The organism is Endobacterium panacihumi (assembly GCF_050847465.1).
GTDB classification, from domain to species: domain Bacteria; phylum Pseudomonadota; class Alphaproteobacteria; order Rhizobiales; family Rhizobiaceae; genus Neorhizobium; species Neorhizobium panacihumi.
The window spans coordinates 1-736,890 of sequence record NZ_JBOZRA010000002.1 but is presented as its reverse complement, the minus strand read 5'-3'; the positions used below and the strand labels follow the sequence as shown (position 1 = coordinate 736,890).

Below are 736,890 nucleotides of genomic sequence, written 5' to 3'. Positions count from 1 at the left end.
GCCGGCGCTCCACAGACGTGATGACTTCAATCGAATGCTTGGTCATAGGACTACTCCTAGTGTTTGCACTAGGACTTCCGATGTTCGCATCAACCTCGCAAGACGGCCCTCACCGGAGGCTTACCCCCTGGGTCTACCGTCAGCGCAATCTCGTGGAACGGTTCTTCAAGCCGCATCAAGCAGATGCGTGGCCTCGCGACGCGATACGACCGACGTGCCGACAACTATCTCGCAGCCATCAAGCTTGCAGCGACGAGGAGATGGATCGCATCAGTTAATGAGTCCGCGTCCTAGTGACCGAACGGATCATAGGCAGCAAAGCGGCTGCCTTTGCCAGACCATCCGGTACGCTTTGTCAGGCGGCTATTCGTCGAAGTCTCATCGATAAAGATCAGCCGCGACAAGGCCTTGTTGAAGAACGGCTTCCGGCGATTGATCTATAGATCACGCGCCTTGGCGATCTCCGGCCTGCGTTGCTCGCTTGCCTTGAGGCTTTTTTTATTGCTCAGCCCAAGCCGGTGCAGAAACCGGCCAACTGTCGCGCGGAGGACTTCGATCCCGTTTCGGCAAGTTCGATACACAGTTCGTCCATGGTCACTTCGCCGTGCGGGGAGCCACGCGCTCGCGGATTCATTCACCATGGGTCGAGTGCTGCCAGGCGGATGGCCTTGTCGGGCAGGCGAAGAGAACCGTATGACCGGTGCAGGATCATCATGTTATTGACGCACCGAGGCGAAACGCGGAAATGCCGTGCGGCTTCTCGGTTACTGTTGCCTTCATCCACAAACGCAACGACACGCTCACGCAACTCGATTGGATGCGGCTTGCCCATGGCACGTCCCCCTCCGTGGGCAAAGTGAATCACAGATTATGCAAAACGGGGATCCCGAATCTTGTTAACTGCGACACGCTTTAGCCACGCGAATGCACCAACTATCTCACAAATGCAGGTTGTGCCTCCCTTAAAGGTGGAAAGGCTTTAAGCAATCCATTTCCCATAAGGAATATGTCTCAATCCTGTAGCAATGGCCCAAGCTGCCAGAAGAGGTACAGCAGATACAAGCAGGAACGAGAGTCTGTCTCTTCCCAACTGCTCTAGGCAAAAATGTAAGATGAGCGGGTGTAGTCCAAAAATTCCGAGCGAGGCCGCGCTGATGTTTCGAACTACAGGAGCACCAAATTGCACCTTTTCGCCCAGATAACGAAGCAAATAGAAGCTTGCGAACGACATGACCACAACGATGCTAGCGTTATAGCCGTAATAACGTTGATCAAGCCCTCCGGCGGGCAAGCTTACCCGGTTGGTGAGGTACGCTGTCAGAACAACCCCGGCAGAAAATACAATCCCCGCCAACAACGCGGATGAACGTGACAATTTTACCTGACCGACGAAGAACCCCGCTAAAGCGTAAATCAGGTAGAGCGCGCTACCGGAAACTGTTTCAAATGCATGTCCTAATCCGAAAACCGACATGCCGCCAGCAAATATCAACAGAATCAGACAGTTGATCACAATGCCCATGCCCGGAGTGGCATTCGACGGGCGCACAACTAGAAGCAAACCGGCGACCACCAAATAGGCATAGAAAAACCACAGGTGATAAAACACCGGCACCGTTAACGGATTTGGGATAGACATATTCAGCACAAAATGCAGGAAAATTGCATAAACTAACGTGTAAAATAGTCCGGGAATAGCAGAGCGCATTAGTCTGCCGGTGGAAGATTCTAAAGTGACATCACTATCTCTGGACAGCCACAGGTAGCCACTTAGCATAAAAAACAGCGGGACAGCCGGGCGGGTTGCAGCCTCGAGAAGCGCCGGCATTGTCAGCCATCCGCCAGAAGAATTAACTGGAACAAACGGGCCGGCTGCGTGCAGAATAACCACCATCACGCAAGCCGCCGCTCTAACCACATCGCACCAGTGCAATCGTCCCATGACACCCTTCGCAGCCCTAAAAATTATGAGCAGGCGACACAGTGATAAATCTGAGCACAAATCAAATAAAAACAAACTACAGTTAATTTTGGCTCAGCCAATCCACCTTAGGTGGAGCGCATATTTGGCCGACAAGCCTATCGTCAAGCGACTGTCATCACAGCATTCCAAGTGAGGCGCAAAAGATTGTTGCTTTGCTTGGGGGAGACGTTTAGCGCCCCTTTTCTGTGCGGCCATACAGGTGCTTCACCTTCGCCAGCGATTAGAAAACTTGCTCGCCCATAACAAAGATCGAGCAGAGCCCGCCTGTGCAAAACGAATGGTCATCGTTCCGGTGAGGCTTTAGAAGAAGCCATGCGAAAAACAGAAACTGCCCTAATGGGAAAAACTATTATTTTGTTAAATTATAATACGCTGATGAAGCTTCAATTTTACATCGAGCAATGAAACGTTGTTGGCCGTTCCAGATTTCTTCCACAAAACACAAGGCGATCCGACATCTTATCGGACCGCCTCGTTCGGCCTGCTCACGAATGCCTTAAGCCACTATTGCGTGATGACGGACGCAATAAGCTATGCGGTCAGCCTTAAAGCTTGAACCCGGCGTCGACGGCATCCTTGTAGAACATCTTTACCGTATCCAACGAATAGCTATCGAGGTCGTAACCGACCAGCGACAGCTTCTTGAGGATGTCGTTTGTGACGGTGATGACCTGGCAGCCGATATCGTCGGCCTGGAAGATGTTGAGCAGTTCGCGCGGACTGGCCCAGATCAGTTCGGCAGCCGGTGCCACCTTCAGCATCTCGACGGCAGCCGCCATCAACGGAACAGGGTCGCGTCCGGTATCGGCGATGCGGCCGGCGAATACCGAGACATAGCTCGGCACGTCGGGATCAAGTGCTGCCACCACATCACGAACCTGCGAGAGCGTCATGATCGCGGTGACATTCATCTTCACCTTGCGGGCTGCCAGTTTTTCCACCAGCGCATAGCAGGTTTCCTGCTTGGTGTTGGTGACAGGGATCTTGACGTAAACATTGTCGCCCCAGCTGGCGATTTCCAGCGCCTGCTTTTCCATCTCGGCAAAGTCATCGGAAAACACCTCGAAGGACAGAGGCTTGTCGCCGATCGACTTCAGGATATCTTTGCAGAATGCGGCATAGTCCGTAATGCCGGCCTTCTTCATCAGCGTCGGGTTGGTGGTCAGGCCTTTGATGAAAGGCTTTTCATACATTTCCAGCATGCCGGCCTTGTCTGCGCCGTCAGCGAATATCTTGACCGTCAGGTCTTCAACTTTTTTCATGCTCTTGCTCCCAAAATGATATCCGCGGCCTCGCTCAGGGACGACACGCGGTAATCGACTGTTTCCGGTTGTTTTTCGTCATAGGCATAATCGATAAAGATCGTCCGGCAGCCTGCCCGTTCTCCGGCCTCGGTGTCCCGCCAGCGGTCGCCCACCATGAAGCTTTTTTCCAGATCGATGTCATGTTCGGCCGCTGCCGAAAGGATCGAACCCGGCTTCGGTTTGCGGCAGTCGCAGCCGTCGCCGCTGTCGTGATAACAGGTGCGCACCTCGTCGATCGACAGGGTCGTGTGGAGGAAATCGTTGATTTCCTCCACGGTCTCGCGTTTTGTGGTACCGCGGGCCACATCCGGCTGGTTGGTGACCACGATCAGAAGATAACCGGCCGCCTTCAGTCTTGTCAGCGCATCCGCGACGCCGGGCAGAATTTCCATGCCGGCGAGGTCTTTTGGCGGATACGGTTTTCCTTCGCGCACCACGGCACGGTTTATGACGCCGTCGCGATCGAGGAAGACAGCCTTGGTCATTCAGCGAACCGCCGATTCCCACTTGGTCTGGTTGGCCTTCAGCTTCGGATGCGAGACCAGCAGATGCCAGACGACTGCCTGGAAAGCTTCCGAATGCGGCGTGATCGTTTCGGAATTGACCGTCGGCACAACGACACAAACGTCGGCAACCTGTGCCGTGTAGCCGCCGTCGCGACCGACGACGCCGGTGATCTTGGCGCCGACGGTTTTTGCCAGCTTGAGCGCCTCGACCAGGTTGGGGCTGATGTTCTTTTCGAGATTGCCACCGCCGACCGACAGGATGAACAGGACATCCTTGGCGTTGAGCTTGCTGATCTTCAGCCATTCGGCAAAGATCGTTGACCAGCCCTCGTCATTGGTGCGGGCCGTCAATTCGGAAACATTGTCGGTCGGCGCATAACTTTCGATACCGACAATCTTGCGGAAATCGTTGACCGCGTGCGAGGCATTGCCGGCGCTGCCGCCGACGCCAAGGAAGAAGATACGGCCACCCTCGGCCTTCACCGTGGCCAGAAGATCAGCCATGCCCTCGATGGCGGCCACATCGAGCTTGTCGATGATTTCCGATGCTTCTTTCAAATGCTGTGCAGCATATGTCATGATTTACGTCCCTCTGTGAGATAGGTTTCCGTTTCTTTCAGGCCACCATGCGATCCGATCTCATAGAACCGTTCATTGGCCTCAAATCCCGCGAGTTGCGCCGCAACCGACAGGTCGTGATAGAGATCGGCCAAGTCGAACACCTCGTCCGGCCAGTCGGCGATCGACCGGGCCTGCAGAATGCCTAGTCCGTAATCGATGAAATGCATGTCCGGCGTTGGCTGGCGCTTGTTATATTCAACCAGCACACCGTCGATATACCGGACATTGCTCTTGTCCCAGCGGTCGCCATTGTCCAGAACCGTCATCAGGCCGGCCTTGCCGCTCTGGTGATAGGCATTCTCGACCGCCGCGAAATCGATCGGCAGAAAGGAATCGCCGTAGAGAACAAAAAAGGCGTCCCCCAGAAGCGGCAGCGCCTGGCGCAATGCGCCTCCGGTCCCCAGGAGTTTGGGCCCGTCGGCGACATAAAGCACTTCGAGACCGAATGCCGATCCGTCACCGACCGCTTCCTCGATCATCTCGCCAAGATAACCGATGCACAGCACGACCCGGCGGATGCCCTGTGCGTGCAGATATTCCAGCTGATGGAAAATGAAAGGCCGCCCGGCCACCTCGACAAGCGCCTTGGGGATCGTCTCTGTAATCGGGCGCAGCCTGGTTGCCAGGCCGCCTGCGAGGATGGCAACCGTCAGCATCAGGAGCTCAACACCACTTTTGTGCCTTCGAAATCGAATCGGAAGCGAACTTCCTCCAGTCCGGCGGCCGCCATGGTCTGACGCAGTTTCGTGCGATCGTGGGCGAGGAACATCAGGAAACCGCCGCCACCTGCACCGACAAGCTTGCCGCCGACAGCACCATTCTTCATGCCGAGCTCGTACCACTCGTCGATCTTGGGATTGCTCATCCCACCCGAGCGGCGTTTCTTGTGTTCCCAATGTTCGTGCATGAGTTCGCCGAACAGCCGCGTATTGCCGCCTTCCAGTGCGTCGCGGCTGCGATAGCCCAGATCCTTCACGTAATGAAGGTTGTTGAGCATGTCGACATCCTGCTTCTGCGACTTGACCTGCTGATCTTTGAGAATGCCGCTGGCACTGCGGGAAAAGCCGGTGAAGAACAGGAGAAGGTTGTCTTCCAGATCGAACATCGTGTCCATGGAAAGACCAAGCGGCTTGGCGGTGACCTTGTCATCCTTGTGGAAGGTGAAGCAGGTAACGCCACCAACGGCCGCGATATACTGGTCCTGCTTGCCGATCGGCTCGCCCAGGCGATCGATTTCGATATGGCAGGCAAGCTCGGCGAGCTCTTCCTGATGAAGATGGCGCTTGCGGTGCGTGTAAAGCGCCTTCAGCAGCGCGGTCGTGAAACTGCCGGATGAGCCCAGCCCTGTGCCGGCCGGAATATCGGCAAGCGTGGTGATTTCAACCTGCGGCGTATTGAAGCCGATCATCTGCAATGACTCGCGGATGATCGGGTGTTTTACCTCGGAAATCTTTTCGACATGTTCCAGATGCGAATATTTCAGGTAGATGCCTTCGGTAAACGGCCGCATCACCGTCACATAAACGTATTTGTCGATCGCCGCAGAAACCAGAAAACCCTCGTGGTCGCGGTAATAGGACGGCAAATCCGTGCCACCGCCGCCGAGGGTGATGCGCAGGGGACTACGCGCTATGATCATAACCGGACTCCTGATAGATTTTTTCGATGATCTTGAGCGCCTCGAAGGCGTCTTTCAGCCCGGCTGCCGGGCGACGGTCGAGGGCGATATCGTCGAAGAACTCCGCGAGTTCGACTTCCCATGAATTGTCGGCCATCGGATATTCCCAGGAATAGGTTTCCGGCGGCCCCATCTGCGGCAGCATCTTGTAATAGGTCAGTTTCTCGACACCATAACTTCCGCCGAGGCCGGAAATTTCAAGCTTGCCGTCGCGACCGTAGATTTCCATGGAAAACAGGTTCTTCCATTCGGTGCAAGACACGTGCAGGAAGGCAGCCTTCTGATCCTCGGTCTTCAGAAGCATGAAACCGTTGTCATCGACGGGCATATCCCAATAATAGGTATGGGCAAAACCGCTTGTGCTGGTGAATTCGCCGAGAAACCAGCGAGACAGGTCGATGAGATGCGGCCCCTGGTCGATCAACTCGCCGCCGCCCGAAAGCTGTGGGCTGGCGCGCCATTCACGGTCGTAACCCGGGCGGCCGCCGTGCCCGTAGCGGGCGCGGATGAACATCATCTCGCCCAGCACACCGCTATCGGCGATCTCCTTGGCTTTCTGCAGGGCGCGGTGATAGCGATGGCTGAAACCGACATGGACCTTGACGCCAGTTTCCTCGGCAGCGGCAATCACCGGCAACAGTTCGGCTGACGTTCGGGCTGCCGGCTTTTCGACCAGAACATGTTTGCCGGCGCGCACGGCCGCAAGGCTGATCTCGGCAAGAGAATCGTGCAGTGTGGCAATGACCACGACATCGACCGTGTCCAACTTCAGAACGTCCTGCCAATCGGCAAAGAATGGCGCATCGGCCAATGCCGCCAGATTTTTGGCGCGCGCTATATCCTTGTCAGCACAGGCGACAAGATGTCCCCCGGCACCCAAAGCCTTAGCGCGCTTTTGACCAATAAGGCCACAGCCGATAATGGCCACTCCAAAGCGCTTATCTGCCTTCACCTAAAACCCCTCATCCAATACATCAATTCATAGCTGTGCCGAAGCAAAGCGTGCAAGCCGTTGTTTGGTCGACACCCTTGTTTTGCAGCAGTTTTAAGCCGTCTGAAAAAATCGGCGCGCCAAAACAGCTTGTGGCGGCATCAGGTTGTCCGCTTTATTTGTCGCCCCAGGCCATATCTCGGTCGCGGCCGGCAATCCGGCGCAATGTGTAGGCATCCGATCTCGAAAGTTCGTCGCGATGTGCGGGCCATTGTTCCCAATTGTCCCAGATCGCGCTTATCAGCTTGCCGGAAATACCATCACTCTTTGCAGAAGCAAGGAAGACCGCCAAGCCGGCGCCGGCATCCAGTGGCGCACCACCACCCTCTTTCTGCCTCAAGGATTTATCGTAGAAGGATTGACCGACCTTTTCCGGCCCGGCTTCAAGGATCTCATCCAGCATGCGGGTGTTGAGCGCGCCGGGGGCAATGCAGTTGACGTCGATGCCAAGCCCGCGAACCTCTTCGGCGAGTGTCTCGGCAAATCGAACGATCGCAGCCTTGGACGTGGCGTAGGCGCTGATACGCGGCAGTGGATTGGTGGCGCCGCCGCCCGACAACTGGATGATCTTGCCGTAGCCACGGGCTTTGAAATGACCAAGCACGGCGCGGCTCATCATCACCGATCCAAAGACGTTGATCTCCATGGCCCGGATCCAGTCCGACCAGTCAATATCCTCGATATCGCCCTTTGGGCCGTAGACGCCGGCATTGTTCACGAGAATATCGCAGCCGCCGAGTTCGGCCAAGGTGGCCGCTACGACAGCCTCAACGTCCTCTTGCTTCGACACATCGGCCGATTGCGAGATGATTTTCTGCCCCTGCGCGGTATTGGCACGAAGATCCGCTGCAGCTTGCGAAAGAAGCTCCTCATTGCGGGCACACACCATCAGGCTGGCGCCTTCTGCGGCATAAGCCTTGGCAATTTCGAAACCGAGGCCCTGATTAGCTCCGGTGATGATGGCAATCCTGCCAGCCAGTTGTCCGCTCAAAATGGAACCTCTTTTATTTCTGCCGGCTGCCGACAGCGATATATTTCAGACCTCTGGCAGCCGCCTGGGCAGCAAGAAACCGGTTGGCGTCGATTACCGTCAGCGCCGCTTCCGGCAGCTTTTCGATTTCGCTCCGATATTCGGGCCACTCCGTTCCGACCACCAGAATGCTGGCCCGGGCAGCGGCATCACTGGCCGTGTCATGACGCTGAACCTTGCCCTGCCAGTGATCCGGCAGTGCCACTACCGCAGGATCGTGAACGTGCAGTGACACACCCTGTGATATAAGCCAGTCGCACAGCTCGACCGACTGCGAGCGACGAAGCGTGCTGGTGCCGGGTTTGTAGGTAAGTCCCCAGACCGCAACACTGACACCTTTCGGATCGCCGGCCAGGTCGATGATCTTCCGGCGTACCCAGGTCTTGTGCTGATCGTTGCTGACCTTGACGGAAGAGAGCAAGGGTGTCGCGATACCGGTATTACGGCTGGCCGCTTCAAGAAATAGGATGTCCCTTGCCAGCGTGCCGCCGGCGAACGGCCCACCCGGCCCCAGATAGGCTTTTGGCCCGATCCGCATTTCCGTCTTCAGCCCGCGCTCTACTTCCTTGGCGTCGGCACCAACCATTTCGCAAATGGCGGCGATCTCGTTGGCGAAGGTGACTGACGTCGCGAGGAAGGAATTGATGGCATGCTTGGTCATTTCAGCCGATTCAACGCCCATCCATTCCAGCCTGTCGGTAATGGGCAGAAGCGCGGCGCGCAGCCGTTCCTTGGTGAACTCATCGCGAACGCCGATAACGATCCGATCCGGCTGTAGAAACACCTTGAGTGCCCCACCGAGGCGCAGATTTTCCGGACTGCAGGCAAAATGGATATCAGGGCGACCAAGATCTGCAGCAACCTTTTCCAGTGCCGCGATTGAGCCGACCGGCATCTGCGATGAGATCAACACAACAGCATCGGATGCAAGCTGCGACAGGCTGGCCGTCACCCGCGCCATGACAAATCCGACATCCGCCCGGTCGTCCTCGTCGACCGGGGTGTCGTATGCGATCCACAACAACTCGGCGCCGGGCAGAGCCACAGCCGGATCTGTGGTGAAAGACAGGGTGCCGCCAGCAAGGCCAGCGGACAGGAGATCGTCCAGCCCCGGCTCTAGAAGCGGCGCCTTGCCCTTGGCAAGGCCGACGACCGTGGCCTCATCCTCGTCGAAACCCGTCACCTGATGGCCTACCGATGCAAGGCAGGCGGCGGTGACGGAACCCAGATGCCAGAGGCCTTGAACGGTGATGCGCATGTCAGTCCCTCGCCTCAAAAACCCATTCATTCGACTTGAGATATTCGACCGTCTTGAGAACACCTTCGCGGATCGAATATTTCGGCTTCCAGCCCAGCGCCTGGATGCGCTTCGTTTCCAGGAAGATGAAGGGGTTGTCGCCGATCCAGCCGCGATCTCCACCGCTATATTCGAGCGTCGGCGTCACGCCAAGGCTTTCGCAGATCCAGCCGATCGAATCGTTGACTTCGCAATAGCCGTCGACACCGAGATTGAAGATGTTGACCTTGCCGTCCGCCTTTTCCATGGCCAGAAGCATGGCGTCGATGCAGTCCTGCACGTACAGATAAGACTTGCGCTGCTTGCCGTTCCCGAGAACTGGCAGACGGCTGGGGTCGGCCATCAGCTTGTGATAAAAATCGAAGACGTGGCCATGCGTATAGCGTTCACCAAGGATCGACACGAAGCGGAAGATGCAGGCCTGAAAACCAAACCCTTCGCAATAGGCAGAAATCAACCCTTCACCGGCAGCCTTTGAAGCGCCATAAAGCGATGTCTGGATCGGGAACGGACCATCTTCAGGGGTCGGCACGACCGGCGCCTCACCATAAACCGAGCCGGTAGAGGAAAAGGCGATCTTGGTGATGCCATTGGCACGCATCGCCTCCAGCACATTATAGGTCGCGATAGTGTTCTGCTCGAGATCCTTCCGCGGATGCTCGGTGCCGAAGCGCACATCGGCGTTGGCGGCAAGATGGAATACCGCTTCGCCACCCTTGAATGCCGCGTTCAGGGCATCCGTATCGAGCAAGTCGATTTCCGCAAGTGTAAAATTGGGGTTGGCAAGGGCGCCTTCGAGAAAGCGGCGCTGGCCTGTCGAGAAATTATCGACACCGATCACGGCATGGCCATCCGCCAAAAGGCGATCCACCAGATTGCTACCGATAAAACCGGCACAACCCGTTACAACAACTGTCTTAACCACGTCGGATTCCACCTCGTTGAAATACCCAGAATTTCGTCATGCCGTACCCAATGACAAGTGTCGCCGCAATCGCCAATCCCGCGCCGACATAAGTGGGATACCTGAGATAATCGACGAGACAATAGACGGTGACGGCGGTCACCAGATAATTGAGAGCCACAACCGTGAGATATCGGGCCACCTGGCCCGATACATTTCCCTTCACAGTCCGGAACGTGAAAAGTTTGCTCGAGAAGAAATGAAAAACAACTGACGTGATGTAGGCCATACTCACGGGAACAACACCATGAAGGCCGAAAATTTCCACAAAAACCAGAACAAGGCCAAAATAAATAAATGCGGTAGCGCCCCCTACAACCACATACCGCATGAATTCAGTAGAAAAAATTTTCAATTGCCAATTCTCTATTCACGATATCGCTTTGGCACGAACACCGCGCCGATACACAGGTTGACAGCCTTCACCTTTAACGGAAGCGGAAAATAAGTCGAGGTTTTGAGGTCGAAATAGCGTGTAATCTCCTCAAATATCTCGTCGGGAAGATTGACGTGTTCACGCTCAATGAACCAGCGATAGCTCTGCTTGTAACGGTTTTCGAATATCCGCTGTGCGGAGATGCGGCGTGCCAGTGAGTAGGCAAGGCTGCCCTCGCACGGAATAACGATGGCAAGTTCACCTTTTTGCTTGTCGCACAGGCGATACATTTCACGGACCGCGTCCGGCAAATTCGGCAGATGTTCCAGTACATGGATCGCAAGAATACGGTCGAAATGACCATCTTCGAATCCCATGCGCTTCTGGCAGTCCCCGACAACAGCCTGAATGTCCGGGAATTTGCGATGCAGCTCATCGATCATATTGACGCGAATATCGACGGCCACGTAATTTTGCTTCTGCTCTTCGTCGAGTTCCTCGTATTTCATATGCTCGCCGCTGCCAGCGCCGATTTCGAGTGTACGACGGAAGTTTTGCGGCGCGTGATTCACCACATACGTATGATTGAATTCGTCGACGACGCCGAAGTTCTGCGGCAGCACATCATGCCAATGCTTAACGAAGTCATCACTTATGATTTCCTGCTCAGGCGTGAGCGTCGGAAATTCTTTCGGCCATTTGGAAACAGAGTGCTGCCCATACACCATCATGCCCTCCCACGTCGAGAAAAGGTTGAATTAGCGCCGCTCCATAAATCCTATGGCGCGCATTTCTCGCAACATAGTTGACAACTATTTTCTAATGCAACCATGAATCCATAAAAATGTGTTAACAACGGTTGCATTCGATTTTTTTAATACAATTTCAACGGTGTATTTTAGATGTACCTTGATCGGAGTACGAAAAAGCCGCCCCTGTTCAAAACTGAGGCGGCTGACTTAACCGTTTTTGAATATCAAAAGGCTTTACAAACTCACCGCGGCGACACGCCTTCAGGCTTTACTGCGGTCATGGTCACACGAATGCCAAAAGGCAAAGACATCCGTGACAGATATTGCGTCTCAAGACGCATCAAGGCCGACATCAGCCAGCTTTTCTTCGTTGATGCTGCCTGCTGCGCCACAACTTCCGACTTTGCCTTCTTGGTAAACCACTTGTCCTTCAGCTTTACCAAGGCAAATGCCGGGAAAATAATAAAACCAAGGTGAGACTTTCCGGCGATATGGAAACCAACACCTTTTAATTTCCCTTCCAGTTCAGCGCTCGTATAACGCCGGAAATGGTTGAGTTGGACATCGTAGGGGCCAAACAGGGAGGGGCCGGCGGGCACTTCGACAACGAGAACGCCGCCGGGAGACAGAAGCTCAAACGCCTTCTGCATGGCGAGGACATCGTCGCCAATATGCTCGAAAACATTCAACATAACGATGGCATCGACAGACTGCGGCGGCAAGGGGCACTGGAGAAGATCAAACCGGATGAGCGGAATATCCGTCAGTTCTCCGGCAAGCTTCAGCAGCGGCGCCTTGACCACATCGGCGCCGATGAGGAAATCCTGGCCCAGCCGCTTACGCAGATCCTTCAGCAGAAAGCCGGAGGAACAACCGATATCCATGATGACGGCAGTGGATTTCGGTTTGTGAGCTTCGACCTGCTCGATGGCGTGGTTTCGCGATGCGACGTCAATGGGATGCTGGTCCCCGGCAGCCTCTTCGTGAAGCTGCGTGAGATCATCGGACCAGCCCTCGAAATTCTCGCTGTATTCCAGAACCGGTACCGTTTCCGATCCGATCGTAAAACCGGCACCGTTCCAGACCGGCTCGGCGGTGTGGCCACGCGGAATGGGAAGCTTGAATGGGAACACGACGTGACCTCTAAAAGTTGGTTTTCCGATCGACGATATACATCGGACGACGCTTCACTTCATCATAGATTCGGCCCACATATTCGCCGATCAGGCCCAGACCCAGCAGCTGCATGCCGGAAAAGAAGCTGATGAACAGCACCGTCGTGGAAAGACCCGGCGTCAGCTCTATTCCAACGATTTTCTGGATGACATAAGAGGCGCCAAGCAGAAAGCTCAGGCCGGCCAGCACAAAGCCGGCAATCGACATCATGAACAGCGGTCGCGAACTGAAGCTGATCAGACCGTTGAGGCCAATCTTCAACGAGCCGGTCAAACGGTTGTAATTGCCTTGTCCGGCGAAACGCTCATCGCGGTCGTATTCGATAAAGCCCTGTTTGAAACCCACATAAGCCACCAGACCACGGAGAAAGCCGTGGGTCTCGTTCAACTGCCTCAGCTCCTCAATCACCCGGCGTGTCATGATGCGGAAATCGCCGGTGTTTCGCGGAATTTTGACATCACTCAGCTTGTTGATGACCGAGTAGCCGAAATGCGAAATCAGGCGCTTGAACCAGGTCTCGCCACGCCGGCTGCGTCGTGTCGCGTAAACAACTTCAAAACCTTCGAAGAGTTTTGCATGCATCTGCTCGATCAGTTCCGGCTGATCCTGCAGGTCGACGTCGATCACCGCACAGGTTTCACCACTGCAGCTCAAGATGCCCGCCATCGTGGCCGCTGGCTGGCCAAACCGTCGAGAAAACACCAGAAGCTTGATGCGAGGGTTGCGATTGATCTCCTCGAGGACCACCTCCTCCGTCCGATCCGGCGATGGATCGAGCGCAAAAATGATCTCGTAGGTTTTACCCATTTTTTCAAACACCGCTTCAGCACGCGCCAGAAACGGCCGAATGTTTGCTTCTTCTTTGTAAATAGGAACAACTAATGAAATTTGCGGCGCCATAGATACCCCCGAGAAACGTGTTGCCTGTTTGGCGCAATGCTGGGCCGAAATCAAGTGATCGGCCGAAATCCATAGTCAACTTGAAGGCGAGCAGGACAGTCCTTTGGGATCATTGTCAGATAATAATATCTGTTCTGACGCTACACATGATCAGTCGCATAGTGCATCTCGCAACCACCTGTAGCGCAAAGCGCATCGATTCGAGTGAACATTGGTTCGGAGCGACCGACTATCCTAATCCGCCCATTCCGGATCGCTGGTAAAGACGATGGTCAGCCACCTGTCTGGCCCCTCGTCGCCGATCGCATCGCCGATCTCGTCGCGGATTGCATCCCATTCCGACAGGTGGCGGGCCGGCCATTCGGACGGCGCGATGAAGAACAACTCGATCTGTTTGCCACGACCGACACGCGCGACATATGCGCGATAGGACAAAAAACCATGACGCTCGACGATGGCTTCAGCCACCGCATCGACATGGTTTTTCAATTCGATCGGCGTCACCAACAGGATATCGGCAATGGCCTGCCTGACATGAGTGAGCGGCACCGGGGCGATGACCAGGCAGATGATCGCCAGCGCACCCGGATCGATATATGGCGTCGCCCACGCATATTGCGTGCCCTCGATGGCATGGCCCACACCGAAGGCGACCAGCAAAGCCGAGGTCAGCGCCGCCGTCATCAGCCAGGCCTGGGTATCGAGCGCGATAAAATTGGAGTTGAGCTTGCGATTGGCACGGCGGCAGAACAGCCACATGACGAGCGACACCGTGACGGTGACCACGGTGAAGATCACCGCTGGGCCGAAATCGATCGGCCGGCCGCCGGACATCAGGCTTTCGACGGCGCTGATGAAGGCATAGATCGCGGCCCCCATCAGCAGCGTGCCGTTGAGGCCGAGCACCATCGGCTCCAAATGCCAGAAACCGACGCTGAAACGATCGATCAGCTTGCCCTTCGCTGTCGGCTGGGCGGAGGTGACGATCAGCTTCGACACCAGCAAAGCCAGCAGGGTCATGAACGCATCGGTCAGGGAATAGAAGCCGTCGAAAACGATCGCAAACGAGCCGGATACGAGACCGACGGTTATGCCGAATGCCGCAAGCGCGGCCGTGACGGCGATGGACAGCCGAAGCAGTGACTGCTCGCTCACGGGTATTCTCCACTGGAATGGGGACCTTTGCCCCCTACCCCTTCTCTGAATTTCTTTCGGCCAACACTTTCACAGCTGCCGACACAGGCAGCCGATACCGGCCGACTGTGTAGAAATGATTACATGAGCGGCTTCTATAGAAGCGTCAGATGACTTTTGCCAGAGCCTGCCGGAGATCGGCGATAATGTCGGCCGCATCCTCGATGCCGATCGACAGGCGCACCACATCCGGTCCAGCACCGGCGGCCGCCTGCTGTTCATCGGAAATCAGCGCTCTCTGCCGAGGATGGAGAACATCTTCGTTGCCGGACCGGCTTGAGTGAAGGTAAACCGGTAGGCCTCATTGTGTCTCATGTCCCACAAAGTCCCAAGTAACGCACCAGTGACCTCTTGCTCTCGCCAAAGGATATCCTCCCGCGTGCCCTCGCTGATCTGGCCGATGAGCAGCCGAAGCATGTCGTGGATATCGTCATAGCGATACAGGAACGGATATTTTAGGGTCAGGCTGATCCTGACCTCTCCTGGCTTGTCGCTAAAATCCCCTTCAGCCCCGATAGCGAGAGCGCCAGCCCTTAATTGGTGGAAGTAGAGATCGAAGTGCCGGCCGGTCAGTCCTTCGCCCATATGTCCAACCCACCACTCTAATAAGGCTTTGTCGGTTTCGATCGCTCGCCATGGAATATTGCCGAACAAACGGTCGAACCAGCTACCGAGAAGTTCCGTTCTCTCAAAAAACTCGCGGTCAGCATTATCAATTCTGGCAAAGCCCATCATATCGAGAGAAGCAGGACGTCTGTGATCCGGCAACACTAAATCGAAGGGAGGATTTTCGATGCCTTCCCTATGCGCTGCCACATCTAGATCAAGTTCGTTTTGCGTTGGCGGCCTCCTGCCAAACATCGTCTTGGTCCCCCTGCCCCTGACCGAACAGCACCAAGGATATCTGAAGCGACGCCGCTGACGAGATATTTGTTGTTCTTCAGTTTACTTTCATGAGAGCCTGCCGGAGGTCGGCGATGATGTCGGCCGCATCCTCGATGCCGATCGACAGGCGCACCACATCCGGCCCGGCACCGGCCGCCGCCTGCTGCTCCTCTGACAACTGGCGATGCGTGGTGGAGGCCGGGTGGATGACCAGCGATCGGGTGTCGCCGATATTCGCCAGATGCGAAAACAGCTTTAGATTTTCCACCAGCGTCTTGCCCGCTTCGTATCCGCCCTTGAGGCCGAAGGTGAAGACGGAGCCTGCTCCCTTGGGCGAATAGCGTTTCTGCAATGCGTTGTTTGGATCGTCGGCGAGACCGGCATAACTGACCCAGCCGACCTTTTCCTCCCCCTTCAGCCACTGAGCGACGGCCGCTGCATTGTCGCTGTGTTTCTGCATGCGGAGCGGCAGTGTTTCGATGCCGGTGAGGATCAAAAAGGCGTTGAAGGGCGAGATGGCGGGGCCGAGATCGCGCAGACCGAGAACACGGCAGGCGATCGCGAAAGCGAAATTGCCAAACGCCTGATGCAGCACGATGCCCGCATATTCCGGGCGCGGCTCCGACAGCATCGGATATTTGCCGGATTGGGACCAGTCGAACGTGCCGCCATCGACGATGATGCCGCCCATGGAATTTCCGTGACCGCCTAAAAACTTGGTCAGCGAATGGATGACGATATCGGCGCCGTGTTCGAGTGGGCGGACCAGATAGGGGCTGGCCATGGTGTTGTCGACGATCAGCGGCAGGTCGTGGCGGCGGGCCACTTCGGCGATTGCGGCAATATCGACGAAGGTGCCATTGGGGTTGGCGAGGCTCTCGATGAAAATGCCCTTGGTGCGCTCGTCGATCTGGCTTTCGAACGTCTGCGAGTCAAAGACGTCGGCCCAGCGCACGTGCCAGTCGAAATTCTTGAAGGCGTGGCCGAACTGGTTGATCGAGCCGCCGTAAAGACGCTTGGCAGCAATAAAATTGTCGCCCGGTTGCATGATCGTATGGAAAACCAGCATCTGCGCCGCATGGCCGGAAGCGACGGCGAGTGCCGCCGTGCCGCCTTCGAGTGCGGCCACCCGCTCCTCCAGCACCGCCTGGGTGGGGTTCATGATACGGGTATAGATATTACCGAACTGTTGCAGGCCGAACAGGGCGGCCGCATGATCGCTGTCCTGAAACACGAAGGAGGTCGTCTGGTAGATCGGCGTGGCGCGCGCGCCGGTGGTCGGGTCGGGCGCCGCGCCGGCATGGACCGCAAGCGTCGAAAATCCGGGATCGCGTGTCGGCATGTCATCGTCCTCGCTCATTGGGGCCTTCAGCCCGCTTCGTCCCATTTCTCATATCGTTTTACCAACCCGCGCGGGCAGCGATACACAGAAAATCTCCGCAGTTGATTGTGATCAAGGCATATATTTTCAACATCTCTAATCTCCTTGGAAAGAGAGGAGACATGGCCGTGACCGAGATCGCCAGACCGGATGCCGCCAACCCATACGAACCGGGTCTCGCAGGCCGGTTCCTGCGCTGGTGCGCCAAAGCCTATAACGCCGCTTCCGAAGCGGAAGTGATCGCAACAATGGACGAGCGGATGATTTCCAGCATCGCCCGCGATTGCAGCATCTCGCCGCAGGATCTGGTGCGGCTGGCGCGGGCGGGACCGGACGCGGCCGACGAAATGCTGGCGATGATGCGCCATCTCGGCATCGATCCGGTGGAGGTTCTGTTGCAGCACCCGGTTCTGTTTCGCGATATGCAGCTGCGCTGCGCAAAGTGTTCCGCCAAGTCGCGCTGTCGGCGCGACCTGAGCAACGGCAATGCCGGGAAACAGTTCGGTCATTATTGCGGCAATTCGGACGAGTTGAATGCCATGCGGGCACAGCCGAACCTGCTTCTGGATTGATCACGGCATTCGAGGAGGAAGACGCTGGCCGGGCATATGGCGCCGCGCAGGGATAGGGTGCGCGATCCACGCCATAGGACTTATTACAGTCTACGCATCGCCGTGACGGAAGCCGTTGTCGGTTTCCCCTTGATGCGCAAGCCCGGCCTCGCAGCGATTACCCGTCCACGATCTCCATGAAACGAATGCGGTTGTTGAAGGGATCGGTCACCGTCACTTCCAGCCGCCCATCCACCTCTTCCAACCCCGGCTTCATGTAGCGATATTCCTTATCGATCAGCTCTTTCTGGAAGGCGCGCGCGCCCTTCATGTAAACAACCGTCGTGCCGCCGGGTGTGGCGTCACCTGCATGTTCCGAGAGGTGCAGCTGCAGGCCGCCGCGCGAGACCTGCGTATAGAGCGGAAAATTCTCGCCGTAACGATGTTCCCAATCGACGGAAAAACCAAGAAAGCCGAGATAGAATTCGTGCGCCTTGGCGACATCGAAAATGCGCACGATCGGTACGGTTCGCTCGAAGGTGATGGGGCTTTCCCCTTCCCTCGGTTCAAGCCTCGAACTCAGAATATTCCAGTTCGCCAGCCCAAATTGCCGGGCGACGATTTCGAGTGCTTCGGAGTGGGTAATAGATACGTCGCGGGCGCTGAGTTCCTGCGCCAGTGTTTTGGCCATGGCCTTTGCATCGCGATGATCGCGCATGATCCGTTCCTTCGTCAGACGGCGAAAGTTTTCGTCGGTGCCCGCATTGCCAACGCCTTCGCCTGACGGGAAACGTTCAGGATCGGTGTCTGGAGGCGTTCGCCATGGTTTTCTCAAACCGCGGGCTGCAGGCCGCCTCCGGCCTTGGCGCCGAGATTAACGCCAAGACTGTACGGGCGCCAGAGCGAAAAACTCAAAGGCCAAGGCGCGGATATTCGATGGCCGGGCAACGATCCATAACGACGCTGATGCCTGCGGCTTCGGCCTTCTGCGCCGCCTTGTCGTCACGCACCGAAAGCTGCCCCCAGATGGTCTTGGGTTTGGTGTCGAGCGCAACCGCCTCGTCCACCACGCTATCCAGATATTCGGCCGCGCGAAACACGTCGATCAGATCGACTGGCTGCGGTACGTCGGCCAGTTTTGCATAAACCGTCTGGCCGAGGATCTGCTTGCCCGCCTGCCCCGGATTGACGGGAAACACCTGGTAGCCCTTGGACAGAAGGAAGGCCATGACGCGGTTGCTTGGCCTATCCGGATTGGGCGATGCCCCGAGCAGCGCGATGGTTTTGGTATCCTTCAGGATGGCGGAAATATAGGCGGGTTCATAAGCGTCGTGGTTCATCATAGGGTCTCCACTGAATGTCTTTCACGGTTATATGCGGTCGCATCAGCGCCGAAACCACCGGGATTCGCCGATCTTTTGTGTGGTTTTAAAATACCACATAATCAACCCATTGTTTTTGCTGGCGTAATTTTCCATCGCGCAAATTCACTCGCCTTGACGCTCTGTCGCCTCGCGCTTATAAGCCGCAGCAGAAATGCGGACCCTCGTGGCCCGCTTTCTTTTTGGTGCCGCAAGGGACCAAGCCAAGCAACAAGAAACGCCCGCCGATAGATCCTGTATCTGCCGGCACGGGTCCAAAAGAAAGAGTAACACCATGTCGACCTTCGTTCAGAAGCCTGCAGAGGTGGAGAAGAAGTGGATCATCATCGACGCCGAAGGGCTCGTTGTCGGTCGCCTCGCCACCCTCGTTGCCATGCGCCTTCGCGGCAAGCATAAGGCCACCTACACCCCGCACGTCGACGACGGTGACAATGTCATCATCATCAACGCGGAAAAGTGCGTCTTCACCGGCAAGAAGTATTCCGACAAGAAGTACTACTGGCACACCGGTCACCCGGGCGGTATCAAGGAGCGCACTGCACGCGCCATCATCGAAGGCCGCTTCCCCGAGCGCGTTCTCGAGAAGGCTATCGAGCGCATGATCCCGCGCGGCCCGCTCGGCCGTCGTCAGCTCAAGAACCTGCGCGTCTACGCCGGCTCGAACCATCCTCATGAAGCACAGCAGCCGGTCGCTCTCGACGTGGCTTCGCTGAACAGCAAGAACGTAAGGAGCGCCTGATAATGGCCGATCTCTCCTCCCTGAAGGACCTCGCTTCGGCCGAAGGTCAGGCAGCTGCACCGGTTCACGTCCGCAAGGTCGATGCACAGGGCCGCTCCTACGCCACCGGCAAGCGCAAGAACGCCATCGCCCGCGTATGGGTCAAGGCTGGCTCCGGCAAGATCATCATCAACGGCCGTGACTTCACGACCTACTTCGCCCGTCCGGTTCTGCAGATGATCCTGCAGCAGCCGCTGGTCGCAGCAGCGCGTACGGGTCAGTTCGACATCATCGCCACCGTCGCCGGTGGTGGTCTGTCCGGTCAGGCCGGTGCTGTTCGTCACGGCGTTTCCAAGGCTCTCACCTACTTCGAACCGGGCCTGCGCTCGGTCCTGAAGAAGGGTGGCTTCCTGACCCGCGACAGCCGCGTCGTCGAGCGTAAGAAGTACGGTAAGGCCAAGGCCCGCCGTTCGTTCCAGTTCTCGAAGCGTTAATCGTTTCAGGATCTACGGACTTTTGGAAAGGCGGGGCTTTGGCTCCGCCTTTTTTCGTTTGCACGGCATCGATCAAGATTTCACATTTGCCCATCAACGGATGCTGGCCAAACTGGGTGCGAACCATTTTCCAAAAGGGAATCATCGATGTCGCTACCGTCTCCCTCCCCCTTCGCGCGTCTTCCGCAACCGCCCTATTACATAGTCGCCTTCTCCTCCTGTCGCACCGAGGGCGACAACGGATACGGAAATATGGCCGACACCATGGTCTCCCTCGCCAGCCGGCAGCCGGGTTTTCTCGGCGTCGAAAGCGCCCGCGGCATTGACGGGTTCGGCATTACCAATTCCTATTGGGCGGATGAGGACAGCATTCGTGCCTGGAAGGCGGTCGTGTCACATGAGGCGGCCCAAAAACTTGGACGCGAGCGCTGGTACGAGGATTATCAGGTGCGCATCGCCAGGGTGGAGCGCGCCTACGGCTTCGACAGATAGGACAGAGCATGGCCAGCAGATCGATCGACAACGCCTTTACCGCCCGTTCGATGCGCGGCGCGGCCACGGATCCGACCTATGCCGGAGCCCTGTCCTTCATGCGCCGCCGCTACAGCAAGGATGTCGATGGCGCCGATGCGGTCGTACTCGGTATTCCCTTCGATGCCGCCGTTTCCAACCGGCCCGGCGCCCGTTTCGGACCACAGGCGATCCGCCGTGCCTCCGCGATTTTCGACAACGATCCGCAATACCCGTTTTCGCGTGACCTTTTCGAAGCCATGGCCGTGGTGGATTACGGCGACGTCCTGCTCGATTACGGCAACCACCAGAAGGCACCCGGCCTGATCGAGGCGGAGGCGACGAAGATCATCATGTCGGGCGCGTTCCTGTTGTCGCTGGGCGGCGATCATTTTGTCACCTGGCCGCTTTTGAAAGCGCATGCGAAAAAACATGGCCCTCTCGCCCTCGTTCATTTCGATGCCCATCAGGATACGTGGGATGACGACGGAGAACGGATCGACCACGGCTCCTTCGTGGCGCGCGCCGTGCGCGAAGGCGTGATCGATGCGGACCATTCCATCCAGATCGGCATCCGCACCCATGCGCCGGACGATTTCGGCATCAAAATCATGCACGGCCATGAGGTCGAGGATTTGACCGCTCAGCAGATCGCGGACCGGATTCTTGCCCATGTCGGCTACCGGCCCGTCTATCTGACCTTCGATATCGACTGCCTCGATCCGGCCTTCGCGCCCGGCACCGGCACGCCGGTGGCCGGCGGCCCGTCAAGCGCCAAGATCCTGTCTGTCCTTCGCAAGCTCGGGCCGCTCGATATCCGCGGCGCGGACGTGGTCGAGGTCGCGCCAGCCTATGACCATGCCGATATCACCGCCATTGCCGGGGCAACCGTTGCAATGTATATGCTCGGGCTGAAAGCCGAGCGTCTTGCTCAGCCATGAAACCCGAACTGAACCGGCCGGGGGCTCTCCCTGGCCGAATATCCAAGCTACTGATTTTATGGGATAACGACCATGACAGCAAAGATCTTCATCGATGGCGAACACGGCACGACGGGACTGCAGATCCGCACCCGCATGGCTGGCCGCCGCGACGTCGAGCTTCTGTCCATTCCCGAAGCAGAGCGCCGCAATGCCGCCATGCGCGAAGACCTGCTCAACAGCGCAGATATAGCCATCCTTTGCCTGCCGGACGACGCTTCGAAGGAAGCCGTCTCGATGCTTGCCGGCAACAACACGGTTCGTATCATCGACACGTCTACTGCCTATCGCGTCGCGCCCGACTGGGCTTATGGTTTTGCCGAGCTGGACAAGGGCCAGGCTGAAAAAATCCGCTCCGCGCGCCATGTTTCCAATCCGGGTTGTTATCCGACCGGCGCGGTTTCCCTTCTGCGACCGCTGCGCAATGCCGGCCTGCTGCCGGATGGTTATCCTGTCTCGGTCAATGCGGTCTCCGGTTATACCGGCGGCGGCAAACAGTTGATCGGCCAGATGGAAGATGCTTCCCGCGAGGATGCTATCTCCGCCAACAATTTCCTCTATGGCCTGACGCTCAAGCACAAACACATGCCGGAGATGAAGATCCACGGCCTGCTGGACCGTTCGCCTCTGTTTTCGCCATCGGTCGGTCGCTTTGCGCAGGGCATGATCGTGCAAATACCGTTGTTCATCGAAAATCTTGCTGACGGTGCGACGCTCGAGAAGATCCACGCGGCCCTCGCCGCCCATTATGCAGGCCAGAACATCGTTTCGGTGGTACCGCTTGAAGAGAGTGCCAAGCTCGCGCGCGTTGATGCGGAAGAGATGGTCAACACCGACAACATGAAGCTTTTCGTGTTCGGCACGCCGGGCGGTGACCACGTCAATCTCGTGGCAGTGCTCGACAATCTCGGCAAGGGCGCTTCGGGCGCGGCCGTGCAGAATATGGACCTGATGCTGTCCGCGTGATGGCGGAAGTGACCCCGACCGTTTCGGAGGCGCTGATAGAAAAGTGGCGCATCCGCGCCTCCGAACTCCTCGCCGATACCCGCAGTAGCTTTGTCTATCGCGTCCAATGCGAAAACCGGACGGATGCGATCGTCAAACAATTGAAGCCGAGTGGCTTGCATGAACTGCCCGGTCTGGATTTTCTCGATTGGCGGGATGGCAGCGGTGCCGTCCGATTGCTGGAGCGAACGGAAACGGCAGCGCTGCTGGAGGATGCCGGCAGCCTCTTGTTGCGCGACTATCGCCTCAAGCATGGCGAGGACGCGTCAAACGCCGTCATCGTCCAGATCCTGAAAGCGTTACATTCCCCCTCATCCAAACCGCCACCGTCAGAATTCATGCCGTTGAAGCGGCATTTTCAATCCCTCTACGTTCGAGCAGCCAAAGCGAATGACCCGCTTTCCGAGATCTTTTCCGTCTGCACGGCGATCGCCGACGATCTGATCGCCACGCAGGAAAACATCCGACCGCTGCATGGTGACCTGCACCATGAAAACATCATCGCGGATGAAAACGGCGTCTGGCGTGCGATCGACCCACAAGGCCTGATCGGTGATCCCGCCTATGATGTAGCAAACATATTCGGAAACCCGGACGGTGCTTTCGCGGATATCATAAACCCAGCGCGGATCCTCACGCTCACCCGGCTGTTTGCGGCCACGATCGGCTGCAGCGGCGAAAAGATCCTGCGTTACGCCATCGCCCATGCAGGTCTATCGATCTGCTGGTCGCTCGACGGTGGCGACAGGATTTCCGCTGGCGACAATGCCAGCGAACGCCTGGCCTTTTTCAACGTGGCGAGACGACTGCTCGATACCGGCGCCGTCAGCGCGTAACCCGTCCCTCAATCTCGGCCGGGTATTCGCCCACATATCCCCGCCAATGCGCCACGGCATAACCAAGCACGATCAGCGCGCCACCCTGATGCGCCAGCGCCAGATCGAGCGGCACCTGCCAGAGCAGCGTCAGGATGCCGATCACGGCCTGTACGCAGACCAGCGCGAACAGAATGATCGAGCGGGTTGCATAGACACTGGAGGGCGCCTTCGAGAGCGTGATCAGCATATGCACCAGTGTCGCCGCCAGAATGACATAGGCGCCACAGCGATGCACGAATTGAACAGTTTTGTGGTTCTCGAACAGATTGATCCACCACGGATCTCGAATGAAGAGATCCGCCGGGATATAGGCGCCATCCATCAGCGGCCAGGTATTGTAGCTGAGCCCGGCATCGAGACCGGCGACCAGCGCACCGAGATAGATCTGGAACAGCGCCAAAAAGGCGATGCCGCCGGCAGCCCAGACCGAATAACGTGTCGGTGGCGCATCACGGCGCTGCGGCGTTAACCCGCGCATGATCCATACGCAGGAGGCAATTATCAGACAGGCAATGACCAGATGCGTGGCCAGACGGTATTGTGAAACACTAACCAGCTTCGTCAGGCCGGACGACACCATCCACCAGCCGATAAAGCCTTGGAACCCACCAAGCGCCAGCGTGCCGACCAGTGGCCAGCGGATACGCTTCTCGATACGGCCGGTCAGCCAGAAGAATGCGAGCGGCAATGCAAAGATGAGGCCGATGGCGCGCGCCAGAAAACGATGTGCCCATTCCCACCAGAAGATCGACTTGAAATCCTCGACCGTCATGTGGCTGTTGAGCTGCTCGTATTGCGGAATGCGCTGGTAGAGCTGAAATTCCTCTTCCCACTCGGCCGCATTAAGCGGCGGAATGACACCGTGGATCGGTTTCCATTCGGTGATCGACAGGCCGGAATCCGTCAGACGCGTCGCCCCGCCGACCAGTACAAGACAGAAGAGCGTGAAGATGACGAAAGCCAGCCACAAGCGAACCGCCGTGCGGTTGCGTGCCACCTTTGTCGCATCAACTGTCAAATCTTCTGCTGCCGTATTCATCGCCGACATCCGTTTCATCCCTGCTGACCGCGTTTATGAGCGTCTTGCTGCGCGCTTTTGTCCGTTGCTTTGCCCGATGCCCCCGTGCAAAACAAGTCCTTCAGCTTTGCGGCATGCGGTCGCGGCTTGACGGGAGAGCTTGACGAAAAAATGCATCCGCGCCTCAGAAGCTTCATCGGCACGATCCTCATCATCATTCTGGTGATCGTTTATGCGCTGGCCGCCACCACGATCGCCTCGCTGCTTCTCGCCACCTCGCCATGGTGGGTACACTTCCTGTATTTCCTGCTTTCCGGCCTGCTGTGGATCCTGCCGGCCATGGTGATCATTAAATGGATGGCCGGACCGAAAACACCGCGTACCTGAACTTTTGCGGCATTGACCGGGCCTTAACCACCCGGATTGGAATCCTCAGCCCCTTGGCGGGCATAAACCGATTGTTGCAACTCCCCCTGTATTTTCGCACGTGAATGTGATGGCGGAGATAGGCGTGCAGCGGCCCCAAACCGATTTCGAGACGGTTCTCGACGCGACGGCGCCTCCCGAAGAGGCGTTTGTCAGCCCGCGGCCGTTCCCGTTTGCCAACCTGCATCTTTCCCTTATACCCCATATGGCGGATATCGAGGCCGACTGGCGGCGACTGGAGGCACTGCCACAGAATTCGCTGCACCAGGCCTATGACTGGTGCCGCGCGTGGCAGACCGCCCATCAAAACCCGCTGCTTCTCGTATGCGGCCGGATGGACGACCGCACGGTTATGATCCTGCCGCTTGAAGCGGTGCGGGAAGGTGGCGGACTTATTGCCCGTTTTCTCGGCGGACGTTTCAACAATATCAACAGCGGCCTGCTGGATGACGACTTTCGGTATCTCGATGGTGAGGCTGTGCAGGCGATTGCAGCCATGCTCCGGTCCCTGTTGAAAGGGCATGCCGATCTGCTCGCGTTGGAAACCGTGCCGCTGATCTGGCGCGATATTGCCCACCCCTTGACCGGGCTGCCGGCCATCGAAGGCGCCAACCATACCTTCCAACTCCCGCTTTTTGCCAGTTTCGAACAGACGCTCTCGCAGGTGCATGCCAAACGTCGGCGAAAGAAATTTCGCGTACAGCAGCGCCGCCTTCAGGAAAAAGGCGGCTTTGAACACGTGGTTGCGGAGACCGCGGACGAGAAACAGGCCTTGCTGGACGTTTTTTTCGAGCAGAAGGCGGCGCGTTTTCGCCTGCATCGCCTGCCCGATGTCTTTCAGGCGCCCAAGACACGGGCTTTTTTTCGCAATCTGATGACGGTTTCCCACCAGGGCAATGATACGCCGCTCGAACTGCACGCAATCCGCCTGAAGGGGGATCACAACGGGATGATCGCCGCCATATCCGGCCTTTCACGCAAGGGCGACCATGTGATCTGCCAGTTTGGATCGATCGACGATGATTTGGTTCCAGAGGCCAGTCCGGGAGAACTGTTGTTCTGGCTGATGATCGAACGTGCCTGCCAGACCGGCGCGGCGCTGTTCGATTTCGGCGTGGGTGACCAGCCGTACAAACGCAGTTGGTGTACGGTGGAGACCGTCACCCACGATCTGCTTGTACCGATCACCTTACGCGGCCGGTTGATGATGTTGCTTCTTGCTGCGAAAAACCGGGCCAAGGGCGCCATCAAGCGCAACCGCACCATTTACGCCTGGCTGCAGAGACTGCGTGCAGGCCGGCAGGCGCCGGCCCTTGCGACCCCGGAAAAAGACTGATCAGGCGGCCCGTCGGCCGTTGCGCGCCGCCGCACGGCCGGCGCTATCGCTTTTGGTCGGCGGCGTCAGCGTCGTGCCGGCCATGATCATCAGGTTGCTATAACCTGCCGATTCGAAGGTTTCCGCCGTTTCCGCCAGTCGCTTTTCATCAAAGCCCGGGGCGGAGATGACGATATCGGCATCCTTTCCACGCGTCAGACGCGACAGATTGGCGATCTCAGCCGGACCGCATTCCACCAGAACCACATCGTAAACCCCTGCCAGACCATCAATGATCATGCCGAGCCGATCGGCGCTGCGCATTGCGGTCGCGCCATCGGCCGTGCCGCGCGGCACGACATGAGCGTCAGACAGACGGTCGGGGTGGATAGTGTCGGCGAAAGCCGCAGAGCCGGTCAGGAGATTGGTTACTCCCGGAAGCGCCTTGCCGCTCGCCATCAGGCGGGTTGGGCAGGATGAGCCGGTCATATCGACCAAGACCACGCTACGTCCGGCCTCGGCCAATTCGCGGGCCAGCATGACGGTTGCGGTCGAGCCTTCATCTCCACCCGGCGAAACGGCAATGGCCACCTGCACTTTCCTGCCAATGATGTAATCACGAACAGCTTCGATGCTGAAGGCATCGTCCTGCGCCCGCACCACCTCACTGGCAATGACGGCCTCTACGGGCGTGGTTGCCGGTTCTAAGGTCGTCGCGGGTTTCGTCACTGGAACTTCCGGCTTCGCCGAAGGTCTGACGACCGGCTCAGGCGGCGCCATGACGGGAGCTTTGGGTTCAACCTCTACAGTTTCAACACTGCTGGGCCGCAGGCCGCGACCGCTGAAAAGAGCGGCCAACAGCACGACGATCGTGCTAACAACCAGGGTTGCGAGGGCAACCACGATGGTAATCGGAAGGATTTTCGGGAAATAGGGTTCGGCCGGTTCACCTGCCGTCGAGATCACACGCGCATCGGCCGGCGTCGAACTACGATCGATACGCGACGTCGCTTCGCGGTAACGGGCGAGATAGGTTTCGAGCAATTGACGCTGGGCGGTCGCTTCACGCTCCAGCGCACGCAGGCCGACTTCCTCTTCGCCGGCACGTGCGGAATCGGCTTTCAGACCATTGAGCTGCTGAACCAGCTGCGTCTCACGTAGCTGCGCGACGTTGGATTCGCCTTCAATGCTGGCCAGAATCTTGCGCGTTTCGCTCTGGATCTGTTGGCGGATGCCGGACAACTGGGCACGCAGCCCTTTGAGGCGTGGATGGCCCTCCATCAGCGACGTGGAAAGATCCGAGATCTGGCCCTGCAGACTGGCCTCGGTTTCCTTCAGACGCTGGATCATCGCCGAGCCGACGACATCGCTCAACGTATCGGACGGGCGTCCGGCCTCGAGCGCGTTACGAACATTCTGCGCCCGCGCCTCGGCATTGGCGCGCTCCCCTCTTACCCGCGCAAGTTCGGCGGAGATGTCGTTGAGCTGCTGGTTGGAAAGATTGTTGGTGTCACTGGTGCGGAACAGGCCGGACGACGAGCGGTAATCGGCCACTTTCTTTTCCGCCTCATTGACGCGCTTCGTCAGCGCGGCGATTTCCGGCTCCAGCCATTTGGCTGCTTCCGCATGGCTGTCGAGCTTCGCGCCACTCTGCATGCTCAGGTAAACGTCAGCGATGCGGTTGGGAACCGCGGCCGCCAGCTTGGCGTCTTCCGAACTGAACTCGATCGCGATGACGCGGGATCCTTCGACGGGATAGACCTGCAGTTTTTCGCGAAATACTTTCATCACCCGGTCTTCCGGCGGCAGATCAAGCGGATTCTGCTGAAGGCCGAGCATGACCAGCGGGTTCGGAAGGGATGAATGGGCGGCCGGATCGAATTCCTTGCGCTCGCTTAGCTTCATCTCGCGCGCGACCTGCTTGATCAGGTCGGTCGATTGCAAAAGCTGCGCCTGGCTCTGGATGTTGAGCGCGTCAAGAACAGGGTCGTTGGCGCCGGCTGGATCAGGCAAGCCATTCAGCGAGGGCGCACGATTTTCGATCAGGATCCGGCTCTCCGCCTTGTAGGCCGGCGTCATCATGCTGGAGCCGACAAAGGCGAAGACGGCCGCCAGCGCGGTTGCAGTGAGGATCGTTTTCTTGCGCTCCCAGACAGCCGAAAACAGCTGCCGGAGGTCGATATCCACGTCCTGATTGCTGTTCGTTGACATGCCACACTCCGTACTCAGAGACTGCCCATTGGGAAACAAGGCTCGTAGCCTAGAGGATTATGGTAACTTGACCGTTAATGCTTTGCCCCATGAAGTTGTGCGCTGCAAAAATCTTCCGCATTACACGAATTTCCATTTCTCTTTACCCGCCATTAACCCTAATGGATCGATAACGACTGTCATCGTCTGATTGCCGGAGCCTTGTCGCGAAATGTCGTTCGCCCGTTCAAGATCAAAAATCGCATTGGTTGCCGCGCTCGCGGCGACAACGATGCTTGGCGCCTGCAACACCTATCAGCCGGCTCCTAAAAGCTTTCAGCAGGCAACGATCCAGCCCTACCGGCTGGACAGCGGTGACCGTTTGCGCGTCAGCGTGTTCGAGCAGACGGGCCTGACCAACACCTATACCGTCGATCAGGCCGGTTATATTTCCTTCCCGCTGATCGGCCAGGTGGCGGCGCGTGGCCAGACCATGGTGGCGCTTGAAGGCGCGATCGCCGCAAAGCTCAAACAGGGATATCTGCGCGATCCCGACGTCACCATCGAAATGGACCGTTATCGCCCTGTCTTCGTGATGGGCGAAGTGGGTCGCCCCGGCCAGTATTCCTACGTGCCGGGCATGACTGCGCAGAATGCAATCGCCATTGCCGGCGGCTTTACGCCACGCGGCAACCAGCGCGATATCGACGTGACCCGCAAGATCAACGGGCGCAGCATCACCGGCCGGACCTCGATCTCCAGCGCCGTGCTTGCCGGCGATACGATCTACGTCCGCGAGCGCCTCTTCTGATCGCTCGCAGATGTCCCCAGCGGAGCGCCCCCTCAGGATTATCCACTGCTTCAGGTCACCGGTCGGCGGTATCTTCCGCCATGTCCGCGATCTGGTAGAGGAGCATCGGGCGGCCGGCCACGAGGTCGGCATTCTCTGCGACAGTTCCACGGGCGGCGCGCACGAAGAGCGGCTGTTCGACGCCATCAGGCCGCAGCTATCGCTCGGCCTCATACGCATTCCGATCCGGCGATCCGTTGCGCCGTCGGACCTGAATGCGCTCTACAAGAGCTACAAGCACATCAAGAGCTTGCAGCCGGATGTTTTGCACGGTCATGGCGCCAAGGGTGGCGTTCTGGCACGGCTCATCGGCTCAGCCCTGCGGGTAAACAGGTATCGCGTAGCCCGCCTCTATTCGCCCCACGGGGGCAGCCTGCATTACGACCGGTCAAAACCGTCCGGCCGGCTCATCCTGAAGCTCGAACGGCTTCAGGAGCGTTACACCGACAGCCTTGTTTTCGTCTGCGAATTCGAGCGCAAGGCTTATGAAAGCAAGATCGGCCCGATCACCACACGTTCGCGGGTGATCTACAATGGCGTCCGCGACAGCGAATTCGGGCCTGTGACACCAGCCGAAGACTGCGCCGATTTCCTTTACATCGGCATGTTGCGCGACCTTAAAGGACCGGACAAATTCATCGATGCGTTCGGACGGGCCGAGCGGGCGGTCGGACATACGCTTTCAGCCGTGATGGTCGGCGACGGGCCGGATCGCGATCGGTATTTCAGAATGATGGCAGAACGTGGCCTTGGCCGCCGCATCCGCATGCTGGAAGCCATGCCTGCCCGGCAGGCCTTTGCGCTTGCCCGCAATGTCGTCGTTCCCTCGCGAGCGGAAGCCATGCCTTATATCGTCATAGAGGCATTGGCCGCAGAAAAACCGGTAATCGCAACACGTGTCGGCGGCGTTCCCGAAATCCTTGGCGTCGACAGCCCCGCCCTTGCCATACCCGGCGATCCGGCAGACCTCGCCCATGTTATGGTCGATGCATTGACCAACCCGACGTGGCGCGAGGACGTCATGCCAGCACGATCGGCCTTCCGAGCGGTGTTTTCCGCCTCGGCGATGGCCAACCAGATGCTGGAGCTATATCGAGACCTGACAGGCGGCAATAGAGCCAAGCCCTAAACGATTTCTTACCAAATATCGTGTTATCCCATCTGTTCGGTTAAGACGAGATCGCACATGATGAGCAAGCTCGAAGGTCAGGAACAGTTCGATATCGAGGCTTTGCGTCGCCGCGTTTCGGATGGCGTTGCCTCTACCCCGGAACCGCATGAACCGGTGGAACTCAATCCGCTCGCTCGCCAGGTTGCCGAGCAGTTCCGCGACGAAAACTATTCGCCTTCCATGCTGATCGGCCAATATCGGCTGCTGGAATTTCTGCTGATGCTGGCCATCGGCTTGCTTGCGGAGCTGTTTTTTGGTCCTGAAGAGCGTTCGCTTGCCATCCGCTTTTCGGTGATTGGTGCAGGCGCGGCCTTGACGGTTCTGCTGCTGCAGCTTGCCGACGCCTACCAGATCCCCAGCATTCGCGCTTCCGGCCGCACGCGTATGCGCGTTCTGGGCAGCTGGGCAATCGGCATTGCCATCAGTACGGGCCTTCTTCTTGTTGCCGATGGTGCGCCAACCTTCGTGGGATTGCTGGTCTGGGTTCTCGGCGGGGCAGGTATTCTTCTCGTCGAACGCTTTCTTATCGCCTTCGCAATCCGAAACTGGTCGCGCAATGGCATCATGGAACGCCGCGCCGTGATCGTTGGGGGCGGTCAGCCCGCCAAGGAATTGGCGCGCGCACTCGAGCGCCAGCCCGACAACGACATCCGCATCTGCGGCATCTTCGATGACCGAGGCAGCGATCGCTCTCCAGAAGTGGTTGCCGGTTACCCGAAGCTCGGCACTTTCGCGGAACTCGTGGAATTTTCGAGGCTCGCCCGCATCGACATGCTCATCATCGCACTGCCGCCCACGGCCGAAGATCGCATCCTCCAGCTCATTCGCAAACTCTGGGTGCTGCCGGTCGATATTCGTCTTGCCGCACATGCCAACCGCCTGCGTTTTCGCCCGCGTGCATACAGCCATGTCGGCGCGGTGCCGATGTTCGACATTTTCGACAAACCGATCCGCGACTGGGATTCGGTTGCCAAACGCGTGTTCGATATCTTCTTTTCGGCTCTGGCGATCGTCTTCCTTTGGCCGGTCATGCTGGGCGTCGCGTTGGCGGTGAAGTTCACCTCGTCGGGACCGATCCTGTTCGTGCAGAAGCGCCATGGCTTCAACAATGAGATCATCAACGTCCTGAAATTCCGTTCGATGTACACGCATCTGGGCGACCCGACCGCCAAGCTGGCCGTGACAAAGGGCGATCCACGCGTGACACCCGTCGGACGGTTCATCCGAAAATCCTCGCTGGATGAACTGCCGCAGTTCTTCAACGTGCTTCGTGGCGATCTCTCGCTGGTCGGCCCGCGCCCACACGCCGTGCAAGCGCAGACCGGCGACCGCAAATATGTGGACGTGGTCGAAAGTTACTTTGCCCGCCACCGCGTCAAGCCGGGCGTAACCGGCTGGGCGCAGATCAATGGCCTGCGCGGCGAGATCGATACCGACGAGAAGATCCGCGCCCGCATCACCCATGATCTGGACTATATCGAGAACTGGTCGATCCTGCTCGACTTGAAAATCCTGTTCCTCACGCCGGTCCGCCTCCTCAACACGGACAATGCCTATTGAGCGCGATTGTCGACAGCACCACCCGCCCGTTCCGCCCGCAGCTTGCGGCCTTGCGGATCTGCGGCTCGATCATGGTTGCTTTCGGCGTGTTCCTGTCGGGCTTCGTCATTTCGGAACCCGCCCCCTATGAACTGGTCATGGCGGCACAGATCGCCGTCTGGTTTCTGCTGGGCCTGAAAATTTCGCGCGCCAATGCACCGCTGCTCATCCTGCTTCTGCTCTTCAATATCGGCGGCATGTTTTCGCTCACTGTGATGAAGGACATGTCCGGCGGGCCGATGTATATGGCGGTGTCGCTCTTCCTCGCACTGAGTTCGGTGTTTTACGCAGCGATCATCGAGGATGAACATCGCCGACTGGCGTTGATCTTCAAGGCATGGGTGGCGGCTGCCGTCATCACGTCCATGCTTGGCATTCTGGGTTATTTCCATGCTCTGCCGGGATTCGAGATTTTCACGCTCTATGACCGTGCCAAGGGCGCGTTTCAGGATCCGAACGTGTTCGGCCCCTATCTGGTCCCGCCTGCCCTCTACCTGATCTATCGCCTGCTGAACGGCAAACTTGCCGAGGCGCCGCTGGCAGTCGCCGGCCTTATGGTCCTGTCTTTGGGCGTGCTTCTTTCATTCTCGCGTGCCGCCTGGGCGCTGTTTGCCTTTTCAGCGATCGCACTCGTCGCAATCATGCTGCTGAAGGAGCGCACGGGCGCCTTTCGACTAAAAATTCTTTCTCTCTCGATCGCTGCAGTTCTTCTGATGACGATCGGCATGGCCGCCGCCATGCAATCGAAAAAGGTCTACGATCTGTTCGAGAGCCGCGCAAAGCTGGTGCAGGAATATGACGGCGCGCGCCTTGGTCGCTTCGAGCGGCACAAGATGGGCTTTCTGATGTCGATGGAACATCCGCTTGGCCTTGGCCCGATGGTGCTCGGAAAGATGTTCGGCGAGGACGAACACAATATCTGGCTAAAATCTCTCACCACATACGGCTGGCTCGGTTTCGTCTGCTACATCATCCTGATGTGGTGGACGCTGATCATCGGCTTCCGCAATCTTCTGCGCGACCGCCCGTGGCAACCTTATCTGATGATCGCCTGGGTGATGATGGCCGGCCATGCGCTGATCGGCAATGTCATCGACATCGACCACTGGCGACATGTCTATCTCCTGTTCGGTATCGTCTGGGGCTGTGCCGCACTGGAGAGCCGGCACCAGCGAACGGAGAAGGAAAAACACCGGCTTGCGGCATTACCCGCAACAGCGCCGACCGGACGTCCCCTGCTCGATTACTGAGTCCGGACGGGCCTTGACTTCGCATCAATGGCCTCCAGATTTTCAATGATGTTGACAGTTTCACAACTCCGCGCTGCGCGCGCCATGATCGGTTTGTCGGTGGAAGAACTTGCCACTCTCACCGGCCTTTCCTCCAGCGAGATCGGCGAAGCCGAAAAGGGCGAGACGGTCGCCGATGCCCTGCTTTCCAGTCGGCTACAATCGGCACTCGAAAGCCGCGGCATCGTGTTCCTGGCCGCCGGACAGGATGATGTGTCCGTCGGCCCGGGCATCCGTCTGCGCAGCGGCCCGCCGGACGAGGGCCTGCGCCCGGAACGGCTGAACGCGACCAACGATGATTGACACGTTCCGAAGGCAATTTTTCATTTCGTGCTGGAACATTTCGAGACGATCGTCGTTGTCGCGGGCAATCAAATCACATGCCCCGACATCTTGCGCCGCGGTCAAAGGAGCAATTGAATGAACCGCAATAACGGCCTCTACCTCATCATCGGAGCACTCGTCGTGGTCGTAGTCGGTCTTGGTGCATATGTCATCAACGAACAGAGCAAACCAAAGGGCGTCGAGCTCAGCATCGGCCAGGATGGCGTGAAGGTCGAAGAGAATTGATCTGACAGCCAGCAAGTTCCTCACCGTCACATCACAATGGCGGACCATTGCCCCAAAGAGATGGCGCGGCCCAGATTATCTTTCACAACGCGCATCAGGATGAAGATTGGAAAACCATGAGCACGCATCTTTCCAAGAAATCCATCGAAAGCAGTGCGGTCCGCAAGGTCTGGAATGTCAGCGAGTTCGCCAAGCGCTATCGACTCGACGACGAGGAAGAAAACCGCCTCGTGAGCCTGCTCGGGCCGTTTGCTTCCGAGCAGGAATTGCTCATGAATGCAAGCCGCGCGCCACTTTACCGTTGAACTCTTTTGCAATTCCGACATTTGCTCTTGCGCGTGCCGTGCCGAGCATCTATGGAGGTTCTGCTTCGAAGAGGCAGGCCGGAATGTAGCGCAGCCCGGTAGCGCACTTGACTGGGGGTCAAGGGGTCGTGGGTTCGAATCCCGCCATTCCGACCATTTCTTCTCTATCCAAGACCATCCCCCAGATGGTCTTCCACCGAAGACAAGCGGATCGCTCAAGACCTATTTGGGGCCGATACTGCGTCTTTGATCTCAGACATATGCCCTTCATGAAAAAAAGCGGGAAGTTTCCTCCCCGCCTTTTCATCGCTATGACAGATCCCTATCAGCAAGACGTGCCTGCTGTTCCTGCACCTGGATTCGTGCTGCCGTTGTTGTTCTGCTCGGACTGGGCTGCGCCCTGAGTGCCGCCCGGCGCGCCGCAGTTCGACTGGGAACTACCACTTGTTTTACCATCGCTTGAGCTGGCCGCACCGCCGCCGGCAGCGCCGCCATTGTTACCGCTGCCGCTATCGGAGTTTGCGCTGCTTCCGTTGCTGCCATCGCCACCGCTACCACCGCTGGCACCCTGTGCCATTGCAGATGTCGCGAGGCCCAGTGAAAGTGCGGCTACGGTTAGGATCTTGATCATTGGGTGTTCCTTTTCGTCGTTTTTTTACCCGCCTGAAAAGTGAACAAACAAAGTGGCAGCCGGTTCCCTATTGTACGGTAGCGTACATATGTGACTGCTGTGGGTTTATGGACCGATCGCGACGAGTGCGTTCAACAAATGGGCCGCCGTGAGCCGGCTAGTCCTGCCGCAAACAAAACGGCCCGCTATCGCGGGCCGCTTCAATTGAAAGCCGATGTGTCTCAATAAGGCGAATAGCACTGCTGGCGCGGGCCATTATATGGCTGGAACGTATTGTCGTAAGCGCGGTAAGAACGATAACGATTGGCGCACCACTGCGTATGCGAGCTTGCTCCCCGATAATAACGAGGCGCCGGCGCATAACGCGGCTGCGAATTGGCAATGGCACCACCGACGATAGCACCCAGTGCCAGACCGCCGATCACTGCGCCGGCATTGTTGCGATGATGCCGACGATAATAGCGGCGGTCACCATAGTAGCGACCCCGGTCCCAATGACGGCCACGGTCCCAACCGCGATTGCCGCGCCAGTGGTGACGGCGTCCTTCCCAATATTGAACGGTCTGAACGTCGGTCGTTTGTTGAATTTTCGGAGCGGATGCGACAGACGGAAACGCCTGCGCAGGCGCAACGCCCATAAATGCCGTTGCAACAGACAGGGCGATGATCGCGAGCTTCTTCATTTTCATCTTCCTCACCTTAGCTATATGATGAGGATATGGTCGCGTTTTTTCGATGAACCAGCGGTGAACGAACAAAAAAACGTGTTCACGTTAAAGGGAACCATATGTGATCCCGAAAAACCAGTATTTTTACTGGGATTTGAGCGCAGAGAGGGTTAGCGAACCTGATCGAGCAGGCGTTTGCACTCGAGCAGGTCGAACAGCGCCTCCTGCAAAAGTGCGCGGTCTTCCTTGCCAACGGAACTCTTTCCGACAGAGATTTCCGGCGTGTCGTCCCCTCCCCCGCCGAAACCAAAGAAACGACCGCTTGGCTTGGCTTTCGGGCGACCGACGATCTGGTCCTCGTCCGGATTGGCGACACGTGGCTCGGCAGACGGCTTTTCGCTATTGGCCGCCATGATGGCTTCCATCGTGGCCAGATCGCCGGATGCGATGGCGGCCACAAACTTGTTGCCGTTGGTCTTCAGAAGTTTCTGGACACCCTTGATCGTATAGCCGTGATCATAGAGCAGGTGACGGATACCCTTGAGCAGATCGATATCGTCCGGACGATAATAACGGCGTCCACCGCCGCGCTTCATCGGCTTGATCTGCGGAAAGCGTGTTTCCCAGAAACGCAGCACGTGCTGCGGCAGGTCGAGATCGTCCGCGACTTCGCTGATTGTGCGAAATGCATCGGGGCTCTTGTCCAAAATCTCGTCTCCGGCAGCGTCGCAGGCAAGTCGAGCACTACGACAGATTCACATTGCGCTATATCAACGGTTCAGGCGTCTGGTTTCAAGCGCCTGTTCACGTTTGCCACAGGAGATGCGGAAGACGGGTCGCTGTCAGGCTGCCGGATTGGCAGGCTTCTGCTTGTTCTTGCGCTGGGTGTGAGCCTTGAGGATACGCTGCTTGAGCACATTCGAAGCCTTAAAGGTCATCACCCGGCGTGGCGAGATCGGCACTTCCTCACCCGTCTTCGGGTTACGGCCGATACGCTCGTTCTTGGCGCGGACCTGGAACGTGGCGAAAGACGAGAGCTTTACCATCTCCCCGCGCACGATCGCATTGCAGATTTCGTCGATGACGGTTTCAACAAGTTCAGCGGATTCCGTCCGAGAGAGCCCAACCTTGCGAAAAACCGACTCCGCCAAATCTGCTCGCGTCACTGTCTTACCGGCCATGACCCCCGCCCATCAGAAATTATTGTTATCAAAGCAGAAGGGAGCTTATGTTTCTTGGCGGCGGCGGTCAAGCGTCTGCTTCCATTCGCTTATCCGCCGCTTGGCTTTAAAACTTCCCGTTTCCGTTACCGGATATGGTGCAGTGTTTTCAGATTACCAGCGGACGAGAAGCGCGCCCCAGGTAAAGCCGCCGCCCATGGCTTCCAGCATGACGAGATCGCCCTGCTTGATACGGCCATCGCCAGCCGCAACGGACAGTGCCAGCGGAATCGAGGCCGCAGACGTGTTGCCGTGCATGTCGACCGTGACCACGACCTTTTCACCCGGAATGCCGAGTTTTTTGGCCGAACCATCAATGATGCGACGGTTAGCCTGATGCGGAACCAGCCAGTCCAGCGTTTCCGCCGTCGTGCCGGTGGCTTCGAATGCGGCCTCGATGACGTCAGTGATCATGCCGACCGCATATTTGAAGACTTCGCGGCCTTCCATGCGCAGGTGGCCGACAGTGCCGGTCGAGGACACGCCGCCATCGACGTAAAGCTTGTCCTTGTGCGAACCGTCCGAGCGGAGATGCGCGGTTAGAACACCGCGATCGGAAATGGCACCTTCACCTTCCTGCGCTTCCAGAACCAGCGCACCGGCGCCGTCACCGAACAGAACGCAGGTGGTACGGTCGCTCCAGTCGAGAATGCGCGAAAAGGTTTCGGCGCCGATAACCAGCGCCCGCTTGGCAAGACCGGCGCGTAAGTGCGCATCGGCCGTCGCCATGGCGTAAACGAAGCCCGTACAGACCGCCTGCACGTCGAATGCATAACCCTTGGTCATGCCGAGACGATGCTGGATGTTGACGGCCGTGGCCGGAAACGTGTTGTCCGGCGTCGAGGTGGCGACGATGACGAGATCGATGTCGTCCGCCGTCAGGCCGGCGCGCTCGAGAGCGGCGCGGGCTGCGGCTTCACCGAGCGAAGCCGTGGTTTCGCCTTCGCCGGCGATATAGCGCTGCTTGATGCCGGTGCGCTGGACGATCCACTCGTCCGACGTCTCGACCATGCCTTCCATTTCGGCATTCGTGACAACCCGTTTCGGAAGCGCTGCCCCGAAACCGCGTACTACTGAACGGATCATGCTGTTTGTCCTGTCCTCACGCCGCTTCTTCAGGGCCCTGATCGGGCTGATGATTGGCGTGATATGTTTTCAAGTCATGCGCGATCTTTTCGTTCAACGCATTGCGAACCATGTCGTAACCGACGTCGATTGCGGCGGCATAACCTTCCGCATCCGTGCCACCATGGCTTTTGATGACGATGCCGTTCAGGCCGAGAAAGACGCCGCCATTGACCTTGCGCGGGTCCATTTTTTCCCGCAGGCGATCGAAGGCGCCCTTGGCGAACAGATAACCGATCTTGGCAAGCAGCGTGCGCGACATGGCGGCGCGCAGAAGTTCGGCGATCTGGCGGGCGGTGCCCTCGGCGGTCTTCAGCGCGATATTGCCGGTAAAGCCTTCGGTGACGACAACGTCGACCGTACCCTTGCCGATATCGTTGCCTTCAACGAAACCGCGATAATCGATGGTGGAAAAATTCGCTTCGCGAATCAGGCGCCCGGCTTCCTTGACCTCTTCCTGACCTTTTACTTCCTCGACACCGACATTGAGCAGGCCAACGGTCGGGCGTTCGATCTCGAAGAGCGCGCGCGCCATGGCGCCGCCCATGACGGAGAAATCGAGAAGCTGCTGGGCATCGGCACCAATGGTGGCGCCGATATCGAGGACGATGCTTTCGCCGCGCAATGTGGGCCAGATGCCGGCGATGGCCGGCCGGTCGACACCATCGAGCATGCGCAGGCAGAGTTTTGCCATGGCCATCAGTGCGCCGGTATTGCCTGCGGAAACGGCAACATCGGCCTCGCCCTGCTTCACGGCATCGATGGCGCGCCACATGCTGGAGACGTTGCGTCCGCGGCGCAGCGCAGCGGACGGCTTTTCGTCCATGCCGACGGCGACATCACAGTGATGGAAGGTCGACTTCTCACGCAGTTTCGGATGCTGGGCGAGCAGAGGCTCGCAGACATCCTTCTGGCCGAAGATCAGAAACGTCGCATCGGGATGACGCTCAAGCGCCTTGGCGGCGCCCGGTATGACGACCGCAGGGCCGGCATCACCACCCATGGCATCGATAGAGATTCTGATCACGCTGGTTCTTTTCCTTCTGTTTCGCCTTCAGGCGAAATCGCGGCCAAAATAATGTTTTTCGGACCGCATACAACTCAATTATGACGAAAGCGAAACGCTACTGCCCGCTTTTCCAGTCTTTCAGCGCTGCAAAGGGCGACGGACGCTTTGCTGCCTGTTCGTCGTCCAGCTCGATATGATCGGCAAATTCCGCACCCGGCTTACGCGGATATGGGTCGATGGCGAGCGCCACGAACTCGCTGATAATGGGGCCGACATCAAGCGTATCGCCGGCAAATGTTTCCGGCAGATCCGGACCATCGGGATCAAGAACCATCTCCGCCGTCGTGCCGGTGGCAACGCGGGCGAGCTTCGAGCCTTCCGGCACAAAGATCTGCTCGAACTCTTCGTTGATTTTTGTTTCGATCGGCTCGAGTGTCACGACGCAGGCCTGCGTCAGCGTGGCCGAAACCGTCCCCTTGACGCGAATGCCATCACGCTTCCAGCGGTTGATCTGCAAGTCGGCGGAAAGGCTTTCGACCGCTTCGACCTTCCAGGCCGTTGCAAGTTCAGCCAGTTCGCGCGCATCCGCCTCGACATGCACCGATACGGCATTGGTCGAGACGTGGCCAACTTTAACGCCGTAAGAAAACGGCGGCTTTTCGTCGTCAATATGGTTCTGCATCATGCCTCGCTTCCCGGTCTGCGCAGTTGCGCAGCCCCTCGGGAAATATTGTCTTCGTCCATAGCCGCAAGATCGGCGTCCGTTTGCACCATCCAGCTCGCCAGCCCGCCAAGGGCCGGTGCGCTCTCTTGCGTTTCCGGGTATATATTCCGTCTCAGCGCTTCCGCCAATGCCACCTCGTCTTTTGCATCCAGGGCGGCGGCATAGGTTTCCAGCCGGCCATAAAACATGCCGGCCAGTTTTTTCATGCGCTTGGGCACGCCCTGGTCGCCGATACCGAGCTCGCGGATGGAATGATCGATGTCCTGAAAGAAGGCATCGACAATTTCCTGTGCAATTTCCTGACCGCTGCGTGGCGACGTTCGGGTGCGCCGAAAGAACAGGATCATCACGATGGACAGCATTTCAAAACGGCCCATGACCGTGTCCGGCACGCCGAGATCCGTATAAAAATACGGCTCGCGGGCCATAGCCGTCAGCGTCGCATATTGCCGGTCGACAATTGCGCGGTTCTGGTTCTTTTTGCCGAACAGACCGAAAAACATGAGAAATCCCGTCAAACATCGCCAGCAAAAGCGCCCGTCATCATGGCGGCCGTGTTGCATGCAAACGAAAGCTGGTTTACCGAAGCAGGCACGAATTGCAACGCCGTTCAGCGGAACGCGGCAAAGCGACGCCCGAGTGGCCGCGGATCAGAAGGTTTGCACCGATGTTCGCGGAATAGCCACAATGCTGTGTGCAGAGGGTTGCCGGTTTGCGGCGAGGTGGAAGACATGAGGACTGGTGTGACGAAGCGCGTTTATGGGCCTGACATGAAACTGATGAACAAGACCGCAATCGCGCTGGTTATCGCAACGCTTGGCCTTTCCGGTTGCACCACAGGTATCGGCGACACGATCTACAGCGGTTATGTCGTTGACAAGCAGGCGCTGGATTTGATCCCGGTCGGCTCCAGCCGCGAGCAGGTCATGCTCAGCATGGGAACGCCTTCGACCACCGCGACCTTCGACAACGAAGTGTTCTATTACATCTCGCAGGTTCGTCGACGTAGCGCCGCTTTCATGAAGCCGCGCGTCGTTGATCAGACCGTTGTTGCCGTCTATTTCAACAAGGACGGCGTTGTCGATCGTCGCGCCAGCTATACCCTGCAGGACGGCAAGGTATTCGATACGATTTCGCGCACCACGCCGACCGGCGGCAAGGACCTCACCTTCCTGCAGCAGCTGCTGTCTGGCGGTTCCGGCCCGGGTGCAGCGGCTGCCGCAGCGCGCAACATGTTCCAGCAGGCGCAGCCGTAAGGCACCTGATTATCCAAACGGAAGCCCGCGAAACCGATTGGTCTCGCGGGCTTTTTGTTGGCATCGATTTGCTGCTCAGTGGGCGAGGATCGCCAGCAGCAGCAGGGCGACGATATTGGTGATCTTGATCGCCGGGTTCACCGCAGGACCTGCCGTATCCTTGTAGGGATCACCGACCGTATCACCCGTCACCGAAGCCTTGTGGGCATCGGAACCCTTCAGGTGGCGCTGACCATCCTTGTCGACAAAGCCATCTTCGAAGCTCTTTTTGGCATTGTCCCATGCACCGCCACCCGAGGTCATGGAGATCGCCACGAACAGGCCGTTGACGATGACGCCAAGCAGTGATGCGCCAAGGGCCGCAAAGGCCGATGCCTTGGAGCCGGAGATGAGCAGCACACCGAAATAAACGATGATGGGCGCCAGAACCGGAAGCAGCGACGGCAGGATCATTTCCTTGATTGCGGCACGCGTCAGCATGTCGACGGCACGGCCGTAGTCCGGACGCTCGGTGCCCTGCATGATGCCCGGCTTTTCGCGGAACTGACGACGCACTTCCTCGACGATCGAGCTTGCCGCCTTGCCCACCGCCGTCATGGCGATGCCGCCGAACAAATAGGGGATGAGACCGCCGAAAATCAGACCGGCGACGACATAAGGGTTGGACAGGCTGAAGGAAATGGCGCCGACGCCTTCGAAATACGGATATTGCGCGGCATTGGCGGCAAAATACTCAAGGTCGTTGGAATAGGCCGCAAACAGCACGAGCGCGCCAAGGCCTGCAGAGCCGATGGCATACCCCTTGGTGACGGCCTTGGTGGTGTTGCCGACCGCATCGAGCGCATCGGTGGCCTTGCGCACTTCCGGCGGCAGGCCGGACATTTCGGCGATACCGCCGGCATTGTCGGTGACCGGGCCAAAAGCATCGAGCGCGACGATCATGCCGGCCAGGCCGAGCATGGTGGTGACGGCAATGCCGGTGCCGAACAGGCCGCCGAACTGGTAGGTGGCGATGATGCCGCCGCAGATGACGATGGCCGGAAGTGCCGTCGATTCGAGCGAGACGGCCAGACCCTGAATGACGTTGGTGCCGTGACCGGTGACGGAAGCCTGCGAAATTGAATTGACCGGGCGTTTGTTGGTGCCGGTGTAATATTCGGTAATCACCACGATCAGCGCCGTAACGATGAGGCCGACGATGCCGCAGATGAACAGGTTGCCGCCGGTGATCTCCTTGCCCGCGACAGTACCGATCGAGCCCCAGCCGACCGTGAACGCGGTGGCGGCGGCAAGCCCAGCAATGGACAGCACGCCGGTTGCGATCAGGCCCTTGTAGAGCGCCCCCATGATCGAGCCGTTGGCGCCGAGACGCACGAAGAACGTGCCGACGATGGAGGTCAGGATGCAGACCGCGCAGATGGCGAGCGGATAAAGCATGGCGGCGGCAAGCGTCGGCGTGCCGGTGAAGAAGATCGCTGCCAGAACCATGGTGGCAACGACGGTGACGGCATAGGTCTCGAACAGGTCGGCCGCCATGCCGGCGCAATCGCCGACATTGTCACCGACGTTATCAGCGATGGTTGCCGGGTTGCGCGGATCGTCTTCCGGAATGCCGGCCTCGACCTTGCCGACGAGATCGCCGCCGACATCCGCACCCTTGGTAAAGATACCACCACCGAGGCGGGCGAAGATGGAAATCAGCGACGCGCCGAAACCGAGCGACACGAGGGCATCGATGACGGTGCGGGAACCGGGTTCATGCCCAAGACCGCCCGTCAGGATCGCGTAATAGATGGCCACACCCAGAAGGGCGAGACCAGCCACCAGCATCCCGGTAATGGCGCCGGACTTGAAGGCGATATCCAGCCCTGCGGCAAGGCTCTGCGAAGATGCCTGCGCGGTGCGGACGTTGGCGCGCACCGAAACATGCATGCCGATAAAGCCGGCGGCACCGGAAAGAACCGCGCCGATGACAAATCCCAGCGCGGCAAGGCCGGACAGAAGCAGCCAGACGACGACCGTGACGACGGCGCCGACGATGCCGATGGTGATATACTGGCGGGTGAGATAGGCCTGAGCGCCTTCGCGAATGTAGCCTGCGATTTCCTGCATGCGGGCATTGCCCTGATCCGCGGCGAGAACCGATCGTGTCGCCCAGACGGCGTAGACGATCGACAGAAGTCCGCAGATAATTACCCCTGTAAGCACTGTCATTCGTTTTTCCTCTCCAAAAAACGCAACGCCAAAAATGCATTAGGTACGGGCCGGAACGCCCGGTCGCTGCACCCCTCCCCTCCCAAGGACGGCTGTGCAGCGCGACCGCGAGATTGCTGTGCGCGCGTTGGTGCGTCAAGCCCCGCCTCACAACCGTCCGGAAAAGGACGCTCGATGCTAGGTTTGGGACGAGAGAGTGTCGTTGACGATCGTCAGGGTTTTGGAGGCTGCGACAGCAAGGCTCACGCCGCCGGTTGGCGGCGCTGCAGGCGCAGGAGATTGAGCACGAGCAGCAGGCAAAGGATCGCCACCGGCCAGATGACGAGGTTCATGACCGACCAGCCATAAGCGGTGAAAACCTTGCCCGACGAGAAGGACGAGACCGCCACGCAGGCGAACAGGATGATATCGTGAAAACCCTGCACCTTGTCGGCTTCGGCCGGGCGGTAGCTGGACGCAACAATCGCCGTGGCGCCGATAAAACCAAAGTTCCAGCCGATGCCAAGAAGCACCAGAGCGCCCCAGAAATTCCAGAGTTCGATACCCGCATGCGCAACAAGGGCGCAGGCCATGAGGATGAACAGGCCTGATATGACCAGCTTTTCAGCACCGAAACGGGTGATCAGCATGCCGGTGAAAAAGCTGGGCGCGAACATGGCGAGTACGTGCCACTGGATGCCGAGCGTTGCCATTTCGGTCGGAAAACCGCAGCCGATCACCATGGCCAAAGGTGCACCGATCATCACGAAACTCATCAGCGAATAGGTGCCGATGCCGCAGATCATGCCGGTCAGGAAGCGCGGCGTGGCGACGATCTGCCGCAGGGGGCGTGCCGGTTCGGCATGGGCCGCGACGGCGGAGGGCTTTGGAAGTTTAAGAAAAAACAGGATGCCTATCGAGAGGAAAGCGAGCGGCACGATGGCGAGAAACGTTCCGGCGAAGGTGAAGGGCTCAAAAAGATCCTTGGCCCAGATGGCAAGCTGCGGGCCAATAACGGCGGAGATAACCCCTGCCCCAAGTATCCAGGAGATCGCCTTGGCCTTGAAAAACGAGGGCGAGGCATCAGCGGCGGCAAAACGAATTTTCTGGGTGAAGCCGCTGCAGGTGCCGATCAGTGTCAGGGCCGCCGCGAACAACCAGAAATCGCCGCGGAACAGGGCGATAGTGGCAAGCGCGCCGCCGACCGCGCCGATGACGGCACCAAGCATGAAAGCCTGCGGACGGCCGAACATCCGCGCAAGAAACGCAATCAGCACCGCGCCCAAAAGCGTGCCGGCATTAAAACCGGTGATCGGCAGCGTAGCGAGCGATTTGTCGAGGCTGAGGAGCTGATAACCGGCGAGCGAGCCGATCGAGATGGTGAGCGGCGCGACGGAGCCCAGAATGGCCTGCGCGCCGGAAAGGATGAGGACATTGCGTCTGGCGGTTTTCAGCTGACCTTCGAGGCCGTGTGAATGACCGGTTGCCCCAGACGCATGCATTGTCTTCTTCCCTGCTTATTTCTTTGCGTCGCCCCGGATCTGTTTTGCGAGACGATCGAGAACCGCGTTGACAATCTTGGGCTCTTCACCCTCGAAGAAGGCGCGGGCGATCTCGACATATTCCGTTACGATGACGGCGACGGGGACGTCCTTGCGTTCGATCAATTCGAACGTGCCGGCGCGCAGCGTGGCGCGTAGCGTGGAATCCAGACGCGACAGAGGCCAGTCTTCCTGCAGCGCGGAACGCAGCATCGGGTCGATCTTTTCCTGATCGCGCACGACACCGGCAACGATGGAACGGAACCACGACGGATCGGCCTTCAGGTAAGTATCGCCGTCGAGTTCCTGACCGAGGCGATGCGCCTCGTATTCGGCGACGACTTCGAGCACGCCGGTGCCACCGATATCCATCTGGTAGAGCGCCTGAACGGCGGCAAGACGTGCGGCACCACGCTGGTTTGCCGGCTTGACCGGATGTTCGTTCTCACGTGTCATGATGTCAGCCCGCCAGCTTTTCACGAAGGGCGATCATGGTGAGAGCGGCGCGGGCAGCAAAACCGCCCTTGTCTTTGTCGGACCGACGCACGCGTGCCCAAGCCTGTTCGTCATTCTCGACGGTCATGATGCCGTTGCCGATGGCAAGCGATTCCGACACGGCCATATCCATCAGCGCACGCGAGGATTCGTTGGCCACGATATCGAAATGATAGGTCTCGCCACGGATGACCATGCCGAGTGCTACAAAACCATCGTAATGGGTGCCGCCATTGTCGGCAGCATCGAGCGCCATGGCAATCGCCGGCGGGATTTCGAGCGCACCGGGAACGGTGATGACATCAAAGGTGGCGCCGGCGGTGGTGATGGCGGTCGTTGCGCCATCGAGCAGCGCATCGGCCATATCGTCGTAAAAACGCGCCTCGACGATCAGAAGATGAGGGTTTTCCGTAGGCATTTGCGATGTCCTGATAATGAAGGCGACGCACGCGCGCCGCGAATTGGCCGGGTCAAACCATGTCGGGCGGGGAATGGCAAGCCTTTTTAGCCATGGCTGCCCCGTGCACCATGCATGCTTGCGCTTTGCCAGGTGGTTGGCAAGGGCATTTTCGGGTGGGCTTTCAGCGAGACAGAGAACGCCTCAGCAAGAAACAATCGACAGACCCTTACCAACCACCTGCGTGATCGCATCAAGCACAAACGAGGTGATACGCGCCTGGAACAGCGCGATATCCAGCAGGAACAGATAGATGATCGAGAGCCACGCCGAGTAACCGAAACCGACATAGTCGTTGTAGAGAAACGTGAAAAACCAGTTCTGTCCGAAGATGTAAATTGCACTGGCAGTGATGGTCGCACCGACAAGCAACACGGCCGGTAAGATGAGCGGCCTCATCTGAGTGGGCTTCAGGAAGGAAAGGCCGAGCAAAAGCACGAAAGCCAGAAGATTGGTGCCTGTAAAAATGCGCAGGTCGCGCAGAAGATCGGCAACGATTTCGCCATATCGTCCCTCGATCATCCGCCGCAGTTGCGGCTCTGCGTGTTCCAGCGAGGAAATCTGCAGCCTCGTGACGATGCTCAGGGTTCTCGTCATCACCTTGCGGCACAGGCAGGTGGGATCCTGCATGCGCCCGACAACGGCGGAAACCCTGTCCTTCAAACCTGTTCGCAACTGTTCGCGCAGTGCGGCGATCTCCGTGTCGTGGCGCTCAGCCATCGATCTTGCGAAACCGGCAATGCGGCCTTCACGCGGCCTTTCCGGCACGACGTCAAGTCGCGTGCGGACCTGTTCCTCGATCTTCCATTCGAGGAAACCTCGCGCGGCTTTTTCATAATGGATCGGTGACAAGAAGGTGAGCGCGAAGGACAGGCCGAAGATGATGAGGCCGACCAGAGAGATGATGCGGAGCGTGGAAATCATGGTGACACGGAATGGCAAGGCAGGACGACAGTCATGACAAACTCCGAACTCAGTTCATATCGGAGCCAAAGCTTTCCAGATCTTTTACCCGCTGCTCGATCACCGCGGCACGGCAGGCAGGGAAATGGATAACCTGCCCTTCCCTGCCGAAGTCGGTAGTGTAAAACAGGCAGGAGCTCTCCTTGTAGGTATTCCACAGGCGCTGCTCCGTCAGCAGATATTGCTTTGCTTCCTCGCGATCACCGAAGCTTGCATTCAGCTCCTTCCACGCCTTGTTCAGGCGCGCATCCGCACGCGCCACCCATTCGCCACCACATTTGCCAAAGTCCGGATTGGTGACCGCCTCGGCGCTGCATTTGTCGTAAAGATCATCGGCAACAGCAAAAGGCGCGGGCACGAAAAACAGAAGAACAAGGATAAGTTTTTTCACAATGGCATTCCGGACTTGGCTGATTTCGATCCGGCAAACATGGATCTCATGCGCGGCAATGTCAGGGCCGCCTGCAACAATTCACGACGGATTTTTACCCTATCGCACCATGGCAGCCGAATTATCGTTGCAGTGCCATCGATCAGGCGACTATGACCGCAACAATTTCAAGATTGCGGACATTCATTTCGAAAGGAAAACAACATGATCGTGTGGAGTGGCCTGGGCTTTCTGGTGCCGGCTATCGCTTTTGCCATATGGGTGATCATGAACCTCATGGTCGACGGCATGTACGGCGATGGCGCCGATGCGGAGCGTCTCGTGGCATCGGCCATCGCCCTGCTTTTGTCTGCGCCGGCCATCTGGTTCAGCGGCAAGGCGCTTGAAGGCCCCGGTCGCGTAGTCATCGACAAGGAGACTGGCGAGGAAATGATCCTCCGCCCGCGCCACACGCTGTTTTTCATTCCCATGAAATACTGGGCCTTTCCCGCCATCGCCGCCGGCCTCTTCATTATCGGCGTAGCGCTGTTTGGTGCCTGATCTCAACCGCATCGGCAGTTGCCATAACAGCAAGCACACCTACATCCGGCATTCAATGTTCCAGGCATTACAGCCCCATGATCATCCTCGAATTCCTGATCATCACGGCGACAACCACAGCCGTCATTCTCCTCCTGCGCAACCAGATCATTGCGCAGGTGAAGGAATACCGCTTCTATAAGGCGAATGGCTGGGACTTTTCAGTCGATAGCGGTTTTGACAAACTGAAACTCGACCGGCAGATTTCGACATTTGGCCTGAATCTGACGCCCTGGCAGCGGTTTTACCTGTTCCGGCCCGCCTATATCATCAACATCACAGTGCTGCTGGGCTTTATGATCTGGGGCCTTTTCTGACCCGGACGCCTCTATCGAGAACACCCGATGACACCGACCATCACCGCATTCGAAAATTCGCCGGATCGAGGACGAGGTTTTGCGCGCGACATGCGTGTGCGGTGGGCTTTGGAGGAAGTCGGGCAGCCATACGAGGTTCGGCTCGTTTCGTTCAAGGCGATGAAAGAGCCGGCGCATATGGCGCTCCAGCCATTCGGGCAGATCCCCACTTTTGAACAGGACGGACTTTGCCTGTTCGAAACCGGTGCCATCGTTCTGCATATCGCTCAGACACACGCGGGCCTTTTGCCGGCGTGTGCCGATGGCGTGGCACGTGCGATCGGATGGATATTTGCTGCGGTGAGCACGATCGAACCACCGATCGTCGAGCGTGAAACGGCGGGTTATCTGGAGCACGACAAAAGCTGGCATGAACAGCGACTGCCGATGATGGACGAGCGCGTTCGCACGCGGCTCCGCCAGCTTTCAGCCTGGCTCGGTGATGCCGACTGGCTGGACGGCGACTTCAGCGCCGGTGACCTGATGATGGTCACCGTACTACGGCGGTTGGAAGGCTCAGAGCTTCTCGATGATTTTTCAAACCTTGCCGCCTATGTTGTCCGCGGCACAGCGCGGCCAGCCTATGGGCGCGCATTTGCGGCGCAACGGGCTGTGTTCACCACGGCATCCGGCGGCTGAAGCAAATCTCAGTCGCAGCGTATCTTGTCTTCCCAATGGCGCCGGCAGAGCGAGACGTATTTGTCATTGCCGCCGACTTCGACCTGTGCACCCTCACGCACCACATCACCGCTGCCATCGATCCGCACCACCATGGTGGCCTTGCGACCACAATGGCAGATGGTGCGCACTTCGCGCAACTCGTCGGCAATCGCCAGCAGTTCATGCGAGCCGGGGAAAAGCTTGCCCTGAAAATCGGTGCGCAGGCCGTAAGCCATGACAGGGATGCCGATACGGTCCGACACGCGGGCAAGCTGCCAGACCTGCTCGGCGGAGAGGAACTGCGCTTCATCGATGAAGACGCAGGTGATCGGGTCCTGCGCATGCATGTCCTCGATCTGGGCGTAAAGATCATCGGCACCGGTGAAGGGGATGGCATCTGAGGAAAGGCCGATGCGCGAAGCCACCTTACCCTTGCCGGCGCGATCGTCCAGCGCTGCGATAAAAATCACCGTGCGCATGCCGCGTTCGCGATAGTTATACGACGCCTGCAGTAGCATGGTCGATTTGCCGGCGTTCATCGTCGCATAATGAAAATACAGTTTTGCCATGCCGGTGTTTTGGTCTTCCGTCGCGAAAGGCGAAAGACGGCAGGGGCGAAAACCACAGAAAATTGCAGCTTTTGCCGCCAAGTCAGGCCAGCGTGTCGACGTCGCGATGTGGCATTCCAACTAACACTATCTTTTTTACGACTCGGACAAGTCGCAAAAAGAAAAGCTTGTCGCGCATAAGACGGTATGTGTCGCTGCGAGCCTGCGCCTGTTTAGATATCCGTCTCACGTAAATGCCTGACAATGTCGTCATTGGCGGGTACGCGACTGGCGCTTCTGGGCAGTCGACAGGCCGGAATGCATTTTTTCGAGGTCGTCATGTCTCCGCAATTGCTGGCAATGGTGCTGGCACCCCTTCTTGGCCTTTTCATCATCAGTATCGGCAACGGTTTTCTATCATCGCTCACCACGCTGCGGCTGGATGCGGCCGGCACGTCGCCGTTGATGGTCGGTCTGATTTCCTCCGCGTATTTCTTTGGGCTCACGCTCGGCGCACTGTTTGGCGACCGGGTGATCGTACGTACCGGCCATATCCGCGCCTATAGCAGTTTTGCGTCACTGACGGCCGTGACGGCGCTGGCGCAGGCGCTGACCACCGATCCGTGGATCTGGCTGTTCCTGCGGTTGATCAATGGCTGGGCGATCGTCGGCGTGTTTCTGGTGGTGGAAAGCTGGCTGCTTCTGGCCGGCGATCAGAAAATGCGCGGACGATTGCTGGCGCTCTACATGATCGCGCTTTATGGCGCCGGCATGCTGGGCCAGATGGGGCTGGGCATGGTGGATAGCTGGGGCCCGGTGGCACCCTTCATCGTCGCCGGCATGCTGGCCTCGATCTCGGTTCTGCCGATGGCGATCATTCCGCGTACGGCGCCGCTTGTCGAAAAAGTCGAGGCGCTCAGCCCGCGGCGACTGTTTGCCGATGCTCCGGCGGGTGTCGCCGGTTGTTTCGGTTCCGGCATTGCCATCGGCGCCGTCTATACGCTTCTGCCCCTTTATCTGCAGCGCATCGGGCTGGATGTGCAGAATGTCGGCCTGATGATGGCGAGCGTCATTCTCGGCGCCATGGTGCTGCAATATCCGGTCGGCCGCTGGTCGGACATGCAGGACCGCCGCGTGGTGATGATCGCGCTCGGGCTTTTGAGCGTCGTCCTGTCTGCCGCCATCATCATGCTGCCGCCGGCATCATCGCTGCTGATCGGACTGCTGTTCCTGCTGGGTGGCTGCATTTTCGCGATGTATCCGGTGGCTGTCAGCCACGCCGCCGACAATGCCTCGCATGATGCGCTCGTGCCGATGATCCAGGGATTGCTGCTGATCAACTCGTTCGGATCGGCGATGAGCCCGCTGGCGATCTCGTCGGTCATGACCGAATTCGGAGAGGCCGGGCTGTTCTGGTCGTTCGGGGTTCTCAACGCAGTTCTGGTCATCTTCCTGATCTGGCGCCGCCGCCAGAAGGTGGTATCGCCGCCGGCCGTGCCGATTGCGCCTGCACCCATCCTATCGCCGATCCGCGCCGAATTCCGCGTGACGGAGGAGATGGTGCAAGGCGCGATCGAAAACGACGAGGCCGAGCAGAATGCGGAAAGAGCGACCTGACGGTCGCTCTTTCTTTTGTTTTTCATCCGTGGCTGGAATTGTTGGGCACAACCGGCTCCTGATCCTTCACCTTGGCGCGGTGGAAGATGAACAGGCCCGACAGCACGATGATGGCGGCCCCGATCAGCGTCTGCATATCGGGGAAATCCGCAAAGAACATCCAGCCGAACAGGATGGCCCAAAGTAGCAATGTATATTGCAGCGGCGCCAGTACCGAGGCGGGCGCCAGCTTGAGCGAGCGGGTGATCATCAGATGCGCCGAGCAGGAGACGAGACCGAGAAGCAGCATGGCAAGCAGCTGCTCGACGCTGAAGGCATTCCATGTGCCGATGCTGAGAACGGCGCCGGTGACGAGGCAACCGATCGTCTGCCAGGTGACGAGCGTGGTATCGGACGTGGTGCGCAACACGCGGCCAAGCACCATGGAAAGCGCGAAAGACAGGCTGCCGACAAGACCGAAGATGGACGGCCATGACAGCATGGCTTCCGACGGTCGAAGCGCCACCAGAACACCGATGAAACCGATGGCAACGGCCATCCAGCGACGCCAGCCGATACGTTCGCCCAGAAGGAAATGCGAGATCGCCGCCACATAGATCGGGCCGGCCATGTAGAAGGTCATGACATCAGCGAGCGGCAGATAGATGACGGCAGCATAAAACAGGCCGGTATCAGCCGTCGCCATGACGACGCGGGCAAGCTGCAGATGCGGCTTTTCGACCGCAAACAGCGCGGAGGCCGGACGGCGCGCCAGCATCGGACCCAGCACGATGAAGGCGCCAAAGGAACGCATCAGCAAAACCTGACCAACGGAGAAGCTGGCGACCAGCCATTTGCCCATGGCGTCGTTCAGTGCAAACATGAGGATGCCGACAAGCATCAATCCGATGCCGGCCAAAACGGCGTTACCGCCGACGGCAGAAGCCGCTGATTTGTTCATGATGTGGAGGCGCTCCAGCACGCCGGTTGCGACACGGTTTTTCGGACAAGGACGTTTTGTGGTCAGCCGACCGTTTCGACGCTGATAGATGCGCGGCTGATACTCCGGTCCGGCGTTGCTCGCAAGGGATTTTGATGGGGCGAAAGGACGCGAACAGGCGCTAGACAGCGGGTGCGACACCAGGGCGACAACAAGCCCCTGATCCCCGCCACCCGACATCCGGTCCCCCCGGATCGCAAACATGGACGGGATCCCACGTATTGACATATCGGTAAATCCCGATATATAGGCGCCATGGAATTGCTCGAAATCTTCAAAGCCCTCTCAAACCGCACGCGTCTTGAAATCCTGAAAGGGTTGAAAGATCCCGCAAAGAACTTCCCTCCACAGGATGAAGGAGACGTTCTGACGGTAGGCGTCTGTGTCAGCAGTATTCAGGAAGGTGTTGGCCTGTCGCAGTCGACGGTGTCCGATTATCTTGCAACACTGCAAAGAGCGGGCCTGGTTGAAGTCAGGCGGATTGGCCAGTGGACCTACTACAAACGCAACGAGGCGACGATCCGCGCATTTGCCGAGATCATCGGCAAAGAGCTCTAATTTTTCGCCTGCCAATATCGAGAATTCCCGATATTCCGTTTTAACGAAATGAGGATGTGTAATGAAAGCGATGACACTCAGATCTTTTGGCGGCCCGGAATCATTCGAGCTGCGCGATGTGGCCAAACCTGTACCGGAGGCCGGACAAGTTCTTGTTCAGGTCCACGCAACCTCCATTAACCCGTTGGATTACCAGGTCCGGCGCGGTGATTATTCCGATCTGGTGCAGCTTCCGGCCATTACCGGGCACGATGTATCCGGCGTTGTCGAAGCGGTTGGGCCGGGCGTCACAACCTTCTCTCCCGGCGACGAAGTCTGGTACACCCCACAGATATTCGATGGCCCGGGCAGTTATGCCGAGTACCACGTTGCCGCCGAAGCAATTATCGCCAGGAAGCCCGCCTCGCTGAGCCACCTTGAGGCCGCGAGCCTGAGCTTGGTTGGCGGCACGGTATGGGAAGCGCTTGTCGTGCGTGCGGCGCTGAGGGTGGGGGAAAGCATTCTGGTCCACGGCGGCGCCGGAGGCGTAGGCCATGTGGCCATCCAGGTCGCGAAAGCCATGGGAGCAAAAGTATTCACGACCGTCCGCGAAGCAAACTTCGAGTTCGCAAGAAGTCTCGGGGCCGATGTCGTCATCGACTACGGACAGGAAGATTACGTAGACGCCATCATGCGGGAAACAGGTGGCAAGGGTGTCGATGTCGTGTTCGACACGATTGGCGGCAACACATTGTCGCGCAGCGCCGACGCGCTCGCCCAACTTGGTCGCGTGGTCTCGATCGTCGATATTGCCCAGCCGCAAAACCTCGTTCAGGCCTGGGGCAAGAACGCCAGTTATCACTTCGTGTTCACGAGACAGAACCGCGGCAAGCTCGACGAATTGACCGCCATGGTCGAACGAGGTCAGCTGCGGCCACATGTCGGCGCCGTCTACTCTCTTACCGACATTCCGCTCGCACACGCCAGATTGGAGACCCCCAACAACGGCATCCGAGGAAAAATCGCAATAGCGATCGCCCCATCTGCCCATACGACAAATGCGGAGCTTCACCGCGAAACGCCCGTCGGAGAAAAGCCATGATCTACGAAATCGCAGAACTCCCGGTGCACCGGGAGAAAGCGGAAACATTCAGACAAGCCTTTGCCGAGGTCGAGCCATTGCTTAGCCGTGCGGAGGGGTATTGCGGCCACCTTCTCGCGCAAGGGATAGAAACACCCGAACTGTTCCAGCTGATCGTGCGATGGCGGTCACTCGACGACCACACGCGGGGCTTCGAACCGAGTGAAGACCATCGGATGTTCATGGCGGGCTTACAGGTGTATTTTTCGCAAGAACCGCGTGTCCATCACATAGAGGGGGCGAGTGTCGCGACAGGCGGCTATCTTGTTTGAAAGGCTGACGGTGTATAGCACGTGAATTCCTGAGCTATCCCTGCGGGCTATCTGCACGCAGGGATAGCCGGGCCGGGATGGATTCTGAAATCGGCACCAGCGTCGAATGCGTCCTTGCGTAGCCACCGTCGGATACCCAGATAGCTGAAAACGCTCAGGAGATCCGATTGTCAGACTTTATCAGTTACCTCTTTGCAATTTTCGTGGTCACGCCGCTGCAGGCGGAACTGAGCGACCGGCTGCCCTCGCCCGAACTGATGGATACGGCAAGAAACTGCGTCACCAGCGAAGGGCCGCGCCTTCTGGCCATGGCTGAACAGAACTGGGGCTGGGCGGCGGCCAATGCCATCGGCGTCGGTTTCGGAATGGTGGATCCGGTAACCCTGCTTTCACCCGAAAACAGCGATTGCGCCAAGATCATCCGCATTCTGCGGGCGGAAGAGACCGAAGAAGCCTGAAGACAGGCTTTGTCGGCATCAGGGTATTCTTCCCCTATTTATCAAAGTGCAAACAAATCGGTTGCGAAACCGACAGGTTCTCCTAGTTTCCCCGACCGTTGTGAAGTGTTTTGATCAAGGGGTTGGGAAATGAAACTATTTTGCCTTTCGCTTGCCGTAGCAGGATTGACGGCTGGCATGGCCAATGCGGCACCGTGCGATACGAATTTCAAGGTAAGCGGCGTGCCGATGCTGTCGGCGATGAGCTACCGCACTTTTGATACGTTCCCGAAGGCGAAAGCGCCGGCCATGCTTCAGAAGCTGGCGCAGGCCGTATCCGCCGAAGGTTTTGACGGCGTGAAGATCGACAAGGCTCTGTCTTCGATCAATGCGTTTCAGGAGACAACCGGCTCCGGGCGTATCCAGACGCTGCGCGTCGTTGCCCGCCAACAGGACGCCAATGTGCGCGTCGATGCCATTTTCGACATTCAAGCCGGTCAGATGACCGACAAGAAGATTGTCCGCGAAGGTCTCTGCAACATCATCAACGGCGCGCGATGAGCTACAGCACGTTCCAGCTAATCTGCGCCATTCTGTAATTTACGGTTGAAAAACAAGAGGCCGGACGATCGCTCGTCCGGCCCTTTTTACGTTCTTCAAAAGTATTCCTGAAAAGTCTCTATCAAAACTCTTCCCATGCGTCGCCCGAGGGCGCGGGGGCGGCACTACCACCGGAAACGCGACGGACAAGGTTGTTGACCATCTGGCGGGCAGGAGAAGCCACCGGACGCGAAGCGTGCGAGGCTGCCTGTGGCGTGGCCGCCGGACGCGCGCCAGACGTGGCAGCGCCATTACCCAGATTGAACTGAGCAAGCAGATGCGTGAGTGCGGCCGCTTCGCTGGCCAAACCATGGCTGGCAGCATTGGACTCTTCCACCATGGCAGCGTTCTGCTGGGTGCTCTGGTCCATGGCATTGATGGAGGTGTTGATCTCCTGGATGCCGTTTGCCTGTTCGCGTGATGCTTCGATGATGGCACGGACCAGGGTGGAGATCTCCTTGACCTCGCTCTGGATGGCTTCCAGTGCCTCGCCGGTTTCACCCACGAGGTCGACACCGGTGCGCACATGATTGCCGGACTTGCCGATCAGAACCTTGATCTCGCGGGCGGCGGTTGCCGAACGTTGCGCGAGTTCGCGAACTTCCTGAGCGACGACGGCAAACCCCTTTCCGGCCTCACCGGCGCGCGCGGCTTCGACACCGGCATTGAGCGCCAGAAGGTTGGTCTGGAATGCGATATCGTCGATGACGCCGATAATGTTGGAAATCTCGCCGGAAGAATTTTCGATTTCTTCCATGGCGGAAACAGCCTTGCGAACGACTTCGCCGGAGCGTTCAGCTTCAGTGCGGGCCTTTTCAACCAGCGAGCCGGCTTCCTCGGCACGCTTGGCGCTATCGCGAACCGTGGTGGTCATCTCGTCGAGAGCGGCGGCGGTTTCTTCGAGCGACGCGGCCTGCTTTTCCGTACGCTTGGCAAGATCGTCGGCAGCCGAGCGGATTTCGTCAGCGCCAGAGGAGATGGCGGTGGCATTGCCTCCGACCGTCTTCAGGGTTGCCTGCAGCTTTTCCAGCGAAGCGTTGAAATTGCCGCGCAGCATGTCGAGGTGATCGACGAAGGGCTGGTTGATGCGATAGGCGACATCGCCATCCGACAGGCGCTGCAGGCCAAGCGCCAGTGCATCGACCGCAGTCTTCGTATCGGCGGCATCCTTGGCCTTGGCGGCTTCACGAGCACGCGATTCCTGTTCCGACTGGCTGCGTCCGGCATCGGCTTCACGCGACAGCCGCGCGCTTTCAAGAGCGTGGTCACGGAAGATAGCAACGGCCTTTGCCATCTGCCCGACCGCATCCTTGCGCACGAGGCCCGGGATTTCGGCAGCAGTATCACCTTCCGATAGCGAGACCATGCGGGCGTTCAGACGGTTGATCGGGCCGACGATGCTGACGGTGGCGATATAAAGCGCAAACAGAACCATGGCGACGATGACGATGCCGAGCACGATCGGTGCGGCCATAATGGTGAAGCCGTTTTCAGCGGTCAGCTTTGCGGCGCCCTCGTCGGCGGCTTTCATCAATTCGTCGTTGCCGGTGGCAAACAGCGGCAGCGTGGCCATGACCTTTGCGCCGGCTTCGCGCATCGCGGTGCGCGCCTGCATGGTCTGGCCGCTCTGCGCAAGCTCAATGACACGCTTGCCGATCTGGTCGAACTCGTCAACGGCCTTGAGCATGCCGGCAACAGCGGGCGCACGGGACGGCACCAGTTCGGCAGTTTTTGCGACACGCTCCTTCATGAGAACCAGATCGCCCTGATATTTCTTCACGGCCGCCGCAAATTCCGGCGAGGCGGGGTCATTGACCTGCATCAGGCCAAGCTGAAGACCCATCTGCAAAAGGCCGCCGGTTGCGCGCGCATTGAGCGTCGATGCCAGGCTTTCATGGCCGATGAAGTCGGTGTAACGCGTGTCGGCATCCTTGAACTGGGCGCTGACATAAACAAGACCGGCAAAGGAAATGATACCCATCAGGGCGACGAGGACGACGATCTTGGTGCGGATTTTTGCATTATCGAGATATTGCAACATGGCGGGTTCCGAATGGCGCACAGACGACCGCGCCCGAGCGCCGGCAGGCGACCGAATTCAGGAAGATCTGTCGATGAAAATTTCTTGCATGGCAGCCGACATCGCAAACATCGCGACAAAGACACCCCTTACTGCCGAGAATATACCTAGACTTGCCGTGGTTTAATTTTGATTAAATGCAATTTTTCCAGCAGTATTTTTATCAATACATAGAGTCACTTGATAGTCGTTTCCGAGATGTTGTCGCAACAATGCAATCAATTGTGGAAACAACAGCGCACGGCTCGCCGCTTGACGGTTGCAACGGGCACCACAACCGGAAAGATACTCAGTTTTTTACAGAAAAAGTGAAGTTCGACTGAGCGTATTCACGTGATTTGGCCGCGCCATGCATGGATGGCAGGACATAGGTGACGGCGATCGCCAGCAGCACCACGCCTATGGATGTGGAAATCAACACCAGCTTCATGCTTTGCTCCTCCGACACGAAGTCACCCGTAACGACGGGTGACCCGATTGGTTCCCGGAGGGCTGGCCGTACCGTTACGATTACACCTGCGGCTGCGGGAATTCAGCCAGCCGGGCAGCGTAACGGGCCATGGTATCCACCTCGAAATTGACGCGGTCGCCGGCCTTGCGCTCGCCCCAGCTGGTGACGCCGAGCGTGTGACGGATCAGCAGGATATCGAAATCAGCGCCATCAACGGCATTGACGGTGAGCGACGTGCCATCGAGCGCGACGGAGCCCTTGGGAGCAACGAAGCGGGCGAGATGTTCAGGGGCGCGCAGTCGGATGCGGACGGCTTCGCCCTCCGGCTCAACGGACAGGATTTCCGCCGTGCCATCGACATGGCCGGAGACGATGTGCCCGCCAAGCTCATCGCCGATCTTCAGGGCGCGCTCGAGATTGACGCGGCTGCCTTCGACCCAGCTCGAAACGGTGGTGAGGCGCAGAGCCTCCTCCCATGCCTCGACCTCGAACCAGCGTTCGTTGGAACCTTCACCCGGCAGACCGGTGACGGTGAGGCAGACACCCGCGTGGGAAATGGAAGCGCCCATATCGATCGTCTTCGGATCATAGGCCGTGTCGATGCGCAGTTTCACACCTTCGTCCATGGGGGTGATGGCAGAAACCGTGCCGACATCGGTAACGATACCAGTAAACATCAGGCGGACCTTTCGTATTCGTAAGCGCGATCAGGCCCGACCGGGGCACTGCCGAGAAGAGTAAAGCTGGCCGGGATATCGGATGGCGTCAGCGGCGATTCAAGACCGCCCTCGCCGACGACCTTGTCGCTCACGTAAAGAATGATGCGATCGACGAGATCTTGCGCGAGGAAGGCCCTTGCGACCGTGGCGCCGCCTTCGACCAGCAGGGTGGAAATGCCGCGCGTGGCAAGCGTCTCGAGGAGGGCCTTGAGAGTGGAGGCCTCAAGATGGGTCAAGGGTGAGCGCTGCGCTTCGGCTTCCGCAGCATGACCATGATTGCCGCATCGGCATGAGGCATCAGGGGCGGAATGGCCTGCCGTCTCGCTTGCCGTGCCCCCGATCTTCGCCACGATGACCGGCACGACATCCGCCGTCTGCGCCAGCCGCGACGTCGTGGGAAAACGACCATCCCGATCCAGCACTATCCGCAGTGGCGAACGATCTTTCAGGCCGACCAAACGGACCGTCAGTTCCGGATCATCCGACAGGACCGTGCCGATACCGACCAGAATGGCGTCGCTTTGCGCCCGCAGATGATGAACCTCGGTGCGAACGGCTTCGCCTGTGATGACGATTTCCTCACCGCGTTTTCCGAGCATGCCATCAGCGGAAACGGCCAGCTTCAGCGTCACATAAGGACGCCCGCTGGTCTGTCGCATGAGATAGCCGGACAGCGGGCGGCGGGCTTCGTCACTCATCAGGCCGAGTTCGGTGGCAATGCCGGCATCGTGCAGGATCTTCATGCCCTGCCCCGCAACCCGCGGATCGGGATCGGCAACAGCGATCACCACGCGTGCAACACCGGCATCGACCAGCGCGTTGGCGCAAGGCGGCGTGCGGCCCCAATGGGCGCAAGGTTCGAGCGTGACATAAGCAGTGGCGCCGCGCGTCTTTGCACCGGCCATCGCAATGGCCTGGGTTTCGGCATGCGGCCGGCCGCCGATGGCGGTGACGGCGGCGCCGACAATCTCGCCATTTTTTACTATGACACAGCCAACGGACGGGTTGGTATCGGTGAGACCGGTATGTTTTTTCGACCACCGGATGGCTTCCGCCATGAAGCGGCGATCATCGGCCGATCTTGCTGCGGCCTCGCTGTTCGCGTCGGCCGTCACAATCAGGGTTCCACGACGCTGTCGCGTCCGATCTTGGCATTGATCTCGGCGATGACCTTTTCAAAATCCTCCGCATGGGAGAAATCGCGATAGACCGAAGCGTAACGCACGAAGGCAACGTCATCGAGGCTTTTCAAAGCCTCGAGAACCTGCAGACCGATTTCCTCCGACGAGATTTCCGCCTCGCCCGAACTTTCCAGACGCCGGACAATGCCGGAGACGGCGCGTTCGATGCGATCGGGATCGACCGGCCGCTTGCGCAGCGCAATCTGGAACGACCGCACCAGCTTGTTGCGGTCGAAGGGAGCCTTGCGGCCGGTTTTCTTAACGACCATCAGCTCACGCAGCTGCACGCGTTCGAACGTGGTAAAACGTCCGCCGCAATCCGGGCAGATGCGACGCCGGCGGATGGATGTTGCATCCTCCGCCGGGCGGCTATCCTTCACCTGCGTGTCTTCGGATCCGCAATAGGGGCAGCGCATTCGCGATCAGTCCTCAAAAATTACATGTACGGGTACATGGGGAAGCGATCGGTCAGTGCAACGACCTTTTCGCGTACCGATGCTTCGACTGCGGCATTGCCCTCGTCGGAATTGGCGGCCTTGAGGCCATCCAGAAGCTCGACGATGAGATTGCCGATTTCCTTGAATTCGGCTTCCTTGAAACCGCGCGTCGTGCCGGCCGGCGTGCCGAGACGGACACCCGAGGTGACGAATGGCTTTTCAGGATCGAACGGGATGCCGTTCTTGTTGCAGGTGATGTAACCGCGGCCGAGAGCAGCCTCGGCGCGCTTGCCGGTGGCGTTCTTCTTGCGCAGATCGACCAGCATCAGGTGGTTGTCGGTGCCGCCAGAGACGATATCGAGGCCGCCGGCAACCAGCGTTTCCGACAGCGCCTTGGCGTTCTTGACGATCTGGGCTGCGTAATCCTTGAAATCAGGCTGCAGCGCTTCGCCGAAGGCGACGGCCTTGGCGGCGATGATGTGCATGAGCGGGCCGCCCTGCAGACCAGGGAAGACGGCCGAATTGAATTTTTTCGCCAGATCCTCGTCGTTCGTCAGGATCACGCCACCGCGCGGGCCGCGCAGCGACTTGTGGGTCGTGGTGGTGGCGACGTGGCAATGCGGGAACGGCGACGGATGCTGGCCACCGGCAACGAGACCGGCGATGTGCGCCATGTCGACCATGAGGTAAGCACCGACTTCATCGGCGATTTCGCGAAATCGCTTCCAGTCCCAGATGCGGGAATAGGCGGTGCCGCCGGCGATGATGAGTTTTGGCTTGTGTTCACGTGCCTTGGCGGCAACGTCGTCCATATCGAGCAGGTTGTCGTCTTCACGCACGCCGTAGGAGATGACGTTGAACCATTTGCCGGACATGTTGACCGGCGAACCGTGGGTCAGGTGACCACCCGAATTGAGGTCGAGGCCCATGAACGTATCGCCCGGCTGCAGCAGCGCCAGGAACACGGCCTGGTTCATCTGCGAGCCGGAGTTCGGCTGGACGTTGACGAAATTGACGCCGAACAGTTTTTTGGCGCGCTCGATGGCGAGTTCTTCAGCGATATCGACAAACTGGCAACCGCCATAATAGCGCTTCCCCGGATAACCCTCGGCATATTTGTTGGTCATGATCGAGCCCTGGGCTTCGAGCACGGCGCGCGAGACGATGTTTTCCGATGCGATCAGTTCGATCTCGTGACGCTGACGACCGAGCTCTTTGCCGATGGCGCCAAAGATTTCCGGGTCGGTTTCGGCCAGCGGGCGGGAGAAGAAAACGTCAGTCGTCGACATATGCGAAGCTCCTCGAAGGGGTGGGCAAGCGATGTCAGGCGTATTAGCGGGCTCACGGGGTCAGGGCAATACGGTGAACGACATTTGCAGGCCTGAAGACGCGGCAGATGGTATATCTTTGTCGATGGCCATGCCCAAAAGCAGAACGCCCTCCCGCAAAAACGGAAGGGCGCCTGACGATTGCCAAATTGATGCGGCCGATTATTGTGGCAGCATGTCGCTTTCGGTAAGTGCGCCCTGGCGCTGCTCGACGCCGGTCGTGGTCTGCAGAGCCAGTTCCTGATTGCCGTCCTGCTGATAGATGTCGTCGCGGAACTGCACGACGCGGTCCTTGGCGGACCACGCTGTGATGTAGACTATATAGACCGGCACTTCCTGCGCCAACTTGATCGGCGTGTTCTGGCGGCTGGCGATGACGCGCTCCATTTCCTGACGCGACCAGCCGGGCGTATCGCGCAACAGCCATGCATTGAGATCGCGCACGTTCTGGATACGCATGCAGCCCGAGGATTCGAAACGGATCAGCTTGTTAAACAGGCCCTGCTGGGGCGTGTCGTGCATGTATTCGTTGTTCGGGTTGTGGAAGTTGATCTTGGTGGACGCCATGGCGTTGATCTTGCCCGGATCCTGACGGAACATCAGGTTCGGCGCCTTTTCGGCATGCCAGTCAACCGTTTCCGGCGAGACTTCCTGACCGCGACCATCGAAGAGACGGATCTGGTTGCGCGTCAGGTAGGTCGGGTCCTTACGCATCAGCGGCACGATATCCTTGACGATGATCGAGCGCGGCGCGGTCCAGTACGGATTGAGGATGACCTCATAGACCTTGGAATTGATGACATGCGTCGGGCGGTCGATACGGCCGACAACGGCGGTATTGCGCAGTGCAACACGGTCGTTCTCGACGGCTTCGACGTAAGCGCCCGGAATGTTGACCATCATGTAACGCGGGCCGAGATCGCCCGACATTGCCTGCAGGCGAACGAGGTTGGTTTCGAGCTGCATCAGGCGGGTCTGGGCCGGCACGTTAATGGCCTTGACCGAGAATTCGCCGAGAACGCCGTCAGCCGGCAGGCCGTGGCGGGACTGGAAGCGCTTGACCGCGCTGTCGACATAGCTGTCGAAAGCCGGCGAGATACCGGCCTGACGCGAAAGGTCACCGGAAATCATCAGGCGCTGACGCAGCTGCTGCACGGCCGGATCGGTAACGCCGAGGCGCAGCGTCTGCGCGGAATTGACGTCCGGCCAGCCACCGTTCTGGACGATGTTCTGATATTCCATGATGGCGGTCTGGATATTGCCGGGGCCGGACGGTCCGAGAACCGGGTTGTTAGTGCTGACGCTGGCGCTGGAAGAGGAGCGCGCATCGAACTGGTCGTCCCAGCCGCCGCGGCGCGGCGCATTGATCAGATCATCGATTGCCGACTGCGCAAGGGCTGGCGCTGCGAGTGCCGCAGCACCGGCGGAAACCGCCGTGCGAAGCATCGTTCGGCGGGAAATCAGTTCAGATCCAATCTTCTTCGACATTTTCCTGTCCATCTCATCCTTAGGCATAAGGCCACATGCCTAAACGGATATGGTTAAAAATCGTTGCGTGTGCCGCGGCGGGTAAGCGCGGAAAACCAGACGCAAGACGGCTTTGTGTAGCTTGGCGGTCACATAGCAATATGGCCGATTCGTGTCAGCAAAACTTGCGCTCACGCGGGCGTGTTGAGACGTGACCGGAAGGACACAGATTTGCTGCGATGCAGCGAGTGCGGAGGGATCAGTTCAGTTCGATTTCAGGCGGATAGTTCCGAAAGCAATCCTTGGCGAGCGCCCTTGCCTCGACCGGCTTATCCAAAAGCATGTCCGTCAGGCTATCAATCGTTCGCTGCACGCGTGCCTCTATGGATTGCGGCTCACCGGACAAGGCCTGTTCCTGAGGTTTGATGTCGGCCATTGCAAGAGCCTTCTTCTCCTCAAGTTGCTGCTCTTTCACGTCATCATCGGCATAAGCATAGGCCATGAGTACAAACATCGCGGCACATGTTTCGGCAACAATCGGGTGCTCTTGCTTGTCGACAAACGGCGTTTCGTTGAGCGAAGACTCTTCACTCATCGCTGGTGTCACAGACAGGACAGAAGCACACAGAATCGCAAGTGACCAACAAGCACGCCTGAACAACCAAGATGAAACCGACGACATGTTTTCCAAACCAGCAAGGAAGCGATTTTTCCAGGCGATCCGTCAACGCAGATCGTTGCCGGAGTGATAGTGCTGGCAGCTGCCAATCGCAATCAGCATACGTGCGGCATCCACATCTGTGAGTGGTCACATCGAGATAATATGACTCGCGCTTGCATTGTCAGACATTCTCGCGGAAAGTGTATTTGCGTCCGCACTCTCGGGGAGGAGTTCGAGGGGCCGACGCTTCGCACATGACCATCAAACGGGAGGGATGTTTCATGAAATTTTCGCGTATCTTCATGCTTGCGACGGTGGCTACCGTGTTTTCCACCTTCGCCAGCGCGCAGGACTATCCGTCAAAGACGGTGACGATCCTTGTGCCGTTCGCGGCCGGCGGCAATACCGATGCTTTCGCACGGCTTGTCGGCGAGAGGCTGGACCAGCGGCTGGGTCAACGGTTCATCGTGGAGAACAAACCGGGCGCCGGCGGCAATATCGGGCTCGGCGAACTCGCCCGCGCCGAACCGGACGGCTATACGATCAGCATGGGCACGGTCAGTTCCAATGCGATCAATCAGACGCTCTACAAGGAACTGCCCTATGACAAGGAAAAGGGCTTCGCGCCGATTTCGCTGATCGCCACCCTGCCCAATGTGCTGGTGGTGAACCCTGATCGGATTTCGGCAAAAACGGTGCCGGAGCTGATCGAATTTCTGAAAACCAAACCGGGCGAGATCAGCTATGCCTCGTCCGGTACCGGCACGTCGATCCACCTTGCGGGCGAGCTTCTGTCCAGCAAGGCCGGCGTCAAGATGAACCATGTGCCATACAAGGGGTCGAGCCAGGCGATCATGGACGTGGTGGCCGGCCATGTAGACATGATGTTCGACAACATTCCGACCGCAGCCCAGCAGGTGAAGGCCGGGAAGGTGCGAGCGCTCGCCGTCACCAGTCTCGACAAGGCAGAACTCCTGCCCGACGTGCCGACCATGGCCGAAACGTTCCCGGGCTTCGAGGCGACATCCTGGCATGGCCTGTTTGCGCCCGCCGACACGCCGCCGGAGATCGTGGAAAAACTGAGCCGCGAAGTGCAGGCGATCATGGCCGATCCGGACATGGTGGCGAAGATCAAGGGCATGGGCGCGACGCCGGTCGGCAATACATCGGCCGAGTTCAAGACCTTTATCGCCAATGAAACGGGCAAATGGGCCGAGGTGATCAAGACGGCTGACATACCGCTGCAATAAACAGGCTTGCCTGTGTTGTCCGGTCGGAACCAAAAATCCGGCCGGTTCATCTCTTGACCCCGGCCATCTCATCGTCCGACAGTGACACCATGCAAATCAGAACCGCGATACCGGACGACGCACCGGCCATGAGCGCCATGCTGCACCTCATCGTGCAGGCGGGTAAACGCACCTCTCCCGCCGATGAAGCCTTCGTGCTTTCCCATTACATCACCAACCCGGACGGCGTACGCTGCTCGCTGGCAGTGGATGACGACGGTTCTGTTCTCGGTTTCCAGTCGCTGATCTTTGCCCGTGCGGGCAATCGGTACGACACGCCGGTCGGCTGGGGCATTATCGGAACGCATGTCTCCCCGTTGGCTGCACGGCGCGGCGTGGGGCGACAATTGTTTGAGGTAACGAAGCGCGCTGCCGTCGAGGCGGGCCTTGAAAAAATCGAGGCCTTTATCGGCGAAAAGAATACTGAAGGTCAGGCCTATTATGAAAAGATGGGTTTTGTGACCTACCGTCTGGCCGAGGGTGCTGTGTGCAAAAGTTTTGAGGTGCCACGTTGATGTGGTGGCATTCTGCTACGGCTCTTGTTTTGTCTTTCCTGTTGTTCCCAGTGGCTGGACAAGCGCAGCAAATGCAACAGGAGGACGTCATTCTATCCGTATTGGGCGGGACGGTACGCTGGGCAGCCGTTTATAAGGCCATGCCGGAACGCGCCGACGATCCCTATTTCCATGTCCGGGTTTTCGAGCACAAACGCGGCTCGGAGCCTTGGCGTTTCACGGAGCTTGCCTTCCACATGGCCGTGACGCCGCAGGCGTTGGAAAAAAGCCGCAGCGGCAAGAAGGCAAAGATCTATCATTACAAGGATGTCGAAATCCGCGGCGCCTATCACCGCTGGCTGGAGAATGCCTCGATGCGCCGAGGCGTGCCGATATGCGAGACGGATATTCTCGATTGCGTCCTCCGGTTTGGCAGATAATGCCGGTTAACGATCGGCAATCTTTGCTCCTGCCACAAGTGACGGCATCGCATCTGCCAAGATTTGCGGGCGATTATCCGGCACGTTCTGGGCTATAAAAACCAGCGCGACCAGAAATGCCAGCCTCCATGCAATGCCGCGCAAAAGCCCTTCCGAGGCGCTCATGATCATATCCTTTCCGTAAAAAAGCTGATGCCATTGTCCGCGAGGCGCGACTTTGCACAATACGGAAGATACAAGGAAAGGCTTCGGATAATCCGAAGGGTCTGCAAGCAGGCTCGTGGCGGGAGGAAATCATGCGGTTCGACCTGACGGATCTACGGCTGTTTCTGCATGTGGTGGAGGCGGAGAGCATCACGCAAGGCGCCGAGCGGGCCGGCATGGCGCTGGCCTCGGCAAGTGCCCGCATACGCGGCATGGAGGACACCAGCGGCATTTCGCTGCTGGACCGTGGCCCACGGGGCGTGCGCGCCACCCCGCCCGGCGAGGCGCTCGCCCACCATGCCCGCATCATGCTGGGCCAGATGGAACAGATGCGCGGCGACCTGCAGCTTTATGCACGCGGCCTGCGCGGTCACATCCGGCTCTGGTCCGGCCGCGCCGCCATGGCGCACCTGCCGGACGCCTTGCGCCGTTTTCTCATCGATCATCCCGCCATCGATATCGATCTCGAGGAAAGACAGAGCGTCGATGTGGTGGCGGCGGTGGCCGGAGGACTGGCCGATCTCGGCATCGCCGCCGACACGACGGATACCGGATCACTGGAGACAAGGCCATTCGAGACGGACCGGCTGGTGTTGATCGCGCCTCTCGGGCACCCGCTTTCTGCCCAGCATTCGGTCGCCCTGCGAGACGTTCTGGACGAGCCCTTTGTGGGGTTGCCGGCCGACAGTGCCCTGCAGGGGCATCTGGCCACGCATGCGGCGCGCGAGGGAAAACCGTTCAAGCTGCGCATCCGCCTCGACAGCTTCGAGGACATCTGTTCGATGACCGGCAGCGGCGTCGGGCTGGCGATCGTGCCGGAAATCTATGCGCAGAAATTTCGCGATGACATGACACTTGTCATCATCCCGCTGTCCGATCCCTGGGCGCTGCGCCATCTGCTGATCTGTGCCCGCAATTTTGCGGCCCTGCCGATCCATGCGCGAAAACTGGTCGATTACCTGACCGGCCATGGCACAGACTGAAGGACCAAACGCGTTAACACATGCCGTATATGTTTGTGACAAGCGAGGTATAATTACCCTTTTACTTTGCCGGTGATCCGGGCTGCGGCGATCCTCGTGCGCATCGAACACCCAAGCACCTCCAGCACGATTGCGACAGCGGCCAAGGGGAGAAACCCGCAAGTATCTGTCTTTAAATGTTTTATCGGAAGGCTTCATCGCTATTTCCGAGGCAGGCGAATTCGCTGCCAAGCTGGATTCGCGTAAATATCGGACAGTCCGGCGCCCCGAAATGAACCAAATCCCGACTTGATAAAAGCTCAATTTTTATATTCGTTCATAATCCTAAATTATGGCGCCGCAGGTATTTCAATGGTGCGATTGTAGATGAATATGGACCAAGCATTTCGATGAGCTTTGCAAGTAGCGAAGAATCCAAGAATTTCTTTGAATTTCTGGACATCTATTACGAACATTCTAAAATATGCGACGACGATCAGGTGATCGACTGGCTGGAGAAGCGCGGCAGCGACCCTGATTTCTGGCATCAAACGGCGCTTGCCTGGCATTGGGAAAGCGGCATCGAGGTACTGCATTGGATCGCCTTGCAGCCGACCTGTGAAATGGCGACGGCAGCTTGGATCCTGATCGAAGGGCTTTCCGGCGGCGAACTCCATGCCACGGCAACGGATTGCGTATCGTCCGACCGGCCGTTTTTCGAGATGTGCAAGGATATCGCTGTGCGCCTGCATGCCGGTTTCTATACCTCGAACCGTCTTGGCTTCACCCCGCAACAGGCCGCGAATTTCGACCAGAGCGTTGCTGTCTTCAACCGCCAGCGTCTGTGCATCGGCAACCCGCCACTCTGGCAATTGCCGCGCGCGGCTTTCGGCCCGTTCAGGGGCAAGCAGGCGGCGTCGGCAAAGGATGCGGTGTTCGAGCGCGGCACGCTACGCATGACCATGCAGCATTTTTCCGAAACGCACGAAGGTTCGCTGAAACTGCCGAAGTAAACCGGGTCATCACGGTCTTCGACTATCACGAAAACGCCGCAAGTCATGTCTGACCTGCGGCGTTTTCGTATTTTCTCAAGCTATGAAATGATGCATGGCCAAGGTCCATCGCCTTACACGCAGGGCGATGGACCGACTTCTGCTTTCAGGTAGGGCTTCAGTTCCTCCGGCACTTCACCGATCGGCCACCCGGCGAAATCGGCCTGCGACAGCAATGCGATTTCCGAGAGGCCGCGCAACTGTTCTGCGAGGACCGGCGGGACCATCTGCCCCTGCAGGCGGCCGGACTTGATCGCGCCCTTGCCATTGCGTGCACCCATTTCCGCGAAATTCAGCATCATCTGACCCTGGGGCGTTTGCGCGACCCTCTTTACTTCGGAGGCAATGGCTTTTTGTACACGAATGAATTCCCGAAGGCGGGCGACGAGGCGATCCTTGTGCGGCTTTTCACAGAATCGGCTCTTCAGGTTCTGCATTGAGCAGGCAATGTACCGCGCTGCTGTTTGCGTCGGAACCTGCACGCGACCATGGACCTCCGCATATCGGGCGGAGCGCTCGTCAATGCGTTTCAGGCAACGCTCGTGCAGTTCACTGTCGATCGCGTCGAAACCTTCATCCGTTACGTTCATGCTGAGAACCATGTTGAACGGACTGGGGAAAACCGGATCGACGTGCACGTCTCTTCTATAGGCGCGCGCCCTCGGTTCCGGTTCATAGGCAAAAACGGCGTGCGATTGCCTTGCAGCCTGCGCCGGTTTGACAGCGGCAATCAGGTCATCCGCAAGGAAATAGGTACCGGAAAACACAACGGCTACCGCCGCCAACCCGATGCCGACATCGGCAAGCGATGGGCTCCACTTGTCGGAGCCATCGCCTTGCAGCAGGGGATTGACCTCATTTTTTCTATTCGGATCCGATGATCCCAGTTTGCCGAATGTCATCGTTTCAGCCCATTCCTGAATAGCGTCAATTCTATCGCGCGCATGTTCTTGCAATTCCCCTGAAGTCCGGATTGGACCGACCATCCACAAGGATCGACCGATCTTTGACGACGACTTGCTGCGCATTCCGGACTGACCATACGAAAATTCTGGTTTTTCCGACCCCAAAATAGCGCTGCCAGCGACGGACTGCGGCGCAGACAGTTTGCATCTGCGCGCGCCCCTGCCTGAATTCGATATAATCCTGCGGGCTGACTGTTTCTCCGGCGCCGAACACTCCGACACGGAAACCTGCGAGCAATCCGTCATGCGCATTGTCGAGATCGAAGGCGAAAGGTCCTTCGAAACCGATCTTGGCGCGTTTACCCGCCGCACCCTCGAGATCCCACGAAACTGGGCGATCGCTGATGAAGACAGCAGCCGCATCGCCGATGCCGGAGAGATCGAGAGTGACGCGGCGATGTGGCGCGCGGTCCTCAAAAAACTGGAATACGATATGCACGGCATCGGAGCGCTGGGCGGCATCACGCGAAGCCGTCTTCGACTGAAGTTTGCGATAAAGCGCCTTCAGTGCTTCAGGATCATCGCCCGAGACCACTCCATTGGCATTATGCGCCCGCTCGATGCGCCAGGTCAGCGGATCGAAGCCGCCAAAACCCTTCCAGAGCTGAAAATTGACCGCCAGAAAAATGCTGGCCGAAGTGATGATCGGGAGAACGAACAGAAGAACAAGCATGCTGTTGGCGATCAGCCCGAGCGAACGCCACGGGCTGGCTGCCGGCTCTGCCGGTTCATGATCGTGGGACGATTTTCGTCCGAATGCCATTCTGACCCCTGCCTGCAGTACCCGTATCCGAGAAACCCAAGGCACGACGCTTCACATCGCAAGCGATAACAAATCCGCTCCAAATTGCGATCAAACTTACGCAATCCTGCAGAGGAACAGCCGGATTCGAATCCATCGTTAAAACCCTGCTTCCATGGAGTGGGAAAAATACCTGGCCGCCGTGAACCGCAACCAGCCGATCAAACGGCAAAGCACATTGCTTCAGATGCGCTCTTTTCTCCCTCTGGCGGAGACTGATTGACAAGCACACTCTCCTCGGCCCTTATCACCCCATGTACGACAACCGCACCGCGCTCGAAGCCGCATTTTCGTCAAATGCCTCCCTCGATTTCCTGTTCTTCTGGGGGCACCGGCCATCCAGGGATGGCAGGATTACCGCTTCGTGCCTGAGCCAATGGTGGCCCTCTCCATTCACGGTGGATGGCGTCATCTATCAGACGGCCGAACACTGGATGATGGCCGGCAAGGCGCGCCTTTTCAGAGATCACGAAAGGGCAGAGCAGATCCTTGCCGCGACCGATCCGAAACAAGTCAAGGCGCTCGGCCGCAAGGCGCGCGGTTTTGATGCGGACGCCTGGGACCGCGAAAAGTTTGCGATCGTCTGCGAAGGCAGTTTTCAGAAGTTCTTGCAGAACGAAGACCTGCGCGCGTTTCTTCTGTCGACCGACGACGCGGTTCTGGTCGAGGCAAGCCCGGTTGACCCGGTCTGGGGCATCGGCCTTGCGGCCGACGATGCGGCGGCAGCCGATCCGACGCAGTGGCGCGGGGACAATTTGCTGGGCTTTGCGTTGATGGATGCGAGACAGAGGCTACGGGAAGAGGGCTGAGCCTTCACGACGAGTGCGGAACGTGTAACGGAATGCCAGCCTTTTCCGCTGCGGCCATAAGGCGCCGGTCACGGGTCCATAACCAAACTTTTCCATCCAACAGGATAGATGCCATCAACTGGGTGTCCGTATACCCGATGCCCATATTGAAGAGCGCAAAACGCTCGATCATTGCCATAACGTCGTCATGAGCGACGAATTTGGCCTGCCTTTGGGCAGCCAACAGTGCCAAAACATTTTTGCGATCCCGCAAGCTTCCGAGCGCCAATTCACCGATCACTGCCGGATGCATCAACAACCGATCCTGGTCCAATATACGCTGTAGTTCCCGGTCGGTGTGGCGGAAGTGATCGATCCAGATGGACGTATCGACGAGGATCACTTCGCGTCAGCAAGCCGACGGCGCGGCGCAGCCTCTGCGTCGGGCATCGTGCCTCCGAGTTCTGTCAACCGTCTCGCCGCCTCCACACGCACAAGCGTTTCCAGAGCTTGACGAACGAGGGCCGAATTTTCTTTTGTGCCGGTCAGCGACCGCGCTTTGTCAATGAGCGTATCGTCAATGTCGATAATCGAGCGCATCTCCGTTCTCCGCCGTTTCGCAGCGAAAATATCATCATCCCGTGATCAAATCCACGTGTGGCGTGGCATTCGATGACACGCGAAAAACCGGAGGCGCTGGCGCCGTCCGGTATTGATCGCTTCTGGAGGTGTTTTGTTGTTCTTGCCGGTGGCCGGCCCGTGGATGGGCCTGGCCGCGCGGAGGCATGGCATGATGTCCCTTCAGGGATCCGATTACATGCGGTAGGCGATCGAGTCGTTCCAGAAACGGTCGAGGCGCTGCAGCAGCTTGTTCATCTGGCTGAATTCGCCTTCGCCGATGCCGCCGACCTTTTCGATCGAGCCGATGTGGCGATCGTAAAGCTTGGCAACCGTTTCAGCGATTTCCTGGCCTTCCTTGGTCAGGCTGATGCGGACCGAGCGACGGTCGATGCGCGAACGCTGGTGGTTGATGAAACCGAGGTCGACCAGCTTCTTGACGTTGTAGGAAACGTTGGAGCCGAGGTAATAACCACGCGAGCGCAGCTCGCCGGCGGTCAGTTCGGAATTGCCGATGTTGAACAGCAGCAGTGCCTGGACGGCGTTGACATCGTCACGACCCTGACGGTCGAACTCGTCCTTGATGACATCGAGAAGGCGACGGTGAAGACGCTCGACGAGATGCAGGGATTCCATGTAGAGACCACGGATCTGGTCTTCGTGGGGATTGGCGACTGCCGCAGCCTGCGGCTTGATTTTTGCGTTCAACATTTTTTGCCTCACTGTTTTGTTTGGCGGTGTGTTTGTTTGTTCCCGCCTTGTGAGAGACACTATCGAATGCGCATAAAATTCGACTTAAAACACACGGCTAACAGCCGGTAAACGCACGCTTCCCCATTGTGGCGGCCGTGCGGCAGGCGCCGCGTTAATCAAACCAGCCCCATATTTTTCAATAGCTTGGCGGTTAAATTCGATCGAATTTTAACGAAAATTGCTTGGGAAAGCTGGTTAATCAGTGGTTACCCGCTCGGCGTTTTTGCGGTTTTCGAGGTAAATCGCGACGCGAAAGAGCACATAAATGGCAGCCACGAGGCCGTGCATGAGAGTTATCAACAGGCTGTGCCCGAAGATTTCCGGCCAGACTTGATACATCAGAAGCTGCGTGCCGGCGGCGAGCGCCCACAGAACCGGACCCCAGGAGACGGCAAGCCACAGGCCGAGCGACGCGACGGGGAAAAGCACGGCCAGGGTGGAGGCCGCAGCCCGCCACGGAAAGCTCAACAGATCGAACCGGCCGCGCCCGCCAAAACTGTAACCGGTGATCATGCCCCAATATTGCAGGCCGAACCAGAAACAGGAGACGGCAACGAGACGCAAAAAGATGACGTAGAGCAACTGCGTCATGGAGCGTTTCGGGTGGTTGAGAGAATCATGGGCCATGACGCGGACGATAGCGGTGGTTTTTGCGGATCGCCAGAGGCGCGCGCATCGACGATGCCTATGACCTCAGTGCATACAAGATGCGGTATCAGATCAATTCGCAAAACGCAGGTCGCATGCTAAGGGAGCGGCACTATTATAAAGAAGAGGCATACCATGTCCGACAAGACGCATCTGGTGGACGAGATTACCGGCCACCGCCGCATGCGGCGCAACCGCAAGGCCGACTGGACCCGCCGCATGGTTCAAGAGAACCGCGTGACCGTGGACGACCTGATCTGGCCGATCTTCATCGTGCCCGGCGAAAATATCGTCGACCCCATCAAGGCAATGCCGGGCGTTTATCGCCTCAGCGTCGACAAGGCGGTGGAAGCGGTGAAGGAAGCAGCCGATCTCGGCATTCCCGCTGTTGCCCCCTTCCCCGATATCGAAATGGACCTGCGCGACGCCACCGGCTCCGGCATTCTCGACCCCAACAACCTGATCAACCGTTTTACCAGCGCGGTGAAGAAGTCGGTCTCCAATATCGGCGTGATCAGTGATGTGGCGCTCGACCCGTTCACCAGCCATGGCCATGACGGCATTTTGCGCGATGGCGTGATCCTCAACGACGAGACGGTGGATCAGGTGGTGAAGGCCGCGATCCTGCAGGCCGATGCTGGCTCCGACATCATCTCACCGTCGGAAATGATGGACGGGCGTATCGGTGCCATCCGCCGTGGGCTCGACGCCGCCGGGCATCAGGATGTCGGCATCATGTCCTATGCGGCAAAATTTTCGTCTGGCTTCTACGGTCCCTATCGCGAGGCGATCAATACCGGCGGCCTGCTGAAGGGTGACAAGAACACCTATTACGTTTCGCCCGCCAACGGCACCGAGGCGCTGCGCGATGCCGCACTCGATGTGGAAGAAGGCGCGGACATGCTGATGGTCAAGCCCGGCCTGCCCTATCTCGACATCTGTTGGCGCGTGAAGGAAGCGTTCGGGCTTCCGACCTATGCCTATCAGGTGTCGGGCGAATATTCGCAGATCAAGGCTGCTGCCATGCAGGGCTGGGTGGATGAAGAGCGGGTGATGATGGAGACGCTTCTCTGTTTCAAGCGCGCCGGCTGCGATGGCATCCTCACCTACTTTGCCGTCGATGTGGCAAAGAAGCTGGCCAAGGCCTAAGCGCGCTTTTCCTCTCTATAATATGCCGCATTTTCCGGCGGTCTTGTGCCGCCGGATTTCTCCACCATATTGAAAGTGGTAAAATCCCATTTCGGGAGAAGGAGAACACAAGACCATGAGCCTCGACCCCAACACAGCCGTCGTCGCACCTGAAGACTGGCGCGCCTATAGCGGCGTGCTGATGCGGCGCTCATTCGCCTTCATCCTCGATTACCTGATCGTGCTGCTGCTGTGCATTCCGGCGGCGATCATCGTGTTCTTTCTCGGCGTGTTGACGCTGGGCCTCGGCTTCATGCTTTACCCGGCCCTGTTCGTCATCGTGGCGCTCCTCTATTTCGGCATGACGCTCGGTGGTCCGAGCCAGGCCTCGCCGGGCATGCGCGCCGCCGGCATCACCATGCTGCGCCTCGACGGCCGCCGCATGGATTTCCTGACCGCCATGGTCCATACGGTGCTGTTCTGGGTGATCAACTCGGTGCTGACGCCGCTGATCCTGCTGGCCGGTCTGTTTACCGACCGATCGCGACTGGTGCACGATTTTCTGCTCGGCACGGTGGTTGCGCGCACCAGCTAAGTCCGCAACCGCGCCTGAATAAAAACATTTGATGATCACACATGCGGGCAGGCTTTGCCCGCATGTTGACGTTTTGCGAACTTAGGTCATGCTAATAGTATTCGCTGCAACGCACATTCTTTAGAACCAGGGCTTCTACAAGGGATGAACTCGCAAATTTCGCCATCACCGCAGTTCTATCTGACGGCTCCGGCAGCGTGTCCCTATCTTCCGGGCGAATATGAGCGAAAGGTCTTTACCCATCTGGTCGGCCCCCGTGCCGCAGAGATGAACGATCTCCTGACACAAGGCGGTTTCCGCCGTTCTCAGAACATTGCCTATCGTCCGGCCTGTGAAGCCTGCCGCGCCTGTGTTTCGGTGCGCATTCTCGTTGATCAATTTTCGCCCGGCCGCACCATGCGGCGCGTGCTCGCCGCCAATAGCGACATCACCACCGACATTTACCCTGCCCAGCCTTCGACCGAACAGTTTTCGCTGTTCCGCACCTATCTCGACAGCCGTCATCAGCGCGGCGGCATGTCGGACATGTCTGCGCTCGATTACGCGATCATGGTGGAAGACACGCATGTGAACACCCGCGTCATCGAATATCGTCGCCGCGTGGAAGGTTCCGGTATCGGCGAGGCCAAGGGTGAGCTTGTGGGCGTGGCGCTGACCGACATGATGAGCGATGGACTTTCGATGGTCTATTCGTTCTTCAACCCGGAAATGGAAAAGCGCTCCTTCGGGACGTTCATGATCCTCGACCACATCAACCGCACCCGCACGCTCGGCCTGCCGCATGTCTATCTCGGCTATTGGGTGAAGGGATCGGCGAAGATGGGATACAAGACGCGCTACCAGCCGCAGGAGCATCTCACGGCACGCGGTTGGGAATTGTATACGGGCGAGGATGAAGGGTAAGACAGCCTGCGGCTTGCCTCCAATCTCCGGTTATTGTCTGGATCGACCAACGATGTTATAACATGGTTGCAACAGAGGTTTGAACCATGAACGCCACCATTCGCAAAGTCGGTAATTCCGAAGGCATCATCATCCCGAAAGATGTTCTGGATCGTATGGGCCTCAAGGCAGGCGATAATCTGGATATTGCCTTGGAAGCGGGGCAGTTGATCCTTAAGCCTGCCGACGAAGATTTCGCTCGCCAGCTTGAGCATGCCGAAAAATTCATGGAGAAATACAAGGTCGCGCTCAAAAAACTGGCCGAATAAATGGTCAAGTTTCTGTCGCGACCTCTTATCGAACGCCTCCATGAGCGTCAGATCGAAAGATTTGGCGGTTCATATGGTCTGAGAAACGAAAATGCGCTGGAATCGGCGCTTGCCCGTCCGGTCAACAAGGCAGCCTATGGTTCCGATGACACCATCGAACTGGCGGCCGCCTATCTTTTTGGACGGGCCATGAACCATGCATTTATCGACGGCAACAAACGGATCGCAATCGTTGCCGCCGGTGTTTTCCTGATGGACAATGGCCACATGATCACAACGAGTGACCAAATCCTGTTCACATTTGTTCTTGGCATCGCAGCCGGGGAAATAGACGAGGAAGGTGCGATCCGCTTCCTGCGCGATCACACCGTCCCCTATCCCTGATTACCCGGCAAACTTACCACTCCGCGGAAAGCCCTTCGGCACTGTACGGCCAGCCGAAGCGCGGTCGCCGCTCCATTCCAGCAGCTCATCCTTGGTCTTGGTGAACTGGCGTCCGGCGCTGTCTTCCCAGGTCAGGCCCGCCTCGATGGCAAAACACTTGATGTCTGAAATGCCGCCATCTTTGTAGCGCTGCAGGCGAACGCCCTTGCCGCGGGTCATTTCCGGCAATTGCGCCAAGGGGAAGACCAGCATCTTGCGGTTTTCGCCGACGACCGCGACGTGATCACCCGAGACAGGAATGACCAGCTTGGCCTCATCCGGCATTCCGACATTCATGATCTGCTTGCCCTTGCGGGTATTGGCGGTCATTTCGCTTTCAGCAACCACGAAACCGTTACCGGCCGTCGATGCGAGAATATGCTTGCGGCTGGCGTCGTGGACGAAGGCGGTGAGAATATCCTGATCGTTTTCCATATCGACCATGATGCGGATCGGTTCGCCATGGCCGCGACCGCCCGGCAGCTTGTCGGCGCCGAGCGTATAAACCTTGCCGCCGGTGGTGATGAGCAGCAGCTTGTCGGTCGTCTGAGCCGGGAATGCCAGTTTTGGCCCGTCACCTTCCTTGAAGGTCAGCGTCGAGGTATCCGCGATATGGCCCTTGAGCGCGCGGATCCAGCCCTTTTGCGAGATGACGACGGTGATCGGTTCCTTTTCGATCATCGCCTGATGGATGGCTTCGAGATCGGCTTCCGGCGCATCGGCAAACTGCGTCATGCGCGCGAATGGCTTGCCCTTGCCCTTTGCAAAAGCCTTGCGCACGTCCTGGATCTCGATCTCGACGACTTTCCACTGCTTGTCGTCGGAGGCGAGAAGCGCCTCGATATCGGCCTTTTCCTTGGTGAGTTCGTCGAATTCCTTGCGGATCTCGAACTCTTCCAGCTTGCGCAGAGAGCGCAGACGCATGTTGAGGATGGCTTCTGCCTGAATATCGGTCAGCCCAAAGCGGGCAATCATCGCCTGTTTCGGCTCATCCTCCTCGCGGATGATGCGGATCACCTCATCGATATTGAGGTAGGCGATCAGGAAGCCGCCCAAGAGTTCCAAGCGGCGTTCGATGGCGGCCAGACGGAAACTCGAGCGGCGGACCAGCACTTCCTTGCGGTGCGCCAGCCATTCGGTCAGCACTTCGTTGAGCGCCATGACCCTGGGCACCTTGCCCATGGACAGAACGTTCATGTTGAGCGGAAACCGGTTTTCCAGATCCGTCAGCTTGAACAGCGATTCCATCAGCAGCGTCGCATCGACGGTGCGGTTCTTGGGCACCAGTACGACACGGACGTCTTCGGCCGACTCGTCACGCACGTCTTCGAGAAGCGGCAGTTTGCGTGCGATCAGCAGTTCGGCGATCTTTTCGATCAGGCGCGATTTTTGGACCTGATAGGGAATTTCGGTGACGACGATCTGGTAACCGCCGCGACCGAGATCTTCCGTTTCCCATTTCGCACGCACGCGAAAACCGCCGCGGCCTGTGCGATAGGATTCGATGATCGATTCACGGCTGTCGATGATGATGCCGCCGGTAGGAAGATCCGGGCCGGGAATGAATTCGACCAGCTTTTCGACCGTCGCATCCGGATGTTTGATCAGATGCAGTGCCGCATCGCAGAGTTCGTGCGCGTTGTGCGGCGGGATCGATGTCGCCATGCCGACGGCGATGCCGGACGAACCGTTGGCAAGCAGATTCGGGAAGGCGCCCGGCATGACGACCGGTTCGCTGTCTTCCTCGTTATAGGTCGGGCGGAAATCGACACTGTCCTGATCGATGCCTTCCAGAAGCAGCGCCGCGACCTCGGTCATGCGCGCTTCGGTGTAACGATAGGCGGCGGCGCCGTCGCCATCGATATTGCCGAAATTGCCCTGGCCATCAACGATCGGGTAACGCTGCGAGAAATCCTGGGCCAGACGCACCAGCGCATCATAAACCGACTGGTCGCCATGCGGGTGGAACTTACCGATAACGTCACCGACGATACGGGCGCATTTCTTGAAGGCCGAATTCGGCCGAATGCCCATTTCGCTCATCGCGTGGATGATGCGGCGATGCACGGGTTTCAGGCCGTCACGGACGTCCGGCAGCGCGCGGTGCATGATGGTCGACAGCGCATAAGCGAGGTAGCGCTCTTCCAGCGCCGCCTTCAGGTCGACCGGCAGAATGTGGTCGTCGCCATCTTCTGGCGGCGGAGTCAGACTTTTTCCCATGAGGCTTGACTAGCGGAAAGCCTGATTCCCGGCAACAAACCGGGGGAATGAGACTGTGGAGAACCTCACGCATCAGTCATCTCTCATTAAGCCTTGCCACAAAAAGGTCCAGATAGACTTCACAGAGAGAATTCAACGCTTTATTGGCGTGGCCTATAAATTCCATTTATTTTCAGGCGGGTTACCTGCCTATTGAGGAGACTATTCATGCGTTACACTGCCTCGGCCAAGTTGTTTGCGGCCGGCACCGCCCTGTTTGCTTTCACCTCCCCGGCTCTGGCCCTGGATGGCAACGACCTCGTCAACAAGCTCAACACCGCGCTGAACATGCAGAACGGCATGGGCATCGTTGCCGGTTCGATTACCGTCGATGGATCGGACGTGACGCTGACCGACAGCCGCTTCGAGGCAGGCAATGGCCAGGGCAGCGTGCCGCTCGGCACGATCGAGCTGGAAGGCGTCGAGGAAGATGCCGGCGCCTACACGATTGAGACCGTGTCTTTCGAAGACATCAACATCACCCAGGAAAAGACCGTTTTCACCGCAGCGGACCTTTCCATCTCCGACATGCGCATTCCTGCCAGCTCGGCAGGCGACACCACCGATGCCGTCCTCTTTTACGGCGAGGCAACCGTTGGCGCCATCGAGGTCAAGCTCGACGGCAAGAGCGTGGCGTCGATCGGCTCCTCCAAGATGACGACCGAAACTGCCGACGACAAGAAATCGATGACATTCGATGTCAAAATTGCCGATATCACGGGCGATCTCACCGCCGTTGAAGATCCGCAGGCACGCCAGACCATTGACGACCTCGGCATCAACGAGATCGACGGCAATATCAGCATGACCGGCAGCTGGGATCTGACATCGGGCACGCTGGCGACTGAAGAATACGCCTTCGACTTCGCGAATATCGGCCGCCTGAACATGGCGTTCAGCCTGTCCGGTTACACGCTCGATTTCCTGCGCTCCGTTCAGGAGGCTGCAAAGAAGGCCGAAGCCAGCGCCAATGACGAACAGGCACATCAGGCAGCCGGCCTTGCCATGCTCGGCCTCGTCCAGCAGCTCAGCTTCAACAGTGCGGAAATCCGTTTCGACGACGACGGCATCACCACCAAGGCGCTTGATGTGGCCGCCAAGAAGCAGGGCACGACCGGCGACCAGCTGGCCCAGATGATCAAGGCCATGGCACCGATGATGCTGGCACAATACAACATGCCGGAATTGCAGAAGGCTCTGACCGAGGCGCTCAATACCTATCTCGACAAGCCGGGCAGCTTCACGATCAGCGCCAAACCGGAAAAGTCGGTTCCGGTGCCGACGATCATGGGCGCCGCCATGGCAGCGCCGAACACCATCCCGCAGGTTCTCGGCGTCACGGTGACCGCCAACGACTAAGGTAATCACTTCAAGCGATTTGACGAAGCCCGGCAGGTGACTGCCGGGCTTTTGCGTTTCAATGGGCAGCCGATGCGCTGAAGGATGCGTGTTCCTTGTCGTGCAGGGCAAATCGATCGATCATGCCGGCACTTGCCTCGTTGACGCCCATGACATCCACATCCACGCCGCGATGGCGGAATTTCAGCACGACCTGATCGAGTGCGCCGACCGCGGAAATATCCCACAGATGCGCGCGGGTGACATCAATGACGATACGCTCCGGCGTTTCCGTGAAATCGAACCCGCCGACAAAGGCCTGTGCGGACGCGAAAAAGATTTCGCCCTCGACGCGGTAGGTGCGCAGCTTGCCATCTTCGGTGAGTTCGGAGGAAACGCGGAACATACGGGCCACCTTGCCGGCGAAAAACACGCCGGAGAGAAGCACGCCGACGATGACCCCCTTCGACAGGTCATGGGTGGCAAGCACCACGGCAACAGTCGCCAACATGACGATAGAGGATGTGCCGGGATGACGTTTCAGATCGACGATCGACTTCCATGAAAACGTGTTGATCGACACCATGATCATCACCGCCACGAGTGCTGCTACCGGCACGACGCGCAGAATATCGTCCAGCACCAACAGCAGGATGAGCAAGAAGGCACCGGCCACGAAGGTCGACAAGCGTCCACGACCGCCGGATGAAACATTGATGACCGACTGGCCGATCATGGCGCAGCCCCCCATGCCGCCGAACAGGGCAGAGACGATGTTGCCGGCGCCCTGACCAAAACATTCGCGGCTCTTGCTGCTGGTCGTATCCGTCATCTCATCGACGATCTGGGCGGTCAGCAGCGATTCCAGCAGGCCGACGGCGGCGAGCGCCAGCGAATACGGAAAGATGATCTGCAACGTCTCGAAGGTGAGGGGCACCATCGGGAAGGCAAAGCCCGGCAGCGATGTCGGCATGGCACCGAGATCAGCGACCGTCTTCACTTCGACGCCAAAGACAAGGACGCCGATGGTGACGACGGCGATGGCAACCAGCGGCGACGGCACCGCTTTGGTGACATAGGGAAAGAGATAGATGATGGCGAGACCGACCGCGATCAGCGCGTAGGTGATGTGCGGCACATTGGTCAGTTCCGGCAACTGCGCCATGAAGATCAGGATGGCGAGCGCGTTGACGAAACCGGTCATCACCGATTTCGACACAAAGCGCATCAGCCGGCCGAGCTTCAGCAGGCCGGCGATGATCTGCAGGATGCCCATCAGGATGGTAGCGGCAAAGAGGTACTGGATGCCGTGATCGCGCACCAGCGGCGCCATCAGCACGGCGGTGGCGGCTGTGGCGGCCGAGATCATCGCAGGGCGACCGCCGCAAATGGCGGTGACACAGGCGATCAGCACGGACGCAAACAGACCGACGGCGGGATCGACACCGGCGATGACGGAAAAACCGACAGCTTCCGGAATGAGCGCGAGTGCGACGACGATGCCGGAAAGAATATCGCCGCGAATATTGGAGAACCATTCCCGACGGTAGGTGGTCAAAGAGATCATGGGTTTGGATTTTTCGCAAAAGGGAGCGCATCCGCCGGGAGGGTATCCTGGTGTGACTACTGTCTTGGATTAGGCTGGATGCTTTGCGTTGTCCGGCGGATCGGCGGCCGGAAGAGCCACCCGGGAGTCTCACCCGAGTCCTTGTGATGAGCGAGCTATAACGGCGAACCAGACAAATGCCAAGTGCGGGATGTGGCTCTTGAGGCGGAAGGGTTTGCGGATAACGTGTGGCGGGGGATTTTGGGGGATGGGGTGATGATCAGGCGAGAACAACAGAAGCTGGTGAATAACGAGCGGCTGAAATTGCTTGCGACATTCGTGAATGGGATGTGGATCGCAATGTTTGCAGTCGGCGCATTGGCACCGCTATTTTCTGATCTTGGCGGGCCGACGGGAATCACGCGGGTGACCGCGATATCCAGCGGAATTTGCTTTATCGGCGCATGCGTCCTACATTATCTGCCAAGCACTATTCTCAAAGGATTGCGGCCATGACCTTCGCTGAGATTGCCCCGTTCCTTGTAACGCCGGTCGGCGGCCTGCTGATTGAGTTGTGGGCTCTTTATTTCGCTCGATCCATCAACAAAGAAGGCCGGAACCGCTGACGCGTTCCCGACCTTCTCTTCAATCTAATCTGCCGTCAGCCGATCATTCCAGAACCTGGATGACCGTATGGGTCTGCGGATCGACGATCACGCGGCGCTCGTTGACGATCGTATAGCCGTAATCGCTATAGCCTTCGACCGGGCGAACCTCGACATTTTCCGGCAGGACACGTCCAACGAGGACATCGCCTTCATAAGGAACGGATTCAACCGGTTCCTGCTCCATCACATAGGTGCGGACTTCGCCGGGCAGGACGCGGGTGGTTGATTGCGTCACGACTGGATCGGCAGGCTGCTGCTCGATGATGACGGTGCTCTGTGCATAGGCCGAAGCCGAAAGAGCAAGGAATGCTGCAGTAGCAGCCATTGTAAACTTACGCATATTGCTTCTCCCTTGAGCGAATTGCTGGGATAGAAACACGCTTAGCTGAAGATGGTTCCGCTTTTTAGGCCGCCCCATTTGGACAGATATCAAGGCAGGACCGCCACAATACGCAAGAGCCGCCCGGTTTACTTGCGGGCGGCTCGGTTGTTTTTACAGGGCGACACTCAGGCGGCGCGGCTGCCGCGAAACTCCTGCGCCTCAACTTCCGCAAGCCTGAACATGCCGACCAGATCGCGCAGGCGCTGGGCCTCGCTCATCAGCAGGGCGCTGGCTGCATTGTTCTCTTCCACCATGGCAGCGTTGTGCTGGGTGTTCTGGTCGAGCAGATTGACGGCGGTGTTGATCTCACCCAAGCCGACCGACTGTTCGCGGGCGGAAAGCGCGATCGCTTCCACCTCGATGTTGATGGCCTCGACGCGGCTGCCAATGCCGGTCAGTGCTTCGCCGGTCTCGCGCACGGAGCGCACGCCATCCTTCACTTCCACGCCGGAGACGCGGATCAGTTCCTTGATCTCGCGTGCGGCATCGGCGGACCGGCCGGCAAGCGAGCGCACTTCCTGCGCGACGACAGCGAAACCACGACCGGCCTCGCCTGCCCGTGCCGCCTCGACACCGGCATTGAGCGCCAGAAGATTGGTCTGAAAAGCGATTTCATCCATGACACCGAGAATGCCGGCGATGCGCGAAGACGAGGCTTCGATACGGCCCATGGCTTCCAGTGCTCCGTTGACGAGGATACGGGTCTGGCCGGCAGAGACATTGGCCTCACCGGCCATGCGGTTGGCATCCTGCGAACGTTTCGACGAATTGCGGACGTTGGCGGTGATCTGTTCCAGTGCCGACGCCGTTTCTTCCAGCGAGGCCGCCTGCTGTTCGGTGCGGCTGGAGAGATCATTTGCGCTGCCGGCGATTTCGCGGCTGCCGCCCTCGATGGCATGGCTGGCATGGGCGATCGACGCCATGACTTCGCCGAGACGGGCCACGGTCTGGTTGAGATCGCCGCGCAGGTTTTCGAAATCCGGCGCAAAAGGTTCGGTCAGTTCGAAGGCGAGATCGCCCGCAGCGAGACGGCGCAGACCTTCCGCCAGACCTTCGGTTGCCTGCATCAGGCGGGCACGCGCCTCTGCTTCGGCCTGACGCTGCAGGCGAACACGTTCGCCTTCGGCATTGGCACGCGCCTCTGCCGCCTCTTCTTCCAGACGACGGTTGGCGATGGCGGCTTCGCGAAAGGTATCGAGCGCACCGGCCATGGCGCCGAATTCGTTGCGACGACCGAGCGACGGGATGGCGAGATCCGTTTCACCACCGGCAAGCTTGCGCATGGCGGCCGTCATGGCGACGACCGGACGGGTGATGGAGCGGCCGATCAGCCAGACGCCGAGACCCAGCACAATCATGGCGGCCAGCACGAGACCAGCGGCAACCATCAGGTTACGTTCGGCAACGCGAGTGTTTTCGGCCAGCGTCGCATCACGCTTGGCTTCATAGGCCGTGCTGACGGCCTGAACCTGTGGCTCCAGCGCCTGATAGGCGGCGGATACACTCTTCTGGCTCTGTGCTTCCTTCAAGCTGGCTTCAGCATAGAAGCGGAAAGCGGAGCGGTAAACTTCCAGCGCGTCCATGACGCGGCTGCGCTGAGCACCTGGACGAAAGGCTTCCTTGACGAGGGCGGTAAAAGTTTCCGCTTCGGCGGCGTGCTTTTCCAGATAGGAGGCATCGCCGCGCAGCAAGAAATCCTTTTCGTGACGACGTAGCATCAGCATGCTGGCGCGAATACCAGCTTCTTCGACGGTTTCGAGCCGGTTTTCGATAGAGTGCACGGCCGAGCGCATGGCGCCCTGCAGGCCGCTGTTCTGATCAAGACCGAGTTCCTGATCGTGCTTCACAAGCGTGGCGAAACTCGTCTCATAGGCGGTCAGACCGTTACCAAGCTGATCGAGCTGGCCGACGAGTTCCGGACTGGCCGTTGCGCGCAAACCATCGAGAGTGTTGCGAACCTCTGCAGTTGCTGCCGAGAACTTGTCGACCGCGCCCATGTCCTTGTGCAGCAGAAAATACTGTTCCCAAAGAAGGCTGTCGCGAACACTGGCCGACATGCGGGACACGGCTGCCTGCCGTTCGCCCAGAGCTTCAGCCGTGGAACGATAACCCGCTTCGATCTGGCGCTGGCCAAGAAAGATTCCGGCAATGGCGACGATACCGATGAGGGCCATAACGGCCAGAAGCATCACGCGGTGGGAAATCCGAAGATTTGAAAAGAACGACAAGAGCAAAATCCCCGAGACAACTGAACTTTGCCGGTGTTCTGCCCGCACAGGCTTTAACGAACCTTCAAACCTGAGGCGAAATTACAATGACAATTTCATGACAGTGGATAACGGGGATTGTCGATACACAAACGGCGACCCGAAGGCCGCCGTCGCAATACTTGATACATTGTCGCATTTACTGACGAATGTCAGTCTTTCTTGACCGGCGGGATCGGGCGGATCGCCAGTTCGCGCAGCTGTGCGGGCTGGGCTTCCGACGGGGCACCCATCAGCAGATCCTGTGCCTGCTGGTTCATCGGGAACAGCGTGATTTCGCGCAGGTTCTTCGCACCGGTCAACAGCATGACGACGCGGTCGACACCGGCGGCCATGCCGCCATGCGGAGGCGCACCGTACTGGAAGGCGCGGTAGAGGCCGCCAAAGCGGTCTTCCACGTCCTGCTGGCTGAGGCCGACCATCTCGAACGCCTTGACCATGACTTCCGGCAGCTGGTTACGGATCGAACCCGAGGCGATTTCAAAGCCGTTGCAGACCATGTCGTACTGGTAGGCCTTGATCGTCAGCGGATCCTGGTTTTCCAGCGCGTCGAGACCACCCTGCGGCATCGAGAACGGGTTGTGGGCGAAATCGATCTTCTTGTCTTCTTCGTTGTATTCGAAGAACGGGAAGTCGACGATCCAGCACAGTGCGAACTGGTCCTTGTTGGCGAGGCCCAGTTCATCGGCAGCGCGGTTACGGGCTTCACCTGCGAACTTGTAGAACTTTTCCGGTTCGCCGGCGACGAAGAAGCAGGCATCGCCTGCTTCAAGGCCGAGCTGTGCAGCGATGGCTGCGGTGCGCTCTTCGCCGATGTTCTTGGCGAGCGGACCGGAGCCGGCAACCTTGCCCTCTTCTTCCTTCCAGAAGATGTAGCCGAGACCCGGCTGGCCCTGCTGCTGTGCCCAGGCGTTCATGCGGTCGCAGAATGCGCGGCTACCGCCGGTCTTGGCCGGGATCGCCCAGACTTCGACCTTCGGGTTCGACGCGATCATGCCGGCAAACACCTTGAAGCCGGAGCCGGCAAAATGTTCGGTAACGGCCTGCATCTCGATCGGGTTGCGCAGATCCGGCTTGTCGGAACCGTATTTGCGGATCGCGACGTCATACGGGATGCGCGGGAATTCCTTGGTGACCGGCTTGCCTTCCGCGAACTCTTCGAAGATGCCGCGCATAACCGGCTCCATCGTCTCCCAGACTTCTTCCTGGGTAACGAAGCTCATTTCGAGGTCGAGCTGGTAGAATTCGCCCGGCAGACGGTCGGCGCGCGGGTCTTCATCGCGGAAGCACGGTGCGATCTGGAAATAACGGTCGAAACCGGCCACCATCATCAGCTGCTTGTACTGCTGCGGCGCCTGCGGCAGGGCAAAAAACTTGCCGGGGTGGATACGCGACGGAACGAGGAAGTCGCGTGCGCCTTCCGGCGAGGATGCGGTCAGGATCGGCGTCGAATATTCGGTAAAGCCACCGGCGGTCATTTCGCGGCGCATGGCGGCGATGATCTGGGTGCGCTTGACGATGTTCTTGTGCAGGGTTTCGCGGCGCAGGTCGAGGAAGCGATACTTCAGGCGTACGTCTTCCGGATATTCCGGCTCGCCGAACACCGGCAGCGGCAATTCCTTGGCGGCGGAAAGCACTTCGATTTCCTTGGCGTAAAGCTCGATCTCGCCGGTCGCCATGGTCTTGTTGACGGTGTCTTCCGAACGCGCCTTGACCACGCCATCGATGCGGATGACCCATTCGCCACGGACGATTTCAGCCGACTTGAAGGCCGGGCTGTCCGGGTCGCAGACGACCTGGGTCATGCCGTAATGGTCGCGCAGGTCGACGAACAGAACGCCGCCGTGATCTCGCACGCGATGAACCCAGCCGGAAATGCGGACATTGGAGCCGACATCCGACTTGCGGAGGGCTGCGCAGGTATGGCTACGGTAACGATGCATGTCTTTTATCCTGGACTGATGCTTTGAACGGCCTTTTCAGGGCACGCGAAGCAGCCCGGCCGAAATCATGGAAAATCGGCGCGAAAAGCGCATGCGCAGTCCGATTTGTCAAGGGTTGCGGGGCAGCCGTCGACACCAGCCTCCACGCGAAGCACACTATCCGCTGCCCGGCGTCAAAAATTTCTCGGCATCCGAAGCCTGCAGATAAACGAGAGGCTGGCTGGTGTCGTCCGTGGTCCCGGTCACGCGAAAACGCCATATGCGCGGCATTCTGCCGAATGGCGTGATTATCCCGTCAACTGTCCCAAGGGTGACGGTGTCGCCCGGTTTTACGCCAAGTTTTGCCGCAACGGTTTTGCTGACGACCACGTTTCCGCCTAGTGGCAGATGCTCTGCATCAAAGGGCGCTGCCGGTTGCGGCGACGCGTCCGGGATGGCCAAATGCTCGCGACGCACAGCACGAAGCAAGGCGCCCATCGATTGAGACCGGGCCGAAACAAGAACCCGTGCTTCAGCGACAGCGGGTATGCTTGCGTCCTCTTTCACCTCGTTGGGCAGCACGGAGGTCATCAGCCAGATGGCAAGTGAGGCTAACATAATGCCCCCCAAGCGGCCGGGTTGTTATATGCGACAACCTTCAGGCCATTGGCGCTTCTGCTGAATGGAAAAAGCCCGATGGGTTGAAGAGCAGCCAGAACCCTCTCTGCGTCTTCCTCTGCGATCTCAATCCATTCGATGTTTCGATAAGGCCCATAAGGAGACGGCAAAACATCACCCAAGCCGGTTTCAAGATAGCTGTCTGCAACCGGAGACAGGCCCGCATCATAGATGTATCCGTCACGGACGAATTTCCAGCGCAATTGCCTGATTTCCAGCGCGACAAGCGCATCAAACAGCTTCCTCCATTTCGCATTACTCATATTCGAGGCCATCATGCGCGATATGGCCGCGTCATCGCGTTGCTGTGCTTTTGTCACCATGTCTCTTGTCATCTTCATATCGGTCGCCAAGCTCATTGCACATTTATCTGTTTGCATGTCTACCACAGAACATGCTCGACCGGCTGCAAGGGTTTTGGCGCCCCCTCCCTGCCCAGCAACTGTTCAAGATCGATCTGGATGGTGCGGGTGATCGAGGTCAGCGGCACGTCGTGGGCACGGTTTGCAAACGGGTTCTGCAGATCGGCACCGATCCGGTCCATGGCGAGCAGCATGAAGCCGACGACGGTGGAGGCAAGCGGCGTGAAGATGGTGAGACTGTCGACCAAACCGATCGGCAGAAGAATGCAGAAGAAATGCACAAAGAGCGTCGGGTAATAGCCGTATTCCCGCGGCAGCGGCGTGTTCTTGATGCGCTCCATGCCACCCTGTGCATTGCTCATGTCCACGAGCACGCGTTCGATCTGGACACGACGGAAGCTGTCGATCCAGCCATTCCTCTCCGCCTCTGCCAGCATGGCACCAGTGCCATTCAGGATCGCATTGGGGATGTTGGAAAAATTCGCTAACGTCCTGCATTCGTCATCGGGCAAAAAATCACCGATCTCCTCCCCCACAGGCTGGCCGCGCAGATGGCACCGCAGCGCCTGAACATAGGCGATCTGGCGCAGGACCAGATCATGGCGCAGGCGCTGGCTTTCCGGCCGGTCATCGATCAGGTGCATGACCTCACGACCATAGGAGCGCGATGCATTGACCATGGCGCCCCATAAAGTGCGCCCTTCCCACCAGCGGTTATAGGCATTGTTGTTACGAAAACCGAGGAACAGGGCGAGCGCAGAGCCGAGAAGGCTCATCGGCAAGACCGGCAGGTTCAGCCACGGATGCGGGAGATAGACATAGGCGAGCGTGACAGCGATATCCCAGATGAATAACAGCGCCAGTGGCCAGCCGATATAACCGAGCATGCGATGCAGACGGGCGGATTGGGGCAAGACCATGAAAAGCTTCCTCATTCACCGACATTACATTCGAATGTTCGAACTTAAGGTGCAATGCAGCAAAATCGAGATGCAATGCAGCATTCCGATTAAATTCGGTGTTATGAAGAAGTGAGGGGCCGGCGCGGAACCAATCGGCGCGACAACCATCAGGAGATGTCTAAAAAATCTCTCTCATACCGGTGCGCAGACCACTCATAAACAAACCGGCCACCCAAATGCAGGATGGCCGGCGAGATTACGGTCGATAAGGATCGTGGATTACCAGGTCCGGCGCAGGGTCAGCTTCACTTCACGTCCGTTGCCGTAAAAGGCCGTGCTGTCGAACACGCTGAGCTGCGAAATATATTCGCGATCGAACAGGTTGGTAACATTGAGCTGCAGATCGGTATTTTCGTTGATCTGGTATTTTGCCATGGCATCGAACACCACATTGGAAGACAGCGGTACGGCATTGGCATTGTCGGCAAAACGCTTGCCGGTGAAACGCGCACCGAGACCAAAGGTCAGGTCGCCGGCGTCGGCGACATCCGGGATCGTGTAATCCACCCACAGCGAAGCCGAATGACGCGGCGTCAACTGCGGCACCCTGCCGACATTGGCGGGCGTCGCATCCTTGGTGATTTCCGCATCCCAGAATGTGTAGGCGGCCGTCAGGTTCATTTGGTCCGTCAGCGCCACCTTGCCTTCGAGTTCAAGCCCGCGGACATTCACTTCGCCCGCCTGACTGAAAAGCCCGTTGCCGATGCTGTAGGCGACATTGGTCTGGGTGAGATCGAACAGCGCCGCCGTGAACAGCGCATCCATGCCCTCCGGCTGATACTTTGCGCCGATCTCGTATTGCGTGCCTTTCATCGGATTGACCTCGCCGACATAGGTCGTGCGGTTGGCGCCGATCGGCTGGAAGGATTCCGAATAGTTGGCATAGACCGACAGGTTCGGGTTGAACTTGTAGGTGACGCCGACACGGCCGGTCAGAGCCTCGTCTGTCGCATCGAAATAACGCGTGCCGTTATATTGCAGCGTGTCGACGTGGTCGTAACGACCGCCGAAGGTCAAGATCCAGCGGTCGTCGAATGTCAGTTCTTCCTGCGCGTAGACACCGGTGGATTCCTGGTCGATCGAGCTCGGCGTAATCGTGCGAATGAAGATGCCATCCGTGCCGACGTAAACCGGATTATTGTAATCGGCGAGCGGCAGCGCATAACCACGCTTGGTGCTTTCATGTGCATTGTCGCGCACGAAATCGGTGCCGAGCAGGGTCTTGCTGTCGAAGCGACCGAAACTTGTCTGATATTCCAGCTGGTTGTCGACGCCGAAACGTTCGATGGAGCCATCGACGCCGTAAGCGATGCGGCTGCCGGCCGGCCCACCAACTCCCGTGAATGTCCCGTAAACCTGCTGGTAGACCATGTCGAGCGTGCCGTAACGCAGGTTCTGGCGGAAGCTCAGCCCGTTGCCGAAATCGTGCGAAAACTCGTAGCCAATATTGCGCTCGATCGAATCCATGGCGTTCCAGTCGGGCTCGCCGAGATAGGTACGCGGATCGATGCCACGGCCGACCGGGATGCTCATGCCGGTATTGCCTTCACGCTTGTTGAAATTGGTCAGCAGCGTGAAGCTGGTGGCATCCGTCGGATTGAAGCCGATGGCAAGGCCGACATACCGGCGGTCGTCCGGCAGATATTCGCTGTCGACATCGGCGTTCTGGCCCTTGGTGGTCACGCGATAGGTCCAGTTTCCGGCATCGTCGATCGGGCCGCCGAAATCGGCACCGACTTCGGCGTGATCTTCGCCGAGCGTCGTATAGACCTCGCCGAAAGCGACATCCTGCGGCCGCTTGGTGACGAGATTGACAAGACCGCCCGGCGCATTGAGACCGTAAAGCGTCGAGGTGGACCCCTTCAGCACTTCGGCACGCTGATAGGCATAGGGTTCGATACGGGCGCTGGTAAAGCTCATGTTTCGGGTCGGCAGACCATCGCGATAGACGCCATTGCCCTGCGCGCCGAAACCGCGGATGCGGAAGAAATCGTAACGGTTGTCGGAGCCGTATTCATCGACCGTGACGCCGGACGTGTAGGCGATGACCTGCTGCAGATCGCCGGCCGAACGGTTTCTGATCTCATCCTGCGTCACCACCGAAACAGCGGCAGGCGCGTCGATGATCGGCGTATCGGTCTTGCTGGCGGCCTTGGTGCGGCTGGCAACGACGCCCTTGTCCGGACCGATGGCATTGGCATCCTGCACGACGATGGTTTCAAGAACAGTGGCACCGTTTGACGGCTCATCCTGCACAGGCGCCGACTGAGCCATTGTCATGGACGGAATGATCAGGGCGGTGGCGCAGGACAGGGCGCCGATGAGAAGAAAATGTGGCCGCTTCGACAAGATTGGTCTCCGGTACAGACATGCAAACTGACCGGTTCAGTAGGTATGGCGGGAATTGCGTTATAGAAAAATTCCGCTTTTTTGAAAAAAGCCACTGTCGCCTTGCGTCGCTTTTCCGCCACTGTTGCAGGAATACCCACAGCTTTACTGCGGGCTATGCGGATTATGCGTTCTGCAAACGCCGCCATGCAGCCGGCGTGCCACCCACGGCCTGACGGAAAACGCGGGTCAGATGCGCCTGATCGGAAAAACCGAGACGCGCGGCAATGTCGGCGACACTGAGATCGCCCGCCGACAGCATGATTTTTGCCGTCTCGATGCGCCGGGCAAGCTGCCATTGCAGCGGCGTGCTGCCCGTTGTCTGCTTGAAGACATTGGCAAACCAGCTTTCGGACAGGCCGACCATCTCCGCCATTTCGGCAACGCTCAGGCGGCCATCCTCGCGGGCATCCACCGCAGCGATCAGCATTTTCATCTGCATCTCGCTCAGCCTGCCGCCGATTTCCTCGCAAGGGCGACCGGACACATCCAGCAGGCCGCCGACAATACCGTTGATGAGGCTTTCCGCGTAAAGCGACGGTTTTGCCGGATTGACGATCTCTTCCGCCAGAAGGTTGGCGAGCGGTTCGATGGCGCTGATATCCTCGATCTCCGAAGGCCGGCGCATCGTTGCCATCGCCGCCGAGGTGCCGATCGACGCCGACAGAAGCCGCAGCATCCGATCGCGATGCACATGCAGGTCGAGATGGGTGAAACGATGCTGGGAACTGGTTTCCGTCCACATCGGCGTTCCGGGCGGCACGTAGACGGCGCGCGCCATGGAGCGGCGATCGCTCATCTGCCCCTTGCCGCGGTTCGACATGCGGATACGCGTGGAGACGTCGTTGAAATAGACGAGAATGCGCGGATCGGGAGAGAGGAAGTGACAATTGGCGCCCGCCCGGCTTTCCATCTGCCAGAAACAGCCGACGGCACCATCCAGCCCCAGCCATTTGACCGGGGCCGTGGCCCGAAGACCTTCCGTGCGCGACTTCATCGAATGGAGATAGTTCAAAACAGAAAGCCGTCCGCGCTTGCTCGAATGTTTCCAGCGGGACCGGCAAAACCATCCCGCCGATCCGATATCATGACCGGGACTATCATGTTTGCTGTTTTTCGCAAGTCGCAAGCGAAAAACAGCAGGAGCGGCCAAGGAAAGGCTGCATTCGAATGTGCTGAAAAATCCGCCCGGACACCGCTTTGCGTCGTTTATGGCCTGTCGCTCCGGTGCGGGTCGGGCTAGAGATTCGTCAATCTGTCGCGCAGCGATTCTTTCGGTTCCCGATGTCCCATATCCGCCCTCTCGTTCCGCTTCTCGTCACGGCCGGCATTCTGATCGGCGGCAATGGATTGCAGGGGACCTATATTGCCCTGCGCGGCTCGGCTGAAGGCTTTGCCACTTCGACAATCGGCCTGATCGGCGCCGGTTACAGCATCGGCTTTGCCATCGGCTGTCTCTACGTCACCCGTATATTGCGGCAGATCGGCCATATCCGCACGTTTTCGGCGATGGCTGCGATCACCGCCTGCTGCTCGATCCTGCTGCCGCTGGTAACCGAGGCGTGGTTCTGGTTCGTGATGCGCTTTATCATCGGCATGACCGTGGCCAGCCTGTTCGCCACCGTGGAAAGCTGGATCAATGCCAAGGTGACCAACGAGAACCGGGCGCGAACGCTGTCTGTCTATCGTGTCGTCGACCTCTCCTCCGTAACGCTTGCGCAATATGTGATCCCGGTCGCCGGCATAGACGGACCGCTGGTGTTCAGCATCGTGGCGATCGCCATGAGCCTGTCGTTGGTGCCGATTTCGCTCGCCGACAAATCCAGCCCGTCTCCGCCGGAAGCGCTGTCCTTCGACATTCGCGCCGTATGGCGGATTTCGCCGCTCTCGGTGATCGGCGTCATTGCCGTCGGCCTGTCCATGGCGGCCTTCCGCAATATCGGGCCGATCTATGCCGAAGAACTCGGTATGAGCATCACCTCGATCGCCACCTTCATGAGCGCCGGCATCATTGGCGGCGTGGTTCTGCAATATCCTCTGGGCCATTATTCCGACCGGCTGGATCGTCGTCGCGTCATCCTGTGGGCAACGCTCGGCTCGGTAATAACAGGTGCATACCTCTCCTTTGGGGCAGGCACGAACGAAATTGCCAACATCATCGGCGTATTCCTGTTCGGTGCCTTTTCCATGCCGCTTTATTCGCTGTGTTCGGCGCATGGCAACGACCACGCGAAACCGGGAGAACACGCGCTGGTGGCCGCCGGCCTTTTGTTTTTCTGGTCGCTCGGCGCAACGGTCGGCCCGCTGCTTGCCTCCGTGCTTCTCGAAAATTTCGGCCCCCGCGCTTTCTTCGCCTACACGTCCTTCATTTTCATCGGCTTCATGATCTATACGATGGCGCGCATTGGCTCTCGTCCGCCGGTGCCGCCATCCGAGCGCCACGGACGTTTTCGCGCACTCTTGCGGACATCCGCCTATTTCAACCGGCTGGCGGCGCCGCCGGAAGACAAAAACAAGGATTAGCGCGGTCAAAGCCGGATTCTTGCAGCTTTGCGGTGCTTTAGCGTCGCATCTGGCCCCCTTCCGGTTGACATATGCGGTTTAAAGGGAAAGGAAGGTTGATCCTATTCCCGCCTGAAAAAGACCATGATCGAAACCACTGCTGCCCTTCAAGAAGCCTGCATCCAGCTGGCAAAGTCGGAATTCATCACCATCGACACGGAATTCCTCCGTGAAACGACGTTCTGGCCGGAACTGTGCCTGATCCAGATGGCAAGCCCGGACCTCGAAGTGATCGTCGATCCGCTGGCCAAGGGTATCGATCTTGCTCCCTTCTTCGCGTTGATGGCCGATACGTCGGTGGTGAAGGTTTTTCACGCCGCGCGTCAGGATATCGAGATCATCCATCATCTCGGCAATCTCATTCCGCAGCCGATCTTCGATACGCAGGTCGCCGCCATGGTCTGTGGTTTCGGGGACTCGATTTCCTATGACCAGCTCGTCAACCGCATCAAGGGCGTGCAGATCGACAAGTCATCGCGCTTCACCGACTGGAGCCGCCGACCGCTGACCGACAAGCAGCTGGATTACGCAGCCGCCGACGTCACACATTTGCGCGACGTCTATCTCTCGCTGAAAGAACAACTGGAGCGCGAAGGCCGCGCCCTGTGGGTGAGCGAGGAAATGGCGGTGCTAGAAAGCGCCTCCACCTATGACATGCACCCGGACGACGCCTGGCTGCGCCTGAAATCGCGCCTTCGCAAGCCGACCGAACTCGCCATCCTGAAATTCGTGGCCGCATGGCGCGAGCGCGAAGCGCGCAGCCGCAACGTGCCACGCTCGCGCGTGCTGAAGGATGACGGTCTTTTCGAAATAGCCCAGCAGCAGCCGAAGGACACCGAGGCGCTTGGCCGCCTGCGCACCATTCCAAAAGGCTGGGAACGCTCGGCTTCCGGTGCCGCCATCATCGAGGCGGTGAATGCAGCGCTGGCACTGCCCAAGACCGACATGCCACATGCGCCCAAACATGTGCATGTGCCGGAAGGCACAGCGGCTGCGGTGGAACTTTTGAAGGTTCTGTTGAAGCTTGTCGCCGACCGTCAGGGCGTGGCCGCAAAGATCATCGCCAATACCGACGATCTGGAAAAGATTGCGGCCGAGGGCGAGAATGCGCAAGTGGGCGCACTGTCCGGCTGGCGCCGCGACCTTTTTGGCGACATGGCACTGCGGCTGATCAATGGTGGTGTGGCCCTGCGCTTCGTCGACAAAAAGGTGGAAGCGGTCGAGCTTTAAGGTACATCCCAAGGGTTGATGACGGGTATGCCCGCCGCCTCGAACGGGGCGGTATCGCGCGTGGCGACGGTGAGGTCGTTGGCTTGCGCGATCGAAGCGATCTGACCATCGGCCATGAGAATGGATCGCCCCTTTGCGCGGGCGGCGGCTAAGATACGGCCGTAAGCCCGCGCAGCGGTTTCATCGAAGGGCAGAATGCGGCCGGCGAAATATCGGTCGAAAACTTCATTGATGATCGAACGCAGAATGGTTTTGCGACGACCTTCCGGCAATTTTTCCACACCGAAGGCAATTTCGGCCAGACTTGTGGATGCGGTATAAAAGCCGGAGCCCGGTTGCCGGTCCAGCCAATCTTCGACGGCACGATGCCGATCGCTTTTCATCAGTTCCGAAATGACGTTGGTGTCAACGACGATCATTCGAATGAGACGCTGCCCGCTGGCGCCTGGTCACGCGAGAAATCAATATCAGCCAATTCCGGAAATTTTTCGCACAGGCGCCGAAGGGCGGTGCCCAGTCCGACCTCAGGCTCGTCGTCCTCGGCATCAGCCTTTTTACCGAGTATCTCCTGTAGTATCAGTTCGGCTTCAGCTTCCACCGTCGTGCCATTCTGCTCGGCACGCGCTTCCAGAGCTCGGCTCGCTTCATCGGACAGGTTTCTAAGCGTAATGGCATTCATGGCTGCTCTCCGATCTCTCATCGATCGCTGTCCCAACAATAAGCGCCTGCCAAAACCTTTGCAATCCGGCGCTTTTGAGGGGCTTACGGGTGCATCCTTGCGCCCTTGGTGATCTTGTCGACCACCTTCCTGTCAGCCCTGAGGGCGATGCCCACCAGTTTTGCATCATCGGGCCCGAACCGCGCAAACACGTCGCGGTTGGCTGCGTCGTGGCCGGTCGAAAACATCTCCTCGATATAGGCCGAGGTCGTCACCTCGCGCTCCAGCGAACGCCGGTGGATGGTGCGCAAAGTCTCCTGATCGGTGGCAAGCACCACGACAGGCTGGACGCTGAGCGGATTGTAGACATGACCGGCCGCATCCCGGTATGGTTCGCCGATGATCGCCGGTGACTGGGCGACGATGCCGCTTGTCAGAAAAGCGGTGACGTTGAGCTTTTGCCAGGTGGCAAGGTCATCGCGAATAACGATGGCGATCTTGGTGTCGTACATGCAGAAAAACTCCGTTCGCGGTTTCCAGGAAACAGAGCCATTAGCGCGGCAAGCTGCCGAGGGTCTTGAACGTTTGTGCAAACCGGGTTTTGCCGACGGCATGCGCTTTGCTGAACCTTCGCGGGGTGTCGAGCGCATCGAGGCACGCTTTCACGGCAACGGCTTTTCACCGCACCGGCACGACACCTATGCACTGGGACTGACTTTGCATGGCGTGCAGACCTTTCGTTATCGTGGCGCCGAGCGGTTCAGCAATCCCGGCAATGTCATCGTTCTGCATCCCGACGAAGTGCATGATGGTGCGGCGGGCACCGAGGACGGTTTGATCTACCGGATGATCTATTTGCCGCCGGAGCTGATCGGCGCGGTCGACGGGCATCGCACCGCCCTGCCCTTTGTCGCCGATCCGGTGGTGCGCGACATGGGCCTGTGGTCCGCGCTCGCCGACATTCTCTGCGATCTCGAGCACGAACCGGGCGACCTCATTCTGGACGATGCGGTGATGCGGGTGGAAAGCGGGCTGAGACGGCAGTCGGGTACGCGCGTTCGCGCGGTGCAGCCCACGGCACGTGCGGCTGTCTTGCGCGCTCGCGACATTCTCGAGGATTGCAGTGGCGAGGAGATACGCTCCGAAGTTCTGGAGGCGGCGACGGATCTTGATCGCTACGAACTGGCGCGGCAGTTTCGTCGCGTGCTGGGCACCAGCCCGCATCGTTATCTCATCATGCGCCGGCTCGACCGGGCCAAATATCTGATGGCCACCGGTGGCAGGCTGGCGGATGTGGCTGCCGATGCGGGTTTTGCCGACCAAGCACATTTCACGCGACATTTTCGCAAGGCTTTTGGCATGACGCCGGGTCGTTGGCTGGCATTGCGCAAAAATGCACGATAATCGAGAGCAGAGCCCGGCATGGCTGCGCAAACCCTTTATAAATTTCCGAAAACCCTTCCTCAAAAGCTTCATCGATCTGTCAAATGACGATCACCTGAGCGTCATGTACGGTGCGTAATCCGATCCTGTGTCCGAGACCAAAACCACAGGTGGATCCATGACCCGACTTCTTCTCAGCACCGTTGCCTTTGCCGCACTGTTTGCCAGCGCCGCTTTTGCCGACGACAAGGAATTCCCGGCAAAGCTCGCCGGACAGGCCATCCTGCCCGCCAATACAGTCACCCCGGCCCCCGCCGATGCACCGGAGTTTTTGAAGACCTCCGGCAAGTTCACGGCTCCGGGCAAACGTACCGAAAAGCTCGGCACGGTCGATGGCAAGGATTCTGCCCGCGTGACCGACGTGAAGCTGCCGTTCGATGGCCAGCCGATCCAGGGCTTTTCCGGCATCAAGGCGATGGCCGATGGCACGTTCTGGACACTGTCCGACAACGGCTTCGGCTCCAAGGCCAATTCGTCGGATGCCATGCTTTTCCTGCATCAGGTGAAATTCGACTGGGCCACCAACAAGGCCGAGGTCGTGAAGAACATCTTTCTCTCCGACCCGAACCGCATCGCCCCCTTCCCGATCGTCATGGAAGGTTCTGAAAAACGTTACCTGACCGGCGCCGATTTCGATATCGAGTCGATCCAGCCGGTGGCTGACGGTTTCTGGCTCGGCGAGGAATTTGGCCCTTACCTGATCAAGGTCGATGCACTTGGCCAGCTGACCGATGTCATCCCAACCACGGTGGATGGCAAGCCGGTAAAGTCCCCCGATAATCCGACACTTGTCATGCCGGCCAACCCGACAGCCAAACTGCCGATGTTCAACCTGAAGCGCTCGGGCGGTTACGAAGGCATGGCGATGTCGAAGGACGGCTCCAAGCTTTATGGCCTGCTTGAGGGCCCGCTCTTCCTCGAAGACGGCACCGTGGAGAAGGCGGATGGCGCAACCGCGCTGCGCGTCATCGAGTTCGACATCGCTTCGAAAAACTGGACGGGCCGATCCTGGCTTTATCCGCTGGCCGAAAAGGGTGTTGCGATCGGCGATTTCAACATGATCGACGACACGACGGCCCTCGTGATCGAGCGCGACAATGGCGCCGGCACCAAAGACAAGGCCTGTGCTGATCCGAAACAGCCGAAGCCGGATTGTTTTGATGCCCCCGCCGAGTTGAAACGCGTGTACAAGATCGAGATGAGCGACGCCAATGTCGGCAAGGCCGTTCGCAAGATCGGTTACATCGACCTGATGAACATCCAGGACCCGGACAACAAAAAGAAGGCCGGCTCCAAGGATGGCGTTTATGACATGCCGTTCGTGACCATCGAGAATGTAGACGTGGTCGATGCCACCCATATCGTCATCGGCAATGACAACAATCTGCCCTTCTCCGCCGGGCGCGCCGTCGACAAGGCTGACGACAACGAGTTCAGCCTGCTGGAAGTCGGCGAGTTCCTGTCGGCGAAGTGAGCCGGTCAGACCGATAAAGCGATGCGCCCGGTGAAAGCCGGGCGTTTTCATTTGAAAATAATTTCTGCCACATGTCGGCTCGGCGGCCTATCCTTCGTCCTAGTGTGAGAGCCATGCTTCAACAGGAGGAAAAGACATGCCAAGCACGATCAAGCTGCACCGCGTTCTCGCCGCCAAGCCGGAAAAGGTCTATCGCGCTTTTATCGAGGCCGATGCCCTGACCAAATGGTTTCCGCCGAACGGCTTTACCTGCACGGTGCATCATCTCGATGCAAAAGTCGGTGGCACGTTCAAAATGTCGTTCCGAAATTTCACGACCGGCGACAGCCATGCCTTCGGCGGCGAGTTTCTGGAACTCGTTCCGGGTGAACGGCTGCGTTACACCGACAGTTTCGAAGATCCCAACCTGCCGGGCGTCATGGAGGTGACGGTGAGCCTCAAGGCCGTATCCTGCGGCACCGAGATGCACATCACGCAGGCCGGCGTGCCGGATATCATTCCCGCCGAATCCTGCTATCTCGGCTGGCAGGAATGCCTGGCCAACCTGCACCGGCTGGTGGAACCGGAGATCCGGGATTAGGGTTGTCGAACCGATGTGCCGGTTACATCCGAAACCGGCACATCGGGAACGGCTTCAGCCCGGCATCCGGCGCAGCGTAGAGGTGGCTGGCGCCGCCGCAAACCTGATGTTTTCCAGGATGGGCAACAGTGCCGCGATATTGGTCAGACGGCTGATCATCGGATCGTGGCCGGCCATGCGTGCCTGATGCTCCGCTATGCTGATGCGATGGCCTTTCCATTTTTCCACGCAGCCGTGAAAGTTGCCGGCATCTGCCTGGGCGTTCAGTCCTTTCCAGCTCCAGAAGGCAGCAAAAATGGCGGGTTGAAACCGTGGCTCCGCAGCCAACTCGGGTCGATTGACCAGATCGAGACCGCACCGCTCGCCCACCTGCCAATATTCTTCGCGTCCGATCAGTTGCGGACCGCCGCGCCCGATGAACCGAGAGCCATCGCTGCTGCCATGGCCATTCCCCATGTAGTCGCCATAAATCGCATCGATCGCTTTTTTCTGCCAGCCATAACCGGTGCCATAAGCCTTACGGACGGCTGCGGCATCGCTAAAGCGTCCCGGCCAGGTTTTGGCCACACCTTCCGCGGAGTAATAGATGTCTTCCGTCAGGTTCTTAAGGCTGAAGCCATCGGATTCATGCTTGAGATTGGCCAGAGCATAAGCCATCCGGGTGCGGCTGGACGTTATACCTGCAGCGGCAAGCAACGGTGCTCCATCGACAAAGGCTTGAATGATCGCAATCGGGGCCCGCGGAAATATCGCGCGCCAGTCTGCCCCCCGCGGCACCAGCACCATGTCATCTGCATCCTAGCGAAAACAAATGTGACAATATCACACATTATAAGTGATATCGAGATGAATTTTTAACAACAACAGTTGGCACCAGAGACCAAAAACCCAATATCCACGGCCCGCCTGTAAACCGCTTCCACGCGAAGGGGCCCGTTGCGTCCGATCAGGCGATTGCCTCCAGCTTCGGCAAGATGGAGGCAACATTCTTTAATCTCATCATGATCGGATCGTTACCGGCGAGAAGGGCCTTGCGGTCAGCCATGCCGTTTTGCCCTCCATTCCACGCTTTCACGCAGCCGACGAAATTACCCGCGTCAGCAAATCTATTGAGATTTTTCCAACTCCAGAACGCGGCGAGCAAGGCGGGCTGAATGGCGCTTCCGGTCGCAAGTTCCGGCTGCGCCACAAGGTTGACACCACATCGCCTTCCAACTTCCCGATATCCGTCACGACCGGTGATCTGCGGCCCTCCGCGTCCGATATAGCGCGAGCCGTCGTCGGTATCTGGACGGTTCCCCATGCGGCCGCCATAAATTTCGTCGAACGCTTTCCGTTGCCATCCGGGTTTGGTCCCGAATTTTTGCCGAACCGCCTCGGCACTGGAAAAACGGCCAGGCCACACCTCGGCCATGCGTTCAGCCGTGTAATTCATGCTCTCGGTCAAGTTCCTGATCGCAAAGCCACGGCATTCATGCTCGACATTGGCCAAAGCATAGGCGAGACGGGCGCGTGTTTGCGTGATGCCTGCAGCATCCAGCAACGTCGCATCTGCGATAAACGCCTGAATTATAGGCTCGGGTGCTTTCGGAAAAATCGCACGCCAGTCTTTGTCCGTCAGTACAAACACCATGAAGCTCACCCTCCGCAGAAAAGCGATACTATCACACATTTATACTTTTGCGAGTATTGGCGAAATACTCGCGCACTTTATGTGGCGACAATAAATTCTGCCGAGGGGAAGCCTATTCGTAACGAAACGCCAGCCGCTTTCCTGTCAGTTTCGCCAGCTGCTGCAACCGGCCATCCAGCCGCTCGCCGGCAAAATCCCGATAGCTTGGCGGCACCACGAATTCGAGATCGATGTCCGACTGGCTGGAAGGGCGGAAACTCAGATGATTGATCACGCCCGGCATCGATGCGGAAAACAGATAGACCACACGTAACAAGCCCCCCAGGAGCTTGGCCAGTTCGAGCAGACGCGGCGTGCCGATCGCTGCCAGCGGACCGGTGGCACCGTTGTCACTCAGGCCTTCGAACCGGTAATAATTGGCAAGCGCGATATAGGCGCGACCGGCATGGGTTATGCCGGTGAACGACGAGTGGGCGATGATGTTGAGCGCCTGCAGGCCACGGTAATCGGGATGCGCACGCCAGCTGATATCGGCGAGCAGGCAGGCAGCACGGCGATAGCGACTTTCTTCGTCGCTTTCATCGATACCGAAGACAGGCACCATGCGCCCCGTCCATTCCGCCAGTTCGCGCGCGTGTTCGGGAGATCGGGCGCGCAGGATTGCAAGCTGATCGGCTGCGACGAGCAGCGGATCGGATGCCTTTTCCTCAGCCGACAGTTTTGAATATAGATACCCTTCACGCACGCCCTGCGCCGATACGATGATGCGCGACGGCTTCATCACCGCCAGCACTTCCTGCATAGCCACGGCACCGAACGGCAAAAGCGCACGACGATTTTTAGAAACCGCCTGCCAGGCAGGGCTCTTGGCGGCCGTACCATCGACGATTTCCTTGAGAAAGGCCTGCATTTCCGCCAGCGGCAGTTCATAGCCCTGCATCATGTGCAGCGGGTAACCACGCATTTCCATATGCAGTTTGGCAACGTTGCGCCATGTGCCGCCCACGGCATAAAAAGTGCGCCCCTCGCCCTTGGCGAGCAGCTTTGCCGATTTGACCTGCTGGCGCGCAAAAGCACGGGCCTTGGCAATGGACCCGCCGGAATATTCCGACAGGCGCAGGCCGCCGAGCGGAAGCGTGATGCCCTTGCCCAGTTCTTGGTCGTGGATATCGATCAGCTCCAGCGATCCGCCGCCGAGATCGCCGGCAATGCCATCGGCATGGTGGAAACCGCTGGTGACGCCGAGAGCCGAATAATACGCCTCTTCCTCGCCGGAGAGCACATGTGCTTCCTGCCCCAGGATTTCCTCGACATCGCGAATGAAATCCGGGCCATTGGAGGCTTCACGGGCAGCGGCGGTGGCAAGAACGTAGATTTCCTTGGCACCCGCCTGCACCGACAGCGCCTTGAAACGGCGCAGTGCAGCGAGAGCGCGTTCGACCGCCTCGGGGTCCATGCGACCGCTCGAGCCAAGCCCTTTTCCAAGACCACACAACACCTTCTCGTTGAAAAGGGTCGTCGGGGCGCGGGAAAGACCTTCGTAGATGACGACGCGAACGGAATTCGAGCCGATGTCGATAACGGAAACAGGAGCGCTGCCTTGGATGCGCCCCTGAGCTTCAGTTCGTACCATGCGAGCCTACAAGTTGGGCCTTATTTCTTTCGTCCGGACATGACGCCCGCGATCAGTTTCGGCGCACTCGATTTCAGGGCTTCCCCGCGTCCCGAAAGAGACGGGTTGGTCATGAAATACTGCTGGGCGTTGAAAGGTTCCTCTCCATGACGAACCTCCATCCGCCGCGATGTGCCGTCGGGCAATATCTCGTAGCTCTGCTGGTTGTCAATGAGATTGCCCAGCATGATCTGTGAAAGAACCTGTTCATGCACGGTAGGATTGAGCAAAGGCACCAATGTTTCGACACGACGGTCGAGGTTGCGCGGCATCATGTCGGCCGACCCGATATAGACAAGCGCCTTTTCCGACGGCAGGCCGAAACCGTTGCCGAAGCAGAAGATTCGGCTGTGCTCCAGGAAGCGGCCGACGATCGATTTTACGCGAATGTTGTCGGACAGCCCCGGAACCTGCGGCCGCAGGCAGCATATGCCGCGAATGACCAGTTCCACATCGACGCCGGCATGGCTGGCGCGATAGAGAGCATCGATGATCTCAGGATCGACCAGCGAGTTCATCTTCATCCAGATGGCGGCCGGGCGGCCTTCCCTGGCGTGAACAATCTCTTCCTCGATATGGCGCAGGATACGCGGTCGCAGCGTGTAGGGCGAAACCGCCAGCTTCATGCTTTCGGTCGGCTCGCCGTAACCGGTGATGAAGTTGAAGATATTGGCCATGTCGTGGCCAATCTTCGGGTTGCAGGTGAAGAAGGACAGGTCGGTGTAGATCTTCGCCGTGACCGGGTGATAGTTGCCGGTGCCGAGGTGGCAATAGGTGCGCAGCTTGCCGTCTTCACGGCGCACGACCATCGACATTTTCGCATGGGTTTTCAGCTCGATGAAGCCGAACACGACCTGCACGCCGGCACGTTCAAGGTCGCGCGCCCAGCGGATATTGGCTTCTTCGTCGAAACGCGCCTTCAATTCGACGAGTGCCGTCACCGACTTGCCGGCTTCGGCGGCATCGATCAGGGCTCGGACGATGGGGCTGTCGTTGGAGGTTCTGTAGAGGGTCTGCTTGATGGCGAGGACGTCGGGGTCACGCGCCGCCTGCAGAAGGAACTGCACCACCACGTCGAAACTTTCATACGGATGGTGGACCACCATGTCCTTTTCGCGGATGGCGGCGAGGCAGTCTCCGGCGTGTTCACGGACGCGTTCGGGAAATCGCGCATTGTAGGGGGGAAATCGCAGGTCGTCGCGCGGTGCCTTGGCGATTTCGGAAATTGTGTTGAGGGCCAGAAGGCCCGGCAGAACGGCGACGCGATTTTCCGGAACGCCGAGTTCCTGCACCACGAACTGGCGCAGCGAGGCCGGCATTTCCGAATCGGTCTCGATGCGGATGACCTTGCCGCGACGGCGGCGCTTCAGAGCCGTCTCGAAGAACCGCACGAGGTCTTCGGCTTCTTCCTCGACTTCCAGATCGCTGTCACGGATGAGGCGGAAAGTACCGGCGCCCTTGACCTCGTAACCGGGGAAAAGACGGTCGGTGAACATACTCACCACGTCTTCCAGCGTGATGTAGCGAACCGTGGTGCCGGCATCCGGCAGGCGGATGAAGCGATCAAGCGTGGTGGGCAGGCGCAGCAGGCCGGTCATCGGCTCCTTGCCATGCTTGCTATCCAGCTGCAGGCCCATGGTGAAGCCAAGGTTCGGAATGAACGGAAACGGATGCGCCGGATCGATGGCCAGCGGCGTCAGAACCGGGAACAGATCCTCCTCGAAATCGGTCGCCAGCCAGTTGCGGTCTTCTTCCGTCAGAGCCGCCGGGCGGACGATCAGGATGTCTTCCTTGGCGAGATACTGCTGCAGGACGGCAAGCGAAGCCTGCTGTTCCATCTGCAGATTGTCGATCTCCTTGAGGATTTCTTCCAGCTGCTCGGCCGGTGTCTTGCCATCGGGGCTGCGCACCAGAATGTTCTGACGCACCTGGCCTTCAAGGCCGGCGACGCGAACCATGAAGAATTCATCGAGGTTGGCCGCCGAAATCGACAGGAAGCGAATGCGCTCCAGAAGCGGATGATCGGTGTTCAGCGTTTCTTCGAGCACCCGGCGATTGAACTGCAGCCAGGAAAATTCGCGGTTGATGAAACGCTCCGGGCTGGAGATCAACTCCTCGAAGCTCGGGATCGCCTCAACTTCATTGGCTTCATGCGTATCGGCGATCTGGTCCATGCCCCGTCCCTCTGAGTTTAGCCTTGCGGCCGTATAACGTTTTGACGACGGAACTGTGACAGTCAACCGTCCCCGTCGTCGCTAGCGCCTTCTTCGCCGAAGCTTTCCAGTACTTCCGCCGCGATACTGCGGCTGATGCGGGTACCTCGCGCCAGAGCCAGACGGTCGATCTGGTCGACGACACGCTGGGCTGCGGCCAGCGACCGTTCCATTCTGGCGACTATATAAGCGACAATCTTGTCATCGATATTAAGCTGACGATCCGCAAATAATTTTACGATGACCTGCGCCAGCAGTTCCTCGTCCGGTTCGCCGATCTCGACGATGGTGACGGCCTTCAGGCGCGAGCGCAGATCCGGCAGGGTGACACCCCAGGCCGACGGCCATGTTCGCGATGTCATCAGCAGGCTGGAGCCGTTTTCACGCACGCTGTTGATGACGTGAAAAAGCTCCGTGTCATCGAAACCGCGACGATCGACATCCTCGAACAGGACCGGGCCTTCGGCTGCCACCAGATTGGCGATTTCGCCGGGGATCGGATGGATATCCTTCGCGCCGCTCTTTTGCCGCCAGATGCTGGCGAGATGCGTCTTGCCGGACCCGGCAGGACCCGCCAGCACGATGACTGGCGACGGCCATGCAGGCCAACTATCGACAATGGCGGCGGCCGCGCTGACCGGTCCGGACACGAGCAGGTCGTCGCGGCCCGTTGCCGGGTCGTGGGAAAAGGACAGCGCCAGCTGTTCGCTGCGCTTTTGTATCTGCCGGTCGTTCTCGGTCATTCTGATTTCTGGACGGTGATCTGGGTCGTGCCCGTATGATCCACCGCTTGAGGTTTTCCCTCTTCCCACGGCAGTGTTTCGGAACGCCCGTAATAGATATCGCTGTCAAGATATCGCGACAGCACGAAGCGGACAAGCACGCCGACCATGGCGGCGGCCGGAACAGCGACCAGAAGGCCGACAAAACCGAACATGGCGCCAAAGGCGAACAGCGCGAACATAAGCCAGACCGGATGCAGGCCGACGCTGGAACCGACCAACTTCGGCTGCAGGATATTGCCCTCAATGAACTGCCCGAGGAAGAACACGCCGGCGGTAGCGATGATCCAGGTATATTCCGGCCAGAACTGCACCAGCGCCACACCGACGGACAGGACGAGGCCGATCAGTGAGCCGATATAGGGGATGAACGAGATCATGCCCGCGACGAAGCCGATGAGTAGGCCAAAGTTCAGGCCGACAGCCGAGAGACCGGCCGCGTAAAAGATGCCGAGGATGAGGCAGAGCGAGCCCTGACCACGGATGAAGCCGGCAACCGAGCGATCCATTTCACGCGCCAGCTGGCGGACCACCTGCACCTGATCGCGCGGGATCCAGCTATCGACCTTGTTGACCATGCGATCCCAGTCGAGCAGCAGATAAAAGGCAACGACCGGAGTGACGATCAGAAGCGAGACGACATCAACGATCGCCTTGCCGGAATTCCAGACCTGAGCAAACAGCGTGCCGATGAAACCGGCGCCTTGGCTGAGAACCTCGGAGAAGTTCTGCTTCACCGTTTCGATCTGGCTGGTCACCCAGCCGGGCAGGAACGATGTTTCAGGGCTGGAGAGGATCTGCTGCAGCTGGGTGATATAGCCGGGCATGGCGGCGGCGAACTGCGCGAACTGGTTGACGATGACCGGGATGAGCAGCATCAGCGACAGCGCGAAAATCAGGACGAAGCCGACAAGGATGAGGACAGAGGCCATCATGCGGCTCAAGCCCCGCCGCTCCAGCCAGTCGGCAACCGGATCGAGGAAATAGGCAAGCGCCATGCCGGCCACGAAGGGGAGCAGGATCGAGCGGAAGAACCACAGGAATGCGACGAACAGGATGAACACGCCGAGCCAGAAATAGATATGGCGCCGCAGAGTGGTACCGCTGATATGATAGGCCATAAAGTGTCCTCTCGGCTTCGTTCTTGTGCCTTGGGATATGACGGTGCGGCTTCTCAAGGTCAAGCTTGGGCAGCCTTGGCAGGGCACAGCTGTGGATCACTCCCGTGAAATCCCTGTGAACTGCCTGTAAAAACCCATGGAAACCATGGTGGCGCTTGCATCCGGAGGCCCATCGTGCAATTGCGGGCCAAACTATTATATGCATGCCCCTGACCGGGGTTCGCTTTGCTTCCCTTGGGCGTTTCCGGCAGACATGCAATGGCTTCAGTGGAGAACATGCGATGAGCGAGGCGGGCAAGAACGGTCTCACCTATAGCGATGCGGGCGTCGATATCGATGCGGGCAATCTGATGGTGGAAAAGATCAAGCCGGCCGTGCGCTCGACACGCCGCCCCGGCGCCGATGGCGAGATCGGCGGTTTCGGCGGTCTGTTCGACCTCAAAGCCGCAGGTTTCAATGATCCGATCCTCGTTGCCGCCAATGACGGCGTCGGCACCAAGCTGAAGATCGCCATCGACGCCAACCGCCACGACACCGTCGGTATCGACCTCGTTGCCATGTGCGTCAACGACCTCGTGGTGCAGGGCGCCGAGCCGCTGCTCTTCCTCGATTATTACGCCACCGGCAAGCTCGACCCGGAACAGGGTGCTGCCATCGTTCTCGGTATTGCCGAAGGCTGCCGCCAGGCCGGCTGCGCGCTGATCGGCGGTGAGACCGCCGAAATGCCGGGCATGTATTCCGAAGGCGACTACGATCTCGCAGGCTTTGCCGTCGGTGCCGCCGAGCGCGGAAAACTGCTGCCGGCCGGCGACCTGGCCGAAGGCGATGTCATTCTCGGCCTCACCTCTTCCGGCGTTCACTCCAACGGCTTTTCGCTGGTGCGCAAGATCGTGGCGCTTTCCGGTCTCGGCTGGGACGCCCCTGCTCCGTTCGCCGATGGCAAGACACTCGGCGAAGCGCTGCTGACGCCGACCCGCATCTATGTAAAACCGCTTCTGGCAGCCATCCGCAGCACCAGCGCCCTGAAGGCGCTCGCCCACATCACCGGCGGCGGTTTCCCGGACAATATTCCGCGCGTTTTGCCGGACCATCTGGCCGCCGAAATCGAGCTGTCCAACATCCCGGTTCCGCCGGTCTTTTCGTGGCTGGCCAAGACGGGCGGTGTTGCACCGAACGAAATGCTGCGCACCTTCAACTGCGGCGTCGGCATGATCGTCGTCGTTTCGGCTGAAAATGCAAAGACCGTGACCGAGGCTCTGGCCACTGAGGGCGAAACCGTCGTCCAGTTGGGCCGCATCATCGCCCGCGAAGAAGGCGGTGCCGGCACCGTCTACAAGGGCACGCTCGGCCTATGAGATCGGCTGCAACGGTTTCGGGTCGCAAGCGCGTCGTCGTCTTCATTTCCGGCGGCGGCTCCAACATGGTGTCGCTGGCCGATGCCTGCGCGGCCGAAAATTTTCCGGCCGAAATCGTTGCCGTCATCTCCGACAAGCCGGATGCCGGCGGGCTTGCCAAGGCCGCCGCGCGCGGCATCATGACACGCGTGTTCGAACGCCGCGCCTATGGCAGCAAGGTCGAGCACGAGATGGCGATCCTCGAGGCGCTCGCGGTCATCAGGCCGGACATCATCTGCCTGGCCGGTTACATGCGTCTGATTTCCGGCGATTTCATCTCCCGTTACGAAGGCCGGATCATCAATATCCACCCTTCGCTTCTGCCGCTGTTCGCCGGCCTGCACACACACCAGCGCGCCATTGATGCCGGCATGAAGATTGCCGGCTGCACGGTTCATTTCGTCACCGAAGGCATGGACGAAGGCCCGATCGTGGCGCAGGCGGCGGTGCCGGTGCTTTCCGACGACACCTCCGACACACTGGCAGCGCGCGTGCTGACCGTGGAGCACAAGCTTTATCCGCTGGCGCTGAAGGCGCTGGCTGAGGACAAGGTGAAGATGGAAGGGGGCAAGGCCGTGTCTGTCGCGGATTCAGATGCTTCCGGCGCTGACCAGCGGATCGTTTCCGCCGGGCTTTGAGACGCGATTGACGGTTTTTCAGAGCGGCTCTATCCTGCGGCAGCTTCGTTCTTTCAGACCACCGGCACCGGTTGCCTGAAAGAACGAAGTAGGTGGAGCAGAGCGATGACGATCACGGTCAATGTCGGCGATGCCGATCTCAATGAATTGCTGGCGAAAGTGGAAGCGGGCGAGGATGTGGTCCTCGTGCGCGATGGCGTGCCTGTGGCGCAGGTGAAAAGCCTTGCTCCTCAGCCCGCCAGCAAAACGGAACTCATTCAAACCATTCTTCGCGAACGCGAAGGCCGTCCGTCGATCACGCAGGAAGAGATCGCCGAATGGAAACAGGTCGGACGCCGCTAACCGACTTCGTGATCGACGCTTCGGTCGCCATCGTCTGGTTTCTACCCGACGAAACCAATCCGATTGCGGATAAGGCGCTCATTCAACTGGATGCCGTCAAGGCATACGTGCCGGATCTTTTCTGGCACGAGATGCGAAATGTGCTGATGATCTGCTTTCGGCGGAAAAGGTTGACCTCAGCCGAGGTCTGGCATTCGATGCACAGGCTGGAACAGCTCGACATCGTCACTGCAATGAGCGCCAGCGGCGATCAAATCCTCACCCTAGCCAACCGCCACAACCTTACGGCCTACGACGCCGCTTATCTCGCTCTTGCTATCGAGATGCGCCTGCCACTTGCCACGCTCGACAAACAGCTCAGCGCAGCAGCGGCACGGGAAGGTGCGCCGCTGCTGGCTTGATGACATCGGCCTTTTCCGCTCTATCAGCGCCATCCCAACGCGACAGCTTCAGTCGAAGTTCCCGGAAGAAAGCTTGTTGCGATTGATCATGGCCCATTGAAGGGCGATGATCGTTTTGGCGTCGGTGATCTCGCCGGTCGCGATCATGCGATAGGCTTCGTCGAGAGAAAGTGTAACAACCTCGATATCCTCGCCTTCGCCGACGAGACCGCCGCCTTGCCCCGTTTTTCTGCCGGCGTCGACACTGGCGGCAAACAGGGACAGCTTTTCCGTCAGCGTGCCGGGCGTCGGGTGCATGTCGCATATGTGATGCGCGGTGGTGATGTCATAGCCTGTCTCTTCCATGGCCTCGCGAATGACGGCTTCGGCCGGAGCTTCTCCCTCATCGATCAGGCCGGCGGGCAATTCCAGCAGGAAAGCGGCATCACCATTGGCAAAGGCGCCGGCGCGGAACTGGCGGACCAACACAACCGTATCATCATTCGGATTATGCAGAAGGATGGCAGCGGCACTGCCATGGTCATGGATCTCGCGATGGATCGTCACCAGACTTCCATCGGGCATGCGCTGCTCGAAAGTGAGCTTTTCCAGCGTCAAAAAGCCCTTGTAGATTGTTTCCCGGCCAATCAGGCGCACGCGTTCCGCTTCGGAAGTGTCGATGTCGATCATGTCCGTTCCTGTGATTCCATTTTGGCGATGATGCCGGATCAGTCCTTGCGGAGCCAGACCCGGTTGTCATGAAAAGCGGCACCGCCATAAGGGGCCACTGCATCGGCGCCGGTCAAGACATTGATGCCCTCGCCATCGAGATGCGCCGAATTCGGCCAAAGCCCTTCCGCCACCAGCACGCCCGATTTGGCACCCGCAACGATGCGGGCATGCAGGCGGATATCACCACGAGTGTTTCCGATCCGTACGATATCGCCATCGACGATCCCGAGGCGTTCGGCATCGGATGGCTCGATCATCACATCCGGCCTGCCCTCCTTCTGCACCGAGCCTTTTGTTTCGGTGAAGGAGGAGTTGAGAAAACTGCGGGCCGGCGATGTCGCCAGCCGGAAAGGATGGTCTTCATCCGGCGTCTCGATCAGGTCGACATGATCCGGGAAGACCGGCAGATGGGCGAAGGGACCAAGCGTACCGACATTTTCCGGCGGCTTGTCCGGCGACGGGCCGTTCTGCCAATCGGGGCTGAAGCGGAATTTGCCGTCCTCGTAGCCGAAACCGTTCAGGTAATGCGCCGTCTCGAAATCGGGCTGGGCATCGATCCATTTGTCACGCGCCAGATCATCGTAACCCGGCCAGCCGCTATCGGAGAGAATGCGGTCGATGTGACTGCGCTCATCCTCGCCGAAGCCGGGACAGTGGTCGATGCCGAGGCGTTTGGCCAGTTCCTCGATGACAAACAGGTTGGTACGCACCGTTGCCGGCGGCTCGACGATTTTGGGGCCGAGCAGAATGTGCATATGGCCGCCACCGCGATAAAGATCGTCATGCTCCACGAACATCGTTGCCGGCAGCACGATATCGGCAACCCTGGCCGTATCGGTCATGAAGTGTTCGTGCACGGCGACGAACAGGTCATCGCGCATAAAACCTTCGCGGACAAGGCGCTGTTCGGGCGCGACATTCATCGGGTTGGTGTTTTGGATCAGCAGCGCATCGACCGGGCCGCGATATCGCAGCGCCTCAGCGTCGCCGGTCAGCACGCGACCGATCTGCGACTGGTCGAGCATGCGGATATCCGGGTCGGCATAGGCCGTGCCCATTAGGTGCGATTTGTCGAGATGATAGATGGCGCCGTTGTTGTGAAAAGCGCCGCCGCCTTCATATTGCCAGGAGCCGAGCACGGTGGCGATGGAAAGCGCCGCATGCATGGCGGCGGTGCCGTTGCGCTGGCGGGCAAAACCATAGCCGAGACGGAAGAAGGTCTTCTTTGTCGTGCCGACCAGTTGGGCGAAGGCTTCGATCTCTTCTACCGACAGGCCGGTGATGGCAGAGGCCCATTCCGGCGTGCGGGTTTTCAGATGCGCTTCGAGACCGGCCGGATCATCGGAAAACTTTGCCATATAGGCGCGATCGGCATACCCGTCGCGAAAGGCGATGTTCATGACGGCACAGGCGAGCGCCGCATCGGTGCCGGGGCGCACGGTCAGCGCCATGTCGGCCTGTTTCATGGTCGGGTTGTCGTAGATATCCACCACCACGATCTTCGCCCCGCGTTCCTTTCGGGCCTTGATCGCGTGGGTCATGACATTGACCTGCGTAGAGACGACGTTCGATCCCCAGATCACCACGCAATCGGCCTTGGCAATCTCGCGCGGATCGGGACCGCGCAGGTCACCCGTGCCCATGACGTAACCGGTCCAGGCCATGTTGGTGCAGATCGTGCCGAAAAAGCCCGAATATTTCTTGGCGTGGCGCAGGCGCTCGATACTGTCGCGCTGCACCTGCCCCATCGTACCGGCGTAAAAATACGGCCAGACGGCTTCCGAACCATGACGGGCCTCGGCTTTGACGAAGGCATTAGCGATCTCATCGAGCGCTGCCTCCCAGGAAATCTCCTGCCAGTTGCCGTCGCCCTTCGCCCCTGCCCGGCGCTGCGGCACCATCAGACGGCCGGGATGGTAGAGCCGCTCGGAATAACGCGCGACCTTGGCGCAGATGACACCGGCCGTGTAGCTATTGTCGGCCGAGCCGCGGACCCTTCCAATCTTACCATCTGCGGCGATATCGATATCGAGCGCGCAGGCGGAGGGACAGTCGTGCGGACAGACCGTGTGGGCCACGGAATTGTGGCCTGGAAGATTTGTGGCGGAGATCGGCGTCGCAATGTTCATCGGATTTCTATATGGCATGGACAGGCCCGCAAAAAGCGAGATTTGCGGCTCATCAATTTTATTCATCCGGAGCTGCCATGAACTACCGCCACATCTACCATGCCGGCAATTTTGCCGACGTCCTGAAGCATGCGGTGCTGGCGCAGCTGGTTCTCTACATGCAGAAAAAGGACAAGGCCTTTCGCGTGCTCGATACACATGCGGGCATCGGCCTTTACGATCTTTCTTCGGAAGAGGCGCAAAAAACCGGCGAATGGCGCGATGGTATCGGCAAGGTGATGGCGGCGGATTTTTCGCCCGCAGTGGCGGCCGTGCTGAAACCTTATCTCGATGCCGTGCGTGAACTCAATCCAGCTTTCGAGGCTGATGGTGCACTAAAGCTTTATCCGGGTTCGCCAAAACTGTCGCGCATGCTGTTTCGCCCACAGGATCGGCTGGCGGCGATGGAACTGCACCCGGAAGATAATGCTCGCCTGTCGCGCCTGTTCGAGGGTGATTTCCAGACCCGCGTGACCGAACTCGACGGCTGGCTGGCGCTTGGCGCGCATCTGCCGCCGAAGGAAAAGCGCGGCGTCGTGCTGGTCGATCCGCCCTTCGAGCTGGAAGGTGAATATGATCGCCTCGTGAAGGGACTGGCAACCGCCTACCGGCGTTTTCCGGGCGGCACCTACTGCCTGTGGTATCCGCTGAAGAAGGGCGCGCCGATCAAGGCCTTTCACGAGCAGCTTCAGGCACTGAACATTCCCAAAATGCTGTGCGCCGAACTGACCGTGATCAGCGACCGCGAAACGACAGGCCTCAACGGCTCGGGCCTGATCATCGTCAACCCGCCCTTCACGCTGAAGGACGAGCTGCATCTGGTTCTGCCGGCGCTGAAGGATGTCATGGCGAAAGACCGCTACGCTTCGCAGCGCGCCTTCTGGCTGCGCGGCGAAGAGGTGGCCGAGCGCGAAGAGGAATGACAAAAGGCGCCTCTTGGGGCGCCTTTTTCCTCAGCTTTCGTGCTGCTCGCCACGTCGCAGATCCGGCGGATTGTTCGCCTTGAACTGCGAACGCTCGAACACGAGAATCACGACCAGCGCCATCACGAACGGGATGATCAGGTAGAACAGCCGGAAGACCAAGAGGGCGGCAATCACATCCGCCTGGTTCATATCCGGCAGCCCCATCAGAAAAACCAGTTCCAGCACACCGAGACCGCCCGGCGCATGTGACAGAAGTGCAGCTGAGAACGAGATCAGAAAGATGCCGAGCACGATCATGAAGCCGGGATTTCCGGCTTCCGGCAGCGCGAAATAGATGATTCCGGCAGCGCCGATCAGTTCGATCGGGGCGATCAGCAATTGCGGCAGCACCACTTTCGGGGCCGGATAAAAGATGTTGATCGAGCCGAGCTTCAGCGGCTTCAGCTTCATGAAGCTTGCCACGACATAAAGGCCGATCAGCGCAAGAACGAGCACGCCGGTCGCCGCCGACGCCTCGACCGGCACGAGATCGCCAAACCGTTCGATCAATTCCGGCTCATAGACCAGAACCATGCCGGCAAGCAGCAGCGTGCCGAGGATGAAGGTGAAGGAACAGGTGGCGATCAGCACGCCGATTTCAGCCGGCGTCAGGCCACGCGTCGAATAGGCCCTGTAACGCACCACGGCACCGGAAACGACCGAGGCGCCGACATTGTGCGACAGCGCATAGGTGGTGAAGGAGCAGATGGTGATGAACCACCAGTCGATCTTCTTGCCGAGATGCATCAGCGCGATGCGATCATAACCGGCCAGCGCCGCATAGGCGACCATCGTCGATCCTGCCGCCAGCAGCCAGTGCATCATCGGGATTGCGGAAAGGCTGTCCCACAGATCGTCGAGAGACAGGCCGCGCAATTCCTTGTAGAGAAGCCATGCCGAAAGCGCTATCGTCAGTGCGCCAACCGTTGGCCAAAGGTATTTCTTGAATGTCATTAAGCCGCTTCGCTCTTCACTCCTCACCACGGCGCATCAGTGCAGCCGCCCGCGAAGCAGCAGCTTAGCCGCCAACTTCCTAACCATTCAACCTTTCCAACGCATTCGTGTTCCAAGGACCGGGATTTTTCGACCATGACGAGGAAAGTTTTCTCCGCCATCCGGCTCGCATCCATAGCAATGCTGGCATTTCTGTCCGTCCTGACGTTTTCGACAGACGTATCGTCACAGGAGCGCAATCGTCCGCGGGGGCAAGCCGGCGTGTTCGATTTCTATGTCCTGTCGCTATCTTGGTCGCCCACCTTCTGCGACAGCCAGAGAGGCGACCGCAACGCGCAACAATGCGGTGCGGACAAAGATTTCGGCTTCATCGTACATGGCCTGTGGCCGCAATATGAGCGTGGTTACCCGGAATTCTGCACCACAGGCGAACCGGGTCGTGTCCCGAACCCGTTGGGCGAACCGCTGTTCGACATCATGCCGTCCATGGGCCTGATCGGCCACCAGTGGCGCAAGCACGGGGCCTGCAGCGGTCTTTCGCAAGCCGATTACCTGAAGGCGATCCGCACCGCCTATGACCGCGTCAAAATGCCGGCCGGGCTTGCCGATCCGGCCACCGCGCAGTCAAGCTCCGCCAAGGCGATAGAAGAGGCCTTCATCAAGGACAATCCCGGCATGCAGCCGCAGGGCATCGCCGTCACCTGCGAGCGCGACAAGCTCGACGAGGTGCGCATCTGCCTCACCAAGGATTTCGGTTTTCGCACCTGCCCGGACGTCGACCGGCGCAGCTGCTCGCTTTCTCGCGTCACCGTGCCCCCGGCCCGGTAAAGTTTTCAAGTCAAACAGGTAAGTCACTGATGAAGCTGCTGTATTCGCCTGCCTCCCCCTATTCGGCCAAGTGCCGCATGGCTGCCCGTTACCTAAGCCTCGATGTCGAGGAAGTGAAAACCGACACCAATCAGGAACCGGCCGAACTGGTGGACAACAATCCGCTGGGAAAAATTCCGACGCTGATCACCGCCGACGGTCGCGCCGTGTATGACAGCGTCGCCATCATGTCCTATCTCGACCGCCTGTCCGGCAACCGGCTTTATCCGAAAAAGCACGAAAAGCGCACCGATGCGGAAGTGCTGGAAGCGCTGTGCGACGGCATTACCGACTGCCTTCTCGCCATCGTTTACGAGCGTCGTTTCCGCCCGGAAGACAAGGTTCACCAGCCGTGGATCGACAAGCAATGGGCAAAAGTCACGCGCGGACTCGACCATCTGGAAAAGAACCTGCCGAAAACCGGCAAGAAGCTGAATGGCGGCCATTTTTCGCTGGCAGCCCTGCTCGGTTATCTGGACCTGCGGTTTGCCGGCCAATGGGAAGAGGATCGCCCCTTCCTGGCCGCATGGCGCGAAACCTTCGCCAAGCGTTTTGGCGATTACAACGAGATGAAGTCGAACGGCTGAAAGCCTTTTGCCCTCCGGCGCGGTGTCTATACGACCTTAGGATGAGAGCAGGCCGCTAATGCTTGCTCTCACCTTCTCGTCCGCTACTATCGCGTCAGCGGCGGGAGGCCGCGATGGAGGAGATTTCATGACACACTCTGCGTTCACGCGGCGGGCAGCACTGTGGCTTGCCGGTTCAGCACTGGCTTTGATGTCGCTCGGTTCGACCGCCCTCGCCCAGAATTTTCCCAACAACACCATCACGCTGGTCGTGCCGTTCGCGGCGGGTGGCTCCACCGATGTGGTCGGCCGTGTCGTCGCCCAGAAGATGGGCGAGATTCTGGGCCAGCAGGTTGTGGTGGAGAACGTGGCCGGTGCCGGCGGCAATCTCGGCGCCGACCGCGTCGCACGGGCGGAGCCGGATGGCTATACGATCCTGATGGGCACGGTTGCGACGCACGCACTCAACCCGCTGATCCTCAAAACAAAACCTTACGACCCTGAAAAGGACTTTTCGCCGGTCTCACTGCTGGTCGTGGTGCCGAACGTGCTGGTGGTCAATCCGCAATTGCCGGTCAACTCGGTGCAGGAACTTGTCGATCTCCTGAAAAAGGAACCGGACAAATATTCCTACGCGTCCTCCGGCAATGGCACACCGCTGCATCTTTCCGGCGAACTGTTCAAGAGCATGACCGGCACGACCATGCAGCATGTGCCCTACAAGGGGGCAGGCCCGGCCCTCAACGACCTGATCGGCAACCAGATCTCGATCATGTTCGATAACCTTCCCTCCTCCTCCGGCCATATCAAGGGCAAGACCCTCAAGGCACTCGGTGTCACCACCAAGGAGCGCGCGCCATCCTTCCCCGATGTGCCGACCGTGGCCGAAACCGTGCCCGGTTACGAGACCTACACCTGGAACGCGCTCTTTGCCCCGGCCGGCACGCCGCCCGAGGTCGTGGCCAAGCTGAACGAAGCAGCCAATACAGCGCTGAAGGACCCGAAAGTGGTGGAGCGGATGAAGGAGTTCAGCGCCACGATCGTCGGCTCGACGCCGGAGGATCTTGGCAAACACGTCACGGCGGAACTGGCCAAATGGGGACCAGTGGTGAAGAACGCCAATATCCAGATGGATTGAGGCCTGCGCCCTGCCCGCGCACGAAAAAGGCCGGGAGCTTTCGCTCCCGGCCTCCCGAAACCAATCCGATAGTTCGGATTAGAACTTCATGCCGATACCGACCTTGACGCTCTGGTCGTCGAAACCACGCGAGTAGGTGGTGCCGCCGATGTTGAAGTCCTTGTCCTGGTAGTCGGTGTAACGGTACTCGACGCGGGCGGTAATGTTGTCCGTCACCATCGTTTCAGCACCGGCGCCAACCGTGTAACCAACGGCGGTCTTGTCGTCAGAGCCGACAGCGTTGGAAACCTTGTTGTTGGCGGCAGCAACACCGGCCGTGCCGTAGAGGAGAACCGGGCTGAGGTCATAACCGAGACGGCCACGAACAGAACCGTTCCAGCCTTCCTTCATGTCGACGCCGTTGCCGGCGTAACCCTTCTGGTCAGCATAACCGACGTCTGCTTCAACACCGTAGACGATCTGGCCGCTCTGCCAGTTGTAACCGGTGTAGAGCGAGCCGCCCCAACCGTCTGCCTTGCTGTCGGCGTCGCCACCGCTGGCCTTGCCAGAGAAGTCGTAGTTGCCGGTGGCGCCGAGGTAGTAACCCGACCAGTTGGCAGCCGGAGCCGGCTGTTCAACGGCAACCGGAGCTTCCGGGATCTGCTCGACGGCGTCAGCAGCCTGGGCAGCCGAAACTGCGATGAGGCTTACGCCGGAAACGATGATGGAAGCGATAATGGTACGCATACTTATCTCCTTGTATTCGGGTCGGTGAACGCTGCGGAGCCCGTGTGGTTCCGAAACATTTTTTCGTTCGTCGCCCGTTGGAGATGAAATTGGAGGTCAATTGCGGAGATGAAAGAGCCGAAATGTGAATTGTTTGTGGCGGCGAGATGGCTGAAGTTTGATGTTGCTTCATCGCAACACGCACTTTGTTAACCTTACTTAAAAGTTTAAACAAGTATATTATTCTTAATCTTTGAAACTACATTGATGACACCGAATAAAACAATGAACCCGCGACTGCAAGCATCATTTTGATACGCCTTTCGCTTGACCTCTCTCATGTTTATATGGAGCATAAAGACCGTCTCAGCAGAAAAAAGCGTAGATTTACCTGTGAAATCTCCTCAAGCCGTACTTGTGACCGGAGCTGCCCGAAGGATCGGGGCGGCGATTTGCAGCGATCTGGCGGCCAACGGACTTGCCGTCGCCATTCATGCCAATGAGGCACTCGCCGATGCAGAATCTCTGGCTGCCCGATTACGGCAGGAGGGCGCAAAAGCAATCGCAATCCAGGCGAACCTTCTGGACGAGGCCGAAACGGGAAATCTGGTTGCCCGAGTCGCGGCAGAACTCGGCCCCCTTGGCCTTTTGGTCAACAATGCCTCGATCTTTCGTGAGGACAGCGCAGAAAGTTTCGACGCGGAAGCCTTCGAGCAGCATTTTGCCATCCACGTAAAGGCCCCCTCCATCCTCTCCGCCGCCTTTCTGGCGCAGCTGCCGCAAGATGCCTCGGGCCTCATCGTCAACATGATCGACCAGCGGGTCTGGGCGCTGACGCCGCGCTTCTATTCCTACACGCTGTCGAAATCCGCCCTGTGGACGGCAACGCAGACGCTCGCCCAGGCCTATGGACCGCGTGTGCGCGTCAACGCCATTGGCCCCGGCCCGAGCTTCAAGAGCCCGCGGCAGACAGACGAGGACTTTCAGACACAGCTCTCCGCCCTTATATTGAAGCAGGGTCCGGCGCCGGAGGAATTCGGCGCAACGATTCGCTTTCTGTTCAATACGCCCTCGATCACCGGCCAGATGGTCGCGCTCGACGGCGGCCAGCATCTGGCGTGGCAAACGCCGGATGTGGCGGAGATCAATGAATGAATTCTGCAAAACTGCCCGACGGCGGTGTGCTCTATGACGAGACCGACGACGACGACGACGATTCCGTGCTGGACACAGCATTGCCGGAAGGCGATGCCGCGCGCCTGACGACGGCAATTGACTGGAACGAGGCGGTCAAAAACGACAACGGCCTCAAGGGCGCCGACCTGATTGCCGAATTCGTAAAACACCTGCCGAATGCGCCGGGCGTCTACCGCATGTTCAACGAAGCCGGCGACGTCATGTATGTCGGCAAGGCGCGCAGCCTGAAAAAGCGTGTCGGTAATTATGCGCAGGGGCGGCTGCATTCCAACCGCCTGACCCGCATGGTGCGCGAAACCACGCATATGGAATTCGTCACGACGCGGACGGAAACCGAAGCGTTGCTGCTCGAAGCCAATCTGATCAAGCGCCTGCGCCCGCGTTTCAACGTGCTTTTGCGCGACGACAAGTCGTTTCCCTACATTCTCATCAGCGGCGATCACCGCGCCCCTGCTCTTCTGAAACACCGCGGCGCGCGGGCGCGAAAAGGCCAATATTTCGGGCCCTTCGCATCCGCATCCGCGGTCGGGCGCACGATCAACTCGCTGCAGCGCGCCTTTCTGCTGCGCACCTGCACCGACAGCGTTTTCGAAACCCGCACGCGGCCCTGTCTTCTCTACCAAATCAAGCGCTGTTCCGGCCCCTGCACGCATGAGGTCAGCGATGCGGGGTATGCCGAACTCGTCAAGGAAGCCTCGGACTTCCTGTCGGGCCAGAGCCAGAACGTCAAAACCGTCATTGCCAAGCAGATGCAAGAAGCGTCGGAGGATCTCGATTTCGAGCGCGCCGCCGTCTACCGCGACCGTCTGGCGGCGCTCTCCCACGTCCAGAGCCATCAGGGCATCAACCCGGCCGGCGTCGAGGAAGCGGATATCTTTGCCATCCACCACGAAGGCGGGCTGACCTGTATTCAGGTCTTCTTCTTCCGCACCGGCCAGAACTGGGGCAACCGCGCCTATTTTCCAAAAGCCGACCCGCAAATGCCGGGCGCGGAAGTGCTCAATGCATTCCTTGCGCAGTTTTACGACGACAAGCCGGTGCCGAAACAGATCCTGCTTTCGGAAACCGTCGAGGAACAGGAATTGCTTGCGCTCGCCTTTTCCGAAAAGGCCGGCCACAAGGTTTTGATCAATGTGCCGCAACGTGGCGAAAAGCGTGATCTCGTCGATCATGTCGCTGCCAATGCCCGCGAGGCGCATGGCCGCAAGCTGGCAGAAACCTCATCACAGACACGTCTGTTGGCTGGCCTCGCGGAAACCTTCAAACTGCCTTACGTGCCACAACGTATCGAGATCTACGACAACTCCCATATCATGGGCACCAATGCCGTCGGCGGCATGGTGGTGGCCGGGCCTGAAGGGTTCGTCAAAGGCCAGTACCGAAAGTTCAACATCAAATCGACCGACATCACGCCCGGCGACGACTTTGGCATGATGAAGGAAGTGATGACCCGCCGCTTCTCCCGCCTGATCAAGGAGGAAGGCATTCCGAACCGCAGCATTTCAGCAAGCGCGACTGCGGAAACGCCGGCTGAGACAGCAAGCGAAGACATCAACGACGCCGCCTTCCCGGCATGGCCGGACGTGATCCTGATCGATGGTGGTCAGGGCCAGATGACGGCGGTACGCGCCATTCTCGACGAACTCGGCATTCGCGATGTTGTCACCGCCATCGGCGTCGCCAAGGGCGTCGACCGCGATGCCGGCCGCGAACGGTTCTTTGCCGATGGTAAAAGCGATTTCTCGCTGCCGCCACGCGATCCGGTTCTCTATTTCGTGCAGCGCATGCGCGATGAGGCGCACCGCTTTGCCATCGGCTCACACCGGGCACGGCGCAAGAAGGAAATGGTCAAGAACCCGCTGGACGAGATCGCCGGCATCGGGCCCGGTCGCAAGCGTAAGCTCTTGCAGCATTTTGGAACAGCGAAAGCAGTATCACGCGCCGGCTTGAACGACCTGATGGCGGTGGAGGGCATTTCCGAGGCCGTGGCCAAGCAGGTCTACAACCATTTTCACGAAAACCGGCCGGGTTGAAGCCACACCATGCATCGGGGATGGCGCGGCCATGCCGGTCACGCGCCAGAGCCCCACATCCTTGGCAGCGTGACCATCAGACGTGATCTTATCAAAGTCACAAGCGCTCGACGGGTGGCTTTTTCCTGCGGGTTGCTCCGCCGGTTGCAACAACAGTTGCGCCGATGATGATGGCGGCACCGATCCACATCTGAACGACCGGAACCTCGGCAAACACCAGAAACGCCATCAGCGCCACCACGGGAAGCCTGAGGAAATCGAGCGGCGCCAGAACACTGGCATCGGCCATGGCGAAAGCGCGCGTGATGATGGCCATATTGAACGCCCCGAGCACGCCTTGCAGGGCAAGGAGACCCAGTTGCGTCCAGGTCGGCATCGACCAGACAGGCAGCATGATGATCAGGCCCAGCGGCACCATGGTGATAAGGTTCCAGGCAACAAGGCGATCGGTCGTGTCGCGCATCGCCATACGTCGTAACAGCAACTGGCTGGCGGCGGTGAGCACGGCGCCAGCCAAAGCGAACAGCAACCACGGATCGAAACCCTGATTCCCGCTCGGACGAATGATGATCATCACTCCGACAAAACCGGCAAAAACCCCGACAATACTGCCGCGACCAACCTTTTCACCCAGAATGAGCCATGCGCCGAGTACCAGAAAGATCGGCATGGTAAAGTTGATTGCCGTGGCATCGGCCAGCGGTGCATGCGCAAAGGCAACGAACAGACAGATCAGCGCCAGCAGTTTCAACCCGGCCCGGACCGCGTGCAGAGCGCGGAAGGGAGACGCCGTCAGGTTGACGCCACGGACAATCCACGGCGTGACGGCGATCAGACCGAAAAACGAGCGAAAAAAGCCGATCATCAACGGATGAACTTCGCCGGCCAGCAGACGGACGATCACCGCATCGAGACTGTTAAGACAGGCCGCCAGAACCATGATGGCAACGGCAAGGCCAGTGCGGTTGCTGCTCATCCTCAAAGGACCGGAAGGGTAGCGTTCTTCCTGGCGAGGCAAGCATGGGTGGGAAGTGCGGGCTTGGATGGCATGTTCGTCTCCGAATCGCTTTGCCTGTGCAAGCGAGGAAGAAACGAAAAGCGGAACGCACACAAGCGCCGGCTCGAACTACCTCCCGTAGCGCGGCTGAAGTCAGATTATGGCAAAAGCCAATTTGCGCGTCCAGACTGAAATACAAGAATATCAGATGGAGGGCTACGAAAAATGCCCGAACGCCAAGGGTGCGCGTCCGGGCCAGGTCATCGATCAGAGAAGATCGAAACGGTCGGCGTTCATCACCTTGTTCCAGGCCAAAACGAAGTCGCGCACGAATTTTTCCTTCGCATCCGACTGGCCGTAAACTTCGGCAATGGCGCGCAGCTGCGAATGCGAACCAAAGATCAGATCGATGCGCGTGCCGGTCCATTTCAGTTCGTGGCTGTTGCGGTCGCGGCCTTCATAAATGCCCTGCTTGCCGGCAAGCGGTGTCCAGACGGTACCCATGTCGAGCAGGTTGACGAAAAAATCGTTCGTCAGCGTCTCAGGCCGATTGGTGAACACGCCGTGTTTCGGCTGACCAACGGTCAGGACACGCAGGCCACCGACCAGAACCGACATTTCAGGCGCGGTCAGTGTCAGCAGTTGGGCGCGATCGACCAGCGCTTCCTCAGGCTTCATGAACTGGATGCGCTTGTCGTTCACATAGTTGCGGAAACCATCGACACGCGGCTCGAGCGCGGCAAAGGAGTCCACATCCGTCTGCGCATCGCTCGCATCCGTGCGGCCCGGCGTGAAGGGAACAACGACATCGTTTCCACCCGCCTTCGCAGCCTTTTCAACACCGGCAGCGCCGGCAAGGACGATCAGATCGGCCAGCGAAATCTTCTTGCCGCCATTTTGGGTCGTATTGAAAGCCTGCTGGATGCCCTCGAGCACGCCAAGCACCCTTGCCAACTGTTCAGGCTGATTGGCCTCCCAGTCCTTCTGAGGCGCAAGGCGAACACGCGCACCATTGGCGCCGCCGCGCTTGTCGGAGCCGCGGAAGCTGGAAGCGGACGACCAGGCGGTCGACACCAGTTCCTGCACCGAAAGGCCGGAAGCGAGAACCTTTTCCTTGAGCGCGGCGATATCGACCTCATCGACCAGCGGGTGATCCACAGAAGGAACGACATCCTGCCAGATCAGGTCTTCGGCCGGAACTTCCGGACCGAGATAACGTGCTTTGGGGCCCATGTCGCGATGGGTCAGCTTGAACCAGGCACGCGCAAAGGCATCGGCAAATTCCGCCGGGTTTTCCAGGAAACGGCGCGAAATCTTTTCGTAGATTGGATCGAAACGCAGCGCCAGATCGGAGGTCAGCATCGTCGGAAGCTGCTTTTTCGACGGATCGAACGCATCTGGAATGGAAGCCTCGGCGTTCTTCGCGACCCACTGATGCGCGCCGCCCGGGCTCTTGGTCAGCTCCCACTCGAAACCGAACAGGTTTTCAAAGAAGTAGTTGCTCCACTGTGTCGGTGTCTGCGTCCAGGTGACTTCGAGACCGCTACCGATGGCATCACGGCCGACCCCGCTGTTGAACTTGCTTGACCAGCCCAGCCCTTGTGATTCCAATTCGCCGCCTTCGGGATCGACACCCACGAAGGACGGATCGCCGGCGCCATGGGTCTTGCCGAATGTGTGGCCACCGGCCACCAGCGCCACGGTTTCCTCGTCGTTCATCGCCATGCGGGCAAAGGTGGCACGGATATCGCGGGCGGAAGCCAGCGGATCGGGATTGCCGTTCGGGCCTTCCGGGTTGACGTAGATGAGGCCCATCTGCACGGCGCCGAGCGGCTCGGAGAGTTCACGCTCGCCACTATAACGCTCGTCACCCAGCCACGTGCCTTCCGGCCCCCAATACAGTTCTTCCGGCTCCCAAACATCGGCGCGGCCACCTGCAAAACCGAAGGTCTTGAAGCCCATGGATTCCAGCGCGACATTGCCGGTGAGGATCAGAAGGTCGGCCCAGGAAATCTTGTTGCCGTATTTCTGCTTGATCGGCCAGAGAAGGCGGCGGGCTTTGTCGAGATTGACGTTATCCGGCCAACTGTTGAGCGGTGCAAAACGCTGCTGGCCCATGCCGGCGCCGCCACGGCCATCGGTGATGCGATAGGTGCCGGCCGAGTGCCAGGCCATACGGATGAACAGACCACCGTAATGTCCGAAATCCGCCGGCCACCAGTCCTGGCTGTCGGTCATCAACGCATGCAGATCCTGCTTTACGGCATCCAGATCCAGCTTCTTGAATTCTTCCGCGTAATTGAACGCTTCGCCCAGAGGGTCGGACAGAGATGAATGCGTGTGGAGTATCTGCACGTTCAGCTGGTTCGGCCACCAGTCACGATTGGATCGGCCACGCGGGGTGGCACCTTTGGCGCCATGTGCGACGGGACACTGGCCCGTGGTGTCTGTTTTCGTGTCCATGACGTTCTCCTTGGATTGCTCGGACATGCACTGCTGGGAAACGACGGCCCGCCTTCATGGTTTCATCCCTCGCCCATTGTGCGGGCGGGATAAAAAGACGGTGCTATACCGGCTATGTATGGCCGGTTTGGCGGCTGGCAATCTCTTCCCACACCGTTCTTAGCCCACAAGGACGATCGACTTAATTCGTATTTATGGATCGCATCGATAAGATCTTCCGATCGACGTCCGTTGTCTTGGACGACGCGCTTGCTAGAGCCGTTCCGCCGCCTCCATGACAAGGAGCGCAGCGTTGCCGGCTGTTGTTATCCGCCTCTAACAGATCCGCGCCATGTCAACTCAGCCGCCAGCCTGCAAGACCGGCCCTCCGCCTCGGTCTCCTGACCGAGCCAGGAGACAGCCTCTTGTGCAATCAGGTCAACCGGCTGCGCAAAAGTGGTGAGTTGGTATGATGACCAGGAGGCTTGCTCGATATCATCGAAACCAAGCACACAAAGATCATCGGGAACAGAAAGCTTGAACTGATGGCGCGCCGTGTCCATCAGCCCGCAGGCCAGGAGATCATTGCTACAGAAGATTGCATCCGGTCGTATCTCCCGGGTGAGCAGCCGCTGCGCAAGCGTTACACCACTCTGATAGCGCGTCGGCCCAAAACGCTCGACGATGACCTCTATTCCGAATTCCCGCCCGGCCGCACAAAACCCTTCCTCGCGCGCCATGAGACTGGGGGTTTGCACATCCGAATTGGCGAAAGCGAAATGGTGGCAGCCGGCACGCTGAAAAGCGATAAAGGCACGTCTGGCGGCGTCGCGATCGTTCAGGTTGATCATCAACGCGCCATCCCGTTGCTCGTCTCGATTGATGAGAACCAGCCGCTGGCCGCTTTTGACGCAAAGATCGGTAATCGATTTGTCTGGCATTCCCGACAACACGATAGAGGCGTCGGCACGATAGCTGATGGCAAGCTTCAATGCGTCATCGACACTTTTATCCGACTGCTCCGTGTTGATGAGCATGGCAACCTTCGACACGTTCTGCAGCTGTCGGGAAATTGCCCGTATGAGGCTTGCCCGGTAGGGCGTATCAAGTTCGGACACGATCAGGCAGACAAGGCCGCTTTCGTTGCGCATCAACCCGCGTGCCAGATGGTTGACGTGGTAGCCCAGCGCCTCTGCCGCCTCCATGACACGGCGACGTGTTTCTCCAGAGACGCTGGCGCCGGGTGTGAATGCGCGCGACACGGCAGAGCGCGACACGCCGGCCCGATCCGCCACTTCCTTGGCGCTCACGAATAGTTTCTGGTTCATGACCGCCTGCTCCCATACTTCCCGGCACTTCTTGTAAGGGAGTGCGACAGGGATATGACATCTGCCGAGCAGCCGCAGATATTCATGTTTTAAGTTCGGATATCAACATCTTTCGTATGCAAACGGAAACACCGGAGACCACCCGCCCGACACGGGTGGCCGCATTTCCATCGCTGATGTGGCGGATTACGGGACCTTGACGATCAGCTTTCCGAAATTGCCGCCTGTCAGCATCGAGGTGAACGCATCCGGCGCGTTTTCAAAGCCGTCGACAATATCTTCACGATAGCTGATTTCACCCGACGCCACCCGCGGGCCGATATCGGCGAGGAATTCGTCGAAATGATCCTGTGCGAATTCCGTCTGGATGAAACCGCGAACGACAAGGCTCTGTCGCAGAATGGCCGACATCGTCCCCGGAAGCCTGTCCTTTTCTGAAATCGACGACCCATTATAGTGGGCGACCAGGCCACACACCGGAATGCGCCCGTATTTGTTGATCTGCGGCAGAACCGCATCCCAGACGTGGCCACCAACATTTTCGAAATAGACATCGATGCCATCTGGACATGCGTTCTCCAGCTGCGAGGCAAGGTCTTCAGCGCGATGGTCCACGACGGCGTCGAAGCCAAGCTCGTCTTTGACGTAGGCGCATTTTTGCGCACCGCCGGCAATGCCGACGGCTCTTGCACCCCATAATTTCGCAAGCTGTCCGACCATGGAACCAACGGGTCCTGAGGCTGCGGCAACAGCGACCGTTTCGCCCGGTTTCGGATTGCCGATGAACTTCAAGCCACTCCAGGCGGTGAAGCCAGGCATGCCAAGCGCGCCGACTGCGGTGGTCAGAGGCGCGCCGTGGGTATCCACTCGTCGCAGGCCGTCGCCATTGATGACGGCATGTGTGCGCCAGCCCGTGTACCCACGCACAATATCACCTGGATTAAAGTCGTTATGTCGCGACTTCAGCACCTCGCAGATGGTTTCGCCCTCCATCACGCCGTCGATCGGCACCGGCGCGGCATAGGACTTGGCGTCGCTCATGCGTCCGCGCATATAAGGGTCGAGTGAAAGATACAGCACGCGCAAGGTGACATCACCTTCGCCGGCGTCTGCCAACTCGACATCCTCAAGGCGAAAATTCTCCGGCTTCGGCGCACCCTTGGGCCGGCTGGCAAGAACGATCTGCTTTGCGGTGATCATATTGGAACCTCGATATTTGGCCAGGAAATGCTTTTGCAAAAAATGAGCAAGTGTTCTGCATGAACGAACCAGCTTGGTGGGAGTTCCGTGCCTTCGGGCAATGGCCTTCGGCTTTTAGAAAGGCCATGACTTTGTCCAAGGATACGGAAGAATGGCTGGCCATATCGCCAAATTCAACCTGCAATCTTCAGCGTTCTTCCTGCAGCGAGTGCATCGGCTTCTTCGTTGCCGATGACACCGGCATGCGCTTTGCACCACGCGATTTTCACATGCACGTTGTGCTCAATCAGGCTATCGAGACTCTGCCAGAGTGCAGCATCGGGAATTTTGCGTCGGCGGGCACGGGGATTGGGATCGATCCGTTTCCATCCATTGCCCCGCCAGATCATCCGCCAGCGATCGACGCCCTCGATGACGTGAGCGGAATCCGTCCACACCGTTGCAACGCGTTGCAGGCCCGCCATGTCAAGCCAGGACAAGGCTCTCAAAACCGCCATCACCTCGAATGAATTGTTGGACTAGCCCGTGCTTGTTCCACGCTCGGCATGGATACGATGGTCGCCATCGAAGATCACGAATGCCCATGCCCCCGTGCGGTCGCGGGCATTGAACGATCCGTCGGTAAAAATCTGCAACGCGTCATTATGAGTAGAGGGCATGGCATTCGGTTCCGCAGAAACTGCGGCTTCCCATACATGCTTTGCGAACGACAGGCCAATCGGGGCCGCAGCAATACCGCGCCTCTCGGCGCCCCCTTGATCAGAATCGTCTACCGATCGGCCTCGCCCAGCGGACGGGCCGATCGGCAGCGGACTTACCAGGTGTATTTCAACGTAGCGCGGATCGTACGCCGGTCGCCGTAGAAGGCCGTATCCGGTGTGCTGAAGGTTTCGACATGGTTGATATATTCCTTGTCGAACAGGTTCAGCACATTGACAGAAAGCGAAGCGTTGTCTGTGACCTTGTAGTTCAGGGCAGCGTCGAAGACCGTAAAGGACGCCAGTTTGACGGTGTTGTTGTTATCGCCATAACGCGCGCCGACGAAGCGTGCGCCGAGCCCCATGGTCAGATCGCCCAAAGTGCCATTGCCGGGAACGGTATAATCAACCCAGGCGGATGCCGAATGAGCCGGAATGAACTGCATGCGGTTGCCTTCCTGACCCTGCCCCTCACCCTCGATGATTTCCGAATCTGTATAGGCGTAAGCGATAGTCATGTTCAGACGGTCCGTGAGTTCCGCCTTCGCCTCCAGTTCAATGCCACGCGCATCAACCTTGCCAATCTGGTGACGCTGGGTGAAAAATCTGTAGACGGGCACATTTGTTTGCGAAATATCGAAAACAGCGGCAGAGAATAAGGCATTCATACCCTCGGGCCGGTACTTGATCCCTGCTTCATACATGACACCCTCTACAGGCTTTGCAGCGCTTACGAGACCGCTGCCCAATAGGCTCGGGAGAGGCGAAACCGGCGCGAACGATTCCGAATAAGTACCGTAGAGGGATATCTGATCGGTCGCTTTCCAGGTCAGGCCAACACGCGAGGTGAAGGCATGTTCATCGACGGACTGGCTGTCGGACAAGCCTAGCCAATCGGGAAAAACGCTTTCCGCGCTGCTTTGAACCTTGTCGTAACGGCCACCTAACGACAATATCCACCGATCATCAAGGGTCAGTTCTTCCTGCACATAGAGGCCGAGCGTCCTCTCCGATCCGGATGAGATTGCGGAGGTGCCGGGAAGCATCGGCCTTATCACGCAGGTCGGGTTGCAACCATCGGCATTACGAATGTAGCCACGGATGTCGCTCTGGTCCTCTTTGGTCCGTGAATAATCGATGCCGACCAGGGTCCGGCTGTCGAAACGGTCAAAGCTCGTATCGTATTGAAGATTGCTGTCGATTGCGAAACGCTGCAGATCGCCATCGACCAGCATCACATTCCGTCTTGCTGTCGATATTTCCGACGGAAAAACATTTCGGTTGACGAGATTGATATCCGTATAACGCGCCGTCTGGTTGAATTTCAGGCCATTCCCGAAATCATGATCGAAGACGTAACCGATATTTTTTTCGATCGTATCATTGCGGTCGAGCGACTTTTCTCCAAGAAAAGTATCCGGATCGAGACCTGAACCAAGCGGAATGCCATAGCGGTTGGCGCCCTTGCGCTTGTTGTAATCGGCCAGAAAGGTCAGGCTGGTGGCGTCCGTCGGCTTCCAGGTCAGTGCCGGTGCGATGTAGACGCGATCATCCTTTGCCCAGTCAAAACCGTCTTCGGCATTCTGCCATTTGCCGGTCAGGCGGTAGGTCCAGTCGCCTTCCGCGTCGATCGGGCCGCCGAAATCCGTGCCCGTCTCGGCATGGTCTTCGCCGAACGTGGTGTAGACTTCACCAAACTTCGTCTCCTGCGGCCGCTTGGTGATCATGTTGACGAGACCGCCTGGCGCGTTCAGGCCATAAAGCGTGGAGGTCGAGCCTTTCATCACTTCCAGTCGCTGCATGCCGTAGGGCTCGATGCGGCTGCCGGTGAAATTGTTCACCCGGTTCTGCAATCCATCGCGATAGATGCCCTTGCCGGTTTCGACGAAGCCGCGGATGGCGATGAAGTCATAACGCTTGTCGGCGCCATAGAGATTGGTGTTGACGCCGGACGTATAGGCAAGCGCCTGATCGAGATTGGTCACGCTTCTCCGCTTCATCTCGGGTTCACCGACCACGGATACCGAGGCCGCCGTATCGAGAAGCGGCGTATCCGTCTTCGTTCCGGTGGCGCTGCGCGTGGCGACAAGCCCCGTCAACGGGCCTGTTGCGTTCTCTCCTTCGACTGTGATCGTTCCCAGAACTGTCGAACCGTCTGCGGAACCGACCACGCCTGCACCATCCCCGACTGTGCTCAGGTAGACGATATTTCCCTGCACCCGGTAGGAAATGCCGCTGCCGGCCAAAAGCCTCGACAGGGCAACCTGGGCACCCACGTTACCACTGACCGACGGAGCGGATTTTCCCCGCGCGATCGAGGGCTGATAGCTGATCTGCAATCCGGCCTGGCGCCCGAAGATCACCAGACTTTGCGACAACGGACCGGCCGGAATGCTGAAACTGCGGCTCGCAGTTCTTTCCTGCGCGGCGGCCGGAACGGCTGCGATGCAAGTGGATGAAAACAGAAATGCGGCAACCAGTCCGGCGGAACCGCCGCGGTTTTGGAAAAACGTCATGATACCCCTCAAGCCAGTTTGAAGACGCGCCACACGGTTTGCGACAGGCTTCGAATTGGTTGACGAAAAGGTCCGCGATCTTTCCCAAAAAAAATTGCGCTTCAAAGAGTGGTCAACACCACGGTCCACGGTGCGACCTTGCGAACATGTCCGCCATGCGGCCCTATGACGGCCTGCATTGCCAGAAGCGGATCAGACAGATCGTAAAGCCCGCTGACCCTTGCAGCCGAAAGCCGTGCCTGCGGAATAAAAATCTTGCTGTCCTGCCACCGCGCAATCCGCCCGATCACGGCCGCCACGCTTTCATTATCGACAACCAGGGTACCGGTTCGCCACTGGCCCGCCTGACCTGGATCGCTGTGACCACGTTCGATGCCGATACCGTCATCAATCCGGATCCAATCCCCCCGATGGATCTCGTCATCTGGAGCCACCGCATCATTGAAGCGAACCTGCGCGACACCCTCTGCAAGCGTCACACAACAGCTTTGATCATCCGCCGTCAGTTCCACCATGGCGTCAGAGCAGACGACATCCATGCGCGCCGTCTTCAGAACAAAAGGGCGGTGATCGCGCGCGATCGAGCAGTATAACAAGCCGTCCTGCAACTCGAGCACGCGGCGGTTCTCATCGAACGTCACTGAAAACGTCGTATAAGGCCCGGCCGAGATACGCGTCCCGTCATCGAGCGTGATGTCGCGCACCTCTGCCACCTCTGTTCTGGTCGTGCCTGCGGGGTCTGACAATCTGCCGCGATAGGCCAGCGATCCGCCCACAAGCGCAAGCGCGCCCAAGGACAGCAGGACCTGACGGCGCGACACACGTTTTGTCTCATGCGCCGCCGCGCCGCCGTCGAGAGCGATGCCGCCGATGCGATAAACCTTCTTGGCCTCCAGCCATGCGGCGAGCTGTTCGTCGCCTTTCGCGCAGAATTCCATGATTTCGCGCTTGATGGCGTCATTATCCGGCTCAGCCTGCCAGCGCAGCAAAAGCGCCAGCGCCTCACGCCAACAGTCGTCTTTCAAGACATCGTCCGTCATCGCGCTCCACCATGCCGCCGCCTCTTATTGTGATGACGGATCATGACCGCGACTTTCCCACAGCTTGTTGTTAAAGGCCATGCCGACGCAGAGCGTCCCGGAGCAATTGGTAGCCATCGATAACATGCCGGCCTGCATTGCTGGTGGAAATCCCCAGTTCCCTGGCAATCTGCGCTATGGTCATCTCACCCATGCGGTGCAACTCGAAGGCCCGGCGGGTCTTGTAGGGCAGTTTTTCGAGAACCGAAAGCGTGATCTGGAGCGCCTGTCGATCGGCCACAACCTGTTCCGGCGACGGCGACAAATCGACCATCTCGAACAGATCAATGTCCGCCAGCGGCTGTCGTGATGCTTTGCGCTGCGCATCGATCGCAAGATTGCGGGCTATGCGGGTTATATAGGCTTTTTCCTGATCGATCCCGTCCAACGGCGCTGTGATGAAACGCACGAACGTGTCATGCACGATATCTTCTACATCGTTACGATTGGAAAACAGTCTTGCGATGATGCGGGAAAGCCGATTTCTTTCGGATGTATAAAGCGCGCTCAACTGACTGGATTGCATCGTCCATCACCCGTCATTTTATCTTGACTTAATTACTCAGCTTTTGGCGAAATGCAATCGAAATCCTATGGGAATTTTTTAAATGGGCGTGTTGCCCTCTTGGGATGTTGCCCCCGAGCCTCATACGGGCACGCATTCGGCACCGCTTCCTTCTCTCCCCAATGCGGCGGCCGAACGTTTTGTCCGACGACCGACATCACCGCGATACAAGACAACAGTTTTGCGGCGCTCCGCTTCAGAGGGCGAAGACATGGAGCGCACAAAAAATGTGCTGATCAATCTCGGCGTTCGGTTTGAAGTAACCCCAACAGGGGCATTTGCAGTCGCACCGCTTGAGAGAGGTGGGGCGATCATCGGATATGTTGCGCGATAGCGCAGAGAGTGATCACGGATGACCAGATGGGGCAGAGCACCTTTGTGGTGCGATTTCGGGATCGATCCAGCGTGAACAGCGACCAGCCTGGTGCCCATCGATCTGAAAATAGAGGAGGAATCGAAAAAGCCTGCCGCGGGAGGAGGTGCGACAGGCTTTTCGAAAAGTATCGAACAGCGACTGGGAGGAGGAGTGCCGCTGTTCACGCAAACACCTCTGGGAGGAGGATGAGGATGTCTGCAACACGAAGCTTTGCGGGAGGAGGTGCATCGCTTCGTTGGATGTGGTTATACGGGTATTCGGTGACATCAGTAAGGCGGCGTAGCACAGTTCAGCCATGCATAAAGCGCATAGCAATTTCGAAACACGCCGGAATCAGGGCAGACCTGTGAAATGGCACCCGCTCGATTTTTTTAGCCCAGAGGCTGTCTCCGCCGGTTTTGCTTGTTGAGCCGCAGGGCAAAGGTTCTCAGCGAAATTGCCTCTTGGGTGCGAATGGCTTCGGGCGACGAGACTTTCGTTTCGATGCGCAGCGGTTGACGCTCTCCTGAGCCGCCCGCTTCATCGCCGTCCGAATCTGCGTTTTTTCGCAGCTCAAGAATCATGCTCACCAGACCCATACGCATAACCACTCTGACTTTTGCAATTGGCCACGCCGTATCATGACGATCTTTACAAGCCGATAACAGTGCCTGATACGCCATCCGGGCAAACATGCATGCCTTCATGAACAGCGCGCGATGATCGTTGGTTCAAGTGGCAGGTGGGCGGATGAGGTGCGCAATGGCTGTTCTTGTCCATTCGGCAAAGGCCTCGCTCTGCTCCGATTGCGAATCAAGTCGGGCAATACGCGCCTCGACTGTTTCCGTCAGACGGTCTCGCAAACCGGGATCGGTTGCACTCGCCTGATCGACCAGAGCCCGCAACACTGTCTTGAGCGCAAGATCCTGAGCAGCCTGGATCAGATCCGCCCTATCCTTCTCGTCTTCCTCGGTCATGTCAGGCCTGACCTGCCCCGTCTCCAACGACTGGCCACCATCTTCCGGGCTCCAGTACTGGGTGATCTTTTTGCCGATGTGCAGAATGCGCGCCCCACGTTTCGGATTGCCGCCCTTCGCTGTCTCCGCATCGGCTCCGCAATGTCGAAGAAACAGGATATGCAGCGCGGCATAGGAAAAATAATCATAGTTCGGCTGGCGGTGCTTGTAGCCGATCGCATTCAACGCCTCGGCAGCATCACGCCTTGCCACATCGAGTGCCGCATCGATGGCGGCCATCATGGTTTTTTCCGATTGGCGGAGTATCTCGCCTGGATTTCTCTCAGAACGATTGTCAGTCATTTTTATCTCTTTCCCGAATTTTCCTGATGCCCATCCTCATTTTCCCTTCCCGCGATCATGCGCCAACACCGTTCAGCGCGCCGTATCCGAGGATGCTTCATGTTCAAAAGCCGTTCATCATCTCGAAGTTCCAATTGCCGCAACATGCATTCCGTACACGTACGAAAATCATGGCCAGTTCCGAAACTGCCACGGGCACCTCGATCGGTCACATCGCGGTTTTCATGCCGCGGGGAAAGGCTGACGGCCAGCCTCGTCGTCGCCAAGGATTTCCGGTGGAATTTCGATGACGGCAGGAGCAAGCGGCGATGATGTTTCGATCAGATCGAACAGCCGGTCGATCATCGCCGGCACATTTTGCCGAACCATCAGGAAATGCGGATTGAAGACGGCCGCAAGCGGATCCCAGTCGAAGCAGCCGAAGACGATCTCGCCCATATCGTGACCACTGCTGTTGAACCAGTGCGCAATTCCTTCAAGCGTGATCGTTGAATTGACGAACATGGCCGCAGGCAAACGCTGGTGCCGGGCCAGATAGGCATCAAGCGCCAGCGCCGCCTTGGGGCCGGCATATCCGCAGGGCAAAATACTTTCGGATGGAGCAGCCAGGCCGTTTTCCGCCAGCGCCTCCTTGAAGCCGGCTATTCGCTCCTGCGTATTGTGATCTTCACGGCGCCCGCCAATGAAAAGCACCGGCTCATGCATTTCACCGCGCGCCTGCAATCGGGTCAATATGGCCTTGGTCAGCGCCCGCGCGCCCATGCGGTTCGCGGATATGACGGATGGCGCCAAACGACCGGGAAGATCGAAATTCAGCGTCGCGACGCCTTGCGCGTTGCACATTCGGGTGATGCTGTCCGGATCAGTCGCGCCCGTACAGATAAGCTTTTCGACCCTGTAGGAGAGCATCATCTGGGCAGCCTGCTGCTCCTGTTCCGGATCACGGTTGGTGCAGGACACGATCGCGAAATATCCCCGCTTGCGCGCTTCCGCCTCAAAAATCTGCGCGATCGAACTGAAGTAGCGGTTGTCGTACATCGGCACGATCATGCCGATGATGCCTGAGCGCTCACGCCGCAGGGCACGCGCCTGCATGTTGATGGAGTATCCCTCTTTTTCCGCCACGGCGAGAATGCGCTTGGCCAGCTTCTCGCTGACACGCCTGTTCTGCCAGCTGCCGTTCAAAACGGCACTGACCGTGCTGGGCGACGAGCCTGCAAGATTTGCAAGATCGTAGATGGTCAGTCGTTTCGGCACATCGTCTGGCAATTCTTGTTCTCCTGATGGGGAATCGGAAATTAGCATTGACAAGCGGAACCGCAACAACATAATGCACAACCGATTGCGCAACTCCGCACAACGGATTGTGCATCGTCGATTTGCACGCCGGGAGGATTGTGCCGGCGATATTTGGGAGGCTACTGATGAAGCGCAGGAATTTTATTCTGGCAGCGATGCTTGCCGGCTCGGTACTCGGTGCAGGCACGGCATTTGCCGCTGATAAGCCGACGATTGCGGTCGTCGCAAAAGTGGGCGGCATCCCATGGTTCAACGCCATGGAAAAGGGCATTCAGGAACAGGGCAAGGCACTCGGCGTCGACGCCTACATGATCGGCCCGACCAGCGCCGATCCTGCCCTTCAGGTGCGTGCCGTCGAAGACCTGATCGCCCGCGGCGTCGATGTCATCGGTGTTGTTCCGAATGACGCCAAGGTGCTTGAGCCGGTTCTCAAGAAGGCACGTGACAAGGGCATCGTCGTCCTGACCCATGAAAGCCCGGCATCGGAAAACATCGATTACGATTTCGAGATGATTTCCGCCCAGCAACTGGGCGAAGAGCATGCAAAGCTGCTCGCCAAGACGACCGAATGCAAGGGCTCCTACGCCGTGTTCGTCGGTGGCCTCAGCGTTCCGGCACACAATGCCTGGGCGGATGCAGCTGTTGCCTGGCTGAAGACCAATTGCCCCGACATGAAACAGGCCGCCGACCGCTTCGGCGTAGCCGAAAGCGTTGATGACAGCCGTGACACGGCACTTGACCTCATCCGCGCCAATCCGGATCTCGCCGGCATCATGTCTTTCGGCAGCCAGGGCACGGTTGGCGCGGCACGTGCCGTCAAGGAACGCGGCTTGTCCGGCAAGGTCGCCGTCATGGGTCTGTTTTCTCCGGGCCAAGGCCGTCGTCTCGTCCATGAAGGCGTGATCACCGGCGGCTTCCAGTGGAGCCCGCTCGAAGCCGGCAAGGCCTTCGTGGCGCTCGGCGACATGCTCGTGAAGGGCCAGAAGGTCACCGATGGGGCCGACCTGCCGGTCCTCGGCCCGGTCAAGATGGACGGCAAGGTTCTGTTTGCCTCCAAGCCGCTCGAACTGAGCAAGGACACCGTGGACGGTCTGGCCGAACTCGGCCTCTGATTTCCTCCCAAGGACTGTGGCGGCCGCGCGTCTGACATAACACGCGCGGCCGCCATGCACCGACGTCCAAGGCAAGGTCGAATACATGATGGAAATTGCAATACACGCCAGGCATATCAGCAAGGTGTTCGGGCAGGTGCGCGTTCTCGACGAGGTCGAGTTCGAGCTGCGCCGTGGCGAAGTCCTGTGCCTTGCCGGCGAAAACGGCTGTGGCAAAAGCACGCTGATCAAGATCATCAACGGCGTCTATACGCCCGAGGCGGGTGCTGAATTCCAGTTCGGAGACGACAGCGTCACCCGCATCACGCCGCATGACGCACGCGCCCGCGGCATCCACGTCATCTGGCAGGATCTGGCGCTGTTTCCACATCTGACCGTCGCGGAAAACATCATTTTCGACGATTATGTCGCGAGCCCGCTACGCCCCCTTTCCCGCAAGAAAGCGCGCGAAGAGGCACGCAGAACCATCGACAAGCTTGGCCTTGATCTGCATGTGGACGCCATTGTCGGTGATCTGTCGATCGCAAAACGCCAGCTTGTCGCCATCTGCCGCGTCATGCGCGCCGACGCCAAGATCATCTTCATGGACGAACCGACCGCATCGCTGACCTCGCGTGAAGTCGAATCCCTGCTCGATATTGCGCGAACGCTTTCAGCTCAGGGCATATCCATCGTTTTTGTCAGCCACCGCCTGTCGGAAGTGCTCGATGTCTGCCAGCGCGTGACCGTGCTTCGCAACGGCAAGCTTGTCGGCACATATTCCACCGAAGGCATGACACAGGCGCGACTGTCGGAACTGATGACCGGCCGGGAACTGACGCAGACACCCCGCACACAGGACAGGATCGGCGAGACCATTTTCGAAACGCAGGGCCTCAGCCGCGAGGGTGAATTCGAAAATGTTTCCTTCACGCTCCGCCGCGGTGAAATTCTGGGCCTTGCCGGACTACTCGGCGCCGGCCGCACCGAGCTGGCACATGTTCTTTTCGGCATGACCAGACCGACCGCGGGCCAAATACTCAAGGATGGCAAACCCTTGGCCCTGCGCTCCAATCGCGATGCGGTTGCAGCCGGCATTGCCTATGTCTCCGAAGACCGGCTCAATCTGGGGCTGGTGCAGAACCAGTCCATCAACATGAACACGGCTGCAACAGTGCTGCCGCAACTCGGAACGCGGTTTTTCCTGTCGCCGAGCCGCATCCGGACGCTGACTGCGGACTGGATCGCCCGGTTGAAGACCAAGGTCGCCAATGCGGAACTGCCGGTTTCATCGCTGTCCGGTGGCAATCAGCAGCGCATTGTGCTCGCCAAATGGCTGGCCACGCGGCCGGACGTGCTCATTCTCGATTGCCCGACCGTGGGCGTCGATGTCGGCGCCAAGGAAGGCATTTTTTCCATCATCCGCGAACTTGCGGATAGCGGAATGGCCATCATCCTGATTTCCGACGAAGCCGGAGAGCTCTGGCACAACAGTGACCGGATCCTGCTTCTGCGGGAGGGTCGTCTGGTCAACGAAACGCGCCCCGCCGATATCGATGAAGAAGCGTTGGAGGAGATGATCAATGCGTAACATGCGTTTCGGCACCGAAGCCGTGCTCGCACTTCTGATCGTGATCCTGTGCGTGTTCCTGAGCTTGACCACCAGCAGCTTTCTATCGTTGCAGAACCTCTTCGACCTGATGAACAACCAGTCGGTCAACATCATCTTCGCTGTCGGCCTTGTCGTCGTGCTGATCGCCGGCGGCATCGATATTTCCTTCGCCGTCGCAGCGTCAGTCGTACAATATGTCGTGCTGACCCTTTTGCTTTCGGTCGGGGGCGGCAATTGGGTTTCGGGTCTGGCGCTGGCTGCCGTATGCGGCGGTTTGCTCGGGCTGTTCAATGCCTTTCTCATCCAGAAATTCCGAATCGTGTCGATCATCGCCACGATCGGCACGTTCAATCTCTATTTTGGCCTGCTGATGTATTTCACCAGCGGTGTCTCCATCTACGACATTCCGGACTGGCTGTATGATCCGGTTCCGCTGGTGGCACTTCCGGCAGAACGTGGTACCGCCACGCTCTATCTGCCCGTCGCGGTGATGATCGTCATGGCATCGCTGACCTGGTTCATCCTGACGAGAACCGGTTTCGGCCGCTCCGTTTATGGCTATGGCTCCAGCCCCGAAGCCGCACTTCGCTCCGGCGTACGGGCGTGGCAGGTACAGGCCTTCGCCTATGGCTGGCTTGGGCTCTGCGCCGGCATTGCCGGCATGATGCAGGCCCATATCGTTCAGGAGGCCGTTCCCAATGCGCTGAACGGCCAGGAATTGCCGATCCTCGCCTCCGTCGTTCTCGGCGGCGCCACGCTGGGCGGCGGACGCGGCACGGTAATCGGTGCGATCCTCGGTGTGCTTCTGCTCGCCGTCGTGCAGAACGGTCTCAACCTGATGGGCGTCACGCCCTACGCATTCCAGATGATCGTCGGCTTCATCATCCTGGTCGCTATCACGGCGAGCAATCTCGACAGGATACTGCCCGGCAGAACCCGGTCGAAGGAGGTATGATCATGGCGTCCGAAAACCTAACCAAAACCGCTCCTTCACCTGTTGCACGTTTGAGCGGCGACTCGATCGAGCTCGGCGTCATGGCGCTGTTGTTCGTGGCCAGCATCGTGTTGTTCTCGCTGGTCGCGCCCGGCTTCCTCAGCCGCGGCAACTTTTCCTCCATGGCGGTGCAATTGTCGGAACTCGGCATTCTGTCGCTTGCCATGTTCGTGCCGATCATTTCCGGCGGTCTCAACCTTTCCGTCACCTTCACCGCCAACATCGCCGGCCTGACCACCGCCTGGCTGGTCAAGGGCGCGCTTGCCGGCGCCGGCATTGCCAGCCTGCCGGTCGCGGTCGCCGCCGGTCTTGGTGCCGGCGGCCTTACCGGCTTCGTGATCGGCGCCATCGTTGCTTATGTCGGCGCGCATCCGATCCTCGTCACCCTTGGCGCCATGATTTTTCTGCGTGGCCTTGGAGAATTCCTCACTCGCGGCGGCGATATTTCCGGCATGCCGGAAGCCTTTCTGACGATCGGCAATGGATCGCTGCTCGGCATCCCTATGCCGATGCTGATCTTCCTCGTTGCAGCCGGTGTGCTCGCCTATGTCATGCAGTTCACCCGCACCGGTTTTTCGATCCACATGATCGGCTCCAATCTCAGGGCAACGGAATATTCGGCGATCAACGTCAAGAAGGTGCTGATCGTCCTTTACACGATCTCCGGCGTGCTTGCCGGCTTGGCCGGCATGGTCATGCTGGCACGGTTCAACTCGGTGCGCATCGGACATGGCGAAAGCTATCTGCTGATCACCGTCCTTGCCTGCTTCATGGCTGGAGCAAACCCGTTCGGTGGCTTTGGCCGTGTGCTGCCGCTCGTGTTGGGCCTGATGAGCTTGCAAGTCATCGCATCGGGCATGAACCTGATGGGCGCAAGCCAGCATCTGGCGACGGCCGTATGGGGAGGCTTCCTGATCATCGTCATGATGGTTCGCGCTCCCTTCCTCAAGAAGACTTGAAAGACAGGCAGATGAACATGAGCGTCCAGGATTACGTCGTCGGCATCGATATCGGCACAGGAAGTGCACGCGCGGGCGTGTTCGACCGCAAGGGCAATCTTCTCGCCGAGGCCAAGAAGGCGATTGCGATCAACCGCCCGCAAACACATTTCGTTGAACAGAGCACGACGGATATCTGGGATGCGATCTGCCATTCGGTGCGCAAAGCCGTGAAGGATGCCGGCATTCCGACCGCCAGCGTCAAGAGCATCTCGGTCAGCGCCACCTGCTCGCTGGTGCTACTCGACAAGACACACGCGCCGCTGCGCCTTTCCGAGGGCGATCCCGCCTGGAACATCATCGTGTGGATGGACCACCGCGCCACGGCCGAGGCGGCCGAATGCACCGCCACCGGCGCTGCACCGCTCGCGAACCTCGGTGGCGTCATGTCACCGGAAATGGAAATGCCGAAGCTGATGTGGCTGAAGCGCCACCGCCCCGATCTTTATGCAAACGTCGGTTATGCCGGCGACCTAGGCGACTGGGTCGGTTTCAAATGCACGGGTTCGCTCGACCGCTCCGTCTGCATGCTGGCCTGCAAATGGACCTATGATCCACGCCCGGGTTTCGGATGGGACAAGGATTTTCTGGCTCAGGTCGACATGCTGGACGTGCTGAAGACGGCAGCGCTGCCGCAAGAAGCCCTGCCGGTCGGCGCAACGCTCGGCAACCTCACTGTCGAGGCGGCAAATGATCTTGGCCTCAATACCGACTGCATCTTCGCCGTCGGTATGATCGATGCCTATGCCGGTGCGCTCGGCACACTCGGCCGCAGCCTCACCGACAGGCCGGAGCAGCGTCTCGCCCTTATCGCCGGCACCTCCACTTGCCATATCGCTGCGCAGCCGATGCGCCGCGAAGTTCCGGGCATCTGGGGACCATATCCCGGTGCGCTTTGCGATGGTTATGTCGCCAACGAAGGCGGTCAGAGCGTCACCGGTGCGCTTCTCGACCATATCGTCGCGCTTTTTTCGGCAGGCCGTGATTTTGGCGATGATCCGCATGGCGCGCTGTCGGCGATCCTGCTGGAGCGCCTCGAAAACGGTGACCCGGCCCCGGATATCCATGTCCTACCGGATTTCATCGGCAATCGCTCGCCCATTGCCGACCCTGATCTGCGCGGCAAGATCACCGGCCTGACCCTCGAAGACCCGCGCGAAAATTTCATCAAGATCTACTGGGCAACCGCCACCGCGCTGATCTACGGAACCCGCATGATCATCGAGCGTATGAATGCCAATGGCTATGCGATCGATACGCTCCACTTGAGCGGCGGCCACAACAAGTCGCCGCTTTTGCGAAAACTTTACGCGGATGGCACCGGCTGCAAGGTGGTGTTGTCGGAGGCGCCGGAACCCGTGCTTCTGGGCGCAGCGGTCTCGGCGCTGGCACCGTTTGCCGATGGTGATGTTCTGGCGGTCGCCAATGCGCTTGAGCCGGGAGAGACCGTCCTGTCGCCCGACCCCACCTCAAAAGCCATGCACGACAAACGATACGAAGCCTTCCTTGCCCTTTACTGACGTCATCGCGGTGCCGCATCCGGCACTGTTTTATGACTGATAAAAATGAGCAAGCGTACTGCGCTGCTCCGGTATCGAAGCCGGGTCAGTCCACCTGCAGGCAAAGGTATTTGACCTCGACATAATCCTCGATGCCGTATTTCGAACCCTCGCGACCCTGCCCGGACTGCTTGATGCCGCCGAATGGCGCCACCTCGGTGGAAATCAGCCCGGTATTGATGCCGACCATGCCGTATTCCAGCGCCTCGGCGACCCGGAACACCCGGGAAAGATCCTTGGCGTAAAAATAGGATGCGAGGCCGAACTCGGTATCGTTGGCCATTTCGACCACCTCTTCCTCGGTCTCGAAACGGAAGAGCGGCGCGACTGGCCCAAAGGTTTCCTCCTTCGCCACCTTCATCGCCGAGGTCACGCCGGTCAGAATGGTCGGCTGGAAAAACAGCCCGCCCCGCGCATCGCGTTTGCCACCAACGGCGATCGCACCGCCTTTTTCGAGCGCGTCGGCAATATGTTCCTCGACCTTTTCCACCGCCTTTTCGGTGATCAGCGGGCCGGCCATGACACCCTCTTCAAAACCATCGCCGACTTTCATGGCCGACACTTTTGCCGCCAGCTTTTCGGCAAAGGCATCGTAGACGCCGGCCTGTACATATAGCCGGTTGGCGCAGACGCAGGTCTGGCCGTTGTTGCGATACTTTGAAATCATCGCGCCTTCGACGGCAGCATCGAGATCGGCGTCGTCGAACACGATGAAAGGCGCATTGCCGCCAAGTTCGAGGCCAAGCTTCATGATCTGCTCGGCACCCTGCCGCATCAGGATCTTTCCGACGCCGGTGGAGCCGGTGAAGGTGAGTTTGCGGACCTTGTCGTTTTCGGTGAATTCCAGCCCGATATCGGCCGATCTTTTCGAGGTGACGACATTGAACACTCCGGTCGGCAGACCAGCGCGCTCAGCCAGAACGGCCAGCGCCAGAGCGGAGAGCGGCGTTTCGGCCGCCGGTTTCGACACCATCGTGCAGCCTGCCGCGACGGCCGGCGCAAACTTGCGCGCCAGCATGGCATTGGGAAAATTCCACGGCGTAATCGACGCAACAACGCCGATCGGCTGTTTAAGGACAATGATGCGCTTGTCTTGCTGATGGCCGGGAATGGTATCACCATAGATGCGCTTGGCTTCTTCACCGAACCATTCGACATAGGATGCGCCGTAGAGAATTTCGCCTTTTGCCTCGGCCAGCGGCTTGCCCATTTCCATGGTGAGGATTGCCGCCAGATCATCGGCATTGGCGACCATCAGGTCATAGAGCTTGCGCAGAACGGCCGCGCGTTCCTTGCCGGTCTTTTTTGCCCAGAGTTTTTGCGCCTTGTGGGCCGCATCGATAGCGCGGGCAGCGTCAGCGCGCGTCATGTCCGGCAGGGTGGCGATCACGTCGCCGGTCGAGGGATTGGTGACGTCGAATGTCGCACCACCCTCACCTTCTGAGCGCCACTCACCGGCAATCAAAGCCTTGTCGGTGGCGAGCGACCGATCTTTCAGTTTCGCGAGAAGTTTTTCGGACAGGGCCATGGCGCCGGCCTCCTTGGATGGGCTGATTGCGGCAATGGTTGCCGAGGTCCGACATGATCGGACCTCGGCACCGGGATCAGGCGAAAGCGTGAGTCGATTTCGGCTCGAAACTCAGCCATGCCTGATCGCCGCGGCTGATACTGGAAATCGCCTCATGACCGAACGGCAGGCGAACGGACAGGCTTTCGCCATTCCCGGTCTGGGTGCTCACCTCGATATTGTTACCGAGGAAAGTAATATCGTTGATCGTCACGGCAAGACCGTTATCGACATGGGCGCTCGACAAAGACAGACGCTCCGGTCGCAAAAGCAGCGAAGCGGATTTGGCTCCTGCTTTGCCGGCATGCATCGGCACACCATCGATCACCGTGCCGCCGGGCAGTGCCAGTTTTGCCTTACCATCCAGGCTCGACAGGATTTCCGTATCGATGAAATTGCTGTCGCCGATAAAACCCGCCACGAAATGGGTGGCCGGATTGGCATAGAGTTCCTGACCGGTGCCGATCTGGTCGATCTCACCCTGGCTGAACACCGCGATCCGGTCGGACAGGCGCAGCGCCTCTTCCTGATCGTGTGTGACGTAGAGAATTGTTACGCCTGTTTCCTGATGGATACGGCGAATCTCGAACTGGATCTCTTCACGCAGCTTCTTGTCGAGGGCGGACAGCGGCTCGTCCATCAGCAGGACCGGCGGATTGTAGACCAGCGCGCGGGCAAGTGCGACGCGCTGCTGCTGACCGCCGGACATCAAGGCCGGCTTGCGGTCTTCAAAACCTTCGAGACGCACGAGCTTCAGTGCCTTTTTCACCCGCTCGGCAATTTCGGCCTGACCGACACGACGGATGCGGAGCGGAAAGGCAACGTTTTCACCGACGGTCAGATGCGGAAACAGTGTGTAACGCTGGAACACCATGCCGATATTGCGCTTGTGCGATGGCGTCGACAGCAGGCTCTGGCCGTTGAGCAGGATATCGCCGTCGGTCGGGTCCTGAAAGCCTGCCAGAATATAGAGCGTCGTCGACTTGCCCGAGCCGGATGGCCCGAGAAAGGTCATGAACTCGCCCTTGGCTACGTCCAACGTCACGTTCTTGACGGCAGTGACCTGGCCATAAGTCTTGCGGATGCCTTTGATGGAGAGAAATGGCTGGGTCATGCTTTGCGTCCCTTGCGGAAGAGTGCGGCCAGAACCATCAACAGGATGGTGAAGGCGATAAGAATGGTGGAGGCGGCGGCGATGACGGGCGTCAGATCCTGCCTGAGCGTCGCCCAGATCTTGACCGGCAGCGTCTGCAGCGTCGGGCTGGCCATGAATATGGCGAGAACGACTTCATCCCACGAGGCGAGGAAGGAGAAGATGGCGGCGGCAAAAATACCGTGGCTGACGGCAGGCACCGTCACCCTTATGCGGGCTTCCCAGGGGCTGGCCCCGCACAGGATCGCCGCGTCCTCGATCGACTTGTCGAAACCTTCGAGTGCATTGCCGATCGAGATGATCGAGAACGGCAGCGCGATCAGAAGATGCGCGATGATGAATCCTACCGTGGTGCCCGCCAGTCCGAGCTGCAGAAACAGCGCGTAAAGGGCTACGGCGAGCACCACGACGGGGAGGATCATGGGGGTCAGGAACAGGGCGCGAAGGGCTTCGCGCCCGAAGAAGGAGCCTCGATTGAGGCCAAGGGCGGCGAGAAAGCCGATGACGACGGAAAGAACCGTGACGATGGCGGCGATCTTCAGGCTGGTCAGCGCCGACCAGAGCCAGCGCGGATCGGCAAACAGCATCTGATACCATTTGAACGTCCAGGACGGCGGCGGAAAGATCAGCCATTGCGACGAGCCGAAGGAAAGCGCCGCGATGAAAACGATCGGCAGGATCAGGAACAGACAGACCAGAACCGTAAGGCCGATCAGGAACGGTTTCAAACCGCCGAGCTTATCGAAATCGAGCAGCATGATTGTTACCTCGCCCGATTGGGGTTCAGGAATTTGAGCTGGATGGCGTAAAGAACGAGCGTCACGATCAGCAGCACGAGAGCGGCCGCGCCGCCCATGCCCCAGTTGACCAGCGACTGCACGAATTGCGCCACGAGTTCGGCCAGCATCATGTTGGAGGTGCCGCCGAGAAGGGCCGGCGTGACGTAATAACCAAGCGACATGACGAAAACCATCAGCGCGCCCGAAGCGATGCCCGGCAGCGACAGTGGCAGCAGCACGCGGGTGAAACACTGGCGTTTGTTGGCGCCACAAAGAGCAGCTGCCCGCAGGATGGCCGGATCGATCGACTTCAGGATGCCGATCAGCGGCAGGATCACGAAGGGCAGCATGATATAGGTCATGCCGATGGTGACACCGACGAGATTGTTCACAAGTGCCAGCGGCTTGTCGATGATGCCGAGGTTCATCAGCATCTTGTTGACGACGCCGGTACGCTGCAGCAGCACCATCCAGGCATAGGTGCGGGCGAGAAGGTTGGTCCACATGGACAGAACAATGATCGCCATCACCAGCCGCGACCACTTGTCGGGCATGATGGCGAGCAGCCACGCCACCGGAAAACCGATCACCACGGCCACCACGGTGACCAGACCGGCAACCGTGAACGTGTTGAGGAACACCCGCAGATAGGTCGTGGAGCCAAGCAGCTCACGGTAGTTCTGTAAACCGGGCGTGGGCTCGAGCACGCTGCGCATCAGCAGCATGAGAACGGGGATGATGAAGAAAAAGGCGATGAGCAGCAGAGCCGGCACGACATAGCCGAAACTGCCGTTGCGCCTGATCTTTTTCTCTCCACCGTCAGTCGTTGCCGACAGAACCATTACAAACCTCCCGGTTCCCTCACGGAATTCACGGGCCGGCACAACCGGCCCGTGTCACACATGTCTTCAGGTGAAAATTACTTGGCCTGCCAGGCGTACCAGCGGGTGCCGATCTCGTCGCGATGGGCGGCCCAGTAGCTCATGTCCGCGTTGACCTGGGTTTCGGCCTGCTGGTCGGGCAGCGTCTTGCGCAGGTCCGCATCCATCAGTTTCGGCGAGTCCGTGTTGATCGGCGCGTAACCGGTCATCGTCGCGAACTCGGCCTGAGCCTTGTCACTGGTGGCGTTGGCGATGAACTTCATCGCTGCGTCCTTGTTCTTCGTGCCTTTCGGAACGACGAGCGCATCGGCGGCGGTGATGTTATTCGTCCACGACGTCTCGACGGTGACGCCGGTCTGGGCCAGCGCGGTCAGGCGGCCGTTCCAGAAGGAGCCGAACGGAGCTTCGGCCGATGCCAGCAACTGCTGCGACTGCGCACCGCTATCCCACCAGACGATTTCCGACTTGATCGTGTCGAGCTTCTTGAAGGCACGGTCGAGATCAAGCGGATAAAGCTTGTCGGCCGGCACGCCATCGGCGAGGAGTGCTGCTTCGATCACGCCCGGCGCGGACCACTTGTAGAAAGTGCGCTTGCCCGGGAACTTTGCGAGATCAAAAAGATCGGCCCAGCTTTTCGGGCAGCCATCGACGGCATCCTTGTTGCAGCCGATAACGAAGGAATAATAGAAGCTGCCGACCGAATAATCGGTGACGAAACGCGGATCGAGTTTTGTCTTGTCGATGACGGAAAAGTCGAGCTTTTCGAGAAGGCCTGCATTACCGGCCTGAACCGCATAGTCACCCTCGACGTCAACGACATCCCAGGCAACATTCTTGGATTCCACCATGGCCTTCAGCTTGCCGTAGTCGGTCGGGCCGTCCTGGGTAACGTTGACGCCAGCCTCAGTGCTGAACGTATCGGCCCAATGCTGTTTCTGCGCATCCTGCGTGGTGCCGCCCCAGCTGGTGAAAACCATGTCGGCGGCGCTTGCCTGTCCTGCGAAGGCGACGGTAGCGGCGAGAATGGCGATGATCGTCTGCTTTTTCATGTTTTCTCCTCCCTGAGAAAAACCGTGATCTGCGAATGTGTTGTGTGGCTCTAGACCGGCGTCGTGCCGCCCAGAGGCGAGAATGCTGCGGGCGACATGATCTTGTTGTCGGCGGTGACGATCAGGTCGCGTATCTTGGGCAGGAAAGCCTGCCATTCGGGATCGGCTCCCAGCCGAGCACGCCGCGCCTGACGGTCATCGAGGCTTTCGAACCCCCAGATATGGACGATCTCGTTGATCGGCCCGATCTCCGATGAGAAGTAGCCGACGAGATTGCCAAGGTGCTTTTTCTGAATAGTGATGCCGATCTCGCCGACCACCTTCAGGTATTCGGGAATGGCGCCGTTCTTCAGCCGATAGGTTCTGATCTCGTAGAACATGGTCATCACCGCATCACGAAAGGATCTGGGAACGGCTCGTCGGACGTTCTCAGCCACACCGTCTTGGTGCGGGTGAAATCGAGTGCGGCGGCAAGGCCACCTTCTCGGCCATGGCCCGACTGGCCGTAACCACCGAATGGCGCAATCGGCGACACGGCGCGATAAGTGTTGATCCAGACGATGCCGGCACGGATGCGTTTCACCATGCGATGCGCCCGCGTCAGGTTCTGGGTGAACACGCCGGAGGCAAGGCCGTATTGGGTATCGTTGGCCAAGGCGACCGCTTCATCCTCATTGGTGAAGGATACGACCGAGAGCACCGGACCAAACAGTTCGGTTTCGACCGACGGCGAATTGATGCCGTCGCAATCGAGAATGGTCGGCAGGTAATAAAATCCGTCGCCCTCGCCTGCGCGACCACCGGTCACGACCTTTGCGCCTGCACTGATAGATGCAGAAACGATCTCTTCGACGTGGTCACGCTGGCGCTTGGTGCAGAGCGGTCCCACTTCGGTCGCCATTTCCAGCGGTGTGCCGATGCGGATCGCTTCCGCCTTGGCCTTCAGAAGGCCGACAAACTGATCCTTGACCGAGCGCTCGACGATGAGACGGGAACCGGCAACGCAGCTCTGGCCGGTGGCAGCAAAAATGCCGGCGACCTGCGCATTGGCAGCGCTTTCCAGATCGGCATCGGCGAACACGATGAAGGGCGACTTGCCGCCGAGTTCCAGCGAGGTGCTGGCAAGGTTTTCGGCCGAATTGCGCACCACATGCGCCGCCGTGACCGGACCACCCGTAAAGGCGATATGATCGACGCCCGGATGACGGGTGAGCGCGCTGCCGCAGGATGGGCCGAAACCGGTGATGACGTTCAGGACACCCTTGGGGAAACCGGCCTCATGCACGAGGCGGGCAAATTCCAGCATCGGTGCCGGACCATCTTCCGAGGCCTTGACCACCAGCGTGCAGCCGGCAGCAAGCGCCGGACCGATTTTCACGGCGGAGAGAAAAAGCTGGCTGTTCCACGGCACGATGGCGGCGACGACACCGACCGGTTCGCGCCGTGTCCAGACATCCATCTCGGCCTTGTCGATCGAAAGCGTCGAGCCTTCGATCTTGTCGGCGAGACCGGCGTAATACCGATAATAATCGGCGACATAGGCGATCTGCGCCGAGGTCTCGCGGATGATCTTGCCGGTATCACGCGTTTCCAATCCGGCAAGGCGCTGAGCATTGGCCTGGACCAGATCGGCGAGCCGGTATAGCAGTTTTCCGCGCGCAGAGGCGGTCAGTGTCGGCCATTCGCCATGCCACAAAGCCTTTTCGGCCGCCTTCACGGCCCGATCGACATCCGTCTCGCGCGCTTCCGGCATGGAGGCCCAGACCTTGCCGGTCGAGGGATCGATGCTGTCGAACCGGGCAGAGCCATCTTCGAAAACACCATCGATGTATTGTTGAAAGTCGTGCATCTCAGCCTCACCGGAACGCTGGCATGACGTCGGCGATAAAGCGTTCGAGCGACGCCTTCTTGCGCTCGAAGCTCATGCCGGTATCGATCCAGAACGAATATTCGTCCCAACCCTGTTGTTCGTAAACCTTCAGGCGATCGATCACCGTTGCCGCATTACCGATCGGCATGTTGGTGATCATCTTTTCCGGCGAAAGGTTCGGGTTGGCCGCCAGTTCCTCTTCGCTCAGGGTCTGGATCAGGCCCTGATGGATCGGGCGCTCGTTCTTGAACCAGGCAAAGAAGTAATTGTAGTAGGTGCTGATTTCCTTCGCTGCCTTGGCAATATCAACCTCGTCAGAGCCCACATAAGTGTGCTGCAGCAGCATGATTTTCGGACGCGTCACATCCGGCGCCTTTTCGCAGGCCGCATCGAACCGTTCCATCAGACTGGCAATCTCGGCCTCGCCATTGGCAAGGGGCGTGCACTGTACGTTGCAGCCATTGGCAACGGCAAATTCGTGGCTGTTCGGATCACGCGCGGCCACCCAGATCGGCGGATGTGGCTGCTGCACCGGTTTGGGCGCGGAGGTTGTTTTCGGGAATTTGTAGAACTCGCCGTCATGGGCGTAATCACCTTCCCAGATGCCCTTGATGGCCGGGATCAGTTCGCGCATGCGCTGGCCGGCGCCCCACGGATCGAGACCCGGAAGCAGGCGTTCATATTCAAAACTGTACGCGCCACGAGCAATGCCGAGATCGAGACGGCCGCCACTGATGAGATCGGTCATCGCCGCTTCGCCGGCAAGCTTGATCGGATGCCAGAAGGGCGCAATCACCGTGCCGGTGCCGAGGCGCACATTCTTGAAGCGCGCGGCCAGGTCGGCCAGATTGACGAAAGGGTTCGGCGCGATGGTGAATTCCATGCCGTGATGTTCACCGGTCCAGATGGCATGCATGCCACCCTTGTCGGCAATCTCGCAGAGCTTGATGAACTCTTCGTAGAGTTCCTCATGGTTCTGGCTGGCATTCAGCCGCTCCATATGAACGAAAAGCGAGAACTTCATGGGATCACCCTTTTTTGGCCACGGCGTGAACGCGGCCCTTTTCCTGATTGCCGAAATAGATGCCGAAATTGCCGAGCGTGCTTTCTTGCGCGTAACGCTTCACGGTCTCACGGATGGCGGCATCCTGGATCTTTTCAAGTGGCAGTTGCTGGAGCGGGAACAGTTGGCCGACTTTTGGCGCGCCCTCGCCTAACGCGGCGCGATAAACGATGTGCTGGCGGCCGGCCTTGGTGTCCTCGTAGATGGAATAAAGCAGGCCGGTCTGGATCGAGAGACCGATCTCGGCGGTGAACTGCGGCTCGAGCGCCTCCATGCCTTCGCTTTCGGCCTTGTCGACGAAAGGCAGCGTCCAGCCGCCATTCGCATCCGGCACCAGCAGGATTTCGCCAGCCCGCTCGGCAACAGCACCGACGGACAGGCTGCCTTCGACATTGGCGAGCAGGTTCTTCTCGGTGAGTGCCGGCGTGAAATAGCCGCCACGGGCATAACCGAGGCCGGTCTTGCCGGAGTTTTCGAACCCTTCGATCTTGCCGATCAGTATGACATGGTCACCGGCATCGACGCGTTCATTTGCCGAACAGTCGAACCAGGCGGCGACATCGGAAAACACGGGGGAGCCGAATGGCCCCTTCTGCCAGTCTACCGCAGCAAAACGATCTTCCACCGGGCGGGCAAAAGTGTTGGAAACATCCTTCTGGTCTTCGGAGAGGATGTTGACGGCAAATCCCTTCGTGGCCATCAGCGTCTGGTAATTGCGCGATGTCTTCGCCAGGCAGACCAGAAGCAGCGGCGGATCCAGCGATACGCTGGTAAAACTGTTGGCGGTAAAGCCGATGGGCGCACCATCATCATTGAACGTGGTCACCACGGTGACACCGGTCAGGAATGCACCGAACGCATCGCGCAGCGCTCTTGGATCTGTCATTGTCACTCCTCCCATTCCTCCTTATCGGACCGGCTGCCAGCTGAGCCAGTCGGCCAGTGCCTCACTCACCTCCTCCGGCGCCGTGAGATTGACCATGTGTCGGTGGCCTTTGATGACGACAGCCCTTCCTTGAGGGGCGGCCCTGGCCATGTCTTCGGCCATCTCGGCCGTCGAATTCTTGTCGCCATCACCCGTCAGGAACAAGGCCGGCGCCTTCACCTGTGGCCAGCTGTCCGAATAGACCGCATCGCCGGTGGCAAAAGCCCGATAGGCGGCGGCATATCCGCCGGGATCGACCTTCTGCAGCAGCTCATGCACGAGACGATAGGCGGCACCATCCTTTTCATCCGACGAAAACCATCTTTCCAGCGGTGCTTCACGATCGAAGGCTCCGGAAAAGATCTCGTCGGCGCGGGCTTCGACCGCCTCGCGCGCTGCCGACGTCCGTTTGTAGACGCCGTTCAGCAGAGCCACTCGACGGAGTTTAGACGGCTCCGTCGCAGCAAATCCGGCAGCAATCAATGCGCCCATAGAGTGACCGGCGACGCTGACTGCATCCAGCCCCAACTCATCGACCAGCCTTGCAAACCAGGCGACGAAATTGGGCAGTTCCGGCCGCGCATCGAGCGGCACCGAAAACCCGTGCCCCGGAAGATCGACCGCGATGACGCGGTGATCTTTCGAGAGCCGCTCGATCTGTGGTCCCCAGGCTTCGATGCGCATGCCCACACCATGGATGAGGACGAGCGTCTCGCCGCCTTGCCCCTGGTCGAAAAAGGCAGCGCCGGAAGGCGTCTTAGACCGCGGCAGGGTTTGCAGCATCGTGACCCAGCTCCTTCAGGTCCTGATAGCGATCACCGATGCGGTGATGCGGACGGCCACCGATCGAGGCACCGAGCGCGACGACGATTTCGTCGGCAGCCGGCGCATCCGGAATGGCGCACTGGATCGTCAGGTAATGCGAGCGACGGCCTTCGTCGTTCTTGTCCATCAGCGGGATCATGATCGGCGCATTGGCCGGACCGCGGGTGTTGCAGAAGGCGAGGTAGGACTTTGCGCCAACGGCGGTGCGGTAATGATTGCCGAAACGCAGCGTGTGGATCAGCGCCGAACCATGCTCAATTTCGCCATCCAGACCAACGACCGCCGATTTCCCGTACCCCTCGACAGCTTCACCCGAACCGACCGTATCGATGATCATCTTGGTGAGCAGTTCACCGAGCACCGGAGCAACCTCATGGATCTCAGGCTTGAGATCCTCGACAAAACCACGACCAGCCCACGGGTTCTTCATCACGGCCAAAGCCGCGATCAGCTTCAGCGGCGTCACCGCTTGCTTGCCGCCTTCAACGAGCGTCGTTTCGATCTGCAGAAACGTCTTGCGGATCACCGGTGCCATGGAATGCCTCCCTGCAATTTCATCTGACCGTATGTTGGTATACCATCGGACAGCATGTCAAGTGCTTGCCGGAATCATTTTTTGAAGCTAAAGAAGACACATGATCAAAAACGCTGACCCTCTCGCCGCCCTGCGCATCGAAACACCACCTGCGACCTTGCGGGAAATGGCCTTGGAACGCATGCGCCGCGCCATCATCAGCGGTCTTTTCGAGCCGGGCACACGTTTGGTCGAGCGCACGCTCTGCGAGCAGATGGGGGTGTCGCGTTCAGTCATCCGCGAAGTCATTCGTCACCTGGAGGCGGAAGGGCTGGTGGAGATGCTGGCCAAGCAGGGGCCGATTGTTGCCCGTCTCGAATGGGACGACGCTCGCCAGATCTACGAAATCCGTGCCGCCCTGGAGGCGACCGCCGTTGCAGATTGCGCGAGGGTGGCGGACGAAAAGGTGAAGGCTGAGCTGCGCCAGTCTCTCAACGAACTCGACAGGACATCCCGGCAGAATTCGCCGCTCGGCATTCTCGATGCAACGACGAGTTTTTACCGGACAATTTTTCATGCCGGCGGGCACACGATCGCCTGGGACATCGTCAGCCGCTTGAACAGCCGCATCTCGCGCCTGCGGGTCATGACGCTGTCCACGCCCAATCGCACCACATCCGGCCCCAGCCAGATTCGCGAAATCTTTGCCCGGATCGAAAGGAACGAACCGGAGGCCGCTGCAACGGCCTGCAGGGCGCATGTTGCAGCAGCGGCTGCGATTGCTGAAAGCATCATCGGCGGAAAATAGAAATCCGCAACGAGGTTCAAAGCCACTCCACCGAACTCTTGCATTCACGATGAAGCAGGCGCGGCAGCGCCCAGGGCGGCCATAGCTTTGCTCGACAATTGCCGGGCAACACAGGTTGAAAACCTGCCTGCGCCGAGGAAGCGGTCATAAAACTGATGCCATTTCCTTCGGCCTCTGGCTTGTCCGCGTCTTGACTCCTGAGCATGGCAGCTTACGGAAGTAGACGCGAGCGAGAGACAACTTTAGGACATTTCATGAAATTCGGCACCAGCGGATTACGGGGTCTTGTGACGGATCTTCAGGGCCATACTTCGGCTTTGTACGCGACCGCCTTTGCCAGGCATTTGCTGGAGTCGGGCTTCGCAAAGGTGGGCGATCGCATTTTCGTCGCCGGCGACTTTCGCCCCTCCAGCCCCGATATCGCCGCAACCTGCATTGGCGCGCTGGCTCGCGCAGGTTTTGCACCCGTCGATTGCGGTGCGATACCCACGCCTGCGCTGGCGCTTTATGCCATGTCGAAAGGCTGCGCATGCCTGATGATCACGGGGTCGCATATTCCAGCGGATCGAAACGGCATCAAGTTCTATCGGCCGGACGGCGAAATCGACAAGACGGACGAGATTGCGATCACGCGAATCGCTGCCGAAATCAGTGACTCGATCATCGATTTGACGCCCGGCGTCGCGCCAAACGAGGAAGATGAGGCGCTCGCTCTTTTCCTGGTGCGCAATGACACACTTTTGCCTGCGAACGCTCTGTCGGGCTTGAAGATTGGCGTTTACCAGCACAGCACCGTCGCACGTGAAGGGCTTGCCAAGGTCATCGCCGCTTATGGCGCCGAGGTCGTGACACTGGGTCGCTCCGATCATTTCATTCCAGTCGATACCGAGGCCGTGTCACCGCAAACCGTCGAACTTCTGCGCAACTGGGCGCAGCAGCACAAGCTTGACGCGATCATTTCCGCCGATGGTGACGGCGATCGCCCACTGGTGTCCGATGAGACGGGAACGCCGCTGCGCGGTGACCTGCTTGGACTGATCGTTGCCCGCTTTCTGGAAGCGAACGTCGCCGTTACCCCCGTTACCTCCAATTCCGGCATCGAAGCTGCCGGCAGCTATCGTGTCATCCGCACCCGCGTCGGTTCGCCATTCGTGATCGAGGGCATGGTCAGCGCCAGCGCGGATGGCGATACCGCGGTGATGGGTTTTGAAGCCAATGGCGGTGTCCTGACTCAATCCGATTTCGACGTGTCAGGCACGACGCTGACCGCGCTTCCCACACGCGACAGTTTTCTGCCGATCCTGGCCACGCTGTTTCTGGCGAAGCAGCAAGGCAAGCCGCTATCCGCCATTGCTGCCGATTTTCATCTGCCTTTTGCCGCAGCGGACCGGCTGGAGAATTTTCCCGTCGAGACCAGCGCGGCATTGATGACACATCTGCGTGCATCGCCTGAAAACCTGAAGGCGTTTCTCGCCCCGCTGGGCGGCGTTGCATCCGTCAGCGATATCGATGGCCTGCGCGTCACGCTTTCCGATCGCTCGATCATTCACCTGCGTCCGTCAGGCAATGCCCCGGAAATGCGCTGTTATGTCGAGGCTGAGGACGAGAAGGCGGCCGCAGCACTGCTTGACAGCGGCCTGTCGCTTGTCCGCGAATGGGCGAAATTCCATTGATCCGATTGCCTGTTTAGGGCTGTGCATCTACAAGACATCCGTCCGTTCACCGGAGAGACCCATGACCCAGAAGATCATTCCCGTCATCATGGCCGGCGGCAAAGGCACGCGCCTGTGGCCTCTGTCGCGGTCGAGTGCACCAAAACAGTTCATTCAGGTTGTCAACGAAACGACGCTTTTCCAGGAAACGCTGGAGCGCGTGGCAAACGGCGCTGTTTATGAAGCCCCCGTCGTCATCACCAATCAGGATTTTCGTTTTACCGTCGCCGAACAGGCCCGCGAAGTCGGCATCGATCTTTCGGCGATCATTCTCGAGCCGGTGGCGCGCAACACTGCCGCCGCCATCGCTGCCGCCGCTTTTCACCTCAAGCAGGTGTTTGGCGAAGACGCCGTCCTGCAAATTCTGGCCTCCGACCACGAGATCGATGCCGGCCGCGACTGGAGCGAGGCGATCGCCACCGCTCTTAAAACTGCCAACTCCGGCAGGATCGTCACGTTTGGCATCAAGCCGACCGAACCGGCAACGGGGTATGGCTATATCGAACAAGGCGAGTCTCTTTCTTCCGGCGCGCACAAGGTCAAGCGGTTTGTCGAAAAACCACAGCTGGATGTGGCCGAACAGATGTTGGCCGCCGGTGGCTTCTTCTGGAATTCCGGCATCTTCATGTGCCGCGCCGATCTGCTCTTGAACGAGCTCGAAAGCTTTGCACCTTCGGTTCACGCCGCAGCAAGCTCTGCGGTCGAGAATGCCTCGGTTGATCTCGATTTCGTCCGCCTCGATGAGAAAAGCTTCGCGGCGAGCCCGGATATTTCCATCGACTACGCCGTGATGGAAAAGACCGCGAACGCCGCCGTCGTGGCGGCCTCGTTCGCATGGTCCGATCTCGGCAGCTGGGATTCGGTGTGGAAGCTCGGCGACAAGGATGACAATGGCAATGTTGTCATTGGCCATGCAACCGTCATGAACACGGAAAACTCGCTTGTTCTGTCGCGCGCGTCGCATATTGCGGTACAGGGACTGAAGGACGTTGCCGTCATCGCCAGCGAGGATGCCGTCTATGTCGGCCGCATGGAAGACGCACAGGATGTCGGCAAGCTGGTCAAACATCTCGCAAAGGCGGAGGCAACCGCCAAGCTGACGGAAACCCACCCGACCTGCTATCGCCCGTGGGGCGGTTACACGTCGATCCTCAACGGTGATCGCTTTCAGGTAAAGCGGCTGTTTGTTCTGCCGGGTAAAAAACTCTCGCTTCAGAAGCATTTTCACCGCTCCGAGCACTGGATTTGCGTGAAGGGCACAGCCGAAGTCACCATCGGCGATACCGTGACCTTCGTGCGCGAAAACGAATCCGTCTACATCCCGCAGGGCGATCTGCACCGCCTCTACAACCCGGGGCGGATCATGCTCGAGATGATCGAGGTTCAGACCGGATCCTATCTCGGTGAAGATGACATCGTGCGCGTATCCGACGAGTTCGGACGCGGCTAAGCTCGACGCTGACATTGCGGCGCCGTCGCGGATGGACGGCGCCGTATTCACGATGCTTTCGAGACCTTAAAATGCGCGTTCTTCATGTCTTCAAGACCTATTATCCGGATTCGTTCGGCGGTGTAGAGCGAACGATCCACAGCATTGCCAAGGGTGCGCTGGCGCATGGCATCGCCTCGGAAGTCCTGTCGCTCAGCCGTGATCCGGCAGGCCATACCGTGGAGTTCGCTGGGCACATGGCACATAAGGCCAGGCTCGATTTCGAATTCGCCTCAACCGGCTTTTCGTTCGATGTCATTTCCAGGTTCAAGGCTCTGAGCGCCGAGGCGGACATCGTCCACTACCATTTCCCCTGGCCGTTCATGGACATGCTGCATGTCCTGCATCCGCCGAAAAAACCGACGATCGTTACCTACCACTCCGATATCGTCAAACAGAAGTTTCTCCTGCAACTTTACAAGCCGCTGATGCACCGCTTCCTCGGCAGCGTCGATCGGATCGTCGCAACCTCTCCGAATTATCTGGAGAGCAGCGAGGTGCTCAATCGCTATCGGCAAAAGACGGAGATCATCCCGATCGGTCTCGATGACACCGATTACCCGCGTGCCTCTGAAAACCTCAAGAACACGTGGCAGGCACGTTTTCCAAAACCGTTCTTCCTGTTCGTCGGCGTGCTGCGTTACTACAAGGGCCTGCACACGCTTATCGATGCCGCCCGAAATGTCGATGCCGATATTCTGATTGCCGGCGAAGGCCCGATGGAAGAGGAACTCAAGGCGCAAGCTACCCGTGCCGGTCTCGCCAATGTCCATTTCATCGGTGCCGTCAGCGATCTGGACAAGGCAGCGCTTCTGGAGCTTTGCAAGGCTTTCGTTTTTCCCTCCCACCTTCGATCGGAAGCCTATGGCCTGTCACTGGTGGAGGCCGCCATGTTCGCAAAGCCGATGATCTGCTGCGAAATCGGCACCGGCACCAGCTTTGTCAACAAAGATGGAGAGACCGGCATTGTCGTGCCGCCGCAGGATGCCGTCGCATTGGCACAGGCGATGACGGCACTTCAGGAAGACCCGCACATGGTCGCTTCTTTTTCCGCAAACGCTCTGGCCAGATACCGGCAAGAGCTGCAGGCCGCCACGATGGTGGAGAAGTATTGCCGCCTCTATCGTAGTCTCGGCCGGTAGATCACGGCGGGCTGCAGCGAAACGATGCGGCTGGCGGCAGCCCATTTACGCTCTCAGCATCCGTATGATCGCCGAAAAATCCTCGCTGCCGTGCCCTGCCTGTTCGAACTGCGCATAGAGTTCCGCAGCATGCGCGCCCAGCGGCGTCTCGGCCCCCGATTGAGCCGCCGCCGCCTGCGACAGCATCAGATCCTTCAACATCAACGCTGCTGCAAAGCCGGGACGGTAATCCACGTTGGCGGGCGAAGCCGGCACCGGTCCAGGCACCGGGCAATAGGTGGTGAGCGACCAGCACTGACCGGACGAGGTGGACGCCACGTCGAACAGAGCCTGATGGGACAGCCCAAGCTTTTCACCGAGCGCAAACGCCTCGCAGACGCCGATCATCGAAATACCGAGGATCATGTTGTTGCAGATCTTTGCCGCCTGCCCGGCCCCATCCGCACCGCAATGAACAATCTTCCGGCCCATCGCTTCAAGAATGGCCTGGCCTGCCGTAAACGCCTTGTCTGATCCACCTACCATGAACGTGAGCGTTGCCGCCGCGGCACCGCCGGTGCCGCCCGATACCGGCGCATCGAGCGACGGGCAGTTCATCGCCTCTGCAAGCGCATGTGCCTTGCGCGCGTTTTCGACATCGATGGTCGAGCAGTCGATCAGCAACGTCCCTTCCGGCAGAAGCGTCGTCAGATCGGTCCAGACGGAAACCACATGATCGCCTTTTGGCAGCATGGTGATCACACATTCCGCTTGCGTGACCGCTGCGGCCAATGTGGCAGCGACACTGACGCCCGTCTCCGCCGCAGCGAGAAGCGATGTTTCGGAAAGATCGAAACCTGAAACCTGATAGCCGGCCTTCACCAGATTGGCGGCCATCGGCCCACCCATGTTTCCAAGCCCGATGAATGCGATGCGCTTCATAACCGTCTCCCTTGTCGTCTGCCGCATGCGTTTCCGTTCAGCGATTGTCCGCGAGGATCATCTCGGCAGCCTTTTCGGCAATCATGATCGTCGGGGAATTGGTATTGCCGGAGGTGATCGCGGGCATGATCGAGGCATCAGCGATGCGCAGCCGCCCGAGTACGCGCATCTTCAGCCGCGGATCGACAACGCTCTCCGGGTCGCTCCCCATGCGCGCCGTGCCGACAGGGTGAAAGATGGTCGTGCCGATATCGCCGGCGGCTTTTTCGAGATCCGCATCGCTCTCACAGTCCGGGCCGGGCCTATATTCCTGCGGCTGGTAACGGGCAAAAGCCGGCTGGCCGACGATCCTGCGTGTCAGCCGGATCGACCGCACGGCAACATCAAGATCCGCTGCCGTCGACAGGTAATTCGGCCGGATCGCGGGCGCTGCGGCGAAATCCGGGCTTTTCAGATGCACCGAGCCCCGACTTTCCGGCCGCAGGTTGCAGACACTGGCGGTCATGGCTGGAAAGGCGTGAACCGGTTCGCCGAACCGGTCGAGCGAGACAGGCTGGACGTGATACTCGAGATCGGCGGTCTCCTTGTCCGGGCCGGAACGCGTGAAAATGCCGAGCTGGCTTGGCGCCATCGACATCGGCCCGGAGCGTTTTAACGCATATTCGAGGCCGATCGCCGCTTTTCCGAGCCAGCGGGACGCCTTTTCATTGAGAGTCGGCACCCCTGTCACTTTGTAGACGAGGCGCAGTTGCAGATGATCCTGCAGGTTTTCACCGACCGCCTTCACCTCCTTCACGACATCGACACCAGCGTCGGACAGCACATCGCCACGACCGATGCCCGACAATTCCAGAACATGCGGCGTGCCGATCGCGCCAGCGGAGAGAACCGTTTCGCGCTGTGCAAGTGCCGTTTTCGTCACGCCGTCATGATGAAACTCGACCCCCTTGACCTCGCCGCTTTCGACAACCAATCGGCGGACATGTGCCTTGGTAAGAACGCGCAGGTTCGCGCGCTTCATCGCCGGGCGTAGAAAAGCTTTCGATGTGTTCCAGCGGATACCCGATCGCTGATTGACGTCGAAATAGCTCGATCCTTCGTTGTCCCCGCGATTGAAGTCCTCGATGATGGGAATACCGGCCTGTTCGGCCGCCTTCTGGAAGCTGTCGAGAACCGCCCATCGGACGCGTGCCTTTTCAACACGCCATTCTCCTCCGGTGCCGTGCATGTCATCGGCGCCCTTGTAAAAATCCTGGCTCTTGCGAAAGAGTGGCAGAACATCCTCCCAACCCCAGCCCTCACATCCGGCCTGACGCCAGAGATCGTAATCGCGCGCCTGCCCTCGCATATAGATCATGCCGTTGATGGAAGAGCAGCCGCCGAGCAGTTTTCCGCGCGGATAGGATAACGAGCGGCCGTTTAGCCCCTCATCCTTTTCGGTGGCGAAACACCAGTCGGTGCGCGGATTGTTGATGCAGTAGAGATACCCGACCGGGATATGCACCCAATGATAATTGTCGGTACCGCCGGCTTCCAGAAGCAGTACGCGGTTGCGTGGATCGGCAGACAGGCGATTGGCCAGCACGCAGCCGGCACTACCGGCACCGATGACGATATAGTCGTAGTTTCCCTCCAGGCTCTGCATGGTCTTCGCCTGTCAGCGCCGGTGCTCGAAGCCGAGTTTTCGGCCAAGCCGCGAGGCGTAGAACTCACCGATGATGCCACGCCGGAACAACAACACGCAGACCATGAAGACCACGCCGGTGATGATGGTCACCGGAAATTGCGACGTCGCCAGATAGTTCTGCAGGGTGACGACGAGGCCGGCGCCGAAGATCGGGCCGATCAGCGTGCCGATTCCGCCGAGCAGCGTCATCAGGATGACTTCACCGGACATCTGCCAACCGACATCGGTGAGAGTGGCGAACTGGAAGACCAGTGCCTTGGTACCGCCCGCAAGCCCCGCAAGGGCCGCCGACATGACGAATGCGCCGAGCTTGTAACGAGCAACCGAATAGCCGAGTGAAATGGCGCGTTGCTCGTTTTCGCGGATCGATTTCAGGATCATGCCGAACGGCGAGTTGATGAACCGCCAGATGACCACCATACCGGTCAGGAATACGGCGAGCACGAAATAATACATGTTGGTGGTATCGGCGAGATCGATGAAGCCGAACAGATGTCCGCGCGGCACCGACTGGATACCGTCCTCACCATGCGTGAATTTGGCCTGCAGGCAGAAGAAAAAGAACATCTGAGACAGCGCCAGCGTGATCATTGCGAAATAGATGCCCTGCCGGCGGATGGCGAAGAAGCCCATGATCAGACCAAGCCCGGCTGCCCCCGCCGCCCCCACCAGAATACCGATCTCGGGCGGAAATCCCCATTCCTTCACGACATGCGCTGTGAAATAGGCTGCCCCTCCGAAAAAGGCAGCGTGTCCGAAGGACAGGAGGCCGGTGTAACCGAGCAGCAGGTTGAAGGCGCAGGCGAAGAGCGCGAAGCACAAGAGCTTCATCAGAAAGATCGGGTAGAAGAACATCGGTGCGATGGCCAGCAGCAGGATGCCGATGGCGAGAAATGCCATATAGGTTTTCGATGCGGCGGACGAACGTTCGCTGCGACCGGTTGCCGTGGTTGAAATGGCGTCACTCATGTCAGGCTCCTTCCTCAGGCATCCCGGCCAAACAGGCCGGCCGGGCGGATGAGAAGCACGATCGCCATGATCACGAAGATGACGATATTGGACGCTTCCGGATAAAAAACCTTGGTCAGTCCCTCGGCGATGCCGAGCATGTAGCCGGTCAGGATGGCGCCCATGATCGACCCCATGCCACCGACCACGACGACCGCAAAAACGACGATGATGATGTTTGACCCCATCAGCGGCGACACCTGATAGACGGGTGCAGCCAGCACGCCGGCAAAGGCAGCGAGGCCCGCGCCGATGCCATATGTCAGCGTCAACAAGAGCGGCACGTTGACCCCGAACGCCTGCACCAGCGTGGCATTTTCGGTCGCAGCACGCAGATAGGCGCCAAGCTTGGTCTTTTCGATCAAAAGCCATGTGCCGATGCACACGACCAGAGACACGACCACCACCCAGCCGCGATAATTGGGCAGGAACATGAAGCCGAGATTGGTGGCACCCGTCAGTTGCGGCGGCGGTGCATAGGGCTGCCCGGAAGACCCGTAGAGATAACGAAACGTGCCCTCGATGGTGAGCGCCAGACCAAAGGTGAACAGCAGACCATAAAGATGATCGAGCTTGTAGAGCCGCGACAACAGCAATCGCTCGATCACTGCGCCGAACAGGCCGACCACCAAAGGGGCGAGCAGCAGTGCGAACCAGTAGTTGATGCCGAAATATTGCAGCATCAGCATCGCCACGAAAGCACCGAGCATATATTGCGCGCCATGGGCGAAATTGATGACCCGCAACAGACCGAAAATCACGGCAAGGCCGAGGCTCAGCAGCGCATAAAAAGAGCCGTTGATCAGGCCGATCAGCAACTGCCCCATGAAGGCTTGCAGCGGAATGCCGAAAATCATCGTCATGGTCACACCCCCAGCACTTTGTGCAGCATGTCCATTCGCTGCGGCAGTTCACCGACAGGAAAGTCGGCGACCATTTTGCCGTGATCCATCAGATAGAAGCGATCGGCCACCTTGCTGGCGAAACGAAAGTTCTGCTCGACCATCAGCACCGTCATGCCGCGCGCTTTCAGAGTTTTCAGAACCTCGCCGATGCGCTGCACGATAACCGGTGCCAGCCCTTCGGTCGGCTCATCGAGGATGAGAAGCCTGACACCGGTGCGCAGGATGCGGGCGATCGCCAGCATCTGCTGCTCGCCACCGGACAGCTTTGTGCCGGGACTGGTGCGGCGTTCCTGCAAGTTCGGGAAAAGCGCGTAGATTTCATCAAGCGACATGCCGCCCCCCGCCACCACCGGCGGCAGCATGAGGTTTTCCTCGACGGTGAGCGTGGAAAATATCCCGCGTTCTTCCGGAACGAAACCAAGGCCAGCATGTGCCGTCTTGTGCAGCGGCACGGAGAGCATGTCCTTGCCCGCAAAGCGGATCTCACCCTTTCGCTCGCGTAAAATGCCCATGATGGTGCGCAGCGTCGTGGTCTTGCCGACACCGTTGCGACCAAGGATGGTGATGGTTTCACCCTCGCCCACCGTCATGTCGACGCCATGCAGGATGTGGCTTTCGCCATACCAGGCATTGAGGTTGGAAACTGTCAGGAGCGGCTGCACCATCACGCCTCCTCCGTGCCCATATAGGCGAGCCGCACGCGCTCATCCTGTGCAACGGTGGCGTAATCGCCCTCGGCCAGAATCTCACCGCGCTGCAATACCGTCACCTGATGGCAGATATCGGCCACGACGGAGAGATTGTGCTCCACCATCAACACCGCCCGGGTTTTCGCCACCTCGCGGATGATGTTGGAAACAGCACCGATATCCTCCTGCCCCATGCCGGCCATCGGTTCGTCGAGCAAAAGCACTTTTGGATCGAGCGCCAGCGTCGTGGCGATCTCCAGCACGCGCTTGCGTCCATAGGACAGGTCAGCCGCCAGCATGTTGCGCTCGCGTTTCAGGCCGACGGTCTCGATCAGTTGGTCGGCGCGGTCGTTCAGTCGATCGAGAGACGAGATCGGCAGCCAGAACTGCGTCGACAACCCGTTCGGTCGTTGCAGCGCCACCCGCACATTGTCGAGCACGGACAGATGCGGAAATACCGCCGAAATCTGGAATGAGCGGACCAGCCCCATGCGCGCCACCCTGTCTGGCGCCACCTTGGTAATATCGGTACCGAGCAGGGTGATCGATCCAGCCGTCGGCTGCAAAAACTTGGTGAGCAGGTTGAACACCGTCGTCTTGCCGGCACCATTCGGCCCGATCAATGCGTGAACGCGGGCGTGCTCAATGTCGAGGTCGACGTTCTTCACCGCCATGAAGGCGCCGAACCCCTTGGACAGGCCGCGGGCGGACAACACCACCCGCGGCTGTTCCTCGTGCATGACTGTCGTGGCCACTGCCATTATTTGACCAGCTCGCAGCCGGCCTTGGCCGGATCGAGATAGGCTTCCTTGCCGGGGATGGTGGCGAGCACGGTGAAATAATCCCACGGCTCCTTGCTTTCATCCGGCTTTTTCACCTGTAGAAGATACATGTCGTGGATCATGCGGCCATTGGCGGCCACCGTGCCGCCGCGGCCAAAGAAGTCATCCACCGGCATCTCACGCATCGCCTTCGCCACCGCATCGGCATCGTCCGTTCCGGCCTTTTCCACTGCCTTCAGGTAATGAGTGACGGCCGAATAGGTGCCGGCATGCACCATGTTCGGCATCTTCTGGGTCTTGGCGAAGAATTTCTTACCGAACGCGTGGCTCTGGTCGTCAAGGTTCCAGTAATATCCTTCGGTCAGCGTCAGCCCCTGCGCCGCGTCAAGGCCCAAGCCATGCACTTCGGCGAGCGTGAACAGCAGCGCCGCCAGTTTCTGACCACCCTGAACGATGCCGAATTCCGCTGCCTGCTTGATCGAGTTGGCGGTATCGAGACCCGCATTGGCAAGGCCGATTACCTTTGCCCCGGAAGACTGCGCCTGCAGCAGGAAGGACGAAAAATCCTGGCTGGAAAGCGGATGCCGCACGGAGCCGAGGATGGTACCGCCGTTGGCCTTCACATAATCGCTGGTCTGTTGTTCCAGCGAATAACCGAAGGCATAATCGGCCGTCAGAAAATACCAGCTATCTCCGCCCTGCTTGACCATGGCGCCGCCGGTGCCGACCGCCAGAGCATGGGTATCATAAGCCCAGTGGAAACCGTAGGGCGTACAGGCCTTGCCCGTCAGGTCCGTGGTAGCAGCACCGGTATTGATGGTGATGCGCTTCTTGTCCTTGGACAGCGCCTGTACGGCGAGGCCGACCGAGGACGTCGTCAGGTCCATGATCGCATCGACCTGCTGGGTATCGTACCACTGGCGGGCGATGTTGGAGGCGACGTCCGGCTTGTTCTGGTGGTCTGCATCGACAATCTCGACCGGCACACCCAGTACCTTGCCGCCATAATCTTCAACCGCCATGCGCGCCGCTTCAACAGACGACTTTCCGCCGAAATCGGCATAAACGCCCGACTGGTCGTTCAATATGCCGATCTTCACTTTTCCGTCTGATGGGCTGCCGGATGCGGTTTGGGCAAAGGCGGTGCTGCTGGCCAAAAACAAGGCCAGCGATGCCAGGAACGTCTTTCGCATGATGTCTCCTCCCAGAGATTGCAAAACGTCGTTGGGGCGCAGGTCTGTGCAGTTTTGGAAATTCGCCCTCCTCAAAGCGCATCTCCTGAAAGCATGGTTGAGGAAAACATGCGTTGACGCAAGAAGCCGGCCATTATTAATTGCAAACAGCATCTGTGCATTTTTGAACAGATACGGGAGGAGCATGCCCGGCAATACCAACTTCAACCCCAATTTCACCTGGGACGATCTGCAGTATTTCCTCGCCGTTGCCCGGACGGGGCAGCTATCGACCGCCGCCCGGCATTTACGCACCAGCCACGCGACGGTGTCGCGCCGCATCGACCGCCTTGAATTCGCGCTCAAGGTAAAGCTGTTCGAGCGCAATCCACGCGGTTACGTGCTCACCACCATGGGGCAGCGTTTCATCGAAACGGCGGAAAAGATCGAGCTGGAAACCGACCGGCTGCAGGCCGATATCAACGACGGCGTCGCCGCTCACCGCGGCGTGATCCGGCTGAGCATGCCGGAAGGGTTTGCAAACTTTTTCTTCGCCCACCGGATCGACGATTTCACCCGCCAGAACCCGAACCTGTCTCTGGAACTGGTGACGATCCAACAGATCATGTCGCTGTCACGCAAGGAGGCCGACATCGCGGTCACGCTCGACCCGCCGAAGGCCGGTCCGTATATGATCGAGAAGATCACCAACTATACGCTCAGCGTCTATGGCTCCAAACACTATCTCGCCGACAAGCCCGAACTGAAACGACGCGACGATCTGCTGGACCACCCGTTCATCGGCTACATTCAGGACATGATCTTTGCACCAGGCCTCGATTATCTTGACGACGTACATCCGGGTATCAAGCCGCGTTTCCAGAGTTCCAGCATCTATGCGCAACTGACGGCGACGCTCAATGGTCAGGGGCTTTGTATCCTGCCGCATTTTATCGCCTGCCAGCAGCCGGATCTGCAGATCGTGCTTGCCAACGAGGTTCAGCTCACCCGCCACTACTGGCTGATCCGCCACCGCGATACGGCGCATATCCCACGATTTCGAGCGGTCGCGGATTATATTTTTGCGGTCGTCGAGACGAACCGTGACGCATTTCTTGGCCCGAAAGCTGGTGGCACAGTGACGCCCTGACGGGGAAAGGGAATTCCCCTCCCCCGTCGAACTCTTAGGGACGCTTGCCGGGCCCGGCCAGGAGATCCGCCTGATCGGCAACGATGGCAGCCGCCTCGTTTTTCAGCACGTCTTTGGCGTTCTTGCGGGCGGTTTCAATTGCAAGGTCCGCGGTCAGGCTGCGCTCGTTCGATTGCAGGCCATCGTCATCCTGCGGCGCAGACCCACCGGCTTCCTGACGTGCCTTGAGACGCGCGGTCATGGCGTCCATTTCCTTGCGGCGCTCGACCTCATTAAGGGAAATGGTGCGCTTTTCGCGTTGCGCCTTCAGTTCATTGGCATCCTCGACGAAGCGCTGGAAATCGGCGTCGTCCTTGACACGCGCTTCGTGGCGTTCCCGCAATTGCGGCACCACAGCGGTCATGTCGCCGGCATCCTTGTGTTTTGCGGGCTTGATCTGTGTCCATGGCAGGGCGTTTTCGTAACTCGCCTCACCGAAGGTCTTCGGGTCGGCAAGGCCCGGCAGAGCGACATCCGGCGTCACGCCGCGCAACTGCGTGGTTCCGCCATCGATCCGGAAGAACTGCGCGATGGTCAGCTTCAATTCGCCGAGATTGGCGTCGCTGTTCTTGACCATGCGGTCGAGATTGACGACCGTCTGAACGCTGCCCTTGCCAAAGCTCGGGTCACCAATGACGACGCCACGGCCGTAATCCTGTATCGCGGCGGCAAAAATCTCCGAAGCCGAGGCTGAACCGCGATTGATGAGAACGCCGACCGGCCCAGTCCATGCGGGCTTGGGAAGATCATCGCTTTCGATCCTGATCTCGCCCTGGGCATTGCGCTGCTGCACGACCGGCCCTTTACCAACGAACAGGCCGGTCATTTCGATCGCTTCGGTCAACGAGCCACCGCCATTGTCACGGAGGTCGATGAGAACGCCGTCAACATTCTCCTGCTTCAGTTCACCGAGAAGCTTGGCGACATCGCGGCTGGCCCCGCGATAGTCCTTCTCGCCCTTCTGACGTGCGTCGAAATCCTCGTAGAATGCCGGAAGCGTGATCACGCCGATCTTGCGCGTTGTGCCGTTTTCCTCGACCGGGATGACGGTCTTGGCAGCGGCCTGCTTTTCCAGGCTGATCTTTTCGCGCACAAGGCTGATGACGCGATGGCTGCCGCTTTCGCCTGCATCCGCCGGCAGGATATCCAGCCGCACGACGGAATCCTCCTTGCCCCGGATCAGCTGCACGACCTCGTCGAGACGGGTGCCGACAACTTCCTCGATGGCGCCATCTTCACCCTGACCGACACCGATGATGCGGTCGCCGACAGCGATCTTGCCGGACGACTGAGCCGGACCGCCCGCGACGAGTTCGCGGATGGTCGTGTAGCCATCACGGTCCTGCAGGACGGCACCGATGCCGACCAGCGAAAGCCTCATGGAGATATCGAACTCTTCCGAGGCCTTTGCGCCAAAGTAATCCGTATGCGGATCGACCGAGGTCGTATAGGCGGCCATGAACGACTGGAAAACATCATCGCTCTTGTAGGTGTAAACGCGGTCGAGAATGTTCTGGTAGCGTTTACCGAGCGTCTTGCGAATGGTCTCGTCGGTCTGGCCGGCAAGTTTCAGACGCAGCCAGTCGTTCTTGACGCGTTTGCGCCAAAGCTCGTTGCTTTCATCCTCGGATTTCGCCCAGGGCACATCCTCGCGCAGGATCGTGAATTCTTCCTGTGCGGTAAAATCAAAATCCTGTTTCAGCAGTTCTTGCGCATAGGTCATACGATCGACGACACGCTTGGAATAGGTGTCGAACATCGAAAACGGAATCGTCAGGTCTTCACCGAGAATAGCGTCGTCAAGCTTCGCATTGCTCGCCATGAACGTGTCGATATCGGCCTGCACGAACAGCGTTCTGTCCGGATCCATCGACTTGATGAACTGGTTCATGATCTTGCCCGAAAGGGCGTCATCAAGCTTTACAGGCTTGTAGGCATAGCGTGACAGGAATTGCGCGCTGATATTGGCTGCCTGCGCCTGCCGCTCGATCGGCGCGAGTTCCGGAAGCTCCCGGGCCTGAAGAGAATATGCAGGCGCTGCAAGTGAAAGGATTAAGCCGATTAGACCGTATCTTATGTGCATTCAGCCGTGACCCTTTAAGATTTCGGATTGTCTCATGCCGGTTAGGTGGAGCAATTATGGCGTTTTGGCAACCGAGGACGGCAAACAACCATTGGTGATCCACCACCTGATACTGCCGATTTGAGCATCAGCACCATGTTTCAACCGCTTGCTTCACCGTCTGCCGCCCCTTATCTGTGGCACTCCTTCATGCAATCCGGAGCGTTTCCTTGGCCACCTCCCCGAAATCGCCTTTCGCCAATCTTCCCGTCGCCCCCGCCGCGCTTAAGAAGCCGGTAACCGACACCCACCACGGCATCACCCGCACCGACGATTACGCCTGGCTGCGCGCCGATAACTGGCAGGCGATGTTCAAGGATCCGAGCCTGCTTGATCCGGAAATCCGCTCACATCTGGAGGCCGAAAACGCCTATATGGAAGCAGCCCTTGGCGATACGGCCGAGCTGCAGAAGAGGTTGTTCGCGGAGATGCGTGGCCGTATCAAGGAAGATGATTCCTCCGTGCCGATGAAGGACGGACCGTTTGCCTACGGCTCGTTGTTCGTCACCGGCGGTGAACAGCCGCATTATTTTCGTACACCCCGCGAAGGCGGTGACAAGCAGACGCTTCTCGACGGCGACAAGGAAGCCGCGGGCAAGGACTATTTCCGCCTTGCCGGCATCGACCACACGACGGACCATACCCACGGCATCTGGGGCTACGACGACAAGGGGTCGGAATATTACACGCTGCGCATCCGTGATCTGGCAACCGGTGAAGATCTGGAGGACGTGCTGGAAAACACAGCCGGCGGCGGTGTGTGGGCGCCCGACGGCAAGAGCTTCTTCTATACGCTGCAGGACGAGAACCACCGTCCGTCAAAGGTCTTTCACCACATCGTCGGCCAAAAACAATCCGAAGACCGTCTGGTGTTCGAAGAAAAGGACCCGGGCTTTTTCATGGGCGTCGGCGGTTCGCTGCTCGATGATGTGATCTATATCGACATCCATGATCACGAGACCTCCGAATACCGCCTGCTGTCGACAAAGGATCTGACCGCCGAACCGAAGCTGGTGGCGAAGCGCGAGGAAGGCATCGAATATTCGATGACCGAAGGCGGCGATGTCTTCTACATCCTTACCAATGACGGCGATGCCAAGGATTTCAAGATCGTCGAAGCACCGGCCTCCGATCCGGGCAAGGCGAACTGGAAGGAAGTCGTGCCGCATGAGCCCGGCCGCCTGATCATCTCACACATGGCCTATGCGCGTCATCTCATCTGGCTGCAGCGTAAGGAAGGCCTGCCGCAGATCGTTATCCGCGACCGCGCCACCGGCGAAGAACATGCGATCGCCTTCGACGAGGAAGCCTATTCCCTCGGTCTGTCGGGCGCCGCCGAATACGACACCGACACGATCCGTTTCTCCTATTCGTCGATGACCACACCGACGCAGTTGTTCGACTACAACATGGTCACCCGCGAGCGCGTGCTTCTGAAAACCCAGGAAGTGCCGTCAGGCCACAATCCGGATGACTATGTCACCCGCCGCGTCATGGCGCCCGCGCATGACGGCGAACTGGTGCCTGTCTCGCTTCTCTACCGCAAGGACACGCCTCTCGACGGTTCATCGCCTTGCCTGCTTTACGCCTATGGCGCTTATGGCATGACCATTCCGGCCTCTTTCTCGACCAACGCCCTGTCGCTGGCAGATCGCGGCATCGTCTATGCCATCGCCCATATCCGTGGCGGCAAGGACAAGGGTTTTGCCTGGTATGAAGACGGCAAGATGGAGAACAAGCAAAACACGTTCAAGGATTTCATCTCCGCCGCCGACCATCTCGTTTCGACCGGTTTTACGTCTTATGACCGCATCATCGCCGAGGGCGGTTCGGCTGGTGGCATGCTGATGGGCGCGATCGCCAACATGGCGCCGGAAAAATTCGCGGGCATCATCGCCGCTGTGCCGTTCGTTGACGTGCTGACCACCATGCTCGATGACACCTTGCCGCTCACCCCGCCGGAATGGCCGGAATGGGGGAACCCGATCGAATCGGAGGAGGAATATCGCTGGATCGCCGCCTATTCTCCGTATGACAACGTCACTGGCCGGGCCTATCCGCCTATTCTGGCAATCTCTGGCCTCACCGACCCGCGTGTGACCTATTGGGAGCCGACCAAGTGGGTGGCGAAGCTGCGCGACAACACGACCGGTGATGCGCCGATCCTGCTGAAGACCAACATGGCCGCCGGCCATGGCGGAAAATCCGGGCGTTTCCAGCGGCTGGAAGAGATCGCCTTCGAATATGCCTTCGCCATCAAGGTTGCGGCCAAAATGTAATGCGACGATCTGCGCGCCGCCTTCATGTTCGGGTGGCGCGCATCCGGTCTTTTGCCTCGATACCGGCAGATCAAGGCATCGCCGGCACGACAATATTCAAAATTTCTGATTTGTGCGACGCGAAACAAGCCGTTGAAATCAGCCGGAAATCTGTCGAAAACCCCTGAACGACAACGGATGCTCCATCTCGCACGCGCCAAAACGCAAGCTCCGCGCAAGGTTCCCGCATTAACCATTGGTTAACGGAACCACTGACGGAACAGACCGCATGAAAATCGATAGCGGACTGAGCGGATATGGCTATTCCCACCGGTCCTACGACATAGACCGCACGACCGAGGAAGCGCCGCAGCGAGAGACGGAAACGCGTCAGCGATCCGCCTTTGCACTCACAGGCAGCAGCACACTTCTTTCCACCTCGCTTGCCAGCGCGCTCTGGGCGGTGGAAGGCAGCAATGACTACGACAACCATGGAAGTAGCCCACTCTTCCAGACGGCAGCACCGTCGATCGAATGGGTGGAAGGCGCATACCAGGAATTTTCCGAATACAATTGACCTGTAGTCGGAAAACGGAACTCACGAGGGCAAAGCCGTGTTGCGATTGGCGGATCGCAGCACGGCTTTACTTTTTGGAGAACCGGCGGTCACAGAAGCTAGCTTTTCGGCGAAACTTCCACGGTCACATGCGAAAGCCCTGTTACCGTCTTCAGCCTGTCCTTGTAAAAGGCCGGCACCTGCGGATTTTGCGCGACGATTGCGATGATGGCGGCATGGTGGCCGGGGCCGACCTGCCAGACATGCAGATCGGTGATACGATCGCCGTCGGTCTCCACTTGCGCACGGATTTCCTTTGACATCGCCTTGGCCTGCGGCAGAGCATCGAGAAGCACGCCCGATGTCACCCTTATCAACCCCCAGGACCATCGCGCGATGACAAGGCCACCAACCACACCCATGACAGGGTCCAGCCAGTTCCAGCCGTAGAGCTTGCCGAGCAGCAGTGCCACGATGGCCAGAACCGAGGTCAGCGCATCGGCCAGAACATGCAGATAGGCGGCACGCAGGTTGTTGTCCTTGCCGGCGGCATGGCTCGCATGAGCGTGGTCACCATGGGCATGGCCCGCGTGATGACGGTCATGCCCATGACTATGGTCGTGGTGGTGATCATGATTATGCGCCTCGCCATGATGGTGACCGTGATGCGCATGATCGTCCTTCAGCAGCCATGCGCTGGCGAGATTGACGACCAGCCCAATGACAGCCACCATGATCGCCTGGCCGAAATCGATGGCAACCGGACTGGCCAGACGCTGCACGCTTTCCCACGCAATCAGAAGCGCTATCAATCCCAGCACGATGGCGCTGGCAAAACCGGCAAGATCTCCGAGCTTTCCGGTGCCGAACGTGAAACTGCGGTTTCTCGCCTGCTTTCTGGCGACGGTATAGGCGATGGCGGCAATCAGCATGGCGCCGGCATGGGTGGACATGTGCCAGCCATCCGCCAGCAGCGCCATTGAACCATAGACCGTACCAGCGACGATCTCGGCGATCATCATCGCCGTGGTGAGCGCAATCACCAGCCAGACGCGCTTCTCGTTGCGATCGTGATCCTGCCCCAGAAAGACGTGATCATGTTCCATTGCGTCCGTCGAAAGGGACATGGGTGTTTCCTTTTGCCTGATTGGTCGCAGACCTGCGCAGCCGCCATCTTCCGCGCGTCAGCGGATATAGGTCCTGAGCGCTTCCGCCAGTTCATCGACGGCCGCCGCCCGCTCTTTTTCGCTTTCGGCGTGCAACACGTGTTCACGAAGGTGGTCTTCCATCACCTCGCCGGTTAGGCCCGAGAGCGCGCCACGGATCGAAGCCAACTGCTGCAGGATCTGCCCGCACGGCGCCTCCGCCTCGAGCGCGCGCTCGACCGCTTCCATCTGCCCTTTCATCCGGCGCACCCGCGCCAGAAGCTTTGCCTGTTCCCGAATGGTGTGCGACATGCCGACCTCTTTACTATAGGGGGGTACCCTATATTGAGGACAACGCAAACGCAACGTAGATCGACAAGAGAAGGACGCCAGACGGCGCCCTTTAGAAATCCCTGTCAAAGGCTGGACATAACAGCCAGCAGAGCGGCGACCGCGGTTACACCGCCAACAAGAACAAGCCCGCGCATGCCGGGGCTCAAACCAGACGAAGGCCGGCGCGATCAGCCGATGCAAGACGTCGCATGGGATCGGCTGCATTCAAACCGGGCAGGATCGCCCCATCCGGCACGCAGCAGACAGCGCCGGGCTGGTGATCGCTTTCAAATATCGCAAAATGCACGGCCGAAGCGCGATCGCGAAAAATGCCTCCAACCAATCCATCGCGGTCCTGTACGATCCAGCAGCCTTTTTCGTCGCGACCAACGGTAAAACGAACGCCGGAAAATCCAGCCGGCACCTGCATGAGGGCTTTGCCCATGACATATATCCTTCAGGGATGTTTATGACTGATGCGCCAGATGCAGCATCGCGATTGCGCAACCGGTCAGAGCCAGCACGATCGCGAGACGCAGGAAAGCCGCCCAATCACATTGACCGGCCGCGGAAGAGGGTGCGTGACAATCTGCGCCACGACGAACAACCGGCGCCGGACGACGTTGATGGCGCTGGTGGTAGCGGGCAAACTGATAAGCAAGAATTCTGCTGTTCATCGTTTCATACTCCATGTCCTGCAGAGTTGTTTGGCTCGCCGGGAGGTTCGTTGCGCCTGTCCGGCGTGCCGCTGCACAGTCCGGAAGATATTCGCCGGCCCGTATGTTTTCGATTGGAAAGGCGAGCCGAAGAGATTGGCATTTCATAGGAATGGGAATGCGATACGCTCACCTCCGAACTCCGCGCATCAAGCGACCGCTGGAAATCCGGCCGGTTCGATCGGCGCATCAGCGCTGGTAAGCACCCGCCGCAGGTCTTCCCGCATATCTGCATCAACCGACACCAGCGGCAGCCGCACGGTGTCAGCACCACCGTGGAGGATGCCGAAAGCCGCCTTGATGACGGCCGCATCCCACTGGCCGGCCGAGGCACCAAGCAAGGCAGCCATTTCACGCCTGAACGCGCCGGCCGCGCCCGCAAATCCGCGCCCCAATGCAGCCAGGCGGAATGGAAACAGATTGCCGTAGGCGGACATCATCCCGTGGCCCCCGCAGGCAAGGAAGGCAGGCAGGTCGATCTCATCGCCAGAATAGTGATGATAACGTCGGCGCAGAACGGGATCGAGCCGGGCAAAGGCGGAAAGCCGGCCCGCACCATGGCGAACACCGACGATCGTCTGGACATCGGACAGATCGGACAAAAGCCCTGCCCCGCCTTCGATCACAGTCCGCTGCGGATCATCATCGACGATGACCGGCAGATGAGTCGCTCCGGCAATGTTTCGGAAATGCGCCACCACACCAGCGCGTGTCGGCTTCGAATAATAGGGCACGGTCACCAACAGCCCATCCGCTCCGAGCTGCTGCGCGCGCTCCGTCAGCGCCACACTGCGTGCCGTATTGTAGGTCCCGGTTGCGACGATCACGGCAAGGCGGCCCTGCGCGCCCGCCACGCAGATCGACAGAACGATATCGCGCTCGTCATCGCTCAGCGCATACCCTTCGCCGATGACATCGCAGACCATGATGGCGTCGATCCCCGCGGCGCACTGTCGATCGACAAGGGCTGCAAGCGCGACATGATCGATCCTGCCATCAGCAAAGGGCGTCATCAGCGTCGTTACTGTCCTGATGTTGGAAACTCGCGCGGTCAATGTCGTCTCCTTGTCTCAGCGAAACGGAATGACCTAGCCTTGATGCGCATAGGAAATCGAGGCGATGCGGCAGAGCGCCGCATAAGGACCGCATAGGAATGGCGACCAGCTTCGAGCAGGCCTCGAAATCTAACTTGTTCTCGGTTTCACGAGGATGTCGATTATGACGACCATTGGTAGCACCACCTATTCCTATTTTACCTATTCAGGCCTGACACGTGGAAATACCCAGCCGGATGCATCGGCCACCGGCGACGCGCCCGTGAAAGGGCGCAGCTCGGTCGGCTCCGCGCTGACCGGCACGGACACCGGCCATGACGATGGCACATCCGCAAAACTGTCGAGCGCATTATGGGATCTTGCATCCACCAATACCGCAAGCGCGCGGGATGAAGACGTCTGGCAGGATGCCGCCGACGGCAGAACGGAGGCCGAGAAGCAATTCGGCGAACTGGCCGAGATGACCTTAGCCGAACGCATCCGCGCCAAATATCTGGAAGCGCGCGGCATGACCGAAGAAAGTCTTGCGCAGATGGATCCCGAAGCGCGGGCGGCCATCGAGGAAGAAATTCGCAAGGCGGTGCAGCAGGCACTCGGGGTGGAGACGGAGCTGGATGGCGATACGGCGGACGCCGCGCAGACGGCGCAAGCTTAGCTCAACGGTTGATCCCAACGCGGTCGATGCGGATTTCGGCATCCGACTGACCCCATCGACATCCGGGATATAGTCACGGAGCGCTAGCCTGCTCCTTGAAATATCCCGGCTCCTTCCAGTCCAGATTGAGCGAGGTCTTGCCGATGCCCGGGTTGAAGGCATTGGTCGGATCGAGTTCGCGATAAAATGCCTTGAGGCTTTCTGACGCCTCATAAAGATGGCCGACATTGTGCTCGGCAGGATATTCCGCACCGCGCGCCTTCAGCAGCGCCAGAATATCATGCTTGAGCGCCTCGCAATCCTCACCCTTCTTCACCTGATATTCCTGATGCAGGACATGGCAGAAGAAGTGACCGCAATACATGGTGAACTCGATCTTAGCGGCGATTTCCGGCGGCAGACGCTCGAACCAGTCGAGCGTATTGCGCGGCAGCGCGATATCGAGTGCAACGATATCCTCGACGGTTTTGGGATGCACGGCGCGATACCGCACCATGGCCCCGCCGACGGAAAACCGGTTGAGCAGCGCCGCCTTGCCTTCTTTCTCGTCACACTCGAAATAATCACCGCTCGTGGACGGAAAATGCCGCGCCAGATAAGTGCGCGCTTCATCCATGCCGGCATCCCCCATCTTCAGAAGCAAATGATGTTCGTAGCGGTCGCGGTAGTCGTTCATGCGGCGCGGTAGATGGCTCGGCATGCGATCGAAGATGAACTGCAGGATGCGGTCGCTGACCGCACCGCCGAGCCCGAGCTTTTCGGTGATGCCGTCAAACCGGCTCTTGCACGAAAAGGCGAACGGCACCTTATCCGTGCCGAAGGCCTGGATGTAGAGGAAGAGGTCCTTGCCGTAGCGGCCGCTCGCATCATAGGCGGAACGGTGCATGTATTCCCCGGCAATCGGCAGATTTGTAAAGCCACCCAGGATGTCGCGCCTTATGGTCTCGAGCTCAGTCGGATCGTTGCTGCCGATGTAGAAAATCTGTGTTTCCTCGTCCGCGGCAAATGTATCGAGCCGCAATGCGAAGACGGCAAGCTTGCCGGCTGAACCGGACGCCTCGTAAAGTCGCCGCGGATCCGCATTGAAACGGGCCGGCGTACCGGCTGAGATATCGCGGACATGGTCGCAATATTCATGGTCGGATGCATGCAGGTTCGTGGCCTCGACGATATCCGCCTCGCTGAACATGCCGTTATCCAGCCGTTGCAGGATCTCTTCAGGCGCCTCACCCAGCGCCACGCCGAGATTGTTCACCAATTGCAATCGGCCTGCCGCATCAATACGGGCGTAAAGCGCGAACTGCGTGAAGGCCGGACCGCGCTGAATGAGCGCTCCGCCGGAATTGTTGCACACGCCACCGGTAACGGACGCACCGATGCAACTGGAACCGATCACCGAATGCGGCTCGCGACCGATCGGCCGCAACGCTTTTTCCAGTTGGTCCAGCGTAACGCCCGGATGCGACACGACCTGTTGACCGCCATTGACAAGATCAAGGCGGCGCAGCCGCAAGGTGTTGATGACCACGACCGGCCGGTCATACCCTTCGGGCACCGGCGTCGAACCACCCGTCAGCCCCGTATTGGCAGCCTGCATGATGATGACGACCCCGGCCCGATGGCAGGCCTGCAGCGCCCGCCACATCTCCACCAGCGTGCCCGGCCGAACGACCGCAACCGCCGCCCCGCCACCGTACCGATATCCCTGGCGGAAACGCCGGGTCTGCGTGTCGCCGGTCAGCACATGACGGCGACCGACGGCATCACGCAGTTTGTCGAGAAGATCGTTCATTATCCTGCACCTTCACCGACCGTGACGTCGGCCGTCATTGTCCCGCAATCAATAGCTGTCGACCGTCGTCGGCCCGTCAGAGCCATCCCTGTATCGGCTGGAAAGCGAAGCCAGCGTCGTCAGCAGCACTGTGACATCGGCACCGACCGCAACAAAACTTGCACCCTTCCCGATAAACCGCCGGTTCAACTCCTCGTCGAACGTCAGGATACCGGCCGGTTTTCCGGCGGCAACGATGGTTTCGATCGCCTGATCGATCGCCGACAGAACCGCGTCGCTTTTCAGCGGCTGGCCGATATCGGCGGACAGATCGGCAGGGCCGATGAACACGCCGTCAATGCCGTCGGTCCGCGCGATCGCATCGAGGTTTTCCAGCGCCTCTCTGGTCTCGACCTGAACGAGAAGGCAGATTTCGTCACTGGCTTTTGCGGCGTAATCGGCAACCGTACCGTAGCGCGAGGCGCGGGCCACGATCGCCCCCATGCCGCGATCGCCATGCGGAGGGTATCGCACGGAGCGCACGCATTCGGCCGCCTCTTCCGGCGTATTGACCATCGGGATCAGCAGCGTGCGGGCGCCGATATCGAGCAACTGCTTGATCATCCATTTCGAACCGACCGGGGGACGCACCACGGGCTCGACGGACAGACCATCCAGAACCTGCAACTGCCGCATGATACTGCGCAGGTCGTTCGGCCCATGTTCTCCGTCGATCACCAGCCAGTCGAAACCGGTGCGGCCGACGATATCGGCGACAACCGCTTCGCCGGTATTGAGCCACAGGCCGATCTGTCGCTGCCCGTTCGCTATGGCTGCCTTGAATCTATTCTCGCTCATGTCTCTCCCATTGCTCCTTGAATACCTGCTGTCAGCATGCCCACCACTCCTCTAGATCGGCTTCAATCCGATGATCGGCGGTTTGAAGACAATCGTTTTCACCGCGGCGTCGCCTACGCCCTTTTCCCCGTTTCGTGTCGCATCGATGATCAGCCGCGCAGCCGCCTCCCCCATGGCGCGCCGCGGCGATTTACTCGTGGCGATCGGCGCCGGCAGGCTGTCTGTGAGGTCCAGACCATTGAAGCCGGACAGCACGATCTGCGATGGCACATCAATGCCGAGCTCCATACAGGCAAACAGCCCACCGGCAGCCATGTCGTCGTTGGAATAATAGATGCAGTCGATGTCGGGCTTTGCAGCCAGCATGTGTGTCGTCAATCGTTTGCCGAGCGCGATCGAGGAAAAGCCATCGTCCAGTTGTTCGGCCACGAAGGACAGGCCTTGGTCCGCCAGCACATGTTCGAACGCCGCCTTGCGCTTTCCTGCCCGCAGATCCCTTGCGAGCGCGCTGCCGACATAGGCAATTTTCCGCCGCCCTGCCGCCAGCAGCGCGGCCGCCATGTCGCGGCCCGCATCGCCATGCGACAGCCCGACATTGAAATCGATCGGCGTACCATCGAGATCCATGACCTGAATGACCGGAATACCGGCGCTTTTGAGCATGCGCAGCGTATCGTCCCGCTGATCGAGACCGGTGACGATGATCGCCGAGGGTTGCCATGACAGCATGTCGCGGATGATCTCGCGCTCTTTGGCTTCGTCATAATCGGAAATGCCGAACACTGCCTGCATGCCGGTGCCTTCAAGGCCAGTAGTGATGCCGGAAAGCACTTCGGGAAACACGGTATTGGACATGCTGGGCACGACCACGGCCACCAGATTGGTGCGTTGTGACGACAGCGAAAGTGCCAGCCGGTTACCGACATAGCTCAGACGCTCAGCCGCCTGCTGTACCCGCACGCGTGTGTCGTCCGCCACGTCGGAAGCACCACGCAACGCCCGCGAGGCCGTCATCTTGCTGACGCCCGCCAAAGCCGCGACTTCCTCCAGGGTGGATCTGCGCATCAACGATAAATCCCCTCCCGCGCACAGCAGTACGGCTGCTCGCGCCGTCACAGTCATAGGATGTTTGTGGTAGAAGGAAAACTGCCTCCTATTGACAATATCCAAAAAAATCGCCCATGTTACCGATACCGGTACCGTTATCGCGGCATCGGAACTTGTGTGGCACCTGGGGAGGAGACGCCGTGCAGGACATCAAAAATGCTGCGGTCATCGGTCTTGGATCGATGGGCTGGGGTGCTGCCTTATCGCTTTTGAAAGCCGGTTTTATCGTCCACGGATGTGATGTCCGTGGCGAGGTGCGCGATCGTTTTACGGAAGAAGGCGGACATGCCTGCGCCGCACCGGCCGAAGCCTGCATTGCGGCTCAGACCGTCTTCATCTACGTCGTCAATGCCCGTCAGGTCGAAGACGTGTTGTTCGGCCCGCATGGCGCGCTCGAAACTGCCAGGCCGGGAACCGTTTTCCTGCTCTGCACGACCATGGCTCCGAGTGATGCCGTTTCCATTGCTCAAAAGCTCGAAGCAGCAAGCATGCAGGTGATCGACGCCCCCGTCTCGGGCGGGCACCTGAAAGCGCTGTCGGGAGACATCACCGTTATGGCCTCCGGCAAGGCTGCGGCATTCGATGCGGCCGCATCCGCGCTCGACGCCGTTTCGGCAAAAATCTTCCGGCTGGGCGATGCGGTCGGAACCGGCTCGCAGGTCAAAATGATCAACCAGTTGCTGGCCGGCGTTCACATTGCCGCCGCCGCGGAAGCCATGACGCTGGCGGCCAGTGCCGGTATGGATCTGCAAACGGTCTACGATGTCCTGCGCGTTTCGGCCGGATCCTCATGGATGTTCGAAAATCGCGGCGAACATATCGTGTCGGGGGATTACACGCCGCGCTCCACTGTCAACATCTTTGTCAAGGATCTCGGCATCGTCACCTCGGAGGCGGAAAAAAGTGGCGCCGTGACGCCGCTTGCCAGCCTTGCGCTCAGCCTGTTTTCCGATGCCTCCAACCAGGGGCTCGGGTTGGAAGACGATGCTGCCGTTGCAAAAATCCTGGCGTTTCGAAGCGGCACCACGCTGCCCGGCATGAAAGGCTGACGGGATGGGAACCGTGCTCGGCTGCATCGCTGACGATTTTACCGGCGCAACCGATCTCGCCGCCCTTCTCGCGCGCAGTGGTTTTCCGGTGTCGCTGCGCATCGGCGTCCCGGCTGCGGATGACGCTGAGACGGATGCTGCCGCATTCGAAGTGATCGCTCTCAAAATTCGCACACAGCCGGCCGCCATCGCCATCGCGCAGGCCCGCGATGCGTTGATCTGGCTGCAAGGCGCGGGTGCGAAACGGTTTTTCTGGAAATATTGCTCGACCTTCGACAGCACCGACCAAGGCAATATCGGCCCGGTTGCAGAAATGCTGATGGAAAAGCTCGGTGCGCGGCAGACGATCTATTGCCCGGCTTTTCCACAGAACAGCCGCAGCGTCTATATGGGGCACCTGTTCGTCGGCCGACAACTGCTGTCCGAAAGCCCGATGAAGGATCACCCGCTGACGCCGATGCGCCAGTCCGACCTTGTGCGCCTGCTTCAGCCGCAGGTGCGCGGCGGTGCGGGCCTGATCGATCGTAACACGGTTCTGCAGGGTGCAGGTGCCATCGCAAGAGAACTGGACAAACTCGCCGCCGGTGGTGTTGCGCATGTCGTCGTTGATGCCCTCAGCGACAACGATCTCGCGACCATCGCCGCAGCAGTGATGGATATGCCGCTTGCCACAGGCGGCAGCGCAATCGCGGGTGAGTTGCCGCGCCTCTATGTGAAATACGGCCTTGTCGCAGCGCCCGAGGAAAACCGGCAGGGAATGTCACGGGATGGCATCGGCCCTGGCCGGATCGTGCTGTCGGGCAGTTGTTCCGCCATGACCCGGAAACAGGTCGCGCATTACAGCAAAAAAGTCGCAGGCCTGCGGCTCGATCCGCTGGCGCTCGCCAATGACGGCATGGAGACGGCGCGCAACTGGCTGCGACAGCAGCCACTCGATGAACCAAAGCTGATCTACGCGACCGCCGAACCGGATGACGTTCGTCATGCCCAGGAGGTTCTGGGGCCGGAAAAAGCCGGACAGATTGTCGAACAGGCACTGGCCGACCTTGCCGTTGAGGCATTCTCCTTGGGCACCCGCCGTTTTGTGATTGCCGGGGGAGAAACCTCCGGCGCTGTGACCGAAACACTCGGCATTTCGCGACTGGAGATCGGCCGAGAAATCGCACCGGGCGTGCCGTGGACCTATACGACGGTTCAGGGCGAGCGGATCGCACTGGCGCTGAAATCCGGCAATTTCGGCAGCGAGAGCTTTTTCGCCGATGCCTTCCAGACATTGGAGGCGGCATGAGCGAAGAAGCGACATTGCGCGAAGACATCTGCATGATGGCCAAGTCGCTTTATGACCGCGGCCTCACCGCCGGCGCATCCGGCAATATTTCCGCCCGGTTGAGCGATGGGCGCCTTCTGGTAACCCCCACCGGCAGTTCCTTCGGTAGACTCGATCCATCACGTCTGTCTTTGTTTTCAGCTGACGGCAAGCTCATGGATGGTGACAAACCGACCAAGGAGATGCCGCTTCACGCAGCCTTCTACGAGACGCGACCGGAAAAGACCGGCGCCGTCGTGCACCTGCATTCCTGCCATTCGGTGGCGCTGTCGCTGTTGCCCGAGGTCGACCCCGACAACATGTTGCCGCCGCTCACCGCCTATTCGGTGATGAAACTCGGCAAGGTGAAACTGCTGCCCTATTTCATGCCCGGCGATCCGGCCATGGGCGACGCCATTCGCGGCCTTGCCGGCAAACGCTCTGCCGTCATGCTGGCAGCCCACGGCCCGGTGGTGGCGGCCAAGGAACTGGAAGCTGCCGTTTATGCCATCGAGGAACTGGAGGAGACGGCAAAACTCGCCATGCTGACCCGTGGCGCCAATCCGAGGTTACTGAGCGAGGCACAGATCGCCGATCTGGTGAAAACCTATGATGTGGAGTGGGATTGAAATGGCCCGCTTTTCTGCAAATCTCGGTTTTTTGTGGCAGGAGCTATCGCTGCCTGACGCGATAAGAGCGGCCAAGGCCGCTGGTTTCGACGCGGTGGAATGCCATTGGCCTTACGAGACCGCACCCGAGCAAACGCGGCGCGCTCTCGAAGAGACGGGTCTTCCCATGCTCGGCCTCAATACCAGCCGCGGAAATTCGCAGGCCGGCGACAACGGGCTGTGCGCCGTGCCGGAACGACGGCAGGAGGCAGCGCAGGCAATCGATCAGGCCATCGACTACGCGGCCAGAACCGGCACAAGCAACGTCCACGTCATGGCCGGGAGAGCCATCGGCGAGGAGGCACGCGCGACCTTCATCGCCAACCTGCGTTATGGCTCGACAAGAGCCGCAGATCTCGGCATCGGCATCCTGATCGAGCCGCTGAACGACCGCGATGCGCCCGGATATTTCCTGCAAACGACCGATCAGGCGCTCGACATCATCTCCGCGGTCGGTGCGACAAATGTCAGACTTATGTTCGATTGCTACCATGTGCAGATCATGCAAGGTAACCTGACCCGCCGGTTGCAGGAGGCCATGGCGGCGATCGGGCATATCCAGATCGCGGCCGTGCCGGATCGGCGCGAGCCAGATCATGGCGAGGTCGATTACAGCCATATCATCGGCCATCTCGATGCGCTGGGTTATGACCGCCCGATCGGCGCCGAATACCGGCCGGCGACATCTACCGAAGCCGGCCTGGGCTGGCTCAAATCTTATCGTGAGACGCAACGGATGCGGAATACGGAGAACAATGACATGACTGAATGACGTTCAGTGGTTCGAAGTGAGGAGCGAACCATCGGACAAAAGAAATCAACGGCGACACTGGGAGGAGAAGCCGGAATGCATGTGATGATTTTGGGTGCGGCAGGCATGGTCGGTCGCAAGCTGGTGGACCGGATTGCATCAAGCCCGCAGATTCTGGGTGGCGAGATCAGCCGCCTGACGCTGGTGGATGCATTTAAGCCAACGGTTCCGACGACACTTCAGTCGATCACCACGGCGCAGACGGCGGACCTTGCCGATGCGACCGTCGCCCCGAAACTGATCGCCACGCGCCCGGACCTGATTTTTCACCTTGCCGCCATCGTTTCGGGCGAGGCGGAAGCCGATTTCGACAAGGGTTACTCCGTCAATCTCGACGGCACGCGGGCGCTATTCGAGGCCATCCGCCACGAGGGTTTAAAGGAACGCTACGTTCCGCGTTTCGTGTTCGCATCGTCGATCGCCGTATTCGGCACGCCGTTCCCGGACATCATTCCCGACGAGTTCTTCACCACGCCGCTCACCAGCTATGGCACGCAGAAGGCTATCGCCGAGCTGCTGCTTGCTGATTATTCACGACGCGGCATTTTCGACGGCATCGGCATCCGCCTGCCGACGATCTGCGTGCGGCCGGGTGCGCCCAACAAGGCGGCATCGGGCTTCTTTTCCAACATCCTGCGCGAGCCGCTGGTCGGCCAACCCGCCGTGCTTCCGGTCAGTGATCAGGTGCGTCACTGGTTTGCCAGCCCCCGCGCGGCGGTCGGCTTTTTCGTGCATGCGGCGACGATCGACACCGCAAAGATCGGTCCGCGGAGAAACCTCACCATGCCGGGGCTTTCGGCGCTCGTTGCTGAGGAGATCGAAGCGCTGCGCCGCGTGGCCGGTGACAAGGCGGTGGCACTGATCCGCCGCGAACCGGATCCGGTCATCGAGCGGATCGTAGCCGGCTGGGCCACGCAGTTTGACGCACGGCGCGCCTCTTCCTTGGGCTTCAAGGCCGAAACAAATTTCGAGGAAATTGTGCAGGCGCATATCGAAGACGAGTTGGAAGGTAAGATTGCATGACGGCAGCGGATAAAAACGGGCAGATCGCATTGGTCACGGGCGGCGGCACCGGCGTCGGGCGCGCCATTGCCAAGGCGCTGGGTGGTGCCGGCTACACGGTGGTCATCTCCGGTCGCCGCGAGGACGTGCTTAATTCGGCAGCGACAGAACTGGCGAATGAAACCGGTGCCGAATTTCTCGCCGTTGCCGCCGATGTTGGTGATCCCGCTTCGGTCCGCGCACTGTTCGATGCGATTTCGGAAAAATATGGCCGGCTCGATCTGCTGGTGAACAATGCCGGCATCAACGTGCCCAACGTTCCGATGGAGGAACTGTCCTTCGAGGACTGGAACGCCATCGTCGCCGCCAACCTGACTGGCGCATTTCTGTGCAGCCAGCAGGCTTTTCGCATCATGAAGGCCCAAAATCCCCGCGGCGGCCGCATCATCAACAACGGCTCGATTTCCGCCACCACGCCGCGACCCAATACGGCCCCCTATACCGCCACCAAACATGCCATTACCGGGCTCACCAAATCCACCGCGCTCGATGGCCGCCATTTCGATATCGCCTGCGGCCAGATCGATATCGGCAACGCCTCGACGGAGATGACCCGGAAAATGGCGAAGGGTGTGATGCAGGCCAACGGCGAGATCGCCATCGAGCCGACCATCGACGCCGGCCATATCGCCAATGCCGTCGTCTATATGGCGAGCCTGCCGCTCGATGCCAATGTGCTGACGATGACCGTGATGGCGACGAAAATGCCCTTTGTCGGACGCGGCTGATCCATCCGCCACCGATCGCCTACGCAGACAGGAAAAGACGGGAATTCATAACATACCCAGGGAGGGAGCATGGCAGACGTTCAATTCACCGATGTCCGCAAATCGTTCGGCGCATTTCCGGTCATCAAAGGTGTGGATATCGAAATCGCCGATGGCGAATTCGTCATCCTCGTCGGCCCCTCAGGCTGCGGAAAATCCACCCTGCTGCGCATGCTGGCAGGACTTGAAAACATCTCCGGCGGCGAGATCAGCATCGGCGGCAAGGTGGTCAACACGCTGCCGCCCAAGGAACGCGATATCGCCATGGTGTTCCAGAACTACGCGCTCTACCCACACATGACGGTGGAGCAAAACATGGCCTTTTCGCTGATGCTCAACAAGGCGCCGAAAGCCGAAGCCGACAAACGCGTCAAATATGCCGCCGGCATTTTGGGCCTCGACAAGCTGCTGGAACGGTATCCGCGGCAGCTGTCCGGAGGCCAGCGCCAGCGTGTCGCCATGGGCCGCGCCATCGTGCGTGATCCAAAGGTCTTTCTGTTCGACGAGCCGCTCTCCAACCTCGACGCCAAACTGCGCGTTGCCATGCGCGCCGAGATCAAGGAACTGCACCAGCGGCTGAAGACCACCACCGTCTATGTCACACACGACCAGATCGAGGCGATGACCATGGCCGACAAGATCGTCGTCATGCATGACGGCGTGGTCGAGCAGATCGGCAGCCCGCTGGAGCTTTACGACCAGCCGGCAAACCTGTTTGTTGCCGGCTTCATCGGTTCGCCCGCCATGAACATGATCAAGGGCAAACTCGACCCGCAGGATCGCAGCCGCTTCATCGCCACGGATGGCACCATCCTGCCGGTTGCCAACGCACCGGCAGGAGCGCTCGGCCGCGACCTGATCTACGGCCTGCGCCCCGAATATATTGCCCTCGATGCCGACGGCATTCCGGTCGAGATCGTGGTGATCGAACCGACTGGTTACGAGACGCATCTCATCGTACGGCTGGGCGGCACGGAAGCCAATTGCGTGTTTCGCGAACGTGTCGGCGCCAGACCGGGCGAAACGCTGCGCGTCTCGATCGATGCCACCCATGTCCATCTCTTCGATGTCGAAACCGGAAAGAGATTGACCGACTGATACCGCGCGGATGGCCACGGGCAGGAGGAGGAGCCTTCCCGTTTCACCATCCTCGTCGGCGCATTCCGTAACCGAGAATGCAAGGGCCGCCATTCACCAAGCGGGACAGTGGATGCCGGGGGATTTTCGACCCGTGTTTTGGAGGAGGAATATCATGACGATCAGAAGACGTGACTTTCTCGCAGCAACCGCCGCCACCGCTGGTGTCGCCGGTCTGGGCATCCGCCCGACCTTCGCGCAGGCCGAACCGGCCTACAAGCCGGAAAGCGGCGCCAGCCTGCGCCTGCTTCGCTGGACACCCTTCGTGAAGGGCGATGAAGAAGCCTGGCTTGCCAATACCAAAAAATTCACCGAGGCGACCGGCGTCGAAGTCCGTGTCGACAAGGAAAGCTGGGAGGATATCCGCCCCAAGGCCGCCGTCGCCGCCAATGTCGGCTCCGGTCCCGACCTTGTGATGTGCTGGTTCGATGACGCGCACCAGTATCCAGACAAGCTGGTCGATCTCACCGAACTCGCCAACTATCTCGGCGGCAAATATGGCGGCTGGTATGACGGCATGCGCGGGTATGCCGCCCGTGGCGACCAGTTCATCGCCATGCCGCTCGCCGCCATCGGCAATGCCGTCGTTTACCGCGACAGCCACATGAAGGCAGCCGGTTTCAGCGAATTCCCGAAGGATACGGCCGGTTTCCTCGAACTGTGCAAGGCGATGAAGGCCAAGGGCACGCCCGCCGGCTTCCCGCACGGCAAGGCCGTCGGCGACGGCAACAACTATGCGCATTGGCTGCTCTGGAGCCATGGCGCGCAGATGGTCGATGCCGAAGGCAAGGTGACGATCAACAGCCCGGAAACGCTGGCGGCGATCAACTATGCGAAGGAGCTTTACGCCACCTTCATTCCGGGCACGGAAAGCTGGCAGGACGTCAACAACAACCGCGCCTTCCTCGCCGGACAGGTGTCGCTGATCGCCAATGGCGTTTCGGTCTATTACACCGCCAAGGGCGATCCGAAACTGGCGGAAATCGCCGCCGACATCCGCACCACCAATTTTCCGATCGGCCCGGTCGGCAAGAGTGTGGAACTGCACCAGACCAGTTCGCTGCTGCTGTTCAAGCACACGAAATACCCGGAAGCCGCCAAAGCCTATATCAAGTTCATGATGGAAGCCGACCAGATGAATGCCTGGATCACCGGCTCCAGCGCCTATTGCTGCCAGGCACTGAAATCCTTTGCCTCCAATCCGATCTGGACCGCCGATCCGATCCACGCGCCGTACTCGCGCGCGTCGGAAACCCTGCGGCCGAACGGTTATGCCGGCCCGCTGGGTTACGCCTCCGCTGCCACCATGGCCGATTACGTTCTGGTCGACATGTTCGCCGCCGCCGTCACCGGCCAGCGTTCGCCGGAAGATGCCATGAAGGAGGCCGAACGCCGGGCCAACCGCTATTACCGCGTCTGACGCGCTCTCAATGATGCCGATGCGGCACGCCGGCTTTTGAGCCCGGCGTGCCGCCATTCCCGATCAGGAGGTTTGCCATGGCGACGGTGATTACCAAGGAAACGCGAGGGCCGTTCAACTCGCTCTTGCAGAACAACAATGTGCTCGGCGCCCTGTTCATGCTGCCGGCAGCGATCTTTCTTTTGTGTTTTCTCACCTATCCGCTCGGCCTCGGTGTCTGGCTCGGCTTCACCGATACCAAGATCGGCCGCGACGGCATTTTCATCGGGCTGGAAAACTACCAGTTCCTGATGGAAGATGACGTGTTCTGGCTGTCGGTGTTCAACACCGTGCTCTACACCTTTGTCGCCTCGGTGCTGAAATTCGCGCTCGGCCTCTGGCTGGCGCTGCTGCTCAACCAGCATCTGCCGTTCAAATCCTTCTTTCGCGCCATCATTCTTTTGCCCTGGGTGGTGCCGACCGTGCTGTCGGCGCTCGCATTCTGGTGGATCTATGACGCGCAATTCTCGATTATCTCGTGGTCGCTGATGCAGATGGGGATGATCGACAGCCCGATCAATTTCCTCGGCGATGCCACCAATGCCCGCATCTCGGTGATCCTGGCCAATGTCTGGCGCGGTATTCCCTTCGTGGCGATTTCGCTGCTCGCCGGTCTGCAGACCATTCCCGCCTCGCTGCAGGAAGCCGCCTCGCTTGATGGCGCCAGCGGCTGGCAACGGTTCCGCTATGTGACGCTGCCGATGCTCACCCCGATCATCGCGGTGGTCATGACCTTTTCGGTTCTCTTCACCTTCACCGATTTCCAGCTGATCTACGTGCTCACCAAGGGCGGTCCGGTCAATGCCACGCATCTGATGGCGACCTTGTCCTTCCAGCGCGGCATTCCCGGTGGACAGTTGGGCGAAGGTGCGGCCATTGCCGTGGCCATGGTGCCCTTCCTGCTCGCCGCCATCATGTTCAGCTTTTTCGGATTGCAACGCCGCAAATGGCAGCAGGGCGGACAGGATTGAGGGGATAGATAGATGAACACGCAAACCACCACCACTCGCCCGGCCGATGCCGTTTTGACCGACAATGCCGAGGGCATGAGCTATCTCAACCGCCTGCCCCGGCGTATCGTCATGCTCTACCTGCCGATGGCGGTGTTCACCTTCGTGCTGCTGTTCCCATTCTACTGGATGGCGATCACGGCGGTAAAACCCAATGACCAGCTGACCGATTACACCAATTACAGCCCGTTCTGGGTGGTCGGCGCCACGCTCGACCACATCAAATACCTGTTCTTCGAGACCTCCTATCCGGGCTGGCTGTGGAACACGATGCTGGTGGCGGTCGGCTCGACGGCGCTGTCGCTGGTGGCCTCGGTGCTCGGCGCCTATGCGATCGAACGCATCCGTTTTACCGGCTCGCGGCAAGTGGGCTTGGTAATCTTCCTCGCCTATCTCATCCCGCCATCGATCCTGTTCATTCCCCTGGCCTTCATCGTTTTCCAGCTGGGTTTTTATGACAGTCGTCTGGCGCTGATTTTCACCTATCCCACATTCCTCATCCCCTTCTGCACATGGCTGCTGATGGGTTATTTTCGCTCGATCCCGTTCGAGCTGGAGGAAAGCGCGCTGGTGGATGGCGCCAACCGCTGGCAGATTCTCGTCAAAATCATCCTGCCGCTGGCAGTGCCGGGCCTCATCTCGGCCGGCATCTTTGCCTTCACGCTGTCGTGGAACGAGTTCATCTACGCGCTCACCTTCATCCAGTCTTCGGAAAACAAGACGATCCCGGTCGGCGTGCTGACCGAACTGGTGCGTGGCGACGTATTCGAATGGGGATCACTAATGGCCGGTGCGCTGTTCGGATCGCTGCCGGTGGTCATCCTCTATTCCTTCTTCGTCGACTATTACGTGTCGTCGATGACCGGAGCGGTGAAGGAGTAGAGAACCGCTTGCTCGAGCGCGGCTCCCAAGTCGGCGATGAACAGGTACTCAAAAGTCTCACTGGCCGTTCCCGAATGGAGCGGCCAGTGAGCGTTTTCATGGGAGCGTTGTCATGCGCGGTTTCTAATGGGCGTGCCAGGGCGTGGGGGTATATCCCTCCACGATGGCAGAGATCCGGCCATCGCTCAGCTGGCGTTTGCGGACCAGAACGCTCATGACGCGCGCGGCCGTCGAGAAAGTCATCTCATCGAGAGGACCTTCCCCCTCCCAGGGTTTTGTCAGCTGTTCCGTGACGCCACCGACGACATTGGCGGGGACGATATCGGAGCAGCCGCGCAACGCGGCAAAAACCTCGGATATCGGCATCCTATCGGAACCGACGGCGAGAGCCGGCTCCGGATCACCGATCTGCCAATCTTCAAAAGCATCGAGGGAATCACGAAAATATTGCTGCAGGGTGATCGGCGCATGACCATTTTCAAGCGCGGGAAGGATATGAGCCATCAGCTTTCTCCATTTCTGCTTGTGAGGGGTAAGTCGACCAGTTCAGTCGTTTTACACGTCTATCGGCCGACCGTGAAGCCTTTTTGATGCAGGACGCTTGATTGCAGGCCGAGGGATGCCACGGCACAGGTCAGGAAAATACGTGCCATCCGCTTGTAAAGACCGGCTTTTGATTGCCCTTGTCCTGACGCAACCCGCCTATTGCCATTGGTCATCGCTTGAATGCGATGAGCGCATAATGAGGCATAAAATCCTCAACCACCGAACCTTGGCGCGATATTTTTCCACTTCGTCGAATATCTAGCAAAATTATAGATTTATTTTCCAATAGGCACTCATTTCTCATTGAAACCCTGGTGTCATCTCTGTAGATTTCGTGTCGTTGACGATCGACCCAAGGAGATGAACATGATTGTAAGCCGCACGAATGCGCACTTTGTGGCGTCCATTATTCTTGGCCGCTCTTCACTCCGTTGTTGCCACTCACATGCCTCGCGAATGCCGGGCGCTTCCAGCGCCGATCATCCATCGAGACAATCAGGCCCGGACGGGCGGAGTGAGCACCATGAGCATTGAACATGCCGGCCTTCCGGTGGGAATTGCGGTCCGACAGGACGACGCCTACCGTTTCATTGCGGTCAAATTTCACGTCATCGATCTCGATGAGCGTCGATTTGCCAATCTGAGCGAATTGAAAGCTGCTATACGTGATCATGTCATTCAGAATAGTGGTGCATTGGCAGCATGACCGACATGAATTTCGAATCTTCCAGCCGACAAAAGTCGCGGCATAAGCTTGCTTCGCTTTTTCGTATCTCTGGCGAATACGCTGCGCGGGACGTATTGCGACTTGGATCCCTTACACTGGTTCTGGTCGGATCGGCACTTCTGCTTACCGGTGCTTTGTGCCGAAACACGGCGACACTGCCGGAATGGACGGGGATTGCGCCGGTTACCGCTGGCATGGTGATCCTGATCTTTCTGACCGGACGACACAGCTGAGGACATCTCCCGGCAGATTTGAAACAGATCTGCCGGGACGTTTTCGCCAAGCACTACACAGCCTGGGTTGGATTCGCTTCCGCCTTTCGGGCCAAAGCTCTTCCCACCACGATGACGAGCACACCGGCAGCCGCCAAGCAGGCCGACAGGAAAAACATCGGCAGGATATTGCTGCCCGTGGTGTCGTTGATCCACGGCACGACATTCTGGGCGATGAAGCCGCCAAGGTTGCCGACCGAATTGATCGCCGCAATGCCCGCGGCCGCGCCCGCTCCTTTCAGGAAGCGTGACGGCAGGCTCCAGAACACCGGCTGGCCCGCAAAGATGCCGGCTGCGGCAATGCACAGGAAAACAAACTGTATGATCGGCGTGGTGAATAGGGCGGACAACGCCAACGCAATGGCACCGATAAAGGCCGGCGCAACGATATAAGGCGTTTTCCTTTCAGTCTTGTCCGCTGCGGCAGGCACCACCCACAAGACGATGGCAACGATGATCCACGGGATAATGTTGATGAAGCCGTTGGTGGTGTTGGACACGCCAAACCCCTTGACGATGGTCGGCAGCCAGTAGCTGAGCCCATAGGCGGCCAGCGGAAAGCCGATATAGCAAAGCGCCATCAGCAGTACGCGTGGATTGAGAAGCGCCTTGAAGCCGTCATCGGCATCGCCTTCCATTCCCTGGTTTTCACGCGCAAGCCGGTCCTTGAGCCACTGCTTTTCATCGGCCGTCAGGAATTTTGCCTTTTCGGGCGTGTCATCGAGATAAAAGAAAGTGACGATACCGGCGACCACGGCCGGCACGCCCGTCGCCAGGAACACCCATTCCCAACCGGCAAGCCCAAGAAAACCGTCCAGATCGAGCAGCGCACCACCCAGCGGGGCGCCGACAGCATTGGCCAGTGCGCTGAAGATCATGAAAAGCCCCACCATGCGGCCGCGATAATCCTTGGGGAACCACAGCGTCAGCAGATAGAGAACGCCCGGAAAGAAGCCGGCTTCCGCCACACCGAGCAGGAACCGCAGAATGTAGAACATCGTCATGTTCTGCGTGAAGGCGAGGCCGATTGTCACCAGGCCCCAGGACACAAGGATGCGGGTAAACCACACCCGGGCACCGAACCGGGTCAGGAAAAGATTGGCGGGCACCTCGAAGATGAAATAGCCGACGAAAAACAGCGACGCGCCAAGACCATAGGCATATTCACTCATGCCCAGCGCATCGACCATGTCGAGTTTTGCGTAGCTGACATTCTGACGGTCGATGTAAGCAATAAGATAAAGAAGGCCGAGAAACGGCATGAGCCGCCAGGTTATCTTCCGGATAAGCGCCTGTTCCGAAACCATGCATTTCCTCCAATGCAGTTAAGGCTTTGAACAGCAATTAGTGTGATGCCGATAGTCGGCAAGTGGAGGACACACGTCATGTTTGTGGCGGCACCTCTACCGGCGGCGCTTCAATCCGCCTTGGGATCATGAACATCCTCATCACGAAACTTTCGCTCGTAGGGAAGCGTGAGGATGGCCGATGCCGCCGCCGCGGCGCCCAACAACGAGGCGAACGGCACCACGACCAGAATGATCGGAAGGACGGGATTGGAAGCACGCCTTATGAGGCTTTGCAGGTTGCCGACATCGAGCGCAATAAGTGCTGCGCCGACGACCACGCCGATAACGGCACCGCCAAGGGCATTGAGCGCCATGAAACGCAGCATATCCTGATGATCGCGCCGCGCTGCCTCCGGGCTCATACGCGGCTTGCGATCGTTATGCAGGAAGGCATCACGCCTGCGTTGGCGATCCGCCCACCGTTTGAGAGGTTTGAGCGGATCGTTCAGTTTTATCATCCAGACAATCGGTACAAGCATCACGTCTCCTCCGCAGCTTGTCGATCGTCAATGAATATCAGATTTCGAAAAAGTTCTCGAATGATTCCGGAAAACTTTTGCGCGCCACCCGTTCATCGATCCTCAGCATCGTCTGGTAGGAAAGCGGATCGAAATCCTTGTCCGCCGGCACGACTTCGCGCCCCAGAAGAAGGTTGAGACGCGCGGCATCGAGATTGCCGCGTTCAAAGGGCTCGGCACCAAAATGATGCCAGAGCGCATGAAGAAACGCCCCGTCGACGCGGTGTTCGGCCATGCCGGGACGTTTGCGCCGAGGAATTTCTTTCAGCGGCGTCACACCCTTGGGGTTGGCGCGGCGGATAGTGAACTGGATCCCCGTGCTTGGCATCCCGCCCGGAAAACCGCGATGTTTGGTCATTTCGGGCAGGTTTGCCATCGTCTTGATCCTTAAGTGTTTGCGACCTTGTCGGCCGTCTTGGTGTCGAAATCGGAAGCGTCGTGACGCTCGCGCAGTTGCTCCGCCGGTTCGCCGGATGTCCGGTTGACCATACGGCCGCGCTTCACCGCCGGCCGTGCGAAAACCTCCGCCGTCCAGCGCTGGAGGTGCTTGTAACCCTGAACTTCCAAAAAGTCACCGGCATCGCCATAGGCCTGACCAAGCGCCAGATTGCCGTACCATGGCCAGATCGCCATGTCGGCAATCGTGTACTCTTTTCCAGCCATGAACTGGTTTTCGGCAAGGTGACGGTCGAGCACATCGAGCTGACGTTTGGTTTCCATCGCGTAGCGGTCGATCGCATATTTGATCTTGATCGGCGCATAGGCATAAAAATGGCCAAAGCCGCCGCCGACGAACGGTGCCGAGCCCATCTGCCAGAACAGCCAGTTCATGGCCTCCGCACGGGCGCGCAGATCGATCGGCAGGAAAGCACCGAATTTTTCGGCAAGATAGATCAGGATGGAAGCGGATTCAAAAACCCGGATCGGTTCACCGCCGCCTTTTGGCGCACGGTCCAGCAAAGCCGGGATTTTCGAATTCGGATTGATGCCGACAAAACCGGAACCGAACTGTTCACCCTGACCGATATTGATCAGCCAGGCATCATATTCGGCATCGCTGTGACCGGCGGCCAGAAGCTCTTCCAGCATGATGGTGACCTTGACGCCATTCGGGGTGCCAAGCGAATGAAGCTGCAGCGGATGTTTGCCGACCGGCAGTTCCTTGTCATGTGTCGGCCCGGCAATCGGGCGGTTGATATTGGCGAACTGGCCACCATTGCCCTTTTCCCAGGTCCAGACTTTTGGCGGTTCATAACCGGCTGGAAAATTGTCGGCGGAAGATTTCTCGGTCATCAAAACGGTCCTTTGCTTCGGATAGCAGTTGGCGGATGAAAAACGCTGAAACGCTATATAGGCAATGGACCGTCCGGATGCACAGGTCAGACACCTGATCTACCGACAAAAATTGGAAAACTATTCCGTCACCGCTCCCGCTTTGCCAGCTCGGCATCGACCAGATCGCGCCAGCCACGCGCCCTCACGAGCACATCGGGGAACAGCCCCTCAATCGCAAGGAAAGATGCGGAAGGATCAGCAGCGTCGACAGTCCGAGCCGCGCCGAGGATTTCCTCTCGCCGAGGATCATTACAATCCTGCTGCTTGACGACAGCGGCGATCCAGGCGGCAACGACATAGGCGAATTCCGCCGCGTCACCGCCTGCGGCCAACGCTTCCACCGCTGGCGCAAAAATGCGCTGCGGCAATTTCTGTGTGCTGTCCGAAGCTATCTGCACATTCCGATGTGCAATCGCGGGATTGGCGAAGCGGGCAATCAACTGGCGCGTATAATCATCGAGATCGATACCGGGCACGGGATCGAGCGTCGGCAGAACTGCTTTCATATGGCGCTCGACCAGCGCCCGCAGCTCCGGCACGCCCATGACGTCGCGCACATAGTCCAGACCATGCAGCAGGCCGAGATGGGCAATCAACGTGTGGCCGCCATTCAGCAGCCGCAGCTTCATCTTTTCGTACGGCTCGACATTGTCGACGAAAAGCGCGCCGCCCGCCTCCCATTGCGGCCTGCCGGACACGAACCGATCCTCGATCACCCACTGCATGAAAGGTTCGGTTTCGATCGCGAGGCTATCCTCGACACCGAGAAGATTTTGCGCTCTGGCACGCGTCTCGTCCGTGGCGGCAGGCACTATACGGTCGACCATGCTGGACGGAAACGCGCCATTCTCCCTGATCCATCGCGCCAGTTCGGGATCGCGTCGTTCGGCCATATCCAGAACCAGTCGCTGAACGATATGTCCGTTGGACGGAAGATTATCGCAGCACAGAACGGTGAAGGGGGAAAGACCATTGGCACGACGCAGTGCCAGACCCTCGACCAAAAAGCCGAGAACCCCGACCGGTTCGTGCGGATTGGCGAGATCGGCCGCGACAGCCGGGTGAGCAACATCCAGTCCGCCGCTGACGGGATCGAGACCATAGGCCTTTTCCGACACGGTCAACGTGACGATCCGGATCTCTTCGCTGGACAAAAGATCGAGCACTCTTACCCGATCCTCAGCGGCACAAATCCATCCGACCGTCGCGCCGATCACTTCCGCCTTGTCATCCCCCTCCCCGCGTACGATGACCGAAAACAGCCCATCCTGCTCCGCCATCGCTTTAACAGGTTCCGGCGAACGCAAGTTGACGGCAACGATGCCCCATGGCCCGAAGGCGCTTTCCAGGGCACGCTGCGTGAAAACGGCCTGATGAGCGCGATGAAAGGCACCAAGCCCGATATGCACAATACCGGGTTTTAGCGCCGCACGATCATAGGCCGGAGCCTTGACGTTTTCCGGCAGGCTGGTCGAGGATGAAAGCCGCGCCATAGCTTCACCGCATGCCGTATTGCGTATGGAGAAGCGTGCGCTCGATGCCGCGCAATTCGGCCAGCCCCTTCAGGCGACCGATGGCCGGATAACCGGGCTGAGCGCCCCGCGTCACGTCGTCGAGGATTTCCTGACCGTGATCGGGACGCATGGGAATTTCGTGATCCTCCCTGCCCTCGTCGCGACGGCGTTTTTCTTCCTTCAGCAGAGCGGCGATGACCGCCACCATATCCGTGCCGCCCTCCAGATGCTCGTCCTCGTAGAACGAGCATGGCAGGCTGTCTTCGTCCCGCGTGACATTGCGCAGATGAACGAAATGGATGCGCGAGGCGAACCGCTCGGCAATCGCCGGCAGATCGTTGTCGGCACGCGCGCCGAGAGAGCCGGAGCACAAGGTGACGCCATTGGCGCGGCTGCTGACCATGTCGAGGATGTAAGCGTAGTCGGCTTCCGTGGAGAGAATGCGCGGCAGGCCGAGCAGCGGCCACGGTGGGTCATCCGGGTGCGCGCAAATGTTGATGCCGACCTGTTCGGCCACCGGCACCACCTCGCTCAGGAAATCGATCAGATGGGTCTGCAGTTTCGTTGCCGTGATGCCCTGATATGTCCGCAGCTTTTCCAACAGCTGATCCAGAGTATAGCCATCGGCCGAACCCGGCAGTCCGGCACCGATATTACGGCCGAGTGCTACGATTTTTTTATCGTCCATTTCCGAAAAACGTCGGGCAGCCACATCCTGCAAGGCTTCCGGATAATCGGATGCAGCATCCGGCCGCTTCAGGATGTTGATATCGAAAGCGACGAAATCCGTCAGATCGAAACGCATGGCGCGTGCGGCATGCCGCGTTTCCCAGCGCAGGTCTGTCCGCGTCCAGTCCAGCACCGGCATAAAATTGTAGCAGACGGTGCGGATACCGCTGTCCGAAAGGCGGCGCAGGGTCTCTTTCCAGTTATCAACGTGAGTGCGCCACTCTCCCGTTTGAGTTTTTACGTTTTCCGACACCGGCACGCTTTCCACCACATCCCAGAACAGACCGCCGGCCTTGATCTCTGCGTGGCGTTTGGCGATTTCATCCACCGGCCAGACATCACCGGTCGGGATGTGATGGAGCGCGCTGACAATGCCTTTTGCGCCCGCTTGTGCCGCGTCCTGCACAGTCACCTTGTCGACCGGTCCGAACCATCGCCATGTATGTCTCATGCGTCTTGTCCCTTGATATTCAGGTCTGAAAGTCAGGCAGTGAGGGGCCCGCGCCCTCCTCCGGCGCGGGCATGATCGATCAGCGGATCAGCCCCATCTCGGTCGGCAACCACAAGGTGATGGCCGGGATGAAGGTGATCAGCACCAGTGCGATCAGCAGCGGCACAAGCCAGGGCAGGATCGCCATGGTCGTGCGCTCTACCGATAGCTTGGCAACACGCGACAGGACGAACAACACCATGCCGAGCGGCGGGTGCAAAAGACCGATCATCAAATTCAGTGTCATGATCAGGCCGAAATGGACCGGATCTATATCAAACTGAAGCACGATCGGCAGCAGGATCGGCACGAGAATGGTGATCGCGGCAATCGTATCGAGGAAGCAACCGACAAACAGCATCAGCAGATTGACGAGGATCAGAAAGATCCACTTGCTGTCCGTCAGGCTGGTGATGGCCGTTGACAGAAGCTGCGCCGTCTGGCTGACCGTCAAAAGCCAAGCAAAGACCGAGGCGGCGGCAACGATGAACAGGACAGAAGCCGTGGTTTCGATCGTGTCGAATGTCGCCTTGGCCAAAGACTTCAGCGTCATCGTGCGATAACGCACGAGGCCGAGGAAGAGCGACCAGAGAACCGCCGCGACTGCCGCTTCCGTCGGCGTGAACCAGCCCATGGTCATGCCGCCGATCAGGATGACCGGGGTCATCAGTGCCATGACGGCGGAGAAGTCAAAGTACCAGTCGCAGGCAATCAGAACCACGAGCGCGATCAGGATTGCCCAGTTGAGCGAAAGGCCTAGAAGCGTCAACAGATAGATACCGACCGGCACCGCAAAAACGATGAGCACTTCCAGTGACGCGCCAAAGAGGTTTCGCAGGCTGAAGGGCGTGTCCGATCCCCACTGTTTGACATAGGCGAAGACCGCGACGGTGAGCATCATCAACACGGTCATGACGACGCCGGGCACAATGCCGGCCATGAACAGCGCGCCGATCGAAACATTCGCCATCATGCCGTAGATGACGAAGGGCAATGACGGCGGGAAGATCGGCCCGAGTGTTGCCGATGCGGCGGTAACGCCGACGGCGGCTTCCACCGGATAACCATGATCCTTCATGGCCTTGATCTCGATCGTGCCGATGCCGGCAGCGTCAGCCAAAGCCGTGCCGGACATGCCGGAAAACACCACCGAACCGATGATGTTCACCTGCGCCAAGCCACCCTTCATCCAGCCGACCAGCGCGACAGCGAAGGAATAGATGCGCCCCGTCACGCCGGCCGAGTTCATCAGGTTGCCTGCGAGGATGAAGAAGGGCACCGCCAGAAGCGGAAAGCTCTCGACGCCGGCAATCAGTCGCTGCGCGGCGATGATGTCGGGCGCAACGTTGTAAAAGACGATGTAGAGGACTGACGATGTGGCCATGGAAACGGCGACGGGCAGACCGAGCACCATCAGAAGCAGAAAAGAACCAATAAGAAGCAGCATACGATCAGACCTCTGCGTGCTGGAATTCTTCGGGACGCTCAAGCACCGAATAACCACGGCGCATATTGGCGACGAACACCTGAATGGAGCGCAGCAGCATCAACACGAACGCGGCAAGAACGGTGTAGAAGACGATGTTGCGGGGCAGCTGGACGGTGACCATTTCCTCGTCCGCAACGATTTCCATGTAACGCCACATGAGCCATGAGCCGTAGGCGAAGAAACCGATACGGATGATATCGACGAGTGTCGCCATGATCCGCGTCACCTTCGGCGGCAGGTAATGGTAGAGAACATCGACCTGAATGTGCCGCGACATGCGCACGCACATGACCGAACCCAGAAACACCACGCCGATCAGGCAGTTGACGGCAATTTCCTCGGTCCAGGCATAACTGTTATTGAGCACATAGCGCGTGAAGAACTGCAGAAATACGCAGGCGGTCATCGCCCAGAACAGGCCAAGCGTCACCCAGTCCTCAAAAGCATAGACCTTCAGATCGACGTCGACTGGGGCTTCATCAAAAGTATGCGCAAGCTCCTCAGGCGTGACCTGAGTGTGAATTTCCGGCTGCGTTGTCATGGATTTCATCCCGTTTGATGTGGGGATGGCGCGGCCCGTCAGTGGCCGCGCCGGATGCCGATGGCGCCTTTATTTGATGGCGCGGATAGCTTCCCAGTCGGACTTTTCGTAACCGAACTCTTCGAACGTCACCTTTTCCAGCACGGTCTTCTCGAAGTCGGCCTTGTCGACTTCGACAACGTTCAGGCCACGCTTCTTGAAGTCGTCGACGAGCTTTTTCTCACGCTCCTCGATAATCTTCGTGGTGCGCTCGGCGGCCTGCAGCATGACCTCCGTGAAGATCTTCTTGTCTTCATCGGAAAGGCTCGCCCAACGGCTCTTGGAAACAACCGTGTTGAGATGGTCAACGATGTGACCGGACAAAACGATGTTCTTCTGCACTTCGAAGAACTTTTTCGCCTCGATCGTGGTCAGCGGGTTTTCCTGCGCATCGACCGTACCGTTCTGCAGCGCCAGATAAACCTCGGCAAAGGCGATCGGCGTGGTGTTGGCGCCGCAGGCGCGCGGCATGGCGAGATAGGCCGGCACGTCCGGCACACGCATCTTTACGCCCTTCAGGTCGGCGCAAGTCGTGATCGGTTTGTTCGATGTCGTGTGGCGGGTGCCGTAATAGCTGACGGCGGTGATGACATTACCGGTCTTGTCCTCATAGCCCTTGGCGAGGCGCTTGAAGACGTCGCTCTTGGTATAAGCGATCAGGTGCGCCGGATCGCGGAAAATGTAGGGAAAATAGGTGACGCCGATCGGCTTGTAGTCACGCGAGGCAAAGCTCGAGCCGGAAATGATCATGTCGACCGTTCCGAGCTTCAGGCCCTGGTTGATATCGGCTTCCTTGCCCAGCTGCGAAGCCGGGAAAACGTCGATCTTGTAGCGGTTATTGGTGCGCTTGGCGATTTCCTCCGCCGCCCATACCGATTCCGTGTGGAAGGGTTCGGATGTCTCGTAGACATGCGCCCATTTGAGTGCGGTCTGCGCCTGTGCCGCCATGGACGACGCCATGATGACGGCTGCTGCTCCCAGCAGCGTCTTGAACCTGAATGTCATGCTCTCCTCCCGAGTTGATTTCAGATATGTCTCGATAAAAATCCGCCGCCTCCTCGCGGCCGGATCAGTCTTCCCGTACCGGCTCCTCTCCAAAGCTTTCCGAAAATCTCTTCTGCGAGCGGGTCAGATGCGCCCGCATGGCCTCGCGCGCCGCTTCCGCGTTCCCGGCTGCAATTGCGTCACGAATGTTCTGGTGTTCTTCCAGCGCCATCTGCCAGGTATGCGGCCCCTCGAAATAGCTGGCGAGTTTTTTGAAATAGGGCGACAGGCGGCGGTCGTAGATCAGGCCGGTGAAGCGGTTCAGCGCCGAATTCCCGAGGATATCGGCAATCGCCGTATGAAAGGCGCGGTCGGTGGCCAGCGCCTGATGCGAATCCTCGAGCGACACGGCCATTTCCGCCAGAATTCCATCGAGCACGGCGATATGTTCCGGCCGGGCGATACGCGCCGCTTCTTCGGCAATGGCGCTTTCGATCAGGCAACGCGCCTGGAGAAGTTCGAACGGACCGTCACTGTCATCTGCCGGCAAGAGGGTTTTCATTGGTGGCTTGCGACTGACATAGACACCGGATCCCATGCGGATCTGGATCAGCCCCTCAACCTCCAGCACGATCAATGCCTCGCGCACGGTCGGCCGCGATACGCCCAACCGTTCGGCAAGCTCACGCTCCGCCGGAAGACGCTCGCCGGCCGGCAGCTCCCCCGCTTCGATGAGCGCACGCAACTGTTCCGCAACCTGCCGATAAAGGCGGCGCGGCTCCAGAGCCACAAACATGAAATCCTCCCCGCGCCAACAGTTCCTCCTCCGTGGCGCTGGTGGTCAGATTGTCTTACCAATTTGCAGATGTCAATATTTCATAAAGAAATTGGGCCATTCCTATAGGGTGGCTATAGGAATGGTAAGCAACAAAGCACGCTCGGGTGTTCAGCCCTGCAGCGCTACTCCGTATTTTTCGCCGAGCGCAGCAAACGCTTCGCGCGTTGCCGGATCGATCACGACTCCGTTTTTCTCGCGCTCGGCAGCCACAGCCCACTCGCGATCGCCGGGCGCCATCACCCGCTGCCCTTCCCGCGCGGGCGAGTTACGCAGAACCTCCAGATAACGTGCCATGCCGGCATCAAATGTCGCCTGATCGCCAAAGGCATCCGGTTTGATGGCAATGACGAAGGCGCCGAGACCACGCGGCGTCGCCATATCCGCCGACATCATGCCGGGAATATCAAAACTCAGCCGCATTCCGGTGACGACAGCACTGAGAATTTCGGCAAGTCCGGCAAGGCCGGCGCCCTTGAAGCCGAATTCCCCGCCGAGCGGCGCCAGCATATCCACCGCCTCCGCATTCCGCGTATCAATACCGGCAGAATCAGAAGCCACCGCCTGCGGCAGTTCCGTGCCGGTGCTGCGATAAAGAAGCACGCGGTTGAAGGGAATGGCGCTCGTCGCCATGTCGAGCAGCCACGGATTTCCTTCGCCGGACGGCACTGCGACCGCAATGGGATTGGTACCGTGAAACCGCTGGGCACCGCCATGCAGGCGCACAAAACTGTCGGAATTGCAGAAGGTGAAGCCTATAAAACCTTTTCGCGCCGCCTCGATGGAATAGGCCCCGGCCGGACCGAAATGCGAACTGTTGCGGATGCCGACGGCGCCGATGCCGAATTTCCCGGCCAGCGCCACGGCATGATCCATGGCCGTATACGTCGCCAGCGCCCCATGCCCGTCACCGGCATCCAGCGTTTCGATGGCACCAAAGGCATTCACCACCTTCAGTTCCGGCGTCTTCTTGATGCGCCCACCTTCCAGCGCCCGGACATAATGATCAAGCAGCCGCACGCCATGGCTATCCACGCCATGGCGGGTGCCATGCATCATCGCCCTCGTCACAGCATCGGCGGTCGCATCATTGGCACCACAGGCGGAAAGCACAGAACGGCAGAAGCGATCAAGCTCCGCCAGAGAAACACTGTTTTGAACATGCTGATCCACGCGTTTGGCTCCTCCCATTTAACCGTGTGCGGCAAGCCTAATGCATGGGATCGCAAACCGAAATGGTTTGTGTGCAAGACGGAGGATGGCGCACCAAACCATTCGACGCTAATGATTTGACACCCGCCTCGATCGCGTCGATCTGACCGAAGGTTTTTCATGCCCGACCAGCTTTCTTCCCAAGCAACATTTCCCCTCGACCTGTCCACACGATTCCGCGGTTTCGATGCCCTGAATGAACCGCACGTGGTCATCGACGAAGCGGTTCTTCGCCGCAATATCGAGGATATGGTAGCGCTTGTCGGCGGGCGCGCGGCGCTGCACCCGCATATCAAAACCCACAAGAGCCTCGAAATTGCCCGGCAGCAGAAGGAAAATGGTGCGGCCGGCTTCACCACCGCGCGGCCTTTCGAAGCCGCCATGTTGTTGCGCGACGGCCTTTTCCCCGTCACTCTCGCCTATCCGCTCCTCAATCCGCAGACAATCGCCGGACTTTTACGGGAGGCGACGAGCGTCGAAGACATCCGCTTCATTGCTGACAGCCGCGAGACCGTGGAAGCGCTGATTGCCGGCTCACAGGAAGCCGGGCGCAGGGCCAACGTGTTCATGAAGGTCGATGTCGGCCTGAATCGCTGCGGCGTCGACCCGAACACGGAGACGGCTCTCAAGATCGCGGGTGCGATTGCCGACAGCACGGACCTTACCTTTGCAGGTCTTCTTTCCCATGCCGGCCATGCCTATGGCGCCGGCAATCCCGTCGTCGTCACCACGATCGCCGAAAGCGAACTGGCAATCATGAGTGCGATGCGCCGGAAGCTGGAAGAGGCCGGAATAGAAGTCCCACGCGTTTCCATCGGCAGCACGCCGACATTGGTAAAGAACGCCGGTTTCGACGGCATCGACGAAGTCCGCCCCGGCAATTACGTGTTTTACGATCTGACCGCCGTCCGCCTTGGCCTGGTCGAGCGCAACAGCCTGTCACTTGGCGTCGCCGCGCAGATCATTGCCGTCAACGACCATTACGCCATCGCCAATGTCGGTTCCAAAACCCTGTCCTCCGATCTCGGTGCCCATGGCACCTCGGCGACAAAATCCTTCGGCGAAGCCTGGATGGTCGGCCATGACACGCCGCTGCCGGTGGCCAAGCTGTCGGAAGAGCACGCGTTTCTGGAATTTATCGGCAAAGCCCCGAAGGTCGGAACGCCGGTGCTCATTTTGCCCAATCACTCCTGCCCTGTCGCCAATCTGAGTGGCGGCCTGCTGGCACTCGGCTCCGGCGACCATCCGTCGAGGGAAATCCATGTCGAGGGATTTGTCGGGAATTGGCGGTGAGCCCTTCTTGTCCAGATGCCGTCTGACCTGCCTGCCGGTCACCGACCTAATCCGCGTGACTGCAAATAAATGGCAGAAAAGTGACACTCGTCATGCATTTTATAAACATGAGTATTTAACTCAGATTCAAACTTGACTCATTGAGGCAGGATTTCCTAGCTAGCAGCGACATTTCCGGTGGGGAAATCAACTGTTTTGGGGCCTGCAATGAAGTCATACAATTCCAGATCACGCGCGCTTATTTGTGGCACGGCCATGGTGTCCATCCTCTGCGTCACGTTTCCGGTCCTGGCGCAGGACGCAGGTCAGCAGAACGAGACCCAACTCGGCCCGATCGTCGTTCAGGGACAAGGCGGCACGGCCGAAGCCCCCGCATCTCCCCTGACCGAGCGAACAGAACGGACCGTGATCCAGCAGCGCATGGTCACCGATTTCAAGGATTTTGCGCGGCGCGTCGATGCCGGCGTCAACTTCAGCAACCAGACCAACAGCGTGAACCTGCGCGGCCTGCAGAACGATCGCGTGCTGACGACGCTGGACGGCATTCGCGTGCCGTGGCTGACCGATCCGCGTGATTCCGCGCGCGGTGGCCTGAATGCATTCGACTTCGATAGCCTTTCCGCCATCGACATCACCAAGGGCGCGGATTCGAGCCGCTACGGCTCCGGCGCGCTCGGCGGTGTCGTGGAGTTGCGGACCCTTAATCCCGAAGACCTGATTGACGGCAACAAGAACTGGGGCGCTCTGGTCAAGAGCACCTATGACAGTGGCGATGAAAGCTGGGGCAATAACGCCGCCATAGCAGGACGGTTCAACGACACATGGTTGCTCGTGCAGGGCGGTTACAAGAAGGGCAACGAGACCGGCAACGAAGGCACGATCGGGGGATACGGCACCACCCGAACCGAACAGAACCCCGGCGATTTCGACCAGCGTAACGTTCTCGTCAAGCTGCACCAGTATCTCGATGGCGGTCATCGTTTCGGCCTGACCGGCGAAATCTTCAATCGCGACGAAGATTTCAGCAACATGCGGGGCACGACGTCCTCGTATCAGCCGGGTTCCCTGCAATCGGGCGAAGAGGTTGACCGAAAGCGCCTTTCGGCATCTTACGATTTCATCTCGCCCGATAGCAGCGACTGGCTCGACCAGGCAAACGTCATCGCCTACTGGCAGAAGCAGAGCCTGAACAATACGACGGACGGCTTTCGCCTTCAGGATAGCCGCGCCACCCTGCCGGCGATCCCTGCTATTCCGCGTATCGGTTATGGTGGAACCGCGAGCGGTGCCGATTTGTTTTATGGCTTTCCCACCGGCGTGTACCAACGTGACAACCAACTTGAGCAAACCAGTTACGGTCTGAGCGGCAATGCCTCCAAGGAAGCAGAGCTTGGCGGCCTGTCCAACACCTTCCGCTTCGGTGGAGAAATCTACTGGCAGGATACGCATCAGTATTCCGCGGGCGTCGATAATTGCCCGGACGTCGACTGGTCAACGATCCCACAATACACCTTCCCCGGAGGCTCCACGCCCGGCCCGCAGAGCTGCCGCATGCTGCATTCCAACTCGTCGGACATGCCTGACGTCGACAGCTTCACATTCGGCATGTATGTCGAAGACGATATCAAGTTCCTCGACGATCGCCTGACGATCACGCCCGGCATTCGTTTCGACTATTACGAACATTCGCCGAAGAACACTGCCGCCTATCAGGACAGCCCGCTGTTCGATCCGGAATATCTGGAAGGCACCAGTGACTCGCGCTTCTCGCCGAAACTGCGCGCAGCCTTCAAGGCAACGAACGAACTGGAGCTTTTCGCCCAGTGGTCGCAAGGTTTTCGCGCACCCAGCGCCACTGAACTTTACCAGACTTATGGCGCACCGGGCTCCTACGCACGCATCGGCAACCCGGACCTGAAAACCGAAACCAGCAATGGTTTTGAGATCGGTGCAAATTACAAGGCAACCGATTACAGCATCTCGGCTACGGTCTTTAATAACTACTATCGCAACTTCATCGACACGGTGACGATTGTACCGCCGGGTGGAGAATTCCCAATCGGCGGCATCACCGGCTACGATAATTTGGACCGTGTCCGCATCTATGGCATCGAACTATCCGGCGAATGGCAGTTTGCCACCAATTGGCGGACATGGGGTTCATTCGCATGGTCTCATGGCAAGGACACCGGCACGGATCAGTATCTGAATTCGGTCGCTCCTCTTCGTGCAATTGCCGGCCTTGGTTACGGGACCGACACATGGGGAACCGACGTGTCGCTGACCATGGCTGCGGCACGCAACAAGACGAGCGGTACCGGCTTCAAGGCACCGGGTTACGGTCTGGTGGACACAACATTCTGGTGGCAGCCGGAACAGATCGAAGGTTTGAAAATTCAGGCCGGCATCTTCAACGTTTTCGACAAGAAATACTTCAACGCCATCGACGTGCCTGACGGCACGACGGTTGCTTCCAGAGATTTCTTCAGCGAAACCGGCCGTTCCTTCCGCGTTTCGATCACCAAGAAGTTCTAAATCTCGACAAATCCTGTATCGGCCGGGCTGTCACGCAGCCCGGCCGCTCTCGTTTTGAAGTCGCTCACAACCGCGCCTTCGTGCTACGCGGCGTCGCCAGAAGCAGGTTCGTCTCGCTGGCTGTAATCCCCGGCACCAGCCGGATGCGGCGCAGGACATTGTCGAAATCGGCAAGGGTCGCCGTTCCCAGTTCGACGATCAGGTCCCAGCGCCCGTTCGTCGTGTGAATTTCCGAAACCTCCGGAAAACCGCCCAGCGTCTGGATGACACGGTCGGCAACCCGACCCTCGATCTCGACCATCATGATGCCGCGAACCGGCAGCTCCACCGTATCGGCGCGCAGGATGACCGTGTAGCCGATGATGCTGCCGTTCCTTTCCAGCTTTTCCATGCGCGCACGCACCGTCGCCCGCGATGTTTTCAGATCGGCGGCCAGATCGGATATGCTGCGGCGTGCATCGTGACGCAAAAGCGTCACCAGCTTGTGGTCGAATTCATCCATGAGCAGATTGATAAATCATGCCGCCGAAATGGAAAGCTGTTTCGGCATATTTGGCAAATATATCTATTCAATCTGCCAGCCCGCCATGATCTTTTTCAAATCAACGGAGTGATGACATGCATTGCAGATTGATCGGTATTCCCCTTCAGGACGGCGCCTCGCGGCTTGGCTGCGAAATGGGGCCAAGTGCGCTGCGTGTCGCCGGCATCCGCACGGCGCTGGAGGAACTCGGTCACGAAGTCACGGATATCGGCAATGTCACCATCACCGATCTGCCGGATGTGCGCCACCCCAACCCTTCTGTCCGCAACCTGCCGCAGATCGCCGCGTGGACCAAAGCGCTGACCGAGGTCGCCTACCGCGAAAGCGGTGAAGGCATGCCGATCTTCATGGGCGGCGATCATGCCCTTTCCGCCGGCACGGTTCCGGGTGTTGCACGCCGCGCCGCCGAACAAGGACGCCCTCTCTTCGTGCTGTGGCTGGATGCACATACCGACTTCCATTCGCTCGACAGCACCACCAGCGGCAACCTCCATGGCCTGCCGGTTGCCTATTATACCGGCCGCGCCGGCTTCGACGGCTATTTCCCGAAACTGACCCACCCGGTCGATCCGGCAAACGTCTGCATGATCGGCATTCGCAGTGTCGATGCCGCCGAGCGGGAGGCAATCAAGCAGACCGGCGTCACCGTTCACGACATGCGCACGATCGATGAGCATGGCGTTGCCGTGCTGTTGCGCCGGTTTCTCGAACAGGTGGAAGCGGCGAACGGCCTCCTGCATGTCAGCCTCGATGTCGATTTTCTCGACCCGGCCATTGCGCCCGCTGTCGGCACCACGGTGCCTGGCGGCGCGACCTTTCGCGAAGCGCATCTGGTGATGGAAATGCTGCATGACAGCGGCCTCGTCGGCAGCCTCGATCTGGTCGAACTCAACCCTTTTCTCGATGAGCGCGGCCGCACCGCCACGCTTCTCGTTGATCTCACCGCCAGCCTGATGGGCCGCACCGTCATGGACCGTCCAACAAGGAGTTACTGATGCCGCTCGAACAGAACCTCAACATCGTCCCCTTCGTCAGCGTGGAAAACATGATGGATCTGGTGCTCGCCACCGGAACCGAAACGTTCCTTGCGGAGCTTGCCACCTATGTGGAGGAGGATTTTCGGCGTTGGGACCTGTTCGATAAGGTGGCGCGTATCGCCTCGCATTCGCGTGACGGCGTGATCGAACTGATGCCGGCCAGCGACGGCCGGCTTTACGCATTCAAATATGTGAACGGCCACCCGAAAAACACCAGAAACGGGCGCCAGACAGTGACGGCCTTCGGCGTGCTGTCGGACGTGGATAGCGGTTATCCGCTGCTCCTGTCCGAAATGACCATTCTGACGGCGCTGCGGACCGCGGCCACATCCGCGGTTGCTGCCAGATACCTGGCGCCAAAGGGCGCAACCACAATGGCGCTGATCGGCAACGGCGCGCAGAGCGAGTTCCAGGCGCTGGCCTTCAAATCGCTGCTCGGCATCGAAAATCTGCGGCTTTACGATATCGATCCGTCGGCCACAGCCCGTTGCCGGCAAAACCTGTCGCATCTGGGCCTCAACATCACTGCCTGCCGCAGCGCCGAAGAAGCCGTCGAGGGCGCGCAGATCATCACCACGGCGACAGCCGACAAGCGCAATGCCACCATCCTGACCGACAACATGATCGGCCCCGGCGTTCATATCAATGCCGTCGGCGGCGATTCTCCCGGCAAGACGGAATTGCATCGCGATATCCTGCTGCGATCTTCGATCTTTGTCGAATACCCGCCGCAGACCCGTATCGAGGGCGAGATCCAGCAATTGCCGGCGGACTCACCGATCACCGAATTCTGGAAGGTCGTGACGGGCGAGGCCAGGGGCCGCGAAGCCGACAATCAGATCACCCTGTTCGACAGCGTCGGTTTTGCGACCGAGGACTTTTCCGCCCTCAGATATGTCCACGACAAGTTGAGCAGCGGCAACCGCTTCGAAAAGCTCGATCTCGTGGCTGACCCGGACGAACCGCGCGACCTGTTCGGCATGTTGTTGCGACGGGCAGCGCTGCCGTTATGACGACGCCCGCAACAACATGACCATTTATCGTTTTCACGCGAACGCCTTGCTGCACCGCCTCTGGATGCAGCAACGCACATGAACTCAACCAGTATCATTCCTTTCGTGACAGCACGGTAAAAATATAAGCCCTGTTTTATAATTCGCCGTTATTTCGGCCGCGAGACCACCTCCAATTTAATTCAAATTTAAACTGAATATCGTTCAGTCCGCGGCAGTGCAGTCCCTTATGGCACCGTGCGCATGAGGCGCAGCGACACCGCCCGCCAGGCATGCTTTCAGCCAACAATCACCTTCGTCGCTCCTCCCCGCCGACACAAGGAACGTCTGCTTGTCCAAGAAAACCAATTTGATGACGCGCATCCTGATTGCCGCGTCTTTCGTCGTGGTCGCCGCATTTGCCGGCTTCTCACTCTATATCGACAGTCTGCAGCGAGCCTCCGCTGCCGAGTCCGTGGCACATAACATGGATTCTTCGGGCAAGCAGGCCGCCCAGAGCATCTCCAACTGGCTTGGTGGCCGCGTCATGCTGACCGATACCGTCGCCAAGGGAATGGAAAAGGCAGAAACCAACGCCGCCAAGATGGCAGTACTCAACAACGACGTTCTCGCCAGCCAGTTTCTGTCGACCTATTTCGGCGGTGAAGACGGTATCTTCATTCAGTACCCGGACATGGCGATGCCATCCGATTACGATCCGCGCAAGCGTCCGTGGTACAAGGGTGTCGTGGCCACTGGTGCAGCCGTTGTAACCGAACCCTATATCAGCGCCTCGACTGGCCAGCTGAACGTCACGGCCGCCGTCCCGGTCAAGATCAACGGCAAGCTGGTCGGCGTCACGGGAAGCGACTTTTCCATCGAATCGCTGGTGAACGCCATCAAGTCGATCGATGCGGGGCCAAAGGGCTACGCCTTTCTGGTCAACAAGGCCGGAAAAGTGCTGATCCATCCCGACGCCAAGATGATCGACAAGACGATTGCGGATCTCTTCCAGGGCACCGTGCCGGCAATGTCGACAACCGTCACGGAAACCGAAAGCGCGGGCGAGACCAAGCTCGTCAGCTTTATCCCGGTGACCGGTCTGCCGGGCGCCGAATGGAGCATCGGTTTTGTCGTCGACGAAGAAATCGCCTATGCCTCGATCGGTGAATTCCGTATCGCCGCCACGATCGCCACGCTGCTCGGCGTTGCGGCCATGATCGGCTTTCTCGCCACCCTTCTGAGCCGCCTTGTCGTCAAGCCGGTCACCCAAATGACCGCCGCCATGGACGAACTGGCCGCCGGCCACCTGGAAGTGGCCATTCCCGGCCAGGATCGCACCGACCAGATCGGCTCGATGGCCGCAGCCGTCGCGGTCTTCCGCACCAATGCCAAGGAACGCCTTCGCCTCGAATCCGATGCCGAGGACAACCGTTCGCTCTCGGAAAAAGAACGCGGCGAACGCGAACGTGTCTCGGCCCGCAATGCCGCCGATATCCGCTTTGCCGTGGATGCTCTGGCCGATGGCTTGACCCATCTTTCCAACGGCAATCTCGAATATCGCATCTCGACGCCTTTCGTGGCCGATCTCGATCGCCTGCGCGAAGACTTCAACACCTCGATTGCCAAGCTCAATGCCGCCCTGACCAAGGTTGGCCACAATGCCCGCGCCATCGATGCCGGCGCCAGCGAAATCCGCCACGCGGCAGATGATCTGGCACGCCGCACCGAACAGCAGGCCGCTTCGGTCGAAGAGACGGCCGCAGCGCTTGAAGAGATCACCACGACGGTGAAGGATTCGGCCCGCCGTGCCGAGGAAGTCGGCCGTCTGGTCAATCGCACGCGCGACAATGCTGAACAGTCGGGCAATGTGGTGCGCAATGCCGTTCGCGCCATGAGCGGCATCGAACAGTCCTCGTCGGAAATCTCAAACATCATCAGCGTCATCGACGACATCGCCTTCCAGACCAATCTGCTCGCACTCAACGCAGGCGTCGAGGCGGCACGCGCTGGTGAAGCCGGCAAGGGTTTTGCCGTCGTCGCCCAGGAAGTCCGCGAACTCGCCCAGCGTTCGGCAAACGCCGCCAAGGAGATCAAGGCGCTGATCACCACATCCGGCGCACAGGTGCAGGAAGGTGTCGCCCTCGTTGGAGAAACCGGCAAGGCACTCGAAGCGATCGCGACCGAAGTGCAGGAGATCAACGGCCATATCGCCGCGATCGTCACCGCATCGCGCGAACAGTCGACCGGCCTGCAGGAGATCAACACCGCGGTCAACACGATGGACCAGGGCACGCAGCAGAACGCCGCCATGGTGGAAGAACAGACCGCTGCCAGCCACGGCCTTGCTTCGGAAGCCTCGGCCCTGAAGGAACTGCTGGCGCAGTTCCGCCTCGGTGACAGTTCGGCACGCAGCAGCTACAGCCGCGCCGCCTGACGCAGCGCAGGCCGCGACGAACACATGGCCGGGGTCAAACCCGGCCATTTTCTTTTGCCGAATCAAAAAAATGACGAAAGGCCGCAATCGAGCGTTCGTCGTACGTCACAAGTCGCAGAATGGGGAGGGCGGCGCAGGCCCGGTGCGCCAAGCTCAAAGCTTGCACCGGCCGGCAGGAGAAGGTAGCGCGTACGCAATACAATAAAACGCGCAGGGGCTTTATGGCCTCCAAATCCTCAACGAAAGATAAACCGCAGGAAGATTTTTATGGAAACCGTCACAATCGAGACACGTGCCGATTTTGCCCAATGGGCCATCGAACGCGCCCGCGCCATCGTTGCCGATCAGGGCGGCAATCTGGCGCTTGCGGCACGCGACATGGAGGACGGCAAGATCGCCGAAACCGGCAATGCGCTTGGCCAGGCGATTGTCGATGCGCTTCTGGAAGTTTTCGACGGTCTGGCGCCGGAGGAATAAGCCTGCCTCCCCTGCCATCAAGGCAGATCGAGCTTACGAAGCCATCTGCGTCGCAGCTGGCTTTTCAGCCGCATTCAAAAACAGCATGTCGCTGACATCGCACCAGCCGTCAGGGCAAAGCCCCTTGATGGCGTCAGGCCACTCGGCCTTGCCCGCCGCATTCACATAGCCCAGGCAATCACAGAGTGCGGCACCCTCGAAATGAAGGTAAGCCAGCCTGCCCGGAACAAGTGCCTGCATGGGACGCCACATGAAAACTCCTCACCACTTACGTAATTCTGCGCTGACCATGAATGACGACGCTTGCGCGGGTCTGGTGACGAGAATGTGACAGTAACTTTATCGGGCGGATCGCATCGCTGGCACAGGCTCGGTTTCGTGATGGGGTTTTTCCGCTTCGCTTCTTGCAAAGCGTTTAAACTTGAGTATCAGTGTCCAATTATTGGCCGGCGCCACGGTTTCGCATTCGATAGCCGGCAGAAAGGGCATTGTCGTGGTCTCTCGCTTCCATCTTGGCCGGACCGTTTTTATCGGATTCTTGCTTCTCTCGGGCAACGCGCTCGCCGCCGAAAACGGCAATCCCGACGCCAAACGCATCGTTTCGATCGGCGGCACGATCACGGAAATCCTTTATGATCTCGGCGCTCAGGACCGTATCGTCGCGCGCGACTCCACCAGCTTTTATCCGGCTGATGCGAATGCCAAACCGGATGTCGGCTACATGCGGGCGCTTTCCGCCGAAGGGATTCTCGGCCAGAAGCCCGACTTGATCCTGATGGAGGAAGGTTCGGGGCCGCCACCGGTCATCGAAATCCTGAAAGCCAGCGAAGTGCCGATGGTGATCATCCCCACCCCGCCGGATGCGGGCAAGATCGGTCAGAAAATCCGTGATGTCGGTGCCGCCGTCGGCCTGACCGACAAGGCCGAACCGCTGGCCGCCGAGACCGAAGAGGGGTTGAAAACGCTCGCAGCCGATGTCGCCAAGGTCACATCTGAGAAGAAGAAAGTCCTTTTCGTGCTGTCGCTGTCGAATGGACGCGTCATGGCGGGTGGCGCCGATACGGAAGCCGGTGCGGTGATCGAACTTGCCGGCGGCATCAATGCCGCCCCGACGATCAACGGCTACAAGCCGCTATCGGACGAAGCCGTAATTGCGGCAAAACCGGATACGGTCCTGTCCATGTCGCGCGGTGACCATTCGATCAAGCCGGAGCAGGTGTTTGCCCTGCCCTCCATGCAGACCACACCGGCTGCCGCCAACAAGGCACTGATTTCCATGGATGGCCTGTTGCTGCTGGGCTTTGGCCCGCGCACACCGCAAGCAGCCCGCACGCTGGCGGCACAGCTTTATCCCGGCGAGATCAAGGCGCCATGAAGGCGCTGTCCCTGGCCCTGCGCCCCACGATCGAGGGCGACCGCACCCAGCAGGGCATATGGGTCATGCTCGGGCTTGGCCTCTTGCTGGTCATATCCTGCCTGATATCGCTGGGCGTGGGGCCGACAGGCGTCGGCCTTGCCGATCTCTGGGCCTATCTTACCGGCAATGCCGATCGGCTGACGACGCAGGAACGCGTCATTCTCGAAGCCGTCCGGCTGCCGCGCACCGCACTCGGCCTGCTCGTCGGCGCGGGTCTCGCCGTCTCGGGAGCGATGATGCAGGGCCTGTTTCGCAATCCGCTGGCCGATCCCGGCATTGTCGGCGTCACGGCCGGCGCCGGCCTTGCCGCCGTCGCCGCCATCGTGCTCGGCAACGGTATTCTCGCGCCGCTCGCCTTCGTTCTCGGCAACCAGTTTTTGCCGCTGATGGCGTTTTTCGGCGGCCTGATCAACACCTGGGCGCTGTATCTGATCGCCACCCGCGACGGCCGCACCTCGACAACCGCCCTTATCCTCTGCGGCATCGCCATCGGCGCCCTGACGGCCGCCGTCATGGGCCTCATGATCGTCATGGCCGATGACAGGCAGTTGCGCGACATCACCTTCTGGAGCCTCGGCTCGCTTGGCGGCGCCACCTTCGGGCGCGTCATGTCCATCCTTCCTTTCATCGCCACCGTGCTGGTGATCATCCCGTTCGTGGCGCGCGGTCTGGATGCACTCATCCTCGGCGATGCGGCCGCGTTTCACATGGGCATCCCCGTTCAGCGGCTGAAAAAGATCATCATCGTCGCGGTTGCTGCTGCCTGCGGCTCCACCGTGGCCGTTGCCGGTTCGATCGGTTTTGTCGGCATCGTCGTGCCGCATCTGCTGCGTCTTGCCATGGGGCCGTCTCACCGCTTTCTCCTGCCCGGCTCGGCGCTGGGCGGCGGCGCTCTGCTGTTGATCGCAGACAGCGTCGCGCGAACCGTCGCAGCCCCGGCCGAACTGCCGATCGGCGTCATCACCGCACTGTTCGGCGCCCCGGTCTTCCTCTTCCTGCTGCTCGGAAAGAACGGCATCAGCATGCGTGACCTGCCATGATCATCGCCGACAACATCACCGTCACCCGCAGCGGCCGCGACCTGGTCAAATCGGTCGATATCGAATTGCGGCCCGGCTGTTTCACCGTGGTCATAGGCCCGAACGGCGCCGGCAAATCCACACTGATGAAAGTTCTTTCTGGCGAAATGCGCCCGGATGAAGGTGCCGTTTCCTATCACGGCAAACATCTGGACCTCTGCCGGCCGGAAGACCTTGCAAAATGCCGGGCGGTGCTGCCGCAGGCAACGCAACTGGCCTTCCCTTTCACCGCGCTGGAGATCACCCGCATGGGCGCTGTGGCCTGCGGCACGCTCGACCCGTCCGATCAGGCGCGAAAAGCCCTGAAGCGGGCAGGTCTGCAGGGGTTCGAACGCCGCCCTTACCCGTCATTGTCGGGCGGGGAACAACAGCGGGTCCATTTTGCCCGCGCTCTGGCTCAGGTGCAGCAGCCCGTCTCCGACGGCGTGCCGAACGCGCTGTTTCTCGATGAACCAACGGCAAGCCTCGACCTTGGCCATCAGATTTCCGTGCTTGAAACGGCACGCGATTTCGCATCCGGCGGCGGCATCGTGCTGGCCATCCTGCACGATCTCAATCTGGCCGCAGAATTCGCCGATCATCTCGTCGTCCTGCACAATGGCAAGGTCGTGAAATCCGGCGTCTGTGCCGATGCGATCACCGACGACATCATTGCAAAAGTCTACGGCATCGGCGGCGCCGTCGGCCGCCTGCCGGCCGCCCACATGCCCTATGTCCTGCCGCAATCGCGCCATCGGTAAGATCGAGAGGGTCTTTGCCAGGCTGGGCGGATCGGTCCGCCTGTCTTGGCTTTACGGTCCCGAGCGAACCGTCTTTCGCCATACCGGCAGCGCCTTCAAGGTCGTATTGGCGCCAGCCTGCCCGGCCTCCCGCCCATCGGTCACGCCTTGAGCAATGATCTCCGCCATTTCCTCGATCGGCTGGCGAAAGGTCGTCAAGGCATATCCCTCCCAGCCGGCCTGTTCGATATCGTCGAACCCGAGCACACAGAGATCCCTCGGAATGGTCATGCCGAAATCCTGTCGCGCGACATCCATGAAACCGCAGGCGAGAAGATCGGTGACGCAGAACACCGCATCCGGCCGGGCCGCCCCCGGCAGCAACAGGCGCGCGGCTTCAGCACCGCTGCGATAGCTGGTTGCCCCCGCCTTGATCAGTTGCGGCGGCGCGAATCCGGCATCCACGATGGCAGCGCTGAACAGCTGCTCTCTTGCCAGCAGGCTCGGCGAATTGTTGGTCGATGAGACGATGGCAAACGACCGGCACCCGGCGCGCACCAGCATATGCCGCGCATCGTTCATGGCGCTGCGATGGTCGAGATTGATGTGATCCGCCTCCTCGATCTGCCCCTGCCGGTTGATGAGGATGACATGCTGGCCGCTTTCGATGCAGGTGCGCACCAGCGAAACCGGCGGAGCACCCGACAGAACGATGCTGGCGGAGGCGCGATAATTCAGCGTCTGATGCAGGGCGGCGCGTGAATCCGCCTCGTCGCCGGCTGTGTTGATGACCATGACAGCACGCCCGGCCGCCTGTATGCGCCGTGTGAGCGCTTCCAGCAGCGCCGATTGATAGGGCGCATGCAGATCGCCGCCGAGAATACAGATCGGCCGGCTTTTTTCCTGCGAAAGGCCGCGGGCGAGATGATTGACGTGATAGTTCAGCGTTTCGGCGGCCGCCAGAACTTTGCGGCGTGTTTCATCGGAAACACTCGCGCCTGCGGTAAACGTGCGCGATACGGCGGAGCGGGAAACCCCGGCCAGCCGCGCCACCTCGCTTGCGCTTGCAAAACTCTGCGGCGGCCGGTTGGTCATGCGACAACCCTGTCCTTCTTCGCTTCGATGAGACGGATCATATCCGTCGCGCGCTCGGCAGCCCCGATCAGTTCCGGCTTGGGGGTTTCGAACCACTCGTCCGGATGCAGCTGGCGCCTGTCACGGACATGGTCGATGGCGGAATACAGCGTCGGATAGATCTGCGGCATTTGCAGATGCAGGAACAGCGAAACCAGCGAGACCGACCGGCTGCGACCGGCCCGGCAATTGACGAGAACATTGCCCTTGTCCCGATGCGGGTAAGACGGCTTGTCGGGAAATGTCTGGTCGAGCGCGCCACGCAGGAGGTAGTAGCCTGCCATCAGCATCGTATCGGCATTGCCGGCGCCATCGACCAGCCCCAGCTTGTAATAACGCAGGAAACCCGGGCCGGAAACCAGTTCGGCATCATCGGCCGGCTGATCGCCACCCACCAGATTGACGTCGAAATTGACCGCGCAATTGACGATCACCTTGATGCCATGACGGTTCAGAAGCGTCGGCGTGCTGACGGCCTCGCGGCCACCGATATAAAGATCGACATCCCAGCCCGGCAGGTTCTTCTGGATCAGGCTCAGATGCGGACGCTCGTAATGGGGGGCGCTCATGCAGCCTCTCCCTTCCGCTCTGTCCGACCAAGCGGAATTGCCATCGCCGCCGAAAAATCCGCGGCAATGCCGGGTGCTGCGGCAAAGATCGCTCCACCCGCCAACAGTTCGTTTTCGCTCGCCGGATAGGTGCCGGTCACACCACCGGCTTCGCGCACCATCAGCAGGCCGGCAAGGCAATCCCAGGCATGCATGTGCTGTTCGGCATATCCATCCGTTCGGCCCTCTGCCACCCAGGCGATCGCCAGCGCACCGGATGCACCACGACGGATATTGGCACCATTGCCGAGCACCCGTTGCTGTGCCACCAGATAATTTTCCGTCGTCACCCGCGGAGACCAGCCGATTTCAACCGAGGCATTGCCGATGGCGTCCGTCGCCGCCACCGATATCGGCTTGCCGTTCTTGCTCGCCCCTTCACCCTTGCGGGCAAAATAGAATTCGTTCGACGCCGGATTGAAGATGGCGCCGAGCAGCGGCTCACCCTTGACGCAGAAAGCGATGGACACGCAAAAATGCGGAATGCCGCGCGCGAAATTGGCGGTGCCGTCGATTGGATCGATCACCCACAACTCTTGCGCCAGAACACCGCCGGCCTCTTCGCCGAGAACGCCATCCTGCGGAAATGCATCGGCAATTGCCGCACGCACATGGTTCTCCACGGCGCCATCGGCCTCGGTCAGAAAATCCTGGCGCCCCTTGAGGGTGAAATCGCCCGGCTTGCGGGTGCGGAAAGCTTCGAGCGCCAGCGCTCCGGCGGAGGCGGTAACAGCGCGCAAAAAGCTTTCGCGTTGGTTCAGTTCATCGACAGTCAGCATGGGGTCTTTCGGCAGCGGGCAGAGGGATGACGGGGCATCGCGAATACGAACCCCGTCATGTTTCGATCAGCAATATGCGGCGATTATTTCTTGTAGTTCAAGGACCAAAGGTCCTGCCAGTCCTGACGGCCTTCCCAATCGGCCTTGCCGGTGGACGCGTCATAGGTGAGGATCTGCTCCCTGATCTTACCGACGCCCGAAGCTTCGTCCGCCGGCAGTTCGATGGTGGAGTTGGTCGACATCTTGCCGTCGATCGCCTGGGCCGCCATGCCTTCCTCCGTCATCATGTAATGCAGGAACAGTTTTGCGGCATTCGGGCTCTTCGTGCCCTTGGCAATGAGGCCGAGCGACGGATAGCTCCAGCCCGCATGCGGGTTGATGCCGGCGCAGAGACCGAGCTTCATGCCGTCCTTGTTGTCGCGGAACTTTGCCGTCGACAGGAGGCCGACAAAGCTCTCCTTGGTGTCCGGCGCGCCGACCGCTTCGGCGGCAGAGCTGTCGCTGTCGGTCAGAAGCGGGCCGTTGGCAGCCAGTGCCTTCACCCAGGCGGCCGTTGCACTGGCCTCGTCCGTTTCCAGCGGCTTGCCGTACTGGGCCTGATAGGCATCGGCGACAGCCTTGTCCGCATGCGCAGACATCTGATTGAACCAATCGGTGTAGGAGGGTTTGCCAAGCGGATCCTGCATGGCCACCTTGCCCTTCCACTCGGCTTCGGTCAGCTGCCAGATATTGGTGATCGGGCATTTGTCGTGCAGTGCGGTGTTGTAGCTCCAGACATTCGGCTCGAGATAAACGACCAGCGGCTTCTGGTAGATGGCCGGGATGTCCTTGGCCAGATCGGTCGGCACCCAGCTTTCGGCATAACCGGTTTCGACCAGCTGCGAAATGCCGGCCGGCGCATCGAGCAGGATCATCACGTCGGCCTTGATATTATTGGCCTGCGCTTCGCGGATGGCAATTTCCAGCGTGTCCGGCGCATTCGCCTTGATGCCGGTGGCCTTCACGCCGTATTTTTCGGAAAAGGTTTTGGCCTGGGCAACGATCTTGCCGCTCGAATTGTAGACGGTGATCGGCGCTTCCTTTTTGGCAGCCTCGATCAGGGCATTGAGATCGAATTTTTCCTCGGCGCCGGCGTTTGCGGCGCCCAAAGAAACGGCGGCGGAAAGCATCAGCGCGGAAATCAGAGTGCGGGAAATTCTCATCGGTATTCCTTTGAGTGATAAAACGAAGGATTGGTGAGGACGTTATGCGGGTAAAAGCGCCGGCCGGCTGATGCCGGCTGGCTGTGCCGCGCTTGCGGCGCGGATTTCGCTTGCCTCGATGCGCCGACCAGCGGCATCGAACAGGTGCAGGCCTTCCGGCCTTGCAAAACAGTCGACCATGTCGCCGGCTTGCGCCGTCGGGCGGATATGGGTTGCGTGAAAAAGCCGTTCGTCCCCCAGCGACAGCTCCATGATCCAGCTGCCGCCGGTGGGCATGACACTTTCGAGCCGCAACGCGCCGAGAGACACCGCATCCGTCACTTCCGACAGGGCAATTTCTTCAGGCCGGATACCGACCGCCGCCGCACCCGAAAGCGGTGGCCGGCTGAACAGACGCGAGGCGAGACCGCCCGGCGCGGGATTGCCGTCGAGCGCGATCATGTTGATCGGCGGATTGCCGATGAATTCGGCCACGAACCGGTTAACCGGTCGAGAATAGATATCGTCCGGCGAGCCCACCTGCTGCAACCGGCCACCGTTCATCACCGCAATCGTGGTGGCGAGCGTCATCGCCTCCCACTGGTCGTGGGTCACGAACACGATCGTGGTGCGGAATTCCTCATGCAGCCGGCGAAGTTCTGCCCGCATCTCAAGCCTGAGTGCGGCATCGAGATTGGACAAAGGTTCATCCAGCAGCAGGATGTCCGGGTTGACCGCAAGCATGCGGGCAAGTGCCACGCGCTGCTGCTGGCCACCGGAAAGCTGCGACGGATAACGCGCCGCGTAATCGCGGATACGCAGCTTTTCCATCACGTCATTCACTTTGGCGCGGCGCTCCGCCTCCGGCAGCTTGCGCAGGCGCAGCCCGAAATCGATGTTGCGCTCCACGGTCATATGCGGCCAAAGCGCGTAAGACTGGAACACAAGGCCAAGGCGACGCTGTTCCGGCGGGATGAAGGTACCGCTGCCGAGACTGTCGACCACGCGGTCACCGATGGCGATCTCGCCACCGCTCAGGTGCTCCAGGCCGGCAATCATCCGCAATGTCGTCGTCTTGCCGCAGCCGGATGGGCCGAGCAGACACATGAACTCGCCGTCCGATATGGTGAGGTTCAGATCATCGACCGCCGGCTGGCCATGGCCGCCATAATTCTTGGCCACATGGGTGAGTGTGATATCGGGCATGTCAGCTCTCCAGACCCTTGGCGATGCCGTTACCGGTCAGACGATTGATGAGGATGGTGCCGGCGAGCGCCAGAAGCGCGATCATCAGCACGACAGCATTGGCGGCCTGGGTGTAGTTGTAATCCACGAGACGCAGCGAATAGGTGGTCAGCACATCGGTGGCCGGCACGGCGAGGATGATGAACAGGCTCACCCCCTTGATGCCGGAAATGAACGGCAGCAGGATCGCACTCGCCAAAGCCCGCTTCTGGATCGGCAGGACGATGCTGACCATGCGCCGCCACCAGCCGGCGCCGGCTACACGCGCCGCCTCTTCCGGCTCCTTGCCGAGCTGCGCCATCGCGGCAATGCCGGAACGCGAGGCGAACGGCATCTGGTCGGCAATCAGCGCCAGAATAAGGATGATCGAGGCTCCATAAAGCGCCGGGATGGGGCCGCGCGGCACGGCAAACAGCGTCAGGGTTGCCGCGGCAAAAGCGATGCCGGGCACCAGATAGGGCATGAAGGTGATCTGCCGCAGGAAAGCACTGAGCGAGGCGAACGGGCTGCGGATGACGACATAACCGACGAGCAGGCCCAGCACGCCGGATGCCAGCGAAGCCGCGCCGATGATCACCAGCGTGTTGAGACCGGCCATCCAGAATTCGGGCGTCAGCAAAATGCCGTTGCGCAGCGCGACCGTATCGAGGTTCGAGCCGATCCAGTAATCGAAGGTGAAGTTTTCGGGCGTGAAACGGCCCGGCACCCGCATGATGGTGGACAGGAAAAGTGTCAGAAGCGGCACGACCACACCGACGGCAAAAAACGCGAAGGCAAAAGCCGTGGCCGGAAGCTGCCAGCGACCGAGCGGGCGGCGGCGATCCATCGCACCCTTGCCGCCGACAATGGCGAAACGCCGTGCTTCGCGCATCATCCGCGTGTCGATGTAGAGGGTGAGCACGCCGATCACCATGATCACGGCCGCCATCACCGCCGCCATGCCGGTCTGCCGCGTCGAGATCGCCCGGTAAAGCGAGGTCGACAGTGTATCGAAACCGACCGGTAGGCCGAGCACGTACGGCACGGCAAACTCACCGATACAATCCGCGAAGATCAGAAGCCCGCAGGAAAGCAGCGCCGGACGCATCAGCGGCAGCACGATCTGAAACGCCACGCGACGGCGGCTGGCACCGAGAATGCGGGCGGAATCCTCCAGCTGTGCATCGAGCCGCTGCAGGGCGCTGCCGAGAATGATGATGACGAAGGGCGCGTAGTGCAAAGACAGGATGACGATCATCGGAAGGCGGCCATAGGCCAGCCAGTCCGGTGTCGCAAAACCCAGATTTTCCAGCCAGCCCGGCTGCCCACCGACGGTGCGGTTCTTGAAGATCGTCGTCCAGGCCAGCGCCAGCGTCCATGTGGGCAGCATGAAGGGAATGATCAGCGCCGTCGCAAACCAGCTGCGGCCCGGCAGTTCGGTCCTGTTGATCAGCCAGGCGAGCACCCCGCCGGCCGACATCGACAGGATGATTGCGCCCGCTGCCACCGAAGCGGTGTTGAGAAGCGGCTGCCACAACAGAATGGACGACATGCGCGAGGCAAAGGCGCGTGTCAGATAATAGAGCGTGAAGGCACCTTCCGGCGCCCGCGTGCGGGCGGCATCGCCGATCTGCACGATGGCGACATTGACGAGAATAGAGATGACCGGCGCGAGGATGAGAAACGAAAAGAGAAGGGCCAGGCCAAGGCCGATCGCAATCACCGGGTCGCGGCTCGCCACCGCAAGCCGGTGACGAATCCGCTGATAACGGGTGGTCGCGCCGGACACCGCCTCTCTGTCGATCATCACCATGATGGTCGCCCCTTCTCTCTTCTATTGAGGCCGGACCATAAAAACGGTCGATGACAGCGAGATGACAATTTGCACATATGTGCACATCTGTTTCGATTATCGAACGGGCTTCATAATGCTTGAAATCTGGACACTGTGAACAATTAGTTCCGTATCGTTCAGAACGATAACCGGCTAAAATTGCTCATAGTCGCAACGCGAATGAGCGCCGAAGCAGACCGCTTCGGTGGCGGCAGCCGAGATTCAGCGTCAAACCGCCGCATCCTGGCTTTACGCAGCTCGGTGACATCGCGGCGGCTTTGTGGCATTGAGATCGCATGAGGGCGATCAGGCAAATCCTATCCGACAGGATACTGGCCACCGCAATGGCGGTGATCATCGCTTATGTGCTCGTTCTGCAGGCGTTGACGGGCGGTTATGCCCGCGCATCAACAATCAGCCCGGCCGAAAATCCGTTCCACGCGATTTGCGCATCAACGGGCATTGTCGACAATGCTTCGGAGAAAAACGACAATCCGCTCAGGAAGAGCGTGGAATGCCCGTGCGCGATGCTCTGCCGCCTCGCCAATTCTGCGATGCCCGCCATTCTTCCCGGCATCGCCGTCGTCGTCCGTTCGGCAGTGCTGGCCGACGGTCCGGAACCGCATCAGGCGGATATCGCCGTTCTATCGCCGCAGCGCCGCCTGCTGGCCGAACCGCGCGCCCCACCGGCCAAATCCTGAGAAATCCGCGTGTTCACATCCGCTCTCAGGAGACATGCCCAAGGCGGTATCTCTCGTTTCATATTCGCGCTCCCCTCGCCTGCCGGGCAACACACCGCATACGAACCGGCCGAGCGCATTTTTGGAGGACATTATGCTCAGGAAACACATCGGCATCTATGCCGCACTCGGCTCCATTCTGGCTTTCGCACCCGCCCAGGCGCATGAATTCAAGGTCGGCCAGATCGAGATCGGCCATCCCTATTCACGCGCCATGCTGCCTGTCGCCAAGGTCGGCGGCGGTTATCTGAAGATCACCAATGCGGGCGATGCCGATCGCCTCGTCAGCGCCAGCTCGGAGCGGGCGAGCAGCGTCGAGTTTCACGAAATGAAGATGAACGGCACCGTCATGGAAATGCGCGAACTGCAAGGTGGCATTGCCGTTCCCGCCAGATCCACGGTCGAATTGAAGCCCGGCGGTTATCATGTGATGTTCATGAATGTTGCAAAACCCTTCAAGGAAGGGGAGATGGTGAAGGCGACGCTCGTTTTCGAAAAGGCCGGCCCTGTCGATGTCGAGTTTGCCGTGGGACCGGTTGCCGGCGACAAGGGCCATGATGCGCATGCGGAGCATGGGAAATGACGTCTAAAAATCCGTTCATGCTGGTCGCCGGCACGGTTTCGGGCATTTTTGTGCTTGTCCTGGTCGGCGTCATGGTGTGGATGTCCAAGGATACGCCGCGTGCGGGCACGTTCGGCGCCGCCTTCTCCCTGGTCAACGACCGGGGAGAAACGGTCGATCAATCCATGTTCAAGGGCAATCCGTCGCTCGTCTATTTCGGTTATACCCATTGCCCTGAGGTCTGCCCCACCACGCTTTACGAGGTGGCGGGCTATTTGAATCAACTGGGTGAGGAGGGCGAGCCGCTCAAGGCCTACCTTTTCACGGTCGATCCCGAACGAGACACGCCCGACATCATGAAGGGTTACGTCACCGCATTTTCCGACCGGATCACCGGCGTGACGGGAAATCTCGACGAGATGCGCAAGGTCATCGCCGGATGGAAGGCATTTGCGCAGAAACGCCCCAACCCGAGCGGTGGTTATTCCATGAACCACACGATGGATCTCTTCCTGATCGGTGCCGATGGCCGATTGAAGGGCCTTATCCCCTATGGTGCGGATTCGGACGAAGCCGTGGAAAAAATCCGCAGCGCGCTTCTCTGATCGATGACACCGGTGCCGCCGGCCCATGCTGCGGCGGCACCTGAAAACCCGGCCCCTTGAAGGGCGGCATGTTCGCCGCTCACACCACCGGCAATATCGAAAAAAGCTTTGACCTGCGGATTGCCGATGTCTCAAAGCTTTGCTAAGGGGTGGCACCGTTTCGACCGGTTGCAAGAATCTTCGCTTGAGCGGAGTGATCCGGTCTGTTGATGGGGCGTCGCCAAGCGGTAAGGCACCGGTTTTTGGTACCGGCATTCCCAGGTTCGAATCCTGGCGCCCCAGCCACTGCTCATCGATAAATTCCTGCCCCGTCGCGCCTTCAAAGAAAGTGCCGCATCAGCTTCATACCAGCGTCATGCGGGTGGTTAATAGATCTTAACGGTCTTGAAGCCAAAGGAAGGATTCCCATGTCTGTCACTTTGCCCGCCGGCGTTTCGTCACTTTCACAAACAAATCATTCCGCATCTTTCGAGCAGAAGCTCAATGCAGCAAAATCCAGCCAGGTTCTGGTCGAATACCTGAAGGAAAACGGCAAGTCCGCGATCAATGAGCGCGAGCTTTCCGACCTTGCCAACAACACCAATGGCAATGTCTCGTCCGAAGTTTCGGCCGCGGCATCCTACATGGTCCGTCATGAGGACGTGTTTACCGCGATCGAAACCCATGATGTGGCCGGCGAAGATGGCCTGTCCGGCGTCTGGAACCTCGAATGGGCCGCCGCCGGTGGTCTGGAAGGTTCATCCGTCGAAGCCATCGCCGCCATGACCGAAGCTTTTGATCGCGCCATCGGTGCCTCGGCCAAGATCACCGAGATCACCACCGAGAGCAAGACCGAGCTCGACGCCACCAAGCAGCGCGCGCAGAACTGATTTTTTGAATGCAGTCAGCCGGCGGAAGAGATTGTTCCGCCGGTTTACCTTCCCCGCCGAACAGGCTGCGCAGGGCAGAATCGTTCCGCTCACACCTGCATGTCGTCATCGCCGAAACCGATGACGTCGGGTGTTGCGGCCATCACGAACTGGCCGTTCAAAAAGCCCAGCAAGCGCTGGAATGCCCGTCCATGGGTCTGCATCTGTTCGAAATTCTCAAGCGCCGTCCAGCCCGATCCCAGCATCAGGGCGTTGTCGTTGAGCGCGCTCAGCTCTGCCAGAAAGGCGGCGCGCGGCGCATCGAAGCCGATACCCGTCAGCGTCAGCCGAACCATCTCAATCGTCGGCTCGTCATCACCGCCAAGATCGACGGCAGCGGTTCGGCGAATGTCCCGCATGGCCGTCCGGCTTCCGGCAACGGCCGCAAACATGCTCGGGCTTGCGAGCAAGTGCGAACGAACCTCCCCGAGGCGGGGATCGATCGTTTCCGCAGAAAGATCACGAAGCGCGCGAAAGGCCTCAAGCCCCGCCTGTTCGAAGCGCTCAAGCCGCGGCGCCATGTCGCCAAGCAGGTCAGGCTGGCGGCTGAGGAAGGCGGCGAGGCGCGCAATCGCCTGATCTTCTCCCATATCGCGCCATGAAAGCCATTCGAGGCAGAGCGGACCGGCCGTTTTCACGACATCGGAATAGGCGGCATCAATGCGTGCATTCAGATCCGCAAAAGCCGAAACCATCAGCGCCACCAGCGTTTTTGCCCGGGACGGATTTTCGTCACGATGCGCGAGTTCGGCGGCAACGGCCAGCACCAGCCGAACACCGGCCCCGATGGCGATGGTGCGCGTGAGGCCGGAAAATGTGGCGTTGTCGTTCTGATTGGCAGGCGACAGTATGATCGCGCAAAGATCCTGCAGCAAACGCATTGATGACGGTGATCGCGGATCCCTGTCCACGGCAGCAGTCACATGCGCGAGCACGAGCGCCATTTTCGCATCACGCGGTTTTTCATCCGTCACGCCAGGCGAATTTTCACCACGAACCGCCTGTTCCACAATCCTGGCGATGACAGGCGCTGAATGATCGAGCAGCACGGAAACCTGTTCGGCAGGCATCGCACGCACGGCGGCATGCAGTTTTTGCGCCGCGCCCACAGGTCCGGACGTCGCCAATCCCTGCTCCACGTCCGCCGCAGCCGTTTCGACCGCCTGTCTCTTCGACGTTTCCCTGGTTGCCGGCGCGAGGATGACCTCCGCTTCGCCCTGCCATTCGGCGCTCTGTCCTGCCTGTATCGGCGACGTGTTTTTTGTCTCGCCGCTCGCGCTCGCAGAGGCTGGGAAGGTTACTCCGCCGCCATCCGTGTTCAGCCTGCCGCCAAACTCGGCTTTTGCAGATCGAGGGCTTTGCGGAGACACATCGGCGAGTTCTTCCGCTTCGCTCCCGGCACGCCTCATGTGGGCAGTGTCCGTTCTGCCATCCCGCAAAACGGATGCGCGCTGCATGAGGTCAGCAGGACCGGCCAATGTCGAGAGGGCCGTGCCGGAGGAAAGCTGTTGCCGGACATGCCCATCGGATGCCCCCTCCCCCTTTTCCAGGTCTTCTATTTCCGCCCAGTTCTTCTGGCTGGCGGATTCGGAAAACGTATGACTGAGGCCGAGCAGACCCTCGAGTGCTGGCAGAATGGGAGTGTTCATAAGGCACCCTCGCCACTGGTGACAAAACCACGCAGGATTTCGAACGTGCCGCGCATCGCACCGATCTGGTCGAGCAGCAGCGGCACCATGAAACTCAAGTACAACACCATCAGAAACGAGAACATCAGGTTCTTCACGGCCAAGGATAGATCGAAAACGTGAAGCTGTGATGCCATGCGCGACAGAAAGGCCATCATGATATCGACGATCAGGATGGCAATCACCAGCGGCGCAATGATCAGAGCACCGATCTGCATGATACGGTCGAGCACACGCAGGATGCCGACAAAGGCGGCGGGATCGAGCACCGGTGAAAAACTGGCGGCCGGCCAAAGTTCGTAACTGCGGTAAAAACCATCCAGCAACAGCATGAAGCCGCCAGACATGAAGAACAGCGCCAGAAGCGAAATGGTAAGCAGCGTTGCGGTGACGGAGGATTCACCGGCAGAGGATGGATCGACAAGCTGCGACATGGTGGAGCCGCGCTGCAGGTCGATCAGGTCGCCCGCCACTTCCGCCGCCCAGAACGGAATGCCGAATGCCAGCCCGATCAACGCGCCGACCACCATTTCCTTGATCAGCAGACCGGCAAGATCGAAACTGGTCGGCTGGCCGTTGAGCGCAAGCTGCTGGAAGATCGGAAAGATCATCGGCAGCGAGATGGCGAAGGCCACGGAGGAGCGGATCATGCCGGTGAGGCCGAGCCGCGTGAAGGCCGGCGTCAGCATGATCATGCCGAGCGCACGGGCAATCGCGATCGAGGCCGCGACGAGCACGGGATAGGCAAACTCGGTAAGCGCTGCCGTGACCGCCGCAAGGTTCATCGCTGCACCTACCGTGTCAGCGAGGCGAAACTGTCCAGCGACTGGCTGGCGAGCGCACCCACCTGTGCGGCCAGAAGCGGGCCGACAAAGATCAGCACCAGCATGACGGCCACCAGTTTTACCGCCTGCGGCAGTGTCTGGTCCTGTATCTGCGTCAATGCCTGAATGAGACCGACGGCGACGCCGATGACGATGGCAACGCCGAGCGCGGGCGCCGACACGATCAGCACCGTCACCAGCGCCCGGTTCATCTCATTGAGAAAGATTTCCTGGCCCATCGGCTATCCTCCATAGCTCAGGATCAGTCCGTGCATCAGCCGCGACCAGCCCTCCACCGCCACGAACAGGAAGATCTTCAGCGGAATGGAAATGAGCGTCGGCGACACCATCATCATGCCCATCGCCATCAGCACGTTGGCAACGATCAGATCGATGACCAGAAACGGAATGTAGAGAAGAAAGCCGATTTCGAAGGCGCGTGTGAGTTCCGAAGACACGAAGGCCGGGATCAGCACGACGAGATCGTCGTCCTTCAGATCCGCACGTGCTTCGGGTGACCAGACACTTTCGGTCGCTTCGATGAAAAACTGCCGCTCGCGCTCGTTCGCAAAACGCTTAAGATAATCCCGCAGCGGATCAGCCAGCGTTTCACCGACACTGCGCAAACCTTCGACACTTTCGATATCGATCGGCCGGCTCTCCACCGCGCGGTACATGTTGCCGACCAGCGGCGTCGTCACATAAACGGTCAGGATCAGTGCAATGCCGTAGAGCACCAGATTGGGCGGCGATTGCTGGATACCGAGCGCATTGCGGATCAGGAACAGCACGACGGAGATTTTCAAAAATCCCGTCATGGTGACGACCGCCAGCGGCAAAAGACCGATCGTCGAAACGACGATGATGATGGCGATCAGGTTGGGCTGGAATTCTGTCATGATGGCTGGCTGTCTGCGGCTTCGGGCATGAGGGAAACGATACGGACGCCCAGGCCGGCACCGATCATGATCAGTTCACCGCGTCCGAAACGCCGGTTGTCGATAACGAGGTCGACACCGAGATCGTCGAAACAGGACAGCGGCAGAAGCTGGCGCGGCTTCAAAGCGTCGATCGCACCGAGCGTCATGGTGGTGCGCCCGTTTTCGGCGATCAGATGAAGAAGATGCGGGCTATCCTGGCCGGTACGGATATCCGCAAGCGAACCGGCCATGGCACGCGCGCTGCGGTGATGGAAGGGTCCATCCAACTCGATGCCTTCCGACTGGCGCCGGACGGGAGCGACCAGCACGCCACCAAGAGCCGCAACCGGCCGACGGGCGGAGAGCATGACCACATCGCCGGGCCTCAGGCTGTCCAGTTCCTCGACGGAAATATCCTGCGAGCCCGCCTCGATGACGATTTCCACCGTGTCTGCGGAAAAATCCGCCGGCTCTGGCGGCTGCAGCCGATCGAGAAAATCCGCCATGCCAAGCGCAAGCCGGTCCGTCAGCTCGAGCCGCAATGGCAGCATCGCGCCATGCTCGGCCTCGATCGCCATGTCCAGCGAGTGCGGCAGATCCCCCTGCGCTGCCTCTGCGAAACGAATGTCATCACCGACATGCGTCTCGATCCGGCGCAGAAGGTCGAGGCCGGCCAGTTCCAGAAGGAGTGCCCGTTGCGGCGGCTCCTCGTCGATCAGGGCGCCTTTAAGCTTCAACGGCTGCTGCAACCACGCGACCAGCGCATCGGAAAAATGCAGGCGGCCGATATCCTGGCCCATCTCGAAGGCAACCGTGACTGAACGATTGCCTTCGAAAGGCCGTGCCGCATGCAAGGCCACGTTTCGGCCCCCGATCACACAGGCAATCGGCTCACGTGCGCGCGACAGGCGCTCCGGCAATGTCACCGGCTCGGGCTCGCATGGCGTTGCCAGCACGTCGGCCACGCTTGCGCCACCACATCCAAGTCCGAAAAGAGCCCCTGCATCCCTCAGCATGACAACCGCACCCGGTCTGCACTCATCTCTTCCGCTTCCATTTCATGTGCCGCATCGATCCGCGCGAACTCCTGCCGTCTCAGCCGGCTGTCGGCTTCGGCCAGCTTGTCGCGTTCGAACAACCGCTGCCGCCATTCGTCCTGCGCTGCCGTCAGTTCCGTCTCGCACTCGGCAACGGCGCTCACCGCCTCATCACGGCGCGTCAGCAGGGCCTCGCGCTTCTGATCCGATATGCCGAGCCGTTCGCGTGACCGTCCCAGTTCGTTTTCGGAGACAGGCCGCATGCCCATGGCCTCGAAAAACCGCTGTTCCTGCGCGCCGGTCTGCAGATCGTGCTCGGCAATCTCGGCGTCCAGCAGTGCAACGGCACGCTCCGCGTCGCGCAGTCGGGCGGAAGCAACCGACACCGCCGACCTTGCCCTTTCTTCGCGCAGCGAACGCAGGCTCAACAACTGCGAGAGATCGGAAAGGCCGCTCATGAAACGATATCCTTCATGCGCTGGAGCGTTGCCTGCATGTCGCAGATCTCATCAGACGGCTGGCGCAAAAAGGCCTCGATTGCGGCGTGACGGCTGACGGCAGCATCCGCGCGCGCATCGCTGCCGGCCTTGTATTCGCCGACACGCAACAGAAGCTCGATATCGCGATAAGCCGCCATGTTCTCGCGTATCCTGGCGGCAAGATCATTGTGTCCGGTCGACGCGACGGTGTTCATCAGCCGGCTGCGGCTTTTCAGGACGTCGATCGCCGGAAAGTGGTTGCGCTGCGCCAGTTCGGCGGACAGCACGATATGACCGTCGAGAATGGCCTTGGTTTCTTCAGCCACCGGGTCCAGCCCGCCGTCACCCTCGGTCAGAACCGTATAAAGTGCGGTGATCGAACCGCCCCTGCCCGGCCCCGCCCGTTCCAAGAGGCGCGGCAAGGCGGCAAAAAACGAGGGCGGAAAACCACGCCGGGTCGGCGGTTCGCCGGCGGCAAGGCCGATCTCGCGCTGCGCACGGGCAAACCGCGTGACGGAATCCATCAGCAGCAGCACATTGCGCCCCTGATCGCGAAAATATTCGGCAATGGCGGTCGCCACATAGGCGGCCTTGACGCGCTCGATGGCCGGACGATCCGACGTCGCCACCACCGTCACGGACTTTTTGCGCGCTGCGGCGGTCAATTGCACATCCACGAATTCGCGCACTTCGCGGCCACGTTCACCGATCAGCCCGACCACGATGACATCGGCCTCCGTGCCGGCAACGATCGACGCCAGCAGCGAGGATTTACCAACGCCCGGTTCCCCGAAAATGCCGACACGCTGGCCGCGTGCCACCGTCATCAGACCATCGATGGCGCGCACACCAAGACGAAGAGGATGTTCGATGATATCGCGCTTCAGCGCATGCGGCGGATCAGCCTGAACCGGATAGGTTTCGGATGTTGCAAGCATGGCGGCATCAGAGTCCAGCGCCCGCCCCAGAGGATCGATCACGCGACCCAGCAGCGCCTCGCTGACCGGGACGCGCAACGAGCGTCCGGTGGCGATCACTTCCGCCCGCGCCGACATGCCTTCAAGATCGCCGATCGGCGAGAGAACCGCGCGTTCATCCTCGAAACCGATCACTTCCGCCGGCACTTGCCGCCCAGTCACCGGATCGCGCAGATGGCAGAGTTCGCCGATCCGTGCCTGCGGCAGGCTGGCATGCACGATGACGCCGCGAATTTCCCGCACACGCCCGCGTGTCGGCCGCGTATCGACCGAGGATACCGCCAGCGACAGCCGCGGCAGGATGCTTTCGAGATTTTTCGGGCGCGGCATTTCGTTCATGCGCCGCCCCGCTCCTGATACTGGTCCTGCATGGCGGCGCGGATCGCTTCCAACTGCGTATCGATGCCGACATCGATGCTGGTCGAGGCGGTTGTCACCGTACATTGCCGCGCGGACAAATGACGGTCCGCCGCCACCCGCACCGTCAGGGCACCGGACGTCATGGCTTCGAGACGCTGCTGCACCTCACCCAAAATCTCGGGCGCAACATTGACCACAACGGCCTTGTCGTCCCGCAGCCCGTCCAGAGCCTCACGCGCGGCCCGCGCCACAAGCTCTGCATCATCGAACCTGCCGATGACGCGCTCGACGATCTGCATGGCCAGCATGGCGACCATCGGCTCCACCGAGCCGAGATAACGTTCCACATCGGCTTGCGTACGCATCAGAAGCGCCGCAGCCTGTGCCTCACCAGCCTTGCGCCCCTCTTCGCGGCCGGCCTCACGGGCCTTGGCCGCTTCATCCTGAGCACCGGCGCGAATGGCCGCCGCCTCAGTCTTGGCACGCTCCAGAAAGGCGTAACCATCGGTCCAGCATTCAGCCTCCTCCGCGCGGATGATCCGGGCGAGCGGTCTCGTGGGCATCTCCGTCATGCGGCCGAACTCTCGGCAGCGCCAAGACGCCGCATTATGGCCGGGCCGCATTCCTGAAATCTGCCATCGTCCGTCATCGGAACGGCATGGTCGTTCGGCCATTTCAGTCGCACGCGCCGTTTCACTGAAATCGGCAATGCGTCGATCCAGGCGGCAAGACACGACGTACCATCACGTACCACCTCTGCTTCGAGCTGATCGAGATCATCAGTCCTCGCCATGTCCAGAGCCAGATCCGCATGGCGACGCGCATCATCCAGCGCCTCCGGCCCAAACCGCTCGCCAAGTGCTGCCAAAACCGGCCCGCGGATTTCCTGCACAAACTGCCGCGCGTGCAAAACCACGCCGGCACGGATGGCCAGTTTTTCGAGGTTTTCTTGCGAGAGCGCCGAAAGAATTCGATCAGCGTCATCCGCCGTCTCACCCGCATCCCCAAGATCGTAATGTCGCGTGACGATCTCTGCGAGCCGTCCAGAAAACCGGGCATCGCCCAGCAATCCTTCAGGAAGACCATCGGCCCCGACGGTGCGAAAACATGTCGCGATCCGATCCGGATGCATGTCGGCGATGAGAGCGTTCATCGAAAACTCTCCAGCTGATATGTCTTTCGATCACGCTGACGCAGCAGAAGCGCGCCGACACCGACGCCCAAGGCAACAACAAGTCCGACCAACCCGCCAACGATCCACATGGCGCGTGAAACACTGCTTTCCAGCATCCACAGACCGAGGAAAGACACCATAGGCTGGCTTGCGGATGCGGGCGATGCCGCGGCTGCCGCAACCGGAACCACCGAAACCTTGTCATAGGAAAGACCGGCAATGCCGTTGGCAACCAGCGTCTTGATCTGCGGAATGAGCGGATCGATTTTTAACCCCGCCTCGTGACGGATAAACACCGAAGCCGAGGAGGGAGACGCCTCGCGCCGAAGCGGATCATTGTCCGGCAACACGATGTGAATACGGGCAGACAGCACACCATCGATTTCCGACACGGTGCGCGAAAGCTCTTCCGAGAGCGCATAGAGCATTTTGGCGCGTTCCTGCGTCGGCGAGGCAACCAGCCCCTCCTGCTGAAACACTTCGCCCATCGTGGCAAAGGCCTGTTTCGGAAGGCCTGCATCTTCCAGCACCTGCACGGCCTCGCCAAAACGCTCGCCGTCGACAACGACCTTCATCTTGCCATCGTCCTGCAACACGCGACTGGCGGGAATGCCGTTGCGCTGCAGCGTCGCGACCATGGAATTCGCCTCGCGCTCGGCAAGATTGGTGTAGAGATCCTGCTGACAACCCGCGAGCAGAAGTGCGCAGGCTACGAGCGCCGCGCTGCCGAGCTTTTTCAGCGGCGCGGACAGGACTGGGGTGACGAGAGTACGGACAGGCCCCGGATTTTCCATGCGCATCACTGACCGCGCAACAGCGTGTTGGCCGCGCCCGAAACCTGCGTCGTGCCGCGCACGACCATCTGGGTTTCGATCGAGTGATCGAACATCATGCCCAGCGACTGGATCACCTTGTCGATCTGGTTCTGATCGACCGGCAGAGCCGAATTGCGCGTCTGCGAAAGATCGGTCACGCCGGCGCCTTTCGGGCCAAGACTGACGAGTTCGCCTCCAGTCGCCTGTGGCGTGCGCTGGGTCAGGCCGCTGGCGCGCTCGGCAAAACTGCCGCTGCGTTCGAAAAATCCCTGCAGGTTCTGCATCAACTCCTGGCCAAGCTGCGTCGGGCCTGCACTTTCCGGCAGGGCCTTGGCCTGGCTCGCGACATGTTCGAACAGGTTCTGACTGGCCTGCGCGCCCATGTCCTGCACGGCTGTCGGCTGCGGCATGCCCGCAGCCACGATCGGTGTCGTCATCGGTTTTCCTCCGAAAGAATCGCGTTTCTGTCAGCGATTACTCGTCGGACATCGCCTCATTGAGGATGTCGTTGGCGCGCGGCATGATGATCATCTGGCCACCGATGGCGATGGCGCCTTCGATCATCATCTCTTCCAGTTCGGGCGTCATTTCGCTGCCCTGCGCATTGTTGACGGCGGCATCGAAAGCAGCCTCGCCATTGGTCGTTGAAACGGAATCCACGCCGGAAACAGGGGTTACAGCCATTGTCTTGCTCCTCTTTTCATCGGTGGGCGAAAGCGTCTTGCCGCCCTCACCCGTTTCAGTCTTCCCCGCCGAAAATCATTTTCGCGCGGCATTCTCCTGAGGACGACCGGACGCACCATTCTCTGGCCCGGTCGCAACCACTTCCGTCATCACCCCGCCGCGAAACACGCGAACACGCGGATCATCGCCTGCGATCACCGGTTCCGGCTGCAGACGTTCGACGAGCTGGCTGACGACATTGATGTAAGCAGGCGGTCCTGACACGGTTATGACATTGCCGTTACGGGCGGCGCGCAGCGAAAACCGCTCGTCGGCCAGCCCGAGGTCGCGCATTTCATTGGCCACGACGTCACCACGCAGGCGACCGGCATCGATCACCCGTGTCACGAATTCCCTGTCGGCGCTGACATGCAGGACAGAGCCGTCAAAATACCAGACAAGCCCATTGGTCGCCGCCAGCCGATCGATGAACTCGCCCGCCGTCCTTGCTTCGATTCGCCCCCGAACCCGGCCATTCACGGCATCGGACAACACCACGGGAAGGCCGACATTGCGCCCGAACTCGGTCAGCGCGACGCGCACATCCTGATCGAGCACGACATAGTTATAGGCGCTGCCGGACCAGGCCGGCGCAGCCTCGGCAGGTGAGGACAGCACCACGCCCGCCGCCAACAGCAAGGCCAATGCGGCACCAGCGACGCGAATGCGCGGTGCATTGCTGGCGACACTGGTCTTCAACGCGGGCAGATGGGCAAAGCGAAAAATCATGCACGAAGGCTATCGGAACACATCCGGCGAATGAACAAGCCAATATGAAATTTTAATGAAATTTAACCGTAAGAAACGCCGATCAGACACGCGCCTTTTGATCGGAAAAGATTCGTCTCGCTCACCCGTCCATGGTCGACCCCGGTGACCCGTAAAGGGTATGAACGGCGATCGTGTTGTTAATAAACGCCGCTCCTCGAACAGATTTTTGATTTCCTTTTTCGCATGGCCCGCCCGATGGACACAGAGGCGCAATGGCATGATTAAAAACAGCTTTTAAGCTATAAAATACATCAGCACATACGCATAAACACGCCGTCAGGCTTAATGTTTCGGCAAGAATTTTCACTTTGTCGTTAATCTGTAGAAAACCGCCTCTAGGTTTCGCCACGTCGCGGCCTTTCGAGGAGAGTGCCGCGCTGCGACGCATCAATGCGGCGTATCGATGAACCTGAAACAGGAATGGAGACCACCCATGGCAAACGTACCTGCACCTTCGAGCACCGGCGGCGGTTCTGACGCGGCTATCGCTAAGATGGAAGCTGCCTTCGACGCAGCCATCGAAAAGTCGGCCAAGATCACCGAGATCACCACCGAGAAGAAGACCGAGCTCGACGCTACCAAGCAGCGTCCGCAGAACTAATCCGGTTTGGCGCGGACGAAATTGCGCGTCCGCGCCGCCTCCGCTCCATGAAGGGGCGCTCGTGGCCGGTTTGCGCCAACCGGCTGTGTAACGAATGAATTCGGTCAAGGGGGTGCAACCATGCCGCCGAACAGTTTGAGTTCTTCCAGCGCCAATGCGCTGTCCACGGCGATTGTTGCAACGACACCAGGAACGCTGTCGCTGGATGTCCTTTCGGGCATGCACAATGGCGTGCGCGCGCCGATCGATGGCGACGCCTGCACGATCGGCTCTTCCCGCACCTGTGACCTCGTGCTGTCCGACGCCGATATTGCCGAAGAACATCTTCAATTGAGATTTTATGGCCGTCAGGTCGCGATCAACGCCATTGGCGGCCCGGTCGTGATCGAGGGCCGCCCGCCCGTTCAGCGCGGGTTTGGCTGCCGCGCCAATCTGCCGGTCACATTGGTGGTTGGCGGCGCGAAACTGCGCATTGGCCGCAATGGCGGACAGAACATGATGGCAAGGCGCTGGGGCCCCTATCTGGCGGTTCTGGCCGTTGCGCTTGTCATGATGCCGATCGTCGCCGTTCAGGCTGGCATTTCCGGCCTGTTGCCGCACAAAGCTGTATCGCCTGAGGACAACCTGATCGTCGGCACCGTTCCGGCCGCGCCGCTTGCACCCACGGATGCCGAAATCGTCGGCACGTTGCAGCAAAAAATCGCGGAGGCCGATCTCGGCAATCTGGCCGTGACCTCCGATGGTCGTCGTATCGATGTTGCCGGTGAAGTGCCGCCGGCGCGCATGGATGCCTGGCGTGGCGTACAACGCTGGTTCGACCAGTCACATGGCGGCCGTTATGTGCTGACCAGTTTCGTCGCCCCTGCAGCGCTCACCGATGCGCCAAAATTCATTTTTCAGGCCGTCTTCTTCGGCGACAATCCTTATGTCCTCGATGCCCGCGGCGAACGCCGTTATCCGGGTGCTGCCCTGCAGGACGGATGGATGCTGAAATCCATCGAGAACGGCCAGATCCTCGTCGTGCGCGGCGGGCAGGAGTTCAAGCTGACCTTATGATGCGCATGAGACGTTCAGGAGGTTGGCAATGAACGAACCATTGCGGCCCGTGACAATCGATCGGCAGCGGCTGGACCGGGCGCTCACAGAGGCTGCCAAACGCGCCGATCCGGTCAGCCGATCGCAGATCGAGGCGTTCGAGAATGCCGTGCGTCTGCGCCGTCGTGGCAGTCTTGCGCATGGCGCCTCGCTGCGTGGCGAAATCGACCAGCTGACCATGCCCGAGATCACCGATCCCGGCATATTTGGCAATGAGCGGAGCATGAACCTGCTCGATCATGTGATCACCGCCATCCTTCCCAATCTCGACGCCAATGAAGACGTCACCTCCATCGCCAAGGCGATGCTGGAGGAAGAGATCGACCGCCGCCGCGAATTGCAGGCGCGGATCGATGAGGAAGGCGGTCCGGAATGAACCGCACCGACGCCGATTCCGCCGAACTGATGCATGCGCTGGGTTATATCTACATGCGCAGCGGCCAGAAGGGTCGCGGCCTCGTTTTCTTGCTGATTGCCAACCGCATCGAGCCGGAAGATCCCGGCATCCTGCGCAGCCTTGCCGCCGCCCTGATCGAAAACGGTGCGGGCGAACGCGCGCTCGGCGCGCTGGACCGGCTGATGGAAATCGACGGTGATCCGTCCTCGCATCTGCTGCGCGCCCGCGCCTTCTGGGTGCTCGAAGACAAACCGCAGGCCTATCGCTGCTTTCGTGACTATCTGCAATTGCGGGGGCCGTTATGACGGGCATTCTCGGCACGCTGAACCGTTTTGCGCGCATGGCATCCTATCGCTCCGATGTCATCGTCGCGAGCTTCATGATGCTCGCCGTCATCATGATGGTCATTCCGCTGCCGACACTGGCGGTGGACATGCTGATCGCCGTCAACATGTCGCTCAGCCTGCTCGTCCTCGTCGTTGCCTTTTATATCGGCCGACCCGGCGATTTTTCCTCGCTGCCGCCGATCATCCTCATCGCCACGCTGTTCCGTCTCGCCCTGTCGATCACCACGACGCGCCTGATCCTTCTGCACGCGGATGCCGGTGATATCGTTGCGACCTTCGGCAAATTCGTCATCGGCGGCGAAGTCGTCGTCGGTCTCGTCGTCTTCCTGATCATCACGGCTGCCCAGTTTATCGTCATCACCAAGGGCGCCGAGCGCGTCGCCGAAGTCGCGGCCCGCTTCACGCTGGACGCCATGCCCGGCAAGCAGATGTCGATCGACAACGACCTGCGCAATGGTGATATCGACCAGACCGAAGCCCGCGCCCGCCGCGGACGGCTGGAGCGGGAAAGCCAGCTTTATGGCGCCATGGATGGCGCGATGAAATTCGTGAAAGGCGATGCCATCACCGGCATCATCATCGTTTTCGTCAACCTGATTGGCGGCCTGCTGATCGGCATGCTCAGTCGCGGCATGAGTTTTGGCGATGCCTCCCACACCTATTCGCTGCTGACGGTCGGCGACGGCCTGATCGCCCAGATCCCGGCGCTGCTGATCTCGATTGCCGCCGGCACGGTCGTCACCCGCGTTGCCTCCGAAACCGAAGCCGATCTTGGCACCGAGATCTTTCGGCAGCTCGGATCAAGCGACAAGGCGCTGTGGCTCGCCGCTGTCATCCTTCTCGGCGCCGCCTTCGTTCCCGGTTTTCCGACGCTGATTTTTCTCGCGCTCGCGGCCCTCTTCGGCGGTTTCGCCTTCGCGATCGGCCGCCGTCGCCCCAGGACCGCGACCCCACCGGTGCAACAGCCGGAACCCGAGATGATCGAGGTCGAGGACGGCCCGGTCATCGAACATACCGTCATCTCCAGCGGTTCGACCCGCCACCGTGTCGTCGCCCATGTCGGCGCGCATATCGGTGAGACGGTCTGGCCCGAACGTTTCCGGCTGGAGGCGGACCATGTCCGTGACATGCTGAAGGCCGATCTCGGGCTGGAAATGCCGGCCGTCGAAATGCGGACCGACCCGGCGCTTCTACCAGACCGGTTCCGCATCGATCTCGAGGGCGTGCCGATCGTCGAGGGCGAAATCCCGAAAAACGCCCTGCTGCTGAACGACGATCCGATGCATCTCGACCTGCTGCAGGTGCCGCGCCTGCAAGGCCCCGCGCAGGTGGCCGGTCAGCGTGCCATCTGGATCGGCGCCGACGAAGCGGAATCGCTCTCCGAAGCCGGCATCGGTTTCCATGATCCGGCGGCGGCGCTAGCCAAAAGCCTGTCGCATTCGCTGCGGCGATATGCGGCGCATTTCATCGGCATTCAGGAAACCCGCGAACTCTTGACCCTGATGGAAGGCGAATATTCCGAGCTGGTGAAGGAAGCGACGCGCGTCGTGCCGCTCAACAAGCTCTCCGATATCCTGCGCCGGCTGGTGGAAGAGGATGTGCCGATCGGCAATCTGCGCGCCATTCTGGAGGCGCTGGTCGAATGGGGTGGCCGCGAAACCGATACGCTGCTTCTGACGGAACGCGTTCGCATCGCGCTTGCCCGCCAGATCTGCCACCGTCATGCCCAGCTCAACCGCGTTCTCTCGGCCTATGTCCTGTCACGCGCTGCCGAAGACGCCATCCGCAACGCCATCAAGAGCACAGGCGTCGGCAAGATGCTGGCCCTTCCGGAAGACGCGTCACGCGCCATGCTGTCGCAACTGCGCCAGGCACTTTCCGATGGTGGCGACCAGCAGACGGCGGTGCTTCTGACCTCGCTCGATATCCGCCGCGTCATGCGCAATTACCTTATGCGTAACGATATCGAACTGCCGGTCATCTCCTATCAGGAGATCGCGCCCGAATATTCCGTGCAGTCGCTGATGTCTGTCACAATAAATTCACAAATCCGAAATCGATCAACGAAATCAGAGAGTAACGAGGCCGATTCCGCGCAGGAAAAGCCGGCGCTAACGTTTGGTTAACCATAAACCGCGCGTGTAGCCCTCGAAGGGGTGCCGGGCGAATCTCTTTGGCCACTGTCCAAAACGACAACGCGCCATGGAACGGCACAATGACACGGCACGTGGGGAGACGACCACAAGAATGACGAGATCCACCATCCTGGCAAAGGGACAGTTTTTCCTTCTGCTTTTCCTCGCCTTCTGTCTGCTTGCTCCGCAGGTCCGCGCAGAATCCTTCAGTATTGATGCCAAGGCCGGTGAAGCGGTGGCGATGCCGCTCGGCCAGGGCCGCATCCTGCGTTTCGATCAGCCGGTCGAATCCGTCTTCATGGCCGATGCCAAGATCGCCGACGTGCGCGTCGTTTCCCCCGGCGTCGTCTACGTTTTTGCGCTGAAAACCGGCCGCACCAACCTGATCGCGCTCAGCCCCGACGAACAGACGCGCGGCTCGGTGGATTTCTGGGTCATGCCGGATTCCCGCCCCGTGCAGGAAGCGCAACGCGCCGTGCAGCCCAACAGCACGATCAAGATTTCGCTGTTCGGCGAACAACCCTTTGCCAAGGGCCATGCCAACACGATGCAGGAGGCGATGGACACCTCGAGCACCATCGAGGCCTATGCACCGGAAAACAAGCCCGCCATCAACAACACCACCGTGTCCGGCTCCAATCAGGTCAATATCCGCGTCCGTTTCGCCGAAGTCTCCCGCAACCAGCTGCTGCGCTACGGCGTCAGCTGGGATGCCTTTGTCAGCGCCGGCAATTTTTCCTTCGGTTTCGTCTCCGGCGGCAATCTCGCCCGCGATGCGGCAAGCGGCGCCTCCAATGCGCTGAGTGCCGGCGCGGCCTGGAACGGCAGCCGCGTCGATGCGCTGCTCGAAGCCCTGCAATCGAACGGCATCCTGACGGTTCTCGCCGAACCCAACATCACCGCCGTGACCGGTGAAACCGCCAGCTTCCTCGCCGGCGGCGAAATCCCTGTACCGGTGCCGGTCACCAACGAACAGGTCGGCATCGAATACAAGCAATACGGCGTATCGCTGCTGTTCACCCCGGCGCTACTGCCGAACGGCCGCATCAACATGCGAGTGCGTCCGGAAGTGTCGAGCCTGTCTGCCAGCGGCATGGTCAACATCGCCAACCTTCAGGTCCCGTCATTGCAGGTGCGCCGCGCCGATACCACCGTCGAAGTCGGCAGCGGCCAGACCTTTGCGATTGCCGGCCTTTTCCAGCGCAATGCCTCGCAGGATATCGAAAAGGTGCCGATGCTGGGCGACATGCCGATCCTCGGTGATCTCTTCAAATCCAAGCGTTACCAGCGCAACGAGACCGAACTCGTCATCCTGATCACGCCCTATCTGGTGGAGCCGGTCGAGGCGCGAGCCATGAAGACCCCGCTCGACAGCCCGAACGGCGCACTCTCCGGCCCGGTCGCCACCAAACGCACGAAAATCAACAAGGGGTTCGGCTTCTATGTCGATTGAGACTTATATCACCGGACCACGCCTTGCCCTCGCAATCACTGCCACGCTGGCTCTTTCAGGTTGCCAGAACAGCAAGGAACGCGATCCCCTGCCCTATTCGCCGAACTATCATTATGCGCAAGGGTCTGGTGCGGTCAGCAAGGGCTATGAAAAACAGGCCAGCGGCCGCCTCGTGCCGGATGCCTGCGTGACGCCAGATGTCACCGAAGACCCGATGTATCTGCCGCCGGGCTGCGCCAACAACATGAACCTGCAATTGATGGTGGAGCGAGAGAGCGATCTCGTGCAGGGCCGCAAGACGGGTCCCGCCATGGCCGCCCCGGTCGTGCGCGCCGCCCGCAACAGCATCGATGGCGTCAAACCGGCGCAGACGCCGGACGACCAGCGCGATGTCAGCACCACGGGATCAATGAACTGATGGGTGGCCGTCCAGCCTTAGCTGGACGCCAGCAGGCCGATGGCGCGGGCTCGCGCCGCCGGTTCCTTGATCGTGCGGACTTTTCGCGCTTCCGCCAGGAAGGTGCGCTTTTCGGCTTCCGGATAATCCGGCACGGCAACGGCCGCCGCATCCTTGTCCTTTTGGCCCAGCGTCAGCGCCAGCATCAGATTGCGAAAGTGCCGTGCTTCGGCACGCGGCGACTGCGTGACCGCACGCAGCGTCGAAACGGCCGCATCGTTGCGGCCGGAAATCGCCTGCGCCAGACCGAGATTGGACTGCGTGTCGAGATTGCCCGGATCGATGTTGCGGGCTTGGCCGAAGGCGTTTTCGGCACCCTGCCCGTCACCCGACAGAACCAGCGCCGTGCCGAGACGGTTATAGGCCGTCGAGGTCTTCACCAGAGGTGCGGCGACCGCCAGCGTGCGGGCCGCACTTTCCACCTGCGTCGCCTGCAATTGCGCGGTGCCGAGGCCGAGAAGAGCCTTGCCGTCATTGGGCGAAACATCGAGAGCCTTGCGGAAGGAACCGATCGCCTGATCGGGATCGCCGGCGGCAATCTGGGCATCGCCGAGCCGCGTATAGGCGCCGACCTTGTCCTTGGAGGATTGCGCCGCACGCTCGTAAAGAGAGGCAGCCGTGGTCTTGTCGCCACGCCGCTCGATATCCTGCGCCAGCTTGATGAGACGGGCTTCCTCGTTGGTGGGGCCGGTTTCCACCGTTTCGCTGGTGGTGGTGCAGCCGGCCAGCATAAGCCCGCCCAGCATAAGCCCGCAGAGAACCAGGGCGTTCAAAGAGTGATTCCGCATGTCATCCCGTCCGTTAGGTCCGGCGTTTTTCTAGCCGCTGCGGCACCGGCTGACAACCGACGAACGGCGACTTTCCCTTATTTGCAGCCTCACAATGTTTCGAAACGGAGCATTTCATGAGCGGCGATACAAGCGAGGAAAAAAGCCAGCCGGCTTCCGACAAGAAGATCCGCGATGCCCGCGAAAAAGGTCAGGTTTCCAAGAGCCAGGATCTGGTGGCCGGCATAATGCTGCTCGCCTCCATCACCTATCTCGCCTTTTCGCTTACCGCCGAACAGGCAAAAATCGAGGCCTTGCTGGATCTCATCGCACGGCGTGTCCACACCGATCCCTTTGCGGAATTGTGGCCGGTCGTTCTGGCGCTTGCCGGCAATATCATGACCAATCTGGCGGTGCCGCTTCTGGCCGTCACGGTGGCGGCCATCGTGCTCACCAATCTCGTGGTCATGCGCGGCTTCGTCTTTTCCGTCACGCCGATCACCCCGAATTTCGAGCACATCAATCCGGTCTCCGGCGCCAAGCGTATCTTTTCGATGCGCAGCGTCGTCGAGTTTATCAAGGCGCTGTTCAAGGTCGCGGTTCTCGCCACCGCCTTCGTCATCGTCTTCCGCATGGGCCTGCAGGCGCTGATGTTGTCCTCCACCTGCGGCGAACCCTGCATCACCAACACGTTCAAGGCGCTGCTGCAACCGCTCATCATCACCGCCATCATCGCCTTCATCATCGTCGGCCTGATCGACGTTCTGGTGCAGCACTGGCTGTTCCAGCGTGACCTGAAGATGACCAAGAGCGAACAGAAACGTGAGCGCCGCGATGCCGAAGGCGATCCGGCCATCCTGCAGCAGCGCCGCAAGGAACGCCGCGAAATGCAGGCCTATGCCACCAAGACCGGTCTGATGAACGCCTCGCTTATCGTCGGCGCACCGGATGGCTGGACGGTCGGCATCCGTTATGTGCGTGGTGAAACACCGGTGCCGATGATCGTGGCCCGCGCCAGCCCCAGCCAGTCGCGCACCATGATCACCGAGGCGCTTCTCACCGATATCCCGGTCATCCGCGAAACGGCGCTGGCGGATGCGATTGCAAAATCCGCACGCACCGGCGAACCGGTGCCCGAAAAAATGTTCCAGCGCGTCGCCGACCTTCTGGTCGCCGCCAAGCTGATCTGATTGTTATACCGAGGACGACAGACAATGCCGCGCACATATTCCAACCGCTTGCTCACACTGACGGCGTCGCTGCTGCTGGCCGCGGCACCCGCCTTTGCGCAATCCGGCACGCGTCCGGCATTCGATGAAGGTTATATCGACTTCCTGTTTTCACCGACACGACCGGGCGCATCCTCCCCATCAGCCCCGACGGCATCTCATCGGGAGAATGCCGATCGCAGCACACGTCAGCGCATCGCCTACCACAGCAACGAAGCCGCCGGTACGATCCTGATCGACACCGGTGCCCGGCGTCTCTACCTGATCGAGGCCAACGGTTTTGCCCAGAGCTATCAGGTCGGCGTCGGCAAGGAAGGGTATGGCTGGCACGGCAGTGAGCGCATCAGCGCCAAGCGCGAATGGCCGGACTGGCGCCCGCCCGCCGATATGCTGGCCCGCCGCCCGGACCTGCCCCGCCATATGGTCGGCGGCCCGGACAATCCGCTCGGTGCCCGCGCACTTTATCTCGGCGATACGCTCTATCGTATCCACGGCTCCAACGAGCCGGAAACCGTCGGCACGGCTGCGTCATCGGGCTGTTTTCGCATGACCAATACCGATGTGATCGATCTCTACCAGCGCGTCGGCATCGGGGCGAAGGTGCGGGTGTTTTAGAATACTCGGTGTGAGAGGCGCTATCGCGACGTTCAGATAGCGAAATTGACAAAAGCCCGGGGACGTTTTGAAGGGTCGATTCAACGATATCAATATCTTGACTCCGAGTTCATCCCCGCATTTCCAGAATGTGCGACACTCATCGCGTTCTGTTTCGGCTACACCGGTCTGCATTGCCGGCGAGATAGAGCCGGTGATCGCATGGGACGCCCTGATGCAGGTGATCCACGCGGGGCTGCGCAGAAAATGGTCTTCCTCTCGTCTGAAAGATGGCGGGGCGTGCGTGTGTCGCACACAAACCGGCTCGATCTAATAACCAATAACAGCGAGTCGCCGCAGAAGGACCGGAGTTGCGCGGAAAAACCACCGAACGGGGCACGTCGTGCGCCATTATAAAATTAAATTAGGAGGCACAGGGCGTGCCCCGGCCGCATAACCCGCAACGACAGCGGGCGTTTTTTGAAAATCGAAGATCACCAAGGGCGGAGTCTGCCTATCGTTCCAGAGCCGGCACCGGCGGCATCAAATCGCTATCGCTCGCCCCGCGCCACCAGCCAGATGAGGTAGGGTGCGCCGATCATGGCCGCAAACAGACCCAGCGGCAGTTCATACGGAAAAGTCGCGGTACGGGCGCCAAAATCCGCAAACGCCATGACCACGGCGCCGAGCAGGAAGGAGGCGGCCATATGATCGCCGGCGCGCACGAAGCCGGCGCGCAGAGCGATATGCGGCGCAATCAGGCCGACAAAACTCAAAGGCCCGACGAGCAGCGAGGCGGCACCGGTGGCAATGCCGCAGATCAGCAGAAGCACGACACGGCTGACCGGCACCGATACGCCGAGTGAACGCGCAACCGGCGCGCCGAGCGGCAGGACGGCGAGCCAGCGCACAACGAACAACGACACCAGCAGCCCGACCACGGCAATGGCGGCCAGCAGCATTGCCGTGCCCGCCGTTGCCGTCGAAGCGGAACCGCCAAGCCAGGCAAGGATCTGCCAGGATCGCTGATCGCCGATCGCCATCAGGGCGGCAAGAACCGAGGAACTGAGCGAGCCGATGGCAATGCCGGCAAGCAGCAGCTTGTCCGCCGGCAGGTGGCGCCTGCTGGCAAAGGCCAGAACCACCGCCATGACGATCAGCGCGCCGGCCCCTGCCCCGCCCAGTTGCGTCAGCGCGCCGCCCATCGGCCAGAAGGTAAGTGCAGCCGCAAAACCGAGGCCGGCACCACCGCTGACGCCGATCACCTCCGGGCTGGCCATGGCATTGCCGGTCATGCGTTGCAATATGGCGCCGGTGAGCGCCAGCAAGCCCCCCGCAGCAGCTGAAGCCAGCAGGCGCGGCCAACGCAAGGATGCCAGATCGGCGACCTGGCCGATGTCGAGAAAAATCCAGCTGGCACCGGTGCGGGCCACCACCAGCGCCAGGATGACGATGGCGATGGCGGCGAGCACGAAAACCGGCAGGCCTCGGTATAACGGGATCGGCTTGAGGATCAGTGCCGGCCTTTCATGCAATTCCATGGTGCGCACGCGCGGCAGAAGCCACAGCAGCAGCGGCCCGCCGATCAATGCCGTGACGGCGCCGGTCGGAAAGGTTTCGCCGGCACTGCTGGCGACATATTGCACCAGACCATCACACAGGAAGAGAAGCAGTGCCCCGGCAAAAGGCGATAGCGACACGACCATGGCCGGCCGCCGGATACCCAAACCACGCACCAGAGCCGGTGCGGCAAGACCGACGAAACTGACGAGGCCAACACCGGCGGCAACGAAACCGGCCAGCGCCGTCGCAACCGTCGCAACGGCAAATCGGATGCCGGCGAGATTGACGCCAAGCGCGCGGGCTCCGGCATCGCCCAGGCCAAGCAGAAGCAGTGGCCGCAACAACAGGCCCGAGAGAATGGCGGCGGCCACCAATTCGACCGAGAGCGACTGGAAAACCGACCAGTCCTGCTGGCTGAGCGAGCCGCCATTCCAGGTGACCAGCGACATCAGGTATTCGCCCTGCGCCAGTGTCAGCGCGGCAGAAAACGCGGCAGCGGTCACCCCGACCAGAAGACCGGAGACGACCATGGTGACCGGCTCGAACGCGCGCCGCCATGCAAGCGCGAAGACGATGGCCGCGGCAGCCCCTGCGCCGAACAGCGCGACAAACGTGCGGTTGCCATCGAGGAACTCGGGGAAGAACAGCGTGGCGGTGACGATGGCAAGCTGGGCGCCGGCGGAAATGCCGAGCGTCGAGGGATCGGCGATCGGATTGCGCAGCAATTGCTGCAAAAGCGCGCCGGACAAGCCCAGTGCGGCACCGGCCGCCAGCGCCACGGCGGCACGCGGAAAGACACCGTAAAAGAGGATGACCTCGTCCATCGACAAGGGTTTCGTGGTAAAGATGATATCCGCCCAGCGGCTTGGCTCGACCAGAAGCGATGCCTCATGCACGAAGAGAACGATGGCCGCCAGGAGGGCGATCAAGGGGACGAGCCAGACAGAATATTTCATCGACCGGCACCTTCGGCCTGATGTCCATCACCGAGAAGCGCCTCTGAAAAAAGCCGGGCAAACCGCATGCCCGCCGTCACGCCACCGTAGGGAGCGATATTGCCGAGCTGCAGGACGCGACCTTCACGCACCGGCTCCAGCGCGTTCCAGATCATGCTCTCGCGCAGATCACGGCGGGACTGAACGGGGATTTCGGAAACGATGACGATACGGGCATCTTTTTCGGCCGCCAGCTGTTCGATCGGCACCGGCGCGGCGAAGGTAAAGCGAGAGCGATCGTTCCAGGCATTGCGCAGACCGAGCCGAGACAGGACATCACCGAACATGCTGTCGGTGCCAAAGATGCGGACATGCCGTGCATCACCGATATTGACGAGATAGGTGGGCCGATCGGCGAAACGTGCGAGCGACTGACGCATGGTGTCGAGCGTGCGAAAAACATCCGCCGTGACGCGCGCCGCCTGTTCGGCTCTTCCCAACCGCTCGCCGAGCGCGCTGACGGCGGCCATTGCCTTGTCGAAAGGTGGCTCGCCCTTGATGTAAAAGGGCAAGGACATGGTCGGCGCGATGGCGGACAGTGCTGCCTCATGACGCGTGTAGAAGGGTGAGATCAGGATCAGGTCGGGCCTGACCAGATGCAGCAGCTCGAGATTGACGGAGCCGCGCAGCCCGAGGTCGATGACGCTGTCGGGAATGGCCGGCTCGACGGCATCCGAGCGGAACTGGATGAGTTCGGTGGCGGCCACCGGCATCACACCGAGAGCGATGGCGGTTTCCAGCATGGCCCAGTCGATAGCCGCGACCCGCGGTGACGGCTCTGCAGCATTCAGGCGACCGGCAGGCAGCCCGGCGGGCAGCAATGACAAAGCGGCGCCGAGAACAAAATCCCGACGCCGGATCGAAACCGATCGTGACTGCTGTGTTTGGGACTTACCAGCTATAGGAAACTTTCCCCATAAATGTGCGGCCATCGCCGTAATAACATCCGAACGCACTGCAGCTGGCGAGGTAATTTTCGTCTGCAATATTCTGCACGTTGAAGGACGCCTTGTAGCCATTCTTGCTGTAGCTGACGGCGGCATCCACCAGCGTCACCGCATCGAGATTATAGGTATTGGCGCTATTGCCGTAACGCTGCCCGACATACCGCACACCGCCGCCGATTCCCAGACCTTCCAGCGCGCTGTCCTGCTGGAAGGTATAATTGACCCAGAGACTAGCCGCATGTTCCGGCACGTTTTCGACACGCTTGCCATTGTCCGCACCCGAACCGATTTCCGTATCGGTATAGCTATAGGCGGCGCGCAGATCGAGACCTTCCGCAAGGCCGACGACACCTTCGAGCTCAAGGCCGCGTACCTTCACTTCACCGATCTGCGAAATCACGCCATTGATGGTGCGCGACACGTTCTGCTGTTTCAGGTCGTAAACCGAGGCTGCGAAAAAGCCGTTCCAGTCGGTCGGCTGGTATTTGACGCCAAGCTCCACCTGCTCGCCGGAGGTCGGCTTCAGCGGCTCGCCAGAACTGTTTGCGCCCGCAACCGGTTCGAAGGAAGTGGCATAGCTGACATACGGCGCAATGCCATTGTCGAAGAGGTAGCTGAGACCGGCGCGGCCGGTCAGTTTCTGGTCGGTCTGGTCGAGCGAGCGGGCGATACCGGTAATGGCGCTCGTTGACGTGCCTGATGTCCCAGACCAATCGTGACGCAGGCCGAGAGTGGCGCGCCAGTTCTCGATAGCCAGTTCATCCTGCACATAGACACCGGCCTGCCAGAGCTGGCTATCGACCGTTGTATCGGTGGTGCGTGAGATGAGGTTGATCGGTCCGCCATAGACCGGCGCCAGCATGTCGAGCGTCGTTGCCTGCCAGAACTGGGTGCGGACATTGTTGTCGAAATAGCGGTAATCGAGACCGACGAGCAGCTTGTGATCAACGGCGCCGGTGGCAAAATCCGCCTCGAAATTATTGTCGACATTGAACGTGCGCAGGGCTTCGTTCTGGAAGGTGGCATTGCGGCGAAGCGTGCGGCCATCGGCAGCGAGGCCGGCAGTCGACATGCCGAGCGCCGTGTAATCCCAGTCGAAATCCATGTAGCGAAGGTTCTGGCGGAACGTCCAGGTCTCATTAAGGTGCTTCTCGAACTCGTATCCGAGATTGACCATGGTCCGTTTCGAATCGTCGAAACTGGGATCGCCGACATAAAAGTCGCGTGGCAGTTTGTAGCTCGTCGCATTCAATGTCAGCTGTGGCGGCAGGCCCGACGGCGTGCTGGGATTGTCGCGCTGGACACTGGTCAGGATCGTGAGTTTGGTATCGTCGTCAGGCTGCCATGTCAGCGCAGGCGCGATGAAAAACCGGTCATTGTCGAGATTGTCGGTCTGCGCACCGGCGTTCCTGGCAAGCCCGGTTAGCCGATAGGCAAAATCAGAACCTTCCGTCACCGCGCCGCCGAAATCGAAGAAGCCGCCATAATAGTCATAGCTGCCGGCCCGGGCGCCCACCTCGCCAAAACGTTCGAAGGTCGGGCGCTTGCTGATCTGGTTGACCATGCCACCCGGATTGCCCTGACCATACATGACCGAAGCCGGGCCGCGCAGCACTTCGACACGCTCCAGTCCATAGGTTTCGAAGGCCGGTGCACCGGCGGTTCGCATCATTCTCAGCCCATTGAGAAACTGCGCCTGACGGCCATCGAAACCGCGAATGATCGGAGAGTCGAAACGAGGATCGGCGCCAAAGGGTTGGCCGACGACGCCGGGCGTATATCCCAATACCTGACCGAGGGTCTGTGCGTTCTGCGCCTCGATCTGGTCTCTGGTAACCACCGATACGGATTGCTGGGTTTCGACCAAAGGCGTGCCGGTCTTGGATGCCGTCGAACTGGATTTGGCGACATATCCTTTCACCGGACCTTTAGGATCTTCGCCGTTGCCAGTAACGACGATCGGCGCAAGCGTCGTCGCTCCTGCGGCATCCTGCGCAAACGCCTGTCCGGTGCCGAAGCAAGCGGCAGAAGTTACGGATGCGGCAAGCATCAAATGGGTTTTCGACAGGATCATTATGCGCCCCCGCAACATCGTCCGCATGCGCAGTTGCACCCGGACCATCAATCTAGACTTATTTGCTCACCTTTTACAGCGTGGCATTCACCTGATCCAATAATCGGGAGATGGATTTTTCAGAACTATCAACTATGAAAGAAGGAAGATTGCATAAGCACAGATTATTCACATGAGGATGTCATGGCCGCCCCAAAGACACCGCGCGCAAGCCAATTCGAATTGCGGCATCTGCGTTATTTCATTGCGCTGGTGGAAGAGAAGAATTTCGAGCGGGCGGCGGGTCGGCTGGGGATTGCACAACCGGGACTGAGCCAGCAGATCCGCAATCTCGAAACGCTGGTGGGTCTGCCATTGATCGACAGGTCGAAACGCTCGGTCCAACTGACGCTGTCCGGTCAGGTTCTGTTCGATGAAGCACGCAAGATCGTGGCGCAGGCGGATGCGGCCTTGGCTCAGTTGCGGCGCGTAGGACGTGGCCAGACCGGGCGCATCTCCATCGGATATGTCGCTTCGGTTGCCTATGCCGGGGTACTGACGGAATCACTTTCGTCCTTCCGCACAGATTTCCCCGATATCGAGCTGCAACTGGTGGAAATGGAAATGCGCATGCAACTGACCAGGATCGCCGAGGGTGAGCTGGATTTTGGTTACATCCGGCCGCCTGTCGCCGTGCCAGCCGGAGTGACGACGATGACCGTGCTGCGCGAGCCATTGGTGATCGCTCTGCCGCAAATCCATCCGCTTGCCTCCGTTGAAGAGGTGGACCTGGCCGCACTGTCTGCGGAAACGTTCATCACGCCGCGCCAGCCGGCCGATGTCGGTTTTCACTCCAATACGTTGGATGCTTGCCAGGCGGCCGGGTTTGAACCGATTATCAGCGCGACGGGCAGGGATTTCACCACCATCGCCAGCATGGTGGCGGTGGGGCTTGGCGCGGCCGTCGGGCCGCAATCGCTATCGTGCCTGCGATTGCCGGGTGTCCGATATCTGCGGCTGACACGCAACCGGGTGACATCGGATCTGGCCGTTGCCTATCGCAAGACGGAAAGTTCTGCCGCCGTGCGCGCCTTCGTCGCCCATCAGCGAACGAAATATGCACCGGCAAAGACAGGTTGAAGCCAACCTAGCCCCGCCATTCCCTTGCGAGCGACCGATCATCCAGACGCAGAAGATCGATGGCGCGCCGGGCGATATGCTCGACGATATCCATCACGCTTTCAGGCCGGTGATAGAATGCCGGCACAGGCGGCATGATCGTGCCCCCCATCTCGGTTACCGAAACCATGTTGCGCAAGTGACCAAGATGAAGCGGTGTTTCGCGCGCAAGCAGAATGAGCGGCCGACGTTCTTTCAAATGTACATCAGCAGCGCGGACGAGAAGGTTGTCGGCAACACCGGTGGCGATGCCGGCGAGTGTACGCATCGAACAGGGAGCAACGATCATGCCCGCCGTGCGAAAGGAGCCGCTGGCGAGGGACGCGCCGATATCCTCAATGGGGTGGTGATGGTGGCAGAGGTCGATCAAACGAACAAGCGCATCCGGCCCGACCTCCTGCAGGAACGTGCGGGTTGCAGCCTCCGAGACGACGAGATGCAGCTCCACGTCCGGCAGATCCGCTAAAAGCTCACCGGCGCGCAAGGCGATCGCTGCACCGGATGCACCCGAGACGCCGAGAACCACGCGTTTTTTCGGTGCGATCATGACGGCAAATCCAGCCCGAGTTCTTGCCAGATGGCCGAAACCTTTTCTTCGACCTCCGGCGTCATGGAGAGCACCTTGCCCCATTCGCGGTCCGTTTCCGGACCGATCTTGTTGGTGGCATCCAGCCCCAGCTTGCCGCCGAGACCGGGTTTGGGAGAGGCAAAATCGAGGTAGTCGATCGGCGTATCGGTCAGTACCACCATGTCTCGCGAGGCATCGAAACGGGTCGCCAGCGCCCACATCACATCCGGCCAGCTTCGGACATCGACATCGGGATCAACGGCGATGATGAGTTTCGTATAGGAAAACTGCGGCAGCATGGACCATAGGCCGAGCATGATGCGCCGCGCCTGACCGGCATAACGCTTGTCGATCGATACCACGATTGCGCGGTAGGAACAGGCTTCCGGCGGCAGCCACAGATCGACGATCTCCGGAAACTGTTTTTTGACGAGAGGCACGAACAGTTCGTTCATCGCCTCGCCAAGCACCGAAGGTTCATCTGGCGGGCGGCCGGTATAGGTGGAGAGATAGACCGGCCTTTTGCGCATGGTGATGGCCGTCACCGTCATCACAGGAAAACGATCGACGGCATTGTAATAACCGGTGTGATCGCCATAAGGCCCCTCATCCGCCAACTCCGTTGCCGACACCGTGCCTTCGATGACGATTTCCGCGTTAGCCGGCACGAGAAGTGGCTGGCTGACGGCCTTGACGACGCGGCTGCGGCGACGACGCAAAACACCGGCAAAGGCCAGTTCGCTCATACCTTCCGGCAAAGGCATGACGGCGGACAGAATGGTCTGCGGATCCGAGCCGATCACCACGGCGACGGGCGTATCCTTGCCGTTCCTCTGCCATTCGCGGTGATGTTTTGCGCCGCCACGATGGGCAAGCCAGCGCATGATCAACCGGTTGGCCCCAAGCTTTTGCATGCGGTAAACGCCGAGATTGACGTCTGAGAGATCGTCATGGCTGCGCGTGACGATGAGCGGCCACGTGACAAGAGGGGCCGGTTCGCCGGGCCAGCACCATTGAATCGGCAGCCCGGCGAGATCAATATTGTCACCGCGCAAGACCAGTTCCTGACAGGGGGCGGATCCGACTTGGCGCACACCCAGGGACAGGGCGGATTGCAGCATCGGCAACTTGCCCAGCGCATCCTTCAGTGAAGCTGGGGGACGCGGCTCGCGCAGATCACCCAGCAATTTGGCGAGGTCGCCGATCTTTCCCGGCTCAAGCCCAAAACCCAGCTCGATACGCTCGCGGGTGCCGAAGAGATTGGCCAGCAAGGGGATCGTGGAGACATTTCCATCTGCATCCACCGGCCTTTCGAACCACAAGGCCGGACCGCCGGCATGCAGGACGCGGCGATGGATTTCCGTCACCTCATGCACAAGGCTAACCGGCCCGGAAATACGCTTCAGCAGTCCGCGGCGTTCCAGCTCCAGCGCAAAATGCTGCAGATCGCGATAGCGGAGCGGAGTTGGATTTTGATGCATCCCCTTCTTTGACCGGGGATTTTGCTCCCGTCTTTGTTCTAGCTCAAAACGATGTTGCGCTGCGGTCGTTAGCCTTTGCGCGAAATGATCCGGAGACGTCCGACGCAAATGCAACTCATCCCTCCCCTTCTCACCCGCCCCCTCAACGCCATTCCGCTTGTCGTCATCGAGCGCATCTGCCGCCTGATGTTCAAGCGCATCGGCACGGCTCATCCGGGACTTTTCGAGCGACTGGGGGAGCATAAGGCGAAACGTTTCGCCTTCCTGCCGACAGATGTGCCGCTCGCCTTCGTGGTCGAGCCCTCCAAAGACAGCGTTTCCGTATCGCGCAAAACGTCCGCTGTTCGGGCCGACGCGGTGACGGAAGCGCCGCTGTTCATGTTGCTGGCGCTGATGGAAGGGCGTTGCGATGCCGATGCGCTGTTCTTTTCGCGCGATCTTTCCGTCACCGGTGACATGGAGGCGATGCTCGCCATGCGCAACGCGCTCGATGCCAGCAATATCGACCTTTCAAAGGACCTCGCCCGGCTTGCCGGCCCGTTTGCGCCGATGGCCGGCCGGGTGATTGGAGAAATCCGTAACCGCGCTCTTCGGGGAGAAGCCGCATCATGGAACTGATCTGTCCCGCCGGCACGCCGGCTGCCTTCCACGAAGCCGTGGATGCCGGAGCCGATGCCGTTTATTGCGGCTTTCGCGACGAAACAAACGCCCGCAACTTTCCCGGCCTGAATTTTTCGCGAGAGGAACTGCGCGACGCCATCGCTTACGCCAGGAAAAAGGGGGTACAGACCTTTGTGGCGCTCAACACATTTATGCGCGCGGGCAGCGAAGAGATCTGGTACCGGGGCGCGGCCGATGCGGTTGCCATGGGCGCGGACGCTCTCATCCTTGCCGATTTCGGCCTGATGGCGCATGTGGCCGAAAGATATCCGCAACAACGCCTGCATGTCTCGGTGCAGGCATCGGCTTCAAACCCGGATGCGATCAATTTTCTCGTCGATACCTTTAATGCCCAGCGCGTGGTTCTGCCACGCACGCTGACGATCGCCGACATTGCCCGCATCGGCAAATCCATCCGTTGCGAAATGGAAGTGTTCGTGTTCGGCGGATTGTGCGTGATGGCGGAAGGCCGCTGTTCGCTCTCGTCCTATGCCACCGGCAAATCGCCCAACATGAACGGCGTCTGTTCGCCGGCAAGCCATGTGCGCTACCGCAAGGATGGTCGCGATCTCGTGTCGGAACTCGGCGCTTTCACCATCAACCGCTTTCCGGAAGGCGAAGCCGCGGGTTATCCCACGCTGTGCAAGGGTCGTTTCGATATCGCCGATGCCAAGGGCTATGCCTTCGAAGACCCGGTGTCTCTCGACGTGATGGGCGAACTGGAAGCGCTGAAAGCTGCGGGCGTGAGTGCGCTGAAGATCGAGGGACGGCAGCGCGGCAAGGCCTATGTCGCCGAGGTGGTAAAGGTGATGAAGGCCGCCGTTAACAGCCCGCCGGAGCGCCGCGCCGCCCTGCTTTCACGGCTGCGCACCATGAGCGAAGGACAAAAAACCACGTCCGGCGCCTACGAAAAACGCTGGAGATAATGCGATGACGGAGAAACAACGCCCGGGCCTAACGCTTGGTCCGGTCTATTACCTGTGGGACGCCGCCAAGTGGCGCGATTTCCATTTCCGCATCGCCGATGAGGCGGCAATCGACCGGGTTTTGATCGGCGAGACCGTCTGCTCCAAACGCCAGCACTTTATCGAGCCGCATCTGGCCGAAGTGGTGGAGCGGCTCGAGAGCGCCGGCAAGGAAGTGGTGTTCTCCACGCTTTCACTGGTGACGCTGGCGCGCGAAAGCAAGCAGATCCGCGAAATGGCAGCGGAGAGCGACCACATGCTGGAAGCCAACGACCTTTCGGCGCTGGCAGTGCTGAAGGACAAGCCGCATACGGTCAGCCCGCTGATCAATGTCTATAACGCACCCACTGCACGCCTGCTCGCCGGTCGCGGCGCCAAAACGATCTGCCTGCCGCCGGAACTCTCCTTCGCGTCCGTGAAGGAAATCGTCGCTCATTGTCCCGAGATCGACTTCGAGGTGTTTACGTTCGGCCGCATGCCGCTGGCCATCTCGGCACGGTGTGCGCATGCCCGTTCCAAAGGCCGGATCAAGGACAATTGTCTGTTCGTCTGCGGCGAGGAACCGGACGGGCTGCCAGTCAAAACTCTGGATCGGCAATCGTTTCTCACACTGAACGGCGTGCAGACGGTGTCGCATGCCTGCCAATCCTTGCTCGGCGAACTCAACGACCTGATGGCAGCCGGTGTGCGCTCTTTCCGCCTGTCCCCCCAGGATTGCGATATGGTGGAGGTGGCAAAACTCTATCGCGCCGTACTGGATGGAGTGATGGGCGCGGATGAGGCGATTGCCAAACTGCAGCAGGTCTATCCGTCAGCGCCGCTTGCCAATGGTTTTCACCATGCGCAAGAGGGCGCTGCATGGGTGGCGCGGGCAAGGAATTTGCAGGCATCCTGAGGAAGTAAGGGGGCGCCGCGGCATCCCTCTCCTCCGTCATCCTCGCCCTTGTGGCGGGGATCCAGCAGACGCGCGTCTGCGCGTCAAAAAAGTCTTTCCAGCCCAAGGACTTGGGCTGGCTGGATTCCTGTGACGAGCACAGGAATGACGGAAGATAGAGATCTACCGCTTCAAAAACTCAGCGCGCCAGCCAGCCACCATCAACCGGCAGGACCGTGCCATGCACGTAATCCGACGCCTTCGACGCCAGAAACACCGCCGCACCGCCGAGTTCGGACGGCGTGCCCCAGCGGCCGGCCGGGATACGCGCCAGAATGGCCTCGTTGCGGTCCGGGTCCTCGCGCAGCGCCGTCGTGTTGTTGGTCGAGAAATAGCCGGGCGCGATGGCGTTGACGTTGACGCCCTTGCCCGCCCATTCGCAGGCGAGCAGCTTGGTCAGGCCCGCCAGACCGCTTTTCGAGGCGGTGTAGGACGGGATGCGGATGCCACCCTGAAAGGACAACAGTGACGCGATATTGATGATTTTGCCACTGCCGCGCTCCAGCATATGGCGACCCGCCGCCTGCGAGAGAAAGAACGCCGTCTTCAGATTGACATCGATGACGGCGTCCCAGTCTTCCTCGGTGAAATCGACGGCATCAGCCCTGCGGATGATGCCGGCATTGTTGACCAGAATATCGAGCTTTCCGAAGGTGGCAATCGTCTCCGACACGATGCCTTTCACCGGCTCGATCGTGCCGAGATCGGCCTTGATGACATGAAAACCGGTGCCGGCGTTTTTGACCGCCGCCTCGGTTTCATCCATCGACGAACGGCCGACGGCAACGATGGAAGCGCCGGCTTCAGCGAGCGCAATCGCGATCGCCTGACCAATGCCGGTGTTAGTGCCGGTGACAACGGCCACCTGGCCGGAAAGATCGAACAAGGTCATTCACACCCTCACTTCAGGAATTCGGCACGATGTGGCGTAAACACGTCGATCAGCCGGCCGGCTTCCAGCGCCTTGACGCCGTGCACCAGATCCGGCGGCACGATGAAGCTGCCGCCCTTGGTAAGCGTTTCGGTGCGCCCGTCGATGGTGACTTCAAACGCGCCTTCCGCGACATAGCTGGCCTGGATATGCGGGTGGTTATGTTTCGCACCGATAGCACCGGCCTCGAACACCACTTCAACCATCATCATTTCCGGCAGATAGGTCATGATACGGCGGGTAACGCCCGGTTCCGGGCTTACCCATTCGGCACCTTCCGCCGAGACGAAAAGATCACTGGAGGACATGACCACCCCTCACTTCAGGTCTTCGATGGCGACCGGATCGACATCGGTGTAATCGACATTGTCGCCGGCCATGGCCCAGATGAACGTGTAGCTGGACGTGCCCGCACCCGAATGGATCGACCAGCCTGGCGACAGGATCGCCTCTTCGTTCTTGACGATCAGGTGGCGAGTTTCGTCCGGCTCGCCCATCAGGTGGATGACGCGCGCCTTTTCCGGCAGGTCGAAATAGAGATAGGCCTCCATGCGGCGGTCATGGATGTGGCAGGGCATGGTGTTCCAGACAGACCCCTCGGCAAGCGTGGTCATGCCGACGACGAGCTGGCAGGTCTTGGCACCTTCCGGGTGGATGAACTGGAAGATTGAACGTTCGTTGCTGGTGGCCTGGGCGCCGAGATCGATGCGCTTGGCATCGTTGATGCCGATATGCTTGGACGGATGTTTGAAATGCGCAGGTGCGCTGAGCAGATAGAACTTTGCAGGGTTAGCTGCATCGTCAGACGCGAAGGTCACGGACGAGCCCAGACCAGCATAGACCATGTCACGCGTGCCGGCAGCGAACTTTTCACCGTCCACAGTGACCGAGCCTGCACCACCGATATTGACGGCAATCAGTTCGCGGCGGGCGAGAAGGGCATCGGTGCCGGCCGGCTTGATGGTTTCCAGTTCGAGCGGCGAGGATGTCGGCATCGCACCGCCGACGATCATGCGGTCGTAATTGGTATAGTTGAGCTGGATGCGGCCTTCCACGAACAGCGGCGGCAGCAGGAAATGGTCACGCAGTTGCGCCGTATTGAAGCCGGCAGCCGTCATCGGATCGATGGCGAAGCGATTGGTGTAATCGGTGTGACTCATGTTATCTCCCAAAACTCCTTGTTTAAAGTCATCATACATATTGACGAAACGCATACAACAGCTGGCAGTCAGAAATTGCCGTTTGCTATATCGGGTTCTTTATGGAAACCTTGCATCTCAGCATGATTGATGAGCAGAAAAAATCCGGCAACGATATGAGCCTTCGCAAACAAATCGTGCTATCACTGTCATGAATTTGTATAATTTCGTTTGAAACAGGCCGGATGAAAAACTCTGAGACAGCATCCAGTGTGAGGGAATCGGGCACGGTACGACGGCAAAAACTGTCCGACCGGATTGTTGTATCCTTGCGGCAGGACTTTCTGTCCGGTCAGGTGGACATCGGCCATAAGCTGCCGACGGAAACTCAACTGGCCGATAATTTCGATGTCAGCCGCACGGTCGTTCGCGAGGCAATCGCGACGCTCGTGGCGGATGGGCTGGTGGAGACGCGACAGGGCGCCGGCATTTTTGTGCTGGGGCACCAGCCTTCGGCAGCATCCATAGCAATCGCGGCGAAGGATTCGTCGGGCAATATCTCGCATGCACTGAATGTTCTGGAGGTGCGAATCGCGCTTGAAATGGAAAGTGCGGCGCTGGCGGCCACGCGTCGCAGCGCCTCACAGGAAGCCCAGATTCAGGAGCGGTTCTTCGAATTCGAGCACCTGCTGAAACGTGGTCAGCCGACAGGTGCTGCCGACTTCGCTTTTCATCGGGCGATCGCGGAAGCGACCAACAACGCGTTTTACGTCGAAGTGCTGGATTCGCTCGGCAGCCGCACCATTCCCTGCGACGTGACCTCGCCTTACGCCACCGAGGACGTTCTGTCGTTTGCGTATCAGGTGGGATTGCAGCGGGAACATCTGGCAATCCTGAATGCCATTTCGGCCGGTGATGCGCCCGCGGCGCGCGACGCCATGCGGGGTCATCTCTCCGCCAGCCAGGAGCGTTATCGTCAACGCCTGTTCGAGCGGCGTACGCGTTACCAGACCGATCACGAGGCCTGACCATCTGAAAATGGCCCATGCCTTTACGGCATGGGCCATCATCATGATTACAAGCGGCGCAACGCTTTGTTCAAGCCGTCGATCATCTCTTCGCCAGCCTCTTCGGCCGTCAACTGGCCATAGGCGAACTGTTCGATGACATCCTTGAACACTTCCTGCACGGATGGGTGCTCGATCAACGGTGACATAACCGGGCCAGAGGCCTCCGCGACGATCTTTGCGCCATCCAGACGTTCGGGCGTCAGTTTGCCAGCGGCTTCCAGCGTCGCCTTGGCGATGGCGGATGCCGGAAGACCACGGCTGTCCCCGAGGATCAGGATGGCATCCTTGTCGTTCAGCAGGCAGTTGACGACCTGGGCTGCGGCTTTCGGATCCTTCGAATGTTTCGAGATGGAGAAGACCATGGACGGCTTTTTGTAAACGCCATCGGACTTCGCGCCTTCTATCTTCAAGGGAGCCGACGGCACAAGTTTGCCAACCGTCAGCGGATCGTCATATTTCGAATAGGTAGAATCCCAGAAATAGGTGCCGCCGATCTTGCCCGATATCCACGCCGGGTCATCGAAGATTTCGACATTGCCGACCCCGGCAGCGTCCTTGGCGGACCGCACGATACCGTTATCGACCATCCACTGGTAATGTTTCAGTGCGCCGGCAATGTCTTCTGCCGTCCAGGCAAGTTCATTGGTGCCGGGCTTGACGAATTCCTGGCCGGAAATCTGCGCAGCAAACGCTTCGATCATCAGCATCAGGATGACGCGCGTGCTATCGAACGGATAAAGCCCTTCGGGGTTCATCTTCTTGGCGGCGGCAGCGAGGTCTTCCCAGCTTTTCGGCGCTTCCAGCCCGGCCTTCTTATAGATCTCGTCACTGAAATAATAAGTCGCACCAGTCACCGAGACGGGCACGCCGTTGAGCTTGCCTTCGATCATCGCGGGTGCCAGCTGGCTTTCGTTCCACTGGCTCAGATCGAGATCGCCGGACAACTGCTTGAGATCGGCGAAGCCGTCACCTTCCTTCGAGAACTGAAACAGCCAGGGCCAGTCGACCTGAATGATATCCGCCTCGGTGCTGCCGGCCATCTGCGTCGTCAGCTTTTCGAGGTAACCTTCAAAGCCGGCGAACTCGGCCTTGACCCTGTGGCCGGTCTTGGTGGTGCAATATTCCAGCGCCTTCTGGGTGGCGACATGGCGGCCATCGCCGCCCCACCACGACATGCGCAGATCTGCCGCCGAGGCGACATTTGTGGCGACCACGGATGTCGCCAGCGAAAGAGACAATGCTGCCAGTATCGATTTCTTGCTCATGATGCGTTTCCCTCCTGAAACACTGCATCGGTGACATTTTCGCCGGCTGCGCCCTCAGGCGAGGCTGACGTTCTGACCGCTTGCACGATCGAAAACAAAGACCCGTTCCTCTTCCGGGCGAATACGTATGACGCCATCCACGGCGGCCTTGCGGAAATCCTCAACCGGCAAAACGACGGTAAAACGCTGGCCGCCAATGGTGATATGCACGTCAACCTCATGGCCAAGAAAATCCGCTTTGATGACTTTGGCTGCAAGCGCATCCTCACCCGGGCCGGCCAGACGAAAATGCTGCGGACGAACACCGAACGTGACCTCACCGGCGGTGCCGGCCACAAGGCGCCCGGCGAGATTAGCGCCGAACTGTATGGACTGGTCACCGAAGGCAACCACGGGACCACTCTCACCCCGGCTCAAAGTGGCATCGACAAGATTCATTTCCGGCATGCCGATGAAGCCGGCGACGAAGGCGTTTTCCGGACGGGCATAGAGCGTTTCGGGATCAGCAACCTGCATGATGCGGCCATCCTTCATGACGCAGATACGGTCGCCCATGGTCATCGCCTCGACCTGATCATGGGTGACGTAAACCACGGTGGATGATTGGCCCTGTTCCTTCAGGCGGCGATGCAGATCGGTGATGCGCACGCGCATGGAGGCGCGCAGCTTGGCATCGAGGTTGGAAAGCGGCTCGTCGAACAGAAAGACTTCCGGCTTCTTGATCAGCGCACGCCCCAGCGCCACGCGCTGCGCCTGACCACCGGACAGTTGCTTTGGCAGACGGTCGAGCAAGGGCTCGATTTCGAGAACTTCCGCCACTTCCTGAACGCGACGCGCGATCTCATCCTTTTTCTCACCAGCCAGTTTCAGGCCGAATGAGAGGTTCTTGCGCACCTTCATATGCGGATAAAGCGCATAATTCTGGAACACCATGGCGATACCGCGATCACCCGGGGGCAGATTGTTGACGACCTTTTCCCCGATCGTGATGTGACCACCGGAGACCGTTTCCAGACCCGCGATCATGCGCAGTGTCGTGGATTTGGCGCAGCCGGATGGGCCAACCAGCACCATGAACTCACCGTCGTTGACGTCGAGATTGATGCCGTGCAGCGCCTTCAGTGTCCCGCTATAGACCTTTTCCAGGTTGCGGATGGAAAGTTGAGCCATTGAATTATCCCTTCACGCCGCCGGCCGAAATGCCTTCGACGAAGTATTTTTGCGACAGGAAGAACACCACCAGCGACGGCAGAAGCGTGAGCACCGACATGGCAAGGATGCGGTTCCACTCGAACGATTCGGCGGTATCGATCGACAGTTTCAGCGCCAGAGAAACGGGGAATTTGTCGACCGAGGAGATGTAGATCAGCGGGCCGAGGAAATCGTTCATCGTCCACATGAACTGGAACAGCGCGACCGAAATCATTGCCGGCACCAGCATCGGCACCACCACATAAATCAGTGTCTGAAAACTGTTGGCACCATCGACGCGGGCTGCCTCTTCCATGTCGCGCGGAATGGCGCGCAGGAACTGCAGCAGCATGAAGACGAAGAAGGCATCGCCGGCCAGCGCGGACGGAACCCAGAGCGGAAGATAGGTATCCAGCCAGCCGAGATCGCGAAACAGCAGATATTGCGGAATACGGGTGACGACATTCGGCAAAAGCAGCGTGGCGATGACAGTCGCAAACAGGATCTTTTTGCCGGGAAACTCGAACCGGGCGAAGCCATAAGCGACCACCGTGCACGAAATCACCGTAAAGATCGTCTTCGGCGCAATGATCAGGAACGTGTTCCAGAAGAACCGACCGAACGTGTAAGGCGTCGAGGTCTGCCAGCCTTCGGCGTAACCATCCGTGGTCGGGTGGACCGGCATGAAACCGGCGCCAGCGAAGATTTCCGTATTGGTCTTGAAGCTCGCACCGATCAGCCAGATCAGCGGATAGAGCATGATCAGGCCAACGACGGTCAGGATCGTATAACGGATGGCGAGTGAAATGGTCTGGCGGCGCTGCTGCACGGCCAGGAACTTTTCCGCATCCTCGATCGCCTTGTTGGAGTGAATGATACTGTCGCTCATGGTCAGCTCCTCTTGTCGCCGGCGTAATAGACCCAGTGCTTCGACGACCAGAAGGCGACGAGCGTCAGCACCATGATGACGACGAACAGCACCCAGGCGATAGCCGAGGCATAACCCATGTCGAATTTCTTGAAGGCCATCTCGTAGATATACAGTGGCAGCAGATACGTGGATTTCAGCGGCCCACCCTGGGTGATGACGTAAGGACCGTTGAACTCCTGAAAGGCCTGAACCATCTGCATGATCAGGTTGAAGAAGATGACTGGCGTCAGCAGCGGCAGGGTGATGGCGAAGAAGGCACGCCATGGCTTTGCGCCATCAATGGCGGCGGCTTCGTAAAGCGACTTGTCGATGGACTGCAACGCCGCGAGGAAGATGACCATGGCCGATCCGAACTGCCAAAGGCGCAGAAGCGTGATGGTGAAAAGAGCCGTGCCGGGATTGCCGAACCAGTTGATGGCTTCCAAACCGATCGATGTCAGCATCATGTTGATGAGGCCGGTATCGGCGAACATGTAGCGCCACAGCACCGCCACCGCGATGGAGCCGCCGAGAATGGACGGCACGTAATAGGCGGTGCGGAAAAAGCCGATACCCTTGAGCCTGGAATTCAGGATCCCGGCGATAAAGAGCGCGAAGGCAAGTTTCAGCGGGACCGTGATCAGTACATACAGCATCGTCACGTTGAAGGACCGCGTAAAAGTGCGGTCGCTGGTGAGAATGTCGGTGTAGTTTTCCAGTCCGATGAAATTGATGTCCTGCATCAGCCGGTAATCGGTAAAGGACAGGTAGAGTGAGCCGAGAAACGGGATGGCCGTGAAGATCAGGAGGCCTATCAGGTATGGCAATACATACCAGAAGCCGAGGAGACGATGGTCGCCGCTCATCTCGAAGCCTCATCAGCCGACAGCCATTGCAGCTTGTCCGGCATATTGTGATCGAGAGCAGTCGCACCGGCCGGCTGGATCGCGGTCACGGGGTTCGCGGACATGGTTTTATTCTCCTGAATAAGGCAAATCGCTTCGGCCCGGCGCGATCACCGGGACGTTTCAAAAGATCATGGAAACCCGGCAAACCGGGACGGTCGTCAGATGTAGGAACGCAGATATTCCGACAGGCAGAGGATCGCCATCGCCTGCCCGTAAGGCATCGCCGTCAGCTTGATCTGGCGGTAATAATCGAGATCCGCCCCCATGGCGGTACCGAATGAGGTGTTCTGCAATTCGCCGGCGGCATCGATATGGCCGATCACGCCCTGAACTGCACGTTCCGCGACCTGTAGATATTCCGGCCCGAGATATCGTTTACGCACCGCCTTCATCAGCCCGTAACCGAAACCGGCGGCGGCAGAGGATTCGACATAACTCTGCGGATCATTGATGAGCGTGTGCCAGAGGCCTGAGGACGACTGCAATTCAGCAAGCGTTTCCGCCTGGCGCTTCAGTGTCGAGATCAGGTGGCGGCGGAAGGCGTCTCCCTCCGGCAGTTCGAGCAGGTCCAGAAATTCCGGGATTGCAATCGTGACCCAGGAATTGCCGCGCGCCCAAAGGGCATTTGCAAAATTATGATTGCCGTCGAATGTCCACCCGTGGAACCACAGGCCGGTCTTGCGATCGGCCAGATACTGCGTGTGGATGAGAAACTGGTATTTTGCCTCTTCCACATAATCCGGGCGATTGAGCAGAAGCCCGATCTTGGCGAGCGGCATGACGCTCATCATCAGCGTGTCGTCCCACATCTGCTGATGATTGATGTTGTTGTAAACGATGTGCTGCAAGCCGCCTTCGCTGGTACGCGGCATTTCATGCATAACCCATTCGGCCCATCTTTCGAGATAGGGCTTCCAGATCGGGTTGGGGTTGAGTTCATACAGGCAGGCAAGCGTGAGGAATGGGCATACGGTATTAACGTTTTTGGTGGGCGTGCCTTCGGCAAGACGCGCATCGAACCAAGAGGTGATGATATCGAGAACCTTCTGGTCGCCGGTCTGCTGCCAGTAATTGAAGAGGCCGTAAAGCCCGATGCCGTGGGTCCATTCCCAACCGGCCCAGCCTTTGGTGTCGATCACCCGGCCATCTTCCAGCCGCAGCAGAAATTCGCCTGTCTTGTCCTCGATTGCGACGAGATTGTCGGCAAGCCGCCGGATCAGGCCCACCACCTCTTGTCGGGGCGCCACATAATCCTTCTGTCGCAACAGCGCATGCATCGTCAAAGCAGTACCCCCTCCAAGTGGCCGGACCTCCTCGTCCGGCAAGAAATCGGAATGCGATTTCATTTTTAAAAAGGAACCATACAAAAAAATGAAATGCAATAGCCTTTCGTATTTTCTGTACGTTTGCAAAGAAACATTCGATTTTTAGGGGTTTTGGCATCAAAACAGTGCGACTTGACAGCACATGCAAAGAATTTCAGAATGTGGTTTCATATTTTTTGGAACGAGTGATGTCCGACGCTTCTCGCAACAAACCCGACAATGTGGCTGCGGTGCTGAAAGTCTTTTCGGTGCTGGAAACCCTCGCGGACGACGGGCGCTCCAGTCTCGCCGATATCGCCCAGCACGCCATGACATCCAAGGCCACCACGCATCGGCTGCTGCAGACCATGGTCGATCTCGGCTATGTGGAACAGGAAGAAGAAACCGACAAATACCGGCTGACGCTGAAATTGTTCGGCCTTGGCGCACGCACGTTGCGCGGCCAGACGCACCTCCTCCAGGTCGCCGATCGCGCCATGGGTTTCTTGTCACGGGAGACGGGGGAAGCCATCAACCTCGGCGTGATGGATGAGCGCGAACAGCGCGTCGCCTATATCCACAAATACGACAGCGCCTATAACCTCTCCATGAATTCGCCGCTCGGCAAACGCAACCCTCTGCACAGCACATCGCTCGGCAAGGCTCTTCTGGCTTTTCGCGACGAGACCGAGATAACCGATCGCCTTTCAAAAATGACGTTCGAAAAGATGGCACCCAAGACCATCACGGATGTCGAGGCACTGCGCGACCAACTGAGCCGTATTCGCGAGGATGGTTATTCGGAGGAGGTCGAGGAAAGTGAGGCCGGCGTGCGCTGCATGGCGGTGCCGGTCCGCGATCATCTCGGCAAATCGATCGCCGCGATCAGCATCTCGTTTCCGCTGTTCCGGTTCGATCCGACCCGCAAATCCACTTATGTGCGGATACTTCTGGAGGCGGGACAGACGGCCTCGAAAAGCCTCGGCTTCGACGGCTGATCACACCGTGTGATAATCGCGATTGAGATAGATCAGCGCCTTGCCGCCATTGCTCACCTGCGTCTCGATGACACGGCAAATGAGAATATCATGGCTGTGACCATCGGCCACCGAGGTGATTTCACAACCGAACGAAGCGAGCGCGCCATCAAGCGCCAGGCCGCCGCTTGGCAACTCCGTCCATGTCGCGCCGGCAAAGCGCTCGTCAACCGGGGTTTTACCACCGAACAGGCGGCTGAGTTCCTGATGCTCCGAAGACAGGACATTGACGCAAAGCGTCCCATTTCCCTTGACCGGCCAATAGGCGCTCGACGTCTTGTTGAGACAGACGAGCAGTGTGGGTGGATTGTCGGAAACACTGCAGACAGCCGTTGCGGCGAAGCCGGCACGGCCGGCGACGCCTGATGTCGTGACGATATGAACGGCGGCGCCAAGTTTTGCCATGGCGTTACGGTATTCTTCGCGGCGAACGTCCTCGGTTCCGTCGATCGATTGTGAGAGGGCTTGGCCTTGCATGCTCATTCTCCGAGAATCTCGCAGGCATCTGCAAAATCGAGACGCGGCAAACGCGCAAATACCTTTGCCGGATCGCCGTGACCGAGATTGATCAGGAAATTGGACTTCCACGCCGTGCCCGGGAAAAATTCGGTATCCACCTTGGCCTTGTCGAAGCCGGACATCGGGCCGGTATCGAGACCCAGCGCGCGAGCCGCGAGGATAAGATAGCCGGCCTGCAAAGTGCCGTTGCGAAAGGCCGTTTCCTCCGCTGCCGCGGGGCTTGATGTAAACCAGCTGCGGGCATCCGCATGCGGGAAAAGCTGTGGCAGCTTCTCATAAAACGCGGCATCGTAAGCGGCGATAACCGTCACCGGCGCCGCCAGCGTCTTTTCGAGATTGCCGGACGACAAAGCCGGCCTCAGCCGCTCTTTGGCAGCGGCGCCCTTGATAAAGACAAAACGCGCCGGTGAACAATTCGCCGAAGTCGGCCCCACCCTGACCAGGTCGTAGAGCTTTTTCAGTGTCTCGTCCGACACCTCGCCGGGCAACCAACCGTTCTGGGACCGCGCGGAGAAAAACAGCGTATCGAGCGCCTGCTGGTCAAGTACGTTCGTCATGGGGAATCCTGAATCTACCGATCGCTTATGGGGAAAGCACGATAACGGCCAACTGATGAAAACTCGCAAACGCCACAAAAGGATGCTGCATCGCACCCTAAAATATTCTCCCGCTTGGACATATGTCCAAGTGTAAATCGTCTCCTGCGTGGTCAGGGCGGGAAAATTTCTGTCGCAGGATTGACTACATGTAGAAACGCCAACCGCCATGCCAACCCTGCCGCAATCTGATGCGGCATTTGCCAGGGACAAATTTCACACGGCATGAGTGGTCTTGAACCGGAAAAAACCACGCTTTCCGCCATGGCACGGAACTGAACCTGATGCGTTGTACGATCCAGACACCATTCGCTGGCCACCCGGCCGGGAACAGGGACAGACATGATGGCCACCCCCAACCGCCTTCTCGCCTCTCTTAGCCCCGAGGATTTCGATGCCATCCGGCCGTGGCTGGAAGACATTGCGCTTCCGCAGAAGCTGGAGCTTTCCTTGCCGGGAGAGGAGACGGTCTACTGCTATTTCCCGACCGACGGCATCGGCTCCACCGTCATCGTCTCGCCCGAAGGCCACCAGACGGAAATCGGCGTTTTTGGCCGCGAAGGCATGAGTCCGGCCTCAGCTGTGCTGGGCGCCACCAGCAATCCCTACCGTGTGGTGATGCAGGTCGATGGTCGCGGCCAGCGTATCCTGCGCACCAAACTCATCGAAATAATGGATGAACGTCCACACCTACACCGGTTGCTGCTGCGCTGGGCGCAGGTTTTTGCGGCGCAGGCGGCAACCACGGCGCTTTCCAACGCAGTGCATTCCGTCGATGAACGGTTGGCCCGCTGGGTGCTGATGTGTCACGATCGACTGGGCGGCGACGAGATGTCGCTCACCCACGAATTCCTGTCGATCATGCTGGCAGTGCGTCGGCCGAGCGTGACGACGGCACTGCATGTGCTGGAGGGCAACAAACTGATCTATTCACACCGTGCGACCATCATCGTACGTGATCGGCAGGCGTTGGAGGTTTTTGCTGCCGACGCCTACGGTACCAGCGAAAAGGAATATGCGCGGCTGCTGGGTGATTTTCGCGCGCGGTGAAATCCCGCGTCAGGCACCGGAGGCCGACTGCTGCGCCGCGGCGAGCACCGCTTTGACGAAAATTTCGGGATCGCTTGGCTTGTCGAGCCATGACATGCCTTCAATCAGGGTTCGATCGGCGTCTTCCGGCATGGACACGGCAGAATGGACGACGCAGGGAATGCGCCTTTCTTTCGCCAGTTCAAGAATGGAGAGACTGGCACCGTCGCTCAGATGATAGTCGACAATGATGACGGAGGGAGAGGCTTCCTTGAGCCAGACGATTCCTTCCTCCACCGATCGAAGGCATATCACTTCCCGCATTCCAGCCCCCAGCAGCAGGTCTTCCAGATCAAGCGCGATCAGCGGCTGGTCTTCGAGAAGCAGGACAGGTCGGTTCATGGGAACAGGCATAAGCTCGGCCGATTTGAGGTTGAGAACTAATGTAACGTTCTCAATGACGATAATCTGTTTGTGTCCGCTACCGTACCGAGCTGTTTTGCCGGGTTGCCTGCCGGATTCTATGACCATAGATGGAACCAACGAAGGGCAGTCGCCGTTTCGGAGAGCACTGCATTCGGGAATGTTTGATGGGCGAGATTCGGCAAGACATGGTTCGGAACAATCTGCTCCGATTGATGTCCGCCAATAGTTTTGCCCAACTGAGTCATTCGCTCGAATGGGTTGAGTTGCCACGCGCTTTCGAACTGTCCAAACCTAATGAAGCCTGTCCTTACGCCTATTTTCCGGAAGCAGGCATTGCCTCTATCGTTGCCCGATCTCCGGAGGGCCAGCAGACCGAAATCGGCGTGATCGGACGCGACGGAATGACACCGGCTTCGCTGGTGCTCGATGCTGGCCATGACCCCTATTCGATCTTCATGCAGGTTCAGGGCGAAGCCTATCGTATTTCTTGCGAGGCGCTGCAAAGGCTCCTCCACGAGGATCGCGACCTGCAAGCACTGCTGGCGCGTTATGCGCAGGCGCTGGCCGTGCAGAGCGCCTACACGGCGCTGTCCAACGCCGTTCACCATATCGACGAGCGTCTGGCTCGCTGGATCCTGATGTGCCACGACCGCACCGATGGCAACGAGATCAGCCTGACCCATGAATTCCTGTCCATCATGCTGGCCGTGCGCCGCCCGAGCGTGACCACCGCGCTTCACATGCTGGAAGGCAAGAAGCTGATCTATTCCGAACGTGGCGTTATCATCGTGCGAGACCGGGGCGCGCTGGAAGCCTTTGCCCACGACGTTTATGGCGAATGCGAAAAGGAATATGAGCGGCTGATCGGTACGCGCCCGTAAACCGCTCTCTCCTCAGGCCGATTCCCGCAGCATGATTTCCGCATTGAGCAAGATACGTTCGCTTTCGCTCGTTACGTCGGCGCCCTCCAGCTCATCGAGCTTGCGGAACAACAGATCCATCGCCAGACGGCCGATCTCGTTATAGTTCTGCGCCACCGTGGTAATCGGCGGACAGGCGTAACGTGACAGCGGATGGTCGTCATGACCGGCGATGCGGATATCGCTGCCCGCAGATTGGCCGATCTTCAGACCATGCTGGTAGGCCGCCGAAATGGCGCCGAAGGCAACGCGGTCGTTGGCGCAGAGAATGGTTTTTGTCGGAAAACCGCCGCTTTTCAGGAAGCGGGTGGTTTCCTCAAAACCGAAGCGTTCAAAATCCCAGCTGCCGTCATGGGCCGTTTCCAGAATAACGGGCTCCATTTTCAATTGCCGCATCGCTTCCGCATAGGCAGTTTCGCGGGTGGCCGCATTGGTGTTGACCGGCGGCATGCCGAGATAACAGGGCGGCTCACCCGAGCGCACGAGGTAATCGACGATGAGCTGAAAACTCTGGCGGTTGTTGGTGCCGACGAAGGGAGAGGTCTCGTCCAGCGGTGAGTCCACATAAACCAGCGCGATGGATTCCCCGAGCGCTTTCAACGTCTCATGCTGCGACTGCACCCCAAGCGGCGCGATGATGGCGCCGGCGACGTTCATCGATTTCAGCGTTTCGATGGCCCGTGCCTCGATCTCGGCATTGCCATCCGACGAAAGAACGAAGGCGAGAAAACCGGCGGCATTGGCGATCAGTTCGACGCGGCGGGTGAGCGCCATGTAGAACGGGTCGGTCGAATTCGGAATGATGATGCCGATGATGTTGCTGCGCCGGCGGTTGAGATTGACGGCGAACATGTTCGGCCGAAAACCGCTTTCCTTCAGCGCCACCTCGATCAGGCCGCGCGTCTTGGCACGCACCGAATTCGGATCGTTGAAATATTTGGACACGGTCGGGCGGGACAGTCCGACAAACTCGGAAAAGTCCTCCATCGTTCTGATGGGCGTCTTGATGGGTTTCTCTGACATTGGCGTCCCACCCGCTTTGCTAATCGATTTAAATTATGGACGCAGTTCAATCAAAACTTCTGAGTCCGTGCAAGCCGCGCTTTTTAGGCGCGGCAGGCTTCGAAATAATCTTCCAGCACACGATCGACGGCTGCAAGAGCCAGTGCGCGCGCATTCGGCTGAACCTTGCCGTCACGCACCGAAACATAGGCGCCGGTCAGATACTGGCTGATCAGCATTTCCGGGATTTCGACACCGTCGAGAAGCTCGAACAGGGTCTTTACAGCGACGTCTATTTCCGGCTGCGGCCAATAGTAGCGAATACGGTCGCTGTAGCTGAAATGGCGCTGGATGTGCTTTTCAGCATCCGAACCGTGGTAATATTTATCCCAGTTTTTGGGATCCGCCGTCAGCACACGCTCAATTGTCGCGACAAGCGTTTCGGAACGCTTGCCGGCAAACAGGAACTCGGCGATCTGGTCGAGGCCATAAAAGGCTTCGCGTAGCGCAAAGGTGAGGCCGGGGCCGACCTTCAGGATGGCAAAACCATCCAGCACCAGCTGGCGCAGCATTTCGCGGGTCTGGTAATCGGTGGAATGGGCCTCGAACACCATGCCCGGCATGTCGGAGAGCGTCGCGCTCAGCACCTTTGCTTTTTCCGGTGCGTAAGGGATGACGTTTTCATTGCCGTACTCCACGCCCGGCTGCACGACGGCACCGACGACGCGCGAAAAGGCATCAGAAACTCCGGCGGCTTCGAAAGCCTTGGCATGCACGGCGATGGTTTCGCGCGCGGATTCCGGCTTGGTGACTTCGAGTTCGTCGAGCTCTTCCATGGCGCCGCCGGGGATCGGCACTTCGGTACCGACGATATAGACCGGCTTGACGCCATCCGAACCCTTCAGCGCCGCTTCGGCGACGGCCGCCAGACGCGCTGCACGCTCGGCCGTCAGTGCGTCCGGAAGCGCAACCGGCTCACCGGCGCAGCCCATGCTGGTGTCGAGATGCAGTTTTGTGAATCCGGCCAGCGCAAAGGCTTCGATCATCACGCAGGCCTTTGCCATCGCCTCATCGGAAGGCAGGTTCTTCCAAGGGTTCGGGCCGAGATGGTCGCCGCCGAGGATGAGCCTTTCGATCGGGAAACCGACCTTCTTTGCGATCTCCTCCGCGAAGGCACGGAAATCGGCAGGCGTCATGCCGGTATAACCGCCATCCTGGTTGACCTGATTGCAGGTGGCTTCGACAAGCAGATAGGCATCCTGCTTCATGGCATGCAGCATGGAGGCTTCGATGACCAGCGGATGCGCAGAGCAGACCGACGGAATGCCCTTGACGCCCGAACCGTTCTGCCAGTTGGCGATGTCGGTGAGATAGCTCTTTTGCATGTCAGGCATTTCCTTGCGCTTGAATGAGTGCGTCGAGTTCGGCGCGGGTAGAGGCCCCTTCCATCGGGCCGGCCTTGGTGACGGCACGGGCACCGGAGGCATTGGCGTATCGCAGCACTTCGGCCGGATGCATGCCCTTCAGCCAGAAAGTGACGAAGGTGGCGCCAAAACAATCGCCGGCGCCGGTCGGATCCACTTCCTCGACCTTGTAGCTCCCCAGATCGACCTGGGTGTCCTTGTCGAAATAGCTGGCGCCCTTGTCGCCGCGCTTGACGACGATGGCCTTGATGCCCTTGGCCAGCAGCTCGGCGACGGCTTCCTTCTCCGACTTCGCCTCGGCGAACAGAAAAAGTTCCTCGCCGCTCGGCATGAACAGATCGGTCTTGGAAAGCACCGTCTGCAGAGCTTCGCGCATGCCGGGGCTGTCGAGAATTTCGGGGCGCAGGTTGGGATCGAAGGAAACGGTGCCGCCAGCGGCCTTGATGCGCTCAACGGCAGTGAGGATGCTGGTGACGACGCTCGGGGCGTACAGAGCCGTACCCATCACATGCATATGCGTGCAGGTGTCGATAAGGGCCAGCGTCTTGTCCGACAGTTCGATCTCGCCGCAGGCGCTGTTGCGAATGTTGAAAACAAAATTGCGGCCGCCGTCTTCCCGGTAACGCACGAAGGCGCTGCCGGTGGTGCCGAGCGGCAGCACGTCGATGCCCGAAACATCGACACCATCTTCCGTCAGACGTTTGATGTTGACCCAACCGAAATCGTCGTCACCGACGCGCGAGATGATGGCGCAGTCCTGCCCGAGCTTGCCGACCTGATCGATGAAGATGGCCGGTGCGCCCGAAGGAAACGGGCCGATCAGCGGCACCGCTTCGCGAAACCCGTTGCCGCGATTGGTGGCGACGATTTCGACCAGAATTTCGCCGATAGTGAGAATTTTCGACATGGGTATCTGCTCTGATGATTACTGCTTGGCGCGTTTCGACCGCACGTCGAGATAGACGGCGACGAGGATGACGAGGCCCTTGACGATGAGCTGGTAGAAATACGGCACAGACAGCATGTTCATGCCGTTGTTGAGGACGCCGATGATAAGCGCGCCGATCAGCGTGCCGATCATGGTGCCGACACCGCCGGCCAGGCTGGTGCCGCCGAGAACGGCCGCGGCGATGGCATCGAGTTCGTAGCTCATGCCGGCATTGGTCTGCGCCGAAAACAGGCGCGAGGAGAGAAGCACACCGCTGATCGCCGCCATCACGCCGGAGATCATGAAGATGATGATCTTCAGGCGATCGACCTTGATGCCGGAATAAAGGGCTGCCTCGCGGTTGCCGCCGGTAAGGTAAGCGCGGCGGCCGAACTTGGTCTTGCTGAGCAGGATGTGGTTGAACAGGAACAGCACGGCGACGACCCAGATGACGATCGGGATGCCGATAAAACTCTGGGTACCGATGGCGGTCCAGCTCGGCTCCATGATCATCGCCGGGGCACCGTTGGTCGGCAGGCTGACCATGCCGCGATAGATGCCCATGGTCGCCACCGTGACGATGAAGGACGGTAGCAGGAATTTGGCCGTCAGCACGCCGTTGGCGAGGCCGAGCAGCGCACCGGCCGCAATCGTCAGGACCAGCGCCGGCACAAAACTCATGCCGAAGGCGAAACACTGGGCGCCGACCATGCCGGCAACGGCAATGATCGAACCGATCGACAGGTCGATTTCACCGAGCAGGATGACCCATGTCATGCCGAAGGCGGCAATGGCGATGACCGACACCTGCTGCAGGATGTTCAAAAAGTTCGCCACCGACATGAAACGGCCGTTGGTGACGGAAAAAATCACGCACAGAACGATCAGCGATAAAAAGATACCGCCATACTGTTTCATGACCTGTTTGAAGGCGGCGCTGGCTGCGCTCTTGTCACTCATGATGCATATCCCGTGGCAAAGTGCATGATCTTTTCCGGTGTCATCTGGTCAGGGTCGGCAATTGCCGTGACCTTGCCTTCGCTCATGACGACGACGCGGTCGCTCATGCCGATGACTTCCGGAAGTTCGGAGGACACGAGCAGGATTGCCGTGCCTTCCGCCGCCAGCTGGCGGATGATCTTGTAGATTTCGAATTTGGCGCCGACATCGACGCCGCGTGTGGGCTCATCGAGGATGAGGATCTTTGGTTTGGTGAGCAGCCATTTGGCCAGCACGATCTTTTGCTGGTTGCCGCCAGAGAGCGAGCCGGCAATGGTATCGAGCGAGGCCGTCTTGATGGCGAGGCGCGCGACTTCCGCATTGGCGGCTTCACGTTCGCGACGGCGTTTCAGGAAACCGAACAGGCTGGAAAAACCATCCAGCGCCACCATGGAAATATTGCTCTCGACGCTGTGGCTCAGCACGAGACCTTCTTCCTTGCGGTTTTCGGTGACAAAACCGATGCGGCGCTCGATGGCCTCGACCGGCGAGGTGATTTTTACCTGCGCACCGTCGATGGCGACCGTGCCGGCAGAGGCCTTGGCCATGCCGAACAGCGTGTTCATGACCTCCGAGCGGCCGGAACCGATCAGGCCGAAAAAGCCCAGAATTTCGCCGGGGCGGACATCGAAGGATACGCTTTCGAACTCTTCACCGCGCGATAGGCCACTAACGGCCAGAACCGGCTTTTCGGTCAGCGCCGGGGCGGGCACATCGCGCGGCGGATAAATCTCGTTCATGTCGCGGCCGACCATCAGCGCGATCAGTTCGGCAATCGTCACCTCGGTCTTGTCACGGGTGGTGATATAACTGCCGTCGCGCACGACGGTGATGTCGTCGCTGAGGCGCATGATTTCTTCCATGCGGTGCGAGATATAGATGATGGCAACGCCCTTGGCCTTCAGGCGGCCGATGATCTCAAACAGGATTTCGGCTTCGCTGTCGCTGAGCGAGGAGGTCGACTCGTCGAGAATGACGACCTTGGCTTCGATGCTGAGACCTTTGGCGATTTCCACCAACTGGCGTTGGGCGATCGAAAGGTCGCCGACCTGATCGCTGACGGAGACCGGCAGGCCGAGTTCCTTGACCAGTTCGGCAGCCTTGCGCACCAGCGCCTTGTCATTGATGAAACCACCACGCGACGGTTCGCGCGTCGCCAGAATATTTTCCGCAACGGTCATGTTGTTGCAGAGACTGAGTTCCTGAAACACGATGGTGAGGCCGGCCTTGGCGGCATCCTGCGGATTGGTCGGCGCATAGGGCTGGCCGTCGAGCATGATGGTTCCCGTCGTGGGCTGGTAGACGCCCGCGAGAATCTTCATCAGCGTCGATTTGCCGGCACCATTTTCGCCGAGAATGGTATGAACACGGCCCGGCTTCACCGAAAGCTGCATGTTCTTCAGCGCCTTCACGGCCCCGAATTCCTTGGACATGTCCTTGATCTCAAGGATCACGTTGTCGCCTGAGGTTTCCATGGCGTCACCTTTCAACGAGCGCTTCACACCACCACTGCGGCGAAAGCTGCTCCCTATTCCTGATCATGCAGATCGTGCACCGCATCGGCGGGCGGCTTCGAACAATCCGCAGATGCCCGGTGGCCCGCCTGGGGGAGCGGACCACCGGAGGAGGCAGCCTCAAAACAGAGATGGCCTCATGCGCAGAGCGTCTTGGGAGGACTTACTGCTTCTTGGTGTAAACGCCGGGAACGATCGGCTGTTCGGCCGGCACTTCCTCGCCTGCCTGCAGCTTGATCGCGGTTTCGACGGCAAGCTTGCCCATCTGGTCCGGGAACTGCTGGATGACGCCGACGAAATCCGGATCTGCATCGACTGCCTTGATGGCTTCCGGCATGCCGTCGAAACCGATGACCTTGACCTTGCCGGTCAGGCCCGAGGATTTGACGGCAACGGCAGCAGCGAGTGCAGCGTCGTCACCGAACCCGAAAATGCCGCCGATTTCCGGGTTGGCCTGCAGCATGTTCTGGGCAACGGCCAGCGCTTCGGCGCGGGTGATGCCGGTCTGGATCGACACGATCTTGATGTCCGGATGCTTGGCAATGGCTTCCTTGAAGCCGTTGACGCGGTTCACCACCGACTGCACGAGCGGGTAATCGATGATCGCGACCTGGCCCTTGCCGCCGAGCTGTTCGGCCATCAGTTCACCGGCCTTGACGCCGCCGGCATAGTTGTCGGTGCCGATATAGGAGGCGACCTTGGCGCCTTCGACAGGAACGTCGACGGTGATGACCTTGATGCCGGCTGCTTCAGCGCGGGCAACGGCGGCAAGAGCGCCCTTGCTGTCGACCGGCGACATGATGATGACGTCGACGCCCTTGACGATGAAGTCTTCGATATCGGCGAGCTGCTTGTTGAGGTCCTGGTTGGCGATCGAGATCTCGACCGACACATTTTTGGCCTTGGCTTCAGCGGTGATCGCCTTGGCAAGCTCGTTATAGAAAGGATGCTGCTGCGTGAGCAACGATGCACCGATGCCTTCGGCATGGGCAGCGGCAGCGGCGAGCGTGAGGCTGGCGGAAACCAGCAGCGTCTTTGCGAAATTCTTGAGGGTCATATTCATTCCTCCCGTCCTTGAGGCCTTATGAGCACACATCCAGCCGGCGGGCCTCCTCTTGCCGGCTGATTTTTCATCATATGTCCTAAATTTTACGCGCGTCAATATTTTTGAATTCGTACGTAAATAAATTTACGTGAAAAAGTTTCGGTGACCGTGACCTCGTGCGGCAAGCCCCCTCGTTTTCCCCAGACTTGACCGAGCCGAAACAACATATCCGTTGACGAAATTTTTGCCTCGTCTACCATATATAGTGTTCAAGGTTCTTCCGATTCGCATCGGAAGCTAAGACGGGAATTCGGTGCGTGATACCCATGACGGGTGCCATAATGCCGGAGCTGCCCCCGCAACTGTAAGCGGCGAGCATTCGATCGAGCAGGCCACTGACGCCAAAAGCGTTGGGAAGGCGGAACGAATGCCGTGACCCGCAAGCCAGGAGACCTGCCTTGCACGGAAACGTCCACGGGCGGGGTGTCCGAAGGTCGCGTATAGGTGCGGGATGATCCTGCGCATGCGCCTCCCCGAATGTCCCGCAAAAATGCTTCGGGGTGAAGTTTTATGTTCTTGAGTTTCTGCAAGCAGTCGATGCGTCGGCCCATCTACCCATGTCGGTTTGCGGGTTTGCGGCGCAGCGTGGCCACGACGAGCGCCTGACGCTCGGCCACCGACAGCGACACCTTCATTTCCCGTCATCTTCGCCCGGACATCGACCGAGGTGCGAACGCTTCCGCATGCTCATTTTTCACGAGGAACGACCATGACCATCACCGTCTACAGCAAGCCCGCCTGCGTCCAGTGCACCGCAACCACCCGCGCGCTCGACCGTCAGGGCATCGACTACACCATTATCGACGTGTCCGCAGATGCCGAGGCTTATGACCTCGTGCAGGGCCTCGGCTACCGCCAGGTGCCTGTGGTCATTGCCGGCGAGCAGCATTGGGCAGGTTTTCGCCCGGACATGATCAGCGCCCTCGCCTGACCATCATCGCGATGAGCGTCGTCTATTTCTCCACGAAATCGGAAAACACCCATCGGTTCGTGGAAAAGCTGGGTCTGACCGCCCGGCGCATTCCGATCTGCAGCGATGAGGCGCTTTGCGCACCCAACCCGTTCGTCCTGATCGTTCCGACCTATGGCGGCGGCGAAAACAAGGGCGCCGTTCCCAAACAGGTGATCCGCTTCCTCAACGATGCGGACAACAGATCCAACATCCGCGGCGTCATTGCCGCGGGCAACACCAATTTCGGCGCAGCCTATTGCATCGCCGGGGACATCATTTCCGCCAAGTGCCAGGTGCCATTTCTTTACAAGTTCGAGCTTCTGGGCACGCAGGAAGATGTCGACAACGTCAGACACGGATTGGAACGATTTTGGACGCGACAAGCTTCGACAAACCAGTGACAACGGCCAAGCCACCCGAGACGGGGCTGGATTACCATGCCCTCAACGCCATGCTGAATCTTTATGACGAGCATGGAAAAATCCAGCTCGACCGCGACCGGCAGGCGGCAAAGCAGTATTTTCTGCAGCACGTGAACCAGAACACGGTGTTCTTCCATAACCTGCGGGAAAAGCTCGATTACCTTGTGACCGAAGGTTATTACGAGCAGGAGGTTCTCGACCAGTATTCTTTCAATTTCGTGCGTGACCTGTTCGACCACGCCTATGACAAGAAATTCCGCTTCCCGACCTTTTTGGGCGCTTTCAAATATTACACCAGCTACACGCTGAAGACGTTTGACGGGAAACGCTATCTCGAGCGCTACGAGGACCGCGTCTGCATGGTGGCGCTGGCGCTGGCCCGCGGCGATGAAAAGCTTGCCCGCGATCTCGTCGACGAGATCATTTCCGGCCGTTTCCAGCCGGCAACGCCGACCTTCCTCAATGCCGGCAAGAAACAGCGCGGCGAACTCGTCTCCTGCTTCCTCCTGCGCGTGGAAGATAACATGGAAAGCATCGGCCGCTCGATCAATTCGGCGCTGCAGCTTTCCAAGCGCGGCGGCGGTGTGGCGCTGTCGCTTACCAACCTTCGCGAAATGGGCGCACCGATCAAGCAGATCGAAAACCAGTCGTCGGGCGTCATTCCGGTGATGAAACTGCTGGAGGATAGTTTCTCCTATGCCAACCAGCTGGGTGCGCGGCAGGGAGCAGGAGCCGTCTACCTGCATGCCCATCACCCGGACATCATGCGTTTTCTCGATACCAAGCGCGAAAATGCCGACGAAAAAATCCGCATCAAGACGCTGTCGCTCGGCGTCGTCATTCCCGACATTACCTTTGAACTCGCCCGCAACAACGAGGACATGTACCTGTTCTCGCCGCATGATGTGGAGCGTTTTTACGGCGTGCCGTTCACCGAGATTTCGGTGAGCGAAAAATATCAGGAAATGGTCGAGGACGGCCGTATACGCAAGAAGAAGATCAAGGCGCGCGAATTCTTCCAGGTCATCGCCGAAATCCAGTTCGAAAGCGGTTATCCCTACATCATGTTCGAGGACACGGTGAACAGGGCGAACCCGATTGCCGGTCGCATCACCATGAGCAATCTCTGCTCGGAAATCCTGCAGGTCAGCGATGCGAGCGAGTTCAACGACGACCTCTCCTATTCCAAGATGGGCAAGGACATTTCCTGCAATCTCGGCTCGCTCAATATCGCGGCCGCGATGGACAGTACCGATTTCGGCCAGACGATCGAAACCTCGATCCGCGCGCTGACTGCCGTGTCCGAAATGAGCAACATCACCTCGGTGCCTTCAGTCGCCAAGGGCAATGAAGACAGCCACGCGATCGGCCTCGGCCAGATGAACCTGCACGGTTATCTCGCCCGCGAGCGGATTTTCTACGGCTCGGAAGAAGGCGTCGATTTCACCAATATCTATTTCTACACAGTCGCCTATCACGCCGTACGCGCCTCCAACCGGCTTGCGGTGGAGAAGGGAAAAAGCTTCAAGGGCTTTGAAAACTCGAAATACGCGTCCGGCGAATATTTCGACAAATACACCGAACAGGAATGGCGGCCGGAAACGCCGCGCGTGACCGAGCTGTTCGAAACGGCGAGCATTCATATCCCGACGCAGGAAGACTGGCGGCAATTGAAGGCCGAGGTCATGGCAGGCGGGCTCTATAACCAGAACCTGCAGGCAGTGCCGCCCACCGGCTCGATCTCCTACATCAACCACTCGACGTCCTCGATCCACCCGATCGTTTCCAAGATCGAGATCCGCAAGGAAGGCAAGATCGGCCGCGTTTATTATCCTGCTGCCTTCATGACCAACGACAACCTCGATTATTATCAGGACGCCTACGAAATCGGCCCTGAAAAGATCATCGACACCTATGCGGCGGCCACCCAGCATGTCGATCAGGGCCTGTCGCTGACGCTGTTCTTCCGCGATACCGCCACCACCCGCGATATCAATCGCGCGCAGATCTATGCGTGGAAAAAGGGCATCAAGACCATCTACTACATCCGCCTTCGCCAGATGGCGCTGACCGGCACGGAAGTGCAGGGCTGCGTATCGTGTGCGCTGTGACCCTTCAGGAAATCGATCCCATGAACATCGCCGTCAAGCCTGCCGCCGCCATCCGCGCCATCAACTGGAACCGCATCGAGGACGATAAGGACCTCGAAGTCTGGAACCGGCTCACCAGCAATTTCTGGCTGCCGGAAAAGGTGCCGCTCTCCAACGACATCCCGTCCTGGGCGGCCCTGAAACCAAACGAGCAGCAACTGACCATCCGCGTCTTTACCGGCCTCACCCTGCTCGACACGATCCAGAACGGCGTCGGCGCGGTGCGGCTGATGGAGGATGCCGTGACCCCGCATGAGGAGGCGGTGCTGTCCAACGTCTCCTTCATGGAAGCCGTGCACGCGCGTTCCTATTCCTCGATCTTTTCGACCCTGTGCTCGACACCGGATGTCGATGACGCCTATCGCTGGTCGGAGGAAAACGAGTTTTTGCAGCGCAAGTCGGCGCTGATCATGGCGCAGTATGAAAGCGGCGATCCGCTTAAAAAGAAGATTGCCTCGGTCTTCTTGGAAAGCTTTCTGTTCTATTCGGGTTTCTATCTGCCGATGTACTGGTCGAGCCGAGCCCGCCTCACCAACACCGCCGACCTCATTCGCCTGATCATCCGCGACGAGGCGGTGCATGGCTATTATATCGGCTACAAGTTCCAGCGTGCGGTAGAGCTTTTGCCGGAAGCGAAGCGGCAGGAGATCAAGGATTTTGCCTTCGACCTGCTGCTGGAGCTTTACGACAACGAGGCGAAATATACAGAAGACCTCTATGATGGCGTCGGCTTGACCGAGGACGTGAAAAAGTTCCTGCACTACAACGCCAACAAGGCGCTGATGAATCTCGGTTACGAGGCGCTGTTCCCGGCCGAAGCCTGCAAGGTCAATCCGGCGATCCTTTCGGCGCTTTCACCCAATGCCGACGAGAACCACGACTTTTTCTCCGGTTCGGGCTCTTCCTATGTCATCGGCAAGGCAGTGGCGACGGAGGATGAAGACTGGGATTTTTAACGCAGTGATCTGTACGCGGCCCGTTGACGGCCGCGTACCGACACCCGGCCATTACATGGCGCCAAACAGGGCTTTCTGCGCGATTTTCAGCGCACCGATCGCATCGTGGCGGCTTTGCGCTTCCTGAAGGGCGGCGACATCAAGCGCATCAAGCCCCTTGTCGGCGGCTTTCAGGAAATCGATGGCATGGTTGGCGGTGGCAACGCTGTCTTCCCGGAAGGGGAACTGGTCAAGCTGCCACACGCCTTCCCACTTGTTCTTGCGCAGCACATAAAAGAACTCGAACAGTTCGATCGGGTGCAGGCTGCCGGCCACGAGATCGTCATCCCAGGAACGGTAGTTGTCGTTGACATCCATGCCGAAAAGACGGCCGTAATCGATGGCAAGCTGAGCACTGTCGGCAGCGGACTCGCCGCCCATGATCGCATGGCCGAAATCGAGCAGGATACCGACATTCGGCAGGCCGATCTTTTCGATGCCGAGCAGCGTGCGGGCAACCGAGCCGAAACTCATGCGCACACGCGGCTCGCGCGGCTTGTATTCGATGACGAATTTCAGATCCGGGTTTTCGGATGCAAGCTGGCCGACGCCATCCAGCGAATGTTTCCACAACGTGCCGTAGTCGACCTGGAAGGGATAATCCCAGCCATCCTGACCCGGCCAGAGTTTTACATAATCCGCGCCGAAATAACGAACCTGATCGCAGGCTTCGGTCACCAGTTCGTGGGTGCGGCGGCGCACGCCTGCATCCGGATTGGTGAAGGAGCCCTTGACGAATTCGCGGGTATAGATTTCCGGCGTGATCCCGATCACGCCGAGATTGTTGCGATCGAGTGCCTGCTTCACCTGCGCATTGGAAAAATCGCCACCGAAAAACGGGTAATTGATATCCACCACCGACAGGTCCTTCACCTGCCCGGCAAGATCGATCGCCTCGATGACGCTGCGCGGTGTACCGTAACCATCGGTCGCATAGCGATCGAGATAGGTAGCGAAATGCCAGATGCCGGCGCCGAAACGTTGTGTTGTCATGGGTCTCCTCCAGATATTCAGCCCAGGCGCCTTCCCGCCTGGAGCAGCGTCCTCAAGTATGTTTGATGGAATCTTTCGCAAACGAACCGGCCACTGCATCCCTCCCAAGACGTGGCAATCGGCATTCAAAACGGCAACGCGACTTTTGAATGCTTTCGATCTCTTTCGATTGAGAGCCAAGGTTGCACAAGTCGATGTGGCGCTCAAGAATTATTTCGCCGCACCTCACCGCATTGCACCCGCCAAACATGCCGCAACGCAGCAAAACCGGTCACTCTGCGCTTTCACGCACTCATGAAACTGCAGGTTTCAAAACCGTATTGACAATAATCGAAAATAATCGATAGCTTTCCGCCATGAGCCGCTGTGGAGGGTGGCTCGGACAATGGGAGGTCCTGATGAAACTGACGAAGCGTCTTTTGATGTCCGTCGTTGCGCTCGGCATTGCCGGCGCGATGTCCGGTGCGGCACTTGCCGCAGATACGATCGCAATCATTACCCCGAGCCATGACAACCCTTTCTTCAAGGCCGAAGCAGATGGTGCTGCAGCCAAGGCCAAGGAACTGGGTTATGCAACCATGATTCTCGTCCATGACGATGACGCCAACAAGCAGAACGAGCTTTTCGACAGCGCCATAGCGGCCGGCGTCAAAGCCATCATTCTCGATAATGCCGGTGCGGATGCATCCGTTGCCGCTGTACAGAAGGCCAAGGACAAGAAGATTCCGTCCTTCCTGATCGACCGTGAGATCACCACGACCGGCGTTGCCGTGTCGCAGATCGTTTCCAACAACTACCAGGGTGCGCAGCTCGGCGCGGAAGAGTTCGTCAAGCTGATGGGCGAGAAGGGCAATTACGCCGAGCTTCTCGGCAAGGAATCCGACACCAATGCCGGCATCCGCTCCCAAGGTTATCACGACGTCATCGACCAGTATTCCGACATGAAACTGGTCGCCAAGCAGACGGCGAACTGGTCACAGACCGAGGCCTATACGGTGATGGAATCGATCCTGCAGGCACACCCGGATATCAAGGGCGTGATCTCCGGCAACGATACGATGGCGATGGGCGCCTATGCGGCACTGGAAGCTGCCGGCCGCAAGGATGTCATCGTCGTCGGCTTTGACGGTTCGAATGACGTGCGCGACAGCATCAAGAAGGGCGGCATCAAGGCCACTGTGCTGCAACCGGCCTATCAGCAGGCCCAGAACGCTGTCGAGCAGGCCGACAAATACATCAAGACTGGCAAGACCGGGCTTGAGGAAAAGCAGTTGATGGATTGCATTCTCATCAACGCCGACAACGCCTCCAAGCTCGAGACGTTCGCGCTGGCCGACTGAGGCAAGGCATCGATATCGCCACCCGGAAGGCGGATGCGATCCGGGTGGCCCCAGCTTTTCAAGAAGTGCGGGCAGATATGAAAATAACGACACTCGTGTTGGCAAGCCTGCTTGCCGCGTCAGTTTCCGGCTGCAAACTGGTCAAGACCGACAAGGACGAGACCGGCGGCGCGGTTGCCGACCCCATCGCCGAACTCGTGGAAACGACGTTCGATGCCAAACTCGTTCCCGCCTTGAGCGAAAAGGCCGTCGATCTGACGAGCCTCAGAGAGGCCATCAAGGGCGGGTTGGACAAGGCGGGAGAAAGTCACGGACTGAAGGTCGGTGGCGCAGGTGGCGGCTGGAACTTTCCGGTCAAGGGAAGCGGCAGCGTGATCGAGGAAAATCGCGCCTCGAAAGCGGCGATTGCCGAGATCGACATCGATGGTGACGGAACCGCCGATGCGACACTGCAACTTGGGCCTGTCGTCAAAGGCAGCGCGCTCCGCGACACGACCGGGCTTTATGATTTCTCCACGTTCCGTGACCAGATCGAGTATGCCAAGCTCGGCCGCGCCCTGAACGACAAGGCGGTTTCCAAACTTCCGTCGGCCGATGCGCCGCTCAAGGGCAAGCGTGTCGATTTCCTCGGCGCAGTCGTCATTCGTTCCGCCAGCGAAAAGCCGCTGATCATGCCGGTGTCGATCAAGGTGGCGCCATGAGCGAAGCCGGTCACGAGGAAAAACATCCGATCGGCCTGAAAATCCGCAACGGATCCAAAATCTATCCCGGCACGCAGGCGCTCAAAAATGTCGACTTCGATCTGCGCATGGGTGCCGTGAACGTGCTTGTCGGCGAAAACGGAGCCGGCAAATCGACGCTGATGAAAATCATTGCCGGTGTCGAACAGTTGAACGGCGGCACGATCGAACTCGACGGCAGCGAGATCATCTTCGCCGACAAATCGGACGCCGCGCGGCACGGTGTCGGCATCGTGTTTCAGGAACTGAACCTGTTCCCGAACCTGACCGTGGCGGAAAACATCTTTGTCGGCCACGAAAAGACGCGTGGCGGCATCCATATCGACCGGGCAGCCCAGACGACGGCGGCACGCGCGCTGATGAAGCGGCTTGAGCAGGACATCGATCCCGGCACACCGCTGGGCAACCTGCGGATCGGCCAGCAGCAGATCGTCGAGATTGCCAAGGCGCTGGCGGAAAATGCCCGTATTCTCATTCTCGACGAACCGACCTCCGCGCTCTCGGCAGCCGAAGTCGAAGTACTGTTCCGGGTGATCAAGGATCTGAAACAGCAGGGAGTCGGCATCGTCTACATTTCCCACCGGCTGGAGGAACTGATCCGCATCGGCGATTATATCACGGTTCTGCGCGACGGCGCCATTACCGGTTCGCGATCCATGCAGGGGGTCGATATTCCGTGGATCGTCGCCAACATGATCGGCAGCGCTTCCAAAGAGTTTCCGAAAACCGTGGCGCATGATCTGGGTAGCGAAGTATTTCGGGTGGAAGACATCTGCCTGCCGAGCCCCGCCGGCGGTTATGCCGTCGACCACATGTCGCTTGCTGTGCGCGAGGGGGAGATCGTCGGGCTTTACGGGCTGATGGGCGCCGGCCGTTCCGAGCTTTTGGAATGCATCATGGCCCAGCATCCGAATTCATCGGGTCGCATGTTCATTTCCGGCCAGCCGGTGCGTGAAAAAAGCGTGGCTGGCCGCATTCGCCGCGGGCTGGCGCTTATCCCCGAAGATCGCAAGCGCGACGGACTGATCCAGATCATGACGATCCGCGAGAACCTGACAATGTCCTCGCTTCTCGATTTTACCCGCGGTTTTCACCTCAGTCTGAAGGCGGAGGCGGCAAAGGCCGCGGAATTCGTCAAACGCATGGCGATCAAGATCGCCAGCCTCGAACATCCGGTCTCCAGCCTTTCCGGCGGCAACCAGCAGAAGGTCGTCATCGGCAAGGCGCTGATGACCCGGCCGAAAATCCTGCTGATGGACGAGCCGTCGCGTGGCATCGATATCGGCGCCAAGGCAGAAATCTTTCGCACTATGCGACGGCTGGCGGCGGATGGGCTGGGCATTCTTTTCGTAACCTCCGATCTGGAAGAGGTGCTGGCCCTCTCCGATCGTATTCTCGTCATGGCGAATGGCAGGCTGACCGGACAGTTTTTGGCCGGCGCCAATGCAGCGGACGTCGTTTCGGCGGCGACCCCCAATCTCAAGAGGATTGAAGTACAATGAGCAGCACCGATGCCGCAGGCAACGTCAAGACCGTGATCGGAGGTTCGAAGTCCAGAACATCGGCGCTGCTGATGCTTCTGCACATGCGCACCTTCGTGGCGCTGATCCTTGTCTTTGCCTTTTTCGCCATTGCCGCGCCCAACTTCCTGTCGGCCGGCAACATGCTGATCATTTCCAAACATGTGGCGCTCAACGCACTTCTCGCCATCGGCATGACCTTCGTCATCATCGCCGGCGGTATCGATCTCTCGGTCGGCTCGATCGTCGGCCTTTGCGCCATGGTGGCCGGTTATCTGGTGCTCTACGGTATCGACCTCGGTTTCCTTGGTCTCGCCTACAGCCTGCAGTTCAACACGATCGAAATCTGCCTTATCGTTCTTGTGGTCGGCATTTTCATAGGATCGATAAACGGGTTTCTCATCACCAAGCTAAACGTGGCACCCTTCATCGCAACGCTTGGCACGCTGTATGTCGCCCGTGGCGCCGCCCTCTTGTTTTCCGAAGGCCGTACATTTCCCAATCTCGCCGGCAACCCGGAATACGGGTCCGACACCTTTAGAGTGATCGGGTCCGGCACGTTTCTCGGACTTCCGGTCTCTGTCTGGATCATGGTTGTGGTGGCGCTGATTGCTGCCTATCTGGCCACCCGTACGCCACTGGGTCGGCACATCTATGCTGTTGGCGGCAATGAGCGCGGGGCCGCCCTTTCCGGCGTTCGCGTCGATCGCGTCAAACTGCTGGTTTACATGTTTTCCGGTCTATGTGCGGCACTTGTCGGCCTCATCATCTCCTCGCAGCTTCAGGCCAGTCACCCCGCAACCGGCGAAACCTTCGAACTGAATGCCATTGCTGCGGCCGTGCTGGGCGGCACCTCCATGTCCGGCGGGCGTGGGCGCATCGGCGGCACGATCGTCGGCGCATTCGTCATCGGCATTCTGGCGGATGGCTTGATCATGATGGGCGTCTCGTCCTTCTGGCAGACCGTGATCAAAGGATTGGTCATCATTGCCGCCGTCGTCGTGGATCAGGTGCAGCAGAAGCTGCAGGCCCGCGTTGTATTGCAGCAGAACGCCGATTGAGCGTTTGATGCCAAGGACCGATGTTGTAAGGGTTGGAATAGAATCGATCTGTCTCGATTGATTGCGAATCCCCGAATTCAGGCAGGGCCAGATGGAAGCCAAAGGCGAGCAAGATGCGTCGGATACGATGATCGGACTTTTGTCCGAGCCAAGGCGTCGGCGCATCCTCGAATGGCTACAGGAAGAGGGTTCCGCGCGTGTCAGGGAACTGGCAAGTGCCTTTCATGTCTCGGAAGCCACCATCCGGCAGGATCTCGAAAGACTGGAAAACGACGGCTTCATCACCCGTGAGCACGGCGGCGCCTATCTGAACACGATTGCCCCGCAAAGCGGCACGATGACGCTGCATCACCAGGAGAACATGGACAAGAAGCGCCGTATCGGTGCTCTGGCGGCAAGTCTTGTCAAGGACGGCGAAACCTTGATCCTCGATGCCGGCACGACGACCACCGAGATCGCCACGCGACTGACCAACCGCCGCGATCTGACGCTGATCACCAATGCCCTCAACATCGCGATCATTTTGGGTTCTGTACCGACATTTGCGGTGCATATGCCGGGCGGTCAGTTCAAATCGCCGACGCTGTCGCTCTCAGGAGACAAATCGGTCGAATATTATCGAAATATTTTTGCCGGAAAGCTGTTTCTGGCGACGGCTGGCGTCGCCCTCGATGCCGGATTGACCTATCCGAGCTTTGCCGACCTGCAATTGAAGGAAGCAATGATCAAGGCCGCGGCCCACGTCTATCTCGTGGCCGACTCCACCAAGATCAACCGCTCGTCTTTCACGCGGCTGGGCTCGCTGGACGTGATCAATTCATTCATCACGGATGACGGGATTTCCGATCCCGACGCCAAGGAATTCGAACGGCGTGGCATCGAGCTTCTGATCGCGAAATAGGCCGGCATCTACCGCCACGCCTCGCGCCACCCTGACGACATTGCGCGATCAGCGATAGACGAGCCGCTGCGCCAGTGCTGCCTGCTGGTTATGTATCCCGGGTTTTGGCGATGGAACGGGGACCATCAGGGGCTGAAACTCCATCGCCGCCGGCTGCATCAGCACCGCCTGCTGGCTGCGGATACCGGGCTTTGGCATCGGCACGGGCACCAGCATCGGCGATGTCTCGCCTTCGGTTGTCAGCGGCTGCGAAGCGGCCACCGTTCCCGGCACCGCCGCTTCCTGCGGTGTGTCGGCCTGGCTGGTCTGACTTTGAGGCGCAGCGCCTTGGACCAGATTGTTTAAGGCCACCTGCTGGGCAGGCGTGCTCTGTCCCGCCATTGCCAGCATATAGCTTCCGACCGGCAAGGGTTCCGGCGTCTGCAACTCGCCATCGCGACCGCGCTTTTCATAAAACGCGTTGCCACCTGCGACCGCAACATAACTCATGTTCTTGTAGGGAAATTTCAGGCCGTTGGTGTGAAAGAACATCGCATCCTTCACATCCGCATGACGCTCGCCACGCAGGATTGCCTCGCTGGCGCCTTCCAGATCCGGCGCCGTCGCCTCATCCATGACGCGCGTCATCACGCCCGGCGCAAACTGGTTTTTCTGGGCAACGACATCGCAGATCGTATCAGGATAGGCACCGGACGTCAGCCGGTTCATGACGACGGTGCCAACGGCCATGAAACCGTTGCGGCTGGTGCGCTTCGATTCGAAATACATGGCACGCTTCAGGCATTCGCGATCAGCCGCGGTATAGTGGTAAACCTGCTTGGCCGGAACCGGCGCGGGCTTGGTGTGTTCAACGGGCTTTTCCACTTTCGTGGTGTTGCATCCCGCCAGCGAAGCCGCGGATAAAACGAGCGCCGGAGCCCACAGGAAAACGCCGAAATTTTTCACAGGCACGCCATCATAAAATTTCAAAAAATTGATTTGCGAGAAAACCAATACCTTCGTTTTCTCTTTGGCTCAACAGTTTTAAGATTTTTTGAAGAAACTGAGAATTTTATGCTCTGACGAGCCGACAAATTGTAGCCCTGAAAAAGATCAGGAAAGCCGGGGTTTTCAGGCACATTCAGCTTGCCGGCGCCCGCTTTGCGGGCATCGAAAAAACTGAAATGCGGGACAAAAAAATGCCCGTCGGCACTGCTGCATCGACGGGCATCAAATGAAAAACGGATAGCTTAGAGACCGCTGCCATCGAGACCGGTGGCAACCACCGATACGCGGAAACGGCCATCGAGGTTGCGATCGAAGATCGCGCCGACGACGATATCGGCCTCCGCCTGCACTTCGTCGCGGATACGGCTTGCAGCCTCATCCACTTCGAACAGGGTCATGTCGGAACCGCCGGAAATCGAGATCAGCACGCCACGTGCGCCCTTCATGGAAATATCGTCGAGCAGCGGGTTGGCGATCGCCGCTTCGGCAGCGGCCAGCGCACGGCCTTCGCCGGAAGCCTCGCCGGTGCCCATCATGGCGCGGCCCATGCCCTTCATCACCGATTTCACGTCGGCGAAGTCGAGGTTGATCAGGCCTTCCTTGACGATCAGGTCGGTTATGCAGCCGACGCCGGAGAAGAGAACGCGGTCAGCGGTCATGAAGGCATCGGCAAAGCTGGTATTGGCATTGGCGATGCGGAAGAGGTTCTGGTTGGGAATGACGATGACGGTATCGGCCGCCTGACGCAGCGCCTCGATACCGGCCTCGGCCGTCTTCATGCGGCGGTTGCCTTCGAAGGTGAAAGGCTTTGTGACCACGCCGACGGTGAGGATGCCGGCCGAACGCGCCGCATGCGCGATGACCGGAGCAGCACCGGTGCCGGTGCCGCCGCCCATGCCGGCCGTGACGAAACACATATGCGAGCCGGCGAGGTGATCCATGATCTCGTCGATCGATTCTTCCGCCGCCGCACGACCGACATCCGGCAGCGAACCGGCGCCAAGCCCTTCGGTGATCTGCGCGCCGAGTTGAATGCGGCGCGACGCCTTGGACGTGGCCAGCACCTGCGCATCCGTATTGGCGGCGATGAATTCGACGCCGTTCAGGTTTTCCGCGATCATGTTGTTGATGGCATTGCCGCCACCGCCGCCCACACCGACGACCGAAATATGCGGGCGCAGCCCGGTAATGCCGCTCTTTGCGTCCGTCATCGTTTTCTCCTTCGGCGCAGATGGTTGTGCTGCCCGTCTCTGGCAGCGAATCGGAGCGCAAATTAGACGGCCCGCATGGGTTAAGCCAGATAAAAGCAACACATCCGGATTATCGGCGGAACCGGATGTTCGTTTTTCCGTTAAAGCGCACCCTCGCCACCGGATTTCTCGGCATGCCGACCACCAACAGCCCTGCCAGCCGCTCCATTATCGCTCTCGCCTTTCTCAACTTTTTCCTGGCAGATGCCCGTGACGGGCTGGGGCCTTTCCTCGACGGATTTCTCGCCACACGCGGCTGGTCGCCGATGACACTCGGCATGGTCGCCACATTGGGCGGCGTGCTGGGTATGATCGCCACACCGCTGTTCGGCGCGTGGGTGGACAGTTCGCGCCACAAACGCATGCTGATCAGCATCCCCGTCGTGCTGGTCACGGCGGCTGCGCTATGGACACTGGCGGCGCCCGGCAACCTTTCCGTCTTCGGCGGGCAATCGGCGACGGCCATCGTCGGCGCCATCATCGGCCCGGCCTTGATGGGGCTGACGCTCGGCCTTGTTGGCGAACGGCATTTTACAAAACAGGTTTCGGCAAACGAATTCTGGAACCATGCCGGCAATGTCGCCTCGCTTGCCGCGATCTATGCGGCAACCGTGATGTTCGGCATGGCCGGAATCGTCTTCCTGATGATCGCAACCGCGCTCGCAACGCTTGTTGCGGTTTTCATGATCAACCCAAACGACATCGACCACAAGGCCGCCCGCGGGCTGGAACAGGATGAGGGGAAACCAGGGCCGTCGGGTCTGTCGGTCGTATTCGCCAGCCGTGGCCTGATCCTGCTGGCTATCACCCTGATGATCTTTCATTTCGGAAATGCACCGATCAGCCGTCTGATCGCCCAGGATTTCTCCGTCCAGCTCGGCACTCCCTTCCGCACCACGGCCATCACCACAGGGGTTGCGCAGGTCTCGATGATCATCGTTGCGCTGGCTGCCCCTTATCTCATTCGTCGCTTCGGCCTTTCCTTCATCTTCATCGTCGCCCTGACCGCACTGCCGATCCGCGGCGCAATTGCCGGCACGTTCACCAGCTTCGACTGGATCTTTCCGGTGCAGATTCTCGATGGCGTCGGCGCCGGCCTCATCGGCATCGCGACGCCATTGGCCGTCGAAAGGATCATGGCCGGCACCGGCCGCTTTAATGTCGGCCTGGCCTCGGTCATGACCATTCAGGGCATCGGCGCGTCGCTCAGCAATATCGCCGCCGGATGGCTGACCGATCTCGGGGGCTATGGTCTTGCCTATTGGGTGCATGGCGGCATCGCGGCACTGGCAATCGCCACATTCGTCATCGGCCGCAGGGCAATCGTGCCGCAGGACCATCGGGCATTTCGAGGCAAGCCGGTCGAAGATGGCCCGGCCACCGTTTGATGACCGTACCGCAGCGCAGGCCTTCGCCCTTTACCCGGAGGCGAAGCTCCGCAATCATGCCCATCGTAATGGGAGTTTCTGAATGACGAATACAGCACTGACCGAGGCGGACGCGAACACGGTGATCCGCGAACTGGAACGGCTTCGCAAAAGCGGCGAACGTGTTTCCACAAGCAGTTTTTCCAGCCTTCCCGACATGACGCAGGCGATGGACTGGCAGGGACGGTTGCAACACGACGGCACGGTTGCCGATGCTTGGAAAGTTGCACGCTCGCCGGAAGGTGTCGCCATCGTCGCACGGCTTCATCCGCTGATCGAAAAAAGCTCTGGCGCCACCTTGCCATGGCGCACGGACACGCTGCTGGAAATCGAGATTGCCGTCAGGCTCGGCAAGGATCTGCCGGTTCGGCCGCAGCCTTATCAGCGCGCCGATCTTCTCGACGCCATCGACAGCGTTCACCTCGGCGCCGAACTGGTTCGGACCGCGCTTCTTGAAGCCGGCAAAGTTTCGTTTCCGCTTTATCTGGTCGATCGCCTCGGAAATGACGGTTATGTGCTGGGTCCGCCACTCGGTCGCGAATTCCTCGAAGCGTCGAGCACGCCCGCCCTTTCAATCCGCACAGGTTCCGGCTCGATCTTCGATGCCCCGGCCAAACACGCAACCGGCGATGTGCTGACCTGGCTTCTCGACTACGCCAATCTGGCCGACCGGCCGGAAAATGTGCTGAAGACCGGCACGCTGGTCACCACCGGCACGTTGTGTGGTGCGATCCCGCTCAAGGAAGGCGGGTCGTTCGAGATCGATATGGCAGGCGCACCGGCTTTCAGCGTTTCGCTGACCTGATCCTCCGATCATTATGGTCCGGGCAGACGAAAACATCTGCCCGGAGCAAAACTCACTGGTTGCGCAACTTTCCTTCCATCAGGTCGATAATGGCCCGCGCTGCATCCAGCACATTGGTGCCTGGCCCGAACACGGCGGCCACGCCATGTTCCAGAAGGTAATCGTAATCCTGGCGCGGGATGACGCCGCCGACCACGACGATGACGTTGTCCGCTCCCTTGGCCTTCAGCGCCTCGACAAGCTGCGGTGCCAATGTCTTGTGGCCGGCCGCCAGCGACGACATGCCCACCACCTGCACCTTCTCCCGCATCGCCATGTCGGCCGCTTCTTCCGGCGTCTGGAACAATGGGCCGGCCAGAACCTCGAAACCGATATCGCCGAACGCCGACGCGATCACCTTGGCGCCCCGGTCATGCCCGTCCTGCCCCAACTTGGCGACCATGATTTTCGGTTTACCGGCACTTTTGCCATAATCGGCAAGCCGGGAGACGATGGTCCTGTATTCCGGATCATCCGCATAGGCCGGGCCATAAATATCGCCCACCACTTCTGGCGTGGCGGCGTGATCCCCAAACGACTGGCGCATGGCATCGGAAATTTCACCGACCGTGGCACGCGCGCGTGCCGCCTCGACCGCCGCTTCCAGCAGATTGCCCTTGCCGGATTTCGAAACGTCCGCGAGGGCAACCAGCGCCTCCTCGACCTTCTTCGGATCACGTTGTCGGCGCACCTCTTCCAGCCGCTTGATCTGGGCGTTACGGACGCTGGTATTGTCGATGGCGAGGATGTCGATATCGTCCTCGTTTTCCAGCCGGTATTTGTTGACGCCGACGATGATCTCTTCGCCACGGTCGACCTTGGCTTGGCGCAGCGTTGCCGCCTCTTCGATCAAGCGTTTCGGCAGGCCATCGGCCACCGCCTTGGTCATGCCGCCGAGGCTTTCGACTTCCTCGATCAGCGCCCATGCCTTTTCCGCCAGTTCATTGGTCAGGCTCTCGACATAATAGGAACCGGCCAGCGGATCGACGACCTTGGTGACGCCGGTCTCGTGCTGAAGGATCAACTGGGTGTTTCGGGCGATGCGGGCGGAAAAATCGGTCGGCAGCGCCATCGCCTCATCGAGCGCATTGGTGTGCAGCGACTGCGTGCCGCCGAGCACGGCCGACAGCGCCTCGTAAGCGGTGCGGATGACGTTGTTGTACGGATCCTGTTCCTGAAGCGAGACGCCGGACGTCTGGCAATGGGTGCGCAACATCAGCGAACCCGGTTTTTTCGGTTCGAACTCCTCCATGATCTTCGACCACAAGAGGCGGGCGGCACGCAGCTTTGCCGCCTCCATGAAAAAGTTCATGCCGATGGCAAAAAAGAAGGACAGGCGTCCGGCGAAATCATCGACATTCAGGCCCTTGGCCAACGCTGCGCGCACATATTCGCGCCCATCCGCCAGCGTGAAGGCAAGCTCCTGCACCAGCGTCGCGCCGGCCTCCTGCATGTGATAGCCGGAGATCGAGATGGAGTTGAAACGCGGCATTTCCTTCGCCGTATATTCGATGATGTCGGCAACGATCCGCATCGAGGGTTCCGGCGGATAGATATAGGTGTTGCGGACCATGAACTCCTTCAGGATATCATTCTGGATGGTTCCCGAAAGCTCGGCCTTCGAACAGCCCTGTTCCTCACCGGCGACAATGAAAGAGGCAAGGATCGGAATGACGGCGCCGTTCATCGTCATCGAGACGGACATGTCTTTCAGTGGAATGCCGTCGAACAGGATCTTCATGTCCTCGACGCTGTCGATCGCCACACCGGCCTTGCCGACATCGCCTTCGACACGGGGGTGGTCCGAATCGTAACCGCGATGAGTGGCGAGATCGAAGGCAACCGAAAGCCCCTTCTGGCCGGCGGCAAGATTGCGGCGGTAAAAGGCGTTGCTTTCCTGCGCCGTCGAGAAACCGGCATATTGGCGGATCGTCCACGGCCTTCCGGCATACATGGTGGCGCGCGGCCCGCGCACAAACGGCTTGATGCCCGGCAGCGTGTCGAGATGATCGACGCCTTGCAGATCTTCCGCGGTATAGAGCGGCTTGATATCGATGCCTTCGGCGGTGTGCCAGACGAGCTTTTCCGGCGAAGCCTTCAGTTCCTTTTCCGCAAGGGCTTGCCAGTCTCCGGGCACTGCAAGCGATGCTTCTTCGGATGCATTCGTCTTCACCTTGTTATCCGACACCGATGTCCTCCTGCTTTGTCGCTTTTCTGCTGCGCCCGTTCGGCACCATTCTATAGCTAGTGCGTCATCGGCTCGAAAGAAGCCGCTCCGGTCGGGAATTCGTCCAAAGATGAATTGGCGGCGATCGCTTTGAACCGGCCCGATTGTTCCGGGCAATGGATATTGCAGAATCGCAATACAGATTCTTTTCCCGGAACACACCGGGCATCTATACTTGACGATTGAAAATTTAAAATCAAACAAACATCAATTTCAAACTGCGACAATTTCGCCAAAATGAAATCAATGAGATGTTATCACCTATAAACCTATTCGTTTTGATGCCTTAAACACCGACATTATCCCGATGATTTTAATAGATCAGGGAATCATACAACATCAATCAGAAGAAATATTTTTCAATATTAGACAATACCGATGCGACGTCTTGTACATTGACGATAAAAAACCGCAGACCTAGCCATGAGGAAGTCGAACGAGGAGCGGCATCCACATGAATTGTTCCGTCAGGATTGAAGAGGTTTTTGCGGACGTCACCGGTGTCCCGTCGGCCGCCTTGCCTCGCGAATCCGCCGGACGCCTGCCTGCAGGGACATGCCGATCCTTTTTCACAACCAGCCTGCGAGCTGACATGTCGCGGCTGTGACCGGCGCATCCCGCGCCTTTGCATGGGGGAGAATTCACGCTGGCAATGGGGAAGGCCGGCCAACAGATTTCAAGAATTTTTCAAGTCGAACTTAAATCGTAATGGAGGAAATACAATGAAAGTCAGTTTGAAGACCATTCGCTCGCTGTTTCTGGCGGCAGGTGCCGCCGGCATTCTCATGAGCTCGACGGCCATGGCGCGCGATTTCCGCTCTGCCGACATTCACCCGACGGACTATCCGACCGTTCAGGGCGCCATGTATATGGGCAAGCTTCTGTCGGAACGCACCAACGGCAAGATGGGCGTGAAAGTGTTCCCGAACGGCGCGTTGGGTGATGAACGCGGCACGATCGAACAGCTGCGCATCGGTGGGCTGGACATGCTGCGCATCAGCGCCGCCGTGGTCAACAACATGGTGCCGGAAACCATCGTCATCTCGCTGCCCTTCATCTTCCGTTCCACGGAGCATGAACGCGCCGTTCTGGACGGCCCGATCGGCGACGAAGTGCTGAAGGCACTGGAAAAACAGGGCATGGTCGGCCTTGCCTTCTACGACAGCGGCTCGCGGTCTATGTACACGAAGAAGCCGGTCAAGACGCTGGCCGATCTCAAGAACATGAAGATCCGCGTTCAGCAATCCGACATGTTCGTGGCCATGGTGCAGGCTCTGGAGGCCAATGCGACGCCGATGCCGATGGGCGAGGTCTATACCGGCCTGAAGACCGGCATCATCGATGCGGCGGAAAACAATTATCCGTCCTACGAATCCTCGCACCATTTCGAGGCAGCGAAATATTTCACCCGCACCGAACATGCGATGGTGCCGGAACTGCTGCTGTTCTCCAAGCCGATCTGGGACACGCTGACACCGGAAGACCAGGCCATCATTCGCAAGGCCGCCAAGGATTCGGTCGTCGAGCAGCGCCGCCTTTGGGATGAGCGTGAAGCCAAGTCGAAGGAAATCGTCGAAAAGGCCGGCAGCATCATCACAGAAGTGGCCGACAAGCAGGAATTCGTCGATGCGATGAAACCTGTCTACGACCAGTTCGCCAAGACGCCGGAGCTGCAGGATCTCGTCAAGCGGATCCAGGAAACCAAGTAGCGCCTAGCGGAAGCAGTCCCGCTCTGGCGGGCGCTGCTTCCTTTTCCGAGGAATGTCATGAACGCTCAAATCGAACCGGGCGCGGTACATCTGCCGCCCATGGCCGGATGGCTGACGCGCGTCAACGCGCCGCTTGCCAAAACCGGCATGATACTCGCCATCGCTGGCCTTCTCGTTCTTGTTGCCGTGGTTTTTTATCAGGTGTTCGGCCGTTACGTGCTGAACGATAGCCCGGCATGGACGGAGAACCTCGCCATCGTCCTTATTCTCTACGTCACCATGATCGGCGCCGCCGTTGGTGTGCGGGACGCCGGCCATATCGCGCTGGAATCGCTCACCGTGCTCCTGCCCTACCGCTGGCAGCGCTTCATGGAACTGCTCATTTACGGCGCGGTCTGCCTGTTCGGCGCGGCCATGGCCTATAATGGCTGGCGGCTCGGCTGGTCGGTTGCGCCCTATCTCATGCCCAATCTGCATGTCACCGAAGCTGTGCGTTACATTCCGCTTTCAGTCTCCGGCGTGCTGATCGTCATGTTTTCAATCGAACATATTCTGGCAATTTTCCGTAAGGCGGAGGTCGTACCGTCATGGCACTAACCATTCTCTGCATCACCTTTGTCGCCTTTCTCGTGATGGGCATACCCGTTGCCTTCGCGATCGGCCTGTCTGCCCTTTGCACCATCCTTTACGAAGGACTGCCGATCGCGGTCGGCTTCCAGCAGATGATGGCGGGCATGAACGTGTTTTCGTTCCTCGCCATCCCCTTCTTCATCTTTTCCGGTGAACTGATGCTGCATGGCGGCGTCGCGGACAAGATCGTCAATGCGGCCAAGGCCATGGTCGGCCATGTGCGCGGCGGTCTCGGCATGTCCAATGTCGTCGCCTGCACCCTGTTCGGCGGTGTCGCCGGCTCTCCCGTCGCCGACGTTTCGGCCATGGGTGCCGTGATGATACCGATGATGAAGAAGGAAGGGTATGACGCCGATTACGCGGTCAATGTCACCACGCATGCAGCGCTTGTCGGCGCTCTGATGCCGACCAGCCACAACATGATCATCTATGCGCTCGCCGCCAGCGGCAAGGCTTCGATCGGCGCGCTGATCGCCGCGGGCATCATGCCGGCTCTGTTGCTGATGGTCTGCAATCTCGGGGCCGCCTATTACGTTGCCCGCAAGCGCGGATATCCGGCCGGCACCTTCCCGGGCTGGCATATCGTTGCCCGTTCGCTGGCGGCGGCGGCCCCCGGCATGCTGATCGTCGTCATCATTCTCGCCGGCATCATTTCGGGCATTTTCACCGCGACGGAATCCGCGTCGATCGCCGTCATCTACACGCTGCTTCTGACCTTCTTCATCTATCGCACCATGACCTGGAAGGCATTTCTGGAAGCGGCCGCCAAGACGGTGAAGACAACCGGCATCGTGCTTTTGCTGATCGGCGTATCGACCATGTTCCAGTATCTCATGGGTCTTTACGGCGTTGCCGACATGACCGGCGAGCTGCTGGCGCATATTTCCACCAACCCGATCGTCATCTTCCTGATGATCAACATCATCCTCTTCCTGCTCGGCACCTTCATGGACATGGCGAGCACGATCCTGATCTGCACGCCGATCTTTCTGCCGATCGCGATGCAATACGGCATGGACCCGGTCCAGTTCGGTATTGTCATGCTTTTGAACTGCGCGCTCGGCCTCAACACCCCGCCGGTCGGCACCACACAGTTCATCGGCTGCGCCATCGGCGAAATCTCGGTGGGCGAGGTAATGAAATCGATCCTGCCCTTCTACAGCGCGCTGTTCCTCGCCATGGCATTGGTCACCTATGTGCCGATGTTCTCCATGTGGCTGCCGCGCCTCCTGATGCACTGACACCATCCATCCCTACCGACGACAGCGCCCGGCCCTCAAAAGCCGGGCGTTTTTTTGCGCGATATCGAGGGTTGCAAGCACCCGACGTCATCACACCAAAACATCGATAGGGAATTGATTTTTTCCAATTCCGCCCAAATTGACAAAACACCGCTCTCAAACAGGGCTGAAAGAAAGCATGCGTTTGCTCGTGAGTCCCCCATCGCTCCCATAGTGTCACGGCCACACAAGGAGCCTTTTGATGTTTGCCAAGACCATCACCAAAACCGTTTTCGGACTTGCCCTTTCGGTCGCCACGCTGGCCGCCACGCAGGCCTCTGCCGATGCCACGCTGGACCGTATCAAGGGCCGCGGCAAACTCACCGTTGGCCTGATCCTGTCCGGCGCGCCGTTCGGTTTCATCGATCCGAAAACGCAGGAACAGAAGGGCTATAACGTCGATATTGCCAAGGCGCTGGCCGCCGATCTCGGCGTCGAACTGGAAAGCGTGACGGTCACCCCGCCGAACCGCGTGCAGTTCCTGCAGCAGGGCAAGGTCGATATCCTGATCGCCAACATGCAGTATACCGAAGAGCGCGCCAAGGTTCTGGACTATGTGCCGACCCCTTACGACCGCGCCGGCGGTGCTGCCGTGGTGCGCAAGGATAGCGGCCTGAAGGACTGGGCCGACCTCAAGGGCAAGCCGGTCTGCATCTCGCAGGGCTCCAACTACGCACAGCCGCTCGCTGAAGAATACGGCGCCATCGTCAAGGGCCTGCCGAGCCAGCCGGAATCACTGCTGGCCCTGCAGGGCGGTAATTGCGTTGCAGCCGTTCATGTCGGCGCCACCGTCGGCCTGCTTCTGGTCGACCGCGCCGACGAGTGGAAGGATTACGCCATTCCCTTCCCGACCGAACTGATCCCGTCCGACAGCGTCATCTGGCTGCGCAAGGGCGAAGCCGACACCCAGAAGGCGCTCGACGAATCCGTGAAGAAGCTGCACGCTTCCGGCAAGCTGCTTGAACTGGCCAAGGAAAACCGCCTGCTCAACACCAAGTATCTTGAGGAAGAAAACAAGAAGCTTTCCGCCAAGTAAGCGGAAGGCAGCGGTAAAGCCATATGCAGGACATGAATCTGACCGGCCTGTTCATCGATCTGATGGGCAGGCTGGGTCTCAATTACGAATTTCTGGCAACGGGTTACGAGGCACAGATCTGGCGTGACGGTTTTATCACCACGCTCTATCTGGTCGCCGTCACCATTCCCGTCAGCCTGATTGTCGGCCTGATCTTTGCCGCCTGCCTGACCTCGGGCAGGCTTTGGCTTTCCGCGCCCGTGCGCGGGTTCGTGGAACTCACCCGTAACACGCCAACGCTCGTGCAGTTGATGTTCAGCTTTCTGGTGCTGAACACCGTCGTCTCCAACATGGTGGGTGGCGCGCAGAACAATCCGCTTTCACCGTTCTTCTGGGTCGTCGCCGTCGTCGGCCTGCATGTGGCAGCCCTGCATGCGGAAGCGATCCGCGGCGGCATCGAAGCCGTTCCTTCCTCGATGATCGAGGCGGCGCGCGGCATGGGCTTCAGCCAGTTCGAGATCCTGCGTTACGTGCAGATCCCGCTCGCCTTCCGTTCGTCGCTGCCCGCCATCGTCAATGGCCTTATCAGCTTGGTCAAATCCACCACCGTCGGCAATGCCATCGCGGTCAGCGAAATCACCTATGCCTCGATCATGGTGTGGACCCAGCGTGACAATGTCGTGGAACTGATGATCGTGCTTCTCGCCTTCTTCAGCCTGATCAATTTCGTCGTGGCCCGCATCGGCCAATGGGTGGAGCGCAGGCTCGCCATTCCGGGATACGGGCTATGAGCATGGCAGTGACACAAACACCGAAGACAAAGGCCAAGAGCAGCCGCGTGCTGCGCTATGTCGGCTTCGTGGCCATGCCGCTGATCGTCATCGTCTGGTCGCTGGTCGACCTTTCGCTTGGCAAGGAACTGGTGGAGTGGATCCCCTACCTCGCCTCCGGCTTTTCGATGAACATCCTCATCACCATCTGCGCGGTCACGCTCGGCACCACGGTCGGTGTGCTTCTGGGCCTGATGCAGCTGGCGCCCTACTGGTTCGTTCGCCTGCCCGCACAGATCTATGTGCAGATTTTCCGCAATGCGCCGGCCCTCGTGCTGATCTTTGCGACCACCTACATCTTCCCGTTCGAGATCGTGCTGTTCGGCAATTACCTGCCTTTCCCGGACTGGGTGAAGGCGGTGATCGGCCTTGCCATTCTGTCCAGCGCCTATATCGCCGAGATCACCCGCGGCGCGGTTCTGTCGATCCCGACCACGCAATGGGAAGCCACCAAGGGCCTCGGTTTTTCGCGCCTGCAGGCGCTGCGTTACGTCATCCTGCCGCAATGCGTGCGCCGCTCGCTGCCGCCATGGATGAACGTCGCCTCGTCCATGGCCATGGGCACCTCGCTTGCCTCGCTGGTCGGCGTGCATGAACTGATACATGCGGCAACAGACGCCAGCACCGCCGTGCGCCGGCTCGATTTCACCATCATCGCCTATGTCGTGGTGATGGCCGCCTTTTTCACGCTTTGTTACCCGATTGCCCGCCTGACCCGTCGCCTCGAACAGCGCTTCAACGCGGGCTGAAGGATTTTTGATCATGAATACATCAACCGACGCCGCAATCGTGAAACTGGAAGACGTGCACCTCTCCTTCGGCCAGACCGAAGTACTGAAAGGCATCGATCTGACCATCAACAAGGGCGATGCCGTTTCGATCATCGGCCCGTCCGGTTCAGGCAAATCCACGCTTCTGCGCTGCATCAACGCGCTGGTGACGCCGCAAATCGGCAAGATTACCGTAGCCGGCACCCGTGTCGATCAGTTGACGAAAGAGAGCGAGCGCATTGAGTTGCGCAAACGCGTCGGTATCGTCTTTCAGCAATACAATCTCTTTCCGCACCTGACCGTGCTCGACAATATCGTGCTGGCACCGACGAAAATTCTCGGCGCCGACAAGACGGCGACTGTCAAACTGGCGCGTGAGCTGCTCGAAAAAGTACGCCTCTCCGAAAAGGCCGATGCCTATCCCGGCCAGCTCTCCGGCGGCCAGCAGCAGCGCGTGGCGATTGCCCGTGCGCTCGCCATGAAGCCGGAACTCGTCCTGTTCGACGAGGTGACCTCGGCGCTCGATCCGGAAACCGTCGGTGAGGTTCTATGGGTTATCCGCGACCTGATCCGCGACGGCATGACCAGCATTCTCGTGACCCACGAAATGCGCTTTGCCGAAGAGATCAGCGACACCGTCGTCTTCACCGAAAACGGCAAGATCGTCGATTACGGCCCGCCGCAGCAGATCTTTCACTCGACCGACAATCCGCGCATCCGCCAGTTCGTCGGCGGTCTTTCGGGTGGCGGCCGCGGTGCGGTGCGCGACGGCGAGGGTATCTGACCATGGCCAATGCACCTCTTACCACCGCCTTTGCCGGCGCCATCGTCAATTCCGATCCGACCCGCGATGTTGCGGCCATGGATGCGGCACGCACGGCGATCATCGATTTTCTCGCCTGCACGATTGCCGGTGCGAGCGACCGCACGACCGGGGTGCTCGCCAAAGCAGTCGGCGCCGATCTGCCGGGCAACGCAATCCTTGTCGGCAGCGACAGGAAGACCGATGCGCTGGTCGCGGCCGTGGTCAACGGATATGCTGGCCATGTGCTGGATTATGACGATGTCCATGCCAGCGTCCGCGGCCACCCGACGACGGTGATCATTCCGGCACTGCTGGCCCTTGCTGCTGAACGCGAATTTAGTGCCGAAACGTTTGTCGCCTCCTATGTGGTGGGCCTTGAGGCGATGGCGCGGATCGGCCTTTCGCTCGGCACCAAACATTACGAAAACGGTTTTCATGCCACCGCGACACTCGGCCCGATCGGTGTGGCCGCCGCAATCTGCCACCTGACTGGCGCATCCGTGGAAGAAACCGCAATCGCGCTTGGCATCGCCGCCACGCAGGCATCGGGTCTCAGGCTGCAATTCGGCTACGACACAAAACCCTATCACGCCGGCATGGCCGCCCGTTCCGGCCTTCTGGCCGCACGACTGGCGGCTGCCGGTTTTGGCGGCGCACCGGATTTTCTCGACAATCCGGTCGGTTTTCATTCGGCTTACGCTTTCGACGCCGGCAAGCCGGAACTGGTGAGCGCAAACTGGGGCGCACCGTGGCAGATCGTATCGCCCGGCCTGACGCTCAAAGCCTATCCCTGCTGCACGGCCAGCCACCCCGTCGCCTCTCTCGGCATCGAACTCAACCGCGAAGGTCTGACGGCCGACCAGATCGAAACGATCACCTTTACCTATCCGCCCGGTGCCGATGCCGCGCTGGTGGTGACCAAGCCCACCAACGGTATCGAAGCCCGGTTCAGCCCAGAATACGTGTTTTCCGCCGCCCTGATCGATGGTGCGCTGCGGCTCGACCATTTTGACGAACGCCCGGTCGAAGAGCGGATCATGACGCTCGCCGCCCGGGCCGGCCGCCGCCACGACGAGACCGCGCCGCGCATGTCGAGCGATCCGACCACCCGCTTCGTCGTGCTCGACATCACGCTCAAGGACGGCAGCAAAATCAACCGCCGTTTCGACGGCCTGCCGGGTGTGACCGATCCGACCGACAAATTCATTGACGCGACCGCCGCCAACCCGGCCTTCGCCGACATCCCCGACCTTGTCCGCAGCATGAAGACCGAGGCTGATCTTTCCCGGCTTCTCTCCCTGCTGAACCAGAACCCCGTTTGACGAAAGAATTTGCCATGACCGCCAAGAGACAAATCCATCTCGGCCTGTTCCTGCAGGGTGCCGGCCACCACGTTTCCGGCTGGCGTCACCCCAACGCCGAAGCTGGCAGCGAAAATTTCGACCTTCTGCGCCGTGTCTCGCAGATTGCCGAACAGGCGAAATTCGACATGGTGTTTCTCGCCGACGGCCTGACCAGCGGTGTTGATGCGCATCCGTCAATGATCGCCCGTTTCGAGCCGCTGACGCTTCTGTCGGCTCTGGCCATGGTGACCGAAAAAATCGGTCTCGCCGCCACCGCCTCCACCACCTATGGCGAACCCTATCACACGGCACGCGCCTTCTCCTCGATCGACCATCTGAGCCACGGCCGCGCTGCCTGGAACATCGTCACCACATCCTATGCCCGCACGGCCAACAACTTTTCGAAATCGCATCCCGAACATGACGAGCGTTACGCGGTCGCCGAGGAATTCGTCGACGTGGTGCGTGGCCTGTGGGACAGCTGGGACGATGACGCCTTCATCAAAAACAAGGACACCGGCATCTATGCCGATCCCTCAAAAGTTCATGTGCTCGACCACAACGGCAAATATTATTCCGTAAAAGGCCCGCTCAACATTCCGCGGTCGCCGCAGGGCCATCCGATCCTCATCCAGGCCGGTTCCTCCGGCCCGGGCCAGGATCTCGCCGCCCGCACGGCCGATGTGGTGTTCACCGCCCAGCAGAGCCTTCCCGAGGCACAGGCTTTTTACAAGAGCCTGAAGGCGCGTGTCGAAAAGTTCGGCCGTCACGCAGATAGCGTCGCCGTCATGCCCGGTTTCCTGCCGGTGATCGGCCGTACGCAAAAGGAAGCCGCAGAAAAGCTGGCCGAACTCGACAAGTGGACCGACCTGAAGAGTGCGATGCCGCTTCTGGAAGAACGCATGGGCCACAGCCTTGCCGATTACGATCCGGACGGCCCGCTGCCGGACCTGCCGATATCAGACCAGCTGCGCAGCCGCGCCGAACTGCTGACGGCAGCCGCCCGCCGCGAGAACCTGACGATCCGCCAGCTGGCGCTGCGTGTTGCCGCCGGTCGCGGCCACCATATCGTGCTCGGCACGCCGGTGGAGATCGCCGACCGTATGCAGGAATGGTTCGAAGGCCGCGCCGCCGACGGTTTCAACGTCATGCCGCCCTTCTTCCCGGAAGGTCTGGAAGACTTTACCCAGCTCGTCGTGCCGATCCTGCAGGAACGCGGCCTGTTCCGAACCGAATATGCAGGTTCGACCCTGCGCGATCACCTCGGCCTGTCGCGCCCGGCGCTGTGAGCATTCAGCGCCGCGTAAATTCGATACTGCTTGTGGCGACGGAGCGACCCGTCGCCACATCCTTGTCTATGGTGCGCAGGCGCAAACCATTGGCACCCAGTTTTTCAATGGTCATGCTGGCACTGCGATCACCATTCACCACCCGCGCCCAGGTGACGGCAAGATTGACCGTGTCGCCGCGCCGGCTGCCGCTCAGGCTGGAAGGCTGTCCCGCCGGACCGACATAGGTGCCGGCATAACGACTGCCCGACGTTTTGACATCCGCGGAAAAGCCGCGCGAGACCAGCAGGCCACGGCAACGGCCTTTCATGGAAAGCGATGTCGACGTCGAGCCGACCTGCAGGCTGCAGGACACATTGACCTTGCTGCCGCCGATCTTGGTCAGCACCGTCCCCTTGCCGCTCCAGTTGCCGGTAATCGATTTGAGATAATCGGCTTCCGCAGCCTGCGAAATACCGGGCAGGCAGAGGATCAGGGCGATGGCGGTTAGGCTTGAAATGCGCATATCGGACACCTCGGTGGAGACCGACGAAACCGCGCCTAACCGGGTTTTGTTCCCGCCTGCCCTTTTGCGTCGATACTCCCGTGATTGAGCGTCCGGGAAGGAGAGGCTGACGGTGGCTGCTCAACCGGCCATTGTGCGAAGAAATGATGCACAGGACCATGCCCTTTACCGATCTCCAGAAACCGACCCGCCGCCAATGCAGAATGCAGGTAACCCTTTGCGACTGTGACGGAGGCCAGCAGGTCATGACCGTGCGCCAGCTGCGCGGCAATCGCAGCCGAAAGCGTGCAGCCGGTGCCGTGATCATTGCCGGTTTCCAGGCGGGGATACCGGAATTCGTGCAGCGCATCCTGATCGGTCAAAAGCACGTCCACGCACTCGCTATCGCCACCATGACCGCCCTTGATCAGCACGGCCCGCGCGCCGTCCTTGCGCAACCGCTCCGCCTGCCGCACGACATCCTCACGCGTTTCCGCCATCGGCAAGCCGGTCAGGATCGCTGCCTCGAAGAGGTTGGGCGTGATGAGATTTACCCTCTGCATCAGCAGCGATTTCAGCGCAGTCACCGCATCATCCCGCAGCAGCCGATCCCCCGAAGTTGCGACCATGACCGGATCGAGCACGACCGGCCCGTCAAACCGATCCAGGCCCTCTGCGACCGCGCGGATCGTATCCTCCCGCGACAGCATGCCGATCTTGATCGCGCCGACCGCAAGATCGGAGAGAACCGCCTGCATCTGCGCCTCGATCATCGGCGCGGACACATCCTCGACAGCGGAGACCCCCAGCGTGTTCTGCGCAGTGATCGCCGTCAGCACGCTGGCGCCATAAACACTAAGCGCCGAAAACGTCTTCAGATCCGCCTGAATACCGGCGCCGCCGCCACTATCGGAACCGGCAATGGTGAGTGCTATCGCCGTCATGCCGTCACCGTCTGGCGGTGGCGCCACGGTGCCGTTGCCGCCAGCCACTGCCGTGTGCGGCTCTCGGGGTCCGCGTTGAGTGTGATATCGGTCACCACGGCAGCACTTGCCGCCCCTTCATCCAACACGAGCGGCGCCCGCTCGGCAGTGATACCGCCAATGGCGACCAGTGGCAGATCGCCAATGCGCCGTTTCCAGTCCTCGACGCGCTCGACACCCTGCGGCTGCCACTTCATCTTTTTCAGGATTGTCGGCCAGACGGGGCCGAGCGCCACGTAATCCGGCTGCACGGCGAGCGCGGTGTCGAGTTCGGCCACGTCATGCGTCGAAACGCCGAGCTTCAGCTCTGCCCGACGGATCGCTCCAAGATCGGCATCAGCCAGATCTTCCTGCCCGAGATGGATGAAATCACACCCCTCGTCGATCGCCAGTCGCCAGTAATCGTTGACGACCAGCTGGCAACCATAGGCAAGGCAGACCGCTCTCGACCGTCTGATTTCCTGCCGGATTTCAGCATCCGTCTTGTCCTTGATGCGCAACTGAACCAGCTTGACGCCAAGCGGCACCAGCCGCTCGATCCAGTCCGCGCTATCGACGATGAGGTAGAAGGGATCGAGCCTCATGAAAACACCGCCTTGCCGATAACCGGCGTCGAGGGCACCGCCATGTCGCGCGGTTCCAGCATGCCCGCCAGATAGGCCAGCCTGCCCGCCTCTGCCGCCTTGGCAAAGGCTTCCGCCATGGCCGGTGGATCACCGGCATTGGCGACGGCGGTGTTGAGCAGTACGGCGTCATATCCCAGTTCCATCACCGTGGCCGCATGCGACGGCCGACCAAGACCGGCATCGACGATCAGCGGAATGTCCGGAAAGGCTGCGCGCATCGCCACCAGCGCCAAAGAATTGCGCGGCCCCGCAGCCGAACCGATCGGCGCACACCAGGGCATCAGCACCCGGCAGCCTGCGGCCAGCAGCTTTTCGCCGACGATCAGATCATCCGTGGTGTAGGGGAATACGTCAAAGCCCTCATCCGTCAGGATACGCGCCGCTTCCACCAGTTCAAAAACATCCGGCTGAAGGCTGTCGTGATGGCCGATGACCTCGAGCTTGATCCAGTTGGTGCCAAACACTTCTCGGGCCATTTTGGCCGTCAGCACCGCTTCCGATGCACTGTGGCACCCCGCGGTGTTGGGCAGGATGCGCACACCGAGATTTCGGATCAGTTCGAAGAAAGCACCGCCCGTTTTGCCGCCGGAGGTTTCGCGGCGAAGCGATACGGTGACGATGCCGGCGCCGGAGCGTTTCACCGCTTCCGCCAGCACCGCCGGGGAAGGGTAACGTGCCGTGCCGAGCAGAAGACGCGAGGACAGTTCTGTATCGTAGAGTTTCAGCATGGTTCAGCCTCCCTGCATGGGGGAAAGAATTTCGATCCGGTCACCATCTGCGAGACGCGTATCGGCGCGATCCTCGCGATGCACAAGATCGCCATTGACGGCGGTGGCCAGCCACTCACCCTCGTATTCCAGCGTTTCAAGCAGGTCCGCCAGCGTGGCCGTGTCCAGAACCTGCGCTTCTCCGTTGACGATAAGATTCATGCAATCATCTCCTCCTGAAGGCCAAATCCGTTGGAAAGCCGGGTGGCGGCCTTTTTCGCCATGGCGGGCGCCAGCAAAAAACCGTGTCGGTGCATGCCGGCGATCGCCAGACCGCTTTCCGTTTCCACGACACGTGGCACATTGTCGTCGAAGGCCGGGCGGATGCCGACGCCGGTTTCCACCACCCGCGCCTCGCCAAAGGCCGGATGCAGCGCATAGGCGGCGTTCAGCAATTCCATCAGCGAACGCGCCGAAATCGGCCCGTCGTCATCCGTTTCGATCATCGTTGCGCCGACCATGAAGCGATGGTCATCGCGCGGCACGACATAGATCGGGTGGCGCGGATGCAGCATGCGCACCGGGCGCGACAGCGCCACCTCGCTGGTTTCGAGATAAAGCATTTCGCCGCGCACACCGCGAAGACCGGGAATGTGCGGGATCGCAGCCGGGCCGGTGCAATCGAGAACGGCGGTATAGTTCTTTTTCGGCGGTGGCCCCCAGCCGAGATGGAACAGGCCACCCAGATTGCGGATTGCCTTGGCAAGCCCCGTCAACGCCCGGCGCGGGTCGAGGTGCGCCTCCTTGTCGAAAAACAGCGCCTTTTCGAAACGGCCGGCCAGCGACGACTCGAGATCGGCGATCTCCTGCCTGCCAAGCCAGACATGCCCGGTCGTGCGTGATGCAAACCGCGTCAGATCAGTCAGATCGCGTGGCTGCGCCACCACCAGTGTGCCATTGCGGATGACGGCACCCGGCACCGCCTGATCCCACCACTCGGCGGCATCGAGCCCGAGCGTCAGCACGATCTCTTCCGCCGCTTCCCTTTCGCAATAGGGCGCCAGCATGCCGCCAGCAAAATGAGACGCGCCTTGCCCCACCGTATCCTGAAAATCGACGATATCGACATCTTCACCACGTCGGAGCAGTTCATAGGCGACGGCAAGGCCAGCGACGCCGGCCCCTTTGACAAGAAAGAGCGACATCAGACTTCTCCCCGCACATCAGCCAGCGGCATATAAAGATCGCCGCCATCGCGATATTTTGCGGCCATGGCCTCCAGCCCCTCCTTCTGGGCCTCGGCACGGATATCGTGGGAAATCCGCATCGAGCAGAATTTTGGGCCGCACATGGAGCAGAAATGCGCCACCTTATGCGCATCCTTGGGCAGGGTTTCGTCGTGGAAACTGCGTGCCGTGTCCGGGTCGAGCGAGAGGTTGAACTGGTCTTCCCAGCGGAATTCGAAGCGCGCCCTCGACAGGGCATCATCACGCATCTGCGCACCCGGATGACCCTTTGCCAGATCGGCGGCATGGGCGGCGATCTTGTAGGTGATGACACCGGTTTTCACATCGTCTCGGTCGGGCAGGCCGAGATGTTCCTTCGGCGTGACGTAACACAGCATGGCCGTGCCGAACCAGCCGATCATCGCTGCTCCGATGGCCGAGGTGATGTGGTCGTAACCGGGGGCGATATCGGTGGTCAGCGGACCAAGCGTATAAAACGGCGCCTCGCCGCAGGTCTTCAGCTGCTTGTCCATGTTTTCCTTGATCTTGTGCATCGGCACATGACCCGGCCCTTCGATCATCACCTGGCAATCCTTGTCCCAGGCGATTTTCGTCAGTTCTCCCAGCGTCTCCAGTTCGGCGAACTGGGCTGCGTCATTGGCATCAGCGATCGAGCCGGGACGCAGGCCATCGCCCAGCGAAAAGGTCACGTCATAAGCACGCGCGATGTCGCAGATCTCGTCGAAATGTTCATAGAGAAAGCTCTCGCGGTGGTGATGCAGACACCACTTGGCCATGATCGAACCGCCGCGTGAAACGATACCGGTGACGCGGTTGACGGTGAGATGGATATAGGAAAGCCGCACGCCGGCATGGATGGTGAAATAATCGACGCCCTGTTCGGCCTGCTCGATCAGCGTATCGCGATAGACCTCCCATGAAAGATCCTCGGCAATGCCGTTCACCTTTTCCAGCGCCTGATAAAGCGGCACGGTACCGATCGGCACAGGAGAATTTCGAATAATCCATTCGCGGATATTGTGGATGTTGCGCCCGGTCGACAGATCCATGACCGTATCGGCACCCCAGCGGATCGCCCAGACCATTTTTTCCACCTCTTCCGCCATGGAGGAAGTGACCGCCGAATTGCCGATATTGGCGTTGATCTTGACCAGAAAATTGCGGCCGATGATCATCGGTTCGCTCTCTGGATGATTGATGTTGGCCGGAATGACGGCGCGCCCTTCCGCCACTTCGCGGCGCACAAATTCCGGCGTGATGTAATCCGGAATATGCGCGCCAAAACTTTCGCCATCCCTCACCAGCGCTTCCTTCGCCGCCTGCCGGCCGATGTTTTCGCGGATGGCGATGAATTCCATTTCCGGCGTGATGATGCCGGCGCGGGCATAGGCGAGCTGGGTGACGGCCCGACCATCATTCGCCTTGAACGGCATGTTGCGCAGCGGAAACTCCGGCGTCAGTCTTTCGCCGGTGGCAAAACCGTTATCCTCCGGCCTCACGTGGCGGCCTTGGTATCGCGTGACATCGCCGCGACCGGAAATCCAGTTTTCCCGCAGGCGTGGCAGGCCGCTGTCGATCGCGACGACATAGTGCGGATCGGTGTAGGGACCGGAACTGTCGTAAACGGTGACGGGTGGTTCGCCGGCGGTCGGATGCAGTGCGATCTCCCGCATCGGCACGCGCAGATCGGGATATTTTTGTCCCGCAATATGGATTTTGGTGGAGGCCGGAAAGGGACCCGAAGTGACGGTCGGGCTTTGCGGTTTGGCGGCAATATTCATCGTGAGGCTCCAAGTTTAAGGTTGGAGACCCAGTCCTAGAGCCGGAAAGATGGAAGAACGTCCGCAACGGAATCCGGGTTATGGATTCGCAATGACTGCAGCGTTTTGCACCGTCCCTACGCCAGTATGAACTGGATCAGGTTCAACGGGTCACTGCGCGCGATAGCAGAATCTCAGCCCCTTGACGGGACACCCCTGGTGAATGCGATGAGGCTATGTCAGCAAAATCGATCGGTCAAGCGCCTCTTCCAGCCGCACCGGCGAAGAGGTCATTCATCCTTCCATGCGATCGATGGAGCGGCTGACGCATTGCCGCATGCAGGTTCGGGCGGATATGGGTTATGTCTTGAGCCGAACGGCCGTCTGGCCATCTCGAGTTTCTTTCGCGCAAAGGCAGATCATGAGCTTCGGCTGGACCAACCTCGTCATCGGCCTGCTGCAGCAGATGTGCGTTTATCTCGTCATCGCCTATCTGTTCAGCAAGACGCCGCTTTTCCTGCCTTTGATGCAGGTGACGGTGCGTCCGTGGCGCAAGATGGCCTGTTACGTCATCTTCTCGATGTTCTGCATCATGGGCACCTATTTTGGCCTCCACATCGACGAGGCGATCGCCAATACGCGCGCCATCGGCGCCGTCCTCGGCGGCATTTTTGGCGGGCCGATGGTGGGGCTGGCGGTCGGCCTGACCGGCGGCATGCACCGTTATTCACTGGGTGGTTACACCGCGCTTGCCTGCGCCATCTCGACCACAGCAGAGGGTCTGATCGGCGGACTGGTGCACAGCTATCTTCTGCGCCACAGGCGCACCGACCTTTTGTTCAAGCCACTGCTGATCGCCGGCGTGACCTTCTTTGCCGAAATCGTGCAGATGTCGATCATTCTCGTGGTCGCCCAGCCCTTCGTGAACTCCGTGCATCTGGTCGAAACCATCGCGCTTCCGATGATCGTCGCCAACACGGTGGGCGCTGCGATGTTCATGAACATCCTCGGCGACCGGCGAAAACTGTTCGAAACCCATTCCACGATCTTTTCCGGCAAGGCGCTGAAGATTGCCGAACGCGCCGAAGGCGTGCTGCGCAACGGGTTCAACGCCGAAAACAGCACCAAGGTCGCCCGCATTCTTTATGAAGAGGCCAATGTCGGCGCCGTCGCCATCACCGACCGTGAAAAGATCCTCGCTTTCATCGGCATCGGTGCCGATCACCACCTGCCCGGCCGCAAAATCACCTCGGCGCAGACCATGGAGGCGATCGCCGAGAACAAGGTCATGTATGCCGATGGCAACGAGGTCAGCTATCAATGCTCGATCGATCCCAACTGCCGGCTCGGCGCCTCTCTCGTCATTCCGCTGAAGGGCGAGGACGATGCGGTGATCGGCACGATCAAGCTTTACGAGCCGAAGACAAAACTGTTCTCCACTTTCAACCGTGCGCTGGGTGAAGGTGTCGCACGCCTGCTCTCGGCACAAATCCTCGCCGGCCGTTACGAGCGACAGAAGCAGATGTTGTCGCAATCGGAAATCAAGCTCCTGCATGCGCAGGTCAATCCGCATTTCCTGTTCAACACGCTGAACACGCTGTCGGCCATCATCCGCATTGATCCCGCTGAAGCGCGAAAGCTGGTGCAGAACCTCTCCACCTTCTTCCGCAAGAACCTCAAGCGCACCAGCGATGTGGTCACGCTTTCCGACGAGATCGAACACGTCAACGCCTATCTGCAGATCGAAAAGGCGCGTTTCCAGGAACGCCTGCAGATCGAGATCGATGTGCCGGAGGAACTGGCACAGGTGCATCTGCAGGCCTTTTCGCTGCAGCCGCTTGTCGAAAACGCCATCAAGCACGGCACTTCACAGGTGATCGGCGAAGGACGCATCACCATCTCGGCGCGGCGCGAGGGTGACGACCTGCTGGTGGCGGTGACGGACAATGCCGGTCTTTTCGAGCGCAAGACAACATCCGATGGCGGGCTTGGCATGAACATCGTCGACCGGCGTACCAAGGGTTATTTTGGCGATGCCTATGGCATCAACGTCGATGTGGAGCGCGACGTCTTCACCCGCATCAGCTTACGTGTGCCGATGGTCGATACGCACCATCATGCGGCCCACGAATCCGTGCCGGAATTGACAAAAATCTAATCGTTTAATGCCCTGCTTTTCCTGCGAAATTTGACCTATGTCATCTCTGGCTGGGGATAGTGCCGCAAGCCACGAAAATCCGCCACCGCTCATCCCGGATTACCGACCGCTCAGGCCGCCATAACACCGCTCGGCCAAACACCCCCTCCCGCCTTTTTCCCTCGAGAGTAGCCTCAGGCCATCCTAAGGAGGGACAAGACATGGCAAACGCCCTGACAATGGTCATCGGTACCGCCTGCATTCTTGCGATCTGCTACCGGTTCTACGGTATCTTCTTCGTTCGCAAGGTTCTGGGCGTCGACGACAGCGAAGTCACCCCGTCGCACACGCTTGCCGACGGACGCAATTACGTGCCCACCAAGAAGTGGGTGAATGCCGGTCAGCATTTTGCCGCGATCGCCGCCGCCGGCCCGCTGGTCGGCCCGGTTCTCGCCGCCCAATACGGTTATCTGCCCGGCCTGATCTGGCTGCTGGTCGGTTGCGTCATCGGCGGTGCGGTGCATGACACGGTCGTGCTGTTCGCCTCGATGAAACACAAGGGCTCGTCGCTGTCGGAAGTCGCCAAGGCCGAGCTCGGGCCTGTCGCCGGCTGGTGCACCGGTCTCGCCATGCTGTTCATCATCACTATCACGATGGCCGGCCTGTCGATGGTCGTGGTGCATGCGCTGGAACGCAACCCCTGGGGCACGTTCGCCGTCTTCATGACGATCCCGATCGCCATGGCTGTCGGCCTGTATGAAAAGTTCGGCGGCAATGCCAAGATCGGCACCTATGTCGGCCTTTTCGCCATCCTCGCTTCGGTTTTCGCCGGCCCTTACGTGCAGGAATCGGCGCTCGGCCAGTGGTTCACCTTCCACTATAGCTCGCTCGGCATCATGCTGCCGATCTACGCCTTCCTCGCCAGTGCGCTGCCGGTGTGGCTGCTGCTCACCCCGCGCGGTTATCTGTCGAGCTTCCTCAAGATCGGCGTGTTTGCCGCTCTGGTCGTCGGCGTCGTCATCATCAACCCCGAAATCAAGATGCCGGCCCTCACCGACTTCATCCATGGCGGTGGCCCGGTTCTGGCCGGCCCGGTCTGGCCCTTCATCTCGATCACCATTGCCTGCGGCGCCATCTCAGGTTTCCACGCCTTCATCGGCTCGGGCACCACGCCAAAACTGGTCGACAAGTGGAGCGACATCCGCCCCGTCGCCTTCGGCATGATGCTGGTCGAATGCCTGGTCGCGGTCCTCGCCCTGATCGCCGCAACGGCACTGCCGATGGCCGACTATTTTGCCATCAACGCTTCGCCTGAAGTCTTTGCCACGCTCGGCATGACGGTTCAGGATCTGCCCCGTCTCGAAGACGCAATCGGCATGGATCTCGCCGGCCGCACCGGCGGCGCCGTAACGCTCGCCGTCGGCATGACCGAAATCTTCACCAGCATCCCGTGGTTCAAGACGCTGGCCGCATACTTCTTCCAGTTCGTCATCATGTTCGAGGCCGTCTTCATCCTGACCGCCATCGACTCGGGAACCCGTGTTGCCCGTTACCTGATCCAGGACATCCTTGGTGACCTCTGGGCTCCGATGAAACAGATCAACTGGATGCCCGGCTCGATCTTCGCCAGCATCGTCGCCTGCCTGCTCTGGGGTTATCTCCTCAACTCGGGCGATATCAACTCGGTCTGGGCCCTGTTCGGTGTCTCGAACCAGATGATGGCCTCGCTTGGGCTGACCATCGGCGCCACCATCATCCTGCGCATGTCGGCCAAGCGCATCTATATGCTGACCTGCCTCATCCCGCTCGCCTACCTGTTCGTCACGGTGAACTATGCCGGCTACTGGATGATCGCCAACGTTTACCTGAACGAAGCCGCCAAGGGCTACAACCCGGTCAATGCCATCCTGTCGATCATCATGATGGTTCTCGGTGTCATCGTCCTGGTTTCGGCACTGTTCAAATGGAAGGACATGCTGCGCACCGGTCGCAATGGTGAAGCGGAAAGGCTCGCTCTTTCGCCCGCGGAATAAGGAGCTTCCCTGAGGCTTTCAATTCCTCCCGAAGCCTCAAGACCCGGCGCATGTTTCCCGTATGCGCCGGGTTTCGTTTTTTGCAATTTCAGAGAATGCCGAGCTGTTCTTTGAGCGATCCAAGGAAACGGCGGCTGACGGGAATGGAACGACCGCCCAAGGTCAGGATATTGGCGGCACCGTTTTCGGCCAGTGCGATATCCTGAATATGCTCGGGATTGATCATGTATTGCCGGTGGCAGCGGATCAGTCGCGTGCGCTCCTCAAGCGTCCGCAAGGTCAGCTCGGTAAAGTGTTCCACGCCGTCATTACCGATGACATAGATGCCGCCCGGCTTCGAAAAAATCGCCTCGACATCCTCGATCTTCATCAGCCGAATACGGTTGAGACCCGTGCAGGGGATATGACGTAAGGGCGGCACGATTTCGAGCAGTTTTGATTGCTCCACGGCCTTTGCCCTACGCAGCCGATCAAGCGTCTTTTGCAGCCGTTCCTCCTGAATGGGCTTCAGGAGGTAATCGAAGGCGTTTTCCTCGAAGGCGCGAACCGCATATTCCTCGTAAGCCGTGAGGAATACGATCTGCGGCATCTTTTCCGGATCGATCATGCCGACCATTTCCAGCCCGCTCACCTGCGGCATCTGAATATCGAGGAACATGACGGTCGGCGACAGCCGGTTGATGGCGGCGATGCCCTCGATCGCATTGGCGCATTCACCGACGATTTCGATATCAGCCTGACCGGCAAGGACCGACTTCAACTCGTCGCGCGCCAAGGTTTCGTCATCGACAATCAGAACTTTCATGCGTCTCTATCATCTGCTCGGGCATATCAGGCTTCGGCATATGGGCATCGAACACGATCGGCAACATCATGTGCCAAAAATAGTCGGTGGTGAGCCGGCTTTGCATTCCGGTGTCCAGACATCTTTCTGCACGGTTTCGTACAAAAATGGGGTTTTGGCTTGGCTCGCCTCATATCCGCCCTAGTTAATAAGCGGGCGGCAAAAATGAGGTAAAGCAATGGCACTGGCCGACAGAATCGCCAAGTTCGAACAGACCAATCAGGTCGCTTTCGAAATCATCGAAGCGGAAGCGGCGGCGCGCGAGCGGAAGACCGAAAAATTGCGCGAGGCACGTCTGATGCAGTCGCGCAAATCGGATGATGAGAGCTAACATCGCAAGGCATCATTTACGGCAAACCGCGGCAGCCGCAAGGGTCTTGGCCCTTGGCGGCCCGCGCGCCGGAACCAAAGCGCGCACGGCGCATTGGCCAGAAACCGAAATTTGCCCCCGGACGGATTGGTATGGAGTGAAATGACCGATGACCGCTTGACCGGTGACCACCGGCCAACCCGATCGACCATATCCTTCCGCAGTGTCTTTTCACACACGCGGCGGCCGGCGGTTAAAACTGGCCTCTTCATCCTCTGTCTCTGTCCTTTCATCACCTCCTGTTCAGGCACACACTCGCCGCTTGACCCGGCCGGGCGCGAAGCCCGCGATGTGGCTACCCTGTTCTTCACCATGCTGGTCGGCGGAGCTGTCATCTGGGTCGGCGTGGTCGCGCTCCTGTTTTACGCTGCCCGCAAGAAGCGTGTGCATTCCGAGGAAGGTGCAGGACGCCTCATCCTCTGGGGTGGCGCCGTTATGCCCTGCATCATCCTTGCCGCATTGCTGGCCTATGCCGTCTGGCTGATGCCGAATGTGCGACCCTGGGTGTCGGGCGGCGATGGCCTGCGCCATATCGATGTCACCGGCGAACAGTTCTGGTGGCGGGTGCGATATCTCGATGAAGACGGTTCCATCGCATTCGAAAGCGCCAATGAGGTACGCATGCCCGTCGGCGAACGCGTTGTCTTTTCGCTCACCTCGCCCGATGTCATCCATTCCTTCTGGATCCCGGTACTGGGTGGCAAGATGGACATGATACCCGGCCGACGCAATCAATTGACGCTGGAGGCAGACAAGCCTGGCATCTATCGCGGTGTCTGCGCCGAATTCTGCGGCACCTCGCACGCGTTGATGGGTTTTACCGTCGTGGTGATGGAGCCTGCGGACTACGAACAATGGCTGGCCGCGCGGCGCGCTTCCTCCGGGGGCAAGGATGCCGAAGGACTGGCCCTGTTTCTGGAAAACGGCTGTTCCGCCTGCCATACGATTGCGGGCACCGGTGCGCGCGGCACGATCGGTCCCGATCTGACCGCCTTTGGCGAACGTGGTTCGGTTGGCGCCGGCACGCTCGGCAATTCCGCAGACGAGATCGCCCGTTTCCTCCGCGATCCGAAAAGCGTCAAGCCGGGCGCCCAGATGCCGCATTTCACCATGCTGCCTGAAAATGAAACCAACCGTATCGCAGACTATCTGAAGGGGCTTCGATGAGCGTGGAACTCGGAAATTTTTCGCCCGAGGAGCGCGCCGCCCAGGAAAAGAGGCTGCGCGAAACCTGGGAAACGCCAAAAGGCTGGCGTTACTGGACCTCGGTCAACAATAGCGAGATCGGCCTCTGGTACGGCGTTACCGCCTTCGTGTTCATGCTGTTTGCCGGCCTGCTCGGCCTCCTCATCCGCCTGCAGCTTGTCGTCCCGGAAAATGATTTCATTTCTGCGGAACTGTTCAATCAGGCTTTTACCCTGCATGGCACGGTGATGATGTTCCTGTTCGCGGTGCCGATCTTCGAGGCCATCGCGATCTTCCTTCTGCCCTCCATGCTCGGCGCACGCGAACTGCCCTTTCCCCGCCTTTCCGCCTTTGGTTACTGGAGTTTTTTGCTTGGCGGCATTTTTGTCTGCGGTTCGATCTTCTTCAATGCGGCGCCGAACGCCGGCTGGTTCATGTATCCGCCTCTGGCCACCGACAAGGAATATGCCGGCATCGGCGCCGATATCTGGCTGCTCGGCCTCTCCTTCATCGAAGTGGCATCAATCGCGGCAGCCGTCGAAATCATCGTCGGCATCATGAAATGCCGCGCGCCCGGCATGCGCATCAACATGATGCCGATGTTCGCCTGGTATCTGCTGATCGTCGCCGGTATGATCCTGTTCGCCTTCCCGCCCCTGATCGCCGGCGACATCCTCTTCGAAATGGAGCGGATGTTCGACTGGCCGTTCTTCGATCCGTCGCGTGGTGGTGATCCGCTGCTCTGGCAGCACCTGTTCTGGATTTTTGGACATCCGGAAGTCTACATCGTCTTCCTGCCGGCCATCGCGCTCATGGCCATGATCGTGCCGACCTTTTCGCAGCGCCCGATCGTCGGGTATTCCTGGATTGTGCTTGCCGCCGTCGGCACCGGTTTCCTGAGCTTTGGCCTGTGGGTACACCACATGTTCACCACCGGCCTGCCGCAAATCTCGCTCGCCTTCTTTTCGGCCGCTTCCGAGGCCGTCGCCATCCCCACCGGCGTGCAGATCTTCGTGTTCATCGCCACCATGCTGGCCGGCCGGGTGATCTTTTCCGTGCCCATGCTGTTCGGAGCAGGCGGTCTGATCATCTTCGTCATCGGCGGACTGACCGGCGTGATGGTGGCGCTGGTGCCGTTCGACTGGCAGGCGCATGACACCTATTTCATCGTTGCCCACCTGCATTACGTGCTGATTGGCGGCATGTTCTTCCCGATCGTTGCCGGCATTTATTATTATTTCCCCTTCGTGACCGGCAAGAAACTGTCCGACACCTGGGGCAAGGTGGTGTTCTGGCTGATGTTCACCGGCTTCAACATCGCCTTCTTCCCCATGCATTTTTCCGGGCTGCGCGGCATGCCGCGGCGCGTCTTCACCTATCCGGTGGATTTCGGCTGGGACCTGTTCAATCTGATATCCACCATCGGCGCCTTCATCTTTGCCGCCGGTGTCGCGACCTTCGTCATCGACATCCTGCGGCCGAAAAAGGAGCCGGCGACACGCAACCTCAATCCGTGGAATGCCGGCACACTGGAATGGACCAACGACCCGTCCGAAGACTGGGGCATGCGGTCGGTGCCGATCATCACCAGCCGTTATCCGCTCTGGGACCAGCCGAACCTGCAGGCCGATATCGAGGCCGGACGCTTTTATCTGCCCGATGCAAAATCCGGCAAGCGGGAAACGCTGGTGACCTCGGTTCTCGATGCCACGCCGATCCAGTGCATGCGGGTGGGCGGCGTTTCCTATGTCACGATCATCGCGGCCATGGCCCTGGGCGGCGTATTCATCGCGCTCACCTTCCACTGGTGGATCGCCACCATTATCTGCGCCATCATCACGTTCATCGCCATCCTCTATTGGCTATGGACCGGCACAGCGCCAATTCCCGAAACACCGGAAGCCGATGTCGGCCTCGGCCTGAAACTGCCGATCTATGTGTCCGGCCCGGCCTCGGTCGGGTGGTGGGCGATGTTCATCACCATGGTCGGAGACGGCACGGCCTTTGCCAGTCTGATCTTCGGGTATTTCTTCTATTGGACGGTGCATGACGATTACACCGCCGCGACGGCCGGTCCCGGCGTGTTCTGGCCGATGCTGGCCCTTGCCCTCTACCTCCTCGCCTGGGGCCTGACGGTCCTGGCCCGTGAACTCAACGAGAAGGGCACGCTCGGCTGCCGGCTGGCGATCATTGCCGCCGTCTTTGCCACCATTGCCGCCTCGCTCGCGGGCCTCGCCGGCCCCTATCTCAATGGCATGGACCCGACCTCGAATGTCTATCCGGCCACCGTTTGGATCGTGGCGATCTGGACCGTCGTGCATGGCGCGGTCGGCATCATTATGCTGCTCTATTGCCTTGCCCGCAGCTTTGCCGGCCGTATGACGGGCGAGTATGATCAGGATATCCGCAATGTGACGCTCTACTGGCATTTCATGGCGTTCACCGCCATCGTCACATTCACGGTGATCGGCCTGTTTCCGCTGGTGGCATCATGAAGAGTTTCATCCCGCGCGAAGTCGAAACGCTCTGGACGCTGTTTACGGCACCGACCGTCTGGGCGCTGCATTTCATTGCCTGTTACGCGACGGTCGCCGTGTTCTGTGCCAAACGGCTGCCGGCCTCCTTCAGCTTCAATTCGGTACGCATCACGCTCGCGATCGTGACGATCGCGGCATTGGCGATGATCGTTCTGTCTACCTACCTTGCCTGGCGGCAGTGGGGTTTTGGTGCGGACGATCCGCCACATGACGAGCCTACCCGCCATTCCCGAACACTTTTTCAAGGTTTTGCCACCCTGCTATTATCGGCGCTGAGCTTTGTCGCCGTTCTGTTTGCCGCCATTCCGCTGATGTTTATCGCCGAGTGCCAGCCATGAAACATGCCGCCACCATCGTCGGCGTTTTTATCCTCGGTCTTCTGTGGCTGGGCATTCTTCCTTTTTCCGATCGTAGCTCCTTTTCTGTCCACATGATCGTGCATATGGGCGTGGTGGCGGCAGCGGCACCGCTCATGGCCATTGGCCTGTCGGGTTCACGTTTCGACTTCACCATCGGTCAGCGCTGGCTGACGCCGATGCTCGCTTCCGTCTTTGAGCTTTTTGCCGTCTGGAGCTGGCATGTCCCGGCCATGCGCGCGCTTTCCGAAAGCTCGTTTGCCTTTGCAGCGCTTGAACAGATGGTTTTCCTCGCCGCGGGCCTGACGCTCTGGCTCTCCTGTCTCGGCGGTGCCGCCACCGGCCGCGAAGAGCGCAGACTGGCCGGCGTACTCGGCCTGCTGTTCACTTCCATGCACATGACCCTGCTCGGCGCATTGCTGACACTCTCCCCCCGTCCGCTATACGGCGAAGGCGACGTGACCTGTTTCGGCATCCCGCTGACCGGCGCGACAGACCAGCAGGCCGGTGGTGTCATCATGCTTCTGGTGGGGGCAGTGGTTTATCTCGCCGGTGGCGTGGCGCTGCTTGCCGGCATGCTCAATCACCGCGCCCCTACGCTCGAAAGGGACGGACGATGAAAATCCGCTGGAAACACGTGATTATCCTTGCTGTGCTGGCGCCCGTGCTCGGCTTCGGTTTTGCCTGGTCGGGCCTGATGAGCGTGCGCGCCAGTACCGGCCATTGGGCCGCCACCGACTGGTTCCTGCACTGGGTCATGGGCAATTCCGTCAGCACCGCATCCAGATCCGTCGAGGTGCCGCCGCTCGATGATCCGGCAATGGTGCCGCCCGCTGCCGGCCATTTCGAAACCGGCTGTGCCGGGTGCCATGGCTCTCCAGCGCAAGGCCGTTCCGCCGCAGTGCTTGCCATGCTGCCGCCGCCGCCGGACCTGAAAGAGGCGGTGCCGAAATGGACGGACGCCGAACTGTTCGAGATCGTCAAGCACGGCGTGCGCTTCACCGGCATGCCGGCCTGGCCGACACAATCGCGCGACGACGAAGTCTGGGCGATGGTCGCTTTCCTGCGCAAGCTGCCGGACATGGATGCGGCGAGCTATATCGCCGCATCCGGCCTGCATGGCATGGGCACTGCCGGCGAAGTCTCGCCGCTGCCGATCACCTGCGAAAGCTGTCACGCGGAAGCCAAGCTGAATGACGGCAGCCTCATTCCGCGACTGACCGGCCAATCCGAAGCCTATCTGCTGGAAAGCCTGAAAGCCTATCATGCCGGCAAGCGGCCAAGCGGCATCATGGACGTGGCGATCGGAACGCTACCGGAAGACAGTCTGCCGGAACTGGCGCGTTATTATGCCGGCCAGCCATTACGCCCAAGACAAACACCACCGGCAGATCCCGACCTCATGGCAAAAGGCCGCCAACTCGCCGAACAGGGCCGGTCCGGCGACAAGATACCGGCCTGCCTGAGCTGTCATGACAAGGCCGGAGCAAAGCCCGCCTATCCGAAACTTTCCGGCCAGAATGCTGCCTACCTGAAACGCCAGCTCACCCTGTTTCGTGGTGGTGTGCGTGGTGGCGGCGAGTTCAGCCACCTGATGACACCGATTGCCAAAAATCTGGCCGACGAGGACATTCAGGCACTGGCCGCCTTTTTCAGCGGTCGAAAGGATCAATAGAAGGTCGCGATGCGATTGCCGTCGAGTTCATGCACGCGGAATTCGGTCGCATAAATATCCGACAGGATGTCCTCGCGCACGATCTCCAAGGGCGTGCCTTGCAGGAACAGTTTGCCATCGCGCATGACGACGATGTGGTCGGAATAGCAGGAGGCGAAATTGATGTCGTGCAGCACGACCACGACCGTCTTGCCGAAATCGCGCGCGGAATTGCGCAACAGCTTCATCATCGACACGGAATGGCTGATATCGAGATTGTTGAGCGGCTCGTCGAACAGCATGTAGTCGGTATCCTGGCACAGCACCATGGCGACGAAGGCCCGTTGCCTCTGGCCGCCAGACAGTTCATCGAGAAAGCGGTCCTTGAAATCCTGAAGGCCCAGATAGGCGATGGCGCGATCGACATGATCGCGATCCTGAAGCGTCGGGCGTCCCTTGCTGTAGGGATATCGCCCGAAGGTCACGAGATCGGCGACGGTCAGGCGGGCCGTGAGATGATTGTCCTGTTTCAGGATGGAGAGCCGCTTGGCCAGCACGTCCCCGGAGGTCTTTGCGACGTCCAGCCCATCGACCAGAACGGTCCCGGCATCCATCGGCAGCAGTCGGGCGATCATCGACATCAGTGTCGATTTGCCGGCACCATTCGGCCCGATGATCGAGGTCAGCCCACCCTTGGGCAGGCTGAGCGTCACGCCGTCGACGACGACGGACTTGCCATAGGATTTGCTGACGCCGGCGATCTCGATCATCGGTTACGCCCTCTCAGAAGAAAAACAATGAAGAAAAGCCCGCCGGCAAATTCGATGATGATCGACAGCGCCGTGTCGAAAGCAAACAGCCGCTCCAGAATGGTCTGGCCGCCGACGAGACAGAGAAGCGAAATCAGCACGGCGGCCGGCAGCACATATCGATGCCGGCTTGCCGGGATGATCAGATAGGCAAGATTGGCGACAAGCAGCCCGAAGAAGGTGACAGGACCGACCAGCGCCGTGGATACCGAAATCAGAATGGCGACAAGGATCAGGATTTTCGTCGTCGCCGCCTGATAATCGACGCCGAGCGAGATCGCCATGTCACGCCCCAGCATCAGCACATCGAACGTATCGCGCATGCGCCAGATGAAAAAGGTCACACCCGCCACCAGCAAGGCCGAGACACCGACAAGTGTACTGTCGGTCATATTGAAACTGGCAAACAGCCGGTCCTGCAGCACGACGAAATCATCCGGGTTGATGATGCGCTGCAGAAAACCGGAAAGGCTGCGGAACAGCACGCCGAGCACGATGCCGACCAGAACCAGAAGGTGGATGTTTTGCGCATGGCCGGAAAACAGGAAGCGGAAAAGCAGCAGCGAAAAACCGACCATCGCCGCCACTTCGATGATGAACATCAGACGCGGATCGATGGCCGAGGTTGCCGCAGCACCGAGCGTGAAGACCAGCACGGTCTGCAGCAGGATGTAAAGCGCATCAAACCCCATGATCGACGGGGTGAGGATGCGATTTCCGGTGACGGTCTGGAACAGCACGGTCGAAACCGAGATGGCATAGGCAACGATGACGATGGCGGCGAGCCGCGTGCCGCGAAAGCTCAGCACGAAGGACCAGCTTCCTCTGGCGCCGAGCGTCATGAAGGCTAAGGCGGAGATCGCGACCAAGGCAGCGAGCACGGCCAGCGTGATCAGCGCGGTTTTGCGCAGCGCTTCAGGCGACACGGTTGCGCCTCCCCAGAAGCATATAGAGGAAGAACACACTGCCGACGATGCCGAGCACGGCACCGACCGGAATTTCGAACGGCGCGTTGATCACTCGGCCGATGATATCGCAGACCAGTACGAGTGCCGCACCGCAAAGGCCGATCCATGGCAGGCTGCGACGCAGGTTGTCCCCCATGATCATGCTGACGACATTCGGCACGATCAACCCGAGAAACGGCACGACACCGGCGGTCACCACCACACAGGCAGTCACCAGCGAGACGATGACCAGGCCCAATGTCATGACCTTGCGATAATCGAGGCCGAGATTGCTGGAAAAGTCCTCCCCCATGCCGGCGACGGTAAAGCGATCCGCGGCGATATAGGCGGTGATCGTCAGGGCGAAGGCGATCCAGAGGATTTCGTAACGGCCACGCAGAACGATGGAGAAATCACCGCTGGCCCAGGCCCCCATCGATTGCAGAAGATCGAACCGGTAGGCGAAAAACGTCGTCACGGCACTGATCATGCCGCCGAGCATAATGCCCACCAGCGGCACCATCAGGATCGAGCGCAGCGGAATGGCGCGCAGGATGGAAAGAAACAGCGCCGTGCCGGCCATGGCGAATGCGCCCGCCACCAGCATTTTCAGGATCACCGGCATATCGGGCGCGATCAGCAGCACCGTCAGCATGCCGAGTCCGGCCGATTCCACCGTGCCGGCCGTCGAAGGTTCGACAAAACGGTTGCGCGCCAGCATCTGCATGATCGTGCCGGCAATCGCCATGCCGCAACCGGCCAGAAGAAGCGCGATCGTGCGCGGCACGCGGCTCGCCGCCAGCACCATCAGGTCACGCTGGTCCGCCGCGCCGGAAAACAGAGCAAGCGGCGAAACATCGCGCACGCCGACGAACACGCTGACAATGGCCAGCACGAAGGTCAAGAACAGGGCGGGCAGAAACAGTTTCAGCGGCAAGTTCAGCTATTCCGGATAAGGGTGAACCGCGCGGGGGGAGCGCGGTTCACTCAGCGAACGACGTGGATGGATAGACGTCAGTTCGTGCTGATCGCCTTGGAAAGCTGATCGACGGTGTTCTGCATGGAGGTGATACCACCGCCGACGAGATACCATGCTGTCGGGTCGAGATAGACGACATGGTTGTTTTTCCAGGCCGTCGTCTGGCCGACAACATCGTTATCGAGCATCGTCTTGGCGGCACCCTCACGGCCGATCGCGGCATCACGATCGATCACGAACAGCCAGTCGGGGTTCTTTTCCAGAATGTATTCGTAGGAGGTCGGGTTGCCATGCGTTCCCTTGGCGCCCGTCTCTTCCGCCGGCACGAAACCATAATCGGAAAACAGCATGCCGAAGCGCGAGCCGGGTCCATAGCTGCTCATCTTGCCGCCGGTGGTCAGCACCAGCAACGCCTTGCCCTGCTGGCCAGCCTTCGACTTGAGATCGGCGGTCGAAGCGGCAAGCTTTTCGAGAAGTGCTTCCGCTTCCTTTTCCTTGCCGAAAATCTTGGCGAGGCTGCGGACGTTTTCCTGCGCTTCGGGCAGAAAACGTTCTGCCTTGACCGTCAGGTCGATTGTCGGTGCGATCTTGGCGAGGTCGGCATATTTGGCGCTGGAACGGCCGGCAACGATGATCAGATCCGGTTCGGCGGCGTTGACGGCCTCATAGTCCGGCTCAAAAAACGTACCGATCTTGGCGACGTCATCGCCGGCATATTTGGACAGATAATCTGGCTTGTTGCCGCCCGGTACACCAGCGACATCGACCCCGAGCGCCGTCAGCGTGTCGAGCGTGGCGAGGTCGAAGGTCAGGACCTTTTTCGGCGTTTCGGAAAAGGTTGCTTCACCCTTGGCATGCTTGATCGTGACATCGGCGGCATGTGCGCTGAAGCCGCCCGCTCCGACGGAAATGACGCCGGCCATCAAAGCCATGGCAAATCGGAAAGGCCGTTTCAACGTCATCATGTCATGTCCCTTTGTGGCGGCCCTGTTGCATCAGGATCAATGCTGCGTTATCCGCCGAAACTTAAGTTGAGTGATTGTGTACACTTATGTAGGGAAAATGTGTGGGTCAACCGAAGTCATTTAGAGACGATCTAAATTGCGTCTCGGACAAATCATCGGCATGAGGAAAAAGGCAGGCATGGGAAGTGGCGGGCACGGCCTCGGCAGACAGGTGGATGACAGCGGCGCGGAATCGTTCAATCAGGTCAAGCTGCTGGTCGCATTCGATGCGCTGTTGCGCGAAGGCAGTGTCAGCCGTGCCGCCGCCAGCCTGAAACTGCAGGTGTCGGCGGTAAGCCGCATGCTGTCCGAACTGCGCAAGCTCTACGATGATCCGATCTTCATCCGCACCGGGCAGGGCATGCGGCCGACGCCTTTCGCCGAATCCCTGCGCCTGCGCGTGAGAGGGCTGGCATCGGAAACGGAACTGTTGCTGGCGGCAAATGGCGGCACCCCGCTGTCACCGACACCGATCGCTACCGCCCGTGCACCCGAGGCTGCGGTGACGGAAATCCCGACCGCCACGGATGCATGGTCTGTCGAAACCCGGACCGATATCGTACCGCTATCCGTCACGCCCGCAGATCAGCTCGAAGCGGCCCCGACCCCACGCAGCAAGGCCATTCGCATTGCCGCGATCGGCGACAATGCCGACCCGCACCGGCGTCTGGCGCGTTATATCGCGACCACAGCACCGGGCCCGGGCCAAAGCCGGCCGCTGACACAGGACGAGGCGCGTGACGCACTTTCGCTCATCCTCGACGGTCAGGCCGATCCGATGCAGATCGGCGCACTGCTGATGACGATCCACTATCGCGGCACAAGCGCCAGCGAACTGGCAGGCTTTGCCGAGGCGATCCGCGCAACGATCGCTCTCCCCGCAAGGTTCACGCGGCCGGATCTCGACTGGCCGGTTTACATGTCACCCAAAGTGCGTACCGCGCCATGGTTTCTGCACGCGGCGCGGCTGGTGGCCATGGCGGGTTACAAGGTATTGCTGCATGGCCATTACGGCAGCGGACCGGAGAGCGGCAAACTGGAGGTGGCGGCCGAGGATGCCGGCATTCCGGTTTGCCTGACCCTTGCCGAGGCCAGTACCGCGCTTGGCACGCAGGGCATCGCCTTTGCCCCGCTGGCGGCATTGGCCCCGCAGACGCGTGCGCTTCTCGGCCTGCACGCGATGTTCGAAATGCGCAATCCGCTGCATTCCGCCATTCACATGATCAATCCGCTGAGCGCAAAAACGTCGATCCTTGGAGCATCGCAGTCATCCCGCCGCGATCTCTACCGCGATGTCGCACGACACCTCGACCTGCCCAATATAGCCCTGATCGGCTCGGTACGCGATGTGGCGGAATATACGCCCGGCCGCATGGTCAAGATTTTTCGCATGACGTCCGGCGTGGATGCCGACATGACCGTGCCCGCCGGAAAGAAGCTCAAGCCGGGCACCAGCGGCATGCTGACCCAGCGCGAATACTGGCAGGCGATCTGGTCCGGCGCGGCCCGGGACGACTGGGCCGAGGCGGTGATCGTGAAAACGGCGGCAGTCGCGTTTCTGGCTTTGTCCGGCGATCCGCAGGCAAGGTTCGATGATTGCCTGAAACGCGCGGGTGAACTGTGGGTATCGCGCAAGCGATAAACCGTCTGCGCAGAAACAGGAAAGGCCAACGCGAAGCTTTTTCGCGTTGGCCTTCATCGTCAAAACGTGACCATCGAAATCAGAACGTCTTGGTGACGCTCAGCCAGAAACGGCGACCTTCCATCGTGGTGTTGAAGTCGGTCTGCTCCACCTTCTTGTCGAAGACGTTGTAGATGGCACCGTTGACCGTGACACTGTCATTGACCGCGTATTTCGCGCCGAAATCGACCATCGTGTAGGGATCGTATTTTCGGCCGGCGGCGCCATTGATCGTCACCGGCGTGCCATTGGTACCGATACGCGCGCCCGACGCGATTTCCTCGCCGTGATAGTTGACCGAAACCCATGCCTCCAGTCCTTCGACGGGGGTGATCCAATCGGCACGGACATTGGCGATATGTTCCGGTGTGCGGGCAAGCGGGAAGCCGGCATAGGCACCGGTCTGCTGTTCCGAATGCGTATAGGTGTAGCTGCCGCGGAAGGAGAGATCTGCTGTCGCATGCCAGGTGGCGGTCAGTTCCAGCCCCTGAATGATCGCGTCATCGATATTGTAATTATACCAGAGGCGATAGTTCGGGTCCTCGCTCCAGCGCACCGGGTTGCCGGCGCCATCGAGAACCAGTGCATTGGCGATCTTGTCCTTGAAGTCGGTGTAGAAATAGGTGGCGCCGAGGCTGACATCGCCATTGTCCCAAAGGGCACCGATCTCGTAGCTTTTGCTGGTCTCTGCCTTCAGGCTCGGATCGGCGATGATGACGCCGCAGGTGCCGGTCGGGCCGTAGGAGCAACCGCCGCCGCCCGTCGTATAGGCATAACCCGGCGCGATGCTGCGGATATCCGGTGCGCGGAAACCGGTGGAGATGCCACCCTTGATGGTCAGTTCATTGGTGGCGTTCCAGACACCGTAGAGACGCGGGCTGAGGTGATAACCGTATTCCTCGTGATGGTCGCTTCTCAGGCCCGCCGTCAGCGCAAAATCATCCCAGATGCGCCATTCGTCCTCGGCAAAGATCGCCCATTGCGTCGCTGAAAATGCTTCCGTCACGCCGGTGCGGCGGCCGGGATTCTGGTCACGCAGATGCGCCTCAAAATACTGGCCGCCTGTCACCAGCGTATGCGAGCCGAGCAGTTCGAACGGGGTCGTAAACTTGCCGTCGATCACCGTGTTGCGGATTTCCGGTGCGCGCGCGTTGCGGTCGAAGGCATCGCGGGACGGATTGAAGGTGTAATTCTCGCGCTGTGCCCATTCCTGCAGAATGGAGAATTCCGAGGTCGTCGGTCCCCAGCGACCGGTATGCGAAAGCGACCAGTGATCGCGACCGTTCTGGTTATAGGTGCCGTTGGCACCGGCAGCCAGCGTGTTGGGCGGGGATGCCTCACGGCGCACGTTCTGGCGGCCGGCTTCGAGGATAATGTCGTGATCTTCGTTGGGCGTCAGCGACAGACGACCGGTGAGATCGAATTCCTTGGCCGATGTCGTGCCGCTGAGGAACCTGTCCTCAGAACGCGTCAGGCCACGGCCCCAGATCTGCAGCCCCAACGTATCCTGAATGACCGGACCATTGGCATAAAACGATGTCTGCCCGGAATTGCCGAATTTCGAATGCTGCTGGACCGTCGCATCCGCGCTGACGCTGCCCGACCAGACATCGGACACTTTTCGGGTGATGATGTTGATGACACCGCCCATGGCATCGGAGCCGTAAAGCGACGACATCGGTCCGCGCACGACTTCGATCCGCTCGATGGCGGCGGCCGGCGGCATGAAATTCTGCTCGTAGCCGGAATTGCCGTTGGTGCGCGCATCACGCGTGCTCTGGCGTTTGCCATCGACGAGGATCAGCGTGTAGGAGCCCGGCAGGCCACGGATGAAGATGTCCTTCTCATTGGCAACACCGGTGACGGCGACACCCTGCACTTCGCGCAGCGCGTCGGTCAGGTCGCGATAGGCGCCCTTTTCAAGTTCCTCGCGGGTAACCACAGTAATGCTGGCCGGCGCTTCCTTGACGTTCTGGGCGAAGCCGGAAGCAGTCACCACGAGCTGCTCAAGAACCGTTTCCTCACTTTCCTGCGCATAAGCGGCGGGCGAAAAACCGAGTGCGGTTCCGGCAAGCGCCAGAGCCATGCAACGGCTTGAAATGGTAGGCTTTGCCATGCGCGTCACGGCGTGGCGATCGAGCTGGGGCCCCGGCTCAACGAGATACTGCATCATGTCCCCCGACATTAATATGACAAAACAAGTCCACTTAATGAACAGGGCTTCGAAGGGTCAACGCGGATGTTTTAGAGACATTCCAAGTTCAAAAATACGCAAAACGGAAAGCAGGGAGCTTTCGCCCCCTGCCTCATCATTCAACGGCGCTTCTTCTTGCGCCACGGTGCATCCTTCTGCCAGTCGCCAGCCATGATGCTTCCGAACGGGATCACCTCGTCGACCACTTCGGCGAGGCCGTAATGTTCGATCTGGGCCCGCACGTTCGCGGCCGACTTGTAGGCGCTCGGCAGTTCGGAAATATCCGCATTGCCGGAGAAGAAGCGCGCATCCAGCCCCACCGTTTCCTTCGCCATGATCTCGGCGATGTTGTTCGGGCTCAATCCACGCTGATCCGCACCATATTCCTCGCCAAGGCGACGGATATGAGCGCTGCGCGAAAAATTGCGGCCCGCGCCATGCGGCGAGAAGCCAAGGCCGTGTGCAGCGTTCGATCCACGCACGATCAGGATCGGTTCCGCCATGTTGAGCGGAATGATCGTCAGATCGGTCGCATCCTCCGCCCAGCCATCGAAGGCCGGCGTCGCACCCTTGCCGTGGTAGAAGAGACCATCCGACTTCCGGAACACGAAATTATGCTCGTTCCAGAACCGGTCCGACACTTTTGCCGATAGTTTTTCCGCGGCCATGTCGTGCAGGATATAATGGTTCTCCTTGGTCCACTGACGGATGATCTGGAGAGCCGACCAATAAAGATCGCCTTCCTCGGTATCCGCCGGAATCCAAGCATTGTCCCGATGGGTCTCGGGAGACAGTTGCTCGCGAAACTTGTTCGCAACCTTCATGCCACGCTCATAAAGCCGGGCACCCGGAGCACGCGAACCGTGATGGGTCACAAGCGCCGTTTCGCCGGTCGATTTCATCGTGCCGACATACGCGAAATGATTACCATCCCCCTGCGTTCCAAAATGCTCGATGCCGACATTCAGCGCCGCACCCGTAAGGTACGGGTTCTCATGGAAGGCAGCGAGTGTCGCTTCCGACGGCTTGATCCGCTGATCGGCTGCACGTCCGCCCGGACCAAAGTGGGTCACGGAATGGATGGCATCCAGCAACGCCTTAGGATCAACGCCCGGAAACACGGAGATCGCCATCGAGCAGCAGATATCGGCCGAATGCATGCCCGGATGGATCGCCTCGGAGGCGACGACACCACCGACCGGAATGGTACCGACCGGCCCCGCCGGGCAGGCATCAGGCATGATGGCGGCGGCACGTACAACCGGGGTACGCGCAAGCGCGCGCATCGTGGCATTCACCTTCTCGACATTGTCCTGCTCGAAGGCGTTTTCAGCACGGATGTTCGAATAGATCTCGATATCGCCTTCCAGTCGCAGCGGCACAGTTGGTGCCGGCTGGAAAGCGCGGGCTGCAGCCATGGCCACATCCATCGAACCACCTTCGCTCAGCACCTTGTTGGCGGCATCGAGCGCCGGGCGAAACCACTTGCCCTGCGGCATGCCTGCATCGATCAAATCCTGTCCGCTTACGATCTCAATCATCTTCTTTTCTGCGTTTGCAGTCCTTCTATTTCATTCGGTGTACGACTGCCGGGCGGCATATTCCGCCCGGCATTTTCTTCAAAAAACCAGCAGCGGCGACGAGGTTGGACGAAAGTCGGGTGGCCCCGCCCGTGCCAGAGAGCGCTGCCAGAGATGGGAGTCGAACCCATCAGACCACCCTATGGTGGCGGCTGTAATTTCGTCCGGCATTCGCCGCTGCATTTCGGTCGTGGCGACCAGTATTGAAGAAACTTCCGCGTCCACACCTTTCGGCACATCTGCGGTGCGGGCCTCGAACCCGCGACCCTTACGGGTTACCGATGTAGTTTCCCCGGCATTCGCCACGGTATTTCAGGTCATGGCGACGAGGTGTTTTGGAAACAATTTCCACCGCTCTATCCGCTGAGCTACCGGCCGATCATGTCGAACCGGGCGGGATTTGAACCCGCCACCTATGGATTGGATGTAGTTCCCAAGGCATTCGCCATGCATTTCCATTTCTGTCCTTCTCTGTGCGGCGACAAGGGTTTGCGAAACATGAGGCAGACGCATCCGCCCCAGCGTGACAGGCTGTAGTTTCGCAGGCATTCGCCGCTTCATTTCTTTCATTCCGGTCATGGCGACTAAAAAATCAGAAGAAACATTTTTCGGATAAAGCGATGTAGTTTCTTCCGGCATTCGCCAAGTCATTCAAGTCATTTCAAATTCGTCCGTGACGACGAAAGGTGGTGGAACGCCTGCTCTGACCGCTGAGCTACGGGACCATAAAGTGGAGAACCCGGCGGGATTCGAACCCGCGACCTGGAGATTAGGAGTCTGTAGTTCCATCCGGCATTCGTCACGGTGCCCTGCGCCTTTCACTTAAAGCGCAGGACGGTTTTTAGAGATCGATCGCCTCGATCCGACGCAGCCACTCGTCCGGGCCGGATTTTCCGGCCGCGAAGCTGGTGATCGCGCCATAAACGGCATCGGAGAAACCGCCGATGTTGAGCACATCCGCACCCTTTGCAGGGGTCTGGACATAGGGCTGGATATCGAGGCAGACCAGCTTTGCAGCCGGGTTAAGCCTCTGGATCCGCGTCCATTCGCGCATCATGCCGGTTGCCTGACCGCCGCCGCGCGCATCCATCCAGGACTGGTTGTCCGAGACGAAAACGACGAGATCGACCTTGGCCTTTTCATCGGCCAAGAGCTTCAGCGGAGCGGAACAATTGGTTCCGCCACCTCCGACCGCTGCCAGCTTCGCGGCATTGGTCATGACGCTGTCGCGACCGTTGAGCTGCACGCGCACCACGTGGTTTTCGAACGGCAGAACCCGCGTAAACCGGTTCCGTCGCAGGAAAGACGCGGCGACAAGTGCCGCGACATCGATGCATCGCACCGTCGAAGTCGCGCCTGGACGATAACCGGTCACGGGCGACCCCATGGAGCCGGAAACGTCCGGGCAGACCACGACATTGCCACCGAAGGTCGGCACGGTGGAGATTGCAGCCTCCATCGCATCCTGCAGCGCATCGGCAACGACCGGCGGGATCGTGTGACCCGTCATCTGCCAGGCGACCAGCAACTGATAGGGAAACACCCGGGCCTTCCGCACCGTTTCCGGGTCGGATAGCTTTGCCGCCAGCTTTTCAGCCACGCCCGGCACCTCGAACACGCCCTTCCGGGCAAATGTGTTGAGGTTCTGGCGCACCATCTGCCACGAGCCTTTCAGCGCGACTTCGGCCCATTGTTCCTTGGTCAGCTCCAGAGACGTCAGCATCTGGAACGGCACCGGCGGCAAGGCCAGCGTCGTATCCCGCTTGAACGCCTCAAAGGCCTTCACCTCGGCCGGCAATGCGGCCACATCATACGGCTTACCGATCGCCCAGGCGTAAAGCGCCGCGCGCGCCTCATCCTTCGGCTTCGGGTGCACCATGCGGATCACATCCGGCAGCGACGGGTCGTTACCGACCATGGCCTGCAGAAGCTGTTCCACCGTGCGGCTTTCCAGCCATGCCTGCACCATCTTTTTCGGACGTGTTCCGAGCGACTTGCGCCCGACCGTGCCGGACCGCATGACCTGGACGAAACCGCGCAGCATCTTGCCGCTCTTCACCACACGCGGGAAAGCGCGGGCAAAGGCATCGCTTTCCAGACCGGAAAGCATGGCCAGCAGCATGACCGGCATGTCCTTCATATGGCCCTTTTCGGCGGCATAGACCGCAAGCTTTGCCAGGAATTCCGGCTCGACCTCGGCTGCCAGCTTCACCACGCCCTCCAGCTGCTCGCCGGCACCGGCATAAAAGGTGTCGTTGAACGTGCCGGTCACGGCATATTGAGCCAGCGCCTCACGGGCGCTCAGCGCATAGGCAGGTGCGCCTTCGTGGTTGACGGTGTTCGTGCCGGGCAAAAGCTTGCCGAGATAGGATTTGAAGATTGCCTTGTTCACCATGGCAGCACCTCTTTGTTTCGGTTGTGCCAGATACATTTCAAGACGCGTGCCAGTTTGGTGCCGGCTCGAATGCCCGTTACGAAATTTTCTTTTATCTAATTGATTTTAAACAGGATAAAAAATCGCCATTCTCGGCGGTCTGGAAATTTGCCAAATCCGCTCGCTCCGCATATCCTATCTTTAGATATAGAGCTTATACTATTGGATAAACAATGAAACGCCGCGTCGCCATCAGCATCCTCGGAAGCAATCTCGATATCGGCAAACGTGAGGATCGCTGGAACCGCTGGCGACCCAATGTCGGCCTCACCCAGCAGCCCGGCCTGTTCTTCGATCGCGTCGAACTGATCCACGACACCAATTTCGACCGACTGGCACAAACGGTCGTCAGCGATATCGAAACCGTCTCGCCCGCCACCGAGGTGCGGCGAAACGTGATCGACTTTTCCGACCCCTGGGATTTCTCCGAGGTCTATACAAAGCTGCGCGATTTCGCCCGCGCCTATGATTTCGATCCGGATGCGGAAGATTATCTCGTCAACATCACCACCGGCACGCATGTGGCGCAGATCTGCTGGTTCCTGCTGACCGAAGCCCGCATCATCCCCGGGCGGCTGCTGCAGCTTTCGCCGCCGCGCGATCGTGAGCCGGGTCAGGATTATGCCGGCACCCACGCGATCATCGATCTCGACCTCTCCCGTTACGACGAGATCGCCACCCGTTTTGCCTCCGAGCGCGACGAGGCGACCTCTTTCCTCAAATCCGGCATCTCCACCCGCAACCCCGCCTTCAACCGCATGATCGACGAGATCGAACGCGTGGCGATGCGCTCCACCGCACCTGTCTTCCTGACCGGACCGACGGGTGCCGGAAAATCACAGCTGGCGAAACGGATTTACGAGCTGAAGAAGGCACAGAGAAAGGTGACTGGCCCCTTCGTGGAAGTGAACTGCGCCACGCTGCGTGGCGATCAGGCGATGTCCGCCCTGTTCGGCCATGTGAAAGGCGCCTTTACCGGCTCCTCGGGCGAACGCGCCGGCCTTCTGAAATCCGCCGACAAGGGCGTGCTGTTTCTCGACGAAATCGGCGAACTTGGCCTCGACGAACAGGCCATGTGCCTGCGCGCCATCGAGGAAAAACGTTTTCTGCCCGTCGGCGCCGACAGGGAGACTTCCGCCGATTTCCAGCTGATCGCCGGCACCAACCGCGACCTGCGTCAGGAAGTCCAAAAAGGCCGTTTTCGCGAGGACCTGTTTGCCCGCCTCAACCTGTGGACCTTTCAGCTGCCCGCACTGCGCGAACGCAAGGAGGATATCGAACCCAATCTCGATTTCGAGCTGAAGCGGTTTCTGGAACGCGAGGGCCAGAACGTCACCTTCAACAAGGAGGCGCGCGAACGTTACCTGTCTTTCGCGACCGGGCCGGACGCCGCATGGAGCGCCAATTTCCGCGACCTGTCCGCCTCGATCACCCGCATGGGAACATTGGCGCCGCAAGGCCGCATCACCGTCGACGTGGTCAGCGACGAGGTTCTACGGCTGAAAACCGCCTGGGGGCTCGACACGCCGAAACACGCCGACGACGAGCTTCTGCTCGACGTGATCGGTGCGGAACGCGCGGCCGCGCTCGACCTTTTCGAGGTGGCGCAGCTGGCATCGGTGCTGAAAACCTGTCGGGATCATGCGACGGCAAGCGCCGCCGGTCGCGCACTGTTTGCGCATTCGAGGCTGGAGAAAAAAAGCTCCAACGACGCCGATCGCCTGAGCAAATATCTCGCCCGGTTCGGACTGAAATTCGAGGATGTCCACAAGGCGGGAATAGCCGCGAGGTAATCCGCACACGAAAAATGCCCGGCTCATCACCGGGCATCTTTGTTTCATGGCGTCAGCCGAAACTTAGTTCGGAAGCGCATACGCGATCACGTAGTCGCCACGATCCGGCGACTGACGCGCACCACCGGCCGAGATGACCACATATTGCTTGCCGGTCTTCGGCGACTTGTAGGTCATCGGTGTGCCCTGGCTGCCAACCGGCATACGGGCCTTCCAGACTTCCTTGCCCGTCGCCGAGTCAAACGCGCGCAGGTAATAGTCCTGCGTGGCGGCGAAGAACACGAGACCGCCCTGGGTGGCAAGCGACCCGCCGATGGTCGGCATGCCGATCGGGATCGGAACCCCCATCTTGATGCCGAACGGACCGGTATCCTGCACCGTACCGAGCGGCACCTGCCACTTGATCTTCTGCGTCTTCATGTCGACGGCGGTCAGCGAACCGAAAGGCGGCTCCTGGCAGGGAATGCCGAGCGCCGACAGGAAACGGTTCTTGTTCACCGCATAAGGCGTGCCCTTCATCGGCACCACGCCCATACCGGTATTGACCGCCTCACCACCGTTGGAAACGGCATTGGTGGGTGCGGCTTCCGTCATCTGCACCCAGAGACCAAGGCGCATGTCGTTGACGAAAATGGTGTTTGTGGTCGGGTCGGTGGAGATACCGCCCCAGTTCAACCCACCGAGCGAGCCCGGAAAATTGAGGGCCAGATCGGTACCCGGCGCGGTGAACACGCCATCATAACGCATGCCCTTGAAGGCAATGCGGCACAGCAACTGGTCGAACGGCGTTGCACCCCACATGTCACTTTCGGTCAGCGTCTGGGCGCCGATCTGCGGCATGCCGACAGACATCGGCTGGGTCGGCGAGTATTTTTCGCTCGGGATGTTGGCGGGCTTGACCGGAACCTCATCCACCTGCGTCAGCGGCTTGCCGGTGGCGCGGTCGAGCACAAAGATCTGGCCGGCCTTGGTGCCGAACACCAGTGCCGCAACTGTCGTGCCATTCGCCTTCGGAAAATCGATGAAGGACGGCTGCATCGGCACGTCAAAGTCCTGCAGGTCGTTGTGAACGGTCTGGTAGACCCATTTTTCGCGACCGGTCGTGGCGTCGAGCGCCAGCATGGACGCACCATATTTGTGGTCGAGATCGCTGCGGGTCTTGCCGTAAAGATCGACCGACGGGCTGCCGACCGGCATGAACACGGTGTTGGACGCGGCGTCATAGGACATCGCGGCCCATACATTCGGCGTCGAGCGCGTATAGGTCTGGCCTTCCGGCGGCAGGCCGGTGATGTCAGGATTGCCCGGATCGAATGCCCAGCGCAACTGGCCGGTGATGACATCGAAACCGCGCATGACGCCGCCCGGCATGTCGACCTGAACGTTGTCGGCGATACGACCGCCAACGACGACCGTGGTGCCGGCAAGCGTTGGCGCAGACGTCAGCACATAGCTCGGATCCGGTGCATCACCAAGGCCGACCTTCAGGTCGACGCGGCCATTCACACCGAAATCCGGGCAAAATGCGCCGGTATCGGCATCGAGCGCGATCAACTCGGCCGTGATGGTGTTCATCAGAATACGACGCTGGCAAAGCGCACCTTCGGCAACGATTGCCGGTGTGACCGGGGTCGATCCGTCGGCTGTCGGCTGGACGAGCGGCTGCGTGGCATCGAAATAGGCAAGACCACGGCAACGCATCCATACCGAGGACTTGGCGTTGATCTCGTTTTTCCAGATTTCCTTGCCGGTATCGGCATCAATGGCGATGACATTGTTGTGCGGCGTGCACAGGAACACCCGGTCACCCACCTGAAGCGGGGTCAGCTGGTCTTCGGCACCATTGCCGCCGGGGCTGATCGGCGTGTCGCCGGTATTGTAGGTCCAGGCGACCTGAAGATTGGCGACATTGTCGCGGGTGATCTGGTCGAGTGCAGCAAAACGCGAACCGCCGGACGTGTTGCCATAGGCTTCCCAGTTCTTCTGCTCCTTGGCCGGATCGACCGGCGTCAGGGCAGCAGGCGTACCGGTAAAGGCGACGGTCGGATGCGGCACCATCATGCCTGCAAAACCGGCGACAGAAGCAACAGCGAGGATTGCCGCGAGGGCAAACGACGGCAGATAGAGAGGTGTCTTGCCGGCAGCCTTGCGCAGAAGGGGATACGTGAGCGCGATCACGGTTGCGCCGACGCCGAAGGCGAGCAGGCGCGAGATCAGCGGCCAGAAATCAAGCCCGGCATCCCAGATCGCCCAGATGAGTGTGGCGATGGTAACGAGGCCGAACAGTAGCGCGCCGGACGGCTTGCGCAGAATGGTCAGCACGCCGGAGAGAATGATGGCGAGGCCCGCCAGCAAAAAATACCAGCTGCCGCCGAGTGAAACGAGCTTGCCGCCGCCAACGGCGAAAAACAGGCCCGCGAGAACGAGAACGGCACCGAGCACGACCAGCCAAAGCTTGGCGATCGCGGACAGGGCGCCCTGAGAGGCTTTCATTTTATCTCTAGCTCCAGTTTCGAATAGGACAGAGTCTACAAACGAAGGCCTCGGCGGCATCAGGAGCGGGAAACAGGATCAATTGCGCTAACCGTGCTGCTGTCGAAGGAGCGCCGGCGGCTTGCCAGCTCACTGAGCGAGCGGCGGGTCGGGAGCGTCCTTGCGAGGACTTCGTGGACGCCAGTTGCGCCCTCCCCTGCGCAAATAACGGCGAGCCGATTGAAGCCCGCGCATGCGGTATAATGCCGCCTGCGACAAAATTGCAAGAGAATGTATGTACTATTTCGTACACAAATTGTTCACAGTTTTTGCACTGCAGCGAAGATGCCGCCATTTCAATGTTTTCAGCGGATTGGCAGAAGCGTTTGACGGATCGTGTCGGCGCCACCCTCACCCAGTTCAACATCGATTTCGCCGTGAACCCTCACCCAGATCGGCAGGGCTGCCGTCAGCATCGCCATGCCGTCATCGGTCAGCGTCAGCAGTTTTCCGCGCCGATCCTTCGGGTCGACCGCGCTTTTGACCAACCCTCTTCGCTCGAGGATTTTCAGCGCCGCCGTCAGCGTCGTGCGGTCCATGGCCAGCACATCGCAGACGGATTTCATCGTCGCAGGCACCGGACGGTTGAGCGACATCATCAGTGAAAACTGCCCATTGTTGAGCCCGATCGGCTTCATCGCCACGTCGAAACGACGCGCCAGCGCACGCGCCGCGCGCTGCACATGCAGACACAGGCATGTGTCGCGCACATGCAAGGTTGTGGAGAATGGAATCGACTCAATGTTTGACAGCATGAGATAATCATGTTGATATCAACTTATTCTGTCAAGGTTGAGGAGGCTTGAACATGGATGTCAGCATTTCTCCGAAGAATGCCGTTGTCGATCCCGACGAATGGCGCGATGCCCGACTGAAACTGCTGGAACTGGAGAAGGAAGAAACGCGCCTGCGCGACAAGGTAAGGGCCGCACGTCAGGCGCTGCCATGGGTGAAGGTGGACAAGAATTACACGTTCGACACCCAGACCGGCCGGAAAACTTTGCACGAACTATTCGAAGGCCGCAGCCAGCTTCTCGTCTATCATTTCATGCTCGGCCCGGATTGGGATGAGGGCTGCATCGGCTGCTCCTTTTTCTGCGACCATATCGAAGGCGCGTTGCCGCATCTCAACAATCACGACGTCACCTGGGTCGCCGTCTCACGCGCCCCGCTGTCCAAGATCGAGGCCTATCGCCATCGCATGGGCTGGAATTTTCCCTGGGTGTCGTCCTTCGGAAGCGAATTCAACTACGATTACGATGTGTCGTTTTCGGCAGAAGATCAGGCCTCCGGCAGCGTCGAATACAATTATCGCAAGGTGCCGACCGACCAGATCGCCGACGAGGAACACGGCATGTCCTCTTTCTACCGCGACCCCGCGACCGGCGAAATCTTTCACACCTACTCCACCTATGGCCGTGGCGGCGAGGAAGTCTGCGGCACGCTGATGCTGCTCGATCGCGCGCCGCGGGGACGCAACGAGACCTCGACCATGAGTTTTCTCAAGCGCCATGACGAATACGAACAGAAGGCCGACAAGGCGGGTTCATCCTGCTGCCATTGAGACCGTCTGAAACAAAACGACAAAGGGAGGAAGACATGTCGATGACAATGGCGAAACCGCGTGTTGAACACGCCTTTCTCGACAAAATGCTCGGTACCTGGGATGTCACCTCGGAGATGAGCGCCGGAACACCATGGGTCGAAACCGTCCGCTCGCTCGCCGGCATCTGGGTGATTGCCGAAGGCAAGGGCGACATGCCGGGCGGCGAAGGCCCGGCCACCACTGTTCTCACCCTTGGGTATGATGCGGCCAAGGGCAGATATGTCGGCACATGGCTCGGCTCCATGATGGACAATCTCTGGGTTTATGAAGGCGATGCCGAACCGGACGGCAGAACCCTTAGTCTCTACACGACCGGCCCGTCGATGACCGGTGAAGGTTTGGCCGATTACCGTGAGCAGATCACCTTTCTGACCGAGGATCACCGCACCTTCACGTCCAGCGCCAAACAGCCCGACGGCAGCTGGAAATATTTCATGGAAGCCCATTACCATCGCAAGGCTTGAGCGCCGACAGCCACACCGCCCACCTGCTCGAACCCGAAAAGGAGAGAACGATGAGCGAAGTCGAACTCTATAAACCGCAGACCGAACATTTTGCGCTGGAGCGCATGGTCGGCACCTGGGATGTCAAATCCTCGGTCACCGGCCCCGATGCGAATTGGACCGAAAAATGCCGTTCGCTGGACGGCATGTGGTACGTCGCCGAGGGCGAAGGCGATGTGCCCGGCGGCACCGCCAGGACGGTGCTGACCGTCGGTTACGATCCGGACAAGCGCAAATATGTCGGCACATGGATCGGCTCGATGGTAAGCATGTTATGGGTTTACGAAGGCGAGTTTTCCGGCGATGGCAACACACTCAGCCTCCATACGACCGGCCCGGATTGCGAGATTGAGGGCCGAATAGCCGAATACCGGGAACAGATCATCTTTCAGGATAACGACCACCGGTTTTTCACCTCGGCGACAAAACAGCCGGACGGCAGCTGGAAGACTTTTCAGGACCTGGAATACACACGCAAACGCTGAGCTTGAACCAGGGTTGACCCGCAGACGGACGGGAGGAGAAACACATGCTGCAGACCGCTTCGAACACGAAATCCGAAACGCACGGCAAATTCATCTGGTGCGAGCTGATGACCTCGGACACCAGCACCGCCGGCGATTTCTATTCCTCCGTAGTCGGCTGGAAGATCAATGAAATGTCCGTGCCGGATATGCCCTCCTATTACCTCTTCGAAATGGGAGAAGGCGAAAACTGCCCCGGTATTGGCGGGATGATGACCTTTCCGCCGGAACTGGAAGGCCAAATCCCGCCGAACTGGACGGGTTACGTCGCCGTCGATGATGTCGATCAGACCTGCCGCGATTACATCGGCCATGGCGGCAGCGTGCAGCGCGAGCCGGACGACATTCCGGGCATTGGCCGGTTTGCCGTGGTCGCCGATCCGCACGGCGCAGTGCTCTGCATCATGACGCCGATCCCGCCGGAAAACCCACCGCGGGAGCTCGGGCCATACGATCCCGGCAATGTCGGCTGGCGCGAGCTTTATGCCGGTAATGGCGAAGAGGCCTTCGCGTTCTATTCGAAAATTTTTGGCTGGACCAAGGATCACGACGTGGACATGGGACCGATGGGCACCTACCGCATCTTTGCTCACAATAACGACATGACCGGCGGCATGATGACGAAGCCGGAAGGCGTGCCGATGCCCTGCTGGTGTTATTATTTCATCGTTGATGCCATCGATTCCGCGATCGAGCGTATCACCGCGGGCGGCGGGCAGATCGTCAACGGCCCGGTGGAAGTGCCCGGCGGCAGCTGGATCGTGCAGGCGCTTGATCCGCAGGGCGCGTTTTTCTGCCTGACGGCCGGCAAACGCTAAAAGGCGGGCATCGTTCTTTCGGGTTGGAATGCGTCGTTGTTGTGAGACCGTTCTCAAAGACCCGAAGCGTTTGCAGGGGTATATCGCCGTCATCCCGGCCTTGTGCCGGGATCCAGCAGCGCCGCGTCTGCGGCGCGATAGATTCGCTAACGGTCACCTCGAAGGAAGAGTTCTCTCACCGCGCAGACGCGCGGTGGCTGGATCCCGGCTCAAGGCCGGGATGACGTAGAGGAGAGAGGATGCCACCTCCGCCATTACACAACAAAAACGGCACTCAATGTCGCAAACAGAATATTTTCTCCTCGAGCCGACACCCTTCGGTCCAACAAAATCAAGATCTTGTATCTAATTTCATCCCCACATTTCGGGGTCGTGCGACACTCAACGCGTTCTGTTTCGGCTACACCGGTCCGCATTGCCGGCGAGATAGAGCCGGTGATCGCATGGGACGCCCTGATGCAGGTGATCCATGCGGGGCTGCGCAGAAAATGGTCTTCCTCTCGCCTGAAAGATGGCGGGGCGTGCGTGTGTCGCACACAAACCGGCTCGATCTAATAACCAATAACAGCGAGCCGCCGCAGAAGGACCGGAGTTGCGCGGAAAAACCACCGAACGGGGCACGTCGTGCGCCATTATAAAATTAAATTAGGAGGCACAGGGCGTGCCCCGGCCGCATAACCCGCAACGACAGCGGGCGTTTTTTGAAAATCGAAGATCGCCAAGGGCGGATTCTGTCCTGTTTCCAGAGCATGGGAACGCGCCGCTCTTGAAGCAACAAACGCCGGGGACGACCGGCAACGGGCACAGACGGGACCATACACACCGCCCCGCTGAAGCCGCATGCCGATCAACCGCTGCCTTTCCCGTTGCGGTCGTCCCGCGCCGGGGCCGGGAGGCGCCCCGGATGGTTTTATCAATCAGGTCCGCGCAGCCGGCACCGCGCAGGCCTCGCCGCCGCCGAACATGCGCGAGCGGGTGAGGAAGCGTTTTTCACGGCCATTGTCGAGCGAGAACATGCCGCCCCTGCCCGGCACGACATCGATGATCAGTTGCGTGTGTTTCCACGCCTCGAACTGGCTGGCGCTGATGAAGACCGGCACGCCGCCGATCTCGCCCAGTTTCACGTCATGATCGCCGACAATGAAATCATCGGCCGGATAACACATCGGCGAAGACCCGTCGCAACAGCCACCCGACTGGTGAAACAGGATGCTTGGGTAATCCGCCTGTATTTCGGTGATGAGGGCAAGTGCCGCATCGGTAGCGGTCACGCGCGGTTCGCCGTTGATGGTGGTTTCCATGAAAATCCTTTCAGGAGGATGGGGCGGCTGGGCCGTTGCGGATTCTGTTGCCCCTCATCCGGCGCGCTTTCGCTCCGCCACTTTCTCCCCGTCAAAACGGCAAGAAGACATATGCCGCGCCATCGCAGGTCTCTCCGAAGGTGCGTTCTGCAGGAACAGATCGCCGACGTCGACGATCGAGCCCGGAATTCGTCCCGCCGTGGCGAAAATGGTGGCTTCGAGAACCGGAGCGCAACGGACTAAATGTCCATGAGCACCGGAAGCGCAGAAGACGCCATTTGCAGCCCGGCGAGGCGAATTCAGGCCGATCGTCAGAAGAAGCCGAGCTTTTTCGGGCTATAGCTCACCAGCATGTTCTTGGTCTGCTGGTAGTGGTCCAGCATCATCTTGTGGGTCTCGCGACCGATGCCGGACTGCTTGTAGCCGCCAAACGCCGCATGCGCCGGATAGGCGTGGTAGCAATTGGTCCACACACGCCCTGCCTGGATTTCCCGGCCGAAACGATAGGCGCGGTTGCCATCACGTGTCCACACACCGGCCCCGAGGCCGTACAGCGTGTCGTTGGCAATCGACAGCGCTTCCGCATCGTCCTTGAACTTCGCAACCGAAACGACCGGCCCAAAGATCTCTTCCTGGAAAACGCGCATCTTGTTATGGCCGGCAAACACGGTCGGCTTGATGTAATAACCGTTGGAAAGCTCGCCGCCGAGATCGTTGCGCGAACCACCGGTCAGCACTTCCGCACCTTCCTGTTTGCCGATGTCGAGATAGGCGAGGATCTTTTCCATCTGTTCGGTGGATGCCTGAGCACCGATCATCGTGGCGGCATCGAGCGGGTTGCCCTGCACGATGGCTTCGACACGTTTGACGGCCCGCTCCATGAAGCGGTCATAGATGCTTTCATGCACCAGCGCGCGGCTGGGGCATGTGCATACCTCGCCCTGGTTGAGAGCGAACATCGCAAAACCTTCGAGTGCCTTGTCGAAAAAATCGTCGTCTTCATTGGCCACATCGGCAAAGAAGATGTTCGGCGACTTGCCGCCGAGCTCCAGCGTGACGGGAATGAGGTTCTGGCTGGCATATTGCATGATCAGCCGGCCTGTCGTCGTTTCGCCGGTAAAGGCGATCTTTGCGATGCGCGGGCTGGACGCCAGCGGTTTGCCGGCCTCGAGGCCAAAACCGTTGACGATGTTCAAGACACCCGGCGGCAAAAGATCGCCGATGATTTCCGCCCAGACCAGCAGCGAGGCGGGCGTCTGTTCGGCCGGCTTGATGACGACGCAATTGCCGGCGGCAAGCGCCGGCGCCAGTTTCCAGGCGGCCATCAGGATCGGAAAATTCCACGGAATGATCTGGCCGACGACACCAAGAGGTTCATGGAAATGATAGGCGACGGTATCGTTGTCGATTTCGCCGATCGAGCCTTCCTGCGCGCGGATGCAGGAGGCGAAATAGCGAAAATGGTCGATCGCCAAGGGAATATCGGCCGCCATGGTTTCGCGGATCGGCTTGCCGTTGTCCCAGGTTTCCGCCTGCGCAAGGACCTCGAGCTTGTCCTCCATCCGCTGTGCGATTTTCATGAGAATGTTGGAACGTTCGGCAGGCGCGGTACGGCCCCATTTGTCCTTGGCGGCATGGGCAGCGTCGAGCGCGGCATTGATATCTTTTTCGTCGGAGCGCGGGATTTCGCAGACCTTGGCCCCGGTGACGGGGGTGATGTTGTCGAAATATTTGCCGCCGATCGGTTCTTTCCACTCGCCACCGATATAGTTGCCGTATTTGAGCTTGAACGGAGACTCGACGATTTTCTGATGCAGCATGGAATTATCCTCCCTGATATCCAGCTTCACAATCGCGACCGGCCATGGAAGACCGCGCTTGGAAGGAAATCTGTGCTTCGTCATGCCTGACGAAAAGCAAGGGGACGCGATATGGCGGCGCACAGTGTCGCAAGGCTGCGACAGTCGCCCCGCACAAACCATGCCGCAGCGCGGCAATCGAGGATCAGATCAATGCAGTCCGAAACGCTTCATCTTGCGGTGAAGGGTGGCGCGGCTCATACCAAGCGCAATGGCCGCCTGCGAAACATTGCCGTTGGCACGAGAAAGCGCGCGCGTGAGAGCGGCACGCTCTGCCTCCACCAGATCGCGTACGCCATCGCCAGCGCCTTCGTCGAGTGCATCCGCAGCCGGGATACCGGCGGCGATGCGGACATCATCGAGTTTCAGCGCCAGCCGAGCCGCGCGCGTGGCGCCGATCACCATGTCGTTGCGATCGACCGCAATCAGCGCTGCCGCGTTGTGCGCCGCCTGCGGCACCATCAGAAAACGCGCGCCGGGAAAAGCGGAGCGGAAGAGGTTGAGTTCAATGCGCAAAGCCGCATCCCGCACCGTCTGGGAAATGATCGACAGCACTGTTTCGCTGACGTCCTCGCGGCAGGTGGAGATGTCAAGCGCAGCGGCCAGTTCGCCGCGATGATCGCGGATCGGCGCCGTGGTGCAACTCAGCCGGATATTGGACGAAAAGAAATGCTGGTCGCGAAAGATCGAGACCGCACGTTCATCGGCCAGAGCCGTGCCGATGCCATTTGTGCCGATGCTGGCCTCGGTCCAGACGGAAGAGGTCCACAGTCCCAGATCGTGAAAGGCCTTGTCATCGCCGACGGCACCGCGTCGCTCAAGAGCGACACCGTTTCTGTCCGTCAGGAGCAGGCAGCAACCTGAACGGCCGACCGTGGAAAACAGCCGGTCAAGCTCGTCGCTCGCTTCGGCGATCAGGCGCCCGGATGCTTCCCGGGCCTGCCGGAACTGCGCTTCCGTGAGGCGCATCGGCCGACGATCATCTTCCGGCGCCAGATGATGCATGACCATGCAACGTCGCCAGGAAGCGACAACGGGAGAACTCGCCGCCGCCGCATTGCCGGTTGCGCTTGAATAGACATGATCAGCATGCGCCGTCGGCTGTAAAGTCATTGGCGCACCGTGCCCTGCTTGAAACCGTGCATCGGGCTCCTCCTCCACGAAACACGCGGGTATTTTTCGCAAATTAGCAAGTGACGCGACTGCCATCAAGTGGCGCGCCCGGCATCTGTGGAAGACCCTGCAAAAAGAAATGGCCCGCCAAAGGCGGGCCGAAAGAAATGTGCTGAAGTGAAAACCCCGTAAATTCGGTCAGGGCACCGGAGCCTTCGTTGACTGATGTTATTGGCCGACCGAAGTGCTTGAAAATAGGAACGGTCACAAAGCATATTGGTTCCGCGAACCGTTTTAGAACTGTAACTCCGCTCCCGATTGGGTTAACGCACCGTGACGCCCCGGCATCAGATGCGCAAGGTCGGACGCCAGTTCCGCTTCCGTCGGATCGCCGGTTTGCCACAAGCGCACCAGCTCCTGCGCGGCAGCGATCGCCAGCGGGTCATCCAGCCGCACCTGGTTCTGTTCACAGAATTGATCGAGCACTCGACGTAACACGAGCATTTGCCTCTCCATCGGGCATGACAATTTTCAGCAAGCGATATTTGGGAGACGAAACGGACGGGAATAAGGTTTCAGGCCGTTTGCAACTTCAACATCGGATCACAATAATGCTAGCGCCATGTGAGATGATTGGGACGGCACGGTTTGCCCACACAGGCATGCTTCGATCCTCTTCAAACTGTTGGACGGCGCATCGGGATTGAGCCCTGAGCCGCCAGCATGACATAAGTGGGCATGAACGACCTGACCCTTCCCTTTTTTGCCGCCTTCATCGGCACATTCCTGATCGCCGGCCTGGTCAAGGGCGTCACCGGCATGGGCCTCCCGACTGTCGCCATGGGCCTGCTCGGCGCGCTGATTTCGCCGGTTGCGGCAGCGGCACTCCTTCTGATCCCGTCCTTCGTCACCAATGTCTGGCAACTGCTGTCCGGCCCAAGCCTGCTTTCGGTTGCAGGCCGTCTCTGGCCGATGATGATCACGATCGTCATCGGCACGCTATCAAGTGCATCGCTGATCACCGCCGGTGCGGAATGGACGGCAAGCGCGCTTGGCTGCGTGCTGATCGCTTATGCCCTCTTCACACTGTTTGGCCGGCAGTTGTCGGTGCCATACACCGCGGAGCGCTGGGTTTCACCCCTCGTCGGCCTTCTGACAGGCCTTATTACCGGCGCCACCGGTGTTTTTGTCGTTCCTGCGGTCCCCTATATCCAGGCGCTGGGTTTTTCGCGAGACGATCTGGTACAGGCGCTCGGCCTGTCCTTCACCGTGTCGACGATAGCGCTGTTCCTCGGGCTTGCCGTTTATGGCGGCATCGATATGGGCAATCTGGCACTGTCCACCATGGCAATCGCACCGGCGCTGGCCGGCATGTGGGCGGGGCAGGCCTTGCGCAGACGCATCAGCGCGGCCGCCTTTCGGCGCGGCTTTCTCATCTGTCTGGTGTTACTGGGATGCGAACTGGTTCTAAGGCCGCTTTGGCAGACATAAACAGCCAGGCACGCCGAGGCTTAAACTTTTGCCCGGCTCAACATGACGACACCACTATCAAGCCGCTGTAGGCTGGTTTCGACATATTCGATAAAATCTTCCGCCGGCATGGGCTTGGAATAGAACCAGCCCTGGCAGAATTCGACGCCATGCGCGAGCAGATACTCCGCCTGTTCGCGTGTCTCCACGCCTTCGGCGATGATGGCGAGATTCAATCCCTTGGCCATCTCGATAATGTGGTCGATGACCGCGCTCGTTGCGGTCTGCCGGTTGATCGTATCGACAAAGGACTTGTCGATCTTCAGCGCGTCGAGCGGCAGGCTCTGCAGATATTGCAGGCTGGAGTAACCGGTGCCGAAATCATCGATGGCCACGGCATAACCGCGGGTGCGCGCTTCGGCGATCGTTCGGCGCGCCTCATCGATATCCATCAGGCCTCGTTCGGTCGCTTCGAGCCAGATCTGGCCATTGGCAATGCCGCTATTGCCGAGACGCTGACCGACGGTTTCGAGCACGCGACCCGTCTTGAAATCGTCGGCGCAAAAATTGATGGAGACGTGCATCGACCGATGCTGGCTGAAAAGTCGACCGAGATCGGCCCCTATGGCATCGATAACCTGATCGGTAATCGGCTGGATGAGACCACTCTGCTCCGCCAGCGGAATGAAAAGATCGGGCCTGACAAGGCTGCCGCCCGGACGCTGCCATCGGACAAGCGCTTCGGCGCCAACGCAGACCCCTGTGGAGAGTTCGATGATCGGCTGGTAGTGCACGATGAATTCGCGCTTTCGCACGGCGATCGCCAGTTCGCCCAATGGCGAAAGCCGCTTGCGCGACATGCGAACCACCAGGCCGATAATGACAGCAGTCGCGAAAGTGCCGAAGGCAACGAAAAGCCAATGTTCCTTTGTGAACAGTCCGAAAAGTCCGTCCGTGGAACTGACCGCCGCCGCCGTCCAGCCGGACTTGCTCTGAACAGCATAGATTGTGTCGCCAAGCGTGCCCTTGGTTGCCGTGCGCCCCAGCTTTTCGGTAAAATCGGTATCGGGCGCATTCAGCGTCGCTGTAATCACGCCATTCGGTGCCGTAATGACCACGGACGCGCTTTGATCTGCCAGCGCCTCGACAAGCCGACCGGGATCGACGAGTGCGTTGTAAGGCCCAACCTGCACGACACTCATGGGATTGGCCCTGGTCACCATCGGCACGACATCAACCCATGCCTTGATATCCTGCCCGATGACAAAATCCGGCTTCTGCTCCTCGATCAGACGGCTTTCAGTTCCCCAGGACGTACATTTGAGGATACCGTCCTCGATATAGCCGATCTCTTCGACCGTGCGCGCATTGATGACGAGCCGGCGCATTTCGCCGATATGCGCATCGGTGCAGGAGATGAACCGTCGTCCGCCCAATGTTTTCAAGGTGGCAGCAGCATCGGTGAAGGATCGTTCGGCGCGGGTCGCCGCCTGAGCGGCAATACTCATCAACCTGTCCTCTTCCACTCTCAGCGAAAGGGACCAGGCACCATAGATGGTAAGACACAACGGGAGCAGCGCGCCGAGAAAGGCCAGGATCGTGGCTTCCAGAATGACACGCGATCGTTTCAACGCCGCCGAGCTCCACTGCGGATGAGCCACGGAACCTAGAGGCAAGGTGTTAAGACAACGTCTCCAGAATAGCAAAAATGGGCGTTTTCGAAGCAATATCAGATATTTGTAATATACTGCCTGACAAATCCATAGACGTCAACCTAATGCGCGAGCGACCATCAATCCGTCTGTTTTTGGATCGCCTCCGAGGGGGAACCACTGTCCGACGGCAGCTCCGGCAATCGCTCGCCGCGAATGCTCCAGTAAAACAGTTTTAGCTTTTTGCTCTGCACCTGACCGGGGAATGTATCGTCATAAGCTTTATCGAGCACCGACGGATTAAAGATCACCTTCTGGGTAAGGATGGAAAAGAACTTGGCGACGCGCAGTGCGCGCTCAGTGTCGCAGTCTGCCAAAGGATCCGGCACCGTCTCGGCCAGAGGCGGCCTGCAGCCGACAGCCATGCCGAAAACGGCGTAACGATCGTTGGTATAGGTTACGACACCATTTTCGATATCGCATCCGGGAATAGCTCCGGCATAACTGCGAATGATTTCAAGATCGCCGACATAATAATGAAAAGACTTGCCGGCACAGAATTGCTGGGCGGCGATTGCGTGGTTCCGATAGGTCTGTACCAGTACCTTTTCAGGTTTCGCGGCTGTGGCATCGCCAGAAGGTTTTGAGTCCTTTTTTGCCTCATCGCTTTCCTTGCAGGCGGAAACGGAAGGGTTGCGCAGCTCGTCCACCAGTTTTGCTTCACGCTGCGGCATTTCCCGTGCATCAATCAGCGCCTGAATGCCACGATCCTTTGAAGTTGTACCTGCAACCAGACCAATCAACGCGCGTTTGTCCTTGCGTTCAACTGAATCTTTACTTTCCGCTTCGGTTACCGCCTTGGCTACCACTTGCTCCTTTTCGGGGCTGTCCGACACGTCCTTGTCACCACAGGGATCGGTAGGCATGCCGGTGTTTCTTAAGGTTAGGTAGCTGATACCGGTGAGAAAGACAGGTGGAGATACGATGACGCCCCTCCGTTGATTGGTGATGGTCGCAGGATCACACAAAATATCGAACGAAATGCCGAGCTTCTCAAACCTGGCCGTTGCAGGATCCTCCGGCTCATTATCTTTATTTTGTCCCCGTTGTCCGTGCCAGAGACCGGTATCGATATCGTAGATCGTGACCTGATCCATATTGAGTCCACCGGACACCTCCGGATTGACGATCATTTCGGCGAGCGCCGCATCGCAGATGCGCACCATATAGCCTGAATATCCGGCACGGCTGAGCGGCCCACTCGTGGCATCGCTATCAATGACACCGTCCGGAAGTTTGTATGCGAATGGCCGTGCCTTACTGCGCACACCGATTGCAAGCGCACCCGTCGGTGGCTCAATAGGTTGCGCGTCGCAGGCGCCAGCGGCCAACACCAGGGCAAGCAAACAGGACTGTAGAGATTTCAACATCACGCGCATCGTCAGCGCCCTCCAATCGATCAGCCACCAGCAGAAACGCCGGCGGGCGCGGATACGGTCGCCTTCGCCACCGGCTTATCCCTCTTTCCTTCCCGCTCGCTCAACTCTAGGAAATAGGCGAACAGAAACAGAAAAAAGCCCGGTAAAAGGCTTAAAATCAGGGTATCTCGCACCGTCAGCGAGACGTACGCGGCGACAGGTCCTGCCTGATAACCGACCGAAATGATCAGGCTCGCCCATGTAAACAGGAAATAAAGCATGCTGCCGAAAGCCGCCAACATGAGCGAAAAGCCAGTCGTATTACCCTCCTCAGCGTGTTTGTCCATGATTACCAGCGCCGACAGGGCGAGCACGAGGCCGCCGAACACTTGCAGCAGCATGAACCGGCTGTTTTGCTGGAAGAAAACGACCAACTGCGCGCGGCTGATATCGAATTCGGTGTTACACCAATATTTCAGAACAAGCACGAGAGCGGTTAGGAAAACCGCTGCAAAACCGGACACGGTCGACATGGCCAGCAGTTTTAGAAAGGGAAACTGAGTGAATTTCCATTCGCGCCGCCAGGACTGCTGCTCGACCCGCACTTCTCGCCCCAGGATGACAAGAAGAACACAGAAGAACGTGACCAACAGGGACTGCAATTGATCCCATGCTGCTTCTGCGAAAATCGCCGGCACCTCTGTCTGCCTCCAAGACAACACTGCACTTTCGCAGACAAGGTCAAATTTGGAGGCGCACTCCTTTAGAAACGGCCGCATTTCCGTGGGTGCGGCGAGATAAGCCTCGTTACCATCAACGCCCTGCCAATACCGCCATTTGTAGTAAATGGCGGTAGCAAGCGCATAAGACAGCACGAAGGCGATCAGGATGCTGACACCGAATGCATTCTGTTCCTGCCGTTCCCCTTCAGCGATCCGCTCTTCCAGCCGGTTGATCGGATCTTCGGCTTCCACATGCCGATTAGTCTGCCTGTAGACTGCATGATCGTTACGGATATAAAGCACGGCGAAAACAGCGATGAGATCCGAGCGCATACCGCGCACCTCGATTTCCAAGTCATCACGCATCTTTCGCAGATCGACCGCCGGCAAGGGGCCCGTATTTTTCGCAACCAAATTGGCAACGTCATTTTTCAGGTCCGTAAGCCGGGTCTCGACCTTGTCGATAAGAGGCTTAAGACGCTCAAGATTGCGCAGTGGAAAATACCGCGATAATTTGTCTGTGTCGGCAACGACGGACAGGCAATCGACGGCTTTCAGAGAGTTGGTGATTGCCATGTCCTGTAATGTCGGTGGCCCCTTGACGGTACTTTCGTACTCTTCGGTGAGAGCGGTATAGTGCCCTTTCATCACATCGCCGAAATCGGCAAGGCGGATGTGTTCGATCACCCGGTAAACGCCGCGTGGGACGCCAGCAAGGCGGTGAGCAAGGGCGCGCATGGTAAGTTCGATAGGCTTGATCGCGCCGATGGAGAGCGACGAAATGAGTAGTGCGGACACGACAATCGGTTTGCTGTAATCTCCCGGCGCAGCCGTTAAAAGATCGTCAATCGTAGTATCGGAGATGCTGCCGCCTCCATCAGCGGCACCGATTTCACCAGTCGCGCTGTAGGCCTGTGCGAGCAATCCATAGACCTCCGCAGAACTCAGCACCACGCCATAGGCAACTAGGTAAAGAAGCGCATAGAAGATGAAGCCGCCGACGACTTCTCCCATTGTACACAGGTTGCGCACCTCGACCTCTTTCAGGATCGGATGTAATTCGAACGGATGACGCGCATTCGGCGCATTGAAATTGCGGTAAGCCTCGATGACAAGTGTCATCGCGCCGGCGAGCACGAAGCCAACGTAAACAAGGTCGTTCATGACATCCTCAGACCACTGGCGGCGATGACGTCAGATGCATTTCTGGACGGCGGGATTACATGGACCAGCAGCACCCGCCGGAACAGTTGTGACCGTTGCGACAAGCGCAAACATGCTCATGACGACTGCAAAGAATGCGATATACTTGAACATCACACAGCCTCCCGAGTGAAAGTAAACAAACATTGCGCCCAATATGAGCATTTGTCAATTTATGCTTTCACCCGGTTCAGCGTGATCCGTCGCTCCACTTGTTGAACCGACAATTATCGCTTCAAACTGCCCAGAATACCGCGCACCAGCGCCCGTCCGATCTGGTTGGCGACACTTGAGGCGACGGAGCGCGCTGCACTTTTCATCGCTGCCTCGATCACAGTTTCACGCTGATAACCGGAGCGCCCCTTGGCAGCGGGCTTGGCTGCAGGTTCGTCTTCCTGCGCATCGCCGAAACCTGGCAGGGTCCAGCGGCCGGCCGCGCTGTTGTCTTCGGCAGGCTGTTCTTCAGCCTGTCGCTTGGCGGCCTCCGCATCGGAGACCTTCTTGGCCCGGGCTGCGAGAATTTCAAAGGCGGATTCGCGGTCGAGATCGCGATCGTAAACACCGGCGACCGGGCTCATGTTCATGATCTGGCTGCGCTCAGGCTCGCTGATCGGCCCGATGCGCGCCGATGGCGGTCGGATCAGCGTGCGCTCCACCATCGAAGGCGCCCCCTTGCCTTCAAGGGTCGAGACAAGCGCCTCGCCAGTACCAAGTTGGGTAATTGCCTCGTCCGTTTTGAAATCCGGATTGGCGCGAAAAGTGTCGGCAGCGGTTTTGACGGCTTTCTGCTCGCGCGGCGTATAGGCGCGAAGCGCATGCTGCACCCGATTGCCGAGCTGCGCCAGCACGGTTTCCGGCACGTCGAGCGGGTTCTGGGTGACGAAATAGACGCCGACACCCTTGGAACGGATCAGCCGGACAACCTGCTCGACCCGCTCCAGCAGCACCTTCGGCGCTTCGGAAAACAGGAGATGCGCCTCGTCGAAGAAGAACACCAGCTTCGGTTTTTCCGGATCGCCGACTTCGGGCAATTCCTCGAACAGTTCCGACAGCATCCAGAGCAGGAAGGTGGCGTAGAGGCGAGGGTTCATCATCAGCTTGTCGGCGGCCAGAACCGAAATCATGCCACGGCCATCCGGTGCCACGCGCATGATGTCGCTGATCTGCAAAGCGGGTTCGCCGAAGAAATGCACTGCTCCCTGCTGCTCCAGCACGAGTAGGCCACGCTGCAGCGAGCCGACCGATGCCTTGGAGATGAAACCGAATTGTGTGGAAATTTCTCCGGCGTGTTCGCCCATGTAATTGAGGAGCGCCTGCAGGTCCTTGAGATCGAGAAGCGGCAACCCGCCCTGATCGGCGATCTTGAAGGCAATGTTCAAGACACCTTCCTGGGCCTCCGTCGCGTCCATCAGCCGGGCGAGCAGAAGCGGACCCATTTCGGCGATGGTGGCGCGCACGCGGTGGCCTTTTTCACCGTAGAGATCCCAGAACATCACCGGGAATTTTGTAAAATCGTAATCGGCATACTGGATCTGCTCTGCGCGCTTGAGCAGAAAATCCTTCGGTTCGCCCATGGCGGCAATGCCGGAAAGGTCGCCCTTGATATCCGAGCAGAACACCGGCACGCCGGCTGCGGAAAATTCCTCCGCCAGCACCTGCAGGGTCACCGTCTTGCCGGTGCCGGTGGCACCGGTGATCAGGCCGTGCCGATTGCCGAATTTAAGCTCGAGATATTCGGCGTCCTTGAAACTGTCGTCCGGCTTTCGGCTGCCGCCGATCAAGAGTTTTCCCGCATCAACCATGCAACCGCTTCCCGCTCTTCGCGTTATCGATGAAATGCCAATTTAGAATGTCTGTATAGGACGAGACTGCCGTCTCGGCAACGAGAAGCCGCTGATCGAAATGCTGGCATTTTGGGCCGGGAGACAAATCATGACAGCCGATACGGCAGAGACATTTCCGCAAATCAAGGCGCCGGCAACCGATCCCGCCCCTTTGAGCACCTCTCCCATAGACAGGGCGCGCGGCCGCGAGGCTGAAACACCGGCGGATATTCCCGCACGGGGACTGAAGGATGTTTTCTGGCGCGTGTTTTATTCGATCGAAAGTGACCGTGTCCTGCTGGTCGCCGCCGGTGTAACCTATTATCTGCTGCTGGCGCTTTTCCCGGCCATGACAGCGATGGTGTCGCTGTACGGTTTTGTTGCCGATCCCACCAAGCTCGCCGAGCGCATCACCTTTCTCAGCATGATCCTGCCACCCAATGCACTCGATCTGTTTCTCGATCAGTTGCGCAGCCTCACGCAACAGGGGCGCACGACGTTGAATATCGGTCTTTTCGGCGGTCTCGCTCTGGCTTTATGGAGTGCCAATGCCGGCATGAAAGCGATGTTCGAGGCCATGAACGTCGCCTATGGCGAAAACGAGAAGCGCAACATTCTGAAGCTGAACCTGATTTCACTTCTGTTCACGCTTGGCGCCATTCTCGTCGCAATAGTGGTGCTGACGGGCCTGGGCCTTGTGCCGGCGTTGCTCTCCTTCCTCTGGCTGGATCAGTGGTCGGAAATGATCATCCGCTTTTCGCGCTGGCCGATTATGCTGCTGTTCGTGACGACCGGCATTGCCGTGCTTTATCGCTTCGGCCCCAGCCGCGAGCCGGCGCGCATCCAGTGGCTCACCTGGGGCGCCATATTTTCCAGCCTCGCCTGGCTTGCGGCGTCAGTAGGCGTATCCTTCTATCTTTCCCATATCGCAAACTATAACGCGACCTACGGCGCACTTGGCGCGCTGATCGGTTTCATGGTGTGGACGTGGACTTCGACGATCATCATTGTGATCGGCGCCGAGATCAATGCCGAACTCGAGCACCAGACAGCGCGGGATTCCACCACCGGGCCGGAACAGCCGATGGGCGAGCGTGGTGCCTATATGGCCGATACGGTCGGCAAGAGTTCAGGCGCGCATAAAGCTTGAACCTCGTGACAGGCGACACGAATAAGCACCCGGACTGAATTATCGCCGCTCCCAAATCGTTTGGTCTATACCGGGCTGGGCCTTTGCCTCGTCAAATGCCTGCTGGGCTTCCTGCAGCTGCTGTTCCAGGCGCTCGTTCTCCGCCGCGGATCGACTGAGCGATGTGCTGCGATATCGATCACGGCGTGTTGTTTTTACCGCGATGCATTTCCCGCAATCCCATGATAAGGCGATGCCCGTACGCCGCCGATAGGGCAAGCGCGAAAAATTCTTTTCACATCCCTCACCACCCGTTGCCCACCGACACGAATGACTTTAACGTAAACGTCAATTACCACCTCGAGGAGATGTCCATGAACGAACTCGTATCCCGCATCGCAGACAATGTCGGCCTTGCTCCCGATGTCGCCGAAAAGGCGATCGGCATGATGCTTGGCTTCCTGCAACGCGAAGCCGATGACGGCGCCGTTGCAAAGATGATCGAAGCCATTCCCGGCGCGCCGGAACTTGTTGCCCAGTTCAATGGCGAAGGTGCCGGGGGCGGCGGTCTGCTCGGTGGCCTGATGGCGAGTTTTGGCGGCGGCGTCATGGCGCTGGGCCAGCAGTTGATGGCGCAGGGCCTCGGCATGGGCGAGATCACCGCGCTTGCCCGCGAGACCATGGCGGTTGCCCGCGAACATGCAGGCGACGAAGTGGTCGATCAGGTGATTGCCTCCGTGCCGGGCCTCAGCCAGTTCGTCTGATTTCCGATTTTCAGCATCCCATCGAGGCGTGGCGCAGGCCGCGCCTTTTTGCGTCTTGCTCAGGCGGCATCGCTCAGTGCATGTTTGGCCGCATCGTTATCGCTCTCCAAAGACACAACAACCTCGCCGCGACCGCCAGCTTTCGCGCGGTAGAGCGCCGTATCAGCGGATTTCAGGGCATCGTCGCAGGTGGTTTGCCGATTTTCGACCTGACGAATCCCAAACGAGGCACCGATCAGCACTTCGCCACCGGAAAGCGCGATCGGCTGAGCCAGTGTCAGCGCCAGTCGTCGGCAGATCTTTTCCGCCTCCTTCAGCGGCAGGCCCGGCATCATGATGGCAAATTCATCGCCGCCCAAACGAAATAAGCGATCGTTTTCACGCACGCCGGCGCGCAGACGCTCCGCAACCGCCTTCAGCAACTCGTCGCCGACCGCGTGACCGTAAGCATCATTGACGCCCTTGAAGCCGTCCAGATCGATGCACACCACCGATACCGGCCCCCTTTCCACCAGAGCGCCATATCGCGGCTGCAACATCGAACGGTTGGCAAGTCCGGTGAGAAAATCATGGCTGGCGGCGTGGCGCATCTCGCGTTCGCGCACCATCAACTTGCGCGCTGTTGTTCTGGAAATGCCCAGGGTGAAAAGACCCGCCGCCAGCAGCACGGCACCGATCGTCACCGCAAGCGGCAAAGACTGGCGAAGCGCGTTTGCCGCAGGGGTTGGCGCATGCCATGACAGGACCTGGATTTCGCCATCCGCGCCCACGGCAATTTCCGCGCGAGCCCGGTCGTCTGAAACCTCGGACAACGGGCTGATCGCCGCATCGTCCAGCAGAAAACGCGTTCCGAAAAAGTCCTGCAGCGTGCCGGTAATCGGCATGGCGGTGATCAGGATCGGTCCACGCGCATTACGGGGCTTTGCAGTCCCGAAATCCGGCTGAAAAAGGCTTGCGGAAAGCAGCACGGCGTCTTCTCCCAGCACCTGCATGCGGCTGACGACCAGCGCCGACGGAATGCCGGGGGCTGCTGGCGCGCGTTCGCGCAGACGCACCTCCGCCACAAGAGCTGAAGCGCCATCGACAATCGCATCCGCACCACGCACAAAAAAACCGTTGGTCTTGATGGCATCATCCATGCGTGAATAGATCGTGCCGTCGTCGGCATCGATGATGGCCACGAAGCGGGTGCGCGACGTTCCGATCAGCGAGGCACCAATATTGCGGTCCACCCAGTCGAAATCGAAGGCATTGTCGATCTTGGCGATCGCATCATCCCATATCGTCCAGGCGGTCAGTGAAAACTCGATATCCTTGGTCCACAGCGCGATATTGCGTCTGACCAGCGTTTCCTCACGTTGGCGCGCTTCGGCATCGATACGCATCACGCCGAAATATGGAAAGCTGGCCATGGCCGCGATCAAAAGGATCAACACCCCGATGATCGGCCCGACCAGTTTCAATTGGACAAAGCGCATCGCCCCACGCACCTCTTGATTATGTCTTGATTATCAAGCCGATCGTAATGCGCATTCATTACGAGGGGGTTAGCGCAACGCGCCATAACATCGTCGATGGGCAAGCCTCGGCGTTTTCAACAGTTTTGAATGCATAGCTGCTGTTTCAGCGACGAGGCGAGCACTTCGAAAACATGCGCATCGCCCATCTGGGAAACGTTAAAACGCATGCTGCTCCTGGCGGATTGCGACAGGCTGAACACATTTCCGGGCGCCAGGACGACGCCTTTTTCCAATGCCAGCCGGGCGATTTCGGCAGCATCCGCCTCTCCCGGCAGCCGGCACCATAAGAACATGCCCGCCTGCGGCATCAGCAAGGGCTCTATGCCGAGTGCCTTCAATCCCGCCGCCGCATCGACCATCGCCCGCGCCAACCGGGTGCGCAGGGCCTCGACATGTTTGCGGTAACTGCCATCACTCAGTACCGTTCGCACCAGTTCGGCATTCATGGCGGCGCCGGCAAAGGTGGTAGCAATCTTCAGGTCGATCAGTCCCTCCAGCCATTCCCGCCTTGTGGCGATGAAACCACAGCGCATGGAAGCCGACAGTGCTTTGGAAAAACTGCCGATCTGGATCACCCGGTCCAACCCGTCGAACGCGGCCAGGCGCGGCGCCGCGACCGGTTCGAAATCGGCAAAGATGTCGTCTTCGACAATGATGAGATCGAATTGCTCGGCAAGCTTCAGAGCGCGATGCGCCACGACCGGCGAAAGGACCGCGCCGGTTGGATTGTGGATGCCGGAATTGGTGATGTAGAGTTTTGGCCTATGCTCGGCGAGAACCGCGGCAAACGCCTCGATATCCGGCCCAGCCGGGCCATAGGGCACGCCGACAATTTTCACCCGATGAGCGCGCAAAAGCGCATGAAAGTTGAAATAACACGGGTCATCGACAAGGACGGTATCACCTGGTTCCAGCAGCAGACGACAGATGAGATCGATCGCCTGTGTACCGGAATCGGTGAGGATGATCTGGTCCGGCGCCACATCCACCGCATGATCCGCCAGTCGTCGGGCAATCAATTGCCGCAAACCGGCAAGCCCGAGCGGTGAACCGTAATCGGTCAGCACCGAGCCGTTCGACCGCGACAGGCCGCGCAAGGCCTTGCGAATGCTTTCTTCCGGCAACCACGATGGCGGCAGCCAGCCGCAGCCCGGTTTCGCCACATCATCCGGTGCGTCCAGCGATTGCCGCGACACCCAGAATGGATCGACCGCTCGATCAAGTCGCGGGCCGACCTCGGCCGGCGAAAACGGCGCCGCCTGGCTGGCGACATAAAAGCCGGAGCCGGGACGAGACAAGATGGCCCCTTCCGCCACCATCCGTTCATAGGCATCAACGACCGTCGAGGTAGAGACTTTCAGATTGGCCGCAAGGCCGCGCACCGACGGCAGCTTCGCGCCGGGCGTGAGGGACCGGGCGGCGATACGGCTGCGGATCGTGGCCATGACCATGCCGACGCGTGTCGTATTTTGCACGCGGGCATTCGTCTCTGTAGCTGACCGTTCCATTTTGCCGATGACACCCATCCGTATTGCTTAATGCACCACAACAGTTTGATCAAACTGTATCAGACTGTCGATGGTCCGGCCAGCCGATCCGGCGGATAGATGAGACGGCCTGCGCGGCAGCGCTGCTTTGCACGAGCCCGATGCATGCGCCGGCGAAAGATTGACACAACAGGACGACACCATGACCCAGCCGGCTACCCCCGCCATAGATCACCCGCTCGACAATCGCGTTGCCGGTCTTGTCAACGGCATGATCGGCGTGATCATTTTCAGCGGCTCGTTGCCAGCGACACGGCTGGCGGTGACGGGTTTCGATCCATTTTTCCTGACGATGGCGCGTGGCACGATTGCCGGCGTTTTGAGCCTGATCCTGCTGCTGGCTTTCCGGGAAAAGCGCCCCTCGACTGCAGACCTCGTCTCGCTCGCCGTGATCGCACTCGGCGTTGTCGTCGGGTTTCCGCTGCTGACGGCCATTGCCCTGCAGCACGTCACCTCGGCGCACTCCATCGTGTTTATCGGACTTCTGCCGCTGGCGACTGCGATCTTTGGCGTGATGCGCGGCGGCGAACGGCCAAAGCCGGTCTTCTGGCTGTTTTCGGCACTCGGCAGTCTGCTGGTGGCCGGATTTGCCATTGTTCAGGGCCTCACCGCCTCGCCGCTCGGCGACAGCCTGATGCTGGCCGCCGTCATCGCCTGCGGGCTGGGTTACGCCGAAGGCGCGCGCCTTTCGAAACGACTGGGCGGCTGGCAGGTGATCTGCTGGGCGCTGACCCTGTCACTGCCCGTCATGGCTGTCGGCCTCGTTTTCACCTGGCCGCAAACGCTCACCGGGATCCCTGCACCGGCATGGGCCGGCCTCGTCTATGTCTCGCTGTTCAGCATGCTGATCGGGTTTATCTTCTGGTATCGCGGCCTTGCGCAGGGCGGCACCGCCTCTGTCGGCCAGTTGCAATTGTTGCAGCCGTTTTTCGGCCTGGCGCTGGCCGCTACACTGCTTGGAGAAACCGTGACGCCGCTGATGCTGGTCGCCACGATCGGGGTTATCGGTTGTGTTGCCGCTGCGCGTAGGTTTGCGCGTTGAAAAGGGGCTGGGGCCCTTTTCAAACAGCCCTTACTGCCAGACTACAACGCGGGCCTTTTCCGGAACGCGATCATAGAGGTCGATGATATCCTGGTTCATCAGGCGTACGCAGCCGGATGACACGGCCTTGCCGATGGAGTTCCATTCCGGCGAACCGTGCAGACGGTAAAGCGTATCCTGACCGTTCTGGAAGATATAGAGCGCGCGGGCACCGAGCGGATTGCGCAGCCCCGGCTGCATGCCGCCATTCTTGGCCGAGTAGGAGATCAGTTCCGGCTGGCGGGCAATCATCTCGTCCGGCGGTGTCCATTTCGGCCAGCGCTGGCGCCACTGGATGACACCTTCACCCTGCCACGCAAAACCCTCGCGTCCAATGCCGACGCCGTAGCGCATGGCGGTACCGCCCGGTTCGGTCAGATAAAGGAACCGAGCCTTGGTATCAACGACGACGGTGCCGGCCGGCTGACCGGTCGAGTTGGCCACGCGCTGACGATAAAAACGCGACGGGATTTGCTGATAGGGCACAGCCGGGATGACGAAACCGCCATCGGCGATCTGCCCGTACATCACATCGAGCTCGCTATTGCCGCCACCCATCGACGGATCGACCACCTGTGTGGCGTTGTCGCGATAGGTGATGGTGTAACCACGGGTGACCGGGCCGGATGAGGCGCAGCTGGCCAGCGTTGAAGCCGCCCCCACAGCCATCAGGCTGAGAAGGTTGCGGCGGGAAATCATCGTGTCTGTCATGGGGGCCGTTTCGACTTCGTTACGGGACATCAAGCCGCGAATGCGGCATCAAGCAGCAGGCGGGACCGGCTTAAACGAGGATCGTGAAGATTTGTTCCACGACACCGTCATCGACCGGCCATATCACCTGTCCTTCGTCAAAACATAAGGCCATAGCGACGGATCGGCCACGGAAAGGCATGAGGTTTTATTGCTGGCGTAGCGACAATTTCCGCGACCGTGATCAGATCACCACGATCGTCGTTTTTGCCGGCACGCGCTCATAAAGGTCGATCACGTCCTGATTGAACATACGCACGCAGCCGGAAGACGTTGCTTTGCCGACTGATTGCCAGTCCGGCGTGCCGTGGACACGGTAAAGCGTATCCTTCCCATCCTTGTAGATATACATGGCGCGTGCACCGAGCGGATTGTTGAGGCCGGGCGTCGCGCCACCTTCAGAGGCTGCGAACTGACGCAGGTCCGGCTGGCGGGCAACCATGTCATCCGGTGGCGTCCAGCGCGGCCACTTGGCCTTCCACTGCACGATGCCGCGGCCCGTCCACCCATAACCGGCCTTGCCGAGGCCGACGCCGTAACGCATGGCCTTGCCGTTTTCCTGGACGAGATAAAGGTAATGCGCCCTGGTATCGACGACGATCGTGCCGGGAGCCTCGTTCGTCTGATAGGAGACTTCCTGGCGCAGGAAACGCGGATCGACACGCGAGGTCGGAATGGACGGCAGAGTATGGCCCTCATCGCGCATCACCTCATACATGGTGCGGTGAACCGGATTGGAGACCGGCAGACCATAGGTCTGGTGGAAATCGGTCGGATAGAGCTGGCGCTTGTGCGGAATGGCCCCGGGCATCGGCGGTGGATTGTTGCTCGGCGGATCGACATAAGCAGGCACGGCAAAGACCGGCGCGGTTTCCTGAACGAAAACAGCAGGATCCATGCGCGTCGTATCGGTCACGAACAGGCAGCCCGAAAGGCTGGTGGTCGCACACAGCGTGGTGGCAAGCACAAACACGCGGCGAAGAGGCAGATGGGACAGGCGCATGGGCAGAACCGCTTCCGGCAGATGACGTCACCTTGAACCTAGAGGCTGCAACTGGCGCGAAGCTGGTGACGTTCTGATTATGATGCGGGGAGGTCGTCGTCCTTGGCATTGCCGCACTTACCGCCTGCTGCTCCGCCTGCGCGTGTCGGCGGGGAAAAATCGTGGGCGATATCCGCTAGCGTCACACCCGCAAAACGTTGCAGCAGCAATTGCTCCGCCTCGGCGAACACATCCTTCAACGTCGCATTGACGGCCTGCTCGATGACGCAGCCCGGCATGTCATAGGCGGGGCCGACAGCAAAAACCGAGGGTTCACCCACAGCCCGATAGATGTCGAGCAGAGTCAGCTCATCCAACGGCCGTGATAGCGTCCAGCCGCCGCCATGGCCTTTTTCGGACGCTACATACCCCTTCTCACGCAGCCCGGCCATGGTGCGGCGGATCACTACCGCATTTGTGTCGAGCATTTTCGCAATCATCTCGGACGTCAGCGCGCCATCGTGATGCCCCATATGAATCAGCACGTGCAACATGCGCGAAAGCCGGCTGTCCTGTCGCATGTCTGCCCTTTCGTTCTCCAAAATACCTTTGGCTGATAGCACAGTCACCCTTATTCGTCACAACAAAAGTTGCATGACTATTGACTCTTTAAAATCATGTAACTTATGTTGTTTCGAAACAGGAAGGAGCAGTTCATGACCGATCCCATCCACGACGTCATCATTGTCGGCGGCAGTTACGCCGGGCTTTCCGCCGCCCTGCAGCTGGGTCGCGCCCGCCGCGATGTGCTGATCATCGACGACGGCAAACGCCGCAACCGCTTTGCCGCTCATTCACATGGTTTTCTGACGCAGGACGGCGTCGATCCCGCCGTGATCGCGGCGGATGCGAGAGCGCAGGTAATGGAATACAAAACGATCAACTGGCTCGCTGGTCGTGCCGAAGCCGCCGAACGCACGGAGAAAGGCTTCGCCGTCACTCTTGCCGGCAAACGCCACCACTCACGGCGGCTGTTGCTGGCCACCGGCGTACGCGACATCCTGCCCGAAATCGCAGGACTGAAGGAACGCTGGGGCAAGTCGGTGTTTCATTGCCCATACTGCCATGGTTACGAGCTGAATCAGGGCAATATCGGCGTCATTGCCGGCTCGGCCCTCTCCATGCATCACGCCCTGATGCTGCCGGACTGGGGCCTCACCACCCTTCTCGTCAACGACGCATTCGAACCCGATGCGGAGCAATTGAAAAGCCTCACAGCGCGCGGTGTCACCGTCGAACGCAGCCCGATCCGGGAAATTATCGGTCATGCCGATATCGTTCTTGCAGACGGACGCAGGCTTGGCTTCGCCGGTCTGTTCGCCCTTGCGCGTTACGAGATGGCGAGCCCGCTGGCAGGGCAACTTGGCCTGCAACTAGAGGAAAACCCGGTTGGCTCGGTCATCAAGACGGATCCGATGAAAGAGACGAGCATGCCCGGCGTGTTTGCCTGCGGCGATGTCGCGCGGCCGATGGCGTCGGTCGCGCTGGCTGTCGGCGATGGCAATCTCGCCGGAGCCGGTCTGCATCGTTCGCTGCTATTCGGCTCGATCTGATGAGCCGGCTATGATTATCAGGAAAACTGGTTGAAGAAGCGTATGCTTTCAGCGACGGCACCCGGCACCACGCCATTGTGATCTCCGGGTAGCAGCATTTTGTCGATCGGCATTTTCGCGGCGCGTACACGCTCCATCAGCAGTTCATGATCCGCATCGAAAGGCCGCTCCTCCGATCCACGCAAAAGCAGGGTCGGGCATTTCAGGCTTGGCCCGAAACAGACCGATGAGCGCATGACAAATTCCGTCGGATCGCCGCTGTCGAACGGCATTTCGTCGGAGTAGCGGTGAAAATAGCGCCATGAATTGACACCCGCCGAAATAGGCGCGGCGGCGCGGAATTTTCGCGTCATTGCCGCCAGAAGCGCCAATGTTCCACCGTTCGAATGGCCGGCAAGAAAAAGACGATTCCGGTCTACACCCGGCAAGTCTTCGAGATAACGCGCGGCGGCAAGCGCATCCGCCGTTTCATCGTAAAAACCGGAATAATTGCCGTCCTGCCCGTTTTCGCCCCGAAAGGATGGCAGCAGCACAATAAAGCCTGCTTCCCAATAGGCTTTCATCAATGCCCAATGTCCATCGCCGGTGGCATTTCCACCATGCAGAAACAGCACGGCAGGCTTCGGTTTCGACGATGGTTGATGATCAGAAAGCCAGGCGATCAGTTCGATTGAGCCATCCGGTCCGCCAGGATAAGTCACCCGCAAGGCACCCGGCGGGGTGCCGAGCGGCGTTGATTTTTCCGGCGATGGACCCTTGCTGAGCAGATGCGTGTGAAACCGCTGCCGAGCCGCCGCATAATCCCGCCTCTCCAGCGGCAGACTGGCAGGCACGGGAAAATCGGCTGAATGCGCCAAATGCGGAACCATGCTCGTAGCCGCAAGACCTGAAATCAGAAAACGGCGCGTCATCTGCACTACAACCATAGGATAGACCTTGCACCAGAAATATTGCCGATATCAAGTAACACGCAGAATTGCGGCATTTACAAGCCTCATCGAAAAATCAACCAAAAGGCGAGTATAAATTTTAATTTACACTGACTGACAAATGAAATTTATCTAAAATTGAATATTTCTGACAATGGTCGGCGATGAAGAACGTATTTTTCATCACTGTACTAGGATATCCGCAGTAATGACCGCCAGAACCATAAAGAGCCCGTTGTGGCTCAAGATCACCGGTTACGGATTTGCCGCCGTGCTTTTTGCCAGCGCAGCTATTGGCGGCCTTGCCTGGTACCGCCAGGCCGACATGAGCGACAAGGCGCTCTATACCAAAGCCGCCAGCGACCTCGAAGTCATCCAGACTGACATGGCGGCAATCCAGCGCTCCGCCTCTGCATTGGCGCTGACCCTTTCCGGCGACCCGGACTTGCCCGGTTTGATCGCCGGCAATGATCGCCAGGCATTGCTGAAAAAATTCTCGACGAACATGGCGGCGATGAAGGAGGCCGGTGGCCTGCAGATCATCACTATCGGCAATGCCAAGGGTGATATCATCGCCCGCATGCACTCGCCGGATAAATTCGGCGACAACGTCATCGGTCGCCGCAAGACCATGCAGTCAGCCGTCTCGACCGGCAGGCTTGCCGCCGGAATCGAGCCGGGCCGGGCCGGTATCGGCATTTATGCGGTCGCCCCGGTTGTCGTGAGCGGCACCGTTGTTGGCGTGGTCGATGTCGGAACCGAATTGTCGAACGCCTATTTCAATCCGCTCGCAAAGCGTCTGGGTGCCGAGATTTCGGTCAATGTCACCCAGGAAGGCAAACTCACCAACCAGTCTTCGACGCAAGGCGGTACGCCGTTCCTGCCGGCCGACATCATTCAGGCCGCCTTCGACGGCAAGGATGTGTTCGAGCAGGCAACACTTGGTGGCCGCGACATGCTGGTCAAGGCGGTTCCGTTCACCTCGTTTTCTGGCGACAAGATCGGTGTTTTCGAAATCGGCACCGACACGACCGAAATCACTGCGGCGGCCCGCACGGCACTCTGGACGATGCTTGGCGTCACGCTTCTCACCTCGATCATTGCGCTGACAGCCTTCTTCCTTTTCGCAAAATCCCTCGGCAATGCCATCGGCCGCCTGACGTCGACCATGGGACGCCTGGCGGCAGGCGATCTTAACGCCACGATCGAAGGCGAGGACCGTCCAGACGAAACTGGCGCCATGGCCCGTGCCGTGCAGGTGTTCAAGGACAATGCGCTGAAAACCAAGGAACTGGAGCGCCAGGCCGACGAACAGCGCAACATGACCGAGGAACAGCGCCGCCAGAACGCCGAGGATGCCCGCATCCGCGCCGAGCAGATGGCCGAAGCCACCAAGGGGCTCGCCACCGGCTTGCAACATCTGTCGTCCGGCGACCTGACCTTCCAGCTCGACCGTCCGTTTGCCGAGGACTTCGAAAGTCTGCGCGCCGATTTCAACGCCACGGTCAGCCAGCTGCGCGGCACTCTCGGCTCGGTGGCGCAGGCCACCAATTCGATCGACAGCGGTTCACGCGAAGTCAGCCAGAGCGCCGACGATCTTTCCAAACGAACCGAACAGCAGGCCGCGTCGCTGGAAGAGACGGCAGCCGCCCTCGACCAGATCACCGTCAACGTGTCCAATTCCTCCAAACGCGCCGAAGAGGCCCGCACGGTAGCGATCCAGGCCAATGAAAGCGCGCGCCAGTCGGGTGCGGTCGTGGCGAACGCCGTGCAGGCAATGGGCCGCATCGAGGAATCGTCAGGCCAGATCTCCAATATCATCGGCGTTATCGATGACATTGCCTTCCAGACCAATCTGCTGGCATTGAATGCCGGCGTGGAAGCGGCGCGCGCCGGTGAAGCCGGTAAGGGTTTCGCCGTCGTGGCGCAGGAAGTGCGTGAACTTGCACAGCGTTCGGCCAGTGCTGCAAAAGAGATCAAGGACCTAATCGGCAAGTCCTCGATCGAGGTTGGCACCGGTGTCAAGCTGGTGCGGGAGACGGGCGAAGCGCTGCACGCCATCGAGGCTCATATCGTCACGATCAACCAGCACATGGATTCGATCGCAACCTCGTCACGCGAACAGTCGGTCGGGCTTTCCGAGGTCAATACCGCCGTCAACCAGATGGACCAAGTGACCCAGCAGAATGCTGCCATGGTGGAAGAAGCTAACGCCGCAGGCGCAACGCTTGCGACGGAAGCCGGGCGCCTGCGCGAGCTGATCAGCCAGTTCCAGCTTGGCCACGGCGGCACCGCCGGCAGCCAGACAGCTGCCCTGCGTCAGACGGCATCTGTCATGGCAGCATCGCCGCGCTCGGCACCGGCAGCATCGCCGGCCCGCAGCATGGTTGGCAAGATCGCCCAGGCTTTTGGTGGCAGAAGTGGTGCAGCGACCGCCGTCGCGACAGACCACTGGGAAGAGTTCTGATCCGGGTCAGCATCAATTCAAGACAAGGCGGGATGTTCAGGCATTCCCGCCTTTTTCTTTTGTCGCGGCACGCGCCGCATCGCGCTCTTTGCGCCAGGCAAGAAGCGACTGGAAAAGTGGGCCGACCGTGACGCCGAGGATGGCACCAGACACGATCCACGCCACAGCGCCGTCGCCACCAAACACATCTTCAAAAACATAGCCCGCAGCCACGGCACCAACAAAGGCGAGCAGTCCTTTGAACACCCAGGAAGATGGCGTCATCGTTTTCCCCATCAATGTGCCGGTACCTCAGGCGAAAAACTAGGCTGCCGCCTCACGGCGTCAAGCCTGCCGCCGTGTTCAGCGGCAGGCCGACCGTCACTTCCAGCTCTTGAAATCGCTGGCCGTGCAGCCATAGGGCGCGTTCTGGTCGCCAAAGCGTTTCTGCAACTGGTCGCAGCCCCATTCGTTCAACGGGCCTGGCAGCCTGGCGTTGATCTCCATGCCGGCCGGCATGAATTGCGTGTAACCGCTGGTGACATACCAAAGCCAATATCCCATCGCCGCCACGATGATCACGACAAGCACGATGAGCAAGGTGCGGATGAAACGCAGGAAAAAACCCCTCTTGTTCGGATCGCGCAGCGATGCCGGTTCGCCGATTTCAGCCCGCGCCGCCTCAATCGAGGCAAGTGCTGCGGCACGTTCCTCATCCGTCATCTTGATACGTTCGAGCCCGCTATCGAGCAGCACCGGAAGCGCGGTCTTGCCATGGCGCACAGCCAGTGCGACCGGCGAACCGTCTTGCGCTTCGCCAATGATGACCGGCTCATGGCCTTTGCCGAAGCGGGTGTAGGCGGTGCGCTTGGTTTTGTCGTCGGCGATCTTGTCCGCGTAGGTCACATACATCTGACGGCCGCTCTGGTTGAATGTCACGATCTCGACCGGGACCGGTGTCAGCAGTGCCGGCGTCGTCAGCCGGCTGCGAGCATAGGAAACACGAAGACCCAGAAAGATCGAGGCAAGGCAAATGGCGGCAATCAGCCCGAACATCACGCCGAACGAGATGACACGATTCCACATCTTGTCCAGCCCGAGACTGACCGTCGCCAGTTCCGGATTGTCCGCGGAGATGACCAGATCGGTCTCATAGTTGCCAACGTGGAAATCCACGAAGAAAATTTCGGTCCTGCTGTCGTAGGAACGGCCGTTATAGGTGTAGACGAGACGCGCGTCGCAATTGACAAGCAGGCCTTTGCTGATCTTGCACTCGCCATCGCGCAATTCCCCGTCTTCCAGAACAATCGGGTTCTGACTGATGCGATAATCACGCAGCAGGTCCGGCACTTGCCAGTAAAGCAGAAAGCCCGCGAGCAGGAACATGAACGGTGCGGAGAGCGCATAACCGCGTGGCAAGGAAAGCGATGACTGTTTTAATGCCAGCGGTCGATCAGGAAACGAGATGGGCGGAAAATTCATGAGATCTCTTAAGTGATGATAGGTATCGCCCGCGCACGGGCAGGCGATGGCAGATATGCCGGAGGCGGGAAATGAAGGCAGGCGTGATCGCCGGTCTCCACGAGGTGGGATCGGCACGATAGCTATCTGGCGATACAACGCACGTCAAAAAATGCGAAAATCACAAATTTCGAGATTTTGGGTAAGAATACCCTGCCGCTATTCGAACGCCATGATCAGATCATCGGCAGCAAGACTTTGGCCGAGCGTTGCGGACACGTGTTTGACGATACCTTTTCTTTCCGCCTTCAGAACATTCTCCATCTTCATAGCTTCGACTGCTGCCAGCGGCTGACCGGCTTCGACCACATCTCCTGACGCCACATGGATCGCGGTGATGATGCCGGGCATCGGGCAGAGCAGCATTTTCGATGTATCCGGCGGCAGCTTCACCGGCATCAATTTAGCAAGCTGCGCGATCCGCGGCGACCGCACGCGTGCCACCACATCCATGCCGCGCCAGCGAAGCCGGATGGCCGATCCGACGAGATTTACTTTGACGCTCAGCACCTCGCCACCGACGGCAAAGTCCGCAAGCGTCTGACCGGGCAGCCAGTCCGAGCGGATCGCTGCCGACACCCCGTCATCGAAAACGACGTCTGCTCCCTCTTTCAGAGAGACCTCGATGTCCCTGTGCGGCAAGGCGACCACCCAGTCGGAGCCAACGGTCGCGCGGCGATTGGCAAGCGTGCCGGAAATGCCGGTTGCCCTGTGCCGAACGACGCGATGGATGAAGGCGGCGATGGCGGCAAGTTTTCGCGTTTCCGCCTCATCCGGCGGGACGCCGTCAAAACCCTCAGGAAACTCTTCGGCGATATAGGCGGTCGTCAGGCGACCGGCGCGGAACCGTTCCTGGCGCATGACCGCTGACAGAAATGGCAGGTTGTGACCGATCCCCTCCACTTCGAACGCATCCAGCGCCTGCGACATCGCCCCGATGGCGGCACGACGCGCCTTTTCGCCCTCACCCGGCGCCCAGGTGCACAGTTTTGCGATCATCGGATCATAATACATCGAAATCTCGCCACCTTCGAAGACGCCGGTATCATTGCGCACGATGGTCCCGCCGACAGCCTCGCCCTCGGACGGAGGGCGATAACGGCTCAACCGTCCGATCGACGGCAGAAAATTGCGATAGGGATCCTCGGCATAAAGCCGGCTTTCGATCGCCCAGCCATTCAGCTTGATCTCACTCTGACCGAACGAGAGTTTTTCACCGGCAGCCACGCGGATCATCTGCTCCACGAGGTCGATGCCGGTGATGAGTTCCGTCACCGGATGTTCCACCTGAAGACGGGTGTTCATTTCCAGAAAATAGAAATTGCGTGCGCCATCGACGATGAACTCCACAGTACCGGCCGAGTGATAACCGACCGCCCTGGCAAGTGCCACCGCCTGCTCGCCCATGGCCCGCCGCGTCGCCGCATCCAGAAACAGCGATGGCGCTTCTTCGATCACCTTCTGGTTTCGCCGCTGGATCGAGCATTCCCGCTCGCCGAGATAAAGCATGTTCCCATATTGGTCGCCCAGAACCTGGATTTCGATATGGCGCGGCTGGGTGACAAACTTTTCGATAAAAATGCGGTCGTCGCCAAACGCGCTTTTCGCCTCGTTCTTCGACGATTGAAAGCCTTCGCGCGCCTCCTCCTCACTCCAGGCGATGCGCATACCCTTGCCGCCGCCACCGGCAGACGCCTTGATCATCACCGGATAGCCGATGGATGCGGCAATCTTCACCGCCTCATCGGCATGTTCGATCAACCCCATATGCCCGGGCACGATATTGACGCCGGCCTGCGCCGCGATCTTCTTGGAGGTGATCTTGTCGCCCATTGCCTCGATCGCACCGACCGGAGGTCCGATGAAGGCGGCACCTTCTTTCGCAAGCGCTGCCGCAAACGCGGCATTTTCCGAGAGAAATCCATAACCGGGATGCACGCCATCGGCTCCGGTTTTGCGGATCGCCTCGAGAATGGCGTCGATGGCGAGATAGGACTGGGCGGAGGGTGCGGCACCGATATGCACCGCCTCATCCGCCATCGAAACATGCAATGCCTCACGATCGGCATCCGAATAGACGGCAACGGTGGCGATGCCCATCTTTTTCGCCGTCTTGATCACCCGACAGGCGATTTCACCACGATTGGCGATGAGGATTTTCTTCAACATGGCCTGTCTCCTCTAAAGCGGTATCGTGTCGTGTTTTTTCCAGTGCGTTTTCACCTGCTTGCCCCGCAGCGACGCAAAGGCGCGGGTGATGCGGCGGCGCGAGGAATGCGGCATGATCACCTCGTCGATAAACCCGCGCTCGGCCGCCACGAACGGATTGGCGAACCGTTCCTCATACTCCCTTGTCCGCGCCGCGATCCTTTCCGGATCACCAAGTTCGGAACGGTAGAGAATTTCGGTCGCGCCCTTGGCACCCATCACGGCAATTTCCGCCGTCGGCCAGGCGTAGTTGATATCGGCGCCGATATGTTTCGACGCCATCACGTCATAGGCGCCGCCATAGGCTTTTCGGGTGATCAGCGTCACCATCGGCACGGTCGCTTCCGAATAGGCGAACAGCAGCTTCGCACCGTGCTTGATGACGCCGCCGTATTCCTGCGCCGTGCCCGGCAGAAAACCCGGCACATCCACCAGCGTCAGCAGCGGGATCGAAAACGCATCGCAGAAGCGCACGAAACGCGCCGCCTTGCGGGATGAATCGATATCGAGGCAGCCCGCCAGCACCAACGGCTGGTTGGCGACGACGCCCACCGTCTGACCTTCCAGGCGCATGAAGCCGGTGATGATGTTCCTCGCAAAGGCCTCCTGGATTTCGAAGAAATCGCCCTCGTCGGCCAAAGCGACGATCAGTTCCTTCATGTCGTATGGTTTTGCGGCGCTGTCGGGGATCAGCGTGTCGAGCCGCATTTCCAACCGGTTGGGATCATCGTGATGCGGCCGCACCGGCACCTTGTCACGATTGTTGAGCGGCAGGAAATCGAACAGCTGCCGCACTGCCTCCAGCGCCTCGATATCGTTTTCGAAAGCGGCATCGGCAACCGAGGATTTTTTCGTATGCGTGGTAGCGCCGCCCAGTTCTTCGGCCGTGACGATCTCGTTGGTCACCGTTTTCACCACATCCGGGCCGGTGACGAACATGTAGGAACTGTCGCGCACCATGAAGATGAAATCGGTCATGGCCGGCGAATAGACCGCGCCCCCCGCGCAAGGTCCCATGATCACCGAAATCTGCGGGATAACGCCGGAGGCCTCCGCATTGCGGCGAAACACTTCCGCATAACCGCCGAGCGACGCCACGCCCTCCTGAATACGGGCGCCGCCCGAGTCATTGAGACCGATTACCGGCGCGCCGACCTTCACGGCCATATCCATGATCTTGCAGATCTTCTGCGCATGGGTCTCCGACAGCGAGCCTCCGAGCACGGTAAAATCCTGGGAGAAAACGTAAACCTGCCGACCGTTGATCGTACCCCAGCCGGTCACCACACCGTCGCCGGCAATCTTCTGGTTCTCCATGCCGAAATCGGTGCAGCGATGGGTGACATACATATCGAATTCTTCGAACGAGCCCTCGTCCAGGAGAACCTCGATGCGCTCGCGCGCCGTCAGCTTGCCCTTGGCATGCTGGGCCGCGATCCGCTTCTCCCCGCCACCAAGCCGCGCCTCCGCGCGACGACGCTCAACCTCGTCCAGCACGTTCTGCATGACACCTCCCTTGCACATCGAAGACTGTCATAACTGATCATCGTCAGGTCGAAAACAAGGTGGTGCGCATGCCTGCTCGAACTTTGGTCTATTGAGGGCGGCCCGCGCGCCCGTCAGATCACCCCGACAGTGATCGCCGCGAGAATGGCGTAACGCGCGGTCTTGGCGATGGTGACCAGAAAAATGAACGTCGGCAGCGGCTCCCTCATCACCCCGGCCACCACGGTCAGCGGATCGCCGACCACCGGCAGCCAGCTTGCGAGCAGCGACCATTTTCCATAACGGCGATACCAGCCCTGTGTCCGTTCAAGCGCCGGCCCCCTGATCGGAAACCATCGACGATCACGAAACCGCTCGATGCCGCGGCCCAGAACCCAGTTCACCAGAGAACCGAGAACGTTGCCGACTGAAGCGACAAGTACAAGAAGCCAAACCGGATAATCGCCGGTCACGATCAGCCCGACCAGAACCGCTTCGGACTGGGCCGGGAACATGGTGGCGGCCACGAGCGCGGCGAAGAAGAGGCTGAGGTAAGCGGTCATGGCAAGACCATGCCTATTCTGCACGCGACAAATGTTCAATGTGGCTGCGGTTCACAATTCGGATGGTGCCCTGCCTGAAGAATCAACACTCCGTCCGATAAGGCTTCGTCATCAAGCCAGAGAAAGTTCGTCGTCCCGCATCAAATTGCCGATAACCAACTGGGATACATTGAGCTTGACGGTGTCGTTCAGCGATAGAATGTGATCGAGTCCGCTGCGCAGAATCTCCTGAAACGCCTGAAGATCGGCGAGAAGATCGGACAGAACCGTCGTCTCCAGATATCCCGCCTCGACCTTGCCCATGACCCGTATGGCGGCAAGACCGGAACTCAGCCGTTTTATCTCAAACATTTCCTCGGCGAAGCTTCGCACCTCGCGCTGCACATCAAAGACCGTGCGCACCGCATCGTCCTGGTAACGATTGCGCTGCTGCTTGAGCAATTTCGCCTCTTCGAGGTGATCAAAATTTGGCAACGTTATTTCACGATCGAAAACCGCGGCAATTTCGCCCTGCACTTCTGCCGTGGCGAGCAGAAATGCGCCTTCATGGATCGCCTGTGATACACGCTCGGTCGCTGCGATGAACCGGTCGAGCCCCAGCCGGATCTGACCCGACAATTCTTCGTAAGTGGTAGAGATCGTGCTGATCGCCTTGCCCGTATCCCCCAGCCGGCTGGCCTGCACGGTCAGGTTCAACGGCACGAAACGATATCGCTGATAACCATCGGCAATGGTCGAGGCCGCTTCCAGCAGAAGCTTCGAGGCCGACATGAGTTGGCCGTAAAGCGAGACCGCCGGGTGGGTTCCTTTTCCCAGATGCCCGATCCGACTGACCGTTTCCGCCGTCAGGCTTGCGCCCATAAAACTGTCATAGTTCGAGAAACCCAAAGCGGACAGTCTTTGCAGAAGACGCTCCGCACTCTGGGATGGAGAAAGCCCCTCGCTTTTCTCCATCTCCAGCAAGTCCGCATATGCCCACGCCACGATCGGCAGCAGCGTGCTGCTCGGCTTCATGCGCACCGACAGATAGCCGCCCGCGATCGGCGTGATGATGGCATAGACCCAATAGAACCGGCCATCCTTGGCGCGGTTTTTCACATAAGCACCGGTCGGCTTGTCCTGCTGCAACCGATCCCATAGAAGCCGAAAAATGGCGCGCGGCATATCGGGATGGCGAACGATGTTATGCGGTTTCCCCAGAAGTTCCGGCCAGGAAAACTCGCTGATCCTCTGGAAGACCTCGTTACCAGCCTGTATTTTTCCGCGTTCATCCGTTCGCGAAAAGAAAAGCTCGTTAAAGTCGAGAGGTATCTCGCTCTCGCAGCGGAATTGCCTTTCGAGACGGGAAGACTGATCGCTCATAGAAAATATCCAGCAATATACACCTCCCCAGAATGATAAAACCAACTGCGATATCAGTAATTTTATTCAAAACCCGGCATTTGATCGAGATCAAAGCGAAATACTGCCGTGCGGGCCAATCCACTGGAAAACCGGGCTTTTCAGACGCGAAAAGCCCATAACCATTTTTGGTATGAATGGCTGGCGGTCATGCCATCCGTGACTTGTCTAGCCCAAGCGCGGTTCATAAAAAACGCGACGCCACACAAATGTCACTAACTGCCACGATTATTGCCACTTAATGTCATCTTGATCATCAGGGAAAGCGAATGAACAGTCGTCGCGAGGATGCCCGCCTGACGGTCGCCCGTCATGCCGCAAGGCTTTTTGTCGAAAATGGCGTCGCCGCCACCAGTGGCGCGCAGATTGCAGCTGTCTCCGGGCTCTCCGAACGCACCATATGGCGCTACTTCGCGTCCAAGGAAAGCTGCGTCGAGCCTCTGTTTTTATCAACGGCCATGCGTTTTCATTCCAGACTGCGGCAATGGCCGCGCAGTGTTTCGATCGAGGCGCATCTTCATGAATGCTGCAAACTCGATGACGTTTCGCCGGAAGACGCAAGTGATGGAATTCTGGTGGTTCATCTCATTGCGCGCATGGCAGCCGAGCCGGCATTACGCGCCGTCTGGCTGCTCGCCTGTCACGCGGTGGAACAGGATATGATCGCCATCATCGCCGATCGTCTCGATCGCTCGGCACGGGACTTTGATGTTCGTTTATGCGCCGCAACCGTTGCCGCAGCCATTCGCATGATCGATGAAACCATCAGCATCGCCTCGATCGACCACGGACAGCAATTTACACCGGAAGAAATCGTGCAGCAGCTTTCGCAGGCGATCCGCAAGGCCAGCACGCTGCCGATCTGCGACCCGATCGAGCCGAATGTTTTCAGCACCGGTCGCGCAGCGGCAATCCATCAATCACCCGCAGGGGAAAGATCATGAACACCAAAAACGTTTCGCGTTTCGACATCTCCTGCTTCAGCACCTACGCAACTGCGGCCCTGCTCGGCCTCGTTCTGCTTGCCGCGGCGGGCGGTGTCGGCGCACAACAGCCTGCCAAACAGGATGGGCCGCTCGAGCTTGCCCAGGTCGATGTCAGCAAGGCAGTCCGTCAGGATATCGCCACGGAAGTCCGTATTGCCGGCTCGCTTACCCCCATCCGCCGCTCGACGCTCACCTCGCGGGTCTCCTCGACAATCGTGGAATTGCCGGTTCAGATCGGCGATGTGGTCAAGGCAGGCGACCTGCTGGTGCGCTTCGATACCGAGGGCCTGTCGTCAGCCGTGACCGCCCGCAAGGCGGAAATCGATGCTCTTGGTGCTCAGATCGAACTGGCGGAATCCGTACTCGAGCGCAACACCGCGCTGGGAGAGCGGGGGGCGGCATCCGATGCAACCCGCCTGGAGGCACGTGCCAATCTGCTCAATCTGCGCGCCCAGTTGCGATCGAAACAGGCAGAGGTCGCGGATGCCGAACGCTCGCTCGCCTATGCGGAACTGCGAGCCGAATTTGATGGCGTCGTCTCCACGCGGCCCGTCGATCAGGGCCAGACCGTCCCGCTGAATACCGAACTGATGACGATCGTCGATCTCAGCCGCATGGAGGTCGATGCGGGCGTGCCGACCAGCCGCATTCCTTTGGTGCAGCTGGAACAGCCGGTCGCCCTCTCCGTCGAAGGGTTTGCCGGCCGCACCTTCGATGGCAAGGTCATGCGCATTTCACCGACCGCCGTTGCCGGATCACGCGCCGTGCGTGTTTTCGTTGCCATCGACAACATCGAGGGCCTGCTGCGCGGCGGCATGTTCACCACCGGCATTCTGCAGGTGGATGCGCAAAAGGATGTCGTCGCTCTACCGGCCGCCTCGATCCGTCATGATGCGGAAGGCACATTTGTCCTGAAGGTTGAAGGCGATACACTTCGCCGACAGCCGGTCACACTTGGCATGAGCTGGACCGACCGCAATCTCGTGCAGGTTTCCGGGGTGGAGGAAGGTGAAACTATCGTCACCGCACCACTGCCGGATCTCGTCGCCGGTACCGCCGTAAATCTTGGGGGCCAGTGACATGTTTCTCACCCGCATCAGTGTCGGTCACCCGGTTTTTGCCACCATGATGATGGTGACGATCCTCGTGGTTGGCCTCTTCTCCTATAGCCGGCTCGGTGTCGATCAGTTCCCGGAAACCGATCTGCCGATCGTTGTGGTCGCCACCACCTATACGGGCGCCTCCCCGGCCTCGGTGGAAAGCGAAGTATCGCGGCCGATCGAATCCTCGCTGAATACCATTGGCGGCATCGACACGATCACCTCGGAATCCTACGAAGGCCGCTCGATCGTCGTCGTACAGTTCGAACTCGACGTTGATAGCCAGGTTGCGGCCCAGGAGGTACGTGACCGCGTGGCGCGTCTGGAAGCCGGTTTTCCTGACGAAGTCGATACCCCGCAGGTCACCCGCTTCAATCCGGACGACCAGCCGATTCTGTCGATCGCCGCCTCCTCCCCCACCCGGACGCTCTCGGAAATCACCACACTCGCCAACCGCGTCATCACCAACCGGCTGAGCGTCATCGGCGGTGTCGGCCAGATCTCGCTCGTCGGCGGCAGCGAACGTCAGGTTCTCGTCGTCGTTGATCCCGACCGGCTGGAGGCGTACGGTGTGGGTGTTTCGACGATCATGGATGCCATTCGCCGCGAAAATCAGGACCGCGCTGCCGGAACGCTGATTTCCGGTATCAACCAGCGCATCGTCACGGTGGAAGGCCGCATTCCCGACGCGGCGGGCTTCAACAGCATCATCGTGGCACAAAGCGGCGGTTATCCGGTCTATCTCTCCGATGTCGCCTCCATCCTGGATACCGGCGCGGAAATCACCAGCCGCGCGACCTATCAGGGCGTACCCTCGCTCGGTCTCGATATCGTCAAGGTGCAGGGTGCAAACACTGTCGAAGTGGCCTCGGCCCTGCGCAAGGAGATCACCACCCTTAACACCGAGCTTGCCAAGGAAAATGTCGAGCTCACCATCACCCGCGACAATTCCCGGGCGATCGCCTCTCAGGTCTCGGAAGTGCAGCGCACACTGATCGAAGGCGGTGTGCTGACGGTCCTGATCGTGTTCGTCTTCCTGAATTCCTGGCGATCGACCGTCATCACCGGTCTGACTCTGCCGATCTCGGTCATCGGCACCTTCGCGGTCATTTATGCGCTCGGCTTTACCCTCAACACGATGACGCTGATGGCGCTGTCGCTGTCGATCGGTATTTTGATCGACGATGCAATCGTCGTGCGAGAAAACATCACCCGCCATCTGCAGATGGGCAAGGACCACATCAAGGCGGCGCTCGACGGCACCAACGAGATCGGTCTCGCCGTTCTTGCCACCACGCTCTGCATCGTCGCCGTCTTCCTGCCTGTCGCCTTCATGGGTGGCCTGATCGGACGTTTCTTCCTGCAATTCGGCGTCACCGTTGCGGCTGCCGTGATGATTTCGCTGTTCGTGTCCTTCACGCTTGATCCTATGTTGTCGAGCGTCTGGTACGATCCGCAGAGCCAGAAAGGCGCCAAGCGCGGTTTTCTCGGCCGCGCCGTCGAGCGGTTCGACCACTGGTTCGAAGGGCTGGCCGGGCGTTATCGCTCTCTCATTCACTGGACCTTCGACCACCGCAAGACGACGATCGCCATCGTCGCCGCCATGTTCGTTGGCAGCTTGGCTCTGATCCCGCGTATCGGAGCCGAATTCCTGCCCCCGGCCGATCAGGGTGAAGTGAGTGTCTCGCTGGAATCCGCCCAAGGCTCCTCGCTCGATTATATGGCCGCCAAGGTCACTCAGGTGGAAAAGGCGCTGCGCGAATTCCCTTACGTTTCTGCCACCTATTCAACTATCAACTCCGGTGGTGCGCGCGGCTTCAACCAGGCGAATGTCGCCGTGCAGCTCGTGCCCAATGACGATCGTTCGGTGACGACGGCGCAAAGCATCGATCCGATCCGCCAGCGGCTCGCCCGCATTGCCGGGCTCGAAATTTCCGTCGGCCAGTCTTCCGGCATGGGCGGATCGTCGAAACCGCTGCAGCTTTCTATCCTCGGCGACGGCGATCAGGAACTGCGTCGTATCTCCGACCAGATCACCACGGCGCTTGCAGCCATTCCAGGCGCGACGGAAGTGGAATCCTCGATCGAAAACGTCAGGCCGACGCTTGCCGTGCGTGTCCGTCGCGAGGCGGCGAGCGATCTCGGCGTCTCTATCGCCACGATCGGCGACACGTTGCGGCCGCTGGTGGCAGGCGACGCCATCTCGGTCTGGAATGCGCCGGACGGTGAGTCCTATGACGTGACCTTGCGCCTGCCGGCGACGGGACGGCGCGATGCCGCCCAGTTGCGCAATCTCACCATTTCCACCGGCCGCACCGACGATGACGGCAAACCGATCACCGTCCTGCTCGATCAGGTCGCCGATGTCGTCGAAAGCACGGCACCGGATGCCATCACCCGCAAGGACCTGTCTCGAGAGGTGCGGATTTCCAGCAATGTCGAAGGCCGGGCGCTGGGCGACATCACCACGGATCTCAACGCCGCCATCGCCAAGATGGATATCCCCGTGGGTTACCGCATCTCCTTTGGTGGTGACGCGGAAAACCTTGCCGAAAGCATGGGTTACGCCGTGCAGTCGCTCGTTCTGGCCATCATCTTCATTTATATCATTCTCGCTTCGCAATTCGGATCGTTCATCCAGCCGATTGCCATCATGATGACGCTCCCGCTCTCACTCATCGGCGTATTGCTTGGATTGCTGTTCACCGGCTCGACGCTCAACATGTTCTCGATGATCGGCTTCATCATGCTGATGGGCCTCGTCACCAAGAACGCCATCCTGCTGGTCGATTATTCCAATCTCGGCGTCAGCGAAGGCAAGACGTTACGCCAAAGCCTTGCGGATGCGGGAGCGGTGCGCCTGCGGCCGATCATCATGACCACGCTGGCGATGATTTTTGGCATGCTGCCGATGGCGCTCGGGCTTGGCGAAGGCGGTGAACAACGCGCACCGATGGCGCATGCGGTCATCGGCGGCTTGATTTCGTCGACCCTGCTGACACTGGTCTTCGTACCCGTGGTTCTGACCTATCTCGACGGCATGGGACGACGGGTCAGCCGCTGGTTTTCCCACTCTCCGGAAAAGCAGCAGGGACACGCGCTGGATGTGAACGTCAAGGAGAATGTTCGTTCGGAGAGGATCTAGGAGACTGTCGTTACCACACGTCAGTACTTCAGTATTGCTCCGGGTGAACGGCCATAGGAATTGCCGAGCAGGGCAGCTGTGTCGAGAAGAAGGGGTTTGGACGAATTTCGTGCCTCGCGCGACTGGGGTTCTTCACCTTGACTTCGCCGAGACCTGCAATGGAGGTTTCAGCACCGAAAGCCGTCGAACTGTCGACTGCCGCAAAGGCAACTTCGATGATCGTCCTGCCCTGCGCCTTGGCGAGATCGTGCTCGATACGGCCTTGCCTGAGATTTCGCTGGCCGTGGGCATCGTTCGTCTTCATTAAGCCGCCTCCGCGCGATCGTGCCACGCGGCAGCGATGTTCTGGTTGTTATTTCCATGTTTCTCCACATGAAAAGCGCTTGCGGACCTGCGTCGGTCAGCGGTTGCCCCGGCCAGCGATACTGCGGTTTCCGCCATGGTTTGCGCGCGCTTTGGCTGTCCGGGAACGCGCGATCAGACGCTGCGACAGCATGCAACACTTGCTTCCATGGCTCGCACGCTGTTACCAGCCCCGCAGGAAATGGAGCAAGGATAACATGCACATCAGATCTCACCTGGCTTTCACTGCGGCAATCGCCACATCCGTTTTCGGGTTTGCTTTTAATGCCCATGCACAGGAACCGGCTGCCTGTAAAACCGTGCGGTTCTCGGACGTCGGATGGAGCGACATTTCTGCGACGACGGCCACAGCGTCGGTCGTGCTTGAAGCGCTGGGTTACAAGCCTGAAATCAAGCTGCTCTCGGTGCCCGTGACCTACAGCTCGCTCAAGAGCAAGGACATCGATGTTTTTCTCGGCAACTGGATGCCGACGATGGAAGCGGATATCCGCCCCTATCTTGACGATAAAAGCGTGGAGACGCTCGGCGCTAATCTGGTCGGTGCCAAATACACGCTCGCCACCAACGCAAAAGGCGCCGATCTTGGGATCAAGGATTTCAAGGACATCGTGGCTCACGCCGATGCCATCGGCGGCAAGATTTACGCGATCGAGCCGGGCAATGACGGAAATCGCCTGATCCTCGGCATGATTGAAAAAAACCAGTTCGGCCTTGGTGCGCTTGAAATCGTCGAGTCGTCAGAGCAAGCCATGCTCGCGCAGGTGATGCGCGCCGATCGAGCGGGCGAACCGATCGTCTTCCTTGGCTGGGAGCCGCATCCAATGAATGCCTCCTTCAAGCTGACCTATCTCACGGGCGGCGACGAGGTCTTCGGGCCAAACCTGGGTGGTGCGGAAGTGCGCACCAATGTGCGGGCCGGTTACACTCAGGAATGCCCGAATGTTGGTGCGTTCCTGACGAACCTCAAGTTTTCACTTGGCATGGAAAACGAAATCATGGGCGGCATCCTCAATGATGGTGAGGATGCCGAAGACGCCGCCACCGAATGGTTGAAAGCCAATGGCGCCGCAATCGAGCCATGGCTTGTCGGCGTCACCACGGCAGACGGCGCACCCGGGCTTGAAGCGGTCAAGTCGGAACTTGGCCTCTGATCCCTATCAGTTTGGGGGAAGCCGTATCTGCGGCTCCCTCCAATGCTGAAAACCGGGCAAGACGGATCGGCCGAAAATGCCCGGCCTCAGGTTTTGCTCGCGTATGCCGGGAGCGCGTCTTTCATCTGAATTGATACTCGATCTGTCTCGACTGTCGCAGCACACCATGTCTTTGCGCCGAGGCCAGATGGCGCGGCCGTATCGGAGCGCCGGATTGCTGGTCGCAAACACGATCTGCTCGTCTGCCGGCATGCGAATGATCATGTTCTTACCCAATCTCTTCATCTGAACGGCAGCCAATAGCGCCGCCAGAGATCAGGCTTCCAGCTCCCGCGTCGATTGGATCGACGAACGGGCCGTGGACCCGCGACCGGACGCGTCATTGAGCCGCCGCAGCGTTCCAGATGATATCGCTACCATTCACACTGTGAGGTATCGGACGCAGTTGCGGCGATTGGTCACCAGAGCCGCATCGAAAAGGGGTTTGGTTTGTGACGAGGACTGACTGATAGTAATGTCGAAAAAGCAAAGTGACGCTTGCCATGTCCATTTCAGACAGACCCGCGGAAAAAAGCCGGAGTGGTCGCTCATCCGGTGCAATCACCTTGTATGAAGTTGCAAGGCTGGCCGGCGTGGCTCCGATCACCGTTTCGCGCGCGCTCAATCAGCCGGAACTTGTTGCAGCCAAAACCCTCGAAGCCGTCAAAAATGCAGTTGAGCGCACGGGGTATCTGCCTAATCTTCTCGCCGGCGGCCTGGCGTCGCGAAAAAGCAGGCTCGTCGCTGCGATTGTTCCGACAATTGGAAATTCGATCTTTGCCGAGGCGACCGAGAGTTTTTCGGAGCGATTGAACAAGGCCGGATACAAGATGCTTCTCGGGATATCGAACTATTCCGCGAGCAAGGAAGAGGATCTGGTCACCGCCGTGCTCTCACGCCGGCCTGACGCGATCTTTCTGACAGGGATCACACATTCCCGTAACACCCGCAGCAGACTGCTGGCCGCTCAGGTGCCAGTGGTTGAAACATGGGATTACACATCGGCGCCGCTGGACATGCTGGTTGGTTTCTCTCACGAAAAGCTTGGCCAGGCGGTTGCCAACTACCTTTACGACAAGGGGTATCGCAGGCTTGGCATGGTTTGGGCGTCGGACGAACGCGCGCGTTTGCGGCAAGTCGCCTTTCTTTCGACCCTTGCTGAACGCGGCATTACCGATGTTCAGATCGCATCCGTCGAGCCACCCGGCACGCTTAAAAAGGGTCGCGACGGCATCGCGGAAATTCTCGACCATCGCAAACCGGTCGAGGCGGTTTTCTGCAGTTCTGATATTCTGGCACACGGGGTCCTGACTGAAGCCCATGCCCGCGGCATATCCGTCCCGGGTCAGCTTGCCGCCATCGGTTTTGGTGATCTTGAATTCGCACCGCACACGTTTCCGGCCTTGTCGACGGTTCATATCGACCGCAGCAAAATCGGCCACCTGGCAGCAGAGGCGGTTCTTGCACGACTTGACGGGCGCGAACATGGCAGGATTTTCGACGTCGGCTTCAAAATCGTTGAACGCGGAAGTACCTGACCATCAACGACGTTCTCCGGATTGTGCCGCCAGTCTTTCGACGTTGCGCGGCACAAGCCGGAGCGTCCTGCGCAGGCATCATCATGCCGGCGCAGGGCATTTGTCGGCTGTCAAGCTTATGCTGCGGCTCGAACCAACGCCGGCTTCTTGTTGTCGAACTTCCAGTCGTTGATCAGGAACTGCATGGAGATCGCATCGTCACGCGCCCCGAGACCATGCTGCTTGTACAGTTCGTGCGCCTTTCCGATCTGGTCCATATCGATTTCGACACCGAGGCCGCCTTTCTGCGGAACCTCGACCATTCCACCCTTGATTTCAAATGGCTCCTTGGTCAGGCGTTGACCGTCCTGCCAGATCCAATGCGTGTCGATCGCGGTAATCTTGCCCGGCGCCGCTGCTGCGACATGTGTGAACATGGCCAGTGAAATATCGAAATGGTTGTTCGAATGCGAACCCCATGTCAGTCCCCATTCGTGGCACAATTGCGCGACGCGAACGGACCCCTGCATAGTCCAGAAATGCGGATCGGCCAACGGAATGTCGACCGAATGCAACTGGATTGCATGCCCCATCTGGCGCCAATCCGTGGCGACCATGTTCGTGGCGGTCGGCAGGCCGGTGGCGCGGCGGAATTCCGCCATGACCTCTCGGCCGGAATACCCTTTTTCTGCGCCGCACGGATCTTCCGCATAGGCCAGTACATCACCCTTGCCCTTGCACAAGCGAATTGCTTCTTCCAGCGACCATGCACCATTGGGATCGAGCGTGATGCGGGCCTGCGGGAACCGCTTTGCCAGCGCCGTCACCGCCTCGATTTCCTGTTCCCCTGCCAGCACGCCGCCTTTCAGTTTGAAGTCATTGAAGCCATAGCGTTCGTGTGCCGCTTCCGCCAAACGTACGATTGCTTCCGGCGTCAGGGCTTCCTCGTGGCGAAGACGGAACCAGTCAGACTTGGCATCGGGCTCGGTGCGATAGGGAAGATTGGTCTTCCTGCTGTCACCGACATAGAACAGGTAACCGAGCATTTCGACGGCGTCCCGTTGCTGTCCTTCGCCAAGAAGAGCGGCAACCGGCACTTCGAGAAATTGGCCGAGAAGGTCGAGCAAGGCAGCCTCGAGCGCCGTGACCGCATGGATGGCAACGCGCAGGTCAAAGGTCTGAAGACCGCGGCCGCCCGAATCCCGATCCGAAAATTCCTTGCGTGCGGCATTGAGAATGCGATTATAGGAACCGACAGGCTGCCCCACGACCAGCGACCGAGCATCTTCGAGCGTCTGGCGGATTTTTTCGCCTCCGGGAACTTCCCCCACACCGATATGGCCGGCGCTATCCTTGAGGATAACGATATTGCGGGTGAAGAACGGCGCATGAGCGCCCGAAAGGTTGAGCAACATGTCGTCGTGACCGGCGACCGGGACCACCGTCAATTCGGTGATCCTCGGGGTCGATCCAGTATGAGCTGCCTCTAGTGTCATCTTGTCTCTCCTTTTTGATAGTCGAGAGCGTGAAATATGCGGCCATGCCCGCTCTCGATTGGCAAAAGGGCTGCGCGCATGAACAGCAACCCCTCCTCCTCCGCATCAGGTGACGGGCGCCGGGTTGAAAAGCGCCATCGAATTTCTCAACTGCCAGTGATCAGCCCATGTTTGCTGTTTGCCGCTGGCAACCTCCAGAATCATCTTGAAAATCTCCATGCCCGCCTCTTCCAGCGTCATGTGACCCGTCGCGATGCGGCCGGCGTCGAAATCGATGAGATCGTGCCAGCGTTGAGCAAGCGTCGTGCGCGTCGAAACCTTGATCACCGGAACGATGGCAAGCCCGTAAGGCGTGCCGCGGCCGGTGGTGAATATTTCGACATTGCAGCCGGAGGCCGCCTGCAATGTGCCGCAGATGAAGTCGCTGGCGGGCGTCGCGGCGTAAAGCAGCCCTTTCTGATTGGCTTTCTCACCGGGGGAAAGAACGCCGACGATCGCGCTGGAACCGGATTTTGCGATGGAGCCGAGCGCCTTTTCCACGACATTGGCCAGGCCGCCCTTCTTATTGCCGGGAGACGGATTGGCGCTGCGGTCGCTTTCGCCCGAGGCAAGATAATCGTCGTACCAACCCATCTCGCGGATCAGCGCCCTGCCGACATCTTCATTGGCGGCCCGTGGCGTCAGGAGATGAATGGCATCACGCACTTCCGTGACCTCGGAAAACATCACGGTGGCGCCGGCGCGCACCAGCAGGTCCGCAGCAACACCGAGCGCAGGATTGGCAGTGACACCGGAAAAAGCGTCGGACCCGCCACATTGCATACCGACGACGAGATCGGCGGCGGGACAGGTTTCACGTTGACGCCTGTTCAATTCGGCGAGCTTGGTATCAGCCATATCCATGATCGAGGAGATCATGTCGCCAAATCCCATATGCCTTTCGTCCTGAAGCGCAACGATGGAGGCTGCATTGCCATTCGGCAGGAGCCGTTCAGGCTGGAGCTTTTCACAGCCGAGACTAACCACCATGACCTCGCCGCCGAGGTTGGGATTCGTTGCGAGATTCTGCAGCGTTCGAATGGGAACGATGGCTTCTGGTGCGTTGATGGCGACACCGCAGCCATAGACATGCTCCAATGCAATGACGTCATCGACATTCGGATATTTCGGCAACAGCTCGCTCTTGATCTTCTGCACCGCGATATCCAGAACGCCCGCAACGCATTGAACACTCATGGAAATGCCCAGAATATTTTTGGTCCCTACGGAACCGTCCGGATTGCGAAATCCTTCGAATGTATAGCCTTCCAGCGCTGGCTGCGCGGCGGGTGTCCGCGTCGCCAAAGGCAAGCTGTCGAGGGCGGGCGCGTCAGGTAGCCGGATAAGAGATTCTTCGATCCAGCTGCCTTTTGCGATCGCCTGTTTCGCATGGCCGATGATTTCGCCATAACGCAGAACTGCGCCATTCTCGGCAATGTCGACCAAGGCAACCTTATGCCCTTCCGGCACGAATTCGCGCAGTACAACGCCGTCAGGAAAGGTCGTTCCTTCCGGTAGGCCGAATGCATTGACGACGATCGCGACGTTGTCAGCGTCATGGACCTTGATATGAAGTGGGGTATCCATCCTTGCTAAACCTCCCTGAGATGTTCGTTTTTACGATGGCGAGACATCACCGCTTGCCTGTGCACCAGCCGTGCTGTCTTCGGTTACGCGACAACGTTTTGCCATAACCGTTCATGCCGCCGCGGCTTGCAGCAGGCCCTGCGTGTAACCGAGGGCGAATGAAAAGAAGCGCTCGCGCCCGGGATCGAGGTCCGATAGCGGCACATGGTCGGGGCACAGAATGCCGTTGTAACCAACGCTTCTGTAGGCCTTGATACACTCGAACATATCGACTGAGCCTTCATCCGGCATGGCCTCGCGAAAATCGAGATAACCGCCTTTGATATTGCGGAAGTGGACCATGAAAATACGGTTGTCCGAGCCAAATTCACGAATGGCTTGAAGAACGGTTTCGGTCGGGGTGGCCGACATCTCCGCGATCGTGCCCTGGCAGAAGTTGAACCCATGCATCCGAGCTTCTGGAGCGAGGGCAATGAACTTGCGCAGACCGTCGAGTGAACCCAGAACATGTTGCACGCCATTGAGACCGCCGGGCGGATAGGCGGGATCATGCGGATGGCATGCCAGCCTGACACCGCATTCTTCGGCAACCGGCAGTAGATTGTCCACGAAATAGCGGATAGCGCTCCAGCCGTCCTCTTCGCTGATGACACCGGCTTCCGATGCCATGACCTGTCCGCCGGCCTGTGCCGTCCGCATCGCTCCCACGGGCGAATGGGCGCCGCCTGCACCATCTTCCGGCAGGATGACACCCCAGTAGGAAAATCGGGCGTCGTTCTCGGCCTTGTATTCCGAGGCCGTGAAGGTTGAACACATCATGCCGCCGCGGCCCTCGACCGTTCCGGTGCGCGTGATGCCCACCATGGCGACCGTATATTTGACCAGCGGCACGCCAGCCTCGCCTGCTGCGCGAATATTCTGCTTGAGGCGCGCGATGGCGGCATCGGCTTTTTCGCGGTTGCGCAGGCTATCCAGCAGCACCGAACCCAGATCGAGCGCCATTCCGTCCAGACTCATTCCGAGATCTTCGATCCTCTGGCGCTGCGTCGTTATCTTTGCCGACACCCATCGCCCGTCTTCGCCGATCACCTGATCGTTTGGACGAGAGTCGATGATGATGCCCTTGCATCCGAGTTGGGCGGACAGACGCATACGGCCATCCGTGGGATTGATAAGCTGCTCACCGATATACATTGCAATCCTCCTTGGCGTTCGAAAGGATGGCTGTGCGGCCTCGTTAAAAAGCCGCACAGCGTATCGTCCCGCTAGTGTTTCAGCACCATGCGCTTGATGTCACCGACGATGACAAGATAGCTGATCGCTGCCACGAGCGCGTTGGCGCCAATGAAGATCAGTGCGCCATTGAAGGAGCCAGAGGTCTGCACGATGTAGCCGATGATGATCGGCGTCGTGATCGACGAGATATTGCCGCACATGTTGAAGACGCCACCGGCAAGGCCAGTGATTTCCTTGGGCGCGCAATCCGACATCACGGCCCAGCCCAGGGCACCAATACCCTTGCCGAAGAACGCAAGCGCCATGAAGAACACGATCACCGACTGAACGTCCGTGTAATTGCATGCGATCATCGACATGGAAAGAATCATGCCCAGAACGATCGGCGTCTTGCGGGCCGCCGTAAGCGACCAGCCGCGCTTGAGCATGGCATCCGAAATGATGCCCCCGAGTATGCCACCGGCAAAGCCGCAAATCGCGGGAATGGAGGCAACGATACCTGCATTGAGAATGGACATGCCGCGCTGCTGCACGAGATAGACCGGGAACCAGGTGATGAAGAAGTAGGTGATGGCGTTGATGCAAAACTGACCAATGAAGATGCCGAGCATCATTCTGTTGGCGAACAGCTGGCGCACGTAGTCCATCTTTGCACCGCCCGCGGCATCCTTCTTGCCGGGAGCGTCCATGTTGACGAGGCCGCCGCCAGCGGAAATGTAATCGATCTCCGCCTGGTTGATCTTGGGATGTTCCGACGGATTATAGATAACCTTCATCCAGATGCCGGCAACGATGATCCCGACGCCGCCCATGAAGCCAAAAGCCCATGGCCAGCCGAAATACTGGGTGATGAACCCCATGATCGGCGCGAAGATGACGGTTGCGAAATACTGCGCGGAATTAAAGATGGCCGAAGCGGTTGCGCGTTCGTGGCTTGGGAACCAGGCTGCGACAACGCGACTGTTGCCTGGGAAAGAAGGGGCTTCGGCGAGGCCGACCATAAAGCGAAGGGCAAACAGGACGGCAAGCGCGGCGCCGCCGGCGAAAAAGCCGACAAAGCCCTGCATGATCGTAAAGGCCGACCATAAGGCAATCGAAAGCGCATAAACGATTTTTGACCCAAAGCGATCCAGCAGCCAGCCGCCCGGCAACTGGCCGACGACATAGGCCCAGCCAAAGGCCGAAAAGATGAATCCCATCTGCGAAGGCGTCAGCCCAATGTCACGGCTGAGCGCCGGGCCGGCGATAGCGAGCACTGCCCGGTCAGCGTAGTTGATCGATGTCACCACAAAAAGCATGACGACGATCATCCAGCGAATGTTTGTCTTCCTTACCTCTTTTGCAGGCGTGGTCGATGCCTGCATGCGAGGCGCATTCTCAATATCCATTGTTATCTCCTCACTCCTCCAGGCCTGCATGGCCGACGCACCTCGACAGCTTGCAGGACAGCTGCGCTCGTCAGGGTCACCACAATGGCAGACTGGTAGCGCTACCACCAAACCCTAGATCTTCGCCAAGGACGCGCAATGCGGTATGATAAGCTGCGGCAATCTTGCCCGCGCTGAGATCGCGTTAGACCGGAAATACCGGCTTCAGCCGGCCAAACCTCGGTCTGGCGTATATCAAATGCGGCACTGGGACTGATTGGATGATCGAAGTTAAAGGCAAACGTTCGCGTGCGGTTTGAAACACTCGCCGGACGTCCGTGGCAGATGTTGTCCCTTGTCGGGCGGGCAACGATTGCAGCGCTGATGCGAGCAATGAACGCGAGGTTTTGTTGCTGCGGCGGAGATGGATGCCAAACCTCACCCATCCCCTCACGATGTCGAATTGCGAACGCTCGACATGAAAAACAAGCGGGGGTCGTCTGCCTCGACTTCCTTTCGATGATATCAGTACGGCAGCCCTTGAACGCGCAAACATCCGAACAGCCGGGTAACTGATAACGATCGCTCAGAGGCCGGGCCTTGCGCGGTTTTGTCCAAAACCCGATTACTGACAGGATCGCACTCGCCATCCAAGGCGTTGGGCGAGACGTTCGCCCAAAGCCTCCGTTTGGGCCACTCGTGCGCATTCTGAATTTTTATCAGTCTGTGTGAAAAATACGAGAATTTGAGTCGTCTTTAAGTTCGTGACGTATCCAGGAACTCGATGAGGCGCCGACATGACGAAGGACGGACACACCGGATTTGAGCCTGACAGGGCGATTCCCTTCCAACGCGATTTCGAGGGACACGTTATCGCATGCGCTCGCCGCACCGCCGCGGCCACCCGATACAGCGATCGCTAGGCGGGATGCGCATGTCCAGATCATGGAAGGCGGCCGAGAAAGCCAGTTTTCAGAGCTTTGCCAATTGTTACCTGCGGGAAGTCGATGGCGGCAGGGCGGCAGCTCACACCGGTCGCTCAGGGCTAATCGATTGCATTGAATGGCTTCTGCATGGCGACCGTATCATGCTCAGAGCGGAAGTAACCTCACCTTCGCTCTGCGGCCCCAGTCATTTTGGCCAAATCTGGCGCCGCGCGTTTTCGGAAACGGCGTGGCACGAGGTGGACCCCATGCCCGCCCTGCAGGCGCTGATGCGCGAAGCCTATCGCAAACTGCGCGGATCGAATGGCACCACGCTGCATGGCTGCGAGACGGAGCTTTTGCTGCGGGTCATGGACAGCCATCAGCAGATCAACATCAATATCGAGCACGCCCTGGCGAAGTCGGATGAAGGCAATGATTTCATTGCCGCCGAACAATCGCTGGTCTTCGGACACTGGCTGCACCCTACCCCGAAAAGCCGGCAGGGCATGACCTTCTGGCAGCAGGAAACCTATGCACCGGAGTTTCACGGGCGTTTTCAGCTGCATTATTTTGCCGCCAGAAGCGATCTCGTCAGTCATGCATCGGCCAATCTGCGTATGGCGGACAGGATTGTTGCCGATATCGCTCGATCGGGCCAGAACGACATTCGCCTTGAGGATGGTGAGACACTGCTGCCGATGCATCCGCTGCAGGCACAGGCGCTTCTGCTTGATGCCGGCATCCAGACGATGGTGTCGGATGGGACTTTGCGCAGTCTCGGCCCGGCCGGTCCGCTGTTCACGGCCACATCGTCTGTCCGCACCGTCTGGAGCCCGGACGCCGACTGGATGCTGAAATTCTCCCTGCCGGTGCGTATCACCAATTCGGTGCGCACCAATGGCCGCGATGAACTGCATGCCGGTGTGGCCATGGCAAGATTGGTGGATCGGCTGCGATTGGGTAGTTTGCTGCCATCCTTCCACATCATCAAGGACCCGGCCTTCATCACGCTCAATGTGGAGGGGCGCCGGGAAAGCGGCTTTGAGACGATCCTGCGGGAAAACCCTTTTCGCACCCGTGGTGGTGCCGGTATCGTCACCCTCGCAGCGCTGACCGCCGATCCACTGCCCGGCGGCCTGTCGCGGCTGGAGCGGATCGTACGGAAGGTTCATGCCGCCGAGACAGGCACCATCACCGCCACCGCCACCACATGGTTCAGGCGTTACCTCGCCTGCGCCGTAGAGCCGTTGATCGTGCTCTACGACAGACATGGCATTGCGCTCGAAGCCCATCAGCAGAACAGTCTTGTTGATATTGGTGGCGGTTATCCGCGCCTTGGGTTTTACCGCGACAATCAGGGTTTTTATCTTTCCGAACGCCACAGGCCACTGATCACCAAGGCGGTGCCTGAAACAGACAAGATAGGCTCACTTTATTTCCCGGACAGCGAGATCCGCGATCGGTTCGCCTATTACCTCATCGTCAATCAGGTGTTTTCCGTCATCAGCCGAATGGCGCATGATGGGTTAGCCGACGAAGTGGAACTGTTGCGGATCCTGCGTGCACATCTGGAAACGCTGGCACTCACCCTGCAGGGTCTCGGGCGTGACTTCCTCCGGCATATCCTCGACGAAGGCGAGATCGGCACCAAGGCGAACCTTGCGACCCGGCTGGTAGATGTCGACGAGCTGAGTTCGGCCAATGGCCACTCGCTCTATCGAAAAATGCCGAACCCGCTGAACCTTGCCGCCCTTACCATTACCAATAGGGAGAGGCCTCATGCCATTGCCTCTTGAAATTCAAGCCGAACCGCAGGACCGGGTGATACGGCAACTTGTTGCCGCGATCCTGTTCGAAGGTCTGGTTCCATTTCGTGCAGAAAGCCAGACCAGCCTGGCATGGACGCTCGATGGCAAAGATTACCGTTGCCGCGCCTCGTTTGGCGCCTTCGGCCGCCCGCGCATAGTCCCGCATTCCATAGAAATGAAAGAGGCTCACGGCGTGTGGGTGCCGGCATCGCTGCCCACCATCGTCATGGGCCTGCCAGGCAATGGCATTACCCGCAGCAGGCTTTTGCGCGAACTCGAACATACGATCGCGCTTTGCCAATGGAACGAAGACAACATTCCCACCCGCAATCGCCGCGAGATGGGTTTTGCCGATCTCGATGGCGCGCTGCATGAAGGCCATCCCTACCATCCCTGCTTCAAGGCGCGCTACGGTTTCACCCTCAAAGACAATCAATTGTACGGCCCGGAATCGGCCGAACCTTTCCAGCTTGTCTGGACGCTGCATGCGCGGGAAAAGATCCGTCAGGTTCTGGGAGCGGAAGAAACACTTTTCTGGCGGCGTGAACTGGACAATGACGTCTGGAACGAGATCGATGCCGCACGGCAAGCGCGCGGGCTGAGCTGGCGAGATTTTGCTCTGGTGCCAATGCACCCATGGCAATGGCGACGATTGAAGGACGGCGTCGGCCGCGAGCTCATCGCCGCCGGCAAGCTGCATGGGTTGGGCCAGCTTGGCGATCGTTACCTCGCCAGCCAGTCTTTGCGCACGCTGCACAATCTCGACCGCCCGCAGGCGGCCAGCATCAAGCTGCCGCTCGATGTGGTCAACACGTCTTCCCGGCGTATTCTCGATCCACATTCGGTCTGCACCGCACCGGTTCTTTCGCGCTGGATTGCCGACATGGTGGATGGCGACCCGGCGTTTTCCGACCGTTACCCGCTGGGCATTCTCGCGGAATATGCCGGCGTGCTGGCCGAGAAAGAGGGCGAACTTTCCGGCCAGATCGGCGCCATCTGGCGTCAGAGCGCACTCAAGGATCTGCAACCCGGAGAATCCGTCATTCCCTTCAATGCGCTGATGATGCTGGAAGCGGACGGAAAACCCTATCTTCAGCCTTGGATCGAAACCTTTGGACTGATGCCGTGGGTCAACCGGCTTCTGGAAACCGCCATCCTGCCGGTATGGCATCTGCTCGTTCATCATGGACTGGCCGTTGAAGTGCATGGCCAGAATATGCTGCTGGTTCACCGTGATGGCTGGCCGGTGCGGCTGATCCTGCGCGATTTTCATGAAAGCGTGGAATTCTGCCCGGCCTTTCTCCGCGACCCCGAGACCGCGCCGGACTTCCTGTCGCTTGATGCACGGTACCGCGATGCCGCACCCGACCAGTATTACTGGACCGACAATCTGGATAGCCTGCGCGAACTCGTGGCCGATACGCTGTTCGTCTATAATCTGGCGGAAATCGCGCATCTTCTGGAGCACGCCTACCAGCTGCCGGAGCCAAATTTCTGGAAACGGGTGGAAACCATTCTCTCCACCTATGCGACCGAGCACCATGCAGGCCAGCGGATGGCGGCACTCGGTTACGACCAGCCAGGCGTGCTGACGGAATCGCTCCTCACCCGAAAACTGCTCGCCCGCGAGCCGGAATATCACCACACCGTGCCGAACGTCTTTGCGAAAGCCGTGGCCGAACGGAGGATCATGCCATGATCAGGATTGGCGACCAGTTTTACGACAAGGCACATTTTGCCAAACGATCCGCCGAAGTTGACGCGCTGACCGGCATTTCGGCAGGCATGCGTTACGCCGTATGTTTTGTCGATACCGCCGAATGGCTGGCACTGTTTTTCGCCATCCGCGACGCCGGTGCCAGTGTCCTGCCGATCCACTCCGGCACGCCTTATCCGGCCGCAAGAAAACTGGCGACACAGGCCGGCTGCGCGAGACTATTCTACAACAGTTTTACCGGCGAGGTGTTGCCAGGCGGTGCGGTGAAGAGCAGCGAAGGCGAATTACTGCAAATGAGTTCAGGCACAACGGGCGCGCCAAAGCTGATCGCCCGGACATGGAAAAATATTGACATCGAAATCGCCAGCTATGTGCGCAATTTCACCCTGCCGGAAACCATGACACCGATTGTCGCCTGCCCGACAACCCATTCCTACGGGCTGATCTGCGGTATTCTTGTGGGCCTGCATCGCGGGGTTACCCCGCATATCGTCGACACATCCAATCCCAAACATATCCTGAAAGTGATGCGCGAGACCGAGAGGCCCCTGCTCTACACCTCACCGGCCATCCTGCACATGCTGGCGCAGCTTCTGCCGGCCGGCGAGAGAATGCACGCTGCCATGACGTCCGGCACGCTTCTGCCGGAACCTTGGTTCGTCCGTATCCGCGAAAAATGCGATCACCTTTTCCAGCAATATGGCTGCTCGGAAGCCGGCTGCATCGCCATCAACCCAAATCTCACCGCCGCCAATGACATGGGTTACATCCTGCCCCACGCCACTGCGGAAACGGGTTGTGATCTGACGAGCGCTGCCGAGATCGTCATCGCCAAGGATGGCAGCCAGCCGATCAATACCCGCGACCTCGGCTACCTTCGCGCCGATGGCATGCTCGTCTTCGTGTCGCGCATGGATGACATGATCAATGTCGCCGGCCTCAACGTTTATCCCGCGGATGTCGAGGATGCTGTCACGGCCATGCCCGGCATGATCGATGCCGTAGCTTTCCGCAAGACCGACCGTTTTGCCGGCGAGCGTGTCGCCCTCTTGTTCAGTGCCGAAAGCCCCGTTTCCATCGCTACGCTCAGAGACTGGCTCAGCCGCCGTCTGGCCAGCCATCAACTGCCTTCGGAGATGATCCAGGTGGCGGAAATCCCGCGACAGGCCAATGGCAAGATCAGCCGCCGCGACGTTGCCGAACGCCATGCCGCCGGCGCATTTCTTCCCGTCCAGACCGGAGTGGCCTCATGACCCGCGACGAAATTCTTTCCGCCATCGAAACCCTGCTCACCGACCATATGGCGCATCCGCACATGCAGGGTTTTGCCCCTGATGCCCGACTGAACGAGGATCTTTATCTCGATTCCGTATTGATCCTGCAGGTGTTCCTGAACCTCGAACTGGAGTTCAACCTCGCCATGCCGGAGGAGGCGATCTCCGGCCAGGATATCCAGACGGTCGAGGACCTCATCGGTCTCTATCTGCTGAAGACGGCGACGCTACCGGTCCCGGGCTTTGCCATGACAGGCGGAGATACGGATGAAGGCGTGCATTGCGAAGCCTATTACGACATCAAGGTCCACTGCTTCGTCAGCTGCGTTTGCGACGGCTTGAAAAAGCGTGGCCTGGACCAGAGACCGTTCTATTTTGGCGTCTGGGACGCCAAATTCGCGATCAGCGACCGATATCAGCTGCGTTACCACGCCAACGATATCAGCCAGGAGTTTTTTCGCGCATGGTTCCAGCGGCTTTACGGCGTGACCGTGCATGAATGGTATGATCCGGCGCTCAGCCAGGCCGACAATCTGGCCGTCATGACCGATCTGGTCCGCGACCGTCAGGAAACGGATTGCGTGATGGTCATGCTCGACATGTTCCACATGCCGGAGCGCGAAAACAAGTTCAACCAGAACCCTTTTCCACATTACCTGATGCTGCAGGAAACCGGCGATCCGGCGAACTGGTTCGTGCATGATCCCGATTATCGCTGGGAAGGCGTGATGGAACGGGAGAAGGTGATCCACGCGATCATGCAGCCGACGGTCGGCGGCGGATATGCCTTCGATATTGCCGAGGCGCGGACACCGGACCCGGAAGACCTCAAAGCCTATTTCGAAGATTGCTTCATCGCGGCGCGCAACCCGATCGCGGATGCGGTGCGCACCATCGTGACCGCGCATCTTAAGGGCACGGATGGCCTGTCACTGGCCAATCTGGAACTTGCCGTTCGCGAACTGCCGGTGCTGACAATCCGCAAATATGCCTATGAGCACGGCTTTGCCTTCTTCTGGCGCGCGCTCAAACTGCCCTCTGCGGAATTCGAGATCTGGTGCGAAGAGATTGAGGCGCTCGTGCAGTCGCTCAAGAACCTGCATTACGCCTGCATGAAACTCTCGCAGACCAGTGACCCTACCCATGCAGTAAGCGTGTTTTCCCAGCTGGATGAGTCCGATCGCATCGAGAAGAAGCTAAAGCAGAGGCTCGGCGAGGTCTTCTCCCAATGGTGCGCGGAAAATTGCGCATCATCGCTGACCAACCTGCGGAGGCTTGCCGGATGAACATTTCCCTTTGCACCATCACCTTCCGCCACCAGTTGATCTCGCTTTCCGAGATCGCCAACTTTGCCTGCGAAAATGTCTTTGACGGGATCGAACTGTGGGGAGCACATGCTCGCAACCTCGCGCCCCAGATGGACAAGGATGCGGACTGGCTGGCGAGTTACGGCCTCGCCGTTCCGATGATCAGCGATTACCTGCCGCTTGACGGCGATGATGAGGTCCTGCGCCGCAAGACCGTCGAACTGTGCCGGCTGGCGCGCCGCTGGAAGGCAAAAAAGATCCGCACGTTTGCCGGCGGCAAGGCCAGCGCGGACACCACCGCCAACGAACGCAAACATCTGGTCATTCGCCTGCGGGAGGTCGCGACAATTGTCGAAAGCTACGGTATCGACCTTCTCGTCGAGACTCATCCGAACACGTTGGCTGACACCGGTGCCTCGACCATCCGGCTGATCGAGGAAGTGAACCACCCGGCACTGGCGATCAATTTCGATGTCCTGCATGTGTGGGAGGCGGGTGATGATCCGGTCAGACTGCACCGGTCGATCTGCGAGCATGTCCGGCATTACCACCTGAAGAACATTTCCGACCGGTGCCATCTGCACGTGTTCAGCCCCGGTAACGTCTATTCGGCCGCCGGTGACCGCACCGGTCTGACGCCGCTTTTCGCCGGCGCCGTCGATTATGACGCTATCTTTGCCGGCATCCCCGCCATGGCCCGCGCCGACGTGTCTCTGGAATGGTTCGGCAATGGCGCCTTCGACCTCCTCGGCCGTGATTGCGAGACGCTCCGCGAGCGTTTCGGATTTGAAAAAGCTCATCAATTTCCTGGCGAAGCGCGGTTTTTACAAACCGCGCCGTAAACCTACAAAATATGACTTCATAAATCATGTTTTTGCTGTTAGAGAGGTGCTCCGCGACATAGTCCCGGACGCATGAGCCACCTTTCAGTCAATCGACCACCTATCGGAAGACAGCGTGCAAGAACGACAAGCCAAGCCGCAACGGGATATCGGCCTAGAGGCTGACCCTTTATTCATGGGACATCGTCCGGCATTGATAAGCTATTCGGCCCGCATTCTCGGCTCGCGGGATGCGGCCGAAGATGTCGTGCAGGAAGCCTATCTGCGGTTTGGCCTCGGCAACCTGCCAACGCAGACGGCACGACAGGGACTGGCCTATCTTTATCGTATCGTCCGCAACCTTTCACTCGACACGATAAAGCGTCGCAAAATAGAACATCGCGCACAGAATGATGATCCGCCATTCTGGATCGTGCCGCGCGTGAGTGAAACACCAGAGCAGACAACGATGTTCTGTGACGAAGTACGAATTGCCCAACAAGTACTGGCTTCGCTGCCGCAAGAGGTTCAGATTGCCGTGAAAATGCACCGGCATGGCGGCTGCACACTGGAAGTCGTGGCAGAACATCTGGGCATTTCGGTTGCTACCGCTCATCGGCACGTGAAAACTGCAATGGTAAAGATCGCCATGGCTCTAGACAGAAAAAACGCCTGAACATCGTGCGACATACGAAAAATTTCTCCGCTTCAATCGTTTCTATTTCAAACAGACAAATTCGGGTAAGTCATTTTCAGGAATCCGAAGCGGGTATCACGTGACGCGGCACGAACAGACAAGCGAGGAACTGCTCGAACAGGCAATGGATTGGTTCCTGCGCCTGCAGGAGCCGTCACGCTCGCGTGGCGACGAACAGGATTTCGCAGCCTGGATCAGCCGCTCGCCGTTGCACCAGCAGGCATGGGCAAAGGCCTGTCGTACCTGGGAAGTGATGGGCGAGACCATTCCGGTCAACTTGTCGGCACACCAAACCCGACGGCGGATGACTGCCACCAGGCCACGCGGTTTCGGAAAGCGCAAGACAATCGGCATCGGCCTGACCGCTCTTGCCGCCTGTCTCGCCGCGATCGTGGCCGGACCGGCGATCGTGATGCAGACACAAGCAGATTACATGACGGAAACCGCGCAAACCCGCCACGTCACCCTACAGGACGGCTCAACCGTGGAACTCAGCGCCGCCAGCGCCATCGCCGTCGATTTTTCCGGCACGGAACGGCGGGTGAAACTTCTTTCCGGCGAAGCATTTTTCGATGTGCGACCGGATATCACCCGCCCCTTTACCGTCGATGCCGGTGGCGAACTTGATATCACCGTGCTTGGGACACGTTTTGACGTCAATATCACGCCGCAACGTGCCACGGTGCAACTGGCGCATGGAGCAGTCGATCTTTCGGCCCCTCAAACAGGCGAAAAGATGAAACTTCGCCCCGGCGATGTCATCAGCCTTGATCGCAACAACGGTCAATTGTCGAAGAGCAGCGTAAACGTGGACGCCATCGCGTCGTGGCGCGACGGCAAGCTGTTCGTGCAGGATGTGCCGATCTCGTCCGTTGTGGCGGAGTTGCAGCGCTATCATCCGTCATGGATCACCGTTGCCAGTGGTGAGCTTGGCGCACGCCGCGTGACAGGCCTGTACGATCTGTCAAATCCCGACCGGGCGCTGGAAGCACTTGTCAGGCCTTATGGCGCCAAGGTGCATCACGTTTCGCCCTATCTGCGCGTCCTGTCGTTTTTCTGATCCCGATAATTTTCGAAGATTTTTTATCGTGACATGAAAAATCCCATCGCGCTGATCGTCATTACCCTGATGCAGGCGTGGCGGCAGGGCGGATCACTGAGGAGAAGGAGCGGCATGACGCTTCATGTAAGCGGGGAAAAGTGCCAAAAGTCGAACAAGGGAAAGGTTCTCGCGGTCAGGCTTATGGCCTCGGTCGCCGGCAGCTCCGCTCTGATGTTGCAGGCAGCGCCTGCAATTGCCCAAGACGCGCAACGCAACTTCAACATTCCGGCTCAATCACTCGCATCGGCGCTCAACATCTTTGGCAGGCAGTCCGGCTTGCAGGTCTCGGCGGCAGCCTCCACCTCTGCGGGCGTCACGTCGAAAGCCATTTCCGGCAATCTCTCGCAGCAGGCAGCACTCGCCCAGCTTCTCGAGGGAACAGGGATTTCCTACAGCATATCCAATGATACGGCGGTGATCGGCCTCCCGGCGGCGGAAACCGTTGCAGCCGACGATCAGGACGGCATGGTCCTTGCTCCGATCGACATCGAGGGACAGTCGGTCGGCCAGGACGATATCGCTGAAACCGTGATCGGTGCGGCGCAACTCGAGAGGCTTAGCCCGATCGACATTGCCGACGTATTCCGTGAACAGGCGGCCGTTCAGGTCGGCAGCGCGCTACCGATGTCGCAGAAAGTCTATGTGCGCGGCGTGGAGGAAACCAATCTGGCCGTCAGCATCGACGGTGCTCGCCAGAACAACAAGGTATTTCACCATAATGCCACGAACCTGATCGATCCATCGTTCCTGAGGGCGGTAGACGTGGATTCCGGCATTGCCCCCGCCGATGCCGGCCCGGGCGCATTGGCCGGCGCGATCAATTACCAGACGAAGGATGCCAAAGACCTGCTGGCTGGCGGCAAATCCTTCGGCGGCTTCGTTTCCTCCACATACAATTCCAACAGTGACGCCGTGGTCACCGGTCTTTCGGCTTATGGTCAGAAGGATGGCTTCGATTTTCTCGGCTATTTTACCGTCGGCAAGGGTAACGAGTTTCACAACGGCGATGGCCATGTTGTCGCGGGAACCGAAACCAACCTTCTGAGTGGCCTTGGCAAGATCGGTTACGAATTCGAAAGTGGCGACCGGTTCGCGATCAGCCACGATCGCGTTGTCGATGACGCGCCGCGCCCCTACCGCGCCAATGCAGGTATCGTCTTGACCCCTCGCCCCTGGGAGCCACGCATCCGTGATTACCGTCTGGACAGGCAGAACACTGTCTTCACCTATACGGACGAAACCCCACAAGGATGGTGGGATCCCACGATCAGGCTCGCCTACGGATCGACAAAGGTCAGGGTCGGCATCTACGGACCACCCGGATACCTCTATGACGACACCGGCAAAACCTCCAGCCTGAACGGAAAATTCGAAAACAGGTTCTCTTTCGATAGCGGCAATGTTGTCGCCGGTTTCGATTTTTACAATGACAGGGCCGAACTGAAAGATCCGGTCGATGCCGGGATTGAAAAAGCCGGGAATGTTGGACTTTATGCTCAGGCTCGCCTAGAGCCATGGGCGCGGACACGTCTTCTTTTCGGCGCACGCGCGGACCATCATCAGTTTACCGGCGTCGATGGCAGCGATTTCAGTGACCGCGGCCTCAGCGCCAACATTTCCGGTGAATACGACCTGACCGACATCTTCACCGCCAAGGCCGGTTTCTCACACGTGTGGGCAGGAGCGCCGCTGACGGAAAATTTCGTTATCAATCCGAACTGGGATTATGGCCGCGACGGCCCGCAGCCCGTGACGGCCGATAACTACATGGTCGGGCTCGAAGCGGAACATAACGGTTTCACCGCAGAGGGCACGCTTTTCCGAACCGATATCGACAATGCGCGCACGCCCTTCTACCGCTACAATTCCGTCGCGCCCGCACCCTTCCCCGGCGCGCTCCCGGCGCTGCGCACCCGCGGCCTCGTCTCCAAAGGTTTCGATCTCGGCGTCGGATATGAATGGGCAACCGGTTATATCAAGGTGAAATATGTGCATATCGACGTGGACGTCGATGGTCTCCCCGCCAATTCGGACAGCGGCAATTATCTCGCGTCCCCGGTTGGTGACATCGTCACCTTAACCGCCTCTCACACATTCGAGGAATGGGGCCTGACCATCGGCGGCGATATGGAGATTGCTCCGGAATACGACCACGTCGTTTCCGGCACCGCCCCTTACAAGGCATATGAGGTCGTCAACGTCTTCACCGAATGGAAGCCGCAACACCTCGAGAACTTCACCTTCCGCGCCGAAGTGAAGAATCTCTTCAATGAAAATTACTCGGGCCGCGCCACCTATGGCCAGGAATTCGACAATGTGAGCCCCCTCTTCGAGCCGGGCCGCAGTTTCCTGATCACGGCCAAGGCAACCTTCTGACCAGACGAGCAGAGCATCGCCGGCCACAACGTCGGCACAAAGGAGCAAATGATGATTGAAACAACCGCTACGCTTTCCACCGGGAATGCTGCAAAATACATCGCTCAACTGTGCAAGCATTTCGCCCATAAGGTGGACGTGTCCCATTCGGACGGTCATGGCGAATGCCGCTTCGTCTGCGGCACGGCGGTCATGGATGCGGAAGAAACCACAATGCGGATCCGGGTGACGGCGCCGGATGAAGACCAGTCGAAGGAAACGCAGCAGGTGATCGAAAGCCATCTTCTGCGCTTTGCTTTTCGCGAAGAGTTGCAACCCCTGCAATGGCAGAGATCACCGCTTCACGACAGCCGGAACATAAGCGGTCTTGGGAGCTGACGTCGATGCGATTTTACACCCTGTCTCTCGTCGTCAGCCTGTTTGCGACCTGCGTGCAGGCCGCGGAAATCAGGACCGCGCGGGGCCCTGTTGATATTCCCGCGAGACCGGAACGTGTCGCGGTGTTCGATCTGGCGGCACTTGATACGCTCGACAGCCTTGGCATCAAGCCTGCTGGTGTGCCGGAAAAACTCTATCTTGCGCAGCTCGAAAAGCTTAAATCCGGCGCGCAAGCCGTCGGCAATATTTTCGAACCGGATCTTGAAGCATTGAGCGCCCTGGCGCCTGATCTCATCGTGCTTGGAGGCCGCTCCTCGCCCAAACTCGATTCCGCTGCGCGTGTGGCGACCAGCATCGACATGACGATGAATGGTGACGATCTGGTCGACCAGGCAAAGCAACGGCTTGCCGATTACGGCGCTTTGTTCGACAAGCAAGCCGAAGCCGGAGCGATTGCCACCGAGCTTGACGGTGTGATCGAGGCGACGCGGGCAAGCGTTGCCGGCAAGGGCAATGGTCTGATCATCATGACCAATGGCCCGAAGGTGACAGCCTACGGTGCCGGCTCACGGTTTGGCTGGGTGCATGCCACTTTGGCTTTGCCGCCGGCAGTGCCGGACATGGAGGTCGCGACGCATGGCGAAGCGATCTCTTTCGAGTTCATTCGCAAGGCCAATCCGGACTGGCTTCTGGTGGTCGATCGCGCCGCCGCAATCGGTTCAGGAGAACAAGGCGCTCGCGCCACGCTGGACAACGAATTGGTGGCCGGCACGACGGCGTGGAAGAAAGGGCAGGTCGTTTATCTGCCGGCTGCCGATTTCTACATCGCGGCTGGGGGCATTCAAGCGACGCAACGCGTCCTTGCCACCATCCGGGAAGCATTTTCTGCGGCAAGATGAAGTCCTCCACACGATACCATCCAAAGACATTGCCAATATTGGCGAGCTTCGTACTCGCCTTTCTGTGTCTGATCAGTCTCGGCGTCGGAGCAGACGATGCCTCGATCACCGACCTTTGGCAGAGCTCATCCGGCACCGAACTCCTGGCAATCAGCCGACTTCCGCGCACGCTTGCAGCCTTGCTTGCGGGCGCCGGTCTGGCGATTGCGGGTCTGATCATGCAGGCAATCGCCCGCAACCGTTTCGTCGAACCCGCAACGGCCGGCACGGCGCAGTCGGCAGAACTCGGCATCCTTCTGGTCACCATCCTCTGGCCGGCAGCGGCGCTGGGCTGGAAGGCGATTGCTGCAAGTCTTGCGGCTCTGGCAGGAACCAGCCTGTTTCTGATGACGGCGCACAGACTGCCACCAACGCAGCCATATCTCGTGCCGCTGTTCGGTCTTGTCTATGGCGGTGTCATCGGCGCTGCCGCGACCTTCCTCGCCTGGCAAGCCGATCTGCTGCAATATCTATCCGTGTGGAGCAACGGCGATTTTTCCGGCGTATTGCGTGGCCGGTATGAATTGCTCTGGCTTGGCACCATTCTGGTGGCAGCAGCATGGCTGATTGCCGATCGGCTGACGATCATGGCGCTTGGACGTGAAACGAGCATCGGCCTGGGTATCGATTACCAGCGTATGCTGCAGATCGGCCTGGGTATCGTCGCCACCATTTCCGCAGTCACTGTCGTGGTGATCGGCATCATTCCCTTCGTCGGCCTGGTGGTGCCCAACCTCGTCTCTCGGGTGATGGGCGATAACATGCGCGCTACACTTCCGGCAACGGCGTTATTGGGCGCAATCCTCGTGCTCGGTTGCGATATTCTGGGACGACTGATCCGCTTCCCTTACGAAATTCCCGTCGGAACGGTGATGGGCGTGGTCGGCGCCGTCTTTTTCCTGTTTCTTCTGTTTGGCCGGCGCGCCGATGCGTAACCGTGGCTTGATCATCCTCACGCTGGTGGCACTTGCGTGCGTCATCTGTTTCATGACACTCGGATTACGCGGTAATCTCGCTTTCGTGCTTGGACTGCGCCTGACAAGGCTGGCAGCGCTGGTCGAGGTCGGCATTGCCATCGCCATTTCCACCGTCGTGTTCCAGACGGTGACGGCGAACCGCATACTGACACCCTCAATCATGGGTATCGATGCCCTTTACGTGTTCGGGCAAATTTTGCTGGTCTTCCTGTTCGGCGGATTGGCCTATGCGGCAATGGACGCGCGGGCGAAATTTTTCGGCGAAATCGTTTTGCTGATGGCCCTGACATGCGGCCTCATCCTGCCGATGTTGCGGGCCCGATGGGACGTGGGGCTGATGTTGCTGTGCGGCGTCGTGGTGGGTGTGCTGTTTCGCAGCCTGCATTCGCTGCTTGCGCGTTTGATCGATCCCAATGACTTTGCAGTCGTGCAGGGCGGCAGTTTCGTTGATTTCAACAATGTTGAAACGGACCTTCTCGTCATTGCCTCTCTGCTGACCGCCGCAGCACTGATCGGCATCTGGCGTGCCCGGCATATTCTCGACATCGTTGCACTTGGGCGAGACACGGCGATCGGTCTCGGCATTGAATGGCAGAAAACCCAGATTGCCTGCCTTCTTCTTGTCTGTGCGCTGGTGGCCGTCTCGACCGCGCTGGTTGGTCCGGTTGCTTTTCTCGGGCTTTTGTTGGTCGCCCTTTCCGAGCGGATTGTGAAAACCCGCCGTCATGCGGTCCTCATCCCTGCGGCAGTGCTGGTCTCGGTTATCGTTCTTGTGGGCGGGCAAACGCTGTTCCAGCATGTCCTTGGCAACACCTCGACGCTCGGCGTCGTCATCGAATTTGCAGGCGGCGTTATCTTTCTCATCTTGCTCTGGCGCGGGAGCCGCACATGATCCGTATCGAACAGGTCTCTCTGCATTACGGCGCAGCGGAAATCCTCAAAAACGTTTCTCTGACCATTCCCAAGGGCGGCATAACGGCGCTGATTGGTCCCAACGGCGCCGGCAAGTCCTCGCTTATGGGTTTGATTGCCCGCCTGCAACCGTTGCAGACCGGTTCGATCAGTATCGATGACCTGCCGGTCGGAACGACACCGAGCCGGGATATGGCGAAAAAGCTTGCCATTCTTCGGCAGGACAATCAGGTCGGCAGCCGGTTGACGGTGAAGGAACTGGTTGGGTTCGGGCGGTTTCCGCATAATCGCGGACACACGACACAACTGGACGCCGAACGGGTGGACGAGGCACTCAAGCTTTTCGATCTGTCCGATCTGGCCGGCCGTTTCCTCGAAACCCTCTCAGGCGGGCAACGGCAACGGGCCCTGGTTGCCATGGCCTTCTGCCAGGATACGGATTACCTGCTTCTCGATGAACCCCTGAACAATCTCGACATGTATTTTTCACGCGAGCTGATGCGCCTGCTGCGGCGGATCGCCGATGAGCGCGATAAAACGATCGTCGCCGTTCTGCACGATATCAATTACGGCAGTGGTTTTTCGGATCGTATCATTGCGATGAAGCATGGTCAGGTCATCGCCGACGGTTCGCCGAAGGCGCTTTTCACCAGCGAAACACTCAAGCACATCTATGGTTTCGATATCCCGGTGACAATGATTGACGGGCAACCCGTCGCGCTGCCTTTCAGGAGGTAATATCAAGCGCGCAGCTGTGAGTACGGCCGGTTTTCAACACCGCGCAGCTCCGCGCCGATGGTGGGAAATTCGGACTTGTCGTGATGTTGCACCACACAGATGCCGCAAGCATCTCCTTGCCGCCGCAACAGTCGAAGAACATTCCCGACATTTTAGAAGAATACTCTGCATCTCACTGAAAAAATTCTTCATCCGGATCGTCATTACCCTGAACGCAGGCATGACGCCTGCGGAACAGACCGGATCGACGTCACGCAATGACGTCGGACAGTCAGCATCCGAGCCAATATGGCAAACAGGGGACGAGGAATAGAAATGTCGAGGGGCAATTTTTACATCGGGTTGAGGGGACGCAGCTATGCTGTCTTGGCGGGAGTATCGCTGCTGGCGATGTCTGCCTCGGCCTATGCTCAGGGCACAAACCGCACCGAGCGCGCTTCAGACGCCACCGCTACGACGCTTGAACCGATCGTCGTGACAGGTACGTCCGACGGTAGCACCCCGGCAACAGGCACGGTTGGTCAGCCTTCGGAAGCCTATGCGGGAAACCAGGTCGCCAAAGGTGCCCGTATCGGCGCACTCGGCAATCGGTCGGTCCTCGAAACACCATTCAGCGTCACGTCCTATACGGAAAAGCTGATCCGTGACCAGCAGGCGAGGACCATCGCGGATGTCACGCTGAACGATCCCTCTGTACGCCAGGATGCGCCGACCTACAGCGAGCGCGATTCCTTCTTCATTCGCGGCTTCTCGGTCGTCAATCTTGACGTTCTTTATGACGGACTTCCCTACATTGCCAACCCTCGACGCGGCTTCATTGAAGGCATAGAGCGCGTCGAGGTCCTGAAAGGACCGACGGCCTTTGTAAATGGCGGCGTCGGTCGCGTCGGCGGCACCATCAACCTTGTGCCGAAGCGCGCGGCTGACGAGCCGCTGACCCGCCTTACCACCAGCTACCTGAGCAGTTCCCAGCTCTGGACCCATGCCGACATCGGCCGCCGCTTTGGTCCCGCCGGCGAGTGGGGCATCCGTGGAAATGCGTCCTACCGTTTCGGCCGGACCGGCATGGATCACAATGATATCGAAGTGGGGGTTGCCTCGCTTGGGATCGATTATCGCGGCGAAGATGTTCGCGCTTCCCTCGATCTCAACCACTCGACACAGAACATCGATGCACCGACGTCGCTGTTCAACGGTGCGGCACTCCCGGCCGGTGTAGCTATACCGCGCGCTCCGGACGGAAAGATAAACACAGCCAATCCGTTCGAATACCACGACAGCAAGCACAATATGGCGGCTGCCCGTATCGAATACGACGTTCTGGACAACACAACGATCTATGCCGCCGGCGGCGCGAGCCGTTACAGAGAGGATTTTCTGACTTCCTCCTACACGATCCGCGACCCGAACGGCAACGCGACGTCGGAACTCGCCATTCAGCCGCAGCAGATCCAGGGCTTTTCCGGCGAAATCGGTCTGCGTTCGGAATTCGATACCGGTCCGGTCGGGCACAAGGTCAACATCTCCTTGCAGAGAAGCCTCAATGAAAACTACCGAGGTGGTTTTGCTCCCGGCTCGATCGGCCTTCCTGCCGCTTATCCGATCAACATCTATAACCCGAACTACTTGCCGGATGGCTCGGTCAACATCGGCGCATTGCCGCGCTCGAACGATCTGCCCTTGTTTGCCGATCTTCTGTCCACCAGCCTGGCGGTCTCGGATACCCTGTCCTTCTTCGATGACCGCCTGGACGTGACATTGGGCGGCCGCTTTCAGGAGGTTCGCTCCAGAGGTTTCAACACCCGTCCAGACAGAGGTACGGTCGGCGTGCGCAATTACTTTTACGAGGAATCGCGGTTCAGCCCTGCCGTCGCGGCCAATCTGCGCCTGACCGAAGGCCTCTCCGTTTACGCCAATTACGTCGAGGCGCTCGGCGAGGGCGGGATTGCGCCTGCGACAGTCGTCAATGCCAACGAGGTCTTCCCTCCCTTCGTTCATGATCAGAAGGAAATCGGCGTCAAATATGATCTCGGTTCCTTTGCAGTGACGGCGGCACTGTTCGAAATCAGGCAGGAAAGCGCTTACACCGACCCGGTCTCGAACACCTATGCGGTCGACGGTCTCCAGATCAATCGAGGTCTCGAGCTTTCACTGTTCGGTGAGCCGGTAGATGGTCTGCGCCTGCTTGGCGGCGTGACGATTATGGACGCCAAGCTGGACCGCACGCGACTGGGAACATTTGACGGCAATCGTGTGCCCGGCGTTCCCAAAACCATGATCAGCCTCTACGGCGAATATGACACGCCGTGGGTGGAAGACCTGACTCTGACCGGTCGCGTCCTCTATAGCGGCAGCACCTATTATGATCAGGCAAATACACAGAAGGTCGATGGCTGGACACGTGTCGATCTCGGCGCGCGCTACAAGACGGCCGGCTGGAATGGAAAGCCGGTCGAAATCCGGGCAAATGTCGAGAATGTATTCGGCGAGAACTACTGGGCATCTTCGGCGCGCGGTTTCCTTGCCGCCGGCGCCCCCCGGACATTCATGCTGTCCGCGTCCTTCGATTTCTAGCCCGCCCCCGCGGGTTCTTATGGCCGCACCGCAAGCGGTGCGGCCATATCTTGAAGGTGGCATCCGTCAGCATGTCGATAATCGCGACCGTTGTCACCTGTCGCGAATACCCCTGAGCCCCGAAGGAGGGGAGATCATTTTAGCGCCACTCCGCGTCGAGCTTGTCAAGAAACAGGCCGGCACCACGGAAGCTCGGTGGATAGATTTCGTAGCGAGAAAAGCTGAGAATGCGCTTGGCCTGATAGGCGCGCAAAAAATCTTCGTAACCCGGCGCGACACGGGCAAGGGCCGAAAAAATGCTGTCGGGGTTTTCGCCGCTTTCCGGCAGATAGGACGTCACGATCAGGTCGGCATCGATCTCGCCAATCAGTTCGGCACCGATCGTCATGCTGCTCTGGCCCGCCGGCACGCTCTGCGCAAGGGCCGTGCGGCCCATGCCCAGATCGTCGAGCACGGTCGTCAGTACGCCATATTCCTTGAGGACGGTCAGCGTGCCGTCGCGTTCATTGGCCAGAATAGCGGAATATGTTCCTGCGGCCAGCGCCTTCGGCAGCTTTTCGCGCGTTTCGGCTATCCGTTTGTCATAGGCGGCACTCATCTCGTCGAAACGCGCCTGCCTGCCGATCCAGCCCGCATATTCCTTGTAAAGATCGAAAGGTTTCTGACCATTTTCGGCATCGAACATCAGCGTCGGGGCAATGGTGGAAAGCTGTTCGCGCAGGGTGCCGTAGTCACCGATATTGGCGACGATGAGATCGGGCTTCAAACCGCGGATACGCTCCAGATCCGGCTTGCCGTGAATGGAGGCGAGCGCGATCTGATCGAAGTTCAGCCCGAACAGTTCGCGGGCGCCGCGAATGAATGTGCTGCCATCCGGTGCCAGCCTGCCAGCACTGGCAATCAGCGGCGCATCAAGCTCCTTCGTCATCACCGTCAATGTCCAGTCATGCAGCGACAGGATGCGCTGCGGCGCGTCCGGCACCTCGACCGTGTTGCCGCCATGATCGGTGACGTTGCGCGCAAGCACCGGTGAAGCAAGCGCGAGTGTTGCAGCAAGAACAAGTTTCGGGATCAGACGCATTGCAAAAATCCTAACGGCTGGAACGGGAAAGGCGCGCGGCGATGAGGAAGGTGAGGACGCCGGCAATCGAGACGAGAATGCCGGCCGGCACGATGACGGGCAGGAACAGCGTGCGTCCGGCCGTATCGGCAATGAGAAGGATCAGTGCGCCGCAAAGCATGGCAACGGGCATGACCGCTCCCGGCCGCTCGCCGACCAGCGCGCGGGCGATATGGCCGGCAATCAGGCCGAGAAAGGAGATCGGACCGACAGCCGCGACGATCGGTGCCACAAGGGCTGCTGCCATCATTGTCAGAGCCAAAGAGAGGCGACGCGGCGAGGCACCGATGCCGGCCGCCTGTTCATGGCCGAGAAGCAGCGGCATCATCTGGCCGGATGCGACCAGCGACAGCGGCAAAAGCACGGCGGCCCAGATCGCCACCATGCCGGCGCCGCCGGCCGAAACGGATGTGAGCGACCCATGTGACCATGCCAGCCAGCGGGCAAATTGCAGAATGCCGCCACGCACCATGACGACCTCGATGGTGGCACCGAGCACGATGCCGACCGCAAGCCCGACGAGAATGAGGCCGGTGGACGAGGACAGCCTATAGGCCAGCGCCATCACGAACAGCGCCGTGGCGAAACCACCAGCCAGACCCGCCCAGGCAAGCCATGCTGGAGAGAGGCCGAAGACGGCGGCGCCGAGCACAACCGCAGCCATGCCACCCTGCGAAATGCCGAGCAGGCCCGGATCGGCCAGTCCGTTGCGCGCGACCACCTGCAGAAGATAACCCGAGGTGGCAATCATCGCGCCAGCGAGAATGGCGACGACAATGCGCGGCCAGCGCAGGAGCATGATGGCGGAGGTTTCCGGGTCGGCATCCTGCCAGGGCATCAGCCAGTGGATGACGTCGCCCATGGAGAGGTCCGTCGAACCCAGTCGGAGCGCGTAAAGCGTGCCGATGCCAAGCAACGTGAGCAGGGCAAGCATGATCATTGTCGGGCGCAGGCGGATGGGGAAATGGATGGCGGAGCCGATCCGAAGGGTCAGATGTTGCCGCATCAGGCCACCCTCCGCCGCAACGTCGCAACAACGATCACCAGAAAGGCGATGCCACCGCACAGCGCCATGACGGTGCCGACCTGCAGAAGTTGCGGTGCCAGCAGCGTGCGTGCGACAATGTCGGCAGAAATCACGATCACGGCGCCGCAGAATGTGCAGAAGGCAAGAGCGGCGCGACCTGTCTCGCCGATCAGCAGCCGGGTGATATGCGGCGCCACCAGCCCGACGAAACCGATCGGCCCGACGACGCAGACCGCGGAAATGGCCAGCGGGATCGCCAGCGCCAGCGCTCCCGCGCGCACCAGCCGGGGATCGGCGCCCAGCGCCGCTGCCTGTTCGGCACCGAGAGTGAGAAGATCGATCTGGCGGCAAAGGATAAAGGCGAACCCGATCCCGAAAAAGCCAATTGGCCAGAGCCATGCCAGTGGCTGGTAATCGAAATTGCCGATGTCGCCGACAAGCCAGCCCATCAGATTGCCAAAACGGTCAGGGTCGAGCGAGATGGCGAATGTCGTGGCCGACGAAAACAGTGTCGCGGTCATGGCGCCGCCGAGAATGAGCGATAGCGGATCACGCCCTCCTCTGTTGACAAGACTGGCGGCAAGGAAGGTGACGGCCACTGCTGCAACGCCGCCGATCAATGCCGGCCAGAAGAGTGCCGCGCCGCTCAGCCCGAAAATATAGATACCCAAAACGACAAAGGCGACCGCGCCGCTGTTGATGCCAAGCGTCGAGGGAGACACGAGATCGTTGCGCAGGATCTTTTGCAAAAGCAGGCCGGACACCGCGAGTACGGCGCCGGCATAACCGGCAACGACCAGCCGGGTCAGCCGCTGGTTGATCACCACGACATGCTGGTAATTGCGCGGATCATGGTTGAACAGCGCGTCGAAAACCAGCGCGGGAGAACTGAAACGTGCACCGGCCGCCAGATGCAGTGCGCAGAGCAAGCAAAGCGCCAACGCCATCACAACGAGGCCGAGGCCCGCCTTCATTCGACCGCACTTTCCGGCAGATGCACGATGGCGCGGCCAAAGGCCCGGGAGACTGTCGTGATACCGTAGACGTCAGCGATGTTGGCGCATGTCAGCACATCGGCGGCAGAGCCATCCGCCACCACCTTGCCGCCATCCATCAGGATGACTCGATCTGCATAGAGGCTGGCATGGGTGAGATCATGCAGAACCGCAACGACGGCACGGCCATCGGCGGCCTGCCTGCGCGCGGTTTCCAAAAGCGCGTATTGATGTTTCAAGTCAAGATGGTTGGTCGGTTCATCCAGCAGCAGAATATCGGCATCCTGCGCCAGTGCCATGGCCATGCGGCAGCGCTGCAACTGTCCGCCGGAAAGCTCGCCGACACGCCGATCGGCAAGGTCGGTGACCGCCATCGTCCGCATGGCGGCGGCGATGTGGGCCTGATCGTCCGGCGTGCCGCGGCTCAGCCAGCCCTCATGGGCAAAACGGCCCATGCCCACGAGGTCGGCAACGACCATACCGGCAGGCGCCTCGTTGGATTGCGCCAGCATCGCCATGCGCTGTGCCAGTTTCTTGCGCGAAAAAGCCGAGACGCGTTGTCCCGCCAGCATGACCGCGCCATGGCCGGGGACAAGCAGCCCGGCCATGATCTTGAGCAGCGTCGATTTTCCGCAGCCGTTCGGCCCCACCACGGCGGTGAATTCGCCGGGCCTGAAGGCAAGCGAAACCGTGTCCAGCACAGCGCCACCGCCGTAGCCGAATGTCACGTCCTCAAGTATGAGAACCGGTTCGCCCTGTTCTTTGCCTGCCTTCATCACCGCCTGCCGCATCAACCGATCAGAAGGATGCCTTGAGGGCAGCCATGAAGTTGATCGGCGCACCCGGATGGTTTTCGGTGCGGCTGGCGGTGCTTTCGATATATTTCTCGTCCGTCAGGTTGCGGCCGACCAGCGAGAAATTGAGATTGTCGTTGATCTTGTAGGAAACGGCGGCATCGACGCGGTAATAACCATCGACATAGAAGGGCTCTTCCAGATCACCGGCGCGGTCACCGACGGCGGTGATGCCGGCGCCGAGTTTCAGGCCTTCGAGCTTGCCGGTCTGGAACTCGTAGGTCGTCCACAGGCTGCCGCTCCAGTAGGGAGTGCCGATCAGGCGATTGCCGACATAGGCCGGATTGTCATCCCTGGTGACCTCGGCATCCACATAACCGAGCGATGCGATCACCTGCCAGCCATCCGTGATTTCACCGGTAATATCGATTTCCGCGCCGCGCGATCGCTGCTGGCCGACAAGGCGGGAGAAGTCCGTGTCTTCGATGCTGACTGCGACATTGTCCTTCGTGATATGGAAAACCGAGAAGGTCGCCGACAGACGGTCGCTCAGTTCAGCCTTGACGCCCGCTTCGACCTGCCAGCCTTCTTCCGGGTCCAGCACCTGCCCGTCCACACCGAGCGCGCTTTGCGGCATGAAGCTGGTCGCATAGCTGGTGTAGAAGGACAGCCGATCTGTCGGCTGATAGACGAGGCCGGCCCGCCATGTCAGCGCGCCGCCATCGAACGGCGGTTCTTCATCGCCGACGCGATGTTCGACAGTGTGGTCGAAGTGATCGTAACGGAGGCCAACAAGAGCCTTCCACTGGTCGGAGAACTCGATCTGATCCTGCAGGTAGACGGAGCTGGCGAGAATATCCTGTACGTAGACATTCTCCAGCGTCGTCGGCGTCATCGGGGCGCCGTAAACCGGGTTATAGATATCGATCGGCGCGATGTTCGCGCGGGCAGACCAGAAGTCCATATGCGAGCGGGTGTGTTGCACGCCGGCGAGAACGGTGTGTCCGATATTGCCGGTATCGAAGGTCATCACGCCTTCGAATTGCAGATCCAGATTGCGCATGTCTTCGATACGGTCGGTATAACGGCGGTTGAGCGTGCGCCCATCGCTCGCAAGGCCGCGAAGATCGATGCCGGTGTCCGTTGTGTAGGCGTCGTCATAACGCACCGTGCCGCGCAGCTTCAGCCAGTCGGTTGTCTGGTGCTCGGCCGAAAGCGAGATTCGGGTCTTGCGGCTGTTCACCATCGACCAGTCCTCGCCGAAATACCGGTCATACGGAACGTCGATGATTTCGTCGTCGGGGCCGACAACCAGCCCTCGGTCATATGGCTGTTTCTGGCGGGTGTGGTCGACGCTGAGCGAAACCTTGGTATCCTCGTCCGGGTTCCACTCCAGAACGCCGCTGATGTACTGGCGTTCGCTGTCGGGCCGGTTTTCGACAAAACCCTCTTCGCGCTGGGCGGCACCGGTGATGCGGCCGGTCAGGCTCGCATCGTCGTTCAAAGGGCCGCTGGCGGTTGCTTCGGCGCGGCGAAAACCAAAACTGCCGAGCTGGGTCGTAACCTCTGCCGTCGGCGTTGTGGTTGGGCGGCGGGTGACGAGGTTGATCAGGCCACCGGGCTCGCCACGACCGTAAAGCACGGAGGCCGGCCCCTTCAGGACTTCGACGCGTTCGACGCCGGCGAGATCAGGATTGACCTCCGGGCGGCTGCCGGTGGCGTTCAGCACCGAACCGTCGATGGCATAGTTGTTGGAAGAGAAGCCGCGGGTAATGAAGGTTTCGGCGCGGTTGGCGCCGGTATTGCTCTGCTGCACGTTGGAAACGTTCTGCAGTGCCTGGGTCAGGGTCGTCGCCTGCTGGTCGGTAATCACGCTGCGCTTGACCACCTGGATGGACTGCGGCACGTCGCGCAGCGGCGTGTCGGTCTTCGTACCCACGCTGCTGTCGGCGGCGCCGTAGCTGCGTCCACTTTCGCCTTCGACGGTAATGGTGCCGAGCATGGTCGTGCCGTCGGCCACAACGCCGCCGGAGGTCTTTGCCGGTGCGATGATGGTGACGGTGTCATTGGCGCCGAAACGATAGGTGAGGCCCGAACCGGAGAGCAGGCGTTCAAGTGCCTGTTGATCTGAGAGGCGGCCACTAACCGTCTTGCTGCGGGTGCTGGCCGGCAGGCTGCCGTCATATACGACATTGATGCCGGTGAACGAAGAATACCGGACGAGGGCGGCAGCAATGTTCTGTGCAGGGATGCTGAAATTCCGGACCCGAGAAGCTTCCTGCGCCTGCGCCGCCGAAGCGAATACGACAAGACTGGTGGTCGTCAGCAAGGTCCAGCCAAGCCCGACGCCAACCATACGGGATCCGATTTTACGCAACATGTTCATGCCCCTCAAACGCATTGGCACGGCACCGCCCAGCGCCGCTCAAGGACCCATACGAACGAGAGACGAGAAAACCTGAGTGCATCGGTAAATTATTTTCAAAGAATTAATTCCGAGCCGAAACGAGGGTCAGCAACGGAGTGTAATGGGTGAGCGTGATCGGCAGGCCTTGTTCCAGCGTGCGGTCGATACGGGCAATGTCGTTGACGTCGATGATGGCCGTTACGCGGCGGTTCGCAAGCGCCTGATCAAGCACGATGAGGCGGCCATCGCGCCAGCGGTTGAGTTCCGCCACCACTTCGCCGAGCGGCCGCGCCAGGAAAACAAGCTGGCGCTTGCGCCAACCAAGCCGACCTTCCGTTTCCTCCCTGATCACGGTTCCCAGCCTGCCATGTTCATAATCCACCGCATCGCCCTCACCGAGATCCAGACGCTGTGCTCCGACTTCGACCCGAACGTCGTGTTCGGTCACGGCAACACTCAGCCGCTCGGGCGCGATGGACACGGAATAGGCGGTGCCGAGGGCTGTCGCCTTCAGCGGTCCGGCTTCCACGACAAAAGGCCGGCCGGCATTCGGCGTGACGGTAAAATAGGCCTCGCCGGCATGCAGAACAACGGAACGCGCGGTGCCATTGAAATCGATGGAGATGGCGCTCGCGGCGGAGAGCAGCGCGGTTGAACCATCCGGCAGCGAGATCGTGCGGATTTGGCCTTTTCCCGTCGCAAAATCGGGGCGCCGCACACCAGTTGTCCAGGCTGCACCGATACCCGCCAGCAACAGGACGCCGCCGGCTGTCTTCAGGAAGGTGCGGCGCGCACGGCTTCCGGCCGGCGGTGGTTCCGCTGCCGCTTGCCCCCACAGGCGTTCGATGCGGGCATAGGCCGCGGCATGGCTTTCATCCGCTTCCAGCCAGTGGCGAAAACGGACGTAGTCCGATTGTGGCGTTGCAGGGTCGAGAAGATGCGCAAACCACGTCGCCGCTTCGTGGGTCACGCTGTCGCCGGCATCGTCCGGCTGGTTTGTGTGCGTGCTTTTACCCATCGCGTTGCTGAACCCTTTTCGCTCCGTCATCCATAATCGTCATTACGAATGAGGCGGGCAAAAACCTTGGCCGCCGTCGATCTCTATTCTCATTCATCCGGATGACAGGATGCATCCAGTTTTTCGAGAGCCGTGACCATATGGCTGAAGACGGTCTTCGGAGAGATCCCGAGCTTCTCGCCGATGTCGACATAAGTCAGCCCATCGATGCGGGCCATCACGAAAACCTGGCGCGCACGCGGCGGCAGAGCTTCGATAGCAACGGAAAGTGTCTGCAACTCCTGTCTGGCGGCCACCGTATCTTCCGGCGTTGGCGTTTGGTCGACGATGAAATCCAGATGGTCGATCCCGTGCACGAAGGGTGCGATCCGCTCTCTTCGCTGAAAATCGATGGCGATGTTGCGGCCCGTTCGCATAACGTAATTCTGCAAATGCGTGGGATCGAGCGGCACCGAGCGCCGTTCCCAAAGCCGGACGAATGTATCCTGCGTCAGATCTTCCGCGGCGGCGTGCGAATGTACCAGGCGCGAAATCGTGGACAGAAGACGCTTGCGTAGTCTGAGATAGGCGGACAGCAATTCGATGGGGCCGGCAACGAGCATGCCGGATCGCTAGCAGCGGGCGTGACGGCTGCCAATTCGCAAGAACGATATATGAGTAGATTGCTCATGTATTTTCATTTTAGGTGTAGCCTTTGTGTCACGGAGTTGATCACCTTGGCGCGTAAGGCGTGCTCGCACCTAGCCGAAGCTGATCACTCCCCTAATTAACGGCCCGCTGACATACGCCCGTGAATGTCAGACTAGGGGTTTTGAAGGAAACAAAGATGAAGAAAATTGTTTTGACCGGTCTCGTTGCACTCGGACTGGCGGCGCCTGCTTTTGCACAGGCAACCAACGAGCAGGTGGAAATGGCCTACAATTCCGCCCGCAACCAGCTCGGCGTCCTGAAATATTGCCAGAACGAAGGCCATATCGATGGTGAAGCCGCGACCGTGCAGACCAAGCTGATCGCACTCATCCCGGCCCCGGCCGATACCGCCAAGGGTGATGAAGCCGAAAAGGCCGGCGAAGCGGGCACGGTTGCTGCCATGGGCGTAAACCAGGAAATCGCCGCGTCCGCCAAGGCGCAGAACATCACGGAAAAGCAGTTCTGCGACACCGTTTCCAATGCCATCAAGCAGGTCGCAAGCCAGCTGCCGAAATAAATCTTGGTCTGTCACCAGCCATCCGCTGGGAAATAGGAAAATCGAGCGACCGGTCGGCAATGCCGCCGGTCGTTTTTCGTTATGGATGATTTGCAGGCAATATGCCGATGTGACAAGCAGGCTGCTTGTTTCAAAGCCGGCCTGCGCATAAAGCAGGCGACCGAACAGGCGCCGAGATTCCGGTAAACAAGGAGAGCGATGTGCTGACCCTTTTCGACTATGCGGGTGTCGTCGTTTTCGCCGCCACCGGCGCGCTCGCCGCTTCGCGCAAGCAACTGGATATCATCGGCTTTCTGTTTTTCGCCTCGGTGACCGGGGTTGGTGGCGGCACGTTGCGCGATCTGGTTCTCGGCAGACTGCCGGTCTTTTGGGTCAAGCAGCCCGACTATATCCTGATCTGCGTCGCCACCGCCATTCTGGTCTTCTTCACTGCCCATTTCGTCGAATGGCGATACAAGCTGCTGCTCTGGCTCGATGCCATCGGTCTTGCCGCCTATAGTGTCATGGGTGCGCTTATCGGCATCGAAGCAACAGGCTCGCCGATCATCGCCATCGTCACCGGCATGCTGACCGCTACCTGTGGCGGTGTTTTGCGCGATATTCTCGCCGATGAACCATCCGTACTGTTGCGCCCGGAAATCTATATTTCCGCCGCACTTGCGGGTGCCGGTGCCTTCGTCTTCTGCAACAATGCCCTTGACCTGCCGCTTTATGGCAGTGCTGCGGTTGGCTTTGCGACCGCCTTCGGCTTGCGTGGTGGTGCACTTTTTTATGGCTGGACCATCCCGCGTTACCGCCCGAGACCTGGGCGCAAGCCGGAAGATGCCCTGAAAAAATAATCACCTGCGCCGGCCGACCGGGATGAACCAAAACCCGCCTTGAGCGTTATTGACCCAGAATTATTGCAGTATAAGGACCCGGGTCTTGGACGTTATCCGTATTCTCTTTGCCATTTTCCTGCCGCCTGTCGGTGTTTTTCTTCAGGTCGGGCTTGGCCTGCATTTCTGGCTGAACATTTTGCTGACCCTGTGCGGTTACGTTCCCGGCATCATTCACGCGATCTGGGTCATCGTGAAGAAGTAATCCGGCTGCCGGTGTGGTCAAGACTGCACCGGCAAACGCCGCCTCCCTTGGCAAATCGCCAAAACCGCCCCCGGATTTCTCCGATCTATATTTGAAAAGTCCGTATTTATACAAAATACAGAACACCTGTCATCTTTGGCAGGCGATGGTAAAACCACAATTGTTGCCTGTTATAAATTGTACAACATTGTTTTCATTGAACAAATTTAATCGCCATTTTTGGTAATATTTATTCGCTGCGTTTCGCACCGAGTACAGCTGCGTTATTTTCCAAGTGCGAAATGATTCGCATGAATATTGGCTAGATGATTTAGCGAGGCTGCTTTGAGCGAGCAAAGTAGTACAATTGAGTCCTGGGCTTTCCAGAGAGCGCACCAGATTGTGGTTCACCAGGGATTGAGTCTTGTCGATGCGGCACAGTCGCTCGATCATAAGCGTACCAGCAACAATACCTATGCATTGCGACAGGCAATTTCCGACTGCCTGCTGGAGGCCTTGAAACACGGTCTTGGCCCCAAGGTCCTGGAAGAAGTCAGACAATAAATCGCGAACAGCCCTTTTCTTCCCGAAATCTCGGTTGATATCACCGTTATGTGAAACGGCGCTGACACCGGGCTCTCGCGCAAGTCGTCTTCTGTGTTACTCTTCTAATAGATTAACGCAGTGACGGGGTTGAAATGCTGGTCACGATTGCGATGCTCATGGGGCTTTCAGTCTCTCCGACGGTTGTCGCCACGACCGGCGGCGGCGAGGTGGATGTCGAGCTGGCTTTGGCCGTCGATGTTTCCCGATCCATGGATTACGACGAGGTTCGTATCCAGAGGCAGGGCTATGTCGAAGCTCTCTCTCATCCGGAGTTCATCAATGCCGTCAAAGGCGGCCTGCTCGGGCGCATCGCCATCAGCTATTACGAATGGGCGGGCGACGTCGATCAGGCATCCGTGATCGATTGGCAGATCATCCAGACGGCCGAGGATGCGAAGGCCTTTGCGGATAAACTTGCCGCCCGACCGATTGCGACCCAACGGCGCACTTCCATATCCGCGGCCATCAGTTATGGCGCGATGTCCATCATCTCCAATAATTATCGTGGCATGCGCCAGGTCATCGACGTTTCCGGTGATGGCCCGAATAATATCGGCGTTCCGGTTCAACCTGTCCGCGACAAGGCCGTGGAAGCCGGCATCGTGATCAACGGCCTCGCCATCATGCTGCGCCCCTCCGGCACATCCGGCGGGCTTGATCGTTATTACTCCGATTGTGTTGCAGGAGGTCCCGGCTCCTTTGTCCTGCCGGTCCATGAGATTGGCGATTTTGCCATCGCAGTGCGCCGAAAACTGGTGATGGAAGTCAGCAATGTCATGCCCGGTGACGGCCCTTATCCCGGCATCCGGCGCATCGCGGCCGAGCCGAAAACCGATTGCATGTCGGGCGAAAGGCAATGGCAGGAATTTCTCGATCGCTGATCACTCTTCCCGAGAGGTTTCGCCCAATCCGAGGATGCGAGCCGCGACTTCTTCGCCGGCGACGATTGCGCCTTCGATATAACAGGGAAAGGAAGAGGCCAGTTCCGAACATGCGAACTGCAGCCGCCCTGCCCCTTGCCGCAACACATCCTCGGCTGTGAGAGCGGAAAAATCGCTAATCGCATCGCCATAGGCGCCGCCGCTCCATGGATCGTCGACCCAGTTGCGAATGCTGACCTCGACCGGGTTGGCCGCCTCCTCCCCCAATGCTTCAACAAGGCGCGTCTTGGCCTCCGACACCAGCGCGTCATGGCTCCGGCCGGCCCGATCTGCAGCGATGGTGCCGGACAGAAACAGCACGAGGCCGGCAACCTCCGGGCCGCTGACATCACAGGCATAAAGCCCGGTCGGCTGCCGCCACATGATGGTGCCACTCAACCCTTTCTCGCGCCAGAAGGCCCGCTCATAACGCAGAAAGACCTTGAGCACCGCGCCGGGCTTCCACACATTTAGAGCGGACCTGAGGGCCACCGGCAGCGGCGGCTGATAGTCCAGCCGCCCGGCCATCACGGGCGGCAGTGCAATGACCACCCGGTCAGCGGAAAAGCGGCCATGTTCGGTTTCGATGTCGATCCCGTCCGATACCTCCACGATCCTGCGCACCGGCGTCGAGAGCCGAATACGATCGCCCAGTTCGCCAGCCAGATCCTCGGCCAAGGCCTGCATCGTATCGGCCAGAAAATACTCCAGTTCAGAATATTCGCTGGTCACGCGGCGGTCGTTGGAAATGAGATACCAGAGCGGCAGGATTTCTGCGGGCTGGTTCCAAAGCCCTTCCACCATGGCGCGGAAGGCTGCCCTGACATCCTTGTCTCTGGTCTGCGCATCCAGCCACTGGCCGACACTCAGAGCGGCGATCGCAGGATCGTCCGGCTCAATCATCAGCATTTCTTCACGCAGCACATTCACCGCCGAATAGATTGCATCGGCCTCGCGCGCGTCGATAGGCGGCAAGAAAAGACTGTCCCCGTCCATCCATGTCTCGACGACACGTCGTCCGTATTTCTCCACCAGTGCCGAAACCCGCGGCATGTCGCGGCTGAAAAACTGGCCACCGCCGTCGATCACGGAGCCGTCCTGCAGACGCGTAGCCTCCGTCCGTCCGCCCACCCTGTCGCGGGCCTCGAGCACGAGAACATTCATTCCATGTCGCACAAGTGAAGTGGCGGCTGAGAGACCGGTGAAACCGGCACCGATGATGATGACGTCGTATTCGGATGGCATGAGCGAACCCAAAATATCTATCGCAAGAGTGTTCTGTCGGTGTCGCGCCAAACGGTACTCAGCGCAAGAGCCCCTGCCCGCCATCGACATAGATCGGCACGCCGGTCACGTGTTTCGATCGCGGCGATGCCAAAAACAGCACGACCTCTGCGACATCCTCGCTTTTCCCCGGCCTGCCGTCACTGATCGGCACCTGACCCGCCGGCCACTCGACGGGAATGGCCGTCTCCTCCGCATGCCGCTGCTGCGTATTGTCCTCGATGCTGGTTTCGATTTCACCGGGACAAATGGCATTGACCCGGATGTGATGTTTGCCGAGTTCCAGCGCCAGTTGTTGCACCATGGCAACCTGCCCGGCCTTGGTGGCGGAATAGGCCGTCGCACCGGGCGTCGTAAAGGTGCGGTTGCCGTTGATCGAGGAAACGACGATGATCGACCCGCCATCCTGTTTCTTCAGCTGCGGCACCGTTGTGTGGAGGGTCAGATATGTACCACGCAGATTGACCGAGATCGTCTTGTCCCATTCTTCCGGCTTCAGATCATCGATCGGTGCCCAGACACCATTGATGCCGGCATTGGCGACGACGATGTCCAGCCGCCGGTAGGTCACGATCAGTTCTTCCACGGCGCGGCGCATGTCTGTCTCGGACGCAACATCCGCCTCCAGCACGAGTGCCTCACCGCCTGACTTGGAAATCGTCGATGCCGTCTTTTCGATCTCGGATCGGGTGTGACCGAGGAGGCCAACCTTCACTCCCTGTCCGGCCAATGCGATTGCCACTGCCTTGCCGATGCCGGAGCCCGCGCCGGTCACAAGCGCCACTTTGGAATTCAGTTCCATGAAAAATCCTCTCGCCGCGTCAGCCATTGCGGGACCAACGGAAAGGCTCTGCCAAGGTTCCGAGCGGGCCATTAGATGAGATAGCCCGACGGATCAAACCTGTCGGCGCTCCATTGCCGCCCGCAACACGGCGGCAGCGCGATAGGCGCCATGCGCCAGCTTGCCCGATGAGACCAGCAGAAACAGGCTGAGCACCGCGCCGAAATGCAACGCCAGAAGCATGCCCATCATCATGGTCTCGCGAAGCGCCACAAGCGCAAAGCCGGTCACGGAAACCAGCATCAACAGATTGAGAAGCAGCGTGTCTTGGAGCGCAGAGATTTTTCGGTTTCGGTTTCGCTGCATTTTGCTCCAGCACAAGCCACCACATCCGACGATCGTCAGGAACCCGCCGAGGCTGCCGAGAACGACCGGCAGGCTCGCCAGAGGATAGGGCGCCCGATAGTGAAAACCGTGATGATAGATGGTCGCAACCGAGGTCGAGGCGAAACACAGGCCGAAGCCGATCACCAGCGCGTAATGCGCCCATCGTCGCAGCCCACCATGATGACAGGCAATGCCACCGCCTTCGAGATTGCGTAGCGTCACCACATCGGAAAGCGCCGCGCGGATCACGCCGCGTGGATTGCCTCCTCCGCCATCTTTCCAGAAACGGAGAATGCCGAGGCACAGGGTGGTCATCGACCAAAGCAAAACCAGACCGGCACCAAGGCTGAGAACCGACCATGGCAGGACTGCATAAAAAGCACCCGGCCCGGCATGCCGCCCAAACAGACGATCGGCCGGAACCAGCAGCAGCGTCAGGAGCGGCACCAGCGGCACGAACAGTAGCGCCAACCACGACCACGCCGCCGGCCAGAACTGCGCACGCACGTCGGCCAGCACTTTCGGCGGATCGATATCGAAGACATGCGGCGGCGCGTATTGGCATGCTTGAAGGCAATTGCCGCAATCGTGGCACAGATGCGCGAGATAGGTAATGTCACCGTCCGCAAAGGCAGACCGCCTGCGCGCGGCGCGGAACATCTCGCAAAAGCCGCTGCAATAATCACAGACGCCGCAGATCGTCAGAACCCGCGCCGCCTCTCCCATCACGGTCTCATCCAAGCGCATGACGTGCCGCCTCCCGACCTGCGATCCGGCCGAAAACGGCGCTGATGGTCAGTGCCGTTCCGGACAGATATCCGGTATGAAGAATGCCCGCCGCCATGATCGAACCCGCCGCGAACAGATTTTGTCGCACAGAACCATCCTGCATTTTCACCCGCGCGCGTGTATCCACATGCAGACCATGGCAGCCAAAGGTGAAGCCCGGCGCGACCGGCCAGGCAAAAAATGGCGGCTTGTTCACCCGTCCACTCTCTTCGGCAGACCGCGACAATACCCCCACATCCATCCCGATCAGCGCCGCCATGTCGGCAAGTGTGCCTGCGCTGATCGGCGGAAAAACCATCATTGGCATCTTTGAAAATCCTTCGGCATCGACCACCAAGGTGGCGCGCGGTGACGACAGTCTTGCAATCGCCTGTCCCCAAAGACTGTAACGTCGGGGACCGCTGACCACAGTTTCCTCGATAAAACGCCGTCCCGCCTCATCCACCATCACCCCGAATTGCATGCCGTCGATCCGGGTTACGATGCCGCCATCATGGGCCGGCGAACGGCCATCCACTGCGACGAGATGCGCTGCTTCAGGCACACCGATCGCTGCCGCCCCCGCCCCGACCAATTCCTGCATCAACCCTCCGGCATTGAACGGCGTGCCACGATTGATGATTGTCTTGAAGCTGCCTACCTGCGCACTGCCGCAGCACGCCGCGACTGCCTTGGCGGGCAGGTCGTCCAAATCGAGCCTGTGCATGTCGCTCTCAAACCGTATCTCGACACCCAATGCCTGCGCCCGGGCGTAAAGCGCATTGACCACGGCCTTGCCGCCGCCGAGAAAAAAAGCCGTCCTGCGTGAAGCGGGAATGTGCCGCGTCTGGAAAACAACGCCCTGCCCCACCAGCCAATCGGCCAGATCAACAGCCTGATGCGAGACCGACCGGATCAGCGCCGCCTCCCCCTTCCCGCTCGAAATCTCCCCCAGCTCTTGCGCAAACTCGACGACGTCATATCGACCCGGAGAATATCGAGTGGGCGCATCGTGCGGGATGCGGATATTGCGAGCGTGGCGCAGGTTGCCGCCGCGCATATGTGCAGGTGCCGCCTCCAGAAGACGGGTTTTCGCCCCGGCGAGCCGCGCCGATATTGCGGCACACAATCCGGCCATTCCACCGCCGATGACCAACACATCCGGCCGATAATCTGCCAAGCCTCTCACCGGATACCGGACCATCGAGACGCAAAAAATCTCCAATCAATCCCAGCCGACATGGGCGAGCTGACTGGTTTTACGAAAAGTTGCCACCTGGCAATTCTTGAAAATCGGGATGCCATAAGGTCAATTGCCGTATCGAACACGGCTTGTCCTTGACCTCAGACAAGCATCCCGCTGCCGGTGCCGAACAGGTATCGCCGAAGGTAAATCACCCTAAAGAACACCCCAGGCGCGAAAACGTCCACGCCCCGTCAGTTCCCGCAGGTTCAGTTCAGAGGCAATTTTCAACGCCCCCTGAGGCGTCACTGAAAGCGTCTCCACAATCATGCCGGTGGACACGATCGGCCTCGATAGAACCAGATCGATCAATTGCGGCAGCTTCGACGAACTGCGCCGACCGGTGAGACGGTGCTGCATCTGTTGGCGCGCCAGAAGCAGCCGGTCATGTTCCCTGAGGCCAAGTTCGGCTGCTTCCTGCATGGCCTCAATCAAGGCCAGCAGTCTTGTATCGCGATCACGATGCGTCCGTTTCTGGCGCGGCACCTGTTTCAGCCCGTGGCTGATCGGCAGCAGGTAGCTCGCCGTCAGGCCGGCTTCCTGCATTATTGCCGCAGCCAATAACCGCCCTAGCCATGGCGCATGTTGAAGCACCTGCAGCTTATTCCAGGCATCCAGCAACAGCGCCGCGCGCACCACCGGCGGAAGTCCGTCGCTGTCTTTCAGGCTTCGCTGCCATTCGCCCAGTCGCTCGTCTTCGTCCCAGTCAGGCTCGTAAACAAGGGCATCGCGTTCCGACTTTAATCCGGATGAGACCGTGCCTTTTGCTGCCGCAAGCAGCCGTTCACTACGCGCCAGAACCGCATCGATCTCCGCCAGCTCGATGGCGAGAGGTTCCTCGTCATCCTCATGATCGAAAAAATTTGCCGGTTGCGGAATCGATTTGACCTCCAGCGCGGGCTCAAGCTCCTCCTCACCGCGTCGCAACTGACGCAGGCCCTCTGCACTGAAGGCCCAGCCGGGTGGATGCGACACGATCCGGCGCCTGCTGCGCAAAATGTCCTGGGCGATCGTCAGCTCATGCGACGGCCGGCGGACACCCATGCCCGCATCATGAAGCACGAGATCTTCGAGGTGAACCAGCTCACCATCGATCCACAGGGAGGCGCAGGCATCAAAGAAGTGTGCGCGGGCCAGCCAGCCCTCACCTTCATTCGAACGCCGGACACGCTCATCCAGCCTCGCCAAGGTGGCAGTTGCAGCCGCGGTAGGCGCCAGCAGATCCTCTAACGGCAATTTTGATAGGTCGTAGCGCATCCTCTTATGGCTAATTGATTCCATGGGTGGATGCGATAGGTCGACGTGATTATCCGCCGGCTTCGTTTTCGGGGGAAGGGGATACGGGTCGGGAAATTGTTATGGCAGCCGACATGACCGACGTTTAACCATGTTTTGGGGAAGCTGTATCCATATGATATCTATAGCATTTGCAATAGATATGAAACCGAAACCACCATTAGGTTTCAGCACTCCGACTCAGATAATTTCGCTCGTCCAGCAAGCGCAGATCACACTGTGGCGGAAAGAATCGGCACCTCTGCAAGAATCGCCAAACTACGATAGTCTTATACAACAGCACGGCTGCTAGGGCCAGTAGACGGCAAAATTCTATAGGGTTTCTTAACGGCTCAACGCACTTTTTGTCTTCACCGGTCCAATCGCCTTGCCCCGCCAGGGAGAGTGTTCTTCCATGGTTGCCATATGGCAACCGGCTCCACGGGGGCTGCGCCCGAGCGCCTTGGCAGGACGAACTCATCTGAAAAGTCAGTCGATGATCCGGCGCCTGATCGCCTCAGCGATGGCCTCGGTCCGGTTGGAGGCCCCCACTTTCTTCACCGCTGTCTTCATATAGGTATTGACCGTCTCGACCTGATAACCACTCTCGGCGGCGATGCGCTCGCTGGTCAATCCATGGCTTGCGAGACGCAGGCAGATGAGTTCGCCGGACGACAGCTTCATCGTGTCAGCCGCGAAACGATCCATCAGCCACCTTGTCATGGCCACGTGGGTTGTTTCGCAGATCTGCTTGAGAAAATCGATTTCATCCGCATCGAAGCGAAACGTGCGGGTAAAGGTGATGCCGCCATAGATCTGCTGACCACGCCGTAAGGGGAACAGCGTGCGATTGAGCACCCCGAAACTCGTCATCAGTTGCGACAGTCGATCACCGGGCGGCGAGGCCGCAAAAACCTCGGCATCACAAACCACATCAACGGCCATCGCCGAAGCCGCCACCAGTGGATCAAACAGATAGAGCTTCTCTGCCACATATGAATCCATATACCCGGGCGGCAGGTTGGTATCGATGGACTGCCCCCGACCGAAGCGGAAACGATCAATGTCCAGACCACTTATAGCCACAAAATCGAAATGCACCGCACGGCGCAACCTTTCGATAAAGGGGTGATGATGGAAGAACCGGGTGCGCGGCACCGATGCAAGATCGACGAACTCGCCAAAATCTTGATCGTGAGAATCGGGAAGCATTGCCATGAGAACTCGAAGCTCGGAGATGCGGTTTCGTCGACCATAGGCCGACGGCAGAACTCCAGCAATCACTATTGGCAAATCCACGCCAGGACCTGCATCAGAATGCAACGTTACGCCCCGCCGCCGATCGTTGCCATATGGCAACTAGTCAGAAATGGATTCGCCCGCACACAGTTTTCGACCCACAGGCAGCAGTGAATGGAAAAGGGGAGAAAAACCCGTTAACCCCGCGTTAACCTTAAAGGCCTTGCGACTCAGAGCGACTCAGGTCATGGTTCGCTACGGAATATTCCGTCACTCTGGAGATTTATCGTAGTTATGGCCAAGACACGTAGTCAGCCTGCGGAAGCGCAAGAAGCCAAGCGACCGATGACCGAAGTCATCGCGGGCGATGGCGCAGCACTTTCCGAAGAGCTGCAGGCAATGCGTGCTGCGCTCTTTCCCCCAGTCGCGCAGAAAATGCTCCGCTCTTTTTCATCGGTGGAGTCTGCCAAGCTGATCGGCATCGCGGATGCCTATCTTCGCCAGCTTTCACTCAATGGTAAAGGCCCTCAGCCGACGATCAACAATGGCGGCCGGCGGTATTATACGCTGGACCAGATCAATGAAATTCGCGCCGTGCTTGACGAAAATGCCAAGGGCAACAAGCGGTATGTTCCTCGCCGCCGCGATGGTGAGCACTGCCAGGTCATGGCCGTCGTCAATTTCAAGGGCGGCAGCGGCAAGACCACCACCGCGGCACACCTGGCCCAGTACATGGCGTTTCAGGGATATCGCGTTCTCGCGGTCGATCTCGACCCGCAGGCATCGCTGACGGCCTTGCATGGCTACCAGCCGGAATATGATATCGCCAGCAACGAGACCATGTATGCGGCGATCCGATACGACGATCAGCGTCGCCCGATGAAGGATATCATCCGCAAAAGCTATATTCCGGGTCTCGATATCGTGCCGGGAAATCTCGAGCTGATGGAATACGAACACGACACACCGCGGGCTCTGGCCGAACGTGGTGCCGAACCCTTCTTCGGCCGTGTCGCGTCCTCGCTTGGTACCGTTGCCGATGATTACGACGTGATGGTGTTGGACTGCCCGCCGCAGCTTGGCTTTCTCACGCTCGGCGCGCTTTGTGCTTCGACCGGCCTCATCATCACCGCGCATCCACAGATGCTCGATGTCATGTCCATGTGTCAGTTCCTGCTGATGACGTCCGACCTGCTCGGCGTCGTGCAGGAATCCGGTGGTGACCTTGATTACGATTTCATCCGTTACGTCGTCACCCGTTACGAACCATCAGATGGACCACAGACACAGATGGTGGGTTTCATGCGCTCGCTTTTCCGCGAACGCGTCCTCACCAATACAGCACTCAAGTCGACAGCGATCTCCGATGCCGGACTTTCCAAGCAGACGCTTTACGAAGTCGGTCGCGAGAATTTTTCGAAAAACACTTATGACCGCGCCATGGAATCGCTGGATGGCGTGAACAGCGAGATTGAAGGTCTGATCCGTCAGGCCTGGGGTAGGGCAGGATGAGCCGCAAGGATACGTTAAAAGCCATGTTGTCGCGTCGGGATCACGAGTTGCCAGCTGGCAACCCGGCGCCCGATCATGCCGTTCAACCGGATGCCGCGAGCGATGCCAAGTTGCAGCATATTCGCTCTGGCGCCGTTGGTGCCATGGGCCGTACGCTTGGTCAGATCGCCAATGCCGCCGATCAGGCCCGGGCACTCATTGCTGCCGGTTCCGCCGTCATCGAAATATCAGCCGAGAAGATCGAAGGCTCGTTCGTCAACGATCGTCTTCCCGATGACGGCGAGGATTATCAACGCCTGACGGATGCCATTCGTGAATCTGGTCAGAAAAGCCCGATCCTCGTTCGTCCGCATCCGACCAAGGCTGATCATTACCAGATCGCTTTCGGTCATCGTCGCGTTCGTGTTCTTCGCGCACTCGGTCGCCCGGTCAAGGCTGTCGTCCAGAACCTGTCGGATGAAGAACTGGTCGTTATCCAGGGTCAGGAAAACTCCGCCCGTTCCGACCTCAGCTATATCGAACGTGGTCTGTTTGCGCTGGCTCTGGAAGAGAAGGGCTTTGATCGTCGCATCATCATGTCGGCGCTTGGCATGGAAAAGACACAGCTTTCGCGCCTGATGTCGGTTGCCCATGGCCTGCCACGTTCGCTGATCGAAGCCATCGGTCCTGCACCCAAGGCTGGCCGTCCGCGTTGGGTTGCCTTGACCGAACGACTTGCATCGCTTCCGGATTCACCGGCCCTTGCTGCACTTCTGCAAAACCCGCAATTCCTTCAGTCGGATTCAGACAGCCGCTTCGTCAAGGTCATGACAGCCCTCTCGGTCAAGGTCGAAAAGGAAAAGCCGGAGCCAATCAAGGCGACGAGCGGCGTCAAGCTGGCGGTCATGGAACGTTCCGGCAGCCGCACCAATCTTCTCTTTGATGAGAAAGTCGCACCCGAATTTGCGGATTTTGTTGCAGCCCGTCTGCAGGATCTGCATCAGGAATATCTCAAGTCGTCAGCACTGCGCCACGACTGAGACGATCGATCAACTCTAACCAAACAGGAGAGGGACAAGAGCGCAAAAGAAAAGCCCCCGAACGTCACCGTTACGGAAGCTTTCCTCGTAGTCTGAGCAACTCGAGAATCGCACTTCCTAGAATCAGTGTCAAGCACGGCGTCGTTTCGGCGAGCGAATTTCTTTTGCCTGTCACAAGGTGAAAGTCATGAACAGTGGATATCTGACGACGCCCTTTGGGCGGCGGTCGATGACGCTTGCCATGTTGACGGATCAGATCGTCGACGCGGAAAAGGTCACCGACAAGTCCATCGACAAATGGGAACTCTATCGTGCACTCTGCCAGGCAAAGCCGTTACTCGGCCTGTCTGACCGTGCGTTGGCACTTCTCAATGCTCTTTTGAGCTTCTATCCCAAAGCCGAGATTTCCGTTGCAAACGGTCTCGTTGTCTTCCCGTCCAATCAGGCTCTTTCCATGAGAAGCCATGGCATGGCCGAACAGACCATTCGCCGTCATATGGCATCACTGGTCGAAGCCGGTCTGTTGACGCGCAAGGATAGCCCCAACGGCAAGCGTTATGCCCGTCGCGGGAGGGCAGGGGATATCACCCAGGCCTTTGGTTTCTGCCTACAGCCGCTTCTCGCGCGTTCGGAAGAAATCTTTGCGCTGGCTGAAAAGGTCGAACGTGAGCGTCTCCAGATCCATCTCCTGCGTGAGGAAATCTCTCTTCATCGTCGCGATATCGGCAAGCTGCTGATCGTGGTCGAGGTGGAAGATGTCCCCGGTGACTGGGCGGCGCTCAAAATCCGTCTGGCGGAGCTTGTTTCGGCTCTTCCGCGCAAGGCTGAACTCAATCAGCTTGAGGCTCATCTCTCGATTCTGTCGCGCGTTCATGTGGAAATCGTCAATTCATTGAAAAACTTTGCAAATTCTCAAAATACGAGCGGCAACACCTCTCAGAATGAGCGGCACATAGAATCCAAACCAGAATCCAGATTCGATTCACATCTCCCTGTTGTTGAACCGCGCGAGACAAAAGCACCGTCGAGCGTGAAGCAGGCACAAAAGCCGCTGTCACTGGATCTGGTCAACCGAGCCTGCCCCAATGTCGCAATCCTCACTGGCAGCGGCAACATCAGAAACCTGCAGGACCTGATGTCGGTTCAGCCTGTTCTATGCTCCATGCTCTCCATCAACCGTCAGCTTCTGGATTTCGCCAACAGCACGATCGGAACCGTAGATACTGCCGTGACCCTTGCCTGCCTCTATGAGAAGGGTGAGGAGATCGCTTCACCGAGCGGTTATCTTCGTAATCTCGCATCCTCGGCAAAGTCTGGAAAGTTCGATGTGAGACCGATGGTAGAAAGGCTGGTGATGACACAGCTGGCAACTTCTGCGGATCAGCACACAGTTATCGAAAACGATGATGCTGGTGATCTGGACGAGACCTCAGCCTTCCTCACGGCTGACGAAGCAAGGCAGGCCTATCTTCTGTCGAGCAAATCGTCCGCGTCTGTCTTTCCGGTCACGAAAAGGTCTTATGGAAACCCGGCATCCTCTTCTATGCATCGCATGACCGCGAGAGGGATGGCGTAATCACCGTGAGCGAGCGATCCGTAATGATGCAGCAAAACAAATGGCCCGCCAGCCAGCCCACAGATGCCGCAGAAACGGCGATGCGTGGGAAACTGATCGGACCATCGTTTTGGCAGCTGGCGCGTCTTCAGCGGCCCGGAAATGTTTTAGAGGTCAAAAGCCGGGACACGTTCGCCGCTGTCACGGAAAAACGCTTCCAGTTCGGTCAGATCGGGGCAGGCGGGAACCGTCTTGGAAAAGTCCGGGTCCGCATTGGTACTAGGCAGGGCGATGAAGGCGGCAGCCAGAACCGTGGTGCCGGTAGCAATCTCACCGCGAAGCTGCGGAACCAGCGTCTTGGCATGGATAAGGTTGCTGTTGGCGATGGCACTGATGGCGTGGCCGTTGCGCCGCAGATCGGGCGACAGATCGATGGCGGCACTGATATCCGTCTGTCCGTTCCAGATGGCTCTGCCCGGTTCCTGCACGTTGGTATCGGCATTGAAATCGGCACGCGGAATGGCAAACCCGCCCTCGCTCGTCTGCAAGGTTCGCGGTGTGTGAATGCGGTGGATGCGGATATGCCAGGGATCAGCCGGGACAAGCCAGGTCTCGACCGTCACATCCTCCCACGGCTTCCAGCGGGAATAGAGTTTGTCGCCGGCAATGAGGGCTTCTTCCAGCACCTCGCGCATGCGAAAATGTACGTCGTCGTCGGAAAGGCCCAGCATGCCGTCAAAACTGGCGGCAACGAAATGCCGGTCGTTGAGCTCGATATTGAAAGCGTAACGGGTCGAATAGACGAATTTCGAATATTTCTCGTTGGCACCGAGCATCCTATCATGGCTCTGGCCGGAGGAAAGCACGACCGTATTGCCCGGTGTGTGCATCGCCACCATACCGGCTTCCTTCAGCGTTACCGGATCGGCAAAGCTCGGGGCAGGGGTCTCGTCAGCCGTCCAGAAGGGATGATCGGCGGGCAGTGCCAGCGGCAGGAAAAATTTCAGTGCCCAGTAAGGCGAACCGGCGGAGTTATAGCTCTCGCTCATCATCAGGTTCGGATACCCGTAACCGATGGACAGCACACCGTCACGCTCGGCGATCGGCAGGTCCGACCACCAGCGGATATGGCGCATGTAATAACCCTTGATCTCGCTCCAGGGCAGGGCCTCGACACCGGCAAAGGCCAAGGCGCCCCAGATACCGCCGCAGGCAAAACGATAGGTCTGGCTGCGGCCGAAGGCGAGCGCCGCACCGTCTGGGCCGAACCAATGCCGGATATCCTTGGCAAACACATGTGCACGCGCGCGGTAGGCCTCAGCGCGTTTCGTGTCTTTTTTGGCGATGACGGAATAGATCAGCGCGTAAAAATGCAGGGCGAACGGCACATAATGGTCGACCCGTTTCACCGGCCCGTCGCGATACCAGCCTTCGCCCAGCCGGAACGTTTCCACTTCATCGAGATATTGTTGCGTCAGCGAACGGTCGAAATCCACACCCGCCTGCGTCAGCCCGAGATCGATCAGGATGCGGAAAAATTTCCAGTTGTTGTCGACGAAGTCCTTGGTCCTTGCCGAGATCAGATAGGCGGCAATCGTCTCCTTCTGCGTTTCGCTCAGCGGGTCCCAGATGAACTGCGGCACCATGGCGATGGCAAAACCAATGGCAGCAAGCTCGACCTGCCTTTGGTCTGTTCGGGAAACATCGCCCCAATATTCCGGGTGGTTCGGATCGGTGCCGTTGGCAAGGCCACGGCGATAAAGATCCCAATGCGGAAAATCATAACCGCCGGTCGCCATGGGCACGATGCCCCAGAGCGGACGGGCAAACCCTTCGAGATCGGCGGCCGCGCGATCGAAATGCGCACCGGTGGCGCTGAGTCGCACCCGCGCACCACCTTCTGAAAAATATGGAAGCAGCGGATTGAAAAGATCCATCACCGCCTTGGCGAGATCATCGCGGCTTAGGAGAGGATTGCCGTTAAGGGGATTGGCGCGGGCGGGATCATAGATCATCGGGCTTCCAGTCATTCGAGCATTGCGGGTCTTGGGCGGACAAAAGAAAACCCCGCGGCAACCAAGGTTACCGCGGGGCAAAAGGTCTTACTTGATGGCCTTCACGCCGTCGGTCATTTCCTTCAACCCGTCATCGATCGAGATATTGTCGGTCATCAGCGAGTCATGCGCGCGGTTGAGGATGACCTCGATCCGGGCAGCATTCGGCGTCACCGCCATTTCCAGATAGGATTTTCCGGGCTCCAGTGCCGCCTTGCTGGCCTCGTCCTGCGGGAAACCATCCAGTGAGGCGATCTTGGCCGTCACTTCGGGCGTGCGAACGGTCGGGATCGTGCCGGTCGACGCAATGATCGAGGCGCCTTCCGCGCTGGTCACGAACTTGATAAAATCAAGCACCGCTTCCTTGTGGTTGGAATTGCTGTTCACCGACAGGCCGGAAACCTGCGCGGCCGTGGTGCCGGCAACAACGCCGTCCGGATGCGGGAATTTCACGATACCCCAGTTCTTGCTCTTCGATTCGCCCGTCTTAACTTTGGCGATCTGCGTGCCGACAAACCATGTGCCCATCGGCAGCATGCCGATCGTGCCGTTGAAGAACGGACCGGAATAGTGGGTGTTGGAGGTCTTCAACGTTGCATAGGACGGAATGACGCCATCTTCCTGCAGTTTTAGCGCACGCTCGTACCACGGCTTGAGGAAGGCGTAATCCGGGCCGGCCAGCGTGTTCTTGCCGTCCTGAATGCCGGGCAGCTCAACGGTGGAGCGCCATGTGTGCAGAAGCGCGCCATAAGTCTTGTTCACACCCATGCCGCCGGCAAGCTTCGTTGCCGTCTCGTCGAACTGTGCCCAGGTCATGTCATTGGTCGGGTAGGGCACGCCGGCTTTGTCAAAGATGTCCTTATTGTAGTAGACGACCCAGAAATCCGAGCGGAACGGCAGCGAATAGATCTTGCCGTCAATAGTCATCTCTTCGGCGAGACCGCCGAAGGATGACGGGTCGATGTTCTGCTCCTTCATGAAGCTGGAAAGATCCATGATCGAACCGGCCCGGATCAGGTTCGTGTAATTCGGCACGTCTTTGACGGTGACGATGTCGATATCTTTCGAACCGCCCGCCAGCTGCGTGGCGATCATCTGCTGATAATCCTGCGAGCCGAGATCGATATGCTCGAACTTCACATTGGGGTTCTTGGCCTGATAGCCTTCGATCAGTGGCTTGTAGAACGCCACCTTGTCCCAGTCCCAAAGCGCCCAGCGCAGCGTGACGGCGTCACCGGATTGCGCCAAGGCAACACCGGCGGTCGATGCCGCAAGGGCCAAGCCCGCAAGTGTCAGTTTCATGCCTCTCCCGAAAGTCTCCAAATACATCCTGTTTCTCCTTCCCTGGATTGTCTCTGGTCTCGATTGTTTCTGCGTCAGAAATGCCTCGTGTCGGCCGCCTCCACTTGAGAAGCCGATGGCATGGCCAGCACCATGCCCGCCGCGCGATGTGCGGCGAAGGCAATGGCAAAAAGCCCGAGCGAAAAATTGACCGTGGCCGGCATGAACACCGACACCGGGTAAAAGGCGATATGGGCCACCCACAGCGCGGCATTGAACAGAAGTGCGGCCAGCACTGGCAGCGGCCGGATGATCGAGGCAATCGCCGCCAGCCGAACAAGGGCTTTCGCCGGCATGTCGCGCATCACCATCAGCACCAGAAGATGGCAGGCCATGACGGCGAGAAAGACTGTCACAACCAAGGCAATCGCCAGCGGTGCCGCCATCAGCAGATTTTCGCGCGCCGTCGATGCATAGCTGGCAACGGCATAACCACCAAGGCCGATGGTGGCAAAGAACAGCAGCCCCCAGCCGATCGCGCGCCAGAAATAACGGCGTAGCGCTTCGAGGAAATCACGCAGCAGATAGGTGTTGCGGTCCTCGACGAAGGCGACGCACACAAAGGCCATTGCGGCGATTGCTGCGGGCAGGGGGATGATCAGCAGGGCGGCCAGGATGAACAGGATGTTCAGCTTGACCATTTCCCACCATTCACGTGCAAAGATCTGGCAAAATAGGGCAAGGCCGGTCTTCTTCGGCGCATTCTTGGGAATGCCCGGCCCTTCCTTCATCCAAAAATCCCGCAGCCACTGCATGGCCTTCCCTTCCCTCCAGGTGCGATCTCGTCAGTAGAGGATCGACCGTTCCGTTTGCCTGTCGAACAGCTGCATGTTGGTCGTATCGACCACCAGCTTGGCCGTTTCACCCATACCCGCCTTGAAACGCGGCGAGACACGTACAGTCATAGGCTTTTCCCCGGCGGTGATATTGAGATGGATCTCGGAACCCATCGGCTCGGCGAGATCGACGATCGCCTCGAAGGGGGCAAGATTGTCCGGGTTGATGTCGCCCGGCGCCAGTTCATGGAAGTTTTCGGGGCGAAGGCCCACAACAACCTGTTTGCCGATGTAAGGCGCGATCCGTGCCTTGTCGAAACTGGACGGGATCGGCAGTTCGCGGCCGTCGAAGATGGCCACATAGCCGCTTTCACCACGGCGCTCGATCTTCGAAGGCAGCATGTTCATCTGTGGTGCGCCGATGAAGCCCGCCACGAACATGTTGATCGGCCGGTCATAGAGGTTCTGCGGCGTATCGACCTGCTGAATATGACCGTCCGCCATCACCACGATGCGGTCGGCCATGGTCATGGCTTCGATCTGGTCGTGGGTCACGTAGATGAAGGTCGAGTTAAGCCGCTTGTGCAGCTTGGTGATCTCGGCGCGCATCGTGCCGCGCAGTTTGGCATCGAGGTTGGAGAGCGGCTCGTCGAGCAGAAACACTTCCGGATTGCGCACCATGGCGCGTCCCAGCGCCACGCGCTGCCGCTGGCCGCCGGAAAGCGCTTTTGGCTTGCGGTTCAGAAGATGCGTGATGTCGAGGATCTTTGCCGCTTCCTGCACCTTGCTGTCGATGACCTCGCGCGAGGCTTTGCGCAACTGCAGGCCGAACGCCATGTTCTTGTAGACGGTCATATGCGGGTAAAGCGCATAGTTCTGGAACACCATGGCGATGTCACGGTCCTTCGACGGTACGTCGTTGACGACGTCGCCGCCGATGATCAGCTCGCCGCCGGAGATTTCTTCCAGACCGGCGATCATGCGCAGGGTCGTGGACTTTCCGCAGCCGGAAGGCCCGACCAGAATGATGAATTCCTTGTCTGAAATCTCCAGATCGATGTCATGGACAACGGTCAGGGCACCGTAGGTCTTGTTCAATTTCTTCAGTGAAATGCTGGCCATCGGTTCAATCTCTCACCAGTAGGAAGACCACGAACGCGACAGGCGCGTCAGGGCCTCCATGTAATAATAGTCACCCCAGGACACGCACTCATCGACGCCTTCGCCGCGGCAGGTGTTGTAGGGGGATTTCTTGGAATAGGTGCCGTGCAGCACGAGCCCATTGGAGACGGCCGGGTCTTTCACGGCGTAATGATCGGCAAGGCTTTTGATCATGCGGCGGGCGAGATCGCGGTAACGGTCCGCCGCTTCGCCGCCGACAAGATCGGCCATTTCCAGCAGCCCGCAGGCCACGATCGAAGCCGCCGACGTATCGCGCGGTTCGTTATCGCCGTCCGCAAACACCATGTCCCAATAGGGCACCAGATCGGCCGGCAGCTTGTTCAGGTAAAAAGCCAGAAGCCGGTCGAACGTGTCGCGGTATTCATCGATGCGCTCGTAACGATAGGAAAACGCCATGCCGGCCACGCCCCAGGCCTGGCCGCGGGCCCAGAAACTGTCGTCGGCGTATCCCTGTTTGGTCACGCCGCGCACCGGCGCGCCGGTCACCGGGTCCATGTAGAAGGTGTGATAGGTGGAGTTGTCTGGTCGAACCGAATTCTTCAGCGTCGTGCGCGCATGGATCAGTGCGATATCGCGATATTTCTGGTCGCCCGTCTGTTCCGTCGCCCAGTAAAGCAGCGGCAGGTTCAACAGGCAATCGATGATATAGCGGTATTCATCCGGGTTTCCCTTGCGGCCCCAGGCCTGAATGAACTGGCCGATCGGCTGGTAACGTTCGAGCAACTGGTCGGCGGCCAGAAGTGCTGCCTTACGGCCATCCTCGTCGCCCACCAGTTTCCATGCGGCAATGCAGGAAGGCGAATAGAGGAACCCCATGTCGTGGTGGTCGGTCTCGATGCGGTTTTCGATCCGGTGCAGAAAACTCTGCACCTGAATCTGCGCCGCATACTGAAAGGTCTTGTCGCCGCTATGCTCGAAGGCGAGCCAGATCTCGCCCGGCCAGAAGCCGGCTGTCCACTGGTCGTTGGCAACGGCGGGATAAAAATTGTTCACGCTCGAATGGTTCTGGGCGCTGTAGGTGAAGTCCGGCAGGTTACGGCGGATCTGCTCAACAGCGGTATCGAGGGCAGCTTTGACCTCTTCGTCGGTAATCGGCTGCGGAGCGACGGGGGAAATGGCGTTCATGAACTTAACCCTTGATACCGGAGGATGCGACGCCTTCGACGAAGAAGCGCTGCAGCGACAGAAAAACGATCAGCACCGGGATCAGCGCCACAACGGAGGCGGCCATGATCAGCCCGTATTCGGCCGAATATTGGCTGATGAACATGCGCAAGCCGATCTGGATCGTCTTCAGCTCGGTCTTGGTCAGGTAGATCATCGGCCCGAGAAAATCGTTCCAGGTGGTAACGAAGGTGAAGATCGTCAGCGTCGAGAGTGCCGGCTTGGAGAGCGGCAGCATGATCTTTGCCCAGATCTGGTATTCGTTCATGCCGTCGATGCGCGCCGCTTCGCACAGTTCGGTCGGGATCGACATGTAGAATTGCCGCATCAGGAACACGCCGAATGCGGTGAAGGCCTGAAGGCAGATCAGCGCTAAGTGCGTGTTGTTGAGGCCGAATTCGCGCATCAGCAGGAATTGCGGCACCATATAGACCTGCCAGGGCATGGCGATGGTGGCGATGTAGCCGAGAAACAGCGCGTTCTTGTAAGGGAAATGCAGTTTTGCAAAAGCATAGGCCGCAAAGCTCGATGTGAACAGCTGCATCAGCGTCACGATGATCGTCAGCTTCGACGTGTTGTAGATGAACAGCGCCAACGGGATTTTCGTCCAGATATCGACGTAGTTCTGCCACTGCGGCTGTGAAGGAATCCATTCGATCGGGAAGACAAAAACTTCGCTGCTGAGTTTCAGCGAGGCCGACAGCATCCAGGCGAAAGGCAACAGCATCACGATGGTGATGAGGATGACCGTCGCATAGATGGCGAACAGCTTTCCGGTGAGTTTCTGGCCGGCAATGCGCATGGCTCAGTCCTCCTTCTGGCGACGGAACTGGACGACGGTCACGGCCAGCACGAGGAAGAACAGGACGAGCGCGATCATGCTGGAATAACCGAGATCCCAGGAAATGAAGGCCTCGTTGTAGATGTGATAAACGAGCACGAGGGTCGAGGTGCCGGGGCCGCCCTGGGTGATCATGTAGATCTGGTCGAACACTTTAAACGACTGGATGGTCAGCATCACGGTCACGAAAAAGGTTGTCGGCCCAAGCTGCGGCACGGTGACATAGAGAAACTTCTGCCACGCATTGGCGCCGTCCAGATCGGCTGCCTCGTAAAGCTCGGAATTGATGCCCTGCAGGCCGGCCAGATAGATGACCATAAAATAGCCCATGCTCTTCCACACGCCGAACAGGATGACGGTGACCATCGCCCAGTGTCTGTCGGCGGCCCAGCCCGGCATGTTTTTCGGGTCGAGGCCAAGAGTGTAGAGGATCATGTTCACCGGCCCCATTTCGAGGTTGAAGATCATGTTCCAGACAACGGCGACGGCCACCAGCGAAGCGACATAGGGAAAGAACATCGCGGTGCGGAAAAAGTCGCGGCCAAGGATTTTCTGGTTGAGCAGAATGGCAAGGCCGAGCGCGCAGGCAAGCGTCGCCGGCACCGAGACCACCGTATAGATGATCGTGTTCCAGAAAGCGTCCTTGAACGCCTTGTCCTCGAACAGGCGCCAGAAATTGTCGAGACCCGCAAAGGTCATGGCATTGCTGCCATCCCAGTGCATGAAAGCCAGCACGAAGGCGAACAGGATCGGCCCCAGCGTGAAAACCGCAAAACCTAAAAAATTGGGAGCAATGAAGGAATAGGCCACAAGCGCATCCTGCACCTTGCGGCGACGTCTGGACACGACCTTGCGGCGTCTCGCCGGAACCGGGGTGTCGCCAGCGGCAATGGTGGTATTGGCCATGAAACTCCTCCCAAGAATTCGCCACAGACAAGTGCCCTAAGACACGTATCCGCCGATGCATGGCAGCCAGTTTGATCTGCCTATGCCTCCTCCCACATTCGACATAGCATATCCACGACATTGGTCAAACAACTTATCAACCTGTCTTATGAATTAGCTGGAACTGCAAAAATACATATGATAGGGCGGATCAAATCACGGTGAACACGGCGCGTATCGACAGGGAGGAAAACATGTTTGGCGAGGTCGCAGCGCGGCTGCCGGCGGTTTTGGCGGACTTTCTTCCCGGTCGCGGCATCGATGACCGTGAGGCCTGGAACGGCGTGCCTGACAAGCTCAAGGCGCTGGTTCTGGCCGACGCACAAGCGGCGCTATGTCGCAACTGGTCGGTGATCACGGCCGGCGATTACCGACAGTTTGCACAAAACGGCAATCGCGCCGATTTCGAAACGTTGTATTTTTCCCGCCGCGGCATGCTGAACGATCTGGTTCTCGGCGAGTTGCTGCAGAATGAAGGTCGCTTTTTATCTGCCATCGTCGATGGTATCTGGCTGATCTGCGAGGAAAGCGGCTGGCAGCTTCCGGCGCACAATTCCTATCACCGCGGCGGCGAGCGTTTGTCCCTGCCGGATGTGGAGCGCCCGGTGATCGATCTGTTTGCCGCCGAAACCGCAGCACTTCTCTCCACCATCGTCGCGCTGATGGGCGATCGGTTGAATGCGATCAGTCCGGTCATCGTCAGCCGCATCCATCGCGAAGTGCGCAAGCGCATTCTCGAACCCTATCTCACCACCCATTTCTGGTGGATGGGCAATGGAGCTGAGCGCATGAACAACTGGACGGCCTGGATCACCCAGAACGTCCTGCTCTCGACCTTCAGCCTCAAGACCGATCAGGGCTTACGTGCCCATGTGGCGGAAAAGGCGCTCGGCAGCCTCGATGCCTTCATCAAGGATTATGCGGATGACGGCGCCTGCGAGGAAGGCGTCGTTTATTACCGGCACGCGGCGCTCTGTATGTTCGGGGCGATGTCCATTCTCGATGCCGTCGCCCCCGGTGTGATGGCTCCACTCTGGTCCGCGCCAAAAATCCGCAACATGGCGGACTATATCGTCAACATGCATGTGGCCGGGCATTTCTATTTCAATTTTGCCGATTCCGCTGCCGTCATCGATCCTTGCACCGCCCGCGAATACCTGTTCGGCAAGGCCGTCGGTTCACAAAAACTCAGCGATTTTGCCGCCCGCGCTCGCGCCACGGCGGACAAGCCGCATCTGCCGGAGGAATGGAATCTCTGGTACCGCGTGCAGGAACTGCTGACGCCCATCAGCGCACCGCAAGCCGAGGTCCCGCCGGCAGACGCCTCCTATCCCGGCATCGGCCTCTATATCGCCCGCGACGACTGTTATGCGCTGGCGGTAAAGGGCGGCAGTAATGGCGAAAGCCACAATCACAACGATGTCGGCAGCGTCACGCTCTACAAGAACGGCCAGCCGCTGCTGATCGATGTCGGCGTCGAAACCTATACGGCTAAGACGTTTTCCGCCGATCGTTATGAGATCTGGACGATGCAGTCGGGCTTTCACAACCTGCCGACATTTGGCGCGGTCATGCAGTCCGCCGGTGCCGGGTTTGCGGCGCGCGACATGCAGGCGAAATTTTCGTCGGAGAAGGCAGAGATCTCACTCGACATCGCATCGGCCTATCCCCCCGAGGCGCGGCTGCGCTCCTATCGCCGCACGGTCACGCTCAATCGAGGCCATAGTGTCGAGATCACCGATATCCATGTTGGCGACCTGCCGGCCATCCTGTCGCTGATGCTGCGGGAAAAGCCCGTGATCGAAGGCGGCGCCATCCATGTCGGCGATCTCGGCATCATAGAAGTGGAAGGCGGCCGCGACATTGAGGTCGAGACGATCGAGATCAATGACTTGAGGTTGAAAATCTCATGGCCTTCAAAACTTTACCGGCTGCGGATTCCGTTCGCAGACACGCGCCTGACATTGCGGATCGTCTGAGGAGGACGAAATGGACCTGACACTGAAAGTGATTGATGCCGCCGGTGCCGTGAAGGCGCAAGCGTCGAACGCGGATGAAGTTTTTCTGATTTTCATGGATGTTTACGAGGTCGGCGATCAGGTCGTGGTCGAAGCCTCCGAACCCGGCCATCTCATTCTGTCGCTGGATGATGCGATGGCGCCGACACAAGTCTATCTGAGCGGTGCGACCTATGCGCTCGCCGTTCCCTTCGAGATCAAGCGCGCCCCCTATTCGCCACGCTCCTTCACAGGCGAACGCCATCGCCTGCATGTGCGAAAAGTCCATCCGGAGGAGGTCTCCCAGCGCCGCAATCTCGCGCTCAATCCTTGGGATGACCACGCCAACACGACCCTGTTTCCGCACGCGCATGCCAATGTCGAAACCCGTGGTGAATCGCAGTTTTTCGCCCGCAACGCCATCGATGGCGAAAAAGCCAATGACGATCACGGCCATTGGCCGTTTACCAGCTGGGGCATCAACAAGGACCCGGAAGCAGCGCTTACGGTCGAGTTCGGTCGTCCGGTGAAAATCGATGAAATCGTGCTCTATCTGCGCGCCGATTTCCCGCACGACGCCTGGTGGGAAAAGGCGAGCGTTACGCTCTCCACTGGCGAGACCCACACATTTGCCCTGACCAAGACCGGCGCGGCGCAGGCCTTTCCGATCAAGAAACAGGTGGTGGAATGGGTGCGGTTGCACAGCCTGATCAAGGCCGAAGACCCGTCGCCTTATCCGGCACTGACGCAGATCGAGGTCTGGGGTCGCGACTGAGGCAGGTGTGGGAGATTGTTTAGGTGATGAAGCGCCGGCGGCATAGACCCCTCTCCCCGTTTTGACGGGGAGAGGGTGCCGGCAGGCGGATGAGGGGCAGCCTCACCCGCAGAGCCAGATCAGCCCCTCGCTTTCGCTCCAGACCTTCTCCCCGTCAAACCGGGGAGAAGAAGCAAGCGACCCCCAACTACCCGTTATTCGCCCGGGAATTCCGCAGCAGATCGCGATAACGGATCTGGCTGCCGCGCAGATGGTCGCGCATGGCGTTGCGGGCGGCCTCTTCGTCGCGGTCGGAAATCGCCATCACGATTGCCTCATGCTCCTGATGGATCAGCCGGCGATAGGCGGTCTGTTCGGCCGGTTCCGGGTCGGGCACCGGGCGTGATTGCGGAATGACGGCACCTCCGTGAAATTCCAGATGCTGGCGGAACAGCGGATTGTTGGTGGCATCGGCAATGGCAAAATGCAGCGCCAGATCCGCCTCGCGGATCGATTCATTCTGTTCGATACAGCGCAGAACCTGTCGATGGCATTCGAAGATCGCCTCTTCCTGCGCCGGCGAACGCCTTGCAGCGGCCAGCGCCGCCGCCTCGATTTCCAAGGGCGCGCGCACTTCCAGCACTTCGAGATCGGAAGACACCCGCGCCTTGTCGATCCGGCGGCTGCTGGCCAGCAGGGATGCGGGGGTAAGAACGAAAATGCCGGCACCCTGGCGTACTTCCACCAGCCCGTCGGATTTCATTGCGGCGACCGCCTCGCGGATCACCGTGCGGCTCACCTTGTGCGCTTCCGTTAGTTCCGCTTCGCTTGGCAGCTTATCGCCGGGCGCGTATTGGCCGCTGGAAATCGACTGCCGCAGGCTTTCACCCACCTGAAACACCAGAGACCCGGAGTTCTTGCTAGGATTCTTGGTTTGCACGCCCACGTCAGTTTCCTTGTCGAGGATCGAGGCGCGAGAAATCTCCGCATCGATCCGTTTCATATTCTTACTTGTATGATAAGTTGGCATCGACTTCAATATTCGCATAGATTGATGTTTGCCAAATTCAGCAGATAAGCTTTGGAAATGTGGTTAAGGCATATGTTTCGGCGCAGTTCACGAACCGTATACCTGAATTCATATGATGACATAGGACGGGAGGAGGCCGATAATGGTGAATGTCGAGGCAGCGAGACGAGACCGGCTGCAATTCATGACCTGGGAGCGCCTGCCCGATGATCTCGGCAGTCATGAGCAGAAGGCACTGAAAATATCGCTGGCGACAAGTGCCGGTGCCGAGATCGCGCCGACGGCCTATATCGGCAGCGATGCGCGCATCTTCACCACCCGGCTCGTGGTCGGCGAACGCTCATGGATCGCCGGCCACGCCCTTGTGCGCGGCGATGTGGAGCTGGGAAAAAACTGCTCGGTCAATGCCTATGCCTGCCTTTCCGGCAAAATCCGTTGCGGTGATGGCGTACGCATCGCCTCGCTTGTCTCCATCGTCGGTTTCAACCACGGTTTTGACGATCCCGACACGCCGATCAACGACCAGCCTCACAGTTCGCTCGGCATCACCATCGGTGATGATGTCTGGATCGGTGCCAATGCGGTCATCCTCGATGGCGTGACCATCGGGCGAGGGGCAGTGATCGCCGCCGGCGCGGTCGTCACCAAAAATATTCCCGAACTCGGCATTGCCGCCGGCGTACCGGCAAAAGTCGTGCGCCGCCGTGGAGAAAGCGCTTCGGTCACCAGATCCCGGCGATCTGAGGTCGAGGCAGCCTTGAAGCAGATCGGCGACACCGCCAGCGCTGAATGGCGCGATATGCTCGCCCATTACCGCACACCGGACCGATTTTTATCTGCCGGTGCCGATGGCGTCGTGCGCGCCGCCGTTCGCCATCAGTGCGATGCGATCGAAATCGCCGCCGGTTTCGGCCATGTGCCGGAGGGCGGGGAAGCGCAGGATCTCATCGCCCGCCTGCAAGCCCTGCAGGACCCGGAAACCGGCTTTTTCCCTGATCCGCACAATATGCCGGATCGTTCGAAAAATATCCGCGAGGATTCCGCCGCGCTCTACCACGTTCTTGCTGTCGGTTATGCGCTGGAAATTCTCGGCGCCCGCCCGCGCCGCCCGATCTCCGGCGTCGAGCTGGAACCTTCAAAACTCTGCGACTGGCTGGAAGGCCTGCCTTGGTCGACACGGGCGTGGTGGAGCGGCGACCGTGTCGATGCCATTGCCACGGCCCTCTATTTCAACGCCCGTTATTTCCAGACGGGCAGGGGCAAGGAAGTGCTGTTCGGCTGGCTCGCCACCCATGTGGATCGCGCCACCGGTCTGTGGGGTAAACCGACGGCGGCCCAAGGCCTCCTGCAGCCGGTCAACGGCTTTTATCGCCTCACCCGCGGCGCTTACGCGCAGTTCGGCGTCCCGGTGCCGCTGCCGGAAGCAGCGATCAATTCCGTCATCGCCAATTATCGCAACCACGGCGGCTTTTCCGGCGAGACCTACAATGCCTGCAATCTGCTCGACACCATTCATCCGCTCTGGCTCTGCCTGAAACAGACCGATTTTTCACGCGGGCAGGCGGAAACGATCGCCGAAGATGTCATCCTGCGCGCGTCGGAGCGCTGGCAGACGGGCAGGGGCTTTGCCTTTGCGGATGGTCAGCAGCCGGGTCTTCAGGGCACGGAAATGTGGCTGTCGACCCTTCATCTGGCGGCCGATCTGTTGGGGATCGCGGAGATTTGTGCCTTTACGCCGCAGGGCGTGCATCGCACGCGGGCGGTCGGCTTGGGGCTTTGAAGGGCTTCGAAGGATTGGCTATCGAAGGGCAATGATGCCGTCAGCTCACCGGACGTAGTGTAATTGAACCGTGGCTTGCAAAGCCACGATGTGCATGGGATTGATCGCTGCTTGAGCAGGTTACGGCCTTATTGAGACGGCACGTCTTTGGCATGAACGCGCCAACACCGGACCTTGGCTGGAGCGCAGGCGCAGCCCGCTCGGCCGCGCCTTCAGGATTTGGCTGGAGTTGATGCCTCAAGTAATCATACATGCCTCGTCGAATGTGAGACGAGGTCCTCGCGGGTACAGGCCAGCGGCATCGCCGTGGCCGAGCGTCATTACGAAGTTGGCGTGCCAATTTGTCCCGGCAAAGAACTCACCATCCACCGCCGCGACGTCAAATCCAGACATTGGGCATACGTCAAGCCCTAGCGCCCGAGCCGCAAGAATTGCATATGCACCCTGAAGCGAACTGTTACGAAAGCCCGCTTGATCGCGCCTGGCTTCGTCCTCCTCGAAATAGCTTGTCGCGTCGTAAGCCGGAAACAATTCGGCCACGCGGTCATGGAATCGTCTATCTTGCGCAATGATTAAGGTGACCGGGGCTGACCTCACCTGCTCGACGTTACTGTCCATGAGCATGGGCAGGAGCTTCTGCTTAGCGGCATAAGTCGTCAGAAATAGGAACCGTGCCGGATTGGTGTTCACGGCAGTCGGCCCCCATTTCAACAGCTCGTAAAGTTGGACCAGCTGGTCGTTGCCCACAGGGCGATCTGTCCACGCATGATAGGTGCGTGCCTCTGTGAACAGTTGTGCCAGTGAAGACTGAGGGAGGGCGCTTTTCATATCGAATGTCCTGTATCAGAAAATAGTATGTGACTTCGAATGAACTATTGTACCGCACATGAGATTATTAGATCGCAGGGATCTTTAATTTATGCTCAATCGTCCAGATATAAAGGCGTAATGGGCTTTCTTCTCTCGCGATGCCTCTGAAGGACACCAGCATGGACATACTCAGCGATTTGGTTCGACTCTTGCGGCTGCGAAGCCATTCGTATGGGCAGCTCGTTCTGGGAAGCCCATTTGCGGTAGCTCTCCCACCGGAAGGCGGACACTTTCTGGTCGTTCTCGACGGGCGGTGCAATTTGCGGATCGGCGACAAGCCGGTAGCGCTGCTGGCTACGGGCGATTTCGCATTTTTACCTGCGAAAGAGAGCTTCAATTTGTCCAGTTCTGCGGAAGACGGTCCTGCACGCCGGTTCTCCGGGATCGAGGAAGAGAGTTATCGCCGAACAGGACGGATTACAGTTGAAGGCGATTTCGCGGCCGGAGCACATATCGTTTCCGGTTGTTTTGAATTCCTGCCCCAGGAAGCACAGCTCCTAAGGCTCCTGTTCGACGGCCCGCTGATTGCCCGCACAACAGGCGGGCTCGGCACACCTGCCATGGCATCGACGTTTCAGATCATCGCCGAAGAGGCGCGAGAGATGCGTGTTGGCGCGTTCAACATTATGGACCGACTGTCTGAAGTCCTCCTGATTCAAGCATTGCGCAGGCGTCTCGATGATCCAGGACAAGAGAACCGTGGTTGGCTGGCTGCATTGCGAGACCCACGGATCAGCATGGTACTAAGTGCCATGCATTTTGATCCCGGGCGGGACTGGACTGTCGCAACACTGGCTCAGCTATGCGGCATGTCGCGCTCAGCCTTTGCTGAGCATTTTCGCAATCTGGTCGGCGTAGCTCCGATGGAACATCTCGGATGGTGGCGTATGCAGAAGGCGGGTCTGATGCTGGCGGATAATCCACCCGCCCCGGTTAGTCAGATTGTGCCAGCGCTTGGCTATCGTTCCGAAGCTGCATTTCGTCGAAAATTCTTGGAGACGATGGGCGCAACACCTGCGAATTTCCGACGATTACGGCAGGCGAGTGTATCTGGATGAAAATGACATGTATTGGGAGTGGGCCACGATACTGATCCGCCAGCGGTGATGGCAGCTTCGGGTCGATTACGGTCCTGGCATTTTCGCGTCTTTTTCTATCCCGACACAGCCGCTCCAGAACGCAAACAGGCGACCGAAGCCGCCTGTCGAATGTCCTGAACTGAACCCGGATCAGCCCTGTGCGGGGGCCAGCAGCTCTTCGCAATAACTCGGGCCCTTGGAACCGGGGCGGTCGGCAACGATGCGGATGGAGCGGATGTTGTAATCGGAAGACACCGTCAGTGTCGCCGCGCAGCTCACGCTGGCGCTCTTGCCGTTTTCCATCTTGATGCGCTTGTAGCCGCCACGCCAGTTGTAGACGGTGGAGGAACCGCTTGCCACGTCGCTGTATTGCGGACCATAGGCGGCAAAAAACTTGCCGGCCGACTGGCCGACCCAGCGTGCGGAGACTGGATCCGACTTCAGCGGAGAAGCGGTGGTGCAAGCGGAAAGCGCGACTGCAACGATAGCCAGCGCGGCAAGACGGGTGTTCATGGTTCTGGTGGCCCTTGTTGATCGGGCAGCCGTCCCGCCGCCCTCAAATGCAATAGATCGCAAGCGGCCTAGCAGATTTTGGATATGGTTCGCGAGAGGCTTTCCCGCATCTGCGAAAAAACTTCAGCACCCGTACTTTTTTGTCACGCTTTTGTTGCGGAAAACTCGCTCAGTTCTCCCGCATGGCCCGCGCTACCTGGTCGGTCAACGGTTTCACCAGATAGGACAGCGCCGAACGCTCGCCGGATTGCACAAAGGTTTCCACCGGCATGCCGGCCACCAGCGTCAGGTCGCCCAGCTTTAGGCGCTCCTCGGGCGGAATGGTGATACGCGCGGAATACCAGCTTTCGCCAGTCTGCTGGTTGTGGTTGAGGTCGGCCGAAACCGTTTCGACGATGCCGTCGATTTCCGGTGTCGTGCGCTGGCTGAAGGCCGAAAAACGCAGGCCCGCCGTCTGGCCGCTGCGCACCTGGTCGATATCGGCCGGCCGGATTTTGGTGTCGATCACCAGCTTGTCGTCGGTGGGTACGATCTGCATCACCGTTTCACCGGGCGAGATGACGCCGCCGATCGTGTGGACCGCAAGCTCATGCACGATGCCGGCCTGCGGCGCGGTAATGTCTATGCGCCGCAGCTGGTCTTCCGCAGCGATGCGCTGTTCAGCCAGCTCAGCCAGCTTATTGTCCATGTCGCGCATTTCGGTCAGCACTTCGGCGCGCCGATCCTGATCCAGCTGGAGGATCTGCAGTTCGGTTTCGGAAATGCGGGTGGCGGCGCGGGCGATCTCGGCAATCAGCTGGCCGCGCTCGCCATCCAGCTGCGCCTTGGTGCGCTGCAGTTCGGAAAGCCGGGTAAATTGCACCAGCCCCTGTTCGCTGAGGTTTGAAATGCGCCGCAGCTCCTCGGCCACCCAGGAAAGCTCCTCGTTCTTGGCGTCGCGCCGCACTTCCAGCCCGGTGCGCTCCTGCTCGATCTGGCCGATCTGCTGGCGAAGCCGGCCTTTCTGGCCATCCATCGTTTCCCGCCGTGCCTTGAAAAGCGCCGTTTCAGCCGAAACATATTCGGCAACTGCCGGGTCGGATCGGCGATCCGCCAGTTCCTCCGGCATCTTCAGGTCCGGCTGCTCGTCGCGCTCGGCGATCAGCCGCATGCGGCGTGCCGCAAACTGGTCCATCTGTTTTGTCACGACGGAAAGGTTGGCGCGTGTAATCGTGTCGTCCAGCCGGATCAGCAATTCGCCCGCCTTGACCCGGCTGCCATCGGTCACGCGGATCTGGCCTATGATACCGCCTTCTCGATGCTGGATCCGTTTGGCCGAACCTTCCACCACGATCGTGCCCGAGCCGATGACGGCGCTGGAAAGATTGGCGGTCGCCGCCCAGCCGCCGGCGCCGATCACCAGCGCGCCGATGGTGACGGCGGAGGCGAGAAGATATTTTCGAATGGCCTGCGCGGCCGGAGTTTTTGGGCCTTCCTCCAGCTTGAACCGGTCGAGAAATTTCAGTCGCTCACGAAATTTGGCGTCGAGGCTCTTGAGATCGATGGATTTGAGATCGAATTTCATATCGCGACCTTCTTGCCGGATTTTGGCGCTTCCATTTCGCCGCTCGTTTCCTCATCGGGCAGCGACGGTGCCGGCGCTGATGCCGGGTGAGGCCTCTGCGCACCGCCGGTGACCGGATTATCCGCAGGCCGTGTCGCCTTGCGCAGCACCTCGTCACGCGGTCCAAAGGCCACCATCGCGCCGTCGTTCATCACCAGAACATGATCCAGTGCCTGCAACGCGTTCGGTCTATGCGCCACGACGATGATGATGGAACCGGCCGCACGGACGGCCGTGATCGCCCTTGTCAGCGCCACTTCTCCCTCGGAATCGAGATTGGCATTGGGTTCGTCGAGCACGACCAGAAAGGGTTTGCCATAAAGCGCGCGGGCAAGCCCGATGCGCTGGCGCTGGCCGCTGGAAAGAATGGCGCCGTGATTGCCGATGGCGGTGTCGTAACCGTTCGGCATGGAAAGGATCAGGTCATGCACACCGGCCAGCTTGGCCGCCTCGATGATCATGTCCGGATTGGCGCCGGACGAAAAGCGGCTGATGTTTTCGGCGATACTCCCATCAAACAGATCGACGCCCTGCGGCAGGTAACCGATCGAGGGACCGAGTGCTTCCGGGTCCCACTGGTTCAGGGCTGCGCCATCGAGGCGAATGCTGCCACGCGCCGCCGGCCATATGCCGACCAGCGCGCGAGAGAGCGTGGATTTGCCCGATCCGCTGGGGCCGATAATGCCAAGCCCCTGTCCGGCAAACAGGCTGAGCGAGACGTCATGGATGATCGGTTTGTTGCTGCCAGGTGGCATGACGGCAAGGCCCGCCACCGAAAGCGAGCGTTTCGGTGCCGGCAGCGGCATGGGGCTGCGTGTCTCGCCAAAACGCTCCAGCACATCCTCCAGCCGGTGACGCGACTGGCGGGCATTGATGAAGCTGCGCCATTGGCCGATGACCATCTCGATGGGCGACAGCGCCTTGGAGGTGAGGATGGAGGAGGCGATGATCGCGCCGGGAGAGGCCAGCTGCTGGATCACCAGCCAGGCGCCCAGCGCGAGGATTGCCGATTGCAGCGCCATGCGAAAAATTTTCGAGACGGCGGAAAAGCTTGCCGTCAGGTCGCTGGTGACGGTTTGCCCTTCGACATACCGGCGGTTAACCTCGTCGAAACGGTTGGCATAGGCGGTGCGCATGCCCATGGCATGCAACGGTTCGGCATTGCGTTTTCCCGCTTCCACCAGTTCCCAGCGCGCCGAAACCAACTGCGACAGTTTTCGCGTCGGATCGCGCAGCAGGAACTCACTGCAGAAGGTAAGCGCCATCAAAAAGGCCGCGCCGGCGATGGCGGCATAACCGAAATACGGATGGAAGATATAGAGAATGAGGATGTAGAGCGGCATCCACGGCAGGTCGCAGATGGCAATCGGGCCGGAACCGCTCATGAACCCTCGGATCTGGTCGAGATCCCGCAGCGGCTGCGATACGGCATCGCCCTTGGCCATGTTGAGCGGCAGTGACAGCACAGTGTTGAAGGTCGGGTCGCTCAGTTCCTCGTCGATCCGCCTGCCGATCTGCAGGAGGATTTTCGATCGCATCATCTCAAGAATGCCGAGAAAGGCGTATATGCCGAGCGCAAGCAGGGTGAGGGCAACAAGCGTCGGCACGCTGCGGCTGGTCAGAACGCGGTCATAGACCTGCATCATGAACAGCGGGCCGGTCAACATCAGGATGTTGGTCACGGCGCTCAAGGCAGCGATCCCGTAAAATGCCTTGCGGGTTTGCGCAAGCGCCGACGCTACGCGCGTGCGCGGACTTCCCGATGAAGCCATCTCACTCACCTCTGTCAAAATGTCCGGGATCGATACACGCCAGGAACATCGGCACCACGAGTGCCGTGTGTTCACATTAAATCAGATTATTCTAATAAGCGTAAATCCGGCAAAAGCATGTTCGCATCCGCGGAATATGTTGCAATGCCCGCAACGTCAGTGCTGCGGAAAATGGGGATATGCCGGCGTCTCTGAAAAATCTCCGATTGCTGCACCGCCGCATGCCAATGAAACAATTTTGAACGGATCAAGGCGAAAACGCCAACCGCTCGACTGGAATTATGTTAAGTATGTGTCTGTAGTGCGGATGAATATGTCTCGAAACGAGGCATTTTTCTGGAGGAACCGCATTTGCGGCGTTTGAGAGGCAACTTTCAGGCAATGAAATCGTTAGGAAAATAGGCCGGTCGGGAGCCGGTTGGAAAAAACAGGGAGGAAAACACCATGCAAGGACACGTTTCGGGTTATCTTCTGTCGCTTCAGATCTCCTTGTATCTTTGGGCCGTCATCATCGTCGGCGGATACACGCTTCTGGCCTGACGCCTACAGTGTCGGATATTTTCCGCGGATCTCGGTCATGTAATAATTGCCGGGGGACGCGGCGACGGTCAGGCCGACAACCTGGCCTTTTGACACGCCGGAATAAGCTCGGCGCTCGCCGTTATACAGAAAGATGGTGAGGTTCTTTTCGTCCTCGTCGTAATCAATCGCTTCAATCAGCTTGGATTGAATGCTGATGATCGCCATGACTCACCTCTTGTCTGTTGAAACACGAACGGACCCAGTGCTGTATCCTGCGTGTCCATTGTGATCGAAATGCGTCAAATCGCAAAAAATCTGTCACTTGTTCCGATCATGGATTACACTCGTCGCCAGCGAATTGCATAAAGCCACCTGCACGACCGAAAATGAAGCCAGTCTCCCGTGCGGAGCCGGCTCGGGCTGCTCGAAGATCAGGGGTATCTCGAGCGTCGAGTTGCGGACAGCCTTTCCGGCTTCCGGGGCCTGAAGGAAGAGGGGGCGATCATGCGCCAGAAGCGTATCAGAGGCGAACGCACCACGCTGCTCGATGTGGCCAACAAGGCAGGTGTCAGCGCCATTACCGTATCGCGCGCCCTGCGTGAGCCGGACCGCGTTTCGGAAGAACTGCGCGAACGCATCATGAAAGTCGTTGCCGAAACCGGCTATGTGCCGGACTTTGCCGCAAGAGCATTGGCCAGCCGGCATAACGGCATCGTCTGCGCGCTCATTCCCGAAGTCAGCAGCCTTGCCGTCATGAACATCATCCACGGCATCGAGGCGCGGCTGCAGGATACCGAACTGCGCATCCAGTATGCCAATGCCTGGCGTGATCCGGAAAAGGAAAAACGCCAGCTGGAACTGTTCCTGTCGCAACATCCGGCAGGCATTCTCGTTGCCGGCGGGCAAAATCAACAGGTCATCGTCGATCTTGTTCTCGGCGCAAAATGTCCCGTCGTGCATATGATCGACATCAATCTGACGGCACTTGGCACGGTTGTCGGTTCCGATCATTGCACGGCCGCCAAGGTTGCCACCCGTCACCTGCTCGAATGTGGTTATCGCCGCATCGCCATCCTCGGTGCCGGTGTCGATCTGCGCGTGCAGCGACGACTGGAGGGCTATCGGGTCACGCTGGAGGAGGAAAATCTCTACGATCCCCGGCTTGTCATGATGTTGCCGGAACCGACATCGGTGCCCTTGGGATGTCGCATGCTGCGCGATATCGTCGAGCAACATCCCGATGTCGATGCCGTTTTCTGTCTCAATGACGATCTGGCGCTTGGAGCCTATTTCGAGTGCAAGCGCCGCGGCATTCGCGTGCCGGAGGATTTCGGAATTTGCGGTTATAACGACGTCAATTTCGCCGCCTATGCCGAACCGCCACTGACCACGGTACGCATCCCGCGTTACGATATGGGCTACCGTGCCACCGATCTTCTCATCCGCCAGATCAATGGCGAGAAGGGCACAAAATCCATCGATCTCGGGTATCGGCTGATGGTTCGCGGTACGACAAGGGTTCCGGCTTGAGGGAGCGCGCATGCAGCGCGTCCTTTCCGGTCTGTGGTCTCAAAACACCGCCTGAAACACCAAAACTGGACGGTTTGGCCCGAAACCGACCTTGACGCCTTTCAACTCCACCTGCATCGGCAGGCTTTGGAATTGAGGGAGGTCCTCTTGAAAGCGCTTGCATCCTTTTCCGCCTTTGTCGGCAAGACCTTTGCCCTGTGGGTCATCGTCTTTGCCGTCCTGGGCTTTGTTTTCCCCGATCTGTTCAAGCAGATCGGTCCCTATATCGTCACCCTGCTCGGCATCATCATGTTCGGCATGGGCCTCACCCTGTCACTTGACGATTTCCGTGAGGTGGCAAAACGTCCTTATGAAGTCGGCATCGGCGTTGTCGCGCAATTCGCCATCATGCCGGGCCTTGCGGTGGTGCTGACGATGATCATCCCCATGCCCGCCGAAGTCGCCGCCGGCGTCATTCTCGTCGGTTGCTGCCCGGGCGGCACGTCCAGCAATGTCATGACCTATCTGAGCAAGGGAGATGTCGCACTTTCGGTTGCCTGCACCAGCGTCACCACGCTTGCCGCGCCGGTTGTCACACCTTTCCTCGTCTGGATGTTCGCCAGCCAGTATCTGCCGGTCGATGGCTGGGCCATGTTCATCAGCATCGTCACGGTCGTGCTGGTGCCGCTTGCACTCGGCTTCATCGTACAGAAGCTCATGCCAACCGTCGTCAAGGCTGCGGTTCCGGTTCTGCCCCTGGTCAGCGTCATCGGCATCGTGCTGATCGTCTCGGCCGTTGTCGGCGCCAGCAAGGCGGCAATCGCGCAGTCCGGCCTGATGATCTTTGCCGTCGTCGTCCTGCACAACGGTCTCGGTTATCTGCTCGGTTTCTTTGCGGCCAAGGCTTGTGGCCTGTCGCTCGCCAAACGCAAGGCGATCGCCATCGAGGTCGGCATGCAGAACAGCGGTCTCGGCGCGGCACTCGCCACCGCCTATTTCTCGCCGCTTGCCGCGGTGCCGAGCGCCATCTTCAGCGTCTGGCACAATATCTCCGGCGCACTTCTGGCCAATTTTTTTGCCGGTCGCGTCGAAGACAAGCCCAAGGTCGCAACAGCCGAAATCCGCTGATCTCCATCGGGTAATTTCGAAATCGGAGGGCCGCGTCAGCGGCCCTTGCTGTTTCTGGCCGGGAATCCCGAAACAGCCGTTGAATGGTTCAGCCCTTATAGGCCAGTTCTTGCCTGGAAACCGCCTGACGTCGACCATATCTGCAGGCAGCGGTCATTTTTGGAATGCCGCCCTTCGATCTAACAAGCGAAAGGGGCCATCATGCAGGCAGCAGTCTACGACCATCCCGGAGAACCCGGCGTTTTCAGGTTCATTCCCGTTGCTGATCCTAAGCCGGGTCCCGATGACGTGCTGATCGCCGTCGAGGCCATATCCATAGAAGGCGGCGATCTCATCAACCGGCGCCTGGTAGCACCACCGGCGGACAATCATATCGTCGGTTATGCCGCAGCCGGTACCATCATCGCAGTGGGTGCAAATGTCTCTGACCGCAGGGTCGGTGATCGGGTCACATCTTTCGAGATGAGCGGATCCCATGCGACAAAGCGGGCTGTACTCGCCAGCCGGACATGGCGCGTTCCCGATAAGGTCGCTATGCCGGCCGCAGCGGCTCTGCCGATATCGTTCGGCACCGCGCATCACTGCCTGTTTGCGCGCGCCGGCCTTGTCGCTGGCGAGACCGTTCTCATTCACGCCGCCGCGGGCGGTGTCGGGCTCGCGGCGGTCCAGCTTGCCAGCCGGGCCGGTGCAAAGGTCATCGCCGTCGCCAGCGGCAGCGAGCGGCAGGACAGGCTGCGTGCCCTTGGAGCCGACCATGTCATCGACCGGAAGCGGCAGGATGTTGCCGACGAGGTAAAGCGGCTTACCGGTGGCGTGGGGGCCGAGATCGTGATCGATCCCGTCGGCTCGACATTGAACCAGTCGCTTTCAATGCTGGCGCCGGAAGGCCGGCTTGTTTTCGTCGGAAATGCCGGTGGCGGTGATCTGGCTGCGGACCTGTGGCCGGCGATGCAGGCCAATCAGTCGCTGCTCGGCGTCTTCATGGGGCCGCTTCTGGAGCGACCAGCCGTGCATGCAACGGTGGATGACATGCTGGCGGATGTCGCGAATGGTGATTTGCAGGTGGTGATAGAGCGAGTTTTCCCGCTTGCGCAGGCGGCAGATGCTCATGCCTTTGCGGAAACCGGAAAACCGCTTGGCCGGGTCATCATGACCCCGTGACCATGAGGCGAAGTTGCCTTGGTGTTTCTGAAATAAAAAGAGGGCCGCATCAGCGGCCCTTTTCAGTTGGGGAGGAGGGTATTGGCGATCAGATATCGCTGCCCGCATTGCGCCAAAGCGTCGCCGCTTCGGCAGCGGTGACCCGCTTGATCTCCGCCTCGTCGCGGCGGCTGGCAAACAGCTCGCTTGCCATCAGTTGCTCGGCCAGATCCGCCGGCAATGACAGCACGACGCGGTCGCCTTCGCGCTTCAATCCTCCCAGATTGGCACGTTTACCGGTGATCATGCCGCCCGCCACGGTGTTGAGCGTGTCCGGATCGATCAGGATGAAGGCGCCGGTGGCGCGGTTCTGTTCATAGGCATCGAAAACAGCCGTTTCCTCGAAGGCGAGACGCACCTTGCCGATCGCGTTCATGGCTAGCGTCGAAGCATGCGGACGCCATTGGCCCGACGTCAGGTCCAGCTGCAATAAGGGCTCGACGGAAACGCGCTGGCGGCGTGAACCGCTTTTCAGCCAGTAACGCTTGCCGGGCTCGATGCCACCCTGCTGCAGCGCAACGAGTTGGGCATCGAAGGCGGTACCGGTCATCGGCTGGGCGTCGACCGACACAATGATATCGCCACGTGCCACGTCCACCTGTCGGTCGAGCACCAGCGTCACGGCATCGCCGGCGACCGCCGCATTGCGCACCAGGTCGAAAGTGACGATTTGGGCAACATTGGCAATCGTGCCGGATGGCAGGATGGCGACGCTGTCGCCCGGTTTGATCGAGCCGCCGGCAACCGTGCCCTGATACCCGCGAAAACTCTCGCCCGGCCGCACCACACGCTGCACCGGCAGGCGAAAACCACCGGTCTGTGTGGAACGCACGGTTGCAAGCTCCAGCGCCTCGATCAAGGTCGGGCCCTCATACCAGGGCATGGCGTCGGAGGCGGAAGAAACGACGTTTTCGCCCTTCAGCGCCGACATCGGGATGGCGGTGATCTGGCGCACGCCGAGCGACAGGGCAAATTCGCGGAACTCGTGGCTGATGCGGTCAAAAATCTCGCGGTCGTAATTCACGAGGTCGAATTTGTTGACCGCCAGCACGAACTGGCGAATGCCCATCAGCGAGGCGATGGTGGCGTGGCGGCGGGTCTGTTCCAGCAGGCCGGCGCGTGCATCGGCCAGAAGCACGGCCAGATCGGCGGTCGAGGCGCCGGTCGCCATGTTGCGGGTATATTGTTCATGGCCGGGGGTGTCGGCGACGATGAACGAGCGTTTGTCGGTGGAAAAATAGCGATAGGCGACATCGATGGTGATGCCCTGTTCGCGTTCGGCCTGAAGACCGTCGAGCAACAGCGCGAAATCGGGCAGGCCGAGATCGTTCTGGGCGCCACTGTCGCGGGCAAGCGTTGCCGCCTGGTCTTCCTTGACGGCCTTGGTGTCCCACAAAAGGCGGCCGATCAGCGTGGACTTGCCGTCATCGACGGAACCGCAGGTGATCAGGCGTAGCGGACGTGCGTCGCGTGTCACGCGTGCAACGGATTCCGCGAAAGGCAGAATGGTGGCGGATGTGGATGCTGCAGATGCGCTCATGTCAAAAATATCCTTCGCGCTTCTTCTTTTCCATGGAGCCCGACTGGTCACGGTCGATCGCGCGCCCCTGACGTTCGGAGACGGTGGCGATTTCCAGTTCGGCAATGATCTCGTCGAGATTGGAGGCCGTCGAGCGGATCGCGCCGGTCAGCGGAAAGCAGCCGAGCGTGCGGAAACGGATCATGCCGTGCTTTACCTCTTCGCCGGGCTGAAGCTCCAGCCGCGGGTCTTCGGCGAGGATCATCATGCCGTCGCGTTCCACGTAAGGCCGCTCGGCGGCGTAGTAGAGTGGCACGAGCGGAATGTCTTCCGCCTGAATGTAGCGCCAGATATCAACCTCGGTCCAGTTGGACAGCGGGAAGGCGCGCACGCTTTCGCCCTTGCGGATCATGCCGTTATAGACGTTCCACAGTTCGGGACGCTGGTTGCGCGGATCCCATTTGTGGTCGGGCGTGCGGAAGGAATAGATACGTTCCTTGGCGCGGCTCGCCTCCTCGTCGCGGCGGGCACCACCGAAGGCGGCGTCGTAACCGCCGGCATCGAGTGCCTGCTTCAGCGCCTCTGTCTTCATCACGTCGGTATAGAAGGCAGACCCGCGCGTGAACGGCGTGATGTTTTCTTCAGCTCCGCGCTTGTTGGTGTGCACGACGAGGTCGAGATCGTATTCATCGGCGATGCGATCGCGAAACTCAATCATCTCCTTGAACTTCCATGTCGTATCGACGTGCAGAAGCGGGAAAGGCACGCGGCCGGGGTAAAAGGCCTTTCGCGCCAGATGCAGAAGCACGGACGAATCCTTGCCGATCGAATAGAGCATGACCGGGTTGTCGAACTCTGCTGCCACTTCTCGGAAAATGTGGATGGCTTCGTTTTCGAGGGCTTTCAGATGCGGGTCAAGCGGCGGTCTGGAAATGGGCGGGTTCTTGATTTCCGTTTCCTGTACGGACAGGGGCATTTCAATCTCCGGGTATTCCTACAAACACAAAAGGTTGGCTTTCACCGTCAGCGGACGGGACTTGCCGTGAAACCGGCCTGGGAAACAGGCTGAGCGGCGTTTTCGGTCTGAGCATCAGGCACATGCAGACCGCATTCGCGCTTTTCATCGTTTTCCCACCACCATCGTCCGGCGCGTTCGGGTTCGCCGGGCTTGATGGCGCGGGTACAAGGTTCGCAGCCGATCGAGGGATACCCCCGGCCATGCAGCGGATTGACGGGAATGTCTTCTGCCACCACATGCGCCTTGATGGTGTCTATGTCCCAGTCGGCCAGTGGGTTGACCTTGATGAGGCCACGCTCGGCATCGAATTCCACGAAGGGTGTAGTGGCACGATTTCCGGACTGGCCACGGCGCAGGCCGGTAATCCACACTTCGGCGCCCGAAAGTGCCTTGGCGAGCGGGATCAGCTTTCTGACATGACAGCAGGCATGGCGGGCTTCGACGCTGTCGTAAAAGCCGTTGAGGCCATATTTGGCCGCATAGGCGTCGATATCGTCCTGTTGCGGATGGAAACGATGGATGGTGATGTCGTAGCGTTCTTCCGTCTCGGACATCAGATCGACGGTTTCCTTGAACAGGCGGCCGGTTTCCAGCGTCGAAACATCGATGGGCAGGCGGTGTGTGCCGATTGCAGCCGTTATCACCTGATCCTCTATGCCAAGCGAGGTGGTGAACACCGCACGCCCAAGCGTTGCCGCGAGTGACAGGCGACCGGCAAGGTCCAGATCTTTGAACTGGGTATCGAGAGAGGCAATCTCCGCGGAGGCGGCATGAACTGTCATGGCTTCATTCCGTTTTCAGTGACGGAATTATCCCTGTGCGCCCTGGTGAAAGCCAGAAAAACGGGTTTCAAGCAAAGCCCGCAGGGAGCAAATATCTCTCCAAACGCATAAACGCGGAGAAAACTGGCGCATGAGGCTGAAAATACGGGGGATCGCCGTGTCGTCTCGCAAGTTTGGCCGATGTCGCATGCTGAATTGATTACTGTTCAATTCGCGGCATTATCGGCCTTGGGGTCGGCCGTCCTGGCAATATGTTCACGAAACGCGTCGTCACGTTAATCAACGTCAAGAATATTTACTCGTTGCGACGCGGCATTCGTTTGTAATCGTTCATTATTTGAGCTAGGCACAAGGTGTCGCACGTCAAACGTGTTTTGCGCCGCGCCGGAGTTCTTGAGATCCCCTCCGCGAATTCTCGAAAAAGAGATCCTCCGCGTTTTGCCAATGATGGCAGGGCGTGCGGATATGATGGTCGCGTTATGATATCGCAGAAAGCGAAATATGCGCTGAGAGCGCTGGCCGCACTCGCGCAGGCTCACCCTGAAGAGCCGATGATGATCTCGGAGATCGCCCAGCAGCAGAGCATCCCGAAAAAATTCCTCGAACAGATTTTGCTCGACCTCAAACGTTCGGGCATGGTCGAGAGCCGGCGCGGCAAACAGGGCGGTTATCTTCTGCTGAAGTCCGCTGACGAGATCAGCTTTGGCGAAGTCCTTCGTCTGGTCGATGGGCCGATCGCGCCGCTTCCCTGCCTGTCGCAGACCGCCTATCGCAAATGCGAGGATTGCGACGGCGAACATCTGTGCGAAATTCGTCACGTCTTTGCCCGCGTCGCCGATGCGACGCGCGATGTGCTTTTCAACACCACGATCGCCGATGCGGTTGAGGGGGCGGGATCGACCAAGGCACCGGTCAGGGAACTGCTGACGGCGTGAGCCGACGCTAGGTCAGGGTTTGCTGGGGTGTCTGGCGTATACCTTCGGATCGAAATCGACCCTTTGCGTATTTCCATCGGGAGTTTTGAGGACGAGCTCCACGCTTCCGCCCATCGAGTGCATGTAACGTACGATCGATGAGACCAGCACATCATCCGCGTGCTCGATCTTCGAAACCGTATTTTGAGTCATCGCGGCTTTCTTGGCCACGTCCTGCTGGGTAAGGCCTGTTGCCTTGCGTAGTTCCGCCAGCGCATTTCCCATGCGGCGCGCCTCGCGTTTTGCATCGAGTTTCGCTCTTACGTCCTCCGGCAGTTCTGCGCGCAGATCGTTCCAATCCGTACCGGTCATCATATTCCTAGCCATGAATCAAACCTCGCATCGGCTTTGGTGATCAGCTTTTTGTAAAAGCGCATCTCGTTCATGCCTTGCTTGTCGCCGCCACATAAGATGATGGCAGATTGATCGGGATCGAATGCAAAGGCGAAACGCCAGATTTGTCTGCCAAACCGAATGCGGATCTCCTTCATGTTCGCATGCCTGGAGCCAGTGAGTGTGTCCACCTCCGGCCGACCGAGGAAAGGCCCCTCATCTTGAAGATGGTCGAGAACCTCCCCGGTCATCCCTTTCAAGTCCTTTGGTAGACATTTCCACTCGGAAACAAATTCATCATGGAAAATCACCCGATAAGACACGTCGTCTCCATGTATATCTTCAAAGATATTGAATCAATCGCCTTGGGTCCGTGTTGGGTGTGGTTTCTTATGAGGCAAGGGTCATGCGTAGGATGACGAACTGGGCGGAACAATCATGAAATTCCACAGGGAAAGATGTTTTATCCCCGAACTCCCTTTCCGCCCCACCCCGTTTTCCCAATGCGGGCTTTCTGTCCTTTAGCGCTCTTGGAACGCATTCTTTGCTGTCCCAACCCGCTCAAGCGAAACAGTTTTGCCTTCTTTTTGCCGTGAATTGACTAACTCGACCTGACCGCTAGTGTTTAGACATCGAACACAGGAGAGACCTCATGCTGAATTTTACCGATGGAATTGGAAAGCGACTGCTGGCTGTCGCACTCGGCGTGACATTGGCTGCTGGTAGCATCGCTCCGGCTTTTGCAGCCTCCCAGCTCCTCAACGTGTCCTATGACCCGACCCGCGAGCTCTACAAGGATTTCAACGCCGCCTTCCAGAAACATTGGAAGGCCGAGGGCGGTGATGATGTCACCATCCGCCAGTCGCATGGCGGCTCCGGCGCGCAGGCCCGCTCCGTCATCGATGGTCTCGATGCCGATGTCGTGACGCTGGCGCTCGAGAGCGATATCAACGCCATCCAGAAGACCGGCAAGATCAAGGAAGACTGGCGCACCCGCCTGCCCAACAACGCTTCGCCCTACACCTCGACGATCGTTTTCCTTGTCCGCAAGGGCAATCCGAAGGGCATCAAGAACTGGGGCGACCTCGTGAAGGGCGACGTGCAGATCGTCACGCCGAACCCGAAGACTTCGGGCGGCGCCCGCTGGAACTATCTGGCCGCCTGGGCATGGGCGAATGAGGAGTACAAGGGCGATCAGGACAAGATCAAAGCCTATATCTCCGATCTCTACAAGCGCGCCCCCGTTCTCGATACCGGTGCCCGCGGCTCGACCGTGACCTTCGCACAGCGCCAGATCGGCGACGTTCTGCTGGCCTGGGAAAACGAGGCCTATCTGGCCGGTGAGGAATTCGGCAAGGATGCGTTCGATATCGTCGTGCCGCCGATCTCCATTCTGGCTGAACCGCCGGTTTCCGTTGTCGACAGCGTTGTCGATGCCAAGGGCACCCGCAAGGTAGCGGAAGCCTATCTGAATTATCTCTATTCGGATGAAGGCCAGAACATCGCCGCCAAACATTTTTACCGCCCGTCCAAGCGCGATGTGGTGAAGCCGGAACTCCTGAAGCAGCTGCCAGATATTAAGCTCGTCACCATCGATGACCCGCTGTTCGGCGGCTGGAAGAAGGCGCAGCCCGAGCATTTTGGCGATGGCGGCATCTTCGACCAAATCTACAAGCCCGGCGCCAAGTAAGCGCTTGCCCAACGCCACCAAGTGACACTGACGGCACGGTGCGGTAGTTTGATCCGCACCGTTGCCATGTTGGGCCAGTTTTCTCGAATTCGGAACCACGCATGACCGCATCCGCCACCGCGCCTAGGGCGGGCTGGAGAGTAAAGCAGCCGAGCATTATCCCGGGTTTCGGGTTGACGCTCGGCTTTTCGCTCACCTACCTGTCGCTGATCATTCTCATTCCCATAGCCGGCCTGCTCTGGCGCACGGCCGAACTCGGCTGGTCCGGCTTTTTCGCCATCCTCACCGATGAGCGCACAATCCGCGCGCTTTACGTCTCCTTCGGTACGGCCTTTGCTGCTGCCATCGTCAATGTCGTGTTCGGCACCATTCTCGCCTGGGTGCTCACCCGTTACCGGTTTCCCGGTCGTCGGCTGATCGATGCCATGGTCGACCTGCCCTTTGCGCTGCCCACGGCCGTTGCCGGCATCGCCTTTGCCTCGCTCTATGCGCCGAATGGCTGGGTCGGTTCGCTGTTCATGCCCTTCCGCATCGCGTTTACGCCCTATGGCATCGTCATCGCCCTGATCTTCATCGGCCTGCCCTTCGTGGTGCGCACGGTGCAGCCGATCATGGAAGAGATCGACCGCGAGGTGGAGGAAGCCGCCGCCACGCTTGGCGCCAACCGCTTCCAGACCATCTTTCAGGTCCTGCTGCCGGGGCTGACACCCGCCGTCCTCACCGGTTTTGCGCTCGCCTTCGCCCGTGGCGTCGGCGAATACGGCTCGGTCATCTTCATCGCCGGCAATATTCCATACGTCTCGGAAATCGCGCCGCTGTTGATCGTCATCCGGCTGGAAGAATTCAACTATGCCGGCGCGACCGCGATCGCCACGATCATGCTTCTGATTTCGTTCGCCATGCTTCTGGTCATCAATCTCATTCAGGCCTGGAGCCGCAGGAGGTATGGCAATGTCTGATAACCGCCGCACTTTCCGCAATCCCGCCGACGAAGGTTTCGCCACCAAGCTCGTGCTCGTAGGCCTATCGCTCGTCTTCCTCGCATTCTTTCTGTTCTTGCCGCTCGTGTCCGTTTTCGTCGAAGCGTTTCGCGAAGGCTGGGTCACCTATGAGGAAGCCCTTCTGGAACCCGACGCTTGGGCTGCCATCCAGCTCACACTGACGGTCGCCGCCATCGCCGTGCCGCTCAATCTCGTCTTCGGCCTCTGTGCCGCCTGGGCCATCGCCAAGTTCGAGTTCAAGGGCAAGGCCTTCCTGATCACGCTGATCGATCTGCCATTCTCCATCTCGCCGGTCATTTCCGGCCTCGTCTACGTGCTGCTGTTCGGCACCGGCAGCCTGCTCGGCCCCTGGCTGAAAAGTTACGGCATCGAAATCCTCTTCGCCGTCCCCGGCATCGTGCTCGCCACGGTTTTCGTCACCTTTCCCTTCGTTGCGCGCGAACTCATCCCGCTCATGCAGGATCAGGGCACCGGTGATGAAGAAGCCGCCCTCTCCTTGGGCGCCTCCGGCTGGCAGACGTTTTGGTACGTGACGCTGCCGAACGTGAAATGGGGCCTGCTTTACGGCGTGCTGCTCTGTAACGCCCGTGCCATGGGAGAATTCGGCGCCGTGTCGGTCGTCTCCGGCCGTATTCGGGGCCTCACCAACACCATGCCGCTGCATGTCGAGATCCTTTATAACGAATACAACATGGTCGCAGCCTTCGCCGTGGCCTCGCTGCTCGCCCTTCTGGCGCTCGTCACGCTTGCCCTCAAAACCCTTCTCGAACTTCGGTTCGGTGCCGGCGCCGCCGGCGGCAGACATTAAAGGCCGTTCGCATGGAAGTTCGCATCAACAATATCCGCAAGGAATTCGACCGTTTCGCCGCCCTGAACGATGTCTCGCTGAACATCGCCTCGGGTGAGCTGATCGCGCTGCTCGGCCCTTCCGGCTCGGGCAAGACCACGCTTCTGCGCCTGATCGCCGGTCTCGATTTTCCGACTAACGGCAAGGTTTTCTTCGGAGACGAAGACGCCTCGCACCATTCGGTGCAGGAACGCCATGTCGGTTTCGTGTTCCAGCATTACGCCCTGTTCCGTCATATGACGGTGGCCCAAAATATCGGCTTTGGCCTGAAGGTGCGCCCGTCTTCGAGCCGCCCACCCAAGGCCGAGATCAAAAAACGTGTCGCCGATCTGCTCGACATGGTGCAGCTGTCGGGGCTGGAAAACCGCTATCCGAACCAGCTCTCCGGCGGCCAGCGTCAGCGTGTCGCTCTTGCCCGTGCCATGGCCATCGAACCGCGCATCCTGCTTCTCGACGAACCTTTTGGCGCGCTCGATGCAAAGGTGCGCAAGGAATTGCGCCGCTGGCTGCGCGAGTTTCATGATCGCACCGGCCACACCACCGTTTTCGTCACGCACGATCAGGAGGAGGCGCTGGAGCTGGCCGACCGCGTCGTCGTCATGAGCCAGGGCAAGATCGAACAGGTCGGCTCCGCCGATGATGTTTATGATCGCCCGCAATCGCCTTTCGTCTTCTCCTTCATCGGTGAATCCTCGCATCTGCCGGTCGAGGTGAAGGATGGTACGGTGTTGTTCCAGGGCGAACCGATCGGCCTCTCCGAAGGCGCCAATATCGCCGGCGACCTTTTCTTCCGCCCGGAAGACGTTGAGCTGACCAATGAAGTACACGCGCTCTCCGGCAAGGTTACCGCTTCTCGCCGGCTTGCCGGCACGCGTATTGCCGAGATCGACATCGCCAATAACGGCCATGCACCTTTTCACGTGGAGATCGAGGTGCCTCTGCATGCACCAATCGAACTCGGATCGGAAGCCCGCTTCCGGCCGACGCGCTGGAAAATATTTACCAAATAGACCGGCGGATGTTTTCACCGGGAACCCTCGGTTTTGCCTCACGTTCCAGCCCTGTCGACCAAAAATCGAAGGGCTGGCTCATGCCATTTTTGTCGAAAATCGCTTTGTCGTTCGTCGCCGTTATCGGCATGACGCTGTCGGCCCAAGCCGGCACGATCTCGGATGCGAGCTTTCACAGCAATGCCTTGAACGACAAGCTTGCAGTCAATGTCTACATGCCGGATGGGCAAGCGCCGCAAGGCGGATGGCCGGTCCTTTATCTTCTGCACGGGCATGATGGCGACCAGAACAGTTGGCGCGATCTCGGTGATATCAAAGCGACGCTCGACAGGCTGATCGCGGAAAAGACAATCCGGCCGCTGGTCGTGGTCATGCCGGGCGTCAGCAACAGCTGGTATGTCAATTCCGCTGCCGTCGGCGGGCCGGGTGATTACGAGATCGCTATCACAGCAGACCTGCGCCACCGGATCGAAAACACCATGACCGTGCGGAAAGACCGCGAGGGCAGGTCCATTGCCGGTCTTTCCATGGGCGGTTTCGGCGCATTGCATCTCGCCTATTCGCATGAGGATCTGTATGGCGCGGTGGCGAGCCTATCCGGCGCCATCTGGCAGAATGTGCCGGCATCCGATCTCGATAAAACCCCGGCCGATCTGCGTCTCATTCAGGACAGCGCGTTTTTCCATCAGGTGGACCGCACCACGCTCACCAGCGGCATCGTGCTTCCCTCCACCGGCGATCATTTTTCCGGTGCCTTCGGCACACCCTTTGATGCCCGCCTCTTCAACGAAAAGAACATCTTTACGCTGGTTGCGCAGAACATCGCCGAGCAGGCGGATCTGCCGGCAACCTTCGTCACCTGCGGCGATGACGATGGCTTCTTCCTCTGGCGCGGTGCGGTCGCCCTGCATGAAACCCTGCAGGCAGGTGGTCGTAAATCCGAATTGCGCATCACCGATGGCGATCACGTCTGGTCACTGTGGAAACTGACGATCGTCGATGCTTTGCGGTTCATCGATGGCCGGTGGGATAAAAAGCAAGCCGTCGCGCAGGATTGAGGTTCGGGTCGGCTGGCACGCGCACACGCCAGGCGCGTAAGCTTCGGTAAATCAAGCTTTGCTAAAGAATAGCCTGTTCCATCGTCACAAGCAGGCTTTCTACCGTGCCACAAGCCTACAAGTCCGAAACCTCCCCGGTATCCCGGCCGATACGCCGTGATGATCCGCGCTTGGCCGTCACGGGCGCCCCGGATCGCAGCCTTCTTCTGTTTTTCGCGTTGCTGGCGGTCACCGCCTTTTTGGCCACCATGCTGCTGGTGGAAAACAACCTGTTCGTGCTCGGCTGGCAGAGGCTGTTGTTGCTCATGCCCAATGTCAACAATGAGGTCCATTTCGCAACGGTTGTTTTCTCAGCGGCTGGAAAGGCAGCCGCCGAGAAAACACCGAAGACCTGCAGGCTTCGATAGCGGCCTGTCAGGCTCTAGAGCGGTTCATTGTTAAATGGAACCAGTTCTGTTGGCTCAAACGGAGTCGGATGGCCGTCCGGCAGGCGCGTGTCGTAGCCAAAGCATACGGCCAAGCCGGCCGGACGACCAGGCGGCCCGTTTCAGCCAACCCCGTAGGGGCCGGGCATCTTTCCGCCGGGATCAGTGGCGATCGGCTCGCACGTACACGCGTGGTATGCGCTTCGCCGATCGCCACTGCCCCGACGAAAACCTGCTCCGGCAGAACTGTTTCCATTTAACAATGAACCGCTCTAGTTGAACAGCTGCAAGAGGCCCTGGCTGTTCGAATTGGCGATGGAAAGCGATTGCATGGCGAGCTGCTGCTGCGTCTGCAGCGCTTTCAGGCGGGTCGATTCCCAATCCATGTCGGCATCCACCAGCTTTCCGATGCCGGAATCGATCGTATCCATCAGGTCCATGGCAAAATCGTTCTGCATGTCGATGCGCGTTTTCAGGGAGCCAAGATCCGCCGCGGACCCGATCGAGAGGTTGAGCATATGCTCGACGCCCTTGATGTATTCGTTGAGGTCGTAGGTATCTGTTGTGATGTCGATTTCGTCGAGATCGTATTTCAGCGACCAGCCTTCGCTCGAGACGATGTCGGTGATGTTGAACACCGCAGCCAGGCCGCCATAACCGGGATAGAAATCCTGATTGGGGGTAAAGGTCAGGTCCGATCCGGAGACCCTGATTTCCACCCCCTGATCGGTCATGCCGGTATCATCGATCGCATACCGAATGACCTGTGCCAGTTCGTCGGCGGAATTGACCTGCCCCGAGTTGATGTCGAGTGCGGAATTGACCGTCGCTTCGGTGATCCTCACCGGAACCGGATTATTGGCGTTCATTTGAAAGACAAAGGAAAGATCGAGGCCGCTGGCCAGGGTGAACGGCCCGTTGAACGATGTCGTCGAGCTTTCGTAGAGATTGTCGTAGTTGTTGTATGGCGTATCCGACAGGCCCATCGAACTGGTGCCCAACATGACGGTGCTGACGTTTTCCAGATAGATACTGGAGCCGACAAGGCCGGAGGTTTCGCGCGTCGCGATCGTGTAGGTGCCGGGAAAATGCGAGAGATACTGGTTCGGCGGGTTGGCCTTGTAGGGATCGGTGGAAGAGACGTCGACCTGAGCGCCCGCATTGGCAAATACGTATTCGAGAACCTGCTCCCACTGACCGGGGGTGGAGATGGTGTCGCTGCCGATCGCAGCGTTTACCGCCGCCTGATCAATGGTGATGTCGTGAACCTGTCCGGTCGCTTCCTCCGGGCTGCGGTCGACAACCAGCCGGAATGACAGCGCGCTGCCGGCAACGAACGTCGCGGGCGCAGACAGGGTATGTGTTTGGCTGCCACGCGGGCGAAAATTGTCATGGACCATCGCCGGCAGTTCATTGAAGATCGGAGGCGGGTCTTTCTGCAGCAAGCCACCGCCTTCGGTGTTGAACATGCTGGAGGTCTTCAGGTCCAGCTTGATCGTGTCCAGGGAGACCGATCCGCTGCGTGAACGACTGAAGGAAGAGATCAGGTTTTCCGTCAGTGCCGGTGATTGCGCAAGGTGCGCCGGTACGTCACTGACAAGCCAGTTCCGGCCGTTGAAACTCGCCGAGTCGGCAATGCTTCTGGCCTGCCCGGCAAGCTGGGTGATTTCCTTTTGCACCTTGGCCCTGTCCACGCCCGGTTCGGAGGCTGCCACAAGCTTTGCCTTCACGTCGGAAACGATGTCGACGATCGCACGCGTCGCCGTATAGGCCGTATCGGCCATGGCGGCGCTCAGCCCCAGTGCATCGGAAACGGCGGACACGGTCTTGTTGTCGGAACGCATGGTCGTCGAGATCGACCAGTAGGCGGCATTCTCGGATGCCTGCGCAATACGCAGCCCGCTGGAAATGTGGTTCTGAGCCTGATTGAGTTCACCGCCAACCGACCGCAAAGTCTGGAGCGCTGCAATGGCGGCCGTATTCGTCAAAATGCTCGTCATCAGAAATCCACTGGAAATAACGTGTCGACGCCTTGGTTCGCAGAAAACGAACCAATCACAGATGGTATGCAGATGGTTAAAATTTCACATAAATTTACATGTAAAAAATATAGTTTACAGAAAAATGCGATAGTATATCGTAAAAAATCATGAGGTTGATGGAGTTTTATTTGAGGAAATTGAGGGCGAAGCTACTTTTGTAGAAGTCCAATTGTTCTGCAATTTTTGTTTTCTTCGATGGTGGCAATTCAGCCGCGATAGGCCACCAGAACTGCGCCGGCGGCGATAAAGCAAACACCAAGCCAGTTGGGAAGCGACAGTTTTTCACCGAGAAACGTCGCACCGAATACCGCGACCAGCACCACACTCATCTTGTCGATCGGTGCAACGCGAGCCGCATCTCCGAGTTTCAGCGCGCGAAAATAGCAAAGCCAGGAGGCTCCGGTCGCCAGACCGGACAGGACCAGAAAGATCCATGTCTTGGTCGAGATCGTATTGATCGGTTGCCAGCCGCCGATGATCGACAGGATCGCCGCCAGCACCACGAGAATGACGATGGTGCGGATGAAGGTGGCGAAATCGGAATTGATGTTTTCAATCCCGACCTTGGCGAAAACGGCTGTCAGCGCGGCGAAGATGGCAGACATGACGGCCCAGAATTGCCAGCTCAGAAGCATCGGATATTCCCTGTTCGAATCGTGTTCTCCCGCAAGGACCGTAGCGCAGGGCGATAACGGCAGTAAGGGGCGACGCGTCCCTCATTGTTGACCTCATGCGCTGCCAGTGCGATCATGCATCGCAATTGCAACGCATGAGGTGATGCCGATGAAAACCGCGACCCTTCCATCGCTCCGCGTCGACCCGGAACTGCGCGCTGCTGCCGAAAGCGTGCTGAAGGAGGGGGAGACGCTGTCCGCCTTCGTCGAAGCCTCGGTGAAGCAGCAGGTGCATTTTCGAAAGACGCAGGCGGAGTTTATTGCGCGGGGGTTGGCGTCACTGGCTGAGGCAGACCGGACGGGCGTATATTATAGTTCGGAAGACGTGCATGCCATGCTGCGCGAAAAGCTGGAAAAAGCCAGAAAACAAAGGGCTGCGCAGGGGAAATGACATTCCGGCTCAGATATACGGCGGAGTTTTACGAGGATTTGGATCGAATAACCGATTTCCTCATCGACCACGATCCGGATCTGGCTGAGCGTGCGATCATCGCCATCGATAAGGCTTTGACCATCCTTGAGGATTTTCCCCTCATTGCCCGAGCGGTATCCGCCGATCAACCGATGCTGCGCGAACTGGTCATCCCGTTTGGGTCATCCGGTTACGTCGTCCTGTTTCGGATCGACGGCAAGGATGCAATATCCGTTGCCGCCATCCGCCACCAGCGCGAAGACGATTATCACTGAACGAGATCACCGGTCGCTGGCCCCAGCCCGCGGATTGACCCAGGGCTCCTGATTGCTGCGCGGCAGCGGCGTTTTTCCAAGAATATGATCCGCCGCCTTCTCCCCGGTCATGATCGACGGGCCGTTGAGATTGCCATAGGTCACATGCGGAAAGATCGATGAATCCGCCACCCGCAGGCCCTCGACGCCGATCACCCGGCATTCCGGATCGACCACCGCCGTCGGGTCATCTGCACGGCCCATCCGGCAGGTGCCGCAGGGGTGGTATGCGCTTTCCAGATGTTCGCGCAGGAAGGTATCGATCTCCGCGTCCGACTGTACCGCCTCGCCCGGCTGGATTTCCGGGCCGCGATAATCGTCGAACGCCTTTTGCGCGAAGATTTCGCGGGTCAGGCGCACGCAATGGCGGAACTTTTCCCAGTCGTCCGGATGGCTCATATAGTTGAAGCGGATGACCGGATCGTCCTTCGGAGCGGGGGAACGCAGGGTCACGTTGCCACGCGATTTCGACAGATTGTAGCCGACATGGACCTGAAAGCCGTGGCTTTTCGCGGCCGCCTTACCGTCATAGGAAATCGCCACCGGCAGAAAATGGAACTGGATATCCGGCTGCTTCACTCCTGGGGCAGAGCGCAGGAACGCACAGGCCTCGAACTGGTTGGAGGCACCAAGCCCGCCCTTGGTCATCAGCCACTGCGCACCCGCCACACCCTGCCAGAACCATGGCAGCCAAGAATAAAGCGAGACCGGTTTTGTGGAAACCTGCTGGAAATAGAATTCCATATGGTCCTGCAGATTGGCACCGACGCCCGGCCGGTCCACCTTCACCTCGATGCCCATCTCTTTCAGATGTGCGGCCGGTCCGATGCCCGACAGCATCAGCAATTTTGGCGAGTTGAACGAGGAGGCGGCAACGATCACCTCGCGGTTCGCCCTGATCACCTCCGTCTTCCCACGTCGAGAAATCTCGACACCGATGGCGCAGCCGTTCTCGATCACCACCTTGTTGGCAAAGCCATAGACGATTTCCACATTCGGTCGTTTCATTGCCGGGCGCAGATAGGCATTGGCGGCGGACCAGCGACGACCATTGTGAATGGTCTGCTCCATCAGCCCAAAACCTTCCTGTTTCGAGCCGTTATAGTCATCCGTCGTTTCGAAACCGGCCTCAGCGCCCGCCTTGATGAAGGCATGAAACAGCGGGTTGGTCACCGGTCCACGGCGCACATGCAAGGGGCCATCGGTGCCGCGCCATCCGGGCTCGCCACCATTGGAGGTTTCCATGCGCTTGAAATAGGGCAGCACATCCGCATAGGCCCAGCCGGAGGCGCCAAGCTCCTCCCAGCGGTTGTAGTCCTCGGCATGGCCGCGCACGTAAACAAGACCGTTGATGGAGGACGAACCGCCCAGAACCTTTCCACGCGGCGCAGTGATGCGGCGGTTATTGAGGTGCGGCTCGGGCTCGGACAAGTAACCCCAGTTGTAGCGTTTCATGCTCATCGGCCATGCCAGCGCCCCCGGCATCTGGATGAACGGCCCGATATCCGACCCACCGGCCTCAATGACGATGACCGAATGTTTGCCGTCCTCCGACAGACGGTAAGCCATGGCGGAACCCGCCGAACCGGAACCGATGATGACGAAATCTGCCTGCATGTTTTCAATCCATGGTTGAGTCAATTATAGCTTCTGGCTATATTGATGGGATGAAGCCGGTTCAGTATTCTCATGTCGCGCAGAAGAGCCTGAACCGGATGCAGCCGAAACGCCGGGCTGCCATCAGGGCTAAGGTTGATGCGTTCGCGTGCGGCGAAAGGGTCGATCTCAAAAAGCTGTCGGGCAGCGCGCTTGTTCGCATTCGGGTCGGCACTGACAGAGTTATCATCGATGAAAAGGCCAACCTTGTCGTAGTGGTCGATGTCGGCCCCAGAGGCGGTATCTATAAGGAGTGAATGATGGGTGCCTTCAACCGAACCGTCATCGATGGCAAGCCGTTCGTTCTCGTCCCCGAAGAGGAATTTGAGGACATGATGGACGTCATCATGGCAAAGGAAATCATGGCTCGCATCGAGGCTGGTGAGGAAACATGGCCCGCCGAACTTGTCTATGAATTGTTCGACACTGACAGCCGCATCCGCACCTATCGCAATTACCGCAAGCTGAGCATCGCCGAACTCGCCGAGGCCGCCAACATCACTGAGCCCACCCTGTCCGACATCGAAACCGGCGAGAAGACCGGTTCCGTCGATGAGCTGAAGCGCATCGCAGCAGCCCTCAAGGTCGATCTCGATGATCTCGTTGTTGATTTGGTGGGCTGACACCATCGTCAATACGGTGCCTCGACCTTGCCCATGCCGACATACACCGTCTTCAGCTCGGAATAATGCTCCAGCGCGGCGAGCGAGTTTTCGCGTCCGAAACCGGACTGCTTTGATCCGCCGAAGGGAATTTCCACCGGGCAGAGATTGTAGGTGTTGATCCACAAGGTGCCGGCATCCAGCTGATCGACCACCCGGTGACCGCGTGAAAGGTTGGCGGTGAACACACCCGCTGCCAGACCGAATTCCGTCGTGTTGGCGCGGGCAATCACCTCGGCTTCGTCGTCGAAATCGAGCACGCACATGACCGGCCCAAAGATTTCCTCGCGGGCGATCGTCATATCGTCGGTCACATCGGCAAACACGGTCGGCTGGATGTAATAACCTTCACCGGTCACATGGTTCGGCAGGCCGCCGCCGGTGATGAGCGTCGCGCCCTCGGCCTTGCCCTTGTCGATATAGGAGAGCACTTTCTGGCGCTGGTCGAAGGAGATCAGCGGCCCCATCTGCGTCGCTTCGTCCAGCGGCTCGCCGATCACGATGTTTTCGGTACGTGCCTTCAGTTTTTCCAGAAATTCCTGCTTGATGCCGCGCTGCACGAAGACGCGCGTGCCATTGGAGCACACCTGACCGGTCGAATAAAAATTGCCGAGCATGGCGCCACCGACAGCCGAGTCCAGATCGGCATCATCGAACACGATCAGCGGCGATTTCCCGCCAAGTTCCATCGTCACGTGTTTGAGATTGCCGGCAGCAACTGCCGCCACTTTTCGCCCGGTCGGCACGGATCCGGTCAACGAAACCTTGGCCACGTCCGGATGCTGCACCAGCAGAGGACCGGTCGAACGGTCACCCTGAATGACGTTGAACAAACCCTTGGGCAGTCCGGCTTCAATGAGAATTTCGGCAATCTTCAAGGCACCGAGCGGGGTGTTTTCGGACGGCTTGAACACCATGGCATTGCCGGCGGCGAGCGCCGGTGCCGCCTTCCAGCAGGCGATCTGCTGGGGATAGTTCCAGGCGCCTATGCCGACGCAGACGCCGAGCGGAACACGTTTGGTATAGGCAAAATCACCGCCCAGCGGAATGTAATCGCCATTCAGCCCGGCCGCGATGACACCGCCGAAAAATTCAAAGCTGTCGGCACCCGAGGTCGGGTCGGCCACAATCGTTTCCTGAATGGGCTTGCCGGTATCGAGCGTTTCGAGTTCCGAAAGTTCGCGATTGCGCTCGCGCATGATGTCGGCGGCACGGCGGAGGATGCGGCCACGGGCAGTGGGGCTCAGAGCCGCCCATTCCGGCTGCGCGCGTTTGGCCGCCGCGACCGCCTGTTCGACGATGGCCGGCGTTGCGGCATGCAGCCGGGCAATCACCTCGCCTGTTGCCGGGTAAAGGCTATCGAAGGCGGTGCCTTCGGTGTCTTCGACATATTCGCCATCGATGAAGTGGCTGGCAGTCGGTTGTGCGCGCATATTATTCTCCCCGCGGGTAACGCTTGGATTCTTCGAGATTGTCGAGGTTCATGTGGTTGCGCATGTAGCGCTCGGATGCCTTTTGCAGCGGCTGGTGATCCCAAGGGTAATAAGCGCCGTTGCGCAGCGCCTCATAAACCACCCAGCGACGCGCCTGGCTTTCGCGCACGGCGGCGTCGAAGGCGCCCATGTCCCAGCGCTCCTCGCGCTTCTTTCGAAACATGGCCACCACCTCGGCAAATTCCGGATTTTCCGCGAGGTTGTTCAGCTCCTGCGGGTCGCTGTCGAGATCGAAAAGCTGGTCCGGGTCGAGCGTGCAGTGGATGTATTTCCACTGGCCCTCGCGAATGGCCACCAGCGGCGCATAGGACGCCTCGGCGGCATATTCCATCAGCACCGGCGTGGTGCGCACGCCACCATCGATCACCGGTTTCAGGCTCTCGCCATCGGTCCATGGCTCGATCTCATCCATGGAAATACCGGCGAGATCGCACAAGGTCGGCGTCACGTCGAGATTGGAGACCGGCACGGTATGCAGGCCGGGCGTCACGCCGGGACCCGCAATCATCAGCGGTACGCGCGCAGACCCTTCAAAGAAGTTCATCTTGAACCACAGGCCTCGCTCGCCCAGCATGTCGCCATGGTCGGAGCAGAACAGGATCAGCGTATCGTCCAGCTGGCGGGTGCGCGTCAGCGTGTCGATCAGTTCACCCACCTTCTCGTCGAGATAGGAAATATTGGCAAAATAGCTTTGACGCGAGCGACGGATGTTTTCCTCGGTGATATCGAAGCTCGCATAGTCGCAGGATTTGAGGATGCGCTGCGAATGCGGATCCTGCTCCTCCAGCATTCCCACGTCCGGCATCAGGTGCGGGCAGTCCTCATACAGATCCCAGAATTTTTTGCGCGCTACGTACGGATCGTGTGGATGGGTGAAGGATACGGTGAGCGCCCACGGCCGGCGGTCGTCATCGTCGCGTTCGCGGGAAAGCTGAAAAATTTTCTGGTTGGCGAGGAAGGCGACTTCGTCGTCATATTCCATCTGGTTGGTAATCTCGGCCACGCCCGCGCCGGTCACCGAACCCATATTGTGATACCACCAGTCGATGCGTTCGCCCGGCTTGCGGTAATCCGGCGTCCAGCCGAAATCGGCCGGATAAATGTCGGTGGTCAGGCGTTCCTCGAACCCATGCATCTGGTCCGGCCCGACAAAATGCATCTTTCCGGAAAGTGCCGTGTAATAACCGGCGCGGCGCAGATGGTGCGCATAGGTCGGGATCGAAGACACGTATTCGGCGGCGTTGTCGTAAACCCGCGTGCGGCTCGGCAATTGCCCTGCCATGAAGGAGGCGCGGGCGGGCGCGCAAAGCGGTGAGGACGTGTAATTGTTGCGGAAACGGGCCGAACGCGCCGCCAGCGCCTTCATATGCGGCGCATGCAGAAAATCGGCCGGACCATCCGGGAAAAACGTCCCGTTCAGCTGGTCGACCATGATGATGAGAATGTTCGGGCGGGTCTGGCTCACGGCGTTTGGGTGTCCTTCAGAAAGGGCTTGAGCTGCATGTCGAGATAATCTTCGGTCAGCCTGATCGGCGCTTCGTTTCCAAGGGCTGAGGCGTTCAGGCTCTGGCGGATATACAGGCCATCGATCATCGCCGCCACGCCCTCGGCGATCCTTGCCGCATCATCAGGCGGACACAGCTGTTTCAGCGCATGGAGAAGATTGGAGCGCAGCCGCCGCGTATAGATGATCAGCAGGCGCCGCACCGCGTCGGACCGTTGCGCCTCCACATAAAAGGCCAGCCACGCCGCCACCGTCTCGGCATCGAACTGGTCGGCATGAAACGACACGCGGATCACCGCCGACAGTCTTTTGCGCGCGCTGTCCGTGCCTCGAAGCGCCGTGATCAGATCGGCGCGCAGCCGCGCCAGCAGGCTCTGGATGGTGGCGATCACCAGCTGCTGCTTGCTGCCGAAATAATGATGCGCCAGCGCCGCCGAAACGCCTGCCTCGCGGGCGATCTCGGACATGGTCACATCCAGCGAACCATGGCTGCCGATCGTGCGCAACGCGGCATCCACCAGCGCCTTGCGGCGTAACGGTTCCATCCCGATGCGTGGCATGTGGCTCCCCTGTTTTGCGGAAAGTCTATTTTTGATTGAGTGATCAATCAATATCCGGCAGCGACATTTTGTGGTGTGTTGGGTGGGGAGGAGAGCAAATCGAAAATGCGACAATTGTTCAGTAAAGGCCTTTGCGTGTCTTGGCGCCTCTGTCATTCTGAGGTGCATGCGCAAAGGGTATGTCTACATCCTGGCATCGAAGCGTAACGGCACGCTTTATACCGGCATGACCAGCGATCTGCCGGGGCGACTTTATGATCATCAGCACGAACTGACGCCGGGTTTCACCAGTCGTTATGGCGTGAAGACTCTCGTCTGGTTCGAAGAACATGACCTGATCGTTGATGCCATTCGCCGCGAAAAGACGATCAAGAAGTGGCCGCGCGCGTGGAAACTCAATCTGATCGAGACCATGAACCCGGATTGGGAGGACATTGCGCACTCTCTCCTCCGTCATCCCGGCCTTGTGCCGGGATCCAGCAGCGCCGCGTCTGCGGCGCGATAGATTCGCTAACGGTCACCGCGAAGGAAGAGTTCTCTCACCGCGCGGACGCGCGGTGGCTAGATCCCGGCTCAAGGCCGGGATGACGTAGAGGAGAGAGGATGCCACCTCCGCCATTACACAACAAAAACGGCACTCAATGTCGCAAACAGAATATTCTTTCCTCGAGCCGACACCCTCCGATCCAACAAAATCAAGATCTTGTATCTAATTTTATCCCCGCATTTCGGGACCGTGCGACACTCAACGCGTTCTGTTTCGGCTACACCGGTCCGCATTGCCGGCGAGATAGAGCCGGTGATCGCATGGAACGCCCTGATGCAGGTGATCCATGCGGGGCTGCGCAGAAAATGGTCTTCCTCTCGCCTGAAAGATGGCGGGGCGTGCGTGTGTCGCACACAAACCGGCTCGATCTAAAAGCAAGAACAGCGAGTCGCCGCAGAAGGACCGGAGTTGCGCGGAAAAACCACCGAACGGGGCACGTCGTGCGCCATTATAAAATTAAATTAGGAGGCACAGGACGTGCCCCGGCCGCATAACCCGCAAACGACAGCGGGTGTTTTTTGAAAACCGAAGATCGCCAAGGGATGAATCTGCTCTGTGGGAGGCTTAGGGGTATGTAAGCAAAGCCTGCACTACCCTTTGAATAAAAACGCTCTTTGCTGTCACAAAAGCTTCATCAAACCTTCATGTAAGGCTAAGTCATTTTTGACCATTTGCTGCGAGCGTCCGGCCAGAATTTTTAGTGATACTGTAGTGGAGATTGCCGATGTCGGCAGCGACGTCACTCGAGCCGGACATGTTCCGGCGTTATGCCAATGACCAGCTGGTCACCCTCGGCAAACTCGTCCTTGAAAATGCCTTCCAGCCGATTGTCGAAGTCGGCACCGGCACGGTGTTCGGTTACGAATCCCTGATGCGCGGCTGTGATCGCCTCGGCTTCGAAACGCCGCCGCAATTGCTCGATCAGGCGGCCGAAACCGGTCAGTTGTTGCCGCTCGAACAGATGATGGCCAGCCGCGCGCTTGCCAAATTCGCCACGCTTCCGGATTTTTCCGACGCCACGCTCTTCCTCAATCTCGATGTCCGCCTGATCTGCCAGGGCGAGGAATTCGTTGAAAAGCTTATCCAGCATCTGCGCAATGCACATGTGCCGCCGTCTTCGGTCTGTTTCGAGCTGTCCGAGCGTTTCGACAATACCAGCGTGCCGGAATTCGCCGCGCTGATGACCACCATGCGCAAGGTCGGCTTCAAGATCGCCATCGACGATTTCGGCGTCGGCCACAGTGAGATGAAGCTGCTCAGCGATTATCAGGTCGATTACCTGAAGATCGACCGGCATTTCATCGCCGGTTTCGACAAGAGTTCGCGCAAACGCCATCTGGTCAAGAATATCGTCAACATCGCCCATGTGCTCGGCGTTCGGGTCATTGCGGAAGGCGTGGAGACGGAAGCGGAATTCCTGTCCTGTCGCGAACTCGGCGTCGATCTGATCCAGGGCTATTTCGTCGCCAAGCCCACAACCTTCATCAACGAGCTGCAGCCGTCCTTTGCCCATCTGGCAGATCTTGGTCGCCAGCGCCGCAACAATCAGTCGCTCGACGAAATCCTCATCCGCAAGCAGATCGAACGCCTGCCGACGGTTTATGAACACGAGTCGATCGACAGCGTCTTCGAACTGTTTCGCCGCAACCCGCGCCAGCCGTTTTTTCCGGTGCTGAATGCCAATGGCGAGCCGCGCGGCATCATTCACGAATATCACCTGAAGGAATTCATCTACCAGCCGTTCGGCCGTGACCTTTTGAAAAACAAGGTCTATGAGCGCACAATCTCGCATTTCGTCGATCACGCCCCGACCGTCGGTCTCGATGCCAATGCCGAGCGGCTGATGTCGATCTTTGCCAATATGGACGGCAGCGATTGCGTCATCCTGACCGAAAACATGCGCTATGCCGGCATCGTTTCCGCCGCCTCGCTGATCAAGATCATCAACGAAAAACGCCTGAAAAGCGCGCAGGACCAGAACCCGCTCACGGGCCTGCCGGGCAATCTCGCCATTCGCGATTTCATGCAGACTGCGGGTCGCGATGACGAGCAGACCCGTTTCTTCTGTTATTGCGACTTCGACAATTTCAAGCCGTTCAACGACCATTACGGTTTCCAGATCGGCGACCACGCCATCTCGCTGTTTGCGGCGCTGATGAAGCGTTATTTCTTCTCCGAGGGCGATTTCCTCGGCCATGTCGGCGGCGACGACTTTTTCATCGGCGTCGGCGGCTGGTCGATGGAGGAGATCACCGAAATCCTCGAACGCCTGCTCAGCGATTTCCATGATGACGTCGTGCAGTTCTATTCGCCGCAGGAACGCGCGGAGGGCCGTATCAAGGGGCATGATCGCTCCGGCCTGGAGCGTTATTTCCCGCTACTGCGCTGCTCCATCGGCGTTATCGAACTGCCGCAGGGCCTGCTGCTGGATGATGTCGGCCGTGTCAGTGCCGAAATCGCCGCCATCAAGGCATCCTCGAAGGAAAGCGATGGCGGGCTGGTGTTCCGCGTCTTTGGCGGTGGTGAGCCGGATCTTCTGTCCAATCTGCGCGGGGGAGCGACGTAACGCCGCCTTCCCATATTTCAGCAGCTGCTCTAATTCGATCATGATGAATTGAAAGGGAGAGCTCAACGATGCTGCCGAACCAGATGCGCTATATCGACCTGCCCTCCTTCGGCGGGCCGGAGGTCATGACCCTCGCGACCGGTCCCTTGCCGGCCGTCCGTGCCGGCGAAATCCTCGTGAAAGTCGAGGCCGCGGGTGTCAACCGTCCGGATGTGCAGCAACGCAAGGGCGCCTATCCGCCGCCGAAGGATGCCAGCCCCATTCTCGGCCTCGAAATCGCCGGTGAGGTCGTGGGCCTCGGTGACGGCGTCTCCGAGTTCAAGCTGGGCGACAAGGTCTGCGCGCTGGCAAACGGCGGCGCTTATGCCGAATATTGCGCCGTCCCCGCCGGTCAGGCTTTGCCGTGGCCAAAGGGATACGATGCGGTCAAGGCCGCAGCACTCTGCGAAACCTTCTTCACCGTCTGGGCCAACCTCTTCCAGATGGCGGGCCTGACCGAAGGTGAAAGCGTGCTCATTCACGGCGGTTCCAGCGGCATCGGCACGACGGCCATCCAGCTCGCCAAAGCCTTCGGCGCTACCGTTTACACCACCGTCGGTTCGGAAGAAAAACGCGCGGCTTGTGAAAAACTCGGGGCGAAACGCGCGATCAATTACCGGACCGAGGACTTTGCCGACGTGGTGAAGGCCGAAACCGGCGGTGCCGGTGTGGATGCCGTGCTCGACATGATCGGCGCCGACTATCTGGAAAAGAACCTTTCGGTGCTGGCCAAGGACGGCTGCCTGTCGATCATCGCGTTCCTCGGCGGCAATATGGCCGAAAAGGTCAATCTGACCCCGATCATGGTCAAGCGCCTGACGGTGACCGGCTCGACCATGCGTCCGCGCACGGCGGAGGAAAAACGCGCCATCCGGGATGATCTCCAAAGCCAGGTCTGGCCGCTGTTGGAAGCCGGCACCGTCTCCCCGGTCATTCATTCGGTTGTGCCGTTCGATCAAGTCGGCGAAGCCCACCGGCTGATGGAAACCAGCAGCCACATCGGCAAGATCGTGCTGAAATTCTGAAGGGTTCAGGCAGAGCAGTCTGGTCAGGCTCGCGAATGCTAAGCCTAGCCGGCTCATTTTGCAACGCACATATATTCGCATCACGTTACATAACTTGCCTTGCAACAGCAGCGTCGGCCACCTACCTTTTAGTCATCATCAACGTAATGAAAGGAAGGTGGTCCAATGTCTAATGAGATTTCGGTCTGTGTTACGGGCAATGGAAAGGTGGCGGTCTTGACGGGGCAGCCCTCGGCCTGAACCACATCTTCCTTCGGACCGCAGTGATGCGGACCGGGTTCGAAAAACGGACCAAACTCATGGAAGGGTCGCTACGGCGGCCCTTTTTGCATGTCTGACGCCCGGACATCTCACGGCGAATTACCGGCGCTTGCTCCGCATCCAGCCGATTCCGTCTCCTCTCCATTGCCTCCTCATTGATCTTTCGCAATTGAACCCATGCAAATATGCATGGGTGAGATGATGATTGGGCGCTTTTTGTGCGCAATTTCGAGGCGTATATAAGGGTCATCGAAGGCAAGAGAGCGCCAATAACCGGCAGCTAAAACTTCGAAAACCCAAGGAAAGGGGATCATCATGAACGTCGTACGCACACTCAACAACTGGCGCAAATTCCGTCAGACGGTTTCGGAACTCGACCGTATGTCCCCGCGCGAACTGGAAGACCTCGGCATCGAGCGTCACAATATCCGTCGCTTCGCGCGCACGGCAAACGGCCTCTGAGCCAACAGACTTCAAGATCGTTCAACGCCCGCTCGTCCGCGGGCGTTTTGCGTTCGGCGCATAGCTCTAAATGCCCACGCGCCCGATCGCTGGTACCTTGAGGCCGGGGTTGGCGATGTCGATGCCGGCCACCAGGCCCAGAAAATGCAGCTCGAAACCGCTGCGCATCCCCGCCGAAAAGCCGAGAAGCCCGCGCAGCGTGACATGCAGGTCTCGCCCGTCGGCATCCACATGCCAGAAATCGCCGTCTGGCAGGTAGTCGCGCCCAACCGCGTGTGGCGGCAGCACCGCCCCCAGTTCCGGCACGTTGCGCAGGACATAGGCCACGAATGTATTGGAATTCGGCCCCGGCCAGATCGTGTAACCGCCCGGTTCCGAATAGGGATAGGCGGCGATCGCTCCTTCGATCTTGGGGATCAGAAGCTCCGCTTGCGCGCCCTTTGCGTGCGCCACCATTTGCGGCGGGTTGGAATACCAATAGGCATCCGGCGGCCGATGGTTTCGGCGGATCGGGCTGCCCCAGCCGACCTTGTCATAACGCACGTATGCGTTGGCACCCTTTTCTTTCGTCACAATCCACGCATGGCTTGCCACCGCGCCCTTCAAACCGCCTGTCGCCGCCGAAAAGATATAGGCGGCTGCCTCATCGCTGTTTCGCGCATCCGGCAGGATGTGTGCCGAACCCCAGTTGGCTTCGCTCCAGCGGCCCGGTCTGTCCTTTATGGCCCATAAGCCTGCTGCCGCGAATGTCGGCAGCAGATAGACGACGAAGATCAAAAGCAACAATCGCTTCAGATATTTCACCTAGTCTCCCCGCCTGTTATGTGGAGATGCGGATACGCGCCTGTCGCGTGGCTCCGGGAGGATGAGAGCAGCAAATGAGCGAGAGAGCCATGCAAAACCCCGTTACCGTCGAAGTCACCCGTGGCAGCCGTGTTGAAAGCGTGCACCGGGGGATTGCCGCCATTGTCGATGGCGATGGCAAACTGGTGTTTTCGCTTGGTGATATCGCGGCAGGGGTTTTTCCGCGTTCGGCCTGCAAGGCCATGCAGGCGCTGCCCTTGATTGAAAGCGGCGCCGCCGATGCTTTCGGGTTGACGGATCGCGAACTGGCGCTCGCCTGCTCATCGCATTCCGGTGAGGATGGCCATGTCGAAACGGCAGCGGGCATGCTTGCCAAGGCCGGGCACGATCTGTCGGTGCTCGAATGCGGTGCCCATTGGTCCAGCGATCAGCAGACTCTGATCCATCAGGCTCGTACGCTGACGGCGCCGACGGCGCTGCACAACAATTGCTCCGGAAAACATTCCGGCTTTATCTGCACCTGTGTCCAGATGGGCGTCGATCCCAAGCGGTATGTCGGTTACGATCATCCGTTGCAGGCGGAAATCCGCGGCGTGATGGAAAGCCTGACCGGTGCGGCGCTGGGGCATGAAAATTGCGGGACTGACGGATGCTCCATCCCCACCTATGCCGTGCCGATGAAAGGCTTGGCCCACGGCTTTGCAAAAATGCTGACAGGCAAAGGCCTCGGCGTCGAGCGTGCCAAAGCTTCGAAGCGTCTGTTCGATGCCTGCATGGCCGAACCATTCTATGTCGCCGGCACCAAGCGGGCCTGCACGATTTTGATGTCGCTTGCCCCCGGCCGGATCTTCGCCAAGACCGGTGCGGAAGGCGTGTTCGTCGCCGCCCTGCCGGAAAAGGGTGTGGCGATCGCCTCCAAATGCGAGGACGGCGCGACACGTGCCGCTGAGGCCATGATCTACGCCCTTATCGCGCGGTGTCTCGACAAGGGTGATCCCCTGCGTGATCAGCTTCTTGCCATGGCCAATCGCCCGATGAAGAACTGGAACGGCATCCATGTCGGCGATGTCAGGGTGACGGACGCATTGTTCGCTTGAGCATGGTTCGAAACATTGATGGTGTTCGGGCCGCGGTGCTAAAACCATCGCGGTCAACAGGAGGATCGCCATGTTCACGCTTCATCTTTCGCCGGGAGCCTGCTCTCGCGCAAGTCATATCGCGCTTGCCGAAACCGGCCTGCCCTACACGCTGAAGCGGGTGAACTTTGCTGATGGGGAACAGCGTTCGGACGGTTTTCTGAAAATCAACCCGAAGGGCCGGGTGCCGGCGCTGGAAACCGAACATGGCGTGTTGACGGAAACCGTCGCTATCCTCGCCTACATCGCTCAAGTGGCGTCCAGAACCGAAACACGGCTGGCACCCGCCGATGCTTTTGATTTTGCCCGCATGCAGGCATTAAATGCCTATCTCGCCTCCACCGTACACGTCGCTCACGCCCATGGTCGCCGTGCTGCCCGCTGGGCGGATGAGCCATCTTCGCATGCGGATATGTTGGCAAAGCTGCCCGCAAACATGCGAGACTGCTTCCGTCTGATCGAGGATGACTTTCTGGTTGGGCCCTATGTCATGGGTCAGCAATATACAGTCGCCGACGCCTATCTGTTCGTGATGTCAGGCTGGCTGAAAAGCGACGGTGTCGATATCGTTGAATTTCCCCGCGTTGCGGAACATCATGCCCGGATTGCCGTCCGGCCAGCGGTCAAGCGGGCGCTGGAGGAAGAGGCGGCGCTTTAGCGCCGCCTCTCGCATCGGTTCGGTTACGCCGGCTCCTTGTTGCGGGCGTCCCACATGGCCTTGAAGCCGGGACGGCTCTGGCAGGTTTCCAGCCATGTCTTCAGTGCCGGGCGTTCATCCAGCAGCGGCGCATGGCCTTGGCCGTAGCGAACGCATTCGGCAACATTGATATCGGCGACGGTAAAGCGCTCGCCGACCATGTAACTGTTTTGGGAAAGGTGTTGATCGAGAACGTCGAATGGCCGCTTCAACTGGCGCGCCGCGACGTCGATTTCGGTCTTGCCCTCTTCGCTTTCCTGTTTCCCGCCCGCGATGGTCGAGGAAATTTTCAGTGCCGTCGTTTCAATGCTGGTGGCGGCAAACAGCGACCACTGCACCATCAGCGCCTCTTCGTCGATGTCCTTCGGGCCGAGATCGCCACCATATTTGCGGGCGATGTAAAGGCTGATGGCAAGCGATTCATGCAACACGAACCCGTCGTCGTCCATGGACGGGATCGACCCCATCGGATTGACGGCCAGAAAATCCGGGGAGAGCGTGTTGAGCGGCGCTTCCGGCTGCAGCGGTTCGCTGATGCGATAGGCCTGGATAACCGGTGCAAGACGGAAAGGGTGGTTCAGTTCGGTGAGGAGCCAGAGCGGGCGCGTGGCGCGCGAGCGATAGACACCATAGATCGTCAGCATGCGAATCCTCCGTGATTGGCTGACGGCAAGCTATGAGGTGGATGCGGCGAAGGGAAGATCAATCGGCGTGCGCGATCCATGAAAACTTGAGATGGGTTTTGAGCCGAATGTATTTCAGATCACCCTGTTGCCCGTCACCGTCAGATGCGAAAACTCTGTCGCATCCAACGCCAGTTCCCTGCTTGCCACATCATGCCAGCGATAGCCGATGACACCGCCCTCGGTTACGCGCTCGAACAGGTTGCTGGCGATAATGGCGCTGCCGGCGCCCACCGCCACGGAAACGGCGCAGCCGGTCTTTGCCTGACGCACCACATTGCCGGTCACGCTGACATTGCGCAGATAAGGTCCCCAGCCAAGCAGCAGGCCGAAGCGCGGAGCGTTTTCGATGACATTGCCGGATACCGCCGTGTCTGCCTCCACGCTGATACCGAGACCGAAAAACGTATCGGATTGTTCGTAAGGTGCAGTCAGCGAAAGATTGCGCACGACATTGCCGGTCACTGTCGCCAGCCGGCCACCCTCGTTGAAGTTGACGATGGAAATGCCGTTGGCGGCGCCATCCACCACATTGCTGCTGACGATCGCGCCTTCGAAACCGAATTCGGAATAGATCGCCGTTTCGCCGGAAGCGAGGCACTGGTTGCTGGAGATCTGCACGTTCGAGCCGGCATTCGAGCGGATCGCCGAAAAGGCGGAGGATGAGATGTGGTTGCCGATCACCTGCACATTGTCCGCGCGGTAGATGTTGATGGCATTGCCATATTGACCGGTACCGCCATTCTTGGCGCGGGTGCCGGTTATGCGGTTGCCGGTCACCAACGTGCCGTCCGGTCCCTTCACCCAGCGATGCACGAGAATGCCGCCATTGCCGCAGTCGTCCACATGATTGCCGGTGATGGCAAGGCCGGTGCTTTCGATCGCCAGAACGGCATAGTCAGCTGCACCGGTAATGCGGTTGCGCTCGATACGGCCACCGCAACGCTCAAGCTGCAGGCCGGTCTTGGGCGAGCCCACGATCTCGCAATTGTCGACGATCATTTCGCCGACATTGCGCAGATGGACGAGTGCCGGTGCATGGTCTCCCAGACTGTGGCCCGCACCATCGAGAACAAGGTTAGACAATTCGATCCGCCGGGCACCATCGGAGCGCAGAAGATGGCCCTCGCCGTTATAGACGAGGCGGGTGGCGCCGGCGATGCCGTAAAGCCGGGTGCCATCCGGCAGGTCGAGATTGGATACCCGGTAGCTGCCCGGCGGCAGGAAGACCGGCGTGTTGGCCAGTGCCGCCTTGGCGATCAGCGCTGCGAGCTTTTTGCTCTGCGCATCCACGGCGCCCGGTATCACGCCTTGGCTTGCGGCATCCAAGCCGCCGCGCAGATTTGTCGCGCCGATGACCGCTTGCGGAGCGGCGCTCGCGAATCGTTCGCCGGCCGCCACTCCGGCGATAGTCAGCGTTAGGAGCGCCCTGCGGCGCGACATCGTTAAATTTGAGTTCATAGCGCGAACTAGCATTTTTCTTGCCAATTTTTCGTATCATTTCGATACACGGATAGGCGGAAAATATGATGATAGGCCCGCAAAAGTTTCGAAATGTTCCGATCTTCTTAATTAAGGCTAAGGAATTGTCGCCCATCATTCCTGACCGGGGCTGGGGACTTCCCAACGATTGTCGAAGGAGAAGCATGGATGAGCAGTGCCATGTCGCGGGAGGTCGTTTCGGAGGAAAGCTCCGACGCGCTTGATGAACTCCGCTATCAGCTGCTGCGCATCTCCACATCCGGCGATCTGGGCGAGGATCATGCCCATCTGATGCAGCGGGCGTTGGATGCGGCCGCAATCCTCGATGATTTTCCCGAGTTTTTCTATATCAAGGATCGCCGCAGCCGTTACGTCTATGTGAATGCCGCCACCGCGACAGCCAGTGGTCCCTACGCCGCGACAGGCATGCTGGGAACCACGATTTTCGATCATATCCGGCTGGAAAAAGCCGAAGAAATTTTTATGCTCGAGCAAAATCTGATGTCGTCCGGCAAGGGATTTCTCGAGCGCGAGGAATTTATCGAAATCCTTGATCGCGATCCGATCTGGCTGCTCACCACCAAGACACCGTTGTTCAATGATGCGGGCGAAGTGATCGGCCTTCTGGGCGTGTCGCGTGACATCACCGAGCGCAAGCGCCAGGAAGAACTGCGGCGCTGCCATGCCACGCTTCTGGAGATGATTGCGCGCGGGCAGCCCCTGCCGAATGTGCTGGAAACCTTGAGCCGACTGGTGGAGCAGCAGCTTGGCGATGTCTGTGCATCCGTACTGCTCATGGAAGAAGGAACCGACCGGCTGCGCCACGGTGCGGCGCCAAGTCTGCCGGAGACCTATGTGAAACTGATCGACGGTATCGAGATCGGGCCGCGCACCGGCTCCTGCGGCACGGCAGCATGGCGTCAGTCGCGCGTCATCGTCAGCGATATCGAGAACGATCCGCTCTGGCATTCGTTTGCCGATCTTGCGCTGGTTTTCGGTTTTCGTGCCTGCTGGTCAATGCCGATCATGGGGCCGGATGGTGCGGTGCTGGGAACCGTCGCGCTTTACGCCCGCAGCGTGCGCGAGCCGACGCCGCTGGAACTGGAAGTGATGTCCGTCGCCACCGATATCGCCGGGATCGCCATCGAGCGGACGCGCAACGAAGAGCGCATCCGCCACATGGCGCACCACGATGCCCTGACCGGTCTGCCGAACCGGGCACTGTTCTGGACGCAGTTCAACCGGGTTCTGCTGGAAGCGAAACGCGAGAGGCGCAAGGTCACCGTCGCCTATATCGATCTCGACAATTTCAAGCAGATCAACGACCGCCATGGGCATGCAGCCGGTGACGAGGTGCTGAAAGTGCTGGCGGGGCGCCTTGCGGCCTGCGTACGCGCCAGCGATCTTCTCGTCCGTCTCGGTGGTGACGAGTTTGCCATCGTCTTTCCCAATTCCTTCCAGGACGAGCCGCATGTTGTGCGCCGTCTGCAGGAGGTTCGTATCGCGCTATCGTCGCCTGTCTTGATCGAGGGGAAGACGATCCGGCCGAGTTGCAGCATGGGGGCCGCCTTCTATCCGCAGGATGGCGATAACCCGGAAAGCCTGCTCGCCAGCGCCGACCGTGCCATGTACGATGCCAAGCAGCTCGGACGCGACAGGTTGAGCATCACCCATCCCGTGCTGGCCGACGGTTCCGGCATCTGATTTTTTTACGGATGCGGAGGCAGGCCTGCCGGTTCACCGGTTGTGTCGGAAGATCGGTAAACATCCTCGAAGCCATCAACGAAACGGGCAAACAGTCGGCCGAATGTCTCTCGGTCCTCCATGCTCCAATCCGCTGTCATCTGCTCGATCAGGCCGTGCTTGACGTTGCGGATTTCCTTCAGCAGGTTTTCTCCCAATTTCGTGGGCGCGATCAGCGAGCGGCGGCCGTCTTCTTGCGATGCGTCCCGGCGCAAGATGCCGCGGCTGACGAGATCGGCCACAAGACGACTGCCGCGTGACGGATCGATGCGCATCGCCTCCGCAATGGCGCCGACGGTCACTTCGCCGCCTGCCTGCGCGATGCGACGGCTCACATCCAGCACATCCAGGTCCGTCAGATCGAGGCCCGGTGCCACATTGGCGATCGCCATACGTCCGACGATGCGGCGGCCGATGAGGAAACGCATGCGCGTCAACGTCTGGCCGATAACGATAGTCGTCTCGTCGGCGCTTGCGGTCTCCGTATCAGGCTTGCCTGTCGACGCGACGGATGAGGTTTGCGTGCTGTTGGTCATGACGGTTTAATAGCAAATCCGCACCTCGCAGCAAACATTTGTTTGCGATTGGCAAAAGCATGCGATTGACTATTATATGCGAAAGGCACATAATTTTTGTCAATCGTACGAAAGTCATTTCATGGATATGTCCCAGCCGGCGTTTCAGCCGCTCGTCGCCGATCCGCGTCGGCGTCTGCTTCTCTTCTTTTTCCTGATGTTCTCCATGTTCATGGCGACGCTGGATAACCAGATCGTTTCGACGGCCTTGCCGACCATTGTTGGTGAATTCGGTCAGATGGAGCGTTTCGGCTGGATCGGTTCGTCCTATCTTCTTGCCAGCAGCGCCGTCATGCCGCTTTACGGCAAGCTCGGCGATCTGTTCGGCCGGAAATATGTGATGATCGCGTCCATCACGCTCTTCACCCTTGGCTCGCTGATTTGCGGCCTAGCCTGGTCGATGGAATCGCTGATCGCCGCCCGCGTTTTCCAAGGCCTGGGTGGTGGCGGCATTCTGGTGTCGATCTTCTCCGTCAATGCCGATCTGTTCGAACCACGCGAACGGGCGAAATATCAGAGTTATACCAGCCTGGTCATCATGGCCTCCGGCAGTGTCGGGCCGCTGCTCGGCGGAACGATGAGCGACCTGTTCGGTTGGCGCTCGATCTTCCTGATCAACCTTCCGATCGGCATCATCGTGCTGGCTGGCCTGATCATTCTTCTGCCTTACAAGCGTCCGGAGCGACAGCCGAAGATCGATTATCTCGGCGCCATTTTGCTGGCCGCCGCGATTTCGTGTTTTGTGCTGTTTGCCGATAGCGGTGAGCTGTTCGGCTCGATCATTTCCACCGAAAGCCTGATCGTCGTCGCCATCTGCGCGATCTGCATTGCCCTCTGGGTCGCCGTGGAAAAACGCGCCGCCGAACCGATCATACCGCTGCGTCTGTTCAGGGATTCGACCTTTACGCTGTCGCTTGTCATTTCCGCGACCAGCGGTTCGGTGGCGATCGGCATGGTCAACTATTTCGCATTCTTCCTGCAGACGACGACCGGTCTGTCGCCGACTGCAGCCGGTTCCTTCTTTATCGCGGTCACGGTCGGTCTGGTGGCGGGGTCTATCTCTGCCGGCCGGCTGATCGCCATGACAGGACGCTATAAACCGTTTCTCGTGCTCGGTCTGTCGCTGAACTGCATTTCACTCGGCATCTTTTCCCAACTGCATGCCGGTACACCGCTTTATGTCATCGGACTCGTCATGCTGTTCCAGGGGCTTGCCGTCGGTTTCGGCCAGCAGGCGCCGGTCATCGCGGTGCAGAATTCTGTTCCAAGAGGGGATATCGGAACCGCGACCGGCACGGTGACCCTGATGCGCATGGGCGGCGCGGCGATCGCCATCTCCATCTACGGTGCCATCATAGCGGCCGGCCTCAGGGGTGTGCAGGTGGCAATCCCCGGCGTGCCTGACATCCATTCGCTGACACCCAAGCTGATGGCGACATTACCGGAAGCCTCGCGTCTGGCCGTCGCGGATATCTATGCCGGTGCCTTCACCAACATGTTCCTGACGGCATCGGGTATTGCCGCACTTGGCCTGATCGCGGCAATCGCCCTGAAGAATGTCCGCTTGCCATTCCGTAGCTGACGCTATGACCGTACAAACCTTCCAAAGCCTCGGGCCGCGCCCTATCTCGATAGCATGAGACCCGAGGCCCTGCTTCATTCCACACCCGCCGGGCTGTTCTGCCCGATCGGCGGCTTTTACATCGATCCGGTGCGTCCCGTGGATCGGGCGCTGATCACCCACGGCCATTCCGATCACGCCCGCGCCGGCCACCGTCATGTCCTGGCTACACCTCAGACGCTCGACATCATGCGCATCCGCTACGGTCAGGATTTTTGTGAAAGCGAGCAGGCGGCCGAATTTGCAGAGGTTCTGGATGTCGGTGGCGTGGCTGTCAGCTTTCATCCAGCCGGCCATGTGCTGGGTTCCGCGCAGATCGCCGTTGAAAAGGATGGCCTGCGCATCGTCGCCTCGGGTGATTACAAGCGCGGCATCGATCCCACCTGTGCATCGTTCGAACCAGTGAAATGTGATGTCTTCATCACCGAGGCGACCTTTGGCCTGCCGGTGTTTCATCATCCAAAACCGCGTGGCGAAATCGCCAAGTTGCTGACCTCGATCCAGCAGTTTCCCGAACGCACGCATCTGGTCGGCGCCTATTCGCTCGGCAAGGCGCAGCGTGTCATCCGGTTGATCCGCGACTGCGGTTGGGACAAGCCCGTCTATATCCACGGCGCGCTCGCAAAACTCTGCGATTATTACGAGGGGCAGGGCATCGAACTCGGCGATCTGCGCCCGGCAACGATCGACAAGAGCACGCCGGACCTCTTCAAGGGCGCCATTGTCGTCGGCCCGCCCTCAGCCTTTCAGGATCGCTGGGCGCGGCGGTTCAACGAGCCGCTGATCTCGTTTGCCTCCGGCTGGATGATGGTGCGTCAGCGCGCCAAACAGGGAGGGGTGGAATTGCCGCTGGTGATTTCCGATCATTGCGACTGGCCGGAATTGCTGGAGACGATCAGGGAGATCGGCCCTTCCGAAGTCTGGGTCACGCATGGGCGCGAGGAGGCATTGGTGCGCTGGTGTGAGCTGCAGGGGCTGCCTGCCAAGCCGCTGCATCTGGTCGGTTATGAGGATGAGGGGGATTGATGAAAGCCTTCGCCACGCTTCTCGACCGTCTCGTCCTGACCCCATCCCGCAACGGCAAACTGAAACTGCTGGCTGATTACTTCCGCACGACCCCTGATCCCGACCGTGGTTACGGCCTTGCCGCCATTGCCGGCACGCTCGATCTCAAGAGTGTCAAACCCGCCATGCTGCGCGAACTCGTCATGGAGCGCATGGACGAGGTGCTGTTTCGTTATTCCTACGATTATGTCGGCGATCTGGCCGAAACCATCGCGCTGGTCTGGGATGGCGGCGCCAAGGAGCGTGTCGACGACGCGGCACAGCCGCGTCTTGGCGCGGCCGTTGCCCGCATGAATGCCTTGGGCCGTACCGAAGTCCGCTCTGCCGTGCGTGACATGCTGGATCATCTCGATCCCTCCGCCCGTTTCGCCTTCCTGAAACTCGCGACCGGCGCATTGCGCATCGGCGTGTCGGCACGGCTGGCCAAACAGGCGCTGTCGGAGATGTCGGGCAAGGATGTGACCGAGATCGAAACGCTCTGGCACGGGCTGGAACCGCCTTATGAACCGCTGTTCGCCTGGCTGGAAGGCAAGGCGGAAAAACCGGTTCTGGCCACGCCCGCGATCTTCCACTCGGTCATGCTCGCCAATCCGGTCGAGGACGGCGATCTCCAAAAACTCGATCCCGCCGATTATGCCGCAGAATGGAAATGGGACGGCATTCGCGTGCAGATGTCGAGTTACGGCGGCACGAAAAAGCTCTATTCGCGCTCCGGCGATGATATTACCGGCGCCTTTCCCGATATTGTCGATGCTATCAGTTTCGATGGCGTGATTGATGGTGAATTGCTCGTAGGCGGCACCGCCCGTTCCAACAACCCGACCCGCACCTTTTCCGACCTGCAGCAGCGCCTCAACCGCAAGACGGTGACGGCAAAAATGCTGGAGGATTATCCGGCTTTCGTGCGCGCCTACGACCTGCTTTTCGAAGCGGACGACGACATCCGCGCCCAGACATTTCTCGAGCGGCGCGGACGGCTCTCCGACATTATCGAACGTGCCCCACATGACCGCTTCGATCTTTCCGATCTTGTGCCGTTTAAGACATGGGACGAACTCGATACCCTGCGTCGCGAACCGCCGGATCCGGTCATCGAAGGAGTCATGATCAAAAGGAAGGACAGTGTCTATCAGGCCGGCCGCCTCAAGGGGCCTTGGTTCAAGTGGAAACGTGATCCATTCAACATCGACGCCGTCATGCTGTATGCCCAGCGTGGCCACGGCAAACGGTCGAGCTATTATTCCGATTTCACCTTTGGCGTCTGGGCGGATGGCCCGGATGGCGAACATCTGGTGCCGGTGGGCAAAGCCTATTTCGGGTTTACCGATGCCGAACTGGAGGTGCTCGACAAATTCGTGCGCGACAATACGGTGGATCGTTTCGGGCCGGTCAGAGCGGTCAAGGCGCAACCGGATTTCGGTTTCGTGCTGGAAGTGGCGTTCGAAGGCATCAACCGATCGACCCGCCACAAATCCGGCGTCGCCATGCGGTTTCCCCGTATCGCCCGCCTGCGGCAGGACAAGCTGCCGCGGGATGCGGATCGTCTATCGACGCTGACGGCGATGATCGATGCCCGTGAGGGAACCGCCGGCTGACGCATTTGCAAAACAATGCCGCGCGGGTCTCCGGTGGAAAGACCCGCGCGGCAGATCGGGGCTGGCTTCACGTCAAGGCGGCAGACAATGACGTGGCCCCGACCGGGAAGCAGCCTGTTATTCCGCCGGAGAGAGGGCGGGAGCTGCCTCCGAAGCGTGATGATCCGGCTGATGCGGCGTCTCGTCCTTGTGCTGGGTAAGTGGCCGGTTGCCGGTCATGGCACGTGCCAGCATGTAGAAGACCGGGGTCATGAAGATGCCGAAGAAGGTCACCCCGATCATGCCGGAGAACACCGCGACACCCATGGCTGCGCGCATTTCCGCACCCGCACCGGTGGAGATGACCAGCGGCACGACACCCATGATGAAGGCCATGGAGGTCATCAGGATCGGGCGCAGACGCAGGCGGCTTGCCTCGACCGCGGCCTGCCACGGCGTTCGTCCTTCAAACTCCAGTTCGCGTGCAAATTCCACGATCAGGATGGCGTTTTTCGCCGATAGGCCCACCAACACCACCAACCCGATCTGGGTGAAAATGTTGTTGTCGCCACCGGTCAGCCACACGCCGGTCAGAGCCGCAAGCACACCCATCGGCACGATCATAATGATGGCAAGTGGCAGCGTCAGGCTTTCATACTGGGCTGCCAGCACCAGATAGACCAGAAGCAGGGCCAGCGGGAAGACGATGATGCTCGAATTACCGGCAAGGATCTGCTGGTAGGTCAGGTCCGTCCATTCATAGTCGATGCCGGAGGGCAGGGTTTCAGCCAGGATTTTCTCGATCGCTGCCTGTGCCTGACCGGAAGAGTAGCCCGGTGCCGGTGCGCCGTTGATATCGGCGGCAAGGAAGCCGTTATAACGCGTTGTACGTTCAGGGCCTGCCGTTTCATCCACCTTCATGAGCGCCGACAACGGGATCATCTGGCCGGATTGCGACCGAACCTTCAGGTTGCCGATATCATCCGCCTTGGCGCGGAATTTGGCATCGGCCTGGACGCGCACACTGTAGGTACGGCCGAAGGCGTTGAAGTCGTTCACATAGAGCGAGCCGAGATAGATCTGCAGCGTCTCAAAAACGTCGGTCACCGATACACCGAGCTGCTCTGCCTTGGCGCGGTCGAGGTCGGCGTAAAGCTGCGGCACGTTGATCTGGTAGCTCGAAAAGATGCCGGCCAGTTCAGGTGTCTGATATGCCTTGGCGATGACCGCCTTGGTGGCTTCGTCCAGCGTCTGGTAGCCGTAGCCCGAGCGATCCTCGATCTGCAGCTTGAAGCCACCCGTCGTGCCGAGACCGTTGACCGGCGGTGGCGAGAAGATGGCAATGAACGCATCCTTGATGCCGGCATATTGTCCGTTCAGCGCCATGGCGATGCCGTCGCCGGATAGTTCCGGCGTCTTGCGGTTTTCGAAATCGTCCAGCACGGCAAACACCACGCCGGAATTGGAGCCGTTGGTAAAGCCGTTGATGTTGAGGCCCGGGAAGGCAATCGCATGCTTTACGCCGGGCTGCTTCAGAGCGATGTCGCTCATCTGCTTGACCACGTCCTCGGTGCGGTCCAGCGTGGCACCGTCCGGCAATTGAGCGAAGCCAACGAGATACTGTTTGTCCTGGCTCGGCACGAAACCACCCGGAACCGCATTGAACATGCTGTAGGTGAGACCGACCAGAGCGAGGTAGATGACCATGATCAGGCTCTTGCGCGAAAGAAGCCCGCCGACCGTACGGCCGTAACCATTAGAGGCGGCGCCGAAAGCACGGTTGAAGCCACGGAAGAACCAGCCGAACAGGAAATCCATGCCACGGGTCAGTCTGTCTTTCGGGGCATGGTGACCCTTCAAGAGCATTGCGGCGAGTGCCGGAGACAGCGTCAGCGAGTTGATGGCCGAGATGACCGTCGAGATGGCGATCGTCAGCGCGAACTGCCGGTAAAACTGGCCGGACAGGCCGGAGATGAAGGCGAGCGGCACGAAGACCGCGACCAAAACCAGCGCAATCGCGATGATTGGGCCCGACACTTCCTTCATGGCGCGATAGGTTGCTTCGCGCGGCGCATAGCCGTTTTCGATGTTTCGTTCGACGTTTTCCACCACCACGATCGCGTCATCCACGACGATACCGATGGCCAGCACAAGCCCGAACAGGGTGAGCGCGTTGACCGAGAAGCCGAACATGTACATGACGGCAAAGGTGCCGATGACCGATACCGGAACCGCCAGAAGCGGAATGATCGAGGCGCGCCATGTCTGCAGAAAGATAATGACGACGAGAACGACCAGTGCCACGGCTTCGAGCAGGGTGTCGATGACCTTTTCGATCGACGAACGCACGAATTCGGTGGTGTCGTAGACGATCTCGTATTTCACGCCTTCCGGCATCGCCTTCTGCAGCTCGTCCATGGTGGCGCGAACCGTATCGGCGATTTCGATCGAGTTGGAGCCCGGCGCCTGAAGAACCGGGATGGCGACGGCCGGCTGGCCATCGAGCAGCGAGCGCAGCGTATAGTCGGAAGCGCCGAGTTCGATACGGGCGACATCGCGCAGGCGGGTGATTTCACCGTTTTCGCCGGTCTTGACGATGATGTTGCCGAACTCTTCCGGCGTCTGCAGGCGGCCCTGCGCGTTGACGTTCAGCTGGAGATCGACGCCCGGCAGGCTCGGCGAGGCGCCGATAATGCCGGCGGCGGCCTGCACGTTCTGGCCGCGCACGGCCTCGGTGATGTCGCTGGCGGCCAGCGAATGTTCGGCGGCCTTCTGCGGATCGATCCAGATGCGCATGGAATAGTCACCCGAACCGAACACCTGCACCTGGCCGACACCTTCGATACGAGCCAGACGGTCCTTGATGTTCAGCGTCGCATAGTTGCGCAGATAGGTCAGGTCATAACGGTCGGTGGCCGACACGAGATTAACCACCATGATGAAGTCCGGTGAGGCCTTGATCGTGGTGATGCCGAGCGATCGCACTTCCGTCGGAAGACGCGGTTCGGCCTGCGACACGCGGTTCTGTACCAGCTGCTGTGCCTTGTCCGGGTCGGTACCCAGCTTGAAGGTCACGGTCAGCGTCAGAACGCCGTCGGATGTCGCCTGGCTGGACATGTAGAGCATGTCCTCGACGCCGTTGATCTGCTCTTCCAGCGGTGTTGCCACCGTCTCTGCGATAACGGTCGGGTTGGCGCCGGGATAGGTTGCGCGCACCACCACGGATGGCGGTACGACTTCAGGATATTCGGAAATCGGCAGCGCGCGCATGCCAAGCAGGCCGGCCACCACGATCAGCACCGAAAGCACGCCGGCAAACACCGGGCGGTCGATGAAAAATCTGGAAACGTTCATGACGAAACCCTCTCTCCAGGGGTAAAGCGAGGCATAGAGATCTCCATCCCGCAGTCAGCTGACTGCGGGCGACCAAAACCTCGAGGGTGGAAAACCGACCGGACTGCCGCCGGTCGTTATGCTGTTATTTCGATGCCAGTTTCGCGTCTTCTTCCGGGGCCACGACGGCGCCGGGACGGATACGCTGCAGGCCGCTGGTGACGATGCGATCGCCCGGCTTCAAGCCGCTTTCGACGATGCGCATGCCATCAACAGCCGAACCGAGCTGTACGGGGCGGTATGCGACCGTATTGCCCTGATCGAGAACGAAGACGAATTTTTTGTCCTGATCGGTGCCGACGGCCTTTTCGCTGATCAGAAGATGATATTCTTCCTTGGGCTGGCCCATGCGCACCCGCACGAACTGGCCGGCGATCAGGCGTCCGTCACCATTGCCGAACTCGGCGCGAACCCGGATCGTGCCGCTGGCGGCATTCACCTGGTTGTCGATCAACTGCAGCTTGCCACGGATCGGGTCGGCATTAGCGGCAAGGGTCGTCACTTCGACCGGCACCTTGTCGAGGGCCGGAAGACCGTTCTCGACCGGGACTTCCGAGAGGATACGGGCAACCAGTTCTTCGCTGGCGTCAAAGCTTGCATAGATCGGATTGATAGACACGATGGTCGTCAGTGGCGTAGAGGCGGAGCCCTGTGCCACGAGATTGCCGACGGTCACCTCGATCCGGCCTGCGCGACCGGAGATCGGCGCGCGGATCTGGGTGTAATCGAGGTTGAGCTGGGCAACCGTCAGCGCGGCTTTTGCCGACTGAAGACTTGCCAGCGTATCCTGCTGGGTGCTCTGGCGCTGGGCAAAATCGCTTTGCGAAATAGTGTTTTTCGCAGAGAGCGTTCTGCCGCGTTCCAGTTCGGTATTGGCCAGTTCCAGCTTGGCTTCAGCGGAGGCAACAAGGCCCTGCGCTTCGGCAACTGCGGCCTGATACGGAGCAGGGTCGATGCTGAACAGCAGGTCGCCTTCCTTCACCAGACCACCCTCGCGGAAATGCACGGACTGGATGGCACCGGCAACGCGTGGACGCAGCTGCACGCGGTCCACGGCTTCCAGACGGCCGGAAAATTCCTGCCATGTGGTAACGCTGCGGGGCTCGACGGACGCGACCTTGACCGGCACGGCAGGTGCAGCAGCGGTTGCTGCAGGGGCAGCAATGGCGCCCTTCGGCATGTCGAGATAGAAGGCGCCGCCTGCGATGAGCGCAGCAACGCTCAGTCCGGAACCCCACAGGGCCCAGTTCTTGATCTTCGATGTCATTTTTCTCTCCTGGCGGGCGTTTGCCGCCTGATCGTTCAACTCAAATCGTCGCCGAGGCCGTGATTAAGGACAAAGAACCAGTGTCGGCGGCATGACATGCCTCCGTGAATTCCTTGTTCTTGATGCCGGGATTGGCCTGATGGGAGATCAGGGCCTCAGCCTAAAAATCAAAATTCCGCATTGTTCATGATGGGTCTCCTTCGACCTTGGAATTTTCATGCCTGTATGGATTGGGTGCCGAACCTGCCGTCAGTGCAGGGTTTCGACAAACCCGGTAAACTCTGAGCACAGGGAAGGAAGCCATTTGCCGGTTCCCTCCTTGTAGACACTCGTCCAGCCGCAATCGGCTGAAAAGATACGCTGGCGCACGGTCACGCCGCTTGACTTGAGGCGATCCGCATAACCGGTCACCTCGTCGCGCAGCGGATCGTCCTCGGATGTGACGATCAACGCCGGCGCCAGATTGTTCAGGCGCGAACACAGGCAGGGTGCAGCATAGGGGTGCTGAAAGAAGGAGCCGATATAATGGCTCCATCCATCCGACCATTTTTCGCGCATCCCAACCTTGTCGGCCTCGCGAAACGATGCCGACGTCATTTTCGGATCGATCATCGGCGAGAAAAGCATCTGGCCTTTCAACTCGCCGGGCAAAAGATCCCGTGCCTTCAACGCCACGCCTGCCGCCACATTGCCACCGGCCTCGTCACCCGCCACGAAAAGCGGCGACTTGGCGCTGCCGAACTGCTTGCGCTTGCCCGAAAGGCAGGCCAGCGCCTGAAAGGCACAGTCCATGGCCTTCGGAAACATGTTCTGCGAGGCGACCGCATAATCCGCCTCCAGCACCACTGCACCGGTTTCCGCCAGCGCCTTGGCAATCGGTCGTTCGGCTTCCCCCCGGTCACGATCCAGAAAGGCGCGGCCCCGCAGGTAAAGCACGATCGGTGCGGCCTTTCCGGCCGTCGTGCCATCATAAAGGCGCATGGGTACAGGCGCTGTAACCGACCTGTCGAAAACGATGTTTTCCCATTGCGCCGTCATGATTGCCTCGAACCGCAAAATGTCGAATGCGGGTTGGGTTGCCGAAAATTCTGAGCCTGATATTATTATTCCATGCAAACCGCACAAGCATGCGTTTCACGGCAACACTGTTCCAATTTCATGGATAATGCTGCGGCGCACTCGGAGGCCCAACATGGATCAATTGTCGGCAATGCGTGTTTTTGTCCGTGTCGTCGAGACCGGCAACTTTACAAGGGCCGCGACCGCGCTCGATATGCCGAAAACAACTGTGACCAATATGGTTCAGTCGCTGGAGGCGCATCTGCGCACCACGCTTCTCAATCGTACCACCCGGCGCGTGATGGTGACAACCGACGGGGCGCTCTATTACGAACGCGCCATCCAGATCCTCTCGGAAATCGACGAACTCGACGGCTCCATGTCGAATTCGCAGGCACAGCCATCAGGCCGATTGCGTGTGGAAATGGCCGGCGCCTTCGCGGACTTGGTTGTGATCCCGAACCTTTGCGATTTCTACCAACGTTATCCGCAAATCCAGCTCGATATCGGAGTTGGTGACCGTCTGGTTGATTATATTGCTGAAAACGTCGACTGCGCGCTGCGCGGTGGCACACCGACCGACCAATCGCTGATTGCCCGCAAGGTCGGCGAAGTCAAGTTGCGTACCTTTGCAGCGCCGTTCTATCTCGAAAAATTCGGCGAACCGACAAACCCGCGAGAACTGGAGGAAAAGCATTTCTCCATCGGTTATCTCAATGCCACGCTCGGCCGGGTGATGAGCATGGAATTCTGCCGCGGCGACGAGACCCTGGAGATCAATCCGCGCTATATCGTTTCGGTCAACGATGCCCGATCCTATCTCAACGCGATGATTTCAGGCATCGGTGTCGGCCAGTCTCTCGGCTTCATGGTGAATGACGCCGTCAAGCGCGGCGAGCTTGTCGAGATCATGACGGACTGGGATTGCGAGACCCTTCCGCTCTACATCGTCTATCCGCAGACCCGGCATCTCAGCAACAAGGTGCGTGTGTTCGTCGACTGGTTGGCCAAGCTGGTGCAGGGCTTGAAGGATGACGAAGGCGTCGTGCCGCTGATGCGCAAGGCGGGCTGAACGCAGATATTGACAGCATCACCCGCTAAATGGAGGCAGGTGATGCTGGACCGGGCACCGGGTGTTACCGGCGCTTCATCATCTTCGTTGCGACATAGGAAATCGCCAGCAGGACGAACCATAGAGGCGTGACCATCAGCGCCTTGGCGGTATCCGCTTCCTGCCCCAGCGCCCACAGGACGAAAGCGAAGAAGGCGAACACCATGACGACGGCGGCATTTCCGCCCGGCATCTTGAAGGATGATTTTTCGTGCAGGTCCGGACGCTGGCGGCGATACTGGACATAGGATGCCAGAATGACCGACCAGATGAAGATGAACAGCAGCGCCGAAATCGTCGTGACGATGGTGAAAGCTTCCAGCAGACTTTGTCCGGCGTAAAGCATCACCACGCCAGAGAGCAGGAAGATGCAGGAGAAAAACAGCGCGTTGGCCGGCACCTTGCGCTTGTTGAGATGGCCGAGCGCCTTGGGCGCGAGGCCATCCGTGGCTAGGCCAAAGATCATGCGCGAGGTGGAATAGATGCCGGAATTGGCGCTTGATGTCGCCGAGGTCAGCACCACGAAATTGACCACATGCGCGGCAATGCCGAGACCGGCCAGCGAGAACATCGCCACGAACGGGCTGCTGTTGGGGTCGACCTGGTTCCACGGAATGACCGAGATGATGACGAACAGCGCACCGAGATAAAACAGCACGACGCGAATAGGGATCGAGTTGATCGCCTTTGGCAGGCTGGTTTCCGGGTCTTTGGCTTCGGCGGCTGCCGTTCCGACCAGCTCGATGCCGACAAAGGCGAAGATAGCGATCTGGAAACCGGCGACGAAACCCGTAAAGCCGTTCGGGAAAAAGCCGCCATGTACCCAAAGATTGGTGACGGAGGCGGAGGCTCCGTTCGGCAGGGTGAAGCCCGACAGCAGCATGGCCGTGCCGGCGCAGATCAACACGCAGATGGCGACGATCTTGATCAGTGCGAACCAGAATTCGATTTCACCGAAATTGCGCACCGTCGGCAGGTTGAGGCACAGAAGCGTCAGGATAAGGCCGATCGCCGGGATCCAGAGTGCAAGCTCGGGAAACCAGAACGATATGTAACCCGAAACCGCCACCACATCGGCAACGCCGGTCACGATCCAGCACAGCCAGTAGGTCCAGCCGGTGAAAAACTGCGCCCAGGGGCCGAGATAATGCCCGGAGAAATCGGCAAAGGAGCGGTATTCGAGGTTGGAGAGTAGCAGTTCGCCCAATGCCCGCATGACGAAAAACAGCATGAAGCCGATAATGGCATAAACCAGCAAGATCGACGGGCCGGCGAGTGAAATCGTCTTGCCCGATCCCATGAACAGGCCGGTACCGATCGCGCCGCCGATGGCGAGCAGTTGAAGGTGACGATTGGAAAGATTGCGCGCCAGATGGCTTTCTTCGGCGGAGATCGCCGCAGGCTTATTCGTATCAACACTCATCGGGAAAAAGGACTCGCTGCTTGTCTGAACTTTATGCGTGATCGTTCATAGATAATTTCACGCCCAGTCAACACATGAACGCAGATTATCGGCCGGTTTGGTCTTGGGGCGCGCAATCACTCCCGTTTTCACCAAAACAAAAATCTGTATATAAATCAAAAAATACGATATAAAGGACTGATTTCCCGTTATCCAGGTCGCGAAGATGAACCGAAACTTTCTTGTTATCGATCCGGAAAAAGATCTGGCGGCGATTAAGGGCGTCTCGTCACTTGCTCGCATCAAGTTGCTGAAAGAACTGGCAAAACGCCCCGGAATCAATATCAACGATCTCGCCCAGATTTCCGGTTTTCCGCAATCGTCTGTATCCACGCATCTTCAGGTTCTGGAAAAGGCCGGGCTGGTGCGCACCGAATTGCAGAAGGCGCGTAAGGGCAATCAAAAGATCTGTTTCGCCGTTTACGATGAACTCATCGTCAGCTTTCATTCCAATGAAAGAGCGCTGTCGGCCAATGTCATCGAGGTCTCGATGCCGCTCGGTCTTTACACCAACAATGCGGTGACAGGCCCCTGCGGTATCTGCTCGACGGAGGGCATAATCGGCCTTCTCGATGTGCCGGAAACATTCATGGACCCCGAGCGGATGAAGACCAGCCTCTTGTGGTTCACCAGCGGTTTTGTCGAATACCAGTTTCCCAACAATGCCAAGCTGCGCGGCGATAGCATTGAAACCATTGAGGTTTCCATGGAGGTCAGCTCCGAGGTGCCGGGCACGCTTGCCAATTGGCCATCCGATATCGTGGTCTCGATCAATGGCAAGGAACTTGGCATCTGGACGTCGCCCGGCGATTTTGGCGATCGTCGCGGCGCCTATACGCCCGCCTGGTGGAAGCTCAAGGGATCGCAATACGGGCCGCTGAAAACATGGTCCGTCGGCCCGTCGGGCACCTTTGTGGATGGGCACAGGATATCCGATGTCACCGCTGCGGATCTCGATCTTGATGGCCATCGTTCGGTGCGTCTGCGTGTCGAGGTCAAGGCAGATGGCAAGCATCCGGGCGGCATCAACATTTTTGGTCGCGGTTTCGGCAATTATGATCAGGACATCATTCTTCGTTTGATGACAAAGAGTTAAGTTGCTTCACGGGTGCCCATGCGCGCTCTGTTTGTGCGGTGCAGCGCATTCTCCCCATTGACGCCTCCGTCGGATTAAGAAACTCTATCAAAAAATACGATGTATATCGATTTTTCGATAGAGTTTTTGGAGGAGAGCTCAATGAAGGCACGCGTCGCCGTTCACCGCGATTTCAAGATCAGCGATATCGATCAACGGCTGTATTCGGCCTTCATCGAACATATGGGCCGCGCCATCTATGGCGGCATTTACGAGCCCGGTCATCCCAATGCCGATGCCAACGGTTTCCGCACCGATGTATTGAAATTCGTGCAGGATCTGAAAATTCCGGCGATCCGTTATCCGGGCGGCAATTTCGTTTCAGCCTATCGTTGGGAAGACGGTATCGGCCCCCGCGACCAGCGTCCGGTTCGTCTCGATCTCGCATGGCGTTCCAAGGAAACCAACCAGATCGGCATCAACGAATTTGCCGAATGGGCGGATATGGCCGGTATCGAGATGATGCTGGCGGTGAACCTTGGTTCACGTGGTCTGGAGGATGCACGCAATTTCCTCGAATATGTGAATTTTCCGTCGGATACGACATGGAGCGATCTGCGCCGCACGCATGGCCGCAAGGACGGTTACGACGTGAAAATGTGGTGCCTGGGCAACGAGATGGACGGCCCCTGGCAGATCGGTCACAAAGTGGCGACCGAATACGGACGTCTCGCCAACGAAACCGCCAAGGCGTTCAAGGGTTTTGACAGCACGATCGAGGCGATCGTCTGCGGCAGTTCCAATGATGGCATGGCCACCTACCCGGAATGGGAACGTGAGGTTCTCGAAGAGTGCTACGAGAATGTCGATTACATCTCGCTGCACAAATATTTCGGCAATTCCAGCAAGGACACGCTGAACTATTTTGGCAAGATCGAGGAAACCGGCCGTTATATCCAGACGATCGCCGGTACGATCGATTACGTCAAATCCAAGAAGCGCGCCAAGAACGACGTGCATATCTGCTTCGACGAATGGAACGTCTGGTACCATATCCGCGAGGAAGACAGCCATCGCTGGCGCACCTGGGATTGGCCGGAAGCGCCGGCATTGCTGGAAGAAACCTACAATTTCGAAGATGCGCTTTTTGTTGCCGGCCTGCTCAACGAGTTCATCCGCCGATCCGACCGTGTCCGCATTGCCTGTATCGCGCAGCTGGTCAATGTGATTGCGCCGATCCGTGCCGAAAAGAATGGCCCGGCATGGCGCCAGACGATCTACCATCCCTATCGTTTTGCCTCGATTTTTGGTCGCGGAGAGGCGCTGCGGGTGGCCGTGGATGCACCGACCTATGATTGCCAGGTGGCCGACGACGTGTCCTATCTCGATGTCGCTGCGGTGCGCAACCGCGACGAAGGCCTGCTGACGCTGTTCGTGGTCAACCGCCACCTGACGGAAAAGGCCGAACTGGATGTCAGCCTCACCGGTTTTGCCGATATCTCGCTTTATGAGCATCATGCCATGGAGGGATACAAGCTCACCGACACCAATGGCCCTGACAAGCCGGATCACGTCGTGCCGAAATCGGGCAATGGTGTCGGCGTCGAGGATGGCAATCTCAAGGGCGCGATTGCCCCGCTGTCCTATCACGTCTTCCGTCTGAAGGTTTCGTGAGGCCTGGCATGGGGATCACGATCAGAAATGTCAGCAAGAGCTTTGGCGCGGTTGGCGTCCTCCATGATATCAGCATGGACATCCCGACGGGTGACTTTGCCGTCTTCGTCGGGCCTTCGGGCTGCGGAAAATCCACGCTTCTGCGGCTGATCGCCGGGCTGGAGGAAACGACGTCAGGTTCGATTTCCATCGAAGGCCGTGACGTTACCGATGTCGAGCCGGCCAGGCGTGAAGTGGCGATGGTGTTCCAGTCCTACGCGCTTTATCCGCACCTCACCGTGTTCGAAAACATGGCCTTTTCGCTGCGCCTGAAAAAGACGCCGAAAGCTGAGGTCAACGACATGGTGCAGGAGGCAGCCCGGATCCTGCATCTTGAGGAGGAACTCCAGAAACGGCCGTCCGAATTGTCGGGCGGCCAGCGCCAGCGGGTTGCAATCGGCCGCGCGATCGTGCGCAAGCCAAACGTATTCCTGTTCGACGAGCCGCTCTCCAATCTCGATGCAGAATTGCGCGTGCAGATGCGGCTGGAGCTCGCCAAACTGCATAAACAGATCGGTGCCACGATGATCTATGTCACCCATGATCAGGTGGAGGCGATGACGCTGGCGGACCGCATTTTTGTCCTCAAGAAGGGCGTGTTGCAGCAGGCCGGAAAGCCGCTCGATCTTTACGATAATCCGAACAACCAGTTTGTCGGCGGTTTTATAGGCTCCCCGGCCATGAACTTTTTGCCCGGCCGGGTGACGAGCAGGCAGGATGGCGTGATCCGCGTTGCGCTCGATGGGCTCGGCACAGAACTGTCGGCAAAGTCGGATGCTGGTGTCGCCGAAGGGACGGCGGTCAGGGTGGGCATCCGGCCCGAACATCTGGCCCCGGCCGAGGGCGGTTTCGAGGCGGTGGTGGACATGGCCGAGGATCTCGGCGGCGTTTCGTACCTGCATGCGCGTCTCGCGACGGGCAAGGACATCGTGGTGGAGATGCGCGGTCGCCGCGAAAATTTCGATGGCAAAAAGATATCGCTTTCGGCGGATGCAGGGGAGGTTCTGCTCTTCGCCGAAGACGGCAGCCGGTTGCGATAGCAGGCGCCGGTAGGGAAAGGCAGACATTTCAACCCGCCACCTTCGGGAGAGGTGGCTTCGTGATGGAGGACACTTCAAATGTTGTGCAGAAAGCTTCTCGCGGCAACCGCGATCGCCCTTATGTCCGTGCCGGCAATGGCTGCGGAAAACATCACCTGGTGGGATTTCTTTTCCGGCGGTGATGGCGTGCGCATGAAGGCGCTGATCAGCCGCTTCAACGAGGAGCACCCGGATATCAAGATCACCGGCACGACGCTGGAATGGGGCGTGCCCTTCTACACCAAGGTGCGCACGGCCGTGGCCGTAGGGCAGGGGCCTGACGTGATGACCTACCATCTGTCGCGCATGCCGCTGGGCCTCAAGGAAGGCGTGCTCGACGAGATTTCGGACAAGGACCTGACCGATGCCGGTCTCACCAAGGACAGCTTTTTCCCGGCAGCACTTCAGGCCGCCAGTGGCGATGACGGCAAGCTGCATGCGGTGCCGTTCGATATCCATTCCATCGTGCTCTATTACAACGCAAAATTTCTCGAAGGATCGAAATTCCTCAATGCCGATGGCAAGCTGACCGGCATCAATAATCTGAAGGATTTCGAAGAAGCGTTGGCTTATGCCAAGGAAAAGGGTGCCGAGGCGCCGGTTTCCTACGCCACCGGCGATGATGGCGCCACCTACCGCGTATTCTACACGCTGTTCCGCCAGTTGGGCGGCGAACTGATCACCGGCAACGAGGTTCTGGCCGGCGACAATCTTCAGAAAGCCGCCAAGGCGATCGAGGTGATGACCAACTGGCAGACCAATGAATGGCAGCCGGAACAGGCGGAATATGAAGCCTCGGTCGCTCTGTTCACCTCCGGCAAATCGGCCTTTTCGCTCAACGGCGTCTGGGAAGTGCCGACCATGGTCGACCTCGAAAAGAAGGGCTCGCTCGGCTATAAATGGGGTGCAGTACAGGTGCCGAACCTGATGGGCACGCAGACGACCTGGGCGGATTCGCATGCCTTCGCCATTCCCGCCAACAACAAGCTGACGCCGGAAAAACGCAAGGCCGTGATGACCGTGATCGGCTGGATGGAAAAACACGCTATCTCCTGGGCGGATGCCGGCCATATTCCGGCCTTCAAGCCGGTCGCCGAAAGCGCCGAATTCAAGAAGATGGAGCCGAACGCCACATATGCGGCGCTGGCAGACACGGCATCCTACGATCCGCGCTCTCCAATCGCCGGCGTCGGCTCGCCGATCTATGACGCGGCCATCAACATCATCTCGCCCGCCATCCACGGTTATGCGGAGCCGATGGCTGCCGCCGAGCAGATGAAATCCGACCTGCAAAACGTGTTGAAGTGACACCGTCAGCCGTGGCCGCCGGTCTCTGGCGGCCACTCTTTCGAGCATGGAGGTTCAAGACGTGGCAATGCTGACAAATCGGCGCAGGGAAATGGCGGTGGCCGTTTCGCTTGTGGCACCCTTCGTGCTGACGTTTGCGCTGGTCTTTCTTTATCCGGCTATCCGTCTGGTGGCGCTGAGTTTCACCGACAGTCCCTTGATCGGTGCGGGCGAGTGGGTCGGTTTCGACAATTTTGCACGCCTTCTGTCGGACAAGCTGTTTCTGACATCACTCAAAAACAACGGCTATTTCGTCCTGCTGACGGTGATCCCGACCACCGTGATTGCGCTTTGCATCGCGCTGATGATCAATCGGCTGCGTGGTTCCTTGCAGGCTCTGGCGCTCGCCATCTTCTTCCTGCCCTACATCCTGCCCGTTTCGGTCGTCACGCAGATTTGGACGTGGATGCTGGATTTCCAGTTCGGCGTGCTGCAGCCGGTCATCGCGTTTTTCTTCGGCAAATCCGTCGCGGTATTCAAGAACCCCTATTGGGCCATGCCGACGGTGGCGCTGGTCACCATCTGGTGGACCAACGGTTTTAACGTGCTGCTGTTCATCGCGGGTCTGCGCAACATTCCGAAGGACTATTACGAGGCGGCGCAGCTCGATGGCGCGACCCGCATGCAGCTCTTCCGCCGGGTCACATGGCCGCTTCTATGGCCGGTCACGGCGCTTGTGCTGACATTGCAGATGATCCTGCAGCTGAAAATTTTCGACCAGATCTATCTGCTCACCAAGGGAGGGCCGTTCAATTCGTCCTATGTGATGCTGCTGATGGTCTATCGCGAGGCATTTCAGCTCAATCACGGCGGTTATGCCTCGGCCATCGCGCTGGTGCTGTTCATCGTCATCGCGGCCTTCTCCGTGCTGCAATATCAACTTCTTCGCGCCGGAGGCCGCCGATGACATCGCTGCGCAAACTCGAAAACGGCGTGCTGACCGTGGGAACCTTCGCGGCAGCCGCGCTCTGGATCTTTCCGCTCTACTGGGCCTTCATCACCTCGATGCGCTCTGAAGATCGGGTCGTTTCCAAGGAGGCGGGCGTCATCCCCGACGAGTTCAACCCGGCCGCCTATATCGACATTTTATGGAACACCAACCTCGTCAACTGGTACATCAATTCCATCGGCACGGCGGTCATCATCACCTTCACCGTTATCGTCTCGGGCATGATGTGCGCCTATGCCATCTCGCAGATGCGCTTTCCCGGCCGCCGCATTCTTTATGGCGTCGTGCTTGCCAGTTTCATGGTGCCGTCGCAGGCGCTTGTCGTCACGCAATTCATCCTGATGAACGATATGGGCCTGATCAACACCTGGGCCGGCATCATCCTGCCGCAGCTCATCGTTCCGGTGGTCATCATCGTCTACAAGCAATTCTTCGATGCTGTGCCGAAGGAAATGCGCGAAGCCGTCGTGCTTGATGGTGGCGGTGATTACACGCTTCTGTTCAAGGTTTATTTGCCGCTCAACTGGGGCATCACCACAGCGCTCGCCATCATCACTTTCATCATGGCCTGGAACCAGTTCCTCTGGCCCTTCCTCGCTGTCACCACGGAAAACAAGATGACCATCCCGGTCGGCATCACCCAGGTGAACGATGCATTCGGCGTGTTTTATGCACGGCTGATGTCGGTGGCGCTTCTGGGGGCCATGCCGGTCGCCATCGCCTATCTGATCTTCCAGAAGAAGGTGACAGAAGCGGTGATGATTTCGTCCGGCGTGAAGGGTTAGAACGCGCTGCGGCTGTCATAGCGTGAAAGGTAGGCAAAGCTGCGCCTGGCAAACTCTGCGGGATCGGGTGGGTTGTCATGCTCGACGACCAGCGTGCGTGCTCCGCACTCGACCGCAGCCTTGAACAGGATCGGCCACACGAGCAGGCCGGAGCCCAGATTGCGCCAGCCTTCCTCGAAATCGGCGTCCGCACCCACATCTTTGATGTGCGCTGATATCAGTCGTGTGCGAAACCGTTTCAGCCATTCCAGCGGATCGGCACCGGCGCGCCGGATCCAGCCGATATCGGCCTGCCATCTGAGCGATGAGCCGGAGGCGGCCCTGAACAGATCCTCGATGCCGCAACGCCCTGATTTCAACGGCACAAAGCCATGCTCACCGTTGTGATAACCGAAGCCGATGCCATGGCCGGCAAACACCTCCGCCAGTGTGCCGAGCCTTTCTCCCGCTTTCTGCCATGCGGCCGGATCGCGAGGATCCTGCATCGGCAGGCGGGTGGCGAAAACGCTCGTTATCCCCGCTGCAAGACACGCTTCGACAATCGGTGCATGATCCTGCTGCAGCGCCGTCATGCCGACATGAACGGAAGAACAGGCCAGATCGAAGCGATCGAGGTTATGTCGCAAATTTTCACGGGAAGCCAGATGTGCCTCCAACGCCTCGACATGCCGAAAGCCTGCGGATCGCGCCGCAGCCAGTTGTGCGTCAAGCCTTCCCAGATGTCGCATCGAATGCAGTTGTAGAGAAAATAGATCCAGCATGGCGGGAAAATGCCGGCCATTCAGGCCGGACGACCGGTTGGAGAGTGTCTCCCGAAAATGGAAATCAGTTTCGGATCAGGGCCTGTGTAAGAACAAGAGCCTATAGCACAGCCAGCGAATGAGAAAGATCTCGACGTGTTTCAGTAGCGGACAGCACGATCAATACGTTTTCCGGCGTTCTGGGTGGCATTCACGGTATTGGCGGCATCCTGACCGACGCCGCGGATCGTGTTGCCGCAGGCGGCAAGCCCCATGGTCATGACTGCCATGGCAATAACGATGGTGAAAGATTTGGTCATGGCGCAGCCCTTCAGCGACAAAGTTTGGAATTATTGTAGCGCTATAGGCTGCGCAGACCAGAGGCGGCAAGACTGTTTCGCCGCCTGTTGTCAGGGTGATCCGAAAAGCCGGGCAACGAGCATGGCTTGCGCCCTACGCCGGGAGGCCGCCGCAGTTTGCGAAACGGTCAGCCGCCGCTCTCGGCAAAGGCGTTGGCCATGGCATCCGGGTCCATGCCTGCCGCCAGAAGAACTGCCAGCAGCATCCGCGCCTGACCGGGTCTGAGGTTTTCGGAATGGATGGCACCGGCCAGCGCCAGATCGTGTCCGCCACCACCGCCGCCATAGGTCGAGGTCAGTCTGCCCTGCGGCACGCGGCTGGAAACGACGACGGGTACTTTCTTTTGCGAACAGCGCCGCACGGCATCAACAACGGATGGCGTGGCATTGCCCGAGCCGAGCGCGGCCAACACGATGCCGCCTGCGCCGGCCGCCAGGCTTGCATCCACAAGTGCACCGTCGCAACCGGGATAGATGGCAACGATATCGACACGCACGGCGCTGACATCGCCCGAATGGTGAAGGCCAGGGTTTTCCTGTCGTGTCGATTGCCGGAATGCATCGGTCTCATCGGCCGAATGTTTGTAAAGGCCCCAGGCCGGATGGGTTTTTCCGCCAAAGCAGACCAGTACGCCGCGTCCGGTGTTGTCACCATCGACCGCCGCGGTAATGGCGGCTGCAAGGTTCGCCGGGCCATCCGCCTGTTCATGATCCGCCGTAAACTGGGCGCCGGTAAAGATGACGGGCTTGGTCAAGGCGTGCTGCAATTGCACGAGCATCGCCGTCTCTTCCATGGCATCGGTACCATGCAGCACGACGATGCCATCGATCTCCTTATCGGCAAGAAGCGTGCCGACCGAGTGGCTGATCAACTGCATGTCGGACAATGTCAGGCTGGCAGAATCCTTGGCCATCAGGTCAATGGCCTTGAGGTCGATGCCCGTATCCGAAAGCTGCCCGAGAAGGCTGTCACCATCAAGGCTCGGACGGCTGGCGCCGTCCTGATCCCGTTGGCTGGCAATGGTGCCGCCGGTGGCGATGACCGCCACCAGAGGTTTTTTTTTCATTGAGGCGATCACGATGCGGTCCCATCGGTTGCAGCTGTCTGCTTGGCGGCGTTTTCCGCCGCGACCGCTGCAATGCGGTCACGCGCCAGGTACCAGCCGATGACAAGAGCCGGGATGATGATGATCAGCGAACCCATGGTCCAGCTGCCGACCGGATAATCCAGCGCCATCAGAACCAGCACGCTGGCGAGGAAGACGAGCGTGATGATGCCGGTGTAGGGCGCGCCGAACATGGCAAAGTCCGGACGCTGCATCTTGCCCTGTTTGGCGAGGCTCCAGAGCTTCAGCTGGCAGAGCACGATAACGGCCCATGCGCTGATAATGCCGAGTGCTGCAAGGTTGAGCGCGATTTCGAACGCCATGGCGGGAACGATGGCATTAAGCACGATACCGATCGCCGTCACCGCGGCCGTTACGGCAATACCACCATAGGGCACGCCAGCCTTGTTCATTTTGGCAAGCACGGCCGGCGCCGAACCCGAAACGGCCATCGAATGCAGGATGCGGCCCGTCGAGTAGAGACCGGCATTCAGCGACGACAGGACGGCGGTCAGGACCACGAGATTCATGATGATATCCGCACCTTCGATACCGATCGCGCCGAAGAAGGTCACGAACGGGCTCTCGCCAGCCTTGTAGGCGTTGTACGGCAGGAGCAGCGAAAGCAGAACGACGGAGCCGACATAAAAGACCAAGAGGCGTACGACGACGGTGCGGATCGCCGTCGGCATGATCTTGCGCGGATCTTCCGTTTCGCCGGCCGTCGTGCCGATCAGTTCGATCGAGGCATAGGCGAAGATCACACCCTGTATGATCACGAAAGCGGGCAATATGCCGTTGGGCAGGAAGCCGCCATTGTCGGTAATCACGCTGAAACCGGTGACATGGCCTTCGATCGGCGTGCCGAAGATGACGAAATAGATGCCGACGATCAGGAAGGTGACAAGCGCCAGAACCTTGATCAGGCTGAACCAGAATTCCAGCTCACCGAACACCTTGACCGACAGCATGTTCATGGCCAGCACGACAAGCAGTGCCACCAGTGCGAACATCCATTGGTCGATGCCCGCAAGGAAGGGCACGTATTGCTTGAAGAAGTTCATGTAGAGCGCAACGGCGGTGACATCCGCCACGGCCGTCATCGCCCAGTTCAGCCAGTACATCCAGCCGACGGCAAAGGCCATTTTCTCGCCGTAGAACTCGCGAGCGTAGGAAACGAACGAGCCCGAAGTCGGGCGGTGCATGATCAGTTCGCCGAGAGCGCGCAGAACGAGAAACGCGAAGAAACCGCAAAGGGCATAAACGAAGATGAGAGCCGGGCCGGCTGCGGCTAGTCGTCCGCCGGCGCCCAGAAAGAGGCCGGTGCCGATAGCGCCACCGATGGCGATCATCTGGATCTGGCGGGGTTTGAGGGCTTTCTGGTAGCCGAGTTCCTCGGCAAACTCGATGCCCTTTTCAGCTTTGGCCTGTATCGATGTATCCACTGAAACACTCCTCCCTAGAGCTTTCACACCCCTGCGCCTGTCTGGCCGGATGTCGTTCGATCATGCGTTTGTTTCGTCGCAGATTTTGTAATGCTGTAATACAGATTTTGCCTTCATAGGGCCATCATTAGGGCTTCGTCAAGTTTGATGAATTTCGTTTGACGATTTCAATCACAGAGGAGTATCACGGAAAAATCTGTCATACAGCATGACAGATTGAACTTTGGTGGAGGATGCCAGAGATGGCGACACGCATTGAAAAGGACCTTCTCGGTCCCAAGGACATTCCGGCCGATGCCTATTGGGGTGTGCACACCGCAAGGGCGGTCGATAACTTTCCGGTCACCGGCATCAGTGTCAGCCGTTATCCGCACGTCATTTGCGGCCTTGCCTATGTGAAGGAAGCAGCGGCCGAGGCCAATCATGAACTCGGGTTTCTTGATGAGCCGCGCCGCGATGCCATCGTTGCCGCCTGCCGGGAGATCAGGGCCGGTGCCCTGCACGACCAGTTCGTTGTCGATGTCATCCAGGGTGGTGCCGGCACGTCCACCAACATGAACGCCAACGAGGTGATCGCCAACCGGGCGCTGGAACTGCTCGGTCATGCCAAGGGGGATTACGCCCACCTGCATCCGAACGATCACGTCAATCTCAGCCAGTCCACCAACGATGCCTATCCGACCGCCATCAATGTCGGCACGATCGAGGCGATCGATAAACTGGCCGCTTCGATGGAATTTCTGCAGGACGCTTTCGAGCGCAAGGCAAAGGAGTTCGACGCCATCCTGAAGGTCGGCCGCACCCAGTTGCAGGACGCGGTTCCGATGACGCTCGGGCAGGAATTTCGCGTCTTTGCTGTCATGCTGGGTGAAGACCGCGCCCGTCTGCTGGAATCCGCATCCCTGTTGCATGAGATCAATCTCGGCGCGACCGCCATCGGCACGGGGCTGAATGCACCGGCCGGTTATGCGGCTTTGGCCTGCCGGCATCTCGCTCGCCTGACCGGGCGTCCGCTGAAAACGGCGGCCGATCTTATCGAAGCGACGCAGGATCCCGGCGCCTTCGTTCACCTCTCCGGAGTGTTGAAGCGGGTAGCGGTAAAGCTGTCCAAGACCTGCAACGACCTGCGTCTTCTATCGTCCGGCCCGCGCGCGGGTATCGGCGAGATCAACCTGCCTCCCATGCAGGCGGGGTCCAGCATCATGCCGGGCAAGGTCAATCCGGTCATCCCGGAAGTGGTCAATCAGGTCGCGTTTTCGGTGATCGGCAACGATATCACCATCACCATGGCGGCCGAGGCCGGTCAGCTTCAGCTCAATGCCTTCGAACCGGTGATCGTGCGGTCGCTCAGCGACAGCATCGCGCATCTGGAGGCGGCCTGCCGCATTCTGGCCGAACGTTGCGTCAATGGCATTACCGCCAATCCGGGCATCATGGCGCTGCGTCTGGAACAGTCGCTGGGACTGGCAACCGCACTCAACCCGCTGATCGGCTATTATGCGGCCACGCAGGTGGCGCGTGAGGCGCAGGAAACGGGCAGGACGATTGTCGAAGTTGTGCTGGAGCGGGGCCATCTGACGGCCGAGCAGCTGGAAAGGGCATTGCGCCCCGAGGTGCTGGCCAATGTTCAGGCTCCGACCAGCGAACCGATCACCGATCCGGCTGACCTGCCCCGATAATTCCGGTCACCACCTGCTTTACCTGGCCAAGGTGAAGCTCCATGGCTCGCGAGGCATCGTCTTGCGAGCCGGCGTTCACCGCCACGGCGATGCGCCGATGTTCGCCATTTGAGGCGGCGCGGCGGCTCGCCATCATGTTGACCAGCTCCGATTGCTGCATCAGCGCGTCGCGCGCATCGGTGACGATCTTTTCGAAAACGGCGTTGCCGGATGCCCTGGCCAACAGCATGTGGAATTCGGAATCGAGCATAACCCAGCGGTGTGGGTCTTCTTCCGCATCCATGCGCTCGCACAGTGTCATGAGGTCGGATGCCTGCTGTTCGCTTCGGCGCAGTGCCGCCCAGCCGGCGGCAGGCACTTCGATGAACGGGCGGGCCTCGATCAGGTCGCGCGCGGAATATCCGCTGTAACTGAGATCGGCAGATGGCGCCGAGGTGGTGACGAAGGTCCCGCTTCCGGTTCGCGTCTGTGTCATGCCGAGCGTTTGCAGCGAGCGCAGCGCCTCCCGGATGACCGGACGGCTGACACCATATTTCTTGGCAAGATGGGTTTCGGATGGCAGGCGTGTTCCAACCTCGATGCGGCCGGAAACGATCGCGGAACGCAATTCGTCGAATACCGCCTCAGCCGCATTCTTACGGCTGATCGGGCTATTTTCTGACAACCAATCAGCCGATGCACTCATGGCGTCAAACTGTCCGATGGCTCCGGCATTGTCAATTGTCGAACACCCCCGCACCGGTCACCTGTTGGTTATGCTGCAGATCTCATGGCAGCGGCACGGTGATCGCGAATGCGGTCCCGGATTCGAAGGTATCCTGAAGCGCAATCTCTCCGCCGTGGGATGCCAGCATGGTGCGGGCGATATCCAGCCCCATGCCGGTTCCGCCCGCATGGCGACGGGTCGAAAAGAAGGGTTGGAAAATGCGTTCGCGGTTTGCCGGCGAGATACCATTGCCGTTATCGCGGAAAAGAATGTTGGCGGCGCGGGAGGCGGCAGAGACATGGATGTCGATGCTGGTCGCACCGTTCTGGAAGGCGTTTTCGGCAAGATTGCCGAAAACGACAGTCGCCGCCTCGAGTGGCAATGCGAGGCGCAGTGTCGTCTGCCCACCGGCTGCTATGCCGAAGGCGGGAAACCGTGTTTGCAACATCCGGCAGATGTCGTCGGTCGAAATCTGCCCGTTCGGGATCGGCATTTCCGCATGTGCAAGTTCCCGCAGCCTTGCCAGCAGCAGGTCGAGACGTTTGGAATCGGCGATGATGTTTTCGAGAAAACGCTGCCGTTCCGCCTTGGTCATCGGCTGTTCATCGTCATCGTCGCGCAAAAGCTCGGCCGCGCCGCGGATCGAGGTCAAAGGCGATTTCAGTTCGTGCGAGACATGCGCCGCAAACGAGCGCACATATTCGCTGCGGTCGACCAGCTTGCTGGCGAGGTCGAGAAAACTCTGCGAAAGCGTGGCGATCTCGCGTGTGCCGTAACTTCCGAGCGGCTGGATTGCTGCCCGTCCACCATGGGCAATTTCGTCCGAGCGGGTGATCAGCGCGTTGATCGGCGCGGTAATGTTGCGGCTGAGAACATAAGCGACCGCAAGCGTTACCAGCAGCACGACAACAAGCGCGCCGGCTTCGGTCGTGGTCGTCAGCGAGGCGGTGTTGTCGCTGGTGCGAAACCAGATGATGCTGACGATGGGCAATGCCATGATCGACAGAAGCACGGCATAAACGATCAATGCCAAGGGTGGTCGCCATTTCGGTTTTACCTGCGGTGCCGGCATGTCACGCCCTCCCATTCTCGCCGACATGAAGCTTGAAACCGACTCCATGCACGGTGGTGATAAGATTGTCGGCGCCGATCGCGGCAAATTTCGCCCTTATGTTGCGGATATGGCTGTCGATCGTTCGATCGGCGACATAGGTGCCCGGCCCATAGGCCGCGACCATCAGCTGCTCGCGGCTGAACACCATGTCCGGTCGCCCCATCAGGGCTTCGAGGATTGCAAATTCCAGCGCGGTGGGCGTCAGCGGGCGGCCGGCAAACGTGACCGCCCTGCCGGCGCGGTCCAGACGCAGGTCTCCCACCGTCATCTCCTGATCGTTCCTCTCCATCGCAGCAGGCCCACTGCGCTTGAGGATTGTCTTGACCCGCGCGACCAGTTCGCGCGGGCTGAAGGGTTTGGTGACATAATCGTCTCCGCCGATTTCGAGGCCGAGAATGCGGTCGATTTCTTCATCCCGCGCGGAAAGAAACAGGATCGGGACAGATGATGTCTTGCGGATTTGCCGGCAGACCTCGAGGCCATCCATGTCCGGCATGCCGATATCGAGCACGATCAGGTCGATCCTGCCGGCGCGAAACGTCATCATAGCCTGAGTGCCGGTTCCCGCCGTCGCCGTGGTCATGCCGGCGCGTTCCAGCGCAAAACAGATCACCTCGCGGATATTGGGCTCGTCATCGACGACAAGGATGCGGGGTGCCATGACTTCTCCTGAAAATGCGATGGCATGGGTGATATCGCTGTTTCACCTTTCGATCAAAGCGGTTGATTGCAGATAGGTTTCCATTCGGTGCTGGCGATAGCTCCAGCTGCGCCAGTCCCTGGACCGTTCAACGAAACGATCGACCAGTTCCTGCTTCTTGCATTCCACTCTGGCGCGCTCGACGGCATCGGCAGGAAGGGATGCGAGATAAAGGTCGAAAGCGGCGATGGCGGAAGGCCCAAGCGAGGCGAGATAATAGATATCGAGCGGTTCGCCCTGATGTTCGGGTCTAAGGCTGTTTTCGACATTGAACCGGGCGATGAAGCCGGAAAAATCGAAACATGCGCAGAGGTAGAGAACGGTCGCCAGGGTGACGAGGTTCATCGAGATCAGCCATTGGTTGGAGCGGCGCAGCGCGATCCGGAGCAGGATGAGCGTGAGGCCCGCGGCAACCAGTCCCATCCAGATGCCGGCGGCAATGCGAAGGCCGGTCAGCGAATAGGTCCCGACATAAAGATCAAGCCGGAGAATGGATGACAGGCAGAGCAGGACATTCTGCAGGATCCAGGCAATGACGAGAATGCGGATCAGCCGGCTGTGATCTCCGGGGCCACCACGACGCATGGCAATCAGCACAAAGGCGGCGGCCAGCAGTGCCGTTGCCACCAGTGGATAGGCGCCGCGATGGGCATATTCCGCATGGCTCATGCCGGCCGGCAGCTCGGCGCCACCCCAGAGATACATGAGATCGAGCAGCGTCTGCATGGCAAAGAGAAGATTGAAGACCGACAGGCAACGAACGAGCGCGGTGTGATCGAGAAAGGTGCTGGCCTTGATGCCGGCTTCGGCTTTTTCAGGTGCACGGCGTCTAAACCTGCGGATAAGACGTGGCCGCATGATTGCCCAGGCAGTGATTGCCGTGACGAGCCACAACGTCATCCGGCCGAGATCGGGTAGGTTCAACAGGAAACTGAGATCGATATTGCTGAGACCCATCTCGATCAGCGGATTGGCGACGCTGAACAGAAGAAGAAAAACCAGCCCCATGCCCAGCGGAAAAAGCCAGCCGCTAATCGATTTTACGGTCGTGCCGAAAAGCGTGCGGCCGGAATGGGATGCAAAGATCCGGTGGCAGGCTTGAGGCAGCCTGATGACGAAGGTCGGCAGGAAACGCAGAAGAACGAAGGGAATTGCACTTGGTGTTTTCGGCAGAAGTTTTGCATTCGCCAGCGCGACAAGGATGACGGCGGTCATGGCAAGGATCAGGCCACTGAGCGTTGGCGCTTCCAGCAGGGGCGCTGCGGCAAGCGCCGAGAAACCGAGATAGGCAGCGGCTGCGATGGGGCGCGGTGGTCTTGTGGCCGACAGCAGAACAGCAACGGTAAGTGCAATCGGCATGAGGAAGAGGTTGAGGCCGGGCGCCTGTGCAAAAAACAGAAAGTCAGCCAGCGCGATCATTGCCACAAGCACAGACAGGCGGATTTTACCGTGGATGGGCGAGCGCGGTGCGTTTGTTTCGCTGTTCGTCAATTGCATGTCCGAACCTCCCCTCGGCAGGCCTGGAAGGTGTTGGTGCCGTCGCGGCGTTTGAACGGCGACGCGGTACCTGTTTCGACGGTAAAATCCTCCTGCAGCCACCAGTTCTCCTTGAGGAGGCGGTAAGGCAGACGGGGAAGGGCGGAGCGATCTGGGATGAGGTGCTTTTTCATGCCGACAGAATGCTCGGTGCGTTTGCAGTTTTTGTGCAGACGATGAGGATCTATTCAGGATTTCGGGCCAGCAGAAGGGATGGCGGGCGCAGCGATGACGCGCCCGCTTTCAGGTTCACTCCCTGCGCAGGGCAGCGGCGCCGGCGGCGATCATGATGATGATTTCATCGAGTTCCCGCTCCAGCCGTTCCGGCGGCAGGCCGACGAACCGGGCTTCCAGCGTGATGCTGATAATGCCGTGAACCGCGCCGAACAGGGTGCGTGCCCGCACGGCGCGTTCCTCGTCGCTCATCTCCGGCTGCAGTTCCTTCAGCGGTTCGGCAATGATGCTCAGCAGGAACAGATGTTCGTCCAGATGCCATTGCGGCGAGGGCGTATCCGCCGGCAGGGCGTGTTCGAACAGGGCTTTCCAGAGATTGCGGTTGGCCATCGCAAATTTCAGGTAACCCTGTCCCAGATTGCGCAGACGGTCGGTGGGAGACCTGTCCTTCACCTCCGTCACCGCCAGCGATTGCTCGAGCGCCTTCAGCGTCGTTGAGTTCACGTGAATGATCAGGTCGTTGAGGTCCGTATAAGCGCTGTATAGGCCGCCAAGCGCGCAGCCGGCATCCTGAGTCACATCGCGCGCGCGCAGGTTGGCCACGCCGTCGCGTTCAATACGATCGCGCGCGGCCTCCAGCAGCCTTGCTTTCAGGTCTTCGCGTTTTTCTTCCCGTCGGCCCATTTCATCATCCTGAAAAATATTGAACGATGTTCAAAATAATTGTTGAACGTCGTTCAAGTTTATGCGACACATTCATTCGTGAACAATGTTCATAAACGGGAGACGTTAAATGTTCAACCTGATTGCAACACTTCTGCGCGGAAGGGCACATGATGCCGAACAGGCTGTCGCGGATCGTCATGCCATGCCACTGCTCGCCCAGCAGATCCGCGATGCGGCACAGTCCATCCAGTCGGCGCAACACGCTCTGGCCGTCGCCATTGCCCAGAACGAAAAAGAGCGCAGCCAGCACGCGGCGGTCCTGTCGCGTATCGCCGATCTCGAGGAGCGCACGCTGGCCGCACTTTCGAAAGGTAATGACGGGCTGGCCCGCGAAGCCGCCGATGCCATCGCCTTTCTGGAGGCCGAGAAGGCGGCATCCGAACAGGCGCAGGCGCAGTTTTCCGGCGCCATCGCAAACCTCAAGGCGACCGTGCGGTCCGCCGAAGGACGCCTGAAGGAACTGCAGCGCGGAGAACGGCTGGCCCGCGCCACCCATGCCGCCCACAAGATCGATCACACTGCTGCAGGCGTCGGTCTCGCCACGCTGGATGATGCCGAACGCACGCTGGAGCGCCTGCGCGACCGCCAGAAACAGACCGAAACGGTGTCCGCCGTTCTCAAGCAGATGGACGGCCCGACCCGCACGGCCGGCCTGATGGAACGCCTGGCAGACGCCGGTTGCGGCGCGCCCTTGCGCTCTTCCGCCGATGAGGTGCTGACGCGTCTTCGCACCCGCCTCGATGCCACTTGCTGAAATTGAACCCCACTCTTCAAATCTCGATAAGGAACCAAGATCATGAACGACAGCTTTCAGAAACACTCCTCCAGCTGGGTCAGCTTTTCCTACATCTCTTTTGGTGCTGCCGCCTTCATGCTGGCGCTCGGCCTCTGGATGATGCCGCTCGATCTGTGGGGCAAGGGTTACCTCGCCATGGGCATCCTCATGCTGGTGCAGACGACGGTCAACATGACCAAGACTTTGCGCGACAACGCGGAATCGGAAAAGCTGATCCGCAGAATAGAAGACGCCAAGACCGAGAAGCTGCTCGTCAAGTTCAACCGCGACAGTGACGATTAAGTCTCGTTAACGATGCCACGGAGTTATTTCGGCTTTCAATGATTGCCTAATAATTCCGTGGTCCTCCTGCCGTGATCGAAAAGGAAAGCGCCATGCACGACAGTCTGATGAAAACGAGGAAATTTGCGCCGCTGTTCTGGACGCAGTTCCTCTCCGCCTTCAACGACAATTTCCTGAAACAGACGCTGATCTTCCTGATCCTGGCAACGATGGCCGCCGAAGGTGCTGCCCTCGTCACGCTGGCGGGCGGCATCTTCATCGTACCCTTCCTGCTTCTGTCGGCACTCGGCGGCGAACTTGCCGACAAACACGACAAGGCGCGGATGGCCGAACGCCTGAAATTCGCGGAAATCGGCATCGCCGCCATCTCGGTCATCGGCATCGCCTTTTCGTCCATCTTCGTGCTGATGGTCGCCCTGTTCGGCTTCGGTGTCATCTCGGCTTTGTTCGGACCGATCAAATACGGCATCCTGCCCGACCTTCTGGAAACCCGGGATCTGCCCAAGGCCAATGCGTGGATCGAGGGTGGCACTTTTATCGCCATCCTCACCGGTACGATCGTCGCGGCCCTTGCCTTTGCCGAGGGTGACAGCGTCTGGATCTTTGGCCCGATGATGATGGTTCTGTCGGTCCTGTGCTGGCTGTCGGCCCGCATGATCCCGCGCACCGGCGCACAGGCGCCATCTCTCGTCATCGACAAGAATGTGCTGCGCTCCAGCCTGACGCTGGTGAAGGAATTGCGCGAGGATACCCGTGTCTGGCGCTCGGCGCTGATGAATTGCTGGTTCTGGTTCGTGGGCGCTTTCGTCATGTCGATGCTGCCGATCATGGTCAGCGAAATTCTCGGTGGCTCCGAACTCGTTGTGCCGGCCTATCTCGCCATCTTCGCGATCTCGATTGCCATCGGTTCGGCCATCGCCGGCTGGATGTCGGCCGGTCGTGTCGTGCTTCTGCCGGCACCTGTGGGCACCGCTATCGTCGCCCTGTTCGGCATCGACCTCGCCTGGAACCTGTGGGGCCTGCAATCGACCTCGCATGCGCAGACGATCTCCGAATTTTTCGCCGGCCAGAACACCATCCGTGTGGCGATCGATCTCGCCGGCATGGCGATCGGTGGTGCTTTCCTCGCCGTGCCGACCTTTGCCGCCATGCAGACCTGGGCGGATGAAAAACGCCGCGCCCGTGTCATCGGTGGTGCCAACGTCCTGTCGGCCCTGTTCATCACCATCGGTCTGGCGCTGGTCGCCGGTCTGCAGGCGGTCGGCATGTCGGTGCCGATGATCATCCTCGGCCTGTCCATCATCAACATTGCCGTTGCATGGCTGATGCTGAAGACACTGCCGACCAACCCGTTCCGTGATTTCATTTCGATCCTCTTCCGCGACTTCATGCGTCTGGAAGTCGACGGTCTGGAAAACATCCGCAAGGCCGGCCGCGCACCGATCATCGCGCTCAACCATGTCAGTTTCCTCGATGGCGCGCTGGCGCTTGCCATCACCGAAGAAGAACCGGTCTTCGCCGTCGATTACAAGATCGCCCAGGCATGGTGGGTGCGCCCCTTCCTGAAGATGGCAAAGTTCCTGCCGCTCGACCCGACCAAACCGATGGCGACGCGTTCGCTCATCAAGGTGGCGCAGGATGGCAATGCCATCGGCATCTTCCCGGAAGGCCGCCTCACGGTCACCGGCACGCTGATGAAGGTCTATGACGGCGCCGCCATGGTTGCCGACAAGACCGGCTCGATGATTGTGCCCGTGCGTATCGATGGTCTGGAAAAGAGCTATTTTTCGCGGCTTTCCGGCGGTCAGGTGCGCCGTCGCCTGTTCCCCAAGGTCAAGGTGACCATTCTCGAACCGGTGCGTCTCGAAGTGCCGGAAGACCTTAAAGGTCGCAAACGCCGCATCGCCGCCGGTGCCGCGCTCTACAGGATCATGTCCATGCTCCTGTTCAAGACCACCAATACCAACCTCACCGTGCTCGAGCGCATCATCGAAACGGCGCAGGAAAAGGGTGGCAACAAGCTGGCCGTCGAGGATCCGATCAGCGGCCCGTTGTCCTACGGCAAGCTGCTCACAGGTGCTGCCGTTCTGGGCGCAAAATTCAAAAAAATGTTCCCGAACGAAAAGACGCTCGGTGTCATGCTGCCGAATGCCAATGGCACTGCCGCCACCGTGCTGGGCGTCATGTCGGCGGGCAAGGTACCGGCCATGCTGAATTTCACCGCCGGTGCGGCCAACATCCTGTCGGCCTGCAAGGCGGCGCAGGTAAAGCATGTGCTCTGCTCACACGCCTTCGTCACGCAGGGCAAGCTCGGTCCGATCATCGCCGAGATGGAAAAGGAAGTGACCATTGTCTGGCTCGACGATCTGCGTGAAACGATCACCGCCTTCGACAAGGTTTTGGGGCTTTTCCGCCGTTACAAGCCGCTGGTGAAACAGACGGCGGAAGATACCGCCGTCATCCTCTTCACCTCCGGTTCGGAAGGGTCTCCGAAGGGCGTGGTGCTCACCCATCGCAACATCCTGTCGAACGCCGCCCAGGCCGCCTCGCGCATCGATTTCCACTCGGGCGACAAGGTGTTCAACATCCTGCCGGTCTTCCACTCTTTTGGCCTGACCGCCGGCACCGTTCTGCCGCTGGTTGCCGGCGTACCGGTCTATTTCTACCCGTCGCCGCTGCATTACCGCATCGTGCCGGAACTGATCTATACGTCGAATGCCACCATCATTTTTGGCACCGACACATTCCTCAACGGGTATGCCCGCACGGCGCATCCGTATGATTTCCGCTCGATCCGCTACATCTTTTCCGGTGCCGAACCGGTCAAGTCGTCGACGCGCGAGACCTATATGGAAAAATTCGGCCTGCGTATTCTCGAAGGTTACGGCGTCACCGAAACAGCACCAGTCATCTCGCTCAACACGCCGATGTTCAACCGCTCCGGCACGGTCGGAAAAATCATGCCGGGCATGGAATGGAAGCTCGAACCGGTGCCGGGCATCGATGAAGGCGGCCGACTGTTCATCAAGGGCGCCAATGTCATGGCCGGATATCTCAGGGCCGAAAATCCGGGCGTCATCGAACCGCTCGAAGGCGGCTGGCACGATACCGGCGACATCGTCACCATCGATGAGGATGGCTTTGTCACCATTCGCGGCCGCGCCAAGCGTTTTGCCAAGATCGGTGGCGAAATGGTGTCGCTGGCGGCTGTCGAGGCTCTGGCCGGACAGTTGTGGCCGGGCAGCCTTTCGGTCGTCTCCTCGGTGCCGGATGCCAAGAAGGGTGAACGTCTGATCCTGCTTACCGATGCTCCCAATGCCACGCGCGGCGATTTCGCAAGTTTTGCCAAATCGAAGGGCGCCATGGACATGATGGTGCCGGCCGAGGTCAATGTCGGTATCGTGCCGGTGCTTGGCTCGGGCAAGGTCGATTTCGTGGCCGCGAAAAAGCTCGCACTGTCATCGCAATCGTCTAAGGATGCTGCCTGAGGCAAAAATGACGTGGGCGGCGACCGGGAGTTGCCGTCCATTTCCGCCCTGCCTGAATTACACGTCAACAGTTGCAGGACCCGTTCGGGATGGCGGTGAACGGCTCCGGTTTCCGCGAAAGGCATCAAAGCCGGTATCGCAGCACACAACACCTGTCCGCTAACATTTCATAAAACATTATGCGGTCGCGGACCCGAAAACCGCGTAACTTTTACCCCTGGGCAAGCGATAGTGAGTGCAGTGAGCTTTCCTGTCCTTTGCCAGTTCGGCTGCCCGAAAAGGTCAAAAAAGGCTCTCTGACCAACAATAATAGGGAACAGCATCGCCATGACACATCAGTTCGATAAGTCCCGCTGGAGCCGCAACGACGACAGCGCAGTCGAAAATGCCATTCGGCGCGGTGCGACCCGCCGCGATCTGCTTCGCATGCTTGCCGCCGGCGGCGTTGTTGCCGCCACCGCCGGCACCTTTATCGGTTCGGCACAAAATGCTGTCGCCCAGACGCCGAAAAAGGGCGGCGCCCTTCGCGTGGCGCTCGCCTCGACGTCGACGGCCGATACGATGGACCCCGTGCGTGCCTCCGCGCAGGGTGACTACATGCGCATGTCGACCTTCTACAACAAGCTGACGGTGCTCGATAACTCGCTGACGCCGCAGATGGAGCTGGCCGAAAGTTTCGACACGACGGACGCCAAGGTCTGGACGATCAAGCTGAAGAAGGACGTGACCTTCCACAACGGCAAGACGATGGATTCCGCCGACGTCGTTTATTCGCTGAGCCGCCACGTCGATTCGAAACTGACCTCGCGGGCCAATGCGCTCGCCAAGGCGATGACCAAGATCGAGGCCGTCGACGCCAATACGGTGCGCATCGAACTCGACCTGCCCAATGCCGACCTTCCGGCCATCCTTGGTACCTACCATTTCGTCATCATCCCGGCCGGCACGACGGATTTCACCAAGGCCGTCGGCACCGGCCCCTACATGACCGAAGTGTTCGAGCCCGGCATCCGCACTGTCGGCAAGCGCAACCCCAACTATTTCAAGTCGGATGCGGCCTTTGTCGACAGTATCGAGATTTTCGGCATTCCGGATGAAAACGCCCGCGTCAACGCGCTTCTGTCCGGCGATGTTCATATCGGCGCCTCGATGGATGCCCGCTCGGCACCGCTTGTGAAGAACAATCCTTCGTTGCGCCTGATGGTGGCTCCGGGCGGCAGCTACACCAATCTCAATATCCGCATGGATATGGAACCGGGCTCCAAGAAGGATTTTATCGCCGGTATCCGGGCGCTCACCAATCGCGAGGCGATCAACCGCGCCGTGCTGCGCGGTCTGGGCGAAGCCCATAACGACCAGCCGATCCAGCGCGCCAGCCGCTATTTCAACGCCGATGTCGTGCCGCAGGCCTTCGATCCGGAACTTGCCAAGCATCATTTCGAAAAGGCCGGGCTTCTCGGCGTCGGCATTCCGCTGATCTGCTCGGATGCCGCCAAGGCCTCGCCGGACATGGCCATGGTGCTGCAGCAGGATGCCGCCAAGATCGGCGTCAAGATCGATGTGCAGCGCATGCCGGCCGATGGTTACTGGTCGAACCAGTGGATCAAGGCGCCCTTCCACTTCGGCAATATCAATGCCCGCCCGACAGCCGATATCCTCTTCTCGCTGCTCTACAAATCGGATGCCGCCTGGAATGAAAGCCGTTATGTCGACGCCAAGTTCGACAAGATGCTGATTGAAGCCCGCGGCTCGCTGGACGAGGCGCAGCGCAAGCAGATCTACGGTGAAATGCAGGCGATGGTGGCAAAGGACGCCGCAACCATCATCCCGGCCTATATCGCCAGCGCCGATGCCATGAGCACCAAGGTCGGCGGCCTCAATCCGCACCCGCTCGGCATGCTGCAGGGCTACAATATTGCTGATACCGTCTGGCTCGACGCCTGATCAATCAGGGCGCGCGGTTTTCCGCGCGCCGTTTCTGTCGGATTTCGAGACTGAGCGAGAGGCCAGCCCATATGAACAAACGCATCCTGGAGATGATCGGCGGGAGGCTGGCAATCGCTATTCTGTCGCTGTTTCTCGTATCGCTGGCGGTCTTTTTCATCACCGAACTTCTGCCCGGTGACACGGCGCAGGAACTGCTCGGCCAGGCGGTCACCACCGAGGCGGCCGCGCAGCTGCGTGAAACGCTCGGCCTCGATCGCCCGGCCATCCTGCGTTATTTCGAATGGATCTTTGGTCTTCTCACCGGCGATCTCGGTTATTCGCATGTCTCCGATCGCCCGGTTGCCAATCTTGTCGCCGAACGCCTTCCCAACTCGCTGACGCTTGCCGGCATCACCATGGCGATCACCATTCCTCTGGCGCTCGGCCTCGGCATTTTTGCGGCCATCTGGAAGGGCTCGATCTTCGACCGCGCCATTTCATCGGTCGCCATCATGCTCGTCTCCTTTCCGGAATTCATGATCGCCACGCTGCTGGTCATGTGGCTGTCGGTCTATCTGCAATGGCTGCCGGCGCTCTCCTTCATCCCGGCAACGGCCGATATGCGCACCATCGTGCTTGCCTTCATCATGCCGGTCTCGGTTCTCGTGTTCGGAAGCTGCTCGCAGATGATCCGCCTCTCACGCGCCGCCATCGCCGATGCCATGGCCACCCCTTATGTCGAAATGGCCATGCTAAAGGGCGCATCGCGCAGCCGCATGGTGCTTCGCCATGCTCTGCCGAATTCGGTGGCACCGATCGTCAATTCCGTGGCGCTCAGCATGTCCGGCCTGCTCGGCGGTGTCATCATCGTCGAAACGGTGTTCAACTATCCGGGCCTCGCCAAGCTGATGGTGGATGGCGTCACCACGCGTGACATGCCGCTTATCCAGACCTGCTCAATGATCTTCTGCGGTTTCTATCTGGTGCTGATCACCGCTGCCGACATCATCGCCATCCTGTCCAATCCGAGGTTGCGCTGATGACCGTTTCCGCCGCTCCACGCCGCAAGCTCCGTTTCCGGATCCGCCCGATCGCCGCCATCTGCCTGGCTGTCATCCTGTTCTGGACCGTCATCGCCCTGTTCGCCCCGCTTCTGGTACATTATCCGGTCGGCGACATGGTCAGTTACGATTATTTTGGTCCGATGAGCCATGAATACTGGCTCGGCACTGATTATCTCGGCCGCGACATCTATTCCCGCCTGCTCGTCGGTGCCCGTTATACGATAGGCATCGCTTTTGTCGGCCTTATCCTGGCTGCCCTCATCGGCATCACGCTCGGGCTTTCTGCCGCCGCCTTCGGTGGCCTGTTCGACACCATACTCAGCCGCGCCATCGACACTTTTGTCGGCATCCCGAACCTGCTTCTTGCACTGGTGATCGTCGCCGGTGGCGGCTCCAGCATCCCGATCCTGGTTTTCGCCATCACCATCATCTTTTTCCCCGGTTGCTATCGTTTCACCCGGTCGATGGCGGTCAACGTCAACGCGCTCGATTTCATCGCCGCCGCACGGGCGCGCGGCGAAGGCCATTTCTATGTGATGATCCACGAAATCCTGCCCAACATCGTCGGGCCGATCATGGCCGATCTGGGCTTACGTTTCGTGCACATCATCCTGCTCCTGTCGGGCTTGAGCTTCCTCGGCCTCGGCGTGCAACCGCCTTTCGCGGACTGGGGTGCCATGGTGCGTGAAAACATGATCGGCATTTCCTATGGATCGCCGGCAGTCGTCGTGCCGTCGCTGGCTCTAGCAAGCCTTGCGCTCGCCATCAATCTCCTGATCGACAACCTGCCGCAGCGCATCCGCGACCAGCTGGAGTAGACCATGACCAATCATTCGAAAACCGTGGGCGAAACGCTGGTCAAGGTCGAAGGCCTGAAAGTGGCTGCCACCACCGACAGCGGCCGCACGATCGAAATCCTCAAGGGCGTCTCCTTCGATGTGCGGCGCGGGGAAGTGCTGGCGCTGATCGGCGAATCCGGCTCGGGCAAGACCACGATTGCGCTTTCACTTCTCGCCTATGCCCGCTCGGGCTGCCATTTTTCCGGCGGCCGGGTTCTGCTCAACGGCAAGGACCTGATCGCGCTCGATGAAAAGGAACGCCAGAAACTACGCGGCAACACGGTCTCCTACGTGCCGCAAAGTGCTGCCGCCTCGTTCAATCCGTCGAAAAAGATCATGGACCAGGTGGTCGAGGTCGCCAAAATCCACGGCATTCTCGACAAGGCGGCCGCGCGGCAGAAGGCGATCGGCCTGTTCCGCAGCCTTTCGCTGCCGTCGCCCGATACGATCGGCGACCGTTATCCGCATCAGGTGTCGGGTGGCCAGTTGCAGCGCCTTGCCGCTGCCATGGCGCTGATCGGCGATCCGCAACTCGTCGTGTTCGACGAGCCGACCACCGCGCTCGACGTCACCACCCAGATCGAGGTGCTGAAGGCGTTCAAGTCCGCCATTCTCGACCGCGGCATGACCGGCGTTTATGTCTCGCACGATCTTGCGGTTGTGGCACAGATTTCCGATCGCATCATCGTCTTGAAGGACGGCGAGGTTCAGGAAGCCGGCGAAACGGAACAGATCGTCGGCGCACCCGCCCATCCCTATACGCAGGCGCTTATCTCCGCTTTCGAGCCGGTGGAAGCGGAAGCGGCAGGTTCACGCCCCGCCAACAGCGTGGTTCTGGAACTGCGCGACGTCGTTGCCGGTTACGGCAATGTCAAAAGCGACGGCAAGCCGCATATCATCGCGGTCGATGGCGTCAGCCTCACGCTCCAGCGCGGCCATTCGCTTGGCGTCATCGGCGAATCCGGCTGCGGCAAGAGCACGCTTCTGCGCGTCGCGGCAGGCCTGCTGCCGGCGGCATTGGGCGATTGTGTTCTCGACGGCAAGGACCTGCGGCCGCAGGTCAGCGCGCGCAGCAAGGATGAGCTGCGAAAAATGCAGATCGTTTTCCAGTTGGCCGATACTGCGCTCAACCCGGCCCAGACGGTCGGCAATATCATCGGCCGCCCGCTGACATTCTACCACGGCATGAAGGGCGAGGCGCGCGACAAGCGGGTGATCGAGCTTTTGGACATGGTGCGGATGCCGGCGCAGTTCCGCCATCGGCTGCCGCGCGAACTGTCGGGCGGGCAACGCCAGCGCATCAATCTGGCGCGTGCGCTGGCCGCAAAACCGGATGTCCTGCTCTGCGATGAAATCACCTCGGCGCTCGATACGGTCGTCGCCGCCAAGGTTCTGGAACTGTTGAAGGAATTACAGCGCGAACTGCATCTGTCGTATCTTTTCGTCAGCCACGATATCCACACCGTGCAGTCACTCTGCGACGAGGTGATGGTGATGTTCGCCGGCAAAAAACTCGAAACCTTTACCGCAGCCGACCTGCATGCCGAAGCGCGCCATCCCTATACAAAACTTTTGGCCTCCTCGCTGCCGACGCTCGATCCCACCTGGCTCGACAATCTGCAACAGGACCCGGAACTGGTGCGCAAGTTTGCTCATGCCTGACGGCTGGATATAGATACAAAAAAATGGCCCGGATTGCTCCGGGCCATTTTCGTATTGAAGTTTTCGATGATCACAGATCGATCAGCACCGATTTGGTGCGCATCGCGCCCATATAGGCTTCCCGGCCGAGATCCTTGCCAAGCCCGGAACTTTTGTAGCCGCCGGTCGGCAGGATCATGTCGCGCGAACGGCCGTAACGGTTGACCCAGACGGTGCCGGCTTCCAGCTTGCGCGACATGCGGATCGCCCGCGACAGATCGCGGGTGAACAGGCCGGATGCCAGACCATAGGTCGGGTGGGTGGCCAGTGCCGTCGCCTCTTCCTCGGTCTCGAATGTCTGGATGCTCAGGACCGGGCCAAAAATCTCTTCCGTCACCGCCGGGTTGGTTTCATCGACACCGGCCAGAATGGTCGGCGCATAAAAATAACCCTCCGCGCCCATGCGGCAGCCGCCGGTCACCACGTCGGCGCCGGCCGATTTCGCGGCATCGACGATGGCTTCGATGCGGGCAATCTGCGTTTCCGAAATGATCGGCGAATAGGTGGTGTCGGCATCCCATGTCCGGCCCGGTCGCATCGCCGCCATATGCGTGGCGATCTTCGCCGCCAGTTCCTGCGCCACCGATTTTTCCGCGATCAGCCGCGAACCCGCCACGCAGACCTGACCAGCATTCCCGGTGATCGAGCGGGCGATGCAGGCGGCGGCGAGATCGATGTCGGCATCGGCAAACACCACCTGCGGGCTCTTGCCGCCCAGTTCCAGCGTCATCGGCTTGATGCCGGTACGGGCAATGTCCGACATGATCTGCGCACCGGCGCGGGTGGAGCCGGTAAAGGAGACTTTTCCAACCAGCGGATGCGTGGTGATGGCGGTGCCGGTCGTTGGTCCATCGCCGAGCACGACATTCACGAGCCCGGCAGGAATGCCGGCGCGCACCGCCAGTTCGGCAAGATAGAGCGTGGAGAATGGCGTCATCTCGGATGGCTTGATGACGATACCGTTGCCGGCCGCCAGCGCTGGGCCGAGCTTCCAGGCGGCCATGGAAAGCGGCACGTTCCACGGCGCAATCGCGCCGATCACGCCATAAGGCTCATGCAGGATCATGCCCATCTGCGCATCCGCCGTCGGCACCACCTGACCGCCTTCCTTGTCGGCGAATTCGGCGAAGAAGCGAATATGGTCAGCGCAGTTGACCACGTCGCCCTGACGCGCCTGCGTGATCGGCCTTGTCGAGCAGACGGCTTCCAGCTGTGCCAGGTAACCGGCTTCCTCGTCGATCAGGTCGGCAAAACGGCGCAGAACACGGGCGCGGTCGCGCGGCATGCAGGTTGCCCAGTCGGACTGGCGCTGCACGCGCGCCGAAATCGTGATGGCTTCATTGACCAGGCCAGCATCGGCGACCGGAATGGCGGTGAGCGGCTTGCCGTCGCTCGGACGTCGGATTTCCAGCGCATCGGCTCCCTCGACATAACGGCCATCGATAAAATGGCCCTTTGGAAGGCGAAGCGTGGTCGGGTCAAAGGAGAGCGTCATGAAGAAGTCCATCCGTTCTTGAGCGGGTGCCGACGGAGATATGCCGGCCATGATGGATCAAGGCTAAAGCAAAGGGCGTGGCCATTTATGCCGTATCGGCGGCGGGTGGCCGAAGATACTGCGCATTTGCGTCGACCGACCGAAAGCCACGGCAGAACAAAATCGCGTCTGGGCCGGGGTAAAACGCGCAAAATGCTGCGCTCTGGCTTTAGGATGTTATCCTGTGTGAAGCGGCATTAAGCGGATACCGGGATGGAAACGAGAAAAATCGACAATTTCGAGCTTCAGCTTGTGCCGATGGAAGAGGAGCACATTCCTCGCCTGCACGAGCTGTCGATTGCGGTGAACTGGCCGCATCGTCCGGAAGACTGGGCCGTGGCGCTGGCGCTTGGCGAAGGGGTGATCGCCTTCGATGAAATCGGCCGCCCGGTCAGTTCCGCCATGACCTTTCCGCTCGGCGAGGGCGTTGCCAATATCGGCATGGTCATCACCTCGCCACGCCTGCAGAACCACGGCGCCGCGCGCTGGCTGATGGACGAGATGCTGCAGCGGACGAAAGGCAAGGTGCGCCGGCTGAACGCCACCAAGGCCGCCTACAATCTCTATCTTTCCATGGGGTTCCAGCCCTATGCACTCGTGCTGCAACATCAGGGCACGGCCGTCGCCCTGCCCGGTGAAGACGCCCGCGTGCGACCGATGACGGACGCGGATGTGGCCGGAATTATCGAAACCGACCAGCGCGGTTTCGGGTCGGACCGCAGCCCCGTGATCGAACATCTTCTGCCGCTGTCGGAAGCGATGGTGCTGGAGGAAAACGGCAGGATCAACGGTTACGCCCTGTGTCGGCGTTTTGGCCGGGGCCATGTTCTCGGCCCGGTCGTGGCGGCAAGCGAAGAGGATGCCATCGCGCTCATCCTTCCGCTGATCGCCGCCCATGAAGGCAATTTCCTGCGCATGGATACGCGCCACCCGAACGGACCCTTGCAGGCAGCACTTGAACAGGCCGGACTTGTCCTGTTCGATCACGTCACGACGATGCAGCTGGAGCCGATCGGCAAACAGCCGGAACTGATGGTGTTTGGCCTCGCCAATCAGGCGCTGGGATAGCGCAAGCCGGCAGGATCCGTCGAAGGGCAGTCATATGCTTTTCTCCACTGGCTGGATCGCAAACTGCCCGATAGTATGCACGGGATGGCTCAAGGGCCGGATAACGCAAGGGAACGCACGTGAAGCTTGACCGTATCGACATTCGGATTTTGCACGAGCTGCAAAAGAACGGCCGCCTGACCAATGTCGAACTTGCCGAACTCGTTCACCTGTCGCCCAGCCCCTGCCTGATGCGCGTGAAAAAGCTGCAGCATGTCGGCTACATCACCGGTTATTCCGCCCATATCGATCTCACCAAACTGGGCCCGACCGTCACGGTCTTTACCGAGGTGACACTCAGCAACCACCGCCAGAACGATTTTTCGCGCTTCCAGCAGGCGATCGAAAAGGTTGAGGAAGCGATCGAGTGCCACCTGATTTCGGGTGGCTACGACTATCTTCTGAAATTCGTCACCGCCAGCATTTCCGATTACCAGGAACTGATGGAACGCCTGCTCGAAGCCGAGATCGGCATCGACAAATATTTCAGCTTCATCGTGATGAAGTCACCCTTCGTGAAACATCACCTGCCGCTGCGCACGCTGTTTCCGGATAATTGAAAACAGGACGCCCGCCGGATGATACGGCAGGCGCTTTGCGCATAATGCCGGTCAGACGATGCGCTCGCTGACTGCTTTGGTGATCTCGTCGGTCGAATTCTGCCCTGGCCTGGTGCCGATGCCCGCAGCCGTCGCCGCTTCGATGGCCGCCATGATGCGCCTGGCGGATTGATCCGCGCCCAGATGTTCCAGCATCATCGCCGCCGACCAGATCGTTGCGATCGGGTTGGCGATGCCGAGATGGGCGATATCCGGTGCCGAGCCATGCACCGGCTCGAACATCGAAGGCGCGCTGCGATCCGGGTTGATATTGGCCGAGGCCGCAAAACCGAGCCCGCCCTGAATGGCGGCGCCGAGATCGGTCAGGATATCGCCGAACAGGTTGGAGGCGACGACCACATCCAGCGTTTCCGGCGCCATCACGAACCGCGCGGCAATCGCATCGACATGGTAACGCGACACTTCGACATCGGGATATTCCGCCGAAAGCTGGTCCGTCACCTCATCCCAGAACACCATCGAATATTTTTGCGCATTCGACTTGGTGACAGAGGCGAGCTTGCCGCGACGCTTGCGGGCCTGTTCGAAACCGAAACGCAGAATGCGCTCGACGCCCTTGCGGGTAAAGATCGAGGTTTCCACCGCCACCTCGTCGGCCGTACCCTGATGCACGCGGCCGCCGGCACCGGAATACTCACCCTCGGTGTTTTCGCGAATGCAGAGGATGTCGAATTTTTCGGCGCGAAGCGGGCCAACAACGCCGGGCAGAAGCCGGTGCGGCCGGATATTGGCATATTGGGTAAAGTTCTTCCGGATGGGCAGGAGAAGTCCATGCAGCGAAACCGAATCCGGCACTTTTGCCGGCCAGCCGACCGCGCCGAGCAGGATGGCGTCGAATGTCCGCAGGGTCTCGATCCCGTCTTCCGGCATCATGCGGCCGGTTTTCAAAAACGTGTCGCAGGACCAGTCGAACCACGTGCCGTCCAGTTCCACACCATCGAGCGCGCAGGCTTTCGTGACAACCTGCCATGCGGCTTGTGTCACAGCGGTTCCGATACCGTCGCCGGGGATCAATGCAATCTTGTGAGCGCCCATCCATGTCTCCTCATAGGTTTTGCGCAAGGGTCGCAGACGCGACCGTGATTTGCTGCCGGTCTTTTTGGCAAGCGCAGCATATTCTGCCCGGCATCGGAAAAGAACCGCAGGATCGTCCGCGCCCGACGTTGCACATATGGATGAAGACGAAAGGATGTTTTCATGCTTGGGCTTTCCGATACCTCCCTTTTCAAAACCGGCTGCCTGATCGGCGGAGAGTGGCGTGATGCGTCTGACGGCGCCCGCATGGCGGTGATCAACCCCGCCACTGGTGAGGTGATCGCTGAGGTGCCGGACAACACGGCGGAAGACACGGCGGCGGCCATTGCCGCTGCGGAAAAGGCGCTGCCGGAATGGCGCGCCCGCCCCGCCGCCGAGCGTGCAAAACTGCTGGAGCGCTGGTCGGCACTGCTGGCCGAACATACAGAGGATCTCGCCCGCATCCTGACGCTGGAACAGGGCAAGCCGCTTTCCGAAGCGCGTGGTGAAATCGCTTATGGCAACGCCTTCATCAAATGGTTCGCCGAGGAAGCGCGACGCATCGGCGGCAGCACGATCCCGTCACCGACGACCGGCCGGCGGATCATGGTGATGAAGGAGGCGGTCGGCGTCTGCGCCATCATCACGCCATGGAATTTTCCCAACGCCATGATCACCCGCAAGGTGGCGCCGGCTCTGGCCGCCGGCTGCACGGTGGTGATCAAGCCCTCCGATTTCACCCCGTTTTCGGCGCTCGCCCTTGCCCTTCTGGCTGAGCGCGCCGGCATTCCGGCCGGTGTGATCAACGTTCTGACCGGCAAGCCGGAAGCGATCGGCGGTGTGCTGACATCAAGCCCGGTGGTGCGAAAACTCTCCTTCACCGGGTCCACCCGTGTGGGCTCGCTGCTGATGCAGCAATGCGCCGGCACGGTCAAACGTCTGTCGCTGGAACTCGGCGGCAATGCGCCTTTCATCGTCTTCGATGATGCCGATCTCGATCTGGCCGTCGAAGGCGCGCTGCAATCGAAATTCCGCAATGGTGGCCAGACCTGCGTCTGCGCCAACCGCATTCTCGTGCAGTCCGGCGTTTACGACGCCTTTTCGGCAAAGCTTGTGGCTAGGGTATCCGCCATGAAGGTGGGTGACGGTCTTGCCGAGGGCATGGATATCGGCCCGATGATCAACGCCGCAGCGGTGGAAAAGATCAACCGTCATGTCGCCGATGCGCTGGCCAAGGGTGCCAAGGTCATCTCGTCTGCTGCGTCGGGGCCGGAGGGTGCGCAGTACGTTACCCCCGTGGTGCTGAGTGGCGCCAATGCGCAGATGATGCTGGCACATGAGGAAACATTTGGGCCGGTCGCACCGCTCTTCCGTTTCGAGACGGAAGAGGAAGCGATCGGGATCGCCAACGATACGCCTTATGGTCTCGCCTCCTATTTCTACACCCGCGACCTGGCGCGGGCTTTCCGGGTCGGCGAAGCACTGGAAACCGGTATGGTCGGCCTCAACACCGGCATGATCTCGACGGAGGTGGCACCCTTCGGCGGCGTCAAGCAGTCGGGCCTTGGCCGTGAAGGCTCGACGCTCGGCATCGACGAATATCTCGAAACCAAAACCTTCCATATCGGCGGGCTGTGAGAGGCAGGAATGGGCGCGTCTGTTCAGCAAATTCTTGCCGATCTGGTGGCGATCCCATCGCTGCCCGGCACGCCGAATGCGGTGATCACGGATTGCCTGCGCTCCCACCTTCGGCACAACGGGATCGAAGTCACGGTGCTGCCCGGACCGGAAGGCGACCGCGCCAACCTGTTCGTGACGATCGGGCCGCGCGACAGGCCGGGTTACATTCTCTCCGGTCACAGCGATGTCGTGTCGGTAGACAATCAGGTCTGGGCGTCCAATCCGTTTCAGCTTTCCGTCGATGGCGAAAAACTGACCGGACGCGGCACGACGGACATGAAAGGGTTTCTGGCCTGCATGCTGGCCATGGTGCCGGAATTTGCCGCCATGCCGCTGCGCCGCCCGGTGCATCTGGCCTTTTCTTATGACGAGGAAATCGGCTGTCGCGGCGTCGGGCACATGATTGCCCGCCTTCCGGAGCTTTGCCCACCGCCCACCGGCGCTATTATCGGCGAGCCGAGCGGCATGCGGCCTGTCCTGTCACACAAGGGCAAGCAGGCGCTGGAACTGCGCTTTACCGGCAAGGCCGGCCACTCCTCCAATCCGGCGCTTGGTGAAAATGCCATTTATGCCGCCGCCGACATGCTGGTGCACATCCGCGCCATGGCCGAGAGCATGGAGCGTGACGGCCCCTTCGACGCACGTTTCACGCCGGCGCATTCCACCTGTCAGGCCGGCGTGGTGCGTGGGGGAGCTGCTGTCAACATCATTCCCGACAGTGCCGAAATTCAGTTCGAGGCGCGGGCAATTCCCGGTATCGATCCACGCTCCTTGAGTGTTTCAATCATCGACCGCATCGAGGCGCTGAATGCACAGGCAAAGGCTGCGGGAAAAAATCTCTCTGCCACATGGCGGGAAACCTCCAGCTATCCGGCGCTGCCGCCCTGTGACGATCGCACATTTGCCGATCTGATGGAACGGCTGAGCGGCAGGCCATCCGTGCAGGCTGTCAGCTATGGCACCGAGGCTGGCCTCTTCCATCAGGCTGGCATTCCCTCGATCATCTGCGGACCGGGCGATATCACCCGTGCGCATGGACCGGACGAATACATTCTTCTCTCGGAACTGAATGATTGCATGGCGATGCTGCGCGGACTTGGTGCAGAATTGTGCCGCGACGCCTGAACCCAAAAGGAAAGCCATTTCATGACCAATGCTATTACCCAAAAACTTCTCGACCATACCGCATTCAAGCAGGCGCTGGGCCATATCGATGCCGGTTATGACCGCTTTGTCGAGGAACTGATCACGCTTACCGAAATCCCGGCGCCCCCCTTCAAGGAAGAGCGCAAGGCGGCCGCCTATCTGGGCATGATGAAGGACGCCGGTCTTGAGGAAGTCGCACTCGACGAGATCGGCAATGTCTGCGGCCTGATCCGTGGCACCGGCAATGACGGCTACCTCGTCGTCGCCGCCCATCTCGATACTGTTTTTCCGGAAGGCACCGACGTAACCGTGCGCCGCGAAGGCACGAAACTGTTTGCCCCCGGCATCGGTGACGATACGCGCGGCCTTTCCGCCAATCTGACACTGATGCGCGCGATCAAGCAGTCCGGCATCCGCCCGAAAAAGACGATCCTGTTCGTCGGCGACGTGGGCGAAGAGGGCAAGGGTGATCTGCGCGGCATTCGCCACCTGTTTGCCGAGGGCAAATATCGCGACCGGATTGATGCATTCATTTCGGTCGATGGCCCGGAAACGGCGCGCATCGTCAATCAGGCGGTCGGCTCCTATCGTTACCGCGTCACCTTCGATGGCCCGGGCGGCCACAGCTACGGCGCTTTCGGCACGGTCAACCCGGCCTACGCCATGGCGGAAGTCCTCACGGGCCTTTCGAAACTGCATCTGCCGAAGGAGCCCAAAACCACGGCAACGCCATCGGTCTTCGGTGGTGGCACGTCCATCAACGCGACGCCGGAAACCGTGTGGTTCGAGCTTGATCTTCGATCCGTTTCGCAGGTTGAGCTGGACCGGATCGACGGCGAATTCCATGCCATGCTGGAAAGCGCGGTCGCGACTGAAAACGCACGTGCCGACACGACGGCCGGCAAGGTCACCGTGGACGCCAAACGCATCGGCCATCGCCCCGCAGGTGCGGTTGCCGCAGACGCGCCGATCATCACCGCCAGTATCGATGCGGTCAAAGCCTTCGGTTTCGAACCGCGCCTGATGGCGTCCTCCACCGATGCCAACATTCCGATCAGCCTTGGTGTGCCGGCGGTCTGCATAGGCTCCGGTGCCGGCGCGCATACCGGTGGTCGCGTGCATTCGGTGGATGAATGGATCGACGTGGAACGCGAAGGTCAGCTGAAATCGCTGCACGCGCTGCTCGCTGTCGTTCTCAGCATCACCGATCTCGAAGACTGATTATCTTTCTGAGGCCCCGCCGCCGTCAAAGGCAGGTGGGGCTTTACGTCCTTTCTGGAGACACCATGACCTTTCAGATCCTCTCCTATCCGGGCCGTGTCGAAACGTTCCGCAATATTTTTGGCCGCGACATGCCGGAGGTCGCATTCGCCGGTTCGGTGGAGGAGGCCAACTCCGCCGATGTCCGTTATCTGATGGCCTGGACCTTTCCGGACAATCTTGCGGAGCGTTATCCCAATCTCGAACTGATCTTTTCGACCGGTGCCGGTATCGACCAGATGACCGGCGTGGAAATCCCGCCCGGCGCCAAACTGGTGCGCATGATCGAGGAAGGCGTGACCACGCTGGTGCGTGATTATGTGGTGATGGGCGTGCTCGGCCTGCACCGCGATCTGCCGGCTTTTCTGGCGCAGCAGCGGCAAGAGGTCTGGAAAACCCGTGATTTCGTCTGGCCGGATCAGCGGCAGGTCGGAATCCTGGGGCTTGGCGAACTCGGCATGGCCACGGTCAATGCGCTCAAGCCCTTCGGCTTCAAGATCGCCGGCTGGAGCCGTACGACCAAAAACATCGAGGGTGTCGATTGTTACTACGGTGCGGATGGCCTTCGCGACATGCTGGCAAAAACCGATATCCTCGTTTGCCTTCTGCCGCTGACGGCGGAGACCCGACATATCCTCAACGCCGACCTGTTTGCGCAACTGCCCAAAGGAGCAGGTCTGGTCCACGCCGGTCGTGGCGGCCATCTCGATCAGGATGCGTTACTCGATGCACTCGACAGTGGTCACCTTGCCGGTGCCTTTGTCGATGTTACCGATCCCGAGCCGCTGCCGGCCGGTCACCGCCTGTGGTCGCATCCGCATGTGGTGCTGACCCCGCATATCGCCGGACACAGCCGCCCGGAAAGTGCTGCCGAAGCCACGATCGCCAATATCCGGCGACACCGGAACGGCGAATTGCCGAAAGGGTTGGTCGATCCGAAACACGGTTATTGATCGGGGCGGTCAGGCGTCGTTTCCGCAGTCTGGCAGCAACGCCTGCTCCGTCTTTGAAACTTGGCACAATATGCGGCTGCAACGGCCATCACCGGTGACCTGCACTTGCCAGGGCATGCGAGGCTCCAGCTTCTCGCAGTGGAGGCATCATGCAGACCCTCAAACCTTCTGACATTACCATTGTCGATCTCGGCGTCGATGACGTCGCCGAGGCTCACCGCCTTTCACAGCAGGAGGCATGGCCCCATCGTCTGGAAGACTGGCAGTTCCTGCTGGCGATCAGCCAGGGTGTCGGCGCTCTCTGTGACGGAAAGCTGGTGGGGACGGCGGTGCTGACGCCTTATGGCGTCACGGCTGCCACCTGCAACATGATCATCGTTGATCCAGCCATGCGCGGCCTGGGTCTGGGGCGCCGGCTGGTCGAGAGGCTGCTGGAACGGGCGGGCGATCGTGAATGCAGGTTGATCGCCACGCAGGCGGGCCTGCCACTTTACGAAAAGCTCGGTTTTGTCGCGAATGGCGACATCCGCCAGTATCAGGGCGTGGTGAAACCTGCCGCGATGTCCGCCGATATCACCGATGCGACTCTGGCCGACCTTCCAGAACTGATAGCGCTGGATACAGCGGCGCAGGGACTGGATCGCGGTGCCTTGATGCGACAGCTGATCAAGGAAGAACCCTTTCTGCTGCTGCGGGATCAGGATGGCCTGCGTGGATTTTCCTCCTGTCGTCCCTTTGGCCGTGGCTTCATTCTCGGCCCGCTGGTTGCGCGGGATGACGAGGCATTCAAAGCCCTGCTCGGCGCCTCCATTGCGCGGCATGAAGGCCAGTTTCTGCGCGTCGATCTGACCGATGCCGCATCGAGTGCTGCGAGCCTCGTCGAGGCTGCAGGCCTTTCGCAGGTCGGCGGTGGCGTGGCCATGACACGCCCCGGCAGCGAGACAATCAAGCCATCCGGCAATGCACGTGTCTATGCGCTGGCCAGTCAGGCCTTGTGCTGAGCGGCTTCATTCACATTCAACATTGAACAAAAAGACCCGGAAACAGAGGTGTTTCCGGGCCAAGTCGTTGGGGATCTTGAAATGCGTGTTGGGCTCAGCCGACGATAACGTAGATCTTGCGCACGGTTTCGATCGTCTTCCAGATGCCGACATAACCCGGCTTCATCATGAAACTGTCGCCCTTGCGAAAGATGCGCGGCTCCTGGCCCTGCTCGGTCAGTTCGACAACGCCTTCCAGCAGGTGGCAGAATTCGAACTTTTCACCCTTGATGGAATGGTTGGAGCCGGGCGTGGCTTCCCAGATGCCGGTGATGACTTCGCCATTGCGTGCGTCGTCGAATGCCCACGTGCTGTAGGTCGGATCACCCTCTACCAGCTTTTCCGGATCGCATTTTTTGACGGTCGGCGTGCCGAGCTTGGACTGGTCGAATTTGATGAGAAGGCTCATGTATCACTCCTGAGATGAATTACTGGAAGCGGTCGAGCGCCTTGTAATAGGCGCCGACAAGGGGAAGGAACCAGGGCTTGCCGAAATGACCGGGAACGGCATTCCAGGCGAGGCCATCCCACGGGTTGCGGTTGATGCGGCCGGTCATCAGGTCGGCCATGATCTCGCCCATATGGGTGGCGAGCTGGGCACCGTGGCCGGAATAGCCCATGGCGTAATAGAGGCCGTCCGCCTCGCCGGCGCGCGGGTAACGGTCCTTGGTCATGTCGACCAGACCGCCCCAGCAATAATCGATGTCGATCTCGGCCAGATGCGGGAAGATCTTTGCCATGCTGTCGCGCAGAATGGCGCCGGCCTTGGCATCCGAACGCTGGTCGGACGTTGCCGAAAAACGCGCCCGTCCGCCCCAGATCAGCCGGTTGTCCGGGGCCAGCCGGAAGTAGTTGCCGACATTCATGGTGTTGACGTAAGTGCGCTGGCCCGGAACAGTGGCGGCGACTTCCGCGTCCGTCAGTGGACGGGTGGCGATGAGAAAGCTGCCGACCGGAATGATGCGACGACGGAAGAACGGGAAGGCGGCGGTCGTATAGGCACCGGTTGCCAGGAGAGCCTTGCCGGCCAGAACATCGCCGCGTGGCGTCTTCAGCCGCCATTTGTTACCTTCGCGTTCACGCGCCGTCACCGGTGCGCGCTCGTGGATGACAGCGCCATGGCGGGCGGCCGCAGTGCCGAGGCCGCTGACGAAACGGCCCATATGCATCATCGCGCTTTTCGTCTGCAGCATACCGCCATGAAAGGCGTCGGAGCGGACCTCGTTGATCAGATCGGCGCGGCTCAGCATCGCCGTATCGGGATCGGCATCCTTGTTCAGCGCCTCGAAATTGCGCGCAAGGCCTTCATAATGCGCCGGTTTGGAGGCAAGTTTCAGCTTGCCGGAGCGGCGGAAATTGCAGTCGATGTTTTCGTCCGCAATGATCCGCTCGATCGTGGCGATGCCATCATCGAAAGCCTTGTAGATGGCGCGCGCCTTGTCCGGCCCAAACGTTTCGCGGGCATGGCCGTAGCTGTGGGCGATGCCGTTGTTGAGATGACCGCCATTGCGGCCGGAAGCGCCGAAGCCGACGGTTTCGGCTTCGAGCACCACGACGGAATGTCCCTCCATGGCCAGCCTGCGGGCAGCACCCAGCCCGGTAAAACCCGCGCCGATAATGGCGTAATCGAACGCGCCGCTGACCGCGTCTTTCGAGGCCGCGTTAAAGGCCGGAGCCGTGTCGTGCCAATAGGAGAGGTACTTCATCTCACATACTCAAAGGCCGAAGACGCCGGGCAGGCCGCCGATATCCTTGATCTCGGTATATTCGTAGAACGGATTGGCCGGTTCGTGTTTGCGGTTCACCCAGACCTTCGACTTGATACCGAGATCATGCGCCGTCATCAGGTCGTAGCGGAAGGACGAGGAAACATGGGTAATGTCTTCCGGGCCGCAGCCGAGAACCTCAAGCATGTATTCAAAACCGTTCATCTGCGGCTTGTAGCTGCCGGTTTCTTCCGCCGTGATCACCTTAAAGAAGGGCGCACCGAGCTTTTCGACATTCGACATGATCTGGCTCTTCATCGCGTTGGACAGGATGACGAGCGGGATTTCCTTGGCGACGGCAGCAAGGCCGGCCGGCACGTCGGCATGCGGACCCCAGGTCGGCACTTCTTCGTAAACGCGCTTTGCGTCTTCGGCCTTGAAGGTCACGCCATGCTTCTTGCAGGTGCGCTCGATCGCATTGTGAACCACTTCGGCATAAGGCTTCCAGGCGCCCAGAATTTCGTCGAGGCGGTAGGCGGCAAAACTCTTGATGAAAGCGAGCATTTCCGGTTCGGCCAGATCGTTACCGTAAATCCGGCGTGCGGCACCTGCCATGTCAAAATTGGTCAGCGTGCCGTAGCAATCGAATGTAACGAACTTCGGTCGGAAGGTCATGGTCGGAGTTCCTGTGTTTGCGATCCTGCCGGGCGTCTTGCCCCGTGACACAAATCCTATGGGCCTCCGACAGGACACGCCGGCCGCATTGCAGGTCGATGAAAGCACAAAACACCGTATGTCGCGGTCACGGCGATACGATCTTGCGGCTGACAGGCAAACATCCCGCTGAGTCCGGGCATATCCACATCGTTGTTGCGGCATATCCTGTGGCCCGGTTGGCGACGAACAGCGCAATCTTTTGCGACAGCCGGTCAATCAGCCGGACAGTGTGCCGTCCGGGCCGGATAATCGCGGCATATCAAACGCCGTCATTGCTCGTCTGAACCATAAAGGCCGGGCACAACAACCGGAAATGATCATGCTGTCCAATTCTCTTGTCGAACTCGATCGCCGTCACCTTATCCATCCGGTCGCCAGTTGGCGCGGTCATGAAGCCGCTGGCGTGCGGGTGCTGACCTCGGGCCAGGGCGCAACGGTGCGTGATGCGTCCGGCAAGGAACTGATCGACGGTTTCGCCGGCCTCTGGTGCGTCAATGCCGGCTACGGTCAGGAAAGCGTTGTCGAGGCCGCCATGAAGCAGATGCGCGAGCTGCCTTATGCCACCGGTTATTTCGGCCTCGGCTCGGAACCGGCCATCCGGCTTGCCGCGCGTCTCGCCGATCATGCGCCGGGCGATCTGAACCACGTCTATTTCACGCTCGGCGGTTCGGATGCGGTCGACAGCACCGTGCGTTTCGTGCGTTATTACTGGCATGCGCGCGGCCTGCCGCAGAAGGACCAGTTCATCACGCTGGAATATGGCTATCACGGCTCTTCCACCGTCGGCGCGGGTCTTACCGCCATTCCGGCCTTTCATGCCGGTTTCGGCGTGCCTTATGACTGGCAGCACAAGATTCCGTCTCCCTATCCCTATCGCAATCCGGTCGGCGATGACGCGGCGGCCATCGTCGAACAATCGAAAGCGCAGCTTCTGGCCAAGGTGGAAGAACTCGGCGGACCAGAACGCGTCGCGGCATTTTATGCCGAACCGATCCAGGGATCCGGCGGGGTTATCGTGCCGCCAAAAGGCTGGATGAAGGCGATGCGCGATCTCTGCGCCGAACTGGACATCCTCTTCGTCGTCGACGAGGTCATCACCGCCTTCGGCCGTACCGGCCCGCTGTTTGCCTCCACAGAAGACGGCATCGTGCCGGACATGATCACCACGGCCAAGGGCCTGACCTCCGCCTATGTGCCGATGGGCGCCGTCTTCATGTCGGAGAAGGTCTATCAGACGATTGCCGACAGTGCCGGCAAGGCCGCCGTCGGCCACGGTTATACCTATTCCGCACATCCGGTTTCGGCGGCCGTCGGCCTTGCCGTACTCGACCTTTATGAAGGCGGACTGCTGGAAAACGGGAAGCGTATGGGCGAACGCCTGCAGGCAGGTCTTCACGGGTTGAAGGATCATCCGCTGGTCGGTGATGTCAGAGGCCGCGGCATGCTGGCCGCCATCGAGTTGACGACCGACAAGGCGAAAAAGACGCCGCTGCCGGCCGCATCGCTTCCCTCGACGCGCATTTTCGATCGCGCCTGGGATGCCGGTCTCGTCATCCGTGCCTTTGCCTGGGGCGTGATCGGTTACGCACCGCCGCTGTGCTGCACCGAAGAAGAAATCGACCAGATCATCGCGCGCACCCGCCACGTGCTTGACCTGACCCTCGAAGACCCGGATGTCCGCGCTGAACTGCGCTGATCCTTGACGATCTTCCTTTAAGGCGATCCGACGTGATCGCGTAAGATTAATCGCCCCCGTTCGACTGGAGAATTTCATGCCCGCGCCGCTGATGACCATTGCCACCGGAACCGATCTGCCGGCGCGCGCCGATGTGGTGGTGATCGGAGGCGGCATTGTCGGCACCTCCATCGCCTATTATCTGGCGCGCTCCGGCGTCAGCGTCGTCCTTCTGGAAAAGGGAAAAATCGGTGCGGAACAATCCAGTCGAAACTGGGGTTGGTGCCGCCAGCAGAACCGCGACGCCCGCGAACTGCCGATGGCCACCAAAAGCCTGGAACTCTGGGACAATCTGGCGTGCGAAATCGGTGAGGATGCCGGTTTTCGTCGCTGCGGCCTGACCTATCTCTCCAACGACGAAAGCGAGATCGCAGGCTGGGCCAAGTGGCGCGATTTTGCAATAACCCAGGGTGTGCGGACCTTCATGCTGTCGCCTGAGGAAGCTGCCGAGCGAGGCCGTGCGACAGGAAAAGCTTGGAAGGGTGGCGTGTTTTCACAGGATGACGGCATCGCCGATCCGTCTCGCGCCGCTCCGGTGCTGGCGCTCGGTGTTATCAAATACGGTGGCGTCGTTCTGCAGGAATGCGCCGCGCGTGGCGTGGAGCTGTCGGCCGGCCGCGTCAGCGGCGTGGTGACGGAAAAGGGCACCATCGCCACCTCACAGGTGGTGGTCGCCGGTGGTGCATGGGCGTCTTCCTTCTGCCATCAGCTGGGCGTCGGCATGCCACAGGCATCGACCCGCTCGACGATCCTTTCCGTTGGTCCTGGCGGTGCCAAGGACCTTCCGCCTGCGCTGCACACCAAAGATGTGTCGGTGACGGCGCGTGGTGACGGAGGCTGGACCCTTGCCGTGTCCGGTCGCGCCCAGCTCGACCCGACGCCGCAGAACATACGGTATGCCAAGGCATTCCTTCCGATGTTCACCCGTCGCTGGGGCAATCTTTCGGCCGGCAGCCTGCAGGGTTGGGGCTGGGGGCACGAGACCCGCCGCATCTGGAAACTCGATCGCCCGACACCGATGGAGCGTGCCCGCATTCTCGATCCCAAGCCGAACCGGGCAATTGCCGAGGACACGCTGGCCCGCGCCCGAAAACTGCTCCCGGGTCTTGGTCATAATCCGGTACAGGCCACCTGGGCGGGCTATATCGACAGCACGCCGGATGGTGTGCCGGTGATAGGACCGGTGGAGCATGTTCCAGGCTTCATGATTGCGGCCGGTTTTTCGGGTCACGGTTTTGGGATCGGGCCAGGTGCAGGCCTGCTCGTGGCGCAGATGTTGACCGGGCAGCCAACCTTCGTGGATCCGGCGCATTACCGGCTGGAGCGGTTCTCGCAATCGTCTTGGGGTAAGGTGTCGGAGTTCTGATCACCATTCCTTGGATATATAACCTGAGCCATGAGGCGGCTAATCCGAGGGTGTGAGCAGGTAATGGCCAACGCCCCAGACCTCGCCATCATCATGGCCGAACAGGCCCGCAGTTGCCAGAAAGAACAGCCGCCAGCGACGCTGCCAGAGCCCTGCATCCTTTCCATAGACCCTTGCGAAAATCGGCTTGATACGGTCGATTTCCCGGTCGAAATTGGCAAGCCAGTCCATCGCTGTCCGGCGATAATGCATGCCGGACCAGCGCCATTCCTGTTCCACCTGAAACAGATCGCCGAACCGGTGCGGCAGATCATGCGCAGGCATGATGCCGCCGGTGAAGAAATGGTGGGCAATCCAGTCGGCCGGGTCGTCGTGGTCGAAACGATAGGACCGGGTCTTGTGGGTGAAGACATGCAGAAAAAGCTTTCCGTCCGGCTTCACCCAACCGCGCACGCGCGCCAGCAGATCACGCCAGTTCGACATGTGTTCGAACATTTCGATCGAGACGACGCGATCGTAGTGTTCCGCGCTGTCGAAATCATTCATGTCCGAGGTGATGACGGTGAGATTGGTGAGGCCGCGTTGTGTCGCAAGCCTGAGGATATATTCGCGTTGCGACGCCGAATTCGACACCGAGGTGATGCGAGAGTTTGGAAAATGCTGTGCCAGATAAAGCGACAGCGAACCCCAGCCGCAGCCGAGCTCAAGAATGCTCATGCCATCCTCGATCGTCGCATGGGCCACCGTTTCGGCAAGTGCAGCGGTCTCTGCATCAGCGAGAGTGGTGTCCGCTGCCGGATAAAGGCAGCAGGAATATTTGCGCTGTGGCCCCAAAACCAGAGAAAAGAAATCGGCCGGCACTTCGTAATGCTGACGATTGGCTTCGTCCGTATGGGTGGCGATCGGGAAATCACCCATCGTTTCGGCAAATACACGCTCGGTTTCCGCCGAGGTCGTGGCGAGCCGTCGTTTGGTGCGGCCGCAGAGAAAATCGATACCCGCAAGGGTGACGCTATCGGAGAGCGGCGCGCGCTCGGCGGCGTTGATGGCGAAGGCCAGCATGTTCAAGGGCGTTTCTCCTCAAGTGTTGGGTTCAGGTTTACGGGGGCCGGGAAAAAAGGCATTCACCCGCCTTTGCAGGCTGCGGAATTTTTCACCACGAGAGCGCAGCATATGCTCTTCCAGCGGCGGGATGCCGGAGACGTGTACCAGCAGCCAATACATCTGCGCCGGGGCCAGAAGCGCAAGCCAGCTCCAGGCTGATCCGGAAACAGCAAAAAACAGCCAGCAGCACCAGAATAGCCATTCGAAAAAATAGTTCGGATGGCGGGAATAGCGCCAGAGCCCGATCTCGCAGACGTCTGTCTTGGCCTGAGGTGTCTTGCGAAAGCGTGAGAGTTGCAGATCGGACAGCGCTTCACCTGCAAGGGCAATAACAGCGATCAGGAGTGCGGTGAAATCGAGGCCGGCGGGGAAAGGCGCATTGTTCGTTGCGGCAAGATATACGGCGAGAACGAGGATGAAAGCGGCCAGAGCCTGTATCTGCAGGAATACAAGAAGCCTCAAAGCCGCACGATCCCCCCATTGCTCGACAAGTTTTGCGTAACGCGGGTCTTCGTCATCGCCGTGCGTGCGCGCACCGATATGGCTGCCGAGCCGCAATGACCACGCACCAATCAAAAACAGCAGAACCATTCGACGACTGAAATCACCATCGGCGAACAGGGCTGCGGCAATACCGCCGAGCCCGACCGCAAAAGACCAGATCGTATCGATCCAGCCGCTGCGTCCTGTCCAGCGCTGGATGGCCCATGCACCGGCCATGGCGACGGATAGAAAGATTGCGATGATGATCAGAAGAACAATATCCATTTATCCGCCTGCGCCCGCTCACGTGTTTTTGCGCTGATGAGAGTAACTACGCGGAACGGCTCGATTTGGTTTCGCGTTGACGTCCGAAATCTCCGTGGAGCCGACAAAAACCGGTGGCGTGAAACTTATTGCGGCCGAACCTCGTCAGTCTTTCAAAGCAGGAGATGCGTGACAGACGAAACGGGCGAGGATTCGATGGGATTTGATGGGCGTGGCAGAGGTGAGGGCGGTCTGAAGATTGCGGTGGTAGGCAGTGGAATTTCGGGCCTTTCGGCTGCCTGGCTTCTTTCACAGCGACACGATGTAACGGTTTTCGAGGCGGCGGACCGCATTGGTGGACATAGCAACACGGTGGAGTTTGAGGATGCTTCAGGGCCGGTTGCTGTCGATACCGGCTTCATCGTCTATAACGAAGTGACCTATCCCAACCTGACGGCGCTTTTTCGCGAGCTCGACGTACCGACGGTCGCCTCCAACATGTCCTTTGCCGTTTCTCTCAATGAGGGCGCTTTCGAATATTCCGGCGGCACCGGCTTTGGGCTTTTTGCGCAGCGCTCGAATATCGTCAGCCCGCGTTTCTGGTCTATGATGCGGGATTTGCTGCGTTTCTATCGCAACGCACCGCGCGATCTCGAAATGATGACCGGTATGTCGCTCGGCGAATATCTGGATCGCAATGGTTATGGTCATGGTTTTCGTGAGGACCATCTTTATCCGATGGCGGCTGCCATCTGGTCCACGCCTGCCGTGAAAGTGGGGGAATATCCGGCCGCCAGTTTTGTGCGCTTCTGCCGTAACCATGGCCTGCTCGAACTCTGGGATCGCCCGGTCTGGCGAACCGTGAGGGGCGGCAGTCGCGAATATGTGAAAAGACTGACAAAACGTTTCGCCGATCACATTCGTCTGTCCACGCCTGTGGTAGAGATCACTCGACGGGATGGAGACGTTGAAATCCGCGACGCGCATGGCGAACAGCACGTGTTCGATGACGTCGTGATTGCAACACACGCAGATCAGGCGCTGCGTATGTTGTCAGATGCCAGCGAACGCGAGAAGCGCATTCTGGGGGCCTTCCGATATTCCCGCAACGAAGCGGTTCTGCACAGCGATATCAGTCTGATGCCGAAGCGGCGCGCTGCCTGGTCTAGCTGGAATTACGTCGCGGATACAAGCAGCAAACAGGATGATATCGTCCGGCAGCCGTCGATCACCTACTGGATGAACAGGCTGCAGCCGCTTGGTTCTGCGTCGCCTGTCTTCGTGACACTCAACCCGGGCCAGCAGCCGCGCGAAGATACCGTGATCCGCCGTGAGGTTTACGAACATCCGATCTTCGACCTTGAGACAGATAGGGCGCAGCAGGACATCTGGTCGCTGCAGGGCGTGCGCAACACGTGGTTCTGCGGCGCGCATTTCGGCTCCGGTTTCCATGAGGATGGTATTCAGGCCGGATTGGCTGTGGCGGAAGATCTCGGCGGCGTCAGGCGCCCGTGGCAGGTGGAAAACGAGAGCGAGCGCATCGTCCGTAAGCCGGTAACCAGACCTCTGCGCCAACCGCTTTCCGAGGTGCCGGCATGAGCAACGGTTTGAAATCGGCGCTTTTTCCCGGCCACGTCACCCATGCGCGGCTGAAGCCGAAAGAACATCGGCTCGCCTATCGCATCTATTCGCTGCTGCTCGACCTTGATGAGCTCGATGTGCTTGATCAAAAACTGAAATTGTTTTCGGTCGATAGGTTCAATCTCTTTTCTTTCTACCGCAGGGATCGTGGTGATCGCTCCGGCTCAGATCTCAAGGCGCAGGTCGAGCGTGCCATGCAGGCCGCGGGTTTGCAGCCCGACGGCGGGCGCATTCAACTTCTGACCATGCCACGGCTGCTGGGTTGGGCCTTCAATCCGCTGAGCGTGTTCTTCTGCTATCGCCGCGATGGCGGCTTGAGTGCCATCCTCTGGGAAGTCGACAATACGTTCGGCCAGCGTCACGGCTATATGATCCCGGTCAAAGGCAGCGCGGGTGGCGAGATCGTCCAGCACTGTGACAAGGCGTTTTATGTGTCGCCGTTCATGGATATGGACCTTCGCTATACGTTTCGCGTCTCCCCACCGCAGGAAAAACTCTCCATCCGTATCGAGACTTTTGATGCGCAAGGTCCGGTACTGACCGCCCGGCATCTGGCCAGACGAACCGAGCTTACAGATGCGGCGCTGCTGAAAGCATTTTTTGCCATCCCATTCCTGACACTGCGTGTGGTCGGCGGCATCCATTGGGAAGCGTTGAAAATCTGGGTGAAGGGTGTGCGGCTGCGCGTTCGCCCCGATCCGCCAGACAGGCCGGTCTCCTATGTTCAGGCCCCTGCCTCAAGCCGCAATTCATCATCCAGTAAGGTCGAAGTGAATGAGCCAGTCTGAAGATTTCTCCGAGATGATGTTTGCCGCGCCGGCACGGTCTGAAAAACGCGGCTTTGGTGCACGCGTGACGGAAAGGCTGATCCGCAATCTCCACTTTGGTCACCTGAAGGTAGTTCTGCCTTCGGGAGCCATGATTGAGCAGATTGGACCGGAACCTGGCCCTGAAGCTGTCATTGTGATGCGCCGCTGGCGTGCGCTGAGAAGACTTGTTACGGCCGGCGACATCGGTTTCGCGGAAGGTTTTATCGATGGTGACTGGACCACAACGGACCTGACGGCGCTGATCCGTCTGGCGGCACGCAATGGTAAGGCTCTGGCACCGGCTATCGACGGTCATGCCATGATGCGCCTCGTCAATCGCATCGGCCATCTGCTGAATGCCAACACCAAGCGTGGCAGCCGGCGCAATATCGAGGCGCATTACGATCTCGGTAATGATTTTTACAAGGAATGGCTTGATCCTTCGATGCTCTATTCCTCGGGCATATTTGACGAGGACACAACGACGCTCGAAACCTCTCAAGCCAGAAAGCTAGATCGCATCCGCGAAAAGCTTGATCTCGAAGGCGGAGAAAGCGTGCTGGAAATCGGCTGCGGCTGGGGTGCGCTTGCTGTCGATCTTGCCAAACGGTCCAATGCCCATGTCGTGGGTCTGACTCTTTCTCCATCGCAGCTGGCTTGGGCGAAGGACGTCGTTGCTGCAAATGGCATGTCCGGGCAGGTCGATTTGCGCCTGCAGGACTACCGCGACGTCAGAGGGCAATTCGACCGGATCGTATCGATCGAAATGTTCGAGGCGGTTGGAGAGGGATATTGGCCGGGTTATTTCGAAACGTTGAAACGCTGCCTGAAATCAGGTGGCCGAGCCGTCCTGCAGATCATCTCGATCGAGCCGGCGCGGTATGATGCCTATCGTGGCAAGGCCGATTTCATCCAGAAATATGTGTTTCCGGGCGGCTTCCTGCCTTCAGATGCTGCCTTCGAGAAAGCAGCCTCCAACGCAGGCCTGCGACTTCGCGAAGTCGAGCATTTTGGCAAATCCTATGCCCGAACCTTGCTGGAATGGCGCATTCGTTTTCACGCCCGCTGGCCGGCGATTGCTGCACAGGGTTTCGATGAGCGCTTCCGGCGCCTCTGGCACTATTATCTCTGCTACTGCGAGGCTGGCTTCGAGGAAGGAAGCATCGATGTCGGTCTATATACAGTCGAACACGCTTGAATTTGGTCTGAGGATAGCCGGGATGAGAAAAACGATGATGATCTCAGCGCTTCTGATGGCCGGTTTTGCGGGCGGGGCAGAGGCTGCCGACTATGATGGTCAATGGGCACGCGGCGATGGAAATGCCCGGGTCAAGATCGAGCCTTGCGGCGCGGATATCTGTGCTATCAACACGTGGATCAAGCCTGGCACGCCTAAGGAGAAAAAGGGCGACAAGCTGGTGATGACGATCGCGCGTGGTGCAAGTGGCAGCTATTCCGGCAGCGCTTTCGATCCGCAGCGGGACATGACCTACAAGCTTACGATGACGATAGACGGCAACAAGATGACCACGAGAGGCTGCGTCGTCGCCGGGCTTATCTGCAGAAGCGTCGAGTGGACGAGGATCGTCGATACCGCAAAGCAGTGATTACGAGGAGCAAACCATGAAAACCTATGCCACCGCTTATATCGTTGCGGCGATTGTCTTTCTGGTCGTCGATTCCGTCTGGCTGAGCACGATGGCGGATCGTCTCTATCGGCCGTTCATGGGAGACATGCTGGCGCCGAAATTCCGCCTTGCGCCGGCGATCGTCTTTTATGTGCTCTTTATCGCCGGCCTGACCTTTCTGGCAATCCGCCCGGGTCTGATGGCGCAATCGGTGTGGACGGGAGTCATCCACGGCGCGGTTCTCGGCTTCATTGCCTACGCCACCTATGATCTGACCAATCAAGCGACGCTGAAAAACTGGTCGACGTCGCTGACTGTCGCCGATCTGATCTGGGGCACATTCCTGTCGGCCCTTGCTGCCGGAGCAGGCACCTGGGCAGCCTTGCGTTTTGTGGGGCCGCCGAGCGCCTGACGGGGCTTTCAGAAAGCAGGCTTAGGCGCCGCCTCCAGGTGATTTTGAGAGTAATTCGCCTGCTGCCCCGATAGCCGCTGGCGATAGCGGTCTTTTGCGGCAACCAGATGCGCCCGCATTGCATCGCGGGCGGCATCGGCATCGCCGGCGGAAATCGCCTGCAATATGCGCAGGTGCTCGCGTTGCAGGCCGCTCAGATAATCGGATGACAGAACCTCTACCGAATACCATGGCGAACTGCGGTCGCAGGGAATGGTGCGGTCGCCCAGCGCGTCGAGGATTTCGACGTAAAACTCGTTGTTGGTGGCCGCGGCGATCTCGCGGTGAAAGGCAAAATCCGCCTTGCCGGTCGGCTCGCCCCGTTTCAGCAGCGCTTCGAACTCGAAAAATGCTTCCTGGATGCGCGCTTCCTGCGAAGGGCTGCGGCGTTGGGCGGCGAGACCGGCGCTTTCGATCTCGATGCCCATCCGCACTTCCAGCACGTTGACCGCGCGGCTGATGCGGTTGCCCATATCGGCCGTGATCGCGCTGATCTTCAGCGTCGGATTGTCGATGACGAAAACACCTGCACCGTGGCGCACTTCCACCATGCTGTCTGCAGCAAGTGCTGCCACTGCCTCGCGCACGACGGTGCGGCTGACGCCAAAAAGCTCCGTCATGCGGGTTTCCGTCGGCAGTTTCTCGCCGACGGGATAATCGCCGGCGAGAATTTGCGCGCGCAATTGCTGCGCAACATTTTCGAAGAGTTTTGGTCTTCTTTCCACGCGCATGTCGGCAGGGTTGGCACGCATGTCCTACTCCCTATCGGAAGACGCTCGGCAGCCAGAGTGACAAGGCGGGAACGTACGTCACCAGCATGAGCACGACGAGACCGGCACCATAGAAGGGCCAGATCGAGCGCATGGCTTCCCACACGGATATCTTTCCGACCGCGCAGGCGACGAACTGCACACCTCCCACCGGTGGTGTGTTGAGGCCGATGCCGTAGTTCAAAATCATGATCACGCCGAAATGCACCGGATCGATGCCATAGGCGACAGCAATCGGCAGGAAGATCGGGGTGGTGATGATGATGGTCGGTCCCATGTCCATGAACGTGCCCAGCACCAGCATGATGACGTTCAGCAGAAGCAGGATCATGATCGGGTTGTCGGACAGCGTTTGCATCCACATGACAAGCGTTGCAGGTACGCGCAGGAAGGCCATCAGCCACGAAAACGAGGCGGCGCAACCGATGATCAGCAGGACCATGGCGGTGGTGCGCACGGCGCCCATCGTGGCATGCACAAAGTCCTTCCAGGTCAGCTGGCGATAGACAAAGGTCGTGATCAGCAACGCATAGATGACGGCGATGCAGGAGCTCTCGGTGGCGGTGAATATACCGGAGCGCACGCCGCCAAAGATGATGGCGATCAACAACAGGCCGGGAATGGCGACGGCGAGAAGATGCAATGCCACCATCAAGCCCGGAAAGGGCTCGGTCGGATACCCGCGCTTGGCTGCGACGATATAGGCTGTCACCATCAGCACGGCGGCAAACAGCAGGCCCGGAATGACGCCGGCGGTAAACAGGTCGGCGATGGAAATCTTGCCGCCGGCCGAGATTGAGTAGATGATCATGTTGTGCGACGGAGGAAGGAGAAGCGCGATCAGCGCCGCCATCGAGGTGACGTTGACGGCATAGTCGGCGCCATAACCACGCGCCTTCATCTGCGGGATCATCAACCCGCCAACGGCCGCGGCTTCAGCGACGGCCGAGCCGGAAATGCCGCCGAACAGCGTCGAGGTGACGATATTCACCTGGCCAAGCCCGCCGCGCAGATGCCCGACGATCGAGGCCGCGAAGGCGACGATGCGCCCGGCAATGCCGCCGCGCACCATCAGGTCACCGGAATAGATAAAGAAGGGAATGGCGAGCATGGAAAACACGCTCATGCCGGAATTCATGCGCTGGAACACGACCAGCGGCGGCAGGCCCATATAAACGACGGTCGCGAGACTGGAAATGCCGAGGCAAAATGCGATCGGCGTACCGATCAGCATCAGTAGCGTGAAAGAGCCGAAGAGGATCCAGAGTTCCATTCTATCATTCCCCCTTCGCCGAGCCGGGCAGGTTCAGCCGGGCCGCGTCTTTGCGAACATCTTCGATATTTTCCAGTTCGACCGCGATTTCGGTCGGCGCCATTTCGTCCAGCGCCTCATCCACCGGCGCGCCGAGCGCGCGGGCAACCACACGCTCCAGCGCAAACAGGGTGATCAGCACGCCGCCGCCGACGATGGGCACGTAGTCCCATGCGCCGGATATGCCGAGTGCCGGCATGGTGGTGGCGGCCGTGAGGCTGATCAGCTTGCCCCCATACCAGACCATGCCGATGCCGAAGGCGAGGATGACGAGGTCGGAAATCATCCGCAGCCACTTCTTGCCCGCTGGCGGAAGCACGTAGAGCAGCACGTCGAAACCCATGTGATTGTTTTCGCGCACGCCGACGGCGGCGCCTAAGAAGATGAACCAGCTCATCAGGATCACCGCGCCGGCTTCCGTCCAGCTGGGTGAATCGTTGAGAACGTATCGGCAGAAAACCTGCCATGCGACAATGGCCGTCATCACGACGAGTCCGATGCCGGCAAGATAGAGCACCAGCGTGTTGAGCTTCGAAAGGATGGGCAATCCTGTCTTGAGATGCGCAGACATGGGTAAGCGTCTCCTGACCTTTCCGGCATGCGGAAGGGTTGGACGAAAGTCCGGGATAGCGTTTTGCGAAAACGGTGAGCCCACCCCGTCATGACAGCGGGGTGGGGGCAAAAATTACTTGGTGGCCTGTACGTCTGCGACCAGCTTTTTCAGGACGTCATCCTTGACGTGCTTGTCGTAGACCGGCTTCATCGCGTCGATAAAGCCCTGCTTTTCGACCTCGTTGATCTGTGCTCCGGCCTTTTCGACGATCGCTCGCGATTCATCCGTCTTCTTGGCCCAAAGTTCGCGCTGCTTGGCGACGCTGTCCTTGGCCGCCTGCTTGAACAGTGCCTGATCTTCCGGCGTGAGCTTGTCGAAGGCCGCTTTGTTCATGACAAACACTTCCGGCAGGATCGTGTGCTGATCCTCGGAAAAATATTTGGCGACTTCGAAATGCTTGGCGGTGTCGTAGCTCGGATAATTGTTTTCCGCGCCGTCGATGACGCCGGTTTCAACCGAGGAGTAGACCTCGCCGTATGGCATCGGAGTGGCATTGGCGCCGAGCGCGGCGGTCATGTCGACAAAGATGTCGGACTGGATGACGCGGAATTTCAGGCCCTTCATGTCGGCCACGGTCTTGATGGGCTTTTTCGAGTTGTAGAAGGAGCGCGAACCGGCGTCATAAAAGGCAAGCGCCACAAGGCCTGCCGGCTCGAAAGCGGCCTTGATCTGGTCGCCGATCGGGCCGTCCATCACGGTGTGCATATGCTCTTCCGAGCGGAAGATATAGGGCAGAGCCGGAACGATGGTTTCCTTCACCGTGCCGTTGAATGGCGCCATGGACACGCGGTTGAGCTCGATCACGCCGGAGCGAACCTGTTCAATCGTGTCCTTCTCTTCGCCCAGCTGTGCCGAGTGATAGACCTCGACGGAATAACGGCCGGCGGTGCGTTCCTTGATCAGTTCGCCGAAATATTTGACACCCTCGACGGTCGGATAACCATCCGGATGGGTGTCGGATGATTTCAGCACGGTCTGCGCCGCAGCCGTCCCCAACATCAGCAGCGACGCGATTGCGACGCCGGACAGCAGTTTGGTCATATGCAACATTTTGTCCTCCCAGATCGCGGACAGGCGTCCGCAGTTGCTCCCACAAAAATCACAGGGCTAGCCACCGTCACGACGTTCCCGTCGCAAAGCACTTACGCATCAGCAATGGATTGTTTCAGCCGTTCCTCCTACGGTTGAACCCAATTGGTAGAAGGCAACATTGATCATGTCAACATACCAAAAAGTATCAGATGTATGATGAGTTTTTGGTCGCATGGCCTCTGTCGTGTCGGTATTGTAAGCCTCGACTGAAACGACGACAGGGAGGGTTGCCGTGACCGTTTTCACCCCACTGCGCACCGGCATCATCGGTCTTGGCATGGCGTCGCCACAACATGCGCAAAGCCTGATAGACCTCAAGGAAGAGGTCGATGTCGTGGCGGCGTTCAGCCCGAGCGCGGATCGGCGCAGCGCCTTCGCAGAACTGTTCGGCTTTCCGGTTGTGGCCAGCGTCGATGTGATTTTCAACGATGCGTCGATCGACTATGTCATCATTCTCACGCCGCCAAATACACATCTGGAACTGGTGCAGAGGGCAGCGGATGCCGGCAAGCATGTGCTGCTGGAAAAACCGCTCGACGTGACGCTGGAGCGGTCTCAACAGATTGTCGATGTCGCCGCCCAGGCAAATATAAAGTTCGGCGTTGTATTTCAGCGTCGTTTCCGCAACACCTTTGCCGAGACGGCCCGGCGTTTGGCTGAAGGCGAACTGGGCGAGATCGTTTCCGTTTCCATGCGTCTCAGCAACTGGCGGCCCCAAAGTTATTACGATGAACCTGGACGTGGCACGATCGCCCGTGATGGCGGCGGCGTGTTGCTGACGCAGGCGATCCACACGATCGACCAGATGATCACGCTGGCGGGCCTGCCAACGGAGATTGCCGGGTTTGCGGTTACGAGTGCGGTCCATCGCATGGAAACCGAGGATCTTGTGCATGCCGTCATGCGCTTTGAAAACGGTGCGATCGGTTCGCTCAGCGCCACCACCTCGGCCTATCCGGGATATCCGGACGAGATCGAAATTCTGGGTACGAAAGGTTCAGCGCGGCTGGACAGCGATGGCGGGACGATTGCGCTGATGGACGGGCGCAGGATCGAGCTGACCGATAATGCTGCTGGCGGCGGCACGGGTGCGGACCCGATGGCATTTTCACACCACAATCATCTCGCTCTGCATCAAGCCTTTCTGTCTGCTTTGCGTGACAATCGCGAGCCGGTAGCCTCCGGCGAAGACGCATTGAAGGCGCATCGTTTGATCGCCGCAATCCTGCACGCAGCAGAGACTGGCGCGAGAGTGACCGTCTGATCAACCGTCACGCCAAGCACAGATTTCAATCGGCAAATTCCGGTTCGGTGCGCATCAGCTGCCGGCGAATGCTTTCCATGTGCAGGCGTGCACTTTCCGGGTCGCCCTCACGCATTTCCAGATAGGTTTTCTGAGCGATATCAGCTGGTACGGCTTTGAGTTCGCGGCCGGTGGACATGGCAAGAAGCTGCACTTCGGCCGCGCGCTCCAGATAATAGAGATCGTCATAGGCTTCGGCGATGGTCGGGCCGAGCACCATGACGCCGTGGTTTTTCAGGAAGACGATATCCGCATCTCCCATGGCGCGCGCGATACGCAGGCCTTCACTGTCATCTAGTGCCAGACCGTTATAGTTTTCGTCGATTGCCGTGCGGCCATAAAATTTCAGCGCCGTCTGCCCGGCCCAGACCAGCGGTTCGCCCTCCAGCATGGAAAGCGCGGTCGCATAGGGCATATGGGTGTGGAAGGCGGCGGTGGCGCGTGGCAGGGTCTTGTGAAGCTGGGCGTGGATGTAGAAGGCGGTCGCCTCGGGCTTGCCGCTGCCGGCGATGACATTGCCGTTGAAATCGCAGACCAGAAGCTGCGAGGCGGTGATTTCAGCAAAGGCCCAGCCATAGGGGTTTACCAGAAAAAGGTCCTCGCGGCCCGGAACCATGGCGGAAAAATGGTTGCAGATACCTTCCTGTAAACCCAATTTCGCGGCCATTCGGAAGGAGGCGGCGAGATCGATACGCGCCTCGCGGATTTCATTGCTCTCGAGGAGGAGGTTTCGCAGAATAGCTGGGGTCGGGGTGGCGACGGTTTTCAGTTCATGAGCCATGAAATTCTCCTTGATGGAACTCACCGGTGAACGGCGAGCGCGTTGTCGTAGAGGGAACAGAATTCGGCAGACACGTCGGATGCGATCGAGGCAATCAAAGGCGCGAGCCGCGACGACGGATTATCGAGATAGACGGCAAAATAGTCGGTGGCTGGAAAGGGGTGGCGGACGTTCAGCACTTTCAGCGTGCCGAGCCGCAGCTCGTTCTGGATGACGATCGGCGGCAGAACGGCGATGCCGATGCCGGCGGCAACCATGCTGATCGTCGTCGCCAGCGAGTTGGAATAATGCACCACGCCCTGTCCGAGCGAATTGGTCGGCAGATATTCGACCATGCGTTTATAGGCCTGTGTGCCCACTTCATACGAAATGATCGGGTTCAGCATCAGGTCGGCGCGGGTCATCGCCTCCTCGTCGGAGGGAAAGGCGCTGTTGGCGATCCAGAACATGCCGAGCGTACAGAGATCGACGATCCGGTACTTTTCGACATTGGGACCATGAAAACCAAGGATGATATCGATCTCTCGTTTTTCCAGCTTGGAGAGAATGGTCTGCGAGGCATCGGTAGTGACCGCTACGCGCACCCGAGGAAACCGTTGTCTCAAGGTTTCCATGATGCCGGGAAGAATGGCCAGCGCCATCGAAGGCACAAGCCCGATGCGCACCGTGCCTTCCACGGTTTCGGGTGGTGCAACATCGCTGACCAGACGATTGTAGCGGGCGATGATATCGCGCGCGCCGGACACGAAGGAGCGACCTTCGCGTGTCAGATGCACATCGCGTGTATCGCGCTCGAAAAGACGGATGCCGAGTTCCTGTTCGATCGCCGAAATGCGGTTGGAAATGGCGGCCGGGGTGATGTTCATGCGGTCGGCTGTCACCCGAAAGCTGCGTAGCTCCGCAAGCCAGACCACTGTTTCAAGGAAACGAATATTCATCGCGTGAACGCGCCTCACCGTTTTGTCGACCGATCATGCGCATTATTCGCGTCCAGATTGTCGTAAGCTGCTGTTTTTCACAGACTATGTTCCCGATCGCCACGTTACACCGTGAGGGTGAGATGGCAATGTCGGGCCGGTTGAGTTTGCTGTTTCATCGCAAAATAAGGTCCGGGCGTGAGCCCGGACCTCGATTGTCAAGTTCAGGCGAGCTTGGCCAGAACCTTGGCGGTGGCGCCCGTCATGTCGCCGAGTTTCTGCACCTTGTCGCGCACGCTGGCCTCGCGCTTCTTGCCGGTTTCCTGCCGCTTGAGGGCCTCCTCGGAAACGGCTCGCACTTCGTCACGCGGGATGACCAGCACGCCGCTTTCGTCGGCAAGGATGGCATCGCCCGGCATGACCACGGCACCGCCGCAGCTGACCGGGATGTTGAAGCCACCACCGAGATCGTAGAGCCGCGTGGTGATCGGCGAGAGGCCACGCGACCACATCGGGAAATCCGAATCCTGGATTTCCGTGAGGTCCGTGCAGGGGCCGTCGACAATGCCTGCAACCGCGCCGGATGCTTTTGCTGCAACGGTGACACCACCGCCCCAGCACGCGTATTTGTCATCGCCCAGACGGTCGACGACGAGGATGTCGCCCGGTCGAAGCTGGCCGGTGGCGTGGTGCAGGAGCGTCGAGTCCGGGCCGGCGATGGCCAGCGTCACGGCGGTGCCGACAACACGGCGGCCGGGAAGCAGCGGCTGGATCTGCCGGTCCATGAAACCGAACAGACGCCAGTGGCCGACGGTTGCCGTCTCGACGCCGGAGAGAAGATCGAGATCTTCCTGTGGGATCTGCTCGGGCATGTCCTTGATGACGTACATGGTCAAGATCTCCTTGTTACGCGCAGGCGATGCGACGATGCTGCGTCATCGGGATGAGGTTGCGCACGCGCTTGATTTCCTTGGCGTCGATGCGGGCGGTGACATAACCGACCGGATCGGAAGCGCGGGCGATCGTGTGGCCCCACGGGTCGCAGACCAGCGAATGGCCGTAGCAGGCGCGCTTTTCACCATTGACGGTGACGCTGCCGGTCTGGCCGCAGGCGACAAAGTAGGTCTGGGTTTCGATGGCGCGGGCGCGGGCCAGCACTTCCCAATGGTCCTTGCCGGTCTGAAGCGTGAAGGCGGCAGGCAGCACGATGACGTCGCAACCGGCCTTTTCGAGCTGCAGGAACAGTTCGAAGAAACGGATATCGTAGCAGATGGCGCAACCGACCTTCATGCCGTCGATCTCGTAGGTCACGACGTCCTCACCCGGCTTGACGGTGGCGGATTCCTTGTAAGCCGTGCCATCCGGTGCGACGATGTCGAACATGTGGATCTTGCGATAGGCGGCAACTTCCTTGCCTTCGCGGTCGAAAACGAAGGAGGTGTTATAGATGCGGTTTTCGCCCTCGACCTTTTCCATGATCGTGCCGGCATGGACAAACACCTTGTTCTCGCGGGCAAAATCCTGCGCCATCTTGTAGGCCGCGCCACCGGCCGGTTCGGCCAAAGCCAGCTTTTCTTCGGTCGTGGTGCCGTAAACTTCAAAATATTCCGGCAGGACGATCAGGTCCGGCTGGTCGTTTTTCAGCGCTTCCGTCATCAGGTCGCGGGTGATCTTCAGGTTGGCGTCGCGGTCCTGCTGGGGATTGGTCTGGATCAGGCTGATTTTCATGGGAATTCCTCCAAATTGCGATGTCGCTCAGGCGACGATCTTTTCCTGCTTGAGTGCGTTGATGGTGGACATGATGCCGGCGCGCAGCGCCATGTTCTGGGTGGCGACGACCAGCATTTCGGCGCCTTCCTCCAGTGCGAATGTGCGCTCGGCTGGTGTCCAGGCCGGCATGATCCACTTCTTGCCGGCGTCACGGGCGGCCTTGGCGATGCGGGAAAGGTCGCGACGGTCTTCGTCGTTGAAGGCATAAGCGCCACGGCCGCAGGCGAGTGCCAGATCGGACGGGCCGGGGAAGAGGCCATCGACCGTATCGAGGGCGATGATCTTTTCGACATCGGCAAGGCTCTCGGCCGTCTCGATCATCGCGTAGCATTTTGTGCGCTTGTTTTCCTTCTCGAAGGCATCGGAAGACGGGCGGGCGTAACCGAACACGCGGCCACCGGCATAAGAACGGATGCCGAGCAGCGGGTATTTGGCCGCCTTCGTCACTTCGCGGGCGTGATCGACGCCGAGAATATGCGGCAGGATGACGCCGTCCGAACCGAAGTCGAGGGCCTGCTGGATGGCTTCGGTGGTCGGTGCGATCACCTTGGTGAGCGCGGGAATACCGAGCGACTTGGAAAAGGCCAGGAACTGGTCGAGCGTGGCGAGGTCGAACGTGCCGTGCTCAAGCTCGATGACGAGCTGGCTGACGCCGCAGGTCTTTGCGATTTCCAGAAAGCCGAAATGCGGTTGCGACATCCAGAGCGCGATATTGTCCATTTCAGTAGTCTCCATTGCAATTTCAGTTATTTGCCCATGGTCCTGGAGAGACCGAGCGTGCGTTCGATGAGGAAGATGATGGCAAGGGTGGCGGCGACGAGGACAACGGATACGGCAGCCGTCATCGGGTCGGTCTGGCTTTCGACGTAGTCAAAAATTTCGACCGGCAGGGTGCGCAGGCGCGGACCCGTGATGAACAGCGAGATCACCACCTCGTCGAAGGACAGAAGGAAGGAGAGGGCAGCGCTGGCGATGAAACCCGGCATCATCAGCGGCAGGGTGATGCGGCGGACCACCGTGAAGGGCGAGGCGCCGAGCATGGTGGCCGCATCCTCCACCGATGGCGGGATCGTCGAAAACGCCGTCAGCATGATGCGGATCACGTAAGGCGTGGTGATGATCAGGTGGGCGATGATCAGACCCGTATAAGTGCCGAGCAGGCGGGCCTGCACGAAGACCAGAAGAATGGCGAGGCCAAGCACGATCGAGGGCAGGAGGAGAGGGGCGGTGAACAGGTTTAGCAAAAACTCGCGACCGATGAACTTGCGGCGGCGGATGGCGAAAGCGGCAGGCACACCGGCGGCAAGGCCGAGGATCGTCACCGTGATGGCGATGACAAAGCTGATCCACAGCGCCTGGGCAAAACCGGCGTGGGAAAACATCGCGGCGTACCAGCGAAGGCCCCAACTTTCCGGTGGGAAGGTGATGTAGCTGTCATTGCTGAAGGACAAAGGCAGTACGATCAGGATGGGTGCGAGCAGGAAGAGATAGATGCAGGCGACAAGGAGCCTGAACGGAAGGGTCAGTTGGCCGATCATGTCAGGTTCCTCCTTAATCGAAGCGCTTGACGACGCGGGAGTAGACCGCGAGTGCAAGGCCGAAGATGATGAGCACGATGACGGAGATTGCCGCAGCCGTCGGCCATTCCAGTTGGATGACGGCCTGGTCGTAGATCTCGGTCGCGAGCAGGAAGACACGTCCGCCGCCGAGCAGTTTTGGCGTGATGAACGAGCTGATGGAGAGCACGAAGCAGAGCAGGCAACCAAGCGCGATGCCGGGGGCGGTCAGGGGCAGGATGACGCGGCGAAAGCGGGTCCAGCGGTTGGCGCCGAGCGAGGCGGCGGCTTCCTCATAGACGTTTTCGAGACGGCCGAAGCCGGCGATCAAAGACAGCGCCATATACGGGATCAGCACTTCCACCATGCCGATGAAGACGCCGAGCGTGTTGTTGGTCAGGCGCAACGGGCTGTCGATGACGCCTGATGACATCAGGATGCCGTTGACCACGCCCTGATCACCGAGAATGACCATCCAGCCATAGGTGCGCACCACGCTGCTGACCAGAAGCGGCGAGACGGTGATGACAAACAGCATGTTGCGCCATTTCGGCGAAACCCGGTGCAGGAAAAGCGCGATCGGATAGGCGCAGCAGAGCGTGATCAGCGTGACGCCGAAACCCAGGATCAGTGAGTTGGAGACCAGTTCGAAGCTGAAACTGTCGGTGAAAAAATCGACGTAGTTTTCCAGCGTGTAATTGTTGGTCAACACGCCGCCGCTGCGGCTTTCGATGAAGGAAATCATGCCGAGCCGGATGACCGGCAGGACGAAGGCGACAAAATTGATGATCGCCATGGGCAGAAGCAGCGCGATCAGCAGGAAAGGAAAGTTTTTCCGGCGGGCGGGGGCTTCGGCAAGTGGGACGGATGAGGTGATCGCTGCCATGGATCAGCTCCCTGAACCTTGGCCGAAAACCTGCATGTCCTGCGGTTTCCACTCACAGAGAAGCTTTTCGCCGCTCTGGAAACTGTGGCCCGCGCTGGCGGTGTGCACTTCGGTGGTCAGCGTGTTGCCGCCGATATCGATGTCGTATTGCACGACGTCGCCGATATAGGTGACGCGCGTTACTTTGCCCTGTGCGGCGTTGGTGGCCATGCTGACGAGCGAGCGGTCGCGGCTCGGCGTCAGGCTGATGCGGTGCGGACGGATGGCAGCCTTTGCCTTGCCGGAGGTGAGGCCGCGCGTATTGCAGGGATAAACCGACGCGCCGATGCGCACCCGGTCGAGCGCCTCGATCTCGCAATCGAGGACATTGGTGCGACCGACGAAATCGGCGACGAACAGATCGGCCGGGCGCTCATAGATATCTTCCGGCGTGCCGAGCTGGGCAAGCTTGCCCTTGTGCATGACGCCGACGAGATCGCACATGGTCAATGCTTCCACCTGGTCGTGGGTCACGAAAACGGTGGTGATCTGCAGGCGCTGCTGGATTTCGCGGATTTCGATGCGCATGTCGTCGCGCAGTTTGGCGTCGAGGTTGGACAGTGGTTCGTCGAGGAGGAGAAGGCGCGGACGGATGACAAGCGCGCGGGCCAGCGCCACACGCTGCTGCTGGCCGCCGGACATTTCCTTGGGCTTGCGGTCGCCGTAACCGGGCAGACGCACCATTTCGAGCGCTTCCTCGACGCGGTCACGCGCCTCGGTGCGGCCAACGCCACGCATTTCAAGGCCGAAAGCCACGTTCTGCGCCACCGTCATATGCGGAAACAGCGCGTAGTTCTGGAAAACGAGGCCGATATCGCGCTTGTGCGGCGGTTTGTGGGAAATGTCGTCGCCGTCGATGGTGATCTTGCCCTTGGTGATGTCCAGAAGGCCGGCGATCATGCGCAGCGTCGTGGTTTTGCCGCAGCCGGAAGGGCCAAGCAGGCCGAGCAGCTTGCCCTTGGGCACGTCGATATCGAGATCATCGACGGCCATGTAATCGACGCCGTAGCGCTTGGTTATGCCCTTGAGCTTGAGAAAGGCCTGATCGCCGGCATTGGTTTCGGCGGCCAGAGGGTCCTGGCGCAGTTCCTGGGTTTGCATGTCGTCACCATGTGCGGATTTGAGGTCGTCGAGGGCAACGGGACCAAAGTCCCGTCACGATGGCGTGGGTGCTCGATCACGCGTTGGGACGCGTGCCGCAGGGTCTTTTCTGGAAGAGGACGGAGTCCGGGCCGTTTGCGGCCCGGAGCGTAACTTAGCGTCCGGCCGGGATGATCTTGCGGCGCCAGGGCTGCAGGATATCGTCGCGCATGTCGCCGATCGTCATCCAGTCGACGGCGATCAGCTTTTCGCGCTGGGCCGGGTCCATCATCGGGATGCGCTTGGCGGTGGCTTCATCAACCTGAGTCTTGCTGTTCACCGGTGCGTAGAACATCGCCTTGGCAAAGGCTGCCTGTGCTTCCGGGCCGATCGCGTAGTTGATGAAGGTCTGCGTCGCGTCAGGCTCCGATGCCTTTTCGATGGCGCTAACGACGTTGATCTGCGACGCGGTGCCTTCGGCCGGGCCGACGGAACCGAGCCTGCCTTCCGTCTGGTCGAAATAGAACTGCGAGCGGGCGTTCCAGCCGATCGAGACATTGGCGGTGCCATTGGCCACCAGCGTATAGGCGTCCGGCTTCGGCTCCCAGGTCTGTACGCGCGGCGCCAGTTCCACCAGCTTGTCGACGCCCGGATCGATCGTGTCCTTGTAATCCTGCTCACCGGCAAGGCGGTTGGAAATGATTGTCAGCAGGATTGCCTGAATATCGCCGCCGCCCTGTGCCGGCAGCACGACCTTGCCATCCTGCGCCTTGTCCCAGAGCGTTTCCCAGCTGGTCGGCGCCGTCGGGAATGCCTTGGAATTGTAGATCAGGGTCAGCGTGTCGTAGGTGAGCGGAATGGCGGCGCCACCCAGATCCTTGCCGATATCGGACACGTCGGCATAGTTGGAAAGCTTGGATGTATCGAGTTCTGCAACGAGGCCTTCCTCCTTGGCGATCTTGGCAACCGAGAGGTCGTAGATCACGGCATTGACCTGCGGCGCATCACGCTGGGCGCGCATGTTGCCGAGCGAGGTGGCGGCGTTCTGGACGCCGTAATAATTCACCTTGATGTCGGGGTGGGCTTTCATGAAGGGCTCGATGACGGCCTTCTTGTAATTGTCTTCGAACGGACCGCGGTACCCCATGACGGTGATATCGGCGGCGTTCGCATAAGCTCCCGACAGCATTGTCGCTGCGAAAAGCGTAGCGGAAAGGACATGCGTGGAAATGCGTTTCATATCGGTATTCCCCTTTGTCAGCTTTTGGCCTTGCTTGTTGTTAAGGGAACGATATGCAGCGTGCCGGAAGGGGTCCAACGACTAAAATCTACCGACTGTTTAGAATTTCTTTCTGACAAGTCCATCGTGATTGGTGGCAATAAAACGCCATTATGTCCGATATAGAAATAATAATTTGCTAAGAATGTAGCCTTTGAGGCCTTAAGGAAGCATGATTTTTCGCGCTGTCTGGGCTGGGCGCGTATTTCGATTTCGCCCTAAAGAATGTTCTGTAACGTTCGGCGCACTTCTGGATTGTAATCCTTCGCGGCTGCGGCAAGAATTGTCTTGAGAAGGTGGGGCCGCACGATAGCATGCACATATCGCAGTTAAGCTGCACGCATTGCGGAGTGCCCATGACCACCAAGTTTATGCTTCTCACCGGCGCCAGCCGCGGTATCGGCCATGCGACAGTGAAGCTCTTTATGGAACATGGCTGGCGAATCCTGACAGTTTCGCGGCAGCCTTTTTCGGAAGAGTGCCGTTGGCCGTCCGCGCGCGAAAGCCATATTCAGGCTGACCTTGAGGATATCGATAGCATTGAAGCCTTGGCGGCGATCGTTCGGGAGCGCTTGCCTTCGGGAAAGCTCGCGGCGCTGGTCAACAATGCTGGTATCTCGCCCAAGGGACCGAGCGGCTCGCGTCTCGGTGTTGCCGATACGGATGCCTCCACATGGTCACGCGTGCTCAACGTCAACCTCATTTCAACGGCGCTTCTCGCTCGCGCGCTGATGCCGGAACTGAAGGCAGCTCAGGGTTCGATCGTCAATGTCACCTCGATCGTCGGCTCGCGCGTGCATCCGTTCGCAGGTGTTGCCTATGCGGCGTCCAAGGCCGGCCTTGCGGCGCTGACCCGCGAACTTGCGCATGAATTCGGTCCGATGGGCGTTCGCGCCAATGCCATCGCACCGGGTGAAATCGATACGGCCATTCTGTCGCCTGGTACGGCGGATCTCGTCAGTGCGCAGGTGCCGATGAACCGACTGGGCACGCCGCGCGAGGTGGCGCAGACCATCTACTTCCTCTGCAACGACACGTCCTCCTATATCAACGGTGCGGAAATCCACATCAATGGTGGCCAGCACGTCTGATCACCGGCGGCTTGAACCCGGCAGTCAATGCCGGGGAACAATAACAAGGGAACGAAGGAACAGCTTATGACCATCATGCCCAATTCCATCGAAGGCCGCGACATCGCCTACCAGATGCACCCCATGGTCAATTACCGGAAATATGAAAAGACCGGTGGTCTGGTTATCGAATCCGGTGATGGCATCTATGTCACCGACAATAACGGCAAGCGTTATATCGAGGGGCTCGCGGGCCTCTGGTCGGTGGCGGTCGGTTTCGGTGAAAAGCGTCTGGCGGAAGTGGCCAAGGCGCAGATGGAAAAGCTGCCCTATTACCATACCTTCGCCTACAAGTCGCACGGCCCCTCGATCGAGCTTGCCGAGATGCTGATCAAAATTGCACCCGTGCCGATGTCGAAGGTGCATTTCACCTCCTCCGGTTCCGAGGCCAACGACCTTGCCTGCAAAATGGTCTGGTACCGTTCCAATGCACTCGGCAAAAAGGACAAGAAAAAGATCATCGGCCGCATCAAGGGTTATCACGGCGTGACGATTGCCGCCGGTTCGATCACCGGCCTGCCACGCAATCATGAAAGCTTTGATCTGCCGCTCGACCGCATGGTTCACACGTCCTGCCCGTCCTATGTGCATTTCGGTCAGGCCGGCGAGAGCGAGGCGGATTTCACGGCGCGCATGTTGAAGGATCTCGAGGACCTGATCCTCAAAGAGGGGCCGGAGACGATTGCCGCCTTCTGGGGTGAGCCGGTCATGGGCGCAGGTGGTGTATTGGTACCGCCGGCCGGTTACTGGGAAGGCGTCCAAAAGATCCTCAAGAAGCACGACATCCTGCTTGTCGTCGATGAGGTGATCTGCGGTTTCGGGCGCACCGGAAAAATGTTCGCCTGCGAGACCTATGGCATCGAACCGGATGTGCTGGTGCTCTCCAAACAGATCTCGTCGTCCTACATGCCGCTTTCCGCCATCGTGATGAACGACCATTTCTACCAGCCGATTGCCGATGAATCGAACCGCATCGGTGTGTTTGGTCATGGTTTTACCGCCTCCGGTCATCCGGTCGCGACCGCCGTTGGTCTCGAAAACCTGAAAATCATCCAGGAACGCGATCTGGAGGGCAATGCCGCGCGGCTGGCGGAAAAATTCCTCGGCCGGCTGGCGGAACTCGCCAACCATCCGCTCGCCCATTCCTCGCGTGGTGTCGGCCTTCTCGGCGCGCTCGAAATCAAGCCATGGAATGACGCCAAGGCCGGCGATGCGGCGATTGCGGTTGCCGCAGCACTTGAAGAGCAGGGCGTGATTGCCCGTGCGGTCGGCGAGGCCATCTGCTTCTGCCCGCCACTGATCATCACCGCCGAGCAGATCGACGAGATGTTCGATGCGCTTGGCCGCGCACTCGATGCCGTTGCCGCGACGCGCGGCTGATTTCCATTGACCGGGGAGCGCGTCTTGGCGCTCTCCACAATGTGGTTCGATATCGGGTTCGGTCCCGCCGGATCTTGAAGGACCGTGCCGCCGAGATAACGGCCGGAAAACAGGGGGACACATGTCCGTCACGAACAACAATACCGCGCGTGTGCTTGGGGCCGAACTTGAAACCGGCGCCGTTGCCGTGCCGCCGGAACAGGCGGAACGGATTGCCCTTGAGCATTATGGCCTCGTTGGCAAGGCGCAATGGCTGTGGGGCGAAAAGGACAGCAATTACCGGCTGACGCTTGAGGACGGCACGGCCTATCTCCTGAAAATTCTCAACCCGGCCGAGGATCCGAAGGTCACCGCCATGCACAGCCAGGCGCTTTTGCATGTTGAAGCGATGGACCCAGGCATTCCGGTTCAACGGATCATTCGCACAAGCGACGGCGCTGCCGATTTCCGCTTTGTCGCCGATGATGGCGGCGAACGTGGCGTGCGCATGGTGACGTTTGTGCCCGGCATGGCGCAGCGCACGGCACCGCATTCGCCGTTGCAGCGCCAAAAGATCGGCGTGTTTTTGGGGCGGATGCAGAAGGCGCTCAAGAACTTTGTCCATGAAGCAGCATCCCACCGCATCACCTGGGACATGAGCCATGCAATGGGCATGCGCGATCTCTTGCCGGCCTTTGCAGATGCCGGTCAGCGGGCGCGGCTGGAAAAGGCGATCGACGATTTCGAGACGGAAATCGTGCCGGTGATGGCGTCTTTACCGGCACAGGTGATCCATAACGATTTCAACATGGAAAACATTCTGGTCGATCCCGACAGGCCAGACGAGATTACCGGCATTATCGATTTTGGTGACATGGTGTTTGCGCCCGTGCTTTTCGATGTCGGCGTGGCGGCGGCCTATCAGATCGGTGCGGAGGCTGATCCGGTCGAAGCGATGTGCGATCTGATCCGGGGCTATCGCAGTGAATGCACACTGACCGATGTGGAAATCGATCTCGTTTATACCGCTGCCGTGATGCGTCTGGTGATGCGGCTTGCCATCCCGCAATGGCGGGCAAGGTTGTTTCCCGAGGATGCCGAGCGTTTCACCATCCGCAGTGCCAGCGTGTGGGAACAGCTGGCGCGGCTTGATGCCATTCCCCAGGCGCAGGCAATCGATCGATTGCGCGCTGCGAACCGATAAGGATCGAACCTGATGAACAAGCCCGTTTCCGGCAAGCCGACAGCGACCATGGTCAACGGTTTCGATGCCGCCCGGCTCGGCAGCCTGCCGGAGCGTGAGCGCAAACTGATCGAACGGCGGCAGGCGCTGCTGGGCCCGTCCTATCGGCTGTTTTACGAAACACCGGTGCATGTCACGCGCGCCGAAGGTGTGTGGCTTTATGGGCCGGATGGCGAGGCCTATCTCGATGCCTATAACAATGTGCCCTCGGTCGGTCATTGCCACCCGCATGTGGCGCAGGCCATCGCGCGGCAGGCGACGGAACTCAACACGCATACGCGTTATCTCGGCGAGCAGATTCTCGATTATTCCGAACGGCTGCTGGCGACGTTTCCGGCCGGTCTGGACCGGGTCATGTATACCTGCACCGGCAGCGAGGCGGTCGATCTGGCGCTGCGTCTGGCGCGGTATTACACCGGCGGCACCGGCATCATCATCACCGAAAACGCCTATCACGGCGTCACGACCGCGGCGGCCGAAATCTCGCCGTCGCTCGGCCCCAACATGCCGCTCGGCCAGCATGTGCTGACCGTGCCGGCACCCGATACCTATCGCGCCGAAGGCCGCGATGTCGGTGCGGCGCTGGCGGACGATGTGGCGAAGGCGATCGCGCATTTTCGTCGCCGCGGCATCACGCCGGTGGCCTTTATCGCCGATGGCATTTTTTCGACGGACGGCATTTTTTCCGATCCAGCCGGTTTCCTGCAACCCTTAGCTAAACTGCTGCAGGACGAAGGCGTGCTTTATATCGCCGACGAGGTGCAGCCGGGTTTCGGACGTCTGGGTTCACATATGTGGGGTTTTATGCGCCATGACATTACCCCTGATATCGTGGTGATGGGCAAGCCGATGGGCAATGGCATGCCGATTGCGGCCGCCGTGATGAAGGCCGATATCCAGGAAAAATTCGGTCAGGATATCCGCTATTTCAACACGTTCGGCGCCAATAATGTGTCGATTGCCGCCGCTTCTGCCGTGCTGGATGTGATCGAGAGCGAAGGCCTGATGCAGAATGCGCAGGCGACCGGCGATTACATGCTGGCGGGCATGCGTAAGCTGCAGGAGAAATTCGCGTCGATCGGCGATGTCAGGGGCACGGGCCTGTTCCTCGGTCTGGAATTCGTGAAGGACCGCGACAGCAAGAAGCCGGATGGCGCCTTGTCACTGAAGGTCGTTAACGCGCTGCGCGACCGGCGAGTGCTGATCAGTGCATCGGGCCGCCAAGGCAATGTGCTGAAAATCCGCCCGCCGCTGCCGTTTGCCCAGGACAATGCCGATCTGTTTCTTGCTGCGCTCGAAGACGTGCTTGTCGAAATCGGCTAGCGTCTTCCATCGACCAAATGGGGCGCTCCGGAAAGAGGATAGAGTCCTCACTTGGTGATCTGAGGTTTTCAAAAAACTCCCGCGATTTGCGGGTCATGCGGTCGGGGCACGGTTTGTGCCTCTACTTAAATTTTTTATGTGACACGCACCGTGCCCCGTTTCGGCGGTTTATGCCCGCGACTTGGGTTCCTCTGCAAAAGCCATCCCGGTAATTGCTAACCGACTGGCGATCATGTGTGCCGCACAGGCACGTCCGACGCGCGCTTTCGGGCCTCAGAAGCCATGCGAGTTTTGACGCCCGCACAACTTCCCCCGTGTCGCCGGAGGGGAACCAGTTTCCGCGAACCCTGCTGCTGGAGACTTACGTCTTTTCTCCACCACCAGCGCCGGCTCCACCTCGCCGGGACGCCTCCCGGTGTATCCGCGATGGAACGGGACCAGTGTAGGCATGGGTTTTCGGAGGGTGGACGAAGTCAAATGCAACTATTTTACAAATGATTGATTTGGCTTGGATATATTTTCAGGCGGAGCGGTTTTTTCTTCCGATGATGTTCTTTTTGCGAAGTTTTGGTCGCTTATGGAATGGGTAAGTTTGCTATCTGGCCCTTTGCGGACATTAGTGCGATGCGTTACCAATGTCCGTGCGCCAAGCGCATAATCTTCGGGTAGTAAGCACAAGCGTTCTCGATAGATCAGACTATAACCGCTTATGGCGGGTCACAATGAAATCATGTTGAGGAGTTCATCTACAGGCTTTTGCTCTTGGGCCAGCGCCTGCTGTGGGCTTGCTTTTCCTAAGACCTCTAGCAGATCATCGACAAATGAATTCGACCCTGCACCAATGTTATAAGAGGCTAGAAGGTCCCCAACGTTTTCTGATGTAAGCTCGCCGTCGAGATATCCAGCATCTCGCTGCGATGCCACGTTATTGATGAAATCCATCGCCTGTTGGACCATTTTCTGATCCTCTGCAGATGGCGGGAAACCGTTATCATCGAGGGCAACTGTGAAACCTCCGAGAATGAACATGTTATAGCCGGTCATTTGTTTGAACAGGTCCATGTCGGAGGCTGACGGATATATTGCGCCGTCCGTTTCGGTAAGCTTGGAGCCGTTCAATTCCGTAACAATTGCACGCGCTGCGAACGTTTTGTCAGACCATCCTTGGGCGCGCATATCAAATGAATACGTTCCGTCATCATTCTCTGTAATGCGATCGCCAACAGAAGGATCTTCCCGCAGGTTATCGAGCATGTCTTCCAGTGATGGAGGGGCATCGTTCTTAGAAGAATCTGTAGAGCTATTTGCATCCGTCTTTTGAGCTTTAGAAGCACCATAATAGCTGTTTTGTGAATAGCTTCCGTGGATTTGCATACCAACTCCTCATTAGACCCCAGTATGAATACAGCATGCCCGCAACATAAGGTTGCATGCTTGCGCCTGGCTGTTCTGCGATAGTCGCTCAGCTTATCGGCGGGATCGAGCAATCGGGAAGGTGCGTTCGATGTGCGTGTGCATGTTGGCCAAGGCGATCGGTGGATGGCTCTCGGTCGGAGGCAAACCATGTCCCAAAGTTGAGCTTTGGAGTAAGTCTTCTATTGGCAGCATCGCTGCCCACTTTGCGGCATGCTCCGACGGATGCCACCGTTTGCCCCGCAAACCTAACGCATCCCCGCCGGCGCGCTGACCGATCGCCGTTCCACCACATGGCAGGCAAGCTCGATGCGGCGTGACAAAGCCGGCACGCCGGAACAGAGGTCGCGCAGCAGATCGACCGCCGTCATGCCGATTTCGCGCATGGGAATATGCACGGTGGTCAGCGGTGGATTGAGAAAGGCGGCCTGCGGCAGGTCGTCCATGCCCATCACCGACACGTCCTCCGGCACTCTGTAACCCGCCTGCTGCACGGCCATCATCGCGCCGGCCGCAAGGCTGTCGCCGGCCGTCAGGATGGCGGTGAAATCGAGGCCTTTTTGAGCGATACGGTCCGCGATCGCCTGTGTCGCCAGTTCCGGCAGCCAGTCGTCGACGCTGACGGTCATGTCCGGTGTCGGGGTGATGCCGCGATGGCGCAGCGCATCCCAAAAACCTTCCTGGCGGCGTTCGATGGTGCGGCGGCCGGGGCGCATGAGGAAGAGGATGCGGCGGTGGCCGAGATCGAGCAGGCGATCGGTGGCCAGTTGTGCGGCGGAACGGTTGCAGGGCGTGACGCTCGACAGCCGCATATGCGGATCGTCGCCATTGATCAGCACGACCGGCTTGTCGAAGGCGCGGGTGGCGGCCAGCATGCGTTCGTCATCCACCGTCAGGAATAACAGGCCTGTCACGTCGGGATCGCTGCCCGCCTCGTCGAGGACGGAACGTTCGTCGCTGGCATCGGCAATCGGGCGGGTGATGATATCGAGGCCGAGCATGTTTGCGCGGTCGCGAGCACCTTCCAGAACATGCAGGGTGAACTGGTTGCGCACGTAATCGATCATGGCAGCACTTGAGGCGGCAATGACGATTTTTTTGCCCGGCACGGGCGCCGGCATCGGGTAATTGGCGTCCTTTGCGGCTTCGAGAATGCGCTGGCGGATATCGTCGCGTACGCCTTTTTCACCAGTCAAAGCACGTGACACCGTGCTCAGCGAAACACCGACTTTTTCGGCGATATCTTCCAGCCGTACACGCCGGCTTTTTTTGCCGCGCTTGTTGGGAATTGCTGCGTCCGCCATCGATCCTCTCCGGTAATCGCCACCAGACTGCAAAAAATTTTCAGATTGCGCAATCGCAAATCCGGTGTTTACATCCGCTCACCGCTCGGGAGAAGCGGATTGGAGGACCGCTTTCGAAAGAGGGCGGAAGGAGGACAAGAGGATGGGCCTTTCTGCCCTGAAAATCCGTGGGAAGCTTGATCTGCTCGTCACCGGCATGACCGGCCTGCGGGATGACGGTCGCTTTCACGAACCCAATCTCGACGGTTCGGCCGGCGATTACATTTCCTTCGATAGCTGGGAATGGCCGCAGGGCGTTGGCCTTTATGGCCTGATCCGGCTGTGGCAGTTCACCGGTCGCGACGACCTCAGGGTCCTGATCGAGAACTGGTATGCCTCCCGCATCGAGGCTGGTTTGCCGAAACTCAACGTCAATACGACGGCGCCGATGCTGGGGCTTTCGGTTCTGTGGCGCGAAACCCGCGATCCGCGCTGGCAACCTGTGCTGGATGCGTGGGCGAACCGCGCGGTCACCGAAATGGGCCGCACGCGGGAAGGCGCTTTTGCGCATCACGTCTCCGACAAGGTCAATGACGACGAGCTCTGGGATGACACGCTTTATATGGTGGCGCTGTTCCTTGCCTCCTACGGTCAGGCGAGCGGCCGCACCGAGTTGGTCGATGAGGCGGTCAAACAGTTTCTCGTCCATACCCGTTATCTGGCCGACAAAAAGACCGGCCTGTGGTTCCACGGCTGGACGTTTCAGGGGCACCACAATTTTGCAGAGGCGCGCTGGGCGCGCGGCAATGCCTGGATCACCGCGGGCATGCTCGACCTTTTCGATCTCGCCGATGTTCCGGCGGCAGTGAAGGAATTTTTGACCGGCGTTCTGGTGGCGCAGGTGGATGCGCTCCTCGCGTTGCAGACGGCATCCGGCGCGTGGCGCACGCTGCTGGATGATCCGACTTCCTATGAGGAAATTTCGGCGACGGCCGGTTTCGGTTATGGCCTGCTCAAGGGGCATCGGCTGGGGCTCGGCACGCCGGAATGGCGGCAGGCCGGTTTGCGGGCCGTCGAGGCGCTGCTTGCCAATATCGATGATGCGGGCACGGTGCTGAACGTTTCCTACGGCACCCGCATGGGCCATGACCTGCAGTTCTATCGCGACATCCCGATCCAGCCGACCGGTTACGGGCAGGCGCTGGCGATCCTCTGCCTGTCCGAGGCGCTGCGCCATGTCGAAGGAGAGGTGTGATGGTGATGAAGGTTCTGTATGGCGCCGGCCCGGATGACATCAAAGGTTTTGATACGGCGCGGTTGCGCAAGGAGTTTCTGGTCGAGGACCTTTTCCGGGCGGGTGAGGTGAGCTTTACCTATACCCATGTCGACCGTCTGATCCTTGGTGGTGCGGTGCCGCTGGATGCGACGCTTACCTTCGGCTCGGGCAAGGATATCGGCACGCCCTATCTTTTGTCGGCGCGTGAAATGGGCGTTGCCAATCTGGGCGGTGCCGGAACGATCACGGTCGATGGTGAGGTTTTCGAACTGGAAAACCGCGATATTCTCTATATCGGCCGGGGTACACAGAAAATTTCGGTTGCCAGTCATTCGGCTGACAGGCCGGCGCGCTTCTACATGAATTCGGTTCCGGCCGGGGCGGATATCCTGCATCGGCTGATCAAACGGGCAGAATCGAAGCCACTGGATCTTGGTGAGGCAAAACGCTCCAACAAGCGGAATCTGCGGATGTATATCCACCCGCAGGTGGCGCCCTCCTGCCTGCTGCTGATGGGCATTACCGATCTGGCCGAAGGTTCTGTCTGGAACACCATGCCGCCGCATCTGCATGAACGGCGCATGGAGGCCTACTGCTATTTCGACCTCGCGCCGGAAGAGCGTGTCATCCACCTGATGGGACGGCCGGAGGAAACGCGGCATCTGCTGGTCAAGAACCTCGATGCGGTTCTGTCGCCGGCATGGTCCATCCATATGGGGGCGGGGACCGATGGTTACGCCTTCGTCTGGGGCATGACCGGCGAAAACCAGGAATATAACGACGTGGCCCCGGTGGCCTTAAGCGAACTCAGGTAAGGCGGCAGGCGAGCATGAACCCGGAACAGAACTGGATGCGCAAGACATTGAAGCCGGGCGACGCCGTGCGTTACTGGCAGCTGGGCCGCATCGCCGAGGAACGTTTCGATGTGCCCGACGCGCCGATGAAGGGCGAGATGGATCCGTTCTTCTTCCTCACCAAGGTCAAGAACTTCATTCCGCATGAATATCCCTGCCGAACCATTTTTGCCGAGACCTATCGTGACAAGCGGCCGGATGTACGCGGAGAATTCGAGGCGTCGCGCTGGTGGTTGCCCTTCGGTTCGCCCCGGCTCGATCTGTCCGGTTTCTGGTTCCGCCCGACGCGGCTGGCCACATGGACGCGCACCTATGTCGAGGCGGAAACGGCGGGCACGGCAAAGATCCGGCTCGGCACCTGCGGCGGCGCGGTTCTGTGGCTGAACGGTGCGGAAGTGGGCTGGATGGCGCCCTATAGCCGCAATCTCGAAGCCAAGCAGGAATTCGAGCTGGAACTGACCGCCGGTCTGAACGAGATTGTGCTGTTTTTCGATGATCTCGCCGAACGCGATGCCCGTTATTTCTACCAGTTCGATTATCTTTCCGGCCCCGCCGCCAATGTCGCACTGCCGGTTCCGGTCGCGGGTGCCGTGGCGGACAGTCTTGAAGAGGCGCTGGACGGCATGCATCTCGACCGCCAGCATTATTTTGGCGGCGATATCACCGTGCTGTTTGCCAAGGCCTTGCCGGTCGAGGCCAAGGTCAATGTCGCCATCGAAGGCGATTTCATGTCGCGTGAACGCTTCGATTACGATTTCGAGCTTCCGGCCGGTGTCGGTAGCCTCAATGTCGGGCCATCCGAAAACGCCCCTGCCGATTTCCGCCATCTGCGCGTGACGTTGAATGCCGGCGGTTTTGTCGCCTCGCGTTCGGTGGGCGTGGAAATCTGCCATGCGGCGCGTCAGGGGGATGCTTCGTCATCGCTTTCTCAGCGCATCACCGACACGCTGACTGAAGTGTCGGAATATTCCGAGCGGGACACCGTTCGTGCTTTTGCCCGGCTGGCGAGTGGTCGTGGAGGTGCTGATACCGATGCGATGATCGAGGAAATCCTGCCGTCGATCGAGGATTGCCATGACTGCGCCGATTTTTCGCTGGTGCCGCTGATCTGGTCGCGCACGACCTGGGGCGGCGATATCAACGAGAAGACGCGCGCCCGCATCGATGCCGCCATCCTCAACTATCGGTACTGGATGGATGAGCCGGGCAATGACGTGCAATGGTATTTTTCGGAAAACCACGCGCTGCTGTTTCATACCTCCGCTTATCTGGCCGGTCATCTTCTTCCCGACGCCACGTTCGTGCGTTCCGGCCGCAAGGGTTCGGAGCAGGCGAAGGTCGGTGCGGAACGGGTGCGGGCATGGCTCGATCATTTCGAGCACTGGGAAATGGCGGAGTTCAATTCGGCTCCCTATTTCCCGATCGACCTCAAGGGCCTGACGGCGCTGGCAGCCCTTTCGCCGGACAAGGATATTGCCGACCGTGCCAAGGCCGGGATCGTGCGGCTTGCCGAAATCATCGCCCGTTCGGCGCATCACGGCATGGTGACAGCGGCGCAGGGGCGGTCTTACGAACATACGCTGTGCGCCGGTCGTTCGCTGGAGCTTTCGGCGGTTGCCCGCCTGCTTTGGGGCAAGGGGTTTTATGGCCGCCGCGTCCATTGCCTGCCGCAGATGGCGGTTTGCCTGCGCGATCATGGGCTGGTCATCCCGAAAGAATTCGCAGCGATCGCCGATCATCAGGGCGATCAGCATCAGGAATGGCGGTTTGCGCAGGGCGAAAACTCGTTCGCTGCGCTTTATCATTACAAGGGCAGAAATTTCGCCATGGGCTCGACGGTGCATTACCGTTGGGACGAATGGGGTTATCAGGAAACCGTGCTGCACCTGCGCATCGGGCAAAAACCGGAAGCGGCGATCTGGATCAACCATCCGGGTGAGACGATCCAGTTCGGTTACGGACGTCCGTCCTATTGGGGCGGTTGCGGCACCATTCCGCGCGTGCAGCAATATCGTGGCTTGGCGGTGCTGGAGTTTACCACCTACGAGGAGCAGCCCAACTTTACCCATGCCTGGTTCCCGGCGGCGGAGTTCGATGAAAGCCGTGTTTCGGGCAGTCTTGCGCTGGCGCGTTCGGGTGAGGGTGCCGTGCTTTTGCGCGCAGGTTCCGATCTTGAGGCAACGAAAGAAGGTCCTTCCGCCGGAGCGGAACTGCGCCAGTATGGCCAGAAGACAAGCTGGATCGTGCGTGTCTGCGAGACCGGTGATCTGGCCGCGGTGGAAAGCCGGTTCGGCGCTCTGCAGGTTGAACGGTCGGGTGACGGCACACTCGTTGTTGCTGACCCGGAATATGGTAGCGTGTCTTTCCGGGCCGATGGCACGGTGGAGGCGGAAGGCCGCGTGATAACGCGCGGAGACTATGACGTGAAGGGCGAAGCAACACTGCTTGGCGCTTGAGATTGGTCAATGGACGGGTTGGGAGGCCTTGGTCCATCAGAGGAGGAAAATGCGCATGAAGACCAGATCGCTTCTTACGGGCCTCGCGCTCGCTTTTCTCACCTCGACGGCGGCCCATGCCGGCGATGTGCGCATCATGTGGTATTCCGATGGCGTTGAAGGCGAGGTGATGAAGGACCTCGTCGGGCGTTTCATGAAGGAAAATCCCGGCATCAACGTCATTCTCGACAATGTTGCCTATAGCGTCATCAAGGAACAGCTGCCGGTGCAGCTGGAAGCCGGCAACGGCCCGGATATCGCCCGCGTCACCGCCATCAAGGAACTGTCGAAACACTGGCTGGATCTGCGCCCGCTGGTGAAGGATGCCAAATACTGGGACGACAATTTTGGTCTGCAGGCAGACTGGATGCGGCCTGACGGTTCCAACCAGATTTCCGGGTTCATGACGCAGATCACGCTGACCGGCGGTTATGCCAACAAGACCCTGTTCGATCAGGCCGGTGTGCCGATCCCCGGCCCGAAGGCGACATGGGAAGACTGGGCAACTGCCTCCAAGAAGGTGCAGGAAAGCCAGCAGGTGCCGTTCGCCATGGCGATCGACCGTTCCGGCCATCGCATCACCGCGCCGCTTCTCTCCTACGGCGCCAATTATATCGGCTCCGACGGCAAGCCTGCGCCGCTCGACAAGGGTGCGAAGGATTATCTCACAAAATTTGTCGGCTGGGCTGAAGACGGCACCGTCAGCAAGGATGTCTGGGTATCTGCTGCCGGCAGCACCTATCGTGCCGCGGCCGACGATTTTATCAACGGCCAGCTCGCCTTTTATTATTCCGGTTCCTGGCAGGTGGCGAACCTTGCCACCAAGATCGGCAACAATTTTGACTGGGTCGCGGTCGGCAGCCCCTGCGGCCCGGCCGCCTGCACCGGCATGCCGGGTGGTGCGGCACTGGTGGCGGTGAAATACACCAAGAACCAGAAGGACGTCGCCACGGTGATGGACTGGTTCGCGCAGGAAAAGATCGTCAAGGAATTTTCCGAACGCACGCTGTTCCTGCCCGGCCACAAGGCCGTGGTCGACAAGGGCGGCCTCGATTTCAAGTCGGACAATGAGCAGGCCAAGGCCGCGCTGAACGTGTTTGTCGGTGCCACCAAGACGACTTCCGAAGCCGCGCTGAAACTGCCGGGCTGGCGCTGGTCGGATACCGTTTATGCGGCGATCGTGACGCGTATCGGCCAGACGCTGGCGGGTGAGCTGAAGATCGATGATGCATTTACGCGCATCGATGCGGATATCGCCCAGAAGGTGAAGGATGCGGGCAAGTAACCACATCAGCTACGGTTGAGAAGCTGCCCCTCACCCTAGCCCTCTCCCCGCATGCGGGGAGAGGGGACTTGCCTCGATTGCCGTCCACAGATTGAGGCACAGCAGTGCCACAACTCCCTTCTCCCCGCCTGCGGGGAGAAGGTGGCGGCAGCCGGATGAGGGGCCAATCACGAAACGCGAAGTCGGCGGGAGATCAAGCAACGAATGACCAAACCATCTCTCTCCAGCCTCATCATGGCCCCCATCAACGCCGTCATGCGCATCATCGATGCGCCGCTGCGTCGCTTGCAGAAGGCGACCGGCATCGGTGGCATGGCGGCGTTTTTCCTTGCGCCGAACATGCTCATCTTCGGCATCTTCGTGCTGCTGCCTCTCGTCATCAATTTCGTCTACTCGATGACCGGCGGCACCGCCTTCTTCCTGTCCGAGCGCGATTTTATCGGCGGGGCGCAATATTCCCGCCTGTTCGAGTGCCAGAACTATCTCGATCCGATGTCGTGTCAGGAGGATGCCTTCTGGACCGCCGTCGGCAACACGTTCTGGTTCGTGGTGCTGCAGGTCTCGCTGATGATCCTGACGGCGCTGATCACGGCGCTGATCCTGAACCGCGAACTGGCCGCCCGGTCCTTCTGGCGCGCCGTTTTTTTCTTTCCGGTGCTTCTGTCGCCGGTGGTGGTCGGCCTGATCTGGAAATGGATTCTGCAAAGGCAGGGCCTGCTCAATTTTGGCCTCTACCAGTTCGGCATGGACCCATACACGTGGCTCACAGACCGCAACTGGACCTTTGCCGCCACGATCGGCGTGTCGCTCTGGGCGCATATGGGGTTTTATGCGCTGATCATTCTGGCCGGCCTTCAGGCGATCCCCAAGGATCTCTACGAGGCGGCCGAGATGGACGGCACGAAACCGGCGCGCGTCTTCTGGCGCATCACGCTGCCGTTGCTGGCGCCGAACCTTCTGGTCGTGGTGGTGCTGGCGCTGATCAAGTCGGTGCAGGTGTTCGATGAAATCTACGTGCTGACCGGCGGCGGTCCGGGCACGAGCACGCTGTTCCTGACGCAATATATCTATGAAACCGGCTTTGCCTCGGCGCTGCGTAATCCGGGTCTGGCGGCTGCCGCCTCGATCCTGATGGGCACGGTGCTGGTGGTGTTGACGCTGATCCAGCTCGGCATCGGCAAGCGCGGCGAAAACAAGGGGAAACGCTGATGGGAAAGGTCGCGCATTTCATTCTGCGCCGGCGGGGCGCCCATGGCAGCGGCAAGGGCTGGCACTGGACCGATGTGTTTACATGGGTCTGGCTGATCGGCGGGCTGATCATCATGTTCGGCCCGGCCGTCTGGCTGGTATTTTCCTCGCTGAAGACCCCGGCGGCGCTGGCGGAATTCCCGCCGTCGATCCTCCCCTATGTCACCAGCCAGGCGACGGTCGAAGGGTATGACAAGCCGCTGATGCTTTATGATGCGAAAATGCCGGACGGTTCGACGCGGGTTCTCGCCGAAGTCCGGCGTATCGGGCTGGTGGCGCAGATGGTCGATCCGAAGGCGGCGGGCGAGATCGTCAAGGTCAATATCAACGACCGCACGCCGGTGCGCACCATGTCGTTTGCCACCAACAATTATACCGAACCCTTCGTGCATTTCGATTTCCTGCGGTACCTGTGGAACTCGGTTTTCGTGACGGTGGTGGCAACTGTCATCACGCTCGTGGTCAATTCCATGGCGGCCTTCGCGCTGTCGAAATACGAGTTCAAGGGGCGCTCGCTCGCCATGCTCGTCATCCTCGCGACGCTGATGGTGCCGCTGTCGGTGATCATGGTGCCGCTTTATTCGATCATCTCGACGCTTGGCCTGTTCAACAGTCTCTGGGGCGTGATCCTGCCGACGGTGGCGACGCCGACCGGCGTGTTCATCCTGCGGCAATACATGCTGACCATTCCCGACGAATTGCTCGACGCGGCGCGCATGGACAAGGCCTCGGAATGGCAGATCTACTGGCGCATCGTGTTGCCGCTCACGGCGCCGGCGCTGGCGGTTCTGGCGATCTTTTCGGTCGTCTGGCGCTGGAACGACTTTTTGTGGCCGCTGATCGTGCTGTCGCGGCGTGAGCTTTACACTTTGCAGGTGGGGCTGAGCATCTATTCCGGCGAACTCAATGTGCAATGGCACTTCATTCTGGCGATGACCGTCGTCACCATGATCCCGGTCGTGCTGGTCTTCATCTTCCTGCAGCGTTTCATCACCACCGGCATTGCCGGCACCGGCCTGAAGTAAGGGACACCGATGGGCGAAATCAAACTCACCGACGTCAAGAAATCGTTTGGCGCACTCGCGGTCCTGAAAGACATCGACCTGCATATCAAGGACGGCGAATTCGTCGTTTTTGTCGGTCCCTCGGGCTGCGGAAAATCGACGCTTCTGCGCACCATTGCGGGGCTTGAAAAGGTCACAGGCGGCGAAATCCAGATCGACGGCAGACGCGTCAACGAGGTGACGGCGGCCGATCGTGGGCTCGCCATGGTGTTCCAGTCCTATGCGCTCTATCCGCATATGAGCGTGCGTCAAAACCTCGCGTTCGGGCTGGAAAATTCCAACATGCCGAAGGCGGAGATGTCAGAGCGCATCAACGAAGCGGCGCGCATGCTGGAGATCGAGGCCTATATGGATCGTCGTCCGGGCCAGCTTTCAGGTGGTCAGCGCCAGCGCGTCGCCATCGGCCGCGCCATCGTGCGCCGCCCGACCGCCTTCCTGCTGGATGAGCCGCTTTCCAACCTCGATGCCGAATTGCGTGTTTCTACCCGTGCGGAACTGGCGGCGCTGCATGCGCGGCTGGGGTCAACGATGATCTATGTCACCCATGATCAGGTGGAGGCGATGACGCTTGCGCATCGCATCGTCGTCATGCGCGCGGGAAAAATCGAGCAAGTCGGCACGCCGCTGGAGCTTTACAACGAGCCGGCAAATCGCTTCGTTGCGGGTTTTATCGGCGCGCCGCACATGAATTTTTTGAAGGCCGATGTGCTGGCCGTGTCCGCCGGTTCGGCGACGCTCACCTTCGCCGGTGGTTATCGTGCGGACCTGCAGACCGGACAGGCGAAACTGCATGTCGGCGACAAGGTGACAGTCGGCGTTCGGCCGCAGCATCTGGTCGTCAGCAGCGATCCGCAACATCCGGCGGCAAAGATTTATCTCGTCGAGGCGCTGGGATCGGAAACCGTCGTGCATGGCGATATCGGCGGCGAAAAGCTGCTGGCGGTGCTGCCGGGCCAGCAGCGGCTGAATGCGGGCGACAGGGTGCATTTCGACCTGTCGAAACCGGTCCTGCATGTGTTCGACGACAATGGCCACCGCCTGTTTACCCATCCCGGGCAGGCCGGCTGAGGTTAATGGCGTTCGCCTGTGCCAAGCGGCGTGGCGGGCGTCTCTTTTGGCACGCGACCGTATGCATGCGGCAGCGAGCAGGTTTTTAAGTGCGGCAGGACCTTTGTGCCAAAATGTTCGGCTTCGTCCAGATGCGGGTAACCGGAAAAGATGAAGGCGCGGATGCCCATCTTTCGATAGGCCTCGATTTCGGAAAGCACCTGATCGGTGGAGCCGACGATGGCGGCACCGCAGCCGGAACGGGCGCGGCCGATACCGGTCCAGAGATGGCGCTCCACATAACCGAACTGGTCGGCCAGTTCGCGGGCGCGCGCCTGATGCGACACGCCGAGCGAAATGCTGTCATGCGCCCGTTCGCGGATCAGCTTGCCGTATTCGTCATCGAGTTTGGAAACCAGATGTTCGGCATAGTCGCGCGCTTCCTGTTCGGTATCGCGCACGATCATGTGGACCCGCAACCCGTAATCCAGCACGCGCCCATGCGCCTGCGCGCGGGCATGCACGGCGCGCATGCGTTCCGCCAGCTGTTCCTTCGGCTCCGGCCACATCAGGTAGACGTCGCATTGCGCGCCGCAGAGTTCCAGCGCATCGGGTGAATAGCCGCCGAAATAGAGGAGCGGCCCACCGTTCTGCTGATAGGGGCGGGCGGGTTCGGTGGAGACGTTTTTGAACTGGTAGATCTCGCCGTCGTGGTCGATCGTCTCGCGTGTCCAGGCCTGCCGCAGGATTTCAACCACCTCATGGCTGCGGCGATACCGATAGGCGCTGTCTGCGACCTCGCCCGGAAAATCCGAACTGATGACGTTGAGCGTCAGGCGACCCTTCAGCATGTGGTCGAGCGTGGCGACGGTGCGGGCCAGCATGATCGGCTGCATTTCACCGCAGCGGATCGCCGTCAGCATGTTGATGTCTTTCGTGATCGGCGCGCAGGCGGCGACAAAGCTCAGCGTATCCTGCCCGACCTGATAGGAGGAGGGGCAGAGAATGTTGCGAAAACCCAGCGCCTCTGCCTTTTTCACGATCTCAAAACAGTGTTCGAAGCTGGAGCGCAGGGCACCATCGGGCACCCCGAGAAAGGCGTAATCATCCGAGCAAAGCGCGGAAAACCACGAGATTTCCGAGGCATCGAGGTCGGCGGATCGGACGGGTACAACGGTCATCGGAATTCTCCTCCCCGAGATCGATTGCCTGTTGCGTAACATCGCGATTGATGTAAATCAATAGTGTATCAATTTGGCTGTGCGTGATGGGAGAGGGCATGCAGCAGACATCCGGCAGCCTGCCGATCTACCTGCAGATTACCGAGCTTCTGATCCGTGACATCGCGGCTGGCCGTCTGATCGATGGCGAAAAGCTGCCGCCGGAACGGGAGATGTCGGAAAAGCTTGGCATTGCCACCGGCACCTTGCGCAAGGCGCTTTCGGAACTGCAATCACGCGGCATGCTGGAGCGGGTGCAGGGTTCTGGCAATTACGTGCGCGCCGTCAGCGATCCGAAAAGCATCTATGCGATGTTCCGGCTGGAGCTGCTGGAGGGCGGCGGCCTGCCCACGGCGGACATTCTCGATGTGCGGCGTTTGCCAAAATCCACCGATCTGCCGGATTTCGGTTCGTCGAACGAGGCTCATCGTATCCGCCGCATTCGTTTTCTGTCCGGCAAGGTGGCGGCGCTGGAAGAGATCTGGCTCGACGGCGATTATGCCGAGACCATCCGCGCCGAAGACCTGTCGGAGTCGCTTTATCTCTATTACCGCGAGGCTCTCGGTCTCTGGATCGTGCGGGCGGAAGATCGCATCGGTCTCGATACGGTGCCGGACTGGGCACCGGATAATTTTGGCCGTCGGGCGGGAGAACCGGCAGTGCAGGTGCTGCGCGTGAGCGAAGCGCAGGATGGCAAACGGGCGGAGGTTTCGCGCACATGGATCGACCATTCGGTCGCTCGCTATGTGTCGCGGTTGAAATAGGGATGGAGGAGAAATGGCGGTGCGTTATGGCGTGATCGGCTGCGGCATGATGGGGCAGGAGCATTTGCGCAATCTGGCGCTTCTGCCGGATGCGGATGTGGTGGCGATTTTCGAACCGGATGCGGGGATGAGGGCGCGTGCCGGCGAGGTTGTTCCGAATGCGCGGATGGTCGGGTCGGTCAAGGAACTTCTGGCCGTCAACGAGCTCGATTGCCTGCTGATCGCCAGTCCCAATCATTTTCATCTCGGTCAGCTGGAGGAAATCGCAGCGATCCGGCCCCTGCCGGTTCTGGTGGAAAAGCCGTTGTTCACCAGCGCCGAGGACATGGCCCGCATCGAGACCTTGCGCAAAAACTATCCGGCGCCGATCTGGGTGGCGATGGAATATCGTTACATGCCGCCGGTGGCGCGGTTGATTTCGGAGGCTGAAGCCGCGACCGGCGGCATCCGTATGTTGACCATCCGCGAGCACCGTTTTCCCTTCCTGAAAAAGGTCGGCGACTGGAACCGTTTCAATGCGCGGACCGGTGGCACGATGGTGGAAAAATGCTGCCATTTTTTCGATCTGATGCGGTTGATCCTGAAATCCGATCCGGTGCGCATCATGGCCTCGGGCGGTCAGGCGGTGAACCATGCCGATGAGCGTTATGATGGGCTGCAGCCGGATATCTGGGACCATGGATACGCGATCGTCGATTTCGCCTCAGGTGCCCGCGCCATGCTGGAACTGTGCATGTTCGCCGAAGGATCGCGGTATCAGGAGGAGATCTCGGCCGTCGGGCCGAACGGCAAGATCGAATGCAAGGTGCCGGGGCCGGGGCGTTTCTGGCCGGAGCATCTTGGGCGCCCCCCGGTCGCCAAGGTGATCGTTTCGCCGCGCGAGCCGCAGGGGCCGCGCGCGATCGACATTCCGGTCGACCCGGCGCTTCTCGATGCCGGCGACCATAACGGTTCGACCTTTTACCAGCATCAACGGTTCATACGTGCGCTAAAGGGCGAGGGACCGGTGGAAGTGTCGTTTGATGATGGCTGGTGGGCTGTTGCCATGGGATTGGCAGCCCAGCAATCGTCATCAAGCGGGCGGGCGGTGACGTTCGCGCCGAGAGACCGTCCAACGCCGCGAACCTGAGCCAAAAACATTGGACCCAAAACACCCAGCCTAAAACGCTGCGCCCGAAAGACTGCGCATTAACAGTGGCGGGCTCAGAAAAATTTCCGATTCAACTCTGCAGTGATCATCGGCACGGCGACCGCTGCAGCAGCCGGTAATCGCAGCGCCTGCATAATCTTGCCGAGTGCGATCGTCACCCCGACGGTGGCGGCGATCTGCAGCCATGGCTGAAGGTTGTCCTTTGGAAAGGTATCGGCCGGTCTTTTCGTCGATCGGCTGGCTTCCAGCCGCCGGGTCAGCTCGGCAACCTCCTGGCGCAGAGCGCGAATTTCATCCATCGGGCTCGATACGCTGGCCGGTTTCGGGGCTGTGCTTCGCTTGCGCGGGCTTGCCGTTTTCGCGGCGCGCGGCGTCGTGGATTCCTGCGGTTTCTTCATCTCGTCCTCTTCATGCGAGTGTTTGCTGCGCGATCGATTTTCGGCCGATCAGCCGGAACCTGGCGTGGTACTCTCATCCGCGTTGTCGGGCAGGGAGCCGGTGCCGGGTGTCTTGCTCTTGTCGGTCAGGTGCTCCTTGGCGTGCGGGCCGGCGGCAGGATTGTCGGTTTTCTTCGTCACCTTGGCCGACTTGTCCTCGGTTTCTTCAATCGCATCGCGGGCCCGTTCATCCTTGCTCATGATCCTGTTCCTCCTGATGGGGATGCCGCCGACCAGGCTTCTCCTTGCGGGCGCCTCGCCGGAAACGTCGTTATTCATCAAACGCATGCCGCGTGGTCGGAGTTCCCTTCTCCCGTTCATCCAGATGTGTGGGGTCGCGTAAACCCTTGCGCCCCGGGATAAAGATAATATTCCTTGAATTGCAAGAGAGTCGGTTAATCTATTTTAAGTTGTGTATTTGTGTGGGTACGTTATTCCCTATGGCGCGCTCAGTGATTGCTTTTTGTTTTGATTGGATGGCCGAAATCCCGGGTTTTCAGCGGGTTCGGCAGGGGGGCGATCGAAGGGGCCGGTTGGTCACGCGTCAAGGTCCTGTGAGGGCAATTCACCAAATGGATCACACTCATAAGGAGAAAACCAATGACCTCTAAAGATTGCTGCTGGATCCTTGTGGCGACCACAGGGTGCACAACGAGCTCGGTTGCTTCCGTTGCGGCTCCCTCGGACAGCTGCTGCTGGATCATCATCGCTACAACCGGCTGCACGACCAGTGATGTTTCCGTCGAGAGCGCGGTAAATGCACACACCAGTGTCGATGATGATTGCTGCTGGATCGTGCTCGCCACGACCGGTTGCTCGACCGACAGCGCCACTGTCGATGCCGTGAAAGGCGCGCGCAAGTCCGTCTCCGGCGATTGCTGCTGGATTGCGATTGCCACAACAGCATGCACGACCTGACGGTCGATCCATCGCGGGGAGGGCGCCGCGAGGCGTCCTCTTCCGGGCGTCGACTGAATGGCAACGGGTATGTCTGGTTCACGATGTATACGATCGACACTATTCACGAAGTGCTGTTGGCGCAGCAGCTTGTCTCGTCTTCCAGCTTCATGGCTGGAGACTATGAAGCGACCTCGGTCACGCGGCGAAACCGCAATATCCAGGTGACGACGCTCGACGAAGGAAGTTACCTCATCAAGCAGGCACTGGACCCCGCGTCGGACAATGCGAGAACCCTGCAGACCGAAATCCTGTTCTATCGTTATGTGATCGAGAACAGATCGGATTTCCTGCGCTATATCGCGGCGCCGCGTCTGACGGATAGCGATGCCCGCGTGCTTGTCCTTGACCTTTTGCAGGATTCCAAGCCGCTATGGCAACACTACAGATCGCTTGGCGCCGATCATCTGCCTTTCGGTGCGATCGGTGAACTGGGAAAGCTGCTTGCGGTCTTCCACCGAACGTTCTCACTCGGGAACGATGATCCCCTGCCGGCCTTTCTGACGAGGGAGTTGCCGTTCGGCTTGCGGGTCAACCGGCCGAAACCGGAGGTTACGGGCTATATCCGTCAGGGTGGCTTGCAGTATCTGCGCCGCCTTCAGGCTGATCATCAAGTCATGCAGCAATGGGAACAGACGGTTTCCATGTGGTCGCCAGATGCGATCATCCACGGCGACGTCAAGCTGGACAACATCCTCGTGCTCGGCGCGACTGCCGATGATGGTGCCGACAGCCCCGCTGATATTCGCCTCGTCGACTGGGAACTCGTCCAGATCGGCGACCGGGCCTGGGATGTTGCCGGCGTGCTTCAGGATTTTGTCTTCTGGTGGGCGATTTCGATGCCGGATGGTCGATCGGCAACCGAAATGGTGCAGGAGGCCGCTTTTCCGATCGGCAAGCTGAAGCCCGGCATTCGCTGTTTCTGGGATTCCTATCTGGAGAATCTCGCCATGCCGCAGCCGGACCGCATGGCATTCCTTGAGAAAACCGTTCGTCTGTCCGGCATCCGTATCCTGCAGACGGCCTATGAAATCGCCTCGAAATTCGAAACCCTGCCGCCGATTGCCGAGGTGCTGATGGGGATGGGCAAAAGCATATTGCGAAAGCCCCACGCGACGGCCTCTGAACTCTTTGGTCTCAAACCGGGTGTCGTGGCATGAACGCTTTTTTCGATTTCCGGGATGATGTGAACCGGGTCATTGCGGCCGTCGATATCGGCTCGTTGACGCGTTACAGGATCGATGGCCTTGAGCGCGATCTTGAAAAGATAAGGACCATCGATCCTTCAAAAAAAGGGGCGCTCGGTACATCGGGTGACGAGACGCCCGAACAACTTTTGCGCAAGGTGCTGACAACGGATATCTACACCCAGCTTTACAATCGCGCGGCGCCAAAGACGCCGCAACTCGAAGCCGGCATCATCTCGGACTTTGTCCATCATCTGTCGCAAGCCAATCGCGGGCAGGGGGCCTGGCAGGAAGGATGGCAAGCGCTGGGCGAAGATCCGGCCACAGGCGAGGTGGTGGTCCGTCATGAAGACGTGTTGTTCTGGGCTGCACCGCAAAGCGTGCGTTTTGCCGCCGATGGCCGGAACTGCTGGGTCAGAGCCGGCAAAGACCATAAATTCCTGAATGCCCATTTCTACATGGCACTGGGTGACACCTGCATCGAGGACATCGGGGCCGAACCTGGTCCCTTGCTGCGGTTCTTCTGGCATCTCGGTGCCGAGGTGGCGATCGATTACATGGCTGCGGTGACGGAGAAGCTCAACCGCGCCGGCATTTACTTCCGCACCAAGGTGCTGTCGTCTCCCCATAGCTATGATCGCTCGGATGCCGGCGTTCTCTACATTCATGCGGCACAACTCGAGCAGGCATTACCCCTGGTGCTGGCTGTCCATGACGCAATAGGTTCAAGGCTGTCTTCCGCCGTGCCGCTGTTCACGCGCCAGATCGCGCCGGGTCTGGCCTTTGCGGAAGATCCAGGAAACGGCGACAGTTTTGGCATCTCCCGTTCCATGCTGATGGCCGACATCCTGATTGCGCGGGCATTCGGCTCCGTGGCGAGCGAGCCTGACAGCCTGGTCGCGGCCGCCTTCCGGCAGGCGGGACTGTCGCCCCGCCATCCTCATGCGCCAATGGCGCACCTGGCGCATTACGAAACCCTTATCCAAAACGCCACCAAAGTCTGGAGCCGAGATGAAGCCCGACAGGATTGACGACTTTCGTGCCGTTGCGACGGGATATTTCCTCAACGAGGCTATCCGCATCGGCGATCATCTGGTGCAGACGGCCATGCGGATGGACGGTTCCCTCCACCGCAACTGGCTGGGCCGGCGCGATATCGAAGATCCGGAAATCGCGCGATACTCGCACCGGACCGTGGCGCTCAGCCCCGAAGTCTACAGTGGATCGGCCGGCATCGCCCTGTTTCTCAGCCAGCTTCACGCTGCAACCGGGAGGAGCGAATATGCTCAGGCGGCTGTCGGCAGCTGGCTTCGCTCATGTCATTACGTCAAGACAAATCCGTTCCCGGCCTCTCCCATCTCTCTTTACGCGGGTGACCTCGGCCTTATCCATGTCGGTTCAATGCTGCTTGATAACGATCCCACCGTTGCCGACCTGGTTTTGCGCGAGATCGCGGAGATCGAACAACGTTTGTGGGATGGTCTCTCCATTCCGCATTCGCTTGACCTGATCGGCGGCAATGCCGGCGCCATCCCGGCTCTTCTTCATCTGGAGCATCGCTTCGAAAACTCCGCCTATGGCGCGCTTGCCCGCAGGTGCGCGCAGGAGATCGTCGAAAAGAGCCAGTGGCATGGCGAAATGTGTTTCTGGACGTCGGAAAAAATCCACGGTGTGGAATTGCAGCATCCGCCTTTGACCGGTTTTTCGCATGGTGCAACGGGGTTGGCGGTCGGCCTTCTCGAAGCCTTCCGCGCATTCGGCGAGGAGGTGTTTTTGCGACACGCGCGCGGCGCCTTTGCCTTTGAAGACAGTTTCTTCAATCCGGATGTCGGCAACTGGATCGATACGCGCCAGCCCCATGCCAAAAAGGACGGAAAGATTATCGGCACTTTCCGAAACGCCTGGTGTCATGGTGCGCCGGGTATCGGGCTGGGGCATCGCCGGGCCGCCGAACTTGATCCAGAGCAAGCCGATGAGCATCAGGCGTTTGCACAGGTGGCAGCCAAGACGACCCTGGCAGTCCTTCAAACCAAATCGAAGGCAGCCAATGTCGACGTCACGCTTTGTCACGGCAGTCTGGGCCTTTCGGATATCATCCTGGAACATGGGTGGCGCAAACGCGATCCGGCATTGATCGCGGCGGCACGCGCCGCAAGCCTGAATGTCCTCGGCAGCCAGTTTTCCGTAAAAGCCATGCCGTCCGGCCTCCAGGCGGGAGGTTATAGTCCCTGCCTGATGGTAGGTCTTGCCGGGGTTGGCCTGCATTGCCTGCGCTTGGAGGACGAGAGCATTGCGTCGATCCTGCTTCCGACTTCGGAAAGCCGGCAGGACAGGGGTGCGCGGTTCTCTTAGCCAAGGCTGTCGTGATATCGAATTCGGTGGTCATGCCTTTGTCGAGGTGTTTTCCGTTGCGCCTTCAACGTGTCGGATCACCTGATCCAGCCCCTCCTGGCCGCCGATCATCTCCACCGGCCGACAGCCGAGCGCATCGTTTTCACCATGCAGCCAGTCACGCGCCGCCGCCTCGTCACCGGCATGTCTAAGAGCGCGAAACAGCCGGATAAGCAACAGCGCGCGGTCGCAAGGGCCGGTGCCCTTGCGCAACAGATGATCCAGCCGGGTCATGTCGATGACATGCGTTTCGCTGATGCCGATCGTGGCGGCAAATGTCGCCGTGTCGAGGCCGAGGCGATCCGCCGCGATCACTGCTGCCTGCGTCATGATCTGCGCTTCGGAAATGATTGGCGCGCGTTTGCTAGAACTCAAAATCCATCTCCCTGCCCGCATTCTGAATGACGCAAATCCGAGTGTGATTCAATGCAAATGCAGCATAAGAGGTGCCGCATAAAAGCCGTTGACTTCATCCGCAATCGGGCGCATTCCAGCGCCATGACGGAGCCCGTCCGGGCGCCGTTCTTTCAAAGGACAACCGAGATGAACCCCGACAGTCGAAGTTCGACGTCACCATACCGACGCGTTTCTCTGGTTCCCTGACCTCTTGCGGTCATGGCTCCCGGGGAACCGATGGTCCCCGATAGGAGCCGACATGCTGCGCATCCATGCCCACAATCTCGATCGCCTCGTCACCGTCGCCACCGATCCGGTGGAACTGCTGGCTGACGACAGGCTGGCCAATACCGTCTGGTACGATCTGGTCGAACCGACTGCCGAAGAAGAACGCCTTGTCGGCGAGTTGCTCGGCATCGCCGTGCCGACGGCCGACGAAATGGAGGATATCGAGCTTTCCGCCCGCCTTTATCAGGAGGCGGGGGCCGAGTTCATGACCATGACCGTGCTGACCCGCCCGGATGCAGGCGCACCGCGAAAGGTGCCGGTCACCTTCATCATCAAGGGGCAGGTGCTCGTCACCGTGCGCCATTCCGAGCCGCGTCCGTTCGATGCCTTCATGGCGCGCGCTCGTCGCGGCGGTGGCGGCGGCGTTCATTGCGGTTATGGCGAACTCGTGATGACCGGTCTGGTGGAAGCCATTATCGACCGCATGGCCGATACGCTGGAGCGGCTCGGCAACGATATCGACCAGATTTCCCGCGACGTTTTTGATGCGAAGGCATCGAAGGCCGACAAGAAGACCCGTGACCTGCAGGAACTGATGCGTGAGATCGGCCTCAAGGGCGAGTTCATCACCGTCGTACGCGAAAGCCTTGTTAGCGTTTCGCGTGTCGTTGCCTATTATTCGGCGATCGACGGGGTGGATCGCAAGCTGCCGAAGGAAGTGCGCCAGCGCCTGAAACTGCTGCAGCGGGATGCAACGTCTCTGGGCGATCATTCCGCCTTCCTGTCGGGAAAGATCAATTTCCTGCTGGATGCGACGCTTGGCCTGATCAATCTCGAGCAGAACCAGATCATCAAGATCTTTTCGGTTGCTTCGGTGGTGTTTCTGCCACCGACGCTGGTCGCCTCGGTCTATGGCATGAATTTTTCATTCCAGCCGGAATTGCAGTGGCATTACGGATATCACATGGCGCTGGCGATGATGGTCGTTTCGATGGCGCTCCCTTTCCTGTATTTCAAGCGCAAGGGCTGGCTGTGATGACTTGAGGAGGACGCGGACGGACTTGTTGCAGCCAAGCAACGCCTGCCGCGTCTTCTTGTCTTCACTTGGCGATTTAAGTTTACGTCCCGACTTGACCTTGCGACTTCCTGCGCCAAATGCGCCGACATTTAGATAATCCGTATATCAGGGGTCAAAATCCATGCGGTCTTTTCTGTCGAAGGCGCTTGCCACGGCTGCCATTGCCATTCTTTTGCAGGGGCCGCTTGTCGCCCCGATCCTTTCGCCCGCTTCGGCCTTCGCCCAATCTGCTGACGGGGCTGCGGCTGAAGATGTCGCCTCCGACGAGGCGATCGACAAGATGAACACCTATGTCGACTTCCTCAACCGCTCGCTGCGCGCATCGGAATCGCTGCAGCGCTACGAAAGCTGGGTCGACATGAAAAAGGGCCCGACCGGCAAGGAGCGCAATGTCTACGGGCTTTATTCTCTTTATGACGTGCGCGACAAGATCGCCGCCGTCGAGCAGGCTGCCGAGGCCGAGCCCAAATTGCCGGAACTCGATGCCGCCATGCTGGCCTATGCCGAAACCTATCAGCAGCTGGCGCCGGTGATCGAGAAGGCCAACAAATATTACGAACGGCAGGACTACAAGTCCGACAAGATGGAGGGGGCCAAGGCCTTCCATAAGGAGATTGCCGCGCTTGCCCCGACCTTCGAGGAGCGCCGCGAAGCCGCCGATGCGGCGCTGCGCACCGAAAAGGTCAAGGTCGACCTTGCTTCGCTGAACGCGCTGGAAAAGGCGGAGGGCAAGAAGTCGCGCTGGCATGTGCGCAATGTCATGCTGCGCGCCGAAGCGATCATGGAACTGCTGCCCAGCAACGAAAAACCCGTGGTCGACATGGTCGCCTTCAAGCCGGCACTCGATGACTATGCGAGCGCCGTGCGCGAATTCGATGATTATGCGATCGAGCACCCGGACAGTTTTCACGTCTTCGAATCCGCGCCGGCTTCGCTTCTGTCAAAGCTGCGTAACATCGATGAAAAACTGCAGAAGGCAAAGGGTGATGCCCGCAAGGGCGCCGGCCGCGATCTCGACTGGCTGGTCAACGACTACAACATGATGGTGATGACCTCGCAGTCCGCGACGACGTTTGCCAAGGATTGATCTCGACGGCCACACGGCGGCACAGTTTTTGTATCGCCGTGTCCTGTCTCGGTCGTCAGGGGCAGCGCTTCACAACGCGGAAAATCGAAAATTCGCCTTTTGACAGATCGTAATCGAACTTTCCGTAAGACGTCATGTCGGTCTCATCGGTAAAGCTCCTGAAGCTTTTTCCATCCTCCCATTCGGGTTTGAATATGCCCTTGGCCAGTTCGATGCCAACCTTGCCGCCGCGCACATAGGTTATGCGCCAGCATGTGCCCGCGTAATCAGGCGGTGGTTTTCTCACCACGACATTTCTGTCCGTATCGAAATCGCGGAAGGGCACGATAAAGGCGCCCGGCGTGACCAAGCCTTCGGCATGAACCGGCTTGGCCAGCATCATGCAGGACATCGCCATGCTGAAGCCGATGGCGAGCACCGCCCATGTTATTCTTCGTTGATCACTGAAATGGGGGGATGTCTGGTCCGTCATGAAAAGCTCTGCCCCTTCTTTTTTCCGTCGAAGGGTAGATGGGGCAGACTTGTGTCGTTGCCAGTCAGATCGTGTGCCTATGTGGTGCTCAACGGCTGTCGATCTTTGGTTCGAAATCCGGCAGGAGCCTGCAAGCCTCGTCATAGGTCTTGCGCTTTTCCTCGCAAAGCGCCGCCACCGAATGTTTCGTCGGCTTCTCGCCCTTGTCGATCCAGCTCAGCATGGCGGAAAACAGCGCCGCATATTGGGGTGTCGACAGTTTTGAATGCTCTGCCTCGTCGGAAAAATTCTGGACCAGCAGATCGCCATTGCCGGCGCGTTCCACCGTCTGGTGATAGATCGCTTCGTGATCGACGAAAACGGTCGGATCGTCCTTGGCGTGGAGCGTGATGGTAGGGGCGACGATCTGGCCGGTGAGATCGGAATCGTATGCCATGGCCCGGCGCGCTGCCGGATCGGCCGTAAAACGTTCGACGCCCTTGTTCAGCGCCGCGTCGTCATCCGATCCCTTGTATGTCACCTTGGAATTGTCGAACGGGTTCTTGCCATCCAGACGGCGCCAGACGATGTCGGAGAAAAGGCCTGTTGCCCAGGCGAGATGCGCAACAAGCGTCTTTTCCGGAACATGGGTGACGGCAAGGATGTTTTTCAGGTTCTTTGCCTGTTCCGGCGTGCGTTTGTCTGCGGCAAGCGAAAGACCTGTGCATTCGTTGACGCGCTTTTCCAGCTCTTCGCGTTTCATCGTTTCGCCCTTGGGCAGGCCCTGCCAGACCGGATATTGCGCTTCGTCGGCACGCGGGTGGTTCTTGCAGTAATATTGATAGACGGCGCGAAGGTCGGCCCGGAAATCATAACCGCGGCTGCCGCCCGCAAGCAATCCGCTGGTCAGGACGATGCCGTCGTAGTTTTTGGCGCCGCGCCAGTCGAGCGCGTAAAGCTCGGCGGTTTTGGCCGCGACATTGCCGCCCCAGGACTGGCCGTGCAGAAGCACGTGTTTCGGTTCACCCAGCAGGCGGATGGCGATGCGCCTGACATTGTCGGTATCGGCGGCGGCCATGCGCACGCCATAGCCTTGCCGACGATAGTTTGACCCGGCCCAGGCGTAACCTTCCTGAACGGTGACGGCGAAACGTTCGAGATCCTCGACCGTATCATCCGCTTTCGGCTTGGCGGTGCGCGGCCCGCCATGGGCATGTACGACCAGCGTGCCGTTCCAGTCTTTCGGTTTGGCGATCCAGTAATAGGCGCCCCGCGCGTCCTGACCGGCGAAACATTCCGTGCCTGATGGTAGTGATTTCGGGCAGTCCGCCGGCTGTGGTTCGCTGCCGCGACGTTGCTGCGCCTGTGCCGGCAGCGCGCTGGCCGTTGCCAGAACCAGCATCGGCAGGATCAATGATTTGACGTGCATGCGGTTTCCTCCTCTCCCAGCCCGTCCATGAAACTATGGTCGCAGAGGTTCGAGACAACCATGCGCGGACAGCGAAGACGCCACCATGCAAGGGAAACGCCCCGGATGGGTCAAACCCTGCCCAAATACAAAGCGGGATGGGTGGTTTCCCACCCATCCCGCATCGTAGGTCGAACCTGCCTGCCTTATTGATCCCAATCCGGCGCCAGATGGCCGGGATTGACGATGCGGCCATTGGGACGGGCAAGCTTGTGCACGGCTGCCATTTCCTCCTCCGACAGGGCGAAATCGAAGATCTCGAAATTTTCCGGCAGGCGGCTTTCGGTGGCGGTCTTGGAGAGCGCGATCACGTCCTTCTGCTGCACGGCCCAGCGCAGCACCACCTGTGCGGCGGTCTTGCCGTGTTTGGCGCCGATATCTTTCAACGCTTCGTCCTTGGGCACAGCGCCATCGGCCATCAGGTAATAGGCGGTCAGCGACATGCCGGTTTTTGCGGCTTCGCCGAGAACCTTGGTCTGGTCGAGGTAGGGGTGGTATTCGACCTGATTGTTGACGATAGGGGCATCCGACAGTTTGACCGCTTCCGCCATTAGTGCCGTCGAAAAATTCGACACGCCGATATTTTTGACCTTGCCGGCTTTGCGCAGATCGTTCAGCGCGCCGATGCGGTCGGCGAGCGGCATTTCGCTTTGCGGCCAGTGCAGGAGAAGCAGATCGACATAGTCGGTCTTCAGCTTTTTCAGGCTTTCGTCCACCGAGGTGATGAAGGCGTCGTGGCCGACACGGTCGACCCAGACTTTTGTGGTCAGAAAAATGTCCTGACGCGGGATGCCGGAATTGGCCAGAACATCACCGACCGCCTGTTCGTTCTTGTAGATCTGGGCGGTGTCGACATGGCGGAAGCCGAGTTTCAGGGCTTGTGGTAGGATGCGGTGAACGTCGTCATCCGGCATGCGAAAGGTGCCGAAACCGAGGGCGGGGATATTGGCGCCGTTTGCGCTGACACTGTGCATCTGAAAACTCCTTGAAAAGGAAGCCCGGCAGAACGCCGGGCCGGAATGAGACCTCTTTTACATGGGGTCTATGGTCTTTGGTTCAACCGTCGGATCTGGTCGGTCAGCCGGCAATCGGCGGGTTGAGACGGGCAAAACCGTCCTGACGGTGATAGGGGAAATGCGGGTAGGGCGGCGTTACAGTGCTTGCCGCAGCCAGCTTTCCGATTTGCTCTGCCGTCAGTGACCAACCGATAGCGCCGAGGTTTTGACGAAGCTGCTCCTCGTTGCGCGCGCCGATGATGACGGACGAGACGGTCGGGCGGGAGATCAACCAGTTGAGCGCCACCTGCGGCACGCTCTTATCCGTCTCGGCGGCAACCTCTTCCAGCGCATCGACAACCCGGTAGAGATGTTCGTTTTCCACCGGTGGGCCAAAGCTGGCGGTCTCGTGCAGGCGGCTGCCTTCCGGGATCGGCTTCGAACGGCTGATCTTGCCGGTGAGGCGTCCCCAGCCGAGCGGGCTCCAGACCAGTGCGCCAAGGCCCTGATCCTCACCCAGCGGCATCAGGTCCCATTCGTAATCGCGGCCGATCAGCGAATAATAGACCTGATTGGCGACATAGCGCGTCCAGCCGTGCTTTTCGGCAGCAGCCAGCGATTTCATGATCTGCCAGCCGGAAAAGTTGGATACGCCGATGTAACGCAGCTTGCCATCCTGCACGAGGCGGTCGAGCGTCGAGACGACTTCCTCCACCGGGGTGGAGGCGTCGAAGGCGTGCAGTTGAAAGATGTCGATGTGGTCGGTGCCCAGCCGTTTCAGCGATGCCTCGACAGCATTGATCAGGCGGGAGCGTGAGGAGCCAAAATCGTTGGGCCCGTCAGCGGTCGGCAGGCTGGCTTTTGTCGAGATCAGCACGTCGCCGCGACGTCCCCTGATAGCCTGTCCCAGCACCTCTTCCGAAGCGCCGCTGGAATAGACGTCGGCGGTGTCGAAGAGATTGACGCCGGCCTCGAGGCAGATATCGACAAGGCGGCGGGCCTCCTCGACATCGGTATTGCCCCAGGCTGAAAACAGCGGGCCGGAGCCGCCGAACGTGCCGGCGCCGAAGGAGAGGACCGGCACTTTCAGGCCGGATTTGCCGAGATTACGGTATTCCATGATGGTGATCCTCGAGAGTGTGGATGATCGGGTTATTCGGCTGCATGAACGAGGCTGGTACGACGCTGGTCGAGGCGCATGGCGGCAAGAGCCACGGCTAGAGCGACGATCGGCACGAGGCCGGCAACCAGCGTGACGGAGCCAAGACCCGGGCCGTGATCGATGACGGCGCCGCCAAGCCATGCACCGATCGCGTTGCCGAGGTTGAAGGCGGCGATGTTGAAGGAGGAGGCAAGACCTTGTCCCGCACCTTCTGCCTGTTTCAGCACCCATATCTGCAGCGGTGCCACGGTGGCAAAAGCGGCCGCACCGAACAGGCCGATCGCGATCACGACCAGAACCGGCTGGTGGATGACTGCCGTCATCGCCATCAACACGAGTGCAAGCGCCACGAGGCTGCCGATGATGGTCGGGGCAAGATGTCTATCGGCCAGCCAGCCGCCAGCGAGATTGCCGATCACCAGTCCGCCGCCGAAAACGAGGAGGATCGGCGAGACGGCGCTTTCCGAAAAACCGGTGATTTCCGTGAGGATCGGCGCGATATAGGTGAAGGCGGCAAACACGCCGACCCAGGACAGGACAGTGGTCAGAAGACCGAGAATGACGCCCCGGCGACCAAGCACGGCGGCAACGCCCTGCGAGGTTTCTTCTGCGGCATCCGACGGCTTGTCCTTTGGCACCAGCAGCGCGATCACTGCAAGGGCTGCGACGCCAATGAGGGTGACGGCCCAGAAGGTGGCACGCCAGCCATAAGCCTGGCCGAGCCAAGTGCCGAAGGGCACGCCGAGAATGTTGGCGACGGTGAGGCCTGTGAACATGATGGCGATGGCCGAGGCCTTTTTGTTGGGCGCGACCAGACCGGTGGCAACCACGGAGCCGACGCCGAAGAAGGAGGCGTGGGCAAAGGCGGTCAGCACGCGGGCGGCCATCAGCGTCCAGTAGTCAGGAGCAAGCGCACAGGCGAGATTGCCGATGGTGAAGACCACCATCAGTGCCATCAGCAGCGTTTTTCGCGGCATCTTGCCGGAAATGGCGCCGAGAATGGGCGCGCCGATGACGACGCCGAGCGCATAACCGGAGATCAGCAGACCGGCGGCGGAGATGGAAACACCGAGATCCTTGCTGACATCGATCAACAATCCCATGATGACGAATTCCGTGACGCCGATGCCGAAGGCACCGGCCGTCAGGGCGTAAAGAGCGAGAGGCATTGTTCTGTTCCTTGGGAGGAGGGTTGTTTGATGCGTCGCAATATCGTCGCGAAGGACTTGCGCCGGTAGCGGCACAGGCGGATAATCATTTGTGAATTGAAATCACAGGTGAGACTTGGATAACCGCGTCGGAGAAATGGAAGTTTTCGTTCTGGCGGCCGAGCTGAAGAGTTTTTCGGCCGCGGGCAGAAAGTTGAAACTGTCGCCATCAGCGGTCAGCAAGCTGGTGACGCGGCTGGAAGACAGGCTCGCCACCCGCCTTGTTGTGCGCTCCACCCGCATGTTGCAATTGACGCCGGAAGGCGAAACCTATCTCGCCCGCGCCTCCCGTATCTTGGCGGAAATCGCCGATACGGAAGCGGTAGTGGCCGGTGGCGGGCGGATGCGGCCGCGTGGACCTTTGTCCGTCAATGCCTCGGTTGGTTTCGGCGAACATCACATTCTGCCGATGATCCGCGATTTCCAGATGCAGTTTCCAGACGTGCAGCTGGATATCACCCTGACCGACGATACCGTCGACCTCATTCGCGAACGTGTCGATATCGCCATCCGCCATGGACCCTTACGCGATTCATCGCTGATGGCACGAAAGCTCGGCCAGAGCCGGCAGGTGGTGATCGCTTCCCCGGACTATGTACAGGAACGGGGGATGCCGAAGAACCCCGGCGACCTCGCCCGCCACAACTGCATCAACTTCAATTTTCGTCGTGCTGTCGAAGGTTGGCCGTTCCGCGATCCGAAAACGGGTAAGGTCGAAGTGCGTCCGGTATCGGGCAACCTGAAGGCGTCGACCGGATCGATCATCCGCCAGTTATGCCTCGATGGTCTGGGCATCGGTCGTGTGGGCCGTTTTCATGTGGAGCCGGATATCCAATCCGGCCAGCTTCTTGTGGTGCTGGAGGATTACAATCCCGAGGACATTGAGGAAATTCACGCGGTTTATGCCGGACATGAGCATCTGGCCGTGCGTATTCGCGCATTCATCGATTTTCTGGCCAACAGGCTGCAGTCCTGAATTGGTGCCGTCGTGTCGGCGCATGAGATCACCCGGCGCGCCGGGATTTTTCGTTTGAGAACAGCAGGATGCCCTTCTGCATGGCAACGAAAGAGAAGAGAAGGATGCCGATCAAAATCTTCGTCCACCAGCTCGATAGTGTGCCGTCAAAGGTGATGTAGGTCTGGATCAGGCCCTGGATGGCAATGCCCACGAAGGTTCCGGCCACGAAACCGACGCCACCGGACAGAAGCGTTCCGCCGATCACCACGGCCGCGATCGCATCCAGCTCCACACCGACTGTCGCCAGCGAATAACCAGCGGATGTGTAGATCGAATAGACGATGCCCGAAAGGCCGGCGAGAAGGCCGGACACGGCGTAAATGCCGATCGTCGTTCGGGCGACATCCACGCCCATGAGTTTTGCGGTCGGCACGCCACCGCCAAGCGCGTAGACATTCGCGCCGAAGCGGGTTCGGTGAGCGATGACGATGCAGACCAGAAACACGACGATCATGGCCGCACCGATCAGGGTGAAACGACCGCCTCCTGGAAGCCGCAGGTACCAGTCCTGCAAGGTTTCGTAAAATGGGTGCTTGATCGGGATGGAGTCGATCGACACGACAAAAGCGAGGCCCCGCGCCAGAAACATGCCGGCCAGCGTGACGATAAAGGCCGGCATATCGAGATAGTGGATGATCGCGCCCATCAGGGCGCCGAAGGCTGTGGTCAGCACGAGCACGATTGCGAAGGCGATCAGCGGATGGATCGAGGTGCTTTCAAGCACCATCGCCAGAAAGATGCTGGTGAAGGCAATCACCGATCCGATCGAAAGGTCGATACCACCGGAAAGGATGACGAAGGTCATGCCCACGGCGGCGATGCCCAAAAAGGCGTTATCCGTCAGCAGATTGCCGATGACACGCGTGGAGAGCATCGCCGGAAACTGCATCGCACTGGCGATATAGGCGATGATGAAGATCGCGATCGTCGCGAGAAGCGGTAGATATCGCTGGCTCATTGTTCCGCTCCTTTCGGTGCTCCGGCGGGCGTTATGCGCGACCGTCCAGCGAAGCTCAAAATTGTTTTGGCTTCCGGCGACTGGATGATGAGGATCACCACCACGATGGCCGCCTTGATGATCAGGTTGAACTGTGGCGGAAAGCCTGAGAGCAGGATGCCGGTATTGATGGCCTGAATGATCATCGCGCCCAGCAGCGAGCCGATGATGCTGAAGCGACCGCCGAGCAGCGACGTGCCGCCGACCACGACTGCCAGGATGGCATCCAGTTCGAGCCATAGTCCGGCATTGTTGGCATCTGCGCCGCGGATATCGGCGGCAACGGCAACGCCCGCAATCGATGCGCATATGCCGGAGAGGATATAGGCCGCTATCAGCAATACCGGGGCATTGATGCCGGCAAGCATGCTGGCACGCCGGTTGATGCCGACCGCCTCGATCAGCATGCCGAGCGCTGACCAGCGAAGCACGAGGGCGACGAGAGCCGCAAACACGACCCAGATGACGACAGGCACCGGCAGGCCGAGAAAGGCACCACTGCCGACAAAGGCAAGCGACGGGTCATCGAATGTCAGGATGGCGCCTTCGGTGATCAACTGGGCGATGCCGCGTCCCGCGACCATCAGGATCAGCGTTGCGATGATCGGCTGGATGTTGAGAAAGGCCACAAGCACGCCGTTCCAGAGACCGCAGAACACGCCGATGCTCAGCGCAAAAAGGAGCGTTGTCGCAATTGAGTGGCCGGCGACGCTGGACGATGCGGCAACTGCGCCGCAGATGGCCATGACCGCGCCGACCGAAAGATCGATCCCCTTGGTGGCGATCACCACGGTCATGCCGATGGAAAGGAGCGCAACCGGCGCGCCGCGGTTCAGAACGTCGATCAGGCTGCCATAGGCGCGGCCGTTCTGGAATGTCAGGCTGAAAAAGGCGGGAAAAACCAGCCAGATCAGAAGGAGGATGACGCCCAGCGCAATCAGCTGCGGTGCCAGCCTTCGTAAAAGAGAAACGCTGTCACTCATGCGACCTGTTCGACCTCCCGCTGTTCTGATGGCTTGGCTGCGATGGCGTTGACGATATGGGCGGTGGTGATTTCCTCTTCGTTGAGTTCCGCCACATGCTGGCGATCGCGCAGCACCAGAACGCGCGAGGAATAGGTGACCAGTTCGTCGAGCTCCGAGGAAATAACGAGCAGCGACATGCCGTCAGCGCACAGGTTCTTGATGAGGCGAATGATCTCGCCATGTGCGCCGACATCGATGCCGCGCGTCGGTTCATCGAGGATCAGGAATTCGGGATTGGTGGCCAGCCAGCGGGCGAGAATGGCCTTCTGCTGGTTGCCGCCGGACAGAAGGCGGATCGGTTTTTCCCGGTCGGTGGTGCGGATATCGAGCGCCTTGATATATGTGTCGGCAAGGGCGTTCTGCTCCGTGCGGGACACCGGTTTCCACCAGCCCCGGCGCGCCTGCAGGGCAAGCACGATGTTTTCCCGGATCGACAGGTCGCCGATAATGCCGTCGACCTTGCGGTCTTCCGGGCAGAAGCCGAACCGCCTTGCGATGGCCGATCGCGGCGAATTGACGGAAACCTCTGCTCCGTCGATGGTGGCTTTCGATCCGCTGTCGGGTGTGCGAAGTCCAAACAGCAGTTCGGCGGTTTCCGTTCGTCCCGACCCCAGCAGCCCGGCAATGCCGACGACCTCGCCCTTTCGAACGTCCAGGTTAAACGGCTTGATCGTGCCCGCTTTTCCATAATTCTCGAACCGGTATCGAGGCTCCGCGAGCTTTTCGGATTTCATTGGCGAAGATTGCGCGATCTCCTGCAATTCGTGGCCCAGCATCAGGGTCACGAGTTCCTTTCTCGGCAGCGAGGCGGTTTCGCGCGTGGCGACCAGTCGGCCGTTGCGCAGAACCGTGATGCGGTCGGACAGCGCGTAAACCTGCTCGATGAAATGGGTGATGAAGATGATGCCCAGACCTTTGCTCTTGAGATCCCGAACGATGTCGAACAGCATCTCGACTTCCTTTGCGTCGAGGCTGGCCGTCGGCTCGTCGAGGATCAGAACCTTGCCGGAAAGATCGACGGCGCGGGCAATGGCAATGACCTGCTGCACAGCCACCGAATAGCTGTCGAGGCTGGCGGAAACATTGATATCCAGCCCGTATTTTGCCAGCAGCGCCTGTGCGTTCTGTTTCATCTCGTTTGAGCGGATGAGGCCGAAACGGCGCGGCTGGCGACCGAGAAATAGGTTTTCGGCGACCGACAGGTTCGGCAACAGGTTCACTTCCTGATACACCGTGCCGATGCCGAGCGCCTGTGCTCCGAGCGGATTTTTCGGATCGATCGTCTCGCCATCGAGCGTGACGGTGCCGCCATCCCGGCGATAGGCGCCCGTCAGGCATTTGATCAGCGTCGATTTGCCGGCACCGTTTTCGCCCAGAAGAGCGTGAACTTCTCCCCGCCGCAGCGAAAAATTCACGCCATCAAGGGCTCGTGCTCCGGGAAAGGTCTTGATGATTTCCGTCGCCGAAAGAATTGTGTTGTCGTCCATCCGAAATGCCTCCTCCCCGAGTTTCTTCGATCTGTGCGAATGGCGATCGTTCAGGTCGGAGGCAGCTTCTGGCCGTAATAAGCGTTCGGCCCGTGCTTGCGCTGGAAATGCTTTGCCAGCAGTTCCGCCTCGATCTGCGGCAGGGACGGGGCGAGTTGCAGAGACATGATCGCCATCTGCGCGATGCATTCCACGGCGACGGCCACTTCCACGGCCTTGGCGACCGTTACGCCCCATGTGAACGGCGCATGCCGGTTCACCAGCACGCCGGGCAGATCGAGCGGATCGACATTGCCGATACATTCGACGATGACATTGCCGGTCTCCCATTCGTAGGCGGAGGAGATTTCCTCCGGCGTCATCTTGCGGGTCACCGGCACATCGCCGTTGAAATAATCGGCGTGCGTGGTGCCGAAGATCGGGATGGCGCGGCCGGCCTGCGCGAACGCCGTGGCGTGCGAGGAATGGGTGTGGACGACGCCGCCGATCTGCGGAAACGCCGTCAGCAGCCGCCGGTGGGTGGGCGTGTCGGAGGAGGGATTGAGTTTGCCCTCCACCCGCCCGCCTTCGAAATCGACGATCACCATGTCCTCCGGGCGCAGATCGTCATAACCGACGCCGCTCGGCTTGATGGCGAAGACACCGCGCTTGCGGTCCACGGCGCTGGCATTGCCGAAGGTGAGGTTGATCAAACCCTGGGCGGGCAGCGCGATATTGGCTTCGTAGGCTTCTCGCTTGAGTTCCTTGTAATGTGCCATGGTCTCAAGCCCGGATGCCGCGTGCGAAATGGTAATAGACTTCGTTGTTGCGAAGATCCTGCTTGAAGGCGGACAGCGTCGTGTCGTCGTCGATCACCGCAAGTTCGATGCCGGCGATGGTGGCAAAGTCCTCCAGCATCTCGGTCGTCACATCGTAGCTGTAGGCGGTGTGGTGTGCGCCGCCGGCCAGAATCCAGGCGGCAAGTGCCGTCTTGAAGTCGGGTTTGCACTGCCAGACCGCACGCGCCACCGGCAGTTTCGGCAGGTCGGGGTGGTCCACCGATTCCACTTCGTTGACGAGCAGGCGGAAGCGATTGCCGAGATCGATCAGCGTGGCGTTGAGCGCCGCGCCCTTGACCGAGTTGAAGACCAGGCGAACCGGATCATCCTTGCCGCCGATGCCGAGCGGATGGATTTCCACGCTGGGTTTTCCGGCCGCGATCGTCGGGCAGACTTCCAGCATATGGGAGCCGAGCACCGCTTCCTTGCCCTGTTCGAGATTATAGGTGTAATCCTCCATGAAGGAGGTGGCGCCGCTCATGCCTTCGCCCATCACTTTGAGCGCACGAACGAGGGCCGAGGTCTTCCAGTCGCCTTCGCCGGCAAAACCGTAACCGGATGCCATCAGGCGCTGCGGCGCCATGCCCGGCAATTGGGTGAGCCCATGCAGGTCTTCGAACGTGGTGGTGAAACCCTTGAAGCCGCCGGCTTCGAGAAAACGGCGAAGCCCGAGTTCCTGGCGTGCATTGTAAAGCAGCGCCTCGTGCTGCGGGCCGGCCTTGCGTAGCGCCGGAACCACTCTATAGAGCGTTTCATATTCGGCGGCGAGTTCGGCCGCGTCGGACGCGCTGACGGCGTTGATCGTCGCGGCGAGGTCGCCGATACCAAATCCGTTGACGGCAAAGCCGAAGGCCATTTCGGCGGAAACCTTGTCGCCCTCGGTCACGGCGACAAAGCGCATATTGTCGCCGAAACGGCAGAAGCGGCCGCCCTGCCAGTCATGCCAGGCGCGCACGGCGCGCATCCAGGCATCGATCCGTGCATGCACTTCCGCATCGGACCAGTGCCCGACGACGACCTTGCGGCCAAGACGCAGACGCGTGTGGAGAAAACCTGCCTCGCGGTCGCCATGGGCGGCCTGATGCAGGTTCATGTAATCCATGTCGATGGTCGACCACGGCAGCTTCTGCTCGAACTGGGTGTGCAGATGCAGGAATGGTTTTGTGAGCTGCGTCAGGCCACGAATCCACATTTTCGATGGCGAAAACGTATGCATCCACAAGATCAGGCCGGCGCATTCGGGATCGGCATTGGCCTTGATGCACAGATCGGCGATTTCATCCGTCGTCGTCACGATCGGCATGGAGATGATCGGCAGGGGGAACTTGCCTTTGGCATCCAGTTCGGACGCGATCTTGCGGGCGTTATCGGCAACCTGTTTCAGCGTTTCAGGGCCATAGAGATGCTGGGAACCGCAGACAAACCAGATCTTTGCCGGCTTCAAACCAATGATCGTCATTTTTTGCTCCATATGTATTCCGGCGCAGCGCGCCTTATCTGTTTGCCGCGTGTTTCAGGTCGATGAGGTCCTTCATCAGGCGTGTCAGGTCCGCCGATGGTTCAAGGCCGCCAAAGCTGTCGTGAAGTTGCCGGTAGAGGGCGTAGAGCCGGTCATAAGTCTCGCGGTTCTCGTCAATCGGCACGTATTCTGTTTCCCGAACCGACGTCATCGCCTCCTGTGCGGCGGTGAAGCTGGGATGGAACTGCGCCATGACGGATGCCGCGACAGCCGCACCGAGCGCGCAGGTCTGGCTGGAGGTCGCGACCTGCATCACGCAGCCGGTGACATCCGCGTAGATCTGCATCAGCATCGGGTTCTTTTCGGCAATCCCACCGGTGCAGACGACACGATCGATCGATACGCCGTATTCGCGGATCCGTTCGATGATGGCGCGCGCGCCGAACGCGGTCGCTTCCACCAGCGCGCGATAGATTTCCGCCTTCGATGTGTGCAGGGTTTGGCCGAGGATGAGGCCGGACAGCCGCTGATCGACCAGAATGGTGCGGTTGCCGTTGTTCCAGTCGAGCGCCAGCAGGCCCGTTTCGCCGGGCTTGAGGTCCTGTGCCTCGCGGGTGAGTTCGGCATGCAGGTCTTTGGAGCCGTTGCAGATTTCCTCGACCCACCATTTGAACAGGTCGCCGACGGCCGATTGACCGGCCTCTATACCGTAAAACCGCGGCAGAATGGAGCCTTCGACAATGCCGCATATGCCCGGGATTTCCGCCACGCCGTGTTCGATGGATACCATGGCGCAATCGCATGTGGAGGTGCCGATAACCTTGACCAGCGTGCCTTCCCTGATGCCGCTGCCGATCGCGCCGTAATGCACGTCGAATGCGCCGATCGCGATCGGAATGCCTTCGTTCAGGCCGAATTCGCTTGCCCATTCGCCGCAAAGCCAGCCGGCAGGGCTCGACGCGTCCTGTGCCCAGTCGTAAAGCCGGTCGCGCAGTGCGCCGAGCTTCGGATCGAGCATGGACAGGAATTCCTTGTCGGGAAGGCCGCCCCATTTGCGATTATAGAGTGCCTTGTGGCCAGCGGCGCACATGCCGCGCTTGATGCGCTGCGCGTCCTTCTTGCCGGCCAGAACCGAAGGTATCCAGTCCGCCAGTTCCACCCATGAGTAAGCGGCATCGAACACATCGGGCGCGACATTGAGGCAATGCCAGATCTTTGCCCACCACCATTCCGAGGAATAGGTGGAGCCGCAGATGGCGATGTAATGCGGACGATGTTCCGCGGCGATGCGGGTGAATTTTTCCGCTTCCTGCCAGCTCGTATGGTCGCGCCAGAGCCAGCAATGCGCATTCAGATTGTCGCTGAAACGTGGATCAAACGCGAGCGGCACATTGTGTTCGTCGATCGGCAGCGGGCTGGAGCCAGTCGTATCGACGCCGATGCCGACGACCTGATCCCGGCTGAATTCCGGATCGCGCTCCGCTTCAGTGAGCGCCTGGGACACCGACTGGCGCAGGCCGAGAAGATAATCCCGCGGGTTCTGCCGGGCCAGCAGATCGTTGCTCTCATCGAGCAGAATCCCCTGCCTGCCGCTTGGATAATCGACGACGCCCAACCCGAATTCTTTGCCGTCAGAGCAGCGAACCACGATGGCGCGGACGGAATTCGTCCCAAAGTCTATGCCGATAGAAAACATCTGAAACCGTCTTGAATATGAAAATTGAAGTCAGCCGAAAACCGGGCGGCCCAGCGTGGACCACCGCGAAATCTGTGAATTTTGAGAAGCGCCGCAGCGCTGCCGGAACCGTCGGCACGGTAGGGCGGCCGATGGATCCGGCTTGGGAGGCGGTTAGTAGCCGAGGTCTTTTTTCTGCTCGTAGACCTTCAACGGTTCATCCTGCTGGGTGAAGAGCTTGGATTCCGTCTGGATCCATTTTGCCGGTTCCTTCTTGTCCTTGAGGAAGGCGTCGAGTGCGTCGAAGGCCGGACCTGCCATGTTCGGCGTCAGTTCGACGGTGGCATTGGCCTCACCGGCGGCGAGCGCCTTGAAAATATCCGGCACGGCGTCGATGGACACGACCAGAATATCCGTGCCGGGTTTCAGGCCCGCCTCCTTGATCGCCTGGATGGCGCCGACGGCCATGTCGTCGTTATGGGCATAAAGCGCGCAGATGTTCTTGCCGCCGTTTTCGGCCTTCAGGAAACTTTCCATGACCTCCTTGCCCTTGGCGCGGGTGAAATCGCCAGTCTGGCTGCGGACGATCTTGAAGTTGCTGTGTGCCTTGATGGCGTCGTCAAAGCCCTTCTTGCGATCGATTGCCGGGGAAGAGCCGGTCGTGCCCTGCAGCTCGACGATATTGCACGGTTTGTCGCCGACGGTTTTCACAAGCCAGTCGCCAGCGACCCTGCCTTCATAGACGGTGTCGGAGGTCACGGCGGTGAAGTAAAGCGACTTGTCGCTATCGACCATGCGGTCCAGAAGGACAACCGGGATTTCGGCTTCCTTGGCTTCGGAAAGCACGGCATCCCAACCCGTTGCCACGACGGGTGCGATCAGGATCGCATCGACGCCCTGAGCGATGAACGAGCGTACGGCCTTGATCTGGTTCTCCTGCTTTTGCTGGGCATCGGAGAATTTCAGGTCAATGCCGCGCTTTTCCGCTTCCTGCTTGGTCACGGTCGTTTCGGCGGCGCGCCAGCCCGATTCCGAGCCGATCTGCGAAAAGCCTACCGTCATTCCGGCGGCCTGCGCGCCCCCAAGCGCGGTGCCGGCCAGAAGCGCGGCGCAGGCAAAGCTGGTCCAAAATCTCATTGTTCTTCTCCTCCATAATCGCCGACCCCTTCGGCAACTACGGAGGAAATAATCATACTAATTCTTCTCCAAATAGGAGATACGTCAATTAAGGGCTCTTTAAAGTTGCGACATTTTGTCTGGCTTTTCTCAGGCCTGGGCGTGGATGACAGCCGGCCGTACAGGGGGGCGCGGAGAAAAGATCGCACGGCTGGGATCGACCGTATAATCTGCCGCAAATGCCGTCGCGTCGGCGGCGATTTGTGCTACGGAATCAAGGATGAACTGAACCTTCTCATCCGACAGCAGAACACTGAAATTCAGGCGGATAAACCCGGGTTTGCTGATTTCCTCACCGGACAGGATCGCCTGCCTGATTTCTTCCGATTGCTGTGCATCGATCGACAGAAGGCGGTGAACGTAGGGACCCGCGCAAGCGCAGCCGCCGCGTGCCTGGATGCCGAACCGATCGCTCAGCATGCGGGTTATCAGCTGTTGGTGAATATAACCACCTTGGCCGTCCCTTATGCGGAAGGAAAAGATCGGCAGCCGGTCTACATCCTGCTTGCCGAGCAGTTCGAGTTGCGGAATATCCTTCCAGGCGCAAAAGGCGCGCTCGGTCAGCGCGCGATTGCGTGCATTCATCCTTGCTGCGCCGATCGCATCCTTGACGATGAAGGCAAGTGCGGCGCGGATATCGCCAACGACATTGGGCGTGCCGGCCTCTTCGCGGGCTTCGACATTGTCGCTGTAATCGTGCGCGACTGGAGACACGAACTTCACGGTGCCGCCGCCAGGCCATGACGGTTTTTTCGTTGCAAGTGCATCACGGCGCAGGATCAGTACGCCGGAGGCTCCCGGCCCACCGATGAACTTGTGTGGAGAGACGACGATCGCATCGATCTGTGCGTCTGCCGTCGGAGACATTGCGATCGGCAGGTAAGGGCCGCCGCCGGCATAATCCCAGATCATTTTGGCGCCTGCGGATTTCACCATGGCAGTAATGACTGCAACATCACTGACAATGCCGGTGATATTGGATGCGGCGGACATGGCGCAGATGGTCAGGTCGGGCGCTTCTTCGTGCAGTGCCCGTCGCAGCAGGTCGAGATCGGGACCACCGCCAGCCTGTTCGGGGATTTCGACGATTTCGGCGCCGCTTTCTCGCCAGGGCAGGATGTTGGAGTGATGTTCGTATGGGCCGACGATCACCCTCACATGGTGGCCTTGCGCGACGGCATCGATGACACCGAAAAGCTTGGCGAGCCGGTTGATGCCGGAGGTGGCGCCTGAGCCGGTGAAGATCACCGCATGGTTTTCATTGGCGCCGCAAAATTTGCCGATAAGCGCCCGCGCTTCTCGCCGCAGGCGGGTCATGAACCCACCGCAGTAGGAGGCTTCTGTATGACTGTTGGCGTAATAGGGCAGGACCTCTTCCAGAACGAACTGTTCGACCTGATGCAGCGCGCGGCCGGAGGCGACATAATCCGCATAGACCAGCGGTTTCTCGCCATAGGGGCCGACGATCTTCGCCTTGGCACCGACAAGTCCGTCATTCAGCAACGAGATCACATCGCCATTGCCAAGATCCCGGCTGAATTGTCTCAATGGCGTTTCGATCAATCGCGGTGATGTGCCGGAGGCGTCCACTATCATTCTCCTCATTTGCGAAATTGACAGCGATCATATCCCGGTTCAGGATCGACAATGGTCTTATTTGAAGAGAATATTGCGGGAAATTGGTTCAAATGAACGAAGTTGGCATCAAAATTGATGATTTTGATATGAAGATTCTTGATTTTCTGCAGAAGGATGCAAGTCTTTCTCAGCGTGAACTGGCAGAGAGGATCGGCCTGTCCCAGAATGCCTGCTGGCGAAGGCTGCAGCGGTTGCAGGAGCTTGGCCTGATCGGGGAGGCGCATAGCGCGATCGATCTCAAGGCGCTCGGTTTCGACCTGACGGTTTTTGTCATGATCCGCACCCGTCACCATTCCAAGGAATGGAGCGAGGGTTTTCGTGTGCATGTGGAGCGTCTGCCGGAAGTGATCGATTTCTATCGTATCGGTGGCGATTGGGATTATCTGATCAAGGTGGTAACCAGGGGCATGTCCGGTTATGACGCCTTTTACCAGAAGCTCATCACCGATTTCGATCTTGCCACGGTGACCGGCTTTTTCTCTATGGAAGCCATCATCAACAATCGCCCCGTGGATTTGATGCGTTTGAAATGAAGGCGAGCGGTTTTCCGGCCGCATCCGCCAGAAACAAAGTTGCCACCTGACAATTCAGAAACATCCTGGTCACAGTAAAAGGTTCAGACGGCTGAACCGGTTATTCATAAGAAACGGATAAAGTCTTACAAAAGCATATATTTAGATATGTATTTCGGTTTGGTGAAACAGGCTGAGAACACGGATTCGAACGGCTGTAACTGCCAGCCAAAAATTCGAAGCGTTCGGCTTTCTCGTCAAGGATGTGTCGTAAACAGGAGTTCGGTCTCGAGCCGGATGCCGAGCATCCATGCGCCTATCCCCAGGGTTACGGTCATCACGACCAAAGAAGGCGCCAGATCCTCAATCAGGGACACGGTGGTTCGGCGAACATTGTTTAAAAACGTGGGATTTCGAAACATGATCGAACCATGCCCTTGGTCGTACACTGAGATCACAGCGGAAATGCACAACCTTTGAATTCGTTCCACTGCCGGATGTGAAAAAGCCCTTTTCCCGGAATGACAGCAGAAAACTCTCTGCCCCAGCTCCAGAGCGGTGGCGAGCCGGAGACGCGGAGAGGAAGAAAATTCTCGACGGAGATGCCATGTCCGCTCTGTCGGGGCTTGTGAAAATGGTGCTACCGTCATCCCGCCCGGCAAGCCCGGGCGACGCCTGGAACACAAAATCTGGACACCGAGCCGGATTGTGTACTGACTATTCCCGTGCTTACGGAGGTAAGAATGACTTTTCCGCTTTTTGATCTTTCGGGTCTTCGGGCTCTCGTCACCGGATCGTCGCAGGGCATCGGCTACGCGCTCGCCGACGGTTTGGCTGCGCATGGCGCCGAAGTCGTGCTGAATGGCCGGGACAAGGCGAGGCTCGATGCTGCCGTCCGACAATTGACCGCTGCCGGCGCCAGAGTGTCGGCGTCCGACTTCGACGTAACCGACGCGCAGGCCGTCCGCCAGGGTGTCGATGAGATCGAAAGCAACCTCGGGCCGATTGATATCCTCATCAACAATGCAGGCATGCAGTTCCGCACGGCGCTTGAAGATTTTCCCGTCGATCGGTGGGAGCAGCTGCTGAAGACCAATGTCTCCAGCGTTTTTTACGTGGGGCAGGCGGTCGCAAAACATATGATCGGTCGGGGACGTGGCAAGATCATCAATATCGCCTCGGTGCAGAGCGAGTTGGCGCGGCCGGGCATCGCGCCTTACACAGCCACCAAGGGGGCGGTAAAGAACCTGACGCGCGGCATGTGCACCGACTGGGCCAGACACGGCCTGCAGGTCAACGCGATTGCGCCGGGCTATTTCAAGACACCTCTCAATCAGGCGCTGGTCGACAATCCCGAATTTTCATCCTGGCTGGAAAAACGTACACCAGCGGCGCGCTGGGGCAATGTCGAGGAACTCGTCGGCGCTGCCGTCTTTTTAGCCGGCAAAGCCTCGTCTTTCGTCAACGGGCATACTCTCTACGTCGATGGCGGCATAACGACGTCGCTGTAGCGCGTCATTCATTGACCAAGGCACCGCCCGATAAAATGCGCTTTCCCGTTGGTCCTTGATCCCGACCTTGAATTTACGGCCATGACGGCCGTTGCAATGTCCGAAGCGCTAAGGTCGCTTCGGCCTCCTTGCATTACTGTCGCTGCCGCAAAGACATTTGTCAGTGGGATAGAGGACAAGAGCGAGATGGCATTTCGGCTGTGTTTTCCAAAAATCAATATCAGCGGCGCCGGTAGCCTTGCGGAGGTTGCCGGCGAGCTCGCCGTGCGCGGGCTCAAGCGGCCGGTGATCGTCACCGACAAGACTCTCGTCGATGCCGGGCTGGTGGCGCCCCTTCTGGAAGGGCTGAAAGACAAGGGGATAACGCCCGTTATTTATGATGGCGTCGTGCCCAACCCGACCGTGCCGATCGTGGAAGCCGCGTACAAGGTTTTTGTCGAGCATGATTGTGACGCCATCATCGGTCTTGGCGGCGGCAGTCCCATCGATACGGCAAAGGCGGTGCGTATTCTCTCCGCCAATCCCGGGCCGATCACCCTTTACGAGGGGGTGGGAAAGGTTGCCAAGCCGGGCGCCTTCCTGCTCGCCGTCAACACCACGGCAGGAGCTGCGGCCGAGGTCACGTCCAATGCCGTCATCACCGATCCGGTCGCGCAGGTGAAGATGGTGATCATCGACGCCAACATCATTCCGGATATTTCGGTCAACGATTCCGCGATGATGACAGGCATTCCGGCCGCGACCACTGCGGCAACCGGAATGGACGCCCTCACGCACGCGATCGAGGCTTATGTGGCGAGAGGTGCGCATGTGCTGACAGACTATGCGGCGCTCGAGGCGATCCGCCTGATCGCGGCCTATCTGCCGCGCGCCGTTCAGGATGGCAACGATCTGGAAGCGCGGGAGATGATGGCCTATGGACAGTTCATTGCCGGCCTCGCCTTCAACAGTGCCGGTCTTGGGCTTGTCCACGCGATGGCGCACCAGCCCGGCGCGATCAAGGATCTGCCGCATGGGGTTTGCAACGCCATCCTGATGCCGCTCGTCGAGGAATTCAACCGGCCGCATGCGATCGGGCGGTTTGCACGCATCGCCGAAGCAATGGGTGTTGATACAGGGGTAATGAGCGTGGAAGAGGCGTCCAGGGCGGCGATCCAGGCAATCCGCGACCTGTCCGTGAAGGTCGGTATTCCAAGCGGTTTTGCACAACTCGGGGTGACGGAGGATGATTTCCCGCTTTGGGTCGAAAAAGCGCAGAAGGATCCCTGCGCGCCCGGCAATCCGGTTGCCGCCACCGATGAAGACATTCTGGCGCTATACAAAAAGGCATTGTGACGAGCCTTGCCGATATGGCGTGACGGGAGGGCCTGCCGGCGGCGGGCCTTCAAGGTTTCAGCCATGGCTGTGGCGCGGTGCGCGCCGGTATTCGCTTGGTGCCATTCCCGTCATCCTGCTGAAACTGTAGGAAAAATAGTTGCTGTCGTTGAAGCCGCAGGCGAAAGCGATGTTGGTGATGCTGTCATCGGTTGTCAGCAGTGCGCGCATCGCCTTGCCCAATCGAAGTTTCACCAGATAATTGTGGGGCGTGGTTGCGGTCGCTTCGCGAAACATCCGGCTGAAACTTCGGGATGAATATCCGAAACGGTGCGCCACAGCCTCAAGGTCGATGTCATCGGTGCAATTGTGCCTCAGGTAATTGAGCACATGTCCCAGCCGCGATGTGTTCGGCAGCCCCTGCGCATTGTTGGCAAATTGCGAACGCGACAACAGCACGGCAAGTTGATTGAACAGCGCTTCGGACATCATGTCCGACAGCGGGTCGCAACGGCGGGCCTCATTATCCAGCGCGGTGATCAATGGCTTGATCTGGGCAAGGGCTCCCTCCGTTACCTGCCAGTGATATCGTGTGCCATCGTCACTCTCTGCGAAGCGCCGCATGATCTCCCGAAAATCACAGCGGCCGGCGGCGCGGTCTGGACGGAAAAGAATGTTCGTGAGGTAGAGGTCATCAACCTGTTCATAGGCGTGGTGATCGTCCGCCCGAACATAGAAAATCTCGCCACAGGTGATGAAATGCGGTTCATCGTTCATCACATGCCAGCCGTTGCCGGAGAGAACGATCATGATCTCGCAGAAATCATGGTCATGAAGAGGAAACGGCGTCTGTGGCTGCCGCTGTTCCACGATGACGGACTGTGCGTCCGAACGAAAAAATTCCTTGGCCAAGAGCCGCATCGCATCATCACCGCTTCATCCAGGCTTTCGCAGCCAGCAGATGATCTCTAGCGCGCTCAGTCGGCACTGCCCCTGATCTCCGTCAATGCGCGGTGGCTCCCTGACGTTTGCGGCGTTGATGTGCCAAAGCCGATCGACCATCTTCAAATAATGTCACGGATTGGCAAAATTCATGTCCGCTTGTTCAAGGCGCGATGCCGCTCAGTGCCGCTAAGGTGCTGAAAAACCGGACGCCATCTGGAACCGTTTCCGGCCATCCGGCGTGCCGCCCGATCAGGAAGGAAATCTTTGATGAGCCAACCACGACAGGTCGAAACTGCCTATGCCATTGCACGCGATACCTTTGCCGAGACCGGGATCGATACAGAGGCGGCGATGAACCGGCTCGATACCATTTCCATCTCGATGCATTGCTGGCAGGGAGACGATGTTCGCGGTTTCGAAAACCCCAGCGCACAGTTGACGGGCGGTATCCAGGTCAGTGGCAACTATCCGGGAGCCGCCAGTTCGCCGGACGAATTGCGGGCCGATCTCGATTTCGCCATGGCCCAGATTCCCGGCCCCAAGCGCCTCAACCTGCATGCCATCTATCTTGAAAGTGACAAGCCGGTGGCACGCGATGCGATCGAGCCGCGTCATTTCGCGAACTGGGTGGATTGGGCCAAGGCACACAAAGTAGGGCTGGATTTCAACCCCACCTGTTTTTCCCACCCCTTGAGCGCGGACGGGCTGACACTCAGCCATCCCGATGCGGCGGTACGCGATTTCTGGATCGCTCATTGCCGGGCAAGCCGCAGGATCAGCGCTCATTTCGGCAAGGCGCTTGGCACGCCTTCGGTCATGAACATCTGGGTTCCGGATGGGATGAAGGATCTGCCGGCGGATCGTTTTGCGCCGCGCGAACGCCTTGCCCGTTCTCTGGATGACATCATCTCCGAGCCGATCTCGCGCGAGTTCCACAAGGATGCCGTCGAGAGCAAGTTGTTCGGTATCGGCGCTGAAAGCTATACCGTCGGCTCCAGCGAGTTCTGCATGGGATATGCCACCAGCCGTAACACCCTGCTTTGCCTCGATGCAGGCCATTTTCATCCGACCGAGGTCGTTTCCGACAAGCTCTCGTCCGTGCTGCAATTCGTTGATGAAGTGCTTCTGCATGTCTCACGGCCGGTGCGCTGGGATAGCGATCATGTCGTGCTGTTCGATGATGAATTGCAGGCGATCGCCAATGAACTGATCCGCGGTGAGGTTTTGGGCCGGGTCCATATCGGCCTCGATTTCTTCGATGCCAGCATCAACCGCGTCGCGGCCTGGGTGATCGGCACGCGCAACATGCGCAAGGCGCTTCTGCGGGCTCTGCTGGAGCCGGCCGCCAGGTTGAAGCGGGCGGAAGCCGAGCGCGATTTCACGATGCGGCTGGCGATGATGGAAGAAGCCAAATCAATGCCGTGGTCGGCGATCTGGGATTTCTATTGCCTCAGCAGAAACGTGCCGGTCGGCATCGCCTGGCTGGATGAGGTCAAAACTTACGAGCGCAACGTGCTGAGCAAACGAAAGGCCGCATGATCATGACACTGCACACCGCAAATTCCTGGTTCGTCACCGCGATGGTGAAGGCGACATCGGACATGTGGCTGAAGGGATGGGACGAGCGCAATGGCGGCAATGTCAGCCTGCGTCTGCTGCCCGAAGATGTTGCTCCGTATCTGGCGCAGTGGCCGGCAAGCCGGAGTGCGCCGATCAGCGATCCTGTTCCCGAACTTGCCGGCCAATATTACATCGTTACCGGAACGGGCAAATATTTCCGCAATGTCCAGCTTGATCCGGCCGCCAACCTCGGCATCGTCCAGGTGGCGCCTGATGGTGCATCGGTCAGGATTTTGTGGGGATATGCCGATGGCGGGGCGCCGACGTCGGAACTTGCCTCACATCTGAAATCGCACCGCACCCGCCAGAAGGTGAGCAATGGTCTCGACCGTGTCATCATGCACTGCCATGCCACCAATCTTCTCGCGTTGACCTATGTGTTGGACCTCGATCCGGTCAACGTTACCCGCGCGTTATGGGAGGCCAGCACCGAATGCCTTGTCGTATTCCCGAAAGGGGTGGGCACGATGAGCTGGCTGGTGCCGGGTACGGATGTGATCGGTGATGCGACCGCCGAAAAAATGGCAGATCACACGCTGGTTCTGTGGCCGTTCCACGGCATTTTCGGCACGGGCGAAACGCTCGACGAGACCTTTGGTCTGATCGATACGGCGGAAAAAGCCTCGGAGGTCCTCGTCAAGGTTCTGTCCATGGGCGGGGCCCGGCAGACGATCTCGACGCAAAACCTGATCGATCTGGCTGCCCGATTTGGCGTCGAGCCGATGGAGGAAGCAATCGCACTGGAGCGATGGCGACTGGCCGGCGAACAAACGGTGCTCCAGACGACGTTCAAGGATCGGAAAGCCGGTTAACGCAGCAAAAGACGGCCCGGACCTGTTCTCGATCCGGGCCTGTCGTATCAGTAGGTCTTTTCGCTCGGCGCAGGCAGCAGCACCTGTTCACCCGAACCGGTGGGCGCCATCAGCTGCCTGAGAATATCGTCGGCAGACTGGCTGGAGCCGCCAATCCCGGCTTCCCGAAGCTGACGATCGAGATCGTTGCCGTTTTCAAGGGCTGCGAGTTCAGCGCCAGCTTCGATACGTCCGGCCGTCATTTCCTGGCGCTTCTTGATGCGCTCCAGGCTTTCAACGGCGCTGCCGAGGCGGGTGTTGATGCCCGACTGGCTATGGGCAATTGCAGACTGCGCCTTCAGCAGAGACTCGTTGGCTTTGACATTTTCGACTTCGCGCTTCATCTGCGTGATGCGGGCTTCGGTGTCCTGGATGGTGCGCAGCATCTGCTGCTGGCGCGGCATCAGGCGGTCGAGTTCCTCCTGGTCACGCTGCACTTCGGAACGGATGGTGGAGATGCGCTGGGCGAGGCCCTGAGCAAGGTCCATGCGGCCGGCGGCAACCGCGGAACGGGCGCTGTCGCTGTCCTTGGTTTCCTTGGCGCGGTTTTCTTCCAGCCGGCGGGCAACGCTTTTGTTGGATGCCATGATGCCCGCGAGATCGGAGCGCGCCTGCCGCAGCGACTGTTCGGCATCGCGGATTTCCTGATCGAGAATACGCATGGCCTGACTGTCGGCAACGGACTCGGCCGCTTCGTTGACGCCGCCGCGGATGGCGGTGAAAATCTTGCTCCAGGTGCTCATGCGTCAAACTCCCCATTCTTCCATTCGGCAATCATGTCGGCCGCATCAACGGCATTGGCAGCCAGGACCGCAACCTCTTCTACGATGATTTCGGCACGCGAACGGGCAGACAGCGAACCGAACAGCTCGTACCATTCCTCGCCGTTGACCGTCGTGATGCCAAAACTGGAAAGCGGGACGAACTTGTGCGTCTTCAGCACCATGCGCTCGAAGGCTTCGCGGTTGGGCACGTCCTTGCAGGGGGTGAGAATGACACTGGCCAAGATGTCGCGTTCGCCGCTCAGCGCGACGAAGACATCGAGGTCGCCTTTTTCCTTGAGTGTGACGCAGAGAACGTCGCCATGAGCGGGTACGCTGACGTCGACGTCACCAAGCGCCTCCGGATCGGCGGCGAACAGGCGCGTCAGGGTGGTAAGGGTCCAGGTCTCCAAAAGAGTCCTCCATCGGTTGAAAGGGCGAAAGGTATCTGGGTATTCGGGTCTATACTTAAAGGTCTTCTGCACTAATTAATTGCGCGTGGATTTATCCACTGGGCACGGGGATTGTCGATTGCTGTTTATCGCGACTTTTTTGCGGCGCGTATATCTGTCGCTGGGCGAGCTGGCTTGGTCGGCACTTGTTCTTATTTTAGTGATTCATGTTTTTGTTTCCTATCTGCTTTTCTTTGTTGCAGGCGAAAGCGATCTGGTCTCCAATCCGATCGATTTCATCTACTATTACATGGTGACGGCAACCACCGTCGGTTACGGTGACCTGTCTCCCAAATCGGGCTTAGGCCGCATCATTGCCATTGTCTTCGTGCTTCCCGGCGGCATCGCCATATTCACCGCCGTTCTTGGCAAACTGTTGACGGGAATTGGGACGGTCTGGAGAAACCGCATGCGTGGACTGGGTGATTATACGGAACGTTCGGGGCACATCGTCGTGCTGGGCTGGCAGGATGGGCAAACCCACCAGACATTGAGGCTTCTCAACGCCGAACGTCTTGCTGGAGAACCGATGAGCGTGCTCATCGCCAAGGACATTGCCGAAAATCCGGCAGCCGATTGTGCCGATTATATCCGCACCGAAAGACTTGCGGATGCCGACGTGCTGACCAGAGCCGGTGGACCGGGAGCACGCACGATTATCGTGCGCGGTGCCAATGACGATGAGACACTGGCCGCTGTCCTGATTGCCGAGGACCATGCCCCGAACGCCCACATTGTTGCCTATTTTGCCGATGATCGCACCGCGCAGATGGTCAAGCAGTTGCGGCCGCGTGTCGAGGCCGTCGGATCGCTGGCGGAAGAGCTTCTGTCGCGTTCGGCGCGTGATCCGGGTTCATCCGAAGTCGCTGCGCGTCTCCTGTCCGTTGCGTCGAAGGATACGGCCTTTTCCCTGCCGGTTCCCGCCTTGCAGACGCCGCTGCGCTACGGCGATATTTTCCTGAACCTCAAGCGCCGTCATAATGTGACTCTGGTTGGCATGCTTAGCAACGGCGTGACGGATCTGAACTGCCGTGATGCAGCCGTGCTGCAGGGCGGCGAAACCCTTTATTACATCAGCGGAATGCGGCTGGACCCGGCCGCCATCGGCTGGGACCTTCTCGGAGAAACATCATGATCGGCTGGTTCGGCAAGAGTAAAAACGAGGCAGCGTTGCCGAAGGAACTTGGTCCGCTGGGCGCCGGGATCGGTGGAGCGCTTGAGATCGATTTCCTTTCGCTCGAAGCGGATGCGCTGGGCGGCGAACCTGCCATGGCCCTGCCGAAAAGCGGTTCTTTCATTATCGCGGCTTACGGCGAGGTCGAACTGGATGCCTCCACGATCCTGTCGCGTTATTACGATGAAGATCACCGCCTGATCCAGGTGATCTCGACCACCGGCAAGCCGGGCGACCCTGTCGATGATATCAGCTTCTACCACCCGTGGGACAGTGTCGTGCCCGCGGGTCCCGGCGACTGGAACCGCTGGACAGGGCCGGAGGGCATGATCGGCCAGCCGAGTTATGATGCCGACGGGATCGTCTACAATCGCTTCTGGAGCGAGGGGCCGGGGCGCGCCGACCTCGTGCAGTTCGTCGAGACCGTCGATGACGGTGAGACACAGCGTGAAATCCACCAGACCTGCATGCTTTATTATCGCCCGCTCGGCACGGCCCGCGAAATGCTGCTGATCAATGTCGAGCGCGATCTCAACTATGCTCAGGCGCAGGCCGGCAGTTCCGTCGAATTCCTGATCGGTTACGGGCTTGGGCCTGCCGATGTCCGCCGCGTCTGACGATCCATTATTTCAAGAGGGGAATTTCATGTTCGATTACGTCGCGGGCCTGCCCGCTTTTCTGGGCTATTTCTTCATCGGCCTGATCGCCTACGGCGCTTTTGCAGCCATCTACACGCGGCTGACGCCGCATAAGGAAGCGGAACTGATCCGCGAGGGAAATCTCGCGGCGGTCACGGCATTTCTTGGCGCGCTGATCGGCTTTAGTCTGCCGCTGGCTTCGGCGGCAGCCCATTCCGTCAGCGTCGTCGATTATATCATCTGGACGGTCATCGGCATCCTGGCGCAGGTTCTGGCTTTTTACATCGCGAATTTCACGATGAAGGACCTGCATGAGAAGATCACCAGCGGCAGCGTTGCCGCCGGCCTCTGGGGGGGCGGTATCGCGCTGGCCGTCGGTATTCTCAACGCCGCCTGCATGACTTATTGAGGGAGGGCCTGATGCGCAGACGTCTCAGCGGCCGCAGGCCGCCCATACTCGCTCTTGGCACCATCGCCGCATCCAGCCTCATCCTTACGGGCTGTGGTGAGGATACGCCTTCGGACACGATGTACTCTTCGCCAGAGCAATGCATCTCCGCAGGTCTCGACCGTCAGTTGTGCCAGACGGCCTACGAGGATGCCATGAAGGCGCACCTCGCCAATGCGCCGCGCTTCAACGTCAAAGGTGAATGCGAAATGGTTTACGGCGATAACCAGTGTTCGGAACAGCGCTCAAATGGCAGTTCGTTCTTTACACCATTCATGACCGGTTACCTTCTGTCATCGACCATCAACAACATCACCGACTACTACAGCTATCGCCGGCGGCAGGAGCAGAGCGGATCGTCCTACGGCTCTTCCGGCTCCTATTGGGGCTCGTCGCCGATCTACCGCAACCGCTCGGGCCAGACGGTGACGACGGTCGGCACCGGAAGTAGCCGGGATACCGCGATCACGACGACACGGCCGACCAAGCCGGTGAACGTCAACACCCGCAGCGTTTCGCGCTCCGGATTCGGCGGTCGTTCCTCCTTCGGTTTCGGCGGCTGATATGAAGCGCATCAGCATTCCGGCACGCACCGACTGGCGCGACCTGGCGCGCGCCGTCGGTTTCGGCTTTCACGAGATGTATGGCGAGCCCTATTGGGTCGATGATGCGGCCTACCTGTTTTCGCTGGAGGAACTCGAGACGAAGATCGAGGCGCCGAGCCAGGACCTGCACGATATGTGCATGGATATGGTCGGTGATATCGTGGCGAGCGAGGAGCTGCTGGATCGCCTGGCGATCTCGCAGGATCTGCGGGATGTGGTTTTGCGCTCCTGGCAGCGTGGCGACCGTCATCTTTATGGGCGCTTCGATCTTGCCTATGATGGCACCGGGCATGCCAAACTGTTGGAATACAATGCCGATACGCCAACCTCGGTGTTCGAGACGGCTTACTTTCAGTACAATTGGCTGACGGATCAGATCCTCGCCGGCCGTCTGCCCGAGGATGCCGATCAGTATAACCTGCTGCAGGAAAGTCTGGTCGAGGCCTTCGAAGCCTTTTCCAAGGAGCCGATCTTCCACTTCGCCGCGATGAACGACAACGAAGAGGATCGCGGCACCACGGTCTATCTGATGGACTGTGCCTTGCAGGCCGGTCACCGTGTCGAGCTTCTGGATATTCGCGACATCGGTATCGACGACCAAGGGCGCTATACCGATCTGCAGGACCGCGTCATCGATCGCTGTTTCAAGCTCTATCCCTGGGAGCACATGCTGCGCGAGCCTTATGCCCGGCAACTTGCAGGGTCCGGCGATGTCTTTATCGAACCGGCGTGGAAAGCGGTTTTGTCCAACAAGGGGCTTTTGCCGCTTCTGTGGCAGCGCTACCGTAATCACCCCAATCTGCTCGCCAGCTTTTTTGCGGACGATCCCGAAGCGTCAAGCCTGCGTGACTATGTACGCAAACCGCTTCTGTCTCGCGAGGGTGAGAACGTCACCATTTTTCAGGACGGTCGCGAACTGGCATCCGCTCCGGGTGATTACGGCGAGGAAGGTTTTGTCGTGCAAGCCTATGCTCCACTTTTCGAGAGCGAGGCCGGTTTTGCCGTGCTCGGAAGCTGGGTCGTTGGTGACCGGGCCTGCGCTCTCGGCATCCGCGAGGATCGCTCACGCATCACGGCCAATCTGTCGCGTTTCGTGCCGCATGTGATCATGGACGAGTGATGCTGCGCCTATCTGTGTTCGGCTGAAAACGGCAGAAGTTCTTCTTCTGCCGTGGCATCCCACACACCCAGCCCTTTCAGCACTTCGACCGTAAACGTGTAGGGGGCGGTTCCGGCCGCCGTCACGACGCCGTCGGCGTGAACAGCTCTGGGACCATCGACATACAGATCACTGCCGGCATAGGCAGGGTATTGCTGATGTGAGCCGATCCGGTTGCCGGTGTGCTTGACATCGTTCAGTATGCCGGTGCCGGCCAGCATGCTGGCCGCGGCACAGATGCCGGCAACCATCTTCTTCTCATCGCGGAAGGCGCGGACCAGATCAGGCAGCTTTTCCGGCACGCGCCTGTTTTCCCAGGCAAGTCCGCCGGGGACGACAAGTGCGTCGAAATCCTGCGTTTTGATCTGGTCATAAGACATGTCCGGCGTGACGTTCAATCCGCCCATCGAGCTTACTGGCCCGCCATCGGCCGTTGCGGTTCTGATTGTGACACCGAGGTAGCTGCGCGCAGTGGCCATCAGCAGTGCGCATTCCCAGTCGGCGAATTCCGGTGTCAACGCCACCACGATTGTCGTCATCCTATACTCTCCAGGCAGATCGCCTCCAATGAGCGCGAATATTTGGCGGAATTTGATAGTTTGGCGGCAAGATAGCGGCTGCAGCCCTTGGTGGCAATTTGCCTGTGGCCCAAACCTGAGCAAGACCGACCTCCCTGCAAAATCCCCCGCACTTGGCGAGTGTCAATTAAAAAACCCCTAAAATGTCATGGGTCTGTCATCGGCGGCAGAAATAGTCGGCCATCCTCGCGCTGTGTTCGCGCTCACCCACCCCCAAGGATGGAGGACATTTCCATGCGTCTCGAAAACAATGCCCGCACTCAGGATAACAATCCGCTCGGTCCGGATGGCAACCTGTTCGACACTATCCTGCGGGTTGCCCAGAAGCGTGACGACAAGGAAAAGCCGGGCTATCGCATGGCGACCGACAATGAGGTTTGGCCTGATGTGCGCGATACCGAGATCGTCGATGTGCCTGAAGAGGCGAAAACCAGGGACGGGGCGACCGGTGAAGACGTGATCGCCTTCAAGGCGGATGGCGAAACCGTTGTTGTGAAGCGGGACGTCAACCCGCGCCTTTTTGACTATATCGAAGGCATCAAGGGCATGGCCGGTGCCGAGATGAACACGATGCAGCAGCGCGACGAGCGCATTCTGCGCAATGACGAGACGGTGCCGTTGCAGGACCTCAAGGATATCACCGCATGGATGGTGGACGGTGAGGTCCTGACCTATACGGCCAAGGACAAGGACGGCAAGGGCATTGCCATCAGTAAGGAGCTGACGCCTGATTTCTTCGACAAGGTCGATGCCCTGCAGAAGGGCAATGACGAGGGCTTTGCGCTGAAGACCGACGGTGCGCTGATCTCGCCGGAAGATCTGGCCAAGGCCGAGATCCTGCCGCCGGATGAGCGCAATGGCTTTATCGGCCTTACCGTTAATGGAGAGAAAATCCACGTCTCCGAAGAGGTGACACCGGAGGTCTATGATCAGGTGAGCACCTACCAGAAAAGCCAGGCCGATATCAAAGCCTCGGAAAAGGATGGCTACAAGCTGGCAGGGCCGACCGACTACCCGGACGACAAGGACATCGTGCGCTGGGGCATGGCTGACGAGTTCGACAACGGCATCATCCGTTTCGAGACGAAGAACGGCGACAAGTTCGTCGTGTCCGAACTGACCAACAAGCCGCTTTATGATCGCATCGTTGAAAAGGCGGAAGGTACGCAGTCCGGTGACGTCGATTCCATCCGGAAGGATTTCGGCATCCCGTCTCCTTCCGAACTCAGCGTTTTCGAGCAGAAGACAAATGTCGATGTCGATGAGAAGGATGCCAGCAAGGGCAAGCTGACCGTTTCGGAACTCGCGACCAAAAGCCTGATCGAGGATTACCGCAAGGGCGTCGAGGACGGCTCGATCGCCAAGGATGATCCGCGGGCGAAACTGGTGCGGGCGTTGGAAGCCAAGAGCGCCTTCGAAAACGGTCGCGGCATTACCGGTTATGAAGAGACGCAGGGCCTGTTTGGCGGAACGTGGCGCGAGAGCAATGACGAACAGACCCAGCTGACCAGCGCCGACATGCAGGACATCATCGATGGTCATTCCCTCGATACCTCGCTCGAGGAACTGTTCTCCGACCCGACCATCTCCAAGGATTACAGCGCCAGGATGGAAGATGCGATCGGCAAGATCGATCATGAAGGGCTGGAGAAGAAGCTCGAAGACCTCGTGTTCGGCAAGGACTCCAAATACATGGAGTATATTGCCGAGTTGAAGGAGCAGGGCCTCACCCATGCCGCACAGGCGGATATCGCCCAGGTGGTGCAGAGCCTTTCGGCGCTCGATCCGGAAAAAGGCAAACAGGCCGCTGCCCAATTGCAGACCGACGCGCTGACCATGGATTTGAATAATCTCGTCGCCAATCCTGACACGATTTCCGAGGTCAACAAGACGCAGGCGACCAAGGATCTGTTCGGTCTCCTGAAGGCGATTTTCAAGCAGGAAAGCTTCGATGTGCCGCGCCGTACGATCGAGACCATCGAAAAATTCATCGAGGGTTTCATCAACGGTAATGTCGATGAAAAGGCGGTCATGAAGGCTGTCAACGGCGCGGCGCAGGAAGCGGCCGCCAATGGCGGTCATATCCCGAAAGAATCGCTCGACAAATACAAGGCCTTCATCCCGATGAAGGATCAGGAAGGTTTTGTCGGTTTCATGGGCAAGATCAACAGCATGGGTCTGCTCGGCTCACTTGGCGGCGGCGTATCGCTGATCTCCGGCATCTACCAGCTGGCGGGCAAGGGAGGGGCTTTGGCCGATACGCCGATCGAACGTCTGGCGGTCGCCAAGGACTTCATCAGCTTTGTCGGCGCCACTTCGCATTTCACCACACTCGGCGACTCCATCACCAAGGCACTGGGTGGAGAGGGCAAGATGGCCGATGTGCTCGGCCTCAAACAGTCCGTGCCGGAAATCTGGGGCGACAAGGGCCTGAACGGTCAGGCGCTGAAGGACTCGGTGCCCAAGAACATTTACGTTCTGCCGGAAATCGAGCTGCAGAATTTCGACAAGTTCACCGCCGACGCGACCCGTGAGATCAATCAGGCCGCTGACCGCATCGCCACCGGGCAGGGCGTCAACGGCAGCAAGTTCATCGAGAATTTCGATCCCGACGTGGTCGATGGCGTGCAGACGACCGTCGAAACCCAGGCCAAGGCTGCGGGCCTCAGCAATCTCGACAATCTCAAGAATATCGGCAAGACCGTCACCCGCGTTCTCGGGCCCGTCGCCGATACGTTTGGCGGCATCGCGGATATCGTTCTCGGCGCCTTCACCATCAAGGATGCGGTGGCGAGCGGCAGTGATCTCGGCAAGGCTGCCGGCAGCCTGCAGGTTATCGGTGGCGCAGCGGGCCTTGCGGCAGGCGGGATCGGTATAGCCGGCGCCTTCGGCATCGGCGGCGCCGCTCTCGGTGCTGCCGCAGCACCGCTGTTCCTTGTCGGGGTGGCGCTGTTGGGCATCGGCGGCATTGTCGGCTATTTCCTCGACCATGAAAAGAAGCAGAAGGCGACCGATGCCGAAGGTCAGTGGTACAAGGACCTCGCCGACGATGGTCTTCTAAAAGGCGATTGGGGCGACAAGGTCGAATACGCCCGTTATTCCTCCTATCGTTACGGCGAGCGCGACGCCCCGGAAGGCGAGAGCATCTACGATTTCCAGAAGGACGAATGGGAGCACTTCAAGGAAACGCCGCAGGACGACGGGTCCTCCAGCAACCGTCTGGATGAAGAACTCCATGTCGACAAGGAAATGGCTGGATACCAGCGCGCGTTCTACGACGAGAACCGTGACGTCATCGAGACGATCCGCTCCAAATGGGACGACTGGAACGGTTCCGACAGCATCGTCAGCGACAAGGATTTGCGCAAATATGCGGCCGACGAAGGGCGGTCCAAAGAGGATCGCGAGGCCGCGCAGTTCCTGCTCGATAACAAGGGTTTCTTCGACCTTCTCGATATCAGCGCCCACGACAACGGCAAGGACGGCAAGATCAGCAATAACGATCTGAATGCCTGGCTGGGTAAGGTTGGCGTCTGACATGCCGACCCTGGCGAATGGCTGGCGGTAACCGTTCCGCGCTCCTCTCCTGGATGTCCGGAAACGGCGTTTTTGTCACAAGCACTTCATATCCCTGCTTGTAAGGTTAACGCAATCATAAATCATATTTAAGCGATAAATCACATTAGGTGGGAGACGCATCACATGTCGAAAGTGTCCAAATCTGCAAGCAGCCCGGTAGATTCCTCGTCGGTCGATCCTGAGAACACCAAGGCATGGGAAGAAGCACAACAGCAGGCAAAAGATGCAGGTATCCGCTGGGAGCGGCCAGCCAATGATACCCGCTCTGCCGAAGAGATCATAAATGACAGTCCTATCCTGAAGAATCTCGGCAACCAGAGTGGTGTGAGAGATTCTCTGGAGGAGCGCGTCGGCGGCGACATCGAAACTGACGCCGATGCCGCCTACCGCGCCGTGCAGGTGCTCGAACATATCGAGAGATTCGATGCCGACGGAAATCGTATCGTCGGCGGCGATGTCGACAATGGTGAGGTCAACGGTTTCAGCAAGGGCGGCGATGCCTATAACGGCACCGAGGCCGGTCGTCTTCAGGATTTCGGCAAATACGGTTTTTCCAACCTGAAAGGCGAGTTGCAGGACGTCACTTCTGCCGCTGATGATCCTGAAGCACGCAAGCAGGCCGAAGATCTTGGCATCAAATGGGAACGCCCGGAAGGTGACGACCGCTCTGCACAGGATATCATCGACAATGATCCGCTTCTGAAAAACCTCGGCAATCAAAGCCAGGTCAAGGACATGCTGAAGGAGCGGGTTGGCGATTTCGAGAAGGATGCCGATGCCGCCTATCGCGCCAGTCAGGTTCTTCATCATGTTGAACGTTTCGATGAGAACGGCAAGGAAATAGCCAACAACGACGTTGCCAATGGCGAGATCAATGGTTTCAGCAACAGCAACGAGGCCTATCACGGCACGGAAGCTGGCCGTTTGCAGGATTTCGGCAAACACGGCTTTGAGAGCCTCAAGGGCAAGATGTCGAATCCGGATACGGTCGGCGAGGACAAGCAGGCCCGTGAGGCCGCCGAGAAGGCCGGCATCAAGTGGGAACTGCCCGAAGGTGACAAGCGCTCGGCGCAAGACATTATCGACGACAATCCGGTGCTGAAGAACCTCGGCAACCAGAGCGGTGTCAAGGACAAGCTCAAGGAACGGGTCGGTGACTTCGAAAAGGATGCCAATGCGGCCTATCGCGCGGCACAGGTCATAGACCGCGTCACGCTCTATAACGAGAAGGGCGAAACCCAATCGGGCGATGGCGTTTCGAATACTAGCATCGACGGCTTCAGCAATAGCAACGAAGCCTACAACGGCACGGAAGCCGGCCGGCTACAGGATTTTGGCAAATACGGTTTCGAAAACCTCCCGGAAGCGACAAAAACGGACGACATCAAATCTTACAAGGACTTCCTCGACAAGAACAAGGATGCCGACGATACGTCCAAGACGCTTGCCAAATACGGCGCGTTGATCGACCAAAATTACGACCTGATCAAGAACAAGACCGGGGTCGACGGCGAAGTTACCGCGGAATCTCTAAAGCGTTACGCGGACGAAAATCCGCAGATCGGCGACGATCTCAAGGAGGCGCTGAACTTCTTCTCGAAGCCCGGTGCATTCGGCAAGATGGAAACAGCCGCCGATCCTTTGAAATACAAGCCTGACGGCAAGCTGAGCAAGGGCGACGTGACAAGCTGGATCTCGACGCAGGCACCGAAGGATGCAGGATCGGCAATCGAATTTCTGTCTGGCGCCATCAACGACAACATCGTCAGCGGCACCGATACAAGCAAGTTCACCAAGGACATGCTTGAAAATCCCGGAAAATATTCCACTGAAGACAAGGCCGCAGCGCTCCAGGAATTGCTGGCCGCGCAAGAACTTATCATCAAGGGCGGCCAGGCATCCATGTGGGGTGATGACTACGGCAAGGTTGCGATCGCCAACCGCGCGCGCACCAACCCGGATCCAAACGAGATCATGAAGGATCTTAATCAGCAGATCGAAACTCTTAAAAGCGATCCCGCTGTTGTGGAGCACCTGAACAAGAAGGGTGCTGAAACCGTCAAGACCATTTTCGAAGACAGCCCCGGCCTGAAGGACGCTGTGCAGAAGACCTACGACGACGAGATCAAGACCGGCAAGTCGCTCGACAAGCTGTGGGACACCCACACAAAAGACGGCAAGACCGACCAACAAACCGCACTCGGCGAATTCTTCTCTTCAGCCAGCCTTTATCAGGACATTCTGGGCACCAAGGACGTCAAGGTCATCCAGGATGCCGTGGCCTCATCAGACCATGCCCAGGATTTCAAGAATTTCTACAAGGACTCGATCGCGTCTGGCAAACGTCTGGAAGAGTTGATGAAGGATGCGACACCCGAAGAGGCGATGAGCGTCTTCAGTATGGAAGTCGGACTTTACAACTCCGCGCTGGATCCGGAATTCACCGCTGGCCTGGAGACGCAGCTGGAGGACAATTTCAACAAGTTCGCCCGCGAGAATACCTTCAAGGACGGTAGTTTCGACGATCTCAAGACTGCCTATGGCATAAATGGCGGCGACGAATTGGATGAGGCAAAGGTAGAGAAGGCGGTCGATGCTCTTCTCAACGATAGCCCAGAGCTCATTACCAATCCCGATGGCACTGTCCCGACCAAAGATCAGCTCATGGCAGGGATCCGCGGCAGCTGGGATACACTGAGACAGGGCGTCAAGTCCTTGTCCGAAATGAAGGTCGACTGGCTGAGTCCGGACGTCAAGAAGCTTGCCGACAAGGGTGTGCTGCATGGTGTCAGCGGCATCATGATGGGTGGCATCGCGATTGCCAAGGGCGTCCAGGCAGGCGGCCAGCCGAACGAAAAGGCCATCGTCGACATCACCACGGCTTCGGTTCAGACGGTGACCCTGCTGACCGAGGGCGGAATCAAGAACTATAAGGATTACGTCAAGAACGTCGCGGACAAACATCCGGACTCTGCCATGGGCAAGAGATTCGGTAAGATGACCAGTGACCAGATCACGGAATACATCGACACCAAGGTCACCCCGAAGGAGAATTTTGCAAAGGGGGTAGGCGGCTTTGCAGGCATTGTTGCGGGAGCGTACGGCATTTTCGACGGCGTAAACGCGATCCGCAGAGGCGAAACGGCCAGTGGCGGTGTTTCGGTCGCGATGAATTCCATCGGATTGATCTCAAGCACCGCGTCCGCGATCGAGGGCACTATCGGTGCCATCGCTCCACGGCTCCTGAGCAGCTTCCCCTTTGCGGCGACGGCCGGCGTGCTCGGCTTTATCGGTGCGGGCGCCGCGATGCTCGGCATGTTTCTTCCCGGGCTCATCGCGGAAGGGCAACAACAGGCCAAACAGGATCGTTTCGGCGATCTGCTCGGCGACTATCTGACCAAGTACGAAATCGACGGTGTTCCCAACGGGGATATCAACGACTTGCCGGATAGCGCCTGGCCGGATAGCGACAGCGGAATCGCCTCGTAAGAACGATTTCGGCGCGAGGTCTCCTTGGACAGGCCGAGCAGACGATGATTGCAGCAAGGGGGCACATGGCCCCCTTTTCGCGTTCAGATCGTATTGATGCCGAGGTGGTCGCTGACCACCTCACAGGACTTGCGTAAAGAGCAAAAGAACCGGAGCAGGCCATTACAGCACGTCGCAGCTAATCTGCGCCATTCTGTTGGCTTAGACGGAGTCGGATATTCGTTCGGCCGTCGCGTGTCGTAGCCAAAGCATACGGCCAAGCCGGCCGAACGAATGGGCGGCCCCCGTATCAGCCAACCCCGAAGGAACCGGGCATCTTTCCGCCAAGATCAGAGGTGATCGGCTCGACCGTACCTTTGGGTATCCTTCGCCAATCGCCTCTGCCCTGACGAAAACCTGCTCCGGCAGAATGGTGCAGATTAGCTGCGACGTGCTGTAGAGCGCTCCGGCAGGACATAATCAACACCCCGATTGCGGTTCCCGGTTAGCTGGCCGGCAGTGCCAGTTCGGGTATGCCAAGCGTGCCGAGCGCCACCTCTATCTGCGTCACGGAAGCCGGGGCGGCATCGCCGCCTTCGACGTAGAAACGCTCGCCGAGAAACGTCTTGTAGGGCGTGACCACTTCGCGGTCGTAAAAGGTGCTGCTGGTATATTCGTAATCGTCCGGTGCGGTGATGCCGAGCTTCGTTTCGTCACCACCGAATTCATCGATCGTGTGGTGCAGATTGTCGCGCAGGGTCGTCAGCTGATCGGAAGACATGGTGTTGATCCACTCGGCGAAGGCCTTGCGGTGATCATCGTTGTCGAGGTCGAATCCCTTGTTTTCCGCATATTCCAGAAGAATGGGGACGGGGCTGTGGCCTTCACCGCTCTGGTCGATCAGGATTGCCGAGGCTTCGTCATCCAGAGCGGAATGATTGAGGAAACGTTCGGCGAAGGCATTCTCGTATTTGCTCTTGTCCTGAACATCGGCAATCACCATCGTGGCGCCGACGCCGAGGATGGTGACCCCGACCCCGACCACGCCGAGCATCGATCCGGCGCCGAGAGCCGCCGTGAAACCGCCTGCGGCGGTCACCGCATGGGCGCTTCCCATCCACGGATTGCCCTCGCTGAAGGCCTGTACGGAATTCACGCCATCGAACAGCGCACCCACAAGGCCAATCGCCTTGGTGCCGATCTTCACGCTGCTGTCGAAGTTTTTGACGACGAAGGACTCCGGATCCATCATGCCGAGACCGCTGCGGATTTCGACGGAACGCTGCCACAGGCCGACGGAATCGAACGTGACCTTGAGGATGTTTTCGAGATTGGGCTGCGTCGCCGCCGTTCCGATGGAGTTGAGCATGCCTGCCGATGCGGCAGTGGCGCCGATCGATCGCAGCAGCTGACCCGGGATCGTCTTGTTGGAAAAGGCCCGTATGCCCTCCTGTTTATGACCCGCCAACCCGTTGAGATCGCTGTTCAACTGGTTCATCTTGATCTTGATTTCGGCCTCGCCATCCGTTGCCGATGGCAGGGATTTCTCGATCGCGTCGATGGCCTTGTTCATGTCCTTTTCGGTGACGCCCAGAAGCTTTGCCATCTTGCCGTCGCGGAAGGCGGCAAGCCCTGCCTGAACTTCCTTGAAACTTGCGGCATCGCCGGGCTTGAAGTCAGCCAGCTTCGGCAAAACGTCGCGCTGCACGACTTGCGTGGTGATTTCATCGACCAGTTTTCTGCCACGGTCGGTGAGCCGTGCCTGCTGGCTGGCAAAATCCAGAACCGTCGGGCTGTCGATCAGTGTGGGATCTGTCCGCACGGCCGCCTGTATGGCCAGGTAGGAGCGATCATCGTCAAGGATGGTCGCGATTTCCTTGTCGATCAGGGCGCGTTGTTCGGCGGGTTCTTCAGGGAACTGGCCCAGTTGCGCGAGCTGGTTGAGCAGCGTCTTGCCGTGGGCTGCGACCTCCGCCTCGTATTTTGCCTCGTTCTCGAGCCAGGTCGGGTCTTCCTTGTTCTTTTCGGTCTTATAGTTTTCGATCGCCGCCTGCATCTCCTCAGGCGTCATCGTTTCCCCGAAATTCTCGGTCAGCCAGCGAAGCTCTTCCATATGGGTCGCATAGGTGCCGACCGCATCGTTGGCATCCGTCTGGGTCTGCCGGACGCCGGGAAGGATGTCGCGCTCCAAGAGCAATGTGTCCGCGCCATTGCGTTCGGACAGTTCCAGCGGATATTTCAGGCTGCCGCCTTCGCCGATCGATTGGGTCAATTGGTTGATATCGTAAAAGCCCATATCGGCGAACCGATCGATGGCCGTATCGCCGATGGGAGTGCCTTCGATGCGATCGGCGATTTTCAGCAGGGATTCGACACCGCCATAACCCAACATCGGGCTGCCGGTGCTCTCGACATGCAATGCGTTGGCCCGTTCGATCTCGGGCATGGCGGCCGACACCAATTTTGCTGCCAGTTCGGCAGGCACTTCGTTCGTCATCGCATCGAGCCGCAGGAAGGTCTCGTACGGCTTGCTTTGCAGATGCACGGCCGGATCGTAACCCCCCAGCGGCTGTGTCGCATAATCCGCCGTGGATGCGATGAAATCACCGCCGTAACCGGTTGCAAGCAGTGCCTGCTTCAGTTCCGGGCCGGCATTGGCATAGATCTCGGCGAAAGCACGGAACTGCAGCTCTCCGTCCTCACTCGCGGCCTCGGCGCGATCGACGGCAGAACGGACCTGTCCCTCCAGTTCCGACCCGTTATGACCGGAGCTTTTCAGCGTGATGCCGGAGGCGGAAGCAGCCTGTTCAATGGCAATCTGCGCGGGGCCAGCGTCCCTCCAGTCGCGATCGAACAGGTTCTGCAGAGCGTCGGGGCGATCTTTTTCGGGCAGCGTCTGCAAAAATGTGCCGATATCGTCGGCAAGAGTTGCGATTTCGCGGCTCTGATCGATCTGCACGGAAGGATCGGCATATTCCAGAGCGTTGCCACGCTCGCGCAATTCGCCGGCAAAGGCCTCGACCGGATCGGTTTCCAGCCCGGATTCGCTGACCGCCTGTTCGACGGCGATACCGGCTGGACCGGCGTCCACCCAGTCGGATTGCGACAGCCGCAGGGCAGCGTCCTGGCGGGCTTCCTGCGGCAGGGCGGCAAGATAGTCGGCGACATCCCGCTTCATCGCGTCAATTTCACCATTGGTATCGATGCCTTCCGCCGGATCGGCATGTTCGATCCGGTTGCCGCGCTCATGAAGGGACGAAACGAAGGCATCTTCGCCCACCGGCTTGCCATTGGCATCGATGGCGGTCTCGGCAACGATTTCCGGTTCCGGTGCCGGCAGGATGACGATGTCGCCGGGATGCAGAAGGTCACCATTGTGGTTTTCCTGATCGGCGTTGATCTCAAGTGCCTCGGCCGGATCGGCGTGGTTTTGGCGGGCGATATTTTCCAGCGTGTCGCCGGTCTCGACCACGAAAATGCGGTCGCCGATCTCGGCCTGGTCCTTGCCGCCATCCCGTTCGCGGCCTTCCCGCTCACGCGTGACCAGCGCGATATCGCGCCGGAAGGCCTCGCCCTGCGCATCCGGGATCGGGGTGGCGGCATCCCCGGTTTCGTTGAAACGATTGCGGGCATTCACATCGATCCGGTAGGCCATGGCGTTCTCTCGATCTCGTCAAAAGGAAAGTCGTCGACACTGGTCTTGATGGTGAAGCTAGCGTTAAAGGCGCGGGATATGCGTTACAGTTTCATGAAAGTTTCGGGGTGATTTCGGGGCTGATGGACACGGCTGGCTGGTGAATGCGGTCATCCCGGAAAAAGGGCGGAGTCCACCCTTGGCGATCCCGGTTTTTCAATTTTTGCCCGCTGTCGTTGCGGGTTATGCGGCCGGGGCACGTCCTGTGCCTCCTAATTTAATTTTATTATGGCGCACGACGTGCCCCGTTCGGTGGTTTTTCCGCGCAACTCCGGTCCTTCTGCGGCGGCTCGCTGTTATTGGTTATTAGATCGAGCCGGTTTGTGTGCGACACACGCACGCCCCGCCATCTTTCAGGCGAGAGGAAGACCATTTTCTGCGCAGCCCCGCATGGATCGCCTGCATCAGGGCGTCCCATGCGATCACCGGCCCTGTCTCGCCGGCAATGCAGACCGGTGTAGCCGAAACAGAACGCGTGGAGTATCGCACAATCCCGAAATGTGGGGATGAACTCGGATTCAAGATATTGATATCATTGAATCGACCCTTCAAAACGTCCCCCGGCTTTTGTCAATTTTGCGGATTTTGAGCAAAGAAACCCCTCGACCCAAGCGCGTCTAGCGCTCGGCTTCGCCTCTCGCGGACTTGCTATCCTCTCCCTCAAGGGGAGAGGAAGAGACGCTGCGGCTTTATCTCTCCTCTTGCGGGAGAAACTGCGATCTCAACATCTCATCTCGTGACCAAATGCTGGAAATTGCAGGTGAAGGGCTTTTGGCGGCCACCCGGTGATGAACCGCTAGCTGATGATATTCTCGTCGCCTTGCGACAGCGGAAAACGGATGTCGCAGATCAATCCCGTTACCGCATAATCCAGCACCGTCTCGCCGCGCAGTTCATAACGAATGCTGCGCTGGATCAACGTCGTCCCGAACCCGTCGGTTTCCGGCTGCTTGACCGCAGGTCCGCCGATTTCGCGCCAGCGCAGGGCAAGCCATGGTTCGCCGTCCACCTCGTCGCGCGTCCAATCGATCAGCACCCGCCCGTCGGCATGCGACAGCGCGCCGTATTTGATGGCGTTGGTCATCAACTCGTTGAACGCAAGGCTGAGCGCCAATGCCGCCTTGGGATCGAGATGGATCAACGGCCCGGCGGTGATCTCGAAACGGTTGCCCTGCTCATGCGGTGTGATGGTCCGCTCCAGCACCTGCAGCAATTCGGCATCGGTCCAGTTGCTTTCGAACAGCAGGGCGTGCGCATCCGCCATGGCGCGCAATCGCCCGCCCAGGTTTTCGACATAGTTTTCCACCGTGCCGCTATTGCGCGCGGTGCGCCGCACGATCGACATCACCATCGCCATCGTGTTTTTGACGCGATGGCTGAGTTCGCGCACCAGCAGTTCCTTCTGGTGCTCGGCGCGGCGGCGTTCTGTGCGTTCGCGTGCTTCGGCCAGCGCCCGCTCCACGGCGGCAGGCAGGCGGATGAGCCGCTGTTTCAACACATAATCGGTTGCGCCGTGGCGGAAAGATTCGATCGCCACCTCCTCGCCCAGCACGCCGGAGACGAAAATGAACGGCACATCCGGCACCTGTGCTGCGGCGAGTTCCAGCGCCGACATGCCGTCGAAATCCGGCAGCGAAAAATCGGAGAGGATCACGTCGAAATCGCGCTCGCCCAGCGCCTTCACATAGGCCGCACGGGAAGCGGCGCGCCGGATTTCCGGCACGGGCGAGATCTTTTCCAAATATTCGGCAATCAGCTCGGCATCAAGCGGGCTATCCTCGAGCAGGAGAATGCGTGGGCGGGCGGGGGCATGATCAAGGGGCATTGCGTCCAAATCCCGGTGGCGGTTCGTTGAGGATGGCCCAGAACACGCCGAGGTCCTGGATGGCCTTGAAGAATTCGTTGAACTCGACAGGCTTCACCACGAATGCGTTGACGCCAAGCTCGTAGGAGCGGACGAGATCCTGCTCCTCGCGCGAGGACGTCAGCATGACCACGGGAATGTGGCGCAGGTTTCCGTCCTTCTTGATTCTTTCCAGCACTTCCAGCCCGTCGATCTTGGGCAGTTTCAGGTCGAGCAGAACCACGGTCGGATTGCCGCCCTCCTTGCCTGCATGGCTGCCCGCACCGAGCAGGTAGTCCATTGCCTCGGCACCATCACGGGCGATGACGATCTCGTTGGCCAGCTGGCATTTTTCCAGCGCCGCGAGTGTCAGCTCGAGGTCGCGCGGATTGTCCTCGACAAGCAGTATCGGGCGCAGTTCAGGCAAGTCGTTTTCCTTTCCCTTCTTTCGGCAGGGCAAACACGAAGGTGGCGCCGTTATCGACTTCACCTTCGCCTCGAATGGTACCGTTGTGTCGTTCGATGATTCGGCGCACGAGAGCAAGGCCGATGCCCGTACCCTCGAAATCCTCGACCCGCTGCAGCCGCTGGAACACGCCGAACAGTTTGTCGACGTAAGCCATGTCGAAACCGACACCATTGTCGGCGACGGTGTAGGTCGTACGGTCGTCGTCGCTGTTGCCCGTCACAGAGATTTTTGCAGGGTGGCGGGGGCGCGAATATTTGACGGCGTTTTCGATCAGATTGAACCAGACCTGCCGCAGCAGTGTCGCATCGCCCCAGGCATTCGGCAGCGGATCGATCGCCCAGACGATGTCACGCTCCTGATTGCCGAGCATCACGCTGCGCACCACCTCCGCCACCAGCTTGTTCATGTCGATGGTCTTGTTGACGAGCGAGGCGCGGCCGAGCTGCGAGAAATTGAGAAGATCATCGACCAGGCGGCCGGCCGAAATCGCGGCTTCCGAAATCGTCTGAAGGTAATGTCTTGATTTTTCGTCGAGCGCGTTTTCCCGTTCGCGCAGGAGTTGCGCGAAGCCGACGATATGGCGAAACGGCGCGCGCAGATCGTGCGAGACGGAATAGGAAAACGCTTCCAGTTCCTTGTTGGAGCGCTGCAGCTCGCTGCTCAGTTGCGCCAGTTCCTCGGCCTTGCGCAGGACGATGCCGACGATCGCCGCGCGCAGGTCGCGGGCCGCGCCGATTTCCGCATCCGCCCAGGCAACGGATTGAAGCCGAACCTCATCGCTCCACCGCTCGAAGGATGCGCGCGGATGGATGCGGCCCTGCTCGCGAATGATCTTGTGCGGATTGCCGCCCCACTCGACGGTGCGCAGCACTTCCGGACGAAACCAGATCAGCCAGCTGGAATGAAGTTCTGAAATGCGGATGGCGATGATACCGCTTGCCGCGCCGGCAAAGCGTTCGGCTTCCGGCATCTCTGTTGCCAGCGTGCTGGTCGAAAAAACCTCTGTTTCCTGACGCTCGTCCAGCCAGGTTATGATGCTGCGGACCTGATCTTCTTCCGGAGCCTCACCGATCCTGACATAGTCGCCGCCGCTGAGGATGGCGGCGCCCGTGGCTGCTACCTGTGCCAGAAGGTCGTTGGGACTGGAAATTAACCCATCCAGCCAGTAATGGCTGGCGCTCATGGCGCCGAGAAGGCGCCCCTGGATGCGCGCCAGCGCCACGCTATGGGCGGCGCTGTCGGCGTGTTCCTGCGCGGCGATGCGCATGGCCAGCGTCTGCACGATGAAATCGCAGGCCTCGCGCGTCATCACCGTGACATGGTGCGGTTCATGGCTGTGGCAGGCGATCAGGCCCCACAGCCGGCCATCCACCATGATCGACACCGACATCGACGCCGATGTGCCCATGTTGCGCATGTATTCGAGATGGATCGGCGAGACGCTGCGCAGCTGCGCCGCGCTCATGTCCAGCGGCGCACCGGTCTCCGGGTTCAAGGCGGGTTCGACGCGTACCGGTACATAATCTGCATCGGGAATGATACGGATATGGTTGGCGGCGTAAAGCGCGCGTGCCTGCGCCGGGATGTCACCGGCCGGAAAACGCAGGTCGAGATAGGAGGGAAGGCGGCCATTGCCCGCTTCCGCCACCACATGGCCGTTCCATTCCTTGTCGAAACGATAGGCGAGCACCCGGTCGAAGCCGGTGAGATTTTCAATAAGGCGCACGGTGGTGGAAAGCGCGTCGGAGAGATCGGGCTGGCCTGCCAGCTGCTGGGCAAAACCGCGCAGTTTCAGAAACACCTGATCGGCGGCATCGCCGAATGATATTTCCGCTTCGGCGACAATAAGATCTCCGGACCGGTGAAAGCCTAGACTGAGCCGGCCCGCCTGGATCTGCAGCTGTGGTTCTTCGGATGCGTGCCAGCTGGCGATATCGGAGATCCGTTCGCCGATCACGCCGCCTGCCGGCTTGCCGAGGGTGATCGCGTCTCCCAGGTAGTCGCCAGCATTTGCACTGGCCTGCACCACCACCATGTCGGAGCTGCGCATCACCAGAAGCGCACCATGCGGCTGGATTGATCCTGGACTATGGATCGGTTCCTGCGCACAGGTCTCGAGATCAAGATCCGGCAGGTTCACATCGATACTCCAGGTTGGCGGTTTTTCGCTTTGCTCACGCATATTGATGAATGTTCAGTGCGCGATGCCGTCTGGCCAACATAGGCATGGAGCACTCGATGTAAACGCCCGATCGCCAATTCGGTTCATGTCCGACCGTATCAAGGACAGGAAACGGCGAAGGGCGCAGGTTTGCCCGCGCCCATCCTTACCATTCTATGATGCAGGATCAGAATTCTTCCCAATTGTCCTGTGCGAGAGCCGCATTGCCGTGGAAAGCCGGCGCCGCGCGTCTGGGCGCGGCCTGAACAACGGGCTGCGCTGCCACCGGCCTCGATATCGGCTTCGATACGGGATGCGGCGCCGGAGTTGCAGCGCGGTTGTTCGCTGTAACCGATGCCGGTTTGCGATAGGCTTCGTCGCCGACATTGAACTGGGCAATCAGCTTGAACAGGTCTTCGGCTTCTGCCGCCAGCGCCTGGGCCGCGGCATTCGACTGTTCCACCATGGCGGCATTCTGCTGCGTGCCCTGATCGATCGTGTTGACGGCCTTGTTGATCTCGGTGAGGCCGGTCGATTGTTCGCGCGCGGATTCGACGATTGCCGCCACGTTGCCGCTGATCTGCTGCACCTGCACGACGATCTGATCGAGTGCCGCACCGGTGCGATCGACCAGTGTCACGCCTTCCTTCACCTGGGCTGCGGACGCGGTGATCAGCGCCTTGATTTCCTTGGCGGCCTTTGCCGAACGCTGGGCAAGCTCGCGCACTTCCTGGGCAACCACGGCAAACCCCTTGCCGGCTTCGCCCGCACGCGCGGCCTCGACGCCTGCGTTCAGAGCGAGAAGGTTGGTCTGGAAGGCGATCTCGTCGATCACGCTGATGATATTGGAAATCTCGCGCGAGGAATTTTCGATCGCCCCCATGGCGGAGATCGCCTCCCGCACCACGACGCCGGACTGTTCGGCGCTGCTGCGGGTTGTTTCCACCAGCTGACCGGCTTCATGGGCGCGTCGGCTGCTGTCGGCCACAGTAGTGGTGATCTGTTCCAATGCGGCTGCGGTCTCTTCCACGGAAGCGGCCTGATCGTCTGTACGCTTGGAAAGGTCGTCGGACGCGCTGCGCACCTCGGCAGACGCCGCAGCAATGCCGCTGGCATTGCGGGCAACGGTCGTCATGGCGTCGCAGAGGCGCTGTGCGGTCAGGTTGAAATCCACCCGCAGGCGTTCGAGCGATGGAATGAACGGATGTTCGATCCGGCTGGTCAGATCGCCGTTTGCCAGATGGTTGAGGCCATCCGCCAGGGTTTCTACGTTATCGACGCGGCCAGTGATGTCGGTCGCGAATTTGACGACCTTGAATACATTGCCGTTCATATCGAAGATCGGGTTGTAGGACGCCTGGATATGGACGACGCGGCCGCCCTTGCCGACGCGCTTGAATTCCGAAGCGACGAACTCGCCGGCTTGCAACCGGGTCCAGAAACCCTTGTATTCCTCGCTATGGGTATAATCGCCATCGCAGAACATCGCGTGATGCTGACCGACGATTTCGCTCAGCGGATAACCGACGGTCTGCAGGAAATTTTCGTTGGCATTGAGGATCTTGCCCTCGGGCGTGAACTCGATCATCGCCTGCGCGCGAGACACGGCGGCGATCTTGCCGGCATCGTCGGCCGCCTTCAGGGTCGCCTCGGTAATGTCAGTGGCGAATTTGACGACCTTGTAAACCTTGTCGCCGCGGAAAACGGGATTGTAGGACGCTTCGATCCAGACCTCGCGACCGCCCTTGCCGATACGCTTGTACTGGCGACGATCGAATTCGCCGCGGCCAAGCTTGGCCCAGAACAGTCTGTATTCCTCGCTTGCCGCTTCTTCCGGCGGCACGAACAGCTTGTGATGCTGGCCGATGATTTCCGATGCCGCATACCCCAGCGTCGCGCAAAAGTTTTCGTTGGCGGCGAGCACGCGTCCGCTTGGATCAAACTCGATGATCGCCTGCGAGCGGCTCATGGCCTTGAGGATGCGCGCTGCATCCGAAGAAATAGAAAGAGGCATGCCTGATCTCCAGATTACCGTTCCAGCGCAACCCACGACCGTCCGAGAGAGTACGAAAAATATGTCATTTCGCAACCGAAGGGTTAGTGTGTCGATCCGGGACCCCCAATATACAATCCTGAATTTCGATTGAGGTCAGTATAGATCAAACTACTTACAAAGCAGTGAATCTGGATATTTCATTTGAAGGTGATGTATTTCAGAAAATTTACTGTTTCAAACTGTGATCTGTTGTCATTAAAAGGTCTGTATCTCATTGTTGTTGCAACTAAATAGCAATATATGCTTGCGCAAAAGTGTTTTCTCGCGATAAAATTGCAGAGATAGCGATTGAACTATTTTTCCGCAGTATGGAAGACGTCGTTCAACAACCGCTCCAGTCTCTGCGGGTTCCACGGTTTGGGCAGCAGCGGCAGGCCGGTCAGCTTCTGTTTGAGCTCGGGAAGCTCGGCATAACCGCTGCACACAATCACCGGCACATTGCGCGCGCGCAACAGCTCAATGACCGGAAACGACATCTCTCCATGCAGGTTGAGATCAACGACAGCACCGTCGAGACCCATATTTTCCGCCGCTTCCAGTGCCTGGCCCACCCGGCCATAAGGACCGATGACGTCATAACCACGATCTCCGAGAAAATCTTCCATATCCATGGCGAGAAGCAGATCGTCTTCCAAAAGGAGGATGGTCGGTCTTGAGGCGGTTTTTCGGGCTGTCTGCACTGCTGTTTCCTGCGTTCATCCAAGACATACTGGGGACGAGCGATGGTACTTGCGGTACGGATGACAGAATTCAAGAGTTTTATTGCATTCTAAAAAAGACGTGATCGAATGCGGTCGATTTGGGCGCCAGAAACTGCGAAAACCTCATTCTCGTGGCGCTCGGCTTGAAAGGGTTTCTGCCGGCAACGCCTGCTAATCTGGCAGCCGCCGCACCATGCGAAGCCTGTCGCCCGGGGCGAAAACCAGGATGCCATCCTGCTCGAGTGCCGACAGGACCTCGATGATCTCTTCTCGTCCGTATCCGGCGGCATTCAACGGGGTCGTGATGTCCAGAAGATTGATCGTCTTTTCGGGTTCCGCCTTGAGGGCACGCAACCGCGCAACCAAAGCGATTTCGATGTCGTTGAATCTGCTCATAGGCCGGTTGATCCGAAGTCTGGTTGGTATGGAGCCGCCTTCTGCGTTGCCCTATGCGGAATGCCGACAGCAACGTGCGGTGAATATTGGCGGGCATGACATTGCTTGATCAATCCTGTCACATCCCTTCGTCAGGGATGTTGAGAATATGGCCGCACGCCTTGCAGTGCACGGCGTCGGCATCATGCCTTTGCAACCCGCATTCCGGGCAGGGGAATGTCACCTTGTAGGGTCGCACCACCGCTTGGGCGAGGCGCACGAACAGCGAGATGCCGATGATCATGGTCAGCACCGAGGTCAGCTTGCCGATCGTGCCGGGCAGGGTGATGTCGCCGAAGCCCGTCGTCGTCACCGTCGCCACGGTGAAATAGAGTGCATCGACAAACCCTTCGCCGCCCGGCCGGTCATAAAAGAAGCTCGTATAAACAAAGCCGGTCATAACGAAGAGGAAGACGAGAAAATTGATGACGGCGCGGATGACATCCTGAACATTGCCGCAGCCGAGCCGGATCATGATCACCTTGAACAGCCGGCTGTTGCTGATCGCCCACAGCCGCATGATGCGCAGGAAGGCAAAATTGAACAGCGCCTCGGGAAACAGCAGCGTCGCCAGAATGAACAGGTCGATCCATGTCATCGGCCGTTTAACGAAGGTCCAGAACGAGGGGGCAGCAATGACCCGCGCCGTCAGTTCGCCGGCAATCCACACGGCGATCATGTAGTCGATGATCAGGTAGCTCGGCCCGCTGCGCAGATAGGGGCCAAGCAGGAAGAAGGTGAGGATGGCGAGATCGATGATCGCCAGCAGCGCCTGCCAGCGCAAGGCCCAGTTATCCCGACCGCGTTCGATACGCTGCAGGTTTTCGCGCAAATGGCGCGAGCGGTAACGAAACGTGCGATCGGTGTCCTGAGTGCTCATGCCGCCCAGATAGACACTTCTTAGTCGCGGTCAAGCAGCGCGAGAAAACCTGTCATGTTGCCAGGTTTTCCAATTGCGCGGCGCGCTCCATCGAACCGAGAATACGGCTTTTGCCGACATCGATGACATGCTGCATGGCGGCGATCGCCTTGCCCGGATCGCGCGAGGCGATCGCGTGGGCGATGCGCAGATGGTTGCTCGCCACCTCGTCGATCTTTTCCGGAGATGCCGCCGGCGACGACAGCTGGAAGGAGATCGCCAATGCCGCCTCGATCAGGGCACTAGCCGAGCGCATGAACGGGTTGCCGGACATGCGCGCGACCGCCAGATGAAATTCGAGATCCACCTTGGCGATGGTTTCCGGCGTGTGCGACAGATCATCGAACCGAGCGGCGATGGCATAAAGCGCGACGATATCGTCGCTGGTCGCGCGAACCGCTGCAGCTGCGGCTGCGGCCGGTTCCAGCGCATTGCGCATTTCGGCGATGTAATCGATGAAAGCATGGTCTATGCCCGCTTCACAGCGCCAACCCAAAACGTCGGGATCAAAAAAATTCCAGCTGTCGCGCGGCAGGACGCGGGTGCCGACACGTGCCTTCGGTTCGATGAGCCGTTTCGCCGTCAGCGTCTTCATCGCCTCGCGCAGCACCGTGCGCGACACGCCGAAGCGGGCCGAGAGTTCGTTATCACCGGGCAGGATTGAGCCTTCCGGAATTTCGCCGGAAACGATGGCGCTGCCGAGTTCGGCAACCACATGCGCATGGCTGCTGCGTCGTTTGCGTCCACTGATCGTCGTTTCCAGCAGTCCCAATTCAAGCCCCCTTCAGGCGTGCGATATCGATGCGCCTGTTTGAATACCAGATGATCCCGCGCTGCAACACGATGAACACGAAGAGCAGGATTCCAATGACGATTTTCGTCCACCATGAGGATAATGTGCCATCGAAAACGATGTAGGTCTGGATCAGCCCCTGGATGAGAATGCCGACAAACGTGCCGGCAATCAGGCCGGTGCCGCCGGTGAGCAACGTGCCGCCGATGACGACGGCTGCAATCGCGTCGAGTTCGACGCCGACCGTCGCCAGCGAATAACCGGAGGAGGTGTAGAGCGTGTAGGCGATCCCGGCGAGGCCGGAGAGAAAGCCTGACGTCGCGTAGATGCCGATCGTGGTGCGCCCCACCGGCACGCCCATCAGTTCCGCCGATTGCGGATTGCCGCCCAGCGCATAGACATTGGCGCCGAATTTCGTACGCGACGCGATAATGCCGCCGATGACGAAAACGGCGATCATCAGCATCGACATCGCCGTCAGCCTGCCGCCGCCGGGAAAGCGGAAATAAAAACCCTGAATGGTGTCGATGAAAGGATGCGAGATCGGCACCGATTCTGTCGAGATCAGATAGGCGGCACCGCGAGCCAGAAACATGCCGGCCAGCGTCACCACGAAGGGCGGGATCTGCAGGTAACGGATCATCGCGCCCATGGCGCTGCCGAATGCCGTGGAAATCACCAGAACCATCGCAAAGGCCGTCAGTGGATGCAGGCCTAGAGAGCCGACCGTGACGGCGACAAAGACGCTGGTAAAGGCGATGACCGAACCGATCGAAAGGTCGATGCCGCCCGACAGGATGACGAATGTCATGCCGACCGCCGCAATGCCGAGAAAGGCGTTGTCGACGAGCAGATTGCCGATGACGCGCGTGGACAGCATGGCCGGGAATTGCAGGGCGCAGAGCGCATAGGCGATGACGAAGATGGCGAGCGTGGTGACGAAGGGAAGATTGCGGCTGTGGATCATCGGGTGCTTCCCTTCACGCTGGCATCATTGACTTCCGAGCGTTTGGTCGGCGCGGCAATCTCCGGCCGTTTGCGCCAGAAGCGCAGAAATGCGGTGAGCGTCAAAAGCGCCGGCGATTGCAGGGTGAGCACGATGACGATGATGACGGCCTTGATGATAAGGTTGAATTCCGGCGGAAAGCCCGAAACCAGAATGCCGGTATTGATCGACTGGATGATCAGCGCGCCCAAGAGCGAAGCCGCGATGGAAAACCGTCCGCCATTCAGCGAGGTGCCGCCGATGACAACCGCGAGGATGGCGTCGAGTTCCAGCCACAGGCCGGCATTGTTGGCGTCTGCGCCGCGAATGTCGGCGGTGACGATCAGGCCGGCGACGGCGGCCATCAGGCCGGAAATGGCGTAGACGAAAAAGATCAGGAATTTTGCTCGCACACCGGCCAATGTAGCCGCGCGGCGGTTGATCCCCGTTGCCTCGATCAGGAAACCTAGCGCAGAGCGCCGCACCAAAAGGCCGACGATCAGCGCCATCGCCACCCAGATCAGGATCGGCAATGGCACGCCGGCAAAGGACCCGGAGCCGAGGGCGGCAAAGGTGTCGTTGTTGAAGGTGAGAATGGCACCCTCGGTGATCAGCTGAGCGATGCCGCGACCGGCCACCATCAGGATCAGCGTGGCGATGATCGGCTGGATATCCAGAAGCGCCACCAGCATGCCGTTCCACAACCCGCAGATCAGTCCGACGCCGAGCGAGACGAGGATGACGACCGGCAGGCTGTAACCCTGCGTGACGAGGCTGGCTGCCACTGCGCCACAGATGGCGATGACGGCGCCGATCGACAGGTCGATGCCGCGTGTGGCGATGACCAGCGTCATGCCGATGGTCAGAAGCGCCACGGGGGCGGCGCGGACAAGAACGTCGATCAGGCTGCCATAGATGCGGCCATTGGCGATGGAGAGATTGAGAAAGCCCGGAGCAACTGCGGTGATCATCGCCAGAATGACGGCGAGCGCGATCAGTTGCGGAGCAAGGCGGCGCAGGCGGCGGGTGATGGCGTTTTTCATGCGGCCTCCGTGCGGTTCGGAGCGGCAATGGCGTGCATGATATTGTCGGCCGTCACCTCTGTGCCGGAAAGTTCGGCGATATGCTTGCGGTCGGAGAGCACGATGACGCGATGGGCAATCGCCGTCAGTTCCTCCAGTTCGGACGAGATGACCACCAGCGACATGCCCTCGGCACAGAGACGTTCGATCATTTTCAGAATTTCCGCATGCGCGCCGATATCGATGCCGCGGGTCGGTTCGTCGAGGATCAGCAGACGTGGATTGGTGGCGAGCCAGCGGGCCAGAATGGCCTTCTGCTGGTTGCCGCCCGACAGAAATTTGATCGGCCGGTCGGGATCGGCGGGGCGGATATCGAGCGAGCGGATAAATTCCGCTGCCAGTTCCTGCCGCTGGCGCGAGGAAATCGGTTTGGCCCAGCCCTGCCGCGCCTGAAGCGCCAGCGCGATGTTTTCGGCCACGGAGAAATCGCCGATAATGCCGTCGCTCTTGCGCTCTTCGGGACAGAATCCAAACCCTTGCGCAATCGCTGCTTCCGGCGAGGTCAGCGCGATCTCTCTGCCGTCCACCGTCGCCGTGCCGCTGTCGGCGCGGTCGATGCCGAACAGCAGGAAGGCCGTTTCGCTGCGGCCGGAACCGAGCAGGCCGGCCACACCCACCACTTCACCGGGACGGATGGCGAGATCGAAAGGCGAAACGCTGCCGCGCTTGCCGTAGTCGGTAAAATGGATCGCGGCATCGCCAGTCGGCACCGCACCTTCGCTGGCCTGATGATCGCGTGTGACATGCTGCAGCTCGCGGCCGAGCATCATCGAGATCAGATCCATGCGCGGAAGGTTTTCGATATCGCGGCTGCCGACCAGTTTTCCGTTGCGCAGCACCGTCACGCGATCGGCGACGGCATAAACCTGATTGAGAAAATGGGTGATGAGAATGATGCCGAGCCCATCCGCCTTCAGCTTGCGCAGCACGGAAAACAGCGTCTCCACCTCCTGCGCATCAAGGCTGGCGGTCGGCTCGTCCAGAACCAGAACCTTGCCGGACAGATCGACGGCGCGGGCAATGGCGATGATCTGGCGGATGGCGACGGAATAGGTGGAGAGCAGCGCATCGACATCGATATCGAGCCCATATCGAGCCAGAAGGTCACGCGAGCGGCGGCGCATCTCGCGGCGGTCGGTCAGGCCGAAACGGCGTGGCTGGCGGCCAAGAAACAGATTTTCCGCCACCGTCAGGTTTTCCAGAAGATTGACCTCCTGATAGACCGTGCCGATGCCAAGCGTCTGCGCCTCGCCGACATTGGCCGGCGATACGTCCTCACCATCCAGACGAATGGTGCCGCTGTCACGCGAATAAACGCCGGTGAGGATTTTTATCAGCGTCGATTTGCCGGCGCCGTTTTCGCCCAAGAGCGCATGGATTTCGCCGTGACGCAGCGAAAAATCGACATTGTCGAGCGCCACATTGCCGAGAAAGCTTTTGGCAATCGATCTCGCTTCCAGAATGTTTTGGGGATCTGACATGCTCACCTGTCCGCACGGTTTTTGGGCGAGCGGCACGTGTTCAACGCGCCGCTCGTTCTGCGTCAGTGATGCGGGCAGTCCACCGAATGCCCGCTCTGGTTTATGCCTTGAGGGCAGGTATCAGTAGCCGAGGCCCTTCTTGGCTTCGTACACCTTCATCGGGTCATCCTTCTGGGTGTAGAGCTTGGACTCGGTCTGGATCCATTTTTCCGGCTCCTTCTTGTCCTTCAGATACGCATCCAGCGCATCGAAGGCAGGGCCGGCCATGTTCGGGGTCAGTTCCACCGTGGCGTTGGCTTCGCCCTTCGCCATGGCCTGAAAGATATCCGGCACGGCGTCGATGGAGACGATCTTGATGTCGGTGCCCGGTTTCAGGCCGGCTTCCTTGATCGCCTGGATGGCGCCGACGGCCATGTCGTCATTGTGGGCGTAAACGGCACAGATATCCTTGCCGCCGCCTTCCGCCTTGATGAAGCTTTCCATGACTTCCTTGCCCTTGGTGCGGGTGAAGTCACCGGTCTGCGAACGCACGATCTTGATGTTCGAGGCAGACTTGATGCCTTCCTCAAAACCCTTCTTGCGGTTGATGGCGGGCGAAGAACCGGTCGTGCCCTGCAGTTCCACGACCTTGCAGTCCTTGGAGCCGACATCCTTGGCAAGCCATTCGCCGGCAACCTTGCCTTCATGCACCTGATCGGAGGTGACGGCGGTCAGGTAAAGATCTTTTGGCGACTCGATCTCTCGGTCGAGCAGGATCACCGGGATGTTTTCTTCCTTGGCTTCCTTCAGCACGGCATCCCAGCCGGTTGCGACCACCGGTGCGATCAGGATCGCATCGACGCCCTGCGCGATGAAGCCACGGATCGCCTTGATCTGGTTCTCCTGCTTCTGCTGCGCGTCGGCGAATTTCAGCGTGACGCCGCGTTTTTCGGCTTCCTGCTTGGTGACGGTGGTTTCGGCCGCACGCCAACCGGATTCGGAGCCGATCTGCGAGAAGCCGACCGTCAGCGATGCTGCGGAAACACTGGATGCCAAGGAAAGTGTCAATGCGACGCCAAGCGCCGCGAATGCTGTTCTCATCTTTAATCCTCCCAGAGATGAAAGTAGCAAGTGCATCGCTAACTGATCATATAGTCATACTTTTGCAAGTGGAATCTTTGTCGAAAAATGACAATTGTCCGCTGTTTCGGTGCATTTTCGAGATGCAAACGATTTAAAATGCCTAAAAACTAGGCGTCGGCTTCATGTTGATGGACCTTGCTGAGCCAATTCGGCTTCTTGACAATCGGCTCCCTGTTCCAATAGTCATATTTATCGGCAAAGCGTCACTATGGCGCAGCTGCTGTGGAGTGTCCGGCCCTGAGGAGGCGCCGGGTGGGAGAAAAAACACCTAGGGTGATTGGTTGATGCTGCGAATTCTTCAGGTTGCGGATGCATCCGGCGCTGTGCGCGTCGTTGCATGGGATGGTGAAGGCGATGCCCGTATCGTCAATGGCGCAAATGCCACATACGAACTGGCACAGCAGGCCATCGCGGCCGGAAAGTCGCTTGCCGAACAGATTGACGCCGCCGGGCTCGGCGAGGTCGTCGATCTCGAAAAGGCCGCTGCGGAAAAACGGATTCTCCTGCCGATCACGCATCCCGATCCGGCCCATTTTATCGTGGCCGGCACCGGCCTTACCCATCTCGGTTCGGCCGACGGTCGCGACAAGATGCACAAGGCAGCGCAATCGGCGGAAAAGCCAACCGATTCCATGCGCATGTTCCTGATGGGCGTCGAAGGCGGCAAGCCGAAGCCCGGTCAGGAAGGCGTGCAGCCGGAATGGTTCTACAAGGGTGACGGCTCGCAGCTGCGGGCCACAGGCGAAGATCTGGAATCGCCCGCCTTCGCGCTCGATGGCGGCGAAGAACCGGAACTGGCCGGCATCTATCTGATTGGCGAGGACGGCGTGACCTATCGCGTCGGTTTCTGCCTCGCCAACGAATTTTCCGACCACGTGACGGAGAAGGGCAACTATCTCTGGCTCGCGCATTCAAAACTGCGACAGGCCGGTCTTGGCCCCGAACTGCTGGTCGGTGATCTGCCGGATCATGTCGAGGGCACGTCGCGTATTCTGCGGGATGGCAAGACCGTGTTCGAAAAGCCCTTCCTGTCGGGCGAGGCGAACATGTCGCACACGATCGCCAATCTCGAACACCACAATTTCAAATACGATATCTTTCGCCGTCCCGGCGATCTGCATGTGCATTTCTTCGGCACGGCGACGCTCTCCTTCTCGGAAGGCATCAAGACCGAGCCGGGCGACGTCTTCGAAATTGCGGCAGCGCCGTTCAAGCTTCCTCTTGTCAATCGCCTGACGGCCGCTGCGGCGACGCCTGTCGACATGCGCAAGCTGTAAAGGAAGTCTGGAATGAGCAATATTCGTCTCGGCATCGTCGGATTGGGCAAGATCGCAAGAGATCAGCATCTCGGCGCCATCGAAGCGGCCGACGGTATCGAACTGACGGCCGTCGCCAGCCGCAATGCCAAGCTGGATGGCGTCCACTGTTTTCGCGACATTGATGAAATGCTGGCATCGGGCATCGAGCTCGATGCGGTCTCGCTGTGTACGCCGCCGCAGGGCCGGTTTGCGCAGGCCAAGGCCGCACTCGAAGCCGGCAAGCACCTGATGCTGGAAAAACCGCCGGGCAACACGCTTGCTGAAGTTTTTTCGCTGGAAAAGCTGGCGCGTGAAAAGGGCGTCAGCCTTTATGCCACCTGGCATTCACGCGCGGGTGCTGCCGTCGAGCAGGTCCGCGACCTGCTTGCGAAACGCACTCTGCGTTCCGTCTCGGTCATCTGGAAGGAAGATGTGCGTTACTGGCATCCGGGTCAGGCCTGGATCTGGGAACCGGGTGGTCTCGGTGTCTTTGATCCGGGCATCAATGCGCTTTCGATCGTCACCCACATTATGCCGGACAGTTTTCACCTGACTTCGTCCGATCTGTTTTTCCCGGAAAACCGCGCCGCACCAATTGCCGCCAACCTCAAATTCGAAACAGCCGGCGGCGTGCCCGTCACGGCCGAGATGGACTGGCGCCAGACCGGCCCGCAGACCTGGGACATTCTTGTCGATACCGAAGAAGGCCCGGTGGCGCTCACCCATGGCGGCGGTCGCGTTGTCGTGGATGGTCAGCGACAGCCCGAAGGTGACAATCACGAATACCGCCGTCTCTACGAGCGTTTTGTCGAACTCGTGCCGAAATCTGAGATCGACGCCGATTTTTCCCCGCTCGTGCATGTGGCCGACGCCTTCATGCTCGGTCGCCGCCACGCTGTCGAAGCGTTCGAGGATTGAGATGAACACTCGGTCCGCCCCATCTTCCAATTCGAGAACAGCATCATGAGCCATTCCGACAATCACGACCCGAAAGCCATCGTCGACGCCGCAAAGGGCAGAAAACTGCGTTCGCGCGCATGGTTCGACAATCCGGACAATGTCGACATGACCGCGCTCTATCTCGAGCGCTACATGAATTTTGGCCTCAGCCAGGCCGAATTGCAGTCGGATCGCCCGATCATCGGCATCGCCCAGACCGGTTCGGACCTGTCGCCGTGCAACCGTCATCATCTGGAGCTGGCGCATCGCCTGCGCGAAGGCATTCGCGAAGCCGGCGGGATCGCCATCGAATTCCCGGTTCACCCGATCCAGGAAACCGGCAAGCGCCCGACCGCCGGCCTCGACCGTAACCTTGCCTATCTCGGCCTTGTCGAAGTGCTCTACGGTTATCCGCTCGATGGCGTCGTTCTGACGATCGGCTGCGACAAGACCACGCCGGCCTGTCTGATGGCGGCGGCTACCGTCAACATCCCGGCCATTGCGCTTTCCGTCGGCCCGATGCTGAACGGCTGGTTCCGTGGCGAACGCACCGGTTCGGGCACCATCGTCTGGAAGGCCCGCGAACTGCTCGCCAAGGGCGAAATCGATTATGCCGGCTTCGTCAAGCTGGTCGCGTCCTCGGCGCCTTCCACCGGTTATTGCAACACTATGGGCACGGCGACGACCATGAACTCGCTGGCCGAAGCGCTCGGCATGCAGCTTCCGGGTTCTGCAGCCATTCCGGCGCCGTATCGTGACCGTCAGGAAGTCTCCTATCTCACCGGCCTGCGCATCGTCGACATGGTCAGGGAAGATCTGAAGCCTTCCGACATCATGACAAAGGAAGCCTTCATCAACGCCATCCGCGTCAACTCGGCAATCGGCGGTTCCACCAATGCGCCGATCCACCTCAACGGTCTCGCGCGCCATGTCGGTCTGGAACTGACGGTCGACGACTGGCAGAAATACGGCGAGGAAGTGCCGCTTCTCGTCAACCTGCAGCCGGCCGGCGAATATCTGGGCGAAGATTATTACCACGCCGGTGGTGTTCCGGCCGTCGTCAACCAGCTGATGAAGCAGGGCCTCATCCACGAAGATGCGCTAACGGTCAACGGCAAGACGATCGGTGAAAACTGTCGCGGCGCCATTATCGAAGACGAAAAGGTCATTCGTCCGTTCGAACAGCCGATCAAGGAAAATGCCGGCTTCCGCGTGCTGCGCGGCAACCTGTTCTCGTCGGCGATCATGAAGAAGAGCGTGATTTCGGAAGAATTCCGCAACCGCTATCTGTCGAACCCGAATGACCCGGAAGCTTTTGAGGGCCGTGCGGTCGTGTTCGATGGACCGGAGGATTACCACCACCGCATCGACGATCCGTCGCTCGGCATCGATGCCAACACGGTTCTGTTCATGCGCGGCGCCGGCCCGATCGGTTATCCGGGGGCGGCCGAAGTCGTCAACATGCGCGCGCCGGATTATCTTTTGAAGCAGGGTGTCACATCGCTGCCCTGCATCGGCGACGGTCGTCAGTCCGGCACGTCGGGCAGCCCATCCATCCTCAACGCCTCGCCGGAAGCGGCGGCCGGCGGCGGTCTCGCTATCCTCAAGACCGGTGACAAGGTTCGCATCGATGTCGGCCGCGGCACCGCGGATATCCTGATTTCGGCAGAGGAGCTGGAAGCCCGCCACAAGGCGCTCGCAGAGGCTGGCGGCTACCAGTATCCAAAACATCAGACGCCCTGGCAGGAGATCCAGCGCGGCATTGTCGGGCAGATGGAAACCGGCGCGGTTCTCGAACCTGCCGTCAAATATCAGCGCATCGCGCAGACTGCCGGTCTGCCGCGTGACAACCATTGACGCACCCCCCGAAATTCAAGGTGGTTTCGGGGCGTTCAATGGGCAAGCTTAGGAGACTTGCGGCGCGATTACGCTGAAAGAAAACAAACGGCGGCGACTGAAAAATCGCCGTCCGGAGGATTGAGCGGCTCGTTGGGAGCGCGCTTTTTTGGGAGAGTAGTCATGACTATGTTCAAATACCTGTCGACGGTAGCCATCGCTGCTGCCGTCGCCTTTGCGGCACCGGCATTCGCCGCCGACAAGGGTCTCGTCGGCGTCGCCATGCCGACCAAATCGTCCGCCCGCTGGATCGCCGATGGCGACAACATGGTGAAGGTTCTGCAGGAGCGGGGTTACTCCACCGATCTCCAGTACGCTGAAGACGATATTCCGAACCAGCTGTCGCAGATCGAAAACATGGTCACCAAGGGCGCCAAGGTTCTCGTGGTTGCCTCGATCGACGGCACGACGCTCTCGGACGTTCTGGCCCAGGCGCACACGGCCGGCATCAAGGTCATCGCTTATGACCGCCTGATCCGCGATACGCCGAATGTCGATTATTACGCCACGTTCGACAACTTCCAGGTCGGCGTTCTGCAGGCCACCACGCTGGTCAAGGCCCTCAAGGCCGATACCGAAGCCGGCCCGTTCAACATCGAACTGTTCGGCGGTTCGCCGGACGATAACAACGCCTACTTCTTCTATGACGGCGCCATGAGCGTCCTGCAGCCGCTGATCGACAAGGGTACGCTCGTTGTCGGTTCCGGCCAGGTCGGCATGGACAAGGTCGCCACCCTGCGTTGGGACCCGGCAACCGCCCAGGCCCGTATGGACGCCATCCTGTCCTCGACCTATTCCGACAAGAAGCTGAACGCTGTTCTGTCGCCTTATGACGGCATCTCCATCGGCATCCTCTCGTCGCTGAAGGGCGTCGGTTACGGCTCGGGCGACATGCCGATGCCGTTCGTTTCCGGTCAGGATGCGGAAGTGCCTTCCGTCAAGTCGATCATCGCCGGCGAACAGTTTTCGACCATCTTCAAGGACACCCGTGACCTCGCCAAGGTTACCGTCGACATGGTCGATGCCGTCATGAGCGGCAAGGAGCCTGAGGTCAACGACACCAAAACCTACAACAACGGTAACAAGGTCGTTCCGTCCTACCTCCTGAAGCCTGTTGCCATCGACAAGACCAATGTCGATGTTCTGGTCAAGAGCGGTTATTACACCGAAGCACAGATCAAGTAATTCGATAAGGCCGCGCGGCGTTTTCGCCGCGCGGCTCCTTTATATAAGGAGTTGTCATGCTTGATCCCGTCCAGTCTTTGGCGGAAAAGCCGCCTATTCTTGAAATGCGCAGCATTTCCAAAAGTTTTGGCGCCGTAAAGGCGCTTTCGGACGTCAGTTTTACCGTCAGCGAAGGCGAAATTCACGCACTCGTCGGTGAAAACGGCGCCGGAAAATCCACCCTTATGAAGGTCCTTTCGGGTGTTTATCCGCACGGTACCTACGAAGGCTCGATCCTCTTCGACGGAGAGGAACGTCAGTTCCGCGATATCAACGACAGCGAAAAGCTCGGCATCATCATCATTCATCAGGAGCTTGCGCTCATCCCGCTGATGTCGATTGCGGAAAACATCTTTCTCGCTAAGGCGCCGTCGAAATTCGGCGTCATCGATCGCGACGAACGTTACAAGCGCACGCGGGAACTGCTTGCCAAGGTGGGCCTCAGTGAAGCACCGGAGACGTTGATCACCAATCTCGGCGTCGGCAAGCAGCAGCTGGTGGAAATCGCCAAGGCACTGTCCAAGGACGTGCGCCTGCTGATCCTCGACGAACCGACCGCTTCGCTCAACGAAACCGATAGTGCCGCGCTTCTTGAATTGCTCAAGGAATTTCGTCGTCAGGGCATTACCTCGATCATGATCAGCCACAAGCTGAACGAGATCACCGAGGTGGCGGACCGCATTACGGTTCTGCGCGATGGTCGCACTGTTGGCACGCTCGATTGTCACGAGGGCGCCGTCGATGAAGACGAAATCGTTCGCCGCATGGTCGATCGCGATCTCGAAAGCCGCTACCCGGCCCGCACGCCAAACATCGGCGATGTGATTTTCGAAGTCGAAAACTGGTCGGTCTACCATCCGCAGCATTCCAGCCGGCAGATGGTCAAGAATGTCTCGATGAAGGTGCGCGCCGGCGAAGTCGTCGGCATTTCCGGCCTGATGGGCGCAGGCCGCACCGAATTTGCCATGAGCGTGTTCGGCAAGGCTTATGGTCGCGATATCTCCGGCACCGTGAAGATCCACGGCAAGCAGGTGGATACGTCGGACGTTCACAAGGCCATCAAGGCAGGTCTCGCCTACGTGACCGAAGACCGCAAGCAGCTGGGTCTCATTCTGGCGGAAGATATCCGCAAGAATATTTCACTCGCCCATCTGGGGGGCGTGTCGTCGCGCGGCGTCATCGATGACATTTCCGAAATGAAGGTGGCGCAGGAGTTCCGCACCCGCATGCGGATCCGCAGCCACAACGTCTATCAGGAGGCCGGCAAGCTTTCGGGCGGCAACCAGCAAAAGGTGGTGCTGTCGAAATGGCTGTTCACCGGCCCGGATATCCTGATCCTCGACGAACCGACGCGCGGCATCGATGTCGGCGCGAAATACGAAATCTATTCCATCATCAACGAACTTGCGAATGCCGGTAAGGCTGTTGTCGTGATCTCGTCGGAAATGCCGGAACTGATCGGCACATGCGACCGGATCATGGTGATGCACGAGGGAGAATTCGTCGGCGAAGTGGCCGGCGAAGAGGCAACGCAGGAAAATATCATGCGCGCCATCATGCGCCGCAGGGAGAAATAAACCATGAGCACTCCACAGGAAGCAGCGGTTGCGCCCAAGGCGGCGACCGGGTTCTGGAAGGAAAACCTTCGCGATTACGGCATGCTGATCTCGCTGGTCGTCATCGTCATCTTCTTCCAGTTCGCCACCGACGGCATTCTCTTGAGGCCGCTCAACGTCACCAACATCATTCTTCAGAACTCCTACATCGTCATCATGGCGCTCGGCATGCTGATGATCATCGTCACCGGCCATATCGACTTGTCGGTCGGTTCGGTTGCGGGCTTTATCGGCGGGCTTGCCGGGCTTCTGATGGTTCGGTGGGGTTTTGACATCTGGCTTTCGATCATCGCCTGCCTTCTGGTCGGCGGCATGATCGGCGGTATCCAGGGCTATTTCGTCGCCTATTTCAAGATACCGTCCTTCATCGTCACGCTGGCGGGCATGCTGGTTTTCCGCGGCTTCATGATCGCCATTCTCGGCAGCCAGGCCATCGGCCCGTTCCCGCCGATCTTCCAGAAGCTGTCGTCCGGTTACGTCGTCGAACTGATCTCGTCGGATGGCGGCATCTACGTCACCTCCCTGCTGATCGGTATCGTGCTGGCCTGCCTGCTGGTCTGGCAGAATGTCCGCAGCCGCTCGCGCCGCGTCATGCACGGGGTCGAAAGCGAACCGTTCAACTTCTTCATTGCCAAGAACATTCTCGTTCTGGCGGCCGTCGGTTATGTCGCCTATCTGATCTCTTCGCATCGCGGTCTGCCCAACGTGCTGATCATCATGGCGGTGCTGATCGTCGCCTATGGCTTCTTCACCAACCGCACCATTCTCGGCCGGCAGATCTATGCCGTCGGCGGCAATGCGCGTGCGGCGGAACTCTCGGGCATCAAGACCACGCGTCTGGTGTTCTGGACTTTTGTCAACATGGGCGTTCTGGCAGCCCTCGCCGGACTGGTCGTCGCGGCTCGATTGAACAGTGCGACGCCGAAAGCCGGTACCGGCTTCGAGCTTGACGTCATCGCGGCCTGCTTCATTGGCGGTGCGTCTGCTTATGGTGGTGTCGGCAAGGTGACGGGTGCGGTGATCGGCGCCTTCCTGATGGGCGTGATGAACAACGGCATGTCCATCCTCGGCATCGGCATCGATTACCAGCAGGTCATCAAGGGGCTGGTGCTTCTCGGCGCTGTCTGCGTCGACGTCTATAACCAGCGCCGCTGATTGCGACCTCCTGGCGGGAACGCGTTCCCGCCATTCTCACGCCATGGATACCGGCGCCGTCATCTCGAAGACGGCGCCGTTTTCGTTTCTGAGCGTATGCCGTCCGTGCAGTTGTTTCACAAAACTGCCGATCAGCTTGCTGCCCATGCCGACGCGTCGTTCCACTTCTTCGGCAAGTCCCGGTCCATCGTCGCGGATGCTCAGGCTGAACTCGTCGCCCTGTTCCTTGAGCGAAACGGTCAATGTGCCCGATGGACGGCCCGCAAAGGCATATTTGAACGCGTTGGACACCACTTCGTTGACGATCATGCCAAGCGGCAAGGCCTGCTCGCGATCGACCGTCACCGCCTGCAGGTCAAGATCCAGCCTGACCGGCGTGTCATAGGCCGAAGCCACGTCGCGGATCAGCTTTTCGGCATAGGCTGCCGCATCGACGCGTTCATACTGGTCGCGCTGGTAGATCTGCTCGTGCACGGCGATCATTGCACCGACGCGACGGCTCATGTCGTTGCGCGCTTCCTGCGGCAGCGGCTGCAGACGCACGAGGGCCAGCACGGCCTGCAGATTGTTTTTCACCCGGTGGTGGATCTCGCGCAGCAGAAAGCGGTTTCGCTCCAGCGCCTGCTCGAGTTCGTCATTGCGGGCCGCGTAGCGATAGAGCAATCGGGTGATCCACAGCGACGCCAGCACCAGAACCACCATAAGCGGTATGGCGAAAAGGGCGTCGGAGCGCACATTGCTCCAGAACTGGTCGAGCACTTCCTGGCGGTCTATGGCGGCCAGCGAAATCAGCGGCCAGCCCGTCACTTTCCAGAAGCCGACAATGCGCGAACGGCCATCGATCGGTGAAACCGGGCTGTGGTAGACACCGGAATCCGCAGTCCGTGTCATCGGATACCATTCGGTGGTGCTGAGATCGACGGCCTTGTCGGACACCGGCCGGCGCGCCACCAGCCAGCCGTCGTCACGGACGGCGGACACGGTGGAGTAGGGACCCAGTCCGATCGATGCCCAGAACCGGTCCATGGTTTCGTTGGGAATGGCGATGGTCGCCACCCCCCGGAATTCGGCATTCCGGGTGATGCGGCGGGCGATCATGAAGGCCGGCTTGGACGTGCGCTCGTCCTCGAACAGGCGCGAAATCGCAACCGTCTCGCCATCGCGCAGGCGCTGGAAATAACCGCGTTCACTGTGATTGAGCGGCGCCGCATTCGGAATGCTGGAAAAACGCTGCAGGCCATTGGCATCAAAGACCGAATATTCGAAGCCTGAAGGCAGGTCGCCGACGGCTTCGGCAATGTTGGCCAGCGTGTTTTCCGGAGAATCGATCGGTTTGTCGTCGAGCGCGGAATCCACACGGCGCAGTGCCTGATTGCTTGCCTCCACCATCCATTCCACATGCGCGGCCACCACATGTGCGGAGGATCTGGCACGAGCTTCGCCGGCCGCCAGTGAACTCTTGTAGTTTTCCAGCAGAATAAGGCCGGTCACGGTCGTGATCGCGAGCAGAAAAATCCCGGTCAGCCACAGGGGCAGCGTCGGCATGGCGCGAAGCAAACGCGGCGATGCGGGCATTGATTCGTCAGACACGACCGCGATTCCCCCTCTGTTCACCCAGTCGTATCATGTTGGTGCGTGAGGCAAAACGCCATTCCATCCAATGCTTAACCAAATTTTAACCGCCGGAGAGAAAAGGCCATGCAATCAAAGATTGCATGGCCTGAGCGCATTATCCATAGCGAATTCGGTCGCGGATTACGAGCATATTTCCAATATATGCTCGCATTCCAGTCGGGGGGGCCTCAGCCCATCCGTTCGGACGCGTAGCTGCCCGGGCTCGGCGGGAAGACGATCGTGCTGTTGCCGTTGATGAACACCCTGTGGTGGATATGTGCATGGATGGCACGCGCCAAGACCTGCGCTTCCACGTCGCGGCCCAGCGAAACGTAGTCTTCCGGGCTCTGCGCGTGTGTCACGCGCACCGTGTCCTGCTCGATGATCGGGCCTTCGTCGAGGTCGGCGGTGACGTAATGAGCCGTCGCGCCGATCAGTTTCACACCGCGCTGGTAAGCCTGTTTGTAGGGGTTTGCGCCCTTGAAGCTCGGCAGGAAGGAGTGATGGATGTTGATGATCCGCCCGGACATTTTCTTGCACAATGCGTCGGACAGAACCTGCATGTAGCGGGCGAGAACAACCAGTTCCGTGCCGGAATTATCCACCACTTCCAGCAACTGTGCTTCGGCCTGCGGTTTGTTTTCCTTCGTCACCTTGATGTGGTGGAAGGGAATGTCGTGGTTGACCACCAGCTTCTGGTAATCGAAATGGTTGGAGACGACGCCGACGATATCGATCGGCAGCGCGCCGATCTTCGAGCGATAGAGCAGATCGTTGAGGCAATGGCCGAAGCGCGACACCATCAGCAGCACTTTCATGCGTTCGGCCGCGTCGAAAATTTCCGCTTCCATCCGGAATTTTTCGGCAACCGGCGCAAAACCGTCCAGCAAGGCTTGCCGATCGATGCCGTTTTCCGAAATGAAGCTGACGCGCATGAAAAAGCGTTTTGCGTCCATGTCGTCGAATTGGGATGAATCGATGATGTTGCAGCCCTTTTCCGCCAGATAACCGGAAATCGCCGCAACAATGCCTCGGCTGGTGGGGCAGGACACGGTCAGGACATAGCTGCTCATGGATCATTCCTCGTTGCCGGCACGCTGTCTTCGCGCGTCCGGTATGGTGACAGGCGGCGGACCATATCGATGGCCCTGCGGGATTGGAAACAGGTTTTTTCGATCTCGCGGTGAATTTTGAACCCGGAGTGAGAAAGCCCTGCTTCCAGTGACGGATGCACTGCTTGCAGAATGTAGATCGGCGGCCCGGCAGCGCAGTCCTCAAAACGTCCTGCAAAGGCGCAACACCGGCATTATCGGTGTGTGGCAACGGCAAGGTCCAGAGAACGGTGCAGGACACAGCCAGTTGCGCGGCCGCGTCCAATCGGACAATAACAGCTTGATAAGCAGACGATGATATCGGCGGTTCGGGCACACGATCGGGGAAGCGTTTTCATGGCAGATTTACAGGCGATCCTGGAGGATATCCACGCGGAACTGCAGCCGCGGCTCGGCGAAGGCAAGGTTGCCGATTACATCCCGCAGCTTGCCCATGTGGACCCGAAGAAATTTGGCATGTCGCTGATCACCACCGACGGCACCGTCCATAAGGTCGGCGATAGCGACGAAGCCTTTTCCATCCAGAGCATCTCGAAGGTTTTCACGCTCACCATGGCGCTCGGCAAACACGGTGAGACGACATGGAACCGGGTGGGGCGTGAACCCTCGGGTTCGGCCTTCAACTCCATCGTCCAGTTGGAAAACGAGGGCGGCAAGCCGCGCAATCCGTTCATCAATGCCGGCGCCATTGCCGTCAGCGATCTCGTGCTTGCCGGGCACACGCCGCGCGAGGCGATCGGCGAAATCGTTCGTTTCGTGCGCTACCTTGCCGATGACGAGACCATCGCGATTGATCCCTCCGTCGCGAAATCGGAAGAGGCGACCGGCTTCCGCAATGCAGCCCTTGCCAATTTCATGCGCGCCTTCGGCAAGCTCACGCATCCGGTCGAACACGTGCTTGGGGTCTATTTCCACCACTGCGCACTGGCCATGACCTGCACGCAGCTCGCCCATGCCGGTCTGTTTCTGGCGGCCGGCGGCACCAATCCGCTGACCGGCCATTCCGTCGTCTCCAGCCAGCGGGCGCGGCGCATCAATGCGCTGATGCTGACTTGCGGCCACTATGACGGATCGGGCGAATTCGCCTATCGCGTCGGTCTGCCCGGCAAAAGCGGTGTCGGCGGCGGCATTCTCGCCGTCGCCCCCGGCAAGGCGGCCGTCACCGTCTGGTCGCCGGGCCTCAATCACAACGGCAATTCGCTGCTCGGTTCGCTGGCTCTGGAAATGTTTGCCGCCCGCACCGGCTGGTCCGTGTTCGGTCCGGCTTAAGCCTTTCGGCCGATCTCCATGCCCGAAGCAATGCCGGCGCCGAGATAACGTGTGTCGCTGCCCAGAATGAAAAACGTCATGCCGGCCTGCGCCCATTTGCCGACATCCGCCGTGGTTGGGCGAAAGATGCCCGCCACCTTGCCGGCCTTGCGGGTCGCCTCGGCAATGGTGGTGATCGCCGCATCCAGTCGTTCGGCATCGGCAGGCGTGGTGGCACCTAGCGATGCGGCGAGATCGGACGGACCAACAAAGATGACGTCGATGCCATCGACGGCGACGATCTCGTCGATGTTTTCCAGCCCTTCCGCCGTTTCCACCTGGATGGCCAGCACCAGCCTCTCATTGGCGGCGGCCAGATAATCGGGGATATGATAACCGTAGGACGTGGCGCGGCCCGGTCCGAGACCGCGCTCGCCGATCGGCGGAAAGCGCGTAGCCTTCACGGCAGCGCGGGCCTGCTCGGCATTGGAAATGCGCGGCACCAGAACGCCGGCAGCACCGGCATCCAGCACGGCCGCCGTCCATTCCGAACCATGGCCCGGCACCCGCACCATTGCCGGCACCTGCCGCACATCGGCGGCGCGGATCAGATCTTCGATGCGCTCGCGGCTGATCTGCGCATGTTCCCAGTCGATGCAGAGGAAATCAGGCCCCGCAGCGGCGGACACCTCGATCGCGACCGGATGCGGGATGGCGCAGAAAATGCCGGCCACACGATTGTGTTCAACGCAACGCTTACGAAAATCGGTCATGTTATCCCTCATGCAATGCCGGCATCAGTTGCCCCGACATAAGCCAGTGCAGGTTCATGGGCGGCGAGTATGCGCAGAACGGAACGGACGACAAGTCGGTGTCGGAGCTATTGCGCTTTCCGTCACGAACGGTAGGTATGGGCTTCGTGAGTGCGGCGAGATATGTGGATGCCGATACTTGCGCGCCGGAATGGGATTTGGAGTGGCAATGACACCGCAAGACGATGCCGAAACCGCGAGACTGGCCTTTCGCGATGCCATGTCCCGACTTGCGGCAGCCGTGCATGTGGTCACCACCGATGGTCCTGCCGGCCGTGCCGGTTTCACCGCTTCCGCCGTTACCAGCGTGACCGACACGCCGCCGACGCTGCTTGTCTGTCTCAATCGCGCCAGCTCCGTTGCCGGCCTGTTCGAAAAGAATGATGTGCTGTGCGTCAACACGCTGACGGCAGGGCAGGAACATATCTCCCGCGCCTTTGGCGGCTCCACACCGCAGGAGGACCGTTTTTCCACCGGCGAATGGACGATCGGGGATACCGGGGCACCGGTCTTGAAGGATGCGCTGGTGTCTTTCGATTGCCGTATCGAAAGTGCAGTCGCCAGCGGCACCCATCATGTTCTGTTCTGCCAGGTTCTGGGCATCGGCACCGGCGCGGACGAGGATGAGGCGCTGGTCTATTTCAAGCGCCGTTATCACCGCCTCGGCTGAATTCGTCTCACCGGGCTCCCTTAGGGGTTGCCAGTTTTTCCGTAAGACGCAAAATTGTGCGCACGGTGCGTTCGCGCCGTTTTTCGCCCACGAAAAAGCGCCGGGGAACTCCATGACAGACATAACAATGATCAGAGCCGCGCGTGACCGGATCGGCAATCATGCCCGCCGCACGCCACTTCTGTCCTCGCCTTTTCTCGACGAAATTGCCGGCCGACGCCTGTTCGTGAAGCCGGAATGTTTGCAGCTCACCGGTTCGTTCAAGTTTCGCGGTGCATGGTCGGCGATTTCTGCTCTGGACGAGGAAACGCGGGCGAGGGGTGTCATCGCCTTTTCCTCCGGCAACCATGCGCAGGGCGTGGCGCTTGCCGCGCGCATGCATGGCGTGCCGGCCGTCATCATCATGCCGGCGGATGCGCCAAAACTGAAGATCGAGAACACCCGCGCTTATGGCGCCGAGGTCGTGCTTTACGATCGCCGGACAGAGGATCGCGATGCGATCGGCGAGCGTCTTTCGGCCGAGCGCGATCTTACGCTCATCCGCCCCTTCGATGACCCTTATGTGGTGGCAGGCCAAGGCACGGTCGGACTGGAGATTGCCGAGCAGGCGAGGGAGCAGGGTGTTGCTCGAGCCGAGGTTCTGGTGCCTTGTGGCGGCGGTGGCCTGACCTCCGGCATCGCCTTGGCGCTGGAAGCCGATGCGCCCGGTTTTGCGGTTCGTCCGTGCGAGCCGCAAGGGTTTGACGATACGGCCCGCTCGCTGGTTTCCGGCCGGATTGAACGCAATCCGGCCATGGGCGGCTCGATCTGTGATGCCATCCTCACGCCCGCGCCCGGCAATATCACCTTCCCGATCACCTCGCGCCTGTGTGGTGCCGGTCTCGTGGTCAGCGATGACGAGGCATTAAAAGCGATGGTATTGGCCTTCACGCGCCTGAAGATCGTCGTTGAACCGGGTGCGGCCGTAGCGCTTGCCGCCGCGCTGTTTCGCAAGGACGAGGTGAAGGGTGATACGGTGATTGCGGTTGCGTCGGGCGGCAATGTCGATGCTGACCTGTTTGCCGAGGCGCTTCGCCGGTTCGGTTGACGTCAAAAAAATAGGGAACATGCGTGGCACCGAGGGATTAGGCCCTTTGTAACGCAAAGAAGAAGGAGGCCCCTCATGGGTAGCAGACTTCCACCGACACCCGACGCCAACCTCAGCCACAAGGGAGCGGGCGAACAGTCCCATTCCGATCTGCGGCCCGATCTGCGGCATGTCGAGGCCAAGAGCGTCGGCGATCCGGCAAAACAGGGCCAGCAGGGCAATACCAAGGTGAACACAACCCACCAGGGTTACCAGCAGGATCGATAAGACCATTCAGAGAGGAGGTCACGATGAGCACATCGACCAAAACTCCAGCCAGTATTCGACAGGGCGGTCCGGGTTCTTCCAAACAGAACGCCAAGGCACCGCTTGAGATCAACAAGCCGCCGGCAGATGGCGAGGTCCGCACCAAGAGCAAGGTCTCCGGTGGCGGCGGTGAGCGGGACAGCCACCACACCCGCGATCCGGCCCGCAAGGGCGGTACTGCGCACGCCTCGCATTGATCACTGATAGACGAAAAAGCCCCGCACCAAAAAATCCGGTGCGGGGCTTCTTCATGCGCTGCGGTGGATCAGTTTTCGGCGCTGGCCACATCGATGCCGCCCTGAGCGACATCAACGCTGGCGATGACGGACATGCCGGGAACCAGGTTTTCCGACAACGACTGGTCGGCATCGATTGCCACCCGCACCGGCACGCGCTGCGCGACCTTGGTGAAGTTGCCGGTGGCGTTGTCGGCCTTGATGATGGTGAATTCCGAGCCGGTTGCCGGCGCAAAACGCTCGATGTGGCCTGTGAAGCTCTTGTGGCCCAGCGCATCGACGGTAAAGGTCACCTTCTGTCCGACGGTCATGCCGGCCAATTGGGTTTCCTTGAAATTGGCGACCACCCAAGTGTGATCGGGCACAACGGAGGTCAGCTGTGTGCCGGCCGACACATATTGGCCCAGGCGGCCGGAAACCTCGCCCAGCGTGCCATCCTGCGGCGCGGTGATGCGGGTGTTCTGCAGGTCGATATCGGCCAGTTCCACGGCGGCCTTGGCGCCTTCCACGGTCGCTTCCAGCGAACGGCGGCTGACGATCACGGTGTTGAGATCCTGTTCCGCCACCTGTTCGGCCGCCTGTGCCTGATGCAAGGAGGCAATCGCCTGGTTATAGGTGGCGCGGTTCTTTTCGGCCTCGCTCTGGCTGGCAATGTTCTTTTCCAGAAGGGCTTCGGTGCGGTCGTTTGCCATGCGGGCGGCGTCGAGCACGGCCTGCGCGCTTTCCACGGCGGCCTTGGCGGACACGATCTTGGCTTCGGCCGTCTTCTGGCTCTGCTGCGAATTGTCCAGCGCTGCTTCCGCCTGCGCTTCTGTCGCCTTCGCCTGTTCCAGCTTCTGGGTGAAGATGCGGTCGTCGATGCGGGCAATCAGGTCGCCGGCCTTGACCTTCTGATAATCCTGCACCGGCACCTCGACGAGATAACCGGCCAGCTGCGGGCTAAGCAGGGTGACCTGACCGCGCACATAGGCGTCGTTGGTGGTTTCCACCGAATTGTGGAAGGGCGGTAGCTGCCAGGTGTAAAGGATCACCAGAATACCGGCTGCACCGATGAGAAGGGCCACGTATGTGGCAAGCGAGCGGAGGGCGTTCATTGTCTTGTTCTTCTTGGTTCGTTGTCTTTGTAATCAGTTGTTCACGGCGACGGGCATTTCCGCCTCACGTCGCTTGAAAAGGGTGCCGCGATGGCGCCACGCCATGTGCAGGCACAGGCAGCCAAGGGCGGTGAGCGACATCAGCGAGGTCAGCAGGAAGGCATCGTTATAGGCCAGCACATAGGCCTGTTGCTGGATCAGCTTCTGCAACTGGCCGGCACCCTGGATGCTGCGTAACGACGGGTCCTGTGTCACCTTGGCGAAGGCGGCGCCATATTGCTGCAGCCTTGCAGTCAACAGCGGATCGGTCGGGTTCAGCCGCGAGATGATGCGGAACGAGTGGAACTGCTCGCGCCAAGTCACGAAGGAGCCGAACAGGGCGCTGCCGAGATAACCGCCGACCTTCTGGGTGGCGAGGAACACCGCCAGAAAGCTGAGGATGTAAACGAGGCCACGCTGCAGCGCCGCGGCGAAGCCGACCGCCATGGCCGGCGGCAGGAACAGGCCCATGGCAAAGCTCACCAGAAACTGGCTGAAATACATCTGCTCCGGCCGGGTCAAAACGGTGGACTGGCTGTCCATGTAGCTGCCGATCGCCAGCAAAAGCAGCGAGATGGCATGGATGATCTCTGCCCGGCCCGGCCGCGACAGCCATGCGCAGAAGGCGCCGGCGCCGAGCGAGCCGACGAGGATCACCCAGTAGAGCCCCTGTAGCTGGTCGTTCAGAAGGCCGAGCTGGCGGAACATGTTGATGGCGCCGCTCGATTGTTCCGACAGAAGAATGCGGAAGAGAAGCAGGATACCGGCAAAATGGATGATTTCGCGCGACGTGATCCAGCGGATATCGATCAGGTGGTTGCGGCGGTTGAGTTCGATGACGGCGCAGATCATGCCGGAGGCGATGCCGGCGGCCATCATCCAGCCCAGCCAGGGCGCTTCCGTCCACCAGTAGAGGCGGCCGAGTGTCAGCGCGGCGGCGAAACAGCCCATGCAGACGGCAAGGAAGGTGAAGCTGACATAATCCATCCACTGCATCACTTTCATGCGCGGCGGAGATGTCAGCGGCAGGAGATAGATGAAGGCGAGCGAAATCAGCGACAGACCGAGTTCCAGCATGTTAAGCGTGGCCCAGTCGCCGAGATCGAAGAGGCCGGGCGACAGCAGGCCTGCCACCGGCGTGGGCAAGGCGATTGCCGTCAGCGCCAGAGCCTGGCCGATGCTGAGCTTCTGCTGCGGCGGAAACACCTCGATCATGTAGAGAAAGGCAAGCGACGACAGCGGGGCTGCGGCCGCACCGGCAAAGAAGCGCAAAATCATCGCCGAGGTGAAATCGTTCGCCCACAAATGGGCGATCGACACCAGAACATAGATGACGATGGCGATCTCCGCAAAATTGCGGATGCCGTATTGCATGCGGATCTTGAACAGGAAGAGGCCGAGGCTGGCATTGGGAAAGACATAAGCCGCCATCAGCCATGCGGCCTCGTTGGTGGTCACGCCGAGCGGGCCCGCCACCTGCTGCAGGTTCACCGTCAGAAAGGAAAGGCCAAGCCCCTGCGTCAGCGCCACGATGGTGGAGGCCAGCATGTAACCAAGCGCGATCAGCGGTGGTTTCGGGATGAACGCGGCCGGTGACGGCGCTGCAGGTGCGGCTGCCGGAGCCGGCGTTTCTGTGGGCACGACGGCAGGTTCTGCCCCTGCAGGCTTTTCGGCCTGCGAAGCTAGCTCCGTCTCTTCCTTGGGTTCACCGGCTGCTGCCTTGGCAGGTACGGTGTTTTCGGCTGCATCCTCGTTCATACGGGCAGCGGTTTCACGCGGGGACATGAATATTCTCCAGGTCGGCAACCCGACCGGTTACGGTTTGCAGAAGCTGCGTCAGCCCGCGCAGATCTTCCATGTCGATATCGGCGAACACTTCCTGTCGCATCTGGTTGGCGATGGAGCGCACCATGGTCGCCTGCTCCTCGCCATGCGGGGTGAGCGCAATCAGCTTGACGCGCCGGTCGTTGGAAGACGGCTGGCGCTCGATCAGGCCGTGTTCCTCCATGCGGTCGAGAAGCCGCACCATGGTGGCCTGTTCCAGTTCCAGCTCGAAGGCCAGTTCCGCCTGGGCCATGCCCGGTTTTTCGGCCAGCCGCCACAGCGCGCGGGCGCGCGGGTAGGTAAGGCCATGCGCGGTAACCCGCTGGTTGAAGGCGGTGCGGATCTTGCGGCTGGCCTTGGTCAGGGCCTCAAGAAATTCGGATTGGGCTTCGGTGCGTTTCATCTGGGGAGCTGATAATTAGCGTGCTAATGATGTATAGTCATTAGTTAGCATGCCAACTATTGTGGCGCAAGAGGATTGACGGTTGTCATTGCCTGTTGACTGATATGCATTATTAGCAAAGCTCGCCTTCGCAACGGGAGAATTGACGATGTCGCTCAGCCAAAAAGATGCGCTGGACCGTGCCAGGGCAATCGCCGAGGAGGCCCACCGGGGCCAGTCCAGCAAGACCGGCGCTCCTTTTATCGACCATGTCCGCCGCGTTGCAGAACGGGTGAGCGGCGAGGACGAGATCATCGTCGGCTGGCTGCATGACGTCGTTGAAAAAGGCCCCGGCTGGACGCTGGAGCGGCTGCGCAAGGAAGGCTTTTCGGAGCGCGTGGTCGATGCCGTCGATGCGATGAGCAAACGCGATGGCGAAGACTATTTTGCCTTCGTGCGCCGCTCGATCACCAATCCGCTGGCCGTGCCGGTCAAACACGCCGACCTCAGCGACAATCTGTGGCAGATGCAGCAGGTCGGCGGCGATGCCGGCAAGTTTGCGCAGGGGCTGCGGATCTTGGCGGAGGCGGGAATACGGTATCCGTAAAGCCGGTGCTTACGGAGTGCAGCCGCAGCCGCTTTCGTGCCGGCGAAGCAATCAATTTGCCTTTCGACACATAGTTGTAACAGAGCGGCGTATGATGGATCGGACACAAGATCGTAATTGATTAAACCGCAATACAATTTTTTAGGGTCAAGAGGTCTCCAAGTCGACCTTCTCTTTAGGCCTCGTTTATCGGCATCACGCCGCAGTCCGCGTTATCCGCCAGAATGAATTTGGCCTGGAGCGGCTGTCAGGAAAGGAGAAACGCGAATGTCCAAGGTATCCCGCGCCGATTCGTCAAAAATCGACTCTGGCAATGACCAGTCCGACGCTGCCTATTTTGAATATCTGATTGCCGCGAGCCAAAAGGCGTCTGCAGGCGACGACGGCAAGAAGTCCGATGCGACGTTCGAAAACAAGGCTGTGACGTCTGACGGACCTGATGCAACCGGACCGAATGTCGAGGTTAGCGAAAACAGGGAGGTCAAAGACGAGGTCAAGTTCGAAAACGTTGATCCTCCCGAGGATTTTGGCACATCGATCATGGATCGGAAGATTGGCGAAGGAGACAAGACAGTCTCCGAAAAGGCGTCCGAGGATTTCATCAACGGCATCAAGCAGGACATCAAGGACGGCAAGCTCAAAGACGATTCCAAGGAAGCCAAACTGGTCAAGCTGTTCGAGGCCAGCGCCGCTCTCGACAAGGGCTACAGCCTCTATGGCTATGCGGAGGCGATCGAATCCAGCGGAGGCACCTACCGCAAGAGCGACAAAGACCCGACCAAGCTGACGGGCGGCGACGTCAAGGAAATCCTCAATGAGGAGAAGGTCAGCGAGAAGATCGCTGAGTATATGCAGGACGAAAAGATCAGCGAGCGTTATGAGAAGACGCTTGGGGATGCGGTCAAGAAGATCCCCGAATCCGAGCGCAAGGACATGTCGGAAAAGGTGAAGGAGGCCCTCTTCAAGGACGGCGAACCGAACACTGACTTCGAAAAGGGCATTATCAGCCTTTATGAAAGCGGCAGCGATGCAGACAAGGACAAGGCCGAAAAGCTTACCGACGATTATTTCCAGGCGCTGCAGCAACTGGATCCCGACGCCTACACGGATCGCCGGCAGGTCTTCAATTCGCTGCTCACCACCCACCAGATCGACAAGATCATCGCCAATCCCGACTCCATCCCTGCGGATGCGGCCAAGACCGGCCTCGCCGATACGTTCACGCTGGTAAAGACCGGTGTGAACGCGGCGCTGAAGGGCATGAAGGAAGGCGACAAGTCCTACGACCTGCTGAAGCGCCTGGGCGACGATATTTCCTCGATGCAGAAGTCCTTCGAGGGGATGAAGGACGAGGACGCCAAGAAGCTCTGGTTCGCATTCAACGACGCGGCGAAGTCCGGTTGGACCAGTACCGATATCGACAAGATCGTCGATGGCCATCTCAAGGGCCTGCAGAAGGATCGCGAGAGCACAGCGGGCACGATGAAGCAGGTGCTGCATAGTGCCTCCTCCTCCGGGACACTGGGCTCAATGAGCGGATTGATGAGCCTCGGCGGCGCGGTCAATACCCTTGTCAAAGGGCAGGGCAAGGAACTGACCTCCGACGAGCGCATCGCTTTGGCCCGCGATCTCGTGGGCGGCCTGAGCGCGGCAAAGGATTTCTCTACTTTCGGATCGAACCTTGTCGAAATCCTTGGCGGAACCAAGGAGACGAAGGGCAAGGGACCCGACACCGGAGAAGGAGATGGCGCCGAGACCAAGAAAGAGCCGAAAATCAAGGCGACGGAATGGCTCGGCGTTTGGGATGAAAATTTCCCCGACATCTGGGGCACCGAAAAGCCGAAAGACCCCTTGAGCCAGACCATCAGTACAAACATCGCTGACGCATCGGATCGGCTGGAGGACCGGCCGATCGCGACCGGACTGAACGAGGCGGACTCCGAAACGCTGAACAACCGGATCAGCGAGGATGTGGGCAAGGCCATGGGCGTGGGGGACGGCAAGAGCGGCTCCGGCGGCGCCGACTTCGCCAAGAAGGCCGGCCAGTCCTTCCTGCGCTTCATGAGCGGCGCCGGCCTCGACATGACCGGCGGCGCGCTCGATATCGTCTCGGGGGTCCGCAAGCTGCAGAAAGCCGAAACCTCGCTGGAAAAGGCCTCGGCCGGGATGACGCTGGGCAGCGGTGTTTCAACGGTGGGCGCCGGCGTGGCCAATGCCATTTCCATGTTCACCGGCAAGGGTTCGTCCATCGCCAGCAAGATCGTCGCCCCGATTGCCACCAAGGTCGTCCAGGGGCTGACCACCGTCGCGCGCATCGCCGGCCCGGTTCTTGGGGTGGCGGGCGCCATTCTCGGCATTGCCGGATCGCTTATCGCTGAGGCTGTCGAGCACGAAAAGATGCAGAAGCTGACCGACTCGCAGGGCAAGTTCTTCGGTGACCTCGCCGACATGGGCGTCGCTCAGAAGGATTGGGGCGACAAACTCGAATTCGCACGATATTCGACCTATATGTACGGCGATCGCGACACGCCGGACAACAAGTCGATCTTCGAGTTTCAGGCGGACGAGTGGAAGCATTTTCAGGAAACCAAACCGGAGAAGGGCAGTTCTCTCAAACGTCTCGCTCCCGGCCTGCACCGCGATTCCGATCTGAATAAACGCAATCTCTGGGAGGAGCATCTCAGCGGCTCCACCACCTCCAGCGGCGTTCACGGCCATGAGCGTAAAAACGACAACTGGCGGCCTTGGGGTGACACGGACCGGGAGCCCGGAAAGCTGGATACAACAACGGCCTATTACACCCGCAGCGTGGGGCAAACCTATGACAGCGCCTTTGCCGAAAAACACCATGATCATATCGAGACCATCGTCGAGAGCTGGGATGACTGGAACGGCAAGGATTCGATCGTCAGCGAAAAGGATCTGCGCAAGATCGTGGATGACCAGGGCAATAGCGAGGATGAGCGCGCTGCTGCAAAATTCCTTCTCGATGACGAGAATTTCCGGCGTGCTCTGGATGGCATTCGCGAGCGGGGCAGTCAGGACACCAAGATCAGCAGCAAAGACCTGAATGCGTGGTTCAAGGAAATCGATTCGAAATTCTCCGTTTGATGCAGAGAAGCACCCCGGATTGCGTGAGGATTGAAACTCCACGCAATTTTCGGGGTACGATTGCGGTTTCCGTAATTTCTCACCCGCCCTCTGGCCTCTCCGCCAAAACGCGCTAGCTTGTAAGTCTCCGCTTATTTTCCCTCCATTCTAGAGGCAATCCATGGCCGAGCCTTCTCTCTTCGCGCGTTTTGTTGCTCTGGTCGGCCAATGCGCCGTCACGATCCGTCATTCCGGAGATGGTTTGCGGGAACCGGTTTACGGCACGACGCCGGCCATTCCGCTGGCCAAACCGCAGGGCAGGATCCCGACGCTGAAGATGCCGACGGCGCGCGGCTGGGAGGGCGATCATAAACCCAAAGCTGCCTCAGGGCTGAAGGTCAATGCCTTTGCACGCGGGTTGGTGCACCCGCGCAATATGCATGTCTTGCCGAATGGCGATGTGCTGGTGGCGGAATCGATGGGCGAATCCGGCAGTCCGCGCAGCCTGTTCGATCATGCCATGTCGGCGACGATGCAGCGGGCGCGCGCTTCCGGCCAAAGCCCCAACCGCATCACGCTGCTGCGCGATGGCGATGGCGACGGCGTGGCGGAGACAAGCCATGCTTATATCGAAAACGTGCGCCAGCCGTTTGGTATCGTCCTTGTCGGCGAGACGCTTTATGTCGGGGCGAGTGATGCGCTTCTGGCCTATCCGTATGAACCGGGTGCGACCAGAATAACGCAGCCGCCGAAAAAGCTGATGAGCCTGGTGCCCGGCGGACATTGGACGCGCAACCTGATTGCAGCCAAGGACGGCACGAAGTTGTATGTGGCTGTCGGATCGCTGACCAATATCGGCGACGAAGGCATGGCGGCCGAAGAAAACCGCGCCTGCATTCATGAATATGATCTCGCCACCGGCCAGTCCCGCATCTTTGCCGGGGGCTTACGCAATGCCGTCGGCATGGCCTGGGAGCCCGAGGCCGGCATGCTTTGGACCGTCGTCAACGAGCGCGACGGATTGGGTGATGAGACGCCGCCGGATTATCTCACCTCCGTTCGCGATGGCGGGTTTTACGGCTGGCCCTATTGCTATTGGAACCGGGTGGTGGACGATCGGGTACCGCAGGATGCCGCCAAGGTGGCCTCGGCGCTGCAGCCCGATTACGCACTGGGCGGGCACACCGCGTCGCTGGGTTTGTGCTGGTTGCCGGAAGGCACATTGCCGGGCTTTCCTGCGGGCATGGCCATTGGCCAGCATGGCTCATGGAACCGCTCGAAACTCTCGGGCTACAAGCTGGCCTTCGTCGCCTTCGAAAACGGTCGGCCGGTGGGCATGCCTCGTGAAATCCTCACGGGCTTCCTGTCGCCGGACGAAAAACATTCCTATGGTCGCCCGGTCGGCGTTGCTCTGGCCGCCGATGGCGCAGTGCTGATGGCGGACGATGTGGGCGACGTGATCTGGCGCGTCACCGGAGCATAAAGGCCGGTGTCAGGCTGGGCCGCGGATGGTCGTCCCGCTGCCCGCTGTCTTGATGATCTGGCCTCACGGTGGTCCGACGTTGCTGAGCAGGTGATTGCGCCCGCTCAGCGTCATCGGACGCTGGCAGGCAGAACCTCGAACTTCCACAATCGCTTCGCCTGAAAATATTGCTTGGCGAAATCGCGCACCTGATCGGCCGTGACCTTGGAGTAGCCATCGAGGCTGTAGCGGATCAGGTCAAGCTGGCGCGGGTCCGTTTGCACATCGCGCAGATATCGCATCCAGTAATCGTTGCTCTGCTGCTGGTGTTTCAGCGTTTCGATTGCCGGTTCCCGCGCGCGTGCCAGTTCGTCGTCTGAAACGCTGTTCGAGCCGAGGTCTGTCGCGACCTTGTCGAACAGCGAATAGAAGCCGTCCACCTTTTCCGGCGTCGTTTCCAGATAGAAAAAGGCAAAACCGTAACCGGGCAGATCTCTCGACAGATCGGCGCTGCCCTGCAGGCCGTAGGTCGCTCCTTCGGCAATCCGGAACTGCTCGATCAGCCGGTTTTCGAGAATCTGCGTCGAAATGTTGGCGATGAAGGCGCGGGGGATATCGGAAAACAGATCGCCGATCGGTAAGCCGACGGCAATCGCTACCGTATCCTCTCTGCCGGTATGCGTGGCGATGGCCGGTTTTTCGGTGGCGTCAGGAAAGCGCACCTTGGCTTGATTGGGCATCGCTGAAAGCTCGGCACGTTGCGGCAAGGCTCCAAAGGTGTTGGCCGTCAGCCGAATGGCATCGTCAACCGTGACATCACCGACAATGATGATTTCGATCGGCCCTTTCGACACCAGGGGGCGAAACAGGCCTTCGAAATCGTCTGGTGTCGCCGTCGAAAGCTGGGCGCGGTCCGGAAAGGTCCAGCGCGGATCGTTGGAATGCGCAAGGCCGGCAAAATCCCGACCGAGCACGCCGCCCGCCGTCGCCGCATATTGGTCGAGCCCGCTCAGATAGGCCTGCTGCACCCGTTTAAAAACTTCGGGCCGATAGGCTGGATCGGATGTATAGGCCGCCATGACCTGCAGCTGGGTTTCGAGATCCTCTGTCCGTGTACGACCATCGAAGCGCACGGAACTGTCGCCGACCGAAAAATCGATGCCGAAGATCTTGGCGGCGAGCGCCTTCTGGATATCCTGGAAATCCATGGCGCCGGTGCCGGAAAGAACGATGGCCGGAGATGCCCAGATCGGCAGGAAACGGTCATCTGCCATGGCCATTCGGCCACCAGCGATATGTTCGCGCACAAGAACTTCGTTGGCCCGCAGTTTTGTCGGCTTGACGGTCAGGCGAACGCCGTTGGCAAAGCGCACCATGGTCAGGCCGAGATCGTCAACGCTGCGACGCTCGACAACCGCGCCCGGTTCTCCGAACGATGTATAGGGCCAGACCACATCATCCGTGCCGGAAGGTGCCGAAACGCTCACGGCGCGGGAGGCAGCATAGGCCTCGCGGACCGCGTCTGCGCCACCTTCGGGTGCTTGCGCGGCTTGGAGCAGGACCTGCGGACCGTTTCCGGAAAATGTCTCGCCAAGCACCTTGTTGACCTCTTCGGCCGTCACCTGCGCGGTCAGCGTTTCGAACAGCGCAAGATCATCGGTCGGTGAGGTGAATACCTGTTCGCTATCGACGCTGCCGGCCAGCATGGAGGCAAGCGTGGTCGTCGTGCGTGTCGATGCCGCCGCCGCTTCGGCCTGCAGGACCGACCGATATTCGACGATTTCCCGCTGGATCTCGGCCTCCGAAGCGCCGAACTGCTGAATGCGGCGTTGTTCCTGGTCGATCGCCGCAAGGGCGGCCTGCCATTTGTCCGGCTCCGAATTGGCTGCAACCACCGCGACATGCGCGGATTTCAACAGATCCTGCGCGCCCGTATTGGCGCCGATAAAGGGCGCATCCGCCTTGCTGCCGAGGGCGGACAGCCGGCGTTGCAGCACCAGCAGGCCGAGGCCCTCGACAAGCTGCGAGCGCCGCTCGGCAACGGTGTCGTGATCATCCTCGAACGGCCTCGTCCAGGCGATCTGTACGCTCGTCATGTTGCCCGGAACAGAAATGACCTCAAAGGTTTCGCCCTTGGGCTTCAGACTGCCAAGGTCCGGCTCCTGCGGATTGGCGGACGCCGTTTTCCAGTCGCCGAAGCGTTCGCGAATTTCGGTTTCCATGGCGGCAGGATCGATGTCACCCACAACGATCAGCGTGGCCCGATCCGGCCGGTAATAATCCTTGTAATAGTCACGCAGCCGCTCGACGGGCGCATGGCTGATCACATCCGTTTTGCCGATCGGCGAGCGCATCGGTACACGCTGGCCATCGAGCAGGCTGTTCATGGCGGCCATGCCGGCGCGGTATTGCGGCGTATCGCGCAGCCGTTCTTCCGCAAGAATGACACCGCGTTCTCGATTGAAGGCGGCGGCATCAAGCGTCAGTTCGCTTGCGGTCTCGCGCATCAGCTTCAGGCCGGTGGAAATTGTATCGGCATCGACCTGCGGAAGATCGAGAGAATAGACGGTTTCGCCATAGGATGTATGGGCGTTCGTATCGGGTCCGAAGGCCAGCCCCTTGCGCTGGAGGATACGCACCATCTCGTCTTCGCCAACATGGGTCGACTCCTTGAAGGCCATATGTTCGAGAAAATGCGCCAGCCCCTGCTGGTCGTCTTTTTCGTCCAGTGAACCGGAGCCGATGCGGAAACGGATCGCCGCCTGTTTCGGCGGTGTCGCATTGCGCAGGATCGCAAATCGCATGCCGTTGGAAAGCGTTCCGAAGTGGACGGCCGGATCGGCCTTGAGATCGCTCTGCGCCTGCGGCCAGGAGGGTTCCGGGCGCTCTGCCCAAACCGGTGCCGCCAGCCCCATGCTCAAGACGAGGGTGACGAGGGCGACAAGCGGTCGGCGGCTTGGTTTTACTATGTATTTGAAAAACATCAGGGTTCCGGCAGAATGCGATTTGGGAGCCGGGACTATCTCAAAGCCTGCTGTCCGCTTCAAGGCGTATGCTCTGAAATGGCCAACCGATCTCTAACAGTTGAGTGAAGTCCTGTCCCGCCGGTCGCCTGTTCGACCTGCCCGGCGGTAAGGTCTGCCCGGTCATTTCCCGTCCAGCGCATCCGCAAGACCGACCAAAGTCTCGAACCCGCCGCGATAACCGAACGGGTCACTGCCGCGTGCGCTGCGGGCCAGATCGAGAATGGAGCCGTAGGCATAGGTATCGAGCGCCTGCGTGTCGCGCAGTTTTTGCCCGAATGCCGCAACCGCGGTGGCAAAACGCACATCCGCAGGTGCCGCGCCGATATCGCCGACGGCGTTTGCCTCGGTGACAGGCGTGGTGATCAGCTTGCTCGTTTCGGCATCGGGCTGTTTATAGCGGATTTTCACGAAGGCGAGCTCATCGGAAGGCCGTGCCGGTGCGGGCGTCGTTTTCTGGTCCGGCTGGTAACGCAGGGGATCGTTCAAAACCGCAGCGCTGCCTTTCGGCGTCACTTCATAGATCGCCGTGACCGAGTGGCCGGATCCGATATCGCCCGCATCGACGCGGTCATTGTTGAAGTCCTCGCGCCTCAGCGCCCGCGTTTCATAGCCGATCAGTCGATACTCTGCGATCTTGTCCGGATTGAACTCGACCTGGATTTTTACGTCCTTGGCGATCGGGAACAGCGTCGAGCCCGCCTCATCGACCAGAGCCTTCTGCGCTTCCGCCAGCGTATCGATATAGGCGGCCGTGCCGTTGCCGTTCTGGGCGAGAGATTGCATCAGGCCATCGTTGAGATTGCCCTGACCGAAACCGAGAACGGACAGATAGATACCGTCCTGACGGCGCTCCTCGATCAACCGCCTGAGATCGTCATCGCTGGATGCGCCGATGTTGAAGTCTCCATCTGTCGCCAGCATGACGCGGTTGATGCCATCCTTCACATAAGCCTCACGGGCCAGACGGTAGGCCGCTTGAATGCCCTCGGCACCGGCGGTGGAACCACCGGGTTCCAAAGTGTCGATGGCATGCAGGATCTTTTCCCGCTCATTCGCGGCGGTCGGCTCGAGAACGGTACCCGCAGCACCGGCATAGGTGACGATCGAGACCTTATCCTGCGGACGCAGCTTGCCGACCAGCAGCCGGAAGGCGCTTTTGAGAAGCGGCAGCTTGTCCGCTGCGTTCATCGATCCCGATACGTCGATCAGGAACACCAGATTGGTGGGCGGCGCGACGGCGGGTGCCAGTTCATATCCCTTGATCGCAACGTTCATCAATCGTGTCCCGGCATTCCAGGGCGTCGGCGTGACGGTGACGGTCGTCTGGAACGGGGTATCGGCGGATTGCGGGCGGGGCCAGTCATACGGAAAATAATTCACCATTTCCTCGACGCGCACGCTGTCGGGGTCCGGCAGCCGGCCCTGCATCAGGGCGCGCCGGACATAGGCATAGGAGGCAGTGTCCACGTCGATGGAAAATGTCGAGACCGGATCTGTCAGCACGCTTTTGACCGCATTGGTTTCGGCATTGGCGTAATGATCACGGGATTCGACTGGCGCCTTGTTTCTGGGGTCGAGCAGAACCTGGGCGCGCTGGCCCCCGGTGGCACGGGGAGCGGCAGCCGAGGCCATTGGCGCGGGCGCAGGCGGTGCCTGCAGTTCGGCCATCGGCGCGGATGCCGGTGCCTTGGCCTTTTGCCCTCCAAGGTGTGCGGTAGTCCCCTCCGTCTGGCTGCCGGGGCTTCCTTGCCGGTTCAGAAAACCTTCGATGTTTTCCGGCGCAAATCGGTTGGTAGCTGCGGCAGGCTGTTCGGACTGCGCGCTCTGTATTTTCTGCTTCGTCGTTTTTTCTTCAGGTGAAGGCGATGAGAGGTCGGCGATGGGTGTCGGGTTGATGCGCATGACCTCGAAGGCAAGCCAGGTGGCTGATGGCACCAGCAGAAGCGTGGCGAGCGCCGAGCCTGCGAGATAACGATGGCGGGTGATCATGGTAAAACTCCGGATCCGGTTGAGGATGGAGTTTTGACGTCCGGCGCCGGCTTTTCCTTGGGTCCGCGCCGTTGTTTTTTCCGCGCCGTCGAACGCTTCCATGGCAGCCGACAGAGCGCGCGCACGGGCCGAGGCCGAAGCCGGCGGTGCAGGCGGCAGGTTCTTGAGGGTTTCGAATTCGTCCGTCATGGTCAGACAGCCTCCTTTTTCAGAAGGTCCTTCAATCGTTTGCGGGCATCATGCAGATGCCAGGAGATCGTCTTTTCGCTGCAGGCCAGAACATCGGCCGCGCCGGCATGGCTCAATCCCTCGGCATAAACCAGCAGAACGGCATCACGCTGCTTGTCCGGCAAGGTTCGCACAGCGGCCCAGAGCCATTCGCCCTGACTGTCATCCACCCGTTCGCGTTGCGCAAGGAAGAGCGGGTCGTGCATCAGCCCGTGTTCGTTGCGCCGACGGCGCGCCATCTGCCTCTGATGGTCCCTGACCGCGTTGAGGGTCAGGGTGTAGAGCCAGGTCCGGAGGCTGGAGCGGCCTTTGAAGCCGCGGATGGCGCGCGCCATCCGGATGCATACGTCCTGCGTGATATCGTCGGCTTCAGCCTTCGTTCCACACCAGCGAAAGGCGACCGCGTGGATGAAGTCGTAATGCGTTTCGACCAGCTGTGAAAACGCATCCCGATCGCCTTTTATGGCTTGCTGCAGGATTTCGGCGCTCAAGATCGTTCTGTCCGTTTTTCATCGATTGAAGCTTAGACGTTCGTTTCGAAAAAATCCTTTGGTCGCTTGCAAAATAAAATTGGAAACAATCGGATGAACACGCTCTGGCAGATGCGACCACGGCCTCCGGTGGCTGCATGGCGTTGATCACCGTCGTGGCCGGTCGCCACGAAACAACCATGCTTGCCATTGACGCGAGGCTGTTTCGCCCCAATACGGTCTTCTCGAGAAACTGGTGATGGCCAGCCAAACAGCAATCGGAGTGAAACAGTGAGTGAACCGACCGTAACCGAAGCAACGAACCGCATTTATGAATCGCTTCAGGCGGACAATGCCGATCTCGACCTTCATATCGCCGCACTCAAGGCAGCGCTGGCGCGCGAAGGCGCCAAAGAAGCCGTCTTCGATCCGACCAAGCTCGCGCATGGCAACCGTTCCGGCCGCAAGCTGATGCAGGCCTATTTTCGCCAGCGTGGCGTGACGGTGAAGTTTTCGGCTGATTGATCTTGCAGGTGGGATCGCGGACAGGCAGAAGCATGTTATGAATGGTGGTGCTCCTAGCATATGGTTCCGATCATGCGCAAAACCCGCATCATGTATATTGAAAACAAGTCGGCGGGCCTGAATGGGCCTGCGACTATCGGCCGTGTCGTTTTTTCCAAGACCGGTAAATCGATCAGCTACTATGGGCGCACTTTTCAGAGCTTGAAAGGCAGTGGCCTCAAGGCAAATTACTTCGATATCGAGACATTGGAGCCGTTTTGGATATCCGGGCCGCGCAAGGACGGCAAGGATCGCCTCTATTCCGATAGCGCCGTGCCGGTCGACATCGATGCGGAGGTTGCTGAAGAATACTGGCTTCAAATCCGGGGTAGCCGCGCGGCGGATCGCGGGTAGCAGCTCCTGCTCCCCACAGCGGACCGGAGAGGTATTATTCGCGCAGCGTATCCGCCACCAGCGCATTTGCATGGCCATGTCCCATGCCGTGCTCCTGCTTCAGCCAGTTCACCAGCTCCATGTGCTTCTTCCCACTCTGGCCGCGAATAAGCTCTTTCCACTCAGTGATCGGGCGTCCGTATTTCGCCTCGATGGAGGGAAAATAGGAAGCAGGTCCCTTAACGACATCCTTTGCCATGACACTTCCCGGTCTGCGACGATTTCTGCCGATGATGCTGGCATGAAACATATCCACTGTCACGTCGCCCGCCGCCTTGTTTCGGCCAAAACGTGTTCCCTATAAGCGAAGCATGGAATCATTCGACGCTTACATCCCTGAAGATATCTATTCCCTGCTGGTCATGGTGGTGGTCGCACTTGTTGCGATCTGGTTGGTGATGTTCGTGGTCCGAAAACTGATCGGCATTGCCATCGTGGCGGGGCTGGTGATCTGCGGTTTCATGATCTGGCAGGATCCGAGCCTGCTGCGCACGGCGCAGGACACCGCCATCGGCTATTACGACCAATGGCAAAATGGCGCTCCGGCCCGTGACGAACGCGGTCAGTGGTAGCGGGCCGGCGATCCGTCGTCATTTACCTCACACGACCGTCAAGCCTCTCGCCGCAAAGATCGCGCGCGCCTGCGCAACCTGATCCGGCGTCGGCGTCGGTGAATCCTTCAGCGTGTAGTCTATGCCGAGCTGTTCCCATTTCTGGGTGCCCATCTGGTGGAAGGGCAGCACTTCCACGCGTTTGACGATATCGCCGAGATCGGCGACGAAATCGGCAAGACGGGCGATATCCTTTTCGCCATCCGTCCAGCCGGGCACCAGCACGTAGCGTAGCCACATCGGTTTTTGCAGGCGCTTCAGGCGGTGGGCAAAATCCAGTGTCGGCTGCAGTGGCTGCGCCGTCAGGCGTTTGTAGATGTCCGGGTCGGAATGCTTGATGTCGAGCAGCACGAGATCGACATTGTCAAAAAACGTGTCCTCGACATTGCCGTGCAGAAATCCCTGCGTGTCCAGCGCGGTATGCAGGCCAAAATCCTGCTTGATGCGGCGAAACATCTCGCCGACAAAACCTGCCTGCATCAGTGGCTCGCCGCCGGAAATGGTCACGCCGCCGGCAAATTTCAGAAAGCCGGAATAGGGTTTGATCTCGGCGATCACGTCATCGAGCGTGATGCGGCGGCCATTGTGCAGTTTCCAGGTGTCCGGGTTGTGGCAATAAAGACAGCGGAACTGACAGCCCGCCATGAAGAACACGAAGCGCATGCCCGGTCCGTCGACGGCGGCGCCGCTTTCAACCGAGTGCAGAAAGCCGTGATCGAGCGGCGTGTGGTGGGCGGCGGATGCTTTTGGCGAGCCGTCCTTGATATCGAGAATGTCCATGGTGAGGCTCATGGTTTTGTAGCGAATACATTGTCTGGAAAGGCCGGGCGCAGAATGAAACTGCGCCCGGTTTGATCTCCAGATCCGGCTTACATCTTGGCGTGGAACGTGCGCGAGATGACGTCGAGCTGCTGTTCGCGGGTCAGCTTGACGAAGTTGACGGCGTAGCCCGATACGCGGACCGTCAGCTGCGGGTAGAGTTCCGGGTGATCCATGGCATCAACCAGCGTGTCGCGATTGAACACGTTGACGTTGACATGGAAACCGCCGGCTGCGGCATAACCGTCCAGGCAATTGGCGAGGTTCTGCGCGCGTTCCTGATCGGTCTTGCCGAGCGAATCCGGGGTGGCCGAAGCCGTCCAGGAAATGCCGTCGAGAGCCGCATCGTACGGGATTTTTGCAACCGAAGCACCGGCAGCAACAAAACCCTTGGTGTCGCGGCCGTTCATCGGGTTTGCACCCGGTGCGAAAGGCTCGCCGGCGCGGCGTCCGTCCGGCGTATTGCCAGTCTTCTTGCCGTAGACCACGTTGGAGGTGATCGTCAGAACCGACTGCGTCGGCATCGAGTCGCGGTAGAAATACGGCTGGGCGGCGATCTTCTTCATGAAGGTCTCGGTCAGCCATACCGCGATGTCGTCGGCGCGGTTGTCGTTATTGCCGTAGGCCGGATAGTCGCCCTCGATCTTGTAATCGACGGCCAGGCCCGCCTCGTTGCGGATCACATGCACCTTGGCGTGCTTGATGGCCGACAGCGAGTCTGCCGCCACCGACAGACCGGCAATGCCGCAGGCCATGGTGCGCAGGATGTCGCGGTCATGCAGCGCCATTTCGATACGCTCGTAAGCGTATTTGTCGTGCATGTAATGGACGGTGTTGAGCGCCTTGACATAGGTCGCGGCCAGCCAGTCCATCATCTTGTCGAACTTGGCCATGACTTCGTCATAGACCAGCACGTCGCCCTTGATGGGCTCAAAACCCTTCGCAACGGCCACACCGCTCTTTTCGTCAACGCCGCCGTTGATCGCGTAGAGCAGAGCCTTGGCGAGGTTGGAGCGGGCGCCAAAGAACTGCATCTGCTTGCCGATCCGCATGGCCGAGACGCAGCATGCAATGCCGTAGTCGTCGCCCCATTTCGGACGCATCAGATCGTCGTTTTCGTACTGGATGGCGCTGGTATCGGCAGACACCTTGGCGCAGAAGTTCTTGAAGCCGGTGGGCAGTTTTGTGCTCCACAGCACGGTCAGGTTCGGTTCCGGAGCCGGGCCGAGATTGTAGAGCGTGTGCAGGAAGCGGAAGCTCGACTTGGTAACGAGCGGGCGACCGTCTTCGCCGATGCCGCCAATCGATTCGGTGACCCAGGTCGGGTCGCCCGAAAACAGCTGGTCATACTCTGGCGTACGCAGGAAGCGGACGATACGCAGCTTGATGACCATGTCGTCGATCAGTTCCTGTGCCTGCTCCTCATTGAGAAGACCGGCATCGATATCGCGCTGGATATAGATGTCGAGGAAGGTCGAAACGCGGCCGAGCGACATGGCCGCGCCGTTCTGTTCCTTCACGGCTGCCAGATAGGCGAAATAGGTCCACTGGATGGCTTCGCGCGCATTGGTCGCAGGCTTGGAAATGTCGTAGCCGTATTTTGCGGCCATTTCGCGCAGTTCGTCGAGCGCGCGGAACTGTTCCGACAGTTCTTCACGCAGGCGCATCACGCTTTCGGTAAAGACCTCATTCTCGATGGCGCGGAAATCCTTCTGGCGGAAGGCGCGCAGGGCATCGGTGCCGTAAAGGGCAACGCGGCGATAGTCGCCGATGATGCGGCCGCGACCATAGGCATCCGGCAGGCCTGTAATGACGCCAGACTTGCGGGCGGCGAGGATTTCCGGGCTGTAGACGTCGAAAATGCCCTGGTTGTGGCTCTTGCGATACTTGGTCCAGACTTCCTTGACCGAAGGATCGAGTTCGAAACCGAAGGCTTCCAAGCCGTTTTCGACCATGCGCAACCCGCCGTTCGGCATGATGGCGCGCTTCAGCGGCGCGTCGGTCTGCAGGCCGACGATCAGCTCGGCGCTTTGGTCGATGTAGCCGGCGTCGTGTGCGGTAATGGTCGAGGCGCGGTCGGCGGAAACGTCGAGAACGCCTTTTTCGCGTTCGGCCTTCAGGAGGACACTGAGGTCTTCCCAGAGTTTAAGAGTGCGTTTTGTCGCACCTGCAAGAAACGTACTGTCGGCGGTGTAGGGAGTGTAGTTCGCCTGGATGAAATCGCGAACATCGACGCTTTCGCGCCAGGCCTCGCCCTTAAAGCCCGACCATGCATCGGCCGGAGTGATCTTTTCGGAAAGGATGCCCATTAATGTCTTCCTTCTGGTTTGCCTTACGGCACTTGAGTTCGGATCCTCCCAGATCGTGATACTTTATCATGTAGTGACAAGTATCCTGACTTCCACCCGCAGACTATCAACATGCTGGAGGAAACCATTGATCACGATCAACGCCGAGGGTGCGACATCCCGATAAGTTCATCTCGAAAGCGCAAGGCAGGGGTCAGAGAGACGCCTTGTGTTTCAAGCCGCAAACGCGGCCGGGAAGGGATGCACAATGACACAACAACAAATTCGCGTCGCATCGATCGGTGAATGCATGATCGAAATGCAATGCAAGCCTGACGGGTCGATCACCCAGGCTTTCGGCGGCGACACCTTTAATACTGCAGCCTACATGGCGCGCCTCGGCGCCGGACTGGGCACTTTTGTTTCTTACGTCACCGCCATCGGCGACGATCCGTTCAGCGATCAGATGGCCGCCTTCTGGAAAGAGCAGGGGGTCGATGACCACCTTGCTCTCCGTCTGAAAGGACGTCGCGCAGGACTTTATTTCATTCGCACGGATGCAGCCGGCGAACGTCGCTTCTTTTACTGGCGCGGCGAGGCAGCCGCCCGGGAAACCTTCGAGTCGGAAGGTTCGAAGGGTCTGCTGGAAGCCCTTGGTGGCTATACCAGCATCTACCTGTCAGGCATCAGCCTGGCAGTTCTGAAGCCCGAAAGCCGCGAGCGTCTGCTCCAAAGGCTGGAGGAACTGGCCCGCGCCGGTGTTGCCGTCGATTTTGACGGAAACTACCGCCCGCTCCTTTGGGGCGGCATCGAAAATGCGCGGGCCGTCTATGAGCGCGTCATCGGCTTTTCCACGCGCGTTCTCGTCACCATCGAGGAACTGGAAGTTCTGGGGCTTGCCCAGACCATGCAGGCCGGCATCGACTATTTTTCGAAAAAGCCGCAGCTCGAAGTGGTGATCAAGGACGGGCCGGGCGATGCCACGCTCATCCATGGCGGCAAGGTTGAAACCGTGCCTGCCACCAAGGTCGAAAAGGTCGTCGATACCACCGCGGCCGGCGACAGTTTTTCGGCCGCCTACGTCCTCGGTCGCCTTCTCGGGCTCGAACCCGCGGAAGCTGCCACCCGTGCCCATGTCGTCGCCGGTGCTGTCGTCCAGCATCACGGCGCCATCATCCCGGAAGGAGCAACGCCAGACGTTTTTTCCAACGAGATCGCTCTGCGCGGCCAACAGATAACAGCCGCAGAATAGCGAAAAAGAATATTTTAGGAGGAATGCAAAAATGAATATCAAGAAAGCAATCGACAAGGTCCCCGGCGGCCTGATGCTGGTGCCGCTCATTCTCGGCGCACTCTGCAAGACGTTTTTCCCGTGGGCGGGCAGCTATTTCGGCTCGTTCACCAACGGCCTGATCTCGGGTACGGTTCCGATCCTTGCCGTGTGGTTCTTCTGCATGGGCACGTCGATCGATCTGCGCGCAACCGGCACGGTGCTGCGCAAGTCGGGTAACCTCGTCGTCGTGAAAACCCTCGTTGCCTGGGGCGCGACCTATGTTGCAGCCCAGTTCCTGCCGCTCGAAGGCGTTCAGTCGGGCCTGTTCATGGGCTTCTCGGCACTCGCCATCTGCGCCGCGATGGATATGACCAATGGCGGTCTCTACGCCGCGATCATGCAGCAATACGGCACCAAGGAAGAATCGGGCGCCTTCGTGCTGATGTCGATCGAATCGGGTCCGCTGGTCTCGATGCTGATCCTCGGCGCAGCCGGCGTCGCCACGTTCGAACCGCACCTGTTCGTCGGCGCCGTCCTGCCCTTCCTGATCGGCTTCATCCTCGGTAACCTCGACAAGGACCTGCGCGCCTTCTTCAAGGGCGGCGTCACCACCCTCATCCCATTCTTTGGTTTTGCGCTCGGTAACGGTATCGACCTCAACGTCATCCTGACCACGGGTCTCGGCGGCATCCTGCTCGGTGTCATCGTCATCGTCGTCACCGGCATCCCGCTGATGATCGCCGACAAGGTCATCGGTGGCGGTAATGGTACCGCCGGTCTGGCTGCCTCGTCGGCTGCCGGTGCGGCCGTCGCCAACCCGATGATCATCGCCGAAATGGCACCGCAGTTCAAACCCGCTGCCGCTGCCGCCACCTCGCTGGTTGCCGCTGCGTGCCTGACGACTGCCATTCTGGTTCCCATCCTGACCGGCATGTACGCCAAGCACATGAAAAAGCGGGCCGGCGTAACCGAAGCCGCTCCGGCTGATGCGCCGCAGCCGGGTGACGGCCTGCGCCCTGCCGAGTAAGGTTCGCCGGGGCCGGCGTTCGCCGCCGGCCCCGATGACCCGAAAGGCCAAGTAAATCAAGGAATAATGTCATGTATCTTAGCCATCTCGCCACGCTCGACCGCGACGCCGCAATCCTGCCTGAGAACGTCCGCAAAGGTCTCGACTTTCTTGCCAGGACCGATATCGCTTCTCTGCCGGCCGGCCGCGTCGATATCGAAGGCGACAGCATCTTTGCGCTGATCCAGGATTACGACACGGCACCGAAGGGCGAAAAGCGTCCGGAATCGCATGCCCGTTACATGGACATCCAGTATGTCTTTGCCGGCCGCGAAGTCATCGGTTACGCCCCGCTCGCCGCCGACCACACGGTCGAGGAAGACCTTTTCGAAGGCCGCGACGTCCGCTTCTATTCGAAGGTTACCGACGAAACCGATCTCCTCATGGGCCCGGGCGCCTACGCGCTGTTCTACCCGACCGACATCCATCGTCCGGGCTGCGCTGCCGAGACTGCGGGCAAAGTCCGCAAGGTCGTCGTCAAGGTCCTTCTCTGAGGGCTGCCACGGCCTCTTTCATCACGATACAAGTTTCTACAGGAGTTACATCATGGACATTCGTTATTCGGCCAGCCAGAGAGATTTCAAGCGTTACACGACCGAAGAAACGCGCGCCGAATTCCTCATCGAAAAGCTTTTCGTCGCTGACGAAATCCTTGCCACCTACAGCCATGTCGACCGCATGGTCGTGTTCGGCTGCATGCCGGTGAGTGAAGCCGTGCCGCTCGACAAGGGCATCGACTGCATGAAGAATTTCGGCACCAACTATGTGCTGGAGCGCCGTGAACTCGGCATCTTCAACCTCGGTGGCGAAGGCTCGATCGAAGTCGACGGCGAGGTCTACGAGGCCGGCTTCAAGGATTGCCTTTACGTCACCAAGGGCACCAAGCAGGTCATCTTCCGCAGCAAGGACAAGACCAAGCCTGCAAAGTTCTACATGATCTCGGCGCCGGCGCATAAGGTCTGCAAAACCACCTTCCTGTCGATCAATGATGCCAAGAAAAAGCCGGTCGGCGACAATGCCACCGCCAACAAACGCGTCATCAACCAGTTCATCCACCCGGACGTTCTGGAAACCTGCCAGCTGTCGATGGGCCTGACCGAACTCGATCCGGGCAATGTCTGGAACACCATGCCGGCCCACACCCATGAGCGCCGTTCGGAAATCTACTATTACTTCAACATCGCCGAAGATCAGGCCGTCTTCCACATGATGGGTGAAGGCCAGCAGACCCGCCATATCCTCGTCGGCAACGAGCAGGCCGTCATCTCGCCGTCGTGGTCGATCCATGCCGGTTGCGGCACCGCCAACTACACGTTCATCTGGGCGATGTGCGGCGAAAACCTCACCTTCGACGACATGGACCATATCCCGATCAACGAACTGCGTTGATCTTGGGAAGAGGGCGCGAAAGCGTGCAAGGTTTTTGCGCCCTTCCACGGCTTCCAACAGCCTGCTGAACCGTCGCCCGTGAGGGTGTCACCTCATGCAGGCCAAGCGGCAGCAGGTTTGCGCTGCCGCCTTATCCTCCCTCCGTATTCAAGGATTTTTTGATTATGAGCTATCCCGACGCATTCTCGCTCAAGGGCAAGGTCGCCCTAGTCACCGGCGCTTCCTACGGTATCGGTTTTGCGCTGGCGAGCGCGCTGGCAGAAGCCGGCGCCACCATTGCCTTCAACGATGTCAACGAGGAATTCCTCGCAAAGGGCATCGAAGCCTATAAGGCCGCCGGCATCGACGCCAAGGGTTACATCTGCGACGTCACCGATGAGCCGGGCGTGCAGAAACTGGTCGCCGATATCGAAAAGGATCTCGGCCCGGTCGATATCCTCGTCAACAATGCCGGCATCATCCGCCGCACGCCAATGCACGAAATGGACGTCAAGGATTTCCGCCAGGTCATCGATATCGACCTGACCGCGCCCTTCATCGTCGCCAAGGCCGTCATTCCCGGCATGATCAAAAAGGGCGGCGGCAAGATCATCAACATCTGCTCGATGATGAGCGAACTCGGCCGCGAAACCGTGTCTGCCTATGCCGCAGCCAAGGGTGGCCTGAAGATGCTGACCCGCAACATCGCTTCGGAATACGGCGCGCTGAACATCCAGTGCAACGGCCTGGGCCCAGGTTATATCGAAACCCCGCAGACCGCCCCGCTGCGCGAACCGGGCCATCCGTTCAATTCCTTCATCCTGGCAAAGACGCCTGCCAACCGCTGGGGCACCACGCAGGACCTGAAGGGCCCGGCCGTCTTCCTCGCCTCGCCGGCATCGGATTTCGTCAACGGCCACGTTCTTTACGTCGATGGCGGCATCCTGGCCTATATCGGCAAGCAGCCCTGATTTTTGTCAGGCACATGAATGATGAAAGCCGGGGCTCGCGCCCCGGCTTTTTCGTGCGCTTGTTTTTGATGGGTGAGGGTTTACAATCGGCGCAGACAATGGAGGTCGCCGTGTCCGCCGAGGCCCGCAAAAAAGCCAGTGTTTCAGTCGATGCCGCGCTTCTATCGGATGCGCGTGACCTCGATATCGACGTGTCGCAGGTTGCGGAAACCGGCCTTGCGGCGGCAGTGAAGGCCGAGCGCGAACGCCGGTGGCGTCTGGAAAATGCCGAGGCGATAAAAGCGTATAACGAAGACGTTGAAAAGAATGGTTTGCCGCTGGCAAAGTACCGGCAGTTCTGATGGCCCGGTTTCACGTCCATCGCTTGAAAACCGGCGATGGCCTCGTGATGGACCTTCAGGCAGATTTTCTCGACAATCTCGAAACCCGCGTTGTAGCTCCGGTGCTTCCTCTTGAGCGAATTGGCCGCCCTTTCGTTCGGCTTAGTCCAGTTCTTGAAATTCACGGACGCACTTATGTTGTTGTTATTCCGTCTCTGGCATCTGTTCCAAGACAAATGATCGGCGATCCGGTCGCGGATTTTTCAGTCTTGCGGGACGAACTGATCGCCGCCACCGACTTTCTCTTCCAAGGCTTCTGATCTGTCGCGTTTCAAGCAGGCGTCACGCCCAGCGCGGGCCGTCGCCCCGCCCGGTCAACAGCCACGAGAGGCTCACCTCCAGCAGTCTCGCGATCAGCGGCAGGCGGTTGGCCAGCGGTTCCGCGCGGTCGTTTTCCCAGGCAACCCATGTGTCCGATGACACGGTGATGAAATCCGCGGCCTCGTCGACGGTCAGGTCGATTGCGTCGCGGGCAAGCGAAATGCGGCCACCAATCGTGTCGTCGGCGGAAAAATCCGGTTCGGTCTGGTCTCGGTGCATCAGGCACTCCCGTCGGCAGCCCAACACCGCCAAGAACTGTCAGATAGGCCTTGCCGGATATCCGGCAAAGCCCTTGTTGATAAAATTATCGAATGCGAATTTAGCCTTCTTCGCCGATCCAGTTTTTGATCTGCTCCGGGTGGCTTTCGATATATTTTGTCACTGCCGCGTCGTAGGAGGTTTCCTGCGCATCGGACATCCCGGCCTCGAGATCGGCAAGCGGCAGCTTCATACGCGACAGAAATTCGGCGACCTTGGGATTGTCGGTCTTAAAATCCTTGCGCGACAGGATGTCGACGTGCTCGCTTCCGCCGATCGCCTTTTTCGGGTCGTCGATGTAACGCATCTTGTATTTGCCGAACATCCAGTGCGGGCTCCAGGCCGTCGCCACGAACCATTTTTCGTTGCGATAGGCGCGGTCGACTGCCGACAGCATGCCGGCCTCACTGGAAATCTGCAGCGTGTAACCGTCTAGCCCGTAATCCTTCAGCGCTTGCTGTGACATGCGGGTCAGGCCGGCACCCGGTTCGGTGCCCTGCACCTTGCCGGCCAGCTTTTCCTGAACCTCGGGCTTCTTCAGGTCCTCGAACGAGGCAATCTCGCTTTCGGGAACATAGGCCGGCACGACCCAACCCTGACGGGCGCCGTCATAGATGGTGCCGAGCGTTTCGACCCGATCCTTGACCTTGCCGTAATAGTCGGCATGCGTCACCGGCAACCACGCCATCAGGATGGCATCGATATCGCCACGGCTGATACCCTGAAAGAGCGGTGCGACATCTGTCTGCAACAGTTCGACCTTCTGGCCGAGCTTGTCGGTCATCACCTTGGCGGCAAGCTTTGTGACGAATTCGGCATCAGACCATGGGGCGTAACCGAGCTTAACGGTCTGCGCATCCTCAGCAATCGTCGGCAGGGCGGATGTGGTCAGAAGTGCTGCGGCGAGGCCGAGCGTCGCACCCAGTGTCGTGCGGCGGGTAAAAGTCTTTAGCAATGTCGTCTCCTTGAGGGAGGTCAGTCGGCATCCCGGTCGCCCCTTACGGTCGCGAAGGTTGCGGCCGCGTGAAGCTGGACGGCTTCCATATGGATGTGGGGAGCATATGAGATGCGTGATCGCGACCATGCCAAATGGCATGGTCGCGAGTAGAGATTTTCGGGCTTATTCGCCGACCCAGGCCTTAACCTGGTCCGGGTGATCCGCGATGTATTTCGTCACGGCCTCGTCGTACGAGGTTTCCTGCGCATTGAACATCGCAGCCTCCAGATCGGAAACCGGCAGCTTCATACGTGACAGGAAGCCGGCAACCTTAGGGTTTTCGTCCTTAAAGCCCTTAGTGGCGATGATGTTGACGACTTCGGCTTCACCGAGAGACTTCTTGGGGTCTTCGAGGTAGCGCAGCTTGTGCTTGCCGAACATCCAGTGGGGGCTCCACGAGGTGGCGACGAACCACTTTTCGCCGCGATAGGCACGGTCGACCGTGGTCAACATGCCGGCTTCACTGGAAATCTGCAGCTTGTAGTCGTCGAGCGCATAGTCCTTCACGGCCTGCTGCGAAAGGCGCGTCAGGCCAGCGCCCGGATCGATGCCCTGAATGGTCTTGGAGAGCTTTTCCTGAACCTCGGGCTTCTTGAGGTCCTCGATCGAGGAGATTTCGCTTTCCGGGATATAGGTCGGAACCACCCAGCCGAGCTTGGCGCCGTCGTAAACGGTGCCGAGCGTCTCGACACGGTTCTTCACCTTCTCGAAATAGTCTGCATGCGTCGCCGGCATCCAGTTCATCATCATGACGTCGACATCGCCGCGGCTGACACCCTGATAGAGCGGTGCCACGTCTGTCTGAACGAGGTCTACCTTGCCGCCGAGTTCATCGGTGATCAGCTTGGCGGCGAGCTTTGTGACGAATTCGGCGTCGGACCAGGCGGACCAGCCGATCTTCACCGGCTTGACGTCCTGCGCCATGGTCGGAAGGGCCGAGCCGGCAACGAGGGCAGCCGCGAGGCCGAGGGTCGCACCGATGGTGGCACGACGTGTCGTGCCAGTCGTGAAAAGCTTCTTCAACATGTGGTCTCCTTACGGGAGGTTTGCAGATCGCGGGTTCAGCACCCGCATGGGTGGCGGGAGGTCTGGCTCAGGCGGTGGCCGTTGCCATCTCCTCACGCTCGTTCTTTTTGAAAAGTACGGACCAGAATGCGGCGCGCGGCTTTCCGAGGCTCTGGGTGATGCGGTCGAGGATGACCGCCAGGATGACGACCGCGAGGCCGCCTTCGAAACCGGTGCCCACATCGAGACGCTGGATGCCGGTTAGAACCGTGTTGCCGATACCGCCGGCGCCGATCATCGAAGCAATCACCACCATCGACAGCGACAGCATGATCGTCTGGTTGATGCCGGCCATGATCGAAGGCATGGCGTTGGGCAGCTGGACCTTGAACAGCAACTGCGAAGAAGTGCAGCCGAAGGCATTGCCGGCCTCGATGAATTCCTCATGCACCTGGCGGATGCCGAGGTTGGTCAGGCGCACGACCGGCGGCATGGCGAAGATGACCGTGGCGATTGCGCCGGGTACTGCGCCGAGACCGAAGAACATTGCGGCCGGGATCAGGTAGACGAAGGCCGGCATGGTCTGCATCAGGTCGAGGATCGGGCGCACGACCGCAGCAACGGAATCCCGTCGCGCCATCGCGATGCCGAGCGGCAGGCCGATGACAATTGCCATCAGAGTCGAGGCGATGACGAGTGCCAGCGTTTCCATCATGGCGTCCCAAAGGCCCATATGGCTGACCAGCCACAAAGCAACGCCGGTAAGCACGCCGAAGCCGAAGCTGACACGCCAGAGCGACAGCGCAACGAAGATAGCGATACCGACCGGCATCGGGATCGAGATGAGAATGTTCTGGATGCCGGTCGTCACGAAGCCGATCATGGCTGCGATGAAATCGAGGGCGGGCGAAAAGTTGTCGAGGACGTAATTGACGGCTGTATCGACGCCGTCACCAATATCGAAATTCATGTCTGTCTCCGGTTATGGGCCGGTTAAAGGAAGCGGTGGCGTGATCAGGATGCGCGGTCGAGCGTTTCGAGCAGCATCGATTTGCTGATGGAGCCGAGATAACGCTTGTTGTCGTCGACGACGGGCACTGGCCATGGACTGGCCGCCACCTTGCCAAGCACGTTCGACAAAGGCTCTTCTGCAGCGATCGGCTCGATTTCGGCAAGGAATGCCTCACGATAGGGATCGGTCGCCTTGGCGCGCATTCTTTCCACCAGTGACGACTGGCTGACGACGCCGTGATAGGTCTTGTCGCGGCCGAGAATGATGGCGTATTCGCGGTCAAAGTTCTTCATCCGCTCAAGCGCTGCCGCTGCCGTCGTGCCCTGACGCTCGATGATGGTGATCTGCGTCTTGCGCGCCACGTCGCCGGCCTTGAAGACCTGGGAGACATCGACATTGCGGAAGAACGAGCGGACATAGTCGTTGGCCGGGCTCATGACGATTTCGTCCGGCGTGCCGACCTGCACGACATTGCCGTTCTGCATGATGCAGATACGGTCGCCGATGCGCATGGCCTCGTCCAGGTCGTGGCTGACGAAAACGATCGTGCGGCTGTGTTCGGACTGCAGGCGCACCAGTTCGTCCTGCATCTCCGTGCGGATCAGCGGGTCAAGTGCCGAAAAGGCCTCATCCATCAAGAGAATGGTCGGTTCGCTGGCAAGCGCGCGAGCCAGGCCGACGCGCTGCTTCATGCCGCCGGAAAGCTGGTCCGGCCTGCTGTCGGCATAACCGTCAAGGCCGACGGCCTTGAGCGCGGCCATGGCCTTCTCCTTGCGCTCGCCTTCGCTGACGCCGGCGACCTCGAGACCGAAAGCGGCATTGTTGAGCACTGTGCGGTTGGGCAGAAGCGCGAACGACTGGAACACCATGCTGATATCACGGCGGCGCACGTCGATCAGTTCCTTGCGCGACATCTTGGTGATGTCACGGCCGTCGATCTCGATGGAACCAGAGGTGGGTTCGATCAGCCGGTTCAAAAGGCGAAGAAGGGTGGATTTGCCGGATCCCGACAGGCCCATGATGACGAAGATCTCGCCGGCCTTGATGTCGAATGTGGCATTGTTGACGCCCACCGAACAGCCGGTCTGGGCGTGGATTTCCGATTTCGTCTTGCCGGCGCGGACCATTTCCAGCGCTTTTTCGGGACGTTCTCCGAAAATCTTATAGACGTTGTTGATACTGATCTTGGTCGAAGCCGGCTCGGCCGACGCGTCATTTTCAGTTGTAAAAGCCATACAATCTTGGGCCCGTGCTCGATAGCGCGGACATACTCCTTGCTGATAAATCCTCCGGAAAGGTCAGCAGCGCTAGCCTTTCCGGAAGTTTTATGTGTTTCTTTATCGCATCCGCATATGAATTTCTCAGCAGAAATTCTGACCGTTCGAATATACGTCATGTACATTCGCAAAGGCCCGGAAAGTAATTCCGCGCATGCCGTTAGATTTTCCGATCTGTCGATCAGGAAATATGTCGAAGACGAGATCTATGTAGGGCGCTATACGAAATGTGTCCATAAAAAAATCCCATTTGACGTGATCACGGATGGGTTATGGATGCGATATGCTTTGCGGGTGAGCCGCCGTAAGTCACTGCCCCATAGGGGTTTTTGGGGAATGCGGCGGTGCTGCGAAGCAGTCGGATCGGCGTGCCGTTTTGACGCGTCGATTTATCCTGGTGATGGCGTTTTACGTCATCAGGACCATGCGAAGCCGGCAATCCGGCCGCGCCTTGAGTCCGTCATGGCAGATGATGGATTTTTACTTGCGGCACCACAGATTTCGCGATGTCGCAAAGGTGCCGGTGGTGGGTGAGGTAGATCACCTGGCCGACCTTCGACATGTCGCCAAGCAGCCTGAAAACCTCCTCCGAACGCTGGTCGTCGAAACTTTCCATGATGTCATCGGCGATGAAGGGAACAGCGGGGCGAACTGCCGCGAATTCCTCATAGCCCGCCAGCCGCAGCGCCAGGTAAAGCTGAAATTGCGTGCCCGTCGACATCTCCTTGGCCAGCTTGGAGCCGCCGTCACGGGAGACGCCGATCAGGATTTCGCTGCTGCCATCGATCTGTGTCGTCAGGCCGCTATAATTGCCGCCGGTGATCAGGCTGAAGGCTTCCGACGCTCTGACCATCATCGAGCTGCGGTGTTTTTCGCGATAGATGTGCAGAGCCTGTTCCGCCGCCAGAATGCCTGTGCGCAACGTCAGGTAACGCGTCGCGAGATCCTCTATTTCAAGCAGGATCGTCCGCCTCCTGGCTTCGATCTGCGCCACCGCATCATCACCGCCGACAGCGTCCAGCTTGTCCCTGGCGCGGGTCATTTCCGCGTAAAGCTCGCGAGTCCTGTCTGTGAGACTGGTCATGTGAGTGGAGAGTTCCTCCGCCTCGCGCTCGACGCCGCTTTTGTCTATGTCTGCAAGTTGCCGCGCTGCGTCCTCGAAACGCGCTGTCTGCAGGCTCTGGGCTATCAGTCCCTTCAGCTCGGCGATACGAGTGTCAACCTTTTCGCGTTCTTTCACCTGTCCCAGAAACGCTTCGACGGCCGCCAGCGTATCGGTCCCGAAATAGGCCGTAAGTTTGGCCTTTTGCGCTTCATGCACGACCAGTTCCGCGGCCAGTTCACCGCGATCGATCTTCAGCTTCTCAAGGTTTTCGTGCCGTGCCGTGCGCACCTGTTCTTCGCGGGTTGCTGCCTTCAGCCGGTCGAGCAACTGTCCGCCAATCACCAGCGGATCATCGATACTGCCATCGTCATCCAGCGTGCGCAGCAAAGCGGAGATATCGTCACGAAACTGTATCTGGTCGCGCTCCATGGCGGTCACGCGCTGAGCCAGATCATGCCGGTCCTTGAGGATTGCCGGCAGTTTCGAAAGCACCGTTAGAATTTCACGAATGGTTGCGACAGAGCCGGCATGGTCCGCCAGCCAGGATTTCGAAAGGGCCGACCGCCACGCATCCTGCCAGGCATCGGCGCTGATCTGCGCCTCTTCCTGGTCACGTTCGCGCTCGGTGATGTCGCGCGCGAGGTCGGCCATGGATTTTTCATGCGCTGCCCGGGCATGTGCTCCGGCCTTGATGCGAGACAGAAAATCGGTGGCGCCGCGCGCCAGCTCGTTGGCGGTGGCCTGATGCATGCCGCGGGCACCGGCTTCGGTCAGGGCTGCCTGCAATTCGGCGCAGATGCCATCGAGTTCGTCACGGATATCGATGATATCCGCATCGGCCTGTTGAAGCTGGACCCAGGCGGACAGGGCGTCAGCCCGTTTTGTGGTCCAGCTTTCCAAAGCGGCGATGCGGTCCATCGCATCGTTGTCGGTTTCGGACGTGTCGGGCAGAAACGCGCCAATCTTGTCACAAAGTGCTGCGTGCTCGACCTCCACGTCCGCCAGCAGATCGCGCTGATGCCCGATCGCAGCGTCGTTTTCCGCTGTCCTGCGCGTCAACTGTCGCAGTTCCGCCAGTTCATGGGCGCGCGCAAGCCGTCCGGCCGAAACGCCATCGTCACGGCGCATTGCTTCCTCAAAGGCTTTTGCCGTCTGTGCGTCCAGTGCTGACAGATGCATCTGCCATGCGGCGTCACGGTCGTTGCGCGCGGTCTGCGCCTCGCCGTCGTCAATCGCGCCACCGGCGTTGAAAGCAGCCAGCCGCGCCTGCATCGTCACCTGCTCGGTTTCCATCTCGCGCAGGCGGGCACGGTGTTCGTTCATGCGGCGGTCAATGGCCGTTGCCTGGCTGCGCCATGCCTCGATCTGTCGGGCGTCGGCGGCGCGGGTCGCGGCAAGTGAATTCATGTCGCCAGACCACGGGACGAGCAATCCGACCCGGTTTTCCATATTGCGCTGCAATTGTGTGCGTCCGCGCTCTTCGAACGACAGTCGCGAGGGCAGGTCAGAGCCGGTCAGTTTTGCAAGCGCCGATTCCAGCCGGTCCAGCGTGATATCGTCAAAACCTTCGCCGGAGCCATTCCCCGACGCATCGTCATCCCGCAACCGCTCCAGCGCATCCCGGCTTCGTTTCAGTTCACGCTCCGCGGATGTCAGTTGGGCATCAAGTCCGGAGCGTTTTTCGATCAGTTCACGAAGGACGGCTGTGGTGGACGCCGGCAGCAGCAGCGCCTCGGCATCGTCATGGGGTGGGCGTTCCAGATCCGCGAGCAACCGGGCGAGTGCGCCATCGAGTTCTGCCAGCGATTGCCGGCGTCGCGGCAGATCGCCTTCGGCGGAACGGAACCGGGCCATGCCATCCGCCAGCATTTCGGCATGGGCGGCGATCAGCAAAGCCTGTTCGTCGATCGCAAGACCATCAATCTCACGCTGAAGCTGGTCGATGGCGCGGTCTTTTTCCTGCAACAGTGCCTGTAGCCGGGTCTCGTCGCGAACAAGTTGCGGTAGCAGCGCGAACCATTCGGCCGGTGGGCGCGGCAACTCGGTCTGGTTGGCCGGATCGGCCTCCAGCCGCGCCAGTTCCAGCGACAGGGGCAGGGCGGTGAGGATGCGGTTCAGCGCTGTATGGCGTGTGCGGGCGTCAGTCAGTTCGGCGGATGCACTGCCATAGGCGGCTTTTGCTGTCTCGTGGGCCGTGTTGAGGCTTGCATAAGCGGTCGCAAACGTATCGATGGCATTGCGCTCGGTCTTCAACGTTTCCAGCGCACGCTTCAGTTCGGCCATTTTCGAGGTGGAAGAGCGTTTTTTGTAAACGCTGGCCGCTTCATCGCCGGCAGCCGTCAGCGCCTTGCTGAGGCCCGCAAGTCCTGAACTGGCGGAAAACAGAAGCTCTCCCAGTTCGCCCTTGCTCTGGATGATGGCATTGCCGCCTTCCTCCAGCGATTTGTCGTCCAGCGAAAACATGGTGCGATAGGCATCGCGCGTCACACCGCCAAGGGCACCGACGAGCAGGGCATCGTTGACCGGCGAACCACGCCCGTCAATCAGGCTGCCGCTGCGTTGTTTCAGCCGCGCCAGTTCATGGGTCGTGCCGTCGATTTCGAGTTGCGCCCCGATCCGCATGGAGCTGTAGGGATGCAGAAAACTATAGGGCGTCTGCTGGTGCATGCCGAACAGCAGATCGAGATAGGCTGCAAGCGTGGTGGATTTGCCGGCCTCGTTCAGACCGTAGATGATATGCAGGTCCGGCTCACCTCGAGGGGCCTTGCCGAAATCGACGACATGGTCAGTAAACTTGCCGTAACGGGTAAGGTCCAGACGATTGAGGCGCATCAGTTTTCGTCCCGCTCCGCGCCGCTCAGGCGCGCGGTGATATCGTCGGCTCCACGCGCCATCAGGTCATCGATGAAACGGTTGAAGCCAGCGTCGTCGTCGCCCGCGAACTGTCGACTTTCGGCCGGCAGGTCGGCCAGCATGTCGCGCACCATGTCGCTGACATCGTTTCGAAAACCGGGGCGGGCAATCACATCATCACGCATCAACTGGCTCAGCTCGATCACCGGATCGGCCGTCGTCTGCCCGGTCTCACCGGGTGGGCGCACATCCAGTTCCAGTTTCTCGATCCAGGTATCGCCCAGCCGTTCTCCGCGCTGCTCGGCCTCGGCCAGCATCAGATCAATATCGCGTCGCAGCCGGAAGGAGAGCGGCGTTTCTCCGAGCAGGCGCAGGCGCGCGACGAGATGAGGCGAGGCCGTCTTCTCGCGCTGTCCGGCAAGCGCCGTCTCGATCGCGGCCGCGGCATTGCGCCATTCGGCGATATCGGTCACGTCCACGGAGATGCGTTCAAACTGCGCAATGCTGGTCAGCCGTTCCTCAACGGTGACCGTGCGGTCGTCGGAAATCGTTACCAGCGAAACGGTCTTTTCTCCGGCCTCGTTGATGTCTCGCCCCTGCGGCATGCCCGGCATCATCACCGTGCTTGTGCCGGCATGATGGGTGCGCTGATGGATATGGCCAAGCGCCCAATAATCGAAACCGGCCGCATGCAGATCGGCAGTGCTGCAAGGCGCGTAGACGTCATGGCCGGGCGCGCCGGCCAGGCTGGTGTGCATGATGCCGATATTGACCGCGCCTGCGACCGGCGGCTTGTATTTTGGCAGAAGCGGGTCCGGTGCCTGCGGTTTGGCAAAGCTGAGGCCATGGATGGCGACGGCAAGCCCGTTCGCTTCCATCTCGATCGCTTCGACCCGTCCGCCAAAAATCTTGACGCTCGGTGGCAGGACCAGTTCCTGCGTGATGCGGGACAGCGCGTCGTGGTTGCCACGGATGGTATAGGTGGCTATGCCTGCGTGATGCAGCCGCTCCATCTGTCCGGCCAGAAACCGCGCCGTCTTCATCGAGGTCTGATCGCCATCGTAGAGGTCGCCGGCAATGACCAGCGCATCGACCTGCTCCTCAAGGCACAGATCGACGATCGCGACCAAGGCTTGGCGCGTCGCACCACCGATCAGCTCCGCCAGGTCTGCATTGCGCAGGGCCAGCGAGCGAAGCGGGGAGTCGAGGTGGATATCGGCAGTGTGGACGAAGCGGAATGGCATGAAGTGACTCGCGTAATATGCGGCACTATAGGCCAGAACGGGGCGGAACTGCCAGCGTCACGCCCACTTCAATCTGGCAAGACCTTCCGCCGCCGCTTTGGCGATCGCTGCGGGCGTGGCGTCAATATCGACGGTCACCACGCCGACTTCCTTGTCCGGTCGCTCAAGCGTCGCCAACTGGCTTTCGAGGAGGCTGGTCGGCATGAAATGACCACTTCGATGGCCCATGCGTTCGGTCAGCAGTTCCTTCGAACCGTCGAGGAAAACGAAAGCGAGTTTTTCGCCGGCCGCCTTCCGCAGCCGATCGCGATAAACCTTCTTCAGCGCCGAGCAGGTGATGACGACGCCGGTCGCAGCCTCTGCCGCAAGCCGTTCGCCGATCAGGTCCAGCCAAGGCCAGCGATCCTCGTCCGTCAGCGGCGTGCCCTTGGACATCTTTTCGACATTGGATTTTGGATGCAGCTCGTCACCTTCGACATAATGAAGGTCCAAGGTTTTCGCGAGCAATATGCCGACGGAACTCTTGCCGCTGCCGGACACTCCCATCACGATGACCGGGCCGCGAAACGCCGTGCCTATTTCTGTCGACATTTTTCTGCTCATCCTTTCCATGCAATCGCCGAGAGAGAAACGCGGCTGCTCGCCGAGGTCAAGCCCACCGGCAAGGTTCTGCTTACCATTCGCGCCGAAGACACTTGCCGACATCGCAATGTTTTGTCTTGCTAATGCACGAATCTATGTGATTCTTGTATAGGTGTTACAACCTTGTGCGGGCAAGGGACCGACAGATGATGGACGGGCAAAATCAGAACTGGCGACAGACGCCCCTGTGGCAGTTGACCCGGGCCGTCGGCCGGCTGGCCGGCGCCAAGTCGGCTGATGAGGTCATCGACATCGTGAGGGCCACGGCACGCGCGCTGGTTGGCTGCCAAGGCATTGCCATCATTCGTCGCGACGGCGACCTTTGCCATTACGTCGAAGAGGATGCGATCGGCCCGCTCTGGAAGGGCCAGAAATTTCCGATGTCGGCATGCATCAGCGGCTGGGCGATGATCAACCGCCAGACCGTCGTCGTGCCTGATATCGCCGAGGATGACCGCATTCCTTACGAGCTTTACGAAGAGACGTTCGTGCGTGCGGTGCTGATGACGCCGGTTCGTCGTGACGATCCGGTGGGGGCGATCGGCGCTTACTGGTCGTCTGCCTATCTGCCGAGCGACGACGAGATCGAGGTGCTCGAAGCATTGGCCAGCGCCACGTCGACGGCACTTGAAAACGTCCGCCTGATTTCCGCGCTCAAGGATGCTGTGTCAGAAGCCGAACTGGTGCGCGACGAACTGCGCCATCGTGTGAAGAATGCCTATATGGGTGCCCAGAGCCTTGCCCGGTTGACCCTGCCGGCCGAACTCGGCGAGCAGTTTACCGGACGGATTTCCGCTCTTTCGCGGGTCCACGAACTGCTGGATGCGCAGGTGGAAGACAATGCCCGTATCGATCTGCGCAGCCTGATCGAGATCGAAATCGAGCCCTATACGACGCCGGATCGGCAACCGTTTTCGCTGACCGGCTCTTCCGTGCAGCTTCAGCCGATGCGCGCAACCGCGCTCGGTCTGGTGATCAATGAACTGGCGACCAATGCTCTCAAGCACGGCGCGTTGTCGGTGCCGGGCGGACGGGTAGAAATCGTGTGGCTGGTAGTCGGCTCGGAGCTCACCTTGCTTTGGGCGGAAACGGATGGTCCCACGGTCGTGGAGGGCGCCCTGCCCAATCAGGGCTCCGGCCTCATCTCGCGACTGGTGGAGCGCCAGTTGCACGGCAGGCTCGATCATGTTCTCGCCCGCTCCGGCGCGCGTTGCCAGGTGACTTTTGCCATCGATGCCAGTGGCATTCGGGAAAACGTGGCACAACGAGATGCCCGTTCTTAAAAGGTCTATCGTGGCAGGTTCAGCAGCGCTTCGTAGCTGTCGCCTATGACCCGCTCTCCGAAATCCCTGGCACGTTCATGGAGGATGGAAACTGAAGGAGGGTGATCGAGCGTTTTCTCGATCGATGCCGCCAATGCCTCGGCATCCCCCACCGGCACGAGAGCACCGTACCGTCCATCGGCCAGAATTTCGCGAGGTCCATGCGGTGCATCGGTCGAGACGACGGGCACGCCCATCCCCATTGCCTCCACCAGCACATTGCCAAAACCTTCGCTGCGCGACGAAAGCACGAACAGATCGGCAACCGCATAGCAGGCGGCTGGATCGTTGATGTAACCGGCAAACAGAATTCTGTCGGCCACCCCGAGGGCTTCAGCCTGTTGTACAAGCATATCGCGAAGCGGGCCTTCGCCGAAGATGACGAGGCGGCAGTTTCGCGCGGGATCAAGTTTTGAAAATGCCTCTATCAGTGTGCGATGATCCTTGACCTCGACAAGCCGTCCGAGCGTGACGAGGACGGGGCCTGTGCCCATCGCGGAGAGCCTGCCGTGCCATGCGCCATGTGGTGGCTGTCCGATCTGAAGCGCCGGGATTGGATTGCCTATGACCGAGATACGCTCCCTCACAAAGCCCCGCGTCTCAAGATCCTCGGCGATGCCGCGGGAGACGGCGATGGCGCGTGTCGAGCGGCGGCCGACGATCCGCGAAAAAAGGGGAGCAAAACGGCTGCCCAGGCTGTCCGCCTTCAAGGAGCCCGCCGCATGAAAACTCGGAAAGAATGCGGCTTTGGTTCTGCCGAAGATTATAGCCAGCGCTGTCAGCAGGTTGGCAAATTCGAGTGCGGAAAACACCGCATCCGGTTTCATCCGGCGGTAAGCGGCAATCGACCTGAAAAATGCTTTCAACGTCGTCAGCTTGCCAAAGTTCTCGCCATGGGCGCGGTAACCAAGATCGACGATTTTCACCTGCGGCGATACCAGCGCCGCATTCGGCCCTGTTGCATCCCACACGAACAGGATCACGTCGTGACCGCGTCGCGAAAATTCGTTTGCCACGAGGACGCAGACGCGTTCTGCTCCGCCGCCTCTCAGTGTGGGAACGTGGATGACGATGCGCTTGAGAATGGTCGCGGACATTTCAGTAGTTGAGCAGGCTGCGAGGCGGCCGGCGCAGGTCGATAAAAATGCCGCGTGCAATGGCGAGGCCGGTGCCGACGATCATTCCGCCGATCAGGCCGAGAACGAAAAGAACCGTGGTGCTGGGTGGCCAGGAACGCCCGGATGGCGGCAATGCCTCGGAAATGACCCGCACATTGGTCGTGTTGATCTGCTCGCGTTCGGTGATCTGGCGCGTGCGCGACAGGAAACTCTCGTAGATCGCAGCTTTTGACGTGGCATCACGCTGCAGTTCGCGCAGTTCCACCTGTGACTGGTTGTCGTTGAAGGCAGAGCCTTCCAGCTCCGTCATCTGGGTGCGCAAGGTGCTCAGGGCGGAATTGGCCTTGTCCAGTTCGGATTTTGCTGCATTCGTGGCGCGCGTCAGTTCGTTGCGAACCTGATCCCCCATTGCCGTCAGCTCGGCCTGCATGCGCACGATGGAGGGGTGACGGTCACCATAGACCATGCGAAGCGCCTCGACCTGCTGCCGCAAGGCGCTTGCCCTGTCGAGAAGGAGTGCGAGGCCGCTTGGTACCGCCAGCTGGTTACCGACGGCATCGGTGCCGACCTTCATCAGCGCGTTGTAGCTGACCTGCGCATCGATGACGCGTGTGCGCGCTGCTGCAAGCTGGGTGTTGAGCTGCGTCAGCGACAACGAGCTGACCAGCTGGCCATCCTCACCGGTGGTCAGGTTGTTGGCGCGGCGATAGGCTTCAACCTTCTCGTCTGCGGCCTGAACATCCCGCTTCAGCTGGTCCAGTCGTTCATCGAGAGCAGCGGCCGCCCGCCGTGCGCCATCCGCGTCGGCGCGGGCGAGTTCTTCCTGGAAGGCCTGAACGATGGCTTTGGAGATGGCGATTGCCTTGTCGGGCACTTCCGACGAAACCGCAAGGTGGGCCACGAAGGAACGGTCATCGGCAGAGACGGACACCTTTTTCTGCAGCGTCTTGATCGCCGCGAGTTGCGGATCCGGCGTGGAGGCCGGGGTTCCGCCCATCAGGCCGGACAGCAGACCGGGTTTTGGCGGTTCGTAAAATTCCGGATCGTCGGCGAGCTTCATCGTTTCGACAACGCGCGCAAGCACATTGCCGGAGGTCATGATGCGCATGCGGTTGACGACAGTCAGCAATTGCCCGTCGATCTGGCCGGGTTGCGAATAGAGATCGTTGGTGACCACTTGCAGATTGGCGGGGTCGATCAGCACGTCGACTGTGACGGTATATCGGCGTGTCGCCATCATGCCGTAAGCTGCGGCGACCACGCCGCCGACAATCATGAAAAAGATGATCAGCTTCAGCCCGTCCTTCAGCCAGACGAACAGACGCCGCAAATCCAGTTCGAGAAAATCGGCGACCTTTTCCAGCGTCACGACCTGTGCCGGCTGCGATTCTGACGGCGGCGAGACTTCGCGCGGAAAATTTCGGTCGGCGTATCGTGCCGCTGCCTCGCGATAGCGGGCGCTCGAAAGCTCTGAGCGATCAATGCTGGCGGACATAGGATTAACGCCTTGTTCTCCTGAATGGCGTATTTCTAAACAGCGGCGGGTTAAGGTTTCATTCCAGATGAAACCAAATATTGGCATCTTTTATAGACTTTGTGATCTTCAGTCACTTTCGGCTTGGCAAAACAAACTGCGCAGACACGGATGAGACAGGTTTCGGGGCAGATCTACGGTTCGCAAGATCAGGCGATTGACCTTCGAGGCAACGCCGTCGGCATCCTGTTTCTTTTACTTGTCGCCGGCGTGCTGCTGTTTCGCCTGCTGATGACATCGCCGCTCATGAACATGGTGGTGCCCTATACCAGCGAGGGTGGGCCGTTTTTTGCCAAGTTCCATCTGGGAACATATCTTATCGCGGCACTTCTGGTCCTTTCGCTTTTTGCGCGAACGATATCGCTGCGTGGCGACGATATTCCGCTTTTTCGTTTTTTGCTGCTGCAGATCGGCCTGTTGTGCGGTTTGATGATCTACGTGATCGCGATCTCACGGGTCGGCGCCACCGGCGTGATTGTCGATACCTATCTGACCGCGTGTCTGGCGGCACTGCTGCTGATGACGGTTTCGCCGGAAAGCCGCAGGCTCATCGGCACATTGCTTGTACTGACACTGCTGGCCAGCGCGCTGATCGCGCTCGGCGAGGCCACGGTGCAGCGGCGTCTCATGCCTTTTACTGAAAGCGAACCCTATTTCCGCGCAACCGGTTTGACCGGACATCCGCTGTCGCTGGGTGCCTATTGCGTGCTGGCGATCGGTTTCGTGACGCTGACGCGCTGGCCGATATGGACAAGGTTGCTGGCGGTGGGGCTGATCTTTATCGGCTGCGTCGCCTCGGGCGCCAGAACGGCGCTTGTCCTGTCATCGCTCGAGATTCTGCTGCTTCTGTTTTTTGTTCGCTGGCCGAAGCTTTCACGTAATGATGAGCGCAAGGCGAAACGTTTCATGCTGCTGGTGGCAGGTGTGGCCGGTTCGGTGCTGTTTGCAGGCCTGCTGGCGGGCGGCTTTCTGGATCGTTTCCAGGGCGCGGCGACGGACGGCAACTTCATGGCCCGTATCGATATCTACCAGATTTTCGGCTTCGTCAGTTGGAAGGACATTCTGCTGGGTATGAGCCCGCAAATGCTGCTCGAAACCGTGCGGGAAAAACTGCGCCTGCCCTATATCGAAAGCGCACCGGTGCTGCTTGTGTTGCAGGCCGGGCTTCCTGCAGCCATCCTGCTGACGGTGGTGGTCGTGCGGCTGATCCTGCGGCTGTTGCGCGGCTCAGCCATGCCGGCGCGGATTGCCACGGCGATTTTCCTGATCGCCGAACTCTCCAACAATGCTCTCGCCACCAAAAACGGCGACGTCATTCTGCTGGTGGTCCTTATTCTTGCCTTCCGTCCGAGACCCGAGCAGATCGCCGCGCCGCGTCAGGGCGTGCTGTCGATGATTTCCAGCCGACCGCTGCGTGTGAGGGTATGAATTCCCGAGCCATGCCATGCCGGGCCTGAAGCAATCGGCAGGATAGGTCCGAGAACGACGTCCTCGTCGTCGAGCTTCATTACCTCGCGCAGACCAAGCCCGCCGCCATATTTCAGCGTACCGTCCTGAACGGGCAGAAATGTCTTGCCGTTGATCTGAACGAAATGTCCGCCGGGGCGTGCGCCTGCGCGATCGACAAGGATCGGGTTGAGCGCATGCGGTCGCCATGGACCGCGCAGATCGGTGGCGCTGTAGACCGCCAGCGTGTCGGAAGCGCTGCCCTTGCCAAAACGCTCAGTCCCGAAAATCCAGAGGCGACCGTCTTGCTCAAGGAGCGTTGCATCGTTGAAGCAGTGTCCTTCCAGCAGAACCGTGTCGCGCACCCATTGATCTGGAAATTTTTCCGCGCGGTAGAGGACGAGTTGGTTCGAAGCGCCGCTTTCGGGGATCATGAAAATCGCGCCGTCTTTTTCGAAGACGTTGGGATAGGAGAGGTGATGCGGTTCTTCCAGCACCGGCCGGGGATTGTCGAATGTGCCATCGGCCTGCAATTGCGCCACGGAAATGATGCCGCGCCCCAATGCATAAGGGAATTCTTCGAGGAAGAGATAGGATTGACCTTGATGTTCGAACGGGAAAGGATCGGCGTAAAAGCGCTGGCCATCATCCGGCAGCAGAGTGAAGTGTGGGCCATCGAGCTTGCTGCTTTCGGCGACACCTGCGCCGTCGATCAGGCGGTAACCGGTCTGCCAGTAGAATGGCCGCGATCCGGGTTTCAGCTTGCGCAGTGCCCGGCCCGTTACTCTCTGCAGCAATTGTAGGCCATATCCTGCGAGAAATGGTCGCGACGGTTTTGGAGCGGCTGGTTCCTGGATTGGTTGCAGCCTGCCGGCGAAGAACCGCTTGACCGACAGCACGATCAGGCTCTGGCATGCGGCAAGCACCTCGTTGCAATCGCGCGACAACCAGGCCCGGTCGCTCAACATCGGCCGCCCCACGGCCACCGGTTGCCCATTCAGCTTTGCCACGATGTCAGGCGCGTGGTTTGCGACTGTTCGCAATCTTTCCAGCCCTTCATCCAGAGATGCCGCGCCTGCTATGGAGATCGTCAGCACTGGAGCGGTACTCGCCGGTTTTTGCGTTCCGGTAAGGTCGATGATCAGATCCGCCTCGCCTGTTTCCCGCGGAGACAACGGTGGCGCGGCATCAGCCAGACAGACGCCCTGCTTTTTGGCTTCGAGCCTGAGAATAAGATCCAGTGTTGAAGATCGCCGGCTGTTTCCCTTGGCCAATGCAATGCCGAGAGGCAGGTTCAGTGTGCGGAGGCGTTCAGCCAGTTCATGTTCCCATAAGCGGGCGTGATCGCCATGACCAATCAAAAGCAAAGTTTTCACGACGCGAACCGGCTCCAGACCTTCGGATAAACTGGTTTTAGCTGCCACATCGCTGACTGTCTTGGTTAATGGGCAATTAAAATCTGTTATGTGATCATGTATTTCGGACCATCGTTAAAATCCGAGCAATAAAAGCAATCCGCCATCAATCTATTGAGGGCATTTTCCGCTCATGAAACTCAATGGGTGGGGTGGATATGCACAGCAGCTCGAATGTCGGGCGTCTGCCGAAACGACGTTTGCTGATCGTTTTCGGTACGCGGCCCGAGGGCCTGAAATGTTTTCCCGTTGCGCGTGCAGCGCTTGCGCACGCGGCCTTCGACACCGAAATTTGCGTGACGGCCCAGCATCGCGACATGCTGGACCAGATCATTTCCCTGACCGGTCTTCCAGTCCATTACGACCTCGATATCATGCGGCCGGGGCAGACGCTGTTCGACGTCACCGAGCGCGTTCTCAAGGGCATGGAAGATGTGCTGGAACGTGCCAGGCCCGATGTCGTCATGGTTCAAGGTGATACAACAACGGCGATGGCGGCGGCGCTCGCGGCCTTTTACAAGCGCATACCAGTGGCCCATATCGAGGCAGGTCTTCGCAGCCACAATATCGATTCTCCATTTCCGGAAGAGCTGAACCGCAAGATCATCGGCGATATCGCCAAGTGGCATTTCGCGCCCACCACTGAAGCCCGCGACAATTTGCTGGCCGAGGGGAAACCGGCCGCCGCCATCATGGTCACCGGCAATACGGTCATCGATACGCTGTTGCATTTCTCCGGTATGCTGGATGACGACGACCTGATGAGCGCCGAATTGGCGGCGCGTTTCGGTTTCATCGACCAGTCGAAAAGGCTGGTTCTGGTGACAGGCCATCGCCGTGAAAATTTCGACGGTGGCATCGAGCGCATCTGCACGGCACTGAAGGTGCTGGCGGCGCGGGGTGACGTATCGATCGTCTTCCCCGTTCATCCAAATCCCAATGTGCGTGATGTGGTGCGGACGGAACTTGCCGATATCCCGAACGTCCATCTGATCGATCCGCAGGAATACCTGCCTTTCCTCTATCTGCAGAAGAAAAGCTATCTCGTGCTGACCGACAGCGGCGGTGTGCAGGAAGAAGCGCCGTCACTCGGCAAGCCGGTTTTGGTGATGCGCGAGAATACGGAACGACCGGAAGGTGTGGCGGCCGGAACGGCACGTCTGGTCGGCACCGATGTCGATGCCATTCTGCGCACTGCGAACAGTCTTCTTGATGATGAAAACGCATACCGAAACATGGCCGAACGCCACAACCCTTATGGCGACGGCAAGGCAAGCCAACGAATTCTCGAGGAGCTTTCCCATGGGTGAAATCAAGACCGTATCCGTCATCGGCATGGGCTATATCGGCCTGCCGACCTGCGCCATTTTTGCCAGCCGCGGCTTCAAGGTTGTCGGCGTGGATGTCAATGAAGCGGTTGTCGAAAAGGTCAATCGTGGCGAAATCCATATCGTCGAGCCCGATCTCGATGGCCTCATCCAGAAGGTCGTCACACAGGGCGCCCTGCAGGCGTTTTCGACGCCGCAGCCGGCGGATGCCTATGTCATTGCCGTGCCGACGCCGATCACCGATGATCTGAAGCCGGATGTGTCCTACGTGCTGGCTGCGGCCCGCAGCATCGCGACGATCCTCAAGAAGGGCGACCTCGTGGTTCTGGAATCGACCTCGCCGGTCGGGACCACACGCATTATGTCATCGCTTCTTGCCGAGCTTCGGCCGGACCTTTCGTTTCCGTCCGACATCAACGGCGACAGCGATATCTACGTCGCCTATTCGCCGGAGCGGGTGCTGCCCGGCAAGGTTCTGACGGAACTGATAAACAATGACCGCTCCATCGGTGGTCTGTCCCGGCGGTCTTCGGAGCGCACGGCAGCGCTTTACGCCAGCTTCGTTGCCGGTGATCTGTTCGTAACGGTGGCGGAAGCTGCCGAACTGGTGAAGCTGACGGAAAACGCTTTCCGCGACGTCAACATCGCGTTTGCCAACGAACTGGCAGCCGTCTGCCAGGATCTGTCGCTGAATGTGTGGGAGGTGATCGACCTTGCCAACCGGCATCCGCGCGTCAACATCCTCCAGCCGGGGCCGGGCGTTGGCGGTCACTGCATTGCCGTCGATCCGTATTTCATCATCGATGCCGCACCGGACAGCACGCCGCTGATGCGCTCTGCTCGTCAGATCAACTCGCACCGGCCGCATGCGGTGGTGAAGGATATCGAGGCGCTGCTGGAACCCGGCCGCAGGCAGACCGTTGCCTGCCTCGGTTTGAGCTTCAAGCCGAATATCGACGACATGCGCGAAAGTCCGGCGGTCGAAGTGGTCGATCTGCTTTCGGCCAATACAGATATCCGTCTGGTGGTGGCAGAACCGCATGCGCGGTCATTGCCGGCGACTCTGCAGGGCAAGGACATCGTCTTTACCGATGCGCTGAGCGCGATCGATGAAGCTGACATCGTCGTGCTGCTGGTCGATCATCGCCAGTTCAACTTCATCGATTCAGAATCGCTGAAAGACAAGAAACTGGTCGATACGCGTGGCCTCTGGACATGGCGCAAGGCACGCCGGCCGGATGCGCGCATCGAAGGCAAAAAGAGCAATCTTGCCCATATTCCGGTCGTCGAAATCGGGAGGGCGGCATGAGCAACCTCGCCTTCAAACAACCCGAATGGGTTGACCACCCACTGCTTGCCGCACGGCATATGACGTTTCTCGGTTGCCCGCTGCACGGGTTGACCATGGACGAAACGCTGGACCTCGCCGAAGAGGCCATGCGCGAACACCGGCCGCTGCATCACGTCGTCGTCAACGTCGCGAAACTCGTGACCATGCGCAAGAATGCCGAATTGCGCGATGATGTGACGGGTGCCGACATCATCAATATCGACGGTGCCGGCGTGCTTTGGGGCGCGCGTCTCTGCGGCCTGCATGCGCCTGAGCGCGTGGCGGGCGTGGACATCATGCTCAACCTCTTCGAACGATGCGCAAGGAGCGGTTATCGGCCGTTCCTGCTGGGTGCGGAGCAGGCCGTGCTCGATGCCGTTGCCGCGCGCCTCGGCAGGGACCATCCTGCGCTGACCATAGCCGGCATGCGCAACGGTTATTTCAAGGAGGACGAGGAGGACGCGATCGTTCGGCAGATCAATGAAAGTGGTGCCGATTGCCTGTTCGTGGCCATGCCGACGCCGCGCAAGGAGCGGTTCCTCAAGAAATATCGCACGCGGCTGACGACGAGTTTCGTGATGGGTGTCGGCGGCAGTTTCGATGTGTATGGCGGCAAGGTCAGCCGTGCTCCGCGCCTGGTTCAGGCATTGGGTCTGGAATGGCTTTACCGCGTGGCGCAGGAACCGAAACGTCTGTGGCGGCGGTATTATGAAACCAATACGGCCTATGCGTCGCTTTTGGGGCAGGAAGTCTGGCGCCGTCGCCTGCACTGGTAGGATAGGGGCGCGACGCGTCAGCCATTTGCGATGCGGCGCGCCACCATGCTTCTTGTCTTTGCAAGAACCTGTCGTGTGGTGCCGGGGTTGAAGACCGCGTTGAGTACCAGGAAGACGATGCCGCCGGCCATGCCTGCCATGGCCAGTCGCACAAGCAGCTTCGCCTCCGTCAGCATGTCGCTGATGCTGTGGGCTGCCAGCCAGACACATCCGGAGACCAATACAGCGGTGCCGATAGCCCGCCAGGGCAGCGGGACAGGCGTCAGCCGTTCGCTGATGATGGCGCTGATGACGAGGTTGACGACTGCGGCCCCCATCAGCGACAGCGCCGCACCGGCCTCCGCCATCGAAGGGATCAGCAGCATGGCGAGGCCGATATTCGCGGCCGTACCGAACAGCTTGCTGATGACGAACAGCAGGGGGCGCTTGTGCGCGTGAACCATGGTTCCATAAACGAAATCGGCGACATTGGTCAGGAAGGCGCCGATCGCGATCGTCGTGAACAGCAGCGTGTACGGTCCGACATAAGCTGCCGGCAGCACGAGAGCCGCAAGCTCGGATCCGAGCGCGGAGAGGATCGCAACGACGGGCAGTGCCAGCGTGAACGTCAGTGCCATGAACTGCGACAGAAACGCGCCAGCAGCGGCCGGTCCCTTCTCGTCGAACCGGCTGACGGTTTCGGGAAAGGCGCCCATGTTGATGGCATTGGCGATCATGTCGACCGGCTGGCGGGCCAGCGAATAAGCGGATGCGAAGATCGCGACGGCGGCGGCATTCTGGTACAGTTTCAGCATCACCCGTTCGGCATTGGTGAGGCCGAAGCCGACCAGCGCGATGGCAATGATCGGCAGGCCGAGCGCCAGGAATTCGCGGTGTGTGAACCGGGGCGGGCCCGCAACGACCTTTTGCCAGGCCGCGATATTGGCAACAATGCCGGCAATCAGCATGCCGACGCTGGAGGCGAGCGAAATGGCCAGAAAGGAATTGTGCTCTACCAGCATGGTGGCGGCCGGAAGCGCCAGTTGCAGTGCGGCGCGCAGGAATTCCAGCATGGAATAAGCCGTGTGGCGCTGCTGCATCTGCAGGACAGTCAGCGCATAACGGGCCACCGCGCCGGCGATCAGATAGGTGCAGACTGCAATGGAAAACTCTTCCCAACGCTCGGGCACGATCATGGCGCTGGCGGCTATCGATACGACGAGACCGATCGCGGTCGTCACCAGCACCATACGGCCGGCGCGCATGAGGCTGCCACGGCTGACGTCGCCCTTGCCGCCGAGCCGCAACAGCGATACCCGCAGCCAGTTGGCGAAAGCGGTGTCGGTCATCTCACCGATGGTGACTACAAGCGTCAGAAGCCCGTATTCGACGGGATCAACGATACGTGTTGCCAGAATGAGAAACAGCAGCGCGGAAAGCCGCGTCAGCAGGATGGCCGGACCATAGATGAGCGTGGATCTGAGCAGCAAAGATTTTCCCCGATATTCCCCGTGGGGCTTTTCGATTTCAACCGAATGCGAGGGCGATATGTCACTGGCCGGCTTAACGGAAACCTAGCTTCTAATTCTTAACAGTCTATCCGTCTGCACACCCGCCCGCACCAATGCCCGATTGTGAGAGAGCATGCCGAAAAACACGGCGACAGACCGACCATTGAACATGCTGGTGGCGACGCCCGCCGGTGGCAGCGGACAGGGCGGTATCGACCGCATCATGGCGTCGCTGAAGGCCGAGCTGGATCGGTGTGGGCCCGCCGATGTTCGCGTTCGTTTTCTGGCAACGCGGGGTCATGGCTCGATCCTGTTCTCCTGGGTTCATCTGCTGCGGTTCTGTGCCGCGATGCTCGTCGGGCGGATGAAGGGCGATCTCGACCTGGTTCACATCAATCTTGCCAGTCGTGGCAGCACCTATCGCAAACTGGTCATTTCCGCCTTTGCCCGGCTGATGGGTCTGCCTTACGTTCTGCATCTGCACGGCGCAGAATACCGGAGTTTCTGGTCTGCCCGCGACACGGTTATGAACGGCGCCATCCGAACGATGTTTGCCAGGGCAGCAGGCATTATCGTGCTCGGAAGCCCCTGGAAGGCGTTCGTTGCGAGCCGTGTCCCCGAAGCGGAGGCGCGGATCGTGGTCGTTGCCAATGCCGTGGAGCCGCCACGCCTGCCGCATGTGGGAGGCGGGGAAAATGTCCATATCCTGTTTCTCGGTCGCATCGAGGATCGCAAGGGTGTTACACAACTGCTCAAGGCGCTTTCCAGCATGGCCGACAGACCCGGTTGGCGCGCAACCCTGGCCGGCGACGGTGCAGTTGACGAGTTGCGCAGTGAGCTTCAGCGTTTGGGGCTTTCCGGCAGGGTGGATGTGCCGGGCTGGCAGGGACCGGATGATGTTGCCAGGCTGCTTTCGACTTCCGACGTTTTGACATTGCCATCGCTGGCGGAAAACCTGCCGATGTCGGTGATCGAAGCCATGGCTTATGGATTGGGTGTCGTGGTGACGCCGGTCGGCGCGGTCGAGGATATCGTCAGCCATGAAGAGACCGGCCTGCTGGTCCCTGCGGGGGACGATCAGGCTCTGGCGGCCGCGCTTTTACGAATGGTCGACGACGCGGATCTGCGTCGGCGTCTGGGAACGGCGGCGCAGGCGTTTCAGCAGGCCCACCTGGCGATCGGACCTTATGCCGTGCAGATCTGTGCAGTGTGGAGAGAGGCGGTTGTCCGTGCCGAAAAGCGGGTGGAGGAGGGGCAGGCATGACCATCACGAGTTCTCTGAAAAATTCGATTGCGGAAAAAATCGTGCGCCGTGCGCCGGGTCTCTATCCTTATTTCATGGGTCTGCTGGCGCGTTCGGAAGATATGTCTGTCGAAGAGCGTCGGCGGCTTCGAGACAGGCTGACCGCCAATACGCTGAAGCGGGCAGGGGCGACCCGATATGGCCAGTTGATTGCTTCGCCCAGCGTTTACGGCGATTGGCCCATTCTCGAAAAGGACATGCTGCGGCAGGATAGCAATGCCTGTTCGGCCAGGACCCTGTTTCCGGCGCATGCGGCGGCGACCGGAGGAACGACAGGGGTGCCGATCACATTGCGACGATCCCTGCAATCCGTCGTTTTCGAGCAGGCGGTGATCGATCACCTCGTGCATCGGCATGCAGGTGTTCACTGGAAGAATGCCCGAATTGCTGTTCTGAGAGGCGATACGTTCAAAAGCCCGGACGATATGCGGCCACCGCATTGGCAATTGGGTCAGGGCGGCTTGCATCTCGCCTGTTCCAGCATCCATCTCAACGCTTCGACAGTCAGCGATTTCATTGGTGCCATCCGCGATTTCAAACCCGAAATCCTTTGGGTCTATCCGTCTGCACTGGAAGCTTTTGTGCGGTTGGGGGCCATGCTTTTGGAAAGGGCGGCTCTGCCGAGCCTGAAACTGGTGGTATCGTCCTCCGAGGTTCTCGACCCCGCCATTCAGATGGAAACATCAGCCCTGCTGAATGTGCCGGTGCTGGATTTTTATGGTCAGTCCGAGCGGGTCTGCGCCTCCTGGCATCTCCACAACGGTGAACATTATTTCATGCCGGCCTACGGGCGCGTCGAACTGCTTGCGGCCTATCAGGATGAGGAATTCGATTTCTACGAAATCATCGGCACCTCCTACTGGAACCCAGCCCAACCGCTTGTCCGTTTCCGCACAGGCGATCTGGCGAAGGTTCGCAAGGGAACGGATGCGGCAGGCCTGGAGGCAATCACGCTCGGGCTCTCTCCCTTCGAGGGGATAGAGGGGCGACGATCTGAATATGTGCTGTCACCACAGGGATCGCGCATCATCGGCATCAATCACATTCCTCGCGGTGTGCCCGATATCGCACAGATGCAGATCATCCAGACCGGTAAGGCGAAGGTGGAAATCCATGTCGTGCCGTTGAACGGGTTCGGTGCGCGCACGATCGAGATCATTCTGGCCAATGCACGCCAGAAAATACCGGCGGACATGGAGGTCGAGATCAAGACCGTTGACCGTTTGACGCGCACCACGAGCGGAAAAGCGCCGTTGGTGCTGCGGCAGCTGGATTGATGTGCCCGACTACAGGCCGGATGACGGTTTAAGGCCGATTGCGCGTAAAAGGTCGTCGTCAGGCACGGCTTTGTCTGTCGGCTGGATAACGGTCATGCCATAGGGATTGGCATATTCCCAGATCGACCAGGCGATGCCGTGGCTTTCGGCTGTTTCGCGGACGGTCTTGAGATAATAAAGCCGGTCGGCATCATAGGCGCCGGCACGTCCGTCATCGGTCATGCGGATCGCGCCGAACTCTCCCATGAAGAGCCGTGCCGATGGGATATCGTGTTTCCGGGCCCAGGTGACGGCTTCACCGATGCGCGCCTTGAGCATGGTTTCGTCCCAACCGCTTTTGAAATAGTCCTTGATGGGTTTTTGTAATTTGCCGATCTGCTCGTCCTGCTGGGACAGGCTGAGGCCCGCAGCACTCATGTGTGCGCGAAGGCTTTCGACGACGCCATCCGGCGAACCGCTTCTGGCCGGCCAGGGGAAACCGGAGTGGAACCCGCCTTTTTCCTCGGACCGCTGATGCGTGAAGCTGAGCGGATCGTACATATGGAAACTGTAGAGAATGTTTTCGTCATCGAACACCGGATCGAGATTGCCAAGCCCGCGCACGCCTCCACCGCAAGCGCCGGTGGTAACGATCGTCAGTGTCTTGCTGACGCTGCGGATGTCTTCGACCGTTTGGGTCATGATGCGCTGCCAGTCATCGGTGCCGCTGGCGTCGCAGGGGTAATAGGCCGGTTCGTTATAAGGCTCCAGCGCGACCTTGCCAGCGCCGATTTCGGCAAGCATGGCGGCAACCGCCTTCACCATGTCCCGGTAACGTGTCACGCCTTCGCTGTCGGCGCCGTCATAGATCATCTTCATGCTATAGGCGGGTACCTGACCGACGCCATGCAGATCGAACACCACGTTCAGGCCGGCATCGGTCAGGCGCTGCACGTTTTTCGACAGAAGGGCGAGCGTTTCCTCTCGCCGTTCAGGACGCTCGACCAGAGGACCGGGATCGACGCTCAGCCGGACGAAATCGAAACCGAGGGTGCGGATTTGCTCGAATGGACCACCCTTCGGCCAGTCGGCCATTTTCCGGCCGTCGCCGGTCAGCCATTGCTCGACGCTGCGATAGGGCGGGCGGCGATAACTGCCGTCCTCCGCAAGCGGCGCCCAGTTCAGCCACTGATGAAGGCCGACCCCGCGTTTCAACTCGAGCGGAGCGGCAGAGGCGATGGATGTGAAAAGCGCGAACAGCGCGCAGGCAGCGACCAATCTTTTCACGGTTTTCCCCCATCGTGCTGTTTGGCTGAGGGGATTTTAACGAAGAGCCTGCAAAAGAGAATGACCATACACCGGCAGTTGCAGGAATGGTAAATACGGTGGCGGATATCGAGGCGGCGGGGCGATGAAACTGAGATGGTATGTGAACCGGCTGCGCAGCATGCAATCGGCTGAAATCGCCCATCGGGTTGTCGAAAAGGCGCGCAAGACGATTTCGCGCCGCGACCGACGGGGATGGCAGGCTTATCCGCCCGTGCCGATGAAAGCCGTGTTTCCCGCTCTGCAGGCGCGTGTTGCCGGAGCAACGGTTGTGCAACGCGAGGCGATCGCTGTCGCTGCAGACGATATTCTGGCCGGAAAGTTTTCGGCGCTTGGGCGCGCCTGGCCGCAGCGATCGACGGAAAACCTGTTTCCGGATGATTTGTGGTCGCTCGATCCGGTCACGGGAGAAAGATGGCCGGGCTCGAATGCCTACACGTTCGACGTCGATTATCGTCACAATGGTGCGCGCGGCGATATCAAATATGCCTGGGAGATCGGACGGCTGCAGTTCCTTCCCGTTCTGGCGATGCATCTCCTCCTGTCGGAGGACGACCGTGCTGCGCGGGCGATCGAGGCGGCCATCGAAAGCTGGCATCGCGCCAATCCGCCCTTCACCGGTATCGGATGGTCATCCGGCATAGAGGTGGCGCTGCGGGCGATCAGCGTCGTCACGACGCGCGATCTGGTGGGGGATCGACTGAGCGCCGAGACCTTACGGCGCATGGCCCAGATCCTGTCCGCCAGCCTTTATTGGCTGAAACGGTTCCCCTCGCGGTATTCTTCGGCCAACAACCATTTGGTCGCAGAGCTTGCCGGCGAATATCTGATCGGCCTGTCGCTTGGTCAGGCGGTGGAAGAGGTTGGAAAAGAGCTTGCAGATGAACTGCTGAAGCAGATTTTTGCCGATGGTTGCGGGGCCGAGCAGACGCCGACCTATGCCGCTTTTACGATTGAACTCGTGCTGTTTTGTATTGCTGCGTCACGGCAACAGGGGCGGGCGTTTGACGAGAAGGTCGGTGAGCGGATGAAGGCTTTTGCCCGGTTCGCTGCATGGCTGCCGCGAAAAATGACGTTTGGCGATGATGACGAGGGGCGGGTGCTCACTCTTGGAAACGAGGGCGATTACGTTGGCTCCGTCGCTGCGGCCGTGGCGGGATTTTTCGAGGTGCCCGCGGTTTCGACGGCTGAGAGGGATATTCGGGCACTGTTTTTCGGGACTTCCGCAAAGGTCGCTCAACAACCATCCGGTTTGCACGTCTTCAGGGATGGTGGTGTTTCGATATGGCGCGGCAAAGCCGCCAACCGCGATATCGAGCTTCTGTTCGATCATGGTCCGTTGGGATACCTGTCGATTGCTGCTCATGGTCATGCCGATGCTCTGTCGCTTTGCCTGTCGGTCGATGGCCATCCGGTTCTGGTGGACCCGGGCACCTGGCTTTACGGTTCTGGCGGCATCTGGCGCGACTGGTTCCGGTCGACCATGGCGCACAACACGCTCAGCATCGCGGGGGAAAGCCAGAGTGTCATGTCCGGTGCCTTCAACTGGTCGCACAAGGCGAGTGTAGAACTGATCAAGCACGCGCCCGGCGAGGATTGGTCGCTGACCGCGGAACATGCCGGTTACCAGCGCCGGTTTGGTGTGAAACATCGGCGCAGGCTTCGCTACGACGATGGTAGGATAATCGTGACGGACTGGTTGCTGGGCGCGTCACGACCAGCTGATATCGTGTTCCAGCTTGCACCGGATCTGACTGTCGATATCGAGGGGACCGAGCTGCGGGTCGGCAAGGATGGCATGCCGTTGCTCACACTCTCATTTCCGGCGGGAGATATTTCCGTCGCCAGCGGCGGCGATCTGCCGGGTGGCGGCGGCTGGGTTTCGCCGCGCTTCGGCGTCAGGGTGCCTGCACCACGCATCATCTGGCATGGGGCGGTTGGGCCTGACGGTGTCGATATTGTTCTTGCGCCGGCAGCAAGATCTTAACGGATCGGTTTCAGGATACGGCCATGGCATGCGCGATGGTTTCGTGGACATGGGGGTAATGTCTATGACGACAGGAAAACAGGTCACATTGGCCGTTGAAGAAGCGCGTTCCGCATCGTTTCCCCTCACGTTCGATGGCACGGTCGGATTGTTTTCACCGGCGCGCGGCGCCGGCAGGCGGGTCGCGGTGTTGTTCGTCAGCCCCTGGGGACTGGAGGAAATGTGCGGTCGGAAATTTTTCCGCATCCTCGCCGAACGTCTCGCTGAAAACGGCTTTGCCAGCCTGCGCTTCGATTATCCGGGAACGGGCGATAGTCTCGCCGATGATGTCGAAAAGATCGATCTCCAGGTCTGGTTAGACAGCTTTTCCACCGCAGCAACGCGACTCAAACAGCTTTCCGGATGCGATCGCCTGGTCGTCGTGGCGCAAGGTGTCGGCGCGACGGTGGCGATCAAGGCGCTCGAGGCAGGAGCGGATTGTGAGGCAATTGCGCTGCTGGCCCCTGTGGTCTCGGGCCGCTCCTATACGCGTGAAATCGCCGCCATGGCGCAGATGATCAATGACAAGCTGCACATCACCGAACCGGTTGCCAGCGGGGCGGGGCTGACCATGGCGGGTCTGTCGATGTCTGAAGGTCTTGTCGGTGACATCAAGAAAATCGACTTGATGAAGGTCGACGCCTGTCCGGCAAGGATGGCGATTGTGTTTTGCCGATCGGAGCGGCCTGCCGATGCTGCCTTTACAGACCATTTGGCAACGCTCGGCGTGGACGTCCGCCAGGCGCCGTTCGATGGATACGCAAAACTGACCACCAACCCGACCGTGGCAGTCGTGCCGGATGAGGTTGTGGGTGATCTTCTGGCCTGGATGACGGACCGTTATCCCGAACAGGGGGCTGCATGGGATGTGTTGCCGCCATCTTGCGGATCGCATGGCGACGAAGGTTTTCTCGAGCAACCGACCCGCCTTGGCGCTGATGGCCGCATGTTCGGTATTCTCTGCCGGCCGTCAGCGCAGATGATCGAGCAGCCGGTTTCGGTACTGCTCCTGTCTTCGGGCTATGACCGCATGTCGGGCTGGGGGCGTTCTTCAGTCAAGCTTGCCCGTGCATTGGCGCAACAGGGCATTTCCTCACTGCGTTTCGACTGCGCCAATGTTGCGGACAGCCCGCCGGTGCCGGGTCTGGAAGGGCAGGTTCTTTATGAACCGGCGCAGCTTGATGATGTTTCGGCCGCACTTGATCTCCTGACAGAGCGGATGCCGGGCGTTCGTATCGTGGCTGCAGGGCGATGCAGCGGTGCCTATCTGGCGCTGCAGGCTGCGTGGACGGACGATCGCATCGATGGTGTGGTTGCCGTCAACCCGGAAACATTCGAATGGCAGCCGGGGCGATCGGTGGAGGATGCGCTGGATAACCCGACGCAGTCCATGGATCATTATGTCAGCAATCTCTGGCGACTATCGACATTCAGGCGGATTGCGCGTGGCGAGGTCGATCTGTCGAGCAAGGCCCGGCAGGTTTCGAAGGGTATCGGCCGTCGTCTGCTGCGTCCGCTGGTCTGGATGACAGGCGGCCTGACGGCGCGGGAACGTGTCGTCTGTGCCGGTTTCCGCACCCTTGTCCAACGCGGTGTGAGCGTGAAACTGCTCTACAGCCCGGGTGATATCGGTTTGGAGGAGTTCGGGCATTTTTTTGGTGCCGGCGGCGGGCAGCTCGTGCGTTTTTCCGGCATGTCGCATGCCGTGGTGGCCGGTGCCGATCACAATTTTACGCCGCGCCAGGCGCGGGAGGTCTATCTGGACGCCATTGCCGAGATGGCAGGCCCGCCGGAAAAGCGGGCCGCCGGTTGAGCGTGGCTCACGCCGCGTTTTTATCCCAGCGTGTGAAAGGGTCGGGCAGGTCGCGCCACAGTTCGGGGCGGAATGTATCTCCGTCGATCAGGCAGGCATCGAGTTCCGCCCGAATGGCGGTCTCATTCATCGGGTCGGCCCCGATAAAAACCATCTCCTGACGCCGATCTCCCCAGATCGGATCGAGATAGGGTTTCATCATTTGCAGGAAGCCGGGGTCCTGCGGCCATTGCAGCTGCGGAACGGACGACCACCACAGCCCCATCTTCTGCGTGCGCACCAATGCGCCGGCCTGGCTCATCTCGCCCACGTGGTGCGGACGGGTTGCCAGCCAGAAAAACCCCTTGGCGCGCACCACGCCCGGCCATGCCCGGTCGATGAAGGCCTTGAACCGTGCGGGATCGAACGGTTTTTTTGCACGATAGACAAAGCTGCGAATGCCGTATTCTTCCGTCTCCGGCACATGGTCCGCAAATCCATGCAATTCCTTGAACCAGAGCGGATGGGTTTCGGCTTTGGCGAAATCGAAACGGCCGGTGCCCAGTATGTCGTGCAGGTCCACCCTGCCGAAATCGGTCTCGATGAGATGCGCATCCGGGTTGAGCGCCACGATGATTTTTCGGGCCGCGTCGCGTTCGCCCGGCGTTGCCTGGCTGATCTTGTTGAGCACGACCACGTCGGCAAATTCGATCTGTTCGACCAGCAGGTCGACCAGTGTCCTGTTGTCGCCGTCTCCTGCCGTCTCGCCGCGATCGGAGAGGAAATCGGCAGAGCCATAATCCTTCAGCAGGTTGGCGGCATCGACGACCGTCACCATCGTATCGAGGCGCGCGACATCCGAGAGGCTTTTTCCATCCTCGTCGCGGAAATCAAAGGTCGCCGCGACGGGCAGAGGTTCGGCGATGCCGGTGGATTCGATCAGCAGGTAATCGAAACGGTTCTGTTCGGCCAGCGCCCGCACCTCTTTCAAAAGGTCATCACGCAGGGTGCAACAGATGCAGCCATTGGTCATTTCAACCAATTGTTCCTGCGTGCGAGAGAGGTTTGCTCCACCGTCACGCACCAGCGCGGCATCGATGTTGACCTCGCTCATGTCGTTGACGATCAGCGCGACGCGCAGTCCCTCGCGATTGGTCAGGATGTGGTTGAGCAGCGTGGTCTTGCCGGCGCCGAGAAAGCCGGAAAGGACGGTGACGGGAAGTTTTTGGGTCATGTCTGGCTCGATATGTCGATAACAATAAAACGTTATAACATTACATAAACGATCCAAGTCAAGCCAGTTCAGCTCCGAACTGTCGGGATGAGGCGGGGTTGATGGCTATCGAAGAGGAATGACCGGCAGAGCGTGCTCAGCCTGACGACCGGGCTGGCAGAGATCTCCCGGTCAGGGAGTGGCGCCCATCATGCCGCTCTGATCGCCGGTCAGGTAGAAATAGGCGAAAGCAGCAAGGAAAGCAGCGATGGCGCCGGCGATGATGAGGGCCTTCCTCATCCAGGGCGGTGTCTGGCGTGGCGGCTTCGGCGTTTCTTTTTTGCGGAACTTGATGACGTTGTCGTTCATGGCCTTGCACTGCTTGCGCTGAAATAAGCCGCCAGTCTTAAACGAGATGGACCGGCGGCGCCATTGCGTCGCCGGGGTTTTTCGTCTGAATGTCGGGCTGCCCGGCTCGTTCCTTGTCAGGCGGCACGCTTCAGGGCATCTCCGATCATCGAGACGATCGTGCCGATCTGCTCGCGCTCGATGATCAGCGGCGGCGACAGCGCAATGATGTCACCGGTGACGCGGATCAGCAGGCCCTTGTTGAAGCAATCGACAAACACGTCATAGGCACGCGTGCCGGGTGCGTTTTCGCGCGGTGCAAGTTCGATGGCGCCGACAAGGCCGAGGTTGCGGATGTCGACCACATGCGGCGCATCTTTGAGCGAATGCAGCGCATTTTCCCAATCCGCCGCCAGATCGGCAGCGCGCGTGAGCAACCCTTCTTCCTCGTAGATTTCCATGGTTGCAAGGCCTGCGGCGCAGGCAACAGGATGGCCCGAATAGGTGTAGCCGTGGAACAGTTCGATGGCGTTTTCCGGCCCGGTCATCAGGCCATCATGAACCTTGCGGCTGGCGAAAACCGCGCCCATCGGGATCGTACCATTGGTGATGCCCTTGGCCGTGGTGATAAGATCCGGCACGACGCCGAAATAATCGGTCGCAAAGGGTGTGCCGAGACGTCCGAAACCGGTGATGACCTCATCAAAAATCAACAGAATGCCATGCTTGTCGGCAATCGCCCGCAGACGTTCCAGATAGCCCTTGGGCGGCAGGATGACGCCGGCTGAGCCGGACATCGGCTCGACGATGACGGCGGCGATGGTTTCCGCGCCATGAAGCTGGACAAGGCGTTCCAGATCGTCGGCCAGTTCGACGCCATGGGTTGGCAGGCCTTTTGTGAAGGCGTTGCGCTCCACATCCAGCGTGTGGCGCATATGGTCTGCCGGGATCTGCGGGAAAACGCGGCGGTTGTTGACGAGGCCACCAACCGAGATGCCGCCGAAACCAACGCCGTGATAACCTTTTTCACGACCGATGATGCGCGTGCGAGTTCCCTGGCCGATGGCACGCTGATAGGCGATGGCGATCTTGAGTGCCGTATCGACGGATTCAGAACCCGAGCCGGTGAAGAAGACACGGTCGAGCTTGCTGCCGGCACCGCCCGGCGCATGGGCCGCAAGCTTTGTTGCAAAATCAAAGGCGATCGGATGGCCCATCTGGAATGTCGGGGCAAAATCGAGTGTGGCCAGCTGGCGTTCGACGGCCTGCGAAATCTTGCGTCGGCCGTGGCCGGCATTGCAGCACCAAAGGCCCGCCGTCCCGTCCAGAACCTTGTTGCCATCGACATCGGTGTAATACATGCCTTCGGCTGCTGCCAGCAGACGGGGGGCGGCCTTGAACTGGCGATTGGCGGTAAACGGCATCCAGAAGTTTTCGAGATTGACCGTATTTGCCGGGCTGACGTGATCCATGATTGCCTCCGTTGGATGAGGTGAGTTTGGCTATTTGGCTGTTCTGAACAAGTCGTTTTCTTCTTGCTTCCAAGCCACTGAATTGATTGACAGGTGGCCTCCTGTTTTCGATATTTCGAACATCGGAAACAGGAAGCGCACATGTCCCTCGATATTGGCAGCCGTCTGCGGCAGTTGCGCATGGCGCATAACCTCTCCCAGCGTGAACTGGCAAAGCGCGCCGGGGTGACCAATTCGACGATCTCGCTGATCGAATCCAATTCGGCAAACCCATCGGTCGGGGCGCTGAAACGCATACTCGATGGCCTGCCGATCGGCCTTGCCGAATTTTTTGCCTTCGAACCGGAAAAATCGCGACAGGCCTTTTACGCGGCCGAGGATCTGGTGGAGATCGGCAAGGGGCCGATTTCCTATCGGCAGGTCGGCGACAACCTGTTCGGGCGCAGCCTGCAGATCCTCAAGGAGTGTTATCAGCCCGGCGCCGATACCGGAAAAGTGCCGCTCGTTCACGAGGGAGAGGAGGGCGGCATCGTGCTGTCCGGCCGGCTGGAGGTCACCGTGGAAAACGAGCGCCGTATTCTCGGGCCGGGTGACGCCTATTATTTCGAAAGTCGCAGGCCGCATCGTTTTCGCTGTGTCGGACCCGTGCCCTGCGAAGTCATCAGCGCCTGTACGCCGCCGAGCTTTTAGAGCGGTGCATTCTTGTTTGGAAACGCGCCTGCTATCGGCAGAGTCGTCCCTTGGCGATCTTCGGTTTTCAAAAAACGCCCGCCGCCATTTTGTGTTCTTGGGCGGGTTATGCGGCCGGGATGTCGGGGATCGCTATGGCGAAGGGGCGGCACGAAGACGCGATATTCAGTCCCGGTCCGGTGCGCCCAGTGGAAAGTTCTTCCGATAAGGGCGTGCCGCATCGACAGCCCGTGCGAAGGATGGCCGCGCCAGAAGCCGCCGGCGATAGGCGGTGACTGCCGGAAAACGGTCGCCAAGCGGGTGCGACCAGTCGGCGTAGAACAGCGACGGGGCGGCGGCGCAGTCTGCCAGCGTAAACTGTTCGCCTGCCGCCCATTGCCGTCCGGTCATATGCTTTTCAAGCCAGGAACAGGCGGCATCGAGCATGTCGCGCGCCTCCTGCACGCCGTATGGGTCACGGTCCTTCTCGTCGCGCAACGCGTTGAACACGATCTTCTGCTGTGGCGTGGAAATATAATTGTCGAAAAAACGGTCGAGCATGCGAACCTCGACAGCGAAGGCTTCATTGGCGGGGATCAGGCGAACCGGACCGGGATAACGAACCTGCAGATATTCGATGATGGTCGTGGCTTCATGGATGTGCTTTGCGCCATCCTTGAGCATCGGAAACCGCTTCACCGACCATGTGGCGACGAGTTCCTCATAGGCGCCTTCGTCTTCGCCCAGTGTTCGCGTTTCGAAATCCACGTCGTTTTCATAGAGCGCGATCAGCACTTTCTGGCAGTAGGATGAGAACGGATGCGAATAGAGAACAGGTCTCACAACAGGGCCTCCCAGACCGATTGCAGAATGAAATCGGTTTGATCCTATCACCTCATCGACGGCTGGCAAGAGCCGCCCGTTTCAAAGTGCTTTCTTGAGCTTGTGGCCAAAACGCCGCTTTAGAAAACGCGAGGCGCGATAGCGCCTGCCGGCGGGCCGCTCCGGGTCGGCAATATCGCTTTCGGCGAACATTTCCTCGTCGATCGTCAGTTCGCGCATCGGTACGGGGACGAGGCCGCGACCGCTCTCGCGGTTGAGCGTCTCGATGGCCTTGATCAACGAACCACCATGCGCCGCGATTGCCTGGCTGACCTCCTCGACCGTGCGGCCGAGATGTTCCGCCACAAGATCGTTACGGGTGGCGATGATCTTTTCGCGCAGGATGGTCTGGTCCGGCTGGGCAGCCAGCACCACGTCGCATTCCGTATCGTAACCCATCGAGCGATTGTTGAGATTGGCCGAGCCGATCTTGATGATGCGGTCGTCGGCAAACATCATCTTGGCATGGACATAGATCGGTGTTCGCGCATCGTTGACGGGGTAGAAAAGCCGAAAGCGATCATGACGATCTGCGTCGCGCACCAGTTTCATCAGCCGGATGCGGGCGCTGTCCATCGCTTTTGCCTCGAGATAACCCTCGCAGCCTTCCGGGTTGATGAGAACCACTTCCGGTCCATCGTCTTCTTTCAGGCGCTCGGCAATGGCCTGCGCGATCCGGCGGGACGCAAAATACTGGCTTTCGATGTAAAGGGTCTTCCTTACCGCCGCGATGATGGCGAGCTTGGCCGTCTCGATCTCGACGATCTGTTTGCGATCGCCATATTCCGGCGCTGTGCGGGCAATGCCGATATCGACGTCTTCGAAACCGACTTCCAGCCCGTCCGGCCAGGGATCGCTGTCACAGGTTTCCGTTTCCAGCGTCTCGTCGGTGGCCAGCTTCCAGCGGCGTCGCGCCACTTCGCCGAGCGCCGCTGCGGCGGGGCCGGACAGGCAGGTGGTCGCGTCGTGCCACGGTTCCTGCGCAAATCCCATCGGCGAGCGGCGGGCAGGCGCCTTTTCCGCGTGGTCGCGCGTATCCCAGCGGCCGACCGTCATGTCGATGCCGCCGCAAAATGCGACCCGGTCATCGATGACCAGCAGTTTCATGTGGTGCGCCGACATGGCGGGATGCGCGCCGTCCAGCTTCAGATGGATGCGTTTGTCAAAAATCCATTTCAGCACATAGAATGGCGTTTCGCCGCGCGTGATCGAGTTGATCATGCCGATATCCCATTTGAGGATGCGTATATCGAGATCCGCGTTGCGGCGGGCGAGCGCGTTGAGAAACGAGCCGAGCTGGTCCGGCCATTCACCGTGTTTTTCGGTTGCCGGGTCCAGCCGGATGCGGGTGTCGAAATCCCAGCCGATCAGATAGATCGACCGTTTCGCCTTGGTCATGGCATTCTTGGCGGCGCTGAAGAAATCCGCCGCATCGACGATGATCGACAACCGCTCGGCCTTGGCGACACGCCAGCAGGTTTCGCCTTCTTTGAGAATGTCTTGCATCGTGCCCCGGTCCGTCTCGCCTATGTTATTGCCGCGCATATAGGGCGGTATTGCGCAGCGGCTATTGCTGCAATGCAAAGCACTTCGGTCGGCCTATCGAGGACGTCGTTTCACGAGATGTAACGGCCGTTAATAAAAAAGGCGGCACATTCCTTTTTTTCATCGCATCACGGCCCTAGTCTCTGTTTCATATAAGGAATGTTGAATGGGGCCGCCGGCAAGCGGCTTGGGTTGATTGGAGGTCGGGGACATGCGGATTACATGGTTTTTGTTGTTGGGTCTTTTGGTGGCCATGGTGCTGAGCATTCTTCTGATCGACAACCGCATTCCGGCCCCTCCCGGCATCCAGCCGGGCCAGACCGAACCCGCGCCGGCCAATCCACTGGCACCGCCTCCGGCGCAGCAATAGGCGGACCAAGCGGTCGTTTCAGACCTGGCCCTTGACGGCAATCAGGAAAAAACGCGGAAAAGCGAGCAGCCTGCGGCCATCGGCCATTGGCGGGTAGGCCTTGTCGATGCGGCTTTGGTAATCGGCAAGAAACGCGTCACGATGCTCTGTTCCGGCCGCGTCGAGATAGGGGCGCAGGCCGGTGCCCTTGACCCATTCGACGATCGCGGCGGCATCTGCCATCGGGTGGTAATAGGTTGTGTGCCAGACATCCAGCTTGAGAGACTTCGGTCCCAGCCGATCAATGTAGACGGATGCGGGTGGAAGCGGCCTTCGGCGCACCTTGCCGCCTTCGAATGCCTTCGACCATGGACCGGAAAGTCCGGTCTCCTCCATCATCCTGTGGGATGGTTCGGTGAGGTTGTCCGGCATCTGCACGGCCAGAACGCCGCCGGGTTTGAGGTGATCCATCAGCCGCGCCAGCACCGCGACATGATCGGGCACCCACTGGAACACCGCATTGGCGTAAAGCAGGTCCACCGGTGCATCCGGTTGCCATGACGCAAGGTCTGCCCTGTCGAAGGTGACAGCGGGCAGCCGCTTTCGCGCCGCCGCCAGCATGTCGTCGTCGCTGTCGAGGCCCAAGACATTGGCGGCGCCAAAACGCTCGACCAGCAGTTCGGTGGAATTGCCCGGTCCGCAACCGAGATCGAAGGCACGGCTGGCGGTGGCCAGCGGCACTTGCGCCATCAGATCGCGGGCAGGGCGGGTGCGCTCATCCTCGAATTTGAGATATTGCTGTGAGGACCATGCCATGCGCGTCTCCTTCTCCATGCAGGCGACATTGGACACGGGAATACGGGATACAGCAAGGGCAAGGCCGTCTCGCATCACAGATGCTGATGCACCTATTTACGCGGAAACTGGATTGCCGTGAGCTTCGCCACAGACGTCGATTTTTTGCCTTCGGGCAACGTTTTTCGGCAAGAAACGCCTTGACCTTCGCAGCCTGCCGCGCCTTCACTCGGTCACGAAATTTGCAAGGAGAATACCATGGCCGTTGATACATCCCCCAAGAGCACCACCTGGACCTTCGTCGACGGAGAGTGGCTTTCGGGTAATCCGAAACTGATTGGCCCGACGTCGCACGCCATGTGGCTCGGTTCGACGGTGTTCGATGGCGCCCGCTGGTTCGACGGTATTTCGCCGGACCTCGACCTGCATTGCCAGCGCATCAACCGCTCGGCCGTGAACATGGGCATGAAGCCGACCAAGACCCCGGAAGAGATCGAGGCGCTGGCGCTCGAAGGCGTCAAGAAGTTCGACGGCAAAACCGCCATCTATATCAAGCCGATGTACTGGTCGGAGCATGGTACGTCCTACAGCGTCGTCGCTCCGGATCCGGAATCGACCCGCTTCGCGATTTGCCTGTTCGAGGCGCCGATGAACACGGCAAAGCCGTCGTCGCTGACGGTGTCGCCCTACCGCCGTCCAAACCCGGAGGTCGCCATGACGGCTGCCAAGGCCGGCAGTCTGTACCCCAATAGCGGCCGCATGATCATCGAAGCGCGCAATCGCGGTTTCGACAATGCGCTTGCCCGCGACATGAACGGCAATGTTGCCGAAACCGCCTCGTCGAACATTTTCATCGTCAAGGATGGTGTTGTCTTCACCCCGATCGCCAACGGCACGTTTCTGGCCGGCATTACCCGTTCGCGCGTGATCGGCCTGCTGCGCCAGGGTGGTTACGAGGTGCGTGAAGCAACCGTCACCGTCGAGGATGTCGCCAAGGCCGACGAGATCTTCACCTCGGGCAATTATTCGAAGATCGTTCCGGTCAACAAGTTCGAAGACCGCGAGCTGCAGCCCGGCCCGGTCGCCGCCAAGGCGCTGGAACTTTACATGGATTGGGCCAATGCGACCCGCAAGGCTGCTGCCTGAGGCTTGCAGGACCGATGGATATCGAACGGCGCCTTCGGGCGCCGTTTCTGTTTTCGCGGATGTCAGCCTTTGACGAGGTTTTCCAGAAAGGCGCAGGCCCGGTCAGAACCGCCCATCGAGATCGTGTGACCGAGCCCTGGCTCGATGACGGTTTCGACGGACAGGCCGGCGCTCGTCAGCTCGGTTTGCGCCTTTTCCGTTTCCCAGGAGGGGATGACGCTGTCTGCCGTTCCATGCACGAGGAGGATTTTTGTTTCCTTCGCCGGCGTCAGTGGCTTTTCGGTTGCCAATCTTCCGGAAAAGCCGATGACGGCAGCAACAGGCCAGCGACCGCTGGCCGCTGCATCGAGCGACATGATCGTTCCTTGGGAAAACCCGATCAGCACGACGTGATCGAGCCTGTCGGCAAATCCGTGTTCCTCGACAATGCCGGAAAGCACCGCGTCGAAGGAGGTGCGGGCGGCGGCGATGCGGGCAGGTCGGTTCTCTTCCGTGACGCCCGCCACGCTGAACCACTGGTAACCGGAACCGAAATCCGAACGGTCAGGCGCATTGGGTGAAATGAAGGTGACGCCGGGCAGGCGCGGCTCCCAGCTCTTGCCGAGCGGAGCGAGATCGTCACCGTTGGAGCCGACGCCATGAAGCAGGATGGCGAGGAATGAGTTTTCTGAAGCCGTCATGATATAACCTTGTGCGCAATCCGGGCGGACCATCCGCGCCATGCCCGATCATCACTTTAGAATGGAAAAGCAGGCGGGTGATAGAGAGCGGCCGGTGACCGCTCCGTTCAACGACAACGCACGGCAGCGCCATGTGATCCCGTCTTTGCGCGAGAGTGCCTTAACGACGGCGAAATTGCGTGATCGTAGCAGAGGCGGTGTCCGGTTTTCCCGGTGAAACGGTTTCCTCGGCACCGGTCAGGTCGGAATATTCGGCAATCGGCTCGGCCTTGCCGATCAGATATCCCTGAATGTGCTGGCATTGCGCTTCTTCCAGAAAGGCGCGCTGTTCCTCTGTTTCCACACCTTCGGCAACGATGGGGATGTTCAGGCCGCGACCGAGGCCGATCACGGCGCGCACGATCTCGTCGGCGCTTGGATCTGCATTGAGCTTGGCAGTGAAGGACTTGTCGATCTTGATCGTGTCGAACGGAAAGGCCTGCAGGTAGGACAGTGACGAATACCCGGTACCGAAGTCGTCCATGGCGATCTGGATGCCGAGGCTTTTGAGGCCCCGCAAGATCTGCAATGCGCGGGCGAAATCCTGCACCAGCACGCCTTCGGTCACTTCCAGTTCCAGCCGGTCGGGCGAAAGGCCGGTCTGCAGGAGAATGCTGTGGACGTCGCCGACGAGATTTTCCTGTCGAAACTGGATGGGAGAAACGTTGATGGCAATCCTCAGCCGGTTTGGCCAGCTTGCCGCTTCCCGGCAGGCCTCGCGCAGGACCCAGCGGCCGATTTCGACGATCAGCCCGCTCTCTTCGGCCAAGGGAATGAAGTGATCCGGCGATATCAGCCCGCGCGTGGGATGATGCCAGCGCAACAGCGCCTCGAAGCCGAAGATCTCTCCCGAGACCGAGGCCTGCGGCTGGTAATGCAAGGCCAGTTCGTGCCGGCTGATGGCATGGCGCAAATCCTGCTGCAGCACACGGCGGTCATGCATGCGCCGGTCCATGCCGGCGTTGAAGGCGCAAAAGCGGCCGCGCCCTTCGGATTTGGCACGGTAAAGCGCTGCATCGGCATTGGCCAGAAGCGTGGCTGAATCATTGCCGTCCTGCGGAAACATGGCGATGCCGATGCTCAAACCCACATTCAGCGATCGGCCCTCGACCTCGATTTCCTCTTCCATCGCCCTGGTAAGATCTTCCGCCAGCCGCGTGACCGTTTCCGGCTGGCTGTCACCGACACTGATCACCGTGAACTCATCGCCACCGAGGCGCGCTGCGGCGTCCAATGGGCCCAGCAGTTGTTTCAGGCGCAAGGCGAGTTTGGTCAGAACGATATCACCGGCGCCATGGCCGAAAATATCGTTGATATCCTTAAAACGATCGACATCGAAGCTCATCACCCCGAAACGTCGCCGTGTCACCTTGCTCTCTTCGATCAGGCTTTCCAGCCTTGCCGAAAAATGGGTGCGATTGGGCAGGTCCGTCAGCGGATCGTGATGCGCGAGGTAGGAAACGCGGCGTTCCGCCTGTACCCGCGCGGTCACATCCTGCTGGGTGGTGAGGATGTAGCGGCCGTCCAGCAGGATATCGTGAACCGCGATGATTTTGTCGCCGACTTCGATCTGGGTCTGCACCGTCCGTCCAGCCTTCAGCTCGTTCTGCAAGGATTCGAAGAAGATCTTTGGATCCTGTTTCCAGTTCGCCATCCCATCGCTTTCGATGATGTCGACAAAGGTTTCCATCCCGGTCACCCAGCGGGCATCGACATCGTGCAGCAGGCGGAAACAGCGATTGGCATAGACCGGCTGGCCTTCGAGCATGAATATAGCGACCGCAATCGGCATATTGTCCATTGCCAATTCCAGCGCTTCCAGCGTTGGCATATGGCCGGAAAGTTCGTCACTCATCTTCGCGGCCATAAACAGCTCCGGCACCGATGCTTGATCACAAGTTGCATGACTTAAATATTAGGTGATCAATATATATCGATTTACGCGAAACGAATAGCCGCCGTGCCGATAATGATCATCGAAACGGCGATCATCAGCGGTTTGACCGGCATCTTCTTGACGATCAAGGCGCCAAAGGGAGCCGCCAGAATGCCACCGACGATGAGACCGATCGCGGAAGACAGCTCCGACCAGCCCAGCGCCAGAATGAATGTCAGCGAGATAACGAAGGTTACCGCAAACTCCGTCAGATTGGTCGAGCCGATCACTTTTTTCGGCTCGTGGCCGCGGCCGAGCAGAGAGCTGGTGACGATCGGTCCCCAGCCGCCGCCGCCCATGGCATCCAGCAGGCCGCCGACGCCGCCGACATAAGGCACGATCCAGTCATGCACGTCGCGTGGCCATTTCGGCTTGAAGGCCTTGTAGAGGATGAACAGGCCGATGCCGATCAGATAAATAGAGACGAGCGGTTCTATCGCTTTTCCGTCGATGTTCGAGAGAAGATAGGCTCCCAACGCGCCACCGACCATGCCGGCGGGCGCCAGCCGAAACACCAGCCGCCAATCGACATTGCGGTGATAAAGATGGGAGGCGCCGGATGCGGCCGTGGTGAAACATTCGGTGACATGGGTCATGGCGCTTGCTGCAGCAGGCGCGACGCCGACAGCCAGAAGGCTGGTCGTGGTCAGCACGCCGAACGCCATGCCGAGTGCGCCATCGACGATCTGGGCGCAGAACCCGATCAGCACGAATAACAGGAAGTCGGAGGTCACGAAATCGAACATCGGCCATCTCCCGGCTGGCTGGTTTCAGCGGGATTCAAGTGCTGGTGACGCCAAAAGGTTCCCGATTGTCGAATGTACGGCACGGCGTTCAAAGCAGGCAGGGCGGGTGACGCACCAAGCGATTGACGACTTCAGGCGGCGTTGCGACGATCCAGCGTGGCCGTCACGATGGCCTCCATGCGGTCGCAGGCCTGGATACCGCGCTCACCCAGATGCGCTGCAATGGCGCGCATCGGTTTCAGTGCGATGGCGATATCCTGGACCGTCAGATCGGCTTGTGGTGACGGGCCGTTGCGACGTTGCCGGTCGGCCAGTTGGAAGGCTTCTTCCGCAAGCACGGTGAAAAGCCGGTCGCCAGCCATAGAACGATTGCCTTCCTTGTCGACCGAACGCCATAACTGCCGTTGTGCCACCAGCCGATATCCTGTCAGCCGCTCGAACAGCATCAGGTCGCCTATACTGTAGACCCGTGTCGGCATGGGTTCGGACGCGGTTTCAGGTTCTGCTGGCATCGGCCTGTCCGGTTCCCCAAGAACCGCCGGGATATCCTGCCCGGCGCCGTTTTCGTCTGGATTATTGTCGGTGGTGGCATCGGCCAGGGCGGGGACAGTGAAATCCGGACACTGCGACATCAGGTCGGTCAGAAGCGCGTCGAGGGCTTCGGTGATTGGCGGCGTGTCGCCCTCTAAGCGATCGTCGCTCGGCTCAGCTTGAAAATGTGCGGATTGAAGCATTCCATCCAGCATCGAAATATCCTTGGTGACTTCAAATCGTCTGTCGCAAAATCAATGAGGCAATCGATAAACGCACAAACCTGCGCAAAGCTGACTAATGCTCTCTTTTGGGGGCGGCATATGTTTGGCGGTATCAGGGATTGGTCTTGAGATAGGCGATGACGTCGTCGATCTGTGACTGGCTCCAGAAACCCCAGAAACGCATGCTCGTGCCCGGCACCTTTCGTCCGGGGCTGGACAGAAATTCCGACAGGTTCTTTTCGTCCCAAATGAGGCCGGCCGTACCGGCATCCCGCATTGCCTGGGAATAGCGAAATCCATCGACGCTGCCGGCGGCGCGGCCGAAAACGTCTTTCAGATGCGGCCCGAGTTTATTGGTTTCGGCATCGGGCACATGGCAGGGCAGGCAGACACGGTAGACCTGTCGGCCATGCTCGGCATCCTGCGCGCCTGCCGCCTGTGGAATGGCAAATCCGGCCGCAAGAATAAGAACAATGAGGAAGCAGCCGGTTTTCATAGGCTGCGGCTACCGTGGCTTCGGCTTGTTCATGACCTTGCCGATCTCGATTTCTCCGCCCACTTCGGCTGCCTTGGTCTTCTTGTCATAGACGCAGATGACGCTGATATCGGCGAGTTTCTTGCTCTTTGGAACGCCGCTGGGTCGACCGGTCACGATGGCGAGGCCGTATTTCGCGCTGCCATAGGGATCGACCACGGCGCGGCCGTTTTCGATCTGGCCCGATGCGGATTTGATGCATGCTTTTTCAACCGCAGAGGCAAACTCTGCCCATGCGCCGTCCGAGGAGGCTTGGGCGGTCTGGCCGAAGCCAAGGGCGGCAGACAATGTTGCGAGCGTCAGCAAGGTGGTCTTCATCGAATCATGGTCTCCGTTTGATGCCCGTCCGTGCCAAAATTCTGCGTCAGCGATATGGCAAATGGCAAGCGCTCGGCGCAGATGCGATCCTTTCCGATGACGTGCGGAACGATGTTCCACGAACCGACGTTAAAGGAGAACACGACACCGTCGGGGCATTGTTTTTTGCCAGATTTTTGGTCTCGAAACCGTTGCCACGGTGCCGATGGCAACCTATGTTCCCGCTCACCTTCACCCAGCTTGTTTTTGCCCAAGGAGTAAGATCATGGCTTTTGAACTTCCCGAACTTCCCTATGATTACGAGGCGCTGCAGCCCTTCATGTCGAAGGAAACGCTCGAGTATCACCACGACAAGCACCACAAGGCCTATGTCGACAACGGCAACAAGCTGGCCGCTGAAGCCGGTCTCGCCGATCTTTCGCTGGAAGAGGTCGTGAAGAAGTCGTTCGGCACCAATGCCGGCCTCTTCAACAATGCTGCCCAGCACTACAACCACGTCCATTTCTGGAAGTGGATGAAGAAGGATGGCGGCGGCAACAAGCTGCCCGGCAAGCTGGAAAGCGCGATCGCTTCCGACCTCGGCGGTTACGACAAGTTCAAGGCCGATTTCGTTGCTGCCGGCACCACGCAGTTCGGTTCCGGTTGGGCCTGGCTCTCCGTCAAGAACGGCAAGCTGGAAATCTCCAAAACCCCGAACGGCGAAAACCCGCTGGTTCATGGCGCAGAGCCGATCCTCGGCGTCGACGTATGGGAACATTCCTATTACATCGACTACCGCAACGCCCGTCCGAAATACCTCGAAGCCTTCGTCGACAGCCTGATCAACTGGGATTACGTGCTGGAGCGTTACGAAGCCGCCACGAAGTAAGTTTTCGGGAAAAACCCGGAATGGAAGCCCGGCCTTTGTGCCGGGCTTTCGCGTTTCAGGCGACGGCCGGCACCGCGCGGTCCGACTGCCGGCGAAAACGTGACAGACGGATGGCGAGGGCGATGCACAAGATCAGAAACACGCAGAGGGACAGAAACCTGATTGCCACGATCCATAGATCGGTCGGAAGCAGAAATGCCGCCAGCGAATTTGTGGATATGATGAAGGCGGCGACGGCTGCCAGAATGAGATACGTGTTGCGCCAATGGAACGATGCGCTTCCCGGTTCGCACATTTCCGAACTGTTTTGCCGCATGGCAAGAAGCAGGAACAACATGGCTGTCGGCAGGTGATTTAAGGATGCGCGAATCTTGATGACGGTTTCCGTCTGCGGAAAAAGCAGATAGGTGAGATGAAAAACTAGGGACGTGATGACGTAGTTGGTAATAAGTACGGCGGCGATCCGCCAGAAAATGGCCCAGAACGAATAAAGCAGATTGCGCAAGTAACGACCTTTCCTTGAAGACAATTGGCAGCCCCTGATTTGCTCTTAGTCAGGTTCTACTCGTTCGGGCAAGTCGTCTTCGTCACACGCCTGTCATGGGGACGTCATATCTCCCGCGCATGTCCCGCCAAACACCTCTCATACGCTTCGGCGTTCTCGCCGATCCGCAATACGCACCGCTTCCGCCGCATCCCACGCTGAACCGCCATTATCAGGCGAGCAAGGCCAAGATTGCGCAGGCGCTCGAGGTTCTGGATGGCGAGGATCTGGCTTTCGTGGTCACGCTCGGCGACCTGATCGACCGGGGCTGGGAAAATTTCGACGAAATCCTGCCGCTGTTCGAAACCTCGCGGCACGACACTGTTTTTCTGCCGGGCAATCATGATTTTCTGGTGGCGCCGGAGCACCTGCCCAAGGTCCATGAAAAGCTGCGCATGCCGGCGCCCTATCATCATTTCGGCCGGGATGGTTTTCGGTTCGTGGTGATGGACGGCTGCGAGGAGAGCCTGTTTGCCACCGCGCATCATCCGCAACGTCGCGCATCGGCGATCAATCGTCTGGCCGGCCTTGAAGCGGATGGCGCGATCAATGCCAAGGACTGGAATGCTGGTATCAGCGGCGTCCAGTTTGAATGGCTGAGAGACGTGCTCGACCGCGCCGCATGGGATGGCGAAAAGGTCGTGATCATGGGCCATTACCCGCTCTATCCGGACAGCGACCACAATCTCTGGGATAGTGCCGAAGTGGCTGCGCTGATTGCATCCTACAGCAATGTCGTTGCATACCTGAACGGCCACCAGCACACCGGAAACCTCGGGCAACTGGGAAAAACCTGGTTCGTCAACTTCAAGGGCATGGTCGACACGCCGGACGAAAACGCCTTTGCCGTCGTCGATATTTTCAGCGACCGGATCGAGATCACCGGCCATGGCCGTGAAGAAAGCCGCACCCTGCCGCTTTGACGGTTTTTTTAGAAAAACTGCGATTATTCAGCCGGGCTTCGATGATGCTGCGGGCTTGCTGCCGTGCCCTTGACGATTGTCAGCGACCTTTTGACACCCTTGGCGGAAGTAAAATGTCGTTTAATAATGATTATTGCAAGTAACGGCCGCGTTTTTATTGGTTTTTTGCAATTTTGTCAAAAATCAATAATCCGTACTGTCGTGAATATTATAATTTACAGAGATTTTATTGATGAATAGATCCATCTGTCCGGGAGGCACGATATGGCCAGCACAGTAGACTCGGGACCGCTTACGCAGGCGCCCATCAGGGCTTCGACGGCCCGAAATTTCAACCCGACATCGAAGTTTTTTCACTGGCTGATGGCGGCGATCATCATCGTGGCCTGGGTTGTCGGCTATTACGGCGGCGCCATGCTGCATTACGGCGTCAACGACATCGAGACGGCTCAGAAGGTCTGGGCAATCACGCTGCACAAGAACATCGCCACCACGACCCTGTTCCTGATTGCCCTTCGCATCGTCTGGCGTCTGTTCCACAGCCCGCCGCCACTTGGCGAAATGCCGGCGATCATGAAGACGTTCACGCATTTGGGCCATTGGTCGCTGTATTTCCTGATGATCGCCGTGCCGGTTTCGGGCTGGTGGAATTCGTCGTCGGCAGGTTATCCGATACCGGTCGCCGGCCTGTTCACTATTCCGGGCCTCGGGGCCAAGAATCCGGAGCTGACGCCCTACCTTGTTTCCGCCCACTGGTTCCTGTCCTGGGCGCTGCTGATCGTCGTGGCCGGGCACGTGGCCTTTGCGCTGAAACATCATTTCATCGACAAGGATGACACGATCGAAGCCATGATGCCGAACAATCACGCCAAGGATTGACGGTACGCGGGCTGAAGCGGCGCCTGCGACAGATCACTGGTTTTGCCAGCCATCCACCCACAGTTTTCGCAGGCGCTCGCCATCGCCGGTAAAAAAGGCATCGACAGGGCGGCAATCCGCCACCCGGTCGGTGCGGAAATTGCGGATCGCCGCACGCAACTCGCACCATGCGACGATGTTGGCGGTCTGCGAATAATAGATCAGCGCAATCGGCCGGATCGTCCGCTCGCTGGCCCGGCCTTCTTCATCGCGATAGCGCAGATGCAGTTTCTGTTCGTCTCGAATGGCACGCCGCAGCATGGCAAGATCCGCGCCTTCAGGGGCCGGCGCGGTGCTGCCCCAGACATGCAGCGCATTGCTGCTGAACGTGCTGGCAAGCGGTTGCGGCACGACGGCCGAAATCTTGCGGCTGACCTGCCGTGCCGCCTGTTTCAGCTCTCTGTCGCCGGTCCGTTCCAGAAGCGCCAGAGCGACGACGATCGCTTCCGTCTCCTCGATCGAAAGCATCAATGGCGGCAGCGTAAAGCCCGGCCGCAGGATGTAACCGATGCCGCGGCCGCCCTCGATGGGCACGCGCATGGCCTGCAACGCCGCGATGTCGCGATAGATCGAGCGTACCGTCACTTCCAGCTGCTCGGCAATCATGGCTGCGGTCACCGGCCCTTTGGCCAGCCGCAGGATCTGGATGATCTCGAACAGGCGCGACGCCTTGCGCATTTTCTTTCCCAGCCTCTTCGCTCCTGACAGAACGGTGTCAGGAGCGTGGTCGTATAGAGCCGCAAATCGGGTGGTGAAACAAGGTTTTTCAAACCTGCCGTTTTGCCGAAACAAGGGTGGCAACTGACATGACCTATACGGAAAATCTCTGGCTGTTTTTTACGCTGCTTTTCGGCATCATCATCGTGCCGGGCATGGACATGATTTTTGTTCTGGCCAACGCGCTGACGCGGGGCCGCGCCTCCGGGCTCGCCGCCACGGCGGGTATCATGCTGGGCGGGATCGTGCATTCGCTTTATGGCGCGCTGGGGGTCGGCCTTCTGGCGAGTTTCATGCCGGTCCTGTTCAAACCACTGCTGATCATCGGCGCGCTTTACATGGCGTGGATCGGCGTCACGTTGATGCGCAGCGCGATCATCGTTGATCATGTCGGTCCGGCAGACAGCCGTTCTCATTGGGAAGCATTTCGGCGCGGGGCGGTCACCTGCCTGATGAATCCAAAGGACTATCTTTTCATGCTGGCCATCTATCCGCAGTTTCTACGTCCCGATTTCGGTCCTCTGGCACCGCAGGCCGCCATCATGGCGGTGATGACGGCAGCAACCCAGTTGGCGATTTACGGCAGCCTTGCGGTCGCTGCCGGGCGTGCCCGCGCCGCGGTCGTCGGCAATGCCTCAGCAACCATCTGGATTGGCCGGGGCGCCGGCCTGCTGCTGGTTGTCGTGTCGGTGGTGACCCTTTGGGAAGGCGTGAAGGGCGGCGTATGAGCTAACTTGAGTGGTTTTGCCGTATTTATCTGGTGAACGCAGTGTCAACGGATAATCGCAGCATCTCTGGTAGCCTGACGGAAACGTGACTTCTTTCCGTCGTTTGGCCTTGTCATTCTCCCAGCGCAGATCTTTCGGCTGCGTGTGATGCGGGCCGATCAAACCGGGAGATTTTAATGTATATCAAGACTCTGGCCGCCACGGCCGTGGCACTCTGTCTTGGCTTCGGTTCGGCTTTTGCTGCCGAACCGCAGGTCGAACGTCAGGCCGGCATGAAGGCGATCGGTGGTGCCATGGGCGCACTTGCCGCTATCGCCAAGGAACAGAAGCCGTTCGACGCGGAAGCCGTGAAGACCGCACTGACGACGATCAGCACGTCGGCCAAGGCATTTCCCGACCAGTTCCCGGTCGGCAGCGAAACCGGCCATGATACCGAAGCCTCGCCAAAGATCTGGGAAAATCCGTCCGACTTCCGTGCCAAGTCGCTGAAGCTGGCCGCGGATGCCGATGCTGTTCTGGCGGCAGCACCGACCGATGTCGCCGGCGTCATGAATGCCATGCAGACGCTGGGCGCCGAATGCGGCCAGTGCCACCAGACCTACCGTCTGAAGCGTTGATTGCGATCGGCAGCCGGGTACTGACCCGGCTGCCGTGACGCCTTGCGGCAGGAGAATGACATGGCATCGACCTTCACGAAAATCGTGGCGGCAGTGGTTGTTATGGGGGCGGCAGGTCTCGGCGGTGCTTATTCGCTGACGGCACCCGATCCGCAGCCGGAGAGCCACTGGGCCAATCTCGGCAGTCCTGATCTGGCCAATGGCGAACAGCTGTTCTGGGCGGGCGGCTGTGCCGGGTGCCATGCTGCGCCGGGTGCTGAAGGCGATGCGCTGAAGATCATGTCGGGCGGTCGGGCTTTGCCGAGCGATTTCGGCACATTCCATATTCCTAACATTTCCTCCGACAGTCAGGCCGGGATCGGTGGCTGGACAATCGCACAATTCGGCAATGCGATGACGCGTGGTGTTGGCCCGAGTGGCGAGCATCTGTATCCGTCGTTTCCGTATGGGTCCTATGCGCGGCTTTCGCCAAAAGACGTCAATGACCTTTTCGCGTACCTGAAGTCCTTGCCGGCCAGTTCCAATGTGGCGCCGGGCCACGACCTGCCGTTTCCCTTCAATATCCGGCTTGCCGTCGGTGGCTGGAAGTTTCTCTATTTCGATGACGGTCCGCGGGTAGCGCTCGCAAATGCGTCCGAACAGGTCAAGCGCGGCCAGTATCTGGTCGAAGGTCCTGGTCATTGCGGCGAATGCCATACGCCGCGCAATGCGCTGGGCGGTTTCGAGTCCGGCGCCTGGCTGGCGGGTGGCCTCAATCCGGAAGGCGATGGCCGCGTGCCCGGCATTACCTCGACCTCGGAAGGGATCAGCGCCTGGAGCGAGGACGACATCGTCAACTACCTCGAAACCGGTTTCACACCCGATTTCGACAGTGTTGGCGGATCGATGGTGGAAGTGCAGAAAAACATTGCGCATCTGCCCAAGAGCGACCTTGAAGCCATCGCTGCCTACTTGAAAGCAGTGCCGGGGAAATAATCCCGTCCTCTGAAAATGCTTCCTCGGTGTGCAGCCGTGCCGGTGCAACCGCACCTTGACACCCGCAAATGCCGGGCGCACAACTTGCCTCGCAATGGTTCCTCCTGTTTTCTCAAGTGAATGCAGGGGGATGAAAAGGGAACGCGACAGGGAGATTTCCTCATTCGCGGCTGCCCCCGCAACTGTGAGCGGCGAGTCCGGACGATGACGGCCACTGGGAAACCGGGAAGGCCAGTTTCGTGACAACGACCTGCGAGCCAGGAGACCTGCCATTGCAAATGTGAGCAACGCATGTGCAACGAGGGGTTCCATCATGCAAAAACAGACCACTGATACCGCGGCCAAACCGGCCGTCTCTTCCAGAACATCCAACCTGGTGCAATCCGCCATGGCCGGTTGCCTCGGGCTTTTCGTGATCGGTTTCGTGGGTTTTTCCCATCTCGAAGTCGTTCACAATGCTGCGCATGACGTCCGTCATGCCAACGCTTTCCCCTGCCACTGAGGGGAGCCACCATATGTTCAGAGCTATTGTCTTCTCCGCCGTCCCGGTGGGGATCATAACAGGTATTGCCATCACGCTGATGCAGATGGTCGGCACCGAGCCGCTGATCCTCAAGGCCGAAACCTATGAGAATGCAGGGCCGGCCGTGCCGGAAAGCGCGGCGCCTGACGCACATACGCATGCGTCCGGCACGCCCGCCCACGATCATGCCGCAACCGCGGCGGAAGGTGACGGGCATGATGCCGCCGGTCACGATCACGGTGAGGGGTGGGCACCCGCCGACGGTTTCGAGCGCACCGCCTATACGCTCGGCGCCAATGTGCTGACCGCGATCGGCTATTCGCTTGTGCTGACGGCCTTGCTGTCCATGGCGAACGTCTCACAGGGCTGGCGCACCGGGCTGTTTTTCGGCGTGGCGGGTTTTGCCTCGGTGATGCTGGCGCCGATGGTGGGGCTGCCGCCGGAATTGCCAGGCAGCCCGGCTGCAGAACTTGCCGCCCGTCAGACATGGTGGATTGCCACGGCCATCGCGACGGCTGCCGGTATCGGCCTGCTGGTCTTGCGGCGTGAGCCATGGGCTGCGGTGCTGGCGGTCGTCCTCATCGCGGCACCGCATGTGGTGGGCGCGCCATTGCCGCCGACCGGCGTGGAGCCGTTGGCGCCGCTCGAACTGGAGCGTCGCTTCATCGTCGTGGCAACCGTCACAAGCTTTGTTTTCTGGGCACTTTTGGGTGCGCTGAGTGGCACATTCCTGAAGCGTCTCAGTCCTTCCGCGTGAAGTGATGGAAAGGAACACGGCAGTCTGGCGTGACGATCTCGATGCGCTGAGTTTTGCCGTTTTCTCCGATGACCGCGACCATGGCGCGGCCTGCTTCGTGCATCGCCGTGCCTTTCGCATTCTGATCGGTTCCGATCCTGTCGGGGCCGATTGTCTTGCATACCATGAAAGCAATGCTGCCGCGTTTCGGGCTGCAGCGTGGGCGAAGATTGAGCGGCAAGGGATTCCGAAAGGACGTAGTCTCAATCTCAATAGCCGCGATATTCGCCGGGCGCTTGGCGATCTGGTGCCAGATCGCGGAGCGGGTGGGGGTGGTCGTTGTCGAGTATTGACTGGAAAAGACTGAATCGGAAGACGAAGGTCGTCGTAGTAATTGCAACAGTCCGGCGATCCCAGCCAAGGAGAGATCGCCGGTTTCCGCAGTTCTTACGCCAGCGCCTGCGTATATCGCATGCCTGTTACCGGCCGCGGTTTGAAATCCATGTGCTCGTAAAATCGGTGGGCGGCGAAATTGCCGGTCGCGGCGCCGACCGAAAGATAATCGCAGCCGGCATTGCGGGCGAGGTCGCGGGCGCGGGTGACCAGATGGTGGCCGATGCCGTGGCCGCGATGGCCTTCGCGCACGAAGAGATGGTGCAGATCCATGCCGCGCTTGCCCTCCTGAGCGCGGTACAACGGCACCAGAATGGCGTAGCCGATCAGGCCTTCGCCGCCGTCTGCCACCAGAGCGGTGATCCACGGCACCGGGCCAAACAGATCGCGCTCGAGGATTTCCGGGGTGATGGCGGAAGCATCATTGTGATGGGTGGCGAGCGCCGTGATCATTTCGCCGAGTTGCGGCAGGTCGGCGCGGCGGGCAGCGCGGATGGCAACCACCGGCGGGCGAGCGGGCGCAGCGTCGGCAAGGCTGATCTGGCTGGCTGGCAGCAGATGTGCCGGTTTCAGCGGATCCGAGATCGTCGATGACAGGGTTGGCATGGTGTTCGTCCTTGGCTTTTTCGAGAGGGTTGCCGTCAGGACGCTGTTTTCATCAAAAAGCCGCCTGACGGCGGCTTTTGTGACAATATGATCTGTCTGGCCGCCCTTTAAAGGTACGACCAAAAATATGAGCGGGCGGTGGATAGCTTCGTGATCATGGCGGCATCAATGCGCCCGATTCTTCCACTTGTCAACGGTGATTTTGCAGCGTGATCGCTGTGTTTCTTCTGTTGCGATGTGGCAAAGGTCAGGCTCTCCGGCCAAGAAAGCACCACGATTTTTGGGGCCGGTCCAGATTTCGAATTTTCTTGCCGCGCCTTCGTTTTTTTCTAAAATGAAAGAAAACGAAAAGGAGGGGAGCCATGCACCTATCCAGCCGGCAGGAAGAAATTTTGGCACTCGCCAAAACGCAGGGAAAAGTGCTGGTCGATGACCTGGCTGAGCGCTTTCAGGTGACGCCGCAGACCATCCGTAAAGACCTGAATGATCTTTGTGACGGCAAGGCCCTAAACCGAGTTCACGGCGGTGCGGTTTTTCCGAGCGGAAACGAAAACGTCAAATATGATGCGCGCCGGCTTATGTTCGCTGTGCAGAAGCAGGCAATCGGCAGGGCGGCAGCGCAGATCATACCGGATAATTCGTCGCTGTTCATCAATATCGGCACGACCACGGAAGCCGTAGGCGAGGCGCTTGTCGATCATCGTGAATTGATGGTGATCACCAACAACATCAATGTTGCCAATCGGTTACGCGTTTATCCCTCGATCGAGGTGATCATTGCCGGCGGGGTCGTGCGCGGTTCGGATGGTGGTATTGTGGGCGAGGCCGCAGTCGATTTCATTCGCCAGTTCAAGGTCGATTACGCGGTCATCGGTGTGTCCGCCATTGATGCGGATGGGGCTTTGCTTGATTTCGATTTTCGCGAGGTGAAGGTCGCCCAGGCGATCATGGCGAATGCCAGGCATGTCATCCTTGTTTCCGATGCCTCCAAGTTCGAGCGCACGGCGCCGGTCAGGATGGGTCATGTTGACCAGGTTCATACCTTCATCACCGATCGCTGTCCCTCGCCGGAGATCCGGCGGATATGCGCTGACAGCGATGTTCGCCTGATCGAAACTGGGTGAGTCTGCCCAATTTTGCGGTTTTTCAATCTTCATTTGACATTCGTTTTTCTTTCATTTTAGATTGTGATGTCTTTCGCAATTGCAAAATTTGTTGCGTCGCGAAAATGATGAACGCAAGGTCGGTAAGGCGATGTCTGACGATAGGGTATTCGATCTCTTCGTGATTGGTGGCGGCATCAACGGCTGCGGCATTGCGCGCGATGCGGCCGGTCGTGGTTACTCCGTTGCGCTTGCGGAGATGAACGATTTTGCCTCAGGCACATCTTCGGGCGCGACAAAACTGATCCATGGCGGCCTGCGTTACCTCGAACACTATGAATTCCGTCTGGTGCGCGAAGCGCTGATGGAGCGCGAAGTGCTATGGGCGATGGCACCGCATGTCATCTGGCCGCTGCGTTTCGTGCTGCCCTATCAGAAGGGCGGCGTGCGCCCGGCATGGCTGATCCGGCTCGGACTGTTCCTGTATGATCATCTTGGCGGCCGCAAGCTGCTGCCGGCAACCAAAACCCTCGACTTGAGAAGCGATCCGGCCGGTCGGCCGTTGAAGCCCAATTTCGGCAAGGCATTCGAATATTCCGATGGTTGGGTGGATGACGCCCGTATGGTCGTGCTCAATGCCCGTGACGCCGCCACGCGTGGAGCGAAGATCATGAACCGCGCGAAAGTGGTGTCGGCCCGTCGCGAAGCCGGTTTGTGGCAGATCGAGGTGCGCGATGAAGTGTCGGGCGCTACCACGCGCCACCGGGCGCGCATGCTGGTCAATGCCGGCGGGCCGTGGGTCGATCAGGTCCTGTCTGGCGCGATGGGGCGCAACAATGTCCATAATGTCCGGCTCGTGCAGGGCAGCCATATCATCGTGAAGAAGAAGTTCGACGATACGCGCGCCTATTTCTTCCAGAACCCGGACAATCGCATCTTTTTCGCCATTCCGTACGAAACCGATTTCACGCTGATCGGCACGACGGATCGCGACTATTCGGCCGACCCGAAGGACGTTAAGATCAGCGACGAGGAGATCGGTTATCTCTGCAATGCAGCAAGCGAATATTTTTCCGAGCCGGTAAAGCCCGAAGATATCGTCTGGACCTATTCGGCGGTGCGGCCGCTTTATGACGATGGTGCCTCCAAGGCTCAGGAAGCGACGCGGGATTATGTGCTGAAGGTGGATGCCGATGGTGCGCCGTTGCTCAATGTGTTTGGCGGCAAACTGACCACCTATCGCCGGCTTTCCGAGCATGCGCTGGAAAAGATCGGTGAGGCGATTGGCAACAAAGGCGCGCCGTGGACGGCCAAAAGCCGGCTGCCGGGGGGGGATTTTGCCGTAACCGGTGCTGCCGGCGAAGAGCGGAAACTGCTTTCGGCCTATCCGTTCCTGTCGAAGCGCCATGCGGCGCGGCTTGTGAAATGTTACGGCACGGACGCGAAGGCGATCCTCGCCGATGCGAAGACCGTGGAGGGGCTTGGTCGGCATTTCGGCGGCACGCTTCATGAGGCGGAAGTCCGCTTTTTGATCGAAAAGGAATGGGCGATCACGGCAGAGGATGTGCTGTGGCGCCGCACCAAGCAGGGATTGTTCCTGACGGCGGAGGAAGCCGCGGGACTGGAGGAATACATGGCGGGTGTTCGCCGGGCCGCTTGAGGCCATCGAAATCGCCGCGTGTATCCGAGGGTTGGGAGGCCCGAGGTTCATATGCTGGAATTGCGCAACGTGTCGAAGACGGTGGCGGGGGATTATCATATCCGCCCGACCGACCTGACATTAAAGCGGGGCACGCTGAATGTCCTGCTCGGGCCGACGCTTGCCGGCAAGACGTCGCTGATGCGGCTGATGGCCGGGCTCGACAAGCCGACCGAAGGTTCGGTGTTTTTCGACGGCGCCGACGTCACGAATGTGCCGGTGCAGAAGCGCAATGTCGCGATGGTCTACCAGCAGTTCATCAATTACCCGGCTTTGACGGTGTATGAAAACATCGCCTCGCCGATGCGCATCGCCGGCAAGGATGCGGCCACCATCGACCGCGAGGTTAAGAAGGCGGCCGAGCTTCTGAAGCTCACGCCCTATCTTGATCGCACGCCGCTCAATCTCTCCGGCGGCCAGCAGCAGCGCACGGCCTTGGCGCGCGCCATCGTCAAGAACGCCAATCTCGTGCTGCTCGACGAACCGCTCGCCAATCTCGATTACAAGCTGCGCGAGGAATTGCGCGAGGAGCTGCCAAAACTCTTCGCCGCCTCGGGCGCAATCTTCGTTTACGCCACAACGGAACCGTCCGAAGCGCTGCTGCTCGGCGGTTATACCGCTACCCTGCACGAGGGAGCCGTGACGCAGTTCGGCAGGACGGTGGACGTGTACCGTCAGCCTGCCGATCTCGTTACCGCAAAAATCTTCGCCGACCCGCCGCTCAACACGATCGCGCTTGTCCGCGCGGGCAACGGTTTTGTCCTGAATGGAGAGCTGGTCATGTCGGTGCCGCCGCATCTCACTTCGGTGGCGGAAGGGCCTGTGGTGCTCGCCTTCCAGCCGCACCATCTTTTCCTGCATGCCGCCAATGGCCACACCACGCCCTTGAAGGCGCGCACACTGGTTTCGGAAATTGCCGGTTCCGAAAGTTTCATCCATCTCGATTTTGCCGGTCACCGCTGGGTGATGCTGGCACATGGCATTCACGATATCGAGCAGGACCGCGAGATCGAAGTGCATCTCGACAGCCGCCATCTGATGGCATTCGATCAATCGACCGGCAAGGCGCTTATCGCCGCGCCGATCGCGGCGTGAAGGATGGGACGATATGGCACGCATCTCGCTTGAACATATCCGCCACGCCTACAGTCCCCGCGCCAAGGCGGCCGGCGAATACGCCTTGAAGGAAGTGCATCATGACTGGGAGGATGGCGGCGCTTATGCACTGCTCGGGCCCTCCGGCTGCGGCAAGACCACGCTGCTCAACATCATTTCCGGCCTGCTGCATCCCTCGGACGGGCGCATCCTGTTCGATGGCCGCGATGTCACGGAGCTTTCGACCGAAGAGCGCAATATCGCGCAGGTGTTCCAGTTTCCGGTCGTCTACGACACGATGACCGTGTTCGACAATCTCGCCTTCCCGTTGCGCAATAGAAAGGTGCCGGAGGCCGAGGTCGAAAAACGCGTCAACGAAATCCTCGAAATGACCGATCTCGCCGGCATGGCGAAACGCCGGGCGCAGCGGCTGACCGCCGATCAGAAACAGAAGATTTCGCTCGGTCGCGGGCTGGTGCGCGCCAATGTCAACGCCATCCTGTTCGATGAACCGCTGACCGTCATCGACCCGCATATGAAATGGGTGCTGCGTTCGCAACTGAAGCGATTGCACCGGCAATCGCGTTTCACCATGGTCTATGTCACCCATGACCAGACCGAGGCTTTGACCTTTGCAGACAAGGTCGTCGTCATGCATGACGGCCAGATCGTCCAGATCGGCACGCCGGCCGAACTGTTCGAACGGCCGAGCCACACATTCGTCGGTTATTTCATCGGCTCACCCGGCATGAATTTTATGCCGGCCTCGGTCGAGGGAGTAACGGCCCGCGTTGGTGATCAGACGATCGCCTTGGCCAATGCGCCCGCATTAAAAGGTGAGAGCAGGATAGAACTCGGCATCCGCCCGGAATTCGTAAAACTCGGGCGCGAAGGCATGCCGGTGACGATCAACAAGGTCGAGGATATCGGCCGCCAAAAAATCGTGCGGGCCAGTTTCTGCGGCCAGCCGATCTCCATCGTGCTGGCCGAGGACGACGACATTCCGACCGACGCCAAGGTCACTTTCGAAAAACAGGCCATCGGCATCTTTGCTGATAGCTGGCGGGTCGAAAACCGATCATCAGGGCAGGGGGGCTAAAACCATGGAAAAGACGTGGAACAACAAGGCCTGGTTTCTGGTCCTGCCGGTTCTGGTTCTGGTCGCCTTTTCGGCCGTCATCCCCTTGATGACGGTGGTGAACTATTCGGTGCAGGATACGTTTGGGAACAATCAGTTCTTCTGGGCGGGCACGGACTGGTTTGTCGAAATCCTCACCTCGCCACGCTTCTGGGATGCGCTCTGGCGCAACCTGATCTTTTCCGCCGTCATCCTCGCGATAGAAGTGCCGCTCGGCATTCTGATCGCGCTCAACATGCCCAAATACGGGCTGGGCGTGCCGGTCTGCCTCGTGCTGATGGCCTTGCCACTGCTTATTCCTTGGAACGTGGTCGGCACGATCTGGCAGGTCTTTGGCCGCGTTGATATCGGCCTGCTTGGCTATTTTCTGAATTCGCTCGGCATCTCTTATAACTATACGCAGAACCCGGCGCATGCCTGGGCAACCGTTATCGTCATGGATGTCTGGCACTGGACGAGCCTCGTCGTGCTCCTGTGTTATGCCGGCCTCGTCTCCATCCCCGATGCCTATTATCAGGCAGCCCGCATTGACGGCGCTTCGCGCTGGTCGGTGTTCCGTTATATCCAGCTGCCGAAGATGAAGCGTGTGCTGCTGATCGCCGTGCTGCTGCGGTTCATGGACAGTTTCATGATTTATACCGAACCTTTTGTTGTCACCGGCGGCGGGCCGGGTAATTCGACGACCTTCCTGTCCATCGATCTCGTGAAAATGGCGATCGGCCAGTTCGATCTCGGGCCGGCGGCGGCCATGTCAATCATCTACTTCCTGATCATTCTTCTGCTGTCATGGGTGTTCTACACCGTCATGACCCAGAGCGATGCAGACCAGACGTGAAGGGAGGCGACCATGATCAACAACAGCAGCGGCGCCCGTTACGGTTTTCTCATCCCGGTGATCTACATCCTCTTTCTGGCCTTGCCGATCTACTGGCTCGTCAACATGAGTTTCAAGACCAACAGCGAAATTCTGGGCCAACTGACGCTCTGGCCGCAGAACCCGACGTTGCGCAATTACGCCGTCATCTTCACCGATCCGGCTTGGTATAATGGCTATATCAACTCGATTACCTATGTGGTGATGAACACGGTCATCTCGGTACTGGTGGCCCTGCCGGCGGCCTACGCTTTTTCGCGGTACCGGTTTTTGGGCGACAAGCACCTGTTTTTCTGGTTGCTCACCAACCGCATGGCGCCGCCCGCCGTTTTCGCGCTGCCCTTTTTCCAGCTCTATTCCGCTTTCGGTCTGATCGACACCCATATCGCGGTCGCCATCGCCCATTGCCTGTTCAATGTGCCGCTGGCAGTGTGGATCCTCGAAGGTTTCATGTCCGGCGTGCCAAAGGAAATCGACGAAACCGCCTATATCGACGGCTACTCGTTCCCGCGGTTCTTCGTCAAAATCTTCATGCCGCTGATCGCGTCCGGCATCGGTGTCGCCGCCTTCTTCTGCTTCATGTTCTCATGGGTCGAGCTTCTGATCGCCCGCACGCTGACGACGACGGATGCCAAGCCGATCGCAGCCACCATGACGCGCACGGTCTCGGCGTCGGGCATGGACTGGGGTGTGCTGGCGGCGGCCGGCGTGCTGACCATCATTCCGGGCGCGCTCGTCATCTATTTCGTCCGCAACTACATCGCCAAGGGTTTTGCCCTTGGCCGCGTCTAAGGAAGGGGAGAGATCATGAATTTCTCATGGATGGCATGGACGCTGCCGACGGCCTTGTTCTTCATCACCATCTTCGCGCTGATCGCGGCCATGGGCATCTGGGAGTTTTTCTCAGCCGGCGGCGGCCCGCGCGTCGGCATTCTGCGGTTCGAGACGACACGCGGCGACCGCCTGTTCGTGTCGCTGCTCGGATCTGCCTTCATTCATCTCGCATGGCTGGGTCTTGGAGGCCCCAGCCTGTGGTGGGCTTTGGCCTTGTCGGTGGTTTACGCGATCGGCGTATTCCGCTTCGTCTGAGGCTTGTGGGAAATCCGGCGACGGGAGGAGGTCCGGTCGCCAGACGTTCGTGACTGCATCGCATCAACCGGGAGGACTTTGATATGCGACGGCATCTTATGACGACGACGGCAGCCATGCTGCTGGCCATGACAGGTTCGGCATTCGCCGACATGGACGCGGCGAAAAAGTTTCTCGATGCGGAAATCGGCGATCAGTCGTCGCTCTCCCGCGCCGAGCAGGAAAAGGAAATGCAGTGGTTCATCGATGCGGCAAAACCCTTTGCCGGCATGGATATCAAGGTGGTGTCCGAAACCATCACCACGCATGAATATGAATCCAAGGTATTGGCCAAGGCTTTTTCGGAAATCACCGGCATCAAGCTGACCCATGACCTGATCGGCGAAGGCGATGTCGTCGAAAAGCTGCAGACACAGATGCAGTCGGGCGAAAACGTCTATGACGCCTATGTCAACGATTCAGATCTGATCGGCACCCATTGGCGTTACCAGCAGGCCCGTTCACTGACCAAGTGGATGGCCAATGAAGGCAAGGATGTCACCAATCCCGGCCTTGATCTCGATGATTTCATCGGCCTGAAATTCACCACCGCACCGGATGGCGATCTCTACCAATTGCCCGACCAGCAGTTCGCCAATCTCTACTGGTTTCGGTACGACTGGTTCAACGACGAAAAGAACAAGACCGATTTCAAGGCCAAGTATGGCTACGATCTCGGCGTGCCGGTCAACTGGTCGGCCTATGAGGATATCGCCGAGTTCTTCACCGGCCGCGAAGTGAACGGTAAAAAGGTCTATGGCCATATGGACTATGGCAAGAAGGACCCGTCGCTCGGCTGGCGGTTCACCGATGCCTGGCTCTCCATGGCCGGCAATGGCGACAAGGGCCTGCCGAACGGTCTGCCGGTCGATGAATGGGGCATCAAGGTCAACGAGAAATCCCAGCCGGTCGGTTCCTGCGTCGCCCGCGGCGGTGATACCAACGGCCCGGCGGCCGTTTATTCCATCCAGAAATATCTGGACTGGATGAAGGCCTACGCCCCGGCCGCAGCAAACGGCATGACCTTCTCCGAATCCGGCCCGGTTCCGGGGCAGGGCGAGGTGGCGCAGCAGATGTTCACCTATACGGCCTTCACCGCCGACTTCGTGAAAAAGGGTCTGCCGGTGGTCAATGACGATGGCACGCCGAAATGGCGTTTCGCACCGTCTCCTCATGGCGTCTACTGGAAGGAAGGCATGAAGCTCGGTTATCAGGACGTCGGCTCCTGGACGCTGCTGAAATCCACGCCCGATGACCGCGCCAAGGCCGCATGGCTTTATGCGCAGTTCGTGGTGTCGAAAACGGTGGATGTGAAAAAGAGCCATGTCGGCCTGACGCTGATCCGTGACAGCTCGATCAACCACAAGAGCTTTACCGATCGCGCCCCCAATCTCGGTGGCCTGATCGAATTTTATCGCTCGCCGGCGCGCGTGCAATGGTCGCCGACCGGCACCAATATCCCGGACTATCCAAAACTGGCGCAGCTGTGGTGGCAGGCCATCGGCGATGCGTCGTCGGGGGCCAAGACGGCGCAGGCCGCGATGGATTCTCTTTGTGCCGAGCAGGAGAAGGTGCTGCAACGTCTGGAACGCGCCGGTGTTCAGGGTGAGATGGGACCAAAGCTCGCGGAAGAGCACGATCTCGAATACTGGAACAAGGATGCTGTCTCCAAGGGCAATCTTGCGCCGCAGCTGAAGATCGAGAACGAGAAGGAAAAGCCGATCACCGTCAATTACGATGAACTGGTGAAGAGCTGGCAGAAATAAGGCCGGATCGGGGCCATTCCGCTGCCGGGGCGTGTCTTTGCGCCCCGGTTTCGCGTTAAGCGACATGTTGTTTTGTTTGGCAAATCGCTCTTTTCAGAAAAATTCGGGTCAAAACCCTTACGCTGCAAGGGGTGTCGGTTTTTCCCTCGAGAAAAGTGACAGATTTACGAAATTGGCCGTTGACTTGTCGGAGGGGCTCGGACTATAACCCGGTCACTGACGAGGGCGGCGGCGCTGCTGGCGACGAAGTTCTTGTCTCAAAAATCTCTGAGAAGTTGGCGCATGCTGATAGGGCCGGGTTTACTGGTTTGGCTCTGGGATTGATGACGTTCTGGCCTTTGGTTTTGGTCGTCTGTTCTTTGACAATTGAATATGAGAAGAAAGAGAAACGTGGTCGGCGGTCTCGCTGATTGAAAATCGCAAGATTTTCAATCGTTGGAAGACGAAAATGACGGTCACGTTTTGATTATGAGAACCATGGAAATTGGCGCTGTGAAGCGCCGAGTGTACAAAAGAGTTCTCGTCGATTCAGAACAAAGTGATCAGTCATGATTGAATTCTCAACTTGAGAGTTTGATCCTGGCTCAGAACGAACGCTGGCGGCAGGCTTAACACATGCAAGTCGAGCGCCCCGCAAGG

General features: G+C 59.4%; 690 protein-coding genes, 2 tRNA genes, 1 rRNA gene, 2 pseudogenes, 3 riboswitches and 1 other annotated feature. Of the genes and pseudogenes, 320 read left to right on the top strand and 375 right to left on the bottom strand.

Annotated features, from left to right (window positions below; all coding sequences use genetic code 11):
* Positions 1-128: 128 nt before the first annotated feature.
* Positions 129-294 (top strand): annotated as a pseudogene (locus ACRQ1B_RS15380) (transposase); the annotation flags it as partial.
* A gap of 340 nt (positions 295-634) precedes the next feature.
* Here ACRQ1B_RS15380 and ACRQ1B_RS15375 read toward each other — a convergent pair.
* The 19 genes and pseudogenes from ACRQ1B_RS15375 to ACRQ1B_RS15285 form a co-directional block, all read right to left on the bottom strand.
* A complete protein-coding gene (locus ACRQ1B_RS15375; protein WP_432294584.1) occupies positions 635-832 on the bottom strand; it encodes a hypothetical protein in 198 nt (65 codons plus the stop codon).
* Between the two features lie 147 nt (positions 833-979).
* Positions 980-1,942 (bottom strand): acyltransferase, encoded by a 963-nt coding sequence (locus ACRQ1B_RS15370; RefSeq protein WP_432294583.1) that lies wholly within the window; start codon positions 1,940-1,942, stop codon positions 980-982.
* A gap of 587 nt (positions 1,943-2,529) precedes the next feature.
* Entirely contained in the window at positions 2,530-3,246 is a 717-nt protein-coding gene (locus tag ACRQ1B_RS15365) for a transaldolase (RefSeq protein WP_432294582.1), read from the bottom strand.
* Positions 3,243-3,773, bottom strand: a complete 531-nt coding sequence (locus ACRQ1B_RS15360; RefSeq protein WP_432294581.1) for a D-glycero-alpha-D-manno-heptose-1,7-bisphosphate 7-phosphatase — start codon at positions 3,771-3,773, stop codon at positions 3,243-3,245. Before ACRQ1B_RS15360 ends, ACRQ1B_RS15365 begins: the two co-directional genes overlap by 4 nt.
* Positions 3,774-4,373, bottom strand: a complete 600-nt coding sequence (locus ACRQ1B_RS15355) for an SIS domain-containing protein (RefSeq protein ID WP_432294580.1) — start codon at positions 4,371-4,373, stop codon at positions 3,774-3,776.
* Positions 4,370-5,071: a nucleotidyltransferase family protein gene (locus ACRQ1B_RS15350; RefSeq protein WP_432294579.1), complete on the bottom strand. Its 702-nt coding sequence runs from the start codon at positions 5,069-5,071 to the stop codon at positions 4,370-4,372. Before ACRQ1B_RS15350 ends, ACRQ1B_RS15355 begins: the two co-directional genes overlap by 4 nt.
* Positions 5,071-6,054 carry a GHMP family kinase ATP-binding protein gene (locus ACRQ1B_RS15345; RefSeq protein WP_432294578.1) on the bottom strand — a complete coding sequence of 328 codons (984 nt, stop codon included), beginning with the start codon at positions 6,052-6,054 and terminating at the stop codon, positions 5,071-5,073. Before ACRQ1B_RS15345 ends, ACRQ1B_RS15350 begins: the two co-directional genes overlap by 1 nt.
* Positions 6,038-7,045: a Gfo/Idh/MocA family protein gene (locus ACRQ1B_RS15340; protein ID WP_432294576.1), complete on the bottom strand. Its 1,008-nt coding sequence runs from the start codon at positions 7,043-7,045 to the stop codon at positions 6,038-6,040. Before ACRQ1B_RS15340 ends, ACRQ1B_RS15345 begins: the two co-directional genes overlap by 17 nt.
* Positions 7,046-7,199: 154 nt before the next feature.
* On the bottom strand, positions 7,200-8,075 hold the full coding sequence (locus ACRQ1B_RS15335) for an SDR family NAD(P)-dependent oxidoreductase (protein ID WP_432294575.1): 876 nt from the start codon (positions 8,073-8,075) through the stop codon (positions 7,200-7,202).
* Between the two features lie 13 nt (positions 8,076-8,088).
* Positions 8,089-9,372, bottom strand: coding sequence for a UDP-glucose dehydrogenase family protein (locus ACRQ1B_RS15330; protein ID WP_432294574.1), 1,284 nt, complete (start codon positions 9,370-9,372; stop codon positions 8,089-8,091).
* A gap of 1 nt (position 9,373) precedes the next feature.
* On the bottom strand, positions 9,374-10,336 hold the full coding sequence (locus ACRQ1B_RS15325; RefSeq protein ID WP_432294573.1) for an NAD-dependent epimerase/dehydratase family protein: 963 nt from the start codon (positions 10,334-10,336) through the stop codon (positions 9,374-9,376).
* Entirely contained in the window at positions 10,329-10,730 is a 402-nt protein-coding gene (locus tag ACRQ1B_RS15320) for a GtrA family protein (RefSeq protein WP_432294572.1), read from the bottom strand. Before ACRQ1B_RS15320 ends, ACRQ1B_RS15325 begins: the two co-directional genes overlap by 8 nt.
* An 11-nt stretch (positions 10,731-10,741) precedes the next feature.
* Entirely contained in the window at positions 10,742-11,482 is a 741-nt protein-coding gene (locus ACRQ1B_RS15315; RefSeq protein WP_432294571.1) for a class I SAM-dependent methyltransferase, read from the bottom strand.
* A gap of 263 nt (positions 11,483-11,745) precedes the next feature.
* On the bottom strand, positions 11,746-12,636 hold the full coding sequence (locus ACRQ1B_RS15310) for a class I SAM-dependent DNA methyltransferase (RefSeq protein WP_432294569.1): 891 nt from the start codon (positions 12,634-12,636) through the stop codon (positions 11,746-11,748).
* Between the two features lie 10 nt (positions 12,637-12,646).
* Complete coding sequence (locus ACRQ1B_RS15305; protein ID WP_432294568.1) at positions 12,647-13,633, bottom strand: glycosyltransferase family 2 protein; 987 nt, start codon at positions 13,631-13,633, stop codon at positions 12,647-12,649.
* Positions 13,634-13,813: 180 nt separating this feature from the next.
* Positions 13,814-14,734: a cation diffusion facilitator family transporter gene (locus ACRQ1B_RS15300; protein ID WP_432294567.1), complete on the bottom strand. Its 921-nt coding sequence runs from the start codon at positions 14,732-14,734 to the stop codon at positions 13,814-13,816.
* 145 nt (positions 14,735-14,879) lie between these two features.
* Positions 14,880-15,002 (bottom strand): annotated as a pseudogene (locus ACRQ1B_RS15295) (PLP-dependent transferase); the annotation flags it as partial.
* The gene (locus ACRQ1B_RS15290; protein WP_432294566.1) at positions 15,002-15,634 is read right to left on the bottom strand and encodes a hypothetical protein; all 633 of its coding nucleotides are present in this window, start codon (positions 15,632-15,634) and stop codon (positions 15,002-15,004) included. The pseudogene ACRQ1B_RS15295 and the gene ACRQ1B_RS15290, both read right to left, overlap by 1 nt.
* 79 nt (positions 15,635-15,713) lie before the next feature.
* Complete coding sequence (locus ACRQ1B_RS15285) at positions 15,714-17,000, bottom strand: O-acetylhomoserine aminocarboxypropyltransferase (protein WP_432294627.1); 1,287 nt, start codon at positions 16,998-17,000, stop codon at positions 15,714-15,716.
* 161 nt (positions 17,001-17,161) lie between these two features.
* Here ACRQ1B_RS15285 and ACRQ1B_RS15280 point away from each other — a divergent pair, with 161 nt between their 5' ends.
* Positions 17,162-17,611, top strand: a complete 450-nt coding sequence (locus ACRQ1B_RS15280; protein ID WP_432294565.1) for a DUF6455 family protein — start codon at positions 17,162-17,164, stop codon at positions 17,609-17,611.
* Positions 17,612-17,768: 157 nt separating this feature from the next.
* On the opposite strand, the gene ACRQ1B_RS15275 is transcribed toward ACRQ1B_RS15280, so the two are convergent.
* On the bottom strand, positions 17,769-18,308 hold the full coding sequence (locus ACRQ1B_RS15275; protein WP_432294564.1) for a glyoxalase superfamily protein: 540 nt from the start codon (positions 18,306-18,308) through the stop codon (positions 17,769-17,771).
* A 193-nt stretch (positions 18,309-18,501) separates the two neighbouring features.
* A complete protein-coding gene (locus ACRQ1B_RS15270; protein ID WP_432294626.1) occupies positions 18,502-18,930 on the bottom strand; it encodes a CoA-binding protein in 429 nt (142 codons plus the stop codon).
* A 316-nt stretch (positions 18,931-19,246) separates the two neighbouring features.
* Here ACRQ1B_RS15270 and rplM point away from each other — a divergent pair, with 316 nt between their 5' ends.
* From rplM to ACRQ1B_RS15240, 6 genes are all read left to right on the top strand, one after another.
* Complete coding sequence (gene rplM / locus ACRQ1B_RS15265) at positions 19,247-19,711, top strand: 50S ribosomal protein L13 (protein ID WP_112728417.1); 465 nt, start codon at positions 19,247-19,249, stop codon at positions 19,709-19,711.
* Between the two features lie 2 nt (positions 19,712-19,713).
* Complete coding sequence (gene rpsI / locus ACRQ1B_RS15260; RefSeq protein WP_427571001.1) at positions 19,714-20,184, top strand: 30S ribosomal protein S9; 471 nt, start codon at positions 19,714-19,716, stop codon at positions 20,182-20,184.
* 147 nt (positions 20,185-20,331) lie between these two features.
* Entirely contained in the window at positions 20,332-20,676 is a 345-nt protein-coding gene (locus tag ACRQ1B_RS15255; protein WP_432294563.1) for an antibiotic biosynthesis monooxygenase family protein, read from the top strand.
* Between the two features lie 8 nt (positions 20,677-20,684).
* On the top strand, positions 20,685-21,635 hold the full coding sequence (speB, locus tag ACRQ1B_RS15250) for an agmatinase (RefSeq protein ID WP_432294562.1): 951 nt from the start codon (positions 20,685-20,687) through the stop codon (positions 21,633-21,635).
* 72 nt (positions 21,636-21,707) lie between these two features.
* Complete coding sequence (gene argC / locus ACRQ1B_RS15245; RefSeq protein WP_432294561.1) at positions 21,708-22,640, top strand: N-acetyl-gamma-glutamyl-phosphate reductase; 933 nt, start codon at positions 21,708-21,710, stop codon at positions 22,638-22,640.
* Positions 22,640-23,515 carry an aminoglycoside phosphotransferase family protein gene (locus ACRQ1B_RS15240; protein ID WP_432294559.1) on the top strand — a complete coding sequence of 292 codons (876 nt, stop codon included), beginning with the start codon at positions 22,640-22,642 and terminating at the stop codon, positions 23,513-23,515. Before argC ends, ACRQ1B_RS15240 begins: the two co-directional genes overlap by 1 nt.
* Here the strand turns inward: ACRQ1B_RS15240 and ACRQ1B_RS15235 are convergent.
* Entirely contained in the window at positions 23,505-24,605 is a 1,101-nt protein-coding gene (locus ACRQ1B_RS15235; protein ID WP_432294558.1) for a COX15/CtaA family protein, read from the bottom strand. The genes ACRQ1B_RS15240 and ACRQ1B_RS15235 overlap by 11 nt on opposite strands.
* A 141-nt stretch (positions 24,606-24,746) precedes the next feature.
* Here ACRQ1B_RS15235 and ACRQ1B_RS15230 point away from each other — a divergent pair, with 141 nt between their 5' ends.
* Positions 24,747-24,962: a DUF2842 domain-containing protein gene (locus ACRQ1B_RS15230; RefSeq protein WP_432294625.1), complete on the top strand. Its 216-nt coding sequence runs from the start codon at positions 24,747-24,749 to the stop codon at positions 24,960-24,962.
* 124 nt (positions 24,963-25,086) lie between these two features.
* On the top strand, positions 25,087-26,337 hold the full coding sequence (locus tag ACRQ1B_RS15225; protein WP_432294557.1) for a GNAT family N-acetyltransferase: 1,251 nt from the start codon (positions 25,087-25,089) through the stop codon (positions 26,335-26,337).
* Here the strand turns inward: ACRQ1B_RS15225 and ACRQ1B_RS15220 are convergent, their stop codons facing one another.
* Positions 26,338-28,527, bottom strand: coding sequence for a GumC family protein (locus ACRQ1B_RS15220; protein ID WP_432294555.1), 2,190 nt, complete (start codon positions 28,525-28,527; stop codon positions 26,338-26,340).
* Positions 28,528-28,738: 211 nt separating this feature from the next.
* Between ACRQ1B_RS15220 and ACRQ1B_RS15215 the strand changes: the two genes are divergently transcribed.
* The 8 genes from ACRQ1B_RS15215 (at position 28,739) to ACRQ1B_RS15180 (ending at position 34,446) form a co-directional block, all read left to right on the top strand.
* Entirely contained in the window at positions 28,739-29,317 is a 579-nt protein-coding gene (locus tag ACRQ1B_RS15215) for a polysaccharide biosynthesis/export family protein (protein ID WP_432294554.1), read from the top strand.
* Positions 29,318-29,327: 10 nt separating this feature from the next.
* Complete coding sequence (locus ACRQ1B_RS15210) at positions 29,328-30,485, top strand: glycosyltransferase family 4 protein (protein ID WP_432294553.1); 1,158 nt, start codon at positions 29,328-29,330, stop codon at positions 30,483-30,485.
* 60 nt (positions 30,486-30,545) lie between these two features.
* Complete coding sequence (locus ACRQ1B_RS15205) at positions 30,546-32,087, top strand: undecaprenyl-phosphate glucose phosphotransferase (protein WP_432294624.1); 1,542 nt, start codon at positions 30,546-30,548, stop codon at positions 32,085-32,087.
* The gene (locus tag ACRQ1B_RS15200; RefSeq protein ID WP_432294552.1) at positions 32,084-33,376 is read left to right on the top strand and encodes an O-antigen ligase family protein; all 1,293 of its coding nucleotides are present in this window, start codon (positions 32,084-32,086) and stop codon (positions 33,374-33,376) included. The genes ACRQ1B_RS15205 and ACRQ1B_RS15200 overlap by 4 nt, the downstream gene beginning before the upstream one ends.
* A 45-nt stretch (positions 33,377-33,421) precedes the next feature.
* Complete coding sequence (locus ACRQ1B_RS15195; RefSeq protein WP_432294551.1) at positions 33,422-33,718, top strand: helix-turn-helix domain-containing protein; 297 nt, start codon at positions 33,422-33,424, stop codon at positions 33,716-33,718.
* A 117-nt stretch (positions 33,719-33,835) separates the two neighbouring features.
* Positions 33,836-33,985, top strand: a complete 150-nt coding sequence (locus ACRQ1B_RS15190; protein ID WP_432294550.1) for a hypothetical protein — start codon at positions 33,836-33,838, stop codon at positions 33,983-33,985.
* Positions 33,986-34,101: 116 nt separating this feature from the next.
* The gene (locus tag ACRQ1B_RS15185) at positions 34,102-34,290 is read left to right on the top strand and encodes a hypothetical protein (protein ID WP_432294549.1); all 189 of its coding nucleotides are present in this window, start codon (positions 34,102-34,104) and stop codon (positions 34,288-34,290) included.
* A gap of 79 nt (positions 34,291-34,369) precedes the next feature.
* Positions 34,370-34,446: transfer RNA gene (locus tag ACRQ1B_RS15180), tRNA-Pro, on the top strand.
* A gap of 169 nt (positions 34,447-34,615) precedes the next feature.
* On the opposite strand, the gene ACRQ1B_RS15175 is transcribed toward ACRQ1B_RS15180, so the two are convergent.
* The 8 genes from ACRQ1B_RS15175 to ACRQ1B_RS15140 all read right to left on the bottom strand — a co-directional run bounded on the left by ACRQ1B_RS15175 (position 34,616) and on the right by ACRQ1B_RS15140 (position 40,170).
* Positions 34,616-34,921: a hypothetical protein gene (locus ACRQ1B_RS15175; RefSeq protein WP_432294548.1), complete on the bottom strand. Its 306-nt coding sequence runs from the start codon at positions 34,919-34,921 to the stop codon at positions 34,616-34,618.
* A 221-nt stretch (positions 34,922-35,142) separates the two neighbouring features.
* Positions 35,143-35,604, bottom strand: a complete 462-nt coding sequence (locus ACRQ1B_RS15170; protein ID WP_432294547.1) for a BA14K family protein — start codon at positions 35,602-35,604, stop codon at positions 35,143-35,145.
* A gap of 155 nt (positions 35,605-35,759) precedes the next feature.
* A complete protein-coding gene (locus ACRQ1B_RS15165; RefSeq protein ID WP_432294546.1) occupies positions 35,760-36,296 on the bottom strand; it encodes a MerR family transcriptional regulator in 537 nt (178 codons plus the stop codon).
* 135 nt (positions 36,297-36,431) lie between these two features.
* Positions 36,432-36,770, bottom strand: a complete 339-nt coding sequence (locus ACRQ1B_RS15160; RefSeq protein ID WP_112728403.1) for an integration host factor subunit alpha — start codon at positions 36,768-36,770, stop codon at positions 36,432-36,434.
* 153 nt (positions 36,771-36,923) lie between these two features.
* Positions 36,924-37,895: a beta-ketoacyl-ACP synthase III gene (locus tag ACRQ1B_RS15155; RefSeq protein ID WP_432294545.1), complete on the bottom strand. Its 972-nt coding sequence runs from the start codon at positions 37,893-37,895 to the stop codon at positions 36,924-36,926.
* A gap of 16 nt (positions 37,896-37,911) precedes the next feature.
* On the bottom strand, positions 37,912-38,961 hold the full coding sequence (gene plsX / locus ACRQ1B_RS15150) for a phosphate acyltransferase PlsX (RefSeq protein ID WP_432294544.1): 1,050 nt from the start codon (positions 38,959-38,961) through the stop codon (positions 37,912-37,914).
* 97 nt (positions 38,962-39,058) lie between these two features.
* Positions 39,059-39,625, bottom strand: a complete 567-nt coding sequence (locus ACRQ1B_RS15145) for a YceD family protein (protein WP_432294622.1) — start codon at positions 39,623-39,625, stop codon at positions 39,059-39,061.
* A complete protein-coding gene (locus ACRQ1B_RS15140) occupies positions 39,625-40,170 on the bottom strand; it encodes a ubiquinol-cytochrome C chaperone family protein (RefSeq protein ID WP_432294543.1) in 546 nt (181 codons plus the stop codon). The genes ACRQ1B_RS15145 and ACRQ1B_RS15140 overlap by 1 nt, the downstream gene beginning before the upstream one ends.
* Positions 40,171-40,398: 228 nt before the next feature.
* On the opposite strand from ACRQ1B_RS15140, the gene ACRQ1B_RS15135 reads away from it, so the two are divergent.
* Positions 40,399-40,923 (top strand): outer membrane protein assembly factor BamE, encoded by a 525-nt coding sequence (locus ACRQ1B_RS15135; RefSeq protein WP_432294542.1) that lies wholly within the window; start codon positions 40,399-40,401, stop codon positions 40,921-40,923.
* Between the two features lie 75 nt (positions 40,924-40,998).
* Here ACRQ1B_RS15135 and ACRQ1B_RS15130 read toward each other — a convergent pair whose 3' ends face one another.
* The 6 genes from ACRQ1B_RS15130 to ACRQ1B_RS15105 all read right to left on the bottom strand — a co-directional run bounded on the left by ACRQ1B_RS15130 (position 40,999) and on the right by ACRQ1B_RS15105 (position 46,963).
* Positions 40,999-43,137: a sodium-translocating pyrophosphatase gene (locus tag ACRQ1B_RS15130; protein WP_432294541.1), complete on the bottom strand. Its 2,139-nt coding sequence runs from the start codon at positions 43,135-43,137 to the stop codon at positions 40,999-41,001.
* A 242-nt stretch (positions 43,138-43,379) separates the two neighbouring features.
* A complete protein-coding gene (locus tag ACRQ1B_RS15125; protein WP_432294540.1) occupies positions 43,380-44,618 on the bottom strand; it encodes an MFS transporter in 1,239 nt (412 codons plus the stop codon).
* Positions 44,619-44,633: 15 nt separating this feature from the next.
* Positions 44,634-45,113: a transcription antitermination factor NusB gene (gene nusB, locus ACRQ1B_RS15120; RefSeq protein ID WP_432294539.1), complete on the bottom strand. Its 480-nt coding sequence runs from the start codon at positions 45,111-45,113 to the stop codon at positions 44,634-44,636.
* A 4-nt stretch (positions 45,114-45,117) separates the two neighbouring features.
* Positions 45,118-45,570: a 6,7-dimethyl-8-ribityllumazine synthase gene (gene ribH / locus ACRQ1B_RS15115; RefSeq protein WP_432294538.1), complete on the bottom strand. Its 453-nt coding sequence runs from the start codon at positions 45,568-45,570 to the stop codon at positions 45,118-45,120.
* Positions 45,571-45,753: 183 nt separating this feature from the next.
* Positions 45,754-46,533 carry a hypothetical protein gene (locus tag ACRQ1B_RS15110; protein WP_432294537.1) on the bottom strand — a complete coding sequence of 260 codons (780 nt, stop codon included), beginning with the start codon at positions 46,531-46,533 and terminating at the stop codon, positions 45,754-45,756.
* A 49-nt stretch (positions 46,534-46,582) separates the two neighbouring features.
* Positions 46,583-46,963: a lysozyme inhibitor LprI family protein gene (locus ACRQ1B_RS15105; protein ID WP_432294535.1), complete on the bottom strand. Its 381-nt coding sequence runs from the start codon at positions 46,961-46,963 to the stop codon at positions 46,583-46,585.
* Between the two features lie 204 nt (positions 46,964-47,167).
* Here ACRQ1B_RS15105 and ACRQ1B_RS15100 point away from each other — a divergent pair, with 204 nt between their 5' ends.
* The 3 genes from ACRQ1B_RS15100 to ACRQ1B_RS15090 all read left to right on the top strand — a co-directional run bounded on the left by ACRQ1B_RS15100 (position 47,168) and on the right by ACRQ1B_RS15090 (position 48,537).
* Entirely contained in the window at positions 47,168-47,503 is a 336-nt protein-coding gene (locus ACRQ1B_RS15100) for a hypothetical protein (RefSeq protein ID WP_432294534.1), read from the top strand.
* Between the two features lie 77 nt (positions 47,504-47,580).
* Entirely contained in the window at positions 47,581-47,859 is a 279-nt protein-coding gene (locus ACRQ1B_RS15095) for a hypothetical protein (RefSeq protein ID WP_432294533.1), read from the top strand.
* A 27-nt stretch (positions 47,860-47,886) separates the two neighbouring features.
* Entirely contained in the window at positions 47,887-48,537 is a 651-nt protein-coding gene (locus ACRQ1B_RS15090) for a glutathione S-transferase family protein (RefSeq protein WP_432294532.1), read from the top strand.
* An 8-nt stretch (positions 48,538-48,545) separates the two neighbouring features.
* Here the strand turns inward: ACRQ1B_RS15090 and ACRQ1B_RS15085 are convergent, their stop codons facing one another.
* Positions 48,546-49,127, bottom strand: a complete 582-nt coding sequence (locus tag ACRQ1B_RS15085) for a thymidine kinase (protein ID WP_432294531.1) — start codon at positions 49,125-49,127, stop codon at positions 48,546-48,548.
* A gap of 243 nt (positions 49,128-49,370) precedes the next feature.
* Between ACRQ1B_RS15085 and ACRQ1B_RS15080 the strand changes: the two genes are divergently transcribed.
* Positions 49,371-50,723: an MFS transporter gene (locus tag ACRQ1B_RS15080; RefSeq protein ID WP_432294530.1), complete on the top strand. Its 1,353-nt coding sequence runs from the start codon at positions 49,371-49,373 to the stop codon at positions 50,721-50,723.
* Between the two features lie 22 nt (positions 50,724-50,745).
* Here ACRQ1B_RS15080 and ACRQ1B_RS15075 read toward each other — a convergent pair whose 3' ends face one another.
* Positions 50,746-51,663: a DMT family transporter gene (locus tag ACRQ1B_RS15075; protein WP_432294529.1), complete on the bottom strand. Its 918-nt coding sequence runs from the start codon at positions 51,661-51,663 to the stop codon at positions 50,746-50,748.
* Between the two features lie 294 nt (positions 51,664-51,957).
* Between ACRQ1B_RS15075 and ACRQ1B_RS15070 the strand changes: the two genes are divergently transcribed.
* The 5 genes from ACRQ1B_RS15070 (at position 51,958) to ACRQ1B_RS15050 (ending at position 54,650) form a co-directional block, all read left to right on the top strand.
* Positions 51,958-52,260 carry an ArsR/SmtB family transcription factor gene (locus ACRQ1B_RS15070; protein WP_432294528.1) on the top strand — a complete coding sequence of 101 codons (303 nt, stop codon included), beginning with the start codon at positions 51,958-51,960 and terminating at the stop codon, positions 52,258-52,260.
* Positions 52,261-52,321: 61 nt separating this feature from the next.
* Positions 52,322-53,341 (top strand): zinc-dependent alcohol dehydrogenase family protein, encoded by a 1,020-nt coding sequence (locus tag ACRQ1B_RS15065; protein WP_432294527.1) that lies wholly within the window; start codon positions 52,322-52,324, stop codon positions 53,339-53,341.
* Positions 53,338-53,652, top strand: coding sequence for an antibiotic biosynthesis monooxygenase family protein (locus ACRQ1B_RS15060; protein WP_432294526.1), 315 nt, complete (start codon positions 53,338-53,340; stop codon positions 53,650-53,652). The genes ACRQ1B_RS15065 and ACRQ1B_RS15060 overlap by 4 nt, the downstream gene beginning before the upstream one ends.
* Positions 53,653-53,819: 167 nt before the next feature.
* Positions 53,820-54,110, top strand: coding sequence for a hypothetical protein (locus ACRQ1B_RS15055; RefSeq protein ID WP_432294525.1), 291 nt, complete (start codon positions 53,820-53,822; stop codon positions 54,108-54,110).
* A gap of 129 nt (positions 54,111-54,239) precedes the next feature.
* The gene (locus ACRQ1B_RS15050; protein ID WP_432294524.1) at positions 54,240-54,650 is read left to right on the top strand and encodes a hypothetical protein; all 411 of its coding nucleotides are present in this window, start codon (positions 54,240-54,242) and stop codon (positions 54,648-54,650) included.
* Between the two features lie 121 nt (positions 54,651-54,771).
* On the opposite strand, the gene ACRQ1B_RS15045 is transcribed toward ACRQ1B_RS15050, so the two are convergent.
* The 8 genes from ACRQ1B_RS15045 to ACRQ1B_RS15010 all read right to left on the bottom strand — a co-directional run bounded on the left by ACRQ1B_RS15045 (position 54,772) and on the right by ACRQ1B_RS15010 (position 62,947).
* The gene (locus ACRQ1B_RS15045; RefSeq protein ID WP_432294523.1) at positions 54,772-56,730 is read right to left on the bottom strand and encodes a methyl-accepting chemotaxis protein; all 1,959 of its coding nucleotides are present in this window, start codon (positions 56,728-56,730) and stop codon (positions 54,772-54,774) included.
* Between the two features lie 328 nt (positions 56,731-57,058).
* Positions 57,059-57,199: a hypothetical protein gene (locus ACRQ1B_RS15040; RefSeq protein WP_432294522.1), complete on the bottom strand. Its 141-nt coding sequence runs from the start codon at positions 57,197-57,199 to the stop codon at positions 57,059-57,061.
* An 80-nt stretch (positions 57,200-57,279) separates the two neighbouring features.
* A complete protein-coding gene (locus tag ACRQ1B_RS15035; RefSeq protein WP_432294521.1) occupies positions 57,280-57,897 on the bottom strand; it encodes a riboflavin synthase in 618 nt (205 codons plus the stop codon).
* Positions 57,897-59,054, bottom strand: a complete 1,158-nt coding sequence (gene ribD, locus ACRQ1B_RS15030) for a bifunctional diaminohydroxyphosphoribosylaminopyrimidine deaminase/5-amino-6-(5-phosphoribosylamino)uracil reductase RibD (protein ID WP_432294520.1) — start codon at positions 59,052-59,054, stop codon at positions 57,897-57,899. Before ribD ends, ACRQ1B_RS15035 begins: the two co-directional genes overlap by 1 nt.
* Before the next feature lie 2 nt (positions 59,055-59,056).
* Positions 59,057-59,536 (bottom strand): transcriptional regulator NrdR, encoded by a 480-nt coding sequence (nrdR, locus tag ACRQ1B_RS15025; RefSeq protein WP_432294519.1) that lies wholly within the window; start codon positions 59,534-59,536, stop codon positions 59,057-59,059.
* A gap of 20 nt (positions 59,537-59,556) precedes the next feature.
* A complete protein-coding gene (glyA, locus tag ACRQ1B_RS15020) occupies positions 59,557-60,846 on the bottom strand; it encodes a serine hydroxymethyltransferase (RefSeq protein ID WP_432294518.1) in 1,290 nt (429 codons plus the stop codon).
* Between the two features lie 201 nt (positions 60,847-61,047).
* Positions 61,048-62,373, bottom strand: a complete 1,326-nt coding sequence (locus ACRQ1B_RS15015; protein ID WP_432294517.1) for a L,D-transpeptidase family protein — start codon at positions 62,371-62,373, stop codon at positions 61,048-61,050.
* A gap of 238 nt (positions 62,374-62,611) precedes the next feature.
* Positions 62,612-62,947 carry a hypothetical protein gene (locus ACRQ1B_RS15010; protein WP_432294516.1) on the bottom strand — a complete coding sequence of 112 codons (336 nt, stop codon included), beginning with the start codon at positions 62,945-62,947 and terminating at the stop codon, positions 62,612-62,614.
* 347 nt (positions 62,948-63,294) lie between these two features.
* On the opposite strand from ACRQ1B_RS15010, the gene ACRQ1B_RS15005 reads away from it, so the two are divergent.
* From ACRQ1B_RS15005 to ACRQ1B_RS14995, 3 genes are all read left to right on the top strand, one after another.
* A complete protein-coding gene (locus ACRQ1B_RS15005) occupies positions 63,295-64,263 on the top strand; it encodes a Bug family tripartite tricarboxylate transporter substrate binding protein (protein ID WP_432294515.1) in 969 nt (322 codons plus the stop codon).
* A gap of 89 nt (positions 64,264-64,352) precedes the next feature.
* Entirely contained in the window at positions 64,353-64,817 is a 465-nt protein-coding gene (locus ACRQ1B_RS15000; protein WP_432294514.1) for a GNAT family N-acetyltransferase, read from the top strand.
* 71 nt (positions 64,818-64,888) lie between these two features.
* The gene (locus tag ACRQ1B_RS14995) at positions 64,889-65,236 is read left to right on the top strand and encodes a DUF5086 family protein (RefSeq protein WP_432294513.1); all 348 of its coding nucleotides are present in this window, start codon (positions 64,889-64,891) and stop codon (positions 65,234-65,236) included.
* A 6-nt stretch (positions 65,237-65,242) separates the two neighbouring features.
* Here the strand turns inward: ACRQ1B_RS14995 and ACRQ1B_RS14990 are convergent, their stop codons facing one another.
* Positions 65,243-65,401, bottom strand: coding sequence for a hypothetical protein (locus ACRQ1B_RS14990; RefSeq protein WP_432294511.1), 159 nt, complete (start codon positions 65,399-65,401; stop codon positions 65,243-65,245).
* Positions 65,402-65,532: 131 nt separating this feature from the next.
* Here ACRQ1B_RS14990 and ACRQ1B_RS14985 point away from each other — a divergent pair, with 131 nt between their 5' ends.
* Together ACRQ1B_RS14985 and ACRQ1B_RS14980 are read left to right on the top strand one after the other, a co-directional pair.
* Positions 65,533-66,423: a LysR family transcriptional regulator gene (locus tag ACRQ1B_RS14985; RefSeq protein ID WP_432294510.1), complete on the top strand. Its 891-nt coding sequence runs from the start codon at positions 65,533-65,535 to the stop codon at positions 66,421-66,423.
* 389 nt (positions 66,424-66,812) lie between these two features.
* On the top strand, positions 66,813-67,415 hold the full coding sequence (locus tag ACRQ1B_RS14980; RefSeq protein ID WP_432294508.1) for a hypothetical protein: 603 nt from the start codon (positions 66,813-66,815) through the stop codon (positions 67,413-67,415).
* Positions 67,416-67,528: 113 nt separating this feature from the next.
* Here the strand turns inward: ACRQ1B_RS14980 and ACRQ1B_RS14975 are convergent, their stop codons facing one another.
* Positions 67,529-68,356: a hypothetical protein gene (locus ACRQ1B_RS14975; protein ID WP_432294507.1), complete on the bottom strand. Its 828-nt coding sequence runs from the start codon at positions 68,354-68,356 to the stop codon at positions 67,529-67,531.
* Positions 68,357-68,387: 31 nt separating this feature from the next.
* On the bottom strand, positions 68,388-69,182 hold the full coding sequence (locus ACRQ1B_RS14970) for a hypothetical protein (RefSeq protein WP_432294506.1): 795 nt from the start codon (positions 69,180-69,182) through the stop codon (positions 68,388-68,390).
* Positions 69,183-69,475: 293 nt separating this feature from the next.
* Here ACRQ1B_RS14970 and ybiA point away from each other — a divergent pair, with 293 nt between their 5' ends.
* Positions 69,476-70,030: a riboflavin biosynthesis intermediates N-glycosidase gene (gene ybiA, locus ACRQ1B_RS14965; protein WP_432294504.1), complete on the top strand. Its 555-nt coding sequence runs from the start codon at positions 69,476-69,478 to the stop codon at positions 70,028-70,030.
* A 4-nt stretch (positions 70,031-70,034) separates the two neighbouring features.
* Here the strand turns inward: ybiA and ACRQ1B_RS14960 are convergent, their stop codons facing one another.
* From ACRQ1B_RS14960 to ACRQ1B_RS14945, 4 genes are all read right to left on the bottom strand, one after another.
* The gene (locus tag ACRQ1B_RS14960; RefSeq protein WP_432294502.1) at positions 70,035-70,412 is read right to left on the bottom strand and encodes a type II toxin-antitoxin system VapC family toxin; all 378 of its coding nucleotides are present in this window, start codon (positions 70,410-70,412) and stop codon (positions 70,035-70,037) included.
* Entirely contained in the window at positions 70,409-70,609 is a 201-nt protein-coding gene (locus ACRQ1B_RS14955) for a type II toxin-antitoxin system VapB family antitoxin (protein WP_432294501.1), read from the bottom strand. The genes ACRQ1B_RS14960 and ACRQ1B_RS14955 overlap by 4 nt, the downstream gene beginning before the upstream one ends.
* 213 nt (positions 70,610-70,822) lie before the next feature.
* Positions 70,823-71,335 carry a transcriptional regulator LdtR gene (gene ldtR / locus ACRQ1B_RS14950; RefSeq protein ID WP_432294621.1) on the bottom strand — a complete coding sequence of 171 codons (513 nt, stop codon included), beginning with the start codon at positions 71,333-71,335 and terminating at the stop codon, positions 70,823-70,825.
* A 240-nt stretch (positions 71,336-71,575) separates the two neighbouring features.
* Positions 71,576-72,007, bottom strand: a complete 432-nt coding sequence (locus ACRQ1B_RS14945) for a DUF6163 family protein (RefSeq protein ID WP_432294500.1) — start codon at positions 72,005-72,007, stop codon at positions 71,576-71,578.
* 156 nt (positions 72,008-72,163) lie between these two features.
* On the opposite strand from ACRQ1B_RS14945, the gene hemB reads away from it, so the two are divergent.
* From hemB to ACRQ1B_RS14920, 5 genes are all read left to right on the top strand, one after another.
* On the top strand, positions 72,164-73,177 hold the full coding sequence (gene hemB, locus ACRQ1B_RS14940) for a porphobilinogen synthase (protein WP_432294499.1): 1,014 nt from the start codon (positions 72,164-72,166) through the stop codon (positions 73,175-73,177).
* 115 nt (positions 73,178-73,292) lie between these two features.
* Positions 73,293-73,751 (top strand): RDD family protein, encoded by a 459-nt coding sequence (locus ACRQ1B_RS14935; RefSeq protein ID WP_432294498.1) that lies wholly within the window; start codon positions 73,293-73,295, stop codon positions 73,749-73,751.
* Positions 73,752-73,895: 144 nt separating this feature from the next.
* Positions 73,896-74,654 (top strand): arginyltransferase, encoded by a 759-nt coding sequence (locus ACRQ1B_RS14930; protein ID WP_432294497.1) that lies wholly within the window; start codon positions 73,896-73,898, stop codon positions 74,652-74,654.
* Between the two features lie 86 nt (positions 74,655-74,740).
* A complete protein-coding gene (locus tag ACRQ1B_RS14925) occupies positions 74,741-74,962 on the top strand; it encodes an AbrB/MazE/SpoVT family DNA-binding domain-containing protein (RefSeq protein ID WP_432294496.1) in 222 nt (73 codons plus the stop codon).
* Complete coding sequence (locus tag ACRQ1B_RS14920; RefSeq protein WP_432294495.1) at positions 74,963-75,346, top strand: type II toxin-antitoxin system death-on-curing family toxin; 384 nt, start codon at positions 74,963-74,965, stop codon at positions 75,344-75,346.
* Here the strand turns inward: ACRQ1B_RS14920 and parC are convergent, their stop codons facing one another.
* Positions 75,347-77,605 carry a DNA topoisomerase IV subunit A gene (gene parC / locus ACRQ1B_RS14915; protein WP_432294494.1) on the bottom strand — a complete coding sequence of 753 codons (2,259 nt, stop codon included), beginning with the start codon at positions 77,603-77,605 and terminating at the stop codon, positions 75,347-75,349.
* Positions 77,606-77,812: 207 nt separating this feature from the next.
* On the opposite strand from parC, the gene ACRQ1B_RS14910 reads away from it, so the two are divergent.
* On the top strand, positions 77,813-79,003 hold the full coding sequence (locus tag ACRQ1B_RS14910) for an aq_1923 C-terminal domain (RefSeq protein WP_432294493.1): 1,191 nt from the start codon (positions 77,813-77,815) through the stop codon (positions 79,001-79,003).
* Positions 79,004-79,061: 58 nt separating this feature from the next.
* On the opposite strand, the gene ACRQ1B_RS14905 is transcribed toward ACRQ1B_RS14910, so the two are convergent.
* On the bottom strand, positions 79,062-80,549 hold the full coding sequence (locus ACRQ1B_RS14905; protein WP_432294492.1) for a SulP family inorganic anion transporter: 1,488 nt from the start codon (positions 80,547-80,549) through the stop codon (positions 79,062-79,064).
* Between the two features lie 86 nt (positions 80,550-80,635).
* Positions 80,636-80,693 (bottom strand) — a sequence feature (sul1 is cis-regulatory element that is thought to sense ions involved in sulfur or methionine metabolism; They are found in Alphaproteobacteria).
* Positions 80,694-80,741: 48 nt separating this feature from the next.
* Between ACRQ1B_RS14905 and ACRQ1B_RS14900 the strand changes: the two genes are divergently transcribed.
* Positions 80,742-81,044 (top strand): amino acid transporter, encoded by a 303-nt coding sequence (locus ACRQ1B_RS14900; protein ID WP_432294491.1) that lies wholly within the window; start codon positions 80,742-80,744, stop codon positions 81,042-81,044.
* Between the two features lie 153 nt (positions 81,045-81,197).
* Here the strand turns inward: ACRQ1B_RS14900 and ACRQ1B_RS14895 are convergent, their stop codons facing one another.
* The 9 genes from ACRQ1B_RS14895 to ACRQ1B_RS14855 form a co-directional block, all read right to left on the bottom strand.
* The gene (locus ACRQ1B_RS14895) at positions 81,198-81,536 is read right to left on the bottom strand and encodes a DUF1236 domain-containing protein (RefSeq protein WP_432294490.1); all 339 of its coding nucleotides are present in this window, start codon (positions 81,534-81,536) and stop codon (positions 81,198-81,200) included.
* Positions 81,537-81,703: 167 nt separating this feature from the next.
* The gene (locus tag ACRQ1B_RS14890) at positions 81,704-83,767 is read right to left on the bottom strand and encodes a methyl-accepting chemotaxis protein (protein ID WP_432294620.1); all 2,064 of its coding nucleotides are present in this window, start codon (positions 83,765-83,767) and stop codon (positions 81,704-81,706) included.
* Positions 83,767-83,826, bottom strand: a complete 60-nt coding sequence (locus ACRQ1B_RS14885; protein WP_432294619.1) for an SWIM zinc finger family protein — start codon at positions 83,824-83,826, stop codon at positions 83,767-83,769. The genes ACRQ1B_RS14890 and ACRQ1B_RS14885 overlap by 1 nt, the downstream gene beginning before the upstream one ends.
* 171 nt (positions 83,827-83,997) lie before the next feature.
* Positions 83,998-85,788: an aspartate--tRNA ligase gene (gene aspS / locus ACRQ1B_RS14880; RefSeq protein ID WP_432294489.1), complete on the bottom strand. Its 1,791-nt coding sequence runs from the start codon at positions 85,786-85,788 to the stop codon at positions 83,998-84,000.
* A 156-nt stretch (positions 85,789-85,944) separates the two neighbouring features.
* Complete coding sequence (locus ACRQ1B_RS14875; protein ID WP_432294488.1) at positions 85,945-86,349, bottom strand: ABC transporter permease family protein; 405 nt, start codon at positions 86,347-86,349, stop codon at positions 85,945-85,947.
* 29 nt (positions 86,350-86,378) lie between these two features.
* The gene (locus ACRQ1B_RS14870; protein WP_432294487.1) at positions 86,379-86,804 is read right to left on the bottom strand and encodes a hypothetical protein; all 426 of its coding nucleotides are present in this window, start codon (positions 86,802-86,804) and stop codon (positions 86,379-86,381) included.
* Positions 86,805-86,827: 23 nt separating this feature from the next.
* The gene (locus ACRQ1B_RS14865) at positions 86,828-87,727 is read right to left on the bottom strand and encodes a bestrophin family protein (RefSeq protein ID WP_432294486.1); all 900 of its coding nucleotides are present in this window, start codon (positions 87,725-87,727) and stop codon (positions 86,828-86,830) included.
* A 261-nt stretch (positions 87,728-87,988) separates the two neighbouring features.
* Positions 87,989-90,118: a TonB-dependent siderophore receptor gene (locus ACRQ1B_RS14860; RefSeq protein WP_432294485.1), complete on the bottom strand. Its 2,130-nt coding sequence runs from the start codon at positions 90,116-90,118 to the stop codon at positions 87,989-87,991.
* A 163-nt stretch (positions 90,119-90,281) separates the two neighbouring features.
* Positions 90,282-91,172 carry a helix-turn-helix domain-containing protein gene (locus ACRQ1B_RS14855; protein WP_432294484.1) on the bottom strand — a complete coding sequence of 297 codons (891 nt, stop codon included), beginning with the start codon at positions 91,170-91,172 and terminating at the stop codon, positions 90,282-90,284.
* Positions 91,173-91,441: 269 nt separating this feature from the next.
* Between ACRQ1B_RS14855 and ACRQ1B_RS14850 the strand changes: the two genes are divergently transcribed.
* Complete coding sequence (locus tag ACRQ1B_RS14850; protein ID WP_432294483.1) at positions 91,442-92,680, top strand: MFS transporter; 1,239 nt, start codon at positions 91,442-91,444, stop codon at positions 92,678-92,680.
* 123 nt (positions 92,681-92,803) lie between these two features.
* Complete coding sequence (rnd, locus tag ACRQ1B_RS14845; RefSeq protein ID WP_432294482.1) at positions 92,804-93,949, top strand: ribonuclease D; 1,146 nt, start codon at positions 92,804-92,806, stop codon at positions 93,947-93,949.
* Here the strand turns inward: rnd and ACRQ1B_RS14840 are convergent.
* The 3 genes from ACRQ1B_RS14840 to ACRQ1B_RS14830 form a co-directional block, all read right to left on the bottom strand.
* Entirely contained in the window at positions 93,946-94,368 is a 423-nt protein-coding gene (locus tag ACRQ1B_RS14840) for a type II toxin-antitoxin system VapC family toxin (protein ID WP_432294481.1), read from the bottom strand. The two genes, rnd and ACRQ1B_RS14840, sit on opposite strands and share 4 nt — an antisense overlap.
* Entirely contained in the window at positions 94,365-94,628 is a 264-nt protein-coding gene (locus ACRQ1B_RS14835; RefSeq protein WP_432294480.1) for a FitA-like ribbon-helix-helix domain-containing protein, read from the bottom strand. Before ACRQ1B_RS14835 ends, ACRQ1B_RS14840 begins: the two co-directional genes overlap by 4 nt.
* Positions 94,629-94,711: 83 nt before the next feature.
* Positions 94,712-95,119 (bottom strand): DUF2000 family protein, encoded by a 408-nt coding sequence (locus tag ACRQ1B_RS14830; RefSeq protein ID WP_432294479.1) that lies wholly within the window; start codon positions 95,117-95,119, stop codon positions 94,712-94,714.
* Here ACRQ1B_RS14830 and ACRQ1B_RS14825 point away from each other — a divergent pair.
* The 3 genes from ACRQ1B_RS14825 (at position 95,118) to ACRQ1B_RS14815 (ending at position 98,104) form a co-directional block, all read left to right on the top strand.
* The gene (locus ACRQ1B_RS14825) at positions 95,118-96,011 is read left to right on the top strand and encodes an AraC family transcriptional regulator (protein ID WP_432294478.1); all 894 of its coding nucleotides are present in this window, start codon (positions 95,118-95,120) and stop codon (positions 96,009-96,011) included. The genes ACRQ1B_RS14830 and ACRQ1B_RS14825 overlap by 2 nt on opposite strands.
* Before the next feature lie 157 nt (positions 96,012-96,168).
* A complete protein-coding gene (locus ACRQ1B_RS14820; protein WP_432294477.1) occupies positions 96,169-97,524 on the top strand; it encodes an esterase-like activity of phytase family protein in 1,356 nt (451 codons plus the stop codon).
* Positions 97,525-97,660: 136 nt separating this feature from the next.
* Positions 97,661-98,104, top strand: coding sequence for an SRPBCC family protein (locus tag ACRQ1B_RS14815; protein WP_432294475.1), 444 nt, complete (start codon positions 97,661-97,663; stop codon positions 98,102-98,104).
* A gap of 54 nt (positions 98,105-98,158) precedes the next feature.
* On the opposite strand, the gene ACRQ1B_RS14810 is transcribed toward ACRQ1B_RS14815, so the two are convergent.
* The 6 genes from ACRQ1B_RS14810 to ACRQ1B_RS14785 form a co-directional block, all read right to left on the bottom strand.
* Positions 98,159-98,890: a glycoside hydrolase family 19 protein gene (locus ACRQ1B_RS14810; RefSeq protein ID WP_432294474.1), complete on the bottom strand. Its 732-nt coding sequence runs from the start codon at positions 98,888-98,890 to the stop codon at positions 98,159-98,161.
* A 160-nt stretch (positions 98,891-99,050) separates the two neighbouring features.
* Complete coding sequence (locus ACRQ1B_RS14805) at positions 99,051-99,737, bottom strand: glycoside hydrolase family 19 protein (protein ID WP_432294473.1); 687 nt, start codon at positions 99,735-99,737, stop codon at positions 99,051-99,053.
* A gap of 112 nt (positions 99,738-99,849) precedes the next feature.
* The gene (ppx, locus tag ACRQ1B_RS14800; protein ID WP_432294472.1) at positions 99,850-101,370 is read right to left on the bottom strand and encodes an exopolyphosphatase; all 1,521 of its coding nucleotides are present in this window, start codon (positions 101,368-101,370) and stop codon (positions 99,850-99,852) included.
* Between the two features lie 20 nt (positions 101,371-101,390).
* Positions 101,391-103,583: an RNA degradosome polyphosphate kinase gene (locus tag ACRQ1B_RS14795; RefSeq protein ID WP_432294471.1), complete on the bottom strand. Its 2,193-nt coding sequence runs from the start codon at positions 103,581-103,583 to the stop codon at positions 101,391-101,393.
* A 62-nt stretch (positions 103,584-103,645) separates the two neighbouring features.
* Positions 103,646-104,365 carry a DnaA regulatory inactivator HdaA gene (gene hdaA, locus ACRQ1B_RS14790; RefSeq protein WP_432294469.1) on the bottom strand — a complete coding sequence of 240 codons (720 nt, stop codon included), beginning with the start codon at positions 104,363-104,365 and terminating at the stop codon, positions 103,646-103,648.
* The gene (locus tag ACRQ1B_RS14785) at positions 104,362-105,525 is read right to left on the bottom strand and encodes an AI-2E family transporter (RefSeq protein ID WP_432294468.1); all 1,164 of its coding nucleotides are present in this window, start codon (positions 105,523-105,525) and stop codon (positions 104,362-104,364) included. The genes hdaA and ACRQ1B_RS14785 overlap by 4 nt, the downstream gene beginning before the upstream one ends.
* 281 nt (positions 105,526-105,806) lie before the next feature.
* On the opposite strand from ACRQ1B_RS14785, the gene purM reads away from it, so the two are divergent.
* The 4 genes from purM to ACRQ1B_RS14765 all read left to right on the top strand — a co-directional run bounded on the left by purM (position 105,807) and on the right by ACRQ1B_RS14765 (position 108,300).
* The gene (purM, locus tag ACRQ1B_RS14780) at positions 105,807-106,880 is read left to right on the top strand and encodes a phosphoribosylformylglycinamidine cyclo-ligase (RefSeq protein WP_432294467.1); all 1,074 of its coding nucleotides are present in this window, start codon (positions 105,807-105,809) and stop codon (positions 106,878-106,880) included.
* Positions 106,877-107,557, top strand: a complete 681-nt coding sequence (gene purN, locus ACRQ1B_RS14775; RefSeq protein WP_432294466.1) for a phosphoribosylglycinamide formyltransferase — start codon at positions 106,877-106,879, stop codon at positions 107,555-107,557. The genes purM and purN overlap by 4 nt, the downstream gene beginning before the upstream one ends.
* Positions 107,558-107,662: 105 nt before the next feature.
* Positions 107,663-107,899, top strand: a complete 237-nt coding sequence (locus ACRQ1B_RS14770) for a type II toxin-antitoxin system Phd/YefM family antitoxin (protein WP_432294465.1) — start codon at positions 107,663-107,665, stop codon at positions 107,897-107,899.
* Positions 107,875-108,300 (top strand): type II toxin-antitoxin system VapC family toxin, encoded by a 426-nt coding sequence (locus ACRQ1B_RS14765; RefSeq protein ID WP_432294464.1) that lies wholly within the window; start codon positions 107,875-107,877, stop codon positions 108,298-108,300. The genes ACRQ1B_RS14770 and ACRQ1B_RS14765 overlap by 25 nt, the downstream gene beginning before the upstream one ends.
* Positions 108,301-108,348: 48 nt before the next feature.
* Here the strand turns inward: ACRQ1B_RS14765 and ACRQ1B_RS14760 are convergent, their stop codons facing one another.
* Both ACRQ1B_RS14760 and ACRQ1B_RS14755 read right to left on the bottom strand, forming a co-directional pair.
* Positions 108,349-108,969: an NUDIX domain-containing protein gene (locus ACRQ1B_RS14760; RefSeq protein ID WP_432294463.1), complete on the bottom strand. Its 621-nt coding sequence runs from the start codon at positions 108,967-108,969 to the stop codon at positions 108,349-108,351.
* A gap of 38 nt (positions 108,970-109,007) precedes the next feature.
* Positions 109,008-111,140 (bottom strand): molybdopterin-containing oxidoreductase family protein, encoded by a 2,133-nt coding sequence (locus ACRQ1B_RS14755; RefSeq protein WP_432294462.1) that lies wholly within the window; start codon positions 111,138-111,140, stop codon positions 109,008-109,010.
* 77 nt (positions 111,141-111,217) lie between these two features.
* On the opposite strand from ACRQ1B_RS14755, the gene ACRQ1B_RS14750 reads away from it, so the two are divergent.
* Entirely contained in the window at positions 111,218-112,102 is an 885-nt protein-coding gene (locus tag ACRQ1B_RS14750; RefSeq protein ID WP_432294461.1) for a 23S rRNA (adenine(2030)-N(6))-methyltransferase RlmJ, read from the top strand.
* A 30-nt stretch (positions 112,103-112,132) separates the two neighbouring features.
* On the opposite strand, the gene ACRQ1B_RS14745 is transcribed toward ACRQ1B_RS14750, so the two are convergent.
* Positions 112,133-113,098: a lysylphosphatidylglycerol synthase domain-containing protein gene (locus tag ACRQ1B_RS14745; protein WP_432294460.1), complete on the bottom strand. Its 966-nt coding sequence runs from the start codon at positions 113,096-113,098 to the stop codon at positions 112,133-112,135.
* 135 nt (positions 113,099-113,233) lie between these two features.
* Here ACRQ1B_RS14745 and ACRQ1B_RS14740 point away from each other — a divergent pair, with 135 nt between their 5' ends.
* The 3 genes from ACRQ1B_RS14740 (at position 113,234) to ACRQ1B_RS14730 (ending at position 115,669) form a co-directional block, all read left to right on the top strand.
* Positions 113,234-113,926, top strand: a complete 693-nt coding sequence (locus tag ACRQ1B_RS14740; RefSeq protein ID WP_432294459.1) for a ribonuclease T2 family protein — start codon at positions 113,234-113,236, stop codon at positions 113,924-113,926.
* Between the two features lie 29 nt (positions 113,927-113,955).
* Entirely contained in the window at positions 113,956-114,552 is a 597-nt protein-coding gene (locus ACRQ1B_RS14735; RefSeq protein WP_432294458.1) for a glutathione S-transferase, read from the top strand.
* Between the two features lie 127 nt (positions 114,553-114,679).
* The gene (locus ACRQ1B_RS14730; protein WP_432294457.1) at positions 114,680-115,669 is read left to right on the top strand and encodes a Bug family tripartite tricarboxylate transporter substrate binding protein; all 990 of its coding nucleotides are present in this window, start codon (positions 114,680-114,682) and stop codon (positions 115,667-115,669) included.
* A gap of 78 nt (positions 115,670-115,747) precedes the next feature.
* Here ACRQ1B_RS14730 and ACRQ1B_RS14725 read toward each other — a convergent pair whose 3' ends face one another.
* Positions 115,748-116,395 carry an outer membrane protein gene (locus ACRQ1B_RS14725; protein ID WP_432294455.1) on the bottom strand — a complete coding sequence of 216 codons (648 nt, stop codon included), beginning with the start codon at positions 116,393-116,395 and terminating at the stop codon, positions 115,748-115,750.
* Positions 116,396-116,767: 372 nt separating this feature from the next.
* On the opposite strand from ACRQ1B_RS14725, the gene ACRQ1B_RS14720 reads away from it, so the two are divergent.
* On the top strand, positions 116,768-117,529 hold the full coding sequence (locus tag ACRQ1B_RS14720; RefSeq protein ID WP_432294454.1) for an SDR family oxidoreductase: 762 nt from the start codon (positions 116,768-116,770) through the stop codon (positions 117,527-117,529).
* Positions 117,526-119,604 carry an excinuclease ABC subunit UvrC gene (uvrC, locus tag ACRQ1B_RS14715; protein WP_432294452.1) on the top strand — a complete coding sequence of 693 codons (2,079 nt, stop codon included), beginning with the start codon at positions 117,526-117,528 and terminating at the stop codon, positions 119,602-119,604. The genes ACRQ1B_RS14720 and uvrC overlap by 4 nt, the downstream gene beginning before the upstream one ends.
* A 97-nt stretch (positions 119,605-119,701) precedes the next feature.
* On the opposite strand, the gene ACRQ1B_RS14710 is transcribed toward uvrC, so the two are convergent.
* The 12 genes from ACRQ1B_RS14710 to ACRQ1B_RS14655 form a co-directional block, all read right to left on the bottom strand.
* Positions 119,702-120,580 (bottom strand): DMT family transporter, encoded by an 879-nt coding sequence (locus tag ACRQ1B_RS14710; RefSeq protein ID WP_432294451.1) that lies wholly within the window; start codon positions 120,578-120,580, stop codon positions 119,702-119,704.
* 288 nt (positions 120,581-120,868) lie between these two features.
* A complete protein-coding gene (gene katG, locus ACRQ1B_RS14705; protein ID WP_432294450.1) occupies positions 120,869-123,064 on the bottom strand; it encodes a catalase/peroxidase HPI in 2,196 nt (731 codons plus the stop codon).
* Positions 123,065-123,369: 305 nt separating this feature from the next.
* Positions 123,370-124,371, bottom strand: coding sequence for a LacI family DNA-binding transcriptional regulator (locus ACRQ1B_RS14700; RefSeq protein ID WP_432294449.1), 1,002 nt, complete (start codon positions 124,369-124,371; stop codon positions 123,370-123,372).
* Between the two features lie 186 nt (positions 124,372-124,557).
* Positions 124,558-125,571 (bottom strand): NADP-dependent oxidoreductase, encoded by a 1,014-nt coding sequence (locus ACRQ1B_RS14695; protein ID WP_432294447.1) that lies wholly within the window; start codon positions 125,569-125,571, stop codon positions 124,558-124,560.
* A gap of 173 nt (positions 125,572-125,744) precedes the next feature.
* Positions 125,745-126,035 carry an RNase H family protein gene (locus tag ACRQ1B_RS14690; protein ID WP_432294446.1) on the bottom strand — a complete coding sequence of 97 codons (291 nt, stop codon included), beginning with the start codon at positions 126,033-126,035 and terminating at the stop codon, positions 125,745-125,747.
* Positions 126,036-126,089: 54 nt separating this feature from the next.
* Positions 126,090-126,230: a ribonuclease H family protein gene (locus ACRQ1B_RS14685; protein ID WP_432294445.1), complete on the bottom strand. Its 141-nt coding sequence runs from the start codon at positions 126,228-126,230 to the stop codon at positions 126,090-126,092.
* 155 nt (positions 126,231-126,385) lie between these two features.
* A complete protein-coding gene (locus ACRQ1B_RS14680; RefSeq protein ID WP_432294444.1) occupies positions 126,386-128,785 on the bottom strand; it encodes a TonB-dependent siderophore receptor in 2,400 nt (799 codons plus the stop codon).
* A gap of 101 nt (positions 128,786-128,886) precedes the next feature.
* Entirely contained in the window at positions 128,887-129,825 is a 939-nt protein-coding gene (locus tag ACRQ1B_RS14675) for a FecR family protein (RefSeq protein WP_432294443.1), read from the bottom strand.
* A 70-nt stretch (positions 129,826-129,895) separates the two neighbouring features.
* Complete coding sequence (locus tag ACRQ1B_RS14670) at positions 129,896-130,390, bottom strand: RNA polymerase sigma factor (RefSeq protein ID WP_432294442.1); 495 nt, start codon at positions 130,388-130,390, stop codon at positions 129,896-129,898.
* A 786-nt stretch (positions 130,391-131,176) separates the two neighbouring features.
* On the bottom strand, positions 131,177-131,479 hold the full coding sequence (locus ACRQ1B_RS14665; RefSeq protein WP_432294441.1) for a hypothetical protein: 303 nt from the start codon (positions 131,477-131,479) through the stop codon (positions 131,177-131,179).
* Positions 131,480-131,515: 36 nt separating this feature from the next.
* Complete coding sequence (locus tag ACRQ1B_RS14660; RefSeq protein ID WP_432294440.1) at positions 131,516-132,043, bottom strand: hypothetical protein; 528 nt, start codon at positions 132,041-132,043, stop codon at positions 131,516-131,518.
* 282 nt (positions 132,044-132,325) lie between these two features.
* A complete protein-coding gene (locus tag ACRQ1B_RS14655) occupies positions 132,326-133,372 on the bottom strand; it encodes a LacI family DNA-binding transcriptional regulator (protein WP_432294439.1) in 1,047 nt (348 codons plus the stop codon).
* Between the two features lie 155 nt (positions 133,373-133,527).
* Between ACRQ1B_RS14655 and ACRQ1B_RS14650 the strand changes: the two genes are divergently transcribed.
* From ACRQ1B_RS14650 to ACRQ1B_RS14630, 5 genes are all read left to right on the top strand, one after another.
* Positions 133,528-134,514, top strand: a complete 987-nt coding sequence (locus ACRQ1B_RS14650) for a substrate-binding domain-containing protein (RefSeq protein WP_432294438.1) — start codon at positions 133,528-133,530, stop codon at positions 134,512-134,514.
* An 85-nt stretch (positions 134,515-134,599) separates the two neighbouring features.
* The gene (locus ACRQ1B_RS14645) at positions 134,600-136,084 is read left to right on the top strand and encodes a sugar ABC transporter ATP-binding protein (protein WP_432294437.1); all 1,485 of its coding nucleotides are present in this window, start codon (positions 134,600-134,602) and stop codon (positions 136,082-136,084) included.
* Positions 136,077-137,060: an ABC transporter permease gene (locus ACRQ1B_RS14640; RefSeq protein ID WP_432294436.1), complete on the top strand. Its 984-nt coding sequence runs from the start codon at positions 136,077-136,079 to the stop codon at positions 137,058-137,060. The genes ACRQ1B_RS14645 and ACRQ1B_RS14640 overlap by 8 nt, the downstream gene beginning before the upstream one ends.
* 80 nt (positions 137,061-137,140) lie before the next feature.
* Positions 137,141-138,058, top strand: coding sequence for an ABC transporter permease (locus ACRQ1B_RS14635; protein WP_432294618.1), 918 nt, complete (start codon positions 137,141-137,143; stop codon positions 138,056-138,058).
* Positions 138,059-138,069: 11 nt separating this feature from the next.
* Entirely contained in the window at positions 138,070-139,617 is a 1,548-nt protein-coding gene (locus ACRQ1B_RS14630) for an FGGY-family carbohydrate kinase (protein ID WP_432294434.1), read from the top strand.
* An 85-nt stretch (positions 139,618-139,702) separates the two neighbouring features.
* Here ACRQ1B_RS14630 and ACRQ1B_RS14625 read toward each other — a convergent pair whose 3' ends face one another.
* From ACRQ1B_RS14625 to ACRQ1B_RS14575, 11 genes are all read right to left on the bottom strand, one after another.
* Complete coding sequence (locus tag ACRQ1B_RS14625; protein WP_432294432.1) at positions 139,703-141,184, bottom strand: NAD-dependent succinate-semialdehyde dehydrogenase; 1,482 nt, start codon at positions 141,182-141,184, stop codon at positions 139,703-139,705.
* A 76-nt stretch (positions 141,185-141,260) separates the two neighbouring features.
* The gene (locus tag ACRQ1B_RS14620; protein WP_432294431.1) at positions 141,261-142,337 is read right to left on the bottom strand and encodes an ABC transporter ATP-binding protein; all 1,077 of its coding nucleotides are present in this window, start codon (positions 142,335-142,337) and stop codon (positions 141,261-141,263) included.
* Entirely contained in the window at positions 142,334-143,134 is an 801-nt protein-coding gene (locus ACRQ1B_RS14615) for an ABC transporter permease (RefSeq protein ID WP_432294430.1), read from the bottom strand. The genes ACRQ1B_RS14620 and ACRQ1B_RS14615 overlap by 4 nt, the downstream gene beginning before the upstream one ends.
* 5 nt (positions 143,135-143,139) lie before the next feature.
* The gene (locus ACRQ1B_RS14610) at positions 143,140-143,997 is read right to left on the bottom strand and encodes an ABC transporter permease (protein WP_432294429.1); all 858 of its coding nucleotides are present in this window, start codon (positions 143,995-143,997) and stop codon (positions 143,140-143,142) included.
* Positions 143,998-144,074: 77 nt separating this feature from the next.
* Positions 144,075-145,085: an ABC transporter substrate-binding protein gene (locus tag ACRQ1B_RS14605; protein ID WP_432294428.1), complete on the bottom strand. Its 1,011-nt coding sequence runs from the start codon at positions 145,083-145,085 to the stop codon at positions 144,075-144,077.
* Between the two features lie 50 nt (positions 145,086-145,135).
* On the bottom strand, positions 145,136-145,465 hold the full coding sequence (locus ACRQ1B_RS14600) for an NIPSNAP family protein (protein WP_432294427.1): 330 nt from the start codon (positions 145,463-145,465) through the stop codon (positions 145,136-145,138).
* A 5-nt stretch (positions 145,466-145,470) separates the two neighbouring features.
* Entirely contained in the window at positions 145,471-146,934 is a 1,464-nt protein-coding gene (locus ACRQ1B_RS14595) for an aldehyde dehydrogenase (RefSeq protein ID WP_432294426.1), read from the bottom strand.
* A gap of 7 nt (positions 146,935-146,941) precedes the next feature.
* Positions 146,942-147,979 carry an LLM class flavin-dependent oxidoreductase gene (locus ACRQ1B_RS14590; protein WP_432294425.1) on the bottom strand — a complete coding sequence of 346 codons (1,038 nt, stop codon included), beginning with the start codon at positions 147,977-147,979 and terminating at the stop codon, positions 146,942-146,944.
* A 4-nt stretch (positions 147,980-147,983) separates the two neighbouring features.
* Entirely contained in the window at positions 147,984-148,904 is a 921-nt protein-coding gene (locus ACRQ1B_RS14585; protein ID WP_432294424.1) for a flavin reductase, read from the bottom strand.
* A 21-nt stretch (positions 148,905-148,925) separates the two neighbouring features.
* Entirely contained in the window at positions 148,926-149,726 is an 801-nt protein-coding gene (locus ACRQ1B_RS14580) for an alpha/beta fold hydrolase (RefSeq protein WP_432294423.1), read from the bottom strand.
* The gene (locus tag ACRQ1B_RS14575) at positions 149,701-150,303 is read right to left on the bottom strand and encodes an amino acid synthesis family protein (protein ID WP_432294422.1); all 603 of its coding nucleotides are present in this window, start codon (positions 150,301-150,303) and stop codon (positions 149,701-149,703) included. Before ACRQ1B_RS14575 ends, ACRQ1B_RS14580 begins: the two co-directional genes overlap by 26 nt.
* Positions 150,304-150,403: 100 nt before the next feature.
* On the opposite strand from ACRQ1B_RS14575, the gene ACRQ1B_RS14570 reads away from it, so the two are divergent.
* From ACRQ1B_RS14570 to ACRQ1B_RS14555, 4 genes are all read left to right on the top strand, one after another.
* Positions 150,404-151,090 carry a GntR family transcriptional regulator gene (locus ACRQ1B_RS14570; RefSeq protein WP_432294421.1) on the top strand — a complete coding sequence of 229 codons (687 nt, stop codon included), beginning with the start codon at positions 150,404-150,406 and terminating at the stop codon, positions 151,088-151,090.
* A 254-nt stretch (positions 151,091-151,344) separates the two neighbouring features.
* On the top strand, positions 151,345-152,763 hold the full coding sequence (locus ACRQ1B_RS14565) for a phosphomannomutase (protein ID WP_432294419.1): 1,419 nt from the start codon (positions 151,345-151,347) through the stop codon (positions 152,761-152,763).
* A 61-nt stretch (positions 152,764-152,824) separates the two neighbouring features.
* Positions 152,825-154,252: a mannose-1-phosphate guanylyltransferase/mannose-6-phosphate isomerase gene (locus tag ACRQ1B_RS14560; RefSeq protein WP_432294418.1), complete on the top strand. Its 1,428-nt coding sequence runs from the start codon at positions 152,825-152,827 to the stop codon at positions 154,250-154,252.
* Between the two features lie 71 nt (positions 154,253-154,323).
* Positions 154,324-155,433 (top strand): glycosyltransferase family 4 protein, encoded by a 1,110-nt coding sequence (locus tag ACRQ1B_RS14555; protein ID WP_432294417.1) that lies wholly within the window; start codon positions 154,324-154,326, stop codon positions 155,431-155,433.
* A 45-nt stretch (positions 155,434-155,478) separates the two neighbouring features.
* Here the strand turns inward: ACRQ1B_RS14555 and mmsB (ACRQ1B_RS14550) are convergent, their stop codons facing one another.
* The 7 genes from mmsB (ACRQ1B_RS14550) to ACRQ1B_RS14520 form a co-directional block, all read right to left on the bottom strand.
* A complete protein-coding gene (mmsB, locus tag ACRQ1B_RS14550; RefSeq protein ID WP_432294416.1) occupies positions 155,479-156,354 on the bottom strand; it encodes a 3-hydroxyisobutyrate dehydrogenase in 876 nt (291 codons plus the stop codon).
* A gap of 37 nt (positions 156,355-156,391) precedes the next feature.
* The gene (locus tag ACRQ1B_RS14545) at positions 156,392-157,999 is read right to left on the bottom strand and encodes a GMC family oxidoreductase (protein WP_432294415.1); all 1,608 of its coding nucleotides are present in this window, start codon (positions 157,997-157,999) and stop codon (positions 156,392-156,394) included.
* A 12-nt stretch (positions 158,000-158,011) separates the two neighbouring features.
* On the bottom strand, positions 158,012-158,941 hold the full coding sequence (locus tag ACRQ1B_RS14540; protein WP_432294617.1) for a branched-chain amino acid ABC transporter permease: 930 nt from the start codon (positions 158,939-158,941) through the stop codon (positions 158,012-158,014).
* 83 nt (positions 158,942-159,024) lie between these two features.
* On the bottom strand, positions 159,025-159,912 hold the full coding sequence (locus tag ACRQ1B_RS14535) for a branched-chain amino acid ABC transporter permease (RefSeq protein ID WP_432294414.1): 888 nt from the start codon (positions 159,910-159,912) through the stop codon (positions 159,025-159,027).
* Positions 159,913-159,914: 2 nt separating this feature from the next.
* A complete protein-coding gene (locus tag ACRQ1B_RS14530) occupies positions 159,915-160,616 on the bottom strand; it encodes an ABC transporter ATP-binding protein (RefSeq protein WP_432294615.1) in 702 nt (233 codons plus the stop codon).
* Positions 160,617-160,618: 2 nt separating this feature from the next.
* On the bottom strand, positions 160,619-161,404 hold the full coding sequence (locus tag ACRQ1B_RS14525; protein WP_432294413.1) for an ABC transporter ATP-binding protein: 786 nt from the start codon (positions 161,402-161,404) through the stop codon (positions 160,619-160,621).
* A complete protein-coding gene (locus ACRQ1B_RS14520; protein WP_432294412.1) occupies positions 161,404-162,618 on the bottom strand; it encodes an ABC transporter substrate-binding protein in 1,215 nt (404 codons plus the stop codon). Before ACRQ1B_RS14520 ends, ACRQ1B_RS14525 begins: the two co-directional genes overlap by 1 nt.
* Positions 162,619-162,802: 184 nt before the next feature.
* Here ACRQ1B_RS14520 and ACRQ1B_RS14515 point away from each other — a divergent pair, with 184 nt between their 5' ends.
* A complete protein-coding gene (locus ACRQ1B_RS14515) occupies positions 162,803-163,747 on the top strand; it encodes a LysR family transcriptional regulator (RefSeq protein WP_432294411.1) in 945 nt (314 codons plus the stop codon).
* Between the two features lie 34 nt (positions 163,748-163,781).
* Here the strand turns inward: ACRQ1B_RS14515 and ACRQ1B_RS14510 are convergent, their stop codons facing one another.
* Positions 163,782-165,869, bottom strand: a complete 2,088-nt coding sequence (locus tag ACRQ1B_RS14510; protein ID WP_432294410.1) for a carboxy terminal-processing peptidase — start codon at positions 165,867-165,869, stop codon at positions 163,782-163,784.
* A gap of 209 nt (positions 165,870-166,078) precedes the next feature.
* Here ACRQ1B_RS14510 and ACRQ1B_RS14505 point away from each other — a divergent pair, with 209 nt between their 5' ends.
* Both ACRQ1B_RS14505 and ACRQ1B_RS14500 read left to right on the top strand, forming a co-directional pair.
* Positions 166,079-168,187 (top strand): S9 family peptidase, encoded by a 2,109-nt coding sequence (locus tag ACRQ1B_RS14505; RefSeq protein WP_432294409.1) that lies wholly within the window; start codon positions 166,079-166,081, stop codon positions 168,185-168,187.
* A gap of 268 nt (positions 168,188-168,455) precedes the next feature.
* On the top strand, positions 168,456-168,743 hold the full coding sequence (locus tag ACRQ1B_RS14500) for a hypothetical protein (RefSeq protein WP_432294408.1): 288 nt from the start codon (positions 168,456-168,458) through the stop codon (positions 168,741-168,743).
* A 98-nt stretch (positions 168,744-168,841) separates the two neighbouring features.
* Here the strand turns inward: ACRQ1B_RS14500 and dmeF are convergent, their stop codons facing one another.
* From dmeF to ACRQ1B_RS14475, 5 genes are all read right to left on the bottom strand, one after another.
* Positions 168,842-169,849, bottom strand: coding sequence for a CDF family Co(II)/Ni(II) efflux transporter DmeF (gene dmeF / locus ACRQ1B_RS14495; RefSeq protein ID WP_432294407.1), 1,008 nt, complete (start codon positions 169,847-169,849; stop codon positions 168,842-168,844).
* Between the two features lie 57 nt (positions 169,850-169,906).
* Complete coding sequence (gene dmeR / locus ACRQ1B_RS14490; protein ID WP_132273884.1) at positions 169,907-170,179, bottom strand: Ni(II)/Co(II)-sensing transcriptional repressor DmeR; 273 nt, start codon at positions 170,177-170,179, stop codon at positions 169,907-169,909.
* Between the two features lie 184 nt (positions 170,180-170,363).
* Entirely contained in the window at positions 170,364-170,645 is a 282-nt protein-coding gene (locus ACRQ1B_RS14485) for a hypothetical protein (RefSeq protein ID WP_432294405.1), read from the bottom strand.
* 22 nt (positions 170,646-170,667) lie between these two features.
* Positions 170,668-170,877, bottom strand: coding sequence for a hypothetical protein (locus ACRQ1B_RS14480; RefSeq protein ID WP_432294404.1), 210 nt, complete (start codon positions 170,875-170,877; stop codon positions 170,668-170,670).
* A gap of 188 nt (positions 170,878-171,065) precedes the next feature.
* Entirely contained in the window at positions 171,066-171,971 is a 906-nt protein-coding gene (locus ACRQ1B_RS14475; protein WP_432294403.1) for a dihydrodipicolinate synthase family protein, read from the bottom strand.
* 163 nt (positions 171,972-172,134) lie between these two features.
* Here ACRQ1B_RS14475 and ACRQ1B_RS14470 point away from each other — a divergent pair, with 163 nt between their 5' ends.
* Complete coding sequence (locus tag ACRQ1B_RS14470; protein WP_432294402.1) at positions 172,135-172,626, top strand: hypothetical protein; 492 nt, start codon at positions 172,135-172,137, stop codon at positions 172,624-172,626.
* 73 nt (positions 172,627-172,699) lie between these two features.
* On the opposite strand, the gene dld is transcribed toward ACRQ1B_RS14470, so the two are convergent.
* The 3 genes from dld to ACRQ1B_RS14455 are packed head-to-tail and all read right to left on the bottom strand — an operon-like array spanning position 172,700 to position 176,320.
* Positions 172,700-174,418 carry a D-lactate dehydrogenase gene (dld, locus tag ACRQ1B_RS14465; RefSeq protein ID WP_432294401.1) on the bottom strand — a complete coding sequence of 573 codons (1,719 nt, stop codon included), beginning with the start codon at positions 174,416-174,418 and terminating at the stop codon, positions 172,700-172,702.
* A gap of 48 nt (positions 174,419-174,466) precedes the next feature.
* The gene (locus ACRQ1B_RS14460; protein ID WP_432294400.1) at positions 174,467-175,255 is read right to left on the bottom strand and encodes an HpcH/HpaI aldolase family protein; all 789 of its coding nucleotides are present in this window, start codon (positions 175,253-175,255) and stop codon (positions 174,467-174,469) included.
* Between the two features lie 51 nt (positions 175,256-175,306).
* Complete coding sequence (locus tag ACRQ1B_RS14455) at positions 175,307-176,320, bottom strand: LacI family DNA-binding transcriptional regulator (RefSeq protein WP_432294399.1); 1,014 nt, start codon at positions 176,318-176,320, stop codon at positions 175,307-175,309.
* A gap of 182 nt (positions 176,321-176,502) precedes the next feature.
* Between ACRQ1B_RS14455 and ltnD the strand changes: the two genes are divergently transcribed.
* The 10 genes from ltnD (at position 176,503) to ACRQ1B_RS14405 (ending at position 186,513) form a co-directional block, all read left to right on the top strand.
* The gene (gene ltnD / locus ACRQ1B_RS14450; RefSeq protein WP_432294397.1) at positions 176,503-177,411 is read left to right on the top strand and encodes an L-threonate dehydrogenase; all 909 of its coding nucleotides are present in this window, start codon (positions 176,503-176,505) and stop codon (positions 177,409-177,411) included.
* 4 nt (positions 177,412-177,415) lie between these two features.
* Complete coding sequence (gene otnK / locus ACRQ1B_RS14445; protein ID WP_432294395.1) at positions 177,416-178,699, top strand: 3-oxo-tetronate kinase; 1,284 nt, start codon at positions 177,416-177,418, stop codon at positions 178,697-178,699.
* Positions 178,696-179,346, top strand: a complete 651-nt coding sequence (gene otnC, locus ACRQ1B_RS14440) for a 3-oxo-tetronate 4-phosphate decarboxylase (protein ID WP_432294393.1) — start codon at positions 178,696-178,698, stop codon at positions 179,344-179,346. The genes otnK and otnC overlap by 4 nt, the downstream gene beginning before the upstream one ends.
* A gap of 1 nt (position 179,347) precedes the next feature.
* Positions 179,348-180,157 carry a hydroxypyruvate isomerase family protein gene (locus ACRQ1B_RS14435; protein WP_432294391.1) on the top strand — a complete coding sequence of 270 codons (810 nt, stop codon included), beginning with the start codon at positions 179,348-179,350 and terminating at the stop codon, positions 180,155-180,157.
* A 75-nt stretch (positions 180,158-180,232) separates the two neighbouring features.
* Complete coding sequence (gene denD, locus ACRQ1B_RS14430) at positions 180,233-181,219, top strand: D-erythronate dehydrogenase (protein WP_432294390.1); 987 nt, start codon at positions 180,233-180,235, stop codon at positions 181,217-181,219.
* Positions 181,216-181,986, top strand: coding sequence for an SDR family oxidoreductase (locus ACRQ1B_RS14425; RefSeq protein WP_432294389.1), 771 nt, complete (start codon positions 181,216-181,218; stop codon positions 181,984-181,986). The genes denD and ACRQ1B_RS14425 overlap by 4 nt, the downstream gene beginning before the upstream one ends.
* Positions 181,987-182,055: 69 nt before the next feature.
* Positions 182,056-183,123 carry an ABC transporter ATP-binding protein gene (locus ACRQ1B_RS14420; RefSeq protein ID WP_432294388.1) on the top strand — a complete coding sequence of 356 codons (1,068 nt, stop codon included), beginning with the start codon at positions 182,056-182,058 and terminating at the stop codon, positions 183,121-183,123.
* Positions 183,124-183,277: 154 nt separating this feature from the next.
* Entirely contained in the window at positions 183,278-184,582 is a 1,305-nt protein-coding gene (locus ACRQ1B_RS14415; RefSeq protein ID WP_432294387.1) for an ABC transporter substrate-binding protein, read from the top strand.
* A 77-nt stretch (positions 184,583-184,659) separates the two neighbouring features.
* Positions 184,660-185,592: a carbohydrate ABC transporter permease gene (locus ACRQ1B_RS14410; protein ID WP_432294385.1), complete on the top strand. Its 933-nt coding sequence runs from the start codon at positions 184,660-184,662 to the stop codon at positions 185,590-185,592.
* A gap of 12 nt (positions 185,593-185,604) precedes the next feature.
* Positions 185,605-186,513, top strand: a complete 909-nt coding sequence (locus ACRQ1B_RS14405; protein WP_432294384.1) for a carbohydrate ABC transporter permease — start codon at positions 185,605-185,607, stop codon at positions 186,511-186,513.
* Between the two features lie 123 nt (positions 186,514-186,636).
* Here ACRQ1B_RS14405 and ACRQ1B_RS14400 read toward each other — a convergent pair whose 3' ends face one another.
* Entirely contained in the window at positions 186,637-187,017 is a 381-nt protein-coding gene (locus tag ACRQ1B_RS14400) for a BRA0787 family protein (protein WP_432294383.1), read from the bottom strand.
* A gap of 565 nt (positions 187,018-187,582) precedes the next feature.
* On the opposite strand from ACRQ1B_RS14400, the gene ACRQ1B_RS14395 reads away from it, so the two are divergent.
* Both ACRQ1B_RS14395 and ACRQ1B_RS14390 read left to right on the top strand, forming a co-directional pair.
* Positions 187,583-187,765, top strand: a complete 183-nt coding sequence (locus tag ACRQ1B_RS14395; protein WP_432294382.1) for a hypothetical protein — start codon at positions 187,583-187,585, stop codon at positions 187,763-187,765.
* Between the two features lie 5 nt (positions 187,766-187,770).
* A complete protein-coding gene (locus ACRQ1B_RS14390; RefSeq protein ID WP_432294381.1) occupies positions 187,771-188,019 on the top strand; it encodes a hypothetical protein in 249 nt (82 codons plus the stop codon).
* Between the two features lie 53 nt (positions 188,020-188,072).
* On the opposite strand, the gene ACRQ1B_RS14385 is transcribed toward ACRQ1B_RS14390, so the two are convergent.
* The 11 genes from ACRQ1B_RS14385 to ACRQ1B_RS14335 all read right to left on the bottom strand — a co-directional run bounded on the left by ACRQ1B_RS14385 (position 188,073) and on the right by ACRQ1B_RS14335 (position 199,054).
* A complete protein-coding gene (locus ACRQ1B_RS14385) occupies positions 188,073-189,365 on the bottom strand; it encodes an MFS transporter (RefSeq protein WP_432294380.1) in 1,293 nt (430 codons plus the stop codon).
* Between the two features lie 110 nt (positions 189,366-189,475).
* The gene (locus tag ACRQ1B_RS14380; RefSeq protein ID WP_432294379.1) at positions 189,476-189,886 is read right to left on the bottom strand and encodes a hypothetical protein; all 411 of its coding nucleotides are present in this window, start codon (positions 189,884-189,886) and stop codon (positions 189,476-189,478) included.
* Positions 189,887-189,923: 37 nt separating this feature from the next.
* Positions 189,924-190,301 (bottom strand): hypothetical protein, encoded by a 378-nt coding sequence (locus tag ACRQ1B_RS14375; protein WP_432294378.1) that lies wholly within the window; start codon positions 190,299-190,301, stop codon positions 189,924-189,926.
* Positions 190,302-190,312: 11 nt separating this feature from the next.
* Positions 190,313-191,218 (bottom strand): glutathione-dependent disulfide-bond oxidoreductase, encoded by a 906-nt coding sequence (gene yghU, locus ACRQ1B_RS14370; RefSeq protein WP_432294376.1) that lies wholly within the window; start codon positions 191,216-191,218, stop codon positions 190,313-190,315.
* Between the two features lie 128 nt (positions 191,219-191,346).
* A complete protein-coding gene (locus ACRQ1B_RS14365) occupies positions 191,347-192,753 on the bottom strand; it encodes a mannitol dehydrogenase family protein (protein WP_432294375.1) in 1,407 nt (468 codons plus the stop codon).
* Positions 192,754-192,757: 4 nt separating this feature from the next.
* A complete protein-coding gene (uxuA, locus tag ACRQ1B_RS14360; RefSeq protein WP_432294373.1) occupies positions 192,758-193,954 on the bottom strand; it encodes a mannonate dehydratase in 1,197 nt (398 codons plus the stop codon).
* A gap of 79 nt (positions 193,955-194,033) precedes the next feature.
* A complete protein-coding gene (locus tag ACRQ1B_RS14355; protein WP_432294371.1) occupies positions 194,034-195,440 on the bottom strand; it encodes a TRAP transporter large permease in 1,407 nt (468 codons plus the stop codon).
* Positions 195,441-195,444: 4 nt separating this feature from the next.
* The gene (locus ACRQ1B_RS14350; protein WP_432294369.1) at positions 195,445-196,023 is read right to left on the bottom strand and encodes a TRAP transporter small permease; all 579 of its coding nucleotides are present in this window, start codon (positions 196,021-196,023) and stop codon (positions 195,445-195,447) included.
* Positions 196,024-196,092: 69 nt separating this feature from the next.
* Positions 196,093-197,067: a sialic acid TRAP transporter substrate-binding protein SiaP gene (locus ACRQ1B_RS14345; protein ID WP_432294367.1), complete on the bottom strand. Its 975-nt coding sequence runs from the start codon at positions 197,065-197,067 to the stop codon at positions 196,093-196,095.
* Between the two features lie 64 nt (positions 197,068-197,131).
* Positions 197,132-197,842, bottom strand: a complete 711-nt coding sequence (locus ACRQ1B_RS14340) for a FadR/GntR family transcriptional regulator (protein WP_432294365.1) — start codon at positions 197,840-197,842, stop codon at positions 197,132-197,134.
* A 150-nt stretch (positions 197,843-197,992) separates the two neighbouring features.
* A complete protein-coding gene (locus ACRQ1B_RS14335) occupies positions 197,993-199,054 on the bottom strand; it encodes an Ldh family oxidoreductase (protein WP_432294363.1) in 1,062 nt (353 codons plus the stop codon).
* A 159-nt stretch (positions 199,055-199,213) separates the two neighbouring features.
* On the opposite strand from ACRQ1B_RS14335, the gene ACRQ1B_RS14330 reads away from it, so the two are divergent.
* On the top strand, positions 199,214-200,386 hold the full coding sequence (locus ACRQ1B_RS14330) for an alanine racemase (protein ID WP_432294362.1): 1,173 nt from the start codon (positions 199,214-199,216) through the stop codon (positions 200,384-200,386).
* A 207-nt stretch (positions 200,387-200,593) separates the two neighbouring features.
* Entirely contained in the window at positions 200,594-202,921 is a 2,328-nt protein-coding gene (locus ACRQ1B_RS14325) for a TonB-dependent hemoglobin/transferrin/lactoferrin family receptor (RefSeq protein ID WP_432294361.1), read from the top strand.
* Positions 202,922-202,985: 64 nt separating this feature from the next.
* Here the strand turns inward: ACRQ1B_RS14325 and ACRQ1B_RS14320 are convergent, their stop codons facing one another.
* Positions 202,986-203,423: an Lrp/AsnC family transcriptional regulator gene (locus ACRQ1B_RS14320; protein ID WP_432294360.1), complete on the bottom strand. Its 438-nt coding sequence runs from the start codon at positions 203,421-203,423 to the stop codon at positions 202,986-202,988.
* 116 nt (positions 203,424-203,539) lie between these two features.
* On the opposite strand from ACRQ1B_RS14320, the gene rocF reads away from it, so the two are divergent.
* The 4 genes from rocF to ACRQ1B_RS14300 all read left to right on the top strand — a co-directional run bounded on the left by rocF (position 203,540) and on the right by ACRQ1B_RS14300 (position 208,408).
* Positions 203,540-204,460, top strand: coding sequence for an arginase (gene rocF, locus ACRQ1B_RS14315; protein WP_432294359.1), 921 nt, complete (start codon positions 203,540-203,542; stop codon positions 204,458-204,460).
* A complete protein-coding gene (gene ocd, locus ACRQ1B_RS14310) occupies positions 204,460-205,515 on the top strand; it encodes an ornithine cyclodeaminase (RefSeq protein WP_432294358.1) in 1,056 nt (351 codons plus the stop codon). The genes rocF and ocd overlap by 1 nt, the downstream gene beginning before the upstream one ends.
* Before the next feature lie 331 nt (positions 205,516-205,846).
* Positions 205,847-207,931: a methyl-accepting chemotaxis protein McpU gene (gene mcpU / locus ACRQ1B_RS14305; RefSeq protein ID WP_432294357.1), complete on the top strand. Its 2,085-nt coding sequence runs from the start codon at positions 205,847-205,849 to the stop codon at positions 207,929-207,931.
* A gap of 267 nt (positions 207,932-208,198) precedes the next feature.
* Positions 208,199-208,408: a hypothetical protein gene (locus tag ACRQ1B_RS14300; protein ID WP_432294356.1), complete on the top strand. Its 210-nt coding sequence runs from the start codon at positions 208,199-208,201 to the stop codon at positions 208,406-208,408.
* Positions 208,409-208,441: 33 nt separating this feature from the next.
* Here ACRQ1B_RS14300 and ACRQ1B_RS14295 read toward each other — a convergent pair whose 3' ends face one another.
* Positions 208,442-208,660, bottom strand: a complete 219-nt coding sequence (locus tag ACRQ1B_RS14295; protein WP_432294355.1) for a hypothetical protein — start codon at positions 208,658-208,660, stop codon at positions 208,442-208,444.
* A 277-nt stretch (positions 208,661-208,937) separates the two neighbouring features.
* Between ACRQ1B_RS14295 and ACRQ1B_RS14290 the strand changes: the two genes are divergently transcribed.
* Genes ACRQ1B_RS14290 through ACRQ1B_RS14280 form a run of 3 tightly spaced genes read left to right on the top strand, consistent with a single transcriptional unit; the run spans position 208,938 to position 211,644 of the window.
* Complete coding sequence (locus ACRQ1B_RS14290) at positions 208,938-209,783, top strand: heme/hemin ABC transporter substrate-binding protein (protein WP_432294614.1); 846 nt, start codon at positions 208,938-208,940, stop codon at positions 209,781-209,783.
* A complete protein-coding gene (locus tag ACRQ1B_RS14285) occupies positions 209,780-210,865 on the top strand; it encodes a FecCD family ABC transporter permease (RefSeq protein WP_432294354.1) in 1,086 nt (361 codons plus the stop codon). The genes ACRQ1B_RS14290 and ACRQ1B_RS14285 overlap by 4 nt, the downstream gene beginning before the upstream one ends.
* Entirely contained in the window at positions 210,862-211,644 is a 783-nt protein-coding gene (locus ACRQ1B_RS14280) for a heme ABC transporter ATP-binding protein (RefSeq protein WP_432294353.1), read from the top strand. The genes ACRQ1B_RS14285 and ACRQ1B_RS14280 overlap by 4 nt, the downstream gene beginning before the upstream one ends.
* A 51-nt stretch (positions 211,645-211,695) precedes the next feature.
* Here the strand turns inward: ACRQ1B_RS14280 and ACRQ1B_RS14275 are convergent, their stop codons facing one another.
* The 6 genes from ACRQ1B_RS14275 to ACRQ1B_RS14250 form a co-directional block, all read right to left on the bottom strand.
* Positions 211,696-212,718 carry a LacI family DNA-binding transcriptional regulator gene (locus tag ACRQ1B_RS14275; protein WP_432294352.1) on the bottom strand — a complete coding sequence of 341 codons (1,023 nt, stop codon included), beginning with the start codon at positions 212,716-212,718 and terminating at the stop codon, positions 211,696-211,698.
* On the bottom strand, positions 212,715-213,326 hold the full coding sequence (locus ACRQ1B_RS14270) for a dual specificity protein phosphatase family protein (protein ID WP_432294351.1): 612 nt from the start codon (positions 213,324-213,326) through the stop codon (positions 212,715-212,717). The genes ACRQ1B_RS14275 and ACRQ1B_RS14270 overlap by 4 nt, the downstream gene beginning before the upstream one ends.
* The gene (locus tag ACRQ1B_RS14265) at positions 213,323-214,144 is read right to left on the bottom strand and encodes an inositol monophosphatase family protein (protein WP_432294350.1); all 822 of its coding nucleotides are present in this window, start codon (positions 214,142-214,144) and stop codon (positions 213,323-213,325) included. Before ACRQ1B_RS14265 ends, ACRQ1B_RS14270 begins: the two co-directional genes overlap by 4 nt.
* Before the next feature lie 83 nt (positions 214,145-214,227).
* Positions 214,228-215,346 carry an ABC transporter substrate-binding protein gene (locus ACRQ1B_RS14260; RefSeq protein WP_432294349.1) on the bottom strand — a complete coding sequence of 373 codons (1,119 nt, stop codon included), beginning with the start codon at positions 215,344-215,346 and terminating at the stop codon, positions 214,228-214,230.
* Positions 215,347-215,388: 42 nt separating this feature from the next.
* The gene (locus ACRQ1B_RS14255) at positions 215,389-216,531 is read right to left on the bottom strand and encodes an ABC transporter ATP-binding protein (RefSeq protein WP_432294348.1); all 1,143 of its coding nucleotides are present in this window, start codon (positions 216,529-216,531) and stop codon (positions 215,389-215,391) included.
* Between the two features lies 1 nt (position 216,532).
* Positions 216,533-218,362: an ABC transporter permease gene (locus ACRQ1B_RS14250; RefSeq protein ID WP_432294347.1), complete on the bottom strand. Its 1,830-nt coding sequence runs from the start codon at positions 218,360-218,362 to the stop codon at positions 216,533-216,535.
* 365 nt (positions 218,363-218,727) lie between these two features.
* On the opposite strand from ACRQ1B_RS14250, the gene ACRQ1B_RS14245 reads away from it, so the two are divergent.
* The 5 genes from ACRQ1B_RS14245 to ACRQ1B_RS14225 all read left to right on the top strand — a co-directional run bounded on the left by ACRQ1B_RS14245 (position 218,728) and on the right by ACRQ1B_RS14225 (position 221,159).
* Positions 218,728-219,084: a hypothetical protein gene (locus tag ACRQ1B_RS14245; protein ID WP_432294346.1), complete on the top strand. Its 357-nt coding sequence runs from the start codon at positions 218,728-218,730 to the stop codon at positions 219,082-219,084.
* 133 nt (positions 219,085-219,217) lie between these two features.
* Positions 219,218-219,706: a copper chaperone PCu(A)C gene (locus tag ACRQ1B_RS14240; RefSeq protein ID WP_432294344.1), complete on the top strand. Its 489-nt coding sequence runs from the start codon at positions 219,218-219,220 to the stop codon at positions 219,704-219,706.
* Positions 219,703-220,290: an SCO family protein gene (locus ACRQ1B_RS14235; protein ID WP_432294343.1), complete on the top strand. Its 588-nt coding sequence runs from the start codon at positions 219,703-219,705 to the stop codon at positions 220,288-220,290. The genes ACRQ1B_RS14240 and ACRQ1B_RS14235 overlap by 4 nt, the downstream gene beginning before the upstream one ends.
* A gap of 210 nt (positions 220,291-220,500) precedes the next feature.
* Positions 220,501-220,575 (top strand) — tRNA-Gln (locus ACRQ1B_RS14230).
* 122 nt (positions 220,576-220,697) lie between these two features.
* On the top strand, positions 220,698-221,159 hold the full coding sequence (locus tag ACRQ1B_RS14225; protein ID WP_432294342.1) for a hypothetical protein: 462 nt from the start codon (positions 220,698-220,700) through the stop codon (positions 221,157-221,159).
* 89 nt (positions 221,160-221,248) lie between these two features.
* Here the strand turns inward: ACRQ1B_RS14225 and ACRQ1B_RS14220 are convergent, their stop codons facing one another.
* From ACRQ1B_RS14220 to ACRQ1B_RS14155, 14 genes are all read right to left on the bottom strand, one after another.
* Entirely contained in the window at positions 221,249-222,847 is a 1,599-nt protein-coding gene (locus ACRQ1B_RS14220; protein WP_432294341.1) for a hypothetical protein, read from the bottom strand.
* Positions 222,844-223,671 (bottom strand): type III secretion system export apparatus subunit SctT, encoded by an 828-nt coding sequence (gene sctT / locus ACRQ1B_RS14215; RefSeq protein ID WP_432294340.1) that lies wholly within the window; start codon positions 223,669-223,671, stop codon positions 222,844-222,846. Before sctT ends, ACRQ1B_RS14220 begins: the two co-directional genes overlap by 4 nt.
* A gap of 8 nt (positions 223,672-223,679) precedes the next feature.
* Positions 223,680-223,949 (bottom strand): EscS/YscS/HrcS family type III secretion system export apparatus protein, encoded by a 270-nt coding sequence (locus ACRQ1B_RS14210; RefSeq protein ID WP_432294339.1) that lies wholly within the window; start codon positions 223,947-223,949, stop codon positions 223,680-223,682.
* A gap of 3 nt (positions 223,950-223,952) precedes the next feature.
* A complete protein-coding gene (gene sctR, locus ACRQ1B_RS14205) occupies positions 223,953-224,609 on the bottom strand; it encodes a type III secretion system export apparatus subunit SctR (protein WP_432294338.1) in 657 nt (218 codons plus the stop codon).
* Entirely contained in the window at positions 224,606-225,646 is a 1,041-nt protein-coding gene (locus ACRQ1B_RS14200) for a FliM/FliN family flagellar motor switch protein (RefSeq protein ID WP_432294337.1), read from the bottom strand. The genes sctR and ACRQ1B_RS14200 overlap by 4 nt, the downstream gene beginning before the upstream one ends.
* A complete protein-coding gene (gene sctO / locus ACRQ1B_RS14195; RefSeq protein ID WP_432294336.1) occupies positions 225,640-226,125 on the bottom strand; it encodes a type III secretion system stalk subunit SctO in 486 nt (161 codons plus the stop codon). The genes ACRQ1B_RS14200 and sctO overlap by 7 nt, the downstream gene beginning before the upstream one ends.
* Complete coding sequence (locus ACRQ1B_RS14190; RefSeq protein ID WP_432294335.1) at positions 226,122-227,462, bottom strand: FliI/YscN family ATPase; 1,341 nt, start codon at positions 227,460-227,462, stop codon at positions 226,122-226,124. The genes sctO and ACRQ1B_RS14190 overlap by 4 nt, the downstream gene beginning before the upstream one ends.
* The gene (sctL, locus tag ACRQ1B_RS14185) at positions 227,459-228,046 is read right to left on the bottom strand and encodes a type III secretion system stator protein SctL (protein WP_432294334.1); all 588 of its coding nucleotides are present in this window, start codon (positions 228,044-228,046) and stop codon (positions 227,459-227,461) included. The genes ACRQ1B_RS14190 and sctL overlap by 4 nt, the downstream gene beginning before the upstream one ends.
* 5 nt (positions 228,047-228,051) lie before the next feature.
* Positions 228,052-228,636 carry a hypothetical protein gene (locus ACRQ1B_RS14180; protein WP_432294333.1) on the bottom strand — a complete coding sequence of 195 codons (585 nt, stop codon included), beginning with the start codon at positions 228,634-228,636 and terminating at the stop codon, positions 228,052-228,054.
* Positions 228,633-229,457 carry a type III secretion system inner membrane ring lipoprotein SctJ gene (gene sctJ, locus ACRQ1B_RS14175; RefSeq protein WP_432294332.1) on the bottom strand — a complete coding sequence of 275 codons (825 nt, stop codon included), beginning with the start codon at positions 229,455-229,457 and terminating at the stop codon, positions 228,633-228,635. The genes ACRQ1B_RS14180 and sctJ overlap by 4 nt, the downstream gene beginning before the upstream one ends.
* Positions 229,457-229,909, bottom strand: coding sequence for a hypothetical protein (locus ACRQ1B_RS14170; RefSeq protein ID WP_432294331.1), 453 nt, complete (start codon positions 229,907-229,909; stop codon positions 229,457-229,459). The genes sctJ and ACRQ1B_RS14170 overlap by 1 nt, the downstream gene beginning before the upstream one ends.
* Before the next feature lie 37 nt (positions 229,910-229,946).
* Positions 229,947-230,156: a hypothetical protein gene (locus ACRQ1B_RS14165; protein ID WP_432294330.1), complete on the bottom strand. Its 210-nt coding sequence runs from the start codon at positions 230,154-230,156 to the stop codon at positions 229,947-229,949.
* Between the two features lie 75 nt (positions 230,157-230,231).
* A complete protein-coding gene (locus tag ACRQ1B_RS14160) occupies positions 230,232-230,924 on the bottom strand; it encodes a secretin N-terminal domain-containing protein (RefSeq protein ID WP_432294329.1) in 693 nt (230 codons plus the stop codon).
* A 121-nt stretch (positions 230,925-231,045) separates the two neighbouring features.
* Positions 231,046-231,357, bottom strand: coding sequence for a hypothetical protein (locus ACRQ1B_RS14155; RefSeq protein ID WP_432294328.1), 312 nt, complete (start codon positions 231,355-231,357; stop codon positions 231,046-231,048).
* Between the two features lie 42 nt (positions 231,358-231,399).
* On the opposite strand from ACRQ1B_RS14155, the gene ACRQ1B_RS14150 reads away from it, so the two are divergent.
* The 7 genes from ACRQ1B_RS14150 (at position 231,400) to ACRQ1B_RS14120 (ending at position 237,412) form a co-directional block, all read left to right on the top strand.
* A complete protein-coding gene (locus tag ACRQ1B_RS14150) occupies positions 231,400-231,567 on the top strand; it encodes a hypothetical protein (RefSeq protein WP_432294326.1) in 168 nt (55 codons plus the stop codon).
* Between the two features lie 120 nt (positions 231,568-231,687).
* The gene (locus tag ACRQ1B_RS14145) at positions 231,688-232,623 is read left to right on the top strand and encodes a SctD/MshK family protein (RefSeq protein ID WP_432294325.1); all 936 of its coding nucleotides are present in this window, start codon (positions 231,688-231,690) and stop codon (positions 232,621-232,623) included.
* 28 nt (positions 232,624-232,651) lie between these two features.
* On the top strand, positions 232,652-233,038 hold the full coding sequence (locus ACRQ1B_RS14140; RefSeq protein WP_432294324.1) for a hypothetical protein: 387 nt from the start codon (positions 232,652-232,654) through the stop codon (positions 233,036-233,038).
* Positions 233,035-233,364, top strand: coding sequence for a tetratricopeptide repeat protein (locus ACRQ1B_RS14135; protein ID WP_432294323.1), 330 nt, complete (start codon positions 233,035-233,037; stop codon positions 233,362-233,364). Before ACRQ1B_RS14140 ends, ACRQ1B_RS14135 begins: the two co-directional genes overlap by 4 nt.
* Entirely contained in the window at positions 233,361-235,532 is a 2,172-nt protein-coding gene (gene sctV / locus ACRQ1B_RS14130) for a type III secretion system export apparatus subunit SctV (protein WP_432294322.1), read from the top strand. The genes ACRQ1B_RS14135 and sctV overlap by 4 nt, the downstream gene beginning before the upstream one ends.
* A gap of 121 nt (positions 235,533-235,653) precedes the next feature.
* A complete protein-coding gene (locus ACRQ1B_RS14125; protein ID WP_432294321.1) occupies positions 235,654-236,994 on the top strand; it encodes a type II and III secretion system protein family protein in 1,341 nt (446 codons plus the stop codon).
* Positions 236,984-237,412 carry a hypothetical protein gene (locus ACRQ1B_RS14120; RefSeq protein WP_432294320.1) on the top strand — a complete coding sequence of 143 codons (429 nt, stop codon included), beginning with the start codon at positions 236,984-236,986 and terminating at the stop codon, positions 237,410-237,412. The genes ACRQ1B_RS14125 and ACRQ1B_RS14120 overlap by 11 nt, the downstream gene beginning before the upstream one ends.
* Before the next feature lie 17 nt (positions 237,413-237,429).
* Here ACRQ1B_RS14120 and ACRQ1B_RS14115 read toward each other — a convergent pair whose 3' ends face one another.
* On the bottom strand, positions 237,430-238,224 hold the full coding sequence (locus ACRQ1B_RS14115; RefSeq protein ID WP_432294319.1) for a tetratricopeptide repeat protein: 795 nt from the start codon (positions 238,222-238,224) through the stop codon (positions 237,430-237,432).
* Between the two features lie 131 nt (positions 238,225-238,355).
* Between ACRQ1B_RS14115 and ACRQ1B_RS14110 the strand changes: the two genes are divergently transcribed.
* The gene (locus ACRQ1B_RS14110) at positions 238,356-239,408 is read left to right on the top strand and encodes an EscU/YscU/HrcU family type III secretion system export apparatus switch protein (protein WP_432294317.1); all 1,053 of its coding nucleotides are present in this window, start codon (positions 238,356-238,358) and stop codon (positions 239,406-239,408) included.
* Between the two features lie 24 nt (positions 239,409-239,432).
* Positions 239,433-240,062, top strand: a complete 630-nt coding sequence (locus ACRQ1B_RS14105) for a L,D-transpeptidase (protein WP_432294316.1) — start codon at positions 239,433-239,435, stop codon at positions 240,060-240,062.
* A 530-nt stretch (positions 240,063-240,592) separates the two neighbouring features.
* On the opposite strand, the gene fhuB is transcribed toward ACRQ1B_RS14105, so the two are convergent.
* From fhuB to ACRQ1B_RS14090, 3 genes are all read right to left on the bottom strand, one after another.
* Positions 240,593-242,560, bottom strand: coding sequence for a Fe(3+)-hydroxamate ABC transporter permease FhuB (gene fhuB, locus ACRQ1B_RS14100; RefSeq protein WP_432294315.1), 1,968 nt, complete (start codon positions 242,558-242,560; stop codon positions 240,593-240,595).
* Positions 242,557-243,426, bottom strand: coding sequence for an ABC transporter substrate-binding protein (locus ACRQ1B_RS14095; RefSeq protein ID WP_432294314.1), 870 nt, complete (start codon positions 243,424-243,426; stop codon positions 242,557-242,559). Before ACRQ1B_RS14095 ends, fhuB begins: the two co-directional genes overlap by 4 nt.
* Positions 243,427-243,490: 64 nt before the next feature.
* Positions 243,491-245,620 carry a TonB-dependent siderophore receptor gene (locus ACRQ1B_RS14090; protein ID WP_432294313.1) on the bottom strand — a complete coding sequence of 710 codons (2,130 nt, stop codon included), beginning with the start codon at positions 245,618-245,620 and terminating at the stop codon, positions 243,491-243,493.
* 183 nt (positions 245,621-245,803) lie between these two features.
* Here ACRQ1B_RS14090 and ACRQ1B_RS14085 point away from each other — a divergent pair, with 183 nt between their 5' ends.
* A complete protein-coding gene (locus tag ACRQ1B_RS14085) occupies positions 245,804-246,739 on the top strand; it encodes a LysR family transcriptional regulator (RefSeq protein ID WP_432294312.1) in 936 nt (311 codons plus the stop codon).
* 7 nt (positions 246,740-246,746) lie between these two features.
* Here ACRQ1B_RS14085 and ACRQ1B_RS14080 read toward each other — a convergent pair whose 3' ends face one another.
* Both ACRQ1B_RS14080 and ACRQ1B_RS14075 read right to left on the bottom strand, forming a co-directional pair.
* Positions 246,747-247,325 (bottom strand): UbiX family flavin prenyltransferase, encoded by a 579-nt coding sequence (locus ACRQ1B_RS14080; protein ID WP_432294311.1) that lies wholly within the window; start codon positions 247,323-247,325, stop codon positions 246,747-246,749.
* Positions 247,322-248,827 (bottom strand): UbiD family decarboxylase, encoded by a 1,506-nt coding sequence (locus tag ACRQ1B_RS14075; protein ID WP_432294310.1) that lies wholly within the window; start codon positions 248,825-248,827, stop codon positions 247,322-247,324. Before ACRQ1B_RS14075 ends, ACRQ1B_RS14080 begins: the two co-directional genes overlap by 4 nt.
* 108 nt (positions 248,828-248,935) lie before the next feature.
* Here ACRQ1B_RS14075 and ubiT point away from each other — a divergent pair, with 108 nt between their 5' ends.
* Genes ubiT through ubiV form a run of 3 tightly spaced genes read left to right on the top strand, consistent with a single transcriptional unit; the run spans position 248,936 to position 251,347 of the window.
* Positions 248,936-249,445 carry a ubiquinone anaerobic biosynthesis accessory factor UbiT gene (gene ubiT / locus ACRQ1B_RS14070; RefSeq protein WP_432294309.1) on the top strand — a complete coding sequence of 170 codons (510 nt, stop codon included), beginning with the start codon at positions 248,936-248,938 and terminating at the stop codon, positions 249,443-249,445.
* Positions 249,436-250,413 carry a ubiquinone anaerobic biosynthesis protein UbiU gene (gene ubiU / locus ACRQ1B_RS14065; protein WP_432294308.1) on the top strand — a complete coding sequence of 326 codons (978 nt, stop codon included), beginning with the start codon at positions 249,436-249,438 and terminating at the stop codon, positions 250,411-250,413. The genes ubiT and ubiU overlap by 10 nt, the downstream gene beginning before the upstream one ends.
* A gap of 4 nt (positions 250,414-250,417) precedes the next feature.
* A complete protein-coding gene (gene ubiV, locus ACRQ1B_RS14060; protein WP_432294307.1) occupies positions 250,418-251,347 on the top strand; it encodes a ubiquinone anaerobic biosynthesis protein UbiV in 930 nt (309 codons plus the stop codon).
* A 178-nt stretch (positions 251,348-251,525) separates the two neighbouring features.
* Here the strand turns inward: ubiV and kduD are convergent, their stop codons facing one another.
* Genes kduD through kduI (ACRQ1B_RS14045) form a run of 3 tightly spaced genes read right to left on the bottom strand, consistent with a single transcriptional unit; the run spans position 251,526 to position 253,477 of the window.
* Positions 251,526-252,278: a 2-dehydro-3-deoxy-D-gluconate 5-dehydrogenase KduD gene (gene kduD / locus ACRQ1B_RS14055; protein WP_432294306.1), complete on the bottom strand. Its 753-nt coding sequence runs from the start codon at positions 252,276-252,278 to the stop codon at positions 251,526-251,528.
* A gap of 8 nt (positions 252,279-252,286) precedes the next feature.
* Positions 252,287-252,625, bottom strand: coding sequence for a cupin domain-containing protein (locus ACRQ1B_RS14050; protein ID WP_432294305.1), 339 nt, complete (start codon positions 252,623-252,625; stop codon positions 252,287-252,289).
* A 9-nt stretch (positions 252,626-252,634) separates the two neighbouring features.
* A complete protein-coding gene (kduI, locus tag ACRQ1B_RS14045; RefSeq protein WP_432294303.1) occupies positions 252,635-253,477 on the bottom strand; it encodes a 5-dehydro-4-deoxy-D-glucuronate isomerase in 843 nt (280 codons plus the stop codon).
* Between the two features lie 224 nt (positions 253,478-253,701).
* Here kduI (ACRQ1B_RS14045) and ACRQ1B_RS14040 point away from each other — a divergent pair, with 224 nt between their 5' ends.
* A complete protein-coding gene (locus tag ACRQ1B_RS14040; RefSeq protein ID WP_432294302.1) occupies positions 253,702-254,484 on the top strand; it encodes a FadR/GntR family transcriptional regulator in 783 nt (260 codons plus the stop codon).
* A gap of 47 nt (positions 254,485-254,531) precedes the next feature.
* Here ACRQ1B_RS14040 and ACRQ1B_RS14035 read toward each other — a convergent pair whose 3' ends face one another.
* The 5 genes from ACRQ1B_RS14035 to bglB (ACRQ1B_RS14015) all read right to left on the bottom strand — a co-directional run bounded on the left by ACRQ1B_RS14035 (position 254,532) and on the right by bglB (ACRQ1B_RS14015) (position 260,077).
* On the bottom strand, positions 254,532-255,791 hold the full coding sequence (locus ACRQ1B_RS14035; RefSeq protein ID WP_432294301.1) for an ABC transporter substrate-binding protein: 1,260 nt from the start codon (positions 255,789-255,791) through the stop codon (positions 254,532-254,534).
* Positions 255,792-255,845: 54 nt separating this feature from the next.
* The gene (locus ACRQ1B_RS14030) at positions 255,846-256,961 is read right to left on the bottom strand and encodes an ABC transporter ATP-binding protein (protein ID WP_432294300.1); all 1,116 of its coding nucleotides are present in this window, start codon (positions 256,959-256,961) and stop codon (positions 255,846-255,848) included.
* Positions 256,962-256,965: 4 nt separating this feature from the next.
* On the bottom strand, positions 256,966-257,871 hold the full coding sequence (locus ACRQ1B_RS14025; RefSeq protein ID WP_432294299.1) for a carbohydrate ABC transporter permease: 906 nt from the start codon (positions 257,869-257,871) through the stop codon (positions 256,966-256,968).
* A 2-nt stretch (positions 257,872-257,873) separates the two neighbouring features.
* On the bottom strand, positions 257,874-258,758 hold the full coding sequence (locus tag ACRQ1B_RS14020; protein ID WP_432294298.1) for a carbohydrate ABC transporter permease: 885 nt from the start codon (positions 258,756-258,758) through the stop codon (positions 257,874-257,876).
* Positions 258,759-258,958: 200 nt separating this feature from the next.
* Positions 258,959-260,077 carry a beta-galactosidase BglB gene (gene bglB / locus ACRQ1B_RS14015; RefSeq protein ID WP_432294612.1) on the bottom strand — a complete coding sequence of 373 codons (1,119 nt, stop codon included), beginning with the start codon at positions 260,075-260,077 and terminating at the stop codon, positions 258,959-258,961.
* Between the two features lie 236 nt (positions 260,078-260,313).
* On the opposite strand from bglB (ACRQ1B_RS14015), the gene kdgR reads away from it, so the two are divergent.
* Complete coding sequence (gene kdgR, locus ACRQ1B_RS14010) at positions 260,314-261,102, top strand: DNA-binding transcriptional regulator KdgR (protein WP_432294296.1); 789 nt, start codon at positions 260,314-260,316, stop codon at positions 261,100-261,102.
* On the opposite strand, the gene ACRQ1B_RS14005 is transcribed toward kdgR, so the two are convergent.
* Both ACRQ1B_RS14005 and ACRQ1B_RS14000 read right to left on the bottom strand, forming a co-directional pair.
* The gene (locus ACRQ1B_RS14005) at positions 261,103-261,624 is read right to left on the bottom strand and encodes a flavin reductase (RefSeq protein ID WP_432294295.1); all 522 of its coding nucleotides are present in this window, start codon (positions 261,622-261,624) and stop codon (positions 261,103-261,105) included.
* A complete protein-coding gene (locus ACRQ1B_RS14000; RefSeq protein WP_432294294.1) occupies positions 261,621-262,217 on the bottom strand; it encodes a malonic semialdehyde reductase in 597 nt (198 codons plus the stop codon). Before ACRQ1B_RS14000 ends, ACRQ1B_RS14005 begins: the two co-directional genes overlap by 4 nt.
* Before the next feature lie 381 nt (positions 262,218-262,598).
* On the opposite strand from ACRQ1B_RS14000, the gene ACRQ1B_RS13995 reads away from it, so the two are divergent.
* Positions 262,599-263,306, top strand: coding sequence for a Crp/Fnr family transcriptional regulator (locus ACRQ1B_RS13995; protein WP_432294293.1), 708 nt, complete (start codon positions 262,599-262,601; stop codon positions 263,304-263,306).
* 9 nt (positions 263,307-263,315) lie between these two features.
* On the opposite strand, the gene ACRQ1B_RS13990 is transcribed toward ACRQ1B_RS13995, so the two are convergent.
* A complete protein-coding gene (locus tag ACRQ1B_RS13990; RefSeq protein ID WP_432294292.1) occupies positions 263,316-263,816 on the bottom strand; it encodes a response regulator in 501 nt (166 codons plus the stop codon).
* A gap of 59 nt (positions 263,817-263,875) precedes the next feature.
* Here ACRQ1B_RS13990 and ACRQ1B_RS13985 point away from each other — a divergent pair, with 59 nt between their 5' ends.
* A complete protein-coding gene (locus ACRQ1B_RS13985; protein WP_432294291.1) occupies positions 263,876-264,592 on the top strand; it encodes a Crp/Fnr family transcriptional regulator in 717 nt (238 codons plus the stop codon).
* Between the two features lie 12 nt (positions 264,593-264,604).
* Here the strand turns inward: ACRQ1B_RS13985 and ACRQ1B_RS13980 are convergent, their stop codons facing one another.
* The 6 genes from ACRQ1B_RS13980 to ACRQ1B_RS13955 all read right to left on the bottom strand — a co-directional run bounded on the left by ACRQ1B_RS13980 (position 264,605) and on the right by ACRQ1B_RS13955 (position 271,561).
* Positions 264,605-265,618 carry a LacI family DNA-binding transcriptional regulator gene (locus ACRQ1B_RS13980; protein WP_432294611.1) on the bottom strand — a complete coding sequence of 338 codons (1,014 nt, stop codon included), beginning with the start codon at positions 265,616-265,618 and terminating at the stop codon, positions 264,605-264,607.
* Between the two features lie 119 nt (positions 265,619-265,737).
* Positions 265,738-267,018, bottom strand: a complete 1,281-nt coding sequence (locus tag ACRQ1B_RS13975) for a D-tagatose-bisphosphate aldolase, class II, non-catalytic subunit (RefSeq protein ID WP_432294290.1) — start codon at positions 267,016-267,018, stop codon at positions 265,738-265,740.
* 1 nt (position 267,019) lies between these two features.
* Entirely contained in the window at positions 267,020-267,964 is a 945-nt protein-coding gene (locus ACRQ1B_RS13970) for a tagatose kinase (RefSeq protein ID WP_432294288.1), read from the bottom strand.
* An 18-nt stretch (positions 267,965-267,982) separates the two neighbouring features.
* Entirely contained in the window at positions 267,983-268,945 is a 963-nt protein-coding gene (locus tag ACRQ1B_RS13965) for an ABC transporter permease (protein WP_432294287.1), read from the bottom strand.
* Positions 268,942-270,459, bottom strand: a complete 1,518-nt coding sequence (locus ACRQ1B_RS13960; RefSeq protein WP_432294286.1) for a sugar ABC transporter ATP-binding protein — start codon at positions 270,457-270,459, stop codon at positions 268,942-268,944. The genes ACRQ1B_RS13965 and ACRQ1B_RS13960 overlap by 4 nt, the downstream gene beginning before the upstream one ends.
* A gap of 202 nt (positions 270,460-270,661) precedes the next feature.
* Positions 270,662-271,561: a substrate-binding domain-containing protein gene (locus tag ACRQ1B_RS13955; protein ID WP_432294285.1), complete on the bottom strand. Its 900-nt coding sequence runs from the start codon at positions 271,559-271,561 to the stop codon at positions 270,662-270,664.
* Between the two features lie 237 nt (positions 271,562-271,798).
* Positions 271,799-272,018, top strand: a riboswitch (cobalamin riboswitch).
* A gap of 294 nt (positions 272,019-272,312) precedes the next feature.
* Here ACRQ1B_RS13955 and nrdH point away from each other — a divergent pair.
* Genes nrdH through nrdF form a run of 4 tightly spaced genes read left to right on the top strand, consistent with a single transcriptional unit; the run spans position 272,313 to position 276,083 of the window.
* Positions 272,313-272,534: a glutaredoxin-like protein NrdH gene (gene nrdH, locus ACRQ1B_RS13950; protein ID WP_132274891.1), complete on the top strand. Its 222-nt coding sequence runs from the start codon at positions 272,313-272,315 to the stop codon at positions 272,532-272,534.
* 11 nt (positions 272,535-272,545) lie between these two features.
* The gene (gene nrdI / locus ACRQ1B_RS13945; protein WP_432294610.1) at positions 272,546-272,956 is read left to right on the top strand and encodes a class Ib ribonucleoside-diphosphate reductase assembly flavoprotein NrdI; all 411 of its coding nucleotides are present in this window, start codon (positions 272,546-272,548) and stop codon (positions 272,954-272,956) included.
* A complete protein-coding gene (gene nrdE, locus ACRQ1B_RS13940; RefSeq protein WP_432294284.1) occupies positions 272,953-275,088 on the top strand; it encodes a class 1b ribonucleoside-diphosphate reductase subunit alpha in 2,136 nt (711 codons plus the stop codon). The genes nrdI and nrdE overlap by 4 nt, the downstream gene beginning before the upstream one ends.
* Positions 275,089-275,108: 20 nt before the next feature.
* Complete coding sequence (nrdF, locus tag ACRQ1B_RS13935) at positions 275,109-276,083, top strand: class 1b ribonucleoside-diphosphate reductase subunit beta (protein WP_432294283.1); 975 nt, start codon at positions 275,109-275,111, stop codon at positions 276,081-276,083.
* 51 nt (positions 276,084-276,134) lie between these two features.
* On the opposite strand, the gene ACRQ1B_RS13930 is transcribed toward nrdF, so the two are convergent.
* Positions 276,135-277,115 (bottom strand): sugar phosphate isomerase/epimerase family protein, encoded by a 981-nt coding sequence (locus ACRQ1B_RS13930; RefSeq protein ID WP_432294282.1) that lies wholly within the window; start codon positions 277,113-277,115, stop codon positions 276,135-276,137.
* Positions 277,116-277,513: 398 nt separating this feature from the next.
* Between ACRQ1B_RS13930 and ACRQ1B_RS13925 the strand changes: the two genes are divergently transcribed.
* From ACRQ1B_RS13925 to ACRQ1B_RS13905, 5 genes are all read left to right on the top strand, one after another.
* Complete coding sequence (locus tag ACRQ1B_RS13925) at positions 277,514-278,455, top strand: D-ribose ABC transporter substrate-binding protein (protein ID WP_432294281.1); 942 nt, start codon at positions 277,514-277,516, stop codon at positions 278,453-278,455.
* 77 nt (positions 278,456-278,532) lie between these two features.
* Positions 278,533-279,156, top strand: coding sequence for a DUF2291 family protein (locus tag ACRQ1B_RS13920; RefSeq protein WP_432294280.1), 624 nt, complete (start codon positions 278,533-278,535; stop codon positions 279,154-279,156).
* Positions 279,153-280,697, top strand: coding sequence for a sugar ABC transporter ATP-binding protein (locus ACRQ1B_RS13915; protein ID WP_432294279.1), 1,545 nt, complete (start codon positions 279,153-279,155; stop codon positions 280,695-280,697). The genes ACRQ1B_RS13920 and ACRQ1B_RS13915 overlap by 4 nt, the downstream gene beginning before the upstream one ends.
* Positions 280,698-280,768: 71 nt before the next feature.
* The gene (locus ACRQ1B_RS13910) at positions 280,769-281,776 is read left to right on the top strand and encodes an ABC transporter permease (protein ID WP_432294609.1); all 1,008 of its coding nucleotides are present in this window, start codon (positions 280,769-280,771) and stop codon (positions 281,774-281,776) included.
* Positions 281,777-281,867: 91 nt separating this feature from the next.
* Positions 281,868-282,677: a DeoR/GlpR family DNA-binding transcription regulator gene (locus tag ACRQ1B_RS13905; RefSeq protein WP_432294278.1), complete on the top strand. Its 810-nt coding sequence runs from the start codon at positions 281,868-281,870 to the stop codon at positions 282,675-282,677.
* Between the two features lie 48 nt (positions 282,678-282,725).
* On the opposite strand, the gene ACRQ1B_RS13900 is transcribed toward ACRQ1B_RS13905, so the two are convergent.
* A complete protein-coding gene (locus ACRQ1B_RS13900; protein ID WP_432294277.1) occupies positions 282,726-283,646 on the bottom strand; it encodes a cell wall hydrolase in 921 nt (306 codons plus the stop codon).
* A 260-nt stretch (positions 283,647-283,906) separates the two neighbouring features.
* Positions 283,907-284,875, bottom strand: a complete 969-nt coding sequence (gene ftsZ / locus ACRQ1B_RS13895; protein ID WP_112728196.1) for a cell division protein FtsZ — start codon at positions 284,873-284,875, stop codon at positions 283,907-283,909.
* 173 nt (positions 284,876-285,048) lie between these two features.
* Between ftsZ and ACRQ1B_RS13890 the strand changes: the two genes are divergently transcribed.
* Both ACRQ1B_RS13890 and ACRQ1B_RS13885 read left to right on the top strand, forming a co-directional pair.
* Positions 285,049-286,302, top strand: coding sequence for an MFS transporter (locus tag ACRQ1B_RS13890; protein WP_432294276.1), 1,254 nt, complete (start codon positions 285,049-285,051; stop codon positions 286,300-286,302).
* A gap of 82 nt (positions 286,303-286,384) precedes the next feature.
* Positions 286,385-287,146, top strand: coding sequence for a 2-keto-4-pentenoate hydratase (locus tag ACRQ1B_RS13885; protein WP_432294275.1), 762 nt, complete (start codon positions 286,385-286,387; stop codon positions 287,144-287,146).
* Between the two features lie 52 nt (positions 287,147-287,198).
* On the opposite strand, the gene scpA is transcribed toward ACRQ1B_RS13885, so the two are convergent.
* A complete protein-coding gene (gene scpA, locus ACRQ1B_RS13880; protein WP_432294608.1) occupies positions 287,199-289,322 on the bottom strand; it encodes a methylmalonyl-CoA mutase in 2,124 nt (707 codons plus the stop codon).
* 824 nt (positions 289,323-290,146) lie between these two features.
* On the opposite strand from scpA, the gene ACRQ1B_RS13875 reads away from it, so the two are divergent.
* From ACRQ1B_RS13875 to ACRQ1B_RS13835, 9 genes are all read left to right on the top strand, one after another.
* Positions 290,147-291,121 (top strand): TRAP transporter substrate-binding protein, encoded by a 975-nt coding sequence (locus tag ACRQ1B_RS13875; RefSeq protein ID WP_432294607.1) that lies wholly within the window; start codon positions 290,147-290,149, stop codon positions 291,119-291,121.
* Positions 291,122-291,178: 57 nt separating this feature from the next.
* On the top strand, positions 291,179-291,718 hold the full coding sequence (locus ACRQ1B_RS13870) for a TRAP transporter small permease (protein WP_432294274.1): 540 nt from the start codon (positions 291,179-291,181) through the stop codon (positions 291,716-291,718).
* Positions 291,709-292,992: a TRAP transporter large permease gene (locus ACRQ1B_RS13865; RefSeq protein ID WP_432294273.1), complete on the top strand. Its 1,284-nt coding sequence runs from the start codon at positions 291,709-291,711 to the stop codon at positions 292,990-292,992. Before ACRQ1B_RS13870 ends, ACRQ1B_RS13865 begins: the two co-directional genes overlap by 10 nt.
* Positions 292,993-293,233: 241 nt before the next feature.
* Positions 293,234-294,067 (top strand): transporter substrate-binding domain-containing protein, encoded by an 834-nt coding sequence (locus ACRQ1B_RS13860; protein WP_432294272.1) that lies wholly within the window; start codon positions 293,234-293,236, stop codon positions 294,065-294,067.
* Positions 294,068-294,090: 23 nt separating this feature from the next.
* Positions 294,091-294,837 (top strand): amino acid ABC transporter permease, encoded by a 747-nt coding sequence (locus tag ACRQ1B_RS13855; RefSeq protein WP_432294271.1) that lies wholly within the window; start codon positions 294,091-294,093, stop codon positions 294,835-294,837.
* Between the two features lie 74 nt (positions 294,838-294,911).
* Positions 294,912-295,625 (top strand): amino acid ABC transporter permease, encoded by a 714-nt coding sequence (locus ACRQ1B_RS13850; protein ID WP_432294606.1) that lies wholly within the window; start codon positions 294,912-294,914, stop codon positions 295,623-295,625.
* 13 nt (positions 295,626-295,638) lie between these two features.
* On the top strand, positions 295,639-296,430 hold the full coding sequence (locus ACRQ1B_RS13845; RefSeq protein ID WP_432294270.1) for an amino acid ABC transporter ATP-binding protein: 792 nt from the start codon (positions 295,639-295,641) through the stop codon (positions 296,428-296,430).
* Complete coding sequence (locus ACRQ1B_RS13840; RefSeq protein WP_432294605.1) at positions 296,427-297,773, top strand: MmgE/PrpD family protein; 1,347 nt, start codon at positions 296,427-296,429, stop codon at positions 297,771-297,773. The genes ACRQ1B_RS13845 and ACRQ1B_RS13840 overlap by 4 nt, the downstream gene beginning before the upstream one ends.
* A gap of 14 nt (positions 297,774-297,787) precedes the next feature.
* Positions 297,788-299,083, top strand: coding sequence for an LLM class flavin-dependent oxidoreductase (locus tag ACRQ1B_RS13835; protein WP_432294269.1), 1,296 nt, complete (start codon positions 297,788-297,790; stop codon positions 299,081-299,083).
* A 4-nt stretch (positions 299,084-299,087) separates the two neighbouring features.
* Here the strand turns inward: ACRQ1B_RS13835 and ACRQ1B_RS13830 are convergent, their stop codons facing one another.
* The 7 genes from ACRQ1B_RS13830 to thiC are packed head-to-tail and all read right to left on the bottom strand — an operon-like array spanning position 299,088 to position 304,911.
* On the bottom strand, positions 299,088-299,588 hold the full coding sequence (locus ACRQ1B_RS13830) for a hypothetical protein (RefSeq protein WP_432294268.1): 501 nt from the start codon (positions 299,586-299,588) through the stop codon (positions 299,088-299,090).
* 35 nt (positions 299,589-299,623) lie between these two features.
* Positions 299,624-300,511: a bifunctional hydroxymethylpyrimidine kinase/phosphomethylpyrimidine kinase gene (gene thiD / locus ACRQ1B_RS13825; protein WP_432294267.1), complete on the bottom strand. Its 888-nt coding sequence runs from the start codon at positions 300,509-300,511 to the stop codon at positions 299,624-299,626.
* Positions 300,508-301,134 carry a thiamine phosphate synthase gene (locus ACRQ1B_RS13820; RefSeq protein ID WP_432294266.1) on the bottom strand — a complete coding sequence of 209 codons (627 nt, stop codon included), beginning with the start codon at positions 301,132-301,134 and terminating at the stop codon, positions 300,508-300,510. The genes thiD and ACRQ1B_RS13820 overlap by 4 nt, the downstream gene beginning before the upstream one ends.
* Positions 301,131-301,904, bottom strand: a complete 774-nt coding sequence (locus ACRQ1B_RS13815) for a thiazole synthase (protein ID WP_432294265.1) — start codon at positions 301,902-301,904, stop codon at positions 301,131-301,133. Before ACRQ1B_RS13815 ends, ACRQ1B_RS13820 begins: the two co-directional genes overlap by 4 nt.
* Positions 301,905-301,907: 3 nt before the next feature.
* On the bottom strand, positions 301,908-302,105 hold the full coding sequence (gene thiS / locus ACRQ1B_RS13810; RefSeq protein WP_432294263.1) for a sulfur carrier protein ThiS: 198 nt from the start codon (positions 302,103-302,105) through the stop codon (positions 301,908-301,910).
* Complete coding sequence (gene thiO, locus ACRQ1B_RS13805) at positions 302,102-303,088, bottom strand: glycine oxidase ThiO (protein ID WP_432294262.1); 987 nt, start codon at positions 303,086-303,088, stop codon at positions 302,102-302,104. Before thiO ends, thiS begins: the two co-directional genes overlap by 4 nt.
* Positions 303,088-304,911 (bottom strand): phosphomethylpyrimidine synthase ThiC, encoded by a 1,824-nt coding sequence (gene thiC, locus ACRQ1B_RS13800; RefSeq protein WP_432294260.1) that lies wholly within the window; start codon positions 304,909-304,911, stop codon positions 303,088-303,090. Before thiC ends, thiO begins: the two co-directional genes overlap by 1 nt.
* A gap of 95 nt (positions 304,912-305,006) precedes the next feature.
* Positions 305,007-305,118, bottom strand: a riboswitch (TPP riboswitch).
* Between the two features lie 193 nt (positions 305,119-305,311).
* Between thiC and ACRQ1B_RS13795 the strand changes: the two genes are divergently transcribed.
* Positions 305,312-307,048, top strand: a complete 1,737-nt coding sequence (locus ACRQ1B_RS13795; RefSeq protein ID WP_432294259.1) for a LytS/YhcK type 5TM receptor domain-containing protein — start codon at positions 305,312-305,314, stop codon at positions 307,046-307,048.
* 200 nt (positions 307,049-307,248) lie between these two features.
* Complete coding sequence (locus ACRQ1B_RS13790) at positions 307,249-309,060, top strand: carbon starvation CstA family protein (protein WP_432294257.1); 1,812 nt, start codon at positions 307,249-307,251, stop codon at positions 309,058-309,060.
* Between the two features lie 88 nt (positions 309,061-309,148).
* Here the strand turns inward: ACRQ1B_RS13790 and btsR are convergent, their stop codons facing one another.
* On the bottom strand, positions 309,149-309,865 hold the full coding sequence (gene btsR, locus ACRQ1B_RS13785; protein ID WP_432294255.1) for a two-component system response regulator BtsR: 717 nt from the start codon (positions 309,863-309,865) through the stop codon (positions 309,149-309,151).
* A 217-nt stretch (positions 309,866-310,082) separates the two neighbouring features.
* On the opposite strand from btsR, the gene ACRQ1B_RS13780 reads away from it, so the two are divergent.
* The 6 genes from ACRQ1B_RS13780 (at position 310,083) to ACRQ1B_RS13755 (ending at position 316,027) form a co-directional block, all read left to right on the top strand.
* Positions 310,083-310,235: a hypothetical protein gene (locus tag ACRQ1B_RS13780; protein WP_432294254.1), complete on the top strand. Its 153-nt coding sequence runs from the start codon at positions 310,083-310,085 to the stop codon at positions 310,233-310,235.
* 141 nt (positions 310,236-310,376) lie between these two features.
* Positions 310,377-311,441, top strand: coding sequence for a cytochrome c oxidase subunit II (coxB, locus tag ACRQ1B_RS13775; RefSeq protein WP_432294252.1), 1,065 nt, complete (start codon positions 310,377-310,379; stop codon positions 311,439-311,441).
* Complete coding sequence (gene ctaD, locus ACRQ1B_RS13770; RefSeq protein ID WP_432294250.1) at positions 311,438-313,954, top strand: cytochrome c oxidase subunit I; 2,517 nt, start codon at positions 311,438-311,440, stop codon at positions 313,952-313,954. The genes coxB and ctaD overlap by 4 nt, the downstream gene beginning before the upstream one ends.
* Positions 313,951-314,334, top strand: a complete 384-nt coding sequence (locus ACRQ1B_RS13765; RefSeq protein ID WP_432294248.1) for a hypothetical protein — start codon at positions 313,951-313,953, stop codon at positions 314,332-314,334. The genes ctaD and ACRQ1B_RS13765 overlap by 4 nt, the downstream gene beginning before the upstream one ends.
* Positions 314,331-314,972, top strand: a complete 642-nt coding sequence (locus ACRQ1B_RS13760; RefSeq protein WP_432294246.1) for a cytochrome c oxidase assembly protein — start codon at positions 314,331-314,333, stop codon at positions 314,970-314,972. The genes ACRQ1B_RS13765 and ACRQ1B_RS13760 overlap by 4 nt, the downstream gene beginning before the upstream one ends.
* The gene (locus ACRQ1B_RS13755; RefSeq protein ID WP_432294245.1) at positions 314,969-316,027 is read left to right on the top strand and encodes a c-type cytochrome; all 1,059 of its coding nucleotides are present in this window, start codon (positions 314,969-314,971) and stop codon (positions 316,025-316,027) included. Before ACRQ1B_RS13760 ends, ACRQ1B_RS13755 begins: the two co-directional genes overlap by 4 nt.
* Here the strand turns inward: ACRQ1B_RS13755 and ACRQ1B_RS13750 are convergent.
* From ACRQ1B_RS13750 to ACRQ1B_RS13735, 4 genes are all read right to left on the bottom strand, one after another.
* On the bottom strand, positions 316,021-316,776 hold the full coding sequence (locus tag ACRQ1B_RS13750) for an iron ABC transporter ATP-binding protein (protein ID WP_432294244.1): 756 nt from the start codon (positions 316,774-316,776) through the stop codon (positions 316,021-316,023). The genes ACRQ1B_RS13755 and ACRQ1B_RS13750 overlap by 7 nt on opposite strands.
* The gene (locus ACRQ1B_RS13745; protein WP_432294604.1) at positions 316,773-317,726 is read right to left on the bottom strand and encodes an iron chelate uptake ABC transporter family permease subunit; all 954 of its coding nucleotides are present in this window, start codon (positions 317,724-317,726) and stop codon (positions 316,773-316,775) included. Before ACRQ1B_RS13745 ends, ACRQ1B_RS13750 begins: the two co-directional genes overlap by 4 nt.
* Positions 317,727-317,730: 4 nt before the next feature.
* On the bottom strand, positions 317,731-318,693 hold the full coding sequence (locus tag ACRQ1B_RS13740) for an ABC transporter permease (protein WP_432294603.1): 963 nt from the start codon (positions 318,691-318,693) through the stop codon (positions 317,731-317,733).
* An 83-nt stretch (positions 318,694-318,776) separates the two neighbouring features.
* Complete coding sequence (locus ACRQ1B_RS13735) at positions 318,777-319,706, bottom strand: siderophore ABC transporter substrate-binding protein (RefSeq protein ID WP_432294243.1); 930 nt, start codon at positions 319,704-319,706, stop codon at positions 318,777-318,779.
* A gap of 160 nt (positions 319,707-319,866) precedes the next feature.
* On the opposite strand from ACRQ1B_RS13735, the gene ACRQ1B_RS13730 reads away from it, so the two are divergent.
* Positions 319,867-321,387, top strand: a complete 1,521-nt coding sequence (locus ACRQ1B_RS13730) for a glycosyl transferase family protein (RefSeq protein WP_432294242.1) — start codon at positions 319,867-319,869, stop codon at positions 321,385-321,387.
* A gap of 79 nt (positions 321,388-321,466) precedes the next feature.
* On the opposite strand, the gene ACRQ1B_RS13725 is transcribed toward ACRQ1B_RS13730, so the two are convergent.
* The 4 genes from ACRQ1B_RS13725 to ACRQ1B_RS13710 all read right to left on the bottom strand — a co-directional run bounded on the left by ACRQ1B_RS13725 (position 321,467) and on the right by ACRQ1B_RS13710 (position 327,595).
* Complete coding sequence (locus ACRQ1B_RS13725; protein ID WP_432294241.1) at positions 321,467-323,542, bottom strand: TonB-dependent receptor domain-containing protein; 2,076 nt, start codon at positions 323,540-323,542, stop codon at positions 321,467-321,469.
* A gap of 197 nt (positions 323,543-323,739) precedes the next feature.
* Entirely contained in the window at positions 323,740-325,161 is a 1,422-nt protein-coding gene (locus tag ACRQ1B_RS13720; RefSeq protein ID WP_432294240.1) for an RtcB family protein, read from the bottom strand.
* A gap of 351 nt (positions 325,162-325,512) precedes the next feature.
* On the bottom strand, positions 325,513-325,839 hold the full coding sequence (locus ACRQ1B_RS13715) for a hypothetical protein (protein WP_432294239.1): 327 nt from the start codon (positions 325,837-325,839) through the stop codon (positions 325,513-325,515).
* Between the two features lie 202 nt (positions 325,840-326,041).
* Positions 326,042-327,595 carry a vWA domain-containing protein gene (locus ACRQ1B_RS13710; protein ID WP_432294238.1) on the bottom strand — a complete coding sequence of 518 codons (1,554 nt, stop codon included), beginning with the start codon at positions 327,593-327,595 and terminating at the stop codon, positions 326,042-326,044.
* A 212-nt stretch (positions 327,596-327,807) separates the two neighbouring features.
* On the opposite strand from ACRQ1B_RS13710, the gene rtcR reads away from it, so the two are divergent.
* Positions 327,808-329,427, top strand: a complete 1,620-nt coding sequence (gene rtcR / locus ACRQ1B_RS13705; protein ID WP_432294237.1) for an RNA repair transcriptional activator RtcR — start codon at positions 327,808-327,810, stop codon at positions 329,425-329,427.
* A gap of 63 nt (positions 329,428-329,490) precedes the next feature.
* On the opposite strand, the gene ACRQ1B_RS13700 is transcribed toward rtcR, so the two are convergent.
* Positions 329,491-331,920 carry a glucose/quinate/shikimate family membrane-bound PQQ-dependent dehydrogenase gene (locus ACRQ1B_RS13700; protein WP_432294236.1) on the bottom strand — a complete coding sequence of 810 codons (2,430 nt, stop codon included), beginning with the start codon at positions 331,918-331,920 and terminating at the stop codon, positions 329,491-329,493.
* A 344-nt stretch (positions 331,921-332,264) separates the two neighbouring features.
* Entirely contained in the window at positions 332,265-332,711 is a 447-nt protein-coding gene (locus ACRQ1B_RS13695) for a MarR family winged helix-turn-helix transcriptional regulator (RefSeq protein ID WP_432294602.1), read from the bottom strand.
* Positions 332,712-332,767: 56 nt separating this feature from the next.
* Here ACRQ1B_RS13695 and ACRQ1B_RS13690 point away from each other — a divergent pair, with 56 nt between their 5' ends.
* From ACRQ1B_RS13690 to ACRQ1B_RS13675, 4 genes are read left to right on the top strand one after another with little or no spacing between them, the layout of a single operon-like run.
* A complete protein-coding gene (locus ACRQ1B_RS13690; protein ID WP_432294235.1) occupies positions 332,768-333,523 on the top strand; it encodes a DUF899 domain-containing protein in 756 nt (251 codons plus the stop codon).
* Positions 333,524-333,564: 41 nt separating this feature from the next.
* Entirely contained in the window at positions 333,565-334,029 is a 465-nt protein-coding gene (locus ACRQ1B_RS13685; protein WP_432294600.1) for a DUF1579 domain-containing protein, read from the top strand.
* A gap of 50 nt (positions 334,030-334,079) precedes the next feature.
* Positions 334,080-334,553 (top strand): DUF1579 domain-containing protein, encoded by a 474-nt coding sequence (locus ACRQ1B_RS13680; RefSeq protein ID WP_432294234.1) that lies wholly within the window; start codon positions 334,080-334,082, stop codon positions 334,551-334,553.
* A gap of 44 nt (positions 334,554-334,597) precedes the next feature.
* Complete coding sequence (locus ACRQ1B_RS13675; RefSeq protein ID WP_432294233.1) at positions 334,598-335,410, top strand: VOC family protein; 813 nt, start codon at positions 334,598-334,600, stop codon at positions 335,408-335,410.
* Positions 335,411-336,327: 917 nt separating this feature from the next.
* Here ACRQ1B_RS13675 and ACRQ1B_RS13670 read toward each other — a convergent pair.
* The 4 genes from ACRQ1B_RS13670 to ACRQ1B_RS13655 all read right to left on the bottom strand — a co-directional run bounded on the left by ACRQ1B_RS13670 (position 336,328) and on the right by ACRQ1B_RS13655 (position 340,187).
* Positions 336,328-336,711, bottom strand: coding sequence for a DUF779 domain-containing protein (locus tag ACRQ1B_RS13670; protein ID WP_432294232.1), 384 nt, complete (start codon positions 336,709-336,711; stop codon positions 336,328-336,330).
* A 311-nt stretch (positions 336,712-337,022) separates the two neighbouring features.
* Positions 337,023-338,531 carry an aldehyde dehydrogenase gene (adh, locus tag ACRQ1B_RS13665; protein ID WP_432294231.1) on the bottom strand — a complete coding sequence of 503 codons (1,509 nt, stop codon included), beginning with the start codon at positions 338,529-338,531 and terminating at the stop codon, positions 337,023-337,025.
* 189 nt (positions 338,532-338,720) lie between these two features.
* Positions 338,721-339,683, bottom strand: a complete 963-nt coding sequence (locus ACRQ1B_RS13660) for a helix-turn-helix domain-containing protein (protein ID WP_432294230.1) — start codon at positions 339,681-339,683, stop codon at positions 338,721-338,723.
* A gap of 294 nt (positions 339,684-339,977) precedes the next feature.
* Positions 339,978-340,187 carry a hypothetical protein gene (locus ACRQ1B_RS13655; protein ID WP_432294228.1) on the bottom strand — a complete coding sequence of 70 codons (210 nt, stop codon included), beginning with the start codon at positions 340,185-340,187 and terminating at the stop codon, positions 339,978-339,980.
* Positions 340,188-340,421: 234 nt separating this feature from the next.
* Between ACRQ1B_RS13655 and ACRQ1B_RS13650 the strand changes: the two genes are divergently transcribed.
* On the top strand, positions 340,422-341,174 hold the full coding sequence (locus ACRQ1B_RS13650) for a sulfite exporter TauE/SafE family protein (RefSeq protein ID WP_432294226.1): 753 nt from the start codon (positions 340,422-340,424) through the stop codon (positions 341,172-341,174).
* A gap of 20 nt (positions 341,175-341,194) precedes the next feature.
* Here the strand turns inward: ACRQ1B_RS13650 and ACRQ1B_RS13645 are convergent, their stop codons facing one another.
* The 4 genes from ACRQ1B_RS13645 to ACRQ1B_RS13630 all read right to left on the bottom strand — a co-directional run bounded on the left by ACRQ1B_RS13645 (position 341,195) and on the right by ACRQ1B_RS13630 (position 347,950).
* Positions 341,195-342,784, bottom strand: a complete 1,590-nt coding sequence (locus ACRQ1B_RS13645) for an EAL domain-containing protein (protein ID WP_432294224.1) — start codon at positions 342,782-342,784, stop codon at positions 341,195-341,197.
* 161 nt (positions 342,785-342,945) lie between these two features.
* A complete protein-coding gene (locus ACRQ1B_RS13640; RefSeq protein WP_432294222.1) occupies positions 342,946-344,244 on the bottom strand; it encodes a type 2 periplasmic-binding domain-containing protein in 1,299 nt (432 codons plus the stop codon).
* Positions 344,245-344,264: 20 nt separating this feature from the next.
* Complete coding sequence (locus ACRQ1B_RS13635) at positions 344,265-346,109, bottom strand: hypothetical protein (protein ID WP_432294221.1); 1,845 nt, start codon at positions 346,107-346,109, stop codon at positions 344,265-344,267.
* Between the two features lie 266 nt (positions 346,110-346,375).
* The gene (locus ACRQ1B_RS13630) at positions 346,376-347,950 is read right to left on the bottom strand and encodes a helicase HerA-like C-terminal domain-containing protein (RefSeq protein WP_432294220.1); all 1,575 of its coding nucleotides are present in this window, start codon (positions 347,948-347,950) and stop codon (positions 346,376-346,378) included.
* Between the two features lie 130 nt (positions 347,951-348,080).
* On the opposite strand from ACRQ1B_RS13630, the gene ACRQ1B_RS13625 reads away from it, so the two are divergent.
* Both ACRQ1B_RS13625 and ACRQ1B_RS13620 read left to right on the top strand, forming a co-directional pair.
* Positions 348,081-349,121, top strand: coding sequence for a YihY/virulence factor BrkB family protein (locus ACRQ1B_RS13625; RefSeq protein ID WP_432294218.1), 1,041 nt, complete (start codon positions 348,081-348,083; stop codon positions 349,119-349,121).
* A gap of 353 nt (positions 349,122-349,474) precedes the next feature.
* Entirely contained in the window at positions 349,475-349,864 is a 390-nt protein-coding gene (locus tag ACRQ1B_RS13620) for a hypothetical protein (protein ID WP_306830356.1), read from the top strand.
* 59 nt (positions 349,865-349,923) lie between these two features.
* On the opposite strand, the gene ACRQ1B_RS13615 is transcribed toward ACRQ1B_RS13620, so the two are convergent.
* Both ACRQ1B_RS13615 and ACRQ1B_RS13610 read right to left on the bottom strand, forming a co-directional pair.
* The gene (locus tag ACRQ1B_RS13615; protein WP_432294216.1) at positions 349,924-351,342 is read right to left on the bottom strand and encodes a sensor domain-containing diguanylate cyclase; all 1,419 of its coding nucleotides are present in this window, start codon (positions 351,340-351,342) and stop codon (positions 349,924-349,926) included.
* A gap of 116 nt (positions 351,343-351,458) precedes the next feature.
* Complete coding sequence (locus ACRQ1B_RS13610; protein ID WP_432294599.1) at positions 351,459-352,835, bottom strand: aminotransferase-like domain-containing protein; 1,377 nt, start codon at positions 352,833-352,835, stop codon at positions 351,459-351,461.
* Positions 352,836-353,073: 238 nt separating this feature from the next.
* Here ACRQ1B_RS13610 and ACRQ1B_RS13605 point away from each other — a divergent pair, with 238 nt between their 5' ends.
* Positions 353,074-353,973 (top strand): DMT family transporter, encoded by a 900-nt coding sequence (locus ACRQ1B_RS13605; RefSeq protein WP_432294215.1) that lies wholly within the window; start codon positions 353,074-353,076, stop codon positions 353,971-353,973.
* Positions 353,974-354,003: 30 nt separating this feature from the next.
* Here the strand turns inward: ACRQ1B_RS13605 and ACRQ1B_RS13600 are convergent, their stop codons facing one another.
* From ACRQ1B_RS13600 to ACRQ1B_RS13590, 3 genes are all read right to left on the bottom strand, one after another.
* The gene (locus ACRQ1B_RS13600) at positions 354,004-354,723 is read right to left on the bottom strand and encodes a L,D-transpeptidase (RefSeq protein ID WP_432294214.1); all 720 of its coding nucleotides are present in this window, start codon (positions 354,721-354,723) and stop codon (positions 354,004-354,006) included.
* Positions 354,724-354,946: 223 nt separating this feature from the next.
* Positions 354,947-355,765: a L,D-transpeptidase gene (locus tag ACRQ1B_RS13595; protein WP_432294213.1), complete on the bottom strand. Its 819-nt coding sequence runs from the start codon at positions 355,763-355,765 to the stop codon at positions 354,947-354,949.
* Between the two features lie 77 nt (positions 355,766-355,842).
* Positions 355,843-356,325 (bottom strand): Rrf2 family transcriptional regulator, encoded by a 483-nt coding sequence (locus tag ACRQ1B_RS13590; RefSeq protein ID WP_432294212.1) that lies wholly within the window; start codon positions 356,323-356,325, stop codon positions 355,843-355,845.
* Between the two features lie 135 nt (positions 356,326-356,460).
* On the opposite strand from ACRQ1B_RS13590, the gene ACRQ1B_RS13585 reads away from it, so the two are divergent.
* Positions 356,461-357,357, top strand: a complete 897-nt coding sequence (locus tag ACRQ1B_RS13585; protein ID WP_432294211.1) for an NAD(P)/FAD-dependent oxidoreductase — start codon at positions 356,461-356,463, stop codon at positions 357,355-357,357.
* A 17-nt stretch (positions 357,358-357,374) separates the two neighbouring features.
* On the opposite strand, the gene ACRQ1B_RS13580 is transcribed toward ACRQ1B_RS13585, so the two are convergent.
* Positions 357,375-358,283: an alpha/beta hydrolase family protein gene (locus ACRQ1B_RS13580; RefSeq protein ID WP_432294210.1), complete on the bottom strand. Its 909-nt coding sequence runs from the start codon at positions 358,281-358,283 to the stop codon at positions 357,375-357,377.
* Positions 358,284-358,494: 211 nt separating this feature from the next.
* On the opposite strand from ACRQ1B_RS13580, the gene ACRQ1B_RS13575 reads away from it, so the two are divergent.
* Positions 358,495-360,753, top strand: coding sequence for a methyl-accepting chemotaxis protein (locus tag ACRQ1B_RS13575; RefSeq protein WP_432294209.1), 2,259 nt, complete (start codon positions 358,495-358,497; stop codon positions 360,751-360,753).
* 36 nt (positions 360,754-360,789) lie between these two features.
* Here the strand turns inward: ACRQ1B_RS13575 and ACRQ1B_RS13570 are convergent, their stop codons facing one another.
* From ACRQ1B_RS13570 to ACRQ1B_RS13545, 6 genes are all read right to left on the bottom strand, one after another.
* Complete coding sequence (locus ACRQ1B_RS13570; RefSeq protein WP_432294208.1) at positions 360,790-361,017, bottom strand: hypothetical protein; 228 nt, start codon at positions 361,015-361,017, stop codon at positions 360,790-360,792.
* Between the two features lie 96 nt (positions 361,018-361,113).
* Positions 361,114-362,214 (bottom strand): hypothetical protein, encoded by a 1,101-nt coding sequence (locus ACRQ1B_RS13565; protein WP_432294207.1) that lies wholly within the window; start codon positions 362,212-362,214, stop codon positions 361,114-361,116.
* 198 nt (positions 362,215-362,412) lie between these two features.
* Positions 362,413-364,422, bottom strand: a complete 2,010-nt coding sequence (locus ACRQ1B_RS13560; protein WP_432294206.1) for an acetyl-CoA carboxylase biotin carboxylase subunit — start codon at positions 364,420-364,422, stop codon at positions 362,413-362,415.
* A gap of 12 nt (positions 364,423-364,434) precedes the next feature.
* A complete protein-coding gene (locus tag ACRQ1B_RS13555) occupies positions 364,435-365,967 on the bottom strand; it encodes an acyl-CoA carboxylase subunit beta (protein ID WP_432294205.1) in 1,533 nt (510 codons plus the stop codon).
* Between the two features lie 113 nt (positions 365,968-366,080).
* Positions 366,081-366,509: a YqaA family protein gene (locus ACRQ1B_RS13550; protein WP_432294204.1), complete on the bottom strand. Its 429-nt coding sequence runs from the start codon at positions 366,507-366,509 to the stop codon at positions 366,081-366,083.
* A gap of 111 nt (positions 366,510-366,620) precedes the next feature.
* A complete protein-coding gene (locus ACRQ1B_RS13545; protein WP_432294203.1) occupies positions 366,621-367,871 on the bottom strand; it encodes a PAS domain-containing protein in 1,251 nt (416 codons plus the stop codon).
* 308 nt (positions 367,872-368,179) lie between these two features.
* Here ACRQ1B_RS13545 and ACRQ1B_RS13540 point away from each other — a divergent pair, with 308 nt between their 5' ends.
* The 3 genes from ACRQ1B_RS13540 to ACRQ1B_RS13530 are packed head-to-tail and all read left to right on the top strand — an operon-like array spanning position 368,180 to position 373,141.
* Positions 368,180-368,854 (top strand): TetR/AcrR family transcriptional regulator, encoded by a 675-nt coding sequence (locus ACRQ1B_RS13540; protein WP_432294202.1) that lies wholly within the window; start codon positions 368,180-368,182, stop codon positions 368,852-368,854.
* The gene (locus tag ACRQ1B_RS13535; RefSeq protein WP_432294200.1) at positions 368,851-369,975 is read left to right on the top strand and encodes an efflux RND transporter periplasmic adaptor subunit; all 1,125 of its coding nucleotides are present in this window, start codon (positions 368,851-368,853) and stop codon (positions 369,973-369,975) included. Before ACRQ1B_RS13540 ends, ACRQ1B_RS13535 begins: the two co-directional genes overlap by 4 nt.
* A gap of 1 nt (position 369,976) precedes the next feature.
* A complete protein-coding gene (locus tag ACRQ1B_RS13530) occupies positions 369,977-373,141 on the top strand; it encodes an efflux RND transporter permease subunit (RefSeq protein ID WP_432294199.1) in 3,165 nt (1,054 codons plus the stop codon).
* Positions 373,142-373,169: 28 nt separating this feature from the next.
* Here ACRQ1B_RS13530 and ACRQ1B_RS13525 read toward each other — a convergent pair whose 3' ends face one another.
* Complete coding sequence (locus ACRQ1B_RS13525) at positions 373,170-373,445, bottom strand: hypothetical protein (protein WP_432294198.1); 276 nt, start codon at positions 373,443-373,445, stop codon at positions 373,170-373,172.
* 256 nt (positions 373,446-373,701) lie between these two features.
* On the opposite strand from ACRQ1B_RS13525, the gene ACRQ1B_RS13520 reads away from it, so the two are divergent.
* Positions 373,702-374,655: a choline ABC transporter substrate-binding protein gene (locus ACRQ1B_RS13520; RefSeq protein ID WP_432294197.1), complete on the top strand. Its 954-nt coding sequence runs from the start codon at positions 373,702-373,704 to the stop codon at positions 374,653-374,655.
* Between the two features lie 605 nt (positions 374,656-375,260).
* Complete coding sequence (locus ACRQ1B_RS13515; protein WP_432294196.1) at positions 375,261-376,232, top strand: LacI family DNA-binding transcriptional regulator; 972 nt, start codon at positions 375,261-375,263, stop codon at positions 376,230-376,232.
* A 116-nt stretch (positions 376,233-376,348) separates the two neighbouring features.
* Here the strand turns inward: ACRQ1B_RS13515 and gudD are convergent, their stop codons facing one another.
* The 4 genes from gudD to ACRQ1B_RS13495 form a co-directional block, all read right to left on the bottom strand.
* Positions 376,349-377,707: a glucarate dehydratase gene (gene gudD / locus ACRQ1B_RS13510; protein WP_432294195.1), complete on the bottom strand. Its 1,359-nt coding sequence runs from the start codon at positions 377,705-377,707 to the stop codon at positions 376,349-376,351.
* A gap of 105 nt (positions 377,708-377,812) precedes the next feature.
* The gene (gene garD / locus ACRQ1B_RS13505) at positions 377,813-379,333 is read right to left on the bottom strand and encodes a galactarate dehydratase (RefSeq protein WP_432294194.1); all 1,521 of its coding nucleotides are present in this window, start codon (positions 379,331-379,333) and stop codon (positions 377,813-377,815) included.
* Between the two features lie 111 nt (positions 379,334-379,444).
* Complete coding sequence (locus tag ACRQ1B_RS13500) at positions 379,445-380,527, bottom strand: mannonate dehydratase (protein ID WP_432294193.1); 1,083 nt, start codon at positions 380,525-380,527, stop codon at positions 379,445-379,447.
* A 71-nt stretch (positions 380,528-380,598) separates the two neighbouring features.
* The gene (locus ACRQ1B_RS13495) at positions 380,599-381,957 is read right to left on the bottom strand and encodes an MFS transporter (RefSeq protein WP_432294192.1); all 1,359 of its coding nucleotides are present in this window, start codon (positions 381,955-381,957) and stop codon (positions 380,599-380,601) included.
* Positions 381,958-382,870: 913 nt separating this feature from the next.
* Here ACRQ1B_RS13495 and ACRQ1B_RS13490 point away from each other — a divergent pair.
* The 14 genes from ACRQ1B_RS13490 to ACRQ1B_RS13425 all read left to right on the top strand — a co-directional run bounded on the left by ACRQ1B_RS13490 (position 382,871) and on the right by ACRQ1B_RS13425 (position 400,481).
* Positions 382,871-384,658, top strand: a complete 1,788-nt coding sequence (locus ACRQ1B_RS13490; protein ID WP_432294191.1) for an IucA/IucC family protein — start codon at positions 382,871-382,873, stop codon at positions 384,656-384,658.
* The gene (locus tag ACRQ1B_RS13485) at positions 384,642-386,369 is read left to right on the top strand and encodes an IucA/IucC family protein (RefSeq protein ID WP_432294190.1); all 1,728 of its coding nucleotides are present in this window, start codon (positions 384,642-384,644) and stop codon (positions 386,367-386,369) included. Before ACRQ1B_RS13490 ends, ACRQ1B_RS13485 begins: the two co-directional genes overlap by 17 nt.
* Positions 386,366-387,640 (top strand): AMP-binding protein, encoded by a 1,275-nt coding sequence (locus ACRQ1B_RS13480; RefSeq protein ID WP_432294189.1) that lies wholly within the window; start codon positions 386,366-386,368, stop codon positions 387,638-387,640. Before ACRQ1B_RS13485 ends, ACRQ1B_RS13480 begins: the two co-directional genes overlap by 4 nt.
* A complete protein-coding gene (locus tag ACRQ1B_RS13475) occupies positions 387,637-388,947 on the top strand; it encodes a DUF6005 family protein (RefSeq protein WP_432294188.1) in 1,311 nt (436 codons plus the stop codon). The genes ACRQ1B_RS13480 and ACRQ1B_RS13475 overlap by 4 nt, the downstream gene beginning before the upstream one ends.
* A complete protein-coding gene (locus tag ACRQ1B_RS13470) occupies positions 388,944-389,810 on the top strand; it encodes a sugar phosphate isomerase/epimerase family protein (RefSeq protein WP_432294187.1) in 867 nt (288 codons plus the stop codon). Before ACRQ1B_RS13475 ends, ACRQ1B_RS13470 begins: the two co-directional genes overlap by 4 nt.
* 175 nt (positions 389,811-389,985) lie before the next feature.
* Entirely contained in the window at positions 389,986-390,465 is a 480-nt protein-coding gene (locus ACRQ1B_RS13465) for an RNA polymerase sigma factor (protein WP_432294598.1), read from the top strand.
* Positions 390,466-390,565: 100 nt separating this feature from the next.
* The gene (locus tag ACRQ1B_RS13460) at positions 390,566-391,546 is read left to right on the top strand and encodes a FecR family protein (protein WP_432294186.1); all 981 of its coding nucleotides are present in this window, start codon (positions 390,566-390,568) and stop codon (positions 391,544-391,546) included.
* 33 nt (positions 391,547-391,579) lie between these two features.
* Positions 391,580-393,964, top strand: a complete 2,385-nt coding sequence (locus tag ACRQ1B_RS13455; protein ID WP_432294184.1) for a TonB-dependent receptor — start codon at positions 391,580-391,582, stop codon at positions 393,962-393,964.
* Positions 393,965-394,012: 48 nt separating this feature from the next.
* Complete coding sequence (locus ACRQ1B_RS13450) at positions 394,013-394,342, top strand: DUF2218 domain-containing protein (RefSeq protein WP_432294183.1); 330 nt, start codon at positions 394,013-394,015, stop codon at positions 394,340-394,342.
* 5 nt (positions 394,343-394,347) lie between these two features.
* Positions 394,348-395,241 carry a siderophore ABC transporter substrate-binding protein gene (locus ACRQ1B_RS13445; protein WP_432294181.1) on the top strand — a complete coding sequence of 298 codons (894 nt, stop codon included), beginning with the start codon at positions 394,348-394,350 and terminating at the stop codon, positions 395,239-395,241.
* Positions 395,238-396,215, top strand: coding sequence for an ABC transporter permease (locus ACRQ1B_RS13440; protein ID WP_432294180.1), 978 nt, complete (start codon positions 395,238-395,240; stop codon positions 396,213-396,215). Before ACRQ1B_RS13445 ends, ACRQ1B_RS13440 begins: the two co-directional genes overlap by 4 nt.
* The gene (locus tag ACRQ1B_RS13435) at positions 396,208-397,149 is read left to right on the top strand and encodes an iron chelate uptake ABC transporter family permease subunit (protein WP_432294179.1); all 942 of its coding nucleotides are present in this window, start codon (positions 396,208-396,210) and stop codon (positions 397,147-397,149) included. Before ACRQ1B_RS13440 ends, ACRQ1B_RS13435 begins: the two co-directional genes overlap by 8 nt.
* Positions 397,146-397,907, top strand: a complete 762-nt coding sequence (locus tag ACRQ1B_RS13430) for an iron ABC transporter ATP-binding protein (protein WP_432294178.1) — start codon at positions 397,146-397,148, stop codon at positions 397,905-397,907. The genes ACRQ1B_RS13435 and ACRQ1B_RS13430 overlap by 4 nt, the downstream gene beginning before the upstream one ends.
* 315 nt (positions 397,908-398,222) lie before the next feature.
* Positions 398,223-400,481 (top strand): TonB-dependent receptor, encoded by a 2,259-nt coding sequence (locus ACRQ1B_RS13425; protein WP_432294177.1) that lies wholly within the window; start codon positions 398,223-398,225, stop codon positions 400,479-400,481.
* Between the two features lie 139 nt (positions 400,482-400,620).
* Here ACRQ1B_RS13425 and ACRQ1B_RS13420 read toward each other — a convergent pair whose 3' ends face one another.
* From ACRQ1B_RS13420 to ACRQ1B_RS13390, 7 genes are all read right to left on the bottom strand, one after another.
* Positions 400,621-401,562 (bottom strand): ABC transporter substrate-binding protein, encoded by a 942-nt coding sequence (locus tag ACRQ1B_RS13420; protein ID WP_432294176.1) that lies wholly within the window; start codon positions 401,560-401,562, stop codon positions 400,621-400,623.
* A gap of 10 nt (positions 401,563-401,572) precedes the next feature.
* Positions 401,573-402,607, bottom strand: a complete 1,035-nt coding sequence (locus ACRQ1B_RS13415; protein ID WP_432294175.1) for a FecCD family ABC transporter permease — start codon at positions 402,605-402,607, stop codon at positions 401,573-401,575.
* A complete protein-coding gene (locus ACRQ1B_RS13410) occupies positions 402,607-403,602 on the bottom strand; it encodes a FecCD family ABC transporter permease (protein ID WP_432294174.1) in 996 nt (331 codons plus the stop codon). Before ACRQ1B_RS13410 ends, ACRQ1B_RS13415 begins: the two co-directional genes overlap by 1 nt.
* Positions 403,599-404,399: an ABC transporter ATP-binding protein gene (locus ACRQ1B_RS13405; protein ID WP_432294173.1), complete on the bottom strand. Its 801-nt coding sequence runs from the start codon at positions 404,397-404,399 to the stop codon at positions 403,599-403,601. Before ACRQ1B_RS13405 ends, ACRQ1B_RS13410 begins: the two co-directional genes overlap by 4 nt.
* Before the next feature lie 22 nt (positions 404,400-404,421).
* Entirely contained in the window at positions 404,422-406,797 is a 2,376-nt protein-coding gene (locus ACRQ1B_RS13400) for a TonB-dependent siderophore receptor (RefSeq protein WP_432294172.1), read from the bottom strand.
* Between the two features lie 109 nt (positions 406,798-406,906).
* The gene (locus ACRQ1B_RS13395) at positions 406,907-407,842 is read right to left on the bottom strand and encodes a FecR family protein (protein WP_432294171.1); all 936 of its coding nucleotides are present in this window, start codon (positions 407,840-407,842) and stop codon (positions 406,907-406,909) included.
* An 89-nt stretch (positions 407,843-407,931) separates the two neighbouring features.
* Positions 407,932-408,444, bottom strand: coding sequence for an RNA polymerase sigma factor (locus ACRQ1B_RS13390; protein WP_432294170.1), 513 nt, complete (start codon positions 408,442-408,444; stop codon positions 407,932-407,934).
* A gap of 224 nt (positions 408,445-408,668) precedes the next feature.
* On the opposite strand from ACRQ1B_RS13390, the gene ACRQ1B_RS13385 reads away from it, so the two are divergent.
* From ACRQ1B_RS13385 to ACRQ1B_RS13370, 4 genes are all read left to right on the top strand, one after another.
* Positions 408,669-409,049: a pore-forming ESAT-6 family protein gene (locus tag ACRQ1B_RS13385; RefSeq protein ID WP_432294169.1), complete on the top strand. Its 381-nt coding sequence runs from the start codon at positions 408,669-408,671 to the stop codon at positions 409,047-409,049.
* Between the two features lie 200 nt (positions 409,050-409,249).
* On the top strand, positions 409,250-409,888 hold the full coding sequence (locus tag ACRQ1B_RS13380) for a trimeric intracellular cation channel family protein (RefSeq protein ID WP_432294168.1): 639 nt from the start codon (positions 409,250-409,252) through the stop codon (positions 409,886-409,888).
* Positions 409,889-409,973: 85 nt separating this feature from the next.
* Complete coding sequence (locus ACRQ1B_RS13375) at positions 409,974-410,132, top strand: YqaE/Pmp3 family membrane protein (protein ID WP_432294167.1); 159 nt, start codon at positions 409,974-409,976, stop codon at positions 410,130-410,132.
* A gap of 677 nt (positions 410,133-410,809) precedes the next feature.
* Positions 410,810-411,598 carry a DUF1194 domain-containing protein gene (locus ACRQ1B_RS13370; RefSeq protein ID WP_432294166.1) on the top strand — a complete coding sequence of 263 codons (789 nt, stop codon included), beginning with the start codon at positions 410,810-410,812 and terminating at the stop codon, positions 411,596-411,598.
* On the opposite strand, the gene ACRQ1B_RS13365 is transcribed toward ACRQ1B_RS13370, so the two are convergent.
* From ACRQ1B_RS13365 to ACRQ1B_RS13340, 6 genes are all read right to left on the bottom strand, one after another.
* Entirely contained in the window at positions 411,599-412,882 is a 1,284-nt protein-coding gene (locus tag ACRQ1B_RS13365; RefSeq protein WP_432294165.1) for a flavin monoamine oxidase family protein, read from the bottom strand.
* A 58-nt stretch (positions 412,883-412,940) separates the two neighbouring features.
* Positions 412,941-413,723, bottom strand: a complete 783-nt coding sequence (locus ACRQ1B_RS13360) for an SDR family oxidoreductase (protein ID WP_432294164.1) — start codon at positions 413,721-413,723, stop codon at positions 412,941-412,943.
* A gap of 93 nt (positions 413,724-413,816) precedes the next feature.
* A complete protein-coding gene (gene tcuB / locus ACRQ1B_RS13355; protein WP_432294163.1) occupies positions 413,817-414,836 on the bottom strand; it encodes a tricarballylate utilization 4Fe-4S protein TcuB in 1,020 nt (339 codons plus the stop codon).
* Positions 414,823-416,037: an FAD-binding protein gene (locus ACRQ1B_RS13350; RefSeq protein ID WP_432294162.1), complete on the bottom strand. Its 1,215-nt coding sequence runs from the start codon at positions 416,035-416,037 to the stop codon at positions 414,823-414,825. The genes tcuB and ACRQ1B_RS13350 overlap by 14 nt, the downstream gene beginning before the upstream one ends.
* 219 nt (positions 416,038-416,256) lie before the next feature.
* Positions 416,257-417,357, bottom strand: a complete 1,101-nt coding sequence (locus ACRQ1B_RS13345; RefSeq protein ID WP_432294161.1) for an RHE_PE00001 family protein — start codon at positions 417,355-417,357, stop codon at positions 416,257-416,259.
* A gap of 507 nt (positions 417,358-417,864) precedes the next feature.
* Positions 417,865-418,698 (bottom strand): helix-turn-helix transcriptional regulator, encoded by an 834-nt coding sequence (locus ACRQ1B_RS13340; RefSeq protein ID WP_432294160.1) that lies wholly within the window; start codon positions 418,696-418,698, stop codon positions 417,865-417,867.
* 210 nt (positions 418,699-418,908) lie between these two features.
* Here ACRQ1B_RS13340 and repA point away from each other — a divergent pair, with 210 nt between their 5' ends.
* The 3 genes from repA (at position 418,909) to repC (ending at position 422,721) form a co-directional block, all read left to right on the top strand.
* Entirely contained in the window at positions 418,909-420,126 is a 1,218-nt protein-coding gene (gene repA / locus ACRQ1B_RS13335; RefSeq protein WP_432294159.1) for a plasmid partitioning protein RepA, read from the top strand.
* Positions 420,123-421,145, top strand: coding sequence for a plasmid partitioning protein RepB (repB, locus tag ACRQ1B_RS13330; RefSeq protein ID WP_432294158.1), 1,023 nt, complete (start codon positions 420,123-420,125; stop codon positions 421,143-421,145). Before repA ends, repB begins: the two co-directional genes overlap by 4 nt.
* A gap of 187 nt (positions 421,146-421,332) precedes the next feature.
* On the top strand, positions 421,333-422,721 hold the full coding sequence (gene repC, locus ACRQ1B_RS13325; RefSeq protein ID WP_432294157.1) for a plasmid replication protein RepC: 1,389 nt from the start codon (positions 421,333-421,335) through the stop codon (positions 422,719-422,721).
* A gap of 146 nt (positions 422,722-422,867) precedes the next feature.
* On the opposite strand, the gene ACRQ1B_RS13320 is transcribed toward repC, so the two are convergent.
* The 7 genes from ACRQ1B_RS13320 to ACRQ1B_RS13290 all read right to left on the bottom strand — a co-directional run bounded on the left by ACRQ1B_RS13320 (position 422,868) and on the right by ACRQ1B_RS13290 (position 430,964).
* Positions 422,868-424,715, bottom strand: a complete 1,848-nt coding sequence (locus tag ACRQ1B_RS13320; RefSeq protein ID WP_432294156.1) for a DUF2264 domain-containing protein — start codon at positions 424,713-424,715, stop codon at positions 422,868-422,870.
* 87 nt (positions 424,716-424,802) lie between these two features.
* Positions 424,803-426,083, bottom strand: coding sequence for an ABC transporter substrate-binding protein (locus ACRQ1B_RS13315; protein WP_432294155.1), 1,281 nt, complete (start codon positions 426,081-426,083; stop codon positions 424,803-424,805).
* A 47-nt stretch (positions 426,084-426,130) separates the two neighbouring features.
* Positions 426,131-426,850, bottom strand: a complete 720-nt coding sequence (locus tag ACRQ1B_RS13310; RefSeq protein ID WP_432294154.1) for a DUF624 domain-containing protein — start codon at positions 426,848-426,850, stop codon at positions 426,131-426,133.
* 30 nt (positions 426,851-426,880) lie between these two features.
* Positions 426,881-427,993: an ABC transporter ATP-binding protein gene (locus ACRQ1B_RS13305; RefSeq protein ID WP_432294153.1), complete on the bottom strand. Its 1,113-nt coding sequence runs from the start codon at positions 427,991-427,993 to the stop codon at positions 426,881-426,883.
* 12 nt (positions 427,994-428,005) lie between these two features.
* On the bottom strand, positions 428,006-429,178 hold the full coding sequence (locus ACRQ1B_RS13300) for a glycoside hydrolase family 88 protein (protein ID WP_432294152.1): 1,173 nt from the start codon (positions 429,176-429,178) through the stop codon (positions 428,006-428,008).
* A gap of 4 nt (positions 429,179-429,182) precedes the next feature.
* On the bottom strand, positions 429,183-430,019 hold the full coding sequence (locus ACRQ1B_RS13295; protein WP_432294151.1) for a carbohydrate ABC transporter permease: 837 nt from the start codon (positions 430,017-430,019) through the stop codon (positions 429,183-429,185).
* A 3-nt stretch (positions 430,020-430,022) separates the two neighbouring features.
* Positions 430,023-430,964 (bottom strand): carbohydrate ABC transporter permease, encoded by a 942-nt coding sequence (locus ACRQ1B_RS13290; protein ID WP_432294150.1) that lies wholly within the window; start codon positions 430,962-430,964, stop codon positions 430,023-430,025.
* 233 nt (positions 430,965-431,197) lie between these two features.
* Between ACRQ1B_RS13290 and ACRQ1B_RS13285 the strand changes: the two genes are divergently transcribed.
* Both ACRQ1B_RS13285 and ACRQ1B_RS13280 read left to right on the top strand, forming a co-directional pair.
* On the top strand, positions 431,198-432,982 hold the full coding sequence (locus ACRQ1B_RS13285) for a heparinase II/III domain-containing protein (protein WP_432294149.1): 1,785 nt from the start codon (positions 431,198-431,200) through the stop codon (positions 432,980-432,982).
* A 10-nt stretch (positions 432,983-432,992) separates the two neighbouring features.
* The gene (locus tag ACRQ1B_RS13280; protein ID WP_432294148.1) at positions 432,993-433,775 is read left to right on the top strand and encodes a carbohydrate-binding protein; all 783 of its coding nucleotides are present in this window, start codon (positions 432,993-432,995) and stop codon (positions 433,773-433,775) included.
* A gap of 187 nt (positions 433,776-433,962) precedes the next feature.
* On the opposite strand, the gene ACRQ1B_RS13275 is transcribed toward ACRQ1B_RS13280, so the two are convergent.
* Positions 433,963-434,694, bottom strand: a complete 732-nt coding sequence (locus tag ACRQ1B_RS13275) for a FadR/GntR family transcriptional regulator (protein WP_432294597.1) — start codon at positions 434,692-434,694, stop codon at positions 433,963-433,965.
* 232 nt (positions 434,695-434,926) lie between these two features.
* Between ACRQ1B_RS13275 and ACRQ1B_RS13270 the strand changes: the two genes are divergently transcribed.
* Positions 434,927-436,564, top strand: a complete 1,638-nt coding sequence (locus ACRQ1B_RS13270; RefSeq protein WP_432294147.1) for a DapH/DapD/GlmU-related protein — start codon at positions 434,927-434,929, stop codon at positions 436,562-436,564.
* Between the two features lie 237 nt (positions 436,565-436,801).
* On the opposite strand, the gene ACRQ1B_RS13265 is transcribed toward ACRQ1B_RS13270, so the two are convergent.
* Positions 436,802-437,392, bottom strand: a complete 591-nt coding sequence (locus ACRQ1B_RS13265; RefSeq protein ID WP_432294146.1) for a malonic semialdehyde reductase — start codon at positions 437,390-437,392, stop codon at positions 436,802-436,804.
* Positions 437,393-437,553: 161 nt separating this feature from the next.
* Here ACRQ1B_RS13265 and ACRQ1B_RS13260 point away from each other — a divergent pair, with 161 nt between their 5' ends.
* Positions 437,554-438,492 carry an AraC family transcriptional regulator gene (locus ACRQ1B_RS13260; RefSeq protein WP_432294145.1) on the top strand — a complete coding sequence of 313 codons (939 nt, stop codon included), beginning with the start codon at positions 437,554-437,556 and terminating at the stop codon, positions 438,490-438,492.
* A 171-nt stretch (positions 438,493-438,663) separates the two neighbouring features.
* Here the strand turns inward: ACRQ1B_RS13260 and ACRQ1B_RS13255 are convergent, their stop codons facing one another.
* From ACRQ1B_RS13255 to ACRQ1B_RS13240, 4 genes are all read right to left on the bottom strand, one after another.
* On the bottom strand, positions 438,664-439,026 hold the full coding sequence (locus ACRQ1B_RS13255) for a hypothetical protein (RefSeq protein ID WP_432294144.1): 363 nt from the start codon (positions 439,024-439,026) through the stop codon (positions 438,664-438,666).
* Positions 439,027-439,195: 169 nt separating this feature from the next.
* Positions 439,196-440,590, bottom strand: a complete 1,395-nt coding sequence (locus ACRQ1B_RS13250; RefSeq protein ID WP_432294143.1) for an HlyD family type I secretion periplasmic adaptor subunit — start codon at positions 440,588-440,590, stop codon at positions 439,196-439,198.
* On the bottom strand, positions 440,587-442,401 hold the full coding sequence (locus ACRQ1B_RS13245; protein ID WP_432294142.1) for a type I secretion system permease/ATPase: 1,815 nt from the start codon (positions 442,399-442,401) through the stop codon (positions 440,587-440,589). The genes ACRQ1B_RS13250 and ACRQ1B_RS13245 overlap by 4 nt, the downstream gene beginning before the upstream one ends.
* 543 nt (positions 442,402-442,944) lie before the next feature.
* Positions 442,945-443,148: a KTSC domain-containing protein gene (locus tag ACRQ1B_RS13240; protein WP_432294141.1), complete on the bottom strand. Its 204-nt coding sequence runs from the start codon at positions 443,146-443,148 to the stop codon at positions 442,945-442,947.
* Positions 443,149-443,325: 177 nt separating this feature from the next.
* Between ACRQ1B_RS13240 and ACRQ1B_RS13235 the strand changes: the two genes are divergently transcribed.
* From ACRQ1B_RS13235 to ACRQ1B_RS13225, 3 genes are all read left to right on the top strand, one after another.
* On the top strand, positions 443,326-444,453 hold the full coding sequence (locus tag ACRQ1B_RS13235) for a LacI family DNA-binding transcriptional regulator (protein WP_432294140.1): 1,128 nt from the start codon (positions 443,326-443,328) through the stop codon (positions 444,451-444,453).
* Positions 444,454-444,600: 147 nt separating this feature from the next.
* Positions 444,601-445,560: a bile acid:sodium symporter family protein gene (locus tag ACRQ1B_RS13230; protein ID WP_432294139.1), complete on the top strand. Its 960-nt coding sequence runs from the start codon at positions 444,601-444,603 to the stop codon at positions 445,558-445,560.
* Positions 445,561-445,761: 201 nt separating this feature from the next.
* A complete protein-coding gene (locus ACRQ1B_RS13225) occupies positions 445,762-446,721 on the top strand; it encodes a quinone oxidoreductase family protein (RefSeq protein ID WP_432294138.1) in 960 nt (319 codons plus the stop codon).
* 88 nt (positions 446,722-446,809) lie between these two features.
* On the opposite strand, the gene cysN is transcribed toward ACRQ1B_RS13225, so the two are convergent.
* Genes cysN through ACRQ1B_RS13210 form a run of 3 tightly spaced genes read right to left on the bottom strand, consistent with a single transcriptional unit; the run spans position 446,810 to position 450,079 of the window.
* Entirely contained in the window at positions 446,810-448,300 is a 1,491-nt protein-coding gene (gene cysN, locus ACRQ1B_RS13220; protein ID WP_432294137.1) for a sulfate adenylyltransferase subunit CysN, read from the bottom strand.
* Between the two features lies 1 nt (position 448,301).
* On the bottom strand, positions 448,302-449,255 hold the full coding sequence (cysD, locus tag ACRQ1B_RS13215) for a sulfate adenylyltransferase subunit CysD (RefSeq protein WP_432294136.1): 954 nt from the start codon (positions 449,253-449,255) through the stop codon (positions 448,302-448,304).
* Positions 449,256-449,302: 47 nt separating this feature from the next.
* Positions 449,303-450,079, bottom strand: a complete 777-nt coding sequence (locus tag ACRQ1B_RS13210; protein WP_432294135.1) for a phosphoadenylyl-sulfate reductase — start codon at positions 450,077-450,079, stop codon at positions 449,303-449,305.
* 479 nt (positions 450,080-450,558) lie between these two features.
* On the opposite strand from ACRQ1B_RS13210, the gene ACRQ1B_RS13205 reads away from it, so the two are divergent.
* A complete protein-coding gene (locus ACRQ1B_RS13205) occupies positions 450,559-451,014 on the top strand; it encodes an RrF2 family transcriptional regulator (protein WP_432294134.1) in 456 nt (151 codons plus the stop codon).
* A 12-nt stretch (positions 451,015-451,026) separates the two neighbouring features.
* On the opposite strand, the gene ACRQ1B_RS13200 is transcribed toward ACRQ1B_RS13205, so the two are convergent.
* Positions 451,027-451,368, bottom strand: a complete 342-nt coding sequence (locus ACRQ1B_RS13200) for a helix-turn-helix domain-containing protein (protein ID WP_432294133.1) — start codon at positions 451,366-451,368, stop codon at positions 451,027-451,029.
* Positions 451,365-451,709: a type II toxin-antitoxin system RelE/ParE family toxin gene (locus ACRQ1B_RS13195; RefSeq protein ID WP_432294132.1), complete on the bottom strand. Its 345-nt coding sequence runs from the start codon at positions 451,707-451,709 to the stop codon at positions 451,365-451,367. Before ACRQ1B_RS13195 ends, ACRQ1B_RS13200 begins: the two co-directional genes overlap by 4 nt.
* 329 nt (positions 451,710-452,038) lie before the next feature.
* Between ACRQ1B_RS13195 and ACRQ1B_RS13190 the strand changes: the two genes are divergently transcribed.
* From ACRQ1B_RS13190 to ACRQ1B_RS13165, 6 genes are all read left to right on the top strand, one after another.
* Positions 452,039-453,076 (top strand): sulfate ABC transporter substrate-binding protein, encoded by a 1,038-nt coding sequence (locus ACRQ1B_RS13190; RefSeq protein ID WP_432294131.1) that lies wholly within the window; start codon positions 452,039-452,041, stop codon positions 453,074-453,076.
* Positions 453,077-453,177: 101 nt separating this feature from the next.
* Entirely contained in the window at positions 453,178-454,035 is an 858-nt protein-coding gene (gene cysT / locus ACRQ1B_RS13185; RefSeq protein ID WP_432294130.1) for a sulfate ABC transporter permease subunit CysT, read from the top strand.
* A complete protein-coding gene (gene cysW / locus ACRQ1B_RS13180) occupies positions 454,022-454,885 on the top strand; it encodes a sulfate ABC transporter permease subunit CysW (protein WP_432294129.1) in 864 nt (287 codons plus the stop codon). The genes cysT and cysW overlap by 14 nt, the downstream gene beginning before the upstream one ends.
* Positions 454,886-454,896: 11 nt before the next feature.
* The gene (locus ACRQ1B_RS13175; protein ID WP_432294128.1) at positions 454,897-455,934 is read left to right on the top strand and encodes a sulfate/molybdate ABC transporter ATP-binding protein; all 1,038 of its coding nucleotides are present in this window, start codon (positions 454,897-454,899) and stop codon (positions 455,932-455,934) included.
* 128 nt (positions 455,935-456,062) lie between these two features.
* Positions 456,063-456,992: an alpha/beta hydrolase gene (locus ACRQ1B_RS13170; protein ID WP_432294596.1), complete on the top strand. Its 930-nt coding sequence runs from the start codon at positions 456,063-456,065 to the stop codon at positions 456,990-456,992.
* A gap of 170 nt (positions 456,993-457,162) precedes the next feature.
* Complete coding sequence (locus ACRQ1B_RS13165; RefSeq protein WP_432294127.1) at positions 457,163-457,399, top strand: hypothetical protein; 237 nt, start codon at positions 457,163-457,165, stop codon at positions 457,397-457,399.
* Between the two features lie 290 nt (positions 457,400-457,689).
* Here the strand turns inward: ACRQ1B_RS13165 and ACRQ1B_RS13160 are convergent, their stop codons facing one another.
* Both ACRQ1B_RS13160 and ACRQ1B_RS13155 read right to left on the bottom strand, forming a co-directional pair.
* Positions 457,690-459,417 carry a flagellin N-terminal helical domain-containing protein gene (locus ACRQ1B_RS13160; protein ID WP_432294126.1) on the bottom strand — a complete coding sequence of 576 codons (1,728 nt, stop codon included), beginning with the start codon at positions 459,415-459,417 and terminating at the stop codon, positions 457,690-457,692.
* 248 nt (positions 459,418-459,665) lie between these two features.
* Complete coding sequence (locus ACRQ1B_RS13155; protein WP_432294125.1) at positions 459,666-460,094, bottom strand: EamA family transporter; 429 nt, start codon at positions 460,092-460,094, stop codon at positions 459,666-459,668.
* Between the two features lie 148 nt (positions 460,095-460,242).
* Between ACRQ1B_RS13155 and ACRQ1B_RS13150 the strand changes: the two genes are divergently transcribed.
* Both ACRQ1B_RS13150 and ACRQ1B_RS13145 read left to right on the top strand, forming a co-directional pair.
* Positions 460,243-460,524 (top strand): YlcI/YnfO family protein, encoded by a 282-nt coding sequence (locus ACRQ1B_RS13150; RefSeq protein WP_432294124.1) that lies wholly within the window; start codon positions 460,243-460,245, stop codon positions 460,522-460,524.
* Entirely contained in the window at positions 460,521-460,820 is a 300-nt protein-coding gene (locus tag ACRQ1B_RS13145) for a type II toxin-antitoxin system RelE/ParE family toxin (RefSeq protein WP_432294123.1), read from the top strand. Before ACRQ1B_RS13150 ends, ACRQ1B_RS13145 begins: the two co-directional genes overlap by 4 nt.
* 6 nt (positions 460,821-460,826) lie before the next feature.
* Here the strand turns inward: ACRQ1B_RS13145 and betA are convergent, their stop codons facing one another.
* Entirely contained in the window at positions 460,827-462,476 is a 1,650-nt protein-coding gene (gene betA / locus ACRQ1B_RS13140) for a choline dehydrogenase (RefSeq protein WP_432294122.1), read from the bottom strand.
* An 11-nt stretch (positions 462,477-462,487) separates the two neighbouring features.
* On the opposite strand from betA, the gene ACRQ1B_RS13135 reads away from it, so the two are divergent.
* Both ACRQ1B_RS13135 and ACRQ1B_RS13130 read left to right on the top strand, forming a co-directional pair.
* On the top strand, positions 462,488-462,772 hold the full coding sequence (locus tag ACRQ1B_RS13135; protein ID WP_432294121.1) for a type II toxin-antitoxin system RelE family toxin: 285 nt from the start codon (positions 462,488-462,490) through the stop codon (positions 462,770-462,772).
* Between the two features lie 3 nt (positions 462,773-462,775).
* Positions 462,776-463,138 (top strand): helix-turn-helix domain-containing protein, encoded by a 363-nt coding sequence (locus ACRQ1B_RS13130; RefSeq protein WP_432294120.1) that lies wholly within the window; start codon positions 462,776-462,778, stop codon positions 463,136-463,138.
* An 8-nt stretch (positions 463,139-463,146) separates the two neighbouring features.
* Here ACRQ1B_RS13130 and betB read toward each other — a convergent pair whose 3' ends face one another.
* From betB to betI, 3 genes are read right to left on the bottom strand one after another with little or no spacing between them, the layout of a single operon-like run.
* Positions 463,147-464,610 (bottom strand): betaine-aldehyde dehydrogenase, encoded by a 1,464-nt coding sequence (betB, locus tag ACRQ1B_RS13125; RefSeq protein ID WP_432294119.1) that lies wholly within the window; start codon positions 464,608-464,610, stop codon positions 463,147-463,149.
* A 1-nt stretch (position 464,611) separates the two neighbouring features.
* Positions 464,612-466,135: a choline-sulfatase gene (gene betC, locus ACRQ1B_RS13120; protein ID WP_432294118.1), complete on the bottom strand. Its 1,524-nt coding sequence runs from the start codon at positions 466,133-466,135 to the stop codon at positions 464,612-464,614.
* Positions 466,132-466,734, bottom strand: a complete 603-nt coding sequence (betI, locus tag ACRQ1B_RS13115) for a transcriptional regulator BetI (RefSeq protein ID WP_432294117.1) — start codon at positions 466,732-466,734, stop codon at positions 466,132-466,134. The genes betC and betI overlap by 4 nt, the downstream gene beginning before the upstream one ends.
* Before the next feature lie 166 nt (positions 466,735-466,900).
* Here betI and ACRQ1B_RS13110 point away from each other — a divergent pair, with 166 nt between their 5' ends.
* The 4 genes from ACRQ1B_RS13110 to ACRQ1B_RS13095 all read left to right on the top strand — a co-directional run bounded on the left by ACRQ1B_RS13110 (position 466,901) and on the right by ACRQ1B_RS13095 (position 471,634).
* Positions 466,901-467,239, top strand: a complete 339-nt coding sequence (locus ACRQ1B_RS13110) for a GIY-YIG nuclease family protein (protein WP_432294116.1) — start codon at positions 466,901-466,903, stop codon at positions 467,237-467,239.
* Positions 467,240-468,005: 766 nt separating this feature from the next.
* Complete coding sequence (locus ACRQ1B_RS13105; RefSeq protein ID WP_432294115.1) at positions 468,006-469,847, top strand: bifunctional diguanylate cyclase/phosphodiesterase; 1,842 nt, start codon at positions 468,006-468,008, stop codon at positions 469,845-469,847.
* A gap of 68 nt (positions 469,848-469,915) precedes the next feature.
* Positions 469,916-470,911, top strand: coding sequence for an NAD(P)H-quinone oxidoreductase (locus tag ACRQ1B_RS13100; protein WP_432294114.1), 996 nt, complete (start codon positions 469,916-469,918; stop codon positions 470,909-470,911).
* A gap of 576 nt (positions 470,912-471,487) precedes the next feature.
* Positions 471,488-471,634 carry a DUF1127 domain-containing protein gene (locus ACRQ1B_RS13095; RefSeq protein ID WP_432294113.1) on the top strand — a complete coding sequence of 49 codons (147 nt, stop codon included), beginning with the start codon at positions 471,488-471,490 and terminating at the stop codon, positions 471,632-471,634.
* A gap of 66 nt (positions 471,635-471,700) precedes the next feature.
* Here ACRQ1B_RS13095 and ACRQ1B_RS13090 read toward each other — a convergent pair whose 3' ends face one another.
* Positions 471,701-472,438: a DUF3750 domain-containing protein gene (locus ACRQ1B_RS13090; protein ID WP_432294112.1), complete on the bottom strand. Its 738-nt coding sequence runs from the start codon at positions 472,436-472,438 to the stop codon at positions 471,701-471,703.
* An 89-nt stretch (positions 472,439-472,527) separates the two neighbouring features.
* On the opposite strand from ACRQ1B_RS13090, the gene ACRQ1B_RS13085 reads away from it, so the two are divergent.
* Positions 472,528-473,535 (top strand): asparaginase, encoded by a 1,008-nt coding sequence (locus tag ACRQ1B_RS13085; protein WP_432294595.1) that lies wholly within the window; start codon positions 472,528-472,530, stop codon positions 473,533-473,535.
* A gap of 70 nt (positions 473,536-473,605) precedes the next feature.
* Positions 473,606-474,232, top strand: coding sequence for a glutathione S-transferase family protein (locus ACRQ1B_RS13080; protein WP_432294111.1), 627 nt, complete (start codon positions 473,606-473,608; stop codon positions 474,230-474,232).
* A gap of 23 nt (positions 474,233-474,255) precedes the next feature.
* On the opposite strand, the gene ACRQ1B_RS13075 is transcribed toward ACRQ1B_RS13080, so the two are convergent.
* Together ACRQ1B_RS13075 and ACRQ1B_RS13070 are read right to left on the bottom strand one after the other, a co-directional pair.
* Positions 474,256-474,915 carry a glutathione S-transferase family protein gene (locus ACRQ1B_RS13075; protein WP_432294110.1) on the bottom strand — a complete coding sequence of 220 codons (660 nt, stop codon included), beginning with the start codon at positions 474,913-474,915 and terminating at the stop codon, positions 474,256-474,258.
* Between the two features lie 114 nt (positions 474,916-475,029).
* On the bottom strand, positions 475,030-476,397 hold the full coding sequence (locus tag ACRQ1B_RS13070; protein ID WP_432294109.1) for a TIGR03808 family TAT-translocated repetitive protein: 1,368 nt from the start codon (positions 476,395-476,397) through the stop codon (positions 475,030-475,032).
* A 207-nt stretch (positions 476,398-476,604) separates the two neighbouring features.
* Here ACRQ1B_RS13070 and ACRQ1B_RS13065 point away from each other — a divergent pair, with 207 nt between their 5' ends.
* Entirely contained in the window at positions 476,605-478,140 is a 1,536-nt protein-coding gene (locus ACRQ1B_RS13065) for a sensor domain-containing protein (protein WP_432294108.1), read from the top strand.
* A 5-nt stretch (positions 478,141-478,145) separates the two neighbouring features.
* Here the strand turns inward: ACRQ1B_RS13065 and ACRQ1B_RS13060 are convergent, their stop codons facing one another.
* Positions 478,146-478,715 (bottom strand): MarR family winged helix-turn-helix transcriptional regulator, encoded by a 570-nt coding sequence (locus ACRQ1B_RS13060; protein ID WP_432294107.1) that lies wholly within the window; start codon positions 478,713-478,715, stop codon positions 478,146-478,148.
* Positions 478,716-478,836: 121 nt separating this feature from the next.
* Between ACRQ1B_RS13060 and ACRQ1B_RS13055 the strand changes: the two genes are divergently transcribed.
* From ACRQ1B_RS13055 to ACRQ1B_RS13045, 3 genes are read left to right on the top strand one after another with little or no spacing between them, the layout of a single operon-like run.
* Positions 478,837-480,336 (top strand): MDR family MFS transporter, encoded by a 1,500-nt coding sequence (locus ACRQ1B_RS13055; RefSeq protein WP_432294106.1) that lies wholly within the window; start codon positions 478,837-478,839, stop codon positions 480,334-480,336.
* A 54-nt stretch (positions 480,337-480,390) separates the two neighbouring features.
* On the top strand, positions 480,391-481,401 hold the full coding sequence (locus ACRQ1B_RS13050) for a ligase-associated DNA damage response exonuclease (RefSeq protein WP_432294105.1): 1,011 nt from the start codon (positions 480,391-480,393) through the stop codon (positions 481,399-481,401).
* Complete coding sequence (locus ACRQ1B_RS13045) at positions 481,401-483,035, top strand: cisplatin damage response ATP-dependent DNA ligase (RefSeq protein WP_432294104.1); 1,635 nt, start codon at positions 481,401-481,403, stop codon at positions 483,033-483,035. The genes ACRQ1B_RS13050 and ACRQ1B_RS13045 overlap by 1 nt, the downstream gene beginning before the upstream one ends.
* A gap of 117 nt (positions 483,036-483,152) precedes the next feature.
* Here ACRQ1B_RS13045 and ACRQ1B_RS13040 read toward each other — a convergent pair whose 3' ends face one another.
* From ACRQ1B_RS13040 to ACRQ1B_RS13030, 3 genes are all read right to left on the bottom strand, one after another.
* The gene (locus tag ACRQ1B_RS13040; RefSeq protein WP_432294103.1) at positions 483,153-486,368 is read right to left on the bottom strand and encodes an efflux RND transporter permease subunit; all 3,216 of its coding nucleotides are present in this window, start codon (positions 486,366-486,368) and stop codon (positions 483,153-483,155) included.
* 124 nt (positions 486,369-486,492) lie between these two features.
* Entirely contained in the window at positions 486,493-487,674 is a 1,182-nt protein-coding gene (locus ACRQ1B_RS13035; RefSeq protein ID WP_432294102.1) for an efflux RND transporter periplasmic adaptor subunit, read from the bottom strand.
* Positions 487,675-487,923: 249 nt separating this feature from the next.
* Positions 487,924-488,712: an alpha/beta hydrolase fold domain-containing protein gene (locus ACRQ1B_RS13030; protein WP_432294101.1), complete on the bottom strand. Its 789-nt coding sequence runs from the start codon at positions 488,710-488,712 to the stop codon at positions 487,924-487,926.
* 154 nt (positions 488,713-488,866) lie between these two features.
* Here ACRQ1B_RS13030 and ACRQ1B_RS13025 point away from each other — a divergent pair, with 154 nt between their 5' ends.
* Positions 488,867-489,805, top strand: coding sequence for a LysR family transcriptional regulator (locus ACRQ1B_RS13025; protein WP_432294100.1), 939 nt, complete (start codon positions 488,867-488,869; stop codon positions 489,803-489,805).
* Between the two features lie 64 nt (positions 489,806-489,869).
* On the opposite strand, the gene ACRQ1B_RS13020 is transcribed toward ACRQ1B_RS13025, so the two are convergent.
* Positions 489,870-491,267, bottom strand: a complete 1,398-nt coding sequence (locus ACRQ1B_RS13020) for an amino acid permease (protein ID WP_432294099.1) — start codon at positions 491,265-491,267, stop codon at positions 489,870-489,872.
* A 205-nt stretch (positions 491,268-491,472) separates the two neighbouring features.
* Between ACRQ1B_RS13020 and ACRQ1B_RS13015 the strand changes: the two genes are divergently transcribed.
* The 6 genes from ACRQ1B_RS13015 (at position 491,473) to ACRQ1B_RS12990 (ending at position 498,254) form a co-directional block, all read left to right on the top strand.
* Complete coding sequence (locus ACRQ1B_RS13015; RefSeq protein WP_432294098.1) at positions 491,473-492,402, top strand: ArsR/SmtB family transcription factor; 930 nt, start codon at positions 491,473-491,475, stop codon at positions 492,400-492,402.
* A 141-nt stretch (positions 492,403-492,543) separates the two neighbouring features.
* Complete coding sequence (gene arfA / locus ACRQ1B_RS13010) at positions 492,544-494,055, top strand: arabinosylfuranosidase ArfA (protein WP_432294097.1); 1,512 nt, start codon at positions 492,544-492,546, stop codon at positions 494,053-494,055.
* A gap of 8 nt (positions 494,056-494,063) precedes the next feature.
* Positions 494,064-495,134, top strand: a complete 1,071-nt coding sequence (locus ACRQ1B_RS13005; protein ID WP_432294096.1) for an ABC transporter ATP-binding protein — start codon at positions 494,064-494,066, stop codon at positions 495,132-495,134.
* A 78-nt stretch (positions 495,135-495,212) separates the two neighbouring features.
* Positions 495,213-496,481: an extracellular solute-binding protein gene (locus ACRQ1B_RS13000; protein WP_432294095.1), complete on the top strand. Its 1,269-nt coding sequence runs from the start codon at positions 495,213-495,215 to the stop codon at positions 496,479-496,481.
* Positions 496,482-496,548: 67 nt separating this feature from the next.
* A complete protein-coding gene (locus tag ACRQ1B_RS12995; protein ID WP_432294594.1) occupies positions 496,549-497,427 on the top strand; it encodes a carbohydrate ABC transporter permease in 879 nt (292 codons plus the stop codon).
* Positions 497,424-498,254 carry a carbohydrate ABC transporter permease gene (locus ACRQ1B_RS12990; protein WP_432294094.1) on the top strand — a complete coding sequence of 277 codons (831 nt, stop codon included), beginning with the start codon at positions 497,424-497,426 and terminating at the stop codon, positions 498,252-498,254. The genes ACRQ1B_RS12995 and ACRQ1B_RS12990 overlap by 4 nt, the downstream gene beginning before the upstream one ends.
* Here ACRQ1B_RS12990 and ACRQ1B_RS12985 read toward each other — a convergent pair.
* The 4 genes from ACRQ1B_RS12985 to ACRQ1B_RS12970 all read right to left on the bottom strand — a co-directional run bounded on the left by ACRQ1B_RS12985 (position 498,251) and on the right by ACRQ1B_RS12970 (position 501,904).
* On the bottom strand, positions 498,251-499,015 hold the full coding sequence (locus ACRQ1B_RS12985) for a sugar phosphate isomerase/epimerase family protein (protein WP_432294093.1): 765 nt from the start codon (positions 499,013-499,015) through the stop codon (positions 498,251-498,253). The genes ACRQ1B_RS12990 and ACRQ1B_RS12985 overlap by 4 nt on opposite strands.
* A 140-nt stretch (positions 499,016-499,155) precedes the next feature.
* Positions 499,156-499,314: an entericidin domain-containing protein gene (locus ACRQ1B_RS12980; RefSeq protein WP_432294092.1), complete on the bottom strand. Its 159-nt coding sequence runs from the start codon at positions 499,312-499,314 to the stop codon at positions 499,156-499,158.
* Positions 499,315-499,481: 167 nt separating this feature from the next.
* Positions 499,482-500,429: an asparaginase gene (locus ACRQ1B_RS12975; RefSeq protein WP_432294593.1), complete on the bottom strand. Its 948-nt coding sequence runs from the start codon at positions 500,427-500,429 to the stop codon at positions 499,482-499,484.
* On the bottom strand, positions 500,429-501,904 hold the full coding sequence (locus ACRQ1B_RS12970) for an amino acid permease (RefSeq protein ID WP_432294091.1): 1,476 nt from the start codon (positions 501,902-501,904) through the stop codon (positions 500,429-500,431). Before ACRQ1B_RS12970 ends, ACRQ1B_RS12975 begins: the two co-directional genes overlap by 1 nt.
* A 242-nt stretch (positions 501,905-502,146) precedes the next feature.
* On the opposite strand from ACRQ1B_RS12970, the gene ACRQ1B_RS12965 reads away from it, so the two are divergent.
* Positions 502,147-503,583 (top strand): aspartate ammonia-lyase, encoded by a 1,437-nt coding sequence (locus tag ACRQ1B_RS12965; protein WP_432294090.1) that lies wholly within the window; start codon positions 502,147-502,149, stop codon positions 503,581-503,583.
* On the opposite strand, the gene ACRQ1B_RS12960 is transcribed toward ACRQ1B_RS12965, so the two are convergent.
* The 6 genes from ACRQ1B_RS12960 to ACRQ1B_RS12935 form a co-directional block, all read right to left on the bottom strand.
* Entirely contained in the window at positions 503,555-504,268 is a 714-nt protein-coding gene (locus tag ACRQ1B_RS12960) for a FadR/GntR family transcriptional regulator (RefSeq protein ID WP_432294089.1), read from the bottom strand. The two genes, ACRQ1B_RS12965 and ACRQ1B_RS12960, sit on opposite strands and share 29 nt — an antisense overlap.
* Positions 504,269-504,350: 82 nt before the next feature.
* Positions 504,351-505,361 (bottom strand): HAMP domain-containing sensor histidine kinase, encoded by a 1,011-nt coding sequence (locus ACRQ1B_RS12955; RefSeq protein WP_432294088.1) that lies wholly within the window; start codon positions 505,359-505,361, stop codon positions 504,351-504,353.
* Between the two features lies 1 nt (position 505,362).
* Positions 505,363-506,064, bottom strand: a complete 702-nt coding sequence (locus ACRQ1B_RS12950) for a response regulator (RefSeq protein ID WP_432294087.1) — start codon at positions 506,062-506,064, stop codon at positions 505,363-505,365.
* Between the two features lie 42 nt (positions 506,065-506,106).
* Positions 506,107-507,600, bottom strand: a complete 1,494-nt coding sequence (locus tag ACRQ1B_RS12945) for a DUF4153 domain-containing protein (RefSeq protein WP_432294086.1) — start codon at positions 507,598-507,600, stop codon at positions 506,107-506,109.
* Entirely contained in the window at positions 507,591-507,773 is a 183-nt protein-coding gene (locus ACRQ1B_RS12940; RefSeq protein WP_432294085.1) for a hypothetical protein, read from the bottom strand. The genes ACRQ1B_RS12945 and ACRQ1B_RS12940 overlap by 10 nt, the downstream gene beginning before the upstream one ends.
* 115 nt (positions 507,774-507,888) lie before the next feature.
* The gene (locus ACRQ1B_RS12935) at positions 507,889-508,497 is read right to left on the bottom strand and encodes a TetR/AcrR family transcriptional regulator (protein ID WP_432294084.1); all 609 of its coding nucleotides are present in this window, start codon (positions 508,495-508,497) and stop codon (positions 507,889-507,891) included.
* Positions 508,498-508,606: 109 nt separating this feature from the next.
* Between ACRQ1B_RS12935 and ACRQ1B_RS12930 the strand changes: the two genes are divergently transcribed.
* The 7 genes from ACRQ1B_RS12930 (at position 508,607) to ACRQ1B_RS12900 (ending at position 518,596) form a co-directional block, all read left to right on the top strand.
* Positions 508,607-509,293: a PspA/IM30 family protein gene (locus ACRQ1B_RS12930; protein ID WP_432294083.1), complete on the top strand. Its 687-nt coding sequence runs from the start codon at positions 508,607-508,609 to the stop codon at positions 509,291-509,293.
* Between the two features lie 42 nt (positions 509,294-509,335).
* Entirely contained in the window at positions 509,336-509,617 is a 282-nt protein-coding gene (locus tag ACRQ1B_RS12925) for a YiaA/YiaB family inner membrane protein (protein ID WP_432294082.1), read from the top strand.
* Between the two features lie 92 nt (positions 509,618-509,709).
* Complete coding sequence (locus ACRQ1B_RS12920) at positions 509,710-513,105, top strand: acyl-[ACP]--phospholipid O-acyltransferase (RefSeq protein ID WP_432294081.1); 3,396 nt, start codon at positions 509,710-509,712, stop codon at positions 513,103-513,105.
* 327 nt (positions 513,106-513,432) lie between these two features.
* On the top strand, positions 513,433-515,049 hold the full coding sequence (locus ACRQ1B_RS12915) for an ABC transporter substrate-binding protein (protein WP_432294080.1): 1,617 nt from the start codon (positions 513,433-513,435) through the stop codon (positions 515,047-515,049).
* A gap of 71 nt (positions 515,050-515,120) precedes the next feature.
* A complete protein-coding gene (locus ACRQ1B_RS12910) occupies positions 515,121-516,071 on the top strand; it encodes an ABC transporter permease (protein ID WP_432294079.1) in 951 nt (316 codons plus the stop codon).
* Entirely contained in the window at positions 516,071-516,913 is an 843-nt protein-coding gene (locus tag ACRQ1B_RS12905; RefSeq protein WP_432294078.1) for an ABC transporter permease, read from the top strand. The genes ACRQ1B_RS12910 and ACRQ1B_RS12905 overlap by 1 nt, the downstream gene beginning before the upstream one ends.
* Positions 516,914-516,916: 3 nt before the next feature.
* Positions 516,917-518,596 (top strand): ABC transporter ATP-binding protein, encoded by a 1,680-nt coding sequence (locus tag ACRQ1B_RS12900; protein ID WP_432294077.1) that lies wholly within the window; start codon positions 516,917-516,919, stop codon positions 518,594-518,596.
* 70 nt (positions 518,597-518,666) lie between these two features.
* Here ACRQ1B_RS12900 and ACRQ1B_RS12895 read toward each other — a convergent pair whose 3' ends face one another.
* Entirely contained in the window at positions 518,667-520,130 is a 1,464-nt protein-coding gene (locus ACRQ1B_RS12895; RefSeq protein WP_432294076.1) for an aldehyde dehydrogenase family protein, read from the bottom strand.
* A 252-nt stretch (positions 520,131-520,382) separates the two neighbouring features.
* Between ACRQ1B_RS12895 and ACRQ1B_RS12890 the strand changes: the two genes are divergently transcribed.
* Both ACRQ1B_RS12890 and ACRQ1B_RS12885 read left to right on the top strand, forming a co-directional pair.
* Positions 520,383-521,237, top strand: coding sequence for a GNAT family N-acetyltransferase (locus ACRQ1B_RS12890; protein ID WP_432294075.1), 855 nt, complete (start codon positions 520,383-520,385; stop codon positions 521,235-521,237).
* Positions 521,238-521,356: 119 nt separating this feature from the next.
* Positions 521,357-521,836 carry an Lrp/AsnC family transcriptional regulator gene (locus tag ACRQ1B_RS12885; RefSeq protein WP_432294074.1) on the top strand — a complete coding sequence of 160 codons (480 nt, stop codon included), beginning with the start codon at positions 521,357-521,359 and terminating at the stop codon, positions 521,834-521,836.
* A 51-nt stretch (positions 521,837-521,887) separates the two neighbouring features.
* Here the strand turns inward: ACRQ1B_RS12885 and ACRQ1B_RS12880 are convergent, their stop codons facing one another.
* Positions 521,888-522,931, bottom strand: a complete 1,044-nt coding sequence (locus tag ACRQ1B_RS12880) for a tartrate dehydrogenase (RefSeq protein ID WP_432294073.1) — start codon at positions 522,929-522,931, stop codon at positions 521,888-521,890.
* 162 nt (positions 522,932-523,093) lie between these two features.
* Between ACRQ1B_RS12880 and ACRQ1B_RS12875 the strand changes: the two genes are divergently transcribed.
* The 5 genes from ACRQ1B_RS12875 to ACRQ1B_RS12855 all read left to right on the top strand — a co-directional run bounded on the left by ACRQ1B_RS12875 (position 523,094) and on the right by ACRQ1B_RS12855 (position 528,950).
* Positions 523,094-524,548 carry an NAD-dependent succinate-semialdehyde dehydrogenase gene (locus tag ACRQ1B_RS12875; RefSeq protein WP_432294072.1) on the top strand — a complete coding sequence of 485 codons (1,455 nt, stop codon included), beginning with the start codon at positions 523,094-523,096 and terminating at the stop codon, positions 524,546-524,548.
* Positions 524,549-524,557: 9 nt separating this feature from the next.
* Positions 524,558-525,715 carry an acetylornithine deacetylase gene (gene argE, locus ACRQ1B_RS12870; RefSeq protein ID WP_432294071.1) on the top strand — a complete coding sequence of 386 codons (1,158 nt, stop codon included), beginning with the start codon at positions 524,558-524,560 and terminating at the stop codon, positions 525,713-525,715.
* Positions 525,716-525,736: 21 nt separating this feature from the next.
* Positions 525,737-526,957: a M20/M25/M40 family metallo-hydrolase gene (locus ACRQ1B_RS12865; RefSeq protein ID WP_432294070.1), complete on the top strand. Its 1,221-nt coding sequence runs from the start codon at positions 525,737-525,739 to the stop codon at positions 526,955-526,957.
* Positions 526,958-527,022: 65 nt separating this feature from the next.
* On the top strand, positions 527,023-527,949 hold the full coding sequence (locus ACRQ1B_RS12860; RefSeq protein WP_432294069.1) for a 2-hydroxyacid dehydrogenase: 927 nt from the start codon (positions 527,023-527,025) through the stop codon (positions 527,947-527,949).
* A 149-nt stretch (positions 527,950-528,098) separates the two neighbouring features.
* Positions 528,099-528,950 (top strand): GNAT family N-acetyltransferase, encoded by an 852-nt coding sequence (locus ACRQ1B_RS12855; RefSeq protein ID WP_432294068.1) that lies wholly within the window; start codon positions 528,099-528,101, stop codon positions 528,948-528,950.
* Between the two features lie 94 nt (positions 528,951-529,044).
* Here the strand turns inward: ACRQ1B_RS12855 and ACRQ1B_RS12850 are convergent, their stop codons facing one another.
* From ACRQ1B_RS12850 to ACRQ1B_RS12840, 3 genes are read right to left on the bottom strand one after another with little or no spacing between them, the layout of a single operon-like run.
* Positions 529,045-529,398, bottom strand: coding sequence for a cupin domain-containing protein (locus ACRQ1B_RS12850; RefSeq protein ID WP_432294067.1), 354 nt, complete (start codon positions 529,396-529,398; stop codon positions 529,045-529,047).
* A gap of 19 nt (positions 529,399-529,417) precedes the next feature.
* Positions 529,418-530,695, bottom strand: a complete 1,278-nt coding sequence (locus ACRQ1B_RS12845) for an NAD(P)/FAD-dependent oxidoreductase (protein WP_432294066.1) — start codon at positions 530,693-530,695, stop codon at positions 529,418-529,420.
* A gap of 9 nt (positions 530,696-530,704) precedes the next feature.
* Positions 530,705-531,370 carry a haloacid dehalogenase type II gene (locus ACRQ1B_RS12840; protein ID WP_432294065.1) on the bottom strand — a complete coding sequence of 222 codons (666 nt, stop codon included), beginning with the start codon at positions 531,368-531,370 and terminating at the stop codon, positions 530,705-530,707.
* A 361-nt stretch (positions 531,371-531,731) separates the two neighbouring features.
* On the opposite strand from ACRQ1B_RS12840, the gene ACRQ1B_RS12835 reads away from it, so the two are divergent.
* Both ACRQ1B_RS12835 and ACRQ1B_RS12830 read left to right on the top strand, forming a co-directional pair.
* Positions 531,732-533,108 (top strand): aspartate aminotransferase family protein, encoded by a 1,377-nt coding sequence (locus ACRQ1B_RS12835; protein ID WP_432294064.1) that lies wholly within the window; start codon positions 531,732-531,734, stop codon positions 533,106-533,108.
* A gap of 76 nt (positions 533,109-533,184) precedes the next feature.
* Positions 533,185-534,513 carry an NAD(P)/FAD-dependent oxidoreductase gene (locus tag ACRQ1B_RS12830; protein WP_432294063.1) on the top strand — a complete coding sequence of 443 codons (1,329 nt, stop codon included), beginning with the start codon at positions 533,185-533,187 and terminating at the stop codon, positions 534,511-534,513.
* Positions 534,514-534,552: 39 nt separating this feature from the next.
* Here the strand turns inward: ACRQ1B_RS12830 and ACRQ1B_RS12825 are convergent, their stop codons facing one another.
* Positions 534,553-535,581, bottom strand: a complete 1,029-nt coding sequence (locus ACRQ1B_RS12825) for an SAM-dependent methyltransferase (RefSeq protein ID WP_432294062.1) — start codon at positions 535,579-535,581, stop codon at positions 534,553-534,555.
* 12 nt (positions 535,582-535,593) lie between these two features.
* The gene (locus tag ACRQ1B_RS12820; RefSeq protein WP_432294061.1) at positions 535,594-536,385 is read right to left on the bottom strand and encodes a DUF1295 domain-containing protein; all 792 of its coding nucleotides are present in this window, start codon (positions 536,383-536,385) and stop codon (positions 535,594-535,596) included.
* A gap of 195 nt (positions 536,386-536,580) precedes the next feature.
* On the opposite strand from ACRQ1B_RS12820, the gene ACRQ1B_RS12815 reads away from it, so the two are divergent.
* The 5 genes from ACRQ1B_RS12815 to ACRQ1B_RS12795 are packed head-to-tail and all read left to right on the top strand — an operon-like array spanning position 536,581 to position 540,854.
* On the top strand, positions 536,581-537,963 hold the full coding sequence (locus ACRQ1B_RS12815) for an NAD(P)/FAD-dependent oxidoreductase (RefSeq protein WP_432294592.1): 1,383 nt from the start codon (positions 536,581-536,583) through the stop codon (positions 537,961-537,963).
* Positions 537,960-538,793, top strand: a complete 834-nt coding sequence (locus ACRQ1B_RS12810) for a DUF1365 domain-containing protein (protein ID WP_432294060.1) — start codon at positions 537,960-537,962, stop codon at positions 538,791-538,793. The genes ACRQ1B_RS12815 and ACRQ1B_RS12810 overlap by 4 nt, the downstream gene beginning before the upstream one ends.
* Entirely contained in the window at positions 538,780-540,012 is a 1,233-nt protein-coding gene (locus tag ACRQ1B_RS12805) for a class I SAM-dependent methyltransferase (protein WP_432294059.1), read from the top strand. The genes ACRQ1B_RS12810 and ACRQ1B_RS12805 overlap by 14 nt, the downstream gene beginning before the upstream one ends.
* A gap of 22 nt (positions 540,013-540,034) precedes the next feature.
* Positions 540,035-540,421 (top strand): DUF2147 domain-containing protein, encoded by a 387-nt coding sequence (locus ACRQ1B_RS12800; protein ID WP_432294058.1) that lies wholly within the window; start codon positions 540,035-540,037, stop codon positions 540,419-540,421.
* Between the two features lie 16 nt (positions 540,422-540,437).
* Positions 540,438-540,854, top strand: a complete 417-nt coding sequence (locus ACRQ1B_RS12795; RefSeq protein ID WP_432294057.1) for a DUF2177 family protein — start codon at positions 540,438-540,440, stop codon at positions 540,852-540,854.
* Positions 540,855-540,862: 8 nt separating this feature from the next.
* Here the strand turns inward: ACRQ1B_RS12795 and ACRQ1B_RS12790 are convergent, their stop codons facing one another.
* The 4 genes from ACRQ1B_RS12790 to ACRQ1B_RS12775 form a co-directional block, all read right to left on the bottom strand.
* On the bottom strand, positions 540,863-541,645 hold the full coding sequence (locus tag ACRQ1B_RS12790) for a FadR/GntR family transcriptional regulator (protein WP_432294056.1): 783 nt from the start codon (positions 541,643-541,645) through the stop codon (positions 540,863-540,865).
* Between the two features lie 10 nt (positions 541,646-541,655).
* Positions 541,656-542,936, bottom strand: coding sequence for a TRAP transporter large permease (locus tag ACRQ1B_RS12785; protein ID WP_432294055.1), 1,281 nt, complete (start codon positions 542,934-542,936; stop codon positions 541,656-541,658).
* Between the two features lie 4 nt (positions 542,937-542,940).
* Entirely contained in the window at positions 542,941-543,546 is a 606-nt protein-coding gene (locus ACRQ1B_RS12780) for a TRAP transporter small permease (protein WP_432294054.1), read from the bottom strand.
* A gap of 114 nt (positions 543,547-543,660) precedes the next feature.
* Positions 543,661-544,629: a TRAP transporter substrate-binding protein gene (locus ACRQ1B_RS12775; RefSeq protein WP_432294591.1), complete on the bottom strand. Its 969-nt coding sequence runs from the start codon at positions 544,627-544,629 to the stop codon at positions 543,661-543,663.
* A 283-nt stretch (positions 544,630-544,912) separates the two neighbouring features.
* Here ACRQ1B_RS12775 and ACRQ1B_RS12770 point away from each other — a divergent pair, with 283 nt between their 5' ends.
* Complete coding sequence (locus tag ACRQ1B_RS12770; RefSeq protein WP_432294053.1) at positions 544,913-545,944, top strand: Gfo/Idh/MocA family protein; 1,032 nt, start codon at positions 544,913-544,915, stop codon at positions 545,942-545,944.
* 25 nt (positions 545,945-545,969) lie between these two features.
* On the opposite strand, the gene ACRQ1B_RS12765 is transcribed toward ACRQ1B_RS12770, so the two are convergent.
* The 9 genes from ACRQ1B_RS12765 to ACRQ1B_RS12725 form a co-directional block, all read right to left on the bottom strand.
* Entirely contained in the window at positions 545,970-546,764 is a 795-nt protein-coding gene (locus ACRQ1B_RS12765) for an aldolase (RefSeq protein WP_432294052.1), read from the bottom strand.
* Positions 546,765-546,784: 20 nt separating this feature from the next.
* Positions 546,785-547,702 carry a LysR family transcriptional regulator gene (locus tag ACRQ1B_RS12760; RefSeq protein ID WP_432294051.1) on the bottom strand — a complete coding sequence of 306 codons (918 nt, stop codon included), beginning with the start codon at positions 547,700-547,702 and terminating at the stop codon, positions 546,785-546,787.
* A 203-nt stretch (positions 547,703-547,905) separates the two neighbouring features.
* Positions 547,906-548,571 carry an RraA family protein gene (locus ACRQ1B_RS12755; RefSeq protein ID WP_432294050.1) on the bottom strand — a complete coding sequence of 222 codons (666 nt, stop codon included), beginning with the start codon at positions 548,569-548,571 and terminating at the stop codon, positions 547,906-547,908.
* Between the two features lie 16 nt (positions 548,572-548,587).
* Positions 548,588-549,409: a carbon-nitrogen hydrolase family protein gene (locus ACRQ1B_RS12750; protein ID WP_432294049.1), complete on the bottom strand. Its 822-nt coding sequence runs from the start codon at positions 549,407-549,409 to the stop codon at positions 548,588-548,590.
* Between the two features lie 27 nt (positions 549,410-549,436).
* Positions 549,437-550,171, bottom strand: coding sequence for an HpcH/HpaI aldolase family protein (locus ACRQ1B_RS12745; protein WP_432294048.1), 735 nt, complete (start codon positions 550,169-550,171; stop codon positions 549,437-549,439).
* Positions 550,172-550,197: 26 nt separating this feature from the next.
* Positions 550,198-550,989: an ABC transporter permease gene (locus tag ACRQ1B_RS12740; RefSeq protein WP_432294047.1), complete on the bottom strand. Its 792-nt coding sequence runs from the start codon at positions 550,987-550,989 to the stop codon at positions 550,198-550,200.
* Positions 550,990-551,002: 13 nt separating this feature from the next.
* Complete coding sequence (locus ACRQ1B_RS12735) at positions 551,003-551,893, bottom strand: ABC transporter permease (protein ID WP_432294046.1); 891 nt, start codon at positions 551,891-551,893, stop codon at positions 551,003-551,005.
* A 3-nt stretch (positions 551,894-551,896) separates the two neighbouring features.
* Complete coding sequence (locus ACRQ1B_RS12730) at positions 551,897-553,033, bottom strand: ABC transporter ATP-binding protein (RefSeq protein ID WP_432294045.1); 1,137 nt, start codon at positions 553,031-553,033, stop codon at positions 551,897-551,899.
* Between the two features lie 154 nt (positions 553,034-553,187).
* Complete coding sequence (locus tag ACRQ1B_RS12725) at positions 553,188-554,252, bottom strand: extracellular solute-binding protein (RefSeq protein WP_432294044.1); 1,065 nt, start codon at positions 554,250-554,252, stop codon at positions 553,188-553,190.
* Between the two features lie 395 nt (positions 554,253-554,647).
* Between ACRQ1B_RS12725 and ACRQ1B_RS12720 the strand changes: the two genes are divergently transcribed.
* The 4 genes from ACRQ1B_RS12720 (at position 554,648) to ACRQ1B_RS12705 (ending at position 559,346) form a co-directional block, all read left to right on the top strand.
* Positions 554,648-555,382 carry an SDR family NAD(P)-dependent oxidoreductase gene (locus ACRQ1B_RS12720; RefSeq protein ID WP_432294043.1) on the top strand — a complete coding sequence of 245 codons (735 nt, stop codon included), beginning with the start codon at positions 554,648-554,650 and terminating at the stop codon, positions 555,380-555,382.
* A 66-nt stretch (positions 555,383-555,448) separates the two neighbouring features.
* Entirely contained in the window at positions 555,449-556,801 is a 1,353-nt protein-coding gene (locus ACRQ1B_RS12715; RefSeq protein WP_432294042.1) for an aspartate aminotransferase family protein, read from the top strand.
* A gap of 121 nt (positions 556,802-556,922) precedes the next feature.
* Positions 556,923-557,984 carry a phosphotransferase gene (locus tag ACRQ1B_RS12710; protein WP_432294041.1) on the top strand — a complete coding sequence of 354 codons (1,062 nt, stop codon included), beginning with the start codon at positions 556,923-556,925 and terminating at the stop codon, positions 557,982-557,984.
* 48 nt (positions 557,985-558,032) lie between these two features.
* Positions 558,033-559,346, top strand: a complete 1,314-nt coding sequence (locus ACRQ1B_RS12705) for an aspartate aminotransferase family protein (RefSeq protein WP_432294590.1) — start codon at positions 558,033-558,035, stop codon at positions 559,344-559,346.
* Between the two features lie 717 nt (positions 559,347-560,063).
* Here the strand turns inward: ACRQ1B_RS12705 and ACRQ1B_RS12700 are convergent.
* Positions 560,064-560,720, bottom strand: a complete 657-nt coding sequence (locus ACRQ1B_RS12700) for a hypothetical protein (RefSeq protein WP_432294040.1) — start codon at positions 560,718-560,720, stop codon at positions 560,064-560,066.
* 287 nt (positions 560,721-561,007) lie between these two features.
* Positions 561,008-562,063, bottom strand: a complete 1,056-nt coding sequence (locus tag ACRQ1B_RS12695) for a LacI family DNA-binding transcriptional regulator (protein WP_432294039.1) — start codon at positions 562,061-562,063, stop codon at positions 561,008-561,010.
* A 142-nt stretch (positions 562,064-562,205) separates the two neighbouring features.
* Here ACRQ1B_RS12695 and bglB (ACRQ1B_RS12690) point away from each other — a divergent pair, with 142 nt between their 5' ends.
* The 7 genes from bglB (ACRQ1B_RS12690) to ACRQ1B_RS12660 all read left to right on the top strand — a co-directional run bounded on the left by bglB (ACRQ1B_RS12690) (position 562,206) and on the right by ACRQ1B_RS12660 (position 571,332).
* Complete coding sequence (gene bglB, locus ACRQ1B_RS12690; RefSeq protein ID WP_432294038.1) at positions 562,206-563,297, top strand: beta-galactosidase BglB; 1,092 nt, start codon at positions 562,206-562,208, stop codon at positions 563,295-563,297.
* Complete coding sequence (gene kduI / locus ACRQ1B_RS12685) at positions 563,297-564,133, top strand: 5-dehydro-4-deoxy-D-glucuronate isomerase (RefSeq protein WP_432294037.1); 837 nt, start codon at positions 563,297-563,299, stop codon at positions 564,131-564,133. The genes bglB (ACRQ1B_RS12690) and kduI (ACRQ1B_RS12685) overlap by 1 nt, the downstream gene beginning before the upstream one ends.
* Before the next feature lie 14 nt (positions 564,134-564,147).
* Positions 564,148-566,628 (top strand): hypothetical protein, encoded by a 2,481-nt coding sequence (locus ACRQ1B_RS12680; protein WP_432294036.1) that lies wholly within the window; start codon positions 564,148-564,150, stop codon positions 566,626-566,628.
* 55 nt (positions 566,629-566,683) lie between these two features.
* Entirely contained in the window at positions 566,684-567,952 is a 1,269-nt protein-coding gene (locus tag ACRQ1B_RS12675) for an ABC transporter substrate-binding protein (protein ID WP_432294035.1), read from the top strand.
* A 204-nt stretch (positions 567,953-568,156) separates the two neighbouring features.
* Positions 568,157-569,161, top strand: a complete 1,005-nt coding sequence (locus ACRQ1B_RS12670; protein ID WP_432294034.1) for a carbohydrate ABC transporter permease — start codon at positions 568,157-568,159, stop codon at positions 569,159-569,161.
* On the top strand, positions 569,161-570,225 hold the full coding sequence (locus tag ACRQ1B_RS12665; RefSeq protein ID WP_432294033.1) for a carbohydrate ABC transporter permease: 1,065 nt from the start codon (positions 569,161-569,163) through the stop codon (positions 570,223-570,225). Before ACRQ1B_RS12670 ends, ACRQ1B_RS12665 begins: the two co-directional genes overlap by 1 nt.
* Before the next feature lie 9 nt (positions 570,226-570,234).
* Positions 570,235-571,332 carry an ABC transporter ATP-binding protein gene (locus ACRQ1B_RS12660; RefSeq protein WP_432294032.1) on the top strand — a complete coding sequence of 366 codons (1,098 nt, stop codon included), beginning with the start codon at positions 570,235-570,237 and terminating at the stop codon, positions 571,330-571,332.
* Between the two features lie 2 nt (positions 571,333-571,334).
* On the opposite strand, the gene ACRQ1B_RS12655 is transcribed toward ACRQ1B_RS12660, so the two are convergent.
* Positions 571,335-572,492, bottom strand: coding sequence for an LLM class flavin-dependent oxidoreductase (locus tag ACRQ1B_RS12655; RefSeq protein WP_432294031.1), 1,158 nt, complete (start codon positions 572,490-572,492; stop codon positions 571,335-571,337).
* 98 nt (positions 572,493-572,590) lie between these two features.
* Here ACRQ1B_RS12655 and ACRQ1B_RS12650 point away from each other — a divergent pair, with 98 nt between their 5' ends.
* Positions 572,591-573,295 carry a GntR family transcriptional regulator gene (locus ACRQ1B_RS12650; protein ID WP_432294030.1) on the top strand — a complete coding sequence of 235 codons (705 nt, stop codon included), beginning with the start codon at positions 572,591-572,593 and terminating at the stop codon, positions 573,293-573,295.
* Positions 573,296-573,308: 13 nt separating this feature from the next.
* Positions 573,309-574,424, top strand: a complete 1,116-nt coding sequence (locus ACRQ1B_RS12645; protein WP_432294029.1) for a Gfo/Idh/MocA family protein — start codon at positions 573,309-573,311, stop codon at positions 574,422-574,424.
* A 74-nt stretch (positions 574,425-574,498) separates the two neighbouring features.
* Here ACRQ1B_RS12645 and ACRQ1B_RS12640 read toward each other — a convergent pair whose 3' ends face one another.
* From ACRQ1B_RS12640 to ACRQ1B_RS12630, 3 genes are all read right to left on the bottom strand, one after another.
* Positions 574,499-574,843 carry a hypothetical protein gene (locus ACRQ1B_RS12640; RefSeq protein ID WP_432294028.1) on the bottom strand — a complete coding sequence of 115 codons (345 nt, stop codon included), beginning with the start codon at positions 574,841-574,843 and terminating at the stop codon, positions 574,499-574,501.
* Positions 574,844-574,891: 48 nt separating this feature from the next.
* Complete coding sequence (locus ACRQ1B_RS12635; protein WP_432294027.1) at positions 574,892-575,083, bottom strand: hypothetical protein; 192 nt, start codon at positions 575,081-575,083, stop codon at positions 574,892-574,894.
* 248 nt (positions 575,084-575,331) lie between these two features.
* Positions 575,332-575,742: a hypothetical protein gene (locus tag ACRQ1B_RS12630; protein WP_432294026.1), complete on the bottom strand. Its 411-nt coding sequence runs from the start codon at positions 575,740-575,742 to the stop codon at positions 575,332-575,334.
* A 45-nt stretch (positions 575,743-575,787) separates the two neighbouring features.
* On the opposite strand from ACRQ1B_RS12630, the gene ACRQ1B_RS12625 reads away from it, so the two are divergent.
* From ACRQ1B_RS12625 to ACRQ1B_RS12615, 3 genes are read left to right on the top strand one after another with little or no spacing between them, the layout of a single operon-like run.
* Positions 575,788-576,999, top strand: a complete 1,212-nt coding sequence (locus ACRQ1B_RS12625; protein ID WP_432294025.1) for an aminoglycoside phosphotransferase family protein — start codon at positions 575,788-575,790, stop codon at positions 576,997-576,999.
* Positions 576,996-578,057, top strand: coding sequence for a T3SS effector HopA1 family protein (locus ACRQ1B_RS12620; protein WP_432294024.1), 1,062 nt, complete (start codon positions 576,996-576,998; stop codon positions 578,055-578,057). The genes ACRQ1B_RS12625 and ACRQ1B_RS12620 overlap by 4 nt, the downstream gene beginning before the upstream one ends.
* Complete coding sequence (locus ACRQ1B_RS12615) at positions 578,038-579,378, top strand: lanthionine synthetase LanC family protein (protein WP_432294023.1); 1,341 nt, start codon at positions 578,038-578,040, stop codon at positions 579,376-579,378. The genes ACRQ1B_RS12620 and ACRQ1B_RS12615 overlap by 20 nt, the downstream gene beginning before the upstream one ends.
* 30 nt (positions 579,379-579,408) lie before the next feature.
* Here ACRQ1B_RS12615 and ACRQ1B_RS12610 read toward each other — a convergent pair whose 3' ends face one another.
* Positions 579,409-579,792, bottom strand: coding sequence for an antitoxin Xre/MbcA/ParS toxin-binding domain-containing protein (locus ACRQ1B_RS12610; RefSeq protein ID WP_432294022.1), 384 nt, complete (start codon positions 579,790-579,792; stop codon positions 579,409-579,411).
* 280 nt (positions 579,793-580,072) lie between these two features.
* Between ACRQ1B_RS12610 and ACRQ1B_RS12605 the strand changes: the two genes are divergently transcribed.
* Both ACRQ1B_RS12605 and ACRQ1B_RS12600 read left to right on the top strand, forming a co-directional pair.
* The gene (locus ACRQ1B_RS12605; protein ID WP_432294021.1) at positions 580,073-581,077 is read left to right on the top strand and encodes a magnesium transporter CorA family protein; all 1,005 of its coding nucleotides are present in this window, start codon (positions 580,073-580,075) and stop codon (positions 581,075-581,077) included.
* A gap of 163 nt (positions 581,078-581,240) precedes the next feature.
* Positions 581,241-582,206 (top strand): YiiG family protein, encoded by a 966-nt coding sequence (locus ACRQ1B_RS12600; protein WP_432294020.1) that lies wholly within the window; start codon positions 581,241-581,243, stop codon positions 582,204-582,206.
* 55 nt (positions 582,207-582,261) lie between these two features.
* On the opposite strand, the gene ACRQ1B_RS12595 is transcribed toward ACRQ1B_RS12600, so the two are convergent.
* The 5 genes from ACRQ1B_RS12595 to ACRQ1B_RS12575 form a co-directional block, all read right to left on the bottom strand.
* On the bottom strand, positions 582,262-582,678 hold the full coding sequence (locus ACRQ1B_RS12595) for a hypothetical protein (RefSeq protein ID WP_432294019.1): 417 nt from the start codon (positions 582,676-582,678) through the stop codon (positions 582,262-582,264).
* Positions 582,679-582,766: 88 nt separating this feature from the next.
* On the bottom strand, positions 582,767-584,086 hold the full coding sequence (locus ACRQ1B_RS12590; RefSeq protein WP_432294018.1) for an alpha/beta hydrolase family protein: 1,320 nt from the start codon (positions 584,084-584,086) through the stop codon (positions 582,767-582,769).
* 185 nt (positions 584,087-584,271) lie between these two features.
* Positions 584,272-585,099 carry an aldo/keto reductase gene (locus ACRQ1B_RS12585; protein ID WP_432294017.1) on the bottom strand — a complete coding sequence of 276 codons (828 nt, stop codon included), beginning with the start codon at positions 585,097-585,099 and terminating at the stop codon, positions 584,272-584,274.
* 103 nt (positions 585,100-585,202) lie between these two features.
* Complete coding sequence (locus ACRQ1B_RS12580) at positions 585,203-586,240, bottom strand: aldo/keto reductase (RefSeq protein ID WP_432294016.1); 1,038 nt, start codon at positions 586,238-586,240, stop codon at positions 585,203-585,205.
* Between the two features lie 32 nt (positions 586,241-586,272).
* Positions 586,273-587,451 carry an MFS transporter gene (locus tag ACRQ1B_RS12575; protein WP_432294015.1) on the bottom strand — a complete coding sequence of 393 codons (1,179 nt, stop codon included), beginning with the start codon at positions 587,449-587,451 and terminating at the stop codon, positions 586,273-586,275.
* 115 nt (positions 587,452-587,566) lie between these two features.
* On the opposite strand from ACRQ1B_RS12575, the gene ACRQ1B_RS12570 reads away from it, so the two are divergent.
* Positions 587,567-588,466, top strand: a complete 900-nt coding sequence (locus ACRQ1B_RS12570) for a LysR family transcriptional regulator (protein WP_432294014.1) — start codon at positions 587,567-587,569, stop codon at positions 588,464-588,466.
* 28 nt (positions 588,467-588,494) lie between these two features.
* On the opposite strand, the gene yjfF (ACRQ1B_RS12565) is transcribed toward ACRQ1B_RS12570, so the two are convergent.
* The 8 genes from yjfF (ACRQ1B_RS12565) to ACRQ1B_RS12530 form a co-directional block, all read right to left on the bottom strand.
* The gene (gene yjfF, locus ACRQ1B_RS12565) at positions 588,495-589,466 is read right to left on the bottom strand and encodes a galactofuranose ABC transporter, permease protein YjfF (RefSeq protein WP_432294013.1); all 972 of its coding nucleotides are present in this window, start codon (positions 589,464-589,466) and stop codon (positions 588,495-588,497) included.
* Positions 589,463-590,488, bottom strand: a complete 1,026-nt coding sequence (locus ACRQ1B_RS12560; protein ID WP_432294012.1) for an ABC transporter permease — start codon at positions 590,486-590,488, stop codon at positions 589,463-589,465. Before ACRQ1B_RS12560 ends, yjfF (ACRQ1B_RS12565) begins: the two co-directional genes overlap by 4 nt.
* Complete coding sequence (ytfR, locus tag ACRQ1B_RS12555) at positions 590,485-592,017, bottom strand: galactofuranose ABC transporter, ATP-binding protein YtfR (protein WP_432294011.1); 1,533 nt, start codon at positions 592,015-592,017, stop codon at positions 590,485-590,487. Before ytfR ends, ACRQ1B_RS12560 begins: the two co-directional genes overlap by 4 nt.
* Positions 592,018-592,067: 50 nt before the next feature.
* On the bottom strand, positions 592,068-592,775 hold the full coding sequence (gene araD / locus ACRQ1B_RS12550; protein ID WP_432294010.1) for an L-ribulose-5-phosphate 4-epimerase AraD: 708 nt from the start codon (positions 592,773-592,775) through the stop codon (positions 592,068-592,070).
* A gap of 4 nt (positions 592,776-592,779) precedes the next feature.
* Positions 592,780-594,294, bottom strand: coding sequence for an L-arabinose isomerase (araA, locus tag ACRQ1B_RS12545; protein WP_432294009.1), 1,515 nt, complete (start codon positions 594,292-594,294; stop codon positions 592,780-592,782).
* A gap of 34 nt (positions 594,295-594,328) precedes the next feature.
* Entirely contained in the window at positions 594,329-595,990 is a 1,662-nt protein-coding gene (locus ACRQ1B_RS12540; RefSeq protein WP_432294008.1) for a ribulokinase, read from the bottom strand.
* A 153-nt stretch (positions 595,991-596,143) separates the two neighbouring features.
* Positions 596,144-597,106, bottom strand: a complete 963-nt coding sequence (ytfQ, locus tag ACRQ1B_RS12535; RefSeq protein WP_432294007.1) for a galactofuranose ABC transporter, galactofuranose-binding protein YtfQ — start codon at positions 597,104-597,106, stop codon at positions 596,144-596,146.
* 129 nt (positions 597,107-597,235) lie between these two features.
* Positions 597,236-598,741, bottom strand: a complete 1,506-nt coding sequence (locus ACRQ1B_RS12530; protein WP_432294006.1) for an aminotransferase class V-fold PLP-dependent enzyme — start codon at positions 598,739-598,741, stop codon at positions 597,236-597,238.
* Between the two features lie 92 nt (positions 598,742-598,833).
* Between ACRQ1B_RS12530 and ACRQ1B_RS12525 the strand changes: the two genes are divergently transcribed.
* The 3 genes from ACRQ1B_RS12525 to ACRQ1B_RS12515 all read left to right on the top strand — a co-directional run bounded on the left by ACRQ1B_RS12525 (position 598,834) and on the right by ACRQ1B_RS12515 (position 602,141).
* Positions 598,834-599,316: an Lrp/AsnC family transcriptional regulator gene (locus ACRQ1B_RS12525; RefSeq protein WP_432294005.1), complete on the top strand. Its 483-nt coding sequence runs from the start codon at positions 598,834-598,836 to the stop codon at positions 599,314-599,316.
* A gap of 722 nt (positions 599,317-600,038) precedes the next feature.
* Complete coding sequence (locus ACRQ1B_RS12520) at positions 600,039-600,806, top strand: SDR family oxidoreductase (protein ID WP_432294004.1); 768 nt, start codon at positions 600,039-600,041, stop codon at positions 600,804-600,806.
* 186 nt (positions 600,807-600,992) lie between these two features.
* Positions 600,993-602,141, top strand: a complete 1,149-nt coding sequence (locus ACRQ1B_RS12515) for an iron-containing alcohol dehydrogenase (protein WP_432294003.1) — start codon at positions 600,993-600,995, stop codon at positions 602,139-602,141.
* A 57-nt stretch (positions 602,142-602,198) separates the two neighbouring features.
* Here ACRQ1B_RS12515 and ACRQ1B_RS12510 read toward each other — a convergent pair whose 3' ends face one another.
* Positions 602,199-603,041, bottom strand: a complete 843-nt coding sequence (locus ACRQ1B_RS12510; RefSeq protein WP_432294002.1) for a helix-turn-helix domain-containing protein — start codon at positions 603,039-603,041, stop codon at positions 602,199-602,201.
* Between the two features lie 291 nt (positions 603,042-603,332).
* Here ACRQ1B_RS12510 and ACRQ1B_RS12505 point away from each other — a divergent pair, with 291 nt between their 5' ends.
* Both ACRQ1B_RS12505 and rhaD read left to right on the top strand, forming a co-directional pair.
* Entirely contained in the window at positions 603,333-604,604 is a 1,272-nt protein-coding gene (locus tag ACRQ1B_RS12505) for an L-rhamnose isomerase (RefSeq protein WP_432294001.1), read from the top strand.
* Positions 604,601-605,497 carry a rhamnulose-1-phosphate aldolase gene (gene rhaD, locus ACRQ1B_RS12500; protein WP_432294000.1) on the top strand — a complete coding sequence of 299 codons (897 nt, stop codon included), beginning with the start codon at positions 604,601-604,603 and terminating at the stop codon, positions 605,495-605,497. The genes ACRQ1B_RS12505 and rhaD overlap by 4 nt, the downstream gene beginning before the upstream one ends.
* Before the next feature lie 47 nt (positions 605,498-605,544).
* On the opposite strand, the gene ACRQ1B_RS12495 is transcribed toward rhaD, so the two are convergent.
* Together ACRQ1B_RS12495 and ACRQ1B_RS12490 are read right to left on the bottom strand one after the other, a co-directional pair.
* A complete protein-coding gene (locus ACRQ1B_RS12495) occupies positions 605,545-606,279 on the bottom strand; it encodes a PspA/IM30 family protein (RefSeq protein WP_432293999.1) in 735 nt (244 codons plus the stop codon).
* Complete coding sequence (locus ACRQ1B_RS12490; RefSeq protein WP_432293998.1) at positions 606,276-606,710, bottom strand: YjfI family protein; 435 nt, start codon at positions 606,708-606,710, stop codon at positions 606,276-606,278. The genes ACRQ1B_RS12495 and ACRQ1B_RS12490 overlap by 4 nt, the downstream gene beginning before the upstream one ends.
* Positions 606,711-606,828: 118 nt before the next feature.
* Between ACRQ1B_RS12490 and ACRQ1B_RS12485 the strand changes: the two genes are divergently transcribed.
* From ACRQ1B_RS12485 to ACRQ1B_RS12465, 5 genes are read left to right on the top strand one after another with little or no spacing between them, the layout of a single operon-like run.
* Positions 606,829-607,884 (top strand): ion channel, encoded by a 1,056-nt coding sequence (locus tag ACRQ1B_RS12485; protein ID WP_432293997.1) that lies wholly within the window; start codon positions 606,829-606,831, stop codon positions 607,882-607,884.
* Positions 607,881-608,540: a YjfK family protein gene (locus tag ACRQ1B_RS12480; protein ID WP_432293996.1), complete on the top strand. Its 660-nt coding sequence runs from the start codon at positions 607,881-607,883 to the stop codon at positions 608,538-608,540. The genes ACRQ1B_RS12485 and ACRQ1B_RS12480 overlap by 4 nt, the downstream gene beginning before the upstream one ends.
* Positions 608,541-608,568: 28 nt before the next feature.
* Positions 608,569-608,970, top strand: coding sequence for a DUF350 domain-containing protein (locus ACRQ1B_RS12475; RefSeq protein WP_432293995.1), 402 nt, complete (start codon positions 608,569-608,571; stop codon positions 608,968-608,970).
* 11 nt (positions 608,971-608,981) lie between these two features.
* Positions 608,982-609,572, top strand: a complete 591-nt coding sequence (locus tag ACRQ1B_RS12470; RefSeq protein ID WP_432293994.1) for a DUF1190 domain-containing protein — start codon at positions 608,982-608,984, stop codon at positions 609,570-609,572.
* A 1-nt stretch (position 609,573) separates the two neighbouring features.
* A complete protein-coding gene (locus ACRQ1B_RS12465) occupies positions 609,574-610,734 on the top strand; it encodes a glutathionylspermidine synthase family protein (RefSeq protein WP_432293993.1) in 1,161 nt (386 codons plus the stop codon).
* An 8-nt stretch (positions 610,735-610,742) separates the two neighbouring features.
* Here ACRQ1B_RS12465 and ACRQ1B_RS12460 read toward each other — a convergent pair whose 3' ends face one another.
* A complete protein-coding gene (locus tag ACRQ1B_RS12460; protein WP_432293992.1) occupies positions 610,743-611,312 on the bottom strand; it encodes a DJ-1/PfpI family protein in 570 nt (189 codons plus the stop codon).
* Positions 611,313-611,585: 273 nt separating this feature from the next.
* Between ACRQ1B_RS12460 and ACRQ1B_RS12455 the strand changes: the two genes are divergently transcribed.
* Positions 611,586-614,888 (top strand): hypothetical protein, encoded by a 3,303-nt coding sequence (locus ACRQ1B_RS12455; RefSeq protein ID WP_432293991.1) that lies wholly within the window; start codon positions 611,586-611,588, stop codon positions 614,886-614,888.
* A 165-nt stretch (positions 614,889-615,053) separates the two neighbouring features.
* Positions 615,054-618,419 (top strand): type III effector HrpK domain-containing protein, encoded by a 3,366-nt coding sequence (locus tag ACRQ1B_RS12450; protein ID WP_432293990.1) that lies wholly within the window; start codon positions 615,054-615,056, stop codon positions 618,417-618,419.
* Positions 618,420-618,903: 484 nt separating this feature from the next.
* On the opposite strand, the gene ACRQ1B_RS12445 is transcribed toward ACRQ1B_RS12450, so the two are convergent.
* The 13 genes from ACRQ1B_RS12445 to ytfQ (ACRQ1B_RS12385) all read right to left on the bottom strand — a co-directional run bounded on the left by ACRQ1B_RS12445 (position 618,904) and on the right by ytfQ (ACRQ1B_RS12385) (position 636,097).
* Positions 618,904-622,053, bottom strand: a complete 3,150-nt coding sequence (locus ACRQ1B_RS12445) for a LysM peptidoglycan-binding domain-containing protein (RefSeq protein WP_432293989.1) — start codon at positions 622,051-622,053, stop codon at positions 618,904-618,906.
* An 835-nt stretch (positions 622,054-622,888) separates the two neighbouring features.
* Entirely contained in the window at positions 622,889-623,917 is a 1,029-nt protein-coding gene (locus tag ACRQ1B_RS12440; RefSeq protein ID WP_432293988.1) for a sensor histidine kinase, read from the bottom strand.
* The gene (locus ACRQ1B_RS12435; protein WP_432293987.1) at positions 623,907-624,362 is read right to left on the bottom strand and encodes a response regulator; all 456 of its coding nucleotides are present in this window, start codon (positions 624,360-624,362) and stop codon (positions 623,907-623,909) included. The genes ACRQ1B_RS12440 and ACRQ1B_RS12435 overlap by 11 nt, the downstream gene beginning before the upstream one ends.
* Positions 624,355-626,586 (bottom strand): ATP-binding protein, encoded by a 2,232-nt coding sequence (locus ACRQ1B_RS12430; protein WP_432293986.1) that lies wholly within the window; start codon positions 626,584-626,586, stop codon positions 624,355-624,357. Before ACRQ1B_RS12430 ends, ACRQ1B_RS12435 begins: the two co-directional genes overlap by 8 nt.
* A gap of 166 nt (positions 626,587-626,752) precedes the next feature.
* Entirely contained in the window at positions 626,753-628,579 is a 1,827-nt protein-coding gene (locus tag ACRQ1B_RS12425) for a methyl-accepting chemotaxis protein (RefSeq protein ID WP_432293985.1), read from the bottom strand.
* 335 nt (positions 628,580-628,914) lie between these two features.
* On the bottom strand, positions 628,915-629,301 hold the full coding sequence (locus ACRQ1B_RS12420; RefSeq protein WP_432293984.1) for a response regulator: 387 nt from the start codon (positions 629,299-629,301) through the stop codon (positions 628,915-628,917).
* A 192-nt stretch (positions 629,302-629,493) separates the two neighbouring features.
* The gene (locus tag ACRQ1B_RS12415; protein ID WP_432293983.1) at positions 629,494-629,718 is read right to left on the bottom strand and encodes a hypothetical protein; all 225 of its coding nucleotides are present in this window, start codon (positions 629,716-629,718) and stop codon (positions 629,494-629,496) included.
* 118 nt (positions 629,719-629,836) lie between these two features.
* Positions 629,837-630,637 carry a potassium channel family protein gene (locus tag ACRQ1B_RS12410; RefSeq protein ID WP_432293982.1) on the bottom strand — a complete coding sequence of 267 codons (801 nt, stop codon included), beginning with the start codon at positions 630,635-630,637 and terminating at the stop codon, positions 629,837-629,839.
* A gap of 52 nt (positions 630,638-630,689) precedes the next feature.
* Positions 630,690-631,448 carry a FadR/GntR family transcriptional regulator gene (locus ACRQ1B_RS12405; protein WP_432293981.1) on the bottom strand — a complete coding sequence of 253 codons (759 nt, stop codon included), beginning with the start codon at positions 631,446-631,448 and terminating at the stop codon, positions 630,690-630,692.
* Between the two features lies 1 nt (position 631,449).
* Entirely contained in the window at positions 631,450-632,436 is a 987-nt protein-coding gene (gene yjfF, locus ACRQ1B_RS12400) for a galactofuranose ABC transporter, permease protein YjfF (RefSeq protein WP_432293980.1), read from the bottom strand.
* The gene (locus tag ACRQ1B_RS12395) at positions 632,433-633,497 is read right to left on the bottom strand and encodes an ABC transporter permease (protein ID WP_432293979.1); all 1,065 of its coding nucleotides are present in this window, start codon (positions 633,495-633,497) and stop codon (positions 632,433-632,435) included. Before ACRQ1B_RS12395 ends, yjfF (ACRQ1B_RS12400) begins: the two co-directional genes overlap by 4 nt.
* Complete coding sequence (locus ACRQ1B_RS12390) at positions 633,494-635,017, bottom strand: sugar ABC transporter ATP-binding protein (RefSeq protein ID WP_432293978.1); 1,524 nt, start codon at positions 635,015-635,017, stop codon at positions 633,494-633,496. Before ACRQ1B_RS12390 ends, ACRQ1B_RS12395 begins: the two co-directional genes overlap by 4 nt.
* A gap of 120 nt (positions 635,018-635,137) precedes the next feature.
* Positions 635,138-636,097, bottom strand: coding sequence for a galactofuranose ABC transporter, galactofuranose-binding protein YtfQ (gene ytfQ, locus ACRQ1B_RS12385; protein ID WP_432293977.1), 960 nt, complete (start codon positions 636,095-636,097; stop codon positions 635,138-635,140).
* A 326-nt stretch (positions 636,098-636,423) separates the two neighbouring features.
* On the opposite strand from ytfQ (ACRQ1B_RS12385), the gene araD1 reads away from it, so the two are divergent.
* The 6 genes from araD1 to mmsB (ACRQ1B_RS12355) all read left to right on the top strand — a co-directional run bounded on the left by araD1 (position 636,424) and on the right by mmsB (ACRQ1B_RS12355) (position 644,267).
* Positions 636,424-637,416 carry an AraD1 family protein gene (gene araD1 / locus ACRQ1B_RS12380; RefSeq protein WP_432293976.1) on the top strand — a complete coding sequence of 331 codons (993 nt, stop codon included), beginning with the start codon at positions 636,424-636,426 and terminating at the stop codon, positions 637,414-637,416.
* Positions 637,417-637,428: 12 nt separating this feature from the next.
* Positions 637,429-638,355 carry a Gfo/Idh/MocA family protein gene (locus tag ACRQ1B_RS12375; protein ID WP_432293975.1) on the top strand — a complete coding sequence of 309 codons (927 nt, stop codon included), beginning with the start codon at positions 637,429-637,431 and terminating at the stop codon, positions 638,353-638,355.
* Positions 638,356-638,400: 45 nt separating this feature from the next.
* Positions 638,401-640,233, top strand: coding sequence for an IlvD/Edd family dehydratase (locus tag ACRQ1B_RS12370; RefSeq protein WP_432293974.1), 1,833 nt, complete (start codon positions 638,401-638,403; stop codon positions 640,231-640,233).
* Between the two features lie 168 nt (positions 640,234-640,401).
* Positions 640,402-641,457, top strand: a complete 1,056-nt coding sequence (gene chvE / locus ACRQ1B_RS12365) for a multiple monosaccharide ABC transporter substrate-binding protein (protein WP_432294589.1) — start codon at positions 640,402-640,404, stop codon at positions 641,455-641,457.
* Positions 641,458-641,513: 56 nt separating this feature from the next.
* Positions 641,514-643,073 carry a multiple monosaccharide ABC transporter ATP-binding protein gene (mmsA, locus tag ACRQ1B_RS12360; protein WP_432293973.1) on the top strand — a complete coding sequence of 520 codons (1,560 nt, stop codon included), beginning with the start codon at positions 641,514-641,516 and terminating at the stop codon, positions 643,071-643,073.
* Between the two features lie 3 nt (positions 643,074-643,076).
* The gene (mmsB, locus tag ACRQ1B_RS12355) at positions 643,077-644,267 is read left to right on the top strand and encodes a multiple monosaccharide ABC transporter permease (protein ID WP_432293972.1); all 1,191 of its coding nucleotides are present in this window, start codon (positions 643,077-643,079) and stop codon (positions 644,265-644,267) included.
* Positions 644,268-644,303: 36 nt separating this feature from the next.
* Here the strand turns inward: mmsB (ACRQ1B_RS12355) and ACRQ1B_RS12350 are convergent, their stop codons facing one another.
* Positions 644,304-645,857: a sensor histidine kinase gene (locus tag ACRQ1B_RS12350; RefSeq protein ID WP_432293971.1), complete on the bottom strand. Its 1,554-nt coding sequence runs from the start codon at positions 645,855-645,857 to the stop codon at positions 644,304-644,306.
* A gap of 212 nt (positions 645,858-646,069) precedes the next feature.
* A complete protein-coding gene (purU, locus tag ACRQ1B_RS12345; protein WP_432293970.1) occupies positions 646,070-646,954 on the bottom strand; it encodes a formyltetrahydrofolate deformylase in 885 nt (294 codons plus the stop codon).
* 375 nt (positions 646,955-647,329) lie between these two features.
* Between purU and ACRQ1B_RS12340 the strand changes: the two genes are divergently transcribed.
* Positions 647,330-648,262 (top strand): glutaminase, encoded by a 933-nt coding sequence (locus ACRQ1B_RS12340; RefSeq protein WP_432293969.1) that lies wholly within the window; start codon positions 647,330-647,332, stop codon positions 648,260-648,262.
* Here ACRQ1B_RS12340 and ACRQ1B_RS12335 read toward each other — a convergent pair.
* Positions 648,259-649,014, bottom strand: a complete 756-nt coding sequence (locus tag ACRQ1B_RS12335) for an HpcH/HpaI aldolase family protein (protein ID WP_432293968.1) — start codon at positions 649,012-649,014, stop codon at positions 648,259-648,261. The two genes, ACRQ1B_RS12340 and ACRQ1B_RS12335, sit on opposite strands and share 4 nt — an antisense overlap.
* A 208-nt stretch (positions 649,015-649,222) precedes the next feature.
* Between ACRQ1B_RS12335 and ACRQ1B_RS12330 the strand changes: the two genes are divergently transcribed.
* The 4 genes from ACRQ1B_RS12330 (at position 649,223) to ACRQ1B_RS12315 (ending at position 651,313) form a co-directional block, all read left to right on the top strand.
* Positions 649,223-649,723 carry a flavin reductase gene (locus tag ACRQ1B_RS12330; protein ID WP_432293967.1) on the top strand — a complete coding sequence of 167 codons (501 nt, stop codon included), beginning with the start codon at positions 649,223-649,225 and terminating at the stop codon, positions 649,721-649,723.
* A 112-nt stretch (positions 649,724-649,835) separates the two neighbouring features.
* On the top strand, positions 649,836-650,810 hold the full coding sequence (locus tag ACRQ1B_RS12325) for a threonine ammonia-lyase (RefSeq protein WP_432293966.1): 975 nt from the start codon (positions 649,836-649,838) through the stop codon (positions 650,808-650,810).
* Between the two features lie 75 nt (positions 650,811-650,885).
* Positions 650,886-651,077 carry a hypothetical protein gene (locus tag ACRQ1B_RS12320; protein WP_432293965.1) on the top strand — a complete coding sequence of 64 codons (192 nt, stop codon included), beginning with the start codon at positions 650,886-650,888 and terminating at the stop codon, positions 651,075-651,077.
* A 23-nt stretch (positions 651,078-651,100) separates the two neighbouring features.
* On the top strand, positions 651,101-651,313 hold the full coding sequence (locus tag ACRQ1B_RS12315; RefSeq protein WP_432293964.1) for a hypothetical protein: 213 nt from the start codon (positions 651,101-651,103) through the stop codon (positions 651,311-651,313).
* Between the two features lie 68 nt (positions 651,314-651,381).
* Here ACRQ1B_RS12315 and ACRQ1B_RS12310 read toward each other — a convergent pair whose 3' ends face one another.
* The 3 genes from ACRQ1B_RS12310 to ACRQ1B_RS12300 are packed head-to-tail and all read right to left on the bottom strand — an operon-like array spanning position 651,382 to position 654,712.
* On the bottom strand, positions 651,382-652,446 hold the full coding sequence (locus ACRQ1B_RS12310) for an HlyD family secretion protein (protein ID WP_432293963.1): 1,065 nt from the start codon (positions 652,444-652,446) through the stop codon (positions 651,382-651,384).
* A gap of 33 nt (positions 652,447-652,479) precedes the next feature.
* Entirely contained in the window at positions 652,480-654,270 is a 1,791-nt protein-coding gene (locus ACRQ1B_RS12305) for an efflux MFS transporter permease (RefSeq protein ID WP_432293962.1), read from the bottom strand.
* Positions 654,257-654,712, bottom strand: coding sequence for a MarR family winged helix-turn-helix transcriptional regulator (locus tag ACRQ1B_RS12300; protein ID WP_432293961.1), 456 nt, complete (start codon positions 654,710-654,712; stop codon positions 654,257-654,259). Before ACRQ1B_RS12300 ends, ACRQ1B_RS12305 begins: the two co-directional genes overlap by 14 nt.
* A gap of 148 nt (positions 654,713-654,860) precedes the next feature.
* Between ACRQ1B_RS12300 and ACRQ1B_RS12295 the strand changes: the two genes are divergently transcribed.
* The 3 genes from ACRQ1B_RS12295 (at position 654,861) to ACRQ1B_RS12285 (ending at position 659,871) form a co-directional block, all read left to right on the top strand.
* Entirely contained in the window at positions 654,861-655,298 is a 438-nt protein-coding gene (locus ACRQ1B_RS12295) for an HD domain-containing protein (RefSeq protein WP_432293960.1), read from the top strand.
* Positions 655,299-655,565: 267 nt separating this feature from the next.
* Positions 655,566-658,409 carry a collagen-like triple helix repeat-containing protein gene (locus ACRQ1B_RS12290; protein ID WP_432293959.1) on the top strand — a complete coding sequence of 948 codons (2,844 nt, stop codon included), beginning with the start codon at positions 655,566-655,568 and terminating at the stop codon, positions 658,407-658,409.
* A 160-nt stretch (positions 658,410-658,569) separates the two neighbouring features.
* Entirely contained in the window at positions 658,570-659,871 is a 1,302-nt protein-coding gene (locus ACRQ1B_RS12285) for a PQQ-dependent sugar dehydrogenase (protein ID WP_432293958.1), read from the top strand.
* A 110-nt stretch (positions 659,872-659,981) separates the two neighbouring features.
* Here ACRQ1B_RS12285 and ACRQ1B_RS12280 read toward each other — a convergent pair whose 3' ends face one another.
* The 3 genes from ACRQ1B_RS12280 to ACRQ1B_RS12270 form a co-directional block, all read right to left on the bottom strand.
* On the bottom strand, positions 659,982-662,765 hold the full coding sequence (locus ACRQ1B_RS12280) for a M16 family metallopeptidase (protein WP_432294588.1): 2,784 nt from the start codon (positions 662,763-662,765) through the stop codon (positions 659,982-659,984).
* Between the two features lie 231 nt (positions 662,766-662,996).
* Positions 662,997-665,054 carry a vWA domain-containing protein gene (locus ACRQ1B_RS12275; RefSeq protein WP_432293957.1) on the bottom strand — a complete coding sequence of 686 codons (2,058 nt, stop codon included), beginning with the start codon at positions 665,052-665,054 and terminating at the stop codon, positions 662,997-662,999.
* A gap of 2 nt (positions 665,055-665,056) precedes the next feature.
* Positions 665,057-665,584, bottom strand: a complete 528-nt coding sequence (locus tag ACRQ1B_RS12270; protein WP_432293956.1) for an RNA polymerase sigma factor — start codon at positions 665,582-665,584, stop codon at positions 665,057-665,059.
* Between the two features lie 270 nt (positions 665,585-665,854).
* On the opposite strand from ACRQ1B_RS12270, the gene ACRQ1B_RS12265 reads away from it, so the two are divergent.
* Positions 665,855-666,088, top strand: coding sequence for a hypothetical protein (locus ACRQ1B_RS12265; protein ID WP_432293955.1), 234 nt, complete (start codon positions 665,855-665,857; stop codon positions 666,086-666,088).
* Positions 666,089-666,160: 72 nt separating this feature from the next.
* On the top strand, positions 666,161-666,481 hold the full coding sequence (locus tag ACRQ1B_RS12260; protein ID WP_432293954.1) for a 1-deoxy-D-xylulose-5-phosphate synthase: 321 nt from the start codon (positions 666,161-666,163) through the stop codon (positions 666,479-666,481).
* A gap of 34 nt (positions 666,482-666,515) precedes the next feature.
* Here ACRQ1B_RS12260 and ACRQ1B_RS12255 read toward each other — a convergent pair whose 3' ends face one another.
* A complete protein-coding gene (locus ACRQ1B_RS12255) occupies positions 666,516-666,719 on the bottom strand; it encodes a DUF4287 domain-containing protein (protein ID WP_432293953.1) in 204 nt (67 codons plus the stop codon).
* A gap of 112 nt (positions 666,720-666,831) precedes the next feature.
* On the opposite strand from ACRQ1B_RS12255, the gene ACRQ1B_RS12250 reads away from it, so the two are divergent.
* Entirely contained in the window at positions 666,832-667,092 is a 261-nt protein-coding gene (locus ACRQ1B_RS12250) for a hypothetical protein (protein WP_432293952.1), read from the top strand.
* A gap of 27 nt (positions 667,093-667,119) precedes the next feature.
* Here the strand turns inward: ACRQ1B_RS12250 and pflA are convergent, their stop codons facing one another.
* Entirely contained in the window at positions 667,120-667,911 is a 792-nt protein-coding gene (gene pflA / locus ACRQ1B_RS12245) for a pyruvate formate-lyase-activating protein (RefSeq protein ID WP_432293951.1), read from the bottom strand.
* 89 nt (positions 667,912-668,000) lie between these two features.
* Positions 668,001-670,259, bottom strand: coding sequence for a formate C-acetyltransferase (gene pflB / locus ACRQ1B_RS12240; RefSeq protein ID WP_432293950.1), 2,259 nt, complete (start codon positions 670,257-670,259; stop codon positions 668,001-668,003).
* A gap of 247 nt (positions 670,260-670,506) precedes the next feature.
* Here pflB and ACRQ1B_RS12235 point away from each other — a divergent pair, with 247 nt between their 5' ends.
* The 7 genes from ACRQ1B_RS12235 to ACRQ1B_RS12205 all read left to right on the top strand — a co-directional run bounded on the left by ACRQ1B_RS12235 (position 670,507) and on the right by ACRQ1B_RS12205 (position 675,556).
* Positions 670,507-671,490, top strand: a complete 984-nt coding sequence (locus ACRQ1B_RS12235; RefSeq protein ID WP_432293949.1) for a sugar kinase — start codon at positions 670,507-670,509, stop codon at positions 671,488-671,490.
* A 31-nt stretch (positions 671,491-671,521) separates the two neighbouring features.
* Positions 671,522-672,538, top strand: coding sequence for a 2-keto-3-deoxygluconate transporter (kdgT, locus tag ACRQ1B_RS12230; RefSeq protein ID WP_432293948.1), 1,017 nt, complete (start codon positions 671,522-671,524; stop codon positions 672,536-672,538).
* A gap of 71 nt (positions 672,539-672,609) precedes the next feature.
* Positions 672,610-673,071 carry a NanQ anomerase/TabA/YiaL family protein gene (locus ACRQ1B_RS12225; RefSeq protein WP_432293947.1) on the top strand — a complete coding sequence of 154 codons (462 nt, stop codon included), beginning with the start codon at positions 672,610-672,612 and terminating at the stop codon, positions 673,069-673,071.
* A gap of 52 nt (positions 673,072-673,123) precedes the next feature.
* On the top strand, positions 673,124-673,966 hold the full coding sequence (gene kduI, locus ACRQ1B_RS12220) for a 5-dehydro-4-deoxy-D-glucuronate isomerase (RefSeq protein WP_432293946.1): 843 nt from the start codon (positions 673,124-673,126) through the stop codon (positions 673,964-673,966).
* Between the two features lie 164 nt (positions 673,967-674,130).
* A complete protein-coding gene (locus ACRQ1B_RS12215; protein WP_432293945.1) occupies positions 674,131-674,916 on the top strand; it encodes a gluconate 5-dehydrogenase in 786 nt (261 codons plus the stop codon).
* Between the two features lie 110 nt (positions 674,917-675,026).
* On the top strand, positions 675,027-675,257 hold the full coding sequence (locus ACRQ1B_RS12210) for a type II toxin-antitoxin system CcdA family antitoxin (protein ID WP_432293944.1): 231 nt from the start codon (positions 675,027-675,029) through the stop codon (positions 675,255-675,257).
* Entirely contained in the window at positions 675,257-675,556 is a 300-nt protein-coding gene (locus tag ACRQ1B_RS12205) for a CcdB family protein (RefSeq protein WP_432293943.1), read from the top strand. Before ACRQ1B_RS12210 ends, ACRQ1B_RS12205 begins: the two co-directional genes overlap by 1 nt.
* A gap of 22 nt (positions 675,557-675,578) precedes the next feature.
* Here ACRQ1B_RS12205 and ACRQ1B_RS12200 read toward each other — a convergent pair whose 3' ends face one another.
* The 8 genes from ACRQ1B_RS12200 to ACRQ1B_RS12165 form a co-directional block, all read right to left on the bottom strand.
* The gene (locus tag ACRQ1B_RS12200; protein ID WP_432293942.1) at positions 675,579-675,836 is read right to left on the bottom strand and encodes a helix-turn-helix domain-containing protein; all 258 of its coding nucleotides are present in this window, start codon (positions 675,834-675,836) and stop codon (positions 675,579-675,581) included.
* A 100-nt stretch (positions 675,837-675,936) separates the two neighbouring features.
* Positions 675,937-676,830, bottom strand: coding sequence for a glycine betaine ABC transporter substrate-binding protein (locus ACRQ1B_RS12195; RefSeq protein WP_432293941.1), 894 nt, complete (start codon positions 676,828-676,830; stop codon positions 675,937-675,939).
* Between the two features lie 165 nt (positions 676,831-676,995).
* The gene (locus ACRQ1B_RS12190) at positions 676,996-677,796 is read right to left on the bottom strand and encodes a glycine betaine ABC transporter substrate-binding protein (RefSeq protein ID WP_432294587.1); all 801 of its coding nucleotides are present in this window, start codon (positions 677,794-677,796) and stop codon (positions 676,996-676,998) included.
* A 169-nt stretch (positions 677,797-677,965) separates the two neighbouring features.
* Positions 677,966-678,847 (bottom strand): ABC transporter permease, encoded by an 882-nt coding sequence (locus tag ACRQ1B_RS12185; RefSeq protein WP_432293940.1) that lies wholly within the window; start codon positions 678,845-678,847, stop codon positions 677,966-677,968.
* 44 nt (positions 678,848-678,891) lie between these two features.
* Positions 678,892-680,124: a glycine betaine/L-proline ABC transporter ATP-binding protein ProV gene (proV, locus tag ACRQ1B_RS12180; RefSeq protein ID WP_432293939.1), complete on the bottom strand. Its 1,233-nt coding sequence runs from the start codon at positions 680,122-680,124 to the stop codon at positions 678,892-678,894.
* Positions 680,125-680,626: 502 nt separating this feature from the next.
* Positions 680,627-684,103, bottom strand: a complete 3,477-nt coding sequence (locus ACRQ1B_RS12175; protein WP_432293938.1) for an ATP-binding protein — start codon at positions 684,101-684,103, stop codon at positions 680,627-680,629.
* Complete coding sequence (locus tag ACRQ1B_RS12170; RefSeq protein WP_432293937.1) at positions 684,103-685,368, bottom strand: metallophosphoesterase family protein; 1,266 nt, start codon at positions 685,366-685,368, stop codon at positions 684,103-684,105. Before ACRQ1B_RS12170 ends, ACRQ1B_RS12175 begins: the two co-directional genes overlap by 1 nt.
* A gap of 57 nt (positions 685,369-685,425) precedes the next feature.
* Positions 685,426-685,959, bottom strand: coding sequence for a gluconokinase (locus ACRQ1B_RS12165; protein WP_432293936.1), 534 nt, complete (start codon positions 685,957-685,959; stop codon positions 685,426-685,428).
* A gap of 197 nt (positions 685,960-686,156) precedes the next feature.
* Between ACRQ1B_RS12165 and ACRQ1B_RS12160 the strand changes: the two genes are divergently transcribed.
* Positions 686,157-687,293: a sensor histidine kinase gene (locus ACRQ1B_RS12160; RefSeq protein ID WP_432293935.1), complete on the top strand. Its 1,137-nt coding sequence runs from the start codon at positions 686,157-686,159 to the stop codon at positions 687,291-687,293.
* 5 nt (positions 687,294-687,298) lie between these two features.
* Here the strand turns inward: ACRQ1B_RS12160 and ACRQ1B_RS12155 are convergent, their stop codons facing one another.
* Positions 687,299-688,429 carry a glycosyltransferase gene (locus ACRQ1B_RS12155; protein WP_432293934.1) on the bottom strand — a complete coding sequence of 377 codons (1,131 nt, stop codon included), beginning with the start codon at positions 688,427-688,429 and terminating at the stop codon, positions 687,299-687,301.
* Between the two features lies 1 nt (position 688,430).
* Complete coding sequence (locus tag ACRQ1B_RS12150) at positions 688,431-689,945, bottom strand: GumC family protein (protein ID WP_432293933.1); 1,515 nt, start codon at positions 689,943-689,945, stop codon at positions 688,431-688,433.
* Between the two features lie 150 nt (positions 689,946-690,095).
* On the opposite strand from ACRQ1B_RS12150, the gene ACRQ1B_RS12145 reads away from it, so the two are divergent.
* On the top strand, positions 690,096-691,412 hold the full coding sequence (locus tag ACRQ1B_RS12145; protein ID WP_432293932.1) for a VpsF family polysaccharide biosynthesis protein: 1,317 nt from the start codon (positions 690,096-690,098) through the stop codon (positions 691,410-691,412).
* Here ACRQ1B_RS12145 and ACRQ1B_RS12140 read toward each other — a convergent pair.
* Entirely contained in the window at positions 691,361-692,806 is a 1,446-nt protein-coding gene (locus tag ACRQ1B_RS12140; protein ID WP_432293931.1) for a glucosamine inositolphosphorylceramide transferase family protein, read from the bottom strand. The two genes, ACRQ1B_RS12145 and ACRQ1B_RS12140, sit on opposite strands and share 52 nt — an antisense overlap.
* Positions 692,807-693,003: 197 nt before the next feature.
* Here ACRQ1B_RS12140 and wecB point away from each other — a divergent pair, with 197 nt between their 5' ends.
* The 3 genes from wecB to ACRQ1B_RS12125 are packed head-to-tail and all read left to right on the top strand — an operon-like array spanning position 693,004 to position 696,279.
* On the top strand, positions 693,004-694,155 hold the full coding sequence (wecB, locus tag ACRQ1B_RS12135; protein ID WP_432293930.1) for a non-hydrolyzing UDP-N-acetylglucosamine 2-epimerase: 1,152 nt from the start codon (positions 693,004-693,006) through the stop codon (positions 694,153-694,155).
* Complete coding sequence (gene wecC / locus ACRQ1B_RS12130; RefSeq protein WP_432293929.1) at positions 694,148-695,482, top strand: UDP-N-acetyl-D-mannosamine dehydrogenase; 1,335 nt, start codon at positions 694,148-694,150, stop codon at positions 695,480-695,482. The genes wecB and wecC overlap by 8 nt, the downstream gene beginning before the upstream one ends.
* Positions 695,479-696,279 carry a WecB/TagA/CpsF family glycosyltransferase gene (locus tag ACRQ1B_RS12125; protein ID WP_432293928.1) on the top strand — a complete coding sequence of 267 codons (801 nt, stop codon included), beginning with the start codon at positions 695,479-695,481 and terminating at the stop codon, positions 696,277-696,279. Before wecC ends, ACRQ1B_RS12125 begins: the two co-directional genes overlap by 4 nt.
* 17 nt (positions 696,280-696,296) lie before the next feature.
* Here ACRQ1B_RS12125 and ACRQ1B_RS12120 read toward each other — a convergent pair whose 3' ends face one another.
* Positions 696,297-697,748 carry an oligosaccharide flippase family protein gene (locus tag ACRQ1B_RS12120; protein WP_432293927.1) on the bottom strand — a complete coding sequence of 484 codons (1,452 nt, stop codon included), beginning with the start codon at positions 697,746-697,748 and terminating at the stop codon, positions 696,297-696,299.
* A gap of 154 nt (positions 697,749-697,902) precedes the next feature.
* Between ACRQ1B_RS12120 and ACRQ1B_RS12115 the strand changes: the two genes are divergently transcribed.
* Together ACRQ1B_RS12115 and ACRQ1B_RS12110 are read left to right on the top strand one after the other, a co-directional pair.
* Entirely contained in the window at positions 697,903-699,033 is a 1,131-nt protein-coding gene (locus ACRQ1B_RS12115; RefSeq protein WP_432293926.1) for a glycosyltransferase family 4 protein, read from the top strand.
* The gene (locus tag ACRQ1B_RS12110) at positions 699,030-700,349 is read left to right on the top strand and encodes an AMP-binding protein (protein WP_432293925.1); all 1,320 of its coding nucleotides are present in this window, start codon (positions 699,030-699,032) and stop codon (positions 700,347-700,349) included. Before ACRQ1B_RS12115 ends, ACRQ1B_RS12110 begins: the two co-directional genes overlap by 4 nt.
* Before the next feature lie 9 nt (positions 700,350-700,358).
* Here the strand turns inward: ACRQ1B_RS12110 and ACRQ1B_RS12105 are convergent, their stop codons facing one another.
* Positions 700,359-701,615 carry a glycoside hydrolase family 5 protein gene (locus ACRQ1B_RS12105; RefSeq protein ID WP_432293924.1) on the bottom strand — a complete coding sequence of 419 codons (1,257 nt, stop codon included), beginning with the start codon at positions 701,613-701,615 and terminating at the stop codon, positions 700,359-700,361.
* 124 nt (positions 701,616-701,739) lie between these two features.
* Here ACRQ1B_RS12105 and ACRQ1B_RS12100 point away from each other — a divergent pair, with 124 nt between their 5' ends.
* Together ACRQ1B_RS12100 and ACRQ1B_RS12095 are read left to right on the top strand one after the other, a co-directional pair.
* The gene (locus ACRQ1B_RS12100) at positions 701,740-703,641 is read left to right on the top strand and encodes a heparinase II/III family protein (protein WP_432293923.1); all 1,902 of its coding nucleotides are present in this window, start codon (positions 701,740-701,742) and stop codon (positions 703,639-703,641) included.
* A 58-nt stretch (positions 703,642-703,699) separates the two neighbouring features.
* Positions 703,700-705,493, top strand: coding sequence for a serine aminopeptidase domain-containing protein (locus tag ACRQ1B_RS12095; protein ID WP_432293922.1), 1,794 nt, complete (start codon positions 703,700-703,702; stop codon positions 705,491-705,493).
* 7 nt (positions 705,494-705,500) lie between these two features.
* Here ACRQ1B_RS12095 and zigA read toward each other — a convergent pair whose 3' ends face one another.
* The 3 genes from zigA to aptA all read right to left on the bottom strand — a co-directional run bounded on the left by zigA (position 705,501) and on the right by aptA (position 708,505).
* Positions 705,501-706,706, bottom strand: a complete 1,206-nt coding sequence (gene zigA / locus ACRQ1B_RS12090) for a zinc metallochaperone GTPase ZigA (RefSeq protein ID WP_432293921.1) — start codon at positions 706,704-706,706, stop codon at positions 705,501-705,503.
* Between the two features lie 171 nt (positions 706,707-706,877).
* Positions 706,878-707,054: a hypothetical protein gene (locus tag ACRQ1B_RS12085; protein WP_432293920.1), complete on the bottom strand. Its 177-nt coding sequence runs from the start codon at positions 707,052-707,054 to the stop codon at positions 706,878-706,880.
* A gap of 116 nt (positions 707,055-707,170) precedes the next feature.
* On the bottom strand, positions 707,171-708,505 hold the full coding sequence (aptA, locus tag ACRQ1B_RS12080) for an omega-aminotransferase AptA (RefSeq protein WP_432293919.1): 1,335 nt from the start codon (positions 708,503-708,505) through the stop codon (positions 707,171-707,173).
* A 141-nt stretch (positions 708,506-708,646) separates the two neighbouring features.
* Between aptA and ACRQ1B_RS12075 the strand changes: the two genes are divergently transcribed.
* Positions 708,647-709,195, top strand: coding sequence for a cupin domain-containing protein (locus ACRQ1B_RS12075; RefSeq protein WP_432293918.1), 549 nt, complete (start codon positions 708,647-708,649; stop codon positions 709,193-709,195).
* Between the two features lie 165 nt (positions 709,196-709,360).
* Here ACRQ1B_RS12075 and ACRQ1B_RS12070 read toward each other — a convergent pair whose 3' ends face one another.
* Together ACRQ1B_RS12070 and ACRQ1B_RS12065 are read right to left on the bottom strand one after the other, a co-directional pair.
* Complete coding sequence (locus ACRQ1B_RS12070) at positions 709,361-710,017, bottom strand: glutathione S-transferase family protein (RefSeq protein ID WP_432293917.1); 657 nt, start codon at positions 710,015-710,017, stop codon at positions 709,361-709,363.
* Between the two features lie 81 nt (positions 710,018-710,098).
* Complete coding sequence (locus tag ACRQ1B_RS12065) at positions 710,099-711,562, bottom strand: phospholipase D-like domain-containing protein (protein ID WP_432293916.1); 1,464 nt, start codon at positions 711,560-711,562, stop codon at positions 710,099-710,101.
* A gap of 250 nt (positions 711,563-711,812) precedes the next feature.
* Between ACRQ1B_RS12065 and ACRQ1B_RS12060 the strand changes: the two genes are divergently transcribed.
* The gene (locus ACRQ1B_RS12060; RefSeq protein WP_432293915.1) at positions 711,813-711,971 is read left to right on the top strand and encodes a hypothetical protein; all 159 of its coding nucleotides are present in this window, start codon (positions 711,813-711,815) and stop codon (positions 711,969-711,971) included.
* Between the two features lie 18 nt (positions 711,972-711,989).
* Here the strand turns inward: ACRQ1B_RS12060 and tam are convergent, their stop codons facing one another.
* A complete protein-coding gene (gene tam, locus ACRQ1B_RS12055) occupies positions 711,990-712,766 on the bottom strand; it encodes a trans-aconitate 2-methyltransferase (protein ID WP_432293914.1) in 777 nt (258 codons plus the stop codon).
* A 237-nt stretch (positions 712,767-713,003) separates the two neighbouring features.
* Between tam and ACRQ1B_RS12050 the strand changes: the two genes are divergently transcribed.
* Positions 713,004-713,891 carry a branched-chain amino acid aminotransferase gene (locus tag ACRQ1B_RS12050; protein WP_432293913.1) on the top strand — a complete coding sequence of 296 codons (888 nt, stop codon included), beginning with the start codon at positions 713,004-713,006 and terminating at the stop codon, positions 713,889-713,891.
* A gap of 62 nt (positions 713,892-713,953) precedes the next feature.
* Here ACRQ1B_RS12050 and ACRQ1B_RS12045 read toward each other — a convergent pair whose 3' ends face one another.
* From ACRQ1B_RS12045 to ACRQ1B_RS12015, 7 genes are all read right to left on the bottom strand, one after another.
* Entirely contained in the window at positions 713,954-714,571 is a 618-nt protein-coding gene (locus tag ACRQ1B_RS12045) for an alpha/beta hydrolase (RefSeq protein WP_432293912.1), read from the bottom strand.
* A gap of 160 nt (positions 714,572-714,731) precedes the next feature.
* The gene (locus tag ACRQ1B_RS12040; RefSeq protein WP_432293911.1) at positions 714,732-716,477 is read right to left on the bottom strand and encodes a putative bifunctional diguanylate cyclase/phosphodiesterase; all 1,746 of its coding nucleotides are present in this window, start codon (positions 716,475-716,477) and stop codon (positions 714,732-714,734) included.
* 71 nt (positions 716,478-716,548) lie between these two features.
* On the bottom strand, positions 716,549-717,280 hold the full coding sequence (locus ACRQ1B_RS12035; protein ID WP_432294586.1) for a sulfite exporter TauE/SafE family protein: 732 nt from the start codon (positions 717,278-717,280) through the stop codon (positions 716,549-716,551).
* A gap of 143 nt (positions 717,281-717,423) precedes the next feature.
* Positions 717,424-718,038, bottom strand: a complete 615-nt coding sequence (locus ACRQ1B_RS12030; protein ID WP_432293910.1) for a hypothetical protein — start codon at positions 718,036-718,038, stop codon at positions 717,424-717,426.
* Positions 718,039-718,159: 121 nt separating this feature from the next.
* A complete protein-coding gene (locus tag ACRQ1B_RS12025) occupies positions 718,160-718,543 on the bottom strand; it encodes a c-type cytochrome (protein WP_432293909.1) in 384 nt (127 codons plus the stop codon).
* A gap of 9 nt (positions 718,544-718,552) precedes the next feature.
* A complete protein-coding gene (locus ACRQ1B_RS12020; protein WP_432293908.1) occupies positions 718,553-718,900 on the bottom strand; it encodes a hypothetical protein in 348 nt (115 codons plus the stop codon).
* Positions 718,897-719,154: a hypothetical protein gene (locus ACRQ1B_RS12015; protein ID WP_432293907.1), complete on the bottom strand. Its 258-nt coding sequence runs from the start codon at positions 719,152-719,154 to the stop codon at positions 718,897-718,899. Before ACRQ1B_RS12015 ends, ACRQ1B_RS12020 begins: the two co-directional genes overlap by 4 nt.
* Positions 719,155-719,165: 11 nt before the next feature.
* Here ACRQ1B_RS12015 and ACRQ1B_RS12010 point away from each other — a divergent pair, with 11 nt between their 5' ends.
* Positions 719,166-719,768, top strand: coding sequence for a superoxide dismutase (locus tag ACRQ1B_RS12010; RefSeq protein ID WP_432293906.1), 603 nt, complete (start codon positions 719,166-719,168; stop codon positions 719,766-719,768).
* Positions 719,769-719,823: 55 nt separating this feature from the next.
* On the opposite strand, the gene ACRQ1B_RS12005 is transcribed toward ACRQ1B_RS12010, so the two are convergent.
* Entirely contained in the window at positions 719,824-720,273 is a 450-nt protein-coding gene (locus ACRQ1B_RS12005) for a hypothetical protein (protein ID WP_432293905.1), read from the bottom strand.
* A gap of 119 nt (positions 720,274-720,392) precedes the next feature.
* Here ACRQ1B_RS12005 and ACRQ1B_RS12000 point away from each other — a divergent pair, with 119 nt between their 5' ends.
* Together ACRQ1B_RS12000 and ACRQ1B_RS11995 are read left to right on the top strand one after the other, a co-directional pair.
* Complete coding sequence (locus tag ACRQ1B_RS12000; protein WP_432293904.1) at positions 720,393-721,235, top strand: metallophosphoesterase; 843 nt, start codon at positions 720,393-720,395, stop codon at positions 721,233-721,235.
* A gap of 264 nt (positions 721,236-721,499) precedes the next feature.
* On the top strand, positions 721,500-722,114 hold the full coding sequence (locus ACRQ1B_RS11995) for a cytochrome b (protein ID WP_432293903.1): 615 nt from the start codon (positions 721,500-721,502) through the stop codon (positions 722,112-722,114).
* A 33-nt stretch (positions 722,115-722,147) separates the two neighbouring features.
* Here the strand turns inward: ACRQ1B_RS11995 and ACRQ1B_RS11990 are convergent, their stop codons facing one another.
* Positions 722,148-722,831, bottom strand: a complete 684-nt coding sequence (locus tag ACRQ1B_RS11990; RefSeq protein ID WP_432293902.1) for a helix-turn-helix transcriptional regulator — start codon at positions 722,829-722,831, stop codon at positions 722,148-722,150.
* A gap of 128 nt (positions 722,832-722,959) precedes the next feature.
* Between ACRQ1B_RS11990 and ACRQ1B_RS11985 the strand changes: the two genes are divergently transcribed.
* From ACRQ1B_RS11985 to ACRQ1B_RS11965, 5 genes are all read left to right on the top strand, one after another.
* Positions 722,960-723,598: a LysE family translocator gene (locus ACRQ1B_RS11985; RefSeq protein ID WP_432293901.1), complete on the top strand. Its 639-nt coding sequence runs from the start codon at positions 722,960-722,962 to the stop codon at positions 723,596-723,598.
* Positions 723,599-723,774: 176 nt separating this feature from the next.
* Complete coding sequence (locus tag ACRQ1B_RS11980) at positions 723,775-724,215, top strand: c-type cytochrome (RefSeq protein ID WP_432293900.1); 441 nt, start codon at positions 723,775-723,777, stop codon at positions 724,213-724,215.
* Between the two features lie 102 nt (positions 724,216-724,317).
* A complete protein-coding gene (locus ACRQ1B_RS11975) occupies positions 724,318-725,190 on the top strand; it encodes a c-type cytochrome (protein WP_432294585.1) in 873 nt (290 codons plus the stop codon).
* A gap of 78 nt (positions 725,191-725,268) precedes the next feature.
* Positions 725,269-725,478, top strand: a riboswitch (cobalamin riboswitch).
* A gap of 25 nt (positions 725,479-725,503) precedes the next feature.
* Positions 725,504-725,692, top strand: a complete 189-nt coding sequence (locus ACRQ1B_RS11970) for a CbtB domain-containing protein (protein WP_432293899.1) — start codon at positions 725,504-725,506, stop codon at positions 725,690-725,692.
* Positions 725,693-725,705: 13 nt separating this feature from the next.
* The gene (locus tag ACRQ1B_RS11965) at positions 725,706-726,470 is read left to right on the top strand and encodes a CbtA family protein (protein WP_432293898.1); all 765 of its coding nucleotides are present in this window, start codon (positions 725,706-725,708) and stop codon (positions 726,468-726,470) included.
* Here the strand turns inward: ACRQ1B_RS11965 and ACRQ1B_RS11960 are convergent.
* Together ACRQ1B_RS11960 and ACRQ1B_RS11955 are read right to left on the bottom strand one after the other, a co-directional pair.
* Positions 726,454-726,870, bottom strand: a complete 417-nt coding sequence (locus ACRQ1B_RS11960) for a hypothetical protein (RefSeq protein ID WP_432293897.1) — start codon at positions 726,868-726,870, stop codon at positions 726,454-726,456. The genes ACRQ1B_RS11965 and ACRQ1B_RS11960 overlap by 17 nt on opposite strands.
* A 26-nt stretch (positions 726,871-726,896) precedes the next feature.
* Positions 726,897-727,448, bottom strand: a complete 552-nt coding sequence (locus ACRQ1B_RS11955; RefSeq protein WP_432293896.1) for a GNAT family N-acetyltransferase — start codon at positions 727,446-727,448, stop codon at positions 726,897-726,899.
* A gap of 362 nt (positions 727,449-727,810) precedes the next feature.
* Between ACRQ1B_RS11955 and ACRQ1B_RS11950 the strand changes: the two genes are divergently transcribed.
* The 9 genes from ACRQ1B_RS11950 to ACRQ1B_RS11910 form a co-directional block, all read left to right on the top strand.
* Positions 727,811-728,572 (top strand): DeoR/GlpR family DNA-binding transcription regulator, encoded by a 762-nt coding sequence (locus tag ACRQ1B_RS11950; protein WP_432293895.1) that lies wholly within the window; start codon positions 727,811-727,813, stop codon positions 728,570-728,572.
* 130 nt (positions 728,573-728,702) lie between these two features.
* Positions 728,703-730,211, top strand: coding sequence for a glycerol-3-phosphate dehydrogenase (gene glpD / locus ACRQ1B_RS11945; protein WP_432293894.1), 1,509 nt, complete (start codon positions 728,703-728,705; stop codon positions 730,209-730,211).
* A 51-nt stretch (positions 730,212-730,262) separates the two neighbouring features.
* The gene (locus ACRQ1B_RS11940; protein ID WP_432293893.1) at positions 730,263-731,345 is read left to right on the top strand and encodes an ABC transporter ATP-binding protein; all 1,083 of its coding nucleotides are present in this window, start codon (positions 730,263-730,265) and stop codon (positions 731,343-731,345) included.
* 13 nt (positions 731,346-731,358) lie between these two features.
* Positions 731,359-732,444 (top strand): ABC transporter ATP-binding protein, encoded by a 1,086-nt coding sequence (locus ACRQ1B_RS11935; protein ID WP_432293892.1) that lies wholly within the window; start codon positions 731,359-731,361, stop codon positions 732,442-732,444.
* Positions 732,445-732,448: 4 nt separating this feature from the next.
* Positions 732,449-733,318 carry a carbohydrate ABC transporter permease gene (locus tag ACRQ1B_RS11930; RefSeq protein ID WP_432293891.1) on the top strand — a complete coding sequence of 290 codons (870 nt, stop codon included), beginning with the start codon at positions 732,449-732,451 and terminating at the stop codon, positions 733,316-733,318.
* Positions 733,319-733,330: 12 nt separating this feature from the next.
* Positions 733,331-734,149 (top strand): carbohydrate ABC transporter permease, encoded by an 819-nt coding sequence (locus ACRQ1B_RS11925; protein WP_432293890.1) that lies wholly within the window; start codon positions 733,331-733,333, stop codon positions 734,147-734,149.
* Positions 734,150-734,164: 15 nt separating this feature from the next.
* Complete coding sequence (locus ACRQ1B_RS11920) at positions 734,165-734,446, top strand: DUF2160 domain-containing protein (protein WP_432293889.1); 282 nt, start codon at positions 734,165-734,167, stop codon at positions 734,444-734,446.
* Between the two features lie 83 nt (positions 734,447-734,529).
* Positions 734,530-736,251, top strand: coding sequence for an ABC transporter substrate-binding protein (locus ACRQ1B_RS11915; protein WP_432293888.1), 1,722 nt, complete (start codon positions 734,530-734,532; stop codon positions 736,249-736,251).
* A gap of 561 nt (positions 736,252-736,812) precedes the next feature.
* Positions 736,813-736,890 (top strand): 16S ribosomal RNA (locus ACRQ1B_RS11910); the annotation flags it as partial.

Excerpts from the sequence above, each read along its gene's own strand:
- ACRQ1B_RS15375 (WP_432294584.1), bottom strand. The coding sequence starts at position 832 with ATGGGCAAGCCGCATCCAATCGAGTTGCGTGAGCGTGTCGTTGCGTTT.
- ACRQ1B_RS15370 (WP_432294583.1), bottom strand. The coding sequence starts at position 1,942 with ATGGGACGATTGCACTGGTGCGATGTGGTTAGAGCGGCGGCTTGCGTG.
- ACRQ1B_RS15365 (WP_432294582.1), bottom strand. The coding sequence starts at position 3,246 with ATGAAAAAAGTTGAAGACCTGACGGTCAAGATATTCGCTGACGGCGCA.
- ACRQ1B_RS15360 (WP_432294581.1), bottom strand. The coding sequence starts at position 3,773 with ATGACCAAGGCTGTCTTCCTCGATCGCGACGGCGTCATAAACCGTGCC.
- ACRQ1B_RS15355 (WP_432294580.1), bottom strand. The coding sequence starts at position 4,373 with ATGACATATGCTGCACAGCATTTGAAAGAAGCATCGGAAATCATCGAC.
- ACRQ1B_RS15350 (WP_432294579.1), bottom strand. The coding sequence starts at position 5,071 with ATGCTGACGGTTGCCATCCTCGCAGGCGGCCTGGCAACCAGGCTGCGC.
- ACRQ1B_RS15345 (WP_432294578.1), bottom strand. The coding sequence starts at position 6,054 with ATGATCATAGCGCGTAGTCCCCTGCGCATCACCCTCGGCGGCGGTGGC.
- ACRQ1B_RS15330 (WP_432294574.1), bottom strand. The coding sequence starts at position 9,372 with ATGCGCATCACCGTTCAAGGCCTCTGGCATCTGGGTTCCGTCACCGCC.
- ACRQ1B_RS15315 (WP_432294571.1), bottom strand. The coding sequence starts at position 11,482 with ATGATGGTGTATGGGCAGCACTCTGTTTCCAAATGGCCGAAAGAATTT.
- ACRQ1B_RS15290 (WP_432294566.1), bottom strand. The coding sequence starts at position 15,634 with ATGTTTGGCAGGAGGCCGCCAACGCAAAACGAACTTGATCTAGATGTG.
- ACRQ1B_RS15285 (WP_432294627.1), bottom strand. The coding sequence starts at position 17,000 with ATGCCGACACGCGATCCCGGATTTTCGACGCTTGCGGTCCATGCCGGC.
- ACRQ1B_RS15280 (WP_432294565.1), top strand. The coding sequence starts at position 17,162 with ATGGCCGTGACCGAGATCGCCAGACCGGATGCCGCCAACCCATACGAA.
- ACRQ1B_RS15275 (WP_432294564.1), bottom strand. The coding sequence starts at position 18,308 with ATGCGCGATCATCGCGATGCAAAGGCCATGGCCAAAACACTGGCGCAG.
- ACRQ1B_RS15270 (WP_432294626.1), bottom strand. The coding sequence starts at position 18,930 with ATGAACCACGACGCTTATGAACCCGCCTATATTTCCGCCATCCTGAAG.
- rplM (WP_112728417.1), top strand. The coding sequence starts at position 19,247 with ATGTCGACCTTCGTTCAGAAGCCTGCAGAGGTGGAGAAGAAGTGGATC.
- rpsI (WP_427571001.1), top strand. The coding sequence starts at position 19,714 with ATGGCCGATCTCTCCTCCCTGAAGGACCTCGCTTCGGCCGAAGGTCAG.
- ACRQ1B_RS15255 (WP_432294563.1), top strand. The coding sequence starts at position 20,332 with ATGTCGCTACCGTCTCCCTCCCCCTTCGCGCGTCTTCCGCAACCGCCC.
- speB (WP_432294562.1), top strand. The coding sequence starts at position 20,685 with ATGGCCAGCAGATCGATCGACAACGCCTTTACCGCCCGTTCGATGCGC.
- argC (WP_432294561.1), top strand. The coding sequence starts at position 21,708 with ATGACAGCAAAGATCTTCATCGATGGCGAACACGGCACGACGGGACTG.
- ACRQ1B_RS15240 (WP_432294559.1), top strand. The coding sequence starts at position 22,640 with ATGGCGGAAGTGACCCCGACCGTTTCGGAGGCGCTGATAGAAAAGTGG.
- ACRQ1B_RS15235 (WP_432294558.1), bottom strand. The coding sequence starts at position 24,605 with ATGTCGGCGATGAATACGGCAGCAGAAGATTTGACAGTTGATGCGACA.
- ACRQ1B_RS15230 (WP_432294625.1), top strand. The coding sequence starts at position 24,747 with ATGCATCCGCGCCTCAGAAGCTTCATCGGCACGATCCTCATCATCATT.
- ACRQ1B_RS15220 (WP_432294555.1), bottom strand. The coding sequence starts at position 28,527 with ATGTCAACGAACAGCAATCAGGACGTGGATATCGACCTCCGGCAGCTG.
- ACRQ1B_RS15215 (WP_432294554.1), top strand. The coding sequence starts at position 28,739 with ATGTCGTTCGCCCGTTCAAGATCAAAAATCGCATTGGTTGCCGCGCTC.
- ACRQ1B_RS15210 (WP_432294553.1), top strand. The coding sequence starts at position 29,328 with ATGTCCCCAGCGGAGCGCCCCCTCAGGATTATCCACTGCTTCAGGTCA.
- ACRQ1B_RS15205 (WP_432294624.1), top strand. The coding sequence starts at position 30,546 with ATGAGCAAGCTCGAAGGTCAGGAACAGTTCGATATCGAGGCTTTGCGT.
- ACRQ1B_RS15195 (WP_432294551.1), top strand. The coding sequence starts at position 33,422 with ATGATGTTGACAGTTTCACAACTCCGCGCTGCGCGCGCCATGATCGGT.
- ACRQ1B_RS15190 (WP_432294550.1), top strand. The coding sequence starts at position 33,836 with ATGAACCGCAATAACGGCCTCTACCTCATCATCGGAGCACTCGTCGTG.
- ACRQ1B_RS15185 (WP_432294549.1), top strand. The coding sequence starts at position 34,102 with ATGAGCACGCATCTTTCCAAGAAATCCATCGAAAGCAGTGCGGTCCGC.
- ACRQ1B_RS15175 (WP_432294548.1), bottom strand. The coding sequence starts at position 34,921 with ATGATCAAGATCCTAACCGTAGCCGCACTTTCACTGGGCCTCGCGACA.
- ACRQ1B_RS15170 (WP_432294547.1), bottom strand. The coding sequence starts at position 35,604 with ATGAAGAAGCTCGCGATCATCGCCCTGTCTGTTGCAACGGCATTTATG.
- ACRQ1B_RS15160 (WP_112728403.1), bottom strand. The coding sequence starts at position 36,770 with ATGGCCGGTAAGACAGTGACGCGAGCAGATTTGGCGGAGTCGGTTTTT.
- ACRQ1B_RS15155 (WP_432294545.1), bottom strand. The coding sequence starts at position 37,895 with ATGATCCGTTCAGTAGTACGCGGTTTCGGGGCAGCGCTTCCGAAACGG.
- ACRQ1B_RS15145 (WP_432294622.1), bottom strand. The coding sequence starts at position 39,625 with ATGCAGAACCATATTGACGACGAAAAGCCGCCGTTTTCTTACGGCGTT.
- ACRQ1B_RS15140 (WP_432294543.1), bottom strand. The coding sequence starts at position 40,170 with ATGTTTTTCGGTCTGTTCGGCAAAAAGAACCAGAACCGCGCAATTGTC.
- ACRQ1B_RS15135 (WP_432294542.1), top strand. The coding sequence starts at position 40,399 with ATGAGGACTGGTGTGACGAAGCGCGTTTATGGGCCTGACATGAAACTG.
- ACRQ1B_RS15130 (WP_432294541.1), bottom strand. The coding sequence starts at position 43,137 with ATGACAGTGCTTACAGGGGTAATTATCTGCGGACTTCTGTCGATCGTC.
- ACRQ1B_RS15125 (WP_432294540.1), bottom strand. The coding sequence starts at position 44,618 with ATGCATGCGTCTGGGGCAACCGGTCATTCACACGGCCTCGAAGGTCAG.
- nusB (WP_432294539.1), bottom strand. The coding sequence starts at position 45,113 with ATGACACGTGAGAACGAACATCCGGTCAAGCCGGCAAACCAGCGTGGT.
- ribH (WP_432294538.1), bottom strand. The coding sequence starts at position 45,570 with ATGCCTACGGAAAACCCTCATCTTCTGATCGTCGAGGCGCGTTTTTAC.
- ACRQ1B_RS15110 (WP_432294537.1), bottom strand. The coding sequence starts at position 46,533 with ATGATTTCCACGCTCCGCATCATCTCTCTGGTCGGCCTCATCATCTTC.
- ACRQ1B_RS15100 (WP_432294534.1), top strand. The coding sequence starts at position 47,168 with ATGATCGTGTGGAGTGGCCTGGGCTTTCTGGTGCCGGCTATCGCTTTT.
- ACRQ1B_RS15095 (WP_432294533.1), top strand. The coding sequence starts at position 47,581 with ATGATCATCCTCGAATTCCTGATCATCACGGCGACAACCACAGCCGTC.
- ACRQ1B_RS15090 (WP_432294532.1), top strand. The coding sequence starts at position 47,887 with ATGACACCGACCATCACCGCATTCGAAAATTCGCCGGATCGAGGACGA.
- ACRQ1B_RS15085 (WP_432294531.1), bottom strand. The coding sequence starts at position 49,127 with ATGGCAAAACTGTATTTTCATTATGCGACGATGAACGCCGGCAAATCG.
- ACRQ1B_RS15080 (WP_432294530.1), top strand. The coding sequence starts at position 49,371 with ATGTCGTCATTGGCGGGTACGCGACTGGCGCTTCTGGGCAGTCGACAG.
- ACRQ1B_RS15075 (WP_432294529.1), bottom strand. The coding sequence starts at position 51,663 with ATGAACAAATCAGCGGCTTCTGCCGTCGGCGGTAACGCCGTTTTGGCC.
- ACRQ1B_RS15070 (WP_432294528.1), top strand. The coding sequence starts at position 51,958 with ATGGAATTGCTCGAAATCTTCAAAGCCCTCTCAAACCGCACGCGTCTT.
- ACRQ1B_RS15065 (WP_432294527.1), top strand. The coding sequence starts at position 52,322 with ATGAAAGCGATGACACTCAGATCTTTTGGCGGCCCGGAATCATTCGAG.
- ACRQ1B_RS15060 (WP_432294526.1), top strand. The coding sequence starts at position 53,338 with ATGATCTACGAAATCGCAGAACTCCCGGTGCACCGGGAGAAAGCGGAA.
- ACRQ1B_RS15050 (WP_432294524.1), top strand. The coding sequence starts at position 54,240 with ATGAAACTATTTTGCCTTTCGCTTGCCGTAGCAGGATTGACGGCTGGC.
- ACRQ1B_RS15045 (WP_432294523.1), bottom strand. The coding sequence starts at position 56,730 with ATGTTGCAATATCTCGATAATGCAAAAATCCGCACCAAGATCGTCGTC.
- ACRQ1B_RS15040 (WP_432294522.1), bottom strand. The coding sequence starts at position 57,199 with ATGAAGCTGGTGTTGATTTCCACATCCATAGGCGTGGTGCTGCTGGCG.
- ACRQ1B_RS15035 (WP_432294521.1), bottom strand. The coding sequence starts at position 57,897 with ATGTTTACTGGTATCGTTACCGATGTCGGCACGGTTTCTGCCATCACC.
- nrdR (WP_432294519.1), bottom strand. The coding sequence starts at position 59,536 with ATGCGCTGCCCCTATTGCGGATCCGAAGACACGCAGGTGAAGGATAGC.
- glyA (WP_432294518.1), bottom strand. The coding sequence starts at position 60,846 with ATGTCGACGACTGACGTTTTCTTCTCCCGCCCGCTGGCCGAAACCGAC.
- ACRQ1B_RS15015 (WP_432294517.1), bottom strand. The coding sequence starts at position 62,373 with ATGTCGAAGAAGATTGGATCTGAACTGATTTCCCGCCGAACGATGCTT.
- ACRQ1B_RS15010 (WP_432294516.1), bottom strand. The coding sequence starts at position 62,947 with ATGAGTGAAGAGTCTTCGCTCAACGAAACGCCGTTTGTCGACAAGCAA.
- ACRQ1B_RS15005 (WP_432294515.1), top strand. The coding sequence starts at position 63,295 with ATGAAATTTTCGCGTATCTTCATGCTTGCGACGGTGGCTACCGTGTTT.
- ACRQ1B_RS15000 (WP_432294514.1), top strand. The coding sequence starts at position 64,353 with ATGCAAATCAGAACCGCGATACCGGACGACGCACCGGCCATGAGCGCC.
- ACRQ1B_RS14995 (WP_432294513.1), top strand. The coding sequence starts at position 64,889 with ATGCAACAGGAGGACGTCATTCTATCCGTATTGGGCGGGACGGTACGC.
- ACRQ1B_RS14990 (WP_432294511.1), bottom strand. The coding sequence starts at position 65,401 with ATGAGCGCCTCGGAAGGGCTTTTGCGCGGCATTGCATGGAGGCTGGCA.
- ACRQ1B_RS14985 (WP_432294510.1), top strand. The coding sequence starts at position 65,533 with ATGCGGTTCGACCTGACGGATCTACGGCTGTTTCTGCATGTGGTGGAG.
- ACRQ1B_RS14980 (WP_432294508.1), top strand. The coding sequence starts at position 66,813 with ATGAGCTTTGCAAGTAGCGAAGAATCCAAGAATTTCTTTGAATTTCTG.
- ACRQ1B_RS14975 (WP_432294507.1), bottom strand. The coding sequence starts at position 68,356 with ATGACATTCGGCAAACTGGGATCATCGGATCCGAATAGAAAAAATGAG.
- ACRQ1B_RS14970 (WP_432294506.1), bottom strand. The coding sequence starts at position 69,182 with ATGGCATTCGGACGAAAATCGTCCCACGATCATGAACCGGCAGAGCCG.
- ybiA (WP_432294504.1), top strand. The coding sequence starts at position 69,476 with ATGTACGACAACCGCACCGCGCTCGAAGCCGCATTTTCGTCAAATGCC.
- ACRQ1B_RS14955 (WP_432294501.1), bottom strand. The coding sequence starts at position 70,609 with ATGCGCTCGATTATCGACATTGACGATACGCTCATTGACAAAGCGCGG.
- ACRQ1B_RS14945 (WP_432294500.1), bottom strand. The coding sequence starts at position 72,007 with ATGGCCCATGATTCTCTCAACCACCCGAAACGCTCCATGACGCAGTTG.
- hemB (WP_432294499.1), top strand. The coding sequence starts at position 72,164 with ATGTCCGACAAGACGCATCTGGTGGACGAGATTACCGGCCACCGCCGC.
- ACRQ1B_RS14935 (WP_432294498.1), top strand. The coding sequence starts at position 73,293 with ATGAGCCTCGACCCCAACACAGCCGTCGTCGCACCTGAAGACTGGCGC.
- ACRQ1B_RS14930 (WP_432294497.1), top strand. The coding sequence starts at position 73,896 with ATGAACTCGCAAATTTCGCCATCACCGCAGTTCTATCTGACGGCTCCG.
- ACRQ1B_RS14925 (WP_432294496.1), top strand. The coding sequence starts at position 74,741 with ATGAACGCCACCATTCGCAAAGTCGGTAATTCCGAAGGCATCATCATC.
- ACRQ1B_RS14920 (WP_432294495.1), top strand. The coding sequence starts at position 74,963 with ATGGTCAAGTTTCTGTCGCGACCTCTTATCGAACGCCTCCATGAGCGT.
- parC (WP_432294494.1), bottom strand. The coding sequence starts at position 77,605 with ATGGGAAAAAGTCTGACTCCGCCGCCAGAAGATGGCGACGACCACATT.
- ACRQ1B_RS14910 (WP_432294493.1), top strand. The coding sequence starts at position 77,813 with ATGCGTTACACTGCCTCGGCCAAGTTGTTTGCGGCCGGCACCGCCCTG.
- ACRQ1B_RS14905 (WP_432294492.1), bottom strand. The coding sequence starts at position 80,549 with ATGATCTCTTTGACCACCTACCGTCGGGAATGGTTCTCCAATATTCGC.
- ACRQ1B_RS14895 (WP_432294490.1), bottom strand. The coding sequence starts at position 81,536 with ATGCGTAAGTTTACAATGGCTGCTACTGCAGCATTCCTTGCTCTTTCG.
- ACRQ1B_RS14890 (WP_432294620.1), bottom strand. The coding sequence starts at position 83,767 with ATGCTTCTGGCCGTTATGGCCCTCATCGGTATCGTCGCCATTGCCGGA.
- aspS (WP_432294489.1), bottom strand. The coding sequence starts at position 85,788 with ATGCATCGTTACCGTAGCCATACCTGCGCAGCCCTCCGCAAGTCGGAT.
- ACRQ1B_RS14870 (WP_432294487.1), bottom strand. The coding sequence starts at position 86,804 with ATGAGCTTGGCGACCGATATGAAGATGACAAGAGACATGGTGACAAAA.
- ACRQ1B_RS14865 (WP_432294486.1), bottom strand. The coding sequence starts at position 87,727 with ATGGTCTTGCCCCAATCCGCCCGTCTGCATCGCATGCTCGGTTATATC.
- ACRQ1B_RS14850 (WP_432294483.1), top strand. The coding sequence starts at position 91,442 with ATGTCCCATATCCGCCCTCTCGTTCCGCTTCTCGTCACGGCCGGCATT.
- rnd (WP_432294482.1), top strand. The coding sequence starts at position 92,804 with ATGATCGAAACCACTGCTGCCCTTCAAGAAGCCTGCATCCAGCTGGCA.
- ACRQ1B_RS14840 (WP_432294481.1), bottom strand. The coding sequence starts at position 94,368 with ATGATCGTCGTTGACACCAACGTCATTTCGGAACTGATGAAAAGCGAT.
- ACRQ1B_RS14835 (WP_432294480.1), bottom strand. The coding sequence starts at position 94,628 with ATGAATGCCATTACGCTTAGAAACCTGTCCGATGAAGCGAGCCGAGCT.
- ACRQ1B_RS14825 (WP_432294478.1), top strand. The coding sequence starts at position 95,118 with ATGCAGAAAAACTCCGTTCGCGGTTTCCAGGAAACAGAGCCATTAGCG.
- ACRQ1B_RS14830 (WP_432294479.1), bottom strand. The coding sequence starts at position 95,119 with ATGTACGACACCAAGATCGCCATCGTTATTCGCGATGACCTTGCCACC.
- ACRQ1B_RS14820 (WP_432294477.1), top strand. The coding sequence starts at position 96,169 with ATGACCCGACTTCTTCTCAGCACCGTTGCCTTTGCCGCACTGTTTGCC.
- ACRQ1B_RS14815 (WP_432294475.1), top strand. The coding sequence starts at position 97,661 with ATGCCAAGCACGATCAAGCTGCACCGCGTTCTCGCCGCCAAGCCGGAA.
- ACRQ1B_RS14810 (WP_432294474.1), bottom strand. The coding sequence starts at position 98,890 with ATGGTGCTGGTGCCGCGGGGGGCAGACTGGCGCGCGATATTTCCGCGG.
- ACRQ1B_RS14805 (WP_432294473.1), bottom strand. The coding sequence starts at position 99,737 with ATGGTGTTTGTACTGACGGACAAAGACTGGCGTGCGATTTTTCCGAAA.
- ppx (WP_432294472.1), bottom strand. The coding sequence starts at position 101,370 with ATGGTACGAACTGAAGCTCAGGGGCGCATCCAAGGCAGCGCTCCTGTT.
- ACRQ1B_RS14795 (WP_432294471.1), bottom strand. The coding sequence starts at position 103,583 with ATGGACCAGATCGCCGATACGCATGAAGCCAATGAAGTTGAGGCGATC.
- hdaA (WP_432294469.1), bottom strand. The coding sequence starts at position 104,365 with ATGACCGAGAACGACCGGCAGATACAAAAGCGCAGCGAACAGCTGGCG.
- ACRQ1B_RS14785 (WP_432294468.1), bottom strand. The coding sequence starts at position 105,525 with ATGGCCTATCATATCAGCGGTACCACTCTGCGGCGCCATATCTATTTC.
- purM (WP_432294467.1), top strand. The coding sequence starts at position 105,807 with ATGAGCGAGGCGGGCAAGAACGGTCTCACCTATAGCGATGCGGGCGTC.
- purN (WP_432294466.1), top strand. The coding sequence starts at position 106,877 with ATGAGATCGGCTGCAACGGTTTCGGGTCGCAAGCGCGTCGTCGTCTTC.
- ACRQ1B_RS14770 (WP_432294465.1), top strand. The coding sequence starts at position 107,663 with ATGACGATCACGGTCAATGTCGGCGATGCCGATCTCAATGAATTGCTG.
- ACRQ1B_RS14765 (WP_432294464.1), top strand. The coding sequence starts at position 107,875 with ATGGAAACAGGTCGGACGCCGCTAACCGACTTCGTGATCGACGCTTCG.
- ACRQ1B_RS14760 (WP_432294463.1), bottom strand. The coding sequence starts at position 108,969 with ATGATCGACATCGACACTTCCGAAGCGGAACGCGTGCGCCTGATTGGC.
- ACRQ1B_RS14755 (WP_432294462.1), bottom strand. The coding sequence starts at position 111,140 with ATGAACATTGCGACGCCGATCTCCGCCACAAATCTTCCAGGCCACAAT.
- ACRQ1B_RS14750 (WP_432294461.1), top strand. The coding sequence starts at position 111,218 with ATGAACTACCGCCACATCTACCATGCCGGCAATTTTGCCGACGTCCTG.
- ACRQ1B_RS14745 (WP_432294460.1), bottom strand. The coding sequence starts at position 113,098 with ATGACATTCAAGAAATACCTTTGGCCAACGGTTGGCGCACTGACGATA.
- ACRQ1B_RS14740 (WP_432294459.1), top strand. The coding sequence starts at position 113,234 with ATGACGAGGAAAGTTTTCTCCGCCATCCGGCTCGCATCCATAGCAATG.
- ACRQ1B_RS14735 (WP_432294458.1), top strand. The coding sequence starts at position 113,956 with ATGAAGCTGCTGTATTCGCCTGCCTCCCCCTATTCGGCCAAGTGCCGC.
- ACRQ1B_RS14730 (WP_432294457.1), top strand. The coding sequence starts at position 114,680 with ATGACACACTCTGCGTTCACGCGGCGGGCAGCACTGTGGCTTGCCGGT.
- ACRQ1B_RS14725 (WP_432294455.1), bottom strand. The coding sequence starts at position 116,395 with ATGCGTACCATTATCGCTTCCATCATCGTTTCCGGCGTAAGCCTCATC.
- uvrC (WP_432294452.1), top strand. The coding sequence starts at position 117,526 with ATGAATTCTGCAAAACTGCCCGACGGCGGTGTGCTCTATGACGAGACC.
- ACRQ1B_RS14710 (WP_432294451.1), bottom strand. The coding sequence starts at position 120,580 with ATGAGCAGCAACCGCACTGGCCTTGCCGTTGCCATCATGGTTCTGGCG.
- katG (WP_432294450.1), bottom strand. The coding sequence starts at position 123,064 with ATGGACACGAAAACAGACACCACGGGCCAGTGTCCCGTCGCACATGGC.
- ACRQ1B_RS14700 (WP_432294449.1), bottom strand. The coding sequence starts at position 124,371 with ATGAACCAGAAACTATTCGTGAGCGCCAAGGAAGTGGCGGATCGGGCC.
- ACRQ1B_RS14695 (WP_432294447.1), bottom strand. The coding sequence starts at position 125,571 with ATGATCACCGCAAAGCAGATCGTTCTTGCCAGCCGGCCCAAGGGTGCG.
- ACRQ1B_RS14690 (WP_432294446.1), bottom strand. The coding sequence starts at position 126,035 with ATGGCGGGCCTGCAACGCGTTGCAACGGTGTGGACGGATTCCGCTCAC.
- ACRQ1B_RS14685 (WP_432294445.1), bottom strand. The coding sequence starts at position 126,230 with ATGCCCTCTACTCATAATGACGCGTTGCAGATTTTTACCGACGGATCG.
- ACRQ1B_RS14680 (WP_432294444.1), bottom strand. The coding sequence starts at position 128,785 with ATGACGTTTTTCCAAAACCGCGGCGGTTCCGCCGGACTGGTTGCCGCA.
- ACRQ1B_RS14675 (WP_432294443.1), bottom strand. The coding sequence starts at position 129,825 with ATGACGGACGATGTCTTGAAAGACGACTGTTGGCGTGAGGCGCTGGCG.
- ACRQ1B_RS14670 (WP_432294442.1), bottom strand. The coding sequence starts at position 130,390 with ATGCAATCCAGTCAGTTGAGCGCGCTTTATACATCCGAAAGAAATCGG.
- ACRQ1B_RS14665 (WP_432294441.1), bottom strand. The coding sequence starts at position 131,479 with ATGTTTGCCCGGATGGCGTATCAGGCACTGTTATCGGCTTGTAAAGAT.
- ACRQ1B_RS14660 (WP_432294440.1), bottom strand. The coding sequence starts at position 132,043 with ATGATGGCCGCCATCGATGCGGCACTCGATGTGGCAAGGCGTGATGCT.
- ACRQ1B_RS14650 (WP_432294438.1), top strand. The coding sequence starts at position 133,528 with ATGAAGCGCAGGAATTTTATTCTGGCAGCGATGCTTGCCGGCTCGGTA.
- ACRQ1B_RS14645 (WP_432294437.1), top strand. The coding sequence starts at position 134,600 with ATGATGGAAATTGCAATACACGCCAGGCATATCAGCAAGGTGTTCGGG.
- ACRQ1B_RS14640 (WP_432294436.1), top strand. The coding sequence starts at position 136,077 with ATGCGTAACATGCGTTTCGGCACCGAAGCCGTGCTCGCACTTCTGATC.
- ACRQ1B_RS14635 (WP_432294618.1), top strand. The coding sequence starts at position 137,141 with ATGGCGCTGTTGTTCGTGGCCAGCATCGTGTTGTTCTCGCTGGTCGCG.
- ACRQ1B_RS14630 (WP_432294434.1), top strand. The coding sequence starts at position 138,070 with ATGAACATGAGCGTCCAGGATTACGTCGTCGGCATCGATATCGGCACA.
- ACRQ1B_RS14625 (WP_432294432.1), bottom strand. The coding sequence starts at position 141,184 with ATGGCCCTGTCCGAAAAACTTCTCGCGAAACTGAAAGATCGGTCGCTC.
- ACRQ1B_RS14620 (WP_432294431.1), bottom strand. The coding sequence starts at position 142,337 with ATGACCCAGCCATTTCTCTCCATCAAAGGCATCCGCAAGACTTATGGC.
- ACRQ1B_RS14615 (WP_432294430.1), bottom strand. The coding sequence starts at position 143,134 with ATGCTGCTCGATTTCGATAAGCTCGGCGGTTTGAAACCGTTCCTGATC.
- ACRQ1B_RS14610 (WP_432294429.1), bottom strand. The coding sequence starts at position 143,997 with ATGGTTCTGTCGGCAACGACTGACGGTGGAGAGAAAAAGATCAGGCGC.
- ACRQ1B_RS14605 (WP_432294428.1), bottom strand. The coding sequence starts at position 145,085 with ATGAAAAAGCAGACGATCATCGCCATTCTCGCCGCTACCGTCGCCTTC.
- ACRQ1B_RS14600 (WP_432294427.1), bottom strand. The coding sequence starts at position 145,465 with ATGTTCTACGAGATCAGAACCTATCGGCTGAAGAACGGCGCCATTCCC.
- ACRQ1B_RS14595 (WP_432294426.1), bottom strand. The coding sequence starts at position 146,934 with ATGCACGACTTTCAACAATACATCGATGGTGTTTTCGAAGATGGCTCT.
- ACRQ1B_RS14590 (WP_432294425.1), bottom strand. The coding sequence starts at position 147,979 with ATGAAGTTCTCGCTTTTCGTTCATATGGAGCGGCTGAATGCCAGCCAG.
- ACRQ1B_RS14585 (WP_432294424.1), bottom strand. The coding sequence starts at position 148,904 with ATGACAGATCCAAGAGCGCTGCGCGATGCGTTCGGTGCATTCCTGACC.
- ACRQ1B_RS14580 (WP_432294423.1), bottom strand. The coding sequence starts at position 149,726 with ATGCTGCAAACCCTGCCGCGGTCTAAGACGCCTTCCGGCGCTGCCTTT.
- ACRQ1B_RS14575 (WP_432294422.1), bottom strand. The coding sequence starts at position 150,303 with ATGGCACCGGTGATCCGCAAGACGTTTCTGCAGATCGAAACGACGCTC.
- ACRQ1B_RS14570 (WP_432294421.1), top strand. The coding sequence starts at position 150,404 with ATGATCAAAAACGCTGACCCTCTCGCCGCCCTGCGCATCGAAACACCA.
- ACRQ1B_RS14565 (WP_432294419.1), top strand. The coding sequence starts at position 151,345 with ATGAAATTCGGCACCAGCGGATTACGGGGTCTTGTGACGGATCTTCAG.
- ACRQ1B_RS14560 (WP_432294418.1), top strand. The coding sequence starts at position 152,825 with ATGACCCAGAAGATCATTCCCGTCATCATGGCCGGCGGCAAAGGCACG.
- ACRQ1B_RS14555 (WP_432294417.1), top strand. The coding sequence starts at position 154,324 with ATGCGCGTTCTTCATGTCTTCAAGACCTATTATCCGGATTCGTTCGGC.
- mmsB (WP_432294416.1), bottom strand. The coding sequence starts at position 156,354 with ATGAAGCGCATCGCATTCATCGGGCTTGGAAACATGGGTGGGCCGATG.
- ACRQ1B_RS14545 (WP_432294415.1), bottom strand. The coding sequence starts at position 157,999 with ATGCAGAGCCTGGAGGGAAACTACGACTATATCGTCATCGGTGCCGGT.
- ACRQ1B_RS14540 (WP_432294617.1), bottom strand. The coding sequence starts at position 158,941 with ATGGCATTTCTCGCCATCGGCATCCTGCTGCTGGCCATCGCACCGATG.
- ACRQ1B_RS14535 (WP_432294414.1), bottom strand. The coding sequence starts at position 159,912 with ATGACGATGATTTTCGGCATTCCGCTGCAAGCCTTCATGGGGCAGTTG.
- ACRQ1B_RS14525 (WP_432294413.1), bottom strand. The coding sequence starts at position 161,404 with ATGGCAGTGGCCACGACAGTCATGCACGAGGAACAGCCGCGGGTGGTG.
- ACRQ1B_RS14520 (WP_432294412.1), bottom strand. The coding sequence starts at position 162,618 with ATGCGAAAGACGTTCCTGGCATCGCTGGCCTTGTTTTTGGCCAGCAGC.
- ACRQ1B_RS14515 (WP_432294411.1), top strand. The coding sequence starts at position 162,803 with ATGCCCGGCAATACCAACTTCAACCCCAATTTCACCTGGGACGATCTG.
- ACRQ1B_RS14510 (WP_432294410.1), bottom strand. The coding sequence starts at position 165,869 with ATGCACATAAGATACGGTCTAATCGGCTTAATCCTTTCACTTGCAGCG.
- ACRQ1B_RS14500 (WP_432294408.1), top strand. The coding sequence starts at position 168,456 with ATGAAAATCGATAGCGGACTGAGCGGATATGGCTATTCCCACCGGTCC.
- dmeF (WP_432294407.1), bottom strand. The coding sequence starts at position 169,849 with ATGTCCCTTTCGACGGACGCAATGGAACATGATCACGTCTTTCTGGGG.
- dmeR (WP_132273884.1), bottom strand. The coding sequence starts at position 170,179 with ATGTCGCACACCATTCGGGAACAGGCAAAGCTTCTGGCGCGGGTGCGC.
- ACRQ1B_RS14485 (WP_432294405.1), bottom strand. The coding sequence starts at position 170,645 with ATGGGCAAAGCCCTCATGCAGGTGCCGGCTGGATTTTCCGGCGTTCGT.
- ACRQ1B_RS14480 (WP_432294404.1), bottom strand. The coding sequence starts at position 170,877 with ATGAACAGCAGAATTCTTGCTTATCAGTTTGCCCGCTACCACCAGCGC.
- ACRQ1B_RS14470 (WP_432294402.1), top strand. The coding sequence starts at position 172,135 with ATGACGACCATTGGTAGCACCACCTATTCCTATTTTACCTATTCAGGC.
- dld (WP_432294401.1), bottom strand. The coding sequence starts at position 174,418 with ATGAACGATCTTCTCGACAAACTGCGTGATGCCGTCGGTCGCCGTCAT.
- ACRQ1B_RS14460 (WP_432294400.1), bottom strand. The coding sequence starts at position 175,255 with ATGAGCGAGAATAGATTCAAGGCAGCCATAGCGAACGGGCAGCGACAG.
- ACRQ1B_RS14455 (WP_432294399.1), bottom strand. The coding sequence starts at position 176,320 with ATGCGCAGATCCACCCTGGAGGAAGTCGCGGCTTTGGCGGGCGTCAGC.
- otnK (WP_432294395.1), top strand. The coding sequence starts at position 177,416 with ATGGGAACCGTGCTCGGCTGCATCGCTGACGATTTTACCGGCGCAACC.
- otnC (WP_432294393.1), top strand. The coding sequence starts at position 178,696 with ATGAGCGAAGAAGCGACATTGCGCGAAGACATCTGCATGATGGCCAAG.
- ACRQ1B_RS14435 (WP_432294391.1), top strand. The coding sequence starts at position 179,348 with ATGGCCCGCTTTTCTGCAAATCTCGGTTTTTTGTGGCAGGAGCTATCG.
- denD (WP_432294390.1), top strand. The coding sequence starts at position 180,233 with ATGCATGTGATGATTTTGGGTGCGGCAGGCATGGTCGGTCGCAAGCTG.
- ACRQ1B_RS14425 (WP_432294389.1), top strand. The coding sequence starts at position 181,216 with ATGACGGCAGCGGATAAAAACGGGCAGATCGCATTGGTCACGGGCGGC.
- ACRQ1B_RS14420 (WP_432294388.1), top strand. The coding sequence starts at position 182,056 with ATGGCAGACGTTCAATTCACCGATGTCCGCAAATCGTTCGGCGCATTT.
- ACRQ1B_RS14415 (WP_432294387.1), top strand. The coding sequence starts at position 183,278 with ATGACGATCAGAAGACGTGACTTTCTCGCAGCAACCGCCGCCACCGCT.
- ACRQ1B_RS14410 (WP_432294385.1), top strand. The coding sequence starts at position 184,660 with ATGGCGACGGTGATTACCAAGGAAACGCGAGGGCCGTTCAACTCGCTC.
- ACRQ1B_RS14405 (WP_432294384.1), top strand. The coding sequence starts at position 185,605 with ATGAACACGCAAACCACCACCACTCGCCCGGCCGATGCCGTTTTGACC.
- ACRQ1B_RS14400 (WP_432294383.1), bottom strand. The coding sequence starts at position 187,017 with ATGGCTCATATCCTTCCCGCGCTTGAAAATGGTCATGCGCCGATCACC.
- ACRQ1B_RS14395 (WP_432294382.1), top strand. The coding sequence starts at position 187,583 with ATGAGCATTGAACATGCCGGCCTTCCGGTGGGAATTGCGGTCCGACAG.
- ACRQ1B_RS14390 (WP_432294381.1), top strand. The coding sequence starts at position 187,771 with ATGAATTTCGAATCTTCCAGCCGACAAAAGTCGCGGCATAAGCTTGCT.
- ACRQ1B_RS14385 (WP_432294380.1), bottom strand. The coding sequence starts at position 189,365 with ATGGTTTCGGAACAGGCGCTTATCCGGAAGATAACCTGGCGGCTCATG.
- ACRQ1B_RS14380 (WP_432294379.1), bottom strand. The coding sequence starts at position 189,886 with ATGCTTGTACCGATTGTCTGGATGATAAAACTGAACGATCCGCTCAAA.
- ACRQ1B_RS14375 (WP_432294378.1), bottom strand. The coding sequence starts at position 190,301 with ATGGCAAACCTGCCCGAAATGACCAAACATCGCGGTTTTCCGGGCGGG.
- yghU (WP_432294376.1), bottom strand. The coding sequence starts at position 191,218 with ATGACCGAGAAATCTTCCGCCGACAATTTTCCAGCCGGTTATGAACCG.
- ACRQ1B_RS14365 (WP_432294375.1), bottom strand. The coding sequence starts at position 192,753 with ATGGCGCGGCTTTCATCCTCGACCAGCCTGCCGGAAAACGTCAAGGCT.
- uxuA (WP_432294373.1), bottom strand. The coding sequence starts at position 193,954 with ATGAGACATACATGGCGATGGTTCGGACCGGTCGACAAGGTGACTGTG.
- ACRQ1B_RS14355 (WP_432294371.1), bottom strand. The coding sequence starts at position 195,440 with ATGCTGCTTCTTATTGGTTCTTTTCTGCTTCTGATGGTGCTCGGTCTG.
- ACRQ1B_RS14350 (WP_432294369.1), bottom strand. The coding sequence starts at position 196,023 with ATGACAACGCAGCCGGAAATTCACACTCAGGTCACGCCTGAGGAGCTT.
- ACRQ1B_RS14345 (WP_432294367.1), bottom strand. The coding sequence starts at position 197,067 with ATGACATTCAGGTTCAAGACGCTGCTGGGAGCAGCAGCCGTCATCATG.
- ACRQ1B_RS14340 (WP_432294365.1), bottom strand. The coding sequence starts at position 197,842 with ATGTTTGTGGCTCTGGAGCCGCGCCGCCTTTATCGGCAGGTTGCGGAA.
- ACRQ1B_RS14330 (WP_432294362.1), top strand. The coding sequence starts at position 199,214 with ATGCCCGACCAGCTTTCTTCCCAAGCAACATTTCCCCTCGACCTGTCC.
- ACRQ1B_RS14325 (WP_432294361.1), top strand. The coding sequence starts at position 200,594 with ATGAAGTCATACAATTCCAGATCACGCGCGCTTATTTGTGGCACGGCC.
- ACRQ1B_RS14320 (WP_432294360.1), bottom strand. The coding sequence starts at position 203,423 with ATGGATGAATTCGACCACAAGCTGGTGACGCTTTTGCGTCACGATGCA.
- rocF (WP_432294359.1), top strand. The coding sequence starts at position 203,540 with ATGCATTGCAGATTGATCGGTATTCCCCTTCAGGACGGCGCCTCGCGG.
- ocd (WP_432294358.1), top strand. The coding sequence starts at position 204,460 with ATGCCGCTCGAACAGAACCTCAACATCGTCCCCTTCGTCAGCGTGGAA.
- ACRQ1B_RS14300 (WP_432294356.1), top strand. The coding sequence starts at position 208,199 with ATGGAAACCGTCACAATCGAGACACGTGCCGATTTTGCCCAATGGGCC.
- ACRQ1B_RS14295 (WP_432294355.1), bottom strand. The coding sequence starts at position 208,660 with ATGTGGCGTCCCATGCAGGCACTTGTTCCGGGCAGGCTGGCTTACCTT.
- ACRQ1B_RS14285 (WP_432294354.1), top strand. The coding sequence starts at position 209,780 with ATGAAGGCGCTGTCCCTGGCCCTGCGCCCCACGATCGAGGGCGACCGC.
- ACRQ1B_RS14280 (WP_432294353.1), top strand. The coding sequence starts at position 210,862 with ATGATCATCGCCGACAACATCACCGTCACCCGCAGCGGCCGCGACCTG.
- ACRQ1B_RS14275 (WP_432294352.1), bottom strand. The coding sequence starts at position 212,718 with ATGACCAACCGGCCGCCGCAGAGTTTTGCAAGCGCAAGCGAGGTGGCG.
- ACRQ1B_RS14270 (WP_432294351.1), bottom strand. The coding sequence starts at position 213,326 with ATGAGCGCCCCCCATTACGAGCGTCCGCATCTGAGCCTGATCCAGAAG.
- ACRQ1B_RS14265 (WP_432294350.1), bottom strand. The coding sequence starts at position 214,144 with ATGCTGACTGTCGATGAACTGAACCAACGCGAAAGCTTTTTGCGCGCT.
- ACRQ1B_RS14260 (WP_432294349.1), bottom strand. The coding sequence starts at position 215,346 with ATGAGAATTTCCCGCACTCTGATTTCCGCGCTGATGCTTTCCGCCGCC.
- ACRQ1B_RS14255 (WP_432294348.1), bottom strand. The coding sequence starts at position 216,531 with ATGCCCGATATCACACTCACCCATGTGGCCAAGAATTATGGCGGCCAT.
- ACRQ1B_RS14250 (WP_432294347.1), bottom strand. The coding sequence starts at position 218,362 with ATGGTGATGATCGACAGAGAGGCGGTGTCCGGCGCGACCACCCGTTAT.
- ACRQ1B_RS14245 (WP_432294346.1), top strand. The coding sequence starts at position 218,728 with ATGGCGGTGATCATCGCTTATGTGCTCGTTCTGCAGGCGTTGACGGGC.
- ACRQ1B_RS14240 (WP_432294344.1), top strand. The coding sequence starts at position 219,218 with ATGCTCAGGAAACACATCGGCATCTATGCCGCACTCGGCTCCATTCTG.
- ACRQ1B_RS14235 (WP_432294343.1), top strand. The coding sequence starts at position 219,703 with ATGACGTCTAAAAATCCGTTCATGCTGGTCGCCGGCACGGTTTCGGGC.
- ACRQ1B_RS14225 (WP_432294342.1), top strand. The coding sequence starts at position 220,698 with ATGTCTGTCACTTTGCCCGCCGGCGTTTCGTCACTTTCACAAACAAAT.
- ACRQ1B_RS14220 (WP_432294341.1), bottom strand. The coding sequence starts at position 222,847 with ATGAACACTCCCATTCTGCCAGCACTCGAGGGTCTGCTCGGCCTCAGT.
- sctT (WP_432294340.1), bottom strand. The coding sequence starts at position 223,671 with ATGAACCTTGCGGCGGTCACGGCAGCGCTTACCGAGTTTGCCTATCCC.
- ACRQ1B_RS14210 (WP_432294339.1), bottom strand. The coding sequence starts at position 223,949 with ATGGGCCAGGAAATCTTTCTCAATGAGATGAACCGGGCGCTGGTGACG.
- sctR (WP_432294338.1), bottom strand. The coding sequence starts at position 224,609 with ATGACAGAATTCCAGCCCAACCTGATCGCCATCATCATCGTCGTTTCG.
- ACRQ1B_RS14200 (WP_432294337.1), bottom strand. The coding sequence starts at position 225,646 with ATGCTGAGGGATGCAGGGGCTCTTTTCGGACTTGGATGTGGTGGCGCA.
- sctO (WP_432294336.1), bottom strand. The coding sequence starts at position 226,125 with ATGAGCGGCCTTTCCGATCTCTCGCAGTTGTTGAGCCTGCGTTCGCTG.
- ACRQ1B_RS14190 (WP_432294335.1), bottom strand. The coding sequence starts at position 227,462 with ATGAACGAAATGCCGCGCCCGAAAAATCTCGAAAGCATCCTGCCGCGG.
- sctL (WP_432294334.1), bottom strand. The coding sequence starts at position 228,046 with ATGCCCACGAGACCGCTCGCCCGGATCATCCGCGCGGAGGAGGCTGAA.
- ACRQ1B_RS14180 (WP_432294333.1), bottom strand. The coding sequence starts at position 228,636 with ATGAACGCTCTCATCGCCGACATGCATCCGGATCGGATCGCGACATGT.
- sctJ (WP_432294332.1), bottom strand. The coding sequence starts at position 229,457 with ATGCGCATGGAAAATCCGGGGCCTGTCCGTACTCTCGTCACCCCAGTC.
- ACRQ1B_RS14170 (WP_432294331.1), bottom strand. The coding sequence starts at position 229,909 with ATGACGACACCGATCGTGGCTGCGGGCATGCCGCAGCCGACAGCCGTG.
- ACRQ1B_RS14165 (WP_432294330.1), bottom strand. The coding sequence starts at position 230,156 with ATGGCTGTAACCCCTGTTTCCGGCGTGGATTCCGTTTCAACGACCAAT.
- ACRQ1B_RS14160 (WP_432294329.1), bottom strand. The coding sequence starts at position 230,924 with ATGATTTTTCGCTTTGCCCATCTGCCCGCGTTGAAGACCAGTGTCGCC.
- ACRQ1B_RS14150 (WP_432294326.1), top strand. The coding sequence starts at position 231,400 with ATGGCAAACGTACCTGCACCTTCGAGCACCGGCGGCGGTTCTGACGCG.
- ACRQ1B_RS14145 (WP_432294325.1), top strand. The coding sequence starts at position 231,688 with ATGCCGCCGAACAGTTTGAGTTCTTCCAGCGCCAATGCGCTGTCCACG.
- ACRQ1B_RS14140 (WP_432294324.1), top strand. The coding sequence starts at position 232,652 with ATGAACGAACCATTGCGGCCCGTGACAATCGATCGGCAGCGGCTGGAC.
- ACRQ1B_RS14135 (WP_432294323.1), top strand. The coding sequence starts at position 233,035 with ATGAACCGCACCGACGCCGATTCCGCCGAACTGATGCATGCGCTGGGT.
- sctV (WP_432294322.1), top strand. The coding sequence starts at position 233,361 with ATGACGGGCATTCTCGGCACGCTGAACCGTTTTGCGCGCATGGCATCC.
- ACRQ1B_RS14125 (WP_432294321.1), top strand. The coding sequence starts at position 235,654 with ATGACGAGATCCACCATCCTGGCAAAGGGACAGTTTTTCCTTCTGCTT.
- ACRQ1B_RS14120 (WP_432294320.1), top strand. The coding sequence starts at position 236,984 with ATGTCGATTGAGACTTATATCACCGGACCACGCCTTGCCCTCGCAATC.
- ACRQ1B_RS14110 (WP_432294317.1), top strand. The coding sequence starts at position 238,356 with ATGAGCGGCGATACAAGCGAGGAAAAAAGCCAGCCGGCTTCCGACAAG.
- ACRQ1B_RS14105 (WP_432294316.1), top strand. The coding sequence starts at position 239,433 with ATGCCGCGCACATATTCCAACCGCTTGCTCACACTGACGGCGTCGCTG.
- fhuB (WP_432294315.1), bottom strand. The coding sequence starts at position 242,560 with ATGAAATATTCTGTCTGGCTCGTCCCCTTGATCGCCCTCCTGGCGGCC.
- ACRQ1B_RS14090 (WP_432294313.1), bottom strand. The coding sequence starts at position 245,620 with ATGATCCTGTCGAAAACCCATTTGATGCTTGCCGCATCCGTAACTTCT.
- ACRQ1B_RS14085 (WP_432294312.1), top strand. The coding sequence starts at position 245,804 with ATGGCCGCCCCAAAGACACCGCGCGCAAGCCAATTCGAATTGCGGCAT.
- ACRQ1B_RS14080 (WP_432294311.1), bottom strand. The coding sequence starts at position 247,325 with ATGATCGCACCGAAAAAACGCGTGGTTCTCGGCGTCTCGGGTGCATCC.
- ACRQ1B_RS14075 (WP_432294310.1), bottom strand. The coding sequence starts at position 248,827 with ATGCATCAAAATCCAACTCCGCTCCGCTATCGCGATCTGCAGCATTTT.
- ubiT (WP_432294309.1), top strand. The coding sequence starts at position 248,936 with ATGCAACTCATCCCTCCCCTTCTCACCCGCCCCCTCAACGCCATTCCG.
- ubiU (WP_432294308.1), top strand. The coding sequence starts at position 249,436 with ATGGAACTGATCTGTCCCGCCGGCACGCCGGCTGCCTTCCACGAAGCC.
- ubiV (WP_432294307.1), top strand. The coding sequence starts at position 250,418 with ATGACGGAGAAACAACGCCCGGGCCTAACGCTTGGTCCGGTCTATTAC.
- kduD (WP_432294306.1), bottom strand. The coding sequence starts at position 252,278 with ATGACCTTGTTCGATCTTTCCGGCCAGGTGGCCGTTGTCACCGGCACT.
- ACRQ1B_RS14050 (WP_432294305.1), bottom strand. The coding sequence starts at position 252,625 with ATGTCCTCCAGTGATCTTTTCGTCTCGGCGGAAGGTGCCGAATGGGTA.
- kduI (WP_432294303.1), bottom strand. The coding sequence starts at position 253,477 with ATGAGTCACACCGATTACACCAATCGCTTCGCCATCGATCCGATGACG.
- ACRQ1B_RS14040 (WP_432294302.1), top strand. The coding sequence starts at position 253,702 with ATGAAAAACTCTGAGACAGCATCCAGTGTGAGGGAATCGGGCACGGTA.
- ACRQ1B_RS14035 (WP_432294301.1), bottom strand. The coding sequence starts at position 255,791 with ATGAGCAAGAAATCGATACTGGCAGCATTGTCTCTTTCGCTGGCGACA.
- ACRQ1B_RS14030 (WP_432294300.1), bottom strand. The coding sequence starts at position 256,961 with ATGGCTCAACTTTCCATCCGCAACCTGGAAAAGGTCTATAGCGGGACA.
- ACRQ1B_RS14025 (WP_432294299.1), bottom strand. The coding sequence starts at position 257,871 with ATGAGCGACAGTATCATTCACTCCAACAAGGCGATCGAGGATGCGGAA.
- ACRQ1B_RS14020 (WP_432294298.1), bottom strand. The coding sequence starts at position 258,758 with ATGAGCGGCGACCATCGTCTCCTCGGCTTCTGGTATGTATTGCCATAC.
- bglB (WP_432294612.1), bottom strand. The coding sequence starts at position 260,077 with ATGCATGCGCTGTTGCGACAGAAGGATTATGTGGCGCCCCGACAAGAG.
- kdgR (WP_432294296.1), top strand. The coding sequence starts at position 260,314 with ATGTCCGACGCTTCTCGCAACAAACCCGACAATGTGGCTGCGGTGCTG.
- ACRQ1B_RS14005 (WP_432294295.1), bottom strand. The coding sequence starts at position 261,624 with ATGAGCATGCAAGGCCAAGCCCTCTCACAATCGATCGACGGAACCGAG.
- ACRQ1B_RS14000 (WP_432294294.1), bottom strand. The coding sequence starts at position 262,217 with ATGACGAACGTACTTGACCAGCAGGCGCTCGATACGCTGTTTTTCTCC.
- ACRQ1B_RS13995 (WP_432294293.1), top strand. The coding sequence starts at position 262,599 with ATGATGGCCACCCCCAACCGCCTTCTCGCCTCTCTTAGCCCCGAGGAT.
- ACRQ1B_RS13990 (WP_432294292.1), bottom strand. The coding sequence starts at position 263,816 with ATGGTCATAGAATCCGGCAGGCAACCCGGCAAAACAGCTCGGTACGGT.
- ACRQ1B_RS13985 (WP_432294291.1), top strand. The coding sequence starts at position 263,876 with ATGGGCGAGATTCGGCAAGACATGGTTCGGAACAATCTGCTCCGATTG.
- ACRQ1B_RS13980 (WP_432294611.1), bottom strand. The coding sequence starts at position 265,618 with ATGGAGGACTTTTCCGAGTTTGTCGGACTGTCCCGCCCGACCGTGTCC.
- ACRQ1B_RS13975 (WP_432294290.1), bottom strand. The coding sequence starts at position 267,018 with ATGCAAAAGAGCTATCTCACCGACATCGCCAACTGGCAGAACGGTTCG.
- ACRQ1B_RS13970 (WP_432294288.1), bottom strand. The coding sequence starts at position 267,964 with ATGTCGAAAATTCTCACTATCGGCGAAATTCTGGTCGAAATCGTCGCC.
- ACRQ1B_RS13965 (WP_432294287.1), bottom strand. The coding sequence starts at position 268,945 with ATGAGTGACAAGAGCGCAGCCAGCGCCGCCTTCAAACAGGTCATGAAA.
- ACRQ1B_RS13960 (WP_432294286.1), bottom strand. The coding sequence starts at position 270,459 with ATGGAAACCTCAGGCGACAACGTGATCCTTGAGATCAAGGACATGTCC.
- ACRQ1B_RS13955 (WP_432294285.1), bottom strand. The coding sequence starts at position 271,561 with ATGAATATGACCCTCAAGAATTTCGCAAAGACGCTGCTGGTTTCCGCC.
- nrdH (WP_132274891.1), top strand. The coding sequence starts at position 272,313 with ATGACCATCACCGTCTACAGCAAGCCCGCCTGCGTCCAGTGCACCGCA.
- nrdI (WP_432294610.1), top strand. The coding sequence starts at position 272,546 with ATGAGCGTCGTCTATTTCTCCACGAAATCGGAAAACACCCATCGGTTC.
- nrdF (WP_432294283.1), top strand. The coding sequence starts at position 275,109 with ATGAACATCGCCGTCAAGCCTGCCGCCGCCATCCGCGCCATCAACTGG.
- ACRQ1B_RS13930 (WP_432294282.1), bottom strand. The coding sequence starts at position 277,115 with ATGACAACACAACGTTTCGGCGCCGGCATCTGGCATTTCGCTACCTAT.
- ACRQ1B_RS13925 (WP_432294281.1), top strand. The coding sequence starts at position 277,514 with ATGAAACTGACGAAGCGTCTTTTGATGTCCGTCGTTGCGCTCGGCATT.
- ACRQ1B_RS13920 (WP_432294280.1), top strand. The coding sequence starts at position 278,533 with ATGAAAATAACGACACTCGTGTTGGCAAGCCTGCTTGCCGCGTCAGTT.
- ACRQ1B_RS13915 (WP_432294279.1), top strand. The coding sequence starts at position 279,153 with ATGAGCGAAGCCGGTCACGAGGAAAAACATCCGATCGGCCTGAAAATC.
- ACRQ1B_RS13910 (WP_432294609.1), top strand. The coding sequence starts at position 280,769 with ATGCTTCTGCACATGCGCACCTTCGTGGCGCTGATCCTTGTCTTTGCC.
- ACRQ1B_RS13905 (WP_432294278.1), top strand. The coding sequence starts at position 281,868 with ATGGAAGCCAAAGGCGAGCAAGATGCGTCGGATACGATGATCGGACTT.
- ftsZ (WP_112728196.1), bottom strand. The coding sequence starts at position 284,875 with ATGACGGACGCAAAGAGCGGCATTACCGGGCTGCGCCCGCATATTTCG.
- ACRQ1B_RS13890 (WP_432294276.1), top strand. The coding sequence starts at position 285,049 with ATGCCGACCACCAACAGCCCTGCCAGCCGCTCCATTATCGCTCTCGCC.
- ACRQ1B_RS13885 (WP_432294275.1), top strand. The coding sequence starts at position 286,385 with ATGACGAATACAGCACTGACCGAGGCGGACGCGAACACGGTGATCCGC.
- ACRQ1B_RS13870 (WP_432294274.1), top strand. The coding sequence starts at position 291,179 with ATGAACGCTCAAATCGAACCGGGCGCGGTACATCTGCCGCCCATGGCC.
- ACRQ1B_RS13865 (WP_432294273.1), top strand. The coding sequence starts at position 291,709 with ATGGCACTAACCATTCTCTGCATCACCTTTGTCGCCTTTCTCGTGATG.
- ACRQ1B_RS13860 (WP_432294272.1), top strand. The coding sequence starts at position 293,234 with ATGTTTGCCAAGACCATCACCAAAACCGTTTTCGGACTTGCCCTTTCG.
- ACRQ1B_RS13855 (WP_432294271.1), top strand. The coding sequence starts at position 294,091 with ATGCAGGACATGAATCTGACCGGCCTGTTCATCGATCTGATGGGCAGG.
- ACRQ1B_RS13850 (WP_432294606.1), top strand. The coding sequence starts at position 294,912 with ATGCCGCTGATCGTCATCGTCTGGTCGCTGGTCGACCTTTCGCTTGGC.
- ACRQ1B_RS13845 (WP_432294270.1), top strand. The coding sequence starts at position 295,639 with ATGAATACATCAACCGACGCCGCAATCGTGAAACTGGAAGACGTGCAC.
- ACRQ1B_RS13835 (WP_432294269.1), top strand. The coding sequence starts at position 297,788 with ATGACCGCCAAGAGACAAATCCATCTCGGCCTGTTCCTGCAGGGTGCC.
- ACRQ1B_RS13830 (WP_432294268.1), bottom strand. The coding sequence starts at position 299,588 with ATGCGCATTTCAAGCCTAACCGCCATCGCCCTGATCCTCTGCCTGCCC.
- thiD (WP_432294267.1), bottom strand. The coding sequence starts at position 300,511 with ATGACGGCGATAGCACTCACCATTGCCGGTTCCGATAGTGGCGGCGGC.
- ACRQ1B_RS13820 (WP_432294266.1), bottom strand. The coding sequence starts at position 301,134 with ATGAGGCTCGATCCCTTCTACCTCATCGTCGATAGCGCGGACTGGATC.
- ACRQ1B_RS13815 (WP_432294265.1), bottom strand. The coding sequence starts at position 301,904 with ATGCTGAAACTCTACGATACAGAACTGTCCTCGCGTCTTCTGCTCGGC.
- thiS (WP_432294263.1), bottom strand. The coding sequence starts at position 302,105 with ATGAATCTTATCGTCAACGGAGAAGCGCAGGTTCTGGACACGGCCACG.
- thiO (WP_432294262.1), bottom strand. The coding sequence starts at position 303,088 with ATGTCGCTCTTTCTTGTCAAAGGGGCCGGCGTCGCTGGCCTTGCCGTC.
- thiC (WP_432294260.1), bottom strand. The coding sequence starts at position 304,911 with ATGAATATTGCCGCCAAACCGCAAAGCCCGACCGTCACTTCGGGTCCC.
- ACRQ1B_RS13795 (WP_432294259.1), top strand. The coding sequence starts at position 305,312 with ATGAGCTTCGGCTGGACCAACCTCGTCATCGGCCTGCTGCAGCAGATG.
- ACRQ1B_RS13790 (WP_432294257.1), top strand. The coding sequence starts at position 307,249 with ATGGCAAACGCCCTGACAATGGTCATCGGTACCGCCTGCATTCTTGCG.
- btsR (WP_432294255.1), bottom strand. The coding sequence starts at position 309,865 with ATGAAAGTTCTGATTGTCGATGACGAAACCTTGGCGCGCGACGAGTTG.
- ACRQ1B_RS13780 (WP_432294254.1), top strand. The coding sequence starts at position 310,083 with ATGGCACTGGCCGACAGAATCGCCAAGTTCGAACAGACCAATCAGGTC.
- coxB (WP_432294252.1), top strand. The coding sequence starts at position 310,377 with ATGACCGATGACCGCTTGACCGGTGACCACCGGCCAACCCGATCGACC.
- ctaD (WP_432294250.1), top strand. The coding sequence starts at position 311,438 with ATGAGCGTGGAACTCGGAAATTTTTCGCCCGAGGAGCGCGCCGCCCAG.
- ACRQ1B_RS13765 (WP_432294248.1), top strand. The coding sequence starts at position 313,951 with ATGAAGAGTTTCATCCCGCGCGAAGTCGAAACGCTCTGGACGCTGTTT.
- ACRQ1B_RS13760 (WP_432294246.1), top strand. The coding sequence starts at position 314,331 with ATGAAACATGCCGCCACCATCGTCGGCGTTTTTATCCTCGGTCTTCTG.
- ACRQ1B_RS13755 (WP_432294245.1), top strand. The coding sequence starts at position 314,969 with ATGAAAATCCGCTGGAAACACGTGATTATCCTTGCTGTGCTGGCGCCC.
- ACRQ1B_RS13750 (WP_432294244.1), bottom strand. The coding sequence starts at position 316,776 with ATGATCGAGATCGCCGGCGTCAGCAAATCCTATGGCAAGTCCGTCGTC.
- ACRQ1B_RS13735 (WP_432294243.1), bottom strand. The coding sequence starts at position 319,706 with ATGATGACGTTGAAACGGCCTTTCCGATTTGCCATGGCTTTGATGGCC.
- ACRQ1B_RS13730 (WP_432294242.1), top strand. The coding sequence starts at position 319,867 with ATGAGGAAAAAGGCAGGCATGGGAAGTGGCGGGCACGGCCTCGGCAGA.
- ACRQ1B_RS13725 (WP_432294241.1), bottom strand. The coding sequence starts at position 323,542 with ATGGCAAAGCCTACCATTTCAAGCCGTTGCATGGCTCTGGCGCTTGCC.
- ACRQ1B_RS13720 (WP_432294240.1), bottom strand. The coding sequence starts at position 325,161 with ATGATTGAGATCGTAAGCGGACAGGATTTGATCGATGCAGGCATGCCG.
- ACRQ1B_RS13715 (WP_432294239.1), bottom strand. The coding sequence starts at position 325,839 with ATGCCGGAAGAAACTACATCGCTTTATCCGAAAAATGTTTCTTCTGAT.
- ACRQ1B_RS13710 (WP_432294238.1), bottom strand. The coding sequence starts at position 327,595 with ATGGTGAACAAGGCAATCTTCAAATCCTATCTCGGCAAGCTTTTGCCC.
- rtcR (WP_432294237.1), top strand. The coding sequence starts at position 327,808 with ATGAAACGCCGCGTCGCCATCAGCATCCTCGGAAGCAATCTCGATATC.
- ACRQ1B_RS13700 (WP_432294236.1), bottom strand. The coding sequence starts at position 331,920 with ATGAAAGCCTCTCAGGGCGCCCTGTCCGCGATCGCCAAGCTTTGGCTG.
- ACRQ1B_RS13690 (WP_432294235.1), top strand. The coding sequence starts at position 332,768 with ATGGATGTCAGCATTTCTCCGAAGAATGCCGTTGTCGATCCCGACGAA.
- ACRQ1B_RS13685 (WP_432294600.1), top strand. The coding sequence starts at position 333,565 with ATGACAATGGCGAAACCGCGTGTTGAACACGCCTTTCTCGACAAAATG.
- ACRQ1B_RS13680 (WP_432294234.1), top strand. The coding sequence starts at position 334,080 with ATGAGCGAAGTCGAACTCTATAAACCGCAGACCGAACATTTTGCGCTG.
- ACRQ1B_RS13675 (WP_432294233.1), top strand. The coding sequence starts at position 334,598 with ATGCTGCAGACCGCTTCGAACACGAAATCCGAAACGCACGGCAAATTC.
- ACRQ1B_RS13670 (WP_432294232.1), bottom strand. The coding sequence starts at position 336,711 with ATGGAAACCACCATCAACGGCGAACCGCGCGTGACCGCTACCGATGCG.
- adh (WP_432294231.1), bottom strand. The coding sequence starts at position 338,531 with ATGCTGCATCAGAAAATCGTCGAGTCTCCGTTCAAGCTCAAATACGGC.
- ACRQ1B_RS13660 (WP_432294230.1), bottom strand. The coding sequence starts at position 339,683 with ATGACTTTACAGCCGACGGCGCATGCTGATCATGTCTATTCAAGCGCA.
- ACRQ1B_RS13655 (WP_432294228.1), bottom strand. The coding sequence starts at position 340,187 with ATGCTCGTGTTACGTCGAGTGCTCGATCAATTCTGTGAACAGAACCAG.
- ACRQ1B_RS13650 (WP_432294226.1), top strand. The coding sequence starts at position 340,422 with ATGAACGACCTGACCCTTCCCTTTTTTGCCGCCTTCATCGGCACATTC.
- ACRQ1B_RS13640 (WP_432294222.1), bottom strand. The coding sequence starts at position 344,244 with ATGCGCGTGATGTTGAAATCTCTACAGTCCTGTTTGCTTGCCCTGGTG.
- ACRQ1B_RS13635 (WP_432294221.1), bottom strand. The coding sequence starts at position 346,109 with ATGAACGACCTTGTTTACGTTGGCTTCGTGCTCGCCGGCGCGATGACA.
- ACRQ1B_RS13630 (WP_432294220.1), bottom strand. The coding sequence starts at position 347,950 with ATGGTTGATGCGGGAAAACTCTTGATCGGCGGCAGCCGAAAGCCGGAC.
- ACRQ1B_RS13625 (WP_432294218.1), top strand. The coding sequence starts at position 348,081 with ATGACAGCCGATACGGCAGAGACATTTCCGCAAATCAAGGCGCCGGCA.
- ACRQ1B_RS13620 (WP_306830356.1), top strand. The coding sequence starts at position 349,475 with ATGAACGAACTCGTATCCCGCATCGCAGACAATGTCGGCCTTGCTCCC.
- ACRQ1B_RS13615 (WP_432294216.1), bottom strand. The coding sequence starts at position 351,342 with ATGCGCTTTGTCCAATTGAAACTGGTCGGGCCGATCATCGGGGTGTTG.
- ACRQ1B_RS13610 (WP_432294599.1), bottom strand. The coding sequence starts at position 352,835 with ATGGTCATGGCCACGATCCGCAGCCGTATCGCCGCCCGGTCCCTCACG.
- ACRQ1B_RS13605 (WP_432294215.1), top strand. The coding sequence starts at position 353,074 with ATGACCCAGCCGGCTACCCCCGCCATAGATCACCCGCTCGACAATCGC.
- ACRQ1B_RS13600 (WP_432294214.1), bottom strand. The coding sequence starts at position 354,723 with ATGACAGACACGATGATTTCCCGCCGCAACCTTCTCAGCCTGATGGCT.
- ACRQ1B_RS13595 (WP_432294213.1), bottom strand. The coding sequence starts at position 355,765 with ATGCGCCTGTCCCATCTGCCTCTTCGCCGCGTGTTTGTGCTTGCCACC.
- ACRQ1B_RS13590 (WP_432294212.1), bottom strand. The coding sequence starts at position 356,325 with ATGCGACAGGACAGCCGGCTTTCGCGCATGTTGCACGTGCTGATTCAT.
- ACRQ1B_RS13585 (WP_432294211.1), top strand. The coding sequence starts at position 356,461 with ATGACCGATCCCATCCACGACGTCATCATTGTCGGCGGCAGTTACGCC.
- ACRQ1B_RS13580 (WP_432294210.1), bottom strand. The coding sequence starts at position 358,283 with ATGGTTGTAGTGCAGATGACGCGCCGTTTTCTGATTTCAGGTCTTGCG.
- ACRQ1B_RS13575 (WP_432294209.1), top strand. The coding sequence starts at position 358,495 with ATGACCGCCAGAACCATAAAGAGCCCGTTGTGGCTCAAGATCACCGGT.
- ACRQ1B_RS13570 (WP_432294208.1), bottom strand. The coding sequence starts at position 361,017 with ATGACGCCATCTTCCTGGGTGTTCAAAGGACTGCTCGCCTTTGTTGGT.
- ACRQ1B_RS13565 (WP_432294207.1), bottom strand. The coding sequence starts at position 362,214 with ATGAATTTTCCGCCCATCTCGTTTCCTGATCGACCGCTGGCATTAAAA.
- ACRQ1B_RS13560 (WP_432294206.1), bottom strand. The coding sequence starts at position 364,422 with ATGTTGAAGAAAATCCTCATCGCCAATCGTGGTGAAATCGCCTGTCGG.
- ACRQ1B_RS13555 (WP_432294205.1), bottom strand. The coding sequence starts at position 365,967 with ATGCAGAACGTGCTGGACGAGGTTGAGCGTCGTCGCGCGGAGGCGCGG.
- ACRQ1B_RS13550 (WP_432294204.1), bottom strand. The coding sequence starts at position 366,509 with ATGACCGCTTACCTCAGCCTCTTCTTCGCCGCGCTCGTGGCCGCCACC.
- ACRQ1B_RS13545 (WP_432294203.1), bottom strand. The coding sequence starts at position 367,871 with ATGAGCGATCAGTCTTCCCGTCTCGAAAGGCAATTCCGCTGCGAGAGC.
- ACRQ1B_RS13540 (WP_432294202.1), top strand. The coding sequence starts at position 368,180 with ATGAACAGTCGTCGCGAGGATGCCCGCCTGACGGTCGCCCGTCATGCC.
- ACRQ1B_RS13535 (WP_432294200.1), top strand. The coding sequence starts at position 368,851 with ATGAACACCAAAAACGTTTCGCGTTTCGACATCTCCTGCTTCAGCACC.
- ACRQ1B_RS13530 (WP_432294199.1), top strand. The coding sequence starts at position 369,977 with ATGTTTCTCACCCGCATCAGTGTCGGTCACCCGGTTTTTGCCACCATG.
- ACRQ1B_RS13525 (WP_432294198.1), bottom strand. The coding sequence starts at position 373,445 with ATGAAGACGAACGATGCCCACGGCCAGCGAAATCTCAGGCAAGGCCGT.
- ACRQ1B_RS13520 (WP_432294197.1), top strand. The coding sequence starts at position 373,702 with ATGCACATCAGATCTCACCTGGCTTTCACTGCGGCAATCGCCACATCC.
- gudD (WP_432294195.1), bottom strand. The coding sequence starts at position 377,707 with ATGACACTAGAGGCAGCTCATACTGGATCGACCCCGAGGATCACCGAA.
- garD (WP_432294194.1), bottom strand. The coding sequence starts at position 379,333 with ATGGATACCCCACTTCATATCAAGGTCCATGACGCTGACAACGTCGCG.
- ACRQ1B_RS13500 (WP_432294193.1), bottom strand. The coding sequence starts at position 380,527 with ATGTATATCGGTGAGCAGCTTATCAATCCCACGGATGGCCGTATGCGT.
- ACRQ1B_RS13495 (WP_432294192.1), bottom strand. The coding sequence starts at position 381,957 with ATGGATATTGAGAATGCGCCTCGCATGCAGGCATCGACCACGCCTGCA.
- ACRQ1B_RS13490 (WP_432294191.1), top strand. The coding sequence starts at position 382,871 with ATGTCCAGATCATGGAAGGCGGCCGAGAAAGCCAGTTTTCAGAGCTTT.
- ACRQ1B_RS13485 (WP_432294190.1), top strand. The coding sequence starts at position 384,642 with ATGCCATTGCCTCTTGAAATTCAAGCCGAACCGCAGGACCGGGTGATA.
- ACRQ1B_RS13480 (WP_432294189.1), top strand. The coding sequence starts at position 386,366 with ATGATCAGGATTGGCGACCAGTTTTACGACAAGGCACATTTTGCCAAA.
- ACRQ1B_RS13475 (WP_432294188.1), top strand. The coding sequence starts at position 387,637 with ATGACCCGCGACGAAATTCTTTCCGCCATCGAAACCCTGCTCACCGAC.
- ACRQ1B_RS13470 (WP_432294187.1), top strand. The coding sequence starts at position 388,944 with ATGAACATTTCCCTTTGCACCATCACCTTCCGCCACCAGTTGATCTCG.
- ACRQ1B_RS13465 (WP_432294598.1), top strand. The coding sequence starts at position 389,986 with ATGGGACATCGTCCGGCATTGATAAGCTATTCGGCCCGCATTCTCGGC.
- ACRQ1B_RS13455 (WP_432294184.1), top strand. The coding sequence starts at position 391,580 with ATGAAAAATCCCATCGCGCTGATCGTCATTACCCTGATGCAGGCGTGG.
- ACRQ1B_RS13450 (WP_432294183.1), top strand. The coding sequence starts at position 394,013 with ATGATGATTGAAACAACCGCTACGCTTTCCACCGGGAATGCTGCAAAA.
- ACRQ1B_RS13445 (WP_432294181.1), top strand. The coding sequence starts at position 394,348 with ATGCGATTTTACACCCTGTCTCTCGTCGTCAGCCTGTTTGCGACCTGC.
- ACRQ1B_RS13440 (WP_432294180.1), top strand. The coding sequence starts at position 395,238 with ATGAAGTCCTCCACACGATACCATCCAAAGACATTGCCAATATTGGCG.
- ACRQ1B_RS13435 (WP_432294179.1), top strand. The coding sequence starts at position 396,208 with ATGCGTAACCGTGGCTTGATCATCCTCACGCTGGTGGCACTTGCGTGC.
- ACRQ1B_RS13430 (WP_432294178.1), top strand. The coding sequence starts at position 397,146 with ATGATCCGTATCGAACAGGTCTCTCTGCATTACGGCGCAGCGGAAATC.
- ACRQ1B_RS13425 (WP_432294177.1), top strand. The coding sequence starts at position 398,223 with ATGTCGAGGGGCAATTTTTACATCGGGTTGAGGGGACGCAGCTATGCT.
- ACRQ1B_RS13420 (WP_432294176.1), bottom strand. The coding sequence starts at position 401,562 with ATGCGTCTGATCCCGAAACTTGTTCTTGCTGCAACACTCGCGCTTGCT.
- ACRQ1B_RS13415 (WP_432294175.1), bottom strand. The coding sequence starts at position 402,607 with ATGCGGCAACATCTGACCCTTCGGATCGGCTCCGCCATCCATTTCCCC.
- ACRQ1B_RS13410 (WP_432294174.1), bottom strand. The coding sequence starts at position 403,602 with ATGAAGGCGGGCCTCGGCCTCGTTGTGATGGCGTTGGCGCTTTGCTTG.
- ACRQ1B_RS13405 (WP_432294173.1), bottom strand. The coding sequence starts at position 404,399 with ATGAAGGCAGGCAAAGAACAGGGCGAACCGGTTCTCATACTTGAGGAC.
- ACRQ1B_RS13400 (WP_432294172.1), bottom strand. The coding sequence starts at position 406,797 with ATGTTGCGTAAAATCGGATCCCGTATGGTTGGCGTCGGGCTTGGCTGG.
- ACRQ1B_RS13395 (WP_432294171.1), bottom strand. The coding sequence starts at position 407,842 with ATGGGTAAAAGCACGCACACAAACCAGCCGGACGATGCCGGCGACAGC.
- ACRQ1B_RS13390 (WP_432294170.1), bottom strand. The coding sequence starts at position 408,444 with ATGCTCGTTGCCGGCCCCATCGAATTGCTGTCCGCCTATCTCAGACTA.
- ACRQ1B_RS13385 (WP_432294169.1), top strand. The coding sequence starts at position 408,669 with ATGAAGAAAATTGTTTTGACCGGTCTCGTTGCACTCGGACTGGCGGCG.
- ACRQ1B_RS13370 (WP_432294166.1), top strand. The coding sequence starts at position 410,810 with ATGCTGGTCACGATTGCGATGCTCATGGGGCTTTCAGTCTCTCCGACG.
- ACRQ1B_RS13365 (WP_432294165.1), bottom strand. The coding sequence starts at position 412,882 with ATGCCATCCGAATACGACGTCATCATCATCGGTGCCGGTTTCACCGGT.
- ACRQ1B_RS13360 (WP_432294164.1), bottom strand. The coding sequence starts at position 413,723 with ATGGAACTGAATTCCAAAGTGGCGCTTGTGACCGGCGCGGGCTCCGGC.
- tcuB (WP_432294163.1), bottom strand. The coding sequence starts at position 414,836 with ATGCGCTTGGATGAGACCGTGATGGGAGAGGCGGCGCGGGTTCTGACG.
- ACRQ1B_RS13345 (WP_432294161.1), bottom strand. The coding sequence starts at position 417,357 with ATGCGCTACGACCTATCAAAATTGCCGTTAGAGGATCTGCTGGCGCCT.
- repA (WP_432294159.1), top strand. The coding sequence starts at position 418,909 with ATGGCCAAGACACGTAGTCAGCCTGCGGAAGCGCAAGAAGCCAAGCGA.
- repB (WP_432294158.1), top strand. The coding sequence starts at position 420,123 with ATGAGCCGCAAGGATACGTTAAAAGCCATGTTGTCGCGTCGGGATCAC.
- repC (WP_432294157.1), top strand. The coding sequence starts at position 421,333 with ATGAACAGTGGATATCTGACGACGCCCTTTGGGCGGCGGTCGATGACG.
- ACRQ1B_RS13320 (WP_432294156.1), bottom strand. The coding sequence starts at position 424,715 with ATGATCTATGATCCCGCCCGCGCCAATCCCCTTAACGGCAATCCTCTC.
- ACRQ1B_RS13315 (WP_432294155.1), bottom strand. The coding sequence starts at position 426,083 with ATGTATTTGGAGACTTTCGGGAGAGGCATGAAACTGACACTTGCGGGC.
- ACRQ1B_RS13310 (WP_432294154.1), bottom strand. The coding sequence starts at position 426,850 with ATGCAGTGGCTGCGGGATTTTTGGATGAAGGAAGGGCCGGGCATTCCC.
- ACRQ1B_RS13305 (WP_432294153.1), bottom strand. The coding sequence starts at position 427,993 with ATGGCCAGCATTTCACTGAAGAAATTGAACAAGACCTACGGTGCCCTG.
- ACRQ1B_RS13300 (WP_432294152.1), bottom strand. The coding sequence starts at position 429,178 with ATGAACGCCATTTCCCCCGTCGCTCCGCAGCCGATTACCGACGAAGAG.
- ACRQ1B_RS13295 (WP_432294151.1), bottom strand. The coding sequence starts at position 430,019 with ATGCGCATTGCCGGCCAGAAACTCACCGGAAAGCTGTTCGCCATCTAT.
- ACRQ1B_RS13290 (WP_432294150.1), bottom strand. The coding sequence starts at position 430,964 with ATGGCCAATACCACCATTGCCGCTGGCGACACCCCGGTTCCGGCGAGA.
- ACRQ1B_RS13285 (WP_432294149.1), top strand. The coding sequence starts at position 431,198 with ATGTTTGGCGAGGTCGCAGCGCGGCTGCCGGCGGTTTTGGCGGACTTT.
- ACRQ1B_RS13280 (WP_432294148.1), top strand. The coding sequence starts at position 432,993 with ATGGACCTGACACTGAAAGTGATTGATGCCGCCGGTGCCGTGAAGGCG.
- ACRQ1B_RS13270 (WP_432294147.1), top strand. The coding sequence starts at position 434,927 with ATGGTGAATGTCGAGGCAGCGAGACGAGACCGGCTGCAATTCATGACC.
- ACRQ1B_RS13265 (WP_432294146.1), bottom strand. The coding sequence starts at position 437,392 with ATGAAAAGCGCCCTCCCTCAGTCTTCACTGGCACAACTGTTCACAGAG.
- ACRQ1B_RS13260 (WP_432294145.1), top strand. The coding sequence starts at position 437,554 with ATGGACATACTCAGCGATTTGGTTCGACTCTTGCGGCTGCGAAGCCAT.
- ACRQ1B_RS13255 (WP_432294144.1), bottom strand. The coding sequence starts at position 439,026 with ATGAACACCCGTCTTGCCGCGCTGGCTATCGTTGCAGTCGCGCTTTCC.
- ACRQ1B_RS13250 (WP_432294143.1), bottom strand. The coding sequence starts at position 440,590 with ATGAAATTCGATCTCAAATCCATCGATCTCAAGAGCCTCGACGCCAAA.
- ACRQ1B_RS13245 (WP_432294142.1), bottom strand. The coding sequence starts at position 442,401 with ATGGCTTCATCGGGAAGTCCGCGCACGCGCGTAGCGTCGGCGCTTGCG.
- ACRQ1B_RS13240 (WP_432294141.1), bottom strand. The coding sequence starts at position 443,148 with ATGGCGATCATCAGCATTCAATCCAAGCTGATTGAAGCGATTGATTAC.
- ACRQ1B_RS13225 (WP_432294138.1), top strand. The coding sequence starts at position 445,762 with ATGCAGGCAGCAGTCTACGACCATCCCGGAGAACCCGGCGTTTTCAGG.
- cysN (WP_432294137.1), bottom strand. The coding sequence starts at position 448,300 with ATGAGCGCATCTGCAGCATCCACATCCGCCACCATTCTGCCTTTCGCG.
- cysD (WP_432294136.1), bottom strand. The coding sequence starts at position 449,255 with ATGCCCCTGTCCGTACAGGAAACGGAAATCAAGAACCCGCCCATTTCC.
- ACRQ1B_RS13210 (WP_432294135.1), bottom strand. The coding sequence starts at position 450,079 with ATGACAGTTCATGCCGCCTCCGCGGAGATTGCCTCTCTCGATACCCAG.
- ACRQ1B_RS13205 (WP_432294134.1), top strand. The coding sequence starts at position 450,559 with ATGATATCGCAGAAAGCGAAATATGCGCTGAGAGCGCTGGCCGCACTC.
- ACRQ1B_RS13200 (WP_432294133.1), bottom strand. The coding sequence starts at position 451,368 with ATGATGACCGGTACGGATTGGAACGATCTGCGCGCAGAACTGCCGGAG.
- ACRQ1B_RS13190 (WP_432294131.1), top strand. The coding sequence starts at position 452,039 with ATGCTGAATTTTACCGATGGAATTGGAAAGCGACTGCTGGCTGTCGCA.
- cysT (WP_432294130.1), top strand. The coding sequence starts at position 453,178 with ATGACCGCATCCGCCACCGCGCCTAGGGCGGGCTGGAGAGTAAAGCAG.
- cysW (WP_432294129.1), top strand. The coding sequence starts at position 454,022 with ATGGCAATGTCTGATAACCGCCGCACTTTCCGCAATCCCGCCGACGAA.
- ACRQ1B_RS13175 (WP_432294128.1), top strand. The coding sequence starts at position 454,897 with ATGGAAGTTCGCATCAACAATATCCGCAAGGAATTCGACCGTTTCGCC.
- ACRQ1B_RS13170 (WP_432294596.1), top strand. The coding sequence starts at position 456,063 with ATGACGCTGTCGGCCCAAGCCGGCACGATCTCGGATGCGAGCTTTCAC.
- ACRQ1B_RS13160 (WP_432294126.1), bottom strand. The coding sequence starts at position 459,417 with ATGACGAGCATTTTGACGAATACGGCCGCCATTGCAGCGCTCCAGACT.
- ACRQ1B_RS13155 (WP_432294125.1), bottom strand. The coding sequence starts at position 460,094 with ATGCTTCTGAGCTGGCAATTCTGGGCCGTCATGTCTGCCATCTTCGCC.
- ACRQ1B_RS13150 (WP_432294124.1), top strand. The coding sequence starts at position 460,243 with ATGAAAACCGCGACCCTTCCATCGCTCCGCGTCGACCCGGAACTGCGC.
- ACRQ1B_RS13145 (WP_432294123.1), top strand. The coding sequence starts at position 460,521 with ATGACATTCCGGCTCAGATATACGGCGGAGTTTTACGAGGATTTGGAT.
- betA (WP_432294122.1), bottom strand. The coding sequence starts at position 462,476 with ATGCAGGCAGATTTCGTCATCATCGGTTCCGGTTCGGCGGGTTCCGCC.
- ACRQ1B_RS13135 (WP_432294121.1), top strand. The coding sequence starts at position 462,488 with ATGGTTGAGTCAATTATAGCTTCTGGCTATATTGATGGGATGAAGCCG.
- ACRQ1B_RS13130 (WP_432294120.1), top strand. The coding sequence starts at position 462,776 with ATGGGTGCCTTCAACCGAACCGTCATCGATGGCAAGCCGTTCGTTCTC.
- betB (WP_432294119.1), bottom strand. The coding sequence starts at position 464,610 with ATGCGCGCACAACCGACTGCCAGCCACTTCATCGATGGCGAATATGTC.
- betI (WP_432294117.1), bottom strand. The coding sequence starts at position 466,734 with ATGCCACGCATCGGGATGGAACCGTTACGCCGCAAGGCGCTGGTGGAT.
- ACRQ1B_RS13110 (WP_432294116.1), top strand. The coding sequence starts at position 466,901 with ATGCGCAAAGGGTATGTCTACATCCTGGCATCGAAGCGTAACGGCACG.
- ACRQ1B_RS13105 (WP_432294115.1), top strand. The coding sequence starts at position 468,006 with ATGTCGGCAGCGACGTCACTCGAGCCGGACATGTTCCGGCGTTATGCC.
- ACRQ1B_RS13100 (WP_432294114.1), top strand. The coding sequence starts at position 469,916 with ATGCTGCCGAACCAGATGCGCTATATCGACCTGCCCTCCTTCGGCGGG.
- ACRQ1B_RS13095 (WP_432294113.1), top strand. The coding sequence starts at position 471,488 with ATGAACGTCGTACGCACACTCAACAACTGGCGCAAATTCCGTCAGACG.
- ACRQ1B_RS13085 (WP_432294595.1), top strand. The coding sequence starts at position 472,528 with ATGCAAAACCCCGTTACCGTCGAAGTCACCCGTGGCAGCCGTGTTGAA.
- ACRQ1B_RS13080 (WP_432294111.1), top strand. The coding sequence starts at position 473,606 with ATGTTCACGCTTCATCTTTCGCCGGGAGCCTGCTCTCGCGCAAGTCAT.
- ACRQ1B_RS13075 (WP_432294110.1), bottom strand. The coding sequence starts at position 474,915 with ATGCTGACGATCTATGGTGTCTATCGCTCGCGCGCCACGCGCCCGCTC.
- ACRQ1B_RS13070 (WP_432294109.1), bottom strand. The coding sequence starts at position 476,397 with ATGTCGCGCCGCAGGGCGCTCCTAACGCTGACTATCGCCGGAGTGGCG.
- ACRQ1B_RS13065 (WP_432294108.1), top strand. The coding sequence starts at position 476,605 with ATGAGCAGTGCCATGTCGCGGGAGGTCGTTTCGGAGGAAAGCTCCGAC.
- ACRQ1B_RS13060 (WP_432294107.1), bottom strand. The coding sequence starts at position 478,715 with ATGACCAACAGCACGCAAACCTCATCCGTCGCGTCGACAGGCAAGCCT.
- ACRQ1B_RS13055 (WP_432294106.1), top strand. The coding sequence starts at position 478,837 with ATGGATATGTCCCAGCCGGCGTTTCAGCCGCTCGTCGCCGATCCGCGT.
- ACRQ1B_RS13050 (WP_432294105.1), top strand. The coding sequence starts at position 480,391 with ATGAGACCCGAGGCCCTGCTTCATTCCACACCCGCCGGGCTGTTCTGC.
- ACRQ1B_RS13045 (WP_432294104.1), top strand. The coding sequence starts at position 481,401 with ATGAAAGCCTTCGCCACGCTTCTCGACCGTCTCGTCCTGACCCCATCC.
- ACRQ1B_RS13040 (WP_432294103.1), bottom strand. The coding sequence starts at position 486,368 with ATGAACGTTTCCAGATTTTTCATCGACCGCCCGGTGTTTGCCGGCGTG.
- ACRQ1B_RS13035 (WP_432294102.1), bottom strand. The coding sequence starts at position 487,674 with ATGACATCGAAGATCAAGAACTGGGCCCTGTGGGGTTCCGGACTGAGC.
- ACRQ1B_RS13030 (WP_432294101.1), bottom strand. The coding sequence starts at position 488,712 with ATGACGGCGCAATGGGAAAACATCGTTTTCGACAGGTCGGTTACAGCG.
- ACRQ1B_RS13025 (WP_432294100.1), top strand. The coding sequence starts at position 488,867 with ATGGATCAATTGTCGGCAATGCGTGTTTTTGTCCGTGTCGTCGAGACC.
- ACRQ1B_RS13020 (WP_432294099.1), bottom strand. The coding sequence starts at position 491,267 with ATGAGTGTTGATACGAATAAGCCTGCGGCGATCTCCGCCGAAGAAAGC.
- ACRQ1B_RS13015 (WP_432294098.1), top strand. The coding sequence starts at position 491,473 with ATGAACCGAAACTTTCTTGTTATCGATCCGGAAAAAGATCTGGCGGCG.
- arfA (WP_432294097.1), top strand. The coding sequence starts at position 492,544 with ATGAAGGCACGCGTCGCCGTTCACCGCGATTTCAAGATCAGCGATATC.
- ACRQ1B_RS13005 (WP_432294096.1), top strand. The coding sequence starts at position 494,064 with ATGGGGATCACGATCAGAAATGTCAGCAAGAGCTTTGGCGCGGTTGGC.
- ACRQ1B_RS13000 (WP_432294095.1), top strand. The coding sequence starts at position 495,213 with ATGTTGTGCAGAAAGCTTCTCGCGGCAACCGCGATCGCCCTTATGTCC.
- ACRQ1B_RS12995 (WP_432294594.1), top strand. The coding sequence starts at position 496,549 with ATGCTGACAAATCGGCGCAGGGAAATGGCGGTGGCCGTTTCGCTTGTG.
- ACRQ1B_RS12990 (WP_432294094.1), top strand. The coding sequence starts at position 497,424 with ATGACATCGCTGCGCAAACTCGAAAACGGCGTGCTGACCGTGGGAACC.
- ACRQ1B_RS12985 (WP_432294093.1), bottom strand. The coding sequence starts at position 499,015 with ATGCTGGATCTATTTTCTCTACAACTGCATTCGATGCGACATCTGGGA.
- ACRQ1B_RS12980 (WP_432294092.1), bottom strand. The coding sequence starts at position 499,314 with ATGACCAAATCTTTCACCATCGTTATTGCCATGGCAGTCATGACCATG.
- ACRQ1B_RS12965 (WP_432294090.1), top strand. The coding sequence starts at position 502,147 with ATGGCGACACGCATTGAAAAGGACCTTCTCGGTCCCAAGGACATTCCG.
- ACRQ1B_RS12960 (WP_432294089.1), bottom strand. The coding sequence starts at position 504,268 with ATGAGTGCATCGGCTGATTGGTTGTCAGAAAATAGCCCGATCAGCCGT.
- ACRQ1B_RS12955 (WP_432294088.1), bottom strand. The coding sequence starts at position 505,361 with ATGCCGGCACCGCAGGTAAAACCGAAATGGCGACCACCCTTGGCATTG.
- ACRQ1B_RS12950 (WP_432294087.1), bottom strand. The coding sequence starts at position 506,064 with ATGGCACCCCGCATCCTTGTCGTCGATGACGAGCCCAATATCCGCGAG.
- ACRQ1B_RS12945 (WP_432294086.1), bottom strand. The coding sequence starts at position 507,600 with ATGCAATTGACGAACAGCGAAACAAACGCACCGCGCTCGCCCATCCAC.
- ACRQ1B_RS12940 (WP_432294085.1), bottom strand. The coding sequence starts at position 507,773 with ATGAAAAAGCACCTCATCCCAGATCGCTCCGCCCTTCCCCGTCTGCCT.
- ACRQ1B_RS12935 (WP_432294084.1), bottom strand. The coding sequence starts at position 508,497 with ATGGGCCGACGGGAAGAAAAACGCGAAGACCTGAAAGCAAGGCTGCTG.
- ACRQ1B_RS12930 (WP_432294083.1), top strand. The coding sequence starts at position 508,607 with ATGTTCAACCTGATTGCAACACTTCTGCGCGGAAGGGCACATGATGCC.
- ACRQ1B_RS12925 (WP_432294082.1), top strand. The coding sequence starts at position 509,336 with ATGAACGACAGCTTTCAGAAACACTCCTCCAGCTGGGTCAGCTTTTCC.
- ACRQ1B_RS12920 (WP_432294081.1), top strand. The coding sequence starts at position 509,710 with ATGCACGACAGTCTGATGAAAACGAGGAAATTTGCGCCGCTGTTCTGG.
- ACRQ1B_RS12915 (WP_432294080.1), top strand. The coding sequence starts at position 513,433 with ATGACACATCAGTTCGATAAGTCCCGCTGGAGCCGCAACGACGACAGC.
- ACRQ1B_RS12910 (WP_432294079.1), top strand. The coding sequence starts at position 515,121 with ATGAACAAACGCATCCTGGAGATGATCGGCGGGAGGCTGGCAATCGCT.
- ACRQ1B_RS12905 (WP_432294078.1), top strand. The coding sequence starts at position 516,071 with ATGACCGTTTCCGCCGCTCCACGCCGCAAGCTCCGTTTCCGGATCCGC.
- ACRQ1B_RS12900 (WP_432294077.1), top strand. The coding sequence starts at position 516,917 with ATGACCAATCATTCGAAAACCGTGGGCGAAACGCTGGTCAAGGTCGAA.
- ACRQ1B_RS12895 (WP_432294076.1), bottom strand. The coding sequence starts at position 520,130 with ATGACGCTCTCCTTTGACCCGACCACGCTTCGCCTTCCAAAGGGCCAT.
- ACRQ1B_RS12890 (WP_432294075.1), top strand. The coding sequence starts at position 520,383 with ATGGAAACGAGAAAAATCGACAATTTCGAGCTTCAGCTTGTGCCGATG.
- ACRQ1B_RS12880 (WP_432294073.1), bottom strand. The coding sequence starts at position 522,931 with ATGGGCGCTCACAAGATTGCATTGATCCCCGGCGACGGTATCGGAACC.
- ACRQ1B_RS12875 (WP_432294072.1), top strand. The coding sequence starts at position 523,094 with ATGCTTGGGCTTTCCGATACCTCCCTTTTCAAAACCGGCTGCCTGATC.
- argE (WP_432294071.1), top strand. The coding sequence starts at position 524,558 with ATGGGCGCGTCTGTTCAGCAAATTCTTGCCGATCTGGTGGCGATCCCA.
- ACRQ1B_RS12865 (WP_432294070.1), top strand. The coding sequence starts at position 525,737 with ATGACCAATGCTATTACCCAAAAACTTCTCGACCATACCGCATTCAAG.
- ACRQ1B_RS12860 (WP_432294069.1), top strand. The coding sequence starts at position 527,023 with ATGACCTTTCAGATCCTCTCCTATCCGGGCCGTGTCGAAACGTTCCGC.
- ACRQ1B_RS12855 (WP_432294068.1), top strand. The coding sequence starts at position 528,099 with ATGCAGACCCTCAAACCTTCTGACATTACCATTGTCGATCTCGGCGTC.
- ACRQ1B_RS12850 (WP_432294067.1), bottom strand. The coding sequence starts at position 529,398 with ATGAGCCTTCTCATCAAATTCGACCAGTCCAAGCTCGGCACGCCGACC.
- ACRQ1B_RS12845 (WP_432294066.1), bottom strand. The coding sequence starts at position 530,695 with ATGAAGTACCTCTCCTATTGGCACGACACGGCTCCGGCCTTTAACGCG.
- ACRQ1B_RS12840 (WP_432294065.1), bottom strand. The coding sequence starts at position 531,370 with ATGACCTTCCGACCGAAGTTCGTTACATTCGATTGCTACGGCACGCTG.
- ACRQ1B_RS12835 (WP_432294064.1), top strand. The coding sequence starts at position 531,732 with ATGCTGTCCAATTCTCTTGTCGAACTCGATCGCCGTCACCTTATCCAT.
- ACRQ1B_RS12830 (WP_432294063.1), top strand. The coding sequence starts at position 533,185 with ATGCCCGCGCCGCTGATGACCATTGCCACCGGAACCGATCTGCCGGCG.
- ACRQ1B_RS12820 (WP_432294061.1), bottom strand. The coding sequence starts at position 536,385 with ATGGATATTGTTCTTCTGATCATCATCGCAATCTTTCTATCCGTCGCC.
- ACRQ1B_RS12815 (WP_432294592.1), top strand. The coding sequence starts at position 536,581 with ATGGGATTTGATGGGCGTGGCAGAGGTGAGGGCGGTCTGAAGATTGCG.
- ACRQ1B_RS12810 (WP_432294060.1), top strand. The coding sequence starts at position 537,960 with ATGAGCAACGGTTTGAAATCGGCGCTTTTTCCCGGCCACGTCACCCAT.
- ACRQ1B_RS12805 (WP_432294059.1), top strand. The coding sequence starts at position 538,780 with ATGAGCCAGTCTGAAGATTTCTCCGAGATGATGTTTGCCGCGCCGGCA.
- ACRQ1B_RS12800 (WP_432294058.1), top strand. The coding sequence starts at position 540,035 with ATGAGAAAAACGATGATGATCTCAGCGCTTCTGATGGCCGGTTTTGCG.
- ACRQ1B_RS12795 (WP_432294057.1), top strand. The coding sequence starts at position 540,438 with ATGAAAACCTATGCCACCGCTTATATCGTTGCGGCGATTGTCTTTCTG.
- ACRQ1B_RS12790 (WP_432294056.1), bottom strand. The coding sequence starts at position 541,645 with ATGCGTGCCAACCCTGCCGACATGCGCGTGGAAAGAAGACCAAAACTC.
- ACRQ1B_RS12785 (WP_432294055.1), bottom strand. The coding sequence starts at position 542,936 with ATGGAACTCTGGATCCTCTTCGGCTCTTTCACGCTACTGATGCTGATC.
- ACRQ1B_RS12780 (WP_432294054.1), bottom strand. The coding sequence starts at position 543,546 with ATGTCTGCGCATCTCAAGACAGGATTGCCCATCCTTTCGAAGCTCAAC.
- ACRQ1B_RS12775 (WP_432294591.1), bottom strand. The coding sequence starts at position 544,629 with ATGACCAAACTGCTGTCCGGCGTCGCAATCGCGTCGCTGCTGATGTTG.
- ACRQ1B_RS12765 (WP_432294052.1), bottom strand. The coding sequence starts at position 546,764 with ATGGCTCATGAACTGAAAACCGTCGCCACCCCGACCCCAGCTATTCTG.
- ACRQ1B_RS12760 (WP_432294051.1), bottom strand. The coding sequence starts at position 547,702 with ATGAATATTCGTTTCCTTGAAACAGTGGTCTGGCTTGCGGAGCTACGC.
- ACRQ1B_RS12755 (WP_432294050.1), bottom strand. The coding sequence starts at position 548,571 with ATGTACGTCATCAAGGACATGCCCGAGCAGATCCCACAGGAAGATCTC.
- ACRQ1B_RS12750 (WP_432294049.1), bottom strand. The coding sequence starts at position 549,409 with ATGAAAATCAGCCTGATCCAGACCAATCCCCAGCAGGACCGCGACGCC.
- ACRQ1B_RS12745 (WP_432294048.1), bottom strand. The coding sequence starts at position 550,171 with ATGGACAATATCGCGCTCTGGATGTCGCAACCGCATTTCGGCTTTCTG.
- ACRQ1B_RS12740 (WP_432294047.1), bottom strand. The coding sequence starts at position 550,989 with ATGATCGGCCAACTGACCCTTCCGTTCAGGCTCCTTGTCGCCTGCATC.
- ACRQ1B_RS12735 (WP_432294046.1), bottom strand. The coding sequence starts at position 551,893 with ATGGCAGCGATCACCTCATCCGTCCCACTTGCCGAAGCCCCCGCCCGC.
- ACRQ1B_RS12730 (WP_432294045.1), bottom strand. The coding sequence starts at position 553,033 with ATGCAAACCCAGGAACTGCGCCAGGACCCTCTGGCCGCCGAAACCAAT.
- ACRQ1B_RS12725 (WP_432294044.1), bottom strand. The coding sequence starts at position 554,252 with ATGAAACGCATTTCCACGCATGTCCTTTCCGCTACGCTTTTCGCAGCG.
- ACRQ1B_RS12720 (WP_432294043.1), top strand. The coding sequence starts at position 554,648 with ATGACCACCAAGTTTATGCTTCTCACCGGCGCCAGCCGCGGTATCGGC.
- ACRQ1B_RS12715 (WP_432294042.1), top strand. The coding sequence starts at position 555,449 with ATGACCATCATGCCCAATTCCATCGAAGGCCGCGACATCGCCTACCAG.
- ACRQ1B_RS12710 (WP_432294041.1), top strand. The coding sequence starts at position 556,923 with ATGTCCGTCACGAACAACAATACCGCGCGTGTGCTTGGGGCCGAACTT.
- ACRQ1B_RS12705 (WP_432294590.1), top strand. The coding sequence starts at position 558,033 with ATGGTCAACGGTTTCGATGCCGCCCGGCTCGGCAGCCTGCCGGAGCGT.
- ACRQ1B_RS12700 (WP_432294040.1), bottom strand. The coding sequence starts at position 560,720 with ATGCAAATCCACGGAAGCTATTCACAAAACAGCTATTATGGTGCTTCT.
- ACRQ1B_RS12695 (WP_432294039.1), bottom strand. The coding sequence starts at position 562,063 with ATGGCGGACGCAGCAATTCCCAACAAGCGCGGCAAAAAAAGCCGGCGT.
- bglB (WP_432294038.1), top strand. The coding sequence starts at position 562,206 with ATGGGCCTTTCTGCCCTGAAAATCCGTGGGAAGCTTGATCTGCTCGTC.
- kduI (WP_432294037.1), top strand. The coding sequence starts at position 563,297 with ATGGTGATGAAGGTTCTGTATGGCGCCGGCCCGGATGACATCAAAGGT.
- ACRQ1B_RS12680 (WP_432294036.1), top strand. The coding sequence starts at position 564,148 with ATGAACCCGGAACAGAACTGGATGCGCAAGACATTGAAGCCGGGCGAC.
- ACRQ1B_RS12675 (WP_432294035.1), top strand. The coding sequence starts at position 566,684 with ATGAAGACCAGATCGCTTCTTACGGGCCTCGCGCTCGCTTTTCTCACC.
- ACRQ1B_RS12670 (WP_432294034.1), top strand. The coding sequence starts at position 568,157 with ATGACCAAACCATCTCTCTCCAGCCTCATCATGGCCCCCATCAACGCC.
- ACRQ1B_RS12665 (WP_432294033.1), top strand. The coding sequence starts at position 569,161 with ATGGGAAAGGTCGCGCATTTCATTCTGCGCCGGCGGGGCGCCCATGGC.
- ACRQ1B_RS12660 (WP_432294032.1), top strand. The coding sequence starts at position 570,235 with ATGGGCGAAATCAAACTCACCGACGTCAAGAAATCGTTTGGCGCACTC.
- ACRQ1B_RS12655 (WP_432294031.1), bottom strand. The coding sequence starts at position 572,492 with ATGACCGTTGTACCCGTCCGATCCGCCGACCTCGATGCCTCGGAAATC.
- ACRQ1B_RS12650 (WP_432294030.1), top strand. The coding sequence starts at position 572,591 with ATGCAGCAGACATCCGGCAGCCTGCCGATCTACCTGCAGATTACCGAG.
- ACRQ1B_RS12645 (WP_432294029.1), top strand. The coding sequence starts at position 573,309 with ATGGCGGTGCGTTATGGCGTGATCGGCTGCGGCATGATGGGGCAGGAG.
- ACRQ1B_RS12640 (WP_432294028.1), bottom strand. The coding sequence starts at position 574,843 with ATGAAGAAACCGCAGGAATCCACGACGCCGCGCGCCGCGAAAACGGCA.
- ACRQ1B_RS12635 (WP_432294027.1), bottom strand. The coding sequence starts at position 575,083 with ATGAGCAAGGATGAACGGGCCCGCGATGCGATTGAAGAAACCGAGGAC.
- ACRQ1B_RS12625 (WP_432294025.1), top strand. The coding sequence starts at position 575,788 with ATGCACGACCTGACGGTCGATCCATCGCGGGGAGGGCGCCGCGAGGCG.
- ACRQ1B_RS12620 (WP_432294024.1), top strand. The coding sequence starts at position 576,996 with ATGAACGCTTTTTTCGATTTCCGGGATGATGTGAACCGGGTCATTGCG.
- ACRQ1B_RS12615 (WP_432294023.1), top strand. The coding sequence starts at position 578,038 with ATGAAGCCCGACAGGATTGACGACTTTCGTGCCGTTGCGACGGGATAT.
- ACRQ1B_RS12605 (WP_432294021.1), top strand. The coding sequence starts at position 580,073 with ATGCTGCGCATCCATGCCCACAATCTCGATCGCCTCGTCACCGTCGCC.
- ACRQ1B_RS12600 (WP_432294020.1), top strand. The coding sequence starts at position 581,241 with ATGCGGTCTTTTCTGTCGAAGGCGCTTGCCACGGCTGCCATTGCCATT.
- ACRQ1B_RS12595 (WP_432294019.1), bottom strand. The coding sequence starts at position 582,678 with ATGACGGACCAGACATCCCCCCATTTCAGTGATCAACGAAGAATAACA.
- ACRQ1B_RS12590 (WP_432294018.1), bottom strand. The coding sequence starts at position 584,086 with ATGCACGTCAAATCATTGATCCTGCCGATGCTGGTTCTGGCAACGGCC.
- ACRQ1B_RS12585 (WP_432294017.1), bottom strand. The coding sequence starts at position 585,099 with ATGCACAGTGTCAGCGCAAACGGCGCCAATATCCCCGCCCTCGGTTTC.
- ACRQ1B_RS12580 (WP_432294016.1), bottom strand. The coding sequence starts at position 586,240 with ATGGAATACCGTAATCTCGGCAAATCCGGCCTGAAAGTGCCGGTCCTC.
- ACRQ1B_RS12575 (WP_432294015.1), bottom strand. The coding sequence starts at position 587,451 with ATGCCTCTCGCTCTTTACGCCCTGACGGCCGGTGCCTTCGGCATCGGC.
- yjfF (WP_432294013.1), bottom strand. The coding sequence starts at position 589,466 with ATGAGCCAGCGATATCTACCGCTTCTCGCGACGATCGCGATCTTCATC.
- ACRQ1B_RS12560 (WP_432294012.1), bottom strand. The coding sequence starts at position 590,488 with ATGAGTGACAGCGTTTCTCTTTTACGAAGGCTGGCACCGCAGCTGATT.
- ytfR (WP_432294011.1), bottom strand. The coding sequence starts at position 592,017 with ATGGACGACAACACAATTCTTTCGGCGACGGAAATCATCAAGACCTTT.
- araD (WP_432294010.1), bottom strand. The coding sequence starts at position 592,775 with ATGGCACATTACAAGGAACTCAAGCGAGAAGCCTACGAAGCCAATATC.
- araA (WP_432294009.1), bottom strand. The coding sequence starts at position 594,294 with ATGACGATCATTGGTTTGAAGCCGGCAAAGATCTGGTTTGTCTGCGGT.
- ACRQ1B_RS12540 (WP_432294008.1), bottom strand. The coding sequence starts at position 595,990 with ATGTTTTCTATCGGCATAGACTTTGGGACGAATTCCGTCCGCGCCATC.
- ytfQ (WP_432294007.1), bottom strand. The coding sequence starts at position 597,106 with ATGAGATTTTGGACCAGCTTTGCCTGCGCCGCGCTTCTGGCCGGCACC.
- ACRQ1B_RS12530 (WP_432294006.1), bottom strand. The coding sequence starts at position 598,741 with ATGATAGTGGACGCCTCCGGCACATCACCGCGATTGATCGAAACGCCA.
- ACRQ1B_RS12525 (WP_432294005.1), top strand. The coding sequence starts at position 598,834 with ATGAACGAAGTTGGCATCAAAATTGATGATTTTGATATGAAGATTCTT.
- ACRQ1B_RS12520 (WP_432294004.1), top strand. The coding sequence starts at position 600,039 with ATGACTTTTCCGCTTTTTGATCTTTCGGGTCTTCGGGCTCTCGTCACC.
- ACRQ1B_RS12515 (WP_432294003.1), top strand. The coding sequence starts at position 600,993 with ATGGCATTTCGGCTGTGTTTTCCAAAAATCAATATCAGCGGCGCCGGT.
- ACRQ1B_RS12510 (WP_432294002.1), bottom strand. The coding sequence starts at position 603,041 with ATGCGGCTCTTGGCCAAGGAATTTTTTCGTTCGGACGCACAGTCCGTC.
- ACRQ1B_RS12505 (WP_432294001.1), top strand. The coding sequence starts at position 603,333 with ATGAGCCAACCACGACAGGTCGAAACTGCCTATGCCATTGCACGCGAT.
- rhaD (WP_432294000.1), top strand. The coding sequence starts at position 604,601 with ATGATCATGACACTGCACACCGCAAATTCCTGGTTCGTCACCGCGATG.
- ACRQ1B_RS12495 (WP_432293999.1), bottom strand. The coding sequence starts at position 606,279 with ATGAGCACCTGGAGCAAGATTTTCACCGCCATCCGCGGCGGCGTCAAC.
- ACRQ1B_RS12480 (WP_432293996.1), top strand. The coding sequence starts at position 607,881 with ATGATCGGCTGGTTCGGCAAGAGTAAAAACGAGGCAGCGTTGCCGAAG.
- ACRQ1B_RS12475 (WP_432293995.1), top strand. The coding sequence starts at position 608,569 with ATGTTCGATTACGTCGCGGGCCTGCCCGCTTTTCTGGGCTATTTCTTC.
- ACRQ1B_RS12470 (WP_432293994.1), top strand. The coding sequence starts at position 608,982 with ATGCGCAGACGTCTCAGCGGCCGCAGGCCGCCCATACTCGCTCTTGGC.
- ACRQ1B_RS12465 (WP_432293993.1), top strand. The coding sequence starts at position 609,574 with ATGAAGCGCATCAGCATTCCGGCACGCACCGACTGGCGCGACCTGGCG.
- ACRQ1B_RS12460 (WP_432293992.1), bottom strand. The coding sequence starts at position 611,312 with ATGACGACAATCGTGGTGGCGTTGACACCGGAATTCGCCGACTGGGAA.
- ACRQ1B_RS12455 (WP_432293991.1), top strand. The coding sequence starts at position 611,586 with ATGCGTCTCGAAAACAATGCCCGCACTCAGGATAACAATCCGCTCGGT.
- ACRQ1B_RS12450 (WP_432293990.1), top strand. The coding sequence starts at position 615,054 with ATGTCGAAAGTGTCCAAATCTGCAAGCAGCCCGGTAGATTCCTCGTCG.
- ACRQ1B_RS12445 (WP_432293989.1), bottom strand. The coding sequence starts at position 622,053 with ATGGCCTACCGGATCGATGTGAATGCCCGCAATCGTTTCAACGAAACC.
- ACRQ1B_RS12440 (WP_432293988.1), bottom strand. The coding sequence starts at position 623,917 with ATGCCCCTTGATCATGCCCCCGCCCGCCCACGCATTCTCCTGCTCGAG.
- ACRQ1B_RS12430 (WP_432293986.1), bottom strand. The coding sequence starts at position 626,586 with ATGCGTGAGCAAAGCGAAAAACCGCCAACCTGGAGTATCGATGTGAAC.
- ACRQ1B_RS12425 (WP_432293985.1), bottom strand. The coding sequence starts at position 628,579 with ATGCCTCTTTCTATTTCTTCGGATGCAGCGCGCATCCTCAAGGCCATG.
- ACRQ1B_RS12415 (WP_432293983.1), bottom strand. The coding sequence starts at position 629,718 with ATGAGCAGATTCAACGACATCGAAATCGCTTTGGTTGCGCGGTTGCGT.
- ACRQ1B_RS12410 (WP_432293982.1), bottom strand. The coding sequence starts at position 630,637 with ATGAGCACTCAGGACACCGATCGCACGTTTCGTTACCGCTCGCGCCAT.
- yjfF (WP_432293980.1), bottom strand. The coding sequence starts at position 632,436 with ATGATCCACAGCCGCAATCTTCCCTTCGTCACCACGCTCGCCATCTTC.
- ACRQ1B_RS12395 (WP_432293979.1), bottom strand. The coding sequence starts at position 633,497 with ATGAAAAACGCCATCACCCGCCGCCTGCGCCGCCTTGCTCCGCAACTG.
- ACRQ1B_RS12390 (WP_432293978.1), bottom strand. The coding sequence starts at position 635,017 with ATGTCAGATCCCCAAAACATTCTGGAAGCGAGATCGATTGCCAAAAGC.
- ytfQ (WP_432293977.1), bottom strand. The coding sequence starts at position 636,097 with ATGAGAACAGCATTCGCGGCGCTTGGCGTCGCATTGACACTTTCCTTG.
- araD1 (WP_432293976.1), top strand. The coding sequence starts at position 636,424 with ATGCTGCGAATTCTTCAGGTTGCGGATGCATCCGGCGCTGTGCGCGTC.
- ACRQ1B_RS12375 (WP_432293975.1), top strand. The coding sequence starts at position 637,429 with ATGAGCAATATTCGTCTCGGCATCGTCGGATTGGGCAAGATCGCAAGA.
- ACRQ1B_RS12370 (WP_432293974.1), top strand. The coding sequence starts at position 638,401 with ATGAGCCATTCCGACAATCACGACCCGAAAGCCATCGTCGACGCCGCA.
- chvE (WP_432294589.1), top strand. The coding sequence starts at position 640,402 with ATGTTCAAATACCTGTCGACGGTAGCCATCGCTGCTGCCGTCGCCTTT.
- mmsA (WP_432293973.1), top strand. The coding sequence starts at position 641,514 with ATGCTTGATCCCGTCCAGTCTTTGGCGGAAAAGCCGCCTATTCTTGAA.
- mmsB (WP_432293972.1), top strand. The coding sequence starts at position 643,077 with ATGAGCACTCCACAGGAAGCAGCGGTTGCGCCCAAGGCGGCGACCGGG.
- purU (WP_432293970.1), bottom strand. The coding sequence starts at position 646,954 with ATGAGCAGCTATGTCCTGACCGTGTCCTGCCCCACCAGCCGAGGCATT.
- ACRQ1B_RS12340 (WP_432293969.1), top strand. The coding sequence starts at position 647,330 with ATGGCAGATTTACAGGCGATCCTGGAGGATATCCACGCGGAACTGCAG.
- ACRQ1B_RS12335 (WP_432293968.1), bottom strand. The coding sequence starts at position 649,014 with ATGACCGATTTTCGTAAGCGTTGCGTTGAACACAATCGTGTGGCCGGC.
- ACRQ1B_RS12330 (WP_432293967.1), top strand. The coding sequence starts at position 649,223 with ATGACACCGCAAGACGATGCCGAAACCGCGAGACTGGCCTTTCGCGAT.
- ACRQ1B_RS12325 (WP_432293966.1), top strand. The coding sequence starts at position 649,836 with ATGACAGACATAACAATGATCAGAGCCGCGCGTGACCGGATCGGCAAT.
- ACRQ1B_RS12320 (WP_432293965.1), top strand. The coding sequence starts at position 650,886 with ATGGGTAGCAGACTTCCACCGACACCCGACGCCAACCTCAGCCACAAG.
- ACRQ1B_RS12315 (WP_432293964.1), top strand. The coding sequence starts at position 651,101 with ATGAGCACATCGACCAAAACTCCAGCCAGTATTCGACAGGGCGGTCCG.
- ACRQ1B_RS12310 (WP_432293963.1), bottom strand. The coding sequence starts at position 652,446 with ATGAACGCCCTCCGCTCGCTTGCCACATACGTGGCCCTTCTCATCGGT.
- ACRQ1B_RS12305 (WP_432293962.1), bottom strand. The coding sequence starts at position 654,270 with ATGTCCCCGCGTGAAACCGCTGCCCGTATGAACGAGGATGCAGCCGAA.
- ACRQ1B_RS12300 (WP_432293961.1), bottom strand. The coding sequence starts at position 654,712 with ATGAAACGCACCGAAGCCCAATCCGAATTTCTTGAGGCCCTGACCAAG.
- ACRQ1B_RS12295 (WP_432293960.1), top strand. The coding sequence starts at position 654,861 with ATGTCGCTCAGCCAAAAAGATGCGCTGGACCGTGCCAGGGCAATCGCC.
- ACRQ1B_RS12290 (WP_432293959.1), top strand. The coding sequence starts at position 655,566 with ATGTCCAAGGTATCCCGCGCCGATTCGTCAAAAATCGACTCTGGCAAT.
- ACRQ1B_RS12285 (WP_432293958.1), top strand. The coding sequence starts at position 658,570 with ATGGCCGAGCCTTCTCTCTTCGCGCGTTTTGTTGCTCTGGTCGGCCAA.
- ACRQ1B_RS12280 (WP_432294588.1), bottom strand. The coding sequence starts at position 662,765 with ATGGGGCTGGCGGCACCGGTTTGGGCAGAGCGCCCGGAACCCTCCTGG.
- ACRQ1B_RS12275 (WP_432293957.1), bottom strand. The coding sequence starts at position 665,054 with ATGACGGACGAATTCGAAACCCTCAAGAACCTGCCGCCTGCACCGCCG.
- ACRQ1B_RS12260 (WP_432293954.1), top strand. The coding sequence starts at position 666,161 with ATGCGCAAAACCCGCATCATGTATATTGAAAACAAGTCGGCGGGCCTG.
- ACRQ1B_RS12255 (WP_432293953.1), bottom strand. The coding sequence starts at position 666,719 with ATGGCAAAGGATGTCGTTAAGGGACCTGCTTCCTATTTTCCCTCCATC.
- ACRQ1B_RS12250 (WP_432293952.1), top strand. The coding sequence starts at position 666,832 with ATGGAATCATTCGACGCTTACATCCCTGAAGATATCTATTCCCTGCTG.
- pflA (WP_432293951.1), bottom strand. The coding sequence starts at position 667,911 with ATGGACATTCTCGATATCAAGGACGGCTCGCCAAAAGCATCCGCCGCC.
- pflB (WP_432293950.1), bottom strand. The coding sequence starts at position 670,259 with ATGGGCATCCTTTCCGAAAAGATCACTCCGGCCGATGCATGGTCGGGC.
- ACRQ1B_RS12235 (WP_432293949.1), top strand. The coding sequence starts at position 670,507 with ATGACACAACAACAAATTCGCGTCGCATCGATCGGTGAATGCATGATC.
- kdgT (WP_432293948.1), top strand. The coding sequence starts at position 671,522 with ATGAATATCAAGAAAGCAATCGACAAGGTCCCCGGCGGCCTGATGCTG.
- ACRQ1B_RS12225 (WP_432293947.1), top strand. The coding sequence starts at position 672,610 with ATGTATCTTAGCCATCTCGCCACGCTCGACCGCGACGCCGCAATCCTG.
- kduI (WP_432293946.1), top strand. The coding sequence starts at position 673,124 with ATGGACATTCGTTATTCGGCCAGCCAGAGAGATTTCAAGCGTTACACG.
- ACRQ1B_RS12215 (WP_432293945.1), top strand. The coding sequence starts at position 674,131 with ATGAGCTATCCCGACGCATTCTCGCTCAAGGGCAAGGTCGCCCTAGTC.
- ACRQ1B_RS12205 (WP_432293943.1), top strand. The coding sequence starts at position 675,257 with ATGGCCCGGTTTCACGTCCATCGCTTGAAAACCGGCGATGGCCTCGTG.
- ACRQ1B_RS12200 (WP_432293942.1), bottom strand. The coding sequence starts at position 675,836 with ATGCACCGAGACCAGACCGAACCGGATTTTTCCGCCGACGACACGATT.
- ACRQ1B_RS12190 (WP_432294587.1), bottom strand. The coding sequence starts at position 677,796 with ATGGCGCAGGACGTCAAGCCGGTGAAGATCGGCTGGTCCGCCTGGTCC.
- ACRQ1B_RS12185 (WP_432293940.1), bottom strand. The coding sequence starts at position 678,847 with ATGAATTTCGATATTGGTGACGGCGTCGATACAGCCGTCAATTACGTC.
- proV (WP_432293939.1), bottom strand. The coding sequence starts at position 680,124 with ATGGCTTTTACAACTGAAAATGACGCGTCGGCCGAGCCGGCTTCGACC.
- ACRQ1B_RS12175 (WP_432293938.1), bottom strand. The coding sequence starts at position 684,103 with ATGCGCCTCAATCGTCTGGACCTTACCCGTTACGGCAAGTTTACTGAC.
- ACRQ1B_RS12170 (WP_432293937.1), bottom strand. The coding sequence starts at position 685,368 with ATGCCATTCCGCTTCGTCCACACTGCCGATATCCACCTCGACTCCCCG.
- ACRQ1B_RS12165 (WP_432293936.1), bottom strand. The coding sequence starts at position 685,959 with ATGTCGACAGAAATAGGCACGGCGTTTCGCGGCCCGGTCATCGTGATG.
- ACRQ1B_RS12160 (WP_432293935.1), top strand. The coding sequence starts at position 686,157 with ATGATGGACGGGCAAAATCAGAACTGGCGACAGACGCCCCTGTGGCAG.
- ACRQ1B_RS12155 (WP_432293934.1), bottom strand. The coding sequence starts at position 688,429 with ATGTCCGCGACCATTCTCAAGCGCATCGTCATCCACGTTCCCACACTG.
- ACRQ1B_RS12150 (WP_432293933.1), bottom strand. The coding sequence starts at position 689,945 with ATGTCCGCCAGCATTGATCGCTCAGAGCTTTCGAGCGCCCGCTATCGC.
- ACRQ1B_RS12145 (WP_432293932.1), top strand. The coding sequence starts at position 690,096 with ATGAGACAGGTTTCGGGGCAGATCTACGGTTCGCAAGATCAGGCGATT.
- wecB (WP_432293930.1), top strand. The coding sequence starts at position 693,004 with ATGCACAGCAGCTCGAATGTCGGGCGTCTGCCGAAACGACGTTTGCTG.
- wecC (WP_432293929.1), top strand. The coding sequence starts at position 694,148 with ATGGGTGAAATCAAGACCGTATCCGTCATCGGCATGGGCTATATCGGC.
- ACRQ1B_RS12125 (WP_432293928.1), top strand. The coding sequence starts at position 695,479 with ATGAGCAACCTCGCCTTCAAACAACCCGAATGGGTTGACCACCCACTG.
- ACRQ1B_RS12115 (WP_432293926.1), top strand. The coding sequence starts at position 697,903 with ATGCCGAAAAACACGGCGACAGACCGACCATTGAACATGCTGGTGGCG.
- ACRQ1B_RS12110 (WP_432293925.1), top strand. The coding sequence starts at position 699,030 with ATGACCATCACGAGTTCTCTGAAAAATTCGATTGCGGAAAAAATCGTG.
- ACRQ1B_RS12100 (WP_432293923.1), top strand. The coding sequence starts at position 701,740 with ATGAAACTGAGATGGTATGTGAACCGGCTGCGCAGCATGCAATCGGCT.
- ACRQ1B_RS12095 (WP_432293922.1), top strand. The coding sequence starts at position 703,700 with ATGTCTATGACGACAGGAAAACAGGTCACATTGGCCGTTGAAGAAGCG.
- zigA (WP_432293921.1), bottom strand. The coding sequence starts at position 706,706 with ATGACCCAAAAACTTCCCGTCACCGTCCTTTCCGGCTTTCTCGGCGCC.
- ACRQ1B_RS12085 (WP_432293920.1), bottom strand. The coding sequence starts at position 707,054 with ATGAACGACAACGTCATCAAGTTCCGCAAAAAAGAAACGCCGAAGCCG.
- aptA (WP_432293919.1), bottom strand. The coding sequence starts at position 708,505 with ATGGATCACGTCAGCCCGGCAAATACGGTCAATCTCGAAAACTTCTGG.
- ACRQ1B_RS12075 (WP_432293918.1), top strand. The coding sequence starts at position 708,647 with ATGTCCCTCGATATTGGCAGCCGTCTGCGGCAGTTGCGCATGGCGCAT.
- ACRQ1B_RS12065 (WP_432293916.1), bottom strand. The coding sequence starts at position 711,562 with ATGCAAGACATTCTCAAAGAAGGCGAAACCTGCTGGCGTGTCGCCAAG.
- ACRQ1B_RS12060 (WP_432293915.1), top strand. The coding sequence starts at position 711,813 with ATGCGGATTACATGGTTTTTGTTGTTGGGTCTTTTGGTGGCCATGGTG.
- tam (WP_432293914.1), bottom strand. The coding sequence starts at position 712,766 with ATGGCATGGTCCTCACAGCAATATCTCAAATTCGAGGATGAGCGCACC.
- ACRQ1B_RS12050 (WP_432293913.1), top strand. The coding sequence starts at position 713,004 with ATGGCCGTTGATACATCCCCCAAGAGCACCACCTGGACCTTCGTCGAC.
- ACRQ1B_RS12045 (WP_432293912.1), bottom strand. The coding sequence starts at position 714,571 with ATGACGGCTTCAGAAAACTCATTCCTCGCCATCCTGCTTCATGGCGTC.
- ACRQ1B_RS12040 (WP_432293911.1), bottom strand. The coding sequence starts at position 716,477 with ATGGCCGCGAAGATGAGTGACGAACTTTCCGGCCATATGCCAACGCTG.
- ACRQ1B_RS12030 (WP_432293910.1), bottom strand. The coding sequence starts at position 718,038 with ATGCTGGATGGAATGCTTCAATCCGCACATTTTCAAGCTGAGCCGAGC.
- ACRQ1B_RS12025 (WP_432293909.1), bottom strand. The coding sequence starts at position 718,543 with ATGAAAACCGGCTGCTTCCTCATTGTTCTTATTCTTGCGGCCGGATTT.
- ACRQ1B_RS12020 (WP_432293908.1), bottom strand. The coding sequence starts at position 718,900 with ATGAAGACCACCTTGCTGACGCTCGCAACATTGTCTGCCGCCCTTGGC.
- ACRQ1B_RS12010 (WP_432293906.1), top strand. The coding sequence starts at position 719,166 with ATGGCTTTTGAACTTCCCGAACTTCCCTATGATTACGAGGCGCTGCAG.
- ACRQ1B_RS12000 (WP_432293904.1), top strand. The coding sequence starts at position 720,393 with ATGTCCCGCCAAACACCTCTCATACGCTTCGGCGTTCTCGCCGATCCG.
- ACRQ1B_RS11995 (WP_432293903.1), top strand. The coding sequence starts at position 721,500 with ATGGCCAGCACAGTAGACTCGGGACCGCTTACGCAGGCGCCCATCAGG.
- ACRQ1B_RS11990 (WP_432293902.1), bottom strand. The coding sequence starts at position 722,831 with ATGCGCAAGGCGTCGCGCCTGTTCGAGATCATCCAGATCCTGCGGCTG.
- ACRQ1B_RS11985 (WP_432293901.1), top strand. The coding sequence starts at position 722,960 with ATGACCTATACGGAAAATCTCTGGCTGTTTTTTACGCTGCTTTTCGGC.
- ACRQ1B_RS11980 (WP_432293900.1), top strand. The coding sequence starts at position 723,775 with ATGTATATCAAGACTCTGGCCGCCACGGCCGTGGCACTCTGTCTTGGC.
- ACRQ1B_RS11975 (WP_432294585.1), top strand. The coding sequence starts at position 724,318 with ATGGGGGCGGCAGGTCTCGGCGGTGCTTATTCGCTGACGGCACCCGAT.
- ACRQ1B_RS11970 (WP_432293899.1), top strand. The coding sequence starts at position 725,504 with ATGCAAAAACAGACCACTGATACCGCGGCCAAACCGGCCGTCTCTTCC.
- ACRQ1B_RS11965 (WP_432293898.1), top strand. The coding sequence starts at position 725,706 with ATGTTCAGAGCTATTGTCTTCTCCGCCGTCCCGGTGGGGATCATAACA.
- ACRQ1B_RS11955 (WP_432293896.1), bottom strand. The coding sequence starts at position 727,448 with ATGCCAACCCTGTCATCGACGATCTCGGATCCGCTGAAACCGGCACAT.
- ACRQ1B_RS11950 (WP_432293895.1), top strand. The coding sequence starts at position 727,811 with ATGCACCTATCCAGCCGGCAGGAAGAAATTTTGGCACTCGCCAAAACG.
- glpD (WP_432293894.1), top strand. The coding sequence starts at position 728,703 with ATGTCTGACGATAGGGTATTCGATCTCTTCGTGATTGGTGGCGGCATC.
- ACRQ1B_RS11940 (WP_432293893.1), top strand. The coding sequence starts at position 730,263 with ATGCTGGAATTGCGCAACGTGTCGAAGACGGTGGCGGGGGATTATCAT.
- ACRQ1B_RS11935 (WP_432293892.1), top strand. The coding sequence starts at position 731,359 with ATGGCACGCATCTCGCTTGAACATATCCGCCACGCCTACAGTCCCCGC.
- ACRQ1B_RS11930 (WP_432293891.1), top strand. The coding sequence starts at position 732,449 with ATGGAAAAGACGTGGAACAACAAGGCCTGGTTTCTGGTCCTGCCGGTT.
- ACRQ1B_RS11925 (WP_432293890.1), top strand. The coding sequence starts at position 733,331 with ATGATCAACAACAGCAGCGGCGCCCGTTACGGTTTTCTCATCCCGGTG.
- ACRQ1B_RS11920 (WP_432293889.1), top strand. The coding sequence starts at position 734,165 with ATGAATTTCTCATGGATGGCATGGACGCTGCCGACGGCCTTGTTCTTC.
- ACRQ1B_RS11915 (WP_432293888.1), top strand. The coding sequence starts at position 734,530 with ATGCGACGGCATCTTATGACGACGACGGCAGCCATGCTGCTGGCCATG.